The 922,746-nt window shown below is 68.5% G+C and carries 814 protein-coding genes, 6 tRNA genes, 2 other RNA genes and 10 pseudogenes (2 of these 832 only partly in view); 488 read left to right on the top strand and 344 right to left on the bottom strand.

What is annotated here, in order from left to right:
* The 5 genes from nirB to JOE57_RS04895 form a co-directional block, all read right to left on the bottom strand.
* A protein-coding gene (gene nirB, locus JOE57_RS04915; RefSeq protein WP_204916665.1) for a nitrite reductase large subunit NirB crosses the window boundary here: on the bottom strand, positions 1-152 show its 5' portion. 2,452 nt of this gene lie to the left of the window's left edge; only the first 152 of its 2,604 coding nucleotides appear in the window; its start codon is at positions 150-152; its stop codon lies beyond the left edge, outside the window.
* Between the two features lie 10 nt (positions 153-162).
* Positions 163-1,734 (bottom strand): FAD-dependent oxidoreductase, encoded by a 1,572-nt coding sequence (locus tag JOE57_RS04910; RefSeq protein ID WP_204916664.1) that lies wholly within the window; start codon positions 1,732-1,734, stop codon positions 163-165.
* The gene (locus JOE57_RS04905; RefSeq protein ID WP_275588300.1) at positions 1,731-3,968 is read right to left on the bottom strand and encodes a molybdopterin oxidoreductase family protein; all 2,238 of its coding nucleotides are present in this window, start codon (positions 3,966-3,968) and stop codon (positions 1,731-1,733) included. Before JOE57_RS04905 ends, JOE57_RS04910 begins: the two co-directional genes overlap by 4 nt.
* An 8-nt stretch (positions 3,969-3,976) precedes the next feature.
* Positions 3,977-5,344, bottom strand: a complete 1,368-nt coding sequence (locus JOE57_RS04900) for an MFS transporter (protein ID WP_239578844.1) — start codon at positions 5,342-5,344, stop codon at positions 3,977-3,979.
* 568 nt (positions 5,345-5,912) lie between these two features.
* Positions 5,913-6,848, bottom strand: coding sequence for a ribokinase (locus tag JOE57_RS04895; protein ID WP_204916663.1), 936 nt, complete (start codon positions 6,846-6,848; stop codon positions 5,913-5,915).
* A 94-nt stretch (positions 6,849-6,942) separates the two neighbouring features.
* Here JOE57_RS04895 and JOE57_RS04890 point away from each other — a divergent pair, with 94 nt between their 5' ends.
* From JOE57_RS04890 to JOE57_RS04845, 10 genes are all read left to right on the top strand, one after another.
* A complete protein-coding gene (locus tag JOE57_RS04890; protein ID WP_204920220.1) occupies positions 6,943-7,449 on the top strand; it encodes a DUF501 domain-containing protein in 507 nt (168 codons plus the stop codon).
* Positions 7,446-8,372 carry a Ppx/GppA phosphatase family protein gene (locus JOE57_RS04885; protein WP_204916662.1) on the top strand — a complete coding sequence of 309 codons (927 nt, stop codon included), beginning with the start codon at positions 7,446-7,448 and terminating at the stop codon, positions 8,370-8,372. Before JOE57_RS04890 ends, JOE57_RS04885 begins: the two co-directional genes overlap by 4 nt.
* Positions 8,373-8,384: 12 nt before the next feature.
* On the top strand, positions 8,385-8,900 hold the full coding sequence (locus tag JOE57_RS04880) for an ACT domain-containing protein (RefSeq protein ID WP_204916661.1): 516 nt from the start codon (positions 8,385-8,387) through the stop codon (positions 8,898-8,900).
* Positions 8,897-9,445 (top strand): peptide deformylase, encoded by a 549-nt coding sequence (gene def / locus JOE57_RS04875; protein WP_204916660.1) that lies wholly within the window; start codon positions 8,897-8,899, stop codon positions 9,443-9,445. The genes JOE57_RS04880 and def overlap by 4 nt, the downstream gene beginning before the upstream one ends.
* A 39-nt stretch (positions 9,446-9,484) precedes the next feature.
* Entirely contained in the window at positions 9,485-11,116 is a 1,632-nt protein-coding gene (locus tag JOE57_RS04870) for a metallophosphoesterase family protein (protein WP_204916659.1), read from the top strand.
* 473 nt (positions 11,117-11,589) lie between these two features.
* Positions 11,590-11,967 (top strand): hypothetical protein, encoded by a 378-nt coding sequence (locus tag JOE57_RS04865; protein WP_204916658.1) that lies wholly within the window; start codon positions 11,590-11,592, stop codon positions 11,965-11,967.
* The gene (locus JOE57_RS04860) at positions 11,961-12,794 is read left to right on the top strand and encodes a PKD domain-containing protein (protein ID WP_204916657.1); all 834 of its coding nucleotides are present in this window, start codon (positions 11,961-11,963) and stop codon (positions 12,792-12,794) included. Before JOE57_RS04865 ends, JOE57_RS04860 begins: the two co-directional genes overlap by 7 nt.
* 105 nt (positions 12,795-12,899) lie before the next feature.
* A tRNA-Leu gene (locus tag JOE57_RS04855) sits at positions 12,900-12,972 on the top strand.
* A 33-nt stretch (positions 12,973-13,005) separates the two neighbouring features.
* A complete protein-coding gene (locus JOE57_RS04850; RefSeq protein ID WP_204916656.1) occupies positions 13,006-13,674 on the top strand; it encodes a Type 1 glutamine amidotransferase-like domain-containing protein in 669 nt (222 codons plus the stop codon).
* A 77-nt stretch (positions 13,675-13,751) separates the two neighbouring features.
* Positions 13,752-14,675, top strand: a complete 924-nt coding sequence (locus tag JOE57_RS04845) for an acetamidase/formamidase family protein (RefSeq protein ID WP_204916655.1) — start codon at positions 13,752-13,754, stop codon at positions 14,673-14,675.
* An 80-nt stretch (positions 14,676-14,755) separates the two neighbouring features.
* On the opposite strand, the gene JOE57_RS04840 is transcribed toward JOE57_RS04845, so the two are convergent.
* The 3 genes from JOE57_RS04840 to JOE57_RS04830 are packed head-to-tail and all read right to left on the bottom strand — an operon-like array spanning position 14,756 to position 17,547.
* On the bottom strand, positions 14,756-15,757 hold the full coding sequence (locus tag JOE57_RS04840; protein ID WP_239578843.1) for a Gfo/Idh/MocA family protein: 1,002 nt from the start codon (positions 15,755-15,757) through the stop codon (positions 14,756-14,758).
* A 15-nt stretch (positions 15,758-15,772) separates the two neighbouring features.
* The gene (locus JOE57_RS04835) at positions 15,773-16,723 is read right to left on the bottom strand and encodes a sugar phosphate isomerase/epimerase family protein (RefSeq protein ID WP_204916654.1); all 951 of its coding nucleotides are present in this window, start codon (positions 16,721-16,723) and stop codon (positions 15,773-15,775) included.
* Positions 16,720-17,547 carry a sugar phosphate isomerase/epimerase family protein gene (locus JOE57_RS04830; protein WP_204916653.1) on the bottom strand — a complete coding sequence of 276 codons (828 nt, stop codon included), beginning with the start codon at positions 17,545-17,547 and terminating at the stop codon, positions 16,720-16,722. Before JOE57_RS04830 ends, JOE57_RS04835 begins: the two co-directional genes overlap by 4 nt.
* A gap of 613 nt (positions 17,548-18,160) precedes the next feature.
* On the opposite strand from JOE57_RS04830, the gene JOE57_RS04825 reads away from it, so the two are divergent.
* The 5 genes from JOE57_RS04825 to JOE57_RS04805 all read left to right on the top strand — a co-directional run bounded on the left by JOE57_RS04825 (position 18,161) and on the right by JOE57_RS04805 (position 23,863).
* A complete protein-coding gene (locus JOE57_RS04825; RefSeq protein WP_204916652.1) occupies positions 18,161-19,312 on the top strand; it encodes a Gfo/Idh/MocA family protein in 1,152 nt (383 codons plus the stop codon).
* Complete coding sequence (locus tag JOE57_RS04820; RefSeq protein ID WP_338041158.1) at positions 19,309-20,484, top strand: dihydrodipicolinate synthase family protein; 1,176 nt, start codon at positions 19,309-19,311, stop codon at positions 20,482-20,484. The genes JOE57_RS04825 and JOE57_RS04820 overlap by 4 nt, the downstream gene beginning before the upstream one ends.
* Positions 20,481-21,389, top strand: coding sequence for a sugar phosphate isomerase/epimerase family protein (locus tag JOE57_RS04815; protein ID WP_338041157.1), 909 nt, complete (start codon positions 20,481-20,483; stop codon positions 21,387-21,389). The genes JOE57_RS04820 and JOE57_RS04815 overlap by 4 nt, the downstream gene beginning before the upstream one ends.
* 122 nt (positions 21,390-21,511) lie before the next feature.
* Positions 21,512-22,378, top strand: coding sequence for a Bax inhibitor-1/YccA family protein (locus JOE57_RS04810; protein ID WP_204916651.1), 867 nt, complete (start codon positions 21,512-21,514; stop codon positions 22,376-22,378).
* Between the two features lie 114 nt (positions 22,379-22,492).
* Positions 22,493-23,863: a cystathionine beta-synthase gene (locus tag JOE57_RS04805; protein WP_204916650.1), complete on the top strand. Its 1,371-nt coding sequence runs from the start codon at positions 22,493-22,495 to the stop codon at positions 23,861-23,863.
* Positions 23,864-23,991: 128 nt separating this feature from the next.
* Here the strand turns inward: JOE57_RS04805 and JOE57_RS04800 are convergent, their stop codons facing one another.
* Positions 23,992-24,669 carry an NUDIX hydrolase gene (locus JOE57_RS04800; protein WP_204916649.1) on the bottom strand — a complete coding sequence of 226 codons (678 nt, stop codon included), beginning with the start codon at positions 24,667-24,669 and terminating at the stop codon, positions 23,992-23,994.
* 84 nt (positions 24,670-24,753) lie between these two features.
* On the opposite strand from JOE57_RS04800, the gene JOE57_RS04795 reads away from it, so the two are divergent.
* On the top strand, positions 24,754-25,311 hold the full coding sequence (locus tag JOE57_RS04795; RefSeq protein WP_204916648.1) for a hypothetical protein: 558 nt from the start codon (positions 24,754-24,756) through the stop codon (positions 25,309-25,311).
* 1 nt (position 25,312) lies between these two features.
* Here JOE57_RS04795 and JOE57_RS04790 read toward each other — a convergent pair whose 3' ends face one another.
* Entirely contained in the window at positions 25,313-25,588 is a 276-nt protein-coding gene (locus JOE57_RS04790) for a hypothetical protein (protein WP_204916647.1), read from the bottom strand.
* Positions 25,589-25,765: 177 nt separating this feature from the next.
* Here JOE57_RS04790 and JOE57_RS04785 point away from each other — a divergent pair, with 177 nt between their 5' ends.
* Positions 25,766-26,131 carry a hypothetical protein gene (locus JOE57_RS04785; RefSeq protein ID WP_204916646.1) on the top strand — a complete coding sequence of 122 codons (366 nt, stop codon included), beginning with the start codon at positions 25,766-25,768 and terminating at the stop codon, positions 26,129-26,131.
* Entirely contained in the window at positions 26,124-26,564 is a 441-nt protein-coding gene (locus JOE57_RS04780) for a hypothetical protein (RefSeq protein ID WP_204916645.1), read from the top strand. Before JOE57_RS04785 ends, JOE57_RS04780 begins: the two co-directional genes overlap by 8 nt.
* On the opposite strand, the gene JOE57_RS04775 is transcribed toward JOE57_RS04780, so the two are convergent.
* The 6 genes from JOE57_RS04775 to JOE57_RS04750 form a co-directional block, all read right to left on the bottom strand.
* Positions 26,561-27,727, bottom strand: coding sequence for an AAA family ATPase (locus tag JOE57_RS04775; RefSeq protein WP_204916644.1), 1,167 nt, complete (start codon positions 27,725-27,727; stop codon positions 26,561-26,563). The genes JOE57_RS04780 and JOE57_RS04775 overlap by 4 nt on opposite strands.
* A 149-nt stretch (positions 27,728-27,876) precedes the next feature.
* Entirely contained in the window at positions 27,877-28,902 is a 1,026-nt protein-coding gene (locus JOE57_RS04770; RefSeq protein WP_204916643.1) for a LacI family DNA-binding transcriptional regulator, read from the bottom strand.
* A 3-nt stretch (positions 28,903-28,905) separates the two neighbouring features.
* Positions 28,906-29,997, bottom strand: coding sequence for a glycoside hydrolase family 172 protein (locus tag JOE57_RS04765; protein WP_204916642.1), 1,092 nt, complete (start codon positions 29,995-29,997; stop codon positions 28,906-28,908).
* A 362-nt stretch (positions 29,998-30,359) separates the two neighbouring features.
* Positions 30,360-30,662, bottom strand: a complete 303-nt coding sequence (locus tag JOE57_RS04760; RefSeq protein WP_204916641.1) for a GNAT family N-acetyltransferase — start codon at positions 30,660-30,662, stop codon at positions 30,360-30,362.
* 33 nt (positions 30,663-30,695) lie between these two features.
* Complete coding sequence (locus tag JOE57_RS04755) at positions 30,696-31,325, bottom strand: FMN reductase (protein ID WP_204916640.1); 630 nt, start codon at positions 31,323-31,325, stop codon at positions 30,696-30,698.
* Positions 31,322-32,452 (bottom strand): LLM class flavin-dependent oxidoreductase, encoded by a 1,131-nt coding sequence (locus JOE57_RS04750; RefSeq protein WP_204916639.1) that lies wholly within the window; start codon positions 32,450-32,452, stop codon positions 31,322-31,324. The genes JOE57_RS04755 and JOE57_RS04750 overlap by 4 nt, the downstream gene beginning before the upstream one ends.
* 172 nt (positions 32,453-32,624) lie before the next feature.
* On the opposite strand from JOE57_RS04750, the gene ypfJ reads away from it, so the two are divergent.
* Positions 32,625-33,491 (top strand): KPN_02809 family neutral zinc metallopeptidase, encoded by an 867-nt coding sequence (gene ypfJ / locus JOE57_RS04745; protein WP_204916638.1) that lies wholly within the window; start codon positions 32,625-32,627, stop codon positions 33,489-33,491.
* A 229-nt stretch (positions 33,492-33,720) separates the two neighbouring features.
* Here the strand turns inward: ypfJ and JOE57_RS04740 are convergent, their stop codons facing one another.
* Positions 33,721-34,599, bottom strand: a complete 879-nt coding sequence (locus tag JOE57_RS04740; RefSeq protein WP_204916637.1) for an aminoglycoside phosphotransferase family protein — start codon at positions 34,597-34,599, stop codon at positions 33,721-33,723.
* A gap of 204 nt (positions 34,600-34,803) precedes the next feature.
* Positions 34,804-35,208 (bottom strand): FAD synthase family protein, encoded by a 405-nt coding sequence (locus JOE57_RS04735; RefSeq protein WP_204916636.1) that lies wholly within the window; start codon positions 35,206-35,208, stop codon positions 34,804-34,806.
* 154 nt (positions 35,209-35,362) lie between these two features.
* On the opposite strand from JOE57_RS04735, the gene JOE57_RS04730 reads away from it, so the two are divergent.
* Entirely contained in the window at positions 35,363-36,214 is an 852-nt protein-coding gene (locus tag JOE57_RS04730; protein WP_204916635.1) for an SDR family NAD(P)-dependent oxidoreductase, read from the top strand.
* Positions 36,215-36,250: 36 nt separating this feature from the next.
* Here JOE57_RS04730 and msrA read toward each other — a convergent pair whose 3' ends face one another.
* The gene (gene msrA / locus JOE57_RS04725; RefSeq protein WP_204916634.1) at positions 36,251-36,883 is read right to left on the bottom strand and encodes a peptide-methionine (S)-S-oxide reductase MsrA; all 633 of its coding nucleotides are present in this window, start codon (positions 36,881-36,883) and stop codon (positions 36,251-36,253) included.
* Positions 36,884-36,990: 107 nt separating this feature from the next.
* Here msrA and JOE57_RS04720 point away from each other — a divergent pair, with 107 nt between their 5' ends.
* Positions 36,991-38,139 carry a cystathionine gamma-synthase gene (locus JOE57_RS04720; RefSeq protein ID WP_204916633.1) on the top strand — a complete coding sequence of 383 codons (1,149 nt, stop codon included), beginning with the start codon at positions 36,991-36,993 and terminating at the stop codon, positions 38,137-38,139.
* Positions 38,140-38,159: 20 nt separating this feature from the next.
* Here the strand turns inward: JOE57_RS04720 and JOE57_RS04715 are convergent, their stop codons facing one another.
* Together JOE57_RS04715 and JOE57_RS04710 are read right to left on the bottom strand one after the other, a co-directional pair.
* Complete coding sequence (locus JOE57_RS04715; protein ID WP_204916632.1) at positions 38,160-38,837, bottom strand: uracil-DNA glycosylase; 678 nt, start codon at positions 38,835-38,837, stop codon at positions 38,160-38,162.
* Positions 38,815-40,068, bottom strand: coding sequence for an MFS transporter (locus JOE57_RS04710; RefSeq protein WP_338041152.1), 1,254 nt, complete (start codon positions 40,066-40,068; stop codon positions 38,815-38,817). Before JOE57_RS04710 ends, JOE57_RS04715 begins: the two co-directional genes overlap by 23 nt.
* A gap of 108 nt (positions 40,069-40,176) precedes the next feature.
* Here JOE57_RS04710 and JOE57_RS04705 point away from each other — a divergent pair, with 108 nt between their 5' ends.
* Both JOE57_RS04705 and JOE57_RS04700 read left to right on the top strand, forming a co-directional pair.
* Positions 40,177-41,529 (top strand): glutamate mutase L, encoded by a 1,353-nt coding sequence (locus tag JOE57_RS04705; RefSeq protein WP_204916630.1) that lies wholly within the window; start codon positions 40,177-40,179, stop codon positions 41,527-41,529.
* A 173-nt stretch (positions 41,530-41,702) separates the two neighbouring features.
* Complete coding sequence (locus JOE57_RS04700; protein WP_204916629.1) at positions 41,703-42,956, top strand: AI-2E family transporter; 1,254 nt, start codon at positions 41,703-41,705, stop codon at positions 42,954-42,956.
* A gap of 10 nt (positions 42,957-42,966) precedes the next feature.
* Here the strand turns inward: JOE57_RS04700 and JOE57_RS04695 are convergent, their stop codons facing one another.
* The 4 genes from JOE57_RS04695 to JOE57_RS04680 form a co-directional block, all read right to left on the bottom strand.
* Entirely contained in the window at positions 42,967-44,253 is a 1,287-nt protein-coding gene (locus JOE57_RS04695) for a L,D-transpeptidase (protein ID WP_239578842.1), read from the bottom strand.
* A 70-nt stretch (positions 44,254-44,323) separates the two neighbouring features.
* The gene (locus JOE57_RS04690) at positions 44,324-45,961 is read right to left on the bottom strand and encodes an MDR family MFS transporter (RefSeq protein WP_338041151.1); all 1,638 of its coding nucleotides are present in this window, start codon (positions 45,959-45,961) and stop codon (positions 44,324-44,326) included.
* On the bottom strand, positions 45,958-46,425 hold the full coding sequence (locus tag JOE57_RS04685) for a MarR family winged helix-turn-helix transcriptional regulator (RefSeq protein ID WP_204916628.1): 468 nt from the start codon (positions 46,423-46,425) through the stop codon (positions 45,958-45,960). The genes JOE57_RS04690 and JOE57_RS04685 overlap by 4 nt, the downstream gene beginning before the upstream one ends.
* Positions 46,426-46,603: 178 nt before the next feature.
* On the bottom strand, positions 46,604-47,962 hold the full coding sequence (locus tag JOE57_RS04680) for an alpha-hydroxy acid oxidase (RefSeq protein ID WP_338041150.1): 1,359 nt from the start codon (positions 47,960-47,962) through the stop codon (positions 46,604-46,606).
* Between the two features lie 30 nt (positions 47,963-47,992).
* Here JOE57_RS04680 and JOE57_RS04675 point away from each other — a divergent pair, with 30 nt between their 5' ends.
* The 4 genes from JOE57_RS04675 to JOE57_RS04660 all read left to right on the top strand — a co-directional run bounded on the left by JOE57_RS04675 (position 47,993) and on the right by JOE57_RS04660 (position 52,076).
* A complete protein-coding gene (locus JOE57_RS04675) occupies positions 47,993-48,838 on the top strand; it encodes an amidohydrolase family protein (RefSeq protein ID WP_204916627.1) in 846 nt (281 codons plus the stop codon).
* Position 48,839: 1 nt separating this feature from the next.
* Positions 48,840-50,582 carry an IlvD/Edd family dehydratase gene (locus JOE57_RS04670; RefSeq protein WP_204916626.1) on the top strand — a complete coding sequence of 581 codons (1,743 nt, stop codon included), beginning with the start codon at positions 48,840-48,842 and terminating at the stop codon, positions 50,580-50,582.
* Positions 50,583-50,700: 118 nt separating this feature from the next.
* A complete protein-coding gene (locus JOE57_RS04665; protein ID WP_239578841.1) occupies positions 50,701-51,669 on the top strand; it encodes a hypothetical protein in 969 nt (322 codons plus the stop codon).
* Positions 51,666-52,076, top strand: coding sequence for a DUF2089 family protein (locus JOE57_RS04660; protein WP_204916625.1), 411 nt, complete (start codon positions 51,666-51,668; stop codon positions 52,074-52,076). The genes JOE57_RS04665 and JOE57_RS04660 overlap by 4 nt, the downstream gene beginning before the upstream one ends.
* A 234-nt stretch (positions 52,077-52,310) precedes the next feature.
* Here JOE57_RS04660 and greA read toward each other — a convergent pair whose 3' ends face one another.
* Together greA and JOE57_RS04650 are read right to left on the bottom strand one after the other, a co-directional pair.
* Complete coding sequence (greA, locus tag JOE57_RS04655) at positions 52,311-52,826, bottom strand: transcription elongation factor GreA (protein ID WP_204916624.1); 516 nt, start codon at positions 52,824-52,826, stop codon at positions 52,311-52,313.
* A 74-nt stretch (positions 52,827-52,900) separates the two neighbouring features.
* On the bottom strand, positions 52,901-53,296 hold the full coding sequence (locus JOE57_RS04650) for a DUF4307 domain-containing protein (protein WP_204916623.1): 396 nt from the start codon (positions 53,294-53,296) through the stop codon (positions 52,901-52,903).
* An 85-nt stretch (positions 53,297-53,381) separates the two neighbouring features.
* Between JOE57_RS04650 and mca the strand changes: the two genes are divergently transcribed.
* The 5 genes from mca to araA all read left to right on the top strand — a co-directional run bounded on the left by mca (position 53,382) and on the right by araA (position 58,145).
* Positions 53,382-54,314, top strand: a complete 933-nt coding sequence (mca, locus tag JOE57_RS04645; RefSeq protein ID WP_204916622.1) for a mycothiol conjugate amidase Mca — start codon at positions 53,382-53,384, stop codon at positions 54,312-54,314.
* Positions 54,311-54,565, top strand: coding sequence for a hypothetical protein (locus JOE57_RS04640; RefSeq protein WP_204916621.1), 255 nt, complete (start codon positions 54,311-54,313; stop codon positions 54,563-54,565). Before mca ends, JOE57_RS04640 begins: the two co-directional genes overlap by 4 nt.
* Positions 54,566-54,616: 51 nt before the next feature.
* Entirely contained in the window at positions 54,617-55,612 is a 996-nt protein-coding gene (locus tag JOE57_RS04635) for a LacI family DNA-binding transcriptional regulator (RefSeq protein ID WP_204916620.1), read from the top strand.
* Positions 55,613-55,870: 258 nt separating this feature from the next.
* Complete coding sequence (locus JOE57_RS04630; RefSeq protein ID WP_204920212.1) at positions 55,871-56,521, top strand: L-ribulose-5-phosphate 4-epimerase; 651 nt, start codon at positions 55,871-55,873, stop codon at positions 56,519-56,521.
* Between the two features lie 118 nt (positions 56,522-56,639).
* Positions 56,640-58,145, top strand: coding sequence for an L-arabinose isomerase (araA, locus tag JOE57_RS04625; RefSeq protein WP_204916619.1), 1,506 nt, complete (start codon positions 56,640-56,642; stop codon positions 58,143-58,145).
* Positions 58,146-58,169: 24 nt separating this feature from the next.
* Here the strand turns inward: araA and JOE57_RS04620 are convergent, their stop codons facing one another.
* Complete coding sequence (locus tag JOE57_RS04620; RefSeq protein ID WP_239578839.1) at positions 58,170-59,213, bottom strand: zinc-dependent alcohol dehydrogenase family protein; 1,044 nt, start codon at positions 59,211-59,213, stop codon at positions 58,170-58,172.
* 189 nt (positions 59,214-59,402) lie between these two features.
* On the opposite strand from JOE57_RS04620, the gene JOE57_RS04615 reads away from it, so the two are divergent.
* The 3 genes from JOE57_RS04615 (at position 59,403) to JOE57_RS04605 (ending at position 62,238) form a co-directional block, all read left to right on the top strand.
* Positions 59,403-59,678 (top strand): DUF3072 domain-containing protein, encoded by a 276-nt coding sequence (locus tag JOE57_RS04615; protein ID WP_204916617.1) that lies wholly within the window; start codon positions 59,403-59,405, stop codon positions 59,676-59,678.
* A gap of 45 nt (positions 59,679-59,723) precedes the next feature.
* Positions 59,724-60,143, top strand: a complete 420-nt coding sequence (locus JOE57_RS04610; protein WP_204916616.1) for a VOC family protein — start codon at positions 59,724-59,726, stop codon at positions 60,141-60,143.
* A gap of 79 nt (positions 60,144-60,222) precedes the next feature.
* On the top strand, positions 60,223-62,238 hold the full coding sequence (locus JOE57_RS04605; protein WP_204916615.1) for a thioredoxin domain-containing protein: 2,016 nt from the start codon (positions 60,223-60,225) through the stop codon (positions 62,236-62,238).
* Here JOE57_RS04605 and trhA read toward each other — a convergent pair.
* Together trhA and JOE57_RS04595 are read right to left on the bottom strand one after the other, a co-directional pair.
* The gene (gene trhA, locus JOE57_RS04600; RefSeq protein WP_239578838.1) at positions 62,223-62,915 is read right to left on the bottom strand and encodes a PAQR family membrane homeostasis protein TrhA; all 693 of its coding nucleotides are present in this window, start codon (positions 62,913-62,915) and stop codon (positions 62,223-62,225) included. The two genes, JOE57_RS04605 and trhA, sit on opposite strands and share 16 nt — an antisense overlap.
* Positions 62,916-63,467: 552 nt before the next feature.
* A complete protein-coding gene (locus JOE57_RS04595) occupies positions 63,468-64,544 on the bottom strand; it encodes an ATP-dependent DNA ligase (protein ID WP_204916613.1) in 1,077 nt (358 codons plus the stop codon).
* Between the two features lie 78 nt (positions 64,545-64,622).
* Between JOE57_RS04595 and JOE57_RS04590 the strand changes: the two genes are divergently transcribed.
* Entirely contained in the window at positions 64,623-65,432 is an 810-nt protein-coding gene (locus tag JOE57_RS04590; protein WP_204916612.1) for an isoprenyl transferase, read from the top strand.
* An 85-nt stretch (positions 65,433-65,517) separates the two neighbouring features.
* Here JOE57_RS04590 and JOE57_RS04585 read toward each other — a convergent pair whose 3' ends face one another.
* Positions 65,518-66,864, bottom strand: a complete 1,347-nt coding sequence (locus JOE57_RS04585; RefSeq protein ID WP_204916611.1) for a hypothetical protein — start codon at positions 66,862-66,864, stop codon at positions 65,518-65,520.
* A gap of 307 nt (positions 66,865-67,171) precedes the next feature.
* Between JOE57_RS04585 and JOE57_RS04580 the strand changes: the two genes are divergently transcribed.
* Both JOE57_RS04580 and JOE57_RS04575 read left to right on the top strand, forming a co-directional pair.
* Positions 67,172-68,548 (top strand): PhoH family protein, encoded by a 1,377-nt coding sequence (locus JOE57_RS04580; RefSeq protein ID WP_420827667.1) that lies wholly within the window; start codon positions 67,172-67,174, stop codon positions 68,546-68,548.
* A gap of 76 nt (positions 68,549-68,624) precedes the next feature.
* On the top strand, positions 68,625-69,347 hold the full coding sequence (locus JOE57_RS04575; protein WP_204916609.1) for an aggregation-promoting factor C-terminal-like domain-containing protein: 723 nt from the start codon (positions 68,625-68,627) through the stop codon (positions 69,345-69,347).
* Positions 69,348-69,556: 209 nt separating this feature from the next.
* Here JOE57_RS04575 and JOE57_RS04570 read toward each other — a convergent pair whose 3' ends face one another.
* Together JOE57_RS04570 and JOE57_RS04565 are read right to left on the bottom strand one after the other, a co-directional pair.
* Positions 69,557-70,957: a class II fumarate hydratase gene (locus JOE57_RS04570; protein WP_204916608.1), complete on the bottom strand. Its 1,401-nt coding sequence runs from the start codon at positions 70,955-70,957 to the stop codon at positions 69,557-69,559.
* Between the two features lie 43 nt (positions 70,958-71,000).
* On the bottom strand, positions 71,001-71,684 hold the full coding sequence (locus JOE57_RS04565) for a spermidine synthase family protein (protein ID WP_204916607.1): 684 nt from the start codon (positions 71,682-71,684) through the stop codon (positions 71,001-71,003).
* A gap of 386 nt (positions 71,685-72,070) precedes the next feature.
* Between JOE57_RS04565 and JOE57_RS04560 the strand changes: the two genes are divergently transcribed.
* On the top strand, positions 72,071-72,622 hold the full coding sequence (locus tag JOE57_RS04560) for a DUF4245 domain-containing protein (RefSeq protein WP_338041149.1): 552 nt from the start codon (positions 72,071-72,073) through the stop codon (positions 72,620-72,622).
* Positions 72,623-72,631: 9 nt separating this feature from the next.
* Here the strand turns inward: JOE57_RS04560 and JOE57_RS04555 are convergent, their stop codons facing one another.
* The gene (locus JOE57_RS04555; RefSeq protein ID WP_204916606.1) at positions 72,632-72,910 is read right to left on the bottom strand and encodes a hypothetical protein; all 279 of its coding nucleotides are present in this window, start codon (positions 72,908-72,910) and stop codon (positions 72,632-72,634) included.
* An 85-nt stretch (positions 72,911-72,995) separates the two neighbouring features.
* Here JOE57_RS04555 and JOE57_RS04550 point away from each other — a divergent pair, with 85 nt between their 5' ends.
* Entirely contained in the window at positions 72,996-73,979 is a 984-nt protein-coding gene (locus JOE57_RS04550) for a helix-turn-helix domain-containing protein (RefSeq protein WP_204916605.1), read from the top strand.
* Here JOE57_RS04550 and JOE57_RS04545 read toward each other — a convergent pair.
* From JOE57_RS04545 to JOE57_RS04530, 4 genes are all read right to left on the bottom strand, one after another.
* A complete protein-coding gene (locus JOE57_RS04545; RefSeq protein WP_204916604.1) occupies positions 73,976-74,215 on the bottom strand; it encodes an exodeoxyribonuclease VII small subunit in 240 nt (79 codons plus the stop codon). The genes JOE57_RS04550 and JOE57_RS04545 overlap by 4 nt on opposite strands.
* A gap of 11 nt (positions 74,216-74,226) precedes the next feature.
* Positions 74,227-75,447, bottom strand: coding sequence for an exodeoxyribonuclease VII large subunit (gene xseA, locus JOE57_RS04540; protein ID WP_204916603.1), 1,221 nt, complete (start codon positions 75,445-75,447; stop codon positions 74,227-74,229).
* A 58-nt stretch (positions 75,448-75,505) separates the two neighbouring features.
* Positions 75,506-77,065: a DEAD/DEAH box helicase gene (locus JOE57_RS04535; RefSeq protein WP_338041148.1), complete on the bottom strand. Its 1,560-nt coding sequence runs from the start codon at positions 77,063-77,065 to the stop codon at positions 75,506-75,508.
* A gap of 266 nt (positions 77,066-77,331) precedes the next feature.
* Entirely contained in the window at positions 77,332-77,994 is a 663-nt protein-coding gene (locus JOE57_RS04530; protein WP_204916601.1) for a TetR/AcrR family transcriptional regulator, read from the bottom strand.
* Between the two features lie 60 nt (positions 77,995-78,054).
* On the opposite strand from JOE57_RS04530, the gene JOE57_RS04525 reads away from it, so the two are divergent.
* The 4 genes from JOE57_RS04525 to JOE57_RS04510 are packed head-to-tail and all read left to right on the top strand — an operon-like array spanning position 78,055 to position 81,126.
* On the top strand, positions 78,055-78,381 hold the full coding sequence (locus JOE57_RS04525; RefSeq protein WP_204916600.1) for a hypothetical protein: 327 nt from the start codon (positions 78,055-78,057) through the stop codon (positions 78,379-78,381).
* A gap of 24 nt (positions 78,382-78,405) precedes the next feature.
* Positions 78,406-79,407: a 4-hydroxy-3-methylbut-2-enyl diphosphate reductase gene (locus tag JOE57_RS04520; protein ID WP_420827666.1), complete on the top strand. Its 1,002-nt coding sequence runs from the start codon at positions 78,406-78,408 to the stop codon at positions 79,405-79,407.
* A 54-nt stretch (positions 79,408-79,461) separates the two neighbouring features.
* Positions 79,462-80,337 (top strand): EamA family transporter, encoded by an 876-nt coding sequence (locus JOE57_RS04515; protein ID WP_204916599.1) that lies wholly within the window; start codon positions 79,462-79,464, stop codon positions 80,335-80,337.
* 36 nt (positions 80,338-80,373) lie between these two features.
* Entirely contained in the window at positions 80,374-81,126 is a 753-nt protein-coding gene (locus JOE57_RS04510; protein ID WP_204916598.1) for a DUF427 domain-containing protein, read from the top strand.
* 49 nt (positions 81,127-81,175) lie between these two features.
* Here the strand turns inward: JOE57_RS04510 and JOE57_RS04505 are convergent, their stop codons facing one another.
* The 4 genes from JOE57_RS04505 to JOE57_RS04490 form a co-directional block, all read right to left on the bottom strand.
* Positions 81,176-82,735 (bottom strand): DNA recombination protein RmuC, encoded by a 1,560-nt coding sequence (locus tag JOE57_RS04505; RefSeq protein ID WP_204916597.1) that lies wholly within the window; start codon positions 82,733-82,735, stop codon positions 81,176-81,178.
* A 124-nt stretch (positions 82,736-82,859) separates the two neighbouring features.
* Positions 82,860-83,078, bottom strand: a complete 219-nt coding sequence (locus JOE57_RS04500) for an SRPBCC family protein (protein WP_204916596.1) — start codon at positions 83,076-83,078, stop codon at positions 82,860-82,862.
* A complete protein-coding gene (locus JOE57_RS04495) occupies positions 83,051-83,395 on the bottom strand; it encodes an SRPBCC family protein (protein ID WP_204916595.1) in 345 nt (114 codons plus the stop codon). Before JOE57_RS04495 ends, JOE57_RS04500 begins: the two co-directional genes overlap by 28 nt.
* A complete protein-coding gene (locus tag JOE57_RS04490; protein WP_204916594.1) occupies positions 83,385-83,720 on the bottom strand; it encodes a metalloregulator ArsR/SmtB family transcription factor in 336 nt (111 codons plus the stop codon). Before JOE57_RS04490 ends, JOE57_RS04495 begins: the two co-directional genes overlap by 11 nt.
* Positions 83,721-83,811: 91 nt before the next feature.
* Here JOE57_RS04490 and JOE57_RS04485 point away from each other — a divergent pair, with 91 nt between their 5' ends.
* Positions 83,812-85,080 (top strand): M18 family aminopeptidase, encoded by a 1,269-nt coding sequence (locus tag JOE57_RS04485; RefSeq protein ID WP_204916593.1) that lies wholly within the window; start codon positions 83,812-83,814, stop codon positions 85,078-85,080.
* Here JOE57_RS04485 and JOE57_RS04480 read toward each other — a convergent pair whose 3' ends face one another.
* Together JOE57_RS04480 and JOE57_RS04475 are read right to left on the bottom strand one after the other, a co-directional pair.
* On the bottom strand, positions 85,081-85,488 hold the full coding sequence (locus JOE57_RS04480; RefSeq protein ID WP_204916592.1) for a hypothetical protein: 408 nt from the start codon (positions 85,486-85,488) through the stop codon (positions 85,081-85,083).
* A gap of 9 nt (positions 85,489-85,497) precedes the next feature.
* Entirely contained in the window at positions 85,498-85,824 is a 327-nt protein-coding gene (locus JOE57_RS04475; protein WP_204916591.1) for a hypothetical protein, read from the bottom strand.
* A gap of 178 nt (positions 85,825-86,002) precedes the next feature.
* Between JOE57_RS04475 and ychF the strand changes: the two genes are divergently transcribed.
* Positions 86,003-87,094, top strand: coding sequence for a redox-regulated ATPase YchF (ychF, locus tag JOE57_RS04470; protein WP_204916590.1), 1,092 nt, complete (start codon positions 86,003-86,005; stop codon positions 87,092-87,094).
* A gap of 55 nt (positions 87,095-87,149) precedes the next feature.
* Here ychF and JOE57_RS04465 read toward each other — a convergent pair whose 3' ends face one another.
* Positions 87,150-87,554, bottom strand: coding sequence for a VOC family protein (locus JOE57_RS04465; protein WP_204916589.1), 405 nt, complete (start codon positions 87,552-87,554; stop codon positions 87,150-87,152).
* Positions 87,555-87,698: 144 nt separating this feature from the next.
* On the opposite strand from JOE57_RS04465, the gene JOE57_RS04460 reads away from it, so the two are divergent.
* From JOE57_RS04460 to JOE57_RS04440, 5 genes are all read left to right on the top strand, one after another.
* Entirely contained in the window at positions 87,699-88,781 is a 1,083-nt protein-coding gene (locus JOE57_RS04460; RefSeq protein WP_204916588.1) for a DNA glycosylase AlkZ-like family protein, read from the top strand.
* Positions 88,782-88,815: 34 nt separating this feature from the next.
* On the top strand, positions 88,816-89,385 hold the full coding sequence (locus JOE57_RS04455; RefSeq protein ID WP_204916587.1) for a mycothiol transferase: 570 nt from the start codon (positions 88,816-88,818) through the stop codon (positions 89,383-89,385).
* 50 nt (positions 89,386-89,435) lie between these two features.
* Positions 89,436-89,789 carry an HNH endonuclease gene (locus tag JOE57_RS04450; RefSeq protein ID WP_204916586.1) on the top strand — a complete coding sequence of 118 codons (354 nt, stop codon included), beginning with the start codon at positions 89,436-89,438 and terminating at the stop codon, positions 89,787-89,789.
* A 117-nt stretch (positions 89,790-89,906) separates the two neighbouring features.
* Positions 89,907-91,145, top strand: coding sequence for an alpha-hydroxy acid oxidase (locus JOE57_RS04445; RefSeq protein WP_239579175.1), 1,239 nt, complete (start codon positions 89,907-89,909; stop codon positions 91,143-91,145).
* Between the two features lie 163 nt (positions 91,146-91,308).
* Complete coding sequence (locus tag JOE57_RS04440) at positions 91,309-91,995, top strand: hypothetical protein (protein WP_204916584.1); 687 nt, start codon at positions 91,309-91,311, stop codon at positions 91,993-91,995.
* A 12-nt stretch (positions 91,996-92,007) separates the two neighbouring features.
* Here the strand turns inward: JOE57_RS04440 and JOE57_RS04435 are convergent, their stop codons facing one another.
* A complete protein-coding gene (locus tag JOE57_RS04435) occupies positions 92,008-92,379 on the bottom strand; it encodes an iron chaperone (protein ID WP_338041393.1) in 372 nt (123 codons plus the stop codon).
* 44 nt (positions 92,380-92,423) lie between these two features.
* Positions 92,424-92,957, bottom strand: a complete 534-nt coding sequence (locus JOE57_RS04430; protein WP_204916582.1) for a flavodoxin family protein — start codon at positions 92,955-92,957, stop codon at positions 92,424-92,426.
* Between the two features lie 188 nt (positions 92,958-93,145).
* Between JOE57_RS04430 and JOE57_RS04425 the strand changes: the two genes are divergently transcribed.
* On the top strand, positions 93,146-93,652 hold the full coding sequence (locus tag JOE57_RS04425; RefSeq protein ID WP_204916581.1) for a dsRBD fold-containing protein: 507 nt from the start codon (positions 93,146-93,148) through the stop codon (positions 93,650-93,652).
* A 24-nt stretch (positions 93,653-93,676) separates the two neighbouring features.
* Here the strand turns inward: JOE57_RS04425 and JOE57_RS04420 are convergent, their stop codons facing one another.
* Both JOE57_RS04420 and JOE57_RS04415 read right to left on the bottom strand, forming a co-directional pair.
* Entirely contained in the window at positions 93,677-94,867 is a 1,191-nt protein-coding gene (locus tag JOE57_RS04420) for a GNAT family N-acetyltransferase (RefSeq protein ID WP_204916580.1), read from the bottom strand.
* Between the two features lie 49 nt (positions 94,868-94,916).
* Positions 94,917-96,461, bottom strand: a complete 1,545-nt coding sequence (locus JOE57_RS04415) for a helix-turn-helix transcriptional regulator (protein WP_204916579.1) — start codon at positions 96,459-96,461, stop codon at positions 94,917-94,919.
* A 157-nt stretch (positions 96,462-96,618) separates the two neighbouring features.
* Here JOE57_RS04415 and aceA point away from each other — a divergent pair, with 157 nt between their 5' ends.
* The 11 genes from aceA to JOE57_RS04360 all read left to right on the top strand — a co-directional run bounded on the left by aceA (position 96,619) and on the right by JOE57_RS04360 (position 111,791).
* Positions 96,619-97,965: an isocitrate lyase gene (gene aceA, locus JOE57_RS04410; protein WP_204916578.1), complete on the top strand. Its 1,347-nt coding sequence runs from the start codon at positions 96,619-96,621 to the stop codon at positions 97,963-97,965.
* A 22-nt stretch (positions 97,966-97,987) separates the two neighbouring features.
* The gene (gene aceB / locus JOE57_RS04405; RefSeq protein ID WP_204916577.1) at positions 97,988-99,682 is read left to right on the top strand and encodes a malate synthase A; all 1,695 of its coding nucleotides are present in this window, start codon (positions 97,988-97,990) and stop codon (positions 99,680-99,682) included.
* Between the two features lie 248 nt (positions 99,683-99,930).
* Positions 99,931-102,393: an aminopeptidase N gene (gene pepN, locus JOE57_RS04400; RefSeq protein WP_204916576.1), complete on the top strand. Its 2,463-nt coding sequence runs from the start codon at positions 99,931-99,933 to the stop codon at positions 102,391-102,393.
* 198 nt (positions 102,394-102,591) lie between these two features.
* The gene (locus JOE57_RS04395; protein WP_204916575.1) at positions 102,592-104,226 is read left to right on the top strand and encodes a peptide ABC transporter substrate-binding protein; all 1,635 of its coding nucleotides are present in this window, start codon (positions 102,592-102,594) and stop codon (positions 104,224-104,226) included.
* Positions 104,227-104,332: 106 nt separating this feature from the next.
* Entirely contained in the window at positions 104,333-105,253 is a 921-nt protein-coding gene (locus tag JOE57_RS04390) for an ABC transporter permease subunit (RefSeq protein ID WP_204916574.1), read from the top strand.
* A 43-nt stretch (positions 105,254-105,296) separates the two neighbouring features.
* A complete protein-coding gene (locus JOE57_RS04385) occupies positions 105,297-106,193 on the top strand; it encodes an ABC transporter permease (protein WP_204920209.1) in 897 nt (298 codons plus the stop codon).
* 8 nt (positions 106,194-106,201) lie between these two features.
* Entirely contained in the window at positions 106,202-107,356 is a 1,155-nt protein-coding gene (locus tag JOE57_RS04380) for an ABC transporter ATP-binding protein (RefSeq protein ID WP_204916573.1), read from the top strand.
* Positions 107,353-108,357, top strand: coding sequence for an ABC transporter ATP-binding protein (locus tag JOE57_RS04375; protein WP_204916572.1), 1,005 nt, complete (start codon positions 107,353-107,355; stop codon positions 108,355-108,357). Before JOE57_RS04380 ends, JOE57_RS04375 begins: the two co-directional genes overlap by 4 nt.
* Before the next feature lie 136 nt (positions 108,358-108,493).
* On the top strand, positions 108,494-109,420 hold the full coding sequence (gene mshB / locus JOE57_RS04370; protein ID WP_338041147.1) for an N-acetyl-1-D-myo-inositol-2-amino-2-deoxy-alpha-D-glucopyranoside deacetylase: 927 nt from the start codon (positions 108,494-108,496) through the stop codon (positions 109,418-109,420).
* 5 nt (positions 109,421-109,425) lie between these two features.
* On the top strand, positions 109,426-109,965 hold the full coding sequence (locus JOE57_RS04365; RefSeq protein ID WP_204916570.1) for a flavin reductase family protein: 540 nt from the start codon (positions 109,426-109,428) through the stop codon (positions 109,963-109,965).
* Positions 109,966-109,982: 17 nt separating this feature from the next.
* Positions 109,983-111,791 (top strand): VanW family protein, encoded by a 1,809-nt coding sequence (locus tag JOE57_RS04360; RefSeq protein WP_204916569.1) that lies wholly within the window; start codon positions 109,983-109,985, stop codon positions 111,789-111,791.
* Here JOE57_RS04360 and JOE57_RS04355 read toward each other — a convergent pair.
* On the bottom strand, positions 111,763-112,755 hold the full coding sequence (locus JOE57_RS04355; RefSeq protein WP_204916568.1) for a GNAT family N-acetyltransferase: 993 nt from the start codon (positions 112,753-112,755) through the stop codon (positions 111,763-111,765). The genes JOE57_RS04360 and JOE57_RS04355 overlap by 29 nt on opposite strands.
* Before the next feature lie 115 nt (positions 112,756-112,870).
* On the opposite strand from JOE57_RS04355, the gene fdxA reads away from it, so the two are divergent.
* Together fdxA and dapC are read left to right on the top strand one after the other, a co-directional pair.
* On the top strand, positions 112,871-113,197 hold the full coding sequence (fdxA, locus tag JOE57_RS04350) for a ferredoxin (protein WP_204916567.1): 327 nt from the start codon (positions 112,871-112,873) through the stop codon (positions 113,195-113,197).
* Positions 113,194-114,315 carry a succinyldiaminopimelate transaminase gene (gene dapC, locus JOE57_RS04345; protein WP_338041146.1) on the top strand — a complete coding sequence of 374 codons (1,122 nt, stop codon included), beginning with the start codon at positions 113,194-113,196 and terminating at the stop codon, positions 114,313-114,315. Before fdxA ends, dapC begins: the two co-directional genes overlap by 4 nt.
* A 38-nt stretch (positions 114,316-114,353) precedes the next feature.
* On the opposite strand, the gene JOE57_RS04340 is transcribed toward dapC, so the two are convergent.
* Positions 114,354-115,169, bottom strand: coding sequence for a hypothetical protein (locus JOE57_RS04340; protein ID WP_204916566.1), 816 nt, complete (start codon positions 115,167-115,169; stop codon positions 114,354-114,356).
* 39 nt (positions 115,170-115,208) lie between these two features.
* Positions 115,209-116,156: a 2,3,4,5-tetrahydropyridine-2,6-dicarboxylate N-succinyltransferase gene (dapD, locus tag JOE57_RS04335; protein WP_204916565.1), complete on the bottom strand. Its 948-nt coding sequence runs from the start codon at positions 116,154-116,156 to the stop codon at positions 115,209-115,211.
* 120 nt (positions 116,157-116,276) lie between these two features.
* On the opposite strand from dapD, the gene dapE reads away from it, so the two are divergent.
* From dapE to JOE57_RS04305, 6 genes are all read left to right on the top strand, one after another.
* Positions 116,277-117,368, top strand: coding sequence for a succinyl-diaminopimelate desuccinylase (dapE, locus tag JOE57_RS04330; RefSeq protein ID WP_204916564.1), 1,092 nt, complete (start codon positions 116,277-116,279; stop codon positions 117,366-117,368).
* A gap of 49 nt (positions 117,369-117,417) precedes the next feature.
* On the top strand, positions 117,418-118,212 hold the full coding sequence (locus JOE57_RS04325; protein WP_204916563.1) for an LOG family protein: 795 nt from the start codon (positions 117,418-117,420) through the stop codon (positions 118,210-118,212).
* A 12-nt stretch (positions 118,213-118,224) separates the two neighbouring features.
* On the top strand, positions 118,225-119,088 hold the full coding sequence (ppk2, locus tag JOE57_RS04320) for a polyphosphate kinase 2 (RefSeq protein ID WP_204916562.1): 864 nt from the start codon (positions 118,225-118,227) through the stop codon (positions 119,086-119,088).
* Positions 119,089-119,149: 61 nt separating this feature from the next.
* Positions 119,150-119,506 carry a DivIVA domain-containing protein gene (locus JOE57_RS04315; RefSeq protein WP_204916561.1) on the top strand — a complete coding sequence of 119 codons (357 nt, stop codon included), beginning with the start codon at positions 119,150-119,152 and terminating at the stop codon, positions 119,504-119,506.
* Positions 119,503-119,961 (top strand): SRPBCC family protein, encoded by a 459-nt coding sequence (locus JOE57_RS04310; protein WP_204916560.1) that lies wholly within the window; start codon positions 119,503-119,505, stop codon positions 119,959-119,961. The genes JOE57_RS04315 and JOE57_RS04310 overlap by 4 nt, the downstream gene beginning before the upstream one ends.
* Positions 119,958-120,530: a DNA-3-methyladenine glycosylase I gene (locus JOE57_RS04305; protein WP_338041145.1), complete on the top strand. Its 573-nt coding sequence runs from the start codon at positions 119,958-119,960 to the stop codon at positions 120,528-120,530. The genes JOE57_RS04310 and JOE57_RS04305 overlap by 4 nt, the downstream gene beginning before the upstream one ends.
* A gap of 21 nt (positions 120,531-120,551) precedes the next feature.
* Here JOE57_RS04305 and JOE57_RS04300 read toward each other — a convergent pair whose 3' ends face one another.
* Positions 120,552-121,343 carry an enoyl-CoA hydratase/isomerase family protein gene (locus JOE57_RS04300; protein ID WP_204916559.1) on the bottom strand — a complete coding sequence of 264 codons (792 nt, stop codon included), beginning with the start codon at positions 121,341-121,343 and terminating at the stop codon, positions 120,552-120,554.
* Positions 121,344-121,483: 140 nt separating this feature from the next.
* Here JOE57_RS04300 and JOE57_RS04295 point away from each other — a divergent pair, with 140 nt between their 5' ends.
* Together JOE57_RS04295 and JOE57_RS04290 are read left to right on the top strand one after the other, a co-directional pair.
* On the top strand, positions 121,484-121,651 hold the full coding sequence (locus JOE57_RS04295) for a DUF3117 domain-containing protein (protein WP_204916558.1): 168 nt from the start codon (positions 121,484-121,486) through the stop codon (positions 121,649-121,651).
* A 62-nt stretch (positions 121,652-121,713) separates the two neighbouring features.
* On the top strand, positions 121,714-122,202 hold the full coding sequence (locus JOE57_RS04290; RefSeq protein ID WP_204916557.1) for a YbaK/EbsC family protein: 489 nt from the start codon (positions 121,714-121,716) through the stop codon (positions 122,200-122,202).
* A gap of 6 nt (positions 122,203-122,208) precedes the next feature.
* Here JOE57_RS04290 and glgA read toward each other — a convergent pair whose 3' ends face one another.
* Positions 122,209-123,402, bottom strand: coding sequence for a glycogen synthase (glgA, locus tag JOE57_RS04285; RefSeq protein ID WP_204916556.1), 1,194 nt, complete (start codon positions 123,400-123,402; stop codon positions 122,209-122,211).
* A gap of 104 nt (positions 123,403-123,506) precedes the next feature.
* Here glgA and glgC point away from each other — a divergent pair, with 104 nt between their 5' ends.
* A complete protein-coding gene (glgC, locus tag JOE57_RS04280) occupies positions 123,507-124,733 on the top strand; it encodes a glucose-1-phosphate adenylyltransferase (protein ID WP_204916555.1) in 1,227 nt (408 codons plus the stop codon).
* A gap of 154 nt (positions 124,734-124,887) precedes the next feature.
* Here the strand turns inward: glgC and JOE57_RS04275 are convergent, their stop codons facing one another.
* Entirely contained in the window at positions 124,888-125,553 is a 666-nt protein-coding gene (locus JOE57_RS04275) for a class I SAM-dependent methyltransferase (RefSeq protein ID WP_204916554.1), read from the bottom strand.
* Positions 125,554-125,622: 69 nt separating this feature from the next.
* Here JOE57_RS04275 and JOE57_RS04270 point away from each other — a divergent pair, with 69 nt between their 5' ends.
* The 6 genes from JOE57_RS04270 to JOE57_RS04245 all read left to right on the top strand — a co-directional run bounded on the left by JOE57_RS04270 (position 125,623) and on the right by JOE57_RS04245 (position 130,996).
* The gene (locus JOE57_RS04270; RefSeq protein ID WP_204916553.1) at positions 125,623-125,844 is read left to right on the top strand and encodes a biotin/lipoyl-binding carrier protein; all 222 of its coding nucleotides are present in this window, start codon (positions 125,623-125,625) and stop codon (positions 125,842-125,844) included.
* 44 nt (positions 125,845-125,888) lie between these two features.
* Positions 125,889-126,776, top strand: coding sequence for a 4-hydroxy-tetrahydrodipicolinate synthase (gene dapA, locus JOE57_RS04265; RefSeq protein WP_204916552.1), 888 nt, complete (start codon positions 125,889-125,891; stop codon positions 126,774-126,776).
* Positions 126,777-126,975: 199 nt separating this feature from the next.
* Entirely contained in the window at positions 126,976-127,650 is a 675-nt protein-coding gene (sigE, locus tag JOE57_RS04260; RefSeq protein ID WP_204916551.1) for an RNA polymerase sigma factor SigE, read from the top strand.
* Positions 127,647-129,167: a zf-HC2 domain-containing protein gene (locus JOE57_RS04255; protein WP_204916550.1), complete on the top strand. Its 1,521-nt coding sequence runs from the start codon at positions 127,647-127,649 to the stop codon at positions 129,165-129,167. Before sigE ends, JOE57_RS04255 begins: the two co-directional genes overlap by 4 nt.
* A gap of 2 nt (positions 129,168-129,169) precedes the next feature.
* Positions 129,170-130,543: a S1C family serine protease gene (locus tag JOE57_RS04250; protein ID WP_204916549.1), complete on the top strand. Its 1,374-nt coding sequence runs from the start codon at positions 129,170-129,172 to the stop codon at positions 130,541-130,543.
* A gap of 9 nt (positions 130,544-130,552) precedes the next feature.
* On the top strand, positions 130,553-130,996 hold the full coding sequence (locus JOE57_RS04245) for a sec-independent translocase (protein WP_204916548.1): 444 nt from the start codon (positions 130,553-130,555) through the stop codon (positions 130,994-130,996).
* A 9-nt stretch (positions 130,997-131,005) separates the two neighbouring features.
* On the opposite strand, the gene JOE57_RS04240 is transcribed toward JOE57_RS04245, so the two are convergent.
* The 3 genes from JOE57_RS04240 to JOE57_RS04230 are packed head-to-tail and all read right to left on the bottom strand — an operon-like array spanning position 131,006 to position 134,043.
* Complete coding sequence (locus JOE57_RS04240; protein ID WP_204916547.1) at positions 131,006-132,184, bottom strand: Mrp/NBP35 family ATP-binding protein; 1,179 nt, start codon at positions 132,182-132,184, stop codon at positions 131,006-131,008.
* Positions 132,185-132,226: 42 nt separating this feature from the next.
* Positions 132,227-132,760, bottom strand: coding sequence for a DUF1003 domain-containing protein (locus JOE57_RS04235; protein WP_204916546.1), 534 nt, complete (start codon positions 132,758-132,760; stop codon positions 132,227-132,229).
* A complete protein-coding gene (locus JOE57_RS04230) occupies positions 132,760-134,043 on the bottom strand; it encodes a magnesium transporter MgtE N-terminal domain-containing protein (RefSeq protein WP_204916545.1) in 1,284 nt (427 codons plus the stop codon). The genes JOE57_RS04235 and JOE57_RS04230 overlap by 1 nt, the downstream gene beginning before the upstream one ends.
* A 95-nt stretch (positions 134,044-134,138) precedes the next feature.
* Here JOE57_RS04230 and JOE57_RS04225 point away from each other — a divergent pair, with 95 nt between their 5' ends.
* Positions 134,139-134,741, top strand: coding sequence for a hypothetical protein (locus JOE57_RS04225; RefSeq protein WP_204916544.1), 603 nt, complete (start codon positions 134,139-134,141; stop codon positions 134,739-134,741).
* A gap of 40 nt (positions 134,742-134,781) precedes the next feature.
* Here JOE57_RS04225 and JOE57_RS04220 read toward each other — a convergent pair whose 3' ends face one another.
* The gene (locus JOE57_RS04220) at positions 134,782-136,158 is read right to left on the bottom strand and encodes an aldehyde dehydrogenase family protein (RefSeq protein WP_204916543.1); all 1,377 of its coding nucleotides are present in this window, start codon (positions 136,156-136,158) and stop codon (positions 134,782-134,784) included.
* Between the two features lie 182 nt (positions 136,159-136,340).
* Here JOE57_RS04220 and JOE57_RS04215 point away from each other — a divergent pair, with 182 nt between their 5' ends.
* Positions 136,341-138,203 (top strand): HNH endonuclease signature motif containing protein, encoded by a 1,863-nt coding sequence (locus tag JOE57_RS04215; RefSeq protein WP_204916542.1) that lies wholly within the window; start codon positions 136,341-136,343, stop codon positions 138,201-138,203.
* 20 nt (positions 138,204-138,223) lie between these two features.
* Here the strand turns inward: JOE57_RS04215 and JOE57_RS04210 are convergent, their stop codons facing one another.
* From JOE57_RS04210 to JOE57_RS04200, 3 genes are read right to left on the bottom strand one after another with little or no spacing between them, the layout of a single operon-like run.
* Positions 138,224-139,102, bottom strand: coding sequence for a sucrase ferredoxin (locus JOE57_RS04210; RefSeq protein ID WP_204916541.1), 879 nt, complete (start codon positions 139,100-139,102; stop codon positions 138,224-138,226).
* On the bottom strand, positions 139,099-140,340 hold the full coding sequence (locus JOE57_RS04205) for a cupin domain-containing protein (protein ID WP_338041144.1): 1,242 nt from the start codon (positions 140,338-140,340) through the stop codon (positions 139,099-139,101). The genes JOE57_RS04210 and JOE57_RS04205 overlap by 4 nt, the downstream gene beginning before the upstream one ends.
* 38 nt (positions 140,341-140,378) lie before the next feature.
* Positions 140,379-140,636: a hypothetical protein gene (locus JOE57_RS04200; RefSeq protein ID WP_204916540.1), complete on the bottom strand. Its 258-nt coding sequence runs from the start codon at positions 140,634-140,636 to the stop codon at positions 140,379-140,381.
* Positions 140,637-140,742: 106 nt separating this feature from the next.
* Between JOE57_RS04200 and JOE57_RS04195 the strand changes: the two genes are divergently transcribed.
* The 3 genes from JOE57_RS04195 (at position 140,743) to JOE57_RS04185 (ending at position 143,615) form a co-directional block, all read left to right on the top strand.
* Entirely contained in the window at positions 140,743-141,417 is a 675-nt protein-coding gene (locus tag JOE57_RS04195) for a VOC family protein (RefSeq protein ID WP_204916539.1), read from the top strand.
* A 128-nt stretch (positions 141,418-141,545) separates the two neighbouring features.
* Positions 141,546-143,048, top strand: a complete 1,503-nt coding sequence (gene dacB, locus JOE57_RS04190) for a D-alanyl-D-alanine carboxypeptidase/D-alanyl-D-alanine endopeptidase (RefSeq protein ID WP_204916538.1) — start codon at positions 141,546-141,548, stop codon at positions 143,046-143,048.
* A 66-nt stretch (positions 143,049-143,114) separates the two neighbouring features.
* Complete coding sequence (locus JOE57_RS04185; protein ID WP_204916537.1) at positions 143,115-143,615, top strand: general stress protein; 501 nt, start codon at positions 143,115-143,117, stop codon at positions 143,613-143,615.
* A 26-nt stretch (positions 143,616-143,641) separates the two neighbouring features.
* On the opposite strand, the gene JOE57_RS04180 is transcribed toward JOE57_RS04185, so the two are convergent.
* Entirely contained in the window at positions 143,642-144,697 is a 1,056-nt protein-coding gene (locus JOE57_RS04180; protein ID WP_204916536.1) for a magnesium and cobalt transport protein CorA, read from the bottom strand.
* Positions 144,698-144,724: 27 nt separating this feature from the next.
* Positions 144,725-146,185, bottom strand: a complete 1,461-nt coding sequence (locus tag JOE57_RS04175) for an aminopeptidase P family protein (protein ID WP_204916535.1) — start codon at positions 146,183-146,185, stop codon at positions 144,725-144,727.
* An 88-nt stretch (positions 146,186-146,273) separates the two neighbouring features.
* Between JOE57_RS04175 and JOE57_RS04170 the strand changes: the two genes are divergently transcribed.
* Positions 146,274-147,170: an acyltransferase domain-containing protein gene (locus JOE57_RS04170; protein ID WP_204916534.1), complete on the top strand. Its 897-nt coding sequence runs from the start codon at positions 146,274-146,276 to the stop codon at positions 147,168-147,170.
* Entirely contained in the window at positions 147,167-147,742 is a 576-nt protein-coding gene (locus JOE57_RS04165) for a histidine phosphatase family protein (RefSeq protein WP_204916533.1), read from the top strand. Before JOE57_RS04170 ends, JOE57_RS04165 begins: the two co-directional genes overlap by 4 nt.
* Positions 147,743-147,831: 89 nt before the next feature.
* On the opposite strand, the gene JOE57_RS04160 is transcribed toward JOE57_RS04165, so the two are convergent.
* A complete protein-coding gene (locus tag JOE57_RS04160) occupies positions 147,832-148,719 on the bottom strand; it encodes a helix-turn-helix domain-containing protein (protein ID WP_204916532.1) in 888 nt (295 codons plus the stop codon).
* 117 nt (positions 148,720-148,836) lie between these two features.
* On the opposite strand from JOE57_RS04160, the gene JOE57_RS04155 reads away from it, so the two are divergent.
* The 3 genes from JOE57_RS04155 to JOE57_RS04145 are packed head-to-tail and all read left to right on the top strand — an operon-like array spanning position 148,837 to position 155,164.
* Complete coding sequence (locus JOE57_RS04155; protein WP_204916531.1) at positions 148,837-152,232, top strand: DUF5107 domain-containing protein; 3,396 nt, start codon at positions 148,837-148,839, stop codon at positions 152,230-152,232.
* The gene (locus JOE57_RS04150) at positions 152,229-154,295 is read left to right on the top strand and encodes an alpha-galactosidase (protein ID WP_204916530.1); all 2,067 of its coding nucleotides are present in this window, start codon (positions 152,229-152,231) and stop codon (positions 154,293-154,295) included. The genes JOE57_RS04155 and JOE57_RS04150 overlap by 4 nt, the downstream gene beginning before the upstream one ends.
* Positions 154,292-155,164 carry a hypothetical protein gene (locus JOE57_RS04145; RefSeq protein WP_204916529.1) on the top strand — a complete coding sequence of 291 codons (873 nt, stop codon included), beginning with the start codon at positions 154,292-154,294 and terminating at the stop codon, positions 155,162-155,164. The genes JOE57_RS04150 and JOE57_RS04145 overlap by 4 nt, the downstream gene beginning before the upstream one ends.
* 111 nt (positions 155,165-155,275) lie before the next feature.
* Here the strand turns inward: JOE57_RS04145 and JOE57_RS04140 are convergent, their stop codons facing one another.
* Positions 155,276-156,565 carry a multidrug effflux MFS transporter gene (locus tag JOE57_RS04140; protein ID WP_204916528.1) on the bottom strand — a complete coding sequence of 430 codons (1,290 nt, stop codon included), beginning with the start codon at positions 156,563-156,565 and terminating at the stop codon, positions 155,276-155,278.
* Positions 156,566-156,906: 341 nt separating this feature from the next.
* Here JOE57_RS04140 and JOE57_RS04135 point away from each other — a divergent pair, with 341 nt between their 5' ends.
* Both JOE57_RS04135 and JOE57_RS04130 read left to right on the top strand, forming a co-directional pair.
* Positions 156,907-157,617: a zinc ribbon domain-containing protein gene (locus JOE57_RS04135; RefSeq protein WP_239578833.1), complete on the top strand. Its 711-nt coding sequence runs from the start codon at positions 156,907-156,909 to the stop codon at positions 157,615-157,617.
* A gap of 95 nt (positions 157,618-157,712) precedes the next feature.
* Complete coding sequence (locus JOE57_RS04130) at positions 157,713-159,140, top strand: RNB domain-containing ribonuclease (RefSeq protein WP_204916527.1); 1,428 nt, start codon at positions 157,713-157,715, stop codon at positions 159,138-159,140.
* A gap of 21 nt (positions 159,141-159,161) precedes the next feature.
* Here JOE57_RS04130 and JOE57_RS04125 read toward each other — a convergent pair whose 3' ends face one another.
* Genes JOE57_RS04125 through JOE57_RS19125 form a run of 3 tightly spaced genes read right to left on the bottom strand, consistent with a single transcriptional unit; the run spans position 159,162 to position 161,158 of the window.
* Positions 159,162-159,635: a hypothetical protein gene (locus JOE57_RS04125; RefSeq protein ID WP_204916526.1), complete on the bottom strand. Its 474-nt coding sequence runs from the start codon at positions 159,633-159,635 to the stop codon at positions 159,162-159,164.
* A 31-nt stretch (positions 159,636-159,666) separates the two neighbouring features.
* Positions 159,667-159,894, bottom strand: a complete 228-nt coding sequence (locus JOE57_RS04120; RefSeq protein ID WP_204916525.1) for a hypothetical protein — start codon at positions 159,892-159,894, stop codon at positions 159,667-159,669.
* 58 nt (positions 159,895-159,952) lie between these two features.
* Positions 159,953-161,158: a M15 family metallopeptidase gene (locus tag JOE57_RS19125; protein WP_204916524.1), complete on the bottom strand. Its 1,206-nt coding sequence runs from the start codon at positions 161,156-161,158 to the stop codon at positions 159,953-159,955.
* 16 nt (positions 161,159-161,174) lie between these two features.
* Here JOE57_RS19125 and JOE57_RS04110 point away from each other — a divergent pair, with 16 nt between their 5' ends.
* Positions 161,175-161,543, top strand: a complete 369-nt coding sequence (locus JOE57_RS04110) for a hypothetical protein (RefSeq protein WP_204916523.1) — start codon at positions 161,175-161,177, stop codon at positions 161,541-161,543.
* Positions 161,544-161,555: 12 nt separating this feature from the next.
* Here JOE57_RS04110 and rnpB read toward each other — a convergent pair.
* Together rnpB and map are read right to left on the bottom strand one after the other, a co-directional pair.
* An RNA gene (gene rnpB, locus JOE57_RS04105) (RNase P RNA component class A) lies at positions 161,556-161,939 on the bottom strand.
* Between the two features lie 115 nt (positions 161,940-162,054).
* On the bottom strand, positions 162,055-162,870 hold the full coding sequence (map, locus tag JOE57_RS04100; RefSeq protein WP_204920204.1) for a type I methionyl aminopeptidase: 816 nt from the start codon (positions 162,868-162,870) through the stop codon (positions 162,055-162,057).
* A 124-nt stretch (positions 162,871-162,994) separates the two neighbouring features.
* On the opposite strand from map, the gene JOE57_RS04095 reads away from it, so the two are divergent.
* Positions 162,995-163,171, top strand: coding sequence for a hypothetical protein (locus JOE57_RS04095; protein ID WP_204916522.1), 177 nt, complete (start codon positions 162,995-162,997; stop codon positions 163,169-163,171).
* 87 nt (positions 163,172-163,258) lie between these two features.
* On the opposite strand, the gene JOE57_RS04090 is transcribed toward JOE57_RS04095, so the two are convergent.
* From JOE57_RS04090 to JOE57_RS04070, 5 genes and pseudogenes are all read right to left on the bottom strand, one after another.
* Positions 163,259-164,194 (bottom strand): DUF2510 domain-containing protein, encoded by a 936-nt coding sequence (locus JOE57_RS04090; protein ID WP_204916521.1) that lies wholly within the window; start codon positions 164,192-164,194, stop codon positions 163,259-163,261.
* A 15-nt stretch (positions 164,195-164,209) separates the two neighbouring features.
* Positions 164,210-165,154: a DUF2510 domain-containing protein gene (locus JOE57_RS04085; protein ID WP_204916520.1), complete on the bottom strand. Its 945-nt coding sequence runs from the start codon at positions 165,152-165,154 to the stop codon at positions 164,210-164,212.
* 20 nt (positions 165,155-165,174) lie between these two features.
* A complete protein-coding gene (locus tag JOE57_RS04080; protein ID WP_204916519.1) occupies positions 165,175-165,471 on the bottom strand; it encodes a thiamine-binding protein in 297 nt (98 codons plus the stop codon).
* Between the two features lie 151 nt (positions 165,472-165,622).
* Positions 165,623-165,739: pseudogene (locus tag JOE57_RS19290) on the bottom strand (DUF2510 domain-containing protein); the annotation flags it as partial.
* Between the two features lie 48 nt (positions 165,740-165,787).
* Complete coding sequence (locus JOE57_RS04070) at positions 165,788-167,545, bottom strand: NAD+ synthase (protein WP_204916518.1); 1,758 nt, start codon at positions 167,543-167,545, stop codon at positions 165,788-165,790.
* A gap of 127 nt (positions 167,546-167,672) precedes the next feature.
* Here JOE57_RS04070 and JOE57_RS04065 point away from each other — a divergent pair, with 127 nt between their 5' ends.
* Both JOE57_RS04065 and JOE57_RS04060 read left to right on the top strand, forming a co-directional pair.
* On the top strand, positions 167,673-169,010 hold the full coding sequence (locus JOE57_RS04065; protein ID WP_204916517.1) for a glutamine synthetase family protein: 1,338 nt from the start codon (positions 167,673-167,675) through the stop codon (positions 169,008-169,010).
* 58 nt (positions 169,011-169,068) lie between these two features.
* Positions 169,069-169,950 carry a phytanoyl-CoA dioxygenase family protein gene (locus JOE57_RS04060; protein WP_204916516.1) on the top strand — a complete coding sequence of 294 codons (882 nt, stop codon included), beginning with the start codon at positions 169,069-169,071 and terminating at the stop codon, positions 169,948-169,950.
* A 149-nt stretch (positions 169,951-170,099) separates the two neighbouring features.
* Here the strand turns inward: JOE57_RS04060 and JOE57_RS04055 are convergent, their stop codons facing one another.
* Complete coding sequence (locus JOE57_RS04055; protein WP_204916515.1) at positions 170,100-170,888, bottom strand: maleylpyruvate isomerase family mycothiol-dependent enzyme; 789 nt, start codon at positions 170,886-170,888, stop codon at positions 170,100-170,102.
* Positions 170,889-171,024: 136 nt separating this feature from the next.
* Between JOE57_RS04055 and JOE57_RS04050 the strand changes: the two genes are divergently transcribed.
* Together JOE57_RS04050 and JOE57_RS04045 are read left to right on the top strand one after the other, a co-directional pair.
* Complete coding sequence (locus tag JOE57_RS04050) at positions 171,025-171,867, top strand: MBL fold metallo-hydrolase (protein ID WP_204916514.1); 843 nt, start codon at positions 171,025-171,027, stop codon at positions 171,865-171,867.
* 24 nt (positions 171,868-171,891) lie between these two features.
* Complete coding sequence (locus JOE57_RS04045) at positions 171,892-174,858, top strand: bifunctional [glutamine synthetase] adenylyltransferase/[glutamine synthetase]-adenylyl-L-tyrosine phosphorylase (protein ID WP_476703438.1); 2,967 nt, start codon at positions 171,892-171,894, stop codon at positions 174,856-174,858.
* Positions 174,859-174,898: 40 nt separating this feature from the next.
* On the opposite strand, the gene JOE57_RS04040 is transcribed toward JOE57_RS04045, so the two are convergent.
* Entirely contained in the window at positions 174,899-175,795 is an 897-nt protein-coding gene (locus tag JOE57_RS04040; protein WP_204916513.1) for a DUF559 domain-containing protein, read from the bottom strand.
* Between the two features lie 170 nt (positions 175,796-175,965).
* Between JOE57_RS04040 and JOE57_RS04035 the strand changes: the two genes are divergently transcribed.
* Positions 175,966-177,753, top strand: a complete 1,788-nt coding sequence (locus tag JOE57_RS04035; protein WP_204916512.1) for a glycoside hydrolase family 15 protein — start codon at positions 175,966-175,968, stop codon at positions 177,751-177,753.
* Here the strand turns inward: JOE57_RS04035 and mgrA are convergent.
* From mgrA to JOE57_RS04020, 3 genes are all read right to left on the bottom strand, one after another.
* Positions 177,750-178,742: an L-glyceraldehyde 3-phosphate reductase gene (mgrA, locus tag JOE57_RS04030; RefSeq protein ID WP_204916511.1), complete on the bottom strand. Its 993-nt coding sequence runs from the start codon at positions 178,740-178,742 to the stop codon at positions 177,750-177,752. The genes JOE57_RS04035 and mgrA overlap by 4 nt on opposite strands.
* Positions 178,743-178,829: 87 nt before the next feature.
* Entirely contained in the window at positions 178,830-180,071 is a 1,242-nt protein-coding gene (mshA, locus tag JOE57_RS04025; protein ID WP_239578832.1) for a D-inositol-3-phosphate glycosyltransferase, read from the bottom strand.
* A 95-nt stretch (positions 180,072-180,166) separates the two neighbouring features.
* Entirely contained in the window at positions 180,167-180,649 is a 483-nt protein-coding gene (locus tag JOE57_RS04020) for a hypothetical protein (protein WP_204916509.1), read from the bottom strand.
* Between the two features lie 153 nt (positions 180,650-180,802).
* Here JOE57_RS04020 and JOE57_RS04015 point away from each other — a divergent pair, with 153 nt between their 5' ends.
* On the top strand, positions 180,803-181,783 hold the full coding sequence (locus JOE57_RS04015; RefSeq protein ID WP_204916508.1) for a pirin family protein: 981 nt from the start codon (positions 180,803-180,805) through the stop codon (positions 181,781-181,783).
* Between the two features lie 6 nt (positions 181,784-181,789).
* Here the strand turns inward: JOE57_RS04015 and JOE57_RS04010 are convergent, their stop codons facing one another.
* From JOE57_RS04010 to JOE57_RS04000, 3 genes are all read right to left on the bottom strand, one after another.
* Entirely contained in the window at positions 181,790-183,133 is a 1,344-nt protein-coding gene (locus JOE57_RS04010) for a polysaccharide pyruvyl transferase family protein (RefSeq protein ID WP_204916507.1), read from the bottom strand.
* An 89-nt stretch (positions 183,134-183,222) separates the two neighbouring features.
* Entirely contained in the window at positions 183,223-185,181 is a 1,959-nt protein-coding gene (locus JOE57_RS04005; RefSeq protein WP_204916506.1) for a DUF5107 domain-containing protein, read from the bottom strand.
* A 44-nt stretch (positions 185,182-185,225) separates the two neighbouring features.
* Entirely contained in the window at positions 185,226-186,647 is a 1,422-nt protein-coding gene (locus JOE57_RS04000) for a lactate racemase domain-containing protein (RefSeq protein WP_204916505.1), read from the bottom strand.
* Between the two features lie 141 nt (positions 186,648-186,788).
* On the opposite strand from JOE57_RS04000, the gene JOE57_RS19120 reads away from it, so the two are divergent.
* The 3 genes from JOE57_RS19120 (at position 186,789) to JOE57_RS19285 (ending at position 194,367) form a co-directional block, all read left to right on the top strand.
* The gene (locus JOE57_RS19120; RefSeq protein WP_204916504.1) at positions 186,789-187,676 is read left to right on the top strand and encodes an NAD(P)-binding domain-containing protein; all 888 of its coding nucleotides are present in this window, start codon (positions 186,789-186,791) and stop codon (positions 187,674-187,676) included.
* A 115-nt stretch (positions 187,677-187,791) separates the two neighbouring features.
* Positions 187,792-193,950, top strand: a complete 6,159-nt coding sequence (locus JOE57_RS03990) for a DUF3320 domain-containing protein (protein ID WP_204916503.1) — start codon at positions 187,792-187,794, stop codon at positions 193,948-193,950.
* A gap of 165 nt (positions 193,951-194,115) precedes the next feature.
* The gene (locus JOE57_RS19285) at positions 194,116-194,367 is read left to right on the top strand and encodes a TraR/DksA family transcriptional regulator (RefSeq protein WP_204916502.1); all 252 of its coding nucleotides are present in this window, start codon (positions 194,116-194,118) and stop codon (positions 194,365-194,367) included.
* A 124-nt stretch (positions 194,368-194,491) separates the two neighbouring features.
* Here JOE57_RS19285 and JOE57_RS03980 read toward each other — a convergent pair whose 3' ends face one another.
* Positions 194,492-196,072: an SIR2 family protein gene (locus JOE57_RS03980; RefSeq protein WP_204916501.1), complete on the bottom strand. Its 1,581-nt coding sequence runs from the start codon at positions 196,070-196,072 to the stop codon at positions 194,492-194,494.
* A gap of 217 nt (positions 196,073-196,289) precedes the next feature.
* On the opposite strand from JOE57_RS03980, the gene JOE57_RS03975 reads away from it, so the two are divergent.
* Positions 196,290-197,996: a nuclease-related domain-containing DEAD/DEAH box helicase gene (locus JOE57_RS03975; RefSeq protein ID WP_338041143.1), complete on the top strand. Its 1,707-nt coding sequence runs from the start codon at positions 196,290-196,292 to the stop codon at positions 197,994-197,996.
* A 9-nt stretch (positions 197,997-198,005) separates the two neighbouring features.
* Positions 198,006-198,998, top strand: a complete 993-nt coding sequence (locus JOE57_RS03970) for an aldo/keto reductase (protein ID WP_204916499.1) — start codon at positions 198,006-198,008, stop codon at positions 198,996-198,998.
* Between the two features lie 60 nt (positions 198,999-199,058).
* On the opposite strand, the gene JOE57_RS03965 is transcribed toward JOE57_RS03970, so the two are convergent.
* From JOE57_RS03965 to JOE57_RS03945, 5 genes are all read right to left on the bottom strand, one after another.
* Entirely contained in the window at positions 199,059-202,142 is a 3,084-nt protein-coding gene (locus tag JOE57_RS03965) for a DUF3427 domain-containing protein (RefSeq protein WP_204916498.1), read from the bottom strand.
* A 73-nt stretch (positions 202,143-202,215) separates the two neighbouring features.
* Complete coding sequence (locus JOE57_RS03960; protein WP_204916497.1) at positions 202,216-202,635, bottom strand: VOC family protein; 420 nt, start codon at positions 202,633-202,635, stop codon at positions 202,216-202,218.
* Between the two features lie 5 nt (positions 202,636-202,640).
* Entirely contained in the window at positions 202,641-203,021 is a 381-nt protein-coding gene (locus tag JOE57_RS03955; RefSeq protein WP_204920202.1) for a helix-turn-helix transcriptional regulator, read from the bottom strand.
* 104 nt (positions 203,022-203,125) lie between these two features.
* The gene (locus JOE57_RS03950) at positions 203,126-204,580 is read right to left on the bottom strand and encodes a four-carbon acid sugar kinase family protein (protein ID WP_204916496.1); all 1,455 of its coding nucleotides are present in this window, start codon (positions 204,578-204,580) and stop codon (positions 203,126-203,128) included.
* A gap of 82 nt (positions 204,581-204,662) precedes the next feature.
* On the bottom strand, positions 204,663-205,454 hold the full coding sequence (locus tag JOE57_RS03945; protein WP_204916495.1) for an SDR family NAD(P)-dependent oxidoreductase: 792 nt from the start codon (positions 205,452-205,454) through the stop codon (positions 204,663-204,665).
* Positions 205,455-205,627: 173 nt separating this feature from the next.
* Here JOE57_RS03945 and JOE57_RS03940 point away from each other — a divergent pair, with 173 nt between their 5' ends.
* Entirely contained in the window at positions 205,628-206,461 is an 834-nt protein-coding gene (locus tag JOE57_RS03940; protein WP_204916494.1) for a sugar phosphate isomerase/epimerase family protein, read from the top strand.
* Between the two features lie 31 nt (positions 206,462-206,492).
* Here JOE57_RS03940 and JOE57_RS03935 read toward each other — a convergent pair whose 3' ends face one another.
* Entirely contained in the window at positions 206,493-206,954 is a 462-nt protein-coding gene (locus JOE57_RS03935; RefSeq protein WP_204916493.1) for a (deoxy)nucleoside triphosphate pyrophosphohydrolase, read from the bottom strand.
* A 160-nt stretch (positions 206,955-207,114) separates the two neighbouring features.
* On the opposite strand from JOE57_RS03935, the gene JOE57_RS03930 reads away from it, so the two are divergent.
* Complete coding sequence (locus tag JOE57_RS03930; protein WP_204916492.1) at positions 207,115-209,010, top strand: beta-N-acetylglucosaminidase domain-containing protein; 1,896 nt, start codon at positions 207,115-207,117, stop codon at positions 209,008-209,010.
* A 1-nt stretch (position 209,011) separates the two neighbouring features.
* Here the strand turns inward: JOE57_RS03930 and JOE57_RS03925 are convergent, their stop codons facing one another.
* On the bottom strand, positions 209,012-209,932 hold the full coding sequence (locus JOE57_RS03925) for an N-acetylglucosamine kinase (protein WP_204916491.1): 921 nt from the start codon (positions 209,930-209,932) through the stop codon (positions 209,012-209,014).
* Positions 209,933-210,027: 95 nt separating this feature from the next.
* Between JOE57_RS03925 and JOE57_RS03920 the strand changes: the two genes are divergently transcribed.
* Positions 210,028-210,327 (top strand): Dabb family protein, encoded by a 300-nt coding sequence (locus JOE57_RS03920; protein WP_204916490.1) that lies wholly within the window; start codon positions 210,028-210,030, stop codon positions 210,325-210,327.
* An 81-nt stretch (positions 210,328-210,408) separates the two neighbouring features.
* Here JOE57_RS03920 and ispF read toward each other — a convergent pair whose 3' ends face one another.
* Positions 210,409-210,912, bottom strand: coding sequence for a 2-C-methyl-D-erythritol 2,4-cyclodiphosphate synthase (ispF, locus tag JOE57_RS03915; RefSeq protein ID WP_204916489.1), 504 nt, complete (start codon positions 210,910-210,912; stop codon positions 210,409-210,411).
* Positions 210,913-211,018: 106 nt separating this feature from the next.
* On the opposite strand from ispF, the gene JOE57_RS03910 reads away from it, so the two are divergent.
* Genes JOE57_RS03910 through JOE57_RS03900 form a run of 3 tightly spaced genes read left to right on the top strand, consistent with a single transcriptional unit; the run spans position 211,019 to position 214,379 of the window.
* Positions 211,019-211,411 carry a hypothetical protein gene (locus JOE57_RS03910; protein WP_204916488.1) on the top strand — a complete coding sequence of 131 codons (393 nt, stop codon included), beginning with the start codon at positions 211,019-211,021 and terminating at the stop codon, positions 211,409-211,411.
* A gap of 36 nt (positions 211,412-211,447) precedes the next feature.
* A complete protein-coding gene (locus JOE57_RS03905) occupies positions 211,448-213,217 on the top strand; it encodes a sensor histidine kinase (RefSeq protein WP_204916487.1) in 1,770 nt (589 codons plus the stop codon).
* Entirely contained in the window at positions 213,210-214,379 is a 1,170-nt protein-coding gene (locus JOE57_RS03900) for a GGDEF domain-containing protein (RefSeq protein ID WP_204916486.1), read from the top strand. Before JOE57_RS03905 ends, JOE57_RS03900 begins: the two co-directional genes overlap by 8 nt.
* A 404-nt stretch (positions 214,380-214,783) precedes the next feature.
* Here the strand turns inward: JOE57_RS03900 and JOE57_RS19115 are convergent, their stop codons facing one another.
* Positions 214,784-215,605 carry a response regulator gene (locus tag JOE57_RS19115; protein WP_204916485.1) on the bottom strand — a complete coding sequence of 274 codons (822 nt, stop codon included), beginning with the start codon at positions 215,603-215,605 and terminating at the stop codon, positions 214,784-214,786.
* A gap of 99 nt (positions 215,606-215,704) precedes the next feature.
* Between JOE57_RS19115 and JOE57_RS03890 the strand changes: the two genes are divergently transcribed.
* The 12 genes from JOE57_RS03890 (at position 215,705) to JOE57_RS03835 (ending at position 232,006) form a co-directional block, all read left to right on the top strand.
* Positions 215,705-216,637, top strand: a complete 933-nt coding sequence (locus tag JOE57_RS03890; RefSeq protein WP_204916484.1) for an alpha/beta fold hydrolase — start codon at positions 215,705-215,707, stop codon at positions 216,635-216,637.
* A 13-nt stretch (positions 216,638-216,650) separates the two neighbouring features.
* Positions 216,651-217,730, top strand: coding sequence for a glycosyltransferase (locus tag JOE57_RS03885; RefSeq protein WP_204916483.1), 1,080 nt, complete (start codon positions 216,651-216,653; stop codon positions 217,728-217,730).
* 109 nt (positions 217,731-217,839) lie between these two features.
* The gene (locus tag JOE57_RS03880; RefSeq protein WP_204916482.1) at positions 217,840-218,835 is read left to right on the top strand and encodes a hypothetical protein; all 996 of its coding nucleotides are present in this window, start codon (positions 217,840-217,842) and stop codon (positions 218,833-218,835) included.
* 5 nt (positions 218,836-218,840) lie between these two features.
* Entirely contained in the window at positions 218,841-220,022 is a 1,182-nt protein-coding gene (locus tag JOE57_RS03875) for a glycosyltransferase (protein WP_338041392.1), read from the top strand.
* Positions 220,023-220,111: 89 nt separating this feature from the next.
* Positions 220,112-220,972 carry an SDR family oxidoreductase gene (locus JOE57_RS03870; protein ID WP_204916480.1) on the top strand — a complete coding sequence of 287 codons (861 nt, stop codon included), beginning with the start codon at positions 220,112-220,114 and terminating at the stop codon, positions 220,970-220,972.
* Positions 220,973-221,077: 105 nt separating this feature from the next.
* The gene (locus JOE57_RS03865) at positions 221,078-221,983 is read left to right on the top strand and encodes an NAD-dependent epimerase/dehydratase family protein (protein WP_204916479.1); all 906 of its coding nucleotides are present in this window, start codon (positions 221,078-221,080) and stop codon (positions 221,981-221,983) included.
* 81 nt (positions 221,984-222,064) lie between these two features.
* A complete protein-coding gene (locus JOE57_RS03860) occupies positions 222,065-223,327 on the top strand; it encodes an enolase C-terminal domain-like protein (protein ID WP_204916478.1) in 1,263 nt (420 codons plus the stop codon).
* Between the two features lie 112 nt (positions 223,328-223,439).
* Positions 223,440-226,670, top strand: coding sequence for a GH92 family glycosyl hydrolase (locus tag JOE57_RS03855; RefSeq protein WP_204916477.1), 3,231 nt, complete (start codon positions 223,440-223,442; stop codon positions 226,668-226,670).
* A 164-nt stretch (positions 226,671-226,834) separates the two neighbouring features.
* Positions 226,835-229,120 (top strand): alpha-amylase family glycosyl hydrolase, encoded by a 2,286-nt coding sequence (locus JOE57_RS18875; RefSeq protein ID WP_204916476.1) that lies wholly within the window; start codon positions 226,835-226,837, stop codon positions 229,118-229,120.
* Between the two features lie 68 nt (positions 229,121-229,188).
* Positions 229,189-229,983: an SDR family NAD(P)-dependent oxidoreductase gene (locus tag JOE57_RS03845; RefSeq protein WP_204916475.1), complete on the top strand. Its 795-nt coding sequence runs from the start codon at positions 229,189-229,191 to the stop codon at positions 229,981-229,983.
* The gene (locus JOE57_RS03840; protein ID WP_204916474.1) at positions 229,983-230,807 is read left to right on the top strand and encodes a FadR/GntR family transcriptional regulator; all 825 of its coding nucleotides are present in this window, start codon (positions 229,983-229,985) and stop codon (positions 230,805-230,807) included. Before JOE57_RS03845 ends, JOE57_RS03840 begins: the two co-directional genes overlap by 1 nt.
* Positions 230,804-232,006, top strand: coding sequence for a mandelate racemase/muconate lactonizing enzyme family protein (locus JOE57_RS03835; RefSeq protein WP_204916473.1), 1,203 nt, complete (start codon positions 230,804-230,806; stop codon positions 232,004-232,006). Before JOE57_RS03840 ends, JOE57_RS03835 begins: the two co-directional genes overlap by 4 nt.
* A gap of 143 nt (positions 232,007-232,149) precedes the next feature.
* Here JOE57_RS03835 and JOE57_RS03830 read toward each other — a convergent pair whose 3' ends face one another.
* Positions 232,150-232,914 (bottom strand): phytanoyl-CoA dioxygenase family protein, encoded by a 765-nt coding sequence (locus tag JOE57_RS03830; protein WP_204916472.1) that lies wholly within the window; start codon positions 232,912-232,914, stop codon positions 232,150-232,152.
* Positions 232,915-233,063: 149 nt separating this feature from the next.
* Here JOE57_RS03830 and JOE57_RS03825 point away from each other — a divergent pair, with 149 nt between their 5' ends.
* The 7 genes from JOE57_RS03825 to JOE57_RS03795 all read left to right on the top strand — a co-directional run bounded on the left by JOE57_RS03825 (position 233,064) and on the right by JOE57_RS03795 (position 241,283).
* Positions 233,064-233,909, top strand: coding sequence for a helix-turn-helix transcriptional regulator (locus tag JOE57_RS03825; protein ID WP_204916471.1), 846 nt, complete (start codon positions 233,064-233,066; stop codon positions 233,907-233,909).
* A 131-nt stretch (positions 233,910-234,040) separates the two neighbouring features.
* Positions 234,041-234,811, top strand: coding sequence for a phytanoyl-CoA dioxygenase family protein (locus JOE57_RS03820; protein WP_204916470.1), 771 nt, complete (start codon positions 234,041-234,043; stop codon positions 234,809-234,811).
* Complete coding sequence (locus JOE57_RS03815; RefSeq protein ID WP_204916469.1) at positions 234,808-235,713, top strand: helix-turn-helix transcriptional regulator; 906 nt, start codon at positions 234,808-234,810, stop codon at positions 235,711-235,713. The genes JOE57_RS03820 and JOE57_RS03815 overlap by 4 nt, the downstream gene beginning before the upstream one ends.
* Positions 235,714-235,922: 209 nt before the next feature.
* Complete coding sequence (locus JOE57_RS03810) at positions 235,923-237,116, top strand: Gfo/Idh/MocA family protein (protein WP_204916468.1); 1,194 nt, start codon at positions 235,923-235,925, stop codon at positions 237,114-237,116.
* A gap of 234 nt (positions 237,117-237,350) precedes the next feature.
* Positions 237,351-239,432 carry a copper-translocating P-type ATPase gene (locus JOE57_RS03805; RefSeq protein ID WP_239578830.1) on the top strand — a complete coding sequence of 694 codons (2,082 nt, stop codon included), beginning with the start codon at positions 237,351-237,353 and terminating at the stop codon, positions 239,430-239,432.
* Between the two features lie 111 nt (positions 239,433-239,543).
* Positions 239,544-240,851: an MFS transporter gene (locus JOE57_RS03800; protein WP_204916466.1), complete on the top strand. Its 1,308-nt coding sequence runs from the start codon at positions 239,544-239,546 to the stop codon at positions 240,849-240,851.
* 24 nt (positions 240,852-240,875) lie between these two features.
* Positions 240,876-241,283, top strand: coding sequence for a DUF3052 family protein (locus tag JOE57_RS03795; protein ID WP_204916465.1), 408 nt, complete (start codon positions 240,876-240,878; stop codon positions 241,281-241,283).
* Positions 241,284-241,332: 49 nt separating this feature from the next.
* Here the strand turns inward: JOE57_RS03795 and JOE57_RS03790 are convergent, their stop codons facing one another.
* On the bottom strand, positions 241,333-242,316 hold the full coding sequence (locus tag JOE57_RS03790; RefSeq protein ID WP_204916464.1) for an aldose epimerase family protein: 984 nt from the start codon (positions 242,314-242,316) through the stop codon (positions 241,333-241,335).
* Positions 242,317-242,337: 21 nt separating this feature from the next.
* Complete coding sequence (locus tag JOE57_RS03785; RefSeq protein WP_204916463.1) at positions 242,338-242,844, bottom strand: DUF4352 domain-containing protein; 507 nt, start codon at positions 242,842-242,844, stop codon at positions 242,338-242,340.
* 396 nt (positions 242,845-243,240) lie between these two features.
* Here JOE57_RS03785 and JOE57_RS03780 point away from each other — a divergent pair, with 396 nt between their 5' ends.
* Complete coding sequence (locus JOE57_RS03780; RefSeq protein ID WP_204916462.1) at positions 243,241-244,275, top strand: DUF4192 domain-containing protein; 1,035 nt, start codon at positions 243,241-243,243, stop codon at positions 244,273-244,275.
* 77 nt (positions 244,276-244,352) lie between these two features.
* A complete protein-coding gene (locus JOE57_RS03775; RefSeq protein WP_204916461.1) occupies positions 244,353-245,306 on the top strand; it encodes a carbohydrate kinase family protein in 954 nt (317 codons plus the stop codon).
* Here the strand turns inward: JOE57_RS03775 and JOE57_RS03770 are convergent.
* Genes JOE57_RS03770 through JOE57_RS03760 form a run of 3 tightly spaced genes read right to left on the bottom strand, consistent with a single transcriptional unit; the run spans position 245,294 to position 249,341 of the window.
* A complete protein-coding gene (locus JOE57_RS03770; protein WP_338041391.1) occupies positions 245,294-247,603 on the bottom strand; it encodes a [protein-PII] uridylyltransferase in 2,310 nt (769 codons plus the stop codon). The genes JOE57_RS03775 and JOE57_RS03770 overlap by 13 nt on opposite strands.
* A gap of 35 nt (positions 247,604-247,638) precedes the next feature.
* The gene (locus JOE57_RS03765) at positions 247,639-247,977 is read right to left on the bottom strand and encodes a P-II family nitrogen regulator (RefSeq protein ID WP_204916459.1); all 339 of its coding nucleotides are present in this window, start codon (positions 247,975-247,977) and stop codon (positions 247,639-247,641) included.
* Positions 247,974-249,341: an ammonium transporter gene (locus JOE57_RS03760; RefSeq protein ID WP_204916458.1), complete on the bottom strand. Its 1,368-nt coding sequence runs from the start codon at positions 249,339-249,341 to the stop codon at positions 247,974-247,976. The genes JOE57_RS03765 and JOE57_RS03760 overlap by 4 nt, the downstream gene beginning before the upstream one ends.
* Before the next feature lie 222 nt (positions 249,342-249,563).
* Here JOE57_RS03760 and JOE57_RS03755 point away from each other — a divergent pair, with 222 nt between their 5' ends.
* A complete protein-coding gene (locus JOE57_RS03755; protein ID WP_204916457.1) occupies positions 249,564-251,096 on the top strand; it encodes a class I SAM-dependent methyltransferase in 1,533 nt (510 codons plus the stop codon).
* Between the two features lie 383 nt (positions 251,097-251,479).
* Entirely contained in the window at positions 251,480-253,048 is a 1,569-nt protein-coding gene (locus JOE57_RS03750) for a PucR family transcriptional regulator (protein WP_204916456.1), read from the top strand.
* A 6-nt stretch (positions 253,049-253,054) separates the two neighbouring features.
* Here the strand turns inward: JOE57_RS03750 and JOE57_RS03745 are convergent, their stop codons facing one another.
* Positions 253,055-254,182 carry a DNA glycosylase AlkZ-like family protein gene (locus JOE57_RS03745; protein WP_204916455.1) on the bottom strand — a complete coding sequence of 376 codons (1,128 nt, stop codon included), beginning with the start codon at positions 254,180-254,182 and terminating at the stop codon, positions 253,055-253,057.
* 220 nt (positions 254,183-254,402) lie between these two features.
* Here JOE57_RS03745 and leuS point away from each other — a divergent pair, with 220 nt between their 5' ends.
* The gene (leuS, locus tag JOE57_RS03740) at positions 254,403-256,901 is read left to right on the top strand and encodes a leucine--tRNA ligase (RefSeq protein ID WP_239579152.1); all 2,499 of its coding nucleotides are present in this window, start codon (positions 254,403-254,405) and stop codon (positions 256,899-256,901) included.
* A 27-nt stretch (positions 256,902-256,928) separates the two neighbouring features.
* On the opposite strand, the gene JOE57_RS03735 is transcribed toward leuS, so the two are convergent.
* The 3 genes from JOE57_RS03735 to JOE57_RS03725 all read right to left on the bottom strand — a co-directional run bounded on the left by JOE57_RS03735 (position 256,929) and on the right by JOE57_RS03725 (position 260,285).
* Complete coding sequence (locus JOE57_RS03735) at positions 256,929-258,119, bottom strand: pentapeptide repeat-containing protein (protein ID WP_204916454.1); 1,191 nt, start codon at positions 258,117-258,119, stop codon at positions 256,929-256,931.
* Positions 258,120-258,263: 144 nt separating this feature from the next.
* On the bottom strand, positions 258,264-259,247 hold the full coding sequence (locus JOE57_RS03730) for an endonuclease/exonuclease/phosphatase family protein (protein ID WP_204916453.1): 984 nt from the start codon (positions 259,245-259,247) through the stop codon (positions 258,264-258,266).
* A 75-nt stretch (positions 259,248-259,322) separates the two neighbouring features.
* Positions 259,323-260,285 (bottom strand): GNAT family N-acetyltransferase, encoded by a 963-nt coding sequence (locus tag JOE57_RS03725; RefSeq protein WP_204916452.1) that lies wholly within the window; start codon positions 260,283-260,285, stop codon positions 259,323-259,325.
* A gap of 72 nt (positions 260,286-260,357) precedes the next feature.
* Here JOE57_RS03725 and JOE57_RS03720 point away from each other — a divergent pair, with 72 nt between their 5' ends.
* From JOE57_RS03720 to JOE57_RS03710, 3 genes are all read left to right on the top strand, one after another.
* Positions 260,358-261,224 carry a DegV family protein gene (locus JOE57_RS03720; RefSeq protein WP_204916451.1) on the top strand — a complete coding sequence of 289 codons (867 nt, stop codon included), beginning with the start codon at positions 260,358-260,360 and terminating at the stop codon, positions 261,222-261,224.
* Positions 261,225-261,457: 233 nt separating this feature from the next.
* Positions 261,458-262,474 (top strand): helix-hairpin-helix domain-containing protein, encoded by a 1,017-nt coding sequence (locus JOE57_RS03715; protein ID WP_204916450.1) that lies wholly within the window; start codon positions 261,458-261,460, stop codon positions 262,472-262,474.
* A gap of 37 nt (positions 262,475-262,511) precedes the next feature.
* Positions 262,512-264,818 carry a ComEC/Rec2 family competence protein gene (locus JOE57_RS03710; RefSeq protein WP_204916449.1) on the top strand — a complete coding sequence of 769 codons (2,307 nt, stop codon included), beginning with the start codon at positions 262,512-262,514 and terminating at the stop codon, positions 264,816-264,818.
* Here JOE57_RS03710 and JOE57_RS03705 read toward each other — a convergent pair.
* From JOE57_RS03705 to JOE57_RS03695, 3 genes are all read right to left on the bottom strand, one after another.
* Positions 264,799-266,457, bottom strand: coding sequence for a serine/threonine-protein kinase (locus JOE57_RS03705; RefSeq protein ID WP_204916448.1), 1,659 nt, complete (start codon positions 266,455-266,457; stop codon positions 264,799-264,801). The two genes, JOE57_RS03710 and JOE57_RS03705, sit on opposite strands and share 20 nt — an antisense overlap.
* 119 nt (positions 266,458-266,576) lie before the next feature.
* Positions 266,577-267,839, bottom strand: a complete 1,263-nt coding sequence (locus JOE57_RS03700; RefSeq protein ID WP_204916447.1) for a toll/interleukin-1 receptor domain-containing protein — start codon at positions 267,837-267,839, stop codon at positions 266,577-266,579.
* A 127-nt stretch (positions 267,840-267,966) separates the two neighbouring features.
* The gene (locus JOE57_RS03695) at positions 267,967-269,193 is read right to left on the bottom strand and encodes an ROK family transcriptional regulator (protein ID WP_204916446.1); all 1,227 of its coding nucleotides are present in this window, start codon (positions 269,191-269,193) and stop codon (positions 267,967-267,969) included.
* A gap of 244 nt (positions 269,194-269,437) precedes the next feature.
* Between JOE57_RS03695 and xylA the strand changes: the two genes are divergently transcribed.
* Positions 269,438-270,628: a xylose isomerase gene (gene xylA, locus JOE57_RS03690; protein WP_204916445.1), complete on the top strand. Its 1,191-nt coding sequence runs from the start codon at positions 269,438-269,440 to the stop codon at positions 270,626-270,628.
* 22 nt (positions 270,629-270,650) lie between these two features.
* Here xylA and JOE57_RS03685 read toward each other — a convergent pair whose 3' ends face one another.
* A complete protein-coding gene (locus JOE57_RS03685; RefSeq protein ID WP_204916444.1) occupies positions 270,651-271,994 on the bottom strand; it encodes a hypothetical protein in 1,344 nt (447 codons plus the stop codon).
* Between the two features lie 75 nt (positions 271,995-272,069).
* Between JOE57_RS03685 and holA the strand changes: the two genes are divergently transcribed.
* The gene (gene holA / locus JOE57_RS03680; RefSeq protein WP_204916443.1) at positions 272,070-273,038 is read left to right on the top strand and encodes a DNA polymerase III subunit delta; all 969 of its coding nucleotides are present in this window, start codon (positions 272,070-272,072) and stop codon (positions 273,036-273,038) included.
* A gap of 151 nt (positions 273,039-273,189) precedes the next feature.
* Here holA and rpsT read toward each other — a convergent pair whose 3' ends face one another.
* The gene (gene rpsT / locus JOE57_RS03675) at positions 273,190-273,453 is read right to left on the bottom strand and encodes a 30S ribosomal protein S20 (RefSeq protein ID WP_204916442.1); all 264 of its coding nucleotides are present in this window, start codon (positions 273,451-273,453) and stop codon (positions 273,190-273,192) included.
* 388 nt (positions 273,454-273,841) lie between these two features.
* Here rpsT and JOE57_RS19110 point away from each other — a divergent pair, with 388 nt between their 5' ends.
* The 4 genes from JOE57_RS19110 to JOE57_RS03655 all read left to right on the top strand — a co-directional run bounded on the left by JOE57_RS19110 (position 273,842) and on the right by JOE57_RS03655 (position 284,295).
* A complete protein-coding gene (locus JOE57_RS19110) occupies positions 273,842-277,303 on the top strand; it encodes a DUF4082 domain-containing protein (protein WP_204916441.1) in 3,462 nt (1,153 codons plus the stop codon).
* A gap of 25 nt (positions 277,304-277,328) precedes the next feature.
* Positions 277,329-281,867, top strand: a complete 4,539-nt coding sequence (locus JOE57_RS03665) for a DUF4082 domain-containing protein (protein WP_204916440.1) — start codon at positions 277,329-277,331, stop codon at positions 281,865-281,867.
* A gap of 137 nt (positions 281,868-282,004) precedes the next feature.
* Complete coding sequence (gene lepA, locus JOE57_RS03660) at positions 282,005-283,870, top strand: translation elongation factor 4 (RefSeq protein ID WP_204916439.1); 1,866 nt, start codon at positions 282,005-282,007, stop codon at positions 283,868-283,870.
* A gap of 2 nt (positions 283,871-283,872) precedes the next feature.
* The gene (locus tag JOE57_RS03655) at positions 283,873-284,295 is read left to right on the top strand and encodes a DoxX-like family protein (RefSeq protein ID WP_204916438.1); all 423 of its coding nucleotides are present in this window, start codon (positions 283,873-283,875) and stop codon (positions 284,293-284,295) included.
* A gap of 351 nt (positions 284,296-284,646) precedes the next feature.
* Here JOE57_RS03655 and JOE57_RS03650 read toward each other — a convergent pair whose 3' ends face one another.
* From JOE57_RS03650 to JOE57_RS03640, 3 genes are read right to left on the bottom strand one after another with little or no spacing between them, the layout of a single operon-like run.
* Positions 284,647-285,474 (bottom strand): carbohydrate ABC transporter permease, encoded by an 828-nt coding sequence (locus JOE57_RS03650; RefSeq protein WP_204916437.1) that lies wholly within the window; start codon positions 285,472-285,474, stop codon positions 284,647-284,649.
* Complete coding sequence (locus JOE57_RS03645) at positions 285,471-286,397, bottom strand: carbohydrate ABC transporter permease (protein WP_204916436.1); 927 nt, start codon at positions 286,395-286,397, stop codon at positions 285,471-285,473. Before JOE57_RS03645 ends, JOE57_RS03650 begins: the two co-directional genes overlap by 4 nt.
* An 8-nt stretch (positions 286,398-286,405) precedes the next feature.
* Positions 286,406-287,689 (bottom strand): ABC transporter substrate-binding protein, encoded by a 1,284-nt coding sequence (locus JOE57_RS03640; protein ID WP_204916435.1) that lies wholly within the window; start codon positions 287,687-287,689, stop codon positions 286,406-286,408.
* 100 nt (positions 287,690-287,789) lie between these two features.
* Between JOE57_RS03640 and JOE57_RS03635 the strand changes: the two genes are divergently transcribed.
* Genes JOE57_RS03635 through hemW form a run of 3 tightly spaced genes read left to right on the top strand, consistent with a single transcriptional unit; the run spans position 287,790 to position 290,790 of the window.
* On the top strand, positions 287,790-288,689 hold the full coding sequence (locus tag JOE57_RS03635) for an NADP-dependent oxidoreductase (protein ID WP_204916434.1): 900 nt from the start codon (positions 287,790-287,792) through the stop codon (positions 288,687-288,689).
* 30 nt (positions 288,690-288,719) lie between these two features.
* Positions 288,720-289,541: an S-methyl-5'-thioadenosine phosphorylase gene (locus JOE57_RS03630; protein ID WP_204916433.1), complete on the top strand. Its 822-nt coding sequence runs from the start codon at positions 288,720-288,722 to the stop codon at positions 289,539-289,541.
* Between the two features lie 31 nt (positions 289,542-289,572).
* On the top strand, positions 289,573-290,790 hold the full coding sequence (gene hemW / locus JOE57_RS03625; protein ID WP_204916432.1) for a radical SAM family heme chaperone HemW: 1,218 nt from the start codon (positions 289,573-289,575) through the stop codon (positions 290,788-290,790).
* An 84-nt stretch (positions 290,791-290,874) separates the two neighbouring features.
* Here hemW and JOE57_RS03620 read toward each other — a convergent pair whose 3' ends face one another.
* The 4 genes from JOE57_RS03620 to JOE57_RS03605 all read right to left on the bottom strand — a co-directional run bounded on the left by JOE57_RS03620 (position 290,875) and on the right by JOE57_RS03605 (position 294,381).
* On the bottom strand, positions 290,875-291,783 hold the full coding sequence (locus tag JOE57_RS03620) for a type IV toxin-antitoxin system AbiEi family antitoxin domain-containing protein (RefSeq protein WP_204916431.1): 909 nt from the start codon (positions 291,781-291,783) through the stop codon (positions 290,875-290,877).
* Between the two features lie 200 nt (positions 291,784-291,983).
* Positions 291,984-292,847, bottom strand: a complete 864-nt coding sequence (locus JOE57_RS03615; RefSeq protein WP_204916430.1) for a DUF3097 domain-containing protein — start codon at positions 292,845-292,847, stop codon at positions 291,984-291,986.
* Between the two features lie 9 nt (positions 292,848-292,856).
* Positions 292,857-293,981 (bottom strand): substrate-binding domain-containing protein, encoded by a 1,125-nt coding sequence (locus JOE57_RS03610; RefSeq protein WP_204916429.1) that lies wholly within the window; start codon positions 293,979-293,981, stop codon positions 292,857-292,859.
* 154 nt (positions 293,982-294,135) lie between these two features.
* Positions 294,136-294,381, bottom strand: coding sequence for an SHOCT domain-containing protein (locus JOE57_RS03605; protein WP_204916428.1), 246 nt, complete (start codon positions 294,379-294,381; stop codon positions 294,136-294,138).
* 270 nt (positions 294,382-294,651) lie between these two features.
* Here JOE57_RS03605 and JOE57_RS19105 point away from each other — a divergent pair, with 270 nt between their 5' ends.
* The gene (locus JOE57_RS19105; protein ID WP_204916427.1) at positions 294,652-295,857 is read left to right on the top strand and encodes a histidine kinase; all 1,206 of its coding nucleotides are present in this window, start codon (positions 294,652-294,654) and stop codon (positions 295,855-295,857) included.
* Positions 295,854-296,510, top strand: a complete 657-nt coding sequence (locus JOE57_RS03595) for a response regulator (protein WP_204916426.1) — start codon at positions 295,854-295,856, stop codon at positions 296,508-296,510. The genes JOE57_RS19105 and JOE57_RS03595 overlap by 4 nt, the downstream gene beginning before the upstream one ends.
* 39 nt (positions 296,511-296,549) lie before the next feature.
* Here the strand turns inward: JOE57_RS03595 and JOE57_RS03590 are convergent, their stop codons facing one another.
* The gene (locus tag JOE57_RS03590; protein ID WP_204916425.1) at positions 296,550-297,416 is read right to left on the bottom strand and encodes an MBL fold metallo-hydrolase; all 867 of its coding nucleotides are present in this window, start codon (positions 297,414-297,416) and stop codon (positions 296,550-296,552) included.
* Between the two features lie 63 nt (positions 297,417-297,479).
* On the opposite strand from JOE57_RS03590, the gene hrcA reads away from it, so the two are divergent.
* Genes hrcA through tgt form a run of 4 tightly spaced genes read left to right on the top strand, consistent with a single transcriptional unit; the run spans position 297,480 to position 301,628 of the window.
* Positions 297,480-298,496, top strand: coding sequence for a heat-inducible transcriptional repressor HrcA (gene hrcA, locus JOE57_RS03585; RefSeq protein ID WP_204916424.1), 1,017 nt, complete (start codon positions 297,480-297,482; stop codon positions 298,494-298,496).
* 11 nt (positions 298,497-298,507) lie between these two features.
* Positions 298,508-299,680 carry a molecular chaperone DnaJ gene (gene dnaJ / locus JOE57_RS03580; RefSeq protein WP_204920200.1) on the top strand — a complete coding sequence of 391 codons (1,173 nt, stop codon included), beginning with the start codon at positions 298,508-298,510 and terminating at the stop codon, positions 299,678-299,680.
* Entirely contained in the window at positions 299,677-300,405 is a 729-nt protein-coding gene (locus tag JOE57_RS03575) for a 16S rRNA (uracil(1498)-N(3))-methyltransferase (protein WP_204916423.1), read from the top strand. Before dnaJ ends, JOE57_RS03575 begins: the two co-directional genes overlap by 4 nt.
* The gene (gene tgt / locus JOE57_RS03570; RefSeq protein ID WP_338041139.1) at positions 300,402-301,628 is read left to right on the top strand and encodes a tRNA guanosine(34) transglycosylase Tgt; all 1,227 of its coding nucleotides are present in this window, start codon (positions 300,402-300,404) and stop codon (positions 301,626-301,628) included. The genes JOE57_RS03575 and tgt overlap by 4 nt, the downstream gene beginning before the upstream one ends.
* 166 nt (positions 301,629-301,794) lie before the next feature.
* Here tgt and JOE57_RS03565 read toward each other — a convergent pair whose 3' ends face one another.
* Positions 301,795-302,511: a queuosine precursor transporter gene (locus JOE57_RS03565; protein WP_204916422.1), complete on the bottom strand. Its 717-nt coding sequence runs from the start codon at positions 302,509-302,511 to the stop codon at positions 301,795-301,797.
* A gap of 90 nt (positions 302,512-302,601) precedes the next feature.
* Between JOE57_RS03565 and JOE57_RS03560 the strand changes: the two genes are divergently transcribed.
* Entirely contained in the window at positions 302,602-303,015 is a 414-nt protein-coding gene (locus JOE57_RS03560; RefSeq protein ID WP_204916421.1) for a DUF5709 domain-containing protein, read from the top strand.
* 55 nt (positions 303,016-303,070) lie between these two features.
* On the top strand, positions 303,071-304,048 hold the full coding sequence (gene pip, locus JOE57_RS03555; RefSeq protein WP_204916420.1) for a prolyl aminopeptidase: 978 nt from the start codon (positions 303,071-303,073) through the stop codon (positions 304,046-304,048).
* 69 nt (positions 304,049-304,117) lie between these two features.
* Here the strand turns inward: pip and JOE57_RS03550 are convergent, their stop codons facing one another.
* Positions 304,118-304,267 (bottom strand): hypothetical protein, encoded by a 150-nt coding sequence (locus tag JOE57_RS03550; protein ID WP_204916419.1) that lies wholly within the window; start codon positions 304,265-304,267, stop codon positions 304,118-304,120.
* On the opposite strand from JOE57_RS03550, the gene JOE57_RS03545 reads away from it, so the two are divergent.
* Genes JOE57_RS03545 through era form a run of 5 tightly spaced genes read left to right on the top strand, consistent with a single transcriptional unit; the run spans position 304,266 to position 308,384 of the window.
* The gene (locus JOE57_RS03545) at positions 304,266-305,207 is read left to right on the top strand and encodes a PhoH family protein (RefSeq protein ID WP_204920198.1); all 942 of its coding nucleotides are present in this window, start codon (positions 304,266-304,268) and stop codon (positions 305,205-305,207) included. The genes JOE57_RS03550 and JOE57_RS03545 overlap by 2 nt on opposite strands.
* Positions 305,208-305,223: 16 nt before the next feature.
* Positions 305,224-305,715 carry an rRNA maturation RNase YbeY gene (ybeY, locus tag JOE57_RS03540; protein WP_204916418.1) on the top strand — a complete coding sequence of 164 codons (492 nt, stop codon included), beginning with the start codon at positions 305,224-305,226 and terminating at the stop codon, positions 305,713-305,715.
* Complete coding sequence (locus tag JOE57_RS03535) at positions 305,712-307,055, top strand: hemolysin family protein (RefSeq protein WP_204916417.1); 1,344 nt, start codon at positions 305,712-305,714, stop codon at positions 307,053-307,055. Before ybeY ends, JOE57_RS03535 begins: the two co-directional genes overlap by 4 nt.
* Positions 307,055-307,438 carry a cytidine/deoxycytidylate deaminase family protein gene (locus tag JOE57_RS03530; RefSeq protein WP_204916416.1) on the top strand — a complete coding sequence of 128 codons (384 nt, stop codon included), beginning with the start codon at positions 307,055-307,057 and terminating at the stop codon, positions 307,436-307,438. The genes JOE57_RS03535 and JOE57_RS03530 overlap by 1 nt, the downstream gene beginning before the upstream one ends.
* Positions 307,428-308,384: a GTPase Era gene (gene era / locus JOE57_RS03525; protein ID WP_204916415.1), complete on the top strand. Its 957-nt coding sequence runs from the start codon at positions 307,428-307,430 to the stop codon at positions 308,382-308,384. Before JOE57_RS03530 ends, era begins: the two co-directional genes overlap by 11 nt.
* Positions 308,385-308,751: 367 nt before the next feature.
* On the opposite strand, the gene JOE57_RS03520 is transcribed toward era, so the two are convergent.
* On the bottom strand, positions 308,752-309,801 hold the full coding sequence (locus JOE57_RS03520; RefSeq protein ID WP_204916414.1) for a GNAT family N-acetyltransferase: 1,050 nt from the start codon (positions 309,799-309,801) through the stop codon (positions 308,752-308,754).
* Positions 309,802-310,121: 320 nt separating this feature from the next.
* Here JOE57_RS03520 and leuA point away from each other — a divergent pair, with 320 nt between their 5' ends.
* On the top strand, positions 310,122-311,813 hold the full coding sequence (leuA, locus tag JOE57_RS03515) for a 2-isopropylmalate synthase (RefSeq protein WP_204920197.1): 1,692 nt from the start codon (positions 310,122-310,124) through the stop codon (positions 311,811-311,813).
* Between the two features lie 16 nt (positions 311,814-311,829).
* On the opposite strand, the gene JOE57_RS03510 is transcribed toward leuA, so the two are convergent.
* Positions 311,830-313,362 carry a M1 family metallopeptidase gene (locus JOE57_RS03510; RefSeq protein WP_204916413.1) on the bottom strand — a complete coding sequence of 511 codons (1,533 nt, stop codon included), beginning with the start codon at positions 313,360-313,362 and terminating at the stop codon, positions 311,830-311,832.
* Positions 313,349-314,089 carry a DNA repair protein RecO gene (gene recO, locus JOE57_RS03505; protein ID WP_204916412.1) on the bottom strand — a complete coding sequence of 247 codons (741 nt, stop codon included), beginning with the start codon at positions 314,087-314,089 and terminating at the stop codon, positions 313,349-313,351. The genes JOE57_RS03510 and recO overlap by 14 nt, the downstream gene beginning before the upstream one ends.
* 18 nt (positions 314,090-314,107) lie before the next feature.
* Between recO and JOE57_RS03500 the strand changes: the two genes are divergently transcribed.
* The gene (locus tag JOE57_RS03500; RefSeq protein WP_204916411.1) at positions 314,108-314,905 is read left to right on the top strand and encodes an isoprenyl transferase; all 798 of its coding nucleotides are present in this window, start codon (positions 314,108-314,110) and stop codon (positions 314,903-314,905) included.
* A gap of 26 nt (positions 314,906-314,931) precedes the next feature.
* On the opposite strand, the gene JOE57_RS03495 is transcribed toward JOE57_RS03500, so the two are convergent.
* The 5 genes from JOE57_RS03495 to JOE57_RS03475 all read right to left on the bottom strand — a co-directional run bounded on the left by JOE57_RS03495 (position 314,932) and on the right by JOE57_RS03475 (position 319,047).
* Entirely contained in the window at positions 314,932-315,336 is a 405-nt protein-coding gene (locus tag JOE57_RS03495) for a Fur family transcriptional regulator (RefSeq protein WP_204916410.1), read from the bottom strand.
* A complete protein-coding gene (locus tag JOE57_RS03490) occupies positions 315,336-316,328 on the bottom strand; it encodes a metal ABC transporter permease (protein ID WP_338041390.1) in 993 nt (330 codons plus the stop codon). Before JOE57_RS03490 ends, JOE57_RS03495 begins: the two co-directional genes overlap by 1 nt.
* On the bottom strand, positions 316,328-317,131 hold the full coding sequence (locus JOE57_RS03485; RefSeq protein WP_204916408.1) for a metal ABC transporter ATP-binding protein: 804 nt from the start codon (positions 317,129-317,131) through the stop codon (positions 316,328-316,330). The genes JOE57_RS03490 and JOE57_RS03485 overlap by 1 nt, the downstream gene beginning before the upstream one ends.
* Positions 317,122-318,057 (bottom strand): metal ABC transporter substrate-binding protein, encoded by a 936-nt coding sequence (locus JOE57_RS03480; RefSeq protein ID WP_239578829.1) that lies wholly within the window; start codon positions 318,055-318,057, stop codon positions 317,122-317,124. The genes JOE57_RS03485 and JOE57_RS03480 overlap by 10 nt, the downstream gene beginning before the upstream one ends.
* Before the next feature lie 702 nt (positions 318,058-318,759).
* On the bottom strand, positions 318,760-319,047 hold the full coding sequence (locus JOE57_RS03475; RefSeq protein WP_204916406.1) for a DUF6703 family protein: 288 nt from the start codon (positions 319,045-319,047) through the stop codon (positions 318,760-318,762).
* Between the two features lie 86 nt (positions 319,048-319,133).
* On the opposite strand from JOE57_RS03475, the gene JOE57_RS03470 reads away from it, so the two are divergent.
* From JOE57_RS03470 to JOE57_RS03435, 8 genes are all read left to right on the top strand, one after another.
* Positions 319,134-319,451 (top strand): antibiotic biosynthesis monooxygenase, encoded by a 318-nt coding sequence (locus JOE57_RS03470; protein WP_204916405.1) that lies wholly within the window; start codon positions 319,134-319,136, stop codon positions 319,449-319,451.
* Positions 319,452-319,521: 70 nt separating this feature from the next.
* Entirely contained in the window at positions 319,522-320,913 is a 1,392-nt protein-coding gene (locus tag JOE57_RS03465; protein ID WP_204916404.1) for a glycine--tRNA ligase, read from the top strand.
* A gap of 125 nt (positions 320,914-321,038) precedes the next feature.
* Entirely contained in the window at positions 321,039-322,157 is a 1,119-nt protein-coding gene (gene dusB, locus JOE57_RS03460) for a tRNA dihydrouridine synthase DusB (RefSeq protein ID WP_420827697.1), read from the top strand.
* Between the two features lie 37 nt (positions 322,158-322,194).
* On the top strand, positions 322,195-323,268 hold the full coding sequence (locus JOE57_RS03455; protein ID WP_204920195.1) for an HD domain-containing protein: 1,074 nt from the start codon (positions 322,195-322,197) through the stop codon (positions 323,266-323,268).
* Between the two features lie 25 nt (positions 323,269-323,293).
* Entirely contained in the window at positions 323,294-324,469 is a 1,176-nt protein-coding gene (locus JOE57_RS03450) for an exo-beta-N-acetylmuramidase NamZ domain-containing protein (protein ID WP_204916403.1), read from the top strand.
* 73 nt (positions 324,470-324,542) lie between these two features.
* Positions 324,543-325,427 (top strand): MurR/RpiR family transcriptional regulator, encoded by an 885-nt coding sequence (locus JOE57_RS03445; RefSeq protein WP_338041137.1) that lies wholly within the window; start codon positions 324,543-324,545, stop codon positions 325,425-325,427.
* Positions 325,428-325,712: 285 nt separating this feature from the next.
* Complete coding sequence (locus JOE57_RS03440) at positions 325,713-326,444, top strand: hypothetical protein (RefSeq protein ID WP_204916401.1); 732 nt, start codon at positions 325,713-325,715, stop codon at positions 326,442-326,444.
* A 123-nt stretch (positions 326,445-326,567) separates the two neighbouring features.
* Positions 326,568-327,095, top strand: a complete 528-nt coding sequence (locus tag JOE57_RS03435; protein WP_338041136.1) for a DUF309 domain-containing protein — start codon at positions 326,568-326,570, stop codon at positions 327,093-327,095.
* Here JOE57_RS03435 and JOE57_RS03430 read toward each other — a convergent pair.
* Positions 327,092-327,814: an ABC transporter permease gene (locus JOE57_RS03430; protein WP_204920193.1), complete on the bottom strand. Its 723-nt coding sequence runs from the start codon at positions 327,812-327,814 to the stop codon at positions 327,092-327,094. The genes JOE57_RS03435 and JOE57_RS03430 overlap by 4 nt on opposite strands.
* 162 nt (positions 327,815-327,976) lie before the next feature.
* Between JOE57_RS03430 and JOE57_RS03425 the strand changes: the two genes are divergently transcribed.
* The 4 genes from JOE57_RS03425 to JOE57_RS03410 are packed head-to-tail and all read left to right on the top strand — an operon-like array spanning position 327,977 to position 332,725.
* A complete protein-coding gene (locus JOE57_RS03425) occupies positions 327,977-330,172 on the top strand; it encodes an alpha-galactosidase (protein ID WP_338041135.1) in 2,196 nt (731 codons plus the stop codon).
* 5 nt (positions 330,173-330,177) lie between these two features.
* A complete protein-coding gene (locus JOE57_RS03420) occupies positions 330,178-331,335 on the top strand; it encodes an ROK family transcriptional regulator (protein ID WP_204916399.1) in 1,158 nt (385 codons plus the stop codon).
* A 23-nt stretch (positions 331,336-331,358) separates the two neighbouring features.
* Positions 331,359-331,814 (top strand): hypothetical protein, encoded by a 456-nt coding sequence (locus JOE57_RS03415; protein WP_239578828.1) that lies wholly within the window; start codon positions 331,359-331,361, stop codon positions 331,812-331,814.
* Positions 331,811-332,725 (top strand): HTTM domain-containing protein, encoded by a 915-nt coding sequence (locus JOE57_RS03410; protein WP_204916398.1) that lies wholly within the window; start codon positions 331,811-331,813, stop codon positions 332,723-332,725. The genes JOE57_RS03415 and JOE57_RS03410 overlap by 4 nt, the downstream gene beginning before the upstream one ends.
* A 6-nt stretch (positions 332,726-332,731) precedes the next feature.
* Here the strand turns inward: JOE57_RS03410 and JOE57_RS03405 are convergent.
* Positions 332,732-333,121: pseudogene (locus tag JOE57_RS03405) on the bottom strand (thiol-disulfide oxidoreductase DCC family protein); the annotation flags it as partial.
* On the opposite strand from JOE57_RS03405, the gene dnaG reads away from it, so the two are divergent.
* On the top strand, positions 333,093-334,958 hold the full coding sequence (gene dnaG, locus JOE57_RS03400) for a DNA primase (protein WP_338041134.1): 1,866 nt from the start codon (positions 333,093-333,095) through the stop codon (positions 334,956-334,958). The pseudogene JOE57_RS03405 and the gene dnaG overlap by 29 nt on opposite strands.
* Positions 334,959-334,969: 11 nt before the next feature.
* Here dnaG and JOE57_RS03395 read toward each other — a convergent pair whose 3' ends face one another.
* A complete protein-coding gene (locus JOE57_RS03395) occupies positions 334,970-336,568 on the bottom strand; it encodes a DUF2339 domain-containing protein (protein ID WP_204916396.1) in 1,599 nt (532 codons plus the stop codon).
* Between the two features lie 144 nt (positions 336,569-336,712).
* On the opposite strand from JOE57_RS03395, the gene JOE57_RS03390 reads away from it, so the two are divergent.
* The 5 genes from JOE57_RS03390 to JOE57_RS19100 all read left to right on the top strand — a co-directional run bounded on the left by JOE57_RS03390 (position 336,713) and on the right by JOE57_RS19100 (position 341,389).
* Positions 336,713-337,576: a sigma-70 family RNA polymerase sigma factor gene (locus JOE57_RS03390; protein ID WP_204920191.1), complete on the top strand. Its 864-nt coding sequence runs from the start codon at positions 336,713-336,715 to the stop codon at positions 337,574-337,576.
* A gap of 145 nt (positions 337,577-337,721) precedes the next feature.
* Complete coding sequence (locus tag JOE57_RS03385; RefSeq protein WP_204916395.1) at positions 337,722-338,267, top strand: hypothetical protein; 546 nt, start codon at positions 337,722-337,724, stop codon at positions 338,265-338,267.
* A 36-nt stretch (positions 338,268-338,303) separates the two neighbouring features.
* Positions 338,304-338,376 (top strand) — tRNA-Asn (locus JOE57_RS03380).
* A 217-nt stretch (positions 338,377-338,593) separates the two neighbouring features.
* On the top strand, positions 338,594-340,009 hold the full coding sequence (locus JOE57_RS03375) for an MFS transporter (protein ID WP_204916394.1): 1,416 nt from the start codon (positions 338,594-338,596) through the stop codon (positions 340,007-340,009).
* Positions 340,010-340,129: 120 nt separating this feature from the next.
* A complete protein-coding gene (locus JOE57_RS19100; RefSeq protein WP_204916393.1) occupies positions 340,130-341,389 on the top strand; it encodes a cytochrome P450 in 1,260 nt (419 codons plus the stop codon).
* A 22-nt stretch (positions 341,390-341,411) separates the two neighbouring features.
* On the opposite strand, the gene JOE57_RS03365 is transcribed toward JOE57_RS19100, so the two are convergent.
* Positions 341,412-342,857 (bottom strand): alpha,alpha-trehalose-phosphate synthase (UDP-forming), encoded by a 1,446-nt coding sequence (locus JOE57_RS03365; RefSeq protein ID WP_204916392.1) that lies wholly within the window; start codon positions 342,855-342,857, stop codon positions 341,412-341,414.
* Between the two features lie 120 nt (positions 342,858-342,977).
* On the opposite strand from JOE57_RS03365, the gene otsB reads away from it, so the two are divergent.
* Together otsB and JOE57_RS03355 are read left to right on the top strand one after the other, a co-directional pair.
* Positions 342,978-343,826, top strand: coding sequence for a trehalose-phosphatase (gene otsB, locus JOE57_RS03360; RefSeq protein ID WP_338041133.1), 849 nt, complete (start codon positions 342,978-342,980; stop codon positions 343,824-343,826).
* A 24-nt stretch (positions 343,827-343,850) separates the two neighbouring features.
* A complete protein-coding gene (locus JOE57_RS03355) occupies positions 343,851-344,234 on the top strand; it encodes a cupin domain-containing protein (RefSeq protein ID WP_204916391.1) in 384 nt (127 codons plus the stop codon).
* Positions 344,235-344,255: 21 nt separating this feature from the next.
* On the opposite strand, the gene JOE57_RS03350 is transcribed toward JOE57_RS03355, so the two are convergent.
* The gene (locus tag JOE57_RS03350) at positions 344,256-344,546 is read right to left on the bottom strand and encodes a hypothetical protein (protein WP_204916390.1); all 291 of its coding nucleotides are present in this window, start codon (positions 344,544-344,546) and stop codon (positions 344,256-344,258) included.
* A 93-nt stretch (positions 344,547-344,639) separates the two neighbouring features.
* Here JOE57_RS03350 and JOE57_RS03345 point away from each other — a divergent pair.
* Positions 344,640-344,713, top strand: a tRNA-Ile gene (locus JOE57_RS03345).
* Between the two features lie 24 nt (positions 344,714-344,737).
* On the opposite strand, the gene JOE57_RS03340 is transcribed toward JOE57_RS03345, so the two are convergent.
* The 7 genes from JOE57_RS03340 to JOE57_RS03310 all read right to left on the bottom strand — a co-directional run bounded on the left by JOE57_RS03340 (position 344,738) and on the right by JOE57_RS03310 (position 350,304).
* Entirely contained in the window at positions 344,738-345,859 is a 1,122-nt protein-coding gene (locus tag JOE57_RS03340; protein WP_204916389.1) for a tyrosine-type recombinase/integrase, read from the bottom strand.
* A gap of 1 nt (position 345,860) precedes the next feature.
* The gene (locus JOE57_RS03335; protein WP_204916388.1) at positions 345,861-346,070 is read right to left on the bottom strand and encodes a helix-turn-helix domain-containing protein; all 210 of its coding nucleotides are present in this window, start codon (positions 346,068-346,070) and stop codon (positions 345,861-345,863) included.
* Positions 346,071-346,289: 219 nt separating this feature from the next.
* Entirely contained in the window at positions 346,290-347,810 is a 1,521-nt protein-coding gene (locus JOE57_RS03330; RefSeq protein ID WP_204916387.1) for a replication initiator, read from the bottom strand.
* On the bottom strand, positions 347,807-349,255 hold the full coding sequence (locus JOE57_RS03325) for an FtsK/SpoIIIE domain-containing protein (protein ID WP_204916386.1): 1,449 nt from the start codon (positions 349,253-349,255) through the stop codon (positions 347,807-347,809). Before JOE57_RS03325 ends, JOE57_RS03330 begins: the two co-directional genes overlap by 4 nt.
* Positions 349,255-349,452, bottom strand: a complete 198-nt coding sequence (locus JOE57_RS03320; RefSeq protein ID WP_204916385.1) for a hypothetical protein — start codon at positions 349,450-349,452, stop codon at positions 349,255-349,257. Before JOE57_RS03320 ends, JOE57_RS03325 begins: the two co-directional genes overlap by 1 nt.
* Complete coding sequence (locus JOE57_RS03315; protein WP_204916384.1) at positions 349,449-349,904, bottom strand: hypothetical protein; 456 nt, start codon at positions 349,902-349,904, stop codon at positions 349,449-349,451. The genes JOE57_RS03320 and JOE57_RS03315 overlap by 4 nt, the downstream gene beginning before the upstream one ends.
* Before the next feature lies 1 nt (position 349,905).
* Entirely contained in the window at positions 349,906-350,304 is a 399-nt protein-coding gene (locus tag JOE57_RS03310; protein ID WP_204916383.1) for a hypothetical protein, read from the bottom strand.
* 141 nt (positions 350,305-350,445) lie between these two features.
* On the opposite strand from JOE57_RS03310, the gene JOE57_RS03305 reads away from it, so the two are divergent.
* On the top strand, positions 350,446-351,663 hold the full coding sequence (locus tag JOE57_RS03305; protein ID WP_275588290.1) for a helix-turn-helix domain-containing protein: 1,218 nt from the start codon (positions 350,446-350,448) through the stop codon (positions 351,661-351,663).
* 21 nt (positions 351,664-351,684) lie between these two features.
* Positions 351,685-352,146, top strand: a complete 462-nt coding sequence (locus tag JOE57_RS03300; protein WP_338041132.1) for an NUDIX domain-containing protein — start codon at positions 351,685-351,687, stop codon at positions 352,144-352,146.
* 220 nt (positions 352,147-352,366) lie between these two features.
* Here JOE57_RS03300 and JOE57_RS03295 read toward each other — a convergent pair whose 3' ends face one another.
* Both JOE57_RS03295 and JOE57_RS03290 read right to left on the bottom strand, forming a co-directional pair.
* Positions 352,367-355,465 carry a tetratricopeptide repeat protein gene (locus JOE57_RS03295; RefSeq protein ID WP_204916381.1) on the bottom strand — a complete coding sequence of 1,033 codons (3,099 nt, stop codon included), beginning with the start codon at positions 355,463-355,465 and terminating at the stop codon, positions 352,367-352,369.
* 212 nt (positions 355,466-355,677) lie between these two features.
* Positions 355,678-356,085, bottom strand: a complete 408-nt coding sequence (locus JOE57_RS03290; RefSeq protein WP_204916380.1) for a hypothetical protein — start codon at positions 356,083-356,085, stop codon at positions 355,678-355,680.
* Between the two features lie 786 nt (positions 356,086-356,871).
* On the opposite strand from JOE57_RS03290, the gene JOE57_RS03285 reads away from it, so the two are divergent.
* On the top strand, positions 356,872-357,918 hold the full coding sequence (locus JOE57_RS03285; RefSeq protein ID WP_204916379.1) for a hypothetical protein: 1,047 nt from the start codon (positions 356,872-356,874) through the stop codon (positions 357,916-357,918).
* A 132-nt stretch (positions 357,919-358,050) separates the two neighbouring features.
* Here the strand turns inward: JOE57_RS03285 and JOE57_RS19280 are convergent, their stop codons facing one another.
* Both JOE57_RS19280 and JOE57_RS03275 read right to left on the bottom strand, forming a co-directional pair.
* On the bottom strand, positions 358,051-358,968 hold the full coding sequence (locus JOE57_RS19280; RefSeq protein WP_420827696.1) for a reverse transcriptase family protein: 918 nt from the start codon (positions 358,966-358,968) through the stop codon (positions 358,051-358,053).
* Between the two features lie 153 nt (positions 358,969-359,121).
* Positions 359,122-359,865 carry a hypothetical protein gene (locus tag JOE57_RS03275; RefSeq protein ID WP_204916377.1) on the bottom strand — a complete coding sequence of 248 codons (744 nt, stop codon included), beginning with the start codon at positions 359,863-359,865 and terminating at the stop codon, positions 359,122-359,124.
* A gap of 907 nt (positions 359,866-360,772) precedes the next feature.
* Here JOE57_RS03275 and JOE57_RS03270 point away from each other — a divergent pair.
* A complete protein-coding gene (locus tag JOE57_RS03270; RefSeq protein ID WP_204916376.1) occupies positions 360,773-361,525 on the top strand; it encodes a type ISP restriction/modification enzyme in 753 nt (250 codons plus the stop codon).
* 499 nt (positions 361,526-362,024) lie between these two features.
* Here the strand turns inward: JOE57_RS03270 and JOE57_RS03265 are convergent, their stop codons facing one another.
* Both JOE57_RS03265 and JOE57_RS03260 read right to left on the bottom strand, forming a co-directional pair.
* Entirely contained in the window at positions 362,025-362,405 is a 381-nt protein-coding gene (locus JOE57_RS03265) for a YciI family protein (protein ID WP_204916375.1), read from the bottom strand.
* An 89-nt stretch (positions 362,406-362,494) separates the two neighbouring features.
* A complete protein-coding gene (locus JOE57_RS03260; RefSeq protein ID WP_204916374.1) occupies positions 362,495-363,220 on the bottom strand; it encodes a DinB family protein in 726 nt (241 codons plus the stop codon).
* Between the two features lie 321 nt (positions 363,221-363,541).
* Here JOE57_RS03260 and JOE57_RS03255 point away from each other — a divergent pair, with 321 nt between their 5' ends.
* Positions 363,542-364,450 (top strand): aldo/keto reductase, encoded by a 909-nt coding sequence (locus JOE57_RS03255; protein ID WP_420827665.1) that lies wholly within the window; start codon positions 363,542-363,544, stop codon positions 364,448-364,450.
* A 37-nt stretch (positions 364,451-364,487) separates the two neighbouring features.
* Here JOE57_RS03255 and JOE57_RS03250 read toward each other — a convergent pair whose 3' ends face one another.
* A complete protein-coding gene (locus JOE57_RS03250) occupies positions 364,488-365,273 on the bottom strand; it encodes an isocitrate lyase/PEP mutase family protein (protein WP_338041130.1) in 786 nt (261 codons plus the stop codon).
* 515 nt (positions 365,274-365,788) lie between these two features.
* A complete protein-coding gene (locus JOE57_RS03245; protein WP_204916371.1) occupies positions 365,789-366,628 on the bottom strand; it encodes a phosphotransferase in 840 nt (279 codons plus the stop codon).
* Positions 366,629-366,845: 217 nt separating this feature from the next.
* Between JOE57_RS03245 and JOE57_RS03240 the strand changes: the two genes are divergently transcribed.
* Complete coding sequence (locus JOE57_RS03240) at positions 366,846-367,544, top strand: GAF and ANTAR domain-containing protein (protein ID WP_204916370.1); 699 nt, start codon at positions 366,846-366,848, stop codon at positions 367,542-367,544.
* A 160-nt stretch (positions 367,545-367,704) separates the two neighbouring features.
* Here JOE57_RS03240 and JOE57_RS03235 read toward each other — a convergent pair whose 3' ends face one another.
* Positions 367,705-368,445 (bottom strand): hypothetical protein, encoded by a 741-nt coding sequence (locus JOE57_RS03235; protein ID WP_204916369.1) that lies wholly within the window; start codon positions 368,443-368,445, stop codon positions 367,705-367,707.
* Positions 368,446-368,907: 462 nt separating this feature from the next.
* On the opposite strand from JOE57_RS03235, the gene JOE57_RS03230 reads away from it, so the two are divergent.
* The gene (locus JOE57_RS03230; protein ID WP_204916368.1) at positions 368,908-370,116 is read left to right on the top strand and encodes an MFS transporter; all 1,209 of its coding nucleotides are present in this window, start codon (positions 368,908-368,910) and stop codon (positions 370,114-370,116) included.
* Positions 370,117-370,181: 65 nt separating this feature from the next.
* Here the strand turns inward: JOE57_RS03230 and JOE57_RS03225 are convergent, their stop codons facing one another.
* Together JOE57_RS03225 and JOE57_RS03220 are read right to left on the bottom strand one after the other, a co-directional pair.
* Positions 370,182-371,498 (bottom strand): multidrug effflux MFS transporter, encoded by a 1,317-nt coding sequence (locus JOE57_RS03225; protein ID WP_204916367.1) that lies wholly within the window; start codon positions 371,496-371,498, stop codon positions 370,182-370,184.
* The gene (locus JOE57_RS03220) at positions 371,495-372,520 is read right to left on the bottom strand and encodes a zinc-binding dehydrogenase (protein WP_204916366.1); all 1,026 of its coding nucleotides are present in this window, start codon (positions 372,518-372,520) and stop codon (positions 371,495-371,497) included. Before JOE57_RS03220 ends, JOE57_RS03225 begins: the two co-directional genes overlap by 4 nt.
* A 203-nt stretch (positions 372,521-372,723) precedes the next feature.
* On the opposite strand from JOE57_RS03220, the gene JOE57_RS03215 reads away from it, so the two are divergent.
* Both JOE57_RS03215 and JOE57_RS03210 read left to right on the top strand, forming a co-directional pair.
* A complete protein-coding gene (locus tag JOE57_RS03215; protein ID WP_204916365.1) occupies positions 372,724-373,608 on the top strand; it encodes an MmyB family transcriptional regulator in 885 nt (294 codons plus the stop codon).
* 177 nt (positions 373,609-373,785) lie between these two features.
* The gene (locus tag JOE57_RS03210) at positions 373,786-374,916 is read left to right on the top strand and encodes a CARDB domain-containing protein (protein ID WP_204916364.1); all 1,131 of its coding nucleotides are present in this window, start codon (positions 373,786-373,788) and stop codon (positions 374,914-374,916) included.
* Between the two features lie 8 nt (positions 374,917-374,924).
* On the opposite strand, the gene JOE57_RS03205 is transcribed toward JOE57_RS03210, so the two are convergent.
* Entirely contained in the window at positions 374,925-375,491 is a 567-nt protein-coding gene (locus JOE57_RS03205; RefSeq protein WP_204916363.1) for an NADPH-dependent FMN reductase, read from the bottom strand.
* A 132-nt stretch (positions 375,492-375,623) separates the two neighbouring features.
* Here JOE57_RS03205 and JOE57_RS19095 point away from each other — a divergent pair, with 132 nt between their 5' ends.
* A complete protein-coding gene (locus JOE57_RS19095; RefSeq protein WP_204916362.1) occupies positions 375,624-376,400 on the top strand; it encodes an aminoglycoside adenylyltransferase domain-containing protein in 777 nt (258 codons plus the stop codon).
* Positions 376,401-376,402: 2 nt separating this feature from the next.
* Here JOE57_RS19095 and JOE57_RS03195 read toward each other — a convergent pair whose 3' ends face one another.
* On the bottom strand, positions 376,403-376,738 hold the full coding sequence (locus JOE57_RS03195; RefSeq protein WP_204916361.1) for a hypothetical protein: 336 nt from the start codon (positions 376,736-376,738) through the stop codon (positions 376,403-376,405).
* A 90-nt stretch (positions 376,739-376,828) separates the two neighbouring features.
* Between JOE57_RS03195 and JOE57_RS03190 the strand changes: the two genes are divergently transcribed.
* Positions 376,829-377,224 carry a VOC family protein gene (locus JOE57_RS03190; protein WP_239578827.1) on the top strand — a complete coding sequence of 132 codons (396 nt, stop codon included), beginning with the start codon at positions 376,829-376,831 and terminating at the stop codon, positions 377,222-377,224.
* A 52-nt stretch (positions 377,225-377,276) separates the two neighbouring features.
* On the opposite strand, the gene JOE57_RS03185 is transcribed toward JOE57_RS03190, so the two are convergent.
* Complete coding sequence (locus JOE57_RS03185; RefSeq protein WP_204916359.1) at positions 377,277-378,416, bottom strand: alpha/beta hydrolase; 1,140 nt, start codon at positions 378,414-378,416, stop codon at positions 377,277-377,279.
* Between the two features lie 96 nt (positions 378,417-378,512).
* On the opposite strand from JOE57_RS03185, the gene arfB reads away from it, so the two are divergent.
* On the top strand, positions 378,513-378,989 hold the full coding sequence (gene arfB, locus JOE57_RS03180) for an alternative ribosome rescue aminoacyl-tRNA hydrolase ArfB (protein WP_204916358.1): 477 nt from the start codon (positions 378,513-378,515) through the stop codon (positions 378,987-378,989).
* 982 nt (positions 378,990-379,971) lie between these two features.
* Here the strand turns inward: arfB and JOE57_RS03175 are convergent.
* Both JOE57_RS03175 and JOE57_RS03170 read right to left on the bottom strand, forming a co-directional pair.
* Positions 379,972-380,658 carry a cytochrome b N-terminal domain-containing protein gene (locus tag JOE57_RS03175; RefSeq protein WP_204916357.1) on the bottom strand — a complete coding sequence of 229 codons (687 nt, stop codon included), beginning with the start codon at positions 380,656-380,658 and terminating at the stop codon, positions 379,972-379,974.
* Complete coding sequence (locus tag JOE57_RS03170) at positions 380,655-380,855, bottom strand: hypothetical protein (protein WP_204916356.1); 201 nt, start codon at positions 380,853-380,855, stop codon at positions 380,655-380,657. The genes JOE57_RS03175 and JOE57_RS03170 overlap by 4 nt, the downstream gene beginning before the upstream one ends.
* 129 nt (positions 380,856-380,984) lie before the next feature.
* Between JOE57_RS03170 and JOE57_RS03165 the strand changes: the two genes are divergently transcribed.
* Positions 380,985-382,424 carry a glycosyltransferase gene (locus tag JOE57_RS03165; RefSeq protein ID WP_204916355.1) on the top strand — a complete coding sequence of 480 codons (1,440 nt, stop codon included), beginning with the start codon at positions 380,985-380,987 and terminating at the stop codon, positions 382,422-382,424.
* A 250-nt stretch (positions 382,425-382,674) separates the two neighbouring features.
* On the opposite strand, the gene JOE57_RS03160 is transcribed toward JOE57_RS03165, so the two are convergent.
* On the bottom strand, positions 382,675-383,496 hold the full coding sequence (locus JOE57_RS03160; protein WP_204916354.1) for a phosphatase PAP2 family protein: 822 nt from the start codon (positions 383,494-383,496) through the stop codon (positions 382,675-382,677).
* A 165-nt stretch (positions 383,497-383,661) separates the two neighbouring features.
* Between JOE57_RS03160 and JOE57_RS03155 the strand changes: the two genes are divergently transcribed.
* The gene (locus JOE57_RS03155; RefSeq protein WP_204916353.1) at positions 383,662-385,524 is read left to right on the top strand and encodes an alpha-amylase family glycosyl hydrolase; all 1,863 of its coding nucleotides are present in this window, start codon (positions 383,662-383,664) and stop codon (positions 385,522-385,524) included.
* 10 nt (positions 385,525-385,534) lie between these two features.
* On the opposite strand, the gene JOE57_RS03150 is transcribed toward JOE57_RS03155, so the two are convergent.
* From JOE57_RS03150 to JOE57_RS03105, 10 genes are all read right to left on the bottom strand, one after another.
* Positions 385,535-386,497 (bottom strand): zinc-dependent alcohol dehydrogenase family protein, encoded by a 963-nt coding sequence (locus tag JOE57_RS03150; protein WP_338041129.1) that lies wholly within the window; start codon positions 386,495-386,497, stop codon positions 385,535-385,537.
* Between the two features lie 59 nt (positions 386,498-386,556).
* A complete protein-coding gene (locus JOE57_RS03145; RefSeq protein WP_204916352.1) occupies positions 386,557-387,447 on the bottom strand; it encodes a carbohydrate ABC transporter permease in 891 nt (296 codons plus the stop codon).
* Entirely contained in the window at positions 387,447-388,409 is a 963-nt protein-coding gene (locus tag JOE57_RS03140; RefSeq protein ID WP_204916351.1) for a carbohydrate ABC transporter permease, read from the bottom strand. The genes JOE57_RS03145 and JOE57_RS03140 overlap by 1 nt, the downstream gene beginning before the upstream one ends.
* Position 388,410: 1 nt before the next feature.
* Complete coding sequence (locus JOE57_RS03135; protein ID WP_204916350.1) at positions 388,411-389,772, bottom strand: ABC transporter substrate-binding protein; 1,362 nt, start codon at positions 389,770-389,772, stop codon at positions 388,411-388,413.
* Between the two features lie 112 nt (positions 389,773-389,884).
* Positions 389,885-391,417, bottom strand: coding sequence for a DcrB/PsbP domain-containing protein (locus JOE57_RS03130; protein ID WP_204916349.1), 1,533 nt, complete (start codon positions 391,415-391,417; stop codon positions 389,885-389,887).
* Between the two features lie 54 nt (positions 391,418-391,471).
* Positions 391,472-391,735 (bottom strand): metal-sensitive transcriptional regulator, encoded by a 264-nt coding sequence (locus tag JOE57_RS03125; protein WP_204916348.1) that lies wholly within the window; start codon positions 391,733-391,735, stop codon positions 391,472-391,474.
* A gap of 33 nt (positions 391,736-391,768) precedes the next feature.
* Positions 391,769-392,158, bottom strand: a complete 390-nt coding sequence (locus JOE57_RS03120; protein ID WP_204916347.1) for a DUF302 domain-containing protein — start codon at positions 392,156-392,158, stop codon at positions 391,769-391,771.
* A 62-nt stretch (positions 392,159-392,220) separates the two neighbouring features.
* A complete protein-coding gene (locus JOE57_RS03115) occupies positions 392,221-393,000 on the bottom strand; it encodes an FAD:protein FMN transferase (protein WP_204916346.1) in 780 nt (259 codons plus the stop codon).
* Between the two features lie 2 nt (positions 393,001-393,002).
* Positions 393,003-393,500: an FMN-binding protein gene (locus JOE57_RS03110; protein WP_204916345.1), complete on the bottom strand. Its 498-nt coding sequence runs from the start codon at positions 393,498-393,500 to the stop codon at positions 393,003-393,005.
* Positions 393,497-394,888, bottom strand: coding sequence for a ferredoxin reductase family protein (locus JOE57_RS03105; protein ID WP_204916344.1), 1,392 nt, complete (start codon positions 394,886-394,888; stop codon positions 393,497-393,499). Before JOE57_RS03105 ends, JOE57_RS03110 begins: the two co-directional genes overlap by 4 nt.
* Before the next feature lie 125 nt (positions 394,889-395,013).
* Between JOE57_RS03105 and JOE57_RS03100 the strand changes: the two genes are divergently transcribed.
* The 5 genes from JOE57_RS03100 (at position 395,014) to JOE57_RS03080 (ending at position 398,775) form a co-directional block, all read left to right on the top strand.
* The gene (locus tag JOE57_RS03100; RefSeq protein ID WP_204916343.1) at positions 395,014-395,232 is read left to right on the top strand and encodes a hypothetical protein; all 219 of its coding nucleotides are present in this window, start codon (positions 395,014-395,016) and stop codon (positions 395,230-395,232) included.
* Positions 395,233-395,339: 107 nt separating this feature from the next.
* Entirely contained in the window at positions 395,340-396,386 is a 1,047-nt protein-coding gene (gene argF, locus JOE57_RS03095; RefSeq protein WP_204916342.1) for an ornithine carbamoyltransferase, read from the top strand.
* Complete coding sequence (gene arcC, locus JOE57_RS03090; protein ID WP_204916341.1) at positions 396,386-397,318, top strand: carbamate kinase; 933 nt, start codon at positions 396,386-396,388, stop codon at positions 397,316-397,318. Before argF ends, arcC begins: the two co-directional genes overlap by 1 nt.
* Positions 397,319-397,462: 144 nt before the next feature.
* A complete protein-coding gene (locus tag JOE57_RS03085; RefSeq protein WP_204916340.1) occupies positions 397,463-398,350 on the top strand; it encodes a universal stress protein in 888 nt (295 codons plus the stop codon).
* A complete protein-coding gene (locus tag JOE57_RS03080) occupies positions 398,347-398,775 on the top strand; it encodes a pyridoxamine 5'-phosphate oxidase family protein (protein ID WP_204916339.1) in 429 nt (142 codons plus the stop codon). The genes JOE57_RS03085 and JOE57_RS03080 overlap by 4 nt, the downstream gene beginning before the upstream one ends.
* A 4-nt stretch (positions 398,776-398,779) precedes the next feature.
* Here JOE57_RS03080 and JOE57_RS03075 read toward each other — a convergent pair whose 3' ends face one another.
* Entirely contained in the window at positions 398,780-399,031 is a 252-nt protein-coding gene (locus JOE57_RS03075) for a hypothetical protein (protein WP_204916338.1), read from the bottom strand.
* A 184-nt stretch (positions 399,032-399,215) separates the two neighbouring features.
* Between JOE57_RS03075 and JOE57_RS03070 the strand changes: the two genes are divergently transcribed.
* The 3 genes from JOE57_RS03070 to JOE57_RS03060 all read left to right on the top strand — a co-directional run bounded on the left by JOE57_RS03070 (position 399,216) and on the right by JOE57_RS03060 (position 401,055).
* On the top strand, positions 399,216-399,665 hold the full coding sequence (locus JOE57_RS03070) for an SRPBCC family protein (RefSeq protein WP_204916337.1): 450 nt from the start codon (positions 399,216-399,218) through the stop codon (positions 399,663-399,665).
* A 95-nt stretch (positions 399,666-399,760) separates the two neighbouring features.
* The gene (locus JOE57_RS03065) at positions 399,761-400,858 is read left to right on the top strand and encodes an iron-containing redox enzyme family protein (protein ID WP_204916336.1); all 1,098 of its coding nucleotides are present in this window, start codon (positions 399,761-399,763) and stop codon (positions 400,856-400,858) included.
* Complete coding sequence (locus tag JOE57_RS03060) at positions 400,855-401,055, top strand: CDGSH iron-sulfur domain-containing protein (protein WP_204916335.1); 201 nt, start codon at positions 400,855-400,857, stop codon at positions 401,053-401,055. The genes JOE57_RS03065 and JOE57_RS03060 overlap by 4 nt, the downstream gene beginning before the upstream one ends.
* 6 nt (positions 401,056-401,061) lie before the next feature.
* On the opposite strand, the gene JOE57_RS03055 is transcribed toward JOE57_RS03060, so the two are convergent.
* From JOE57_RS03055 to JOE57_RS03045, 3 genes are read right to left on the bottom strand one after another with little or no spacing between them, the layout of a single operon-like run.
* Entirely contained in the window at positions 401,062-402,036 is a 975-nt protein-coding gene (locus tag JOE57_RS03055; RefSeq protein WP_204916334.1) for an aldose epimerase family protein, read from the bottom strand.
* Positions 402,036-403,157, bottom strand: coding sequence for a mandelate racemase/muconate lactonizing enzyme family protein (locus JOE57_RS03050; RefSeq protein WP_204916333.1), 1,122 nt, complete (start codon positions 403,155-403,157; stop codon positions 402,036-402,038). The genes JOE57_RS03055 and JOE57_RS03050 overlap by 1 nt, the downstream gene beginning before the upstream one ends.
* On the bottom strand, positions 403,154-404,023 hold the full coding sequence (locus tag JOE57_RS03045) for an IclR family transcriptional regulator (protein WP_204916332.1): 870 nt from the start codon (positions 404,021-404,023) through the stop codon (positions 403,154-403,156). The genes JOE57_RS03050 and JOE57_RS03045 overlap by 4 nt, the downstream gene beginning before the upstream one ends.
* 215 nt (positions 404,024-404,238) lie before the next feature.
* Between JOE57_RS03045 and JOE57_RS03040 the strand changes: the two genes are divergently transcribed.
* From JOE57_RS03040 to JOE57_RS03020, 5 genes are read left to right on the top strand one after another with little or no spacing between them, the layout of a single operon-like run.
* On the top strand, positions 404,239-405,120 hold the full coding sequence (locus JOE57_RS03040; RefSeq protein ID WP_204916331.1) for a carbohydrate ABC transporter permease: 882 nt from the start codon (positions 404,239-404,241) through the stop codon (positions 405,118-405,120).
* A complete protein-coding gene (locus JOE57_RS19090; protein WP_204916330.1) occupies positions 405,117-406,019 on the top strand; it encodes an ABC transporter permease subunit in 903 nt (300 codons plus the stop codon). The genes JOE57_RS03040 and JOE57_RS19090 overlap by 4 nt, the downstream gene beginning before the upstream one ends.
* 32 nt (positions 406,020-406,051) lie before the next feature.
* Entirely contained in the window at positions 406,052-407,380 is a 1,329-nt protein-coding gene (locus JOE57_RS03030) for an extracellular solute-binding protein (RefSeq protein WP_204916329.1), read from the top strand.
* 60 nt (positions 407,381-407,440) lie between these two features.
* Entirely contained in the window at positions 407,441-408,514 is a 1,074-nt protein-coding gene (locus JOE57_RS03025; protein ID WP_204916328.1) for a zinc-dependent alcohol dehydrogenase, read from the top strand.
* Between the two features lie 2 nt (positions 408,515-408,516).
* Positions 408,517-410,457, top strand: a complete 1,941-nt coding sequence (locus JOE57_RS03020) for an alpha-galactosidase (protein ID WP_204916327.1) — start codon at positions 408,517-408,519, stop codon at positions 410,455-410,457.
* Between the two features lie 731 nt (positions 410,458-411,188).
* Here the strand turns inward: JOE57_RS03020 and JOE57_RS03015 are convergent.
* Positions 411,189-411,974 carry an SDR family oxidoreductase gene (locus JOE57_RS03015; protein WP_204916326.1) on the bottom strand — a complete coding sequence of 262 codons (786 nt, stop codon included), beginning with the start codon at positions 411,972-411,974 and terminating at the stop codon, positions 411,189-411,191.
* A 257-nt stretch (positions 411,975-412,231) separates the two neighbouring features.
* Between JOE57_RS03015 and JOE57_RS03010 the strand changes: the two genes are divergently transcribed.
* Complete coding sequence (locus JOE57_RS03010) at positions 412,232-413,242, top strand: flippase-like domain-containing protein (protein WP_204916325.1); 1,011 nt, start codon at positions 412,232-412,234, stop codon at positions 413,240-413,242.
* A gap of 4 nt (positions 413,243-413,246) precedes the next feature.
* Here the strand turns inward: JOE57_RS03010 and JOE57_RS03005 are convergent, their stop codons facing one another.
* On the bottom strand, positions 413,247-413,618 hold the full coding sequence (locus JOE57_RS03005) for a hypothetical protein (protein WP_204916324.1): 372 nt from the start codon (positions 413,616-413,618) through the stop codon (positions 413,247-413,249).
* Between the two features lie 187 nt (positions 413,619-413,805).
* Between JOE57_RS03005 and JOE57_RS03000 the strand changes: the two genes are divergently transcribed.
* Positions 413,806-414,693 carry a universal stress protein gene (locus JOE57_RS03000; RefSeq protein WP_204916323.1) on the top strand — a complete coding sequence of 296 codons (888 nt, stop codon included), beginning with the start codon at positions 413,806-413,808 and terminating at the stop codon, positions 414,691-414,693.
* Here the strand turns inward: JOE57_RS03000 and JOE57_RS02995 are convergent.
* The 7 genes from JOE57_RS02995 to JOE57_RS02965 form a co-directional block, all read right to left on the bottom strand.
* Entirely contained in the window at positions 414,647-416,119 is a 1,473-nt protein-coding gene (locus JOE57_RS02995; RefSeq protein ID WP_338041128.1) for a DUF4389 domain-containing protein, read from the bottom strand. The two genes, JOE57_RS03000 and JOE57_RS02995, sit on opposite strands and share 47 nt — an antisense overlap.
* Before the next feature lie 168 nt (positions 416,120-416,287).
* Positions 416,288-419,002, bottom strand: coding sequence for a magnesium-translocating P-type ATPase (mgtA, locus tag JOE57_RS02990; RefSeq protein ID WP_204916322.1), 2,715 nt, complete (start codon positions 419,000-419,002; stop codon positions 416,288-416,290).
* Between the two features lie 9 nt (positions 419,003-419,011).
* Positions 419,012-419,707, bottom strand: a complete 696-nt coding sequence (locus JOE57_RS02985; protein ID WP_204916321.1) for a response regulator — start codon at positions 419,705-419,707, stop codon at positions 419,012-419,014.
* Positions 419,683-421,347 carry a sensor histidine kinase gene (locus tag JOE57_RS02980; protein ID WP_204916320.1) on the bottom strand — a complete coding sequence of 555 codons (1,665 nt, stop codon included), beginning with the start codon at positions 421,345-421,347 and terminating at the stop codon, positions 419,683-419,685. Before JOE57_RS02980 ends, JOE57_RS02985 begins: the two co-directional genes overlap by 25 nt.
* A gap of 190 nt (positions 421,348-421,537) precedes the next feature.
* Positions 421,538-421,999 (bottom strand): pyridoxamine 5'-phosphate oxidase family protein, encoded by a 462-nt coding sequence (locus JOE57_RS02975; RefSeq protein WP_204916319.1) that lies wholly within the window; start codon positions 421,997-421,999, stop codon positions 421,538-421,540.
* A complete protein-coding gene (locus JOE57_RS02970; RefSeq protein ID WP_204916318.1) occupies positions 421,996-422,571 on the bottom strand; it encodes a flavodoxin domain-containing protein in 576 nt (191 codons plus the stop codon). Before JOE57_RS02970 ends, JOE57_RS02975 begins: the two co-directional genes overlap by 4 nt.
* Positions 422,572-422,769: 198 nt before the next feature.
* Positions 422,770-423,810, bottom strand: a complete 1,041-nt coding sequence (locus JOE57_RS02965) for a zinc-dependent alcohol dehydrogenase family protein (RefSeq protein WP_204920185.1) — start codon at positions 423,808-423,810, stop codon at positions 422,770-422,772.
* A 230-nt stretch (positions 423,811-424,040) separates the two neighbouring features.
* Here JOE57_RS02965 and JOE57_RS02960 point away from each other — a divergent pair, with 230 nt between their 5' ends.
* From JOE57_RS02960 to JOE57_RS19085, 5 genes are all read left to right on the top strand, one after another.
* Positions 424,041-424,538, top strand: a complete 498-nt coding sequence (locus JOE57_RS02960) for a universal stress protein (protein WP_204916317.1) — start codon at positions 424,041-424,043, stop codon at positions 424,536-424,538.
* Complete coding sequence (locus tag JOE57_RS02955) at positions 424,538-425,488, top strand: universal stress protein (protein WP_239579121.1); 951 nt, start codon at positions 424,538-424,540, stop codon at positions 425,486-425,488. Before JOE57_RS02960 ends, JOE57_RS02955 begins: the two co-directional genes overlap by 1 nt.
* 66 nt (positions 425,489-425,554) lie before the next feature.
* A complete protein-coding gene (locus JOE57_RS02950; RefSeq protein WP_204916315.1) occupies positions 425,555-426,019 on the top strand; it encodes a DUF2231 domain-containing protein in 465 nt (154 codons plus the stop codon).
* A 58-nt stretch (positions 426,020-426,077) separates the two neighbouring features.
* Positions 426,078-426,755 carry a response regulator transcription factor gene (locus JOE57_RS02945; protein WP_239578825.1) on the top strand — a complete coding sequence of 226 codons (678 nt, stop codon included), beginning with the start codon at positions 426,078-426,080 and terminating at the stop codon, positions 426,753-426,755.
* A complete protein-coding gene (locus JOE57_RS19085) occupies positions 426,752-427,999 on the top strand; it encodes an ATP-binding protein (RefSeq protein WP_204916314.1) in 1,248 nt (415 codons plus the stop codon). Before JOE57_RS02945 ends, JOE57_RS19085 begins: the two co-directional genes overlap by 4 nt.
* A 1,151-nt stretch (positions 428,000-429,150) precedes the next feature.
* On the opposite strand, the pseudogene JOE57_RS19275 reads toward JOE57_RS19085, so the two are convergent.
* A pseudogene (locus JOE57_RS19275) lies at positions 429,151-429,306 on the bottom strand (DapH/DapD/GlmU-related protein); the annotation flags it as partial.
* A 538-nt stretch (positions 429,307-429,844) separates the two neighbouring features.
* On the opposite strand from JOE57_RS19275, the gene JOE57_RS02930 reads away from it, so the two are divergent.
* Together JOE57_RS02930 and JOE57_RS02925 are read left to right on the top strand one after the other, a co-directional pair.
* Complete coding sequence (locus tag JOE57_RS02930; protein ID WP_204916313.1) at positions 429,845-430,633, top strand: alpha/beta fold hydrolase; 789 nt, start codon at positions 429,845-429,847, stop codon at positions 430,631-430,633.
* Between the two features lie 5 nt (positions 430,634-430,638).
* Positions 430,639-431,121 (top strand): metallophosphoesterase family protein, encoded by a 483-nt coding sequence (locus tag JOE57_RS02925; RefSeq protein ID WP_338041389.1) that lies wholly within the window; start codon positions 430,639-430,641, stop codon positions 431,119-431,121.
* 5 nt (positions 431,122-431,126) lie between these two features.
* Here JOE57_RS02925 and JOE57_RS02920 read toward each other — a convergent pair whose 3' ends face one another.
* Together JOE57_RS02920 and JOE57_RS02915 are read right to left on the bottom strand one after the other, a co-directional pair.
* Positions 431,127-432,083 carry a sigma-70 family RNA polymerase sigma factor gene (locus tag JOE57_RS02920; RefSeq protein ID WP_204916311.1) on the bottom strand — a complete coding sequence of 319 codons (957 nt, stop codon included), beginning with the start codon at positions 432,081-432,083 and terminating at the stop codon, positions 431,127-431,129.
* Positions 432,084-432,170: 87 nt separating this feature from the next.
* Positions 432,171-432,488: a MerR family transcriptional regulator gene (locus JOE57_RS02915; protein ID WP_204916310.1), complete on the bottom strand. Its 318-nt coding sequence runs from the start codon at positions 432,486-432,488 to the stop codon at positions 432,171-432,173.
* Between the two features lie 133 nt (positions 432,489-432,621).
* Here JOE57_RS02915 and JOE57_RS02910 point away from each other — a divergent pair, with 133 nt between their 5' ends.
* The gene (locus tag JOE57_RS02910; RefSeq protein ID WP_204916309.1) at positions 432,622-433,044 is read left to right on the top strand and encodes an Hsp20/alpha crystallin family protein; all 423 of its coding nucleotides are present in this window, start codon (positions 432,622-432,624) and stop codon (positions 433,042-433,044) included.
* 93 nt (positions 433,045-433,137) lie between these two features.
* On the opposite strand, the gene JOE57_RS02905 is transcribed toward JOE57_RS02910, so the two are convergent.
* From JOE57_RS02905 to JOE57_RS02895, 3 genes are read right to left on the bottom strand one after another with little or no spacing between them, the layout of a single operon-like run.
* A complete protein-coding gene (locus JOE57_RS02905; RefSeq protein ID WP_338041126.1) occupies positions 433,138-434,034 on the bottom strand; it encodes a glucose 1-dehydrogenase in 897 nt (298 codons plus the stop codon).
* A 53-nt stretch (positions 434,035-434,087) separates the two neighbouring features.
* The gene (locus JOE57_RS02900; protein ID WP_204916308.1) at positions 434,088-434,366 is read right to left on the bottom strand and encodes a hypothetical protein; all 279 of its coding nucleotides are present in this window, start codon (positions 434,364-434,366) and stop codon (positions 434,088-434,090) included.
* A gap of 47 nt (positions 434,367-434,413) precedes the next feature.
* The gene (locus JOE57_RS02895; RefSeq protein WP_239578824.1) at positions 434,414-434,686 is read right to left on the bottom strand and encodes a DUF4235 domain-containing protein; all 273 of its coding nucleotides are present in this window, start codon (positions 434,684-434,686) and stop codon (positions 434,414-434,416) included.
* A 134-nt stretch (positions 434,687-434,820) separates the two neighbouring features.
* Between JOE57_RS02895 and JOE57_RS02890 the strand changes: the two genes are divergently transcribed.
* The 4 genes from JOE57_RS02890 (at position 434,821) to JOE57_RS02875 (ending at position 439,492) form a co-directional block, all read left to right on the top strand.
* Positions 434,821-436,122: a cation:proton antiporter gene (locus JOE57_RS02890; RefSeq protein WP_204916306.1), complete on the top strand. Its 1,302-nt coding sequence runs from the start codon at positions 434,821-434,823 to the stop codon at positions 436,120-436,122.
* 83 nt (positions 436,123-436,205) lie between these two features.
* Entirely contained in the window at positions 436,206-437,636 is a 1,431-nt protein-coding gene (locus JOE57_RS02885; RefSeq protein ID WP_204916305.1) for a type 2 periplasmic-binding domain-containing protein, read from the top strand.
* Between the two features lie 15 nt (positions 437,637-437,651).
* Positions 437,652-438,566, top strand: a complete 915-nt coding sequence (locus JOE57_RS02880) for a carbohydrate ABC transporter permease (RefSeq protein ID WP_204916304.1) — start codon at positions 437,652-437,654, stop codon at positions 438,564-438,566.
* The gene (locus tag JOE57_RS02875; RefSeq protein ID WP_239578823.1) at positions 438,563-439,492 is read left to right on the top strand and encodes a carbohydrate ABC transporter permease; all 930 of its coding nucleotides are present in this window, start codon (positions 438,563-438,565) and stop codon (positions 439,490-439,492) included. The genes JOE57_RS02880 and JOE57_RS02875 overlap by 4 nt, the downstream gene beginning before the upstream one ends.
* Positions 439,493-439,575: 83 nt before the next feature.
* Here JOE57_RS02875 and JOE57_RS18485 read toward each other — a convergent pair.
* A pseudogene (locus JOE57_RS18485) lies at positions 439,576-440,190 on the bottom strand (HAD family hydrolase); the annotation flags it as partial.
* A 140-nt stretch (positions 440,191-440,330) separates the two neighbouring features.
* Between JOE57_RS18485 and JOE57_RS02870 the strand changes: the two are divergent.
* From JOE57_RS02870 to JOE57_RS02860, 3 genes are read left to right on the top strand one after another with little or no spacing between them, the layout of a single operon-like run.
* A complete protein-coding gene (locus JOE57_RS02870) occupies positions 440,331-440,729 on the top strand; it encodes a phage holin family protein (RefSeq protein WP_204916303.1) in 399 nt (132 codons plus the stop codon).
* Positions 440,729-441,070 (top strand): DUF3618 domain-containing protein, encoded by a 342-nt coding sequence (locus JOE57_RS02865; protein WP_204916302.1) that lies wholly within the window; start codon positions 440,729-440,731, stop codon positions 441,068-441,070. Before JOE57_RS02870 ends, JOE57_RS02865 begins: the two co-directional genes overlap by 1 nt.
* A gap of 46 nt (positions 441,071-441,116) precedes the next feature.
* Complete coding sequence (locus JOE57_RS02860) at positions 441,117-442,130, top strand: YihY/virulence factor BrkB family protein (protein WP_204916301.1); 1,014 nt, start codon at positions 441,117-441,119, stop codon at positions 442,128-442,130.
* Between the two features lie 6 nt (positions 442,131-442,136).
* Here the strand turns inward: JOE57_RS02860 and JOE57_RS02855 are convergent, their stop codons facing one another.
* Entirely contained in the window at positions 442,137-442,415 is a 279-nt protein-coding gene (locus tag JOE57_RS02855) for an SDR family oxidoreductase (protein ID WP_239578822.1), read from the bottom strand.
* Between the two features lie 126 nt (positions 442,416-442,541).
* Here JOE57_RS02855 and JOE57_RS02850 point away from each other — a divergent pair, with 126 nt between their 5' ends.
* Entirely contained in the window at positions 442,542-443,249 is a 708-nt protein-coding gene (locus tag JOE57_RS02850; protein ID WP_204916299.1) for a GAF and ANTAR domain-containing protein, read from the top strand.
* Here the strand turns inward: JOE57_RS02850 and JOE57_RS02845 are convergent.
* Genes JOE57_RS02845 through JOE57_RS02835 form a run of 3 tightly spaced genes read right to left on the bottom strand, consistent with a single transcriptional unit; the run spans position 443,198 to position 447,170 of the window.
* Positions 443,198-444,988, bottom strand: coding sequence for a CDP-glycerol glycerophosphotransferase family protein (locus JOE57_RS02845; protein ID WP_204916298.1), 1,791 nt, complete (start codon positions 444,986-444,988; stop codon positions 443,198-443,200). The two genes, JOE57_RS02850 and JOE57_RS02845, sit on opposite strands and share 52 nt — an antisense overlap.
* Positions 444,989-445,047: 59 nt before the next feature.
* A complete protein-coding gene (locus tag JOE57_RS02840) occupies positions 445,048-445,998 on the bottom strand; it encodes an SDR family NAD(P)-dependent oxidoreductase (protein WP_204916297.1) in 951 nt (316 codons plus the stop codon).
* Positions 445,995-447,170: a zinc-dependent alcohol dehydrogenase gene (locus tag JOE57_RS02835; RefSeq protein WP_204916296.1), complete on the bottom strand. Its 1,176-nt coding sequence runs from the start codon at positions 447,168-447,170 to the stop codon at positions 445,995-445,997. The genes JOE57_RS02840 and JOE57_RS02835 overlap by 4 nt, the downstream gene beginning before the upstream one ends.
* Positions 447,171-447,296: 126 nt before the next feature.
* Here JOE57_RS02835 and JOE57_RS02830 point away from each other — a divergent pair, with 126 nt between their 5' ends.
* The gene (locus tag JOE57_RS02830; protein WP_204916295.1) at positions 447,297-447,503 is read left to right on the top strand and encodes a hypothetical protein; all 207 of its coding nucleotides are present in this window, start codon (positions 447,297-447,299) and stop codon (positions 447,501-447,503) included.
* An 82-nt stretch (positions 447,504-447,585) separates the two neighbouring features.
* Here JOE57_RS02830 and JOE57_RS02825 read toward each other — a convergent pair whose 3' ends face one another.
* A complete protein-coding gene (locus tag JOE57_RS02825; RefSeq protein ID WP_204916294.1) occupies positions 447,586-447,957 on the bottom strand; it encodes a hypothetical protein in 372 nt (123 codons plus the stop codon).
* Between the two features lie 167 nt (positions 447,958-448,124).
* On the opposite strand from JOE57_RS02825, the gene JOE57_RS02820 reads away from it, so the two are divergent.
* The 3 genes from JOE57_RS02820 (at position 448,125) to JOE57_RS02810 (ending at position 452,027) form a co-directional block, all read left to right on the top strand.
* Entirely contained in the window at positions 448,125-448,373 is a 249-nt protein-coding gene (locus tag JOE57_RS02820) for a hypothetical protein (protein WP_204916293.1), read from the top strand.
* A 176-nt stretch (positions 448,374-448,549) separates the two neighbouring features.
* Positions 448,550-449,563 (top strand): DNA topoisomerase IB, encoded by a 1,014-nt coding sequence (locus JOE57_RS02815; RefSeq protein ID WP_338041125.1) that lies wholly within the window; start codon positions 448,550-448,552, stop codon positions 449,561-449,563.
* 46 nt (positions 449,564-449,609) lie between these two features.
* Positions 449,610-452,027: an ATP-dependent DNA ligase gene (locus tag JOE57_RS02810; RefSeq protein WP_204916292.1), complete on the top strand. Its 2,418-nt coding sequence runs from the start codon at positions 449,610-449,612 to the stop codon at positions 452,025-452,027.
* A gap of 4 nt (positions 452,028-452,031) precedes the next feature.
* Here the strand turns inward: JOE57_RS02810 and JOE57_RS02805 are convergent, their stop codons facing one another.
* Complete coding sequence (locus JOE57_RS02805; protein WP_239579116.1) at positions 452,032-452,868, bottom strand: sigma-70 family RNA polymerase sigma factor; 837 nt, start codon at positions 452,866-452,868, stop codon at positions 452,032-452,034.
* Positions 452,869-453,063: 195 nt separating this feature from the next.
* Here JOE57_RS02805 and JOE57_RS02800 point away from each other — a divergent pair, with 195 nt between their 5' ends.
* Entirely contained in the window at positions 453,064-454,578 is a 1,515-nt protein-coding gene (locus JOE57_RS02800) for an ATP-binding protein (protein WP_204916290.1), read from the top strand.
* A gap of 74 nt (positions 454,579-454,652) precedes the next feature.
* On the opposite strand, the gene JOE57_RS02795 is transcribed toward JOE57_RS02800, so the two are convergent.
* The 3 genes from JOE57_RS02795 to JOE57_RS02785 form a co-directional block, all read right to left on the bottom strand.
* On the bottom strand, positions 454,653-454,850 hold the full coding sequence (locus tag JOE57_RS02795) for a CsbD family protein (protein WP_239578821.1): 198 nt from the start codon (positions 454,848-454,850) through the stop codon (positions 454,653-454,655).
* 91 nt (positions 454,851-454,941) lie between these two features.
* Positions 454,942-455,211, bottom strand: coding sequence for a GlsB/YeaQ/YmgE family stress response membrane protein (locus tag JOE57_RS02790; RefSeq protein ID WP_204920176.1), 270 nt, complete (start codon positions 455,209-455,211; stop codon positions 454,942-454,944).
* Between the two features lie 41 nt (positions 455,212-455,252).
* Entirely contained in the window at positions 455,253-455,669 is a 417-nt protein-coding gene (locus JOE57_RS02785) for a ChaB family protein (protein ID WP_204916289.1), read from the bottom strand.
* A 123-nt stretch (positions 455,670-455,792) separates the two neighbouring features.
* Here JOE57_RS02785 and JOE57_RS02780 point away from each other — a divergent pair, with 123 nt between their 5' ends.
* The 3 genes from JOE57_RS02780 to JOE57_RS02770 all read left to right on the top strand — a co-directional run bounded on the left by JOE57_RS02780 (position 455,793) and on the right by JOE57_RS02770 (position 457,875).
* Positions 455,793-456,350: a hemerythrin domain-containing protein gene (locus JOE57_RS02780; protein ID WP_204916288.1), complete on the top strand. Its 558-nt coding sequence runs from the start codon at positions 455,793-455,795 to the stop codon at positions 456,348-456,350.
* A gap of 200 nt (positions 456,351-456,550) precedes the next feature.
* Positions 456,551-456,700 carry a hypothetical protein gene (locus JOE57_RS02775; protein ID WP_204916287.1) on the top strand — a complete coding sequence of 50 codons (150 nt, stop codon included), beginning with the start codon at positions 456,551-456,553 and terminating at the stop codon, positions 456,698-456,700.
* Positions 456,697-457,875 carry a Gfo/Idh/MocA family protein gene (locus tag JOE57_RS02770; protein ID WP_204916286.1) on the top strand — a complete coding sequence of 393 codons (1,179 nt, stop codon included), beginning with the start codon at positions 456,697-456,699 and terminating at the stop codon, positions 457,873-457,875. The genes JOE57_RS02775 and JOE57_RS02770 overlap by 4 nt, the downstream gene beginning before the upstream one ends.
* A 1,012-nt stretch (positions 457,876-458,887) precedes the next feature.
* On the opposite strand, the gene JOE57_RS02765 is transcribed toward JOE57_RS02770, so the two are convergent.
* A complete protein-coding gene (locus JOE57_RS02765) occupies positions 458,888-462,622 on the bottom strand; it encodes an ABC transporter ATP-binding protein (protein WP_204916285.1) in 3,735 nt (1,244 codons plus the stop codon).
* Between the two features lie 498 nt (positions 462,623-463,120).
* On the opposite strand from JOE57_RS02765, the gene JOE57_RS02760 reads away from it, so the two are divergent.
* Positions 463,121-464,125, top strand: coding sequence for an NAD-dependent epimerase/dehydratase family protein (locus tag JOE57_RS02760; RefSeq protein WP_204916284.1), 1,005 nt, complete (start codon positions 463,121-463,123; stop codon positions 464,123-464,125).
* Between the two features lie 278 nt (positions 464,126-464,403).
* Positions 464,404-465,501 (top strand): enolase C-terminal domain-like protein, encoded by a 1,098-nt coding sequence (locus JOE57_RS02755; RefSeq protein WP_204916283.1) that lies wholly within the window; start codon positions 464,404-464,406, stop codon positions 465,499-465,501.
* Here the strand turns inward: JOE57_RS02755 and JOE57_RS02750 are convergent.
* The 3 genes from JOE57_RS02750 to JOE57_RS02740 form a co-directional block, all read right to left on the bottom strand.
* On the bottom strand, positions 465,491-466,483 hold the full coding sequence (locus tag JOE57_RS02750) for a Gfo/Idh/MocA family protein (protein WP_204916282.1): 993 nt from the start codon (positions 466,481-466,483) through the stop codon (positions 465,491-465,493). The genes JOE57_RS02755 and JOE57_RS02750 overlap by 11 nt on opposite strands.
* 62 nt (positions 466,484-466,545) lie before the next feature.
* A complete protein-coding gene (locus JOE57_RS02745; protein WP_204916281.1) occupies positions 466,546-468,786 on the bottom strand; it encodes a toll/interleukin-1 receptor domain-containing protein in 2,241 nt (746 codons plus the stop codon).
* Positions 468,787-468,861: 75 nt separating this feature from the next.
* On the bottom strand, positions 468,862-469,590 hold the full coding sequence (locus JOE57_RS02740; RefSeq protein ID WP_204916280.1) for an aminoglycoside 6-adenylyltransferase: 729 nt from the start codon (positions 469,588-469,590) through the stop codon (positions 468,862-468,864).
* A 53-nt stretch (positions 469,591-469,643) separates the two neighbouring features.
* Here JOE57_RS02740 and JOE57_RS02735 point away from each other — a divergent pair, with 53 nt between their 5' ends.
* The 3 genes from JOE57_RS02735 (at position 469,644) to JOE57_RS02725 (ending at position 474,064) form a co-directional block, all read left to right on the top strand.
* Positions 469,644-470,909, top strand: coding sequence for an enolase C-terminal domain-like protein (locus JOE57_RS02735; protein WP_204916279.1), 1,266 nt, complete (start codon positions 469,644-469,646; stop codon positions 470,907-470,909).
* 117 nt (positions 470,910-471,026) lie between these two features.
* On the top strand, positions 471,027-472,754 hold the full coding sequence (locus JOE57_RS02730) for a hypothetical protein (RefSeq protein ID WP_204916278.1): 1,728 nt from the start codon (positions 471,027-471,029) through the stop codon (positions 472,752-472,754).
* Positions 472,755-473,170: 416 nt separating this feature from the next.
* Positions 473,171-474,064 carry an SMP-30/gluconolactonase/LRE family protein gene (locus JOE57_RS02725; RefSeq protein ID WP_204916277.1) on the top strand — a complete coding sequence of 298 codons (894 nt, stop codon included), beginning with the start codon at positions 473,171-473,173 and terminating at the stop codon, positions 474,062-474,064.
* Here the strand turns inward: JOE57_RS02725 and JOE57_RS02720 are convergent.
* From JOE57_RS02720 to JOE57_RS02710, 3 genes are read right to left on the bottom strand one after another with little or no spacing between them, the layout of a single operon-like run.
* Entirely contained in the window at positions 474,055-475,272 is a 1,218-nt protein-coding gene (locus JOE57_RS02720; protein ID WP_204916276.1) for a glycosyltransferase 87 family protein, read from the bottom strand. The two genes, JOE57_RS02725 and JOE57_RS02720, sit on opposite strands and share 10 nt — an antisense overlap.
* Positions 475,269-476,084: an HAD family hydrolase gene (locus JOE57_RS02715; RefSeq protein WP_204916275.1), complete on the bottom strand. Its 816-nt coding sequence runs from the start codon at positions 476,082-476,084 to the stop codon at positions 475,269-475,271. The genes JOE57_RS02720 and JOE57_RS02715 overlap by 4 nt, the downstream gene beginning before the upstream one ends.
* Positions 476,084-477,031 carry a hypothetical protein gene (locus JOE57_RS02710; protein ID WP_239578819.1) on the bottom strand — a complete coding sequence of 316 codons (948 nt, stop codon included), beginning with the start codon at positions 477,029-477,031 and terminating at the stop codon, positions 476,084-476,086. Before JOE57_RS02710 ends, JOE57_RS02715 begins: the two co-directional genes overlap by 1 nt.
* A 156-nt stretch (positions 477,032-477,187) precedes the next feature.
* On the opposite strand from JOE57_RS02710, the pseudogene JOE57_RS02705 reads away from it, so the two are divergent.
* From JOE57_RS02705 to JOE57_RS02680, 6 genes and pseudogenes are all read left to right on the top strand, one after another.
* Positions 477,188-478,296, top strand: a pseudogene (locus JOE57_RS02705) (AAA family ATPase); the annotation flags it as partial.
* On the top strand, positions 478,271-479,359 hold the full coding sequence (locus tag JOE57_RS02700; RefSeq protein WP_204916273.1) for a DUF58 domain-containing protein: 1,089 nt from the start codon (positions 478,271-478,273) through the stop codon (positions 479,357-479,359). The pseudogene JOE57_RS02705 and the gene JOE57_RS02700, both read left to right, overlap by 26 nt.
* The gene (locus tag JOE57_RS02695; RefSeq protein WP_204916272.1) at positions 479,356-480,318 is read left to right on the top strand and encodes a VWA domain-containing protein; all 963 of its coding nucleotides are present in this window, start codon (positions 479,356-479,358) and stop codon (positions 480,316-480,318) included. The genes JOE57_RS02700 and JOE57_RS02695 overlap by 4 nt, the downstream gene beginning before the upstream one ends.
* An 11-nt stretch (positions 480,319-480,329) precedes the next feature.
* Complete coding sequence (locus tag JOE57_RS02690) at positions 480,330-481,298, top strand: VWA domain-containing protein (protein WP_204920174.1); 969 nt, start codon at positions 480,330-480,332, stop codon at positions 481,296-481,298.
* Complete coding sequence (locus JOE57_RS19080) at positions 481,289-482,290, top strand: GNAT family N-acetyltransferase (RefSeq protein WP_204916271.1); 1,002 nt, start codon at positions 481,289-481,291, stop codon at positions 482,288-482,290. The genes JOE57_RS02690 and JOE57_RS19080 overlap by 10 nt, the downstream gene beginning before the upstream one ends.
* Positions 482,291-482,317: 27 nt before the next feature.
* On the top strand, positions 482,318-483,025 hold the full coding sequence (locus JOE57_RS02680) for a YggS family pyridoxal phosphate-dependent enzyme (RefSeq protein ID WP_204916270.1): 708 nt from the start codon (positions 482,318-482,320) through the stop codon (positions 483,023-483,025).
* 3 nt (positions 483,026-483,028) lie between these two features.
* On the opposite strand, the gene JOE57_RS02675 is transcribed toward JOE57_RS02680, so the two are convergent.
* Both JOE57_RS02675 and JOE57_RS02670 read right to left on the bottom strand, forming a co-directional pair.
* Positions 483,029-483,793 (bottom strand): DUF4097 family beta strand repeat-containing protein, encoded by a 765-nt coding sequence (locus tag JOE57_RS02675; protein ID WP_204916269.1) that lies wholly within the window; start codon positions 483,791-483,793, stop codon positions 483,029-483,031.
* 76 nt (positions 483,794-483,869) lie between these two features.
* On the bottom strand, positions 483,870-485,810 hold the full coding sequence (locus tag JOE57_RS02670; RefSeq protein ID WP_204916268.1) for a prolyl oligopeptidase family serine peptidase: 1,941 nt from the start codon (positions 485,808-485,810) through the stop codon (positions 483,870-483,872).
* A 142-nt stretch (positions 485,811-485,952) separates the two neighbouring features.
* Between JOE57_RS02670 and JOE57_RS02665 the strand changes: the two genes are divergently transcribed.
* Positions 485,953-486,450: a DUF3145 domain-containing protein gene (locus JOE57_RS02665; protein WP_204916267.1), complete on the top strand. Its 498-nt coding sequence runs from the start codon at positions 485,953-485,955 to the stop codon at positions 486,448-486,450.
* A 10-nt stretch (positions 486,451-486,460) separates the two neighbouring features.
* On the opposite strand, the gene JOE57_RS02660 is transcribed toward JOE57_RS02665, so the two are convergent.
* Positions 486,461-487,483, bottom strand: a complete 1,023-nt coding sequence (locus JOE57_RS02660) for an acyltransferase family protein (RefSeq protein ID WP_204916266.1) — start codon at positions 487,481-487,483, stop codon at positions 486,461-486,463.
* Between the two features lie 62 nt (positions 487,484-487,545).
* On the opposite strand from JOE57_RS02660, the gene JOE57_RS02655 reads away from it, so the two are divergent.
* Entirely contained in the window at positions 487,546-489,312 is a 1,767-nt protein-coding gene (locus tag JOE57_RS02655; protein ID WP_338041124.1) for a gamma-glutamyltransferase family protein, read from the top strand.
* A 7-nt stretch (positions 489,313-489,319) separates the two neighbouring features.
* Here the strand turns inward: JOE57_RS02655 and JOE57_RS02650 are convergent, their stop codons facing one another.
* From JOE57_RS02650 to JOE57_RS02620, 7 genes are all read right to left on the bottom strand, one after another.
* Positions 489,320-490,051 carry a phosphotransferase gene (locus tag JOE57_RS02650; protein WP_204916265.1) on the bottom strand — a complete coding sequence of 244 codons (732 nt, stop codon included), beginning with the start codon at positions 490,049-490,051 and terminating at the stop codon, positions 489,320-489,322.
* Positions 490,052-490,077: 26 nt separating this feature from the next.
* Complete coding sequence (locus JOE57_RS02645) at positions 490,078-491,514, bottom strand: acyl-CoA carboxylase subunit beta (RefSeq protein ID WP_204916264.1); 1,437 nt, start codon at positions 491,512-491,514, stop codon at positions 490,078-490,080.
* A 2-nt stretch (positions 491,515-491,516) separates the two neighbouring features.
* The gene (locus JOE57_RS02640) at positions 491,517-492,776 is read right to left on the bottom strand and encodes a beta-ketoacyl-[acyl-carrier-protein] synthase family protein (RefSeq protein ID WP_204916263.1); all 1,260 of its coding nucleotides are present in this window, start codon (positions 492,774-492,776) and stop codon (positions 491,517-491,519) included.
* 125 nt (positions 492,777-492,901) lie between these two features.
* Positions 492,902-493,147, bottom strand: coding sequence for an acyl carrier protein (locus JOE57_RS02635; RefSeq protein WP_204916262.1), 246 nt, complete (start codon positions 493,145-493,147; stop codon positions 492,902-492,904).
* An 84-nt stretch (positions 493,148-493,231) separates the two neighbouring features.
* Positions 493,232-494,230 carry a beta-ketoacyl-ACP synthase III gene (locus JOE57_RS02630; protein WP_204916261.1) on the bottom strand — a complete coding sequence of 333 codons (999 nt, stop codon included), beginning with the start codon at positions 494,228-494,230 and terminating at the stop codon, positions 493,232-493,234.
* The gene (locus JOE57_RS02625; RefSeq protein ID WP_204916260.1) at positions 494,227-495,444 is read right to left on the bottom strand and encodes an acyltransferase domain-containing protein; all 1,218 of its coding nucleotides are present in this window, start codon (positions 495,442-495,444) and stop codon (positions 494,227-494,229) included. The genes JOE57_RS02630 and JOE57_RS02625 overlap by 4 nt, the downstream gene beginning before the upstream one ends.
* Before the next feature lie 78 nt (positions 495,445-495,522).
* A complete protein-coding gene (locus tag JOE57_RS02620; protein ID WP_204920172.1) occupies positions 495,523-496,641 on the bottom strand; it encodes a PucR family transcriptional regulator in 1,119 nt (372 codons plus the stop codon).
* Positions 496,642-496,787: 146 nt separating this feature from the next.
* Between JOE57_RS02620 and JOE57_RS02615 the strand changes: the two genes are divergently transcribed.
* The gene (locus JOE57_RS02615; RefSeq protein WP_204916259.1) at positions 496,788-497,774 is read left to right on the top strand and encodes a pirin family protein; all 987 of its coding nucleotides are present in this window, start codon (positions 496,788-496,790) and stop codon (positions 497,772-497,774) included.
* On the top strand, positions 497,774-498,790 hold the full coding sequence (locus tag JOE57_RS02610; protein ID WP_204916258.1) for a PHP domain-containing protein: 1,017 nt from the start codon (positions 497,774-497,776) through the stop codon (positions 498,788-498,790). The genes JOE57_RS02615 and JOE57_RS02610 overlap by 1 nt, the downstream gene beginning before the upstream one ends.
* Here the strand turns inward: JOE57_RS02610 and JOE57_RS02605 are convergent.
* Together JOE57_RS02605 and aceE are read right to left on the bottom strand one after the other, a co-directional pair.
* Positions 498,756-500,066, bottom strand: coding sequence for an adenylosuccinate synthase (locus tag JOE57_RS02605; RefSeq protein ID WP_204916257.1), 1,311 nt, complete (start codon positions 500,064-500,066; stop codon positions 498,756-498,758). The two genes, JOE57_RS02610 and JOE57_RS02605, sit on opposite strands and share 35 nt — an antisense overlap.
* A gap of 32 nt (positions 500,067-500,098) precedes the next feature.
* Positions 500,099-502,864: a pyruvate dehydrogenase (acetyl-transferring), homodimeric type gene (gene aceE / locus JOE57_RS02600; RefSeq protein ID WP_204916256.1), complete on the bottom strand. Its 2,766-nt coding sequence runs from the start codon at positions 502,862-502,864 to the stop codon at positions 500,099-500,101.
* Positions 502,865-503,115: 251 nt separating this feature from the next.
* On the opposite strand from aceE, the gene JOE57_RS02595 reads away from it, so the two are divergent.
* From JOE57_RS02595 to JOE57_RS02575, 5 genes are all read left to right on the top strand, one after another.
* Entirely contained in the window at positions 503,116-503,544 is a 429-nt protein-coding gene (locus JOE57_RS02595) for a DUF3052 family protein (RefSeq protein WP_204916255.1), read from the top strand.
* A complete protein-coding gene (locus tag JOE57_RS02590; protein ID WP_204916254.1) occupies positions 503,541-504,041 on the top strand; it encodes a redoxin domain-containing protein in 501 nt (166 codons plus the stop codon). Before JOE57_RS02595 ends, JOE57_RS02590 begins: the two co-directional genes overlap by 4 nt.
* Positions 504,042-504,051: 10 nt before the next feature.
* A complete protein-coding gene (locus JOE57_RS02585; RefSeq protein WP_204916253.1) occupies positions 504,052-504,900 on the top strand; it encodes a phytanoyl-CoA dioxygenase family protein in 849 nt (282 codons plus the stop codon).
* A gap of 70 nt (positions 504,901-504,970) precedes the next feature.
* Entirely contained in the window at positions 504,971-505,444 is a 474-nt protein-coding gene (locus JOE57_RS02580) for a Fur family transcriptional regulator (RefSeq protein ID WP_338041122.1), read from the top strand.
* A gap of 22 nt (positions 505,445-505,466) precedes the next feature.
* The gene (locus JOE57_RS02575; protein ID WP_204916252.1) at positions 505,467-506,987 is read left to right on the top strand and encodes a catalase; all 1,521 of its coding nucleotides are present in this window, start codon (positions 505,467-505,469) and stop codon (positions 506,985-506,987) included.
* A gap of 74 nt (positions 506,988-507,061) precedes the next feature.
* Here the strand turns inward: JOE57_RS02575 and JOE57_RS02570 are convergent.
* Positions 507,062-507,135: transfer RNA gene (locus tag JOE57_RS02570), tRNA-Val, on the bottom strand.
* Between the two features lie 89 nt (positions 507,136-507,224).
* Here JOE57_RS02570 and JOE57_RS02565 point away from each other — a divergent pair.
* Complete coding sequence (locus tag JOE57_RS02565) at positions 507,225-507,527, top strand: hypothetical protein (protein ID WP_204916251.1); 303 nt, start codon at positions 507,225-507,227, stop codon at positions 507,525-507,527.
* Between the two features lie 27 nt (positions 507,528-507,554).
* On the top strand, positions 507,555-507,950 hold the full coding sequence (locus JOE57_RS02560; protein ID WP_204916250.1) for a hypothetical protein: 396 nt from the start codon (positions 507,555-507,557) through the stop codon (positions 507,948-507,950).
* Between the two features lie 13 nt (positions 507,951-507,963).
* On the opposite strand, the gene JOE57_RS02555 is transcribed toward JOE57_RS02560, so the two are convergent.
* Positions 507,964-508,893, bottom strand: a complete 930-nt coding sequence (locus JOE57_RS02555) for an ROK family protein (protein WP_204916249.1) — start codon at positions 508,891-508,893, stop codon at positions 507,964-507,966.
* 79 nt (positions 508,894-508,972) lie between these two features.
* Here JOE57_RS02555 and prfB point away from each other — a divergent pair, with 79 nt between their 5' ends.
* The 7 genes from prfB to JOE57_RS02520 all read left to right on the top strand — a co-directional run bounded on the left by prfB (position 508,973) and on the right by JOE57_RS02520 (position 517,281).
* Positions 508,973-510,088 carry a peptide chain release factor 2 gene (prfB, locus tag JOE57_RS02550; RefSeq protein WP_204916248.1) on the top strand — a complete coding sequence of 372 codons (1,116 nt, stop codon included), beginning with the start codon at positions 508,973-508,975 and terminating at the stop codon, positions 510,086-510,088.
* Positions 510,089-510,224: 136 nt separating this feature from the next.
* Positions 510,225-510,911: a cell division ATP-binding protein FtsE gene (ftsE, locus tag JOE57_RS02545; protein WP_204916247.1), complete on the top strand. Its 687-nt coding sequence runs from the start codon at positions 510,225-510,227 to the stop codon at positions 510,909-510,911.
* Between the two features lie 46 nt (positions 510,912-510,957).
* A complete protein-coding gene (gene ftsX, locus JOE57_RS02540) occupies positions 510,958-511,872 on the top strand; it encodes a permease-like cell division protein FtsX (protein WP_239578817.1) in 915 nt (304 codons plus the stop codon).
* A 190-nt stretch (positions 511,873-512,062) separates the two neighbouring features.
* On the top strand, positions 512,063-513,517 hold the full coding sequence (locus tag JOE57_RS02535; protein WP_204916246.1) for a M23 family metallopeptidase: 1,455 nt from the start codon (positions 512,063-512,065) through the stop codon (positions 513,515-513,517).
* A 229-nt stretch (positions 513,518-513,746) separates the two neighbouring features.
* Positions 513,747-514,739: a type IV toxin-antitoxin system AbiEi family antitoxin domain-containing protein gene (locus tag JOE57_RS02530; RefSeq protein WP_204916245.1), complete on the top strand. Its 993-nt coding sequence runs from the start codon at positions 513,747-513,749 to the stop codon at positions 514,737-514,739.
* A gap of 186 nt (positions 514,740-514,925) precedes the next feature.
* The gene (gene smpB, locus JOE57_RS02525; RefSeq protein ID WP_204916244.1) at positions 514,926-515,399 is read left to right on the top strand and encodes an SsrA-binding protein SmpB; all 474 of its coding nucleotides are present in this window, start codon (positions 514,926-514,928) and stop codon (positions 515,397-515,399) included.
* Positions 515,392-517,281: a DUF2207 family protein gene (locus JOE57_RS02520; RefSeq protein WP_204916243.1), complete on the top strand. Its 1,890-nt coding sequence runs from the start codon at positions 515,392-515,394 to the stop codon at positions 517,279-517,281. Before smpB ends, JOE57_RS02520 begins: the two co-directional genes overlap by 8 nt.
* A 24-nt stretch (positions 517,282-517,305) precedes the next feature.
* Here JOE57_RS02520 and JOE57_RS02515 read toward each other — a convergent pair whose 3' ends face one another.
* Positions 517,306-518,115 (bottom strand): DUF2249 domain-containing protein, encoded by an 810-nt coding sequence (locus JOE57_RS02515; protein WP_204916242.1) that lies wholly within the window; start codon positions 518,113-518,115, stop codon positions 517,306-517,308.
* A gap of 72 nt (positions 518,116-518,187) precedes the next feature.
* On the opposite strand from JOE57_RS02515, the gene JOE57_RS02510 reads away from it, so the two are divergent.
* Positions 518,188-518,913, top strand: coding sequence for a helix-turn-helix transcriptional regulator (locus tag JOE57_RS02510; RefSeq protein WP_338041121.1), 726 nt, complete (start codon positions 518,188-518,190; stop codon positions 518,911-518,913).
* A 10-nt stretch (positions 518,914-518,923) separates the two neighbouring features.
* Here the strand turns inward: JOE57_RS02510 and JOE57_RS02505 are convergent, their stop codons facing one another.
* Positions 518,924-519,295: an FKBP-type peptidyl-prolyl cis-trans isomerase gene (locus tag JOE57_RS02505; protein ID WP_204916241.1), complete on the bottom strand. Its 372-nt coding sequence runs from the start codon at positions 519,293-519,295 to the stop codon at positions 518,924-518,926.
* 90 nt (positions 519,296-519,385) lie between these two features.
* Between JOE57_RS02505 and JOE57_RS02500 the strand changes: the two genes are divergently transcribed.
* Together JOE57_RS02500 and ssrA are read left to right on the top strand one after the other, a co-directional pair.
* Positions 519,386-519,991, top strand: coding sequence for a DUF1707 and DUF4870 domain-containing protein (locus JOE57_RS02500; RefSeq protein WP_204916240.1), 606 nt, complete (start codon positions 519,386-519,388; stop codon positions 519,989-519,991).
* 110 nt (positions 519,992-520,101) lie between these two features.
* Positions 520,102-520,471: a transfer-messenger RNA gene (ssrA, locus tag JOE57_RS02495) on the top strand.
* Between the two features lie 207 nt (positions 520,472-520,678).
* On the opposite strand, the gene JOE57_RS02490 is transcribed toward ssrA, so the two are convergent.
* A complete protein-coding gene (locus JOE57_RS02490; protein WP_204916239.1) occupies positions 520,679-521,644 on the bottom strand; it encodes a serine hydrolase domain-containing protein in 966 nt (321 codons plus the stop codon).
* Between the two features lie 170 nt (positions 521,645-521,814).
* Here JOE57_RS02490 and JOE57_RS02485 point away from each other — a divergent pair, with 170 nt between their 5' ends.
* Positions 521,815-522,045, top strand: a complete 231-nt coding sequence (locus tag JOE57_RS02485) for a DUF4177 domain-containing protein (RefSeq protein ID WP_204916238.1) — start codon at positions 521,815-521,817, stop codon at positions 522,043-522,045.
* A 91-nt stretch (positions 522,046-522,136) separates the two neighbouring features.
* Here the strand turns inward: JOE57_RS02485 and JOE57_RS02480 are convergent, their stop codons facing one another.
* The 4 genes from JOE57_RS02480 to JOE57_RS02465 all read right to left on the bottom strand — a co-directional run bounded on the left by JOE57_RS02480 (position 522,137) and on the right by JOE57_RS02465 (position 524,854).
* Complete coding sequence (locus tag JOE57_RS02480) at positions 522,137-522,664, bottom strand: DUF6197 family protein (protein WP_204916237.1); 528 nt, start codon at positions 522,662-522,664, stop codon at positions 522,137-522,139.
* A gap of 204 nt (positions 522,665-522,868) precedes the next feature.
* Positions 522,869-523,810, bottom strand: coding sequence for an aminoglycoside phosphotransferase family protein (locus tag JOE57_RS02475; protein WP_204916236.1), 942 nt, complete (start codon positions 523,808-523,810; stop codon positions 522,869-522,871).
* A 6-nt stretch (positions 523,811-523,816) separates the two neighbouring features.
* Positions 523,817-524,314, bottom strand: a complete 498-nt coding sequence (locus JOE57_RS02470; RefSeq protein ID WP_204916235.1) for a GNAT family N-acetyltransferase — start codon at positions 524,312-524,314, stop codon at positions 523,817-523,819.
* Between the two features lie 12 nt (positions 524,315-524,326).
* Positions 524,327-524,854: a DUF6448 family protein gene (locus tag JOE57_RS02465; protein WP_204916234.1), complete on the bottom strand. Its 528-nt coding sequence runs from the start codon at positions 524,852-524,854 to the stop codon at positions 524,327-524,329.
* A 183-nt stretch (positions 524,855-525,037) separates the two neighbouring features.
* Here JOE57_RS02465 and gtfA point away from each other — a divergent pair, with 183 nt between their 5' ends.
* From gtfA to JOE57_RS02450, 3 genes are all read left to right on the top strand, one after another.
* On the top strand, positions 525,038-526,561 hold the full coding sequence (gtfA, locus tag JOE57_RS02460; RefSeq protein WP_204916233.1) for a sucrose phosphorylase: 1,524 nt from the start codon (positions 525,038-525,040) through the stop codon (positions 526,559-526,561).
* A gap of 119 nt (positions 526,562-526,680) precedes the next feature.
* The gene (locus JOE57_RS02455) at positions 526,681-527,220 is read left to right on the top strand and encodes a GNAT family N-acetyltransferase (protein WP_204916232.1); all 540 of its coding nucleotides are present in this window, start codon (positions 526,681-526,683) and stop codon (positions 527,218-527,220) included.
* A 72-nt stretch (positions 527,221-527,292) separates the two neighbouring features.
* Positions 527,293-527,982, top strand: a complete 690-nt coding sequence (locus JOE57_RS02450) for a VOC family protein (RefSeq protein WP_204916231.1) — start codon at positions 527,293-527,295, stop codon at positions 527,980-527,982.
* Here JOE57_RS02450 and JOE57_RS02445 read toward each other — a convergent pair.
* The 3 genes from JOE57_RS02445 to JOE57_RS02435 all read right to left on the bottom strand — a co-directional run bounded on the left by JOE57_RS02445 (position 527,930) and on the right by JOE57_RS02435 (position 532,785).
* Positions 527,930-529,999, bottom strand: coding sequence for an ATP-binding protein (locus JOE57_RS02445; RefSeq protein WP_204916230.1), 2,070 nt, complete (start codon positions 529,997-529,999; stop codon positions 527,930-527,932). The two genes, JOE57_RS02450 and JOE57_RS02445, sit on opposite strands and share 53 nt — an antisense overlap.
* 215 nt (positions 530,000-530,214) lie before the next feature.
* Complete coding sequence (locus tag JOE57_RS02440; protein WP_204916229.1) at positions 530,215-531,054, bottom strand: copper chaperone; 840 nt, start codon at positions 531,052-531,054, stop codon at positions 530,215-530,217.
* Between the two features lie 6 nt (positions 531,055-531,060).
* Positions 531,061-532,785 (bottom strand): tyrosinase family protein, encoded by a 1,725-nt coding sequence (locus JOE57_RS02435; protein ID WP_204916228.1) that lies wholly within the window; start codon positions 532,783-532,785, stop codon positions 531,061-531,063.
* A 207-nt stretch (positions 532,786-532,992) separates the two neighbouring features.
* Here JOE57_RS02435 and JOE57_RS02430 point away from each other — a divergent pair, with 207 nt between their 5' ends.
* The 24 genes from JOE57_RS02430 (at position 532,993) to JOE57_RS02315 (ending at position 570,479) form a co-directional block, all read left to right on the top strand.
* Positions 532,993-536,334 (top strand): DUF6603 domain-containing protein, encoded by a 3,342-nt coding sequence (locus JOE57_RS02430; protein WP_204916227.1) that lies wholly within the window; start codon positions 532,993-532,995, stop codon positions 536,332-536,334.
* Between the two features lies 1 nt (position 536,335).
* Positions 536,336-539,035 carry a hypothetical protein gene (locus JOE57_RS02425; protein WP_204916226.1) on the top strand — a complete coding sequence of 900 codons (2,700 nt, stop codon included), beginning with the start codon at positions 536,336-536,338 and terminating at the stop codon, positions 539,033-539,035.
* The gene (locus JOE57_RS02420; RefSeq protein WP_204916225.1) at positions 539,032-543,666 is read left to right on the top strand and encodes a hypothetical protein; all 4,635 of its coding nucleotides are present in this window, start codon (positions 539,032-539,034) and stop codon (positions 543,664-543,666) included. Before JOE57_RS02425 ends, JOE57_RS02420 begins: the two co-directional genes overlap by 4 nt.
* A 10-nt stretch (positions 543,667-543,676) precedes the next feature.
* Positions 543,677-545,260: a hypothetical protein gene (locus JOE57_RS02415; RefSeq protein WP_204916224.1), complete on the top strand. Its 1,584-nt coding sequence runs from the start codon at positions 543,677-543,679 to the stop codon at positions 545,258-545,260.
* A 176-nt stretch (positions 545,261-545,436) separates the two neighbouring features.
* A complete protein-coding gene (folP, locus tag JOE57_RS02410; protein ID WP_338041119.1) occupies positions 545,437-546,342 on the top strand; it encodes a dihydropteroate synthase in 906 nt (301 codons plus the stop codon).
* A gap of 42 nt (positions 546,343-546,384) precedes the next feature.
* Complete coding sequence (locus tag JOE57_RS18860; protein ID WP_204916223.1) at positions 546,385-547,734, top strand: SWIM zinc finger family protein; 1,350 nt, start codon at positions 546,385-546,387, stop codon at positions 547,732-547,734.
* Positions 547,731-548,654, top strand: coding sequence for a DUF5691 domain-containing protein (locus JOE57_RS02400; RefSeq protein ID WP_204916222.1), 924 nt, complete (start codon positions 547,731-547,733; stop codon positions 548,652-548,654). The genes JOE57_RS18860 and JOE57_RS02400 overlap by 4 nt, the downstream gene beginning before the upstream one ends.
* 23 nt (positions 548,655-548,677) lie before the next feature.
* Entirely contained in the window at positions 548,678-549,775 is a 1,098-nt protein-coding gene (locus JOE57_RS02395) for an AAA family ATPase (protein WP_204916221.1), read from the top strand.
* On the top strand, positions 549,772-552,066 hold the full coding sequence (locus tag JOE57_RS02390) for a DUF5682 family protein (RefSeq protein ID WP_338041117.1): 2,295 nt from the start codon (positions 549,772-549,774) through the stop codon (positions 552,064-552,066). Before JOE57_RS02395 ends, JOE57_RS02390 begins: the two co-directional genes overlap by 4 nt.
* Entirely contained in the window at positions 552,056-553,273 is a 1,218-nt protein-coding gene (locus tag JOE57_RS02385; RefSeq protein WP_204916220.1) for a VWA domain-containing protein, read from the top strand. Before JOE57_RS02390 ends, JOE57_RS02385 begins: the two co-directional genes overlap by 11 nt.
* Positions 553,274-553,369: 96 nt before the next feature.
* Positions 553,370-554,791, top strand: a complete 1,422-nt coding sequence (locus JOE57_RS02380; RefSeq protein ID WP_204916219.1) for a malic enzyme-like NAD(P)-binding protein — start codon at positions 553,370-553,372, stop codon at positions 554,789-554,791.
* 3 nt (positions 554,792-554,794) lie between these two features.
* Positions 554,795-555,211, top strand: coding sequence for a VanZ family protein (locus JOE57_RS02375; RefSeq protein WP_204916218.1), 417 nt, complete (start codon positions 554,795-554,797; stop codon positions 555,209-555,211).
* On the top strand, positions 555,208-555,771 hold the full coding sequence (locus JOE57_RS02370; protein WP_204916217.1) for a YqgE/AlgH family protein: 564 nt from the start codon (positions 555,208-555,210) through the stop codon (positions 555,769-555,771). Before JOE57_RS02375 ends, JOE57_RS02370 begins: the two co-directional genes overlap by 4 nt.
* A 138-nt stretch (positions 555,772-555,909) precedes the next feature.
* On the top strand, positions 555,910-556,620 hold the full coding sequence (gene mtrA, locus JOE57_RS02365; RefSeq protein WP_338041116.1) for an MtrAB system response regulator MtrA: 711 nt from the start codon (positions 555,910-555,912) through the stop codon (positions 556,618-556,620).
* A 19-nt stretch (positions 556,621-556,639) separates the two neighbouring features.
* Positions 556,640-558,523, top strand: coding sequence for an MtrAB system histidine kinase MtrB (gene mtrB, locus JOE57_RS02360; RefSeq protein ID WP_338041115.1), 1,884 nt, complete (start codon positions 556,640-556,642; stop codon positions 558,521-558,523).
* A complete protein-coding gene (locus tag JOE57_RS02355) occupies positions 558,520-560,292 on the top strand; it encodes an LpqB family beta-propeller domain-containing protein (RefSeq protein ID WP_204916215.1) in 1,773 nt (590 codons plus the stop codon). Before mtrB ends, JOE57_RS02355 begins: the two co-directional genes overlap by 4 nt.
* 114 nt (positions 560,293-560,406) lie before the next feature.
* Positions 560,407-561,189: a phosphoribosyltransferase family protein gene (locus JOE57_RS19075; protein WP_204916214.1), complete on the top strand. Its 783-nt coding sequence runs from the start codon at positions 560,407-560,409 to the stop codon at positions 561,187-561,189.
* A 99-nt stretch (positions 561,190-561,288) separates the two neighbouring features.
* The gene (locus tag JOE57_RS02345) at positions 561,289-562,071 is read left to right on the top strand and encodes an SDR family NAD(P)-dependent oxidoreductase (protein ID WP_204916213.1); all 783 of its coding nucleotides are present in this window, start codon (positions 561,289-561,291) and stop codon (positions 562,069-562,071) included.
* A 14-nt stretch (positions 562,072-562,085) separates the two neighbouring features.
* On the top strand, positions 562,086-563,051 hold the full coding sequence (locus JOE57_RS02340) for an aldo/keto reductase (protein ID WP_204916212.1): 966 nt from the start codon (positions 562,086-562,088) through the stop codon (positions 563,049-563,051).
* 70 nt (positions 563,052-563,121) lie between these two features.
* The gene (locus JOE57_RS02335) at positions 563,122-564,009 is read left to right on the top strand and encodes a fumarylacetoacetate hydrolase family protein (RefSeq protein WP_204916211.1); all 888 of its coding nucleotides are present in this window, start codon (positions 563,122-563,124) and stop codon (positions 564,007-564,009) included.
* Between the two features lie 324 nt (positions 564,010-564,333).
* Entirely contained in the window at positions 564,334-564,975 is a 642-nt protein-coding gene (hpf, locus tag JOE57_RS02330) for a ribosome hibernation-promoting factor, HPF/YfiA family (protein ID WP_204916210.1), read from the top strand.
* 156 nt (positions 564,976-565,131) lie between these two features.
* Entirely contained in the window at positions 565,132-566,409 is a 1,278-nt protein-coding gene (locus JOE57_RS02325) for a winged helix-turn-helix domain-containing protein (RefSeq protein ID WP_338041114.1), read from the top strand.
* Between the two features lie 155 nt (positions 566,410-566,564).
* Entirely contained in the window at positions 566,565-569,465 is a 2,901-nt protein-coding gene (secA, locus tag JOE57_RS02320; RefSeq protein WP_204916209.1) for a preprotein translocase subunit SecA, read from the top strand.
* A 9-nt stretch (positions 569,466-569,474) separates the two neighbouring features.
* On the top strand, positions 569,475-570,479 hold the full coding sequence (locus JOE57_RS02315) for a DUF3048 domain-containing protein (protein WP_204916208.1): 1,005 nt from the start codon (positions 569,475-569,477) through the stop codon (positions 570,477-570,479).
* Between the two features lie 7 nt (positions 570,480-570,486).
* Here the strand turns inward: JOE57_RS02315 and JOE57_RS02310 are convergent, their stop codons facing one another.
* From JOE57_RS02310 to JOE57_RS02300, 3 genes are all read right to left on the bottom strand, one after another.
* A complete protein-coding gene (locus JOE57_RS02310; protein ID WP_204916207.1) occupies positions 570,487-571,017 on the bottom strand; it encodes an Rv3235 family protein in 531 nt (176 codons plus the stop codon).
* A 235-nt stretch (positions 571,018-571,252) separates the two neighbouring features.
* Entirely contained in the window at positions 571,253-572,578 is a 1,326-nt protein-coding gene (locus JOE57_RS02305) for a hypothetical protein (RefSeq protein WP_204916206.1), read from the bottom strand.
* Positions 572,579-572,597: 19 nt separating this feature from the next.
* Complete coding sequence (locus JOE57_RS02300; RefSeq protein WP_204916205.1) at positions 572,598-573,068, bottom strand: hypothetical protein; 471 nt, start codon at positions 573,066-573,068, stop codon at positions 572,598-572,600.
* Between the two features lie 241 nt (positions 573,069-573,309).
* Here JOE57_RS02300 and JOE57_RS02295 point away from each other — a divergent pair, with 241 nt between their 5' ends.
* Genes JOE57_RS02295 through pruA form a run of 4 tightly spaced genes read left to right on the top strand, consistent with a single transcriptional unit; the run spans position 573,310 to position 578,013 of the window.
* Entirely contained in the window at positions 573,310-574,947 is a 1,638-nt protein-coding gene (locus JOE57_RS02295; protein ID WP_204916204.1) for a WS/DGAT/MGAT family O-acyltransferase, read from the top strand.
* Positions 574,944-575,501: a DUF6912 family protein gene (locus tag JOE57_RS02290; protein ID WP_204916203.1), complete on the top strand. Its 558-nt coding sequence runs from the start codon at positions 574,944-574,946 to the stop codon at positions 575,499-575,501. The genes JOE57_RS02295 and JOE57_RS02290 overlap by 4 nt, the downstream gene beginning before the upstream one ends.
* Before the next feature lie 16 nt (positions 575,502-575,517).
* A complete protein-coding gene (gene ku / locus JOE57_RS02285) occupies positions 575,518-576,324 on the top strand; it encodes a non-homologous end joining protein Ku (RefSeq protein ID WP_204916202.1) in 807 nt (268 codons plus the stop codon).
* Positions 576,325-576,384: 60 nt separating this feature from the next.
* A complete protein-coding gene (gene pruA / locus JOE57_RS02280) occupies positions 576,385-578,013 on the top strand; it encodes an L-glutamate gamma-semialdehyde dehydrogenase (RefSeq protein ID WP_204916201.1) in 1,629 nt (542 codons plus the stop codon).
* A 30-nt stretch (positions 578,014-578,043) separates the two neighbouring features.
* On the opposite strand, the gene JOE57_RS02275 is transcribed toward pruA, so the two are convergent.
* The gene (locus JOE57_RS02275; RefSeq protein WP_204916200.1) at positions 578,044-578,514 is read right to left on the bottom strand and encodes a DUF2505 domain-containing protein; all 471 of its coding nucleotides are present in this window, start codon (positions 578,512-578,514) and stop codon (positions 578,044-578,046) included.
* 164 nt (positions 578,515-578,678) lie between these two features.
* Here JOE57_RS02275 and JOE57_RS02270 point away from each other — a divergent pair, with 164 nt between their 5' ends.
* On the top strand, positions 578,679-583,538 hold the full coding sequence (locus JOE57_RS02270) for an NAD-glutamate dehydrogenase domain-containing protein (protein WP_204916199.1): 4,860 nt from the start codon (positions 578,679-578,681) through the stop codon (positions 583,536-583,538).
* A gap of 41 nt (positions 583,539-583,579) precedes the next feature.
* Entirely contained in the window at positions 583,580-584,416 is an 837-nt protein-coding gene (locus tag JOE57_RS02265; protein ID WP_204916198.1) for a PHP domain-containing protein, read from the top strand.
* Between the two features lie 133 nt (positions 584,417-584,549).
* Here JOE57_RS02265 and JOE57_RS02260 read toward each other — a convergent pair whose 3' ends face one another.
* Positions 584,550-585,404, bottom strand: a complete 855-nt coding sequence (locus JOE57_RS02260; protein WP_204916197.1) for an alpha/beta fold hydrolase — start codon at positions 585,402-585,404, stop codon at positions 584,550-584,552.
* A 35-nt stretch (positions 585,405-585,439) separates the two neighbouring features.
* Here JOE57_RS02260 and JOE57_RS02255 point away from each other — a divergent pair, with 35 nt between their 5' ends.
* The gene (locus tag JOE57_RS02255; protein WP_204916196.1) at positions 585,440-586,228 is read left to right on the top strand and encodes a ParA family protein; all 789 of its coding nucleotides are present in this window, start codon (positions 585,440-585,442) and stop codon (positions 586,226-586,228) included.
* 67 nt (positions 586,229-586,295) lie between these two features.
* Here the strand turns inward: JOE57_RS02255 and JOE57_RS02250 are convergent, their stop codons facing one another.
* Positions 586,296-587,855 (bottom strand): DEAD/DEAH box helicase, encoded by a 1,560-nt coding sequence (locus JOE57_RS02250; RefSeq protein WP_204916195.1) that lies wholly within the window; start codon positions 587,853-587,855, stop codon positions 586,296-586,298.
* A gap of 177 nt (positions 587,856-588,032) precedes the next feature.
* Between JOE57_RS02250 and JOE57_RS02245 the strand changes: the two genes are divergently transcribed.
* On the top strand, positions 588,033-588,773 hold the full coding sequence (locus tag JOE57_RS02245; RefSeq protein WP_338041113.1) for a ferritin-like fold-containing protein: 741 nt from the start codon (positions 588,033-588,035) through the stop codon (positions 588,771-588,773).
* A gap of 8 nt (positions 588,774-588,781) precedes the next feature.
* Here the strand turns inward: JOE57_RS02245 and JOE57_RS02240 are convergent, their stop codons facing one another.
* From JOE57_RS02240 to ligD, 13 genes are all read right to left on the bottom strand, one after another.
* Positions 588,782-589,021, bottom strand: a complete 240-nt coding sequence (locus JOE57_RS02240) for a DUF3107 domain-containing protein (protein WP_239578815.1) — start codon at positions 589,019-589,021, stop codon at positions 588,782-588,784.
* Positions 589,022-589,164: 143 nt separating this feature from the next.
* Complete coding sequence (locus JOE57_RS02235) at positions 589,165-589,956, bottom strand: FHA domain-containing protein (RefSeq protein ID WP_204916194.1); 792 nt, start codon at positions 589,954-589,956, stop codon at positions 589,165-589,167.
* A gap of 43 nt (positions 589,957-589,999) precedes the next feature.
* The gene (locus tag JOE57_RS02230; protein WP_204916193.1) at positions 590,000-591,277 is read right to left on the bottom strand and encodes a vWA domain-containing protein; all 1,278 of its coding nucleotides are present in this window, start codon (positions 591,275-591,277) and stop codon (positions 590,000-590,002) included.
* 136 nt (positions 591,278-591,413) lie between these two features.
* A complete protein-coding gene (locus tag JOE57_RS02225; protein WP_239578814.1) occupies positions 591,414-592,520 on the bottom strand; it encodes a PP2C family protein-serine/threonine phosphatase in 1,107 nt (368 codons plus the stop codon).
* Positions 592,517-594,919, bottom strand: a complete 2,403-nt coding sequence (locus JOE57_RS02220) for a serine/threonine-protein kinase (protein ID WP_204916191.1) — start codon at positions 594,917-594,919, stop codon at positions 592,517-592,519. The genes JOE57_RS02225 and JOE57_RS02220 overlap by 4 nt, the downstream gene beginning before the upstream one ends.
* On the bottom strand, positions 594,916-596,112 hold the full coding sequence (locus JOE57_RS02215) for a hypothetical protein (RefSeq protein WP_204916190.1): 1,197 nt from the start codon (positions 596,110-596,112) through the stop codon (positions 594,916-594,918). Before JOE57_RS02215 ends, JOE57_RS02220 begins: the two co-directional genes overlap by 4 nt.
* On the bottom strand, positions 596,109-597,095 hold the full coding sequence (locus tag JOE57_RS02210; RefSeq protein WP_204916189.1) for a glutamate ABC transporter substrate-binding protein: 987 nt from the start codon (positions 597,093-597,095) through the stop codon (positions 596,109-596,111). The genes JOE57_RS02215 and JOE57_RS02210 overlap by 4 nt, the downstream gene beginning before the upstream one ends.
* On the bottom strand, positions 597,092-598,432 hold the full coding sequence (locus JOE57_RS02205) for a hypothetical protein (protein ID WP_204916188.1): 1,341 nt from the start codon (positions 598,430-598,432) through the stop codon (positions 597,092-597,094). Before JOE57_RS02205 ends, JOE57_RS02210 begins: the two co-directional genes overlap by 4 nt.
* Positions 598,429-600,078 (bottom strand): AAA family ATPase, encoded by a 1,650-nt coding sequence (locus JOE57_RS02200; protein WP_338041112.1) that lies wholly within the window; start codon positions 600,076-600,078, stop codon positions 598,429-598,431. Before JOE57_RS02200 ends, JOE57_RS02205 begins: the two co-directional genes overlap by 4 nt.
* Positions 600,075-600,635 (bottom strand): hypothetical protein, encoded by a 561-nt coding sequence (locus JOE57_RS02195; protein ID WP_204916187.1) that lies wholly within the window; start codon positions 600,633-600,635, stop codon positions 600,075-600,077. Before JOE57_RS02195 ends, JOE57_RS02200 begins: the two co-directional genes overlap by 4 nt.
* A 47-nt stretch (positions 600,636-600,682) precedes the next feature.
* Entirely contained in the window at positions 600,683-601,942 is a 1,260-nt protein-coding gene (locus JOE57_RS02190) for a toxic anion resistance protein (RefSeq protein ID WP_204916186.1), read from the bottom strand.
* Between the two features lie 131 nt (positions 601,943-602,073).
* Entirely contained in the window at positions 602,074-602,715 is a 642-nt protein-coding gene (locus tag JOE57_RS02185) for a TetR/AcrR family transcriptional regulator (RefSeq protein ID WP_338041111.1), read from the bottom strand.
* A gap of 72 nt (positions 602,716-602,787) precedes the next feature.
* Entirely contained in the window at positions 602,788-603,753 is a 966-nt protein-coding gene (ligD, locus tag JOE57_RS02180; protein WP_338041110.1) for a non-homologous end-joining DNA ligase, read from the bottom strand.
* Between the two features lie 148 nt (positions 603,754-603,901).
* Here ligD and moeZ point away from each other — a divergent pair, with 148 nt between their 5' ends.
* Entirely contained in the window at positions 603,902-605,092 is a 1,191-nt protein-coding gene (gene moeZ / locus JOE57_RS02175) for an adenylyltransferase/sulfurtransferase MoeZ (protein ID WP_204916184.1), read from the top strand.
* 69 nt (positions 605,093-605,161) lie between these two features.
* On the opposite strand, the gene JOE57_RS02170 is transcribed toward moeZ, so the two are convergent.
* Complete coding sequence (locus tag JOE57_RS02170) at positions 605,162-605,365, bottom strand: cold-shock protein (protein ID WP_091531587.1); 204 nt, start codon at positions 605,363-605,365, stop codon at positions 605,162-605,164.
* Positions 605,366-605,567: 202 nt separating this feature from the next.
* Entirely contained in the window at positions 605,568-605,921 is a 354-nt protein-coding gene (locus JOE57_RS02165; RefSeq protein WP_204916183.1) for an MGMT family protein, read from the bottom strand.
* Positions 605,922-605,944: 23 nt separating this feature from the next.
* On the opposite strand from JOE57_RS02165, the gene JOE57_RS02160 reads away from it, so the two are divergent.
* The 8 genes from JOE57_RS02160 to nudC all read left to right on the top strand — a co-directional run bounded on the left by JOE57_RS02160 (position 605,945) and on the right by nudC (position 620,095).
* A complete protein-coding gene (locus tag JOE57_RS02160) occupies positions 605,945-606,706 on the top strand; it encodes a pirin family protein (protein ID WP_204916182.1) in 762 nt (253 codons plus the stop codon).
* A complete protein-coding gene (serB, locus tag JOE57_RS02155) occupies positions 606,703-607,929 on the top strand; it encodes a phosphoserine phosphatase SerB (protein WP_204916181.1) in 1,227 nt (408 codons plus the stop codon). The genes JOE57_RS02160 and serB overlap by 4 nt, the downstream gene beginning before the upstream one ends.
* An 11-nt stretch (positions 607,930-607,940) precedes the next feature.
* Positions 607,941-608,732: a carbon-nitrogen hydrolase family protein gene (locus tag JOE57_RS02150; RefSeq protein WP_204916180.1), complete on the top strand. Its 792-nt coding sequence runs from the start codon at positions 607,941-607,943 to the stop codon at positions 608,730-608,732.
* 68 nt (positions 608,733-608,800) lie between these two features.
* Positions 608,801-610,744, top strand: coding sequence for an outer membrane protein assembly factor BamB family protein (locus JOE57_RS19070; RefSeq protein ID WP_204916179.1), 1,944 nt, complete (start codon positions 608,801-608,803; stop codon positions 610,742-610,744).
* Positions 610,734-612,575: a hypothetical protein gene (locus tag JOE57_RS02140; protein WP_204916178.1), complete on the top strand. Its 1,842-nt coding sequence runs from the start codon at positions 610,734-610,736 to the stop codon at positions 612,573-612,575. Before JOE57_RS19070 ends, JOE57_RS02140 begins: the two co-directional genes overlap by 11 nt.
* 54 nt (positions 612,576-612,629) lie before the next feature.
* On the top strand, positions 612,630-615,872 hold the full coding sequence (locus tag JOE57_RS02135) for a UvrD-helicase domain-containing protein (protein ID WP_204916177.1): 3,243 nt from the start codon (positions 612,630-612,632) through the stop codon (positions 615,870-615,872).
* Positions 615,869-619,171: a UvrD-helicase domain-containing protein gene (locus JOE57_RS02130; RefSeq protein ID WP_338041109.1), complete on the top strand. Its 3,303-nt coding sequence runs from the start codon at positions 615,869-615,871 to the stop codon at positions 619,169-619,171. The genes JOE57_RS02135 and JOE57_RS02130 overlap by 4 nt, the downstream gene beginning before the upstream one ends.
* Before the next feature lie 60 nt (positions 619,172-619,231).
* Positions 619,232-620,095, top strand: coding sequence for an NAD(+) diphosphatase (gene nudC, locus JOE57_RS02125; RefSeq protein ID WP_239579085.1), 864 nt, complete (start codon positions 619,232-619,234; stop codon positions 620,093-620,095).
* Here nudC and recD read toward each other — a convergent pair.
* The 4 genes from recD to JOE57_RS02105 all read right to left on the bottom strand — a co-directional run bounded on the left by recD (position 620,080) and on the right by JOE57_RS02105 (position 629,198).
* Positions 620,080-621,984 carry an exodeoxyribonuclease V subunit alpha gene (gene recD, locus JOE57_RS02120; protein WP_204916175.1) on the bottom strand — a complete coding sequence of 635 codons (1,905 nt, stop codon included), beginning with the start codon at positions 621,982-621,984 and terminating at the stop codon, positions 620,080-620,082. The two genes, nudC and recD, sit on opposite strands and share 16 nt — an antisense overlap.
* The gene (locus JOE57_RS02115) at positions 621,981-625,490 is read right to left on the bottom strand and encodes a UvrD-helicase domain-containing protein (protein ID WP_204916174.1); all 3,510 of its coding nucleotides are present in this window, start codon (positions 625,488-625,490) and stop codon (positions 621,981-621,983) included. Before JOE57_RS02115 ends, recD begins: the two co-directional genes overlap by 4 nt.
* Complete coding sequence (recC, locus tag JOE57_RS02110; RefSeq protein WP_204916173.1) at positions 625,487-628,873, bottom strand: exodeoxyribonuclease V subunit gamma; 3,387 nt, start codon at positions 628,871-628,873, stop codon at positions 625,487-625,489. Before recC ends, JOE57_RS02115 begins: the two co-directional genes overlap by 4 nt.
* Before the next feature lie 79 nt (positions 628,874-628,952).
* Positions 628,953-629,198, bottom strand: coding sequence for a mycoredoxin (locus tag JOE57_RS02105; protein ID WP_204916172.1), 246 nt, complete (start codon positions 629,196-629,198; stop codon positions 628,953-628,955).
* Between the two features lie 467 nt (positions 629,199-629,665).
* On the opposite strand from JOE57_RS02105, the gene JOE57_RS02100 reads away from it, so the two are divergent.
* The 3 genes from JOE57_RS02100 to JOE57_RS02090 all read left to right on the top strand — a co-directional run bounded on the left by JOE57_RS02100 (position 629,666) and on the right by JOE57_RS02090 (position 632,755).
* Positions 629,666-631,768, top strand: a complete 2,103-nt coding sequence (locus tag JOE57_RS02100) for an ATP-dependent DNA helicase UvrD2 (protein WP_338041108.1) — start codon at positions 629,666-629,668, stop codon at positions 631,766-631,768.
* Between the two features lie 202 nt (positions 631,769-631,970).
* Entirely contained in the window at positions 631,971-632,270 is a 300-nt protein-coding gene (locus JOE57_RS02095; RefSeq protein WP_204916171.1) for a hypothetical protein, read from the top strand.
* Between the two features lie 146 nt (positions 632,271-632,416).
* Positions 632,417-632,755: a WhiB family transcriptional regulator gene (locus tag JOE57_RS02090; RefSeq protein WP_338041107.1), complete on the top strand. Its 339-nt coding sequence runs from the start codon at positions 632,417-632,419 to the stop codon at positions 632,753-632,755.
* Positions 632,756-633,177: 422 nt separating this feature from the next.
* Here JOE57_RS02090 and JOE57_RS02085 read toward each other — a convergent pair whose 3' ends face one another.
* From JOE57_RS02085 to JOE57_RS02075, 3 genes are all read right to left on the bottom strand, one after another.
* Positions 633,178-634,581 carry an ABC1 kinase family protein gene (locus tag JOE57_RS02085; protein ID WP_204916169.1) on the bottom strand — a complete coding sequence of 468 codons (1,404 nt, stop codon included), beginning with the start codon at positions 634,579-634,581 and terminating at the stop codon, positions 633,178-633,180.
* Positions 634,578-635,561, bottom strand: a complete 984-nt coding sequence (locus JOE57_RS02080) for a hypothetical protein (RefSeq protein ID WP_204916168.1) — start codon at positions 635,559-635,561, stop codon at positions 634,578-634,580. The genes JOE57_RS02085 and JOE57_RS02080 overlap by 4 nt, the downstream gene beginning before the upstream one ends.
* 160 nt (positions 635,562-635,721) lie before the next feature.
* Positions 635,722-635,883, bottom strand: a complete 162-nt coding sequence (locus tag JOE57_RS02075; protein ID WP_204916167.1) for a DUF5679 domain-containing protein — start codon at positions 635,881-635,883, stop codon at positions 635,722-635,724.
* A gap of 614 nt (positions 635,884-636,497) precedes the next feature.
* Here JOE57_RS02075 and JOE57_RS02070 point away from each other — a divergent pair.
* Both JOE57_RS02070 and JOE57_RS02065 read left to right on the top strand, forming a co-directional pair.
* Positions 636,498-637,115, top strand: coding sequence for a M48 metallopeptidase family protein (locus JOE57_RS02070; protein ID WP_204916166.1), 618 nt, complete (start codon positions 636,498-636,500; stop codon positions 637,113-637,115).
* The gene (locus tag JOE57_RS02065) at positions 637,112-637,738 is read left to right on the top strand and encodes a DUF2064 domain-containing protein (protein WP_204916165.1); all 627 of its coding nucleotides are present in this window, start codon (positions 637,112-637,114) and stop codon (positions 637,736-637,738) included. Before JOE57_RS02070 ends, JOE57_RS02065 begins: the two co-directional genes overlap by 4 nt.
* Here JOE57_RS02065 and JOE57_RS02060 read toward each other — a convergent pair.
* Positions 637,703-638,974 carry an ROK family protein gene (locus JOE57_RS02060; RefSeq protein ID WP_204916164.1) on the bottom strand — a complete coding sequence of 424 codons (1,272 nt, stop codon included), beginning with the start codon at positions 638,972-638,974 and terminating at the stop codon, positions 637,703-637,705. The genes JOE57_RS02065 and JOE57_RS02060 overlap by 36 nt on opposite strands.
* A gap of 93 nt (positions 638,975-639,067) precedes the next feature.
* On the opposite strand from JOE57_RS02060, the gene JOE57_RS02055 reads away from it, so the two are divergent.
* The gene (locus JOE57_RS02055) at positions 639,068-640,723 is read left to right on the top strand and encodes a glycoside hydrolase family 13 protein (protein WP_204916163.1); all 1,656 of its coding nucleotides are present in this window, start codon (positions 639,068-639,070) and stop codon (positions 640,721-640,723) included.
* 6 nt (positions 640,724-640,729) lie between these two features.
* On the opposite strand, the gene JOE57_RS02050 is transcribed toward JOE57_RS02055, so the two are convergent.
* Both JOE57_RS02050 and JOE57_RS02045 read right to left on the bottom strand, forming a co-directional pair.
* Positions 640,730-641,293, bottom strand: a complete 564-nt coding sequence (locus tag JOE57_RS02050; protein WP_239578813.1) for an NUDIX hydrolase — start codon at positions 641,291-641,293, stop codon at positions 640,730-640,732.
* The gene (locus JOE57_RS02045) at positions 641,290-642,954 is read right to left on the bottom strand and encodes a zinc-dependent metalloprotease (RefSeq protein ID WP_204916162.1); all 1,665 of its coding nucleotides are present in this window, start codon (positions 642,952-642,954) and stop codon (positions 641,290-641,292) included. Before JOE57_RS02045 ends, JOE57_RS02050 begins: the two co-directional genes overlap by 4 nt.
* 172 nt (positions 642,955-643,126) lie before the next feature.
* Between JOE57_RS02045 and JOE57_RS02040 the strand changes: the two genes are divergently transcribed.
* From JOE57_RS02040 to JOE57_RS02025, 4 genes are all read left to right on the top strand, one after another.
* Positions 643,127-643,552 carry a molybdenum cofactor biosynthesis protein MoaE gene (locus JOE57_RS02040; protein WP_204916161.1) on the top strand — a complete coding sequence of 142 codons (426 nt, stop codon included), beginning with the start codon at positions 643,127-643,129 and terminating at the stop codon, positions 643,550-643,552.
* A 46-nt stretch (positions 643,553-643,598) separates the two neighbouring features.
* Positions 643,599-644,645 carry a YlbL family protein gene (locus JOE57_RS02035; RefSeq protein WP_204916160.1) on the top strand — a complete coding sequence of 349 codons (1,047 nt, stop codon included), beginning with the start codon at positions 643,599-643,601 and terminating at the stop codon, positions 644,643-644,645.
* Positions 644,645-645,235, top strand: coding sequence for a PPA1309 family protein (locus JOE57_RS02030; RefSeq protein WP_239578812.1), 591 nt, complete (start codon positions 644,645-644,647; stop codon positions 645,233-645,235). The genes JOE57_RS02035 and JOE57_RS02030 overlap by 1 nt, the downstream gene beginning before the upstream one ends.
* Before the next feature lie 124 nt (positions 645,236-645,359).
* Positions 645,360-648,146 (top strand): UPF0182 family membrane protein, encoded by a 2,787-nt coding sequence (locus JOE57_RS02025; protein ID WP_338041388.1) that lies wholly within the window; start codon positions 645,360-645,362, stop codon positions 648,144-648,146.
* Between the two features lie 3 nt (positions 648,147-648,149).
* Here the strand turns inward: JOE57_RS02025 and JOE57_RS02020 are convergent, their stop codons facing one another.
* From JOE57_RS02020 to JOE57_RS02000, 5 genes are all read right to left on the bottom strand, one after another.
* On the bottom strand, positions 648,150-649,520 hold the full coding sequence (locus JOE57_RS02020) for a M16 family metallopeptidase (protein ID WP_204916158.1): 1,371 nt from the start codon (positions 649,518-649,520) through the stop codon (positions 648,150-648,152).
* Positions 649,517-650,806 (bottom strand): M16 family metallopeptidase, encoded by a 1,290-nt coding sequence (locus tag JOE57_RS02015; RefSeq protein WP_204916157.1) that lies wholly within the window; start codon positions 650,804-650,806, stop codon positions 649,517-649,519. Before JOE57_RS02015 ends, JOE57_RS02020 begins: the two co-directional genes overlap by 4 nt.
* Positions 650,807-650,810: 4 nt before the next feature.
* Positions 650,811-652,103, bottom strand: coding sequence for a uracil-xanthine permease family protein (locus tag JOE57_RS02010; RefSeq protein ID WP_204916156.1), 1,293 nt, complete (start codon positions 652,101-652,103; stop codon positions 650,811-650,813).
* A 146-nt stretch (positions 652,104-652,249) separates the two neighbouring features.
* On the bottom strand, positions 652,250-652,822 hold the full coding sequence (locus JOE57_RS02005; protein WP_204916155.1) for a mismatch-specific DNA-glycosylase: 573 nt from the start codon (positions 652,820-652,822) through the stop codon (positions 652,250-652,252).
* Positions 652,823-653,626: 804 nt separating this feature from the next.
* A complete protein-coding gene (locus JOE57_RS02000; RefSeq protein WP_338041106.1) occupies positions 653,627-654,115 on the bottom strand; it encodes a Fur family transcriptional regulator in 489 nt (162 codons plus the stop codon).
* 118 nt (positions 654,116-654,233) lie between these two features.
* On the opposite strand from JOE57_RS02000, the gene nicT reads away from it, so the two are divergent.
* Entirely contained in the window at positions 654,234-655,364 is a 1,131-nt protein-coding gene (gene nicT, locus JOE57_RS01995) for a Nickel transporter NicT (protein WP_204916154.1), read from the top strand.
* A 23-nt stretch (positions 655,365-655,387) separates the two neighbouring features.
* Here nicT and JOE57_RS01990 read toward each other — a convergent pair whose 3' ends face one another.
* A complete protein-coding gene (locus JOE57_RS01990) occupies positions 655,388-655,636 on the bottom strand; it encodes a hypothetical protein (protein WP_204916153.1) in 249 nt (82 codons plus the stop codon).
* Between the two features lies 1 nt (position 655,637).
* On the opposite strand from JOE57_RS01990, the gene JOE57_RS01985 reads away from it, so the two are divergent.
* Positions 655,638-656,411, top strand: a complete 774-nt coding sequence (locus JOE57_RS01985) for an alkaline phosphatase family protein (RefSeq protein WP_338041105.1) — start codon at positions 655,638-655,640, stop codon at positions 656,409-656,411.
* Positions 656,412-656,561: 150 nt separating this feature from the next.
* On the opposite strand, the gene JOE57_RS01980 is transcribed toward JOE57_RS01985, so the two are convergent.
* Both JOE57_RS01980 and JOE57_RS01975 read right to left on the bottom strand, forming a co-directional pair.
* Positions 656,562-657,851 carry a GNAT family N-acetyltransferase gene (locus JOE57_RS01980; RefSeq protein WP_204916152.1) on the bottom strand — a complete coding sequence of 430 codons (1,290 nt, stop codon included), beginning with the start codon at positions 657,849-657,851 and terminating at the stop codon, positions 656,562-656,564.
* Positions 657,844-660,108 carry a hypothetical protein gene (locus tag JOE57_RS01975; protein WP_204916151.1) on the bottom strand — a complete coding sequence of 755 codons (2,265 nt, stop codon included), beginning with the start codon at positions 660,106-660,108 and terminating at the stop codon, positions 657,844-657,846. The genes JOE57_RS01980 and JOE57_RS01975 overlap by 8 nt, the downstream gene beginning before the upstream one ends.
* 188 nt (positions 660,109-660,296) lie before the next feature.
* On the opposite strand from JOE57_RS01975, the gene JOE57_RS01970 reads away from it, so the two are divergent.
* Positions 660,297-661,334 (top strand): LacI family DNA-binding transcriptional regulator, encoded by a 1,038-nt coding sequence (locus JOE57_RS01970; RefSeq protein WP_239578810.1) that lies wholly within the window; start codon positions 660,297-660,299, stop codon positions 661,332-661,334.
* A 9-nt stretch (positions 661,335-661,343) separates the two neighbouring features.
* On the opposite strand, the gene JOE57_RS01965 is transcribed toward JOE57_RS01970, so the two are convergent.
* Positions 661,344-662,570: a Gfo/Idh/MocA family protein gene (locus JOE57_RS01965; protein WP_204916150.1), complete on the bottom strand. Its 1,227-nt coding sequence runs from the start codon at positions 662,568-662,570 to the stop codon at positions 661,344-661,346.
* A 136-nt stretch (positions 662,571-662,706) separates the two neighbouring features.
* On the opposite strand from JOE57_RS01965, the gene JOE57_RS01960 reads away from it, so the two are divergent.
* From JOE57_RS01960 to JOE57_RS01945, 4 genes are all read left to right on the top strand, one after another.
* The gene (locus tag JOE57_RS01960) at positions 662,707-664,026 is read left to right on the top strand and encodes an ABC transporter substrate-binding protein (protein ID WP_204916149.1); all 1,320 of its coding nucleotides are present in this window, start codon (positions 662,707-662,709) and stop codon (positions 664,024-664,026) included.
* 76 nt (positions 664,027-664,102) lie between these two features.
* Positions 664,103-665,014: an ABC transporter permease subunit gene (locus tag JOE57_RS01955; RefSeq protein WP_204916148.1), complete on the top strand. Its 912-nt coding sequence runs from the start codon at positions 664,103-664,105 to the stop codon at positions 665,012-665,014.
* Positions 665,011-665,931 carry a carbohydrate ABC transporter permease gene (locus tag JOE57_RS01950; protein ID WP_204916147.1) on the top strand — a complete coding sequence of 307 codons (921 nt, stop codon included), beginning with the start codon at positions 665,011-665,013 and terminating at the stop codon, positions 665,929-665,931. Before JOE57_RS01955 ends, JOE57_RS01950 begins: the two co-directional genes overlap by 4 nt.
* Positions 665,932-665,979: 48 nt before the next feature.
* Positions 665,980-667,092, top strand: coding sequence for a glycoside hydrolase family 130 protein (locus JOE57_RS01945; protein WP_338041104.1), 1,113 nt, complete (start codon positions 665,980-665,982; stop codon positions 667,090-667,092).
* On the opposite strand, the gene JOE57_RS01940 is transcribed toward JOE57_RS01945, so the two are convergent.
* The 5 genes from JOE57_RS01940 to JOE57_RS01920 form a co-directional block, all read right to left on the bottom strand.
* A complete protein-coding gene (locus JOE57_RS01940) occupies positions 667,089-668,165 on the bottom strand; it encodes a Gfo/Idh/MocA family protein (protein WP_204916146.1) in 1,077 nt (358 codons plus the stop codon). The two genes, JOE57_RS01945 and JOE57_RS01940, sit on opposite strands and share 4 nt — an antisense overlap.
* Entirely contained in the window at positions 668,158-669,156 is a 999-nt protein-coding gene (locus JOE57_RS01935) for a Gfo/Idh/MocA family oxidoreductase (protein ID WP_204916145.1), read from the bottom strand. The genes JOE57_RS01940 and JOE57_RS01935 overlap by 8 nt, the downstream gene beginning before the upstream one ends.
* A 173-nt stretch (positions 669,157-669,329) precedes the next feature.
* On the bottom strand, positions 669,330-670,355 hold the full coding sequence (locus JOE57_RS01930) for a class I fructose-bisphosphate aldolase (protein WP_204916144.1): 1,026 nt from the start codon (positions 670,353-670,355) through the stop codon (positions 669,330-669,332).
* A 199-nt stretch (positions 670,356-670,554) separates the two neighbouring features.
* Complete coding sequence (locus tag JOE57_RS01925; protein ID WP_204916143.1) at positions 670,555-671,250, bottom strand: cation efflux transmembrane domain-containing protein; 696 nt, start codon at positions 671,248-671,250, stop codon at positions 670,555-670,557.
* A 140-nt stretch (positions 671,251-671,390) separates the two neighbouring features.
* Positions 671,391-671,464: transfer RNA gene (locus JOE57_RS01920), tRNA-Met, on the bottom strand.
* A 262-nt stretch (positions 671,465-671,726) separates the two neighbouring features.
* Between JOE57_RS01920 and JOE57_RS01915 the strand changes: the two genes are divergently transcribed.
* Positions 671,727-673,196, top strand: a complete 1,470-nt coding sequence (locus tag JOE57_RS01915; RefSeq protein WP_204916142.1) for an alpha-L-fucosidase — start codon at positions 671,727-671,729, stop codon at positions 673,194-673,196.
* Positions 673,197-673,312: 116 nt separating this feature from the next.
* Complete coding sequence (locus JOE57_RS01910; protein WP_204916141.1) at positions 673,313-674,308, top strand: IS481 family transposase; 996 nt, start codon at positions 673,313-673,315, stop codon at positions 674,306-674,308.
* On the opposite strand, the gene JOE57_RS01905 is transcribed toward JOE57_RS01910, so the two are convergent.
* On the bottom strand, positions 674,305-675,411 hold the full coding sequence (locus JOE57_RS01905) for an FUSC family protein (RefSeq protein WP_239578809.1): 1,107 nt from the start codon (positions 675,409-675,411) through the stop codon (positions 674,305-674,307). The two genes, JOE57_RS01910 and JOE57_RS01905, sit on opposite strands and share 4 nt — an antisense overlap.
* Before the next feature lie 89 nt (positions 675,412-675,500).
* Between JOE57_RS01905 and JOE57_RS01900 the strand changes: the two genes are divergently transcribed.
* The 10 genes and pseudogenes from JOE57_RS01900 (at position 675,501) to JOE57_RS01855 (ending at position 686,891) form a co-directional block, all read left to right on the top strand.
* Entirely contained in the window at positions 675,501-676,283 is a 783-nt protein-coding gene (locus tag JOE57_RS01900) for a ThuA domain-containing protein (RefSeq protein WP_338041103.1), read from the top strand.
* Complete coding sequence (locus JOE57_RS01895) at positions 676,276-677,373, top strand: Gfo/Idh/MocA family protein (protein WP_204916138.1); 1,098 nt, start codon at positions 676,276-676,278, stop codon at positions 677,371-677,373. Before JOE57_RS01900 ends, JOE57_RS01895 begins: the two co-directional genes overlap by 8 nt.
* A gap of 193 nt (positions 677,374-677,566) precedes the next feature.
* Positions 677,567-678,238 carry an O-methyltransferase gene (locus tag JOE57_RS01890; protein ID WP_204916137.1) on the top strand — a complete coding sequence of 224 codons (672 nt, stop codon included), beginning with the start codon at positions 677,567-677,569 and terminating at the stop codon, positions 678,236-678,238.
* Between the two features lie 580 nt (positions 678,239-678,818).
* Positions 678,819-680,855, top strand: a complete 2,037-nt coding sequence (locus tag JOE57_RS01885) for a SpoIID/LytB domain-containing protein (protein ID WP_204916136.1) — start codon at positions 678,819-678,821, stop codon at positions 680,853-680,855.
* Positions 680,856-680,910: 55 nt separating this feature from the next.
* A complete protein-coding gene (locus tag JOE57_RS01880; RefSeq protein WP_204916135.1) occupies positions 680,911-681,879 on the top strand; it encodes a P1 family peptidase in 969 nt (322 codons plus the stop codon).
* Between the two features lie 43 nt (positions 681,880-681,922).
* Complete coding sequence (locus JOE57_RS01875; protein ID WP_204916134.1) at positions 681,923-683,428, top strand: ABC transporter substrate-binding protein; 1,506 nt, start codon at positions 681,923-681,925, stop codon at positions 683,426-683,428.
* A 38-nt stretch (positions 683,429-683,466) separates the two neighbouring features.
* Positions 683,467-684,432, top strand: a complete 966-nt coding sequence (locus JOE57_RS01870) for an ABC transporter permease (protein ID WP_420827664.1) — start codon at positions 683,467-683,469, stop codon at positions 684,430-684,432.
* Positions 684,429-685,246 (top strand): annotated as a pseudogene (locus JOE57_RS01865) (ABC transporter permease). Before JOE57_RS01870 ends, JOE57_RS01865 begins: the two are co-directional and overlap by 4 nt.
* Positions 685,243-686,097 (top strand): ABC transporter ATP-binding protein, encoded by an 855-nt coding sequence (locus JOE57_RS01860; protein WP_204916133.1) that lies wholly within the window; start codon positions 685,243-685,245, stop codon positions 686,095-686,097. The pseudogene JOE57_RS01865 and the gene JOE57_RS01860 overlap by 4 nt, the downstream one beginning before the upstream one ends.
* The gene (locus JOE57_RS01855; RefSeq protein WP_425561303.1) at positions 686,094-686,891 is read left to right on the top strand and encodes an ABC transporter ATP-binding protein; all 798 of its coding nucleotides are present in this window, start codon (positions 686,094-686,096) and stop codon (positions 686,889-686,891) included. Before JOE57_RS01860 ends, JOE57_RS01855 begins: the two co-directional genes overlap by 4 nt.
* 11 nt (positions 686,892-686,902) lie before the next feature.
* Here the strand turns inward: JOE57_RS01855 and JOE57_RS01850 are convergent, their stop codons facing one another.
* A complete protein-coding gene (locus JOE57_RS01850; protein ID WP_204916132.1) occupies positions 686,903-687,661 on the bottom strand; it encodes an MOSC domain-containing protein in 759 nt (252 codons plus the stop codon).
* Positions 687,662-687,673: 12 nt separating this feature from the next.
* Complete coding sequence (locus tag JOE57_RS01845) at positions 687,674-687,958, bottom strand: Fe-S cluster assembly protein HesB (protein WP_204916131.1); 285 nt, start codon at positions 687,956-687,958, stop codon at positions 687,674-687,676.
* Positions 687,959-688,121: 163 nt separating this feature from the next.
* Between JOE57_RS01845 and JOE57_RS01840 the strand changes: the two genes are divergently transcribed.
* Complete coding sequence (locus JOE57_RS01840; protein ID WP_204916130.1) at positions 688,122-688,673, top strand: AAA family ATPase; 552 nt, start codon at positions 688,122-688,124, stop codon at positions 688,671-688,673.
* A 120-nt stretch (positions 688,674-688,793) separates the two neighbouring features.
* On the top strand, positions 688,794-689,996 hold the full coding sequence (serA, locus tag JOE57_RS01835) for a phosphoglycerate dehydrogenase (RefSeq protein WP_204916129.1): 1,203 nt from the start codon (positions 688,794-688,796) through the stop codon (positions 689,994-689,996).
* Between the two features lie 13 nt (positions 689,997-690,009).
* On the opposite strand, the gene JOE57_RS01830 is transcribed toward serA, so the two are convergent.
* The 5 genes from JOE57_RS01830 to JOE57_RS01810 all read right to left on the bottom strand — a co-directional run bounded on the left by JOE57_RS01830 (position 690,010) and on the right by JOE57_RS01810 (position 695,132).
* Positions 690,010-690,687 carry an SRPBCC family protein gene (locus tag JOE57_RS01830; protein ID WP_204916128.1) on the bottom strand — a complete coding sequence of 226 codons (678 nt, stop codon included), beginning with the start codon at positions 690,685-690,687 and terminating at the stop codon, positions 690,010-690,012.
* A gap of 13 nt (positions 690,688-690,700) precedes the next feature.
* Complete coding sequence (gene hisN, locus JOE57_RS01825; RefSeq protein WP_204916127.1) at positions 690,701-691,549, bottom strand: histidinol-phosphatase; 849 nt, start codon at positions 691,547-691,549, stop codon at positions 690,701-690,703.
* 9 nt (positions 691,550-691,558) lie between these two features.
* Positions 691,559-692,542 (bottom strand): ribosome small subunit-dependent GTPase A, encoded by a 984-nt coding sequence (rsgA, locus tag JOE57_RS01820; protein WP_338041102.1) that lies wholly within the window; start codon positions 692,540-692,542, stop codon positions 691,559-691,561.
* Positions 692,539-693,855: a 3-phosphoshikimate 1-carboxyvinyltransferase gene (aroA, locus tag JOE57_RS01815; protein WP_420827663.1), complete on the bottom strand. Its 1,317-nt coding sequence runs from the start codon at positions 693,853-693,855 to the stop codon at positions 692,539-692,541. Before aroA ends, rsgA begins: the two co-directional genes overlap by 4 nt.
* Positions 693,856-694,361: 506 nt before the next feature.
* Positions 694,362-695,132, bottom strand: a complete 771-nt coding sequence (locus JOE57_RS01810; RefSeq protein ID WP_204916126.1) for a DoxX family protein — start codon at positions 695,130-695,132, stop codon at positions 694,362-694,364.
* Between the two features lie 90 nt (positions 695,133-695,222).
* Between JOE57_RS01810 and JOE57_RS01805 the strand changes: the two genes are divergently transcribed.
* The 4 genes from JOE57_RS01805 to rsrA all read left to right on the top strand — a co-directional run bounded on the left by JOE57_RS01805 (position 695,223) and on the right by rsrA (position 697,777).
* A complete protein-coding gene (locus JOE57_RS01805; RefSeq protein ID WP_204916125.1) occupies positions 695,223-695,999 on the top strand; it encodes an SOS response-associated peptidase in 777 nt (258 codons plus the stop codon).
* A complete protein-coding gene (locus JOE57_RS01800) occupies positions 695,999-696,664 on the top strand; it encodes an alpha/beta hydrolase family protein (protein WP_204916124.1) in 666 nt (221 codons plus the stop codon). The genes JOE57_RS01805 and JOE57_RS01800 overlap by 1 nt, the downstream gene beginning before the upstream one ends.
* Before the next feature lie 145 nt (positions 696,665-696,809).
* Positions 696,810-697,496 (top strand): sigma-70 family RNA polymerase sigma factor, encoded by a 687-nt coding sequence (locus tag JOE57_RS01795; protein ID WP_204916123.1) that lies wholly within the window; start codon positions 696,810-696,812, stop codon positions 697,494-697,496.
* Positions 697,493-697,777 carry a mycothiol system anti-sigma-R factor gene (gene rsrA / locus JOE57_RS01790; protein ID WP_204916122.1) on the top strand — a complete coding sequence of 95 codons (285 nt, stop codon included), beginning with the start codon at positions 697,493-697,495 and terminating at the stop codon, positions 697,775-697,777. Before JOE57_RS01795 ends, rsrA begins: the two co-directional genes overlap by 4 nt.
* Positions 697,778-697,873: 96 nt before the next feature.
* On the opposite strand, the gene JOE57_RS19270 is transcribed toward rsrA, so the two are convergent.
* On the bottom strand, positions 697,874-697,948 hold the full coding sequence (locus JOE57_RS19270) for a 50S ribosomal protein bL37 (RefSeq protein WP_369797015.1): 75 nt from the start codon (positions 697,946-697,948) through the stop codon (positions 697,874-697,876).
* A gap of 166 nt (positions 697,949-698,114) precedes the next feature.
* Between JOE57_RS19270 and JOE57_RS01785 the strand changes: the two genes are divergently transcribed.
* Both JOE57_RS01785 and JOE57_RS01780 read left to right on the top strand, forming a co-directional pair.
* Positions 698,115-699,548 (top strand): sulfatase-like hydrolase/transferase, encoded by a 1,434-nt coding sequence (locus JOE57_RS01785; RefSeq protein WP_338041101.1) that lies wholly within the window; start codon positions 698,115-698,117, stop codon positions 699,546-699,548.
* Positions 699,549-699,591: 43 nt separating this feature from the next.
* Positions 699,592-701,442 (top strand): glycoside hydrolase family 2 protein, encoded by a 1,851-nt coding sequence (locus tag JOE57_RS01780; RefSeq protein ID WP_204916121.1) that lies wholly within the window; start codon positions 699,592-699,594, stop codon positions 701,440-701,442.
* A gap of 86 nt (positions 701,443-701,528) precedes the next feature.
* On the opposite strand, the gene mctP is transcribed toward JOE57_RS01780, so the two are convergent.
* Positions 701,529-703,172: a monocarboxylate uptake permease MctP gene (mctP, locus tag JOE57_RS01775; protein ID WP_204916120.1), complete on the bottom strand. Its 1,644-nt coding sequence runs from the start codon at positions 703,170-703,172 to the stop codon at positions 701,529-701,531.
* Positions 703,169-703,474 carry a DUF3311 domain-containing protein gene (locus tag JOE57_RS01770; protein WP_204916119.1) on the bottom strand — a complete coding sequence of 102 codons (306 nt, stop codon included), beginning with the start codon at positions 703,472-703,474 and terminating at the stop codon, positions 703,169-703,171. Before JOE57_RS01770 ends, mctP begins: the two co-directional genes overlap by 4 nt.
* Positions 703,475-703,749: 275 nt before the next feature.
* Here JOE57_RS01770 and JOE57_RS01765 point away from each other — a divergent pair, with 275 nt between their 5' ends.
* Entirely contained in the window at positions 703,750-705,246 is a 1,497-nt protein-coding gene (locus tag JOE57_RS01765; RefSeq protein WP_204916118.1) for a sensor histidine kinase, read from the top strand.
* Positions 705,247-705,347: 101 nt separating this feature from the next.
* Here JOE57_RS01765 and JOE57_RS01760 read toward each other — a convergent pair whose 3' ends face one another.
* Complete coding sequence (locus JOE57_RS01760; RefSeq protein ID WP_204916117.1) at positions 705,348-705,599, bottom strand: WhiB family transcriptional regulator; 252 nt, start codon at positions 705,597-705,599, stop codon at positions 705,348-705,350.
* A 243-nt stretch (positions 705,600-705,842) separates the two neighbouring features.
* Between JOE57_RS01760 and JOE57_RS01755 the strand changes: the two genes are divergently transcribed.
* Positions 705,843-706,247 carry a hypothetical protein gene (locus tag JOE57_RS01755; RefSeq protein ID WP_204916116.1) on the top strand — a complete coding sequence of 135 codons (405 nt, stop codon included), beginning with the start codon at positions 705,843-705,845 and terminating at the stop codon, positions 706,245-706,247.
* On the opposite strand, the gene JOE57_RS01750 is transcribed toward JOE57_RS01755, so the two are convergent.
* From JOE57_RS01750 to galK, 4 genes are all read right to left on the bottom strand, one after another.
* The gene (locus tag JOE57_RS01750) at positions 706,244-707,092 is read right to left on the bottom strand and encodes an amino acid ABC transporter ATP-binding protein (RefSeq protein ID WP_204916115.1); all 849 of its coding nucleotides are present in this window, start codon (positions 707,090-707,092) and stop codon (positions 706,244-706,246) included. The genes JOE57_RS01755 and JOE57_RS01750 overlap by 4 nt on opposite strands.
* Positions 707,089-708,069, bottom strand: a complete 981-nt coding sequence (locus JOE57_RS01745) for an ABC transporter permease subunit (protein ID WP_204916114.1) — start codon at positions 708,067-708,069, stop codon at positions 707,089-707,091. The genes JOE57_RS01750 and JOE57_RS01745 overlap by 4 nt, the downstream gene beginning before the upstream one ends.
* Before the next feature lie 9 nt (positions 708,070-708,078).
* On the bottom strand, positions 708,079-708,966 hold the full coding sequence (locus JOE57_RS01740; RefSeq protein ID WP_204916113.1) for an ABC transporter substrate-binding protein: 888 nt from the start codon (positions 708,964-708,966) through the stop codon (positions 708,079-708,081).
* A 150-nt stretch (positions 708,967-709,116) separates the two neighbouring features.
* Positions 709,117-710,301: a galactokinase gene (gene galK, locus JOE57_RS01735; RefSeq protein ID WP_204916112.1), complete on the bottom strand. Its 1,185-nt coding sequence runs from the start codon at positions 710,299-710,301 to the stop codon at positions 709,117-709,119.
* A gap of 21 nt (positions 710,302-710,322) precedes the next feature.
* Here galK and JOE57_RS01730 point away from each other — a divergent pair, with 21 nt between their 5' ends.
* Positions 710,323-711,294 carry a zinc-binding dehydrogenase gene (locus tag JOE57_RS01730; protein WP_204916111.1) on the top strand — a complete coding sequence of 324 codons (972 nt, stop codon included), beginning with the start codon at positions 710,323-710,325 and terminating at the stop codon, positions 711,292-711,294.
* 7 nt (positions 711,295-711,301) lie between these two features.
* Here the strand turns inward: JOE57_RS01730 and JOE57_RS01725 are convergent, their stop codons facing one another.
* The 4 genes from JOE57_RS01725 to JOE57_RS01710 all read right to left on the bottom strand — a co-directional run bounded on the left by JOE57_RS01725 (position 711,302) and on the right by JOE57_RS01710 (position 717,836).
* Entirely contained in the window at positions 711,302-712,345 is a 1,044-nt protein-coding gene (locus JOE57_RS01725; RefSeq protein WP_204916110.1) for a zinc-dependent alcohol dehydrogenase family protein, read from the bottom strand.
* 362 nt (positions 712,346-712,707) lie between these two features.
* Positions 712,708-712,884: a DUF6104 family protein gene (locus JOE57_RS01720; protein WP_204916109.1), complete on the bottom strand. Its 177-nt coding sequence runs from the start codon at positions 712,882-712,884 to the stop codon at positions 712,708-712,710.
* A 16-nt stretch (positions 712,885-712,900) separates the two neighbouring features.
* Complete coding sequence (locus JOE57_RS01715) at positions 712,901-716,749, bottom strand: multifunctional oxoglutarate decarboxylase/oxoglutarate dehydrogenase thiamine pyrophosphate-binding subunit/dihydrolipoyllysine-residue succinyltransferase subunit (RefSeq protein ID WP_204916108.1); 3,849 nt, start codon at positions 716,747-716,749, stop codon at positions 712,901-712,903.
* Between the two features lie 136 nt (positions 716,750-716,885).
* Entirely contained in the window at positions 716,886-717,836 is a 951-nt protein-coding gene (locus JOE57_RS01710) for an N-acetylglucosamine kinase (RefSeq protein ID WP_204916107.1), read from the bottom strand.
* Positions 717,837-717,972: 136 nt separating this feature from the next.
* On the opposite strand from JOE57_RS01710, the gene JOE57_RS01705 reads away from it, so the two are divergent.
* The 3 genes from JOE57_RS01705 (at position 717,973) to ngcE (ending at position 721,332) form a co-directional block, all read left to right on the top strand.
* Positions 717,973-718,896, top strand: a complete 924-nt coding sequence (locus tag JOE57_RS01705; protein ID WP_204916106.1) for an ABC transporter permease subunit — start codon at positions 717,973-717,975, stop codon at positions 718,894-718,896.
* Entirely contained in the window at positions 718,893-719,792 is a 900-nt protein-coding gene (locus JOE57_RS19065) for an ABC transporter permease subunit (RefSeq protein WP_204916105.1), read from the top strand. Before JOE57_RS01705 ends, JOE57_RS19065 begins: the two co-directional genes overlap by 4 nt.
* 64 nt (positions 719,793-719,856) lie before the next feature.
* A complete protein-coding gene (ngcE, locus tag JOE57_RS01695; protein ID WP_204916104.1) occupies positions 719,857-721,332 on the top strand; it encodes an N-acetylglucosamine/diacetylchitobiose ABC transporter substrate-binding protein in 1,476 nt (491 codons plus the stop codon).
* A 14-nt stretch (positions 721,333-721,346) separates the two neighbouring features.
* Here the strand turns inward: ngcE and JOE57_RS01690 are convergent, their stop codons facing one another.
* Together JOE57_RS01690 and JOE57_RS01685 are read right to left on the bottom strand one after the other, a co-directional pair.
* Positions 721,347-722,669 carry a glycosyltransferase family 87 protein gene (locus JOE57_RS01690; protein ID WP_204916103.1) on the bottom strand — a complete coding sequence of 441 codons (1,323 nt, stop codon included), beginning with the start codon at positions 722,667-722,669 and terminating at the stop codon, positions 721,347-721,349.
* A gap of 105 nt (positions 722,670-722,774) precedes the next feature.
* Positions 722,775-722,846: transfer RNA gene (locus JOE57_RS01685), tRNA-Arg, on the bottom strand.
* Positions 722,847-723,072: 226 nt separating this feature from the next.
* Here JOE57_RS01685 and lysA point away from each other — a divergent pair.
* The 21 genes from lysA (at position 723,073) to JOE57_RS01580 (ending at position 744,059) form a co-directional block, all read left to right on the top strand.
* A complete protein-coding gene (gene lysA / locus JOE57_RS01680; protein ID WP_204916102.1) occupies positions 723,073-724,473 on the top strand; it encodes a diaminopimelate decarboxylase in 1,401 nt (466 codons plus the stop codon).
* Between the two features lie 144 nt (positions 724,474-724,617).
* Positions 724,618-725,964 (top strand): homoserine dehydrogenase, encoded by a 1,347-nt coding sequence (locus JOE57_RS01675; protein WP_204916101.1) that lies wholly within the window; start codon positions 724,618-724,620, stop codon positions 725,962-725,964.
* Position 725,965: 1 nt separating this feature from the next.
* On the top strand, positions 725,966-727,066 hold the full coding sequence (thrC, locus tag JOE57_RS01670; protein ID WP_239578808.1) for a threonine synthase: 1,101 nt from the start codon (positions 725,966-725,968) through the stop codon (positions 727,064-727,066).
* A gap of 4 nt (positions 727,067-727,070) precedes the next feature.
* Entirely contained in the window at positions 727,071-728,003 is a 933-nt protein-coding gene (gene thrB, locus JOE57_RS01665; RefSeq protein WP_204916100.1) for a homoserine kinase, read from the top strand.
* A 322-nt stretch (positions 728,004-728,325) separates the two neighbouring features.
* A complete protein-coding gene (gene rho, locus JOE57_RS01660) occupies positions 728,326-730,440 on the top strand; it encodes a transcription termination factor Rho (RefSeq protein ID WP_204920145.1) in 2,115 nt (704 codons plus the stop codon).
* A 416-nt stretch (positions 730,441-730,856) separates the two neighbouring features.
* Positions 730,857-731,075: a 50S ribosomal protein L31 gene (rpmE, locus tag JOE57_RS01655; RefSeq protein ID WP_204916099.1), complete on the top strand. Its 219-nt coding sequence runs from the start codon at positions 730,857-730,859 to the stop codon at positions 731,073-731,075.
* A 102-nt stretch (positions 731,076-731,177) separates the two neighbouring features.
* Positions 731,178-732,260, top strand: coding sequence for a peptide chain release factor 1 (gene prfA / locus JOE57_RS01650; protein ID WP_204916098.1), 1,083 nt, complete (start codon positions 731,178-731,180; stop codon positions 732,258-732,260).
* Positions 732,261-732,289: 29 nt separating this feature from the next.
* The gene (gene prmC / locus JOE57_RS01645; protein WP_204916097.1) at positions 732,290-733,144 is read left to right on the top strand and encodes a peptide chain release factor N(5)-glutamine methyltransferase; all 855 of its coding nucleotides are present in this window, start codon (positions 732,290-732,292) and stop codon (positions 733,142-733,144) included.
* Positions 733,145-733,199: 55 nt separating this feature from the next.
* Complete coding sequence (locus JOE57_RS01640; RefSeq protein ID WP_338041100.1) at positions 733,200-734,663, top strand: L-threonylcarbamoyladenylate synthase; 1,464 nt, start codon at positions 733,200-733,202, stop codon at positions 734,661-734,663.
* Positions 734,664-735,770 (top strand): MraY family glycosyltransferase, encoded by a 1,107-nt coding sequence (locus JOE57_RS01635; protein WP_204916096.1) that lies wholly within the window; start codon positions 734,664-734,666, stop codon positions 735,768-735,770. It abuts the gene before it with no gap.
* Between the two features lie 208 nt (positions 735,771-735,978).
* Entirely contained in the window at positions 735,979-736,371 is a 393-nt protein-coding gene (locus JOE57_RS01630; RefSeq protein ID WP_204916095.1) for a hypothetical protein, read from the top strand.
* A gap of 36 nt (positions 736,372-736,407) precedes the next feature.
* Entirely contained in the window at positions 736,408-736,629 is a 222-nt protein-coding gene (locus JOE57_RS01625) for an AtpZ/AtpI family protein (RefSeq protein ID WP_239578807.1), read from the top strand.
* 52 nt (positions 736,630-736,681) lie between these two features.
* A complete protein-coding gene (gene atpB, locus JOE57_RS01620; RefSeq protein ID WP_204920140.1) occupies positions 736,682-737,458 on the top strand; it encodes a F0F1 ATP synthase subunit A in 777 nt (258 codons plus the stop codon).
* A 54-nt stretch (positions 737,459-737,512) separates the two neighbouring features.
* The gene (atpE, locus tag JOE57_RS01615; protein ID WP_204916094.1) at positions 737,513-737,737 is read left to right on the top strand and encodes an ATP synthase F0 subunit C; all 225 of its coding nucleotides are present in this window, start codon (positions 737,513-737,515) and stop codon (positions 737,735-737,737) included.
* Positions 737,738-737,749: 12 nt separating this feature from the next.
* Positions 737,750-738,295, top strand: coding sequence for a F0F1 ATP synthase subunit B (locus JOE57_RS01610; protein ID WP_420827662.1), 546 nt, complete (start codon positions 737,750-737,752; stop codon positions 738,293-738,295).
* On the top strand, positions 738,292-739,086 hold the full coding sequence (locus tag JOE57_RS01605) for a F0F1 ATP synthase subunit delta (RefSeq protein ID WP_204916093.1): 795 nt from the start codon (positions 738,292-738,294) through the stop codon (positions 739,084-739,086). Before JOE57_RS01610 ends, JOE57_RS01605 begins: the two co-directional genes overlap by 4 nt.
* A 75-nt stretch (positions 739,087-739,161) precedes the next feature.
* Positions 739,162-740,799, top strand: coding sequence for a F0F1 ATP synthase subunit alpha (atpA, locus tag JOE57_RS01600; RefSeq protein WP_204916092.1), 1,638 nt, complete (start codon positions 739,162-739,164; stop codon positions 740,797-740,799).
* A 4-nt stretch (positions 740,800-740,803) separates the two neighbouring features.
* The gene (locus JOE57_RS01595; RefSeq protein ID WP_204916091.1) at positions 740,804-741,712 is read left to right on the top strand and encodes a F0F1 ATP synthase subunit gamma; all 909 of its coding nucleotides are present in this window, start codon (positions 740,804-740,806) and stop codon (positions 741,710-741,712) included.
* 30 nt (positions 741,713-741,742) lie between these two features.
* Positions 741,743-743,197 (top strand): F0F1 ATP synthase subunit beta, encoded by a 1,455-nt coding sequence (gene atpD, locus JOE57_RS01590; protein WP_204916090.1) that lies wholly within the window; start codon positions 741,743-741,745, stop codon positions 743,195-743,197.
* Between the two features lie 2 nt (positions 743,198-743,199).
* Positions 743,200-743,601 carry a F0F1 ATP synthase subunit epsilon gene (locus JOE57_RS01585; RefSeq protein ID WP_204916089.1) on the top strand — a complete coding sequence of 134 codons (402 nt, stop codon included), beginning with the start codon at positions 743,200-743,202 and terminating at the stop codon, positions 743,599-743,601.
* Between the two features lie 8 nt (positions 743,602-743,609).
* The gene (locus JOE57_RS01580) at positions 743,610-744,059 is read left to right on the top strand and encodes a DUF2550 domain-containing protein (RefSeq protein ID WP_239578806.1); all 450 of its coding nucleotides are present in this window, start codon (positions 743,610-743,612) and stop codon (positions 744,057-744,059) included.
* Between the two features lie 176 nt (positions 744,060-744,235).
* Here JOE57_RS01580 and JOE57_RS01575 read toward each other — a convergent pair whose 3' ends face one another.
* From JOE57_RS01575 to JOE57_RS01530, 10 genes are all read right to left on the bottom strand, one after another.
* Positions 744,236-744,457: a hypothetical protein gene (locus JOE57_RS01575; RefSeq protein WP_204916088.1), complete on the bottom strand. Its 222-nt coding sequence runs from the start codon at positions 744,455-744,457 to the stop codon at positions 744,236-744,238.
* Between the two features lie 89 nt (positions 744,458-744,546).
* Positions 744,547-745,311 (bottom strand): hypothetical protein, encoded by a 765-nt coding sequence (locus JOE57_RS01570; protein ID WP_204916087.1) that lies wholly within the window; start codon positions 745,309-745,311, stop codon positions 744,547-744,549.
* A gap of 58 nt (positions 745,312-745,369) precedes the next feature.
* A complete protein-coding gene (locus JOE57_RS01565; protein ID WP_204916086.1) occupies positions 745,370-746,263 on the bottom strand; it encodes a carbohydrate ABC transporter permease in 894 nt (297 codons plus the stop codon).
* Positions 746,256-747,200, bottom strand: coding sequence for a carbohydrate ABC transporter permease (locus JOE57_RS01560; RefSeq protein WP_239578805.1), 945 nt, complete (start codon positions 747,198-747,200; stop codon positions 746,256-746,258). Before JOE57_RS01560 ends, JOE57_RS01565 begins: the two co-directional genes overlap by 8 nt.
* Before the next feature lie 4 nt (positions 747,201-747,204).
* Positions 747,205-748,497 (bottom strand): ABC transporter substrate-binding protein, encoded by a 1,293-nt coding sequence (locus JOE57_RS01555; RefSeq protein WP_239578804.1) that lies wholly within the window; start codon positions 748,495-748,497, stop codon positions 747,205-747,207.
* Positions 748,498-748,739: 242 nt separating this feature from the next.
* On the bottom strand, positions 748,740-749,498 hold the full coding sequence (locus tag JOE57_RS01550) for a CPBP family glutamic-type intramembrane protease (protein WP_204916084.1): 759 nt from the start codon (positions 749,496-749,498) through the stop codon (positions 748,740-748,742).
* 82 nt (positions 749,499-749,580) lie between these two features.
* The gene (locus JOE57_RS01545) at positions 749,581-750,228 is read right to left on the bottom strand and encodes a TMEM175 family protein (RefSeq protein ID WP_204916083.1); all 648 of its coding nucleotides are present in this window, start codon (positions 750,226-750,228) and stop codon (positions 749,581-749,583) included.
* Positions 750,229-750,401: 173 nt separating this feature from the next.
* Positions 750,402-751,118: an endonuclease/exonuclease/phosphatase family protein gene (locus tag JOE57_RS01540; protein WP_204916082.1), complete on the bottom strand. Its 717-nt coding sequence runs from the start codon at positions 751,116-751,118 to the stop codon at positions 750,402-750,404.
* Positions 751,119-751,367: 249 nt separating this feature from the next.
* Positions 751,368-752,420, bottom strand: coding sequence for a sugar phosphate isomerase/epimerase family protein (locus JOE57_RS01535; protein WP_204916081.1), 1,053 nt, complete (start codon positions 752,418-752,420; stop codon positions 751,368-751,370).
* A complete protein-coding gene (locus JOE57_RS01530; RefSeq protein ID WP_204916080.1) occupies positions 752,417-753,082 on the bottom strand; it encodes a cob(I)yrinic acid a,c-diamide adenosyltransferase in 666 nt (221 codons plus the stop codon). Before JOE57_RS01530 ends, JOE57_RS01535 begins: the two co-directional genes overlap by 4 nt.
* Positions 753,083-753,166: 84 nt before the next feature.
* On the opposite strand from JOE57_RS01530, the gene JOE57_RS01525 reads away from it, so the two are divergent.
* Positions 753,167-753,937, top strand: coding sequence for a peptidylprolyl isomerase (locus JOE57_RS01525; protein WP_338041099.1), 771 nt, complete (start codon positions 753,167-753,169; stop codon positions 753,935-753,937).
* A 9-nt stretch (positions 753,938-753,946) separates the two neighbouring features.
* On the opposite strand, the gene JOE57_RS01520 is transcribed toward JOE57_RS01525, so the two are convergent.
* Positions 753,947-754,969, bottom strand: a complete 1,023-nt coding sequence (locus tag JOE57_RS01520; protein ID WP_204916079.1) for a hypothetical protein — start codon at positions 754,967-754,969, stop codon at positions 753,947-753,949.
* A gap of 3 nt (positions 754,970-754,972) precedes the next feature.
* Here JOE57_RS01520 and JOE57_RS01515 point away from each other — a divergent pair, with 3 nt between their 5' ends.
* The gene (locus tag JOE57_RS01515) at positions 754,973-755,347 is read left to right on the top strand and encodes a hypothetical protein (RefSeq protein ID WP_204916078.1); all 375 of its coding nucleotides are present in this window, start codon (positions 754,973-754,975) and stop codon (positions 755,345-755,347) included.
* Positions 755,348-755,365: 18 nt separating this feature from the next.
* Here the strand turns inward: JOE57_RS01515 and JOE57_RS18855 are convergent, their stop codons facing one another.
* From JOE57_RS18855 to JOE57_RS01500, 4 genes are all read right to left on the bottom strand, one after another.
* Positions 755,366-755,500 (bottom strand): hypothetical protein, encoded by a 135-nt coding sequence (locus tag JOE57_RS18855; protein WP_275588288.1) that lies wholly within the window; start codon positions 755,498-755,500, stop codon positions 755,366-755,368.
* A 76-nt stretch (positions 755,501-755,576) separates the two neighbouring features.
* Positions 755,577-756,368 carry an alpha/beta fold hydrolase gene (locus JOE57_RS01510; protein ID WP_204916077.1) on the bottom strand — a complete coding sequence of 264 codons (792 nt, stop codon included), beginning with the start codon at positions 756,366-756,368 and terminating at the stop codon, positions 755,577-755,579.
* Positions 756,365-756,637, bottom strand: coding sequence for a hypothetical protein (locus JOE57_RS01505; RefSeq protein ID WP_204916076.1), 273 nt, complete (start codon positions 756,635-756,637; stop codon positions 756,365-756,367). Before JOE57_RS01505 ends, JOE57_RS01510 begins: the two co-directional genes overlap by 4 nt.
* A gap of 6 nt (positions 756,638-756,643) precedes the next feature.
* Positions 756,644-757,864: a 3-hydroxyacyl-CoA dehydrogenase gene (locus tag JOE57_RS01500; RefSeq protein WP_338041098.1), complete on the bottom strand. Its 1,221-nt coding sequence runs from the start codon at positions 757,862-757,864 to the stop codon at positions 756,644-756,646.
* Between the two features lie 63 nt (positions 757,865-757,927).
* Between JOE57_RS01500 and nucS the strand changes: the two genes are divergently transcribed.
* Entirely contained in the window at positions 757,928-758,632 is a 705-nt protein-coding gene (gene nucS, locus JOE57_RS01495; protein WP_338041097.1) for an endonuclease NucS, read from the top strand.
* Positions 758,633-758,721: 89 nt separating this feature from the next.
* Here the strand turns inward: nucS and JOE57_RS01490 are convergent, their stop codons facing one another.
* The 7 genes and pseudogenes from JOE57_RS01490 to mce all read right to left on the bottom strand — a co-directional run bounded on the left by JOE57_RS01490 (position 758,722) and on the right by mce (position 765,054).
* Positions 758,722-759,027, bottom strand: a complete 306-nt coding sequence (locus tag JOE57_RS01490) for a DUF3349 domain-containing protein (RefSeq protein WP_204916075.1) — start codon at positions 759,025-759,027, stop codon at positions 758,722-758,724.
* Positions 759,028-759,100: 73 nt separating this feature from the next.
* Positions 759,101-760,096 carry an IS481 family transposase gene (locus JOE57_RS01485; RefSeq protein WP_204916074.1) on the bottom strand — a complete coding sequence of 332 codons (996 nt, stop codon included), beginning with the start codon at positions 760,094-760,096 and terminating at the stop codon, positions 759,101-759,103.
* 116 nt (positions 760,097-760,212) lie between these two features.
* Complete coding sequence (locus JOE57_RS01480; RefSeq protein WP_204916073.1) at positions 760,213-760,476, bottom strand: hypothetical protein; 264 nt, start codon at positions 760,474-760,476, stop codon at positions 760,213-760,215.
* Position 760,477: 1 nt separating this feature from the next.
* A pseudogene (locus tag JOE57_RS01475) lies at positions 760,478-761,664 on the bottom strand (inorganic phosphate transporter).
* 290 nt (positions 761,665-761,954) lie between these two features.
* Entirely contained in the window at positions 761,955-763,121 is a 1,167-nt protein-coding gene (locus JOE57_RS01470) for an AI-2E family transporter (RefSeq protein WP_204916072.1), read from the bottom strand.
* A gap of 2 nt (positions 763,122-763,123) precedes the next feature.
* Entirely contained in the window at positions 763,124-764,545 is a 1,422-nt protein-coding gene (locus JOE57_RS01465) for a coiled-coil domain-containing protein (RefSeq protein ID WP_204916071.1), read from the bottom strand.
* Between the two features lie 62 nt (positions 764,546-764,607).
* Positions 764,608-765,054, bottom strand: coding sequence for a methylmalonyl-CoA epimerase (gene mce / locus JOE57_RS01460; RefSeq protein WP_204916070.1), 447 nt, complete (start codon positions 765,052-765,054; stop codon positions 764,608-764,610).
* 180 nt (positions 765,055-765,234) lie between these two features.
* Between mce and JOE57_RS01455 the strand changes: the two genes are divergently transcribed.
* The 6 genes from JOE57_RS01455 (at position 765,235) to JOE57_RS01430 (ending at position 770,112) form a co-directional block, all read left to right on the top strand.
* The gene (locus JOE57_RS01455) at positions 765,235-766,440 is read left to right on the top strand and encodes an acetyl-CoA C-acetyltransferase (protein WP_204920127.1); all 1,206 of its coding nucleotides are present in this window, start codon (positions 765,235-765,237) and stop codon (positions 766,438-766,440) included.
* 7 nt (positions 766,441-766,447) lie between these two features.
* Positions 766,448-767,491, top strand: coding sequence for a methylmalonyl Co-A mutase-associated GTPase MeaB (gene meaB, locus JOE57_RS01450; RefSeq protein WP_425561302.1), 1,044 nt, complete (start codon positions 766,448-766,450; stop codon positions 767,489-767,491).
* A gap of 62 nt (positions 767,492-767,553) precedes the next feature.
* A complete protein-coding gene (locus JOE57_RS01445; protein ID WP_204916069.1) occupies positions 767,554-767,718 on the top strand; it encodes a hypothetical protein in 165 nt (54 codons plus the stop codon).
* 12 nt (positions 767,719-767,730) lie between these two features.
* Complete coding sequence (locus JOE57_RS01440) at positions 767,731-768,267, top strand: PH domain-containing protein (RefSeq protein WP_338041386.1); 537 nt, start codon at positions 767,731-767,733, stop codon at positions 768,265-768,267.
* Positions 768,268-768,327: 60 nt separating this feature from the next.
* Entirely contained in the window at positions 768,328-768,846 is a 519-nt protein-coding gene (locus JOE57_RS01435; protein WP_338041096.1) for a MarR family winged helix-turn-helix transcriptional regulator, read from the top strand.
* Entirely contained in the window at positions 768,847-770,112 is a 1,266-nt protein-coding gene (locus JOE57_RS01430) for a DUF6716 putative glycosyltransferase (RefSeq protein ID WP_204916067.1), read from the top strand. It abuts the gene before it with no gap.
* On the opposite strand, the gene JOE57_RS01425 is transcribed toward JOE57_RS01430, so the two are convergent.
* On the bottom strand, positions 770,080-771,378 hold the full coding sequence (locus JOE57_RS01425) for an acylneuraminate cytidylyltransferase (RefSeq protein ID WP_204916066.1): 1,299 nt from the start codon (positions 771,376-771,378) through the stop codon (positions 770,080-770,082). The genes JOE57_RS01430 and JOE57_RS01425 overlap by 33 nt on opposite strands.
* 137 nt (positions 771,379-771,515) lie before the next feature.
* Here JOE57_RS01425 and JOE57_RS01420 point away from each other — a divergent pair, with 137 nt between their 5' ends.
* Complete coding sequence (locus JOE57_RS01420) at positions 771,516-773,210, top strand: coenzyme B12-dependent isobutyryl-CoA mutase large subunit (RefSeq protein WP_204920124.1); 1,695 nt, start codon at positions 771,516-771,518, stop codon at positions 773,208-773,210.
* 479 nt (positions 773,211-773,689) lie between these two features.
* Here JOE57_RS01420 and JOE57_RS01415 read toward each other — a convergent pair whose 3' ends face one another.
* A complete protein-coding gene (locus JOE57_RS01415) occupies positions 773,690-774,376 on the bottom strand; it encodes a hypothetical protein (protein WP_204916065.1) in 687 nt (228 codons plus the stop codon).
* An 82-nt stretch (positions 774,377-774,458) separates the two neighbouring features.
* Entirely contained in the window at positions 774,459-776,093 is a 1,635-nt protein-coding gene (gene pgm, locus JOE57_RS01410) for a phosphoglucomutase (alpha-D-glucose-1,6-bisphosphate-dependent) (protein WP_204916064.1), read from the bottom strand.
* Positions 776,094-776,169: 76 nt separating this feature from the next.
* On the opposite strand from pgm, the gene JOE57_RS01405 reads away from it, so the two are divergent.
* Complete coding sequence (locus tag JOE57_RS01405; RefSeq protein WP_204916063.1) at positions 776,170-777,096, top strand: tetratricopeptide repeat protein; 927 nt, start codon at positions 776,170-776,172, stop codon at positions 777,094-777,096.
* Positions 777,097-777,258: 162 nt separating this feature from the next.
* On the opposite strand, the gene JOE57_RS19060 is transcribed toward JOE57_RS01405, so the two are convergent.
* From JOE57_RS19060 to JOE57_RS01385, 4 genes and pseudogenes are all read right to left on the bottom strand, one after another.
* Positions 777,259-778,044 carry an NUDIX domain-containing protein gene (locus JOE57_RS19060; RefSeq protein WP_204916062.1) on the bottom strand — a complete coding sequence of 262 codons (786 nt, stop codon included), beginning with the start codon at positions 778,042-778,044 and terminating at the stop codon, positions 777,259-777,261.
* Positions 778,045-778,183: 139 nt separating this feature from the next.
* Positions 778,184-780,094: pseudogene (gene glgB / locus JOE57_RS01395) on the bottom strand (1,4-alpha-glucan branching protein GlgB); the annotation flags it as partial.
* A gap of 10 nt (positions 780,095-780,104) precedes the next feature.
* A complete protein-coding gene (locus tag JOE57_RS01390; protein WP_204916060.1) occupies positions 780,105-781,466 on the bottom strand; it encodes a maltokinase N-terminal cap-like domain-containing protein in 1,362 nt (453 codons plus the stop codon).
* A 40-nt stretch (positions 781,467-781,506) separates the two neighbouring features.
* Complete coding sequence (locus JOE57_RS01385) at positions 781,507-783,642, bottom strand: alpha-1,4-glucan--maltose-1-phosphate maltosyltransferase (protein ID WP_204916059.1); 2,136 nt, start codon at positions 783,640-783,642, stop codon at positions 781,507-781,509.
* A 157-nt stretch (positions 783,643-783,799) separates the two neighbouring features.
* Between JOE57_RS01385 and glgP the strand changes: the two genes are divergently transcribed.
* Positions 783,800-786,385, top strand: coding sequence for an alpha-glucan family phosphorylase (gene glgP / locus JOE57_RS01380; protein WP_239578803.1), 2,586 nt, complete (start codon positions 783,800-783,802; stop codon positions 786,383-786,385).
* A gap of 121 nt (positions 786,386-786,506) precedes the next feature.
* Here glgP and JOE57_RS01375 read toward each other — a convergent pair whose 3' ends face one another.
* Together JOE57_RS01375 and glgX are read right to left on the bottom strand one after the other, a co-directional pair.
* Positions 786,507-787,469 carry an alpha/beta hydrolase fold domain-containing protein gene (locus JOE57_RS01375; protein WP_204916057.1) on the bottom strand — a complete coding sequence of 321 codons (963 nt, stop codon included), beginning with the start codon at positions 787,467-787,469 and terminating at the stop codon, positions 786,507-786,509.
* Between the two features lie 6 nt (positions 787,470-787,475).
* Complete coding sequence (gene glgX, locus JOE57_RS01370) at positions 787,476-789,581, bottom strand: glycogen debranching protein GlgX (protein ID WP_204916056.1); 2,106 nt, start codon at positions 789,579-789,581, stop codon at positions 787,476-787,478.
* A gap of 251 nt (positions 789,582-789,832) precedes the next feature.
* On the opposite strand from glgX, the gene JOE57_RS01365 reads away from it, so the two are divergent.
* The 12 genes from JOE57_RS01365 (at position 789,833) to ligA (ending at position 802,613) form a co-directional block, all read left to right on the top strand.
* The gene (locus JOE57_RS01365; RefSeq protein ID WP_204916055.1) at positions 789,833-790,630 is read left to right on the top strand and encodes an enoyl-CoA hydratase/isomerase family protein; all 798 of its coding nucleotides are present in this window, start codon (positions 789,833-789,835) and stop codon (positions 790,628-790,630) included.
* A complete protein-coding gene (locus JOE57_RS01360; protein WP_204916054.1) occupies positions 790,620-791,567 on the top strand; it encodes a class I SAM-dependent methyltransferase in 948 nt (315 codons plus the stop codon). Before JOE57_RS01365 ends, JOE57_RS01360 begins: the two co-directional genes overlap by 11 nt.
* Before the next feature lie 53 nt (positions 791,568-791,620).
* Complete coding sequence (locus tag JOE57_RS19055) at positions 791,621-792,271, top strand: acyltransferase (RefSeq protein ID WP_338041094.1); 651 nt, start codon at positions 791,621-791,623, stop codon at positions 792,269-792,271.
* A 118-nt stretch (positions 792,272-792,389) separates the two neighbouring features.
* Positions 792,390-793,172: an electron transfer flavoprotein subunit beta/FixA family protein gene (locus JOE57_RS01350; RefSeq protein ID WP_204916053.1), complete on the top strand. Its 783-nt coding sequence runs from the start codon at positions 792,390-792,392 to the stop codon at positions 793,170-793,172.
* Positions 793,173-793,212: 40 nt separating this feature from the next.
* A complete protein-coding gene (locus JOE57_RS01345; RefSeq protein ID WP_204916052.1) occupies positions 793,213-794,169 on the top strand; it encodes an electron transfer flavoprotein subunit alpha/FixB family protein in 957 nt (318 codons plus the stop codon).
* A gap of 55 nt (positions 794,170-794,224) precedes the next feature.
* Positions 794,225-795,397 carry an aminotransferase class V-fold PLP-dependent enzyme gene (locus tag JOE57_RS01340; RefSeq protein ID WP_204916051.1) on the top strand — a complete coding sequence of 391 codons (1,173 nt, stop codon included), beginning with the start codon at positions 794,225-794,227 and terminating at the stop codon, positions 795,395-795,397.
* A gap of 56 nt (positions 795,398-795,453) precedes the next feature.
* Positions 795,454-796,527 carry a tRNA 2-thiouridine(34) synthase MnmA gene (mnmA, locus tag JOE57_RS01335; RefSeq protein WP_204916050.1) on the top strand — a complete coding sequence of 358 codons (1,074 nt, stop codon included), beginning with the start codon at positions 795,454-795,456 and terminating at the stop codon, positions 796,525-796,527.
* Entirely contained in the window at positions 796,524-797,531 is a 1,008-nt protein-coding gene (locus JOE57_RS01330; protein WP_204916049.1) for a uroporphyrinogen decarboxylase/cobalamine-independent methonine synthase family protein, read from the top strand. Before mnmA ends, JOE57_RS01330 begins: the two co-directional genes overlap by 4 nt.
* A 222-nt stretch (positions 797,532-797,753) precedes the next feature.
* Entirely contained in the window at positions 797,754-799,097 is a 1,344-nt protein-coding gene (locus JOE57_RS01325) for an HNH endonuclease signature motif containing protein (protein ID WP_239579052.1), read from the top strand.
* 91 nt (positions 799,098-799,188) lie between these two features.
* Positions 799,189-799,758, top strand: a complete 570-nt coding sequence (locus JOE57_RS01320) for a GNAT family N-acetyltransferase (protein ID WP_204916047.1) — start codon at positions 799,189-799,191, stop codon at positions 799,756-799,758.
* A gap of 46 nt (positions 799,759-799,804) precedes the next feature.
* The gene (locus tag JOE57_RS01315; RefSeq protein ID WP_204916046.1) at positions 799,805-800,449 is read left to right on the top strand and encodes a GNAT family N-acetyltransferase; all 645 of its coding nucleotides are present in this window, start codon (positions 799,805-799,807) and stop codon (positions 800,447-800,449) included.
* 43 nt (positions 800,450-800,492) lie between these two features.
* Entirely contained in the window at positions 800,493-802,613 is a 2,121-nt protein-coding gene (ligA, locus tag JOE57_RS01310; protein ID WP_420827695.1) for an NAD-dependent DNA ligase LigA, read from the top strand.
* Positions 802,614-802,722: 109 nt separating this feature from the next.
* Here ligA and JOE57_RS01305 read toward each other — a convergent pair whose 3' ends face one another.
* A complete protein-coding gene (locus JOE57_RS01305) occupies positions 802,723-803,568 on the bottom strand; it encodes an NAD-dependent epimerase/dehydratase family protein (protein WP_204916044.1) in 846 nt (281 codons plus the stop codon).
* 54 nt (positions 803,569-803,622) lie between these two features.
* Between JOE57_RS01305 and JOE57_RS01300 the strand changes: the two genes are divergently transcribed.
* Positions 803,623-803,856, top strand: a complete 234-nt coding sequence (locus tag JOE57_RS01300) for a hypothetical protein (protein WP_204916043.1) — start codon at positions 803,623-803,625, stop codon at positions 803,854-803,856.
* Positions 803,857-803,886: 30 nt separating this feature from the next.
* Here the strand turns inward: JOE57_RS01300 and JOE57_RS01295 are convergent, their stop codons facing one another.
* Positions 803,887-804,390, bottom strand: a complete 504-nt coding sequence (locus tag JOE57_RS01295) for a hypothetical protein (RefSeq protein WP_204916042.1) — start codon at positions 804,388-804,390, stop codon at positions 803,887-803,889.
* Positions 804,391-804,449: 59 nt separating this feature from the next.
* Positions 804,450-805,073, bottom strand: coding sequence for an amino acid-binding protein (locus tag JOE57_RS01290; RefSeq protein WP_239579048.1), 624 nt, complete (start codon positions 805,071-805,073; stop codon positions 804,450-804,452).
* A gap of 74 nt (positions 805,074-805,147) precedes the next feature.
* On the opposite strand from JOE57_RS01290, the gene JOE57_RS01285 reads away from it, so the two are divergent.
* From JOE57_RS01285 to gatB, 4 genes and pseudogenes are all read left to right on the top strand, one after another.
* A complete protein-coding gene (locus JOE57_RS01285) occupies positions 805,148-806,326 on the top strand; it encodes a DUF1015 family protein (protein ID WP_204916040.1) in 1,179 nt (392 codons plus the stop codon).
* A 178-nt stretch (positions 806,327-806,504) separates the two neighbouring features.
* Positions 806,505-806,792: pseudogene (gene gatC / locus JOE57_RS01280) on the top strand (Asp-tRNA(Asn)/Glu-tRNA(Gln) amidotransferase subunit GatC); the annotation flags it as partial.
* A gap of 113 nt (positions 806,793-806,905) precedes the next feature.
* Positions 806,906-808,426 carry an Asp-tRNA(Asn)/Glu-tRNA(Gln) amidotransferase subunit GatA gene (gene gatA / locus JOE57_RS01275; RefSeq protein WP_204916038.1) on the top strand — a complete coding sequence of 507 codons (1,521 nt, stop codon included), beginning with the start codon at positions 806,906-806,908 and terminating at the stop codon, positions 808,424-808,426.
* Positions 808,423-809,937: an Asp-tRNA(Asn)/Glu-tRNA(Gln) amidotransferase subunit GatB gene (gene gatB / locus JOE57_RS01270; protein WP_204916037.1), complete on the top strand. Its 1,515-nt coding sequence runs from the start codon at positions 808,423-808,425 to the stop codon at positions 809,935-809,937. Before gatA ends, gatB begins: the two co-directional genes overlap by 4 nt.
* A gap of 23 nt (positions 809,938-809,960) precedes the next feature.
* On the opposite strand, the gene JOE57_RS01265 is transcribed toward gatB, so the two are convergent.
* From JOE57_RS01265 to JOE57_RS01255, 3 genes are all read right to left on the bottom strand, one after another.
* Positions 809,961-810,185, bottom strand: coding sequence for a hypothetical protein (locus tag JOE57_RS01265; RefSeq protein ID WP_204916036.1), 225 nt, complete (start codon positions 810,183-810,185; stop codon positions 809,961-809,963).
* A gap of 15 nt (positions 810,186-810,200) precedes the next feature.
* Positions 810,201-811,394 (bottom strand): PQQ-dependent sugar dehydrogenase, encoded by a 1,194-nt coding sequence (locus tag JOE57_RS01260; protein WP_204916035.1) that lies wholly within the window; start codon positions 811,392-811,394, stop codon positions 810,201-810,203.
* A gap of 63 nt (positions 811,395-811,457) precedes the next feature.
* A complete protein-coding gene (locus JOE57_RS01255) occupies positions 811,458-812,132 on the bottom strand; it encodes a TIGR03085 family metal-binding protein (protein ID WP_204916034.1) in 675 nt (224 codons plus the stop codon).
* Between the two features lie 140 nt (positions 812,133-812,272).
* Between JOE57_RS01255 and hisI the strand changes: the two genes are divergently transcribed.
* The 16 genes from hisI (at position 812,273) to JOE57_RS01175 (ending at position 832,543) form a co-directional block, all read left to right on the top strand.
* Complete coding sequence (gene hisI / locus JOE57_RS01250; protein ID WP_204916033.1) at positions 812,273-812,659, top strand: phosphoribosyl-AMP cyclohydrolase; 387 nt, start codon at positions 812,273-812,275, stop codon at positions 812,657-812,659.
* Entirely contained in the window at positions 812,656-814,167 is a 1,512-nt protein-coding gene (locus JOE57_RS01245) for an anthranilate synthase component I (protein WP_204916032.1), read from the top strand. Before hisI ends, JOE57_RS01245 begins: the two co-directional genes overlap by 4 nt.
* On the top strand, positions 814,164-814,793 hold the full coding sequence (locus tag JOE57_RS01240) for a Trp biosynthesis-associated membrane protein (RefSeq protein WP_204916031.1): 630 nt from the start codon (positions 814,164-814,166) through the stop codon (positions 814,791-814,793). Before JOE57_RS01245 ends, JOE57_RS01240 begins: the two co-directional genes overlap by 4 nt.
* A gap of 7 nt (positions 814,794-814,800) precedes the next feature.
* Complete coding sequence (locus JOE57_RS01235; protein ID WP_204916030.1) at positions 814,801-815,046, top strand: HGxxPAAW family protein; 246 nt, start codon at positions 814,801-814,803, stop codon at positions 815,044-815,046.
* Between the two features lie 44 nt (positions 815,047-815,090).
* A complete protein-coding gene (gene trpC / locus JOE57_RS01230) occupies positions 815,091-815,894 on the top strand; it encodes an indole-3-glycerol phosphate synthase TrpC (RefSeq protein ID WP_204916029.1) in 804 nt (267 codons plus the stop codon).
* Between the two features lie 48 nt (positions 815,895-815,942).
* A complete protein-coding gene (gene trpB / locus JOE57_RS01225; protein ID WP_204916028.1) occupies positions 815,943-817,184 on the top strand; it encodes a tryptophan synthase subunit beta in 1,242 nt (413 codons plus the stop codon).
* Between the two features lie 53 nt (positions 817,185-817,237).
* Positions 817,238-818,083, top strand: coding sequence for a tryptophan synthase subunit alpha (trpA, locus tag JOE57_RS01220; RefSeq protein WP_204920122.1), 846 nt, complete (start codon positions 817,238-817,240; stop codon positions 818,081-818,083).
* Complete coding sequence (locus tag JOE57_RS01215; protein WP_338041093.1) at positions 818,080-818,733, top strand: SCO family protein; 654 nt, start codon at positions 818,080-818,082, stop codon at positions 818,731-818,733. The genes trpA and JOE57_RS01215 overlap by 4 nt, the downstream gene beginning before the upstream one ends.
* Positions 818,730-819,257, top strand: a complete 528-nt coding sequence (locus JOE57_RS01210; RefSeq protein ID WP_338041092.1) for a DoxX family protein — start codon at positions 818,730-818,732, stop codon at positions 819,255-819,257. The genes JOE57_RS01215 and JOE57_RS01210 overlap by 4 nt, the downstream gene beginning before the upstream one ends.
* The gene (locus JOE57_RS01205; protein ID WP_204916027.1) at positions 819,254-819,970 is read left to right on the top strand and encodes a DsbA family protein; all 717 of its coding nucleotides are present in this window, start codon (positions 819,254-819,256) and stop codon (positions 819,968-819,970) included. Before JOE57_RS01210 ends, JOE57_RS01205 begins: the two co-directional genes overlap by 4 nt.
* Positions 819,967-820,974 (top strand): prolipoprotein diacylglyceryl transferase, encoded by a 1,008-nt coding sequence (gene lgt / locus JOE57_RS01200; protein ID WP_204916026.1) that lies wholly within the window; start codon positions 819,967-819,969, stop codon positions 820,972-820,974. Before JOE57_RS01205 ends, lgt begins: the two co-directional genes overlap by 4 nt.
* A gap of 455 nt (positions 820,975-821,429) precedes the next feature.
* On the top strand, positions 821,430-825,881 hold the full coding sequence (gltB, locus tag JOE57_RS01195; protein WP_239579039.1) for a glutamate synthase large subunit: 4,452 nt from the start codon (positions 821,430-821,432) through the stop codon (positions 825,879-825,881).
* A gap of 53 nt (positions 825,882-825,934) precedes the next feature.
* The gene (locus JOE57_RS01190) at positions 825,935-827,401 is read left to right on the top strand and encodes a glutamate synthase subunit beta (RefSeq protein WP_204916024.1); all 1,467 of its coding nucleotides are present in this window, start codon (positions 825,935-825,937) and stop codon (positions 827,399-827,401) included.
* Between the two features lie 241 nt (positions 827,402-827,642).
* Complete coding sequence (locus JOE57_RS01185) at positions 827,643-828,167, top strand: DUF1697 domain-containing protein (protein ID WP_204916023.1); 525 nt, start codon at positions 827,643-827,645, stop codon at positions 828,165-828,167.
* A 291-nt stretch (positions 828,168-828,458) separates the two neighbouring features.
* A complete protein-coding gene (dnaE, locus tag JOE57_RS01180) occupies positions 828,459-832,001 on the top strand; it encodes a DNA polymerase III subunit alpha (RefSeq protein ID WP_204916022.1) in 3,543 nt (1,180 codons plus the stop codon).
* Positions 831,986-832,543, top strand: coding sequence for a hypothetical protein (locus tag JOE57_RS01175; RefSeq protein ID WP_204916021.1), 558 nt, complete (start codon positions 831,986-831,988; stop codon positions 832,541-832,543). The genes dnaE and JOE57_RS01175 overlap by 16 nt, the downstream gene beginning before the upstream one ends.
* An 81-nt stretch (positions 832,544-832,624) precedes the next feature.
* On the opposite strand, the gene ybaK is transcribed toward JOE57_RS01175, so the two are convergent.
* Positions 832,625-833,113, bottom strand: a complete 489-nt coding sequence (gene ybaK / locus JOE57_RS01170) for a Cys-tRNA(Pro) deacylase (protein WP_204916020.1) — start codon at positions 833,111-833,113, stop codon at positions 832,625-832,627.
* Positions 833,114-833,130: 17 nt separating this feature from the next.
* Positions 833,131-833,904 (bottom strand): DUF554 domain-containing protein, encoded by a 774-nt coding sequence (locus tag JOE57_RS01165; protein WP_204916019.1) that lies wholly within the window; start codon positions 833,902-833,904, stop codon positions 833,131-833,133.
* Positions 833,905-834,041: 137 nt separating this feature from the next.
* Here JOE57_RS01165 and hisD point away from each other — a divergent pair, with 137 nt between their 5' ends.
* Genes hisD through JOE57_RS01140 form a run of 5 tightly spaced genes read left to right on the top strand, consistent with a single transcriptional unit; the run spans position 834,042 to position 838,741 of the window.
* Complete coding sequence (gene hisD / locus JOE57_RS01160) at positions 834,042-835,358, top strand: histidinol dehydrogenase (protein ID WP_204916018.1); 1,317 nt, start codon at positions 834,042-834,044, stop codon at positions 835,356-835,358.
* Positions 835,355-836,497, top strand: a complete 1,143-nt coding sequence (locus JOE57_RS01155) for a histidinol-phosphate transaminase (protein ID WP_338041091.1) — start codon at positions 835,355-835,357, stop codon at positions 836,495-836,497. Before hisD ends, JOE57_RS01155 begins: the two co-directional genes overlap by 4 nt.
* Complete coding sequence (gene hisB / locus JOE57_RS01150) at positions 836,494-837,165, top strand: imidazoleglycerol-phosphate dehydratase HisB (RefSeq protein WP_204916017.1); 672 nt, start codon at positions 836,494-836,496, stop codon at positions 837,163-837,165. Before JOE57_RS01155 ends, hisB begins: the two co-directional genes overlap by 4 nt.
* A complete protein-coding gene (hisH, locus tag JOE57_RS01145; RefSeq protein ID WP_204916016.1) occupies positions 837,162-837,797 on the top strand; it encodes an imidazole glycerol phosphate synthase subunit HisH in 636 nt (211 codons plus the stop codon). The genes hisB and hisH overlap by 4 nt, the downstream gene beginning before the upstream one ends.
* Positions 837,794-838,741: an HAD-IA family hydrolase gene (locus JOE57_RS01140; protein ID WP_204916015.1), complete on the top strand. Its 948-nt coding sequence runs from the start codon at positions 837,794-837,796 to the stop codon at positions 838,739-838,741. Before hisH ends, JOE57_RS01140 begins: the two co-directional genes overlap by 4 nt.
* Here JOE57_RS01140 and JOE57_RS01135 read toward each other — a convergent pair.
* Together JOE57_RS01135 and JOE57_RS01130 are read right to left on the bottom strand one after the other, a co-directional pair.
* Positions 838,644-840,089 (bottom strand): polysialyltransferase family glycosyltransferase, encoded by a 1,446-nt coding sequence (locus JOE57_RS01135; protein ID WP_204916014.1) that lies wholly within the window; start codon positions 840,087-840,089, stop codon positions 838,644-838,646. The genes JOE57_RS01140 and JOE57_RS01135 overlap by 98 nt on opposite strands.
* Complete coding sequence (locus tag JOE57_RS01130; RefSeq protein ID WP_204916013.1) at positions 840,086-841,045, bottom strand: glycosyltransferase; 960 nt, start codon at positions 841,043-841,045, stop codon at positions 840,086-840,088. The genes JOE57_RS01135 and JOE57_RS01130 overlap by 4 nt, the downstream gene beginning before the upstream one ends.
* Before the next feature lie 179 nt (positions 841,046-841,224).
* Between JOE57_RS01130 and JOE57_RS01125 the strand changes: the two genes are divergently transcribed.
* The 17 genes from JOE57_RS01125 to JOE57_RS01045 all read left to right on the top strand — a co-directional run bounded on the left by JOE57_RS01125 (position 841,225) and on the right by JOE57_RS01045 (position 861,132).
* Positions 841,225-842,175, top strand: coding sequence for an N-acetylneuraminate synthase family protein (locus JOE57_RS01125; protein WP_204916012.1), 951 nt, complete (start codon positions 841,225-841,227; stop codon positions 842,173-842,175).
* Positions 842,172-843,173 (top strand): hypothetical protein, encoded by a 1,002-nt coding sequence (locus JOE57_RS01120; protein ID WP_204916011.1) that lies wholly within the window; start codon positions 842,172-842,174, stop codon positions 843,171-843,173. The genes JOE57_RS01125 and JOE57_RS01120 overlap by 4 nt, the downstream gene beginning before the upstream one ends.
* Before the next feature lie 226 nt (positions 843,174-843,399).
* Positions 843,400-844,167, top strand: coding sequence for a bifunctional 1-(5-phosphoribosyl)-5-((5-phosphoribosylamino)methylideneamino)imidazole-4-carboxamide isomerase/phosphoribosylanthranilate isomerase PriA (priA, locus tag JOE57_RS01115; protein ID WP_204916010.1), 768 nt, complete (start codon positions 843,400-843,402; stop codon positions 844,165-844,167).
* A complete protein-coding gene (locus JOE57_RS01110; RefSeq protein WP_204916009.1) occupies positions 844,164-846,518 on the top strand; it encodes an HAD-IB family hydrolase in 2,355 nt (784 codons plus the stop codon). The genes priA and JOE57_RS01110 overlap by 4 nt, the downstream gene beginning before the upstream one ends.
* Positions 846,519-846,579: 61 nt before the next feature.
* Positions 846,580-848,079 (top strand): lactate racemase domain-containing protein, encoded by a 1,500-nt coding sequence (locus JOE57_RS01105; protein ID WP_204916008.1) that lies wholly within the window; start codon positions 846,580-846,582, stop codon positions 848,077-848,079.
* On the top strand, positions 848,076-848,957 hold the full coding sequence (locus JOE57_RS01100) for a lysophospholipid acyltransferase family protein (RefSeq protein WP_204916007.1): 882 nt from the start codon (positions 848,076-848,078) through the stop codon (positions 848,955-848,957). The genes JOE57_RS01105 and JOE57_RS01100 overlap by 4 nt, the downstream gene beginning before the upstream one ends.
* Positions 848,958-848,964: 7 nt before the next feature.
* A complete protein-coding gene (locus JOE57_RS19050) occupies positions 848,965-850,020 on the top strand; it encodes a GNAT family N-acetyltransferase (protein WP_204916006.1) in 1,056 nt (351 codons plus the stop codon).
* Between the two features lie 124 nt (positions 850,021-850,144).
* Positions 850,145-850,906 carry a YebC/PmpR family DNA-binding transcriptional regulator gene (locus JOE57_RS01090; RefSeq protein ID WP_204916005.1) on the top strand — a complete coding sequence of 254 codons (762 nt, stop codon included), beginning with the start codon at positions 850,145-850,147 and terminating at the stop codon, positions 850,904-850,906.
* Positions 850,907-851,072: 166 nt separating this feature from the next.
* Positions 851,073-851,639: a crossover junction endodeoxyribonuclease RuvC gene (ruvC, locus tag JOE57_RS01085; RefSeq protein ID WP_204916004.1), complete on the top strand. Its 567-nt coding sequence runs from the start codon at positions 851,073-851,075 to the stop codon at positions 851,637-851,639.
* Positions 851,636-852,241: a Holliday junction branch migration protein RuvA gene (gene ruvA, locus JOE57_RS01080; RefSeq protein ID WP_204916003.1), complete on the top strand. Its 606-nt coding sequence runs from the start codon at positions 851,636-851,638 to the stop codon at positions 852,239-852,241. Before ruvC ends, ruvA begins: the two co-directional genes overlap by 4 nt.
* A gap of 3 nt (positions 852,242-852,244) precedes the next feature.
* Positions 852,245-853,345, top strand: coding sequence for a Holliday junction branch migration DNA helicase RuvB (gene ruvB, locus JOE57_RS01075; RefSeq protein ID WP_204916002.1), 1,101 nt, complete (start codon positions 852,245-852,247; stop codon positions 853,343-853,345).
* Positions 853,346-853,444: 99 nt separating this feature from the next.
* A complete protein-coding gene (gene yajC / locus JOE57_RS01070) occupies positions 853,445-853,996 on the top strand; it encodes a preprotein translocase subunit YajC (protein ID WP_204916001.1) in 552 nt (183 codons plus the stop codon).
* Positions 853,997-854,077: 81 nt separating this feature from the next.
* Positions 854,078-855,718 carry a protein translocase subunit SecD gene (gene secD / locus JOE57_RS01065; RefSeq protein WP_239579032.1) on the top strand — a complete coding sequence of 547 codons (1,641 nt, stop codon included), beginning with the start codon at positions 854,078-854,080 and terminating at the stop codon, positions 855,716-855,718.
* Positions 855,718-857,025, top strand: a complete 1,308-nt coding sequence (gene secF, locus JOE57_RS01060) for a protein translocase subunit SecF (protein ID WP_204915999.1) — start codon at positions 855,718-855,720, stop codon at positions 857,023-857,025. Before secD ends, secF begins: the two co-directional genes overlap by 1 nt.
* Before the next feature lie 2 nt (positions 857,026-857,027).
* Complete coding sequence (locus tag JOE57_RS01055) at positions 857,028-857,573, top strand: adenine phosphoribosyltransferase (RefSeq protein ID WP_204915998.1); 546 nt, start codon at positions 857,028-857,030, stop codon at positions 857,571-857,573.
* Positions 857,564-858,676, top strand: coding sequence for a potassium channel family protein (locus tag JOE57_RS01050; RefSeq protein WP_420827694.1), 1,113 nt, complete (start codon positions 857,564-857,566; stop codon positions 858,674-858,676). The genes JOE57_RS01055 and JOE57_RS01050 overlap by 10 nt, the downstream gene beginning before the upstream one ends.
* Positions 858,677-858,909: 233 nt before the next feature.
* Positions 858,910-861,132 carry a RelA/SpoT family protein gene (locus JOE57_RS01045; RefSeq protein WP_204920118.1) on the top strand — a complete coding sequence of 741 codons (2,223 nt, stop codon included), beginning with the start codon at positions 858,910-858,912 and terminating at the stop codon, positions 861,130-861,132.
* A gap of 246 nt (positions 861,133-861,378) precedes the next feature.
* Here JOE57_RS01045 and JOE57_RS01040 read toward each other — a convergent pair whose 3' ends face one another.
* Entirely contained in the window at positions 861,379-862,650 is a 1,272-nt protein-coding gene (locus tag JOE57_RS01040; protein WP_204915996.1) for a DUF349 domain-containing protein, read from the bottom strand.
* A 30-nt stretch (positions 862,651-862,680) separates the two neighbouring features.
* On the opposite strand from JOE57_RS01040, the gene JOE57_RS01035 reads away from it, so the two are divergent.
* The 17 genes from JOE57_RS01035 to aroB all read left to right on the top strand — a co-directional run bounded on the left by JOE57_RS01035 (position 862,681) and on the right by aroB (position 881,290).
* Complete coding sequence (locus JOE57_RS01035) at positions 862,681-863,370, top strand: MBL fold metallo-hydrolase (protein ID WP_204915995.1); 690 nt, start codon at positions 862,681-862,683, stop codon at positions 863,368-863,370.
* Positions 863,367-864,707: a histidine--tRNA ligase gene (gene hisS / locus JOE57_RS01030; RefSeq protein ID WP_204915994.1), complete on the top strand. Its 1,341-nt coding sequence runs from the start codon at positions 863,367-863,369 to the stop codon at positions 864,705-864,707. The genes JOE57_RS01035 and hisS overlap by 4 nt, the downstream gene beginning before the upstream one ends.
* Positions 864,708-864,750: 43 nt before the next feature.
* Positions 864,751-866,217 carry a DUF2252 domain-containing protein gene (locus tag JOE57_RS01025; protein WP_204915993.1) on the top strand — a complete coding sequence of 489 codons (1,467 nt, stop codon included), beginning with the start codon at positions 864,751-864,753 and terminating at the stop codon, positions 866,215-866,217.
* Positions 866,214-867,146, top strand: coding sequence for a DUF389 domain-containing protein (locus JOE57_RS01020; RefSeq protein WP_204915992.1), 933 nt, complete (start codon positions 866,214-866,216; stop codon positions 867,144-867,146). Before JOE57_RS01025 ends, JOE57_RS01020 begins: the two co-directional genes overlap by 4 nt.
* 59 nt (positions 867,147-867,205) lie before the next feature.
* Positions 867,206-868,207: a pyridoxal 5'-phosphate synthase lyase subunit PdxS gene (pdxS, locus tag JOE57_RS01015; protein ID WP_275588287.1), complete on the top strand. Its 1,002-nt coding sequence runs from the start codon at positions 867,206-867,208 to the stop codon at positions 868,205-868,207.
* Positions 868,208-868,218: 11 nt separating this feature from the next.
* Positions 868,219-868,827 carry a pyridoxal 5'-phosphate synthase glutaminase subunit PdxT gene (gene pdxT / locus JOE57_RS01010; protein ID WP_204915991.1) on the top strand — a complete coding sequence of 203 codons (609 nt, stop codon included), beginning with the start codon at positions 868,219-868,221 and terminating at the stop codon, positions 868,825-868,827.
* Between the two features lie 205 nt (positions 868,828-869,032).
* Positions 869,033-870,838 (top strand): aspartate--tRNA ligase, encoded by a 1,806-nt coding sequence (aspS, locus tag JOE57_RS01005; RefSeq protein ID WP_204915990.1) that lies wholly within the window; start codon positions 869,033-869,035, stop codon positions 870,836-870,838.
* A 211-nt stretch (positions 870,839-871,049) separates the two neighbouring features.
* Complete coding sequence (locus JOE57_RS01000; RefSeq protein ID WP_204915989.1) at positions 871,050-872,468, top strand: replication-associated recombination protein A; 1,419 nt, start codon at positions 871,050-871,052, stop codon at positions 872,466-872,468.
* An 80-nt stretch (positions 872,469-872,548) separates the two neighbouring features.
* Complete coding sequence (locus JOE57_RS00995; RefSeq protein ID WP_204915988.1) at positions 872,549-872,944, top strand: DUF948 domain-containing protein; 396 nt, start codon at positions 872,549-872,551, stop codon at positions 872,942-872,944.
* The gene (locus JOE57_RS00990) at positions 872,944-873,177 is read left to right on the top strand and encodes a DUF6167 family protein (protein WP_204915987.1); all 234 of its coding nucleotides are present in this window, start codon (positions 872,944-872,946) and stop codon (positions 873,175-873,177) included. The genes JOE57_RS00995 and JOE57_RS00990 overlap by 1 nt, the downstream gene beginning before the upstream one ends.
* A gap of 98 nt (positions 873,178-873,275) precedes the next feature.
* Positions 873,276-875,942, top strand: coding sequence for an alanine--tRNA ligase (gene alaS, locus JOE57_RS00985; RefSeq protein ID WP_204915986.1), 2,667 nt, complete (start codon positions 873,276-873,278; stop codon positions 875,940-875,942).
* A 49-nt stretch (positions 875,943-875,991) separates the two neighbouring features.
* On the top strand, positions 875,992-876,519 hold the full coding sequence (ruvX, locus tag JOE57_RS00980; RefSeq protein WP_204915985.1) for a Holliday junction resolvase RuvX: 528 nt from the start codon (positions 875,992-875,994) through the stop codon (positions 876,517-876,519).
* Complete coding sequence (mltG, locus tag JOE57_RS00975; protein ID WP_204915984.1) at positions 876,519-877,637, top strand: endolytic transglycosylase MltG; 1,119 nt, start codon at positions 876,519-876,521, stop codon at positions 877,635-877,637. Before ruvX ends, mltG begins: the two co-directional genes overlap by 1 nt.
* 7 nt (positions 877,638-877,644) lie before the next feature.
* Positions 877,645-878,469 carry a shikimate dehydrogenase gene (locus JOE57_RS00970; RefSeq protein WP_338041090.1) on the top strand — a complete coding sequence of 275 codons (825 nt, stop codon included), beginning with the start codon at positions 877,645-877,647 and terminating at the stop codon, positions 878,467-878,469.
* Positions 878,470-878,482: 13 nt separating this feature from the next.
* Positions 878,483-879,682, top strand: coding sequence for a chorismate synthase (aroC, locus tag JOE57_RS00965; protein WP_204915983.1), 1,200 nt, complete (start codon positions 878,483-878,485; stop codon positions 879,680-879,682).
* Entirely contained in the window at positions 879,679-880,203 is a 525-nt protein-coding gene (locus JOE57_RS00960; RefSeq protein WP_204915982.1) for a shikimate kinase, read from the top strand. Before aroC ends, JOE57_RS00960 begins: the two co-directional genes overlap by 4 nt.
* Positions 880,196-881,290, top strand: coding sequence for a 3-dehydroquinate synthase (gene aroB / locus JOE57_RS00955; protein WP_204915981.1), 1,095 nt, complete (start codon positions 880,196-880,198; stop codon positions 881,288-881,290). Before JOE57_RS00960 ends, aroB begins: the two co-directional genes overlap by 8 nt.
* 50 nt (positions 881,291-881,340) lie before the next feature.
* Here the strand turns inward: aroB and JOE57_RS00950 are convergent, their stop codons facing one another.
* Positions 881,341-882,003: a pentapeptide repeat-containing protein gene (locus JOE57_RS00950; RefSeq protein ID WP_204915980.1), complete on the bottom strand. Its 663-nt coding sequence runs from the start codon at positions 882,001-882,003 to the stop codon at positions 881,341-881,343.
* 160 nt (positions 882,004-882,163) lie between these two features.
* Here JOE57_RS00950 and efp point away from each other — a divergent pair, with 160 nt between their 5' ends.
* Together efp and nusB are read left to right on the top strand one after the other, a co-directional pair.
* The gene (gene efp, locus JOE57_RS00945; RefSeq protein ID WP_204915979.1) at positions 882,164-882,727 is read left to right on the top strand and encodes an elongation factor P; all 564 of its coding nucleotides are present in this window, start codon (positions 882,164-882,166) and stop codon (positions 882,725-882,727) included.
* Positions 882,728-882,779: 52 nt separating this feature from the next.
* The gene (nusB, locus tag JOE57_RS00940) at positions 882,780-883,214 is read left to right on the top strand and encodes a transcription antitermination factor NusB (RefSeq protein WP_204915978.1); all 435 of its coding nucleotides are present in this window, start codon (positions 882,780-882,782) and stop codon (positions 883,212-883,214) included.
* Between the two features lie 53 nt (positions 883,215-883,267).
* Here nusB and JOE57_RS00935 read toward each other — a convergent pair whose 3' ends face one another.
* The 3 genes from JOE57_RS00935 to JOE57_RS00925 all read right to left on the bottom strand — a co-directional run bounded on the left by JOE57_RS00935 (position 883,268) and on the right by JOE57_RS00925 (position 886,598).
* Positions 883,268-885,457 (bottom strand): MDR family MFS transporter, encoded by a 2,190-nt coding sequence (locus JOE57_RS00935; RefSeq protein ID WP_239578801.1) that lies wholly within the window; start codon positions 885,455-885,457, stop codon positions 883,268-883,270.
* A gap of 63 nt (positions 885,458-885,520) precedes the next feature.
* Entirely contained in the window at positions 885,521-886,009 is a 489-nt protein-coding gene (locus tag JOE57_RS00930) for a MarR family winged helix-turn-helix transcriptional regulator (RefSeq protein WP_204915977.1), read from the bottom strand.
* Positions 886,010-886,118: 109 nt separating this feature from the next.
* Complete coding sequence (locus tag JOE57_RS00925) at positions 886,119-886,598, bottom strand: MarR family winged helix-turn-helix transcriptional regulator (RefSeq protein WP_204915976.1); 480 nt, start codon at positions 886,596-886,598, stop codon at positions 886,119-886,121.
* A gap of 200 nt (positions 886,599-886,798) precedes the next feature.
* Between JOE57_RS00925 and carA the strand changes: the two genes are divergently transcribed.
* The 9 genes from carA (at position 886,799) to metK (ending at position 897,212) form a co-directional block, all read left to right on the top strand.
* A complete protein-coding gene (gene carA / locus JOE57_RS00920; protein ID WP_204915975.1) occupies positions 886,799-888,001 on the top strand; it encodes a glutamine-hydrolyzing carbamoyl-phosphate synthase small subunit in 1,203 nt (400 codons plus the stop codon).
* Positions 888,001-891,321, top strand: a complete 3,321-nt coding sequence (gene carB, locus JOE57_RS00915) for a carbamoyl-phosphate synthase large subunit (RefSeq protein ID WP_204915974.1) — start codon at positions 888,001-888,003, stop codon at positions 891,319-891,321. The genes carA and carB overlap by 1 nt, the downstream gene beginning before the upstream one ends.
* Positions 891,318-892,436, top strand: coding sequence for a quinone-dependent dihydroorotate dehydrogenase (locus tag JOE57_RS00910; protein ID WP_338041089.1), 1,119 nt, complete (start codon positions 891,318-891,320; stop codon positions 892,434-892,436). The genes carB and JOE57_RS00910 overlap by 4 nt, the downstream gene beginning before the upstream one ends.
* The gene (gene pyrF, locus JOE57_RS00905) at positions 892,433-893,293 is read left to right on the top strand and encodes an orotidine-5'-phosphate decarboxylase (protein WP_204915973.1); all 861 of its coding nucleotides are present in this window, start codon (positions 892,433-892,435) and stop codon (positions 893,291-893,293) included. The genes JOE57_RS00910 and pyrF overlap by 4 nt, the downstream gene beginning before the upstream one ends.
* A gap of 66 nt (positions 893,294-893,359) precedes the next feature.
* Positions 893,360-893,704: an integration host factor, actinobacterial type gene (mihF, locus tag JOE57_RS00900; protein WP_204915972.1), complete on the top strand. Its 345-nt coding sequence runs from the start codon at positions 893,360-893,362 to the stop codon at positions 893,702-893,704.
* On the top strand, positions 893,701-894,285 hold the full coding sequence (gene gmk, locus JOE57_RS00895; RefSeq protein ID WP_204915971.1) for a guanylate kinase: 585 nt from the start codon (positions 893,701-893,703) through the stop codon (positions 894,283-894,285). Before mihF ends, gmk begins: the two co-directional genes overlap by 4 nt.
* 104 nt (positions 894,286-894,389) lie before the next feature.
* Positions 894,390-894,698 (top strand): DNA-directed RNA polymerase subunit omega, encoded by a 309-nt coding sequence (rpoZ, locus tag JOE57_RS00890; RefSeq protein WP_204920113.1) that lies wholly within the window; start codon positions 894,390-894,392, stop codon positions 894,696-894,698.
* A gap of 19 nt (positions 894,699-894,717) precedes the next feature.
* Positions 894,718-895,944: a bifunctional phosphopantothenoylcysteine decarboxylase/phosphopantothenate--cysteine ligase CoaBC gene (gene coaBC / locus JOE57_RS00885; protein WP_204915970.1), complete on the top strand. Its 1,227-nt coding sequence runs from the start codon at positions 894,718-894,720 to the stop codon at positions 895,942-895,944.
* A gap of 74 nt (positions 895,945-896,018) precedes the next feature.
* Positions 896,019-897,212 carry a methionine adenosyltransferase gene (gene metK, locus JOE57_RS00880; RefSeq protein ID WP_204915969.1) on the top strand — a complete coding sequence of 398 codons (1,194 nt, stop codon included), beginning with the start codon at positions 896,019-896,021 and terminating at the stop codon, positions 897,210-897,212.
* A 142-nt stretch (positions 897,213-897,354) separates the two neighbouring features.
* On the opposite strand, the gene JOE57_RS00875 is transcribed toward metK, so the two are convergent.
* The gene (locus JOE57_RS00875; RefSeq protein WP_204915968.1) at positions 897,355-898,662 is read right to left on the bottom strand and encodes a threonine/serine exporter family protein; all 1,308 of its coding nucleotides are present in this window, start codon (positions 898,660-898,662) and stop codon (positions 897,355-897,357) included.
* Positions 898,663-898,782: 120 nt separating this feature from the next.
* On the opposite strand from JOE57_RS00875, the gene JOE57_RS00870 reads away from it, so the two are divergent.
* The 4 genes from JOE57_RS00870 to rpe all read left to right on the top strand — a co-directional run bounded on the left by JOE57_RS00870 (position 898,783) and on the right by rpe (position 903,992).
* Positions 898,783-900,861: a primosomal protein N' family DNA-binding protein gene (locus JOE57_RS00870; RefSeq protein ID WP_204920582.1), complete on the top strand. Its 2,079-nt coding sequence runs from the start codon at positions 898,783-898,785 to the stop codon at positions 900,859-900,861.
* Between the two features lie 149 nt (positions 900,862-901,010).
* A complete protein-coding gene (gene fmt / locus JOE57_RS00865) occupies positions 901,011-901,934 on the top strand; it encodes a methionyl-tRNA formyltransferase (RefSeq protein WP_204915967.1) in 924 nt (307 codons plus the stop codon).
* Positions 901,931-903,289: a transcription antitermination factor NusB gene (locus JOE57_RS00860; protein WP_204915966.1), complete on the top strand. Its 1,359-nt coding sequence runs from the start codon at positions 901,931-901,933 to the stop codon at positions 903,287-903,289. Before fmt ends, JOE57_RS00860 begins: the two co-directional genes overlap by 4 nt.
* 28 nt (positions 903,290-903,317) lie before the next feature.
* On the top strand, positions 903,318-903,992 hold the full coding sequence (rpe, locus tag JOE57_RS00855) for a ribulose-phosphate 3-epimerase (protein WP_338041088.1): 675 nt from the start codon (positions 903,318-903,320) through the stop codon (positions 903,990-903,992).
* An 84-nt stretch (positions 903,993-904,076) separates the two neighbouring features.
* Here rpe and JOE57_RS00850 read toward each other — a convergent pair whose 3' ends face one another.
* Complete coding sequence (locus JOE57_RS00850; RefSeq protein WP_204915964.1) at positions 904,077-904,925, bottom strand: PAC2 family protein; 849 nt, start codon at positions 904,923-904,925, stop codon at positions 904,077-904,079.
* Positions 904,926-905,121: 196 nt separating this feature from the next.
* Between JOE57_RS00850 and metH the strand changes: the two genes are divergently transcribed.
* From metH to arc, 5 genes and pseudogenes are all read left to right on the top strand, one after another.
* Positions 905,122-908,919 carry a methionine synthase gene (gene metH / locus JOE57_RS00845; RefSeq protein WP_204915963.1) on the top strand — a complete coding sequence of 1,266 codons (3,798 nt, stop codon included), beginning with the start codon at positions 905,122-905,124 and terminating at the stop codon, positions 908,917-908,919.
* A gap of 93 nt (positions 908,920-909,012) precedes the next feature.
* On the top strand, positions 909,013-909,723 hold the full coding sequence (locus JOE57_RS00840; protein ID WP_204915962.1) for an HAD family hydrolase: 711 nt from the start codon (positions 909,013-909,015) through the stop codon (positions 909,721-909,723).
* Positions 909,713-911,293, top strand: a complete 1,581-nt coding sequence (locus JOE57_RS00835; protein ID WP_204915961.1) for an ABC transporter substrate-binding protein — start codon at positions 909,713-909,715, stop codon at positions 911,291-911,293. Before JOE57_RS00840 ends, JOE57_RS00835 begins: the two co-directional genes overlap by 11 nt.
* 77 nt (positions 911,294-911,370) lie before the next feature.
* Positions 911,371-912,222: pseudogene (locus tag JOE57_RS00830) on the top strand (tRNA (adenine-N1)-methyltransferase); the annotation flags it as partial.
* 125 nt (positions 912,223-912,347) lie between these two features.
* Positions 912,348-914,096 carry a proteasome ATPase gene (gene arc / locus JOE57_RS00825; RefSeq protein WP_204915959.1) on the top strand — a complete coding sequence of 583 codons (1,749 nt, stop codon included), beginning with the start codon at positions 912,348-912,350 and terminating at the stop codon, positions 914,094-914,096.
* A gap of 227 nt (positions 914,097-914,323) precedes the next feature.
* Here the strand turns inward: arc and JOE57_RS00820 are convergent, their stop codons facing one another.
* Positions 914,324-914,704: a DUF3054 domain-containing protein gene (locus tag JOE57_RS00820; RefSeq protein WP_204915958.1), complete on the bottom strand. Its 381-nt coding sequence runs from the start codon at positions 914,702-914,704 to the stop codon at positions 914,324-914,326.
* Between the two features lie 23 nt (positions 914,705-914,727).
* Here JOE57_RS00820 and dop point away from each other — a divergent pair, with 23 nt between their 5' ends.
* The 5 genes from dop to JOE57_RS00795 all read left to right on the top strand — a co-directional run bounded on the left by dop (position 914,728) and on the right by JOE57_RS00795 (position 919,352).
* Positions 914,728-916,260 carry a depupylase/deamidase Dop gene (gene dop, locus JOE57_RS00815; protein WP_239578800.1) on the top strand — a complete coding sequence of 511 codons (1,533 nt, stop codon included), beginning with the start codon at positions 914,728-914,730 and terminating at the stop codon, positions 916,258-916,260.
* A 73-nt stretch (positions 916,261-916,333) separates the two neighbouring features.
* The gene (locus tag JOE57_RS00810; RefSeq protein ID WP_204915957.1) at positions 916,334-916,540 is read left to right on the top strand and encodes a ubiquitin-like protein Pup; all 207 of its coding nucleotides are present in this window, start codon (positions 916,334-916,336) and stop codon (positions 916,538-916,540) included.
* The gene (prcB, locus tag JOE57_RS00805) at positions 916,537-917,376 is read left to right on the top strand and encodes a proteasome subunit beta (RefSeq protein WP_204915956.1); all 840 of its coding nucleotides are present in this window, start codon (positions 916,537-916,539) and stop codon (positions 917,374-917,376) included. The genes JOE57_RS00810 and prcB overlap by 4 nt, the downstream gene beginning before the upstream one ends.
* 72 nt (positions 917,377-917,448) lie before the next feature.
* On the top strand, positions 917,449-918,291 hold the full coding sequence (gene prcA, locus JOE57_RS00800) for a proteasome subunit alpha (RefSeq protein WP_204915955.1): 843 nt from the start codon (positions 917,449-917,451) through the stop codon (positions 918,289-918,291).
* Positions 918,288-919,352 carry a prephenate dehydrogenase gene (locus JOE57_RS00795; RefSeq protein ID WP_204915954.1) on the top strand — a complete coding sequence of 355 codons (1,065 nt, stop codon included), beginning with the start codon at positions 918,288-918,290 and terminating at the stop codon, positions 919,350-919,352. Before prcA ends, JOE57_RS00795 begins: the two co-directional genes overlap by 4 nt.
* Positions 919,353-919,370: 18 nt before the next feature.
* Here the strand turns inward: JOE57_RS00795 and JOE57_RS00790 are convergent, their stop codons facing one another.
* Both JOE57_RS00790 and JOE57_RS00785 read right to left on the bottom strand, forming a co-directional pair.
* A complete protein-coding gene (locus JOE57_RS00790) occupies positions 919,371-919,790 on the bottom strand; it encodes a MarR family winged helix-turn-helix transcriptional regulator (protein WP_204915953.1) in 420 nt (139 codons plus the stop codon).
* A 67-nt stretch (positions 919,791-919,857) separates the two neighbouring features.
* Positions 919,858-921,447, bottom strand: a complete 1,590-nt coding sequence (locus JOE57_RS00785) for an ATP-binding cassette domain-containing protein (RefSeq protein WP_204915952.1) — start codon at positions 921,445-921,447, stop codon at positions 919,858-919,860.
* Positions 921,448-921,582: 135 nt separating this feature from the next.
* Between JOE57_RS00785 and JOE57_RS00780 the strand changes: the two genes are divergently transcribed.
* Together JOE57_RS00780 and cmk are read left to right on the top strand one after the other, a co-directional pair.
* Positions 921,583-922,059 (top strand): OsmC family protein, encoded by a 477-nt coding sequence (locus tag JOE57_RS00780; protein WP_204915951.1) that lies wholly within the window; start codon positions 921,583-921,585, stop codon positions 922,057-922,059.
* Positions 922,060-922,101: 42 nt separating this feature from the next.
* Positions 922,102-922,746, top strand: partial view of a (d)CMP kinase gene (gene cmk / locus JOE57_RS00775; RefSeq protein WP_204915950.1) — the 5' portion only. Its footprint extends 75 nt past the window's final position; the window shows 645 of its 720 coding nt (coding positions 1-645); its start codon is at positions 922,102-922,104; its stop codon lies off the right edge, out of view.

Raw genomic sequence — 922,746 nt, 5'->3', positions numbered from 1 at the left:
GCCTCCTCAGAGGCGACGGTGATGCGCCAGACGTTGCCGGTGTCCCGTGCGCGCAGGGCCTCGACCAGCCGTTGGGCGACCATGCCGCCACCCACGACGACGAGGTGCTTCCCGGTCGGATGGGATCCGGGGGAGTTCGGTGCGCTGCTCATGCCCATGACGCTAACCAGCCGTGATTTCCGCTGTGTGCAGGTGGTGTTTCCCGGGTGTAACACCCTGCTCACCCCGTTCGGAGCGTGGATGTGAGGGCGATTCGTCCGGCTGCGGGTCGACGCTGGCGAGCCAGTCGACGATGCCGCAGACCGCATTGGTGCAGGTGCCACAGCCGGTTGTCGCCCGGGTGGCACAGGCCACCTCCGAGACCGCGCGGGCGCCAGACCGCCAGGCCGAGACGATGTCCTTCTTGCGCACGCCGTTGCAGTTGCAGATGGTGGCCCGGTCGGGAATGTGGGTCGGTGAGGTCGCCGGGGTTGCGGCCGGCGCCAGTGAGCGGATCAGCAGCTGGGCCGGGTCGGCCGGAACGGGCGTACCGCGGGTGAAGGCCGAGACCAGGTCCGCACCGACGGCCGGCGAGCCCACGCAGGTGGCGCCGACCAGCAGGCCGCCCGCCACCACCACCTCCAGATGTCGGCCCTGGTCGGGATCGCTCAACCGAAGGGTGCGGTGGGTCGGGTCGTTCACTCGGCGCTCACCGCAGACACCCATCGCGACCACCTCCAGACCGTGAGCCTTGACCCGGACGACATCATTGCGCGGTGCCGCTGCCGAGGTCGCGTGGGCAGTCCGGGTCAGTCTGGCGGCCAGCTGACGGGCCTGGTCCCAGCCCTGGGCGATCAGCCCCGACGAACCTTCCGGCGGCTGGGCGCAGTCGCCGATGGCGAAGACGTTGTCGTCCGTCGGACTGGACAGCGCTTCACTCACGATCACCCCTCGGCCCACGGCGAGGCCGGCGTCGGCGGCCAGCCGGGTTTCCGGCTCGGTGCCACAGGCGAGCACCAGCAGCTCGGCCGGAACCTGCTCACCGCCGACCAGCCGGATCCCGGCCAGCCTCCCGTCCGAGACGAGCACCTCGTCGATCTTTGCCGACATGCGCTGCTGGATGCCCATCCCGGTGAGCGAGGCGGCCACCGTCTGCCCTGCCCCGGTGTCCAGCTGCCGGTCCATCGGTGTCGGATTGCCGTGGATGACCGTCACCTGCAGGCCGCGCCTGGCCAGTCCGCAGGCCACCTCGAGGCCGAGCACGCCGGCACCGAGGACGACGGCGATGCCGGCGTTGACGGTGGCCGCCACGATCTCGCGCGCATCGTCGAGGGTGCGGAGCGGGTGGATGCCGGCGGGCAGTCCAGGCAGGTCTCCGGCGGTCGGGTCGCCGGGCCGCTCCAGGCCAGGCAGGTCGGGAATCCGGGCCCGGGAGCCGGTGGCCAGCACCAGCCGGTCATAGGCGTGCCTGCTGCCGTCGGAGGCCACCACGAGCCGCGCCCGCCGGTCGATCCGGCGCGCTCCCACTCCACGCAGCACCCGGACCCGCTCATCGGCGGCGCCAGGCAGCACCAGCCCCGTGACCTCGACCCGGCCCGCCACTACGTCGCTCAGCAGCACCCGGTTGTACGGCTCGTAGCCCTCCGCGCCGAGCACGGTGATGTCGTACTGACGGTCGTGGTCCCGGCGGAGGAGGTCCTCGACGAAGCGGGAACCCACCATGCCGTGTCCGACGACGACGATTCGGGTGGTCATCTGTTCTCCTCATCCATCAGGACGCGAACGGGCACCGGAGAAAGCGAGTCTCCGCTTCGGCGCGGGGCGGGGTCGGCAGCCTGCTGTGACGGCCGGGAGGCGCAGATCGACACCGCACAGACCTTGAACTCGGGCATCCCCGAGATCGGGTCGGTTGCATCGGTCGTCACCAGGTTGGCGCTGCCGGCACCGCTCCAGTGAAACGGCATGAAGACGGTGTCGGTGCGGATGTTGCTCGTCAGCCGGGCCGCCGCCGTGACCTCACCCCGACTGCTGGTCAGCACCACCAGCTCTCCCTCGACGACGCCGATCCGGTCGGCCAGCGCCTGGTGCATTTCCACGTACGGGCCGGGGCAGGCCTTCGCCAGCTCGGGGACCCGCCGGGTCTGGGCCCCTGACTGGTAGTGCTGCAGCACGCGGCCGGTCACCAGGTAGATCGGCGCGTCGGGGCGGACATCGTCACTGGGCCCTCGATGGTCCACGGCGATCATTCGGGCCCGGCCGTCCGCGGTCGGGAAGGTGTCGGTGAACAGCCGCGCTGTGCCGGGATGCTGCGAGCCAGCGGGTCCGGTGGCCGGGCAGGGCCAGAAGAGGTCCGGCTCCAGGTCCAACCGGGCGTGGCTGAGACCGCTGTAGTCCGCGGGACCGCCGGCACTGGCACGAGCCAGCTCGTCGAATACCGCCGCCGGGCCGGTCTCGAGGTCGACCTCCGACTCCAGCCGTCGGGCCAGCTCGGCCAGGATGTCCAGCTCCGAGCGGACCCCGGGCGGCGGGTCGATGGCGCGTCGGCGCCGGATGACCCGGCCCTCCAGGGAGGTCATCGTGCCTTCCTCCTCGGCCCACTGGGTGACCGGCAGCACGACGTCGGCCAGCAGTGCGGTCTCCGACGGTACGAAGTCGCTGACCACCAGCAGGTCCAGCGCCGCCAGCCGGTCACGGAGCCGGCCGGCGTTGGGTGCGCTGACCAGCAGATTGCTGCCGTGCACCAACAGCACCTTCGGTCCTTCGGGGGTGCCGAGCCGGCGCAACAGCTCCACCGCCGGCAGCCCGACGCCCGGCAGCGTCTCGGGGTCCACTCCCCAGACGCCAGCCACCTGGGCGCGGGCTGCGGGGTCGTCAATCCTGCGGTAACCGGGAAGCTGGTCGGCCTTCTGGCCGTGCTCGCGGCCACCCTGTCCATTGCCCTGACCGGTGATCGCGCCGTAGCCACTGGCTGCCCGGCCGGGTAGCCCGAGGGCCAGCGCCAGGTTGATGGCCGCGGTGACCGTGTCGGTCCCCTGGGTGGACTGCTCAACGCCGCGACCGGACAGGATCATCGCACCCCGGCCGCCGTGTGCGGGGCTGGCGGCGGCCAGCCGGCGAGCCACCGTACGCAGCGTCTCGGCGTTGATCCCGCAGACCTGCTCGGCCCGCTCCGGCCACCAGGTGGAGACCGACCGGCGGACCTGCTCGACGCCCGAGGTCCGCTGGGCCAGGTAGCTTTCGTCGGCCAGCCGCTCGGCGAAGACCACGTGCAGCAGAGCCTGCAGTACCACCAGGTCGGTTCCCGGTGCGGGTTGGAGATGGATCCCAGCACCGTCGGCGGTCAGCCGAGCCGTGGCGCTGCGGCGCGGGTCAACGACGATGAGTCCGCCCTGCCCACGTACGCCGGCCAGATGCTGCACAGCCGGCGGCATCGTCTCGGCCAGGTTGCTGCCGAGCAGCAGGATCGCCTGGGCGCCGGCCAGGTCTGCCAGCGGGAACGGCAGCCCGCGGTCCACGCCGAGGGCGCGGTTGGCGGCGGCGGCCGCGCTGGCCATGCAGAACCTACCGTTGTAGTCGATGTTGGCCGTGCCGATCGCGGTTCTTGCGAACTTGCCGAGGGTGTAGGCCTTTTCGTTGGTCAGCCCGCCGCCGCCGAAGACGGCCACGGCATCCGGACCGTACGTCGCCTTGGTGGCGGTGATCCGCTCGGCGATCAGGGCGAGGGCCCGGTCCCAGCTGGCCGGGTGCAGCTCGTGGTCGCGGCCGCGGATCAGCGGCGTCGTCAGGCGGTCCGGCGCCCGCAGCACGGTGGCGCTGGTCCAGCCCTTCTGGCACAGACCACCCTTGTTGGTGGGGAAGTCGCGGCCTGATACCTCGGCCTGTGGCCCAGCCAGGGTCATGGCGCACTGCAGCGCGCAGTAGGGGCAGTGCGTGGCAATGGTGGGACCGGTGGGGTCCGCCACCGCCGGTGTGGCAGCAGTCGTGGTCAAGGCGGTCCTCAGATCGTGGCGGCCGCAATGGCCGAGCCGCGGCGCTGGTAGACGGTCCAGCAGGTGGCAGCCATCACCAGATAGACGCCGATGAAGATCCACAGGGCCGGCTGGAGCGAGCCGGACATCGCGTTGGAGACGGCGAACCCGCGCGGGATCCCGAAGCCGCCGAAGGCGCCGATGGCACCGGCGATCCCGATGCAGCCGGCCGCTGCCTTTCGGGCCAGTACGGACTGGCTCCGGTTGGCGGAGGTGGCCTGGAAGACGGCCGGGATCATCCGGTAGGTGGCGCCGTTGCCGACTCCGGTGGCGACGAACAGGATCAGGAACGACGACAGGAACAGCCCGAACGAGTGCGACCGGAGGGCCGAGATCGCCCCCAGCGCGCCGACAGCCATCACCAGGAAGGCGACGATGGTGACCCTGGCGCCGCCGACCCGGTCGGCCACGATGCCGCCCAACGGCCGCGCCAGCGACCCGACCAGGGCGCCGAGGAAGGCGACCGACACCGAGATCTCGGGGAACTGGTTCTTCAGCAGGGTGGGGAAGGCGCCGGAGTAGCCGATGAAGGAACCGAAGGTGCCGATGTAGAGGAAGGAGATGACCCAGGTGTGCGGGTTGTGGACGGCGGCAGCGAAGGCGCGGAAGTCCGCCTTGGCGTGGCTCAGGTTGTCCATGAACCGCCAGGCAAGGAAGGCCGCGAGCAGGATGAACGGGAGGAACACCAGCCCGGCCCGCTGCAGAGAGACGCCGGCGCCGATGGCGATGACGATCGGTACCGCGAACTGCACGGCCGCGGTGCCGACGTTGCCGCCGGCAGCGTTCAGACCAAGCGCCTTGCCCTTCTCCCGCTCGGGATAGAAGAACGAGATGTTGGCCATCGACGAGGCGAAGTTGCCACCGCCGACACCGGCGAGGGCGGCCACCACCAGCAGCACCGGGAACGGCGTCTCGGGCCTCGTCGTGACCAGGGCGAGGGCGCTGGTCGGGACCAGCAGCAGCAGCGCCGAGATGATGGTCCAGTTCCGGCCGCCGAACAGGGGTACCGCGAAGGTGTACGGCAGCCGCAGGGTCGCCCCGACCAGGCTGGGCACGGCGATCAGCCAGAACTGCTGGTCGAGGGTCAAGCTGAACCCGGCGGCAGCGAGCTGCGGCACCACGATGCTCCACAGAGCCCAGACCGCGAACCCGAGGAACTCGGCGAACACGGAGATGCTCAGGTTGCGGCGCGCCACCCGGTGCCCGCCATCCCGCCAGAAGGTGGGGTCCTCGGGATCCCAGTGGTCGATCCAACGACCGCGTCGGGTCGTCATCTGCTGCGTCGCGGTCGTGTCCCCGGTCGGGGCCTGCGTCATCGAGGTCGTCTCGGTAGCCATGCCGAGAACGCTAGGGACGCCGTGTTTCACCCAAGGTGCGTGGAGTTAACCGGCCGTAACAAGCCCCGCACAGCCCCCGCCCTCCACCTGTGAGCCCGCCAACGCCCCCGAACCCTGTACGCGCCCTGACCCTGTACGTGCCCTGAGCCTGTCGAAGGGCCCACGCGCCTTGAGCCTGTATGTGCCCTGAGCTTGTCGAAGGGCGGCTCTTCGACAAGCTCAGAGCGCGTAGTGCGCCATTGCCCCGTCCTTCGTGACGCGCCATTACCCCGTCCTTCATGACGCGCCATCGCCCGGTCGAAAACTCGGCAGAACGCGACTTCTGCCGGACAACGGCTCGAACCCGGTCGAAAACTCGACAGAACGCGACTTTTGCGGCCGGAAAGTGCCGATCCAGCCATAAATCTCGACAGGACGCGAGTTCTTGGCAGCGGGTCAGGGGCCAACCGTCCTCCGTTTCTCCCACACCTCGCCCAGAACCCATCTCGCTTGACGCCAAGAGAAGCAACGGCCCCCGCGCTCCACTCGATCGCTCAGAGCGCGAAGCCGCGAAGCGGACGTGCGCCAGTTACCTCAACTGGGCGAAGGTGGCGTACGAGGACTGGGCGCCGGGCGCTGTTGCGGCGAGGGCGCTGGCGCGACCGGCGAAGTGGGCGGCGTCCACCAGGGTGGCGCCGGCGGCCAGCCGGTGGGCGATCGCACCCATGAAGGCGTCCCCGCAGCCGGTGGTGTCGACGGCGGTGACCGGCACCGGCTCGATCGAGGTCACCAGGTTGTCCGGACCGGTGCCGTCCAGGACGACCGCGCCCTCGGCGCCGAGGGTCACGACGGCCCGGTGCACACCCCGTCGACCGAACCGCTGCAGCACCTCGGCCCAGTCGGGATCCTGCAGATCAGTGCCCAGCACCAACGCCGCCTCGGCCCGGTTGACCAGCAGTACGTCCGCCAGTTCCAGCAGCCGCGCCGGCACCTCACGGTAGGGGGACAGGTTGAGCAGCACCAGGGCGCCACGGTCGTGGGCGGCCTGGGCGAACGCCTGCACAGTGGCCAGGGGAACCTCCAGACTCAGGCACAGCACGGCCGCACCGTCGAGCGCCGCTGGGTCGACCATTGCTGGGACGAGGGCGCCGTTTGCGCCCGGCGAGACGATGATCGTGTTCTCACCACCGGAGGCGACGACGATCATCGCCGAGCCGGTCGCATGGTCGTCCAGCTGCCTGACGGCGGAGACGTCGACGCCGGCCTCGACAGCCGCCTGCAGCAGGAAGGCGCCGTTGCGGTCGTTCCCGACGGCGCCGGCCAGCCGGACCTGCGATCCCAACAGGCTGGCGGCCACCGCCTGGTTGGAACTCTTGCCGCCGGGGGTGGTGAACAGCTCCGACCCGGTAAGGGTCTCGCCAGGCTGCGGGAAGCGTTCGGTCCGAACCGTCAGGTCGATGTTGAGCGACCCGACGACAACGACGGCGCCGGGCCTGGCTGCGGCCGGATCGGCGGTGAGGTTCATTCCCGTCTCCTGGAGGTGGTCGCGGTGGGCGAGAGCCACACTATCGAGGGCCAGACCGCAGACCTGAGACACTGACCCGGTGACGTTCGAACCCATGAGCAGCGAGGATGAGGCCATCGTCGAGGCGCAGCTGCAGCGCCCACCCCGGGGCGTCGCCGGCGTCGCGTACCGCTGCCCGTGCGGCAAGCCCGCGGTGGTGGCCACCGAACCGCGGCTGGCCGACGGCACCCCGTTCCCCACCACCTACTACCTGACCTGTCCGCGAGCGACGGCGGCCTGCTCGACGCTGGAGTCACAGGGCGTGATGGCGGAGATGACCGACAGGCTGGAGACCGACGCCGAGCTGGCTGCGAAGTACGGGCGGGCCCACGAGGCCTATCTTCGCGACCGCGCCGCACTCGGGGAGGTGCCGGAGATCGCCGGAGTCAGCGCGGGCGGGATGCCGAGCCGGGTCAAGTGCCTGCACGTACTGGTGGCACATGCGCTCGCCGCCGGTGCCGGGGTGAATCCGCTCGGGGATGAGGCCCTGGCGATGATCGGGACGTTCTGGACCAGGCCGTGCCTCGGCGACGACCAGACCGAACGGCAGGAGCAGCGATGAACCGGGTGGCCGCCATCGACTGCGGGACGAACTCGATCCGACTGCTGGTGGCCGAGGCCGACGAGAACGGCAAGCTGGTCGAGCTGGACCGACGGCTGGAGATGGTCCGGCTCGGCCAGGGTGTGGATGCGGCCGGGGAGTTTCATCCGGATGCTCTCGGCAGGACCTTCGCCGCAGCTGACCACTACGCCCAGGCGGTCTCCGATCATCGGGTCGACCCCGACCGCGTCCGGTTCGTCGCCACCTCTGCTGCTCGCGACGCCCGCAACCGAGACGAGTTCTTCGCCGGGATCCAGCGTCGTCTCGGGGTGCTACCGGAGGTGATCAGCGGCGAGGAGGAGGCCAAACTCTCTTTCACGGGAGCCCTCAGCGGGCTCGCTCCTGAGGCCGAGCCCGTGCTGGTGATGGACATCGGAGGTGGCTCGACCGAACTGATCACCGGTACGGTCCGTGGCGAGATCGACGCGGCCCAGTCGCTGGACATCGGTTCGGTCCGGATCACGGAACGCTTCCTTCCCGGTGATCCGGCCTCGGCGGCCGATCGTGCCACCGCCACGGCGTACATCGACGGACTGCTGGACGAGGCCGTGGTCGAGCTGCACGGAGTGGCGACCTGGATCGGCGTGGCTGGCACCGCGACCACCCTGGCCGCGATGCACCTCGGATTGGCGGTCTATGAACGTGAGCGGGTCCACGGTGCCACGATCCCGACCCAGGCTGTGCTGGCGCTGGCCGAGCAGCTCAGCGGCATGACCGTCGAGCAGATCCGCGCCGTCCCCTCCATGCACCCGAAGCGCGCCGATGTCATCACCGCCGGTGCGCTGATCGCCGCTCGCATTGCCAGCCGGGTCGGCGCGGAGCAACTCGTCGTCAGCGAGTCCGACATCCTGGACGGCATTGCGCTCCAGCTCCTGTCGACCTGACAGAATGCGTCGGTGACCTACCTGGCAATCACCGTTCTGGGCCATGACCGTCCCGGGATCATCGCGCAGACGGCGGAGGCGTTGGCCGAGCTCGGGATGAACCTCGAGGACTCGTCGATGACCCTGCTCCGTGGGCACTTTGCGATGACCCTGATCTGTGCGGGCGACGCCGGAGCCGCCAAGATCGAGGCAGCGTTGACGCCGTTGCTGGACGGCAGCCTGTCGGTGAGTGTGCGTGAGGTGCCACAGGAGTCCGAGGTGGCGCCACTCGGCGAGTCCTACCTGCTGACCGTGCACGGTGCCGATCGGCTCGGCATCGTCGCGCGGCTGGCCGCGGTGGTGGCCGAGGCCGGCGGCAACATCACCGACCTGACCACCCGGCTCTCCGGCGATCTGTACGTACTGGTCGCCGAGGTCGACTTCCCTGCCGCGACCGAGATCGCCGCCGTACGGGACAGGATCGCTCGGGTCGCCGACGAACTGGGTGTCGAGGTCGGTCTGCGGCTGGTGGAGCGCGACGAGCTGTGACCTTCGTACTCGCGACACTGCCCGAGGGGCGGGTGCTTGACGTCGTCCGCGCGCCGGCGCACGTCCTGTCCCAGGCCGGGCCGGGTGTCGACCCGCAGGACCCCGAGATCGTTCAGCTATGCGCCGACCTGGTCGCCACGATGCGTGTCTCTCCGGGCTGTGTGGGACTCGCGGCTCCGCAGGTGGGGGTGAGCGCTCAGGCGTTCTGCGTCGACGTGTCGGAGCATCCCAAGGCTCGTACCACTCACGGCCTGATCGTGCTGGTGAATGCCCGCGTGGTCGAGTCCAGCCGCAACGAGAAGGGGCGGGAGGGGTGCATGTCGGTTCCCGACCTGACCGGGGATGTGAAGCGGGCCACCCGGATCACCGTCGAGGGACAGCTGCCTGCGAGCGGTGAAACCGCACGGATTGAGACCGACGCTTTCGAGGCCCGGGCCCTGCAGCACGAGATCGACCACTGTGCCGGGCTGCTCTTCCTCGACCGGGTGGCGGGTGCCCACGCGATCCACACCCGCAAGGTCTATCTGGCGGGGGAGTCGGGCTGATCAGGGCCCCGAAGTTGCGGCGGGTAATGTCACTGCATCATGAGAAGGTTTCTCCCGGCTGAGCAGGCACCCCTGCGCAAGCGGCTGGCCCGCAGCCTCGGGCTGGCGATCGTGGCGGCGCTGTTCGCGGCTCCGATGGCCATCGCCTGGGGAGTCGGAAACGCAGAGGTGACCGACTACCTCGGTCCGCACCAGACCATCTTCTCGGCCAACTACAGCGGCGAGATCAAGCTGAATCTCGGCCCCTTCGGCAACGCCTACCTGCGCGATAACTACGCGCCGATAGGCGTCGAGATCAAGGTCGGTGGGGTCGGCAAGTCGTCGGGTAACGGCGCAGGGTTCTTCAGCGAGCAGACGCTGGCGGCCTACAGCGGTCTGTTCACTGACCCGCAGGAGACCGTTCGAGGCGTCGCCGAGCGGTTGCTGGAGGACGCCGCGTTGGAGGCCATGAAGGCCGAGATGGTGTTGCTGACGGCCTTCGCTCTGTGGACCCATCGACGGCGCTTCCTACGGGAGCCGGTCGCCAGGCGCACCGGTCTGGGACGTACCACGGTGACCTATTTCGTGGTGGCCTCCGTCTGCATCGGCTCGATCCTGGCGCCGCCCGAACGCAGCCAGGACGTGCGGATCGAGGTGGCTGTCGCTGAAGGCACGCCGCTGGAGGGTGTGACGGTCGACAGCGTCCTGCTGTCGGACCTCCTCGACCGTGGCATCAAGGGGTTGACCTTGCTGGCCGAACGGCAGCAGAAGGCAATGAAGGCCTATATCGAAGGAGCCACGGACGAGTTCATCCGGCAGCAGCTGCAAGTGGTCCCGGCGGGTCCTGATGAGACCCAGATGTTGGGTTTCAGTGACCTGCACTGCAACATCGCCATGACCGAGATCATCCGGCGGTTGGCCGCGATCGTCGAGCCCTCGATGATCATCAGCTCCGGTGACGACACGGTGAACGGGACGGCAGCGGAGCGCGGCTGCGTTACCCGGGAGGCGACGATCGCCCGCAACATCCCCTTCGTGGTGGCGGGTGGCAACCATGACTCCGACATCACCGAAGCCCAGATGAAGCGAGCCGGTATGCGGGTCCTGAGTGGGGCTGTGATCGACGTCAACGGAGTGAAGGTGCTTGGTGATGACGATCCCGAGCTGAACAAGCCGTTCAGCATTGAGCGCACCATGCAGCGGCCCGAAACCGAGGAGCAGCTGGGCAAGCGGATGCTCACCCAGGCGACCGGCAAGGACGTCGACGTGTTGCTGATTCACCAGCCGTTGGCCTCGGTCGTGATCGCGACCGCGCCCAACCCACCAGCGAAGTTGATCATGTGGGGGCACTACCACGCACAGGATGGGCCGCATGTGATCGTGCACGATGACGGCTCCTGGACGGTGGCGATGCAGGATGGAACCGCCGGCGGGGTGAAACAACCGACCATCACCTCGTTCAGCACGCCGTTCAGCGCTCCCCGGACCTCCGCCGACGTCTACCTGTTCACCCGGCATGTCCCGACCGGCTTGATCACCGGCGTCCAGCCGATCCACTTCATGCCCAACGGTGACGTTGTCATCGACCCGCGGATCACCACCGGTGACGTGAGCGCTCTGCCTCCGGAGACCCGGATGAAGCTCGGAGACACAGCGCCCCCAGCCAGCCCCTCACCCCTCGCCCCCCGCTGACCCTTCCCGTTCCCTGAGTGCCGGGAGTACGTGCCCTGATGCTGGAGTACGTGACCTGAGCCTGTCGAAGGGTGCCCGGGCCTGGAGTACGTGCCCCGAGCCTGTCGAAGGGTGCCAGGGCCTGGAGTACGTGCCCTGAGCCTGTCGAAGGGCGCGCTCGCTCCGAGTTATCCACAGTTACCCCCGTAGGGGGTGGCGGACTGACCGTGAGTTTGGCAATACTGACCCGCGGGAGGCTGGTCATGGCGTTCGGACGGGGCGGATCGCAGGCAGCGCGCGGGAGTGTCAGGGTGCTCGCGGTCTCCGTCTTGCTGGTCGCCCTCCTAGCTGGCTGTACGCCAACCAGCGGCCAGGTTGATCCAACCCCCCAGTCGTCCTCCCCCTCACCCGCACGCAGTCCGTCACCCTCGCCGACGCCGACACCCACGCCGGATGAGAGACAGCAAGCCATCGAGGGTGCAAAAGCTGGTTACGTGGCCTACTGGAAGGCGTTGGACTCCATGTACCAGGCCGGGGGTGCGGACCGTCCCACCGCCGCTATGAAGGAGACCATGACGGGGGAAGCTCTCGCCTTGATGTCAAGGATCGCGAAAGACACGCAGGCTGAAAAGGTGCGTCAGTCGGGGACAACGAAGATCACGGCGACCACCGTTGTGGTGGTCAACATCTCCAATAGTCCCCGCGTTGTCTCTCTTGAGTCCTGCGTCGACCGCACTCAGGTGCGTGTACGACGTAACGGAAGCGTGATCACGACTACGCCCAAGTTCTTGTCCGAACAACCTGAGCTTCATTTCGTTGCAGGTCGTTGGAAGGTGGCCGCGATCACGAGTCAGGCGCCCAAGAAATGCTGAAGACGTTGGCTACGGTGCTGCTTGGGCTCGTACTTTGTCTTTGCGAGTGCACGTTGCTGCGACCTCAGATTGCCTTGGCAATATGCCCAGGCGGATATGTTCGGCCGACCGATGGAGTGGTGGTGTGCCCAATCATGAAGGGCGGCCATGAGGGCACCGAACGAGGCGGGGATTCGGAGCAAGGCGAAGCGGTCGGCTCCTATCAGCCCCCACCGCTGCCGTGCTCCCCACAACAGGACCTGAAGACTCCGAACTGCCTGTGGCGCGACGAGAACGGCAAATACTGGACCTACGTCGGCGGAGACATCGACTTCCAGGCCTATGACGGCAAGCCGCCCGCCAACGCCCCTCCGACGTTGAGCCCTGCTCAGGCGGCCCAGATCGCCGCTGCACGCCTGAAGATGCATCCGGTCGGCGTCGGCCTGGGTCCGGACCCTAGCCTGAACTCGTACGAGATGATCCCGGTCGGTTTCCCCATCTGGCTGTGGGCCGAGGGCGGGGACACCGCAACCAAGTCGAGCACCGCCTCGGTGGCCGGCATCACCGTGGCACTCACCGCGCATCTGACCGGGATCACCTGGGACATGGGCGACGGCCACCGCTTCACCTGTGGTGTCGGTACCCCCTATGTCCGGGGTGCACTGCCACCCGCGACACCGTCCCCGGACTGTGGTCACACCTACACCAAAATGGGCCACTACACGATCACCGCGACCACGCGGTGGGCGATCGACTGGCGGGCGGGCACCCAGTCCGGCACGATTCCGTTCGCCATGAGCCAGACCCGCGAGATCCCGATCGGTGAACTGCAGGTCCTGGTTCGCTGACGTTCCGCCGGCACTGCGGTACGTGGATTGAACCGTCTGCCCTGCCGCATCGATGCTGGCGTTGCCACCGGGCGAGCCGAATCCCTGCGGCTAGGATCGTCGCTGGCCCCCGTAGCCCAATGGCAGAGGCAGACGGCTTAAACCCGTCCCAGTGTGGGTTCGAATCCCATCGGGGGCACCTCGGGTGATCGGCGGATGCGAGGATAACCCGGTGCCTGGCACCCTCTATCTCACCGGCGGCGGGTCTCCTGACGACGAAGCCCTGGTCTGGAACGAGATGCTGCGGCGAGACCCGCGCATCCTGTACTGGCCGTTCGCGCTCAGCGGGCGGATGCTGGAAGGCGCCGAGGCGTGGCTGCGTGACCAGCTCGCCCGCCGGTCGTCGGGTGCCGATCTGGTGACCTGGCCCAGTCTCGAGAGCCACAGCGTGGACGAGCTCACCACGTTCGACCTGCTCTTCGTCGGCGGCGGGAACACCTTCGGTCTGCTCGACCACCTGGACCGCCACGACTTCGTCGAAGCGGTCCGACGCTTCGTCGAGGACGGTGGCAGCTACTACGGTGGCAGCGCCGGAGCGATTCTCGCCTGCGACTCGATCGCCATAGCCGAGATGCATGACACCAACGACGTCGGCCTCACCAGGCTGGACGGCCTCGGCCTGCTTCCGGGCCCAGCGCTGCTCCCGCATTATGGGCCGCAGCATGAAACCGCAGCCCAGGCATGGTGCCGCAGCCATGGCGGTCGCGTCCTGGGTGTGCCGGAACGGTCTGGCATTGTGGTGACCGACAAGGACGTCCGCGTCGTCGGCCGCGAGGAAGTGTGGATTCTCGACGGCTTACAGGCGCAGTCCTGCCAGCCCGGCGACAGGTTGTCGCTCTGACCAGGGCGGCGCCCCGGGTCTTGCCGACCGATTTGCGCCTGCCACGAAGATCACCAACCGAAGGAGATGACGCGCTGATGGCCACCCACCGGCTGCCCGCCACCGCAGACACGACCGTTGACGTCTTCTCTCGTGATCATGGACCGGTGCTGACCGTCGAGCCCGGTGACCGGCTGATCGTGGAGTCGCTGGACGCCTCCGGCCACCTGCATCGGCAGACCTACCCCGGGGAGGACCAGCCCAAGATGTTCGCGGACAAGCGCGGGCACTGCCTGACCGGCCCTATTGCGGTGCGCGGGGCTCGCCCCGGCGACATGCTGTCGCTCGAGATGGTGGATCTGAGTCCCGGCTCGTGGGGATGGACTTCGGCCGCCGCGGCTGACACGCCGGTGACCCGGCGGCTCGGCCTGACCGACGCGTCACCGGCTTGGCTGCTCTGGGAGCTCGACGCGCAGACCGGGATCGGCACGACGGACCGCGGCTTTACCCGCGCACTGGCCCCCTTCCTGGGCGTCGTGGGGGTGGCTCCGCTGACACCGGGCGAACATTCGACCATTCCGCCTCGGGCCGATGCCGGCGGCAACATCGACTGTCGGGAGCTGGTGGCCGGGGCCACCCTCTTCCTGCCGGTCAATGTCGAGGACGCACTGCTCTATCTCGGTGATGGTCATGCCGCTCAAGGCGACGGCGAGGTCGGTGGCACCGCCATCGAGTGTCCGATGACCAGCGAGATCGTTGTTGACCTGGTCTCCGACCGCGTGCTGCCGTCGATTCACGCCGAGACGCCGAGCGGCCGGATCACGTTCGGCTTCGACGCCGATCTGAATGTGGCGATGGGGGAGGCGCTCGACGCGATGGTCGGCTGGATGCAACGGTTGTTCGAGCTCGACAAGGCGACGGCTCTCGCCCTGGCCAGCACCTGCGTCGATCTGCGCATCACGCAGATCGCCAACCAGACCTGGGGTGTGCACGCCGTGCTGGCTGACGGCACGATTACCTGACCTTGGTCGCCGGACGCTCAGCACAGCTGCTGCGGCTTGCCGTCCCCGTCAGCTGAACAGGCACTGACGACGCGTACTCCTTAGCGAAAGCCGAAGTTCGGGTAGGACTGGTCGTAGACGTCCTTGAGGATCCGCAACGACTTGCCGGCCTCGCGCGGGCTGATCCAGAACGGGTTCGGATCGTCCAGCTGTTCATAGAAGTCGTTGATCAGCAGTTCATGCGAGACGCCCCAGTAGGCGCGACCGCCCGACTCAGCCAGCCGCTCGGACACCACCTCGACGTCGCCGTTCAGGTGGGTGATCGTCAGGTCGCCCCGCAGGCTGAGGGTGGCCTTCTCGGTGGCGATGTCCACCGTGATCGGCGAGTTCACCGCGTTCGCGAGCGTGGCATAGAAAACGCTCTGGACGCCGTTGACATGCTTCAGCACGATCTCCGCGGTGTCCTCGACCTCGATCACCTCGGCCAACGCGTGCGTGGCAGCGTGACCGCGGACCTCGGTGACATCGCCCACCAGCCACTGCAGCAGGTCGAGGGTGTGGATCGCCTGGTTGATCAGCAGGCCGCCGCCGCTCGTCTCCCACCGGCCGCGCCAGTCCCGGCTGCGGTAGTAGTCGGCCGTACGGTGCCAGATGACCGTGGCCGAGGCGCCGATCACCTGGCCGACGTCACCCGAGTCGAGTCGTTCGCGGAGCGCCTGAACCGCCGCGTTGTAACGGTTCTGGAAGCAGACGGCGATCTTGGCCGAGGTCTGCTCAGCCACCGCGATCAACCGGTCACCCTCGGCCATGGTGTGCGCCAGCGGCTTCTCCATGATCACGTTCACCCCCGCCTCGAGGCAGTCGACCGCGACCGGGACGTGCTGGTGATGGGGTGTGCAGATGTGTACGGCATCGGGGGAGATCGCAGTGATCATCTCCCGGTGATCACCGAAGCCGGGGACCCCGTAGGCCGCCGAGGAGGCCGCGCGACGCTCGGGATCGGTGTCGACCACCGCCACCAGGTCGATTGCGGGGTTTTTCGCGATGGCTTCGAAGTGGACGCTCGACACGTCTCCACAACCAACGACTGCCGCTGTCGGCATCAGTGCTCTCCTTGGTCAGATCTGGGCGAAAGCCAGTGCCTGCTTGGCCCAGGCGTACGAGGTCTGGTGCGAGTCGTAGCGCGAGTCGACACTCGGCTCGTCGATCTCGATCATGAAGTCGCCGTCGTAGTCCTCGGGCATGGCGGCCACTACAGCGTCGAAGTCAACCACACCGAGGCCGGGCTCGGCCCACAGCCTCTTGGTGGCGGTGACCTCGCGGTAGCCCATCCCGACCCGTGACGCCGGATCCAGGTAGTCAGCGAAGACATCCTTGATGTGGATACCACCGATCCGGTCGGCGTAGCGACGGATCAAGGCGGCCGGATCGGCGCCGGCCCAGCGGAGGTGCCCGGTGTCCGGCCCGAAGCCGATGACGTCTTTGCCCAGGGTGTCCAGCAGCCGCACGACCTCGTCCTCGGTCTCGAACACCCCACCGATGTGGGAGTGGTGCAGCGGGCGCAGGCCCTCGGCCTGCAGCACCTGACAGACGAGGCCGACGTTCTCGATCGCCAGCTTGAGCCGGTCCTCATCGAAGTCCGCCCCCACCGCCGGCTGCTGCATCCGAGCCGGCACCGCCATCGACGAGATCATCGTCCGGTCCAGTCCGAGCGCCACCTGGTCGGCGGCGAAGGCCTTGGCGCGCTCGATCTCATCCTTGATGTCGATCGTCTCGTCGAAAGGCGAGCTGAACAGGCTCAGCGACGGCGCCAGCCCGAAGCTGCTGATCCAGTCACGATATTCGGAGACGGGCATGCCGGCCGGTACGTCGGCCTTGACCGCCGTGAAGCCGATCTCGGCGAAGTCGGCGAAGGCCTGCTCGAACACCTCTTTCGACTTGTCCACCTTCCCATCGCGAATCCAGTACGGAATGGGGTTGGCCGCCACCCGTGGCCGACGAGGCGGCACCGTCGTTGAGGTGCCTGCCGCAACGCTCGAGTGCTCGGCGTTCAGATGTTCTGTGCTCATACGAAGTCGATCTTCTCCCTGCTGAGGATGTCGGTGAAGGCCTGCCAGGCCTCGGTGAACAGCTCCGGCCCGGAGAAGCCGCCCAGGCTGTGGACGTTGCTGAGGTGCGGCTCGAGGGAGAAGAACCCGTCGAAGCCGTCCTCGCGGAGCGCCCGGATCGTCTCCACCACCTCACCGTCCCCTCGTCCAGCCGGGACCACCTCGCCGCTTTCCAGCAGCGCATCCTTGATCTGGACGTACTCCAGGTGCGGTCGGAGCAGCCGGTAGGCCTCGGTGAACGGGCGGACGCCGACCTGGACGAAGTTCGCCGCGTCCCAGGCAACCCGCAGATGAGGCGATCCGACCGACTCGATGATGTCGAGGCAGCGGCTCGGGATGTCGCCATAGATCTCCTTCTCGTTCTCATGCAGCATGACCACGTCGTACTCCGCAGCCACCGCGGCCAGCGCTGACATCCGCCTCATCACCTCGTCCCGAACCGAGTCCGGGTCGGTGCCGGGGCGGAGGAAGAACGAGAAGATCCGGATGTACGGCGCGTCAAAGAACCGGGCCACCTCGGCGGCGTGCCGAGCTCGCTCGAGATGGGCGTCGAACTCTTCGTCGATGAAGATCTTGCCGATCGGGGACCCGATGCTGGAGACGCTCAGGTCATGACTGGCCAGGATCTCGCGCGCCTGTCGCAGTTGCCGCTCGGAGAGATCGAGGATGTTGGTGTCCCAGGCGCTACGGAACTCGAGGTACCTCAGACCCAGCTTCTCGACGACTGAGCACTGCTCCTCGAAGTCGGGGGAGATCTCGTCAGAGAAACCTGACAGGGTCCACATGGATGCTCCTCGGGGGGGGTCGGGCGGCTGCGGTCCATTCAGCCAGCCCGCCGGACACGCTGGCAACCGATTGCCACAAGTTGCCGCCGGGGGAGGGTTCCTGGACGCAGTCCGGGGGAATCGAGCGCCGCGAAAGTCATCAGTACGCGAGTTCTCGTACGCGGAGCTGGCCCGATCCCCGGCGAAAAGTCATCAGAACGCGGGTTCTCGAAGAGGATCCGGCCCGATCCCCGCCAGAAGTCATCAGAACGCGAGTTCTCGAAGCGGAGCTGGCCGGATCCTCGCGAAAAGTCATCAGAACGCGACTTCTCGACCCAGATCCGGCCCGAGCCCCGCGAAAAGTCGCGTTCTGACGACTTCTCGACCCAGATCCCGCCAGGACACCTCCGAAAACTCGCGTTCTGACGACTTTTCGACCAACCGGCCAGGGGAGCGTTCGACGAGGACCACCTGGCCCGCCCTCCACGCCGTTCGGACACTTTTGGTGCCCGTCGGGGGCCGATGCATCTTGCCAACGACACCTCAGTGGCTCTAGAGTATGGGCAAGCGCTTTCCGATCCAGGACCTCGACACGCCGACCAGCCGGCCCGCGCGACTCACAGGAAGAAGATCCATGCCAGTTCGAACCATCAGAATCATCATGAACGGTGTCACCGGCCGGATGGGTTATCGCCAGCATCTGGTCCGTTCCATTCTCGCGATTCGCGATGAGGGCGGCGTCGTCCTGCGCGACGGAAGCCGGCTGCAGGTGGAGCCGATTCTGGTCGGTCGGAGCGAGGAGAAACTGGCCCGGCTGGCGAAGGAACACCAGATCGCCGAGTACACGACTGACCTGGACGAGGCCCTGGCCGACGAGACGGCGGCCGTGTATTTCGATGCCCAGGTCACCACCGAGCGCAAGAAGGCGATCCTCAAGGCGATCGCTGCTGGCAAGCACATTTACACGGAGAAGCCGATCGCCGAGTCCGTTGCCGAGGGCCGCGAGCTGGCCGACGCGGCCGCCGCGGCCGGCATCATCAGTGGGGTCGTGCACGACAAGCTCTTCCTGCCCGGCCTGCTCAAGCTGAAGCGGCTGATCGACGCCGGCTTCTTCGGTCGGATCCTGTCCGTGCGTGGTGAGTTCGGCTACTGGGTCTTCGAGGGCGACCTGCAGCCGGCCCAGCGACCCAGCTGGAACTACCGCGCCGAGGACGGTGGCGGCATCCTGCTGGACATGTTCTGCCACTGGAACTATGTCCTGGAGAACCTTTTCGGCCGGGTCGAGGCCGTCACCGCGAAGGCTGTCACCCACATCCCCGAGCGCTGGGACGAGCAGGGCCGCAAGTACGCCGCGACCGCGGACGACGCCGCCTACGGGATCTTCGAGCTCGAAAACAACATCATCGCCCAGATCAACTCGTCCTGGGCGGTGCGGGTCGACCGTGGTGAGCTGGTGGAGTTCCAGGTGGACGGTACCGAGGGCTCCGCCGTGGCGGGCCTCTTCGGCTGCCGCATCCAGCACAGGGTCCGCACCCCCAAGCCGGTTTGGAACCCGGACGTGCCGACCACCGAGGACTTCCGGGCCCAGTGGGAACAGATCCCCGACAACACCGAGTTCGAGAACGGTTTCCGAGCGCAGTGGGAGCAGTACCTGGCCGACGTCGACGCCGGCGCCCGGCACCCGTACGACCTGGCTGCCGGAGTCCGGGGACTGCAACTGGTGGATGCGGGCCTGCAGTCCTCCAATGAGGGTCGCCGGGTCGCCATCGAGAGGCTGGACGCGTGACGGCAGGCATCAGCACCGGCACCTGCGACCTCCCGGCCGCCGACGGCAGCTGGCGCACCGTCGAGCTCTGCGCACCGCGTGCCTGGCAGGACCACCCCCAGCCCTACACCTCCAGGGTGGCCTTCGCCGCGGCCCATGTCGTCGCCGACCCGCTGGGGGAGAACGTGCCGGGTGCGCCAGCGGCGGTGGACTGGGAGACCACGCTGGCCTTCCGCCGCCACCTGTTCCGCTACGGTCTGGGCGTTGCCGAGGCGATGGACACCGCCCAGCGCAATATGGGCATCGACTGGCCCGCTGTCCAGGAGCTGATCACCCGCAGCGCGGCGCAGGCGCGCGAGTTCGGGGCCCGGATCGCCTCCGGAGCGGGCACCGATCACCGGCTGGTGCTGAGCACCGTCGCCGAGGTGGCCGAGGCCTACCTGGAGCAGGTCGAGTTCGTCGAAGGCGCCGGATCACAGGTGATCGTGATGGCGTCGCGACACCTGGCCGCGGTGGCTCGCAGCGCCGAGGACTACCTGAGCGTCTACGACACGGTCCTCGGACAGGTCCGCGAACCGGTCATCCTGCACTGGCTGGGGGAGGCTTTCGATCCCCAGCTGAGCGGGTACTGGGGGTCGGCTGACGTGGACACCGCCACCGCGACCTTCCTCGGGCTGGTCCGGCAGCACGCCGACAAGATCGACGGGGTGAAGGTCTCGCTGCTGTCCGCCGACCACGAGAAGGGCCTGCGGGCGGCGCTGCCGGCCGGTGTCCGGCTCTACACCGGAGACGACTTCAACTACCCGGAGCTCATCCGCGGTGACGGCTCGGTGCACTCCGATGCGCTGCTCGGGGCGTTCGCGGCGATCGCCCCGGCGGCGTCGGCGGCCCTCTCGGCGCTCGATGACGGTGACCTCGACCGCTACGACGCCGAGATCAACCCGACCGTCGCGCTGTCCCGGCACATCTTCGCCAGGCCGACCTTCTACTACAAGACGGGTATCGCCTTCGTCTCCTGGCTGTCCGGTCTGCAGCCCGGGTTCACCATGATCGGTGGCCTGCAGTCGGCCCGCTCGGTCGTGCACCTGGCCCGCATCTTCGAGCTGGCCAACGAGGCCCGGCTGCTGCCCGACCCCGAGCTGGCGGCGCATAGGCTCGGGCTGGTGCTGGCCGCCGCAGGAGTCTCGCGGTGACCCAGCAGCCCGAGCTCGACATCCCGAGCGGCGCACCGGCCAGGATCGCCACCCCGGGACCGGGTGACGCCCGGCTGGCGCGGCTGTCGCTCAACCAGCGCACCACGGCGCACTGGTCCCTGCGTGAGGCCATCGAAGGGTCGGTGGCCGCCGGGCTGACCTCGATCGGGCTCTGGCGCGAGCCGGTGGCCGAGGTAGGACTGGCGACCGCGGTGCAGTGGGTGCGCGACGCCGGGCTGCGGGTCTCCTCGCTCTGCCGGGGCGGATTCTTCACCGCCAGCGCGGAGGTGGCGGTGAAGGAGGCGTACGAGTCGAACCTCGCCGCGATCGACGAGACGGCCGCCCTCGGAGCCCGCACGCTGGTGCTGGTGCCCGGCGGGCTGCCGGAGGGCGACCGGGACCTGGTGGCCGCCCGTGACCGGGCCGTCCGGGCGATCGAGCGCCTCGTCCCGTACGCCCACGAACACGGGGTGAACCTCGGCATCGAGCCGATGAACCCGATCTACGCCGCCGACCGCGGCGTGATCTCGACCCTGGCCCAGGCGCTGGACATCGCCGAACGGTTCGACCCCGCCGACGTCGGGGTGGTGGTGGACACCTTCCACCTGTGGTGGGAGCCGGGTGTCGCCGAGCAGATCGCCCGGGCGGGACAACGGATCGTCAGCTACCAAATCTGCGACTGGATCACCCCGTTGCCCGCTGACACGCTGCTCTCGCGCGGCATGATGGGCGACGGCCACATCGACTTCGCCGCCTTCAGCTCCGCGGTCGCAGCGGCCGGCTACACCGGCGATGTCGAGGTGGAGATCTTCAACGCCGACGTGTGGGGCGCGCCCGGCGACCAGACCCTGGCCACGATGGCCCGACGTTATGTGGAGCTGGTCGAGCCCTACCTCCACGTCTAGCTGCTCGGCCCCGCTGTTGCTTCTTAGGCGTTTCACAGCGGGAAGAAATCCATGCAGGACCGGTGTTCTATACACTGGGTCTCCGTGCACCGGAGGGTGCAGGACCATCAGGAGGAACTCAGATGCTTCGCAGTTCGAACCCGATCCTTTCCAAGAAGGACGCGTTCACGCCCGCGTCGCCCCAATATGGCAATCCCTACGGCCAGGGCCAGGCGGGCTTCCAGGGTCAGGCCGGCTACCAGGCCTACCCTCAGCAGGGATACCAGCAGAACCCGTACGGCCAGCCGATGCCGCAGGCGCAGCCCCAGGCACCCGAGGGCCGGATGTCCTTCGACGACGTCGTCACCAAGACGGCCGTCACGATGGCGATCCTGATCGGCACCGCGGCCCTGTCCTGGGTGTTCATGCCGCCGCAGCTCTACTTCCCGGCGATGGTCACCTCCGGCCTCGTCGGCTTCATCGTCGTCATGCTGGTGGCGTTCAGGCGCCGGGTGTCGCCGCCGCTGGTGCTGTTCTACGCCGCGCTTGAGGGCGTCTTCATCGGCATGCTGAGCAAGGTCTTCGAGATGGCCTACCCGGGCATCGTGATGCAGGCCGTGGTCGGCACGTTCGCCGCAGCCGGGGTGACGCTCGCCGCCTACAAGTTCTTCAACATCCGGGTCACGCCGAAGTTCCGCAAGGTCGTCTTCATCGCGACCATCGCCTTCGCGGTCGCCCTGCTGGCGAACTTCCTGCTGTCGCTGGCCGGTGTGAACCTCGGCCTGCGCTCCGGCGTCACCGGCGGCGTCAGCCTGCTTGCGGTCGGCGTGTCTCTCCTGGGCGCGGTGCTGGCCACCTTGAACCTGGTCCTCGACTTCGACTACATCGAGCGCGGTGTCGCGATGGGCGCGCCGGCGAGCGAGTCCTGGCGTGGAGCGTTCGGCCTGACAGTCACCATGGTCTGGCTGTATGTTGAGATTCTTCGACTGCTGTCCTACCTGCGTCGATAGACCCCACCGGCACCTGCCGGACCACTGATTTGAGAGCCGCTTCTCCGACGGGAGTTGCGGCTCTCGCCATTCACCCCCCGGGAGACTTCCCGCCGGCAGGTTAGAGTCGGGCCTGTGCAGTATGTGAACTCACTCATCGACCTGGTCGGCAACACCCCGTTGCTCAGGCTCAAGGCGGTCACCGGCGGAGCCAAACCGCTGATCCTGGCGAAGGTGGAGTATCTCAACCCGGGTGGCTCGGTGAAGGACCGGATCGCGGTCAAGATGATCGAGGCCGCCGAACGTGAGGGCAAGCTGCGTCCGGGCGGCACCATCGTCGAACCGACCAGCGGCAACACCGGCGTCGGGCTGGCCATGGTGGCCCAGGCGAAGGGCTACCGGTGCGTCTTCGTCTGCCCGGACAAGGTGAGCGAGGACAAGCGCAATGTGCTCGCCGCCTACGGCGCCGAGGTGGTGGTGTGCCCGACCGCAGTCGAGCCGGAGCACCCCAACTCGTACTACTCGACCTCGGACCGGCTGGTCCGCGAGATCGAGGGCGCCTGGAAGCCGGACCAGTACAGCAACCCGAACAACCCGGCCAGCCACTACGAGTCCACCGGTCCGGAGATCTGGAAGCAGACCGACGGCCAGGTCACGCACTTCGTCGCCGGCATCGGCACCGGGGGCACGATCACCGGCACCGGGCGGTACCTGAAGGAGGTGTCCGGCGGCCGGGTCCAGGTGGTCGGGGCCGACCCGACCGGTTCGGTCTACTCGGGTGGGGACGGCCGGCCCTATCTGGTCGAGGGCGTGGGCGAAGACTTCTGGCCGGCGAACTACGACCGAACCATCTGCGACCGGATCATCGAGGTCTCCGACGCCGACTCGTTCGCGATGACCCGCCGGCTGGCCCGCGAGGAGGCGCTGCTGGTCGGCGGCTCGTCCGGGATGGCGGCCGCTGCGGCGATCCGGCTGGCGCAGGAGCTGGACGACCCGGAGGCGGTCATCGTGGTGCTGCTGCCGGACTCCGGGCGGGGCTATCTCACCAAGGTGTTCAGTGACGAGTGGCTGACCCGCTACGGGTTCGCACCGCGGCCGGACCAGTCGGTGCGCGTGCTCGGTGATGTCCTGCGGGAGAAGTCGGGCGACCTGCCGTCGCTGGTGCACACGCATCCGAACGAGACGGTGGCCGAGGCGATCCAGATCCTTCGCGAGTTTGGGGTGTCACAGATGCCCGTGGTGCGGGCCGAACCGCCGGTGATGGCGGCGGAGGTCGTCGGGTCGGTGAGCGACCGTGGCCTGCTGGGAGCGCTGTTCACCCACTCGACGCGTCCCGCCGCCGCGATCGAGTCGGTGATGGAGCCGCCGCTGCCGATGCTCGGAGCGACCGAGTCGGTGGCGAAGGCGGTCGAGGCACTGGTCGACGCCGATGCCCTGCTGGTGCTGGACGATGGCCGGCCGACCGGCATCGTCACCCGTCAGGACCTGCTCGGCGACATCAATTGAGCGGCCTCGACGAGGAGAAGCCCTGAAAACCTGGTGCTCGTTGAGCCTGGTCCGGCGAGTCCAGGCCTGACGGCTGACCCGCGATCCCCACGGGATCCAGGTTTTCAGGGTCGGAGCGCCGGAACCCCTCAATCGAGCTCCGCTTCGAGGAGACGCCGCCAGCCGACCGTCCAGTTCACCGAGCGCCATTGGGCCAACGGCAGCCAGCGCGCGGACTCGGTGGTGCCGCCCACGTCCGCGACGACCGGCTCTGTCGGCAGGTCGCAGCTGGCGCGGTAGATGAGCCGTACGGCATGGAAGTCCTCCACCGTTCCGTCGGGTGCCCGGCCGACCCAGTGCGAGGTCTGGATCTGGCGGAGCTCGCCCAGTGACACCTGCTGACCCGTCTCCTCAGCCACCTCCCGCAACACCGACTCGGTCGGGGTTTCACCCGGGTCCATCCCGCCACCGGGAAGCCCCCACCGTCCCGGCACCGCAGTACGGTCGGAGAACTCGGTGGCGAGCAGGCCGCGCTCGGAGCGCACCAGCACATAGGCGGCGACGCGTTGCCGGACCCGGGGGACCTCGCCCGGGCGCAGCAGCAGCCCGCTGTCTCGGCCACGCTCGGCCTGCTGCGGGGGGAGGTGGTCCTGGACCGGCTCCACCAGCAGGCTGAGCGTGATCTCGTCCTCGACCAGGGCCGCCTCCAGCGGGCGCAACACCGCATAGCCACGGTGATGGCTCGCGACATAGGGATCGGCGCCGTGTTCGAGCAGATAGTCGAGCACCGGCGCCCCCGACGGTTCGGTCAGCCCGAGGATGCGCATCCGCCCATCATGACCGATCGGTCGTCTTTCTTCGAGGCGGACTTTCGTCCTCTACGCTGACCGCAGAGCGGACGAATGGCGGTCATGGTGCACAGACGGGGACTCATCCTCAGCGTTGTCGGCGTGCTCCTGGTCGGTCTTGTCCTCGGCTTGGTGGCGCTGTTCAACTGGCGGACCGGCCGGCGGCCCAACCTCGGACAGGGACCGCTGGCCGGTGCGTACCTCACCCGCCCCACGGCGGAGGAGCAGAGCCAGACCTGCCCAGGAGTCGGCGGAGGGCAGCCCGTGGTTCGCCTGACGGCTCCGCCCATTGTCGACACCCTGACCATCTGCATCCCCGACCCGCAGGACCCCGAGGCCAACGCGTTCGACGGGCCGTTGGTGCCGCGGACGATCAGCCGTGGCGACTCCGCCGAGGTCGCCCGCGCCCTGGACCGGTGGGCAGCCGCCTGGGCGGGGCCCGATGAGCTGCCGTGGAGGTTCCAGTCGGTGGCCTGCACCGAAGAGTTCCGGCTGAACCCCAGCTTCGCGATCACCGCGGCGGGTGTGACGGTCCGTCCGGTCGGCCCCTACACCGCCTGCCGACGCCCGACCGCGGAGGCCGACGTCGCGTTCGCCGCCGTGCTGGCCCTGGTCAGGTGAGTCACCACCAGAGCCGGGACTGCTCGCTGCCGTCGCTGTAGCGGACGGTGAATCCCGGCGGTGACCAGGACCAGCCGTAGCCGGTGACGACGGCACCGCCGGAGCCGGCCGAACCGCGCGGCGCGACGGTCAACATCCGGTGGCAGCCACCGACCAGGTAGGTGCCGCCGGCCAGCAGGGCACCGATCACCGCCACCGCGACGGCAACACGAACCAGGGTGGTCCGGTCCAATCGGAAGCTGCGGCGATAGGCGAGAGTGGGTGCTGCTGCGGTCATGCCGAGAAGACTCGTCGAGCCCGGCTGTTGATACATCGGCCTGGCGACGGATCCGAACTCATCCTGCAGACGTAGTCCATGCCGAGGGTGGGGCTGGCGGGTGGTGCGCACGCCCGGCACCGGTCCGCTCGCAGGAGGTGCACTACCGTTGGCGCAGGCCGAGCAGGGAGGAGCGACATGGTCGACTGGCTGGCTTATCTGGTGATCGGCGTCGCCCTGGCGTGCGCGGTGTGGGGCGTCGTCACCGCCGTTGCCGACAAGGCGCCCGGCAATGCACAGATCTACGCCGCGGCCGCACTGGAGCTGGTCGTGCTGGCGCAGTCGGTGACAGGCATCGTCCGGCTGGTCCTGGGCCCGCGTCCGGACGAAGTCGCGACCACGGTCGGCTACCTGGTCGGGATCATCCTGCTGGTGCCTATTGCCGTGTTCTGGGCGCTGTCGGAGCGCAACCGGTTCTCCGGACTGGTGATGTCGGTGGCCGCGGTCGCGGTGGCGGCGATGACGCTCCGGCTGTTCACGTTGTGGAGTACGGCCGGTGCCTGAGACGTCACCCGCTGGGTCCAGGCCACGACGCACCAGCTCCGGTCCGGGCCGGATCCTGGTCGCCGTCTACGGCCTCTTCGCCCTATCGGCCAGCGCCCGGGCCGGGGTGCAGCTGGCGACCCAATTCCAGGAGGCGCCGCTGGCCTATCTGCTGTCGGCGTTCGCCGGGCTGGTCTACATCGTGGCCACGGTGACACTGGCGATCGGCACCCCCAGGGCACGCCGGATCGCCTGGGTCGCGGTCGGGGTCGAGCTCGTCGGTGTCCTGACGGTCGGCTCGCTGAGCATCGTCGACGCGGCCGCTTTTCCACGCGCGACGGTCTGGTCTGCGTACGGGATCGGCTACGGGTTCGTCCCGCTGGTCCTGCCGCTGCTCGGCCTGCTGTGGCTGTGGCGAACCAGGCCCGGAGAGCACGCGTCGTCCCCTCGCTAGCGCCGGCCCCAGTTCCACGCCGGTCCGTCGAGCCTTCCCAGGTCGGCGATCCTGGTCTCGCCGAGGTCCTTGACCAGCTCGAGGACCCTGCTGTCGGTTCCTTTCCGCAGCTCCGCGATCAACGCGGCGGCATGCGACACGACGATCACCTGGCTGCGCCTAGACGCCTGGCTGATCAGCCGACCGAGCGGGGCCAACAGCTCCGGGTGCAGGCTGGTCTCCGGCTCGTTCAGCACCATCAACTCGGGTGGTCGGGGGGTCAACAGTGCGGCGACCAGCAGCAGATAGCGCAAGGTGCCGTCGGACAGTTCGGCGCCCATTAGCGGGCGCAGCAGGCCAGGCTGTTGGAAGGCGACGTCGAAGCGACCCGCGGACTGGGAGACGCTGAGCTGCGCACCGGGGAAGGCGTCGTCGACCGCCCGCTGCAGGGCGTCGGCATTGCCGACCTCGATGATCGTCTGCAGGGCGGCGGCCAGGTCGCTGCCGTCGTGATCGAGCACCAGCGTCCGAGTGCCGACCTGCGGCTGCCGGGCGGGCGCATCGACGTCGGTGCGGAAGCTGTCGTAGAACCGCCAAGACCTGACCGTCTCCCGGAGTGTCCACAGCTCGGGGGCCCGCTGCGGGTCGGCAAACTCGGCCAGCACGCTGTGATACGTCGGCAGACCGGTGGCCAGCTGCTCCCAGCCGCCTTCCGGCCCACGCAGCTGAGCCGCCTGCCTGGTGCGCTGCACCAGCACCCCACTGGGCCGCATCACCGGCCCGTCCCAGACGACCTCGCGCTTGATCTCCGGATCCTGGTTGAACGCCGAGCGGTCGCTGCGTTGCGGGATGCCGAGATCGACCAGGTAACCGAACTGGTCGGAGGAGAAGCCCAGCTGCAGGGTGATTGGTCCGCTCCGTACGGTGCCCTGCACTGGCTGCTCGCCTCGTCGCATCGCACCGCTGATCGACTCCGGGCCGGCCCACAGCACCGACTCCAGGCCACCCTCGCGAGCCAGCGAACCGATCACCCGCCCCTGCGCGCAGTCGGCGAGCAGGTGCAGGGCGCGGTAGAGGCTCGACTTCCCGGTGCCGTTGGCACCCGTCACCACATTGAGTGGACCGAGTGGCACCCGCAGGTCGCGCAGCGAGCGGTAGTTGGTGACCGCGATGGTCGTCAGCATGACGGCTCCGTCCAGGTATCCGGCTCGAGCAAGACGACCTCAGCCTCGGAGTGAGCCGCCGGCCACCCATGGGCGGAGGGTGTGATGAAGCTCCCGAACCGCAGCTCAGGTCCGCAGTCGGCCACGCCTCGGCCCTTCTAGTTGACGTGTCAACTGGTGCTCGGGACGGTGTCGGCCGAGCGGTGTGGCTTCCGTCGACGGCAGCTCTGCCGGACGATCAGCTCCGTGCCGAACAACACCTGCTGGGGTTCAGTCGGCCCCTCCTTGCGGATCCGCTGCACCAGGATGCGCGCCGCCTCGGCGCCGATGTCGTACGCGGGCTGCGCGACCACGGTGATGGTGGGGTGGATCAGGGACGCCCAGGGGGCGTCGTCGAAGGTGACCAGCCCGATGTCGCGCCCGACCCGGAGTCGGCGTCGCTTGAGCTCGGCCAGCGCTCCGAGTGCAAGCATGGAGTTGGCCACGAAGAGTGAGTCGGGGGGCGCCGCGGCGTCGAACAATGCCTGCACCGCCTGCTGGCCGCCCTCGGCCTGGAAACGTACATGCTGGACGATCTCGTCCAGGCCGAGGCGCCGCACCACCGACTGATACCCCAGGTGCCGTTCTTCGGCCGTCTCCGCGTCAGCCGGGCCGGTGATGCAGGCTGGCCGCTGCCAGCCTCGCCGCAGCAGCTGCTCCGTGGCCGCGACCGCACCCTGTACCGAGTCGGCGCGGACGGTGTCGACGCTGACGCCCAGGCCACGGTCGACGGCGACCAGCGGGATGTTGCTGGCGAGCAGTCTGGAGACGTCAGACGTGGTTGCACGCGGCGACAGGATCACCCCGGCGGCACGCTCCTGCTCCGCGACTCCCAGGTAGCGGGCCTCCTTGTCGATGTCCTCGTCGGAGTTGCAGAGCAGCACCGAGAACCCGGACTCCTGCGCCACGTCCTCGACCCCACGGGCGAGTGCGGTGAAGAAGGGGTTGTTGATGTCGGTGATGATCAGCGCCCAGACCTGGGTGCCCTGGCGACGCAGGTTCCGGGCCACCGCGTTGGGCCGGTATCCGAGCCGCTCTGCCGCCTCCCTGACGCGCGCGGCCAGGGCCGGGTCGACCTTCTCGTTGTTGTTGAGGGTGCGGGAGACGGTGGCGGCCGAGACCCTCGCCGCGGTGGCGACGTCGGTGATCTTCACCATGTGTCAGCTCGGCCGTCGGGGGTCTCCGGGGATCGCGAGTTCGTCCGGCCCGGGCAGCTCCGGCCGGGTCGTCGTTGGCCGGTCCAGATAGAACAGCGCTGTTGAGGCGATGTCATCGTGCAAGGGGTTGTAGCGGCCGCCCGACTTCCAGCCCAGCGCCTGGATGTCGACGGTGAGGTCCTGGTGGAAGTGGATCGGGTCCGGTACGTGCCAGCGATACATCCCGAACCGCTGCTGGCTGTTGTAGAGCCCATCGGGCCGCAGCACCTGAGGCATGCCGAGGTAGGGCGTGCTGAACTCCGTGTAACCACGGCCGGGTACGTCGAAGTTCCAGGCGCCGCCGAAGTAGTCCTCGGTGCCGGTCCCGGCGATGGTCGGGAACTTGTCGTCACCGTCGAGGTAGAACTTGATCTCGCCCTCGCCCCACCAACCGGGGGAGTTGACGGCCCAGGCGAGGTAGGTGCCGACGTAGTGGCCCTTGCCGACGACCCCGGTCAGGATGGGATGCGTCTGCAGCTCGGGCAGCGGATTGCTGCGCCGGTACTGCGCGTGCAGGTAACCGGAGTCGGAGACATCTACGCCTGTCTCGAAGGTCACCTGGTAGTAGACGGTGGCGACCTCACCGGTGAGGTTCTCGATCGTCAGCCGGGCGCCGGAGTCGAACGGCATCGGCCAGTAGGAGTTGAAGCCGCCGTTGGGGTTGACGGCGATCATGGCGGAGCTGACCTGGGCGAACTGACCCCAGCCCATGGCGAAGAAGTCCCCCAGCGGCACCTCGATGGCCGGCTCATCGGCGCCGTCCCAGTAGGCCCGCAGCACCAGCGTCCGCCAGTGGTCGCGATGGGTGGTGAGCCAGAGATGCGTGATGCGGGCCGGGCCGGCGATGTAGGCCAGCTCGTGCGTCTGGCCGCCCTGGATGTCGACCGAGGGCGACACCTTCCAGCCGACGCCCAGGTCACGTGCACAGCGTGCCCCGGTCCCCTCGGTGGCTCTGCCACCGCCGCCCTTCGCGCCGTCGAAGTTCTCGGGACTGATCGACCAGGTCTGCACCTCCCGCAGCCGGGAGATGTCATGGTTGCTCGCGAACGTGCTCATGCACTCACTTCTTTCCGATCCTGGTGGTCCGGGCAGCGGCAGTCGCCCGTCACCCTACCGACCGAGAAATCGATGACACAAGGGTGCTGAGGTCGCGCCCCCTGAGCCCGTCGAGTTGCGCCCTCTGAGCCGGCCCCGAGCACCGCGCTCTGAGTCGGCCCACTACGCGCTCTGAGCCGGCCGAGTACGCGCTCTGAGCCTGTCGAGTACGCGCTCTGAGCCGGCCGAGTACGCGCTCTGAGCCTGTCGAAGAGCGGGAGGGCGCCTAATCCCGGTACGCGCTCTGAGCCTGTCGAAGAGCGAAAGGTCGCCCTTCGACAGGCTCAGGGCGCGGGACAGGCTCAGGGCGCGGGATCGGGCGCTCAGCTGGTGCGTGCAGCGGCACCGTAGAGCAGGTCGGCGTAATCGGGGTGCCGGTCGATCCAACCCTTGATGAACGGGCACGTCGCCAGCACCTTCCGCTCGCCTCGGCGGCGGACATCATCCAGCGCTGTCCTGGCCAGGGCGCTCCCGACGCCGTTGCCCTCGAAGGCCGGATCCACCTCAGTGTGCGAGAAGACGATCAGATCCGTGGCCAGCTGGTATTCGGCGAACCCTGCCAGCTGGTCACCGATTCTGGCCTCGAAGCGGGTGCGTTCCGGGTTGTCGACGATGGTCGGCTGCATGGGGGTCTCCTGTCGGGGGTGGGCGATCACGGGTCAGGCACTCTGCCGTTGGCCGTCGAACAGCAGCTGTTCGAACGGGACTGGGATGTCGTACGGGTCATCGGTGGTCGCGGGGGCGTGTCGGGCGATCGAGCCGGCGAGCTCGGCGGCGGCCCGCTCGATCCGGGTGGTGAGCTGACCGTCACCGGCGGCGCCCCAATCATGGGTGGCAGCGTAGACGGCGGTCGGCACCGGTGCGGCGCGCAGGTGGGCGAACAGCGGCCGCAGCGCGAACTCGAGGGCGAGCGAATGCCGCTCCGTCCCGCCTGTCGCCGCCATCAGCACCGGCGTACCGTCCATCACACCCGGCTCGAGCACGTCGAAGAAGCTCTTGAACAGCCCGCTGTACGAGGCGCTGAAGATCGGCGTCACCGCGATCACACCGTCGGCGCGGCTGACCAGCTCGAGTGCTGTCCGCAACCCTGCCGCCGGAAAACCGGTCAGCAGGTGGTCGGTGAGCTGGTGGGCGAGATCACGCAGCTCGATGACGTCAACCTGCAGGTCGACACCGTCGGCGGCCAGTGCGCGCTGGGTCGCCGAGGCCAGCCGGTCGGCGAGCAGCCGGGTGGAGGAGGGCTGGGAGAGTCCGGCTGAGACCACCACGAGCTGCTTCGTCGAGGTCATCGCAGACCTCCAGCCGCCACCGTCTCGGGTCCAGGGACGTCGCCGACACCGGCCGCGCGCTGGGCGCTCAACAGGCCCGCATGGGTCGGACCGTCGGGCACATGGGCTGGGCGCAGCGCATCCAGCTCCTTGCGCAGCACCGGCACCACCTCGCCGCCCAGCAGGTCGAGCTGCTCGAGCACCGTCTTCAGCGGCAGGCCGGCGTGGTCCATCAGGAACAGCTGGCGTTGGTAGTCACCGAACGACTCCCTGAAGGCGAGCGTCTTCTCGATCACCTGCTGGGGGCTGCCGACGGTCAACGGGGTCTGCTGCATGAAGTCCTCAAGCGACGGGCCGTGACCGTACACCGGCGCATTGTCGAAGTAGGGACGGAACTCGGCGACGGCATCCTGGGAGCTTCGGCGCATGAAGACCTGGCCACCGAGGCCGACAATGGCCTGGTCGGCGGCGCCGTGCCCATAGTGCTCGAACCGGGTCCGGTAGTGGTTGACCAGCCGGATGAAGTGTTCCTTCGGCCAGAAGATGTGGTTGGCGAAGAAACCGTCGCCGTAGTAGGCCGCCTGCTCGGCGATCTCTGGACTGCGGATCGAGCCATGCCAGACGAACGGAGGCACACCGTCCAAGGGGCGCGGGGTCGAGGTGAAACCTTGCAGGGGTGTCCGGAAGCGGCCCTCCCAGTCGACAATGTCTTCGCGCCAGAGTCTGTGCAGCAGGTGGTAGTTCTCGATCGCCAGCGGGATGCCTTCGCGGATGTCCTTGCCGAACCACGGGTAGACCGGGCCGGTATTGCCACGACCCATCATCACGTCGACGCGTCCGTCCGCCAGGTGCTGCAGCATGGCGAAGTCCTCGGCGATCTTCACCGGGTCGTTGGTGGTGATCAGCGTCGTCGCCGTGGACAGGATCAGCTTCTCGGTCCGGGCGGCCAGGTAGCCCAGCATGGTGGTCGGGGAGGACGGAACGAACGGAGGGTTGTGGTGTTCGCCGGTGGCGAAGACGTCGAGTCCGACCTCTTCGGCCTTCAGGGCGATCGCCACCATGGCCTTGATTCGCTCCGCCTCGCTGGGAGTCTTCCGAGTGGTCGGGTCGGTGGTGACGTCTCCGACGCTGAAGATCCCGAACTGCATGGCGCTGCTCCTGGTGGAATAGTTGATGATTCAATCGATCTACCCGCTGGAACAGTGGGCGGACGCTGGGTATTCCCGCCGACCAGTCTCGCCCATACGGGGGGCGGCCACCGTCGACGGTTATGCTCCATGGCACGCTCGCCCGGTCCCGGGCACCGAAGGGGAGAACGAGATGAAGTACAACCAGCAGTCGCAGCTCGACCCTTCTCAGATGGGGGGTGGGTCGCGAGGTGGGGGCGGCAAGATCGCCATCGGCGGGGGCGCGGGCCTGATCGTGCTGGTAGTGGCCCTGCTGCTCGGGATCAACCCCAACGACATCCTCGGCGGCCAGCAAGCCGGCCCGGCCGACCCGTCGGCCTCCAGCCAGTTCGAGCACTGCAAGAGCGGCACCGATATTGAGAAGGACCGCGACTGCCGCTTCGTCGCCTACACCAACTCGATCCAGTCGTTCTGGGGCCAGTCAGTCGACAACTACCAGGAGATCCAGGTCGACACCTTCACCGGCAGTGTCGCCACTGGCTGCGGCACCGCCACCTCCGCGGTCGGCCCCTTCTACTGCCCGGCCGACACCACGGTCTATCTGGACCTCGGCTTCTTCGACCAGCTGACCGGCGAGCTCGGGGCTCAGGGCGGCGACGCTGCTGAGGCGTACGTGCTCGCCCACGAGTTCGGACACCACATCCAGAAGCTGACCGGGACCATGTCGAAGGTGCAGGGCCAGGGCCAGCAGTCCGGACCCAAGTCCGGAGCTGTCCGGCTGGAGCTCCAGGCCGACTGCTACGCCGGCGTCTGGTTCAACCATGCCACCGACGACCCAAAGAGCCCCATCGCCGAGGTCAGCCAGGAGGACCTGAACAGGGCGCTGGATGCGGCCTCGGCGGTGGGCGATGACCGGATCCAGAAGAAGATGCAGGGCCAGGTGACGCCGGAGAGCTGGACCCACGGGTCGGCGGCGATGCGGCAGCAGTGGCTGACGACCGGGTTCCGTACCGGTGACCCACAGAAGTGCGACGCCTTCGCCAGCGGTGCCCTGGGCTGACCCGGCAGCGGCGGATGCTTGGGGGGCCCCGAAAACTCCCGTTCTGATGAGTTCTGGGCCGGGTTGGGCGCTGTGGGCCGGGAAATGTCGCGTTCTGATGAGTTCTGGGTCGGGTTCGGCGCTGTGGGTCGGGAAATGTCGCGTTCTGATGAGTTCTGGACCCGGTCCGGCGCCCCCGGACCGCGAAAAGTCGCGTTCTGTCGAGTTTTTCGCAGGGGGCGGACGCGGATCAGCAGGACAGGAACAGGCCTACCAGCCGGGCGCACCGCACCGGGTCCTCGGTGAGACCGTGGTCGAGGCCCCAGACCCAGTAGTCCACGCTGCGCAGCACCACCCAGGCATACGCCCGTTCCTCACACAGCTCCGCCTGGTCGACCAGGGTGTGGAAGTGCTCGAACACGGCGTCGTCACTCATCTCGTCCAGCCGGGACCACAGCATCCGGGCCAGGTCGTACTCGATGTCGCCGCGCATCAGGACCGGGTCGACCGTGAGCCACGGCTCCCGCCGTCCGGCCAGCACCTGTTCATAGTGCAGGTCGCCGTTCACGGCCAGCGTGGACGAGGTCTCGGCCAGCGCCAGGGCATGAGTCAGCGCCACGTCCAGCACAGTGCGGCTGAATGGCCGGTCGAGGCGAGACCAGCTCTCCTCGAGATCCCCCAACCGGGCCGCCGCGACGGCCGTCGTCGAGAGGACCTCCGGCGGTCCGGGTACGGCCAGTCTGCGCATCATCCGGCCCAGCACGGGGACCGCCTCCGTCAGCGGCAGGTCGTTCAGGCTGCGGGACCCGTCCAGGCGCTCGAGCAGGGTGACCCCGGCCGCAACATCGGCGTCGATCAGTCGCACAGTGCCGCGTCCGTCCCAGAACCGCAACGCGGCCACCTCCGCGGCGACGTCATCGGTGGGTGGGGTCAGCCGGAGGGCGAGCAGCTCGCCGTTGCGGCGGACCGGCACCACCAGAGCGTTGGAGCCGTGCCGCGGCGGACCGTCGAGCTCCAGCTGCAGGCGTCTGCAGTGGTCGGCGACCAGGCTCGGCAGAGCGTCCAGCCAGTCGCCTCCGCCCTGCCACCAGCGCGGCATCGCGCGGAAGCTTGCGGGGAGCTCGATCACGGGAGAGTCGCTGAGGTCGACGTGGGCTAGTGTCCCCGCTGCTCGTTCGGGTCGGCAGCGGTCGCTTCGGCGGCCGCGGGACCGTGGCCACGGCGTCGTTCGCGGGTGGGCCGCTCGACGGGTTCACGCTGGTCGCGCGGAGCGGCGTCGTGAGCAGCTGCCCGGCGAGGGACAGGATAGGAGAGTTCGGGTCGCATCCGGCGATCAGCTCCTGGTGGTCGCGATGTGTTCGATCAGTGCTGTGGTGGAGATCGACGGCGTGCGAGGGAGGTAGACCACCTTGCAGATGTCGTTGAGGAAGTCGAACTTGCCGGCCCAGTCGTCACCCATCACCAAGATGTCCGCAGCGTGCTGCTCCACGTACTCGCGTTTCAGCTCGAGGCTCTCCTCGACGAAGACCGTGTCGACCACCTTGAGGTTCGCCACGATCTCCAGCCGCTCCTGCTGGCTGAATACCGGGTTGCGGCCCTTCTTGGCCAGGTTCAGGGCGTCGGAGGAGACGCCGACGACGAGCCGGTCGCCCAGCTCGGCTGCCCGGTTGAGCACGCGGACATGGCCGACGTGCAGCACGTCGAACGTGCCGAAAGTGATCACTGTCGTCTCTGCCATGCGGGGTTCCTCCTGGTCGGGCGTCCCCACTGTATGCAATTGGCTGCCTCGTCGCGAATAGGCTGGCCTGGGCATCGTCGGGGAAATCCGGCGTGCCGAAGGGGGCGGGTGCGGTCCGGGCACCCGCGATCCTGACTCTACGGCTGGGGGAGCGATGGCACAGGGACAGCGATCGGTGGTGGTCACCGGGGCTTCGACCGGAATCGGCCGCGCCACAGTTCAGGGACTGACCAGGATGGGTTTCCGGGTCTGGGCCACGGTGCGTCGGGAGCAGGACGGGAGGGCGCTGACCGACGAGCACAAGGGCGCCGTCACCCCGCTTCTGGTCGACCTGCTCGACCACGACTCGGTCCGGGCAGCCAGCCGGCGGGTCTGCGAGGCCGGACCCCTGTTCGGCCTGGTGAACAATGCCGGCGTTGCGCTCCCTGGGCCCCTGGAGCACCTGCCGATCGAGGCCTTCCGTCGGCAGCTCGAGGTCAACCTGGTCGGTCAGCTGCTGGTGACCCAGACGTTGCTGCCGGCCCTGCGGACGGCCGCCGCCGAGCTCGGCGACGCCCGGATCGTGATGATCGGGTCGATCAGCGGCCGGATCGCCGGTCCGATGCTGGGCGCCTATGCCGCGTCCAAGTTCGGCCTGGCCGGTCTGTCGGAGTCGTTGCGGGCCGAACTGGCGCCGTCCGGGATCCGCGTCCTGCTGCTCGAGCCCGGGGCGATCGCGACCCCGATCTGGGAACGCGGCCTTGCCGCCGGCAACAAGCTCCAGCAGGAGTTTCCTGCCGAGGCGAGTCGTTACCGGTTCCAGATCCAGGCTGCGGAGCAGATGGCGGAGCGGGGCAGTAGGCGGGGCCTGCCGCCGGACCGTGCGGCCCAGGTGATCGTGGCCGCGCTCACGCTGCCCAACCCGCGACCCCGCCAGGTGGTCGGCCGGGACGCCAAGGTCGCAGCGATGCTGGCTCGGGTGCTGCCGTACCGGCTGCTGTACCGGATGACCGCTGCGCGCAGGTAGGACGATCGCCAGGCCACCGCGGTTGCGGCTCGAGCCTCAGCCGCAGGTCACACCGGTGGCGTGGACCGGGCAGTAGCCGTTGGGGTTCTTGTCCAGGTACTGCTGGTGGTAGTCCTCGGCGTAGTAGAACTCGGGCGCCTCCCGCATCTCGGTGGTGATCTCGCCGTAGCCGGCGCGCTCGAACTCCCGCTGGAACTCGTCGCGCACCTGCACCGCGATCGCCGCCTGCTCGGGGGTGGTCGTGTAGATCGCCGAGCGGTACTGGGTGCCGACATCGTTGCCCTGCCGCATGCCCTGGGTCGGGTCGTGGTTCTCGAAGAACACCTTCAGCAGGTCGGCATAGCTGATCTTGTTCGGGTCGTACGACACCCGCACGATCTCGGTGTGCCCGGTCTTGGCGCTGCAGACCTCCTCGTAGGTGGGGTTGGGGGTGTACCCGCCGGCGTAGCCGACGGCGGTCGAGGTGACCCCGTCCAGCTGCCAGTAGAGCTTCTCCGCGCCCCAGAAGCAGCCGAGCGCGAGGTAGGCCACCTCCGAACCGGCCGGGGTGACATCGACCGGGGTGCCGAAGATCTCATGGAACGTGGGCTGGGCGAGCACGGACGTGTCACGGCCCCGCAGCGCGCGCTCGGGCTCGACCATGGTGACCTTCTGCTTGGTGAAGAACATGGGGACCAGTGTGCCTCTCTGTGGTCGGTGCGCGGGAAGTTGCCCGCGGGAAGTCAACGCATCCGCCGACCGGGACATTCCAGTGCACGACGGCTACGCTCCAGATCATGAGTGACACCACAGGTTTCTCGACCCGGGCCATCCACGCCGGCCAGCAGCCTGACCCGACCACCGGGGCGGTCGTGCCGCCGATCTACGCGACCTCGACGTACGCCCAGGACGGGGTCGGTGGGCTGCGCAACGGCTACGAGTACTCCCGGTCGGCGAACCCGACCCGCACCGCACTGGAGGAGTGCCTGGCCTCGCTGGAGGGGGGTAGTCGCGGGTTCGCGTTCGCCAGCGGGCTGGCGGCTGAGGACACCCTGCTGCGGACGATCTGCCGGCCCGGTAGCCACCTGGTGATCCCCAATGACGCGTACGGCGGCACCTTCCGGCTGTTCGCCAAGGTGCACGCCCGCTGGGGCGTCCAGGCGACGCCGGTCCCGCTCACCGACCTCGCCGCGGTCGAGGCCGCCCTGCGCCCGGGCGAGACCACCGCGATCTGGGTGGAGACCCCGACCAACCCGCTGCTCGCGGTCGCCGACATCGCCGCCCTGGCGGCCATCGCGCACGACGCCGGGGCGCTGGTGATCGTGGACAACACCTTCGCCTCGCCCTATCTGCAGCAGCCGTTGGCGCTCGGCGCCGACGTCGTCATGCACTCCACCACCAAGTACTGCGGCGGCCACTCCGACGTGGTGGGCGGGGCCCTGGTGGTTGACGACCCGGATCTGGCCGAGAAGGTCGCCTTCCACCAGAACGCGATCGGTGCCGTTGCCGGGCCGTTCGACTGCTGGCTGGTGCTGCGCGGGTTGAAGACGCTCGCGGTCCGGATGGACCGGCACTGTGACAACGCCGAACGTGTCGCGGCCTTCCTCTCCGACCACGCCGGCGTCTCCGAGACGATCTACCCGGGACTGGACTCGCACCCCGGCAGGGAGCTCGCCGCGCGCCAGATGCGACGGTTCGGTGGGATGGTGAGCTTCCGCGTCGCCGCCGGCGAGCAGCATGCCCTGGACGTCTGTGCCCGCACCCGGGTCTTCACCCTCGGAGAGTCGTTGGGCGGGGTGGAGTCACTGATCGAGCATCCGGGCCGGATGACGCACGCCTCGGTGGCGGGCACGGAGCTGGAGGTGCCGGCCGACCTGGTCCGGCTCAGCGTCGGGATCGAGGACGTCGAGGACCTGCTGGCGGACCTGGGCCAGGCGCTCGACTGACGCCTGCCCTGTTGTCCGGCTCAGCCGAGCGCCCAGTTGACCGGTTCGCCGCCGGCCTCCACCAGCAGCGCGTTGGCCCGGCTGAACGGTCGAGAACCGAAGAAACCCCGGTCGGCCGACATCGGCGACGGATGTGCGCTGGCGATGTACGGGACGTCGCCCAGCAGCGGGATCAGGCTCTGCGCGTCGCGTCCCCACAAGATGGCGACCAGCGGTCCGCCACGCGCCACCAGCGCCCGGATGGCGGTCTCGGTCACCTGTTCCCAGCCCTTGCCACGGTGCGACCCGGACCGGCCCGGCTGCACCGTCAGCACCCGGTTCAGCAGCAGCACGCCCTGCTCGAACCATGGGGACAGATCCCCGTTCGTCGCCTTCGGCACCCCGCAGTCGTCCTGCAGCTCGGTGTAGATGTTGTTCAGGCTTCTCGGCAGCGGCCGTACGTCCGGGGCGACGGAGAACGACAGCCCCACCGGGTGCCCCGGTGTGGGGTACGGGTCCTGACCCACCAGCAACACCCTGACCCCGGCCATCGGACGGCTGAAGGCGCGCAGCACGTTCTCACCGGCGGGCAGGTAGCCCCGGCCGGCGGCCAGCTCGTCGCGGAGGAAGCCGCCGATCCGGGTCAGGACCTCGGCAACCGGGCTCAACGCCTCGGCCCAGTCCGGGGTCACCAGCTCAGTCAGCGGGCGTGGGCTCATCGGTGAATCCTTTCTCGACCTTGGTCAACCGTTCGGTCGGGACACCTGAGGGCATCCGGAGCGCATTCGCCGCCGCCCCGAGCATCAGCACCGCGCCGACCCCGAACGCGAGCGGGTAGGAGACCTGGTCTGCCAAGATACCGGCCACCAGGGGCCCGATGATCGCGCCGACGTCGGAGCACATGGAGAAGACCGCCACCGGAGTGCCGCCGCGGCCGCCGGCGGCGTCACCGACCGCGGCCGCCGGAGCCGTGCCGAGAAAGGCCGCTGCCACGCCGTACAGGCAGAGCAGGCCGATCAGCACCCAGATGTTGGGGGCAAACGGAACGATTCCGATGGACACCCCGGCCAGGGCGCCGGCCCCGACCATCGCCTCCTTCCGACCGACCGTGTCGACGAACTTGCCGGCAGGTCCGACCGCGATCGTCTGGGCCACCGAGGCGCAGGCGAAGGCCACCCCGGTCCAGGACGCGGGCCGGTGCAGGACCTCCACGACCAGCACGGGCACCAGCGCTGTTCGGACGCCGAAGGAGGTCCAGCCCTGGGCCAGGTTCGTGGCACAGGCCGCCTGGTAGCGGACGTCGCGAGCCACCTGGCGGAATGGCAGCAGCTCCAGGTGAGGTCCGCTGACCACCGTGGACGCGCCCCGTCGCAGCAACGCCAACCCGACGGCACCGGCGACGGTCAACGTGGCGGCGTAGAAGAAGAACGGTGCGGTCAGCGAGATCGCGGCCAGCAGACCGCCGATGGCCGGGCCGGCCATCCCACCGATCAGGAAGCCACCCTGGTAGAAGCCGGCGGCCCGGCCGCGGATCCGGGTCTCCACCGAGTTGAGCAGCAACGTCATGGCGGACACGGTGAACATGGCCGACCCGATTCCGCCGACCCCGCGCAGGAGCAGCAGCTGCGGGTAGGTCTGGGAGATGCCGGCCAAGCCGCTGGAGAGGGCCACGATGAAGATGCCGACAGCGAGCACGAGCCGCTCCCCGGCGGCAGTGATCATCCGTCCGCAGAACGGGCTGGTGGCCAGCCGCATCAGCGCGAACACGGAGACCACGGCGCCGACCTCGAAGTTGCCGACACCGAAGCTGCGCGCATACACGGGAAGGACCGGGATCAGCACACCGAACCCGACAGCGACGCAGAAGGCGATCAGGCCCAACACGATGACGTCGCGGGGGAGGGTGGTGCGTCGCCGCGCCCAGGCGCCGGCCGTGCTGCGGAAGCTCACCCGGATAGTCTGCCGGGCGGTCCGGCCGCAGACCGACCGGGCTCGTCGCAACGGAGCGCCTCGGGCGAAGGCCGGATGCCGTTGGCGATGCGTGCTAGACATCCAGACATGACGGTGCTGTGCGTGGACTTCGGTTCGACCTTCACCAAGGTCGGCTGGGTCGACGCCGACCAGGCCGAGCTGCGCGCGACGGTCGCCGTGCCGACGACGCTCGAGTCCGACGTCCTGGACGGACTGGCCACCTGCTGCGACCTGCTCCGCCGCCAAGGCTGCCGGGTGGACGGGGCAGAGGTGCTGGCGAGCTCCAGCGCAGGTGGCGGCCTACGGATCGCGGTGATCGGCAACGAGCGGCTGGTCACCTCCGAGGCCGGAAGCAGGGTGTCGCTCTCCAGCGGCGGGCACGTGGTCGAGGTGATCTCCGGCGGGCTCGATGCGAGCGGAGTCGGTCGGCTGGCTGCCGCCACACCGGACCTGCTGCTGCTGGTGGGCGGCACCGATGGCGGCAACGCCGAGACCCTGCTCAGGTCGGCGCAGACGATCGCCGCCGCCCACCTGCAGCTGCCGGTCGTGGTCGCCGGGAACGCCGCGGCCGCCGCCGAGGTGTCGGAGCTGCTCAGCTCCGTCGAGCACCTGATCGCGGCGAACGTCGTGCCGGAGATCGGCGTCTTCGCCCCCGACGATGCGCGCCGGCGGGTCAGGCAGCTGTTCCTCACCCATGTGATCGGCGGCAAGCACCTCAGCCGCAGCGCCGAGTTCGCCCAGATGGTGCGCGGCGCGACGCCGGATGTGGTGCTGCGTGGTGTCGAGACCATCGCCGCGAACGGGGTCGCTGTGGCCGTGGTCGACGTCGGCGGCGCCACCACGGACGTGCACTCCGTGCTGCAGGTGGACGCTGCCGAGGGTGCACCCGAGGCTGGCCTGTCCCGCGAGGTGGTGGCACCGAGCCGGGCCAGCCGTACGGTCGAGGGAGACCTCGGTGTCCGCTGGTCGGCGCCGGCCACGCTGAGCCACGGTCAGGCGGAGGGGCTGCTGACGGCGGCCGACCGCACGTTGCTGGACATGTGGGTGTCAACTCTGTCGCCGAGCCGGCTGCCCCACACGGCGGCCGAGCGGGCCGCCGACGCGGTGCTGGCGACGATCGCCGTCGCCGGGGCGCTGCGCCGGCATTCCGGCCGCTCGGAGGCGTTGCTCATCGCCGGCCGAAGGGTGCTGCACCGCAGCGGGGTCGACCTTCGCGAGGTCGAGCTGTTGATCGGCTCGGGGGGCGTGCTGCGCGCCGACCCGACCGCTGGGGTGCGGCTGGTCTCCGACGCCCTCGCCAGGGCGCAGGGAACGGGTCGGATGCTCCCCGAACGACCCCGGGTGGCCGTCGACGGCGACTACCTACTCTCGCCGATCGGGCTGCTGGCCGAACAGAACCCGGCGGTGGCGGCGGCCCTGGCTGCCTCGTTCGGCACCTGAGCCGTGCGCAGGAAGCGGCCAGCCGCCACTGCTCGGCCCGATCGGGCGCGGGCGAGCGGCTCCGCGGCGTCCGATAGCGTTGCCACCGCGGAGCGATCCAGTCGCCGAGCTCGCGCAGCGCGGATCGATGTCAACAAGCGACCGCTCGGCGACCTGTTCACGGGAGGGTATTGATGGACGCTCTTGACCGCTTCAAACGGGGCATCCCCCGACGGCTGAGGCGTGCGGACCGGCTGCCGGTGCCGGCCAGACGTGCAGCCATCGAGCCGGTTCCGACATCGTCGACGCGAGCTCCCGCAACCGAGGCGGCCGTTCCGGCGGAGCTGGTCGAGCCAGCCGCAGTCGCCTCCGGTGACGACTCCGGCATCCCCCGAGGGTTGCAGATTGCGGCCGGGTGGGCCTGGCGGTTGCTGCTGGTCGGGGTTCTGGTCTATTTCATCGGCTGGGGAATCCGCTTCCTGTCCGAAGTGATGGTCCCGCTGGCGGTAGCCACCCTGTTGGCTGCGCTGCTGTTCCCGGTGGCGCACCGTCTGCGCACCTGGGGGGTGCACCGCGGACTCGCCGCGGGCATCTCGGTCATCGGCGGCCTGGCGCTGGTGTTCGGCACCTTGACCCTGGTGGCCACCCAGATCGCCTCCCAGTCGTCTCAGCTGGCCAGCCAGGTGATCACGGGCTTCAACCAGCTGTTGGACTGGCTGGCCAACAGCCCGTTGCATGTGAACAAGACGCGGCTGAACGACTACGTGAACCAGCTGCAGGACTTCCTGACCAGCAGCGAGTCTCAGATAGCCACCTACGTTGCGGAGATCGGTGCCCAGGTCGGGCACTTCGTAGCCGGCTTCGCCATCGTGATCTTCACCCTGTTCTACTTCCTCTACGACGGCCGCCGGGTCTGGACGTTCCTGCTGAACTTCGTGCCCAAGCAGGCCCGCGCCAGGACGGACCATTCGGCCCGACGAGGGTGGACGTCGCTGGTCTCCTATGTCCGCGCGACGATCCTGGTGGCGCTGATGGACGCGATCGGTGTGCTGATCGTCGCCCTGATCCTGCAGGTGCCGGTGGCCCCGGCGCTGGCGACGCTGGTGTTCCTCGGAGCGTTCATCCCGCTCGTCGGTGCCTTCATCTCAGGCTTCGTGGCCGTCGTCGTCGCTCTGGTGGCGCTCGGCTGGGTGCAGGCCCTGGTGATGCTGGCCGGGATCGTTGCCGTGATGCAGCTGGAGGGGCACATCCTGCAGCCCTTCCTGCTGGGTCGGGCCGTGAGGCTGCACCCGCTGGCCGTGCTGCTGGCCATTGCCACCGGGGTCATCGTCGGCGGCATCGTGGGGGCACTGATGGCCGTCCCGTTCCTGGCCTTCACCAAGACGTTCATCCAGGATCTGGTCGCCACCGATGGCGACCCCGCCCTGATCACGGACGTCGTCAGCTAGCCCGAGGGGCTCAGAGGGCTGAGCCCTGCTTGTACTTGGCGTACGAGACGTCCCAGTCGCTCCAGCCGTTGCCCTGCTCCAGACCCCGGCTGGTTCCGGTGGTGATGGTCGGGTCGCCGATGCTGACGGTGTTGAACAGCCAGCGCGCGTCCGCGGTGCTCATCCCGACGCAGCCGTGACTGGCGTTGGTCCGGCCGAAGACGGCCATGTTCCACGGGGCGGCGTGCAGGAACTCCCCGGAGGAGGTGATCCGCATGGCGTACTCGACGTCCAGTGAGTAGTAGTTGGGCGAGTTCTTGTCAGCGATGCCGATGGTCTCCGAGGCCATCTTCGTCGTCCTCAGCTTGGCCATGATCAACTTGGTGCCGCTGCGGGTGGTGAACCCGGGCTTGCCGCCGCTGACCTTGATGGTCCGGCTCAGCTTGCCGTTGATGTAGACCTTCGCCTTGTCGCGCTTGAGATCGATCTTGGTCACCACCGAGCGGCCGATGGTGAACGAGGTGCTGCGGGAGTGCTGACCGTAGATGCCACCGCCGGCGTTCACGCCGTTGAGGTTGGCGTCGACGGTGACCTTCGTCCCGGGCTTCCAGAAGTGCTTCGGCCGGAAGTGGACCTCGGTGTCACTGACCCAGTGCCAGGTGCCCTGCTGGCGAGGAGACGTGGTCACCGACAGGTGCTTCTCAAATTCCGCCTTGTCCTTGACTGCGACGTCGAAGGTGATGATCACCGGCATCCCAACACCAACCTTCTGTCCCGACAGCGGGTACAGCGTCGGGAAGGTCTGCTGGTCCAGGCTCAGCTGTTGGGTGGTGAACGACGACCTGGTGGTGGTCTTCACTCCCTGATCGCTCGTTCCGGTCATCACCAGCCGGTACCTGGTGGCAGGGTCCAGGCCGGTGGAGGCCGACCAGGCGGTGTGGGCCTTGTTGAGGTGCCCGGGCACCGCCATGGTCTTGGCGTTCCCGTCCGCGTCCTTGCCGGAGTAGGCCAGCTTCACCGACGAGACGGTGCCGCCGGAGGCCTTGACCGCGACCGTGGTGTCCACCTTGACATCGGTGGCGTGGTCTTCGACATTGCTGGTGAACACGACCGGGTCCGGGGTCGGGGAGGGGGTCGGCTGCTCGCTCTGCGCCGGGGCGGAGGTCGAGGACGAGGTCCGGCCGCCACCATCAGTCTCGGTTCCCTGGCTGGTGGGTACCGAGCCGCAGCCGGCCAGGGCCGCCGCGAGGGCGAGGGCCGTCACTGCCAGTCCGGTGCGTTGCCACCGGCCGGTCCGGGTCATGTGCTCACTCTGCATGGATATCCTCAAGCTCCTGTGGCTGCCCGGTCGGGCGGCTCAGCGTGCGGTTGGTTCGGTGCTGCGGGTTCTAATGTGCCATGGGCACGAGATCTGGTTCCTCAGCGGCGCCGGTGGTCGTCTCCTCTGTGACCTCCTTGCGCATGCCCAGCGGCTTCTCCTTCATGAACACGGCGATCAGCAACGCTACGGCCATGAAGGGCACGGCCACCATGAAGACGTCGTCCAGGGCGTCGGTGAAGGCGGTCAGCACCCAGGTCTTGACCGGCTCCGGCAGCGCGCGGATGGCGGTGACGTCCTGGATCGAGGTGGTGGCCTGGCCCATCTGCCCCTTCGCGGCCGCGGGGACGATCTGGGACAGGTGATGAGTGAGGCGGGTGTTCAGGATCGCCCCGAACAGGGCCGTCCCGATGGCACCGCCCATGGTCCGGAAGAAGGTGACCGAGGCGGTTGCGGTGCCCATGTGCCTGCGGTCCACCGAGTTCTGCACAGCCGTCACGACCACCTGCATGGTCAGGCCCAGACCGAAGCCGAACGCGAACATGTTCAACGCCACCAACGGGTACGAGGTGTCCACGGTGAGGTGCGAGAAGGCGAACAGGGCGCCACCGACGACGATCGCCCCCAGGATCGGCATCCATTTGTAGCGGCCGGTACGGCTCATCAGCTGGCCGCCACCGATGGAGGTGGTGAACATGCCGATCACCATCGGCAGCATCGCCAGCCCGGATCGGGTGGCCGACATCCCCTGAACCGCCTGCAGGTAGATCGGCAGGTAGATCAGGCCGCCGAACATCCCGATGCCCATGATCATGGCGAAGGTGACGTTGGAGGTGAAGATCCAGTTCCGGAACAGCCCCATCGGGATGATGGGCTCCTTGGCCCGCAGCTCGACCAGCACGAAGGCGGCGCCGAAGAGGACCGTTGCCACCAGCAGGCCGATACCGGTGCCGGACAGCCAGCCCACGTCGGGGCCGGCCCAGCTCACGTACAGGATCAGGCTGGTCACCGAGGCGACCACCGTGGCTGCGCCGAGGTAGTCGACCGAGGTGTCGCGCTTCACATGGTGCAGCTTCAGCGCAAACGAGGTGATGACCAGAGCCGCGATACCGATCGGCAGGTTGATGAAGAAGATCCACTCCCAGCCGAGGTGGTCGGTGAAGAGGCCGCCGAGCAGCGGGCCGGCGACCGACGAGACGCCGAAGACGGCGCCGAACAGGCCCTGGTACTTGCCCCGCTCGCGAGGCGGGATGATGTCGCCGATGACGGCCAGCGCCAGCGACATCAGGCCGCCACCACCGAGGCCCTGGATGGCCCGGCCGATGATCATGACCTCGATGTTGGGCGCCAGGCCACAGATCACCGATCCGATCAGGAACACCACGATCGCCGCCTGGAAGATCGGCCGACGGCCGAGAAGGTCGGAAATCTTGCCCCACAAAGGGGTGGCTGCTGTCGACGTCAGCAGGTAGGCGGTGACCACCCAGGAGAGCTTGTCGAGGCCGCCGAGATCGGAGGTGATCTTCGGCAGGGCGACACCGACGATGCTCTGGTCGAGTGCGGCCAGGAACATGCCGGCCATCAGACCGCCCAGCACGACCATGATCTGGCGGTGGCTCAGGTAGTCCCCGCTCGGAGTCGGACCAGCGGCGACAGCCGGATCCGCTTCCGAGATGAGCGCGCGGCGCGGCTCAGGTTTCTTGTTCACTTCTGCTCCAGTTCTGCGATGGTGCTGTCGATGTCGTTGACGAACTTGTTCAGCAGGCGCTCGAGGGCCTCGACGTCCTCGCGGTCCCAGCTCACGAAATGCTGGATCAGGGCGGCCTTGCGCTGGGCGAAGCCCTCGTTCAGCAGTTCGTGCCCGCGGGCGCTCACGTCGACCAGCTGGGCGCGACCGTCATCCGGGTCGGCCTTCCGCTCCACCAGGCCGGAACGGTCCAGCTGCTGCACGTGCCGGGAGACGGTGGAGGAATCCAGGCTCATCTTCGCCGCCAGTTCGGTCACCCGCAGCGCGCCGTTGCAGCGCAGCGTGTGCAGCAGCCAGAAGGTGCCGGGGTCGATGTCGCTGGCCGTACGCTGCCGCATCAGGCGACCGATCGCCATCAGTGCGGCCAGCACCGACTCCTCGACAGACTGTGTCGAGTTGTCGTCCAGCGAGGAAAGTACGTGCATGACGCAACTATAAGATTACTTGCATGGCACACACAAATGAGTGCGGTGTGACCTTCGTCGCCCAGGGCTGACAGAGCCAGGGTTCCTGTCACATGGCGGCGCAAATCTCCCTGGCTCTGTGACAGTTTCCCAAGTCGACTTGGGAAACTGACACCAGCGTAGGCCAGGGCCAGGGGGACTAGGGGAGCCGGACGTGGTCCGGGGTCAGGTCGCTGATCCGGGAGACACCCATCAGCTGCATGGTGCGGGTGACCTCGGCGCGCAGGATCTGCACGGCGCGCTCGACGCCGCGCTCGCCGCCGGCCATCAGCCCATAGAGGTAGGCCCGGCCCACCAAGGCCAGGTTCGCGCCGAGGGCGTGTGCTGCCACGATGTCGGAGCCGGTCAGGATGCCGGTGTCGACCCAGATCTCTGGCCCGTCGCCGACGGCGTCGCGCACCTCGGGCAACAGCCGCAGCGGCGTCGGAGCCAGGTCCAGCTGCCGGCCGCCGTGGTTGGAGAGTACGACCGCGTCGGCGCCGACCGACAGCACCCGCTGGGCGTCCCGGACCGTCTGGATCCCCTTGACGACGAGCGGGCCGTCCCAGGCAGACCGCAGCCAGGCCAGGTCGTCGAGGGTGACACTCGGGTCGAAGAGCAGGTTGCCGAGTTCGGCCAGTGGACGGTCCCACCGCCGCAGCGAGGCGAACTGCAGCGGCTCGGTGGTCAGCAGGTTCACCCACCAGTGCGGGTGCAGGGCGCCGTCCAGCACCGTCCGGGCGGTCAGTGCCGGTGGCATCGCGAAGCCGTTGCGCAGGTCGCGTCGACGCAGCCCGGTGACGGCGCTGTCCACGGTCAGCACCACCGCCTGGTAGCCGGCCTGCCGAGCCCGGGCCAGCAGATCCACGCTGGCGGCCCGATCCTTCCAGACGTACAGCTGGAACCAGAGCCGTCCCTCGGGCGCGGCGGCGGCGACCGTCTCGATGGTGCTGGTGCCCATGGTCGAGAGGGCGTAGCCGATACCGTTGCGGGCGGCGACGCGCGCGACCGCCACCTCGCCCTCATGCTGCATCATCCGGGTGAAGCCGGTCGGGGCGAACGCGAACGGCAGGCTGTTCGTCCGGCCCAGCACGGGGGTGCGGAGATCCGGGGCCGAGACGTCGTGCAGCACCCCGGGCTGCAGCTCCAGCGAGGCGAACAGGTCGCGCGCGCGGCGAAGGCTGACCTCGCCATCGGCTCCGCCGTCGACGTAGTCGAAGACCGCCCGGGGTGTCCGTCGGCGGGCGATGGCGCGCAGGTCCTCAATGCAGAGGGCCCGGTCGAGCCGTCGCCCGGTCGGGTTGAGGTCCGGTCGCCGGAGTCGCAGCAGGGGTGACAGCTCGTTCCAGCGGGGGAGTCGGCGGGTGGTCACTGCAGCATCCTCCACCCTGCCTTCCGGCAGCCGTGAGGGGCGTCTGCCCCGAGCCGCGGGCGACTGCCGGAGGAGGCCACCGTCCACGGTCACCGTGATCATCTTGAACTCATCGGGACCTGCCGTCATGATCAGGGAGTCCAGCACCACCCTCTCCGCGAGACCGGGAAGACATCGATGAGGATTGACGCACACCATCACATCTGGGACCTGACGGTTCGACCGCAGGACTGGATGACCCCCGACGTGGCGGCGGTGATCGGACGCAGCTTCTCGATCGCCGACTGGACGGAGGCCGCGACCGCCAGCGGGGTGGACCGGTCGATCATCGTGCAGACCGTCACCGACCCCGCGGAGACGCCGGAGATGCTCGAGATCGCCGCCGCTCACGAGCAGGTGGCAGGCGTGGTGGGTTGGCTGCGGTTCGACGACACGGTGGAGGCCCAGATCGACGGGGTCCGATCCGGGGCTGGCGCCGACAAGTGGGTCGGTGTTCGTGATCTTGCCGAATACGTGACCGACCCGCGCTGGCTGGCCAGTGACACCGCGATCGGCTGCATCGGCACGGTGGGCGCCGCGGGGCTCACGGTGGATTTGCTCACCCGGCCCCATCAGCTGCCGGCAGCCGTCGAGGCGGTCCGGGCCAACCCGGACGTGCACTTTGTCGTCGACCATCTCTCCAAGCCGGACATCGCCGGCGGCCGGCTGGCCGAGTGGCAGCAGTTGATCAACCAGCTGGCACCGTACGAGAACGTGGCCTGCAAGGTGTCCGGTCTGGTGACCGAGGCCCGAGCAGGCTGGCAGCCTGCCGACCTCGCCCCATACGTGGACACGGTGCTCGAGTCGTTCGGACCCGGACGGCTGATGTTCGGCAGCGACTGGCCGGTCTGCCTGCTCGCCACGGACTACGCCGGAGTGGTGGCGGCCGCCGAGGCGCTCACCGGGCAGCTGAGCCAGCCAGAGACGGACCAGTTCTGGTCCGGCACCGCAACCCGGTGGTACCGGCTGGACGGAGATGTCTGAGATGGATCCGACAACCGACGGAACCGGCGCCGCACCGCTGCGCAGCCAGCAGTGGTTCGGCGACACCGGCCGCAACGGCTTCATCCACCGGTCCTGGATGCGCAATCAGGGCTTCGCCGACGACGTGTTCGACGGGCGCCCGGTGGTCGGGATCGCCAGCACCTGGTCGGAGCTCACCCCGTGCAACGCCCATCTGCAGGAGGTGGCGGCAGCGGTCAAGCGTGGGGTCTGGGAGGCCGGTGGGTTCCCGCTGGAGTTCCCCGCCATGAGCCTGGGGGAGCCGCTGATGCGGCCCACCACGATGCTCTACCGCAACCTGTTGGCGATGGAGCTGGAGGAGCTGCTGCGCGCCAACCCGCTGGACGGCGTGGTGCTGCTGGCCGGTTGCGACAAGACCACGCCTGGCACCCTGATGGCTGCAGCGAGCGTCGACCTGCCAACCCTGATGATCACCGGCGGTCCGATGCTGAACGGGAAGTTCCAGGGCCGTGACATCGGTTCGGGCACCGACGTCTGGAGATTCAGCGAAGAGCGTCGGGCAGGCCGGATGTCGGCGACCGACTACTCGATGGCCGAATCGTGCATGTCCCGCAGTCGGGGTCACTGCATGACGATGGGCACCGCCTCGACGATGGCCTGTGTGACCGAGGCTCTGGGGGTGCAGCTCCCCGGCACGGCCGCGATCCCGGCCGTGGACTCGCGACGCTACGCCGCCGCCCAGGTCGGCGGTCGCCGGATCGTCGCGATGATCAACGAGGATCAACGGCTGTCCACCGTCCTCACCCGGGAGGCCTTCGTCAACGCGATCCGGGTCAACGCCGCCATCGGCGGCTCGACGAATGCGGTCGTGCACCTGCTGGCGATCGCGGGCCGGATCGGGGTCGAGCTCTCGCTGGCCGACTTCGACACCTTGACCTCGGAGATCCCGCTGCTGGTCGACCTGATGCCGTCCGGTCGGTTCCTGATGGAGGACTTCGCGTACGCGGGTGGCGTACCGGTGGTGATGAAGGAATTGAGCGACCACCTCAACTTGGACCACGTCACCGTGAGCGGGCGATCGGTGCGTGACAACATCGCCGACGCCCAGTGTTGGAACCGCGAGGTGATCGGTACCGTCGAGGAGCCCATTCAGCCGGCCGGATCCGGCACTGTGGTGCTGTTCGGGTCGCTGGCTCCGCGAGGTGCCGTGCTGAAGGTCTCGGCCGCCTCACCTGAGCTGCTGAGCCATGTCGGGACGGCGCTGGTGTTCGACACCATCGAGGAGTACGTCGTCGCCTCCGAGGACCCTGATCTCGACGTCACGGCCGACACCGTGCTGGTGGTCCGCAACGCGGGGCCGAAGGGCTATCCCGGCTTCCCGGAGGTGGGCAATGTGCCCATCCCGAAGCGGCTGCTGGAACAGGGAGTGCTGGACATGGTGCGGATCTCCGACGCCAGGATGAGCGGCACCGGGTACGGGACCTGCGTCCTGCATGTCGCCCCGGAGGCTGCCGTCGGCGGCCCGCTGGGGTTGATCCGGACCGGCGACCTGGTTCGGTTGGACGTGCCGAACCGCCGACTGGACCTGCTGGTCGACGAGCCGGAGGTGGCGGCGCGACGGGCGGCGTGGGTCCCGCCGGGTCGGTCAACCGACAGGGGCTGGGCCCGGCTCTACGTCGAGCACGTGCAGCAGGCCGACCAGGGGGTCGACCTCGACTTCCTCACTGGGAGCAGCGGCAGCACGATCCCGCGCCATTCGCACTGAGGCCTCCCAGGGACGTCGGCCCGGAATCGACGCGCGGGACCCGGACTCGACCCCGACCGGACCCTGAAAGTGTCAAACGACTCTTTTCAATGGTGAAAGTCGACCTTATCTTTTGAGTATGAGTCCTTCATCTGACATGACCGCGATCCTCGAGGAGCTTGCCTCGGGTCGCATTGACGCCGCCGAGGCGGCCCGGCGCATTGACGCCCTGAAGGCGGCCGAGGCGCAGTCCGAGCCCACCAATGAAGAGCTGGCAGCGCAGGGTGGAAGCAGCTCCGGGCCGGCGGAGCCTCCGTTGGACCCCTGGGCCGCGGCCACCGACCGGCCACAGCAGCCGAGCTTCACCACCGAGAGCTTCCGGTCGGAGAGCTCCGCCGACGCCGTTGAGCCGGATGGACCGGCCCAGCGCCATGCCGGCCCCCAGTCCTCGGGAGGAGTCGAGCGCATCTCGGTTCGGGCCGTCGGCCGACGCGTCCGGATCATCGGGGAGCCGTCGGTCGCCACCGTCTCGGCGGACGGACCGCACGTGTTGCGCCGCAACGGCGCGGTGCTGGAGATCTCCAGTGACGGCGAGCTGGGCGCCTCGATCGATGGGTTCACGCTGCTCAAGGCGCCCCGCAACCTGGATGACATCCGCGCACTCGGGCTGGGCAAGGAGCTGTTCCTGCGGGTGAACCCCAACATCGTCATCGACGTCGAGGTGACCGCCGGAAGCCTGAACACCGAGCGCGTCCCCTTCCTGGGCAAGGTCCGGGTGACCGCGGGCGGGGCCAAGCTGTTGGATGTCGAGCAGATCTCCGACGCCCTGGTCCAGGCCGGTCAGGCCACCATCAAGGCCTCGATCAAGACCGGCAGGTCTCGGGTCAGGGCCGAGTCCGGTTCGCTCTCGATCCAGCTGGCCGACGACTCCAACGTGACGGTCCGGGGCGAGGCGCAGCTCGGCAAGGTCAGCTGGAGCGGTGGCCACAGCGGCGCCGGTGACGAAGTGGTGATGGGCAACGGCAGTGCGCGCCTCGATGTCGAGGTCGTGATGGGCCATGCGCTGGTCAAGGTCGGCTCCGACCAGGAATCGCCGGCCGGAGTATGAGCGACCGGGCAACTCCCAGACCGAGGATGGCCCCCGACCACCACGCACCGAGCGAGTGCCCGGTGTGCGGCGACCATCTCGCGGTGACACGGCTGGGTTGCGGGTCCTGTGGCACGGAGGTCGGCGGCATCTTCGCCTCGTGCGAGTTCTGTGCCCTGGACGCGAAGGACCTCGACACGCTCCGGGTGTTCCTGGCGTCACGTGGCAATATGCGTGAGCTGGAACGTCATCTCGGCGTCTCCTATCCGACGGCCCGGTTGCGGTTCGCGCAGCTGCTCGAACGGCTCGGGCTGTCCGGGGAGCCCGACCAGCCGGCTGGGATGACCCGGGAGCAGATCTTGTCCGAGGTGGCCGCCGGGGCCCTGACCCCCGTCGAGGCGACCCGGCTGCTCCAGCAGCTCAGCTGAGGGCGCCCTGAGCCTGCCGAACGCGCCCTGAGCCTGTCGAGCGCCCCTGCGCCTGTCGAAGGGCCGGTTGGAGACAGGCACGAGAACGCTCCCTGAGCCTGTCGAAGGGCCGGTTGGAGACCGGCCCGAGAACGCTCCCTGAGCCTGTCGAAGGGCCGCGGCCGAGAGCCCACAGGAAAAAACAGGACCGCCGCCCTGCCGGGCGACGGTCCTGACACTCGGCCAGTGTGCGGGTCAGCCCTTGAAGGGTTCCACCTTGACGATGGTGACGTTGATCGGCTTCCCGTTCGGTGCCTCGTACGTGACGCTGTCGCCGGTGCTCTTGCCCAGGATCGCGACGCCGAGCGGGGACTGCGGGCTGTAGACGTTGGTGTCGTCGACCGCATCGTCCAGGCCGAGCAGCTCCCGTGAGCCGAGCAGGAAGGTGTCGGTGTCGGACTCGTCGCCGTCGAAGGCGATGGTCACCTGGGTGCCAGGTGCGACCTCGTCGGTGTTGGCTGGGGCCTCACCCACCTCGGCGCGACGCAGCATGTCCTCGAGCTGGCGGATCCGGGCTTCCTGCTGCCCCTGTTCCTCACGAGCGGCGTGGTAGCCGCCGTTCTCCTTCAGATCGCCCTCGTCGCGGGCGGCGGCGATCCGCTGTGTGACTTCGGCGCGGCCAGGCCCAGCAAGGTGCTCGAGTTCATGCTTCAGCTTGTCGAACGCCTCTTGGGTCAGCCAGATGGTGGCCTTTTGAGTGTTTTCAGACATTAGCCAAGCCTAGCAACCAATGGCCCCAGCAACTAACCACCGACGCTGGAGTGGTCCTGATGGCCTGCCAGAGCTCATCTGACCGTACACGACTTGAGGGAGGCCGAGGTGGCGCGGCGGAGGGTCCTGAGCTCGATCGTCACGTCCACCAGCCGCTCCGGTCGGGGCCCCACCTCGATCTTCTTCTCCGCGACCGGCTCGAAATCCGTGGCCTGGGCCTGGACCACGCAGACGACGGGCACGGAGGGGTCGCGTCGATCCACGGTCACGGTGACCCTGATCGACGTGTCTGACTGGACCGTGAAGGCGGACACCCGGCCGGCGACAGCGGGATGCGACTGCACGGTGGCCGCCCACAGCAGCCAGCCGAGTGCCACCGCGGCCAGCAGACCCACCATGACGATCAGCAGCGGTCGGGGCAGCCGCGAACGTGGATAGCGCCGGCGCAGTCGTTCGGCGGCTTCGGTCATGCCGACCATTGTCACCTGCGTATGTCCGTCTCGATGAACGGGAGCCCTGGACGGTCGAGACAAGGTCCCATGGGACGATGTGGCAATGGATCAAGCTCCCCTGCGCGTGGACCAGTCGGGCGAAGCCCTGCGCCTGCTGCATGTTCACGCACACCCGGACGACGAGTCAAGCAAGGGTGCGGCGACGACCGCCCGCTATGTGGCGGAGGGCGTCCGCGTGGTGGTCGCGACGTGCACCGGCGGTGAGCGCGGATCCATTCTCAACCCGGCGATGGACCGGCCGGACATCCTGGCGAACATCGCCGACATCCGCCGACGCGAGATGGACCGAGCCCGCGAGATTCTCGGTATCGAGCAGGTCTGGCTGGGATTCGTCGACTCTGGACTGCCCGAGGGTGACCCGCTTCCGCCATTGCCCGACGGCTGCTTCGCCCAGGTCGAGTTGTCGGAGGCTGTGGCGCCGCTGGTGCAGGTGATCCGTGAGCTTCGCCCGCACGTCGTCACCACGTACGACGAGAACGGCGGCTACCCCCACCCGGATCACATCCGCTGCCACCAGATCACCGTCGCCGCCTTCGACGCCGCCGCGGACCCGAAGGCCTACCCGGAGCTGGGCGAGCCGTGGCAGCCGCTCAAGCTCTACTACCAGTTCACCTTCCATCGGGACCGGATCGCGGCCCTGGACGCGGCGATGCGCGAGCGCGGTCTGGAGTCGCCCTACGCTGAACGGCTGGCAGATTGGGAGCCGGATCCGAGCCACGCGGCACGATTGACCACCCGGGTTGAATGCGCCGACTACTTTAGCGTGCGCGACCAGGCCCTGCTGGCGCACGCCACTCAGGTCGACCCGGAGGGCTCCTGGTTCGCTGTTCCGCTCGAGGTGCACAAGCAGGCGTGGCCCACCGAGGACTTCCAGCTGGTCCGCAGCCTGGTGCCGACGGACGTTCCCGAGGACGACCTGTTCGCCGGAATCGCGGTGCCCGCGGCCGAGTCGAGCGCGAGTAGAGTGCAGGTATGACGCTCTTCGAGATCGATCCGAACGTGGTCAAGCCGGGGTGGACCCCGCTGTTGATCACGCTCGTGCTGGCCGGCGTCATGGTCCTGCTGTACCTGAGCATGCGACGGCAGTTCCGCAAGATCTCGGTGCCGCCGAGCGACGAGGGCGGGCGCCCCGCCGGGCACGCGGACGAAACGATCGAGCCGCACGGAGACGTCGAGCCGCACGGAGACGTCGAGATCTCGCTGAAGTCCAAGTCGGACCAGACCTAGTCGGCGCCCCAGGGGATGCCCGTGCCGAACCGGCAGCCAAGGCCGCCCGGGATGCAGGACGTCGCGCGGCTGGCCGGCGTGTCGCACCAGACCGTGTCCAGGGTGCTGAACAACCACCCCAATGTGCGGCCCGAGACTCGTGACCGCGTCCGGGCTGCGATCGCCGAGATGGGCTACCGTCGCAACTCGGCCGCTCGTGCCCTGGTCACCAGTCGCAGCGGGACGATCGGCGTGCTGACCCACAGCTCGGCCCTGTACGGGCCGGTGCTCACCCTCCACTCGGTGGAGCAGGCGGCCCGGGCGGCCGGCCTCTTCGTCAGCCTGGCCAGTCTGCGGTCCGATGAGGACGCCGTGCTTTCCGGCGCACTGGACCACTTCCTCGACCAGGCTGTCGAAGGCATCATCGTCATCGCGCCGGTCCCCGGGGTGGCTCAAGCGGCCGCCGCGCTGGCGTCGCGGCTGCCGATCGTGCTGGTCGCCGACAGCGACCAGCCGGACCTGCACCCGGTCACGGTGGACCAGGCGTACGGGGCCCGACTGGCCACCGACCATCTGCTGTCGTTGGGACACCGCGAGGTGGTGCACGTCTCGGGGCTGCCCAGCTGGTTCGACGCCGCAGCCCGCGTCCGCGGTTGGGCACAGGCGCTGGCCGACACCGGATGTGCCGTGCCGGAGCCGCTGGTGGGCGACTGGACCGCTGAGTCGGGTGCGGCGATCGGCGCGGAGCTGGCCAGGACCGACCCGCCTACCGCCATCTTCGCCGCCAATGACCTGATGGCTCTCGGACTGATCCGGGCTCTGACTGACGCCGGGCTGAGGGTGCCGGAGGACGTCTCGGTCGTCGGCTTCGATGACAGCTATGGCTCGGGCTTCTTCCGTCCGGCCTTGACCACGGTGCGCCAGGACTTCGTCGAGCTGGGCCGACGCTGCGTCGAGCGGATGCTCGGACTGCTGGGCGGCGACGCCGACGACGGCCGAACCGTCGTCCGCCCCGACCTGGTGCTGCGCGAAAGCACAGCAGCACCGCGAGCGGCAAGACGCCCTTGACCCCGCGATCTTGTGAACGTTAACATCTCACCCGACGTAGAGTAAGGCGCGGCGAACCGAAAGGAGACCGATGTCGGTCGATCGACAGCAGGCACGTGCCAACGAAGATGGCTGCGGCACGTGGTCCGGGCGAGCGTTCTTCGTGAGTGTCGCCGAGCGCAATGAGCCGGTTTGCACCGTGGTCCACGGGTACGGCCACAGGGTGGAGTCGTGATGCGGGGCGCCGAGGACCGCGGAGTGCCTGCCGCGGCCGCCGACCTGGTTGCCCAGCTGCGTGAGGAGGTCTGCGACCTGCATGCCGAGCTCCCGCGTAACGACCTGGTCGTCTGGACGGCTGGCAATGTCTCGGCCCGGGTGCCTGGGTACGAGCTGCTGGTGATCAAGCCGTCCGGGGTCAGCTATGACGAGCTGACTCCGGAAGCGATGGTGGTGACGGACCTGGAGGGCCGCCTGGTCGAAGGTGAGCGGGCCCCCTCGTCGGACACGGCGGCGCATGCCTACGTCTACAAGCACCTGCCCGACGTCAACGGGGTGGTGCACACCCATTCGACCTACGCCACCGCCTGGGCCGCCCGAGGTGAGCCCATCCCGTGCGTGCTGACGATGATGGGTGACGAGTTCGGTGGCGAGGTGCCGGTCGGGCCGTTCGCGCTGATCGGCGACGACTCGATCGGGCGCGGAATCGTCGAGACGCTGCGGCACCATCGATCGCCCGCCGTGCTGATGCAGAACCACGGCCCGTTCACGATCGGCCGCTCGGCCCGGGCCGCGGTCAAGGCGGCGGTGCTCTGCGAAGAGGTGGCCCGGACCGTACACATCGCCCGCCAGCTCGGCGAGCCGATCCCGATCCCGCAGTCCGACATCGACTCGCTCTACGACCGCTACCAGAACGTCTACGGTCAGCGGTGAGCCGGTCGAAGGGCAACTCCCTGATCCGTGCCCTGAGCCTGTCGAAGGGCGAACCCCCACTACGTGCCCTGTGCCTGTCGAAGGGCGAACCCCAAGATGAACACCGAGAGGAATGATCATGGTCGCACCGCAGCAGCGTGAGTGCTGGTTCCTGACCGGGAGCCAGGGCCTGTACGGTCCCGAGACGCTGGCTCAGGTCGAGCAGCAGTCCCGGCAGATCGCCACAGAGCTTGACGGCTCGGATGAGCTGTCGATCAAGATCATCTGGAAGCCCGTGCTCACCGACGCCGGGGCCATTCGCAAGTTGATCTTGGAAGCGAACGCTACTGACGAGTGCATCGGGGTGATCGCGTGGATGCACACCTTCTCGCCGGCCAAGATGTGGATCGCCGGATTAGATGCGTTGCAGAAGCCGTTGCTGCACCTGCACACCCAGGCGAACGTCGCGCTGCCCTGGGCCGAGATCGACATGGACTTCATGAACCTCAACCAGGCCGCCCACGGTGACCGGGAGTTCGGCTACATCCAGGCGCGGCTGGGGGTGGCCCGCAAGACCGTTGCCGGTCACGTGTCCGATCCGGTCGTCACCTCGAGGGTCGGCGCCTGGCAACGCGCAGCCGCTGGGTACACCTCCATCCGCAACCTCAAGTTGGCACGGTTCGGCGACAACATGCGCGACGTCGCGGTGACCGAGGGTGACAAGGTCGAGGCCCAGCTGAAGTTCGGTGTCTCGGTGAACACCTACGGTGTCAACGATCTGGTCGAGGTGGTCGACGCAGTCTCCGACGCCGACATCGACGCCTTGGTGGAGCAGTACGCGCAGGACTATGACGTTGCTGCGGAGCTGCGGTCGGGGGCAGACCGGCACGAGTCACTGCGCTATGCGGCCCGGATCGAGGCTGGGATGCGCACGTTCCTCACCGAGGGCGGCTTCGGCGCCTTCACCACGAACTTCGAGGATCTGGGCGGGCTGCGTCAGCTGCCTGGGCTCGCCGTCCAGCGTCTGATGGCTGACGGCTACGGCTTCGGCGGTGAGGGTGACTGGAAGACCTCGGTAATGCTGCACGGCATCAAGGCGATGGGCAAGGGTCGTCCCGGCGGCACCTCGTTCATGGAGGACTACACCTATCACCTCGGCCCGGGTACGCAGAAGATCCTCGGTGCGCACATGCTGGAGGTCTGCCCGACGATCGCCGCCACCAAGCCCAGTTGCGAGATCCATCCGCTCGGCATCGGCAACCGTGAGGACCCGGTCCGGATCGTCTTCAACTCCGTCACCGGTCCTGGCATCGTGGTCGGGATCGCGGATATGGGGGACCGGTTCAGGCTGGTGCTGAACGAGATCGAGCTGGTGGACCCGGATGAGCCGTTGCCCAAACTGCCGGTGGCACGCGCCGTCTGGGAGCCGAAGCCCGATCTGCCGACCTCCGCCGAGTGCTGGCTGACCGCTGGCGGCCCGCACCACACGGTGCTCTCGACGGCTGTCGGCACCGAGGAGCTGACCGACTTCGCCGAGATGGTCGGCACCGAGCTGCTGGTCATCGACGGCGCAACGACCCGCCGTTCCTTCGCCAACGAGATGCGTTGGAACGCGCCGTACTACCGGCTGGCCCAGGGCCTCTGAGTCCGTATGGGGAGGCGGGCCGGCTCAGCCTGCCTGGGTGGGGATCAGGCAGATCTTGCCGGCCTGCCCTCCGTCGGCCAGCCGGTACGCCTCGGCGGCCTGGTCGAGCCCGAACCGGTGCGTGACGATGGCGTCGGGGTGGATCTGCCACTGCGGCAGCAGCTCCAGCAGATCCTCCATATGCCTGAGCGAGGTCACCCACGACCCATACAGGGTGACCTGCTTGTGGATCAGCAGTGGCGAGACGTCGAAGGAGACACCGCCGCCCTCACCGACGAAGGCACACCGCCCCCAGGTGCGCAGGTGCTCCAAAGCGACGAGGCGACCGGCGCCACTTCCTGAGCAGTCGATGGCCGCGCTGAAGCCGTGCCGGCCGGCGAGCGAACTGAGCTCGCCAGCGACATCGGTCCCGGACAGGGCATGATCGACAACGCCAAGCTCGACCGCCAGCGCCGCCCGCTCCGCTGACAGGTCGGTGCCGACGACCGTACGAACGCCCATCGCCTTGGCCAGCATCCCGGCCGCCAGCCCGACCGGCCCGAGGCCGGTGATCAACAACTGGTCCCGGCCCGACACGTCGAGGCGGAGCAGACCCTCGTAGGCCGTGCCGAACCCGCAGGAGACCAGCGCCCCGTCCTCGTAGGTCAACTCGTCGGGAAGGATGAGGCAGGTCTCCTCCTCCGCCAGCAGATAGGGCGCGTGGCCCCCGTCGCGCTGCCAGCCGTAGGCTGCGCGGCTCTCGGACTCGCAGCCGATCATGTAGCCGTGCCGGCATTCCGCACACTGTCCACAGCCGGAGATGTGGTAGATCACGACGCGGTCGCCAACCGCACGCTCAGTGCACCCCGGCCCGACGGCGACGATCTGGCCGCACGGCTCGTGGCCGGCGATCACACCCTGGTAGGCCTCGGCGCCGCTGCCCAGGTGCTCGCGGTAGATGGCGCGGATGTCGCTGCCACAGATCGAGGATGCGCGCACCTCGACCAGCACCTGACCGAAGCCGGGTTCGGGGATGGGGACCTCGGCCCGCTCGACGACGCTGCCCCCCGGCAGCGTGATCCCGGTCATTGTCCTCACGATCATGTGCTCCGTTCCGTGGTCGATCTACAGCTGACGGCGCCCAGGTGACCGGCAGGCTGCCCTGAGCCTCACCCTAACGCGGGTTCCCGGTGGTCGGTCGGCTCGCCCGGCGTCATGCTGCACGCCGAGAGCGCGGGTGCGACCGAGACTGTCAGTCGCTGCCCCTAGTCTGTGGGGATGACCGAACCGAACAGCGAGCAGAACATCGACCACGACGCTGCCGACGCCCGCGCCGAGGAGTACATCGGCGCCACCGAATCCGGCGCTGACAACACCCTGGAAAAGGATCCGAGCGAGTGGGTGAGCGGCGACGACCCGATGACCGAGGCGCAGAAGAGCTATCTCGACACGCTGGCCCGGCAGGCGGGGGAGGAACTGCCGGCGTCGATGTCGAAGGCCGAGGCGTCCCAGCACATCGACCGGCTGCGGTCCGGGAACGGCCTCCAGAAGTAGCAGTCGTCGTCGCCGGCGATTGTGGGGTTAGAGGGGAGGAATCGGATGGAACAGCGCATCTCGTTGATCACGTTGGGGGTCCGCAACCTCGACCGGGCCCGCGGCTTCTATCAGGCTCTGGGATGGAAGGCGTCCGGCCCAGCGAGTGCGGATGTCGTCTTCTTCCAGGCCGGTGGCCTGGTGCTGGCCCTGTGGGACCGGACCCAGCTCGCCGAGGACTCCGCAGTGGTGGACACCGGTGGTTGGGGTGGCGTCACGCTGGCGCACAATGTCCGCTCGCCGGCCGAGGTCGACGAGGTGCTGGCTACCGCGACCGCAGCAGGGGGGACGCTCGGACGGGCCGGAGCGGAGACATTCTGGGGCGGGTACTCCGGGATCTTCCTCGACCCGGACGGGCATCCGTGGGAGGTGGCCCACAACCCGGACTGGACGCTCGCCGAAGACGGCTCCGTGCGGCTCGGATGACCGGTCCATCGCCAGGACGACCACCGTTGAGTCGCCCCAGAGAAGATCACCGTCCCGGACGAGCGGAAGGTTCCCGAGCATGAACCGACTGGAAAATGCGACCAGCCCGTACCTCCTGCAGCACAAGGACAACCCGGTCGACTGGCAGGAGTGGGGCGAGGAGGCGTTCGCTCGTGCGCGCGAGCTCAACCGCCCCATCCTGCTCTCGGTCGGCTACGCCGCCTGCCACTGGTGCCACGTGATGGCACACGAATCCTTCGAGGATGTCGACACCGCGGCCCAGGTCAACGCAGACTTCGTCCCCGTCAAGGTGGATCGCGAGGAGCGGCCCGACGTGGATGCGGTGTACATGCAGGCCACCCAGGCGATGACGGGCCAGGGCGGCTGGCCGATGACCGTCTTCCTCACTCCGCAGGGCAAACCCTTCTATGCCGGCACCTACTTCCCACCGATCCCGCATCACGGGTTGCCTTCGTTCCGGCAGGTGCTTGACGCCGTCGCCACCGCCTGGCGGGAACGGCCCGGGGAGGTGCTGGGCAGTGCCGAGCAGATCGTCGAGCAACTGGCACAGCGGCAGGTGGTGGCCGATGCCGCGACGCTCACCGCGGCGGACCTGACCGCGGCGCGGGACGAGCTGGCTCGGGGTTTCGACCCGATCAACGCCGGCTTCGGATCGGCGCCGAAGTTCCCGCCCTCGATGGTGTTGGAGGCACTGCTCCGGCTGGGTGACGAGGATTCGACGACTATGGCCGAGCAGGCCCTGACCGCGATGGCCAGGGGTGGCATCTATGACCAGCTCGGCGGTGGTTTCGCCCGCTACAGCGTCGACGCCCAGTGGGTGGTGCCGCACTTCGAGAAGATGCTCTACGACAACGCCCTGCTGCTCGGGGTGTACGCCCACTGGTGGCGACTGAGCGATAGCCCGTTGGCCGCCCGGGTTGTGCACGAGACGGTGGACTGGCTCGTCCGGGAGATGCGGACCGACCAGGGTGGGTTTGCCGCCAGCCTTGACGCCGACTCTCTCGACGCCGCCGGCAAGCTCAAAGAGGGAGCCTTCTACGCCTGGGACCGCGCTCAGCTGGTCGCAGAGCTGGGCGAGGAGGACGGTGGATGGGCGGCGGAGTGCTTCACCGTGACCGACGACGGCACCTTCGAGCACGGGCTCTCCACCCTGCAACTGCTGCATGAGGTCGACCCGCAGCGGCTGCAGGCGGTGCGGCAGCGGCTGTTCACCGCCCGCGAGCGCCGCTCACGACCCGGCCGTGACGACAAGGTCGTTGCGGCCTGGAACGGATGGCTGGTCGAGTCGCTCGTGCAGGCCGCGATGCTCTTCGACCGCTCCGACTGGCTGGCTGCGGCGGTTGGCGCAGCCGAGCTGCTGTGGCAGACGCACTGGGTGGACGGTCGGCTGCGGCGGACCTCGCGCGACGGCCGGGTCGGCGATGCCCCCGGAATCCTGGAGGACTACGCGGCCGTGGCGCAAGCCTTCGCCAGGGTCGGCATGGCCACGCTCGACCCGGCCTGGGTCGGGCGGGCGTCTGAGCTGCTGTCGGTGGTCGAGGAACAGTTCGCGGACGGCTCGGGTGGATACTTCGACACGGCGGCCGACGCCGAGGCGTTGTATGCGCGGCCGAAGGATCCCACCGACAATGCGACCCCGTCCGGTCTCAGCAGTGTGGTGCATGCCTTCGAGCTGATGGCCCAGCTCGGCGGCGACGACCGGCGCGCTGCGCTGGCTGAGGCGGCTGCGGCGACCAACGCGGCGCTGGTCCGCAGCGCCCCCCGGTTCGCGGGCTGGCTGTTCGCCGACGCCGTCAGCAGGACGCTCGCGCCCCCGGTGCAGGTGGCCATCGTCGGCGCTCCGGACGACCCGGCCACCGCCGAACTGCGGCGCGCCGCCTACCTGCACGCTCCTGCCGGATCGGTCATCGTCGCCGGGCTGCCCGACTCCGCGGGGTTCCCGTTGTTGGCCAACCGGACGACGGTCTCCGATCAGCCGACCGCGTACGTCTGCCGGCACTTCATCTGCCGGCTGCCCGTCACCGACCTCGACGCGTTGGTCGCCCAGCTGGAGCGGGGTCAGCCGGCTCGGTAGGTGACCAGCGAGATCGCGATGTAGTGCACCGTGAAGGCGGCGATCGTGCAGGCGTGGAAGATCTCGTGGAACCCGAACCAGGTCGGCCACGGGTCGGGCCGCTTGCGGCCGTAGACGACTGCGCCGACGGTGTAGAGCAGACCTCCGGCGCAGATCAGCAGCAGCACGGCGAGGCCCCCGTTGTCGTAGAAGGGCTTGAGCCAGCCGATGGCGGCCCAGCCCATCACCAGGTAGAGCAGCGTGTACAGCCAGCGTGGCGCGTGAAGCCAGAACAGCCGAAAGAGCAGCCCGGCGAAGGCGCCAGCCCAGACCAGGCTGAGCAGCAGCACGCGCGAGCCGTCGCTCAGCATCATCAGCGCGAACGGTGTATAGGTCGCGGCGATGAAGACGAAGATGTTGGCATGGTCCATCCGCCGGAGGATCGCCTCGGCTCTGCTGCTCCAGTGAAACCGGTGGTAGAGGCCGCTGGTGCCGAACAGCAGCAGTGATGCGACCAGGAAGACGGCTCCCCCGACCTTGCCCAGTGTGGTCGGGGCGAGCACCACCAGGACGATGCCAGCGACCAGTGCCAGCGGTGTCATTGCTGCGTGCAACCAGCCGCGGAGCCGGGGCTTGACCTGCCGGATGACCGCGTCCAGCTCGTCATGGTCGGGCTCGTGGTCCTCGAGGCGTGCCATGCTTCGCATTCTTCTCCCTCGGACGCTGCGGGGAAACCCAGACTTGACTCACCGTAGGTTACGGTTCCGTAGGTTGAGCGTACCGGCTGGAGTCGGCAGAGCGAATCAGCTGCCGGCGTGTTCCTCCTCACGGCGCGATATCGCCCCCGGCTCCGCGCCCCGGCCGTACCTTCTGATCAATCGGTGTCCGCGCGGCGACCGTTCCATTTTCTGCTTAGGCTCGGTCAGCGACCAGGCTCCCTCTTGTGGCCGGGTCCTTCCGAAAACTCGACACAAGTCGAGAATTGGATGCTTCAAGGCACCAGAGCTGGGGGAACCGAAAAGTCATCAGAACGCGAGTTTTCCGTCCGTACAGGGTGGATAGAGGGAAGAGTTCCGCAAAGTCGCGTTGTGAGGACTTCTGTCAGGAATGAGCCCAATTCCCCGCAATAGTCGCGTTCTGATGAGAATTCCACGCGGAAAGCCGCCTCAGCCCGCACAAAACTCGCGTTCTGATGAGTTTTTCCGCAGGGGGACCGGAGACGCCCGCCGCCACCAGCAGCCCGCCCCAGATCAGCGGGCCTGAGGGGCGAGGACCTCCCCAAGGTCGAACTTCACCGGTTCGTCCAGCTGCTCGTACGTGCACGAACGGGGATCGCGGTCGGGGCGCCAGCGGGAGAACTGCGCGGTATGCCGGAACCGCACCCCCTCCATGTGCTCGTAGCGCACCTCGACCACGAGGTCGGGGCTGAGGGGGGTGAAGGACAGGTCCTTTCCGCCGGTCCAGCGGCTGCCTTCGGAGTTGCGGGGTGTACGGGTTCCCTCCTCCTGCTTGGCCCAGGCCCACGGGTGGTCGTCGAAGGTGGTCACCAGCGGCTGCAACTCGGTGAACAGCTCCTTGCGCCGGGCATCGGCGAAGGCCCCGATGACGCCGACGCTGACCAGCGTGCCGTCGTCGTCGTACAGCCCGAGCAGCAGGGAGCCGATCTTGTCGGGGCCGCTCTTGTGTACCCGGTAGCCGGCCACCACGCAGTCGGCGGTCCGCTCGTGCTTGATCTTGATCATGGTTCGCTTGCCCGGTTGGTAGGTACCGGCCAGCGGCTTGGCGACGACACCGTCGAGCCCGGCTCCCTCGAACTGCTCGAACCACTCCTCGGCCACGTTGTTGTCGAGGGTCGCGGGAGTCAGGTGCACCGGCCCCATCGACGAACCCAGCAGCTCCACCAGCGTGGCCCGTCGTTCGGCGAACGGCCGGCCGGTCAGGTCGGTGTCGTCCAGCGCCAGCAGGTCGAAGGCGACGAACCGAGCCGGCGTCTGCTTGGAGAGCATGGTGACCCTGCTGTTCGCCGGGTGGATGCGCTGTTGCAGCCCATCGAAGTCCAACCGGTCCCCGGACGGGCCGACCAGGATGATCTCGCCGTCGACCACGCACCTCGGCGGCAGCTGCGCCTTGAACGCCTCCACCAGCTCCGGGAAATAGCGGGTCATCGGCCGTTCGTTGCGGCTGCCGATCTCGACCTCGTCGCCGTCGCGGAAGATGATCGATCGGAACCCGTCCCACTTGGGCTCGAAGCTGTAGTCGCCCTTGGGGATCGCCTTGGCCGACTTGGACAACATCGGGGACACCGGGGGCATGATCGGAAGCTGCATGTGGCCATTCTTGCCGACCGGGTCGAACAACGTGTCCCCTCCGACTGTCCTGCGGCCACCCGGCGTACGCTGCAACTCATGGCAAGACTCGACCGGTTCCGCGAGTTCGTTGATCGCCTGCACCCGTCGGGCCTGCTGTATGCCACCTATGAGCACCGGCTCACTGCCGAGCTCGACCGGAGCCGGCTGCCTCAGCACGTCGCCGTCCTGGCTGACGGGAATCGCCGCTGGGCGCGCGCCAACGCACCCGGCAAGCCGCTGGTTGCGGGCTACCAGGCCGGTGCCGACAAGCTGAAGGAGTTCGTCGACTGGTGCGACGAGTTCGGCATCCGGCTGGTGACCTTGTGGGTGCTGTCGACGGACAACTTCACCCGCAGCACGGAGGAGGAGATCGGGCCGCTGCTGGAGGTGATCGAGACGATGGTCGCCGACCTGGCCAGGACCCGGAGGTTCAGGGTGCATCCGGTCGGTGCGCTCGACCTGCTGCCGCCGGAGACGGCCGAACGGCTACGCGCCGCGGAACGCGAGACCGCCGACATCGACGGCATGCTGGTGAACATCGCCGTGTCCTATGGCGGTCGGCACGAGCTGCGGGACGCGGTACGGTCGCTGCTGGCCGAGCACGCCGCGAACGGCAGCTCGATCGAGGAGTTGGCCCAGACGCTGGACATCGAGCACATCGCCCAGCACCTCTACACCAAGGGACAGCCGGACCCGGATCTGATCATCAGGACCTCCGGCGAGCAGCGGCTCAGCGGCTTCCTGATGTGGCAGTCGGCGCACAGCGAGTTCTACTTCTGCGAGGCTCTCTGGCCGGACTTCCGGAAGGTGGACTTCATCCGGGCGCTTCGGGCGTACGGGCAACGGGAACGTCGCTACGGCGCCTGAAGGCCGGAGTCGCTGTCGCGGAAGGCCACCTTCAGCATCTTCAGCACCTCGAACGTGTCCGGATCGATCGAGCCGTCCTCATACATCATCGGCGTGATCGACATCGCCGTCCTGGTGACCGCAGCCGCGGCGATGTCGCCGAGGACCTGCTCCGGGCTGCGCACCAGCATGATCGTCGTGTCCGGCTCATGCACGCCCCAGTCCTGGTTGAGCATGTAGTGGGCATGCCCGCGGACGCCGCTGTGCGGCCGGTCAGGTAGACGCCGTCCGGTCCGACCACGGTCCCGCCTTCAACTCCGCCGTCGTAGTCCTCGCCTGAGCGGTAGTCCTGGAAACTCGTCAGGGTCGGGCCAACCCAGCTGTTGTAGGAGACGATCCGCTGCGGGTTCCCGGTCCGGGCGGCGGTCAGCAACCGTTCGAAGTCCGTCGGGTAGTAGTAGGCGCCGTCGTCGAACCAGAACCCGTCCAGCAGCTCGCCGAAGTGCTCACCGATCCAGCTGATGATCTTCATCCAGTTCCGCTCGAAGATCGACTTGTCACCGACCCCCGTCTCCCGGTAGCCGGCCGGAAAGCACTGCTTCTCCCACCAGGCAGGGTCCTCGTCGTGGCCGTTGTGGTAGTACAGCAGGAACCGGATGCCCTGGGTCTTGAGGGCCCGGGCCAGGGTCAGGATGAGGTCGATGCGGCTGGTGTTGTCGCCATGCCCCAGGATGCGGTCGATCACCGGATTCGGTCCCTGGACCTCAAAGCTCGCCCAGGTATAGGACCACATGACATAGCCGGCCCCGCTGGCGAGCACCATCGCCACGAACCGCTCGACGTCGAAGTCGCGGCACTGGTCCTCGATCGACTTCCTCTCCCCGGTCGGCGGGTACGACCAGCCGCCGTACTGGAAGAACAGGCCGTACCGGGCGTCCGTCAGCCACTGACTGTCGACCTTGGCTGCCCTGACCCGGCGAAGATACTCCTCCCTGGTCGCGGTCGGCAGCAGCTCGAGCGACTTGACCGGGACGTCGGCGGTGCTGGTCGCGTTCCGGGTGAGCCGCAGCGTCGACGTTCCTTGCGGCAGGAGCAGCGAGCCCAACGTGAGCCGATCCCAGCCGTAGCCGTGGCTGATGGCGGCCACCGCCCGACCGGTGGTCAGGTTGGTCAGGGTGAACGCAGTGTCCTCCGCAGTCGATACCAGCAGCGTGGCCTCGAAGTGAGCCGCCTCATCGCTGTCCACCCTCCACTCCAGGTAGTCGCTGTCCAGGTTGAAGTTCTCGACCCAGTAGTAGGGGTCGGGCTGGTGGCGAGCGACCCGCAACGAGTCTGGGCGTCGGCTCGCCCCGGCGGTCAGGACCGCGGGGCCACAGTCGTCGGCGACGAGTCGCGTCGGCTCGGAAGCCGACCAGCGCTGGCCCTGGGGCCGGGCGCTCTCCTGGTGGGTCACGATGGGACATCCCTTCGGCGTCGCTGCATGGTCCACAATCATCACGAAGGTCGGATCGATGTCCAAGAAGGGGAGCGGTACGCGGCCGAGGTGACAGGCCCGTGACGATTCCATGACATGCGGCGTGGCTCCCGATGTGGTGCGCGGAACCGACGTACTTTCTCAGTACGGGCCGTGGGGAAGCGGACCGTACGGGAGGACATCAGATGCGCCGTCCGGCTCCATCGAGCTTGGCACGCGGGCCCGCACCGGGCCCAGACCCATCCCGGCCAGCCACCTAACCAGTGGGGCCGGGCACTCTGCGGGTGTGCGGCCTCCAGAAGGACAGATTGTGTCTATGAGTGTCAGCTCAACACCCCGGCAGTCCGTGTCTGCGCGGCCCGCACCCGAACCAGCCCGGATGACCTACGTCATCGACACTTCGGTGCTGCTCAGCGATCCTCATGCGCTACGCCGGTTCGCCGAGCACGATGTCGTGCTTCCGCTCGTCGTCGTGACCGAGCTGGAGGCAAAACGGCACCACGCCGAGCTGGGGTATTTCGCCCGGAGTGCGCTACGCCACCTCGACGACCTGCGGATCAGGTTCGGCCGGCTCGATGCGCCAGTGCCGGTCAACGACGACGGCGGCACCGTGCACGTCGAGCTCAACCACACCGACCCGAACGTACTGCCGGCCGGGTTTCGACTGGGCGACAACGACTCGCGGATCCTGGCGGTGGCGCTGAACTATGCAGCCGAGGGCCGGGCGGTGACCCTGGTGTCGAAGGATCTGCCGATGCGGGTCAAGGCGTCGGCGGTCGGACTGCCTGCCGAGGAATACCGGGCCGAGCTGGCGCCTGAGTCGGGCTGGACCGGAATGGCCGAGGTCGAGGTCGGTACCGACGTACTGGACCGGCTCTACGACGAGGGGACCGTCGACCTGGACGAGGCGCGCGACCTGCCCTGCCACACCGGAGTAGTGCTGCTCGCGGGCTCGGGCTCGGCCCTTGCCCGGGTGACCCCGCAGAAGGAGCTGAAGCTGATCAGGGCAGAACGCGACGCGTTCGGCCTCCACGGCCGGTCGGCTGAGCAGCGAGTCGCGCTGGACCTGCTGCTCGACCCGTCGGTGGGCATCGTCTCCTTGGGTGGCCGGGCCGGGACCGGAAAGTCGGCGCTGGCTCTCTGCGCAGGGCTGGAGGCGGTGCTCGAACGGCGCCAGCACTCCAAGGTCGTGGTCTTCCGCCCGCTCTATGCCGTCGGCGGACAGGAGCTCGGCTATCTGCCTGGCAGCGAGGGGGACAAGATGGCGCCATGGGCGCAGGCCGTCTTCGACACCCTCGGCGCGGTCACGTCGAAGGTGGTCATCGAGGAGGTTCTCGATCGAGGCCTGCTCGAGGTGCTGCCGCTGACCCATATCCGTGGAAGGTCGCTGCACGATGCGTTCGTCATCGTGGACGAGGCGCAGTCGCTGGAGCGCAACGTCCTGCTGACGGTGCTGAGCCGGATCGGTCAGGACTCCCGCGTGGTGCTGACGCACGACGTGGCTCAGCGCGACAACCTCCGGGTCGGCCGGCACGACGGTGTGGTTGCCGTGGTGGAGAAGCTCAAGGGTCATCCGCTGTTCGCACACGTCACCCTGCACCGGTCCGAGCGGTCGCCGATCGCGGCCCTGGTTACCGAGATGCTGGAGGATGTTCCGCTTTAGCGCACAATGAGACCAGCGGCAATAGTGGTCTGGCTCCGATTTCAAATCGTTACCTTTTCTGTGGCAGGGTGTGCGAGTGCGCCGCCTCACCCAACACGCCCTTGTCGCCCTCGCCGTCTCCGCCCTGGGTGGCGGAGTCGTCGCCAGCAGCCTGAGCGCTTCGTCGGCTGCGGACCAGAGTGCCAGTGTCGTGGCGCCAGCCGTCGGCTCCGCCAGCACGGAGGCGGCGCCGCTGGGCCAGGGTCGGTCGGACCATGCTCAGCTGGACCGGGACTGGTCCCAGCGGGCAGGTCGAGACACCCGTTCGGCGGAACGTGGCGTTTTGACCACGAAGGCGAAGGAGGCTGCGGCCAAGCGCGCCAAGGCTTTGGCGCGGCAGCGCAGCGATATCAAGGAGCGCGGCAAGGCCATCGAGAAAGAGCGTGCGGCCGAGCGGAAGCGCAAGGCGGTGGAGCGTCGCCGCAAGGCCGCCGCACAGGGCTACGCCCTTGGTACCACAGACCCGCGAGAAATCGCCCGCCAGATCATGCGCAACAAGTTCTCCTGGGGAGCTGGCGAGTTCTCCTGCTACGACAGCCTGATCAAGTCAGAGAGCAACTGGAACATCCACGCCACCAACTCGAGCTCCGGCGCGTACGGCATCCCGCAGGCACTTCCGGGCAACAAGATGGCGAGCGTCGCCTCCGACTGGCAGACCAACCCGGCCACCCAGATCCGCTGGGGCCTGCAGTACGTCCGCTCGGTGTACGGCACCCCGTGCAGCGCCTGGTCCTTCAAGCAGGGTCATCACTGGTACTGAGTCCAACCCGCACGTGTCCTGAGCCCGTCGAAGGGCCACCGGGCCACACGTGCCCTGAGCCCGTCGAAGGGCGGTATGAGCGCCCTTCGGCAAGCTGAGAGCATGTGCGGCACAGCGCCCTGAGCCTGTCGAAGGGCCCAACCGCGCCACCCGTGTGCTGAGCCTGTCGAAGGGCGGGTCCTGAGCCTGTCGAAGGGTCGGGCGCTGCGCTACTGCGGCCGGCGCGTCATCGCCAGCACATCGAGGGCCTCGTCGAGCTGCTCCTCGGTGAGCTTCCCATCCGCAACGAAGCCGCTCTCGATGACGACTTCGCGGATGGTTCGCTCCTCCTTAAGCGCTCGTTTGGCGACGGCTGCGGCGTTCTCGTACCCGATGTATCTGTTCAGCGGGGTGACGATGGAGGGCGACGACTCGGCTAACGTGCGGCAGCGCTCGGTGTTGGCCTCGATGCCGTCGACGCAACGGTCCGCGAGCAACCTGCTGACGTTGGCCAGCAACCGGATCGACTCCAGCACGTTGCGGGCGATCAGCGGCAGCATGACGTTCAGCTCGAAGTTGCCCGAGGCCCCGGCGAACGTCACCGCGGCGTCGTTGCCGATCACCTGGGCGCAGACCATGGTGGTCGCTTCAGCGAGCACCGGGTTGACCTTGCCAGGCATGATCGATGAGCCGGGCTGCAGATCGGGCAGGGCGATCTCACCCAGCCCGGCTCGTGGACCGGAGCCCATCCAGCGGAGGTCGTTGGCGATCTTGGTCAGGCTGACCGCGATGGTCCGCAGCGCACCCGACGCCTCCACCAGACCGTCTCGGGCACCCTGCGCCTCGAAGTGGTCTCTGGCCTCGGTCAGCGGGAGACCCGTCTCGTCGGCAATGGTGCTGATCACTGACGCCGCGAACCCCGCCGGGGTGTTGATGCCGGTCCCCACCGCGGTGCCGCCGAGTGGCAGCTCCGCCACCCGGGGCAGTGCGGACTCGATCCGTTCGATGCCGTACCGGATCTGCGCCGCGTAGCCACCGAACTCCTGGCCGAGGGTGACCGGGGTGGCGTCCATCAGGTGGGTGCGGCCGCTCTTCACCACCTCGGCGAACTCGTCTGCCTTGGCGCCGAGTGATCGTTCGAGATGCCGCAGCGCCGGGATCAGCGTATGGACCAGGCCGTCGGTGGAGGCGATATGGATCGCGCTGGGGAACACATCGTTGCTGGACTGTGAGGCGTTCACATGGTCGTTCGGGTGCACCTTGTCGCCGAGGATCCGGCTCGCCAGGGTGCCGATCACCTCGTTGGCGTTCATATTGCTCGACGTACCCGAGCCGGTCTGGAAGACGTCGATGGGGAACTCGCTATCGTGATCACCTGCCGCGACTTCGCGCGCGGCCTGGACGATGGCTGCCGCCCGCTCCGACGAGACGACTCCGAGTCTGGCATTGGTCTGCGCCGCCGCCCCCTTGATCCGGGCCAGCGCGGCGATCAGGGCAGGCTCGATGGGTGTGCCCGAGATGGGAAAGTTCTCCACCGCCCGCTGGGTCTGCGCCTGCCAGAGCGCCTGAGCGGGCACCCGCACCTCGCCCATGGTGTCGTGCTCGATCCGGAAGTCATCGCCGTGAGTCATGGGGCCATTCTCGCCCTTTCCGGGCCGTCGGCACGATGCGGGGTCAGCCCGGTCGGCGGATCGTATAGATCGCGTAGCTGAACCTCCGGTCGCCGCGGCGCACCTCCATCAGTCGTTCCGCGGCGGTGGGGGAGATCTCCTTCAGCAGGTCCAGCAGCGCCGGTGCGCTGCCCTGGCACCAGATGGCCAAGAGGCCGGAGGGCGCCAGTCGTGCGTAGGCGCAAGCCAGCATCTCGGCCGTGTACAGCCGGGCGTTGTCTGCGTGGATCAGGAAGTCGGGGCCGTTGTCGACGTCCAAGAGGATCGCATCCCAGGGCCCATGGTCAGCCTGGCCAGCGTTGGTGAGGACGCTGTGGATGTCCGCCGTGTCTATCCGCACCCGCGGGTCGGCGGCGACCAAGGCCAGCTCGGGAGTCAGACCGCGCCGGGCCCAGTCGACCAGAGCGGCTTCGATCTCCACGACATCCACGACCGTCACCTGCTGCTGCAGCACCTCCGCGGCGGTGAAGCCGAGCCCGAGGCCACCGATGAGCACGCGGCCGCCGGAAGTCGGCTGCTCGAAGATGATCCGGGCCAGTTCCCTCTCGGTCTCGGTCTCGGTGCTGTCCATCGCGAAGGCGCCGTTCACGATCAGCTCGTACACCGGAGCATCGGCGCGGCCGCGCCGGCGGAGGACGATGTCGCCACGCGGCCCGTCGGCGCGGGCGAGGGTTACCGGCTCGTCCATTCCCCTATGGTGGCTCAGCCCGCGCAGGGCCGAGCGCGCAGGTGCTCCGCGGCGTCTGACAGGAATCGACCATTCGTTGCATGGCGACGAGGCGGCCCCCGCCGTACAGCCGTGAACCTTCGTCGACGAGTGGTCGATTCCTGTCACGACTCCGCCCCTACCCCCGGTGAGGGGGAGGGCTCCCGCCGCCAGCGAGGCCAAACCCAACCGCCGCGGGCCCCACTGAGCCAGGGAAACTGTCACTGAGCGAGGCAAATTTCCCTCGCCGAGTGACAGTTTCCCAAGTCGACTTGGGAAACCGACACACCCGCCCCCGGCCCCCAACAACGGGGTGGGGGAGCGGCCGCGGCCGCGGACGGTTTGCCGTCATCTGTGAAGATGGAGGGGTGGCTGGAGTGAAGCGAGCGTCGTCTGCGGGGGACATGGTCCGTTCGCTGGCAGTCATCCTCATCCCGCTGCTGTTGATCACGCTGTTCTTCACCCGCAACCCGGGCGATCATCCGGTCGAGGTGGTCGACTGGCAACCGGTGCTGGCCCAGGCCCGCGATGAGGCGCCGTATCCGGTGCTCGCGCCGGTCAACCTGCCGCCGGACTGGCGCGCGGTGCGAGCGAGCTGGACCCGGACCGGCGCCGCGGATCCCGCCGGAAATCCGTCACCGAGAAACCGGTGGCAGCTAGGCTTCCTCGACCCGCAGGACGTCTACGTCGGCGTCTACCAGGGTGATGCCCAGGTCGAGGCCTTCGTCGCCGAGGTCACCAGGAAGGGCGCTCTCGACGGCACCAGCACCGTCGGTGATGACACCTGGGCGCGTCGGGTGAGCTCGGACGATCGCACCAGGGCTCTGGTCCTGCAGAACAGCAAGGTCACCTCGATCGTCGTCGGTGACGTCTCGTACGCGGCTCTCGAGGCCTTCGCAGCGACACTGCGCACCGGCTGAGGGCTTCGCCTAGATCGCCAATCGGTTGGAACGCGGGCCGTCGAGTCGGCGTGAGCGGTGCATCGGCACGGCTGAGCCGGCGCTGGCGAGCATTCGGGCAGTGCGTCGGATTCGGCCGTCTGCGCGCTGCTCGACCTGGCGGAGCTCCTCGACCATGCGCGCGCGGTCTGTGTCGGAGTGGAGGTCTTCGCCCGGACGGGGCGTCAGCGGACCGCGACGGCGGTGCGCGGGTTCGAGGGCCAGCAGCAGCAACGCAGCCAGGGCCAGAAGGATGAGTGATCCAGTCATGGCACTAATCCTGCGCTAGCAACATTATCGCCACAATTGGCATCCATGCCGTTGTACAAAGGATTTCTGCCACTACCATGGGCTCATGGCGCTCAAGACGATCGGCATTGTCCTGGTGGAGCCGGTGGCCGTCTTCGAGTTCGGGGTCGCCACCGAGATCTTCGGGCTCGACCGCACCGACGACGGTGTCCCGGCGTTCGAGTTCCGGGTCTGTACGGTCGACCCGCAGACACCGTTGCGGACCAAGACGACCACCGCACTGACGATCACGGCGACGCACGGACTGGACGGCCTGGTCGGCTGCGACCTGGTGATCGTCTCCGCCACTGTGCCGCGGGCTGACCAGGACTACCCGCCGGAGGTCTTGGCTGCGCTGCGGGCAGCGCATCGCCAGGGTGCCACCCTGCTGAGCGTGTGCTCGGGCGCCTTCATGCTGGCGGCAGCCGGGTTGCTGGACGGTCGTCGCTGCACGACGCATTGGATGTACGCGGAGACGTTCGCCGAGCGATATCCGGAGGCTCTCCTCGACGCCCGCGCTCTGTATGTGGATGACGGCGACATCATCACCAGCGCCGGCACCGCGGCCGGGATCGACGCATGTCTGCACCTGGTCCGCCGGGAGCTGGGCACCGCCGTGGTCACCAGGATCGCCCGTCGGATGGTGGTTCCCCCGCAGCGAGACGGTGGCCAGCAGCAGTTCATCCAGATGCCGGTGCCCGAGTGCACGGCGGACTCGCTGGCGCCACTGCTCAGCTGGATGCTGGCCAACCTCGACCGGGAGCATACGGCCGCCTCGCTGGCCAGGCAGGCGGTGATGAGCGAACGCACCTTCGCGCGGCGGTTCGCCGCCGAGACCGGCACGACTCCGCACAAGTGGCTGATCGGGCAGCGGGTGCTGCAGGCGCGCAGCCTGCTGGAGGAGACCGACCTGAGCATCGAGCAGATCTCCGAGCGGGTGGGTTTCAACTCGGCGGTGGTCCTGCGCGAGCATTTCAGACGTCAGATCGGGCTGTCGCCGGCCGACTACCGGCGCCGGTTCGTGGCACCGGCGCGCAACGTGGCCAGCTAGGCCTCCGGGTCGGCCGCCGGCTGCCGACGGGCCGCCTCGATCTTCGCCTTCGCACCATCCAGCCACTGTTGGCAGATGGCTGCCAGCTTCTCACCTCGTTCCCACAGGGCGAGGGACTCCTCCAACGGCGCGCCGCCGGACTCGAGTCTCTGTACGACCATGATCAGCTCCTCGCGGGCCTGCTCATAGGTCAGCTCCTCATCGGAACGGCCGGAGTCGGTTGCCTGGGTACTCATCACGGTGTGCCTCACTGTCCGGGCCGGCGCTCCCGCACGGCCAGGACCAACTGGCCGTCGGCGAGGTGCGCCAACAGATCATCATCTTCGTCCACGTCGTCGACCGAGGCGACCGCATGACCTTCGCCGTCGACCAAGATCGAATAGCCGCGCTCCAGGGTCGCCTTCGGCGACATCGCCCGGACCCGGGCCAGCGTATGCTCGACGGTGCTCTGCTCGTGACGGATCCGGGCGTCCAGGGCGCGGTCGGCACGATGGCGCAGCCCCTCGAGCTGCTCATAACGCAGGCCGAAGCTGGCCGTCGGCTCCAACAGCACCGGCCGGGAGCGGATCGCATCGAGCCTGTCCTGCTGGGTCCGGACGATGTTGATCATGGCCTGCCTGACCCGGGCTACGGACTGCCGCACCCGATCAGCCTCCTCGGCCACGTCGGGGACGACATGCTTGGCCGCGTCCGTGGGTGTCGAGGCACGGAAGTCAGCCACCAGATCGAGGATGGGATTGTCCGTCTCATGTCCGATGGCACTGACCACCGGGGTTCGGCAGCTGTGTACGGCCCGGATCAGCCCCTCGTCGGAGAAGGGCAGCAGATCCTCGAGGGATCCGCCACCGCGGGCGATCACGATGACCTCGATCGCCGGGTCGGCGTCCAGCTGCCGCAGCGCGGCGATCACCTGCTCACAGGCCTGAGGCCCCTGGACCAGGGTATGTCTGGTCTCGATCCGGACTGCCGGCCAGCGGCGCCGAGCGTTCTCCAGGACGTCCCGCTCGGCGGCGCTGTTGGCGCCGGTGATCAGCCCGACCGCCCGCGGCAGGAACGGAAGGCGCTTCTTCAGCGCGGGGTTGAACAGGCCCTCGGCCTGCAGCATCCGCTTGGTCTGCTCCAGCCGGGCCAGCAGCTGCCCCTCGCCGACCGGCTTGATGGCGTCGCAGTAGAAGGACAGCCGACCAGACGTCTCGTAGTAGGACGGCTTCAGTCGGGCCACCACCGTCGCGCCCTCGGTCAGCGGTCCGGCGCTGTCCAGGGTGGTGGGCGACACCGTCACGCTGACCGACACGTTGGCGATCTTGTCCCGCATCGTCAAGAAGATGGTCTTGCTGGCCGAGCGCCGGTTGATCTCGATCAGCTGGCCCTCGACCCAGATCGCATTCAGCCGGTCGATCCAGCCCTTGACGGCATGGGTCACCGCCCGCAGCGGCTGCGGATGCTCCGGTGACGACTCCAAGGCCATGACGCGACCCTAAACGGTGGCACGGACAAGCGCGAACCTGAACCGCGTCAGCTGTGGATTACCGGCTGCGGCGTTGCGCGGAGAAGCCGGCCGCGCCGCCGGACCGCGAGCCTGAGCCCTGACCCGCCGTGCGCCGTGCTCCCGAACCGCGCTTGACTCCCTGGCCGGCCGAGCCGCCGCCCTGCTGCCCTCCGCCGCGCTGGCCCCCGCCACGCTGCTGCCCGCCGCCGCCCGAGCGACTTCGACCGGATCCGCCTTGGCGCGAACCTCCGGCCTCGCCGCGCGGCCCCGAGCCGCCCGCGACGACAGCGACCGGCGTGACGTACTCAGCTGCCGGGCCGGCCACTTCCGTGATCATGGCGTGCCCCGGGGTGATGTCGTGCAGGGCCGGCTTGATCGCGGCCTGACGCATCAGCTGGCGTACGTCACCGACCTGACCGGGCGTCCCCACCGTGACCACGATGCCCTCGGCGCCTGCCCGGGCGGTGCGGCCCGAGCGGTGCAGGTAGGCCTTGTGCTCAGCGGGCGGGTCCACATGGACGACGAGCGAGATGTCGTCAACGTGGATTCCGCGGGCGGCGATGTCGGTGGCAACGAGCACTCGGACCGAACCCTCGCCGAAGGCGGCCAGGTTGCGCTGACGCGCCCCCTGGGACAGGTTCCCGTGCAGGTCGACTGCCGGCACTCCCGCCGAGGTGAGCTGCTTGGCGAGCTTCTTCGCTCCATGCTTGGTGCGGGTGAAGGCCAACGTACGGCCCTGACCGGACACCAGCTCCTTGACCACGGTCATCTTGTTCTCGGTGCTGACGTTGAAGACGTGGTGCGTCATCTGCTGCACCTCGGAGGCGGCGCTGTCGACCGAGTGGGTGACCGGGTCGGTCAGGTAGCGCTTGACCAGCACGTCGACGCCGCGGTCGAGCGTTGCGGAGAACAACAGCCGCTGGGCGTTCTTCGGCGTGGCGTCGAGGATCCGCTTGACGGCCGGCAGGAAGCCGAGATCGGCCATATGGTCCGCCTCGTCCAGTACGGTCACCTCGACCAGATCGAGCTGGAGGTGCCGCTGCTGGATCAGGTCTTCCAGCCGTCCGGGGGTGGCGATCGCGATATCGACGCCACGGCGAAGCGCGGAGACCTGCGGCCCCTGGCCCACGCCGCCGAAGATCGTCATGGTCTTGAGACCCATCGTTGCGGCCAGTGGATCGAGGCTGAGCTGCACCTGGGTGGCGAGTTCACGGGTGGGCACCAGCACCAGGGCCCGGACCGAGCCGGGGCGGCGCGTGCGGCCGGAGGCTGCCAGCGCGGCCACGGTGGGAATGGCGAACGCGATGGTCTTGCCGCTGCCGGTGCGGCCGCGGCCGAGGACATCACGGCCGGCGAGCGAGTCCGGCAGGGTGGCGGACTGGATCGGGAACGGTGCGCTGATGTCGCGCGCCGCGAGTGCGGCCGCGACAGGGGCGGGCACGCCGAGCTCGATGAAGCTGCGATCCAGGTCGATCGGCGTCGGCTGCACCGAAACTGCGTCGAGTCGCGGGCTCTGTCCGGCCTCGTCGCGCGGAGTGTGGTCGCGGGGGGTGTCGTTGCGGGACTGGTCGCTCTGGGAGCGGGTGTTCTGTCGCACGTTCCTGGACCGTCGGGTCCGGTTCGGGGCAGGGGAGGTTGAGGCAGTGTTTTGCTGGGGCACGAAGATCCTTCGAAACATCGATTTGGCCGCAATTGCAGGACCACTCACGTGTTAAGGAGAGTTGAAAGCGCCGATCACGGCGCAGAAGCAGACGACCTTGGCGCGCACAGTGGCGCTTGTCTGTTCCTTAGTCTAGCGGTTCGTCGCGCCCAGACCTAAGCGGCTCGGTGCGCGCGGCCGCTCCGAACGCGAAACCGCCCCACTCAGGCCAGCAGCAGCCGGACCCAGGCGTCGGCCAGCCAGCTGCCGTACCGTGCCGGGCTCCAGCCGCGTCCCTTCACCAGCAGCAGGTAGTACTCAACCGCATTCAGGCTCCAGATGATGTCCGCCACCTCCGCATCCGAGAGGTCTGCGCGCAGCTCGCCCGTCGCGCGCAGCTCCCCGGCGAGCTCGAGCATGTTACGGGCCCGACGCTGCGAGATCTCGTCCCACAGGGCCGCACAGTCCCTGTCGACGGAGGCGGCCTGGCTCAGCACCTCGAAGATGGGCGCCATCCGCTGGTGGATCGTGGGCAGCGCTGTGGCGTAGATCGTCAGCTTGTCCGCCGCCTGGGTCGCGGCCTTGACCTCGCGCACGTAGGGCCGCTGGTCGGCGGGAACGGCCCGATCCTCGCCGGACAGCGAAGTCTCGACCAGTTCCCGCAGCAGTGCCGGCTTGCGCCCGACAGAGGTGTAGACCGTGTCGACCGAGACCCCCGCCGTGTCTGCGATCTGGGCGACGGTGCAGGGGCCGTACCCGTGCCTGACGAACTCCGTCCGGGCAGCGGCCAGGATCGCCCGTCGGGTGGCGGCCGCCTGCTGGGCTCGTCGCGGTGCCCGGTAGGGCCGTCGAGTCGCTGGGCTTGATCTCTTGACTTCGTCGTCCATCGGAGCCAACATTACCATATTCATCCGAAAGTAGTTCGGATCAATATCGGGGAGGTCACCATGTACGCCTTTACACAGGATGTGCCGATCGACGAGACGCTCTATGCGCGGATCATCGAGAATCTCGGCCCAGAGCCGCTTGCAGGCCTGCTGTCGCACCTGTGCGTACGGCGACCGGACGGCGGGCTGCGCTACATCGATGTCTGGACCGACGTCGAGTCGTGTCAGCGCGCGTTCGAGGAGCGCATCCATCCGGCAGTGGACGCCGCGTTCGGCGACCGGCGTCCGGCAACCGAGCCGACCGTGCACCCGCTGGAGGTGCTGCACGCCTCTGGGCTCTGGCAGGCAACGAATGAGGTGCCGATCGCTGCGACGAGTCAGCGCTGATCGGGGCGGCCTAGACTGGGCGCCATGACTTCACAGCCCGACACGTCGATGGCGCCCCAGTCCGAGCAGGCCCGGAGGGTCGTCGTAGCCGCTCCCCGGGGGTACTGCGCGGGAGTCGACCGGGCCGTGATCACGGTCGAGAAGGCGTTGGACACCTATGGTCCGCCGGTCTACGTGCGCAAGCAGATCGTGCACAACCGACACGTGGTCGAAAACCTGGAGCAGCGGGGTGCCATCTTCGTCGAGGAGCTGGCCGAGGTGCCCGCCGGTGCAACAGTCGTGTTCTCGGCTCACGGCGTGTCACCGGCGGTCCACTCCGAGGCATCGGACCGCGGCTTGAAGACGATCGACGCGACCTGCCCACTGGTGACCAAGGTCCACCACGAGGCCAAGCGCTTCGCCCGCGACGATCTGGACATCCTGCTCATCGGTCATGCCGGTCACGAGGAGGTCGAGGGAACCACCGGCGAGGCGCCCTCCCACATCACCCTGGTGCAGTCACCCGACGACGTCGCCGACGTGGAGGTCCGCGACCCGGCGAAGGTGGCCTGGCTGAGCCAGACCACACTCAGCGTTGACGAGACGTTGGAGACGGTCGGCAAGCTGCGGGAGAAGTTCCCGCTGTTGATGGATCCGCCGAGCGACGACATCTGCTACGCCACCCAGAACCGGCAGCTGGCCGTCAAGCAGATCGCGGCGCACTCGGACCTGGTGATCGTGGTCGGCTCCTCCAACTCCTCCAACTCCGTCCGGCTGGTGGAGGTGGCACTGGAAGCCGGGGCCAAGGCGGCCTATCGGGTGGACAACGCGGGCGAGGTGGCCGACAGCTGGCTGGACGGCGTCCATAGTGTCGGCGTCACGAGCGGCGCCTCGGTGCCCGACGATCTGGTGCAGGGTGTGCTGGAGCTGCTGGTGAGCAAGGGGTTCCCAGCCGCGGTGGAGGAACGGTTGACGGAAGAGTCGCTGGTGTTCGCCCTGCCGCCTGAGCTGCGCAAGGATCTCCGCTCCGGAGCAGCAAGCGACTGAGCCGCCTGCGGACCACCCGTCGCGCGCGGGTGCCCGCCCAGGTCCTCACCGGCGATGACCGCCCTTCCTCTGCTGCTGGTGCTGACGGCGGCCTTCGCCCATGCCGCCTGGAACCTCGCCTCAAAGCGGGCCGGCGCCTCCGGCATCCGCTTCGTCTGGCTCGCCTGCCTGGGCGGATCGCTGCTGCTGACCCCGTTCGCCGTCACCGCCCTGGCGGCGCAGCGGGCCGAGCTGATGCCCTGGTTGGCGTGCGGAGCTGTCAGCGGGCTGGTCCACACGGCCTACTTCAGTACGCTCCAGCGGGGCTACGCCCACGGGGACATCTCCGTCGTGTATCCGCTGGCACGGGGGACCGGGCCGATGCTCAGCGTGGTCTTCGCCATGCTCCTGCTGCACGAGCGCCCCGGTTGGCTAGGAATGGCGGGGGCGGCGGCCGTGGTCGCCGGGGTAGTGGTGATCGCCCTCTCCGCCCGGGTTGGGGCGACGCCTCCGGACGGGCTGCGGCGGCCGCTGTCCGGTGCCGTCTTCGGGCTGGTGACGGGCGTACTGATCGCCACCTACACGCTGTGGGACGCTCACGCGGTCACGGCGGTCGGCGTCGCTCCGCTGACGATGATGTGGATGTCCTCCACGGGGCAGGTGGTGCTCTTGGCGCCGTTGGTGCTCCGGGACCCCGCGCGGCTGGAATCGGTCTGGCGCCGTTACCGGAGGGAGGTCGTCACCGTCGCGGTTCTGTCCCCGTTGGCCTACATCCTGGTGTTGTATGCGGTCCAGCGCGCTCCGGTGTCGCTGGTCGCGCCGATCCGGGAGATGAGCGTGGTGATCGTCAGTCTTGCCGGATCGCTGCTCTTCGCTGAGCCCGCCTTCCGCCGCCGGTTGGTCGGAGCGGTTGTGGTGCTGCTCGGGGTGACCCTCCTTGCGCTGTCTTGAACCGGTCCGCATCGGCCCCTCGCGCTACGATCAACCATGGAGCTACCCGCGCCCTTCGTCGAGCCGACCCAGCGTCGCATCAGGGTGCGGCTCGGCGACGAACTGATTGCTGACAGCCTTCGCGCACAGCTGCTGGTCCGGTTCGGCCCCGGGCAGCTACCGACGTACTTCATCCCGCTGGACGACGTCCGACCGGGCGCCCTGCTGGACGAGAAGTCGACCGGCGGTCATCGGAGCTGGACCGTGGTCGCGGGCCGCAGCCGCGCCGAGCGTGCGGCCTGGACACATGAGGACCCGACCGGCGACATGGCCACGTTGGCCGATCATGTGACCTTCTCCTGGCGCCAGCTGGCCTGGTACGAGGAGGACGAACGGGTGCTGGTGCACGCGCGTGACCCGCACAAACGAGTCGATACCCTGCGCAGCTCACGACACGTCCAGGTCTATGTGGGTGACGAACTGGTCGCCGACAGCATCCGCCCGCTGCTGCTGTTCGAGACCAATCTCCCGACCCGGTACTACCTGCCCTTCGCCGACGTGCGCACAAGTCTGCTCGAGGCCAGCGACCTGGTCACCAGCTGCCCATACAAGGGCCAGGCCCGGTACTGGTCGTTGCGTGTCGGAGACTCGTTCCTGCCGGCCGTCGCCTGGAGCTATCCCGATCCGATCACCGAATGCCCGAAGATCCGTGACCTCCTCTGCTTCTTCAACGAGCGAGTGCGCCTGGTGGTCGACGGGGTCACCTTGGAACCGCCGGACACTCCCTGGTCCGTGGCGAGTCGGGCGTAAGGCCCGGCTGGTCCTGGTCCACGACCGCGGTCGACTCGCTGAGCCATTATCAGGAGCCGGTCCTGCGGTCACCTGGCGCTCGAGCAGCACCGTCCCCGGACTCCTCGATCAGTTCCAGCAGGTCCGGCTCTCCACGGACCAGCTCTGCCTGCTCCGGTGGGGAGGTCGCCGAACGCCCACGCCTCGGCCGACGGCCGACCAGCGGCTCCACCTGCACAGCGTCGTCGACGAGCTCCTGGGCCTGGATCTGGCGGACCGCGCCGTCGACCGGCGACAGGGCCTCCAGTTCGACCTCGCTGACCTTCAGGTCGCGGAACTTGCGGGCGCGGACCAGGACGGTGCCCTCCACGGTCGCGATCGTCTCGTTGTAGGCGTTCACCGAGCTGCGGAGCGCCCGCCCCAGCTTGTCGAACCGGTTGCCCATCAGCCCGAGCTTCTCGTGCAGCTCGCGGCCGAGCTTGAAGACCTCAGCCGCGCTCTCTGCGAGTGCTGCCTGTCGCCAGCCATAGGCGATCGAGCGCAACATACCGATCAGGGTGGTCGGCGTAGCCAGGATCACGTCCTTGCGGGCGGCGTAGTCGTACAGGTCGGGCATCTGGTCCAGGGCGGTGGCGAAGAACGCCTCGCTGGGCAGGAACAGCACCACGAACTCGGGAGTCTCGGCGGCCTTCCAGTACTGCTTGGAGGACAGCTGGTCCACATGCGTCTTGACGTTCTTGGCGTACTTGGCCAGAAACTCTCCCTTGGCCCGCTCGTCCTCGGTCTCGGCCGCGTCCAGGAAGGCGCTCAACGGCACCTTGGAGTCGACGAAGACGTGCTTGCCCTCGGCAAGATGGACCCGCATATCCGGGCGCATCGTCCGGTCGTCGGCCCGGCTGGTGTGCTGGAGGTCGAAGTCGCAGCGCTCGATCATGCCGGAGATCTCGGCGACCCGCTTCAGCTGGACCTCGCCCCAGGCACCGCGGATCTGAGGCTTGCGCAGCGCCGTCACCAGCGCGTTGGTCTCCCGGCGGAGGGTCTCGCCGGTCTGCCGGACCGACTGCACCTGCGCCCTCAGGTCGGTCGACATCTGGATCCGCTCCTTCTCGACGTCGACCAGTCGGGTGTTGAACCGCTCCAGGCTCTCCCGCACCGGCAGCATCAACTGCTCGGTCGCCTTCAGCCGGGCCTCGGCGTTGGCGTCCGCCTGCTTGCCCTGCCGTTCGATGGTCTCCGCCGACAGCACCTTGAACTGGTTGAGCATGGCCTCCCGGTCGGCGGCGATCTCCTCGGCCCGGCGGATGGCGGCGTCGCGCTCGGCCACCGCCTTGGCCACGTCGGCGGCGACAGTGGCGGCCTCGGCCTGCGCGGCCGACGCCTCGGCCCGAGCCTCGAAGACCTCGCCGCGGGCCTGGGCGGCCTCGGTCCTCGCGTGCGCCGCCTCGGCCCGGGACTGGGCGACCAGTGTCTGGGCGTTGGCCAGCTCGGTCCTCGCCTGAGCGAGGTAGTTGTCGTCCTTCGCCGACCGCGTCTCGCTCCGGGCCCGCAGGATGAGCCAGCCCGCCGCAGCACCCAGGCAGACCCCGAGCACGAGTCCGGCGATCAGTGCGACAACGGCGAATCCATCCATGCCTCGATCTTGCCTGGGCGGACTGACAGAACGGTGGAGGCCGCACCGGCCTGCCCCCGGTCAATCCCGACGCGGGGCTGCCGAGGTGGACTCGGTGCCGACCAGCACAAGGCGCGTTCGCGGTCTAGCGTCGGCTGTCGAGGTTCGTCTGGTACTCGTCGCGCAGCTGCTGCCAGCCATGGTCGAGAGCGGCTCGGCCGATGATGGGACCCACCTGTCGGCCACCCAGCAGCTCTTCTGCGACGGCCAGACAGAGGTGCCAGCCGGCAGCAGTCGAGGCGGCGTCGTCGGGCTGGGCGACGGTGTGCTGCAGCGTCAGCTCGGTGCCGGTGGGTACCGCCACCAGCTCCCACCGGGCAGGTCGGGCCCGAAGCGGTGTTCGAGCACGGTAGGCGGCAGCGAGAGACTGACGTCCCCGACCAGCTCAGTACGGTGCTCTCCGTCCACCATGAACAGGGTGGCCGGTCCTATCCTCGCCAGATTGCGATCAGCCGTGTACGGGGCCCAGAGCGCGAGCTGAGCGGGGTCGGTCAGGGCGTCCCAGAGCCGTCGCGGGACGTGCGCGAACGACCGAGTGAAGGTCAACGTCCAGCGTTCACCTTGCGGGCACCGACTGATCCGAAGCAGGGGACCGAGATCGAAGGTGCCGTCAGCGCTCATCGCGGGACTCCTCGTCGAGGTTGGGTGTGTCCAGACGGGTGGTCAGTGCATCGAAGCTGGTGGACCACAGTCGTTGGTAGGGGAGCACCCAGTCGGCCAGCTCCAGCAACGGCCCCTGGTTGAGGCTGTAGATCCGGCGCTGCGCCTCGGCCCGACTGGAGACGAAACCGTGCTGTCGCAGCACGCGTAGGTGTTTGGACACCGTCGGTTGGGGCAGGTTCAACCGCTGCACCAGCTCGCTGACGCTGGCCGGACCGGCACGCAGCTGGTCCAGAATGTCGCGGCGGCGTGGCTCGGCCACCACGGCGAAGACATCCACGCTCACCCCCCCAATATGCTGTCAGACGTATATACGTGTCAAGACATATATGCTGCCGGGCGGTCGGCACCAGCGCGACGTGCGGAAGACTGAACCCATGTCGAGTGCGCTGGCCCATCTGAACGACCTCGGCGACTTCATCGCCGCTTCGCCGTCCTCCTTCCATGCCGCAGCCGAGGGTGCGCGACGGTTGTCCGCTTCGGGCTTTCAACGCCAGGACGAGACCGAGGCCTGGGACAGCTCCCCAGGGAAGCATTTCCTGGTGCGAGATGGCGCTCTGATCGCCTGGCGGATTCCGCTCGGAGCCGGGCCTACCACCGGCTTCCGGATCGTCGGTTCGCACACCGATTCCCCTACGTTCAAGCTGAAACCACGCCCCAGCATCGGCAGCTACGGGTGGCAGCAGATCGGCGTCGAGGTCTACGGCGGCCCGCTACTGAACTCCTGGCTGGACCGCGAGCTTGGCCTTGCCGGCCGGCTGGTGCTGGCGGACCGGACAACGCGGCTGGTGAGGACCGGACCGATCATGCGGATCCCCCAGCTGGCGATACACCTCGACCGCGGCGTCAATGACGAGGGCCTCAAGCTGGACAAGCAGCAGCACACCGCTCCGGTCTGGAGTGTCGGACGTCCCGATCGTGACGTTCTTGATCATCTGGCGCAGCTGGTTGGGGTTGATGCGAAGGACGTACTGGGCTACGACGTCGTCGCCTTCGACACCTCCGCGCCGGCCGTTTTCGGCCCAGGCGACGAGTTCTTCGCCAGCGGGCGGCTCGACAACCTGAGCAGCGTGCACGCCAGTCTGCAGGCGCTGGAGCGGGCATCGGAAGGGGAGCACATCGAGGTGGTGGCAGCCTTCGACCATGAGGAGATCGGCAGCGCCTCCCGCTCCGGCGCCTCGGGTCCGGTGCTGGCGGATGTTCTCGGGCGGATCGCTTCGGCGCTGGGAGCGGGCCCGGACGAACTGCATCGCGGGCTGGCGAGGTCATACTGCCTTTCGGCCGATGCCGGGCACGCGGTCCACCCCAACTACCCGGGCCGACACGACCCGGCGAACCTGCCGCTGCTGAATGGCGGGCCGCTGCTCAAGATCAATGCCAACCAACGGTATGCGACCGATGCTGTCGGTGCCGCGGTGTGGCGCCGGGCCTGCGACACCGTCGGGGTGGCGTACCAGGAGTTCGTCTCCAACAACGACTTGCCCTGCGGGTCGACCATCGGCCCGCTCACCGCCACGCGACTCGGGATCACCACGGTGGATGTCGGTATCCCGCTGTTGTCCATGCACTCGGCCCGAGAGATGGCCGGAACGGCGGACCCGCTGGCCCTGAGCCTGGCCATCCGGGCCTTCTTCAGCGGCGACTGATCATGGGGCCCACCAGGCTCCGACAATGACCAGGGCCGCTGCGACGATCAACAGCGCAGCCGAGGTCACATAGAAGATGTGCGAGCTGTTCTCGTACGGCAGGACCGGGTCAGCCGTCGTCTTGTCCTCCAGCCCGTCCGTCTTCTGCCGCACCGTCAAGTCATAGTGCGCACTGGCAAAACCCAGGTAGGAGCGACCGAGGGTCGCGGCCGAGACCACCACAATGGTGATCAGCGTTGCCCTCAGCCACCCGGGCGCATTGTTGATCGCGTTGCCGCTGAGACCCAGCAGGACGAGCAGTCCGCCGAGGCCGCCGCCGACATAGGCGCACCTTCGAAGGTAGTGATCGTAACGGGCCAGCCTGGTGAAGATGGTGTCAGTCTTGACGGATTCTGGCTCGGCGAACATCGAGCGCCTTCAGCGGCGGAAGATGTTGTTGAGTAGGAACTCAAAGATCTCCTTGACCCGGTGGATCTCGGCTTCCGTGAGCTGGGGCTCCTCGTTTGCGGCTCGGATCATGGCGCCCAGGGCAACACTCTCTGCGGTGTAGCCCTGCAGAAGTCGTTGTACGCCAGGTGGCGCGTCGACCTCGGTCACGCCGATGGCGAAGTGCACCGAATCAAGCACTTCAGGTGAGTGTTCGAGCTCAGCAGGATCGATGCCGACGTCCGCTCGACGAAGGTTCTCACCGGCCGCAACAATCGCGCGACCTAATGGGTCCTCTATGCCTGGATAGACAGCCACAACCGCCCCCTCGATCTGCAGCCCATCCCGCCATGGCCCGCGACATCATCCTTGCATCGCCGCGTGGACCCGACAAGAGTGATGGTGGCTGCCGCCGGAAGGCACAGGAGGTGTTCACCCGGGCGCCCCGGAGCGGGCGATTGGTTCGAGTCCGGCGGGACCCTTAGGCTTGACGATCGTGGCTCTAACCATCGGCATCGTCGGACTCCCCAACGCGGGCAAGTCCACCCTCTTCAACGCGCTGACCCGCAATGACGTGCTCGCAGCGAACTACCCGTTCGCCACGATCGAGCCCAATGTGGGAGTGGTGGGGGTGCCGGATCCCCGGTTGGCGACCTTGGCCGGCATCTTCCACTCCGAGCGGATCGTGCCTGCAACGGTGAGCTTCGTCGACATCGCCGGCATCGTCCGCGGCGCCAGCCAGGGTGAGGGGATGGGCAACGCGTTCCTGTCGCATATCCGTGAGGCGGAGGCGATCTGCCAGGTGACCAGGGTGTTCCGTGATGCCGACGTCACCCATGTCGACGGCAAGGTGAATCCCGGCAGCGACATCGAGACGATCTCCACCGAGTTGATCTTGGCCGATCTGCAGACGATCGAGAAGGCGCTGCCGCGGCTGGAGAAGGAAGCGCGGATCAACAAGGACAAGGTGGCGACGCTGCAGGCCGTGAAGGAGGCTCAGGAGGTGCTGAACTCCGGACGCGGAGTCTTTGCCGCTGGCCTGGATCGGTCGCCACTGCGTGAGCTGTTCCTGCTGACCGCCAAGCCGTTCCTGTACGTGTTCAACTGCGATACCGACGAGCTGGCCGACGAGGAGCTCAAGGCCCAGATGCGCGCCCTGGTTGCGCCGGCCGAGGCCATCTTCCTGGACGCCAAGATCGAGTCCGAGCTGGTCGAGATGGAGCCTGACGAGGCCCGCGAACTGTTGGCGGAGATGGGCATCGACGAGCCTGGCCTGGACGTGCTGGCCAGGGTTGGCTACGACACCCTCGGCCTGCAGTCCTTCCTGACCGCCGGACCCAAGGAGTCCCGCGGCTGGACGATCCCCAAGGGGGCCACCGCGCCCGAGGCAGCCGGGGTCATCCACACCGACTTCCAGAAGGGCTTCATCAAGGCCGAGATCGTCTCGTTCGACGAACTGGTCGAGGCGGGCTCGATGGCCAACGCGAAGGCCAAGGGCAAGGTTCGGCTGGAAGGCAAGGACTACGTCATGGCCGACGGCGACGTGGTCGAGTTCCGTTTCGCGCCGACATCCACCGCCAAGAAGTAGCGCGCCATCCGCAGCACCTGCTCGTCCTGACCCAGTCGAGCGGCGGCTCTACGGTTCACGATGGTTCCAGTCTGGCCTCCGCGCGGGTGGGAGAGAACAGTTCCACCGGGTTCCCGGAGGGGTCCTCGACAATGAGCTGCCTGCCACCGACGCCCTCGATGATGGGGCTGCGGAGGCGGACGCCCGCCTCACGGAGGGCCGCCGCGCAGCCGTCGAGGTCGTCGACCTCGACCAGGAACCGGTTCCACCCTCCTGGCTCGGGGCGCCTACCGTCAGGCAGCTGCTGTCCACCGCCGCCCTCGGAGCTGGGCGCACTCAGTACGAGGCGGAGGTCGCCTCGACTCAGCATCGCGAAGGTGACAGCGGGGTGCATCTGCTCGACAAATCCGAGGTGTCCGCAGTAGAAGGACATCGCCTCCTCCACGTCGTTGACGATGTAGCGCACGCTGACCGTAGCCAAGATCGCCTCCCTTTACGGGACAAGAGCAGCACCGTAAGCTCGCTTGAGATCAAGCATTCCAGGGCCTGATCGAACCCAGGATATGCGCTCGGACCCCGCCGCCACGGGCGGTGGACCGGCGTCGGCGGCGCTAGGGTCGTCGCTATGGTCCACCGTCTCAGCCTGGTCGAGGCCCGCCGGATCGCCGTGCACGCCCAACTGCTCGATGCGCAGCGGCCGTCCGACGTCGTCGAGGTCGTCGAGCGCCTGACGATTCTCCAGATCGACCCCACAGCGGCCATCGCACCGAGCGCCGACCTGGTGCTGTGGAGTCGGCTCGGCTCCGGCTATGACCCGGGTGACCTCGTCCGGGCGATCGAGCAGGACCGCACCCTCGTTGAGACCGTGGCCTACATCCGATCACCGCGAGACCTGGCGGCCGTGATCGCCGAGGTACGCGACGCGGAGATGTACGCCGCCGGCGCCGCGTGGCTCAAGGCGAATGAGCCGTTCCGCCGCGACATCCTGGCGCTGCTGGAGAAGGAAGGCCCGCTGCTCTCGCGCGACATCCCCGACACGAGCGTCGAGCCCTGGCCGTCGTCGGGCTGGACCAACAACCGCAACATCACCCGGATGCTCGAGTGCCTGGCCCTGCGTGGGCAGGTGGCGATCTCGGGCCGCAAGGGCCGTCAGCGCTACTGGGACCTTCCTGAGCGCGTCTATCCGGCCGCCCTGCCTCACCTCGACCGCGACTCCGCCACCCGGTACCGCAACGAGCGCCGGCTCGCGGCGCTCGGCATCGCCCGATCCACCGGACCCCAGGTCCCTGGAGAGCCGCCCTATGTCGGTGACGCAGGAGAGGAGGCGCAGGTCGACGGCATCCCCGGCACCTGGCGCGTCCACCCCGCCTATCTCGGCTTGCCGTTCGAGGGACGAACCGCGCTTCTCTCACCCTTCGACCGGCTCATCCACGACCGGGTCCGCGCCGAGCAACTCTTTGGCTACGAGTACATCCTCGAGATGTACAAGCCCAAGGCCCAGCGTCGTTGGGGATATTTCGCGCTCCCGGTGCTGCACGGCGATCGACTCGTCGGCAAGCTCGACGCGACCGCAGACCGCAAGGCCCGCGCGCTCGTCGTCAACGCGATCCACGAGGACGTCGACTTCGACCCCGACCTGGCCGCCGCCGTACGCGCCGAGATCGATGATCTCGCTGCCTGGCTCGGCCTCGAGGTCACCGGCGTCTGACCTCCGCCAGGTGGCGCCGGATTACAGTGACGCCATGACCGACAACGACTGTCCGTGGGAACCGCCGCTGGCCGGCAACGAGGTCGAGCATCTCACCGGTGCGCTTGACCGCCTCCGCACCACGTTCCGCTGGAAGGCCGACGACCTCGATGTGGCTGGCCTGCAGACCCGGATCGCCGTCTCCTCGCTCACCCTCGGTGGGCTGCTGAAGCACCTGGCGGCTGTCGAGGAGATCACCTTCACCCACAAGCTGGCCGGTGGGCGGCCGAACGCCCCATGGGACACCCTGACGGACTTCGAGGAGACCCTGACGGCCGAGGAAGCCCCGGCAGAGTTGTACGCGATGTGGGAGGCGTCGGTCGAGCGCTCGCGCGCACGCCTGACCGAGGCCCTCGCCGCTGGCGGGCTCGACCAACTGGTGGACCTTGCCGACGACGAGGGCAACCATGCCAGCCTTCGTCGGCTGCTGTGCGACCTGATCGAGGAGTACGGCCGCCACACGGGTCACGCAGACCTGTTGCGCGAGGCAGTGGACGGACGCGTCGGCGAGGATCCGCCGCCAGGCTGGCGCCCCAGGTCGACCGGCCGGCCAGCCGAGCGCTAGTGGTGAACCGAACTCGCAGGGCCAGGTACTCCCGCCGGCGTAAGCGTCGGATGGAACGTGTCGAACATGATCTCAGCGACGAGCAGTGGACCGCGTTGAAGGTGGCCTGGGATGGCTGTGCGTACTGCGGCGCGCGGGACACGCCGCTGCAGCGAGACTGCGTGCTGCCCATCTCGCGCGGCGGCCGCTACACGCTGGGCAACATCGCGCCGGCCTGCGGCTCCTGCAACGCCAGCAAGTGCAACGACGAAGTCACCGGCTGGCTGCGGCGCAAGCGGCTCGACGAGGGCGCCTTCCTGGTGCGCCACCGGGAGATCGGGACTGCGCTCGCCCTGATGTTCTCCGCTGGGGCGGAGGCCGCGGGTGAGGTGCCGGCAGCGTATACGGAACCGACCATTCATTGAGCATCGAGCCAGGCCCTTCACCAGGTCCCTCGGCCGCTGCTAGCCTCCGGAGCAGCTCGGCAGTACGAATCCCACCTCGATCCTCGCCGCTACGGAGGGTGACCACCAGTGCCCAGAATGTCCGCCGTCTCCGAACTCGCCCGCATGCTCGTCGCCGGCGGACTGTCGACCGACCCGCTGGACAGGGCTCCCACCGTGGCAGATGTACGGGCTCTGGCCAAGCGGCGGCTCCCCAAGATGGCGTTCGACTTCGTCGACGGCGGCGCCGGCACGGAGACCACCCTGCGGGCGAACGTCAGCGACCTCGCCGAGATCACCCTGCAGCCGCGTTCGCTGGTGGACGTCTCCCAGCAGTCCCTGACGGCCGAGGTCGCCGGTCAGCGGCTGCCGATGCCGCTGCTGTTGGCGCCGTGTGGACTGATCCGCGTCGTCGGCGGCGACGGCGAGCTGGCGGCCGTCCGGGCGGCGGGCAAGGCCGGGCTGACCTACACCATCAGCACCGCGTCCAGTTGGTCGATCGAGGAGATCGCCGCCGAGGCGACTGGGCCGCTGTGGTTCCAGCTGTACATGTGGCGCAGCCGTGACGTCATCAGCAGCCTGCTGCATCGGGCCACGGAGGCCGGCTGCGGCGCCCTTGTCGTCACCGTCGACGTGGTGGTCAACGCCAAACGGCCCCGCGACCATCGCAACGGCATGTCGATCCCACCCCAGGTGACGCTGCGCAATGCGGCCGGCGTGGTCCGTCACCCCTTCTGGTTCGCCAGCCTGCTGCGCGGTCCTCCGATCGGCTTCCGCAACCTGGAGGGGATGGCCGAAGGCTCGAGTGCGATGTCGCATCAGGATCTCGTGAACACGCAGCTCGCCAACGTCAGCGCCACCTGGGACGACATCGCGTGGCTCCGACGTCAATGGGAGGGTCCGCTCTTCATCAAGGGCATCACCACCGTGCAGGATGCGCTGCTCGCGGCCAGCGTCGGGGTGGACGGCATCTTCGTCAGCAACCATGGCGGCCGGCAGCTGGACGGCGTGTCGAGCTCCATCCGGGCGCTGCCGCCCATCGTCGACGCCGTCGGCGACCGGCTGGATGTGGTTCTGGACAGCGGCATCCGCTCCGGGGGCGACGTGGTCAAGGCGGTTGCGATCGGCGCCAAGGCAGCTGCCATCGGCCGCAGCTGGGTCTGGGGAGCAGCCGCAGCCGGAGACCGCGGCGTCACGCACGTGCTGGACATCTATCAGCAGGAGATCAGCGAATGCCTGACGCTGCTGGGCTGCACGGGCATCGCCGAGCTCGACCGGTCCTTCCTCCGGTTGCCCGCTGCCTGGAGCAGGTCGCGGTCGGCAGACCCGCACAGGTGACGATTCGTCGGCAGGAACCGGCCCGGTCGGGAAGGACGGAGCCTCGGGACCTTCGCCCCTGTTGCGGCTCGGATGCGCATCCGTAGCGTGCACACCACGGGGGAGGGGAGTCGATGCCCGCCCGAAGTCGCAGCGAGCAGAGGCGGATGTGATGAGATCGCAGATGAGATTGTTCCGGTGGCTCGGCCTGGTTGCCACCGTCCTCCTCCTCACCGCACTGGCGGGACCAGCGAACGCGGCCAGGGTCACCCACGAGTCGTACACGCTCACCGGCGTGACGGCCGAGGCCACCTTCTTCAGCGAGGACGGACAGGAGCCCGACGTCGGCATACCGAGAGTGTTGTACGCGATGGGTGCGGACGCGACCACGGTTCACCGGGTGCCGGGCGCCAAGCCGGAACGGACGCGTCAGCCCGCCATTCTGGCGATGGGACTGATAATGCCCGGCATCGCGCCGGCGGATGAGCCCTACCAGGCCGAGCTGTGGTGCGTGACCGAAGACTTCACCTTCACCATTGCCGACGACCTGTCCGAGGCAGCGCTGCAGATTCCCACCTGTGAGGCGCAGGTGATCGTCTTCGATCCGCAGACGGGCGAGGAAGTGCCGAATGGAGTGACAGTCACTCTCGCCGCGACGACGCGGTGGGCTGCTACCGGCCCGCTCGAGACCCAGCGGTCGCATTCGCGCTACGCCGTGGGTGGTTCGTGGACCATGGACCTGAGCCGGACCTCGATGCGGCCGGCGACAGCGGACATCACCGTGTCCGGACTTCCGAGCGGCACGTTCGAGGCAAGCACCCAGGAGGCGGTTCTGCAGACTCTGAAGGTGGCCACCTTCCAGCACCAGTAGGAACGACAGGCGTCACCCGCGCTGCTGCTCGACCTCGGCGATCCGGCGCTCGACGATCGCCCGGACGGTGGCCTCGCTCAGCGGGGCGTCAGCACTGAACTGCAGGGTCGCCCCGGACATCCGACCTTCCTGCACCTGGTCGGCCATCGCTCGGGCCAACCGCGGGCTCATCAGGTGCAGACTGCAGTGCTTCTGCGCGGCCGACATCCCCACCAGGCCGCGGCCGCGATACTTGAACACCGGGATCTGATAGCTGATCACCTCCTCGACGCCGGGAATGAGGTCGACCAGCATGCTGCGAAGCTGGCTGAGCGCTGCCCGCTGGTGCTCCGGGACGGCCCTCAGATAGTCCTCGACGGTTGCTGCTGGGTAGCCTCTGCGCACTGTCAACCCGGCTCTCTGCTGATGATCATCACCAGGTGCAAGGCTCAGGCCTCTTCGTGCCCGGCGGAAGCGGAGGCCAGCCGCTGGGTGACCTTCCGGGCCAGCACCTTTCCCCATCGAGTCGCCCGAGCGACCTCGCCGGTGACCAGCGATCCGGCCACACCGGAGACGAAGAACGTCTCGGCCGGCGCCAGCCGCTGAAACCCCAATAGCTGCAGCCTCCGGTCGGCGGCGTGCGTGGCCGATCCGGGCAGTCCGGGCTGTGCGGCCTTGGTGTCGAAGGCGACAAACGGTACGTCGCCTTCGTGCTGCAGCGTTTCGAGCCATTCTCGGACGGCGCAGCCCGAGGAGACCTGGCCTCGCGGGGCGTGTTCCCCCCGAGTGTGCTCCCGGCTGACGCTGAAGGCGTGGCTGGGGGCGCCGATCACCAGAAGATCGATGTCTGAGGCCAGTTGATGCGGGGCGTCGGACACCTCGACCACCTCGACGGTCATCTCGTCGGTCATCCCGGCGGCGACGGCTTCTGCGACCTGCTGGGTGTCACCGAACATGGATTCATAGACGACGACTGCGTGCATCTCGGTCCCTTCCGATCATGAGCATCTGCCTCAACGATGATCGGTTGCGGACAGCCGGCCAAGAGGCTTAGGTCCCGCTGGACCGGCCCGAAAGTGGGACCTTCGGGCCTGCCGCGTACGAGCGCGAATGGCTAGCGTAAAAGGTGTCCGCAATCGATGACGAGTGCTGAGTCGACAGGAGATCTGCCATGACACGAACGCAGGCCAGAGTGGGAGATCGCATCTTCCTCGCCTCGAACAGGACCGGTGTCGCGGTGCGAACCGGCGAGGTGCTCGAGATCCAGGGACCCGATGGCGGACCGCCATATCTCGTTCGCTGGACTGACGGACACACCGGACTGTTCTACCCCGGACCCGGCACCTCCGCCCAGCTGACTCCGCACGACCCGGACGGCCCGCCGGCCGCCGTGCATGAGGGGACCGCAGCCCGGGTCCGCGAATGGCAGGTGCGGGTGTCCGTGTACGAGTCGGGAGACGACACGAGCGCCGTTGCGGTGCTGTCCGGCGATACCCCGGTCGAACTCACCGCCCGTGGCTTCAGCCATCGAAGCGGCCATGATCCGGCGGTTGCGCGAATCGGCGACGAAGTGGCTGCCGCGCGGGCGTTACGGCACCTGGCGGACACCCTGCTGGAGACCGCCGCATCCGACATCGCCGGCTCCACCGGAGAGGAACCGATAATCCGGGCCACCTGACCGGGCGGTGGGGTGGAGCCGCAGCTAGAAGTAGTTGCGGATGTGCAGTTGGCGGCCGCCGAAGACGGTGTCCCAGAGCTCGTCGGTCTCAGGAGTGCCACCGCGCAGTTGACCTGCGGTCCGGAGGTTCGCACAGGACTGCACGCCGGCATAGACCAGCGCGAGCCCGCGGGCGGTGAACACCGGGCCCTGTTGGTCATCGCGCGCCACGCATTCGCCCGACCCGGCGTCGACGTGGAGCCGGTAGCCGCCGTCGTTGCCGGCCAGGAAGTCCCCCTCCAGCCGGAAGCCGAGGTCCGCCCGGATGAAGGACGGGTAGCCGCGGGCGGCGAAGGCGCCTGGAAGATCAAGAACCTTCAGCATGTAGGGGGAGGCGTGGGTGACATCCCAGTGCAAGGACGGCAGGAACATCCGGGCGGGATCGTCACCGGACGTGTCGATGCTCGTGTGACCCGTGACGCTGGAGAAGGTGCCGAACATGTTCAGCAGCGCCTGGTAGCCGTCAGCCGAGTCGGCCAGCAGGTCGAGGACGCTCAACGTCTCGTCCATGCTGGTGCCGTGGCCGCGGTTCCAGCAGGCGTAGCCGATGATCGTCCCCGACCCGTCGACGGCCACTGTGACACCGGTGTACTGGGCGAGGAACTCCGCCGCCGGTTGCTGGAAGGACACTCCGCGTCGGCTCAGCGGGCCGTTCTGCGCGCTGGCCCACCGGTCGTACACCTGCTTGATGCTGTCGTGGTCCTCGGCTGTCGCACGGCGCAGGGTGATGGAACCCGGCGCGCGCACGGTGGAGAGAACCGCGGTCGGCACGCGCACGGTGAAGAAGTCGCCGACCACCTCATACCCGAACCGGCGGTAGATCCGCGGGGCACTCGGGTACAGCGTCGAGATCACGGCTCCGCGTCGGCGCGCATGCTCGAGCATCTCATCGAACAGCGGGGTCAGCAGGCCGCGACCGCGGTACTCGGCGACGACCGTCACACCGGCGATACCGGAGGTCGGCACCAGCGCACCGCCGAAATGGGAGTCGAACTCGCGGTCGATGGTCCGGGCCGCCAGCACCTCCCCGTCGTACGCGCCGAACTGCGTCTGACCCACCGTGGTCAGGGTGGCCGGCTCGGTCGGGGGAGTCCTCGGGGCGCCGAATGCCTCATGGCTGAGTCGCCGTGATGTCTCGGCGTCGGTCTCGGTCAAGATGCGGATCGGAAGGCTCATGGCACCATCCTTGCCGATCATGGCCGGCCGTCGGCCGCCGGGCACGCGATCAGCGGTCCCGAGGCTGTCTGTCGAGGAACTCCAGCACCTCGGTCTCGTCCACTCCGGGGAACGCTCCGGCCGGCAGCGCCGCCAGCAGGTTCGACTGGACCCGTGCGCTCGGCCAGCTCAGGCCGGCCCACCGTTCGGCCAGCTCGGCCGGGGGCGTCGAGCAGCACCGCGGGTCCGGGCACCGGGAGGTGCCGCGGTGCGGCGTACCGCGGCCGCGGAACCACTTCACGTGCTCGTATGGGGTGCCCACCGCCACCGAGGTCGCCTCGCGCTCACCGCGGCTGGCCGCGGCCGTGCACCAGTAGGTCCCGGTGGGGGTGTCGGTGTACTGCTGGTACGACGCCGACCAGTCCGCCTGCTCGAACACCTGCCGAGACGTCCAGTAGCGACAGACCCGCTGCCCCTCGACCGAACCCGAAGGGTCGGTCGGGAACTGCACACCGTCGTTCGAGTACGCCTTGTAGATGACGCCGTACTCGTTGATCCGAGTGAAATGCACGGGGATCTGCAGGTGCCGGGTGGCGAGGTTCGTGAAGCGGTGGGCGGCCATCTCGTTGCTGACCAGGAAGTGGTCCCGCAGGTCCTCGATCTCGATGTCCTTGCGCAGCTTGGCCTGCTGCAGGAACTCCACCGCCCAGCGCTCGGGGACCAGGGTGGCCGCGGCGAAGTAGTTGACCTCGACCCGCTGGGCCAGGAACTCGGCATAGCTGCCGGGCGGGCGATGGCCCAGGGCGATGTGCCCGAGTGCGGCCAGCGCCAGCGTCCGCTGCTCGGCGCCGTCAGCGGCGGGGAGGAAGATCCGGTGGCCGGCCAGGTCGGTGACCGTCCTCGTCGATGCCGGCAGATCGGAGACGGTGTGCAGCGTGAAACCCATCACCTCGGCAATGCGGGTGACGCCGAAGCGGGTGAGCGGGCCGCCCTCGTGGTCGATCCTGCGCAGTAGCGCGTCCGCCGCCTGTTCGATCTCCGGGAAGTAGTTGTCGGACGCGCGCATCCGGGCGCGCAGGTCGGCGTTCGCCCGCCGCGCATGCTCGGGGGTGGTGTCACGTTCGGCCTTCACGGCCGCCAGCGCCTGATGCAGCGCGACCAGCGACTCGAGCGCGTCGAGCGGCAGCCTGGGCCCGGTGCGTACCGGCCCGATGCCCAGCTCGCTGAACTCCGCCGACCGCTGCGCCCGCTCCAGCTCGATCTCCAGCTTGGCGCGACGACTGGGCGCATCGGCGGACAGGAACTCGGCCAGCTCCGTCTCCAGCGCTGCGGCGATCGCACCGAGGGTCGACACCCGCGCCTCACGGCGACCGGTCTCGATCAGGGACAAAGCCGACGGTGAGATGCCCACCCGCTGGGCGACCGCGTCCAGCGTCTGACCGCGGCTCTTGCGCCGGTGCCGGATTCTCTTGCCGATGGTCAGCGCATCCGGACCCTCGCCGGCCGAACCACGGGCCGTCAGCGAGGCGACCGGAGCGGGGGAGACGAGTCTGCGGGGGGCAGTAGCGTCAAGAAAGTCATTCCTTGACGTGGGCTCGGAGGGAGATGCGGGCATACTGTGATTTCACCACGGGAACGGATTGTGGACAACTGGTCATTTGATGCAAGAAACGGACTTCTTGACCGGGGCTGTCGATTGTGACATGGGCGGGTCGCGACCAGAGTCGAACCAGAGCATCCGACCCACGCCGACCACGAAGGGATGGCAGCCCATGACCAGCACCATCAACCCGACCGAAACCCAACGCCCACGACCGGACTCAGGGCCGGTCACCCCGGCCCGGCGGGCGGAGCTTGAGCTTCGGCGGGACTGGGCCACCAACCCGCGTTGGGCCGGTGTGCAGAGGACCTACACGGCAGCCGACGTCGTCGCTCTCCGCGGATCGCTGGTGGAGGAGCAGACGTTGGCCCGGTACGGAGCCGAGCGACTGTGGCGGCTGCTGCACCAGCGCCCCTTCGTTCGGAGCCTGGGGGCGTTGACAGGAAACCAGGCCGTGCAGCAAGTCAAGGCTGGGCTCGAGGCCATCTACCTGTCCGGCTGGCAGGTCGCCGCCGACGCCAACCTGGCCGGCCAGACCTATCCCGACCAGAGCCTCTATCCGGCCAACTCGGTGCCCGCCGTCGTCCGGCGGCTGAACAACGCAATGTTGCGCGCCGACCAGATCGACTGCGCCGAACGGGGTGGTCCCGGTGACCAGCCGGCGTCCCTGATCGCGCCGATCGTCGCTGACGCTGAAGCCGGTTTCGGCGGTCCCCTGAACGCCTTCGAGCTGATGAAGCAGATGATCGCCGCCGGCGCCGCAGGTGTTCACTGGGAGGATCAATTGGCTTCGGAGAAGAAGTGTGGGCACATGGGCGGCAAGGTCCTCATCCCCACCCGCCAGCACATCCGGACGCTCAACAGTGCGCGGTTGGCTGCAGACGTGATGGGCGTGCCCACCTTGGTGATCGCTCGGACCGACGCCCTGGCGGCCGGCCTGCTGACGAGCGACGTGGACCCCGTCGACCAGCCGTTCTGCACGGGTGAACGTACGGCGGAAGGCTTCTACCGAGTGCGTCAGGGTCTGGAGCCGGTGCTGGCCCGCGCCCGGGCCTACGCGCCGTACAGCGACCTGATCTGGGTGGAGACGGCGAAGCCCGACCTGGGTCTGGCGCGCGAGTTCGCCACCGAGCTGCACCGCGACTTCCCCGATCAGCTGCTCGCCTACAACTGCTCGCCGTCGTTCAACTGGAAGGCCGCTCTCAGCGACCGCGAGATCGCCACCTTCCAGGACGAGCTCGGCGCACTGGGCTACCGATTCCAGTTCATCACGCTGGCCGGCTTCCACGCCCTCAACCACTCGATGTACACCCTGGCGCGGGGATATGCGCACAACGGGATGACCTCCTATGTCGCGCTGCAGGAACGCGAGTTCGCTGACGAGCAGCACGGCTATACCGCCACCCGCCACCAGGCAGAGGTCGGCACCGGCTACTTCGACCGGGTGACGACCGCCTTGAACCCCGACAGCGAGACCACCGCGCTGGCCGGGTCCACCGAGACCGAACAGTTCCACTGAAATCCAGAAAAAGGACCTTGACATGACGATCATCGAACAACGGCCCGGCCTCTCCACCGTCGCCCCGACCCCGGCCGCCCCAGCAACCACCCTCACCCCCTCGGCACCTTCACCCTCCGGCAGGATCGTGGTGCACGGAGCGATGGCTCCGAGGTTCGAGCAGATTCTGACCCCGGCAGCACTCGACTTCGTGGCCGAGCTGCATCGGCTCTTCGCCGGCCGCCGAGCGGAGATCCTGGACGCCCGTCGGAGGCGCCACGAGAAGATCAACGCCGGGCTGGAGCTGACCTTCCGGCCCGACACGGAGGAGATCCGTCGGGACCCCGGGTGGCGGGTGGCCTACCCCGGACCAGGACTGGAGGACCGGCGCTGTGAGATCACCGGTCCGACGTCACGCAAGATGACCGTCAGCGCTCTCAACTCGGGTGCACGGGTCTGGATGGCCGACTTCGAGGACGCGACCTCACCGACCTGGTTCAATGTTGTGGACGGCCAGCTCAACCTGTATGACGCCATCCGTCGACAGATCGACTTCACCGCACCCGACGGCAGACGTTATGCGCTGGTGGATCGGACGCCGACGATCATGGTCCGGCCGCGCGGCTGGCATCTGTGCGAGAAGCACCTGACCGTTGACGGGCAGGCCATCCCGGCGGCCTTCGTCGACTTCGGTCTGTACTTCTTCCACAACGCCCGGACCTTGATCAGGACCGGTCGGGGTCCCTACTTCTACCTGCCCAAGCTGCAGTCCCATCACGAGGCGCGGCTGTGGAACGACATCTTCTGCTGGGCACAGCAGCAGCTGCGGATCCCGCACGGCACGATCCGGGCAACCTGCCTGATCGAGACCTTCCCGGCCGCCTTCGAGATGGAGGAGATCCTCTATGAGCTTCGTGATCATTCCGCCGGGTTGAACGCCGGCCGTTGGGACTACATCTTCTCCATGATCAAGAACTCGGCGGAACGCGCCGACCGGGTACTGCCCGACCGGAGCCAGGTGACCATGACCGCGCCGTTCATGCGGGCCTACACCGAGCTGTTGGTGAAGACCTGCCATGCACGCGGAGCCCACGCCATCGGAGGTATGGCCGCCTTCGTGCCCGGTCGGGATGACCCGGCCGCGACTGCCGCAGCCCTGGAGAGGACCAGGGCCGACAAGGTGCGGGAAGTCTCGGACGGGTTCGACGGATCCTGGGTGGCGCACCCGTTGCTGGTCGACACCTGCACCCGGGCCTTCAACCAGGTGCTGGGAGAGCGTCCGCACCAGCTGGGGAGGCGTCGTGACGATGTCTCGGTGACGGCCGCCCAACTCGGCGACCTGAGTGACGTCGGCGGGACGATCACGATGGACGGGGTCCGGACCAACATCCGGGTCAGTCTGCAGTACCTCGCCGCCTGGGTTGGGGGACAGGGCGCGGTCGCCATCGACCACCTGATGGAGGATGCCGCCACCGTGGAGATCTCGCGGATGCAGCTGTGGCAGTGGATCCGGCATCAGGCGGTCACCATCGACGGTACCGCCATCACCCACGAGCTGGTCGCCTCCTGCATCGACCAGGAGATGGAGCGACTGGCTGACCCGGATGACTCCGATCGGCACACCCGGCTGGTCGCCGCCCGGGACATCCTCGAGCACTCCTGCCTGGTCGAGCGTTGGCCGTCCTTCTTCACCACCTACGCCTACGCCACCTACCTGGTCCATCGGGTCACTCCGTGACCTCCTTCCCCTCGATGAGTTCCGCGCACGCGCCGTGAGTTCCTCGTACGTGCCCTGAGCTCCTTGCACGCGCCCTGAGCTTGTCGAAGGGGCTCTTCGACAGGCTCAGAGCGCGTGATTCGGAGTACGCGTCCGCTCCCTGAGCTTGTCGAAGGGGCCACGCGTGTACGGCTCTGCGACAGACTCAGAGCGCGGGGTCCGGGCAGGGTGCGTGGCCTGAGCGGGCCGGGACCGGTTAGGTTCTGTCCATGCCCAGCCTGCTGCGGTCCGAGGCACAGACACGTGCCGACCTGGTCTCCGTCGACCACACTCACGTCGTCCTCGATCTGACAGGTGCCGGTGACCACTTCCGCTCGACGACGACCATCACCTTCAGCGGGCGTCCTGGGTCGTCGACGTTCGTGGACTTCAAGGGGGCCGAGCTGCTGGGCGCCACGCTGAACGGTTCCGAGCTGGACCCGGACAGCTGGACCGACGGTCGGTTGCCGCTGCCGAAGTTGGCTGCACAGAACACCCTCGTGCTGGTCGGTCTGATGGCCTACTCCAGCGACGGCGAGGGGCTGCACCGGCACGTCGATCCAGCTGATCATCAGACCTACCTCTATGCCATGTCGTTCCTCGACGCCGCGCCGCGATGGTTCGGCTGCTTCGACCAGCCGGACCTCAAGTCCAGCTATACGTTCGACATCACCGCGCCGGCTGACTGGACCGTGCTGGGCAACGGGCCGAGCGAACGCGTCGGCGAGGGTCGTTGGCGGATCACTCCCAGCAGGCCGTTGTCGTCCTACTATGTGACGCTGGTCGCCGGACCCTACGCGTCGTTGTACGACCAGCACGACGGCATCCCTCTCGGCATCCACGTCCGGGCCTCGCTGGCGGAGAGCCTGGCCGCCGAGGCGGCCGACATCTTCCACGTCACCAAGGCGTCCTTCGACTACTTCCACCGGGTCTTCGGCGTGCGCTACCCGTTCGGCGAGTACCACCAGGCGTTCGTGCCCGACTTCAACGCAGGCGCAATGGAGAATCCCGGCTGCGTGACCTTCCGCGACTCCTACATCTTCCGGGCTGCGGCCACCACCTCCGAGCGAGGGACCCGGGCCGGCACGATCGCCCACGAGATGGCGCATATGTGGTTCGGGGACCTGGTCACCATGCGCTGGTGGGATGACCTGTGGCTGAACGAGTCCTTCGCCGAGTACATGTCGCACCGCGCCTGCACCGAGTCGACCGACTATCCGCTCTGGGTGGAGTTCGGCATCCTCCGCAAGGACTGGGGGTCCGTCGCCGACCAGGCACCGTCGACCCACCCGGTGGCAGGCAACGGGTCAGCGGACGCCCAGTCCGCCCTGAACGACTTCGACGGCATCTCCTACGCCAAGGGCGCCGCCGTGCTCCGCCAGCTGGTCGGCTACCTCGGCGACGAGACCTTCTTCGCCGGCCTGAACGCCTACTTCACCGAGCATGCCTTCGGCAACGCCGAGTTCGCCGATCTGATCTCCGCCTGGACCAGGGCCGGGGCCCGCGACCTCGGGCGCTGGGCGGCGAGCTGGCTGCAGACCGCCGGACTCGACACCCTCACCGCCGTACCGGACCTGCAGCAGATCAGGATCGCCAGGGTCCCACCTCGCCAGGCACCCGCCGACCGGACGCATGCGATCAGCGTCGCGGGTCTGGACAGCACCGGTGCCGAGCTGTTCCGCACCCCGGTTCTGGTGTCGGGAGCCGAGACGACGATCGCGCTCCCGGCGCCGGCATACGTCGTCGTCCCCGACGCCGGCGACGAGACCTGGGCCAAGATCCGGTTCGGTGCGGAGGGCTGGTCCAGGGTGGGACCGCTGCTGCCCGGCATCGCCGACGACGCGACCCGGGTCGTCGTCTACAACAGCATCCGCGACGGTGTCCGCAACGCCGAGCTGGCGCCGGCGGAGGCACTGCAGATCATCCTCGAGTCCGTGCCCAGCGAACCACACGACATCGTCGTCCGCGATCTGCTGACCTTCGCCCAGACCGAGCTGGCCGGTCCGTACTGCCCACCGGCGATCAGGGCCTCCCGCCGACGGGCGGTGCACCAGACCGCACGCGAAATCCTGGATGGTTCCGGCCCGGGCTCTGATCGTCAGCTGGCCGCGTTCCGGATCGCCGTGCGCAGCAGTGACGACCCACAGCTGCTGCGCGACTGGTTGGCCTCCCGGCAGCTGCCGCCAAAGCTGAGTCTCGACCCGGAGCTGACCTGGTCGCTGGTCAGCCGGCTGAGCCTGCTGACCGGGGAGGAGGCGCTGATCGACGAGGCACTCCGGGCCGACCCGTCGGCAGCCGCCCACACGCACGCGGCTCGGGCGAGGGCCAGCCTGCCGACCGAGCAGGCGAAGGCCGCGGCCTTCGAGCTGCTGATGCGCCCGTCGGAGGCGAGCGCCTACACCGTCTACGCCACCGCACGCGGGTTCTTCGAGCCGTCCCAGAGTGATCTCACCGCCCCGTACGTCGATCGGTACTTTGCCGAGATCGTCGACACCGCCAAGTTCCGCACGGGCTGGGCGCTCGGCCGCGCGGCACTGCTGTCCTTCCCGTTCTCCGCGGCGGACGAGAGCACCCTCAAACTGGCCGAGGAGACGCTGAGGAACGACGACCTTGCCGCACCGCTGCGCCGGTCACTGGTGGACGGCACCGACGAGCTCCGGCGGGCGGTGACTTCCCTGCTGAAGTTCGGATAGGCCGCCTGGCCTCGCCATGTCTGCCAAGATACTGACAGGTCACAATCTTGTTGCGTGTTGTGCCGCCTGCGCACGAGGACTTGCTCTTAATAGTTTGATGACCTACAACTAGTGCGTTCAACCGTGCCCCCTGTACACGTCCGCGTGTGGCACCTAACAGCGTCCGTGATCCGGACAACCCTTGGAGGAGGACATCACATGCGAGGAAAAACTCGCGCGATGGCCGCAGCCGCCTTTGCGTCTCTCGCCCTTGTGGCGACGGCGTGCGGTGGCGGCGGCACTGCCCCGCAGACCGGCCAGAGTGCCGGATCGACGGGTGGGGAAATCACGATCCGGGGGTGCACCCCGAAGGTCGCTCTTATCCCGGGCAACACCAGCGAGACCTGTGGTGGCAACGTGATCGACGCTATGACGTCGAAGCTCGTCCACTACGACCCCGAGACGGCAGCCCCCACGAATGACATCGCCGAGTCGATCGAGACCAGCGACAACCAGAGCTTCACCGTCAAGCTCAAGAAGGGCTACAAGTTCCAGGACGGGACCGAGGTCAAGGCGAAGAACTTCGTTGACGCCTGGAACTACACCGCGTACGGCCCGAACGGCCAGGCCGGCAGCTACTTCTACGCCCCCTTCGAGGGCTTCGGCGACGTGCAGTGCCTCGACCCGGACTGCAAGGGCAAGCCGAAGGTCAAGGAGATGACCGGCCTGAAGGTCGTCGACGACTACACCTTCACCATCAAGACGACCGAGCCGGTCTCGAACCTGCCGGTTCGGCTGGGCTACTCCGCCTTCTCGCCACTGCCCGACTCGTTCTTCAAGGATCCGAAGGCGTTCGAGGACAAGCCGATCGGTGCCGGTCCCTACAAGCTGGACAGCAAGTCGACCACAGAGATGGTGCTGAGCAAGTTCGCTGACTACTCCGGCGCCTTCAAGCCGAGCGTCGACAAGGTCACCTTCCGGATCTACGCCGACACCAACGCCGCCTACGCGGACGTGGTGGCCAACAACCTGGACTTCACCGACCAGATCCCACCGGACCAGCTGGTGGGCGAGGCCTACAAGTCCGACCTGCCGGATCGCAACGCGGTCAAGGAGAGCGGCCGGTTGACCTGGATCACCTTCTCCCCGAACGACCCGCAGCTCAAGGACAACGTCGCGCTGCGCAAGGCCATCTCCCGGGCCATCGACCGCAAGCTGATCGCCGACAAGATCTTCAACGGCACGGTCGTCCCCGCCACGGGCTGGGTGTCCCCAGTCGTCGACGGCTACAAGGAAGGCGCCTGTGGCGACTCCTGCACCTTCGACGCGGCAGCCGCCAAGAAGGCGTTCGACGCGGCAGGTGGCTACAAGGGCACCCTGACGATGACCTACAACGCTGACGGCGCCGGCAACAAGGAATACTCCGAGGCGGTCTGCAACTCGATCAAGAACGCTCTGGGCATCAAGTGCGTCGCCCAGGCGACGGTGGACTTCGCGACCTTCCAGAAGAAGATCGACGACAACACCATGAAGGGCATCTTCCGCAGCGGTTGGCAGATGGACTACCCGTCGATCGAGAACTTCCTGACTCCGATCTACGCCAAGGGCGCCGACTCCAACTGGTCGAAGTACAACAGCCCCACCTTCGCCAAGCTGCTCACCCAGGCGGCGGCCGCCAAGACCCCCGACGAGGCCAACAGCCTGTACCAGCAGGCAGAGGCCCAGCTCGGCAAGGACTTCCCGACCGCGCCGCTGTGGTACCCGTCCACGGTGGTCGGCTGGTCGGACAACGTGACCGATGTCAAGGTCACCGCGTTCGGCACGCTGGACCTGGTCAGCATCAAGAAGAAGTAGTCCGCAAACACGTGGACTGATTGGTCGGCCCGCCGGAACTTCCGGCGGGCCGACACTATTGTGGCCAGTGGCGCAGTGTTGCGCCGAGCAGGGAGAGGACCTCGGTGTGGGCAAGTACGTTGTCCGGCGAATATTGCAGATGATCCCGGTTCTGCTGGGCTCTACGTTTCTCATCTATGTGATGGTCTTCGCGCTCGGTGATCCCACCATCGGTCGGTGCGGGGAGAGACCGTGCCCGGCCGCCTACATCGCCAAGTTCAAGGCGGACTACAACCTGGACAAGCCCGTGATCGTGCAGTACGTCCTCTACATGGGGCAGGTGCTCAAGGGCAACCTCGGCACCAACTTCTTCGGCAACGCGGTCTCGGAGGAGCTGGCCGTACGGTGGCCGACCACCGCCAAGCTTGCCGTCATCGCCATCACCTTCGAGATCGTCATCGGCATCATCGCGGGGGTGCTCGCCGGCATCCGCAAGGGCAAGTTCGTCGATACGTTGGTCACGGTCAGCACCCTCTTCGTCATCTCCATCCCGGTCTTCGTGATCGGCAGCGTGCTGCAGCTGCTGCTGGGCATCCGGCTCGGCATGTTCCCGGTGACGGCCACCCAGGGCACGTTGAACCAGCTGATCCTGCCCGGCTTCGTGCTCGGGTCGCTCTCGGTGGCCTACGTCGCCCGGCTGACCCGGACCAACCTGGTGGAGAACCTCCGGGCCGACTACGTCCGTACGGCCAAGGCCAAGGGGCTGACCCGCGCCCGGACGGTCAGTGTGCACACCCTGCGCAACTCGCTGATCCCCGTCATCACCTTCATCGGGGCCGACTTCGGCGCCCTGCTGGGAGGCGCCATCGTCACCGAGCGGATCTTCAACGTCAACGGGGTCGGTGGCTTCCTCTTCCGCAGCATCCAGCAGAAGGACGGCGTCTCGGTGGTGGGGACCGTGGTCTGCCTGGTGCTGGTCTACCTGGTGATGAACCTGATCGTCGACCTGCTCTACGGTGTTCTGGACCCGAGGATCTCCCATGACTGAACCCATCACCGCCGACGAGACGACCGGCGCCGCGGGCGCCCTGATGGCGGCCGATGACACCCGCAACGAAGCCACCTCGCTGTGGGCCGACGCATGGCGCGAGCTGCGCCGCAAGCCGTTCTTCTGGATCTCGCTCGCCCTCATCCTGCTGTTCGTGGTGATGGCGGCTTTCCCGCAGATCTTCACCAGTGTCGACCCATACCACGCCGACCTCGCCCACGCCCGCGAGAAGCCGTCAGCCAAGGCCATCTTCGGCTTCGACGGGCAGGGCTACGACGTCTACGCCCGCACCATCTACGGTGCCCGGTCTTCGATCCTGGTGGGCATCTTCGCGACCCTGTTCACCACTCTGCTGGGCTCCGTGATCGGCATCGTCGCCGGGTTCTTCGGTGGCTGGGCTGACGCGCTGCTGAGCCGGATCGGCGACATGTTCTTCGCCATCCCCCTGCTGCTCGGCGGCATCCTGATCCTGTACACCTTCCCCAGCGACCTGAACACGCCCTATCTGCTGGTCGTCGGCAAGGTGGTCCTCGCCCTCGGGATCCTCGGTTGGCCCAGCATCGCCCGGCTCATGCGCTCGAGCGTGCTGCAGGTGAAACCCAATGACTACGTCCAGGCGGCCCGGGCCCTGGGTGCGAGCCCGAGCCGGATCATCATGTCCCACATCCTGCCGAACTCGCTCGCCCCCGTCATCGTCGTGGCGACCATCAACCTGGGCGCCTACATCGCCGCAGAGGCGACCCTGTCGTTCCTCGGGATCGGACTGCAGCCGCCGGCGATCTCCTGGGGGCTGGCCATCTCCGAGGCGTCCGGGATCGGACTCATCCGCGCGGCCCCGCACATGCTGCTCTTCCCGAGCCTCTTCCTCTCGGCGACCGTGCTGGCCTTCATCATGCTGGGTGACGCCGTCCGCGACGCCCTCGACCCCAAGCTCCGTTGAGAGGCGACATGTCGCAGACATCCAAGATCGAGACGCTCGGCAGCCGCAGTGAGTGGCAGCCGCGCGACGGGTTGCTGCTCGAGGTGGACGACCTCTATGTCGAGTTCCGCACGGCCTACGGCGTGGCCAAGGCCATCAACGGCGTCAGCTTCGAGCTGCACGAGGGTGAGACCCTGGCCATTCTCGGCGAGTCGGGCTCGGGCAAGTCCGTCACCGCCCAGGCGGTGATGGGGATCCTGGACACCCCGCCGGGCTACATCACCGGTGGCGAGGTGCGTTACTGCGGCAGGAACCTGCTCGCGTTGAGCGAGAACGTCCGGCGGAAGGTGCGCGGCGCCGAGATCTCGATGATCTTCCAGGACGCCCTGTCCTCGTTGAACCCGGTCTTCCCGGTCGGCTGGCAGATCGCCGAGATGTTCCGCCAGCATCGCGGGACCAACAAGTCCGACGCGATGGCGGCGGCCGTCCGGTTGATGGAGCGCGTCTCCATCCCGGGGGCGGCCCAACGTGTCAAGGCGTACCCGCACCAGTTCTCCGGCGGTATGCGACAACGGATCATGATCGCAATGGCGATCGCCCTCGACCCGGCTGTGCTGATCGCCGACGAGCCGACCACGGCCCTTGACGTGACCGTACAGGCGCAGATCATGCAGTTGCTGCAGGATCTGCAGGCCGAGCGGAAGATGGGCCTGATCCTGATCACCCACGATCTCGGTGTGGTGGCCGACGTGGCCGACCGGATCGCGGTCATGTATGCCGGCAAGCTGGTGGAGAAGGCTGAGGTCTTCGACCTCTACGCCAACCCGGCCCACCCGTACACCAAGGGACTGTTGGAGTCGATCCCGCGGCTGGACCAGAAGGGACAGGAGCTGGCCGCCATTGGAGGCCTGCCGCCGAACCTGACCAGGATCCCGCCCGGCTGCCCGTTCAACCCCCGCTGCAAGTATGCCCAGCACATCTGCGCGGAGGACCCGCCGCCGCAGCTGCTGGAGGTCGGGTACCGCAGAATGAGCGCCTGTCACTTCGCCGACGAGCTGGTCAGCGGCACCGGCCCGAAGATCACCCGGTTGCAGGACGTCACCGGCGAGGACCTGCCGGGGCTGGCGTCCGAGGATGCTCCCTCGCCGGAACGGACGGGGTACGAAGGAGGTGAGCTGCGATGAGCGGCGAGGTCATCCTCAAGGCGGAGAACCTGGTCAAGTACTACCCGATCAAGGCTGGTGTGCTGCGCCGGACCGTCGGTCAGGTCAAGGCCGTCGACGGCGTCTCGTTCGAGCTGCACCGGGGTGAGACGCTGGGCATTGTCGGCGAGTCGGGCTGTGGCAAGTCCACTCTCGGCAGGATGCTGATGCGGCTGGAGGAGCCGACCGGCGGGACGCTGACCTTCGACGGCGTCGACGTCTACTCCCGCAAGGGATCGGCGATGCGCAAGCTGCGGCGGGACATCCAGATCGTCTTCCAGGACCCCTACACGTCGCTCAACCCGCGCAAGACGGTCGGAGACATCGTCGGCGAGCCGTTCGAGATCCACCGTGACGTGGTGCCGAGGAGTGGTCGGCGCAGGCGCGTCCAGGAGCTGCTGGAGCTGGTCGGGCTGAGCCCGGAGCACATCAACCGCTACCCGCACCAGTTCTCGGGTGGCCAGCGGCAGCGGATCGGCATCGCCCGCGGCTTGGCGCTGAACCCGAAGGTGATCGTCTGCGACGAGCCGGTGTCGGCCCTGGACGTCTCGGTGCAGGCCCAGGTGGTCAACCTGCTGGAATCGCTTCAGGACGAGCTCGGCCTGGCCTACGTCTTCATCGCCCACGACCTGTCGGTGGTACGGCACATCTCCGATCGGGTGGGTGTGATGTACCTCGGCAAGATGGTCGAGCTTGGCGATGAGGACCAGATCTACTCGCGACCCACACACCCGTACACCCAGGCGCTGCTCTCCGCCGTTCCGGTGCCGGATCCGACCCGGCGCGAGTCGAGGGCGCAGATCGTGCTCACCGGCGATGTGCCCAGCCCGGCCAACCCGCCCAGCGGCTGCCGCTTCCACACCCGCTGCTGGAAGGCTCAGGAGCGGTGCTCGGTGGACGAGCCGCTGCTGATCATGCGACCGGACGGGTTGTCCGAGCACGAGTCCGCCTGTCACTACGCCGAGGCCAAGCAGATCGTCTGAGTTTCGCCCTTCGACAGGCTCAGGGCGCGTGGGAATGAGCTCAGGGCGCGTCGCGGAGTGGCTCAGGGTGCGTCGGGGCGCGTGAGATGCCTGTCCACCTCGGCGGCGGTCGGAGGCGACACGTAAGGTGTCAATCGTGACTTCTGTGAATGCTGAGCCGTCCGCCCGGCGGCTGTTGTTGGTCCATGCCCATCCCGATGACGAGGTGATCGGCACCGGCGTCACGATGGCCAAGTATGTGGCCGAGGGTGCCCAGGTGTCGCTGGTCACCTGCACGCTGGGGGAGGAGGGCGAGGTGCTCATCCCCGATATCGCCCACCTGGCGGCCGACAAGGAGGACGACCTCGGCCAGCATCGCCACGGCGAGCTCACCAACGCTATGAGCGTGCTCGGGGTGACCGATTTCCAGCAGCTGGGCGGCATCGGGCGCTACCGGGATTCCGGCATGGCCTGGGACGAGCAGCGTCGCGCTGTCGCACGCGACGTCCTCCGTGACGGCATCTTCTGGACTGCGGACCTGCTGGAAGCGGCCAACGACCTGGTCTCCGTCATCCGCGACCGCCGACCCCAGGTTCTGATCACCTACGACGAGTACGGGCTGTACGGTCACCCCGACCACATCCAGGCCCACCGGGTCGCCATGTATGCCTACATCCTGGCCGGCGCCGCGTCCTACCGACCTGATCTCGGCGCAGCGTGGACGATCCAGCGGGTGCTCTGGACGGCGATGAGCGAGAGCGAGATGCGTGAGGGCATCCGGCTGCTGCGTGCGGCGGGTGACACCGAGAGCTGGGGTGGCGCGGACCCCGATGGCGAGATGCCGCCGATGGCGAGCCCCGACTCGGCCATCGATGCCGAGGTGGACGGCCAGCCGTACGCCCACCTGAAGATCGAGGCCATGCGTGCACACGCGTCGCAGGTGGAGACCGAAGGCTGGTTCTTCGAGGTGGCCAAGGTGCTCGGAGACCGGGCCTGGGCCCGGGAGTTCTACCGGCTCGCAGCGGGGCAGCCGTTCCCGCAGACGGACGGCTGGGCCGACGACCTGTTTGCCGGCCTCGAGTAGCCGCGATGCCGCATCAGCACCGGCTCTCCCCGTCGGCCGACGGGCCGGGCCAGCCGGAGCCGGTCTCTGCTGACGCCCTCAAGCGAGCCATGGCGCACTTCGCCAGCGGCGTGACGGTGGTCACCAGCAGGTTCGAACAGGTCGCGCACGCGATGACGGCGAACGCCTTCTGCTCGGTGTCGCTGGACCCACCGCTGGTTCTGGTCTGTGTGGCGAAGCGGGCCCGGTTCCACCCGGCGGTGCTCGGCGCCGGGCGCTGGGCCGTCTCCATCCTTGCCGACGACCAGCAGCACCTGGCCAGGCATTTCGCCATCTCGGGCCGTGATCTGCTGACCCAGTTCGACCGGGTGGGCCACACCCCTGCACCCTTCTCCGGCTCTCCGCTGCTCACCGGAGCGTTGGCCTGGATGGACTGTGAGACGCAGGCCACCCACGACGCCGGGGACCACACCATCGTGGTCGGGACGGTGCTGTGGGCCGATGAGGAATCTTCGCTTCGTGCGCCGCTGACGTACTATCAGGGGACCTACAACGATGCCTATTGACATGAGTTAGGTCCGTATTGAGCACGCAGAAGCCCGCCCACGCCGGCTCGCCCGACGACACGATCGTCGAAGGGCCCGGGAGTTTCGAACCAGAGAAAGCACCGAGAGCGAAGAACAGCCGGACCACAAGGTGGGTCGGCTTCGTCATCGCAGCGCTGGTCCTGCTGGGGATCGGCCTGTACGCAACGGGCTATTTCGTCGCCGGTGACAAGCTTCCCCGGAACGCGGTGATCTCCGGTGTCGCGGTCGGCGGTCTCGACCGTCAGGCAGCCGTCGCGAAACTGGCCGCCCAGCTGGAGGATGAGGCTGCCGCACCGATCACCGTCAGCATCAACGGCGTGAAGGACCAGGTGAGCCCGGGTGCAGCCGGTCTGTCCATCGACCTCCAGCAGAGTGTCGACCTGGCGGGTGCCGGTAGAAGCCTCGACCCGCGACACATCTGGCGGGTGTTGACTGGTGGCCGGCCGAGCGACGCCGTGGTGGCGGTGGACGCCCCGAAGCTCAAGGCCGCAGTCGCAGCGCTGGCGAAGCAGCATGATCAACGCGGCAGGAACGCCACCATCGCCTTCTCCGGCAGCAGGATCGTCCGCGGCCGCAGCGTCGATGCCGTCGTCCTCGACCAGCAGGCGGCAGCCGAGCAGATCAAGGACGACTACCTGCAGCCGCCCGGCGTGATCAAGCTCGAAGCGGCCGTCACCGAGCCGGACATCACCACAGCCGAGGCGGACAAGGTCGTCAACAGTTTTGCCAGACCTGCTGTGGCCGCCCCCATTACGGTGAAGGCCGGGTCCGCGGGGCAGTTCCAGGTGACGCCGGCGATGATCGGGTCCGCCATCACCTTCGAGCCGCGGAACGGCACCCTCGAGCCCAGGCTGGACGCCAGGAAGCTCAGAAAGAACGCCGAGCCGGCGGTCAGCAAGGTCGAGATCGACAAGCCGCGGGATGCGACGGTCAGGATCATCCACGGCAGGCCGAAAGTGCTGCCGGCGGTGAACGGCACCGAGGTGTCTGAGCAGAGCCTGCTGAAGGCGGTCTGGCCGGTGCTGACCAGATCCGGCGCCGCGCGGACGGCCACCGTGGAGCTGACCGGCGCCAAGGCGAAGTTCACCACCGAGAGCGCCAGAAAGCTGGGCGTGAAGGAGGTGATCGGCGAGTTCACCACCACCTACCCGCATGCCGACTACCGCAACATCAACATCGGTCGAGCCGCAGAGCTGATCAACAACACGCTCCTGAAGCCAGGCGAGACATTCAGCCTGAACCAGGTGCTGGGGGAGCGGACGAGGGCCAACGGCTTCGTCGACGGCTACGTGATCTCTGGTGGCGTGCTGAAGAAGGAGACCGGCGGCGGGGTGTCGCAGAGTGCCACCACCACCTATAACGCGATGTTCAAGGCCGGCTTGAAGGACGTGGAGCACCAGCCCCACTCGTTGTACTTCCCGCGCTATCCGGCCGGACGCGAGGCCACGATCTACTGGGGATCCATTGACCTGAAGTTCCAGAACGACACCGGCCACGGGGTGCTCGTGCAGGCGTTCATCAAGCGGTCAAGCCCAGGGTCACTGGGCTCGATCACTGTGCGGATGTGGTCCACCCAGGTATGGGACGAAATCAGGACGCCGGAGGCGACCAGGTCCAACTTCACGTCGGGGACCACGCGCTACTCCCAGGCGCCCGACTGTGAGTACCAGGAACCGATCCAGGGTTTTGACGCCGACTACTACCGGGCCTTCATCAAGGACGGCAAGGAAGTGAAGCGGGAGAAGTTCCACTGGCGCTACTCACCCGGCGACAGGATCATCTGCGGGAAGGACCCGAACGGCTGACCGTCGGCGCTGCCAGATAGCCGTAGGCATGGTGCTGGCTGAAACCGCGGCGGCGGTAGGCGGCCAGCGCGGTGGTGTTGTCCTGCTGCACCTGGAGATAGACGCTCCGAGCCCCTTCTCGAGCCGACCACCGCCCCAGCGTGGAGATGATCTTGGTCATCAGTCCCTGCCGGCGCTGCTCCGGGGCGGTCCAGAGTGCCGCCAGCCCGGCCCAGCCGGCCCGGACATGAGCCTTGCCGAGCGCTACGATCCGGCCGTGCCGGGTGATCGAGGCGTACGCCTGAGGACCCTCGCCGGTGAGGATTCGACGAACGACCTCCTTGCTGGCCGTGCTCGGCCGGACCCCGAGCCAGGCGTCGAGCCAAGGGTCCGTCACCGTGCCGCTCAGCTCCACCTCGGGCTGCGGGGTTGGGTTCGCGCCGACCAGGTCAACCAGCCGCTGCACGAGCATCAGGGTGTCGGCGTGGGTGTCCTGCCACCCCAGCGCGCGGAGCGCGTGCTGTTCGGCCGAGCCCGCGATGACCTGCACCAGCGGGTCGATGTGGTGCGCCTCGGCATAGCTCACCACGGCTTGGGCTGCCTCCGGCAGCGGTTGCCGCGGGTCGCCAGCAGCCAGACACGAGTTGGCCCGGGCGGTGTAGCCGCCCCCCGAGCGGAGGATCCACTCACCGAGCGGCTGCTGCTCCGCCACCCAGCCGGACACCGCCAATCGCTGCAGCACCACCGGTGACTCGCGCAGCGGGTCACGTCCGCGGGAGACCGCGGCCAGAGGGCGGGCCGCGATGATCGTCGGCCGTGACACCGTCCGCTGTTCGCCTGCTGGACCGGTCAGGGTGACCGAGTCGGCGTCGAGGGCGGTCACCCAGCCGATCACGTCCGTCGCCGAGCCGTCCGGCAGCCGGTAGCGGACTACCAGCCGATCACCGAGGCTGACCGGTGGCAGTGGGGCAACGGGGATGTCCATGGACGGAGGGGCCTTCGCGCGCAGGAGACAGAGGCGCGATACTAGGGGAACAACTGTGTGGTGCGCACCATCGTTCAGACCCCAGCGCCACACTCGACGACCAAGGAGTGAAGCCGTGACGTACGTCATCGCGCAGCCGTGTGTGGACCTGAAGGACCGTGCCTGCGTTGAGGAATGCCCGGTTGACTGCATCTACGAAGGCAAGAGGATGCTCTACATCCATCCGGATGAGTGTGTCGACTGCGGCGCGTGCGAGCCGGTCTGCCCTGTCGAGGCGATCTTCTACGAGGACGACACCCCGGAGGAGTGGAAGGACTACTACAACGCCAATGTGGAGTTCTTCGACGACCTGGGTTCGCCGGGCGGTGCGGCCAAGCTCGGAGTGATCGACAAGGATCACCCGTTGGTGGCCGCTCTGCCGCCGCAAGAGCACGACGAGTGAGCGGGGCCCGGCGGAAGGGACCGGGTCTGGCGGCGACCCTACCTGACTTCCCCTGGGACTCGCTGTCCGCGGCCAAGGCGACCGCAGCCGCCCACCCGGGCGGCATGGTGGACCTGTCCGTGGGCACGCCGGTGGACCCGACTCCATCGCTCGGCCTGGAGGCGTTGATTGCCGCCGCCAACAGTCCTGGCTATCCGCTGACGTCCGGCACCCCGGCGCTTCGGGAAGCGATCGTCGGCTACCTGCAGGAACGCTGGGGCGCGGTCGGTCTGCTGCCCGAGGCCACTTTGCCGGTGATCGGGACCAAGGAGCTGGTCGCCTGGCTGCCCACCCTGCTGGGGTTGGGGCCCGGGGATGTCGTGGTGTTCCCGACCATGGCTTACCCGACCTATGCCGTAGGTGCGCAGATCGCGGGCTGCGAGCTGGTGGCGGCAGATGACCTGGACGCCTTGGGCGACCTCGAGCCGGCATTGGTCTGGATCAACTCCCCGTCCAACCCGACCGGCGAGATCCTCTCCGGGGACGAGCTCGCGGCCAGGGTCCGGTGGGCTCGGCAGCGCGGCGCCCTGATCGCCTCGGACGAGTGCTACGGCGAGTTCGGCTGGGACGCCGAGCCCATGTCGGTGCTGCACCCGGACATCTGCGGGGACTCGCACCAGGGCCTGCTCGCGGTGCACTCGCTCTCCAAGCGCTCCAATCTCGCCGGCTATCGGGCTGGTTTCGTGGCCGGCGACCCGGAAGTGGTCGGCGACCTGCTGGCGGTACGCAAGCATGCCGGCATGATCGTGCCCGCCCCGGTCCAGCAGGCGATGATCGCCCTGTTGCAGGATTCCGGACACGTCCAGGACCAGCGCACGCGCTATCTGGCGCGCCGCCGGGTGCTGAAGCCGGCGTTGGAGCGGGCCGGTTTCACCATCGAGCACTCGGAGGGGTCTCTGTACCTGTGGGCCACCCGCGGCGAGGACTGCCGTGCGTCGGTGGACTTCCTGGCCGAGAACGGCATCCTGGTGGCACCCGGCGACTTCTACGGGGATGCCGCTGGCGAGTTCGTCCGGGTCGCTTTGACGGCCACCGACGAACGGGTCGCGGCGGCTGCGCAGCGGCTGCTGGACCGCTAGTAGCGACCGCGGAGTCAGCGGGTCAACAGGCAGCAGCGTCAGCGGACCGTGATGACCACGGTCCGCTGTTTGGCTGCCGGGGTGGCACCTGCCCAGCTCGGCATGGAAAAGCCGTCGACCTCCCAGTGCCGGTCGCCGACGGTGACGGTCACCACCCCGAAGTAGCGGGTGTTCGCCACAGCGAAGTGCGCATAGGCCCAGGCCAGCTGGTCGGTGCTGGCGTTGATTGTGATGGTGCGACCTGTGCGCTGGACCGGTATCCGGCCGAACGTGTCCTTCAGCGAGCCGGTCAGGCCGTCGGCGTTGCCGGGGTTGTGACGTCGCTCGAGACAGCTGAAACCCCCCGGCGAATGTCCCGAGAGCGTACTGGCCAGTACGCGGGCGCTGGTCTCGTGCTGGCGGTAGGCCTCCGGGTGACCGCTGACCTGCACCTGTTGGGCCACATCGTTGATGTCGGCCGTCTGCCAGTCCTTGATCTTGACCAGCGCGTCGTAGAAGCGGTTGGTCGCGTAGTAGGGATCCATCAGCTGTTGCTCGGTGCCCCAGCCCTGGGACGGGCGTTGCTGGAAGAGCCCGACCGAGTCCCGGTCACCGTAGTCGAGGTTGCGGATGCCGGTCTCCTGGTAGACGGTGGCCATCGCGATCGAGGCGGCTCTGGCCGGCAGACCGCGGGCGACCGAGATGCCCACCACGATGGAGGCGTAGTGGGCCTGCTCCAGGTCCACCGCGACCGAGGCGTCACCAGAGCGGCCGACGCAGCGCTGCTGACCTGGGACCGGGTCGGCGAGCCCCTTCTGGCGTAGATAGAGGAAGCCGGCGATGCCGGCGAGGGCGAGCAGCAACAGGGCCACCATCAGGCATCCGGCGGCCCTGGCTGTTCCCTTGGCCATGGGTCAGTTGGCGTGCAGGGCGGCGTTCAGCTCGACGCCCCTGCCCTGCCGATCGCGCACCTCGATCGCGCCGCTGACCGAGTTGCGCAGGAACAGCAGGCCGCTCCGGCCGGAGAGCGCTCTGGCCTTGACGACCGAACCGTCCGGGACCGTCACCTTGGTGCCGGCCGTGACGTAGAGCCCCGCCTCGACGACGCAGTCGTCGCCGAGCGAGATGCCGATCCCCGCGTTGGCGCCGAGCAGGCAGCGCTGGCCGATCGAGACGACCTCGGTACCGCCACCGGACAACGTACCCATGATCGAGGCCCCGCCGCCGATGTCGGACCCGTCGCCGACGACCACGCCCGCGGAGATCCGGCCCTCCACCATCGAGCTGCCGAGAGTCCCGGCGTTGAAGTTGACGAAGCCCTCGTGCATCACCGTCGTACCCTCGGCCAGATGCGCACCGAGCCGGACCCGGTCGGCCTCGGCGATCCGGACGCCGCTGGGGAGGACGTAGTCGACCATCCGCGGGAACTTGTCCACCCCGAAGACAGTCAGGTGTCCGCGCTCGGCCCGCAGCCGGATCCGGACCTTCTCGAAGCCGTCGACAGCGCATGGTCCGGCCGAGGTCCACACCACATTCGGCAGGGCGCCGAAGATGCCATCCAGGTTGATGCTGCGTGGCTTGACCAGGCGGTGGCTGAGCAGGTGCAGCCGCAGGTACGCGTCGGGGGTGTTGGCCGGTGGCTGGTCCAGGTCCGCCATGACCTGTACCGCCTCGGTACGGACACCACGGACAGCATCCTGCACGACGGCGGCCATCAGATTCTCGGGAGCACCGACGCCCTCGGGCTCCCCGAGCCGGGGAGCCGGAAAGTAGGTGTCGAGAACATGGCCGGTGTCGTGGATGCTGGCCAATCCCCAGCCCCAGGCCTTCCGCGGGGTGGGTGCTACTCCTGTCTCGGTCATGGCCCAACTGTAGAGGGGTGGTCCGACCCCTCGAAACCTGGTGTTGATCTCCACGAAGCTGAGCCTGACCAGCGCGGACGGCCGATCGCGTCCGATCACCCGACCGATAGTCTGCCTGCCATGGCTCCCGGCACCACGACCCTCGAACTCTCCGCAGACCCGGTGCAGCTGACCCGTCAGCTGGTCGACATCGAGTCGGTCAGCGGTGACGAGAAGGTCATCGCCGACTCGATCGAGGCGGCGCTGCGGCCCTACCCGCACCTGCAGGTGATCAGGGACGGCAACGTCGTGATCGCGCGAACCGACCTCGGCCGAGCCGACCGGGTGGTCATCGCCGGTCACATCGACACCGTGCCGATCGCCGGCAACGTTCCGTCCTGGACCACCGGCGAAGGTGATGACCTCCTCCTCTGGGGCCGCGGCTCGTGCGACATGAAGGGCGGCGTTGCGGTGCAGCTCTCCGCCGCCGTTGCGCTGACTGAGCCGGTCCGCGACGTGACCTGGATCTTCTACGACAACGAGGAGGTGGAGGCCGAACTGAACGGATTGGGCCGGATCTCCCGGGAACGACCCGAGCTGCTCATCGGCTCCTTCGCCGTCCTGTGCGAACCGTCGAACGCAGGTATCGAGGGCGGCTGTCAAGGGACGATGCGGGCCGAGATCGTCCTCAACGGCATAGCCGCCCATTCCGCCCGGGCGTGGATGGGGAACAACGCGATCCACCAGGCGGCTGCGGTGCTGGGCAGGCTCGACGAATACCAGCCGGCCGAGGTCGAGGTGGACGGGCTGCTCTACCGTGAGGGCCTGAACGCCGTGGCGATCTCCGGGGGGATCGCCGGGAACGTCATCCCGGACCGGTGCACCATCGGCGTCAACTACCGCTTCGCCCCGGACAAGACCACAGCCGAGGCTGAGGCTCACCTGCGCACGGTCTTCGACGGCTATCCGCTGGTGATCACGGACGCGGCCCCGGCGGCGCGACCCGGACTGGACCAGCCGGCGGCGGCGGAGTTCCTGGCCGCCGTCGGCGGCGAGCCGAGTGCCAAGTTTGGCTGGACCGACGTGGCTCGGTTCGCCGAGTTGGGGGTTCCGGCCGTCAACTTCGGACCGGGCGACCCGAGCAAGGCGCACGCCGACGACGAGTTCTGCCCGGCGGCCGACGTGCGCAACTGCCGGGACGCGCTGCTGCGCTGGCTGTCGCCGGCACACTGACCCGCCGTCGAGGGTCCCGTCGAGTCCCGGCAGCACCTAGGCTTGCGCCGTGACCAACTCCGACGGTCGGCAGCCTGCCGCGACACCACCTGCCCGCAAGGCGCGTTATGCCCAGGGGCCCGTTGTCCGCAGTGGCGAACAGCTGGTCGGCACCACGACGGACCAACGGCTGCTGGAGAGCCGTGGGCCCTCGGACTGGGTCCATACCGACCCGTGGCGCGTACTGAGGATCCAGTCGGAGTTCGTGGAGGGCTTCGGCACACTGGCCGAGCTCGGTCCGGCCGTCAGCATCTTCGGGTCGGCCCGGACCGAGGTCGACAGCCCGATGTACAAGTCGGCCAGGGAACTGGCGTGGGCGCTGGCCGACGCGGGTCTTGCCGTGATCACCGGAGGTGGCCCGGGAGTGATGGAGGGCGCCAACCGGGGTGCCGCCGAGGCCGGCGGGATCTCGGTCGGGCTCGGGATCGAGCTGCCGTTCGAGACCGGCATCAACGAGTACGTGAACCTGGGCATCAACTTCCGATACTTCTTCGCCCGCAAGACGATGTTCCTCAAGTACTCGCAGGGGTTCATCGTGCTGCCAGGAGGGTTCGGGACCTTCGATGAGCTGTTCGAGGCGTTGACGCTGGTCCAGACCCGCAAGGTCACCTCGTTTCCGGTGGTGCTCTTCGGCCGCGAGTACTGGCAGGGTCTGGTCGACTGGCTGTCCGGGTCGGTGCTGTCCGGTGGAAACATCTCGGCCGGCGACATCGACATGCTGCAGCTCACCGACGACGTGGACGAAGCGGTGTCGATCATGCTGTCCAACCGCGACCGGGCCAGCGGGCCCAAGCGTCCCGAGTAGGGGAGGTTGATCATGGCGAAGAAGCCGAAGTTGCCGGAGGGGGCGGACGACATCGGCAGCACACCGTCACCGCAACGGGACCCGGCCAACTACAACGCGGAGGGCCGCCTGCGCGGCTCGATCTACGACGTAGAGATGGCCAGGCTCCAAGAGGAGCTGGTGATGTTGCAGTACTGGATCCACTCCCAGCAGCTCAAGGTCCTGGTGATCTTCGAGGGGCGTGGCTCGGCCGGCAAGGGCGGGGTGATCAAGAGGATCACCGAGCGGACCAACCCGCGGATCGTCCGGGTGGTGGCCCTGCCCAGACCCAGTGAGCGGGAGCAGACCCAGTGGTACTTCCAGCGCTTCGTGCAGCACCTACCGGCTGCCGGCGAGATGGTGCTGTTCGACCGCAGCTGGTACAACCGCTCCAATGTCGAGCGGGTGATGGGTTACTGCACCGAGGACGAGTACATGGAGTTCCTGCGCAGCTGCCCGGAGTTCGAGCGGATGCTCATCCGCTCCGGCATCACCGTGGTCAAGTACTGGTTCTCGGTCAGCTTCGAGGAACAGCGTCGCCGGTTCGAGTCGCGCAACCTGGAGCCGTTCAAGAGGTGGAAGCTGTCCGAGATGGACCTTGCCGAGCATGAGCTGTACGTGAAGTACTCGATAGCCAAAGACGCCACCTTCCAGTACACCGACATCAAGCAGGCTCCCTGGTATGTGGTGCCCTCCGACGACAAGAGAGCGGCCCGGATCAACTGCATCAGCCACCTGCTGTCGCTGTTCCCGCACGAGGACGTTGCGCCCGACCCGGTCGAGCTCCCGCAGATGCTCGACGTGGCCTACGTCCGGACGCCGATGGCCGAGCAGACGTTCGTCCCTCAGCTCTACTGAGCGCCCAGTGCCGGCACCGGCCGCGCGTGCGTGTGGTCGGTGGCCGTGACACCATCGGAGCATGGAATGGGTGATCGCCGTCGTCGTGATCGTCGCATTGGGGGTGGCTGCGGTCGCTGCCGCAGGCGGCCTGGGCGAGATGAGCAGGGAGCCGGTCCGCGATGTCTACCGTCAGGATCTTCCCGACCGGCCGTTGACGGCCCAGGATCTGGCCGGCCTCCGCTTCGGGGTGAGTCTTCGCGGTTATGCCATGGGGCAGGTGGACGCCATCCTCGACCGACTGGCCGCCGAGATCGCCGACAGAGACGCCACCATCGCGGGCCTCCGGACCGGCGGCGACCCGCTACCGGCCTCGACGACAGAGGTCAGCGTCGGACCTCCCGCCTCGTCGACGCCGGCAGGGGCCGACCAGCCATGAGTGTGCGGTTGGTGGCCTCCACGGTGATCGCAGCCGATCCGGAGGTGGTGTGGGCGGCTCTGACCGACTGGTCCAACCAGGGCGACTGGATCCCACTGACGACGGTGGAGGTCCTCAGCGACCACCAGCGGGGTCTCGGTGTCCGGGCGGCTGCCTTCAGCGGGGTCAGTCTGGGTCGGATCCCGCTGGGCCTGCTGGACCGGTTCGTCGTGACCGGCTGGCGACAGCCGGACAGCCTCGAGGTGCTGCACCTCGGTCCCGTCTTCACCGGCGAGGGTGAGTTCCGGTTGACCACCGAGCCGGGTGGCACCCGGATCACCGGCACCGAGGTGTTCAGGCTGCCTGGCGGGCCGCTGTCGGAGGCAGCCGCCCGGTTGCTGCTGCCGCTGCTGCGCTGGGGTCTCGGCCGCAGCCTGCGGACCTTGGGCGACCGGATTGAGCAGGCGTCCAGGTGAGCGCGGTCCAGGGCCCCGACGGTCGCTGGCGCTGCCCTTGGGGAATGTCCGCCGAGGACTATGTCAGCTATCACGACGAGGAGTGGGGCCGGCCGGTCCGCTCGGTCGAGGGGCTGTATGAGCGACTGACCCTCGAAGCCTTCCAGTCCGGCCTGTCCTGGCTGACCATTCTGCGCAAGCGGCCCGCGTTCCGGACAGCCTTCGTCGGCTTCGACCCGGAGCGCGTCGCCGCCTTCGGACCGTCCGACGTCGAGCGGCTGCTGCAGGACAGCGGCATCGTCCGCAACCGGGCCAAGATCGAGGCGGCGATCGGCAACGCCCGCGTGGTGGCGGGGCTCGGTGGCGGTTTCGCCGAGCTGGTTTGGAGCTTCGCCCAGCCGGCCCGTCCGCGCCCCGCTACCGGGGCAGACGTCCCGGCTCAGACGCCCGAGTCAGTCGCTCTCTCGGCGGCGCTGAAGAAGAAGGGCATCCGCTTCTTCGGTCCGACCACGGCCTATGCCCTGATGCAGGCCGTCGGCCTGGTCGATGATCATCTTCAGGGCTGTTTCGTCCCGCCCGCGCCGCGCTGAGGCCTGGGCCCGTCCCCCGGATCAGCTGGGCGCTGCCGGGCGCTGCTTGGCCAGGAACGCCTCGACCGCAGCCCGGTGATCGCCAGAGGCACCGGTCCGTTGCATCATGCTGGCCTCGAACTCCAACGACTCCGCCAGCGGGTGGCCGGCCGAGAACGCCACCGACCGCCGGATCGAGGCGTACGCCAGCGTCGGACCGTGCGCCAACCGTTCCGCGACCGCGGCGACCCGTTCGTCGAACGCGGCATCGGCGACCACCTCCGAGGCGATGCCCCAGTCGGCCGCCTCGGCTGCCGAGATCGTCCGAGGGTGCAGCAGCAGGTCCATCGCGCGGGTCGGCCCCACCAACCGGGGGAGCGTCCAGGAGGAGCCGGTGTCGCAGGACAGGGCGATCGCAGCGAAGGCGAGGTTGAAGCCGGCCGACTCGGCCACGATCCGGTAGTCGGCGAGGAAGGCCAGCGAGGCGCCGGCGCCCGCCGCGACGCCGTTCACCGCGGCGATGACCGGCTTCTCCATCTCGTGCAGGGTGAGGGCGATCGGGTTGTAGTGCTCGGGAACCGTCGACCAGACAGCGTCGAGGTCACCCCCGGTCATGCTGGCAATGTGTTCCTTCAGGTCCTGCCCGACGCAGAAGGCCCGACCAGTGCCGGTCAGCACCAGACACCGGACCGATGCGTCCGCGGCCAGCTCTCGGAGCGCCGCCAGCAGCGCGATTTTGGTGGCCGTGTCCAACGCGTTCATGGCCGCGGGCCGGTTGAATCGGATCGTTCCGACACCGTTGTGTGCCGTAACGACGAGCGGACCTTCAGACATGGTTCGACTCTAGTCGCGCAGCCGTGACGAGGTCAGTTCCAGCTGACCGGCTCGCCGTTGTTCCCCCGGCAGGAGTTGGACGGCCTCGATACGGAATAATGGCAGTGGCCAATGCTGATGAACAGAGATGAGGTTGCGCGATGGCTGCAATGAAGCCGCGTACGGGTGATGGCCCGATGGAGGTCACCAAGGAAGGCCGGGGCATCGTCATGCGGGTTCCGCTCGAGGGTGGCGGCAGGTTGGTCGTTGAGCTCAACGCTGATGAAGCAACCGAACTGGCAGGCGCACTGAGGGAAGTCGTCGGCTGATACGTGCTGTTAACGGCCCCGGTGTTGCCAGCACCGGGGCCCTGCTCTTTCTGGAGGTCCGTATGCCTGAGAGTCCGAGTGATGAGCTGCATCCCAACTGTCAGCGGGTCAACCAGTTGCTGCAAGCGCACGGCCTGCCCGGCCGGGTCCGACTGCTCGCCGAGCCTGCGCCCACGGCGAAGGCGGCGGCTGATCAGCTGGGCTGCGACATCGGCGCGATCGCCAACTCGCTCGTCTTCACCACCAGTGCCGGGGAGCCGCTGCTGGTGATGACCAGCGGCGCCCACCGGGTGGACCAGGCGGTGGTCGGCGAGCTGCTCGGCCAGCCGATCAGGCGGGCCACCCCCGACTTCGTCCGGCAACACACCGGCCAGCCGATCGGTGGGGTCGCGCCGATCGGCCATCCCGCACCGGTCAGGACGCTGGTCGACCGTGACCTGAGCGCCTTCGAGCTGCTGTGGGCGGCTGGCGGCATCCCGCACGCCGTCTTCCCGCTGTCCTATCGCGAGCTGGTGCTGATCACCGGTGGTACCGAGGCGTCCGTTGCCTGATCTCGATCAGTTCGTGCTGCGGTACGTGTCGATGGCGGTCTGGTAGACGTCGACCGTCTCGGCGGCGATCTTGCTCCAGGAGAACTCGTCGATGCACCGTTGTCGCCCGGCCTGGCCGAACGCGGCTGCGGTTGAGGGATCCCGGGTCAACGAGTTGATCTTGTTGGCCAGTCCGGCCTCGAATTCCGCGACATACTGCGGGTCGTCAGCCTGGGCCGGGTCGTAGGGGACCAGCCAGCCGGTCTCCCCATCCACGACAACCTCGGGAATACCGCCGACGGCGCTGGCGACAACCGCTGTCTCGCAGGCCATCGCCTCCAGGTTGACGATGCCCAACGGCTCATATACCGAAGGGCAGGCGAACACGGTGGCATGGGACAGCACCTGGCGCACCTGCTCGCGGGGCAGCATCTTCTCGACCCAGATGACGTTGCCGCGGCTCTGCTGCAGGTGGGCGAAAGCGTCACCGATCTGCTGGGCGATCTCCGGGGTGTCGGGCGCGCCAGCGAGCAGCACGAGCTGAGTGTCCGGGTCGAGCTGCTCGGCCGCCCGGACCAGGTGGATCAGGCCCTTCTGCCGGGTGATCCGGCCGACGAAGACCACCGAAGGCTTGTCCAGATCGACGCCGAGGCCGGTCACCACGTCGGTGCCCTCGTCCGGCTTGAACTCGTCGGTGTCGATGCCGTTGCGGACGACATGCACCCGGTCAGGATCGAGGTTGCGATAGGAGTCCAGGACGCCGTCCCGCATCCCGGCGCTCACCGCGATCACTGCAGCTGCTCCTTCGAAGGCGGTCCGCTCGGCCCAGGACGACAGCTTGTAGCCACCGCCCAGCTGCTCGGCCTTCCAGGGCCGGTGCGGTTCGAGCGAGTGGGCGCTGACGACGTGCGGGATGTCGTGCATCAAACCGGTCAGGTGTCCGGCCAGATTGGCATACCAGGTGTGCGAGTGAACAAGATCAACATCGCCGATGGCCGCAGTCATCGACAGATCGGCACCGAATACCCGGAGGGCCGCGTTGGCGCCCGGCGGGAAGTTCTCGGCATGGGCCGTCGCCCCTTCGCGGGGCTCGCCCATGCACTGCACGTCCACCTCGCAGAGCTTGCGCAGCTGCGGTACCAGCTGCGCCACATGGACGCCGGCGCCACCGTAGATGGTGGGCGGATACTCACGGGTGAGTAGCGAGATGCGAAGGGTCATGAGGTGATCGTGCCACAGGACCGGCGGCCGTAGAAGGCTCGCCGAAGACGTAGATAACGACTTGGTCCTTGTCCATACCCGTCTGTCTGGCCTAGGTTCGTGGCATGGCAGCGCGACCGAAGGTTCTAGCAATCGTTCTGGCCGGCGGTGAGGGTAAGCGGTTGATGCCGCTCACCATGGACAGAGCCAAGCCAGCGGTGCCCTTCGGGGGCACCTACCGACTCATCGACTACGTGTTGTCCAACCTGGCCAATGCCGGTCTGCGGCAGATCTGTGTCCTCACCCAGTACAAGTCGCATTCACTGGACCGCCACATCTCTCTGACCTGGCGGATGTCGACGCTGCTCGGCAACTACGTCACCCCGGTCCCGGCTCAGCAGCGACTCGGCCCGCGCTGGTACCAGGGGAGTGCGGACGCCATCTTCCAGTCGATGAACCTGATCAACGACGAGAACCCCGACTATGTGGTGGTCTTCGGAGCCGACAACATCTATCGGATGGACGTCTCTCAGATGGTCGAGGCGCATATCGACGGCGGGGTCGGCTGCACTGTCGCCGGCATCCGGGTGCCACGCAGCCAGGCCAGTGCATTCGGGGTGATCGACGCCGGCGCCGATAACAAGATCAAGAACTTCCTGGAGAAGCCGGCCAACCCACCCGGTCTCGATGACGACCCGGAGTCCAGCTTCGCGTCGATGGGCAACTACATCTTCACCAGCGAGGCACTTGTCGACGTATTGCACAGCGATGCCGAGGAGACCGACTCACGCCATGACATGGGCGGGGACATCATCCCGTCGTTCGTCTCCAAGGGCGACGCCCAGGTGTACGACTTCACCATGAACACCGTGCCGGGCTCCACCAGTCGCGAGCAGAACTACTGGCGGGACGTCGGCACCATCGACGCCTACCATGAGGCACATATGGACCTCGTCTCGGTCGACCCGGTCTTCAACCTCTACAACAAGGAATGGCCCATCTGGACCTCACCGGTACAGATGCCCGGTGCCAAGTTCGTCCTGGATGGGACCGCGGTGGACTCGATCGTCAGCCCTGGCTGCATCATCTCCGGTGGGCGGATCGAAAGCTCGGTGCTCTCTCCCAACGTGCTGGTGCTGGACGGCAGCAGGGTCGAGCAGTCGGTGCTGCTGTCCAATGTGACTGTCGAGGCGGGTGCAAGGGTGCGCAGGGCCATCCTGGACAAGAACGTCGTCGTGCCGGCCGGTTGTGAGGTGGGTGTCGACCCCGAGGCCGACCGTGCCCGCGGCTACACCGTCTCTGAGAGTGGCATCACAGTCGTCGGCAAGGGGATCACCATCACCCCTTCCTGACCCGCCAGCGCGCGCCCTGAACGAGCTGTACACGCGTCCTGAGCCTGTCGAAGGGCCTCGCTCACGCGCCCTGAGCCACCTGCTCACGTGCCCTGAGCCTGTCGAAGGGCCTTCGACAAGCTCAGGACGCGGAACCGCTCCAACCTCAGGCCGGTCAGAGCTTGACGGCGACCAACAGTCCGTCGCCGACCGGCAACAGGGTCGAGATGAGGTCGTCGTTGTCCGCGATCGCCTCGAGTGCCTCACGGATGGTGATCGTCTCGTCGTCGTTGTTGTTGACGTCGGCGATCCGGTCGTGCCAGAACGAGTTGTCGATCGCCATCAGCCCGCCGTGCCGCAGCAGTCGCAGCGCCTGCTCGACGTACTCCGCATACTCGAGCTTGTCGGCGTCGATCAGCACCAGGTCATAGGCACCGTCGCTCAGCTTCGGCAGTACGTTCAGCGCGGCGCCGGCGATCAGCCGGAAGCGTTGACTCGGGATCCCTGCTGCGGTGAACGCCCGTCGGGCCACCTGCTGGTGCTCAGGCTCGATGTCGACGCTGGTCAGCACCCCGTCCGGGTTCATGCCGGCGAACAGCGCGAGGCCGGAGACACCGGAGCCGGTGCCGATCTCGACCACGGCACGGGCCTTGATCACCTTCGCCAGAAAGGTGAGCGTGCTCGCCGTGCCTCTGCCGACCGGCGCCACACCCAGGGGCTTGGCCTCCTCACGCGCCTTGGCCGCGATGTCACTCTCCGGCACGAAATCCTCGGCGAACACCCAGGACGCGGCCTTGGGTGCGGACTTGGTCGATGTCTTGCCAGCGGCGGAAGCGTTCACAGGAGGCAGCCTAGCGAAAACGCCTTACGATGTCGGTATGAGTCACGCCCTTACCTCGCCGGTGGCGCCATGAGCCACACCGTCGTCGCCGAACTGGTGGCAGCAGTCCTGAAAGTGGAGGTGTCGGTCGGGGACACGGTGGCAGCCGACGACTCGGTCGTCATCCTCGAGTCGATGAAGATGGAGATCCCGGTGCTGGCCGAGGTCGGGGGTGTGGTGAGCGAGATCGTCGTCGCCGACGGTGACGTGGTGAACGAGGGTGACCCTCTGGTCGTGATCAATCCCCGTTGAGCCCAGCCGGTCCAACCCACAGCCGCGGCTCTAGAATCTGAGCCATGTCTGCTGCTGAACCTCCCTTCGGTCGCCTGCTCACGGCGATGGTCACCCCGTTCGGTCCCGACGGGTCGCTCGACCTGGAGGCGGCGGCTCGGCTGGCCGGCTATCTGGTGGATGAGCAGGGCAACGACGGCCTGGTGGTCAGCGGGACCACCGGTGAGTCGCCGACCACGACCAACGCCGAGAAGGCCGAGCTGCTGAAGACGGTGATCGATGCGGTCGGGGACCGGGCCGCCGTGCTGGCGGGGGTCGGCACCTTCGACACCCGGCACACGCTGGAGCTGGCGGCGACCGCTGCCGAGCTCGGGGCCGATGGCCTGCTGGTGGTGACTCCGTACTACTCCAAGCCGCCACAGACAGGACTGCTGCAGCACTTCACGACCGTCGCCGATGCCTCCGAACTGCCGATCATGCTCTACGACATCCCGCAGCGTGCCGGTGTCCCGATCGCCACCGAGACCCTGATCAGGCTGGCGGAGCATGACCGCATCGTTGCGGTCAAGGACGCCAAGGGCGACCTGGTGGCGTCCTCGCGGGTGATCGCAGAGACAGATCTGGCCTTCTACTCCGGCGAGGACGCACTCACCCTGGGCCTGCTTGCTCTCGGCGGCGTCGGACTGGTCGGGACCTCGACCCATTTCAGCGGTCGAGCGGCCAGGCAGATGATCCTGAGCTTCCTGGGAGGCGACGTACAGGGGGCCCTGCAGCTGCACCAGCGCCTGCTGCCCATCTTCACCGGGATCTTCGCCACCCAGGGCTGCATCCTGGTGAAGGCAGGCCTGGAGCTGCAGGGTCGTGGCGTCGGTGGGCTGCGCTCGCCGCTGCTGACGGCCACCCCGGCGGAGACCGACGCGCTGGCGGCGAGCCTGGCCGCAGCCGGTCTCTGACCGGCCGCTCGTCAGCGAGAGGCATCGCCCCGGGAACATCCGCCCACCCGGATTCGTTATCCGTTGAGGGTACTGGTGTCTCCTGGTCGCACAGACTCCTGCCAGGGTTGGCTCAGGGTTTTGCCAGGATGCTGCGAGACACTGACCGGAGAGGATGTCGAATCCGACGCTCGGCTGACACAGGAACAGGAGGGAACCGATGACCACCTGGCCTGCGCCCGATCCCGAGGATTGGCAGCCGCCGTCCGATGCCGATTGGACGCCTCCCACCTGGGAACAGGTGGTGCGTGACCACGGCAGCCGTGTCTATCGCCTCGCCTACCGGCTCACCGGCAACCCGCATGACGCCGAAGACCTGACCCAGGACGTGTTCGTCCGAGTGTTCCGTTCGTTGCACCGCTTCCAGCCCGGCACCTTCGAGGGCTGGCTCCACCGGATCACCACCAACCTCTTCCTCGACACCGCCCGCCGGAAGCAGAAGATCCGCTTCGACGGGCTCACTGAGGGCTCTGACGAACGGCTTCCCAGCAGCTGGCCCACCCCGGGCGACCAGCTCGCCGACGCCGACCTCGACCACGACGTGGCGGCGGCGCTGAACGACCTGGCTCCCGAGTTCCGAGCCGCGGTCGTCCTCTGTGACATCGAGGGTCTGACGTACGAGGAGGTCTCAGGAGTCCTCGACATCAAGATCGGTACCGTCCGGAGCAGGATCCACCGTGGCCGCGCCCAGCTGCGCGAGGCGCTGGCTCACCGTCGGCCGACCGGAGAACGGGTTCGCTACCTCGGTGTCGAGGTCGAGTCGGGCGAGATCGACCCGCCTCGCGTCACGGCAGCCGAGCGTGGCAGAGCCATGGAAAGGGCGAGGACTGCGTGAAGGGCAAGTCCTGCAGCAACCTCGCCGAGCTCCGGTCGGCGTACGTCGACGGGGCTTTGAGTCCTGCCGACGAGCAGCTGCTGCTGCGGCATCTGAGTGACTGCGCCGGGTGCCGGGCCGAGGTTGCCGAGATCCGCCAGCTTCGGGAGATGTTGAACCGAGCCGGGGCATCGACGCGGGAGCCGAGCCCGCCGGACCTGTCCCATCGGCTGGTGTCCATCGCCGGCCAGGACGCGGCGGCGCCGCTATGGTCCAGGCCATTTCGGCGTACCCGCCCGGGCGCGTTGCCCAGCACCAGGCGGGCACTCAGACGCCGCATCACGACCGTTGTCGCCGTCGTCGGCTCGATGGTGGCGACGACTGCGGGCGTCGGGTATGCCGCGGCTCCACCGCTCGAACTGCCGGCGGTCGCCGACCCGTCCGCCGGGGCCCGGGCCGAGTTCGCCACCATGCTCGCCCAGCTGCCGCTGGCCAATGACGCGGTCAACGCGGTGATGATGGTCACCGGCTCCTCGTTGGAGTCTGCTGCCGACGGCGCCTGGCCCCGGCCAGCCCCCGCCACCGGTGCCCGGCTCGACGACCGGGCCAACCTGGCCCTGCTGGAGCGGGCGGTCGGTGCCGCGACCACGGTCGGCTATGCGGGGATGCAGCAGGTGACCGTACCGCGCACCGGCCACACGATCTCGGCTCGGGTGCGCGCCACGTTCCAGCCTGGCCAGGGAACTCAGCTGGCCGTGAGCAACAGCAAGGGCAGAAGGCTGGTCGAGGGGTTCGTGCCGGCCCCCGCGACCTCACGGGTGGTCAACCGTGACCTGCTGACCCTGCTGCTCGAGCGCTATCCGCTGACCGGCGTCGCGGGCGCCGAAGTGGCCGGGCGGTCCGCGACGATGCTTGAGGCCGTCGACCCGGCCACCCGGGTGGTGCGGGCCCGCTGGTGGATCGATGACCACAGCGGCCTGCTCCTCTGGCAGGAAAGCTACGACGCTTCCGGTGCCCTGATCAGGGCCGCCGGGTTCACCTCCGTACGGGTCAGCAACGACGAGGGTTTCATGGAGCATCTGGCGCCGCGGCTGGCGGTGCCGACGACCACAGCGACGCTGACCCTGTCCAGTGCAGGCGAGCTCGCCAGCCAGGGGTGGTTCTGCCGGGACGAGCTGGCAGGCCTGTCCCTGGTGCGGCTGCGCAGCGGCGGTGACGCAGACCCGTCGGGTGTGCTGCACATGGTCTACAGCGACGGGCTTTCCACCATCAGTGTCTTCGAGGTCCGGGGCGCGCTGACGGCGGCACCGGCAGGCTCCAGCTGGGACCCGACCCTGGCGGCCTACATCAGCGACGGTCTACCGAGGATGGCGACCTGGCAGTCCGGTGCGACGGTGTTCACCGTCGTGTCCGACGGGCCGGCGGCGCTGCGTCGTTCCGCGGTGAGAAGTCTCCCGCATCAGCCGGCCCTGAGCCGGACTACCATGGACCGCGTTCAAGCGGGCTGGTCCCGTATCTTTGACCTCGCGAACGGGTAGGTATGAGCGACGACAAGCGCGCGTCCGGCGGAGGCCAGAGCCGCGGCGGCGACGATCCTGACGAGTTCGCCTACTACGGTCCCTTCGGCCCCGGCGCGCCAGGTGCCATGGCGACCTCAGGCGAGGACATCGACGACACCCAGCCGATCGGGCTCGAGTCCGGCTACACGGCGTCGATGACCAGCCTGTTTCCGGCGCCACCAGGTGTCGAGCCCCTGCGACCGCGACCACCTGCGCCGGTCCATCCGCCGCCGAAGAGTGGCCGCAAGCCGATGCGAGCGACGGCGATCATCGCCCTGGCCGCGCTGACCGCGCTGCTGGTCGGTGCCGCCGCGGGCTTCGGCGGTGCGCAGTTGGCCGGCTCGGGGCTGGTCGGCGTGCCAGCGGCCGCGTCGCCGCGCCCGACAACAGCACCAGGCGGCACCAGTACGCCGATCGCACCCCCTCCGGGCCAGGTCAACACCGTCGAGATCTCACGAAGGGTGCTGCCGAGCACCGTCACCATCCGGGTAGGCGACCGCACCAACGGCGGGTCCACCGGGTCCGGCTTCGTGCTGGACAGGGACGGCCGGATCATGACCAACAACCACGTCGTCGCCGGCGGTGCGGACGGATCCTCCCCGATCCAGGTGATCTTCTCGGACGGACGCCGGGTGCAGGCCAAGATCCTCGGCCGCAGCCCCAGCTATGACCTGGCTGTGGTCAAGGTGGCGGCGACCGGGAGCCTGGTGCCGATCGCGATCGGGGACTCCGACGCCACTGAGGTGGGGGAGCCGGCCATCGCTGTCGGGTCCCCGCTGGGACTCGGCGGCACCGTGACCGAGGGCATCGTCAGTGCCAAGGACCGCCCGGTCGTCGTCGGCGGTTCGACCGACGCCGACAGCACCTCGGCCTACATCAACGGGATCCAGACCGACGCCCCGATCAACCCGGGCAACTCGGGAGGCCCGCTCGTCGATGCCGGTGCGCGGGTGATCGGCGTCAACTCCGCCATCCTGACGCTCGGCCAGAGCAGCGGCCAGAACGGCAACATCGGTCTGGGTTTCGCGATCCCGATCAACCAGGCGATGGTGATCGGGAAGATGCTGATCAAGGACGGCAAGGCCACCTATCCGGTGATCGGCGCGACCGTGACGAGCCAGACCGACGACACCGGTGTACGGCTGGCGAACGTGGAGCGCAAGGGCCCGGCGGAGCGGTCAGGTCTTCGTAGCGGTGACATAATTACCAATGTCGACGGTGAGCGGGTCTTCCAGGCCGAGGAGCTCATCGTTGCGATTCGCACACATCGCCCCGGCGACACCATCACTCTCCGGTACACCCGCAACGACCGGGCCGGAGAGGTCCAGGTCAAGCTCGGCAGCAAGGAAGGTTAACGTTGCCTCATGTTTGACATCGGCGCGCCTGAGTTCCTGGTGCTCTTGGTCGCTGCGGTGATCCTGTTCGGTCCGGAGAAGCTGCCGGAGTTCGCCCGCAAGGCGGCCAAGGTGCTCCGCTATGTCCGCAATCTGGCCGGCAATGCCCAGGAACAGTTGAGCAAGGAGCTGGGACCTGGGTTCGAGGACCTGGACATCAGGGACCTGAACCCCAAGACGTTCATCCAGAAGCACCTGCTCGATGAGGTCGAGCCGATCGTCGCCGACGTCAAGAGCGACTTCGAGGATGCGACCAGGGCAGGTCGTGGCGCCGCCAGCGACGTCACCGCGGCGCTGAACAGCGCCAGGGACCTCTCCAGCGCCGACAGCAGCTCCGCTGGCGATTCGGCCCTGACGGCCGTTGCCGCGGCTGCCGCGCGGGTGACCGCGCCGTTCGACCCGGACGCGACCTGAGACGTCTGGCTACCGGCCGGCAGGGGCGAGCCCGAGCTGCCTTCCGACCAACCCCCGGCCCTTGGTGGCCAGCCGAGCGGCCAGTGCGGCCAGGGCCTGGGCGGCGGGCTGGTCCGGGGCAGACGTGACGATCGGCGCCCCGTCGTCGCCGCCGGCCCGTAGCTGTGGGTCCAACGGGATCTGTGCCAGCACCGGAACGCCGTAGCCCAACCGCGCGGTCAGGGCCTCGGCGGTGCGCTCACCACCACCCGATCCGAACACCTCGTGCCGTTGCTCCTCGCCACAATGCGGGCAGGTGACGGCGAGGTAGGACATGTTCTCGACCACCCCGAGCACTCGCTGGTTCATCATCGAGGCCATCGTGCCGGCCCGTTCAGCCACCTCCGCGGCCGCCTGTTGGGGGGTGGTGACCACCAGCACCTCGGCGTTCGGGAGCTTCTGGCCCAGCGAGATGGCCACATCGCCGGTGCCGGGAGGCAGGTCCAGCAGCAGGAAGTCGAGATCCCCCCAATAGACGTCGGCCAACATCTGCGTCAGCGCCCGGTCGAGGATCGGCCCCCGCCAGGCGACCACCTGGTCGCGGCGGGGCTTCAACATCCCGATCGAGATCACCTTCAGGCCGTTGGTGGGCACCGGCATGATCATGTCCGAGACCGACGTCGGTCGCGCATCGGCCACTCCGAGCATGGCCGGGACCGAGTGGCCGTAGATGTCGGCGTCCAGGACGCCGACGGTGCGGCCGAGCCGGGCCAGGGCGAGCGCGAGGTTCACGGTGACCGACGACTTGCCGACGCCACCCTTGCCGGAGGCCACCGCGATCACCTGGGTCAGCGAGTCCGCGCGCGCGAACGGGATCTCCTTCTCGGCCTGTCCGCCGCGGAGCAGCTCACGCAGCTCGGACCGCTGCGCGTCCGACATCACCCCGAGGTCGACCTGGACCCCGGTCACCCCGTTCACCGAGCCGGCGGCTGCGGTCACGTCCCGCCTCAGGGTGTCCTTCAACGGACAGCCGGAGACGGTCAGTAGGACCTCCACCCGCACTCGGCCGTCGTCGGCGATGTCGATCGCCTTGACCATGCCGAGCTCGGTAATCGGTCGGTGGATCTCCGGGTCGTTGACCGACCCGAGGGCCTGCCTGACCGGGCCGAGCAGGGGATGGCTGGGGGAGTTGGACTCAGGGTCTTGCATGCCTCCAGCCTAGTGAGCCGATCGGCAGTACCCCTAACCGGCTCAGATCGCCTCGACGCGCTCGTCCTCGTGCTCGCCGCCGGACTCAAGGTCGGCCAGGATCGCGCGGAGCTCCTGACGGAGCTCGGACCGGATGTAGTCGCGAGTGGCCAGATCGCCGACCGACATCCGCAGACTGGCGATCTCGCGGGCCAGGAAGTCCATGTCCGCACGGCTCTGGGCAGCCTGAGCCCGGTCGGCGTCCAGGCTGACGCGGTCGCGGGCTTCCTGCCGGTTCTGCGCCAACAGGATCAGCGGAGCCGCGTAGCTGGCCTGAGTGGAGAAGAACAGGTTCAGCAGGATGAACGGGTACGGGTCCCACTTGAGCCCGAAGACGCCGACCACGTTGCAGGTGATCCAGACGATGACGAAGGCGGTCATGTAGGCCAGGAAGCGCGCCGTACCCATGAACCTGGCGAACCCCTCGGCGAACTTGCCGAACGCGTCCCGATCCACCTTGACGCCCGAGAACATCGAACGTCGTCTGCGCCCCGGCTCGTTCAGGCGCCGGTTTTCGCTCTCCCTCAGACGTGGCATCAGCTCACCTCCGCATCGCCGGGCACACTGCTCATCTCATCCAGCTGGGTACCGCGCCAGTCGTCGGGCAGCACATGGTCGAGCACGTCGTCGACGGTGACGGCCCCGATCAGCCGGTGCTCGGAGTCGATCACCGGGGCGCAGACCAGGTTGTAGGTGGCGAAGTACCGGCTCACCTCGTGCAGGTTGGAGGCGTCCAGCAGCGGCTCGAGCTCGGTGTCGATCAAACCGGAGACGAGCAGCGACGGGGGCTCACGCAGCAGCCGTTGGATGTGGACGCCGCCGACGAACCTGCCGGTGGGGGTCTCCAGCGGGTTGCGGCAGACGAACACCATGCAGGCGAGCGCGACCGACAGCTCAGAATCGCGCACCAGCGCCAGCGCGTCGGCGACGGTGGCATCCGGTGCCACGATCACCGGCTCCGGGGTCATCATGCCGCCTGCGGTGTACTCCTCGTAGTTGAGGAGTCGGCGGACGTCACGAGCATCCTCGGGCTCCATCCGGCCCAGCAGCTCCTCGGCCATCTCCGGGGCGAGCTCGGCGATCAGGTCGGCGGCGTCATCCGGGTCCATCTCCTCCAGGATGTCGGCCGCCCGCTCGCTGTCCATGCCCTGGATCAGCTGGACCTGCTCATCCTCCGGCAGCTCCTCGATCGCGTCAGCCAGCTTCTGGTCGTCCAGCGCAGAGGCGACCTCGGCCCGCCGCTCCGGCGTCATGTCGTGCAGCTCGCGGGCCACATCGGCCGGCTTCATGTCCTCCATCATGGCCAGCAGCTGGTCGGTGCCCTGGGCCGAATCGTCCACGGCGAACTCGCTGACCTGGGACCACTCGAGGATGGTGATGTGCCCCCGCCGGCCGAACCGACGTCCCTTGCCGGCGTCGCGTACGGCGACGTCACTGAGCTCCCATTCCCGGGAGCGGGCAGGACGCATCGCCACATCGAAGATCACCGCAGGTCCTGGACGGTCCCGGCGGGTGACCGGGAGGTCGAAGAGGTCGTCGATCACGAGCGTCTCGGACTCGCGACGTTCGAACCGGCGGGTGTTCACGACACCGGAGATGACGACCTGGAACGCACTGATGCTCCGCACCCGAGCCATCGGCATGAAGATCCGACGCCGGGCGAAGAGCTCGACCACCAGGCCCTTGACCCGAGGCGCGTGACCACCGGCACGGCGCTGGATGACCACGTCGCGGACCTTGCCCACCTGGTCGCCGGCACTGTCCATCACCGGCAGGTCCCTGATCCGGGAGATGAAGACCGACGTCGCTGCACCACTCACTCACGGGAGAGTAGCGCGGTTCACCACAGGGATGCTGACGGCCCACCTCGGTGCGGACAGCCGGCCACTCGGCTACGCCGGGTTATCTTTCACTCGTGAGAAACCTCGTCGCCGTCGTCGTGACCGTCGGCTGCCTGCTGGCGGTCGGCTGTAGCGGACAGGGCTCGGCACCGAAGCCGTCCTCGCCGCAGCAGAGCGGCTCCGTGGGTCCTTCCAGCAGCACAGCTGCCGAGCCGACGCCGAGCCGAACACCGACGCCATCGCCTGCGTGCCCCTCCGGGCGGTATGACCTCAGCTCGTTCAAGGCGAAGCGTGACCTACCGCTGCCGACCGGAGCGGCGGCGCTGCGCGGATCGGGCGACGGGCTGAGCCTCACCTTCGACAGCAACCGATGGACCCTGGCCGGAAAGCCGGATGGGAGCATGCAGGTGCGGGCAGGCCAGATGAGGGGAGAGCTCACGGTCTCAGGGACCATCGAGGGGACCTTCGTCGCCACCGGTGGCGGCCAGGCGGACTTCAGGGTCTCGCGCTCGACGGGCTCAGCCGAGCTGTCCGGTCCGGATTTCGACTATCGGCTTCCGATGCAGCAACTGGCTCTGGTGGTGACGCCGGACGGCACGGCTCGGCTGGCCTGCACCGGGAACCGGCTGACGCTGGACAACGAGGCGATCACGCTGCAGCTGTCTCGCGACGTCTGACCTTGCGTCTGTCTCCAGCAGCCCGGCACGGCAGGACCGGTCAGGCCTGCCAGATGGTCTTGACGTTGCAGAACTCACGGATCCCCGCGGCCGAGAGCTCGCGGCCGTAACCGGAGGACTTGATCCCGCCGAACGGCAGCTCGGGGAAGGAGACGGTCATCCCGTTGACGAAGACCGCTCCCGCCTCAAGCCGGGTGACGAGCTCGTCGATCTCGGCGGGGTCGGTGGACCATGCGTTGGAGCTGAGCCCGAACTCGGTGCCGTTCGCGACGTCGATGGCCTGGTCCAGAGTGTCGACCTTGAACACCGATGCGACCGGGCCGAAGCATTCCTCGGTGGTGATCTTCATCTCCGACGTCAGGTCGACCAGCACGGTCGGCGGGTAGAAGAACCCGGGTCCCGCGGGCAGGTCGCCACCGGTCAGTACGGTCGCCCCCAGCCCGCGGGCGTCCAGTACGAGATCATGGACGTCCTGCCGGCCCTGCTCGGTGGCGAGCGGGCCGAGGTCGGTGTCGTCATCGAACGGATCGCCGACAACGAGCGCGCCCATCTGCTCGGTGAAGGCGGCAACGAAATCGTCGTACACATCGGCGTGGACGATGAACCGCTTGGCAGCGATGCACGACTGCCCACTGTTCTGGGTACGCGCCCGAACGGCCACCTCCACGGCCTTGGCCAGGTTGGCCGACGGCATCACCACGAAGGCGTCCGAGCCGCCGAGCTCGAGGACAGACTTCTTGATGTTCTGACCTGCCTGGGCGGCGATGGCTCGGCCGGCACCGACCGAGCCGGTCAGGGTGACAGCGGCGATCCTCGGGTCGTCGACCAGGCCCGCCACTTCGGAGCCTCCCACCAGGACCGACTGGAAGGCTCCCTCGGGGAACCCACCGCGGGCGAACAGCTCGCCCAGGTAGAGCGCGCACTGGGGGACGTTGGAGGCGTGCTTGAGTACGCCGGTGTTGCCGGCCATCAGACCGGGCGCGGCAAACCTGATCACCTGCCAGAAGGGGAAGTTCCACGGCATCACGGCCAGTACGGTGCCGAGTGGCTGATAGCTCACCCGGGCCGCCGAGGCCTGGACGACATCTGGATCGGCCAGCGTCTCGTCGGCGAGGAACCTCGCCGCGTTGTCGGCATAGAAACGCATGGCGTTGACGCACTTGACCGCCTCGGCCTTGGCTGCAGTGACGGTCTTGCCCATCTCGGTGGCCATCAGGGCCGCCACCTGGTCGGCGTCGGTCTCGAGCAGCTCCGCTGAGCGGCGCATCCAGGTGGCGCGCTGAGCGAAGTCAGTTTCCGCCAGGATGCCGTTCGCCGCCACCGCCCGGTCGAGAAGCGCGTCGATCTCCTCTGCGGAATGGGCAGAGAAGGTCTTCTCCACCTCACCGGTGCTCGGGTTCAGTGTCGCGATCGCCATCTCGCACTCCTCGATTCATCCTGGCCGGCGGTCCCAGCCGCTCCTGTCGTTCACCCTAACGCGGACAAGATCTCAGCTGGCCGGTCCACCTGGGCGCCCGGCAGGCGGCAGAGAAACTGTCAGAGGTGGCCGCCAGAATGGAACAAAGATTCGATTACTCGGTGGAAGGAGCGGAGAAGCCGATGCGCGGTATCGATCGTCGGGTCTCTTCTGCCGCAGCGCCGGCGTCAGCCGAGCTGTCGGCCTCGGCTGCTGCCGAGGTGCGGAGGCTCATCGACGCAGACCGGGCCCGCTGTGCAGCTGAGACTGCGCGAGCACGGCAGTGGTCGGCTGAAGTCGACGCGCTGATGGAGTCGTTGGCGGAGACCGAGATCACCGCCGACGACCTGTTCCACGCGACGATCGCCGCCGAGCTGGAGCAGGGATGGTCGCATTATGAGCGTTGGGCCGGGCATCAGCAAGTGGTGCTGGGCAGGCAGGTGGAGTGTGCGACTGCGGAGGACCCCTGGGTCGGCGTGGCACGCGTGGCACCGCGGCCACTGGCCGGAGTGACGGGCGTCTGCGGTCCCGAGCTCACGGCGGGAGTCAGCCGTGCCATCCCGGAGCAGCTGTCGCCGGCTCAGCTCGTGGAGCTGATGACGGGCGCGGAGCGGCTGTCGCGATGGGCTCAAGGTGTCCAGCTGGCGGCTGTCGCAGCGTTCGCCGAGTGCGCCGTCATGACGGATCCGGATGAGCGGGACCATCCGCTCCCGGGGGCCGCCGGGGTGGTGGAGGTCGGGTTCAGCTGTCAGCGCGAGATCGAGGAGTTCTGCTCCGACGGCATCAGCGCTGCGCTGGGTCTGTCGCTGACGGCAGCCGGGGAACTCCTCAACGCGGCCTGCATGGCCGTCGACGTTGAGCCTGTGCGCGACCTCCTCGCCCGCGGTGAGCTCGACAGCGCCCGGGTGCGGGTCATGGCGCGGGAGCTGGCGTCGGTGCCCTACCAGGGCGCAGACGCGCAGTGGATTGACGACGTCGTGGCTGAGCACCACACCTTGACGCCGCGCAAGCTGCAGCGCACGTTGAAGCGGTTGGTGATGGACCGGTGTCCGGATGGTCATGGTGACGCGCATCGTCGCGAGCTGGCGAACCGGGGCTGCTGGGTTCGGCCCAAGGAGGCGGGGATGGCGACCTTCCACGCCTACCTCTCGGCTGACGAGGCCACCTGGGCCTATCGAGTGCTCAACGCCGCAGCGTGGGCCGAGCATCACCGGGAGGAGGACGAGCGGGGGCCCTGTCAGCTCCGCGGTGACACCCGGTCGCTGGACAGTCTCCGGGCGGATGCTCTGATGCAGGTGATCGGCCAGCTGGGTGACCGCCTGCTGGCCGACGGTGACGACACCTGTGAACCGAGCGCTCAGCCGTTGCGGCGCTCAGCGGGCGCTGTCGAAGCACTGCAGGCCGACAGCGATGGTCGGGACACGACGCGTCGAGCCGGGATCAGCGCTGCCCGGGTGATGCTGCATGTATACATGCGAGCCAGCACAGTGGCGGGTCAGGATGACCGGCCAGCCGAGCTGTTGGGCTATGGACCGATCACTGCCGATCATGCGCGGGCGCTGGTGGAGGATGCTCGGTTGGTGCGCATCCTGACCGACCCGTTCAGCGGCGATATCCGAGCCGTCGACACGCCGTCGTACCGGGTGCCGCGGATCCTGCGATGGGCGATGCAGGCACGAGACCGGACCTGTGTCTTCCCGACCTGTGATGTGCCGGCGGACAGTGTTCAGGCGGACCACGTCGTGCCGCACCCGTTCGCGCGGAAGGTGGACAAGGCCTTGGCGTCGGGGACGACCCGGCTGTCGAACCTGTCCAGCCTGTGTGTGCGACATCATCGGATGAAGACCCACGGCGGCTGGCAGATCCAGTCCACTCGAGGGGCCCGCTGGGAGTGGATCTCCCCGACCGGGCACAGCTATGTCCGCAACCCCGACTGGGGACCCCCGGCGGGGTTCTGGTCGGATCATCGAGACGTCATTCCTGAGTCACCAGCACCGCCGTTCTGACCTCGACCACCGGCAGCGGATCAGCCCGGCTGGAGTTCGGCGAGCTCTTCGATGTGGTACTCCAGTGCCCGGGCGTCCTGGGTCGCCTGGCAGGTCAGCCTCGCCGGCGGCCGGTGCTGCGTGACCACTTTCGCCATGAACCGCCGATCCGCCGCGCTCAGCTCGATGGTCCAGCCACCGTCGTCGGTGTGCGCTGCCGAGCGCACGTCGACGTCACGCGGACCGAACGGACCGTACCGGCGGTGCACGGCTGCAACAGCGGCCTGGGCCGGCGGGCGGAACACGCTCATCCCGCGCAGGCTGTCGGTGTGGACTCTGCCGTCCAGATGCGCGCGTACGGTCTCGACAGCGGTCAGCGGGTCAAGGCCGCCGTAGTAGACGCCGTCGGGCAGCACCACCAGGTTGGCCGCGAACCGGTCGCCGCCGACGTGGCTGCACTCCCAGGTCGCCTCCGGCCACTCGGCCTGCAGCGCCAGTGCCACCGGACGACCACGCACGGCGCAGCACACATCGTGGACCCCGTGCGCACACACCAGCAGCACCTGATCACCTTGGCCCGAGGTGGGAAACGGAGGCGCCTTCAGCACCTCCACGGACTGCAGGAGGTCGGAGTCGGACTGCCAGTGCCCCCACACCGACGCTCCGTCGTAGGAGAGGACGGCCCAGGCTCGGCGGGTCCGCCGGGCCTGTCGACCCGGGCGGCGGACCAGCAGAATCCGAGCCTGTGCCTGGTGCGCGGCGACGTTGATCGCCTGCTGGACGTCGGGTGCGATACCGGAGCCGGCGAAGGCGTTCACGGGCCACGGTCCCGGATGCTCGATCAACAACCAGCGCCGAGCCGGTGCTGCTGTGCCGACAGCCGGGTCGGACCGTTCCCGGGCGGCGTCGGAGCACCTCACTCGACCACCGCAACGCCGTCGAGCAGCATCCGACGGGCAAGCTCGAGGCCGAGCTGACCCGCCGACGGCGCGCCACCAGTCACCATGCCGGCCACGACGGCGGCCTCAGCCGGGGACAGCTCGAGGCTGCCCGCCCGACTGTGCAGCATGGCGCGACCGTCGGCCTTCTTGTCGATCGTCGCGGACAGATGTGGTCGCAACCTGACCACCGACTCGGGAGTGAGTTCCGCCGAGGCTCGCAACTGTCGCAGCGGGCCCAACGGCGCCGCCCGCTGGGCGTTGCGAGCGTCGCCTTGCAGTCGGGCGACGATGGCACCGGCGTCGATCTGCTGGATGACCTGCAGCAGGCGTTCACGCACCAGTTCGAGATCGCCGCGCACCTCATCAGCATCATTGACCGACACCCCGCAGGCCAGCGAGCGCCGCACCTCGGGGTCCTTGGCCAGCTCAGCAAGGGCCTGCTGCATCAGCCGCTCCGCGAGCAGCTGCCGATTCCAGGTGTGAACGCCGATGGTGACGTGAGTGGTCACTCCGCCGAGCGCCTTGGCAGCGTGCAGATAGCCGCGCGGCAGGTAGAGACAGTCGCCCGGGCGCAGGACCACCTCCATCAGCGGAGGCTCGAGCGCGGCTGCCTCGACCGCCGCGCGCCGTTCGTTCCACGGTTGCGAGCGCAACGGTGAAGGAAGCACAGGCTCATGGATCAGCCACCGCTTCTCGCCCTCGATCTGCAGCACGAACACGTCATGCACGTCATAGTGGTCGCTGAACCCCTTGTTCTGTGGGGGAGTGACATAGGCGTTCACCTGGACCGGGTGTCCGAGGTCGGCCGCGAGCTGCTGCGAGAAGCTGATCAGGGCTGGCCAGAGCCGATGCAGCGCCTGAAGCACCAACGTGGAACCGTCCGCGAACAGGCGCACCAGCTTTTCGTCGCTGACCTGGTCGCCGATGCCGGCGCCGACGCCGCCGGGAGCGGTGAAGGCCCGATCGGTCAAGGTCGCACCGTCCCTGGCGACCCGAAGGAACGGGGTGCGCAGCCCCCGTTCGGACACCAGCTCGTCGACAGCGTCCCCAGAGAACAGGTCGCTGAAGTCACGTGGCAGTTCGTCGGCCCGAGTGAGCAGCGGCCGACGCCCCCAGAAGTCCTCAGCGAACCGCATCCGATCGACGCCGATCAACCTCGACAGTGCGGGGTGCCCGGGCTCAGCCCCCGGCACCCCGCCCGGAACCTTGGTCGTCACGCGAACGGACGAGCCAGCACCGAGTGCAGTCGTCGCCGTCAGTAGCTGGTGCCGGCCCCGCCGTCGGCACCACCGTCTGCGCCGCCGTCCTGCTCACCGGGTACACCTTCGGCCCCGCCGTCAGCCGGCCCCTCGGCCCCGCCGTCGGCTCCGCCGTCAGCGCCGCCGTCGTCGGCCCCGCCGTCAGCTCCGCCATCATGCTGACCGGGTACGCCCTGGGCGCCGCCGTCGGCCGGGCCTTCGGTGCCGAGGGGGTTCTGCGCGTCGTCCGTCGGGTCCAAGGTGCTCTCGCTCATCTGATCCTCCGTAAGGTCCGGCCCCAAGGGCCGAGTCCACACGCCACCGGGTGGCGACGCGATCTAACAGTTACCCGAAGTCGAGGCCGTTGGCTAGGGTTTCGTCATGACCACTGCCAGGTTCAAGGATCTGTGCATCGACACCCGGCACCCCGGCGTCGCCGCGCCCTTCTGGTCGGCTGCTCTCGGGCTGCGGGCCGAAGGTGACGGTGCACCCGCCGTACTCCGCGACGAGGTCGCAGAGCACACGATCTGGCTGAACACGGTGCCCGAGCCCAAGATCGGGAAGAACAGGGTGCACCTCGACCTGCACACCGGTTCGATCGAGGAACTGGTTGATCTTGGTGCCACCGTGGTCGCCACCTTGCCCCGTTGGACGGTGCTCGCCGACCCCGAGGGCAACGAGTTGTGCGCCTTCATCAGAGATGTGGATGACCTGCCGCGTTACCGGTTGTACGAGTTGTCGGTCGATGCCGCCCAGCCGGAACGGATCGCGACCTGGTGGGCCGAACGGTGGAACCTGCAGGCTCATGCCGACCCGGATGGGTTCTGGTGGTTGGACCCCGGAGCCGGCTTGCCGTGGGAGATGGTGTTTGCCCCAGTACCCGAGCCGAAGACCGCCAAGAACCGCGTGCACTGGGATGTCTGGGGAGACCCTGACGACTTCCTCGACGCGGGTGCCACGCTTCTTCGGGCCAAGGACGATGAGATCGGCTGGCACGTGCTTGCCGACCCGGAGGGCAACGAGTTCTGTGTCTTCGCGCCGCCGCGGGCATCCTGACCGACGCTGATCCTACGGCGCGGGGTGCTGCTGACCGACGACCCATCGGCGAGATCTGGTCTCCCGCACCGCCCGTTATTGCCGTAGTCTTCGCACCCTCGGGGGTCCCTTCGACCGGAGGAGCTCGCATGGCCACGTCGCCCTTGCGCATCCCCGCACGGCTCCTGCTGGCGCTGGCCGCCGCCGTCGTACTCGCCCTCACCGCCGGCGTTGCGGCTCCGACTCCCGCGGTCGCCGCGACGAAGGATCCGAGGCTGGCCGAGAAGCTGACCTCGGTGCTGTCAGACAGTCGGGTGCGGACCGCCAGGACGAGCGTTGTCGTGCTGGACGCCGCCGATGGCAGCGAGCTCTATGGACGCTATGCCTGGCGGGGGACCACGCCCGCCTCCAACACCAAGATCCTGACAGCGGCGGCGGCGATGAAGACCCTCGGACCGGGCTACCGGTTCAAGACGCAGGTGATCATCCGGGCCACCCCGGCCAACGGCGTCGTCCACGGCTACCTCTACCTGAAGGGCTACGGGGATCCGACCACGGTCGTGTCCGACTACCGCTCACTGGCGCGTCAGGTGGCGGCCAGGGGGATCACCCGGGTGACCGGGAAACTCGTCGCCGATGCGACCTTCTTCGACTCGGACCGCTACAACGCGAACTGGTCCACGTCCTATCAGTCCGACTACTACGCAGCGCAGATCTCCGCTCTGACGGTAGCCCCGAACCGGGACTACGACTCGGGCACTGTCGTCGTGAAGTACCGGCCCGGGGCGAAGAAGGGCTCCCGCGCCAAGATCAGGATCAGCCCGGCCTCTGCCGCCTCCTATGTCAAGATCGTCAACAAGATGACGACCTCGGCCAGCGGCAGCCGTGGATGGGTGTCGGTGTCGCGAAGGAACGCGACCAACACCATCACGGTCAGCGGCAGGATTCCACTGGGTCGCTCCACCCAGAAGGAATGGGTCACTGTCGACAAGCCCGAGCTGTATGCCGCCGCGGTCTTCAGGTCCGAGCTGGCCAAGGTCGGTGTCCGGATCGACGGATCAAGCAAGATCGGGGCCACCCCGACCACCCGGCGCCGTCAGGTCGCTCTCGACCGCTCGATGCCCCTGTCCTCGTTGCTGGTGCCCTTCCTCAAGCTGTCGAACAACATGCACGCCGAGCATCTGACCAAGACCATGGCCACCTTGAAGGGCGGTAGGGGCAACTGGTCGGACGGACTCAAGATCACGATGGCGTATGTGAGGAGCACCGGTGCGCCGATGGACGGCACCAGGCTGGTCGACGGGTCCGGGCTCTCGCGGGCGAACAAGATCACGCCTCGGGCCATGGGTCGGGTTCTGTTCGCGGTGCAGAACGAGTCCTGGTTCCCGGCGTTCTACGCAGCCCTTCCGGTTGCGGCGAACGCTGACCGGATGGTCGGTGGGACGCTCAGGTCACGGATGCGTGGCACCCGGGCAGCAGGCAACGCGCACGCCAAGACGGGCACCCTCACCGGGGTGACGGCACTGAGCGGCTATGTCCGGGGACGCGACGGGCGACGCTACGTCTTCGCCATGCTGAGCGAACACTCCGGCGCCAGTCCACGCCCGGTCGAGGACAAGCTCGTGGTGGCCCTCGCCAACTGGCGCCGCTAAGCAGACACACAGCAAACACACAGCCGGGTGGGGTATTTTGGGCGTCAGCACCCCGAGGAGGGAATCATGGCCACACCCCAGCAGCCCAGCTCGCTGTTCGAACTGGAGTTCCCACAGTCGGTGGGTATCTTCCAGACCTACGCTGACGCGCAGAAGGCGGTGGACTTCCTCTCCGATGAGAAGTTCGCCGTCCAGAACCTCGCGATCGTCGGCACCGACCTGAAGTCCGTCGAGCGGGTACTCGGCCGCAGGAGCTGGGGCACCGTCATCGGTCAGGGCGTCCAGTCCGGCGTCTCCACCGGCCTACTCGTCGGGCTGGTGATGTTGATCTTCGGTGCGGTCCAGAACATCTTCCTGTTGCTGCTGGTCGCGCTGGGGATCGGCATCGGCCTGGGCATCACGTTCAATGCGATCGCCTATGCCATGTCGCAGGGCAAGCGTGACTTCACCTCAGTCACCCAGACCGTGGCCACCAAGTACGAGGTGCTCTGTGAGCACAAGGTCGCGGCTCAGGCGCGCGAGATGCTGCTCAAGCTGCCGGGCGCCCGGGCGGCCGCCTTCGAGTAGGGCCAGCCGGCCGGCGCAGTCGCTGGCTACAGCCAGCGGTTGTGCTTGAACCCCGCATACAGGCCCAGCATGATGGCGCCCATCACGCCGAGCAGGACGAAGTAGGCGTAGTGCCAGTGCAACTCGGGCATGGTGTCGAAGTTCATCCCGTAGATCCCGGCCAGCATGGTGGGTACCGCCACGATCGCCACCCAGGCAGAGATCTTGCGCATGTCCTCGTTGTCGGCGACGCTCGCCCGCGCCAGGCCGGCCTGCAGAATGGAGCTGAGCACCTCGTCGAAGGAAGAGACCGCCTCGCGCGCCTCGGTGTGGTGGTCGGCCAGCTCGCGGAAATAGGCCCGGGCCTCCATCGGTATCACCGGCAGGTCCCGGCTGGCGAGCCTGACCAACGGGGGACCCAGCGGCACCACGGACCGCTTGAACTCGATCATCTCGCGCTTCAGCTGGTAGACCCGGTCGACCTCGTGCTTGCCCTGCCGGGAGAAGACGCGGGTCTCCACCTCATCCAGGTCGTTCTCGAACTCTGCCACCACATCCAGATAGTCGTCGATGATCCGGTCGGCGATCGCATACAGCACGGTGGAGGGTCCCTGCTTGAGCCGCTCGGGGTCCGCCTCCAGGGTGCGTCTCAGCGTACTCAGCTCTCGGTGCTCGCCGCGCCTCACGGTGATCACGAAGTGGTCGCCGAGGAACACCATCACCTGACCTGTTGAGACGATCTCAGAGGAGTCGGTGAGTTCCTCATGGTCGACGTAGGCCACCGTGGAGATGACCATGAACAGGTCGTTTCCGAACATCTCCAGCTTCGAACGGGTGTGGCCGTGGACCGCGTCCTCGACGGCGAGCGGGTGCAGGTCGAACTGCGACGACAGAGCCTGCAGGTCTGCGTCAGTGGGGTCCTTCAGCCCCAGCCAGACGAACCCCTCACCCTCGCAGGCCCGACGGGCTGCGGTGGACAGATCCTCCGCGGACTGCCTCAGCCCGTTGACGTACCAGCCCCAGGCGACCACCGAGCTCGGTGGCGGGGAGGGGACCGGCACCGCCGGAACCGTCCGGCGGCCGAGCACCGTGAGCGGAGACATCGAGCGACGGACCGGCCTGCTCACTGCCTATCCCCGCAGCAGAGGCGCCATCCAGGCCTCCACGTCATCGACGGATCTGGGCAGCATGCCGGAGAGGTTCTCGTTGCCGTCCTCGGTGATCAGGATGTCGTCCTCGATTCGGACGCCGATCCCGCGCAGCTCGACCGGCACCAGCTGGTCGTCGGCCTTGAAATAGATCCCGGGCTCCACGGTGATCACCATGCCCGGCTTCAGAGTGCCCTCACGGTACATCTCCAGTCGTGCCTGGGCGCAGTCATGGACGTCGATGCCCAGATGATGTGAGGTGCCATGCACCATCCATCGACGGTGCTGACCGCCCTGCTCGCTCAGTGAGTCCTCCGCCGTGGTGGGCAGGATGCCCCACTGCTCGAGGTGGCGGGCCACGACGGCGATCGCGGCCCGGTGCACGTCGGAGAACTTGGCCCCCGGCTTGGCTGCCGCGATGCCTGCCTCCTGGGCCTCGAGTACGGCCTCGTACACCTTCCGCTGCGCTTCGGAGAACCGGCCGCTGACCGGAAGAGTCCTGGTGATATCGGCGGTGTAGAGCGTGTCCAGCTCGACCCCGGCATCCAGCAGCAGCAGGTCGCCCTCTCGGAGGTCGCCGTCGTTGCGGATCCAGTGCAGGGTGCAGGCGTGGTCACCCGACGCGGCAATGGTGTCGTAGCCGATGGCGTTGCCGGCGTGCCGGGCGTGCAGGCCGAAGACCCCCTCCACCCAACGCTCGCCGCGGCCCCGGCGGACCGCCTCCGGCAGGTCGGCGACCACAGCCTCGAAGGCTGCCGCGGTCTTGGCGCACGCGTCGCGCATCTGGTCGGCCTCAAAGACGTCCTTGACCAGGCGCAGCTCGCTCAAAGCCACGGTCAGGGCCTGGTCGGCCTCGATGTCGGTGCTCCGGCGGATCCTGTCGACCAGTGCTGCGACCAGCTCGTCCGCCTGCCGGAGAACCCGGATCCTGGTGTCCTCGGCGTTCTTGGCCAGATCGTCCTCGAGGTCCTTGATGTCCGCGCAGGCCAGCCCGGTCAAGGCCGTCATCTCCGCCAGGGAGAGCCGCCGTCCCACCCACATCTCGCCGTACCGGGCGTCGGAGTAGAACTCCTCGGAGTCCCGGGGCGCGCGTGGCTTGAAATACAGGGTGCCCTCGTGGCCGGTGTCCTTCGGCTCCAGCACCAGCACCGAGTCAGGTTCCTGGTCACTTCCCAGCCCGGTCAGGTGGGCGAAGGCCGAATGGGGCCGGTAGCGGTAGTCGGTGTCGTTCGAGCGGATCTTGAGCCCACCCGCGGGGATGACCAGTCGCTCGCCGGGAAACTGGGCGCTGATCGATCGACGACGGTCCGGCGCGACAGCGGCCGCTGGCAGCAGTCCCGGCAGCTCGGCCGGGTGGGGCGCCCAGCCTTCGCCGATAAAGGCGCGGAAAGCGTCTGAGAACGGTTGCTGACGGTTGGGCAGGGCGGGCGACTTCTCACTCATATGACGCATTGTTCCACTGCTCACCCAGCGATGCCGGGGACCCGAGGTGCGGCCAGGACTCGGACCGGCCCACCGTAAGGTGATCCACATGGCTGACGTTCGCGCCCGGCTGGGCACCGACCTTCCCGACCTCCTCCGCCGCCTCGGTTTCCGCGACGACGATGCCGCCGACGCGGTCGACGCTGCCGCCGAGGTGCTGGATTCGCCGGCCGATCTGGCCAGAGTGCAGACGTACGCCGACCGGCTGTCGACCGCGATCGGGGACCTGCGGTTGGAGCAGGCCGAAGATCCGTGGCCCGAGGACGAGCCGGCAGTCGCGCACGGGCGGGACCTCGGTGCCGGAGTGCTGGCGATGCTGGCACTGGTGGCGACCGCGGAGGACGTGCACGACTACCACCGCAGCCGCGCCATCGACGACGACATCTCGTGGCGCTCGCTGTCCGATCTCGGTCAGCAGGTGTGGGTGCACCGGCTCACCTACGACTCCTTCGGGCTGCACACCCAGGGCTGGCTGCGGATCGCCTGGTCCGGTGACCTCTACTGGCTGGGGCGGCTGCAGTTCAACCTGCAGCTCAATGACGGTGAGTGGGTGCTGTCCACCCACATCCCGCGTACCGGGCCGCTCACACCGGAGTCGGTGCAGGAGTCGTTCCGCGCTGCGGTCGCCTTCTTCGGCCGCCACTTCGCCGAGTTCCCGGTACGGCGGTTCTGGTGCTCGAGCTGGCTGCTCGACCCCCAGCTGACCGAGGTGCTGGCCGCAGACTCCAACATGGTCAGGTTCCAGCGGCTCTGGCAGCTGGACCCGGAGGAGATGGAGGGTGACGGCGATGCCCTGTTCTTCACCTTCGCCCGCCGGGGCGATGTCGACCTGGACTCGTTGCCGCAGGACACGACGCTGCAGCGCGCCATCGTGAAGCGACTCAAATCGGGCGGCCACTGGTACGCCCGGCGAGGCAGCTACCCGCTGCCGGACCAGAGCGCGTGACCCGGCTGTTCATCGTCCGTCACGGGGAGACGGAATGGAGCCGTGACGGACGGCACACCTCCGTCACCGACCTGCCGCTGACGGAGGTGGGTGAGCAGCAGGCCCGTTCGCTGAACGGCCGGCTGGACCCGGCGGACTTCGGGCTGATCCTGACCTCGCCGCGGCAGCGGGCCCGTCAGACCGCGGAACTGGCCGGCTTCACCGGCAGCGCGGCACCAGAGGTGGAACCAGATCTGGCCGAATGGGCCTACGGGGACTACGAGGGACTGACCAGCGAGCAGATCGGCGAGACCGTTCCAGGGTGGACGATCTGGACGCACCCGGTGCCGGGCGGGGAGACTGCGGCCGAGGTGGCGCAGCGGCTCAATCGGGTGGTGAACCGGGTGCGCGGTTCGGGGGTCGAGCAGGCCATCTGCTTCGCCCACGGCCATGCACTGCGGGCGCTGGCTCTGTGCTGGCTCGGCCTCGACCTCACCCTGGGCGGCCACTTCCCGCTGGAGACGGCCACCGTCTCGGTGCTGGGTGCGGAGAAGGACCTCCCCACCCTCGACCAGTGGAATGCCCGGCCCTGAGTCTGTGGACGTGCCCTGAGCCTGTCGAAGGGCGCTCTTCGACCAACTCAGAGCGCGGATGAGTATCTGATCCAGCGCGGGTTAACCCCTCAGCTCGGCTGGACGTCCTCGCACTGCTTCTGTCGGCGGTAGTCGCTCGGACTGCAACCGTTGATCGCGCGGAACTGGCGGGAGAAGTAGAAGGCATCCGCATACCCGACCACTTCGGCGATCTCGCCGACGGTGCGGGATGAGGTCACCAGTAGCTCCCGGGCGCGCGCCATCCGCAGGCTTTTCACGTACTCGACCACGCCGCCTCCGGTGGCAGCCCGGAACAGGGCCGAGAAATGCGAGGTGCTCAGCCCGGCGAGCCGGGCCAGCTCGGGCACCCGCACCGGTGCGGCCAGGTTCTGCCGAAGGTGGTGCTGCGCGTCACGGATCGGCTCGCGCCGCCGCCGGCCGCCGGTGATCCGGTCGGCCGCGAGCTGGGCCAGCAGTGCCCAGGCCGCACCGGCCGCCTCCAGCAGGTTGGGCATCGTCTCGTCCCGTTCCATGCACTCGACCACCTGCTCGGCCGCCGCCGTCGCACGGAACAGGTCCCCGATCTCCACCACCGGGTCCGCCTGGTCGGGCACGATGGCCTCGAGCATCACCGGCAGATCGGACCCGGCGGCGTGCAGCCACCAGATCGTCCATGGCCGGGCCGTGTCGGCGCGGTAGAGGTGAGGCACCCCAGGTGGGATGACGAGCGCGCTGCCACTCGGCACCGCCACCGTCCGACCACCGATCTCACACCAGCCGAGGCCACCGACGCAGATGATCACCACCGTCTCAGGCGCGCCCTGGGTCCGGTTCCTGCCGTGGCTGACGGCACGCGGGAAGTGGCCGGCGTCGGTGACGAGCAGCCGCCCGGTGAGGCCGGTCGCCAGCGCACGGGCGACCAGTGGTCGCGGCAACACCCTCAGCCGCTGGCCGGGAAAGCCGTGGGGGGTCAGCACGCCCCGAGTCTAGGACCACTCGACTCTGCCGCGTGGCGTGACAGGATCGTCGAATCGTCCATCAGGTCCGCTGAATCGGACATTCCCGCTGCGGCTGCCGCTCCGTAAGGTCGAGGCATGCTGACTGCCGAATCGACCATCGACCTTCCCGCCAGGCCGGCTGACCTTGCGGATCGTGCGGTCGCCGCCTGGCGGGAGCCGGTCGTCATCGACACCTACCAACCCGAACCCCCGGACCGTTACCCGGCCTACCTCGACCGGCGGGTCTACCAGGGGTCGTCCGGCAAGATCTACCCGCTCCCGTTCTTCGAGCGGATCAGCCAGGACAAGACGCCGGTCAGCTGGGACGCGGTGCATCTGGAGAACCGGTGGCTGCGGCTGATGATCCTGCCCGAGCTGGGCGGCCGGATCCATATCGGACAGGACCGGACGTCCGGCTATGACTTCTTCTACCGCAACAACGTGATCAAGCCGGCGCTGATCGGCCTGACCGGTCCGTGGATCGCCGGTGGGGTCGAGTTCAACTGGCCGCAGCACCACCGTCCCGCCACCTACCTGCCCACCGACGTCTCGATCGAGGTGGAGGAGTCCGGCGCGGTCACGGTGTGGTGCTCCGACCATGATCCGCTCACCCGGATGAAGGGCATGCACGGCATCCGGCTGCATCCCGACCGGGCCGTGGTGGAGGCCCGGGTGCGGCTCTACAACCGCGACGACGAACCCCGAACCTTCCTGTGGTGGGCCAACGTCGCCGCGCGTGCCCACAACGACTACCAGTCGTTCTTCCCGACGGATGTACGGATGGTCGCCGACCACGCCAAACGTGCCGTGACCGCCTTCCCGGCCGCCGACCGGCCCTACTACGGCATCGACTACCCGGCCCGTCGGAGCGTCGCCGGCCCGAGCGCGGCCGGCCACGACGTGCCGGGCGACCGGATCGACTGGTACCGCAACATCCCGGTACCCACCTCCTACATGTGCCTCGACTCCAGCGACGACTTCTTCGGCGGCTACGACCACCTCGCCAAGGCCGGTTTCGTGCACGTCGCCGACCATCAGATCTCCGTCGGCAAGAAGCAGTGGACCTGGGGGAACGCCGCATTCGGGCGCGCCTGGGACCGGAATCTGGCCGACGACGGCGCCGCCTACGTCGAGCTGATGGCCGGCGTCTTCACCGACAACCAGCCGGACTTCTCCTTCATCGCCCCAGGCGAGACGAAGGTCTTCTCCCAGTTCTGGTACCCGATTCAGCAGATCGGTCCGGCTCAGCAGGCGACCCTCGATGCTGCGCTCAGCCTGCAGGTCGAGGCCGGACCCTCCCCGATCGTACGGATCGGAGTCGCCACCACGGCCAACCGGCCGGCGACCACGATCGAGCTGCGTGACGGGTCGGGCACGATCCTGCTGTCGGAACGAGTGGACATTGAACCGGGCCGGCCGGCCCTGATGCAGCGGCCTCTGCCGGCCGACGTCGATCCCGGCGCACTGCAGGTGCAGGTCAGCCAGGCGGAGTCGGTGCTGCTGACCTGGCGGCAACGGACCGGGTCTCAGCCGGTGTCAGCGGCCACCGAACCGGCCCAGCCGCAGGCGGTGGCCACCGTCGACGAGCTGTACCGGATCGGGGTGCATCTGGCGCAGTACCGGCACGCGACCCGTTCGCCGGAGCCGTACTGGCGTGAGGCGCTGCGCCGAGACCCCGGCCACCCCGGCAGCTGCGTCGAGCTGGCCGTCCTGGACTACCGGCGGGCGCGCTATCTGGAGGCCGAGCAGCTGTTGCGGACGGCGATCAGACGGTTGACGATGCTCAACCCGAACCCTGCCGACAGCACCGCTCATTACTACCTCGGCCTGACGCTGACCCGGCTCGGCCGCCCGGACGAGGCGTACGACGCCTTCGGCAAGGCGATCTGGAACCGGGCCTGGCGTGGGCCGGGTGGCTTCCAACTGGCGCGCTTGGATGCTGCTGCGGGCCGGGATCGGGCCGCGTTGGATCGGCTCGACGACGTGCTGCGGTGCGAACCGGACCATCTTCAGGCCCGGTCGCTCCGGGCGCTGCAGCTGCGTCGGGTCGGCTGCGGTGCGGCGGCCGAGGCGGCTCTCGCCGACCAGCTGGCCCTTGACCCGCTCGACTGGTGGGCGCGGGACCTGGCCGGGCAACCGTTGCAGGCCGACCCGCAGACCTGTCTCGATGTCGCGCTCGAGTACGAGAAGGCCGGTGAGCCGGTCGAGGCACTGCGGGTGCTTGAGGTGGCCTGGGGCAACGAGGAGCGCCTGGTCGCTGGTGCACCGGCCGCCCGGCCTCTGGTCGGGTATTACCAGGCCCGGCTGCTGCAACGGATGGGCCGAGACGTCGCCTCTGCGGTGGCCGCCGAACGTTCCGCCGGGGCTGACGACCGGTACTGCTTCCCTGGCCGGCTGGACGACGCGGACCTGCTGCGGGAGACCTGCCTGCTGGGCACTCCGGCCGCCCGGCCGCACGCCCTCCTCGGCCACTGGCTCTACTCGGTGGGCCGGCGGGACGAGGCTGCGGCTGCCTGGCGGTCGGCCGTGGAGCTGGACCCGACCGACTCCGTCTGCTGGCGCAACCTCGGGCTCGCCGCCTACGGGTCCGGCGACCTCGACCTGGCTGCGGACTGCTATCAACACGCGGTGGCCGCAGAGCCGCAGGAGGCTCGGCTGTGGTTCGAGCGGGACCAACTGGCGCAGCGGGCTGCGGTGCCGCCGGCCGACCGGATGACCACACTGAGCGACAACCTCACCCTGGTGCAGAGCCGTGACGACGCGACCGTGGAGCTGGCCCATCTGCTGCTCTCCCTCGATCGTCCGGAAGAGGCCCACCGACTGCTCGGTGAGCGCCGATTCCAGCCGTGGGAGGGTGGTGAGGGTCAGGCGTTGCGGGCCTGGGACCGCGCAAGCACGGCGCTGGCCCGACGGGCGCTGGCCGAGCAGGCGGGGGAGTCGGCACTGGCACTCGTGGATGGCGCCCTCGAGCCGCCCGTGTCGCTGGGCGAGGCCCGGCATCCGTTGGCGAACTCAGCCGGACTGCGGCTGCTCCGCGGTGATGCGCTCGAGGCACTCGGACGTACCGAAGAGGCCCGGGAGGAATGGGCACTGGCCGCCGGACAGGTGGGTGACTTCCTCTCGATGAGCAGCCACCCCTTCAGCGAGGCGACCTTCGCCTCGATCCAGGCCTACCAACGACTTGGGTATGTCGACGCGGCCGCTGACCTCATGCACGCGGTCGAGGCGTTCTGTGACGACCTCGACAGCACTCCGGCGGTGATCGACTACTTCGCCACCTCGTTGCCCGACCTGCTGCTGTTCCCCGAGGATCTGCAGCAGGCCAAGGCCCGACGGGTGGCCTTCCTGCGCGCCCAGCTCGACATCTGCCGGGGGGACATGACGGCCGCGCAACGGCGGGTCGCCGGCCTCCTGACCGCCGACCCCAACTACACCGATGCCATCGACCTGGCTCGGTTCGCACTGGCACCGACCCAAGGAGAGACTCGATGACCCGATGGCAGCTCGCCACCGCGACCGGCTACTACACCGTGAGCCTCGCCCCCGGCGGGGTCGGTCTGGTGCTGGACCATTGGGGGCCGGACGCCGACGCCGCACCCTGGACCCAGACGGAGCGGTCCTCGTTCGGCACGGCACCCGATGCGATGCCGCTCGAGTACGCGGCGATCGGCACCAGGCAGGTGGAGGGGGCCGAGCTGATCGTGACCCACGACGACGGCCTCACCGGCGCCCGGCCCAAGGCCGCCCCCGAGGTGCGCTACGCCGACGACGGAACCGTGAGCCGGCTGGAGGCGCGGTTCGACGATGTCACCGGCCGGATCAGCTGGCTGACGGTGCTTGAGAGCAGCCGCGCCCATGACGTGGTCCGCAAGTGGGTGGAGATCGAGAACACCGGTTCAGGCTCGTTCGAGCTGTCCCGCGCGTTCAGCGGGGCCTGGGAGGTCCCCGTCGGCCCGGGTGCCAGGATCGACTACCTGGGTGGTCGTTGGGCCCAGGAGTTCACCCGCTTCCAGGCCTCACTACCGGCAGGTGAGCTCTCCCTCGGCAGCCGGCAGGGGATCACCTCACACACGTTCTCGCCGGTCGTCACCGTCTCGCGCACCGACGAGAGCGCCGACACCTCGGCCAGCTTCGCTGTCGCACTCGCCTGGAGTGGCTCTTGGCGGATGCTGGTGGATGCGGTCCCGTTCCGCGACCGGGTCAGGATCAGCGGCGGGGTCGACGACGAGTCCAACGTCATCACACTGCAGCCAGGTGAGCGTTTCGTCAGCCCGGAGATGCTGGGCATCAGCAGCCCGGACGGGCCGGCCGGGATCCAGCACCGCTGGCACGACTACCAGCGCTCGGTGCTGGCCCGCAGCACGGGACTCGAACATCGACCGATCGTCTACAACTCCTGGTACGCCACCGAGTTCGACGTCAACCTCGAGCACCAGTCCCGACTGGCTGATGTCGCCGCCAGGGTGGGGGCCGAGATCTTCGTCGTCGACGACGGCTGGTTCGTCGGCCGGAACAGCGACACAGCCGGGCTGGGCGACTGGACTCCGGACCCGACGAAGTTCCCCGACGGTCTCGACCCGCTGATCACGGCGGTGATCGACCGGGGCATGCGGTTCGGGCTGTGGGTCGAACCGGAGGCGGTCAACCCCGACAGCGACCTCTACCGGGCACACCCTGACTGGATCTACCGCGCCGGCGACCGCGAGCTGGTCACCTGCCGCAACCAGTACGTGCTCGACTTCGGCCGCGACGACGTCGTCGAGTGGGCGATGGAGATGCTGCGTTCGGTGCTGGCCGACCGCCGGATCAGCTATCTCAAATGGGACATGAACCGTCCGGTCAGTGACGGCGGTCGCCCGGGCGATCCACATGGTCGGGAATGGAGCGTTCAGCATGCTCGCGGTTACTACCGGGTGATGAGGATGCTCCGGGAGGAGTTCCCGCATGTCACCGTGGAAGCCTGCTCCGGTGGGGGCGGCCGGATCGACAATGCGGTGCTGGGGCTCACTGACGTCGTCTGGACCAGTGACGAGACCGGGCCGCGCGACCGGCTGGCCATCCAGGACGGCTTCCTGACCGCCTACCCGGCGTCGGTGATGAGCTCCTGGGTCACTGATGAACCGGATCGGCTCGACCTCGAGCCAGCCAGCTTCGAGTTCAGGTTCCTCGTCGCCATGGCAGGGGTGCTCGGCATCGGCTCGGACCTGCTGCAGTGGGATGAGCTGACGCAGCGGCGCGCCGCCGAGCTGGTGCGCCGGTACCGCGAGATCCGCGAGGTGGTGCACACCGGCCTGGTGGTGGCGCACGGTCGGCCTGTCGACCCGGTCTATGCCCTCGAGTACGCGGGCGACCAGCTCACCTGCCTGCTCGTGTACGGCCGGAGCGGTAGGCCGACAGACGTCCGGCTCGCACCGCGGACACTGTCGCCGACGGCCCGCTACCGGTTGCGCGGCACGGACCGGGAGCTGACCGGCGAGCAGGCGGCAGAGGGGATCGAGGTGCCGTTCGCGCTGGCGTCGGACGCCGACATCGTGATCCTGGACCGGGTCGGGTGAGCGACCGTCCCACCGGGCTCGGCCCGGACTGGCAGCGGGTGCCGCTGACCGTCGTCACCGATGAGGCCCACGGGGGCCGCTGGACGTCGCTCCGCTCGGCTCACAGCGCCGGCTCCGACGTTGACCCTGCAGAGCGCGAGTGGCTGTGGACCAACCCGGCCGCCGGAGTGCAGCGTGAGCGTCGGTCGGTGGTGCCGGGTCAGCCGTTCGTCGACGCCGGTGGTGGAGAAGAGTGCTTCCCGACCGTCCGTGGGGCCCCGGATCATGGGGCGGCGTGGTCGGTCGGCTGGCGACGGCTCGACGACGCGGCGGTGGGGACGACGCCGTACGGACAGCTCAGCCGGAGGTTCAGGTCAGGGGAGGACCTTGAAGTGGGCTACCGGGTCGATGGCCGGCCCGGTAGCCCGTTCCTGCACGCGGTGCACCTGCTGCTGCAGCTGAGCCCCGAAGCCCGGTTGACGGTTCCCGGCCAGTCGCAGATGGACGTCCTCGACCACCCGGTGCCCGGTGCGACCAGCCGACTGGCGTGGCCTTCAGGCACCGGCACCGACCTGAGCAGGCTCGGCCCGGACGACGGCACCGCGGTCTGCGCGCTGCTGCCCGGCTGCACCGCGGCGGTCCTGGTCGACCGGCAGGAGGCGCTGGCCTTCGAGTGGATGACGGGAGCGGCGGACAGTGGGCTCTGCTCGCTGCTGCTGTGGCGCAACCTCGGTGGTTGGCCCGAGTCGGGCCCCTACCGGTCGATCGGCATCGAGCCGATGATCGGCCGGGCTGCGGCCCTCGAGGGAGCCCCCGACGACGCAGTCGCTCACCTCGACGCAGCTGGCCAGTTCAGCTGGACCCTGCGGCTGTCCGCCTGGCGGCGCTGAGCGCCTGCCACAGAGCCAGGGAAACTGTCACGTGACGCGGCAAATTTGCGGCGTCATGTGACAGTTTCCCAAGTCGACTTGGGAAACCGACGCCGACGACCAGGGCCCCGGTCAGTCGTCGAAGGAGAAGGCGCTCAGCCGGCGCCGGGTGGCCAGCAGCAGCACCGCCGAGATGCCGGTGGTGGCGAGCATGATGCCCGCCATCGGCACCGGGGTGCCGTTGTCCAGTACGCCGACCAGCGGCGCGGTGAGGCCGCCGATCAGGAACTGTGCCGACCCCAGCAGGGCCGCCGCCGTCCCGGCCGCCTCGCCATGCCGGTTGAGCGCGATGGCAGGAGCGTTCGGGAAGGACAGCCCGGCGAGGGCGACCAGGAACCACAGCGGGACCATGAAACCGGCCATCCCGCCGAAGCCCGTGGAGGTGGTCAGGACCAGGGTCAGCGCCATCAGCGCCGAGCCCACGACTGCGGCGGTGAGCACCTTGACGGGCCCGAAGCGCTGCACCAGGACCGGGTTGATCTGGGTGGCGACGATCATGCCGAAAGCGTTGCCGCCGAACGCCAGCCCGAACTGCTGCGGGTTCAGCCCGTACAGGTGCTGCAGGATGAACGGTGAGCCCGAGACGTAGGCGAAGATCGTCGCGAACATCAGACCCGCGACCACCACCATCACCACGAACATCTTGTCGGAGAACATCGAGGCATACGCCTTCAGCGACTCGACCGGTCGGGCCGACCGCCGCCGCCAGCTGGGCAGCGTCTCCGGCAGGGCGAAGAAGGCCAGCGCCAGCAGCAATGCTGCAGCCGCCGCCAGCACGATGAAGATGCCGTGCCAGGAGGTGACCTTCAGCAGGGCGCTGCCGAGCGAGGGAGCCAGGATCGGTGCGACGCCCATCACCAGAACCAGCCGGGACAGCAGCTGGGCCGCCCTGATGCCGGTGAACAGGTCGCGGACGATGGCCATGGCGACCACCGCTACGGCCGCGCCGGCGACACCCTGCAGGCTGCGGGTCACGGTCAGCATGGTGATGCTCGGGGCGATCGCGCAGAGCACGGACATCAGGCCGTGGCCGGCGAGACCCATCAGCAGCGGCTTCCGTCGACCGACGGCGTCCGACAGGGGGCCGATGACCAGCTGACCGAGACCGAGCCCGATCAGCAGACCGGTGATGGTGGTCTGGGCCTGGGCATCGGTGGCGTGCAGCTGGGTGGTGAGCTCCGGCAGGGCCGGCAGGTACATGTCCACGGTGAGCGGGCCGATGGCGCTCAGCAGCCCCAGCACGAGCACCAGCTGGACGTACTTGCTCCCGACGAAGGTGTCGCTGAGAGCCCTCGGGGCGACAACCGGGGCGGTGAGGTGGAGCTGGTCGGTCTGGACGGCGGGATCAGCGACGCTGGTCATGGGGGTCCTCATGAAGAAGCAGGCGAACGGAAAGGAGAGGCGCCCGTGCACATCGTCGTGAACCGGGGTGGAGCGGAGGCCCAAGGGCCGAAGATGAAGGAAAGCGGGTGCGGCAACCACACTGCTCGGGTCGCCCGCTACTTACGCTGACAACCTTTATTGTTGCGGATGCATTCCCGATTCGCCAAGCCTTTGATGAGACGTTTCATCCGTGTCGTGGTGAAGGCGACCGGCACAGCCGCTTGCCCTGCTGGCCCGACCCCCTAGAGTTTGCAGGACAGACGCCGATCTCGCCCAGGAGGCTCGCCATCAAAGCGGACAAAGCAGTTCAACTTCGACTCTTGGATCTGCAGGCCGTCGACACTGCGCTCAACCAGCTCCAGCATCGCCGCCGGACCCTTCCGGAGCACGCCCTGATTGCCGAGCTTCAGAACGAGCGGAACCAGCGCGCCGAGTCCCTGGTTGCTGCCGAGACCATCGTCTCCGACCTGGAACGTGAGCAGGAGAAGGCCGAGGCCGACCTGCAGCCGGTACGCGATCGCTTGCTTCGCGACGAGCACCGGATCGCGGACGGCACGGTCGCCGACCCGAAGGCGCTGGCAGGGCTGATCGAGGAGGTCGAGCATCTCACCCGCCGGATCTCCGATCTCGAGGACGCCGAGCTGGAGTTGATGGAGCAGCTGGACAGTGCGAACGCCTCCGCAGCCCAGCTGCGTGGTGAGGTCGCCGCTCTGGACGGGCGCTTGGCCGAGCTGCAGGCGAAACGGGACCAGCAGCTGGCCGAGCTGGACGCGGACGCCGCCGAACGACAGGTCGAGCGGGACGATCTGGCGCCTCAGGTCAACCCGGACCTGATCACCCTGTACGACAAGATCCGCAGTACCCACGGCGGTGTGGGTGCCGCGGAGCTGCGGCAGCGTCGCTGCACCGGCTGCCGGCTGGAGATCAATGCCGCCGAGCTGCGGGAGTTCGCGGCCGCCGCCGAGGACGAGGTGCTGCGCTGCGAGGAGTGTGGCCGCATCCTGGTCCGGACGGCAGAGTCGGGACTGTGAGCACCCACCAGGACCGGGCCTCGCGCGGCTTGTAGGCTCCCCTCAGGCATTCGCACGCGGCGCCAATGGCGGCTGCACCGAGCAGAAGGAACGTCATGCCCGCTCGCAAGGTCCACGTTCGCGCCGCGATCCCGGCTGCGTTGGTCGACGGCCTGCGGGCCATCGACAGGGAGCTGAGCGTACCGGGGGAGTTTCCCCCCGAGGTGCTGGCCGCAGCCGAGTCGGCCGCCCGGTCGCCGCGGTTGCCGGATCTGGACCGGACCGACCTGGAGCTGGTCACCATCGACCCGGAGGGGTCCAAGGATCTCGACCAGGCCCTGCACCTGGGCCGGGACGGCGACGGTTACGTCGTGTCCTACGCGATCGCCGACGTCGCCGCCTTCGTCGCCGCTGGCGACCCGATCGACACCGAGGCACACCGGCGCGGCCAGACCTTGTACGGGCCCGACCACCGCATCCCGCTGCATCCGCCGGTGCTGTCGGAGGGGGCGGCGAGTCTGCTGCCCGGCCAGCATCGCCCGGCCCTGCTGTGGACCATCCGGCTTGATCATCACGGCAAGATGCGAGACGCCGAAGTCGTCCGGGCGGTCGTACGCAGCCGGGAGCAGCTGAGCTATGAGCAGGTCCAGGCGCAGCTGGACGGCGGTGAGGCGTCCGAGTCGCTGCAGTTGCTCAGGGAGATCGGGCAGTGGCGCGAGCAGCGCGAACGTGACCGCGGCGGCGTCAGCCTGAACATCCCCGAGCAGCAGGTGGTCACCGATGATGATCACTGGCGGCTAGAGTTCAGGACCCCGCTACCGGTGGAGGGCTGGAACGCGCAGCTGTCGCTGCTGACCGGCATGGCGGCGGCGCACATCATGATGTACGGGCAGATCGGGATCCTGCGGACGCTGCCGCCAGCCGATCACGGCGCCCTGCGTCAGCTGCGGCAGACCGCGAAGGCGCTCCGGATCAGCTGGCCGGCCGAGCTGGACTATCCCGAGTTCGTCCGCAGCCTCGACCCGAGCCTGCCCGCGCACGCGGCGATGATCAACGCCTGCACCCGGCTGTTCCGAGGTGCCGGCTACCGCGCCTTCTCGGGCGGCATCCCGACCGACGTCGAACATGCCGCGCTGGCGATCGAGTACGCCCACTGCACGGCTCCGCTGCGGCGGCTGGTGGACCGTTACGCGGGCGAGGTGTGTGTCGCGCTCTGCGCTGACCAGCCGGTGCCGGCGTGGGTGCTCCGATCTCTGGACACGCTGCCGGACGAGATGGCCGAGTCCGGCCGGTTGGCGGGCGCCTATGAGCGGGCTGTGATCGACCTGGTCGAGGTGTTCCTGCTGCGCGACCGGGTCGGCGAGCTGTTCGAGGCGACGATTGTCGACGTCGCGCAGGACAGGAAGATGGGTCAGATCATGCTCCGCGAGCCCGCTGTCGAGGCCAAGATCACCGGTGACCACCTTCCGCTCGGCCAGGAGGTCTCCGCCCGGCTGACGTCTGCCGAGGTCGGTCGGAACTCTGTGCTGTTCGAACTGGCCTGAGCGGTCCCGGCGGCGGGAGGGTCAACGGCCGCCGATCTGCCTCAACACCGCCTCGGCCTGCGCCTTGGTGATCTTGTGGCCGTGGTCGGTCAGGATGACCAGGACCAGCCGGTCACCCTGGACCCGTCCCATCTCGGTCCACTCGTCCTCCCCGGGGTAGGTCCTCCGGTCGATCAGGCCGAGCGCCGACGGCACGACGGTCGCCACCACCGGGCCGTCCGCGCGGGTGCAGGCGCGCACCTGCTTCAGGTAGAGGTCGAAGTACGCCTGAGCCTCCGCGGCGCGGCCGAACTGCATCACCAGGCCCACCCCAGGCTTCCCGTCGGAGTCGACGTAGCTGCCCTCGAGGGCCCGGGACGGGTCGGTGTAGTCGTCGCGCGTGACTTCGGTGCAGCCGATCGTGATCGCGTCACGGGCGGCGTAACGCGCGTCGCGGGCATGCACCCAGGTGCCGTTGCCCTGATAGCCCTCCTCGGAGCCGCCCTTCCGGGCCACGGTCCGCCAGCCGCGCGGGATCGGCAGGGATCTAGCCGTCAGCCTGCCCGCGGTCGAGGGCGCCGCCTTGGTCGGCGGAGGGGGCGGTGGCAGCGTGTTCGTGGTGGTCGGCTCGGTGGCCGTCGGCCCGGCCGAGCTGGCCGAGGCTGCCGGTGTGGCGCCCGACGCCGACGAGCCCGAGGGTGACGGGCCTGGCGGCGAGGAGGCTGCAGACGCTGTGGTGGAGGGCTGCGGGGTCGTGGTCTGGGTGGTCGAGCACGATGCCAGCAGACACAGCACCGCGGCAACTGATGCGACGGGTCGGCCCAGCCGTCGGATCATCGGTCGTACTGGAAGTGCTGGTAGTCGCGTCCCGGGCTCCACAGGCCACCCCAGAAGAAGTCGTCCTTGCGCAGCTGCCGGGTCAGGTAGCTGTCGTACACCAGCATCCCGTACCGCCGAGGAGAACGGTCGACGTAGCTGCGGCCGTTCTTGGGCCACCACCGGCCGTTCACGTCCCGGTAGGGGTTCTGCACCGTGTTGACGTCGATGGCGATGCCGTAGGAATGCGGCGACTGCGCATACGGGTTGCCGACCACCTTGCGGCAGTTGAAGCCGCTGGTGTTGTTGGCCTCCATCTGCACCGGGTCGTTGCCGCCGTACACATTGGGGTTGTTCATCTTGCGGACCGGGTAGCGATGGGCCAGCGCCTGGGCGAAGCCGCGGATCACCTCGTCGGTCAGGCTCGACCTGATGATCAGCACGCCGCGGTGCATCCGCTGATCGCTCATCCCGTAGTAGTTCATGGTGATGGTGCTGAGCTTCGAGGGTCCGACCGGGCAGCCCGACCGGTAGGTCTTGGCGACCTCCGCCGCCGTGGTGCGGGTGACGACCGCGTTCAGGGCGGCGACCCGCCTGAAGCTCCGACTCGGGCTCACGACGTCGCCGCCGCGGTTGGTGGCGACGTAGCCTGACCGGAGGCGGTAGGACCTCAGCTCGCCGGTCCCCTGGGTGAAGGTGGCCGAGAAGGTGCCGGCCGCATCGGTGGTGGCCCGCATCAGCAACCTGTAGCCGTCAGCGCCCTTGAGATCGATGTGGATGCTGACTCCGGGCCGAGCCGGGTAGACGTAGCCGGTGACCCGACGGCTCTTCAGGGCGTCGACGTTGGCGATCGGGTTGAGCCGGACGTAGGAGATGCGGACATCCACCTTGACCTCGTTGCTGCTGACCACCTCGCTGGCTGCCGGGTTGCCGCCCAAGGTGGCGCGGAACCGCAGTCCGAGCTCCCAGTGACCAACGAGCTGCCTGCCGCTGAAGGCACCCCCATCGGTGGTGGTCAGCACCAGCGAGCGTCGCCACTCCTTGCTCGCGACGCGGTACCAGTAGATCTCCACCCGCTCGCCGGCCTTGCCGCTGGACACGGTGCCGGAGATGTCGAAGTAGCCGATGTCGGAGAAGAACTTGCCGGGCTGCGGGGTGCCGCCCGCGGTGATCTTGAGGGTGACGCTCTCCGCCGCCGCCTCCTCCACCGTCGACTGCTGCACGAGCTGCCGCTGGACAGTGACGCTGGGACTGGCGGTGGTCGGGCTCGGCGACGGGCTGACGGTGCTCGGGCGGCTGCTGGTGGCGGTGCTCGGGGTGGCGCGGGTGGTGGCACTCGGTGTGCCCGTGCTGCGCGCGCTGGTGCTGGTGGCGCTGGCCGTGCTGGTGCTGGGTGCGGGGGTGGTCACGCCCGGTGATCGAGGAGCAGACCCGGTCGGGCTGGGGGTCGGCGTGCCGGTCTCGTCGGCACTCGCGACGGCGCTGGGCAGCGCCAGAGCCAGGAAGGTGGCGGCGACAACGGCGCTGCGGAGCGGTTTCACCGTCCAACCCAAACACATCGTGTCCAGTGGGGGAAGGGCTTGCCGGGTGCGTTTGGTAAATGATTGACAACAGGTGTGGCGGACGAGTCGGTCGATAAGCCGGATTCTGTGATCACCGCGAGCGGTGACCGGCGATCATCCATCTGCGACAGCTGTTGCCAGCTGCCTGGTGCGATCTACCCGGGAACTCGGGCGAGCAGCCCTCGGACGTTCCCGCAGGTGCGCCGAAGCGCACCCTCTTGATCTTGCTCCGGGTGGGGTTTACCGAGCCACCCCAGTCGCCTGAGGTGCTGGTGGTCTCTTACACCACCGTTTCACCCTTACCTCCGTCGCCGGAGGCGGTCTGCTTTCTGTGGCACTGTCCCGCGGGTCACCCCGGGTGGGCGTTACCCACCACCGTGCTCTGTGGAGTCCGGACTTTCCTCGGCACCGTTGCAGGTGCCGCGACCGCCTGACCGACTCGTCCGCCGCCCAGCCTAGCCGTTGGCCGCCCCAACTCTGAAAACCTGGATCTGGATGGGCCGCTGGTGGATTCGCCGCAGGGCCAGCTCACGGTTGGCGCAACTGGATCCAGGTTTTCAGGGAAGCGTCAGCACCTCGGCGCCGGTGTCGGTGACGACCAGGGTGTGCTCGAACTGGGCTGTGCGGCTGCCATCCGCGGTGAGCACCGTCCAGTCGTCATCCCAGATCACCCAGTCGTGCGTGCCCAGCGTGATCATCGGTTCGATGGTGAACGTCATCCCGGGCACCATCACCGTGTCGTAGGCCGGCTCGTCGTAGTGGGGGATGACCAGCCCGGAGTGGAAGGCGCTGTGCACGCCGTGGCCGGTGTAGTCCCGGACCACCCCGTAGCCGAACCGCCGGGCGTAGCTCTCGATCACCCGGCCGATGACGTTCACCTGCCGCCCCGGCCGGACCGCCTTGATCGCCCGGTTCAACGCCTCTTCGGTCCGTTCGGTGAGCAGTCGCGACTCGGTATCGACGTCGCCGCAGAAGTACGTGGCGCAGTTGTCACCGTGGACGCCGTCGACGAAGGCCGTCAGGTCGATCTTGACCAGGTCGCCGTCCTCGAGCGGACGGGCATCGGGGATGCCGTGACAGATCACCTCGTTCACCGAGGTGCAGAGCGACTTCGGGAAGCCGCGATAGCCCAGCGTCGAGGGGTAGGCGCCATGATCGAGCAGGAACTCGTGCCCGACCCGGTCCAGCTCGTCGGTGGTCACCCCGGGCGCGATCGCCGCTGCCGCAGCCCGCATCGCCTGCGCCGCGATCCGGCCGGCGACCCGCATCTTCTCGATCGTCTCGGCGGACTGCACATGACTGCCCTGATAGGGCGTCGGCGCCCGCCTTCCGACGTACTCGGGTCGGCGGATCTGGGCGGGCACGGTACGCATCGGGGAGATGGCGGCGGGTTGGATCGCTGTCACGCGACGATCCTACGTGCGTGCAGCGGCCCACCTCCCGAGCCGCCCACCGACGCCGGAGTAGCCTCGGTCTCGACGTCGACGAGGAGGAGCCATGGCTGCAGGGGACTGGTACTACTGTCTCGACCACAAGACGGTCGAGCCGTACGAGGCATGCAAGTCGAGTTCGCGGCTGGGTCCGTACCCGACGCGGGAGGACGCGGCTCACGCCTTGGAGAAAGTGGCCGAACGCAACGAAGAATGGGACAACGACCCCAACTGGAAGGACTGACCGCCGCCAGTCGGCAGCCGGGCCTGGCGAGCGATCTCAGTCGGCCCGATGGCTGCTCTGCACCAGCTGTCGATCGTCGCGATAGCGCTATGGGGTCTTCAGGTCGGCAAGGCAGCGGTTGAGGATGCCGATCCGTGCCTTGTCGCCGATCGAGACGGCACCGATGAACAGTGCCAACGAGTCCGGGTCGCCGAGGTCCACGACCACCACCTGCAGCACATCGCCCGGCACACTCAGCTCCGGCCGGTCGACGTACACCTCGGTCCGGATCGACCAGCCCCGCTTGCCGTCGACGGTCACCGCCTTGGACCAGAGCTGGCGCGAGCCGCTCAGCTGGGCATAGAAGCCGGACGTGACAGCGCAGGAGGTGACGGCGACGGCAGCCTGCTGCGGCTGACGGAACCCGTCCGACCGGTGCAGCTCACCGACGGCGAGCAGTGCGAACCATCCGGGCTCGGTGGTGAGCCGCTGGCCCTGCAGGTCGTAGCCCCAGCTGATCCCGCTCTCCACGTGTGGCGGGTCCCAGCCCGGCACCGGCCGGAACGACAGTCCGCCGCCGTGGACCCGACCGTCGCTCGGATGGTCGGCTCGGGCATAGGGATCGCCACTTGGACAGTCCTGCAGGGGTGCCGTCGAGTTGCTGGGAGTAGGGGCGCTGGGCGGCGGTGTGCTGGGCGAAAGGCTGGGCGGTGGGGTCGGCGAGTGGGTCGGGCTGCTGTCATCCCAACCGGACACGGTGGAGCTGGGATACGGTCCGCCGACGGTGGACCGGTTCCCGTAGACGTTGGCGGCAAGCAGAACGATCAGCGCCAGCACCACCAGCCCGGCGACCGCAACCAGGACGACGCCGAGGTAGCTTCGGCCCTTCTGCTGGCGGGAACCCGAAGCAGGGAGGCCCGGGCCCTCGGCAGGTGGCGACATCCGCGGATCTGCCGTGGTCTGCGACGACCAGGTGTAGCCGTCCCAGTAGCGGAACCTGCCGGGTGCGCCGCCGGGATCGGGGTACCAGCCGGGAACGGACATGGCGCCAAGACTAGGTCAGGACGCCTTGAGGTCTGCGACGGTCCGGTCCAGCTGCTTGATCAGCTTCGCGTCGCCGATCGGGACGGCACCGAGGAACATGCCGAGCGCCTCCGGACTTCCCACGTCGACGACCACGACCTCCACCACATCTCCCTCCAGATCCACGGTCGGGTCGTCGACCCGGATCTCGGAGCGGATGGCGAACCCCTTCTTACCAGCCACCGTGACCGCACGCGACGAGAGGTCCGTCCTGGACGAGAACCCCCGGTAGAAGCCGGAGGAGGCCATGCACTGCATCACTGCCTCGGCGCCCTGCTGGGGGTCGGTGAACCCGTCCGCGATCCGCAGTGTCCCGACCGCGAAGAGCGAGATCCAGTTCGCCGAGATGCTCTTCTGCTGGGCGCCGACGTCATAGGCCCAGGAGATGCCGGACGCACTGGTGCCGTCGGTGAAGCCGGGGATCTTGGCGAACGAGAGGCCGCCGCCGTGGATGCGCCCGTCGTTGGGATGCGTGTTGCGGAACGAGGGGTCGCCCTGTGGACACGCGACCGGCGGGGCCTGCGACCCGGAGCTGCTGGGTGTCCCCGACGGCGTCGGTGAAGGCGTGGGCGTCGGTGAAGGCGTGGGCGTGGCGCTGGGCGTCTGGGTCGGGCTGCTGTCGTCCCAGCCCGACCTGGTCGCGGAGGGCGTCCCCACGGTCTGGCCGCCCCGCGGTCCGAGCAAGGCGTTCGCGGCGAAGACTCCGATGACGATGACCATCACCAGCAGCAGTGCCGCGACACCGATCACCCAGCCTTTGGCGCTCTTCCGTCCACTCGCTGGTCCCGCTGCGCCGACCTGCCCGGCCGGTGGCGGACCTTGAGGGTTGTCGGTGGTCTGGGCACTCCAGCCCTGGCCGTCCCAGTAGCGGAAGCGGCCTGGTTGTCCGGCAGGGTCGGGGTACCACCCGGGCATCGACATTCGGCAAGGTTAACCGCTGATCAGCCGAGGTGCTCGTCTATCCGTGCCACCTTGGCGGCGAGTTGGCCGGTGAATCCTGGCCGAATGTCGGCCTTGAGCACCAGCGAGACGCGGTTTGATCGGGCTGCGACGACATCGACGGCGCGCTTGATCACCGCCATCACCTCGTCCCACTCGCCCTCGATGTTGGTGAACATCGCATTCGTCTCGTTGGGCAGTCCGGACTCGCGGACGACTCGGATCGCCGCGGCCACCGCCTCCGACACCGACCCGTCCTCGTCGGCTGACCCTGGGGAGATACTGAAGGCAACCAGCATGCTCCCAGTCTGGCCCCTCGGTTCGGGCCCGGGTCAGCCGGCCCCGCAGCCGGCGCCCCTCAGCCGACCCGTAGGTCCGGAGGTGGGTCGGTCACCAGCGTTCCGACGCTCACCAGGACGCCGATGATCATGATCAGCAGTCCGGTGATGATCATCTTCGACGGCGACTCGGTACGGGCGAGCCGCCGGCGACTTTGGGTGCCGGTCGACGCGGATCGTCGGTGGTCTGCTCGGACCAACCCGCTCCGTCCCAGTAGCGGTACCGGCCCGGCGTGCCATCGGATTCGGGCTACCAGCCGCCAGCAGCCACGATCGACTATCTCCCTTCGCGCCAACCGTTCGTGATCGGGAGCCGACGATCGCGGCCGAAGGCCTTGAAGGAGATCTTGGTGCCCGGCGGGTACTGGCGTCGCTTGTACTCGGCTCGGTCCACCATCCGCATCACCCTGTCCACCAGATCGGGGTCGAAGCCCTGGGCGACCAGATCGGCCCGTCCCTTGTCGCCCTCGACATAGTCGTCCAGGATCGCGTCCAGGATCTCGTACGGCGGCAACGAGTCGGTGTCCTTCTGGCCGGGTCGGAGCTCCGCGCTGGGCTCCTTGCTGATCGTGTTCTCGGGTATCGGCGGCGTCTCGCCACGGCGGACAGCCTCCTCATTGCGCCAGGCGGCCAGCTTCCAGACGTACGTCTTGGACACGTCCTTGAGCGGGGCGTAGCCTCCCACCGCATCGCCGTAGATGGTGCTGTATCCGACTGCGAGCTCGCTCTTGTTGCCGCAGGCGAGCACGATCGACGGACCGTGCTGGTTGGACTCGGCCATCCAGATGACGCCCCGGATCCGCGCCTGCAGGTTCTCTGCGGCGATCCCGTCGATGTCGAGGCCCTGGTGGAAGGCGTCCACGATCGGTGCGATCGGCACCGTGCTGAAGTGCAGCCCGGTCCTCTCGGCCAGCTCGGCTGCGTCGCTCTTGGAGTGCTCTGAGGAGTAGGCGCTCGGGTTGGACAGGCCGTAGACGTTGTCGGCGCCGATCGCGTCACAGGCGATGGCGGCCGTCAGGGTGGAGTCGATGCCGCCCGACAGCCCGAGATAGACCCGCTGGATCCCGTTCTTGCGGCAATAGTCGCCGAGCCCCAGCACCAGTGCGGCATAGACCTCACCCAGGTCGGAGAGGCGCTCGGTCACCTTCGGCTCGATCGGTGCACGCTCCGGCGCGGCGGTGGTGCTCAGCACGTGGTGGCTGATGATCATGCCGCTCGGGCCGGTGCCGTCGCTGCCGGGCGGCACCTCGAGGCCGGCCGGCAGCTCCAGGTCCGCAACGAGCAGGTCCTCGGCGAACTGCGGACCCCGGGCGATGATCGTTCCGCGGCTGTCGCTGATGATCGAGTCGCCGTCGAAGACCAGCTCATCCTGGCCGCCCACCAGGTTCACGTAGGCGAGCGTCGCACCGGCCTCCCGAGCCCGGCGCGCCACCAGCTCGCCACGGAAGTCGTCCTTGTTCCGTTCGTACGGGGAGGCGTTGACCACCGCCAGCAGCCCGACACCGGCCTCCCCGGCGGCCGCCACCGGGCCGCCGTCCTGCCAGAGGTCCTCACAGATGACGACCCCGACATCGACGCCGCGGACGCGCACCACATGCAGTTCGTTGCCCGGCCGGAAGTAGCGGTACTCGTCGAACACCCCGTAGTTGGGCAGGTGGTGCTTCGCGTAGGAGCAGACGACCGTGCCCTTGTGCAGCACCGCGGCCTTGTTCTGCGGCTTGGCGGCGCCGCTCTTGAGCGAATGCGTCTCGTCGGTCCGGTCCAGATAGCCGACCACCGCCGTCAGGTCCCCGAGCCCCGCCGCCTCCAGCCGGGAGGCGAGCCGCTCCACCGACAGCCGGGATGCGGCGACGAAGCTCTGCCGGAGCGCGAGGTCCTCGACCGGGTAGCCGGTCAGCACCATCTCCGGCAGCAGCACCAGGTCGGCACCTGCCTCGTCGGCGCGACGACACCATTCGACAACAAGATCAGCATTGGCGGAGATATCGCCCACATGGTTGTTGAGCTGGGCCAGGGCGATCCGAAGTTGAGGCACGGTCCGAGCCTAAACCAGGGCCTGTTGATCAGCGCCCGACCCTGCACCGGACGAGTCGCGGCGACGCGCCGTGAGACCGGCGGCATCTGTAACGTCGCTGTTACACGATCCGGGGCAGACTTTGCCCATGGACAAGCAGACCGAGTTCGTGTTGCGGGCCATCGAGGAACGGGACGTCCGGTTCGTCCGGCTGTGGTTCACCGATGTCCTGGGGTTCTTGAAGTCGGTCGCCATCGCCCCAGCCGAGCTGGAGGGCGCCTTCACCGAGGGCATCGGATTCGACGGGTCGGCCATCGAGGGCTTCGCCCGGGTCTACGAGTCCGACATGGTCGCCAGCCCGGACCCGTCCACCTTTCAGGTGCTGCCCTGGCGTGACCAGAAGCCGGCGACGGCGCGGATGTTCTGCGACATCACCATGCCCGACGGCTCGCCCTCGTATGCCGACCCGCGGTACGTGCTGAAGCGGGCCCTGAAGAAGGCCGCTGATCTTGGCTTCACCTTCTACACCCACCCCGAGGTGGAGTTCTTCCTGTTCAAGAACCCGGTCGACCCCAGCGTGCCGCCGGTGCCGGTGGACCACTCGGGCTACTTCGACCACACCCCGCAGAGCCTGGGCAGCGACTTCCGGCGGCGAGCGATCACGATGCTCGAGCAGATGGGGATCTCGGTCGAGTTCTCCCACCACGAAGGAGGCCCCGGACAGCAGGAGATCGACCTGCGCTACGCCGACGCGCTCTCGATGGCGGACAACATCATGACCTTCCGGGTGGTGGTCAAGGAGGTCGCGCTGTCGCAGGGCATCCACGCATCGTTCATGCCGAAGCCATTCACCGAGCACCCGGGGTCCGGCATGCACACCCACGTCTCGCTGTTCGAGGGCGACAACAACGCCTTCTACGACGCCAGCGCCGAGAACCACCTGTCGAAGGTGGCGCGCTATTTCATCGCCGGCCTGCTGCGCCATGCCTGCGAGATCACCGCAGTGACGAACCAGTGGGTGAACTCGTACAAGCGGCTGGCCGGTGGTGGGGAGGCGCCCAGCTATGTCTGTTGGGGCCGCAACAACCGCTCCGCGCTGGTGCGGGTCCCCATGTACAAGCCCAACAAGGGTGCCTCCGCCCGGGTCGAGCTGCGGTCGATCGACTCGGCGGCGAACCCGTACCTTGCCTTCGCCCTGATGCTGGCTGCCGGTCTGGCCGGTATCGAGGGAGAGTACGAGCTGCCCGAGGGTGCGGAGGACGATGTCTGGTCGCTGACCGAGCGGGAGCGTCAGGCCCTCGGCATCTCCCCACTGCCGCGCAACCTGGACGAGGCGGTCCGGGCGATGGAGAACTCCGAGCTGGTCGCCGAGACGCTCGGCGAGCATGTCTACGACTTCTTCCTGCGCAACAAGCGGGCCGAGTTCGAGACGTACCGGCGGCAGGTGACCCCGATCGAGCTGCAGACCATGCTGCCGGTGCTCTGACGGGGAGTTGCGCCTGTCGGCAGGCGACCCGGGGAGGCGACGAGCTAACGTCTTCCGCATGAGCGTGGATCGGCCGGTCGAGGAGGACGACGTTGTGGAGCAGTTGATGCCCGGCAGCGCCGACATCGAGCATTTCCGCACCAAGGGATGGTGGGTGTCGCCCCCGATCCTCGATGAGGCGGTGCTGGAGGATGCTCTCCGCGGCGCCGCTCGGATCTACCGGGGCGAGTTCGACCAGCCGCTGCCGGACGGCCGAACCCACGTCGGCTGGCAGCCGAGCGACGGCGATGTCCTGCGCAAGAACGATCATGCGAGCCTGCTGGTGCGCGAGCTGCGTGGCGTGACGATGAGTCGCGTCATCGGCGCTGTGGCAGCGCGGCTGACGGGTGCCGACGGCATCCGGCTCTGGCACGACCAACTGCTCTACAAGCCGACCACCACCGCACAGGCGACACCAGCGGATGTCCGGCCACATGTCGGCTGGCACACCGACCGGCAGTACTGGCAGAGCGCCTCGTCGGCCTCGATGCTCACGGCCTGGGTGCCCTTCCACGAGGTGCGCTCCGAGCACGGCCCGGTCATGTTCGTCGACGGCTCGCACCTGTGGGATGACGTCACCGGAGATTTCTGGGACCCCGACCTCGGGTCGCTGACCAGGCTGGCCGCCGACCGGGAGACCCATGTCTCCGAGGCGTTGGTGCCTCGCGGCGGGGTCAGCTTCCACCACTGCCGGACCATCCATGGTTCCGGTACGAACACCAGCGGCGAGCCGCGTCGAGCGATCGCAGTCCACCTGCAGGACGCCCCCAACCGGTTCCGGCACCATCGACTGCCCGACAGCACCATGGCCCGGCATGGCCTGGACTCCCTCGTCCGGCGTACCGTCGACGGGGACCCCGACTACTCCGACCCGGCCATCTGCCCCCTCCTCTGGCCCTGACCTGCTTCCGCTCCCTAAGCTTGTTCCCGTGCCCTGAGCTTGTTCCCGTGCCCTGAGCTTGTTCCCGTGCCCTGAGCTTGTCGAAGGGCGGTTGACAGCTGCTCTTCGACAGGCTCAGCGCGCGGCGGGCGGCGCCCGTTGGTCCTGGGTCAACTGAGCAAAGGGAGGGCACCGGAGAGGTCAGCCCGGAGCCCACTGGCGGACACCAGACCGGCTGCCCGTGCCTCGGCCCAGGCCTGCCGTCCGGTGGCCAGCCTGACGAACGTGAGCGGATCGGTCTCGATGACGTTCGGCGGAGTCCCGCGGGTGTGGGTGGGCCCGGGGTCGCCGAGGCCGCACTGCACGGCGGCGAACGGGGGCACCCGGACCTCGATCGAACGGCCCGGATGAGCGTCGGCCAGGATCGTGGCGAGGGTCCGACAGCAATTGGACAGGGCCGGCCGCTTCAGCTCGATGGCGGTCCGCTGGGGCAAGGACCGGGACAGGTCGTCGGCATGCACCACCAGCTCGACTGTCCGCGTCGCCAGGAAGTCGCTCAGGGCAGCGGGGCCTCTCGGAGTCTGCAGGGTCTTCGGCAGCGGGGCCGCCGACAGCCGCTCGGCCAGGCCACCGATAGCCGAGGCCAGCCGGCCCACCAGGACGTCTCCGGAGTGGTCGCCGGTGCGGTCTCTGGTTGAGGCGTTGATCTGGTCCACGTCCCGGCGGTAACGGCGTACCCACTCGTGCATCGGCACTGGCCGCTCCCGCGTCGGTGTCTCCAGCAGCCGACGGAAGCCGTCCACCACCAGCAGCAGGTGTCCGGTGAGCGTACGGATTTCCCAGTCCGGAAGCACACTCGGTCTGTCGAACTCCTCAACGGAGAGCTCGGCCAGCCACTCGCGCACCACCTGGGCCTGCTCGATCAACGCCTCCGCCGGAGTCACCCTGCGCGTCGCCATGGTCCGGGACGCTATCAGCAGCCAGGCCGGCTGAGACGAGAGAGCACCGGAAGCGTTGCCGGGCTATGATCTGACCACCGGGGGGACACGATGTCTTCCGTGCAGGTGTCTGCTGCACGGGTCCTAAGGGGCACAGGTGAAACTCACGGTTCTCGGCGGCTGTGGCGGCTGGCCGACCGCCGACCAGGCTTGCAGCGGTTATCTCGTCGAGCAGGGCGGCTTCACGCTGCTCATCGACCCCGGTTACGGCGTGCTGGCGGAGCTGCTGCACATCATGCCCGCGACGCACGTGGACGCCGTCTTCGTCAGCCACGGCCATCCGGACCATTGCGCCGACCTGAGCCCGCTGCTGCGAGCGCGCGTGCTCGGAGGTGGTGCCGAACCCCCGGCCGCGACGCTTCCGGTGTTCGCTCCCGCCAAAGCACTGGACCGGGTGCTCGACCTCGACCAGGTCCGCTCGGTCCGCCGGGGGTGTGAGGTCAGTGTGCTCAAGGACGGGTCGTCGGTGCGGGTCGGGCCGTTCGAGCTGGAGACGGTCACGCTGCCGCATCACGTACCGAACCTCGGCCTTCGACTCACGGCAGACGACGACGTGCTGGCCTATACGGGCGACTCGGGCCCCTGCTCGGACCGGGTGGCGCTGGCTAAGCACGCCGACGTGCTGCTGGCCGAGGCGAGCTATCCGCGCGAGGTACCGGCCGAGGATGCGCGCTACCTGTCAACGGCCAGCCAGGTCGCTCATGACAGCGGTGAGGCGGACGCCGGGCTCACCCTGCTCACCCACCTGCTGCCCGGTCAGCGTACGGAGGAGGCCCTGGCAGCGGTGGCCGAACGGGGAATCAGCCGAGCTGAGCTGGCTCGTCCCGGTCTCGCTGTGGACGTGTCGGCAGTGTTGACCGGGGCCTCGCCGCGACGGTCGGCCGGCCCGATGATGGCGGTGGTGGCTGCCGACCGGCCCCGTCGGGCGATCGGACGCTAGCCGGGGCCCCGTAGCATCGTCGCTGTGAGACTGCAGACCACTCAGGGGAACCTGGCTCGGCGGGGGTTCTCGGACTCCGCTGCTGCGCTGCGGATCGTCACCGACTGGCCCGAGGACGCTGCACCACTGCTCGAGCTGGTGATCGAGTCGGCCGACCCGGACCATGCCCTGGCCGGGCTCGACCGGCTGCGAGATCACGTTCCCGACCTGTGGGAACGGCTCTGCGGAAACCCGGTGCTGGCCCGCCAGCTGATTGCTGTGCTCGGGACGAGCGTTGCCCTGCTGCAGCATCTGGTGGCGCACCCCGACCATCTGACCCACCTCGAGGACCCGGTGGAAAGAACCACCGGCTCGGCTCTGCGGGCCGAGCTGTTGCGCGCCGTCGGGGCCGACCCGACCGAGTCGATGCCCGCTGCGGTGGAGCGGACCGGAGACAGCCTGCGGGTGGCCTATCGTGCGGCGCTGCTGCGAATCGCGACCCGTGACGTGTGCGCCCCGGAGCCGATCGAGATCATGGACGACATCGCCGCCGAGCTGTCGGACCTGGCCGATGCCACCCTGGAGGCGGCGGTCGCAATCGCCCGCGGCAAGCTCGGACCGGATGCACAGCGGTGCCGGCTGGCTGTCATCGGCCTCGGCAAGTGTGGCGCCCAGGAGCTCAACTACGTCAGCGATGTCGACGTGCTGTTCGTCGGCGAGCCGGCTCTGGACCCGGCGGGTGCGCCGTTGGCGAGCACCGACGAGGCCATCTCCATCGCCACCCGACTGGCAGCCGAGGCCAGCCGCGTCTGCTCGGCTCACACCGCCGCCGGCACGATCTGGCAGGTCGACGCGGCGCTGCGGCCGGAGGGGAAGGCCGGGCAGCTGGTCCGTACGCTGTCCAGCCACCAGACGTACTACCACAAGTGGGCGAAGACCTGGGAGTTCCAGGCGATGCTGAAGGCGCGCCCGAGCGCAGGCGATCTTGAGCTGGGGCAAGCGTTCGTCGACATGATCAGCCCGCTGGTGTGGTCGGTGGCCGAGCGGGAGAACTTCGTGGCCGACACCCAGGCGATGCGCAAGCGGGTGGTCGCCCACATCCCGGCACGTGACGCGGACCGCGAGCTGAAGCTTGGTCAGGGAGGTCTGCGCGACGTCGAGTTCTCGGTACAGCTGCTGCAGCTCGTTCATGGCCGGGTCGACGAGCGCCTGCGCCGCTCCGGCACTCTCACCGGTCTCAGGGCGCTGGTCGACCTGGGCTATGTGGGGCGCGAAGACGGCAAGGCCTTCGGGTTGGCGTACCGGCTGCTGCGCACCCTGGAGCATCGCATCCAGCTGTACCGGCTGCGGCGCACCCACGTGCTGCCGGAGACCGAAGCTGACCTTCGCCGGATCGGCCGGTCCCTGGGCTACCCCGACCCGGTCACCGAGCTGCTCAACACCTGGCGCTCCTGCGCGCACCGGGTTCGGCGGCTGCACGAGCGGTTGTTCTACTCCCCGTTGCTCGAGGCCGTCGCCCGGATCTCGTCGTCGGAGCTGCGGCTGACCACCGACGCTGCCCTGGACCGGCTGCGGGCGCTGGGCTATATGGACCCGCAGGCCGCGCTGCGCCACATTGCCGCGCTCAGTCAGGGCGTCACCAGGCAGGCCGAGATCCGCCGCCAGCTGCTGCCGGCGATGCTCGGCTGGTTCGCCGACGCACCCAATCCCGATCATGGTCTGCTGGCCTTCCGGCAGGTCTCGGAGGCGCTCGGCACCACCCCCTGGTATCTGCGAGCCCTCCGCGACGAAGGGCTGATGGCCGAGCGGCTGGCCCGGATCCTGGCCTCCAGCCGCTATGCGGTCCAGCTGCTCACCCGGGCGCCGCAGACGGTGCAGATGCTGGTCAACGACAGCGAGCTCGCACCCCGCAGCCTGGAGCAGCTGGTCACGGAGATGTCGGCCGCAGCCAAGCGGCAGCAGGACCCGGTGTCGGCGGTCGAGGCGATCCGCGCCATCCGTCGCCGCGAGCTGTTCCGGGTGGCCGCGGGGGATCTGCTGGACCTCAACGACGTGCTGACCGTCGGCGACGCTCTGACCGATCTGGCGTCGGCGACCATCCACGTCGCCCTCGAGGTCGCGCGGTCGGCGTCCGAGACGCAGCCGGTGCCGGCGATGGCTGTGATTGCGATGGGTCGGTGGGGCGGTCGGGAGATGTCCTACGCCTCCGACGCCGACGCCATGTTCGTGATGGAGGACTTCAGCGAGGCCGACGGCGATCGCACGAAGGTGGCGGCTGCGGTGATCACCGAGCTGCGCAAGCTGCTGACCAAGCCGGGGGCTGACCCCGTGCTCAGTATCGACATCGACCTCCGGCCAGAAGGCAAGGGTGGTGCACTGGTCCGGTCCCTGGCGGCCTATCGCGCCTACTACGAGCGCTGGTCGTCGACCTGGGAGATGCAGGCGTTGGTGCGAGCCGACGCGCTCGCCGGTGATCGGGGAGTGGGTGAGGCCCTGATGGCCGAGATCAACACCCGGCGCTGGCCGGAGGGTGGCCTGACCCAGCCCCAGCTGACCGAGATCAGGAAGCTGAAGGCACGAGTCGAGGCGGAGCGGCTGCCGAGGGGCGCAGACCCGGCCAAGCACACCAAGCTGGGACCGGGTGGCCTGGCCGACGTCGAATGGACCGTGCAGCTGCTCCAGCTGCAGCACGCCTGGCAGATCCCCGCGATGCGGTCCACCAGCACCATCGTCGCGCTCCGCGCGGCCCGCGAGGCCGGCGTGATCGAGGCTGCGGATGCCGCCGTGCTGGAGACCGCCTGGATGATGGCCAGCCGGATCCGCAACCAGGTGATGCTGGTGCGCGGTCGCGGTTCCGACTCGTTCCCGACCGACAGCAGAGAGCTGGCCGCGGTGGCCGAGCTGATGGGCTACGGACCGGGCGAGGCCTCCCATCTGCTGGCCGACTACCGACGGGTGACCAGGCGTGCGCGAACGGTGGTCGATCGCGTGTTCTGGGGGCAGCGGCCTTGAGAACCTGGATCCAGTTGCGTCACTGAGGCCGACAGCACGCTCAGCCCAGCCGCCCGCTCGTGTTCGGATCCGGATTTTCAGAGTCGAGCACGTCGCGGATCCGGGCGATCACCCAGTCCGGCTCGTCGACGAGCTGCTGCCAGGTGATGTGCAACACCCGCCAGCCGGCGGCGACCAGAGCATTGTGCCGACGCCAGGTCCGCTCGAAGTCGGCCTTGATCCGGCCATGGAACTCCCAACCGTCGACCTCGAGCGCCACTCTCGCCCGGACGAAGGCGACATCGAGGAAGACGCCGCCGTCGGGGAGCTCGACCCAGAAGTTCGCCTGCCAGCCGGTGATGCCGGCAGCGCGGAGAAGCCGATGGGTCCGACGCTCCGCCGCCGACCAGGGGCGGTCCCGCGAGTCCAGCAGGAGCGTGCGGCGGTCCTTGTTTCCCGGCCGACCCGGGGACTGGGCCATCGCCCGCTGCAGGTCTTCGAGGGTGGCGAAGCCGGTGCGGAGCACCCGGTCGATCGCGTCACCGCCAAGGTCGGCTGCCAGGTCGACGGCAGTCAGCGCGGGTGCCGTGAAGCACAACCTGAGCCGCCGACGGACCTGTTCGGCCGGGATCGTCCGACGGGACAGCTGGAACCCCGGTCGGCTCGCCCGGCCACTGCGCACGGCCATCGTGACGCTCTCTACCCGCAGCTCCTCCCAGAAGCTCACCTTGGCGGCGGCTCGGCCGGTGAGCACTCCCTCCGGCACCCATTCCATGGCTGCTCTGATCCGCACCAGTGCGTCCTGCCGCAGCTCGGGCAGCACGTAGACCCCGGGCAGGATGTGGGCCAGCTCGCCGCGACGGACGAGCCAGTCCAGCTGCCGTGCCAACTCGGGATGCTCGCGGCGCGCGAGCACCCCGCCCTGGAGCGTCAGGACTCGGGCGATCTCTGCCTTCATACCGGAAGGTTGCGGATGGCGCGGCGGATCGAGCGGTCGAGCAGTGTTGCTGTGGAAACCTGAGATCGCGGATGTGGATGCGTCACGAGGGAAGCCCGCAGGCGGGAAGTGCTCCGCGCGGCAGCAACCGGATCCGGGGTTTCAGGGTGAAGGTCAGGCAAGATGGACAGGTGCCCCTACCCATCGAGGACTACGCGCTGATCGGAGACTGCCACACGGCGGCCTTGGTCGGTCGCGACGGCAGCATCGACTGGCTCTGCCTGCCGCGGTTCGACTCCCCGTCCATCTTCGGCGCCCTGCTGGGAGGGCCCGAGCACGGCCGGTGGCTGTTGGCGCCGACCGACGAGATGGCGACGAGCCACCGCCACTACCACCCGGACACGTTCATCCTGGAGACGGTGTGGGAGACGTCGACCGGTGTCGTCACGGTCACCGACGTCATGCCGTTGCACGACCGCAAGGCCGAGATCGTTCGGCGGGTGACCGGTGTCGCCGGCACCGTCGAGCTCTGCCAGGAGCTGGTGATGCGGTTCGACTACTCCACCTCGCTGCCGTGGGTCCGTCGCAGCCATGACGCTCAGGGGCGGGAGTGCCTGATCGCGGCGGCCGGCCCCAATGCCCTGGTACTGCGCGGCGGCCAGCTGCCGAGGGCCACCGACCACGTGCACCGAGGGGTGTTCGAGGTCTCGGAAGGCGAGCAGGTGGACCTGTCCCTGATGTGGTACCCGTCGTATCGCGAGGTGCCGGAGCTGCCGGACGTGGACGCCGGGATCTGGGCCACCCGCGAGTGGTGGCAGGCCTGGGCAGCCAACTCCGATTGCCCGGGGCCCTACGAGGCCGAGGTGGTCCGGTCCCTGCTGGTGCTGCGGGCACTGACCCACGAGGACACCGGCGGGATCGTCGCCGCCGCCACCACCTCGCTGCCCGAGCAGTTCGGCGGCTCCCGCAACTGGGACTACCGCTACAGCTGGCTGCGCGACGCTGCTCTCACGCTCGAGGCTCTGCTGTCGCACGGCTACCGGACCGAGGCGCTCAACTGGCGCTCCTGGCTGTTGCGGGCCATCGCCGGCGATCCGCAGGACATCCAGATCATGTACGGCGTGGCCGGCGAACGGCTGCTGCCCGAACGGGAGCTGACCTGGTTGCCCGGCTACCAGGGCGCCCGCCCGGTACGCGTCGGCAACGGCGCGGTCGACCAGTTTCAGGCCGACGTGGTGGGGGAGGTGATGGTGGCGCTGGACTCGGCCCGCCGCTCCGGGATCGAGGAGGGGGAGTTCTCCTGGCCACTCCAGCGGGCCCTGCTCGGCTACGTGGAGAACAACCTGCATCGCCGCGACTCGGGCATCTGGGAGATCCGCGGCCAGGAGCAGCACTTCGTGCACTCGCGGGTGATGACCTGGGCAGCCCTGGACCGTGGCGTCCGGGCCGTCCAGGAGCACGGCTTTCCGGGACCCGCCGACCGCTGGGCCAGACTCCGAGACGAGCTGCGGCAGGAGATCGAGCAGAGGGGTTTCGACAGTGCCCGCGGCTGCTACACCCAGTACTACGGCAGTACGGGGGTCGACGCGTCGCTGCTGCAGCTACCCCAGGTCGGGTTCTGTGCGCCCGACTCCGAGCGGATGCTCGGCACGGTCAAGGCTCTCGAGGAGGAGCTGCTGCAGGACGGTCTGTTGCTGCGCTACCGGACCGAGCACAACGTGGACGGGCTGCCGCCGGGGGAGCACCCGTTCCTGGCGTGCTCGTTCTGGCTGGTGGAGCAGTACGCCCGGACCGACCGGGTGGACGATGCCACCGAACTGATGGACCGGCTGGTCGGCTTCGCCAACGATGTCGGCCTGCTGTCGGAGGAGTACGACGTCAAGGCCCGGCGCCAGGCGGGCAACACCCCACAGGCGCTGTCCCACCTGGCCCTGGTCCGGGCCGCCGATGCCCTGGCCGGCACCGGCCGGGAACGTTAGGCCTTGGCGTACTGCTCGATCTCCGCGAGCTCGTCGTCGCTGAACTCCAGGTTGTGGGTGGCCGCGACACTGTCCTCGAGCTGGCGAACGCTGCTGGCGCCGACCAGTGCCGAGGTGACGCGTCCGCCGCGGAGCACCCAGGCGATGGCCATCTGGGCGAGCGTCTGACCGCGCCGCTCGGCGATCGCGTTCAACGGCCGGACCTTGCCCAGGACCTCCTCGGTGATCCGCTCGCCGCTGAGGAAGGGGCTGTTGCCGGCCGCCCGCGAGTCGGCCGGGATGCCGTTCAGGTAGCGGCTGGTCAGCAGACCCTGCGCCAACGGGGAGAACGCGATCGAGCCGGCACCCAACTGGTCCAGGGTGTCGAGCAGCCCGTCCTCGACCCAGCGGTTGAACATCGAGTACGACGGCTGGTGGATCAGCAGCGGGGTCCCCAGCTGGGCGAGGATTTCGGCAGCCTCCCGGGTCTGCTCCGGTGAATAGCTGGAGATACCGACGTAGAGGGCCTTGCCCTGTTCCACTGCGGAGTGCAGTGCCCCCATCGTCTCGGCCATCGGGGTGTCCGGGTCGGGGCGGTGCGAGTAGAAGATGTCGACGTAGTCGACGCCCATCCGCTTCAGACTCTGGTCCAGGCTGGAGAGGAGATACTTCCGCGACCCCCATTCCCCGTACGGGCCCGGCCACATCAGGTATCCGGCCTTGGTCGAGATGATCATCTCGTCGCGGTACGGCTTGAGGTCGCGCGCCAGGTGCTCACCGAAGTTCAGCTCCGCCTCGCCCGGCGGCGGACCATAGTTGTTGGCCAGGTCGAAATGCGTCACGCCAAGGTCGAAGGCCCTGCGGAGGATGGCCCCCTGGTCCTCGAACGGCTTCTCGCTGCCGAAGTTGTGCCAGAGGCCGAGGGACACCGCGGGCAGTTTCAGCCCGCTGGTGCCGACCCGGCGGTAGGGCATGGCGTCATAGCGGTCGTCGGCGGCGACGTAGGTCATCGGGCTCCTCGGGGATCGAGTGGGGGTCGGCGGTTCATGATCTGGGGTCTGGCGAAGTTCAGGGCCCACGCTAGCGGACGACCGATGTCAGGAGACGGCCAGCCGGGCGCTGTGGTAGGCGTCGAGGGTGGCCTTGGCGGAGTTGTCCCAGCTGAACCGGGCGGCGTGGGTGGCTGCGTTGCGGCCGAGTTCGACCGCCAGCTCAGGGTCGTCCAGGATCCTGGACAGGGCGTCGGCCCAACGCTCCGGGTCGTGTCCGTGTACGAGCAGTCCGGTGCTCTCGTCATCGACAGCGTGCCTCAGCCCGCCGACGTCGGTCGCGACCACCGGCCGCCCGCACGCCTGTGCCTCCAGCGCCACCAGCCCGAACGACTCGTTGTAGGACGGCACTCCGACCACATCGGAGGCGCAGTACCAGCGGAACAGCTGGTCGCGAGGTGAGTGCGGTCGGAACTCGACGATGCCGTCCAGACCCAGCGACCCGACCAGACCTGGAAGGGTGTCGGCCCAGGAGGACTCCGGGCCGCTGGGGCTGCCGATGATCATCAACCGCAACCTGTGACGCCGTTCCGGATCTCGACGGACCAGTTCGCCGACAGCCTGGATGAGCACGTCAGGGGCCTTGAGCGGCTGGATCCGGCCGACGAAGACGATCACCTGATGATCTTGGTCGATGCCGAGCTGCTCGCGGGTGCGTGATCGGTTGCAGGGATGGAACCGGTCAAGGTCGACCCCGGGCGGCACGATCGCCAGCTGCTCCTCGCGGGCGCCGTAGTGCTCCTGCAGCTCGAGCGCCTCGTCCGGGGTGTTCGCGGTCAGCACCTCGGCCGCTCGGACGATGGCGGCCTCGCCCTCCTCTCGGACGTCCGGCTCGACCAGATGATCATCGGCACGGCTGGCGTTCTTCACCCGCGCCATCGTGTGCATGGTGTGCACCAGGGGAATCTCGCGGCGGGCCGCCAGCCCCAGCCCCGCCAGGCCGGACAGCCAGTAGTGCGAGTGGATCAGGTCGTAGTCCTCGGTGCGCGCATCGAGCCGGGCCGCGAACTCGTTGACCAGCGGTGGCAGGTCCTCCTTGGACATGGCCTTGGCGGGGCCGGCGGCGAGCTGGATGACGCGGACGTTCTCGTGCGGAGAGACCTCGTCGGGTGTGTTCGGGTCTGTGCGGCGGGTGAACACGTCGATCTCGACCCCGCGTGCTCCCAGTCGACGCGCGACCTCGGCCACGTAGACGTTGAGCCCGCCCGCATCGCCGACCCCCGGCGTCTCCAGCGGCGATGTGTGCATGCTGATCATGGCCACCCGCCGTGGGTACTCCGCTGACCTCATGCGTCCCATCCTGCCGCGCCGCGACCTTCCAACCGCAGGTGGGCTGCAGAGTGGGACAGGTCGTTATCCCTCCGCACTCTGCGTCTGTCGAAGAGCTAGATCAACCGCTCCTTGGCCAGCTCCACCCGGATCGTCTCGAGCTCGGAGCTCTGGCTCTCGCCGCGGTCGGTGAGACCGACCAGCTCGGCGGCATCGAGAACCGGCCGCTGAGCGGCGATCGCAGTGAGCGAACGCCACAGGCACACCTTGCCCTCGACCCCCAACCGCAGCATCTCGACCTCGAGCAGGGTGCTCAGCGGTGACCGGGTGATCAGGTGTCCGTTCGGCTTCAGCCGGCCGACCTTCTCGCCCGCCCAGCCGATCAGCTCCCGCACCGGGTCTGCCGTCACCTGGAGATCCGCCATGATGCGCTTCAGCGTGTCCCGGTCCTCGGCGATCTCAATCGACAGCCGTTGCAGGGTCGACTCATGAGCGGTGCCCTTCGCACCGCGCGTCAGCCGACGGCTGAGCTCCACGCCCCCGGTCGCCCCGGTCAGATGGTCGTTGAGGTAGATCGCCAGTGGCGAGGTCTGGAACACGATGGTCCTTTCAGGGCAGTGGGCCCTCAACGTACCCCGCGCCGCAGAGCCCAATCCTGCCGCGGTGCTGTTGGCGTTCACGCTCCCGGAATACGTTGCCGCCGACAGCGGTTATGACATATAGTTGAATCTTAAATCAGACGAGGAGTGAACATGGCTGCAGTGACGGCGGACACGATGACCCTGCCCCGGGTGCGGGCGGCGCGGCTGGATGAGGTCGAACGGCCGGTACTCGCGGTGTCGACCGCCCCCGAAGGCTACGAGGGCGAGGGGTTCCCGGTGCGGCGCACGATGGCCGGCATCAGCTACCAGCGACTGGACCCGTTCATCATGATGGACCACATGGGTGAGGTCGACTATCAGGCCGGTGAGCCGAAGGGGACTCCCTGGCACCCGCACCGTGGCTTCGAGACGGTGACCTACCTGATCGAGGGGCAGTTCGTTCACCAGGACAGCCACGGTGGTGGCGGCGTCATCACCGAGGGCGGAACCCAGTGGATGACGGCGGGCTCGGGGCTGCTGCACATCGAGACGCCGCCCGAGGAGCTGGTGGAGGCCGGCGGCCTGTTCCACGGCTTCCAGCTGTGGGTCAACCTGCCCGCCAAGGACAAGTTCACCGCGCCCGCCTACCAGGGGCTGCAGCCCGACGACGTCAAGCTGCTGGCCGGTGCCGACGGTGACTCGCTGATCCGCGTCATCGCCGGTGACGTCGACGGTCATGTCGGGCCGGGGTCGACGCACACGCCGATCACGGTGCTGCATGCGTCGATCAACCCTGACGGTCGACTGTCGCTGCCGTGGCAGCCGAGCTACAACGCGCTGGTGTATGTGATGGCAGGGTCGGGCACGGTGGGAGCCGAACAGCGGCCCATCCACGCGGGCCAGCTGGCGGTGCTCGGCGCGGGGCAGCGGATCACGCTGGCAGCGGACCGCAAGCAGGACTCGCGGACCAAGGCGATGGAGGCCATCGTCCTGGGCGGTCAGCCGATCGGCGAGCCGATGGTCCAGTACGGCCCGTTCGTCATGAACACTCGCGAGCAGCTGGTCGAGACCATCGAGGACTACCAGCAGGGCCGGCTCGGGGTCGTCCCGCCGAACGCGATCATGCCGCACGTGCCGCGGGGCCGCGCCTGAGGTCGATCAGCGGCGCACCCGGCGCACCATCCGTCGTGCGGCCAGCCTGACGTAGTCGGTGACGTTCTGTGGGACCGCTCGTGACGTCATGGCCTTCAGCGCCTCCTTCCTCGAATGATGCGCCTCGGCCAGCTCCCGCTTCATGGCGTACAGCTCCTCCGGGGTGGCGCCCATCAGCGTGCGCACCGGAGGAGGGAACTCCGTCGCCGCCAAAGTGGCGTCGAACATCTCCGCGCTCTGACCGGGCTGGTAGACGTGCGTCAGCTGGTGCCGGGCCAGGAACCCGCTGAACCTCACCCAGTTGTCGTGGTGCGCCTCGTTCAGCGGCTCCCAGTCGGCGGCCGCATAGAGGTCGGCGGCGTCCACGTCCCGGGGCAGGTCGGAGATCAACCGGTGCGGGATGTGGTGATACTCCGCCAGTTCGAGGGTGCGGGAGTCGTGGGCCAGCAGCAGTGCGGGTGTTCCAGCCAGCAGTGCGGCGATGTTGCCGTGGATGCGGGTGCCGAAGGAGAAGTCGTACTGGGCCAGGTGCTCGAACCAGGTGGACGGGTCGAGGAAAAAGCGCACCCGGTCCTGCCGGATCAGCGGATGCTCCAGCGTCACCGGAACGCCCGACGTCCGCATCGGGGACTTCTTGCCCATCGGGTAGTGGCCCTCGAGCAGCAGCTCCAGCGACGACAGGTTCTGTGCCATGTAAACCAGGTTGGGGTAACGCTCCGCGTGCCGAAGCGAGATCGGCCCCATCTCCTTCACGTACGGGGAGATATTCAAGGCGATGGGGGAGTCGGGGCCGAGTGACTCCACCTTCTTGCTGATCTTGAGATCCGGTCCGTACATGAACATCGACGGGCAGCCGATCACCTCGACGTCGCTGTCGCCGAACCCCAGCGACTTCAGGTACTGCTGGGTGAACTCACCCCGGACGCCGATCGAGCCCGATCGTCTGAGCACCGCCCGGACGAAGCGGCGAACCGCGGGTTCGAGCAGGTCAGCGTTGCGCTGCTCGCCTTCCAGCGAGGCCTGGGCGCCGACGCCGAGAACGGTGACCGGGATGGTGAGCTTCTCGAAGATCGCGCTCATCGTGTCGAGCCGCTCCACATACTTGGGGCGGAACGCATTGGCCAAGGGCACCACGACATGGTCGTACTTCTCACTCAGCTCCTCCGCGACTGTGCCGCTGCCGATGCCGCCGGTGGAGAGGGTGTTGTCGGTGGTGGAGAGCAGTCGGTAGACGGCCTGGCTGAAGACCAGGTTCCCGGTGTTCTGACCGATCAGGTTGTCGGAAAGGGTCTTCTCCGCCGACGCCACCATGAACGGGTTCTTGTGCGCGCGTACCAGGATTCTGGGCAACGGGGTTCCTCGCTGTCGTCGACGTCCGGCCGGGGTTCGCCCGATCCTAGCAAGGGAGCCACCGGCGGCAGAACCGGCGGACCGGACGGCTACCCGTCGAACATCCGGAAGTCGTAGCGACCAGGCAGCGGCCGCCTCGTCCCGATTGACCGCTGGATCGCCTCCCAGGTCTCGGTCAGGATCCGACCGCCCTCGCGCAGGTTGGGATAGTCGAAGCCGGCATCGAAGATCTCGGCAGCGGCTCCGGCGTCACCCCGCAGCAGCGCCGTCCGGGCCTCGGCCAACCGGAACCTGCCGTCCTGCCGCTGGTCCTCAGGAACCGTGCGTAGCAGCTCGGCAGCGACCTCAGCCGCCCCCGCGGCGAGCGCGGTCTCGATCGTCTCCAGCAGCAGCGGGACCGATGCGGGGTCGAGCAGGATGGCCTGTTGCAGCAGGGACAGCGCCTCCCCGGTGGCCGATGACTCGAGCGCAGCCACCGCAAGGTTGCGCTGCGCCCACGCGTTCGGGGTGAGCTCGAGCGAGTGGGTCCAGGCATGCACAGCCCCGTCCCGGTCACCTCGGCACCAGCGCGCCACCCCACGGTGATAGCTGACCAGCCACGAGTCGGGTGCGGCCTCCAGCAACGCCCACCACGGGTCTGACCACAGTGTGCCGGTGGGCGGCAGTGCGGGTGGGTGGACCGGAAGGGCGCCGGTCCTGGCGAGCTCGAGCCACGGTTGCTGGGGGTCGGCGATGTCCGCTGCCGGGAAGGGGGTTCCGGCCAGGGTGACGGCGCCTTCTCCCGCGAGTCTGGCCAGCTCGAGGGCGCCCCAGCCGGAGCCCGTGCTGAGCCGCTGCCCGGTGGGCCCCAACTCCGCCACGGTCTGCCACTGATGATGCCGGGCCGTCAGGACGGAGTCGGGGAGCAACCCGTCCAGGACGTCTTCGACACCGTGTCGCGCCTGGGACCAGTCGGGGTGGTGAGCCGCCTCGGGGTCGACGTCGATCCGGCCGTACGCCTCCAGCCAGTCCCAGCTGGCGCCGGCCGGCATCCGGAGGTGCTCCATCTGGGTGCGGGCCAGGCCGGCCTGGATCTCGGCATAGCCATGGCCCGGCACCCCAGGCGCCAACCAGTCCTGCCAGCGGCGACCTCCAGACCCCTCGCCCCAGACGAACAGCTTGCGCCCGCGCAGGATCGACGTCGACGCCTGCACCAGCCCGCTGCCCGCCTGGTCCAGACCGGCGATCCAGCGGCGCTGGCCGTCGGGGATCTCGAAGAAATAGTCGGCTGCGGACTGGTGCCGCATCGGATAGCTGATCGCGCTGTCGTTCAACCGGACCAGCTGGAGGCGCTGCTCGTAGCCGAAATGCCAGGCCTCGTCGGCGGGGGCGACGACCCGCAGCCCGGGTGTCTGGGCGACGGCGATATTCGACCACCAGTAGACCGGGATGTCCACCTGTTGCGGATTCTGCAGCCGTACGCCGACGAAGAGCAGCTCGGAGTCCGCCGGCAGCCAGAGGTCCACCTGGTAGACCAGTCCGCGCGTCCGTTCCCACTCCCACAGGCGCAGGATCGGGTCGCCCTCTGGTCCATCCACCACGGCGGCGTGCATCGGCTCACAGGTCAGGGTGGTGTGACCGGTGCTGCCCAGGTTCCACTCCACGCCGCCGGCGAACCACGCGTCGCGAAGGGCCAGGTTGGCGAACTGCAGGACGGGGTTGCAGAACAGCAGCTCACGCTGTGTCGCCTTATGCCACAGCGAGTACAGCCGCCCACCCAGACCAGGGAGGACGGTGGCCCGCAACCGGTCGTTCTCCATCACGATCGACGGCTGGGCGCGCAGGCTCCGGTGCCGGTCGTAACCGTCCTGACGCAGGTAGGGCAGCACCGTGTCCAGCCGGCCGTACGCCAGGTTCTCCCGCATGTCTGCGGGCAGGCCGTCCAGATCGGTCAGAGTGTGCATCTCCCGGCTCGGCCGCAGCGGCGGCAGGGGGTTCAGCTCACCCAACTCCGACGACGGCAGGATCAGCGGTCGGGAGTAGATCGAGGTGCCGGAGGCGGTGGCCATTGCGGAGTCCTTCTCGGGTGGCGGGCAGAGACCTGACGCCGGGGTCAGGCCGTGGCTGAGCGGAGGTGGTAAGCCGGCCTGGACAGGCTGGGGACCACCAGGATCCGGGCGTCGTTGCCGGTGTGCCGGCGTGCTTCGGCCAGCGCATCCTCTACGGTGCGGGTCGGGATCGCACCCATGCCGCGGGCGTACCCGGGGCTGGCTGCACCCGCGATGTAGACGGCGCTGGTCCGCTCACGGGCCAGGCCGCCCATGTAGATCATGGAGAACGCGTGGAACGGGTGATAGGCCAGGCGGTGACGATAAGCGTCCACATATCCTGGATCGGTGCAGACCTCGTCCTCGAAGCTGACCATGTCCGCCGGTCGGTGCACGGTCTGTAGGAGCTCGTAGGTGTGCTGGTAGGACGGGAACTCCTCGGCGTTGAACCAGCCGTCGCAGACGGACGTGGCGATCACCACCGGATACGGCTTGAGGGCGGCCTTGGCTCGGGCGACGGAGGCGCCGATCGCCTGCATCATCAGCACCGGATTGGAGCCCATTCCGTTGCCGTAGTGGAAGTTGCGCGGCATCCCGACGAGCAGGATGTCGGCCGCTTCTCCGGGAATGGTCAGCTCGGTCCGATGCCCGGCCGTCGGCCAGGTGGCCTGCTCCACCGCGGGGATGCTGCCGGCCCGGACCTGGACCTGCTCGGAGCGCGCATTGAGGACGGCGTCGATGGTGAAGAACGGCTGGGGAAGCGCCGCCTCCATCCGCCGGCCGATGGCGGCGAGCTGGTGCCGGAAACGGCTCCCGGTCGAGATGGGGATGAAGTCGCTGCGGTGCAGGCTGGAGGGCGAGTGGTGACCTCGGATCGACCGCCAGGTCGTCAAGCCGGTGGACGGCATCTTGTATCCCCCGGAGAACCCGCCGTAGGGGTTTCCGGCGGCGTGACTGATCAAGATCGTCAGGTCCGACTCGGCGACCAGTCGGTTCATCTCGACCACGTCGCCGAGCTCGGACGGCTCGAGGGCGACGATGCCGTCGGGGTCCTCGGCGTCGTGGTTGACGATCTGCTCCGGCTCGAACAGGTCGAGCACGTCACGGCCGAGATAGGCCTCGAAGTCTGCTGCGGTGTTCTTGCGATGCAGCCCGATGGCACAGACCAAGGTGATGTCCCGGCGGCGGACGCCGGCCCGCTCCAGCTCCTCCACCACCAGCGGGATCGTTACCCTGCGGTGCGCTGTGGGTTGAGTGCCGCCCTTGACCCGGTCGGGGAACGCGATCGTGACTCGCGACCCGGCGCCGACCAGTTCCGGCAAAGGCCGGCTGTCCAGGGGATGCTGGATCGCGTAGCGGGTCGCCCCTACCGGATCGGCGAGGCCGACCGGCTCGTGTTCGGCCTCACCGGCCTGGATCACGACGGCATGGTCGGGAAGGTCGACGTCGACGTGGCCATCTCCAGACTCCAGCCGTACGCGCTGCACAGTGAACCTCTTCCGGTTGTGGTCGGCGACCGCAATCTAGCGTGATCTTGAAAAGCCTCGCTACAGTGCAGCCAACATCGGACAAGGCGGTGGACCGGTGATCTTGAACAGGATGCACCACCGCTTTCGGAGAGGATAGGCGTGGGTAGCGAGCGCGGCGTGATCGGCATCATCGGACTGGGCATGATGGGCGCCGCTGTTGCCGACGTCCTGCGCGGGCACCATCGGCTGGTGGTGCGCGACTTCGACCAGGCCGCCGTCGAGCGGCAGCGGGCGGCCGGCGCGGAGGTCGCCGACACAGCGGCGGCAGTGGCGGCGGCGGCCGACATCGTGTTGCTGTCGCTGCCGGGCCCGGACCAGGTGCGGGCCGTGGTCGCCGGTGCCGACGGTCTGCAGGCGGCTGCACGACCGCCGGAGCTGGTCATCGACCTGAGCACCGTCGACCCCCACACCACCCGTGAGATGGCCGCAATCCTCGCCGAACGCGGATCGGGCTACCTGGATGCGCCGGTGCTCGGCCGGCCGCACCGCTGCGGCGCCTGGACGCTGCCGGTGGGTGGGTCCGAGGAGGACCTGGCCAAGGCGATGCCAGTGCTCGAGGGACTGGCGACCCGGGTGATCAGGGTCGGCGACCAGGGCAGTGCCAACATGGTGAAGCTGCTCAACAACCTGATGTTCGGAGCCATCAATGCGATCACGGCCGAGACCATGGGTGCCGCAGCGCACCTCGGCCTGGACCCCGGGCTCTACTACACCACCCTGGCCGAGTCCGGGGCAGCCTCGGTCAGCAACCTGTTCAAGGAGATCGCCCCGAAGATGGTCGCCGGCGACTGGAGCCCGGCCTTCACCATCGACTTGCTGGCCAAGGACAATCGGTTGGCGCTGGCCATGATCGAGGGGGCCGGACTGGAGCCTCCGGTCGCTCAGGCCGTCGTCCGAGCCAACGCCGCGGCACAGGCCGCAGGCCTCGGGTCCCTTGACACCAGCGCGATGGTGCGACTGCTCGAGGCGCGGCAGTCACCCGAGTGACCCCCGGTAGCGGTCGCCCGCGCCCGGGACCGCCCAGCGGCGGAACCGTCAGCCGCATGTGGCAGCCTTCGGCTTGGCAGAGGATGGGTGACCTGGGACGCGGCAAGGAGCGACGGTGACGGACGGTCAACGGCTGACGATCGACATCCAGGCGATCGACGTGCTGAGCTATGCGCTGGCACACAACCGGATCCCGGTGATCGGCCAGGTCACCTTGTCGGGATCACCAGTCGCTGTCCGCGGTGCGACCGTGACGGTGATGATCCGCGATGCGCAGGGGGTGCTGAGCGAGCCGTTCGAGACCCCCGCCGACCTCGAGGCCGACCAGCAGACGGTGCTCAGGGACATCCCGGTGCGGCTCGATCCCGGGCAGATGGCGCAGGTCGAGGAGCAGCGGCCCGGCAGCATCGAGGTGGAGGTGCGTGATGGTGAGGCGCTGCTGGGCCGCGGCCAGGTCCCGGTGCGGATTCTGGCGGCCAACCAGTGGCTGCGCAACGGATCAGCCGTCACCGACGAGATCCTCGCCTCGTTCGTGATGCCCAACCACCCGGCTGTGGAGCGGCTGCTGGTGGAGGCGTCGACGATTCTGGGCCGGAGCACCGGCAGCCCCTCATTGGAGGGCTATCAGGCTGGCCAGCAGCGGGTGGACGAGATCGTCAACGCGGTCGTCATCGCGGCCGCCGGCCGGCAGATCCGTTACGCCGAACCGCCGGCCAGCTGGTCCGACGTGGGGCAGAAGATCAGGACTCCGGGTGAGGTCTTCGACACCCCGCTGGGCACCTGCCTCGACCTGACGCTCGCCCTGGCTGCCGTGTTGGAGCAGGCAGGCATCAGGCCGCTGGTCTTCCTGGTCCAGGGCCATGCCTTCCTCGGGTACTGGCGGATGGAGGCGTCCATGCAGGACGTCTTGGCAACCGACCCTTCGGCCTTGATCAACTTGATCGACCTCAAGGCTGTCGGGTTGATCGAGACGACGTTGATCACTGCTGGTCAGGGACCTACCGACCTCGCCGGGCTGCAGCGCGGGCCATATGCGGAGTACCTCACTGGCGACGCCGACCGGGTGCAGGGCGTGATCGACATCTATGAGGCACGCCGGAACCGCATCATCCCGTTGCCGGCCCGGGTCCGCGGCACCGACGACACAGTGCAGGTCTTCGAGTACCGTCCAGCGGTATCGGGACCGGCGGGGTATGCCCCGGACCGGAGCGCAGCGCGCCGCACCGCTGGGGGCCGCGTCGAGGCGCCGCCGCGGGTGCAGAACTGGAAGAACGCCCTGCTCGACCTGTCGCTGCGGAATCGCTTGATCAACTTCTCCGACCGCTCAGGACTGGCCCTGTCGGTTCCGGACGGTCAGTTGGGCGCCCTGGAGGACATCGTCAACGAGCCCAAGCAGGTGACGCTGCTGGCCCGCGACCAGATCGACGCCGTGCACACGGCGCGTGGACTCGTCTCCGGTTGGGAGCTGCCGGCCGACGATCGGGCAGCCCTGCTGACCGGCCGGGCGCAGCTGTTCTGCGACATTCCGGCAGGTGGCTATGCCACCCGAATGCGCAACCTGGCCTACAAGGCCCGCACGATCGTGGAGGAGAGCGGCGCCAACAACCTCTATCTTGCTCTCGGCTCGCTGGTGTGGAAACTGGACGGTCGTCCGTTGCGGTCCCCGTTGATCTTGGTGCCGGTGCAGCTCAAGCCTGCGGGGCGCGGTGGGCTGTACCGGATCGGCCTGGACGAGAGCGGCACCAGCGCGCCCAACTTCTGTCTGTTGGAGAAGCTGCGCCAGGTGCACGGGCTGGAGATCCCCGACCTGTCCGAGCCAGAGGATGATGCGGCCGGCATCGACCTGAACGCCGCCCTCCAGTCGGTCAGGCTGGCGGTGAACCAGGCCGGGTTGCCCTACCGGGTCGAGGAGACCGCCCATGTGGCCGTGCTGCAGTTCGCCAAGTTCCGGCTCTGGAAGGACCTGGACGAGCAGTGGCAGGCCTTCAGCGCCAACCCGCTGGTCCGGCACCTGATCGAGACCCCGACCGAAACCTTTCAGGACCCCCGCGCCCTGAGCTCTGATCCTCGCGCCCTGAGCCCTGATCCCCACGCCCCGAGTCCTGATCTTCGCGCCCTGAGCCTGTCGAAGGGCATCGATCCGGACGCCGTGAGCCCCGATCCTCGCGCCCTGAGCCTGTCGAAGGGCATCGACCTGGACGAGCTTGCTGCCGCCTGTCCGGTGCCGGCGGACGCCTCCCAGCTCGCGGCGGTCGCCGCCGCCGTGGCCGGCAGGACGTTCGTCCTGGAGGGTCCTCCCGGCACGGGCAAGTCACAGACGATCACCAACCTGCTGACGAGGGCCATGGCGGAGGGCCAGCGGGTGCTCTTCGTCGCCGAGAAGCGGGCGGCGTTGGACGTCGTCCGCAAACGGCTGGACGACGTAGGTATGGGCCTCTTCTCACTTGACCTGCACGACAAGGGCAGCAAACCCGTGGTGGTGCGCAACCAGATCCGGCAGGCACTGGACGCCCGGATCGACATCGACGCGCAAGGTTTCGCGGCGGAGCAGGAACGCCTCCGGGCGACCCGGCAGAGCCTCGACCGGTATGCACGGAGCATTCACTCCACCAACCCGGCAGGGTTGTCGTTCTACTCGGCCCACACCGGTCGCCTCGCGCTCGGACACCTGAGCCAGGAGCTGCCGGTGCCGCCGCATCTGGTAGGCGCTCCCGAGGCGGCTGACCGCACCGCGACCATCCGCACCGTCCTTCGTGACCTTCCGGACACCGCCGATCTGGCCAACCCCAGGCCCGAGCACCCGTGGGGGTTCGTCGGCGCGATGGACCCGCAGCGTGCCGATCCGGACGCCATCCGGCAGGCGGCCCGCGCCGTCGACGCCGCCGTTGCCGCCATTCCCGGTGATCATCCGTTGGCCGACGTGCTCGACCAGGTGGGCAACGCGCAGGAGCTGGCCATGGTCAACCAGATCCTCACCAGTCCACAGGGGCAGCTGTGGGTACTCGACGAGGTTCGGGGACCGTTCTGGCGGCCAGCGGTGGACGACGTACGTTCTCGCACCGTCGACTTCGCAGCGACGCAGCATCCCGGTATGCATCTGGCCACGCCGGCGGTGCTGAACCTGCCGCTGGCACAGATCCTCGAGCAGGCGCAGGCGGCGGCTGCCTCGGGCTTCTTCGGCCGGCGCAAGCGGCTCAAGGCGGTACTCGAGCAGTTGCGCCCCGGTCTGCGTCCGGAGGCGTCGGTGAAACCGAAGGACGTGCCAGTCCTGGTCGCCGAGCTGCATCAGACCCAGCAGTTGGCGTGGGATCTGGGCCGGCAGGCCGCCAAGATCCCGGGCATCATGATCACGCAGGACTGGAACCCGCTGACGCCTGCCGCGACCGAGCAGCTGGACGCACAGGTTGGATGGCTTCAGTGGGCCTCCGCCTGTGTCGCCCCGGACTCTGACCGGCCGGTGGGCCCGTCCCTGCGCAGCTTTCTGGGCCCCGGCCGGCAACTGGGCCAGCACGAGTTGGGCAGCCTCGGCGCGCTGGTCGCGGCCTTCACCCGGCTGGAGGCTGTGACAGCAGCATCACCGGAGGACGCGGCGTCATGGTCCGCCGGCTGCGGTCTGGTCACCACGTGGCGAAACAGTACGGGTCAGCGCGACCTTGATGACCCGCAGCTGCTCGATCTGCGGCGCTGGATCGCCTTCGTCGCCGCCCTGGAACCCATCCGGCAGGCTGGCCTGGCGGCGACCCGGACCGCGCTGTTGACCGGACGCGTGCGCGCCGACGACGCGGTTCAGGCCTTCGACCTGGGTGTGGCCACAGCGTCGTTGGCCGAGCGGTCTGGAGCGACGGGGCTGGCCGCCTTCGATCCGCAGGTGCACGACAAGACGATCAGCCGGTTCACCATGTCCGCCGCCTCGCTGCGAGCGCAGCAGGCCGCGCTGCTGCCACATCAGGTGTTGGCCAACCGGCCGTTCAACTCGTCCAACGAGTCCGGACGCATCGGCTCGCTCCGCCGCGAGCTGAGCAAACAGCGGCGTGGGTTGACCGTGCGGAGCCTGGTGGCGCAGTATGGCGACCTGATCACCCAGGTGATGCCGTGTGTGCTGGTCAGCCCGGACTCGCTGTCTCGGTTCTTTCCGGCCCAGCAGGGCTTGTTCGACCTGGTGGTGTTCGATGAGGCCTCGCAGATCCGGGTCGCGGACGCGATCGGGGCGATCGGCCGGTCAAAGTCGGTCGTCGTTGTCGGAGACTCCAAGCAGATGCCTCCGACCAGCTTCGGCGAACCGTCGCTGGACATCGGTGACGAGGAGCTCGCCGAGCTGGCCGACACGCTCAGCGTGGTGGAGGACGAGGAGAGCATCCTGTCCGAGTGCGTCCAGGCGCGGGTGCCACAGCAGTGGTTGTCGTGGCACTACCGCAGTCAGGACGAGTCGCTGATCGCGTTCAGCAACGCCTTGTACTACGAGGATCGGCTGTCCTCCTTCCCGGCGCCGCATCGCCGCGCCGCGGCCGACGGGGTGGACGACGTCGGGGTCAGCCTGGTCCGGGTGCAGGGGGAGTTCCAGCGCACCCGTGGAAAGCTGCATCGCACCAACCCGGTGGAGGCCGAGACGATCGTCGCCGAGGTGCGACGCCGCTTCGACGGATCCCCACAGACTCTGCCGTCGATCGGTATCGTCACCTTCAACATCCAGCAGCGGACGCTGATCGAGTCGCTGCTGCGTGACTGTGGCGACGACCGGATCCTCGAGGCGCTGGACGACGCCGATGACGGCCTGTTCGTGAAGAACCTGGAGAATGTCCAAGGCGACGAGCGGGACGTGATCTTCTTCTCCACCGCGTTCAGCGTCGACCACAACGGCAGGCTGCCTCTCAACTTCGGGCCGCTGAACCGGGAGGGCGGCGAGCGGAGGCTGAACGTGGCCGTCACCCGCGCCCGCCGACGGGTGATCGTCTTCTCCTCGTTCGACCCTCAGCAGTTGCGGACCGAGGAGACGTCCTCGCGGGGAATCAAGGACCTGCGGGCGTACCTGGACATGGCAGCCTCCGGGCCCCAGGTGCTCGAGTCTCTGGTCACCCGACAGCGGCGCCCCAGCCTGCCCGACCGGCACCGCGAACAGGTGGCCGAGGTGCTGCGGCAGCGCGGTCTGGTGGTCAGCACCAATGTCGGGCTGTCCGACTTCAAGATCGATCTCGAGGTCGCCAGCGCCGCAGAACCCGATGCCCCGCGGCTCGCTGTCCTGCTCGACGGCCCGGACTGGGCCAGGCGCGGCACCGTCGGTGACCGCGACGGCCTGCCGATCGAGGTGCTGTCCCGGATGCTTCGCTGGCCCGCCGTGGAACGGGTCTGGCTGCCCGCCTGGCTGCGCGATCCGGAGCCCACCATCCAGCGGCTGATCCGGGCGGTCGAGCAGCCGGACGCCCGCCCCGAGCCTGGAGCCCCGCGCCCTGAGCCTGGATTCTCGGGCCGTGAGCCTGTCGAAGGGCGTACCGCCGCGCCTGGATCTTCGCGCCCTGAGCCTGGATTCTCGCGCCCTGAGCCTGTCGAAGGGCGTACCCCTGAGCTCGGAGCTCCGCGCCCTGAGCCTGTCGAAGGGCGTGCTGAGCCCGGATTCTCGCGCCCTGAGCCTGGAGCTCCGCGCCCTGAGCCCAGATCCCCGCGCCCTGAGCCTGTCGAAGGGCCAATTACGGAGGCACTTCGTCGCACCGCAACGCGCAACGAGGACAACCGCTTCGCCGCATGGCCGTCCACCATCGTCGGCCCGCGAGGCGTGCTGAACGGGCTGCCGGCAGCTCGGGCGACGGCGCAGGTTCGCCAGGTAGTGGAGCAGGTCGTGCAACAGGAGGGTCCCGTCCACGCCGACCGACTGGCCCGTCTGGTTGCGCGCAGCTTCGACCTCAACCGGCTCAGTGAAGGTCGGGCCCAGTCGATTCTGCAGACGGTTCCGCGAGAGCTGTGGGACCGCGCGGGGGAGCCCTTCGCCTGGCCACGCGACGTCGACCAGGCCAGCTGGTCCGGGTATCGCCGACAGCAGTCGGGCAGCGAGCGACCGATCGAGCACATCAGCCTTCGGGAGATTGGCAATGCCATGGTCTTTCTCTGCCGTGAGGCCGCCGGGATGACGCAGGATGATCTGCTCCGGGAGACGAACGTCGTCTTCGGAGGCAGCCGGTTGACGAGCGCGATCCGCGAGCGGCTACAGGTGGGCCTGCAGATGGCGCTCGACCGTGGCGATCTGGCCCGGACCGCAGGTGGAGTTTTCGTCGCTGCGAGCTGAGCGCTACTGTCAGCCGGTGTGCGACCGGACAGCCGAAAGGTCCTCTCAACGGCATTGGAGGTCGAACTGGACGAACAGGATCTGGCTCGCTGCCGGGCCGTTCTGAGCGATCGCCTCGAGCATGTGCGGTCCCAGTGCGAGGCGCTGAGGGCGGCGATCGACGCCATGAGGAATGCACGCAGTCTGACCACCGCTGATGACGAACACGACCCCGAGGGATCGACGGTCTCGTTGGACCAGGCTCGGGACTCGGCGCTGCTCGCCCAGGCCGAGCGTTCGTTCAGCGAGCTCTCGGCCGCCCGGCAGCGGCTTGCCGAAGGAACCTATGGCAGGTGTGAGCGATGCGGTCGCGACATCCCCACAGCCAGGCTCATCGCCCGACCTGAGGCCCGGCACTGCGTCAGCTGTAGCCGCTGATCCAGTGCAACACCGCATTTAGACCACTGCTCTCAAACCGCGCCGCGTGGTTGGGCTGAAACGGATGACTCGGAGCCTCCGGCTCTTGGCGGTCAACGGTGGACAGAAGCCCGATTCACTTGCCCTACATGCCACCGGTGGTCCCAGGGCCGGTCACGGGACGTGCGCCAAACCCGGTAAGTGCGTCCGCCACCTCCTTCCACGCCCCGTTGCGCTCACCAGAGCCGGCCACGGCATCTGCGGCATCCCGCAGTAGGTCGGCCCAGGACCGCTCTTCCGGCGTTAGCAAGTACTCGAAGCTACGGTCAAGAAGCCATGATCTGTCCTTCGAGGCGAACATGCTCACTGCATCCAAGAAGATCTCAAGCTGACGTGCGCGCTCGGCCACCGTTTCACCCGTCATGGAGAGCCAGTGAAAATGCTCTCCGTGGAGTGCCTCGCGAGCTCGGTCTGCGCTCACATCCACAACGGTACCGAATTTGCGCTCTTGTTCGTCGAACCCGCTCGTGGAGGACGATCTCGCGTTACGTCGGTAGGCCGCCACTTCATGAATCAATCGAAGGACATTGTCGTCGGTCATGGACGTGCCGACGACCAGAAGGTGCTTCGTCAAGAGCAAGGACTGCAGCACGGCCCCGGACGGGCCATATGCAGAGTCAAACCCTGCGAACTGACCCCGGGTGAGGACGATACTTTCCGGACGATCAAGAGAGCCATGCATCTTGAGTAGCCAGCGCTGATCGCCACTCGGCACGGTTGAGGGAAGAACGGCGGTAACACGCTCGGTCTGACCGTTCAGCGCAGCTTCTTCGTACAGGCGGTCATAGTTGGTCGTCACGGCACATTGACAGTCAAGGCCAGCGAGCAGGGTGTGTGCCAACGCTGGGACCCCCGTGTGCGAACAGTTGATGATCTCTACGACACGGGAGGCCAGTTCATCGCCAAGCTTCTGATGGAGGAGTTGCGCTTGGTCCAAGGGACTCAACTTCTTGAAGTGTTGCAGTACGGCCTCGTCCAGCTGAGCCACGTTCGCCAACTGCGCAATCAGAGCCTTCCAGTCTGGAAGTCCGGCGGGCACGCTGGTACCTGCGCCGACGAAGAGGGCCAGCGAACCTTCCCTCGCTGCGCGACCCAAACGAGACGCCTGCTCGAGGTCCACGTTAGGAAAAGACTGATTCTTAGCCTGTATACGGTGGTGCTGAATCGCCCCATACGAAGAAGGGTTCGGAACGACAATGGCGATGTCGATGGCGTTGTCGCTGACGAATCTTTGACACACTGAGAGAAGACTGTCGACGACAGTGCCACGACGAGCGCCCTGCCCACCCCCCCGAGTGCCAATGACCGGCAGAACGACCAACGGCAGCAACCTGCCTTGGATTTTCGTTTTGAGGTTGCTCTGCGCGATGGCATCGAGCAGTTGCTTGAGCCGGGAAAAACTGTCGTCGCCCTCGCCTCGATCCGAGGCGACATCCAAGAACCAGAGATCCTCTCGGCCATCGACAGGGCTTCGACCCCAACCACGTGACACCCAATCGGATGGCTTGTGATTCGCTGGCTCGAATGAGGTCTCGCCAGGCTGAATCACCGGGCGCCAGTGATCCTCAACGGTGAAGAATAGGTCGGTCGATATAACCGCAGCGTCTGCGACGACCTTGCCGATCCTTCCTTTGACGACAAAGACATGACCATGATTGGAGTCCATCTGGTGATCCGTTCTCATTTGTGCTCATACGGCGAATTGCGAGATGTAGAGCTGGAGTCAGAGGCAGCAGTCTGCCAGTTGTCGGGAGTCCTTGCAGTCGGACTGACAAGATTCATTAGTAGCTCGTTCGGACTTGTCAGCGCTGTTCGCTATGAATACTCAGTAGAAGCCGCTGCTGAGAGTCGCGGGCGAAGTGAAGCGTGAGAGGGGAGGCCCAGTGTCTGAGCCCAGGGGATCGGCTGGGAGCGCGGGAGGGCAGCGTGCCTACGAGTCGCTGGCGGAGAAGATCGTTGCGGAGAAATTGGCATCCGGCCGGAGCATGACGGACCGTCTCTGGGCCAACCAGCGGTTGACCGACGATCGGAAGAACGCCGAGATCGACTTCATCGTGGCGCGACCGGACGCCGGCGTGATCGCCGTCGAGGTCAAGGGCGGCCAGGTGACTCACGACGGTGACGGCTGGACCCAGACCAGTCAGAGTGGTCACGCAAAGTCGATTGATCCGGTCACCCAGGTGCGGGATGCCATGTACCTGTTGCGCAGCTACGTCGAACGGGATTCGCGGTGGGGGCAGCGTGGCAGAGTCCGTTATGGACATGCCGTGATCTTCCCGTTCACGCACATTCCGGAGGACTTCTCGCTGCCTGACTGTCCGCGCCACCTGGTGTTCGGCCGCGACGACCTGGACGACCTGGTGGATAAGCTCGCCCGCATCCCCATCCGGCAGCATGGGTCAGACCGTCTGCCGTCGAACGAGGACGTGCAGGACGTCGAGGAGATCCTGCGCGGCCGCGGACTCCCTCAGGATGACGTGCTGGCGCTGGCCCTCGAACGCGACGTGCTGACCGATCATCTGACGCAGCAGCAGGGGATGCTGCTCGAGGTTTCGAAGTTGATGAACCGAATGGAGATCCGTGGCGGTGCCGGGTCGGGCAAGACCTGGTTGGCGATGGAACAGGCTCGTCGCCTGACCAGGGCCGGGCAGCGGGTGGCCCTCGTCTGCTACTCCCGCGGTCTGGCGGCCTTCTTCCAGAGACTGACGACCCAGTGGCCACGCAGGGAGCAGCCGGCCTATGTCGGCACGTTCCACGGTTTGGGCATCGATCAATGGGGTGCTCATCCTCCGGTGCTCGGCGATGAAGACAGCGGTTACTGGGAGGAGGAACTGCCGTCCTCGATGATCACCATCGCCGCCAGCCTGCCGGTCGGGCGAAGGTTCGACGCGATTGTTGTGGACGAGGCACAGGACTTCGCCGACCGCTGGTGGGCTGCCGTGCTTGCCGCACTGAAAAACCCAGCCGAGGGTGGAATCTATGTCTACAGCGACGAGGGTCAGCGCGTCTTCGCTCGGTTCGGGGGGATCCCGGAGTGCCAGGCGGTGTTCATGCTGGAGCACAACCTGCGCAACACCCGGCAGATCGCCGACACTTTCCAGTCGCTCGCGTTGACGCGGATGCGTGCCCGCGGTGGAGTCGGGCCTCAAGCACGCCTGGTTCCCTGTGCCGCCGAGCAGGCGATCGGAACAGCTGACGACGCCGTTGAATCACTTTTCGATGAAGGCTGGCGGGCCCAGGACATCGCGTTGCTGACGACCGGCAAGCGGCACCCCGAGCAGGTGATCCGCCAGGCACAGAGCCAAGACGCCTACTGGGCCTCCTTCTGGGACGATGATCAGGTGTTCTACGGACACGTGCTGGGCTTCAAGGGACTGGAGCGCCGAGCTGTGGTGTTGGCGGTGAACGACAACGAGCCACGCGATCGGGCCAGGGAACGGCTCTACGTCGGGCTGTCCCGTGCGCGCGACGAACTGGTGGTCTGCGGTGACCCGGAATACATCGAGCAGGTGGCCGGGTCGGCACTGCTGCGCAAGTTCGGCAGCGGAGCAGCGACCACCCCCTCGCAGAGGGCCAGCGTCAGCGCCTAGTCTGGCCGAATGGAAGAACGCGTACTGGGAAGAACTGAACGTCCAGTCTCTGTGATCGGCCTGGGCACCTGGCAGATCGGCGGCAGCTGGGGTGACGTCCCCGAGTCGGAGGCGCAGGCTCTGTTGGCAGCCTCGGTCGAGGCCGGGGTGAGCTTCTTCGACACGGCCGACGTCTACGGTGACGGTCGCAGCGAGCAGTTGATCGGGCGGTTCCTCGCCGACCATCCTGACCTGTTGATCACCGTCGCGACCAAGATGGGCCGGCGGATGGCTCAGGAACCCGCCAATTACACGCTGGAGAACTTCCGGGCCTGGACGGACCGTTCACGCCGCAACCTCGGCATGGATCAGCTCGACCTGGTCCAGCTGCACTGCCCGCCGACGTCGGTGTACTCCCAGGACGCCATCTACGACGCGCTGGACACCCTGGTCGAGGAGGGTGTCATCGCCAACTACGGCGTGAGCGTCGAGACCTGTGACGAGGCGCTGACGGCAATCTCCCGGCGGGGGACGGCAACGGTCCAGATCATCCTGAACGCCTTCCGCCGCAAGCCGTTGGAGCAGGTGCTGCCCGCGGCTGAGGAGGCGGGCGTGGGGATCATCGCCCGAGTGCCGTTGGCGAGTGGCCTGCTCAGCGGGCGGTACACGAAGGAAACCACCTTCGCTGCTGATGATCATCGTTCGTTCAACCGCGACGGCAGTTCCTTTGACGTGGGCGAGACCTTCTCCGGGGTGGACTACGAGACCGGCGTCGAGGCGGCGCATGAGTTTGCGGCGCTGGTGGCCGAGTTGCCCTTCCAGGTCACACCGGCACAAGCGGCCCTGGCCTGGGTGGTCCAACAACCTGGAGTGAGCACCGTGATCCCGGGCGCCCGTTCGGTCGAGCAGGCGAAGGCCAATGCGGCTGCCGGCTCGGTGCCGCCGCTCGGCGAGCCGTTCATGGCGGCGGTGGCGGATCTGTACGACCGATCCATCCGGCCACTGGTGCACGACCGCTGGTGACCTTGGAGCTGGCGTGGCACAGCCGGGATCAAGCTGCGGCGTGCACTGAGGCACTGGAGGTCAGGAGGCAACCACACTGGCCTCGGTGAACACGTCGGCCGGCATCGGCCGCTCCAGGTCCCAGGTGATCGCGATGGGTCGGCTGCCACGGTGCTCGGAGTAGGAGGCCCGGCCAAGGCACAGATACGGCGCTGCGCCGAGGCCATTGCGCCTGACCAGGCGGGTGAAGATCAACACCTCCGTACCAAGCCGTTGATGGTTCAGGTAGCGCTGGCCGGTCGTCGACTCGACAGCGGTGGCGTTCTGCGACTCCCAATGGAAGCGATTCAGACTGATGGGGTAGTCGCGGTACAGCGTCTGCGGTGAGAAGTCTGCCTCTTCCTTACGGAGCGTGACAAAGAAGACGTCGGTGCGGCTCTCGTCTGCCCAGACCACACCCGAAGCGTGACCTTTGGGGGATCGACCGCCCGGTCGGAATGCCGCCCATCCGGTTGCGATCAGGACCTCTTCACGGTGATAGGTGGCGTGCGAGAACAGCGGCAACGTCGCTAGCGCGCTGCCCAGGGGCGAGGCAAGTCGTCGGTTCGCCTGGCTGGTGTGCTCCAAGAGCTCATCGATCTCGGCACAGACTGACGCGTTTGCCCGCAACCTACCCAGCCCGTCGTCGATCCCAGTAAGCCCATCCCACGCTGGCCACAGGATCGCCAGAAGCATGGCCGCGTAGCGTTGGCCTCGCTCGTCGAGGTCGACGACCATCGGACCGTTGGCTGACGAGAGCGTCCGGTAGTAGTGCGCCCGTTCCGGATCATCCACATACGTCAGGCGCCACAGCTTCTTGAGCAGCGCCCCCTCCTCAGAAGTGCCAGTAGGCGTCGCCATGCCCGCGCTTCTGCGCAGTTCGGTCCAGCTCTTCGCGCCGGCATACACCTCGCCGAGCTCTCGACCGGTCGCCTGCAGATAGTCAGTCAGCCCGACGTCGCCCAGCTCGCGAAGCTCTCGGACTCGTTCGGACCTACTGCCTCGAAGCGACTGGACGATATTGCTCAGCACGATGCCGTGACTGACCTCGTCCAGCACGATCTGCGCTCCGGACGGCAGGTACCCGAACCCTTCGTCGACCTGCCGTTCGAGATCGCGACCGCTGGCGCCAGTCAGGATACGGAAGCGATCAGCAAAGCGGAACTCACGCCGCTGTTGCCCGATGAAGTCCAGCACGGTCAACAGCGCCTTGCCGTCGGCGCGCCGGAGCCCGCGGCCCAGCTGTTGCTGGAAGACGGTCGCCGATTCGGTGGGACGGAGCATCAAGATCGTGTCTAGTGTCGGGACATCGACGCCCTCATTGAACACGTCGACGGTGAAGACACATTGAATGTCGCCGGCACGCCACTCCCGCAGCCACCTCTCCCGATCCGGCATCGGGGTGTCGCCGGTGATCGATCGTGAGTTGATCCCAGCCTGCTGGAAGACGCGCGCCATGTAGTTGGCGTGGTCGACCGAGACACAGAAGCCCAACGCCCGCATGGTGGAGATGTCGACGACACGATCCTGGAGCGCCCTCAGGACCAGCCGAGCGCGGGCGTCGTTGCCGGTGTAGAGGTTGTCCAAGCCCTCGGTCGCATATCCACCCCGACGCCACTCCAGTTGGCTGAGATCGGTGTTGTCCGCGACGCCGTAGTAGTGGAAAGGGCACAGCAGGTCCTGATCAAGCGCCTCCCACAGGCGCAGTTCGAAGGCGGAACGGCCATCGAAGAGGTCCCGGACGTCGAAGCCATCAGTGCGTTCTGGTGTTGCTGTCAGGCCCAACAGCTCGGTTGGCCGCAGATGCTCCAACAGAGCCTGATAGCTGGGGGCCGCGGCGTGATGGAACTCATCGATGACAACGACCTCGTAAGCGTCAGTCGGCAGCCCTCGCACCCTGGCCGCGGACAATGACTGCACCGAAGCGAACACGTGTGCCCAACCCGACGGCTGTTCGCCCGCCACGTACAGCTCTCCGAAGCTGCCATCGCCCAAGACCTCTCGATAAGTCCGCAATGACTGCTCAAGGATCTCCTTGCGATGGGCCACGAACAACAGAGTGGGTCGGCGCCCCAGTTGTTGCACTATCCGGCGATAGTCCAATGCGGCAACCACGGTCTTGCCGGTGCCGGTGGCCGCAACCAGCAGATTGCGATGCCGATCATGCAGCACCCGTTCTGCCTCAAGCGCCTCCAGCATGAGCTCCTGGTGTGGGCGGGCATGCACCTCGAGACCCGAGACGATGATCTGCTCGTTGCTGCCTTGCGATCGGCGAATAGCCAGGTCAAAGCGATCCGCGTCCACGTCCGGGTCGTACGTTTCGAACAGTGGGCTGTTCCAGTACGTCTCGAAGGTGGCGTCGAATTTACGGATCAAGGAAGGGGTGGCGACCGACGAGATCCTGACGTTCCACTCCAGCCCGTCGAGGAGAGCCGACCGCGACAGATTCGACGATCCGACGAAGCCGGTGTCATATCCCGAATTGCGCTTGATCAGCCAAGCTTTCGCATGCAGACGCGTGGTGTGCTCGTCATAGCAGACCTTGACCTCGGCACCCAGGTCCCGGACCAGCAGGTCCAGGGCGCGGCGCTCCGTCACACCGCGGTAGGTCGTCGTGATCACGCGAAGGGGAATGCCGAAGGATCGCAGCTCCGCAAGCTGCTCCTTGATGATTCTGACGCCGGCGAAGCGGATGAAGGCACACAGGAGATCGACTGCGTCGGCACTGGCCAACTCGGTCTTGATCTCGAAACTGATATTCGGTTCGCCCGGGGAGTTGGTCAGCAGGCTTGTCTCGGACAGCGGCGTGTGAGGCCGCTGATAGCGGCGGCCCCTGAACTCGCCGTGTCGATGTACCGCGATCAACCGATCGAGCTCGACCAGAACATCGTGTTCAGTCGCGTACGTGGCGATGATCGCGTTGACCAGAGACTTCTGCTCTTCGGCACTCTTGCCCGCGAGCTCACGGCCCACCACCGTGCCCACATGGCGAGCCAACACGTCGGGAATCTCGGACTGGGGGATGGGACCAAAAGTAGGCGAGAGGTCGAGATGGCGCGCCATCAAGTCTTCGAGGGCGCTGGTGCGAACGGCTTCATAAAGGCCAGTCGCCGGCTGCTGCGTCATGGCCGAGAGCTTTGCACACGGGCCCGACAGTGGCGACCGTCAAGCCTCGGCTTTGAGAATGGTCCGTGGTTGACTAGTTCTTCCGACGGGGCTGGTTGAAGCGAAGCATGTTGCCGGAGGGATCGCGGAAGGCGCAGTCGCGGACGCCGTACGGTTGGTCGATCGGCTCCTGCAGCACCTCTGCACCCGCGGCGCTGATCCGCTCGAAGGTGGCGTCGCAGTCGTCGGTCCTGAAGATGACACCGCGCAGCAGACCCTTCGCCAGCAACTCCGCCATGATCGCCTTGTCGGCGGGCGAGGCGTTCGGGTGCGCCAAGGCCGGCTCGAGCACGATGTCCACGTCGGGCTGCGACGGCGACCCGACGGTCACCCAACGCATCCCCTCGAATCCGACATCATTGCGGACCTCGAGACCGAGAACGTCACGATAGAAGGCGAGCGCCTTGTCGTGGTCGTCGACTGCGATGAAGCACGATGAAAGCTTGATGTCCATGCGGCTCACGATACGGGCCGTGCAGCGGGCTTCGCTTCTCCATTCCTCACCGGTCGGGTGTGGATCTTGGCGACACAAGCGGGGATCGCGGCGCCTTCGTCATGGCGTCGGGACCGGTATGAGCTCGGGCTCTCGCCGACAAGTTCGGTGAACCGCGAACTGAATGACCCCAGCGACGTGCAACCGACTGCGAAGCAGACCTCCGTCACAGTGAGGTCACCACGCCGCAGCAGCGCCTTGGCCCGCTCAATGCGGCGCGTCATCAGATAGCTGTACGGCGTCTCCCCGAAGGCAGCGCGGAAGCTGCGAGAGAAGTGGCCCGGCGACATGAAAGCGGTGCGAGCCAGCGCCGCAACGTCGAGCGGTTTCGCATACTCGCGATCCATCAGGTCACGGGACCGGCGCAGCCGCACCAGATCCTCCAACGTCACAGGACCAGCATCCCACAGCACTGCGCCGTCGGCGGCCGCGACGGTGATCACCTTCGGACTCAGCGCGCGGGCCGACCGCCCGTCGGATCGTCGCCGAGGGCACCACTGAGCGTGTGTACCACATCGGCCAGGGCGGAGTCGTCTCCCACGTTGCCGGCGAACACGACGTACGGGATGCCCTGAGCGGGGCCGTCCACCGGCTCCCACAGCGACACGATGCCCGGCAGCATGGGACCGCGCACCATGGCGTGACGGATCTGCAGGCCCCGCGTCGCCACATCGGACGAGGTGATCCCACCTTTCGCGATCACGAAGCGTGGACGGCGTTCTTGCAGGACACGCCGCATGACCTCCTCCACTACCGCTGACACGGTCCGCGCGATGCGCAGGCTCTCGGCAGCGTCGCCACCACGGACCAGTAACCGGCTGGTGTGCAGGATGACGTCACCAGCCTCCAGTCCGGACACCACGTCATCGACCACCCGCGCGATCTCCTGGCCGGCGGTGGGCTCCTCCATCAGGGCGGGCACCTCCAGCTCGACCGTTGTCGCCTGCGGATGGCGTCGGTTCAGCTCCTGCAGCTGACGGGTGGTCTGGCCGACGTGCGATCCCACCACGATCACGCCTCCGAGCGCAGCCGGGGTTGCGCCGATGAGGATCTCCGCGCGAGTAAGCGGGCTCCTGGCCCGTTGACCGATGCGGGCCCGGACAAAGGGTGGTCCGACCCGGTAGAGCAGCCTCTTGCCGCGGCGCTCGGCTTCAGCCAACCCGAGTGCAAGGGCACGCAGGTCGTTCTCGGTGACGGCATCGGACACGATCGGCGCGGCGTCGACAACCTGGTCGATCCGGTCGGCGACCGCTGCGGCGCCGCCGCGGATGACCGTCAGATCGAGCACGACGACATCCTCGGCGCGATAACGGCCGGCGGACTTCTCTTCCACATACTCAGCGAGGTTCGAACGGGTAAACCCGAAGGTGGCATCCTGAGCGAACTCCGTCCGAGCCACGGGGATGAGTCTTCCGCCTTCGGCGCGGACATAGTGCGTGCCACCGATCGTGATGCGACCGGCATCGGGGAACGCCGGGACGATCACCACGCCGTCGATGCTGATGTCAGCAGCTGCCCTCAGAGCGTCGGCGATGACCTCTGGTTCAAGCGGGAAGTGACCGCGCAGGGTGGAGTCGCTGCGACTGACGAAACCAAGATCAACTCCGTCCGCCGCCAGCAGGGCATTGGTGACGACCTCGCGGACGCGCCGCCGCGCCTCCTCGGCGTCCAGGCTCCGTGTGTTGGTCAGTACATAGACCGCCGCTGCACCCTGAGAAAGCGCCCAGCGGAAGTCGCCGACCTCCCAACTGGTCAGCACCGGCAGGTCCGCCACCGACTGGGTGCCGGTCGGGTCATCGTCGAGGACGACCAGGATCCGTCCAGTCTCGGCAACGGAGGCCGCCACGGACTCGGCGGAGATCTCCACCTCCGGCGGGAAGGCGGCCAGGACTTCTGCCTCCAACATCGGCGACTCTCCTCACAACTGGGTCGTGTGCTCGTCACAGCGGACCACGGACGTACGTCCCAGGCCCAGCGCACGCGTGGGCTTAGGAAACCTGCAGACCTCCGTTGATGTCGTAGGTGGCGGCGGTGATGTAGCCGGCATCCGGGCCCATCAGGAAGGCCATCAGTGCCGCCACCTCATCCGGGGAGCCGACTCGGCCCACAAGGACATCGGCAGCCAGCTGCGCCTTCCGCTCCTCGGACAACGTGCCACCCATGATGTCGGTGTCGATCGGCCCTGGAGCGACGGCGTTGACGGTGATGTTGTGCTGTCCCATCTCCCGGGCCAGCGCCCTGGTGAAGCCGAGGAGGGCCGCCTTCGAGGCGCTGTAGGCGACCTTGGAATAGGTGCCGCCACCACGCTGCGCCGAGATGGACGAGACGCTGACGATACGGCCGAGCTTGCGGTCGATCATTCCCCTGAGCACCCGCTGGGTGACGATGAAAGTGCCTCGCATGTTGATGTCGAAGACCCGGTCCCATCCTTCGACGGTCTCGTCCATGAACTCGACGGGGGAACTGATGCCGGCGAGGTTAGCCAGACCCACGATCGGCGGCATCGCCGCTTCGACGGCGTCGATGGCGGCGTTCACCGAGACTTGGTCGGAGACATCGGCAACTACCCCGATCGCCTGCACCTGCCGTGAGGCAGCGATATCGGCGGCTGCTCGCTCGGCGGCCGCACCGTCGATGTCCAGGATCGCGACCGCCCACCCCTCCCGCGCCAGCCGGTCGGCGGTCGCCCGGCCAATCCCACGAGCGGAGGCTGCACCGGTGAGGACGGCGGTACGTTCGACAGGGAAGGTGGCGGCAACGGCGAAGCTGGGGGCGGTCATGTCAGGCAACTCCTCGACATCGGATGGGCTCAGCCACCATTCAACCGGTCAGGTCGGCAGTCGCGACAGCGACCCCGGGGCAGTTACGCCCGTTGACGCCGGCGGATGATCGGGCTGCGGCCCTGGTGGCTACCATCTCCTCGTTCAGAGCAACAACGACGAACAGGTGGAAGATGCCAACAGCCATTGACCGGACCGGCCTTGCAGGTCTCGCGTTCTCGACGCTGGGATGCTCCGGCGAGAGCCTCGACCAGGTGATCGAGCTTGCTGCCAGGACCGGCTTCGGAGGCGTCGAGCTCCGGGCGGCGGCAGACGAGTTCCTGAACACCGGGCTCACGGCCGCCGAGCGTGCGGGTGTCCGACAGCGGCTGGAGAGCGCCGGGCTGGTGGTGTTGTCCGTCTGCAGCTACGTCGGTCTGTGCGCACAGGGAGGGGAGCCCGACCGCGAAGTGGCGACGCTGGGTGACCACCTGCGGCTTGCCGCCGACATCGGCGCGGGCGCGGTGCGCGTGTTCATGCGTGACGAGAGCCAGGGTCCGGGGCTGAGCGAGGGGGAGAGGCTGGCGCTGGACCGGCTGCTGGCTGTGCATGAGCTGTCCCGGGAGCTAGGCGTCCGGGTGCTGATCGAGACCCACGACTCACACTCGCTCGGTGCCCGGGTCGCGAACTTCCTCTCGGCGGTGGATGAGCGCATCCCGGACCACAGCTTCGGAGTCATCTGGGACACCGCGCACACCTGGTCACACGGAGAGACCGCCGAGACGTCGCTGGAGCTGTTGGGTCCCTGGCTGGCGTACCTGCAGATCAAGGACGCCGACACCGGCTTTCGTCCGGTGTCGATCGGAGCGGGCGAATTCCCCATCGGCGACCTGCTCGCGATCCTTCAACGCCACCACTGGCGGGGCTGGCTCTCGCTTGAGTGGGAGCGCAAGTGGCATCCGCACCTGCCCTCCCTCGACGAGGCCCTCCCGGCCACCCGCGCCTGGATCGCCGCTGCCACACCCTGAAAACCTGGATCTGCCGCGGCCGCAGCGACGCTCACAGGCGTGGATGCCGAGCCCTGAACCCATCGACATCCAGCTTTTCAGGGATTTCGCGCACCAGTGCCTGAACCACGGCCACGTCGGCGGGCAGCCAGTCCAGCTGACCCAGATCCGACGTCTCGGTCCAGCGGACCGCATCGTGCGAGTCCGCAGGGACAGGCTCGCCGGAGGTGATCCGGACGAACCAGACCCGCATGGCGTAGACGGACGAGATGGGCCAGCAACCCGCCGCCGGGTGAGCCAGCTCCGCACCCACCTCGATCTCCACCCGGAGCTCCTCGGCGATCTCGCGGATGAGAGCGGCCGTCGGTTCTTCGCCAGGCTCGACCTTCCCACCGGGGAACTCCCACCGACCCGCAAGCTCGGCGGGTCGGCAGCGCCGCGCCGCGAGCAGCCGGGTCGGCCGGTCGAGATCGTCGACGATGATGGCCCCGACGACGAGGATCTTCTCGGTCATAACCTGACACTCTGCCAGCCGGCGGCTCCCGGGTTTCGGGCAGTCGCGATCGGATAATGTCGTGGCGGCCTGTTCCATCCGGGCCGGCGGTAGAGCACAAGACCTGACCCGGAGGTGAGTCGTCGAACGTCCTGTAGCCGTGAGGCGAGGCGCACTGGCGGTGGCGGCCCTGATAGTCGTCGGGGCCCTGGTGCTCGTCCTGCTCCAGCCGTGGCGGACCGCCCCGAATGCCAGCCGGCCGCTGTTGGTGCCCAACCCGAAGGCGATGGACATCGCAGGACCTCCGGTGGTCCTGGATACCGGCGTGACCATCGGCGTCACCTCACAGACCGACCCGGCAGCACTCAGGCTGCTGCGCAGCGCACTTCGTTCGCACTCCATCTCCGTCACCGAGCAGCGCGGCCGGGCCAGGGCCTCGGGCACCACCATCCTGCTGGGCCCGATCTCGAGTCTCCGCCACGAGCTCCCGGCAGACGCCGACCTCAGCAGGAGCGAGGGCTATCTGCTCTCCATCGCCGAGGACCTGATCGTGATCGGCGGTGTGGATGGCGCCGGGCAGTTCTACGGCGTCCGCACCCTGAGCCAGCTGCTCACCCCCGACAACGGCCGCCTGACGGTTCCGCAGCTCATGATCACCGACTACCCGGATCTCCCGGTGCGCGGCGTGGTCGAGGGTTTCTACGGCTCGCCCTGGTCGCAGGCGGAACGACTCGACCAGCTTGACTACTACGGCAGCGTCAAGCTGAACACCTACATCTACGCACCCAAGGACGATCCCTACCATCGGAGCCGGTGGCGCGAGCCCTATCCTCACGCGAGGCTCGCCGAGCTGAGGCAGCTGGTGCAGCGGGCCGCAGACAACCACGTGCACTTCACGTTCGCCCTGTCACCGGGTCTGTCGATGTGTTTCTCCAGCGGCACCGACCGATCGACACTGTTCGCCAAGCTGCAGACCATGTACGACCTGGGGGTGCGCTCCTTCGCCATCGCGCTGGACGATATCGACTACACCCGCTGGCACTGCGACGCCGATGCGAGCCGGTACGGAACGCCGGGGTCCGGCAGCGGTGGCAGAGCGCAAGCCGAACTGCTGAACGTCATCCAGCGCCGCTTCATCGACACCCATCCGGGCAGCCGCCCGCTGCTGACGGTGCCCACCGAGTACGGCAGTGTCAGCAGCTCGGCCTACAAGCGATCACTGAGCTCCCGGCTCGACCCGAGGATCGTGATCATGTGGACCGGCGTCGGAGTGATCCCGAAGTCGATCACCCGGGCAGCAGCCGAGCAGGCATCCGTGGTCTGGGGCCGGAAGGTCCTGCTGTGGGACAACTATCCGGTCAACGACTTCCCGAACAGCGCCGGCAGGCTGCTGCTGGCCCCGTACGCCCGGCGTCAGGCGGGCCTGTCCGCATCACTGGTCGGCATCGTGGCCAACCCGATGAACCAGGCGGCGGCCAGCAAGGTCGCGCTTGCCGGCGTGGCCGACTACGCCTGGACCGACACCGGCTATCACCCGCAACGCACCTGGCGATGGGCCTTCCAGCAGCTCGCCGGCGGGGACCGGGACACCACCGAGGCGCTGCTGGTGCTCGGCGACCTGTGCCACCTGGCCCCCACCAGCGGCGGGACCTGGCAGCCGCAGGCTCCACGGCTGAAGGCTCTGACCGCGCGGGTCAGTGCCGACCTCGACCACGCCGACCTGTCGGCTCTCCGCGGCTATGCGCGCCTGATGGAGGCCGGCCCGGCTCTGATGGAGGCACACGTCAGCGACCAGCAGTTCCTCTCCGACACCAGCGACTGGCGGAAGGCGATGGGCACCTGGGGGCGGGCACTGGACACCGTTCTGGATGCGGTCGAAGCCCGACGCAGCGGGCAGCGGGAGAGGGCCCAGCATCTCGCCGACCAGGCCGGCCGTCTGATGAGCGAGGCCCGGGCCGCCAAGGTCACCACCAGCAAGAACGCCTGGAGCCAGCACGGACCGGTGCCCGTCAAGCTCGGGGACGGTGTGCTGGACACCTTCATCAGCACCACTCGCGCCACCCTCGCCCGAGGCTGAGTCAGTCGGCGACGAGCTGGCGCGCCAGGGCGACCGCACCTCGGACCGGAGGCTCGGTGGGGAAGACCATCGGCAGGCCGAGCTCGTCCAGCACCCGCTGCTGCACCGGAACGCGGATGGCGGGCACCTGCCGGAGGATGCTGCCGGCGGCCGCGACCGTGTCTGCCTGACAGCCCCGGTCACGGATCAGCCGGACGAGCCGGACCAGCTCGTCCACCGCGTCGCGGATCACCTCGGCGGCAACCGGCGAACCGGCCTCGAAGGCGGCCACCACAGCCGGTGCCCACTGCGGCCAGATCGGATCGGCCAGCCGGATCATCAGGTCGGGCAGCAGAGTCACGTCGTCAACTCCGGAGGCCTCACACAGAGCCGCGTCCAACACCGGATCCGTCCGGCCCTCGTGGGTGCGACGCAGCAGCCGCCGGACCGACTCACGTACCAGCCCGGCGCCCCCGCCCTCGTCGCCAAGCGCCCAGCCCAGACCGCCGGCATAGAGGCCGTGCCCATCGCGATCCAGGCCGACTGCGATCGAGCCGGTACCGCAGACCAGGCCGATGGCCGAGCTCAGCCCGGCGGCTGGGCCCAACAGATGCGCGTCGTTCAAGACCAGCACCGGGCAGCTGACCAGTCGACCGAGCTCATGCTGCAGCGCCAGAGCCTGGTGATCGCTGTCAGCGCCCTGCGCTCCCACCATCAGCGCCACCATCGTGCCCGCACCGAGACCCAGCGACGAAAGCACTCTGCTGACATACCTACCTCGCGCGGCGGCGTCCTGGCCCTGCCATCCGCTGGTGGTTACGGTACGGTCCAGCAGCTCGTGGCCAGCCGGTGTCTCCACCACCCGGACGTGGGTCTTGGTGGCCCCGACGTCGATGCCGACCAGCACCGCGTTGTCGACTGTGGACTGCTCTGTGGCGATCATGGCTGAACCTTCTCATCAGGTGGCGATGGAGTCGCCTGCCGGTGTCCAAGAGGGTCCGCAGGGCTGCGGGGTGCGGCGTCGGTGATGATGGTTCCATGATCAGGCACACGGTCGCGTTCTCCCTCCACCACTCAGCCGGCTCCGCCGAAGAGGCCGACTTTCTCGAGGCGGCACGCGCGCTGGCCGACATTCCTGGCGTGCAGCAGTTCGAGCAGCTGCGCCAAGTGAGCCCGAAGAGCGAGTTCACCTTCTGTTTCTCGATGGAGTTCGGGACCCAGCAGGCCTACCAGCACTACAACGACCACCCAGTGCATACCGCGTTCGTCCGGGGGCGATGGGAGCCTGAGGTCGCCGCCTTCCAGGAGCTCGACTTCGTGCCGCTGTCCACCAGCTGATCGGCGGACCGCCCTTCGACAGGCTCCCGGCGCGTCGACAGGCTCAGGGCGCGTCGACAGGCTCAGGGCGCGTCGACAGGCTCAGGGCGCGTGATCAGGCAGCTGCTCCAGCAGGACGACAGCGCTGGCGCTCGCGGCCGACCCCTCACCCTCGGGGCCGATTCCGTCGTTGGACCGGGCCTTGACCGACACCTGGGCCGGATCGAGGCCGAGAGCGAGCGCGATGTTGGCTTTCATCTGGTTCAGATGCGGACGCAGCCGCACCGTCCCGAGCACGATGAAGCTGTCCAGCGAGCTGACCACATAGCCGGCAGCCCGCACTGTCGCGTTCAGCTCGCTGACGAAGTCCAGGCTGCGGGCATCCTCGGCCTCCGGGTCGTCTTCGGGGAAATGGGTCCCGAGGTCCCCGTCGGCCAGGGCGCCGGCCATCGCGTCCACAATGGCGTGGCAGAGCACGTCCCCGTCGGAGTGCGTGACGAAGCCGACCGGAGCATCGATCAGCACCCCACCCAGCACCAGCGCCCCGCCGGGCTCCAGCCGGTGCAGGTCGTGGCCGAGCCCGACACGATGTGATCCGCTACCCACTGCCGCTCCCGCCTGTTTCTGGCGATGGTACGCGACCAACGCGCGCAGATGATCACCGTGGCACTGGGTATCGTCTCTTAACGGTGAGAAATCCAGAGGAGGCGCGGTGAACTTTCTGAAGAGGTTGTTCGGCAAGGACGAGGAGTCGGGCGAGGACCTGCCGATCACGCTGGACGTCGAACGCCGCAAGGCCCAGCTCGGCCGGCTGGAGAAGGCGCTGGACGCCCTGGTCGACGCGATGAGCGAGGACCCGACGCAGCTCTCCAACCCAGGCTGGAAGGGACGGATCGCCGAGTATGGCCGGCTGGCCGGAGAGGCGATGACGCAGCGACGGAGCGTTCCGAGCCGGGAGAGCCTGCTGGATCTCTGTTTCGAGATTCGACCGGTGTTCTCCGGCGAGATCCCTGCTGGCATGGAGTGGATCGGCCCCCTCCAGGACGAGGTGGTGGCCGCCGCCAGGGAGCTGCAGGAGCTGCTGCCCGGGGAGCGTCCCAACTGAGCCCGCGCTGACGTTGGTCCACTAGGCTGGCGATCCATGGTGGTGAGAGTGCGGAGGTGGTGGCGGCGACCCGGCCCGAGCCAGCGCCGGCGGCCACCGCCGCGGGCGCTCATCGACTCGAGCCGCGGCAGGTCGCCGTTCCTCTACCAGCTCCCGTTCGTCGCTCTGCTGGGCCTCATCCTGGTCGCTGTCGCGCTGTTCACTCCCGCGACGCTGGGCGCTCGTGGCGTCTTCATGGCGATGTCCACGGTGATGGTGGCCAGCACGATGGCTCTTGCGGTGCGATGGTCAAGGCTGCCGCACTGGGCGGTGGCGATCATTCCGATTCTGGACATCCTGGCAGTGCCCTTCCTGCAGGACAGCCTGGGTGGGGTGCGGGTGAGCAGCCTGATGATCATCCCGGCCGTGTGGATGTCCGCGCAGTGGTTCCTGCCGGGGGTCCTGGTCTCCTCCTCGGTCGCCATTCTGGCCATCTGGAGCGCGGTGCCGTTGGGGGGTGCCGATCCCTTCGCCGACCCGTCACGGTTCTTCCTGCTGCCGGCGGTGATCATCATGGTGGGGGTCGCACTGGCCCTCATCTCCCGGCGTGGTGGGGCGACCCAGGCGATGCTGGAGCAGCAGAGCAGGCTGACGGAGAAGGCGCTCGAACGGTCCAACCGGCAACAGCTGATGCTCGACGGCATTCTCAACGCCATGCCTGTCGGCATCGTCGCCCTCGATCGGGACGGCCAGCCGACCATCGTCAACCGGAGGCACCGGCGCCTGCTCGGCCGGGACTTCGGCGGCCGGGTACCGACCGACCGCGACCTCGAGCTCACGATGTTCGAGAGCGACGGCAGCACCCCGCTGAGCAAGGAGGACAGCCCGCTGTCGAGGGCCAGGCGCGGCGAGTCCTTCGACCATGCGCTGGTCTGGGCCGACTCGGCTGTGACCGAAGGGGAGCTCTCCGCACTGGACATCTCCGCACGACAGATCAGGGACGAGCGCGGTGAGCCGGCCGGCGCCGTGCTGGCCTTCTTGGACGTCACCCGTGAGATGGAGGCACTGGCGGCCCGGGAGGAGCTGATCGCCGCCGTGTCGCACGAGCTGCGTACGCCGCTCACCTCCATCGTCGGTTATCTGGAGCTGCTGCAGGACCACGCCGAGCTGTCCGACCAGTCGCGGCAGATGGTCGCCGTGGCGTCGAGCAACGCCGATCGGTTGCTCAAGATCGTCTCGGACCTGTTGGCTGCCGCGCGCGAAGGCGATGCCCCGATGTCAATCGCACCGGTGCAGATCGACCTGGTTCCCCTGATCCAGGACAGCATCCGGCTGATCCAGCCGCGCGCGTCAGAGGCCGGCATCGAGGTCCTGGCCAGCCTGCCCTCTTCTCTCGAGGTCAACGCGGACGGCTTGCGCATGCGCCAGGTGATCGACAACGTACTGTCCAACGCGGTGAAGTACGGTCGCGCCAACGGCCACGTCTGGGTGTCCCTGTCCCAGGGCCCTGCTCATGAGCACCGACCGGAGGATGGCACGGCACGTCCGTCCCAACTGGTGCGGCTGACCATCGCCGACGACGGCATCGGCATCTCGGCCGAAGGTCAGGGGCGGCTCTTCACCCGGTTCTACCGTGACGAGTCGGCTCGCCGGACGTCGGTCCACGGGGCGGGTCTCGGACTGCACATCTCGCGCGCGATCATGAGGCAGCACGGGGGCGACATCCAGGTCTCCAGTGAACCTGATGTCGGCACCACTGTGACCGTGATGATCCCGCTGCGGCCCGCAGCGGCCACCACCAGAACCGACGGAGCCGTTGATGCTTGATCTCCAGACGATCCTGATCGCCTCGTCACTGGTGGTCACCATGATGGCGGTTCTGTTCGTTGTGGACTCGCTCAGCCGACCACTCGACGAGGTGAGCCGGATCTGGAGCCTCGCCTTCCTGTCCGGTCCATTGGCGTGTTTCGCCTTCCTCGGCACCACCGTCAACGCGTTGGCCCTCGGAGCCACCGTGTTGGGAACCTTCGCCATGGTGCTGGCGATCGCAAGCCTGTGGTCTGGTTCCCGCGCGTTCAGCGGCCGGAGCGACCGGCTCTGGGTGGCGCTGCTCGCCTCGGGGGTGGCGGGCCTGGCGGTGCTGGTGCGCTGGTCAGCGGACGGCACCTGGGCCGGTGCCGAAGTGATGTTCCTCGCCCTCGCCTGTTTTGCGCTGCTGACCAGCGCCGAGTCCCTGCGGCTGCCGATGCGGGCCTACGCCAATGCCAGGATCCTGGCGCTCGGCACCTTTGCCGGTGGCATGTACTACGTCGTCCGGCTGGGCGTCTACCTGGTGCTCGGGCGCGACAGCCGGATCTTCCAGCACTACTTCGGCACCGAGATCACCACAGTGGTCGTGATGCTGCTGGTGATGACCTCCGGCATGTCCATGATCGCGCTCCGCGGCGAGGAGGCGCGTCACGCGCTTTTCCACGGCTCCACCCAGGACGTCCTCACCGGGGCGGCGACACCGGTCTCCTTCCGGATGCACGCCCGGCCGCTGCTGGAGAAGGCGGCTGAGCAAGGCTCCTCGGTCGCCATGGTGCTGGTCGACCTCGACCACACCACCGATACCAACATCGCCGTCGGGCGCAGCTATGTGGACCGGGTCCTGCAGCGGTTCGTCAGCATGGTCCGTGACCGGCTGCCGACCGGAAGCCTGGTCTGCCGGGAGTCGGGGGACAGGTTCGCGTTCCTGCTGGTCGACGCCACCGAGGAGGAGGCGGCCCACCATGCCGAGGACCTGCGGACCCTGCTGGAGGGGCGCCCGTTGGTGGCCTCCGATGCGCGGGTGAGGATGACGGCGAGCTTCGGCGTGGCCTCGTCGGCCAGCGCCGAGTACGACGTGGAGCGGCTGATCGGAAGGGGGACGCGTGCCGTCGAGGCGGCCAAGATGGCGGGTGGCAATGCTGTCGTGATCGCCGGCCGGGACTCGGCGACCGAGCTGTAAGCGATTGACGGCGCAGCAGGCGAGCAAGGCTGATGCTTTCTTTGGCAAATCTTGAGCATAACGACCTGCAACGCCGATGGGCTCTTAACATTGATCGGCCAATATCTTCTCGTGGCCATGAACGCGGACTCACAGCAGTCCCCGGTCAGGGCCGAAGGTCTGACAAGGCTGCCTCGGGGGTGGAGGTAGCGGTCGGGAGTTGTCACTGATGGTTCACCGCCAACATCGAAGGTCCGCTTCGGGGGAAGGGTCAGCGGTGGGTGAGTGGTCAGCGACTGGATCTATTCGGGGGAAGGGATCCATTTCGGGGGGAGGGTTGGTCTCGTTCATATGGCCGGGACCGACCAGCCCTACCGTGCGCATCCGCTAGCTCAGGCCCTCTTCACGCACTCTGTTGTCGAGTACTACTGACCTCTGGGCATGGCCAGCCGGTAGCCCACACCTCGTACGGTCTGCAGATAGCGCGGCGAGACGACATGGTCGTTCAGCTTGCGCCGCAGGTTGGCCAGATGAACCTCGACGGTTCGGCGATCGGCGTCACTGACATAGCCTCCGCTGCCGGGCTCACCGCGCAGCAGCAACGCCAGTTCCTCCTTGGACACCACTCGGCGCCGTCCCTGCACGATGGCCAGCAGCAGGTCGAACTCGCTCCGAGTCAGCTCGAGCGGTTTGCCGTCCAGCTCCGTCAGCCGCATCTCGGCATGGATCCGGAGCCCGTTGTGCGTCAGCCACCCCTCGTCCTCCGGTACCGAGGCGCTGCTCTCGGCGCGGCCGGTCGGGCGGGTGGGGGAGGTGGTGCTGACCGGATCGGGGGGGTCGGGGCGCGGCGCCGGATCCGGTGGGGGCAGCCCACCGCGCGGTCGCCGCAGCATGGCCTCGATCCTGGCTCTGAGCTCCCGCGGCCGGAACGGCTTGGTGAGATAGTCATCGGCACCGGAGTCGAGGCCCATCAGGGTGTCGATCTCCTCGGTCCTGGCCGAAAGCATGATGAGGTACGTGTGGCTGAACCGTCGGATCTGCCGGGCCACCTCGAAGCCGTCGATGCCCGGCAGACTGATGTCCAGCGTGGTCACGATCGGGCGATAGCGACGTACGGCCTCGACGCCGTCGGGGCCGGTTCCGACGGCGTGGACCTCGAAGCCGGCCTGGGTGAGCACCGCCTCCAGCAGGTTGCGGATGTCGGCATCGTCCTCGATGATCACCGCCACCCGCCCCACCGTGTCCACATGCGTAGGCTATCGAGGCTGGCAACCCCTTCGACCGGCTCAGGGCACGGCCGCAGGCTCAGGGTGCGGGGTTGGTCGCGTTCTCTAGACTTCAGCGACATGATCACCTCGCCGTACGCGGCAGCGCTGGACGCTCTGGGCGGACGGCGCCGAGTGTCGAGGGTCGCCGGCAGCGCGACGGCGTACTGGGTCTACGGCGAGCAGACGGCAAAGCCGCCGCTAGTGGTCGTACACGGCTTCCGGGGTGATCATCACGGGCTGGAGCCGATCGTGGCGCAGCTGGCCGGACGTCAGGTCATCGCGCCGGACCTTCCCGGTTTCGGCGAGTCGTCGCCGTTCACCGATCGTCGTCACGACGTGGACGGCTACGCCGGCTGGCTGGTCGACTTCGTGGCACAGGTGACGCCCGGCGGCCGGACCATCCTGCTCGGGCACTCCTTCGGCTCGGTCGTCGTCGCTGCCGCGCTGAGCCGCGGACTGGCCGCCCACCGCGCGATCATGGTCAACCCGATCGCGGCGCCGGCCTTGGCCGGACCCCGGGGCGTCCTGACCCGCCTCACCGCCGGCTACTACCGGTTGGGTGCGGCGTTGCCGGAGCGGCTCGGTCTCGGGTTGTTGGCCAATCGGGGCATCGTCCGGGGGCTGAGCATGGTGATGGCCAAGACACCAGACCGCGAGCGACGCCGGTGGATCCATGACCAGCACCATCGGTACTTCAGCAGGTTCGCCAATCGGCAGGTGGTGCTGGAGGCCTTCCGTGCCGCGACCGGCACCGACGTCAGCCAGTACGCATCGACCATCCCCGTTCCGGTGCTGTTGATCGGCGCGGACCGAGACGACGTCACAGCACCGGCGGCCCAGTACCATCTCGTCTCCCTCTTTCCGAACGCCGAGCTGATCATGATCCCGCGGGTCGGGCACCTGATCCACTACGAGGCACCCGAGCGGGCTGCCGCGGCGATCCTCGCCTTCACCGGTCCTCAACGTCACGCCGACAACCCGGCACCGCCGTCCCCGGACGGATCTGGATGAGGACGGGTGTGAGGTGAAGATCGTCGTCGACTGCCGTTATATCCGCCTGGGTCGGCACGACGGGATCAGCCGCTACACAGCAGGCATCGTCACCGAGCTGGGGCAGCTGAATCCGGTAACCATGCTGGTCAGCGACCTGCGGCAGTTGGAGATGCTGCCCGAGCTGCCGTACCAGCTGGTCTCGGCCCCCACCAGCCCGCTCGAGCCGCTGGTCGCCCGGCAGGTCAACCGGCTGCAGCCCGATGTGGTGTTCACCCCGATGCAGACCATGGGCTCGTTCGGCCGACGCTACCGACTGGTCCTGACCGTGCACGACCTCATCTACTACCGGCACCCGGCACCGCCGCCGGAGTTCGCCGCCTGGCTGCGGCTGATCTGGCGCCTCTACCACCTGACCTGGTGGCCGCAACGGCTGCTGCTCAACCGGGCCGATGCCGTGGTGGCCGTGTCCGAGACCACCCGGCGGCTGCTCAGCGAACACCAGCTCACCCGCCGTCCGGTGACAGTGGTCCCGAACGCGGCTGAACTGTCACCTGCGGCGGGGCAGCCCTCCCCCGACCGCTCCCGGGCCCGCTCGCTGGTCTATATGGGCACCTTCATGACCTACAAGAACGTCGAGACCCTGGTCACGGCGCTGCGGCTGCTACCCGGTTACCGGCTGCATCTGATGAGTCGGGTCAGCGACGCGGACCGGTCCAGGCTGCAGGGGTTGGCGCCGCCCGACGCCGACCTGGTCTTCCATGACGGCGCCACCGACGAGACGTACCACCGGACGCTCGCCGGCGCCCAGGCGCTGGTCAGCGCCTCCCGGGACGAGGGGTTCGGGATCCCCCTGGTCGAGGCGATGGCGCACGGCACACCGGTGGTGGTGAGCGACATCGAGATCTTCCGCGAGATCGGCGGTCCGGCGGCGGTCTTCGCCGACCCGGACGACCCCGCCACCTTCGCCGCTGCCATCCGAGGTCTGGAGGATGCCACGGAGTGGAACCGCCGGTCAACGGCCGCCTTGGCCCAGGCCGGACGGTACTCCTGGCACCGCTCGGCCCAGACGCTGCTCGACCTGTGCCGGCGCCTGGGTGGCGAGGACGGCTGACGACGCGACGCAGAGCCGGGATGGCGGCCGGATGAACTCACGCTGAACCCGGGGAGTTTCAGGGTATGTCCGGGCTGCGGAGTTTGGCCGTCGGTGAGAGAGTGAGGGTGTGCCCGTGTTCGCCGCCCTAGCACCCTGGCTGAGCACTGCGATGGCGATCTCGCTCGCAGTGCTGGGCGCGTTGTGCTTCGCGACTGCGGCTGTGCTCCAGCATCGAGAGGTGGGCAGGGCGGTCGATACGGCCGAGAGCTCAGGTCGCCCCCGCCGACTGGACCTGCCCGCGATACGTGAGCTGATCCGTACCCCCCGCTGGCTGATCGGGCTCGGGCTGATCGGGCTCGGGACGCTGGTGCATGTGACGGCGCTGATCCTGGCGCCCGTCACCATCGTGCAGCCGATCGGCGTGCTGGCGGTGCCGGTTGCCGTGCTCCTGTCGACCCGACACTCCGCTCTGCAGCCCACCCGCGGGATGGGCATCGGAGTGGCGCTGAGCGTGGTCAGCATCGCCACCTTCGTCTGGTTCGCGACCGGGCAGGCGGCCATTCAGCCCGTGTCGGAGGAGAAACTGGTCGGCGCCGGGGTGATCGTCGCTGTCGCTGTGGTCATCCTGTGGGCTGTCGCCGTCCGCGCCCCGCTCTGGCTCCGCTGCATCGCGGGCGCCTGTGCCGGGGCGATGAGCTTCGGCCTGGGGTCGGCTCTGATGCGCACCGGGGCGCAGGTGGTGAACTGGAACCTGGCGAACCTGCTCAACCCGCTGGTGATCGCCATCGCGATCGGCATGGTGGTGGCGATGTGCGTCGGGGCCTGGTCCGTCCAGCAGGCCTACGCCTCCGGCCCGCCGGAGGTGGTGCTGGCCTGCCTGACCGTGATCGACCCGTTGGTCGCCGTGGTCTTCGGCATCGTCCTGCTGGGTGAGGGTGCCTTCATCGGACTGGGCACCGGACTGGCGATGGCCGCCTGCGCCGTTCTCGCTACGGTGGGGGTCATCACCTTGGCGAAGCATCATCCCGATGCTGCGCTGCGGCCACAGCCGGTGCCCGTGACACCGACCCAGCGTCGACAACCGGTGGCCGCAGGACAGATCTTGGAGAAGGAGCGGTCTTGAGAGTCGTGTTGGGGGTTGACACGTATGCGCCGGACGTCAATGGGTCGGCCCAGTTCAGCCGCCGGCTGGCGCTCGGACTGACCGAGCGGGGCCATGAGGTCCATGTGGTGTGCGCGTCCGACAGGGGTCCTGGCCGCGTGGAGTCGGTCGACGGGGTGATCGAGCACCGGATCCGTTCCTACCGCTATCCCTGGGCGGAGTCGTTCCGGGTCTGCATGCCGTGGGACGCGAAGCTGCAGGTCAACAGACTGCTGACCGACCTCCGGCCCGACGTGGCCCATCTCCAGTGCCATATCCTGCTCGGCCGCGCCCTCGCCGCGGCAGCCAGGTCCCACGACGTGCCACTGGTCGCCACCAACCACTTCATGCCGGAGAACGTGTTCGGCTACGTGCCACTGCCTCGCGCGCTGACCCGACGGCTCGTCTCCAGCTGGGTCTGGTGGGACCTGAACCGGGTCTTCGGGCGCGCGGACCTGGTGACCGCGCCGACGCCCCGTGCCGTCGAGCTGCTGGAGGCCAACACCAACATCCGCGGTGCTCGTGCCGTCTCCTGCGGGATCGACTCGGATCGCTACTGGCAGGCCAGCCAGCTCGCAGGCACCGGCGACGGCCCGTCCGTGCTGTTCGTCGGTCGGTTGGACCAGGAGAAGCACGTCGACCAGCTGATCCGGGCGTTCGCCCAGCTGCCGTCAGACCTGTCAGCCAGTCTGGAGATCATCGGCGACGGGGAGGAACGGTCCGTGCTGCGCGCGCTGGCCGCGCGACTGGGCGTCGAGGACAGGGTCCACTTCCACGGCTTCGTGTCGGATGCACAGCTCCTGGCGGCCTACGGACGCTGCGCCGTCTTCTGCATGCCGGGGGTGGCCGAGCTGCAGAGCCTGGTGACGCTGGAGGCGATGTCGGCAGGCAAGCCGGTGGTCGCCGCCGACGCGATGGCCCTGCCCCATCTGGTCCACCACGGCAGGAACGGCTGGTTGTTCGCGCCAGGTGACGTCGAGGATCTGACCGGCCGCTTGTCGGACCTGCTGAGCGACCCGCAGCGGCGGCGTCGGATGGGTGAGGCGAGCCGCGCGATCGTCGCTGAGCATGCCCTCAGCGCAACCCTGGACAGCTTCGAGGAGATCTACAACCGGGTGGCCGGCCGCCGGGAGGTCGCTGTCGACGAGGACGAGGAAGAGGCGGCCTGACCGGCCCGGCACCTTGACGGAGCTGTTGGGCCGGGTTCACACTCCGACTAGATGCAGGTTGCTGCGTCGACCAAGGATGTGGGGGCGCCTTGATCGTTCTCATCGGCGGTACCGGACGGCTCGGGGAGCAGGTGCTGTCCAGGCTCGAACCCTCCGGCATCCCGCTCAGGGTGGTCGCCCGCCATCCCCCCACCGAGCGCTGGCGGGACGATCATCCCCGGGTCGAGTGGCGGCTCGCGGACGTTCGTGACCGTACGGAAGTGGATCAGGTCCTGGCAGGCGCCCGGACGGTCGTGTCGATGGTGCACGGTTTCAGCGGCACCGACGGCAACTCGCCCGAGACTGTCGACCGTGGCGGCAACATCTCGCTGATCGAGGCGGCCGAGAAGATCGGTGCCGACCTGGTGCTGCTGTCGGTCACCGGAGCGGCTGCCGACAGCCCGATGGAGCTGCACCGGATGAAGTACGCCGCCGAGCAACGGCTGCGGCACGCGAGCATCGGCTGGACCATCGTCCGCTCGGAGGCCTTCATGGAGACGTGGGCGGGGCTGCTGGAGCAGACGGCCGGCCGATCCAAGCGGCCGCAGGTCTTCGGCCGCGGCGACAACCCGATTGCCTTCGTCTCGGTCAAGGATGTCGCCGAGGTCGTGAGCCGCGTCGTCCAGGACCCGTCGCTGCGTGGCCGCATCCTCGAGATCACCGGACCGGAGACGTTCACGCTGCGCCGGCTTGCCGCTGCCGTGATGGCTGCCCACCAGTGGCCCGGATCGCCGCGCCGCGTCCCTCGCGGACTGCTGAGGGTGATGGCCCTGGCGACCGGGCGGATCAGACCGATGCTGGCCCGGCAGGCCCGGGCGGCGCTGGCGATGGACGAGCTGCCGAGTGTGATCCGGCAGCCACCCCTGCCCGGCATCGAGCTCACCCAGCTCGGCGACGTCCTGCACAGCTGACCGTCGACCTCCGGTGGCCGTTGCACCGAGCCTCATCGCCGAGGTCGACGGTCAGCCGATAGGTTGGCCGCTGATCGTGATGGAGCGGACCGCTGGGAGTGGCAGATGTCGGGTGGGATCGGCGCCGGGGAGGGCCTGGCAGGCACGAGGGTCCTGGTGACCGGGGCGAGCGGTCGGATCGGCAGGGTCACCACTGCGCTGTTGAACGACTGCGGCGCCCGGGTGACGGCCCTGTCGGCCAACGAGGAGCCCGCGCTCGAGGCTGAGCGGGTGCTGGTGGGCGACACCAGGTCCGAGGCTGACGTCGCCGACGCCCTGCAGGAGGTCGAGGCGGTGGTGCACCTGGCCGCATTGGCGCACAGGGACATCGACACGCCCTACAACGTCTACACCACCAACGTGGTGTCCACCTTCAACGTCCTGGCCCAGGCGGGTGCCGCCGGCATCCGCCGTGCCGTGGTGGCCAGCAGCATCAACGCCTACGGCGTGCCGATGAACCACCATGAGGTCACCCCGGCCTACTACCCGCTCGACTCCGACATCCCGGTCGACATCGACGACTGGTATTCGCTGTCGAAGTACAACGACGAGCAGACGGCGCGGATGGCCTGGCGGCACTGGGGGATCGATGTGGTCTCGCTGCGCTTCCCGTACGTCAACGACGCGGACGCCATCCGTCAGCACAGCGAGCGGCTGACCGCAGACCCGGCCGTCGGCGTGCGGGAGGGCTGGTCCTACCTGGACAGCAGGGATGCGGCGCGGGCCCTGGCGCTCGGGATCACCGCCGAGTTCACCGGGGCTCACCGGCTGTTCATCGCCGCCGACAGCACCTGCGTCCCCTATCCCACCGCGGACCTGCTGAACGCGTTCGCCGCTGACACGCCCAAGACGAAGGCGTTCATCGGCCGCGAGGTACCGATCGACCTGAGCGCTGTCCGGGCACTGCTCGGGTTCCGTGCCGAACACGAGATCGAGGTGGCCGAGATGCCGTTGCCACCGCACCTGGCCTGAGCCCGTCCGACGGGCCGTGCGACCCCCTAGATGCTCTGACCCCCTAGATGCTCTGACCCCCTAGATGCAAGGAGAGAGCCGATGGCAGCAACCGAGGCGAGCTTCGCCCAGCCCTGGCCGGTGCGGGACGAGGTCCGGATCCGTTCAGTCCGCACGATCGTGACCGCGCCGGAGGGTATCCCGCTGGTGGTGGTCAGGATCGACACCACCACACCGGGACTGTTCGGCCTCGGCTGCGCCACCTTCACCCAGCGCTGGCGGGCGGTCCGCACCTTCGTCGACGAGCACCTGGCCCGGCTGCTGGTCGGCCGCTACCCCGGTGACATCGAGGATCTCGTTCGACTGGCTCATTTCGCCGGCTACTGGCGCGGCGGCCCGGTCACCAACAACGCGATCTCCGGCGTCGACCAGGCGCTCTGGGACATCGCCGGAAAGCGGGCCGGCCTCCCGGTCTACGAGCTGCTCGGGGGCAAGGTTCGGGCGGCGGCCGACACCTATGTACATGCCTCCGGCGCCACGATCGAGGAGACGATCGCCAACGCCCAGCGGTTCGTGGCAGCCGGCTGGCGGCACGTCCGGCTGCAGGCCTCGACTCCGGGTGGCGGTGGCTACGGTTCGCCACGCATCCCCGGTGAGTACCCGGACGCTCCCTACCCGGACGGTTGGAGCGCCCGCGACTACCTGCGTCGGGTGCCGGACCTCTTCGCCGCCGCGAGGGAGGCGCTGCCACCCCATATCGAGCTCCTGCACGACGTGCACTCGAGGCTGACTCCCAAGGAGGCCGTGCTGCTCGCCCGCTCGCTGGAGCCGTACGGGCTGTTCTTTCTCGAGGACGTGCTCGCACCCGAGCACTGGGACAGGCTGCCCGAGGTCCGTGCCGCGAGTCCGGTGCCGATCGCCGTCGGCGAGCTGACCACCTCGATGACCGACGCCGTGCGGTTGGTGCGCGACGGCGGCGTCGACTTCATCCGCAGCCACATCTCCGGCATCGGTGGGCTCACCCCGGCCCGCAAGCTGGCGGCGCTGGCCGAGCTGGTCGGGGTCCGAACGGCCTGGCACGCCCCTGGCGACACCTCACCCGTCGGGGCGGCCGCCAACGTGGCGCTGGACGTGTCGTCGCCTGCGTTCGGGATCCAGGAGGGGCACGTCTACAGCAAGGCCACCCATGAGGTGTTCCCAGGGACGCTGCCCATCATCGACGGCTGGATCCGGCCGAACGAGGCCCCGGGGTGGGGGATCGAGCTCGACGAGGAGGCTGCCGCCGCTTACCCGGCCGACCTCTCCGGACATGACGCCTGGGCGGCGGGGGTGCGGCGGATCGACGGTGCTCTGGAGGCCCCGTGATGGCGCCCGGTGGGTCGGCTGCGAGGCATCGGTAGCATCACCATCGTGCGTCGTGCGGACCGCCTCACGGCGTCTCGGGTGACACCCTGCCGCCAACACCCAATGAGGTCACATGAGTCTGCTTCGGCTCGCCATCGGAACCGGTCCTGTCAACGCCCGCAGCTCCAAGAGCGGAGTGGGCCTGAGAGGTCTGCACGCCATCGGCTACCAGGTGGACGAGGCGGCGGCGGATGAGCTCAGATCCCAGCTCGAGCCCATCGACCGGGTCATCGCCGTCGGCGACCAGCTCAGTTATGCCGTCTACCCGACCTTCGCCGAGCTTGGCGGAGAGGTCGAGGCGGGGTGCGCGTCGACCGCGGTCAGCGTAGACCTGCGCTTCGATGACGGCGGCAGGCTGTCCGAGCTGTCGGTCCGCGACCAGCACGGCGTCCTCGTCGACCCCGGCTCCCAGTACCGGTCCAAGACCCTGGTCGTCGACCAGTGGAACCTCAAGACGGTCGACCTGGCCTCGGCCGCCGGTCGGCGGGTGTCGGCGGTCGAGGTCGTGGTCGAAGGGCTTGGCCGAGCGGCCACGGGCTGGCTCGACGAGGTCCGGATCGGCCCGATCGCGGCCGTCAGCGCCGACGCGAAGCCGACGGACTGGGTCCGTACCACCCGTGGCACCCACAGCTCGGGGCAGTTCTCCCGCGGCAACAACGCGCCGCTCGCCGCAGTGCCGCACGGGTTCAACTTCGTCACACCGGTCACCGACGCCGGCACCCGGCGCTGGATCTATTCCTGGCATCAACACAACGGCGCTGACAACCGGCCGGCACTGCAGGCGCTGGCCTTCTCCCACATCCCGAGCCCCTGGATGGGGGACCGGGCGATCTTCCAGGTCTGCCCGACCTCTCAGCCGGGCGTGCCGACGGCTGATCGGGAGGCGCGGGCGCTGTCGTTCGACCATGATCACGAGACCGACCGCGCCCACTACTACGGTCTGCACACCGACAGCGGACTGCAGATCGAGCTCGCCCCGACCGACCATGCGGTCATCATGAGGTTCACGTTTCCCGACGACAATGCCGCGTTGATCTTCGACCAGGTCGACGGGAACGGTTCACTCACCGTGACCGGCAGCACCGAGGACGGCAGGCCGGTGGTGACCGGGTACGTCGGGGCCGGAGTGGCCCGTGGCTCGCTGCTGCCGCCGATGTATGTCTACGGCGTGGTGGACCGGCCGGCCACCGAGTCAGGATTGCTGGCGGAGCCGGGCCGGGAGCGGGTCTGTGGCTACCTGCGGCTGGACGCTGGCGCGGACCGGCGGGTCGAGCTCCGGCTGGCGAGCTCGTTCATCGGCGTCGAGCAGGCGGCCCGCAACCTGGCCCAGGAGCTCGCGAGCGACGTGACCTTCGAGGCCGTCGTGGCTGCGGCTGACGCGCAATGGCTCGAGCGGCTGAGCCTGGTCTCGGTCGAGGGCGCCACTCAGGACCAGCTGGTCACCCTCTACTCGAACCTCTACCGGCTGTTCCTCTATCCGAACTCGATGAGCGAGAACATCGGCACCCCGGAGTCGCCACGCCTCGCCTACGCGAGCCCCTTCCAGCCGCCGGCGGGTCCGCACACGGCCGAGAGCACCGGCTGCGTCGTGGTCGACGGCGCGTGTTCGGTGAACAACGGCTTCTGGGACACCTACCGGACCTGCTGGCCGGCTCTGACCCTGCTCGACCCGGAACGCGCCGGCGGACTGCTGGACGGCTTCGTGCAGCACTTCCGTGACGGCGGCTGGACCGCGCGATGGAGCTCGCCCGGCTATGCCGACTGCATGGTGGGCACCAGCTCCGACATCGTCCTTGCCGACGCCTTCGTCAAGAACCTTCCCGGCGTCGACTACGTCGCCGGCTACGACTCGGCGATCCGCAACGCCACCGTCCCGGCCACCGACCGCGCGGTCGGTCGCAACGGGTTGGAGACGGCCATCTTCCGCGGTTACGTCGACACCGACACCACGGAGGGGATGTCGTGGACGCTGGAGAGCGCGATCAACGACTACGGGCTGGCGGTCTGGTCGGAGCGTCTGCTCGCCGAGGCCGGACCGGAACATCCACGGCGTCGGGAGTTCGAGGCCAATGCGGTCTACTTCGGCTCGCGCGCCCTCGCCTACGCGCACATGTTCGACGATCGGGTGGGCTTCTTCCAGGGCCGCACGGCGGGGGGTGACTTCCGGTTGGGGCCGGAGGACTTCGACCCGGCCCTGTGGGGGTACGACTTCACCGAGACCAACGGCTGGGGGATGGCGTTCACCGTCCCGCACGACCCCGCCGGGCTGGCGGCTCTCTACGGTGGGGACGACCGGCTGGCGGCCAAGCTGGACGAGTTCTTCGCCACCCCCGAAACCGCTGCGGAGGAGCTGGCCGGCTCGTACGGCACGCCGATCCATGAGATGACCGAGGCGCGGACGGTACGAATGGGGATGCTGGCGCTGTCCAACCAGCCGGCGCACCACATCCCGTACCTGTACCTGCAGACCGGCGCGGCGCACAAGACCCAGGCGATCACCCGGGAGTGCCTCAGCCGGCTGTTCCTCGGCTCCGAGATCGGTCAAGGTTACCCGGGGGACGAGGACAACGGAGAGATGTCGGCCTGGTGGCTGTTCAACGCGCTGGGGTTCTATCCGCTCAGCCTCGGGTCGGGCGAGTACGTGATCACCACCCCGTTGTTCGAGCGGGCCGAGGTTCGGCTGCCGAACGGCCGGGCGGTGGAGGTGGTGGCGCACCGGCAGGCCGCCGATCACGTCTACATCCAGTCGCTGACCATCGACGGCAACGCCTGGCCGGACCCGGTGGTGCCCCATGACCTGCTGGCGGCCGGCGCGAGGCTGGAGTTCGAGCTGGGCCCAGAACCCTCCAGCTGGGGGAGCGGAGGCAGGCGACCGGCCGCGCTCACGCCGGCCGGGCAGCGCCCAACGCCGTTGGTCGATCTCACCCGGTCCCGGTCCGGCGCGGCCGCGGGCGGTCCCGGCGACCCGTCGCTGGTTTTCGACGACTCCTCCGCCGATGCGCTGACGCTGGCTCCCGGTGGGTGGGTGAGCTGCGCCTTCGACTCACCGGTCAGGCCGGTGCTGTACACCCTGACAGGATCACCCGACGACGGACCGCGGTCCTGGCTGCTCGAGGGCTCGGACGACCAACAGAGCTGGCAGACGCTGGACGAGCGCTCGGGCGAGTCGTACCGCTGGCAGCGGCAGACCAGGCCGTTCCTGGTCGACGGGCTGCGGCCGTTTCGACACTTCCGGCTCCGCCTCACCGGCGCCCCGGACGCGGAGCGTGCCGTCCGGCTGTACCAGTGGGAGCTGCTGGCCTGAGCACTGCACGGAATCGACCACTCATCAGGTGCCGCGCGCAGGCGCTCGGCGCCGCGCCGAGCAGCCGGCGCGACGAGCGGTCGATTCCTTGCATAGGGGCACTGGTCAGACCAGTATGACCAGTGCTACTGTACTGCCACTGATCGCACATACGGAGGTAGGAAGTGGCGAAGTCGCTGGTTCTCCAGACGGAGTTCAACAACCTGGAGCTGGAGCTCGACCCGGAGAGCGGCCTGCCGGTTCGACTGTGGTTACGCGACGGCGCAGACCGTCCGGCCGTGGAACTGGAGAGTTCGCTTCGGTTGGTCACCGGCGGTGACGAGGTGCACTCCCCGGTGGGCGGCCTCGCCTACCGCGACTGCGTCGAGATCGGTGACCTGCGTCGGGTGTCCGAACCGGTTTCGATGCTGTTGGCCGACGGCCGCAGCTTCCTCATCCATGCCGAGGCCGGCCAGTGGCAGGTGTCACTGCGCTACACCTTCCGCGGCGACGAGCCGCGGATCGGTCTCCGGGTCGAGGTCGAACCTCCCCGCGAGGGTGTCCGGATCCTGCGCAACCTGCACCTGGACACCAGAGTGGTCACCTCCGGGCAGACCGGATGGCGGCTGCAGGCGCCCGGCAGCCGGGTGCGGCCTGACCTGCCGCTCGAGCAGTTCGGCAAGCGGCTGGAGGTCTCCCCGGCCAGCGGCCTGAAGGGCTCGGCCGGACTGGTCGCGCTGGAGAACCTCGAGCAGCATCAGACCTTCGTCTGGTGGCCGTTCTCCCGCGCCGAGATCGGCGACGAGACGGTCGTCCCGGGTCCCGACGGTCCGGTGCTGGCCTGGCAGACCGACCTGTCCGGCGAACCCGAGCCCGGCGGCAGCCTCGAGACCGGTGAGCTCTTCCTCGACCTGCAGCCACAGACCTGGTCGCAGCTGTTGCCGGACCTGCGGCGCTGGCTGTCGGAAGGCATCGGCGTGCGCGGCCCGAACGACACGCCCTCCTGGATCAGGAGTGCCCGCATCTTCGAGGTGCAGATCGGGTTCTCGGTCTTCCACGGTGACTGGCGCTACGAGCCGTACCCCGAGGCTGCCGACCTGCTGGCGGACCTGGACCGGATCCAGGGGCTGGGCTTCACCACGATCCAGATCATGCCGCGGCACCCGTTCCCGAGCTACAACGTCTTCGACTACGCCGATGTCACGACGAGCTGGGGTGACGAGGACATCCTGCGCGAGCTCGTCCGGCAATGTCACCAGCGTGGCATGCGGGTGATCCTGGACATCCTGCTGCACGGTGTCGTCGACAAGGAGGCGGTGGCCCATGCCGCCGACGGCGTACGCAACGGCCCGTACTTCGCCCGGCTGGACGAGAAGACACCTCCGCTGTGGCAGGACGACGGGGAGTCCTACCTGGTGGCGTACAGCCGGCACATCGTGGACTTCGAGCCGTACTGGAGTGGCGGCTCCGCCGCCCGGCACCAGCTGGCGGACGAGCATCCGGAGTGGTTCTGCCGCGACTCCGCGGGCGAGATCATCGGCGTCTACACCAAGGCCTTCGACAACGCTCACCCCGGCTGGCAGCAGTACTTCATCGACAGTGCGGTCGCGCTGGTGGAGCGGCTGGACATCGACGGTTACCGCTTCGACGCGCCGACCTACAACTACTTCGCCAACTGGTCCGAGCGGAGCCGGACCCATGCCGGCACCTCCATGCTCGGCTGCCTGGTGCTGTTCCGGCATCTGCGCCGGGCGCTGAAGGCGGTCAAGCCGGACGTGATGCTCTACACCGAGCCGTCCGGGGTGTTGCTGCGCGAGGACATGGACGTCAACTACAACTACGACGAGCAGTGGCTGTTCGCCGCCGTGATGAACGCCGACCAGTCCGTCGACAACCAGGAGGTGCGCAACGGCCGCGAGCTCGGCCAGTGGCTCGCCAACCGTGACGCGCTGCTGCCGGCGGGCTCGATCACTGCTCACCACATCGACTCGCACGACACCTTCTGGTGGCCGCTGCCGGGCGGCAAGTGGATGCGGGAGCAGTTCGGGGTCGGGGCGACCCGGGCACTGACCGGCGTGTTCGCGCTCAGCGGGGACCCGTTCATGATGTTCGTCGGTGGCGAGCAGGGGATCGAGCAGGACCTGGTCACCATCGCCAGGCTCCGGGACGAGCGTCCTGAGCTGGCCGGTGGAGTCTCCGACTACACCAGCGTCACGGTCGACAACGATGCTGTCTATGCGGTCACCCGCCGCTCCGGCACGGACGCCACCCTGGTGCTGGTCAACCTTTCGACCGACTCCCTGACAGTCACCTGTCGCATCCCGACCACCCTGGTCAGCGCCGGTGGTCAGGACCTCGAGCTGCGGGATCTGTACGTAGCGGAGACCCTGACGGCGGCCGGCGGGGATGCTGCTGCGACGCTGGCTGTCGATCTGGCGCCGCTGCAGGTGCGCGCTATCGCTCTGACGTAGCAGCGGCGACGTCATCACCAGCGGCCGACATGAGAAGCGGGCCGGATCGGGTCGAAGATGAGAGCGACATGTCCGAAGACGAGGAGGGCCGGATGAGTCTGGCATCGGGACGGTCGGTGTTGATCACCGGCGGGTTGGGCGCACTGGGCGGCCCCTGCTGCGCGGCGCTGGTCGAGGCGGGCGGGCGGGTCGTGGTGAACGACATCCTGCCGGAGCAGAGCGTGCCACCGGCCGAGCTGGACCGGCTGGCCGGCTACATCGCCCGGGATGCGGAGACGGCTGAGGCCGCGGACGAGATCGTCGAGCGGGCGGCGGAGCTGGCCGGCGGCCTGACCGATGTCGTGCTGCTGGCCGGCCGCGTGCACAGCGCGCCACTGCTGGAGCAGACGCCGGCCGACGTCCGCGACGTGTTCGCCCTGAACGTGGAGCGGGCCTTCGCCACCGCACAGGCGGCGGTCCGGCGCTGGTCGGCCCTGGGTCAGCCCGGCAACCTCGTCTTCGTCGGCTCGTGGGTGGCCGATGTGCCCTGGCCGGGCGTCGGCCCGTACGCGGCGAGCAAGGCGGCACTGCGGGCGATGGCCCGTTCGTTCGCCCGCGAGTTCGCCCCGATCGGGATCCGGGCCAACGTGCTGGCCCCGGGCATCGTGGACGCCGGGATGGCCCGGAAGCAGTGGGACACCGAGCCCGACTACCGCCGCCGTGCCGGGCGTGCGATCCCGCTGGGCAGGCTGCAGCCGGTGGAGTCGGTCGCCTCGTCACTGCTGTTCCTGTGCTCCGACCTCTCGTCCTACATGACCGGCGCGACGCTGCTGGTCGACGGCGGGGCCAGCCTGTACCCACTCGACCCGGAGGAGACCTCCTGATGGCGCCGACAGCGGGACCCCCGTCGCGGATCTGGTCGAAGGAGGCGCTGAGCCGTGAGATCGAGTCGGAGTTCCTGGCCGGCTCGGTGACGGCCGGTGCGGCGCTGCCATCTGAGCGGGTGCTCTGCGAGCGCTACCGGGTTTCCCGGCCGTTCCTGCGCGAGGTGCTGAGCGGACTGCAGCAGCGTGGCAGGATCGACATCGTTCCGGGTCGTGGAGCCTTCGTCCGCGACACCAGCGCCGCCGACGTCGCCCGGGTGGTGCAGCAGTCCAGGCTGGTGCGCGACGCCACGCCGCGCGAGCTGATCGAGGCCAGGGCCACCCTGGAACGCCAGACCGTGATGCTCGCCGCCACCCGGGCCACGGCCCAGGATCTCGAGTCGATCGAGCGCGCGCTCGCCGCCTTCGACCGGGCGCCGGACCTGCTGGCGCGCGCCCGAGCCGACATCGCCTTCCATGCGTTGATCGCCCGTGCCTCCAAGAACGCCGTGCTGGAGCTGATGTTCGGCTCGGTCAGCACGCTGGTGTTCGAGGTGATGCTGCGCTCGCTGGGCGATGCCAAGACGGCGAAGCGGGGCACTCCCCACCATGCCCGCATCCTCGATGCTCTCAGGGCCCGCGATGTCGATAAGGCGGTAGCGGAGATGTCGAGCCACATCCACCTGGCCGAGCGCACCTACGGCAGCGACCTCGACCAGAGCCTCAAGATCATGGCTGCCGACGTGCTGCGCCGCTCCTATGGGCGGGACATCGTGATCGAGGACGTTGTCAGCGACGCCGTCTCCGAGTTTCAGGAACACCACACCGAAGGGACGCTGTCATGAAGATCGACCGCATCGACACCGTGCAGCACGAGGACTTCCCCAACCTGCTGCACGTCCTGGTGCACACCGACGACGGGGTGGTCGGCACCGGCGAGACGTTCTACGGCGCCGAGGCGGTGGAGGCCCAGATCCACGCGGTGGCGGCGCCGCTGCTGCTGGGTGCGGACCCACTGCGGATCAACGCCCACAACCGGACGCTGCAGGGCTACGTCGGCTACACAGGGTCGGGGGCGGAGACCCGCGCCCGGTCGGCTATCGACATCGCCCTGTGGGACATCCGGGCCAGGGCCGCCGGCGTCCCCCTCTACGACTCGCTGGGCGGGCTGACCCGGAGCTCGATCCGGACCTACAACACCTGTGCCGGCAGTCACTACGTGCGTCGACACGGTCAGTCCACCCGCAACTGGGGGCTGGACGCGCAGTCGGGCAACTACGAGGACCTGCAGCGCTTCCTCACCGACGCCGGCTCGCTGGCCGAGGAGCTGCTGGCCGAGGGGCTCACCGGGATGAAGATCTGGCCCTTCGACAGCTACGCCGAGGCGAGCAACGGCACCTCCATCACCGCGGCCGAGCTGCAGCGGGCCTTGTCGCCGATCAGGCAGATCCGCGACGCCGTGGGTACCGAGATGGACGTCATGATCGAGCTGCATGCGCTCTGGAACGTCCCGATGGCACGCAAGATCATCCGCGCACTGGCGGACTTCCAGCCGTACTGGGTCGAGGATCCGGTGCGCGCCGACATCGACCACGGGTTGGCCTCCCTGACCGACACCATCGCCGCAGCAGGCACCATGCTCGCGGCCGGCGAAACGGTCGCCTCGGTGGGCACCTTCCTGCCCTTGATCGGCTCGGGTGGGCCGCTGGATGTGGTGACGCTCGACGTCACCTGGTGCGGCGGTTTCACTGAGGCCATCGCGATCGCCGCTGTGGCGGCGACGGCTGGGCGGGCGATCGCCCCGCACGACTGCACCGGCCCGATCTCGCTCGCTGCCGCCACCCACCTGTCGCTGTCGGCGCCGAACGCGCTGCTGCAGGAGACGGTCCGGGCGTCGCTCCGCGGCTGGTACGGCGACATCGCCACCAACCTGCCGACCGTGGCCGAGGGACACCTCCACCCGCCGACCGGCACCGGCCTCGGCACGGAGCTGCAGCCCGACTACCTCACCTCGTCGGGCGCCCACGTCCGCAGCTCCAGGTGACCTGCCCCAGCCGCGCCCAGAGCGGTGCTGCTGAGGCGCCCTGAGCTTGTCGAAGGGCTCCGGGTGGAGGGCTCTTCGACAGGCTCAGAGCGCGGAGGGTGGACAGGCCCGGAGCGCGGGTGGACAGGCCCGGAGCGCAGTGGTCAGCGGGGCAGCGGGGGGAACTCGTCGTCGGGCAGCGGCCGACCGACCTCCAGGTCGAAGGGATCGGTGCACACGTGCTTCTTGCCGTTGTACGTCGCAGCGGCGTCGACATAGATGTTGACCAGTGCATAACGGAACTCGTCGGTGTCGTTCGAATTGGCCGTGTGTGCCAGGTAGCCGTTGTGGAATGTGCAGTCACCGGCGCGCAGTGGCACGGTGACCCGAGGTTCGTAGACCAGGTCAGGGGCGACAGTGAAGAGGTCCCTGCTGTCGGTGAGGTCGATGGCGCGGAGGTCCGTGCGCTTGTGGCTGCCGGGGATGAACGTCATGCAACCACGCTCCACCGGCACGTCCACCAGGGCGATCCAGGCTGACAGCTGGTGCCTGGCGTTCGCATGCGGCCAGTAGGGCGCGTCCTGGTGGAACTCGGTCGGTGTCTGGTTGTGCGGCTTCTTGATCAACAGCTGGTCATGCCACAGCCGAAGCGGGATGCCGGCCAGCTGGGTGGCGATGGCGGCGAGACCGTTGTGCAGCACCAGCTCGCGCAGCGTCGGGTCGGACTTCCACACCTGGACGATCTGGCGGAACATGGTGTTGCTCGGGTCGAGCGATGTCAGCTGGTCGTAGGCGACAGCGGCCGCCTCCCGATAGGTTTCGACCTCCTCAGGGCTCAGCACCTGCGGCACGTGCAGGAAACCGTTGGTGCGGTAGCTGTCGACCTGCTCGGGAGTGAGGGTGATCGTCGGAACGGAGGTGGTGGTCATCGTCTGATCCTCGGTTGGGTGGTCGGGCGTCGTCCGGCCGGCGGCCAGCACCGTCCCATCGTCGCCTCGGTTGGTCGACGGAGACTAGACTTCGGATGACGTCAACTAGCACGATCCTGCACTCTTCAAGATCACGGACGGCGCGACAGATGGACAAGTTCACCCGTACGGAGGTGTTCGGAGCTGCCGGCTACCCCGTCGCCGCCGACCGCTACCGGGTCGATGGCGAGGTCCCCACGCACAGCCACGACTTCCTCGAGCTGGCCGTGTTGGGCTCTGGGGCGGCGGTGCACGTGACCCGCGCCGGCCGGCAACAGCTCAAGCCCGGGACCGTGCTGGTGATGCGACCTGGCGCCTGGCACGGTTACACCGACTGCGTCCGGGCCGACATCATCAACGTCTATCTGGGCCCGGAGCTGCTGCGGCGGGAGCTGATCTGGCTGCTCGACTTCCCCGACCTGGCGCGGTTCCTGCTCCAGGGTGGGACCTCGGTCGACCAGCTGGGTGCGGACGCGCTGGCCCGCACGGTCGGCTGGCTGGCCGAGCTGCAACGCCGACCGGCCGAGCCCGGTGCGGCCTCAGTCATCGTGGCTCTCGGCCTGCTCGGATGCGCGCTGGGCGAGCTGGCCGGTCTGACCTTCAGCAGCGGCCGGCACGCGGCTGCAATCTCGCCGATCGTGCGCCGGGCGATCCAGCTGATGACCGACGACCCGGCCGCTGCCTGGTCGATGCCGGTCCTGGCGACTCAGCTGAACGTGTCCGTGTCGCACCTGCACCGCCGCTTCACCGCCCAGCTGGGAGCGTCGCCGATGGCCTGGCTGGCCAAGGTGCGGGCGGAGCTTGCCGCCGTCCTGCTGATCCAGACAGACCGTACGGTCACCGACATCGGCCAGCGCGTCGGCTGGCCCGATGCCAACTACGCCAGTCGCCGGTTCAGGCAGGCCTACGGGATCAGCCCGACGAGCTACCGGGCGCGCTTTCGAGCTAGTGTCTGAGGGCCACACTCGGACGCAGATGTCCGTCCTGCGAACATCTGCGTCCGCTACGGTCCTTCCAGTCCCCGCAGGGTATTTCCTAGATTGGACAGCGACCGAACGTCATCCATGTCGACACTGAAGGAAGTCAGATGACCACCCTGGCAACATCGCAGCTGGAACAGTACGCGCTGGAGTACCAGCAGCAAGGATTCGTGCTGGCCAAGGGCCTGCTCAGCAAGAAGGAGGCCGCGGACTATCGGACCCACAGCCATGACCTGCTGACGATGCTGAACCGCAACGACGATCCGACCTGGGGAGCCGCCGCCGAGGTGGCGATGGGCCAGGCCACCCAGCTGAAGCATCTGCATGACGCGCAGTTCTACGACGCGGCCTACTCGCGGCTGCTGGTCGACCCGCGCTTCACCGACGTCGCCTCGGCCGTGCTGGGCGTGCCCAATGTGCAGCTCCACCACACGAAGCTGTTCGTCAAGCCGCCGGAGAACGGCTCGCCGTTCCCGTTGCACCAGGACCACCCGTTCTTCCCGCACACCTACCATCGGGTCGCCGCGGCCATCTTCCACTTCGACGACGCACCGCTGGAGAAGGGCTGCGTCCGAATCGTGCCCGGCAGCCACCTCGCCGGCCCGCGCGAGCATGACCCGGCCGGCAGCTTCCACCTCACCGATGTCCCGTTCTCCGACTCGGTGCCGCAGCCGGCCGAGGCCGGTGACGTGCTGTTCTTCAGCTATCTCACGGTGCACGGGTCCGGGGTCAACGTCAGCAACGAGGCCCGCACCACCTGGCTGGTGCAGTTCCGCGACCCGGCCGACCCGCCGCTGACCGATGCCCACAACCACTCTCTCGGCCAGGGCATGATGCTCGCCGGCATCGACCCGACCGGTCGAAGGGGCAACGTTTGAGGCTGGACCTGGTCTCCGGCGCCGGAGCCATCGTCGACCTCGCAGGGCGGCTCGAGTCCTGCGAGGTCGACGGCTTCGGTGTCGACTTCCTCAGCTGGGGTTTCTTCCGGCCGGTCTACTGGCGCAACTACTCCCACACCCACTCGTTCTTCGAGGTCTGTCTCGGCTACGCGGGCGAGGGCTCGTTCGCTGTCGCTGACCAGCACCATGACGTCGGGGCCGGCTCGGTCTTCCTGGCCCGCCCCGGTGACGTGCACGAGATCATCTCCAGCCGCAGCGACCCTCTCGGTATCGCGTTCTGGGGGTTCACCTGTACTCCGCAGCGGGGCAGCAGCCCCTCGCAGCCGGGCTGGTGGAGCGGGCTGACCCGTACGGACCGGCCCCTGGTGTCGGTTGACACCGGCACCCTGTCGGCGGTGGTCGCCGCCTTGGCCGACGAGGCGCGCAGTCCGCGATCGGGGCACCAGCCCATGCTCCAGGCGCTCGGTGCGGCCCTGGTCATCCAGACCGCCCGCGCCTTCACCGCCGAAGATGATCTTGAGGTCGACCGGACCAGGAGCGACCGGCGGTCGTTCGTGGTCGCGGCGATGGAACGCTATCTGCTGGACAACCTGAGCCGGCCGATCACCGTACGCGATGTGGCCGCGGAGGTGCATCTGTCGGAGCGGCACGCGGAGCGGCTGTTCAGCCAGCAGACGGGGGTGTCTGTGATGGCCACGCTGCGTCGGCTCCGGCTGGAGCGAGCCGCCCAGCTGCTGCTGGACTCGTCCTCGACAGTGACGGAGGTGGCCAGGCGCTGCGGCTACCCGGAGGTCCGCCCCTTCAGCACCGCCTTTCGCCGGCAGTACGGACAGCCACCGCTGACCTTCCGAGCCAACGGCGGCACCCTGCACCTCGGCTGACTCCCGGCCACTTCGCGCAGGAACGTCGTCCTCGCACAAGGTCGACCATGGGTGAGGTGCGACCACGGTGTGCGAAGTGCGTCCTCGCACACGTACTGTCGCCGCCGGTGCGCCTCCACCTGCTGAAACAGGGCTCACGCGTCGGCGGTGACCGTCGCTATGCTTTGCGGCGAAGCAAACCCAATCCCCAACCCAGCAAAGGGACCACTATGAAGATCGGCGTCGTAGGCACCGGACAGTTCGCCGGAAGTTTCATCGCGCTGTGGCAGCTCCATCCCGATGTGGAGGCTGTGTACGCCACCGACGTGCTGCCCGAGCGCGCCGAGCAGCACCGCCAGAAGTACAACATGGCCGGCACCTTCGCCGACCTGGACGAGCTGCTCGCCTCGGACGTCGACTCGGTGGCGGTGATGACCCAGCGCTGGAGCCACGGCGAGCACGTGCTCAAGGCCCTCGATGCCGGCAAGAACGTCTACTCGGCGGTGCCGATGTCGATGCGGCAGGACGAGATCGAGAAGATCATCGCCAAGGTGGAGGAGACCGGCCTCATCTACATGATGGGGGAGACCAGCTACTACAACCCGGCGGTGGTCTGGGCCCGGGAGCGGATCGCCGCGGGCGACTTCGGTCGGGTGTTCTACTCCGAGGGTGACTACGTCCATGACATGGACAACGGCTTCTACGCCGCGTACCAGTACAGCGGCGGTGAGGACTGGAAGAAGACGGCCAGCTACCCTCCCATGCTCTACCCGACCCATGCCGTCGGTGGAGTGCTCGGCGCTGTGCCAAGCCACGCCGTCAGCGTGAGCTGCATCGGCGTCGTCGACGACCGCGGTGACGGCGTGTTCGACAAGGAGGTGTCCATGTTCAACAATGACTTCTCCAACATGAGCGCCCACTTCGAGCTCGCCGACGGCGGCATCATGCGGACCAACGAGTTCCGTCGGGTCGGCCATCCGGGCGGCATCCACGAGTCCCGGTTCCGGTTCTACGGCACCGACGCAGTGATGGAGCAGACCTCGACCGGCGCCGCCTACAGCGACCGCACCGGCATCAGGGACATCAGCGACCTCTTCCACACCACCGAAGGGCAGGCCGCCTCGGATCCCGACGACCTGGCCGGAATCGATCCCGCGCTGGTGCACAGCTTCCGGTCGGGGACCGCCAAGGTTCACGACCGCAGCCGGCTGCCGAAGGAGTTCGAAGGGGCGAAGAACGGCCATGAGGGATCACACCACTTCCTGGCCGACGACTTCGTCCGCGCCGTGACCACCGGCAAGCAGCCGCCGGTGAACGCCTGGACTGCGGCGCGGTTCACCATGCCCGGCATCATCGCCATGGAGTCGGCACTGCAGGGCGGCGTCCGGCTGCCCATCCCCGACTACGGTCCGGGACCGCAGTAGTCGCGAGAGGTACAGACCAGGTCATCCACGCGGCCAGGAGCAGCAGGCATTCCCTGCGGCTCCTGGCCGTTCGGCGCTTTCGGGGCCGTGCCCTGAGCTCTGATCCCGCGCCCTGAGCCGGTCGAAGGGCCGCGCCCTGAGCTGGGATCCCCGCGCCCTGAGCCCGTCGAAGGGCACAAAACCAACCCCTCACCGCTCTTGTTGCATACCCCCATGGGGTATATGATCCGAGACATGAACGCACAGCATGAGCAGCTGGCCGCGCACGGTCAGCACCAGCACCACGACCACGCCGACCACGTGGCCCAGTTCCGACGGCTGTTCTGGGTCATGCTGGTGCTGGCGGTGCCGGTGGTGTTCCTGAACCCGATGTTCGCCGCGTTGGTCGGCTACCCGCTGCCCGCCAACGCAGCACTCGACTGGATCGCCCCCATCCTCGGCAGTGGCATCTTCCTGGTCGGAGGTCGCCCCTTTCTGGCTGGCGCACTGGAGGAGCTGCGGAACCGCCGGCCGGGGATGATGCTCCTGATCTCGCTGGCCATCACCGTCGCCTTCGTCTCGTCCTGGGGCGCCAGCCTGGGGATGCTGCACCACGAGCTGAACTTCTGGTGGGAGCTGGCTCTGCTGGTGGTGATCATGCTGCTCGGTCACTGGATCGAGATGCGGGCGCTGGCGCAGACCACCTCGGCGCTGGACTCGCTTGCGGCCCTGTTGCCTGATGAGGCCGAGAAGCTCGACGGCGACGAGCTGATCACCGTCGCGCCGGCCGATCTGCAGCTGGGAGACGTGGTGGTCATCCGGCCCGGGGGGCGGGTCCCGGCCGACGGCGAGATCGTCGAGGGCAGTGCGGAGGTGGACGAGTCCATGATCAGCGGCGAGTCCCTCCCGGTGCACCGCGGTCGCGGCGACACCGTGGTCGCCGGCACCGTCTCCACCGACTCGGCTCTCCGGGTGCGGGTCACCGCTGTCGGCGATGCCACCGCCCTGGCCGGGATCCAACGGCTAGTGGCTCAGGCGCAGAGCTCGTCGTCACGGGCCCAGCGACTCGCCGACCGGGCCGCGGCATGGCTCTTCTGGTACGCCCTGGTCGCGGCCGCGGTCACCCTGACCGTCTGGCTCCTGGTCGGCAGCCCGGAGAGTGCGCTGATCCGCACCATCACCGTGCTGGTGATCGCCTGCCCGCACGCCCTGGGCCTGGCGATTCCGCTGGTCGTCGCGATCAGCACCGAACGGGCCGCCAAGGCCGGTGTGCTGATCAAGGACAGGATGGCCCTGGAGCAGATGCGCACGGTCGGGGCGGTGCTGTTCGACAAGACCGGAACCCTGACCAAGGGGGAGCCGGCCGTCACCAGGGTCGCTACGAGCGAAGGTTGGGACCCGGATCGGCTACTGGCGGTGGCGGCCGCGGTCGAGAGCGACTCCGAGCATCCGCTCGCGCGGGCGATCGTCGCCGAGGCGACTCGGCGTCGGCTGGCCATCCCCAAAGCCGAGGACTTCTCGGCCCGGGCCGGGCTGGGGGTCCGAGCGAGCGTCGAGGGCAGCACGTACCGGATCGGCGGCCCGCGACTGCTGGAGTCGGCCGACCTGGCCCCGCTGCCGGACAGCGAGCGATGGAAGGCTGACGGCGCCATCATCCTGCACCTGCTGGAGGAGGACCGGGTGGTCGGTGCACTCGGCCTGGCCGACGAGGTGCGGGAGGAGTCGCGGCAGGCGGTCAGACAGCTCCACCAGCGCGGCCTCCAGGTGGCCATGATCACCGGTGACGCCGAGCAGGTGGCCCGGGCCGTCGCGGCGGAGCTGGACATCGACCTCGTGTTCGCCCAGGTGCGTCCCGAGGACAAGGGCGCCAAGGTGGCCGAGCTGCAACGCTCCGGGACCACCGTGGCAATGGTGGGTGACGGGGTGAACGACGCTCCCGCGCTGGCCCAGGCGGATGTCGGGATCGCGATCGGCGCCGGCACCGACGTCGCCATCGCTTCCGCAGGCGTCGTCCTGGCCAGTGACGACCCTAGATCGGTGCTCTCGGTCCTGGACCTGTCGCATGCCAGCTATCGCAAGATGAAGCAGAACCTGTGGTGGGCTGCCGGGTACAACCTGGTGGCCGTCCCGTTGGCCGCGGGTGTGTTGGCCCCGGTCGGGTTCGTCCTGCCGATGGCCGTCGGAGCCATGCTGATGTCGCTCTCCACCGTCGTCGTGGCGTTGAACGCCCAGTGGCTGCGCCGTCTCGATCTGCGGCTGGGTCGTACTGACGCGCCGGCTCGCGCAGCGTCCGGTGCGCGGGAGGAGCGGCGCCCGGTCGAGGGTGTGCACAGGTGAGCGGTGCACCTCCGGCACGCTGGTGGGCGATAGCATCGGTGGCTCATGGTCCGGAAGAGCGGCACAACGTCACCGGACCGAGTCACGGCTTGTGGTGAACGGAGCGTTCTGGTGGGCGGCGATGTGATCGGTACCGGCGTTCGCGCCTACCTGCGGCTTCTTCGGTACGGCCCGGCCGCACGGCCGTTCATCGCCGCCACCATCGCCCGGCTGCCGATCGCGATGGCACCGATCGGAATCCTGCTGCTGGTCCAGCAGGAGCGTGGCGCCTACAGCATCGCGGGTCTGGTGACCGGTGCGTTCGCGGTCGGTTCCGCTGCCGGCACCCCCGTCTGGGGTCGGCTGATGGACCGGTTCGGCCAGACCAGAGTGCTGCTGCCGACGTCGACCGCCAGCGCGACGCTGCTGGTGTCCTTGGCACTGGCCACCGTCCTCGGCGGTCCGATCGCGCTGCTCGTCGTGCTGGCCGCCCTGGCCGGACTCAGCTTTCCGCCGATGAGCCCGGCCATGCGGGCGGCCTGGCGGGTGGTCTTCCCCGACCCTGCCTCGCGGCGGGTCGCCTTCGCGTTGGACGCCACCTCGGTGGAGCTCATCTTCGTCGGCGGACCGCTGCTGCTGTCCGCCCTGCTCGCGTTCTCGGTGCCGGTGATCCCACTGCTGGTCACGGCAGGCCTGATGGCCGGTGGCGGCATCGCGTACTGTCGCACCGATGCGGCCCGCCAGTGCCGGCCCGTGCATCCCGGCCAGGGCGATCCGGAGACCGCGACGTTCCCGCCGCACCGGGGCGAGCGGTCCGCACTGGCCGCCACCGGAGTCGCCGCCGTGCTGTTCGTGATGATCGCCCTCAGTGTGGGGTTCGGCCAGCTCGACACCTCGATGGCGGCCACGGCTGGGGAACTGCTCGGCGGCACCCAGCGGGTCGGCCTGCTGTTCGCCGCGATCGCGGGCGGCAGTGCCATCGGCGGGCTGGCCTTCGGTGCCCGGGCCTGGCGCTTCGAGGAGCGCAGGGCGGTACCCGTGCTGTTGGGGCTCTTCGCTGTCCTGCTGGGGGTGATGGCGCTGCTGATCGGCATACCGCATCTGTCGCTGTGGGTGCTGATGCCGTTGCTCTTCGTCACCGGCGTGACGATCGCCCCGACTCTGATCATGCAGCAGAACCTGCTCGACCATCTCGCCCCGCAGCACCGTCTCAACGAGGCGCAGGCGCTGCTGTCCGCCTCCAACACCACCGGCGCTGCGGCCGGCACCGCTCTTGCCGGGGTGCTGATCGACTTCCACGGCCTGAACTGGTCCTTCGGCGGTGCCGCCATCGGCGTGGCGTCTGCCGCGCTGATCGCCACCATCAGCCAGCGGCACTGGCGAGCAGCCTCGGTCGCGGTCCAGGAACGGACCGCCTCGCACGCCGCGACGCGACGCTAGAGCCCTGCAGGGCATCCTCTTGCTATGACCGAGGGCTACTCCGGTACGCCGCTGGCGCGGAAGCTGGGCATCAAGCCGGGCATGCGCATCGTCCTGCTGTCGACGCCCAGAGAGCTCGAGAGCTGGGTCAGCTCACTGCCTGGCGACCTGCCGATCGGCCGGCGGGTCGCTGGTCACGCCGACCTGGTGCTGATCTTCACGACCAGGCTGGCGGAGCTGGCTGACCGGCTCGACGCCCTCCGTGCGGCGATCGCACCGGACGGCATGATCTGGGTCGGCTGGCCGAAGCGGGCGAGCAGGGTGCCGACCGACATCACCGAGAACCTGATCCGCGACCTAGTGCTGCCGACCGGGCTGGTCGACGTCAAGGTCTGCGCGATCAGCGACGTATGGTCCGGGCTCAAGCTGGTGATCCGCCGGGAGCTCCGCTGAGCGGCCGGCCGCGCAGCCGCGGCAGGTCAGCCTTCCGACCGGTGCACCGTCAAGACCTGAGCGTCGGCGCGCCGATCGTCAGCGAGAGATGGGCGGACTTGGCTCCGCCGGGCGGCACCCACACCGTGGTCTGGGAGATCCTGCGGGCATCGTGCAGCCCGTGCGCGGGCCAGCTCGAGCCGGGTTGCAGGGTGAGGAAGTAGCCGTTGCCGTACCAGGGGAAGCCTTCCCGGTGACCGGCCTCGAGCGAGTACCAGACGTAGGGCCACATCTCCGCATCCCACTCGAAGGTCACGCACAGGTCGAGATCGGGATTGGTCACCGAAAGGTGCGGGCGATAGAAGTCGCCCAGGTAGGCCAGGCGCATCTCATCGCCGTCAGGGCCCGGCAGGTTGCGCAGGTTGATCATCGAGTCATCGCCCAGCGTTCGGGGCCAGGGCGTGATGTCCTCGTAGTTGGCGCGGTAGACGATGGTCGAGTCCGGGTGCACGGTCGCTGCTGCGGCATCGACGATCGTGTCCGGACCGAGCAGCGGCGGGCCGAAGGAGACCTGGCTTCCCCACATCACCTCCATCGACTCCGCACCGGTGTTGCGTACCGTCTCGGCCAGCGTCACGGTGGACCCCGACAGCGAGATGATCTTGGTGATCTCGAACGGGCTGCGTACCAGATGCCCGGTCATGATCACCGACGTGCCGCTGAGCTCCCAGTCCATCGGAGTGACTCTGGCCTCGCCGTCATAGCCCCACTCCGCCCCGTGCACGATGGCGGAGTTCCCGCCGTTGGGAAAGGTCGTCTGCCAGCCACCCGCAAAGGAGTCGATCATCATCGTGTCCGAGTCACCGGGCAAGGTGGCGGCACCCCTGGCCCGCAACCCCCACGGTGTGCGCAGCAGAACATCGGTCCCGTCCGAGCGGCGTTGGAGAGAGATGATGGTGCCACCGAGGCCTGGGACGACGTCGACCGTCACCTCTTCGGTGGTCAGTCGCAGCACCTCCCAGCCTCGATAGGTCAGCTGCTCGAGTTCTGGCATAGCGCAGAGCCTACGATGCCGTCAGTCCTGGATCTTGATCGCCGTCACCGACTCATAGCTCTCGTTGCTCATCAGCAGCGTCACATCACCGCGGGGCATGTCGAAGGAGATGAATCCCCGGACCCGCTGACCCGGACGGAGCACGCCGATGTCGAGCAGCGGATCCTTGGCGCCGAGATGGGTCGAGTCGAACAGTTGTCCGCGGGCGTCGAACGCCTGGAAGAAGGCGGAGTCATAGCTGATCTCGCCGTCGGTCGAGCTCAGCTCGATCTCGATCCGCAGATAGCTGCCCGAGATCGGCGGCTCGGCGCCGCCGGTCACCCATTCATGCTCGAGGATCTGCAGCCGGCCGGAGCCCTCGGTCGACGTGAAGTCGATCGAGTTGCCGGAGGGAGCGGCAGTCGGCCGGACCCGGCTCACGGTGGGGGCGGGGGTCGGTGCGCTGACGTTGCGGTCGTTGCTGTTCGCGACCAGTGTCGCGATCACGACGACCAGGGCGACCACCAGGACGACCGCCAGCGAGACCACTGCAGGGAACCTGGACCTCGGCGGACGGTAGCGGTCGGCAGAGTCACTTGCCAGCGGTGGGGCGCCGAGCGGCCGGCTCCCGGACCGCGCCGGGCCGGTGGGCGACTGGAAGGTGGGACCACTCGGGACAGCGCCCATGCCGGACTGTGGGGGCGTCCCGCCCAGGCCCGATTGTGGGGGCGTCCCGCCCAGGCCTGACTGCGGGTACGGAGGCTGAGGCCTCGGAGCCCGCGGGGAGTCTTCCGACGGGCCGGGATCGGTGGGACCGCCGGGTCCGTCGTAGCTGTCGCTCATCGTCGTCCACGTTACCTTGCACAGCTTTCGAGCTGGACCGCCAGTTGTCCACAGATTCCGGCGGGAGTGCACGTTTTCGGTCGCCAGCCGCAATGTTCGGTCATGACACGACGAAACCGGCCGCGCCGGCGCATCAACACCACAGGTTCCCGGCTGCCGCGGGACGGGCGATCCCGGCTCAAAGTCACCGGCTCCGCCGACTTCCTCGCCGTGGTGCCCTACCTTCTCGGGTTCCACCCCTCGGAGTCGCTGGTCATGGTGCTGGTCGACTCGGGAGAGCTGGTGATGACCGCCAGGGTGGACCTGGTGCCGCTCGAGTTCGTCGACGTGCTGACCGAGCGGATGTGCGACGTGGTGTCCCGGCAGGAGGCGAGCGGGGTGCTGCTGATCGCCTACAGCGCGACCAGCTGGCCCGCTGGGGAGATCCTGGACCAGGTGGCGGCTGCGATGCCGATTGCAGTGATCGATGCGATCCACGCCGACGGGTCGCGCTGGTGGTCGCGCTGCTGCACCTCCGCCGACTGCTGTCCACCTGAGGGCACCCCCTACCGGATCGATGATCATCCGCTCGCGGCCGAGGCGGTGTACGCGGGGCTGGCGGCCGCACCGGGTCGCGAGTCACTGACCAGAATGGTGTCGGGGCCAGCCGCAACAGACCTGGCCGAGCTGCAGCGGACCGCGCGGCGGGTGCGGGACGAACTGGAGGTGCTCCCGCGGCGGCGGCGCCAGCAGCTGATGGAGTCCAGTGTCAGGCGGCTGCTGGATGAGGCGGCGAACCTGACCGACGAGGAGTGCGCGCGGCTGGCCGTGCTCGGGCTCGATCTTGAGGTGCGCGACATTGCCTGGGCGATGATGACCCGGTTCGACGCGACCCGCCACGTCGACCTGTGGCATCAGGTGGTGGCCAGGACCGTCCCACCCATGGAGCTGGCGCCGCTCGGCCTGCTGGCGATGGCCGGCTGGATCTCCGGGAACGGTGCCCTGCAGGTGGCCTGCATCGAGCGGATGCAGCGGCTCGATCCTGGCTACGGTCTGCTCCGGCTGCTTGATGACATCAACCAACGGGCGCTGCCCCCGTCCTGGTGGGACGAGTTCTCCGGCGAGATGCGTTCCCAGCTCGGCCTCGCACGTCGATGAGCGTCGGCAGCGGGCACCACCACCGCGGCCGGCGGTGGTGGTGACCCGGTGCCGCGTGGCAGGTTAGGTTGATCCCCATGACACGGTTCGTGGTGTGCGGTGAGACGCTGATCGACCTGGTGAAGTCAGCCGAGGCTCCGCGGGACCACTTCAGCAGCACCTGGTTCGCCCTGTCGGCCGGTGGGCCGATGAACACGGCTGTGGCGCTCGGCAGGCTCGGGGCGGACTGCCACTTCCTGGGCCGGTTGTCCAGTGACGACTTCGGAGTCCAGCTGCGCAACCACATCGAGTCCGCCGGAGTCCTGCTCGACCTGGCCACGGTCACCGACCAGTCCACCTCGATCGCTGTCGTCACCCTGGATGCCGACGGCGTCGCCAGCTATGCCTTCCACTTCGCCGACACCGCGAACTTCAACTGGCGGCCCGGCGAGCTGCCGGTGCTCGACCGGGCCGATTGGCTGCACATTGCGTCGCTGGCCTGCGTGGTGAAGCCCGGCGCCGACGTCCTGCTCGACTGGGCGGCGTCGGTGCAGGCGCCGATCTCGTACGACATCAACGTCCGGCCGACCGTGATCACCGACCCGGCCGCCTACTGGGCGCTGGTCGAGCCGTGGCTCCAGGTGGTCGGCCGCGGAAACGGGGTGGTCAAGGCGAGCGACGAGGACCTGAAGTTCCTGGCCCGGGTGGTCAGCCCGTCGGCCACCCCGGACGAGCTCGCCGCGCAGTGGGTCGAGCAGTACGACCTCGGCCTTGCGGTGGTCACCCTCGGTGCGGGTGGCGCGGTCGCCGTCCGCCGGGGCGGCGAGAGCGTGCGGGTCGCCGGGTTCCCGACCAGCGTGGTCGACACCGTCGGCGCCGGCGACACCTTCATGGCGGGCTTCCTCGACGGCTACGTCAGCGACCCGGCCGACCTGGTGGGGGCCCTGCGTCGGGGGGCCGCAGCCGCCTCGATCGTCTGTTCCCGCAAGGGGGCGCAGCCGCCCACCACAGCGGAGGTGAACGCCCTGCTGGCCCTCGGTCAGACGGGCTGAGCGGCAGAGCCGAGCGCCGCCTCGGTGAGGACCTGAACGGCCTCACGAGCCCGTGCCGGGTTGGGCGCGGACTGGTCCACCTCGGTGAGGTAGAAGGTGTCGATCGCCTGTCCGGCCAGCGTGCTGATGTGCGCTGACCGGATCGACAGCCGCCGGTCGGACAGGGCCCGACCCAGCGCGTACAGCAGGCCGGACCGGTCGGTCGTGCGGACCTCGACCACTGCAGCGCTGTCACTGGCGGACTCGATCAGAGCCACGTGGGGCGAGGAGAGTGCCGCGTCCGCGCCGGAGCGCGCCTCCCGGCGCCGGACTGCGGCGAGCACTGTAGGGTCCCCGTCCTGCAGCCGCTCCAGCTGCTTGACCAGGTAGGCGAGGTCGGGCAGATCCGCGGCCAGCTGTTTGTCCACCCGCCAGGTGTTCACGCCGATCCCGTCGATGGTGCTCAGAGCGGCGGAACGGACCGAGATGGCGTGAGCCGCCAGCAGACCGGCCGTATCGGAGAAGAGGCCGAGCCGGTCCTGGGCGGCGATCACCAGCTGGATCCCACCCGGGGCGGACTCGAGCCGGATTCTGGGCTGACCGTCCAACCGAACCGACCGGGCCAGGCCGACGTCGGCGGACTTGGTGTCGGGGGTGTGCTCCTCGCCGGCCAGCCGGCTTTCGACCCGGTCGGCGAGCGCGTTGATCAGCTGGGCGCGCCACGGCGACCAGGCACTCGGCCCAGCTGCCCGGGCATCGGCCTCGGTCAGCCGGCGCAGCAGTCGCAGCACCTCGGCCCGACCGTCGACCGCCTCCACCAGTGCCTCGCTGGTGGCCGGGTCGGCATGGTCGCGACGGGTGGCCAGCTCGGCCAGGGTCAGATGGTGGCGAACCAGCCGTTCCACCAGATCGGCGTCGCGGCTGGGCAGGCCCATCGCCTCGACCACCTGCCGGGCGATCGGGGCACCCAGTTCGGCATGGTCGGCACCGGCGCCCGGCTGCTTGCCGATGTCATGCAACAGGCAGGCCAGCAGCAGCACGTCTGGGCGCTCCACCTGGGTGAGAGCTGGGGCGGCCTCGGCCACGGCCTGGATCGAGTGCCGGTCAACGGTGTGCCGGTGGATCGGGTTGTGCTGGGGTTGCGCGCGGATCGCCTCCCACTGGGGGATCCAGCGGGACACGCAGCCGGCCAGCTCGAGAGCCTCCCAGACCGGGATCAGGTGCTGACCGCCGGCCAGCAGCTGTAGCAGCGCCTCGCGGGCCTCGACCGGCCACGGCGTCGGCGGCGTGGGGGCGTGCTCACCCAGATTGGCGGCGGTCACCGGGGAGAGCACCAGCCCGCGCTGGGAGGCCAGTGCTCCGGCCCGCAGGTCGATCAACGGTGTCGACGGTGTGGTCAGTCGGTCCAGCCCCACCTCACCGAGATGGATGATCAGACCGTGCTCGGCGCGGGAGTAGACCGGCTTGCGCTCCTTGCGGGCGAACGACATCACCCGCTTCGGCGGCAGCACCTGGCGCGCCGCCCGGACGGTCAGGTCGACCGCGTGACCGATCCGGCGCGCGTCCAGGGACACCTCTCTGCGCAGGTCGTCGACCGCGGCGTAGCCCAGCAGCCGCGCGACCTCGGGGGCCTCGGCGGCCAGCAGCCGGTCGAGGGTGCGGCCCGAGCTCAGGTGCAGGCCATCACGCACGTCCAGCAGCCGTTGGTAGGGCTGGCGGACGCTGTCGTGTGGCCGGTCGGTCAGCCAGGTCGCTGCCAGGGCCCGCAGCATGGTCATGTCCCGGAAGCCTCCGCGCGCCTCCTTGAGGTCAGGCTCGAGCAGATAGGCGGCGTCGCCGTACTGGGCGCTCCGCTCGTCGATGGACGTCAACAGCTCGGGCAGCCGCTTGCGGGCCCCGTTGCGCCAGCCGGCCAGCAGCGCTGAGCGGGTGCCTGCGACCAGCTCGGCGTCGCCGGCGATCGCCCGCAGGTCCAGCAGGCCGACCCCGGCGCTGAGTTCGTGGGCGGCGACGGCGATGCACTCCTGGGCGGTCCGTACCGAGTAGTCCAGCCGGATCCGACTGTCCCAGAGCGGGTACCACAGGCTCTCGGCGAGGGCGTTGATGTCGCGGCGCCTGGTGCCGTCGTGCAGCAGCACCAGGTCGATGTCGGAGCGCGGGCCGAGCTCGCGTCGGCCGAGGCTGCCGACGGCAGCCAGGGCCACTCCGGCGGTCGGGGCGCCGACCTCCGCGTACAGCTCGACCAGCGCCCGCTCGACGCTCTCGCTCATCAACCGCCGACGATCCGGCCCCGCTGTGGTTTCCCACGGGGACCGGATCGCGGCGTTGAGGCGTTCGCTGGTCAGGTCACGCTTCAGAGCGCGTCCAGCCCGCGCTCACCTGTACGGACGCGGACGAGATCATCCACCCCGACAGTCCAGACCTTGCCGTCACCGATGCGGCCGGTCCGTGCGCTCTTGACCAGGACATCGACGATGTCTTGCGCGTCGGCGTCGTCCACGAGCACCTCAAGTCTCACCTTGGGCACCAGGTCGACGGTGTACTCCGCACCGCGGTAGACCTCAGTGTGGCCACGCTGGCGGCCGAAGCCGCTGGCCTCGCTGACGGTCATTCCTTCGACCCCGAATGCCTCCAGGGCGGTCTTCACTTCGTCGAGCATGTGTGGCTTGATGATCGCGGTGACGAGCTTCATGCCGACACCTCCTTATCGGACATTGATTCGATGGTCGATGGTGCCTTGCTGGAGCTGCTGCCGAGCAACGCCCCACCTCGCAGACCGGCACCACCCAGGTCATAGCCGGACTCGGCATGCTGGGCGCCGTCGATGCCGCTGATCTCATCATCCTCGTTGATCCGGAATCCGACGGTCTTCTGCAGGATGGTCCCGATGACGTAGGTGATGACGAAGCTGGTCACCAGCACGGCGAACGCGCCGACGGCCTGACGCCAGAGCTGGTCGACTCCGCCGCCGTAGAACAGGCCGCTGACACCGGCCGGGGCCGCCTCAGTGGCGAAGAAGCCGACGGCGATGGTTCCCCACAACCCGCCGACCAGGTGGACGCCGACCACGTCAAGGGAGTCGTCGTAGCCCAGCTTGTACTTCAGACCGACCGCCAGGGCGCAGAACACACCGGCGAGCGCTCCGACGATGATCGAGCCGACCGGGCTCAGCGAGGAGCAGGACGGGGTGATGGCGACCAGGCCGGCGACCACACCCGAGGCGGCGCCTAGAGAGGTGGCATGTCCGTCCCGGATCCGCTCGGTGAGCAGCCAGCCGAGGGCGGCCGCTGCGGTGGCGACCAGGGTGTTCACCCAGACCACTGAGGCGGTGTTGCCGGCGCTCAGCGCCGACCCGGCGTTGAAGCCGAACCAGCCGAACCACAGCAGGCCGGCCCCGATCATCACCAGCGGGAGGTTGTGCGGCCGCATCGGATCGCGCCTGAACCCGATCCGCTTGCCGAGCACCAGCGCGAGGGCCAGACCCGCCGCACCAGCGTTGATGTGCACCGCGGTGCCACCGGCGAAGTCGATGGCTTTCAGGTTGTTGGCGATCCAGCCACCGGTGTGGGTGACGGCGCCGGAGTCATCGGTCAGGGTGAAGTCGAAGACCCAGTGGGCGATCGGGAAGTAGACGATGGTGACCCAGATGGCGATGAAGATCAGCCAGGTGCTGAACTTGGCCCGGTCCGCGATGGCGCCGGAGATGAGGGCTGCGGTGATGATCGCGAACACGGCCTGGAAACCGACGAACGCCATTACCGGCAGACCTGCCGACGGGTCGTCGGCCATCAGGCCTTTCAGGCCGAGGAACTCGACCGGGTTGCCCAGCAGACCAGCGCCGACGTCATTGCCGAAGGCGAAGGAGTAACCGAACAGCACCCAGAGTACGGATACCACGGCCAAAGCCCCGAAGCTCATCATCATCATGTTCAGGACGCTCTTCGCACGGACCATGCCGCCGTAGAAGAGCGCCAGACCGGGGGTCATCAGCAGCACCAACGCCGCCGATGTCAGGATCCAGGCGGTATCGCCTGAATTGAGTTCTAGTGGTGTCATCTGCTGACTCTTTCGGTGAAAGACGGACTGAACGGCGCCTCAGTCGGAGCTGGATCCGAGCTGCACCAGAGGCTTGTCCAGAACTCTGCCGGGCACGTGTTGCAGCCAACGCGTCTCCGGTTACGCCCAGGTTCCACTTGCCGGCCGAATGTGACAGCCAGGTTTCAGCCGCTGCGCGGCGTCGGTGCGGCCGCCTATTGGACCGGCGATAGCGTGGGCCGAATGCGCTATCTGCTCTTTCCGGGCCGTCACCACCTGCTGACCCGCTTCCAGGCCGCGTTCCTGCGGGCCCAGACGGCACCCGGCGGGCCGTCTGCGGGCGCCACCGTGGTCTGGGCGGTGACCTCGGCCAACCACCACACCACCAAGCGGAACCCGGTGCCGTTCCACCGGCGTGAGGCCGCCATCGAACGGCTCTCGGTGCTCGAGGGGCTCCGGTCACTGGTGGTCCCGGTGCATGACGTACCGCCCTCGGCCGACTTCGCCGCGACCACCGTCAAGACCTGCTCCGAGGCTCTGCAGCTCGGGCTCGGTCCGGCCGAGGTCACAGTGGCCTGCTCGACGCCCTCGGTGGTCGCGATGTATTCGGAGCTGGGCTACCGGGTGCTGCCGGTGGAGGATGCCCAGGACCCAACAGCGGAACGGCCCTGGGAGGTCCTGCTCAGGATCGCCGCCAGGGACCCACGATGGGAGCAGCTGGCACACCAGGCCAGCGTCGACGTGCTGCAGCGGTACGGCCTGGTCGACCACATCGCCCGCTGCGTCAATGACCCGGTGATCGGCGACGACGGCGGGCTGACCACCACCCGCGACTATCACACCTACGCGGAGTCCTTCGAGCAGGCGTCGGAGCGGAAATGGGCCCAGATCCGGGAGTTCGTCCGGCCCGGCCGCATCCTCGACATCGGCTGCGCCACCGGCGGCCTGCTGGAGCGGGTCGATCGGGACCCGCGGTTCCACGAGTCGGATCTGCTCGGGGTCGAGGTGGCCCGGCACCTGATGGCCGAGTGCGAGCACAAGGTCAACCAGGGCAGGTTCCGCAACCCGAACGTCTTCTTCTACCAGCGCAACATGCTCGGCGACGCCGTCTTTCCGCCGAGGTCCATCGACACCTCGATCACGGTTGCGGTCACTCACGAGATCTGGTCCTACACACGTCCGGAGACCGCACTGTCCCGCCGCCGCGCGGTGCAGCGGTTCGCCGACAACATCGCCGCCCACACGGCTCCCGGTGGTGTCTGGATCAACGCAGACGTCTGCGGCCCGGACGAGCCGGACCGGCCGGTCCGGCTCAGCCTGGACGACTCCGACGGGGCGAACCCAGCGGCGACGGTCGACCTGCAGGGGTGGGGGCAGGACCGGGTCGCCGAGCACATCCGGTCCCTGTCGACCAGGGCGAAGTTCGCCCAGTTCCGTCGGGACTTCGAGCGCAATGCCGGTGTGAGGATCGAGGTTGCCGCGTCCGGCGATGCGCTGCTGCTCCGACTCGCCGACGCGATGGACTTCCTCACCCGGAAGGACTACGCGGACAACTGGCTGTCCGAGACGCGTGAGCAGTTCTGCGGTCTGAGCTACCCCGACTGGCAGCACATTCTGGCTTCGGCGGGGCTGCGTCTCGGGCCCGGCTCCCGCGCCTGGCGCAACGACTGGTTGATCGAGAACCGGATCGCGCCGGTGGCCCGGATCAGCGATCCCGACGGCACCCGGCTGGATTGGCCGGTGACGCATCTGCTGGCCCTCGGCTACCCGGCCTGACCCCGGGCCGACCAGTATCCTCGCTGGCCCGATACCGGGGAGTATGCGTCCCCGGTGAAGAGGATGGATGATGATCGTCTGGTCCAGATGGGGATTCGTCGTGCTGATGCTCGGTTGCGGCTACGTCCTCCTCTTCGCCAGGTAGGCCCTGCCGAGGTTCGACCGGCCACAGCAGATCCGACGGGCGTTGACGCCACCGCATCCGCTTCCTACTCTGAGAAGGGCTGGATGTCCGGCGGGAGAGACCCGTGTCGTCGGAAGCGAGGAACCCGACCCAGGCATCTGACAGCGGTTCGTAGCGCTTGCGGACTGCGGCGAGCCCGGCACTGCCGAGGGATGGTCCACATGAGCAGGAGCGGCGCCCTTCGATCAGGAGGGTGACGATGCGACTGGGTGAGGTGGTCGCCGCCCCCGGTCTGCGGATCAAGACCCTCTACTGCGATCCCGACATGATGGCTCGAGAGGTGCGGTGGGTCTACACCACCGATCTGCTCCATCCACAGCGCTATCTCAGACCAGGCCAGCTGGTGCTGACCCAGATGATGTGGCGACGCAAGGCTGCCGACAGCGAGGTGTTCGTCGCCGCACTGGCCGAGGCCGGCACGACCGCTCTGATGGCCGGCGACAGCCTGTACGGGTACGTGCCGGAGGATCTGGTGGCGGCCTGTCGGCGCCACCACCTGCCGCTCTTCTCCGTCCCGGCAGACGTCTCGTTCGCCGCCGTCACCGCCCATGTGTCACAGGCCCTGGCCGGCGCTCGGCTGGCCCGGCTGCAGGCAAGTCTGCGGCGGCATCTCGAGCTGCTGACCGACGTCCACCAGGGCCGGATGCTGAACGAGCTGGTCGAGCGGACCGCCGCCCAGATGGGGCAACAGCTTTGGATCGTCACCGCCACCGGACGGCAGGTGGCGACGTCACAGGGCCTGCTTGCCGCTGACGACCTCGAGCTGGTCACCGAGCGGGCGGTTGGTGCCAGCTCCGACCGGTTCCAGGTGACCATCACCGACGGCAGCCGGCTGAGTGGCTTCCTGGTCGCCGGTCCGGACGACCACCGGGCTACGGCCTGGTTCCTGTTCGTCTCGGGTCAGCGGGACAGCTGGGATCCGGTGGTCACGGAGATGGCGCAGGAGCTGAGCGTGGTTGCCGGCCTGTACCGGGCCCGCGACCTCGGTCAGCTGCTCGGCTGGGCGGACACCACGGAGCGGCTGGTGAAGCTGCTGGATGCCGACAGCGACCCGACCGAGATCGGGGTCTATCTGCGTCAGGCGGGACTGCGGCCCGACCAGAAGCTGGTGGTGGCGATCGCCGAGATCGTGGACCGGCCGGATCTGCGTGACGTCGCCCGCTGGGTGCTGGCCGACGCTGTGGCGCACCACGCTCAGCCGCTGGTGGGCGTGGATGCCCAGGGGCGGGCGGTGGTCGTGATGCCCGCCGAGGTGGAGGGCCAGGCGGACCCCGAGGAGGCATCATCGGTCGATCGGCTCGCTGCCGCTCTGCGCCGGGTCGGCCCGGGGCTCGTACCCGACCTGCTTCGGGTGGGCACCAGCCGGCCGGTGTCAGTGGTCGACCTCGGCGGTGCCTACAGGTTCGCCCAGTACGGCATGCAGCTGGCCGGCCAGCAGGGTGGATCGGGGGTGGCCCTCTCCGCCGGGGAGGACGTCAGCACTGCGGCCCGACTGCTGCTGACCGTCCCGGGTGAGCTCCGACGACAGTTCGTCGAGTCCGTGCTGGGCCGGCTGCTCCAGTACGACGCCCGCTACGGCGGCCAGCTGCTCCCGACCCTGTCGGCGTACCTGGAGACCGGCTGCTCCTGGGTGCGGACGGCGGAGCTGACCCATGTCCATCTCAACACGGTGCGTTACCGGATCGCCCGGATCGAGGAGCTGACCGATCGGGATACCGGCGTGACGGCCGACAGGGCGGACCTCTATCTGGCGCTGAAGCTGATCTGACACCCGTCAGCCCACTCGGACGTCGTTCACGTGCAGGCCGAGAATCGCCTCGAGGGCGGCGACCGGCCCGCTGAACAGGTCCTCGCCGAGCCGGCGCAGACCGGGGAACATCTGCACCTCGACGTCCGTCCGGCTGCCGCTGGTCAGCGTCCGCCAGCTCGCGACCAAGCGGCCCTCATGCAGCACGACGGGGGAGAACAGCCCGTTCGCCTTGGCCCAGATCTGGGGCAGGTGAGCTTCGTCGATGAACCGGTACCGCCCGCTCTGGTGGTAGCCCAGCAACAGCCCGTCGAACTCGGGCAGCAGCCGAAGTCCTGGATCGACCTGCCCGCCGGTCGGGGGGTCGGCCAGATCGAGATAGGGCGCCGTCCCCGGACCGCTGAGCCGGACGACCTCGTCGCCGAGACGCTCGAGGGCCCGGTCGATGCGGGTGCTGCCCTCGCCGAGGAAGAACGCCAGGTCACGGCGGGTGGCCGGGCCGTACGCGCCGAGATGCAGCCGGACCAGCTCGGTCACCGCCTGGTCGGCGTCGACAGGTTGAAGGTCCGGCAGGATCACCGCAGCGGTCCGGTGGTAGATGTCGGTGCGCTTCTCCCAGGCCGCATCGCGGGGGCGGCGGATCAGCCCACTGTGGCCCCAGATCAGATTGTGCACCCCGGGCGCGTCCAGGTCGGCGATGTCCGGAGTCGCCTCCTGGTCGGCCACCCAGGACAGGGTGTGGGCCACGATCTCGGCGCGCGGCCGCCAGTCGTCGGCGCAGAACCGCTCGATCTGGGCCGCAACCTCGTCCACGGTGAGCCTGCTGAGCCTGAGGTTGCTGCGCAGCGCGTTGGCCCTGGTTCGGGCGGCCACCGCGTTCAGCCAGCCGAACTGCCGCCGAGTGCTGGTGTGGACGGTGCCGCGGATGTTGCTGGTCTTGACCAGCCGGTGCCTCGCGAACAGGTCCGTCATGGTGGCGTAGGTCGTCCCCGGCAGCCGCGACGCCACAGCCAGGAAGGGAGCCCTCGGCACCTGCGACTGAACCGGCCCGACCCGGTCGAACAGCTCGAGCACCGCCGTCGGCCCGCGGCCGCGGATCCGCGGGAACTGGCGCCCCAGGGTGCGGACGCGCAGGTCGTCCTCGCTGAGCCTCACGCAAGCAACGCTAACCGCGAGCACCGACGGTTCCGGCGGGTGGCGGGCGGTGGGCTACAATGCGGCTATGCAGTGTGTCGCACTTCTTAGTTAGCCGCGTGGCCTGGCCCGATGGGCCGACATGGTCCACGCGGCCGCCCCTCGTGCCCCGATCAGGGCACCGACGAGGGGCTTTTTCATGCCCAGTCCAACCGGACCGGGCCGTGCGACCGACGAGGAGATGAGAGCAGTGACCGAGGTGAGCGAGCGGTCCGTCGAGACCGAGCGGAGCAGGTACGACGCGGTGTCCGCCCAGGAGCGGTGGCGCACCTACTGGGAGGAGCACAACACCTTCGCCCCGCTGGACGACGGCTCCAAGGAGCGTCGCTACGTGCTGGACATGTTCCCCTACCCGTCGGGGGACCTGCACATGGGTCACGCCGAAGCCTTCGTGATGGCGGATGTGATCGCCCGCTACCTGCGGCTGCAGGGCTTCGACGTACTGCACCCGATCGGCTGGGACTCCTTCGGGCTGCCCGCCGAGAACGCCGCCATCCAGCGCAACGCGCACCCCGCCGACTGGACCGACGCCAACATCGAGACGCAGGCGAACTCCTTCAAGCGCTACGGTCTGAGTCTGGACTGGTCCCGGCGACTGCAGACCTCCTCGCCGGACTACTACCGCTGGACGCAGTGGCTGTTCCTGCGTTTTCGTGAGCGCGGGCTGGCCTACCGCAAGGCCAGCTTCGTCAACTGGTGCCCGAAGGACCAGACCGTGCTGGCCAACGAGCAGGTGGTCCAGGGACTGTGTGAGCGCTGCCACTCGGTGGTCACCAAGCGGCAGCTGACCCAGTGGTTCTTCCGGGTGACCGAGTATGCCCAGCGACTGCTGGACGACATGGACCAGCTGGAGGGCCACTGGCCCGACCGGGTGCTGGCGATGCAGCGCAACTGGATCGGTCGCTCCGAGGGGGCCTACGTCGACTTCACCATCGAGGGACGTGAGGAGCCGGTGACCGTGTTCACCACTCGGCCCGACACGCTGTTCGGAGCCACCTTCTTCGTGGTCGCGCCCGAGTCGCCGCTGGCCGCCGAGATCGTCACGGACGAGCACCGGGCCGAGTTCGAGAGCTACTTGGAGCAGACCAAGCGGACCACGGAGATCGAACGGCAGTCGACCGAGCGGGAGAAGACCGGTGTCTTCCTGGGCGTGCACGCGGTCAACCCGGTGAACGGGGAGAAGATCCAGGTCTGGGCCGCCGACTACGTGCTGGCGGACTATGGCACTGGTGCCGTGATGGCGGTCCCGGCCCATGATCAGCGGGACCTGGAGTTCGCCCAGGCCTTCGGCCTGCCGGTGCGGGTCGTCGTCGACACCGGCGCTGCGGACCCGAACGAGACCGGCCTGGCCACTCCTGGCGACGGCGCCTACGTCAACTCCGGCACCCTGGACGGCCTGACCGACAAGGCGGCCGGCGTCTCCAAGATCATCGAGCAGCTGCAGGACGACGGTGTCGGCGAGAGTGCGATCACCTACCGGTTGCGGGACTGGCTGTTGAGCCGGCAACGGTTCTGGGGTTGCCCCATTCCGATCATCCACTGCCCGACGTGCGGTGAGGTCGCCGTCCCCGATGATCAGCTGCCGGTCGAGCTGCCGGACCTGCGCGGTGCCGACCTGGCGCCCAAGGGCACCTCGCCGCTGGCGGCAGCGACGGACTGGGTCAATGTCGCGTGCCCGTCGTGTGGCGGTCCCGCCACCCGCGACACCGACACGATGGACACCTTCGTCGACTCATCGTGGTACTTCTTCCGCTATTGCTCGCCCGGCTACACCGACGGCCCGTTCGACCCCGACGACGTCCGCCGATGGATGCCGGTGGCCCAGTACGTCGGTGGCGTCGAGCACGCGATCCTGCACCTGCTGTACATGCGCTTCTTCACCAAGGTGCTGTACGACATGGGAATGGTCGACTTCGTCGAGCCGATGCGGAAGCTGCTGAACCAGGGCCAGGTGATCAACCAGGGTAAGTCGATGAGCAAGTCGTTGGGCAACGGCGTTGACCTGGGCGAGCAGATCGACAAGTTCGGAGTCGATGCGATCCGGCTGACCGTCGTCTTCGCCGGCCCGCCGGAGGACGACATCGATTGGGCCGACCTGTCGCCGGCCGGCTCGCTGCGGTTCCTGCAGCGCGCGTTCCGGTTGGCCGAGGACGTGACCAGTGAACCGGGTGCCGACCCGGCAGCCGGTGATGTGGCGCTGCGGCGGGCCACCCATCGGCACCTGGCCGAGATCCAGGAGTCGATCGAGAGCCAGCGTTTCAACGTGGCCGTCGCTCGGGTGATGGAGCTGGTGAACGTCACCCGCAAGAGCATCGACACCGGTGCCGGCGGTGCCGACCCGGCCGTCCGGGAGGCGGTCGAGGGCGTCACTGTCGCGTTGAGTCTGGTCGCTCCGTACGTGGCCGAGGAGATGTGGGAGCTGCTGGGTCATGCCCCATCGGTGGCGGACGCGAGCTGGCCCGTCATCGACACGTCGCTGCTGGTGGAGGAGACGGTGACCTGCGTGATCCAGGTCCAGGGCAAGGTGCGGGGCCGGTTGGACGTCACGCCGACCATCAGCGATGAGGAGCTGGAGCGGCTGGCGCTGGCGGAGGAATCCGTCATCAGGGCACTGGCGGGGCGTGGGGTGCGCAAGGTGATCGTCCGCGCCCCGAAGCTGGTCAGCATCGTCCCCGCCTAGCCGCAGGGGGCGCCCGACCTGAGAAGCTCAGCCAGAGGGTGCGGCGAGCTGCTCGAGTCGCGCCCTGGTCGCGGCGTCGAAGTTGGTGTTCTCACGCCATCGGTGGGCGCCTCCGGCGATGCTGATCAGTGCCGCATCGTCGAAAGTCGCCTTCCAGAAGAACGCATTCGCCACGTCCGCGTCGGTGAAGTTGGCGCCGACCAGGACGGCACCCTCGAAATGGGCCTCCTGCAGCCTGGCTTGCTGGAACTGAGCCCCCTGGAGGTCGGCGTTCTTCAGCGTGGCTGAGACCAGGTTGGTGCCGTGCATCACGACGCCACGAGCGTGGGCTCCATTGAGCCTGGCCTCGCCGAGATCTGCCCGCGAACAGTGCGCTCCCTCCAAGATCACCTCCCGAGCCTTCAGCCGGGGCAGCAGGGTTCCCACCATCCGGGCTCCGGTCAGGTCGGCGAATGCCACGTCGACGGCGATGCCTCGGAGGTCCAGACCGGACAGGTCCAACCGGTCCAGCCGAGCCCGGGCCAGGTCGAGCTCCGACGGCAGTTCGCCTGCGGTGACTGCGGTGCGGTCGAGGATGAGCCGCAGCAACCGCTCGAGGTCGGAGCGCAGCACCCGGACGACCGCCTCACCGGGACGGAGCCGCAGGTTCGCCGAAATGACGAAGAGCAGGTCCTGGTGGAACGCGGCATAGCGGGGTTTCAGATACGTCGCCAGCGCGGCGGCTGCGTTGACCTGGAGCGTCTCGGACGCCGAACCGAGATTGGTGATGACCGAGGTCAGGTTGGAGTCGAAGCGTCGCAGTGACTCGTCGTCACGCTGGCTGCGGGCGTTGCGTTGGTCTTCGAGGAACTCGGCGCGCCACTGCTCCTGCGCGATGCGTGACTTCTCGTGTTCGTCGCTGAGCTGGAGCCGGGCGGCTGTCAGCTCGCTCGACTGTTTCCACAGCGTCGCGCCGACAGCCACGATCGCGCCGAGTGCGGTGATGAAGGGCGCCCAGGCAAGGAAGGCGTGCTGCGGGCCGGAGGCCTGGGCGTTGGAGATCTCCAGGGCCCTGATCTCCTGCCTCAGCTTCTCCTCCTGCAGCTGAGCCGAGGAGAGACCGGCGGTGGCTGTCGCTGGGGCGGTGGGCCGCCAGGCCAGCCCGATCACGACGCCGAGCAGGGCGACGGCTACGGCGGCCAGCCCGAGCCCGAGCCCGAGGATCCACTTCCGTTCCATCTCGTTCCCCACTCACCGATGGCAGATCAACATCGACGCAGATCTTCCGGTCGGCGCCACCTGGTGAGATCCTGATGCTAGCGCACCGGGCGAGTAGGTGAGCCTGCGTCGGAAACGGGGCTAGGCCCCGTCGTCTGGTGCGCCTCATCTCTCCCGCCGGGTGGTGCCGGCCACCCGGGTGATCAGTCCCAGATGATCGGTGCCGTCCACCCGGAACGTCTCGATCGCGGTTGCTGTCAGGAGTGGGCTGAGCATGACGTGGTCGATGCCGATGATGGGCGGGATCCGACCCTTCGCAGGGTAGGTCGGCAGCCAGCCCGCGCCAACCAGGTCGTCTGCACCGCGGAGACCGTCGCTGCGAAGGTCACGCATCGGCTGATGATCATTGACCGCGTTGAAGTCGCCGGCGATGATCAACCTCCGGTTCAGGTAGGGCCTGACGCTGCGGCGCAGCTGTCGGTGCTCCAGGTTCCAGCGGCCGCTGCCACAGAGCGGGTTGCACGGATGTGCCGCCACCACCTGAACTGCTCCGATGCCCGGCAACCGCGTCGTCACCATCCATTGGGGAAAGGACATCTCCGGGAGTGGCTGCGGGTCGGTCAACGGATACCGGGAATAGATGGCCGAGCCGGCGAAGTCGCCCGGGCGGGGATCGCCAACGGAGTAAGGGAAGCGCTGGTCGATGCCGAGACCGTGCAAGGCGTCGGCCTCGGCCGGTGTGTACTCCAGCAGCACGACAAGATCAGCCCTGCGCGCCTGAGCCATGACCTGGCTCGGATCGGCCTGGCCGGCGAGCAGGTTGAGGCTCATCAACGTCACTGGTGCGGTGGTTGCCTGGCGATCATCCGGAGTGTAGTAGGGGATGATCCACGACAGCTGCAGGGCAAGCAGGCAGGCGGTGATGGCGAAGAGCACGCCGAGGGCGAGGCGTGTCCTCGCCCGCACGAGTGCCACCCCGAGGAAGATGAACGCCGCCAGGAAGGCGAGCAGCCCGAACGGGATGAACGAGGCGGCCATCGCCGGGATGTCATCAGTGGGCGCGGACACGCGCAGAAAGGTGGCCAGCAGACCTGGCGGAAGGGCCAGCACCCCCAGCGAGACCCAGAGGGCCTGGAACCGTCTAGGCATGGTCGGGCCCCCAACCGCGATAGGCGGGGCTCCCGCCCCTGCTCTCGAAGACGGGACCGCTCCAGACAACGGTCCTCATCGACTCCGCCGCGGCGCAGCCGGGTTGCGCTTGGTCATCATCATCTCTGTCGGGCCGGGTGGGAACGCGCACTCGCGGCGATCATCGGTCTCCACCCAACCCTGGCCGAGGTAGAAGTCGCGCGCGATCTTGTTGTCCTCGAGCACCCACAGCGCCGCGGACGGCGCAGCCCGGTCGAAAATCTCGGAGGTGGCGTGCTCCAGCAGCAACGTCCCATAGCCGCGACGCATCTGCTCCGGCAGGATCCCCAGATGCCGCACCGTGCTGGAGTCGTAGGCGACGAACCCGACAGGCTCGCCCTCGACCTCGAGAAGGCGGATGCTGGCCTGCCTGTCCCGCAGCAGGCTGCGCCAGCGGGCCCGAACGGTGTCCACGGGGTAGGGGAACTGCTCGGGCGGGAAGACATGGCTCAGCGCTGCCTCGCTGGCGGCGCGTTCGAGCGTGGTGAGCAGCTCGTCCTCGTACGGGCGGGCGCGGCGGAGCCGCACCCCGGGCAGGTGCTGCTCGGTGAGCGGTCCGGTGGCCTCCTCCAGCAGGTCGAAGAGCTGCGCCGATATCCGGTCTGCCCTGGTGTGCTTGCCCTGTCTTGTCGCGTGGTTGGACTTCTGCACGCACCACGCCTCGGCCTGTTCCTCCTCGGAACCGATCACCAGCCCGTTCTCACCGGGTGCGATCAAGGAGACGTCCTCCCAGGCGAATCCATGGCGGCGGAACGGGTTGCGGATGGTCACCCCCTGATCATCCGCGCGCAGCTGGGGATGCAGGCCGAAGCGCCAGGCGTAGAGCAACGCAAGGATGGTGAGCACACTCAGCACCATCGGAACGACAGGGTCATGCTGCGATCGGTAGATCAGGTAGGCCAGCGCCGGCAGGCAGAGGCCGGCGACGGCCATGAAGGCGATCACCATGACCAGTGAGCCAGGGGATGCACGCCAGACCCGTCGGGAGTGGTGGGGCATTGGTCGTACTCCTGCTCACTTCGGCACCGTGTTGGCACCAAAGGTACCTGTCGGGTGTCCTACTCTTGCGCCATGGCAGGCGTCGCGGTGGTGACCGACTCTACGGCGTCGCTGGGGTCGTTGCGGGCAGATCGGGCCGGAGTCGGCGTGGTTCCTCTGCAGGTGGTCATCGACGGCATCAGCCGGCCGGAGTCGGAGGAGTCGGTGACGCCGGCAGAGGTGGCTCGTGCGCTGCGGGCGAGGAAGCGGGTCAGCACGTCACGACCTTCACCCGAGGCGTTCAAGATCATGTATGAGGGGTTGGCGGAGCGGGGGTACGCGGAGGTGGTGTCGGTACACCTGAGCAGCAGGATCTCGGGCACCTGCGAGGCGGCCGAGGTCGCGGCCAGGACGGCGCCGATTGCGGTCACGGTTGTGGATAGCGGCACGATGGCGATGGCGGCAGGCTTCGCCGTGCTGGCTGGGGCGGACCTGGCCAGCAGGGGAGCGGGCGCCGCCGAGGTCTCCGAGCTGGTGCGACGGCGCGCCGCGGCGAGCGAGATCTTCTTCTATGTGGACACGCTGGAGTATCTGCGCAGGGGTGGCCGGATCGGCGCAGCGGCTGCCATGCTCGGCTCCGCCCTGTCGGTCAAGCCTCTGCTCAGGGTGACCGGCGGGGAGATCCGCCCGTTTGAGCGGGTCCGGACGACCTCCAAGGCGATGCTGCGGATGGAAGAGCTGGGGGTGGCTGCCCTTGCCCGTGCCGCCGGTTCGGCCGCTGCGGTGGAGGTCGAGATCCACCACCTGGACAACCGCGAGTGCGCTGAGCATCTGCTGCAGCGCCTTCGTGGCCGGGTCTCCACTCTGGGCGAGATCACCATCTCGGAGGTGAGCGCGGTCCTCGGCGTGCATGCCGGTCCCGGCACCGTCGGCCTCGTCGTATCCCCCGCCGTTCCCTGACCCCGCGCCCTGAGCCTGACCTCGCGCCCTGACCTGACCATGTGCCCTGAGCCTGTCGAAGGGCCACCCCCACACCCCGGAGCCTGACCGCGCCCTGAGCCTGTCGAAGGGCGGCGCGCCCGAGCCGCAAGCCAAACGCTTCCCTTGTCCACAGCCCGACACCTCTCTCCAGCGTCATCCACAGATCACAGCCGAGGCTGACCGTCCCGACCGGACTTCCTTAACGTCACGACATGGTGGGACGTCGAGGCAGGGAGGACCCGTTGCTGGCCGCCGAGGTGCGCGAGCGGTTGGCACACATCCTGGCCGAGAATGGCCCACGACGTGCCAGGGCGGTCGGGACCACCAGCAGCCCCCCGCTGACCTCGACCGCCCTGGTCACCGGCTCCCGCCAGCGGCAGCCGAAAGGGCGCGCCGTTGCCGGGGATGGCCACGCTGGCAAGGTCACTGCTACGCCGTTCACGGCGCGACGCATCGACCCACCCCCTCTTGAGCCATCGGAGTACTGGGACGACGAGGAGCCCGTGTCGGCCCCACCCCAGCGGCGGACCCGCGAGAGCCGACCGGTCGGCGCCGGTTCGCCGGCGACAACCGAGCAGCTCGATCTGCCGCCGATGCCGGAGCCGCTCAGGGCACGGTTCACCCGCACCCACCTGGTGGTGCTGTGCGTCCTGGCGCTGATCGGGATCGCTGCAGCCGGCTGGTCGGTGTTGAGAGCTCGGCCCGTGGCGCTGGCCACGCCCGTGAGCTCGCCACCCGCGGCCGCAGCGACGCCGGTGAACACGCCCGTGCCGACTCCGACGATGATCATGGTGCATGTCCTCGGAGCCGTACGGAAGCCCGGCGTCGTCAGCCTGCCGCAGGGAGCACGCGTTGCCGACGCTCTGCACGCTGCCGGCGGCCTGACACGTGACGCTCGGCCGGGCAGCCTCAACCTCGCCCAGATCCTGAGCGACGGCCAGCAGGTGCTGGTCGGCACCACCCGGGACCCCGCGGGCGAGGTGCGCGACGGCAACGGCGCAGCCGGTGGGACCGGTACCGGCTCGGATGGTTCCGGTGCAATGGTCGATCTCAACACTGCCACGGCGCAGCAGTTGGAGGATCTGCCCGGGGTGGGCCCGGTCACCGCCGATAAGATTCTTGCCTGGCGCACCGAGCACGGCCGGTTCACTCGGGTTGAGGAGCTCCAGGAGGTGGCAGGGATCGGCCCCAAGACCTTCGCCGACATCGCTCCGCATGTCAGGGTGTGAGCGAGTGCAAGCGGGCACCGATCTCAGGCTTGTGCCGGTGGCGCTCGCGACCTGGGCGGCCACGTGGCTGGGCACGTCGGGTTGGTCGTCAGCGGCACCGCTGGTCGGCTTGGCCTCGCTGCTGGTGGTGATCATCGCCTGCCTACGACGGTCGTCTCGGCTGACTGCGCTGGCCGTGCTGCTTGCCACCGGTCTGGCCGTCGGCATGCTTCAGACGTATCGGGTGTCGGGCTCGTTGGTACGCCAGCTGGCGACGGCCGGGGCCGTGGTGTCGGCCGAGGTGGCCATCAGTGGCGATCCCCACCGGCAGGCTGGAGCCGCGGGACAACCGGACTTCCTGATGGTCCGGGCCGTGCTGGTCGAGATCAAAGCCCGCGGAGAGACCTGGCGGGTGCGCTCGCCGGTGCTGCTGATGGTCGCCGGCACCGAGGTGGACGACTGGGCCCGGATCCCGGTCGGCTCAAGGCTGCAGATCAAGGGCAGGCTTCGGCCCCCGAACGCCGGGGATGATCTTGCTGCGGTGGTGAGGATTCGCGGTCCGTCGGTCGTGGTCGCCGCCCCCGGCCGAGGACTGCGGTGGGTGGAGCACGTGCGGGAAGGGCTCCGCCGTTCCGTCGCCGAACGTAGCCCGGAACAGCGGGCCCTGGTGCCGGCCCTTGTCCTGGGCGATACCTCGGGGATCTCGACCACGATGAGGACCGAGTTCCAGGACACCGGACTGACCCATTTGATGGCCGTGTCCGGAGCGAATCTGACCCTACTGCTCGCGTTCCTGATGCTGCTCGCCCGATGGCTGGGAGTGCGTGGCCGCTGGTTGCGGTTCGTCGGGCTGTCAGGGGTCTTCGTGTTCGTCGCACTCTGTCGGACCGAACCGAGCGTGCTCCGTGCCGCGGCGATGGGCCTGGTTGCGCTCGCGGCCCTCGGTAGTGGGGGCGCCCAGAAAGGATTACGAAGCCTGGCCGCCGCGATGGTGGTGCTGCTGCTCCTCGACCCGTGGCTGAGCCGTTCGATCGGTTTCGCCCTGTCGGTGCTGGCCAGCGGCGGGATCGTGTGGTGGGCAGGTCGGTGGGCGGCGATGCTGCAGCGGTGGCTGCCGCGGATCATCGCCGAGGCGGTGGCGGTGCCGCTGGCGGCCCATCTGGCGACCCTCCCGTTGGTGGCGGCGATCTCTGGCCGGGTGAGTGTGGTCGGTCTGCTGGCCAATGCCGTGGCCGGGCCGTTCGTCGGCCCGGCCACCGTGTTGGGCTTCGCCGCAGCCGGACTTTCCCTGCTGAGCGGCTGGGCGGCAGCGATCGCCGGGTTCGGTGCGGCCTGGTCGGCCCAGGGCATCCTGTGGACAGCGCGGCTGGGCGCCAGGCTGCCCGGTGCTGCCTGGTCGTGGCCCGTGTCACCGGCCTCCCTGCTGCTGTTGGCGGTCGCGGCTCTCGGACTGGCCTGGACGATGCCCAGGCTGCTCGGTCGACCGTGGGCGGCGTCACTGCTGGCCCTTGTGATGACCCTGGGGTTCCTCCGAGCTCCCGTCCAGCCCGGATGGCCACCGCCTGACTGGTTGATGGTTTCCTGCGATGTCGGACAGGGAGACGGGTTGGTCGTGAACGCCGGTCGGCGGCAGGGGTTGGTGATCGACACCGGCCCGGACCCGGCTCCGATGGACCGTTGTCTTGATCAGCTGGGGATCGAGTCGGTGCCGTTGCTGATCTTGAGCCACTACCACGCTGACCACGTGGGCGGCCTGACGAGTGTGGTCCGGCAGAGACGCGTCGGAGAGATCTGGGTGAGTCCACTCGCCTCGCCGGTCGCAGAGGCGCGCACGGTGGCGAGGCTGGCGCATGCCGACCGGGTGCCGGTCCGGGTCCCTGGGGTTGGTGAGTCAGCCTCGTTGGGTTCCCTGCACTGGCAGGTGATCGGTCCGGTCGGTCCACCCGCGGCCGCGGCTGCCCTTGCGGGAGAGGAGGAGTCGTCAGTGGAGAATGACTCGAGCCTGGTCGTGATGCTGGTGGCACACGGGGTGCGGATCCTGCTGACCGGTGACGCCGAGCCGGCGGCGCAGCAGGCCCTTCTACGTTCCGGGGCCGACCTCTCGGCCGACGTGCTCAAGCTGCCGCACCACGGGTCGGCTCGCCAGGACGCTCGGTTCATCGCGGCCACCCATGCGCGGGTCGCGATCGCCAGCGCCGGTCTGAACAATGACTACGGCCACCCGGCGCCGCGGACCGTCCGGCTGGCCGAGTCACTCGGCATGACCGTGCTCCGGACCGACCTGCAGGGGTCTGTGGCCATCGTCCGCGGGTCGACCGGAATGACAGCGGTGGTGCAGCGCCAGCTCACCGCCGCAGGAAGGTGATAGTGACCTTTCTCCGTACCTCGGCCAGCGGTGCGACCTGGTTGTTGCACCGCTTGAGCTGCCGGAAGCGTTCGGTTCCTGCCATCTTCGTGATCTGGGCACCTGTTCGCTGGGTCGGGCTGACCGTCCGTGTGAACAGCGTCGGCACCAACTGACCAGTGGCCACACCGGTGCGCACATTGACGCAGCGACCGTTGCCCTTGGACCGGTTGCTCCAACCGCCCGCCTTCACCGTCATCGGTTCCCGGCCGCCCCCGGAGGAGGAGACCGACGTCGTGCAACGCGCCTTCCGGCAGGTCGTCTTGACCACCCAGGTCGAGGTGGCCTTGCGGCCGACGGGCTCGCTCGTCAGATTCGACTTTGTGACCACCGACTGGAAGCGGTAGACCCCGGCAAAGCCGGCAGCCGACTGCGGTCTCGGGGTGGGCGATGTGGTCGGCGTGGGGCTCGGCTTGGGTTTGGGGGTGGGCGTGGGGCTGGGCGCCGGTGGCGAGGTTGGCGGCCGCTGGTTCGTGGTCGTCTCGGCGCCGGTCGACGCCTGCGGGTCAGCCTCGGTCGAAGGTGGCCGGGCGAACACGTACAGGACCACCGCCAAGATCACCAGCGCAGTGCCCGCCGCCGCGACGGCGATCAGCCGACGCGGCCGCGGGGGGGAGCCGGACCGACGAGCTGGTGCCACTGCCGCGGCGGCACCGCCCATTGGTGCGTAGGCGCCCGCCACCGCGCCTGGGCCCAGGTCGCCTCGCAGGTTGATGCTGCCGGAAACCGCGCCGTACCCACCTGCCGGCGCCAGGGTCGGCTCACTGCCCCCGACGATGCCGGGGGAACCGCCCACCGACCCGGCGGTGGAGACGCCCCAGCTTGAGACCGCTGCGGCCAGTCCCTCCAGAGTCCACCAGCCCACCCCGAACGCTCGGGTGGCAGCGTGGTCCAGCTCATCGAGCAACACCTGCGCGTCCGGTTGCCGCGCGTCCGGATCCACCGAGAGCGCCCGGGTGAGGACCGTCCGGAGGTCGGGCTGCACACTGTCCAGTGGCACTGCCGTTGTCGGCGATGCCGGGTCGCTGACCGGCTGGCCCAACACCGCGCGGGCCAGCATCGCCCCGGCCGAGTAGACGTCGGCGGTCGGTGCCAGGGGCCAGCCGGCGAGCACCTCAGGGCTCGCATACCCGCTGATCCCGGCCACCTCGGGTTGCCCCGCCCACGCCCCGCAGCCGATCACCTTGGGTGTGCCGTCGGCGCTCACCATGATGGTGCGCGGTGACAGGTCACCATGGCTGAGGCCCTGCCGATGGGCGACCGCCAGTCCTTGCAGCGCTCCGTGCAGCACGCCGAGCATCTGCCGCCAGGACAGCGGGCTGGTGCCGCCGAGGGCGGAAAGGCTGACTCCAGGCACCCATTCCTCGACGAGCCAGATGCCGCTGTCGTCCTCCACCGGATCGAAACAGCGAGCGAGGTTGACGTGTCGGAGCCCGCCGAAGCCGGTCGCGACCGCCCGGATCAAGGGCCTCCGCTCCACCTGCGCCAACGCGAGCTGCTTGAGGACGACCTCTGTGCCATGCGGGTCTCGTGCCCGCCAGATCGCTCCGTAGCGGCCGCTGGGCAACTGGCCGATGAGCGTGTAGTGCCCGATGTCCATCTCAACACCCCCCCGAGTGTCGCGCAGCGGACGGCTACGCGTACCCGGATGCTAGCCCCCCGGCCGGGCCGGCGTGCGGATTCCCCACGAAGTCACCCCCGGGTCCGATCGGCGGGGGGTCAACGCACTGGGCCAGCCCCGCGCCACCACCGCACCAGTTCGGCGTAGGTCATGGTGCGGTCGGCGGCCGAGGCCACGATGGCCAGCTCGTCGTCGGTCCAGGCCAACACCCGGTAGGCCTCGGCGTCCCGGTAGCAGCGAAGAATGCCACCGCCCTGGTCAGGCCGGTCATACGGCATCTCGGCAGGGTCGTGGGAGCAGTCTCCGGCGGGCAGGTCACCCGAGGCGTAGTACCCGCGGAACGCAGCCAGCGCGGACTCCGGCCCGGCGTACTGGAAGTAGAAGAGATAGGTGGGCTGCCGGCCGCCGAGGCTGCCCTGGGTGGGCAGGCACTGCACGGCGACCACGAGCGAGGCCTTCAGTACCTTCGGCTCGGGCACCAGCGCGCGGCAGGTGCGCCGGAACGCGGCCGGGACGTGGGCGCGGAGCTCTTCGACGGTGTGCGCCGGGGTGACGGCGGGGCCCGGCAGAGCAGGAGAGGGCGTGGGGGACGAGCTGGACCGGGGGCTGCCTCCGGTCTCCTCGGCTTGCGGAACGGCGGAGTGATCGAACGGCCGACCGATGGCGATGCCGGCGCCGATGAGCGCCGCCAACAGGACGAGGGCCAGTCCCAGGACAACAGCCCTCAACCTCGGTGGCGGAGTCTCCTGCCCGATCGTCACGGCCGGTCCCGCTCTGGTGGGCATCCCCGGCTGCTCCCAGCGCTCCGCGAACCGGGCAGGGCTGTTGCCGCCGGGCCTGACCGCCGGATCGGCCGAGGTGCTGGCGGCGGTGGACCCGGTGGCAGCAGGTGCTCCCCGCTCCCTGCTGGCGTGCTCGATCCCGGCTACCAGCCGAGCGAGGTCAGCCGAGAAGGTGGCGTGCCGGAGGGGGAGTGCCTGCCGGTGGGCGAGCGGCGCCAGTGCACTGGGCAGGTCGTCTGCAAGGGGCATCACCGCATCGTCGACCAGGACCGGGATCACCCGAACCCCCCGGCCGAGTGCGACGCCGATCTCCTCGGCCACCCAGTCCTGTGGATCGTCAAGGCGGCGTTGCCCGCGGCTGTTGCTCAGATCTGCCCAGCGATTCCCGATGAATGCCAGCAGGACGTCGCAGCTGCTCACGGCGCGGCGGACGTAATCCTCGAAGTCGACACCCGGCGGGATGGTGTCGATGTCCATGAACAGCTCGAAGAACTCGCCGAGCCGGTCGGCGGCCCGGCCGGCCACATGTTGCGTGTCCGCGCGCCGATAGCTGAGGAACACTCTGACCTTGTCGGCCATCTCACTCCTTGCACGCCGCCGCGCCGACCGGTGCTGCACCGGTGTGCGTATCTTGGCACCTCGTGAGGTCTCCGGCAGGTGAAAGCGATCCCGAAAGAGCTGCGGGCGCTCTGCGCGCTGCGGACGGCTACAAGGCCGGACGAACGCCCTCTCCGGGCAGGTCCAGGCGCGCGAGGTAGCCGGCCGGATCGGCGAGCAGTCCGGCGAAGACGAGCTCGGCGGCTCCAACGGTGAGCAGCTGCGGGCCGAGCTCGGCCCTCTCGATCCGGAGCCCGTGCACCAACGACGCAAAGGTCTGCTCCTGCACACCTTCGTCCAGCCGTTCCGGGTTGGCCGCGTACAGCGAGCCGAGGAAGCCGCCGAGCACGATGGCCTCCGGGTTGAAGATGCCGATCAGGTTGCCCAGGGCCAGCGCCAGCCAGTCCAGCTGACGGTTGACCTCGATCTGGACGGCGTCGTCGTCGGACTCGGCGAGCAGCCGATCCAGGTGGTCTGCCTCGCTGCTGCCGCGGCCGAGGACCTCGAGCAGGCGAGCCCGACTGACCTCGGTCTCCAGACAGCCGATCCGACCACAGTGGCACCTCGAGCCCTGGGCGTTGACCACGGTGTGGCCGAGCTCGCCGGCATAGCCGGAGCTGCCGCGCAGGGGGATGCCGCGAACCAGCACCCCGCCGCCGATACCGCTGGCGCTGCCATTGAGGTAGATCAGCTCACGGACGCCGCGGCCGGCGCCGTAGATGCTCTCGGCCAGGCAGGCTGCGCCCGCGTCGTTGCCGGCGGTGACCGGATAGCCCAGAGCCTCGGTGAGCGGACCGGCCAACGGCTCCTCACGCCATTCCAGGTGTGGCGCCAGGGTCACCATGGCGTCGCTGCGCACCAGGCCGGGGACCGCAACCCCGAGGCCGAGCACGGTGAAGCGACTGTCCAGCTCGCTCTGCATCCCCTCGACCAGGGCGGTGACGATCTTGACCGTCTTCTTCACCGTGGGCAGTTCCGTCTCGTACCGGATCCGCTTGTGCACCCGGCCGCCGAGACCCACCAGGCCGACCGTGATGGCGTCGATGTCGGGGTTGACGGTGAGCGCCACCACATCGCTGTTCGGATGCACCAGCGGCGATGGCCGCCCGACCGTGCCAGCCTCGGTTGCCGGCGTCTCGAAAGCCAGCCCGCGCAGGCTGAGCTCGGCCACCAGAGCCGCAATCGTCGAGCGGTTCAGCCCGGTCCGGCGGGTCAGTTCAGCCCGCGTCTGCGGACCGTCGTGATGCAGTGCCGTGAGCACCGTCGACAGGTTGTGGCGCCTCGTCTGGTCATTCCCCTGACCCGCCGCCGTCGCCCGGTGCACATTCCCCGCCATCCAGCCTCCCTCACTTTGTTGCCTCTCTGAACGTACACCCTGGCGGGCGTGGGTCGGGGGAGGTCGGTTTCCCAAGTCGGCTTGGGAAACAGTCACAGGGCTAGGGAAATTCGCCACGTCATGTGACAGTTTCCCTAGTTGACTTGGGAAACCGACACCAGGCAGGCGAAGGCGTTGACAGCGGTACGTGAAGGGAATATGTTCTAAGTCTCAACATAATCATCGCTGATTGGAAGGCTCCGCTATGTCTGCGACACCCACCCGTGAAGACAAGTTCTCGTTCGGCCTCTGGACCATCGGCTGGGTCGGTCAGGACCAGTTCGGCGGCCCGAGCCGGGCACCGCTCGATGTCGTCGAGGCCGTCAACAAGCTGTCGGAGATCGGCGCCTACGGGCTGACCTTCCACGACAACGACCTGTTCCCGTTTGAGGCCACCGACGGTGAGCGGACGAAGCAGATCGAGCGGCTCAAGGCGGCGCTGGAGGACACCGGTCTGGTGATCCCGATGGTGACCACCAACCTGTTCAGCCACCCGGTCTTCAAGGACGGCGGCTTCACCTCCAACGACCGCGCTGTCCGCCGGTTCTCCATCCGCAAGGTGCTGCGCAACATCGACCTGGCCGCCGAGCTCGGCGCCAAGACGTTCGTCATGTGGGGTGGCCGCGAGGGCAGCGAGTACGACACCGCCAAGGACGTCCAGGCGGCGCTGGAGCGCTACCGCGAGGCCGTCAACCTGTTGGCCGACTACGTGACCGACAAGGGTTACGACCTCCGGTTCGCGATCGAGCCCAAGCCCAACGAGCCGCGCGGGGACATCCTGCTGCCGACCCTTGGACACGCCCTGGCCTTCATCGAGACGCTCGAGCGGTCGGAACTCTTCGGCATCAACCCCGAGACCGGGCACGAGCAGATGGCCGGCCTCAACTTCACCCATGGCATCGCCCAGGCGCTTTACCAGGGCAAGCTGTTCCACATCGACCTCAACGGGCAGCGGTCGATCAAGTTCGACCAGGACCTGGTCTTCGGCCATGGCGACCTGCAGAACGCGTTCTCGCTGGTCGACCTGCTGGAGAACGGTGGCCCCAACGGCGGCCCCGCCTACGACGGTCCCCGCCACTTCGACTACAAGCCGAGCCGGACCGAGGACTACGACGGCGTCTGGGAGTCGGCCAAGGCGAACATGCGGATGTACCTGCTGCTCAAGGAGCGGGCCAAGGCGTTCCGGGCCGACCCGGAGGTGCAGGAGGCCCTGGCGGCAGCCCGAGTGCCGGAGCTGTCGCAGCCGACGCTCAACGACGGCGAAGGCTACCGCGAGATCCTGGCCGACCAGAGCGCGTACGAGAACTTCGACGCGGATGTCTACTTCAATGGCAAGGGCTTCGGCTTCGTCCGGCTCCAGCAGCTGATGCTGGAGCACCTGATGGGCGCCCGCTGACCGCTCGACGTCGGCTGGTCGGCTAGCTCGAGCTCGGCTGCTGCCACGGCAGCAGCTCGTGGCTCGGCCCGAGCTGGTGCTGTTCGAGGCCCGCGAGGTACACCTCGCGGGCCACCAGCGTGTCACTGAGCCGTCCCACCATCGAGTCGAAGAACTCGACTCGGTAGACCGAGTCGGTTACCGCGAGCACGGCGAACTGCAGGGCCGCGAATGAGGCGATCATGGTCGCCACATGGACCAGCTGGGTGCTGAAGTAGGGCAGCCGGAGTCCGAACCAGATCACCGGCGTCGGTGGGTGCAGCACCCAGGCGGCGATCACCGGGCTGTCGATGGTGATGGTGCCGAACACGATCAAGATCACGAACATGAACAGGCCGAGACCGAAGACCTGAAGCCCCTGGGCGAACATCAGCGTGAGCACCAGGTTGACCCGCTCCCGCCTTTCCAGCCGATGGTGGCGCAGCTCGGAGATGTCGATCATCGCGGCCAACCGTTGCAGCGGGGTGTCCCGGCAGCTGGACTGGACGCTGTCCTCGCTCAGGTCGGTATGGATCGCCTCCAGCTCACGCGGGATCTGGGTGATCAGGAACAGCAGCGCGGCGACACCGAAGAACAGCGCCACGATGGCCAGCCTGCCGGCGCTCAGGCTGTCGGCGACCTGCCAAGCCTCGGTGCTGATGAAGAGGAACGAGACCAGCACCAACTGCAGGGGCAGTGCGCGGGTGAGCAGCCGGACCAGGTCCTGGTGGCGGGGCAGGGCCCGACGCAACGCCCAGACGAACAGTGCCGACACCCCGCCGCGCACCAACAGGTACAGCGAGATGACCAGAGCCGCGAAGCCGATCAGGTCGGCGAAGAACACGCCCGGGCTAAGGTAGCGCAGGCTGTGCACCAGGCAGACCAGCAACATCCCGCCGAGCAGCAGCAACCCCGGTGATGCGCCGAGCAGGCGTCGGGTGCTGCCTCGCCGTCGTGACGTCCACACGGCTCCTGTGATGCCCACCCCAAGTCCCGCGAGCATGATCATCCCGGCGACCAGGAAGTCGCGGTCCTTGAGGTCACCCTTGATGATCAAGGTCCAGACCAGGGTGTCCGGGTCGGCCGGGATGATCGTCAGCCGTGCGACCAGCACAGCGATGCTGGTCAGGAAGATCAACACCAGACCGGGTGTCATGCGGGCGATGGTGCGTCGGCCGGCTGCGTAGCGGACCACGAACGGGACGCCCTGGTCGAGAAACCACTTCTCGACCAGGCTGACCTCGCTCCGCGCCCGGCCTCGGTCTTGCTGGTGTGCTGCCAAGGCCCGATCTGCTGTCAACATCCGGTGTCGCTGGTCGGCGTCGGGCGGCGCAGGCTCGGTCGGCATGGGACCAGTATCGCTGCCCGGAGGCCGCCCGCAGCCGATCACGGCCCTGTCAGCTCCGGATGGCATGCTTGCCCTGTGGCGCAACAGCAATCCCCGTTCGGCCGGGTCGTCCTGGTGACGGGACCGGAGTCGCTGCTGGCCGACCGGGCCGTGAACAAGATCCTGGCCGCGGCGCGGGCCGAGCACCCGGAGGTGGAGATCTCCCAGGTCGAGGCGCCGCGACTCGAGGGCGGCAAGCTGGCCGAGATCACCAGCGCCTCGCTGTTCTCGACCGCCCGTGCCGCGGTGATCCGCGACCTGGCCAACCTGCCCGCGGATCTCACCGATGATGTCGCTGCGCTGGCCACGCCGGTCGAGGACCTGGCCCTGGTGCTGGTGCACGGCGGCGGGGTGAAGGGCAAGGCCCTGCTGGACAAGCTCAAGAGGGCCAAGGTCGACGTGATCGACTGCCCGAGCGTCAAGAACTGGGAGCTGCCCCAGTTCGTCCAGGCGGAGGCGAAACGGGCCGGCGGCTCGATCGACGCAGACGCCGCCCAGTTCCTGGTCGACGCGGTGGGACACAACCTGCGCGCCCTGGCGGCGGCGGTCTCCCAGCTGCTGTCGGACGGAGAGTCGACGACCATTTCGATGACGCTGGTCAAGCGCTACTTCGGCGGCCGGTCGGAGGTGACGAGCTTCGCTGTGGCCGATGCGGTGCTGGCCGGTCGCACCGGAGTGGCGATGGAGCAGCTGCGCTGGGCCATGTCCACCGGCGTCGCACCGGTCCTGGTGACCAGCGCACTGGCCTCGGGCCTGCGCGGGCTCGGCAAGCTCATCACGGCCGGCAGCGGCCTGCGCGAGGCCGATCTGGCCCGTGAGGTGGGCGTCCCGCCGTGGAAGCTCAAGTCGATGCGGACCCAGTCCCGCGGCTGGGATCAGGCCGGCCTGGCCAGCGCGTTGCGGATCGTGGCCACCGCGGACGCCGACATCAAGGGTGCCGCCGACGACGCCGAGTTCGCGCTGGAGCGGGCCGTGCTCGCGGTCAGCCGGGCCCGGCACGGCTGAGTCTGCGCCCCGGCAGCGGGGGTCAGGGCGAAGTGATAGGGGGCCAAAGTACCTGTAACGCACAACGTCCCGATCACCCAGTGGGGGATCGGGACGACGGGCGGACTGCCAGCGGGTTACACCGGCGTTGTCGGGCGGCTGCTGCGGGCGATCAGCCCAGCTGTGCAGCCTTGGCAGCAATCGCTGATTTGCGGTTCGCTGCCTGGTTCTTGTGGATGACTCCCTTGGAGACGGCCTTATCCAGCGCGCGCGTGGTGGCCTTGGCGAGTTCCTGGGCCTTGGCGGGGTCGCCGGCCTCGGCAGCCTCACGGAAATGGCGGACGAAGGTCTTGAGGTAGGACTTGGCAGCCTTGTTGCGCTGACGAGCCTTCTCGTTGGTCTTGTTCCGCTTAATCTGGGACTTGATGTTCGCCACTGGGCAAGCCTCTAAAACTCTCGGGATCGGATCAGGGTGTGCACCCGGCTGAGCTCCGAGGAGTCACAGACGGACGCGACCGCTAACTCTAGCAGCGGACCCGACCGGTGCCAAAATCACCCGGTCCTGGGCCCGCGCAGCGCAGTATTCCTCGATGTTGGTCAAAACCGCACGGAGGCCCCATCTGCTGTGTTTCACTTATCGGAACGTGGTCGGGGGCGATGACGGACCGGACGGGCTCTGGCCTGGTTCGGTCCACCTTGATGTGCAGACGCTCCTGAGCGGTCCGCGGTGTGACTAGCGGCTGAGGGGGAGCGTCGTGAGCGTTGCTGTGTCGTCGTCCTGGAGATCGGCTCTCGCCCGGTTCGGGCTAGCGGTTTCCCTCACTGTGAGCCTTGTGCTCGCCTCCTTCGTCGGACTCCCGGCGCCCCAGGCTGCGGCAGCCGCCTGTGACCCGCCGGTGACCAACGAGATCGCCTGCGAGAACAGCAAACCCGGCAACCCGAGCAGCGAGTGGGACATCTCCGGGTCCGGCAGTGCCTCCATCCAGGGCTTCGCCACCGACATCAGCGTCAACCGTGGCTCCACCATCGGGTTCAAGGTGAAGACCACCGCTACCAGCTACCGCCTCGACATCTACCGGATGGGCTACTACGGCGGCGCCGGGGCCCGCAAGGTCGCGACGGTCAGCCCGACGACCTTTCCGAAGCAACCCAGCTGCCTGACCCAGAGCACCACCGGCCTGATCGACTGCGGCAACTGGACTCAGACCGCGTCGTGGGCGGTCCCGAGCACGGCCGTGTCCGGGATCTACTTCGCCAAGCTGGTGGCCGGTACGGCCGCAAGCCACATCATGTTCATCGTCCGCGACGACGCCAGCACCTCGGCCCTGCTGTTCCAGACTTCCGACACGACCTGGCAGGCCTACAACGACTACGGCGGCAACAGCCTCTACGAGGGATCTCCGGCGGGACGCGCCTACAAGGTGAGCTACAACCGGCCGTTCGACACCGCGGCCGAGACCCCGGAGGACTTCGTCTGGAACTCCGAGTACCCGATGGTCCGCTTCCTGGAGGCGAACGGCTACGACGTCAGCTACTCCACCGGCATCGACACCGAGCGGCGGGGAAACCTGATCAAGAACCACAAGACGTTCATGTCGGTCGGACATGACGAGTACTGGTCCGGGGGTCAGCGGGCGGCCGTCGAGGCGGCCCGGGCGGCGGGCACCAACCTCGCCTTCTTCAGCGGCAACGAGGTGTTCTGGAAGACCCGCTGGGAGAACAGCATCTCCACCGGAACCGCGAGCTATCGGACACTGGTCTCCTACAAGGAGACCCACGCCAACGCCAAGATCGACCCGTCGCCCGAGTGGACGGGCACCTGGCGGGACCCGCGGTTCAGCCCGCCCTCGGACGGTGGTCGGCCGGAGAACCGCCTCACCGGCACCATCTTCATGGTCAACTGCTGCACCACCGACATGGGGGTCGGTGCCGCCGATGCGCAGCTCCGGTTCTGGCGCAACACCCGGGTCGCCGCACTCACCGGCAACCAGCGGACCACGCTCGGCTCGGACATCCTGGGCTACGAGTGGGACGAGAGCTCCGACAACGGCTTCCGGCCGCCCGGCCTGATCTTCATGTCGACGACCACCGAGAACGTCTCCAGCTATCTCCAGGACTACGGCAGTACGTACGCCAGCGGCACCGCCACCCATCACCTGACCCTCTACCGGGACCCGAGTGGTGCACTGGTGTTCGGTGCCGGCAGCACCCAGTGGGCCTGGGGGCTCGATGACGAGCACGCCACCGGCCCGTCGAGCACGGCCGATATCGCCGTCCAGCAGGCCACCGTGAACCTCCTTGCCGACATGAACGCACAGCCGTCGACCCTGCAGTCCGGACTGGTCGCCGCCACCGCCTCCACCGACACCACCGCGCCGACGTCCACGATCACCTCTCCGGCCGCCGGCGCGACCGTGCCCGCCAACCAACCGCTCACCATCACCGGGACCGCCGCCGACACCGGCGGTCGGGTCGCCGGGGTGGAGGTCTCGGTCGACAACGGCACGACCTGGCATCCGGCGACCGGGCGGGCGTCCTGGTCGTACACCTTCACGCCGACCTCCGATACGGTCCTGACGATCAAGACCCGGGCTGCAGATGACAGTGCCCTGCTGGAGACCCCGTCCGCGGGGCGTTCCATCACCGTCGGCAGCGGTACGCCGCCGCCGGCCACCTGCCCCTGCACGATCTGGCCCAGCTCGGCCACGCCGGCCGTTGCGTCGGACTCCGACTCGGTGCCGACCGAGCTGGGAGTGAAGTTCCGGGCCGCGAGCGACGGGTTCATCACCGGCATCCGGTTCTACAAGGGCACCGGCAACACCGGGACCCACGTCGGCACGCTGTGGTCCAGGACCGGGACCAAGCTCGCCTCGGCGACCTTCTCCGGAGAGTCCAGCACCGGGTGGCAGCAGGTGAGCTTCGCCAACCCGGTCCCTGTCACGGCCAACACCACCTACGTCGCCTCCTATTTCGCACCCAACGGGCACTATGCCTCCAATGACGGCTACTTCACCACCGCGACCACCAATGGACCGCTCACTGCCCTGGCCGATGGCACCGACGGCGCCAACGGCGTCTACCTCTACTCCTCGACCAGCGGGTTCCCGACCAACACCTACAACAAGTCCAACTACTGGGTGGACGTCGTCTACACCACCAGCACCACGGACACCACCAAGCCGACCGTGACCGACCGGCAACCCGCGGCCGGCGCCACCGATGTGCCGGTGACCAGCACAGTGACGGCCACCTTCAGTGAGCCGGTCAGCTCCGGATCGATCTCGCTCCGCGACAGCGCCAACTCCGCAGTCTCCGGGAGCACCAGCCCGACCGGCTCGACCCAGACCCTCACCTTCACGCCGTCGTCGGCGCTGACCGCGAGCACCACCTATACGGCGACGGTGTCCAGCGCCACCGACGCGGCCGGCAACACCATGGACCCGATCAGCTGGACCTTCACCACTGCCGCCGCCGCACCGACTGACACCACGCCGCCCACCGTGACCAGCCATGTACCGGCGACAGGTGCGACCGGGGTGGCGGTATCGACCTCGGTCTCGGCGACGTTCAGCGAGCCGGTCGACTCCGCCGCGGTCGTGCTCCGCGACAGTGCCAACGCTGTCGTGTCAGGCAGCACCAGCCCGAGCGGCCAGACCCAGACCATCACGTTCACTCCGACGTCGCCGCTGGCGGCCGGCACGACCTACACCGCGACCGTCTCCGGGGCCAGAGATGCGGCCGGCAACACGATGACGCCGGTGACCTGGAGCTTCACCACGGCCACCTCGACCTCGGCCTGCCCCTGCACCATCTGGGCGTCGACAACGACGCCGTCGGTACTGATGGACCCCGACACCGGCTCGGTCGAGCTGGGCGTCAAGTTCCGGGCGAGCCAGAACGGCTACGTAACCGGCATCCGGTTCTACAAGGGGACCGGCAATACCGGCACCCATGTCGGCTCGCTGTGGAGCCGTACCGGAACCCGGCTCGCCAATGCCACCTTCACCGGCGAGAGCGCCAGCGGGTGGCAGCAGGTGCTGTTCGCCGCGCCCGTGGCGATCACCGCCAACACCACCTACGTCGCGTCCTACTACGCGCCGAACGGCAGATACTCCGTCAACGACGGATACTTCGCCACCTCCGCCACCACTCGCGGCCCGTTGACGGCGCTGCAGAACGGGACCGACGGCGGGAACGGCGTCTACAAGTACGGCACCAGCGGCTTCCCGACGAGCACCTACCAGTCAGGCAACTACTGGGTGGATGTCGTCTTCACGACGCCTTAGTCATCAGTTTCAGGGGGAATTCTCGATGTCGACTCAACTCCGGCCTACCCGGCTGCGTCCAACGGTGTCCGGCGAGCACCACCACCGCCGCCGGCTCGCCGGTCTGCTGACCCTGATCATCGGGTTCGCGTTCGTCGTCACGGTGCCCGCCGCGCCGGCCGCGGCGGCGACCTGCCCGTGCACGATCTGGACCGCCAGCCAGACCCCGACCACCCCGGCCGACAGTGACACGGCAGCGGTGGAGGTGGGGGTCAAGTTCCGGAGCTCCCAGGATGGGTTCATCACCGGGATCCGGTTCTACAAGGGAACGGGCAACACCGGGACGCACGTCGGCTCCCTCTGGAACCTGGCCGGGGTCCGGATGGCGACGGTGACCTTCAGCGGGGAGACCTCGACCGGGTGGCAGCAGGCGAACTTTGCCTCACCGGTGGCCGTGACCGCCAACACCACCTACATCGCCTCCTACTACGCTCCCAACGGCAGGTACGCCGGCGACAACAACTACTTCGCCTCGGCAGTGACGAACGGGCCACTGACGGCACTCCAGAACGGCACCGACGGCGGCAATGGCGTCTACCGCTACGGCGTCGGGGGCGGTTTCCCGACCAGCAGCTACCAGGCGAGCAACTACTGGGTCGACGTGGTGTTCGACACCGGCGCCGCCGACACCACCAAGCCGACCGTGACGGACCGGCAGCCGGCAGCGGGCGCCACCGGCGTCTCAGTGGGAAGCTCCGTCTCGGCCACCTTCAGCGAGGCCGTCGACCCCGCCAGCATCTCGCTGACCCTCACCGGCCCGGCCGGGGCGGTCACCGGCGCCAAGAGCTACGACTCCGCCACCCGCACCGTCGCCTTCACGCCGGGTAGCAGCCTGGCCACCTCGACCACCTACACGGTCAACCTGTCCGGCGCCAAGGACGCAGCCGGCAATGTGATGGACCCGCTCAGCTGGACCTTCAGCACAGCCGCCACCTCGAGCGGCTGCCCGTGCAGCATCTGGGCCGACACGGCAACCCCGGCGGTGGCGTCGACCAACGACTCCTCTGCCGTCGAGCTGGGAGTCAAGTTCAGGGCCGACCGCAACGGTTTCGTCACCGGGATCCGGTTCTTCAAGGGCACCGGCAACACCGGCACCCATGTGGGCTCCCTCTGGACCTCGGCGGGCACCCGGCTTGCGCAGGTGACCTTCAGCGGCGAGTCATCCACCGGCTGGCAGCGCGCCACCTTCACGTCCCCCGTGTCGGTGTCGGCCAACACGACCTACATCGCCTCCTACTACGCACCGGTCGGCCGCTACTCGAGCGACAATGACTACTTCGCCTCAGCCAGCACTGTCCGAGGGCCGCTGACCGCCCTCCGAGACGGCACCGACGGTGGCAACGGGGTCTACCGTTACGGCGCCAGCGGGTTCCCGAACAGCACCTACCGGTCGAGCAACTACTGGGTCGACGTCGTCTTCGACACCAGCAGTGTCGACACCACGGCACCGGTCGTGGTCGCCCAGTCCCCGGCCGCCGGCGCCAGCGGAGTGCCCACCACCACCTCCGTGACGGCGACCTTCTCCGAGCCGGTGACCGCCGGCTCGGTCGCCATGGAGCTCCGCGGACCCGGCAACGTTCTCGTTCCGGCCGCCGTTAGCTACGACAGCAGCACCCAGACCGCGACCCTGACGCCCAACTCTGCCCTGGCGGAGTCGACCGGCTACACCGCCACGGTGAGCGGGGCCAAGGACTCCTCCGGCAACACCATGCAGGCCCTCACCTGGTCGTTCACCACCGCTGCGCCGCCACCTCCTGGACCTGAGCAGGGTCCCGGCGGTCCGGTGGCCGTGGTCACCAGCGGCAGCAACCCGTACTCGAAGTACCTCGCCGAGATCCTCCGGGCCGAAGGTCTGAACGAGTTCGCCACCGTCGACGTCGGCAGCCTGTCCGCCGCCACTCTGGCCTCCTACGACGTGGTCGTGCTCGGCAATGTGACGGTGACGGCCGCGCAGGCCACCGTGCTCAGCGACTGGGTCAACGCCGGCGGCAACCTCATCGCGATGCGCCCCAGCAACACGCTCGCCTCCCTGCTGGGCCTGACCCTGACGACCGGCACCACCAGCAACGCCTACCTCAAGGTGGACACGTCGACGGCCGCCGGTGCCGGCATCGTCTCCGACACCATCCAGTTCCACGGTGCCGCCGACCGCTACTCCCTCTCCGGAGCGCAGGCGATCGCCACCCTCTACTCCAGCGCCACCGCGTCGACCACCTTCCCGGCGGTCACGCTGCGCACGGTCGGCACCAACGGCGGCCAGGCCGCAGCCTTCACCTTCGACCTCGCTCGCTCCATCGTGCAGACCCGGCAGGGCAACCCCGCCTGGGCCGGGACCGAGCGCGACAGTCAGGCGCCGATCCGGTCCGACGACCTGTACTTCGGCACCTCGACGACCAGCTGGGTCAACCTGGCCAAGGTTGCGATTCCGCAGGCCGACGAGCAACAGCGGTTGCTGGCGAACCTGATCCAGGTGATGAACCGGGACAAGAAGCCGCTGCCGCACTTCTGGTACCTGCCGAAGAACCTGAAGGCCGTCGTGCTGGCCACCGGTGACGACCACGGCAACGGCGGCACCGCGGGCCGGTTCGACCAGTACGAGGCCAACAGTCCGACCGGCTGCTCGGTCGCGGACTGGACCTGCCTGAGGTTCAGCTCCTACATCTTCCCGGGCACGCCGCTGTCGAACACCGCTGCTGCCGGCTACAACAGCCGCGGCTTCGAGGTCGGCGTACACGTCCAGAACGGCTGCACGAACTTCACCCCAGCCTCGCTGGCCAACAACTACGCACAGGACCTGTCCAGCTGGGCGGCGGCCTTCCCGAGCCTGCCCAGACCCGTGAGCAACCGTTTCCACTGCATCGTCTACAGCGACTGGGCCTCTCAGCCGAAGACGGAGCTGGCCAACGGCATGCGGATGGACGCCAACTACTACTACTGGCCCAGCTCGTGGATCAACGACCGGCCCGGCTTCATGACTGGCTCGGGAATGCCGATGCGCTTCACCGACACCGACGGGTCGATGATCGACGTCTACCAGGCGGCCACCCAGATGACCGACGAGTCCGGCCAGTCGTACCCGTTCACCCCGGACACCCTGCTGGACAACGCCCTCGGCCCGCTCGGCTACTACGGCGTCTTCAATGCCAACGTCCACACCGACAGCGCAACCACGTTCGAGAACGACCAGCTGATGGCCTCGGCGATGGCGCGGGGCGTCCCGATGATCAGCGGCCGGCAGCTGCTGACCTGGACCGACGGACGCAACGCCTCGTCGTTCGGCAAGATCGGCTGGAGCGCCAACACGTTGAGCTTCGACGTGGCCGTGGGTGCCGGGGCGAACGGTCTGACCGGGATGCTCCCGACGGCGGGCCCGGGCGGGACCGTGCTGACGGGCATCAGCCGGAACGGCAGCCCGGTGACCTTCACCACCAGCACCGTCAAGGGGCTCGAGTACGCCTCGTTCCCGGCGGCGGCTGGCAGCTACACCGCCAGCTATGCGGCGACGGGTGCCCCGGCGATCACCCAGGCCCAGGCGCTCACAGTGGAGTCCGGGACCTTGGACGAGGCCACCGTCAGCTGGACCACCACCGAACCCACCAGCAGCGAGGTGACCTATGGGACGACTCCCAGCACGCTCAGCTCGACGACCAAGGTGGGCGGTGCGACCAGGAAGCACGCCGTCCGGCTGCCCGGCCTGAAGCGTCAGACCACCTACTACTACCGGGTGGTCGCCCAGGACACCTCCGGCAACGTCAGGACCTATCCGGCGACCACCCTGCCGCCGTTGTCCTTCACCACCCCGAAGTCCGACGTCGCCAAGCCGGTGCTGACCGGGCCCGTCGTGACGCCGCTGCCGGACGGCACCGCCGCGGTCCGCTGGGCCAGCAACGAGAAGGCGGACTCGGTGGTCAGGTTCGGCCGGTCCACGGCCCGACTGGGCGATCTTCGACTGTCGAGGGACCTGGTCAAGGACCACGCAGTGGTTCTCACCGGCCTGCAGCCGGACCACACCTACTGGTTCGACGTGACCTCCACCGACGCGGCCGGCAACGCGACCGTCGGCAAGCCGTTGCGATTCACGACACCGGCCGCCGGGGTGGCCGAACAGACGGCGCCCGCATTCCGTCGGGGTGACACCAGCGGCAGCGCGACGGTGACCACGGACGGGTTCGGGTCGGTCACGCTCTCCGGGGCTGCGACGGCCAGCCGACAGGGCACCTTCGTCTCAGGGGTGCTGGACGCCCGAGCCATGGTCGACTGGGATCGGGCCACCTGGCAGGCCACGACGCCGGCCGGCAGCAAGCTGACGGTCAGCGTCCGTACCGGCAGCACAGCCAAGGTCGATGGCAACTGGTCTGCCTGGCGGACTCTGGCCGGGAGCGGGGCCAGGGTGGTCGGAAGCTCGCGCTACGTCCAGTACCGGGTGGAGATGAGCAGCCCGGCAGGGGTGGCCGCTCCGAGCATGGTCGGCATCGGGATCACCCACAACGGTGGCCCGATCACGGCCCAGGGCGAGGGGCGGTGACCCGGCAACGGTGACGACCTGACGGCTGCGACGATTGGGGTGGCGGGTCGGCCCATGGGATGATGGGATGCCGGGCCCCCGGTGTCGCAGCCGGCAGAGCGGGCCACCATGAGTTGTCGACCTGACTGGATGTTGAATTGAGTTCTGCCAAGGCGCCCCGCCCCGGCCGTACCGACGCGTCGATCATCCGGAACTTCAGCATCATCGCGCACATCGACCACGGCAAGTCCACCCTGGCCGACCGGATGCTGCAGCTGACCGGGGTGGTGGACGCGCGCTCGATGCGGGCGCAGTACCTGGACCGGATGGACATCGAGCGGGAACGTGGGATCACCATCAAGTCGCAGGCGGTCCGGATGCCGTGGACGGTCGCCGACGCCCGGGGCGTCGAGCAGACGTACGTCCTGAACATGATCGACACCCCGGGCCATGTCGACTTCACCTATGAGGTGTCGCGCTCGCTGGCCGCCTGTGAGGGCGCGGTGCTGCTGGTCGACGCGGCGCAGGGGATCGAGGCGCAGACGCTCGCCAACCTCTACCTCGCCATCGAGGCAGACCTCCACATCATCCCGGTGCTGAACAAGATCGACCTGCCGAGCGCTCAGCCGGAGAAGTTTGCCGTCGAGCTTGCCGGCATCATCGGCTGCGACCCGGCCGACGTCCTCCGGGTCTCGGCGAAGACCGGGGAGGGGGTCAAGGAGCTGCTGGACCAGATCGTGCTGCAGACCCCGGCACCGGTAGGAAACCTCGATGCGCCGGCCCGGGCGTTGATCTTCGACTCGGTCTACGACACCTACCGCGGCGTGGTGACCTACGTGCGGGTGATCGACGGAGAGCTGTCGCACCGGGAGAAGGTCCTGATGATGTCGACCAGGGCAACCCACGAGACGCTCGAGGTGGGTGTGATCTCGCCCGAGCCGATCAAGTCGGACTCGCTCCGGGTCGGCGAGGTCGGCTATCTGATCACCGGTGTGAAGGAGGTCCGGCAGTCCCGGGTCGGGGACACCGTGACCTCGGCAGCCAAGCCCGCCACCGAGTCGCTGGGCGGGTACCGACACCCGAACCCGATGGTGTTCGCCGGCCTCTACCCGATCGACGGTGCCGACTACCCGGAGCTGCGCGAGGCGCTGGACAAGCTGCAGCTCAACGACGCCGCGCTGACCTACGAGCCGGAGACGTCGGGGGCACTGGGCTTCGGCTTCCGGATCGGTTTCCTCGGGCTGCTGCACATGGAGATCGTGCGGGAGCGGCTGGAACGTGAGTTCAACCTCGACCTGATCTCGACCGCGCCCAACGTGGTCTACCGGGTGGAGATGGAGGACGGCAGCGAACACGTCGTCACCAACCCATCGGAGTACCCGACCAACGGCAAGATCGCCGCCGTCTACGAGCCGGTGGTGAAGGGCACGATCCTGGCGCCCGCGGAGTACATCGGGGTGATCCTTGAGCTCTGCCAGGCCAGACGGGGGATCCAGCACGGAATGGACTACCTCTCCGAGGACCGGGTGGAGATTCGCTACACGCTGCCGCTGGCCGAGATCGTCTTCGACTTCTTCGATGCACTGAAGTCACGCACGAAGGGCTATGCCAGCCTCGACTATGAGCCTTCGGGTGAGCAGCCGGCTGACCTGGTCAAGGTCGACATCCTGCTGCACGGCGAACCCGTGGACGCGTTCTCGGCGATCGTGCACAAGGACAAGGCGTACAGCTATGGCGTGATGATGGCCGGCAAGCTGAAGGACCTCATCCCGCGGCAGCAGTTCGAGGTGCCGATCCAGGCCGCGATCGGCTCCCGGGTGATCGCCAGGGAGACCATTCGCGCCATCCGCAAGGACGTACTGGCCAAGTGCTACGGCGGCGACATCACCCGCAAGCGCAAGCTGCTGGAGAAGCAGAAAGAGGGCAAGAAGCGGATGAAGATGGTCGGGCGGGTGGAGGTGCCGCAGGAGGCATTCGTCGCCGCGCTGTCGACCACCGAGCCCACCAGAGCCGACAAGAAGTAGCCATGCCGAGCACTGGTCCCGTCGGTCGCGGCCTGGTGTTCTTCGGCCAGCTGTCCATCGCCCTGGTGTGGCTGTACGCCGGGCTGGTCGCCAAGCTGCTCGGGCTGCGTCCCGACGACCGGGCGATCATCGACTCCGTGCCCTTCCTGGCCCCCGGCTCCGGTGGATGGGTGACGATGGTGATCGGCGGTTTTGAGGTGCTGCTGGCGATCTGGGTCATCTTCGGCGGCGCCCCACGGGTCGCTGCCGTGGTGCAGACCCTGACGCTGGTGGTGCTCACCGCCATCGACCTGACCTATGGCCGTCGGCTGGTGGGTGAACCGGTCCAGGTGGTGATCACCCAACTCGCCCTGGTGGCGCTGATCTGGCTGGTCGCGGTCAGCCTGTCCCACCTGCCGAAGCGTGGCCCGTCACCGTTCGGGTGACCTGGTGTCGCCGTCGCGGTCGACCTTGCACGCCGGGCTAGATTGGGCGGCGGACGACAGCGGAGGGAGGGCTCGAGCAATGAGGAAGGTTCCCCTTCCCTTCCGGCTGCTGGAGGCCATCCGCTCGACGACACAGGAAGCCGTGCGGTGGCTCCGCGAACGGCCGCACCGGCACCCGGATGAACCCCCGCCGCCGAGCCACACCGCGCCCTGAGCCCACGGGTATGGGGCGTCTCCTCAAACGAGGCAACGCACATATCGGCGCGTCATGCTGATCGCCTGCGTGCCCTGAGCGTGAGGCTGGTCCGCAGGTCGCACTGACGCGCCGATTCGTCTGTTGAGCCCGTACGGTCAGTCGATGCCGGAGCGTTCGACCCCCTGGACCAGATAGCGCTGCAGGAAGATGAACACCAGCACCACCGGCAGGATCGCGACAGCGGCGCCGACGAACAGCTGGGGCATGTCGATCCGCTGCGAGGTCATGAACTGGCTCAGCGCGACCTGGATGGTGCGGTAGCTCCGGTCCTGTCCGATCAGCAGCGGCCACAGGAACGCGTTCCAGGAGCCGATGAAGATGATCGTGCCGATCGCAGCGCAGATGCCGTACGTGTTCGGCATCACCACCCGCCAGAAGGTCCGCCAGTAGCCGGCGCCGTCGATGTAGGCGGCCTCCTCCAGCTCCTTCGGGAAGCCGAGGAAATACTGCCGGAACAGGAACGTCGCAAAGGCCGAGAACAGCCCGGGGATGATCAGTCCGCGCAGGGTGGAGATCCAGCCCAGGCTCGAGACCATCACGAAGCTGGGGATGAACGTGACGGCCGCCGGCACCATCAGGGTCAGCACCGTCATGCCGAGGATGACCCTGGACAGCCGGTTCTCGATCCTGGCCAGACCGTAACCGGCCATGGCCGAGATGGCGACGGTGCCGAACGTCTGGATGATCGACACCGTGGCTGAGTTGGCCAGGCTCCGGGCGATCGGGACATTGCGGTTGTTGAACAGCTCCTTGATGTTGTCGCCGTTCAGGCTGTCGGGGATCCAGTGCCACTGCGGGGCCGTGATGCCGAGCTGGGTTGAGAAGGCATTGCGCAACAACACATAGAACGGCATCAGGAACAGTCCGGCGAGCAGCACCAGGGCGACATAGCGCAGGGTGCTCACCAGCCGGGAGGATTTCATGAGGTCTCCTCCTTACTCCGCAGCGAGACGATCTTGAGCTGCGCCAGGCCGATGACCGCGATCAGCACGGTCAAGATGATGGTGCCTGCGCTGCCCAACCCGAGGTCCTGGGTGCCGCCGCCGAGGGAGATCAGATACAGGTACACCAGCGGCGGTCGAGCGAACGGGGGATAGCCGCCGACGGAGATCAACGTGTTGTAGAACTCGTCGAAGGCCTGGAAGGCGGCGATCAGCAGCAGCAGCAGCACAGCCACCGAGGTGGAGCGCAGTTGCGGGAAGGTGATGTAGCGGAAGACGTTCCAGCCCCGAGCGCCGTCGATCGCTGCCGCCTCGTAGGTATCGGTGGGGATCCGCTGCAGCCCGGCCATGAACAAGATCATGTAGAAGCCGACCTGGAGCCAGAGCCGCAGCGTCACGAGCACCAGCCAGTACCAGTAGTTGCCCCCGCCCAGCCAGTTGACGTTGTCGAACCCCAGTCCCCGGAGCAGGGTGTTGACGAGTCCGAAGCGGGCCCCGTTGAAGAACGACAGCCGCCAGATCATCGCCGCGATCACGTACGAACACGCGGTGGGCAGGAAGAACGCGGAGCGGAAGAACGCCTTGGCCACTTTCGCCTTGTTGACCAGCAGGGCCAGGCCGAGCGATCCCGCGAACGTCACCGGGACGATGAACGCCGCGAACACGGTGAACGTGCCCATGCTGGTCAGGAAAGCTCGGTCCTGCAGCAGGTAGCTGTAGTTGCCCAGGCCGACGAACCTGGTCGGGGTGACCGTGTTGCGTGCGTCGAAGAACGACAGGTAGACGCTCCAGACGATCGGGATGTAGACGAAGATCAACAGCCCGAGGAAGAACGGACCGACGAACACCCAGAACCACACGTTGCGGTCCTGCCGCCCGCGCAGCCGGGTGACGACAGTGCTCATCGTCGACGTCAGCCGTTGACTCGCTTGATCTCCGCCTTCGCCTTGGCGTCGACCTTGGCGATCTCGCCCTTCGGGTCGGCGTTCTTCAGCACGATGTTGCTCAGCGCGGTGGTGTAGGCCTGGGCTGTCGCCGGGGTCCACAGCAGGTCCGGCCCGTGTCCCATCTCCGCCACGAACTTGGCCGCGTCGGCACCCGCTCCCGAGGCGAGCTTATCCGCCTTCGGAGCCAACGCCGTCTTCGCCGGGATGTGGGTGCCGTAGGAGTTGGAGAAGTCGACCTGGTAGTCCTCCTTGTCCACCCACAGCCACTTGATGAAGGCCTTGGCGGCGTCCGGGTCGGTGCCCTTGGCCGAGACGACCGAGCTGAAGGCCCCGATCGGCACGGCCTGACGGCCCGAGGTGCCGATCTTCGGGAACGGGATCACCCCGAAGTCGTCGCCCAGGGCCTTCTGCACCTGCGGCAGTACCCACAGCCCGGTCCACTGCATCGCGGTCTCACCCTGGACGAACGGTGCGGCGTCGAACCAGTCGGCCGAGGCGCTCTCCAGCACCCCGCCGGACTTGCGGAACTCGCGGAACTTGGCCAGCCCGTCGTACATGGCGGGGTCGGCGAAGCCGATGCCGTCCTTGCCCTCGTTGAGGTATTCGAAGCCCGCCGACCAGATCAGCAGGGCACCCAGCACGCCGAGCCCGCCGTCGTTGCCGGCGAAGAACCCGCCGACGTCCTTGGTCTTGACGGCCTTGGCGGCATCGATGAGCTCGTCGAAGGTCTGCGGTGGCTGCACACCGGCCTTGTCGAGCATGGACTTGCGGTAGTAGAGCATCTGCATGTCGACCGTCTGCGGGATGGCCCAGACCTTGTCCTCCCAGATCATCGGCGCCAGCACCGGTGCCGAGAACTGGTCCTTCGCGTCCCCGAGGGTGTCGGTGACATCCAGCACCTGGCCGGCCTTGATCATGTCCAGGGTCGGTCCGTTGCCGTATTCGAAGATGTCCGGCACCTTGTCGGTGAGCAGTGCGGCGGAGACCAGCTTCTCGTACTCACCGGGGTTCCACTTCACCGTGATATCGGCCTTGTCGTACGCCTTGGCGTACCGCTCGACCGCCTCCTGCACACCGTCCTCACCGTACTCGTGGTACCACTGCGAGAGGGCTGGCTTGCTGCCGCCACCCCCGGCGCTGGAGGACCCGGAGTTCGGTCGGCCGGTGTTCGAGCCGCAGCCGGTGACCCCCATTGCTGCGGTGGCGAGGCCACCGGTGAGGGCGAGGAATCGTCGTCTGGAAAAGGACATGGTGGGGACTATATTTGAAAAGTTGAGGGTTGTGCGTGATGTCCCGCGCTGGTGAACATCTCGATCAGATATCTCTGTCGAGTACGGAAGGATCTTGATCATGCAGGCACTCCAGTTCTCGACCTATGGCGGCCCGGAGGTGCTCGAGGTGGCCGAGGTGCCGGAGCCGCAGGCCGGACCGGGACAGATCCGGATCGCCGTCCGGACGACCAGTGTCAACCCGATCGACTGGAAGATCCGCTCCGGCGCTGTCGGTACCGAAGGGGCGCTGCCGCGCCAGCTCGGGTTCGACGCCGCCGGAGTGGTGGACCAGGTGGGCGAGGGCGTCGAGAAGATCACGGTGGGCGACGAGGTGTTCGGGCTCGGCTCTGACACCGCCGCCGAGTACGCCGTGCTGAACAGCTGGGCCGCGAAACCCCCGTCGATGCCCTGGGCAGAAGCTGCGGCGGCTGGGGTGGCGGGAGAGACCGCTCATCGGGTGCTGGGGCTGCTGGGCACCACGAGCGGCCAGACGGTGCTGATCGACGGAGCCGCCGGCGGCGTCGGCCTGTTCGGTGTCCAGCTGGCCGTGGCCCGGGGTGCCACCGTGATCGGTACGGCCAGTGAACGCAACCACGAGTTCCTGGCGAGCCTCGGCGCGACCCCGGTCAGCTATGGCTCCGGGCTCGGCGACCGGGTCCGGGCGCTGTACCCGGACGGGGTGGACGGGGTTTTCGACGCGGTCGGCAAGACGCCGGTCGCCGACCTGATCGGCCTGGTCGACCGTCCGGAGCAGGTCGTCTCGATCGCCAACTTCGCCGCAGCCGGGTCCGGGATCCGGGTCACGTCGGGCGGCAGCGACGGCGACCCGACGGCGGCACTGGCCGAGGTGGCCGCCCTCTACGCGGCCGGCCGGCTGCAGATCCCGGTGCAGACCTTCCCGTTGGCCGACGCCGAGCAGGCGCACCGGCTCAGCGAAGGCGGACACGTCCGGGGCAAGCTGGTGCTGGTCGTCGGCTGAGCCCGAACGCGTCATCGATACGGTCGCTCCATGACCCTGCAGGCGGACATCGGCATCATCGGCGGCTCCGGCTTCTACAGCTTCCTCACCGACCCGGAGGAGCTCACGGTCGAGACACCGTTCGGTCCGCCTAGCGCCGCCATCACCGTCGGTGAGGTGGCCGGTCGGCGGGTCGCCTTCCTGCCCAGGCACGGTGCCCGGCACCAGTTCCAGCCGCATCGGGTCAACTACCGGGCCAACCTGTGGGGGTTGCGCTCGCTGGGTGTCCGGCAGGTGCTCGGCCCCTGCGCAGTCGGATCGCTCAAACCCGACCTCGGGCCGGGCACCTTCGTCGTCCCCGACCAGCTGGTCGACCGCACCTCGGGGCGTCCGCAGACCATCTACGACGCCGAGGGTCCGGTGGTGCACATCACCTTCGCCGACCCGTACTGTCCCCGTGGCCGAGACGCGGTGCTGTCCGCGGCCGGGTCGGACGAGCACCTCGTCGACGGGGGCACCCTGGTGGTGGTCAACGGGCCGCGCTTCTCCACTCGGGCCGAGTCGACCTGGCACGCGGCGCAGGGGTGGTCGATTGTGGGCATGACCGGTGCTCCGGAGGCGTCCATCGCCAGGGAGCTGGCCCTGTGCTACACCGCGATCGGCATGGTCACCGACCACGATGCCGGCATCGAGGGCGGCGAGGCGGTCACCCATGCCGACGTGCTCCGGACCTTCGCCTCCAACGTTGGCCGGCTGAAGGAGCTGCTGTACTCGGTGGTGGCGCGGCTGCCGGAGCCGCAGTCCGACGCCGAGGCCGACTGCAGCTGCCGACGGTCGCTGGACGAGATCACCCTGCCGTTCGCGCTGCCCTGACGGGCCGGCGCGCTGGACTACGCTCGATTGCATGCCGTCGACCCTGCCCGAAGCCGATCCCGCTCCTGCGGACGGCTCGCTGCCCGTCGGCTCGCTCGCCGCGGTTCCCGACGTGCCGCTGAGCATCTACGTGCACGTGCCGTTCTGCACCACCCGCTGCGGCTACTGCGACTTCAACACCTACACGGCCAGCGAGCTGGGCAGCGCTCGAGGTGCCAGTCGTGACAGCTACGTCGACGCCGCCATCACCGAGCTCGACCTCGCCCGTCGAGTGCTGGGGGAGGGCGCGCCGGCGGTGTCCACGGTCTTCATCGGCGGCGGAACGCCGACCCTGCTGCCGCCCGACCATCTCGGTCGGCTGCTCGGCGCCATCGAGGAGCGGTTCGGCCTGGCCGCCGACGTCGAGGTCACCACCGAGTCGAACCCCGAGTCCATCGATGCGGCCGGCCTGCAGCGGCTGGTCGAGCAGGGCTACAACCGGATCTCGTTCGGGATGCAGTCGGCGGTGCCGCACGTACTGCGGGTGCTGGACCGCACCCACTCACCCGGCCGGCCGCAGCAGGCGGTCGGCGAGGCCAAGGCTGCGGGCTTCGCCAGCACGAGTCTCGACCTGATCTACGGCACGCCGGGGGAGTCGATGGAGGACTGGCGGGTCAGCCTCGAGGCTGCTCTGGCGGCCGAACCGGACCATCTCAGTGGCTACGCACTGATCGTTGAGGACGGCACCCGGCTGGCCGCGCAGATCCGCCGCGGGGTGCTGCCGATGACCGACGAAGACGACCTGGCCGACAAGTATCTGCTGGCGGAGGAGCTGCTGACCCGGGCCGGTTACGCGGCCTACGAGGTGAGCAACTGGGCCAATGCTCCCTCCGCCCGGTGCCGTCACAACCTGGCGTACTGGCGGGGCCATCACTGGTGGGGCGTGGGTCCCGGGGCGCACAGCCACGTCGGGGGCACCCGGTGGTGGAACGTGAAGCATCCGGCGGCGTACGCCCAGCGGCTGGCCGACCAGGTGTCGCCGGCCTACTCGCGTGAGGTGCTGAGCGCCGCCGACCGCCGGGTGGAACGGGTCCTGCTCGAGCTCCGGCTCGCCGACGGGCTCGACCTGGCCGTGCTGTCGTCGACCGAGCGGCTCCGGGTGCCGGCGATCGTGGCCCGCGGACTGGCCGAGGTGACCTCCGACCGGCTGGTCCTCACGCTGCCGGGCCGGCTGCTGGCCGACGGCATCATCCGCGAGCTGCTCGACTGACTCTAGGCGCTCTTCGCACAACGTCGCGGTCCTCACCCAGGGTCTGCCGTGTGCGGGGTACGACGAACCTGCGCGAACAGCTGGTCAGCGGGATGCTCGGGTGAAGGCGCGCCGCAGCCGCTCGGCGATCACCTCCGGGCGGTACAGATCGGCCCAGACCCAGCGCACCACCTCCCAGCCCAGATCACGCAGGGCATCCTCGCGGAGCTTCTCCTTGAAGAGCACATCCTCGAGCGACTGCCCGGGCGAAAGCAGCCGCCCATACTTGATCCTGCCGTCGAACTCTCCGACGGTCCGGTGCTCCCGCCAGCCGAAGTCGGTCCGGGCCACCAGCCGACCGTCGCCTCCGACGATGCGAAGCTGCAGCTCGGTCGGCATCAGACCGAGCTGCGCCAGCGTGACCCGGCTCAGCGACTCGCCTGGGCTCTCGCTCCGAGGGTCCAGAAAGGCCACCGCGCGACGGGCGCTCGCCATCCCCGGACGGTGGCGGGCCCGACCCATCGCCTCGTCCAGGTCGGCCGGGTCCAAGCCGCCGGCGAGAGCCCGGTCGCCAGCCGCCACCGCCCGCTCGTACGGTTGGCTGCGGCCGAGGTCCACCACCGTGCGGGCCAGCGACGTCACTCTGATCCCATCCAGCTGCACCACCTCGTCGGTCGGCAACGGAGCCGTGTGGACGTGCACGCCGCTGGCTCGACGCCCGCCGCTGGACCGATCCCGGGTCAGGTGGACGCGGTCGAGGCTGTCGGTCCAGACCGGCAGGCCGTGCAGCACCGCCGCCGACACGTGACTGACGACGGCAGCCTCCGAGACCTGAGGCAGGGTGGCCCGGACCAGTTGGAGGTGCCGATCGCGGGCGGCTGGAGGTTCGCTCTCGGGCTTCAGGTAGGCGCCCCGACGCAGCCGGACGAGCTCGCCGCGACGGTGCATCCGCCGGACTTCGTCGCGGCTGTAGCCCTGCGCCAGCAGGTCGCTACTCAGTATGGGCTCGGTCATGTCTCCAGATCAGCGCACCGGGGAGTACCGGGGAGGGCGCAAAGACGCATCTGTGGACAACTCTGCGACCGGCAATAAGTGCTGGGGATGGCTGGGGATCGCGTCTTCGCGCAGTTTCGCGGTCCTTGCCCAGGGTCTGCCGTGTGCGGGGTACGACGAACCTGCGCGAAGTGGTCTTCGGACGACCTGCGTACGGGCCGTCAGTCCCGGAACACGTGGTCCTGGGTCACGAAGTCGATCAGCTCCTCCACCCGGGTCAGCAGCGCGGTCTCCAGGTCCGTCCAGGAGTCGACCCTGCTCAGGATCAGCTGCCAGGCCTTGGCGATGTCGGCCTGGTCGGCGTGCGGCCATCCCAGGTGCGCACAGATCCCGTGCTTCCACTCGACGTCGCGGGGGATCTGCGGCCAGGCCTCCAGCCCGACCCGGGCCGGCTTGACCGCCTGCCAGATGTCGATGAACGGGTGACCGGTGACGTGGACGAAGCGTCCGGAATGCCCGCTGCGCACCTGTTCGGCGATCCGGGACTCCTTGCTGCCGGGCACCAGGTGGTCCACCAGGACGCCCAGCCGGCGGCCTCGCTGCGGGGCGAAGTCGGCGACGATGGCGGGCAGGTCGTCGATGCCGCCGAGGTACTCGACCACGACCCCTTCATGTCGCAGGTCGTCGCCCCAGACCTTCTCGACCAGCTCGGCGTCATGGCGTCCCTCGACGTAGATCCGGCTGGGCAGCGCCACCCGGGCCCGCTGTTGCGGGGTGGCCACCGAGCCCGACGCGGTCCGGGTCGCCGCGGCTGGTGCCTTGGCGCCGCGGGGCATTGTCAGGGCGACCGGCTGGCCGTCGAGCAGGAAGCCGGCGCCGAGTGGAAAGCTGCGCTTCTTGCCGTGGCGGTCCTCCAGCACGACCAGGCCGTTCTCCCAGCGGGTCACCGCGCCGCAGAAGCCGGTGCTGGCGTCCTCCACCACCAGACCCATCGACAGCTCGTGCTGCCGGCTCTCCTTCTTGCCGACCTTCTGCCAGCCGGGGGAGAGGACGTCGCGCGCATAACGGTCAACCGGGGAAGCCATCGACCAAGACTAGAGAGCATCGACGTCCCCGTCCTGCTGCGACACGGGCTGGCGGCGACGTCGCTGCTCCCGGCCGTGCCGGCCGGGGGTCGACGGCCGGCTCAAGGCCGGACCGGTGCTGCTGCGGACTACGAGCTCGATCGGCAGCAGGACCTGACGCTCGGCGATGGTGGGGTCGAGCAGCAGCTCGCCGACCCTGCGGCCCTTCTCGACGATGGGCTGCCGGATGGTGGTCAGGCCTGCCGACTCTGCGGCGGGAATGTCATCCACGCCGCAGACCGAGACGTCCCGGCCGGGCACCAGGCCCCGGTCGTGCAGCGTCTCCAGTGCTCCCAGCGCCACCACGTCACTGATCCCGACGAGAGCTGTGCAGCCCGGCTGGTGGTCCAGCCCGAACGCCGCAGCCGACTTCCCGGAGCTGAACGCGTTGTGCCCGCCCGAGACCAGCAGGATGTCTGCCTCCGGCAGGCTGTCGCGCAGACCACGCAACCGGGTACGGCAGACGACACAGCTGACCTGGTCGTCGGACGGCACCAGCCGGGCCTCACTGCCGGCCGGCAGGTTGGTGTCGACGATGACGCAGATCCGGCGGTGGCCCAGCTCGCCGAGGTGGCTTCCGAGCAGGGCCCCGGCCCGGCGGTCGTCGATGGCCACCCAGGCGGCGTCCGGGTCGTCGCTGAGGTCGGTCGACACCAACGGGATGCCGCGGGCGGTGACCAGCAGTGCGGCGGGGTGGGTGCTGGACACCGAGAAGGTCGTGACCGCGTCGATGGTGGCCCGGCTGACGGCGGTGACGTCAGGGTCGCTGCCGTTCATGGTGACCGGGAGCAGCACGATGCTGGTGCCCTGCCGCTCGACCACCTGGCTCAGGCCGGTCAGGAAACCGACCGCGTACGGATCGGAGAACGCGTAGGACAGGTGCTCTGTGAAGAGCACGCCGATCGAACCGGCTCGTCCGCTGCGCAGGGCCCGGCCGGCCGGGTCAGGCCCGGCGTAGCCGAGCTCGTCGGCGGTGGCCAGGATCCGCTCGCGCAGTTCAACCGACAGCTGCCCTGGCCGGTTGTAGGCGTTGGACACGGTGGCCGGCGAGACGCCGACCGCCTCGGCCAGGGTCTTGAGGGTGACGCGGGCCACGAACGGTGCCTCCCTCCGACCAGGTCTTCCGACTGGCCACGTCTGCGTGAACGTTCTCCTGAAACGATACAGAGAGCCGTTCAGGCCGACAACAGAAGGATGGCGGGCTGCGGGCCGGCCAGCTGCCGGCACGCCCGCAGCCCACCCGTGGGGGTCAGAAGCGCTTCTTCTTGGGCCGTTCAGCCCAAGGGTTGGTGCCAGGAGTCCAGTTCAGCACACTGGCCCGCTCGAGGAACTCGTCGGAGCTGATGTCTCCGCGGGCGAACCGCTCCGACAGCACCCGCTTGGCCTCGTCCTCGGGGGCGGAGCGCGGCGTCAGCCACGGCGGTCGGCCGCCGGCCATGTTCCGGCGGAGGAAGAGAAAAGCCGCCAGCAACAGCAGCAGGAAGAGTAGGCCCATGACAACTCCTAGGAACGGTGCGAAGGGGGACGGTCCGTCGCCCCAGTGATGAAGATGGGGACCCATAGGCCCCACCATGGGAATCAAGAAGGTGTTCATGCCCCAAGGGTGCGCCGTCAAGGCGTTCCGCACATCAACCGGCGGGCGACACTTCGACTACGCGCCGCTGCGTACGACGGATACGCAGTCGAGCCGATGTGTCCTCCGGTGTGCCCGGCTAGGCTCGACCTGACATGCCCTGGCGGCTGCCCGACGGCCGGAAGGAGCGCGGTGAGATCGAGATCCGGCCCGATGGTGCTCTGGGACCTCGGTTTGGCGCTGCTCATCGGCGTGGCATCCCTGATGGCGGCCACCTACCGACCGATCGAGCTGCCCGACGGGCATGGTCGAGGGATGCACGGACCGCCGTGGCGGCCCGGCTTCGACCTGGACACGCCGCTTCCATGGGCGACGGGACCCTTCCTGCTTCTCGTCGTGGGAGGGGTCGCGCTGCGCCGGTTCCAGCCGCGCCTCGGCTTCGTGCTGGCCACCCTCGGCACCGGCGGCTGCCTCGCCCTCGGGCATCCGATCGGGCCGGTGCTGCTGGCGCCGGCCGTCTGCCTGCTGGCGCTGGCACGGCTGCTTCCGGTGCGGAGCTGGGCGCCGCTACCGGTGTTGATCCTGCCGATGGTGCTGGCCGGCTTCTGGCGCGACCCCTATCTGGGGCTGCTTGACCCCGCCCTGTTCCGGGCCCTGTTCGGCGTGATGATGCTGAGCTTCCTGGCGGTGCTGGTCGGCGTCCTGCGCCGCAACCGCAACGACACGCAGCGTCTCGAACGCGAACAGGAGCTGCGGCGCTACGCCTACGAGGAGCGTCTCCGGATCGCCCGGGAGGTGCATGACGTGGTCGGCCACAGCCTGTCGGTGATCAACATGCAGGCGGGGGTCGCACTGCATGTCCTGGAGAAGCGCCCCGACCAGGTGGGTCCATCGCTGGAGGCGATCCGGCAGACCAGCAAGGACGCGCTCGAGGAGCTGCGCGGCACGCTGACCGTCTTCCGTGGCGCCGGTCCGGACGATGTGCGGGCACCTCAGCCGGGCCTGGACCGGTTGGATGAGCTGGTGGCCGGCCTGCGCTCCGCCGGGCGTCACGTCACGGTCACCGTTGCCGGGCAGCCCGATGGCCGGCTGCCACCGCTGCCGACGGCAGTTGATCATGCTGCCTACCGGATCGTCCAGGAGGCGTTGACCAACGTGGCCCGGCACGCCGAGGGTGCCGACGCCTCGGTCCGGATCGGGGTCGATGGCCGGGCGTTGATCATCGAGGTGGCTGACTGCTCCGAGGCCCGCAGACCAGGTCCGGTCGTTGCTGGCAACGGCATCTCCGGCATGCAGGAGCGTGCCCGCGCCGTGGGTGGCACGCTTCAGGTCGGCCCCGACGCTGCCGGAAGGTTCGTCGTCCGGGCCGAGCTGCCGACGGTCGGGGAGGGCGGATGACGATCAGGGTGGCGATCGCCGACGACCAGCCGCTGGTGCGGATGGGGCTGCGGGTATTGATCGAGTCGGAGGACGACCTGGCGGTCGCCGGAGAGGCGGTCAACGGTCAACAGGCCCTCGAACTGGTCATCGCCGAGCGACCGGACGTGATCTTGATGGACGTCCGGATGCCTGTCCTGGATGGGATCGAGGCGCTGCGGCGGATCGCCGCAGATCCGAGACTCAGCGGCGTCCGGGTGGTGATGTTGACCACGTTCGAGCTGGATGAATACGTCTTCGACGCGCTGCGGGCCGGTGCGGCCGGTTTCTTGATCAAGGACAGCGACCCCGTGGAGATGCTCCGGGCGATCCGGTTGGCCGCCGCCGGAGAGTCGCTGTTGTCGCCGTCGGTGACGCGACGCGTGCTGGACTCGTTCACCGCCACGGCAGGCGTGGTCCGCCGCACCCATCCGGAGCTGAAGGAGCTCACCGACCGCGAGCGCGAGGTGTTGGCCCTGATCGGTGAAGGACTCAGCAACGACGAGATCGCCGACCGGCTGGTGGTGAGCCCGGCGACGGCCAGGACCCACGTCAGCCGGGCGATGGTCAAGCTCCGGGCGAGGGACCGGGCACAGCTGGTCGTGATCGCTTACCAGTCCGGACTCGTCCAGTAAGCGCCAGCGGCCCTGCTGCGATCAGGCCAGGGGCCGCGATCAGGCCAGGGGCAGGGTCGGGCGGGTGCCCTTGACGCCGAGACCGCTCAGTGCGCCGTAGCCGGGTGCGATGCCGGCGGCGACGTGCTGCTCCGGATACGGCCAGGAGCCGCTGGACAGCGCCGCGGACTGGGCCACTCCGGCCTCGACCAGCCGCCGGATCTCGCCGGCGACAGCCGCGATCTCGCCCCGCTGGTTGAAGACGAACTCCCGGTCGACCGGCTCTCCGTGTCCAGGCACCGCGCGCACCGTCGGCGTCATCAGGCCGATCACCCCGTCTAGGGTGGCGGCCCATTCCATCGGTACGGAGTCAGCCCCGAACCAGGGCGGCCCGGCCGACTCCAGCAGGTCGCCGACGAACACCACGCCCGCGTCCGGGACCACGACGACCAGGTCACCCTCGGTGTGACCGCGCCCGATGTGGGCCACCTCGACCCGCCGGTCACCGCCCAGGTCGAGGGCGGCTGCGAGCACGATCTCCCGGTTCGGCAGAGCCAGGCTGCCGGCATCGATCCCCAGCTCGGTCGCCGCCTCGGCCGCCTCGCTGGAGCTGATCCGGTCGCGCACGGTCTCGTGGCCGATGGTGACCAGGTCGTCGAACGCGGCGAGTCCGAAGGCGTGGTCGTAGTGCCAGTGGGTGACGATCACCGCGCTCAGCGGCAGGTCGGTCACCGACGCCACCGATCTGCGCACCGCCAGGCCCTGGGCGGGCGTCGAACCGGTGTCGACCAGCACCGCACTGTCCGACCCGACGATCAGGCCCAGGTTCACTGCTGCTGGGGCAGTCGTCAGCCGGTAGACGCCTGTCGCCAGCTCCTGCCATTCGCCGCTGAGGGGGACTTCAGGTTCGGCACCGGTCTCGCTCATGCCGCTAGACTGGCACTCTGGATGGGTGAGTGCCAAATGGACGAGCATCGGTGAGGAGGGGACATGATCGACGATCGCAAGCTCGAGGTCCTGCGAGCCATCGTGACCGACTACGTCTCCAGCCAGGAGCCGGTCGGGTCCAAGGCCCTGGTCGAACGGCATGACCTGGGTGTCTCGCCGGCGACCGTACGCAACGACATGGCGGTGCTGGAGGAGGAGGGCTACATCACCCAACCCCACACCTCTGCCGGCCGGATCCCGACCGACAAGGGTTACCGGCTGTTCGTCGACCGGCTGGGCACGGTCAAGCCGTTGTCGCTCGCCGAGAAGCGCGCCATCCAGACCTTCCTGTCCGGGGCCCTCGACCTCGACGACGTGCTGAAGCGGACCGTGCGGCTGCTGGCGCAGGCCACCCAGCAGGTCGCCATCGTCCAGTACCCGACGCTGAGCCACTCCACGGTCCGTCACGTCGAACTGGTGTCGCTGTCCAGGACGCGGGTGCTGCTGATCCTGATCAGCTCGACCGGGCGCATCGAGCAGCGCTCCCTCGAGCTGCCGGAGTACGACGAGGAGACACTGAGCAGCCTGCGTACCAAGCTGAACGCGACCGTGATGGGCCGGACGACGGCCCAGGCGGTCCAGCAGCTGACCTCGCTGATGGCGGAGCTCCCTCAGCCGGAGGACGGCATCGGCGCCGTCTGCATCGCCGGCCTGCTGGAGATGCTCAGCGGCGACACCAGCACCCGGTTCGTCGTCGGCGGCGTGCCCAACCTGACCCGTTTCGGAGACGAGTTCGAGACCACGGTGCGTCCGGTTCTGGAGGCCCTGGAGGAGCAGGTGGTGCTGCTCAAGCTGCTGGGCGAGGCGACCACGGCCGATGTCGTGACGGTGCGGATCGGGCAGGAGAACCCGTACAAGGAACTGCAGTCGACCTCGGTGGTCGCGACTGGCTACGGTAGCCAGGACGACACCTGGGCCACGCTGGGGATCGTCGGTCCCACCCGGATGGATTACCCCTCAACCATGGCATCGGTCCGAGCCGTAGCACGCTACGTCGGCCGGTTCCTCTCTGAAGGATGACGAAGCAGACAATGAGTTCGGACTACTACGAGACCCTTGGTGTGTCGAGAGACGCCTCGCCGGAGCAGATCAAGAAGGCCTACCGGCAGCTGGCGATGAAACTGCACCCCGACGTCGCATCGGAGCCCGACGCGGGCGATCGGTTCAAGAAGATCGCCGAGGCCTACGAGGTCCTCTCCGACAGCAGCAAGCGTGACATCTACGACCGTGGCGGGGACCCCCTCGGCGGCGGTATGGGCGGCGGAGGCTTCAACGGCGGCTTCGGTGCCGCCGGGGGCTTCGACTTCACCAACCTGGTGGACGCGATGTTCGGTCAGCAGGCCTCGCGCGGGCCCCGGTCCCGGGTACGCCGTGGTCAGGACGCCCTGGTCCGGCTGGACCTGGAGTTGGCCGAGGCGGCCTTCGGAACCACCAAGCCGCTGCGGGTCGACACCGCGGTGCTCTGTCCACGGTGCAACGGCTCGGGCGCCCAGGAGGGCTCCCAGCCGGTGAAGTGCGCCACCTGCCACGGGCAGGGCGATGTGACCCACGTCCAGCGCTCGTTCATCGGCGACATCCGCACCACCCAGCCCTGCCCGACCTGCCGTGGCTACGGCACTGTGATCCCCAACCCGTGTACCGAGTGCTCGGGCGACGGCCGGGTCCGGTCCAACCGGACGATCAACGTCAAGATCCCGCCTGGCGTGAACACCGGCAACCGCATCCATCTCTCCTCGCACGGCGAGGTCGGTCCCGGCGGCGGGCCGGCCGGCGACCTGTACGTCGAGCTGAACGTGCACGAGCACGAGATCTTCAAGCGCAACGGTGACGACCTGGAGATGGTCGTCCGGATCCCGATGACGGCCGCGGCACTGGGCACCGAGGTCGACGTCCAGACCCTGGAAGCCGACCTCGAGGATGCCGACGAGGACGAGACGACGGTTCGGCTGGCGGTGCCGGCCGGCACCCAGTCCGGCACCCGGATCGCGGTCGACGGCAAGGGTGTGCCCCGGCTGCGGGCCGGTGGGCGTGGCCAGCTCGGCGTCACGCTCTTGGTGCAGACACCGGTGCGGATCAACGACGAGCAACGCGAGCTGTTGCGCCAGCTGGCGGAGCTGCGGGAGGAGACCCGTCCCGAAGGCACCGTGCAGCGCCATTCCAAGGGTGTCTTCGGCCGGCTGCGCGACGCGTTCGCGGGGCAGTGACCGACCCGCTGTTCCTGGTCGACCTGGCCGACCCGCTGCCGCCGGTGGGCTCCCGGGTGGAGGTCGGCGGTGAGGAGGGCCGGCATGCGGCCGTGGTCCGCCGGATCCGGCCGGGAGAGAGCGTGCTGCTGTCCGACGGGGCCGGTCGCGGTGTACGCGGCGTGGTGACGGCCAGCGCCAAGACCGGCATCGAGCTCGAGGTGGTCGAACAGCTGACGGCATCTGCTGCCGGACGCCGGTTCGTGGCGGTGCAGGCGCTGGCGAAAGGGGATCGCTCCGAGCTGGCCGTCGAGATGTTGACCGAGATGGGCATCGACGAGGTCGTGCCGTGGCAGGCCTCGCGCTCGATCGTGCGCTGGACTGCCGAGCGCTCGGCCAAGTCGCTCAACCGCTGGCGGTCCACCGTCCGTGAGGCGACCAAGCAGTCGCGCCGGCTGCGGGTGCCGGAGGTCGCCGAACCCGCTTCGACCGCCGACGTGGTCGACCGGATCGGCGCCGCCGCGCTGGCGCTCATCCTGCACGAGGACGCCACCGTTCCCCTGGCGGAGGTCGCACTGCCGGAGAGCGGGACGGTGCTGATCGTCATCGGTCCCGAGGGCGGGATCTCGGCCGAGGAGCTCGGCCCCTTCACCGACGCCGGAGCGGTGCCGGTCACGCTCGGCGACGGAGTGCTGCGGACCTCCACAGCAGGGGTGGCGGCGCTGGCGGGTCTGATGCTGCGGTGACCGGCTTCGGTTTCACGCCGCGCTCCGACCTGCCCACCGGACAGGGCCGCACCGGCACGATCCGCACCCCGCACGGAGAGATCCAGACGCCGGCGTTCATCGCGGTCGGGACCAAGGCCACCGTGAAGGCTGTGCTGCCGGAGACGATGGCCCAGATCGGGGCCCAGGCACTCCTGGCGAACGCCTACCACCTCTACCTGCAGCCCGGTTCGGACATCATCGACGAGGCCGGCGGGTTGGGCCGGTTCATGAACTGGCCCGGACCGACGTTCACCGACAGCGGCGGATTCCAGGTGATGAGCCTCGGCGCCGGGTTCAAGAAGGTCATCTCGATGGAGGTCACCGACGGACCACGCAGCGACGAACTCATCGCCGAGGGGCGGGAGCGGCTCTCCCATGTCGACGACGACGGCGTCACCTTCATCTCCCATCTCAACGGCAGCCGGCACCGTTTCACCCCGGAGGTGTCGATGCGGGTGCAGCACGAGCTCGGGGCCGACATCATGTTCGCCTTCGACGAGCTGACCACCCTGATGAACACCCGCGGCTACCAGGAACGGTCACTCGAGCGGACCCACCAGTGGGCCCTCCGCTGCCTGGTCGAGCACCAGCGGCTCACCGCCGAACGCAGCCACCGGCCCTACCAGGCGCTGTTCGGGGTGATCCAGGGCGCCCAGTACGAGGACCTGCGGCGGCAGGCGTGTCGCGGGCTCGCCGATCTCGCCGTCGACGGGCGAGGCTTCGACGGATACGGCATCGGCGGTGCGCTGGAGAAGGAGAACCTGGGCACCATCGTCGGCTGGTGCTGCGAGGAGCTGCCAGCCGACACCCCGAAGCACCTGCTCGGCATCTCCGAACCCGACGACTTCTTCACTGCGATCGAGAACGGCGCCGACACCTTCGACTGCGTCAGCCCGGCCCGCGTGGCCCGGAACGCGGCGCTCTACACGCCCACCGGCCGCTTCAACGTGACCACCGCGCCGCAGCGCCGCAACTTCAACCCGATCGACGAGGACTGCGACTGCTACACCTGCCTCAACTACACCCGTGCCTACCTGCATCACCTGTTCAAGGCCAAGGAGATGCTGGCGTCGACACTGTGCACGATCCACAACGAGCGCTTCATCGTGCGGCTGGTGGACGACATCCGCGCCAGCATCGACGACGGTAGCTTCACCGACTTCAAACAGGACTTCCTCGGTCGCTACTACGCGTCCCGTTGACGGGGCAGCCGAGCGCCGCCTGTCTCCGCGCCCTGAGCCTGTCTCCGCGCCCGGAGCCTGTCTCCGCGCCCTGAGCCTGTCTCCGCGCCCTGGCCCGTCTCCGCGCCCTGAGCCTGTCTCCGCGCTCTGAGCCTGTCGAAGGGCCTCGCACGGCAGGCCAGAGCGCCTAGGCGTAGCCCGGTTCCCGGCGCTTCACCGCCCTGATCACCGCGTAGGTGATGGGCAGGCAGACCACCTCCACTGTGACCTTGTAGATGTAGCCGACCACGGTGTAGTTGGCCCAGGTGCCGACCGTGACCAGGCCGCCGAAGGCCACCGTACAGAAGATCACCGTGTCGGCGAGTTCGCCCACCACCGTCGAGCCGACCAGCCGGGCCCACAGCCGACCCTCCTTGGTGTGCTCCTTGATCCGGACCAGCACGTACGCGTTCAGGAACTGCCCGGCCAGGTAGCCGAGCAGGCTGGCCAGCACGATCCGCGGGACGAAGCCCAGCACCGCGTTCCAGGCCGCCTGGTTCGGCCAGTCGGTGGCGGGTGGGGCACTGTTGACCGCCAGGAAGCTGAGCGAGGCCAGGATCGAGAGGGCGAAGCCGAGAATGATCGCCCGGCGGGCCCGGCCCATCCCGTACACCTCCGCCAGCACGTCGCCGAGCACATAGGTGAGCGGGAACAGGAACGCCCCACCGTCGGCGATGATCGGCACCAGCCCGAACAGCCTGAACTCGATCAGCTTGGTGGCACCGATGTTGGAGATCAGCAGCAGGCCGCAGAACAGGGCCACCACGATGTCGTAGTTGCCGACGATCTGCCGGGCGTACTGCGCCGTGGTGGAAGCCGACTCGTTCCGGGTGAGAGGGGTCCGTGCGGTCTCTGGTGTTGTCACGGGCAGCGATCGTAGTCGTTTCGGTTGCAGATGTGGACGGTTCGGGCGTCCGGGGCTGAATGGTCCGCCCGGAGGTGGCACGCTGGAGGTATGACTGACTACACCGAGGACGTGCCGGACCCCTCCGAACAGAACGACCAGATCCAGTTCGAGGACTCGTTGGTGGACCGAGGCGTGGACGACATCCTGGACGAGGGCTACTCACCGCCGGAGCGCTGGTCCGCTGCGGAGGCGTACGGCAACACGCCAGAGGAGATGGCCGAGGGCGAGACTCTCGAGCAGCGACTCGCCCAGGAGGAGCCGGAGGCCGAGTTCGTCGACGACGAGGACTATGTCGACGACGGCGAAGTCGGCGACGAGCGGGCCGGGCGGCTGGTCGACCCCAACAGCGGCATCGGCGAGGACATCGACGCCGAGCTCATCGGCGAGGACGTCGGCATCGACGGCGCGGGCGCCAGCGCTGAGGAGGCGGCGGTGCACATCGTGCGGGATCACACCGAGTAGGGGCCGGCCCCAGTAGGTGTGAGCGTGGCCGAGGGTTCTGCCAGTCTTGTCCGACATGGGCCTCTATCCCGAGATCAAGCCATACCTGCGCGGAACACTCGAGGTCGGCGACGGCCACCAGCTCTACTGGGAGGAGTCGGGCAACCCCGACGGCAAGCCGGTGGTCTTCCTGCATGGCGGGCCGGGCGCCGGGTCGTCACCGACCGCTCGGCGGCTGTTCGACCCGGCCCGCTACCGGATCGTGCTGTACGACCAGCGGGGCTGCGGTCGCAGCGTCCCGCACGCCAGCCTTCCCGGCGCCGACCTGAGCACCAACACCACCTGGCACCTGGTGGCCGACCTGGAGCAGCTCCGGATCGCCCGCGGGATCGAGAGGTGGCAGCTGTTCGGCGGCTCCTGGGGCAGCTCGCTGGCGCTGGCGTACGCCGAGGAGCACCCCGACCGGGTCAGTGAGATGGTGCTCCGCGGCATCTTCACGCTGCGCCGGAGCGAGCTCGACTGGTACTACAACGGCGGCATCGGGCACCTGTTCCCCGAGTGGCGGGAGCGGTTCCTGGCGCCGCTGGGGGGCCGCGACTTCACCGGCGACGCCATCGGCGCCTACCACGAGCTGCTGTTCGACCCCGACCCTGCGGTGCACGGTCCGGCCGGCGTGGCGTGGTCGTCGTTCGAGGGCGCCACGCTGACGCTGGAGGAGGACACGGCGATGGTCGAGGCCTTCAGCAAGCCAGCCTACGCACTCGCCTTCGCGCGGATCGAGAACCACTACTTCGTCCACCGTGGCTGGTTCGAGGAGGGTCAGCTGATCCGCAACGCCGACCGGCTGCGCGACATCCCGGGCGTCATCGTGCAGGGGCGCTACGACGTGGCCACGCCGGCGATGACCGCCTGGGACCTGCACCGGGCCTGGCCGGCGGCCGACCTGCGGATCGTGACCGCTGGACATGCCTTCTCCGAGCCCAACATCCTGGCCCAGCTGCTGGCCGCCACCAACCAGTTCGCCACCGACCAGACGCCTGCCGGGGCCGGCTAGTGGCCCGCTGCGGGCCGGTCCTGGACAAATGCCTTGGGGTGCTGGACAGCGTTCACTAAGATGGTGCCGTTATTTCCCATCGTTCGGAGGAATCCTGAGCAGGTCAGACACCTCGGCCACCGCGGCCACCCCATCCGGCGGGCTGGCGCCCGCTGCGGACAGCGCCCGGAGCGGCTTCGAAGGCACCAGGAAGATCTCCGTCCCGGTGTCGGTGGACATGGTCAACATCCTCGGTCCCCGTGACGAGTTCCTGCGGATCCTCGAGCGCGAGCTGGACGCGGACATCCACGTCCGCGGCAATGAGGTCACACTGAGCGGCACCGCCGCGGCGCTGCAGCTCGGCGCCGACGTCCTGACCGAGCTGGTCACGGTGATCCGGACGGGTCAGGGGCTGACCGCCGACGCGGTGGAGCGCACCGTGGCCATGCTGGGCAACCGTGAGGACGCCCGTCCTGCCGACGTGCTGACGCACAACATCCTGTCCTCGCGGGGCAAGACCATCAGGCCCAAGACGCTGAACCAGAAGCGCTACGTGGATGCGATCGACAAGCACACGGTCGTCTTCGGGATCGGACCGGCCGGCACCGGCAAGACGTACCTGGCGATGGCCAAGGCCGTCCAGGCGCTGCAGAACAAGTCGGTGAACCGGATCATCCTGACCCGGCCCGCGGTCGAGGCGGGGGAGAACCTCGGCTTCCTGCCCGGCACCCTGAACGACAAGATCGACCCCTACCTGCGGCCGCTTTACGACGCGCTGCACGACATGGTCGACCCCGACTCGATCCCGCGGCTGCTGACTGCTGGCACCATCGAGGTCGCACCGCTGGCCTATATGCGTGGCCGGACCCTGAACGACGCCTTCATCATCCTCGACGAGGCCCAGAACACCTCGATGGAACAGATGAAGATGTTCCTCACCCGGCTGGGCTTCGGCGCGAAGATGGTCGTCACCGGGGACATCACCCAGGTCGACCTGCCCGGTGCCACCCGCTCCGGCCTGCGGGTCGTGCAGGGCATCCTCGACAACGTCGAGGACATCGCGTTCTGCCATCTGACCAACCACGACGTCGTCCGGCACAAGCTGGTCGGGCGGATCGTCGCCGCGTACGACAAGTTCGAGTCGTCGCAGCCGGCGCCAGCGCCGCGTCACCACCGATGACCCGGAGAGGTGCGCGATGAGCATCGACATCAACAACGAGTCCGGTCTGGAGGCCGACAGTCCGGGCCTGGTCCGGCTGGCGACCTATGCGCTGCGTGAGCTGAGGATCCACCCGCAGGCGGAGCTGTCCATCCTGCTGGTCGATGAGGACACCATGAGCGCCTACCACGAGAAGTACATGGGCGAACCGGGACCGACCGACGTGCTGTCCTTCCCGATGGACGAGCTGCGCCCGCCGGGCGACGGCGACGAGCCGCCCGAGGGGCTGCTCGGTGACATTGTGCTCTGCCCGGCGGTGACCGCCCGGCAGGCAACCACACACGGCCGCACACCGGACGAGGAGGCGGAGTATCTCCTGGTCCACGGGCTACTGCACCTGCTGGGTTTCGACCACGCCGAGCCCGAGGAGAAGGCCGAGATGTTCGGGCTGAAGGACAAGATCATCGCGGGTTGGGCGCTCGCCCGGCCGGACAAGGACTCCACCACCGGGGGCGGGAGCCGACGATGATCCCGAGCTATCTCGGCCTGCTCGGGATATCTCTGCTGTTGGTGATCTTCGCCGGAGTGATGGCGGCTGCTGAGGCGGCCCTCTACTCGTTCTCGAAGGCCCGCGCTGAACGGCTGGTGGACGAAGGTCGGGCGGGTGCGACCAAGGTCCAGCAGATCGCCGCCGACCCGCCGCGGTATCTGAATACGGCGCTGCTGCTGCGGACGATCTTCGAGATCAGCGCGATCGTGCTGGTCGCCCTGGTCGTCTTCGATCTGGTGGCGCCGACCTGGCAGCGGGTGTTGATCACGGCCGGGTCGATGATCGTCGTGTCCTACATCTTCTGGGGGGTTGCGCCCCGGACATTGGGGCGCCAGCACTCCGACCGGATCGCCTGTGCCACGGCCGGCGCGCTGGTCGGGCTGACCACCGTACTGGGACCGTTCCCACGGTTGTTGATCTTGATCGGCAATGCGCTGACGCCCGGCAAGGGCTTCAGCGAGGGCCCGTTCTCGACCGAGGCCGAGCTGCGCGAGATGGTCGACCTGGCGGAGGCGAGCGAGCTGATCGAGTCCGGTGAGCGGGAGATGATCCACTCGGTGTTCGAGCTGGGCGACACCATCGTCCGTGAGGTGATGGTGCCCCGCACCGACATGGTCTTCATCGAGGAGTACAAGACGCTGCGCCAGGCGGTCTCGCTGGCCCTGCGTTCGGGCTTCAGCCGGATCCCGGTGATCCGTGACGGGCTGGACGACGTGGTGGGCGTGCTGTACCTGAAGGACGTGATCAAGAGGGTCTACGACAACCCGAAGGCCGAGTCCAGCGAACGGGTCGGCTCGATGATGCGTGATCCCGAGTGGTGCCCGGACTCCAAGCCGGTCGATGAGCTGCTGCGGGAGATGCAGCTCAAGCGGACACACCTGGTGATCGTGGTGGACGAGTTCGGCGGCACTGCCGGGATGGCCACCATCGAGGACATCCTGGAGGAGATCGTCGGCGAGATCACCGACGAGTACGACCCGGAGAACAAGGACGTCACCGAGCTGGCCGAGGGGCGCTACCGGGTGTCGGCGCGGCTGCCACTGGACGAGCTGGGCGACCTGTTCGGCAAGGAGCTCGACGACGAGGACGTCGACACCGTCGGCGGGTTGATGGCCAAGGTGCTCAACCGGGTGCCGATCGCCGGCTCGATGGTGCACTACGACGGGCTGGAGATGGTGGCCGAGCGGGCCACCGGCCGGCGCAACCGGATTGGTACGGTGGTGGTCACAGCGATCGAGTCCGGCGAGGACTCCGAGGACGAAGAGCGGGCCGCAGCAGCGACCCAGTTGGCCGCCGACGCGGCAGTGAGGGCGACCTGATGACCCAGCCTGACGACGGCCGACCGGCCGACGCGATCGGCCCGAGCGACCCCGAGGATCTCAAGATCATCACCCTGGCGAAGGCTGCCCGGGCGCGTACCCAGGCACGGCAGGGGGCTGCGGTCCGCGACACCGACGGCCGTACCTATGCCGCGGTCGACGTCGAGCTCGGCCCGGTCGCCCTGTCCGCCATCACCGTGGCCACCGCGATGGCGGTGTCATCCGGCGCCCAGGGTCTGGAGGCGGTTGCGCTGGCTGCCGAAAGCCGACCGACCGAGGAGGACCTGGCGGTGGTCCGGGCGCTGCCCGGCACCGGTGTAGTGGTGTGGTTCGCCAACCCGAAGGGCGAGGTCCAGGGAATGGTCGAGGTCGATGACCGCTGAGGCGTCGGGTGACTCCGACGGCCGTGAGGTGGAGTTCCGTTCCGGTTTCGCCTGCTTCGTGGGTCGGCCCAATGCGGGCAAGTCCACGCTGACGAACGCCGTCGTCGGCTCCAAGATCGCCATCGCCTCGTCGAAGCCGCAGACCACCCGGCACGCCATCCGTGGGATCGTGCATCGTCCGGGCGCGCAGCTGGTGCTGATCGACACGCCGGGCCTGCACAAGCCGCGGACGCTGCTGGGGGAGCGGCTCAACGACCTGGTCCGCGACACCTGGACCGAGGTCGACATCGTCGGCGTCTGCCTGCCCGCCGACCAGAAGATCGGTCCTGGCGACACCTACCTGGTGGGCGAGATCGCGGCCCTGCCGAAGAAGCCAACGCTGGTCGCGATCGCCACCAAGTCCGACCTGGTCTCACCCGAGCGGATGGCCCAGCACCTGCTCAGCATCAGCGCGCTGGAGCAGAAGCTGGGGGTCAGCTGGGCCCACATCATCCCGGTGTCGGCCACCGAGAACGACCAGGTCGACGTGCTCGCTGACACCCTGGTCGAGCTGCTGCCGCCGGGTCCGCCGCTGTATCCCGACGGTGACGTCACCGACGAGCCGGAGGAGACGCTGGTCGCCGAGCTGATCAGGGAGGCGGCGCTGGAGGGGGTCCGGGACGAGCTGCCGCACTCCATCACAGTCACCATCGAGGAGATGGGGCTGCGGGAGGGGCGCAGCAAGGACAAGCCGCTGCTGGACATCTACGCCTCCATGGTGGTCGAGCGCGACTCCCAGAAGGGGATCATGATCGGCCACCGGGGCAGTCGGCTGCGCGAGGTCGGGGCCGCCGCCCGCCGCCAGATCGAGGCGCTGCTCGGCACCCCGGTCTACCTCGACCTCCGGGTCAAGGTCCTCAAGGACTGGCAGCGCGACGCCAAATACCTGAACCGGCTGGGCTTCTGACCCTCCCTCATTCTTGTGGGGGGGGCTCTGTCGGTTTCCCAAGTCGACTTGGGAAACTGTCACGCAGCCAGGCAAATTCCCCTGGCTGAGTGACAGTTTCGCTGGCGCCGTCAGGGCCGTTCGGCGGTACGGCGGGTGCGACGGCCCGCCTTGACGGGTTCGACGGCGTCTCCCGTCCGAGTCTGAGCTGGCCTTCCCCGTCGTACGGCCGCCACCGCAGGAGCACGTACGGTGCGCCGCCAACGCGTACAGCAGAGCCACTCAGCCATGGAAACTGTCACGCAGCCAGGCAGATCTCCCTGGCTGCGTGACAGTTTCCCAAGTCGACTTGGGAAACCGACAAACCCCCCGCGCCGGCCCGGACCGGCTAGACCCCACCCGCGTTCAGGATCAGGTCCTCGGGCTTCCCGTCTGCCGGGTCGGTCAGGACCAGCTGGTAGGCGGCGAACACCCGGGAGAGGCGATAGCCGATCGCCTCGTTGACGTTGATCATGAACGTGTTGTCGGCGTGGTTCCAGGTCTCGATCACCGTGAACTGCGGTTCGACCTCGGCCATCCAGCGCATCATGTCGATCTTGAGCAGCAGCCCCAGCCGGTGGCCGCGGTGCTTCCGGCTGACCGCGGTGTCGCCCTGGTAGGCGAACTCCGGCTGCAGCGGGTGCACCCCGACGATGGTGTGGCCGCCCACCTCGCCGGTGGCGCGATGCCGGGCGATCACCCGGTAGAGCCGGTTGCCGCGGCCGGCGTTGGCGGTCTCGAAGTCCTTCAGCCGCTGCAGGTCGAACTTCTCCTCCTCGAACGTCAGGTCGCCCATCGGCGCATCGTTGATGGCCGCTGTCACCTCCACCAGCTCGGCCAGCACGTCGTCGGAGGTCGGGGCGACCAGCCGCTCGAGCTGGTAGTCGACCGCTGCGGCCCGGGCACTCTGCTCCAGCCGGGCGACCTCGGCCTGGTCGACCTCGGCCAGCACCTGGCGACGGCGGGCGTCGTGGCTGGCGTACACGAAGCCGTGGGCCTCGGCGAAGCTGCGGGCACCGTCGTCGTCCTCGGCGGTCGAGATCCAGATGGTGTCCCGGCCGAGCTGGCGGGTCCGTCGGAGGATCTCCCGGACGATGGCGCTGCCGTGACCCTGCCGGCGGTGGTCAGGATGGACCGTCACCTCGGCGGCGACCAGGTGCAGGTTGTCCCGCAGCGGCCAGGCCAGCCCCATCGAACCCACCGGCTCCTGCGCACCCTCGGGCAGGTAGAGGTACTGCTCGCCCGGCTCCAGGTCCCAGCCGTACGTCAGGTCGCCGGCCACCAGCCCGGCGAGCACCGGCGGCGTGTCGGGGTCGTCATGCTGGCGAACGTCGTTGACGAGCCGGACGAACTGGTCCAGCATGGCCGGGTCATCGGGCCGCACGCGGAGGAAAGGCATCCGACAAGCCTGCCGCATCATCCCTCGCAGGCACCACTGCTTTTCGTCTCCTCCGATCTGGGTTATCCTTCAGGAATGGTCGGCACGTCGAGCGTTGCGCTGCAGAGCGCACTCCTGCTCCTTCCCCGCCGCAGCGAGGCCTCCTAAAGGGTCGGCATCCTCGCTGCGGAGTCTGGCGCGTTCGGCGATCCGAATTCCATCGACACAGCGAGGAACCCATGTCTTCCACCCCATCCAGCCCAGCGTCCACCGACGCCACCGCAGCACGATCGGCTCACGGAACCCGACCACAGTCCGTCCCCGTGCAGCAGCCCAGCCCGATGCCGTTCGGCCGCTACCACGCGTTCGAGCCGTTGAACCTGCCCGACCGCAGCTGGCCCAGCGCCACCATCACCCAGGCGCCGCGCTGGCTCAGCACCGACCTGCGTGACGGCAACCAGGCCCTGATCGACCCGATGACCCCTGCCCGCAAGATGAAGATGTTCCAGCTCCTGGTGGCGATGGGCTACAAGGAGATCGAGATCGGCTTCCCGTCCGCCAGCCAGACCGACTTCGACTTCGTCCGGCAGCTGGTCACCTCGGGCGCCGTCCCGGACGACGTGACGGTGTCGGTGCTGACCCAGGCCCGCGAGGACCTGATCGAGCGGACGGCCGAGTCGTTGGTCGGGGCCCGCAATGCCACCATCCACCTCTACAACGCCACCGCGGAGCTGTTCCGCCGGGTCGTGTTCCGCGTCGACAAGGCGGAGTGCCTGGCGCTGGCCACCCGCGGCACCGAGATGGTGATGAAGTACGCCGAGCAGTACCTGGGTGACGTCGCGTTCGGCTACCAGTACAGCCCGGAGATTTTCACCGGCACCGAGATGGAGTTCGCGGTCGAGGTCTGCAATGCGGTGATCGACGTCTGGCAGCCGGAGGACGGTCGCGAGATCATCCTCAACCTGCCCGCCACCGTCGAGATGGCCACGCCCAACGTCTACGCCGACCAGATCGAGTGGTTCGGCCGCCATGTCCGCGGCCGGGAGAACGTGGCGATCTCACTGCATCCGCACAATGACCGTGGCACGGCGGTGGCGGCCACCGAGCTGGCGCTGATGGCCGGCGCCGACCGGGTCGAGGGCTGCCTGTTCGGCCACGGCGAGCGGACCGGCAACGTCGACCTGGTCACGCTGGGGATGAACCTGTTCTCCCAGGGCATCGATCCCAAGATCGACTTCTCCGACATCGACGAGATCCGTCGTACGGTGGAGTACTGCACCAACCTGCCGGTCCACCCGCGGCACCCCTATGCGGGCGACCTGGTCTACACCGCCTTCTCCGGCAGCCACCAGGACGCCATCAAGAAGGGCCTGGAGGCGCTGGAGGCCAGGGCGAAGGCGGCTGGCGTCCCGGTCGCCGAGTTCGACTGGGAGGCGCCGTACCTGCCGATCGACCCGCACGACGTCGGCCGATCCTACGAGGCCGTCATCCGGGTCAACTCCCAGTCCGGCAAGGGCGGAGTGGCCTACATCATGAAGACCGAGCACCGCCTGGACCTGCCGCGGCGGCTGCAGATCGAGTTCTCCCGGGTGGTCCAGGCCCAGACCGACTCTGACGGCGGCGAGATGTCACCGGCGGCGCTGTGGACGATCTTCAATGCCGAGTACCTCTCCTCGGACAGCCCCCTCAAGCTCGGTGACGTGAACTCGACCTCGGCGAGCGGCCAGCACGACATGGTCACCGCCCAGGTCGTCGACCGCGGCCACGCCCGCGAGATCACCGGTGAGGGCAACGGCCCGGTGTCGGCGTTCGTCGACGCCATCTACGGGCTGGGCTACCAGGTCCGGGTGCTCGATTACAATGAGCACGCCCTGTCCTCCGGCGGGGACGCCACCGCAGCCGCGTACGTCGAGTGCGAGGTCGGCAGCGGTGAGGACGCCCAGGTCATCTGGGGCGTGGGGATGGACGCCAACATCGTCAACGCCTCGCTGAAGGCCGTGGTGTCGGCGGTGAACCGGGCCCTCACCCGCTGAGGCCGGTGGCCCAGCGTCAGCGGAACCCGTTCTCGGCGGTGCGGCGGGGTGCCGTCGGGGAGAAGATCCAGGCCTGGAAGAACGAGGTCAAGTCGATCTTGGTGGTGGACTGGGCCTTGATCATCCAGTCCTCCAGGCTGCGGCTGCCGGGGTCCTGCGACCACTCCTGAGCAAGCCTGAAGAATGCCCGGTCCCCGATGACGTTGCGCAACGCCTGCAACGTCATCGGGCCCCGGGCATAGACGGTCTCGAACAGGTGGTCCTTGCCCGGATCGATCATGGTGACCCGCCAGAAGTTCGGCTTGTGCTCGGTGTCGGCGAAGGTCGACGTGAACGCCTCCTCGGCGCTCCGGCCGCCGCTACGTTCGGTATAGCCCCACTGGGCCCAGCTGGCGTACGCCTCGTTGGTGAAGATGTCGTTCCACTGCCGGACCGTCACGTTGTCGCCGAACCACATGTGCGCCAGCTCGTGCGCGATCAGCTCCGGCGCGAAGTCGCGGTTCAACATGGCGCCGCCCTCATAGACCGGGCGGGTCTGCGTCTCCAGCCCGGCGAACCACAGCTTCGCGGCGGGCACCACACCACCCAGCTCGGTGAAGGGGTACGGGCCGAACATCTTCTCCAGGGTCTGCACGATGGCACCGCTGCGCCGCAGCTCGGTCAGCAGCTGGATCCGCTGCTCCGGGCTGAACTGTTCCGATACGGCGTAGACGAACGGTCGGCCCTGCGCGACCCCCTGCTCGAGCTGGAACTGGCCGATGGAGATGAAGTTGAGATACGTCGCAAGCGGCTGCCGGGACATCCAGTGCCAGGTGTCGTGGTCCCGCTCGGCTGCGGTGTCCCTCGACTCGAGTCGGCCGACGCTGATCACCTCCATCCCGGCCGGCACCCGCACCGAGACGTCCATCAGCGCCGGGTCGGACGGGTGGTCGTTGGCCGGGAACCACCAGGCCGAGCTCTCCGGCTCGCCAGCCACGGTCCACTCCTGGTTGGTGGTGTGCCAGGCGCTGACCTGGCCGCGCTTCACCGCGCCCGGGGCGCCCGAGTAGTCCACCACCACCTCGAAGTCGGTGTTCGCTGCGATCGGCGCCGCCGGGGTCACCTTCACGTCCTGGAAGCCGGTGTGCTCGAACAGTGCCTGCTGCCCGTTCACCCTCACCCGGTCGGTCTTCAGTGCCAGGTCGAAGTAGAACGCCTGCAGCGTCTGGGTCGAGTGGGCGCTGATCACCGTGGTCGACGTCATCCGCTGGCTGCGGGTGTCCCAGTCGATCGAGATCGTGTACTTGTAGACGTCGTAGCCGCTGCTGCCGTAGTCGGGGAAGTAGGGGTCGCCGACTCCCGGCGCCCCCTCGGTGGCCACGACCGAGGGTGGTGCGCCGGCCGCCCGGTCCGCCGCCTGCCACCGACCCAGCCCGTACGCCACCGCGAAGGGCACCAGCAGCGCCAACACCACCAGCAGTGGCAGCACCACGGCGAAGACGTAGGCGACGCGGTGCGGCTGGTGCCCCCGCGGCGGCGGCCACGTCGGCGGCGGGTCAGCGTTCGACATGCGCCAGGGATCTCAGACTGCGCTCCAGGTGCCAGGCCACGAACGCGGCGGTCAGCCCGCTGGACTCGCGGCGGATGCCGTCCGGCACGTCCCTGGTCTCCTCCCACCGGCCCTCCAGCAGCGCGCTGAGCAGCGTCAGGGTCGCCGGGGTCGGACGCGCCGACCCGGCGGGACGACAGCGCTCGCAGACGACGCCGCCGGCGGCGGGGGAGAAGGCCTGGTGCGGGCCGACCAGGCCGCAGCGTGCGCAGTCGGAGAAGGTGGGCGCGTAGCCGGCCACGGACAGCGAGCGCAGCAGGTAGGAGTCCAGGATCAACGAGGACGGCCGCGGCCCGTCGGCGGTGCCACGGTTGAGCACCCGGAGGGCGCCGACCAGCAGCAGATACTGCTGCAGGGAGGGTTCACGCTCCTCCGACACCAGCCGGTCGGCGGTCTCCAGCATCACCTGGCCGGCGGTGTAGCGCGGGTAGTCGGCGGTGAGCGGGTCACCGAAGGCCTCCAGGGACTCCGCCTGGGTGACGATGTCGAGGGTACGGCCGGTGGCGAACTGCAGATCGACGTGGCTGAACGGTTCCAGCCGGGCACCGAACTTCGAGGAGGTCCGCCGGACTCCCTTGGCGACCGCACGGACCTTGCCGTTGCGACGGCTGAGCAGCGTGACGATCCGGTCGGCCTCGCCCAGCTTGTGGGTGCGAAGCACGACGGCCTCGTCACGATAGGTCGGCACCTCGCTATTGTCCCCTATGTGGCAAGAGAACCCCGAAGGTCTGCGCCGACCGCCCCGGCGCCGCACGCCAGCGGCGCCCGGCCCCCGTCGATCCAGGCCGGCAAGCTGCCGCGCCATGTCGCCATCGTGATGGACGGCAACGGTCGCTGGGCCAAGGCGCGCAACCTGCCCAGGACCGACGGGCATGCCCGGGGCGAGGAGTCGCTGTTCGACGTGATCGCGGGGGCCATCGAGGTGGGGGTGAAGTATCTGTCGGCGTACGCCTTCTCCACCGAGAACTGGAGCAGGTCCCCGGACGAGGTGCGATGGCTGATGGGCTTCAACCGCGACGTGATCCGGCGTCGGCGCGACCAGTTGGACGCGATGGGCGTCCGGGTGCGTTGGGCCGGTCGGCGGCCCAGGCTCTGGCGCAGCGTGATCACCGAGCTCGAGGATGCCGAGCGGCGCACCATCCACAACGACGTGCTCACCCTCCAGTTCTGCGTCAACTACGGTGGCCGGGCCGAGATCGTCGACGCCGCCCGCCGGATCGCCGAGCTGGCCGCCGCCGGTCGGCTCGATCCGGCCAAGCTGAACGAGAAGCGGTTCCGGCAGTTCCTGGACGAGCCGGAGATTCCCGACGTCGACCTCTTCATCCGCTCCTCCGGCGAGCAGCGGACCTCCAACTTCCTGCTCTGGCAGTCCGCGTACGCCGAGATGGTGTTCCTGGACCAGCTCTGGCCCGACTTCGACCGCCGCGACCTGTGGCGGGCGATCGAGCTCTACGTCGACCGCGACCGCCGCTACGGCGGGGCCGTGCCCAATCAGGTGGGATAGGCCCGGGGTTCTGCGACCGCTGGACGTCAGCAGTTCTGACAGGTGCCGAAGATCTCGAGGTCGTGGCTGACCTCGCGGAAGCCGTGCTCCTCCGCGATCGCGGTGGCCCATCGCTCCACCGCCGGTCCCGACACCTCGACGGTGCGGCCGCAGGAGCGGCAGACCAGGTGGTGGTGGTGCCCGCCGGAGCAGCGGCGGTAGGCCGTCTCGCCCTCGGCGGTGCGGATCGCATCCAGCTCGCCGGCGTCCGCCATCAGCTGCAGGGTCCGGTACACCGTGGTGAGGCCGATGCTGTCGCCCTTGTGCCGCAGCTCGTCGTGGATCTGCTGGGCGGTCCGGAACTCGGCCAGCCCGGTGAGGATCTCATCGACGGCCTGGCGCTGCCGGGTGCGGCGTTGGGGCGATGGGCGAGGTGACTCGGCGGGATGCATCAGTGCTCGTCGTAGTGGTCGGCGTGCGCTGCGTGGCGGTGACCGTCGTGGATGAAGTCGGTGTGGTCGCCGTGACGGACCTGCGGGTGCAGGCAGTCGGTGCCACCATGGTGGTGCGGGTGATCCTCGGTGGGCACGTGCGGGACGGCCACGTCGGCGAGCTCGGGGATCACGGGCAGCACTCTACGGCGGCGGGACAGCAACGCCGAGATCGGCCAACTGGCTGCGAAGACCGCGATGGCGAGCACGACGATCAGCGCTCCGGGGGCGGTGTCGGCGTAGAAGGACCCGACGGCGCCGCCGAGGGAGACCACGACACCGACCGCCATCGCCACGATGAGGGTGGCGAAGAACCCGCGGACGAGGTTCTGGGCGGCCGCGACCGGCACGACCATCAGCGCACTGACCAGCAGCAGCCCGACCGTACGCATGGCCAGTGTGACGGTGATCGCGGCGGTTACGACGATGAGCAGGTTGTAGAGCCGGACCCGCAGACCCAGCACCCGGGCGAAGTCCTCATCCGCAGTGACCGCGAACAGCTGCGGTGCGAGCCCGAGCGTCGGCACCAGCACCGCGACCGCGAGCGCGGCGACCAGCCGCAGGTCGGACACGGTAACCGTGGTGAGCGAGCCAAAGAGGTACTGCGACAGGGCACCGGTGCCGGCCCCGGCGATCCCGCTCATCAGCACACCGGCAGCCAGGCCGCCGTAGAAGAGGATGGCCAGCCCGACGTCGCCGGTGGCCTTGCCCCGTTGGCGCAGCAGCTCGACCACGACGGCGCCGGCGACGCAGACCACGACGGCGATCGGAATCGGCGCCTGACCCGTGAGCAGGGCCAGGCCGACGCCGGCGATGGCCACATGGCCGAGCCCGTCCCCGAGCAGGCTGAGTCGGCGCTGCACGATGTAGGTGCCGATGGCCGGGGCCATCAGCCCGGTCAGCAGCGCTGCGATCAGCGCCCGCTGCATGAACGGATAGCTCAGGATGTCGATCATCGCTCGCCTCCGCTCCGGTGGTCATCCGGCGCGACCGCGCCGTCGAGCCAGTGGGCGCGCAGTGGTGGCTCGTACTCGTGCAGGTCGTCGACGTGGCTGTGCAGAGCCTCGGGCAGCGTCCCGTCGTGGATGACCCGGCCCTCCCGCAGCACGACGGCGCGGTGGATCAGCGGCGACAGCGGGCCCACCTCGTGCAGCACGACGAGGACCGCGAGCCCACGGTCCAGCAGGGTGGCCAGCACATCGGCGAGGATCTGCTGATGTTCCAGATCGACCCCCGCCGTCGGCTCGTCCAGCACCAGCAGCTCCGGTTCGCCCACCAGCGCCCGGGCGATCAACACGCGTTGCTGCTGCCCTCCGGACAGGTGTGTGAGCTCGTCGTCGGCGCGGTCGGCCAGCCGCACGGTCTCCAGGGCGGCGCGGACCGCTGCCCGGTCGGCTGCCGAAGCTGGGAGGAAGGGCCTGCGGCGGCCCAGCCGGCCCGAGCCGACGACCTCCTTGACCTTGGCCCGGCTCAGTCCCACCGGGGAGCGCTGCGGGACGTACCCGATCCGCGACCACTGGGTGAACTGGCTCTGCTCGGTGCCGAACAGCTCGACGCGGCCACGCTCGATCGGGGTCAGCCGCAGCAGCGAGCGCACCAGCGTGGACTTGCCCGAGCCGTTGCCACCGAGCAGGGCGACCGCCTCGCCCTGGTGCACGGTGAGGCTGACGCCGCGGAGCACCGGCAGGCCGCCGAGCTGCACGGTGAGGTCCTCGGCCATCACGACGATGCGGTCGTCGGGAGCGTTCACCGACATCCGTTGGCCGCCTCGAGCGCAGTCAGGTTGGCCCGCATGACCTCAAGATAGTCCCGGCCGCGGGAACGGGCCGTGAGGCCTTCGACCGGGTCCAGTACGTCGATCTTCAGCTTCAGGTCGCTCGCGATCGCCTGGGCGACGGCCGGCGAGACCAGGCTCTCGTAGAAGATCGTGGTGATCTGGTGGGCCCGGGCCTCGGCTTGGACCTCGGCCATTCGTGCCGGCGAGGGTTCGGTGTCGGGGCTGAGGCCGCTGATGCCGATCTGGGTCAAGCCGTAGCGGCGCGCCAGATAGCCGAAGGCGGCATGCGTCGTGATGAACTCCGTACGCGCGCAGCTGGCCAGGCCGTGCTTGAAGTCGCCATCCAGCACCGACAGGTCGTGGGTGAGCGCGGTCGCGTTGGCCCGGTAGTCGTCGGCGTGACGGGGGTCGACGCCAGCGAGTCTGTCGCTGACCGCTCTGGCGATGGTGGCGACATTGGTGGGGTCGAGCCAGACGTGCGGGTCCTTGCCGACGCCGCTCGGGTCGGAGCCAGGGTCGCCCTCCTGATGCGGCCTTCCAGCCGGTTGAAGCGGCACCACGGTGGTGGTGTCGAAGGCCCTCTTCGTCCCACTTTGGCTGATCGCCTCGTCCACGGCAGCCTGGAACGACCGCTCATAGACCACCAGATCCGCGTCGGCGACGGCGGCGACCTGCCGCGGGGTCAGCTCCACGTCATGCGGCTCGGCGCCCGGCTGAGTCAGGCTGTCGACCCGGGCATGCCCACCCGCCACCCGTTCCGCGATGAACTGGAGGGGATAGAAGGCTGCGAGGATCCGCAGCTGACCCGGCTGAGCTCCGGACGGCCCGCCGGTTGAGCCGCAGGCCGCGAGCAGGACCGACATCGCGCACAGCAGCGCGGCGGTCCGGCCCGACAAGTTCAGCATGAAAACCATTTTCAATAGCGCGGGGGAGGAAAGTCAAATTGGCGATCAGGGTGCGCTGGCCGGCCGCAGCCGCTCTGTTGTGCGGACCGGCTGCCCCGGCACGGTCTGCCCCGCCCATGCCCTGCGCCCTGCCGCCCTCGCCCTGCCCGTTCGCCGCGGCACCCTTCTGTCTCCGCCCCCCTTCCCTGCGCCCTTGCCCCTGCCCCGTTGCCCCTGCCCCGGTTGCCCTGCCCCTTTGCCCTGGCGCCGTTGCCCTGCGAAAACTCATCAGAACGCGACATTTATCTAGGGTCGGGCCGGTTTGCGGGTCGAAAACTCGGCAGAACGCGACTTCTGGCGAGGTCAGCCCACCTCCGGCGCGAAAAGTCGCGTCCTGATGACTTTTCGGCCCGTCGGCCGCGATTCGCGTACGAGAAGTCGCGTTCTGATGACTTTTCGGCCCGTCGGCCGCGATTCGCGTACGAGAAGTCGCGTTCTGATGACTTTTCGGCCCGTCGGCCGCGATTCGCGTACGAGAAGTCGCGTTCTGATGACTTTTCGGGGCCGTCGGCCGCGATTCGCGTACGAGAAGTCGCGTTCTGATGACTTTTCGGAGCCGTCGGCCGCGATCCGCCCACGAAAAGTCGCGTTCTGATGACTTTTCGACAAAAGGGGGAAAGGGGGACCGGGCCGGACCGGAAAGAGGGCAGGCGCGGCCGCAGCCTAGAACCGGGTCGCCGCCAGGACGCAGATCAGCGCCAGCATCGCCAGCCGCATCAGGCGGCCGGAGAGGGGGACGACGGGCCAGGACAGGTAGGCGATCCAGGCGATGAAGGCGAAGACCAGCGCGAAGGCGGCGAGGGCGTACGGCATCGGGGCGAAGGCACCGAGAGCGATCAGGACCAGGGTGGCCAGCGGGATGAGCAGCCGCGGCTGCTCATGCAGCCGGGCCAGCGCGGGTCGGCTCCGGGTCTCGACCTGCTGCCGGAAGGTCACCTGCTGGCTGGACATGCTGCCCATTCTGGCATGCAGCCGAAACGACCGTCCGCTTCCGCCGCCGCCACAGGCGGACAGTGTGCACGCCGTAGGCTGGGCCGGTGATCGTTCTGAACCGGTTCCGGGTGCCCGAGGCGCAGACGGCGGAGTTCCAGCTCCAGGCCAGGGCGGCCATCGAGGTGCTCAGCAACCGGGAGGGGTTCGTCTCGGTCGACTTCGGCCGCAACATCGACGAGCCGGAGCTGTGGACCATCAGCACCCGCTGGATCAATGTCGGCTCCTACCGCCGGGCGCTCAACGGCTTCGAGTCGAAGATGGTGGTCGTGCCGCTGCTGTCGCTGGCGATCGACGAGCCCTCGGCCTACGAGGATCCCGAGCACGTGGGGCCGAACCTCTCGAGGGGCGCCGGGCCGCGCTAGACCGGTAGGCTTGGGGGCCGACCGACGCCTGCCAGCCGGGGAGGCGTCCACATGTGTTTGGAGTTGTTCCGTGGCACCAGCAAGCCGACTCGACAATGTCATCAGCCTCTGTAAGCGTCGGGGGTTCGTGTTTCCCTCCGGCGAGATCTACGGCGGCACGCGTTCGGCCTGGGACTACGGCCCGCTCGGCGTCGAGCTCAAAGAGAACATCAAGAAGCAGTGGTGGAAGTCGGTCGTCACCTCTCGCGACGATGTCGTCGGTCTCGACTCCTCGGTCATCCTGCCACGGCAGGTCTGGGTGGCCTCCGGCCATGTCGGTGTCTTCACCGACCCGCTGACCGAGTGCACGTCCTGCCACAAGCGGTTCCGGGTCGATCATCTCCAGGAGGCGGTAGCCGACAAGAAGGGCATCGACGACCCGGACAGCGTCGCGTTGAGTGAGATCAACTGCCCCCACTGCGGCAACAAGGGTCAGTGGACCGAGCCGCGTGAGTTCAACATGATGCTGAAGACCTATCTCGGTGTGATCGAGGACGAGTCGGGGTTGCACTATCTGCGGCCGGAGACGGCCCAGGGCATCTTCGTCAACTTCAACCAGGTGGTGAACGCGACTCGGAAGAAGCCCCCGTTCGGCATCGCCCAGGTGGGCAAGTCCTTCCGCAACGAGATCACCCCGGGCAACTTCATCTTCCGTACCCGCGAGTTCGAGCAGATGGAGATGGAGTTCTTCGTCGAGCCCGGCACCGACGAGGGCTGGCACCTCTACTGGCTCAACGACCGGACCGACTGGTACGTCGACCTCGGCATCTCCCGCGACAACCTGCGTCACTACGAGCACCCGGCCGAGAAGCTGTCGCACTACTCCAAGCGCACAGTCGACATCGAGTACCGGTTCGGCTTCGCGGGCAGCGAGTGGGGTGAGCTCGAAGGTGTCGCCAACCGCACCGACTTCGACCTCACTACCCACAGCGAGCACTCCGGCACCGACCTGTCCTACTTCGACCAGGCCAAGAACGAGCGCTACGTCCCGTACGTGATCGAGCCCGCGGCCGGCCTGACCCGCTCACTGATGGCGTTCATGGTGGAGGCCTACACCGAGGACGAGGCGCCGAACACCAAGGGCGGCGTGGATAAGCGGGTGCTGCTGAAGCTGGACCCGAGGATCGCCCCGGTGAAGGCCGCGGTGCTGCCGCTGTCGCGGAACGAGGCGCTGTCGCCCAAGGCCCGCGACCTGGCCGCCCAGCTGCGCAAGTACTGGAACGTCGACTTCGACGACGCCCAGGCGATCGGCCGTCGCTACCGGCGCCAGGACGAGATCGGCACGCCCTACTGCATCACGGTCGACTTCGACACGCTCGAGGATGACGCCGTGACGATCCGCGAGCGCGACACCATGAAGCAGGAGCGGATCGCCCTGGACCAGGTGCAGGACTACCTGGCGACGAGGCTGATCGGTTGCTGAGCGCCATGGGTGCGGAGCTTCTCCTGGGGAGCCCTTCGACAGGCTCAGGGCGCGTTGAATCGACAGGCTCAGGGCGCGTTGATCCGACAGGCTCAGAGGGCGTCCCTTCGACAGTCTCAGGGCGGCTGCGGCTCGGGGAGCTGGTGGTCGATACGCCGGTGGTGCTGGCGCCGATGGCGGGGATCACCAATGCCGCGTTCCGGCAGCTGTGCCGCGAGCAAGGGGCGGGTCTCTACGTCTGCGAGATGATCACCTCCCGGGGCATCGTCGAGGGCGACCGCAAGACCCGGGCGATGCTGTCCTTCGACCCGGGGGAGCGGGTCCGCTCAGTCCAGCTCTACGGCGTCGATCCGGGGACGATGGCCCGGGCGACCGAGATCCTGTGCAACGAGTACGGCGTGGGCCATGTCGACCTCAACTTCGGCTGCCCAGTGCCCAAGGTCACCCGCAAGGGTGGCGGTGCTGCCCTTCCGTACAAGAGGGACCGGCTGGCTGCCATTCTGCGGGAGACCGTCAAGGCGGGCGAGCGTTATCGGGTGCCGGTCACCATGAAGACCCGGATGGGCATCGACGAAGATCATCTGACGTTCCTCGACGCGGGCCGGATCGCCCAGGAGGCCGGATGTGCCGCCATTGCTCTGCATGGTCGAACCGCCAGGCAGGCCTACTCCGGTCAGGCGAACTGGGACGCCATCGCGGAGCTGGTGCAGGCGGTCGACATTCCGGTGCTCGGCAACGGTGACATCTGGGAGGCGTCCGACGCGCTGCGGATGGTGCAGCACACCGGTGCCGCGGGTGTCGTCGTCGGTCGTGGTTGCCTGGGTCGACCCTGGCTGTTCCGCGACCTGGCCGATGCCTTTGCCGGCAAGGAGACCCGGACGTTGCCGACCCTGGGCGAGGTGGCGATCATGGTCCGCCGGCACGGTGAGCTGCTCGCCGCTCTCGCCGGTGAGCAGCACGGGCTGACGGACCTCCGCAAGCACATGGCCTGGTATTTCAAAGGGTTCCCGGTCGGCGGAGACCTCCGTCGCGGGCTGGGAATGATCTCAAGCTTCGCTGAGCTTGATCGGCTGCTGGGGCAGCTCGACCCAGACGTCCCGTTCCCGGTCGCCGAGCTCGGCATCCCCCGCGGCAGGCAGGGAACTCCGCGGGACAGGGTCGCGCTGCCTGCGGGTTGGCTGGACGATACCTCGGGCCGCGATCTTGATCTTGGAGCCGCCGAGGTCGGGATCTCCGGTGGCTGACAAGATCTCGCCCCGGGCGCAGGCCTGGGCGGAGACGATGTCGGGCCATGACGGCGGCCGTCTGGTCCGGGCTCACCGCACGTCGCAGGCTTCGGTCGGTGACGGCCCGGTGGTGACCCGCGAGGTGCGCGAGGTCCGCGAGGCGAGCCTGCTGCGGTCCGGAGCCACCCTGGCCCGCGGGGCCGGGAACCGCGCCGTTGAGGAGGAGCCCGACGAGGAACGGACCTGCTTCGAACGCGACCGCGACCGGATCGTGCACTCCACCGCCTTCCGGCGGCTGGCCGGCAAGACCCAGGTGGTGGTCTATCCGACCGACCACCAGCGGACCCGGCTGACCCACGCACTCGAGGTCGCCCAGGTGGCCACCTCGATCGCGCGGGCGGCGGGCGTCAACGTCGCACTCACCGATGCGATCGCCCTCGGTCACGACTGCGGGCACGGTCCCGGCGGGCATGCCAGCGAGGACGCCTTCGACATCTTCGTCAGCGAGGGCTACGAGCACGGCCCCTGGGGTGCCGACGTGGTGCTGACCGGACTGAACCTCTGCGCGGAGACCCTCGACGGGATCCGCAACCACTCCTGGTCCCGCCCGGCTCCCGGCACCGTCGAGGGTGAGATCGTCAGCTGGGCCGACCGGATCGCCTACTGTGCCCACGACCTCGAGGACGCCATCCACGCCGGCATCGTCAGCCTCGACGACATCCCGGCGGAGGTGGCCCAGGTCTGCGGACGCGGCCGCCGCGAGCAGCTGCACACCTTTGTCCGCGCCGTGGTCCGTGGCATCGACGACCACGGCGAGGTAGGCATGGGACCCGACGAGGCTCAGGCGCTGGCCGCCCTGCGCTCCTTCAACTACGAGCGCATCTACACCCGGCCCGCCTCGCTGGCGCAGTCGCGGGCCGTCGTCGAGGTGCTGCAGGCCCTGGTCTGGTACTACGCCGACCGGCCGTACGCACTGTCGGAGCCGGTGCCGGCCGACCCGGGCAGCGATCAGGCCATCCGGGCCGCTGTTGCCTACGTCGGTGGGATGACCGACCGGTACGCGTTCCGCACCGCGGTCAGGGAGCTCGACTGGGACCCGGCCCGGCTGCCACAGGGCATCGATCACTGACCGGCCCAGTGACGGACGGCCGGGGGTGACGACGCAGACAGTGGTGCAGACCGGGTTGGCCCGCGCGGTCGACACCCCGTCACTGCTCGGCGACCGGCCTCTGACGCTGGTCACCAACTTCACCTCGGTGCTGCCCGACCTGACCCGAGGGGTCGACCGGCTGCTCGCCGCCGGCGCCCGGGTCTCGGCCCTGATCACCCCGGAGCACGGCTTCTGGGGGTCGGCCCAGGCAGGGGAGAGCGAACCAGAGGATAGATACGGCAGCTCGAGTCTTCCTGTCTTCGACGCCTACCTGTGCGCAGGGGACGCCCTCGACACCCTGATCCGCAGAGCTGTGCCGGCCGGTGGTGCCCTCGTCGTCGACCTGCAGGACATCGGCACCCGGTTCTTCACCTACACCTGGACGCTCTTCGACCTGCTGTGCTCAGCGGCGCGACTGGGTGTCCCGGTCGTGGTGTTGGACCGACCCAACCCGCTCGGCGACCGCAGCCACGGACCAGGGCTGACGGCGAGCTGCGCCAGCTTCGTCGGGCGGGTCTCGGTCCCGTTGCAGCATGGGCTCACGATCGGCGAGCTGGCACGCCTCTTCGCCGAGGTGCACGTCCCGCGGTTGACCGGTCGGTCGCTCGACCTCGAGGTCATCGGCCTCACCGGCTGGGCCGGTGCCGACACCTTCGACCGCACCGAGCTGCCCTGGGTGCCACCGTCACCCAACATGCCGACCCTGGACACCGCGGTCCTCTACCCGGCCACCTGCCTGCTGGAGGGGACGCTGCTGTCGGAGGGCCGCGGCACCACCCGGCCGTTCGAGGTTGTCGGTGCCGGCTGGCTCGATCAGCGGTTCGCGGCGGCGCTGCGGGAGCGATGCCTGCCGGGGATCGGGGTTCGCGAGCTGGTCTTCCGTCCGACCTTCGGCAAGGGCGCGGGCCAGGCCCTGCGCGGAGTGCAGCTGCATCTGACCGACCGATGCGCCTTCGACCCGGTTCTGACCGGGGTCACCCTGCTCCAGGTGGTCGCCGACCTGCACCCCGACCGGCCGTTGTGGCTCCAGCCGGAAAAGGTCGGTCGGCCGTTCATCGACCTGCTGTGGGGATCGGCCGCGCTGCGGGAAGGGATCGACGAAGGTGCGGCGATTGAATCGATTTCGGCCAGCAGCCCGGCACCTGAGCCCTATCCTGATGCCATCAAGCTCTACTCCTGACTCGACGTGGTTCAGGGGTGTCCAGCAGGTGCCGGGGGACTGTGGCGCCCGAACAACGATGAGAGGAGCACGCGTGAGTATCCAAAGCACCATGCAGTCACGCCTGAACGACCTCGCGCCGTCTATGCGACGGGTCGCCGAGGCGATTCTGGCTCGACCTGAGGTGGTGATGGAGAAGACGATCTCGGAGTTGGCGCACCAGTGCTCGACGTCCGAGACGACGATCGTACGGTTCTGCCGGGCGATGGGGCTGTCCGGTTATGTCCAGCTCCGACTCGCCCTGGCGACCGAGATCGGAAAGGAGACAGCCCAGCGCGGTGAGGTGGGCGATCATGGTTCCGACATCGCCGAAGACGACTCGCTGGCGGCGATGGTGGCCAAGATCGCCTTCTCCGAGACGTTGTGCATCGAGGAGACACTGGCCGGGCTGGACATCGACGTGCTGCAACGGGTGGTCGATGCCATCGACGCCGCCAGCCGGATCACCCTGTACGGGGTGTCAGCCAGCGGCTGGAGCGCCGACGACCTGCAGCGCAAGCTGCTCCGGATCGGCCGGGTCGCGTTCGCCTTCGACGACCCGCACGACGCCACCACCTCGACCGCACTGTTGGCCGCCAACGATGTGGCCATCGGCTTCTCCCACCGGGGCACCACGACCGAGACCGTCCACTTCCTCCAGTCCGCCCGTCAGCAAGGCGCGACGACGGTCGCCATCACCAACGCGGCCGGCTCGCCGATCACTGCGGAGGCCGACCTGACGTTGTTGACCTCGGTCCGCGAGACCAAGTACCGCTCCGGGGCGATGGCCTCGCGGATCGCCCAGCTGATGATCGTCGACTGCATCTTCGTCGGGGTGGCGCAGCGTCGGTTCGCGCCGACGGTTGCCGCGCTGAAGGCCACCTATGAGGCCGTCACGCCGCTGCGGGAGCAGCAGCACGGTCTGCGGGCCACCAGCTGAGCGGGAAGTTGATCATGGTGCGATGATCAACTTCCCAGTACCGGTCAGAAGCCGAAGCCTGAGGTGATGGCACTAGGGCGGTCGGGGAGGGTGAGGTGGGACGCCCATCAGGTCCCCACCGTCACCGTAGGCGGTGTCCGGGTTGGCCGACCAGGAGTGCTGCACGCCCAGGTTTGGCCCAGCTCATCGGTCCACACACATACTGGTTTCGCCGCCGACGTATCAGAGCCGTCCTCTCCGCCTCCTGTCACCCGAACCCACCACCCGACAGAAGGATGCACCTCCATGCGCAAGTCCCTCGTGGCACTGGCCACCAGCTCCCTGATCGCCACTCTCGCTGCAGTCGGTGTCGCGCCGGCCGCAGCCGCACCGACCTGCGTCGAGCCGACGATCCTCAGTGCCAAGACCTCACCCAGGACCGTGGTTGTCGGCGTCCAGCAGGCGAAAGGCTTCGTGCTTACGGTCAAAATCCGCTCCAACTGCACCGTCAAGGGCGTGTCGGCCGATGTGGTCAGCCCGACCTTCTACAACAGCGTCGACCTGAACCGGGTCGCCCGGAGCGGTGACGTGACCACCTGGGACGTCGGCCTCCGGCTGAACCCGCAGGCGCTCACCAACGCCGACGCCGGGACGTGGAGCAGCACCATCTGGGTGGACAGCGCCGTTGACACCAGTGGCTACGGCTCCGACTTCAAGGTGCTGCGGGCCGCTCGACTGACGACCAACGCCACCCCCGAGCCGGTACGGAAGGGTAGGACGATCACCGTCAAGGGCAACCTCAACCGCGCCAACTGGAACCTCGGCCGCTACCGCGGCTACGGCAAGAAGAAGGTGCAGCTGCAGTGGCGTCCCGCTGGAGGCAGCTACAGCACCCTGAAGACAGTCACGAGTGCCCCCGATGGTGATCTGCGGACCACCCTCACCGCCAGGAAGGATGGCTGTTTCCGGTTCGTCTTCAAGGGCAGCAGCACCACGGCCCCCGTCAAGAGCAAGGCCGACTGCATCGACGTCCGGTAGTCCCGTTTCCGAACGACCCAGGCTGGTACGGCTGCCCTCTCACCGCAGGGGTGCAGCCGTACGGCCGTCCCGTCGTCGTGGCACACTGCAGCACATGAGGAGCAGCCTGGGAACGGCACCGACGTGAGGGTGCCGCGGGAACGCGATCCCCGGGGCCGACCGCTCAATGCCCGCCCCCGCGACGGTCTGGGCCGTCCACTGGCCCGAGGTTCCGAGGGGGGCGTTGCACGGGTCCCCGACGACTTGGTCCTGCCGCCGCTGGCGGCGCTGGACGAGGCCCAGCGGCTGCTGGCGGAGGGCCGCCCGTTCCATGCCCACGAGATCCTGGAGGGGACCTGGAAGTCGGCCGACGCCGATGAGCGTGACCTCTGGCAGGGGCTGGCCCAGCTCGCTGTGGGCCTGACCCACCTGCTCCGCGGCAACCGGACCGGTGCCCTCACGCTGCTGCAACGCGGCCGGGACCGGATCGCAAGCTACGCCTCCTCTCCGCCGTACGCGATCGACGTCGCGGGGCTGATCGGCTGGGCCGACGACCTGCGGGCCCGGCTGGCCGCCGAGCCGGACGGCTCGCCGGTGCGGGTCAGGCCGCAGATCCCCGTGCTCAGGACGGACCGGCAGTACGCCGGCCCAGCTCGGCCCGGCCCGCTCTAGGGCCGCAGCGACTCGGCCAGATCCGGCGGCAGCAGCAGCGCCTGCTTGATCAGCCGGTGCGCCACCGCCACGGTGATCGACTCGGCCGCGAGCAGGCCGACCAGCACCAGCACCTGGGCGGCACCGGCCTGCAACGGGCTGCCGCCGCCGAGCAGCACGCCGACGAACGCACCTGGCAGGGTGACCAGACCGACGGTGCGGGTCTGGTCCAGGGCCGGCACCAACGCCTCGGGCAGGTGCCGCGCACTCACCTCACCGATCGCCTGTGGCCTGGTCAGCCCGATCGACAGCGCAGCCTCATAGCTGCCGTACTCGTCGCGGAGCGAACCGAACACCCGCCGGCCCGCCAGCGAGTGGCCGTTCATCACACCGCCGATGATGATGCCCGCCATTGGAACGATCGACGGGCCGTTGAAGGGCACCGCACCGGTCAGGAAGATCGTCAGCAGCACCGGCAGCACGCCGGCGGCCATGGCGAGGGCCGCCCACGGCCACGCTCGCGGTGCGCCCACCCGGCGGGTTGAGGTGAAGACGGCGATCGCGAACATCAGTGACGCGAACAGCAGCGACCAGCCGACCCGACCGACGACCCCGGCAATGATCAAGGACACCAGGCCCAGCTGGATCACCGCCCGGCCCGCGGCGGCGGCGAGGCTCTTTTCCAACCGCAGCCGGCTCCACCAGGAGGCGGCCAGGGCCAGCACCAGCAGGATAAGCAGCGCAACGGCCAACGACGGACCCACCTGGTGTGGCACCTGCCCAGCCTAGAGCCGGCGCGCTGCGCTCACGGCACTGTCCACGGAGGCCGCGGGTGAGTATATTTTGCGACAAAACTAATCTGCCTGCGAAAGGTCCGACCCGTGGTCCAACCCAATGCCCTAGTGTCCCTTCGATCAGGCGGGGTGTCGGTGTTGCTCGACGTCACTGAGGGCCGCCTGCCGGCGATTGTGCATTGGGGGGCAGATCTGGGGGATCTCACCGTCGATGAGGCGGTGGCGATCGTGCTGGCGAACGTGCCCCCGGTGGCCAACAACAACGTGGACAAGCCGGTGCGGCTGGCGCTGCTGCCGGAGCACCACGAGGGCTGGGTCGGCCGGCCCGGACTCTCGGGGTCGCGCGCCGGCACGGGCTGGTCGCCCAAGTTCGCGGTGACCGCCATCTCGGTCGACGGCGAGAGCCTGGACGACTCCGAGCTGCAGTTCGTCAGCACCGGACCGGGCGCGGTGGAGGTCACCGCCGAGGACCCCGTGGCGCAGCTCCAGCTGGTCGTCACCGTCGAGCTGGCCGCCGGCGGGCTGCTGCGTGCCCGGGCCACCGTCACCAACACCGGCGCCGACGGCTACCAGGTCGATGACGTGACGCTGGCCTTCCCGGTGCCGCAGGAGGCGCGCGAGCTGCTCGACTTCGCCGGCCGGTGGGGCAAGGAGCGGGTCCCGCAACGCCGCGAGCTCGGGGTGGGGACGCACCTGCGCGAGGGGCGCAAGGGCCGGACCGGCGCCGACGCGGCCACCCTGCTGCACCTCGGCACGCCCGGCTTCGGCTTCGCCCGGGGCGAGATCTGGTCGGTGCACACCGGCTGGAGCGGCAACCACCGCCACTACGCGGAGCGGCTGTTCTCCGGCGAGCAGGTGATCGGTGGCGGTGAGCTGCTGCTGCCGGGTGAGCTGATCCTGGCCACCGGGGAGAGCTATCAGACTCCGTGGATCTACGGCTCGTACGCCGACGGCCTGGACGCTGTCGCACGCCGTTTCCACGCCTTCCTCCGGGCCCGGCCGAACCACGTCGACCGGCAGCGTCCGGTCACCTTGAACGTGTGGGAGGCCGTCTACTTCCACCATGACGCCGCCCGGCTGATCGACCTGGCCGAGCGGGCCGCCGCCCTCGGCGTCGAGCGCTACGTGCTGGACGACGGCTGGTTCGGGTCCCGGCGTAACGACTATTCCGGGCTCGGCGACTGGACCGTGTCGAAGGACATCTGGCCGACCGGTCTGCACCCCCTGGTGGACCGGGTGCGCGAGCTGGGGATGGAGTTCGGACTCTGGTTCGAACCGGAGATGATCAACGTCGACTCTGATGTGGCACGGGCGCACCCGGAGTGGATCATGGCCACCGGCGACCGGATGCCGGTGGAGGCCAGGCACCAGCAGGTGATCAACCTGGGCGTCCCCGAGTGCTACGCCTACATCCGAGACGCGATCTTCGCCGTACTGGCCGAGTACGACATCGGCTACATCAAGTGGGACCACAACCGCGACCTGATCGACGCCGGCACCCAGCCGGAGGGCCGACCGGGGGTGCACGCGCAGACCGAGGCGGTGTACCGGCTGATCGACGATATCAAGGCTGCGCACCCGGGGCTGGAGATTGAGTCCTGTTCCTCCGGCGGTGCCCGGGTGGATCTCGGCATCCTGGAGCGGACCGACCGGGTCTGGGTCTCGGACTGCATCGACCCACTGGAGCGGCAGCAGATGAACCGTTGGACCACCCAGCTGATCCCACCGGAGCTGATGGGCTCGCACATCGCCTCCGGCCGCTCACACACCACCGGCCGAGTGCACGACTTCTCCTTCCGGGCTGCGACGGCTGTCTTCGGCCACCTCGGCATCGAGTGGGACCTGGCCGAGGCCACCGAGAGCGAGCTCGCCGACCTCGGTGACTGGATCGCCTTCTTCAAGCAGGAAAGGGATCTGCTGCTCGGCGGTGACCTGGTGAGGATCGACAGCGCCGACCCGACCCTGGCCCTGCACGGTGTGGTCGCCCCGGACAAGTCGAAAGCCATCTACTCCTTCGGGGTGATCGCCCGGTCCGAGGTGGCCCCGATCGGCCGGTTCCGGCTGCCGGGTCTCGACCCGGAGATGTCCTACCGGGTGCGGCCGGTGCTGGTGGGCACCATGCCACGGCTCAGCCCACCCGCCTGGTGGAACGTCACCATGGACCGCGGCGCGGACCTGAGCACGGTGCAGGCGCCCGGGTCGGTCTTCACCGGCGCCGTGCTCGGCTCAGTCGGCGTGCAGGCACCGGCCCTCGACCCAGACCACGCCGTGCTGCTCCGGGTCGAGGCATTGACTGGAGACTGAGACCGATGGTCGGGGCGCTGCGTGAGGACTGGGAGCCGTTGGACGGCAGCGCCCTGGCTGTCGCCCTGGCGGTGCTGCGCAGCGGCCCGATCGCCCGAGCGGAGCTGGCCCGCAAGTTGGACCTGTCCAGTGGCAGCCTGACCAGGTTGACCCGGCCGTTGATCGCGCAGGGCCTGCTGGTCGAGCGGGCGCCCCAGTTGTTCGCCCGCACCGGACGGCCGTCGCTGCCGCTGGACGTGGTCGCCGAGTCGGCCAGCTTCATCGGTGTCAAGATCACCGATGACACCGTCTATGCGGTGGTGACCGACCTGCGCGGAGACCTGATCGACCGGGTGGAGGCACCACTGGTGCAGACCGATCCGCAGTCCACCGTGGAGATCATCTCCGGGCTGGCCGAGGACCTGCGCGGCCGCTACGACCGGGTGGCCGGGATCGGCATCGGCCTGGCCGGTGTGATCGAGCAGCGGCGGCTGGTGCTCCGGGCGCCCATCCTCGGCTGGGAGCATTTCCCGCTCGCGGACGCCGTGACGGCACGGACCGGATTGACCTGCACCGTCGAGAATGACGTGAAGGCGTTCACCCAGGCCGAGCACTGGTTCGGGGCGGGACGGGGACTGACGTCCTTCGTGGTCCTCACCGTGGGCGCCGGCATCGGCTGCGGGCTCGTCGTCCACGACCAGATCGTGCGGGGTCATCACGGGGTGGCGGGTGCGGTGGGGCATCTGCCGCTGAGGACCGAAGGGGCGCGGTGCGAGCTGGGCCATGTCGGCTGCGCCCGGGCGGTCCTGACGTCGGGCAGCATCTCTCGCCAGCTGACCTCCCGACGGCGCCGCAGTACGACGTTCGACCAGGCGCTGGAGCTGTACCGAGCCGGCAACCCGTTCGCAGTGGAGCTGCTGGACGAGGCCGCCTACCGGTTGGGCATCCTGGCCGGCACGGTGGCCAACGTGATCGGACCCGAGCGGATGCTGCTGTCCGGCGAAGGCATCGGGTTCGCCCTACTGGCCCCGGACACGGTCCGGCGGGGCCTCCGCGAGGTGGCGCACTGGAGCCTCGGCGAGCTGGACCTGGTGGTCGAACCCCTCGAGTTCTTCGAGTGGGCGCGTGGCGGCGCCGCGATCGCCATCCTGACCCATGTGATCAGGCATCAGGGCCACAACTGACGGCGATGTGCTTGAATCTGCGGGTGACCGGCCGGACCAGAACGATCAGCCGCTGGGGGACGACCTGGCGAGTTACCGTCGCCTGTCTCGGCATCGTCTGCGTGGTCAACGGATCGTTGCGGATGAGTGACGACGTCTGGCCGTTCGGACCGATGTCGCAGTACGCGTTCTCGCCGGCCGACGACGCCACCATCGTCATCACCCGCGTCGAAGGGCTGCGCACCGACGGCCGCCGGATGGACCTGCCGCTCAGCCCGGAGTCGGCCGGCATCGGCCGGGCCGAGGTCGAGGCCCGGATCCCGGCCATCGTCAAGGACCCCACCCTGCTGCGCGCGGTGGCCGACGGCTGGCAGCGGCGGCACCCCGAGCAACCTCGGCTGCGGCACGTCTGGCTGGTGCAGGATGAGACCAGGCTGGTGGACGGCCGGAAGGGCCCGACCGAGCTGAAGGAGCTGGCCAGCTGGGAGGTGTCCGGATGAGCGTCGTCCGCTGGTTCGCCCCGGTGCTGCCCGACGCCAGGGTCGCGATACTGCGTTCGGTGCTGTACGTGTTCGTGATCGTGGACATGCACCTGTTCGTGCGGGACACCCGCGCGCTGAGCTACCACCCCGAGCTGTACCGGCCGCTCTTCCTCGCCAGACTGCTTCAGCTGCCGCCGCCGAGCATCACCTTGACCACGGCGCTGTATGTGGTGCTGTGGATCGCCTGCCTGGTCGGTGCGGCCAACCGGCTGCCGCGGGTGGCCGGCTTCGTGGTCGCCGCTTGCTTCACCTGGTGGACCGCCATCGGGATGAGCTACGGCAAGGTCGACCATGATCATCTGGCGCTGGTGGTGGCGCTGTGGGTGCTGCCGACCGTCGGTGCGGTCCGCGGCTCCTGGCGCAGCGAGGACTCGTCCGCGCAGGCGGGCTGGGCACTGCGCTGCATCCAGTTCGCCGTGGTGTTCACCTACTTCCTGTCGGCGATCACCAAGATCCGCAGCGGCGACTGGACCTTCACGTCCTGGCCGAACAGCGCCATCCTCACCTGGGCCATCATCCGACGACCGCACGGACTGGGTCTGCTGCTGGTGGAGCACCCGTCGTTGTTGCGCGGGATGCAGTGGTTCTCGTTCCTGGCCGAGCTCAGCTCGATCGTCATCCTGTGGCTGCGGGGCCGGGCCCTGCTCTGCGCCGCTCTGTTCTGGGTCGGCTTCCACCTGGTCACCGCGATGATCCTCTACATCCATTTCGCGCCGACCCTGGTGTGCTGGCTGGCGTTCGCGCCGCTAGAGCGTGGTGTGCCCTGGGCGCGCAGGGTCATAGCCCGCCGGCGGCAGCGCGCAGGCGGGAGTGCCGCCCGGCATCCGGTCGCGGTGGTCGGCGACCAGCCGGTAGACGGCACCGGCTAGCTGCCTGATGCCGGGCAGCGTCATCGCGGTGCCCAGCACACCATAGGCTCCGCCGCGATAGCGCAGCCACTGGGCGAAGGCTTGGGCGCCGCCGTAGAACGTCCCGTCGGGGGTGAGCCACAAGACCTCGGACCGGGCCCGCTCGGAGGTGGTGCCGAGCCGCTCCAGGTCGGTGAACTGCCACGGCACCAGCTTCGCGTCGGTGCCGTCTCGACGCTGCAGTCGCTCCGCCACCCAGGTGGCGCTGCTGGTGCAGAAGGCGCAGTCGCCGTCGAAGATGAGCCAGGGCGTTGTCCGGTCGGCACTATCCACAGCGTTCAGCGTACTCGGCGCCGACCCGTGCCTCCGGGCACGTAGACTTCCGAGGGTGGCTGGCCGGATCAACGACGACGACATCGCCGCGGTGCGTGATCGGGCCAAGGTCGAGGAGATCGTCGGCTCGTACGTCAGCCTGCGCCGCTCCGGCGGTTCGATGGTCGGGCTGTGCCCGTTCCACGATGAGAAGACGCCTAGCTTCAACGTGAACCCGACCCGCGGCTACTACCACTGCTTCGGCTGTGGTGAGGGCGGCGACGTCATCGCGTTCGTGCAGAAGATCGAGAGCCTGACCTTCGTCGAAGCCATCGAGCGGCTGGCCGACCGGGTCGGCATCCAGCTGCGCTACACCGAGGAGTTCGGTCCGCGGCCGGAGCCCGGTCAGCGGATGCGGCTGCTGGAGGCGCACCGGCTCGCTGCCGAGTTCTTCGTCGAGCAGCTGACCACGCCCGATGCGCTGACAGCCCGGCAGTTCCTCGCCCAACGCGGTTTCGACCGGGAGGCGGCGGAGCGGTTCGGCGTCGGCTTCGCCCCCCGCGGCGGCCGGGAGCTGCTGCAGCACCTGCGTGCCCGGGGGTTCCGTGACACCGAGCTCGTCACCGGGGGTCTGATCCGGGAGGCCGGCTATGACTTCTTCCGGGGACGCCTGCTGTGGCCCATCCGCGACACGGGCAAATCGGTGGTCGGCTTCGGCGCGCGACGAATCTTCGACGACGACCGGGTCGCCGCCAAATACCTGAACACGCCGGAGACTCCGCTCTACAAGAAGTCCCAGGTGCTCTACGGCCTGGACCTGGCCCGGCAGCAGATCGCGAAGAAGAGCCAGGCTGTCATCGTCGAGGGCTACACCGACGTGATGGCGGCCCACCTGTCCGGTGTCGACACCGCGGTGGCGTCCTGCGGGACCGCCTTCGGCGACGACCATGCGAGGCTGCTGCGCCGGCTAATGGGCAACCACGACGCCTTCCACGGCGAGGTCATCTTCACCTTCGACGGTGACGCGGCCGGTCAGGCGGCGGCCATCAAGGTGTTCAACGGCGACCAGAACTTCGTCACCCAGACATACGTCGCTGTCGAGCCCACCGGGCTGGACCCCTGCGACCTGCGGCTGCAGCACGGGGAGGCGGCGGTGCGTGAGCTGGTGGCGCGACGGGTGCCGCTGTACCGGTTCGTGATGACCAACATCCTGCAGCAGCACGACCTGGACCGCGCCGACGGGCGGCTGGCCGCGCTGCGCGAGGCCGCCCCGCTGGTCGCCAGCATCCGTGACACGTCGATGGTGAGCGGCTACGCCCGCGAACTGGCCGGGCTGCTCGGCATGGACCCGGAGGAGGTCCGCCGCGAGGTGCTGCGTACCGCCTCCAGGGGCGGCGGCAACAGCCAACCCGACCCTGCGCCGTCCCCGACGCGACAGGACCGGACCCCGTCGCTGCCCGACCCGCGTGATCGCAGCCTGTCGGTGGAGCGGGAGACGGCCAAACTGCTGGTCCAGCACCCCGGGCTGTTCGGCGACGGCTGGGACGGAATCAGTGAGGCTGACTTCACCCATCCCGCGTATGCGGCCGTGTTCGGCCGGGTGGCCAAGGCGGGAGCGCTGGTGGGGACCGCGACAGGCGGGGACTGGGTGCAGCAGCTGCAGGGCATCGATCCCGACCCGCAGGTGTCCTCGCTGGTGGTCGAGCTGGCCGTCGAGCCGGTGTACCTGCAGGGCCAGGTGACGACCCGCTACGTGGTCGCGTACTCGGCGAAGCTGCAGCTGCTGTCGGCGATGCGCCGGATCGCCGAGCTCAAGTCCAAACTGCAGCGCACCAACCCGGTGGAGGAGCCCACCCGCTACAACCAGATGTTCTCCGAGCTGGTGGTGCTGGAGTCGACCCGGAGCAAGCTGCAGACCCGGAGCCTCGGCGCGCTCGACTGACCGATCAGGCGTCAGCCGCCGCCCGGACCCACGTACCGGAAGAGGTACTGACGTCGGTGAGGTCTCTTCGCCACATACTCGACGGTCGGCAGGCTGCGCACCAGCGCCACGCTGCGCCGGTCCGCGATGACCCAACCGACCGCGTACCGGCGCGCGATCCGGTCCCGCTCGGCGGTCGAGGTCTGCTCGCTGAAGAAGCGTCGGGAGTCGCGGGTCCGAACGGCCGCATCCGCACCGAGGAACGGATCCGGCCAGGCTGCGGCGACGGTGAACCGGCCGTACGCCGGGGCCATTCGCCGGGCATCCTTGTTCAGGGTCATGATCGTCTGCCCACGCGGCACGTGCGGGACGATCCAGCCGTAGCCGCCGGCCGGGCGACGGGACCCGAACACCTGCGCCATCGCCTTCGGATAGTGGCCGGGGGCGACCAGGTTCACCGTCCCGCTCTGGCCCAGGGCACCCAGTCCGAGGGCGAGCACGCACACCGAGGCCAGCAGCCGCTGCCATCGCCGTGCAGCTGTCCGGCCGAGCCACTCGGCGATGGCCACCCCGACGGCGATCTGGGCCAGCAGTGCGGCTGTCGGGAAGGCGCGGGACAGGTACTGCTGATGCAGAAGCCCCCCGGCGGCGAAAATAACGGCACACACGATGACCGTCAGCGACAGCGGGTCGGTGGGCCGGCGCCGCAGCCGGAACGCCAGCACCGGCACCGCGAGGAGCAGCAGTCCGTAGTGGGCACCCAGCTGGTCGTACAGCCGGGCATGGAGATGGTTGAACGCCTCGGCTCCGCCGCTGGATCGGAAGACGGAGAACCAGGGCCACAGCACCGCGGTCAGGCCGACCACGGCAGCAGTCACTGCCGCGCCGAGCAGCTTCGGCCGGGTCAGCGAGGCCCGCTCGTCGAGGACCAGGAACAGGCAGCCGATGGCGGCGCCCATCGCTGTGAACTGGTGGGTCAGCACGAGGACTCCGCTGACCAGTCCGAGGGCCGCCCACTGCAGCCACCGAGCCGAGGCGGCCGGTTCGCGGAGCAGTCGGAGCACCGAGGCCCACACGATCAACGTCACGGAGACCGCGAAGGTCGACGGATAGGCGATGCCGGCCACCAGGGTCGGCAATGACAGGAAGCCGCTCCAGTAGACGAACGTGGTGCCCCAGAGCAGGCCGATGGCGGCCAGCGCCCAGACCGGAGCGCTGGGTCTCCGGCTCTGCGTGGTGGTGAACCGCCAGACGCCGACCAGGAACAGCGCAAGGTTGACCACGGCGGAGATCCTGAGCACCGTCCAGGTGCCGAGGTGGGTGAAGAGCCCGTAGCCGGCCCAGAACACCGTGTAGGGGGAGAAGTAGGGGTTGCCGCGGCCCGGCACGCCGACCATAGGGTCGCGGGGAGCCAGCAGATTCTCCCGCAACTGCTCGATGGTCGCTACATGAAGCCAGAGATCGGGCAGTGCCGGCATGATCGCGATGACCGGGATGGACGCCAGCACGACAACGGTCGAGGCCACCAGATAGGGCTTCGGCGAGATGCTGCTCGGCCCGGGTCTGCCGGTCCGCCCGGGGCCCGTCTCGACGGTCTCCGGGCCCTGGGTGCGAGGGCTGGTCAAACGCATGGGATCCCGTGGGTAGAGGGCAGATCGGGCTCAGTTTAGCCCCGCTGGCGCAGGCACACCCGTTTCTCGGCTCCGTGGTGCAAGCGATGGTCCAACCGGTTCGGCAGCGCTCACATCGGCCGCCGGTGGGCGGCCTGCTCAGTCATGGACATCAACCGCAGCTCGATCGGAGCCGAGCCGCTGCTGGACCGGGGAGAGGAGATCGCCCTCGCCCGCCGGATCGAGGCCGGGGTGCTGGCCCGGGAGGCCCGGTTGGCGGGACGGCAGCCGGGCGCGGCCACGGTCGAGGAGCTGCTGCTGCTCGAGGCCGAGGGCGAGCAGGCCCGGCAGCGCTTCATCCGGGCCAACCTGCGCCTGGTCGCGATGGTGGCGGGGCGCGAGGCGGCCAGGACCGGACTCTCGGAGCCAGAGCTGTTCCAGGAGGGCTGTGTCGCCCTGGTGGTGGCGGTGCTGCGGTTCGACCACACTCGCGGCTGCAGGTTCGCCACCTATGCGCTGCTCTGGATCCGGGCCTATGTGAACGCGGCGACCGCCAACCGCTGCGGTGAGCTGAACCTGCCGGCCTCCAGGGCGGCAGCTCTGCGCCAGGTCAGGGGTGCGCACGCTGAGCTCTCGCAGTCCCTGGGACGTGCTCCGACTCCGGCCCAGCTGGCCACCTTCCTCGGCCGGAACGTCGACTGGGTCACCGGGCTGCTGGCGTACGAGACCCCGCAACTGATCGGTCACGCCACGATCGCCGACCTCGAGCGGGCCGATGGTCAGGGCGACGACCCATACGAGGAGGTTCTGGGCTTTGAAATGCCGGGTCAGGAGCTGCTGCGGCACCTGGCCCGCCCGGAGCGAGCAGTCATCGAGGCCCGGTTCGGCTTCCTCGACGGCCTCCAGCGCAGCTATGCCGAGACGGCGCGGGTGCTGCAGGTCAGCGTCACCCAGGTGCGCCGACGAGAGCGCCGGGCGCTGGAGACCCTCCGCCGGGTCTGCCCGCAGGGGGCCGCCGCGCATCTGTGAGCCAGTTCCCCGCCGAGCCCTGCTCCGGCCGAGCCCTGTTCCGGCCGCGCCCTGCTCCGGCCAAGCCCTGCTCCGGCCAAGCCCTGTTCCGACCAAGCACCGCACCGGAGGCAGGACCCTGGGCAGGTCGGGGACAATGGCCTTCATGACGGCAGCGCGGGCACGTGGACGATGGTTCTCCAGGTCGAGAGGGCTCGAGCAGGGACTGTTCGACTCGTTCCACGCCTCGCTGGCGGCGCAGACCGGCCGGACCGCCAGAATCCTCGCCTGGACCTACTGTGACGAGGGGGTCTGCATCGGTGGTCCCTCCGACCTCAGCGTCGGCGACGAGACCGGCTGGCAGCACATCGGCTGGCACCAGATCGAGAAGGGTGACTGGAACTCCGAGACCCGCGCCCTGCGCTGGTCGCTGTACGGCGGCAGCCGGGGGACGGCGCACCTGCACGAGCCTGCCCGGCTGCCGGAGCTGTTCCGGGAGCGGATCGCGGCCAGCATCGTGTTTGAGAAGTTCGTTCCGGTTCGGGGGGAGCGCGGAGTGATCATCAGCGCCCGCCGTGATCTGGCGCACCACGACGGGCCGATGACCTGGCACCGCTCGTTGAGCAGGGGACTGACCTGGGACACACCCGGCGTCGAGGCGCTCGCGGAGTCGACCATCGTCCAGCTCCGCTCTGAGTACGACATCGCCTAGAAGTCCTGCTAAGGTACCTATCCGCAACACCAACCGTCCCCTGTAGCTCAATTGGCAGAGCAGCCGACTGTTAATCGGCAGGTTACTGGTTCGAGTCCAGTCGGGGGAGCCCAACGGCCCGGGGGTTGAGTCCCTGTCCGCCCCTCGCCAGAGCCGTTCGCCGCTGGTCGGCGACCGCCCGAAGACCACCAGACACCAACGGTCGTGTGTTGTCGTGTCCGGTTCCTCGCTTCGGGCCGTGGCATCGCCGAACACCCTTGACCTCAATCACGGTTGAGGTCCTACATTCGTCACATCAGCCAGACTGTCACCACCGAAGGACCCCAGTGCCCGGCATCTTCTCGTCCCGTTACCGCACCCTGATGACGGGAATGCTGGTGCTCGTCCTGCTCAGCGCCTTCGAGGCGCTGGCGGTGACGACCGCCATGCCCACCATCAGCGCCGAGCTGAACGGCTTACGGTTCTATGCCCTCGCCTTCGCCGCCCCGTTCGCAACCGGCGTTCTGGCCATGGTCATCACGGGCACCTGGTCGGACCGGAGCGGGCCGCGGTTGCCGCTGATCACGACGGTGGCCATGTTCACAGCCGGCCTGTTGATCGCAGGCTTCGCCGACTCGATGGCCGTGCTGGTGCTCGGCCGGGTCGTGCAGGGTTTCGGCGGCGGCATGGTGGTGGCCTTGTACGTCGTCGTGGCCCGGATCTATCCGGGTGAGCTGCATCCGAAGGTGTTCGCCGCGTTTGCCGCCGCCTGGGTGGTGCCGTCGTTGGTCGGCCCGCTGGCTGCCGGCCTGGTGACCGAGCATCTCGGCTGGCGCTGGGTGTTCCTCGGCGTGGCGGCGCTGGTCGTCCCCGCCGTGGTGCTGCTGGTCCCGAGCCTGCGTGATCCTCGACTGGGCCGACCGGTCGACCGGGTCCCCGGGCCCTGGCCGCTGGGGCAGACCGCTGCCGGCGTGGTGGTGGGTGTCGCTGTGCTGGTGCTGCACCTGGTGACCGGGGACACGCTGCACTGGTCTCCGCTGCTGCTGGTGGCGGCCGCGGTCGCTGCGCTGGTGATGATCGGGTTCGCCATTCGCCGACTGGTCCCTGCCGGCACGCTGGGGTTCCAGCCTGGGCTGCCGTCGGTGGTCGGGATGCGCGGGCTGGTCGGTGCCACCTACATCTCGGCCGAGATCTATCTCCCGCTGCTGTTGGTCGACCACTTCGGGCTGAGCCCCAGCCTCGCCGGGCTGGTGCTCACCACCGGCGCCCTGACCTGGTCCACCGGCTCCTGGCTGCAGAGCCGGCTCGGCGACCGGGCCCAGGACGTGATCTTGATCAGAGCGGGGACGGCGATGATCGGCACCGCTGTGCTGATCGCGATGGCCACCGCGATCTGGTCGCTGCCGGCTGCAGTCGCGATCGTCGGTTGGGCGGTCGCCGGCGGCGGGATGGGTCTGATGTACCCCCGCTTCTCGGTGCTGCTGCTGCGCTACTCCACCGAGAGCCAGCAGGGGTTCAACTCCTCGGCCGGTCAGATCATGGAGTACACCGGGATGTCGGTTGCGCTGGCCGCCACCGGAGCCCTGTTCGCGGTGCTGATCGGGTTCGGCGGTGTCCTCGCCTACGTGGCACCGTTCGTCCTCGCCCTGCTGCTGGCCGCAGCCGCCTTCAGCCGAGCCGGCCGGGTCGTGCCGTCGTCCGCGGGTCCTGAGCAGGTCGAAGGCGTGCCGACCGGGGCCGCACCGGTGGACGCGAGAAGTTGATCACCTGTGGGTCGCCGTCTGCCGCGTGGGCGTTCCATGTCAGCATGACGGTATGTGCTCTGCGGATTGTCGAGTCGTCGTCGAGCCGGACACGGCGCGTCACCCGATGAGGTGGCTGCGGTGAGCCGGCTCAGCTCCCTCAGCTCCGGCGCGAAGTTCGTCGGTCAGATCTACCTCGAGCGGGCGTTCACGGCTTACGCGGCCCACGTCCGGCATGATCCGATCGCGCTGACCAGCCTGCGCAGATACCAGGCCGACCCCTACCCGGTCTACGACCTCGTTCGCAGCCGCGGGGCGATGCAGCCGACCCGGCTGGGCAACTGGGTCTCGGCCAGCTACGGCATCTGCAACGACGTGCTCCGCAGCCGACAGTTCGCGGTCAAGGGGGAGGAGCCGACCGGCGACGACCCGGTGCCGCGCGACCTGCTGGACCTCTCGTTGCTGGCGCTCAACCCGCCCGAACACACTCGACTGCGGCGGCTGGTGGCACCGGCGTTCACTCCGCGACGGATGGCCACCTACGCGACGAAGATCGAGCAGCGGGTGGGCGAGCTGCTCGACACGGTCGACAGCCGCGGCGGTTTCGACCTGGTGTCGGAGTTCGCCAGCCCACTGCCGATCTCGGTGATCGCCGAGCTGCTTGGGGTTCCCGACGTCGACTCGGAGGCCTTCGCCGAATACGGCTCGGTCATCGCCGGCGCTCTGGACGGGGTCCGCTCGGTCGGTCATCTGCGCCGGCTGATGGCGGCCCAGCGCCAGCTGAGCCGCATCTTCGACGATCTGTTCGAACTGCGCCGGCACGAGCCGCGCGACGACATCGTCTCCTCTCTCGTACGCCAGCAGAACGACGAGATCACCCCGGAGGTGATCGCCCCGCTGTGCCGGCTGCTGCTGCTGGCGGGGTTCGAGACGACCGTCAACGCGATCGGCAATGGGGTGCGAGCGCTGCTGGCCAACCCCGAGCAGTGGCGGTTGCTGGTGGAGGACCCGAGCCGGGCGCCGCAGGTGGTGGAGGAGGTGCTCCGCTACGACCCGCCGGTCCAGGTGACCGCCCGGGTGTCGCTGAAGGACATGGAGCTGGGCGGCGTCCAGGTCAAGGAGAACCAGTGGGTGGTCACTCTGATCGCCGGGGCCAACCGCGATCCGGCCGTGTTCGCCGATCCTAACCGGTTCGACATCACCCGCACGTCCTCGGTCGAGCACTTGGCCTTCTCCGGCGGCATCCACTACTGCCTCGGGGCGCCGCTGGCCCGGCTCGAGCTGGCCGCCACGTTCCGGGCGCTGGCCGAACGGCTCCCGCAGCTGCATCAGGTGGGCAAGGTGAAGATGCGCCGGGCGACCGCGATCCACGGTCCGCAGGTGCTGCCGGTGGCCGGCTGACGCGTCGTAACGGGTGGAGCCGTCAGGGGCGGGTCGCCTGCAGGTCATCGAGGAACAGCTGGGCCCAGCGGTCGATGTTGTGCTCGGCGACCTGGCGGCGCATCACCCGCATCCGCCGAGACTTGGCCCGGTCGGAGTCGTGCATCGCCTCCATCATCCGGTCCTTCAGCCCGTTGATGTCGTACGGGTTGACCATGTAGGCCTGCCGCAGCTCCTTGGCTGCACCGGCGAACTCGCTCAGCACCAGGGCGCCGTCGTCGGCCTGTCGGCAGGCGATGTACTCCTTGGCCACCAGGTTCATGCCGTCCCGGAGCGGGGTCACCACCATCACGTCAGCGGCCAGGTAGAGGGCGGCCATCTCCTCGCGCGGATAGGAGGAGTGCAGGTAGGTGATCGGCGGGCGGCCGATCCGGCCGATGTCGCCGTTGAGGCGGCCGACCAGCCGGTCGATGTCGTCGCGGAGCAGCCGGTACTGGTCGACCCGTTCCCGCGACGGGGTGGCGACCTGCACGAACACGCAGTCCTCCGGGTCCAGCAGCCCGTCTCGGACGAGCTCGCCGAACGCACGGATGCGCTGCATGATGCCCTTGGTGTAGTCGAGTCGGTCGATGCCGAGGAAGACCGTCTTCGGGTCACCCAGGTGGTGGCGGATCTCAGCCGCCCGGGCCGCGGTCTCGGGTCGGGCCGCCAGCTTGTTGAAGCCCTCGGTGTCGATGGAGATCGGGTAGGCCCGGGCCAGCACCTTGCGGCCGTCGGGCAGCCGCACGGTGTCGCGCTGGGTCTCGTACTTCAGCCGCTGGCGGACCAGCCGGACGAAGTTCTGTGCACCGCCGGGCAGCTGGAAGCCGACCAGGTCGGCGCCCAGCAGGCCCTCGATGATCTGGTTGCGCCAGGGGAGCTGCTGGTAGAGCTCCATCGGCGGGAACGGGATGTGCAGGAAGAACCCGATCCGCAGGTCCGGGCGCTGGGTGCGCAGCATCTGCGGGACCAGCTGCAGCTGGTAGTCCTGCACCCAGACGACCGCGTTCTGCTCGGCGACTTCGGCGGTCCGGTCGGCGAAGCGCTGGTTGACGGTGACATAGGCGTCCCACCATTCGCGGTGGAACTCCGGGTGCGCGACCACGTCGTGGTAGAGCGGCCACAGGGTGCCGTTGGAGAAGCCCTCGTAGTAGTCCCGCACCTCCTGGGCGGACAGCGTGACCGGGACCAGCTGCAGCCCGTCCTCGACGAACGGGTCGTGGGTCTCATCGGGCGAGCCGACCCAGCCGACCCAGGCGCCGTGCTTGGCCCGCATCACCGGTTCCAGAGCGGTGACCAGACCGCCGGGTGACGTACGCCAGTCGGTGGTTCCGTCGGGCAGTTCCACCCGGTCGACGGGGAGCCGGTTGGCGACCACGATGAACGATGCGGTGGGACCTGCGGACCCGGACTGGCCGTCAGACTGCTTGCGCCTCGGTGCGGCACTCATATGGTTGTTTCCTCCCTGGTTCCCACGCGAGCCTAGTGGGCGCTGCCGCTCGGCTGTCTACCCACCTGTACCCCCGGGTTCGGTTGGCGAAGCCGGGTGATCATCTGAGAGAGTCATCTCGTGTGTTCTTACGGACCGATGAGTGAGGCCGCGGCGCAGGCGCTCCGAGCCGTGAAGTCCCAGCCGAAGGCGACGCTGCTGGCGGTCGATTTCGACGGCACGCTGTCCCCGATCGTCGACGACCCGGCACAGGCCTATGCGCATCCGGATGCCATTGCGGCGCTGGGTCGACTGGGTCACCACCTGGGCACGATCGCCATCATCACCGGAAGGCCGGCGATGACCGCGGTCAAACTCGGCCATTTCAAGGAGATGACCGGGCTGGAGTCGCTGGTCGTGCTCGGCCAGTACGGTGCCGAGCGCTGGGAAGCGGCGACCGACCACTTCGAGGCCGCTCCCGAGCCGAAGGAGATCTCAGAGGTCGAGGACGAGCTGCCCGCGCTGTTCGCCGAGCTGGGTCTGACCGGAGTCCGGATCGAGCACAAGGGTCGGGCGATCGGCGTGCACACCCGCGAGCTGGACGATTCGCAGGGCGCGTTCGACGCATTGCTCAAACCGCTGCGTGAGCTGGCGAGCAAGTATGGCCTGCATCTGGAGCCCGGCAAGAACGTGTTGGAGATTCGCGGTTCCGGGATCGACAAGGGTGATGCGCTGCGCCGGCTGCTGGCCGACACCGGCGCCAGCCAGGTGATCTTCGCCGGTGACGATCTTGGGGACCTGCCGGCGTTCGAGGTGGTGCGAGAGCTGCGCGACGAGGGGCATCCGACGCTGCTGGTGTGCTCGGCCTCGGAGGAGCAGGACGCGCTGGCGAAGATCTCAGATCTGGTGCTGGACGGGCCGCAGGGTGTGGCGGAGTGGCTGACCGAGCTGGCTGACAGCCTGGATACCGCCGGAGCGGGCTCGCGGTAGCGGGTTTTCGTCTAGCCTGCAGTCATGAGCGCCGCGCCGAGTGGGTCGGGGGAGAGCCTCGACCCGGTGACCACCAACCCCGAGCGGTACCGGGTGCTGTTCGAGAACGAGCGGGTGCGGGTGCTCGAGTACGTTGACCAGCCCGGCGCGCGAACGACTCCGCACCAGCACCCGGACAGCGTGATGGTGACGTTGAGCTCGTTTCGTCGTCGGCTCTCCAGCGACGGGCGAACCTCGGACGTGGAACTGCCGGCTGGCAAGGCGGTCTGGCTGCCGGCCCAGTCGCACAGCGGGGAGAACATCGGGGACTCCGAGACCCACACCTTGTTCGTCGAGCTGAAGGATCCGGTCGGCTCGTCCGGCGTCGAGCCGAGCACCGAGCAACCGTTGGGACCCGCGTCGGTCTAGCTCACAGGCGGCGCCGCAAACTCAGTCCTGGCCCCCGCGACGCTGGATCAGAGCGATGATCTGCGGCGACCAGGAGACCAGCGTGTCGACGGTGACCCGGAGTGGCTTGGCCTTGGCGTAGGCGATGCTGCCCCGGATGGAGACGGCCCGATAGCCATGCGTGCGGTGCCAGTGGACCTGGCTCGCCCCCTCGACCAGACCGAAGACCAGGGCGAACACCCTGGCGAAGTTCTTCGGGTCGGCTCGCATCCAGGTCCACAGGTCCTGGGCGTTGCGCCGTACGTCGTCGGCCGTCGGTATCCGCTGGGTCATGTGCCGATGGTCGCACATCATCGGTGCCTGTGTGGGTGTCTGTCGGCACGCCTGAGCGCGTTACACTCGGAGCCCTTCGCGCCTCACGGGCGAGGGGCGGTAGCTCAGCCGGTTAGAGCAGGGGACTCATAATCCCTGGGTCGCGGGTTCGAGCCCCGCCCGCCCCACAGAGGTGAAACGCCTAGCCACAGTCATTTCTCGTCGTCCGAGTGATGCGGCCCGGACGTGGCAGAGGTGGCTATGTGGCACATTTGTGGCACAGCCGCGTCCATGGCGTCCGCCACGGCGTCCAACTCGTCGGCGAACAGACTCGCGTAGATGTCCAATGTCATCGCCGCCGAAGCGTGGCCAAGCATCGACTGCACGGCCTTCACCGTCGCCCCGGACGCGATGGCCAACGACGCCGCGGTGTGGCGGAGATCATGCGGTCGTGCGTGGTCCAGACCCGCGGCAGCCCGGGCAGGATCGAACACCCGAGACCGCCAGTTGCGCAACCGCAGAACCGACCCGTCCGGCGAAGTGAACACATGATCATCAGGCGCCTTGCCCGCACACGCCGCCTCCAGCAGCGGCATGAGGGAGCGCGGCACGACGACCGTGCGACGCTGGTGCGTCTTCGGCGTTCCAAACACCACCCGCCCTCCAACCTCAGAGGCGACTTCACGGATGTCAAGCCGGCGACGCGCGAAGTCCACCCGCCGCACCCGCAAACCAGCGGCCTCCCCGAACCGAAGACCGGTGAAGGCCAGAACCAGTATCAGGGGTGCATTCTCCGGCCCAGCGGCCGCGGCCAGTCGACCAACCTCGTCGGAAGTCAGAGACCGAGGCTCTGACCGCACCTGGCGAGGCAGCTTCACCCCCTCTGCCGGCGACCGGCCAATCCGTCCGTCGACCACCGCGGCATTCATGATCATCGCGAAGACCCGATGAATCTGGCGGACGCTTCCAGGTCGCAGCCCGGCCGCGCTCAGCCCAGCCAACCAGGTCGCGACATCGGAATGGTTCACCGACGCCAGAGTCCAACTTCCCCAGTACGTCACAATGTGTTGCTTGACGATGCCCTGGTATCGATACGCGGTAGACGGCTTCAGATGACCCTGACCCGCCATCCAAGTCAACGCATACGGACCCAGTCGGATCTTGCCGCCAGCCGGGTCGATGTACTGCCCGCGATGTGTCTCGGCACGCATCTGATCGAGCCAGCGCTGAGCATCGACGCGCCGAGTGAAGGACTTCTTACGTTGCCGGCCAGACGGATCACGCCATCGAGCGAGCCAGTGCCCGTCGCGTGTATCGCGGGCAACGCTCGCCACGTCAGGCCGCCGTCTGTGACTGAGCCCAAGCGCGCACACATGACGGGAGAAACCGCAGATGCCGCCCGAGGCGCAACGCCGGCGGTCCATCACCACGCACCCGCCAGGAATAAAGCGTGGCCACAGGCACACGCAAGTAACTACTCACGTCGCCGATGGTCCACAGTGCACCCGCGTCACCATCGTCCGCAATCTCATCAACACTGATCATGATCAACTCCCGCTAAACGTGGTTGCGTTCTCGGCCTCCCCCGATGGGGATGGTGTGGTCTGCGTCCCGGCGGTCAAGGGCCTCGCTGCGCTCGGTCCTGCGGATTCGCTGCGCTCACCCTTGACAGCCGGTCCTTCGACCCAGATGCGGCTGGTTATCGGGGGAGGCCGAGCTGTGGTCTCCTTCGCCAGCACGCCGTTTGGTGGTCCGAGCGCCGGGTTAGGGTGCCCTGGCGGGGTTGCCGAATGAGTTGTCCACAGCCGCGGCGGCTTTCGCCGTCTCGTACTGGGCCCGCCAGCGGTGCCGTTCGGCGATCGAGGCGAGCAGCACCCGGGCGTAGGTGGCCTGGTCGGGGTTGGTGTCGGTCCACACGAACCTGGGTGTTCCGTCGGGCAGGGTGACGTCGGCGGCCATCCGTTCGGTGTCGGGTGCGATTATTCCGGCGGAGAGGAGCGCTTCGCGGACGACGGTGGCCCGGTCGGCCTTGTGTTGGGTGAGGGTCTTGCCGGACCACTGGCGGGAGACGAGGACACGGCGGCCGCCGAGTCCGAGGTTGTCCCGGTCGTGCGCGGGGGAGTCGCAGTGGCCGGGTTGGAGGCCGGGGCCGGCGTTGGCGGGTTGGATGCCGTAGCGGAGCCAGTTCGCACACGTCGGGGTGCAGGGCAGGAACCGCAGCTCGACGTGCAGCCGGTCCACATGCCGCAGGTAGGCCGGGTCCGCCGGGTCGCCGTCGGGGGTGTGGGCGTCGCTGATGGCTTTGGTGAGGTACTTGGTGAGGTAGCGGACGGCCCGGTCGGCGTCCGGGGAGGGGGCGATGATGCCGGCCATGTCGACTTGGCGGCCGAACCGCAGCAGATGGGCTGGTGTCGCGTCCGGGTCGGTGTCGAGCTGGTCGAGAGCCTGCTGCCAGCTGGGCAGCGTCTCGCCGGTGGCGGGGTCGACGTAGTCGTGGCCGTCCCACACCGGCAGCCGGTCCACGTATACCGGGGTGTCGAACGGCGGCCACCACAGCTGCAGATACGTCGCCTTCACGACCTGGCGGAGGGTGGCGCGGGGGATGGCGCCACGGATCGCGGCGTGCAGATGGGGCGCGAGGCGGCGTTGGGGTTCGACGGCGGCGAAGTACTGCACCTTGTAGCCGGCACTACGGCGCAGGTTCTGCCAGAACCGGTCGACCAGCTTCGGGAAGTGCAACGCATCCAGCGCGGCCCGCCGGTAGTCGTAGCTGCCCGGATCGCGCGGTGCCCCGGTCGAGGTGACGGAACCGTAGGAGCCGAGCGTCAACGTCACGAACATCGACGGCCGGTACTCGCGCCCGTCCGGGGTGGTGAAGACCCGGCCCACGGTCCGATCCTCGGTCGGGACCCGCGGCAGGTCCGGCGCATCCTGCCGCCGCAGCGTCGACCGAGTACGACGATCAGACTCCTGCTCACCGTCGTCGTCGAGTTCCTGCCGTTCCGGCGGGTCGGCGTTGGCACGGGTGGAGAGGTCGGGTTCTTGGGTGCGGTGCCAGCCTTCGGCGCACTGTTGCATGCGGAGCAGTCGGGCCTTGTGCGCGCAGGAGGGGCAGACGTTCTCTCGGGTGGACCCGCACGGGATCGCGACCAGGTCCTCGGTGCCGGTCTGGCGGTCCTCGACTCGGCGCAGCAGGGGCCGGATGCACACCTTCTGGGCGATGGCGAGCTCGCGTGCCATGTCGGCGGTGATCATGGCCAGGTCGAGGGCGGCGGTGAGTCTCATGCCGCTGCACCACCCTTCACAACCGTCAACGCCGGCACCCGGGCCGGTTGGCCGAGGGTGGTGATCGTGTTGTCGGTGATGTGGGAGAACCGGACCCGGACCGGCTCGGCGATGCCCTCGACGGTGACGTAGCCGACGCCGGGTAGGCTGTCGGGGATCAGGTCACACCGGGCGCCGCGGTTGCGGGCGCCGGGGCCGAGGACCAGCGCGACCTGTTCGGCCTCGTTCAACCTCAGGGCGATGCGGGTGGGGAACAGGTCCCGCATCGGCAGCACGTCCTTGCGGGGGTCCTGCACCGCTCCGATGACGACGACACCGACGGCGCGGCCCTGGGACAGCAGCAGCCCGAGGGCGGACTCGATCCGCTTCTTCGCCGTCCGGTCGGCCACCCAGCCGGTGAGTGCGGCCAGCTCGTCGACGATCACCACGATCAGCGGCTCATCGGTCGAGGGGGTGTGGAGCCGGGTGATGCCGCGGAGGCGGTCCTGCCGGGACCGCATCACCCCCACGGCGTCCTCGAGAATGTCCGCGAACCCGGCCTCGTAGCCGGCTTGGTCGGTGCTGTCGCCGTGGGCGAACCGGTCGAACAGGTGCCGGCCGGGGGCGAGTTCCATGCCGCCCTTAGGGTCGACCGCCCACACCTTCACCACACCATTCGCGATCGACGGGGTGAGGCCGGTGACGATGGACCACAGCACCGAGCCCTTCCCTGCACCGGTCGCGCCGACGATGAGGATGTGGTTCCCGACGATTCGTAGCCGCCAGGTGCTGCCGTCCTCGGCTCGGGCGACCGGCAGACCAGCATCGAGGCCGGCCCGGTCGGCGGGGAACGGGTTGACCAGTGCCGTGAGCGGGTCACAGACCAGCAGCCACAGCTCCACCAGATGCGGCTTCGACGGCACAGACCGGGTGCGGCAGTCGGTGGTGCCGAACGTCTGCGCCAGCCGGTCTGACACGGCCGCGTAGTCCTCCAGCGTCTGACCGGGGATCATCCGCACCGTCACCCGGTCCACCGACGAGGTCGAGCGGGCCCTCAGCAGCGGCGGCACATAGGTGGTGCCGTTCCGGGTGACGGTCAACCCTGCGGTGTCCATCGCGGTCGTCCACCGCCGCCGATACACCCAGCCACCGCGCAGCCAGCCCCGGACCGGGCCAGACACGCCCCGGTGGAACCCGTCGGGCCAGCGCAGCCGCCACCCCAGCAGCACCAGCAGTACGGTGCCGAGGATGCCCAGCAGCAGCGCGAGACCCAGGACCTGCCAGGCCACGATCCCGACCACGACGACGGACAGGCCCAGCAGAGCGGCGGGGCATCTGGCGATGAGCACCAGGAGCCGCCACAGCCGGCGGGCCAGCCAGGCGAGCACAACCGCCCACACCGCGACCCGGACCGGCTGTGGGCTGACGCGGAGGGGTGCGTCGGCGCGAACCTGTGACAGCGCCATCACAGCGCCCGGAGTTGGCGGGAGGTCCAACCACCCAACGACGCCAACGCCTGGTTCAAGCCGTCGCCGATCGGTGTCACACCCAGCACCAGGCCGAACAGCACACAGACGATCACCACCGACAGGCGGGCGACCTTCATCCGCACCAGCACCGCCACAATCACGCCGAGAATGACCGCGACACCGACGACGCTCATGACACCGCACCGATCTCGACGTCAGGCCACGACACCAGTGGCGCCAGCCGACCGTACCGGACCCCGTCCTCGGTCGCGATGAGCTCCATATGCTCATGCGACCCGCCAGCATGCGCGAACGCCGCCAGGATCAGGACCAGGTTCACCCGGTCCACACCGGCCAGGATCCCGCCCACATCCAGCAGCGGCCCAGCCGACACCAGCGCCTCCACCACCGCCAGCACCCGCTGCTCGCCACTGGACAGCACATCGGTGTGGCCGCCGAACTCGTCCGCGTCCAGCCGCCACCAGCCGGGACGCTCACACGAGCGCACCCACGGCCAGCCCGCAGCGGCGAAACGGCCACCGAACGCCCTCACCAGCAGCTCCACCGCCGCCTCCTCGGCGTAGGCGCCCTGCGCCCACCACCGAAGACCCTGCACCACCACCGACGGCTCAGTCTGGTCAGCCATCTCAGGCAGCCTTCCCGGCCTCGGACCGCCGCGGCGCCGCCAGACCCGTCGCCCGCAAGGAGTAGGCAATCCGCGGCCGCGTCCCCTCCTTGATGTAAGGGGTCACCGTCAAACCTTCCAGGACCACCGGCCGCACGGGCGCGCCCGCGATCGCCTCCGGCGGCACCGGCTGCACCGCAGCCGCCACCTTCACCTTGAATGTCCGCTCGCGCGCCTCGGGGTCGAAGTCCATCACCTCCACACTCCACAACGGCAGCCCCGACTCCTTGTCCCGCGCCTGCACCCGGTTCTCCTTCGTGGACACGTCGAAGTCAGCAAGCGCCGTCACAGCACCGACAACGCCGACCCCGCAGGGGAACAGCTCGCTGCATTCGATCTTGAACGGACCTTGAATCGCCATTGCGATCTCCTTATGACAGGGGCCGCGCACTCCCGGTCTGGAGTGCTTCTGATCGGCCTGCTATCACCGTCAACCCGTTCCCGCTGATCCACCCGCAAACAGATTCCGGGGTCTGTCACCACCGCGTGCCATCCTGATCTCATGAAGGGGGCGACGAACCACCTCACACCCGGTCAGCGGGTGGCCTACTACAGGCGTCGGAGAGGCATGTCGCAGACGGTGCTGGCCGAGCTGGTCGGCAAGACCGTCAGCTGGATCGAGAAGATCGAGTCCGGCCGCGCGAACCTGCAAGTGCTGCCCAACATCGCAAGGCTCGCCGAAGTCCTCGACATCGCACCTTACGAGCTGTTGCCGGACGACATCGTCGACGTAGAGGCACTCACGCGTGGCCGCAGCGTCCCCGCCCTGCGACAGCGACTGCTCTCCTACCGTTTTGTGAACCCGCACTACCTCAGCGAAGAATCACCACCCGTTTCACTCGACGTGCTGACCCAAGCCGTCTCCGGGATCTGGTCGGCTTATCAGGCATCTCGGTTCGGCTATGTCGTCGCCGAGCTGCATCGGCTGTTGCCCATCGCGTCGGCCACCGCCCATGCCAGCAGCGACCAGGCGAAGCAAGCTGCGGAGGTGCAGATGGCATACCTGTACCAGGTGGCCTCCTGCGTGTTGACCAAACTGGGTGAGCAGGACCTTGCCTTCAACTGTGCCGACAGGGGCGATCGACTTGTCCAAGACAGCGACGACCTGGGCGCGAAGACCTCCGTGCAGCGCTCGATTGCCCACGCCCTGCTCTCCAACGCCCAATATGACGACGCGATGGCGGTCGTTGAGCACACCCTCCGGCTGATCCCCGCCGGGACACGGGACCCCAGGCTCATCTCCACCTTAGGCACCCTGCACCTCGTGGGCGCGATGACGGCCGCACGGATGAAGAATCGAGCAGCCGCCCAGGAACACCTCGGCCATGCCCAGATCGCGAGCGTCGCGCTTGGCGAGGACGCGAACTACCTGTGGACCGCCTTCGGCCCGACCAACGTCGCCATACACCGCGCCTCAGTCGCGGCTGAACTAGGGGACTACCAACGCGCTGCCGCACTGGGCGAGCGGATCGACGTCTCCCCGATGCCGATGGAGCGCCAAGTCAGGCACCGGTTGGAGGTCGCCCGGGCCCTCCACTTCCAGCGACGCCAACGTGACGCGCTCGCCCTCGTCATGCGCGCCGAGGCCAGCGCCCCCGAGCAGGTCCGCCGCCACTTCCTTACTCACGCCCTGCTGCATGACTGGCTCCGCAGCCGCCACATGGCACCTTCCGCCGACCTCCACAGCCTCGCTCGGCGGGCGGGTGTCCTCGTCGCCTAGCGGCTCCCATATCCTGAGCGTGTGACTGTTGAGTCCGAGCGATTCGCGACGCCACGGGTGGCCGCCGGCGTGCTGTTCAAGGACGCCAGTGGCCGGATACTCCTAGTCAAGCCGACCTACAAAGATGGCTGGGAGATACCGGGAGGCTACGTCGAGATAGGCGAGAGCCCACGAGCCGCAGCCGCCCGAGAAGTCAAGGAAGAGCTCGGTCTGGATGTCCAGCTCGCCGACCTCTTGGTGCTGGACTGGGCGCCCCACCCCGACGAAGGAGACAAGCTCCTCGTCATCTTCGACGGCGGGCGACTCGACGCGGTCCAGGCCGGCAAGATCAACGTGGCCAATGACGAGCTGTCAGCCGCAGAGTTCTTCGCTGCCGATCGCCTAGACGATCTCTTGCCCGCACGTTTAGCTCGGCGAGTCATTCACGCCGCCCAGGACAGAGTTGACACCTACCTGGAGCACGGGGCCGCACCCGGGACGTGACATCGATCGGTGCGCGTTCGAGCGTGCCTGTTCCTGGCGCGCTCCTCGTCCATAGGCCTTCCTACTCGACTTCACGGCGCCGCTGTGCGTGTCCTCGCTTCGCTGCGGGCCGCACAGCGGCGGTGGCCTTCAGCGCATGCTTTGAAGCAGTCCCGCACTGACTTGCGTCGGAGGCGCCTCCTCGAGCTTAGACGCGCATCACGGAACTGGCCGGTCGAAGCTAACTGATCTTGCTTCCGCTGCCCTGCTCGGATGCCGCGGGGGAGCGGCACATCCTGGCCAGCTCGGTCCGCAACTGGCTGATGTCGGGGTGGTCCGGGCCGAGGACCCGCTCGGAGTCGCTCAGGGTCTGCTGGTAGAGGGGGATCGCCCGGCCGAGGTCGCCGGCCGACCGGTAGGCGCCGGCGAGGTTGTTCCGCGACGTCAACGTGTCGGGGTGGTCCGGGCCGAGGACCCGCTCGGAGTCGGTCAGGGTCTGCTCGTACAGGGGGATCGCCCGGCCGAGGTCGCCGGCCGACTGGTAGGCGCCGGCGAGGTTGTTCCGCGACGCCAACGTGTCGGGGTGGTCCGGGCCGAGGACCCGCTCGCGGTCGGGCAGGGTCTGCTCGTACAGGGGGATCGCCCGGCCGAGGTCGCCGGCCGACTCGTAGGCGCCGGCGAGGTTGTTCCGCGACGCCAACGTCTGGGGGTGGTCCGGGCCGAGGACCCGCTCGCGGTCGGGCAGGGTCTGCTCGTACAGGGGGATCGCCCGGCCGAGGTCGCCGGCCGACTCGTAGGCGTAGGCGAGGTTGTTCCGCGACGCCAACGTCTGGGGGTGGTCCGGGCCGAGGACCCGCTCGGAGTCGCTCAGGGTCTGCTCGTACAGGGGGATCGCCCGGCCGAGGTCGCCGGCCGACTGGTAGGCGTAGGCGAGGTTGTTCCGCGACGCCAACGTGTCGGGGTGGTCCGGGCCGAGGACCCGCTCGCGGTCGGGCAGGGTCTGCTCGTACAGGGGGATCGCCCGGCCGAGGTCGCCGGCCGACCGGTAGGCGCCGGCGAGGTTGTTCCGCGACGTCAACGTCTGGGGGTGGTCCGGGCCGAGGACCCGCTCGGAGTCGGGCAGGGTCTGCTCGTACAGGGGGATCGCCCGGCCGAGGTCGCCGGCCGACTCGTAGGCGCCGGCGAGGTTGTTCCGCGACGCCAACGTCTGGGGGTGGTCCGGGCCGAGGACCCGCTCGGAGTCGCTCAGGGTCTGCTGGTAGAGGGGGATCGCCCGGCCGAGGTCGCCGGCCGACCGGTAGGCGTAGGCGAGGTTGTTCCGCGACGTCAACGTCTGGGGGTGGTCCGGGCCGAGGACCCGCTCGCGGTCGGGCAGGGTCTGCTCGTACAGGGGGATCGCCCGGCCGAGGTCGCCGGCCGACTCGTAGGCGCCGGCGAGGTTGTTCCGCGACGCCAACGTGTCGGGGTGGTCCGGGCCGAGGACCCGCTCGCGGTCGGGCAGGGTCTGCTGGTAGAGGGGGATCGCCCGGCCGAGGTCGCCGGCCGACTCGTAGGCGTAGGCGAGGTTGTTCCGCGACGTCAACGTCTGGGGGTGGTCCGGGCCGAGGACCCGCTCGGAGTCGGGCAGGGTCTGCTCGTACAGGGGGATCGCCCGGCCGAGGTCGCCGGCCGACTGGTAGGCGTAGGCGAGGTTGTTCCGCGACGCCAACGTGTCGGGGTGGTCCGGGCCGAGGACCCGCTCGCGGTCGGGCAGGGTCTGCTCGTACAGGGGGATCGCCCGGCCGAGGTCGCCGGCCGACTCGTAGGCGTAGGCGAGGTTGTTCCGCGACGCCAACGTGTCGGGGTGGTCCGGGCCGAGGACCCGCTCGCGGTCGGTCAGGGTCTGCTCGTACAGGGGGATCGCCCGGCCGAGGTCGCCGGCCGACTGGTAGGCGCCGGCGAGGTTGTTCCGCGACGCCAACGTGTCGGGGTGGTCCGGGCCGAGGACCCGCTCGCGGTCGGGCAGGGTCTGCTCGTACAGGGGGATCGCCCGGCCGAGGTCGCCGGCCGACCGGTAGGCGTAGGCGAGGTTGTTCCGCGACGCCAACGTGTCGGGGTGGTCCGGGCCGCACCGGCCCAGCGCTTCCATCAGCATGTGATCCCAGTAGGCGGCAGCGGACGCTGTAAGACCGGCGTCGGAAAGGGACCGCCCGCTACGAAACAGCACAGGATGAGCACCTGATGTGTTGTCCCAGAGGGCGTCTGCGTTGATGCTCAGCAGGACGGCCGTGTTGGCGCGGAGTGACTCAGACAACACAGGGTTGTTCTCGATCACTGGCCACACGTCCAGCAGTGCATCGGCCCCCACCAACACAACTTCGGCGATTTCGTCTGAGGAGAGTGTTTGTAGGATGGCTCGGCCGGTGATGTTGTGCATGCGCACCGCCCGAGGGTTTCCCTGTTTCGGGTCGTGGTTGAGCAGGGACAACCGGTCTAGGGCGCGCACCGCCTTTCGCGCCGCCGGCGCTGCAATCAGGTCTTCTTCTCCCGCTCCCGTCCGGCCAACCAGGAACCGTCGGCTGGTCTCGCTGGTGAAAACCGCCTCCGGAGCGCCGGCCGGATCGCAGACGGCGACAAGCCAGGCCAGCGGCCGCGCCAGACCGACAGGATCGAGATGGTCTGCGGCGTCTATGGCCAGCGTCCATGTACCGGCCACGGTCCGCCCGTACTCGTCGGCATCCGCATCAGGGGGGAATAGGTCCTCCAAGGTGGCTGTTCGATCAGCAAATAGACCTCGGTAATCACTACAGGAGATGGCCTGGTCCATGATCACCGCTGCCGCTTGGGCCAGGGCCAGTGGGAGGAAGCCCAGGTCTTCGGCGAGACCACCCGCCTCGTCCAGCACGCCGTCGGGCAGATCGTCCAGCTTCGGCGACAGCCGCTGCTCCAGGTAGCTGCGGGCCTCGGCCGGGCTGTAGACGCCCACATCGATCTTCGTGCGGCCACCACCCGACAGCGACGCGTCCGTCCTTCGCGTGGTCACGACCAGCTGGCCCCGCCGGGGCGGCCACAGCCCTGGCATATCCGCAGGCTCGTGCAAGTCATCCACCACCACCAGCCACGACCTCGTCGTTGCGGCCAGAAACCCGACGAACGCGCTGGCCAGGCCCTCTGGCCCCACCTGGCGGTCGGCCAAGTCCAGCCGCATCGCCGCCTCCGCGTACCCCGTGATCACCGCAGTCCGAGACTCCGCGCTCGCCCAGACCCGCAGATCGGCGGTCGCCGCGGCGAAGAATCCAGCGGCGATCTGGGACTTGCCGACCCCACCGTCTCCGGTAAGCACCTGCCGCAGTTCTGCCACGCCATCGCCCTGGCCCATCCGCTCGGCAACTGAACCTCGCCGCTGGAACGCCGACGCAAGCGGCGGCGGCGACCCCACCACCACCGGCCAGTTTATCTCCCGGCGAGGGGTCACCATGTTCACCGTATTGTCTCCGGGCCCGATGACGCCCACACGCGCCTGATCGGACACCGAGATGGAGCCCGGTGCAGGCCCCGATCCTTCGGCGGCCATCACCGCTCGCCGTCCGTTCGTGCCGGCGGGCTATCCCCCATATCGACGGTGTTATCGCCGTGCCCAACCACGCCCACCCGGCCCTGATCATTCACCGTGACAGTCGCATTCCCGATCCGCGTCCCCGGCGGCACCTCCTTCAGCACCGCCTCCGCCGCCGCGATCACCTCGTCATTCGAGTCCACCCCGGTGTCCTTGATCTGCTGCCGCAGCGCCGGCTCCCACGCCTCCGGAGCCTTCTCATGCTCGTCCAACGCCACCTCCGCCGCCGGCTTGTCCGCAAACGCCCTCTTCAGCAGACCCTTCAAACCAGCGTAAGCGTCCTTCAACGCAGAGGACGCAACATCTCCCGCCCCAGCAGCTGCACCCGCCACCAACGCCGCCACAATCAACGAAACCGGATCCACAGCCGTCACCTCTTCAGCGAGTAATCGAACCGTTCACACCATCATCACCAGAATCATGCAGCGGTAGCAATAGCTGTTAACTGTGAGGTCATCCCTGGCCGGTGGACACCGTGACCCCCAGGGTGAAGCCAGGGCAGACAAGACGCGCACCCCACCAACGAACAGGAAGCATCATGAATGTCACTTCCCCATATACAAGGGCAAGGTCCACCCTTTCTGTGCCTAGCCCGAAATCTGCAATTCAGACACACGACCTGACAAGCAGGCGCCAGCCTCTTCAGGCTTTACCCCCGCCGGTAGCGGGGAGTGTCTCGTAAAGGGGCTCTTCTTACTTGAGGTGGGGCTGGTCAGTCCGCCCGCCGATGAGGAACAGTAGCCGGTAGTTGTCGAGGTTGCGGAAGCCACGGGCGATCCGGCGGTGGAGCTCGATCAGGCCGATAGCTTCAGTGCCGCCTTGGAAGCGCGGGCGGTGTCGGAGTAGGCCAGGAACGCTGTCCGCCACCGTTACAGGGTCCGGCCGAGGCGTGCGACCCCGGGGATCGGGCACGACGCGAAGGTGGCACGATCTGCTCGGCCAGGCGCCGGCCGGTGGCCGGCTCGGGCTGGTGATAGACCCGCCGAGTCTCCGGCACGAACGGAACGCTCGTTGTCCCCGTGCATTGCTGAATATCCCTCTACCTCATCAAGAGCCTCGCTCCGCTCGGCCGCTGGCGCGTGTCCTCGCTTCGCTGCGGGCCGCGCCAGCCCGTCGAGCAGCCAAGACGCCGGGCAATTAGCATCCAACCCATGCCGAACGAGCCAGCGGGCACAGCAGCACCGACTCTGAGCGCCCCACCCTATCTTTGGACCGACTTCCTCACTGCTGCTGAGCGTTTTGCTAGGTCAGCACTCGATCACTATTCACCCGACGACGCGCCATTCTTCTTCCTTCACGCTGGTGCGAGCGTAGAGCTGGGCGTGAAAGCAGTCCTCTGCCGGGCGAATCCCGTACTTCTCCTTGAGAATCAGCGGTTCTCTGAGACGGCCTTATTACGATTCGCAGGGTTCCGGCCCGCTCCTCGCGCCACGCGCCCAAGCAACGCGGCCAGCAGGGACGACGCTTTCCCTTACACAGTTGGATTTGTCAAGTCGATCGAGCGCCTCGATCTGCTGTATGGGAAGGATACGCTTGGGGACGAGAGGGCGCTTCAGGAGTTGAAAGCCGTGCGAGATCTGACAGCACATGGTAGCCAAAGCAGCAAACAGGTCAGCGCCACGATGCATAGGGTGATTACCGCGTTCGTCCAGGCGATACATCGGCTGCTTCCCTTAATGGATCGCACTCCGGAGGACTTTTGGGCGGAGCACTCGACGCTAGTCGAACACGTAATGCGCAACGATTCGGAATCTGATCGCCAGCAGGTTAAGACACTTTACGCCGCCGCACAGAGGCGATTCGCGAAGCGGTACGACGGTTTGAATCCCGAGGACCTGGAAGGTAAAAAGGAAAGCGCACACTACGATCACCAAACGTCGGCTACTGAGCGGCGGAAGTGCCCTGTCTGCTTCTCGGTCGGCCTATCGCGCGTTAGCGCTGAGTTGCACCGCGAGACTGACCGTCGGGGCCGCTTGAAACTCGTGCCGGGATTCATGTCTATAGACTTCCAGTGCTTCGTGTGCGGCCTGGTACTAGAGGACGAAGTGCTTGTCGCTGCCGCAACTCCCGAGTTCGAGCCCTGGGAGCCGGAGGAGGATTATCTCGATTTCTGGGTTGATACGTTCGGCGCCGAGAACCTGACCTCAGAGGCCATCAAGACGCTAGGCATCGATTGGCTGGATGGAGGGGTCACCTAGCATCAGCTGACCGCGTTCTGAGCTAGAGCCGGGCGAAGCGACGAGTTCGGCTCAAACGGATGGCGCATTGAAGCAACAGGACGTTGATGTGCTCACCGAGCGCATATCTCCTGGTACAGCTTGAGCGATCTATCAGAAGTCATCTGGTATATGGAGCTCGTCAAGAAGATCATCCCAGTAGTCCGACGGATCAGGCCTCTCGGGTGCCTGAGGAAGCCTCGCAAAGATCGCGCATCGAAGACGCGCCGCAAGTTCGGGGTGAAGAGTTCCCATGTAGTTGATCCAGCCTCGGAGCTGGTAGGGCGTAAATTGCCGGCTACTTCGAGTCTGAGCCTCTGAGTATCCATACTGCGCAATGTAATAGGCCTGCTGTCTCAGCAACCGCTTCATCCGTCTGGGGACATGAGGTTGATCCGATTCCCCGACATACAAACCTGTCACGTATTGTGGTCCGCCACGACGCATAAATCTAGTCTTACGGGCATTAACGGCGTACCCAGCGCTAGAAAGCATCCGCGCAATCTCAGCGCAATCGTCGTCTGTTATGTCGGTTCCCGAAAAGGTCAAATCGTCCGCATAACGCGTGTACGTCAGGGTCCGAGACCCCGCCCACTCGTGTAGAGCATCGTCGGTTGGCAGAAATACCATGTTCGATAGAGTCGGACTCGTACTGAAGCCAGCTGGTAACGAGCCGTGTATACAGCAGCAGTCGCTGATCAACGTCGACGCATCATCGCTGAATCCAAATCGAAGCATCGCCTCGCGCACCGCCGACTTCTTGATCGATTCGAAGAATGCCGACAAATCTAAGCGAAGGACGATCTCCTTTGAGAGGTGCGCTTGGGCATTCGTCACGATGCTTCGCTTAGGCACGAAGCCGTGGACCCACTCTGGGGGGCTGTAACTCGACAACGTGTCAATCCCACGTCGCAGCAACTTCAAATTGTGATCGAGCTCGGAAACCGGCCGTAGTACCGTTCGACTACCGCCACCCCTCTTCGGAACCTCAAGCGTTGAATATCCGAGGCCGCGATCGAATGTGAGGGCCATCTGCTGGAGTGCGGACGCTCGTACGCCTGCTACGAATCCCAGACGTGCCGCAGATCTCATTCCAGAGATCCTGGGGAAGGTGAGGGCGGGCCGAAGCGCCTACCATCAATCGTCAACGCGTGCAGACTCGCACACCGAGGGCGTCGCCCCCACCTACGAGACAAGAGTACCATCCAACGCGTCCGGCAAGTCTCGCCTAGCAACCAGCCCGTCTTCCATCGAACGCACAATTGAGAATGATCGTCTGATTGCCCGCATATCTCGCCACCGATTGTCCGCAGCATCTGTTGGCCTAGAGGGCTTGTCGCCCTTCTCCGCCCACCAGGACCCAAATGTATGCAAAACATAGTCAGCAATTGCCAGCAACGGCGGGTCTTTCTTAGCGCCGACGCCCACCGTAATTTTGGGCTTTCGGCCGCGAATCTTGCCACAGACCGATACCACGAGTGGCTCAAGATAAAGATTCAACTGCTGATGTTGCTCGAAGTGAAAGACAATCTCGGCCCGACTGCGGTGTCGCTCCACAATTGTCCGAACCGTTTCTGCATATAGCATGAGAACAAGCTTAAGATCGCTGAGGTCGGGTCTGCGCTTCCTGTTACTAAAGATGATGTAACTGTTGAATCCGACAGCATGCGAGAGATAGTTTATGAAGCGCGTTGAGACCTCGAATGGATCAGCCGTCTTGTGGAAACCGTCTCTGACGAACTTCTCGAAACTTGCTAAATCGTCCATATAGTAGGAATCGGCAAGGTCGTGGTATAACTCCTGAACCTCCCGGTTGAGGTCCAAGTAGTGTTGTTCAACAACGACAGCACAAACTCCAACTACTGGGTCGAACGTTTCGTCGAGTGCAACGTGCACAACTGCCTCGTCTGGTGCTCGATCCCCATCCACGCCCTCACTGTAGTGCTTGGTGCTGACCTAGGTCGCCGCGGCCGGCTGAGGAGAGAGCTGCTGGTCACAGACTGCCCTAAGGGTCGACGGGTGATCGCCAGGCTAGGCACAGGGGTGGCTGGTTCCAAGAGCCTTGCAAGGGTGCGAGAGGGATGGTGACGCCGAACTGACAGCCAATCGCCACCGATCCTGAGGTCAGCGGAAGGACCCGCACGGACCGCATTGAGCCAGTCTGAGCCGGCTAGCGGCGACTCGGGCTGCGCGGACACGGAAGGGGTCACGCCCGTACCGAGGGAGCCTCACCATCGCTGCCAGCGGATACCTTCCGGTTACCATCCGTCGCTGGAGACCGGCAACAGCGGCAGACACCGAGGCTCAGCCGGCTCAGTGCAGGACCACTTGCGGCGCCTCGGACGAATCAGCGGATTGGAGGTTGGCCAGCCGGAGTTCAGGCGGGTGGCGGCGAACCGGCGCTTAGCCGACCCGCCCGCTGGCGTGCCCGTCGAGCGTGGCAATGGGCAACAGCAAACGCGCCGTCTTGCACCGTGGACGCAGCAGCGAAGCTGCGGGCAGCACTCCCTGAAATGCCGAGTGATATGAAGGTGCTGGGTTGCAGAGCCATTCCCGACCTACCTCCAACGCGCACAGGTCTCCTACTAGCCCCCAACAGGGAGGCTTAACTTGCGGGTTGGGGTGAACCGCCTTGCCTGGACCGACAACAGAGCCAGGCCAACACCGTCGCCGCTCTAACGGAAATAATCGGCGGCATGGCAACCGTGCACGAGGTCATTGAGGCCTTCCGGCAAGCCCCCAGCAACTCGGAGCGGGGTACAAAGTTCGAGCAGCTGCTGGTCCGCTACTTCGAGCTGGATCCGCTGCTAGCGAAGAAATACGACCAAGCCTGTCGATGGATCGACTGGCCAGATCGCAACGGCAATATGGTAAAGCGGGGCAGTTTTTCCCACGCTGGACCTATAAAGCGGTCGGTCAGCACGAGCACCTGCTTTCCGATTCGGAAGATTCCATTGACGGCTACGGCCGTATTGACAACGTCAGCGACTCGATCCTCGCCGACTACCAGAAGACATTCGGCCAAGAGGTCACCAAGGACGACATCTATTGCTACGTCTACGGATTGCTTCACTCACCGCAGTACCGAGAGACCTTCGCCGCCGATCTCAAGAAAATGCTTCCACGTATCCCCAAGGTCGACTCGGTCGATGACTTCCAGGCCTTCAACAACGCCGGGCGACGGCTGGCCGACCTCCACCTCGGCTACGAGACCGTCGAGGCGTACCCGCTAACCGAGCACATTACCGGCACCCTCGACAGCAACGACCGCGAACCGTGGCGGGTCACCAAGATGCGCTGGCGCTCCAAGACCGACCGCTCCGCCATCGTCTACAACTCCCGTGTGACGCTGACCGGCATCCCGGACGAGGCCCACCGCTACTTGCTGGGGTCGCGTACAGCTCTGGAGTGGCTGATCGACCGCTACCAGGTCAAGACGGATAATGCCTCGGGGATCGTCAATGACCCCGACGACTGGTGCGACGAGCACAACGACCCCCGCTACATCGTCGACCTAATCAAGCGCGTCACCACCGTCAGCGTCGAGACCGTCCGCATGATCGAGAGCCTTCCGAAGCTAACCTCCTGACGCGTTCGACGAGAGACGCTGATGCTTACCATTCTGCTTACCGTTCGATGCGGACATCACCGATTCCGCATGAACACCGACGCACCGTTGGCTGGCTCGTCAAAGACAGCGCACGGACGCTGACTGTCGATGGCATGGAAGAGGTCAGCTACGAGGACCTGGCGGCGTCGTGGCACAGGTGTGGCACATGCCGGTGCGATCCACCTGTAAGCATTCCGACCCGGCGATAGTCACATCAGGCTCTTGAGCTCGGATGTCGCGACTCCGACCGAACATCGACCGACCTCATAATCCCTGGGTCGCGGGTTCGAGCCCCGCCCGCCCTACTTCGCAGAACCCCAGATCAGAGGCCACTTGTGTCTCCGAGGTCGAACGGCAGGACGTCCGCGGACCCGCCCTGAACACGCAAGTAGTCAGTACGCGCGAGCCAGAGCGGCCGCCTCGTCCAGGCGGTCCGCGACTCGATCCGCCCGCTGGGACACTCTGCTCTGGGGTGTGTTCAGGCGTCGTCGGGACGCGACTTTCGGTTGCCTGCCTGACGGAGCATCGCTTCGATCTTGGGGTCGAATCCGAGTTCCCAGACTTCCTGGTCGCAGCGGCACGCGGCAGCCCACTTGGCAGCCCATTTGTGCGCTTCCTCGCGTGAGGGCACCTCGATCACGGTGAGTCCGCCCACGGTCACCGGAGGGCCGTCGGTCACCGTCCCGTCGGCGGCCACGATGCTTGCCCTCTGGCCTTCCAATCCACTGCCGCACACCCACACGCCGGCGTCGATGGCCTCCTGGCTGACCGCGTGGGCGGCCTTGTCAACATCCGGCATATCCTCGTCGGGGATGTGGTCCATTGCGTGGACGTCCAGGACCAGCACGTACTGCGGCATTTCACGACTCCTTCCCGGACCGCCGCGTTCCGGCGGTTCACCTGGTCCACGAACGGTAACCGCGCGGTTCGACAATGCACCGCAGGCTCCTATGCCCCCAGTCGTGAACGTGACAGTTTGTCCAGGTCACGCATGCAGAACCCGTGGTGAGCCCATTCCTCGTTGAGCACGGTGCCGAGGCATTGCCGCACGGTCCGCCCCTTGGCGTACGGGGGCCATCTGTCGTCGTCGGGCACCGGCGCGGTGCGCGCGAGCTGATCAGGTGTGACATCGGCCAGCCATGTCTCGATCTCCGAAGCCTGCCGGACTCGTACGGCGAGCACCTCGTCGAGGCTCGGTTGGGCGGACGGATCGAGCCCGTTCTCCTCCTGGTCCATGACCAACGGTGGACCTAGACCCAGGGCCGTGAACGGCTCGGTGAGCCCGAGCACGCAGCGTCGGAACCATGAGTCGTGCACGAAGACAAGGTGCCGCAGGGTTTCGACCATCGACCACTCACCGTCGACGCCGTGATGTTCGCTGTTCTCGGGCATGGACCGAACTCGCTCGGTCGTCGTCGCCCAGTCGTCCCGCAGTTGCCGCCAGGCCTCTCGCAGGTCGTCCGGCTGATCGGAGCGGAGCAACAGCCTTAGCGGGTGACGGCGGTCGAGTTCCGCCTCGACGTACGACATCACCTCGACCCCGTTGACCTCGAGATTGCTGACCAGACCGTCGATCTTGGCGTCCTGCATGACCACACCGACCATCCGCGCTCTACTCAGGTCGCATTCCCGGAACTCTGCGCCGGTGAGGTCCTCATCGTCGAAGCGTCGCATGCAGACAGGCTAGGCTGCGCCGCGTCGCACACGCCACGCCCGGATAGGCCCCGATCCGCACATTCATGCCGCGCTCGAGAACCACAGCCCGCACCCGGCTGCCACGGCGGCAGACAGAGCGGGAGGTCCCGTCGGATCAGCTGGTCACAGTCGATCTCCTCCGAAGGAGTCAGAGCCGAGACTCCATTGAGGCCGGTCCTGGCATAGCGTCGGCTAGGTTGAGAGGCCCTGAAGCGCTGATACCGGGTGGGAGGGATGGACATGGACTACGTGCGTCTTGGGAAGTCTGGTCTCAAGGTCAGCCGAATCGCGCTGGGCTGTATGAGTTTCGGTGACAACTCCCGCAGCCTGCATGCCTGGTCCCTGGACGAGGACGCCTCGCAGCAGTTCTTCCGTCAGGCGGTGGAGTTAGGGATCACCTTCTGGGACACCGCAAACGTGTACAGCTCCGGGACGTCCGAGGAGTTTGTCGGGCGCGCCGTCAAGCGTTACTCCCGCAGAGAAGACATCGTGCTGTCCACCAAGGTGTCCGGCAGGATGCACGACGGTCCCGGCGGTTCTGGCTTGTCCCGCAAGGCGATCCTGGAGCAGTTGGACGCGTCGCTGACCCGACTGGATACCGACTACATCGACGTCTACTACATCCACCGGTTCGACGACGAAGTTCCTGTCGAAGAGACAATGGAGGCCCTGCACGACGTCATCAAGGCCGGCAAGGTGCGCTACATCGGGGCGTCATCGATGTACGCCTGGCAGTTCGCCAAGCTGCAACGCGCCGCCGACCAGCACGGGTGGACCCGGTTCATAGCTATGCAGGATCAGTACAACCTCCTCAAACGCGAGGAGGAGCGGGACATGCTGCCGCTCTGTGCGGACCTGGGCGTCGGGTGCACGCCGTACTCGCCGCTGGCCAAGGGACGCCTCACCCGGCCCTGGGGCACCCAGACCAGTCGATCCAGCACCGATGTCGTCGCAAGAAGCTTCGACCTTGCGGTGGACGAGCCCGTCGTCGAGGCCGTTCAGCGCGTCGCCGAACAGCGCGGCGTTCCGATGGCCCAGGTGGCGCTGGCCTGGGTCCTGTCCAAGCCTGTCGTGTCGGCTCCCCTCATCGGTGCCACAAAGCCTCACCACCTCGCCGACGCCGCCGCAGCCCTCGAACTCCAGTTGACCGAGGACGAAGTTGTGGCAATGGAAGAGCCCTATTCACCGCAAGCACCGTTCTGGTGGTGAAGGTGGGCCACCTGAAATCGTTGTGGCGACCGACGGCTCAACCGCTGAGCAGGCCGTCGACGTTGGGCAGCTGCTCGAACTGCCCGAACGTTCCTGCCTCCGCGATCTCTCGAGCCGCTTCCAGCCACCCTCGCCAGGCGCTGCGGGCAAGCGTGCCACCCACGCTGATCCGCCGCACGCCCACGCTTGCCGCTTCCGCAACTGTCGTGAACGGCGCGTTGATCAACAGGTTCACAGGCTTCGGTGACACCGCGCCCACGATCGCGACGACGTGATCGAGGTTGTCGATTCGCGGAGCGTACAGGCAGTCGGCACCCGCCTCCGCGTACGCGCGCAGCCTACGGATCGTCTCGTCAATGTCGGGGCGGCCGCACACGAAACCCTCAGAGCGACCGGTGAGAACGACACCGGTGCCGCTCTCGTCTATCGCCTCTCGTGCGGCCCGAATGCGTTCGACGGCGAGTTCGATGTCGAAGAGGGGATCCGCCTCGTCGCCACTCGAGTCCTCAATCGACAAACCCGCGATCCCCGTGGCCACGGCAGACGTCACGTGCGCCTTGACGCCCTCCGGCTCGACCGCGAATCCGCCTCTGAAGTCCGCATTCACCGGGGCCGCGACGGCATCCACGACGACGCGGAGATGTGCCAACGTCTGATCGAGAGTGACCTGGTCGTCCGTGCGACCCAGGGTCCAGGCCAGGCCGGCGCTCGTGGTGGCCAATGCCTTGAAGCCCATCCGTTCCAGAGCCTTCGCGCTGCCGGCATCCCACGGGTTGGGCATCACGAAGCAGCCGGAGGAATGCAGGTGGCGGAACGTGGTCACCCGATCATCATCTGTAGTCATGCCACACCTCTTCGGCAAGTGGTCGTGATCCGACCATATCGCTCGCGGGTGTTCCGGGGACTCCTTCGCCTGGCCCGGTTCTTGGGCGGCTACTGGCTGCCGAGGGCTCGAAGACTCCCCGCCTCACGATCATCGAGGGTTGGCTGCTGACCATCAAGCCATTGGGTGGCGGCAGACAGTTCACCCAGGATTTCGCAGAAGGCTGCTGCCCGGGCGGGGGGATCCAGGGGGAGCACTACTGACTCGATGAGCAAGTCGATTAACTCACCCTTGATACGTGCACCTCCGCTGGCAGAGAGGTTGGTTGTATGGGTCGTTGTCAATGGTGGACCTGCCCGACGAATGGACCTTGGGGTATCGGGCGACGAAGTTTTCAGGGAAACCGCGGCATGAAAACGGCGGTTCACGTCCCGACCGGCTGTTGGTCAGCGACATTCACGTTACCGCGCCACCCAGCCTCGCGCTAGCCCAATGAGGCCCGCGACCAATGTTGACTATCCAGACTCTTGCGAGTCGAGCGCTGCCCTGAGCTGGCTGAGCCACTCTGTGCCCAGCAGGCGCCCATCGGGGAGTTGGTCGCCTTCATCCCAACGCCAGGCGGTGATCATCGCCAACACGAGGATGCGGCACTTCCGCAGCACGTCTTTGTTGACTCCCGGATAGTGCGCGCCGACTTCTTCCGGCGCATGGGCCAGGTCGAATTCGATCGGTCCACGACAACACGTCTCGAGGTCTATGAACAACACCCCGTTCTCGGTGCTGAGCACGTTGCCCGGGTGCGGCTCGCCGTGCAGCAACTGCTCGCCGCCGCGTTCACCGATCTCTCGTCTCAGCTCGCGTAGGGTGTCGCCCAGGAGCTTTCGGTCCGCGTCGACGAGCGCCGGAGTGCTCGCAGGGCTCGCCACGAGCCGTTGAGCCGAGTCGATCCGTTCCGTGAAATGCGGTGCAGAGACATCGAGTTGGCGCATGCCGGCATGCAGCCGATTGAGGGCAGCGGCGTAGCAGGCTGCTGAGATCTCTCGAGATGTCGCAGGTTCGTAGTAGGTCCAGAACGTGACCACGAAGCCGTCACGCTCGTACACGCCTGGCTCCACTCGAGGTTCCAGAGCTGCCACCGGGCATCCAAGATGCGCGAGCCGTTGAGCAAGATCAACTTCGAATTGTGCGACCTGATGCGCGGCAGGTGCCACCCGGGCCACAGCGTCACATGGCAGCAGACGCAGGGTGAGCTTGTTCGAGTCATGAAGAACGATCGCGTCGTCGGCGCTCAGGCCCAGTGATAAGGCGATCGACGTGGCTGCAGCAACGGCACGCTGGGACTCTGACGCCTGCATCCCTCTCCCTTGAGCTCTGCGCGACCTCGAAGCGGTACAACCTCACGCAGCCTACTGGGCGCTTGCCGGTCAGGCTGCAGATCACACCTTGGTTCGGTTTGCGGCGGGGTATGGTGTGAATAGGCGTTTAGCCTGGCTTGCTTCCCGGGAGCTCCCGGGGTCGGTGCGCTGGTAGCCGTCACCCGACGCCCTGAATCGAGCCGAGGTCGCGCCTTCCATGGATCAGTCATTGTTGCTGGGTACCCTGTCCCGCTTCGCTGGGACCCTGCCTACCGCCTATGACGTGGAGGCGGTGATTCCTGACCTGATCGATGCCGTGGTCGCAGCGCTCGAGGTGTCGGGAGCTGGCGTCACGCTGGCCACGAACGGCCGGCTGGACTTTTCGATGGCCATCGCCGCTCCCTACGACGCACTGGAGCGAATACAGGTCCAATTCCAGTCCGGACCATGCCACGAAGCTTTCACAGTTGGGGAGGCTGTTGCCATCAATGACCTGCGTGAGAGTAGGGAACGCTGGTCGGAATACTCCCGGGCGGCACTCGGCGTCGGTGTGCATGCGGTGGCTGGCATTCCGATGGGTCTGGCCGGACAATGCATCGGTGCCCTGAATCTCTACCGCCAGGAGCCGCATGAGTGGACTGCAGAGGAGCTGCTCGCGGCGCGGGTCTTCGCCGACGTTGCTACCGGTTACGTGGTCAACGCCTCGAAGGTGCACCAGCTGGAACAGCTGACCGAACAGCTTCAGTACGCCTTGGACTCGCGGGTGGTCATCGAACAGGCCAAGGGCATCATCGCGCAGAACAACAACATCGGCGTGGACGATGCGTTCCAGCTCATCCGTGGGCATGCGCGTAGGGTCAACGCCACCGTGCGCGCGGTCGCCGAAGCGATCGTCAATGTCGGACTACGCCTGTGACGCGAGCCATCAGTGAGTTCGACACGTCGGAGGTACTGCTGCCACGTCCGTTGAGAAACGCCCAGATCTTGAGGCTCCCTGCGCCGAGCAGACCATCAGCGACGACTCAGTTCCGACCGAGATTGAAGCTGTCGACGGGGGAAGCTCACCCTGGACGACCTCACAAATCGACAACAGCCCAGGTGACCAGGCCGCCGTCTGCGGCCGGCAGGGTGGCCGTCGGCACATCGACAGGTGCATCGCCCATGGTGTCGAGGCCGCAACCTGGCCACTCCGGGAACGTTCCGCTCGCTGGGATGTGACTGCGGACCGCTATGCGGACCTTGTTTCGGTGCAGCTCGAGCCTGATGTCGAGATCGCCATGAGTGACGTCCACTGCCCGGTCGGTCAGTTCGCGCAGAACCTGCCGAGCAGGGTCGGCGGCACGATGGGCTCCCCATTCCTGGCAGGTCCTGATCCCGAATCCCTCCGCCAGGCGGCTGGCGACAGGGTGCGGCGGGATTCGCAGAGTTGCCTTCTGCGGCGGATCGACCATGTTGATGTGCGCCCATCCCTGGAGCAGCGAGGGGACGAACGTGAGTCGGTCTCCATGCGGACGGCAGCGAATCGCGGTCGACGTTTCGGGATGGGGGGAGGCAATCACGATCGGCGTGGCGGGCCACCGCTCCACATATCGGCCCAGATTCGCCAGCTCACTCAACACTGGCTCGTCAACCGCTCGACCGAGATCTCGAAGATGTGCCACGACCCCGAGAGGACTCTCCGCCAGGGCCAACAAGACGCCGAGAATGACCCTCTCACCGCCGGCTACCGGCGAGCCGAGAGCTTCGACGATCCACACCTCGCCCAGCGGATAGGCACACACCACATCGTCGCCAGATGACCTACCGTCACCGATCACAGCCGGCGCCGCCCAGCTCGCCTCGGCCCATTCTCGCGCGTTGACGCGCCGAGTGTGGGGGCTCCCCCCACGATCAGCGGTCAGATCACCAACCATTGCCTTGCCCTCAAGACTCGCGTCACCAATCGGGCTGCCGTGGTCAGGAGCAGCACAAACGTGGGCCAGGGTCAGGGGCGTGAAAGAAGCGTACCCTGCGCCAGATCCAGCTACCAGGGACCGCAGCGGTCGGCGTGGACCGCGGCGGCGGGCGCAACTCTCGCGATCACACCCCTTCTGGGATCACAGAAGCAGGTGCAGACCCGGACGTCCGGTTGGGCCCGCCTGCCGCGGCCGAGGCCGCGACGTTCGGTCAGTGACGGTTCCTCGAACGCCTGCCCGGATCATAATGTGACTGTGAGCAGGGCGAGCTCGCTGGTGGGTGACTCTCCACATCACCCGAGCACTCCGAAGGCCTGAGCGGTCATGTCAGCCAAGCTCCGCACGCCGCTGATCGATGTCGAGTCGACGCCGGCGGCGGCGCCGCTGGCGATCCTGGTGATCTGCGCTCTGCTGGTGCTGATGCAGCTCTACCTGGCCATCCCGCTGTCCCCGATCCTGAGCGAGGATCTCGCGGCGGGTGACGCCGCGGTCGCGCTCGGCACCGTGTACAGCCTTGCGTATGGGCTGGGCTTCGTGATCTTCGGCCCGCTGTCGGACCGCTTTGGTCGTAAGGCGGTGCTGGTGCCGGGGATGGCGGCGTTGGCGGTCGCGACTGCGGCTCTGTCACTCGCTCCGTCGGTGGGCGTGGTGGCAGGGCTTCGCGCCGCACAGGGCCTGCTTGCTTCGAGCTTTGCAGCCGTGGCGCTGGCCTACGTCGGCGAGGCACTCCCGCGGCGATGGCGCTCCACCGGCGTCGGAGCTGTGGCGACCGCCTTCCTCGTGGCCGGCATCGTCGGTCAGGTGTACGCCCAGGTGGTCGCCCATGCCCTCGGCTGGCGATGGGTGTTCGGCCTTGCGGCGCCCGCCTTCGCGCTCTGCGCGATCGGCCTACACGTGGTTCTGATCCAGCCGCCCCTCGACCGGCCGCCTGCCCGACTGGCGCAGAGATACCGCGAACTCGCCGCCCTCGCCCGACAACCCAGGCTCGGCCTGGTCTATGCCGCCTCGTGCACCGTCCTGCTCAGCTTCGTCGCCATGTACGCGACGCTCGGTCCGCTGCTGCAGACCCGGTTCGGCCTCGACCATGGCGAGGTCCTCCTGGTGCGCCTTGCTGGCCTCCCGGGCATGGTCCTGTCCCCGTTGGCCGGTTGGCTCGTTGGGCGGTTCGGTGCAACCCGGGTCTCGGTCATGGGATTCGTCGTCGCCGCGGCCAGCCTCTTCTTCGAGGCCGTCACGGCGGCCTCCCTGTGGAGCCTTGTCCTGGGCAGTGCCGTTTTCGTCGCCGGCATCGCGGCCGTCGTCCCGGCGATGATCACCCTGATCGCGAGTCGGGCTGGTCCTGCTCGAGGCGGGGCGCTGGGGCTCTCCGGGCTTGCTCTGTTCATCGGAGCCTCGGTCGGCCCGCTTGCCCCCGACCTGCCGATCGGATTCTCCGGCCTCCTCGTGTGCCTCGCCAGTCTCCTTCTCCTCGGGGCAGCTCTCATCACGCTCAGCAGCCGCGGCGGAGAAGGCTCGATGCCGTGCGCGCCCTGACCATGGCCACATCTGAGGCGTCACAACATCGGGGCCAGACCATGTGCTGATCATGCGGGCGGTGTCTACGGCGCGAGCCGTCGCTGTCCTATCTGCCCTCGGGCTCCCGGCCGGGCGAGGACGAGCAGTCCGATCATCGACCCTGCTGCACCGCCGATCATCAGCAGGGCCATCGGGACGGCAGTGTGCTCACCGCCCAGACCGGCGATGGGGGCGATGGTGCCGGCGGCCACCCATTGGACGAAGCCGAGGACGGCGGAGCCGGTGCCGGGGTGGTCGGGGACCTCGGCGGACGCCAGAGCGCCACCATTGGGCCCGACGAGCCCCTGTGCCGTCATCAGTACGAAGAAACACACGACAGCCAGCAGCAGCGGTGTGCGGAACCACACCGCCCCGATCAGCATCGCGACACCAGCGGCCAGCGCCATTACCTGGCCCACCAGGATGACCTTGCGGGTGGCCACCCGGCCGGCCAGCCGCGCGGCCACCAGCGCGGCCAGGGTCATCCCGCCGGCGTTGGCGGCGAAGTCCACCGAGTAGGCGATCGGGGACAGCCCGTTCATCGACTGCAGGACAAACGCTGATGTGGCGACGTAGGCGAACAGGGCACCCATCGCCGACCCGCTGACCAACAGATAGCCGACGTAACGGCGCTGGCCGAGGACCTGTCGGCCAGCGACGGCGAAGGCGCGCAGGCCGCCGCTGTGCCGCCGCTCGGGAGGCAACGACTCCGGTACGGCGAGCAGCACCGCCAGTGTCATCGCGAGTCCGAGGGCCGCGACGACCCAGAACGACACCCGCCAGTGCGACAGCTGAAGGATGACCGCACCGAGCAGCGGCCCGACGACCGGCGCGATGCCGCCGACCCCGGCGCTCACGTTCAACACCTTGACCAGGTGGGCGCCCGTCGCGAGGTCGACGATCACCGCCCGGCCGATGACCATGGCCCAGCCACCGGCGAACCCCTGGACAAACCGGGCGGCCATCATGATCGTGATCGTCCCGCCCAACGCGCACACCACCGATGCGAGCGCCATCACGAGGACGGCGGCGATCAGCGGGCGGCGGCGCCCCCGTTGGTCCGAGACCGGGCCGCCGATGAGCTGACCGAGGGCCATGCCGACGAAGAACGTGGTCAAGGTCAACTGGACCTGCGTCGCGGTCGCCGACAGGTCGCGGGCGACCCGCGGGAACGCGGGCACGTACATGTCGGTGGCCAGTGGCGCAATGGCGGTCAGGAACACCACGGTCGCCACCAGGGCCGAGGTGAGCCCAGCCCGACTCCGGTCGCCGCCCGGCTCCACCGCTGGCCAGTCACCCAGATACTCACAGTCCGGAACGAAGCCCAGGCGTGGCGCCGCAGACCCTTTCTTGTCCGTCATGGGCGCAGCAGGACCTTGATGGCGCGGCGCTCATCCATCGCCCGGTAGCCCTCGGCGGCCTGGTCGAGGGGGAGGGCCAGGTCGAACACCCGGCCGGGATCGATCGTGCGGTTCCGGATCAGGTCCATCAACTGCGGCAGGAACCGGCGCACCGGCGCGGGACCGCCGTGCAGGTGGACATGGGTCATGAAGATGTCGTCGCCGCGCAACTCGACGCCGTGCAGCACACCGACGAAGCCGACGTGACCGCCGGGGCGGGTCGACCGGATCGCCTGCATCATCGACTCCTGGGTGCCGACCGCCTCGACCACTGAGTGCGCGCCCAGCCCGTCGGTGAGGTCCTTGATCTTGGCGACGCCCTCGTCTCCGCGCTCTGCGACGATGTCGGTGGCGCCGAACTCCAGCGCGAGCTGCTGGCGGGGCTGGTGCCGGCTCATCGCGATGATCCGCTCCGCGCCCAGCTGCTTGGCGGCCAACACCGCGAGCAGCCCGACGGCTCCGTCACCGACCACAGCCACGGTCTTGCCGGGCCCGGCCTCGGCCGCCACGGCACCGAACCAGCCGGTCCCCAGCACGTCGGAGGCGGCCAGGTAGCTCGGGATCAGGACGTCGGACGGGGCGTCCGGGGTGGCCACCAGGGTGCCGTCGGCCAGCGGGACCCGCATCCGCTCCGCCTGCGCGGCGCCGGAGGTGCCAAGGACCTCCCGGTGGATGCAGGAGGTGTGATAGCCGGCACGACAGATCTCGCAGGTGTTGTCGGAGGCGAAGAACGAGCCGACGACGAACTGGCCGGGCCTGATGAGGCTCACACCAGCGCCGATCTCCTCCACGATGCCCGCGTATTCATGGCCCATGTGAAGCGGCCCGCTGAGGTGGTCGGCGCCGCGGTACGGCCACAGGTCCGAGCCGCAGATGCAGGTGGCCGACAGCCGGATGATCGCGTCGGTGGGCTTCAGGATCTGCGGTTCCTCGACGTCCTCGACGCGTACGTCACCCGGGGCATGCATCACAACACCACGCACAAAGATCTCCTCACACGAATTGCGGATGTTCTGCGCGGCGAGGAGTCCCCCCGCAACGCCGGACGCCCACCAGCCCCACCTCGGGCCTCGGCGGCGTCCTCGTGATCCAGGAAAGCCGATGTCGTGGACGGAAGGAAGTCCCGGCTGAAAGGTGTACGGACAGGGCATCCCAACCGCTGAGCATCGCCCGTATCGTCAATGACGTGGACAACCGCGCGGAAGTAAGAGAGTTCCTGGTCTCGCGACGGGCCAAGCTCACACCGCAGCAGGCCGGCCTCCCGACGGCCGGCAGCCGTCGCGTCCCCGGCCTGCGCCGCGGCGAGGTCGCCGCCCTCGCCGGTGTCAGCATCGAGTACTACTCCAAGCTGGAACGCGGTGCTCTGGCCGGCGTCTCGGCCACCATCCTCGACGCCATCGCCCGCGCCCTCCAGCTCGACGACGCCGAACGGGCCCACCTGTTCGACCTCGCCCGCGCCGCCGACGGCACCAGCGCGCTGGTCCGACCGCGCCGTCGTACCACCAGACGATGGACGCCACGACCCAGCCTGCAATGGGCCCTGGACGCGATCACGACCGGACCGGCGATCGTCCGCAACGGCCGGATGGACCTGCTCGCCGTCAACCATCTGGGCCGGGCCATGCACTCATCCATCTACGAGAGCGACTCCACCAGCCCGCCGAACTTCGCCCGCTACGCCTTCCTCGACGACGACGCCCACCGCTTCTACCCCGACTGGGACACCGCCGCGGACACCGCCGTGGCGATCCTGCGCACCGAGGCCGGCCGCGACCCGCACGACAAGGGACTACACGACCTGGTCGGCGAACTGTCCACCCGCAGTGAGGAGTTCCGCCGCCGCTGGAGCGCCCACGACGTGCGGTTGCATGGGGCCGGCACCAAGCATTTCCACCACCGTGTGGTCGGCGACCTCGCCCTCGCCTATGAAAGCCTCGACATGGTCGCCGAGCCCGGCCTCACCCTCACCATCTACGCAGCGGAACCCGGCTCTGACACGGCCCAGGCGCTCGCCCTGCTCGCCTCCTGGGCCGCCACCCAGCGGATGGACTCGGCAGCCACCACCAACTGAACCCGAGCGGGTGTAGGCCGATCCGATCGGGTCAACGGCGTCCGGCAGCTATCCGGTTATTCGGCTGCATTCCACTAGCGCTGGTGGAGGCCGGGCAGGATCATCGAAGTGAGGGCGCGTGTGTCACTCGGGTCGGTCCAGAGTGCCGCGCACCACGGTCCTCGGGGGGTGATCCGTGTGAGCACAGGGGAGCCGGCAACGGAGCCGACCAAGAAACCCCAGCATCCGGCCCTACCGATGCTGCTGGCGGTGATCGGCTCGGTGGCCGGAACCCTCGTCAGCAATGCGTTTGACGCCTCCCAGAACCTGACCCTTCTCGGGGCGACGCTCGGCGCGGCCCTCCCACCGCTGGTCTCCGTCGCCGGACCCCATACCCATCTCAGGCTGTGGACCGGTGCTCTCATCGCGGTCATCGCGCTGGCCGTGACCTATGGCGGCTTCACTATCCGCGACAAGGCCATGGGGGTCCAGGAAACGACCTTCCCTGTCCCGAAATCTCAGCCCACCCGACCACCCCAGTCCACGCCCACGCCCACGCCCCAGACAACGGCGCAACCCACCAGCAGCGGGTCAACGCCCACACCCGGAGTGACGTGTGAAGGGGAGCTGTGCATCAGCTGGACCCCACAGCAGTTGCACTGTGCGAGCGACCCCTGTGCGCCGGTCGTCACGGTCCGAAGCGATGGGACCCAGGTGTTGCAGGTGACCGGGCTTAAGTTCACCGGAGATGCTGCGGACCGGCTTTGGCAGGAGGGGACCTGCCCAGGAAAGTCTCTGCACCAGGGTGAGACGTGCACCATCACCGTACGCGTGAAACCGGGACCAGCGGGTCACGCTCAGCTTCGCATCCAGCACAACCTGCAAGGGCCTGCGTCGTTGGTCGACATCGACGTGGATGCCTCAACCACAGCCACACCAGTGGCGAACCTGGACCTGTCGCTCTTCACGCTGCCCGAGTGCTCGGTTGTTCCTGGCGGGGCCCTCAGCGGCGCCGACAACCTCACGATCTTCGTGGCCGTACGGAACTCAGGTCCCGCCCAGCTGTCCCGGCTGGTGCCGTTCACGATCACGAGCGACACCGGACTCACCGGCGGCGGGAACACGGCGGTCAGCACCGGCTCGGGTTTTTCTGCCATGCAGGTCGACCTGCGGCCGGGCGACTACGGTCACGCGCACCACTTCACCGTGACGATCGACCCGAGCAACGAGATCGCCGAGCGGGACGAGATGAACAACACCCTGAAGGTGACTGTCTCGCTGCCGGCCCGACCCAGCCAGGCACAGGACGTGCCCTGCACGAGCCCGTGATTGCGGGCCTAGCGAGGCAGAACGGTCAGGACCCGGACGACATGGTCGCGGTACTCGCTCATGAACTGCCGCAGGAACTCGCGGGTGGAATCTTTGGTGACGTCGCCGTCGGCACGGAACACCTCCGGGGTGTAGTGGATGTAGGCCTCCGGTGCCGTCATCTGTCGCGCGTTGCAGAAGCTCAGCACGGCGCGCAGGCTCTGCTGGCCGACGGCGGTGCCGATCGGGCCGATGGAGGCGCCGATCACGCCAGCGGGGATGTGGTCGAACGAGTTCTGCCCCCAGGGCCGCGATGCCCAGTCGATCGCGTTCTTGAGGGCACCTGGGATCGACCGGTTGTACTCCGGAGTGACGAACAGGACGGCGTCCACGGCCCTGATCGCGTCCTTCAGCGCAGTGGCCTCCGGGGGGAAGTCCTGATCGTAGTCGGGGCTGTACAGCGGGAGGTTGCCGATCGCGATCTCGGTGAACTCGAGGTCCTCCGGCGCCAGCCGGATCAGCGCCTTGGCAAGCACGCGGTTGATGGAGGTTGAGGAGAGGCTGCCGACGAAGTAGCCGACCTTGTAGGTGGTCATGCCTGTCCCTTCTTGAGGGCCTGGGGTCCCGGACTGTGGTGTTGCCTTGATCATGCCTGCACTCGGCGGTGCTGGGAAGGGGTGCTGCGGTGCCCGCGCCGGCTACGGGGCGGAACGGCTAGGGTCGTGCGCGTGCAACCACAACCGGAGGTCCTGCTCGATCGTCTGTCGGCCAGCCTGAGCTCAGCGTTGGGGGACAGGCTGCTGAGCCTTGCCGTGCATGGATCGTGGGTGGCAGGCGACTTCGATCCTGATCGCAGCGATCTCGACCTGGTGGCCATTCTCGACCGGGACCCGGGCCCGGAAACACTGCAGACACTGGCTGAGCTGCACGACCGGCTGGCGACGGAGTTCCCCGCCTGGGACGGCCGCGTGGAGGTGGACTATGTCTCGCCGCAGGCCGTGCGCGACGTCCTTGCCGACACCGGGGTGTCTCACCTGATGGCACGGATCAGCCCGGGCGAGCCGATCCATCTGGTGGAGGCGAGCCGTCACTACCTGCTCAACTGGAGCTCTGCGCTCGAACATGATCATGCGCTGGTGGGTGCGACACCCACTGCGCTACTGCCGGTGATCAACTGGAGCACGGTGCACCAGATCGTGCTGGAGCACCTGGAACAGTGGCCGGAATGGGTGTCGGAGGCGCGGCGGCCCGGTACCCAGGCCTACGCGGTGCTGGCCGTCTGCCGTGCCGCGGCGACGTTGGCTCTGGGCCGGCAGGTGTCCAAGCGGGCCGGCGCGGACTACGGCGTCAGGTTCCTGCCGGGACACGCCCCGCTGATCGGCTGGGCCCGGGACTGGTGGTATGGCCGCGGCTCGGACGATGACATCGACCGGTTCGTCGAGGTGGTCAGTTTCGTGCGCAGTGTGACCCCTGACATTGTGGCGACAGCGGCGCTGCCGCGGTGAGATCAGTCGCGGGTGGTCGCAGCAAGCAGGCGCCGTGCCCGCCGTCCGAGGTCGCTCAGGTCGACCCGGCCGGCGTCTGCGGCGGCCGCGAGCCGCGAGGCGAGGTCGATGGCCTCGTCGACCAGGGGAGCATCCGCTGCGACGTCCTGGCCCATGTCACGCAGGATCGTCTGCTCGGTGCGTGAAGCGATGACGGGGTGACTGATGCCTTCCACCCACACCCGGGTCCGGCGTCCGTCACCGCGCTCGTCGCCCAGCAACGGTTCCAGGGCGAAGATCTTGTCAGCGCGGGCAAACTTGCCGAAGCCCAAGGAGATCATGCGCGGTTCTGTTGGCACAGTTCGATCATCCCAGTCGGAGGCGAACTCTTCCGGTTGTACGTCACCTTTGCGAGGATGGACTTCCCGGCCCCCAACGAGGAGGTAGCCATGTCCCGTGTCCTGCATTTCGAGATCCAGGCCGATGACGTGGAACGCGCCAAGGCGTTCTACACCGCGGTTTTCGACTGGGGATTCGAGGACTGGGGACCCATCACCGGGTCGACCTACTGGGGGATCATGACCGGCCCGGAAGATCAGCCCGGCATCAATGGCGGTCTGCAGCAACGGCCGGCCCCGGCGCCCGCTCCGGGCCAGGGAACCAATGCGTTCGTCTGCACGGTGGGTGTCGAGGACTACGACCAGACAGAGCGGCGCATCCTTGACGCCGGGGGACAGGTGGCGCTGCCGAAGATGGCGCTCACCGGGATGGCGTGGCAGGGCTACTACCTCGACACCGAAGGCAACACCTTCGGCATCCATCAGCCCGACACCAACGCCGCCTGACCGCCCGTCCTGTGCTCCGACGCAGCTGTGCGTACGTGATCACCGACGATCGTCACTTGAGCGATCGGAAACCAGAGATGTTGGCGCCCAACCAGGTCAGGCTCCCGGGCAGCAGGTTCTGCCAGAGGCTGATCCGATGTCCGGCGTGCCGAAGGACCGTGGCGTTGACGGCCAGCGGCGGTTTCGCCGCCCGGAGCAGGGCGGCGCTGGATCCGTAGGAGACGGAGTCCGTATGCGAGGTCTCCAGCCAGAGCGCGACCGGAGGCGGCGAGCGGCGGGTGAGGCTCACCAGGTTGTAGCGCGACGCCAAGGGGCTGCCCGGCGGGTAGGGCTCGTAGGCCGCGCCGAACTCGGGCCGGAAATAGCCGCCCATCACGATCGCGGCCGAGTACTGGGCGGGGTGCAGCATCGCCACCATCGCGGCACACCACCCACCGGCCGACAGGCCGATCGTGGCCCACGACCGACGATCCGTCTCAACCCGGAAGGTGTGCGTGACCCAGTTGGGGACGTCCTCGGCCAACCAGGTCTCCAGCTGCGGTAGCCCCTGCTGTCCGTTCACGCACTCGGTGTCCACTCCTGGGGGGACCTCGACCTGCGGGGAGACGATCAGCGCCGGACGCATTCTTCTCATGATCACCTGTTGAGCCATGACGTCCGCCAGGCTCATGGAGCGGAGCCACTGACGTGGCTGCCCGGGATAGCCGTGGAAGGTCTCCAGCACGGGATAACGGACCGACGCTGAAGCCGGATCGGTGTAGCCGGGAGGGAGCTTCACCACGACCGTCCCAGTGACGCCGCTCAACGGACCTTTGACCGTGAACGAAAGCTCCCCGGTGGCGCTCTTGGGCAGCGTGGGCAACTGCTGGCCCGCCGAGGCCGCCTTGCCGCGGACTCTGGTGCCGGCCGCTCGGGACGCGCTGGTTCCCCGATGCAAGGCCGTGGCGGTGACCCGCCCCCCGAGAACCCCTTGAAGATCCTTCCAGTCGGCGACGAACAGGAACTGGGCGTTGACCTGTGTGGTGACCATGAACAACACCAGGACATTCACCATGAGCAGCAGTCCGGCGCGCGCGGCGATCTTGGTCGGCTTGGGCCCGGACAGGGACGGCCACACGGCCACCAGCAGGACGAAGGCAGCTAGGGCGGCCACCGCAACGAGGGTCAGGAAGGCCCAACCAGTCAGGGACAATCTGGCCGCCTCCTCCCCCGTTGGCCTCCGCTACGGCCGATGGGCGAAAGGCGATTCCATCGTACGCGAGTGGATCGTGCGCCAGACTGGTCTGTCATGACTCAGTCTGACCACGCGCCGGCCGGCCCTGGCCGGGTCGACGCGCCGCTACGGATCAGTGATGTGCTCAGCATCGCGCCCGAGGAGCTGCATTGGCGGTTCTCCCGCTCCTCGGGCCCCGGTGGTCAGGGGGTGAACACCACAGACAGCAGAGTGACGCTGTCCTGGTCACCGGCGACCTCGGCCAGCCTTGCCCTGCTCTCTCCCACGCTTCGTGACCGAGTGGTCGACCGGCTCCAACCGCACCTCGTCGGTGGGGTGCTGATGATCACCGCATCGGAGTACCGGTCGCAGCTGCGCAACCGTGAGGCGGCCCGGCGGCGGCTGGCGGAGCGACTCCGACAGGCCATCGCAGCTCCACCCCGACGGCGCCGGGCGACGAAACCCACCCGGGGTTCGGTCGAACAACGCCTCCGATCCAAGAAGGCGCGCTCACAGCTCAAGGCGTCCCGGGGCCGCCCGCCGGTGGAGTGAAGACAGGGGTGGGGCTGCGGGTGGAGCCGGCGGCGGTAATAGTCACGCCAGATCAGGCGGTGCACCGGAATCCAGCGGGGGATGGATCTCAGCACTGGAATCACAGGGACCAGCACCAGCCCGAGCGATAACAGCGCCATCACGTAGAAGATGATCGCATCGGCCCGGTTGGTGAGGTAGTCGTCAGGATTGTCCGAGTTGAACTGTGGGATCTGATACCAGAACGAGTAGAGCCAGAGCCACGCCTGGCCGGGATAGCTGCCGGTCTCGTTCATCATTCCCCAGGTGTTGCCCTGCAGATGCGCCGCCGTCGCGGCGTCGTCGAGATAGGAGCCGTCACCCAGGAACAGGATCTGCTTGGTGACGTCGGTCTGGTAGAAGTTGCTCCCTGCCATCAGGACGCCGTCCAGGGCGCCGGCCGCGGCCATCTCCGTCAGGCCCTTGGCGATCTGCGGAACCGGACCGTAGTTGCCGGAGGGCACCTTCCCAGGATCGTCGTCGGCGTTCGTGAGCGCTGTGTCATAGCTGCCTGCCCAGGCGCTCTGCTGGTCCGGGCTGGCACTGGTCCACACCTTGAGCGCCGCCTGGATGGCAGCGTTCTGCGTCTGGCTCTGCAGCGGCGTGATCACGAAGTCGACAGCGGGGTTGACCGGATGGGTGATGCCGAACCACTGTTGCGGCGCAAGCGGTCCGACCGAGATTCCGGTTCCTGCGCTGTTGTAGGGGGGACCATATCCGGCCGACTCGCTGGTGCCCGCGAGCTCCTGGACCGTGGTCGCATAGAAGTTGCTCGAGTTGCTGGTCGCCCAGCCCTTGAGCGTGAGCGAGGGCTCGTCGGGCGAACGGAACAGCCCGGCCATCAGCACCGAGAGGACACTGACGATGATGACGGCGACGACTCCCTCTTTGAGGATGTCATAGCGTCGCCAGGGGCCGGACCACTCCTGCGCGGAGATGTCGGTCGCCTTCGCCCGCTGCGCGTTCATGATCCGGCCGCAGTTCCGAGTTGGTCGTCAGAGGTCGTTGCGGGGGAGGTGGCATCCAACGGCGGTACGACGCCGTGCCGTCGTACCAACAGCACATGCCACACCACGATGATGCCGACAGCCAGCGGCAGCAGGCAGGCATGGAGCAGCATCATCTGCCCGAGATTGGTGACGTTGAAGAAGGCTCCGATGCCGACGGCGTTGAGGCCGTCCTTGGCCTCGAACGAGATCCACTGCGAGTCGAAGTTCGTCTGCACCAGATAGCCGGTGAAGGCGGTCCCCAGGGAGGCGAGGAAGGCCACGACACCGGTCATCCAGGTGAGTGCCCGGTGCCCACGCCAGGCGGCCATCCAGAACTTCCCCCAGAGATGGACGACCATGAAGATGAAGAACAGCTGTACGCCCCAGAAGTGCAGACTGTTGGTGAACTCGCCCAGTGCTGACGTGTGGTACCAGGCCGGTCCGGCGAAGGCCAGGACGAGTCCAGAGGCCAGGATGACCAGAAACGCAGCCAGGGTCAGCACACCGAAGACGTAGATCCACGAAGCCACGTAGGCCGGTTGGCGATCCGGCAGCAACTTGTCCGGAGGAAGCGTCGACATCCAGGAGCGTCGGAGCCGAGCGGTCCACGGGCGTGACTCGTCGGCGTGCTCGGCCACGGCAGGTTCACGAGTCGTGGTCATGCTTCCTCGCCTCCCTTCAGGAAGGGGAGCGGGATCGCCAACACGAAGATGATGATCATCGTCGCAATGACGATGAGGTTGGGGAGCGAGATGGAGAGCCAACCCCAGCCCAGATAGTCCGCTGCGGCGTTCATCGTGGCCATGATCGACTGGGCACTGGAGCCTCCTGATGTGGCGGCCAGCAACTCTGCTCGCACGCTATGTCTCACTGTCCGCCCGCGGGCGTGGGCCGGTCAGAGCCGTCCGCCCCGTCGGTGTCGGGACTTTGGTCCTCCCTGGACGTTGTGACCTCACCGCACGGGTCCGCCCTGCTGCATGATGGAGGTATGCAGCACGTGGACGTGCATCCGATCAGTCTTGATCGCCTTGCCTCGTTGCTTGCGCCGGTGCGGGCGTTGCACCTGGCTATGGCGGCGGAGCGGGCCCGGATCGACTTCTCGGGGCGCGTCATGTGGCACGTCAACGCCACCGCCAAGGGCGGCGGGGTGGCAGAGATGTTGACGACGTTGCTGGCGTACGGTCGTGGAGCGGGGGTGGACACCCGGTGGCTGGCCCTGGACGGGACGCCGGAGTTCTTCACGATCACCAAACGACTGCACAACAACCTGCATGGCTACCCCGGCGACGGTGGTCCGCTGGGTGATGCCGAGCGCAGCATCTTTGAGGAGGTGTCAGCGGCCAACCTGGCCGAGCTGCGGCGGCTGGTCGGACCCGAAGACATCGTCCTGCTGCACGACCCTCAGCCTGCCGGTCTGCTGAGCGGACTGCAGGATGCCGGCGCCCATGTCGTCTGGCGGTGCCACATCGGGTGTGACACCAGCAATGAGATGACCCAGCAGGCGTGGCTCTTCCTCCGTCCGTACCTGGATGTGGCCGAGGGCTTCATCTTCTCCCGCAAGAGCTACTGCCCGGACTGGGTTCCGATGGAACGGATGCGGGTGATACCGCCGTCGATCGATCCCTTCTCGACCAAGAACAGCGATCTCGCCCCGCACCGCGTGCGTGCCGTCCTGCACCGCGCCGGTCTGGTCACCGCAGACACCTCACCGCCGGGTGACCTGTCATTCATCCGTCGCGATGGGACGGTCGGCCTGGTGCGTGAGCATCCCCACCTGATCTTGAACGGCAACCCGCCGCCGCCGTTGGAGGCACGGCTGGTGGTGCAGGTCAGCCGGTGGGACCGGCTGAAGGACATGGTCGGGGTGCTGCGCGGGTTCGCCGAGCACCTGGGCGAGATGCCCGACGACACCCACCTGATGTTGGTCGGCCCAGCCGGGGAAGGCGTCACTGATGACCCAGAGGGTGCCGAGGTGTTGTCCGAATGCGAGGCGGAGTGGTGGCGGCTGCCGGAGGCGGCGCGCAAGCGGTGTCACCTGGTCCGGTTGCCGATGGACGACGTTGACGAGAATGCCCACCTGGTCAATGCGATCCAACGTCAGGCGCGCGTCGTCGTGCAGAAGAGCCTGGCAGAGGGGTTTGGCCTGACGGTCACCGAGGCCATGTGGAAGGCCCGACCGGTGATCGCGTCAGCCGTCGGCGGCATCTGCGACCAGATCACCGATGGCCAGGACGGCCTGCTGCTCGACGACCCCCAAGATGTGGACGCTTTCGCCAAGCACCTCGCCGACCTGCTGCCGGACGATCGGCAGTGCGCCGCAATGGGCAGCGCCGCCCGTGCCCATGTGCAGGACCGCTTCATCGGCGACCTTCACCTGATCCAGTTCGGCGAGCTGCTGTCCGCGTTCTCCGCCCCGGATCGGGTCTGAGGTCGCTCGCCCCTCCGTCAGGATGTCCGCGCTCTGAGCTTGTCGAAGAGCGGCTCCTCGCTCAGGACATCCGCGCTCTGAGCTTGTCGAAGAGCGGCCCTTCGCTCAGGACATCCGCGCTCTGAGCTTGTCGAAGAGCGGCCCTTCGACAGGCTCCTTCGACAGGCTCCTTCGACAGGCTCAGGACGCGTCAGGACGCGTCAGGACGCGTCGGGGCGCGTCGGGGCGCGTCGGGGCGCGTCGGGGCGCGTCAGGGGGCGGGCGAGTGTCGGTCGAGGTCTTCGGACTTCGTTCGGATGGGACGCCACAGGTCGACCAGGATCACGATGCCCAGCATGGCTACCGAGATGCCGGCAGAGGCGGCGAGGTCGGTGGTCCAGTGGTAGCCGAGGTAGAGCCGGCTGACGTCGACCAGGCTGATCGCCAGCACACCGACCAGTACAGCCAGCGTGGTGCGTATCAGCGACCAGCTGCGTGAGGCGATCAGGTACGTGCCGACCAGGAAGAAGTCGCCGGCGCCGACGGCGTGGCCGGACGGGAACGAGTAGGTGTGGTCGACACCCATCAGCATCAGGTTGGACGGCGGTCGATGCCGACCGACCAGATGCGTGATGATCTGGGTGATCAGCACCCCGGACGTCATGGCGCAGGCCAGCAGGAGGGGCCGCCACAGATACTCCGCCTTCCACAGGCACAGCAGCAGGACTCCGAGCACGATGAGCGGCATCCCGACCGGCCCGAAGACGGTGGCGACCACTGACATGAAGACGGTGAGCGCTGCGGTCCGGTGGGCGACCATCCACGACAGGACCGGCTCGTCCACTCTCGCCGGACCGGCCTGGCTGAGCACCCCCCACAGGACGAAGAAGAACCAGGCCAGGCCGCTGATGGTCAACACCACTCCGGCTGCCCAGAGTGCCCGCTTCACCTTTGCCCGATGGGTGTGCTCCTCGACCAGTCGGGATCGCAACGAGGCCCGCCAGCTGCGGTCGGCGGCGCTCGACCCGGACCGCCGCTCGAGCTGCCCGTCCTTCTCTGGACGCCCGGACGTGGTGGGGTGTGGCGTCGTCATCGAGCGTCCTTCCGGAGAGTCTGGGCAGGTCAGTCCGATCCCGCTGCTGCGGAATCTACCCGTCTGAGGTATCTCCCCGCCGCCACCACGCCTCTTTCGAGGAGGCTGGTCGGAATCCGTCCGAGCCGAGGACCAGTGACCGTTCGTCGATCTCCGGGAGAGCTCATGTACATGACCGAGCGGTGCGGTGCGTGGCAGGTCGGCGACGATCCAGACCACGGAGTCGTGGAGTTCCGCATCTTCTTTCCGGCCGGCTTCGACCCGCAGGTGTCGACGATCCGCGCGGTGGGGGACTTCCTCGACCAGCTGGGGGGCACCAACTGGGCGCCGGTTGACGGCGTCGAGATGGCGCGGCAGCCGCGTGCGGGTGGCGGCGACTTCTGGGTCGGGCAGACCTCGGCGCCCTTGCGGGCCGGCTTCTACGAGTACAAGTACGTGGTCGAGTTCGCCGGCCTGCCGCCGCGGTACGTGACCGACCCGTGCGCCCGCTACGGCGGACTGAGCGACCAGAACTCCGGCATCGTCGTCGGTGGCACCAGCGCAGCCGACAATGCGGTGGCGCCACTGGCGGGTGGCCGTCTGCCGCTGACCGAGCTGAACCAGTACGAGCTGATGATCGACGACTTCACGGCTGAATACCGCGGCGCCAGGGCACCACTGGATGCCGTCGTGGATCGTCTCGATGAGCTGGTCGACCTCGGCATCAACGCGATCCTGTTCATGCCCTGGACGGCGTGGAAGAACCGCTCGTTCGACTGGGGCTACGAGCCGTTCCAGTACTTCGCCGTCGAGACGAGGTATGCCAATGACCTGGATCAGCCGTCCGAGAAGCTGTCTCGACTGAAGCAGCTGGTCAGCGCCTGCCATCAACGGGGCATCCACGTGATCATGGACGGTGTCTTCAACCATGTCAGCCGGGACTTCCCCTACCAGCAGCTCTACCGGGACCCGCAGCAGTGTCCGTTCACCGCCGGTCCCTTCGGCGGCAGCTTTCCGGGACTGCAGGATCTGGACTTCGCCAACGACTGCACGAACGAGCTGGTCGCGGAGGTCTGCCGCTACTGGATGGACGAGTTCGGCATCGACGGCATCCGCCTCGACAACACGGTGAACTACTTCGTCGCCGGTGACGTGCGAGGGCTGCCCGAGCTGCTGAGTTACGTCGAGCAGCATGCGCTGGACCGACGCGAGCGCAACTTCTCGCTGAGCCTGGAGCACATCGACCTGTCGGCGGCACGGGTGACCAACCAGACGGCGGCCACCAGCTTCTGGGACAACTCGCTGTACGCCGCCTGCTTCGACGGGCTGTGGAACGGTCGGATCACCTCCCGGCTGCTCGGCGCCCTGAACAACCGGCGGTTCCTGGCCGACGGGAAGGTACCGACGCTCTACCTCAGCAACCATGATCACTCCCACGCGGCGTGGCAGTCCGGAGCGCATGACAACACCGGCGCGGTGGGCGGGTGGTGGAAGCTGCAACCCTTCGTCGTCGCGCTCTACACCTCGACGGCGATGCCGCTGCTGCACAACGGGCAGGAGTTCGGTGAGGAGCACTTCCTGCCCGAGGACGACCACAACACCGGTCGCCGGGTGAGCAGCCGGCCGCTGCGGTGGCGGCGACGCTACGACCCGATCGGGCGCAGCCTGACTGCCCTGCATCGCCGGATGGCGACCCTTCGGCGCGACCACCCGGCACTGCGCTCGGCGCAGATGTTCCCGGCGGTCTGGGAGGAGTGGCAGACGCGCTTCGACCCGGTCGGTGTGGGAGTGGACGAGGAGCGTCAGCTGGTGATCTACCACCGCTGGGCGGCGCTTGTCGGCGGACGGACGGAGAACGTGGTGGTGGTGCTCAACTTCGGTGATGACGACCAGAGTGTCGACGTTCCGGTCCCGACGCCGGGGGTGTGGACCGATCTGCTCGCAGGGGCTTTCGATCCGCGCGAGAGCTGGTCGGTCGACGTTATGGACGACCGGGCCCGGGTTCCGGTCGGCTCCCACTGGGCTCGCGTCCTCTACCGCCTGAACTGACCCGAACAGGTCACAGGAGCTGCAGCGAGGCGGAGGCCTGAGGTCGAATCTGCAGTTTTCGGCCGGCGCCGGCGCGGAACATCTCGAGGGCGTCGGCGTAGTCCTCGAGGCAGAAGGCATGACTGACCATGCGTTGTGCGTTCAGCACGCCCGCGGCGAACATCTCCACCGCCCGTTGGTAGGTGTTCAGCACGGCCATTGATCCGAGGATGGTGAGCTCGTCGTTGTAGACACGGAAGGGCGAGAAGGTGGCCCGTGCGTCCGTGGGAGCCACGCCGAACTGCTGGAACACCCCACCTCTGCGCACGCGGCCCAGGCCGTCCTCGATCGCGGCGACCACGCCGGTGCAGTCGATCACGACGTCGAACCCACCCCGCCGGGCGACCTCGTCGGCGGAGAGCCCGACCTGCTCGACGCCGACGTCCTTGGCGGCCTGCAGCCGGTCGGGGTTGCGATCGACGACGACCACTGAGGCTGCCCCGGCGCGCGGGGCGAGTTGGGCCATCATCAGGCCCATCGTGCCCGCGCCGTAGATCAGATAGTGCTCACCGAGTCTGCGGGGGAGCAGGTCGTAGCCACGGATCGCGCAGGACAGCGGTTCGATCAGCGCGGCGAGCCCCAGGTCGACCCCGTCGGGCAGCCGATGCACGTTGCGCACGGGTGCGAGCACCAGCTCGGCGGTCGAGCCGTCGGTGCGGGCCACGCCCGACCCGTTCCAGTTCTCGCACAGGTTCGACCGTCCGACCGCACAGAAGCTGCACTCCCCGCAGGTCAGGGTGGGGTCGACGCTGACCAGGTCGCCGGGGCTGAGCTCTCTGACCGCCTCGCCGACCGTCTCGACCACCCCGGACGTCTCGTGCCCGGGAACGATGGGGAAGACCGTGGGCGCGAACTCGCCGTTGAAGACGTGCAGGTCCGTGCCGCAGATGCCGACCGCCTCCACTCGGACCAGCACGTCACGCGGCCCGGGCACCGGATCGGAGCGCTCCTCGATCGCCAGCTCGCCGGGGCTCGGAAGACGATGGCCCGCATCTATTTCACAGCACCCATGGCGAGGCCACGGACGAGCCGCTTCTGGGCGAGCCAACCGGCGACGATCACCGGCAGGACGGCGATGGTCGAGGCCGCCGACAGAATTGCCAGGAACTGGCCCCGGCCGTCGACGAAGCTGCCCAGGAACGGCGGCGTGGTGCGAGCCACGACCGCCGTCAGCAGGTTGGCCAGGAAATACTCGTTCCAGGCGAAGATGAAGCAGATCAGCGCCGCCGCCGCCGCACCCGGGGCGACGATCGGCAGCGATACCCGCCACAGCTCGCGGCTGTAGCTCGCACCGTCGATCTGGGCCGCCTCGACCACTGCGATCGGCACCTCGGCGAAGAACGATCGCATCATCCACACCGCGAGGGGCAGGTTGATACCGATGTAGAGGAAGCCCAGCGCCCACAGGTTGTCCAGCAGGCCGAACGTGCGCAGCAGCAGGAAGACCGGGATGATCGACGCTGCGACGGGCATGAACTTGGTGGAGATGAAGAAGAACAAGCCGTCCTGCCATCGGATGATCGGCCGGACCGACAACGCGTAGGCCGCAGGGATGGCGAGCAGCATCACCACCACAGTGGACAGCACCGCGAGGACGAACGAGTTCAGCAGATACAGCCCCATGCCGCGGTCGAACACGGCGGCATAGCGATCCAGGGTGGGCGTGAAGATGAACTGGGGTGGGAACGAGGCCGCCTGCCCCTCGTTCTTGAAGCTGGTGACGATCATCCACAACACGGGGAAGAAGAAGAGGAACACCAGCACCCAGGTCAGCACGGTGATCAGGTAGCCGACCACTTTGCGCCGGCTGAACGGGTTCGGCCCGGTGCGCTCGCTTCGGGCCGGCGGAGCAGTCTGGGATCGGGTTTCGACCGCTGTGGACATTAGCGGGCCTCCTCGGTGAAGATCTTGAACAGCGTTCGGAGCGCCACGGTTGCGAACAGGATCGTGAGGATCACGGTGATGACGCCGTAGGCGGCCGCCTCTCCGACCTGCTGGCCGATGAAGGCGCGCTCATACAGCAGATAGGCGATGGTCTTGGTGTTACCGGCTCCCTTGGTCATGATGTTGACCGGGTCGAACACCTGGATCATGAAGACCGTACCCAGCAGGATGGCCAACTCGGCATAGGTCCGAAGGTGCGGCAGCGTCATGTACCGGAACGTCTGGAGCGCGCCGGCGCCGTCGACGTTGGCCGCCTCCAGGATGTCACCGGCCTGAGACTGCAGTCCGGCCAGCAGGATCAGCATCATGAACGGTGTGTACTGCCAGGTCAGTGTGAACACGATCGTCAGCGCCGGGTGATCGGTGTTCCAGGCAATGGGCGGGATGCCCAGCAGGCCCAGGCCCCAGTTCACCATTCCGGTGTTGACCTCGAGCAGCGAGTACTTCCAGATCAACGCGGCCGCTGCCGGCATCACCAGGAAGGGGGTGATCAACAATGTACGCGCCAGCGCCCTGCCCTTGAACTCCCGGTCCAGCAGCATCGCCAGTCCCAGGCCCAGGAGCAGCGACAGGATCATCGACCCGCCGACGATCCGGATCGTGGCCCAGATGGACGGCAGGAAGGCGCCATTCGTGACGACCGCCACGTAATTGCTGAAGCCAGCAAAAGAGCGCTCCTGTGGTCGAGCCAGGTTCCAGTCCTGGAAGGAGTAGTAGATCGTGGCCAGGAAAGGGATCTGGGTGATCAGGATCGCCGCGACGAGGGCCGGGGCGATCAGCTTCCGTGCGAACTTGCGTTGGGCGAGGTCCTGGCCTTTCAGATCAGCCAGACTGACCTTCTTGCTCTTCGCCGCCGTGATCGGCGGCTGGATCGTCGGAGTCTCCTCCACCGCGCTCGTCATCTCAACCCTTCTTCTGGTTGTTGCCGGCTCGCTGGGCGATCTTCTGACCCTCGTCGAGCGCGGCCGTGAGGGTACGTCTGCCCGCGATCACGTCTGCAAGCAGCTGGGACGTCTGGTTGCCGACATCCTGGAACTCCGGGATGGTCACATACTGGATGCCGACCCACGGCTGCGGATCCACGCCCGGTTTGGTCGGATCGACCTCGTTCATGATCTTGGCGGTCAGCGGTGCGAAGTCGCCACCCGCCTGGACGTACTCGGGGATCTCGTACGTCGACTTACGCGTCCCTGGAGGAGTGCGTGACCAGCCGAGGGTGGATCCGACCAGCTTGGCGTAGTCCTTCGAGGTGGCCCACTTCACGAACTCCCAGGCCGCTTCCTTGTGCTTGGACTTGGCGTTGATGCCGAGGTTCCACGACCACAGCCAGCCCGAGTTCTGGGTCAGCTTGACCGGAGCCCGCACGTAGCCGACCTTGCCGGCCACCCTCGAGTTCTTCGGATCCTCCACAGAGCCGGCCGCCGACGTCGCGTCGTACCACATCGCCGCGCGATCCTGGCTGAACAGGTTCAGGCACTCGGTGAACCCGAACGAAACCGGATCGCCCTCGCCGGACTGGTCGAGCGTCTTGATGTAGAACTTCACCGCGTCGGTGAAGCCGGGGGAGTTGACCTGTGCCTGCCAGTCCATGTTGTACCACTGGCCGCCGAACGTGTTGACCACCGTAGTGAGCGGGGCGAACATCTCGCCCCAGCCCGGCTTGGCCCGCAGGCAGATACCCGCCCGGTCCTTGCTCGGGTCCTTCAGCTTGGCTGCGTACTCCGCGACCTGGTCCCAGGTCGGTCGCTCCGGCATCGTGATACCCGCTTGCTGGAACAGATCCTTGCGATACATCAGAAAGGACGACTCGCCGTAGAACGGCACCGCATACAGTCGACCGTCGTACGACACCCCGTCCCGGACCGGTTTGAAGAAATCGGCGACGTCATAGCTGGGGTCCTTGGCGGCCAGGTCGGTCAGGTCCACCAACCAGCGGTTCTGACCCCAGATGGGGACCTCGTACGCACCGACGGTCATGATGTCGTACTGGCCGCCCTGAGTCGCAACGTCCTTGGTGGCCGCGTTGCGCAGGTCGTTCTCCTCCATGAAGATCATGTTGATCTTGATCTCCGGATGGAGCTTGTTGAACTCCGGCAGCAGTTGGGCCATGTCCTGCATCTGCGGGTTGTTGACACTGGCCAGCGTGACTGTCGTGACTCCCGGCTGAGTGCCCAGGTTGCCGAAGCCGGCACAGCCGGAAAGCGCGAGTCCGAAACCGAGGCCCAGCCCAATGACACCCATTCGGCGTTGTGTGGTGGGAAACATCGATAGCCTCTCTTCGTCAATGATCGAGGGCTGCCCAACCGAGTGGCTGCGTAACAGGCCAAGCAGTCGCTGATTCGGACACTAGACCTGCTACGCGTGTGGGTCCAGAGGGTCAGGCCACCGACAGGTGTGACAGCAGTTCGTCGGCCTGGATCATCAGCGCAGTCTCTGACCCGTGCAGTGGCACCTCGAGCACGAAGCTGAAGCCCAGACCGTCGACGGTCCCGACGGCGACGCTGGTCAGCAGCCGGCCCATTCCGCTCGGCTGCCAGTCGAAGCGGTGCAGCCGAGCGTTCGGCATGCCTCGAACGGAGACGGGACGTTCCGCCAGCGGTTGCTGGTCGCGCAGGAACGGCGCTCGGGCGAAGACCTCGTTCGTCCAACCGCTCAGGTCCTGCCCGGCAGCCAGCGGCACCAGGGTGGCTGAGGCACGTAGCGTGTCGGTGGTCAACACCAGCTCCTCGCGGGTGGACCAACCGGGCGGCGCCGTCCACTCGAGGCTGCCCTGACGGGCGACGCTGCGTCTTGCCAGCGGAAGGGCGACCCGCATCAGCGCCTCCTGGCGCCCAGCCGACGTGGCTGCGATCACCGACAGACCCAGCCCACTGCTGACCTCGGCCGACAGGCTGAAGGCCGCCGGCGGCCCGCCCACGGTCCGGGCGAACCCGTCCAGCACGGCGGGCAGGCCACCGACGTCCGTCCAGTACGGCTGCAGGGGGATGCGGAGGTCCCACGGCAGCTGGCGGCGATGGAGGACCCTGAGCCGGCTCTGCAACTGGGCCGGTTGCTGGAGCGGCTGCAGCGAGTGCTCCGGAAGAAGCATCGCCTTGACCCAGAAGAAGTCGTCGTCGAGCAGAGCTCCACCGTCGGTCCGGGGCGGCCCGTGCTGCTCCATGATCACGGCTGCGGACCAGGGCGCCGGCAGCTCGCTATGGAGCCTGCTGCGCCACGGACGCAGATCGGACAGATCCACAGCGAGCACCGGCTCCACCAGGCCGTCCGAGGGCGCCACCGGCCTTGACTCGGTGATCGCGCCGCCGGGAGGCATCGGCAGCGGCGGTGGAGCGATGCCCGGGACGGCCGGAGCGGGAAGGTCGTTTACGAGATCGAAGCGAGGCGGCTGTGGAGGCTCGTCCAACAGGTCCACCGGCAGCGGGGTCCAGGGAGAGCTGGGCACGGACGGAGGCGACGGCTGGACCGGAGGCCGTGGCCCGTCCTCCGACGGAGCCGTTCCGCGGAGCAGCAGCTGGTCGAGCGCCACCCGTAACACGTCGTAGTAGCGGTGGAACTGCTGGCTCGCGGTGGTGGCCGTGGCGGTGTAGGCCCGACCAGAGGCAGCGAAGTACAGCTGGAGTTGGCGGACGCTCTGGCCGTCGGGCGGCACCCAGGAGAACTCGCGCAGATACCCGGGCCGGCCGCCGAGCACCGGAGACGGGCCGAAATGGTGCTCCTGATAGTGCGGGAACTCCTTGCGCAACAGGTCCCCCTGGACCTGGGCGTACTGCAGTGCGTCGAGACCGTCCGCCACTGGCTCACTGGAGGCGATGATGTTGGCCTGCCCGTCCGGGGCCAACAAGGTGAGGGACTCCTTGACGAACCAACCATCGGGCACTGTCGCCGACAAGGTCGGTTCGAACCGGTGCATCGCGCTCCTGGTGCTGGGCCTTCAGACCCCACACAATAGGTGAAGCAGCGAGTCTCAGGCCAGCGACAGGAAAAGACGCTCCATCTTCTTGGTGTCGAGGCTGTCGGCGCCGCCCTCGGTCAGGCACTGCTTCAGCCCGTCGGCCACCACCGCGAACCCGGCACGGTCGAGGGCCCGGCTGACGGCGGCCAGTTGGGTCACCACCTCCTCGCAGTCACGTCCCTCCTCGAGCATCCGGACCACCCCGGCCAGTTGCCCCTGGGCGCGCTTGAGTCGGTTGGTGATGGCGCTGACGGAGTCCGGGTCGAGCTGAACCATGAGGGGTACGTCCTTCGGGTCGGGGTGTTGAGCTCAGGCGAGGCTGTCGAGGGCCGCCGTCAGGCGACTGGTGGCCTCATCGGCAACCGCCTGCAACGCAGGGTTGTCGGTCATCGCGACCATCACCTGCGGGTCGACGGCCTCGACGATCGTCGTCGTGTCGTCCAGCGCACGGACGACGACGTTGCAGGGAAGGAGCAGCCCGATCGACGGCTCGGCCTGCAGCGCGGCGTGGGCCAGCGGAGGTCGGCAGGCGCCCAGGATCACCTGGGGTGGCACCTCGACATCCAGCTTGTCGCGCAGGGTGGCTCGGATGTCGATCTCGGTCAGCACGCCGAAGCCCTGCTCGGCCAGGGCGGCCCGCACCCGGGTCACGGTGGGGTCGTACGGTTGGTTGACTGTGGTCGTCAGGGCATAGCCCATGGTGGGTTTCCTTCCGCTCGTGATCCAGCATATACCCACAGGGGTATGACGACGGAGACGTCTCAGGAAGGCTCGGTGCCGCCGCCGGATCCGGCCAGGAGCCGTTCGACGTCCCCGGACGCCTGTAGGTCACCGGCCGAGGTCACCGCCAACACGCTGCACTGGTAGGCCTCCGCCGCCCAGCTGACACCGTCCGCTCCGAGAGCATAGACCGCCGTCGCCAGCAGGTCGGCGGTGGTCAGATCGGACGCGACGACGGTGACCGAGCACAGGCTGCGGGCAGCCCGTCCCGTCCGCCCGTCCCAGATGTGCTCGCCACGCTCATAGCCGCCCGAGGTGGCGACCGCCTGGTCCCGCAGGGCGAAGACGGCGAGCGGGCGGTGCGCGTCCTCGGGCGACCGGACGGCGACGTGCCAGGGGCGCCCAGGCTCGGGTTCACCGCGGACCACGACGTCGCCCCCGGCGTTGAAGCAGAACGTGGTCAGCCCCCGGCTCATCAGTACGTCGACCGCCCGCTGCACCGACCACCCCTTGACGACTCCGTTGGTATCCAGCGAGCCGTCGGGCCGACGGCAGCTGAAGGCGCCGTCGGTCTGGTCCTCGAGCCGGGCACCCAGCGACAGCACCTGCCGGAGCAGCGGACTCGCGACGGCGGGAGTCAGCTCGCCGCGGTTGACCCGGCTGACCTCGCTGTCGGTCAGGAACGGGCTGAACCGGCGGTCATCCTCGTGCAACAGGGAGAAGGCGGCCTGAACCGCCTCGGTCAGGAACCCGGTCTCCTCGTCGTCGGCGCGGATGTCGACCGACATAGGGATCCCCATCACCAGTTCGCTGTGCCGCATGGTCAGCGCCCATGCTGGTCGATGGCCGACTGAACCGACCTGGCATAACCCTGCGAGGTGTAGGTGGCTCCCGACACAGTGTCGATCCGTGCCGACTGGGACGCGATCACCGCGTCATGCAGCGTGGGCACCGCCCGGTCCGCAATGCTTCGGCTGTGGCCGTCGCGGTCCGGTGTCTGCAGCACCCTGACGTCGGTGATCCGCGCACCTCGGAAGGTCACCGACACCTGGACGGGTCCGTAGGGGGTCGGGGATACCGCTCCGGTGACGGTGCTCACCACCGCCCGGGCGTGCCGGGGGCGGAGGGAGTGGCGGCCCTTTCCGGTGGACCCGGTCGACGGCTCCGCGGTCGAGGCACCGCCGGGGGCGGGGGCGGTTGCCGCCGGAGGCTGCTCGGTGGCGACCGTCGAGGGCGCGTATGTCTTCAGCCCGAACACCGCACCCGAGGCGCCCAGGACGGCGAGGTAGACCAGGGCCCCCTGTAGGCGTCGATCCCTCATGACATGCTCAGCTCCTCCCGGTGGATGTGCCGCTCGGGCAGTCCGAGCGAACGCAGAGCCGTGGAAACCGTCTCGGACAGGCCCGGTGAGCCGCAGACGAAGACCTCGCGCTCCCTGACGTCGGGCACCATCGCGAGCAGCGAGCCCGCAGACAGCGGGTCGTGTCGGAGGTCCCGCCGCCGACCGAGCACCGGAAGGAACGTGATCTCATCCTGCGCAGCCAACTCGGGGCCGAGCGCGAGGTGGTCGGCGGAACGGGCCCGGTGGAGCACGACGACATCATGTCCGCGGACCGACAGGTCGTGCGCCAGGGCCCGGATCGGGCCGATGCCGGCCCCACCGGCCACCAGCAGGACCTTGTCCGACCCGGCCCGGTCCGCGGTGAAGCGGCCGAAAGGGCCGTTCATGATCACGAACGTGCCTGGCCGGATGCCTGTCACCGCCGAGGAGTGGTCACCCAGCGCGCCGATGGTGATCCGCATCTGGTCCCGGTGCGGGACGAAGGACACGGAGTACGGATGCGCGGTCCACAGGTGGCCGGGCGCCAGGAACCTGAACAGGAAGAACTGTCCGGCCCGGGTGTTCAGCTCCTCCAGGTGCCTGCCGCGGAGCCAGATGCTGGCGACCCCGACCGACTCCTCGACGACCGCTTCCACCCGCACCCGGTGCCTCAGCACGGCACGCAACGGCAGCAGGATGCGCCAGGTCACTACCGCGCTGGCCGTAGCCAGGTACAGGCCCGTCCACAGCAGCCGACTCCACGGGTTGCCGGCGAAGTGGGCTCCGGCGTTGATCTGGTGTCCGAACGTGAGGAAGACCGCGACGTAGGTGGTCAGGTGCAGCCAGTACCAGGCCTCGTAGGACAGGCGCTGGCGGGCGAACCGCGCGCTGGCGATCCCGGCCAGGATCAGCGCAGCAGTGCCGATCGTTGCCGTGAGCACGTCCGGCTGGGTGAGCATCACGGTCCAGAACTCCGACCACGGCATCCGTCGGTCGACCAGCTCACCGCCGACCAGCAGCAGGAGGACATGCGTCACGGTCAGCAGCAGGACGCTGCCGCCGAGGCTTCGGTGCCAGCTCACCAGATGGTCCTGCCCGACCGCGGACTCGAGCCAGGGAACCCGGGCCACCAGCAGGACCTGCACGCACACCAGCAGCCCAGCCATCATGCCGGTCAGCTCGCCCAGCGAGGTCAGTGCTGAGCCAGGAGTGACGTCCGGCGTCCCGGGTGTGCTGGCCCACCAGAGCAGTGCCACCAGAACGCAGCTGAGCACGATGAACAGCCGCACCAGCAGCGCTCCGACCGACGAACGGCGCCTGCGAACGCGGGAGTGCCGGGTTCGGCTCGGACGTGCGTGCCGAGGAGGTGCCGGAGCCAGCGAGGTCATACGGCAAGGATGAGCCGGGAAAGTCAGAGTTTTCTTCGAGATGACGGGACGCTTTCCCCCGGTCCAGGTATCTGCCGTTCCCTGCAGGCACTCTCACCAGAGTCAGGACTGGGAGGAGTCGTGAGATGGAAATAGTGATCGTGGTGTTCGTCAGTCTGACGGCGCTGTTGATGATCGGGATCGGGATCTGGTCCATCTGGGATGCCCGACGGATCAAGCCGAACCTTCCGCTGCTGTTCGCCTGGGCGCAGGGGGCGAACAAGGCAGCCGGAACGGCCTTCGGGGTGATCATGATCGGGGCGGGGGCGGCGATCCTGGGCTTCGGTGTGATCGCCAACCTCTGACGGGCAGTTGGGTGGCCGGCCGAGCCTGAGACGGGACCTTCTCCTCTGACCGGCGAGCACTGCCGGAGAGGATCCTCGAGGGGTCGGACCACCACAGAGGAGCCATGATGTCGAGCGCCGTCCCCGTTCCGCCGGGCGCCTCGCACCGGAGCCACCCGGACCTGTACGGTCGAAGCTTCCTGAAGGAGCTCGACTTCGATGTGGCGGAGTGGCGCGGTCTGTTGCGGCTCGCCGCACGCCTGAAGATCGAGCGGCGCACCGGTCGCGAGCTCCGGCAGCTGCAGGGGCGCAACTTCGCGCTGGTATTCGAGAAGGCCTCGACCCGGACCCGGTGCGCCTTCGAGGTGGCGGCCCATGACCAGGGGGCGCACCTGACCTATCTGGACCCGGCCGGGTCTCAGCTCGGACGAAAGGAGTCCCTCAGGGACACGGCCCGGGTGCTGGGGCGGATGTATGACGCCATCGCCTACCGGGGTTTCGACCAGGCTTCGGTCGAGCAGCTGTCACAGGCCGCGGGAGTCCCGGTGTGGAACGGGCTGAGCGACCAGTGGCATCCCACTCAGTCGCTCTGTGACATGTTGACCATGACCGAGCATGCCCACAAAGCCGCCTCGGAGATCACCTTCGCCTACCTCGGAGACGCCCGCAACAACGTGGCCAACTCGTTGCTGGTCGCTGGCGCCATGATGGGCATGGACGTGCGGATGGTGGCGCCCGAAAGTCTGTGGAACCCGACCTCGGTGATCAGTGCAGCGCTGACGGTCGCGGCCGAGACCAAGGCGAGGCTGCACCCCACCGCCGATGTCGCCCGCGGCGTGCGCGGCGCAGACTTCGTCTACACCGATGTGTGGGTCTCCATGGGCGAGGCGCCCGAGCACTGGCAGGAGCGGGTCAGCCTGCTCTCCGACTATGCGGTCACCACGAAGGTGATGGCGGCGAGCGGAAACCCTGCGGTCAGGTTCATGCACTGCCTCCCAGCGCTGCACAACCTCGACACCGTGCTCGGTCGGCAGCTGTTCGAGCGCACCGGGCGCAGCTTTCTCGAGGTGGAGGACGAGGTGTTCGAGTCGCCCGCCTCCATCGTCTTCGACCAGGCCGAGAACCGGTTGCACACGATCAAGGCAGTGCTGGTCGCGACACTGGGACATACGTGATGCGGGTCGTCGTCGCGCTGGGTGGCAATGCCCTGCTCCGCCGGGACGCGCCGATGACGGTGCAGAACCAGCGGGACTCGATCGCTGCCGCCTGCAACGGTCTGGGACCGCTGCTGCACGGGCACGAGCTGGTCATCTCGCACGGCAACGGTCCACAGGTCGGCCTGCTGGCGCTCCAGGCCGCGGCCTATGACGACCTGAGCAGCTATCCCTTCGACGTTCTCGGTGCCCAGACTGAGGGCATGATCGGCTACCTGATCGAGCAGGAGCTGCGCAACGTCCTGCCGGACGGACGTCCGGTGGTCACCGTCGTCACCCTGACCCAGGTGGATCCGGACGATCCTGCGTTCGCCGAGCCGGAGAAGTTCGTGGGGCCGGTCTACACCGAGTCCGAGGCCGACGAGCTGGCACGACTGCGCGGCTGGGCGGTACGGGTGGACGGCCGCTACTGGCGACGGGTGGTGCCGTCGCCGAGACCGATGAGGATCGTCGAACTGATGCCGATCGAGTGGCTGATCGAGAAGGGCGCCGTGGTCATCTGTGCCGGCGGAGGTGGTATCCCCACCGTGCAGGACCAGGCCACCGGCCGGCTGACGGGCGTCGAGGCGGTGATCGACAAGGACCGCACCAGCGCCGTACTGGCCCGGGACCTGAAAGCCGATCTGCTCATCATCGCCACCGATGTCGACGGTGTCTTCGAGGACTGGCGGACGCCTCGGCAGCGGCTGCTGGCCAGCGCCCATCCCGACGAGCTGGACCCGGCGCTGTTCGCCGCCGGGTCAATGGGGCCGAAGGTCGCTGCGGCGGTGGAGTTCGCGCTCGACACCGACGGCGACGCGGTGATCGGCTCGCTGGACAGCATCGGGTCGATGCTCCGGCACACCGCCGGAACGTGGATCAGCAGGCGGTCATCCGGCAGAAGCTACCGGTGAAGAAGCCCGGGACCTTCGTCCTATCGGTGAGTGATCTTCGGCCGTTCCCGACCGGTCGTGGATGCGGGAGCGTGAAGAGTGTCGGGCGACCCCTGCCCTGGGCCGGGACCCCCGCTGATCCGGACCGGTCGAAGGGAGCAAGTCATGGTTGAGGATCGAGGTTGTGTGGTCGTCGGCGTCGACAACTCGCCCGAGGCCCTGGTAGCCAGCCGCTATGCTCTGCGGGCCGCGGCGGCCCGGCAGCTCGTCCTCCGGCTGGTGCACGCCTACCGGATCCCGCACATGGACACCTCCGTCCCCGGGGCCTCGATCGTTCAGCTGTCCCAGGCCGCCGAGGACGTCCTCAACCATGCCGTCTCCCGGCTCGACCTGCCACCCGGGCTCACAGTGGAGACGGTGCTGAAGAACCGGGAGCCGGCAGTGCTGCTCGAGGAGCAGTCCCTGGACGCGAGACTGGTGGTGATCGGCCAGCACCACTTCAACTGGAGCGAGCATGACCCGGTGGGCACCATTGCCTCACAGCTGGCGGCGCGTGCGGCCTGCCCGGTCGTCGCCGTACCCCGAGGCTGGGTCGAAGCGGCTCGGCCGGGCGGCCCTGTCGTGGTCGCCCTGGATGCCAAGAACCCGGCGGAGCCGCTGCTGCGGGCCGCCTTCGAGGAGGCGGAACTCACCGGCCGTCAGGTCATCGTCCTCCATGCGATGGCGCGGGACTCTCATCCGGCGGAGATCGAGCGGCACCGCGGCGAACTCGCCGATGAGCTCGCCGGCTGGGTGGCGGCCCACCCTGGGACCGCAGTCCGCATCATGCCGGTGCCCGGCGAGCCCGTCGCCGCGCTCCGGGAGGTCTCCCGCGACGCAGCTGTCCTGGTCGTCGGCCGGCCCCACCACCGGGGACTGACCAGCCGGCTCCGCTCGGTCGCGCGATCGGTGCTGAAGGGGACGGCCTGTCCGGTGATCATCGTGCCGTCCGACGGCACCCCGCAGATCCCGTCGCCAGTCGGCGCGAAACCCCGGTCGGTGTCGACGTCATGAACGAACCGCAGGCGGAGCTCCCGACCAGGTCCTCCGACCTGTCCGAGCTCGAGTGCTATGAGCTGCTCGGCACCACCACCGTCGGCAGGATCGCCTTCGCTGCGGGGAACGGGATCAAGGTGCTGCCCGTCAACTACCGGCTGCTGGGCCGCGACATCTACTACCGCACCTCGCGCGACGGGACTTTGGCCTTGGCCCTCGGGTCCGACGTGGTCGCCTTCGAGGTCGACTTCCACAGCACCGTCTTCGCGACCGGGTGGAGCGTGCTCCTGAACGGCAAGGTCGTACCGATGGATGACCGCGAACTCGAGCACCTCGACCCTCGTCATCGACCGATACCGTGGGCGACGGGGGACCGTGACCTGCACTGCCGGTTCGTGCCGAACAGCGTCTCCGGCCGTCAAGTGCGCCGGCCCGCCTCCTGAGGGGTCAGACAGCGTCCGGGATCCGCTCGGCACGTTGTGGTCGGCGGTGGTGAACGGACCCTCGCCGGGCCAGCTCAGCGGCCACCCTTGCCTCACGGCCGGTCAGGCCAGCAAGGCGCGCGTTGATCGCGAGGTGCTCCCCGGCGCTGTCGTCGAGGAGGCTGGTGAGGCTCTCGGTCTCACCGATAGCCCGCTCCAGCTCGGCCAGCTCGATCAGGAGTTCCGAAAGCGTCATCGTGGCAAGTTCGTCCTGCATGGCTCGCACCTCTCGAGGTCGGGTAGCCCCCAGGTTGTGAAACAAGATCGGTGCGGCCCAGCTGCTTGAGCCACAGACTCGGATTATTCGAGCAATCGCTGCACGCGTCAAGCCGGGGTCACATGTGTGAGCCGGCAAGGTCTTGGGTACAGGACTGATTCGGACGACAACGAAGGAGCACAGCATGGATGCCATTACCGAGTCGGTTGACGTCGAGGTCCCGATCAGCGTCGCCTACAACCAGTGGACCCAGTTCGCGTCATTCCCCGAGTTCATGGAGGGTGTCGAAGAGGTCCGCCAGCTGGACGACACCCACCTGCACTGGGTGATCAAGCTCGCCGGGATCACCCGGGAGTTCGACGCGACGATCACGGAGCAGCACCCTGACCAGGTGATCGCCTGGCGTTCGGACAGCGGGCCCGAGCATGCCGGCCGGGTGACCTTCACCCGGATCGACGATGTGCACACCCGGGTCACCGCCGAGATGCGGGTCGACCCGGAGGGATTCGCCGAGAAGGCGGCGGACAAGCTCGGCCTGATCGACCGTCGCGTCAAGGGCGACATGAAGCGCTTCCGCTCGTTCATCGAGGCGCGCCCAGGGGCGACCGGCGCCTGGCGGGACGAGGTCAACTGAGTCCCTGCCGGGTTTCCCACCGGCCTTTTCGGGGTACGAGAGGGTCAGGTGATCATCATCACCTGACCCAACTCGACCCGAAATGGACTTCTTTCATGCTCCTGCCGCAGCCGCGCGGGCCGTTGAGCGCTGCGACCTTTGATCGGCTGAGAGGCGGAGCCGGCTCCGTAGCAGCCCTCGACGTCACCACCAATGCGGAACAACCCGATGCGACGGACCTCGATGCCACGAACACCGTCGAGGACGAGGATCTGCAGCTCACCCTGTGGTGCCTGTACGAACTGCACTACCGAGGGTTCGACGACGTCGACAGCGGGTTGGAATGGGCTCCGGATCTGCTTGAGCTTCGTCGGCGGATCGAGATACCGTTCGAACGCGACCTGCGAGGGATGGCGGAGGAGCACCTGACCACTGTCGCCAGCCAGACCGACGATCTTGCCGAGCGACTGTTCGGCCTGGCCGCAGCGCTCGATGGGCCGCCCCTGTCGGAGCATGTCCAGCGAAGGGCGACACGCGATCAGATCCGGGAGCTGCTGATGTTGCGCAGCATCTACCAGCTGAAGGAGGCCGACCCGCACAGCTGGGCGATCCCCCGACTGACCGGTGCCGCGAAGGCCGGTCTGGTCGAGCTCCAGTACGACGAGTACGGCGACGGCCGTGCCGACAGGATGCACCAGGACCTGTTCGCGGCCGCCCTGCGGGGCGCCGGCCTCGACGACGGCTATGGGGCCTACGTCGACAGGGTCCCAGCTGCGACGCTGGCGACGAGCAACGCGATGTCACTGTTCGGCCTGCACCGGCGCCTGCGTGGTGCCGCGATGGGGCACCTGGCAGCGTTCGAGGCCAGCAGCTCGGTGCCGTGCCGTCGCTATGCGGCCGGCATCCGCCGGGTCGACCTGCCCGAGGAGGTCGCCCGCTACTTCGACGAGCACGTCGAAGCTGACGCGGTCCACGAACAGCTCGCGGCGCGCGGGATCTGCACCGCGCTGGTCGCCGAGGAGCCTGAGCTGGAGGCCGACGTGCTGCTCGGCGCGGTGACCTGCCTGCTGCTGGATGCGCTCACCGGCGAGAGGCTGCTGACGGCCTGGCAGCATGATCAACATCTCATCCAGCCGCCGCCGGAACCCGTGTCGACTGCCGCGGGGGCCTGTGCTCCGGCCTGCCCCGAGCCGGAGCTGCAGGGGACGCCTTGACCGGGCCACAGGGAGAACGTGAGGTCGAGGTGACCCTCTGCCCCGATGGTCCCCTGCTGGTGCGGGGAGCGACCCAGGTGGTGGACGGCGACGGCGAACGTCACCGTGTCGAGCGCCCGGTCGTCGCCGTCTGCCGGTGCGGCAGCTCCCTGCGGCCGCCCTGGTGCGACGGGATGCACAAGCTGCTCAAGCAGTAGGGCGGCTCACGTTGCAGGGCCGACGCTGGCCTGCAGGGTCCACTCCCTGGTCTCGCCCGCGCGGAGCACCTGATGGGTGCCCTGTGCGGCGCCCTGGGCGACCGACAGCGGATAGCCGGTGCACGGCTCCAGTACGACGGTGTTGAGACCGCGCCAGCCGTACGAGGCGAACAGCCAGCACGAGGGCAGCGCGTCCAGGTCGAAGGTGAGCCGAAGTGCCGCCCCGCGGCTGGGGTGCTCGACCGAGCAGAACCCGGCGTGCATCGACGTCGCCAGCATGAACTCGGAATGACCGGAGTTCGGTGCCAACGGCCGGCGCATGTCGTGGTCGACACCGTCGGCGTGCAGAGTCGGCCACTGAAAGAGCGGCGACGCACCGCGTGCGCGCGGGTGTCCGAAGTCGTGCAGCAGCACCGAGTCGGCGCCCATGTCGACAAGGGAGTCCTGGTGCATCTGGACGGCCACATGGGACTTCCACATGAACGGCTGATCCTGGCAGCCGACGTTCTGCAGCTGGTAGCCGACAGTGAGGCTGCTGCCCTCCTGGGGCAGAGTCAATGTCTTGCAGATCCGGGAGGCGCTGATCGGTGTCTTGACCTCTAGCCTGACCCAGGCGGCCGTCGCGTCGGTGCCGGTCGAGAAGCGCCAAGGCAGCGACCAGACCTCGCCGTGGTCGGGCATGGCCTCGCCGGCGAGCGTCTCCGCCTCGTCGTTGGGGTACAGCTCGTCCCACCCGCCGAAGAACTGGTCGTCATAGCTCGACCCGAAGGCGACCGGCCGCAGCGGAAGCCGCGGATGCCTCCAGAGCAGCTCGAGGTCAGCGGGCTTGTACTGCAGGCTGATGATCTTGCCGCCCAGCTCGGGCAGCACAACGGCCCTGAGTCGGGCGTTCTCCAAGACGACAGCCCGAAAGCCGCGATAGGGCCAGTCCGCGTCGACCCGTGCGCGCGGCTCGAGTGAATCCGCCTCGAGAGGGTCCATCACGGCACCCGCAGCCGTTCCATCACGTCAAGGTCGATCTCGACGCCCAGGCCGGGCAGCTCGCTCGGAACGCGGACATGCCCGTCCCGGTAACCGATCTCGCGCTGGACCAGGTCCCGGGCGATCGGGGAGGTGGAGACGGTGTGCTCGATCAGTCCTCCGTTGGGGATGGCTGCGGCGAAGTGGGTCGAGGCCGCCACCAGGACACCGCTCTTGAACGCGTGCGGAACGATCGACCGATGTGCGGTGTGAGCCAACCAGGCCAGCCGCCTGGCCTGGGTGAGTCCGCCGCATCGCGCCAGGTCAGGCTGGATGATGTCGACCTCACCGTCGTGCAGCAGCCGTTCGAAGGCACCGTAGGTGCTCTCCTGCTCCCCGCCGGCGATCTTGAGCGAGCTGCGCCTCGACAGCTCCCGATAGCCGGCGATGTTGTCCGGCGCGACCGGCTCCTCGAGCCAGGTAACGGCGTAGGACTCGTACATCCTGGCCATCTCGAGCGCGGTCTTGAGGTCCCAGACCTGTCCGGCGTCGATCATGATCTGCACCTCGGCGCCGACCACCCCACGGATCGCCCTGATCAGCGACTCGTTGAACGCCAGGTCCTGACCGATCGGGCCCCAGCCGAACTTGATCGCCGTATACCCTTCCTGGGCGTGCTTCTCGGCCTCGCGGGCCGCCTCGGCTGCCGTGTCGGGCATCACCAGGCTGGCATAGGCCCGCAGCCGATCCGTGTAGAAGCCGCCGAACAGCTGACCCACCGGTCGCCCGAGCACCTTGCCGGCGAGATCCCACAGTGCGATGTCCACTCCGCTGATGGCGTGCATGGCCGGCCCGCCGTTGCCGAAGTAGCGGGTGCCCGCGACCATCTTGTGCCACAACCTATCGATGTCCAGCGGGTCCTCGCCTATGAGCAGCGACCGGAGGCCCTGGGCGATCAGGTGAGACGGGGCAGCCTCGACGACAGCCTTGGCCACCTCGGGGGACGAGTCCACCTCACCCACGCCGACAGTGCCGTCGTCGGCTGTGACGAAGATCAACAGAGTGTCCTGCGTGCCGTCACAGCGCAGGGCGTCCACCTCCGGCAGCCGCAGATGGACGGCCTCCACGTTGCTGATCTTCATGCGTCCCTCTTCCTCATTTCTGGTCGGGTGTTCGAACATCGGGGGAGTGGTAGGTCAGCCTCGTCGACGTCGACATCGGCCAGGGCTGCGGGATGCAGTACGTCGCCGAGGTGCCCCTCGATGACGGCGCGGATGCGCGGGGCCGCCTCCTGCAGCTGACGGGCGTCGATCCGTTGCCGCACACCGCTGATACTGATGGCGCCGGTCGGTCGGAACGGGGAGTCGAGGAACAGCGGGAAGGCGATGCAGTTGATCCCGATCTCGTTCTCCTCGAGATCCATCGCATAACCACGTTCCCGTCCGGTCCGCAGGGTCTCGTACAGGCTGTCGACGGTGGTCAGGGTGTGTTGAGTCCGCGGTGCCAACGGTCCGTGCGCGTCGACGAACGCCTGCACGTCAGCACGCTCGATCAGCTCGTGCATCAGGATCGCCTTGCCCAGCCCGGTGCAGTAGGCGGGGTTGGTGCCGCCGACGACCGAGGTCATCTGGAAGGAGGCGTTCCGCGGCGCCACCTTGGCCTGGTAGACGATCTCCGAGCCGATGAGTGCGCCGTAGTGGGTGGTCTCCCCGAACTCGTCGGCAAGGCTGCGCAACACGTCCTCCACGTCGAGGTGGGACTGCCGGACCGACTGGTAGCCGAAGGCGAGGCGCAGGAAGAGGAAGCCCAGGTGATAGCGGGCGTCGGCATCCTGGCGGACCAGTCCGGAGCGCACCAGTGCGGCCAGGGCCCGGTGGACGCTGGACTTGGGTGCGCCAAACTCGCGAGCGACCTGTCCGACTGTCATGCCGTCGGGATGCTCGGCGACGGACTGGAGAATCGCCAGCACGCGGCTGACCCCGTTGGCCGGGGATCCGTCAGAGGTCATCTCGCACCTTTCGTCGTCCTGGGCTTGACCCGTCGCTCTCGCAGACACATACTATGAGGAATTGCTGAGAATAGGAACGGTGTTCCGATTAACCGAACGATGATGTTCGCGCCGGAGGAGGCGGTCTACTGATGACAGGGACCCGTGTGCAACCACCCCTCCCGGCCCCGAGCACGTCGGCTGCCGGGCTCGTGCGAGGAGCGCGTTCGTTCCCGATGCGCCGCCGCGAGGCGCGCTGGGCCTACATCTTCATGGCGCCGGCCATCATCGGAGTCCTGCTGTTCTCCCTCGGGCCGATGATCGCCTCGTTGCTGCTCAGCTTCACCAGCTATGACATGTTGTCCGCTCCCCAATGGGTCGGGGCCGAGAACTTCACCAAGCTGGTCGGCGACAAGATCTTCCTGAAGTCCCTGCGGGTCACCATCACCTACTCCGTGGTCAGTGTGCCGCTGGTGATGATCATCGGCTTCCTGCTGGCGCTGCTGCTGAACGCCAAGATCCCGGCGATGGGCTTCTTCCGCTCCGCCTACTACCTGCCGACGGTGATCAGCGGGGTCGCGGTGGCGATGGTATGGAAATGGATGTTCAACGGCGACTACGGGTTGATCAACGTGATGCTGGGCAAGATCGGCATCGATGGACCCCCCTGGCTCACCAGCGAGAGGTACGCGCTGTCGGCCCTGATCATCACCAGTATGTGGGGTTTCGGCGGCACCATGCTGATCTATCTCGCCGGCCTCCAGGGAGTGCCGCCCGAGCTGTACGAGGCCGCCTCGGTGGACGGAGCCAGCCGGTTCCGGCAGGTCGTGCACATCACCATCCCGATGCTGTCCAACGTGACCTTCTTCAACCTGATCATGGGCATCATCGGCAGCTTGCAGGTGTTCGCCGAGCCGTTCGTGCTGACTGGCGGCAAGCCGAACAACTCCACGCTGCTGCTTCCGCTCTACCTGTATCAGAACGCCTTCTCCTACCTGAAGATGGGCTACGCCTCCGCGATCGCCTGGGTCACCTTCGCCATCATCATGGTCCTGACCCTGCTGATCTTCCGCTCGATGCCCTACTGGGTCCATTCGGAAGCGAGTGACGACAAGTGACTGACGGGACCACCGGAGCCTCGTCGCCCGAAGCCGCGACCGCCAAGGCCCCCGCAGCCACCCGCCGCCGCAGGCCACTGCCGCTGGGAACCACGGTCAGGCTGCTGGTGCTCTGCATCGGCACCTTCGTCGTGCTGACGCCGGTGTTCTGGATGCTCCTGACATCGCTGAAGGAGGGGACGGACGTCTTCGTCAACCCCCCGAAGTGGTTCTTCAAGCCGCGGTGGCAGAACTACAAGGACGTCGTCACCCTGGTGCCCTTCCAGAGATACTTCCTGAACACCGCCACCATCGTCGCCGGGGTGATGTTCGGGACCATGCTGTCCTGCTCCTTCGCCGCCTACGGCTTCGCCCGGCTCCGCGCCCCAGGCAAGAACACCATCTTCCTGGTGCTGATGGCGACGATCATGCTGCCCAGCACGGTGACGCTGGTGCCCACCTACATCGCCTTCAACAACATCGGCTGGATCAACACGTTCAAGCCGCTGATCCTGCCGGCCTTCTTCGGATCGGCGTTCTTCATCTTCCTGTTCCGGCAGTTCTACCTCGGGATCCCACGTGAGCTGGAGGACGCCGCGCGAATCGACGGTGCCGGCTACCTGAGGATCTGGTGGTCGATCTTCCTGCCGCTGAGCCGGCCGGTGCTGGCGACGGTCACCGTGTTCACCTTCGTCGCGGCCTACAACGACTTCTTCGGACCCGTCATCTATCTCACCGACGACACCAAATGGACCGTCTCGGTCGCACTGTCCTACTTCCAGGGCTCGCCCCGGATCGGGCCCCAGATGCAGTTGACCATGGCCGCAACCACCCTTGCCGCCATCCCTTCGGTGGTGCTCTTCCTGAGCGCCCAGCGCTACTTCATCAAGGGCATCTCGATGAGCGGCGTCAATCGATGACCACCACTACTCCAGTCAAGAAAGGCTGAACCATGATCGATCCCATCCTGTCCAGGCGGGCACTGCTGGCGTCCCTCGCTGCCGGGGGAGCGTTTGCTCTTGCCGGATGCAGCGGTGACAACAGCACCGGTACCAGTTCCGGTGATGCCTCCGGCAAGATCGTCGGCAGCAAAGACCTCACGATCTACGCCTGGACCAACGGGCCGACGATCGATGCGAACTTCAAGAAGCGCGTCGAGCTGTTCAACGAGGAGTTCAAGGACAAGTTCACGGCCAAGATCACGTTCCTGCCGTACGACCAGTACTGGCAGAAGATCCAGCTGCAGTACGCGGCCCACAAGCCGTTCGACATCTACTACTGGGACGTCCAGGCCTACGCGCACTACAAGAAGAACCTGCTGCAGGACAACCAGCCGGTGATCGACAAGACCGACATGATGGATCCCGCCAAGTACCCGGTCAACCTGTACGAGCCGTGGAAGTTCGACAACAAGGATCTGTTCCCGATTCCGGAGAACATCCAGACGATCGCGTTCTACTACAACAAGGACCACTTCGACGAGGCCGGTCTGAGCTACCCGGACGACAGCTGGACCTGGGACCAGGTCGTGGAGGCTGCCGGCAAGCTGCAGAAGAAGAAGGGCGACAAGGTCACCCGCTGGGGCCTGGACATCGGCACCCTGGGCGTCTGGTGGGGTCTGCAGTCGCTCTCCTGGGCGGCCGGCACCGCGTTCGCGGACAAGCCGCTGGAGCCCACCAAGTTCACCCTGGACGACCCGCGCAACGTCGAGGCGATGAAGTTCGTCCAGGACCTGATGTGGACCAAGAAGGTCGCGCCCAACCCCGACCAGCGGGCGGCCATCAGCCAGGAGTCGGGTGCCTTCGTCGCCGGCAACGTCTCGATGATGCCGGATGGGACCTGGAACATCGCCTCGTTCAAGCAGATGAAGGCCAACTGGGGTGTGGCGCCGCTGCCGAAGTGGCAGGGCAAGAGCATCGCCCCGTACTTCCTGGGCGGCTGGGTCATCCCGAAGCAGTCGAAGGCACTGACCGCGGCGCAGACCTTTGCGATCTGGAGCGCCACCAAGTTCCAGTCACAGATGGCGAAGGACCACGACTGGATCCCGTTGCAGAACGAGGCGAGGACGTCGAAGGACATGGTGTCGGGGATGCCGGACGGCTTCGAGGCAGCCATGACGGCGATCCCGAAGGCGCAGATCGGCGACATCTACACCACCAACATGCAGCAGATCTTCAACGAGGTCTTCGGTCCTGCCATGGACGAGCTGCTCAACAACAGGGCCACTCCACAGGCAACAGCGGCCAGGATGCAGAAGGACGCCACCAACCTGCTCTCCTGAGCCTGTCGGGCCGGCCGGGCCAGCTCACTCGAAACACCACCGAAGTACGACCAGATGGAGATGGCAGACATGCGAGGACTGGTGCTGGCAGCGGCGGGGCGTTTCGAGGTGCGGGACGTCGCGGAGCCGGAGCCTGGGCCCAACGACGCTCTGGTCGCGGTGACGCACTCCGGGATCTGCGGTTCGGAGCTCGGCGGCTTCCGCGGCGACGATGGTCTTCGCCATCCGGGGCTCATCTTCGGGCACGAGTTCGTCGGGCGGGTGGTCGACTACGGCTCGGCGGTGGCGTCCGGGTCGCGACTGCCGATCGGCACGATGGTGACGGCGAACCCGCTACGACCGTGTGGCCGGTGTCGGCTGTGCCGGTGGGGACACGAGAACGTCTGCACCGAGCGTGAGCTGCTCGGCGCCCACGTGCACGGCAGCAACGCCGAGCTGGTCGTGGTGCCGGCCTCGGCGCTGCTGTCACTCGAGGCGGCACCAGAGCCACTCGCCGGTGTCTTCACGGAGCCGGCGGCCTGCGCCTGGCGAGCCGTCCGACGGACCCAGGTCCGCCCGGGTGGGACGGCCCTGGTGATCGGCGCCGGCCCGATCGGGCTGCTGGTGATCGAGGTGCTGCGGCTGCACGGCGTCGAGTCGGTGTGGTTCACCGAGACGGTGGCCGGCAGGGTATCGGCGGCTGAGGCCTCGGGCGGTCGGCTGCTGTCCGCCGAACCCGCACAGCTGCTGGAGTCGTTGCTGGCTGAAACGTCGGGTCTGGGGGTGGACGCCGTCTTCGACGCTGTCGGGACCCAGCAGACCAGGGCTTCGGCGACCGCCTGCGCCAGGCCCGGCGGTGACGTCATGTTCGTCGGTCTGCACGAGCCGGACGCCGTACTGCCCGTGCGGCAGCTGATCAGGCGTGAGATCAACTGCCAGACCTCTTTCGCCTACAGCGGTCGGGACTTCGCCGAAACGCTGGCGCTGCTGTGTAGCGGCCAGCTCAGGTTCCGCGGCGAGGTGGTGCAGGCCGACCTGGCCGAGGGTCAGCTCTGGTACGAGCGGCTGCTGGGTGGCAGTGCGGTAGGCAAAGTGTTGCTCAGTCCGGAACCGAGCCTGGCCCAGTCCCGGGCCACCACCGAGCTGGTGGGTTGATCATGACATCGAATCACGACGCGTTGGAGGAGCAGGTGCAGAAGGTGCCGTTCAAGATCAGCTATCTGCGTCGAGTCGAGGTGGACGGCGCTCGGCCCGAATGGGTCCACGACGAGCCGGTCGACAACGGCGACGGATCGTCCAAGGTGACCAGCATCGCGGGTCAGGTGGTGGCGACCACCAGGGTGGAGCGTTCGGGCCAGGCGTTGACGGCCACCACCTCGTTGACCAACCGCGGCGACCAGGGGGTCTCCCTGTCGTGCTTGCAGCCGTTGTCACTCGAGCTCAGCGAGTCTGTCGACGCTGTCCACGGGTTCAGCAGCAGCTGGGGGCTGGAGTATGAGCCGATGGAGTTCGACCCCGAGACCGAACTGGTGCTGGCCGTCCTGTCCGGCCGGTCGTCCCAGGGCGCCGACCCGTGGCTCGCCGTCGAGAGCGAGACGGGCTCTGTGGTCGTCTCGCCGCACTGGAGCGGCAACTGGCAGATCCTCTCCACACCGCTGCCTCCCCACGGCCACCGGCTCACGGTCGGACTCCATCCCGATGATCTCAGCCTCCGGCTGTCGGCCGGCGAGACGATCGAGTTGCCGGCCGTCAGCGTGAGCTGGGGTGACAGCACGGCTGAGGCGTCCGCCGAGCTGGTGCGTGAGGCCCTGACCCGGGTGCCCGCCGGTCCACCCCTGCTGACCGAGTGGAACCACTGGTGGCCGTACGAGGACCAGGAGATCACCGAGGACGTCTTCCTGGACAATGCCGGCCGGGCGGCCGAGCTGGGTCTTGAGGTCGCGGTGCTGGACGCCGGCTGGTTCGGCGACTCCGCCGTCGACTCCAACTGGGTCGAGCAGCGCGGTGACTGGCATCTGGTGAACCTCGCGCGGTTCCCGCACGGGTTGACCTGGCTCGCCGACGAGACGCGCCGACGTGGCATCGACTTCGGTATCTGGATCGAGGCCGAGGCCGTCGGTGTCAAGGCCGAGCTCCGCCGGCTGCACCCGGAGCTGATGGCGACGTCGTCGGCGGTGGGGTCCGAACCCGCGTTCCTCGGGTATGTGTGTCTTGGTTCGCCGGCGGCTCGGGACTTCGTCACCGACACCGTACGGCGGCTGATCACCAGCACACGGGCACGCTGGATCAAGTGGGACTTCAACCTCGACCCGGGTCTGGGCTGTGATCGCGACGACCATGGGCACCTGCCCGGTGAGGGCCTGGTCCGCCATTACGAGGGCCTCTACCGCGTCTTCGACATGCTCAAGGCGGAGTTCCCGGACACCGTCTTCGAGGCCTGCTCGTCGGGTGGACTGCGCATCGACCTGGGCCTGGCCGAACATGTGGACTGCCTGTTCCTGTCCGACCCGGACTGGACCGAGCACCACCTGGCCTGTTTGTGGGGCGCGGCCCGGCTGCTGCCACCGCGCCAGATCCTGCACTGGGTGCAGAGTGAATGGCGTGGTGAGCACCGGTTCCAGAAGGTCGACTACTCCGGCAGCCTGATCAGCGCCGAGCAGTTCGACGCCAAGGTCCAGGCGGCGATGCTGCACCGGTTCGGCATCGCGGCCCGTCTGACCGAGATGCGGCCCGACCTGCTGGACCGGCTGGCGCAGCATGTCCGCGCCTACCAGGACGTCATCCGGCCCATCCTCGAACGGGGAGTGCTGGTGCCGCTGGGCGCACAGCCGCTGCGGGAGGAGAAGGGCCACCGGTTGCCGGCCTTCCAGCTGACCTCCGGTGACGAGCACGTGGTGGCCGCATTCCGACTTCCCCCCGCCGGTGGCTGGGAACCGGTGCGCCCCCTCGGCCTCGACCCCAGCGGCACCTATCGGGTCACGGTGTTGGACCTGGGAGCCTCCACCGCCTCAGACTGCGATGGTGCCACCCTCCTCGCCGACGGCATCCCCCTTCCCGCCGACCGCACCTCCACCCTCGTCCACCTCACTGCACTCTGAGACGTGCTCGGAGCCTGTCGAAGAGCACCTCGTACGCGCTCTGAGCCTGTCGAAGAGCATCCTCTGTACGTGCTCTGAGCCTGTCGAAGAGCACCTCGCAACGCCCCTCGACAGGCTCGACACCAGCTACCCGTCGGCAACCAAAATCAGCGCGTCATGGCTGAACTCACGTGCACCGGGAGCGTGAAGTACGACCGGGTCGCTCGATGACGCGCCGATTCGTGCGCTCCACCACCCAGTGCAAGGTCGCGGCTCCCGGGGTGAAATGTCGACAGAACGCGACTTTTGCGTTACCCGATCAAGAACTCGACAGAACGCGAGTTCTGACGGGCAAAGTCGCGTACCGGGGCCGAAATCTCGACAGAACGCGACTTTTGCGTTGACCCGACCAGAAACTCGACAGAACGCGAGTTCTGGCGGGCCCACGTCGCGGATCGCGTCGAAATCTCGACAGAACGCGACATTTGCGGCGATCCGATCAAGAACTCGACAGAACGCGAGTTCTGACGGGCAATGTCGCCGATCCCGGCTGAAAATCTCAACAGAACGCGACTTTTGGGGCGCCGCGGTCGGCGAGAAGTCGCAGTGCTTGAGCGACTCTCCCAACGCGCCACCCCTGGACGGCAAGAGAACCATCTGGATTAGGGCGGGAGGGCCCTTCGACAGGCTCAGGGCGCTTCGGCAGGCTCCGTGTGGGGGGCCTTCGACAGGCGCAGGTCCCTTCGACAGGCTCAGGGCCCTTCGACAGGCGGGTAGGCGAAGCAGCGGGCGGTCGCTCCACCGTCGACCGTGACGGACTCCCCGTTGATGAAGGAGGCGTCCGGGGAGGCGAGGAAGGCGACCACCCGCGCGATCTCGACGGGTTCGATCAGCCGCTGGATCGGGTGCAACTCCGCGTACTCCCGCAGCAGCGCGTCCGGGTCCTCTGCCGCGTCCAGGAATGACTGGGTGAGGGGAGTGTTGACCGCCCCCGGACGGACGGCGTTGCAGCGGATCCCGCGGTGCGCCTCCTCGATGGCGAGCTGCCTGGTCAGCGCATCGATGCCCCCCTTGGTCGAGGCATACACAAAGGACTCCGGAAAGCCGACCAGGCTGTGGATGCTGGACATGTTGACGATGCTGCCTCCCTGCTCGCGCATGGCTGCCACGGCGACCGAACATCCCAGCAGGGTGCCGATCAGGTTGACGTCGATGATGGCCCGCATCACGGCATCGTCCAGCGTCGCTGCGCTGGTCGGCTTCTCGATGCCGGCATTGTTGACCCAGACCTGGAGCCGGGCGCGCTGCTGTGCCGTGGCACAGGCATCCTCATGCGCCGCCCGCTCGGACACGTCGCCCAGCACCGGTACGAAGCGGTCACCGAGATCGTCACGGGTCGTCGTCAGCGCCGCCTGGTCGCGGTCCAACCCGACCACGAGATGGCCTCGGCCGAGCAGCTCCTCGGCAATCGCCCGGCCGATGCCGTTGGCCGCACCGGTCACCACCGCGGAGGCGGGTTCACCGCTCAGCCGCGACACGTGAGGGATCTCCGTCTGTTGGGGCTGTCAGGGCTGCTGGGACTCATCCGACACATGGCCGACATGCTACTGACCCGTTCAGACCGGATGGGCTGCCACGCTGGTTGCGTCGAAGCCGCCGATTCGGCGCTGACGAAAGACGAGGTGACCGGCATGATGAGGGGATCGGCTGGGCGGAAGGGGCTGACACCATCGCAGCGGCAGACGAGCACCAGGCGGAAGCAGTCGACGAGACCCCGGTCCGTCGACGGCCTCGGGTGCCCTGGTGGGTCAAGGGAGTGCTGTCCCTGGTCGTACTCGCTCTGAGCATCTGGTTCGTGCTGGTGCCGCAGCTGCCTGGTGGCGAGCGGGCCCTGGCGTCGCTGCGGATGGTCTCGCTGCCGTTGATCCTGGTCGCAACCGCCCTCGAAGCCGCGTCGCTGGTCGCCTACAGTGCACTCACCGCGTGCCTGCTGGGGCGGGGACGGCCGCGCTATCCCATTCTGCTGGGCGTCGACCTGACCGCCCTGGGCCTCAGCCATGTGCTGCCGGCCGGTGGCGCCACCGCCGCCGCCATGCGGGTCCGCCTGCTGACGCTGACGGGCACTCGCGCCGGCGATGCCCTGACGGCCGCGGCCATGGAGGCCACCGGGGTGAACCTGATGCTGGGTGTCATCTTCGGGATCGGTGTAGCGGTGTCATTGACCTCGGTCGGTGACAACCCCTACTACCGCAGTGCGGCCATCGGGGTGCTCGTCCTGCTGGTGCTGGCGGCGCTGGGGATCTGGGTGCTGACCCGGCACACGGGTCGTGCCGTCGAGCTGTCCGCCGTCATCGGCCGCCGTCTCCCTTTCCTGACGGCCAAGGGTGCCCAGTCCTTCACCCGCGGGGCAGCCCGCCGGGTACGCGACATGCTCACCGACCCGCGACGGCTGACAGTCGCCCTGCTGTTGGCGGCGGCGAACTGGCTCCTCGACGCCTCGGCGCTGTGGATCATGCTGGCGGCATTCGGTCAGCTGGTGCCGATCGGGCCGCTGCTCACCGTTTACGGTGTCGGCAACATCCTCGCTGTGATGCCGTTGACCCCGGGAGGTATCGGGGTCGTGGAGGCGGTCATGGTCTCCGGTCTGGTGGGTTTCGGCATTCCGCAGCCTGCTGCCGTGCTCGGAGTCGTGGGCTGGCGGGTGCTGGAGTTCTGGCTGCCCATCCCCGCCGCGGCCGCCGCCTACCTGTCCCTCCGGTTCGGGGCGTTGCGGCGCACCGGACACCTCGAGATCAGAGAACGATGAGACGTCAGCTCTGACGGCCCTGCACAACCTTGAGGGCGTCGATCACGCTGACCGCCTTAAGCCTTCCGGCCGACAACGAGTGTGTTCCCTTGGTGCCCTGCCAGGCCTTGGCGAGCATCGACGACCCCAGTATTACCAGCTCGACATGTCGGGACGCCCCGTCGTCGCGGATGTAGAGCTGGACACACCATCGCCCGGTGAGGGTGCGGCCGGAGGCGGAGCCGGCGAAGTCGGCGGTGGTGGGCTGACCGTCAGGGTCGGTACGGATCCGGGCGAAGCGCACGTGGGATCCGGACTGCTCGAGCGCCGACCGGAAGCAGGTCGCGATCGCGGCCACCGACAGCGCGGTGTCCAGCTCGACAGTCTCCTGGCTCACGTCGTGCACCCCTCCCGTGTCCGGTGGACGGCGGTCCAGAGCCGCCAGCCGCTCGCCCACCGAGCATAGAGCGTGCCCCGCCAGTCGCCGACCGGGGACTTTCGTCCCATAGCCAGGTGATCTTCGGCCGTATCGGCGAGGTGGCGGCTGTGACAGCGTGGAAAGGAGACGATCGAAGGAGATCACCATGAGTATCGGGAGCGCGTCGGGAAAAATCGTGGTCGGAGTTGACGACTCGACGGAGGCGTTGACAGCGGCTAGGTACGCCGTCCACGAGGCAGAGCTGAGGAAGACCGATCTGGAGCTGATGCATGCGTACCAGGTACCGGAAGTCGTCGAACCGATCAGTGAGGACTACCGGACCAGAGTCATGCGTGGTCCTGCGGTGGAGGTGATGCGGCAGGTGATGGAACAGTTGGTGATCCCACCCGGTGTGACCGTGCAGAGCTCGCTGCACATGACGGAACCGGTGATCATGCTGGTGGAGGCGTCCGATCGGGCTCAGCTGATCGTGCTCGGCCAGCATCACATCACGCTGGGCGAACGACTGCTGGAGGGAAGCGTGGCCTCCCCGGTGGCGGCCAGGGCGAACTGCCCGGTGGTGATCGTGCCGCGGGTCTGGGACCCGGAGCCGGAGAAGTACGGCCCCGTCGTGGTGGCCCTCGATGGCGACACGCCAGCCGAGACCGCGCTGAGCTACGCCTTCGACGAAGCGGAGGCGCGGGGTTCGCAGCTGGTCGCGTTGCATGCGGTGCCCCTCGGGACGATGCCCGGTGAGCTTTCCCTGCAGCGGCTCAACATCGAGGAGGTGCTGGCCGGCTGGAAGCAGGACCACCCCGATATCCGGGTGAAGACCTTCCTGACCACTGGGGACCCGGACCTGAGCATCATCGAGGCCTCGCGGCAGGCGGCGGTGTTGATCGTCGGACGTCCGCACCGTGACACCTTCGGTGCTTGGACCAGATCCGTTGCCCGGTCCGTGCTCAAGGAGACCCATTGCCCGTTGGTCGTGGTGCCAGCGACGCCCGTCAGCGAAGTGACGGAAGGGACGGTGGCATCGTCGCTGTCTGGCTAGGATCGGATCCGCCCTGGTCGAGGCGAAACGGCGGATACTCGTCACGCATCAGTGCCACGTAGGTGAACACGCGGTAGATCCATCGGTTGAGACCGACGATCAGGTCGAACAGCGCCCGGTTATAGCTGCCGGTGATCAACAAGACGAGGGCGGCGACGAAGACCAGCAGGCCGAGCAGTGAGGTACCGATGTTGTTGCCGTAGCTCACCGGCCAGTCGTCGTTGTTGTTTCGCCAACTGGGGCTGGCCGTGAAGACGGCGATGATGAGGAGATGCGGAATGGCCAGCAGCCAGGACTTGACCAGAACGAGGCCCCGGCTGAGCCGCTCGGGGTAGTCGACGTCGAAGTCCGCCGGATAGTCGGTGCGCGCCAGGCTGAACGGCGGGTAGCGATCGGTGCCGAGCACCGAGTAGGCATAGAACCCCACACGCCAGTTCCACCGCATCACCCCGACATTGAAGTCGAACAGCGATCGGGGATAGCGGCCGGTGAAGAGAATGGCGAAGCCGGCGATGATCGTGTTGATCACGAAGGCAAACCACAGGAACGCCAGAATGACCAAGTGTGGAATGGCCAAGAACCACTTCACCAGCCAGAACCATCTGGAGAGGGAGGGGTCCAGCTCGCCGGACAGCCGCGCCGGGTAGGGCGGTGGCGGTGGCGGCGGGACTGCGACGGCGCCCCCAGCTGGCTCAGCGGGAGGAGCCGGCTCCGGTCCCGGACCGGACGGCGGGCCGGAGAGCGGCGGTCGGGGTGCCGACGGCCCGGTGGTGCGGCCCAGGCCCGCCGAGCCAGCCACCAGCAGCGGGATCCCGACCAGCACAAGCACCAGCCCGGTGATCAGGGTCCCGATCGCGGCGGGCCCGAGAAGGTCGGACCGCACCCCTGCCTGCAGGTCGGCGGCCACCGCCGGGCTGGCATCGGCGTTCATCACCACGACCGTCCAGGTGCCGGACCGGAGCGGGAACTCGACCTGCTGGGTGCCCGGGCCTTCGGCGGAGACCGTCCAGAAATCCTGGCTGCCCGGTGCCTTCGGGACGGCCGAGCCGGCCACCTCGCGATAGCTGGCCCGGAAGGGCCGGAAGAGGACCTGAGTCAGCTCGGAATGCTTGACGTCGGCGAGGTAACGGGCCACATCCGCCTCGGGGGCGATGCCGATGAACAGATTCTGGTCCGGCTGGGCGGCCGTCCCGCGGATCATGAAGGTCCCCACGTCGCCCCAGCGACTCTGCCAGTCCAGCCCGTCGTTGATCACCACGTCGAGCCTGGTGGAGGTCAGTGCGTAGGAGTCCACCTGGTAGCGATGGCTTGCTGTGGTGGAGAAACGATGATCTCCCTGGTACAAAGCGGCCGATCCCAGTACCACCCCGACACCGCCCAGCGAGAGACCGGCCATCGCCAGCAGGATTCCGAGCACCAGTAGCACGACATGCCTGAGGCGATGTTGGGATGTCGGTGGCGGCGGGGGTTCTTCGATGCGGCCAGGGGGGTGGGTGATGACCATGGTGGACGACCTCTCGTTGCAGCCTTGCACCCACTGTGATCCGGCAAACCAGGCTGCGCCATGACCAGAGGTCACCCGCCCAGCGGGACCTTAGGCCCTTCCGCGGCGTCGTCCACCCCGACGCCGCGGCGCTCGGCGACGTGGCCCGGCGGAGGCCGTGCTGAAGTAGGCCGCCCGCCGACGGAGGTGGCGGTGCCCGTCATACGGCGCCGGTACGGCGGCCCGGGCGGCCGGGACGCGGTAGAAGATCGCTTTCCCGGTCTCGATCAACGCGAGATAGCACAGCACCATTCCGGCCAGGGCTGCGAAGAATCCCGCCGGTAGTGGCCTGAACCCGAGGGCCTGCGCGATCGGGGTGGCGGGCAGCAGAGCGCCTGTGGTGACCACCCCCAATGCTGCGAGGGTCAGCGCAAGGCTCGGATGGCTGCGGAAGAAGGGAATGCGGCGCGTCCGGATGGCGAAGATCACCAGCGTCTGAGTGGCGAGTGACTCGACGAACCAGCCGGTCCGGAACTGCTCTGGCCCGGAGTGGAAGACGAACAGCATGACGCCGAAGGTGGCGAAGTCGAAGACGGAGCTGAGCGGCCCGAAAACGATCATGAATCGCCTGATGAAGCTGATGTCCCAATGAGACGGCCGTCGCAGTTGTGGCTCGTCGACGTTGTCGGTGGGGATCGCCAGCTGGCTGGTGTCGTAGAGCAGGTTGTTCAGCAGGATCTGCGACGGCAACATCGGCAGGAACGGCAGGAAAAGAGAAGCACCGGCGGCCGAGAACATGTTGCCGAAATTGCTGGACGTTCCCATCAGCACGTACTTCATGGTGTTGGCGAAGATGCGCCGGCCCTCGGCGACGCCGTCAGCCAGCACCTGGAGATCCTTGTCCAACAAGATCACGTCTGCGGCATCCTTGGCCACGTCCGTGGCCGAGTCGACCGAGATCCCGACATCGGCGGCATGCAGAGCGAGAGCATCATTGACTCCGTCACCCAGGAAGGCGACTCCGGTTCCGACGAGCCGCTGGAGGCGGACGATCCGGGCCTTCTGTTCCGGACTGACCCTGGCGAAGACGGTCGTCTCGGCGATCGCCGCGAGGAGGGCGGCGTCATCGAGCAGGTCGACGTCCGATCCGGTCAGGGCCGCGCCGCCGGGAAGGCCGAGGTCGTGACAGATCTTGGCTGCAACCTCAGCATTGTCGCCGGTCACGACCTTGACCGCGATGCCGAGGGCGGCCAACCGTGCGAGCGCGTCGGCCGCGTCGTGCTTGGGTGGGTCGATGAAGACCAGCAGGCCGACCAGTCGCAGGTCACGCTCGTCATCCGGAGTCAGGCCAGACGAGGCGATGGTCCCGCCCGCCGCACGGGTAGCCACAGCCACCACCCGGTTGCCGGCGGCGAACTCGTCCGCCAGCCTCTCCTGGATAGCTGCAGGGACATCGGTGCAGCGCTCCAGAACGGCTTCCGGGGCGCCCTTGGTGATCAACGTCGAAGCGCCCTCCACATCTCTCACGAGTACGGAGATCATTCGTCGGTGATGGTCGAACGGGAGCACCGCCAGACGGGTGAAATGGCCCACTTGTCGTCGCTGCCTGGCCGCCGCCGGCGAGTCCCACAGCGCCTGATCGAGGGCGTTGCCGCCGACCGGCGCACCGTCGATGTCCCAGTTTTCGCTGCACAACAGGCCAACGCGAACCACGGCCCCCACATCCTGCGCGACCGAGGCGGGAATGGCCCGCATGAAACTCAGATGTCCCCGGGTCAGAGTCCCCGTCTTGTCGGTGAACAGCAGGCTGATGTCTCCGAGGTCCTCGATGCAGACCAGCCGCTTGACCAGCACCTTTCGCCGGCTGAGCCGCTGCGAGCCTGCTGCCAGGCTGGTCGACACGACGGCTGGAAGCAACTGGGGGGTGATCCCGACGGCGATGGCCAGTGAGAACAACAGCGCTTCCAGGAGAGGGCGATGAAAGGCCAGGTTGATCACCAGGATGGTGCTGGTGAGGAACGCTGCGACATAGACCAGCAGCATCGAGAAGCGGCGCAGCCCGACCTGAAACTCGGTGTCCAGCTGCCGCGTAGTCAGCCCCTCCGCGATTCGACCGAACTCGGTCCGCGCTCCGGTCGTCACGACCACCCCGCGGCCGGTACCGGCATGCACCACGGTGCCCATCAGGGCAGAGTTCGCGAGCTCGGCCAGCGGTACGCCCGGCCGCACCGGCGACGCACTCTTCTCCACGGGCATCGACTCGCCGGTGAGTGCGGACTCCTCGCATTCCAGATCGGTGGCTGTCAGCAGCCGGACGTCGGCGGGCACGATGTCGCCGAGGCTGAGCTCGACGATGTCGCCGGGCACCAGCTCGGTGACATCGATGCTGTTGCGGTGACCGTCTCGCACGACGACCACGCGGTGTCGAATCTGTGAGTGCAACGCCTGAGCTGCCCGCTCCGCCCGGTATTCGTTGACGACCCCGAGACCGACGGACAGTGCCACGATCACCCCGATGATGACCGCATCGCTGTGCTGGCCGACGAAAGACGACGCGACGGCGGCGACGATGAGAAGCCCCAGCAGTGGAGAGCGCAGCTGGTGCCACAGCACCGGCCAGAGCCGTGCCTGGTGCGAGGCGACGGCGTTGACGCCGTACTGCTGCCGCCTGAGCCGGACCTCGGTCGTGGACAGACCGTGGGCGGCCGAGACTCGAAGGTCCCGGAGCACGTCTTCCGAGACCCGGGATGAGGCGGTCTGGATCGTCGGTGTCGGTGCCGTGGTGAGCGAGGAGCCGATGATCGCCCCGGTGATGCTCGCCGGCATCGCGGCCCTTCAGTCCTGGTCTTGGTCGGCCTGCAGCTGGGATCCGAAAACCGCTGCCTGTGTACGACGTTCCATGCCGAGCTTGCTCAACAAGGCCGATACGTAGTTCTTGACGGTCTTCTCGGCCAGGAACAGCCGCTGACCAATCTGTTTGTTGGTATAACCGGCGGTGATCAGATCGAGGATCTCGCGCTCCCGTGCGGTGAGCGAGGCCAGCCGGGGATCCTCGGTCCGGACCGGATGGCGGAACCGCTCCAGCAGCCTTCCTGTGATCGCCGGATCGAGCAAGGAGTTGCCCTTGGCCACCTCGCGAATTCCGTCGATCAACGAGGAACCGCGGATCTGCTTCAGCAGGTAGCCCGAGGCGCCGGCCAGCACTGCGGCGAACAGGGCTTCGTCATCGTCATAGGAGGTGAGGATCAGGCACTGGATGTGAGGGAAGCTCGACCGGATCTCCCGGCAGACCTCGATGCCGTTGCCGTCCGGGAGCCGGGCATCGAGCAACGCGATGTCGGGGGAGACTGTCGGGATCCGACGCAGTGCCTCGCCCGCGGTCGCGGCCTCGCCGACGATCTCGATGTCGCCGGGTGCGCTGAGCAGGTCGGTTAGCCCCCGGCGCACCAACTCGTGGTCATCGAGGATGAACACCCTGATCTTGCCGCTCGCCTCACCGGCGGCGTTTACTTCGGAAGCGGAGTCGTCCATCTCAACCGGGTACCCCCATCGGTGTCGTCCTGCCCCTTGTTTACCAGCATGTCCAGGTGCCCTCCGCGCCGCTCGGCCCGGGCTCTGAGGTTGGCCAGTCCGCTCCTACGTCGGTTGTCACGGATACCGAGGCCGTTGTCGGCGATGGTGATGATCAACTGGCGGCGGACCGACTCGACGGAGACGCTGGCCCAGGAGGCTTCGGCGTGCTTGGCGACATTGGTCAGGCCTTCGCGCACCACTGCTTCGACGTCCTTGATGAGGGACCTGTCGACCGAGGCGTCGACCGGCCCGGAGAAGCGGATCATCGGACGGAAACCGAGGGCCGAGCTGACCTCGTCGGTGGCGTGCAGCACCGCACTGCGCAGACCCTGGTGCGCGTCGGAGTCCCGGAGCTCGAAGATCGACGTACGGATCTGGTGGATCGTGTCGTCCAGGTCCTGCACGCTGTGCTCAACCCGTTGCCGGATCGACGGATCCTGAATCCGTGCCGCAGCGCTCTGCACGCTGAGCCCGGTGGCGAAGATCCGCTGGATGACGTGGTCGTGAAGGTCACGCGCGATGCGATCACGGTCCTGCAGAACCATGATGCGCTGCTGGTCCATGCGGGCGTCGGCGAACTCCAGCGCCACCGCTGCGTGGCTCGCGAAGGTCTCGGCCATGGCCAGGTCGGCCCGATCGAAGGGCTGGCGCCGTCTCAGACGGCCGACCATGATCGCGCCGCGCGCCCCAACTGAGCCGATCAGTGGGAAGGTCATCAGTGGTCCGACCGGGACATGCTGCTGCAGGTGCACGTGCCAGCCCCGCAACGCGTCGACGGAGTCCACCAGGATGCCCTCACCACTCTCCATCGCGGCGGAAACCAGTGAGCGTTCGGCCGGGTACTTGAGACCCAGCAGCTCGGCCTCAGCGATCCCTCGGGCGACCGCGACCTGGAGGACAGCGGGGTCGGGACTCGGCAGCACGAGGGTGACGATGTCGGCATCGGCCAACCGCTTGACGCTGTCGGCGATCCGGTTGAGCAGGTCGCGGTCATCCTCGTTCGGCTCGAACAACGCCCGGGTGATCTCAGCAGAGGCCCTCAGCCACTCTTGCCGGCGGCGCGATTCCTCGTACAGCCGTGCGTTCTCGATAGCGATGCCTGCAGTCGCTGCGAGAGCAAGCACCAGCTCCTCGTCCTCAGCGGTGAAAGCGCCCCCGTCGACCCGGTCGGCCAGGTAGAGGTTGCCGAACACCGCGTCCTTGGACCGGATCGGTACGCCGAGGAAGCTCCGCATGGTGGGGTGGCCGGCGGGGAAACCGGAGTAGCGGGGATCGTCGACGATGCGGTCGATCCGGATCGGCGCCCGTTCCTGGATGACGGCACCCAGCACCCCTCGGCCCTTGGGCGGCTCACCGATCGCCGCCACCGTGGCCGGGTCCATCCCAAGATGCACGAACTGTTCGACCTCCCCGTCGTTCCCGAGGACGCCGAGGGCCGCATAGGTCGCCTCGGCGATGTCACGGGCGACTTCGACGACCCGGTTGAGGACGGCCGGCAACGACAACTCGCCGACGATGGACCGGTTGGCGATCAGCAGGCGGCGCAACCGCTCGCGGCTGACCGACATCTCATGGGCCCGTTCGATCAGCATCGTCATCAGGTCCTCGGATTCACGCTCAGCACAGCCGCCTCCGGCGGACCCTGCCGCGGAAGGGCTGAGCGGACTGCGCTGATCGTCCATCGCCCTTCAGGCTAGTCGTGTCCCGCCCGGTCGGGGAACGATTCTCCACACAGCTCTGGGGCGATGGCGGTCGCGGAAGCCGCGACACCTCACGCATGGGCACTCATCACCGATCGGAGACAGGGTGGAGGTTCCGGCCGACGATGCGTCCGCTGATTCGGCGCGGGATGATCTGGATGAACAGGTTTCTCAAACCTGAGGCCCAGGGGACCAGACCATCCACCGACCACAACCGGACCAGCTCGACCGGCTCGGCCACAGACTGAGCCCGACCGCGTGCCATGATGCTCCAGCCAGTCCTGGCGTCCTGATCCAGCTCGTCGACCTCGAAGGCGACGTCGCTTGGCCGGCTAAGCTCCGAAAGCAGGCCGTAGGGAGATGTACGGAAGACGATGCATCCCCCGTAGTAGGCGTACGTCACCGGCAGGATCTGCGGCCCGTCGCCAGCCTGCCAGGCGACTCGGCCAACCGTATGGGTCTGTAGCAGCTCGAGGCACCGTTCGGTGCTCAACTCGGTGAACTCGCTCTGCCGTGATTCCTCACCGGCGTGGTCGCTCATGGTGGTCATCGGTCGACCTTGATGCGGGAGTGCCGCCGTCGCGACTGGGGCACCGCCGGACGATGCCGAGTCTCACCGTTGCTCGACGGCTGGGTGAGTTCACCCGCGATTGATGAAGCCCAGGCGCGGATCTTGTCGAAGTCGCGAAAATCGCCTTCATACGTCCCAGTGGCCATCCATCGGCTGACCGGACCGGTGGCCTTTGTCCGGTCGAGCCGGCCACCGAAGGTCCTCGGGGGGTCGGTGCCGATCAGGATCGCGGCTTTGCGGACCGCGACCGGAGCACCGATCTGTTCGTCTGCCGCACCTTCGCCGCAGGGCCCGCTCTGGAAGAGCCACACCGGGCGTCGGGAAAGCTCGGTTGCGTGCCTCTTCAGGTAGTCGACGGCGTCCTTGAGCCAGCGGTTGAGATAGACCGGGCTACCGATCACCACAGCGTCGTAGCCGGCGGCGTCGAGATCCGGCGAGCAAGCGCGGACGTCGACGGCGAGATCGGCGCTCCGCAGTTCGTCGGCGATCGCCTCGGCGATCTCTGCGGTTGCACCCATCCGCGTCGCGTAGGCGACAAGAACGTTCTTCATGAACGACCGACTTTCCTGTTGTACTTCCCTGGACCTGGCTAAGCGTTGCCCGTGTGACCACCGTTGCTCGCCATGGTTCGGCCGAACCATGGGCGATGGTCCCAAGGGCGCATGACCTTGGTCCCAGCACCGGAACGGTGTGGGCAGGGTCGTCACCGGGCTTGATCAACAGCGGAGTTGGCGAGGCTGCGGAGCGGCTCAGTCACGCGTGAGCGCGACCTTGAGGGCTCCAGTGGAGGACGCGTCGGCGAACACGGAGTAGGCCTCCATCATCTCGTGCAGATGGAACCTGTGGGTGATGAACTTCGCCGTGTCGAGCTGTCCGCTCGCCAGCATCTGCAGCAGCGTCGAGGTCGAGTAGGTATCGACCAGCCCGGTGGTGATCGTGACGTTCTTGATCCAGAGGGTCTCCAGATGCAGGGTGGCCGGCTTGCCGTGCACACCGACATTGGCCACGTGACCGCCCGGGCGGACCAGTCGGGTGCACAGCTCGAAGGTGTCAGGCGTCCCGACGGCCTCGATGACGACATCTGCGCCGAGGCCTTCGGTCAGCTCCATGACCGCCCTCTCCGGGTCCTCGTCGGCGAGCAGCGCGACATCAGCGCCGAAGTGTTTGGCCGCCTCGAGTCGTGAGGGTGCCAGATCGATGGCGATCACCCTGGCAGGTGAGAACAGGTGGGCGGTCATGATCGAGGCCAACCCGATCGGACCCGCACCGACAATGGCCACCGTGTCAGCGGGGGACACCGTGCCGTTGAGCACGCCGACCTCGTAGGCGGTGGGCACGATATCGGCCAGCATCAGGGCCGACTCATCGCTGACGGCGTCGGGGAGGGGGTAGAGCGAGGTGTCAGCGAACGGAACCCGGACGAACTCGGCCTGGGTGCCGTTGATCAGATGGCCGAGAATCCAGCCACCGCCGTTGACGCACTGGCCATAGCTGCCCTTGCGGCAGTACCGGCAGCGTCCGCATCCGGAGATGCACGAGACCAGCACGCGCGACCCGACAGTGATGCCGGACACCGCGGTTCCGACCTCCACCACGGTGCCGACGGCCTCATGGCCGAGAATCTGTCCAGGTTGGACCTCGGGCACGTCGCCCTTGAGGATGTGCAGATCCGTTCCGCAGATGGTGACGGCGTCGACGCGGACGATAGCGTCCCGATCATCGACCAGGTCGGGCAGAGCCACGGTCTCCCAGCTCTTGTTGCCTGGGCCGCCATCGACGAGCGCCTTCATCACGATGCCTTACCTCCTGAAAGTCGCGGTGATCACAGTCAACTCGCTCCGAGGAAGCTTGTGCAGAGTCGAAGGTCCCGCTTCCCGGCCTCTCCTGATCTTCCCGGTGGCCCGGTCCGGGCACGCCGCGCAGGACCAATGGCCCTGCGAACGGTGACTTCCGGTCATAGCGGTGCAGTGCCGAAGTGGGCACAGTGGAGGGGGACGAGGACTACCGAGAAGGAGCCGACATGGCCAGCAGAGAAGTGGTCGTGGGCATCGACGACTCACCGTCGGGACGAGCAGCACTGCGTTGGGCCGTCGAGTACGCCCGGGCGACCGACCGCCCGTTGCATGTGCTGCACGTCATCACACCGATGATGGATGCGCCGGTGGTCTGGTCACCTGGCTTCGCCGGGATGGCGGCCCAGCACGACCCGGCGACAGCCGAGGTCGAACGGGCCAAGATCCGGACGATGTTCAACCAGGCCGGCCCCAAGCCGGCGTGGCAGCTCGAGTTCGTCCAGGGTCCAGCCGGGCTGAGACTTGTCGGCAAATCCGAACACGCGAGCCTGCTGGTCATCGGTACCCATGAGCACGTCGGCCTGGGCAGGATCCTGCAGGGTTCCGTCAGCCACTACTGTCTCAGCCACGCCCAGTGCCCGGTGGTCGCCGTGCCGCCGACCTTTGACGAGGCCGGAGCACAGCACGACGTGACCGCGCACGACATGACACCGTCGGGGCTGTGATGACCAGCAGGGGCGTGCAGCGCATCGTGGTCGGCGTCGACGAGTACGAACCCTACGGCGACTTCGCCGCCCTGCGGTTCGCGGCGGACGCGGCCCGACAGCGCGGCGGTGTGATCAAGCTGGTGCATGGCTGCGGCCCCCGGCACAGCATCGGCCACGAGAGCCGTGCTGCCATCGATGAACGGGTCCGCCGGGGGCGCCGGCTGCTGGGCGGGGCCGCCCGTCGGCTGGGCAGGATGACGGAGCTGGATACCAGGATCCAGGTGCTGGCCTCACCGCTGCCGGCGGCCGAAGTGCTGCTCGAGGAGTCGAAATCGGCCGCCATGATCGTGCTGCAGCGACGAGACCTGGCCCAGGCCAGGCGGGTCTATGCGGGGTCCACCACAAGCACGGTGGCCGCCCAGGCCACCTGCCCGGTTGCCGTCGTCAGGTCTGAGCAGGTCGACAGCGAGCCTCTGACAGGCGGTGTCGTGGTCGGGGTGGACAGTCTCGGTCATGCCCGTCAGGCGCTGGCGATGGCCTTCCAGGAGGCGTCCTGGCGTGGTGTGGACCTGACCGTCATCCACGCCTGGGAGCCACACGTGAGCGCCGCGCCCTACTACGGATACGTCCCGCCGGACGCCTCGGAGATCGAAGTGGCCCACCAGGACGAGGCGCGGGCCCTCGCCGAGGCCTGTGCCGGGATGAGCGAGATCTATCCCGACGTGCAGGTGCACCGGGAGCTGGTGGAAGGTCCGGTGGTCAGGACGCTGCTCGAGCTGAGCAGGAACGCCCAGCTGCTGGTCGTCGGCAGGCACGGGCACTCCCAGCTGGCCTCGCTGGGGTTGGGCACGGTGGCCCGGCACATGATCCGCCAGTCGCCCTGCCCGGTGCTGGTCACTCCTGGCGAGCCACCAGCGCAGCAGCACCTGCTCAGCGGGACCGAGGTGGCCGTCGGGCCGGGGTACTAGGCGGGCTAAGAATTCTCCAAAGTTCGTTCGCGATGCTGAGGACTCCGTTGACCAAAGGAGACCCTCGTGCTGGACACCATCTTCGGCCTGCCCCTGCACCCCCTCATCGTGCACGCGACTACCGTCGTGGTGCCGACCGCCGCGCTGGCTGTGCTGCTTGCGGCGGTCTGGCCGAGATTTCGCCGCTGGGCGGGCTGGGGCCCGCTGGCCCTGAGCCTCGTCTCGATCGTCCTGGTGCCCCTGACCACGCAGTCCGGTGAGTCGTTGGAGCATCGGTTGCCCCGCTCCGGGTTGATCCAGCGGCACGCCGAGCTGGCCGATGGGCTGCTGCCCTGGGTGATCGTGCTGGCCGTCGGAGCTGCCGGACTGTTCTGGGGCCATCGCCGTGGCCGCTCGGGGACGTCGACGCTGCCGCGGTGGCTGGTGGCGCTGACACTCGTTATCGCACTGGTCGGAGCGATCGGCACCACCGTCCAGGTCGTGCTGATCGGCCACAGCGGCGCCGAGGCAGCCTGGTCATCGACCGGGTAGGGCATTCTTGGCTCATGCCCTACAACGCGAGCTGGCGACCCCGATCGGCCGCCTTCCGTTGACCGAACCGACGGAGCCTGCGCCCCGGCTGTTGCTGGTGGAGGACGACCGCGACCTGGCCGAGATGTTGACTGAGATCCTGCGCAGCGAGGGATACCTGGTAGAGGCGGCCTCCGACGGGCAACAAGGGTTGCACCTGGCCCTCTCCCGCCCGTACGAGCTGATGGTGCTGGACCGCGGGCTGCCCGCGATCGAGGGGCTCGACCTGCTGACGAGGCTGAGATCGCGTGGAGTGGTCACCCCCGTGCTCGTCCTGTCGGCCTTGGGACTGCCCCGGGATCGGGTGGACGGCCTGAACGCCGGGGCGGAGGACTACCTGTCGAAGCCGTTCGACCTCGACGAGCTGCTGGCCCGGCTGCGGGCGCTGCTGCGGCGGCACCGGGAGGAGGCGGAGTCTCTGACCCTGCCGTGCGGGCGGTTCGTCATCGACTCGCGCACGGTCCTGCTCACCGACGGTCGCACCCAGGTGTTGTCGGACCGGGAAAGCTCCTTGCTCGAGGTCTTCGCACGCCGGCCCCAGCAGGTCTTCAGCCGGCAGGAGCTGATGTCGCGGGTCTTCCCCGACGCCGAGGAGGAAGGGGTGGTCGACACCTACGTTCACTATCTGCGACGCAAGCTCGGCAAGGCCAGTGTGCGCACGATCCGAGGACTCGGTTACCAGCTGGGCCGGTCGTGAGCGACCGCAGGAGGGAGCCCGAGCTCCGCCGGGCGGCGTGGCGGGTGGGCAGCCAGACGGCGCTGCTGGTGATCCTCACTCTGGCTGTGGTCGCCGTGCTGGTCTTCTTCACCGTCGTCCGGAGCCAGCATGAGCAGGTGGGCCGAACGCTGGACAACGCCATCGCTGCCCTGCATGAGGGCTCCGACCAGGACCGGGACGGAGACGTGTCGTCCTCTCCGGGAGTGCAGCTGGCGGTCTTGACCACTGCGGGGGTCCGCAGCTCGGCCGGGGTGCCCGACGGCCTGCCGGATCTGACCGTGATGCGCGCTGTGCTCGCCACTGGCCACACGGACCGGCGCGACGTCCAGCTGGCCAGCGGCCGGTATGCGTTGCTGACCAAGCGACGGGGGACAACCGTCGTGCAGGCGATGCTGAGCCTGCATGAGCAGCGTGAGGAGCAGTTGCGGATCCTGGAGTCGTTCGGGCTGGCAAGCGTTGCCGGGCTGCTGCTGGCCACGGCCGCGGGTTTCTGGCTGGCCGGTCGGGCAGTACGACCGATGGCCGAGGCACTGGCCCTGCAACGTCGGTTCGTCGCGGACGCGAGCCACGAGCTGCGGACCCCGCTCACCCTGCTCAGCACCCGGGCCCAGCTGCTCCGTCGCCGGATCAGGTCCGCCGGCCGCACCGACGACGCCCTGTTGCGTGACGTCGACGGCATCGTCGCGGACACGAAAGCGCTTACTGACATCCTGGAGGAGCTCCTGTTGGCGGCCGATACCAGGGCCGAGGTCCCCCGGGTGACCGTCGACGTCGCCGCCCTGGTTGCCGCGGTGGTGGCAGCCGCCGCTGCCGAGGCTGACCGGCGCGGGGTCCAGCTCACCCTGCGCAGCGATGAACCGGTGAGGCTCAGCGCTGGTGCCCCGACCGCCCTGAAGAGAGCGGTGACCGCGTTGATCGACAACGCGCTGACCCACGCCAAGGGGCAGGTGCGGGTCACCGTGACCCGGCTTGCCACCGAGGTGGTCATCAGCGTCCGTGACGACGGTCCAGGTCTCGATGAGGACTCCGTCCCGCAGATGTTCGCCCGCTTCGCCAGCGACCGGCGCGAGCCTGCCGCGGCCTCGGGTCGGCGCCACTACGGGTTGGGGCTGGCGCTCGTCTCCGAGGTGGCTGCCCGCCACGGCGGCCGCGTGCTGGCCGAGAACGTCCCGGGCCCGCAGACGGGGGCCGATGTCCGGCTCATCCTGCCGTCCCGTCGCTAACCTCGCGGAGACACGTCCACAGCCGGTTCCGGACGGTGCACACCCCGAGGACGGTAGCCCAGGGACTCGGAGATCCCGCACAGGTCGGCGATGTACCACAGGGTGGCCAGCCACATCTCGGTTCCCTGCAGGCCCGGCCGGTGCTGAACCGCGGCAGGTCCGCTGAGGGGCGCATGCGCGAACGAGAAACCCGCCTCGTCCTGCCACTGGGCCAGCACCTCGGGTATCTGGGCCTGCGCCCAGGCGACGATCTCCGGCCGGCGGTGGCCTGACTGCCGACTGGCGAGCCACAGCGGGTGCGCCACATCCAGCACATTGCAGGCGGTGGTGCGACCGGGACCGAAGTGTCGCTCGTCGGCCGCCTGCTCGAGAGTGGTGTTGATCACCCGATCCGGGAACGGCAGCGGGATGCCGAACTGGGCGAACGATCCGCGGGAGCCGCGGTAGAAGCCGTTGACCGGCTGGAGGAGGCCGTCGGAGAGCCGGGGCGCGGACCACATCCCGTTGTCGCGCCGCGTGTGCGTGACCAGCCAGCCGATGAACGCGTCGAAGGTGGTCAGATTCTGCTCGGACCAGTCGGGCTGATAGCTGAGATTCCACCTGAACGCGGTGCCGATGGTGTCCACAGCGGCTCCGGCGCCCCAGCCCCGGCTGCTCCACGGCAGGTCACGCAGGATCCGGCACAGCTCTTCGGCGGACATCTGCTGCACGGCCCTGATCGGGTGCACGAACCTCGACCCGAGCAGGTCCAGGGCGTAGCCGAGGCTCAGCACGTGATAGTGCGCGTCACCCTGCTCGAAGCCTGCGGGAGCCTCGCCGTGCAGGCCCTCACTGGTCAGCAGCGGCGTCAGGCCGGTCACCGGGTCCTGGTTCTGCCGAAGCCGGTCGACATGCTGCTGCGTGGTGAGCTGGCCCGGGGCCTGCCCGGTCAACAGGATCGACACCTCGATGGCGTCGGCGTGCGCACGCAGGGTGGCTGCGGCACCCGGCGCGTCGACGTACCGGCCGGTCGTGGAGCCGTCGGCCGCGACGGCGCCCGGCTGCCAGTAGCGCTCGACCACGCTCGCGCACTGCTCTGTGGCGCGGGCTGCGAAGTCTGCCAGCCGGGAGGACAGCTCCCGGGTCAGGTCACGCGGACGTTTCGGCTCGCGCCGATCCCGGATGAAGCGGGCCGGGTTGCCGCCGACGATCGCCCAGGCCGGCACGTCCTTGGTCACCACAGCACCTGCTCCGACGACCGCATGCGAACCGATGGTCACCCCGTCGACGATCACCACATGTGAGCCGATCCAGACGTCGTCGCCGATGGTGATGCCGCGCGTGGTGATCGGCTGGCGGAACACCTCGCGGTCGGCCTCGAAGCCGTGGTTGAAGCCGAGGATGGAGGTGTGTGCGCCGATCCGCACGCCGCTGCCCATCGTCACCGAGCCCCGAACCACTGTGAACGCATTGACGGTGCAGTGGTCGCCGCAGCGGAGGTCATCGGTCACATAGGCGTGGGCGGCGATGTAGCAGTTGTCGCCCATGGTCAGCGACCGGGGATGGACCATGGCCAGCTCTGACAGGAAGGTCCGCTCGCCGATCGAGCCTCCGGTGGCGGCGATGATCGAGCGCTGGTGCGCCAGCTGTCGCGCCTGCTCCTCCTCGGTGGCGTCGTGCCAGAACAGCCACCCGTTGTAGTCGAGCAGCTTGGGATCGGTCACGGGCAGTTGAGTGGCCTGGCTCACGGCGCTCCTGGTCAATGCGGGAAAGCGGATTCTCGGACCTCCTCAGTATCGAGCATGGCAGCAGCCGCAGCCTCGGCAGGAGACGTGTTGTTCTCATCGTGGACGGTACGGTGGGGCAGTGGAAAGAGACCCGTACCGGCTGACCGTCAGGTTCGACCCCGTCGAGGACCGGCAGGTGCGGTCGCTGACCGCCGGCTCGGCGGGCGCCCGGCCCGAGGTGGTGCTGCTGCCGGGCCTCGGACTGCCCGGCTACCTCGCACCCTGGGCGCGCGTCATCTCGGAGTGGACCAGGGCGACGGTGCTCGACCTGCCGGGCTGGCGATTCGGGCGACGCCCTTCGTGCAGCCCGACCCTGCAGCACATCGCGATCGCCTGCGCCCGCTGGCTGGAAGTGACCGACCGGAGCGACGTGATCCTGCTCGGACACTCGACCGGTGCGCAGGCGGTGCTGCGTGCTGCGCTGCTGGTGCCGCAGCGGATCGCCGCAGTGGTGCTCGCCGGACCCACCTTCGCACCCGGCGTACGGACCATGCCGGCTCTGCTGCGGACCTCCGTCAGCACCTTCTCCCGCGAGGTCGCCGCGGAGTTCCCGGCGATCGCACCGTCAGTGCTGGCCAGCGGGATGTTCCCGCTGGCCCGGTTCATCCGATCGGCGATGCCCGATCGGCCGGAGGAGCTGGTCCCGCAGCTCGCGTCCCCGGTGATGATCATGACCGGTGAGCACGACGGGCTGGCCCCGCCCGGCTGGGCGGCCGAGCTGGCACGGCTGGTCTCCGCGCCACTGACGATCCTGCCGGGAGCGCATAACGCCTGCTTTCCGTTTCCTCGGCGGGCCGACCAGGCCCTGCGTGAGTTCGTCGCCGGGCTCGAACAGCCGGCTGCACCTGGAGGAGCGTCGGAGTCTTGAGAGTCGTGGTCCTCTCCGACACCCACAGCCCGCGACGATGGCAGCGTTGCCCGGCAGCCGTCGTGGAACACCTGGAGGCCGCCGACCTGATCCTGCACGCCGGTGACGTCTGTACGGTCGACGTTCTGGAACATCTTTCCAACTGGGCGCCGGTGCACGCCGTGTTGGGGAACAACGACCTGTCCGAGGTTGCCGAGTGGGGAGCGCCAGAGACCCTGGAACTGGACCTGGGCGGGCTCCGGGTGGGCATGATCCATGACAGCGGACCGGCCACCGGTCGTGTCGCCAGGATGCGTCGCCGCTTCCCGACCGCTGATCTGGTGGTGTTCGGCCACTCGCACATCCCACTGGATCAGACGGAGCACGGCCTGCGGATCTTCAACCCAGGATCGCCGACGGATCGCCGTCGACAACCCCACGGCACCCTCGGACTGCTCGACATCCGAGAGGGAGGGCTGGTTACGGCGCGACTGGTGCCGTTGCCCTGACGGGCTCAGGCGGCCAGGGTCCGCTGGTCGCGCAGCAGCGCCAGTGCCTGACGCTCGATCTGACGTACCCGTTCGGCCGAGATGTTCCAGCGCGCGGCGATCTCGTTCAACCGTGCCTGCCGACCATCGAGCAGACCGAAGCGGCGCCGCACGATGTCGGCGGCCCGCGCATCGAGCCGGGCGAGCAACGCCTCCAGCTGGGCGCTCTCCTCGGCCTCGACGACCATCTCATCGGGTCCGGGAGCCGTCTCGCGGGCCACCAGGTCACCGAGTGACGTGTCTCCGTGGTCCTCGATCGGGGAGTCCAGGGAGAGGTGTTCGCGCCCGAAGCGGATCAGCTCCAGCACCCGGTCGAGCTCCAGGCCGAGCTCGTCGGCGATCTCAGCTCTGTCGGGCTCCCGGCCGAGCCGGCGCTCCAGCGCGCGGCGGGTGGCCTGCACCTGGTTGACCTGTTCGGCGACGTGGATGGGCAGGCGGACGATCCGACCCTGCTGCGCGATGCCGCGGCTGATGGCCTGTCTGATCCACCAGGTGCCGTAGGTGGAGAACTTGAAACCCTTCGTGTAGTCGAACTTCTCCACGGCCCGGATGAGGCCGGTATTGCCTTCCTGCACCAGGTCGAGCAACGGCAGCTGGCTCCGGAGGAACTTCCGTGCAACCGAGACCACCAGACGGAGGTTGGCGGTGACGAAACGCTGCTGTGCAAGCTGACCCTCCTCGACCAGCAGGGTCAGCTCGGCCTTGGTGGGGCGGGCAGCGCCTCGGCGACGCGCCGGTGCCGTCGCCGGGCTGTCGAGCAGTCGCTGGGCGTAGATCCCGAGTTCGATCGTCTTCGCGAGCTCCACCTCGTCGGCTGCGCTGAGCAGGGAGGTCTCACCGATGGCGTCGAGGTAGAACCCGACAGAGTCCCCGACTCCGTCGGCCGAGTCGTGGGTGGGACGCCTTGCGCTGCTGTTGACCACGATGGGCCCCTTACTTACGGTGATCGGGAGGCAGAGACTCTGATCCAGGTACCCACCGTCGGAGGGGGACAAACTGCGACCCGATGGTCAGGGCGTTGCGGGAGGCTCAGGGCGGCCGCTGGCCTTCGGCTCGGAGAGGGCGCGGAGGCGTCGGTTATCGTCCTCGAGATCGAGGACCATGGCGATCCCGGCGAGATTGAGGCCGTCGTCCAGCAGGCTGATGATCCGCTCCAGCCGCGAGATGTCGTCTCGGCTGTAGAGGCGAGTGCCGCCTGGTGTGCGACTGGGATCGAGCAGGCCGGCCTTCTCGTAGGCCCGCAGGTTCTGCACCCCGGTGCCGACCATGTTGGCGGCCACGGAGATCCCGAAGATGCCGGCGGACCGATCCGAGAAGTCGGCTGTCATCGGTCCTCCCTGATCTGTCTGCAGGGTCTTGCCCTGTCCTGTCGGCTTTGGTATATAAGAAGTGTAGCGGTCACCATAGAAAAGTGATGACCGTCCGCATCGACTTTTTGTCTACTTTCGGAGGTGAAACCCGATGTTGATGCGTACCGATCCGTTCCGGGAACTGGATCGACTGAGCCAACAGGTGTTCGGGACTTCTGCCCGTCCCGCCACCATGCCGATGGATGCCTGGCGCGAGGGTGACTCGTTTGTGGTCGAGTTCGACCTGCCCGGCGTCAGCGTCGACTCCATCGACCTCGACGTCGAACGCAACGTGCTCACCGTGCGCGCCGACCGCGCTCCCCGGGAGGGCATGAACGAGATGGTGGCCGCCGAGCGGCCGCGCGGGGTCTTCAGCCGTCAGCTGATCCTCGGTGACAACCTGGATCTGGACAAGATCAGCGCCAGCTACGCCGACGGCGTGCTGCGTCTTCGCATCCCGGTCGCCGAGAAGGCGAAGCCGCGGAAGATCTCCATCGAGACCCCCGACGCCGAACAGAAGGCGATCGTCGTCTGAGGACAGCCTTGGCGGGCGCTGGGCCACTGGAGAGAGCGGGGGCCGACGACAGTTCCGTCGGCCCCGCCATCTCCGGTTCAGGTCTGCTGGCAGCTAGGGGGTGGGCGAGCCACCGTTGACGTTGAGCGTCTCACCGGAGACATAGCTTGACTCCGGTGAGGCGAGAAAGACGAACGCCGGGGCCAGTTCGGCCGGTTGGCCGGGCCGGCCCAGCGGCGTGCTCTCGCCGAACTCCGGAAGTTCCTCCGGTGGTTGGCCGCCGGCTGTCTGCAACGGGGTCCAGATCGGTCCCGGCGCCACCACATTGACCCGGATGCCACGCGGGGCCAGTTGCTGAGCGAGTCCCTTGGAGAAGGCGTTGATCGACGCCTTGGTGGTGGCGTAGTCGAGCAGTCCCGGTGAGGGCTGGTAGGCCTGGATCGACGAGGTGTTGATGATCGTCGAGCCGGGCGTCAGGTGCGGGACCGCGGCCTTGCAGATCCAGAACATCGCATAGACATTGGTCTTGAAGGTCTCGTCGAACTGCTCCTCGGACAGATCCTCGAGCTTGTCCACGAACTGTTGCTTGGCGGCGTTGTTGACCACGATGTCCAGGCCGCCGAGCCCTTCCACTGCGGTGTCCACCAGCCGGCGGCAGTACTCCGGGTCGGTCACGTCACCGGGCACCGTCAGCGCCTTGCGTCCGGCGTCCTTGATCATCTCGACGATCCATCGGGCGTCCTCCTCCTCTTCCGGAAGGTAGGACAGGACGACGTCGGCGCCTTCGCGGGCGAAAGCGATGGCCACGGCCGCACCGATCCCCGAGTCCGCGCCGGTGATCAGCGCCTTCCGGCCGGTCAGACGTCCGGAACCGCGATAACTGTCCTCTCCGTGGTCTGCGTGTTCCTTCAGCCGGGAGTCGAGGCCGGGCCCTGCCTGCGACTGGGCGGTGGTGTCGATGTCGCTGTACTGCTGGGTGGGGTCTTGCATCGTGTACTGGTCGGGCGCCACTGCTGATCTCCTTGATCTCGTCGGCGGACTGCTCGATGAGGGTGATGGCTGGGTCAGGACGTGGGCTGGTCGGACTGCGTCGTGCCGTGCAGCTGGTCGGCGGCCTTCTTGATCACGTCACTCACCGGCGCCGGCATCTTGTCGGCGTTCCTGCGCACCTGGTCAGCCAGGTTGGCGATGTTGTCCTGCACCTTGGCCTGCACCTTGGGGTCATGGGCGACCGCGGAGGCCCGGCTCTTCAGCTCTTCGAAACGGGCGCGGCCGGCCCGGGTGCCCAGCACATAACCGATCGCAAGGCCGGCGCCGGTGGCGATGATGGTCCTCAGCTTCATGTCAACGTCCTTCGTCGTAGGGGGTCTTCTGCGTGCTTCCGACGGTCTCAGCTGCCCGGCCATTCACCGGTCAGGCGCTCGAAGCCCTTCGCGCCGAGGCGGTCGACCAGGGCCTTCACGGTGGCGAAGACGGCGCCCTGGATCGCGGCGGCGGCGATGATCTCGCCCAGACCGTACTCGGACTCGAGGGCGGCCGGGGCGTCGTCCTGGTGCGCGACGCGTCGCCACACCTGCTTGAACACGATGCCGGAGATGGCGCCCGCCACCAGTCCGGCCACCAGGCCGAACGGCCGGTAGGCCACTTTTGCTAGTTTGCTCATCATTCCTCACTGTCGGATCTCTTCACAACGCCACCCAGTCGGGCCCGGGCGAACCGTGCTGACAGTCACCCAGTTAACTCTTACCCATCCGGGTGCGCGCCAAGCACCCTCCGGAGAGGCAGCGACAGCAGCAGATGGTGGACCTTGCAGGGGCGTTCTACGCCGTGTTCGGGCTGGCCGCGTTGGCCGCCGCTCTGCTGCCGCGAGTGCTGGGGCGGGTGCCGATCTCGATGCCGATCGTCTTCTTCGGCGCCGGCCTGGCGGTGTTCGCTGCCTTTCCTTCGCTGCCGAGCCCCGACCCGCTCACCCATGCCGGCGGCACAGAGCACCTCACCGAGGCCTGCGTCCTGGTCTCGCTGATGGGTGCCGGGCTCGCCCTCGACCGGCCGTTCAGCTGGCGGGGCTGGCGAACCACCTGGCGGCTGCTGTCGGTGACCATGATCCTGTCGGTGCTGGCGATGGCTGTGCTGGGCTGGGCCGCGCTGGGCCTACCGGTGGCCGTTGCGTTGTTGTTGGCTGCCGCGCTGGCCCCCACCGACCCGGTGCTGGCCAGCGAGGTGCAGGTGGCAGAGCCGGCCGAGGACCCGGATCAGTCCGACGAGGACGAGGCGAGGTTCGCCCTCACCTCCGAGGCCGGGCTCAACGACGGTCTGGCGTTTCCGGTCGTCTTCGCAGCGATAGCGATCAGCCTGACGGGTGTCGCCCCGGCAGGATGGCTGCCGGAGTGGATCGTGCGGGATGTCCTGTGGCGGGTGGGCATCGCCGTTGTCGCGGGTCTGCTGGCCGGATGGTTGCTGCGCAAGCTGTTCTTCTCAGTGCCGTCCCAGCGCTTCCGGCTGGCCGAGCATGCCGAGGGCTTCGTGGCGCTGGCGGCGACCTTCCTGGCCTACGGGTTCACCCAGCTGGTCCATGGCTACGGGTTCCTGGCGGTCTTCGTCTGCGCCTGCACCATCAGGGCCGCCGAGCGATCCCACGGCTACCACCGTGTACTGCATGGTTTCGTCGAGCAGATCGAGCGGCTGCTCACGGTGCTGGTGGTGACCCTGCTGGGGGGAGCTGTCGCACGAGGGCTGTTGGCCGGCACCACCTGGCCCGAGGTTGCGGTCGCCGCCGCGTTCATCCTCGTCATCCGGCCGCTGACCGGCTGGGTCGCGCTGCTCCGCGGACGGACCGGCCCCCGGGAGCGAGCGGTCATCGCCTTCTTCGGCGTACGCGGGGTCGGATCGCTGTTCTATCTCGCCTTCGCACTCCAGCAAGGATCCTTCGCTGGGCATCAGGAACAGCTTTGGCGGCTGGTCACCTTGGTGGTCGGGGGTTCGATCCTCATCCACGGGGTTATGGCGACGCCGGTCATGTCGGTGCTGGACCGGCTACGGGCGCGGGCTGCCCGGGAACGTCACGGTGACGAGGACGCCGCGCCGATCACTCCGGTCTAGTGCGGCCAAGACCTGCATAGGAGTGCCGGATCGGGGTATCTGCTAGGAGGCTTCACTGCCACAGAGAACTCGAAGGAGCCTTGATGAGTCAGTCTTCGCGCGGGATAAACCTGACAGCTCAGCGGCGGCGTGCCAGCACCCGAGCCGTCCGATGGCTCACCGGGGTGGCGGTCGCCGCCCTGGCGCTGACGTCGTGCGCCACCGGGGCCTCAGATGCACCGCAGCCGAAGAACAGCGACTACGGCCCTGGAGCCGAGATGAAGGGGCAGCTGCAGATCCTCGGCTTTGGCACCGGCGACGAGATCGCCACCGCCCGTTACGACCTGGCGAAGAAGGCCATCGAGCCGGCGACCGTGAAGCTCGTCCAGGGTGATCTCGACGTACAGCAGTTCCTGTCCGCAGTCGCCTCAGGAAAGCCCCCTGCGCTGATCTACGCCAACCGTGACCAGATCGGCACCTTCGCCTCCAGGGGGGCCATCCTTCCACTGGACCAGTGCATCAAGGGTGAAGGTATCGCCACCGGTGACTTCGACAAGTCTGCCCTCGCCCAGGTCAGCCTCAACGGCAAGATCTACGGGATTCCCGAGTTCAACTCGGTGCAGATCACCCAGGCCAACGGCAAGCTGCTGAAGTCGGCCGGGTTGACCCTAGCCGACGTCAACGGCTCGAGCTGGGAGAAGGTGACGGCAGCGAACAAGAAGCTGACCAAGACCGAGAAGGGCAAGCTCAAGGTGATCGGCTACGACAGCAAGCTGCCGGAGTTCCTTCCCCTGTGGGCCAAGGCCAACGGTGCCGACCTGATCTCCGCCGACGGCAAGAAGGCCCAACTCAACGACCCGAAGGTGGTCGAGGCGCTGACCTTCGCAGTGGGCATCTACAACGACCAGGGTGGCTTCGGCAAGGTGAAGGCCTACCGTGACTCGGCTGACTTCTTCGGCAAGGGCAACCAGTTCGCGACCAACGTCCTCGGGGCGATGCCGATGGAGCAGTGGTATGTCAACGTCCTGAATGACGTGTCACCCAATGCACCGATGGCCTTCGACACCTTCAAGTCCAGAACCGGTGAGACCTTGGCGTTCAGCAGCGGGTCGGCGTGGGCGATCCCGAAGGGCAGCACCAGCGCCGCCGCTGCCTGCCGATTCGCCAAGACCATGACCGAGGTGGACACCTGGAAGGCGGCCGCCGAGGCTCGCGTCAAGTTGCGGAAGGCGGACAAGAAGCCGTTCACCGGCGTCCTCACCGGCAACACCAAGGCCGATGCGGAGATCAAAGCCATGGTGACGCCGTCCGGTGACGCGAAGTGGGATGCCGGTGTGGCCGCCGTCTACGAGGCGAAGGACCACACCTTCGCGCTCCCGGCCAACCCGGCCGATGCCGAGTTCAAGACCGCCTGGCAGGACGCGGTCAACCGGGTGCTCAACGGACAGCAACAGCCCCAAGCTGCCCTCGACCAGGCGCAGAAAGAGGCACAGGCCGCGCTGGACAAGGCCTGGTCGGAGTGGAAGGACAAGTAGTGTCGTGAGGATCAGATGAGACTGAAGTGGTCAGCGGCGGAGCGACGCGACACGCGCGCGGCCCTGCTCTTCATCAGCCCGTGGATCATCGGCTTCCTGGTGTTCACTCTCTGGCCGGTGATCTACAGCGCCTATCTGTCGTTGACCGACTACGACGTGATCAACGCACCCACGTTTGTGGGGCTGGACAACTACCGGCAGTTGCTGGGAGACCCGAAGATCCGGCTCTCGCTGTGGAACACGTTCTTCTACACGGTCATCCAGGTGCCGCTGCATGTGATTGTCTCCTTGGCCTTCGCGCTGTTGCTCAACCAGGCCGGGCGGGCTGTCGGGTTCTTTCGCACCGCCTTCTTCCTGCCCAAGATGACCCCTCCGGTGGCGGTCGGCATCCTGTTGCTGCTGCTGTTCAACGGACAGAGCGGGTTGATCAACACCGTGCTCGGCTGGTTCGGCATCAACGGACCGGCGTGGACGACTGATCCGCACTGGGTCAAGCCGGGCCTGATCCTGATGAGCCTGTGGTCAGTGGGCGCCTCTTGCATCATCTTTCTCGCGGCGCTGCGCAACGTGCCGACCGAGCTCTACGACTCAGCCCGGGTTGACGGGGCGAACTGGTGGCAGCAGACGACCCGGATCACGGTTCCGATGATCTCAGGCACTCTGTTCTTCATCTTCATTGTCAACTCCATAGCCGCGTTCCAGACCTTTTCCGAGGCCTACACGGCTTTCTTCGGTTCAGGCAACACCACCTACAGCAACGACGCCGCCCTGTTCTATGCCATCTACCTGTTCCAGCAGGCGTTCCAGTTCCTGCACATGGGCTATGCCTCAGCGATGGCCTGGGTGCTGTTCGTCATCATCTTGATCATCACCGTGATCCAGATGAGGGTGTCGAAGCGCTTCGTCTACCTGGAGGGGGAGCAGCGATGAGCTCTGAGACGGTCGACCGGGCGACCAGCGGCGTGGTGACGCCACCCCAGGCGGATGTGCTCACCTCGGACGTCTTGCGGCCCAGGCGGCGGCCGCGCAAGAAAGGCATCGGCCGGATCCTGGTGATGATGGCCCTGATGCTCAGCACCGTAGTGTTCGTCTACCCCTTCATCTGGCTCATCAGCGCATCGTTCAAGCCGCGCGGTGAGGTCTTCGACAACAGGTTGATCCCGCACACCTTCACCTTCGACAACTACCTGAACGTCTGGCAGGAGGCGCCGCTGGCGCTCTGGCTGTTGAACACCCTGCTGGTGACGGTGTTGGCGGCGCTGACAGTGACCATCTCCAGTGCCATGGTGGCGTGGGGCTTCGCCTACTTCCGATTCCCGCTGCGCGGCTTCCTGTTCACGCTGGTACTGGCCACCATGATGCTGCCAGGTGCGGTCACGATGGTGCCGACCTATCTGATCTGGAAGGCACTGGGGACGGTGGATACGCTGGTCCCGCTCTGGGCCGGAAACCTGTTCGGCTCGGCGTTCTACATCTTCCTGCTGCGGCAGTTCTTCCTCGGCCTGCCACGAGAGCTGTTCGAGGCGGCCAAGATCGATGGTGCCAACAACTGGGCGATCTTCTGGCGGATCGCCCTGCCGCTGTGCAGGCCGGCTGTGGTCGTCACCACCCTGTTCGAGTTTCAGGCAGCCTGGACAGATCTCATGCGGCCATTGATCTATCTGCAGAGCTCAGACAAGTTCACCGTGCCTCGAGGGTTGAAGGCACTGCTGGATCAGTACGGTTTTGGCGGCGAGTGGCACTGGGAGATCGTGGTGACGGCCAGTGTGATCACCACCATACCGATGATCATCTTGTTCTTCGTCGGGCAGCGACAGTTCGTCGAGGGCATTGCCACCACCGGAACGAAGGGTTGAGTGGCCGAGGAGCGTCTCAGCCCTGGTCGAGGTTGGCCAGCAGGGAGTCGTCCCAGTGGGTCCAGCAGATCAGCGGGATCATCGAAGATCTGGTCGGCGCCGGCCTCGCGCAGCTGTTGGCGCGAGATGCCGCCACAGGTGAGGGCGATGATCGCCACGCCGGCGTCGTGCGCAGACTGGATGTCCCACACGGTGTCGCCGACCGCGACCGTCCGGGCCGGGTCGAGGTTGTTCTTCTGCATAGCGGTGACCAGCAGGTCCGGCGCTGGCTTGGCCTGCTCGACGTCGCTGGACGTGGCCGAGCCGGCGAGGCCGTCCTCGGCACCGATGGCCGGCAGCATCCAGTCCAGGTCGGACTCCTTTCCACTGGTCGCCAGGACGACGGAGTATCCCCGGTCGGCGCAGGCTGACACCAGGTCGGCCGCGCGGTCGAAGGCGACCACCTGGTCTCGCAGCTTCTCATAGCGCTCCGAATGCGCAGCGATGGCGGCCTCACTCGGCTGCCCGACCAGCTTCTCCACCAGCTGCTCACTGGCGATGCCGATCGCCTGGTGCACCTCGGCCATGGTGACGCCGTGGTGACCGGCGTCACGCAGGCCCTGCCACCACGCCAGGACATGCAGATAGTTGGTGTCCAGCAGGGTACCGTCGACGTCGAAGAGGACGCCCGGTCGTCCTGAGGTCGGGCTTTGGGGCATCGGTTCTCCCTGGCTCGCGGTTCGGTCAGTGTTCGCGAGAGGCATTCTCTCGCCAGAAGTCACCCTACTGTCGGATACAGCCGCCTTCTCCGGGGTACAGGACGAGCGCCACCGCGGCAAGCCTTAAGGGAAGGAGATCGATGGCTGACAACACCACGGCATCCGTCTCGGAGCTCGTCACCCAGCTCTCCGAGCACACGTCTCGTCTGGTTCGCGACGAGATGAGACTGGCCAGAGCCGAGCTGAGGGAGACCGGAAAGCACGCCGGCAAGGGCCTCGGGTTGTTCAGCGGTGCTGGCCTGTTCGCCTTCTTCGGCGTCGCGACGCTGGTGACGGCGGCAGTCCTCGCGCTGAGCCTCGTTCTCCCGGGTTGGGCGGCTGCCCTGATCGTCACCGCCGTCCTCTTCCTGGTCGCGGGGGCCGCGGCCCTCGCCGGTAAGAAGGAGGTACAGGAGGCGCAGCCCATCCCGGAACACACAGTGGACAACGTCAGACGCGATGTGCAGGAGATCAAGTCGTCGGGCAAGAGGAGCAACTGATGAGCGAACACCCCAGTCGCCCGGCCCACCCGGGCGACAATGACCAGGTTGCGGACATCGAAGCCGATCTGGCCCGATCCCGTCAGGAGCTCGGCGACACTGTCGAGGCTCTCGCGGCGAAGTTGGACGTGAAGGAACAAGCCCGCAGGAAAGCAGCCGATCTCAAGACGGCCGGGGTCGACAAGATCCACCGGGCCCAGCACAAGGTGACCGAGACCCAGCAACGAATCCAGAGCAGTGACATCGCGGCCAAGACGAGGAGCCGCACAGCTCTCTATGCGGGTATCACAGCCGCAGCAGTGGCCGGCGTCGTCTTGTTGATCATCCAGCGCCGGCGCTGAACCGCCCACCCTTTCCGTACCACCAGTGGAGAAGGAGTATCCGGCCATGGCCGCAGAAGAGACGCTCACCAAGAGTTCCCACCCGAAGACTTCGAACAGCAAGGCCGGTCCCGGTGACGTACCGGGAGGACAAGCCGAGAAGCCCAGCCAGATACCCGCCCGAGGGTGGCTTCAGGTGGTGAAGCGCGGCTGGAGGGAGGCCAAGAGCGACCAGGTGCCGTTGCTGGCTGCCGGTGTCGCGTTCTACGGCTTCTTGTCGCTGTTCCCGGCCATGATCGCCCTGGTGCTCGTGGTCGGGCTCGTCGCCGATCCGGCCACCATCGCCGACAAGGTGGGCTCACTGATGAGTGCGATGCCTGGCCCGGCGCGCGACCTGGTCACCCAGCAGCTGCAGTCGCTGACGTCCAGTGGGCAACAGTCGTTGGGGATCGGACTGGTGGTCTCGATCCTGTTGGCGTTCTGGAGCGCCTCCGGCGGGGTCAGCAACCTGGTGACGGCGATCAACGCGGCCTACGACGAGAACGAGGACCGAGGCTTTGTGAAGAAGCGGGCCCTGGCTCTCGGCCTGACGGTGGCGGCCATCGTCTTCATGACGGTGATGATCATCCTGGTGGCGGTCGTCCCAGCAGTCCTGGAGAACCTGGTCGGCGGTGGCCCGCTGCGCTGGCTGCTCGAGGCAGCGCGCTGGCTCCTGCTGCTGGTCTGCGTTGTGGTGGCCCTGGCAGTTCTTTATCGGGTGTCGCCAGATCGCGATGCACCGAAGATGCGCTGGGTGTCCACCGGAGCGGTGGCGGCGGCGGTCCTCTGGCTGATCGCCTCGGTCGGCTTCTCCGTCTACGTGTCAAGCTTCGGCAACTACGCCAAGACCTACGGTGCGTTCGCCGGAGTGATCATCTTGTTGCTGTGGTTGTGGATCACCTCCTATGCAGTGCTGCTCGGGGCGGAGATCAACGCAGAGTCCGAGGAACAGACCGTGGCGGACACCACTCGGGGTGCCCCGGAACCGCTCGGTCAGCGGGGTGCCGTGAAGGCAGACTCCACCCCCGTGGACGAACGCTGAGCTTGCTCAGGCCTGGCGCCAGTCGTCACTGGTGATATGCGAGCCACCCTGCGGGCCCATCTGCAGCATTCCGCCGTCCACCGCCCATGAGGCGCCGGTGACATAACCGGCGTCCGGTGAGGACAAGAACGCGATCACCGCAGCGACCTCGCGCGCGTCGCCGGGGCGACCCAGTGCACTCCAGGTCGATGCTCCTGACGGGGATCCTCGTTCGGCCTGCTGCATACACAAGAACGCACCATCCAGGTCGACCGCGACGGTGTGCCGCCATTGGTCGAGCGTCATGTGGTTTGGCATTCTTACCCGATCGCCTTCGCAGCAAACCTGCTGGCAGATGACGCGGCTCAGCGGAGGGAGGCTGAATCGTTTCGGGAGCGTACTGTTCGAAGTACAGGCCCGAGGAGGGTTGATATGGACGGTCGCGAGTGGGAACGTCTGTCGAGCTTCGCGACCATCAGTCGCGAACTGTTGGCCGAGCCAGAGGAGGACCTCACTCTGGAGCGGATCGTGAAGCTCGCGGTCGAAGCCGTGCCCGGCTGTGACTTCTGCGGCATCTCGCTACGGCGTGGGCAGGGCAAGGTGGAGACGCCGGCGTCGACTGCGAGCGTCGTCGACGAGTCCGACGCCCTGCAGTACGAGTTCAACGAGGGGCCGTGCCTGGACGCGATCTGGGAGGGGGACACCTACGTCGTCCAGGATCTTCGCACGGACCCACGGTGGCCGCGCTGGGCACCCAAGGCGGCCGCGCTGGGATTCGGCTCGATCCTCAGTGTCCGGGTCGTCGCCACCGCCGACACCCGGGGCGGCTTGAACCTCTACGCTGCTCGCCCGCACGCGTTCGACGCCGACGACGTGGACATGGCGCACCTGTTCGCGAGCTACGCCGCTTCGGCCCTAGAGGCTTCCCAGCTGGTGACCGGGCTGCGTCGGGCTCTCGAGACCAGGCTGGAGATCGGGGTCGCCCAGGGGATGCTGTTGCAGCGGTACGGACTGTCGTTGCCGAACTCCTTTGCGCTTCTGCGCCGGCACTCGCAGCTGCGCAACATCAAACTGCGGGAGGTGGCTCATCAGATCGTCGCAGCGGGTCCGATTCCCGACTGTCCCGACGGGGACGACTGACGCCCGTCGACGATGGCACCGGCGATCCGCAGGAACTGATCCGCTGCGTGCGGCCCCACCTGCTCGCCCAGGCAGTACGTACGATAGGCGAGCCGGGCCGAGGCGAGAGTGTCGTCGCCGTGCAGCTGGTCCAGCACGGAGGGCAGCGTGCTGAGGTCCTTCTCGATCACGTAGGCGACGCGTGCCAGCGGGAACTCCTCGCGGAATGTCTCGCCCCCGCCCAGGACGGCGACCATGGCGAACGGCTTGCCGGAAGCCAGATAGTCCGAGGCGATCGACGACACGTCGGTGATCAGCGCGTCGGAGGCGTTGAAACAGGCGGCCACGTCCCACTCCTTCTCCGCCTGCTGCCCCCAGACGTGGTTGCGGACGTTACCGGCCGTCACGCTGGCCGCGCGGTCATCCTCGAGCAGCTGCTGGATCGTCCGGATCCGCCGGGCATCCTCGGCGTCGGAGTAGCTGACCGGGTGCGGCCTGAAGATGACGCTCGAGCCGCGCTCCAGCACGGCGCGGACGATCTGCTCGCCGAGCGGCAGCGACGAGTAGTTGGTGCTGGGCCGGCCACCCTTCCAGGTCGGGGCGTAGAGCACGGTGCGCGGTGCGCGAGCCGGCAGCGGGTGGTCAAGGGTCTCGATGTTCTCCACCTGAGGCCGACCCACAATGGCGAACCGGTCAGCTGGCACGTCGATGCCGTGGTTGGCATAGCGCTCGATGCCGAGCTGCCCGGAGACGAACAGCTTGTCGTAGGTGGCATGCCGTGGGTGGAAGTTCGCCTGCTTGTCCGAATCGCCGTGGTTGAGCCAGACGTGAGTCAGCTGCCGGTAACGCTGGAAGGTCTGGTTCGCCGGGCTGCCCTGGACATAGAAGGCGGCCTTCATCGAGGGAACCACCATGGCGTCGAGGCTGACCGAGACGGCAGTCGGCTTGGGGATCAGGATGGGAGCCGAGGTCAGCTCACGGATCGTGGGCACGGTCTCGGGCTCGCGCGTGATGACGATGAACGGTCGATCGAGCCGTTCGAGATAGGGCAGCCACATCCCGAGCTGGTATCTCGCACCGGTCTTGGCCGCGTAGTAGACAGCGAACGCGGGCTGCAGCCTCTCCAACGCCGGCCGGACTCCACGCTCGGCCTTCCTGCCGACCACGTTGGCCCGGACCGCAGACTCGACCGCCAGCCCCGCCAGCACGGCCGTCACCAGAACGGCTGCGAGGTAGAGCCAGGCGGGTGCTGCCGCGACAGCCAGAACGCCACCGAGGGTGATGGTGGCGAACGATGCCGTCGTCAGCCAACCCGGGTGGAAGCGGGGGCGCGGCACCGCCGGCACCCCCGGCAGCCCGTCGACCACCTGCCTGGTGGTGCCCAGCATTGTCTTGAGCATCGGTTCGCTGAGGGTCACCACCATGGCCGTGGCCGTGGCCGTCCAGACCCAACCCGGTTCGCCGGGGCGTCGCAAGGCATAGCCCGCGCCCACAGCAAGCAGCAGCAGGGTTCGCACACTGACGAAGTAGCCGAGCAGGTTTCCTCCGGTGGGTCTGATCACCGCCCGCCGTCGACGCCACACGATGGTTGCCAGGCTGGCCAATGCGGCGGCCATCCCCACCAGCCGCAACGGAGTTCCGGTGGCCGCCAGGAGGAGGCAGACGCCCGCCACCGCTCCGACGTTCACCAGGTTCTTGAAGGCGAAGTCTGAGAGTTCCTGCCGGGCCGCACGCATCAAGGTGCGGATTCGGTTCACCATGTGCGCAGGGTATCCAGGTCTGTACGCCTCCGACGGGTCCGACCCGGTGCGGTGGGCGACTACTCCGCGGCCTCAGCCTGGTTGAGCCGGGCTGCCGCGCGCCGTCCGAGCGCGGTCAGGGCGCGCACGACGGGGGAGCTCAGCCGGCGTTCCGCTGCCCAGCCGGGCACCGTACCGGTGTCGACCGCCTCACCTGGTGGGCGTGGCAGCAGTCTCTTCGCCAGCCCGAGTACACCCGTCACCAAGCCCGGCGAGAGACCGTTGAGCCGGACCGCGACCTTCGCCGCCGGCGTCAGGATGACCGTCGGCCTGCCGGCCAGCACCTTGCGGACGATGATCCTGGCCGCCCGCTGGGAACTGATCGACAGCAATGGCAGCGAGGCCGCCGGCGCGAACCAGGCGTACTCCAGCGCCGCCTGCCCACCGAACTGTGCACGCTGCTGCGAGCCGGTGCGCATCAGGCCCGGGATGACCGTGGTGACCGAGATCCCCGAACCGGCCAGTTCCGCGCGCAGGCCCTGGGAGAAGCCGACCGCACCGAACTTCGCCGTGCTGTACGGCAGCAGGTGCGGAACGCTGACGACGCCGCCGATGGAGGTGATGATGCCGATGTTGCCCCGGCCGCGACGGCGCATCGCCGGCAGGGTGGCCCGGACCACATTGATCGGTCCCCAGAGCATGGTGTTGATGCTCTGTTCGAAGTCCTCAACCGAGGTGGAGAGATAGGGCGCCACCTGGATCACGCCCGCCACGCACAGCACGGTCTCGATCGGGCCGACGGTGCGCTCCACCTCCGCGGCAAGGTCCGCAACCGCCTCCCGGTCGGACACGTCGCAGACTCGGGTCTCGGCGGCAATCCCTGCCGCGGCCAGCCAGTCCCGGGCGCGGTCCAGCTCGTCGGCGGAGCGGGCGCACACCACTACCTGGCTGCCGGACCGACCCAGCTCGGCCGCGAGCTCCAGTCCGAGTCCGCGAGAGCCACCCGCGACCAGCGCCACCGGCACGCTCACGGCTTGAGCAGCACCTTGATGCAGCCGTCCGCCTTACGCTGGAAGAGGTCATAGCCCTTCGGTGCATCATCGAGGGTCAGACGGTGGGTGGCAAGGTCGGTGAGTCCAAAGGGGTCGTCCTCGCGCTCGACGTAGGGCAGCAGGTCCTCGGTCCAGCGCCGGACGTTGCACTGTCCCATGCGCAGCTGGAGCTGCTTGTCGAACATGGTCATCAAGGGGAGCGGGTCGGCCTGTCCGCCGTAAACGCCGCTGATCGACAGGGTGCCTCCTCGCCGCACCGCCTGGATACCGAGCTGGATTGCGGCAAGGCGATCCAGGCCGGCTGTGGTCATGGCCTTTTCGGCGACCTTGTCCGGCAGCAGAGCGGTCGCCTTGTGGGCGAACGCGGCCACGGGCGACCCGTGCGCCTCCATGCCCACAGCGTCGATCACCGCGTCCGGACCGCGTCCGCTGGTCATGGCCTGGAGCTGCTCGGCGACGTCGTCATCGAGGTCCAAGGTGCTGACCCCGTGCCGTTCGGCCATCTGCCGACGCTCGGCGACCGGCTCGACGCCGATGACCTGCAGTCCGAGAACGGTGCCGATCCGGCTGGCGAGCTGTCCGACAGGTCCCAAGCCCAGTACGGCGAGCGAACCACCCTGCTCGACGTCGGCATACTTCACCGCCTGCCAGGCGGTCGGCAGGATGTCGGACAGGTACAGGTACTGCTCGTCCAGGAAGTCGCCCTCGACCTTGATCGGGCCGTAGTCCGCGAACGGCACGCGCAGCAGTTCCGCCTGGCCGCCGGGCACCGACCCGTACAGCTTGGAGTAGCCGAAAAGAGCGGCCCCGGACCCGTACTCGTGCACCTGGGTGGTCTCACACTGCGACTGCAGGCCCTGGCGACACATGTAGCAGTCGCCACAGGAGATGTTGAACGGGACGACGACGCGGTCGCCCACCTGCAGCCGCGTGACCGCCGAGCCGACGGCCTCGACGACGCCCATGGACTCATGGCCGACCACGTCACCCTTGGTCATGAACGGGCCGAGCACCTCATAGAGATGCAGGTCCGACCCGCAGATAGCGGTGGTGGTGATCCGGATGATCGCATCGGTGTCCTGCTGGATCGTCGGGTCGTCGACATCGGTGGTGACCATTGATCGACGTCCCTGCCAGGTTACGGCCTTCATCAGCTCGGTCTTCCTCTCAGAACGGGGGATAGCAGTTCAGGTACCCGCTGCCCGCCAGCGCAAACCCGTTCGGGGTAGGCCAGGTCGGTGTAGGTTGTGGACGCAGACGAGGTGAGGGAGATCAAGATGACCGAGCAGCAGCACCCGAACGAGCCCCAGGTGGAGGACGAGCCCCGCGGGCAGACCCGGAGCGGACCACGGCATGAAGCCGCTCAGGAGTCCCTTCACGAGGCGCAGCAGTCCGAGCCCCAAGCCCCGGACACCGAGCAGGAGAAGGGCGACGGTGTCGAGGCGGCCCGTCGGAAGACCGATCCCGCGGACGGGCCGGCCTGAAACCTGAAGGGCGTGAAACACGGGGGGACTGAACCACTGATGGCCTCAACGCCTCGTGGACCTGAACGCCAGCGAGGAACAGTCAGTCGTCGCGCTCCCAGGGAGCCTGGTCGCCCATCTTCTTGTAGTAGCGGGCCAGATGGTTCTTCACTCGCTGGATGTCCTTGGTGGGGAGGTCGACGCCACCCCTGGACCCCTGCATCACAGCGCCGGCAGCCATCACCCCACGGGGAACGGCCACCAGTTCCGAGTTGATCACGTCGCAGATGAGCAGCTTGTAGCTGCTGAAGTTGTCCTTTGCCTCAGCGTCATACCAGATATGGGCATCGCGATACTGGGCGTTTGGCCCGTCCTCTGCGTGAGCCCACGCGCGCACCCGTTTCTCGGCCGCGCTGCCGTCCCACTCTCGATCACGGTCCGCCAGTTTCAGGTCTTGGAAGTGTGTGACTGCCATCTCTCCTCCTTCTCTTCTTCTGCTCCTCCTTCACAGACTGCAGTACCCGTGGGTCTGGGCGGCAAACGCCATCCTTGACGCGGCAGAGGGACGAGCGCAGAATGATGAATGCCTCAAGGAGCGGGGCCCCTGCTGGCTAAGCCTGAGGATCCTCGGAGGTTCCCATCATGTCAGATGTCACCGAACTCACCGTCCGAGAACTGATCATCGAGCTGGACCGGATCGAGCAGACGATCAGGGTGACCAACACCTTCGCCCCGGTGGCCGAGAGCCCCGGCAGCGACCGCGTCGTCATCAACGTCGACTTGGTCGCCTTGGCCGAGCGGGAGCAGGAGATCACCGCGGAGCTCGCCCGCAGACGAACCACCCTGCGCGAATGGGCGGCGCACCGTCTGGTGGACCAAGCCCGCGCCTGACGGCCGTTTGACGGGCCGATGGTTGGTAACCGCCCCCTACTGGGTAAGGGGAGGGTGAGGGATGCGTGGTTGCCCGGGCGATCAGGTGTTCTAGGCCTCGGTGTTCAACACGGCAGCACCGGGGCCGTCCCTCCCCTGACCCGGATGGCTGGGTCGGCGTCGATGCTCGAGGATGGGTGAGGTTGCCACGACTGCGGATGGTCTCCAGTGCGGAGCCGGGCTGGCGTCGGCGGCGGAGCGGTCGGGGTTTCAGCTTCGTCGACCAGCACGGCAACCGGTTGAGCGACGAGGATGCCGAACGCTGCCGGCTGCTGGTCATCCCACCGGCGTGGGAGGACGTCTGGATCTGTCCCCGACCCAACGGACATCTGCAGGCGGTGGGGACGGACGCCGCTGGGCGCCGGCAGTACCTCTACCACGAGGAGTGGCGGCGGCGCAGGGACGAGGCCAAACATGATCGGGTGCTTCAGGTGGCCCGTCGGCTGCCCAGGGCGCGCCGGGTGGCGGAGGTCCATCTGCGGCAGGACGGGATGCCCTACGAACGGGTGTTGGCAACTGCCTTTCGTCTCCTCGACCTCGGCCTGTTCCGCGTTGGTGGGGAGAGCTACGCCGAACAGAACGGCAGCTTCGGATTGGCCACGCTGCGCAAGCAGCACGTTGACCTGGAGCCCGGCAGGGCGGTCTTCGACTTCCCAGCCAAGTCCGGCCAGCAGCAGTTCATCGAGGTCACCGACGAGGCGGCGCTCGAGGCCATCAGGGCACTGCGGCGCCGTCGCGGCGGGGGTGCGGAGCTGTTGGCCTTCCGGGATGGCGGCCGCTGGCGCGACGTCACGTCGGCCGACATCAACACCTACATCAAGGATGTCGTCGGCGACGAGTTCTCGGCCAAGGACTTCCGCACCTGGCACGCGACGGTCATCGCCGCTGTGTTGCTGGCGCACGCGAACGACGCCGCAGCGTCAGCGTCGGCGCGCCGGCGGGCAGTGCCCTCGATCATGCGGCAGGTCGCCGACCAGTTGGGAAACACCCCTGCTGTGGTGCGATCGTCGTATGTCGATCACCGCGTCGTCGACCTGTACCACCAAGGCGTGACCATTGCGCCGAAGTTCGCCGGGCCGGTGGGGGCCGCCAGCGTCGACCTGGAGACCAGAGTGCGCGCGGAACGGCCGGTGCTGAAGCTGCTCTCCTGACCACCGTAGCAATCCGACCCAGACGACGATGCAGGATGATGGAGACATGGCGAGGCCAGCAGAGACCCAGTCGGTGAGCATCGGAGGTCGTCGTCTCAAGATCAGCAACCTCGACAAGGTGCTCTATCCGGCGACCGGCACGACGAAGGCCGAGGTGATCTCCTACTACGTGGAGATCGCTCCGGCAATGCTCAAGTACACCCAGGGCCGACTCGCCACCCGCAAGCGATGGCCGAACGGCGTCGGTACAGAAGACCATCCGGGGCAGGTCTTCTTCCAGAAAGATCTTGGTGCCGGTGTCCCGGACTGGGTTCCGCGTCAAGCAGTGCAGCACAGCGACCGGGAGGTGGTCTATCCGCTGGTGGCCGACGTAGCCACGCTGACCTGGTTCGCGCAGCTGGCAGCGTTGGAGATTCATGTCCCGCAGTGGCGGATGGGCGCCGACGGAGAGCCGCAGGCGCCCGACCGACTCGTTCTTGATCTTGACCCCGGCGAGGGGGTGGGGCTGAGCCTGTGTGTACAGGTGGCGCAGTTGGCGCGCGAGCTGCTCCGCGGCATGGGTCTCGAGCCCTTTCCGGTCACCAGCGGGAGCAAGGGTCTGCATCTCTACGCGGCCCTCGACGGTCACCGGGGCGCAACGGAGGCGGCTGCGGTGGCACGCGAAATCGCCCGGGCTCTCGAAGCCGACCACCCGGACCTGGTGGTGAGTGACATGAAGAAGACGCTGCGGGCGGGCAAGGTCCTGGTGGACTGGAGCCAGAACAACGGCGCCAAGACGACGATCGCGCCCTACTCGCTGCGCGGCACCGAACGCCCCAGAGTGGCCGCACCTCGGAGCTGGGAGGAGTTGTCCGCACCGGAGTTCGGCCAGCTGGAGCTGTCGGAGGTGCTGGAACGCTATCGGAGCCGAGGGGACCTGCTGGCCGGGCTGGCCCCGTCGGAGGACGAACACGAGGGCCGGCCAGAAGCGGACCGGCTGTCCGCCTACCGCAGCAAACGCGACGCAGCCAAGACGCCGGAGCCGGTGCCCCATCATCACCAGACCTCGGAGCATGGTGAGCTCTTCGTCATCCAGGAGCATCACGCCCGCCGGCTGCACTGGGACCTGCGTCTCGAGCGCAACGGAGTCCTGGCCAGCTGGGCCCTTCCGAAAGGGGTGCCGACCGACTCGGCGCAGAACCACCTGGCCGTCCAGACCGAGGATCATCCCCTCGAGTACGCAACCTTCCAGGGGGTCATCCCGCGAGGTGAGTACGGCGCAGGGGAGATGAGCATCTGGGACGCCGGCAGGTACGACCTGCACAAGTGGCGGGAAGGGCGCGAGGTCATCGTCACCTTGCACGGCAGGGACGGCGGCGGCCTCGGAGGTCCGACCAAGGTGGCCTTGATCCACACCGGCGGCGGCAGCCGGCCGGAGAACCACTGGTTGATCCATCTCATGCAGGAAGATCAAGAACCGGCCCCGGTGCCGACGCAACCGAGTCGGCGGAGCACGACCGAGATCGACTATGCGCCGATGCTCGCCACCCTGGGGTCGGTCGACGACATCAGGGAAGCGGACGCCTGGGCGTATGAGATGAAGTGGGACGGTATCCGGGTGCTCTGCCGCATTGACGGGAGCAACGTCACCCTGCAGAGCAGGAACGGACATGATGTCACCCCCAGTTACCCGGAGTTGGTGCCCTCTCTCGCCGAGCTGCCCGTGGACCGGGCCGTCCTGGACGGCGAGATCGTCGCGTTGGACGCCCAGGGCCGGCCGGACTTCGGCAGGCTGCAGCGCCGGATGAACGTCTCCAAGCCGACGGAGGTCGAACAGGGCCGAAGATCAACGCCGGTCCACCTGATGATCTTCGACATCCTTGAGCTCAATGGGCAGACGTTGCTGTCCATGCCGTATGAGCAGCGCCGGTCATTGCTGGCCGAGGTCGTGCCAGCCGCGGGCAGGGCACGCATCCAGGCGCCACCGGCCTTCGACGGTGATCTCGAGGCCGCCATGGCGACCAGCAAGACGCTCGGTCTCGAAGGTGTGGTGGCGAAGCGGCGCGGATCGCGTTATCTGCCCGGACGTCGAGCGGACAGCTGGGTCAAGATCAAACACCATCGCGCTCAGGAGGTGGTGGTTGGCGGTTGGCGAGAGGGACAGGGACGACGTGGGGGAGGAGTCGGATCGCTGCTGCTGGGCATCTTCGACGCTGGCGCGCTGAAGTACGTTGGCGGGGTGGGCACGGGCTTCAGTGCCGACGAACTGGCCGAGATCGGCAAGCGGCTTCGTCCGCTGGAGCGCAAGACCACGCCGTTCACCGACATCCCGGCAGCAGAGTCCAGGCAGGCCCACTGGGTGACGCCCAAACTGGTGGCCGAGGTTGAGTTCTCCGAGTGGACCTCCGCCGGGCGTCTGCGACACCCGTCCTGGCGGGGCTGGCGCCCGGACAAGGAGGCGGCGGACGTCCACCGAGAGGAGTGACGGCTCAGGCCGCGACGTGCCGGTCGGCGGCGACGGGTCGCACAGTGCGCTCCGTCTCCTCGGCAGCGCTACGCAGGGCAGCCAGAATCCGTTTCAGTGACCGTGAGATCTGCATCTGGCTGACGCCGAACTCCTTGGCGATCTCCGCCTGGGTGCGCTCTTCGAAGAAGCGGAGATAGAGCAACCTCTGGTCGGACTCCGACAACTGCTGGCAGGCGGGTTCGAGGCAGGCTAGTCGCTCGACGAGCTCGAAGCCCGGGTCCGCATCTCCCAGCACGCCGGCGAGGCCGGCTTCCGCGTCACCATACGGCGCCTCCAGCGAAGCCGCATGGAAGCATCCATGCGCTCCCTGCGCTTCGACCACGTTGGTGTGGTCCACGCCGAGATAGTCAGCAAGATCATCATTGCTGGGCGTGGCCTGCTGCTGCTGGGTCAGGGTGGACCAGGCCTCGTTGATCTCGGCCTGCAGGTCCTGAATCCGCCTCGGTGGCCGAACCATCCAACCATGATCACGGAAGTGCCGTTTCAGCGAGCCCAGAATCGTCGGCGTGGCGAACGCCAGGAAGTCGCCGCGCTCCGGGTCGTAGCGTCCGACAGCCTCCACCAGAGCGAGCTTGGCGACCTGTGCCAGGTCGGCGATGTCCTGCCCGCGGTGCTGGTACCGGTGGGCCAACGAATCGGCGACGTCGAGATGGAGAAGTACCACCTGCTCGTGGAGCGCCTGTCGTTCGGCCTCGTCAGCCTCGAGGGCTGCGGCGAAAAGTTGATTGGTGCGTTCGCGGCGACTGGCCGCGTCATCGTGATGAGTTCGTGCGCTGTGGTTCTTTGCCATCATGGTCATGGTGGACAAGCCGCAGCCTCCTTCAATCAGCGAAGCTACGTGGCTACTTCTCAACCACGACCTCCAGACAACCACGATCGTCCTTGATTGGCAAGACCCCTGCCCCCGATGTGGTTGGGCCGCACCCAATGGGGTAAAGAAGAAGATCAGAAGCGCGATCCGAGCAGAACTGATCAACTCCGGTGAGGTTTCTCGATGACCAGCAACCATGCGCCCAGCCCTGCTGGCACGGGGACATCGGGCGACGCGGCAGCACAGCTGCGATTGGAGCTGCTGCAGACGACGTTGCCTGTCGTGCCTGGGCTGGACGTCGCGGTCAGCTGCAGGCCCGCCACCGAGAGCGCGGCGGCAGGTGACGCGTGGTATGACGCCGCAGTGTTCCCCGACGGTCGGGTGGCCATGGTGGTTGGCGCTGTTGCGGGTGCCGGCTTCAGGACAGTCGCCGCCATGGGTCAGCTCAGAGCGGTGGCCATGGAGCGCCTGCTGTTCCATGGCGATCCGAGGTTGGCAGCCAAGGCACTCGACGAGTATGGACGCAGGGCACCTGCGGCCTTCGGGGCATCGGCCTGTCTGGCTATCGTGGATCTGGAGAAGCAGGTCGTCAACTACAGCACCTGCGGGCACCCGGCGCCGTTGATCATCTCTGAGTCAGACCCCGCTGGTCAGGCATTGCCGGCCACCGGCGGCGGTCCATTGGGCACCGGGGTGCTTCCTGAGCTGGGGACCGCTGCCCTGTCCACCGACGAGGTGCTGCTGCTGTTCAGTAACGGGGTGCTCGGCGCACCGGTCGGTGCGAAGAGCCGGCACGCCACGTGGGTGGAGACGGCCGTACGCACGATGTCCGAGGTTGCTGGCGAGGGCCGTTTGCACTCCGTGGCTCAGCGACTGTGCCACCGACTGCTGGAGCGGCTGACTCTGACGGACGGCGATGGAGCCGTGCTGCTCGCCGCCCAGCCCCGTCACCCGATCCAGCCACTGGAGCTGACTCTGGCTGCGCGGCGAGACCTTCTCGGCGGAGTGCGGGACGCAGTGCAACGATGGGCCAGGTCTCTCCATCTGGGCGTACGGGACGAGTACGCCATCGAGTGCGCGGTGGGGGAGGCCGCAGCCAATGTTGTTGATCACGCCTACTCCTCGGAGGTCGGAATGGTCAGTATCCGCGCCGATCTGGACCGTTGCGGCTCGGTGCACCTCAGCGTCACCGATGAAGGCTCCTGGGTGGCTCCCGGTTCGCTCAGCGACAGTCGCGGGGTCGGCCTCGCGCTCATCCAGGACGTGACCGACAAGCTGGCGATCAAGCATCACGACAAGGGAACAACCGTTCTGATGAGTAGGCGGTTGGGTCGCGACTCAGATGTCGTCACTGGTCCGGTCGGCATCTGTGGCGCTGGTGGCCGGACTCGTGCGGGTGAGTTCAGCTTCAGGTTCAGCGAGAATCCGCCCACCGTCGCACTCAGTGGGCGCATCGACAACGACTGTGACACAGAGCTCGAGGCTGCACTGCAGCGCTATTCCACTGCGGGGCTGCAGTCGATCACCGTGGATCTGTCCGAGGTCACCCAGCTGGTCGCTACTGCGGTCAGCGTGCTGCACCGGTTCGCTCAGCGCAGCCCCAGGTCCACTTTCGTCGTCCGTAGGGGTCGGCCGGCTGCGGAGATCCTGGTCCCCTCGGGACTGCCACGGCTGGAGATCATCGACGGTCGTGCCTGATCAGGGAGTTGTCCGCCCACACAACAAGGCGGCCCGCACGTTCTCGTGCGGACCGCCTCGTGTTGTGCACTCACCTACCGGGTGATGTCATCCCGGATGTCGTCGGCGGCGTCCTTGACGTCGCCCTTCACCTGGTCGGCCTTACCGCTCACCTGGTCGGCCTGACCGCGGGCCTGAAGATCCTCGTTGTCGGTGGCGTCACCGACACCTTCCTTGACCTTGCCGCCCATCTCCTCGGCCTTTCCTTTGGCCTTGTCCATCGCTCCACTCATGTCAAACCTTCCTTCTTGTCTGGGGCAGGTGTCGCCCGTCTACATTTATCGAGCCGACCCGGCTTGGGCCGACCGCTGCCTGAGGGGTCGCTCACGCGGTGGTGGTGCTGCGCCTCCGGATGAGGCCCCACACCACAAGCACGATGAGGCTGCCGATCAGTGCCAGCACCCAGGTGCGCAAGGACCAGAAGTCCGCCAGGCCGCCACCGAAGATGGCTGATCCGATCAGGCCTCCGACGATCGCGCCGACAACTCCCAGGATGAGCGTGGCCAACCAGCCACCGCCTTGGCGACCTGGCAGAACCGCCTTCGCGATTGCGCCCGCAACGAGTCCGACAATGATAAATCCTAGTATTCCCATGATCATCGAGTACCCCGAAAGGGTCAAGCCCAACCACAGCGTCAGCGCGACCGGGCAGACTCGCGGTTGTTGGCTCGCTGCAGCGCGGCAACGAGCTCGTCCTTGGTCATGGTGGAACGGCCCGGAATGCCGAGACGCTTGGCCAGCTGGTACAGGTGCGCCTTGGACGCGTTGGCGTCCACTCCGCCGGCCGTTGGCCGCGACGTGTTCTTGCCGCCTTCGGCCTGCCGGTCAGAGGGACCCTTGTGGTCCTTCGGCTCCCAGTGGTCGCCCACCTTCTCGTGGGTGTGCTTGAGCGCGCTGTACGCCACCTGGTGCGCCCGCTGCTCGTCGCCGTACTCGTCAGCCGCCGAATCGTGCGCTTTGGCGAAGGTGCGTTGCGCTTTGTCGTCCGACTTCTGCAGGGTGCTGGGCAGCTCGGAGTTCCTGGCTTTGCCGGTTTTGGTTGTCTTGGGCACGATGACCTCCCTCGGCTCAGTGGCTTTCTGTGCTGGGTATACCCGTTTCCTTGTTCTCCACGTTACCCGGACCGACATCGGGGTAAACGATATGAACAGCGCATCGGTGAAGCGGGGAGTCACATGAGCAAGTCGTCCAAGGACCTCATCAGCCTTCTGGCCCACGATCATCGTGTCGTGGAGGAGCTCTTCCAGCAGATCATCGCCGCCAAGCATCCCGAGGAACGTCGCGATCTCGCGCAGCAGGTCATCGTCGAGCTCGTCCGGCACGTGGCGACCGAGGAGCATCACCTCTATCCTGCGGTCCGGCTGATGGTGCCGGACGGTGATCAGATGGTGGACCGCGAGCTCAACGACCACGCACGCGTCGAGGCGCTGTTGCGGGAGCTGGAGGGACTCGACGTCAGCGAGGTCGACTTCATCGGCGTGCTGGTCGAGTTGCGTGAGGAAGTTCTCGCCCATGTCCGTGAAGAGGAGGGTGAGCTTTTCCCCAGTCTGCGGGCCCACACCGGGCGGGACACGTTGCAGCAACTGGGGCGGGAGGTTCGGCGAGCCAGGAAGGCGGCTCGCGCCACCGGCTCAGTCCTCGGCCGGGGGCCCCGCCCGTCTGACGATGACCTGGCCCCCGGGTCCGGCCTGGTGGACCGGGTCCGCTACCAGCTCGAGCCGAGGTCAGCCTGAATGTCCTATTCCGGCCAAGACCGGAATAGGACACGGTTGTGAGCGAGTTCGAGCTCCAGACTCGCGTAGTCTTATCCACGGAGCGTCCATGGCAACCCCCGAGGCCATGGACGCTCCCTCATGTCCGGCGCCGCCATCCGAGTGCCCCGAAGAGTACGCTCGATGACACAGAACCATCGCGGCTCTGTTGAGGGAGCGAAATGACCGACAAGTCCCCGCGGCACTCCATGTCGAAGAAGTCCAGCAAGACGATCAAGCAGAAGCGCGCCGACAAGAAGCACAAGGCTGACCCGCAGCCCGGCAGCTTCGTCGAGAAGAGCTCTCAGGTCAAGCGGGTCCGCGGTTCGTGAGTTCGCCCGTCCCTAGTGGTCGACGTCGGCTCGGTGTCGCCGTCGTCGGCTTCGGCTGGATGGGAGAGGCTCATACCCGTGCCTATGCCCGGGTCCTGCACCACTATCCCGGGCTGGTGGTGTCACCGCAGCTCGTGGTGGTCGCCGACGAGGTGCCCGGCAGGGCGGCCGAGGCTGCCGGTCGGTACGGGTTTGAGGTGGCGACGACGGACTGGCGGGAGGCCATCACCCGTGCGGACGTGGCTGCCGTCAGCGTCACGGCACCGAACTTTCTGCATCGGCAGATCGGTGAGGCCGTGGCCCAGGCTGGCAGGCACCTGTGGATCGAGAAGCCGGTCGGACTCCACCTGGCCGACGCGCAGGCGGTCGAGGCGGCTCTGCGACGACAGCGTCTGCACAGTGCGGTGGGGTTCAACTATCGGCACGCCCCAGCCGTCCAGGCGGCCCGTGAGCTCATCGCGGACGGCCGCCTCGGCAGCATCACCCATGCCAGCTTCCGGCTGCTGAGCGACTACGCGGCCCATCCTGACGGCGCGCTCACCTGGCGGTATGAGCTTGCTCGGGCGGGACGGGGGGTGCTCGCCGACCTGGCGTCGCACGGCGCGGACCTGGCCTGGCACCTGCTTGGCCCGATCACCGAGGTCGTTGCGGACACCGCCATCTTCCTGCCGAAACGGCAGCGACCCACCGGCGCAACCACCGGCCACGTCCGGGCGACGGGCGGGGAAACCGGGGCGGTGGAGAACGAGGACTATCTGGCGGGTCTGCTCCGGTTCGCCTCGGGTGCTCGGGCCAACATCGAGGTCAGCCGAGTAGCCGTAGGGGAGCAGAACACCTACGGCTTCTCCGTCCACGGCACCTCGGGCGCGGTCGCGTGGGACTTTCGCCGGCTCGGAGAACTGCTCGTCAGCACCGGCACCCGGTATCAGGACCAGTCCTTCGAGCGGGTGCTGGTCGGCCCCGGTCACGGCGACTACGCGGCCTTCCAACCGGGCAGCGGGATCGCGATGAGCTTCGACGACCTCAAGGTCATCGAAGCTGCCCAGTTTCTACGCTCGATCGCCGAGGATGAGGTGCATGGCCCCAGCATCGCTGATGCGGTGCGCGCCGCTGCTGTGGTCCAGGCGCTGGGCGAGTCCGCCGACTCGGGGCGCTGGGTGAAGATCGACACCTGAAGCAATCACCTATCCTGGGCTCGGCCGCTCAGAGGAATTCGCGTGGCAGCGGAGTGAGGTGTTGGCCGAGGCGGTACTCGCGAAGGAACATCGGGGCGTAGCGGATCCTGATCAGGCCTGGGCGCTCGGTGAACTGATTCGGTATCTTGAGCACCCCCGTTCCGGCGCCCTGGAGTTCGAAGACAAGGGCAGTGCATGGGTAGCAGTCCGCAATGCCGTGGCGGACGGGACATTACGACCGACTGATAAGGCGGCCACCGAGGTTGCAGGACGCTTCGATGCCCCCTTGCGATTCACCGCTCTGCAACTGGGGACACGGTTAGGTACTGAAGCCTTGGTGGTGTTTAGTCGGAAAGAACTGGCAGATCCTGCATGGAGGCTGCAGACCCACGTGGACAATATGGTCCAGCATGGTCGTCTCCAGGGCGCCATATGCATTCCCGACACGGCAGGGCCATTGGCTGTGGTGGTGGACCTTAGAGCTAAGCAGATCACGTGCAGCGTGAACATCGAGACTCCTCGCGACGGGCGGGCCGCGACCAAGGTGAAATGGTTGACGCGCCAACTCAAAGAAGGCGTCCGATTTGCTGGGTCGGGTTCGGGAAGACCCAGATCTTCTGATCCTCGATCCCATGAAGACGATCCGGTCTTTCGCTGTCGCGAGCAACCATCCGATGGGCCTCAAAGGTGGCCGCGGTCAGGGATCATTCATCGACAGCTTCCTCGCCTCGGTGGACTCTTTCTCTTCGGACATTCTGCAGAGTCTGAAGGCTTGGTCAGCGAAACCTCCCCGCATGCGGGAGCAAACGGACTCGGCCGATCTGGCCAAAGATCAGGGGTCCACGAGACTCAGACGCATGTGAAATCGACTGCTAGGCACGAGAACGACGGGGAGAGAGAGCCTCAGCCCCTGATGCGGCAGTTCAGACGTTGACCGAGTGAGCTCCGATTGGCTGCCTGTGCAGGTTATTTGGCTTGCCACACCTGCACAGACCGCCAAACGCCCCAAGGCTCAGTGCGCAGCAGCGTACTGAGCCTCGGTCTCGCGGATGTAGCTGCCGGACTCATGATCACCGACGATCTTGCCGTCGGCTACCACCAGCACCCGCTGTACCCAGTGCAGCGACTGTGGCCGGTGGGTGACCACCAGCGTCGTCCGACCCTGCGAGGCGACTCGCATGGCTCGGTTCACCTTGCGCTCGCTGGCCAGATCAAGGTTCGAGGTCGCCTCGTCCAAGATCAGGATCGCCGGGTCGACGATCAGGGCGCGGGCCAGACAAAGCAGCTGGCGCTGACCGGCCGAGAGCGACCTGCCCCGCTCGGTGATCCGTTGGTGGTAGCCGTTCGGCAGCCTCGAGATGAACTCGTGCGCGCCCACGGCACGGGCGGCGGCTTCGATCTCGGCGTCGCTCGCGTCCGGGCGGGCGTAGGCGATGTTCTCCCGCACCGTGCGCGAGAACAGGAACGGCTCCTGCGGCACGTAGCCGAGCTGACGTCGATAGGCGGTCAGGTCGAGACGCTCGAGTGGGTGGTCGTCGACCATGATGCTGCCGCTGGTCGGGTCGTAGAACCGCGACACCATCTTGACCGTGGTCGACTTGCCCGCCCCGGTCCGTCCGACGAAGGCCACCCGCTCGCCGGCCGGAATGTGCAGATCCACCTCCTTCAGGGCGTCCACAGTGGTCTCTGCGTAACGCAGCCGAACCTTCTCCAGCTTGATGTCACCCGAGATCTCGCCCGGGTCGATCGGGTCGGGGATCACCGGCGTCGAGGTCGGCAGAGCCAACAGCTCGCGGATCCGCACGAGGCCGGCACGAGCCCGCTGGTAGACGTCGAAGACCGACGCCATCTGCTGGACCGGGGCGAACACCTGGGCCAGGTAGAGCAGGAAGGCCAGCAGCGTGCCGAGGGCCAGGGTGCCCGCCGCGATCATGGCGGACCCGATGCCGAGGACGGCGACCATGGCGAACGTCGAGAGGAGCTCGATGATGCCGACATAGACAGCGGTGGCGAAGGCGCTCCGCCGGGACCAGTGCATGAACTCGTCCCCCAGCCGGGAGAAGGTGCTCAGGTTCCTGGTCTCGCGGAGGTAGGCGTGGGTGACCCGGATGCCGGCCAGTGACTCCTGCAAGTTGGAGTTCAGCATCGAGGTGCGCTCACGCGCCTCGTCGTATGCGACCGACGCCCGACGCCGGTACCACCAGGTGGCCAATGCGGCCGGTGGGATGACGCAGAGCACCACCAGCGCGAGCCGCGGATCGAGAGCGACAACGACGACGGACATGCCGCAGAAGGTCAGAATGGCCATCAGCAGGTTGATCAGGCCCACCTGCAGCAGCTGCGCGATGGCATCGATATCCGACGTCATCCGGGTCATGATCCGACCAGCCTGGGTTCGGTCGTAGAAATCGATGCCGAGCCGCTGCAGCTGTCCGTAGACGCGGGCCCGGAGAGCAGCCAGCAGCCGCTCGGTCGTGCGCTGGGTCCACAGCTGCGATCCGCGCTGGACGAAGAACAGGCCGAGCGCGAGCACACCGGCGACGGCACAGATGACGAGCAGGGCAGGCACGGACTTGCCGAGCATGCCGAGGTTGACACCTTCCCTGATCAACAGCGGGTTGATCAGCGCCAGTACAGCCTCCATCGCCACCAGCAGCAGGCCGGCCAACAGACCGTACCGGTACGGCTTGATGAAGCTGAGCAGGCGGAAGGCCTCGTTGCGCTTGCCCTCGGCCTTCAGATCCACGCCCGGGTCATCCTGAAAAGCAGGCAGAGCCGCGATCCGGGCCGCCACCTTGGGCGAGGTGGTCGACATCGACGGCAGATGCCCGGTGGCATCGGCCCGGGAGGCCCAGCTGGAGGCGGTCGCCTCGAACTCGCCCCGGCGCGCTGCGGGCAGCAGGGCGGCGGCGCCGTCGTCGATGGCGATCGCATCGCCGAACAGGGCACGGTAGAGCTCTGAACGGGCGTACAGCTCCTCATGGGTGCCGTGATCGACTACGCGGCCAGCGTCGACCAGCACCACCCGGTCGGCCATCCGAACGGTGGACTCGCGGTAGGCGACCATGATCGTCGTTCGGCTGTCCAGGAACGGGCCGAGGTTGGCATGGATCTCCTTCTCCACGCTGACGTCGACGGAGCTGGTGGCGTCGTCGAGCAGCAGGATGTCGGGGTTGACCAGGATGGCCCTGGCGAGCGCCACCCGCTGTCGCTGACCGCCGGACAGGGTCATGCCCTGCTCACCGACGACGGTGTCGTACCCGTCAGGGGTGGCCATGATGAACTCGTGCGCGAGAGCGGCTCGGGCCGCCTGCTCGATCTGTTCCTGGGTGGCGTCGGGCACGCCGTAGGAGATGTTGTTGGCGATCGTGTCGGAGAAGAGGAAGCTGTTCTCGAAGACCATGCCGACGCGTTGGCGGAGTCCGTCGAGCGACTGCTCGCGAACGTCGACCCCATCGACCAGCACCGAACCAGCCGTGACGTCGAAGAATCTCGGGACCATCTGCATGACGGTCGACTTCCCGCAGCCAGACGGCCCGACGAGCGCGACGGACTCTCCGGCAGCCACCTCGAGGGTGAAGCGGTCCAGGACCTGGTGTCCGTCACCGTCGGAGTAGAAGAACTCGACGCCACGGAACTCGATCCGGCCTGGCCCGGCGGGGGTGGTCGGAGACGGCGACTCGACCATGGTCGGTCGGAGGTCGAGGATCTCGCCGATCCGCTCGACGGCCGCCTGGCACTGGGGCATGTTGCTCAAGATCATCCCCGCTGAGCGCGCCTTGCCGGACAGTCCGGTCAGGTAACCGGAGAAGGCCATGAAGATGCCCACAGTGAGGTGGCCGTTGAGGACGAACAGCCCACCGAGAGCCAAGATGATCACCTGGCCGAGCTGCGGGCCTGCCATCAGGGAGGCGAAGAACGGTGCCCGCAAGCGGATGGCCCGGACTCGCGCCCTGAACATGTCGAGCACCGCGCGGTGCAGGCGCTCGGTCTCGGCGTCCTCCTGGCCGAAGGCCCGGACGACCCGCACCCCCATCACCGCTTCCTCGACCTCCGTGGTCATGTCCGCCTCGCGCTGTTGTGCGTCCCAGCCCGCGGCGTGCACGCGCTTGCGCATCCGGTGGGTGACGACGAAGACCGCGGCGATGATCACTACGACGATGACTGCCAGCAGCGGTGACAGGGTGGCCATCACCACCAAAGAGACGATGACGCCGACGATGGTGGAGGCGATCTCCGGCAGGAAGCCGACGAACATCTGCACCCAGCGCAGGTCCGAGCTGGCGCGGGACACCAGCTGACCGCTCTGCAGCTCCGAGTGTCCCGAGAAGTCGAGCTTCTGCAGGGTGTCGTAGATCCCGTTGCGCATGTCGTGCTGGATCCGCAGAGCGGCCTTGGCCGAGAGATAGCGCCAGACCGACGACAGCACCGAGATGGTGAGGCCCATCCCGGCGAGCAGCCCGAGCCACGGCAGCAACGGTGTCTGGTGGGTGATGATCGCCCGGTCGAGGATGATCTGCTGCACCAGGGGGATCAGCGAGACGATGCCCGAGTAGATGACGGCCAGCATGATCGCCACCAGCAGGACACGGCGGTGCCGCTTGACCAGCGGCCACAGCCTGGTGTGCCAGCCGCTCGGCTCGGCGGTCTCATCCGCGGGGACGTTACTGCTCTGGGGCGCGATGCGGGCGTGCAGGCGCTCGGCGACGCGTTGGGGAAGGGGCAGGGCGTGGGTGGACCCGTGCATGAGGAGAGTCTCCAAGACATGAGTTCGGCTGAACGGCCCGGCGCAGGGCGGGCCGAAGGGAAGCGAGCGGGTCAGCGAACGACGGTGTGGGCATGACCGTGAGGAAGAAAGGGGGAGAGTTGCCGCGGGAGATGTGGCCACAGCGGGCCACAGATCTTTAGGGCAGATACACCTGGAACACCGGCTTCGCGGATCGAGGGTGGTCTGGACGAACTCTTGCGAGTCTTCCATCGCATTGTGATTTGCGCTACCTGGAACTCTGCGTATTGCGAAACGCAATGGTAGTTATACAGCCGTGGGGGACCAGCGGGTGCATTAGCACAAGCGCTGTGCTGCCGAGCATCCGGTCGCAGCATATTTGTGTGACACAGATCACCATGACCTTCGAGGGTCGCCGGATGCGAGGCATGATCGGGATCAGGTATCTTTGCGACGCATTTGGTGGGTGTCTCGCGTCGGCTTCAGCCCGCGGCCCGCCTCAGATTCGGGGGGATCTCAATGCAGTTCTGGGTGTATGCCTTTGTCATTGTCGCGATCTGCTGCCTGGCGGCCGCAGTCCTGGTTCGGCCGTTGCGGCGGAAGCCAACTGCTGGAACGGTCCATGATGATCACGGGCAGGAGCAGTCCGAAAACGCAGCGGAGGCAGGTAACAGCGTCGTCGAGCAACGGCGCGTCCTGGTCACCGGCGTCGGTGGGCAGGTGGGTCGGGCGCTGGTCGATCAGCTGACGCAGCGCGGTGTGAAGGTGATCGGAGTCGACACCGAAACGGTGGGGATCGCGGGCGTCCAGACGTTCCGGGTGCCGTCGGCGACGGACCGGTCCCTGTTGGTGGAGCTCCGGCGTCTCATCGATGATCATCAGATCGACCTGGTGCTGCCCACGGTGGCGGCCGAGCTGCCGCTCCTCGCGTCAGGCAGGGGAGAGCTGGGCCACCGGGCGGACGTCATGATCAGTGATGTCACCAGTGTGCTGCTGGCCAACGACAGTCTGTGGGCTGCGGCCATGCTGGATGTGGCTGGTGTCGGCGTGCCCCGCTTCGGCGCGCCCAACGATTTCGAGGGCGTCGAAGATGCTCTGAGGAAACTGGGCACGCCGGTCGTGCTCAAGCCGCGGCTTCAACGCGGGCTGCGCGGTGTGGTGGTCGACGACCCGCAGCAGCAGGTGGACTGGGACAGCCTCGCCGCAACGCACATCCTGCAGGAGTTCGTGGAGGGCCGAAGCTACGCCGTACTGGTGTTCCGAGCCGCTGGCGCGGGCTCCCTGGTGAGCATCGACCAGGCGGGAGCAGGCGACCACTCCGACGTCACCGCGTTGGCGACAGCGGCGGTCGAGGCCTTGAGTCTGACCGGACCGGTCAGCCTTGAGATTCGCCGGCTGGCGGACGGTCGGCCGGTGGTCGTCGACGTACGGCCTGGATTCGTTGCCGACCATGAGGGGCTGCCCCAGGCGCTGAACCTGATGCTGGCGGCGGACACTCGGAGCCAATCCGTCGCTGCGGCCTGAGCTGGTCCGTGCACACCGCGAGACGACGGACACAGACTCCGGGCCACGGGCCCGGAGTCTCTGTCCGTTTTCGACTCAGGTCAGCTGGAGAATCACAATCACCAGGATGATGATGACCAGCACACCAATGATGGTGCCGATGATGCCTCTGTTCATGTTCAGCCCTTTCGCTCTGTCAGCCATCCGCTGACGGTGCCAGGTACCCCTCGGGGTGGGGACCCAAACAAGGGGAGCGTACCGATAGGGTCTCCGCAAATGAAGATCTCCAGGAGGCTGGTGTGACGTCCGACCAGATCGTCCACGCTCGTGCGTGGTTGTGTGACCTACCCGTGGAACGGCCAAGGACCGACGCGATCCAGGCTTTCCTGAAGCAGGAGACGCTCTTCGTCGAGCTCGAGACCGCATCCGGGCAGACCGGTCTGGGCTACAGCTACACCATCGGCACCGGCGGTGGTGCCGTGCTCGACCTGCTGCGCAGCACGTTGTTGGAGGCGGTGATCGGCCTGGACATCCACCGCTTCGAGGCGATCTGGTACGCCGCTTTCAACGCCTCCCGGGCGACAACGACCGGCGCGATCACCTCCCTTGCGTTGGCGGCCATCGACACAGCGGTCTGGGACGCCCGCGGAAAGATCCATGGCCTGCCGCTGTGGGTGCTGGCCGGCGGCGCTCGTCCCGAGGTCCCGCTGTACGACACCGAGGGCGGTTGGCTGCACCTGACCGAGGCGGAGCTGGTGGCCCAGGCGGAGGACTCCGCGGCGCGCGGCCTCCCCGGGGTCAAGATCAAGATCGGCAAGCCGCGTGGACGTGAGGACGCCAGCCGGCTGGCTGCCGTACGGACCGCGGTCGGGCCGGACATGGACATCATGGTGGATGCGAACCAGTCCTTGACCGCAGCCGAGGCGATCCGGCGAGCAGCGCTGTTCGCCGACCTGGACCTCGCCTGGTTCGAGGAGCCGTTGCCCGCAGACGACATTGCCGGTCACCGACGGCTGTCTGAGGCGTGCAGCATCCCCATCGCAGTGGGGGAGAGCATGTACTCGGTCGCGCAGTTCAAGGAGTACCTGCACCAGCAGGCGGCCGGCATCCTCCAGGTGGACGTGGCTCGGGTCGGTGGCATTACTCCGTGGCTCAAGGTGGCCCATCTGGCCGACGCCTACAACGTCAAGGTGGCACCGCACTTCCTGATGGAGCTGCACGTCTCGCTCGCCTGCGCCATCCCCAACTCGCTCTACGTCGAGCACATTCCCCAGCTCACCGCCGTCACCGGCGATCAGATGCAGGTGCGCGACGGTATGGCGGTCGCGCCAAGCTCACCCGGTCTCGGCGTCGATTGGGACCGGGCGGCCCTGGAGGCATACCAGGTCACAAGATGATCTTGTTGGCCTGACGGTACTCGGCCAGCAGCCGATCGATCACGCGCGCGGTGCGCAGTGCGCTGGCGCCGGTGCTCGGCGACTCTCCGCGGCCGGTGAGGGCGTCGACGACGGACTGGATCAGCGGCTGTTGCACATGGTCGGGATAGGGCGCCTCGATCTCGCGGTCGCCGGCTCTGCCGACGAGCCGTAACGGTTCCTGCCCGAAGCAGGAGAAGCGCAGGCTCCCGTCGGTGCCGATGATCTCCACCTCGTCCAGATGCTGCGCGGCGTCGTAGCACCAGATGCCGGCTGCTTCGACGCCGGAGGCAAAGCTGAACGAGGCGGTGACCAGGTCCTCGGCGGGGTAGCGTCCACCGACGTTGGTCGCCGAGCCGCTGACCCGGGTGATCGGACCGAACAGCCTGTCCAGCAGGTCAAGGGTGTGCGAGCCGAGATCGACGAAGTAGCCACCGCCGGAGATCTCGGGCCGGACCCGCCAGGGCAGGGGGCCTGCTGCTGGCTGGTCGGCGCCACGCTGGTTGCGGATGAGCACCGAACGCGGCGTGCCGATGTTTCCGGTCTCGAGGAGCTCCCGGACCGTGCGGAAGCGGGGCATGGCCCGTCGGTAGTAGGCCACGAACAGCGGGACGCCTGCGGCCTCGCAGGCGGTGATCATCTGCTCACACTCGGCAGCTGTGCGGGCCATCGGCTTCTCGACGTAGACGGGTTTGCCGGCCGCTGCGACGCGCAGTGCATAGTCCAGGTGGCTGTCGGGTGGCGTGGCGACATACACCGCATCCACCTCAGGGTCGTTGATCAGCTCATCTGCGTCGGCGTACCAGCGTGGGACGTCGTGCCGACGCGCATAGTCCTCGGCCTTCGCGGCGTCGCGTCGCATGACCGCAACCAGCGAGGAGTTCGCGGCGCGCTGGAAGCCTGGGCCGCTCTTTCGCTCGGTGACATTTCCGACGCCGATGATTCCCCAGCGCACGCTGTTCATGGGGCGCCCCGTATCCATGGGGTGGAGCATAGTTGCCCTTCGTGGTGGTTGGCCTCCCCGTGCTACGGGCCGAGTCTGAACGGTGCGGTCAGCGTCGGCCGCCCAGTCTGCTGGATGTCACCGGCGTCGGCGTAGAAGTAGCCGTCCGGCTCGGCCGTGCCCTGGGTGGAGACGCAGCCATCGGGCACCACGATCGCCTCGCTCCGCCAGGTGGTGACAGGCACCAGGCCGGGAGTGGCGCGCGTGTCGGGAGGGACCTCGACCTGGGTCGGCGGTCGCCGTACGACCAACGGCTCGCCGGCCGCATCGGCGCACCACAGTCCGACCGTCACCGGCAGGATCGCGGGGATGAGTTGCCTGTTGACGATGCTCACCTCGACTCTGACCTGCTGCCCTGGCCGGGCCAGGTAGAGGGTGGACGTTCCGGTGCCGGACAGCACCTCGGCATCCGGCACGGTGATCGAGCTCAACATGACAGCTGTTGTGGTGGCGGTGGCGGTGGCGGTGGCGGTGGTGGTGGGCTGCGAGGAGGGGACACCAGTCGAGGTGGTCGAGGTGGTCGAGTTGGCTGGGCCGGCGGCCGGGCGATCGCGTCCGAGCAGAGGCACACCGATAGCGACCGCCATTACCACCATCGCTGCCGGCAACAGCAGCGCCAACGGACGGAGCCCGCGGCGCGGGGCCGCTCCCGCCGTGGGTGCGGGTCGTTGAATCGAGGTCGCTGCCAGATTCTCTGGATGCTGCGCCGGAGGAGGGGTGCTGGCTGGCGCGGCGGCGGGAGTGGGCATGGCTGCCGGGGCAGGAGCAGTGCCGAGGCGGGTGAAGTGCAGCTGGCGCAGTGCGTCCGGCGGCAGCCGTGGCTGTTCGGACGACGGCAGCGGATCCTCCCAGAACGTGGGCCGGACAAAGTGCGGGCGGGACAGGCTGAGGGCGTGCTCCCACTCGCGTCGCACCTGCGGCGAACGCATCGAGTTGCGGGACCAGAACAGCTGGAAGACGTCGGCCTCGTCGATCAGCGTCAGCAGGCGCTCGTCCCACCGGTCGCCGGACCGCAACGACAGCTCGTCTCGGAGATAGGTGTCCCCGAACGCGCGGGCGGCCAGCTCACACTGCCGGACGATCTCGGTGTCCAGGTGCGAGTAGGACGCGAAGATCCTGCGGTAGGGCCGGCCCTGGTCCGTCTGGGTGGTTCCAGCGGCCGGACCTGCCGAGGCTGCGCTGCTGTCCACTCGGAAGGCCAGGTCCACCTCTGCGACGATCAGCGCCCCGCTGAGTACGGTCAGCCGTCCCCGCGCGGTCCGGCCGTCCAGCTCGGGACGCGCGCGGAGCCGGAACTCCTCGCGGTGCACGTCCTCCACCCAGCGGAAGATCCGTCGTTCCGGGTTGAAGTCGACGCCGGGAACGACCGGGACGAAAGAGATCTCCCCGTCGCGCGGAATGGCGAACCGGCTGTCCACCTGCGGCCGGGCGAAGTCACTCAGCTGGCCCGCCAGCAACCGCTCCGCCTCCTGCTCGACCTGCGCCAAAGGGTCGGGCTGGTCGGCCCGGGCGTCCGGTCGTCGCTCGGCCAGGTGGGCGAACGCCAGCAGCGGATACCACTGGAGGGGTCGCAGGACCCGTGGCCGGTAGACGGTGAACTGGACGTTCTCGTCCAGGACCGCCTGCTCCCTCCGCTGGCTCGATCGGGAAGGCTGGGTGGGCTGGTTCACTACGGTGGCCCACAGGGTGGTCAGCACCAGTTCGCCCAGGGCATCGAGCTCGTCCAGCCATCCGACTCGGTCGCTGCGGCGGTAGTCGAGGATCGTGGCGCCGGCATTCTGGAGAGCACGGGTCAGCGCCGCTATCCGGCGGACGCTCGGATCGGGTCCCGGGTCATCCGCTGTCGGCTCGGCGTCGGCTGGGAGGACGCGGATGAATCGAGCCGGTATGGCCGGCGCGGAGAAGACCGCCTGACGGCAGAGCAGCTCGAGCCGGGACCGACCTTCGAACGGCAGCAGCGAGGGGAACCGGTCGGCGAGGAGGTCAGGCAACCGGTCGACCGCGGGGCTGTCCTGGCGGCCCAGGACAGCGAGGAAGATCGTCGCCGGGTCCGCCAGCTGCTCGAGCTCTCGGACCAGGTGGGTCAGCTGGGGATCATCGACATCGTCGGTGGCCTCGACCACCGACAGCGTGACTCCTCGACGTTCGGCCATGCGCCGCAGCCGAGGGAAGACCACGGTGTGCAGATGCCGGCGGTCCTGCACCAGGTCGGGGGAGAGGCAGGCGACGAACAGCTGGATCGTGCGCTCCCCGTACGCCATCATCCGACCTCTCGTCTCTCCGGAGGGGCTCTCTCCACTGTAGCCGCGGCGGACGGGACAGGGACGGTCCGCCGGGATTCAGCGCAGTCCGAGCAGGGCGGACAGTCCGGACCAGTCGGGTCGATAGTGCGGCTCGAGTTCGCTGTGCAGCTGGTCGAAGACCTCCGTCGCATCAGAGACGAGGTGACGCCAATCGGTGTCGAGTGGTCGTCGGCAGAGTTTGACGACCCGCTCGGCAAGATCATCTCGGACGGTGCCGAACCGGTGCGCGGTGCGGTCCTCGTCGCGGTCCCGCAGCAGCATGGCCTGCACCAGGCAGAGCTGAAGCAGCTCCAGGCCGAGGTGGGTGCCGATCAGCCGATCGCCTCGACCAAGTTTGATCACCGACTGGGCCGCGACGAACCTTGCCTGGTTGACGTCCGCTGAAGCCGACGTCGAGGTCAGATGCACCTGTGCCATCACCGACGTTGATGACTGCACCGAGCTCACCAGCAGCCGACCGTCGCGTCCGGCGAGCTGGGCATGGTCGGCCACCACCAGGTCGAGCCTTCGGCCGTCGTCGAAGATCATCCGGAAGGTCGACTGGGTCGGGCTGCTGGACTGGTCAAGTGCCCAGAGTCGGCCGATCTGTGAGAGCAGCGGATCGAGGTCGAGCTCGCCGACGACGACCAATCCCAGGTCCAGGTCGCTCCACTGATCCAGCAGCTCGGGTTGTGCTGCGGAGCCCAACACCCACAGCTCGGCGACGGCAGACTCGTGCTCGGCATAGCTGCGGGCACGATCGAGCAGGTCGAGTTGCCATGACATGATCGAAGTATCCCGCAGGGTTCCTCGTCACGCTGCGCACCGAAGGGCCGCTCATGAAGATCCGAGACATGATCATCACCCCGATAGCCTTCTCCGACCCGCCCCTGCTCAACTCCTGGGGGGTACATGAGCCGCTCGCGCTGCGCTGTGTCGTTGAGATCGTCCTGCAGGACGGCACGGTCGGTTTGGGTGAGTGTCAAGGCGGGTCTCTGCGCACTGATCAACTTCGAGCGGTCCGCGAGGCGGTGATCGGTCAGGACGTGTTCGCGACCTCCGCCATCGAGGAGCGCATCCATGCCGTGCTGGGTGACCAGACGGTCGCCGGGGGCGGGGCCGTGGGGATGCCGAGGATGGCGGTGCGAGGGGTGTTCGCGCCGATCGAGGTGGCCTGTCTGGACGCGCAGGGGAAGCTGCTGGGGGTGCGGGTCTGCGACCTGCTCGGCGGCCCGGTCCGAGACGCGGTTCCCTACAGTGCCTACCTGTTCTACAAGTGGGCCGAACATCCGGCCCTGGACGGTCGGGAGCCGATTGGCGACACCTGGGGTGCCGCGCTCGATCCTGGCGGGCTGGTGGCCCAGACCCGGGCCCTGATCGACCGCTATGGCTTCACCTCGATCAAGCTGAAGGCGGGCGTCTTCCCACCGGAGCAGGAGATCGCGGCGATCAAGGCTCTGGCAGCCGCGTTCCCGGGGCTGCCGCTGAGGATCGACCCCAATGGCGGTTGGAGCGTACCGACCGCCATCCGCGTCGGCCGCGAGCTCGAGACGGAGTTGGAGTATCTCGAGGACCCGGTGCTCGGACGTGAGCAGATGGCGGCGGTGGCGCGCGAGGTATCAATGCCGCTGGCGACGAACATGTGTGTGGTCGCATTCGAGGACATTCCGGACGCCGTTGCGCGCGGATCGGTCGGGGTGGTGCTGTCCGACCACCACGTCTGGGGCGGTCTGCGGCACAGTCTGGAGCTGGCGGCGATCTGCCGGACCTTCGATCTCGGTGTGTCGATGCACTCCAACTCCCATCTGGGCATCTCACTTGCCGCGATGACGCATCTCGGTGCGGCTACCCCGAATCTCAGCTATGCCTGCGACACGCACTATCCGTGGAACCTCACCGAGGAGATCGTCCGGCCCGGCGCTCTGCGTTTCGTTGACGGCAGTGTGCCCGTGCCCGACGGCCCGGGCCTGGGTGTCGAGCTGGACCGCGATGCGCTGGCCCGTCAACATGAGGTGCTGCTCCGGTCGGGACGTACGGTCCGCGATGACACGAGCTATATGCGCAGGGTGGAGCCGGGGTACGACCCGACCCTGCCGAGGTTCTGAGCCTGGCGGTTCCAGCTCGGCCTGCGGTCACCGCGTCGCCGCCCACCTGACCCACTTGCAGGCATCACGCTCAGCAGGGCGTTAGAACTGTCAGTGGACGTGGGTATATTCGTACGTATGTTCGATGTGGAGCAAACGACCGGGATGCTGACAGGGATGGACGCCACCACGCTCCTGTCCGTCGTGGCCGAGGCCCACCGGGGGGTGGTCGAACGTGAGGCGCTGATCCTGCAGGCAGCCGCGCAATGGGCGGACCTGCACAGTGCCGAGGCGGCCGACGGACGGCATCAAAACAGGGACGACTCGGGGGAGGTCCTGCCGGGAACCGAACGGGCTCGGTTGTTCGGGGGCGATGGCACCCCCACGCTGTTGGAGTTCGCCGCGGCCGAGTTCGGGATCGTGCAGGAACTGAGTCCCTGGCAGGCTGCCCGGATGATTGCCGACGCACTCGACCTGCGTCATCGGCTGCGTCGGCTGTGGCTCCGCGTGTGCGCCGGCGAGGTGCCGGCCTGGAAGGCGTGCAAGGTGGCCCAGGCGACGCGCCATCTGAAGCTCGGCCCCGCCGACCAGGTGGACGAGTCGGTCTATGAAGTGATCACTCGGTTGACCTGGTCGCGCTTCCAGGATGTCCTGGTCGCCAAGATCATCGAGGCCGATCCGCACGAGGCGCAGGCACGCGCCGACCGGGCCGAGCGCGAGCGGTTCGTCCGCACCGGGCGAGCGAACGAGCACGGCCTGAAGAGTCTCTATGCGAAAGCGACCGTGGGCGACGTGCTGTGGCTGGACGCGATGATCGCACGGCTGGCGAAGATCCTGGCGGCCAAGGGCGACACTGACAGCGTCGACATTCGCCGGTCCAAGGCGCTCGGCCTGCTCGGCAACCCGGTCCGGTGTCTCGCGCTGCTGGCGGAGGCCGAAGGTCTCAGTCTCGACGATGACGACCGAGACGCGGAGGAGAGCGCGTTCGCCATGCCGAGGGACGGGCACTATGTGCCTCCCGGCCGGTGGGCACCCATGGGCAGCCAAGAGGACGAACTGGCCGATCTCGACCTGTTCGAGCCAGCCAATGTCGACCAGCCCGAGCCAGCCAATGTCGACCAGCCCGAGCCGCTCCTCTCGGCCGCCCTTGTCGACCCCGCACCGGACAGCTACGACGAGCCGGTGGAGGAGTGCACGGATGCGGGGCGTGCGCCGTCGGTGGCTGGCCCTCGGGTCGCGCAACGCGCCCTCGAATCCCTGCCCGCGGCAGGGATCGATCCTGACCGTCTCGGCCCTCGCCTGATCCTCTACGCGCATGTGGCCCTCGAGGGCCTGCAGACGGGCAAGGGGGTGGTCCGGGTGGAGGGGGTCGGCCCGGTGACGCTGGAGCAGTTGCGCAGACACCTGGGTCCGACCGCTCAGGTGATCCTGAAGCCTGTCATCGACCTGAGTGCGCCGCTGTCGCCGGTGGACGCCTACGAGCTTCCGGCGAAGTTGCGGGAGTCGCTCCGCCTTCGGTGTCCGGGAGATGTCTTCCCGTGGGCCAGCGGAACCGGGACCGGGCTGCAGATCGACCACACCCTTCCCTACCGATCACCCGACCGGGGCGGTCCGCCGGGCCAGACCCGCCTCGGCAACTGCGGCCCGCTCGGTGTGTTCTCGCACCGCCTCAAAACCCATGGTGGGATGGCGTTGCGGCAGCCGCGGCCGGGGACGTACGTCTGGCGATCGCGCCATGGCTTCATCTATCTGGTGGATCACACCGGGACCCACCATCTGGGCTGTGACGCGTTCGCTCGGGCGATCTGGCGTGCTGCTGTAGCGATGGGCGCTGAGTTGGGTGGCCGGCAGGGGCAGGCAGCCTGACGTGTCGTGTGCGACGGGCGATTGCGGGCGCGGACCAGACCTCACGCGCTCGCCTACACGACCGGACATGACGAAGCCCCGCCGCCAGTGAGGGCGGGCGGGGCTTCGACGATCTCTGAGGCGGCAGTGCGCCGTGGTTCCTTTGAAATTACACGCGTCAGATGCTGTTCAGGAGGATCGTGTTGAGGATACTGTTCAGCCAGTCAATCATGTAATGAAACCCCCTTTCGGTGCCTAACGTAGAACGCGGACGTGGTCATCATCGAATGCGGTGGCCGCATCCTCTGCTGCACCAGGTTCACGAAACTGAATCCGCACTCACTTCATGGTAGACGACTTCGGACCATTGGTGGTGATTCCCACGAATTGTCGCGACGCTAGGATCCTTCGCCTGACCAACCATCGAGGAGTGCCCCTTGACCGAGTTCCTGTCCGCCCAGTTCCAGGTCCTTGACGATCGCTTCCGCGGTACCGGCGGAGACCGGCAGCTCGAAAAAGTTTTCGACCGGGGCCGGTGGCTGGAGGGGCCCGCCTACCATCCCGCCGTCCGCTGCGTGCTGTTCAGCGACATCCCCAACGATCGGGTGCTGCGCTTCGACGAGGTGACCGGTCGGGTGGATGTCTTCACCAGCCCGGCCGGCTTCGCCAACGGGCGGATCGTGGATCGGCAGGGCCGGTTCGTCTCCTGCGAGCACGGCGACCGTCGGCTCACCCGGCTCGAGCACGACGGGACCGTCACCGTCCTGGCCGACAGCTTCGAGGGCAGGCCGCTGAACAGCCCGAACGACGTCGTGCAGCACTCGGACGGCTCATTGTGGTTCACCGACCCCGCGTACGGGATCGACACCGACTACGAGGGCCATGCGGCCGAGCCGGAGCAGTCCGGCTGCCACGTCTACCGGCTGAGCCCTGACGGCCGGCTCGACCGGGTCGCGGACGACTTCGACCGGCCCAACGGGCTGGCCTTCTCCGCCGACGAGCAGCGGCTCTACGTGGTCGACACGCCGCGGGCCCACATTCGCGTGTTCGAGGTGGTCGGCGACACCCTCACCGGGGGCGAGGTGTTCGCCACCTGCGACGCCGGCGGCTTCGACGGGATCCGGTTCGACCAGCGCGGCAGGCTGTGGGCCGCAGCCCATGACGGGCTGCACTGCTTCGAGTCCGACGGCACGCTGGTGGGCAAGCTGCTGGTGCCGGAGACGGTGGCCAACCTCTGCTTCGGCGGCCCGCAGCGCAACCAGCTGTTCATCACCGCCACGACCTCGCTCTACACCCTGCGGGTCAACTTCCGCGGCGCCGTCTACCCCTGAGCCCGGGCTCTGCGCTGCAGCTGGAGCACGATGGAGGCCACGATCACCGTAATGCCGAGAATCGCGGTGACCGACGCCAACAGGTTCTGCGACCAGCTCCAGCTGAGTTCGACGTCGCCTCCGTTGGGCAGCTTCTTGAACGGTGCCGCCACCACCCATCCGACGAAGATCCAGCCGAGGTAGCGGAACCAGACCGGCAGCCTGCGGTCGATCAGGCAGATGGCGAACGGAACCACCCAGACGAAGTGGTGCGACCAGGACACCGGGGAGGCGAACAGGCCGGCGATACCGCAGAGCGTGACGCTGAGGGCGATGTTGCCCACCCGGTGCCACAGCAGCCCGGCCCAGATCCCCAGCAGGGTCACCACTGCGGACAGCGCCAGGCCGACAATGGAGCTGATGGCCCCGAGCCCGATCACCCGGACGGCGTCGGCCATCACGGACTGGTTGGTGTAGTAGACGATGCTGTGGCCCAGGCCGGTGTCGCCGTGCGCCAGCCGGCCCCAGAACTGCAGAGACCGTTCCGGCAGGATCACGGCGGTGATCAGGGTCAGCGCAGCGATCGTGACCAGCATGGTCAGAGCTGCCCGCTTCTTCCGGCACGCAACCAGATAGATCAGGAAGATTCCCGGCGTGAGCTTGAGCGCGGTCGCGAACCCGGAGAGGACGCCCTCCGGCAGCAACCGGCGTCCGGCCGGCCGGCGGCCGAGGATCTGCGGACCCGGCACCAGGTCGAGCACGATCAGTGCCACCAGGAAGATGCCGAGCTGACCGAAGGTGAACGTGCCGCTCACCGGTTCGACGAAGAAGATCGACGCAGCCGCCACCAGGCTCAGCACCCACCCGGTCAGCCCGAGCCGGTACAGGATCGCCAGCATCGCCACCACGTTGGCCACGGTCCAGGCGATCTGGCCGACCGCTGCCGGCGTCAGCGCCAACGGCACCGCCATCAGCGCGGCGAACGGCGGGTAGAGGAAGGGCAGTGATCCCGGCAGGTGGTAGAAGTCGCCACCTTCGAGCAGAACACGACCGGCCAGCCGGTACACGTCGAAGTCGACCATAGTGGGCCGCCACGGGATGATCTTGCCGCCGAAGGTGGTGGCGGCGACGAACAGCCCGACGATGATCGGCAGCACGCTCAGGCTCACCGCCCGGCCGATCCGGGCCAGGGTCAGTGGCCGGGCGGGCGCCAGCTCCAGTGTGGTCATCCGGCCAGCCAGGACTGGATGGTCCGGCCGACGCCGGACTCGTCGTTGCTCGCCACCACCGGGATGTCCATCTCCAGTAGGGCCGGGTGCGCGTTGGCCACCACGTGCGGCATTCCGACCCAGGTCAGCATCTCGATGTCGTTCGGCATGTCACCGAAGGCGGCGACCTCCGATGCGTCGATCCCGAGCTCGGCGCACACCCGGCGCAGCATGGCCGCCTTGCTGACCCCGGGTGCACTGATCTCCACCAGACCTCGGCCGGCCGACTGGGAGTGGGTGGCCGTCAGCCGGTCCTGGACGACGCGCTTCACCCGCAGCAGCAGCTCGTCGGCTCCGAGCTCGTGGCTCTGCACCAGCATCTTCACATAGTCGTCCACCTCGAGAATCTCCTCGACAGTGCCGCTGAACAGTCCGGCGTCCTCCGGGACGTCGCCGTCGGTCCAAGTGCGGTAGGCGGCCTCGAAGCCGAACCGGATGCCCGACTCCAAGGCGAAGGTGGCGTCCTGGACCACCCGGCGGATCTCCTCGATGGCACTGAGAGCCACGTCGGGGGAGATGAACACCTGGTGGCTCATCTCCCTGCTGCCCAGGTCGTACAGCGCGGCGCCGTTGCTGACGATCACGGTGGGATGCCCGCCCGGCAGGTCGGCGATGACGTCCAGCCAGCGCACCGGTCGCCCGGTGGCGAACAGCACCGGGATGCCGACCTCCTGAGCAGCCAGCACCGCTGCCGAGTTCTCCTCGCTGACCTGACCACCGGAGGAGAGGAAGGTGCCGTCGAGGTCACTGGCGATCAGCTTCGGGCGGATCATCAGAGCTTCGACCTCGGTGAGTTGATGTTGCCGGGTGAGCCCGAGTCGGACGGTGTCGGCTGGCCGCCACCGGACTTGCTGCCGCTGGGACTAGGGGAGGCGGAGCTGGGGGAGCCCGACATCGACGGGGTCTGGGAGGGCGACTTCGGTGAACCCGACTGCGACGACGGTGAGCCCGATGGCGAGCCGGACTGCGGCGACGGAGACCCCGACTGTGGCGACGGGGAGCTGGACTGTGGAGGCGGGCTACCGGAGCCGCCGGTGGGCGGCGGCGGGGCCTGCGGCGGCTGGTTGCGAAAGATCAGGATGGCGATCAGCACCGCCAGTGCGGCCAGCAGCACCATCAGGAACCACGACACCAGGATGGTCTTCCAGCCCGCCCGGTCGTAACGTCCCGGCCAGGGCAGCGGCCAGACCCGGGCCAGCCCGGGCTGCACCCGGTCGAGCCAGTAGTGGCGATAGTCGGGGCCCGCCGGCGTGCCCTGCGGCGGCAGCGTGCTGAGCTGTACCTCGGACAGGATCCGTTCGGCCTCGGCCGCCGCGGCCGGCGACCCGTCATAGACCAGGGCCGCCCACGGCGCGACCAGCCGGGCATCCGGGGACACCGGGTCGTCGTCCTCCGAGCGATACTTCTTGGCGAGCCGACCCTCGTTCTGGCCGTGCCCTCCGCGCGCCAGCACGGTGTCGATGTGCATCGCGTTGATCAGGCCGGCCAACCGGTCCCGGGCGGCGGCGTCCTCGGCCGCACCCTCCGACAGCAGGATCACCATGGCCGGCTGGTTGTCGTCGGTATGCGCCGTGTAGGCGACCCCGGACGCGGTCCAGCCGAGCCGGGCATCGAGCCAGAAGTCGCCGATCTTCGGCGGATCTTCGGGCAACAGCGGGCTCACCGGGACGTACCCGTACGTACTGTCCGGTGCACCTTCCGGCGGTTCTGGTGTCGACATCGGTCCTAATCTCATCACACCCGGGGTGCGGCTCGGTTGCTGGACTCCGGGGATGATGAAATGGTCTGCGACAATTGGCCGGGTGCCACCGTCGTACGGGTAACGTCGTGACCCGGGAGCCGGGGGACAATCAGCGCGCAACCACAGGAGAAGTGAGTGAGCAGTCCGACACAGAGCCAGCCGGCCGGACAGGCGCAGTACCAGGGCCAGGGCAACCAGCAGGCGGCCAGGCTGCTCGGCGAGGCGATCGCCCAGGTACAGCGGATCATCGTCGGCCAGGAGCACATGGTCGAGCAGCTGATGGTCGCCCTGCTGGCCAAGGGTCACTGCCTGCTCGAAGGCGTGCCCGGCGTGGCCAAGACACTGGCGGTGCGGAGCTTCGCGACAGTGGTCGGCGGCGACTTCGCGCGGGTGCAGTTCACCCCTGACCTGGTGCCGTCCGACATCGTCGGCACCCGGATCTACAAGGCGAGCCAGGAAGGTTTCGACATCGAGCTCGGCCCGGTGTTCGTCAACTTCGTGCTGGCCGACGAGATCAACCGGGCACCCGCCAAGGTCCAGTCGGCCATGCTCGAGCTGATGGCTGAGAAGCAGGTGTCGATCGGCGGCCACACCTACCCAGCTCCGAAGCCGTTCATCGTCATCGCCACCCAGAACCCGGTGGAGTCCGAGGGCGTCTACCCGCTGCCCGAGGCGCAGCGGGACCGGTTCCTGCTCAAGGTGGACGTCCCCTACCCGCGCGGCAACGAGGAGTTCGAGATCCTCCGCCGGATGAGCGTTGACCCGCCCGAGGCGCAGCAGATCCTCAACCCGGACCTGATCCTGAAGCTGCAGCGGCAGGCCTCCGACGTGTTCGTGCACAACCTGGTGGCGGAGTACATCGTGCGGCTGGTGCTGGCCACCCGGACGCCGGCCGAGTTCAACATGCCCGACCTCACCTCCGTGATCCAGATCGGCTGCAGCCCGCGCGCCACCCTGGGTCTGGTCGCCGCCGCCCGGGCGCTGGCGCTCATCCATGGCCGGGACTACGTCCTCCCGACCGACGTCCAGGCTGTGGCCAAGGACGTCATGTCGCATCGTCTGGTGCTCGGCTTCGACGCCGTTGCCGACAATGTCAGCACCGCGCAGGTGATCGAACGGATCGTGGCCATGGTGCCGCCTCCCACCCCGGTGTGGAACGCCGGCCAGCAGCGTCAGAGCCCGGGCCAGCACCAGCAGCCCGACTTTCACTAGGCGCCGATGTCCTACCCTCCACCCCAGGGGCCGCCGGCCGGTTTTCCGCCGCCGTCCGGCTTCGCACCCCCGTCGGCAGCCGACTACGGCGCTGTCTCCTCCGTCATCGGTGCGCCGACCAAGATCACCATCCCGCTCAACAAGCTGGCGCCGGAGGCTGCCCTGCGCCGGCTCGAGCTGACCATCGTCCGGCGGCTCGAGGGCTATCTGCAGGGGGACCATCTCGGCCTGCTGCCGGGTCCCGGCACCGACGCCAACGACGCGCGGGTCTACCGCGCCGGCGAGGACGACGTCCGCAAGATCGACTGGGCGGTCACCGCCCGCACCACCGTGCCCTACGTCCGTGACACCATGGCCGACCGCGAGCTGGAGGTGTGGGGCCTGCTCGATGTCACGCCGTCGATGAACTGGGGCACCGAAGGCGTCACCAAGCGTGACCTCGGCATCGCCGCGATCGCGACCATAGGCTTCCTGAGCCAGAAGATGGGCGACCGGTTCGGCGGCTACATCATGCGCCCCGAGTCGCTCCGCCGGCTGCCGGCCCGCTCCGGCCGGGCCGCGCTGTACGCGCTGCTCCGCAAGATGCTGGAGGAACCGATGGTCCCCGACCATGCCCGCGGTGAGCAGGGCCTGGCCCACGCGGTGGAGCAGCTGTCGCGCACCCAGCGCCGACGCGGGCTGAGGGTGGTGGTCTCGGACTTCCTCACCCCCGGCGACCATGAGCTCGACCCGAACGTCGAGCCCGACTGGGAACGGGCGATGCGCAGGCTCGCCATCCGCAACCAGGTGCTGGCGATCGAGGTCGTGGACCGCCGCGAGATCGAGTTCCCCAACGTCGGCGACATGCTGATCCGCGACCCGGAGACCGACTTCGAGCGCTATGTGAACACCGCGGACAGCGACGCCCGGGCCCGGATGGATGCGGCCAGCGCTGCCCAGCGGGAACGAATCCGGATCTCGCTTCGTCGTGCAGGTGTCGGGCACATCCAGTTGCGTACCGACAGAGACTGGGTCCAGGACATCGCCAGGTTCGTGCTGGCGTATCGGCGGGTGGCGAGCATGCTGCACGCACCACCCCAGGGAGTGAGTCGATGATTCCGCAGTTGGCATTCCTGTCGCCGGAGCGGCTGCTCATCCTGCTCGTGATCCCGCTGCTGGTGCTGGCCTACATCTTCGCCAGCCGGCGCAAGAACCGCCGCGGGATGCGGTTCACGAATACCTCGATGCTGGAAGTGGTGGTCCCCAAGCAGTCGCAGTGGCGCCGCCATGTCGCGGTCGCCCTCTCGATCCTCAGCCTGGTCACCCTGACCGCGGCGTTCGCCCGGCCCAAGACCCAGGTCGACGTGCCCCGGGAGCGCGCCACCATCATCGTCGTCATCGACGCGTCGCTGTCCATGCAGGCGACCGATGTGAAACCCAACCGGCTGGACGCCGCCAAGGTCGCGGCCAAGGAGTTCGTGCTGTCGCTGCCGGAGAAGTACAACGTCTCGCTGGTGTCGATGGCGGGCAGCGCGCAGATCCTGGTGCCGCCGACGTTGGACCACCGGTCGGTCGAGCGGGCGATCGACAGCATCAAGCTGCAGGAGTCGACCGCGATCGGCGAGGGCATCGTGGCCGCTCTCCGCGCGCTGGACCAGGCGCCGAAGGGCAGTGACAAGGCGAAGCCGGCCCCGGGCGCCATTGTTCTGCTGAGCGACGGTGAGTCCACCGCCGGCCGGTCCCCGCTTCAGGCCGCGGCTCAGGCGCGGACCAAGAAGGTGCCGATCTACACCATCGCCTATGGCACCGAGAACGGCTACGTCGACCTCGACGGCAAGCGTCAGCTGGTGCCGGTGAACCACAAGCAGATGCAGCAGATCGCTGCGACCAGCGGCGGGGAGTACTTCAAGGCGGCGACCGCCGATCAGCTCAAGAGCGTGTACAAGAACATCAAGTCCGAGACCGGCTACGAGAAGGCCGACCGTGAGATCACCTCCCGGTTCGCCGGGTATGGGTTGGCGTTCGCCGTGCTCGCGGCGCTCGGTGCGATCTCCCTTGGCGCGAGGTGGCCATGATGGGTGGGCTGGTGCTGGTCCCGATGCTGCCGTCCTTCCTGGCTCCGGCCCGGCTGTGGCTGCTGTTGCTGATCCCGGTGCTGGTCGGGCTCTACCTGTTCATGGTCCGGCGCAAGCAGAACCGGCAGCAGCAGGTCGGCCGGACGATGCTGGACCTGGTCATCCCGCGGGAGAGCAGCTGGAAGCGTCACCTGGCCGTCGGGCTGTCGATCCTCAGTCTGCTGACCCTGACACTGGCGTTCGCCAAGCCGAAGGACACCGTCCTGGTGCCGCGCGAACGGGCCACTGTCGTGGTGGCCATCGACGTGTCGCTGTCGATGCAGGCCGAGGACGTTGCGCCCAACCGGCTCGAAGCGGCCAAGTCCGCAGCCGTGCAGTTCGTGAGCTCGCTGCCGGCGGCGTTCAATGTCTCGATCGTGTCCTTCGCCGGCACGGCCACCATCCTGGTGCCGCCGACCAAGGACCGGGGAGCAGCGACGGCGGCGATCGAGAACCTGCAGCTGCAGCCGGCCACCGCCATCGGTGAGGGGATCTACACCTCACTCGCGGCGCTGGCCCAGCTGCCGCCGGACCCGAAGCACCCGAACGAGGTGGTGCCGGCACGGATCGTGCTGCTCAGCGACGGCAAGACGCAGACCGGCCGCCCGGCCGATGAGGCGGCCGCCGCGGCGCGGGACCAGAAGGTGCCCGTCTACACCATCGCGTACGGCACCGAGAGCGGCTACATCGAGGTCAACGGCAGGCGTGAGCCGGTGCCGGTGGACCACGCCGAGCTCGCCCGCGTCGCCAAGATCTCCGGCGGCGAGGCGTACTCGGCGACCTCGGCCGGGCAGCTGAAAGACGTCTATAAGGACATCGGGTCGTCGGTCGGCAAGGAGAAGGTCGACAAGGAGGTGACCTCCCGTTACGCCGGTGCCGGGCTGGCGTTCGCCATCCTGGCCGCGCTCGGAGTGATCTCGTTGGGTGCCCGGTGGCCGTGATCTGCACCCCGACGGCAGCTGACGTCGCCGAGCTTGCCGAACTGCAACGCCGGCACGAGACGGCCGTCCGGGGCTCCTCCTCGGCCTCGCCGGAGAGGGTCGCCGCCCTGGTCACCGGTTCAGGCGCGGCGACCCACCGGCACCGGCTGGTCCGCGGCGACGACGGGCGCACGCTGGGCTGGGCATGGGTGCAGGACCGGGCCGGTGGCCGGGTGGTCTGCGCGGTCACGATCGCTCCCGAGCTGAGCGACGACAAGGCCGACCCGCTCGCCGCCGAGCTGTTCGACTGGGCGGCCGGGCAGGCTGCCGACATCGCCCGCGCCCGCGGGCTGTCCGAGACCCAGCTGGACAGTGGCGCGTTCGCCGACGATCCGCGTCAGCAGCGCTGGCTGGCCAAGGCCGGGCTGCGGCGGGTGCGCCGCTGGTGGCAGATGAGCCGGCCGGTGCAGCCCGAGGAAGGTGAGCCCGACGCCCTGCCGGCGCCCAGACCCGGTGTCTCGATCCGCCGGGTGGATCGGGAGGCGGACGGGTCGGTGGCCGAGGAGGATGTGCGCAGGGTGCACGACGTCCTCGAACAGGCGTTCGTCGACCACTTCAACTCGCACACCGAGACGTTCGCCGAGTTCTACCTCCGGCTGCGTACCGACCCCGGCCACCGCTGGGACCACTGGTGGCTGGCCGAGCTGGTCGACGATGGGCCGGCAGAGCCGGCCGGTGCGCTGGTCGCAACCGTCACCGGCACCGACGGGGCCACCGAGGGCAGCTATGTGGAATATCTCGGGGTGCTGCCGAACGCGCGTGGCCGCGGCGTGGCCACCTCGCTGCTCTATGCCCTTATCGCCGATGCCGCCCAGCGCGGCCGGGACATGGTCGGGCTGGAGGTGGACGCCGACTCGCCGACCGGCGCCGACCGGCTCTACACCGCGCTGGGCTTCAGCACCGCCTACGTGACCGAGTCCTGGCACTGTCAGCTCGTGCTGCCCCAGCGCTAGGGTGCCCCCAGCACTAGGGTGTCAGGCGTGGAGGACCCCCTGCAGACCAACCTCAAGCATGTCCGTGGCCGGATCGCCAGCGCCTGCGCACGGTCCGGCCGCGACCCGGGCTCGGTGCGACTGCTGCCGGTCAGCAAGACCGTCCCGCCGGAACGGATCCGGCTGGCATACCAGTCAGGCTGCCGGATGTTCGGCGAGAACAAGGTCCAGGAGGCCGCCGAGAAGGCGGCCGTGTTCGCTGACACTCCCGACCTGACCTGGGCGATCATCGGACATCTGCAGACGAACAAGGCCAAGGTGGTGGCGGAGATCGCCGCCGAGTTCCACGCGCTCGACAGCCTGAAGCTGGCCGAGGCGCTGGACCGCCGGTTGCAGACCGAAGGTCGCAGTCTCGACGTGTTCATCCAGGTCAACTCGTCCGGCGAGGAGTCGAAGTTCGGGCTGTCGCCGGAAGAGGTGCCGGGGTTCGCGTCCGCGCTGCGCAACTACCACGCGCTGCGCGTCCGGGGGCTGATGACGCTCGCGGTGTTCTCCGACGACCGCGAGCAGGTGGCCGGCTGTTTCGACCGGATGCGCACCCTGCAGGAGCGGCTGCGCGACTGCGACCGGGCGGCAGGCAGCTATCACGAGCTGTCGATGGGCATGTCCGGTGACTACGAGCTGGCGATCGAGTACGGCGCGACGGTGGTGAGGGTGGGAACGGCGATCTTCGGCAGCCGGCGGCTCTCGGCCTGATTCTCAGCCGGCGTACCTGACCTTGACGTTGCCGGCCTGGGTGGTGGCCACGATGTGCCGGGTCGAGGCCGGGTCGGTGGCGATGCCGACGTCGGCCCGACCGGCCTGCGAGTGGGCGTCCACGGCGTAGGCGCCCTCGGTGCCGCGAGGCAGCTCGACCGTGACATTGCCCGCCTGGCTGGTCGCAGTGACGTCGCTGGGGGCCTGGGAGAACAGCAGCTCCACGTTGCCGGCCTGAGTGCTGGCCTCGACGTCGGTTCCGGCGAGAGCGGCGCCGGTGACGTTGCCGGCCTGGCTGTGCAGCCGGAGCGGGCTGGCCAGGTTGGTCGCCTGGATGTTGCCGGCGTTCGTCTTCACCACTGCCGTCGCGCTGCGCGGCAGCCAGACGGTGTGGTCGACTTCGCAGTTCTGACCGAAGAGGTTGAAGAACCCACCGGAGCAGCTGGACTTCAGGACGAGGACGTCGCCCTGGAGGCTCGCGCTGATGGTGGGTTTGTGCGTTGTCCAGTGCAGCTGCCGCTGGACGCGCACGCCCTGGCCGTCAGAGGCCTGCAGGGTCACGTTGCCGCTGTCGATGTCGAGCTGGACCGTGGTGACATTGGCCCAGCTGTCGTCCAGGGTGCTGCGCTGCGCGCCGCCGGTCAGCCGCGAGGCGACCACGGCGGCGATGATGACCACAGCCAGCACCGTCAGCGCGATCACGGGCGCGGTCCAACTGCCGCGTTCGCGCGGGCTCGTCGGCTCCGTCACCGGGTGGGTAGTGGTCATGATCCGAAACTACGTCCGCGGCGGGCCGCCGGTAAGAGCCGAAGGTCCCGGGCCGAAGGGCCTTCGGAGCGGGGTGTCAGGGCAGGTTGTCGATCGGCAGCCCGTCGAGTCGGTCGGCCGGTTGGAAGCCGAAAACCCTGCCCAGGAAGTAGAGCTGGGCCTCGATGCTGCGCCGAATGTTCTCGGCCTTGCGGAAGCCGTGGCCCTCGCCCTCGAACATCAGCAACCCGACCGGCAGGCCCTTGTCCCTGGCGGCCTCGGCGAAGGCCATCGACTGGTTGGGCGGCACGACCTTGTCGTCCAGCCCCTGGATCAGCAGGATCGGACAGCTCAGCCGGTCGACGTGGTTGATGGGGGACCGCTGACGGTAGGTCTCCACCGCCTCCGGGTACGGCCCGACCAGACCGTCGGGATAACGGGACTCGAACTTGTGGGTGTCCTTGGCGAGCGCCTCGAGGTCGCCGATGCCGTACAGGCTGATGCCGGCTGTGAAAACGTCGGTCGTCGTCAGCGCCCGCAGGGTCGTGTAACCCCCCGCGCTGCCGCCGACGATGGCCAGCCGACGGGGATCGGCCCGCCCCTGCTCGACCATGGCGCGGGCGCCGGCGGCGCAGTCCTCGACGTCGACGACTCCCCAGCCACCCCGGAGCCGGTTGCGGTACTGCCGGCCGAAACCCGTGCTGCCGCCGTAGTTGACGTCCAGCATGGCGAATCCGCGCGAGGTCCAGTACTGGTAGCTGGCGGAGAACTCCGCTGTCGCCGCCTGGGTCGGGCCGCCGTGGGATCGGACGATGAGCGGCGGCAGCTCGCCGTCAGGTCCGCTGAAGCCTGCGTTGGTCGGTGGGTAGTAGAGGCCGTAGACCGGGCCTGCGGGGGTGGACCAGCTCACCTCTTCGGCCAGTGAGGTGCTGCCCTCGGGCAGGGTCGCGTCACTGGACCGACGGAACTCGGTGAGCTCACCGGAGCTCAGGTCGAGCCGGGAGAGCCCGGCGGGCCGGTCGGCGTAGCCCAGCGCCAGCAGCGCGGTGTCACCGTCGACGGCGATGCTGTCGACGGCAACGGCGCCGGTCGCCTGCTCCTTCAGCGTCCCCGAGCTGAGGGTCAGCAGACCCAGATGCTCGCTGCCGCCGTGGGTCCAACGGCACAGCACCCGGTCGTCGTCGACCACCGCGTAGGGTCGGTCACCCAACATCCACTGAGGCTGGGCGAACTCGGCCTCGAGCGGGTGTAGTGCCGTCGTCTCGCCGTCGAGGAAGGAGTAGAGGTTCCACCAGTCGGCGCGGTCGGAGATGAACAGCAGCCGCCCGTCGCCGGTCCAGCGCGGCTGGACGGCCGACTCGTCGGGGCCTCCTGCCACCTGGGTGACGTCGGCGAGCTGCTGCACGTCGGCGACTCCGGCTCCCACCAGCCGACCGAGCATGATCCGGGTGGAGTCCCAGGGCATGTTCGGGTGGTCCCACTCGGTCCAGGCCAGACCTCCCGTCGACGACAGCTCCGGCGTGCTGTAGAAGTCCGCCCCGGAGCACAGCACCGTGCCACCCTCCTCGTTGCCGCCGTTCAAGGACAGCGCCACGATGCTCGCCACCGGCTCCGGATGGGCCGGGTCATGGTCCTCGCGGACCGCCAGCACCAGGTCACGGTCGGGGTGGACCCGGAGATCGGCGTACCGGAGGGTCCTGCTCTCCGGGGTGATCGGTTCGGCCCCGCCGCCGTCGACGCTGCGGTAGACCCGGCCGTCGGCGAGGTGGGAGAACACCACCGTGCTCTGCGCCACGTCCCAGGCCCCGCCGCCGTACTCGTGCACCATCGAGCGGACGTAGAACGGGGCCGGGGTGAGCTGGATCCGGGTGCCGTCGGCGTCCTGACGCCACAGGCTGATCCGGCCACCCTCGTCGGCCCGGGACTCAGCCCAGTACCAGCGCCCGCCGGACGGGCGGGGTGAGCCGAGCCCGACCGAGGCGGTGGTCATCATGTCGACGGTGACGGGGGAGCTCCAGGAACCGTAGGGCGCGATCATGGCTCCACCTTACGGATCACCCACCGCGGGCGAAACGGCCCTTCCTGGTACTCCTGTGACTGATGGTGCACAATAGGTCGTGGTTCTCCCGGGAATATCGAGGATGTCGGGGAAGGCAGCCCTCAACCGCCTTGGAGGATCAATGAGTGTGACCCGTGGTGTCGTGTACATCCACTCAGCGCCGTCAGCGCTGTGCCCGCACATCGAGTGGGCCGTCGGCGGCGTCTTCGGCGCGCCCGTACGCCTGGACTGGACCCCGCAGCCGATCGAGCGGGCCAGCTATCGCACCGAGTACTCCTGGGCGGGCGCGGACGGGAGCGCGGCCAAGCTGGCCTCGGCGCTGAAGGGTTGGCAGCGGCTCCGGTTCGAGGTGACCGAGGAGGCCACATCGTCCACCGAGGCCGTGCGCTACTCCTACACCCCGCAACTGGGCGTCTTCCAGGCCGTGACCGGCATCCACGGTGACATCATGATCCCCGAGGACCGGATCAAGCAGGCCGTGGTGACCGCGGCTCTCGGTGGCCCCGACCTGGTGGATGCGCTGGACGAGCTCCTCGGGCGGCCCTGGGACGAGGAGCTGGAGCCGTTCCGCTACGCCGGCGACGGCGCATCCGTGCGCTGGCTGCACGAGGTGGTCTGAGCCGGGCGGCTCACCTGGCCGGCAGCAGCCGATCGAGCGGCGGTTGCACGAACGGTCTGCTGACCCACCGCACCGGTCGGGTGCCCAGGGCCAGGGCGACCACCACCGCGGCGGCGGACACTGCGACAACCTCGATCGGGGTGTTCATGTCCTCCAGCAGGCCGAGGTCGCGGAAGGGCACCAGGATCAGCGTGTGCAGCAAGTAGATGTAGAGCGAGTACTGGCCGGCGTAGGTCCACCAGCGGTGCTTGCGCGGCGTCACCGACAGGATCGCCAGGGTCCCGGCCAGCCCGGTGGCATAGCTGACCAGTCGCCACCAGACGCCGTCGTTCAGGTTGTCGGCCATCGTCATGAAGCTGTCGTTGTAGTAGAACACCTGCGCCGGCAGCTGCGCCCGCAACGGCAGTGACAACGCGGCCAGCACGATCAGCACGACGAAGCCGGCCTGCCGGCTGACCGGCTTCTTGAACAGGTCGAAGTGCCGCGGTCGGACGATCAGCCCGAAGACGAAGAAGGGCAGCAGGACGACGATCCGGTTGAGCGCGAAGACATCGGGCAGCGGGTTCCACAGCCCCGTACCGAGACTGAAGGCCACCGACAGCGGCAGCACGTACGGGACCTTCAGCAGCAGAGGGGCGACCGCCCGCCAGACCGCCGTCGCCGCCAGGAACCACATCGTCCATTCGGGGTGCAGGATGTCCCAGGTGAAGGCCTTGTCGGCGAACCGGGCCTCCAGCAGCGCATGGAGCCACTGGAAGATCAGATAGGGGATCACCAGGGTGTAGACGATCCGCAGGTACGAGCGCACGCTGGGCCTGAATCGCTGCGCCATGTATCCGGTGATGAAGACGAAGGCAGGCATGTGGAAGCTGTAGACGAACCGGTAGAGCAGGTTTCCGGGGGTGTCCTCGATCACCGGTTCGATCGTGTGGCCGATGACGACCAGCACGATCAGCATCGCCTTGGTGTTGTCCAGGTAGGGGTCACGGACCTTCCCAGCGGTCTGGGTCGGCGCTTCCTGCTGGGCGGCCACGTCGCGACTCTACAACGGAACCCTGGAGCGGCCTGCACTGCTGCGCCCACTAGGGTCGAGTGGTGTTCACCACCCGACCGGAACTGCTCGGAACCCATGGAATGGTCGCCAGCACGCACTGGCTGGCCAGCCAGGCAGGCATGGCCGTGCTGGAGGACGGCGGCAACGCCTTCGACGCAGCCGTCGCGGCAGGGTTCGTGCTGCACGTTGTCGAGCCCCACCTGAACGGACCCGGGGGAGACCTCCCGCTGATCTTCCGGGTCGGCGATGACGACCCGCGGGTGCTCTGCGGCCAAGGGGTGGCGCCGGCTGCTGCGACCATCGAGCGCTTCACCGGGCTCGGCCTGGACGTGGTGCCCGGCACCGGTCTGCTGGCGTCGGCGGTGCCGGGAGCCACGCCGGCGTGGCTCACCCTGCTGCGGGACCATGGCACCCGCACGCCCGCCGAGGTGTTGAAGTACGCCATCGGCTACGCCGAGCACGGCCACCCCATCCTGGGCAGGGTGGTCGATCTGGTCACCACGATGGCCGACCACTTCACCGAGTACTGGCCGACCTCGGCGGCCACCTGGCTTCCCATCCCGCCCGCCGGCCGGCTCTTCCGCCTGCCCGCCCTGGCCGCCACCTACCGCCGCCTGGTGGCCGAGTCGGAGAGCGGCCAGACCCGGGAGGCCAAGTGCGACGCCGCGTTGGCGGCCTGGTCACAGGGCTTCGTCGCGGCGGCGGTCGACCGGTTCGTCCGTACGCCGGTCCGCGACACCTCCGGGCGTGACCACGCCGGCCTGCTGACCGGGCAGGACATGGCCACCTGGACGCCGACCTACGAGCAGCCGATGGAGTACAGCTGGCGCGGGAACCGGGTCTTCAAGTGCCCGGGGTGGACCCAGGGCCCGGCGTTCCTGCAGACGCTCGCACTGCTCGACCCGCTGCTGCCGGCGACCCTGGGCCAGCTCGGTGCCGACGAGATCCACACCATCATCGAGGCCCAGAAGCTGGCCTTCGCCGACCGGGACGCCTGGTTCGGCGACGCCCCGGACGCGCCTGACCTGGCCGGTCTCTTCGCGCCGGACCGGCTCGCCGGGCGCCGTGCACTGATCGGGCCCGAGGCGTCCCTGGAGCTGCGACCGGGCTCGCTCAACGGACGCGACCCGAGGCTGCCGGGCCGGGCCCTACGGATGGGGGACGCCGTTCCCGCGCAGGCGGGCACCGGCGAGCCGACCGTCCGGCGGGACGGCTCGACCAACGGCGACACCTGCCACCTGGACATCGTGGACCGCTGGGGCAACGTGGTATCGGCGACCCCCAGCGGCGGGTGGCTGCAGTCCTCGCCCACCATCCCGGAACTGGGGTTCTGCCTGGGCAGCCGACTGCAGATGGTCTGGCTGGAGCCCGGCCTGCCGTCGTCGCTGGTGCCCAGCCGGCGGCCGCGCACCACGCTGAGCCCGGGGATGGCCATCTCGGCCGAAGGGGTGACCACCGCCTTCGGAACTCCTGGCGGCGACCAGCAGGACCAGTGGCCGCTGGTGTTCTGGCTGGCCCACACGCTCGGCGGGCAGAACCTGCAGCAGGCGATCGACCACCCGTCGTTCAACATCACGGCGCTGATCTCGTCGTTCGAGCCGCGCACCTGGACTCCCGGCGGGGTGGAGCTGGAGGCCCGCTACCCCGAGCAGGTGACGACCGAGTTGCGCCGGCGGGGCCACCGGGTGAGCGTCCGGCCCGACTGGAGCCTGGGCCGGATGTCCGCAGCCACGTTCGACCCGGCCGACGGGGTGCTCCGGGCGGCAGCCAACCCACGCGGGATGCAGGGCTACGCGGTCGGTCGCTGACCGCTCCTCAGGTGGCGTCCCACAGCCGCCGGTAGAAGTCGATCCGTGCCCAGTCGGGCTCGACGCCGTAGGCGGCCAGAAACTCCTCCTCCCAGCGGCCCGGAAAGTTCCAGCCGAGGCTGTAGGTGGCCACAGCCAGGTCGGCCCACCGGTCGGCCACGCCCAGCGAACCCAGGTCGACGTGACCGCTCCAGCCGCCGTCGGTGGTGACCAGGGTGTTGGGGGCGCAGGCGTCGCCATGGCAGACCACCAGCCGGTCGACCTCGGGCGCCTCGGCGACCAGGCTTCGGTCCTCGGGTCGGATGATCCGGGCGAACCGGTCGGGCAGCGACCAGCTGAACGGGCAGTCGGCGACCGGCAGCCGGTCGTGCAGGGCGCGTAGGCCGAGAGCGATCGCCCGCACCGCGGTCCGCGGCTCGGCCACCCACCTGGGGCTGATGGCGGTGTCGCCAGCGATGCCGCGGGTGTGCAGCCAGCTGCCGGTGACAGTGGGCCCGACGCCGAGCACCGGCGGAACGGTGATGAACCGCGCCGCCCAGCGCAGCTTCGTCGCCTCCCGTTCGAGGTCGAACTCCGGATGCGGCGGACACCACTTGACGAATTCGCGCTCGGCCCCGTCGCCGATCTGGAAGGTGAGGCCGCCCAGCTCGTTGCGCCAGACCGGAGTCAACGGCCGGCCGGCGGCGATCTCGCGCACGACGTCCGGCGGCTCCAGCTGCTCGGTGCCCGGGATGCTCACCCGGACATCGTGTCAGACGGGGAAAATCACAGCGGGATGTTGGTGTGGATGCCGCGGTTGCCGGTGTCGGCGTCGCTGATGGCGCGGGCCAGCGCAGACCGGGTCCGGGCAGGGGAGACGATCTCGTCCACCACCCCGATCTCGACCGCCCGTCCCACCCCACCGGCGATCCGCTCGTGCTCCGCGGCCAGCTCGGCCTCCACTTGCGGCCGGACATCGTCGGCCACCTCCGCCAGCTTGCGGCGGTGCAGGATCCGGACCGCGGCCACCGGGCCCATCACGGCCACCTCGGCGCCCGGCCAGGCGAAGACCTTGGTGGCGCCCAGCGACCGTGCGTTCATGGCGATGTAGGCACCGCCGTACGCCTTCCTGGTCACCAGCGTCACCCTCGGGACGACCGCCTCGCCGAACGCGTGCAGCAGCTTGGCGCCGCGGCGCACCACCCCGTCCCACTCCTGGCCGACGCCGGGCAGGTAGCCGGGGACGTCCACGATCACCACCAGCGGGACACCGAAGGTGTCACACATCCGGACGAACCTGGCCGCCTTCTCCGCGCTCAGCGAGTCCAGGCAGCCGCCCAGCCGGAGCGGGTTGTTGGCGATCACGCCGACGGTGCGCCCGGCCAGCCGCCCCAGGGCGACGGTGACGTTGGGCGCCCAGCGGGCGTGCAGCTCCAACGTGCTGCCGTCGTCAAGCAGCCCCTCGATCAGCGGATGGACGTCGTAGGCCCGACGCGGCGACTCAGGCAGGAACGAGGCCATGTCATCGTCGGCGACCTCGTCCGCGATCATGCCCTGGCTGGCGAGCAGGGTGGTCAGCCGACGGCCCTCACTGAGCGCGTGGCCCTCGTCCTCGGCCACCACGTGCACGACCCCGGACCGGCGACCGTGGGTGTCCGGGCCCCCGAGCCGCAGCATGTCCACGTCCTCACCGGTGACGGAGCGGACCACGTCCGGGCCGGTGACGAAGATCCGTCCCTCGGGCGCCAGGATGACGACATCGGTCAATGCCGGGCCGTAGGCAGCCCCGCCCGCGGCGAAGCCGAGCACGATCGAGATCTGCGGGATCTTGCCGGACGCCTGGGTCATAGCATGGAAGATCCGGCCCACCGCGTGCAGTGACAGCACCCCTTCGGCCAGCCGGGCGCCGCCCGAGTGCCAGATGCCGAGGATCGGCACCCGGTCGGCCATCGCCCGCTCATACGCCTTGACGACGACCTCGCAGCCCTGCACCCCCATCGCGCCGCCCATCACGGTCGCGTCGGAGCAGAAGGCCACCACCCGGCAGCCGTTGATGGTGCCGGTCGCGGCCAGCATGCCGGAGTCGTCGTCGGCGGTGATGAGCTCCACCGAGCCCGGGTCCAACAGGGCCTTGAGGCGGTAGTTCGGGTTCCGCGGGTCCTGCTCGCGCGGAAGCTTCTCCTTCTTCTGCGGCGCCGTCGGTACGGGGGCGGTGGTGGTCATGATCAGTCTCCGTTCTGGTACTGATTGGTGAACACGACGGCCACGTTGTGGCCGCCGAAGCCGAACGAGTTGTTCATCCCTGCCAGGTCGCCGGGGCCCAGCTCACGGACCGAGGTGGCGATGTCGATGCCGAGACCCGGCTCGGGGTTGTCCAGGTTGATCGTCGGCGGGACCTTGCGGTGGCGCAGGGCCAACAGCGTCGCCATCGACTCGAGCGCCCCGGCGCCACCCAGCAGGTGCCCCGTCATCGACTTGGTCGAGGTGACGACAGCCTCGGTGTGCTCGCCCAGCGCCTGCCGGATCGAGCCCGCCTCGGCGACGTCGCCCTGCGGCGTCGAGGTCGCATGGGCGTTGACGTGGCTGATGTCGGCGGCCGTCAGCTCGGACTCCCGCAGCGCCTTGACCATGGCGTTCGCCTGGCTGGTGCCGCTCGGGTCGGGCTGGACGATGTCATGGGCGTCGGCGGTGATGCCGGCGCCGGCGAGCTCGCCGTAGATCCGCGCCCCGCGGGCCTGCGCATGCTCCAGGGTCTCGATCACGAAGACCGCTGAACCCTCGGCCAGGACGAAGCCGTCGCGGTCGACGTCCCACGGTCGCGAGGCCCGCTCGGGCTCGTCGTTGCGGCGGCTCATCGCCTGCATGGCGCCGAAGGCAGCCAGCGGCAGCGGGTGGATGACCCCCTCGGTGCCACCGACGACGACCACGTCGGCCCGGCCGAGGCGGATCATGTCCAGGCCGAGCGAGATGGACTCGTTGCTCGAGGCGCAGGCCGAGACCGGTGTGTGGACACCGGCCTGGGCGCCCAGACGCAGGCTGACGTTGGCTGCCGGTGCGTTGGCCATCAGCATCGGGATCGCCATCGGGCTGACCCGTCGCGGTCCCTTGTCGCGCAGTGCGTCCCAGTTGCCGAGCAGCGTCTGCATGCCGCCGATCCCGGAGGCGATGGCGACGCCGAGACGCTGACGATCGACCGGGTTGTCCTCACGCAGGCCGAAGCCGGCGTCCTTCCAGGCCTCCATGGCCGCGACGACGGCCAGCTGGGCGGACCGGTCGAGCCGTCGTGCCTCGACCCGCTCCAGCACCTCGGTCGGCTCGACGGCGGCCTTCGCGGCGATCCTCACCGGCAGCTCGGCGGCCCAGTCGGCGTCGATCTTCGCCACTCCGGACCGGCCGGCCAGCATGCCGGCCCAGGTGGTGGCGACGTCGCCGCCCAGCGGCGTGGTGGCGCCGAGTCCGGTGACGACTACACGGGTTCGACTCATGACTTCTGCTCTCCAACGTCTCAGGTAGGTGACGTACTAAGGGTGAGGGGTCGGGGGCGGTCGTCGGATGGACCGACGCCCCCGACCCCGGGGTGGTCGACGGGTGGTCGACCACGCCTGCGAGATCAGGAAGCTGCACGCTCGATGTAGGCGACGGCGTCACCGACGGTCTTGAGGTTCTTCGCCTCCTCGTCGGGGATGCTCACCGAGAACTTCTCCTCCGCCGCGTAGATGATCTCGACCATCGACAGCGAGTCGACATCGAGGTCGTCGGTGAAGGACTTGTCGAGCTGGACGTCATCGGCGGGCACCCCCGCGACCTCGTTGACGATCTCGGCGAGGTCCGCGCGGATCTCTTCAGTGGTGGCCATGGATGGAACTCCTTCTTCTGGTCGGTCTTGCTGTGCGGTTGTCCGTACGAGCTACGGCTCAGTCTGGGCCATCGGCCCAGAGAACTAGGGGAGGACGATCACCTGTCCGGCATAGACGAGTCCGGCGCCGAAGCCGATGATCAGTGCGGTCTGGCCGGTCTTGGCCTCACCGGACTCGAGCAGTGCCTCGATGGCCAGGGGGATGGAAGCAGCTGAGGTGTTGCCCTGGACCTGGATGTCACGGGCGATGACCACGTCGGACGGCAGCTTCAGGGCCCGGAACATGGCGTCGGTGATCCGCATGTTGGCCTGGTGCGGGACGAACACGTCAAGGTCCTCCGGTCGCAGGCCGGCCCGGCTCAGGGCCTCCGCGGCCGCCTTGGCCATCGTGTACGAGGCCCACTTGAACACCGGGTTGCCGTCCATCCGCAGCGTCGGCCAGTGCGGTGTCTCCGCCTCCATGGCCGCGTCCCAGGACTCGGTCTGGGTGATCAGGCCGGCCTGGTCGCCGTCGGAACCCCAGACGACCGGGCCGATGCCGGGCTGGTCGCTGGGTCCCACCACGGCAGCGCCAGCGCCGTCGGCGAACAGGAACGCGGTCGAGCGGTCCTCCCGGTTGGTCAGGTCGCTGAGCCGTTCGACCCCGATCACCAGCACGTGGCCGGCGGTGCCGGTCCGGACGAACGAGTCCGCCATCGCCAGTCCGTAGCAGAATCCGGCGCAGGCCGCGGAGACGTCGAAGGCGGCGGCGCCGACGGCACCCACCTCGGCGGCGATAGCAGTCGCGATCGCCGGCGTCTGGTACAGGTGCGTCACGGTGGCGACGATCACCGCGTCGATCCGGGCTGCGTCGACACCGGAGCGGTCGATCGCCTTCCGGGCGGCGGCCACCGACATCATCTGGACCGTCTCGTCGTCGCCGGCCCAGCGACGCTCCCTGATCCCGGAACGGGTCTGGATCCACTCGTCGGAGGAGTCGATCAGGGTGCAGATCTCGGCGTTGTCCACCACCCGCCGCGGCCGGTAGCCGCCGATCCCCAGAACGGCCGAGAACGGTGCCCCGGTGGAGATGGCCAAGGTCATCGGGTGACCTCGGTGGCGTCGGAGCTCTCGATGATGGGATGCAACCGCAGCAGCGGCTGCCCGGGGGAGACCGGGTCGCCGTTCTCGACCAGCCACTCGACCACGATGCCGCCGTGCGGGGCGCTGACCGGGATCTCGTCACGCAGGTTCTTCACCATGCCCACTGTGCTGTAGCTGGGCAGCACCGTATCGGCCTCGATGTCCTCGGTGCGGGTGAACTGGCCCTTGCCCGGGGAGACGACCAGCCGCCAGGTCGGGTTGCCGGCGATCGGCGAGGACGAGGCGGAGCCGCCGTGCTTGCGGACGAAGTCCATCGCCTCCTGGAGCTGGTCCGGGGTGTTCAGTGCGAACAGCTCGACACCCTTCAGGTTGCGTTTGGCGATTCCGGTCAGGGTGCCGGCCGGCGGCATCTCCAGCAGGCCGGTGACACCGAGGTCGGCCATCGCGGCCATGCACAGGTCCCAGCGGACCGGAGAGGCCACCTGGCCGACGATGCGCTTGAGCACCTGCTGCCCGTCGTGCACGACCTGACCGTCGGCGTTGGACAGCAGCCGGGTGCGCGGGTCGTGGGTGCTGATCGCCCGGGCGAGCCGGCTGAGCTCGGCGACGGCCGGCTGCATGTGCACGGTGTGGAAGGCGCCGGCCACGCTCAGCTCGATCAGCCGCGCTCGTGCGGGCGGCTGCTGGGCGAAGGCCGCCAGCTGCTCCTTGGTGCCGGCGGCGACGATCTGCCCGATGCCGTTGTTGTTGGCGGCGGTCAGGCCGTGGGCCTCGATCGCTGCCAGCACCTCCTCCGGGTTGCCGCCGATGACAGCGGTCATCGAGGTCGGCGTGACGGCGCTGGCCGCGGCCATGGCGCGACCGCGTTCGCGGACGAAGACCATTGCCTGCTCGGCCGACAGCACGCCGACACCCGCTGCGGCGGTGATCTCGCCGACCGAGTGGCCGGCGGCCACGCCGATGAAGGGGAAGGCGTCGGCGGGGTGCGGGAACAGCTCCAGCGCCGCCAGCAGGCCCGCGGCGACCAGCAACGGCTGCGCGATGGCGGTGTCGCGGATGGTCTCGGCGTCGGCCTCGGTGCCGTAGTGGGTCAGGTCCAGGCCGCTCACTGCCGACAGCCAGCTCAGACGTTCGGCGAACGTGGGCTCCGAGATCCAGGGAGCGAGGAAGCCGGGGGTCTGGGCGCCCTGACCGGGCGCGACAATGGCGAGCACGCCTTTACTCTTTCGTGATGTGGACCCAGAAGTCGCGGAGGGACACGACGAATCTCTCGACGTCGAGTTGTAGGAACCCTACAAAGTGGGTCGGATCAGTCGGCCCAGGGTGAGAGCCAGCCGCAGGGCGTACACGTCGCGAGGGTCGGTCGGGCTGTAGCCGGTCACCTCGTGGATGCGGCGCAGCCGGTAACGGACGGTGTTGGCGTGCACGAACAGGGCTCGGGAGGCGGCTTCCACCGAGGATCCCTGGTCGATGAACGTCACCAGGGTCTCCAGCAGCCCGCTGCCGGCGGCCACCAACGGGTCGTAGATGTCCCGGGCCAGCGTGCGGCGGGCGTGTCCATCACCGGAAAGGGCCCGTTCCGGCAACAGGTCGTCCGACCCGACCGGGCGCGGCGCCTCCGGCCAGGCGGTCGCCGCCCGGAACCCGGAGAGGGCGGCGCGAGTGCTGGTGGCCGCCTCCATCAGATGCTCCACCGGCGGCCCGACAACGACCGGGCCCGGCCCGAACTGGGTGCTGAAGCCCGCCACCACGGCCACCGCCTCCTGCGCGTCGGCGAGGGTCGGACCGCCCAGGACGACCACCATCCGATCGCCCTGGACGGCTCCGAGGACGTCGACCTTGGCCCGGGCGGCGATGGCCCGGATGGTCTCGAGTGCATGCGCCTGGTCCGCCTCCGGTGCGGTGCCGACCACCACGACGACGGCGGAGGTGGAGCGCCAACCCAGCGTCGAGGCACGGGACAGGACGGTCTCGTCGGTCTCGCCGCGGAGCACGGCGTCGACCACGAGCGCCTCAAGCCGAGCGTCCCAGGAGCCTCGCAGCTCGGCGGCGCGGGCATAGATCTCGGCGGCGGCGAAGGCGACCTCCCGGCTGTACTGGTCGATGGCCGCATGCAGGATCGGCCGGTCGCCCTTCGGCATCACCTCGTCGATCTGGCTCTCCACCACCTCGATCGTGGTCCGGACCAGCTCGACCGTCTGCGAGAGCGAGATCTTGCGCGCCATTTCGCGTGGCGCTGAGCCGAATACCTCCGACGTCGATGGCCCGTCCGGGTCCGGGTCGGAGAACCACCGGACGAAGCCGTCGATGCCGGCCCGGGCGACCAGGGTGATCCACGAACGCGGTTCGGCGCCGAGCTGGGAGAACCAGGGGTGCCGCGACTCCATCTCGGCGATGGTGGCGGTCGTCATCGCACCGGTCACGGCGGCCAGCCGTTTGGCGATCGTCGCTCGCGACTTCGCCGACGGCAGCAGCGACTTGGTGATGCCTCTGGAGGTTGCCGCCACGTGTCGAGCCTAGTCGGACACCTGCTGGAGCGGTGTGCGAGGCTGGCCGGGTGAGCGATCTGGACACCAGGCCGACGGAGCAGGAGTGCCACTCCTGCGGTGCCGCCGGGCCGGAGGAGCTGCTGCTCAGCGCCCGCAAGGTGTGGCTGGGCAAGACGACCGAGGTGCGCAGGGCGTTGCCCGATCGGGAGATCCGGATGATCGGCGCCTGGTGCTTCCTCGACCACTACGGACCCGAGGACGTCAGCAGCTCGCCGGGGATGCAGGTGTGGCCGCATCCCCACACCGGGCTGCAGACAGTCAGCTGGCTGTTCGAGGGGGAGATCGAGCACCGCGACGGACTGGGGTCGCAGGCGATGGTCCGCCCAGGCGAACTGAACATCATGACTGCGGGTAGGGGCATCGTCCACTCGGAGATGTCGCTGCCGGACAAGCCGCCGACGATGCACGGGGTGCAGCTGTGGGTGGCGTTGCCGGCGGCCGACCGACAGATGGCCCCGCAGTTCACCAGCTACCACGACCTGCCGGACCTGACCCGCCCGGGCGTGGCCGGCAAGGTGCTGCTCGGCGAGCTCGACGGGGTCCGCTCGCCGGCCGCGGGTCAGACGCCGCTGACCGGGGCAGACCTGAGCGTGGCGGCAGGGGCAGAGGTCGCCTTGCAGGTCGATCGCGAGTGGGAGTACGGCCTCTTCGTGGCGGGTGGCGTCCTGCAGGTCGAGTCCACCACTGCCGGGACCGACCAGCTGGTCTACCTCGGCACCGGCCGGCAGACGGTCAGGCTGGCGAGCGTGGACGGGGCCCGGGTGGTGCTGCTGGGTGGCCTCCCGTTCGCCGAGGACATCGTGATGTGGTGGAACTTCATCGGCCGAAGCCACGACGAGATCGTCGAGTATCGCGAGGCGTGGCTGCGCCGGGATGCGCGGTTCGCTCCGGTGGTCAGCCCCGACGAGAAGGTGATGGAGGCGCCGCCGCTACCGACCGTGACTCTGAAACCGCGGCAGCGCCGGCACCATCCCGACGACCGCGGACCGCACTGATGAACCCCGTCAGCGCGTTGCGAGAGATCGGCTTCCTGCTGGAGAGGTCGCGTGCCGACACCTACCGGGTGCGGGCCTACCGGCAGGCGGCGGACGTCGTGGAAGGGCTGACCGACCAGCAGGTCAGTGATCATCAGCGGGAGCGGAGCTGGGGCACCGTGCCCGGTATCGGGCCGAAGACGGCGACAGTGATCAGCGAGGCGCTGCAGGGCAAGGTGCCCGAGGCTCTGCAGAAGCTGCGCGACCAGCGCGCACCGCTGACCGAGGGAGGGCTGGACATGCGCGCCGCGCTGAAGGGCGACCTGCACTGTCACTCCACCTGGTCCGACGGTGGCAGCCCGCTGGAGGAGATGATGATCACCGCCCAGTCATTGGGGCACAGCTATTGTGCGATCACCGACCACTCGCCGCGGCTGAAGGTGGCTCGGGGGCTGAGCGCTGACCGGTTGCGCGAGCAGATCCAGGTGGTTCGCGACCTGAACGAGGCGATGACCGACTTCCGGGTCCTGCAAGGGATCGAAGTGGACATCCTCGACGACGGCAGCCTGGACCAGGAGGACAGCCTGCTGGCCGAGCTCGACGTCGTCGTCTCCAGCGTGCACTCCAAACTGCGCTCGGACTCGGAGTCGATGACCTACCGGATGGTCAACGCGATCGCCAACCCGCGGACCAACATCCTCGGGCACTGCACCGGCCGGCTGGTGGAAGGGGATCGCGGCACCCGACCCGAGTCGGTGTTCGACGCCGAGGTGGTGTTCGAGGCCTGCCGGCAGTTCAACGTCGCGGTGGAGATCAACTCGCGACCCGAACGGCGGGACCCGCCGTCGGAGCTGATCAAGCTGGCGGCCGACATGGGTTGCCTGTTCTCGATCGACACCGACGCCCACGCGCCAGGGCAGCTGGAGTTCTTGAGCTACGGCTGTGAACGGGCCGAGCGGTTGGGGATCGACCCGGAACGGGTGATCAACACCTGGCCGGTGGTCAAGCTGCTGGAGTGGTGTCGCTCGACCGGATGATGTCGTGTCGCACGATGTTCTGGTCCCGGCCGGGCCCGACCCCGACATAGCTGATCCGACAGCCCGCCAGCTCCTCCAGCCGCAGCACGTAGTCCTGCGCGGCCACCGGCAGCTCCTTGAAGCTGCGGCATCCGGTGATGTCCTGCTGCCAGCCTGGAAGCAGCTCATAGATCGGCCGGGCGTGGTGGAAGTCGGACTGGCTGAACGGCATGACGTCGTGCCGCACCCCGTCGATCTCGTACGCCACACAGACGGGGATCCGTTCGATCCCGGTCAGTACGTCGAGCTTGGTGAGGAAGTAGTCGGTGAAGCCGTTGACGCGCGCGGAGTAGGCGGCCAGCACCGCGTCGTACCAGCCGCAGCGGCGCACCCGGCCGGTGTTGACGCCGACCTCGCCGCCGGTCCGCTGCAGATACTCGCCCCACCCGTCGGAGAGCTCGGTCGGGAACGGGCCGGCACCGACCCGGGTGGTGTAGGCCTTGACGATGCCCAGCGTGCTGGTGATCCTGGTCGGCCCGATGCCGGCGCCGATGCACGCCCCGCCGGCGGTTGGGTTGGAGGACGTGACGAACGGGTAGGTGCCATGGTCGACATCGAGCAGGGTTGCCTGGCCGCCCTCCATCAGCACTGTCTGACCTGCGTCCAGCGCGCGGTTCAGCAGCCTGGACGTGTCCGCGACCATCGGGCGCAACCGGTCGGCGAAGGAGAGGAGATGGTTCACGATGTCGTCGGTCGCGATCTCGCGCCCGTTGTAGATCTTGGCCAGGATCTCGTTCTTGGAAGCCAGCGCCGAGGAGACCTTCCGCCGGAGTACCGGCTCGTCGAAGAGGTCCTGGACCCGGATGCCGACCCGGGCGACCTTGTCGGCGTAGGCCGGCCCGATCCCGCGACCGGTGGTGCCGATCGCCCGCTTGCCGAGGAACCGCTCGACGACCTTGTCCAGTGCCTGGTGGTACGGAGCCACCAGATGCGCCCCGGCCGACACCACCAGCCGGGACACATCGACCCCTCGCGCTGCCAGTCCGTCCAGCTCGGCGAACAGGGCGTCGAGGTTCACGACGACGCCGTTGCCGATCACCGGCACCACGCCCGGGCTGAGAATGCCCGCCGGCAGCAGCTTCAGCTCATACTTCTCGCCGCCGACGACGACCGTGTGGCCGGCGTTGTTGCCGCCGTTCGGCTTGACGACGTAGTCCACCCGGCCACCGAGGATGTCGGTGGCCTTTCCCTTGCCCTCGTCGCCCCACTGGGCTCCAACCAGAGCGATCGCAGGCATGGTTGCCTCTCGTGTCGGGGTGAGCGCGGCGCCTAGGCGCCGGCGCCCTCCTGTGCGACGCCGGCCACTGCGGTCGGGTCACCCACGCGGTAGCGCTCGTAGGCCTCGGCCGCCGCCTTCGGGTCGAAGTTCCCCTCCCGGGCCAGGCTCTGCAGGGTGGCCACCACGATCGACTCGGCGTCGACCTGGAAGAACCGGCGGGCGGCGGCACGGGTGTCGGCCAAGCCGAAGCCGTCGGTCCCGAGCGAGCACCAGGTGTTGTGCACCCAGGGCGCGATCTGGTCCTGGACGGCACGCATGTAGTCGCTGACCGCGATGACCGGACCGGGCGTCTCGTGCAGTTTCTGGGTGACGTAGGGCCAACGACGCTCACCGTCGGGGTGGTTGAGGTTGTACTGCTCGACCTCCACCGCCTCCCGGCGCAGCTCGTTCCACGACGTGACCGACCAGACGTCGGCGGCCACCCCCCACTCGTCGGCCAGCAGGCGCTGGGCCTTGAGCGCTGCGGGCATCGCCACCCCGGAGACCAGCAGCTGGGCCCTGGCCCGGTTGTCGTCACCGGCCGGCGGTGCGGCGTAATGGTAGAGGCCCTTCAGCAGACCCTCGATGTCCAGGTTCTCCGGTGCGCCCGGCTGGGACACCGGCTCGTTGTAGACCGTGATGTAGTAGATCAGGTTCTCGCCGCCCGGGTGCTCGGGGTTCTCGTAGTCGTACATCCGCCGCAGCCCGTCCTTGACGATCTGGGCCACCTCGAAGCCGAACGCCGGGTCGTAGTGCACGACGGCCGGGTTGGTCGAGGCGAGCAGCGGCGAATGGCCGTCCGCGTGCTGCAGGCCCTCACCGGTCAGGGTGGTCCGCCCCGCGGTGGCGCCGATCAGGAACCCACGGGCCATCTGGTCCGCCATGGCCCAGATGAAGTCGCCGGTCCGCTGGAAACCGAACATCGAGTAGAAGATGTAGACCGGGATCATCGGCTCGCCGTGCATGGCATAGGACGCGCCAGCAGCGGTGGTCGAACCCATTGCGCCGACCTCGGAGATGCCCTCGTGCAGCAGCTGACCGTTGCGGGCCTCCTTGTAGGAGAGCAGCAGCTTGCGGTCAACCGACTCGTAGGTCTGCCCGTGCGGGTTGTAGATCTTGGCCGTCGGGAACATCGAGTCCATCCCGAAGGTGCGGAACTCGTCGGGGGCGATCGGCACGATCCGCTCGCCGATCTCGGGATCCTTGACCAGGTCGCGGAGCAGCCGGACGAAGGCCTGGGTGGTCGCCACCTTGGTCTTCTCACCCGCCGACTTCATCAGCGGCGCGTAGACCTCGTCACCTGGAAGCTTGAGCACCTTCGGGCGCACCCGCCGCTCCGGCAGGTAACCGCCGAGCTCGCGACGACGCTGCTGCAGGTACTGGATCTCGTCCGAGTCGTCTCCCGGGTGGAAGTACGGCGGGTTGTACGGGTCCTCGAGCTGATCATCGTCGATCGGCAGGTACAGCCGGTCCCGGAACGCCTTCAGGTCAGAGCTGGTCAGCTTCTTCATCTGGTGGGTGGCGTTGCGGGCCTCGAGGGCGTCGATGGTCCAGCCCTTGACGGTCTGGGCCAAGATCACCGTGGGCTGGCCGACGTGCTCGGTGGCCGCCTTGAACGCGGCATAGACCTTGCGGTAGTCGTGACCACCACGGGAGAGCCCGGCCACCTGCTCGTCGCTCATCCCGGCGACCATCTTCTTCAGTCGCGGATCGCTGAAGAAGTGCTCGCGGATGTAGGCGCCGTCTTCGACGGAGTAGGTCTGGAACTGCCCGTCCGGGGTGGTGTTCATCCGGTTGACCAGTGCACCGTCGGCGTCGGCCGCCAACAGCGGGTCCCAGTCGCGGCCCCACAGCACCTTGATCACATGCCAGCCGGCCCCGAGGAAGAACGACTCCAGCTCCTGCACGATCTTGCCGTTGCCGCGGACCGGACCGTCCAGCTGCTGCAGGTTGCAGTTGATCACGAAGGTGAGGTTGTCCAGCTCCTCGCGGGCCGCGACGCCGATGGCGCCCAGCGACTCCACCTCGCCCATCTCACCATCGCCGAGGAACGCCCAGACGTGCTGCTGCGAGGTGTCCTTGATGCCGCGGTGGTGCAGGTAGCGGTTGAACCGTGCCTGGTAGATCGAGTTGATCGAGGTGATGCCCATCGAGACCGTCGGGAACTCCCAGAACTCCGGCATCAGCCGCGGGTGGGGGTAGGACGACAGGCCCTTGTGCGGGCCGCGGGACACCTCTTGACGGAACGAGTCCATCTGGTCGGTGCTGAGCCGGCCCTCCAGGTAGGCGCGGGCGTAGATACCCGGCGACGCGTGACCCTGGATGAAGATGTGGTCGCCACCGCCGGGGTGGTCCTTGCCGCGGAAGAAGTGGTTGAAGCCGACCTCGTACAGGCTGGCGGCGCTCTGGTAGGTGGCGATGTGGCCGCCCACCTCGAGGCCCTTGCGGTTGGCCTTGCTGACCATGATCGCGGCGTTCCAGCGGATGAAGGCACGGATCCGCCGTTCGATGTGCTCATCGCCGGGGAACCACGGCTCCGACTCCGGCGGGATGGTGTTGATGTAGTCGCTGCTGCGCAGCGCCGGGAGCCCGACCTGCCGCTCGCGCGCTCGCTCCAGCAGCTTCAGCATCAGGTAGCGGGTGCGCTGCTTGCCCTTCTCGTCCAGCACGCCGTCCAGCGACTCCAGCCACTCGCTGGTCTCATCGGGGTCGATGTCGGGCAGCTGGCTGGGCAGACCTTCGGCAGTGATGGCCGGTCGGCGTCCGGGCGTGGCCATGAGTGGCTCCTTACTGTCAGCAGCGGGGTGGTGTTGCTGGGATACATCTGGATGAACCCCATCCTGTCACCTCGGCCCAGAGGCGTGTAGCGGCCCAGCCATTGTGAGAATCGGCTGGTCTCAGAGGTGCGGGGTTCCCCCCGGATGGTCATTCTGGCAGGCTGGGGGCCAGGGGAGAGCCGGTGTCCCCGGTCCATCGTGTTCTCGGAGCGTGTCCGGGGACGCTCGAAGTACGTGAGTGGAGGCATGGCGTGAGTGCGACGGCAGGACCCGAGGACGCTCGTTCCGCGGGGACCAACAAGTTCGGTCTGACCGAAGGCTTGGTGGTGCAGGAGTTGGGTTGGGACGAGGATGCCGACGACGAGGTGCGCATCCAGTTCGAGGACGCCATCGACGGCGAGCTCGTCGACGAGGCGATGGAGGCCGTCGACGTCGTCCTGCTGTGGTGGCGAGACGGTGACGGCGACCTGGTCGACGGCCTGGTCGACGCGCTCACCGACCTCACCGACACCGGCTACATCTGGCTGATGACACCCAAGGTCGGGCGGGACGGGTATGTCGATGCTGCCGAGCTCGCCGAGGGCGCCATCACCGCTGGCCTGGCCCTCACCAACGGTGTCACCATTGCCGGCGACTGGGCGGCGAACAAGCTGGTCCGCCCCAAGAGCGCGCGGCGGTGACGGGCTCCGCACTCGAGCCCTCCGCCCAGCAAGACCCGGTTGCACCCCTCGGAGCGCCGGCGCCCGACTTCACCCTGACCAACCAGCACGGCGAGCTGGTCCGGCTGTCCACCCTTCGTGGGTCGCCGGTGCTGGTGGTGTTCTTTCCGGCGGCGTTCACCGGCGTATGCACCGGTGAGCTCCGAGCCCTCCGGCAGCACCAGCCGGACTTCGACGCGCTCGGCGCCCGGCTGTTGGCGATCTCCACAGACACGATGTTCGCGCTCCGCGTCTTCTCGGACTCAGAGCAGCTGACTTTTCCGTTGCTCAGCGACTTCTGGCCGCACGGCGCGGTGGCGCAGGCGTACGGGGTGTTCGACTTCGAGCTCGGCTCGGCCAGGCGCGCATCCTTCGTCGTCGACGCCGGCGGGACGATCCGCTGGAGCGTGCTGAGCGAGATTTCCAAGGCCCGAGATGTCGCCGATCAACTGGCTGCCGTGGCTGCGGAGGGTGGATAGGGTCGAAAGCATGGATGCTTCGGCGCTGCAGTATCGACTCACCGACCAGGAGCGCTCGATCTTCGAGTCTCAGGGCTTCCTCCAGATCGAGAACGCTCTCCGCCCCGACCAGGTGACGATGCTCACCAAGATCACGGACGGGCTGCACGAACGACACCTGGCAGCGGGAAAGCCGGCCGACACGGCGATGTTCTGGCCCAACTTCCTGCCTGAGGACCGGGCCTTTCTCGATCTTGTCGACTATCCGCCGATCCTGCCCAAGGTGTGGGGCATCCTCGGTTGGAACATCTCGATCTACCACGCGCACCTGATTGTGACGCCGCCGTCGGGCCGCCAGCGGTCGACCGCCACCTTCGGCTGGCACCAGGACTCGGGACGGGTGAACTTCGACCTGCCGACGCCGAGGCCGCGGTTGTCGATCAAGGTCGGCTACTTTCTCTCCGACGTGTCGGAGGAGGGTCGCGGCAACTTCTGGGTGGTTCCGGGCAGTCACGTCGCTGAGAACCTCGACGTCCCGGACGGGCGGGGACAGCCGGAGGGCGCCGTGCCGGTGCTGGCCAAGCCGGGTACGGCGGTGATCTTCGACCGTCGGCTGTGGCATGCCGCCAGCCCGAACTGGTCCGAGATCACCCGCAAGGTGCTGTTCTACGGCTACGGGTACCGCTGGATCAAACCGAAGGACGAGATGACGTTGTCGGACTTCTGGGACGAGAGCGACCCGATCCGCCGGCAGCTGCTCGGTTGGGGCACCGGTGCCAACGGCTTCTACAGCCCGGCCTCGGAGGATGTGCCGCTGCGCGGCTGGCTGGCCGAGCACAGCCCGGACGAGGTCGGTGCCGAGAAGCACGCGGAGCGTTAGTCGGCGGCCATTCCGAAAGGAGTGGCGCGAATGTCTTGAATCATTCAAATAAACGTGATGACATAAAAGAGTGCTGGAACCGACTGAACGACCCGACGCGGTGGCACTGCTCCGCAAGGCGGGTCTGCGCGTCACCGCGCCCCGGGTCGCTGTCTTGTCGGTGCTGGGACAGCAGCCGCACGTGAACGCTGAGTTCGTGGCGCGGGCGGTGCGCGACAACATCGGTGCGATCTCCACCCAGGCCGTCTACGACGTGCTCAGGGTCCTGACCGAGGTCGGCCTGGTCCGGCGGATCCAGCCTGCCGGCAGCACGGCGCGGTTCGAGACGCGCGTCGGCGACAACCACCATCACGTGGTCTGTCGGTCCTGTGGCGCCGTCGACGACGTCGACTGCGCTGCAGGTGAGGTTCCCTGCCTCACCGCGGCGGACGCGCCCGGTTTCATCGTCGACGAGGCCGAGGTGACCTTCTGGGGCACCTGTCACCAGTGCCAGACCACAGGCTCCGAGGCTGCCAGCAGCTCGGAACCAGCAGCGACAACGTAAGACACATCGAGGAGAGGCAGTCATGAGCGAGCGTCCGTACACCACCAACAATGCAGGAAACCCGGTCCACAGTGATGATCAGTCACTTACCGCCGGTACCCAGGGTCCGATCCTGCTCCATGATCATTATCTGATCGAGAAGATGGCGCAGTTCAACCGCGAACGGGTGCCGGAGCGGGTGGTGCACGCCAAGGGCGGCGGTGCCTTCGGTGAGCTGGTGATCACCGAGGACGTCAGCCGCTACACCTCGGCCGACTTCCTGCAGCCGGGCAAGAGGACCGAGATGCTGGCCCGCTTCTCCACCGTCGCAGGGGAGCAGGGCTCGCCGGACACCTGGCGCGACCCGCGTGGCTTTGCGTTGAAGTTCTACACCGAGCAGGGCAACTACGACCTGGTCGGCAACAACACCCCGGTCTTTTTCGTCCGCGACCCGATCAAGTTCCAGGACTTCATCCGCAGCCAGAAGAGGCTGCCCGACTCCGGACTCCGTGACAACAACATGCAGTGGGACTTCTGGACGCTGTCGCCGGAGAGCGCGCACCAGGTGACCTGGCTGATGGGGGACCGCGGTATCCCCAAGTCCTGGCGGCACATGGACGGGTTCGGCTCGCACACCTACCAGTGGATCAACGCCGCGGGTGAGCGGTTCTGGGTGAAGTATCACTTCAAGACCAACCAGGGCATCGAATGCCTGAGCCAGGCGGAGGCGGACGCACTGGCCGGCAGCGCCCCTGACCATCACCGTCAGGACCTGTTCGGTGCGATCAAGAACGGCGACTTCCCGTCCTGGAGCCTCGAGATCCAGATCATGCCCTATGACGAGGCCGAGGGCTATCGGTTCAACCCGTTCGACCTCACCAAGATCTGGTCGCAGAAGGACTACCCGCGGATGAAGGTTGGCACCATGACCCTCAACCGCAACCCGGAGAACTTCTTCGCCCAGATCGAGCAGTCGTCCTTCGAGCCGTCCAACTTCGTACCGGGGATCGGACCCAGCCCGGACAAGATGCTGCTCGGTCGGGTCTTCTCGTACGCCGATGCGCACCGCTACCGGATCGGCACCAACTATGCCCAGTTGCCGGTGAACTCGGCCAAGTCCCCGGTGTACAGCTATTCCAAGGACGGCGGGCAGCGGATCCGCTACAACGACCCGTCCGTCCCGGTCTATGCGCCGAACTCCTACAACGGTCCGTCGGCCAACCCCGGTCGGGTCGGCCCGGACGTGTCCTGGGACTTCGAGCCCACCATGGTTCGGACCGGCTATGTGCAACATCCCGAGGACTCGGACTGGGCGCAGCCGGGCACGCTGGTGCGAGAGGTGATGGACGACGCGGCCCGCGACCGGTTGGTGAGCAACATCGTCGGTCACGCCTCCAACGGCGTCACCGAGCCGGTGCTGCAGCGGGTGTTCGAGTACTGGCGCAACGTCGACCCCGAGCTGGGCAAGCGGGTCGAGGCCGGTGTCCGGGAGAAGACCGCGGTCACTGAGCCGGCCGCCGGTCCGAGCCCGGTAGCCCCCGACTCGGAGGCGGCGAAGGTCTGAGCATCGGAAGCTGAGCGTTGTCGCAGGGCCCGGTTCTTCGGAGCCGGGCCCTGGCCCTCAAACGTTTTGCGGGGTGGGCGCAAAGGGACTCGAACCCCTGACCCCCTGGGTGTAAACCAAGTGCTCTAACCAACTGAGCTATGCGCCCCAACGGCCGGACAGCGCCCAACCTTAGCGGTTCCTAAAAGAGGGGGCCAACTTCCCAGGGGCTGGCGGCGGAGCCACTAGCCTGGAGCGGTGGCAGATGACGAGGTGGCAGTACTGCGCGAGGCATTGTCGGCCCATAGGTCGATGCTGATGGGGGCACTGCACAGCAATGAACAGCTCGATATCGACCGGGCCTTCCAGATCCACGCCGGCATCTCCCGGATCCTCACCCACTGGGACGAGTTCACCGCTGGCCAGCAGCGCGAGGTGGTCTCGACGGTGGAGTACCTGATCAACACCGACGACGACGAGAACGACCTGCAGAGCCCGAACGGCTTCCTCGACGACCTGGACAAATACCACGAGCTCCAGGTGTCGCTCGGCTACGCCTGAGCGGTCGGGGTCTATCGTGGCAGCCTGATGACCAACAAGAACGTGCGTCTGCTGCTCGGCCTGTTGACCGGGCTGGTCGGGCTGTTGGCGATGGTCCGGCTGGTCGCAGGCGCCTTCAGCGGCAGCAGGTCGACCTTCGCGTGGATCTTCGTGGCACTCGCCATGATCCCCTGGGTCGCCTACGCCGGCTGGCGGGCACGGCACGGACATCTGAGCACGAGCTGGGGCCTGGTCGTGTTCGGCCTCGGCGTGCTGGGTCTGGTCCTGACCTGGCTGTTCACCATCGGTGCGGTGCTGGCGCTGGCCTGCTCGCTGGCCTCCTTCGCCGTGATCTGGCTGCACGACTGGCCGCCGAGGCGACCCGCCGGTGATGCGCGGATGGTGCACATGGAGGAGCTCACCGACGAGGCGGTCGAGAGCTGAGTCGCTCCAGCCGCTAGGACAGGGTGAAGGCCAGGGCGGCGGCCCCGATCAGCCCGGCGTTCTCCAGCTCTGCCGGCCGGATCTCGAGGTCCTTGACGTACGACAGTACGGCGAAGTCGGCCAGGTGGCGGCGCAGCGGGCCGAAGATCACCTCGCCGGCCCTGCTCACCCCACCGCCGACGACGAAGGTGGTGACGTCGAGCTCGGTGGCCGTGGTGGCGATCCCTGCGGCGAGGGCCCGCATCCCGGTGTCGATCACCCGCAGGGCGATCTCGTCCCCGGCCCGGGCGTCGGCGGTGAGCGCCTTCGCATCCTGCCCGCCGGTCCAGCCCTGCTCCCGGGCCGCCGCGACCAGGGCAGGCCCGCGGGCGTACATCTCCACGCAGCCGTGGCAGCCGCAGACGCATTTCGGGCCCCACGCGTTGACACTGATGTGACCCAGGTGGACCGAGTTGCCGGTGAGCCCGGTGAAGAGCCGGTTGTTCAGCACGGCACCGCCACCGACGCCGGTGGACACCACCATGCCGACCATCGAGTCCAGGTCGCGGCCAGCACCGATCCAGTGCTCGCCCAGCGCCATGCAGTGGCCGTCACCGGCCAGCCCGACCAGGGGCGCCATCCCCAGCAGCTCCGAGACGACCGCACCGACCCGTGCGCTGATCGGGTACTCGCGCCAGGCGGCGATGTTCACCGGCGAGATGGTGCCGCGGGGACCGTCGATCGGGCCGGCCGAGCCGATCCCCACCCGCAACCGGGTCTCGACCGGGTCGGCTGCCGTCAGCACCTCAACGATCGCCTGTGCTGCCGGGGCGAAGACCTGCTCCGGATCGGCGGAGGCCACCGTCGGTGCGAGGGTCTCGCGCAGGATGGTGCCGTGCTCGTCGATCAGGGCGACCGCGATCTTCGTACCGCCGATGTCGACTGCCAGTACCTGCTCGTCCATGCCTGCCTCTCCTGGCTCCGTAATGGGCCGCCCTGTTGACTGTCGGCCGGAGAGCCTAGTGCCAGTACAGTAGGTGATTGTGGCAGTTCCTGACTTCTCCTCCTCCTGGGCCGAACTCGACCGGGCACTCAGCTCGATCGAGGCGGTCATCGACCCTGCAGCCAAGAAGCGCGAGATCGCCGAGCTCGGTGAGCAGGTGGCGGCGCCGGACCTCTGGGACGACCAGGAGAACGCCCAACGGGTCACCTCCCGGCTGTCCGGGCTTCAGGGCGAGGTCGAGCGGCTGGAGAGCCTGCGTTCCCGGCTGGACGACCTGTCGGTGCTGGCCGAGCTGGCGCAGGAGGAGGGCGATGCGGCCACGGTGGCCGAGGCCGACCAGGAGCTGGCCTCGCTGAAGAAGGCGATCGACGCGCTTGAGGTCCGGACTCTGCTGTCGGGGGAGTACGACCAGCGCGAAGCCCTGGTGACGATCCGGTCCGAGGCCGGTGGCGTCGACGCAGCCGACTTCGCGGCCATGCTGCTGCGGATGTACCTGCGCTGGGCCGAGCGGCACGGCTATCCGACCGAGGTCTATGACATCTCCTACGCCGAGGAGGCGGGGATCAAATCGGCGACGTTCACGGTGAAGGCCCCCTTCGCGTACGGCACGCTGTCGGTCGAGCAGGGCACCCACCGGCTGGTGCGGATCTCCCCGTTCGACAACCAGGGCCGGCGGCAGACGTCGTTCGCCGGTGTCGAGGTGCTGCCGGTCACCGAGGAGCGGGACCACATCGAGATCCCGGAGGCCGACCTGCGGATTGACGTGTTCCGCTCCTCCGGCCCCGGCGGTCAGAGCGTCAACACGACCGACTCCGCGGTCCGGATCACCCACCTGCCGACCGGCATCGTCGTCTCCTGCCAGAACGAGAAGTCGCAGATCCAGAACCGGGCAGCGGCGATGCGGGTGCTGCAGTCCCGGCTGCTGGAGGTCGCCCGGGTGCAGCGCGAGGCGGAGATGAATGCCCTCAAGAGCGACGCCGGCAACAGCTGGGGCGCCCAGATGCGCTCCTACGTGCTGCATCCGTACCAGATGGTCAAGGACCTGCGGACCGAGTTCGAGGTGTCCAACCCGGAGGCCGTCTTCGACGGTGAGATCGACGGGTTCATCGACTCGGGCATCCGCTGGCGGATGACCTCCGAGCTCGCCGCCACCTGACCCTGGAGCGGCGACGCGCCGTGGCCTGGCGGCCGAAGGTCCCGATCATCACGGAACGCTCACATAGACTTCCCGTGGTCGTAAACGGGCGCAGCCCCCGCTCCGCCTGCCGTCTACCCCGACCACCCGTGAGACCGTGATTCGATTCGAGAATGTTTCCAAGACGTACGACGGACAGCGTCGTGCGGCGCTCGACGGCGTCAACGTCGACATCGAGAAGGGCGAGTTCGTCTTCCTCGTCGGCGCCTCCGGCTCCGGCAAGTCGACGTTCCTCCGGCTGATCCTGCGCGAGCAGCGGGCGACCAAGGGCAAGGTGTTCGTCGCCGGCCGCGAGCTGAGCAAGCTGCACAGCTGGAAGATCCCCGCAATGCGCCGCCAGATCGGCACCGTCTTCCAGGACTTCCGGCTGCTGCCCAACAAGACCGTCTCGGAGAACGTCGCGTTCGCCCTGCAGGTGATCGGCAAACCCAAGTCGACCATCAACCGGGTCGTCCCCGAGGTCCTCGACCTGGTCGGGCTGGACGGCAAGGGCGACCGGATGCCGGAGGAGCTCTCCGGTGGCGAGCAGCAGCGGGTGGCGATCGCCCGGGCCTTCGTCAACCGGCCGATGATCCTGATCGCCGACGAGCCGACCGGAAACCTGGACCCGGCGACCAGCGTCGGCATCATGAAGCTGCTGGACCGGATCAACCGGGCCGATACGACGGTGCTGATGGCCACTCACGACTCCACCATCGTCGACCAGATGCGCAAGCGCGTGATCGAGCTCGACGATGGCGAGGTCGTCCGAGACCAGAGTCGTGGTGTGTACGGGTATCAGTGATGACCCTGCCCGCCGCCACGACCACTGATGACCCCGAGGACTGCTGATGCGTTTCCGCCATATTTTCTCCGAGACCGGCAGCGGCCTGCGCCGCAACCTGACCATGACCCTCGCGGTCATCATGACGATGTGGGTGTCGCTCTCCCTGTTCGGCTCGGGTCTGCTCGCCAGCCAACAGGTGGACCTGATGAAGGGCCGCTGGTACGACAAGATCGAGATCTCGATCTTCCTCTGCACCCAGGACACCAAGGGCGACAACTGCGACCCGGGCCAGGACACCAGCCAGGCACAGAAGGATGTCATCCGCCAGACGCTGGAGAGCAACCCGGAGGTAGCCCCGGGCGGGGTCTACTTCGAGAGCAAGCCGGAGGCCTACAAGGAGTTCCAGAAGGCCTATGAGGGCAACCCGATCCAGGACTCGCTGACGGTCGACCAGATGCAGGAGTCGTTCCGGGTGAAGCTGAAGAACCCGGAGCAGTACGAGGGGGTGGTCTCCTCGGTGGCGGGGCTGAAGGGGGTGCAGGCCGTCCAGGACCTTCGCAAGTATCTGGATCCGTTCTTCAGCTGGCTCAACCTGCTGCAGTGGGGGACCATCATCTCCAGTGCGCTGCTGCTCTTCGCCGCCGCACTGCAGATCGGCAACACCATCCGGCTGGCCGCCTTCGCTCGTCGCCGGGAGATCGGCATCATGCGGCTGGTCGGAGCGAGCAACCTCTATATCACGCTGCCGTTCCTTTTTGAAGCGGTCATTTCGGCCATCGTCGGCGCAGGACTCGCATGCGTCACATTGGCCTCTGGCGTTTACTTCATCATCATGAAAAAGGCTGAAGTCTCCATTCAGTCTTTACCATGGATTGGTTGGAATCAAGCGCTATTGGCCATGTCGGGGGTTGCCATCGTTGGACTTCTTCTGGCTATCATTCCCACGCTGATAACGACCCGTAAGTACTTGAGAGTGTGATGACTAACCCTCAATCACACCTTGAGACTTTCGGTTTCGGCCGAAAGGTCAATCAAACTGATTGGGGAATGTTGTGGTTCCGGATCCTCCCTACGCCCGGCTGGGCGTTCCGGACGGCAGAGAGGCCGCCAATAGCGACACTGGCCGCTTTGCGCGGCTGCGGCCGGCGTCCAAGGGCATACTGAAGCGCATGACGGTGTGGGGGGACACCTCGAGGGCGCGACGGCTGCGGGTCTTCCGCGGCACCGTCGCTCTGATGGCGGCCGGCGCGGTCGGGCTGACGCTGATGGCGCCGCTGGCCTCGGCCGACGACCTGACCGATCACCGGGACAAGGTCAAGAAGCAGATCAGCCAGACGCAGCGTGACCTGAGTGAGTCCACCAAGGAGCTCTCCGCAGCGGCCGTCGCCGTCGACCGGGCCCAGGCGGACCTGGAGGTGGCGCAGGCCCAGCTGGCCCGGACCGAGGCCGAGCTGGCGACCGCGACCCAGCGTGACATCGCGATGGCGGCGAAGCTGAAGAAGGCGAAGGCCCAGCTGGCGAAGGCCAAGGCCGCGGTGGCGAAGGGGCAGCGGGCCCTTGACGCCCAGGAGAAGATGGCCGGCCAGCAGGTCCGTGACGCCTACCAGCAGCAGACCAATCTGATGCCGATCGCGATCCTGGTCCAGAACAACTCGACCAAGGACCTGCAGACCAGGCTCCAGTGGTCGACCACGATGTTCGACACCACCCAGGCCAGCATCGACGAGTTGACGGTGCTGCAGCGCAAGCTGAACGCCGAGCGGGCCAAGCAGACCGAGCTGGAGAAGCAGATCGCCGCCGACCGCAAGGCGGCCGCGGCGAACCTCAAGACGAAGCAGCGGCTGGAGCAGCAGGCGGCAGCGCAGACGGCCAACGTCGCCTCGCTGGTCCAGGCCAAGCAGTCCGCAGAGGCGTCGGCCCAGCACCAGGTGGCCGCCGACAAGCAGCGGTACGCCGACCTCAGCCGCGAGCGTGCCTCGGTCGAGAAGCGCATCGCCGCCCGGATCGCCCGAGCCAAGGCCGAGGCCGCCCGCAAGGCCGCCGCAGCCCGGGCTGCCCGGCGGGCCGCGAAGCGGGCCGAGGAGGCGCGCAGGGCGCGGGAGGAGGCGGCAGCCGCCGCCAGGGCCCGGTCGTCCCGGAGCTCCGCCAAGCGCAGCTACCCCTCGCACAAGTCGCCCAGCAAGAAGACGTACCGCCGGTCGGCCCCGCGGCCGAGCTACTCCTCGGCGCACCACGGCTTCATCTACCCGGTGTCCGCGCCGATCACCTCGCCGTACGGGATGCGGTTCCACCCGGTGCTGCACTACTGGAAGCTGCACGACGGCACAGACTTCGGAGCGGGCTGCGGGACCGCGATCCACGCCGCCTACTCGGGCCGGGTCTCGGAGCGCTACTTCAACGCCGGCTACGGCAACCGGCTGATGATCGACCACGGGATGGTCGACGGCCGCTACGTCACCACCGGCTACAACCACGCCATCCGCTACACGGTCAGCGTCGGCGAGCACGTCCGGCAGGGCGAGGTCATCGGCTACGTCGGCACCACCGGCTTCTCCACCGGCTGCCACCTGCACCTGATGGTCTGGCTCGACGGGGGCATGGTCAACCCGATGAGCTGGTACTGACCCGCTCCTCCCGTTCGCCGGTCGGATTCCCAAGTCGACTTGGGAAACAGTCACTGGGCCAGGCAAATTTGCCTGGCCCAGTGACTGTTTTCCTGGCTGCGTGACGCCGGTACGCCCGCCCGCAGGTGCTGGGACGCCGGTGTCCACAGGCGAGGTGTCCCACCGCCGGCCATCCACAGCCCGCCCCTGAGGGTGCACGATGCGCCGCAGTCTCCTTAGTCCTTGGGGTATGGACGTTCCGCTGCTCCTCAGTGCCGCCGCGGCCAACGGCGGCTTCGTCACCCGAGCGCAGGCTCTGGACTGCGGCTGGCTGGACCGCGACCTTCGGGCGGCCTCGCGATCGGGGCTGCTGCTGCGCCTCCGGCAGGGCGCCTACGTCTTTGCCGACCAGCATCGCCTTCTCGATCGGGCCGGACGGCACGCCGTGCTGGCGAGGGCTGTGGTCCACCAGCAGCGCGGCTCGGTCGCCCTGGCCGGGCCGTCGGCGGCGGCGATCCGCGGCCTGTCGGTGTACGGCCAGGATCTCGAGGCCGTCCACATCATTCGACTCGACGGCACTTCGTCGCGGGACGAGGCCGGCATCTGCCACCACCGGCTGCCGCTCGGGATCGACGAGGATCTGGAGCAGATCGGCCGCGTCTGGGTCACCACCCTCGCCCGTACGGTGTGGGACGTTGCGTGCATGTCCACCCTGACGGCCGGGGTCTGCACCGCGGACAGTGCGCTGCGGCTGCATCCCGCACTGGGCGAGGAGCTGCTCGCCCATGCACCCGGATACCGCCGCCGCCCGGGTTCCAGGGTGGCGCGGCTGGCGCTGAGCCTGGCCGATGGCGGCTCGGAGAGTGAGGGGGAGTCGGTCACCCGGCTGCAGTGCTACCGGCACGGCATCCCGCGCCCGACCCTGCAGTACGAGGTCTTTTCGACCTCCGGCCGGCTCATCGGCAGAAGCGACTTCCACTGGCCGGAGTATCGCCACCTCGGCGAGTTCGACGGCGAGGTCAAGTACCAACGCTTCCTGCGCGAGGGGGAGTCCGCCAGCGACGCCGTCGTCCGGGAGAAGATCCGCGAGGACGGGATGCGGGCCCAGCGGCTCGGCATGTCACGGTTCACCTGGTCCGGGGTGATGCCGGCCAATGCCGCAGCCACCATGCGCCAGCTGAGGCGCGACCTCGAGCAGTCCCGCTCGCTGTACACCAACGGTCGGGTCGTCATCCCGCTGTGAGGCGCTCCGCCCGTACGAGATGACGGGCTTCCGGCGGCCTTCGCCCGCACAGCGCTGACAAAACTGTCACTCTGCGAGGCAGATTTCCCTGGCTTCGTGACCGTTTCCCAAGTCGACTTGGGAAACTGCCCCCCACCCGGACCCCCGCCGGGGAAACCAGTTGGAGCGGGACGAGATGATGGAGCAATGGTCAAGGAAAAGGGTCGCAAGCTGATCGCGCAGAACCGGAAGGCGCGGCACGACTACAAGATTCACGACACCTATGAGGCCGGGATGGTGCTGAGCGGCACCGAGGTCAAGTCGCTGCGGGAAGGGCGGGCCTCGTTGGCGGACGCGTTCGCGACGGTGGACGAGGGCGAGGTCTGGCTGCGGGCCGCGCACATCGGGGAGTACAGCCACGGCACCTGGACCAACCACGCGGCCCGACGGACCCGCAAGCTGCTGCTCAACCGTCGCGAGATTGCCAAGATCGAACGCGAACTGGCCTCCAGTGGGACCACACTGGTCCCGCTGTCGATGTACTTCTCCGACGGCTACGCCAAGGTGGAGCTGGCGGTGGCCTCCGGCAAGCGGGAGTACGACAAGCGGCAGTCGATCGCGGAGCGGGAAGCGAAGCGAGAAGCCGAACGAGCGCTGGCACGACGCAACAGGGGTGAGTGAGCAGATGGGTCTGGTGCGGGTCGCGACCTGCGAGCATCCGAACGTCCGGCGGGCGCGCAACCTGCGCTGGTGGCTGGCGTTCCTCTTCGCCTGCGCGTTGGCGCTGGGACTGGCGTATGCGAACCCGGCCCGCGCGTTCGCCGCGGACGACCAGATCGACTCGTTCGCGATCAAGTACGTGATGCAGCCGAGCGGCGTGCTGGACGTACGCGAGACCATCGTCTGGCGATTCGGCTCCAACTCCGGCCGGCACGGCATCAACCGCGACCTGGTGACCCGCGAGCAGTACGACCAGGCCAACGACGCCGTCTACGACATCTCCAACGTGGACGTCAGCAGCCCCTCGGGCGCCCCGACCAGCGTGGACAAGAGCACCACCGAGCAGAACAACGGACGCACCGAGATCCTCCGGCTACGGATCGGCGACCCGGACAAGACCGTCTCGGCCGACACCGCGACGTACGTCATCTCCTACCAGGTCAAGGGCGCCATGCGCTCGTTCAGCGGCTATGACGAGTTCTACTGGGACGCCACCGGCTTCGGCAACCCGGCGATCAAGAAGCTGCAGATCAGCGCAACCGTTCCCGGTGGCCCGCAGGAGCTGACCTGCTTCGCCGGTCCGGTGCAGAGCAAGAACGAGTGCGACTCCAAGACCATCTTGGGCGACACGGCGACCTTCAGCCAGGGCAACCTGGCTGCCGAGACGGGCGTGACGATCGGCGTCAAGATCGGCTCCGGCCTGGTCAGCGACAACAAGCCGCACCTTGAGCCCGACGGGTCGAAGATGTCCACCGCCGAGAAGGTCGGCATCGGCGCCCTGGTGGGCGTCGGGGCGCTGTTCACCATCGGCTCGCCGCTCCTCGGCTGGCTGTGGTGGCGCAAGAACGGGGTGGACCAGCGCTACACCAACCTGGCGCCCGGAACCCTGCCGCTGCCGGGGGCGCCGGTGGAGATCGGCGCCAACGACCCCGACCTGCCGATCCCGGTGGCGTTCTCGCCGCCGAAGATCCCGGTCGCCGAGGCCGGACTGCTGATCGACGGCCAGGTCGATGCACGCGAGACCGCGGCGACCATCATCGACCTTGCCGTCAAGGGCGCGCTGACGGTGCAGAGCTCGTCCGAGAAGGACTTCAGTGTCACCCTGGTCGACCCCAACCGGGCGACCGCCCCGCACGAGATGGTGCTGCTGACCAGCCTGTTCGGGGGCCGGCCGCCGGGCGCGGTGGCCGACCTGTCGGCGCAGGGCAGCATGCTGCCCGCGCACAAGGCGATGACCGACTCGGTACGCAACCAGGTCGCCTCCCGCGGCTGGTTCCGCAAGGTGCCGTCGGCCAGCTCGATCGGCGGCATCGGCTTCGGCGGGATCGCGATCGGGGTGTTCATCGCCTTCAGCATCGGCGCCACGGCACTGCTGTTCCTGCTGCCGCTGCTGCCGATCGTCATCACGATCGCGGTGATCAGGTCCAAGCTGCGGCGCGGCCAGCGCACCGCGGACGGCCGCGCGGTGTGTGACCAGGTGGAGGGCTTCAAGACCTACCTCGCCACGGCCGAGGCTGAGCAGCTGCAGTTTGAGGAGGGGGAGGACATCTTCTCCAAATACCTGCCCTGGGCGATCGCCTTCGAGCTCGCCGACCGCTGGGCCAAGATCTGCGGCGACCTGGTGGCGATGGGCCGGCTGCCCAACACCACCCCGTACTGGTACGTCGGCAACTACAACATGGCCGCCTTCAACACCGCCTTCCTGACCAGCAGCCTCACCCACGCCGCCACCCCGGTGCCGTCCTCGTCGGGCGGCGGGACCGGGTTCGGCGGTGGCAGCTCCTTCGGCGGCGGTGGCTTCTCCGGCGGAGGCGGTGGTGGCGGTGGCAGCAGCAGCTGGTAGCGGCCGGGCGTGGGTCCGTACGGCTCAGCCGTTCTGGCGGGTGAAGGCCAGCCGCCACCTTTCCGGCCCCTGCTCGAGGTAGGCGACCTGGAACGCGCCCGGCTGACGCTGCTCGATCTGCGCCAGCAGCGGCTTCGGGTCGTGGGGTGCCACCAGGATCAGGCCGCTGCCGGGACGGATCCCGTCGAGGGCGCCGAAGATGGTGGCGTGCCGGATGGCGTGCGGCACCACTCGCGCGTCCAGTTCCGGGAAGCCGTCAGGGTCGACCTCGCCGCAGCCACAGGTGTGTCCGCGGTGCTCGGTCCGCTCGTCCGGCCCGTGCCCGTGGCCGGGCTCGTGTTGGGCCTCGCCGCCGAGGAGCTCGTGCATCCCGCCCAGCAGGTCAGCGACCGAGACGTCGGCTGCGGAGACCAGCAGCGGCAGCACCAGGGTGTTCTCCTTCTCCAGGTGGTTGTCGAAGACCACGGACAGCGCCCGGGCGTCGGCCGCTGAGGTCACCGGGTCGTCAGCGGCGGCGATCGATTCGACCAGGCCGATGATGACGGCGTGCTCGGTGAGCATGCCGTCGACGAGCAGCCGGCCCTCGGCTCGGCGCTGGGCGGCGGCATACAGGGTGGTCTCCTCGGCGACCGCGTGCGGGATGAGCTCGGCCCGGCACCAGGCGACGAGATCCTGCGCCGCAGACCTGGTCTCAGCCTCGGCGCCGTTGCGGGCGGCCCTCAGTACGGACTGGACCCGGGCGGCCAGCGCGGCGGCAAGCTGGGCATGGTGTTGCTCGACGGCGGACACCGCGTGGGCGTCGGCCTCGGTGGATGCGATGGGGTGGACAGTCATGGTGGGCGGCCTCCGATAGCGGCTACGTCACCGAGGTGGCGACGTGTCGCTTATTTTACTACACTTGTGTCCGTGAAAAATAGCAGGCCGGTGCAGGAGCCGGGCGTACCGCTGGGACCTCTGCCGACTCCGCCCGCGTCGGCCGAGCCGGCCATTTCGGACTCGCGCCGCGCGGTCATGGATGCGCTGCTTCGCTCCGGACGCCCGCTCACCCTGGCGGCGCTGAGCGAGCTCACGTCACTGCACATCAACACGCTGCGCGAGCACCTGGAGGCGCTCGAGTCCGAGGGCCGGGTACGTCGGCAGCGGGCCGCGCCCAGCGGTCGTGGCCGCCCGGCGCAGCTGTACGAGGCCACCGGGGAGGCGGCCACGGTGATGGAGTACGCCGGACTGGCGTCCGCGCTCGCGGCGGCGATCCATCACGGTCCCGGCGATCCGGTGCCGGTGGCCATCGCAGCCGGCGAGGAGTGGGGCCGCGATCTGGCCCGGACCAAGGGTGGTCCGCCGGATGGCAGGCCCGAATCTGGACGGCGGCACCTGGTGGCGCTGCTGGCCGACCTCGGCTTCGGCCCCGAGGCCGACCCGCAGGCCACCGAGGTGAGCCTGACCCGCTGCCCGCTGCTCGACACCGCCCGCCGCTATCCCGACGTCGTGTGCAGGGTTCACCTGGGCATCGTGCAGGGGGCTCTCGAGCAGTGGCAGGTCGACGGCCACCGGGCCGAGCTGCTGCCGTTCTCGGACCCCGGCTGTTGCCGGCTGGTGCTAGCCCCTTCCGGTCCTGGGGAGACGACGCGGTGACGGACCAGGGTCAGCGGACGTCGACCAGGTCGACGACGAAGATCAGCGTCTCACCCGGCTTGATCACGCCGCCGGCGCCGCGATCGCCGTACGCCAGGTGCGGCGGGATGACGAGCTGGCGGCGGCCGCCGACCTTCATCCCGGCCACGCCCCGGTCCCAGCCCTGGATGACCCGGCCGGCGCCGAGCGGGAAGTCGAGGGGTGCGCCGCGGTTGTAGGAGGCGTCGAACTCCTCGCCGGTGCTGTGCGCGACGCCGACATAGTGGACCAGGACACTGCTGCCCGGGGTCGCTTCGGCGCCGTCGCCGACGGTGATGTCGGTGATCTCCAGGTCTGCCGGGGGAGGGCCGTCGGGAAAGTCGATCTCTGGTTTCTCGGTCATGCCCACCAACGTAGCGGCCGGATTCCCTCGGGGTCGATCCAGGGGAGTGCCGGATGGTTTTCACCCTTCAGCGGGGGCAGGCTTGTCAGCATGAACGCCACGTATGAGCATCCCAGCCTCAGGATGCATGTCACGCCGGAGCAGCGCGTGCGCGCTGAGCACTGGCTCCAGGAGGCCTACGCCGACGGTCGGATCACCGAGAGCGAGTTTGACGCCCGGATCGGTCAGGTCATCTCCGCGGTGACGCGCAAGGACCTCAACCAGGCCTTCTACGGTCTGGTCCAGGTGCCGACCACGTCCACCGCACTCGGGATTCACCCCGCCTACCAGCCACTGGTCCGGCCCGAGACGCAGCAGAAGGTGGGCCGCGGTGCCGCCGCGTTCGCACACTTCTCGGTCTTCTTCCTGTGGATCTTCGGTCCGGGACTGGTGTTCGCCCTGTCGAACGCGGGCAGCTACGCCCGACGGGAGGCGGCCAAGGCGTTCAACTTCCAGGTCATCTCGGTGATCGCCTTCGCTCTGGCCGGCATCGTGAACGCCATGGTGCCCGGCGACATCTTCGACTGGATCTTCCCGTTCATGGGCCTCGGCTGGTTCGTGCTGACCATCGTCGGCGGCGCCAAGGCGCTGCAGGGCGAGGACTGGCGCAACCCGGTCAAGTCCGTGGTGAAGCTGGAGATCCTGTCGGAGAAGTGACCGCCGGAACAAAGAAGGTGCGGTCCGGCGTTACAAGCAGGTAGAGTGGAAAGTCGCCGCCGAGCACGACGCCCCAGGGCGTACGGCCGGCAGCGGAGCACAATTTAATAGGGGGTGATCGGTTTCGACTTGGGACGATAGTCCCAGGAGAAGCGGGCCGAGAATCCAGGGTTATCTCGTTAACGTTCCTTGGAAACCAATAAGTGCCAACTCTAAGCGCACTGACTTCGCTCTCGCTGCTTAAGCAGTGACCGAAGGGTCAGACCGGGAGCGCCTCCGTCCCGGACCCTGGCCTCATCAAGGAGGCTTACCTGTCAGGAATGGCCGCAGGGCCTGATAGGGAAAGCAACAGCGGCTGAGCCTGTCTCACACCTTGCCAGCGTGAGTGTGGGGGCTAAGAAAATCTGCTAGCTGGCTGCGCCCGGAGAAGTCCTGGTTCGTCGCTCGAGGACGCGGGTTCGATTCCCGCCACCTCCACTCAGGGTCTTCGCGAAATAGCGAGGATCTGTTCGCGAAATTCTGCAGGTCTGCTCTTGGGCGGACCTGCAGTTTTTCTGTGGGCCATAGGTCCAATGGGATCGGTCTTGCGCTCGAAGGCATCGCTGGCCAACGGCGTGCCTGACACCCCTGGACCCATAGGTGTGGTGCTGACCAGAATGCCCCTGCGAGGTCCATACCTCGCGCGCCTCAACGAAGCGAGGTCAACATGTCGAGTGCTGCGTCGATACTGGGGGCGTCTTCATTGCAGAGGATGGCGATGTCGAGGTCCTGGTCAGGCAGATAGGCCAGCAGCGTCTGGTAGCCGGGGCCGTCCCCGGGCGTGATGCGCGCGTTGCGGTTGTTGATCTGACCTAAGAACGTTCCATACCCATACGCCGACATCTGTATGACGGCGGCGGCGTCGGCGGTCTTGTTCAGCTCTGCGTGCGCGGTCCACAGCTGGGCAGCCGTCGCTGGCTTCAGAAGCTCGCCTGCGCGGAGCGCCTGGTTGAGGCGAATAAGGTCCGCTGTGGTCGTCCAGAGATCACCGGACCCGTCGACCGCAGCAAAGCCGGGGTGCAGGTGCTGAGGGTCGCCGCCGACATGGCCCATGGCTACACCGGCCCGACCGACCAGACTCTCGCCGGAGGTCGTTTGGGTCATACCAGCCGGGGCGAGGACGAGCTCGGTCGCCACCTCTGCGTAGGGTCCACCTGTGGCAGCCTCGATCACCAGCGAGGTGAACACGTAACCCGGGCCGCTGTAGCACCAGGCATCTCCTGGCGAGTGAACCAGCGGTGCCCGGGTGATCAAGGCGACGAGCTCCTCGCGCGGAGGAGGAGCTGTCAACAACCGGGGGAGACCCGGCACGTCTCCCCAGTGGCCGAGTCCGGAAGTGTGGCTGAGGAGTTGGTGCAGGGTGATCGCCGACCACTGCGGTGGGACCGTCACCCACCGTGCGATCGGCTCCTGCAGGTGCAGCTCACGAAGTTCCGCCAGCTTGAGCACCGCAATGGACATGACGAGCTTGCTGATCGAGCACGCCTGCGCCCGCATCCCGGGCCAACACACCTCGCCGCCGGGTCCATCCAGCACGCCGACCGAAAGCTCCTGCACCACTTCGGCGCCCCGCACGACGCGTGCCGTGCCCGAACACCTCTTCGCCGCCTCCATGACAGGCACCGTACCGAGCCCTGATGCGGAAAGCCGCCACGACCCTGGGCTAGCGAGGCGGTGCGCGTGGCCGAGTCGCTTCGCAGAGTCTGTCCGGGACCAACGTCTCTTGTCGTCACGGCGAACCGTCAGCAGCATGACGACATCGACCAGGAGGACCGGGGAATGCCATGATCACCTACGAATACAAGTTCGTCCGACTTGGAGAAGGCCGCGGCTCGGCGATCTTCGGTGTACGTGCTCGGAAGGTGAAGGCCTATCAGTCTGTCGTGGAGGAACATGCCCAGCAGGGCTGGCGACTTGTCCAGGTCTTCGCCCCCGGCATGGCCATCTATGGCGCCGCCAAGTACTACGAACTGATCTTCGAGCGAGAGCGGGGCGCGGCAGACACGGCGCCGTAGGCGCCGACCGCCCACCTGCGCAGCCGCCGCTCCGCCGGGTCAGCCGAGTTCACGCCGTCTGTGGTGCACCGCGAGCACAGTGCCCGGTCCGTCAGCTGCAGGCGGCGACGATGGTGCGGGAGATGGCGCGATCCAGCACGTCGAGCACCTGTTCGCGGGTGCGTCCGGGCGCGTCGTTCCAGGCGGTCACGGCCTGCAGCCGGGCACGCTGCTCGGTCACCGGAAAGGACCTGCCGGCAGGCCTAGGGCTGTGACCCATCTGTTCGTGGGTCGCCTCGTACAGCTCGTCGACGCAGGCTCGGACGTCGCGGACCGACGTGGCCCGGTCGGGGTCGTCGGCCAGCCGCAGCAACGTGCCCACCAGGCAGGCGCTCACCACCGTGGACCTCGGGTCCAGGAGGGCGTACGCCTCCGAGGGCGCCGCCTGGCGCGCCCCCGACGAAGACTCGACGGTGAACCAGGCGCCGCTGGTCCAGCCGTCGCGGGCGATCACGGCACGGGCCTGCTCGAGGGCGTCGCGCACCCGGTCCAACTGCCGCAGCCGCACGTCCCGGGGCTCGTCCGGGGCAGGCGAATAGTCCGGAACGGTAGGCGTTCGAAGGGATTCGCGGGCTCGCACCCACAATCCTCTCAGGGTCGACTCGACGCGTGAGAGCGGATCGGTAGCTGGCATCTGGACTCCCCCCAAAACAACACAGCCTCGCGGCCGGCAGGCCGGCGGCGATGGTCTCTGCATCGAGGATGCATCGGCGTTCTGGCCGGCGCAAGCAGTTCGGCGCCGGAGCTTCCGACAGACTCGACAGGCCTTCTGAGCGCAGGCGGTTCAGCTGTCGCGGCCGAGCAGGGACTGCGCAATCGCCCGATGCGACGGCTGCACCGCCGTCTCGCCAAACTTGCCGAGGTCCCAGAGCGCGTTCTGCAGCACCCGGGCCAGCGTCCAGGCCCGAGCCCGTGACCGGTCCAGGCCCGTGATGTCGGTCATCAGGTCAAACCGGTGGAGGACCGCCCGGGTCACGTTCCCGGTGGCGACCACCTCGTCCCACCGGTTCCACAACGCCGGCAGCAGCTCGAAGCCGGGATCACCAACGAGCGGTTTCGGATCGATCACCCGCCAGGGTTCCTGCTGATCCCCGAGCGACGCCAGCACGTTGAAGTAGTGCAGATCCCAGTGCAGCAAACGTTCCTCGACCGGTTCGGTCAGCAGCTCGCGGAGGTGATCCGCACAGGCCACCAGCAACCGGCGGTCAGTCCCGTCCGGAAGCTCTGCGAGGATGCGCGGCGCCTCGGTCAGCATCGCCGCGGCCAGATCGGCCAGGCGACGCAGACCAGCGGGTGCCGGCGCCGCGTTCAGCCGGGTCAGCAGCACGGCGATCACCTGCAGGGCCTCCGCATCGTCAGCGACACTCGCCAAGGAGCGCGTCGCGTCGAGGCGTTCCAGCAGCATCGACCCCGAGCCGGCGTCATGCTCCAGCAGGCTCACCGCCCCCAGGCCGGCCCAGCTGGTCAGAGCCAGCGGCTCACCACACGTCTCCTCGTCGACGGGCTGGAGCTTGAGCACGGCCAGAGTCTCGTCGGCGCGCACCACCGGCAGTACCAGCGCGACCGCGCCGAAGGTGGGCTCACCATCGGGCCTCAGCTGCCAGCGGTCCAGACCGTCAGCGGCCAGCTTCGGCAGCTCGTCGACCCACTTTCGACCGGCGGCACCGAAATACTTGTCGTGCGAGGCCGCCAGGCCCTCCGGGACGATGATCTTGGTAGTGGCCATCGGCTGCTAGAGAACCTTGTAGTAGCGCACCAGGGGCAGCGCGGTGAACCCCGCCTTCTCGTACGTGCGGCGCGCCGCCGCATGGCCAGGGTCACCGCCGGTGCCGATGTCGGCGATCGCCACCCCCAGGCTGCGCAGCTGATCAAGGGCGTGCGTGATCAGTGCGGTGGCGACACCCTTGCGCTGGTGGTCAGGATCGACGGCGATCATGTCGACCTCGGCGCTCCGGGCGTCGTCGCCGCGGACGTCGACGGCGACGAAGCCGACCGGACGCTGCGACGTCGCGGCCACCCAGACATGGGGCCCGTCGCAGGTGCCGCGGACTGCGGCGGCCTGGCTGGTCAGCCAGTCGGGATAGATGCGCTGGTAGATCTCCGGCCCGAGGACCCGCTCGAACGACTCGAAGACCGGACGCCAGGCCCTCAGGGAGAGGTCGACGACGGCCGGCACGTCGTCTGGGGCGATGGGCCTGACCGTGGTCGCGCTCGGGTCATCTGGGGGCACGGACCGAAACTATCAACCGTGTCCATTGCCTTCGTGGGTCGATGCCTGCATCGCCTGCAGCAGGTGATGGCTGTATACCTCGAAGCCCAACATCGCCTCCACGTACCGCCGTGCATCCTCGACGGAACGGTCCCGACCGGCCGCCAACGTTAAGACCTGATCGAGCCGGTGCTGCAGCTGATCCCGCAGCACGCCGGTGAGGAAGTCGGTCACCGGGTCCGGTGAGCCGATCTGGATGGCCCGCTCCGCCAGCGGGATCACCGGGCCGACCGAGAGCCCGGCGGGCCGGAGACCGGTGTAGGGGGCGCCCTCGCCCGCCCGGTGAAGCCGCACGACCGTCTCGAAGAACAGCCGGTCGGCCACGTCCCGGGCGGCATCGCCCTGCTGGCGTACCGGCAGCACGCTGTCGAACAGCGCGCGGACCTCCGCCTCCGCCTGCGCTGGCACGAACGGAAGCACCAGGTCGACTCTGCCGGCCTCGAGTGACTCCCGTGCCGCCGTGACGACCGGCCCATCCAGTGAGTCGCAGTGCGGTGGCATGGTCAGCCCTTTCTGAGGTCCCCGCCACCATCGATCGGTAGCCAGGGGTGGGGTCGTTCCTCACCCTAGGCACGCGGATGGTCGGTTCTGGAGGGCCCAAGGTCACTTTCTCGCTACGCTGAGGACCGCGGCGGGACTCGCCGGGTCCCGCTGTCTGTCTCCAGACCCGGAGGGACGACGCGCATGGATGCTCAGGGTGGTTCGGTCGTGGGCGCGGCGGTGGAGCCGCGCAGCGGTCACGGGGTGGAGCTGCTGACCTATGCCGATCGGCTGGGCGGTGATCTGGCCCGACTCGGGGACCTGCTGGCAGGGCCGCTGAGTGACTTCGACGGGGTGCACATCCTGCCCTTCTTCGTGCCCTACGACGGCGCCGATGCCGGCTTCGACCCGGTGGACCATGCGCAGGTGGACCCGAGGCTGGGCGACTGGGACCAGGTTCGTGCCCTGGCGAAGGGGTGTGAGGTGACCGCCGACCTCATCGTCAACCACGTCTCCAGTGAGTCGGCCGAGTTCCGCGACTGGCTGCGGCTCAGCGACGCCTCCCCCTACGACGGCATGTTTCTCACCTACGCCACGGTCTTCCCGGACGGGGGGACCGAGCAGCAGATCACCGCCTTCTACCGTCCGCGGCCCGGCCTGCCGTTCACCGCCTACAGCCACGCCGACGGACAGCGGCGCCTGGTCTGGACCACGTTCCTGCCCAGTCAGGTCGACCTGGATGTGCACCATCCCCGCGCCAAGGACTACCTGCGTCGCATCCTCACGGTGCTGCGCACCGGCGGGGTCACCACCGTCCGGCTCGATGCCGTCGGCTACGCGGTCAAGACGCCAGGCACCGACAGCTTCATGACCGCCCAGACGCTGGACTTTGTCAGTGAGATCACGGCGCTGGCGCGCGAGATCGGACTGCGCGTCCTGGTGGAGGTGCACGCCAACTACCGCCAGCAACTGGCCATCGCACCGCTAGTGGACCTGGTCTACGACTTCGCCCTGCCTGCACTGCTGCTGCACGGCTTCGGTACGCACACGGTCGACCGTCTCGCGCACTGGCTGGACATCCGGCCCTCGAACGCCATCACGGTGCTCGACACCCACGACGGGATCGGCGTGATCGACGCCGGGCCCGGTGGCGGCCAACCCGGCCTGCTGAGCCTCGAGGAGATGACGGCCATCTTCGCCCGCGCCGAGACGGCGACGAACGGGCATTCGGCGATCGCGTCGGTGGTGCCGGAGTGGGCCGCCATGCCGCATCAGATCAATGCCACCTTCTTCAGCGCGCTCGGCGCCGACCTGACCACCTATCTGGTGGCCCGGGCGGTGCAGCTGTGGATGCCGGGTCGGCCGCAGCTCTACTATGTGGGCCTGCTCGGCGGACTCGACGACGTCGAGCTGTTCGCGCGGACCGGGAACGGCCGGGACGTGAACCGGCACGTCTACGACGCGGACGAGACGGCCGACGCGCTGCGCAGCGACGTGACGCGGGCGCTGCTCGCACTGGTGCGTCTGCGCTCGAACCACCGGGCCTTCGACGGAACCTTCTCCCACCGGGTGCTCGGGGAGGACAGGATCGAGCTGACCTGGACCGGGGCGGAGGCGTCCGCCCGGCTGGAGGCGGGCTTCGCGGCCCAGCCCGACCTGGTCATCGAGCTGACCGACGCCGCCGGCTCCGGCGTCGTCACCGAGCCGGGCCAGCTGCTGGAGCTGTGACGGCGGCCGATCCCGACCCCGTCCTCGGTAGCGAGGGTCAGGGCGATACAGCGGGTCGAGTGAGACACCCGGTACGCACCGGAGTGGACACCGAGGGGGAGCGTTGGCACGGTGGTGCCATGAGTGACGACCTGGCCAGACCCGCGCCCGAGGTCGAGCTGGTCGAGCTGTCGCCCGCAGTACTGCACGCCCTGGCCCTGGGGAACCTCGCCGCGGCCAACCGGCAGTTGACGATCACGCTGACGCCCTACTTCGTGGCGCCCGAGTCGATCGGCGTCTGGCGACGGCGGAGCCGGCAGCTGGAGGCGGATCCGGGCGCCGCCTCGTGGATCACCCGTGCCATCGTCGACCGTACTCAGCGGCAGGCTGTCGGTCGGGCCGGATTCCACGGCCCGCCGGACGACGGCGGGATGGTGGAGGTCGGCTATGCCGTCGACCCGGCGTACCGCCGCCGGGGATACGCCCGTGCTGCCCTGAGAGCGCTGCTCGACCGAGCGGAGCGCGAGGCCGCCGTCCGCATCGTGCGGGCCAGTATCCGACCTGACAACGTGGCATCGCGACGGCTGGTGACCCAACTCGGTTTCGTCGCTGTCGGGGAGCAGTGGGATGCCGAGGATGGGAGGGAGATCATCTTCGAGGTTGACCTCAAGCATGCTTGAAGTTGAAGACTGGTGACCGATGTTGTCAGAGGGACCTGTTCATGATCGGGTCCACGAGCTCGAGGATTTCTCATGTTGATCAACACCGTCCGCATCACGGTCACCGATGTCGCCGAGACGGCCAGCTTCTTCTCCGATGTGCTGCAGCTGCCCGACACCTCGGTCGCGGAGGGGGCCGGAGTGCAGATCGGCGCCAGCACGCTCGTACTCGCACCGGGGGAGGGCGCGGTGGGAGTTCACCACCTGGCCTTCGACGTGCCGGCCGAGACCTTCGACGAGCATCGGCGATGGCTGGAGGCGAGGACGCCGCTGTTGTCGGCCGAGGATGGCACGACCGAGTTCGAGGGGCCACCGGTGTGGGACTCCCGGTCCATCTACTTCTCCGGTCCCGCCGAGATGGTGCTCGAGCTCATCGGCCGGCGGCAGCGTCGGGGACCGGCGGCCACCGGCGTACCGCAGCTGCTGTCGATCAGTGAAGTGGGCGTCGCCGTCCCCGACGTGTTGGCGGAGGTGGCCCGGTTGCGAGACGATCTGGGGCTCGCCACCCTCGGGGGTGCCGTGGACTCGTTCGCGGCAGTCGGTGACCACCACGGCCTGCTGATCCTGGTCAGTCCCGGCCGAGGCTGGATGCCCACCTTCGACGTCCGCTCGGGTTACCTGCCGACCATCATCGAGGCGGACCTCGACGGGCTGACCGGGCAGCGTCCGCTCAGCGACGCGGCGACGCTTCAACCGGCGCAGGTACCGGCTCGGGTGCGCTGATGGGGAGGGTGAAGCGGAAGGTCGACCCGTGACCCAGTTCGCTCTCCACCCAGATGGTGCCGCCGTGCAGGCGGACGATGTCGCGACTGATGGTCAACCCCAGTCCGGTGCCACCGAGGTCGCGCGAGTCCGACGAGTCGACCTGTTCGAACCGTTCGAAGATCCGGTCCACCTTGCTCGGCGGCACCCCGCGACCTTGGTCGCGGACGGCGAACTCCACCATCGTGCCGATCGGAGTGGCGGCGAGCCTCACCTTGCCCCCTGCCGGTGAGAACTTGATCGCATTGCTCAGTAGGTTGGTCAGGGTCTGGACCACGCGGTCGGGGTCAGCCTGGACCGAACCCGCGGCCTCGGTGGTCTCGACGGTCACCTGATGTTCGGCGGCCAGCGCCCGCACCTCGGCCTGTGCGGTCTCCAGCAGTTGAGCCACGTCGCAGCTTTCCACGGAGAGGGCGAGAGTGCCGGACTCCATCCGCTCCAGGTCGAGCATGTCCTCGATCAGCCGGGTCAGACGCTCGCTGCTCTCCAGCGCCAGGGAGACCATCCGCTGGCCGCGCTCGTTGAGCGGCCCGCCCATTCCGCCGGCCATCAACCCGAGAGCACCTCGAATCGACGTCAACGGGGTTCGCAGCTCATGGCTGACGACGGAGACGAATTCGTTCTTCATCTTCTCGACCGCACGCCGGGCGCTGACGTCGCGGAACACCACCACTGCTCCGGTGATCGTCTCCCCTTCGACGACCGGGCCGACCGCGAGCTCCACCGGGAAGGTCGTGCCGTCGGGGCGGAGGAACCGCGCACCGGCACTGACGGAGACGGCGCCGGTCAGCAGTGCGGTCCGCAGCGGGTTTCCGGCGGAGCCGTCCGCCGCCGACGCGGCGACCACCTGGTCCTCGCTCGCGCCCAGCAGAGTGCTCTGCTCGCGTCCCAGCATCTCGCACGCCCGGGCGTTCACGAAGGTGATCCGCCCGTCCGCATCCACGCCGAAGACGCCGTCGACGACGGACTGGATGATGCGCTGGTTCTGCAGCGCGAGCCGTCGCAGTTCCGTGCTGCGTAACTGCAGCTGTTCGACCTGGCGTTCCCGGTGGCGACGCAGCCGGCTGTTCTCGGCGGCCAGCAGGGCCTGACGCACACCGAAGACCACCAGGATCGCCGGTCCGGTCACGATCAGTACCGGGTCGACGATCGGTGAGGGTCGCGCCGTGGCCACCAACACTGCGGCCAGCAGCGGTACGTACACCACCAGAGAGGAGAACGCGGTGTAGCGGGCGTCGCCGGCCGGCGCGTCCTCCGGCAGCTCCCGGGAGGCGGTGGGGGCCAGCGCGGCCAGCGTGAACAGCACGTAGGCCACCGCCCAGCCCAGGTCGAGCGGGGAACCGGCGACATAGGTGTCCAGTGCGCTCTGGTAGGCGTACGACGTGTCGGCCGCCGCGTAGCTGATGAAGCCGGCGACCAGAAGGCCGAGGTGCAGCAGGGACCGTGAGCCGGCGCGCACGAGCACGATCAACGCCAGCGCCGCCAGCACCACGTCGGCGATGGGGTAGGCCAGATAGACCGCCTGCTGAAGCCAGCTGCCGCTTGCGGCCGGGACGATCACCGTCAGCGCCAGCGCGCGACTGATGAACAGGGCCGCCCCGCCGACGACCAGTCCGCCGAGCAGGGTCGGGATCCGCTCCGACCCGGTGTGCCGCGGAACCGGGAAGACGACCAGGGCGGCGGCTGCCGGCACCAGCGCACCCAGATAGAGGACGTCGGCCAGCGAGGGATCGCTGCTGACGGCGATGAGGTGATGCAGGATGAACCAGCAGATCTCGGCCAGCGCGAACATCAGACCGGACACCGCCAGCAGCCACCACGCCTGCCGGGCCCGCGGCGGGGCATGCCGTGCCCGCCAGGCACAGCTGAGCGCAACCGCGGTCGCCAACGGGATCAGGGTGATGTCACTGACCATCGCCCGGGATCGAGCCGACAGTACGGCAGGCAGGAACAGCACCGCCAACACCGCTGCGACCACCAGTGCAACCACAGTGGCGACAGCGAAACGCCGTCGATCCGATGCCGAGACCGGCTCTGGCGCAGAACCTGGTTCACCGCGCGGACCTACCATCTGCCGGTCGACTTCCCTTCTTCTGCCCTCCCCGAGCCACTGGTCGTGCCTACTCTAGACACTCCACCCGGCCGAGCGCGGCAGCGTGGGCGGCGGCACGGGCGAAACCTGTCCGGGCATCGTCACGGGCTCAGCTGAAAACCGAGCACGAGCGCCGCAAAGCCCCACCCCGCCGCTGCCACAGCCGCAGTAAGCCGCCACCCGCGGCGCAGCATCTTCTCAGCGAACATGATCACTGCGACAACCAGCGTCAGCACCACCGGATGGCCGGCCAGCATCAGGGCCAGCATCGCCGGGCCGCAGGCGAGGACACAGGAGCACCCGTTGCGCCAGCCGAAGGCCGCCGACGAGCGGAGAGCGGCCCAACCGCTGAACCGGATCGGCTCGGTCCGATGGCAGCGAAGCAGGCCGCGGTGCTTCATCCTGGTCAGCTCCCACCCGGCCGCCACCGCCACCGCCGCAGCGGTGAGAGCCGTCGAGCCAGGCTGGGCCAGCAGGTGCCCAAGTGAGGCGACGAGTCCGAGCGGTGTCCAGGCAAGCAGGAAGCCCACCACGAAGGCCAGTACCGGGTACTGCCGCCGGTCCCGACGACTGGAGAAGGCCACATAGCGGATCGCCGGGACAGCGGTCGGCAGCATCATGGCCCCCGCCATCACCAGCCACCCCAGCAGAGCTGCGGCCAGCTGGCCCAGCTGGACCATGATCAGCGGTGAGGTTGCGGCCTCGGCCGGCGAGGTGGTGATGCCGTGCTGGTGCGCGGCATGATCATGGCCGGCCATCGGTGCTGCCATGCCAGGCATGGACGTCTCCGGATGTGACCAGAGCAGTGGCACCATCAGCAGCCAGCCGATTCCGGCCAGCACCAGGACCAGCCATTCCGGTCGGCGTCGCAGCAGGTCGGCGGCCGCGACGCTGCGAGCCGATCTCCAGCGCAGTCGGCCCAGCGTGCCCGCCTGGGACATCGACGGCTACTCCACCATCAGGCTGATGCTGCCGATGGAGATGTTCGCCAGAACGTCCTGCGGCTCGACCTCCATCACCGGTCGCAGCGACAGCCAGGTCCGCCCCACGTCCCACTGGTTCCCGGCCATCATCTGCTGCACGATGTCGGTGACGTCGAAGGTGTAGGACAACCCGTGCTCCGCGTCCGGGGCGTTCGACTCAGCCAGTCCGAACAGCGGCAGGCTTCCAACCAGGACCCCCTCACCCTGGCCGAACGGTTCCAGGAACACCCCGTACGTCTGCTGGGGCATGGCGTCCGCAGTGATGTGCTCGATCGAGAGCAGCACCCGCCGCGGCTCGACGGCGTCCAGCACCAGTGGGCCGAAGTCGGCCAGGGCGAAGTCGACCGCCTGCGGCTGGCCCTCAACCAGGTTGACCACATTGTCGACCGATCCCAGCCGCTGTGGTGGTTGCGGGTTGGCGAACGGCATGGCTGCCCCCTGCCTGGCCCCAGCCGAGGTGGGGACCGTGATGTTCTCGTACACATAGTTCAGCTGGTTGCGGGTGTCCAGCACACCGGCCGGGGTGAGCGTGGTCCGAGCGCCGGTGGCATCGAGGAAGCTGAAGCTCTGGTTCAGGAACCGGTTGTCGGTCGGGTCCAGTCCCTGTCCGGTGTTGGCTCGCCAGATCTCCCACAGTCGGTCGATGTTGGAGTGGTGCAGCCAGAAGATCGGATCCCCGGCCGCCCGGTTGAAATCCCCCATCTTGCCGGTGCTGCCCACGGCCATGTGCACGTTGCCGTGCGGCGTGGTCTCCAGTGGTCCGGGACTGGCCGAACCGGACTCGTTGAAATGGTGCGGGCCGGTCTCCGGCCCGCCGAAGCTGGCTCCGTTCGGGAAGCGGGCCGCGTACGGGGTGGCCCGGAACCAGCCGGCCGCGCTGGTCACCGCTGCACTCAGTCTGGTGCTGCCGGAGTTGATGCCGTTGTTGCGTTCGGCGTCGAACAGCGGGTTGGGCCGGGTCTGGTCACCCTCGATGAACGGCTCCCCGAACGGCGGCGGCAGACTGTTCGAGTCGTTGCGGTCGTAATCCCAGTACGGCAGTGCCCAGGTGCGTTTCACCTCGCTGTCGACGTCCGGCAGCCCCTGGATGATCGAGCGGCAGATCTGCTCGAAGAAGAAGATGTACATCCGGTGCCAGGGCAGGAAGAACCAGGAGTTGTGCTGGCACTGGTTGCGCAGCCCGTCCTGCGGGTCGGGAGCCATCCCGTGCACCTGGGTCTGATGGCTCCACCACAGATGCGGGCTGGGGCCGGCGTTCGTCTTCAGCACCCCCACAGCCGCGGCATAGGCCAGGATCACCGGGTCCCAGGGTGCGGCGGCCGTCGGCTGCAGCCGCCACACGTCGCGCCTGACCAGGATGCCGGCCGGCGCTGGAGGAGGCTGCTCAGCCGCGGCCTGGATGGCGTCCAGGCGGATCACCGTCTGCGGCCCGACATCGTCGATCACCTGACCGGCGGGGACGCCGAGCTCCTCGATCTTGAACCGGCGGACCGCTCCGGCCGTCTCGTCGCCGTAGTCGCTGTCCGCCCCGAACTGGGGCAGGCACCCCGGGTCCCAGACCAGCAGGGCCGTCTGGACCTTGCCGACGGCCGGGTCGTGGCGGTGCTGAGACCGGGAGATCCGTTCCGGTCCGCCGTCCGCGATGGACTCCAGCAGCGGGTCGCCGGCGAACAGCTGTGATGTGAGCATCGGATCCTCCAGTACCGGTCGGTCTATCCAGAAGGAGCATCGGCGATCCTCTCCTGATACGTCTTGCGAGAAGAGATCAGCGGCCATTGACAACCGCCACCCCGTTCGGGATCGTGAGTCCCAACCCCACCCGTGGCGGCGGTCGATGCCTGGTTCAGGTGCCGACTGCGGCGCCGGGAGGGCGGCCAGTCGGGAAGGGGGGCGACCATGGCCGGTCTCTTCGAGACGCTGGCGGACCTGATCACCAGAGCGTTCGACCCCGACGCTGGCGACACTCTCCCGGCCGCCCCCGAGGTGATCGCCGACGTCGGCCAGTGGCTGTCGGACCTGAAGGACAACTCGGTGTCGGTGGACGCCGACCTGGGCACGCTCCGTCGCCTGCTCGACAAGTTCAACCCGCCGGACAGCCCGGGTTTCGCTGACTCCGTGCTGATGCGGATGCTCGAGCACCGGTGGCCCCGGGTGGCCGGGCTGCTCGTGTTGCTGGGCGTCATCGAGTACGACGCCACACCGCCGTCCCACCATCGGATCCGGTGGGACCGGGTCCAGCAGCTGCTCACCGCACCGCAGTCCGTGCTGCCGGTGCTGGAGGCGAAAGCCGGCCTGCCCGACCCGGCCACCGGCGCGGTCAACAGCCATCTGCTCACCGTGCAGCTGGCCGCCCTGGTGGTCGCCCCACGACCACTGCTGCTGTTGGAACACACCGGGCGGGGCACCGGCGCGCTGCCCGTCCCGCCCTCGGGTCCGTTGGCGCTCGCCGACGACAGCCCGCTGCACGACCTGTTCGAGGCGCCGTGGCTGTTCAAGCTGCAGATCCCACCGCCGGCAGCCCTGGCTGACCTCCGCCCCGACGCCGCTGGTGTCGACGCCTTCCTGGCCTACCTGCACAGCCAGGACCTGCACCCGGAGAACCTGCTGCCGGACCTCTCGCTGCCGACGCTGCCGGCACCGTCGATCGAGTCGCCTCCGCTGCTGCTGCCGAAGTTGACGCCGGGCTCGCTCAAGCTGGGGCTGGCGCTGGTCGCCCACCAGCCGAGCGAGCTGGTGAAGAGCTATCCAATCGCTGCCGGTTGGCAGCTCGTCGTCGTCGGTCCGACCGTCCCGTTCGGGGCCAACCTGGTGTTCGACGGCACCAGCTGGACGTTGGCCGACGTCCTACCGCCCTCACTCCCGGACGACCTGGTCGCCGTCAGGCTGCAGCGCACCAACCCGGTGGGCCCGGTGCCGGTCGTCAGCACGCCCGTTCTGACCATCGACGTCGCCGAGCTCAGCGCCTTCGCGCAGCTGCGCCGACCTGCGCAGGGCAACGGCCCGTTCTCGCTGGGTCTGCACCTGGCCGGACTCCGGGTGGCCCTGCAGAGCAGCTATCTGGAAGGTCTGGGGATCGGCCAGGCGCTGCAGGCGCTGATCGACCTGGACGTCGTCTACGACGCCGGTCGGGGACTGCGGGTCCAGGGCGGCGAGGGTGAGGCGCCGGCGCTCGGCATCGACCTGGTGCAGCCGATCAACCAGCGGCTGGGAGGTTCGGGGCTGTCGCTCACCATCGACTCGGCGCGGCTGCGGCTGGCGGCGGCGGTGGCCGGCAGCGGGCTCGCGCTCCGTGCCGAGGTGCGGCTCAGCGTGACCGGGGAGCTGGGCCCGGTCACGGCGACCATCACCGACTTCGGCGCCTGGGTCGGGCTGAGCGGCGGACAGTCCCTCGGGCCGCTGGCCCCGAGTGGGATCGGCCTCAGCGTCGACGCCGGCCCGGTTCAGGGTGGCGGCTTCCTGGCCGAGTCGCCCCCCGACAGCGGACGCTTCCTCGGCGCCCTCTCGGTCAAGGTACTCGGTGTCGGAGTTGGCGCCTTCGGCATCCTCGAGGTGCGGCCCGGCCGCAGCCCGTCGTTCGTGGTCGTCGTCGGTGCCCGGTTCCCCGGGATCCAGCTCGGGTTCGGGTTGATGCTCACCGGTATCGGTGGTGTCGTCGGCATCAACCGCCGCACCGACCTGGACCAGCTGTCCGCCCGGTTGTCCAGCGGGAGCGCAGGCAATGTCTTGTTCTGCGAGGATCCGGTGCGCAACGCCCCGGCGATCTTCGATGATCTTGCTGCCTTCTTCCCAGCCGCGGACGGCGTCTTCGTGGTCGGACCGACCTTCCAGATCGTCTGGCTGTACATCGTCCGGCTCGATGTCGGCGTGCTGGTGGAGCTGCCTGGACCGTCCAAGATCATCATCGTCGGCTCGGCCAGGGCGACCATTCCGGGGCTGGGCAGCGCGGTGCCGCTGGTCAACCTGAGAGTGGACATGTTGGGAGGCATCGACTTCGCCGCCTCGCTGGTGTTCTTCGATGCGTCGCTGGTGGACTCCTCGGTGCTGGCCATCTTCACCCTCACCGGGGACGCCACGTTCCGGATGAGCTATGGCGCCAGTCCCTATGTGCTGCTCAGCATCGGCGGCTTCCACCCGTCGTACAACCCGGAGCCGATCAAGATCCGTCGGCTGCAACGGGCATCGGCCGGCTACTCGATCGACGCCGGGGTGCACATCTATCTGCGCAGCACCTTCTATTTCGCCTTCACTCCCAACACGTTGCAGCTCGGCGCGGGCGTCGAGGCGGGACTAGAGATCGGCCCGGTCGCGGCCCATGGCCACTTCGAGTTCGACGCCCTGGTGCAGTTCCGGCCGTTCTACTTCGAGTTCATCCTGTCGGCAGGCTTCGACATCGAGTTCGACGACGTCTCGCTCTGCAGCGTGTCGATCAACGGCAAGGTGTCCGGGCCCGGGCCGTTGGTGATCGCCGCGGCGGTCTCGTTCAAGATCCTCTTCGTCCGGTTCAGCTTCGACACCACCTACCGGCTGGGCAGCGGCAACGGCGACGTACCCAGGGTCGACATCGCCGTGCTGGACGAGCTGGCCAAGGAGGTGCACCGGTTGGACAACATCCACACCGAGAACACCGAGCGTCAGGTGATCTTGAAGAAGATCACGGTGAAGGACGTCGCCGTCGTCGCGGCCACTGCCACGGTGGTCTGGACGCAGCGACTCGCACCGTTCGAGATCAGGCTGCAACGCTTCGGCGGCACTCCACTGAGCCAGCAGTACCAGGTCAGTCTGGACAGTGCCGTGAAAGGCGACCCGGTGCGCGAGCCGTTCGGCCTCGGCTCCTACGCCGACGTCAGCGGCGCCGAGGCGCTGAACACCGCCGCCTTCCACCGCGAGATCGCCGGCATCGCCCTCAGCACCGGCGTCAGCCCGGGCGGGACGGAGATGAAGAGGACGGTGAAGATCACCGTGATCAAGATCCCGGACCGCTCGCAGCTGCTGAACGCGTCGATGTGGGGGCTGTCGGCGGCACTGGCCGGAGCCACCGGGAAGCCGGACGGCACAGCGGCCGTGGCGGCTGCACCGCCGCTGGTCAGCGTCCGGGACGAGACCTGGAACGCCCACGCCGGCGACGGTGCGCTGGCCGCTGCCGGGGTCTCGGCGTTCGGTGCCTTCCAGGCCGCGCGCGGCACCGGTGGACTGGCCGTGCCGGCCGGCGAGGCACTGCTGGATCTGGCGGGGGTCTGAGATGGCAGCCGAGCTCACTTTTCACCCGTACGCACGGTCGGGACTGTTCGAACACGTCACCGGCAAACAGAACGGCCGCGCCGTCGTCTCGGTCGACCTGACCCTGCGCGACACGCTGTCCGGTGCCGTTCGCGCCGAACCGCTGGTGCTGCACCTGATGGGCCCCGCCGACACGGCTGGACTGCAGGCGTCGGCCATCGCCGGCACAGCGCCGAAACCCTGGACCCGCGACGCCGAGACGACCAAGCTGGTGCATGTCGACTTCACCGACATCGACCTGCCCTGGCGCTACAGCTTCGAGCTCAGCCGCAACGGCGCCGACCAGCCACGGCCCTGGCTGGTGTTGATCACCGGCACCACCGAGGAGCTCGAGCTGGCCGGGTCCATGGTCAAGATCAAGAAGAACGACGTGCTGCGCGCCCATGACCTGGGCAGCTCGTGGCTGTGGGCCCACCAGATGAGCGATGCCGGCAGGCAGGTGTCCCGGCTGCTGTCACCGAGGGGTCTGGAGGGCCCGGGCCTGCTGCCGAACCGGGAGTATCTCGCCGTCGTCGTTCCCGCCTACGCCCTGGTGTCGGGCCAGGTGGTGGACGCCTGGGAGGTCGGACCGGGGGACCAGCTGCGCGCGCCGGAGGGCGGAGTGCTGCCGGCGTACTTCTCCTGGCAGTACTGGACCACCGGTGCCGGCGACTTCGAGACGCTCGCCGCGCAGCTGCATGCGGTCGAGGTCGGCGGTCTGGGACGTGCCCGGCTGTCCTACGAGCGGGTCCCCGACGAGGACCCGCTGGAGGTCCGCGGCGCCATCACCTCGCTGGCGGCGGACCCGGGGCTGGCCGTCGGGCCAATCGCCGGCGTCGCCACCACCTGGCCGGTCGCCACCGACCCGGCACCGCCGGACATCCTGGCCGACCTGCAGGCCGTCACCACCCGGTTGGTCGATCCCCGGCGAAAGGTCATCGGGCTGCCCGTGTACGGCATCCCCTGGATCGACGAACCGGCGGCCACCGACTGGGGCCGGCTGCTCAACGGCGACCCGCGCTTCCGCGGCATCGCCGGGTTGGGCGCCTGGCTGGCGATCCAGACTCAGGAAGAGCTGGTCGACGCGGCCCGGCAGCAGCTCGGCGCGCTGGCCGAGGCCGGGCAGCGGGTCCGTCAGCTGCTGCTGGGGCTGACCGCTGCGCGGTCGCTCTGGAAGCGGCGGCTGCCGGCGGACCCGCGGAACCGGCTGGTGCTGCTCGGCCCGACGCTCGATCGGCTGCCGGCGACCGACGGTGCTGCCAGCGGCGTCAGTGCCCTGTCCCTGGTCACCGGCGCCGGCCGGTCGTTGCCCGCCGCAGCCCTGTCCACTGCCGCCCGAAGGACTTTCCGGCCCGGCGACGGAATCGGCAAGCACGCCGACCCGGCCTGCTCGGACCGGGGCGCCATCATGGACGCGGCCAACGCCTGCCTGCCGGCGCCGCCGGCGACGCCGGGCGGCCTGGACGACCTGCTCAGGGACCTGGGCCTGCCGGGCCTGGACCGGTTGCTGGGCCTGGACGACCTGCCGGAGCAGGTCCGCCAGGTGATCGACGAGGTGGTCGAGCGTGGTGAGCCGATCGGTGCCGACCAGCTGGCGGAGCGGCTGTACGGGGCGTTGCGGGACGCCCTCGACGTCGGCGACTGGGTGTTTCCCAGGCTGCGGGAGCGGCTGGCGCCCTATGACGGGAACGTGGTCACCCGACCGCAGCTGATCGAGGTCGTCGAGCCGTTCCTGGTCCGCCGGGACCCGCACGGCGACCACGGTGCGGAGGATCCGATCACCGGTGTGCTCGATCACCGCACCCACGGCGCGGAACGTCGCTGCCGACCGGTGGACCTCGGTCGGCTGGCCGAGGTGGCCACCCGGGCGATCGACCCGCTCGGCCCGGGCGCGCCCGCCATCGGCCGGGTGGCGGCGACGATCGGTGGCCTCGACATCACCGGGCTGGAGCCGCCGGAGGTGTGCATCGGGCTGAACTACGAGGTGTGGAAGCCGCTCCGCGACTATGCCAAACCGTGGCTGCTGCCGGGCATCGAGAAGCTCGAGGCCGATGCGGTGGTGGCGATGGAGACCAACCCGGCCTTCGTCGACGCCCTGCTGACCGGGCTGAACACCCAGCTGCTGGCGGAGCTGCGCTGGCGCAACCTGGCGATCGCGCCGCACTGCACGCCGCTGCGCTGGTTCTGGGGCAACTTCGACTACCGCACCGACAGCAGAGTGGACGACATCCGCGGCCTCCACCTGTGGCAGGACACCCGGCTCGGCGACAACAGCCACCAGGTGCTCGACCCGGGCGACCCGGCCGGCAACCGCGACCTGGTGATGGTGTTCCGGACCGACCTGTTCCGGCGGTACCCGTCGACGCTGGTGTACCTGACCCGGCAGGACGACGAGGGGGCGCTGACCCTGGAGCAGCCCGACTTCGCCGGACGCCGGGCCATTGCACCGAAGATCAAGGGGGCGATCGGTGCCGATGTGACCTTCTTCATCTTCGACATCGACCCGACCGACCTACCCCAGTACCGGGTGGTGCTGGACGAGCCGCCGGCCGAGCTCCGCTTCCGCAACGACCTGGGAGCCAACGCAGCCAACGGGGGTGCCTTCGCCGCAACGGTCATCGACACACCGACCCGGGTGGCGATCGACGGCAGCTACCTGAACTGGAAAGGGCTGGAGGGATGAGCACGCTGCTGCTGGACGCCCGACTGGCGCTGATCGACGAGGCGACCGCAGCTGCCCAGGCCGCCGCCAACGCCGACCCGCCGGATGCCCAGGCCCAACTGTGGTTGGACCAGCTGGTCGCCGACCGTGCGCTGCTGACCGGCGCTCCCGAGAGTGAGCATGACGACGACGCGTTCCGGGCTGCCGCTGTGCTGTGGGCGGCCACGACGGCCACCGGGGCCGATGTCCTCCAGGCGCTGGCCGCCGACCCGGTCTACCTGGCCCGAGGGGTGGCGCCGGCCACGACCGCGGCTATCGCGGCCGTGGTGGCCGCCAACCCCCGCCGCCGCCAGGTCTGGGGGAGCACGCCCGGGGTCACCAGCGACATCCTGGACGAGCTGCTCGGTGAGGGGCTGCGCTGGTGGCTGGGGCAACCGGTGGAGAGCCGGCCACCGCTGAGCGACGCCGACGCCCCACTGAACCGTGTCACCGTCCTGCTGCCGGTCACCATCGAGACCCGGTTCCACCCCGAGAAGGGGGCCCCTCCGGGCGGACAGGTCTGGGTCCGGGTGACGCCGGACGCCATGTCGGTGAGCAGTCACCGGCCCGGACTCAGCAGTGCCGAGATCGGCGCACTCCGCCAGGTCCGGGCGGCCGCCGGCGGTGACTCGTCAGCGGCCCTGGCAGCGTTCCTGGACAGCACGGCCGGGCGCGCACTGTGGCAGCGGCTCTGCAACGAGCACACCCCGGCCAGAGCCGCCTGGATGCTGGCCGACTCCGCCGGCCGGGACCTGGACGGTGTGGTCGCCGACGACAGCCACCATCCGGCCCGGGTCGTCGGCTTCCCGGAGCAGATCGAGATCTGGGTGACCTGGACCGACCAGACGTCGGAGCGGATCGGCACCGGCCGCCCGGTCGACCGTGCCGCCCTGGCCTTCGACCTGCCCGGCGACGATGCCGACGCGTGGTGGAACTCGTGGGAGGCGGCCAAGGCCGTCGGCGTCGGCGTCGAGTGTGACCTGCCCCGGCCACCGGAGCAGATCGACGCGCTGTACGCCCTCGGCCTCAGCCCGGACCCGCCGGCCGAGGTCTGGGCTGCGAAGGCCGCCGCCGGCGAGCTGGCGGCCGTGGAACCCGGTGCCGCCACCAACACGGTCGCCGGAGCGCCCGCGGTCGACCTCGGCGCGGACCCGCAGACCTGGGCCCAGTTGCTGCGCCGACGCCTGGACCTGGCGGCCGCCGGCGTCGGCGAGACGACCGAGCACTCCGGCGCGCTGACCGGCCGTGACGATGCGATCGGCCTCTACCCGACGCCACAGTTCGACTTCGACGGATACGGGCGGTTGCTGCAGGCCGGCCTCTTCCCGGCGTTGTTCGGCCACCCGCTCAAGGACGTCTGGGGTGTGGGCGGCGGCGTTCACCCGCTGGCCCGCTGGATGTCGGGCTGGGTCCGCCCGCTGGGCCATCTGCTGCCGTTGCGCAGCGGTGACCTGCCGTACGGCGTGCTGCCGGTCACCTCGTTGGATCGCTGGGAGCTGCACCCGGTCGAGACCCGCGACGCCGACGTCGCCCGGGTCGAACCGGAGCTGGTGCGGGTGCTGCGGGAGCTCCGGCCGAGGCTGGCCGCCGCGGCCGGCCGGCGCGGGACGTCGATCGGGGCCGATCCCGACGCGCTGGTGACGCTGGTGTCCCGGACGCCGACCGCGACCGGCTATGGCTACCAGTCGTTCGACCCCGAGGGGCTGATCGACCAGCTGCTGGCCGCCGCCCTCGGCGCCGACCCCAACCGGGACGACCGGTTGCACGAGGCGCTGCGGGCCAGGTTCGAGCCGGCCAACGCCCTTCGTGGTGACGAGCCGCAGCGCTACTACCTGGCCACCGGCGGGATCGGCGACAGCGGCCTGCAGCTGATCGTGCCGACGGTCTTTCCCGGGCTCGAGCCCGACCAGGTGGCGAGGATGACGCTCCGTGACCGGCTGACGGCCACCGTCGACCTGCTCCGCCGGCTGCAGCGCAACCTGGCCTTCGACGGCCACCAGCTGGTCGAGCTGTTCCCGGGAGCGTTCCCGGACAGCCTGCTGATCCGGCTGCTGCTGCAGGCCTCGGTGCAGGCCCGCGCCGACGCGGCCCGGGCCGACCCGGCCACCGTCGCGGCCCAGCCGATCCCGGACGGTGGTGACGGACCGCGGCTCGAACCCATCTTCGGCCCGCAGCGACCGATCCATTGGCAGTGGGCCGAGCAGCTCACCCTGGCCGACCAGGGGACGGTGGACACCCGGACCGAGGCCGGGTCCACCTACCAGCTGGTCGGGGAGGGCGTCGAGCTGTTGGCGCGGATGCTCGAGGACCAGCTGGCCCAGGTCGCGCCCGACGACGAGGCCACCCTGCGGCTGCTGGTCGAGCGGCTGGAATGGCTGTTCAGCAACCTGCTCGACACCTCGGCGACCCGGCTCGACCCGTTCGCCACCGCCGTCGCGTGGCGGCGGTTGTCGACGTTGCGGGCCGACCCCACCACCGCGCATCAGCTCGGCATCTACGGCTGGGTGGAGAAGCCCTACTTCGGCAGGCCCGGCCCCAAACCCGGCGGGTTGCTGCACGCGCCGTCCCACGCCCAGGTGGTCACCTCGATCATCCTGCGCGACCGCTATCTCGCGGAACGATCGTTCGACGGCGGCGCCGGCTCGGCCTGGCAGATGAGCCTCACCTCCCGGCGGATACGGATGGCCGCCGAGCTGGGCACCGAGGTGGCGATGGGCTCCCATCTGCGGGAGGTGCTCGGGCGCCGGGTGGAGGCGATCGTCGACGATGCCGTGCACATCCGTGAGCTGCGGGAGGACGTCGCCCCCGCGCGGACGGCCGACCCGGACCGGTTCACGGTCTGTGACGGGGAACGCGTACTGGAGCTGCTGTCGACCGGCGGCCTGCCGGCCTGGTTGACCGAGGCCCAGCGCGGCCGGTTGCAGCTCTGGGCCGATGCGCTGGACGCCTACTCCGACCTGCTGGTGGCCCAGGGGGTCCAGCAGGCGGTCACCCGACGGTTCGAGGCGGCGTCGTCGACCATGGACGCAGCCGCCGGGTTCGCCGGGCCGCCGGACCTCGAGGTGGTGCAGACGGTCCGTGCGGGACAGAGCGTGATGTCCACGCTGCTGGCCGCACTGCCGTACCGGCCAGCCGACGAGCCGGGTGCCGGGGGGGCGGCGGACGTGCATCCGGCGGCGGTCGCCGACGGGTCGGTGGCCGGCTACCTGGAGGAGCTGTTCGGCCCGGCCGAGTCGTGGCAGTGGACCGGGCAGGTGCAGGGGCTCCGACCGGCCGCAGCTGAGCCGCCTGAGGGTGCGCCGGTACCGGCGCCGCTGCCGGTCGCCGAGGCCAGCACGGTATCGCTGGCCGACCTGGGCCTGACTGTGATGGACGCCATGCTGTACCCGCCGGACAAGCTGGGCTTCGCAGCTGGGCAGCGCATGCTCGACGGGGTCGCCGCGGCCCAGCCGGATGCCTATGACCTCGATGTTGCTGCGCCGGCAGCCACCCGAGCCGACGACCACCGGCTCGGCCGGGACCTGGTGGCGGCCCTGGCCGGGAAGCCGTTCCAGTTCGCCGACCTGCACCTGCCCACCGAGACCGCCCCAGCCGCCGCCCCTACAGCGGCCGAGGCGGCAGACCTGGCGGTACGCCAGGAGCTGCTGACCCGGTTGCGGACACTGCTGACGGCAGGCTCGGCGCTGGCCGACCAGCTGGCCGACCCGGTGCAGGCGGAGGCGGCCCTCCGGCTGGCCCTGCGCTGGGGTATCGCCACCATCGACCGCTCACTCTCGCCGGCCGACCGGGCGGCCGCGGCGCGGGAGGCCCTGCAGGCCCGGCTGGACAAGGCGCAGAGCTTCCTCGACACGGCTGCGGCGGCGGAGGCGGCCCCGAACGCCGCCGGCCGGTCCACCCAGCCGGCGGCGGCCGAGATCGCCGAGACGATCAGCGCGCTGGCGGCACCGGAGGGCGGTCTGGCGGTGCTGGGCCGGGTGGACTCCGCGGCGCTGACGTCCTATGAGCCGGACCGGCCGCTGCGGCCCGCACCCGACCTCGACGAGCAGTGGCTGACGGTGCTGGCGCCGGTGCGGAGCCGGCTGGCGAGGCTGGAGGCACTCCAGCTGGAGCCGCTGCGTTCGCCGCCGCCCGAGCACTTCGCCGGCCTGACCTGCTACGCCAACCGGCCGGACGACCCGTGGCAGAAACAGCCGGTGATCGACAACCGGGCCCGCCGGACCGGCGGCGCCGCCGCGCAGCCGTCGAGGCTGATCGCCGCGTATGGCACCGATGGCGTGTTCGAGGCCGCCGAGGTCGCCGTCGGGACCATCGACAGCTGGGGCGAGACCGTACCGGAGCCGCGGCACACCACCCAGGCGGCGTTCCACTTCAACGCCCCCGGCGCCCGCGCGCCGCAGGCCGTCCTGGTCGCGGTGCCGCCGGTGCTGGACCAGCAGACGGGCACCGACGTGCTGCTCGACGTCGTCCGGGAGACCCGCGAGCTGGCGAAGGCGCGGATGGTGGCGGTCGAGGACCTGGGTGAGCTCGCGCCGGTGCTGCCGCTGGCGATGCTCAGCACCCCGGAGCCGTGGAACCGCGCGCTGCTCAGCGACAGCACCCGGCTGGACTTCTGAGGGGGACGGCATGTACTTCGACCATCATCTGCGGCTGGAGCCGCGCCAGCCGCAGCGGGACTTCGACCGTGGAGTGGCCGCCGAGGTCGCCGACCCGGTGTGGTTCCTGGGCCGGCAGTGGCAGCTGGGCGAGCTGCAGGGGGAGGACGCCGGCTCGCCGGTCCGGGTGCGGGCCACCGTCGCCCGGCGAAGGCTGGACCCGGTCGGCGGAGACCCGCGCTGGGACCCCACCCGGGTACCCCCGGAGGCCATCATCGAGTCGGAGCCGGGGGACTGGTGGACGATCGGCCGGCGGATCCGCTACGGCGCCCGGTTCCGCGCCTTCGTCGACGCCGCAGCGCTGCCCGCGGAGTGCTACCTGCGCCGGCCGCCGCCCGGCAGCCGGGCCTACGGGACCGACCTGCCGGCCCCGTACGACGCCTTCAGCTCAGACGCCGACGGGGTCGGCTACCTGGACGGCTGGCAGCTCTGGCGCCGCCGCGCCGAGCTCGGCATTCCGGAGGCTCCGTTCGCCGAGATCCCGGCGGTCGAACCCGACGACGCCTGGTTGCCGGACCAGCTGTGCTACCAGGCCGAGTTCCGGTGCGCCGAGCACACCTTCACCGTCGAGCGTCATGACGGGGGGCGGGTGGACTGGTACACCGTTGACGGCGACCGCCCGTTCGCCGAGGCCGCAGCGGAGCCCGTCGCCGGCACGGTCAGCGTGTTCCCGGCCCAGCTGACCTATCCGGGCGCACCGCACGCACGGTACTGGCAGATCGAGGACGCGGCGGTGGACCTGGGCGGCTACCCGCCCGACCGGAGCCACTTCGCGAGCATGCTGCTGACCGACCTGCTGTCGACGCACGGCACCGAGTGGTTCCTGTTCCCGATCGACACCGAGGCCGGCCACGCGGTCACGCTCCAGGCGGTGACGGTGCTGGACGGGTTCGGCGAGGAATGGTCCAGCGCCGCCTCCCCGGAGCTGGCACCGCCGACGGACTGGTCGCTGTTCCGCACCGATCAGGCCGAGGGTGCAGACTTCAACACCCTGCTGGTGTGGCCGACCGCGGTCGGTCCGCTGAGTGGCGCGGTGTTGGAGGAGGTCATCCTCGGCGTCGACGAGTACTCCAACCTGCTGTGGGCGGTGGAGCGCCGGGTCAACAGCCGCGACGTCCGGACCCCGTCGGTCGAGGAGCGGGGCGGGCTGCCGCTGCCGCCTCGCGCCGATCCGGTCAACGTGCCGGTGCAGGACTACCGCTACCTGCTGGGCAGCGACGCCGTGCCGTACTGGCACCCGTACCAGCTGGACGAGTTCGAGGGCCGACGGCGGTTCCTGCAGTCCCGGTTGGTCGACTACACCGGCGCCGAAGCGGCCCTGATGGAGCCGGAACCGGCCGCGCGGCTGCTCACCGACCCACGGCTCGGCGGGGCCCAGCCCGTACATGCGATCGACCCGGCGACGGTGCCGGTCGGCGGGCTGGTGCTGCGTCGGCGATGGCAGCTGGCCCGGGCCACCGACGGCCAGCCGGTGCTGTGGGTCGGCCGGGAGCGGTCGCCGCTGCTGGCACCGCCGGCCCGACACCTCCGCTTCGACGTGATGCAGCCGCGCTGACGTACGCGCGCAGCCCTTTCGTTTCTGCAGCCCCTTCTTCGCACAGGTTCGTCGTACCTCACCCAGGGTCGACCGTAGGCGAGGCCCACGAAACTGTGCGAAGTGCCGCAGGGGCGGGCTGAGTGCAGGTCACGGGCCGGTGCAGCGGATTTGCCGGGTGGTCGAGACTGGTGGTCGTGACTGCTGACTCGAGCATCTTCAAGCCGCAACTGCGGCACCCGGTCCGCACCATCGGCGCCCGCACCTTCGACTTCGACCGTCAGGTGGCCGTGATGGCCGTGGTCAACCGGACCCCGGACTCGTTCTACGACCAGGGCCGGACCTTCGCGCTCGACCGGGCCGTCTCCGCTGCCCTGGCAGCCGTCGCCGAGCAGGCCGACTGGGTCGACATCGGCGGGGTGCCGTTCTCGCCGGACACCCCCGAGGTGTCGGCGGCGGAAGAGATCGACCGGGTGGTGCCGGTGATCGAGGCGGTGGCAGCCCGCTCGGACGTGGTGATCTCGGTCGACACCTTCCGCGCCGACGTCGCCGCCCGCGCCATCGCCGCCGGGGCCGCGGTGATCAACGACACCACCGGACTGCACGACCCCGGACTGGCCGAGGTGGTCGCCGACTCGGCGGCGACGCTGGTCATCTGTCACAGCCTGGCCGCGCCCCGGACCCCGTACCCCCGGCCGGAGTACGACGACGTCGTCGCCGAGATCGTCGCCTTCCTCAACACCAGGATCGAGCTGGCGCTGCGCAGCGGCGTACCGGAGGAACGGATCGTCATCGACCCCGGCCACGACCTCAACAAGAACACCTTCCACACCCTCGAGCTGACCCGCCGACTGAGCGCGATCAGCGCTATCGGGCTGCCGCTGCTGGCCGCGGTGTCCAACAAGGACTTCGTCGGTGAGGCGATCGGCCGGCCCAAGGAGGAGCGGCTGGAAGGGTCGCTGGCAGCCGCAACCTTCTGCATCCTGCAGGGTGCCCGGATCGTGCGGATGCACAACGTCGCGGCGGCGGTGAATGCGGTCCGGATGACGGAGGCGATGCTCGGCTTCCGTCAACCCGCGTACGTGTTCCACAACATGACCTGAGGCCGCCGCCGGATGTCGCAGCCACCACCTAGGCTTCCGGGCATGGTTGAGCCCTGGGACCGTGCCACCGTGCTGGCGCTGGCGCCGGACCGCGGCTCAGCCACGGCGGCCGAGCGGCTGGCCCGATCCGCGCCCTGGACCGATCGCGGCTGCGGACGGCAGGCGCTGTGGGGACGGTGCCAGGGAAGTGGGTCTGTGCCCTACCAGACGGTGGTGGACCTGGGGCCGCCGGCCGCCTTCCAGTGCAGCTGCCCGAGCCGCAAGTTCCCCTGCAAGCACGCCCTGGCGCTGCTGCTCTGCTGGGCCGACGGCCATGTCCCTGAGGTCGAGGAGGTGGCTCCGTTCGCGATCGGCTGGCTGACCGCCCGACGGGAGCGGGCCGGGACAGCCGCCCCGGGGAGCGACCAGCCGCCGGTCCGACCGGCGGTGGCGGACCCGGCGGCCGCGGAGCGCCGCGCGGCTGCCCGGGCGGCCCGGGTGGAGGCTGGCCTGGAGGAGCTGGACCGCTGGCTCCGAGACCAGGTGCGGGGCGGAATCGCCGGGCTGGAGCGGGTGGGCTACCAGCACTTCGACACCGCGGCCGCCCGGATGGTCGATGCCCAGGCGCCCGGCGTCGCCGGCCTGCTGCGGGCCATCCCGGCCGAGCTCCGCGGCGACGGCTGGCCGGCCCGGGTGCTGGCTCAGCTGGCCGCACTGCGGCTGCTGGTGCACGCTCACCGCCGGCTGGATGCGTTGCCGGCGGATCTGGCCGCCACCGTACGGTCCCGGATCGGCTACCCGGTCGCCAAGGAGGCCGTACTGGCCTCGACACCCGTGGTCGACGAATGGGCCGCGCTGGGCCAGGTGGACACCGTCGAGTTCCAGCTTGAGACCCGCCGGGTCTGGCTGCGCGGCAGCGCCACCGGTCGGTGGGCACTGTGGCTGACCTTCGCCGCGCCCGGCCAGAGCCTGGACAGCACGATCAGCCCTGGACACAGCCTGGTCGGCCCGCTGCACTTCTATCCCGGTTCGGGTCAATACCGGGCGCTGCCCGGCCCGCAGGTCGACCGGCTTCCGAGCCTGGGCCCGCTGCCGGCGGAGTCCCTGTCCACCGCGGCCGGGCGGTATGCCCAGCTGGTGGCCGCCGACCCCTGGGCGGACCGGATGCCGGTCGTCTTGGAGGGCACCGTGCTGGTGCCGGCCGGCGCCGGCTCGAGCTGGCGGTTCCGCGACCTCGACGGGCGTTGCCGTGACCTGGTCGGGCTGGCCGGCGAACCCTGGCCGTTGCTGGCGCAGTCGATCTCCGGCCCGGTGCGGCTGATGGCGGAATGGCGGGCCGCCGGCCTGCAGCCACTGGCGGTGCTGCCGGACGACTCCGGGCGCGAGTTCGGCACCGAGGTGGTGCTGCGGTGAGCGGCTGGAACGACCTCGTCACGACGGCACTGCTGGGCACGGACCGGCGGCCGCTGCCGACCGGGCTGGCGGGGCCGCTGGCCGCCCTGGACGCCCGACTGGACGAGCCGGACCCGGCCGCCCGGCTGCTCGACCTTGCCGCCGGGTATGCGGCCATGGCGCGGGTCGCCGGGCGACTGCCCGACTGCCCGCCGGCGCCGACAGCGCCGGGACAGCCCTGGCCGGAGGCCCCACCGCCGGCACAGCAGCTGCTGGCCGAGCTGCTCGCGCTGGGACAGCCCACATTGGTCGACGACTGGCTGAGCCGCAGCATCGCCCACCGACTGTCGGTGGCGCCGCGACTGTGGGCCCAGCTGCTCAGTACCGCCCGGACCCGCGGCTGTGACCAACGGCTGGTGGCTGAGGCCGTTGGCCCGCGCGGCCGGTTCTTCGCCTCCCACCACCCGCAGTGGCGGAGGGTCAGCCTGGTCAGGCCGCAGCCGGCCGCCGGGGAGGCGGCCGAGGAGGCGCCGGTGCCCTCGGTTCTTACTGCCACCGAGGTGGTCGAGCGGCTGGCCGGCCGGCCGGTCGAGGGCCGGCAGCCGGCTGCCGCTGCGATGGAGCTGCTCCTGACCTGCACCGAGAGCTGGACCCCCGAGCTGGTGGACGCCGGCCTGGCGCTGATCGGCGGCGGGCTGCTGACCCAGCCGCTGGTCAGCCGGTTCGCGGTCCGGATGCCGTTGGCCGGCTATCCGGCCGTCGGCCGGGTCGCCGGCAGCTGTCTGTTCGGTCCCGACCGGCCGACCGCTGCCGTACTGCAGTCCGCCTGGCACGGGTTCGTCCAGGTCGAAGAACTGCTGCACCAGCGGATCCGGGTGCACAACGTCTTCGAGCCGCAGCCGTACCCGGCTGCCCGTACCCTGATCCCGCGACCGTACTGACCGCCGCCACCGAGGAGCCCATCGTGACCGACACCGCGCCCGTCAGCTATCTGCGGCCGCACGCCGAGCAGGCCTTCGCCGGGGAGCTGGCTGCCCTGCACCGCCTCGACGACCGTCCGCGGCCGCCGCAGTGGCGGATGTCACCGTGGGCGGTGGTCACCTACCTGATGGGCGGCACGCTCAACGACGGGACCGTGATCAGCCAGAAGTATGTGGGACAGCGGCGACTGATGGAGGTTGCGGTCGCCACCCTGGCCACCGACCGGGCGCTGCTGCTGCTCGGCGTGCCGGGCACCGCCAAATCCTGGGTGTCTGAGCATCTCAGCGCCGCGATCTCCGGTGAGTCGACGCTGATGGTGCAGGGCACCGCCGGAACCACCGAGGAGGCGATCAGGTACTGCTGGAACTACGCCCGGCTGTTGGCCGAGGGGCCCAGCGACCAGGCGATGGTCGCCTCCCCGGTGATGACCGCTATGCGCCGCGGCAGCATCGCCCGGATCGAGGAGCTGACGAGGATCCCGGCTGACGTCCAGGACGCGCTGATCACCGTGCTGTCGGAGAAGACGCTGCCGGTGCCCGAGCTCGGGTCCGAGGTCCAGGCCCGCAAGGGGTTCAACGTCATCGCCACCGCCAACGACCGGGACAAGGGCGTGAACGAGCTCTCGTCGGCGCTGCGGAGACGCTTCAACACCGTGGTGCTGCCGCTGCCGACCAGCTCCGAGGACGAGATCCGGATCGTCTCCACCCGGGTGGCCGAACTGTCAGCCGCCCTCGAGCTGCCCGCCGTGCCGCCGGCCCTGGAGGAGATCCGCCGGGTGGTCACGGTCTTCCGCGAGCTGCGTTCGGGGGTAACGGCCGACGGCCGGACCAGGATCAAGTCCCCGTCGGGCACGTTGTCGACGGCAGAGGCGATCTCGGTGATCACCAGCGGGATGGCGCTCTCGGCGCACTTCGGTAACGGCAGCCTGCAGCCGGATGACATCGCCGCCGGGATCGTCGGGTCGGTGATCAAGGATCCGGTGGCCGACCAGGTCGCCTGGAGCGAGTACCTCGAAGTCGTCGTCCGCGACCGCGCCGGCTGGTCGCAGTTCTACAGCGCGTGCCGAGAGGTGTCCGGGTGAGCCTGGGCGTCGCGGCGCCGGCGGTACGCCACGTCGAGGTCTTCGGCATCAGGCACCACGGGCCGGGGTCGGCCCGTTCGCTGCTGGCAGCGCTCGACGACTACCTCCCCGACTCGGTGCTGATCGAGGGGCCCGCCGATGCGGAGCCGCTGATCGGGCTGGTGTCGGCGGCCGGGATGAACCCGCCGGTGGCCCTGTTCGGGTATGCGGCCGACCGGCCCAGCCTGGCCGCCTTCTGGCCGTACGCGGTGTTCTCACCCGAGTGGCAGGCCATGCTGTGGGGCGCTGAGCGCGGCATCCCGGTCTCGTTCTGCGACCTGCCGGCGAGCATGACACTGGCCGCGGCGGAGCAGGCCCTCGACGAGCCCGACCCGGCCGACGACGAGCTCGACCTCGACAGCGGCCACCGCGCCCCGGCGGCGGAGGTCAGCCGAGACCCTCTCGCCCAGCTCGCTGCGGCGGCCGGCTACGACGACCCCGAGCGGTGGTGGGACGACGTGATCGAGTCGCGCCTGGACGGCGCCTCCCCCTTCCCTGCGCTCACCGAGGCGATGGCGGAGCTGCGGGCCGACGACACCGCGTACGACCACCGCCGGGCGATGCACGAGGGGCGCCGCGAGGCGTACATGCGACAGAGCATCAGGGCTGCCTGGCGGTCCGGACGGCAGCGGGTGGCCGTGGTATGCGGCGCCTGGCACGCCCCGGCGCTGAGCCCGCCGCTGCCACCGGCGGCGGCTGACGCACGATTGCTGCGGGGCGCGCCGAAGCGCAAGGTGCGCTTCAGCTGGGTGCCGTGGACGCACGAGCGGCTCACCTCCGCGTCCGGTTATGGAGCGGGCATCACCTCGCCCGGCTGGTACCACCATCTGTGGACCGCCCCTGACCAGCCGGTGGTGCGCTGGCTGAGCATGGTGGCCGCGTCGTTGCGGACCCGCGACCTGCCGGTCTCCAGCGCGCACGTGATCGAGGCCGTCCGGCTGGCCGAGAACCTGGCAGCGTTGCGGGGACGGCCGCTGGCGGGTCTGTCCGAGGTGACCGAGGCCACCCGGGCGGTGCTGTGTGACGGCGACGAGCTGGCGGTCCGGTTCATCACCGACGAGCTGGTGGTCGGCCAGAGGCTGGGCTCGGTCACGCCGGAGGCTCCGACCGTGCCGTTGGAGGCGGATCTGGAGGCGCAGTGCCGGACCCTGCGACTGAAGCGGACCGCGGAGGCGAAGTACGTCGACCTCGACCTGCGCAAGCCGAACGACCAGTTGCGGTCGCGACTGTTCCATCGGCTCCGGCTGCTGGGGCTGGGCTGGGCGCGGCCGGGGCAGAGCGAGGTCCAGGGCCGTGGCACCTTCCGGGAGAGCTGGCACCTGGAGTGGCGCCCCGAGCTGGCCGTGGATCTGGTGGAGGCCGCCCTCTGGGGCACCACTGTCGTTGCTGCGGCAGCAGCCAAGGTGGCAGCGATCTCTCGGGACGGGGAGCTGGGCGAGCTCACGGTGGCTGTGGAGCGCTGCCTGCTGGCCGACCTGCCAGAGGCGCTGACGGGCCTGCTGCAGGCGCTCGAGGCGAAGGCGGCTGTCGATGCCGACGTGCTGCACCTGATGGAGGCGCTGCCTGCTCTGGTCCGGGCGCAGCGTTACGGCGACGTCCGCGACACCGACGTGGGTGCGCTCGCCGACGTGTGCCGGGCGCTGCTGCTGCGGATCTGTGCAGGGCTGCCACAGGCGGCCGTCGGGTTGGACGACGAGGCCGCGGCCACGCTGCGTCGGCGGCTCGACGGCGTCCACGCCGCCGTCCAGCTGGCGGCGGCGGCCGACGACCCGGTGGCCGCGGAGGGCCGGACCCGGTGGCTCGAGACACTGGCACGACTGATCGAGCGGCCGGACCTGAACGGTGTGCTGGTGGGCCGGATGGTGCGCATCCTCGCCGATGCCGCGCTGCTCGACGACGCCCCGGTGCGGCTGCACCGGGCGCTGTCCCACGGCGTCGGGGCCGCTGCCAAGGCCGCCTGGGTGGACGGGTTCTTCTCCGACGGTGCGCTGCTGCTCATCCACGACAGCGCGCTGTTGGAGCTGTTGGACGGCTGGCTGCAGGGGCTCGGGCCGGAGGAGTTCGTCGACGTGCTGCCGTTGGTCCGCCGCACGTTCGGCTCCTTCGGCAGCGCTGAACGCCGGGCCATTGCCGGCCGGATCGCGGCCGGCGCGGGCCGGCCGGAGCAGCCGGTCGACGAGCTGGACCCGGCCCTCGGTGAAGGTGTACTGGCCACAGTGGCCCGGATTCTGGGGGTACGCGTTGGCGACTGAGCATCCGAATGGCCAGCACGACTCCGATCAGCCGGTCGAGGGCGAGCGCCGTCGGCGCTGGCGGCTGCTGCTCGGCGAGGCCGGCGAGCAGGCGCTCGGCGCCGCGCTGTCCCGGTCGGACCGGGAGATGGACGGCGCGCTGGCCGCTCTCTACGATGCGGACGCCGACCAGCAGAGCCAGGATCGGCGGCAGCGCACCGGCGGTCTGGGGGCCTCCGCACCGCGCGTGTCGCGCTGGCTCGGCGACATCCGGCGCTACTTCCCGAACACTGTGGTCCAGGTAATGCAGCGGGATGCCATCGAACGGCTCAACCTGACGTCGCTGCTGCTGGAGCCCGAGCTGTTGGAGTCGGTGCAGCCCGACGTCCATCTGGCCGGCACCCTGGTCAGCCTGAACAGGGTGATGCCGGAGACCACCCGGGCCACCGCCCGGATGGTGGTGGGGAAGGTGGTGGCGCAGATCGAGGAGCGGATCGCCACCAAGACGCGGGCCGCGGTGACCGGTGCCGTTAACCGGGCCAGTCGCACCCACCGGCCACGGCCGAGCGACATCGACTGGAACCGCACCATTGCGCGCAACCTGAAGCACTACCTGCCCGAGCACCGGACCGTGGTGCCGGAGCGGCTGGTCGGCTTCGGCCGCAGCTCCCAGGTGGTGGCGAAGGACATCGTGTTGGCCATCGACCAGTCCGGCTCGATGGCCGAGTCGGTCGTCTATGCGGCCGTGTTCGGGGCTACGGTGGCGTCGATCCGCTCGGTGAAGACGTCCCTGGTGGCGTTCGACACCGAGGTGGTGGATCTGACCGACCAGCTGAGCGACCCGGTGGATGTGCTGTTCGGCTGCCAGCTCGGCGGGGGGACCGACATCAACCGGGCCATCGCCTACTGCCAGGGGCTGGTGACCCGGCCCACCGAGACGGTCCTGGTGCTGATCTCCGACCTGTACGAGGGCGGGATCGCCGCCGAGATGCTGCGCCGCGTCTCGGACCTGCTGGCGGCCGGTGTCCGGGTGGTGGTGCTGTTGGCCCTGTCCGACTCCGGCGCGCCCGCCTACGACCATGACCATGCGGCCGGGTTGGCTGCGCTGGGCGTGCCGACCTTCGCCTGCACGCCCGACCTCTTTCCCGACCTGCTGGCGGTGGCCCTGTCCGGTGGGGACGTCGGCCAGTGGGTGTCCGCCTCCAGGCTCGCCGCCCAAGGTCGCTGACCCTGCACCGGGGCCGTACGCCGGGTCAGACGGCCGGCGCCGAAAAGCGTCGCGGCGTCCCTGGCGAGCCGCGGAGAACGTGAGAAGATCGGCTCTGTGAGCGCCGTTCCCTCAGTGTCCTACTCGATCACCGTCCGGCTCGAGGTGCCTGCCGGCGGCGCCGCCGTGAGCCAGCTCACCACCGCTGTCGAGCAGGCGGGCGGCATCGTCACCGCCCTCGACGTCACCGCCTCGGGACATGAACGGCTCCGGATCGATGTGACCTGCGCCGCCCGTGACACCGAGCACGCCGACCAGCTCGTGGAGGCGATGCGCGCCGTCACCGGCGTCATCATCGGCAAGGTCTCCGACCGGACCTTCCTGATGCACCTCGGCGGCAAGATCGAGATGAAGAGCAAGCACCCGATCCGCAACCGCGACGACCTCTCGATGGTCTACACCCCCGGTGTCGCCCGGGTCTGCCTGGCCATCGCCAAGAACCCCGAGGACGCCCGACGGCTCACCTCCAAGCGCAACAGCATCGCCGTGATCACCGACGGCTCGGCCGTCCTGGGCCTGGGCAACATCGGCCCGGCCGCTGCGCTGCCGGTGATGGAGGGCAAGGCGGTGCTGTTCAAGCGGTTCGCCGACATCGACGCCTGGCCGCTCTGCCTGGACACCCAGGACGTCGAGGAGATCATCACCGTGGTGAAGGCGATCGCGCCGGGCTTCGCCGGCATCAACCTGGAGGACATCTCCGCTCCGCGGTGCTTCGAGATCGAGGCCAGACTCCGGGCGGCGCTGGACATCCCGGTCTTCCATGATGATCAACACGGGACGGCGATAGTGGTGCTCGCCGCTCTCTACAACGCGCTCCGGGTGGTGTCGAAGAGGATCGCCGACGTCAAGATCGTCATGTCGGGGGCGGGGGCGGCCGGCACCGCGATCATCAAGCTGCTGTTGGCCGCCGGTGCCCGGCATCTGGTGGTGTCGGATATCAACGGAGTGGTCCACCGCGGCCGCCCCGGACTCAGCGGCGAGCTGGCCTGGGTGGCTGAGCACACCAACGCGGCGGGTGTCAGCGGAACCCTGAAAGAGGCGATCGCCGGCGCCGACGTCTTCATCGGCGTCTCCGCCCCGCACCTGCTCGACGGCGAGGACGTGGCGAAGATGGCGCCCGGCTCGATCGTCTTCGCCCTGGCCAACCCCGAACCGGAGATCGAACCCACCGAGGCCCTCAAGTACGCGGCCGTGGTGGCGACCGGAAGGTCGGACTTCCCGAACCAGATCAACAACGTGCTCGCCTTCCCGGGAGTGTTCCGGGGCCTGCTGGATGCCCAGTCGGCGGAGATCACCACCAGCATGCTGCTGGCTGCGGCCCGGGCGCTGGCCGCGGTGGTGACCGATGACGAGCTGAACGCGGCCTACATCATGCCCAGCGTGTTCCACGCCGAGGTCCACGAGAAAGTCGCCGAAGCCGTACGGCGGGCTGCCGGTGGGCCGGCCGACCTGCCCGTCGATACCGAAGTCGCCTCCTAGAGCATGCACAGAGTGCGATGGTGGCTGGCTGCGTCGATCGCCACAGCGATCCAGCTGTTCGGTCTGTACCGCCCGACCGGGCCGCCGGAGGTGGACCAGCTGCCGGGCCTGGACAAGATTGCCCACGTCAGCATCTTCGCCGTGCCGCTGCTCCTGATCCTGGTCGCCGTCAGCGGGCTGGGCGAGGTCAGGATCGCCAGACGCAGGTGGCTGGTCATAGTGGGGGTCTTCCTCGGCCACGCCGTGCTCAGCGAGGTCATCCAGGGGACCTTCTACCGTGAGCGGACCGGCGACCCGTTGGACGTGCTGGCCGACTGGGCCGGGGTCGCACTGGGCCTCGGCGCCTTCCTGCTGCTGAACCGACGGCATTCGGGTGCCGTGTCGCCTGAGGGCGAGCCGGAACCGGCGGTCCGATCATGACGGTCCGTGAGCCGGCGCCGGGAGACCTGTTGATCGCGAGTGTGCTGCTCGCCGACGGTGTGTTCAACGAGAGTGTGGTGCTGGTGCTCGACTCCGACGAGGACGGCGCCCTCGGAGTGATCCTGAACGAGATCTCCTCGACACCGCTGTCAGCGGTGCTGCCGGACTGGGTCAACACGGTGTCCGAGCCGCAGGTGCTGTTCCACGGTGGGCCGGTGTCCCCGAACGGCGCCATCTGCCTGGCCAGTGTGGCGTCCAGTGGCGAGGAGCCGCCGGGCTGGCGACCGCTGTTCGACAGCGTCGGGTTGCTGCACCTCGACACCCCGATCGAGATCGTCGCCGGCGCCTACCAGGACCTGCGCATCTTCGCCGGGTACGCCGGCTGGTCGCCCGGGCAGCTGCAGGCCGAGCTGGCGGACGGCTACTGGCATGTGGCCCCCGCCCAGTACAGCGACGTGTTCGGCCTGCAGCCGCTCGACCTCTGGCGTCAGGTGCTGCGCAGACAGCCGGGCGAACTGGCCTACTTCTCCACCTGGGTCGACGATCCCGAGCTGAACTAGCCATCGGCGTGCTCCACCGCCTGCGCGGGTCCACTCGCGGACCGGCTCGAGGTACCCGGGAAATGTTGACCTTGAGAATAGGATTGCGGCAGGTCTACAGGTCGGGGTCGGATGAGAAGCTCATTGGAGGATAGTTCGGTGTCTGAAACGACGCAGAGTTCCGCTGCGCGAAGCCGGGTACTGGTGGTCGACGACGATGCCGCACTGGCCGAGATGCTGTCCATCGTGCTTCGGAACGAAGGCTTCGAGCCGATCTGGTGCGCCCACGGCGACAAGGCGTTCGCGGCCTACCGCGACGCCAAGCCTGACCTGGTGCTGCTCGACCTGATGCTGCCGGGCCGGGACGGTGTCGACGTCTGTCGTGACATCCGCGCCGAGTCCGGCGTGCCGATCGTGATGCTGACGGCGAAGTCGGACACCATCGATGTCGTCGCCGGCCTCGAGGCGGGTGCCGACGACTATGTCGCGAAGCCGTTCAAGGCCAAGGAGCTGATCGCCCGGATCCGGACCCGGCTGCGCCGCACCTCGGAGGAGGTCGATCTCGAGACGCTGCAGATCGGTGATCTGGTGATCAGTGTCGATGGGCACTCGGTCAAGCGCAACGGCACCCCGATCCAGCTGACCCCGCTGGAGTTCGACCTGCTGCTGGCGCTCGCCCGGCGGCCCTGGCAGGTGTTCAGCCGCGAGGTCCTGCTGGAGCAGGTCTGGGGCTATCGGCACGCAGCCGACACCCGGCTGGTGAACGTCCACGTGCAGCGGCTGCGGTCCAAGATCGAGCGCGACCCCGAGCACCCGGAGATCGTCGTCACCGTACGCGGCATCGGGTACAAGGCGGGAGAGCCGAAGTAGTCGGGGCTGATGGTGATGGGTGCCGTCGACCGATGAGGGACCGACAGCGATCGGCTCAGTCAGCAGTGGCCGGGACCCGACCGGGCCGATCCTGGGGGCCGCGATGGTGACGCTCAGTCCGACCGTCCGCCGGTGGTGGCAGCTGCCGATCCGCTGGTGGTGGCGATCGCTGCCGTTCCGCGTCGTCGCCTCCGTCTCGGTGGCGTCGGCCCTGATCCTGATGCTCGGTGGGGTGCTGCTGATGTTCCGGGCCTCGCAGGGCGTGCTGGCCGGCAAGGAGCAGACCTCGGTAGCGCAGGCCCAGGCCGCCGTCGACGCTGCCCAGCAGCGGCTGGACGACGTCGACCTGACCACCCCGACCGACGTCTCCGACCTGCTGACGCAGCTCGGGGTGGAGATCTCCAATGGCGGCAGCAGCAGCGGCCAGTACGAGGTCGTGCTGTTCGGGCCGGTGTCGAAGTACCGCTCCGGGCAGGCCTCCACCGAGAGCGTGCCGCAGGCCCTGCGGGACGAGGTGTCCGGCAACAACGGGCTGTACAGCGTCCCCACCCTGGTGCGCTACGACGACGGCAGAACCGCCCCCGGACTGGCCATCGGCTCCTCGCTGACGGTGCCCGGCGAGCGGTACGAGGTGTACTTCATCTTCCCGCTGACGCAGGAGGTGCAGACGCTCGAAGTGCTGCAGAGCGCCGCCATCCTGACCGGCGCGCTGCTGGTGGTGATGCTGACCCTGATCGCCGCGCTGGTCAGCCGCCAGGTGGTGACGCCGGTCCGCGCCGCCCGACAGGCCGCCGAACGACTGGCCTCGGGCAACCTGGACGACCGGATGAAGGTGCGTGGCACCGACGACCTGGCGCGCCTGGCCACCTCGATGAACTACATGGCCAGTGAGCTGCAGAAGCAGATCACCCAGCTGGAGGAGCTGTCCCGGGTTCAGCAGCGGTTCGTCTCCGACGTGTCGCACGAGCTGCGCACCCCGTTGACCACGGTACGGATGGCGGCCGAGGTGCTGCACGAGGCGCGGGAGGACTTCGACCCGGTGGCGGCGCGCTCGGCTGAGCTGCTGCAGACCGAGCTGGACCGGTTCGAGGCGCTGCTCACCGACCTGCTGGAGATCTCCCGGTTCGACGCCGGTGCGGCGGTGCTGTCGCTGGACCAGGTCGACCTGCGCGATGTGGTCAACCGGGTGGTCGACGCCAACCTGCGGTTCGCCTCAGCCGCCGGCAGCGAGATCAACGTGCACGCCTCCGGCACCACCACGGCCGAGGTCGACTCCCGCCGGATCGAACGGATCATGCGCAACCTGGTGGTGAATGCCATCGAGCACGGCGAGGGCAGGCCGATCGACATCACCATCGAGGGGGACGAGACGGCGGTCGCCATCGCCGTCCGTGACCACGGGGTGGGGTTCGAGGCCAACCAGGCCAGGCAGGTGTTCCACCGGTTCTGGCGGGCCGACCCGGCACGGGCCAGGACGATGGGCGGCACCGGTCTGGGCCTGTCCATCTCGATGGAGGACGCGCGGCTGCACGGAGGCTGGATGAACGCGTGGGGCCGGCCGGGGATGGGCGCGCAGTTCCGGCTGACGCTGCCGCGCAAGGCCGGCGCGATTCTGGAGCAGTCGCCACTGCCGCTGGTGCCGCGTGACCTGGTGGGACCGAGCGTCACCCGGTTGCATGGGCTCGAACTGGCACGCCCGCTGGCGGTGTCGGCGGTGTCGACCTCCGCCATCACCCCGCCCACGATCCCCACCGCGCCGGATGCCGCCGGCCCGACTCCGGGCGGCTCGGCCGACGACCGATACCTGCTGCTGCCCGAGGCGAAGCCCGACGGCACAGCGCCGACCGACCCGGCCAGGGTCGGCCCACCCTCAACCGGCGCGACCGGACGGGGCGACGAATGAGGACCCGGGGTCTCCGTGCGCTGCTCTGCGCGTTTCTCGGCCTGCTCTGCGCCGCCCTGCTGAGCGGCTGCATCTCGGTCCCCACCTCGGGCACCGTGAAGAAGGTCGAGGGCGCCGGCAGGACCGCGGACAAGGGCTTCGAGATCGAGGGTCAGCCGCCGCGGCCGGGTGACCAGCCGAAGGTGATCGTCGACGGCTTCCTGCAGGCGATGGCCAGCTATCAGGCCGGCTACCCGGTCGCCCGCCAGTACCTGACCAAGGCCGCCGCCGAGTCGTGGCGGCCCGAGGACGGGGTGGCGATCTACACCGGGGGTCCGCCGACCGTGCAGGGCGACTCGGTGGTGCTGCAGGCCACGCTCAGTGCCTCGCTGGGGGCCGACAAGGCCTACACCCAGCGCAGCAGGCCGTTCAGCCATGACTTCCGCGTGGTCAAGCAGGGCAGCGAATGGCGGATCAGCAACCCGCCGGATGGGCTGATCCTGTCCCAGTACAAGTTCAACCAGTTCTACCGCAGCTACAACCTCTACTTCTTCGACCCCCAGTACCGCTCCCTGGTGCCCGACCCGATCTTCCTGCCACGAGAGGTGCCGATCGAGTCCGCGCTGGTACAGGCCCTGCTTCGCGGTCCGACCGACTGGCTGAAGCCATCCGTCGTCAGCGTCATCCCGCCGAAGACGTCGCTCAGCGTGCAGTCGGTCTCGGTGACCGACGGGGTCGCCGAGGTCAACCTCAGCGACGACATCATGCCGCTCACCGAGGACCAGCGCAGTCTGATGGCGGCCCAGGTGATCTGGACCCTGCGCCAGGTCGACGACAGCTTCGGGCGGCCGGCGATCTCCGGCGTCCGGTTCCGGGTCAACGGGACGCCGTACCCCATCACCAAGGACCAGCTGCCCGGCGACGGTCCGGTCCCGATCGACGCGCTGGACAGGTACGGACCCGTACCCGGCAACACCTCGCTGGCGTTGTACGGCGTCACCGACAAGCACGTGGTCAAGGTTGACGAGTCCAAGGACCCCCCGCAGCTCATTCCGGTGCCCGGACCTCTCGGGCAGAACAGGTTCCGGATCGACGACCTGGCCGTGTCCGGTGACGGCAAGAGCATCGCCGTGGTCACCAACAACCGCACCATGCTGCGCAGCGGCCCGGCCGGCCAGGACCCGGTGGTCCGGATGCAGGGAGCCAGTGACGTACTGCGGCCCCAGTTCAGCCGCTACGACGAGCTCTGGGCGATCGGTCGGACCAACGGGCGTCAGGGCCTGGTCGTGATCAAGGGCGACAAGTCGGTCCCGGTGGACGCGAAGGCGCTGGCCGGCAGCGACATCCGTGCCTTCAAGATCGCTCCTGACGGCGTCCGGATCGCCCTCATCCGACAGGTGGGCAACCGCTCGGAGCTGGGCCTGGCCCGGATCACCCGGGCGGACAGTCTCACCGTGGACGGCTGGCGGGCCATCAAGCTGACCGGCACCGGCACCGCCGGTCTGAGCCAGCTGATCGACGTGTCCTGGGTCACCCCGACCACGATGATGATCCTCGGCGCGGGCAGCCCGGACGTGTCCGTTGTCCCGATCCGGTTGGACCAGGACGCCTCACAGGTGCTGCAGGTCGGCCTCTCCGACGAATGGGACGCCGTCGCGCTGGCCACCTCAGCCGCAGCGACCAACAAGGCGCTGGTGCTGGGCCGGAACTCGCGGAGCTGGCGGTTCCAGGGCGAGGGCAGCTGGCCGTCGTTCTCGGACAAGCTGAGCGCCCTGGCCTATCCCGGCTGAGGCTGGCCGAGCGCCACCGGGGCTGAGCGCCTTCCCCGTCTGAGCGGGCGACGCTGTCCACAGATCTCGGTCCGGATCCGGCCTGCTCAACACCGCGGCCGCAGGATGGCCGGTGTGCTCGACGACCCGGATGCCGATCGGCCTGGCTTGGCCGACCGCTGGCTCAGCGCCGCCGCCGACCTCCTGCTGGGCGCCTGCTGCCCCGGCTGCGGCGGGCCCGGTCGGGGAGTGTGCCCGAGCTGCCGACGGCAGGTCACCGGTCACCGTCCCGCCTGCACCCAGCCGGACCCGTGCCCGGCCGGCTTTCCGTGGACGGTGGCCGCCGGGCCGTACGACCCGCTGATGCGGAGGCTCATCTCGGCCCACAAGGAGCGGCAGGTGCTGGCCCTGACCGGGGTGCTCGGCGACCGGCTTGCGCTCGCCATCGCCCAGCTGCTGGTGGATCGGTGGCCGCTCGACCCGTGGACGGGGCTGCACCCCGGGCGGTTGATGCTGGTGCCGATGCCGTCGGCGCGGGCGGCGGTCCGGGCCCGGGGCTTCGATGCCACCGGTGCGCTCAGCCGTCGGGCCGTCAGCCGGCTGCGGGCAGCCGGTGTCCAGGAGGTGCAGGTCGGCGCGCTGCTCCGCCCCGGACGCGCCGTGCACGACCAGGCGGGTCTCACTGCCGCGGCCCGGCAGCTGAACCTGCAGGGCGCTCTGGTGGCCAGCAGACCGCGCGGCCCGAACACTCGAGCCGCACTGGTGATCGTGGACGACGTGGTGACGACGGGTGCCAGCCTGTCCGAGGCGCGGCGGGCCCTGAGGGCCGCCGGGCTGGAGGTCCTGGGTGCCGCGGTGGTGGCTGCGACGAGGCGGAGGCGTCCATCAACGGGACGTGCTCATATGACCAATCCTTGAGCCTGGATACAATCGCTGACGGTCGCGTGCGACCATCCTGAGTATTCATCAGATCTATCGGTCGTCCTCTGGGTCGACCCCGTCACTCGAAGGAGAGCCATGGGTCAGACCACCGATCCGCGCCAACCGTTCGTCGGCCTGCGGGCCATCGTGACCGGCGGTGCCAGTGGCATCGGGCTCGCCACTGCGCAGCTGCTGGCGGGTCAGGGTGCACGGGTGGCGGTGTTCGACCTGCCCGGAGCGGTGTCGGACCTGCCGGAGCCGCTGGTCGGCTTCGGCGTCGACGTCTCCGACGACGACACGGTGGTGGCCGGGGTCGCCGGCGTGGTGGACGCGTTCGGCGGCATCGACGTCCTGGTCAACAACGCCGGGATCGGCGCCCAGGGCACCGTCGCGGACAACGACCTCGACGAATGGCGGCGGGTGTTCGACATCAATGTGCTCGGCATCGTCCGGGTGACCCGGGCCGCGCTGCCCGAGCTGCGGAAGTCCGAGCACGCTGCCGTCGTCAACACCGCCTCCGTCGCCGCCACCGCAGGGTTGCCGGCCCGCGCGCTCTACTCTGCCTCCAAGGGTGCGGTGCAGTCGCTGACGCTGGCGATGGCCGCCGACCACATCAGAGAGGGTGTCCGGGTGAACTGTGTCAACCCCGGCACCGCCGACACCCCGTGGGTCAGCCGGCTGCTGGACCGGGCCGACGACCCTGCGGCGGAGCGGGCGGCACTGAACGCGCGCCAGCCCCACGGGCGGCTGGTCAGCGCCGACGAGGTGGCCGGGGCGATCGCCTACCTGGCCTCGCCGCTGTCCGGGTCGACCACTGCGGTGGCGCTGGCCGTCGACGGCGGCATGCAGAACCTGCGGCTGCGGCCGCTGGACGCCTGAGCGGAGGAGAGGTCATGACAGAGTTCAGGATGAACGCCTTCGGTCGGCTGGTGGCCGGCTGTGCGGCTCTGGGTGGGCTGTACGAGGAGTGCACCCCGGAGAACGCCCAGCAGACCCTGGCAGCGGCCTGGGAACAGGGCATTCGGGCCTTCGACACCGCACCGCACTACGGTCGTGGACTGTCCGAGGAGCGGGTGGGGAAGTTCCTCTCCCAGCAGCCCAGGGACCAGTTCGCACTCTCCACGAAGGTGGGCCGGCTGCTCGTCGACGACCCGGACGCCCCGGCCGACGACGACGTGTTCTTCGGTACCCCGCGGCGACGCCGGGTGCTGGACTACACCGGCGACGGCGTCCGCCGCTCGATCGAGCAGTCGCTCGAGCGGATGGGTCTGGACCGCATCGACCTGGTGCTGGTCCACGACCCGGAAGATCATCTGGACACCGCGATCGGCTCGGCCGCACCGGCGCTGCGCCAGCTCCGTGACGAGGGGGTGATCGGTGGCTTCGGGGTCGGCACCAACTACGCCGAGACCGCCGAGCGGTTCGCCACCGAGACCGATGTCGATCATGTCCTGATCGCCGGTCGGCATTCGTTGCTGGACCGCCGGGCCGAGCGGGTGCTCGCGCTCTGCGGCGAGCGCGGTGTCCACGTCCTGGTGGCAGCCGTGCTGAACTCCGGCATTCTCGCCAACCCCGATGCCACCGCACGCTTCAACTACATGCAGGCCCCGGACGAGCTGATCAGCACGGCCCAGCAGATGGCAGAAGCGTGTGCGCGCTACGGAGTGCCGCTGCGCGCAGCCGCCTTCCAGTTCCCGTTCCGCAACCCCTCAGTGGACGCTGTCGTGATCGGCTCGAGCACTCCTGAGATGATCATCGACACAGTCCAGCAGTTCAAGATCGAGATCAGCGAAGAGCTCTGGCGCGAGCTGGAGTGGCTGGTGCCGGCGCAGGAGACGTTGCCCACAACAGGCAAGTGAGCCGTCGGCAACGACCCGCGTACGGCCAGAGAGCAAGTCCAGGAACCCCCAGCAGAAGGAAGAGACACAGATGCAGCTGCAACGCCGAGGCCCGGTCGGATCGGAAGTCCCTGTCGTGGTTGAGCAGGAGCGGACCTTCGACCTGCGCGGCCTCACCGCCGACATCGATGGCGCCTTCCTGGCGGCCGACGGCATCGGCCGGGTGCGCGCCGCGCTCGCCGCCGGCGAGCTGCCGGAGATCGACCTCACCGATCAGCGGATCGGAGCACCGATCGCGAAGCCCACGGCGGTGGTCTGCATCGGTCAGAACTACGCGGCCCACGCTGCCGAGAGCGGTGACGCCCCGCCGGAGAACCCGATCATCTTCTTCAAGCACCCCAACACCGTCGTCGGCCCAGACGACGACGTGAGGCTGCCGCCGGAGAGTGTCAAGGCCGACTGGGAGGTGGAGCTGGCTGTGGTGATCGGAAAGACGGCCCGCTACCTGCCGGACAAGCAGGCTGCCGCCGACTGCATCGCCGGCTACACGGTCAGCAACGACGTGTCTGAGCGGTACTACCAGGCCGGCGTGTCCGGCGGTCAGTGGTCGAAGGGCAAGTGCTGCGAGACGTTCAACCCGCTCGGCCCGTCGCTCGTGCCGGCAGACGAGGTCGACGTGCAGAACCTGTCGCTCGGCTCGTGGGTCAACGGTGAGCCTCGGCAGGACTCCAACACGTCCGACATGATCTTCGACGTCGCTCAGCTGGTGTACGAGCTCAGCCAGTTCCTCGTCCTCGACCCCGGCGACGTGATCAACACCGGCACACCCCAGGGCGTTGCGCTGTCGGGCCGGTTCCCGTTCCTCAAGGTCGGGGATGAGATGCGGATCGCCATCGAGGGGCTGGGGGAGCAGCGTCAGCGCGTCGTGGCCGCACCCGACCTGCCCGCCGGTGCCGGAGCCGCCGCGATCCGGCGGTAGGTGCGGCTCGGCAACCCCGCCGTCGGGCCCTCCTGAGGGCCCGGCGGTGCCTGGCTGTCGACGGTCGGTCAGCGCCTCCGATGAAGGCATCGAGGCACTGCTGAGAAGTGGGTGAACATCCGCGTCGGCCCTAGCAAATGACCGGGCCAACGACTAGCGTCGAGGTATGGCGCACCTGCCGCGAGTGAGCACCTGGCCATCCGGCCAGGACTCGACTCCCAAGCGCCGTTCCGATCCTCATCCACAGTCCGGCCCCTTGAACCAGCGGTTCAAGGGCACCCCGGCATGCCCGGATGCAGGAGCCACAACGAGTTGGAGGTTGACATGGATGTTGTCGTCAAGGCCCGCCACTGCCACGTGTCGGACCAGTTCCGTTCCTACGTCGAGGAGAAGATCACCCGACTGGAGAAGCTGAACGACCGTGCCATTCGGGTAGAGGTCGAGGTATCGGCGGAGAAGAACAAGCGACAACACGACCAGGCCAGCCGGGTGGAGATCACCCTGCTGGGGAAGGGCCCGGTGGTTCGGGCCGAGGCAGCTGCGGAGGAGAAGGGTGCCGCCTTCGAGACGGCCCTCGACCGGCTGATGGCTCAGCTGCGCAAGGCGGCCGACCGGAAGAAGATCCATCGTGGCTCCAGGACCCCTCAGTCGCTCTCCGAGGCGACGGCCGAGCTGCCCGCCGAGGAGGCGGCGACCGAGGAACCGGACGCGGGCGACATCCACACCGTCGCCGGCATGGAGGTCCAGGGCGACGGCCCACTGGTGGTCCGCGAGAAGGTGCATGCGGCCACACCGATGACCCTGGACCAGGCGCTGCACGAGATGGAGCTGGTGGGACACGACTTCTACCTGTTCGTCGACGCCGAGCACCTGTCACCGAGCGTGGTCTACCGGCGCCGCGCCTACGACTACGGGGTGATCCGACTGGACAACCAGCAGGCGATGGCGGACGCCTCCGCCGGCTAGCCCCTAACCTGACGGTCAGCGACCGCGACCCGGCACCACCCGCCCACCCGGGGCAACGAGGTGCCGGGTCGCTGTCGTCTACCCCGGACAATCGCGTGCACCCCGGAAACCTCGTGCTGACCGGAAACTGTCGGGCCACCTCGTTAGGGTCGGACTGTGAGCTCTTCGGTGTCCCCCTCCGTCGCCCGGACGCGGCCGCGCCGGGTGCGCGAGTCGCTGTCGCGGGCACAGGCGCGTCGAGTGGCGCTGGCAGCCCAGGGGTTCGGCCATCCGTCGCACCGGGCCCGACCGGGGCGCGAGGTCGGCCCACGAGACGTCCAGGCCGTCACCAGCCGGCTCGGACAGTTCCAGATCGACTCCATCAACGTCGTCACCCGGGCCCATTTCGTCCCGTTGTACTCCCGACTGGGCCCCTACGACCCGGCGCTGCTGGAGCGGGCGGCACACCGCCGACCGCGGCGCCTGTTCGAATACTGGGGGCATGCTGCCAGCCTGATCGATGTCAACCTGCAGCCGCTGCTCCGGTTCCGGATGCAGGCGGGCTTCCGCGACGTCTGGCCACGGGTGGAGGCCGTCGCCCGGGAGCAGCCGTGGCTGGTGGACTGGGTCCGTGAGCAGGTGGCGGAGCGGGGTCCGGTCAGCGCACGTCAGCTGGAGCCGGACCCGGTCCGGGTACGGACCCACTGGGGATGGAACTGGTCTGCGGTCAAGACGGTGCTGGAGTGGCTGTTCTATACCGGTGAGATCACCTCCGCCTACCGCAACCCCCAGTTCGAGCGGGTCTACGACCTGCCGGAGAACGTGCTGCCGAAGCACGTCCTGCAGGCGCCGTCGCCGACCCCACAGGAGTCGGTGCGGGGTCTCGTCCGACATGCCGCTACCGCACTGGGGGTCGCCAGCGAGCTCTGCCTGCGCGACTACTTCCGGACCCGGCCCGACCTCACCAGGGCGGCCATCGACGAGCTGGTCGAGTCGGGCGAGCTGGTCCCGGTCCGGGTGGAGGGCTGGGACAGGCCGACCTATCTGTGGCACCGGGCGGCCGTGCCGCGCACCATCGAGGCGCATGCGCTGCTCTGCCCGTTCGACTCTCTGGTGTTCGAGCGCGCCAGGCTGGAGAAGCTCTTCGACTTCTTCTACCGGATCGAGATCTATGTCCCCGAGCCGAAGAGGGTGCACGGCTACTACGTCTATCCACTCCTGTTCGGCGACCGGTTCGTGGCCCGCACCGATCTCAAGGCCGACCGGACGGCGGGGGTCCTCCGGGTCCAGTCGGCCTGGGCCGAGCAGGGCACCGGACTGAGCCCCGCCGTCACAGCAGAGGTGCTGGCGACCGAGCTGGCGACGCTGGCCCGATGGCTGGGCCTTGGCTCGATCGTGGTCTCGCCCCGGGGCGACCTGGCCGAGCCGCTGCAGGCCGCGGTCGCCGGAGGATGAGGAGGTTTGGTGCAGGGGCACTAGGATGGTCGGTACGCCAGGGTGGGAACGGGCCTTGGCGTGCGCGGGAACCCGCGCCGCCTGCCGTCGGTTGACACCGGTGGACGACGACCGTCGCTGACTCAGACTTCTATTCAAGGGGAGCGTTCGATCCCGTGGCTTTGCTCGACAAGATGTTGCGTTTCGGCGAAGGCAAGATCCTCCGCCGGCTCAAGTCCATCGCCAACCAGGTCAACGCCATCGAGGAGGACTTCGTCGCCATGAGCGACGACGAGCTCCGGGGCCAGACCGGCGACTTCCGGTCCCGCTACGAGAAGGGCGAAAGCCTGGAGAGCCTGCTCCCCGAGGCCTTCGCCACCGTCCGGGAGGCGAGCCACCGGGTGCTCGGCAAGAGGCACTTCGACGTCCAGATCATGGGTGGCGCCGCGCTGCACCTGGGGAACATCGCCGAGATGAAGACCGGTGAGGGCAAGACCCTGGTCGCCACCGGCCCGGCCTACCTCAACGCGTTGACCGGCCAGGGCGTGCATATCGTCACCGTGAACGACTACCTGGCCAAGTTCCAGTCCGAGTGGATGGGCCGGGTGCACCACTACCTCGGGCTCGAGGTGGGCGCCATCCTGTCCGAGATGGACCCGGCCGAACGCCGCGTGGCCTACGCCGCGGACATCACCTACGGCACCAACAACGAGTTCGGCTTCGACTATCTCCGCGACAACATGGCCCTCAGCATCGAGGACTGCGTGCAGCGCGGCCACCACTTCGCCATCGTGGACGAGGTCGACTCGATCCTGGTCGACGAGGCGCGGACGCCGTTGATCATCTCCGGGCCGGCCGAGGAGTCCCACGAGTGGTACCCGGAGTTCGCCAAGCTGGTCGACCGGCTGCAGCGTGACGTGCACTACGAGGTGGACGAGAAGAAGCGCACCGTGGCCATCCTCGAGTCCGGCATCGACATGGTCGAGGACCGGCTCGGCATCGACAACCTCTACGAGTCGGCCAATACGCCGCTCATCTCGTACCTCAACAACGCCCTCAAGGCGAAGGACCTGTTCAAGAAGGACAAGGACTACGTCGTCATGGACGGTGAGGTGCTGATCGTCGACGAGCACACCGGCCGCACCCTGCACGGACGCCGCTACAACGAGGGGCTGCACCAGGCGATCGAGGCCAAGGAGAAGGTCGAGATCCGCGACGAGTACCAGACCCTCGCCACCATCACCCTGCAGAACTACTTCCGGATGTACGACAAGCTGGCCGGCATGACCGGCACGGCGATGACGGAGGCCTCGGAGTTCCAGAAGATCTACGGACTGGGCGTGGTGCCGATCCCGACCAACAAGCCGATGATCCGGGTGGACCAGCGCGACCTGATCTACCGGACCGAGGAGGCGAAGTTCGCCGCCATCGTCGACGACGTCGTCGAGCGGCATGTGAAGGGCCAGCCAGTGCTGATCGGCACGGCCTCGGTGGCCAAGTCGGAGATCCTGTCCGCGCTGTTGAAGCGGGCCGGGGTGAAGCACGAGGTGCTGAACGCGAAGCAGCATGAGCGGGAGGCGGCCATCGTCGCCCTGGCCGGCGCCAAGGGTGCCGTGACGGTCTCGACCAACATGGCTGGTCGTGGCACCGACATCATCCTGGGCGGCAACGCCGAGTTCCTGGCCGACCTCAAGCTGCGCGAGCAGGGCATCGACCCGGTCGAGCACTCCGAGGAGTACGAGGAGAGGTACCCCGAGGTGCTCAAAGCCTTCGAGGAGCAGACCGCGGCCGAGCACGAGGAGGTCGTCGAGGCCGGCGGGCTGTATGTGATCGGGTCCGAGCGCCACGAGTCGCGGCGGATCGACAACCAGCTCCGTGGCCGCTCCGGCCGGCAGGGTGACCCCGGCGAAAGCAGGTTCTTCCTGTCGCTCGGTGACGACCTGATGCGGCTGTTCAAGTCCGACATCGTGGAATGGGTGCTGCAGGCTCTCAAGGTGCCCGACGACCAGCCGATCGAGAACAAGCGGGTGTCGTCGTCGATCGCCAGCGCCCAGTCCCAGGTCGAGGCGCAGAACTTCGAGGTGCGCAAGAACATCCTCAAGTACGACGACGTGATGAACCGGCAGCGGCATGCCGTCTACGGCGACCGACGCAAGGTGCTCGAGGGCGCCGACGTCGAGAAGCAGCTCCGGCGCACCGTCGACACGGTCGTCGAGCAGTATGTCAACAGCGCCACCGAGGGCTTCTCCGAGGACTGGGACCTGGAGCAGCTGTGGACCAACATGAACACCCTCTACCCGGTGTCGTTGAAGCGGTCCGACTATGAGGACGAGGACATCGACCGCGAGCAGCTGATCGCCGCGTTCAAGGAGGACGCCCAGGCGGCCTACGACCACCGCGAGGAGTCGCTCGGACCGGAGGTGATGCGCGAGCTGGAACGCCGCGTGATGCTGACCGTGCTGGACCGCAAGTGGCGCGAGCACCTGTACGAGATGGACTACCTGCGCGAGGGCATCGGTCTGCGCGCGATGGCGCAGCGCGACCCACTGGTGGAGTACCAGCGGGAGGGCGGCGACATGTTCAACACCATGATGGCCGCCTTCATGGAGGAGGTCGTCGGCTTCGTCTTCCACCTGGAGGTCGAGGTGGAGCAGCGCCCGGCCGTCGGTGTGGTAGCCGGCGCGGACGGCAGGGCGGTGCAGATCGGGGCCCGGCAGAACGGGCGCCGGCATCTGGTGGAGTCCGGGCCCGATCCGGACGGACCGGGAGTCGAGATCCACACCGTCGGCGACGACGACGAGGAGGCCGACGAACCGACCGATGGCCCGCAGGTCGCGGTAGCCGAGGACGAGCTCGAGCGGGCGGACCGGCCGGCCATCAGCGGCAAGGGGCTCAGCTCAGCAGCCCGACGGAACCTGTCCTACTCGGCGCCGGCCGAAGACGGTTCGGTGCGGTCGTCGGCCAAGACCAGCAGCAAGACCGACGACAAGTACGCCGGCGTGGGGCGCAACGCCCCCTGCCCCTGCGGATCGGGCAAGAAGTTCAAGATGTGTCACGGCCGCACCGGCGCCAGCTGACCCCACGCCGTGACCACGCTTCGCCTCCGGTCACTGCAGGCCCTGGTGATCGCGCTCTGCGCGACGCTGGCGCTGGCCGGCTGCAGCAAGAAGGACGCGACCAACCCGCCGCAACCGGCGCCGTCCAGTGCCACCAGCAGCCCGGTCACGCCGACGCCATCGCCGACCAGCGACGGCAGCAGGCCGGCCGGGCTGACCGGGGACCCGTTGACCGGCGGCAAGAAGTCCGGCAACAAGGTCTTCGCGGTCAAGATCGACAACGTGGCCGCGGCCCGTCCGCAGGTCGGGGTCGGTGCGGCCGACATCGTCGTTGTCGAGGAGGTGGAGGCCCGGCTGACGCGCCTGATCGCCATCTTCCACACCGACTTCCCGACCCGAGTCGGACCGGTGCGCAGCGCGCGGAACACCGACCTGCGCTACCTGCCGATGTTCGGGCGCCCGGGTCTCGTCTACTCCGGCGCCAACTCCAAGGTGAAGCGACAGATCCTGAAGTCCGCGGTGTACGCGACCGAACGCAGCGAGCGCGACCATTCCCGGGTGGCGCCGCACAACGTCATCGTCGACCTGCGCAGGATCGCCGCCCAGCACCGGGCCAGCAGACCCAACGACATCGGGATGCGGTTCGCCGCCAAGGACGCCGCCTGGGAGCGGGCGCCGCGGGCGGGCCATCCCAAGGTCAGGGTCGCCTCCGACACGTTCGGCTTCCGCTACTCCAACGGCCGCTACGCGGTGAGCTGGAACGGCCGGGCCAACACCGACGGCGGCAGGGCGGTCAAGGCCGACAACGTCATCGTGGTGTCGGTGAAGAACCATCGCGACCGGGACACCACCTCGAACATCTCGGTGGTGTCGGAGACGGTCGGCAGTGGCAAGGTCGTCATCTACCGGGACGGCAGGCGACTGACCGGCCGCTGGAAGCGCACCACACTGGCCGGGCCGATGCGGTTCACCGATGACCGCGGCCGCGACCTCATGCTCAGGCCGGGCAGGAGCTGGGTGCTGCTGCAGGGGTAGCCCGCGATCAGCGGGGCCCCAGCTCGAGCGCGGTGCAGACCCAGTGGTCGCCCCTGGTCTCGAGCCGCAGGGCCATCGCGGTGGATCGGCGTGCCCGCGACAGGTGCACCGCCACCTCGGCTGTCCCTGGCGACAGCTGCTGGACCCGGACCGACCTGATCACCGTCGGCTCTACGCGTGCCCGTGGGTCGGCCGAGCGCAACCTGCTGTGCAGGGTGATCGCCGCCAGCACCCGTTCGTCGACCCACCGGATCAGCTGGGCGGGCGGCCGCCGGCCGTGCAGGACCTCGATGATCGCCCGCGCCAGCGACAGGCTCCACGCGTGCGCATCCGGCGCAGCGCCGACAGCGGGCGCATCGGTGACGGCTGAGGTCACCGGATCCGGTACCGAGGTCGACCCTGCCCACTCGAGCTCGAGCATCAGCTGCCCGGGCGCGGGTGCTGGGGGACCGGTGAGCACCAGCGCGGGCGGACGCGACTCCGGCACCGCCCGTACCCTCACCCGTCCCGAAGACTCCTCGACCGCGACAGTGGACATCTGCACCCCTTCCCTGGCCCAGCCCCCACTGTCGCCGCCCCGCCGCCCTTCGGACCCCTCCGATGCCACATCTGTGGATAACCGGCGGCCCGTACCCCCTGGGTGGTGGTTCGGCGGGGAGGGGTGTCGGTTTCCCAAGTCGGCTTGGGAAACTGTCACATGACCAGGGAAATTCCCCTGGTCATGTGACAGTTTCCCTGGTCATGTCGCGGTACGCGGGTACGCAGCGGCGGGCTCAGGGGGAGAACAGCAGCAACAGGCCGGAGCAGGTGTAGAACACCATCACCAGCAGCAGTGGGACCTGGCCCACCAGCGCCGCGGACGGCCGGAGCAGGGCCAGCGACTTCTCGTGGGCGGCCACGATGCCGATCAGGTGTCCGCCGACGATAGCGAAGAGCTGGATCAGCGCGATCAGGGTCGGATGGTTGAAGATCGTGGAGTTGACGCCCATCTCGGCCGACCCGAAGACGTTCCAGCCCCGACCGAGGGGGTCGGAGAAGTGGATCGCGGTGCGCTGGCCCTCGATGATCAGCAGGGTGGCGTAGTGCGCCACCGCATAACCGATGGCGATCGGCACCACGGAGCCGGCCAGCAGCCGCGGCAGGTCGGCGGCTCCCAGCTCCGGGTCGCTGCGGTAGCGGGTCATCCACCGGGTGGACAGCTCGAAGGTGACGAAGACGATGATGATCATGCCCAGCAGCCCGAGCGTCCCCCAGAGGATCGGGGACAACTCAGAGTCCTGGACGGTGCCGATCCACCAGCTGGTGTTGGTGAAGCTGTCGTACGCGGTGTTGCCCAGCAGCACCGACACGAGGGCCGCCGCACCCGGCGGCGGCACCCAGCTGTTCAGACCAGCCAGCGGGTTGACCAGGCCGATCCGGCCGTTGACGCGCCGCAGCGGTGACAGCTGGGCCACGGCTTCGGCGTAGCTCTCGAACGGGTCGGCGGCCCCGATCCAGCGGCTGCCGAACAGCACCGCACCGACCACCAGCACCAGCAGCCAGCCGAGGGCCCAGAGCCGCAGCACCGGCAGCGTGGTCCGCTCCGGCTGGACGAGCTCCAGCCAGCCGAACCCGAACAGGCCCAGTACCGCCGGCCAGACGCCGACCCGAGCCGGCAGGCTGACCAGTCCGACCCGCGGGTCGACCCGGGCCAGCGCGCACAGACCGGCGTGCAGGGTGCGGATCGGGTTGGTGACCCGCCAGAACGGGCCGAGCAACAGCGACAGCGGCACCAGACCCACCCACATCCAGGCATAGACGAACCCGAACGCCGGATTGGTCAGCAGGTCCTTGCCGGCGAACAGCGCCAGTCCGGCCCAGGCGTAGATCAGCAGCACCACGGCGCGCACCACAGCCCGGAAGACGCGATGGTCGACGATGCTGGTCAGCACGGCGGACGAGACCATCCGCACCGACGGATATCGAGGTCGGCGCCAGGCGTAGAACAGCACGACGAACGAGATCACCAGCGCCGCCGCCGCACCCACGACGACATAGCTGAACGGCAGTGGCAGGTCCTGTCGCGACCCGATCCCGTGCAGCGGGACCAGCAGAGTCATGGTGTGGTCGGCCCCGTGCTCACCGGACGTTCAAGATCACGATGATCTTGCTCGGTTCATGTGACTCCACCTCGACACTGCCCAGCTGATCGGCGACGAAGCTCCGGCTGACCGAGGCTCCGGCCTTGACCGGGATCTCCAGGTCGTAGCCGTGCACGTGGACCTCGTCATCATGATCACTGGTGATGTTGAGGACGACCGTCCTACCCTGCTCGACATTGATCTTGGCGCCGTTGGGGGACACCTTGCCGTTCTGCAGCCTGATGTCGATGGTGACCGCGTTCGCCGGCGCACTGGGGCCGGCGGTGGCTCGCTGGCTGCCGGACGGCGGCGCGGGGGTTGGCGAGGCGCTGCTGACGGGCGAGTTGCTCATGCCCGGCCCCGGTGTGGCGCTGGCACCGGTCCCGCCACTGGGCGTACACGCCGCCAGCAGGCAGAACCCGGCCGCCGCCATTGCCGCACGGGAGGATCTGCGTTCGATCGGGAACATCTGCTGCCTTTCACGGTCCGAAGGGCCCGACGTGGGTGCTGGGTACGGGCTCGGTCGGCGGGCATCTCCACCGGCCCCAACCCCGAGTCACGAACGGAACCAAGGCGAGGTTCCCGGGATCCTGGTCATTCTCGTCACATCGGCGCGTCGGCTTCCCGGTAGTACGGTATACGCCTGAGCAGGATCGTCCCGTCTCGGACCGGCCGGCACGTGTCCGAGCCCGCCGACCAGAAGGAGTGAGATGCCCGAGCGACTGACGCCTCTCGAGGTGTCCATGCTGTCGTTGGAGACGGGTCACACCCCTGGTCATGTGGGCACCGTCGACCTGTTCGATGCCGGTCCCGACGACTTCGACTACGAGCGGCTGATCGCGCTGATCCGCGACCGGATCGCCTTCGTCCCCCGCTACCGCCAGCGGGTGCGCTCGATCCCGGCCCAGCTGGCCGGGCCGGTCTGGGTGGACGACGAAAACTTCGACCTCACCTTCCACGTCCGCCGGTCCGCGCTGCCTCGGCCGGGCACCATGGAGCAGCTGCGTGAGTTCGTCGGACGGGTGATGGCCCGCCGGCTGGACCGGTCGCGTCCGCTGTGGGAGATCTACCTGGTGGAGGGGTTGCAGCAGAACAGGTTCGCCCTGGTGTCGAAGTCCCACCTGAGCCTGGTCGACGGGATCGAGACGGTGGACATCGGTCAGGTGCTGCTCGACACCAGCCCGGAACCGGCGGCCAGGCCGACCGAGACCTGGCAGCCGCTGCCGGAGCCGTCGTCGATCGAGCTGCTGATCGGGGCGATGTGGGAGGGCGCGCAGGACCCGACCCTGGCCTTCGAGAACGTACGGGGGGCGCTGGCGGCAGGTCTGGGCGTCGCGGTCGCGTTCGGGGAGGCGGTCGGCGGGATCGGCGGGACCCTGGGCGACCTGGCCGGGAACGCGCTCCGCGGGGGTCGGCCGCCCGCCGACTCGCCGCTGGCCGGGGTCGTCTCCGAGCAGCGCCGGGTGGCAACAGTGTCGGCCAACCTGGACGACTTCCGGGCCGTAAGGGCCGAGCATGACCACACCATCAACGACGTCATCCTGGCCGTCATCGCCGGCGGTCTGCGGTCCTGGCTGCTGACCCGGGGGGAGTCCTTCTCCTCCGCCATGTCGCTGACTGCGCTGGTGCCGATGAGCGTCACCGAGGACGACGGGGAACCGACCTCGCTCGGCAGCCAGGTGGCGCCGCACCTGCAGAGTCTGCCGATCGGGGAGCCGAACGCTCTGATGCGGTTGCACCAGGTCGCCTACGGCACCCAGGCCCACAAGGACACCGGTCGCGCCGTCGGCGCCCGGTCCCTGTCCGACATCGCCGGATTCGCGCCGACCACGCTGCACGCCCTCGGCGTCCGGGTGTCCAGCGAGATGGTCCGCAAGCAGCACGACCTGGTGATCACCAACGTGCCTGGTCCGCAGGTCCCGTTGTACGCGGCCGGCTCACGGATGGTCGCGAGCTATCCGGTGCTGCCGCTCGGGCCGGGGCACCTGCTGGCGATCGGGGTGACCTCCTATGACGGTGAGGTGTTCTTCGGCCTGACTGCGGACCGGGACGCCATCAGCGATCTCGACGTACTGGCCCAGTGCCTCAGCGACGCTGTCGAGGAGCTGCTGGACACCACGGTCCGCTCCGCCGACCTGCGGCAGCCGACCCGGAAGGCGCCGGCCGCGGCCAGGCGAGCGGCGGAGCAGAAGGCTGCCGAGAAGCGGGCGGCTGCTCGCGCCGCGGCAGCGAAGAAGAGCGCCGCGGTACGCAAGATCGCCACCCGCGCCGGGTCGATCAAGCCGCAGGTGCCCCGGCCACCGGGCCGCCTCGGCCCGGTCAAGAGGACCGGAGACGAGACCGGATGATCTTCATCCCGCTGGCCGCATCGGTGCTACGCCAGCTCCGCGCGGCCGGACCCGACGGCCGCACCGGCAGCTGGCTGGGGTTCGCGGCCACACCGGAGATGATGAGCGCCCACGGGCTCCGGCCGGCCGACCTCGAGGACGCCGAGTACACCGCCCTCACCTACGCCGGTGTTCAGGCCCTGCTCGAACCCGACACCGACCAGCTCCGTCTGGTGGTGGCAGCCGAGCCGCCCGCCTCGTATTCCAGTACCGCCTCGGATTCCAGTACCGGCTCGGATTCCAGTACGGTCTCCGACCGCGGCTCCGGCGCCGATGCCGAGACGGGTGCCCAGCAGGTGTCCCGGCTCCGTTGGCAGGACATCCAGGCACTGTTCGTGGACGAGCCGGCCGCCGCCGACGCGGTCCGTGCCGCGCGGGCGGCGGCCAGCGGAAGATCGCTGACCCAGGCTCTGGAGCTGCCGGTCGTCGACGACCTGATCAACACCCATGACCTGTTGTGGCATCTGCCACAGGAGCTCGACCAGATCATGGAGTCACTCGCGCCAGGGCGCTGAATGGCACACTGGTGCCATGCCACGGTCAATCTGGAAGGGTGCCATCTCCTTCGGCCTCGTCACCATCCCGGTGAAGCTCTACTCGGCCACGGAGGAGAAGGACATCAGCTTCCGTCAGGTCCATCCCGAGGACGGCGGTCGGATCAAGTACAAGCGGGTCTGTGAGAAGTGCGGCCAGGAGATCCCGTACGCCGAGATCGCCAAGGGCTACGAGACCCCCGACGGCCGGTTGGCGATCCTGGAGAAGGAGGACTTCGAGGCGCTGCCACTGGCCACCACGAAGGCGGTCGAGGTGGTGCAGTTCGTCGCCGAGGGGGAGGTCGACCCGACCTATTTCGCCAAGACCTACTTCCTCCAGGCCGACGGTCCCGGGGTGAAGCCGTACGTGCTGCTGCGGGACGCGCTGCTGCAGAGTGAGCAGTGTGCCGTCGTCAAGGTGGCGCTGCGGTCCCGGGAGGCGATGGCGCTGATCCGGCCCAAGGAGGGCGTTCTGCTGATGCACACCATGCTGTGGCCCGACGAGCTCCGTGACGGTGCCTTCGCCGCACCGCCGGCGGAGGTAACCGTGTCCGACGCCGAGGTGAAGATGGCCCAGTCCTTCATCGACGCCCTGTCCGGCGAGTTCCATCCGGAGGAGTTCACCGACTCCTACCGGGAGGCGCTCGAGCAGGTGGTGCAGTCGAAGCTGTCGGGTGTCGAGATGGAGGCCGCGCCGGAGGTCGAGTCCGAGGCGGAGGTGGTCGACCTGGTGGCTGCGCTGCGGGCCTCGGTCGAGGCGGCCAAGAAACGCCGCGAGGAGGCCAAGGAGTCCAAGGCCGTCTGAGCCGGATTGGGGCCGATCGACCCTGCCGCGCCACCGGCCGGAGAGGGTAGCCTCAGCCGCGTGGATGCCATCACCAACGTGCCTGAGCCCGTCAACGAGCGCGTCCTCGGCTATGCCCCCGGCAGTGCGGAGCGGGCCCGGGTCGAGGCCCGGCTGGCCGAGCTGGCCGCCGCCGGCCCCGTCGAGCTGACCGCCGCCATCGGGGGTGAGCGCCGGATGGCTCAGGGCGCGTCCTTCCGGGTCACGATGCCGTCCGATCACAGCCAGCTCCTCGGGCAGGCCACCTCGGCCACCAGGGCCGATGCGCGGGCTGCTGTCGATGCGGCCCTGACCGCCCGCCACGACTGGGCGGCGCTGAGCTTCGACGACCGGGCAGCGGTGTTCCTGCGGGCCGCCGATCTGTTGGCCGGACCGTGGCGCGACACGCTGAACGCGGCCACCATGCTCGGCCAGGGCAAGACCATCCAGCAGGCGGAGATCGACGCGGCCTGTGAGCTGATCGACTTCTTCCGGTTCAACGTCGCCTTCGCCCGGCAGATCCTGCAGAACCAGCCGATCTCCTCGCCGGGCGTCTGGAACCGCACCGACTACCGCCCGCTCGACGGTTTCGTCTACGCCGTCACGCCGTTCAACTTCACCGCGATAGCGGCCAACCTGCCGTTCGCCCCAGCGCTGATGGGCAACACCGTGCTGTGGAAGCCCAGCCCGACCCAGCAGTTCGCCGCGCACTTCACAATGAACCTGTTCGAGGCGGCCGGGCTGCCACCGGGCGTGATCAACATGCTGCCCGGCGACGGGATCGAGGTGTCCGAGGTGGCGCTGACGTCGCCGCAGCTGGCCGGGATCCACTTCACCGGCTCGACCGCCACCTTCCAGCATCTGTGGCAGCTGGTCGGCCACAACATCTCCCGGTACCGGACCTACCCGCGGGTGGTGGGCGAGACAGGCGGCAAGGACTTCGTGGTCGCGCATGCCAGCGCCGATCCCGACGTCGTCCGCACCGCCCTGATCCGCGGCGCCTTCGAGTACTCGGGCCAGAAGTGCTCGGCGGCCTCCCGGGCCTATCTGGCCCGCAGCGTCTGGGACAAGATCTCCGCCGACCTGATCGACGAGACCGAGGCGCTGGCCGTCGGTGACGTCCGTGATCTGAGCAACTTCACCTCAGCGGTGATCGACCGGCGAGCGCTCACCAGGCACAGCGACCTGTTCGCCCGCATCCGGGCCGCCAGTGACGCCAAGATCATCGCCGGCGGAACCACCGACGAGTCCGCGGGCTGGTTCGTCCGCCCCACCCTGATCGAGTCCGACAACGGCGGCCACGAGATCTTCACCACCGAGTACTTCGGCCCCATCCTGGGCATCTTCGTCTACGACGACCGCGACTTCAGCCGGGTGCTGGACCAGGTGGACCGGTCGGCTCCGTACGGCCTGACCGGGGCCGTGCTGGCAGACGACCGGGTGGCGATCGCCGAGGCGGCCGACAAGCTGCGGCATGCCGCCGGCAACTTCTACATCAACGACAAGCCGACCGGCGCGGTGGTCGGTCAGCAGCCGTTCGGTGGTTCACGCGCCTCCGGCACCAACGACAAGGCCGGGTCGGTCTGGAACCTGATCCGATGGACCAGCCCGCGGTCGATCAAGGAGACGCTGGTCCCGCCGACCGAGCACCGCTACCCGCACATGGGTTGAACGAGACGCTTCTCCCTGCGGTGTCGGGGCCTACTGCGCCAGCCAGGTCTCGCCGACCTGCTGCTGGGTCTTGAACCCTGACATCACCGCCGGCGCGGCCGACTGCTCGAGCTTCTTGCCCAGCAGGGGGATGGCGACCTTCAGGTCACCGGTGAGCTGGAGCACCGACCCGGAACCTGCGGCGCTGAGCTGCACGGTGCCCTTCATCGACACCGGCTGGCCGGGCACGGTCATGGTCAGCTGTCCGGTCCGTGCGCCGTCCGGCCCGGCCGGGCCCCAGACGGTGTCCTCGACCACGGTCAAGGTGGGGCCGGTGAACTTGGCTGCCGTGTCGGGGGCCGGCAGCGTCTTCGACGAGTGGGTGCTGTCGCCGGTGGCGGAGACCTCGTAGTCGGTGGCTCCGCTGGCCTCGCAGACCTGGGCGAGGAACTTCTCGTCGGTCAGCATCGCAAAGGTGGTGACGGGGTCGGCGCTGAAATCGGCACGGGAGGAGATGTCCATAAGGCCCATCATGGCCTACCCGGATTCTGGTGCCCCGATTTGGGGTCGGCCAGCCCCGTTCCGCTTCGGGGTTGGCTATGGTCGGGGTTAGGGGTGTACCGCCCCGGGTCGCGCCTCGCGCCCTCGGCTGAGGTGCATTCCCTGCGAGTGATCGGAACGGTGACGTGAGCACACTTGAGGTTGAGCTCGAGCAGGAGAAGGCAGCCAAGATCGCGCAGGTCGCCGACCGAGCCGCCGAGGTGGCCGCCCGGCTCGGCCTCCAGCCCGACCAGGTGCAGGTCTTCATGGCCCACTACTTCCGCCATGTCGATGCAGATGACATGGAGGAACGCTCCGTCCCCGACCTGTGCGGGCTGGTCGAGAGCCACTACCGACTGGCATTGCAGCGCTCCGCGGCCAGGGCCACGGTGCACGTGTGGACGCCCAGCCAGGCCGACGACGGCTGGTCCGCGAGCGGTGCCACGGTCGTCCAGGTCGTCACCGACGACCGTCCGTTCCTGGTCGACTCGGTCACGATGGAGGTGCTCAGGCAGGGCTGGAGCATCCGGGAGGTCTACCATCCGCAGTTCGCCGTCCGGCGGGACGTGGCCGGGGCACTGCAGGCGGTGGTGCACACCAAGGAGGCCGACCGGGACCCGAGTGTGGTCCGTGAGTCCTGGATGCACCTGGAGATCCTGCCGCCCGGAGACCAGACCCGGGTCGGTACCCGCAACGACGAGCTGACCCAGGGGCTGCTCAAGGTGCTGCGCGACGTCGAGGACGCCGTTCAGGACTGGGCCAAGTTCCTGGACAAGGCCCAGCAGGCCATCGACGATCTTGACGACACCCCAGAAGTCGTCCACCCGGGAGAGGTGGCCGACGCCAAGGAGCTGCTGGTGTGGTTGATGGACCACCACTTCACCTTCCTGGGCTACCGCGAGTACACCCTGGTGCGGGATGCCGGTGGGATGAGATACGAGCCGGTGCCAGGCACCGGGCTGGGCATCCTGCGTGCCGACAAGGACGTCGAGGGAGCCTTCCACGCCCTGCCGCCGGAGAGCGGGCGTCCGTTGTTGATGGTGATCACCAAGGACAACTTCAAGTCGACCGTGCATCGGCCCACCTACCTCGACTACATCGGCCTGCGCACGCTGGACGAGGACGGCAACGTCACCGGTGAGCGCAGGTTCCTCGGCCTATTCGCCTCCTCGGCGTACTCGGAGTCGGTGCCCAGGATCCCGGTGCTGCGCAGCAAGGCGAAGGAGGTGCTGAGGCGGTCCGGCTACGACGAGTCCAGCCATGGTGGCAAGGCGATCATGGACGTGCTCGACACCTATCCGCGCGACGAGCTGTTCCAGACCAGGGTCAGCGAGCTCGCCCCGATCGTCGACCGAGTCGCACACCTCAAGGAGCGCCGGCAGGTACGGCTGTTGGTCCGCCGCGACCCCTACAACCGTTACCTGTCCTGTCTGGTCTACCTGCCGCGTGACCGCTACACCACGGCCGTTCGGACGAAGATGCAGAACGTGCTGATGGAGGCCCTGGGCGGGGCCTCGATCGACTACTCGGCTCGGGTGACCGAGTCGGTGCTGGCCCGGCTGCATTTCGTCGTACGGATGCCGGTCGGCCAGTCGCTGCCCGAGATCGACCTCCGCGAGCTCGAACGCGAGCTGACCCGGGCCACCCGGTCGTGGAACGACGAGTTCGCCGACCAGCTGGCGGCCTCGGGTGAGGACGGCGAGCTGACGGCGCTGGTCGGCGCCCTGCCGGAGGGGTACAAGGAGGACTTCACCCATCGGCAGGCGGTGCAGGACCTGAAGGCGCTCGCCGCGCTCACGGGCGACGACGAGATGTCGATGGCGGTGTACAAACCGGACCGCAGCGTCGACGAGGCCGATCTGCGGTTGAAGATCTTCCGGGTGCACGAGTCGATGTCGCTGTCGCGGGTGTTGCCGCACCTGTCGCTGCTCGGCGTCGACGTCATCGACGAGCGGCCCTACGAGCTGGACCTGAGCGAGACCGAGCGGGCCTACATCTACGACTTCGGGCTCAAGGTTCCCGGCGGTGAGGAGGGCGTCCGGACCCGCTGGACACCCGAGGCGCGGACCATGTTCAGCGAGGCGTTCGAGGCCTCCTACACCGGCCGCTCCGAGCCGGACGGGTTCAACGCCCTGGTGATGGGAGCCGACCTCAGCTGGCGTCAGGTCAGCGTCCTGCGCGCCATCGGCCGCTACCTCCGCCAGGCCGGCACCACCTACAGCCAGACCTACATCGCCGCTGCTCTGGCGGCCAACGTCGACATCGCACGGATGCTGAACGAGCTGTTCAACCTCAAGTTCGACCCAGGTCTCGGTCTGGACATCAGCGACCGACGGGAACGAACCGCAGCCGTCCAGGACAAGATCATGAAGGCGCTGGACAACGTCGCCAGTCTTGATCATGACCGGATCGTCCGGTCCTACCTGGCGGTGATCGCGGCGGTCGTCCGGACGAACGCGTTCCAGCCGGACCGGCAGGCGCTGACGATGAAGCTGCTGCCTCGACAGATCCCCGACCTGCCCGAGCCTCGGCCGGAGTTCGAGATCTTCGTCTACTCACCGCGCGTCGAGGGCGTGCACCTGCGCTTCGGCTCGGTGGCCCGTGGCGGGTTGCGCTGGTCGGACCGGGCCGAGGACTTCCGCACCGAGGTGTTGGGGCTGGTCAAGGCGCAGATGGTCAAGAACGCGGTGATCGTCCCGGTGGGAGCCAAGGGCGGCTTCTACTGCAAGCGACTGCCCGACCCGGCACGCGACCGGGAGGCGTGGATGGCAGAAGGGGTGGCGTGCTACCGGCTGTTCATCACCAGCCTGCTGAACGTCACCGACAACATCGTCCGCGGCCGGGTGGTGCCGCCGGCAGACGTGGTGCGCTACGACGACGACGACCCCTATCTCGTGGTGGCCGCAGACAAGGGCACCGCCACCTTCTCCGACATCGCCAACGAGATCTCGGTCGGCTGCGACTTCTGGCTGGGCGACGCGTTCGCCTCAGGCGGTTCGGCAGGCTACGACCACAAGGCGATGGGTATCACCGCCCGCGGCGCCTGGGAGTCGGTCCGGCGCCACTTCAGGGAGATGAGCATCGACTGCCAGACCACCGACTTCACCTGTGTCGGGGTCGGGGACATGAGCGGGGACGTGTTCGGCAACGGGATGCTGCTCAGCAGGCACACCAAGCTGGTGGCCGCGTTCGACCACCGTCACCTGTTCATCGATCCCGACCCGGACCCGGCCGCCAGCTGGCAGGAGCGTGACCGGCTGTTCCGGATGCCGCGATCGACCTGGGCCGACTACGACCAGAAGCTGATCTCCGCGGGTGGCGGGATCTTCCCCAGAACGCTGAAGTCGATTCCCATCACCGAACAGATGCGGGCGGTGCTCGGTATCGACGGCGACGTCGAGGCGCTGTCGCCGACCGAGTTGATCACCGCGTGCCTCAAGGCTCCGGTCGACCTGTTCTGGAACGGCGGCATCGGCACCTATGTCAAGGCCTCCTCGGAGAGCAACGCCGACGTCGGTGACAAGGCGAACGACAGCCTGCGGGTGAACGGTGGGGACGTCCGTGCCCGCTGTGTGGGTGAGGGCGGCAACCTCGGCTGGACCCAGCTGGGGCGGATCGAGTACGCGGCCAGGGGCGGCCGGATCAACACCGACTTCATTGACAACTCGGCCGGTGTGGACACCTCCGACCATGAGGTGAACATCAAGATCCTGCTGGCCGGCGAGATCGCCGCCGGCCGGTTGGAGGCGAGCAGGCGCGACGAGTTCCTTGCGTCGATGACCGATGAGGTCGGGGAGCAGGTGCTGCGGGACAACTACGAACAGAACCTCGCCCTGGCCAACAGCGAGTTCCAGGCGCTGTCGATGGCCGGCGTGCACGAGGACTGGATGGAGCGGTTGGAGGAGGCGGGACTGCTGGACCGGGTGCTCGAGGGCCTGCCCAACCCTGAGGCGATGGAGAACCGGCGGGCGGAGAAGAAGGGTCTCACCTCACCGGAGCTGGCCACCCTGCTGGCCTACACCAAGATCGTTCTGGAGCAGGAGGTGCTCGAGTCGGACCTGCCTGACGACCCGTACCTGACCGACCGGCTGATCGACTACTTCCCGTCGGCGATGCGACAGCAGTACGCAGCGGTGATGCCCGAGCACCGGCTGCATCGCGAGATCGTCACCACGGTGGCCGTGAACCAGTTCGTCAACACGTCCGGCATCACCTGCTTCCACCGACTGTCCAGCGAGAACGGGGCGGCCCCGGCCGAGGTGCTCCGCGCCCAGATCGCGGCGCGCGAGCTGTTCGGCGCGGCCGAGCTGGAGCGTCGGATCGAGGAGCTCGACCACCAGGTGGAGGCATCGGTGCAGACCAGGATGCGGATGGAGGTGCGCACCCTGGTCGAGCGGGTGACGCGCTGGATCCTCAGCAACAGAAGGGCTCCGATCGACATCGGCGACGTGGTACGGCAGTTCGGGCCGGGGGTGCGGAAGGTCCAGCAGCTGCTGCCGACGCTGCTGGTCGGCCGTGAGGCGAAGGCCTACCAGCGCCGGTTGGAGGCCTACTGCACGGCCGGTGTCGCCGAGGAGCTGGCGACGGCGATTGCCGTCCTGCCGGCGGCATACCCGGCCCTGACGATCGTGCAGACCGCGATCCGCGACGACATCGACGTACTGCGGGTGGCGACCACCCACTTCACGCTCGGGCAGCGGCTCGGCCTGGACCGGCTGCTGCGGCGGATCATCGACCTGCCGCGCGACGACCGTTGGCAGACGATGGCCCGGGCGGCACTGCGGGACGATCTGCACGCGGTCCACGCCCAGCTGACCGCGGCCGTGCTGGCGCAGAAGTCCGAGGTGACCGACGTCGAGGAGCTTGTCGGGGACTGGGAGAAAGCCACCCCGCTGCTGTCCAAGACGGTGAAGACCCTGGCCGCCATCTGCGAAGGGTCGCCCGAGCTGGCCAGGCTGTCGGTGGGGTTGCGGATGGTCCGTGGCCTGCTGACGGTGGCGCGCTGACAGGGGCGGGAAGCCGGACGTCAGCGTGATACACCTGATGGATGCGGATCGACCTGCACACCCACTCCCGAGTGTCGGACGGAACGGACTCACCGGCTGAACTGGTGCTGAAGGCGGCCGAGGCCGGGCTCGATGTGGTGGCGCTCACCGACCACGACACCTTCGACGGACTCGACGAGGCCGTCGCCGAGGGCGGGCGCGTCGGTGTCCAGGTGGTGCGCGGGATGGAGCTGTCCTGCTCCCGACGCGGGCAGAGCGTGCACCTGCTCGCGTACGGTGCCGATCCGGATCACGTCGGGTTGGCCGAGGAGATGGTCCGGGTGCGGCAGGGGCGTAGCGGGCGGCTGCTGCCGGTGCTGGCCAAGCTGGCCGAGCTCGGCGTTCCGGTCACCCAGGAGGAGGTGATGTCCTTCGTCGGTGACAGCCCGTCGGTCGGACGACCGCACATCGCCGACGCGTTGGTCGGCGCCGGCCACGTACAGGATCGGACGGAGGCGTTCGACCGGTTCCTGGCCGACGGCGGACCGGCGCACGTCACCCGGTACACCATCGGGATCGGCGAGGGGATCGACCTCGTCCACGCCGCCGGTGGGGTGGCGGTGATCGCCCACCCGTGGGGCCGCGGGCGGGAGCGGGTGCTGCCTGAGTCGGCGCTGGAGCAGCTGGTCGCCGACCATGGCCTGGACGGGATCGAGGTCGACCATCAGGACCATGCGACCGAGGTCCGGGAGCGGCTGCGCACGCTCAGCAGCCGACTCGGCGTACTGATCACCGGTTCCAGCGACTATCACGGCACCGGCAAGGTCGATCATGAGCTCGGCTGCAACACCACCGCGCCGGAGATGTTCGCCGAGCTGCTGCGCCGGATCGGCCGCTGAGGCCGGCCGCCCGTTGCCGTCACCGCAGGGGTGACGCCGACTTCGCGCACCCTGGTGGTCGTCACACAGGGTCGACCCTGTGTGAAGTCACCTCAAGGTGCGCGAAGTGCCGGTTTCGGTGCGTACGGCCAGGTCAGAGTGAGCGCAGCAGCTTGGCCAGCGTGTCGGCGGTCGCCTCGGGTGCCTCGTAGTTGGGGCAGTGGTCGGCGTCGGGGATGACGACCACGCTGGTGCCGAGCCGGGCAGCCATCTCGTCCTGCTCCTGCTGGGGCCAGGCGATGTCGCCCTCGCCTCGGACGACGAAGACCGGAAGCCCGGTCGCCCTCAGCTCGTCGATCTGGTCGGCGGTATCGATGAGGATCTGGGACATCCCCGACAGTGAGGCGGGGTTGCCGGTGACGAAACGCCGCCGGAGGAAGGCTTCGACCTCCGGCGCGTTCGGCGGCGCCCCCTGCGCCTGCTCGATCTGCACCTTCTGCGCGTACACGTCGCCGATCTCCATCGTGGCCAGCGAGTCGATCATCAGCTGCAGCCCCGACCCGTCGCCATGCCCTCCCGGCCCGGTGCAGAACAGCGTCACGCTGGCCCAGAGCCCGGGATGACGGATGGCGGTCCGGGCGGCCACCAGGCCACCGAAGCTGTGACCGAGCAGGTGCACCGGCTGGCCGGCGACATGCCCAGGCAGCTGCTGGGCGAACGCGGCGGCGTCCTCGGCGAACGCATCCAGGCTGAAGTCGTCTCCGGCGGCGGCGCTCTCGTACTGGCCGCGCTGGTCATAGCTGTACGCGGAGAAGCCGCGATCCGCCAGCAGCGGCATCAGGACCGAGAAGTCCTCCTTGGAGCCGGTCCAGCCGTGCACGAGCAGCACGCTCGCCTCCGGCTCGGCGGCCGGGACATAACTGGCTGCCAGGGAGACGCCACGTCCCGTCGGCTCGATGACGGTGGACCTGACCTGGGGCGGAGTCTCGACTGTGCGTGGGCTGACCATGGCAGCCACTCTAGAAGGAGGCACAATGGCTCTCAATGACCACCTCAGCCAAAGCCCGCATCATCGCCGTCGCCAACCAGAAGGGCGGCGTGGCCAAGACGACCAGTGTCGCCTCGATCGGCGCGGCCCTCGCCGACCTCGGGCAGCGGGTGCTGCTGGTCGACCTCGACCCGCAGGCGTGCCTCACCTTCTCCTTGGGCTACGACCCGGAGACTCTGGAGCGCTCCGTCCACCAGGTGCTGCTGGGGGAGGTGAAGGCGGCCGAGGTACTGATCGAGACCGAGGAGGGTCCGGTGCTGCTCCCGGCCACCATCGAGCTGGCGACGGCCGAGCAGCAGCTGCTGATGCGGACCGGGCGGGAGCAGCTGCTCAAGGCGGCGTTGGCTCCACTGGCCCGGCAGTTCGACGTCATCCTGCTGGACTGCCCGCCCTCGCTCGGCATCCTGACCACGCTGGCGATGACCGCTGCCAGTGGGGTGCTGATCCCGCTGCAGTGCGAGACGCTGTCGCACCGCGGTGTGGGGCAGCTGCTGGACACCGTCTATGACGTGAAGAGGATGACCAATCGCCGGCTCAAGGTGATCGGCGTGCTGCCGACGCTGTTCGACTCCCGCACGAACCACTCCCGGCTGGTGCTGGACCGGATCGGTGCGGACTACGGCATCGACGTTGTCGGGCCGCCGATCCCCAAGTCGGTCCGGTTCGCCGAGGCGCCGGCAGCCGGCCGGTCCATCCTGGCGACGGCGCGGTCCTCCAAGGGCGCTGCGGCCTACCGTGAGGTGGCCCAGGCGCTGCTCGGAACGGAGACTGCGGCGACCACCTAGCTCTCAGCCCGGTCGCCGCCGCTGTGGGCCCAACCCACCCGGCTAGCCCGCTTCGTGGGGCCTCTGGTCAGCTCTCCTGTGCGGGTGCCGAGTCGGACTGCGAGTTGCGGGAGCGGCTGCGCCGCCGCCGGCGCGGGGTCTGTCCTTCGCCCGACGTGCCCGCCTCGTCCGATGGGCCCGCGGAGTGTTGGGCGGTCGGCTGGGCGTCGGAAGTGGCGCTGGCCTCGACCGGTTCGCCGTTGCGGGTCCGTCGCCGCTGCCGGCTGGTCCGCGGCCGATCCTCCCGGCGACCACTCTCGGTATCCCGGCGCGGCCGGTCCGAGCGCGGCGAGCCGGACCGAGATGACCCGGCGGCAGCCGACGGCCGGGCCGGGACGATGCGTCCCTTGGTACCCGGGTCGATGCCGAGGTCGTGGTAGAGGTGCTCGGACGTGGAGTAGGTCTCCTGCGGCTCCTCGAAGGGCAGCCCCAGCGTGTTGTTGATCACCTTCCACCGAGTCCGGTCGGCCCAGTCGACGAAGGTGATCGCCACCCCGGAGGCCCCGGCCCGACCGGTGCGGCCGATCCGGTGGACATAGGTCTTGTCGTCATCGGGGCACTCGTAGTTGATCACATGCGTGACACCCTCGACGTCGATGCCGCGGGCGGCGACGTCGGTGGCGACCAGGACGTCGACGCCACCCTCGCGGAACTTCGTCAGCGCCTTCTCCCGGGCGATCTGGGACAGGTCGCCATGGATCGGTGCGGTGGAGAAACCGCGCTCGGTGAGATCGTCCGCGACCCGCTGCGCAGACCGCTTGGTACGGCAGAAGATCATCACCCGGTTGCGGTTCTCGGCCTGCAGGATGCGGGCCACCACCTCGGGCTTGTCCAGGTCGTGCGCCTGGTAGACGAACTGGGCCGTGGTCGGGACGGTCGTCTCGTCGCCGGCGGACTCGGCCCTGATGTTCACCGGGTGCCGCAGGTGGGTGCGGGCCAGAGAGACGATCGCGCTCGGCATGGTCGCCGAGAACAGCATCGTCTGGCGCAGCTCGGGGGTTTTGGACAGGATGCGCTCGACGTCGGGCAGGAAGCCGAGGTCGAGCATCTCGTCGGCCTCGTCCAGCACCAGCACCTTGATGTGGCTCAGGTCCAGGATCCGGCGGTCGACCAGGTCCAGCAGTCGGCCGGGGGTGCCCACGACGACGTCGACGCCGGTGGCGAGCGCGTCGATCTGCGGCTCGTAGCCAACGCCGCCGTACACGGTGAGCACTCGGGCGCCCCGCTGTGACGAGGCGGTGGTCAGGTCCTTGCTGACCTGGCTGGCGAGCTCGCGGGTGGGGCAGACGACCAGCGACTGCGGGGCCCCGGGCTTGGCGAGCTGGTCGTAGTCACGGTCACCGGGGATGATGATGCGCTGCAGCAGCGTCAGCCCGAAGGCCAGCGTCTTGCCGGTGCCGGTGCGGGCCTGGCCGATCATATCGGTGCCGGTCAGTGCGATCGGGATCGCCATCGCCTGGATCGGGAAGGGGTGGACGATGCCCACGGCGGAGAGTGCGTCACACAGTGAGGGCATCACCCCCAGGTCCGCGAAGGTGATCTGCTCGACCACGGGCGGGGTTGACTCGGTGGTCTCGGCTTCGGTCATGCTGGTGTTCGTCAGGGTCTCGCCTTTTCGGGTCTTGGGAGGTAGAGAGTTCACCTGGATTTCCGGCACATCGCAGCAAAAGTGTGGCGCGGTGCCAGGAGTTCAGGGACGCACTCAACGTTGCGTACGGCCCGAGTCTATCGCGAACTGCCGGAAACCGCGGTTAGGCTGCCGTCCATGAGCGATACGCAGGGCCCGTCGGGACCCGAACCCGAGCCCGGACCTCCCTCGTCGGCGGGACCTGCGGGCCTGTCCGGGGACATGGACTACCGGCAGGGAGCGGTCGACCTGCTCGGGGTGCTGGCCTACGGCGCGCTGACCGCCTTCGAGCGGCTGGCCGAGGATGCGCGGATGGCGCCGTCGCTGGCCGACAAGGTGTACGTGGCGACGATGGCGGCACACCAGATCGAGCATTTCGCCCGGGTACGGGACCGGCTGGCCGAGCTGAACGCCGATGTGATGGTGGCGATGGAGCCGTTCCACGCCCCGTTCGACGCCTTCCACGAGTACACCGCGCCCAAGGACTGGTACGAGAGCCTGCTGAAGGCCTATGTCGGTGACGGCTTCGCCGCGGACTTCTACCGGGAGGTGGCGGCGTTCGTCGACCCCGACACCCGCGCGCTGGTGCACGAGGTGTTGGCCGACGAGGGACACGGCGAGTTCGTGGTGGAACAGGTCCGGTCCGCGATCGCCGAGGACCCGGCCAAGGCCGGCCGGCTGGCACTGTGGGGCCGCCGGCTGGTGGGGGAGGCCCTCACCCAGGCTCAGCGGGTTGCGGCGAACCGCGATGCGCTGACGAGCCTGTTGACCGGGACCGTGGACCGCCCCGGGATGGACCTGGCCGCGATCAGCCGGATGTTCTCGCGCCTGATCGAGAACCACACCAAGCGGATGGCGAAGCTCGGCCTGCAGGCCTGACCTGCTGCTCAGATGCCGCTGAAGCCGACCCGGCGGGCGTTCTCCTCGCCGAGGTCGAGGTAGCCGATCGAGGCTGCCGGCACGACCACCTTGCGACCCCGGTCGTCGCTCAGGGTCAGCAGCCCGTCGGAGGCCAGCGCCTTGGCCAGGGCCTTCTCGATGTCGTCCGCGGTACTGCTCGTCTCGAGCACGATCTCGCGGTTGACGTGCTGGATGCCGACCTTGATCTCCACGTGTTCCTCCTGCATGCCGGGCCCGCCACTCAGAGCGGGTGTCTTCGCTGGTCGCTGATGTCGTCTGGTGCATCTCCCACCGTGCCACATGCCGGCGTCGAACCGGGCACCTGTTCGCGCACGGCGGAGACCGCCGCCCGGCGGCGCCGGCTGGCCGGCTAGAGGGTGGCCTTCTCCTCGTCGGTGGCGGGACGGATGACGAGTCGGGTCCAGGCTCCGACGTAGACCCGGTCGTCGGCATCGAGTTCGTGCTTGGGTCCCACCGGGATCGGGTCGGTGGGCAGCGGACCGCTGGCCGGGCCAACGAAGGTGCCGTTCGACGAGTCGAGGTCCTCGACCCACCACCGGCTGCCGTCGCTGGTGAGCTGGGCCTGCCGCCGGCTGATGCCGGTGTCGGTCTCACAGTCGACGTCGGGGTTGATGTTGCGGCTGCGGGACTTGCGGCCGATCAGCGCGGACCTGGCGCGGAGCGGGATGACCTCGGGCAGGCCGGGGGAGGGCATCGGGTCGGGACTCTCCTGGGCCTGGTACCAGTCCGGGTCCACCCACACCTCGACCACCCAGTCCACCCCGGCGGTTGGGGGCGGGGTCGCACCGGCCTCGGCGGCGCCCCCGTCGGCCGGGGGAGCAGCGACCGCCGGCGGTGTCTGCACTGCCGAGGTGGCCGCGGCCTCCGGTGCAGGACCGGCGCTGCGCGGCATGGTGCCGGTGGTGAAGTCGTAGCCGCAGCCCTCACAGAACAACGCCTCGGGAAGGTTCTGCAGGCCGCAGTTCGGGCAGGTCTGCGGTCCCAGACCCTGCTCGGCCGTGCCCGGGGTGGCCAGCTCCGGCGCGGGCGCCTCCGGGGCAGCGGGGCTGGACGTGCGGGCGGCGGTGTCGATCGGCGCTCCACACACGTCGCAGTAGTCCTCAGCCTCCGAGCGGTGTCCAGCGGGACAGGTTGCGGTCATGACGTCTCCTTCGATCTCGAGGCTAGCGACTGTGGGCCATCGGCTACTTGATCCGGGTGGTTTTGGTGGAGGCCGTGTCCAGGGCCATCTCGTCGGCCTTGTCGACCGAGCGCTTGAGCCGGACGGTCCCGGTCTCCTCGCTGTCGATGTCGACGACCTTCCGCAGCTTCTGGGTCGCCTCCTCGTTGCCGGTCTCGGCAGCGAGCTGCACCGCCCTGCCCAGCTTGGTGGTCGCCCGGGCGTCGTCACCGGCGGCCTTGGCCGCCAGGCCCTCCTGGATCGCCTCGGCCAGCTCGGTCTGGCCGGTGTAGTGAGCCACCTCGGCGTTGATCCGGGTCGTCAGCGAGTCGTCATCCGACCACTTGGCCTTTACCAGCCCCTGGGCGACGATCTGGTCACCGAGCGCCAGCTGGACGCGCGCAGCCAGCTGCTCCTGACCGATCGCCTTCGCCGGCAACCGCACCGCGACGTGGTAGTCGCGGGACTCGTCGCCCCAGGACCCGGTGGGGTAGGCGCCGGTCAGCGGGTTGACCTGGCGGCGACGTCCGGTCAGGTCCTCCACCGTCGGCGAGACCTGGCGGACGAACAGGATCTGCGCGCCCTGCGGGGTCCAGACGCGCAGCTGGGCGTCGGCCACGCCCCGGCTCATCGCCCGGGTCATCAGGTCGGAGAACACCTGCGTCATCTGCTCCGGCTGCGGGATGATGTCCACCGTGCCCAGCAGCGCCTGGGCGATTCGGCGTACCTCCGCCACCTGCCAGTCGACACCGACACCGCGGCAGTCGCACTGGAACCGGCCGGTGACCCCGCGGATCGCCGCCGTCAGCTGCTCCGGCGTCTCGTTGTGGTTCTCGCCATCCGTCAACAGGATGGCGTGCCGCTGCACCACCGCGGGCACCGAGTCGAACAGCCGGGCCGCCAACATCAGCCAGGTGCCCATCGCGGTGCCACCGTCGGCCCGGAACTGCTGGATGGCCTGCAGGGCCTGATGGCGCGTGTTCGGGTCCATCCGGACCATGCCGGTGCTGGACCGGGCGGGCGGATAGGCGAGGTAGGCCTGGTGGCTGCCGGCGACCACGGCGAACCAGGTGCCGTCGAGGATCTGCTGCACCGCCGCCGCGGCCGCCACCTTGGCGGCTTCGAGCTTGATCCGTCCCATCGAACCGGAGGTGTCGACGATGATGATCTCGCCGGCGTCACCGCCGCCGCTCTGACCGGCCGCTCCGGCTCCCGAGCAGGTCAGCGTGACGATGGCGTTGACATCGGTCCCGCCGTCCGGCAGGAACTCGTTCTGATACACGCTGGCGCTGAACTCAGCCATGATCGCCTTTCCCCTTTGTTGTCCATCTGGTCGTGGGTACGTCTGGTCGTGGGTACGTCTTGTGGTGGGTACGTCTGTTGCGGGCACCTGCAGTATCCCGCCGGCCGGGTCCATGGCCCTATCCCGCCCGCGGTCCTCATCCCTGGCTGCCGGCGACAGCGGTGTGTCGGGCCAGTGCAACCGTGATGTTGTCCTTGCCGCCCTGCTCGCAGGCCCAGTCCACCAGTGCCTGGGCCAGCGCCGCCGGCCCGGGCTGCCCCGGGGAGAGCTCACCGACCAGCTGCTGGAGGGCGTCGGCCTCCGAGGCGTAGTTCCACAGCCCGTCGGAGCAGACCAGCAGCCAGCCGTCAGCGTTCACCGTCAGCGAGCCGGTGCGCGGTTCGAAGCCCGGGCTGTCGCGGCCCAGCCACTTGGTGATCGCGTGTGCCTGGGGCCCGTTCTCGGCCTCGGAGCGGGCGACACCGGACTCGATCCGGACCTGGGCCACCGAGTCATCCTGGGTCAGCTGCTGGGCGCGTTCGGTGCCGCCCAGGTCGGGGATCCAGTACGCCCGTGAGTCACCCACATTGCCGTACACGATCAGGTCGCCCTCGAGTACCGCAGCGACGAAGGTGCAGGATGCGGTGCTGTCGGCATCGGCGGTGCTGTTGTCGACCACCGCGGTGTTCGCCTGGGCCGCTGCGGAGCGGATCGCCGACGCCAACGCGCCGACCCGGCTGGCCACCGGGCCGATGCCCGCGGGGCGGAGGGAGACCAGGACGTCCCGAGCCCGGCGGGCGGCGGCCAGGCTCGCTACGTCGGAGTCCTGCGAGGTGGAGACACCGTCACAGACGACCAGTACGGCTCGGGAGTTGGGCTCGGCGTCGGCGGCGATGGCCGAGGCGTCCTCGTTGCGGTGGTGCCGGACGCCCCGGTCGCTGACGGCGGCGACCCAGTCGGCCGGCAGCTCGGTGTAATGGTCGCGCTCCCGCGGCGCCCTGGTGCCGCAGGTCTCGCAGTAGCCGTCGGCGCCGACCACACCGCCGCACTCGGCGCAGGGCCTGGCCGCGGCCGGCGGATCGGTGGGCGCCTCCGGGGTGACCGGGCGGGAGAGCGAGATGGGGGTCTCGTCGGCTGCCGGGGTGGGCGGGTCCGCTGACGGGGTCAGTTCGGAGCCGCACGACTCGCAGAAGCTGTCCACCGCCGCAACCTCGGCGCCGCAGGTGGGGCACCTGAGCGGGGTCGGGGTCTGGGCTGAGGTCATCGCAGGCTCCATCTTCTGAACTCGTTGGCCCGGTCGACCATGGCGACCCGGGTCTCGTCGTCGGGGGCCATCCTGGCCAGCTCCCGGTAGGTGTGCTCGAGCCCGTCGTGCAGCGACTGCGGTACGGCGGCGTAGGAGCCGATCCGGATCTTCTGCTGCGGACCCTTGGACCGGACCGCGTCCAGCGCCTTGTGCAGGACCTTGATCGTGAACTGGGCACGGTCGGCCGGGTCGAGCTGGACCGAGGCGATGCTGGCCATGGCCGCCGACAGCGACTCCAGGCTGCCCCCCGAGGCGTACAGATGCACGGCCCGCTGGCGGCGGGACTCGATGTAGCCGCGGCTGGTGGGCGGCACCAGGTCCAGTGCGGCTACCGCCCCGTCGATGTCGCCCCGGTCGGCGCGCACCCGGGCCATCCCGAACGCGCCGGCGGCGACATAGTTGGCGTCGGTGCTGGCGCAGATGCCATACATCGACTCCGCCAGCACCGGCTCGCCGCCCCGCTCGCACGCCAGGCCGAGGGCCAGCTTCGGGGCCAGCTCGCCCGGCACCTGCCCGTACACCGCATTGAACGAGGACTGGGCAGACCTGATGTCGCCGCGCTGCAGCGCTGACAGACCGGCGATCCAGACGGCCCGCCACTCCCAGGGGTCGGCCGCGAGCATCTCCTCGACCACCTGCTCGACCAGCGGAGCCCGGCGCAGCTGCAGCGCCGTTCGGGCTCGGGCCAGCTGCACCTCCGCGGTCGTCTCCGGAGCGGTCAGCAGCGCCTCGAAGCGCGCCGCCGGGTCGTCGATCCCGATGTTGCTGAGCCAGGCGTACTGCGGGTCGGTGGTGTCCTGCCGGAGCGCCGGCAGCTCGTCCCATTCGAGCACGTCGCTGGTGATCGCCGGCGACTCGAACAGCATCGAGGCAGCCGACGTCGCCGCGGTGCCGACGACCGTCCGACCCACCTCCTCGCGCAGCACGCCGAGCAGTTGCACCCGAAGCTCGTCCACCGAGGCGAACCGGTCCGCCGGATCCGGGGCGCAGGCCTTCGCCAGCAGCCGGTAGAGCGAGTCGTGCTGCTGGAACAGCGGCGTCTGGTCCACCGGGGGCAACGAGTCGACGTAGGTGGTCTGGTAGCCCCGGAACTCCATCATCAGCACCAGCAGGGTGCGTCCGATGGTGTAGATGTCCGAGGCGACGGTGGTGCCCATCTCGGCCACCTCGGGGGCCTGGTAGCCGACGGTGCCGTAGATGGCCGACTCCTCGTCGTCGAGCCGCCGCACCCCGCCGAGGTCGATCAGCTTGATGTCGTCGCCGACCTGGATCAGGTTGTCGGGCTTGAAGTCGCAGTAGACCAGTCCGAGGTCGTGCAGGTACTGGAAGGCCGGCAGCACCTCGAGGATGTAGGCGATCGCCTGGTCCACCGGCAGCGGGTCGTACTCACCGTTGTTGGCCCGCATCCGCTCCTTGAGCAGTTGCTTCAGGGAGGTGCCGCCGACAAACTCCATCACGATGTAGCCGGCGTCCTCGTGGGTGACGAAGTTGTAGATCTCGACGATCTGCGGATGCTCGACCTGGGCCAGGAAGCGCTGCTCGGCGATGGCGACGGCCAGCGCGTCGGCGTCGCCGGTGTTCAGCAGCCCCTTCAGCACCACCCAGCGGTCGGACACGTTCTTGTCCCGGGCCAGATAGATCCAGCCCAGACCGCCGTGGGCCAGGCAGCCGGCGACCTCGTACTGGTGGGCCACCAGATCGCCCGGCTTCAGCTTCGGGTTGAACGAGAACGGGTTGCGGCACTTGGGGCAGAAGCCCTCCGTCCGGCCAGGCTCCCCGGCCCGGCTCCGCCCGACCGGCGCACCACAGCGGGGGCAGTTGCGTTTGTGCTCGGGGACCTGCGGGTCCTTCATGATCGCCCGGGAGGCGTCGATCACGGGCATCGGCGGGACTCGGGTCAGACCCGCTCCGAGCCGGGCGGAGCGCAGCCGGGCCGAGCCGGGGTGGATCCTCCGGGTGATGGTCGATCCGCTGGCGGTCGCGCGCTTGGACCCGAGCGCTATCGAGTCCAGCCGCGAGGACCCACGGGTGATGGTGGACAAGGGTGCCGAGCCGGAGCCTTCCTGCTGCTCGACAGCCACGCCCTGGTCCGGCTCCATCCCGCAGACGTCGCAGTAGCCGTCGAGGATGGTGCCGGTGCACCCTGGCCGTCGGCAGCGCTGCCCGTCGGCAGCGGCCGGTCTTCCCAGCGCGACGGTCGGACCGGTGCGCCCGCTGGCGGTCGCCGGTGCCTGAGCAGGCCCGCCGGCGGTCGCCGGTGCCTCCGCAGGACTGCCGCAGACGTCGCAGTAGCCGTCGAGGATGCTGCCGGTGCAACCCGGCTGAGTGCACCTGGTCGGTGCGACGGGAGTGCTCATGGGGACTCTCCTGACTTCGCGGTGACCTGAAGATAGCTCTGGTAGAGCGACACGAGCTGGCCGGCGATGCCCATCCGGACGGGTCGGCGCGCCAGCGCATCACTGGCCATCTCGTCGGCCCGCCGGACGTCCGGGTCGTCGTCCACACCGAGGGCGGTCGCCTTGGCCCGGTAGGCCGCCAGCCGGCTGACCAGCTCGTCGTAGTCGTGCAACGCCCTGGTGTAGGCGTCCTGGGCGTGGGTCATGGCCCGCGACACCTGGTCGAGCCGGCGGAGGAACACCTCCAACGCGGCTGGCGTGTTGGGCAGCGGTCCCAGCGCCTGCACGTCCGGGACGGCGTAGTTCGGCGCGGTGTCGACGGTGTGCACGCACTGGTCGGCCAGCTTCTGCAGCGCCACCTCACGGGCAGCCAGGTCGCGCAGCAGCTCCCGGGCCCGGTCGAGCCGGGCCGTGGCCTCACGGCGCTTGGCGGCATTGACGATCAGGTCCCGCTCGAACCGGGCGGCGTCGTTGCCGAGCGGCGGCAGCAGCCCACCGACGTCACCACCCCTGGCCGCCTTCTCCGCGATCTCCGCCAGCCGTGACCCCAACCGCTCCAGCTGCCGGCGCCCCTCGGCTCGGTGGATGACCGGTTCCAACTCGATCTGGTCCCGGATCCGTTCCAGCTGGGCGCGCAGCTCACGGACCCGTTCGGCCACCTCCAGCCCCGATGGGTCCAGCGCAAGCCTGACGCGGAGCTGGCCGGCCAACGCATCGGACAGTCGGCAGGCCTCCGGCAGGGACACCGCCAGGCCGGCCACGAATCCGCCCGCGCCACCCTTGGCGAGCATCGACTGGTCCAGTGTGCCGTCCAGCCGCCCCCAGATCAGTGCGGACATCCGTTCGCGTTCGGTCTGCCCGACGCGGCCGGAGTCCCAGGTGGCGAGCAGCAGCTCGTACCGGTCACTCACCGCCTTCCACAACGCCAGGGACAGCATCAGGTCGTGGGTGAGGGCGTCCTTCTGATCCGACTGCAGCGCCGCCCGGTCGAGCTGGTCCAGCTCGCGCCGCCGGTCGTCTCGCCACCGCCCGAGCGCGTCGAGGTACTCCAGCGCGGCGCGTGGTTCGACAGCGACGCCGAGCCGCCCGGGGGCCGCGGGGGCGACAGTGCCGGCCACGCCGGAGCTGCTGGGTGGGACCCCGGGAATCGTCATGGGGTGCGACCGTACTGCGCCGCGGGCGGCTTCGGCGCCTTGCCCAGCGGCCCGCTCAGCCAGGTGTTGTAGATCCTGGTCCACTCGCCGTCGGTGCGCATCCGCTCCAGCACCTGGTTGATGAAGCGGACCAGGTCGACCTGCTCCTTGTTGACGCCGATCCCGTACGGCTCCGCGGTGAACGCCTTCTGAGCGGGCACCTCGGCGTACGGGTCCTGCGCAGCCAGCCCGGCCAGCACCGTGTCATCCCCGGTGATGGCCGTCACGTCACCCTGCTGGAACATCACCAGGCAGCCGGTGTGGGTGTCGGCGCCGACCGGGATGGCCTTGGGGGCGAGCTTGATCAGGTTGTCCATACTGGATGTGCCCTTGGGCGCGCAGACCTTCTGCCCGGACAGGTCGGTGATCGACTTGGCCTTGGATCCCCTGCGAACCAGGAACTTCTGACCGGACCGGTAGTACTCGGTGGAGAAGGCGATCTGGGTCCAGCGGTCGCAGTTGATCGTCATATTGCGGGCGACGATGTCCACGGTTCCGTCCTGCAGCGCACCGATCCGCTGGGCTGCCGTGATCACCTTCAGCTCATAGGCGTTCTCGTCCCCGAAGATCGCCTTGGCGACGGCCTTCACCAGGTCGATGTCGAAGCCCTCGATCCGGCCGGAGAGAGGGTTCCGTGAGCCGAGCAGGTACGTGTCGGCCGAGACCCCGGCGATCAGCCGTCCCCGCTGTTGGATCTTGCGCATGGTCGAGCCGGCCGGCATCTTGCCGGGTGCAGGCAGAGTGCCCTCCGGCCGGTATGAGACGAGCGGGTTGCTGCACTTGACCGGTGCCTGACCGCCACCGCCCGAGGGCGCTTCGCTGCTGGGCGTTGGCCTCGGGATCGGGGTCGGGGCGTAGCCGGCGCTGCAGCCGCTCAGCAGAGCTGCCAGCAGGACGGTGCCGCTGAGCAACCGGCGCAGTCGGCTCGATCGGCCAGTGGTCATCGGTACTCCTTCAGCCTGGTGCCGATCCCGACCCAGGACAACCAGCCGGCGGCCAACGCGGCCAGGGCGGCGAGCACCGCGCCGAGCCAGAGCCCGACCAGTGGCCGACCGAGCGCTGCCGACGTGTCGGAGCTCGCTGAGGCCAGAAACTCGGCTACCGCACTGTTGAAGCTGCCGAAGGTCGCATTGGACGACTTGGCGCCGGTCCCGGTCGCCACCTGGACGGCGGCGTCCCAGCTGCCGCCGTCATCGAGCTTGCGGAGCTGCTGGTGGGTGGTCCGGTAGCTCTGCCAGAGCGGCTGGAGATCCTGCCCGCTCGACGGCAGGGCAGCGAGCCGGCTGTCGACCTGGGCCGCCGCTGTGGCCCAGGCCTTCTCGAAGGCCGCGCCCGACCCGCGGGCGATGAGCGTGAGGCTCTCGTTGGACTTGGCGTTGTTGGCCTCGATCCTGGCGCTGGCCGCGTCCCGGACGTCGCTGAACGAGCCCTGTTGGATTGCGTCGAGCCGCTGGCCCAGCCCATTCAGCGCGACCGAGCCCGCGATCAGGGTGGCCAGTACCAGCACGGTCGCCGCCAGCAGGCCGAGGTTGAAGGTGCGCCGGAACCGCCGGGCCACCCAGTACTGGGTGAAGAGCAGACCGCCGAGGGCGAGCAGCCCCGACAGGATGAACAGGTAGCCCAGGCCTGGGCTCATCTCATCCGCGGCACGCTCGGTGTTGGCCACGACCAGGTTGTCCAGGATCGGCAAAGCCGTGCTGCGCAGCTCTGCGCTGGCGTTGCGCAGGTACTGGGCGCCGACCGGGAAGCCCTGGCGGTTGTTGGCTCGGGCCTGCGCCATCGAAGCGGCGTAGCCGACCACCTCGTCATTGAGGGCTGCCAGCGCGTCGGCATCGGCCGGCTGGGCCTCGGCGGCCTCGGCGATCAACGCACTGGTCTGAGACAGTGCCCGGTCGTAGGTGGCACGCTGGGCGGGCGGCTCCAGGCCGCCGACCAGGAAGGCGTTGGTGGCGGTGGCATCGGCCTCGAGCAGGTTGGTCTGGATCTTCTGCACCCGGATCAGCTGGTCGGTGTTGTCCCTGGCGCGGTTCAACCCGTTCGCGGTGTTGCCGAAAGTGAAGGCGCTCAACGCCGCGAAGAGCAGTGACAGTGCGATCAGCATCGCTGCCAGCAGGCTGAGCCGTTGTGGTGTGCTGGCCCGGCGCTTTGCCGGGCCAGCCGCGGCAGGCGCGGTCTCGGCGGCCGGTCGGGCCGTCACCGGAGCCGAAGTCGACGTCGCCGCGGCCGGTGCCGCTGCCGGGGTCGGCGGTGGCGGCGCTGCGGCCGGCTGGGATGAACTCATCGGGCCTCCTCCGGTGCCGGCGGGTCGGCCGATCCGGCCGCTGTGATGGGCTCGACGGACCCGGCCGCTCTGGTGGGCTCGGCAGGTCCGGCCGCTGTGATGGGCTCGCCGGCCCCGGCCTCGGGGGCGGGCTCGTCGGGGTCGAGGTCCTCGGGCAACAGCTCGCGCAGTTGGCGGAGGGTGGGCTCCGCCACATCACGCAGCCGCCAGGCGTGGTGGCCGATCGCTGCCTCCAGGCAGTTGCGGGCGAACCGGCCGTTGCCGAAGGTGCCGCCCCGGGGTGTCGTCGCCAGGATCGAGGAGAAGCGGGTCAGGCAGTCGGGACTGACGTCGTAGTCGGCGGCCGAGGCCATCGCGGTGAAGATGTCGACCAGCTCCGGGTCGGAGTAGTCGTCGAACTCGATCGTCGTCCGGAACCGACTGGACAGCCCGGGGTTCTGAGCGATGAAGAGGGCCATCGGGTCGGGATAACCGGCGACGATCAGCACCAGGTCGTCGCGCTTGTCCTCCATCTCCTTGACCAGGGTGTCCACCGCCTCCTGCCCGTACTGGTCGCCGGCCAGGCTGTACGCCTCGTCGATGAAGAGCACCCCGCCTTCGGCCGACTTGACCACGTCGGCGGTCTTCATGGCCGTCTGCCCGAGGTAGCCGGCCACCAGCTCGGACCTGTCCACCTCGATCAGCTGACCCTTGGACAGCAGGCCCAGTGCCCGGTAGATGCCGCCCACCAGCCGGGCGACGGTGGTCTTCCCGGTGCCGGGGTTGCCGACGAAGATGAGGTGCCGGGTGATGGTCGGCGAGCGGAGCCCCGCCTTGGTGCGCAGCCCCTCGACCCGCAGCACCGCCACCTGGCGGTGGATCTCGGCCTTGACGTCCCGCAGGCCGATCAGGGAGTCGAGCTCTGCCAGCAGTTCCTCCAGCGGCCGGGCGGGCTCCGCCTTCCCGGCTGCGCCAGCTGCGCCGGTCGTCAGGGTGGGGCCCGAGGCTGCCGACGATCCGGGCTGGCCGGGGCCCTCCCGCTGCTCCGGGTTGGGCTGCGGCCCCGGAGCCGGCTGGTCGGGGAGCGTCGTCGGTGGCGCCGCGCCGTTCAGCGGTTCGAGCAGATGGCCCAGACCCAGCCGGGACAGGTCAGCGATGTTGTCCTGGGTCAGCCTGAGGGCCGCCAGCACGGGGTTGGTCGGCAGCAGCGGATCCGACACCGGGGTCGCCGCCCGGTCGACCGGCGGGGGGCGCCAGGTGCGGGCGGCATTGAGCTGTGCCGACGCCGCCAGAGCGGCGTTGCCGACAGCACGGGTTGTCGGTTCGCCGAGGTTGCCGGCCGCGGCGCTGACCCCGGCCAGGGCGCGAGCGTACAGCTCGGTGTGCGGTGAGCCGGCCACGCGCAGCTGCTCGAGCAGGACGGTCGGCGCGGCCCGCCACCGGCGGCCGCGGGAGGCGGCGTCGAAGAACTCCTGGCTGGTCGTGTGTCCGGTCTGCCGGCCCCAGTCGACGAAGGCCAGCCGGGACGACTCGGACACGGTGGCGGCCAGTGCCTCTCCCTCCGAGCGGGCCTGGTCGAGGGGCAGGCCGGCAGTGCGGGCGGCGTTCTCGAGTGCCCTCAGTGACTCGGCCAACGGGCGGGCCGGGTCGGGCGTCGACCCGTTCACTGCCCCTCCAGGTCGAGCGAGCTCTGCGGCGGCACGGCCGGGGTCGGAGTCCCGAGATCGAGATGCCCGCCCGTCGAGGCGTGACCGAACTTCTCCTGCAGGAACCGGCCGTGGGCGATCAGCGCGTCGGCGTCGGTGCGGCAGACGGCGTCGAAGATCTTGTCCATGGTGGCCCCGAGCAGGTCGAGCTGGTCGATCAGCAGCATCAGCGAGGTCTTGCCGCCCTCGACGGGCCTGGAGTCGGCCCACTGGCGCGGCAGCCGCAGGTAGCCGCCGAGCGCCTCCGGCAGGTAGTCGGTGGCGGTGGCCATCACCGAGTACGCCTCCTGGCTGCCCAGTCCGAGGTTGCGGAGCCTGGGCATGGTCTGCCGGACGGTGCCGCTGACCCGCTTGACCCGCGACACGACCGGTGCCGGCACGTCACTCTGCACGACCAGGGACTCGATCCGGTCCAGTGCGGCCATGATGTCCGCCTCGGTCGGGGCCGGTGGCGTGCTGACGATCGGGGCCGGCTGCTGCCTACCGGTGACCCTGGCCCACCACTTCTCGAGTGACATCTGTCCTGTTCTTTTCTGGGTCGGCACCGACCTGTTCGAGGCGGAGCTCAGCGCAGACCACGGCCGGTCGGGCCCTCGAGGTCGAGGCTGCCCGTCACCACCCGTTGGTCGGTCGAGGAGACGCGGTCCAGGTATTCGCGCGACTTGACGACCTCGGCCTCCAACGTCCCGATGGTGGCCGCCATGCTGTCCAGTGCCTGCACCTTGAAGGTGTCGATCGAGTCCATCGTGGCGTAGATGTTCTGGAAGGCCGCCTGCAGCTGCGGCAGGCCGATAGTGGCCGAGGCGGCCTGCTGCTGGATCTGTGCCGAGTTGTCACGCATCATCTCCGACGTCCGCTGGATCAGGTCGGACGTGGTCGTGTTCAGCGCGGTGATCTGGTCCAGTACCAGCTTCTGGTTGCCGAGCGCCTGAGCCACGATCACCGCCGTCCGCAGCGCCGACACCGTCGTCGTCGACGCCCGGTCGACACCCTTGATCAGCTCGATGTTGTTCTTGATGATGATGTCGATCGCCAGGTAGGACTGGATGGACACCGCCAGCTGGGTGAGCAGGTCCTGATGCTTCTGCCGGACATAGAACAGCACATCCTGGTTGAGCGCCTTGGCCTTCTCCGGCTCGACCATCTCCACCTCGGCGATGTGGGCCGACAGCCGGGCATCCAGCCGCTCGGCGATGTAGACGTAGGAGTTGAGCCGACCCATGTTCACCCACAGGTTCTGCTTCTCCATGGTCAGCGACACGTTGTCCTTGGTCAGCTCGTCCTGACCGTTGCGGAGGCTGTGCAGGATTGCGTTCAGGTGCGACTGGGCATCCTGGTAGCGGCGGAAGTAGTCGACGATCCGGTCACCGAACGGGATGATGCCGAACAGCTTGCGGGTGCCGGCGGCCTGGCTCGGGTCGAGCTCCTCCACCGTGCGGCGGAGCTCCTGCAAGGTGGTGCCGACGTGCGAACCCTCGGCGATGCCGCCCTCCTTCAGCGCCTTCACCGGCGTCTGCAGCAGCCGGTTGGAGGACTCTGCGGCCTTGCGGATGTCCACGTCCCCCATCGTGCGCACGTTGTCGGCCTGGGCGGCGAACTCGGGGGAGCGGGGCTGGGCGGTCAGCAGGGCGTCGATGAAACCATCCACCTTCTGGTCCAGGGCCGGCACCGTGGCCGGGTCGACCTGGGGAGCCATCGCCGGTGCCGCAGTGGCGGCGAGCGGCTGGATCGGCGCGGGGGCGGTCAGGGTCAACGCGGAGCCGGTCGGTGGCGCCAGCGGCGCGGGTGCCGCCGCAGCGGACGGTTGCTGGGTCGGATCGGTCATCAGCGGCCTCTCGTCGTCGCGCATCCCCTGGTCAGGCGGGAGCTGAGTTCGTGGACCGGTCAATCTAGCGGGCGATGGATCCACTCAGGCGCCAATCTACTCGGCTCGCACCAGGAAGGGACCCCCGTTTGTCACCCGTGATGGTGCTCGGCGTCACTCCGATGCCCGGTGTCGGTCCGGGGGAAGCCGCTGATGCCACGCCAGGCCAGGTTGCTGACCAGCTGCTTGGCCTCACCCAGGCTGACTGCTTCCTTGGCGGACACCCAGTAGCGGGCGCTGACCTGGGCGCTCCCCACCAAGGAGATGGCCAGCAGTTTGGCCTGATCCGGCGGCAGCGCCGTGTCCTCGGCGATCACCTCGGCAATGGCGTCAGCGATCTCGTTGTTGACCCGCCACAGTCGCTTCTGCACCTCGCCGTCGCCGGTCAGGTCGGACTCGAACACGAAGCGGAACTCGCCGCTGGAGTGGGACACGAAGTCATAGAACGCGTCCATGGTGGCCACCACCCGGTCGGCGTTCTTGTCGGTGGAGTCGAGCGCCTCCTCGACCACCTCGACCAGCTTGTCGCAGCTGCGGTCCAGCACGGCGAGGTAGAGATCGAGCTTGGAGGGGAAGTGCTGGTAGAGCACCGGCTTCGACACACCGGCGGAGTCGGCGATGTCGTCCATCGCGGCAGCGTGGTAGCCCTTGGACGTGAACACGTCGCTGGCAGCGTCGAGCAGCTGGGCTCGTCGCTGGTCGCGAGGCATCCGTACGACGCGTTGTGTGACCACCGAAGCATGCTACCCGCTGGGCCCTGGGGCCCAGCGCAGCCGGAACGGGCGCGGACAGGCGTCGCCGGCGGGTCACTCCCGCTGCGGCAGCGGCGGCCGGTCCGGCTCCAGCAGCTCGGCCATCAGGTCTCCGTGCTCGGCGATCCGGTCGAGCACCGCCTGCGGGGAGAACCGCAGGTCGTCCGGACCGGAGACGCCGCCGATCTCGTCCCAGGTCACCGGGGTGGCGACCGAGGGGGTCGCGCGTCCGCGCAGCGAGTAGGCGGCGATGGTGTTCTTGGCGGCATGGTTCTGGCTGAAGTCGACGAAGACCCGGCCGGCCCGGGCAGCGATGGCCATCGTGACCACGAACAGGTCCGGGTGCCGTCGGACCAGAGTGCGGCCGACCGTCTGGACGTAGCCCGACACCTCGGCGCTGCGGCTCGGCTGGATCGCGGCGTAGACCTGCAGTCCCTTGCTGCCGGACGTCTTGACGCAGGGCACCAGGCCGTCAGCGGCCAGCTCGTGGGCCACCAGCAGAGCGGCCCTGGCGGTCTCGATCATGGTGACCCCGTCGCCCGGGTCGAGGTCGACGACCACCAGGTCGGCCAACGGCTCACCCGGCCTGGGCAGCTCCTCCGGCAGCGTGATGGCCCCGTCGGCGTCTGCGGTCGCGGTGGAGATCCGCCATTGCGGCACGTGCATCTCCAGCGCAGCCAGATTGGCGAGCCAGACGATCGTGGCCGACTCGTCGGCCACGACATAGTCGACGATGCCGTCCGACACTCGCACCGGCTGGGTCCGCACCCAGTCGGGGCAGCCCTGCGGGGCGTTCTTCTCGTAGAAGGAGAAGGCGCCGTCGCCGACGCCGTCAGGAAAGCGCAGCCGGGTCATCGGTCGGTCACTCACATGCGGCAGCAGCACGGGCGCGACCTGGAGGTAGTAGTGGATCACCTCTGCCTTGGTGTAGCCGACCTGCGGGTAGAGCACCTTGTCCAGGTTGGTCAGGGTCAGCAGGCGGCCGCCGACCACGGTCCGGACATCACTGGATTCGACCACCGGGCCAGTCTGCCCGGTCCCCGGACCGGCTCGTGCGCACCCGCCCGGTTGGGTTCCACATCCCGGAATAGGCCCCCACCCCGTGGCGTTGCACGAGAGGATCGCAGGAATGCGGTCCAGACCGCACACCCCGTACCCAGGAGGAACCGTGGCGTTACCGCCCCTTGTCGAGCCGGCCGCCGAGCTGACCCCCCAAGAGGTCCATCGATACAGCCGGCACCTGATCATCCCCGAGGTGGGGATGGACGGTCAGAAGCGACTCAAGAACTCCCGGCTGCTGTTCATCGGCGCCGGTGGTCTGGGTAGCCCGGGCCTGCTGTACGCCGCTGCGGCCGGTGTCGGCACCATTGGGATCGTCGAGTTCGACGAGGTGGACGAGTCCAACCTGCAGCGCCAGGTCATCCACGGGCAGTCCGACATCGGCAAGTCCAAGGCCCAGTCGGCCAAGGAGAGCATTGCCGAGGTCAACCCGTTCGTGAACGTGGTCCTGCATGAGACCCGGCTGGACAACGACAATGTGATGGAGATCTTCTCCCAGTACGACCTGATCGTCGACGGCACCGACAACTTCGCCACCCGCTACCTCGTCAATGACGCGGCGGTGCTGCTGGGGAAGCCCTACGTGTGGGGGTCGATCTTCCGCTTCGACGGCCAGGTCAGCGTCTTCTGGGCCCAGAACGGCCCCTGCTACCGCTGCCTCTACCCGGAGCCGCCGCCACCGGGGATGGTGCCCAGCTGCGCCGAGGGCGGGGTGCTGGGGGTGCTCTGCGCCTCCATCGGCGCCACCCAGACGACCGAGGCGATCAAGCTGCTCACCGGCATCGGCGAGCCGCTGCTCGGCCGGCTGCAGATCTACGATGCGCTGGAGATGAGCTGGCGCCAGCTGGCCGTCCGCAAGGACCCGAACTGCGCCGTCTGCGGTGAGAACCCGACAGTGACCGAGCTGATCGACTACGACAGCTTCTGTGGCGCGATCACCGACGAGGCCGCCGAGGCGGTCGCCGGCAACACCATCTCAGTCGGTCAGCTCGAGGACTGGCTGACCGCACGCGAGCGCGGCGAGCGTGACTTCCTGCTGGTGGACGTCCGGGAGAAGGTGGAGCGCGAGATCAACCAGATCCCTGGCTCGGTGCTGATCCCCAAGGGCGACTTCCAGACCGGGGAGGCATTGGGCCGGCTGCCGCAGGACAAGCAGGTGGTGCTGTACTGCAAGGCTGGCACCCGCTCGGCCGAGTGCCTGGCCATCGTGCACGGCGCCGGCCTGGAGAATGCGGTGCACGTCGGCGGTGGCGTCAGCGCCTGGGTCAGCCAGATCGACCCGAGCCAGCCGGCTTACTGACAGCCGTCAGCAACAGATCAGCCCCCGTACGGAGTCCGTACGGGGGCTGATCGCTGTCGTGGCGAAGACTCAGATCGCGTGGACCTGGTCGGCCTGCGGACCCTTCGGCCCCTGGGTCGTCTCAAACTCGACCCGCTGACCCTCGTCGAGGGTCCGGAAACCCGTCGACTCGATCGCGCTGTAATGGACGAAAACGTCCGGACCGCCGCCGTCCACGGCAATGAAGCCGTAGCCCTTTTCGGCATTGAACCACTTAACGGTTCCCTGCGCCATGAAACATCTCCTAGCATCTGGCATTCGAAGCCGCACCTCACGACTCCGACTGCTGCTGGACGCCAGATCCACCGACGCCCACGCAAAAGTTCTGGGGGCGTAGCACTTACCACGACACAGATCACTTGCAACAGCGCACCAAGCGTTGCACATTCCCCCGTGTGATGGAACCCCTATCCGGCACTTTGGCGCGTCGCCCGGGCTAGTCCCAGGTGATCATCCGCGCCTGTGACATCTGCACCCGATCGCCGCGCAGCGGGGTGCCCTCCGCGCGCAGCCGACCGAGCGCCTCCAGCTCGTGGCAGCGGGCCGGTTGACCGTCGGCGCGGACCACCCGCCACCACGGCACGGAGCTGCCGTACAAGGCCATCACCCGCCCCACCTGACGCGGTCCGCCGCTTCCGACGTACTCGGCGATGTCGCCGTAGCTGGCCACCCGGCCGGCGGGGATCCGCTCCACAGCGGCCAGAACGGACTCGACATAATTGTCGCGAGCATCAGGGACCTCGCGGGCATCAGACGCCTCTCGCGGATCAGGACCGGCGCTCGGGCTCACCTGGCCAGATTAGTCTGGGCACCATGATCGGCCAGAACGCCACCCGAGACCACGCGCTGACGGTGCACCGCGGAGCGGATCGCTTCGCGACCAGGACGAGCTGGCTCGACTCCCGTCACTGCTTCTCCTTCGGGGCTCACTACGAGCCCACCAACACCGGCCATGGTCGGTTGCTGGTCAGCAATGACGACATCGTGCTGCCCGGCGCCGGCTTCGACACCCATCCGCATGCGGACGCTGAGATCGTGACCTGGGTGCTGTCCGGATCGCTGGTGCACCAGGACTCGCAGGGAAACCACGGCGTGATCTATCCGGGCCTGGCGCAGCGGATGAGCGCCGGCGCGGGCATCCTGCACTCCGAGCGGAACGACGCCTACCGGCTCGATCCCGACCGGGCCGCCGATCCGGTGCATTTCGTCCAGATGTGGGTACGTCCGGACGAACCGGGCACCCCGCCGTCGTACCAGCAGCGCGAGCTGGAGGTGGCCGACCTGCGGCGCGGCTGGTTGCCGGTCGCCTCAGGCCGGCACAGCGACGCAGTGATCAGCATCGGCAGCAGAGGCTCGACGCTCTGGGTGACCAGGCTCGGCGCGGATGTCCGGCGTGAGCTGCCGGTCGGGGACACCGTCCATCTCTATGTCGCCGCCGGTGAGGTCGATGGTGAAGAGGTCGGCCGGTTGCGGACCGGCGACTCGGTCCGGATCACCGGCCGGACCGCGCTGTCGATCACCGGTCGGGCAGGGTCCGAACCCGCCGAGGTGCTGGTCTGGGAGATGGCCCGGTGAGTGATCAGCAGAACCCACCCGACGCCCGGCAGCAGCCCGGCGGTGAACACCCGCTGTTGATCAGGGTGTCCGGACGGGACCGCCCGAGCCTGGTGCGCGACCTCCTGACGCTGCTGGCCCAGGCCGGAGCCGAGCTGGAGGACATGGAACAGCTCGTCGTCCGCGAGCGGCTCACGCTGGACGTGCTGATCCGGCTGACCGGCGCCGCTGACGGCCTGGTGCGCGACATCCTCTACTGGGGTTTCACCCACGACCTCAAGATCGACTTCGAGCGGGTCGAATCGCAGTCGCAGCGCGCCGCGCTGCCGCGGTTCGCGGTGTCCGTGCTCGGACGCCGACTGGCGCCGTCGGCGCTGGCCGCGGTCGCCGAGGCGATCGCCCGGGTTGGCGGCAACGTGGACCGGATGGTGCGACTGGCGACCGAACCTGTCACCGCCTACGAGCTGGTGGTGATCATCGCCGGTCAGGACCAGCTCCGGGCCGCTCTGGTGGAGGTGGCCCAGGCGCACAACGTCGACATCGCCGTCCAGGCGGCCGGGCTGGAGCGACGGGCCAAACGGCTGGTGGTGATGGATGTCGACTCGACGCTGATCCGCGACGAGGTGATCGAGCTGCTCGCCGACGAGGCGGACTGCGGACCTGCCGTCGTGGAGATCACCCGCCGCGCGATGGCGGGCGAGCTCGACTTCGAACAGTCGTTGCGCGAACGGGTGCGGCTGTTGAAAGGTCTGGACGAGGCCGCGATCGAACGGGTCAGGTCCAGGATCCGGCTGACGCCCGGCGCTCGTACGCTGGTCCGCACGCTGAAAAGGCTCGGGTTCGCGGTGGCCGTCGTCAGCGGCGGGTTCACCCCGTTCACCGACGCGCTGCAGGCCGAGCTGGGCCTGGACCATGCCCATGCCAACACCCTGGAGATCATCGACGGCGTGCTGACCGGTGAGGTGGTGGGGCCGGTCGTCGACCGGGCGCGCAAGGCCGAGCTGCTGCGTGAGATCGCCGCCGTCGAGGGGGTCCCGTTGAGCCAGGTCGTCGCGATCGGCGACGGCGCCAACGACCTCGACATGCTGACCGCGGCCGGTCTGGGGATCGCCTTCAATGCCAAGCCGGTGGTCCGGGCCCAGGCCGATACGACCGTCTCGGTGCCCTACCTGGACGCCATCCTGTTCATGCTCGGGATCCGTGGCGCCGAGGTGGACCGCGCCGACGCCGGCGGAACCGAGTAGGAGGAGTACCGATGCGCGTCGCCCTCGCCCAGATCGTCAGCACCGCCGACCCGGTGGCCAACCTCGCGTTGGTGGCCGAGCAGACGGCTGTGGCCGCCGGCCAGGGCGCCGAGCTGGTGATCTTCCCGGAGGCCACCATGCGCTGCTTCGGAGGTCCGCTGCGCGGCGTCGCTGAGCCGCTGGACGGCCCCTGGGCCGGCCGGCTGCGCGCCATTGCCGACCGACACCAGGTGACCGTGGTGGCCGGCATGTTCACCCCCGGCAGCGAGGGCAGGGTGACGAACACCCTGGTGGCGTACGGCCCGCAGGTGGACGCCCACTACGACAAGATCCACCTGTTCGATGCGTTCGGCTTCGCCGAGTCCGACACGGTCCAACCCGGGCAGGCGCCGGTGCTGATCGACGTCGGCGGGGTCAGGGTCGGGCTGACGACCTGCTACGACGTGCGGTTCCCGGGGCTGTTCACCGCGCTCGCCGACGCCGGCGCGGAGCTGATCTGTGTCTGCGCCTCCTGGGGCGCCGGACCCGGAAAGGTCGAGCAGTGGAACCTGCTCGCCCGCGCCCGGGCGCTGGACAGCACGACCTTCGTCGCCGCCTGCGGCCAGGCGGATCCCGAGACGGTGGGCGACCACCGCACCGGCACGGCCCCCACCGGCGTGGGGCACAGCATGGTCATTGCGCCGGACGGCGCGGTGCTGGCCGAGCTCGGGGCCGCACCCGGGCTGTTGGTGATCGACATCGACCCGGCCCGGGTGGCCGAGGTGCGCAGGATGCTGCCGGTGCTGGCGAATCGGCGCTACTGAAGACCGACCTGCAACTAGCGGATCCGATTTTCTCGGCACCGGTGTGCACCGCGTGACAGGATGGCCCCGTGGTCCAGGGGGATGGGCAGGGGCGCCTGCCTGCGCAGCTGCCGTGGTCGCCGTTTCCTGTCCAGGACTGGTCGACGATGCCGCCGGCAGGCCGGCCCGACGATGATCAACTTCGGGTCCCCGGCGGCGAGCCGACGCCGGAGCCGGGGTGGTTTCCGGACCCGAGCTGGGCTCCGCCCGGCCGCCGACGGGCGTGGCTGCCCACCGTGGTGATGGCACTCTGCCTGCTGATGGTCGGTTCCAGCCTCTTCCTCACCGACCTGGTCGGCTCCGCGGCCCCGGCGCAGGGGTCGGCGGTCTTCGTACCGGAGGACGGAGCCGCCTGGTACTCCGAGCAGCGGTCACTCGCCGGTGGCCGGGCCATCACCACGCGCCAGGTGACCGAGTCGGCCCGCTACGTCGGCCCGGAGGGCGTCAGCAGTCTGGACTTCACGCTGGGCAGCCGGGTGCTGGGTGCGGTGGGCGGCTCGGCCGGCCTGAACGCGGTCCAGTTCTGGCGGACCACGACGACTCAGGTGGGCACCCTCGACAGCACCCATCAGAGGGTGCAGGTCTACGCGGTCAGCGACGCGGTCGAGCTGGTGGCCGAGTCCGGACCTTCGTCCACCTACGTCTACCGTCCCGCCCTGGTCGAGCTGCCGGCCCGGGTGACAGCGGGCAGCAGCTGGTCCACCCGGGGCTCGGCCACCGACCAGCTCAACTACGCGGCATCCTTCACGGCCTCGGCAGCGGACGCCGGCTGCATCACCGTCACCGGAACCATCGCCTACACCAGCCTGTCCGGACAGCCGGGCCTGCTCCGTCGACTCGCCAGGACCTGGTGCGAGAACCAGGGAGTGGTCAGCTCCAGCGAGGAACAACCGGGCGTCCGAGTCACCGAGCAGCGCCGAACGGGTCCGGGCGAGATGGCGACGCTGCAGACCACGGCGGAGCCCTGGACCTGGCCGGCGTCGCAGCAGTGGGTCGCCCATGATCATGGGGTGATCACCGTCGACCCGTACTTCGGCCAGGGCCCGATGGTGTCGACGCCGGCCTCGATGCCGCCTGTCCTCACGGCATCCGGGCTGCAGATCAGGACCAGCACCGCCGGGCAGGATCTGATCGCCTTCACCCCGAAGACTCGCGACGACTGGATGGCGCTGTGGCGGATGCACCCCGGCGGGACGGTCCTGTCACTGACCGCCTTCGGCGACGTGGTCGTCGCCACCACCTCCGAACGCACCCTGGTCGGCTACAGCGCCTCCGGTGTCCGACTCTGGCGGGTCGAGCTGGACGAGCTGGTGCTGACCGCACCGCAACGGGTCTCGACCGGTGCGATAGTCGCCACCAGTGTGGGCGGTGAGGTGCTGACCATCGACCTGGCCACCGGACGGACGGGCTGGCGAGCCTCGATCGGTTCCGACGTCGGGGCCCGGGTCAGCGCCGGCGCCGGCACCGTGGTGGTGCTGAGCCGCAACGGCGACGCGGTGGCTCTCCGCGCGGCCGACGGACACGAGCTGTGGCGGGTGGCGCTGACCGACCCGAGCCATGCCGCCGTCCTCGGCGACACCGTCGTCGTGCTGGACGACAACTACGTGAACGGCTTCGACCGGAGGTCGGGGGAGCGCCGCTGGCGTGCGGTCTACCCCTCGCTGGTGGGCGACGTGATCACGCTCCAGGGCCTGGTCGTCGTCGTCGGCAAGGAGGGCACTCTCGCCATCGACGGGTCCGGACGGGTGCGGTGGCGGCGTCAGGGGTATCTGGACATGGTCAGTGATGGCACCGACCTGGTCGGCCTGACGGGGGACCGGGCCGACGTACTCAGCCGGGGCGGGGCCCTGCGGTCCAGCTTCGCCATTCCGCGCTACACCGCCGTGTCCGCCCGGCATGCGCTGGTCCACCCGCAGGGGCTGTGGCTGTTCTCCGGCGGCTGGCCGTTCAAGGACTACAGCAATGGCTCTTGACCAGTCGATGACCCGGCAGCGGACCGCGCTGCCGGCGAGAGCCGGGACGCTGTTCTGGCGGCGGGTGGTCCGCGACCCGATCGACGCGGGCCGGCTTCGCGACGTCGGCTGGCCGCACGGGCTGCGCGCCATCGTCGGCAGTGCCGTCCTGGTCTATCTCATCGGCGCCCTGCTGGTGGTCTTCTCCCCGCTGATCCGGCGCGGGCTCGAGCTGTCGGTCGCCCCCGACCTGGGCCCGGCGGTTCCCCGTGGGATCGTCTGGCTGCTGTTGTTCATGATCATGTTCACGTTGGCGCTGTTCCAGGCCGCGACCCTCCGGGGGCCGTGGTGGTTCCGTGCTCTGGGGCTGGTGATCTCGATCGGGTTGCTCGCCATCTGGGGCATCCTCGGTGCGCAGAACCTCGGCTCACCGCTGCTGCTGGGCGTGGTGCTGGCGCCGCTGCTGTGCCTGGTGCTGCTGCTGGTGGTCCGCGGCCGCAGGCCGTTCGCCTGGTGGGAGCCGCCGTTGATCCTGCTGCTGGACGCGGTGGTGGTCTCCGTCGCCCTGACGGGCTTCGGCATCGGCAGCCGTCCGCTCGGTTTCGACTTCGCCCCGGTGCTGCTGCAGCAGACGATCACCGTCCTCGGGCAGCTGGCGATCCCGATCTCGCTGGCCGCCGGAGTCGCGCTGGCCGAGATCACCGTACGGGCCACCGTCTGGGCCACTCGGCTGGTCGGTCGGCTGCTGCCGACCGACCCTGCCGGCAGGAGTGCCGGAGGCAGCGCCCCGGCCGCCGGGTGGCCGCGCCGCAATGCCGCCTACCTGCTGCTGCGCCGCAATGCCGCCTACCTGCTGCTGGCGGTGCTGCTGGTGTTGCGGCTGGGCCAGGGTGTCTTCGAGTTCGCCTCGCTGGACCCGATCACGCAGGGCTGGCGGGCCCGCCTGGTGACGGCCGGGTACGCCGTGGTGATGGCGCTGGTCGGGCTGGCGGTGTTCCGACTGTCCCGCCGTCGGGCGGCGGCTGTGGCAGCGTCGGAGCTGCCGGAGACGCTGGGCCGGATCGCCTTCCCGATCGGGGTGGCGATGACCGGGTTGCTGCTGCCGGTGTCTATCGGGCTGCTGGGTCTGCAGGCCGTCATCTCGCTGGACCCCACCGGCACGTTCGCCGGAATGGCGTTCGACCCGGTCGGGCTGTTCGGCTCGACGGCAGCGGTCGGCGTGGCCCGGTTGCTGCTGGCGCTGATCCTGCTGGTGCTGGCCGTCCGTCAGGCGCGACGAGGTGGCACCGGCATCGCCCTGCTGTTCGCCCTGGTCGCGGTGATGCTGCTCCCGGTGCCGCTGACCTGGTTCACCGGCGGCCGGGTCGCCATCACACCCGACTCGGACCTGCTGAACCTGCTGGCCACCCTGGTCGTGGTCGTCGCGTTGGGCTGGTTCGCGATCCGCGGCTCGCTGACCCGGATCCGAGCGGTCGGGCTGGGCGGCCTGCTGATCCTGTCCGGACTGTTCTCCTACCGCGACTTCATCTCCGATCCTCTGGGTGCCCTGCTCGGCTTCTCCGGCGCGGCACTGGTGATGTTCGGGCTGACCTGGGGCCTGTTGACCGAGTGTGACTTCGCCAACCATGACGGGCGGCGGTTCCAAGTCCCGACCAGGGTGATGCTGGCGTTGGCGAACTTCGTGCTGGCGATCACCATCGTGGCCTACGGTGCGCTCGTCCGCGACCCCGGCGCAGCGCTCAACCTGGACAAGATCGCGGACCTGGGCGACTTCGTGCTCGGCACCGCCCTGCTGGTGAGTGCCTTCGTCTGCGTCCTGGCCGCCACCGCCGCGGATACCGAGGTCGGCTGACCGGGCGGCCGGGTCGGGTCGCCGCTGTCGGTGGGCTCTGTTCCAATAGGGGACGTGTCGACCATCCGCCTCGTCCGTGCCGACGAGGTACGCGCCGAACCGCCCGACCTGGACGCGTCCCAGCAGGCGGTCGTCAACCATGCCGGCGGCCCGTTGCTGGTTCTCGCCGGTCCCGGCACCGGCAAGACCACCACCCTGGTGGAGTCGGTGGTCGACCGGATCGTCCGACGGGGCCAGCGGCCGGACAGCCTGCTGGTGCTGACCTTCTCGCGCAAGGCCGCGGCCGAGCTGCGGACCAGGATCACCGCCCGACTGGGGCGTTCGGTGGTGACGCCGATGGCGATGACGTTCCATGCTTTCTGCTATGCGCTGGTGCGGCGCTTCGGCGAGCAGGACGCGTACGGGTCGGGGGTGCGGCTGCTGACCGCGCCGGAGCAGGAGTTCCGGGTCCGCGAGACTCTGGAGGGCGGTGCCGAGGTGGGCACCACGACCTGGCCGGAGTCGCTGCAGCGGGCCTTCCCCACCCGCGCGTTCGCAGCCGAGGTCCGGGCGGTGCTGGCCAAGGCGCGCCAGCTCGGGATGGACCCGGAGGACCTGATGGCCGTCGGCGAGGCGGCCGAACGTCCGGAGTGGGTCAGTGTCGGCGCCTTCTTCGACGAGTACCTCGACGTGCTGGACGCCGAGCAGGTGCTGGACTACGCCGAGCTGGTGCACCGCTGCCGGATCTTGATGACCGATCCGGAGGTGGTGCGGACCCTGCGCGGCGAGATCGACGCGGTGTTCGTCGACGAGTACCAGGACACCGACCCGTCTCAGGTGAGCCTGCTGCGGGCGATCACCGGCGGCGGCCGTGACGTGGTGGTGGTGGGAGACCCGGACCAGTCCATCTATGCGTTCCGGGGCGCCGAGGCCAGGGGCATCCTGGACTTCCCCGACCGGTTCCGCACCGCGGCCGGCCAGCCGGCGCCGGTGATCGCGCTCGGCCAGACCAGGCGGTTCGGGGTCAACCTGCTCGCGGCCAGCCGGAACATCGCCTCCAGACTGGCCGTCGCCCGGCCGCTCCCGGGCGAGGCGTTCGACGTCTTCAGGCATCCCAGGGCCGCACCCGGGCTGCCGAAGGGTCGGGTCGAGGTGTTCACCTGCGTCTCGGCCGGCGCGGAGGCCGAGCACATCGCCGACCTGCTGCGCAGCGCCCATCTCAGAGACGGGCTGGCCTGGTCGGAGATGGCCGTGCTGGTGCGGTCCGGCCGGCAGTCCATCCCGGGTCTCGCCCGCGCCCTGATCGGGGTCGGTGTGCCGGTCGAGGTGGCCGGCGACGAGATCCCGCTGTCGGCCGAGCTGGCCGTGCGGCCGCTGCTTCTCGCTCTGCGGGTCGCAGCCCGGGGCCGCAGCCTGAACGCCGACGAGGCTCAGCAGCTGCTGATGTCACCCTTGGCCGGGCTGGACAGCATGGCGATCAGGCGGCTGGGCCGTGCCCTGCGCCAGGCGGAACGGGCCGAGCTGGCCGGCAGCGGGCTGCCCAGGCTGTCCAGCGACCTGATCTTCCGCGCCCTGATGGACCCTGGCCTGCTGGACGACTGCCCGGACAGCGCCGAGCTGCGAGGGGCCCGAGCCCTGGCCTCGACCCTGGTCGAGGTGGAGAGGCTGATCCGGGCCAACGGCACCGCGGAGGAGGCTCTCTGGGCGCTCTGGACGTCGACGTCATGGCCGCAACGGTTGCGCGCCGAGGCGAGCCAGAGTGGTGACGTGGGACGCCGCGCCCACCGGGACCTCGACGCCGTCTGTGCTCTGTTCGACATCGCCGCCCGGTCTGAGGAGGTGTCCGGGCTGCGCGGCGTCACGGGTTTCCTGGCCGAGGTGGAGTCCCAGCAGATTCCGGCCGACACGCTCCGCGAGGGTGATCTTCGGGGCTCCGCGGTCCGGGTGCTGACCGCGCACCGCTCGAAGGGACTGGAATGGCAGCTGGTGGTGGTGGCCGGCGTCCAGGAGGGCACCTGGCCGGACGTCCGCCGGCGGGGGTCGCTGCTGGAGGCCGACCGGCTGAGCCGCCACGGCCTCGCCGACGCGGTGCCCACCGCCAGCCGGATCGCCGAGGAGCGCCGGTTGTTCTACGTCGCCTGCACCCGCGCCCGGTCGCGACTGGTGGTGACGGCGGTGGAGGGCACCGAGGGGGAGGGGGACCAGCCGTCGCGATTCCTGGCCGAGCTCGGTGTGCCGATCCGGCAGCTGGCCGGCCGGCCGGCCCGACCGCTGTCGTTGGCCTCCCTGATCGGTGAGCTCCGCACCGTCAGTGTCGACCCCGAACAGCCACCGGCGCTGCGGGAGGCGGCGGCCATCCGGCTGGCCCGGCTGGCCGACGCCGTCGACGGCGACGGGCGGCGGCTGGCGACTGCCGCGGATCCGCAGCGCTGGTGGGGGATGCGGGGGGTGTCCACCGCGGAGAACCCGGTGGTGCGCCCCGGCTCGCCGGTGCAGCTGTCCGGCAGCCAGCTGGCCGCGGTGCTGTCGTGTCCCCGACAGTGGTTCCTGGCCCGCAAGGCGCAGGCCGAGACGACCCGAGGCAGTGCCGCCAGCTTCGGCTCGGTGGTGCACGTGCTGGCCGAGCACGCCGCCAATGCCGAGATCGACCCGGAGGCGTTCTCCGACCACCTCGAGTCGGTCTGGGATCAGCTCGACTTCGATGCCAACTGGCTGTCCGCGGTGGAACGGATCGAGGCCGAGTCGGCGCTGGAACGGTTCGTGGCGTGGCAGGAGGCGCGGACCGGACGCGAGCTGCTCGGCACCGAGGTGTCGTTCAGCACCGAGGTCGACCTCGGCAGCGAGCGGGTGCATCTGACCGGGACCGCCGACCGGGTGGAGCGCGACCCGGACGGCCGGATCAGGATCGTGGACTTCAAGACGTCCAGGGCGCAGCCGTCGAGCGGAGAGGTGGCGCAGCAGGACCAGCTGGGGGTCTACCAGCTGGCGGTCCAGGCCGGCGCGTTCGCCCACGTCACCGGTCCCGATGCCCGTCCCGGCGGGGCCGAGCTGGTGTACCTCCGGCTGGCCGACGGGCAGACCAGCTGGCCGAAGGTGTTCGAGCAGCCGTCGCTGGACGACGTCCCGTTCCCGGTGCCGGCCGACCCGGGGTCCGACCGGACGGGCGACCTGCCGACCTGGGTGCACCAGCGGCTGGCCGACGCGGCGCAGCTGATCCGGAACGAGACCTTCGAGGCCCGTGCCGGGAACAGCTGCCGATACTGTCCGTTCAAGAGCAGCTGCCCGACCCAGTCGAGCGGGCGACAGGTGGTGCAGTGACCATCACCCGGTTGGTCCCGCAGAGCTCCACCCGGCGACTCGACACCGCCGCGGACCTGGTCGACGCCCTCGGGATCGAGTTCTCCGACGAGCAGCTGGCCGCGATCACCGCTCCGCTGGAGCCCGGCGTGATCATCGCCGGTGCCGGGTCGGGCAAGACCACTGTGATGGCCGCCCGGGTGGTCTGGCTGGTCGGCACCGGCCAGGTGCGTGCGGAGGAGGTGCTGGGACTGACCTTCACCCGCAAGGCGGCCGCCGAGCTCTCCGCCCGGGTGCGGACGGCGCTGCTCCGTGCCGGGGTGATCGCGTCCGACGGGGTGGACGAGTCGGGGGAGCAGCTGATCATGACCTATGACGCCTTCGCGGCCCGACTGGTGGCTGAGCACGGGCTCCGGATCGGCTTCGAGGCCGACCCGACCATGATCACCGGCGCGACCCGCTTCCGGCTGGCCTCCCGAGTGGTGAAGAACGCGGCCGGTCCGTTCGAGTACATCTCGAGGCTGAAGCCGATCAGCGTCACCGAGCGGGTGCTGAAGCTGGACTCCGACCTGCAGCAGCATCTGGTGGACCCCGGCGACCTGGACCGGCACGCCCGCGGCTACCGGGTGGCACTGGGCTCAGCACCGCTGAACAACCGCGGCAACGTCTTTGCCGAGGTGAAGAAGGCACTGGTGGCGGTGGAGGAGCGGCTGGAGCTGGCCAGCCTGGTCCGGGACTACCAGGCGCTCAAGCAGCGGCTGGGCCTGGTCGAGTTCGCCGACCAGATGGCCATCGCCGCCAGGCTGGCGGTGGAGGTGCCAGCAGTGTCGGTCGCGCTGCGGTCGGCCTTCCGGGTGGTGTTGCTGGACGAGTACCAGGACACCTCGGCGGCCCAGGCGATCATGCTCCGCGGACTGTTCTCCGGGGCCACACCGTACGCCGGGCTCGGGCACCCGGTGACCGCGGTCGGCGACCCGTTCCAGGCCATCTACGGCTGGCGGGGTGCGGCTGCCAGCAACATCCTGCAGTTCTCCGACGAGTTCCGGACCGCCTCGGGAGCGCCCAGCCGGCGGTTCGCGCTGACCGTCAACAGGCGCAGCGGACAGACCATCCTCGATGTGGCCAACGTGCTGTCCAGGCCGCTGCGGAAGGCGACCGCGAGCCTGGTCGGGGACGACGCGGGCGGAGCCAGCACCGGCGGGTTGGGACTGCTGCACGCTCCGGCCGGGTCCGGGCCGGGGCAGGTGCGGGCGGCGACCTTCGAGACGTGGCCGGAGGAGGTGACCTGGATCGCCGACCAGGTGCTGGCAGCCCGCTCCGACGGAGCCGCCCGACAGTGGTCCGACATCGCCGTCCTGAGCCGGCGCAACGCCGACATCGGTCCGCTGTACGCCGAGCTGACCGGCCGGGACATCCCGGTCGAGATCGTCGGCCTGGGCGGGCTGCTGCAGCTGCCGGAGATCATGGACGTGGTGTCGACCCTGCGGCTGGTCGACGACGTGACGGCCAACCCGGAGCTGGTCAGGCTGCTGGGCGGGCCGCGCTGGAACATCGGCCCTCGCGACCTGGCGCTGCTCGGCCGGCGGGCGCGTGAGCTGGCCCGGCGGCACGACCCGGAGTCGGCGGACGAGCGGACCGGCGGCTTGCTACGTGCGCTGGAGGAGGCCGTCGCCGACGTCGACCCGACCGAGGTGGTCTGCCTGCTCGACGCGCTGGAGAGCCCGGGCGACGCCGGCTACTCCCGCGAGGCGCTGGCCCGGTTCCAGCAGCTGGCGGCAGAGCTGTCCTACCTGCGCCGGCACGGTGACGAGCCGCTGATCGACCTGACCCGGCGGGTGATCAGCACGCTCGGTCTGGACGTGGAGCTGATGTCGACCCCGGAGTTCGCCCGGACATCTCGACGCAACCAGATGGGCACCTTCCTGGACGCGGTGGCCGACTACGTCGACGTGGACGGCTCGGCCTCGTTGACCGGCTTGCTGGCCTATCTGCAGGCGGAGGTCGAGCAGGGTGCTGGGCTGGACCAGGCGGTGCCGTCGGACACCGACGCGGTCAAGCTGCTCACCGTGCACCGGGCGAAGGGCCTGGAGTGGGAGGTGGTCTTCCTGCCGGGGCTGGTCAAGGGGGTCTTCCCGAGCGACCGGGTCACCGACAACTGGGTGAGCAACCCGGCCGTGCTGCCGGCCGAGCTGCGCGGAGATGCTGGTGCCATCCCGCAGCTGGCGGAGGCGACCAACGCGGCGATGGCCGAGTACAAGACTCGGCTGACCGAGCAGCAGCTGCTCTCGGAGGACCGGCTGGCCTATGTCGCAGCCACCCGGGCGCGCCAACGGCTGTACGGGTCGGGACACACCTGGCGTCCCGAGCTGACCCGACCGAGACTTGCCTCCAGCTATCTCACGGCGATCCTGGCCGAGGCGCAGCGGCAGGGCCGGGTCGAGCACGAGGCGCCGCCGCCGGGGGATGCGAACCCGCTGGTGGCGGAGCTGGTGCCACAGCCGTGGCCGCGGCCGTTCGACCCCGATGGCTGGTCCCGCCGACAGACTGCGGCGGCGATGGTGGCCGGCGCCCGGGAGAGGTTCGCCCGGACCGGCAGCTATGAGGTACCGGGAGGGACCGACCAGCACCTGCTGCTCGACCAGGAGGAGATCGTCGCGGGCTGGGATGCCGACCTTGACCGGCTGCTGACCGAGATCGCCGAGTCGAGGTCGGAGACCCGGATCGTCCGGCTGCCGTCAACCCTGTCGGCGACCGCGATGATGCGGCTGAACGCCGACCCGGAGGGGTTTGCGGCGGAGCTGGCCCGGCCGATGCCGCGGGCGCCGTCCCGGGCGGCCCGGTTCGGCACCAGGTTCCACAGCTGGGTGGAGCGCCATTTCGGTCAGCAGCAGCTGATCGACCCGGACGACCTGGCCGACCGGGCCGACGCCGGGGTCGGTGAGGAGACGGAGCTGCGGGAGCTGTGTGAGCGGTTCGCGTCGGGCGCGTTCGGCGGCATCGTGCCGCGGGCCCTGGAGGCACCGTTCACGGTGCTGGCGGCCGGCAGCGTGATCCGCGGTCGGATCGACGCCGTCTACGACCTCGGTGAGGACGGACCGTTCCGCTACCAGGTGGTGGACTGGAAGACTCAGATCGGCGGCGAGGCCGACCCGCTGCAGCTGGCGATCTACCGGATGGCGTGGGCCGAGCTCACCCAGGTCCCGCTCGAGCGGGTGGACGCTGTCTTCTACTACGTGCGGACCGACTCGGTCGTCCGGCCGCCGGCGCTCCCGGACCGCGCCGGGATCGAGCAGCTGCTGCGCTCGCTGCCGCCTGCGTGACCGGGCTGGCTGCACCGCAGCGCAGCCTGGCGAGGGTGCTATGGATAGGCTGGCCTGGTGATGAACTGGGTACTGCCGAGCGAGCTCGATCGGGTGGACCAGCACCGATCCTCAACCGAGTGGGTGGGGAACCTGTGGCGTTCAGAGGATGCCCGGCTGCTCAAGATCGACAAGGACGCCCGGTTCACGACCAACGAGACCGGCGACCAGCTGCGGATGACGCGACCCTTCGTCGAGTTCGACAGCCAGCGGCACATCCTGCTGGGCCTGCTCGACGGTTCACCCGTCTTCGTGGTCGAGGCGCTGACCGAGGGTCCGGTGCATTCGTTGCGGGAGGTGGGCCACCAGCTGACCGACGTGGAACGTGACATCGCGTCGGCGGCGGCCGCGATCACCAACTGGCATCGGTCCGAACCGCGGTGCGGCCGCTGCGGCAACCCGAGCACGGTGATCAACGGCGGCTTCTCCCGCTACTGCAGCGCCGACGAGGTGCAGTTCTTCCCGCGTACCGACCCGGCCGTGATCGTGGCAGTTGTCGACGACTGGGACCGGCTGTTGCTCGCCGGCCAGACGAACTGGCCCAACCGGCGGGTCTCGGTGCTGGCCGGCTTCGTCGAGGCTGGCGAGTCGATGGAGCAGGCGATCCACCGCGAGATCGCAGAAGAGGTCGACGTCGCCCTGTCGGAGGTCCGCTACTTCGGCAGCCAGCCATGGCCGTTTCCGCGGTCGCTGATGGTCGGCTTCGCGGCCCGGGCCAAGACCACCGAGATCGCAGTCGACGGCCATGAGATCGAGTTCGCAGACTGGTTCACCCGCGACCGGGTACGGGCCGAGCTGGCGTCGGGTGAGCTGAGCCTGCCCGGCAAGGCCTCCATCGCCTCCCGACTGATCGACGCCTGGTTGGAAGGTCAGCTCGACCTCTGACTCGGGGCTCCGAGCCGGTCCCGCAGCCCGCTGGCCCGGTTGGCCGGTCGTTGCACGGCCTTGCGGACGGACGCCTCGCTGCCGAAGATCTGCACCTGACGGGTCGCCCTGGTGACAGCGGTGTACAGCAGCTCGCGGGTCAGCAGCGGCGAGTCCTCCGGCGGCACGATGAACGACACCGCCTCGAACTGACTGCCCTGGGCCCGGTGCACGGTCATCGCATGCACCGTCTGGACGGAGTCCAGCCGTACGGGCGAATAGAGCAGCGGCTCACCGCCGCGGGCGAAGGCCGCGCGCAGTCCCTGCTCGGTCTGCAGCACCACCCCGGTGTCGCCGTTGTAGAGCCCCATGTCGTAGTCGTTGGCGGTGACCAGCAGGGGACGTCCGACATACCACTCCCCGCCAGCGCCATATGCCTCGATCGCCTCGGCCAGCCAGCGCTCCGCCTCCAGTCCCCAGCGGGCCACCCCGAAGGGGCCGCTGCGATGCGCGCACAGCAGCCGGTGCAGGTCCAGGGCGGCCAACGCCTCGAAGGCCAACCCGGCCCGAGCGGCCTCATCCACCCGTCGCCCTGCCCGCCGGACGCGCTCGGCCAGCGGCCCCAGGCCCTCCGGTCGAGGCTGTTCCAGGTCCACCTCTGCGAACACCAGCCCCTCCCGGTCCGAGCGGAGCACCTGCATCGTCCAGTCGGGGTCACCGGCGCGGATCGCCCTGGCCAGCTCGTCGATGGCCGCGCCGAACCGCCAGGTGTGGGTCAGCTGGACCACCCCGTGGCGGAGGTCTGTGGGGGCCGGCACGCTCGACCCGGGATCGGGAATTCCGGCAACAGCGGAGCCCAGCTCGCGGTCGATCTCACCCGGAGCGTTCACCACATCGGCCATCACCGCCCCGGCCTCGACCGAGGACAGCTGGTCCGGATCCCCGACCAGGACCAGCCGGGCATCCGGCCGGACCGCCTCGAGCAGCCGCGCCATCATCGTCAACGACACCATCGACATCTCGTCCACGACGATCACGTCATAGGGCAGGTGGTTCTCGCGGTCGTGCCTGAACCGACCGCGGTTACCCGGCTGCCAACCGAGCAGGCGATGCAGCGTCGACGCGTTCAGCTCGCCCAGCCGCTCCCGGTCGGCCGGCGGGAGGGTGCCGCTCGCTGCCCGAACGGCCTCCTCCAGCCTGGCGGCCGCCTTGCCGGTCGGAGCCGCCAGCGCTATCCGGGGCCGGCTGCCCCGCTGGTCGCCCAGCAGGGCGAGCAGCTTGGCGACGGTCGTCGTCTTTCCGGTGCCGGGACCTCCGGCCAGCACCAGCAGCCAGCGCAGTGCGCTGACGGCGGCTGCCAGTCGCTGACGGTCCGGCTCTGTCTCGGACAAGCCCCGCCGAGAGAAGATCCGCGCCAGCCCGCCAGCCAACAGCTCCGCGTCGACGACCGGAGGAGGGGTCGCCAATCGCCGCTGCAGCTCGATCCGGACCGTCTCCTCCTGCTGCCAGTACCGCTCCAGGTAGAGCAGGCCGAAGGCCAGCCGCAGTGGCCGATCACCGGCCCGGTAGGGCCCGACCGATACCAGTGGGCTGCGCTCGCAGGCGGCTCTCCAGTCCTCGACGGCAGGCCACGGCAGGTCGCTGACGTCCACCTGCTGTTCGGAGTCGTCATAGACCGTCTCGGAGATCGTGCGCAGGTCGATGCACACCGACCCCGTCCGCAGTGCCCGTACGGTCAGTGCCAGGGCGAGCATCACGGCCTCGTCGGACTCACCACCGATCCGGGCGACCGCGGTAGCGGTGTGGACATCGGCCGGCCCGAGCACTCCGGCGGCGTTGAACAGCCGCAGCAGGCCGGTGCAGCTCCGGACCAGGCCGGCATCGGTGTCTTCGACCAGGGGAAGCGTCATCGGTGCACCTCCGGCTGGGGTGCGCCCCGATCCAGCAGATCCGACAGCTCGGTCACCAGGGCCGGTGGCGGCAGCCAGCTGAACACTCCGCAGGGCACCGCGTCGACCATCGGGGTGTCAGGGCCGCCCATGCCGCGCAGGAAGAGGTAGAGCACTCCGCCGAGATGCACGGCCGGGTCGTACCCAGGCTGCCGCCAGCGCAGGAAGCGGTGCACCGCGACCGAGTAGAGCAGCGCCTGCAGCGGGTAGTGGGCCTGCATCATGGCCTGCGAGAGCAGTGGCGGCGCGTAGTGCCCCAGGGTCAGCGGCTCAGCACCGAAGTCGCCCAGCCAGTTCGTCTTGTAGTCCACGACGACATAGCGCGGCGCCTGCTGCGTCTGGCCGAGCCGCAGCACCGCATCGATGCTGCCGTTGAGGTAGCCGCGCAGCGACTGGTCGGCGAGCAGCGGGTGCGCGATCCGGTCGGGATAGTCGGCCAGCGGGTCGGTGGAACCGAGGTGGCGGCGCAGCAGCGGGACGATCTGCCCGAGTCTCAGCTCGGTGGTCGGGTGTTCGCCGCCGGCGAGCGGGAACTCGAAGTCGAGCTCGGCCAACCGGTCGGTGGTGGCGATGTCGCAGAGCCTGAGGCCGTCGGCGAGCGGCCCCAGCGGCGTCCGCAGCGACGGCAGCAGCGCCTCGGTGAGGGCCTCGACGGTGAGTGGCCCGGACGGTCCACGGCCGAGCTGTTCGGCCACGGCCGTGGCGACCTCGGCCGACAGGTCCGGACTGGTCGGGTCGATGCGTTCCAGCACGGCATGCACCACGGTGCCGAACTGGGCACCGCTCGGCAGGTCGTTCATCGGCGACACGACGGCGAACGGGGAGGCGCCCGGGGATGCAGGGGAAGGTTGTGGCGCCAGGCCCAGGCCCTCCGCCAGCACCTCGGCGACCGGCGACTCGTCGTCCTCCTTGGCGGCCTCTGCCTCGCTGCCGACGCCGGCGATGCTCAGGTCGACGCCGTGCGCTGCTGCGGTCAGGGCCGAGTACGACGTGCGTCTCCAGTCGACATCGAGCTGTCGTGTCAGCCGCCTGGCCTGCAACCGCAGGGTGCCGTCGACCGGCGGCTGCCAGGTCACCGGGTCGCGTGGCACCAGCTCCTCGACCGAGAAGAGCGGGGGTGCCAGGTGGCGCAGCGTGAACGGCTCGTCGTCGACCTCGTACGTCAGCGCCGGCTCGACGCCGGCCCGCCGCGGCCCGAATAGGAACCGCTGCAGTGAGGAGCTGGGCGTGTTCCTGGTGGGCGCCCACCAGGTGACCACCTGGCACTGCGCTCGGGTCAGGGCCACATACAGCAGCCGCAGCTCCTCGCCGGCATCCTCGTGCCGGTAACGGCCGAGCCGCTCCGAGCGGCCAGGACCGCTCCGACCGCCCAGGTCGAGGACACAGCGTTCGGCGCCGGCCGGCGCTGTCGCCGTGGCGGTGACCGGCTGGTGCAGGGACAGCGGCTGGCCGTCGTCGTCGCCGACATGCCGATCCCAGGCCTCGGGCAGATAGACGACCGGGAACTCGAGCCCCTTGCTGCGGTGCACTGTCAGGATCTGGACCGCGTCGGCGTCGGTCTCGAGCCGACGGGTCCGGTCGTTGAGCGAGTTGACCTGGGCCTCCTCCATCCGTTGCCGGAGCCAGGCCACCAGGGCGTTGACGCCGAGCGAGGTCGAGACCATCGCTGCATGCAGGCTCTGACCGATGTGCCGTAGGTCGGTGAGCCGACGCTCACCGCCGACCTCGCCGAGCAGCCGTTCGGCCAGTCGGGTGTGGCTCGTGATGGCCTCCAGCAGCGCCGCTACTCCGTGGCGGCTCAGGATCTTCGCCCAGAGCCGGATGGTCTGGCTCAGCTCGGTGAGCTCCTCATCGTCGGCCTCGGCGAGCCGGGCGAACGACCAGCCGAAGAAGCAGGTGAGCGAGGCCTTGCGGACGTTGGCCTGCCGGGGCTGTTCGAGGGCTGTCAGCAATGTCAGCCACTCCTGGGCGAGGGTGGAGCTGAACACGCTGCCCGCACCCATCAGGACGGCCGGGATGCCGGCCGCGGCCAGTGCGGCCCGGATCTGCTCCCCGCTGCTGTTCCTGCGCACCAGCACGGCAATGTCGGAGGGGTTCAGCGGCCGGCTGCCGGCCGGGTGGGCGCGACCGGACCGCCGGTCGATGTTGGGCAGCTCGAGGACGGCGCCCGCCGACAGCAGCCTGCTGACGTCGGCAACCAGGTCGGCGGCGATCCGGGGGCGAACGGAACCCACCGAAGGCAGCTTGCGGGCTGCCCGGTCGCGGGACAGCACCCGGATCCGGACCGGCGCCGGGCTGAGCGTGCCCTGGTCGCCCGGGTCACCAGCCCCGGGGCTCGGATCGGACCGGGGGAGGACCAGCCGGCGGTGCACGTTGGCCGCCTGCACCGGCCGTACCGTGATGGCGGCATCGCCGAGGGCTGCCTCGCCCAGCAGCACGTCGAAGGCGTCCACCAACGCGGCGTCGCTGCGCCAGTTGGTGTCCAGCGTCGCCAGTGTGCCGGCTTCGCGGACCGCATCGAGATAGCTGAACACGTCTGCGCCACGGAACGCGTAGATCGCCTGCTTGGGGTCACCGATCAGGATCAGGGTCGAGTGGCCATGGAAGGCGCGACGCAGGATGTCCCACTGGATCGGGTCGGTGTCCTGGAACTCGTCCACTAGGACGATGCGGTACCGGTCGCGCAGCCGCTGGGCCGCGGCGGCACCGTGCCTCGGCTCGGCCAGCACCTGCTGCAGCCGGGTCAGCATGTCGTCGTAGGTGAAGAGGCGGGCCCGCTCCTTGCGTCGTCGGACCTCCGCGCGGACCGCCTGGCCGAACCGCACCCGTACGCCTGCGACCCCCTGGTCGTCCTGCGGAACGAGCTCGGCGTGCGGCGCACCCACCGCCCGCTCGGCAATCGTCAGTGCCTGGTCGAAGGTGAACGGCGGCACCCGGGTGTCACTGGCGAAGCCGCGCAGGTAGGTGTCGGAGGCGACCTCGCGGGTGAGGTCGGTCAGGTTGTCCACGAATACGGCGTCCGGCTCACGGTCACCCAATACGCCGAGACCGGCCAGCATCTGCTGGCAGAACTCGTGGGTGGTGGCGATCGTCGCAGCGTCGAAGTCGGCCAGCGCCCGTGCGATGTTGGCCCGGCGTTCGGCCACCTCGGCCGGGGTGCCGTCGGCGAGCAGCCGCGAGACCGGGTCATCGGCGGGCGGCCGGCCGGGGGCGAGGTCAGTGTCCACCCGGACCAACCGCTCGCGGACCCGCATCCGCAATTCGTTGGTCGCCATCCGGCCGAACGTGATCAGCATCAGCTGGTCGAGCCGCACCCTGCCCTCGGCGATGTAGCGCGCAGCGAGGGCGGCGATGGTGTAGGTCTTGCCGGTTCCCGCACTGGCCTCGAGCACAGTGGTGCCGTGGGGCAGCGGACCGCAGACATCGAACGGGGTGGCCGGCCGCGGACTCGCGCTGGGCGCGCTCACAGCGCCTCCCGTTCGAGCAGTGGGTTCCACACCCGGCGGGACAGGGTGCCGAACCGGGAGGGTTCGGCCAGCGCTCCGCGCTCCTCAGCCTGGCGGGACGGTTGAGCCAGCAGCACGTCAAGCCCGGCGCCGGCGCCGAAGAACAGTCCGTAGGCCTCGTCGGCGTCCTGTCGCCAGTAGTGTTCGGCGGCTTCGATGGCCGCCTCCACCGGCTGTCCGCGGCCGCGCAGCCGGGCGTACTCGCAGGAGGCCTTGGCGGCCAGCGGCAGCGGCTCCGACAGCCCGGTGGCGTACAGCTGCACCAGGTCGGCCAGCACGGTCCGGGCATACTCCGCCGTGACCGGGCCGAGGACCGAGGTGTGGCGTCGGCCGATGGCGATACTGCGCCACGGGACGGCCGGATCGTGCACCGTCAGAGCCAGCAACCTGAGCCAGGACTGGAAACGGTGCTTGGAGGCCAGAGTCGAGTAGCCGACGGCGACCAGGTCTGTGCCGTGCAGGCCGGTCAGGGTGCCACTGACGGTGTGGTCGGGCAACGTCGCCACCGCGTCGACACTGGTGCGCGGCTGCGCCAGATAGGGCGCGGCGCTCGCGATCACCTCGTCCAGTTGGGAGACGACCGGGCGGAGCGCCCGTTCCCCGAACTGCTGCGGTGGCAGCTCACCGCGCCGCCACTCGGCTGCCGCGCTCCGCTCCAGGTCGACGCCGCGCAGCCGGAGCCGCAGCAGCCGGTCGCCGACGGCCCACGACTGCAGGCCGTCCAGGGCGACTGCCATCTCGTCCGGCAGCGGATCCTCGACGAACAGGCTGAGCCCGGCCCGCGTCCTCAGGAAGGCCTTCACCGGGTGGTCGAAGAACCGGATCAGGTCCTCCAGGGCGATGAGCCGGTCGAGCTGGACCGGGGGGAGGGGAGTCAGGTCGAAGGTCGGCGCGGGATCGCGTCGGGCACCTGCTGCCGCCCTGGCTCCGGCCATCGACGCCCGGTCGAAGCTGAACGGTCGCGGCTCGGCGGTGAGGGCCTGCGGCGTGAAGTTCGCCGGGTCGAACGGCTGGAGCGGGTGGCTGACGGTGATGACGTCCTGCACGCGGCTCCCGTCGGCGTTCCGCACCGTGAGGTCGAGGGTGTCGAGCAGCTCGCCGATCGGAACCGCCGGCGGCCGGTGTGCGTTGGTGCGCGGGTCGGCTCCGGAGTAGATGACCACCAGATGCTCGGTGGCGGCCATCACGGCATCGAGCAGCAGCTGACGATCCTCGCTGCGCGGGTCCCGGTCTCCGACGCAGGGGTCGGCGGCCAGGATGTCGTCACCGTCGGTGGCGCCGATCCGCGGGTAGACGCCGTCGTCGACACCGAGCAGGCAGACAACTCGGTGTGGAACCGAGCGCATCGGCAGCATGGTCGACATGGTCAGGGTGCCGGTCCGGAAGTTGGCTCTGCTGGCCCGGCCACGGAAGGTGCCGGCCAACAGCGAGCGGAGATCGGCCAGTGACAGCTCCACCTGCGTCCCCAGGGCGCCGGCCGACTCGGCCAGCCGGCCGAGCTCGGCATAGGCGTGGCCCAGCTGCCATGCGTCCGTCGCCGACACCGAGGTGAGCGCGTCCAGGGCGGCCCTGCACGCCGCGACCCAGGCCGCGAGCGGCTGCCGGCGGCCGAACGACACCAGCGCGGTCCGGACCCGGTCGACACACTCGGCCAGCCGGCCGACCAGATCCACGTCGGAGGAGTCGACATCGTCGAGCGGCAGCGTGGTACCGATGAAATACTCGTCGTCCTCGGCCATGGTCACGCCGAGCAGCAGCCGGTCCAGACCAGCAGACCAGGTGTTCTGCCCGAACCGACCCATCTGGAACTTCCCCCGATGCTCCTGATCCAGTCCCCAGCGGACCCCGGAGCGCGCGACCAGGTCGGAGATGCGCAGCAGGTCGTCCTCGGAGAACCTGAACTTGCGCGCCACCGGAGCGGCGGCCAGCAGGTCCAGCAGAGTTGAGGCCTCCACCCTGGCCTCGGTCATCTCGAGCAGCTGTGCCAGCGTGGCCAGCAGCGGGTTGAGCTGCCGCACCGACCGGTCAGCCAACCTGACCCGTAGCCGGTGACCCGGGTGGTCGCTCTCGTGTTCCTCGGTGTCGAGTCCGAACGAGGCGGAGATGAGCGGCGCGAACGACTCGATGTCGGGACACATCACCAGGATGTCGCGGGGTTCGAGGGTGGCGTCGGAGGCCAACAGTCCGACCAGAACCTCGCGCAGCACCTCGACCTGGCGGTCGGGGCCGTGCGAGGAGTGCAGCTGGATGCTGCGGTCGGCCGGGTCCAGCAGCGGCCGGTCGGCTGGGGGGACCGGTGACCGGTCGGCGGCGATGTCGTCCTGCAGTCGGGTCAGCAGGGACGGCGGGTGCTGGGCCGGCCCGGCTGGTGTCTCGAGGGGGGCATAGTGGTGGTCCTGCGTCGCGACGGTAGCCGAGGAGAGCCGCAACTGGAGCTCGCGGGAGTCGCGTCCGAGATAGGCCAGCAGGCGGTGCCGGGGCAGGTCGACGGTGCTGTCACCGCGTCGCGGGGCGGCTGCGGCCGGCAGCGGGTGGGCCCCCACCCGCTCGCGTACGCGCAGCCACAGCTCCGGCGAGGGGTGCGGCAGCCACAGGTGGACGTCGCGATGGGCGGCCAGCGCGGTCAACACCAACTGCTGTTCGGTGGAGAGCCGGGTCGCCCCGAACACCGAGAGTCGCTCCGGCAGGTCGGTCAGTGTGGGGTCGACGTGCAGAGCGTGACACGCATCCCGGATCCGTTCGGCGGGGCCGGGGCCGCCGAGCTCGGTTCGCAGCCGGCGCCACAGCTCCGCCTGCCAGGCGTAGTCGGGACCCAACGGAGCGCCAGCCCCGTCCACGTCCCGGCCGGCCGCCCAGGCGAGCGTCATCTCCGGCCGGTTGGCGGCGTAGCTGGAGAACAGCTCGGCCAGATGGCGGGCGGTCGCGTAACGCCGGCCGATCCGGGCCGGGTCCTCGGCTGCGTCGGAGCTGTCGCGCACACCCAGGTAGGACCAGAGCAGAGCGGCCCAGGGCTCACCTCGCGACCGGTCAATGACAGCGAGCAGCGGCCACACCGATCTCGCGGGTTGCCAGGGGTCGGTATCGGGGTCCGCACCGGCGGCTGAGGTCGCCCGCTGCACCACCCGGCGAGGGGCCGAGAAGTCGATGCCCGCACACACCCCGTCATCGCCTTCGCCGGTGCCGAGCTGGTGCGACAGCGCCTGTGACAGCCACCGCTCGACGCCGGGAGTCGGCACGCTGACGACCTCCGGCCGGAACGGGTCCGCCAGCGGGTGAGCCAGCAGCTCACCGAGGGCCCGGGCCAGCCGGTCGGCGCGTTCGGCTCGATGGATGTGCAGAGTCATTGCGGCTAACCATAGAGCGCGGGTCGGACAACTCCGCTGGGGCCGGCTGAGGACGCCTCAGCTGCCGGTGGTCACCGGGTCAGGCCAGGGTGTCGAGCTTGCTGCTGACCTGGTGCACCGAGGGGTTCGTCATTGCAGAACCGTCGGAGAAGACCACCGTCGGGACCGTGCGGTTGCCACTGTTGATCTTCATCACCACCTCGGCCGCCTCCGGCTCGCGCTCGATGTCGACCTCGCTGAATGCGATGCCCTCGCGCCCCAGCTGGGACTTGAGCCGCCGACAGTAGCCGCACCACTGAGTGGTGTAGATGGTGAACTTATTCATAGCCTATTCAACTCTGCGGCCCTGCCTGCTATTCCACCGCGCACCTCCGCGCCCGGAGCCCGCCACCGCGCCCTGAACTCGCCACCGCGCCCTGAGCTCGCCACCGCGCCCTGAGCTCGCCACCGCGCCCTGAGCTCGCCACCGCGCCCTGAGCTCGCCACCGCGCCCTGAGCTCGCCACCGCGCCCTGAGCTCGCCACCGCGCCCTGAGCTCGCCACCGCGCCCTGAGCTCGCCACCGCGCCCTGAGCTCGCCACCGCGCCCTGAGCTCGCCACCGCGCCCTGAGCTCGCCACCGCGCCCTGAGCTCGCCACCGCGCCCTGAGCCTGTCGAAGGGCCCGTGGGCTCAGGCCGCGTGGTCGGTCGGCCTTCGGCGGGCTCAGGCCGCGTGGTCGGTCGGCCCTCGACAGGCTCAGGGTGCGGAACGTCGATGCGGCTTCTGTCGGCGGCCGAAGTTAGGCTGGGGCAGTGATTCGCCCGCATCCCGACCAGCTGCTGGAAGCTCTGGACCCCGAGCAGCGGGAAGTGGCCACCTCACTTGGCGGTCCGGTCGTCGTCATCGCCGGTGCGGGGACGGGCAAGACCCGGGCCATCACCCACCGGATCGCCTACGGCGTCGCCTCCGGTGTCTACAACCCGACCGCGGTGCTGGCGGTCACCTTCACCCAGCGGGCCGCAGGCGAGATGCGTGGCCGGCTGCAGCAGCTGGGTGTCCTCGGCGTTCAGGCCAGGACGTTCCACTCGGCTGCCCTGCGCCAGGCGCAGTACTTCTGGCCCAGGGTGTACGGGGGCGACCTGCCGCAGGTGCTGGACAACAGGATGTCGCTGGTGGCCGAGGCCGCGTCCAGGCTCCGGCTCCAGGTCGACACCGGCAGGCTCCGCGACCTGGTGGGGGAGATCTCATGGTCGAAGGTCAGCAATGTGACCGCCGAGTCCTACCCGGGTATCGCCGCCACCCAAGGCCGGCAACTGGCGTCGTTCGACCCGGAGACCGTGGCCCGCGTCTTCGCCGGCTATGAGACGGCCAAGCGCGACCGGCAGCGGATCGACTTCGAGGACATCCTGCTCTGCGCCGCCGCGCTGATCTCGGAGCATCCGCAGGTGGCCGACCAGGTGCGGCGCACCTACCGGCACCTGGTGGTGGACGAATACCAGGACGTCAGCCCGTTGCAGGAGGCGCTGCTGAACCTCTGGCGCGGGGACCGCACCGATCTGTGCGTGGTGGGCGATCCGGCCCAGACGATCCACTCCTTCGCCGGCGCGCAGGCGACTTACCTGACCGAGTTCGCCCGCCGTACGACCGGGGCGCGGGTGGTGCGTCTGGTTCGCGACTACCGGTCCACCCCGCAGGTGGTGGGGGTCGCGAACAAGATCATGGCCACGGCACGGGTGGCCGGCGACAGCCTCGGGGCGGTGACCCTGCAGGCGCAGCGTGAGCCGGGACCCGACGTCGTCTTCGCGGAGGCCTCCGACGAGGCGGCCGAGGCGCGCGCGGTGGCCGACTGGCTTGCCGGCCTGGCCGCCCAGCACGTCGACTACCGCGAGATGGCGGTGCTGTTCAGGATCAACGCGCAGTCACCTGCCTACGAGGCCGCTCTGGCGGACCGCGGCATTCCCTATCTGGTGCGTGGCGGCGAGCGGTTCTATGAGCGTCCAGAGGTGCGGCAGGCGTTACTGACCTTGCGCACCGAGGCTCGCACCACCGGCGACGACCCGGCACCGGCCGGCACCCTCGAGCAGGTCAAGGCGGTGTTCGGCGCGCTTGGCTGGACACCCGAGCCGCCGAACGGCGGCGGGGCGATCCGGGAGCGGTGGGAGTCGTTGGCCGCCCTGCTCAGCGTCGCCGAGGACCTGGTCGGGGCAACGGGAGGGGCCGACCTGGCTGCGGTGTCGGCCGAGCTGGACCGACGCGCAGAGGCTCAGCACGTGCCCAGCGCGCACGGCGTGACGGTTTCGACACTCCACTCGGCCAAGGGTCTCGAGTGGGACGCGGTCGCCGTCGTCGGTGCGCACGAAGGATCACTGCCGTTCGTGCTGGCGACGTCACCGGCCGAGATCGAGGAGGAGCGCCGACTTCTGTACGTAGGGGTCACCAGGGCGCGGCAGCATCTGCGGGTCTCCTGGTCGCGCAGCCGCAGCGGCAACGGTAACTCGCGCAACCCGTCAAGGTTCCTCGATGGTGTCCGCCCGCAGACGTCGACAGCTCAGCGGTCCAGCGGGCGACGACAGGGTCGTCAGCGCGGCTCCGTGCTGTCGGCCAGTTGTCGCAGCTGCGGGCACGCCCTGAACACCGGGGCGGAACGCAAGCTGGGTCGGCACGAGGACTGTCCGGCCACCTTCGACGAGGAGACGCTCGTTGTCCTCAAGGAGTGGCGCAAGCAGGAGGCGGCCGAGCAGAGCCTGCCCGCCTACTGCATCTTCACCGACGCCACTCTGATGGCCATCGCCGAGACCAAGCCGCGCAGCCAGCGTGAGCTGATCAAGGTTCATGGGCTTGGGCAGACGAAGGCGACGCGGTATGGCGAACACCTGCTGGCCATCATCGCGGCGGCCGAGAAATCAGCACCCTGAGCGGTAGGAATTGCGGCTCAGCAGGCGTGGTCGAAAAAAGTTCCGGAAAAGCCCGATAAATCATTTGCGCCGTACCGCGATACTGCCTAGTCTGATCGAGAACTTTGCTTCAGCCATTGAAGTCGAGGACACCCCAGGATCAGCTGCGAATCGAACAGGTCACCTGTCCGGACCGCCCGTCGGACGAGAGGAGGGCAACGACATGGAGAGCATCATCACCATGGGCTGCATGAGCACCGCAACCCAGGCCTCTGTGCGTCGGCCCAACCCCGCCGACGTGTCTGCCTGGCTGACGATGCGCATGCAGCCGTCCATGCTGGCCGTCGCCGGTATCCGCCCGACGTCCGCCTGCCTCGACGGCCCGGCCTACCGGAACGTCCGCACCGCGGTCGACGCGGACACCACCCCCGAGTTTGGTGCCGTCAAGCATGGAGATGACGCCACCGATGGCAAGTTTGCGACCCGTTTGGGACTGACAACCTGGACTCCACCGCCGGTCTAACCACCGACAGAGCCGCCTCCAGGCCGTGAAACCCAGACAACCGGGATTCACGGCCTTCGTGTTTCCCGGCCGATCGAGAGCAGCTGGACCCCCAGCTGCTCCAGCAAGAGAAGTTGGCCGAAATGAACGACGTAGGAGGTGTGCTCGTGGCAAACCCAGCGTTGGGGGCACCCGAGTCGCTAGAGAGACAAGCAGAGCTGGACGAGTTGCCATGTCGTCTGGTCGACCCCGAGGTGTTCTTCGCCGAGTCGCCGCTCGACGTCGAGCACGCGAAGGCGTTGTGCCAGAGCTGCCCGCTGAAGACGGCCTGCCTGGCCGGTGCGCTCGAACGGCGCGAGCCGTGGGGCGTCTGGGGCGGGGAGCTGTTCGTCCAGGGCGAGGTCGTGGCACGCAAGCGTCCTCGTGGCCGTCCGCGGAAGTACCCGGTCGCCGAGCCGTACGCACCGGCGGCGAGCGCACGACGCGGTCAGGAGGCGGCGGCATGACGCGAGAGGACCAGCTGACCAGGGTCGGCCTCGGCGGCCGGGTGTTTCATGCGGTCCGACTCTGGCTCAGCAGGGCCCTGTCGTGACGCGTAGGGCCGATCGGGTCAGGCCGATCCCCGTCGTGCCGAGCGCGACCAGCACCCACACGAGTCCCCAGCTGCTGCCGGCAGCTGGGGACTCTTGCGTCTGCTGGGCGCCTCGCCCCACGCCTCCGGCAGGTAGCAGCTACCACCACTCGTCGTCGAGCTTGGCCTCGATGCTGCGAGCATGATTCCGGGTACATCCATCGCACAGCACCGTCCGGCGGCCCTCCTCGGAGCCCACACTCCAGGTCCACGGGACAGGCGTCGGCTGGCCAGGGTCGCGGCCGAGCTCGTCGGTCGAGGGTTCCCGGCCGCAGCCGGCGCAGCGGACTGGTGAGGTCACTCGACCTCCAGACCGTCCTCGTCGCTGTCCTCGGCGTACCCGGGGAGGTACTCCTCCAGTACCCCGGCGAAACCGGCCTTCGCGTTCAGCTGGGACAGCACCGCCAGCCCACCCAACCAGACCCGGTGGATGAGCAGATAGCTCGGCGGGAGGTTGAGCTTGAAGGCAACGCCGCCGGAGGCGTTCGGGTCGCGCACCCTGTTGAACTGTGCCCGCATCCAGTCGCGATCGAACTGGAACTCCGCCACCGCAGCCGGTTCGACGAAGGGAGCCAGGTAGTCGAAAAGGTCGTTGGGGTCGACGTCCTCGGTGATGAACCCCTCCCGGGCCAGCCCGGCCAGCATCTGCTCGGCGTCGCCGGCCTTCGCGATCCTCAGGATGCGTCCCATCGCCGGCGGCAGACCGTCGGGGAGCCGGGCCACCAGGCCGAAGTCGATCACTCCCAGCCTCCCGTCCGGGGTGATCTTGTAGTTGCCGGGGTGCGGGTCGGCGTGCAGCAGACCGACCGTGCTGGGTCCGGCGAAGAGGAACCGCACATAGCGCAGCGCGATCTCGTTGCGTTCGTTGTCGGGCAGATCGACTGCCGTCGACAGCGGGACGCCCTCGACCCACTCGCTCACCAGCACCCGAGCGGTGTTGGCCAGTACGTTCGGCACGGCGAACTCCGCGTGGTCGGCGAACCCGAGTGCGGCAGCCTGCTGGTGCTTGGCCTCGAGCCGGTAGTCCAGCTCCTCGTTGACCCGCTCAGTCAGCTCGTCGACCAGCGCTTTGACATCCATCCCGCCGGCCAGCGGAGCGAACACCTTCGAGAGCCTGCCGATCTGGCGCAGGTCCGAACGCAGCGCCTCGTCAGCGCCGGGATACTGCACCTTGACCGCCACCTGCCGGCCATCCTTCCAGACGGCCCGGTGCACCTGGCCGATCGACGCTGCCGCTGCGGGCAACGGATCGAACTCGACGAAATCGGCCCGCCAGCCGGGACCCAGCTCCCGAGCCAGGACGGCGTGCACACGCGAGGTCGGCATCGGTGGAGCAGAGTCCTGCAGCCGGGCCAGCTGGGCCCGATAGGGCGCGGCGACGTCTTCGGGCATCACCGCCTCGAACAGGCTCAACGCCTGGCCGAACTTCATCGCGCCGCCCTTCAGATCGCCCAACACCCGGAAGAGCTGCTCGGCCGCCCGCTGCTGCATCTGCTCGGTGACCGCCTCGGCAGGTGCGCCGCCGATCCGCTTGCCCAGGCCGAGGGTGGCCCGACCCGCGAAGCCGAGAGGGAGGGAGGCGAGTCGCGCCCCCCGCCGGAAGGCCGACCGGGCCAGCGTTCCGGACTGCTCGGTCGGCCGGGGAGGCTGGCTGTCATCGTCGGACCGGGAGCTGACCTGGGTCGGCTCGTCGCTGGTCATGGGGACCATTGTGCCGTGAACCCCCAAGCGCAGCCGCACCCGGGATGCTGTGGCCAACGACGAACCTCGAGAGCGAAGCCTGGCGGCCTGACCTCCAGCGTCGCCCCGAGGGTCTGCGGACGGGCGCCGTACAGGAACGCTAGCACCTGGGTCGCCGCCACCGAGGCGGCCCACTGCGCCGACACCGGGTCCGGGGTCATCCGGATCCGGGACAGCTGGCCCAGCAGCGTCGGCCAAGCCCGGTCATGGTCTCTGCGGACCAGATCGGTGCAGTTCAGGCACGCCGTCTGGCCCGGTACGACCAGGGGTCCGACCACGGCCCCGGCACCGTTCACGCGCAGGAACAGGTGGGGCCGGTCCAGCCGCATCAGGTGGGCTGCGACCACCCGGTCCGGCTCCGGCGCATCGCAGGCGACAACGGTCAGGTCCGTCTGCAGATGCTCAGGCTTGGACCAGTGGTCGGCCACCCGTACCGCAGTCCTCGGCTCAGGAGTCGACGCTGACCGGGCCAGCAGCCCGCGCAGCGCCTCGGCCATCGAGGCCGCGACACCTGCGCTCGGGTAGACGGCCGGGTCCACCGGCTGTTCGTCGCTGATGTGGAGAACGCCGATGCCGGCGGCCACGAGCAGCTCGGCCAGCGGGCGGGCCATCGACCCGGCGCCGACCAGGCGAAGGCGACGCTCGGCCAGGGCAGGCCGTTCCAGCTCGGCCTCTGCCACCAGCCCAGCCTGCTGCAGCAGCCTCAGGGAGGAGTCGAGCAGCCGGGTCTCGACGCCGAGCTGCGGCGCTCGGCGACGGATCTCGTGGAGGTGATGGCAGCCGTCGGCGAGTACGAGCAGCTTCTCGATCGGCGCCCTGGCCAGCAGGATCAGTGCCGGTTGGCCCGGCAGTCCGATCTGCACCTCGTCGTCGTTGCGTCGCAGCACCGGCGCGTCGGGCCGGACACGCGGATAGCGGAATGGTGCCTCGATCGAGTCCACCTGCCCAGTGTGCGACGCCGCGCGGCTGGTGGACAGGGCAGCAGCGGCGGTCTGTGGACAACGCAGCAGCGGGAAAGGCCCGAGAGGCAGAAGGGGGCGGTCCGAGCCGGACCGCCCCCGCGACGCTCACTCGCGCCGACTCTTCTTGGTGGCTGAAGGATCAGGCCTTGCCGAGGATCCGGTTCAGGTTGGTGCCGCACTCGGGGCACTTGGCCTTGGCCATCCGGGTGCCCTTCTCGTTGACGTGTACGTCGCCGCTGGCCTCACGCTTGGCCTTGCACTTCACGCAGTAAAACTCACCGCTGTAGGTCTCTGCAGCCATGTTCTCTCCTCGCTTCTGTGTGTCCGTGACTGGTCGTTGGCACGGGACAGCGTTGCACGCTGCAGCGCTTGGTCGCCGGTAACTTTACGCGAGAACGGCCGGAAACAACCAGAATCCCGGGCTTCTCGACCGAGCCATGGGTGTCGGGGCACGACCGGCCGTCGCACTGGGCACGAGGCCGGGGAAGACGAAAGCTCCAGGAACATCGGTTCCGCTTGCCTTCCCCTGCGAGCGTGCCGACCGTCTGGAGCTTTCGTGTCAGGAACGCTATTGGCTCCACCCTCGTCGCGTCAAACCTCGTCAGGCTGCGGATGTCCACCGCCTGTGGATAACCATGTGGATGGGTGTGTGTACCGGGCCGCTGCCTTGTGGAGGCTGGTCGCCGGGTCCTCGTACACCTCCGTGTTCCGCTGTGAACATCCTCTCTTCATCGCCACCGAGCGGGCCGAGGAGAGGCATCCGCTCAGTGAGACGGGTCCCGGCCGAGGAAGACCCGCAGCGCCCGGGTCGGTGGACGGGCCGGTCGGCGAATGGGTCGGTCGGCGAACGGGTGGGTCGGTGAACGGGTCTGTCGGTGAAAGAATGGTCACCTGCTGGCAACCAGGAGTGACGCGATGCAACGCACCAGACCGGGTGGGGAGGACACCACCGCTACCGACGCCGGCGCGGCGAAGGCCGAGCCGCGAGTGGAGGTGCGCCGCAGCGCACGGCGGAAGCGAACGGTGACGGCCTACCGGGAGCAGGACACCATCGTTGTGCTGATCCCTCAGCGGATGTCCAAGCGGGACGAGCAGTTCTTTGTCGACGACATGGTGGCCAAGGTGCTGGCGCGGGAGGCCCGGACGCGGCCGCCGCGGGGTGACGTCGAGCTGGCCGAACGCGCTCGCCTGCTGGCGGACCGTTTTCTGGCCCCCCGGCTCGGCCACCGGCCGGAGCCGGCGGACGTCGTCTGGGTCACCAATCAGAGCCAACGCTGGGGGTCGTGTACGCCGGCCACCGGCGTCATCCGGTTGTCACACCGGCTCCAGTCGATGCCGGCCTGGGTCAGTGACTACGTGCTGCTGCATGAACTGGCCCACCTGGTGGAGCCGACCCATTGCGCCGCCTTCTGGCGGTTGGTGGAGAACTACCCCGAGGCGCAGCGAGCCAAAGGCTTCCTGGAGGGATGGCAAGCCGCCCGCGGGGTCGCCGCCGATCCGCAGGACGACGTCCTCGCCGCGGACCAAGCGTGACCACCGAACGGCGACGGCTGGCCCTGGTCCATGCCGCCCATACCGCCACCGGAGCCCCGCCGGGGATCGACCGGGCCGCGTTCAGCTCCGCCTGCCTGTCCGACAGCTACGAGGTGCTGGCCGATCTCGAGGAGGTCCGGGCCGGCATCGTCGGTGCCGGACCGGCGGTCGCCGACCTGCTCTGGCCCGCCGACCTGCAGGTGCCAGACCCCGCAGCATCGATACGCAGCGTCGCCGAGCAGGTCGGGGCCGGTGCAGACGAGCTGGTGATGATCCCGGCAGACGTGCCTGACCTGCCCGGCCTGGTGCTGGCGAAGGTGTTCAAGGCGCTGAACCGGGCAGATGTGTGCATCGCCCCGGCACGCAACACATCCGGCTGCGTGGCGATCGGCCTCCGATTGCCGTGGCCGGACTGGATCACCGTCGAGCTCGACCTGGACACCGACCCGGCGGACGAGCTGCGTCGGCTGCAGCCCGGTCGCGGCCGCGTCGCCATCGGGCCGGACTGGCACCGGATGTGCTCGGCTACCGCGGTGAACCGTCTCGACCCACGCCTGGAGGGCTGGGAGTCGACCCGGGCCCTGCTGTCAGGTCACCCGTACCTCCTCGCCGGCGGCCCCTGAGCCGGCGGCCGAACGTGTCGATCGGGTGAGCCTGCGCGGGGGAAGCTCCAGGGCGGTGTCCTCCACCCGGTCCAGAGCTCGCCGGAGGCCACCGAGCGCCACCACGTCAGCGCCGAGCGTCGACGCGGCCACTCTGGGCGGCGTGGCAGTGAAACCAGGCAGGTCGCGCTCCACCAGGGGCAGGATCGCGGCGCTCGCATCGGCGACTGCGCCGGCCAGCACCACCAGCTCGGGGTTCAGCAGACTGGCGAGAGTGGCGATCACCCGGGCCAGCCGGGTGGCGATCCGGTCCAGGATGTCGAGGGCCGCCCGGTCACCCGCTCGGGCGGCGGCGAAGACGAGCTCGGCCGTCACCGCCTGGGTGTCTCCGCCGGTGCGCGACCTCAGCTCGCCGTCGGCGCCGCTGGTGAGAGCCTCGACCCCCCAACTGCGAGCCAACAGTGCCAGGCCTTCGGCGCCCTGGACACCGTCGATCATCGACAGAAAGCCCATCTCGCCGGCGGCACCGGTATGGCCGCGCAGGATCCGGCCGCTGTCGATCAGCCCGGCACCGAGCCGTTCACCGGCCAGCACCACGGCCAGGTGGTCGACCCCGCCGGCGACGCCGCGCCACCGTTCGGCCACTGCGGCGAGATTGGCGTCGTTGTCCATCAGTACCGTCCAGCCGTGCCGGCGCTGCAGCGTCCCCGGTAGGTCGACGTCGATGAGATCCCACAGACCCTCACCGGAGATGACCCGACCGGCTCGGTCCACCGGTGCGGCGACCCCGATGCCGACCGCCAGGATCGACGACGGGTCGACGCCGGCCTGCTCGAGCGCCCGCAGTGCGGTGTCGTCGACCACCTGGATGCGTTCCTCGGGAGCGATCTCCACCCCGGGGAACCGCATGGTCGCCCGGCCCAGCACGTGGCCCCGCAGATCCGCGAGCAGGGCCGTCACCCGGTGAGCGCCCATGTCGATGCCCACCACATGGCCGGCGCGCTGGTCGAACTCGTACAGCCGGGCGGGCCGACCCTTCAGCGGCTCGCCAGGGCGCCGTCCCGGCTGCACCTCACGGATCCACCCCATCGAGATCAGGTCGTTGCAGACGCCGTGGATCGTCGCCCGGGTCAGGCCGGTCGCCCGGATCAGGTCGGTTCCGGTCATCGCTGGGGAGGAGCGCAGGCAGGTGAGTACGGCGGTCGCGTTGACCCGCCGCAGCAGTTGAGGTGTGGCTGAGACCGATCCGTCACTCATCGCGCTTGACCCCCTGTCCCAGACTGACCATAATTCTTCAGGCAATAAATTTAGGCCATAAATAAAATCCCTGTCGAACCGAGCGAGGACGCCTTGACCGCTACGCCCGAAACCCGCACCGTCGCCGCCGAGTCCCTGACGGACCCGGACTGGTGGCGCCAGGCCACCGTCTATCAGATCTACCCGCGGAGCTTCGCCGATGCGAACGGCGACGGCATCGGAGATCTGCAGGGCATCACCGAGAAGGTGGACTACCTTGCCGAGCTCGGCGTCGACGCCGTCTGGCTGAGCCCGTTCTACCCGTCGGCACTGGCCGACGGAGGCTATGACGTCGACGACTACCGCGACGTCGACCCCAAGATCGGCACCCTCGCCGATTTCGACGCCATGTCCACGGCTCTGCACCGGGCCGGCATCAAGCTCATCGTCGACATCGTGCCGAACCATTCCTCGAACCGGCACGTCTGGTTCCAGGAGGCGCTGGCAGCGGAGAAGGGTTCGGCTGCCCGGGACCGCTACATCTTCCGTGACGGTGAGGGCCCGGACGGGTCCGAACCGCCGTCGGACTGGCAGGCCATGTTCGGTGGCAGCGCCTGGGAGCGCGTCCCGGACGGGCAGTGGTACCTCCACCTGTTCGCGCCGGAGCAGCCCGACTGGAACTGGGACAACCCTGAGGTGCGGGCTGACTTCCTCAAGACGCTGAAGTTCTGGGCCGACCGCGGTGTCGACGGCTTCCGGGTCGACGTCGCCCATGCGCTGGCCAAGGACCTGACCGGTCCGCTGCCGACCCACCTGGAGCTGTCCCAGGAGTTCCCGGTGGACGGCAGCCACCGGTTGTTCGACCGGGACGAGGTGCATGAGATCTATGCCGAATGGCGTCAGCTGTTCAACAGCTATGACCCGCCGCGGATCGCTGTCGCCGAGGCCTGGGTGCCGGCCGAGCGGCGCGGTCGCTACGCCAGCCCGGAAGGCCTCGGCCAGGCGTTCAACTTCGACCTGCTCGAAGCCGAGTGGGATGCCGAGCAGTTCCGCGACATCATCACCAAGAACCTGGAGGAGGCGACCACCACCGGCGGGTCCTCCACCTGGGTCTTCTCCAACCATGACGTGGTCCGCCACCCGACCCGCTACGGCCTGCCCAACGGTACCGACCTGCAGGCCTGGCTGATGACCGACGGTAAGGACCCCGAGCTCGACCTGGCCACCGGTCTGCGTCGGGCTCGCGCGGCGACGCTGCTGGCCCTCGCCCTGCCGGGCTCGGCCTACCTGTACCAGGGCGAGGAGCTCGGCCTGTACGAGGTCGCTGACCTGCCTGCGGAGGTGCTGGCCGACCCGACCTGGGTGCGGTCCGGTCACACCATCAAGGGGCGCGACGGGTGCCGCGTGCCGCTGCCGTGGACCGGGACGGGGGAGTCCTTCGGGTTCGGATCAGGCCCGGCCCACCTGCCACAGCCGGCGGACTTCGGGGCGTTCTCGGTCGAGGCGCAGGAGCAGGACCCCACGTCGACACTGGCCTTCTACCGGCAGGCGCTGGCCCACCGGCGCCGGCTGGAGACGGCGGAGAAGCTGGACTGGGTGGCCGGGGACAACCCGGAGCTGGTGCAGTTCGTACGCCCGGGCGGCTGGGTCTCGGTGACCAATTTCGGGACCGAGCCGGTGGAACTCCCCGCCGGCGAGCTCATCCTCTCCAGCAGCCCGCTGGTGGAGGGCAAGCTGCCCGGCGAGACGACCGCCTGGCTCCGGGCGTAGTCCCGACTAGGCCGCCAGCCGGGTGCTGGCGGCCTGGATCAGCTGGGCGACGGAATCGTCGATCGGCGGCAGCTCCTCCCGCGAGAACCAGCGCACGTCCGTCGACTCGGCGCTGACACTGGGTGTCAGCGCCGGGTCGGCGACGACGAGGAACTGGACGTCGAGGTGGAAGGTGGGGCGGACCAGCCCGCAGGGCACCTCATGCCGGGACAGCAGCAGCGGACGGGGGTCGAGCTGCAGGTTGTGGAGGCCGCTCTCCTCTCGCGCCTCCCGCAGGGCGGCGTCCTCGAGGCTCCGGTCGGTCGACTCGAGGTGCCCACCGGTCTGCAGCCAGCGGCCCAGTCGGGCGTGCAGCGTCAGCAGCACCTGGGAGACGTCGAGCGAGCAGATCAGCGAGCTCGCCGTCAGGTGGGCGCCGGCGCACTCGCGGGACCAACCGGCCGGACGTGCCTCCAGATGGGCCAGGTAGTCACGGCGCAGCTCCGCCTGCTCCGGACCGGGTGGCTGCCATCGGGTCAGCACGTTCAGGCAGGACACCTGCAGGGAGCTGCCGTCGGCGACGGCGCTCAACCCTTCCCGGTTTCGTCCGGTCCTGCTTTCCCCTCCGGCCCGTGATCCCCCTCCGGCCCGTGATCCCCCTCCGGCCCGTGATCCCCCTCCGGCCCGTGACCCTCGTCCGAGCCGTGGCCTTCGGGTCCCGGCCCGGCCTCGTCGAGCAGTTGCGCCAGAGCGGCGTCGAAGTCGTCCTCCTCACCGGTCCTCGCCTCACCCGCGACGAAGCCCAGCGGGTCGTCCAGGTCGGCCGAGGTCGGCACCAGGTCCGGGTGCGCCCAGACCGCGTCGCGCCCCTCCACCCCGCGCCGGTCGCGGACGGCAGCCCACAGGTTAGCCGCGTCGCGCATCCGCCGAGGTCGCAGCTCGAGCCCGACCAGGGTGGCGAAGGTGGCCTCGGCCGGACCACCGGTGGCACGGTGACGCCGGACCGCCTCGGCCAACGCGACCGCCGACGGCATCCACTGCCGGGTGGCCTGGCTGACGACGTCGTCGACCCAGCCCTCCACCAGTGCCAGCATGGTCTCGAGTCGTTCCAGGGTCGCCTGCTGCTGCGGCGTCTTCTGCGGTTCGAAGAGGCCGCCCTCAAGGGTCTGGCTCAGCTCCTCGAGGTTGTTGGGGTCGATCTGACCGACCGCCTGCTCGAGTGCGGAGGTGTCGATGGTGATGCCGCGGGCATACTCCTCGACCAGCGCCAGGATCTGCTCGCGGACCCAGCCAGCGTGGGCGAACAGCCGTTGGCGGGCCGCCTCGCGCAGAGCCAGGTAGAGCGTCACGTCGGAGGTCGGCTGGTCGAGGCCTTCGCCGAACTGCTCGATGTTGGTCGGCAGCAGCGCCACATGGCCGGGTTCGCTGAGCGGAAGACCGATGTCGGTGGCGCCGACCACTTCGGTCGCCAGCCGGCCCAGCCCCTGTCCGAGCTGGAGCCCGAACATGCTGGCGCCGGAGCTGCGCAGCATCGGTCGGAGCATCTGCTCCATGCCCGCCATCCCGGGGATCGCGGCCGACTCGTCCCCTTCACCGAAGCTGAGCGCGCCCTCCATCGCGTCGGCGATGTGCGCGGCCACCGGCTCGACCAGCCGCTGCCAGACCGGCATCGTCTTCTCGATCCATTCGGCCCTGCTCCAGGCGGCCACGGTGCTGGAGACCCGCGGGAAGCCGGTCGCCTCGTCCAGCCAGACCTCGGCGATCGACACCGCCTCGGCGATGGCCCGCCGTTGCGGGTCAGTCGGCGAAGGGTCCTTGCCCAGGGAGGCGACCGTCTTGCGGGCCGTGTCCTTGGTGACCTCCCAGTTGACGCCTGAGCCGGTCTGCGCGGCCTGGCCGCCGAAGAGGGGTCCGCCGCCGCCGAGCATGGCGAAGGCGTTCTGGAGCTGCTGCATCAGCGCGTTCATGTCACCGCCGGTCCCGCCCCCGAGCTGACCACCCCCGAACTGTGAGAACAGCGCCTCGAACGGGTTGCCGGGCTGGCCGCCGAAGCCGGACGACGGACCCGATCCGGCCGACGGTGGGGTGGATGAGCCGCCCGGGCCCTTGGGGCCGAGCCGGTAGGGCGGTTGGTCGGACTCGGGCCGTCGCGGGGGCTCCGCCGAGCCCCGCTCCGAGGTGCTCGCGTCCTCGTCGGTGCCCGACTCGTCGTCGGGAACGTCCTCGGGACCGGGCTGCCGTTCGTCGGCCATGAGTACTCCTGTACGGGGGTCGAGATGCTGACTTCCATTCAACCGTACGCGCCCGGCAGGGGTTGTCGAGCAGCCCCGCGCGGTTTCTCCGCTGAACGCGTAACCCGACGGTCCGGCCGCGTCCCTGACGGGTTGGGCGGCGCGGATTGGTCGGCTGGGTTAGGGTCGACTCATGTCATCGCCGGTACGTCACGCGCAGGTGATCGACGCCCCCTTGAGCCTCGATCGGCTGCTCGACCTGGTCCGTACGGATGCTGTGGGCGGCATCGCCCTGTTCGTCGGGGTGGTCCGCGACCACGACGAGGGACAGGACGTGGTGTCGCTCGACTACAGCCAGCACCCCACCGCGGAGCAGAGGTTGCGTGCCTGTGCCGAGCGCGTCGCCGCGGGGCACGACGTGCAGACGGTGGCGGTCGAGCATCGGGTCGGACACCTGACGGTGGGTGACCTGGCCGTGGTGGTGGCGGTCGGTGCGGTCCACCGAGCCGAGGCGCTGGCCTGCTGCCGCCAGCTGATCGATGACCTGAAGGCCGAGGTGCCGATCTGGAAAGAGCAGCAGTTCACCTCCGGAGAGGCGCAGTGGGTGGGACTCGGGTGACGGCAGCCGTCGGCGGCAGCTCCTGGTTCACCAGGGCACCGTTGTCATGACCAGACAGACCTGGGTGGCGTTCGTCTCGGCGCTGATGTTCGTCGGGCTTGCGTCGCTGATGGTGGCGCTGCCGGTTCCGTTCGTCACCTGGAGCCCAGGCCAGACCCACGACACGCTCGGCCTGACCGGCAGTCAGCCGATGATCCGGATCAAGGGGATCCGCACCTTCCCGACCAGCGGACAGCTCGACCTGACGACGGTGTCGGGGACCTCCGCCGACTCCCGGCTCACCCTTCCCCAGGCGATCCTGGCCTACTGGCTGCCGCACCGCGACACCCTGCCCCGAGACTCCGTCTACGCGCCCGGCAAGTCCGCCGAACAGGTGGAGAGCGAGGAGGCGGAGATGATGGAGACGGCGCAGAGCGATGCCGTCGTGGCCGCCTTGCGAGCCGCCCACCAGCCGGTGACGGAGATGCCGGTGGTGTCGTCGGTGACTGTCGCCGGGCCGGCCCATGGACGCCTGAAGCCCGGTGACCTGATCGTCGCCGTCGACGGCACCCCGGTGACCAAGCCAGACCAGGTCGGGCAGCGGGTGCGCAGCCACAAGACCGCCGAGCAGGTGAGGTTCCTGGTGGAGCGGAACCGTCAGCGGATCACGGTGTCGGTGCCGACGGTGGCCTCGAACAGCAGGCCGGGTCAGGTGATGGTGGGCATCACGGTCGGGATGGGCTACTCCTACGCCCCCGACATCTCCTTCGACCTCGGCCAGCGGATCGGCGGTCCCAGCGCGGGTCTGATCTTCTCGCTGGCCATCTACGACAAGATCACCCCCGGTGCGCTGCTCGGCGATCGGCACGTCGCCGGTACGGGTTCGATCACCCCGGAGGGCAAGGTCGGGCCGATCGGGGGCATCCAGGAGAAGATCGGTGGAGCGGAGCAGGCCGGCGCGACCGTCTTCCTGGTGCCCGCGGACAACTGCAAGGACCTGGCCGGCCTGGACACCGACCTCACCCTGGTCAAGGTGGCCACGCTGGACCAGGGCATTACCGCACTGACCGAGCTGGACACACCCAACGGAGCCGACAGGATCCCGCACTGCTGATGACCGACGACACACCACCAGCCATGGCTGACCCGACGACCGCCGACCCGGGCAGGAGCCCGGACAGTGCCGGCAAGGACGCCCTGATCGCCGCGCTGATCGACCTGGAGCGCCACATCGACCAGCGTGGCTGGGACCAGCCACCCCGGTTGTTCGCCCTGGTGGACACCGACAGCCTGATCGCCGCCGAGCCGCAGCTGGCCGAGAGCCTGGGGCTGCGGAGCTCCGCCGACACTGGTCTGCCGGGTGCGCTGACGGCGGTCGAACAGGACGACTTCAGCGGCGGTGCCGATCTGGTCGGAGACCTGGCCGGGATCGCCTGGCCGGAGAGCGTCTTCGGCTGCGCGGTGTCCTTCGTCCGCACCTTCCTGCCGACCGGTTTCGAGGCCGACATCCCCGAGGACGCGACGGCTGCCGCGGCCTATGTGGCCGGGCACGAGAAGCGTGAGGAGATCCGGGTGGTGGTCGGTGTCGACCGGGCCGACCATCGCCACGGGGTGGCGCGCCTTGTGTCACAACCCGGTGAACTTCTGGGAGCCGAGGACCTGGTGCCCGGGCTCGCCGAGGTACTGGCGCATACGCTTGCATGACGACCGGGCCCCCCAGGCCGAGCTGAAGCGCAACTGAGGGGCCGCCCGACTTGAGGAGAACAACGACGTGAGTGGAAATACCGTCCGCGCAGTCCGACGGCGCGGCGCGATATTGCCTACCTTGGTGATCGCCGCGATCGCCGTGGTGATCTTCGCGGTCTTCACCAACCTGTGGACCGACCGACTCTGGTTCGCCTCGATGGGTTACGGGTCGGTGTTCTCCAAGATGCTCTGGACCCGGGTGGGCCTGTTCGTCGGGTTCGGGCTGCTGATGGCGACCGCGGTCGCAGCCAACACCGCCATCGCCTATCGGCTGCGGCCCAGCTTCCGGCTCGGCGGTCCCACCAGCCCGCTGCTGGAGCGGTACCGCGAGGTGCTCGAGTCCCGGTTCGTCTGGGTGATGATCGCCCTCGGCGTGGTCGTCGGGCTGTTCGCCGGCGGCGCTGCGGCCGGTCAGGTCTCCACCTATCTGGCCTGGCGCAACTCGACCCCGTTCGGGCAGGTGGACCCCAAGTTCGGTCTCGACATCTCCTTCTTCGTCTTCGACTACCCCTGGTGGCGGTTCACGCTGTCATTCCTGTTCACCGCACTGCTGTTCAGTGCCGTCGCAGCGGCGATCGTGCACTACGTGATGGGTGGGCTGCGGCTGTCGGCGCCGCGTCGGGGCGGCACCGCCGCAGCGCAGGCGCACCTGTCGATCCTGGTAGGCCTGGCGGTGCTGGTGAAGGCTGCGAGCTACTGGTTCGACCGGTACGGGCTGGAGGTCGCCAGCACCCCGATCTTCACGGGCCTGAACTACACCGCCGACCACGCCCAGGTGAACGCCAGGACGATCCTGGCCGTGATCGCCCTGCTGTGTGCGGTGATGTTCTTCGCCAATGCGGTGCTCCGGCGCTGGATGGTGCCCATGATCGGTCTGGTGTTGCTGATCGTGTCGGCCATCCTGCTCGGCGTCGCCTATCCCGGTGCGGTGCAGAACTTCAGCGTGAAGCCGGACGAGCCGGACAAGGAGCGGCCCTACATCGAGCGGAACATCGCCGCGACCCGGGCGGCCTACGCCGTCGAGGGCGTCAAGATCGAGGACTACTCGGCCAAGACGACCGCCACCGCCGGCCAGCTCCGCTCCGATGCCGAGGCGCTGCCCGGCATCCGGCTCATCGACCCCGCCGTCGTCGGGCCGGCCTACGAGCAGCTGCAGCAGGTGCGCGGCTACTACTCGTTCCCAGCGGTACTGGACGTGGACCGCTACACGATCAACGGCACCGAGACCGACGCGGTGGTGGCGGTCCGGGAGATGGACCACCGCGGTGTCGAGGGCCAGAACTGGAACAACCTGCACACCGTCTACACCCACGGCTATGGGTTGGTTGCCGCCTATGGGAACCGGCGCCAGTCCGGCGGTGAGCCGGAGTGGATCGCACGCGACATCCCGCCGACCGGTGCGATCGCCGAGCACGAGTCGAGGGTCTACTTCGGTGAGCTGCAGACCGACTACTCCGTCGTCGGGTCGCCGGCCGGGTCGCGCCCGATCGAGCTGGACACCCCCGGCGGCGGTCAGGGTGGCAACCCGAAGATGTACACCTACACCGGCCAGGGCGGGGTGCCGATCGGATCCGCCTGGCGGCGGTTGCTCTATGCCGCGAAGTTCGCCGACGTCAACCTGCTGCTGTCGGACCGGGTGAACTCGGCATCCAAGATCATCTACGACCGGACCCCGCGGGAGCGGGTGATGAAGGCGGCTCCGTGGCTGAAGGTCGACACCAACGCGTACCCGGCCGTGGTGGAGGGCAGGATCGTCTGGATCGTGGACGGCTACACCACCTCCAACTCCTACCCGAACAGCCAGCGGGTGTCGCTGGAGCGGTCCACCTCGGACGCCCAGACCAGCGTCGGCACCATCGCCGCCCAGCCCGACACCATGGTCAACTACATGCGCAACTCGGTGAAGGCTGTGGTGGACGCCTACGACGGGAGCGTCAAGCTCTACGCTTGGGACGAGCAGGACCCGGTGTTGAAGACCTGGAAGAAGGCCTTCCCGGGCGTGGTGCTGGACAAGTCGAAGATCTCCAAGGATCTGCTCAGCCACCTGCGTTACCCGGAGGACCTGTTCAAGGTCCAGCGCGAGATCCTGGCCAAGTACCACATGACCAACCCGAGCAACTGGTACCAGCAGACCGACCTGTGGCAGATCCCCACCGACCCGGTCGCCGGCACCGGCCGCAAGGAGGCCCCGCACTTCCTGTCGATCAAGTGGCCGGGTGACGAGAAGGCGATCTTCTCGCTGACCTCCGTCTTCGTCCCGAACCAACGGCAGAACCTGTCGGCCTATATGGCCGTGAACGCCGACGCCAGCAGCCCCGACTACGGGGAGCTGCGGATCCTCCGGATGTCCGACACCAGCCAGATCGACGGTCCGGGCCAGACCGCGAACGCGATGGTGACCAATGAGAAGGTCGCCGACCGGCTGAGGCCGTTCCTCAACCAGGGTTCGGCGAACGCCCAGTTCGGCAACCTGCTGACGCTGCCGATCGGCGGTGGTCTGCTCTACGTCCAGCCGGTCTACACCCAGCGCCAGGGCAGTGACGGTTCCTATCCCGCACTGCGCTTCGTGATGGTCCGCTTCGGCCAGGAGGTCGGGATCGGCGACACTCTGCAGCAGGCGCTTGACCAGGTCTTCAAGGGTGACTCGGGAGCCAGCACCGGTGAGCAGTCGAGCGGTGGGGGCGGTACGCCCCCGACGGGCGACGGCAAGGTCGACAACCCGGCCGCCACGAAGGCGCTGAAGGAGGCGCAGAGCGCCTTCGCTGCTGCGGACAAGGCGCTGAGCACCGGCGACCTGGCCCAGTACCAGGCCAAGATCAAGGAGGCGCAGGCCGCGGTCGAGCGGGCCCTGAAGGCTATGGGCGGCTAGTCGCTACCCGCGGCTGCCGTCCGGCGTCTCCACCACCAGGTCGGTGAACCCGGCGGCGCGGAGAGGCTCGGTGATCTGGTCCGCGTCGCCGACGACGACCAGGCTCAGCTCGTCCGGCCGGACCAGCGAGGCGTACGCGGCTGACGCCGACTCGGAGGTGACGGCTCGCTGGGCGGCGAGGCTGCGGTCGATGTAGTCCTCGGGCAGGGCGGCCAGGAACTGGGTTGCGGCCTGGTCGGCCACGCCGTCGGCGGTCGCGAAGCGCAGCGGGGAGACTCCGGTGAAGAAGGTGATCGCGTCGTCCACCTCCTGTGGGGTGAAGGGCCTGCCGGTGATGTCCAGCAGCTGCCGCGCTTCTTCGATGGCGTCGGCCACCACGTCGGTGCGGAACGAGCCCTGGACGGCGAAGCTGCCACCGGTGCGCATCGGCGAGAAGTTGAGACCGACGCCGTAGGTGTAGCCCTTCTCCTCGCGGAGCACCGCGTTCAGCCGGGACAGGAACGCCCCACCCATCGCATAGCTCGCCACCGAGATCGGTGCCCATCGCTCGTCGTTGCGGTCGATGCCGAACCCGCCGAACCTGATGTCCGCCTGGACCGCCCCGGGCCGGTGGATGATCTTGACCTGACGCGGTGCGGGCTGCGCGGTCAGATGCTGGGGGGTCTGCTGGTCGGGCAGCGCCCAGGAGCCGAGATACCTCTCGGCCAGGGCCAGCGGGTCGGCCGGAAGATCGCCGGCCATGATCAGCTTGGTGCCGACCGGACCGAAATGCTCCAGGTGGAAGCGCCGTACGGCAGCGCCGGTGATCTTGGCCACCGTCTCCGGCTCGCCGCCGTTCATCCGTGAGGTGCGCGACTCCGGGTCGAAGATCGTGCTGCGGAAGGCGATGCTGGCCTGCTGGGCGGAGTTCGCCTGGGCCTGCTCGATCTCGGCGAGCCGGAGCTGCACGTGCCTGTTCACGTCGTCGTCGGCCAGAGCCGGCTCGACCACCGCTTCGGCGAACAGTGCCAGTGCGGCCTCCAGGCGGGAGGCCGGCACATCGAGGATCGCCTGCAGGCCGGAGAGCGAGACGTCGATGCCGAAGCCGGCGCCCTCGTTCTCCAGCAGCTCGGCGTACTCCTCGCCGCCGTGACGCAGGCTGCCCTCGTCCAGCGTGCGGGCGCAGATGGTCGCCACGCCCTCCAGGTCGCGGTTCTCCGCGCTCAACGGGATGTCCAGCACGAGGTGCGCGGCGATGACGTGCTGACCCGGCAGGTGATAGCTGACCACCTCGAGCCCATTGTCGAGATAGCTGCGCGTCGGGGTGGGGAAGTGCCAGTCACCGGGAGCGCCGATCGGCGGCCGGGGCGGGAAGATCGTCTTCTCGGTGTTCATCGGCTCACCTGTCGATAGATCAGTGTTGCGCGCGTGCCGGTGTCGAACCACTCGCGGGTCGCCTCGGCTATGGCTGCGGGATCGATGGCGTCGATCTCGGCGATTCGGGTGTTGATCAAGGTCGGGTCGTTGTGCAGCAGGGTGTGCGCGCTGATCTCGTCGGCGCGCGAGTCGACTCGGGCCAGCTCGTGCAGCCAGTGCCGCTCGAACTGTGCCTTGGCCCGGCGGAGCTCGGTCTCGCTCGGACCGTCGGCGGCGAGCCGGTCGACCTCCACCAGCAGCGCCTCCTCCAGCCGCTCGAGGCTGACGCCGTCGCGGGCCCTCGCCTGGGCGAAGCCGAACGAGTTGCCGCCGATCAGGCCCATGGTGCTGGCCGAGGATGCCTCGGCGATCTCCTGCTGGCGGACCAGGGCCTTGTGCAGCCGAGAGGTCTGGCCGTGGCCCAGCACGGTGAAGGCCAGGTCGAGCGCGTCGAAGGTGGTGCTGCCGCGGGCCGGCAGCCGCCAGGTGAGGTAGACGGCCTCGGCCGGCACCTCCGCCGCCGTCTCGGCCCTGGGCAGGTCCGCCATCGGCGGCAGGACGTGGGTGGGCGGCTCCGGCGGCGGTGTGCCGGCGGGAACTGGGCCGAAGTAGGTGGCCGCCTTCGCCAGCCCGGTCGGCACGTCGACGTCGCCGACGATCGACAGCACCGCATTGTTGGGCATGTAGTGCTGCGTGAAGAAGGAGTGCACATCCTCCAGGGTGGCGGCGTTGAGGTCGTCCATCGATCCGATGGTGGTGTGCCCGTAGGGATGGTCCGTTGGGAAGGTCAGGCCGATCAGCCGTTCCATCACGTCGCCGTACGGCACGTTGTCGTACCGCTGCCGCTTCTCCTCCTTGACCACCTCGCGCTGGGTGTCGAGGTTCTCCTGGGTCAGTGCGGTGAGCAGGGTTCCCATCCGGTCCGCCTCCAGCCACAGGGCCAGGTCGAGACCTCCGGTGGGGAGTGCCTCGAAGTAGTTCGTGCGGTCGAACCAGGTGGTCGCATTGACCGCTGCTCCGGCTGACTGCATCAACGCGATGTGTTGTCCGGAGGCGACATTGGCCGACCCCTGGAACATGACGTGCTCGAAGAGGTGTGCGAAGCCGGTACGCCCCGGCTGCTCGTGTCGCGAGCCCACGTCGTACCAGAGGTTCACGGCCACCGACGGGGCCGCGTGGTCGGGGGAGATGACGACCCGGAGTCCATTGTCCAGCGTGTGCTGAGTGAGGGGGTAGGCGAGAGACTGCTGGCTGTCCGAGCTCATAGTGCTATCTCAACACAGTCGTTGCGGCCGAATCGGCGGTGGGTGCGGGTTCGGTTCCCCGCAGCCGGCCGATGCCGGTCATCAGGTGGTAGACGACGATGGCGGCGATCGAGCCGAGCGCGATGCCGGCGAAGGTGAGGCCGCCCAGCTTGAGGGTGAAGTCGGCGATGCCCATGATCAACGCCGTTGCTGCCGTGATCTGGTTGGCCGGCCGGGAGAAGTCCACCTTGTTGTCGAGCCAGATCCGCACCCCGATGATGCCGATCAATCCGTAGAGCACCGTCGTGACGCCTCCGATCACGCCCACCGGGACGGTGTTGATCACCGCGCCCACCTTGGGTGAGAGACCGAGCAGGATGGCGAAGCCACCGGCGACCCAGTACGCGGCGGTGGAGTAGACCCGGGTCGCCGCCATCACGCCGATGTTCTCGCCGTACGTCGTGGTGGGGGAGCCGCCTCCGATGCCGGCGATCACGGTGGCGATCCCGTCGGCGAACAATGCCCGACCGGTCAACGGGTCAAGGTTCTTGCCGGTCAGCTGGGCCACGCCCTTGACGTGGCCGACGTTCTCGGCGATCAGTACGACAACCACCGGGAGGAAGATCGGGATCACCGAGAGGTCCAGGCTCGGCGCGGTGAACTGGGGCAGTCCCACCCAGGCCGCGTCGGCCACCCGGGAGAAGTCGACCTGGCCGGTCAGCACCGCCGCCAGGTAGCCCACCAGTACCCCGAGCACGATCGACAGCCGGCCGAGCAGCCGCCTGAACAGCACGCTGCAGATGATCACCGCCAACAGGGTGATGGTCGCGATCCAGGGTTGTGCCGTGAAGTTGGTCTTGGCCGCCGGTGCCAGGCTGAAGCCGATCAGGGCGACGATCGCGCCGCTCACCACCGGCGGCATCAGTACGTCGATCCAGCGGGTGCCGGCGAGATGGACGACGACACCCACCAGGGCGAGCAGTGCGCCGACGACGATGACGCCGCCGAGGGCGCCACCCGGCGAGCTGGCAGCGCCGATCGGTGCCAGGAAGGCGAAGGACGAGCCGAGGTAGGACGGCAGCCGGTTGCCGGTGATGAGCAGGAACAGCAGCGTCCCGATGCCGGAGAAGAACAAGGTGGTGCTGGGTGGGAATCCGGTGATCAGCGGCACCAGGAAGGTGGCGCCGAACATGGCGACCACGTGCTGCATTCCCAGGCCGATGGTGTTGGGCCAGCTCAGCCGCTCGTCCGGTGCGACGATCTCCGAGGCGCTCAGGCTGCGGCCGTCGCCGTGCAACCGCCAACCGAACATGGACATGACTTCTCCGTCTCCGCAAGGGGTGGGGGCCAACGAGCACGACCCGCCCTGGGGACGGCCGGGCCGCGACGAGGGTACCGCGGACCGGCCCCGTGGCCGGAACCCGTCGCGGCTGATCACCCACCAACGGTGTCGCGGCTGACGGGTCAGGGTGACAGCGTCAACCCGGCTGCCAGGGCCGGGGCCGCGTAGGCGGCGGCCAGCGTCTGGGTCGTCTCGTGCGCATTGAGACCGCTCGGGTTGGGGACCACCCAGACCTCGGCCCCGGCCAGGTCCTCAGGCTGGCGACCCTGGGTTGCGGACCGGGCGCCGAACGCCGTCCGGTACGCCGTGATGCCGGCGACGGCGACCACCCGAGGGGACTGTTCGGCGACGAGCTGTTCGAGCCGCGTCCGGCCCTCGCGCAACTCAGCGGTGGTCAGCTCGTCGGCGCGGGCGGTGGCCCGGTGCACCAGGTTGGTGATCCCGATCCCCCTCGAGACCAGATAGCGGCGGTCCTCGTCGGTCATCCCGCAGGCGCGGTCGAGATCATGGTCGGTGATCCCCGCCATCCGCAGCGCCGGGTAGAACCGGTTGCCGGGGTGGGCGAAGTGGGTCTGGGTCGCGGCCGTCCACAGGCCGGGGTTGATGCCGACGAAGAGCAGCCGCAGCCCCGGCCCCAGCAGATCGGGCACCGACGCACCGCGGTAGCTCTCGAGCTCGGCTCGGGTGAATCCCATCGTCGGCGACGTCCTGTCTCTGCGGTCGGTGCGGCCGTACGGCATCGTATGCGACCTCCTCGACGTCGCGGCCGGTGCTCCTCAACTCCCCGCGGCCCCACTCCGCCCTCCCCGCCTTCCTGCCCGACCCTGCCCACCCCCGGCCGAAGCCGCCCGCCCCGCCCCGGCCCCTCTCCCGCCCCGGCACCTCTCTCGCCGTGTCGAAAACTCATCAGAACGCGACTTTTCCAGCCCGGATCGGCCCGATTCGCCTTCAGAACTCATCAGAACGCGACTTTTCGGGACTGGATCGTCTGATGGGGCGAGAACTCGACAGAACGCGAGTTTTCGAGGCCGGATCGGCCCGATTGCCGTTGAGAAGTCATCAGTACGCGACTTTTCGGGACTGGATCGTCTGATGGGGCGAGAACTCGACAGAACGCGAGTTTTCGAGGCCGGATCGGCCCGATTGCCGTTGAGAACTCATCAGTACGCGACTTTTCGGGACTGGATCGTCTGATGGGGCCGAGAACTCGACAGAACGCGAGTCTTCGAGGCCGGATCGGCCCGATTCGCGTTCAGCTGTCATCAGTACGCGACTTTTCACTCCGCGACTGGATGCTCACCAAGCTCAGGGCACGATCGGTAGCCCTTCGACAGGCTCAGGGCGCGGGTGAGGGGCCTTCCGGCAGGGTCCTTGCCCTTCGACAGGCTCAGGGCGCGTAGTCAGGCTCAGGGCGCGGGCGGTGGCCCTTCGACAGGCTCAGGGCGCGGGCGGTGGCCCTTCGACAGGCTCAGGGCGCGGGCGGTGGCCCTTCGACAGGCTCAGGGCACGTAGTCAGGGGAGCGGCGGCAGGTGGCGCAGGTCCCGAGGAGGGCGGCATGGCGGGGTGCCAGCTGGAAGTCGAGGTCGGCGCTGAGCTTCGCGACCAGGGGCTGGAGCAGTTCGGCCGGGATGTCGATCACCGCGCCGCAGGTGCTGCACTGCACATGAGCATGGCCGGTGGCGGCCGGGTCGAGATGCTGCCCCGATACGGTCAGGTGATAGACGGCGGCTGAGCCGCCGATGTGAGTATGGCTGACGATCTCCAGGTCTCCGAGGGTGGCCAGGGCACGGTAGACCGTGGCGCGATGGACGCCCGGAGCGCGGGCCGAGGCGAGATGCACGATCTCATCGGCGGTGAGATGGTCGTCGGTCCCGTCGAGGACCTCCAGCACCGCCTGGCGGGCCCGGGTGACGCGCTCGCCGCGTCCGCGCAGCAGACCCAGAGCAGCCTCGACCCGCAGACTCGATCGAGCGTGTGGTGTGCTCACCCGTCCATTGTGCCGTCACCGGCGGTGACCCGGCCGCGCGGGCCGGGTCCAGATGCGATAACGTCGCATCTGGTGGATCCCCAGCGGGAGCCCCGATCACCAGCCGAGCAGGGGAGTCATGGCCGTAACCGAGCTGGTCAGCCGAGACGGGGCGCGCTGGCGCCGCCTTCGACTCGCACTGACTGCGACCGAGTGGCGCTCCCTGGCCGGGATGGCCGGCTTCATCCTGCTGCTGCATGTGGTGGGTTGGGGCGTCCTTGCCGGCATCGTGGCGCCGCAGCACTACCAGGTCGGATCGGCCCAGGTCTTCGGCGTGGGCCTCGGCCTGACCGCGTACACCCTCGGCATGCGCCATGCGTTCGATGCCGACCACATCGCCGCCATCGACACCACGACGCGCAAGCTGATGTCTGAGGGCAGGCGTCCGCTGTCGGTCGGGTACTGGTTCTCTCTCGGCCACTCCAGCATCGTCTTCGGGCTCGTTCTGCTGCTGGCGCTGGGAATGCGGGCACTCGCCGGGCAGCTGGAGAACGGCTCGTCCAGGTTGCAGCAGGTGACGGGCCTGGTCGGCACGGCGATCTCCGGCACCTTCCTGTACGTCCTGGGCATCATTAACCTGATCATCCTGATCGGCATCGTCAAGGTGTTCCGGTCGATGCGGCGTGGCAGCTTCGACGAGGACGCTCTCGAGGACCAGTTGAACCGTCGAGGCCTGATCAACCGGATCCTGTCAGGGGCGACCAGGGCCGTCACCCGGCCCGGGCAGATGTATGGGATCGGGCTGCTCTTCGGCCTGGGGTTCGACACCGCCACCGAGGTCGGCCTGCTCGTCCTGGCCGGCGGCGCCGCCGCCTTCAGCCTGCCCTGGTACGCCGTCCTGACGCTGCCTATCCTCTTCGCGGCCGGCATGAGCCTGCTCGACACCATTGACGGCTGTTTCATGAACGTCGCCTACGGCTGGGCCTTCTCCACCCCGGTCCGCAAGGTGTACTACAACATCACCATCACCGGCCTCTCCGTCGCCGTCGCCTTGATTGTCGGCACCATCGAGCTCACCTCCATCGTCACCGACAGAGCAGGGATCAGCTCCGGCCCGCTCGCGCTGATCGGCAACCTGGACCTCAGCTACGTCGGCTACGGGATCGTCGCCCTGTTCGTGCTCACCTGGGGGTTGGCCCTCGCAGTCTGGAAGTACGCGCGAATCGAGGAGAAGTGGAGGCAGGACGTGCCGACTGCGCTCGCGGACTAGGTCGGTCGGCATACTGGGATGACCTACAGCCGACCCGGATGAGTGGAGGTGGACACCCTGCGTTGCTCGCCCGGCCGGCCCGTGACCCTCGCCGCACTGGCGCTGTTGCTGGTGTCCGCCTGCGCAGGCCCGTCGTCCGGTGACACGACCACACCGTCCGCGTCGGCCCGGTCCACTGCCTCCGCCACGAGTTCGTCGGTCCCCTCGACCCCGTCGTCAACTGCCAGCGTGTCGGCATCACCGTCGGCCGCCGGCGCCTCGCCTGCCGGCAACGTGACCAAGCTGCTGGTCTTCGTCGAGGAGAACCACACCCTGCAGCAGATGCAGGACCGGATGCCCTACACCTTCGGCATCGCCCAGCGGTTCGGCTACGCCACCGACTACCACGCCCTGCTGCACCCGTCGCTGCCCAACTACATCGCGATCGCCGGTGGGGATTCTCACGGCATCACCGACGACGGGCCGCCGTCGGCCCACCCAGTGCCTGGAACCTCGGTCTTCGGGCAGGCCATCGCCAGCGGTCGGACCGCCGCCGTCTTCGCCGAAGGGATGCCGAGCCACTGTGCGACGACGAACGGGGGCGAACGGTATGCGGTCAAGCACAACCCGTGGGCGTACTTCGCGGATGAGGCTGATCTCTGCCGGACGTTCGATGTCCCGGTCAGCGACCTCGATGCGGCGATCTCAGCCGGCACCCTGCCGAACGCCGGAATGGTGGTCCCCGACACCTGTCATGACGCCCATGACTGCGACCTCTCGGTCGCGGACGACTGGTTCAGGTGCTACCTGGAGAAGATCTTCGCCGGTCCTGACTGGCAGTCCGGTCATCTCGCCGTCATCCTGACCGCGGACGAGGACGACCGCTCCGCCGACAACAAGGTGCTGACGGTGGTCATCCATCCGAGTCAGCACGGCCATGTCGTCGGCACGAGGCTGGACCACTATGCGCTGACCCGGCTGTACGAGGACGTCGTGCAGGCGCCCCACCTGAAGAATGCAGAGGGGGCCGCCTCGATGTCCGATGCCTTCGGATTGCCGTTGCGCTAGGAACACCCTCGCGGAGGTGCCCCGGCGCACGGGCCCCCGGGTAGAGCCTCGTGGTGCAGTGGATACCTGGCGTCTCCGACGACGGTCTGGGGGTTTTCCCCATTGACGGCGGTGGTGGCTCTGGATGCGCTGGCCGAGCCGATCATCGAGTCAGAAATGCGTGTCGTTGTACGGGGCCCGAATGGAGCCGAAGAGCAGGCCCAGCCGGGCCGCGACCGCCGGTGAGGTGCACTGGATCCTCCCTGCCCGCTCCAGGGTGGCAGCGGGATATCCGCCCAGGAACGCCGATGCCAGGGCGCTGACATCCAGCGTTGCGTCGACCGGCCCGTCCGGGTCCACTCTGGTGACCTGCACGCCGTCGCCGCCCGGGACGATGCGGTAGGCGCCGTCGCAGAACTCCAGCTCGTCGCGCACTCGCAGCGTGATCGGATCGCCGGTCACGTCCTGCAGGCGCTCGCGCAGGCAGACCTCCGGATCGAGAACCCGCAGCCAGAGGCCGTCCTGCTCGCCGACGACCCGGACCGCGCGCCGGTCGGTCAGCGCCCACGGGAGCGGGTCGTCCGGCGCCAGGTGCCCGTGTCGGATGAGGTCGGCCTGGGTGTGCGAGGTGAGGAAGCCCCACAGTCCGAGGTGGGCGTCGGTGGACAGAGCCACGATGTCGACGATCTCGATCTTGAGCGGACGCTGTTGCCAGCCCAGGAACTTGAAGGTGACGTAGCCGTCCGGATCGCCGTTCTCGCCGAAATGCACCGCGCCGCGCACCGCTGGGTCACGATCCGGCGCGTCCTCGGCCCACAGGCCGCAGACCTTGGGGGCATGCGACCAGAGCCGCTGCACCGAGCCGATGGTGGCTCGGTGGAACTCGTCGTACACCAGCGGAACCAGCTCGCAGAGGACATCTGGATCTGCCACCGCCACAGTGCCCGTCGGTGGGCTGGTGAACGTCACCCGTCGCACGTCCACCTCGACCTGGAGGGTGCGCGTCGCCGGGCCGAACCCGTACCGTCCATAGAGACCGGCATCGGCTGCATACAGTGCCGCCACCGGCACGCCGTCCGCGGCCGCCTGCCTCAGGTCCTCCAGCACCATCCGGCGCAGCAGACCCTGTCCACGATGGGTCGGCAGCACCGTCACATCGGCGACCAGCTGGGCAGGAACGGTCCGCCCCGCGCCGACGTTCAAGGACTTGCGCAGCGTGGCGTACGTCGCCACGGGCCGGTCCGGCCCCCAGCCCGGCGGGTGTGCCGAATGATCATGGATGGCGGTCAACACCCGGGCGTCCTGGCGAAACGACTCGACGGTTCTGGCGGCATGCTCGGGGCTGGGCGGGTCAGCGAGGAAGCCGAGCGCCTTGGACTGCAGCCAGGCCAGGGTCTGGGCATCAGCGGATCCATCCGGGTTGCAGCCCGCACTGAAGCGACGCAGCGAGACCTCAGTCATGATCACGATCGAGGGTGAGGGTCAGCCTGGCCCAACCACCCCCCGGCAGGCTCAGCCGGATCCCGTGGCCCTCGTCGACTCGGCGGCGGACTGCACTCTCTCCGGGAGGTGACACCTCGAGCGTCCCCGTTCTGCCGTCGGCGAGGCACGGGAAGTTGATCTCACTGCTCACCGCTGCGGCAGTGCTGTTGTAGGCAAGGAAGGTGAGCCGGGTGGGTGCCGACGTGGTGCCGCCGCGGTAGGAGTCGGTGTTGACCACCATCACCTCACTGTGGTCGGCCCCGGCGAGCGCGTCCCACAACAGGTGGGCACGGAAGGTGAAGCCGGCGCCATAGATCTCCTGCCCGAGGAAGCCCGCGTCGTTCGGCCCCTCCAGGATGGGGACGTCCTCGAACGGGATGTAGCCGACCGGCATCGGCCCGTACATGTCGGGCGAGCACACCGGCATGAACGACTGGTTGGTGCGGCGAGCGTAATCGAGGATGCGCAGGCTGTCGGACGGGTCGTCCTCGGTGCCGGCAGCGGTCGCCAGTCGGGCAGCCACCTCGATGTTCTCGAAGAAGGCCGGGTAGCCGATGTTGGCGCAGGCCAGGAACATGCCGAGGTGGCGCGAGAGCGCCGTCCGCGGGGAGGTGTTGTCGTTGTACCAGTACATCATCCGCAGCGTCTGGGCCCGGAAGTACTCTCGTGCCCGCTCCCACTCCTGATCACCGGTCAAGGTGCAGAGCCGGTCGGCCGCATCCAGTGCGTGGGCGACCAGGAAGACCTCCTGCAGCGCCGCGTCGATCGGGACGTGCGCGAGGGCACGAAGCGCCCGCTCGGCCTCGTGCTGATAGCTGCGCTCGCCGGTCGCCGCGGCGACGTCGAGCATCAGCAGGGCGAACGTGCCCGCCACCGGATAGGCCGGTCCCGGGCCCACCGCGGTCAGCGACGCCTTGTCGAACTGCAGCGGAAACAGGTAGGCCACGGTGTGGGCCATCGGCACCAGTACCGTGTCGATCTCGTTCTGGATGAGCTTCTGCAGCTCGTCGTCCTCCGTGCCCTCGAACAGCCGCCACACCTCCGCCAGCAGATAGACGTACTGCCAGGTGCCCATGAAGAGCGGCTGGTCGGTGCGACCGCTGAGAATCGCACAGTGTGGTCTGCGCACCTCGGCGGTGATGAAGGCCCGCAGCCGGCTGCGGAGCTCGGGATACGGGTCGCCGGCCAACGATCGGGCGAGGTCATCCAACGGATCGAGAGCCCACAGGGCTGCCTCCAGACAGGGTCCGTCGCCGTCGTACGTCCGACCGCGTGCGGCGACGGTCACGGCCCAGGCATCGGAGTGACCATCCACGTAGGAGCGCAGGTACTCACCCGTATCATCTCTTCCCCAGCAGTGCTCGTCGTCCATCAGATCCACGGCGCAGCCGTCGGCCAGCTCCCGCCAGCTGGTGGCCCGCTCGGGCCAGTACCCGTTGATGGGCGGCAGCAGGGCAAGGCAGTCGGACACCAGCGCTGTCAGGGCGTCCTGCTCACGCGGTGGGGTCGGTTCGTCGGAGAGGTGCTGCACGGAGACGTACCAGGAGAAGACCTGGCTGCCGGCGGGGAACCGCTGACCGCCCTGCGCCTCCGCCAGCAAACCGATCTCCGCCGCGGGATGACCATGGTCGAGCCGCCGCAGCCCGCAGCGGTACCCCTGGAACCGCTTGATCGTCTCGGGCCCCATCCAGCTCATCGGGCTCATATCGAAGAACATCTGGAACTTCGCCTTGAGATAGGGGTCGTAGTAGTACAGCGCCGGGAAATCGTTGCCCCGACCCTCGTTGTTCCACTGGGTGGGGTTCTGCACCAGGGTCTTGAACCAGACATGGTCACCACGCTCGTACGGAGGCAGCGGCCCCAGGTCGAGGGCGATCTGCGGCTCGACGGCACCGCTTGTTCCGATGGGGAACCCGGCCGACTCGACGATCACGACCCAGTGGAACCAGCTGGTGCCGGACACGGGCTCGACCAGGCCGCGCCAGGAGTAGCTGCGCCCATCGGCCAGCTCCTTCGTCCCGGACAGGGTGAGCACGTCACCCTCGAGGTCGACGTTCTCTGGCCGCAGTCCGAACGTGGGCCCGCTGATGAGCGCATTGTGCTCCGCGGTCACCCGGCGCCAGTCCAGGGTGTCCTGGACCTCGAGGTGGTAGCCGAACCCGTCCACACCGCGCTGGAACACCACTCGTCCGCCGCCGGCCTCGAGCCGAGTCGAAGCCTCTGGGGGAGTGTTCATGATGCCGCCTCGCCTCTATCTGGGTGATCATCTTCAGCCGAAACGTTTCGGTTCTCGGCGACTCTAGTTGCGTGAATCCGCCGGGGTCAACAGTGATCCCTGCTCGTCATTTACCCTTTGCTCCAGCAGCAGTGGCCGATACGGTCTCGTATCCGGTCGTGCGCGGTGGTGGGCCTGACCTGCGGGCCATGGGTGAGTGGAGACAGCTGATGGGCAAGCGCGTGACGATCGCCGACGTCGCCAGGGAGGCGGGCGTCTCGATCAGCTCTGTGTCCGTCGCCCTCAACGGTGGTCCCGGCGTGTCCGAGGAGACCCGGGCGCGGATCGCTGAGGTGGCCCGGAGCACCGGCTGGGTGCCCTCGGTCCGCGGACGCAGCCTGTCCGGCAATCGTGCCTTCGCTCTCGGGCTGGTGCTGCAGCGGAAACCGGAGGTGCTCGAGGCCGACCCGTTCTTCGCCGGGTTCATCGGCGGAGTCGAGTCGATCCTGGAAAGGCGTGACTTCGCGTTGGTGCTGCAGTTGGCGTCCAGCCGCTCAGGCATGATCGACCGCTGTCGGCGGCTGGCCCTGGCCCGTCGGATCGACGGGATGTTCCTCACCGACATCCGGCTGCGCGATCCACGGATCCCGTTACTGGCCATGCTCGGACTGCCGACGGTGGCGATCAACGCCGGGCCCGGGTGCCCTTTCCCGACAGTGCGACAGGACCCGGAGCCGGGCATGCGCGACCTGATGGCCCATCTGGTGGGGCTGGGGCATCGGCGGATCGCCCACGTGAGCGGCGGCAAGGGCATGATCCATTCGGCTCAGCGACTGAAGGCCTGGCGGCGGGGTCTGGATGCCGCAGGGCTGCCGCACGGCCCGGTGGTTCAGGGCGACTTCACCTCCGAGGGAGGGTCGCGGGCAGCCGACGAGCTGCTCAGCCTCCCGGAGCCACCGACGGCAGTCGTCTGCGCGAACGACCTGACGGCCATCGGCTTCATCGCCCGGGCGACCGAGATCGGCTTCCATGTGCCGCACCAGGTCTCGGTCACAGGCTATGACGGCATCCAGCTCGGCTCCTTCATGCGGCCACCGCTCACCACGCTGCTGACGTCGCCGCACGGACTCGGCCGGGCGGCGGCCGGACTGCTGCTCGACCTGATCGACGGCAAGCCCGTCACCGACGTCGAGATCCAGCCGGCGTCACTCATCATCCGGGGGTCGACGGCCGCCCCACCTGCGTGAACGGTTCTGCTAGACACGGACCTGGACGGTTGTCCCCGTCTCGAGTGCACGGGTGCCGGCGACAGCGACCCGGACCGCCGCGGCACCCGCCTCAACACCGGCTCGCGGTTGCCCGCCGGTCCGCGCACAGGTGGCCAGATCGCTGAGGGCGGCCCGGACGCTCTCGGAGTAGACCCGCAGATGCGCCGCCGGCCCGCCGAGGTCGATCGTGGCCGTCACCCGGTGCGGAGCCCGGAAGTCCTGGTCCCGCGAGTGTGTCGCCGCCTCGGCGGCGTCGCGCTGCACCCGCACAGTGACCGTCTCCGTTCCCTGAAGCCGGCCGCCAGGAACGTCGAGCAACTGGTGGAGGCGTGCCGGCAGCCTCTCGTACTCCTGCGCGGCCTGGTCGTCGACCCAGCCGTCGATCTCGGCCAGGAGGGGGATCCAGCCGTGGATCCGGAGCTGGGTGAGCCCACAGTCCAGCCGCATCAGCTGGCGTTCCGCCCGGCTGGCGTGGCTGAAGCCGTGCGCATGGGTGGCCAGCACCCCGTTGGAGTGCCTGACCGTGGCCACCACGGTGTCCACCCGGCCGTCGGCGCGCCGGTAGCCCATGGTCTGCACCTCTGCTGCCGGAGCGTCGGCGAGCGCTGCCGCGACATCGAAGAAGTGGACGCCGTGCTCGAGCAGGATGCCACCGCTGAGCTCCGGATCCCAGAACCAGTGTTCGGCCGGCAGGAACTCGTCTGCCGCATCGTTCTCGAAGCTGAACCGCTGCAGCTGCCCGACCAGCCCTTCGTCGCGCAACCTCTGGACGGCGACGATGATCGGGTTGTACCTGATCACGTGGTCCACCACATAGGCGCAGCCCGACGTCCTGGCCGCCGTGCTGACCCGACGGGTGTCCTCGAGGCTCAGCGCCATCGGCTTCTCGGAGAAGACGTGACGGCCCGCATTGAGGGCGCTGACGGCCAGTGCGGCGTGGGTACTGGGTGGGGTGGCGATAACCACCGCCTGCACCGCCGGATCGGCCAGCAGGGTGGTCAGGTCGGCAGCCACAGCGGCCCCAGTCGAGACCGCGAGGCGCTCGGCCCTGGCCGGGTCCTCGTCGGTCACAGCCACGACCCGCAGGTCGGGCAGCTGGGCTGCGGCATCGCCGACGAAGGTGCCGAAGCCGCCGGCACCGACGACCCCCAGCCCGAGCGGGCACTCAGCCGGCCCGTCCTGAGCCGGTTCCGGGTGTGGTTCAGCCGGGGTCATGTCGGGCCTCTCGACGTCGGTGGGGGAGGTGCTGCGAGCCGGTGCATTGACCGGCACTGACCGTGATGTTACCTTCCATCAACCGAAACGCTTCGGTAGATCTCCCGGAGGCATCATGGCAACGAAGAAGTTCCAGATGATCAGGACACGGCGCGGCATCAGTGCTCTCCTGGCAGCGCTGCTCGGCCTGGCGCTGTTCGCCGGCTGCTCAGGCAGCCAGGGCGCGTCCAGCGGCAACCAGAGCCCGGCAGCCGCCCCGAAGGGTGACCTGAATGTCGTGGTCTCCAGCGCAACCGGATCCGATGCCGGTTTCAAGGCGGTGAACAAGGCATTCGCGGCGAAATATCCCGACGTCAAGGTGAAGTTCACCGCGATCCCGAACGAGAACTACGCGGCTGCCCACTCGTCGCGGCTGAGCGCGGGCAGCATCGATGTCGGTCTGGCCGGCCCCAAGGAGCTCCCCAGCTATGTGCCGGCCTCCAATATGGGTGACGACGCGCGGCTCGCTGATGCCGGCGGACTGGTGGACCTCACCAACCAGCCGTTCATGAAGAACTACACGCCCACGGTGCTGGACTCCATCAAGTACAAGGGCAAGCAGTACACGGTGCCGACCGGGCTGAGCTACTACACCGGCGTCTACTACAACAAGACGATCTTCGACAAGTACGGCCTGAAGATCCCCACCACCTGGTCGGAGTTCATGACCGTCTGCAAGACGCTGAAGTCGAAGGGGGTCGTGCCACTCGGCATCTCCGGCAAGGACAGCGCCGGCGTCAACATGCTGGGGGTGGTGCAGAACATCTACCCGACCCAGAAGGACAAGGAAGATCTGGCCAAGGGTCTGTGGGATCAGAGCGTCAAGCTCACCGACGGCAAGCAGCTGGAGGTCCTGACCAAGGTGAAGGCGCTGTACGACTACGCCGAGCCGAACTTCGCCGGTGTCTCCTACAACACGATGACCGCCGGATTCGTCAAGGGACAGTTCGCCATGATGTCGGACGGGACGTGGAACCAGACCACCATCGATGCGGCCGGTGGCCCGAACTTCAAGTACGGCTACTTCCCGCTGCCGTCCAGTGACAACGCCGCAGACAATGCGTTCCTGGGTGGCAAGGTCGAGCTGACGTTCGCCGTGCCGAGCAACTCGAAGAACGTCGGTGCGGCGCTGGCCTACCTGGCCTTCTTCTCCGAGCCGGAGAACTACAAGCTGTTCCTCAAGGAGGCGGGTTTCGCCCCCTCCCAGCCGAACATCGAGCTGACGCCGTTCTACAACTCGATCGCGCCGTACACCAAGACGTTCCAGCCCGCCTGGGACACCATCTGGATCGCGAACACCAAGGCGGGTGCGAAGGCTCAGTTCCCGTTCAACTACTCCGGCATCGCGCCACTGGGCAGCCAGACGCCCGAGAAGGCCGCCGCGGCCTCTCAGGCGGACTGGGCCGCCGGCTTCTGAACCCTCTCTCCGCAGGTCCGGCCGAGGCACTCCCTCGGCCGGCCCTGCGGAGACTAACGGAAGGAGGTCCGCAGTCGTGTCGAGCTATTTCGTGTTCGGACGCCGGGCCACCGTGCGGGCGTCGTTCGCGGTAGGTCTCCTGCCGATACTCGTGTTCGCCCTCCTGCCGGCGGTGGCCGTCTTCGTGATCTCCTTCACCGACGTACGCGCGCTGCCGTTCCTGCCGGTCAACTGGGTGGGAGTGGAGAACTACAAGTCGTTCTTCTCCGCGGCCCATCTCGGCTACAACGTGAACGCGTTGAAGAACACCTTCATCTTCGCATTCCTGGTGACCATCATCCAGAACGTGCTGGCACTGCTGATCGCCGTCCTGTTCAACCAACCGCTGCGCGGGACGACCTTCTACCGGTCCGTCGTCTTCCTTCCCACCATCCTGGGCGTGACGGTGATCGGCCTCATCTGGTCGCTGATGTTCAACCCGACAGCGAGCCCGGGTGCGGCGATCTGGCACTGGTTCGGCGCCAACACCGCCTTCTTCGGTGATCCCAAGATCGCCCTGTACCTGGTGATCTTCGTCCAGGTCTGGGCAGGCATCGGCGTCGCAGTGGTGATCTACCTTGCCGGGCTGCAGGCCATCCCAGCTGAGCTGTACGAGGTCGCCAGCATCGACGGGGCGAGCAGCTGGCAGAAGCTGCGGCTGATCACCTACCCGTTGTTGGCGCCGTCGGTGACGGCGAACATGCTGCTCTGCATAGTGGGATCGTTGCAGAGCTACCAGTTGATCTACGTGTTGACCGGACCGAACAACGACGCCACCCAGGTGCTGTCGCTGGCGATCTTCACCCAGGGCTTCGGCGGCAGTGCGGCTGGCGGCTCGGCGCAGTCACAGGGCTACGCGGCCGCCATCTCGGTCGTCCAGTTCGTCATGGTAGGGGTCATCTCGCTGATCGTGCTGGCATACCTGCGCAAGCGGGAGGAGAGGCTGTGAGCAACCAGGCGGTCAGCAAAGAGCCGGCCGAGGGCACCGCGGCGAGGAGAGACTCGGGCGGGCGCCGACCCGAGCCCACACCGGCGCACGAGCATCGTCCTCGGCGATTCCCGCTGGGCAGGCTGTTGTCCTACCTCGCGGTGCTGGTCGTGATGGTGCTGTACCTGTTTCCGTTGCTCTTCCTGTTGAACACCGCACTGAAGAGCAACGCCGAGTTCTTCTCCAACCCGCTGGGGATGGTCAAGCACCTGGCGATCAACAACTTCAGCCAGGCGTGGCGTCAGGGCAACTTCGGCGCCTACATGCTGAACAGCATCCTGTACACCGCGGTCGCGGCCGGTCTGGGAACGTTCATCTCGTTGCTCGTGGGGTTCCCGGTGTCGCGTGGCTACCTGAAGCACACCAAGCTCTGGTACGGGTTGTTCGTCGCCATGTTGTTCCTGCCGAACTCGCTGGTGACGCAGTTCCAGCTGGTGCTGCGGCTCAACCTGTACGACACCCGACTGGGCTACATGCTGATGATGGCGGCCGGAGTCGGTGTCGGCCCGCTGCTCGTCGCCGGTTACGTCAAGTCGGTCCCGGTCGAGCTCGACGAGGCGGCGGCCCTCGACGGCGTCGGCTATCTGCGTTACCTCTTCGGCTTCCTGCCAGCGCTGCTCAAGCCCGTCCTGTCGACGATCTTCATCCTGCAGGCGATCGGGGTCTGGAACGACATCATCCTGGCCACCATTCTGCTGCCGGACCAGACGAAATCTCCGGTGACGCTGGGATTGTTCGCCTTCCAGGGCACCTACACCAGCCAGTGGAGCCTGCTGTCGGCTGCGACGATCATCGTTGCCGCCCCGCTGCTGGTGGCCTACGTCTTCCTGCAGCGCTACCTGGTGGCCAGTGTCGTGGGTGGCGCCGTCAAGGGCTGACCACTGACACCGAGATCTCGACCATCACCTTCACCGAAAGGATTTCCTGTGCCTGCCAACACCACCGTTCCCGAGGTTCCGTACACGCTTACGCGAGTGGGGACGTTGATGCGCCCCGAACCCGGAGAGCCGCTTGAGGTCGAAGGGGTGCTCAACCCGGCGGCGGCCTGGGGACCGGACGAGCGGCTGTACATCTTCCCGCGCCTGGTGGCGGAGGGCAACGTGTCCAGGGTCGGCAAGGGGGAGATCATCATCGAAGATGGGGTGCCGGACCGGGTCGAACGACAGGGCGTCGTCCTGGCGCCCGACCGCGGCTGGGAGCACGGCACTGATCATGGCGGGGTAGAGGACCCTCGGATGACCTGGATCCCCGAGCTGCAGAGCTATGTCATGACCTACGTCGCGTTCGGCCCGCTGGGCCCGCATCCGGCGCTGGCGGTCTCCACTGATCTTGTCGAGTGGAAGCGCCTCGGGCCGGTGCAGTTCGGTTATGCCGACGAGCTGGACACCGACCTGAACCTCTTCCCCAACAAGGATGTCGTCTGGTTCCCCGAAGCCGTGCCGGGACCCGACGGGGTGCCCTGTTTCGCGCTGCTGCACCGGCCCATGTGGGAGCTTGACTTCCTGCGCGAAGGTGAGCAGGCGCCCTTGCCGGCAGGCACGGTCGACGACCGGGCAGCCATCTGGATCTCCTACGTCCGCGCCGAGGACGCGAAGGCGGACATCAGCGCCTTGTGCCGTCCCTTCGGCCACCAGTTCGTGGCCGGCTCACAGTACGACTGGGAGTCACTCAAGATCGGCGGCGGGCCACCTCCGATCAGGATCCCCGAAGGCTGGCTGCTGCTGCACCACGGCGTCAGCGGAAGCATTGACGGCGACGGTTTCCAACCAGAGAACCAGAAGAACGTCAACTATGCGGCCGGTGCGATGATCCTCGACGCCGATCATCCCGAGCGAGTCGTGGCCCGCACCGTCGAGCCGATGATGCGCCCGGAGACCGCCGAGGAGACGACCGGTCAGGTGTCGAATGTCGTGTTCCCGACCGCCATCGTGGAGATCGAGAAGGTGCTCTACGTCCTCTACGGCATGGCCGACTCACAGATCGGCGTGGCCCGGCTGGACCGGGTCGATCAGACCTCGGGTCGGGAAACCGCCGGCTAGTCCTTGCGCGGCTGGACGCCAAGCGTGACGGTCTGGCCGCCGGAGGCTGCCGACCGAAGCGCAGACGCCATCACCTGGACAGTGCGCAGCCCAGCTGCCGCCGAGACTGCCGGAGGGGTCCCGTGCCGGACGCTGTGGACGAAGTCGTCGAGCATCTGTGCATCCAGGTCAGTCCCGACTGCGAGCCATTCGGCGCCGTCGCGGCCGTATCCGCCGACGTGCGGCGCGAACGGGTCGATCCGGACCGAGCCCTTCGTCCCGATCACCTCCAACGTCAGGCCGCCCCAGGTGGCCGCCTTTGCGGGTTGGCTCCACGAGCAGTCGATGGTGGCGATCAGCCCCGAGCCGTACCGCAGGGACACCATCCCGCCCGTCTCAACGCCGCTATCGACCAGCGGCCACAGGATGCGGTTCGAGACAGCCCTGACCTCGACGGGGGTGACGCCCAGCAGCGCATCGATGAGGTCCGCGCAGTGCACGACATGGTCGACGATGGCGCCTCCGCCGGAGAGCTCCGGCTCAACGAACCAGCGCCGGTCGGCGGGAAGCTGGCCGTTGTTGGTGCCGAGAATGGCGACCAGCTCACCCAGCCGACCGTCGATCACCGCCTGCCGCAGCTGCTGGAAGGAGGCGGCCTGGCGCAGGGGATAGGCGACGCTCAGGGTGACGCCAGCCTCGTCCGCCGCACGGCACAGCAGCTCAGCGTCCTCGACCGTGGTGGTCAGCGGCTTCTCGCACAGCACGTGACAGCCGGCCTTGATGGCCAGCTCGGCGACGGCACGATGACGGGTGTTCTCCGTGCAGACGATGACGGCGTTCGGCTGCCAGTCCAGCGCCTGCTGATAGCTGTCGAAGTAGTCGATGCCAAGCTCGCTGGCGAGGCGGGCGCCTCGGAGCCCTGCACCGCCGTCCACCGGCGCGTCCGGATCGGCAAGCACGACCTCGACGTCGTCCCGCTGGTGCAGGTTGCGCAGGTAGCCGACCGCGTGCCCATGGGCTGCTGACAGGACGGCCACCTTCAGCTGCCGCTGCCCAGCCAGGCCGTGCTGGCCTGTCGGCGCTCGCTCAGACATGGCTGCTCAGCTCCTCGAGTCGGGTGAGGTAGTCCTCGAAGGCGACCGGCTGCCCGGTCCCGGCTGACCGGGAGACCGCCTCAGCGAGACCCACGGCCGCGACTCCGTCCAGCAGGCTCACCGGAGATGGCGCACCTGCCCGCAGCGTGCTGACGTACGCCCGGATCTGTGCCAGCTCGGGGCTCTCGTCGGCGAGCCCTGGTGCCATCAGCCCGGCTCCGGGCGGGTTGTCGATGACGAGGCCCGACGCCTCTGACCGAAACGTCAGTCGGCCGGCGTGACCGGCGACATCGAAGGAGCTACGGCGCTCGAGACCCGGCGGACCGCACTGTCCCTGGAGATGGGTGATGGCGCCCTCGGCGTGGGTGAGGGTGACCTGCGCCACCATGGTGCTCGGCCCTTGCCCGTCGCCGGCGCCCGAGTTCGCCACCGCGTACACCCCGGTGACCTCCCCGGCGATCCAGCGGGCCAGGTCCAGGTCCTCGATCAGCACCTCGGCGACCAGGTCGAAGAGCGTCGGCGCGCCGGCGTCAGGAGATGGGCTGGGGACGGAGCAGGTGAAGCGGAGGATCGCCGGGGTGCCGATGCGGCCGCTGCTCACTGCTGCCTGCAGGGTGGTGCGCTCGGGGACGAACCGGCCGACCTGGGACGGCAACACCGAGACCCCGGCGTCCAAGGAGGCCCGTGCGATCATCAGCGCCTCATCGAACGTCCGACCCAGGGGCTGCTCACAGACGAGGGACCGACCAGCCCCGATGGCGGCCAGACAGAGGTCGCGGCGGGAGTCGGCCGGCGCGCAGACATGAACGATGTCCACCCAGGAGAGCAGGTCGTCGAGGGCGTCGAAGGGAGAGGAGGCGCCCGCGGCCTCTTGCGGGAACGGCGGGTCGTAGGCGAGGGTACCGACTTCGGCGCCCACAGCCCGCCAGGCGGAGATCTGCCGCTGGGCGATCCGACCAGCCCCGATGACGCCGACACGCAACCCGACCACTGACCGATCCCTCCCTGGCCGGGCCGACTGCTCGCACTGATCGGAGCATGCCCGGCCCCGACACCCAAGCCGAAACGCTTCGGCTCGCTGGGACTCTACCGAGGCGCAGCGGCGAGGGCAAGCACCGGCCGGCAGCACCTGGCCGCTCCAGGGGACCGGCCTTTCACCCGGGTCTAGTGCGACACCAGGTGTTCCATCTCGGCGCTGTACGTCCCATGCCGGGCCGCGCCGTTGAGTCGGGCGCGGTGGAGTAGGGCGGCTTGGGCGGAGTCGCGGTTGGCCTCGTCCCCGGCCCAGGCGTGCAGCACGGGGGCCTGGAGCGCGCGGCCGAAGGAGAAGCTCAGCTCCCACGGCTGCGGTGTCCGCCGGTTGAGGGCGTCCAGGTTCGCGGTGGCCTGCTCGTCGGACTGGCCGCCGGACAGGAAGACCATCCCCGGCACCGCCGTAGGCACGGTCCGCCGCATCACGGTGATCGTCGCGTCGGCGACCTCGTCGGTCGTCGCCTGGATGGGGCAGTCCTTGCCTGACAGCACCATGTTCGGCTTGAGCAGGCTCGCCTCTAGGATCACCCGGTGGCGGCTGAGCTGGTCGTACACGGCGCGCAGGGTCGCCTCGGTCACCTCGGCGCACCGCTCGAGGGTGTGGGTGCCATCCATCAGCACCTCGGGCTCGACAATGGGCGTCAGGCCGGCCTCCTGAGAGAGGGCGGCGTAGCGCGCCAGGGCATGGGCGTTCGCCTCGACACAGAAGGTGGTCGGACGCGCGTCCCCGATCTTGATGACGGCGCGCCATTTGGCGAACCGGGCGCCAAGGGCGGCGTACTCCTCCAGCCGCGCCCGCAGTCCGTCCAGCCCCTCGGTGACCACCTCGTCCGGGAACCCGGCCAGCGCCTTCGTGCCGCCGTCCACCTTGATGCCCGGGATCACCCCCTGGCTCTGCAGCACCTCGGCGAACGGCGTGCCGTCCGACGTGCGCTGGCGGATCGTCTCGTCGAAGAGGATCACGCCGCTGATGAACTCACCGATCCCCGCGGTCGTGAACAGGATCTCGCGGTAGGCGCGGCGTCGTGGCTCGGTCGACTCCACCCCGATCCCGGCAAGACGCTTGGCCATCGTCGGTGTGCTCTCGTCCGCTGCCAGGATGCCCTTGCCCGGGGCGACCAGCGCCACCGCCGTCTGGATCATGGATTCGACATCCACAGTTGCACCCACCCTTCTCGTCGGTCCTGTCCCATCGTCCAGCGGCTGCCCTTCGCTCCGCTACGGACGTTGGTCCCGACTCTCGCCGGTCCTGAGGGGGTCGGGGTGACAGGAATCGACCATTCGTCGCGGGCGCGTTCCCGCCCTTAGGCGCAGCGCCGCGAAGGACCGGGAACGAATGGTCGATCTCTTGCAGGAGTCAGCAGTTGCAGTCTGGGCCGCAGGGCTGTGACTCGGCCCCGGCCTCATCATCACCGCGTTCGAACAACGCCTCGGCTGAGCAGCAGCTCTCGCCTTTCCATGCCTCGATGCCCTCCCGAACGGCCAGGCCGGCGATCGCCAGTCCGGCGAAGGGATCGGCCCACCACCAGCCGACTGCACTGTTGAGCAGCAGGCCCACCAGCAATGCGCCGGACATGTAGGTGCAGAGCAACGTCTGCTTCGAGTCCGCCACAGCCGAACTGGATCCCAGCTCCTTTCCGGTTCTGCGCTGCAGGTACGAGACGGTCGGCATGACCATCAGGCTGACCGCGGCCAGCGCAATGCCGACCGTCGAGTGCTCGGCGGGTTCTCCGGTCAGAATGCTTCGGAGGGCTTCGAACGCGACGAACGCAGCCAATGCGAAGAATGCGAAGGAGATGACGCGCAGGGTCGTCCGCTCCCTGGCTTCATGATCATCCCGGGAGAACTGCCAGGCCACTGCCAGCGCCGAGGACACCTCGATCACGGAGTCGAGCCCGAAACCGAGCAGCGCGCTCGATGACGCGGACCTTCCAGCCAGCAGCGCAACAACCGCCTCGATGACGTTGTAGGTGATCGTGAACAGTACGAGGAACCGGATGCGCCGGACCAGGGTGGCGCGACGCGGATCCCCCTGAACGGTCGTGTTGCTCACCACCGCACCTTATGACAACGAGCGGTGGGAGCAACGGCGATGCGCCGGGTGAAGCGCTGGACGAGCCCTCGTGCGAGGTCACTGGTGGCCCGAAAAGCAAAGGTCCAGGTCAGACAGCGTCTGACCTGGACCTTCTCTTGTAGCGGGGACAGGATTTGAACCTGTGACCTCTGGGTTATGAGCCCAGCGAGCTACCGAGCTGCTCCACCCCGCGTCGGCAGAACCAGACTCTACGTCAGGGTTTCGCAGAAGCCAAATCGGGGCCGCGGGAAGCCGGCGGGGCGGTCCACGGCGAGTCTCTCTGGGGAGGTATAGATTCGATCTTTCGCCGCGCATCGTGGCGCCAGCCATTCGACACTGGGGGATCGGTCAGCATTCATCCAATGAATATCCCCTCGAAGTCTTGACGCTGGGTTGCCGGAAAGGAAAGACTCGAGGCGCCGACCACCCCCACGCCCGAGAGGACACCGACACTCATGGTGCAGCCAGCAGTCGCCGAAGGTCCGTTCCGCCCCAGCTTCGAGTCGCTGCGCGAGTTCAGCTGCCCGGCCTGGTTCCGTGATGCCAAGTTCGGGATCTGGTCGCACTGGGGTGCCCAGTCGGTGCCGATGTTCGGAGACTGGTACGCCCGGCACCTCTACTGCGAGGGCACCGACCAGTACCGGCACCATCTCCGGACGTACGGCCACCCGTCGGCGGTCGGCTACAAGGACCTGGTCAAGCTGTGGAAGGCCGAGCAGTTCGACGCCGAGGACCTGATGGACCGGTTCGTTGCAGCCGGCGCCCGGTACTTCGTCGGTCAGGCCATGCATCATGACAACTTTTTCAACTACGACTCGGCCCTGCACAGCTGGAACTCGGTGCAGATGGGCCCGGGCAAGGACATCACCGGTCTCTGGAAGGCCGCCGCGGACAGCCGCGGGCTGCCGTTCGGCCTGACCGAGCATCTCGGTGCCACCTTCAGCTGGTGGCGCTACAACAAGGGCAGCGACCGGCAGGGACCGTACGCCGGAGTGCCATACGACGGCAATGACCCCGCGTTCGAGGATCTCTATCTGGCCAACCAGGAGCACTACGACCCCCGGGCCGAGGGATTTCCGATCGAGCCCTGGTACACGGCGAACGAGCGCTGGCACCAGCACTGGCTGGCGGTGATGAAGGAGGTCATCGACCGCTACCAGCCCGACCTGCTCTACTCCGACGGGCCGCTGCCGTTCGGCGAGCACGGCTACGCCGCCGGCCTGGAGGCCGTGGCGCATCTCTACAACACCAGCGCTGCGCGGCACGGTGGCGTCAACCAGGCCGTCTACAACCAGAAGGACCGCAACCCCGAGGTCTACTCGGTCGGCATCCTCGACATCGAGCGCAGCCAGGAGCCCGACATCAAGCCGGAGCCCTGGCAGACCGACACCTCGGTAGGTGACTGGTTCTACAACGTCCGCGACGTCTACAAGACCCCCGGCCACGTCATCGAGATGCTCATCGACATCGTGGCGAAGAACGGGAACCTGCTGCTCAACCTGCCGCAGCGGCCGGACGGCACCCTGGACCAGGAGTGCCTGTACCTCCTCGACGAGCTGGCCGCCTGGACCGCGATCTGCGGCGAGGGCATCTATGGCACCCGCCCGTTCCGGGTCTCCGGCGAGGGGCGCAGCGGGGTGCGGATCGAGGGCTTCGTCGAGGACGCGGTCGCCTGGACCAGTGACGACTTCCGGTTCACCCGCAAGGGCAACACCCTGTACGCCTTCCAGATGCGCTGGCCAGACGATGGTCGGGCCATCATCCGGACGCTGACGCCGGCGGATCGCGTCACCTCGGTGCGGTTGCTCGGGGCCGGTCCGGTGGAGTTCGAGCAGGCGGGTGGCGTCCTGGTGGCCACGCTGCCGGAGAAGCGTCCGACCGCCTACGCGCACTGTCTGGCGGTCGAGCTGGAGCGGATCGACTAGTTGTGATGTCCAGGGAGGTTGTATCGCCGGGGATCGGTGAGCCTGCCTGACAGACGAAGGCCTCCGGTTGTGAAGTGGAGCTGTCTAGTTCACCGCTTCGCTGACCGGAGGCCCTCGTGTCCCACGCTAACGCTGCCCTCACCCCCCGCGCCCGTTTACGGCTCGCCGAACTCGTCGTCGACCGCGGCTGGACCTTCGCCGCCGCTGCGAAGATGTTCATGGTCGCGCCTCGCACAGCGAAGAAGTGGGCCGACCGCTATCGGAGCGAAGGTGCTGCCGGGATGGTCGACCGCAGCTCGCGGCCACATTCGAGCCCGACAAAGACCACGCCGGACGTGGTCCGGCGGATCGTGCGGCTTCGGTGGCGGCACCGGCTCGGCCCGGTCCAGATCGCCGGCCGGCTTGGGATGCAGGCCTCCACCGTGCACGCCGTACTGGTGCGTTGTCGGATCAACCGGCTCTGCCATATCGACCGGGTCACAGGCGAGCCGCTGCGCCGATACGAACACCCACACCCCGGCTCGCTGATCCACGTCGACGTCACCAAGTTCGGCAACATTCCCGATGGTGGTGGATGGCGCTACCTCGGCAAGCAGCAAGGAGATCGCAACCGCGCTGCAACCGACACCCAGCGGCGAAGAGGCCCAGTGCGTGGCCCGCTGATCGGCACCGCATACGTGCATACCGTCATCGATGACCACTCCCGGATGGCCTACGCCGAGATCTGTGCCGACGAGAAGGCAGCGACGGCGATCGAGGTTCTCCATCGTGCCGCGGCATGGTTCACAGACCACGGTGTCACCGTCGAGCGTGTGCTGTCCGACAACGGATCGGCCTACAGGTCCCACGCCTGGCGCGACGCCTGCGCCGAGCTTGGCATCACCCACAAGCGCACACGTCCCTACCGGCCGCAGACCAACGGAAAGATCGAGCGGTTCCACCGCACACTGGCCGACGGGTGGGCCTACGCCCGGTTCTATGAATCAACCGAGCAACGCAACACCGCCCTGCCCGGCTGGCTCCACTTCTACAATCATCACCGAGCCCACTCCGCCATCGGAGGCAAGCCGCCAGTCACCCGGCTGACCAACCTCGCTGGACATCACAACTAGTCCATCTCCGGGATCGCCTCGCGCGCCTCGGCGTAGGTGAGCCCGGTCAGTTCCAGCAGGTCACACAGCAGTGACCTGACCTGGGCCAGGATGACGATCGCCGACAGCGACTCGGCCAGCTTGAGCCGAGAGCTTTCCCGGCCGAGAGCGGTGAGCCGGTCGCGGGCGGCCACGGGCAGCCGCCGTTCGTACAGCTCGCCGGCCATGAAATCCACCACCTCGGCCACCGAGGTGAGCAGCACCAGATAGGCGAGCGGCACGGTCTCACCGCGCCAGAGGGCGATGGCGCAGCGTCGCGCCAGCACCCGAAGGTTGCGGTTGCCCCGGTCCAGTGGTGCCAGCAGGTCGGCGTAGCCCTGGACGGCCGGCAGCTGGCCCCGTCGGAACGGGGAGAAGCGCACGACAGCCAGGCCCTCGGAGACGGCCTCGTCCAGCTCGACGATCTGGTCCTGCCCGCGGCGGGCCTGCTCCAGCACGGCGTCACCTGCGTCCCGGTCGCCCTCCCGCAGCGCCTGGTCGACCGCCCTCAGCGTTGCGGCCATCTCCAGCAGGAACCCGGCAGCCAGCAGCCGTGGCCGGCGCACCGGGGCACTGGGGGCGATGGTCGCCACCAACATGGCGAGTGCACAGCCGATCACCGCATCCAGCCAGCGACCGAAGGCCTGGTTGGGGTCAGGCACCAGGGTGATGATGATGATGGACTGCACACCCGCCTGAATGATGGTCAGGTTGCCGGCGCCGACCAGCGAGGCGATCGACATGGCGAGCAGGCAGACGACGATGATCTGCCACACCCCGGTGCCGAAGTACGTGACGAACACGTCGCCGATGAAGACCCCGACGGCCACCCCGATCGCGACCTCGATCCCGCGACGGAGGCGCTGACCGAAGGTGAAGCCCAGGCAGATGATCGCTGCCACCGGGGCGAAGAACGGCAGCCGGTGTCCGATGACTGTCTGGGCCAGCCACCAGGCCAGCCCGGCCGTGACTGCGCACTGGGTGATCATGAAAATCCGCGACCGCCAGCGCTGCACCCGGCGATGCGCGGTGTCGCGTCCGGCCCTGGCAGTGCGCTCGGTCAGGTCGAATGCGCGCAACTTCATCTGCTCGAGGGAGAACCGCCCGGAGTCCATGGCCACCATCATCCCGCCCCCCGTACATTCGCCCAGAAGCGTTTCGGCAGACTAGGCATGTGAACTCTCCGATTCGCGTCACCGTATGGGGCGAAAACCACCACGAAAACTCCGAGCGGGACCGCGCGGCCATGGCCGAGCGCTATCCCGAGGGCATGCACGGCGCTGTCGCCGCAGGCATCAAAGAACTGCTGGGTGATGCCGTCGAAGTGCGCACCGCCACCCACCAGGAGCCCGACCACGGGCTCACTGAGGAGGTGCTGGAGAACACCGATGTGCTGACCTGGTGGGGCCACATGGCCCATGACACGGTCGACGACGCCGTCGTCGATCGGGTGCACCAGCGGGTGCTGGGCGGGATGGGGCTGCTGGCGCTGCACTCGGCGCACTTCAGCAAGATTTTCATCAAGCTGATGGCCACCTCCTGCTCGCTGTCGTGGCGGAACTCGCGCGACACCGAGCTGGTCTGGACAGTCTCGCCGTCACACCCGATCGCTCAGGGCGTCCCGCAGCCCATCGTCATCGACGAGCAGGAGATGTACGGGGAGTTCTTCGACATCCCCGAGCCCGATGAGCTGGTCTTCCTCTCGACGTTCACCGGCGGCGAGGTCTTCCGCTCCGGCGTCTGCTACCGACGCGGCAAGGGCAAGGTGTTCTACTTCTCGCCGGGCGACCAGGACTATCCGGTCTATCACCACCCCGACATCAAGCGGGTGCTGGCGAACGCGGTCGAGTGGGCCGCACCGGCAGCCAGCGCCGACTTCCAGCCGCCGGCGGTACGCAACCAGCCCGAGCCGTTCTTCGCGGCCGAGCTGAAGCAGAAGGAGAGCGCAGATGTCTGAGTCGACCGACCGCAAGATCCGGGCCGGCGTGATCGGTGTCGGTTGGGCTGGCGAGCAGCACCTGATCGGCTACTCGACCGCCGACGATGTCGAGATCGTCGGTCTCGCCGGGATGGAGCCGGACCGGCTGGAGCTGCTCGGTGACCGCTACGGCGCAGAGCTCCGGTTCGCCGACTGGGAGCAGCTGTTGGCCGAGGGTGACCTTGACGTGGTCAGCATCTGCACGCCGACCGCCCTGCACGGACCGATGGCCATCGCCGCGCTGAACGCCGGCGTACATGTGTTGTCGGAGAAGCCGATGGCTGAGAACGCCGACGTGGCCAGGGCCATGGTCGACGCCGCCCGTGCGAACGACCGGGTGCTGGACGTGCTCTTCAACCACCGTCGCGGCGGTCAGGTGAAGGCGCTGAAGAAGATCATCGACCAGGGCATCCTGGGCAACATCTACTACGCCAAGGCCGGCTGGCTCCGACGCTCCGGCATCCCGGGGCTCGGCAGTTGGTTCACCAAGATGGCCACCGCCGGTGGCGGACCGATGATGGACATCGGCGTGCACATGCTGGACATGGCCATGCATCTGCTGAACGAGCCGCGGGTGACGACCGTCAGTGCGGCGACCTACGCCGAGTTCGGCCCGCGTGGCCGCGGCGGCGCCGGTGGGCTGGCCGGTGCCAAGTCCGGCGGCAGCGGAGCGGTCGACTTCGAGGTGGAGGATCTGTCCACGGCCTTCATGCGCCTGGACACCGGCAGCACTCTGCTGCTGGAGACCAGCTGGGCGAGCTGGATCCCGCATGACCTGATCTACGTCAACGTCTACGGCTCCGAGGGTGGTGCGACGCTCGAGCTCGGCGGCGCTCCCGCCACCTACACCAAGCTGGACGTCTGGACCGAGGTTGCGGGTGTGCCGGCAGAGCTGCAGCCCGACATCCCAGCCAGTGGCGGCCATACCGAGGCGGTGCAGGACTTCCTGGTCCTGGTCCGCTCCGGTGACTGGGAGCAGCACCGCGGCGAGATGGGCCTGTCCCGCTCCGTCGTCGTGGACGCCTGCTATGCGTCGGCCCAGAAGGGCGCCGAGGTCACCGTCGACTGAGCAGATCCGCTCACGGCCCCGGCCGCGACCGCTCCGGCGGTCGTGGCCGGGGCCGTTCGTCGTCGAGGCGGCTGGTGGTTCTCCGGACCCGCTCCTGGTCAGTTTCCCAAGTCGACTTGGGAAACTGACCGCTTAGCGGGGACAAGAGGACGTCGGAGCCGGGAGCGCCGTCGGGCTGGCTAGGATCGCGGTCATGACCGAGGAGACAGCGCTGTGGAGTGCGGTGGATACCTACTTCGAGCCGCTCATAGCACCCGACCAGCTGCTGTTCGATGCCCTGCGCCGAGCTGACGAGGCAGGACTGCCGCAGATCCAGGTGTCCGCCGCCCAGGGAAAGCTGTTGCAGCTGCTGGTCCAACTGGCGGGTGCGCAACGGGTGCTGGAGATCGGCACGCTGGCGGGCTACAGCACCATCTGGCTGGCCAGGGCGCTGCCCCCAGACGGGCACCTGCTCAGCTGTGAACTCGACCCGCACCATGCGGCCGTCGCTGTCGAGAACCTGGCAGCGGCCGGCTTGGCGGACAGGGTCGAGGTGCGCGTCGGTGCCGCAGCCGACACCCTGCAGTCCGTGATCGAGTCCGGCGCGGAGCCCTTCGACCTGGTGTTCATCGACGCGGACAAGCCCTCCAACCCGGTCTATCTCGAGCGGTCGCTGCAGCTGACCCGACCGGGGTCGGTGATCATCCTGGACAACGCGGTGCGCAGCGGTGCCGTCGCCGACCAGACCAGCACCGACCCGAACGTGCTGGGGGTCCGGGCGTTCGTCGATCTCGTCCGAGCCGACCCCCGGCTGTCCGCGACAGCGATCCAGACCGTCGGCAGCAAGGGCTACGACGGGTTCATCCTGATCCGGGTCAACGGGTGACTTAGTCCACGCGAAGGGAAACCACGCGTCGGGCTCAGGGCCTGTGTGGCTTCGCCACCTGCCGATTGTCCAACAGGCATATTGGCGCGTCAGCGTTGAGCCACGGTGTCATCTGAGCGTGGAGTCTGACGTGGTTCCTCGCTGACGCGCCAATTCGTGTGTTGCCTTCCCGCCCTGCGCTCTTGAGCTTGTCATCGTGCCCTCAGGCTGTCGAAGGGGCGACACTGCGCGCATGACGCCCTTCGACAGGCTCAGGGCGCGTGGAATTTGCGCGCATCGGCAGCGGGCCATGCAAGAAATCGACCACTCGCTGGGGGTGCTGCATCCCGACAAGGCTGGGCGTTCCTGCCGGAGACCGATGAATGGTCGGTTTCTTGCACCTGTCCTCGTCTCTGGCTACAGCGGTGCCTGGCACCGGCCGCAGGGGCCCGCCCATCCGGTCCCCGTGGGACCGACGTCACCGGGCGCGGCCAGGCATAACCTCACCTGTCACATCTGTAACAGGAAAGATCATCACCGAGTCTGCGGTGTCATGCTGGATCTGAGGCAGTCCACCGCCTCCCTGTACGAATGGATCGTCATGAAATCCCGCCTCGCCGCCGTTCTCGGCACTCGTCGCAGCTACCGACTAACCCGCGCCGTGGCGGCGCTGCTCGGTGCTCTCATCCTTGCCGCTCTCAGCGTCCTCACTGTCCTGCCGGCCCGAGCGGATACCGCCGTCAGCCCTAAGGCCGGTGTGTTCACCCTCTACGGCGCCGGCTACGGACACGGCTGGGGGATGAGCCAGTACGGCGCCTACGGGGCGGCCACCAAGGGCCTGACCTGGCAGCAGATCATGGCGTTCTACTATCCGGGGACCACCCTGGCCACCCGGTCTGTGACAGCGACCATCCGGGTCTGGATCACCGAGGACACCGACAACGACCTGCGCGTCCTGCCCTCCAGTGGCCTGAAGGTCTCCGACACCAACGGCCACTCCTACACCATGCCGACCGGCACCGGCTACCGCGCGTGGCGGGCCGTGGTGACCTCAACGACGATGAAGCTCCAGTACCGCAACGCTGACGGCGACTGGGTGACCCGCACCACCACCCTGACGCCCGGCACCTGGACCTTCAGCAACACCGCCAAGATCGTCAAGGTCTGGCTGACCGACGGCACCTACCGCGAGTTCCGCGGCACCGTGTCGGGAATGCGGATCGGCACCACCACCTCGCGTACCGTCAACACACTGACCATGGAGCAATACCTGCAGTCGGTGGTTCCCTCGGAGTTGCCGACCTCCTGGCACCCCGAGGCGGTACGTAGCCAGGCGGTCGCGGCCCGCACGTATGCGGCGAGGCTGCAGGCCAGTGCCGCCACCGGAGCGACCTACGACGTCTGCGACACCACCGCCTGCCAGGTCTACAAGGGTTATGCCATCACCAGCGGGGGCGTGCGGACGCTGCAGGAGACCGCGGCAGGCAACGCCGCGGTCAGCGCCACGGCGGGAAGATATCTCGCCTACGGCAGCACGGTCGCGCTGACCCAGTTCTCCTCCTCCAACGGCGGCTACGCGGCCCAGGGTGACTACCCCTACCTACCGGCCCACCCCGATCCGTATGACGCCGTCATCAAGCCCAACACCTGGACCGCGACACTGACCACCACCGCCATCGCGGCCGCCTACCCGGCCGTCGGCACGGTGCGGCAGCTGCAGGTGCTCAGCCGGGACGGCTACGGGCGCTGGGGCGGCCGGGTGGAGTCGATCAAGATCATCGGAAGCACCACCTCACAGACCGTGACCGGGATGGCCTTCCGGACCAAGCTCGCTCTGCGCTCCACCCTGTTCACCATCACCGGCGGCGTCGGCACCCCGTACGAGACGTTCCCGCGGCGCTACGACCCCAGCTCCCTGGCCGACCTGCTGATGGTCACCAATGCCGGGAACCTGGTTAGACGACCGGCACTGCCCGGCGGAACCCTCGGTGACCCGGTCCAGATCGGCACCGGTGGCTGGACCAACTTCACCCATGTCGTGAACGCCGGCGACTGGAACGGCGACGGCTACCAGGACGTGATCGCCCGCACCACCGGCGAACGGCTGCTGCTCTACCGGGGCCGGAGCACCGGAGGCTTCTCCGCCGGGGTGGACATGGGGCTGAGGTCCAACCACACCGAGCTCACCAGTGTCGGCGACTTCAACGGCGACACGTTCCCCGACCTGGTCGTGGTCAACGTCTCGGGCAACCTCTACATCTGCTGGGGCAACGGCTCGACCGGGTTCACCGGTTTCACCCGACTCGCCACCGGCTGGGGTGACCAGAAGTGGCTGCGCAGCCCGGGGGACTGGAACTCCGACGGCCGTCCCGACCTGATCACCCGGGTCGGCACCGACCTCTACCTGCACAAGGGCACGGCGACCAACTTCAGCAGCCCGGTCAGAATCGGCACCGGTTGGGGCTCCATCGCCACGATCACGTCCATCGGTGACTTCGACGCCGACGGCCATGCCGATCTGGTGGCCAAGACTGTGGACTCCAAGTTCCGGCTCTACCCAGGCAACGGCAACGGCGGCTTCCTGCCGATGAAGCCACTGGCCGGCACCTGGAGCACGGTCTACGCCTTCGGCATCTGAGTCCGCGCTCGTGGCGCGTCGATCCCCGGTGGGACCGCAGCACTAGGGTGGAGCCGTGATCGAGGGGTTCGAGATCGGCCATCACACCGCCGATGCTGACGGCTGGCTGACCGGGACGACGGTGGTCCTGGCCCGTGGTGGCGCAGTGGGTGGTGTCGACGTCCGTGGCGGCGGTCCGGGAACCCGGGAGACGGACCTGCTGCACCCGACCGCGCTGATCGAGCGGGTGCACGCCGTCGTGCTGACCGGCGGCAGCGCCTACGGTCTCGCCGCCGCCGACGGGGTGATGGCCGGACTGGCCGAGGCCGGGATCGGCTTCCCGGTGGGCCCCGAGGCCGGTCAGGTAGTTCCGATCGTCCCCGCTGCGGTGATCTTCGACCTGGGTCGCGGCGACAACTTCGACCACCGGCCGGACGCGTCCTTCGGGGCGGCGGCGCTGGCCGCCGCGACCGCCGACGCGCCGGTGCAGGGTTGCGTTGGCGCCGGCACGGGTGCGGTCTGCGGCGGCCTGAAGGGCGGCTTCGGGTACGCCGAACGCACCCTTCCCTCCGGCGTCTCGGTGGCAGCCGCGGTGGTCGTGAACGCGAACGGCTCGGCCGTCGACCCCGACACCGGACGGCTCTACGCCCACCATCGAGGGGCCGATCTGGACCGCCAGCACCTCACCGCTCTGCAGGCTGCGGCAGCCGAGGGATCCGCCTCGTTCGCCACCACCATCGGCGTCGTGCTCTGCGATGCGCAGCTGACGAAGGCGCAGTGCAGCAAGATCGCCGCAGTGGCCCACGACGGAATGGCGCGGGCCATCCGCCCGTTGCACTCGATGCTGGACGGGGACACGGTGTTCTCGCTGGCGACCCCGGTGGTGGCACCCCCGGACGACCCCCGGGCCGCGCTGCTGCAGTTCAACTCCCTGCTCGCCGGTGCGGCCGACGTGTTCACCGAGGCCTGCGGGAACGCCATGCTGGCCGCGACCAGCCGGGGCCGGTGGACGAGCTACCCGGACCTGGTGCCGGACACGGCATGACCCGTGTTCGGAGCCGAACGAACGAACCAATGAGGGAGAACCGGTGAGACTCAAGAGCCTCAGGGCGCTCGTCTGCGCGGTCGTGGCGCTGACAGTGCTGGCGGCGTGCACGTCCCCGCCGTCGTCCGGGTCCGGCCAGGACGGGGCCCGACAGCAGCTGGTTGTGGGCGCCACGCTGGAGCCTCCCACGCTAGATCCGAGCGCGAGTGACGCGGCCTCGATTCCACAGGTGTTCCTCTACAACGTGTACGAGACCCTGCTCAAGGTCGACTCCAACGGGAAGATGGCGCCGCTGCTGGCCGAGCGCTGGCAGATCAGCCCGGATCGGCGCACCTACACCTTCACCCTGCAGCCCTCGGCCGTCTTCCCCGACGGGAGGCCGGTCACGGCGACCGACGCCGTCTGGAGCATGCAGCGCTTCAGGCGGGGCGACAACGTGGCAGCCAAGAGCCAACTGGCGGTGGTGAAGTCGGCCAAGGCCAAGGACGACAAGACGCTGGTGGTCACCCTGGCGAGGCCGAGCAACAGCTGGCTGTTCAACATGGCCTCGACGGCCGGCATGGTGTTCGACTCCAAGGCGACCTCAGACTTCGCGACGGCACCGGCCGGCTCCGGTCCATACGCCCTGGACCGCTGGACCAAGGGCTCGGAGATCGTGCTGAAGCGCAACGACGCCTACTGGGGGGACAAGGCCACCTTCAGCCGGGTCACCTTCCGCTACTTCGCCGACCCGAACGCCGAGAACAGCTCCATGCTCAGCGGGGGGCTCGACATCATCTCCAGCGTGCAGGCACCCCAGGCGATCAACCAGTTCTCGGACACCTCCAGGTACACGGTGATCGAGGGCACCACCAACGGGGAGGTGGTGATGGCATTGAACAACCAGTCCAAGGCGCTGAAGGACCGACGGGTCCGCCAGGCGATCAACTACGCCATCGACCGGAAGGCGCTCGTTGACACGGTGTGGAACGGCAAGGGGACGCTGATCGGGTCGATGGTGCCGCCCACGGACCCCTGGTATGAGGACCTCTCCAACACCTACCCGTACAACCCGGCCAAAGCCCGCCAGCTGCTGAAGGCCGCCGGCTACGCCGGCGGGCTGAAGCTGCGAATGCGGGTACCGGTGGTGCCCTATGCGACCAGCTCGGCCCAGTTTGTGGCCAGCCAGCTCAACGACGTGGGCGTCGACGTCAGCATCGAGGAGCTGGAGTTCCCCCGCTGGCTGGACCAGGTGTTCACCAAGGCCGACTACGACCTCACCATCGTCAACCATGTCGAGCCTCGCGACATCGTCAAGTACGCCGACCCCTCCTACTACTGGCGCTACGACAACCCGAGGGTCACCAAGCTGGTGGCCGAGGCGGACCAGGGCACCCAGGCCGAGCAGATCGCCAAGATGAAGCAGGTGGCCCGGATTCTCGCCGACGACGCCGCCGCCGACTGGCTGTTCCTGTTCCCGAATCTGGTGGTCACCACCACCAAGGTGACCGGGGTGCCGAAGAACGCCACCACCCTCAGCTTCGACCTGGCCGGCATCGCGAAGACCTGATGCCTGGACCGACGGCGCGCTGCCACTAACCTGAGCGCGTGTCGGTGTTCCTTGCGGTGGTCAGGCGATTGGCGATCTTCGCCGTCAGCCTGGCGCTCGCCTCGGTACTGGTTTTCGCCGTCTGCGCCGCCCTCCCGGGTGACATCGCCCAGGTGATCCTCGGTCAGAGCGCCACCCCGGAGGCGCTGGCGGAGCTGCGGCAACGTCTCGGCACCGACCGTCCGCTCGCGGTCCGCTACCTCGACTGGGTGGGGGGCATGCTGACCGGGAACTTCGGCGAGTCCTATCTCACCCGGTTGCCGGTGGCAGCGCAGATCGCCGAGCGGATGGCCGTGACCCTGTGGCTGGTCCTCTTCGGAATGGTGCTGGCGCTGCTGATCGCCATCCCGCTGGGAATGCTGGCTGCGGTCCGCAACCGCCGACTGTCCGGCACCCTGGTCTCAGCACTGTCGCAGGTCGGGCTCGCGGTGCCCGCCTTCTGGGCCGGCATCATGCTGGTCGTCCTGTTCGCCGTCCGGCTCGGCTGGTTGCCCGCCAACGGCTACATCCCGCTACTGCAGGATCCCGGCCAATGGGCGGCCCATCTGGTGCTGCCGGTGGTGTCGCTGGCGATCGTGCAGTCCTCCGTGCTGGTGCGCTACATCCGGTCAGCGATCCTGGACGTGCTGAGCGAGGACTACTTCCGCACCGCCCGCGCGGTCGGCTGGACCCGGATGCGGGCGTTGGTACGGCACGGGCTGCGCAACGCGTCCCTCTCAGTGGTCACCGTGCTCGGTCTGCAGCTGGCCACCCTGTTCGTCGGGGCGATCGTGATCGAGCAGGTGTTCACCCTCCCCGGGCTGGGTCAGCTGCTGCTGGCGGCGGTGGGGCAACGCGACCTGGTGCTGGTGCAGGGCACGGTGATGGTGCTGGTGTTCGTCGTACTGGTGATCAATGCCGCAGTCGACCTGTCGTATCTGGCGCTCGACCCACGCCTGCGCAGCGACGGTGGGCGGCGCCGATGAGACGGGTGAACCTGGTGGCCGGCGCTGTCCTGGTCGGTGCGGTGGTGCTGGTGGCTCTGGTCTCCCTGGTCTGGACGCCCTTCGACCCGATCAGGGTGGACCCGTCGGCCCGGCTGCTACCGCCGGGTGCGTGGCCGCATCTGCTCGGCACCGACGGGTTCGGCATCGACATTCTGAGCAGGATCATGTCGGCGGCCAGGATCTGCCTGCTGGTCGGCGTGATCGCGGTCGGCATCGCGGCCGTCATCGGGGTGCCGCTGGGCATCCTGGCCGGGGTCGCCGGCGGCTGGCTCTCGGAGGTGGTGATGCGTGCCTCCGACGTGCTCTACGCCTTCCCGGCCCTGCTGCTGGCCATCCTGCTGGCGGCAGCCGCCGGCGCGTCGACGTGGACGGCGATGACCGCGATCGGATCGCCACCATCCCGGCGTTCGCGCGGGTGGCCCGGGCCGGGACGCTGCAGGTGATGGCCTCCGACTATGTGCTGGCGGCTCGGGCTGCCGGCACCGGCCGGACCGGGATCGCGGTCCGGCACATCCTGCCCAATATCGCCCCGGTGGTCGGAGTCCAGGCCTCGATCGCGTTCGGGATCGCCATCCTGGCCGAGGCGGCTCTGAGCTACCTCGGCCTCTCCACCCCGCCTCCCACGCCGACCTGGGGCCGGATGCTCAAGGACGCCCAGAACTACCTGTTCTCGAACCCGTTGCTGGCGCTGTGGCCGGGGCTCGCGATCGCCCTGGCCGTACTCGGCTTCAACCTGCTCGGCGACGGCCTGCGGGACCTACTGGACCCCAAGCTGCGGGAAGGGCTCCGATGAGTGGGCCACTGCTCGAGGTGCGCGACCTGGAGGTCGGTTTCGGTCGCGGCGGCCGCCACCGGGTGCTGCACCGGGTGTCGTTCCAGGTCCAGCACCGGCAACGGCTGGGGCTGATCGGGGAGTCGGGCTCGGGCAAGTCGTTGACCGCTCTGGCGGTGATGGGCCTGCTGCCGGACTCGGCGACCGCGTCGGGATCGGTCCGGTTCCGCGGCGAGGAGCTGCTCAACCGCCCGGACCGGGTGCTGGCCCGGCTGCGGGGAGACCGGATGGCGATGGTGTTCCAGGAGCCGATGACCGCGCTGGACCCGACCATGCAGGTGGGCCGCCAGGTCGCGGAGGTCATCCGACTGCATCAGGGGGCGCCGGCCGGGACGGCGCGGCAGCTGGTGGTGGACATGCTGTCCGCCGTCGACCTGCCGCAACCCGATCGGATCGTGAACGCCTTCCCGCACCAGCTTTCGGGCGGCCAGCGGCAGCGGGTGGTGCTGGCGATGGCTCTGGTCAACCACCCGGACCTGTTGATCTGCGACGAGCCGACCACCGCGCTCGACGTGACGGTGCAGGCGAAGGTGCTCCGTGTCCTGGACGCGGCGCTCACCGCGGAGCACGAGGGCTGCCTGTTCATCAGCCACGACCTCGCTGTGGTCAGCCAGGTCTGTTCCGATGTGCTCGTCATGCTGGAAGGACGCATCGTCGACGCCGGTCCGGTGACCGACGTGTTCGGACAACCGCGGCACCCGTACACCGCCGGCCTGGTCGCCACCGCGCGGCTCGACCAGGTCCAGCCCGGACAGCGGCTGCCGACCCTTGCCGACTTCTACCGGCCGGACCAGGCGTCGTGGCCCCGGTGAGTGCGGAGGGATCGCCGCCGTCGCTGTACGAGGTGTCCGAGCTCGTCCGGACCTTCGGCCACGGTCCGCACGCGGTGGCGGCGGTTCGCGGGGTCTCGCTGTCGGTGCAGCAGGGCGAGCGACTCGGCATCGTTGGCGAGTCGGGCTCCGGCAAGTCCACCCTCATCCGGCTGATGGCGGCTTTGGACCGGCCGACCAGCGGGCAGATCAGGTTCCGTGGCCGAGACATCACCAGCCTCCGGGAGTCACAACTCGGTTTCCTGCGGAGTGCGGTGCAGCTGGTGTTCCAGGACCCGCGGTCGTCGCTCGACCCGCGGATGCGGGTGGCCGACATCATCACCGAGCCGCTGCGTTCGCGGCTGCTGCGGCACCGGCCGGATGTGCCCACCGACAGCAGGCAGCGGCTGGCCGAGGTGATGGACGCGGTCGGTCTGCCGCTGAGTCTCGCTCGGCGTTATCCGCACGAGTTCTCGGGTGGTCAACGTCAGCGGATCGCGATCGCCCGAGCGCTGGCGCCGCGGCCGCAGGTGCTGATCGCCGACGAGCCGGTTTCTGCCCTGGACGTGTCCGTGCGGGCTCAGGTGCTGAACCTGCTCAACTCACTGGTGCGTGACTTCCAGCTCACCATGGTCTTCGTCAGCCATGACCTGACCGTGGTGCGCCACGTCTGCGACACGGTCGCCGTGATGAAGTCCGGTCAGCTGGTGGAACTGGGGCCCACCGAACAGATCTACGCCAACCCGCAGCAGCAGTACACCCGCGAGCTGCTGGCCGCGGTGCCGCGCATCCCCTGAGCGTGTCCGCCCTACCCGGCCCGGACCGGGTCGCCCCGCCGGACCGTGCCAGGGCAGGTGACGACGGCATCCACCCCCAGCGGGACGGCTGCGTCGGTGCGCCGGTACCGGGCCAGCGCAGTCAACACCGGTCGGTCGGGGAGCCCGGTCGCCGGGTTGAGGTTGATCACCGCACAGCGGGGGATGGTCGAGGTGACGGCCACCCGGGCGTCACCGAGGGTCAGCTCTGCCCCGACCCAATCGTCCTCGACGTGGGCCGGCAGTCCAGGGGTGTCGACAGTGAAGGTCATCCGTAGCCGGACGGCCAGCTCGGTCACCGGCACGCCGGAAGCCTCGGCCAGGGTGGACAGCGAGCTGGAGCTGACCAGGCTGACCGGAGCACCGTAGACCAGGGCCGAGGGCACAGTCGAGCGGACCAGCTCGACCGGACGCCCGAGGCGACGGCGGTACGGCGCCGCCCACGGCCCGTGAAGGATCTCGACCTCGACGCGCCGCCCCCAGTAGTCGACGTAGCGGAAGTCGCCGGTGCCTTCAGCAGGGCCCTTGAGCAGGCCGTCGCGATGCTGGAGGCTGAGCGTGGTGCCGTCCCATTGGGCGGCGGCGGTAAGGAACCACGGGTTCTCAACGGTGCGGAGCACCCGGTCCTGACCGGGGTCGAGGAGGCAGAAGAGCCGGTCCCCGACGGGGCCGCCCACAGCGAGCTCGACCTGGTCGTGCTCGCTGTGGGCGGCGCCCTTCAGCGCGGTGAAACCGATCCGGTCAACGCGCATCGTGCGGGCAGCTCAGGCCTGCTGGCCGATCTGGAACTGGACCGAGCCGGCTTGGTCGACCTGCGCGTCCAGGATCTTGTCGGACAGGGCGGCCGAGGCGGTCTCTTCGAGGAACACCTTGGCACCCTCGCTCTCGACCACCTGGTCACCCGGCTCGGGTGCTTCGGCGGGGGCAACGGCGAAGTCGCCGGCGGTGCCTTCCTGGGCGCTGATCCGCAGGCCGGCGTCTTCGGTGCCGACGGTCTGGGTCGCGATGGTCTTGACAATCGTGCTGGCGTTCTCGGTGAGGGTGAGCATGAACTCTCTCTTTCCGATAGCGGTTGGGACCCATCCACCGTTCCTCACGATGCCCGACAACACAAATGCCCGCCCAGGTGCTGGGACTCGGTGCGCGAATTCGGTGTGCACGAATTCGGTGTGCGGGGCCGGGTGATGCTGGCAGCGCTGGTACCGTGCCCCGGTGCCCCGCCTCGTCCTGATCAACGGTGCCCCCGCGAGCGGCAAGTCCACGCTGGCCCGGAGGTATGCCGATGCGCACCCGCTGACGCTGGTGCTGGACATCGACGAGATCCGGGGCATGCTCGGCGGCTGGTTCGACCGGGCGGGTGAAGCTGGGCTGCGGGCCCGCGCCCTGGCGGTGGCGATGGCCCGGGTGCAGCTGGCGGCGGGCCAGGACGTGGTGGTCCCGCAGCTGCTGGGACGGTTGCCGTTCGTGCTGGAGCTCGAGCGGGTCGCTGAGGAAACCGGGTCCACCTTCGTCGAGATCGCCCTGCTGAACAGCCCGGAGGAGACGGTCGCGCGGTTCGCCCGGCGTTCGGAGCAGGCCGCATCGCCAACCCACCGCGACGCCACAGCCCTGGTGGAGCGCGCCGGCGGCGAGGAGCTGCTGCGGGACTACTACGCCGCGGTGCTGGACGTGGTCCGGAGCCGGCCGGGGACGATCACCATCACCACCGTCGACGGCCGGGTGGACGAGGCCTACGCCGCCCTGGTGGCGGCGGTCGACGCCTGAACCCGGACGGCCGCGGGTGGGCTGCCCGCTGAGACCGGCGACCGAGGCCTGCCGGCGTTTCCTAGACTGGGGTCGACAACCACCGACCCCAACGCGGGTCACATCACCTGACGAGGATCGATGAAGGCGCTACTGCTTGAGAACATCCACCCCGAGGCACGCAGGCTGTTGACCGAGCGAGGGTTTGAGGTCGACACCGCCAAGGGCGCGCTGGACGAGGCCGAGCTGATCGAGGCCTTGGACGGGGTCGACTTCCTCGGGATCCGGTCCAAGACGCACGTGACCCGGACGGTGCTGGACAAGTCGCCGCTGCTGCTCGGAATCGGGGCCTTCTGCATCGGCACGAACCAGATCGACCTTGCCGCCGCCGCCCGGCAGGGCACTGCTGTCTTCAATGCGCCCTTCTCGAACACCCGCAGCGTCGTCGAGCTCGCCATTGCCGAGATCATCGCGATGGCCCGCCACCTGACGGACAAGAACCAGATGATGCATGCCGGCATCTGGGACAAGTCGGCCAAGGGCGCCCACGAGGTACGTGGTCGCACGCTCGGCATCGTCGGCTACGGCAACATCGGCAGCCAGCTGTCGGTGGTAGCGGAGTCGCTCGGCTTCCGGGTGCTGTTCTACGACATCGCCGACAAGCTCGCCCTCGGCAACGCCCAACGCTGCGAGACGCTGGACGAGCTGCTGGCCGAGGCGGAGACGGTCACCCTGCACGTCGACGGACGCGAGGGCAACGCCGGGTTGTTCGGAGCCGAGCAGTTCGCCAAGATGCGCCCGCGGAGCCTGTTCCTCAATCTCTGCCGAGGCTTCGTCGTTGATCATGAGGCATTGCGGGAACACCTGCTGTCGGGCCACATCGCCGGTGCCGCGTTGGACGTCTTCCATGAGGAGCCGAAGGTGGCAGGGGAGCCCTTCACCTCAAGCCTGCAAGGGATCCCGAATGTCATCCTGACTCCCCACATCGGCGGCTCGACCGAGGAGGCGCAGGAGGACATCGGGCGGTTCGTGGCCGGCAAGCTGCGCGATTTTGCCTTCACCGGGACGACAAACATGTCGGTGAACATGCCACAGGTGCAGGTCCCCGAGAGCAGCAACCACCGCATCCTGCACCTGCACAAGAACGTGCCGGGTGTGCTGGCGATGGTCAACGGCGTGCTGGCTGACTACGGTGCCAACATCGAGCACCAGATGCTGTCGACCCGTGGTGACCTCGGCTACGTGATCACCGACATCGGTTCGACCATCACCCCTGAGCTGATCGACAAGCTGCAGGGTCTGGCCGAGACCGTACGGCTTCGGGTGATCGAGGCGCGGAGCTGAGCTGACGGTCCCCTCAGCGGGACCGACGGAGGATCTTGCGGACGATCACCAGCAGGGCCACCAGGACGACCAGCGCCCCCAGCGTGGGTGCGGCATAGCTTCTCAGCATCGACAGGGCCCGGGCCTGGCGCCTCTTCCCGACCTCGTCCGCGCCAACCACCTCAGGCTTGGGCGAGCCTGCGGTGCGTTCGCCGCCGGCACCCGCCTCACCTGCTGCCACCGCCGACAGGCCCGGCTCCGGCGTCGTAGTGACTCCGAGCTTGGTCGAGACACTGTTGACGAAGCGGTCCATCAGCCGGTTGCTGACCTCCTGTACGACGTCGCTGCCCAGCTGGGCGGGTTTGCCGTTGATCGCCAGGTCGGTGTCCACCGTCACTGTGGTGCCCCGCTGGGCTGGCGTCAGCCGCATCGTCACCGCCATCGAGACCTTGCCGTTGCCGCGCTGGTCACGGCCCTTGGCCTCGACCACCGCGCGGTGCCGCCGGGCGTCCCGCTCGACGATGGCGCCGGTGCCGAGATAGAACAGCGAGATCGGACCGAGCTTGACCTTGACCGAGCCGGTGAACGTGTTGCCGTCAACCGAGCCCAGGGTCGCACCGGGGACACAAGGCGTGACCCACTCCAGGTTGGTCAGTGCCCGCCAGGCCTCGTCGATCCCGACCGGCAGGGTGAAGCGATGACTGAGATCCATGGCTCATTGTCTCCTACTCGGTGTCTGTCTCGGCAGTGTCGTCATCATCTTCGTCGAAGTCCCGGTCGCCGCGGAGCCGGGCCAGCACCTCGTCGTGCAGCCTGCCGTTGGTCGCATAGGCGCCGGCGCCGTTGGGTCCGGGCCTGCCGTCCAGGTCGGTGAATCGTCCGCCCGCCTCGGTCACCACCACTGCACAAGCGGCCATGTCGTGCAGGGCCAGGTCGGGCTCGCAGGCGATGTCGACCGCGCCCTCAGCCACCAGCATGTAGGACCAGAAGTCGCCGAAGGCGCGGGTCCGCCAGCAGTCGCGCATCAGATCGACGAACTGCTGGCCGTGCCCGGACTTGACCCAGCCGTCGATGGAGGAATAGCTGAGTGAGGCGTCGGCGATCTCGGCCACATCGGACACATGGCAGGGCGTGGCCGACATCAGTGACTTCCCGACATAGGCGCCCGAACCGGAGCTGGCCCACCAGCGTCGGCCCAGGGCCGGTGCACTCACCACCCCGACCACCGGTTCGTCGTTGATCATCAACGAAATCAGCGTGGCCCACACCGGCACACCGCGGACGAAGTTCTTGGTCCCGTCGATCGGGTCGATCACCCAACGCCGCGGCCCCCAACCGGTGTCCTCCATCTCCTCGCCGTGCACCGCGTCACGCGGCCGGGCCCGTCCCAACGTCTTGCGCAGCAGCTGCTCGACGGCGGTGTCGGCGTCGGTGACAGGGGTCAGATCAGGCTTCGCTGTGACGTGCAGGTCGAGCGCCTTGAAGCGGCTCATGGTGAGGGAGTCGGCATCATCGGCGAGCAGGTGCGCCAGGCGGAGATCGTCGGTGAGGCCGGTGTGGGCGGATGCGGGCATGGCCCTACGCTACTGGCCGGACGTCAGCATCCGTCTAAACGACTCCAGCCTCCGCCGCGAAAGTTGGCCCCGCTCGACCGCCTCGTCCAACCCACACCCGACCGCCGCGTTGTCGTGCGAGCACCCGCGCGGGCAGTCGCCGGTGAACGCGCTGAGGTCGCTGAAGGCTGCGACGATATTGGCCGGGCTGACGTGGCTGAGCCCGAACGAGCGGACGCCAGGCGTGTCGATCACCCAGCCGCCCGGCTCGGGCAGCAGCAGCGCGATCGCCGAGGTGGAGGTGTGCCGCCCGCGCCCGGTGACCTCGTTGACGATCCCGATGGCGCGGTCCACTCCGGGGATCAGGGCATTGACCAACGTCGACTTCCCGACGCCCGAGTGTCCGACGAAGACGCTGCGATGGCCGGCCAACAGCCCGCGCAGGGTGCTGAGATCCGAGTCGGGGCGGGTGACGACGATCGGTACGTTCAGCGGCTCGTAGGCCTCCACCAGCTCGTCCGGCGAGGCGAGATCGGCCTTGGTCAGGCAGAGCAGCGGCTGCAGCCCCGCGTCGTAGCCGGCGACCAGGATGCGGTCGATCATCCCGGTCCGCGGCGGCGGGTCGGCAAGGGCGGTCACGATCGCCAGCTGGTCCGCATTGGCCACGATCGGTCGCTCGTACGGGTCGTCGTCGTCGGCGGTCCGACGCAGCACGGTCTCGCGCTCCTCGACCTGGACGATCCTGGCCAGGGTGCCCTCCTCGCCGCTGGTATCACCCACCAGCCGTACCCGGTCTCCGACGATCACCCCGCCGCGACCCAGCTGGCGAGCCTTGGCTGCGCTCACCTCGCGGTCGTCGCCGACCAGACAGCGGTACCGGCCACGGTCCACCGTGATCACCATTCCGATCTCCGCGTCGGAGTAGTCGGGCCGGTCCTTGGTACGGGGCCTCGTCCGTCGACGCGGGCGGTCGAAGCCGTCCTGATCGTCGGTGCGCAGTCCCCGGGACGTCACTCCCGCGCCTCCGCGACCCCGCTGCGCCGCTCCGAACCGGCCAGCATCTGCTGCCACAGCGTCACGAACTCGGGCATGGTCTTGTCGACGCAGGACACGTCGTCGAGCACGATGTCGTCGATCACCAGGCCCAGCACCGCACCGGCTTGAGCCAGCCGGTGGTCGGCGTAGGTCCGCCATTCACCGCTGTACATCAGCCGTGGATGGATGGTCAGCCCGTCGTCGGTCTGGACGACGTGGCCGCCCAGACTGTTCAGCTCGAACTCAAGCGCCGCCAACCGGTCGGTCTCGTGACCGCGGATGTGGCCGACACCGCGGATGTGACTGGTGGTGTTGGCGAGCGCGGCGACGGCGGCCACCACCGGAGTGAGCTCGCTGGCCTCGCGCAGGTCGAGATCGACATGGTGCAGCTGGTCGGTGCCGTGCACGGTCAGGCCGGCCTCGGTCAGCCGTACCTCGGCACCGAACTGTTCGAGGATGCCGCGCAGGTGGTCGCCGGGCTGCAGGGTGCGGGTCGGCCAGTGCGGAATGGTGACGGTACCGCCGGTGACGGCCGCGGCGGCCAGGAAGGGCGCGGCGTTGCTCAGGTCGGGCTCAATGCTGACGTCGAGCGGGCGGATCGGACCGGGTGCGACCACCCAGCGGTCAGGCTCCGAGTCGTCGACCTGGACGCCGCGGGCACGCAGCATCGCGACCGTCATCTCGATGTGCGGCAGCGACGGGATCGGCTCGCCGTCGTGTCGGATGTCGATGCCCTCGGCATATTTGGCGCCGGCCAGCAGCAGCCCTGAGACGAACTGGCTGGACGACGAGGCGTCGATGGTCACCACCCCGCCCGCCGGTCGGCCGGTGCCGGTGAGGGTGAAGGGGAGCGAGGTCGCCTGGTCTTCGACAGTCACGCCCAGCTGGTCCAGGGCCGCCAGCATCACGTCCATCGGCCGGGCGTACGCCTGCTCGTCGCCGTCGAAGGACACGGAGCCGTTGACCAGGGCGGCGATCGGTGGGACGAACCGCATCACGGTCCCGGCCAGGCCGCAGTCCACGGTGCCGCCGGCGGAGAGGGTGCTGGGTGGTTGGACCGTCCACTGGTTGCCTGCCTCGGTGATGCCCACCCCCAGCGCCCGCAGGGCGTCGCGCATCAGCCGGGTGTCGCGGGAGTCGAGCCCATCGGTGATCACCGAGGGGCCGGTGGCCAGGGCAGCCAGCACCAGAGCACGGTTGGTCTCGGATTTCGATCCCGGGATCAGTACGGTCGCCTCGACCGGTGCCTGAGCGATCGGTGCGGGCCAGGGCTGCTGCTGTGGTGTTGACACGCTCGCGAGTCTATCGGCGGCGGTGTTCGCCCTTCGACAGGCTCAGGGCGCGAATCCGCTCTGAGCCTTAGCGCTCTGAGGTTGTCGAAGTGCCTTCCGCGCTCGCTCTGAGCTTGATGCTTCTCCTGGGCGTCACCTGGTGGTGGTGTCGTTGGCGCCAGAGGATGGGAACGCTGAGCCGACGAGGTGGTTGCCAAGAAGTCGCGTTCTGCCGAGTGTGTGGACCGGGATCCGCGACCTTGGCCGCGAAAACTCGCGTTCTGTCGAGTTTTCGAGCGGGTTTGACGCTCCTAGGGCGCGAGAAGTCGTGTTCTGTCGAGTTTTCGAGGGGGATTGACGCTCCTAGGCGCGAGAAGTCGTGTTCTGTCGAGTTTTCGAGGGGGATTGACGCTCCCAGGCGGGAGAAGTCGCGTTCTGCCGAGTTTTCGACGGGTTCAGGGCGCGGGGTCACGCAGGAACGCCATGATGACTGTCGAAGAACGCCATGATGACTGTCGAAGAGCGGGTCAGTTGAGCCCGAGCTCGATGTTCTTGCCGATCAGCTTCGCCTCCTGCTTGGCCGCCCGGGTGGCGTGCCGGGCCTCGCGCTTCGCGGTCTTCGCCTGACGTACGGCCTGGTCCTTGGCGTCCGACAGCTCGCGCTCCACCGCGGAGGCGGCCCGCTTGGCCTCCCGCTCGGCGGTCTTCTTGGCCCGGCGGCTCTCCCTGACGACTGCCTCGACCACCCGCGCGCCCTCGGCGATGGCCAGGTCCGCGGTCCGGCGGCCCTTCTTGGTCACCCGCTTGCGAGCCCTCTTCGTGTCATGGGTGAGAGCGTCCGCGCCGGCGTGGGCCCGCCAGACCAGGCTCGGCTTGCCCTCGGTGTCGGCCGAGGCGATCAGCACGCCGCCCATCAGCGCCACATTCTTCATGAAGTGGTTCTTGTCCGCGGCCTTCTCCTCCGGATCGGTCCGCTTCCAGAACGGGTGCCGAGCCAGGGTGGCCGGCACCAGCGAAGCTGCCAGCATGGCTGAACCGAGCCGACGGCCCTTGCCGCTGGCCAGGGCGAGGCCGCCGAACAGCTGCAGCGCACCATTGATCCGGACCAGGGTCGCGGTGTCATCGGGAATCTTGTCGACGATCTCGTCCGGCACGAACTTCTTCGCCATCGGCACCATCCACTGCGCGACGGGCTCCGCCGCCGCCACGAACGGCTGCGGGTCCTTCAGGGCCTTGGCCCCGCCGAGGACGAAGTAACTGGCCAGCATCGGCCGGGCAAGGGCGCGCAACAAGGTCATGGGTCCATTCCTACCGTGTGCGGGCCGAGTCGCCAAGAGGGGGTCCCGGCCCGTCCCGGTTGAAGTGGTGGGTCGACTACCGTTGACGTCATGTGCGGCAGGTATGCGGCGTCAGCGGATCCGGACAAGCTGGTCGAGGAGTTCGACGTCGACGAGGTGACCGGAGAGATCCCCGGCCCCCACTTCAACATCGCGCCGACCGACTCGGTGCCCGCGGTGCTCGAGCGCCGCAGGAGTGACACGGGTGAGGTGACCAGGCGGCTCAGCCCGCTGACCTGGGGGCTGGTGCCCTCGTGGGCCAAGGACCGCTCGATCGGGTCGAAGATGATCAACGCCCGGTTCGAGTCGGTGGCGGAGAAGCCCGCCTTCCGGAAGGCGTTCGCGGCCCGTCGCTGCCTGCTGCCGGCCGACGGCTACTACGAGTGGTACACCCTCGAGAGTCCTGCCGACGGCCCGAAGGGCAAGCCGAGGAAGCAGCCTTTCTTCGTCCACCGCTCGGACGGCGGCCTGCTGGCGATGGCCGGCCTGTACGAGATCTGGCGGGATCCCAGCAAGGACCGCGACGACGACAGTGCCTGGCTGCGCACCTGCACAGTGATCACCACGACGGCCACCGACGCTGTGGGTCACATCCACGACCGGATGCCGATGGTCGTCGCCCCCGAGGCCTACAACCGCTGGCTCGACCCGAACCTGACAGATCCGGATGCGGCTCTGGAGCTGCTGGCGGTCACCGAGGCCGAGTCCCTGGAGGCCTACGCCGTCTCGACCGAGGTCAACAGTGTCCGCAACGACGGGCCGCAGCTGGTCGAGCCGTTGGCCACCGACCAGGACTCAGGGGAACAGTCGGCGGAGACGCTGTTCTGATGGCCGCCCGCAGCACGGTCGAGCGGGTCCCGACACCGGTCGGCGATGGGAGGCTCTTCCTCGACGAGGCGGCCGACAGCGGACCGGTGCTGATGCTCGGTCACGGAGCCGGCGGGGGTGTCGGGGCCTTCGACCTGGCGGAGCTGGCCGCCCGGCTGCCGGAGCGCGGCGTCACCGTTGTCCGGTTCGAGCAACCGTGGCGGACCGCCGGCAGGAAGGTGGCTGTGCCACCGCCCCGGCTCGACCAGGCCTGGACTGCTGCGGCCCGCCAGCTGCTGGACCGGCTGGGTCCCGTCAGTCGACTCTTCTTCGGGGGCCGCAGCGCTGGAGCTCGGGTGGCCTGCCGGACCGCGCCCCAGTTCGATGTCACCGGCGTCGTCTGCCTGTCCTTCCCGCTGCATCCACCGGGCCGGCCGGAGCGCTCGCGGGCCCCGGAGCTGCTCGGTGCCGGCGTGCCGCGACTGGTCATCCAGGGGGAGCGGGACACCTTCGGCGGCCCGGACGAGGTGCGGCTGGCCGCCCAGGGCGAGAACATCCGCATCATTGCGGTGCCTGGAGCCGGCCATGGCCTGGGAGTCGCCAAGAGCGCGCCCTTCTCCGCGTCGCAGGTCAAGCAGCTGATCGTCGACGCCGTCGCCGACTTCTGTCTCGCGCCGGCACCCTGACAGGCCGACCACAGATGGGGCAGTGAGCCGCCGGTGGGAATAACCCCCGCCACCCACGGTTGTAATCACCGTGATCGTGATGGCCAGAAACCCAGCGGCGACGGCGGGCGCGTCGGGCCCGTACTCGCCGGTACTCTCGTATGTGATGACCATTCCCAGCAGTTCCCCAGTTCCGCAGCCAGCGGACCCCGAGGTGTCCGGCGAGACGATCCCGGGCGAGACGATCCTCAGCGAGGTGGACACCGCGGAGGAAACCCCCGAGCAGCGACACGCGCGGTTCGAATCGGACGCGCTCGGCTACCTCGACCAGCTGTACGCCGCGGCCCTGCGGATGACCCGCAACCCGGCCGACGCCGAAGACGTGGTGCAGGAGACCTTTGCCAAGGCCTACTCGTCGTTCCACCAGTTCACCCCAGGTACCAACCTGAAGGCCTGGCTCTACCGGATCCTCACCAACACCTACATCAACTCGTACCGCAAGAAGCAGCGGCAGCCGCAGATCTCCGATGGCGAGAACATCGAGGACTGGCAGATCGCCCGAGCCGAGTCACACACCTCGTCGGGACTCAAGTCCGCCGAGATGGTGGCGCTGGAGAACCTGCCGGACTCCGACGTGAAAGAGGCGTTGCAGGAGCTGGCCCCGGACTTCCGGATGGCCGTCTTCCTGGCTGACGTCGAGGGCTTCTCCTATAAGGAGATTGCCGAGATCATGGAGACGCCGATAGGCACCGTGATGTCCAGACTGAACCGTGGCCGCACCCAGTTGCGGTCACATCTAGCAGACTACGCACGCGAACGCGGTCTGCTCCGACGGGAGGAGAGCCGGGCATGAACGACGTGCCGGCAGCGAGCAGCCATGATGCCGACGACTGTGCGAGGGTCCTGAAGCGGGTCTACGAGTTCCTCGACAACGAGCTCGACAACGCCGACGGCGCCGAGATCCGACAACACCTGGCCGCTTGCGAGCCGTGCCTGGAGCGGTTCGACGTCGAGCAGGCCGTGAAGTCGCTGGTGCACCGACACTGCGGCAATGACCAGGCCCCATCCCATCTGCGGGACAAGGTTCTCGGGCAGCTGGCCGCGGCCCAGCGGCGGGCCTTCGAACAGGCCTGACGGCACCATCGCGCGCGACAGCGCCCAGCCACACCGCAGACAGCCCCCACCCGCCGAAGAGGCGAGTGGGGGCTGCTGTGTGTCGTGGTCCGACCCTCAGGCGTTGGGGCGCTTGCCGTGGTTAGCGCCCTTCTTCCTGCGGGCGCGGCGCTTGCGGCCAGTCTTGCCCATCTGAGCCTCCTCAGGTCTTGTGTCGATCGGCCCGGGAAACCGAGCGCGGCCACTCATTGTGCCACGAACGCCCAGGGTCTCAGAATCCGGTCGAGCCGGTCCCGATCTCCAGACGTGCAGCCGCCATTCTTACAACGGTAGTAAATGTGCCCCTAGACTGCGGGACGTGCCACAGCCGACCAACATCCTGTTGCTCTGCACCGACCAGCAGCGGTTCTCCGCGCTGGGGGCGGCTGGCAACCCCGAGATCCAGACACCCAACCTCGACCGGTTGGCGGCCCAGGGTGCCCTGTTCGAGAACTGCTACGTGCAAAGTCCTGTCTGTGCGCCGTCGCGCGCGTCGCTGATGACGGGGCGCTACCTGCACAACCACGGCCTGTGGGCCAACGGCGTCGCGTTGCGGGAAACTGAGCAGGTCGTCGCCGAGCCGCTGACCGCGGCCGGATATGACTGCGGACTGGTCGGCAAATACCACCTGGCTGCCTGCGCCGACGGGCGCACCGAACAGCCGCCGCCAGGGATGCGCGTCTTCCGCTGGGCCCACGACCCCTATCCGAGGTCTTCCGAGAACGCCTACCACCGCTACCTGCAGGTGGCGCATCCGGAGATCTACGGGCAGTTGAGCAATGGCACCGCCGACTTCGACTGGGATTCGGTCCCGACTCAGGCGCATTACAGCCGGTGGATCGGCGACGAGACCCGTCGCTACCTCACTAGCGGGCGGGCCGACAACCAGCCCTTCTTCTTCATCGCCAACTTCTTCGACCCCCATCACGGGTTCGGCGCGCCGGCCGAATACCTGGCTCGATACCATCCGGACTCCCTCAGCGTCCCGATCGGGTCCGCGGCCGAGTTGGAGACCAAACCCGACATCTACACGGAGGCGTCCAAGGAGTCCTATGCGGGTCATGCCCGCGGGTTCACCGACTACACCGCGGCCGAGCTGCAGCAAGTGAAGGCGGCGTACTACGCGATGGTGTCGCTGGTGGATGACGAGGTGGGCGGCATTCTCGCCACCCTCGAGGCTGAGGGTCTCGCTGATGACACCCTGGTGATCTTCACCTCCGATCACGGGGAGATGCTCGGCGACCATCAGCTGATGCTGAAGGGCCCGATGATGTACGACTGCGCCGTCCGGGTGCCGTTGATCCTGCGCTGGCCGGGCCGGATCCAGGCCGGCCGCCGAGTCGACGACCTGGTGCAGTGGATCGACCTGACCTCCACCTTCCTCGACCTGGCCGGCGCCGACCTGCCCGGGGCTCAGGGCCAGAGTCTGCTGCCGCTGGCGACCGGCAGCGGCCCGGCCGTGCGGGACTGGGCCCTGTGCGAGTATCGGAACTCGGGCCATCCCTACGATCCGCCGGTGCACACGACCATGCTGCGCCGGGGGGCGAGCAAGATCGTCGTGCACCATGGAGCGCCCAGCAGCAGCCGGGCCAGGCAGGGTGAGCTCTACGATCTCGCCGCTGATCCGGACGAGCTGGTCAACCACTGGGACGACCCGGCCTATGCCGGCGAGCGGCAGCAGATGACTGAGCTGCTGCTGGACGTCCTGGTGGCGACCGAGGACCGCTCGCAGCCGCGGCACGCCGTCTGGTGACCGTACGCCTGGAGACCACACACCACCCCTGGGAAGGACCCCGATGAGCGACCACCAACCGTTGCACCCCACCCCTCAGCTGGCCCGCGCCGGATGGCAGAACCTGAACGGCACCTGGCAGTTCGACTACGACGACGAGGACCGGGGACTGGCCGAGAACTGGCACCGCCCGGAACACGAGCTCGGTGGACGGATCGTGGTCCCGTTCCCGCCCGAGTCGAGGGCGTCCGGAGTCGGTGATACTGGCTTCCATCCGGTGCTGTGGTACCGCACGGAGCTCCGCCAGGACCAGCTGGCGACGGGCGACCGGCTGGTGCTGCATTTCGGTGCTGTCGACTATCGGGCCACGGTGTTCCTGAACGGGGAGCGGGCGCTCGAACATGAGGGCGGCATGACCCCGTTCACCGTCGATGCCACGGCATATCTGCAGGGTCGAGCGAGCCTGGTGGTGACGATCCGGGTCGAGGACGACCCGCAGGACCTGTCCCAGCCGCGCGGCAAGCAGGACTGGCGACCGGAGACGTCGGGGATCTTCTATGAGCGCACGTCCGGGATCTGGCAGCCCGTGTGGTCGGAGATCGTGCCGGCCGACCACATCACGGACGTGAGCTGGACCTCCGATCGGACCGAGCTGACCGCGACTGCCGCGATCACCCTGTCACGGCCGTCTCGAGGTGACCTCTGGGCTGTGGTCCGGCTGAGCGTCGATGGGGAGCAGCTCGCACTGCAGCGCGTCCAGGTTCCGGCCGGCAGCGACACAACCACGCTCCAAATCCAGCTCGATCAGCGGGTGGCCCAGCGGAGGGACCTGGTCTGGAGCCCCGACAACCCGATGCTGCTCGACGCCGAGATCCAGCTCGAGGTCGACGGCGCGGAGGGCGACCGGGTAGAGAGCTATCTGGGCGTGCGCTCGGTCGGCTTCGCCGACGGCCGCTTCACCCTCAACGGCCAGCCCTACTATCTGCGGCTCGTGCTCGAACAGGGCTACTGGGCCGACTCGCATCTTGCGGCTCCCGACGAGGATGCCTTCAGGGCCGAGGTGGAGGCGATCAAGGCTCTCGGGTTCAACGGCGCCAGGATCCACCAGAAGGTCGAGGACCCGCGCTTCCTCTACTGGTGTGACCGGCTCGGTCTGCTGGTCTGGGGCGAGATGGCCAACGCGTTCGTCTACTCCGAGCGGTCGCTCCGCCGGCTGGTCGCCGAGTGGCCCGAGGTGGTGCGCCGGGACCGGTCACATCCCAGCATCGTCGCCTGGGTGCCGATCAACGAGAGCTGGGGGGTTTCCGAGATCGCCGAGCAGGTCCCGCAGCAGCACTTCGCCAGTGCCATGTACCACCTGACCAAGGCCCTCGACCCGACCAGGCCCACCATGTCCAACGAGGGCTGGGAGCACACCCAGTCCGACATCTGGGGCATCCACGACTACACCCCCGACGCCGAGAGCATCCGCGAGCGGTATGGATCGACCGAGGAGCTGGAGCGGACCCTCACCGACCGTAACCCCGGCCGGCGGCGGGTGCTGCTGGACGAGCAGGACCATCGAGGCCAGCCGATCATGATCACGGAGTTCGGCGGCCTGTCCTATGCTCCGTCCCGTGGCGAGAACTGGTTCGGCTACTCGACGATCGAGTCTGAAGACGAGTTCCTGCAGCGGCTGGAGGAGCTGTTCGGGGCGATCGCGGAGTTGGCCGATATCGCCGGCTTCTGCTACACCCAGCTCACCGACACGCTGCAGGAGGCGAACGGTCTGCTGTACGCCGACCGGACGTCGAAGCTGCCGCTGGAACGGGTGCACGAGATCGTCAGCCAGCCGTCGAAGGCGATTCCGGCCGAGACGATCGACGCCTACCGGCGGCGTGCCAGTCGTCGGGCGGTCCCCGACACGCAAGGCTGACCGGCACCGAAAGCTGACGGGCCCGCCACCGCCCGACGACGTCGCGAGGACGATCGCCGGCCGGTGGCGGCCCGCTCAACCGACCGTCAGTGCAGTGGCGTGTCGGTGTCCAGCACCGGCACGACGCCGGGGTCACCGACATCGGCGAAGTAGTCCGACTGCCTGGTCAGGTCGGTGCCGTTGGAAACCTTGAACTGGCGCAGGATCAGGGTGCCGATCACCAGTACAGCGATGTTGATCACCAGCGCGGTGAGGCCGATGTAGCCGGCGTCACCCAGCAACGGCACCTTCGCCAGCGAGTTGCCGAAGGGTTTGGTGGAGCAGGCGGTGCAGAAGCCGTACGCCTCAACGGTGCCGTAGACCATCCCGACGGCCCAGCCGGCGAGCAGGGCCCACCGGTGGAACCAGCGGGTGAACAAGCCGAACACGATCGACGGCAGGGTCTGCAGGATCCACAGGCCGCCGAGCAGCTGGAAGTTGAGCGCGTTCTGCTTGTCCAGGGTGAGCACGAAGAGCAGCGCGCCGACCTTGGTGATCAGCGAGACGATCTTGGACATCTTGGCCTCCTGCGCGTCGGTGGCGTCCGGCTTGAGGTAGGCCTTGTAGATGTTGCGGGTGAACAGGTTGGCCGCGGCGATGGACATGATTGCTGCGGGCACCAGGGCCCCGATCGCGATAGCCCCGAAGGCCACCCCGGTGAACCAGCTCGGGAAATGATCTTCGAAGAGTTGCGGGATGACCAGCTGCGGGTTCAGCTTGCCGTCCAGGCCCATCGGCACCGTCTTCGCCTTGATGGCGACAAAGCCGAGAAGTGCCAGCAGACCCAGCAGCAACGAGTAGGCGGGCAGGATCATCGCATTGCGACGACCGGTGGTCCGGTCCTTCGAGCTCAGGGTGGCGGTGACGCAGTGCGGGTACATGAACAGCGCCAGCGCCGAGCCGAGTGCCAGCGAGGCATAGGCCCAGTGCAGGCCGGGGCCGGCGATGAAGGCGCCGGTCAGGGCGTCGGGGTTGGTCGGCGTCGGCTTGGGCGTGTTCATCTTCGCCTGAGCCGCATCGAAGATGCCGAGCCAGCCGCCCAGCTTGATCGGCAGGTAGATCACCGCGACGGCGATCACGATGTAGATCAAGGTGTCCTTGACGAAGGCGATCATCGCCGGTGCCCGGAGTCCGGAGGAGTAGGTGTAGGCGGCCAGTACGGCGAAGGCGATCAGCAGTGGCAGGTCGCGGGCCACCGCGCTGTTGCCGCCGACCCCGGCGACCTCGAGGACCGCCTGGATGCCGACCAGCTGCAGCGCGATGTAGGGCATGGTCGCCAGGATGCCGGTGACGGCGATGGCGAGGCTGAGGCTCCGCGTCCCGTACCTGCCCTGGACGATGTCGGCGGTGGTGACGTAGCCGTGGGTGTGGGCCACCGACCACATCCGGCCCAGGAAGAAGAAGATGATGGGGTAGAGCACGATCGTGTAGGGCACGGCGAAGAACCCCGACACCGCGCCGGTGGCCCACATCGCCGCCGGGACTGCGATGAACGTGTAGGCGGTGTAGAGGTCACCACCGAGCAGGAACCAGGTGGTGATGGTGCCGAAGCTCTTGCCCCCCAGACCCCATTCGTGCAGCGACTCCAGGTTCTTCGGCCGACGCCAGCGCGCGGCCTGGAAGCCGAGCGCGGTGACGAGGGCGAAGAGCACGATCAGCACGATCAGCGCCACCCAGTTGACCCCGTTCATCGCGAGCCTCGCTCGCCGGTCGACGTGTCGGAGGAGCCTGGCCGCGGATGGTCTCGCTCCCAGGCTCGGCGCTCCCGTTGGAGCAGATAGAAGGCGGCGGCACAGCAGAGCGCGGCGATGAAGACCCAGATGAGCTGGTACCAGTAGAAGAAGGGGAACCCGAACAGGCGCGGCTCCACCCGGTCGTAGGTGGAGACGAGCAGCGGAACCACGGTGGCGAAAAGCAGGATCGCAGCGACCGCGTACTTGGTGGGAGTGAGTTTCCAGCGCGGATCAGTGTCCGGCCTCGTGTCATCAGCCATGACTCAGCCTTTGCACTCGGGCCACGCCGACGTGGCCGATCAAGGGCACGTTACTGCACCATCGGCGCCGCTGCCCCGATGCTGGCTGTGCCCGCAGCAGGTGTCCCGCGCGCAGTGCGTACCCGAGCCAGCACATGGCTGACAAAACTGTCACTGGGCGGGGGAGATTGCCCTGGCTTCGTGACAGTTTCCCAAGTCGACTTGGGAAACGGACCCCCAGGCCAGCGGCGTCCTCCCGGGCGGGTCCCGCTGGGCCGGGCAAATAGGCTGGGTGCATGCCCACCATGTCCGAGATCGTCGCCGAGCACTGCATGCTGTCGGAGGAGGAGCAGTCGTGGCTCAAGCTGGTGGTGTCGGAGTGGCAGCTGCTGGCGGACCTGTCCTTCTCTGACCTGGTGCTGTGGGTCCAGGACACCGACCCGAATGTGTACTGGGCGGCCGCACAGATCCGACCGACCACCGGACCGACGGCCCTGGTCGACGATGTCGTCGGGGACCTGATCGCCTACTCGCCCGAGCACCTCGTCTCCGGCGCGTTCGTCAGCGGGGAGATCACCCGGACCAGTGACGGCAAGCTGCTGGCCGGAATCCCGGTCAACGTCTCGGCCATTCCGGTACGGCACGGGGACCGGGTGATCGCCGTGGTGGAGCGGCACACCAGCCAGCTCGGCGTACGGATGCCGAGCTCACTGGAGCAGGCCTACCTGGAGACCGCCGGGGAGCTTAGCGAGATGGTGGCCACCGGCGCCTTTCCGCTGCCGGGGGAGTATGCCGAGCGCTACACCCTGGGACCCCGGGTGGGCGACGGGTTCATCCGGATCGATGCCGACGGCGACGTCGAGTACGCCAGCCCGAACGCGCTCAGCGCCTACCGGCGACTGGGGCTGACCGCCGACCTGCAAGGCGAGCATCTGCCTACGCTCACTGCCGAGCTGGTGCCCGCGCCTGACGGCCCGGTGGACGACTCGCTGCAGTCCATCCTGTCCGGCCGGACCGCAAGGCGCACCGAGGCCGTCTCCGGCGACGCGCACCTGCTGATCCGCACCGTCCCGCTGATCCGGCGGGGCAAGCGCACCGGCGCCATCGTCCTCTGCCGTGACGTCACCGATCTGCGCAACAGGGAACGCGAGCTGGTGACCAAGGACGCCACCATCCGCGAGATCCACCACCGGGTCAAGAACAACCTGCAGACGGTGGCGGCCCTGCTTCGGATGCAGGCCCGACGGATCGAGTCGCCGGAGGCCAAGACGGCCCTGCAGGACGCGATGTCCCGGGTCGCCTCGATCGCGATCGTGCACGAGACCCTGTCCCAGACCTTCGACGAGGTGGTGGAGTTCGACCGGGTGGCCGACCAGCTGCTGCGGATGGTCGGCGACGTGTCGGCTGCCAGTGGGGCGGTGTCCGCCTGCCGGGTCGGCAGCTTTGGTCTGGTGTCGGCCGACCTCGCGACCAGCCTGTCGATGATCGTCACCGAGCTGTGCCAGAACGCCGTCGAGCACGGGCTCGCCAACTCCTCGGGCGAGCTGCGGGTGCTTCCCGCCGTTGCCGACGGTCGGCTGCGGGTGGAGGTGGTCGACAACGGCAAGGGGTTGCCGGATGACTTCAGCTGGCCCAGCACCCGCAGCCTGGGCCTCTCCATCGTGTCCACCCTGGTCGCAGAACTGGAAGGGACGATCGAGCTGGGTCCCAACCCAGCGGGACCCGGCACCAGGGCCGTGCTGGACATCCCGCTGCAACGCTCCCGGGGCCGCGACCTGCGCGTGGAGCGATGACGATCCCAGCCCTACGCGCAGGCCCCCTCTGTAAGAGAAGGCCCGACGTACGAGAAGCGCCGGAGCAACCCCCGGCGCTTCTCCTCTGCTGAAAGAACAGCTCAGGCGGTGCGGATCCTCGACCGGGCAGCGCGGCGCTTCAGCGCACGTCGCTCGTCCTCGCTCAGGCCCCCCCACACACCATGATCCTGTCCTGCCTCCAGCGCCCACTGCAGGCACGCGTCGCGAACGTCGCATCGCCGGCAGACCTGCTTAGCCTCTTCGATCTGGAGAAGAGCGGGCCCGGTGTTCCCAATGGGGAAGAACAGCTCCGGGTCCTCTTCCAGACAGGCGGCCTCATGGCGCCAATCCATGGCGTTACACTCCTTATCATTCTTTGCGGGCCCGAACAGCGGCCCGCAAAATCTCGGGGGAAGACCACGAGGCCCTCAACCTTGAGGCACTCGGATCGCACCCACACTTTCAATTATTTGCGGCTAATACAAGAGTTATCCGCGTTGGATGGCTCACATTCTGGCCGTGCTGCACCGTAGGGTGGCCCAAAAGTACCGAACCGTGCCGGTTCGCCCGCCAACCGTGACCCCTACAGTGTAGGCGTGAGAGCGCAGATCCCCACATCCCGGACCCGTCCGCTGGTGCTGGCCGCGGTGTTGATGGCCGTCGAGGCCGTCGCCGCGATCGCTTTCGGCGTGGCGGAGGCCAGCCACATCCGGGCGTCGCGGCTCGTGGTCGGTCTGGGAACGACACTGCTGATGGTGGGCTACGGGACGGTCCTCGCGCTGGTCGCCCGGGGAGTGATATCGGCCCGCAGGTGGAGTCGCGGACCCGCCGTGGCCACCCAGTTGCTGCACCTACCGCTCGCCTGGAACTTCCTGGGCGGCGGCACCTGGTGGGTGTCGGTGCTGCTGGCGTCGGTCTCCCTGACCGCGCTCGTCTGTCTCATCCTGCCGTCCTCGACCCAGGTGCTGATGGACTCCAGCGCAGGCCGCGACCAGGACTAGCGCTCCAGGCCCTCCAGCGTTCGGGCCAACTCGACGTCGTGCTGGGCTCCCAGCTCGGCCTCCTGCTTGACCCGGCTGAGGAAAGTCCTGGTACGCGCCTCCCTGGGTCGGAGCAGCACCTCGTCCGGCGAGCCCTCCTCGACGACCACGCCGCCGTCCATGAACACGACCCGGTCCGCCACCTCGCGGGCGAACCCCACCTCGTGCGTCACCACGATCATCGTCGTGCCCTCTTTGGCCAGGGACCGCATGACTCCGAGCACCTCGCCGACCAACTCCGGGTCCAAGGCCGAGGTGGGTTCGTCAAACAGCATCAGCTCGGGCCTCATGGCCAGGGCCCGGGCGATCGCGACCCGCTGCTGCTGTCCGCCGGAGAGCTGTGCCGGGTAGTAGCGAGCCCGATCCGACAGGCCAACCTGCTCCAACAGCTCGAGCGCCTCCTGTCGGGCCTTGGCTCGCTGCATCCGTTTGACGTGGACCGGCGCCTCCATCACGTTTTCCAGCGCCGTCATGTGCGGGAAGAGGTTGAACCGCTGGAAGACCATGCCGATCCGCGACCGCTGCCGGGCGATGTCCTTGTCCTTGCGCACATGCAGCCGGCCGTTGCGCTCGACGAAGCCGATCAGCTCGTCACCGACCCAGATCCGCCCACCGGTCAGGGTCTCCATCTGGTTGATCAGCCGAAGGAAGGTGGTCTTGCCGGAGCCGCTCGGTCCCAGCAGGCACACCACCTCGCGCCGATCGACGGTCATGTCGACACCCTTCAGCACCTCGTTCTCGCCGAAGGACTTGCTGACGTTGACGGCGCGGACCAGATGCCCGGAGGTCGTGCTCTGCTCGCTCATTTCGCCAGACCAGCCTGCAGGCCGATCTCCGCCTTCGCCTTGTCCGACTTGACGGTGGTCCCGAAGCCGCGGCCGAACCGTCTTTCCAGGTAGGACTGGCCGACCATCAGGATGCTGGTGATCACCAGGTAGTACACGACAGCCGCCAGGTACGACGGGACGATCTGGTAGGTGCGGCTGCCGATCGCACTCACCTGGTAGAACAGCTCGGCGGTGAGCGGCAGGGCGATCAACAGCGAGGTGTCCTTCATCATCGCTATCGTCTCGTTGCCGGTGGGCGGCACGATCACCCGCATGGCCTGCGGAAGCACGATGCGGATCATGGACTGCCGTCGACTCATCCCCACCGCCTGGGCGGCCTCCTGCTGGCCCACGTCGACGCTGAGGATGCCAGCCCGGGCAATCTCCGCCATGTAGGCAGCCTCGGACGCTCCCAGCCCCAGCACGGCACCCATGAAGCCACTGAACAAGGTGTTGGCGTCCAGGGTCAGGAATCGCCAGTCGCCGGAAAGGCCGAGCCAGTCGATCAGCTTCCAGTCGAACGGCACCCCGAGCGCGATCCCCTGGGGGAAGATCAGGCCCATGGCGGCGCCCATGATGGTGAGCAGCACGATCCTCGGTACGGATCGGAAGAACCAGGTGTACGCCCACGAAACCGAGCGCAGCACCGGGTTCTCTGATAGCCGCATCACGGCCAGGATGACCCCGCCGACCACACCCAGCACCATGGTCAGCAGAGTCACCAGCAGGGTGCCCTTCAGCAGACCGTCGATGACCGGTGCCTGGTTCATCACCTCGAGAACGAAGGGCCAGTTGAACACCGGGTTGAAGATCAACATATTTAGCAGCATCAGCAGCAGGACGGTGATCACCGCGACCGCCAGCCAGCGGCCGTAGTGCCTGACCGGCACCGCATCGATGCGGCCCGGACGTTCCTCCTGCTGCAACGCCTGCTCTGCTTCGACTTTCTCTGTCACGACGACCTCTTACGGGTTGACGGCGAAGTCCGAGATGGCTCCGTTCTCGAGGCCCCACTTGCTCAGGGCAGCTTTGTAACTGCCCTCGGCGTCAAGCTCCTTGAGCGCCTCGACAATGGCGTTGGCGAACTCCGTCTGGTCCTTCTTGATCACGTAGCCATACGGTGCCGCGTCGTAGATCTCGCCGACGGCCTCCAGCTTGCCGCCGGACTGCTTCACCGCATACGACACGACAGGCGAGTCAGCCAGCATGGCGTCGGCGCGACCGCTGACGACTGCGGAGGTGGCTTGGTCTTGACCGGAGAACGGCAAGATGTTGATCTTGTTCTTGCCGCACTTGGCCTGTCGGACCGGAAGGTCCTCCTCCTCCTGAACCGTCTTGCTCTGGACCGCCACCTTCAGTCCACAGGCGTTGTTGGGATCGACCTTCTTGGGATTCCCGGCTTGAGTCGCCCATTCGGTGCCGGCCGAAAAGTAGCTGACCATGTTCACCTGCTGCTTGCGCTTGTCGTTGATGGTGAACGAGGAGACGCCCATGTCGAACTTTCCACCCTCAACGCCGACAATGATGGGGTCGAACTTGGAGGGCTGCCACTCCACCTTGACGCCGAACTTGGCGGCAACCGCGTCGAACAGGTCGACATCCATGCCGATGACCGTCTTTCCGTCGGTGTCGAGGAACTCGTTCGGGGCGTAGGTGGCGTCGGTGCCGACCACGATCTCGCCTGCGGACTTGATCTTCGCCGGCAGCTTCGCAGCCAGGTCGGCATTGACGCTGACCTTGGTTGACGGCGCAGCTGAGTTGCCGCTGCCACCGAGGGAGTTGGATCCGCAGGCACTCAGCGCGAGAGCGCAGACAGACACCAGGGCCAGGCCGGCCTTGACACGCACCTTCACTGTTCCTCCTCAGCGGCCCGAAGCTCCGGGGCCAGAGCGCAACCGTCACCTGAATACTGGCACTTTTCGGCCCGGATTACCCTCATATCCTGGCTGCAAAGTGGATTGATACGCAGTTGTCGCGAAGCCGGCCCGGATCCGTCGAAAGACTCAACGGATTCGGCGCGCCCCCGCTGCCGGGGCTGCCAGGAAGTGCATCGGCTGGCCGAACCCGGACTCGGCGAACCGCTGGTAGATGTGTGCGGCCACCCGTTCGGCGCCCTCGTGCGGCACCAGCGCGATGATGCAGCCGCCGAAGCCGCCGCCGGTCATCCTGGCACCAATCGCTCCGGCCTCTCGGGCCGCCTCCACGGCCAGATCCACTGTCGGCACGGTGATCTCGAAGTCGTCCCGCATCGAGGCATGGGAAGCGTCCAGCAGCGGTCCGAGAGCGCGGAAGTCGCCGGCCTCGAGCACCTCGACCGCCTGGAGGACTCGGGCGTTCTCGGTCACCACGTGCCTGACCCGACGCTGCATCACCGGGTCGGACAGCCTCGTCAGGGCGTCGTTCAGATCGCTGACGTCGCGGAGCGCCTTGACGCCGAGGATGCGCGAGGCCTCCTCACAGCTGGCGCGTCGGGTGGCGTACTCGCTGTCGACCAGGGCGTGCGGGGTCTTGGTGTCGAGGACGAGGAGTGCAAGGCCCTGGTCGCCGAGCGCCAGCGGGACCTGCCGGGTCTCGAACGTACGGCAGTCGAAGAACAGCGCATGATCAGCGGTGCAGAGGGTCGAGGCGGCCTGGTCCATCAGTCCGGTGGGGGCACCGACGAACTCGTTCTCGCATCGCCGGGCGAGCTTGGCCCGGTCGAGCAGCGCCAGCTCGATGCTGTTGAGCTCGACCAACGTCGTCAGGGTGGCACACTCCAGCGCCGCGGAGGAGGACAATCCAGCACCGATCGGCACATCGGAGTTGAGGACGAGATCGGCCCCCGCCACCTGATGCCCGCTCTCGCGCAGGGCCCATACGACGCCCGCCACGTAGGCCTGCCAGCCATCCATCCCCGGCTGCAGGTCGGCCGGCCCGAAGGTCTCGGTCGTGCCGGTGTTGATCGAGCTCACCGACCAGAGCTCGTCGCTGCGCGGCGCCGCTGCGATGGTGACCTGCTGGGCCAGGGCGAAGGGCATCACGAAACCGTCGTTGTAGTCGGTGTGCTCGCCGATCAGGTTGACCCGGCCCGGCGCTGCCCAGATGCCCAGTGGCGGTGCGCCGGTCTGGTTCTCGAAGGCCTCGACCAGCAGGTCCTGGTGTGTGATGGGGGCGTGCTGTCGGTCGCGAGGGGGGTGGGGGGAGCTCATCGCGGAAGTATATTGACTCGCATGCTCGCTGCCTATGCTGCCCGCGCCGATGCCGACGATCCTCTGGCGGCGCTGGAGATCGGCGATGTGGGCCAGCCGGACACACCACCTGGCTGGGTCACGGTCCAGGTCAGGGCGGCGGCGCTGAACCAGCATGATGTGTGGTCGCTGCGCGGGGTCGGGCTGCCCGCGGATCGGTTGCCGATGGTCCTGGGCTGCGACGCGTCCGGGGTCACCGCCGACGGCGCGGAGGTGATCGTGCATGCCGTGGTCAACGACCCAGGCTTCACCGGAGCAGACTCGACCTACGACCCGGGACGATCACTGTTGTCCGAACGCTACCCAGGCACGCTGGCCGAGCAGGTCCGGGTGCCCGCCGCCAACCTGGTGCCCAAACCGCCGGAGCTGACGTTTGAGGAAGCGGCCTGCCTGCCCACGGCGTGGCTGACGGCCTATCGGATGCTGTTCACCCAGTCCGGACTCCGGCCCGGCGATACGGTGCTGATCCAAGGTGCCGGTGGCGGGGTCTCGACGGCGCTGACCTGCCTGGCCCGGCGGGCCGGGCTGCGGGTCTGGGTCACCTCACGCGACCCGGCGAGGGGGGAGCGGGCCCTGAATCTCGGGGCGCATGCGGCCTTCGGCTCCGGCGAACGGCTGCCCGAACGGGTGGACGCCGTGATGGAGACGGTCGGGGCGGCGACCTGGTCACACTCGGTTAACGCGCTACGGCCCGGCGGGACACTCGTGATCAGCGGCACGACGTCAGGTGACAACCCGAGCCGGGCCGAGCTGACCAAGATCTTCTTCAAACCGCTGCGCGTGATCGGCTCCACCATGGGCACCCGAGACGAGCTGGTGTCGCTGACCAGGATGCTGGTGACTACGGGTCTGCGACCGGTCATCGACCGGACGATCCCGTTGACCGAGGCCGGTGCTGGTGTGGCGGCGATGATCAGCGGCGCCATGTTCGGCAAGATCGTGCTGCGTCCCTGACCGGTCGCTAGATCACCACAACGGTGAGACCGCCGGGTGAACCCTGGTCGAACGCGGCCAGCTCGGCCCCGGCCCGGTCCAGCCCGACCGTCCGACCGACCAGGCGTCTCGGGTTCAGCCGGCCGCTGGTGATCAGATCCAGCAGTGCCGGGTACTCCCGCGCAGCCATCCCGTGCGAGCCGTGCACCGACAGTTCGAGGGCCACTACCCGGTCCATCGGCAGTGGCGGTCGCGCGCCCTGCCCGAGCAGCAGCCCCACCTGGAGATGGCGGCCCCGACGGCGCAGCGACAGCACCGAGCCGACAGCGGTCTGCTCCGATCCGAGTGCGTCCATCGAGACGTGGGCACCGCCGGAGGTGAGGTCGCGGACCCGCTCGGCCACCTGTTCAGGGCCGTCCAGTGCCGATGCGTCGAGCACGGCGTCGGCACCCAGCTCGCGGGCGCGGTCGAGAGCCCGTGTGTCGACGTCGACAGCCACCACCCGCGCTCCGAGGGCCTCGGCGATCATCACTGCCGACAACCCGACACCGCCGCAGCCGTACACCGCGAGCCACTGGCCGGACGTCAGCTCGCCGTGCACGGTCAGCGCGCGGAACGCGGTGGCGAACCGGCAGCCCAGGCTGGCTGCGGCCACGAAGTCGATCTGGGCCGGGAGACCGACCAGGTTGTGGTCGGCGTGATGGATCACCACAAGCTCTGCGAACGATCCAGGATGGGTGAAGCCGGGTTGCGTCTGCTGCGGGCACACCTGGCTCTCGCCGCTCCGGCACCACTCACAGCAGCCGCAGCCGCAGACGAAGGGGACGGTGACCCGGTCGCCGACCGACCATCGGCGCACCTCGGGCCCGACCTGGTGGACCACTCCGGCCAGCTCGTGCCCCGGCGTGTGCGGCAGCGACACCGGGTCGTGGCCCCGCCAGGCGTGCCAGTCGGAACGGCACACCCCGGTGGCCCGAACCCGGATCACCGCTCCGGTCGGCGGGCACTGAGGGTCATCCACCTCCACCAACTCGAGGGGCCCATGGACAGCACTGAAGACGACGGCCCGCATGCCCCAACCCTCTCACCCTGCCACGTAGCGCTGATCGGGCCCTGAGCCTGTCGCACCGTGCCGTGAGCGTGTCGGCCGTGCCCTGAGCCTGTCGAAGGGAGCTCTTCGACAGGCTCAGAGCGCGTAACCGAAGACCGTGCCCTGAGCTTGTCGGCCGTGCCCTGAGCTTGTCGGCCGTGCCCTGAGCTTGTCGGCCGTGCCCTGAGCTTGTCAGCCGTGCCCTGAGCTTGTCCGCCGTGCCCTGAGCTTGTCGAAGGGCGCTCGTCACAGCGCGTGGTGCTCTTCGACAGGCTCAGAGCGCGTGGCGCTCTTCTCAACTTCCAAGCGCGTTGTGCTCTTCGACCGGCTCAGAGCGCGTGGAATCAGTCGTCGTCGTCGTCCAGCCGGGCGAGCCAGGTGGCGAACCGCTCGATCGGGGTCTCGAACTCGGGGTTGAGATCCACGAAGGTGCGCAGCTGCTCGGCGAGCCAGGCGAGGCTGACGTCGTCGTCGCCCCGACGCGACTCCAGCTCCTCGATGCCACGATCGGTGAAGTACATCAGCGCTGCCGGCCGGTCAGCGCAGTGCTGCTTCGAGGAGTGCCCGCTGTTCGGCCTCGTGGACCTTGGCCGAGCCCACCGACGGTGCGGAGGAGGCGGGCCTGGTGATCGGCACGATCTCCCACTTCGCCGACGGGTCGACGTCCGTCATGGCCTTCGGCAGGTTGAGGGCGATGAACGGCCAGGCGCCCTGGTTCTCGGGCTCGTCCTGCACCCAGCGCACCTCACGTACGTTCGGGTACTTGTTGAGCTCGGCGATGATCCCGCTGGCCGGGGCGGGGTAGAGCCGTTCCAGCGACACGATGGCCACCGAGTCATCCTTGCCAGCGCGCGAACGGTGCTCGAAGAGGTCCCAGCGGATCCGGCCCGAGCACAGCAGCACCTGCTCCACCGCGTCCGGGTTGGCGATGGTGGCGTCGCCGAGAACCGGCTGCCAGGACGCGTCGGTGAAGTCCGACGGGTCGGAGACGGCCGCCTTCATCCGCAGCATCTTCTTCGGTGTGAGCACGATCAGCGGCCGGTGCTTCTCGCCCAGCGCCTGGGTGCGCAGCATGTGGAAGTGGCTGGCCGGAGTCGACGGCTGAGCCACGATCATCGCGTCCTCCGCCGCCAGCTGGAGCCAGCGTTCGGGGCGGGCCGAGGAATGGTCAGGTCCCTGGCCCTCGTAGCCGTGCGGCAGCAGCAGGACGACCCCCGACTTCTGCGTCCACTTCGCCTGCCCGGCGGAGATGAACTCGTCGCTGATGATCTGCGCGCCGTTGACGAAGTCGCCGAACTGCGCCTCCCACAGCACCAGGGCCTCCGGTCGGGCGACCGAGTAGCCGTACTCGAACCCCATCGCCGCATACTCGCTGAGCAGCGAGTCGAAGATGTGGAACTTGCCCTGCTCCTCGTCCAGGTGCTTCAGCGGCACCCAGGACTCACCGGTCTTGCGATCTACCACTGCGGCGAACCGCTGGACGAAGGTGCCACGGCGGCTGTCCTGCCCGGTGAGGCGCACCGGGCGCCCCTCGATCAACAGCGAGCCGAACGCCATGATCTCGGCCGTGGCCCAGTCGATCGGGCCCTGCGTGATCGCTGCGGCGCGTCGCTGCAGCTGAGGCATCACCTTGGGATGGACTGTGAAGCCTTCCGGCACGTTGGTGTGCGCGTCGGCGATCTTCTTCAGCGTCTCGGGGGTGATCGAGGTGCCATGGCCGGCGGCGGCCTTGCTCGGGTACTTGGGGACCCGGCGGTAGTCGACCGCCTCGGCCGGGGTGTCGTCGGCCCGGACCTCGCGGAAGACCCCCTCCAGCCGCTGCTGGAACTTGGCCATCACCTCCTCGGCGTCCTCGACCGAGATGTCGCCGCGGCCGATCAGTGCTTCGGTGTAGAGCTTGCGGGTGCTGCGCTTCTTCTCGATCAGGTCGTACATCATCGGCTGCGTGAAGCTCGGGTCGTCGCCCTCGTTGTGTCCGCGGCGGCGGTAGCAGACGATGTCGATCACGACATCCTTGTTGAACTCCTGCCGGAACGCGAACGCGAGCCGGGCGACCCGGATACAGGCCTCGGGGTCGTCGCCGTTGACATGGAAGATCGGCGCCTGGATCATCCGCGCCACGTCGGTGCAGTACATCGACGAACGTGACTCCGTCGGCGACGTGGTGAAGCCGACCTGGTTGTTGACGATGATGTGCACCGTGCCACCGGTCCGGTAGCCGCGCAGCTGGCTCAGGTTCAACGTCTCGGCGACCACACCCTGGCCGGCGAAGGCGGCGTCACCGTGCATCAGCACCGGAAGCACCGGGAACTCGCCGCCCCGGTCCAGGATGTCCTGCTTGGCCCGGGCGATCCCTTCGAGCACGGGGTTGACCGCCTCGAGGTGGCTCGGGTTGGCCGCCACCGAGGTCTTGATGGTGGCGCCGCTGAGGGCCTTGAACTGGCCCTCGTTGCCGAGGTGGTACTTGACGTCGCCCGACCCCTGCACGGTCCGGGGGTCGATATTGCCCTCGAACTCGCGGAAGATCTGGCCGTAGGACTTGCCGACGATGTTGGCCAGCACGTTCAGCCGGCCGCGGTGCGGCATCCCGATGCAGACCTCCTGCAGACCGGCGTCGGCCGCCTGCTCGCAGACCTCGTCCAGCAGCACGATCGCCGACTCGCCGCCCTCGAGGCTGAACCGCTTCTGACCAACGAACTTGGTCTGCAGGAACGTCTCGAAGATCTCGGCCTCGTTGAGCTTGTCCAGGATCCGCAGGTGCTCCTCACGAGGCAACGACTCGTGCGGGCGTTCGACACGGTCCTGGATCCACTTCCGCTGAGCCGGCTCCTGGATGTGCATGTACTCGATGCCGGTGGTCCGGCAGTACGAGTCACGCAGCACACCGAGAATCTGGCGAAGCTTCATCAGCTTCTGGCCGCCGCCGAAACTGCCGGTGGCGAACTCGCGGTCCAGATCCCACAGGGTCAGACCATGCGTCTGGACATCGAGGTCATGGTGGCTGCGCTGCCGATACTCCAGCGGGTCGGTGTCGGCCATCAGGTGGCCGCCGACCCGATAGGCGTTGATCAGCTCGAAGACCCTGGCCTGCTTGCCGACCTGGTCGTCGTGCAGGGCGCTGACGTCCTGGGCCCAGCGGATCGGCTCGTACGGGATCCGCAGGGCGGCGAAGATGTCGTCGTAGAACCCGTCCTCACCGAGCAGCAGCGCGTGCAGCCGCGCCAGGTACTCGCCGGACTGGGCACCCTGAATCACTCGGTGGTCGTAGGTCGAGGTCAGCGTCAGCACCTTCGAGACGCTCATCTCGCTCAGCCGGTCCGGATCGGAGCCCTGGAACTCCGGCGGGTAGTCCATCGAGCCGACGCCGATGATGCAGCCCTGCCCGTTCATCAGTCGGGGCACCGAGTGGTTGGTGCCGATCGTGCCCGGGTTGGTCAGCGTGATCGTCGTTCCGGCGAAGTCCTCGAGAGTCAGCTTTCCGGCGCGGGCCTTCTTGACGACCTCCTCGTAGGCGGCCCAGAACTGGGCGAAGTTCAATGACTCGCACTTCTTGATGCTGGGCACCAGCAGCTGCCGGGTGCCGTCATCCTTCGGGAGGTCGATGGCCAGACCCAGGTTCACGTGCGCTGGGATGACCATGTTCGGCTTGCCGTCGATCACCTCGTAGCCGTTGTTCATCGCCGGCACCGACTGCAGCGCCTTGACCATCGCATAGCCGAGGATGTGGGTGTAGGAGACCTTCCCGCCGCGGGCCCGACGCAGATGGTTGTTGATCACCACGCGTTGGTCGATCAGCAGCTTGACCGGCAGTGACCGCACACTGGTCGCGGTCGGCACTGTCAGCGACAGATCCATGTTCTTGGCCGTCCGCGCGGGCGCTCCGCGCAGGACGTTCGTGGCCGGCTGGGTGGTGTCCACCTTCGGTCGATCCGCCGGGTTGGGTGGATCGGCGGGCACTGCACCCTTCGATCCTGGCTTGGCCGGCTGGGCGTCCTTGACCACAGTGGGGGACTCGACTCTGGAGGCCGGGCGTCCGGTGGGAGCCTTGGCCGGAGAGGGTGCCTGCTCGGGGGTTTGCTGTTGCCTACGGCCGGCCTGGTTGGGTGCCGGAGCAGGCGGGGCGGTCTGCTGCGCAGGCGCTTGCCGAGCTTGCTGCTCGGTTCCACCTGCCGCCGTCGATCGGGCCGTCTGGTCAACAGCCGGCCGGGCGCCGTTGGCAGCCGGTGCCTGATCGGGCGCGCCATGGCTGGAGAAGTACTTCGCCCAGCTGGGATCCACCGAGTTCGGGTCGGAGCTGTACTTCTCGTACATCTCTTCCAAGAGCCAGTCATTGGCGCCGAAATCAGTTGCTGACTCGGGTGTGCTTGGGTCTGGCGCGGGGGCCACTGTCGCCTTCTTCCGGTTGCTGATGATGCTCGGCAGGTTGACTGCCGTTACCTAGGCTACCCAAGATTGCAGACCAGGTGTCGAGTGGTTGGCAGGCGGGTTGCCAGAGTGTCAACCGGCATCATCGTCCCTCGGGTCAGCGCCAGGCAGCGCCGGTGGCCAGCAGTTGCGCATGCACCGCCGGATCGTCAGCGACGAGTCCGCGAAGGGCGATCCAGAGGGCGCCGAGCACCCCCAGACTGGAACGCAGCACCGGATTGGGCAACTGTGCGGACAGGTGCCGCTCGAACGCGTTGCTGATCGGGCCCGGCTCGGTGAGCACCGAACCTCCCAGAACGATGGGCAGGCCGGGCCGGGGGTCGAGGCTGAGCACGGACCCGGTGAGGATGGCAGCGCACTCCTCGGTGATCTCACGCGCCACCGGGTCGAGAGCAGCGGTCTCGCTGACCAACGTGGCGAACGAGGCCAGCCAGGTCGGCGGATGGGCGTAGCAGGTGGCAATCAGGTCCACCGGGGTGCGGCAGCCGGCGAAATCCAGCACCCGGTGCCCCAACGGACCGAGCGGACGGTCTCGTTCGAACGCCAGCAGGGTGGCCCGGACCGCGGCCCGGCCGAGCCAGAAGCCCGAACCCTCGTCGCCGAGCAGCCAGCCCCAGGCATCGCGCCGCTCGACCATCTCGTCGTCGCTGATCCGGCCCGAGCCTGCTCCAGTGCCGGCGATGACGGCATAGCCGGTTCGGGCCGGGGTGCCGGAACAGAACGACACTGCGAAGTCCGACACCAGCCGCGGGAGGCAGCGCACCGTCTCAGGGACCGCCGAGCGCAGGAACGGCGCCTGGTCGGTGATCCGACTCCCTCCGGCCAGGCCGAGGGTGGCGGCCACCACCTCCCCGCTCAGTCCCTCGAGGGCCTCAGCCGTGACAGCGCGGATCTGGTCGGCAGAGCCGGCCAGCCCGACCGAGTTGGGGTTCCCCGGACCGCCGCGCGCCAGATTCAAGACCCGACCGGAGAGGTCGGCGACCGCCACCCGGGTCGACGTTCCTCCGATGTCCGCGCCGATCACAAGGGCGGTGGACGGGTCGGGCATACGGCTCCTCAAACTTGATCCAAATGTGACAGCTTTGTTGCAAATTAGTGCACCTTCTGCCCGTCATACGGCAAATCATGCGCATTTGTGTTTAGGTGTCCACTACTCAGACGGGTGAAGAAGGGTGGTCCGCCAGGTGCGTCAGGGCAAGTATCGGTTCCTCACGGTCTTCATGGCGCTGCCGATGGCCATCTTCGTCATCTTCGTCGTCTCGCCCTACGCCCAGGCCTTCTACCTGGCTCTGACCGACTGGACCGGCTACACCCCCACCTACAACTTCATCGGTCTGCAGAACTTCGCCTACCTGTTCGGTATCGAGGGCCCGCCTGACCGGTTCTTCTGGATGGGCCTACGCAACAACCTGATCCTGCTGCTCATCGTGCCTGCCGCCACCATCGCCATCGCCCTGTTCTTCGCTGCCATGCTGAACCTGTCCGGCAGCACCAAGGGCGGCCAGATTCGCGGCGTCCGGGGATCATCGTTCTACCGGATCCTCTTCTTCGTGCCGCAGGTCATCTCGGTGGCCGCACTGGGCATCATGTTCCAACAGGTCTTCCAGCCCTCCGGGCTGCTCAACTCAATGCTGCGGCTGTTCCCGGGTGCCGACCCGCCGTCCTGGCTGGCAGACCCCAGGACCGCACTGCTGACCGTCATCGTGACTCTGGTCTGGACCAACGTCGGCTTCTACATGGTCTACTTCTCGGCGGCGATGGCCAACATCCCGCGGGAGCTGCTGGAGGCGGCCGCGATCGACAAGGCCAGTCGCTGGCAGAGCTTCCGGCTGATCACCTTCCCCCTGCTACGGCCCTCGCTGCAGGTGGCGTTCATCTATCTGGGCATCATGGCGCTGGACGCCTTCGCCATCGTCCAGATCATGACCATCGGGCCGGGTGGGCCCAACGAGTCGACCACGGTGATGGCCCTGTCCATCTATAAGAACTTCAAGGAGCAGGGCCAGTTCGGCTACGCCACGGCGCAGGGAGTGATCTTGTTCTTCATCACCATCGTGCTGGCCGCGTTCACTTTGCGGGCGACCAAGAGGGAAGAGGTGGAGATGTGACGCTTGCTGCCGCGCCTCCTGGCGAACAACTGAAGCTGTCGCAGGAGACCGCACCCATCAAGGTCGGTCGCGGTGAGCGTGGACTCACCGTCTTCACGCACGTGTTCCTGATCGGCTGGGCGCTGATCGTGGCCATCCCATTGATCTGGGTGCTGTTCTCCTCGCTGAAGACCGATAACGAGATCTTCGTGGACTCCTGGAAGCCACCCGCGGCGCTGCAGTTCGACAACTACGCCCGGGCGTGGAACGCGTCCCACATCTCCCAGTACTTCTTCAACAGCCTGATCGTGGTGACCGCCTCGGTGGTGATCGTGATGGTGCTGGGCGCGATGGTGGCCTACTGCCTGGCCCGCTACGAGTTCCCGGGGCGCACCATCCTGCGCTACGCCTTCATCGGCGCGATGGCCGTGCCCCTGTTCCTGGCGATCGTGCCACTGTTCGGCGTGGTCAAGGGGTTCGGTCTGCTGAACACCTACCACGGGCTGATCGCCGTCTACGTCGCCTACGCGATGCCTTTCACCGTCTTCTTCCTCACAGGCTTCTTCTCGACCCTGCCCAAGGAGATCTCCGAGGCCGCCTTTGTGGATGGAGCCGGTCATTACCGGACGTTCTTCTCGGTGATGCTGCCGATGGCCCGTCCCGGCATGATCAGCATCGGCATCTTCAACGCGCTGGGGTTGTGGAACCAGTACCTGATACCCGTCTTCCTGGTCACCGACGAGAGCAAGTTCGTGGTGCCCCAGGGGCTCGCCATCCTGGCGGCGACCGCCGGCTACCGATCGGACTTCTCCGGGCTGTTCGCCGGCTTGATGATCGGCATGGCCCCGGTGCTGGTCCTCTACCTGATCTTCCAGAAGCAGATCCAGTCGGGCATGACCGCGGGGGCGTTGAAGTGACCTCCCGCAGCAACTACGTAATGACCGTACTCGACGTCGACACGGTCTCGATGAAAGGAAAGCAATGAGCGACGAGATTCGCACAGCACTGACGTTCGGCGGCTCGGAGGGCAGCTCCGGCGTCAGTCGACGCACGCTGATCAAGTCGGCCGCTCTCGGTGCCGCACTGGTGGGTGCGGGGGGTGCCCTGTCCGCCTGCGCGGCTGGTGGCGGAGGGGGCGCTGCGGGTGGCTCGGAGAGCCAGGCAGCCGGCGAGAAGACCGCCGACAACCCGTTCGGCGTCGACAAGAAGGCACCCCTGGAGGTGGTCATCTTCGATGGTGGCTACGGCGACGAGTACGGCAAGGCCCATGTGGCGCTGTACAACGACTGGGCCGGCTCCGAGGTGGCGAAGATGACCTCGACCGTCAAGATCGCCACCACGCTGCAGCCCCGGTTCGCCGGTGGCACCCCGCCGGAGGTGATCGACAACTCCGGTGCCGACGCGATGCCCACCTCGGCCCTGGTGGACAAGAACCAGCTGGCCGACCTGCAGCCGCTGCTGGATGCTCCGAGCATCGACGACCCGAACACCAAGATCGGCGATCTGATGCTTCCCGGTGCCGTCGAGGGCGGATCCTTCGACGGGGTCTTCCGCCAGCTCGGCTACGTCTTCTCCATGTGGGGTTTCTGGTACTCCAAGCCGCTGTTCGACAAGAACGGTTGGGAGCCCGCCAAGACGTGGGACGACTTCTTCGCCCTCTGCAAGGAGATCAAGGACCAGGGCAAGATGGCCCCGTTCATCCACACCGGTGTGCACACCCAGTACATGATGAACATCCTCACCACGATGGCGATCAAGCATGGCGGCAAGGACATCATGCTGGGCCTGGACAACCTGAAGCCTGACGCCTGGGCCAACGACTCGGTGCTGACAGCCGCCAAGGCGGTCGAGAAGCTCTACAAGGACGGCTACATCATGAAGGGAGCCGAGGGCATGGATCACACCACCTCGCAGACCCAGTGGCTGCTCGGCAAGGCTGCGGTGATCCCTTGCGGCTCCTGGCTCGAGAACGAGATGAAGGGCAAGGTGCCGGAGGGCTTCGACATGGTCGTACAGCCGATCCCGTCGCTGACCTCCAGTGACAAGATGCCGTTCGAGACGCTGAACGGCGGCGCCGGGGAGCCTTTCATCGTCTCCGAGCAGGCCAAGAACAAGCCCGGCGCCTACGAATACCTGCGGCGGATGCTCAGCAAGGAGGGTGCGACCAAGTTCTCGGCGTCGACCGGCTCGTTGGTGGCCGTCAAGGGGGCCGGTGAGGACCTGAAGAACCCGAGCACCGCCTTGAAGTCGGTCTCGGACGCCACCGCCGCCGCCGGCGACAACGTGGTGTCAGTCAGCTACGCCGGCTGGTATGCGGAGATGAACGACGCCGGCAAGCGGGAGATGGCCAACCTGACCACCGGCCGCTCCAACGCGGACCAGTTCGTTGCCGCGATGCAGAAGGCCTGTGACGCAGTCGCCAGCGACCCGAAAGTCAAGAAGTACAGCCGGAGCTGATCAGACCGACAGCTTCATCGGAGGGCTGCCACGGAACCGTGGCGGCCCTTCTGCTGCTCCGGGCCGAGGAACCTCCAGGCCAGCCGGCAGACCTCGACGGTGAAGAGCACCAGGGCGAGGTTGCGCAGCGTGACGGCGACCGTCGAGATGATGATCATCACGTGGCCCTGCCTGCCCAGCAGGCCGTCATAGAGGCTCGGGTAGACCAGATGGGTCAGCAGCGCGAGCAGCACCAGCTGCTTGCCGAGCCGTCTGATCAACGCCCGCTCATCCTCGGCCAGTTCCGCCTTCATCGCCAGCAGGGCCGCCATCGGGCCGCCGAGCCAGAGCAGGTACTGCGGGCTGAGGGTCTTGTTGGTCACCACCATGATGGCCACCACGGACAGGATGACCAGTCCGACGGCGATCGGTGACGGGTCGGTGCGGAACCCGCGGGCGAACAGGGCGATCATCACGACGAAGCCCACCACGGTCGCCAAGTTGCTGAGCAGCAGCATTGAGCCCACGCCGGAGCCGAAGATCTCGTACGCCTGGAACCGGGAGATGTCGACGACCCAGGCGTGCGGACGGATGGCCCGGAGGATCATCAACGGGGTGGCCCAGACCGACTCGATCTGCAGCCCACGCCCGGACTGCCAGGTCAGCGGCGAGACCAGCCGGCCCCAACCACCGAGCAGCAGGCTCAGCAGGGCCAGGCCGAAACCGACCCCGACGAAAGTCGCCGAGGCGTCCTTGCGGCCTGGTCGGTGCGCGAGGAAGGCCGGCATCAGCAGGGCCGGCCACAGCTTGATGGCGGCTCCGAGCCCGGTGAAGGCACCGGTCACCCAGGGATGTCGCCTGGCGTAGAGCAACGCTCCACCGGCGAGCACCGCCGGCAGCAGGTCGAAGCGCAGGTAAGCCAGTGGGCCGACCAGGAGGACGAAGACCAGCCAGAAGTCGATCGCCCGGTCGTGCCGACGGCCGTTCATCCGCCAGAGCAGATAACAGAAGGCCCCATCGAGCACCATCATCAACGCGATGAAGGCGACCAGGTAACCGACCCGGTGGCCGGCACTGAGTCCATACGGCAGCCAGAGGATCCAGGCGACCGGGGTCGGGTACTCGTTCAGCGTGCTCGGCAGCCCGACCTCCCAGAGCGCGGCGGTCTTTCGCCAGTAGTAGAAGACGTCGCCGACCACGAAGCTTTCGATGGTCGACATCAGGGCGATGATGATCAACCGGGTGACGACCCACCAGCCGATGACGGCACGTCCGCCGCGGTGTCGGTCATAGCGGTCGGCGAGACGCCCGATCAAGGAGGCGGGGCCGGAAGCAGAGGGTGGGGATACAGAAGTCAAGTCCAGACCGAACCGTGAGCAGGAACATGGGCTTGAGGGAATCTATCACTGGCGTCGCTCGGCGACCCGGCCTTCTGGCCGTTGCGGCCCGGCTTGCGACGAGTGCGCCCCCGGCAGGATTCGAACCTGCGCTCCCGCCTCCGGAGGGCGGTGCTCTATCCCCTGAGCTACGGGGGCCAGACGTGATGGCCTCGACCCGCTGGGCTGCGGGCCGAAGAGAAATGTACCAGTGATGACCGGCGCACTTCGACCGGCCTCTATTGTCGCACTCATGCACCGCCACAGACTGCTGTCCGTCTGCCTGACCGGAGGCTGGCCGGGCGCCGGGCCGGTGGTGGCCGGTGACGAGTCCAGCGACTGATAATCGGCCGGGGCGTGCGGGACGGTCTGGCACTCTTTTTCCATGACCCATTCGCACGTCGCCGGCTCCATCCATGCCGACGTCGCCTCGCGGGCGCCGGGCTGGCTGGCCGTGCCCGAGGATGTCAACGCCCTGATGCCGCGGCTGTGGAGTGCGAACGTGTCCAAGAGCGAGTCGGGAGTGCTGCAGGTCGCGGGTGTCGATGTGGCGCGCATCGCCGCTGAGGTGGGCACCCCCGCCTACGTGCTGGATGAAGATGACCTTCGGGCCCGGGCCCGCGACTTCGCCTCCGCGTTCGCCGGCTGGGACGTCTACTACGCCGGCAAGTCCTTCCTGTGTACGGCGGTGGCCCGCTGGGTCGCCGAGGAGGGGCTCGGCGTCGATGTCTGCACCGGTGGGGAGCTGGCCGTGGCACTGCGCGCCGGCGTGCCTGGCGAGCGGATCGGTCTGCACGGCAACAACAAGAGCGAGGCCGAGTTGCTCGCCGGGCTCGAGGCCGGCGTCGGCCGGATCATCGTGGACTCCTTCGACGAGATCGCCCGGCTCGGTCGGATCTGCTCCGACCGGGGCCAGTCGGCCCGGGTGATGGTGCGGGTCACGACCGGGGTGGAGGCGCACACCCACGAATACATCGCCACCGCCCACGAGGACCAGAAGTTCGGATTCTCGATCGCCGGCGGTGCCGCGGCCGAGGCGCTGTTGGCCTGTCATGATCATCCCCAGCTCGAGCTGGCGGGCATCCACTCCCACATCGGCTCGCAGATCTTCGATGCCGAGGGGTTCCAGGTGGCAGCCCGCCGGACGCTGCGGCTGCATGCGGAGTTCGCCCGGACGACCGGGATCGAGCTGGCCGAGCTCGATCTGGGCGGCGGCTTCGGGATCGCCTACACGAGCGCCGACACCCCGTCGACGCCGCAGGAGCTGGCAGCCGCTCTGCACGAGATCGTGACCTCCGAGTGTGCCGCCCTCGGTGTCGCGGTGCCGCACCTGTCGATCGAGCCCGGACGGGCCATCAGCGGCCCGAGCACCTTCGCGCTCTATCGGGTGGGGACGGTCAAGACCGTCCAGCTCGACGGCAACGCGGCCCGGCTCTACGTCGCCGTGGACGGCGGGATGAGCGACAACATCCGGACCGCCCTGTATGCGGCCGAGTATTCCGCCACGCTCGCCTCACGGCGCTCCAGCGCACCGCCGGCGCTGTCCCGGGTGGTCGGCAAGCACTGCGAGGGTGGCGACATCCTGGTCAGGGACGAGTTCCTGCCGGCCGACATCGTGCCCGGCGACCTGGTTGCCGTACCGGCCGCGGGCGCATACAGCCGGTCGATGGCCAGCAACTACAACCACGTACCACGGCCGCCGGTGGTGTCGGTCCGCCGCGGTGAGATCACCACCCTGATCCGGCGCGAGACGATCGATGACCTGATCGCCCTCGATGTCGGGTGACCTCGTCGCGCAGGGAGACTCTGGCCCCGGAGATCGCCCGAAGTCGATGGTCGGTCCCCGATGGTGAACAATGAAGCCGCTCCCGTCCCTGATCCTCCCGTCCCATCCGCACGCGCAGCAGAAAGCACCGAGGTCCACCGCACGATGACCAACCAACAGCAGCAAGCGGCCAGCGTCGATCCGGTGACCCGGCCGCTTCGGGTCGCGCTGCTGGGGTGCGGAGTGGTCGGCTCCGAGGTGGTCCGACTGCTGAACGAGCAGGGCCGCGACCTGGGTGCGCGGGTGGGGCGCCCGCTCGAGCTGGTGGGCATCGCCGTCCGGCGGCTGAACCGCACCCGCCCGGGCATCGACCCCGCACTCTTCACCACCGACGCCGAGGAGCTGGTGCGTCGCGAGGACGTCGACCTGGTGGTCGAGGTGATCGGCGGCATCGAACCCGCCCGGTCGCTGATCCTGGCGGCGATGGAGCACGGCGCCTCGGTGGTCACCGCGAACAAGGCCTTGCTGGCCGAGGACGGGTCCACCTTGTTCACGGCAGCCGAGAAGGCCGGCGTCGACCTGTACTTCGAGGCCGCGGTCGCCGGGGCGATACCGATCATCCGGCCGCTGCGCGAGTCGCTGGTGGGTGACGAGATCACCTCGGTGATCGGCATCGTGAACGGCACCACCAACTTCATCCTGGACAAGATGGACATCGACGGCGCCGGTTTCGCCGAAACCCTCGCCGAGGCTCAGGAGCTCGGCTATGCGGAGGCCGACCCGACAGCGGACATCGAGGGGTTCGATGCCGCCGCCAAGGCGGCCATCCTGTCCAGCCTGGCATTTCACAGCCGGGTGACCGGCGCTGACGTCTACCGCGAGGGGATCACCGACGTCACCTCCACCGACATCGCCTCGGCCCGGGAGATGGGCTGTGTCGTGAAGCTGCTCGCCATCTGCCAGCTGTCCGAGGTCGACCCGGCTGCGCCGGACGCCGAGCGGACGGTGTCGGTGCGCGTACACCCGGCGATGATCCCGCGCAGCCATCCACTGGCCGGTGTGGGCGGCGCCTACAACGCGGTCTTCGTCGAGTCCCGGTCGGCCGGTCGGCTGATGTTCTACGGCCCGGGAGCCGGTGGACCGCCGACGGCCAGTGCCGTCCTCGGCGACCTGGTCACCGTGGCCCGCAACCGTCTGCGGGGAGCGCCAGGACCGGGGGAGTCCAGCTATGCCCGGCGGACCGTGTCACCGATCGGTGATGTGGTCACCCGCTACCACCTGTCCCTCGAGGTCGCGGACGTGGCCGGAGTGCTGGCGACGATTGCGCTGTGCTTCGCCGAACACGAGGTGTCGATCCAGACGGTCCGGCAGCAGGGGCGAGAGGGCGACGCTCAGCTGGTGATCGTCACCCACCGGGCGACCGACGCCGCTTTGAGTGCGACGGTCGAGGCCCTGCGCGGACTCGACGTCGTCCAACAGGTGATCAGTGTCATGCGAGTGGAAGGTGAATGAGATGGCCGGGCAGACACAAGCGGGGGTCATGGCCGAGCCGGTACGCCGGCGCGGGCTGATCGAGCGCTACCGCAGCTGGCTTCCGGTGAGCGACACCGATCCGGTGATCACCCTGGGCGAGGGCGGTACGCCGTTGGTGGCCGCCGAGGCGCTCTCGGAGATCCTCGGCTGCGACACCTATCTGAAGGTTGAGGGTGCCAACCCCACCGGTTCCTTCAAGGACCGCGGCATGACTGTTGCGGTCAGCGTCTCGGCCGGAGCCGGAGCCGAGGCGGTCGTCTGTGCCTCGACCGGCAACACCTCAGCCTCCGCTGCCGCGTACGCCTCCCGCGGCGGGTTGCTGCCTATCGTGTTGCTGCCGGCCGGTCGGATCGCGGCTGGCAAGCTGGCCCAAGCCGTCGTCCACGGCGCCAAGATCGTCCAGATCGACGGGAACTTCGACCAGTGCCTCGCGCTGGCGCGAGCGTTGTCCAACAGCTATCCGGTGGCCCTGGTCAACTCGGTCAACCCGGCGCGGATCGAGGGTCAGAAGACCGCTGCCTTCGAGATCGTCGACGAGCTGGGCGATGCCCCCGACCTGCATGTGCTCCCAGTGGGCAACGGCGGGAATATCACCGCCTACTGGCGCGGTTATGTGCAGTACGCAGAGGCGAAGGTGTCCACTCGGCGCCCACGTATGTGGGGGTTCCAGGCAGCCGGCGCCGCGCCCCTGGTGCTGGGACATCCGGTGCTGCACCCTGAGACCGTTGCTACCGCCATCCGGATCGGCAACCCGGCGTCGACAACGGCGGCGATCGCCGCTCAACAGCAGTCGGGTGGACTGTTCGAGGCGGTCACTGACGAACAGATCCTTGCCGCACAACACTTCCTCGCCTCTCGTGAGGGTGTTTTCGTCGAGCCCGCCTCGGCGGCCGGCGTCGCGGGCCTGCTGGCCAAGCAGCTCCGTGGCGAGATCGACCGGGGTCAGCAGATCGTGATCACCGTCACCGGCCACGGCCTGAAGGACATCGATACCGCCCTTTCCGGCACCGGTGCAATCGAGGCCGAGGTCGTTCCGGCCGAGCTTGCAGCCGTGGCGGGCGCCTGCGAGCTGGACGGTTAACCGGATGCCGGCGTCTGGCTACGGCGCACCAGGACAGCTGCAGGTCGGGGCCAGCGTGACGGTGGAGGTGCCCGCCACCAGTGCCAACCTCGGTCCCGGATTCGACAGCTTCGGTCTCGCGCTCGACTGGCAGGATGCCGTCCGCCTCGAGGTCACCGAACGAGGGTTCAGTGCCGACGTCGCCGGGCAGGGTGCTGATGAGGTGCCGCGCGATGAGCGCCACCTGGTGATCGCTTCGGCACTGCGGGCCTTTCAGGTGCTCGGCGTGACGGTGCCCGGCCTGCACCTGAGTTGCCGCAACTCCATCCCGCATGGGCGAGGGCTCGGATCCTCATCGGCCGCCATCGTCTCTGGTCTGGTGGCAGCGCTGGCTCTGGCCGGTCGCGGGCTCGACCGGGGCTGGCTGCTGCAGCTCGCCGACGAGATCGAGGGGCATCCGGACAACGTGGCCGCCGCCATCTATGGCGGTTTCGTCGTTGCCTACCCGGCCGAAGGGGGCATCCAGGTGGCCGAGGGCACGGTGCTGGACGGCATCGAGATGCTGGTTCTGGTCCCCGACACGCCGGTACCGACCATGGCCGCCCGGGGTCTGCTGCCGGCACAGGTGTCCCATCAGGACGCGAGCGCGAACGCCGGCAGGGCGGCACTGCTCGTCCAGGCGCTCGCCGGGAACCCGGAGCTGCTGTTCGCCGCAACCGAGGACCGGCTCCACCAAAGCTATCGCGCCAGCGCCATGCCAGAGTCGTACGAGTTGCTCACATCCCTTCGAAACAAGGGGTTTGCAGCGGTCATCAGTGGTGCTGGGCCCTCTGTTCTGGTGTTCGGCCTGCCGGCCGAGCTGCACCGAGCCGCTGCTCTGGCTCCACCTGCTTTCGTGGCCCGGCAGCTGGGTGTCGGTGCGGGCGCCCGGGTGGTCGGCGCCTGGCCGCCCGGCTGAACAATGTGCCAGGGTGGCACGGAAGTGACAGGTGGCGGGAATGGAGTGCTAACCTGGGATTGCTGAAGAGGAGAACAGACCGCAGTCTGCGGTATCTCCCCACCAGGCAGCGCCTCAAAGGTCAGGCGCGACAGGGCCCGGCGCAAAGCAGGGAACGTCACAGACTCTCCTGGATCACCACCTTCCAGTGACGCGACTACGACCTTGGGCAAACCGAAATCAAATGCTCGCTCGCCGCTTGTGCGAGGAGTAGGGGAAGGGCATACCAGCCCATTCCGAAAGGACACACGTGACAGAAGCAGCCGAAGTGACTGACGCTCGCATGCAGACCCCCGAGGGTTCAGCAGGGCGCAAGCGGAAGGGATCAGGTCTGGAGGCGATGGTGCTTCCCGAGCTGAAGCAACTTGCCGCGACACTCGGACTCAAGGGCGCCGGCGCCATGCGCAAGGGCCAGCTGATCGACGCCATCCGCGGGGCCCAGTCCGGCACCGGTGCCGACCGAGCCACCAACGGTGGCCGACAGCACACGTCCCCGGGCGGCAACGCTCCGGCGGCCGGTCCGCAGGCGGACGCCGGCGCTCACCACAACGGCGGCACCCCGAGCAGCGGGCATGCGCCCACCAGCAACGACCGTGGCGCCCAGGTGCGGGATAACCGCGAGGCCGAGGCCCGCAACGCCGAGACTCGCCGAGACAATGGCCAGCGAGCGGACGGGGCGCAGCAGCCCACGCTCGACGCCGGCCAGTCGACCCAGCCACGCCTCGACCGCCAGCGCAATGATGAGCGCCAGCGCAGCGACGACCGCACCGCGCAGCCGCAGGACCGTACCCAAGATCAGCAGGGTGAAGCGCGGGCAGACACCGGCGAGCGAGGTGAACAGGGCTCATCCGAGGGCGACGGTCAGAGCGAGCGTCGTAGTCGGCGCTCGAGCAACCGGGAGAACACCCAGCGCGACACTGGTCAGCGCGACACTGGTCAGCGCGACAGCAACCAGCGCGACAGCGGTCAGCGCGACAGCGGTCAGCGGGAGAACCAGCGCGACAACGGTCAGCGCGAGAACCAGCGCGACAACGGTCAGCGCGAGAACCAGCGCGACAACAACCGCCAGAGCCAGCGCGACAACAACCAGAGCCAGCGCGAGAACAATCAGCGGGACAGCAGCAGCCGGGACTACGACGACGACGGCGGCAACCGTCGGGGCCGGCGTCGCCGCAACCGTGACCGGCAGAACCGCCGTGGCCGCAGCGGGACGATGACCATGGACCGGTACGAGTCGGAGCCGGTCGTCTCGGACGACGACGTGCTGGTCGCGACCTCCGGGATCCTGGATGTGCTGGACAACTATGCGTTCGTGCGTACCACCGGCTACCTGCCCGGGGACAACGACGCCTATGTCTCGCTCTCCATGGTCAAGAAGTTCGGCCTGCGCAAGGGTGACGTCGTCGCCGGTCTGATCCGGCAGTCTCGCGAAGGCGAGCGCAAGGAGAAGTTCAACCCGCTGGTGCGGGTCGAGTCGATCAACGGCGACGACCCCGAGAAGGCGAAGAACCGACCCGAGTTCGGCAAGCTGACCCCGCTCTATCCGCAGGAACGGCTCCGGTTGGAGACCGCTCCCAATGTGATGACGACTCGGATCATCGACATCGTCGCCCCGGTCGGCAAGGGACAACGCGGCCTGATCGTCTCGCCCCCCAAGGCGGGCAAGACCCTGGTGCTGCAGGCGATCGCCAATGCCATCACCACCAACAACCCTGAGGTGCATCTCATGGTGGTGCTGGTCGACGAGCGACCTGAAGAGGTCACCGACATGCAGCGAACCGTCAAGGGTGAGGTCATCGCCTCCACCTTCGACCGTCCCGCGGATGACCACACCACAGTGGCTGAGCTGGCGATCGAGCGAGCCAAGCGTCTGGTCGAGCTGGGCCACGATGTCGTCGTGTTGCTGGACTCGATCACCCGGCTGGGCCGTGCGTACAACATTGCCGCCCCCGCCAGTGGCAGGATCCTCTCCGGCGGTGTCGACTCGTCGGCCTTGTACCCGCCGAAGCGCTTCTTCGGTGCGGCCCGCAACATCGAGCACGGTGGCTCGTTGACCATTCTGGCCACTGCGTTGATCGAGACGGGCTCGAAGATGGATGAGGTGATCTTCGAGGAGTTCAAGGGCACCGGCAACATGGAACTCAGGCTGCGGCGCGAGTTCGCCGACAAGCGGATCTTCCCGGCCATCGACGTGGATGCCTCCGGCACCCGCCGCGAGGAGCTGCTGATGGGCAAGGAAGAACTGGCCATCGTCTGGAAGCTGCGCCGGGTGCTGTCTGGGCTGGACGGGCTGCAGGCCCTGGAGATGCTGCTGGACCGGCTGCGCAAGACGCAGAGCAATGGCGACTTCCTGATGTCCATCGTCAAGACCATGCCCAACCGCGAGGACATGTCCTGACCCGCAGTGCCAGAACTCGCGTTCTGACGAGTTCTGGGCCGGGATCGGCACATTTGGGCGGCAGAAGTCGCGTTCTGTCGAGTTTTTGATCGGACCGAGAACGTGCCCTGAGCTTGTCGGCCGTGCCCTGAGCTTGTCGGCCGTGCCCTGAGCCTGTCGAAGGGTGCTCTTCGACAGGCTCAGAGCGCGTGGTGCTCTTCAACAGGCTCAGAGCGCGTGATGCTCTTCGACAGGCTCAGACCAGAGCGCGGGGATCTGGGCCGGCCGAGGGCGCGAGCGGAGCGAGGGACTAAAAGCTGGCCTGCCGACGTTTTGCTGGGGCAGAGTTTCTGCGGCACACTAGTGCGTCGGTACCGGTTCACGCATCCATCAGCGCGATGGGCTGCGACCCGGTACAACCGATCCGAGGAGAACCCATGAAGCGCGACATCCACCCGAACTACGTGGAGACCCAGGTCACCTGCACCTGCGGTAACTCTTTCACGACCAGGAGCACCTCGCCCGAAGGCGTGCTGCGTACCGAGGTCTGCTCGGCCTGCCACCCGTTCTACACCGGTAAGCAGAAGATCCTCGACACCGGTGGCCGGGTCGCACGCTTCGAGAAGCGCTACGCCGCCGCCAAGAAGTCCAAGTAGCTTCGCAACCGCGCCGGGTGGCAGAGGAGTTCCTCTGCCACCCGGCGCTTTGCATCTGTCCATCCTGCTGCCGGGGCAGGCGTCAACCCGAGGAGTCGTGTCATGTTCGAGGCCGCTGACCATCTGCGGGCGGAGTTCGCAGAGCTCGAGGCTGCCCTTGCCGACCCCGGAGTGCACGCCGACATGGCGAAGGCCCGCAAGGTGGGTCGCCGCTACGCCGAGCTCACCCCGATCGTGCGCGCCCTCGACGAGTACGACCGGGTGTCCGACGACCTGACCGCTGCACGGGAGCTGGTCGATGAGGACGAGTCCTTCGCTGCAGAGGTGACCGAGCTCTCCGACCGCCAGGAGGTGCTGGTCGAACGGCTGACCAAGCTGCTGGCGCCGCGGGACCCCAACGACTCGGGTGACGCCCTGATCGAGATCAAGTCGGGGGAGGGCGGCGAGGAGTCGGCCCTGTTCGCCGGGGACCTGCTCAAGATGTACACCCGGTACGCCGAGTCCCGCGGCTGGAAGGTCGAGGTGCTGGATGCGCAGGAGACCGACCTCGGCGGCTACAAGTCTGTGACCATCGCGGTCAAGGCGAACTCGGTCGGCGACCCCGACTCGATGCCGTACGGAGTGCTGAAGTTCGAGGGCGGAGTGCACCGCGTGCAACGCGTCCCGGTGACCGAGTCCCAGGGTCGGGTGCACACCTCGGCCGCCGGGGTCCTGGTCATGCCTGAGGTGGAGGAGACCGAGGTCGAGATCGACGAGAACGACCTGCGTATCGACGTCTTCCGCGCCTCCGGGCCGGGGGGCCAGGGCGTCAACACCACCGACTCCGCCGTCCGGATCACCCACCTGCCCAGCGGCATCGTCGTCTCCTGCCAGAACGAGCGCTCGCAGCTGCAGAACCGCGAGCAGGCCATGCGGATGCTCCGAGCACGGTTGATCACAGCTGCCGAGGAGGAAGCCGCCAACGCGGCTTCGGCGGCCAGAAAGAGCCAGGTCCGCACCGTCGACCGCTCCGAGCGGATCCGCACCTACAACTTCGCCGAGAACCGGATCGCCGACCATCGGATCGGTTTCAAGGCCTACAACCTCGACCAGGTGCTCAACGGCGACATGGGCGCTGTGATCGCTGCTCTGCAGGAGGCCGACATCGCCGAGCGGCTGGCGCACTTCGGCGATGCCGCCTCCTGAGCGCCTCGACGAAGACGGTGGCAGATCGGATGGCTGAGACGCGTGCCCTGCTGACTCGAGCGGCCGCGCAACTCGTCGCTGCTGGCATCGACAGCCCGCAGCTGGACGCCCGGCGGCTGCTGGCGCACGTGTTGCGCGTTGAACCGGGCCGGCTGCTGCTGATTGACTCGGTCACCCCGGCGCAGGCCGCCGAGTTCGAGCTGCTGGTTACCCGCCGTGCCGAGCGCGAACCGCTCCAGCACCTGACCGGCGTCGCCTACTTCCGCCACGTCGAGCTCGAGGTCGGCCCGGGGGTCTTCGTCCCTCGGCCGGAGACCGAGGTGATGACCGGCTGGGCGATCGATCGGCTGCGCGAGCTCGTACAGTCCGGCGCGCAGCCGGTCGTGGTGGAGTTGTGTGCCGGCTCTGGGGCCATCTCGAAAGCCATCGCCGACGAGATCCCTGGCTGCGAGCAGTACGCCGTCGAGGTGTCAGCCGATGCACTGGCCTGGGCCGAGCGCAATCTGGCCGCGACGGAGATTCGGCTGCAGCTGGGGGACATGGCCGACGCGCTGCCGGAGCTCGACGGCACGGTCGATCTGGTGATCGCCAACCCGCCGTACATCCCGCTGGAGGCGTACGAGTCGGTCACCCCGGAGGTGCGTGACCATGATCCGTTCGTGGCCCTGTTCTCCGGAGACGATGGGCTGGACGCGATGCGGGTGCTGTGCGAGGTCGGCGCGCGCCTGTTGCGGCCCGGAGGCTGGCTCTGCGCCGAGCACGCGGAAGTGCAGGCGGAGTCCGCCCCGGCAGTCTTCGTCGCCGACGGCCGTTACGGCCAGGTGCGGGACCACCGGGACCTCACCGACCGTCCCCGGTTCGTCACAGCCCGGAGACGCGGTTGAGGCTGGTCCGCCCGGCTGCGTCGGCGTCGGTGGCCGGTCTGGCAGGATTGACCGAGTGAGTGAGCAGCAAGATCGCGACATCCGGGCCGATCAGGCCACCCCGGTCGACGAGCCCGCGGCAACGCCGGCCTCCGGCGAGGAGACCCAGTCGGCACCGGCTTCCCGCAACGAGCCCGCGCCGGAGACCGGCGACAAGCCGGAGCTGTCGCAGACCCTGCCGGGGGTGGAACCGGCGGCGGGCGCCGAGCTGAACCCGGACGCCGGCAACGGCCAGGACACCGCCGGGGCTGATCCCGGCGCCGATGAGGCAGCGGGGGACAGGGCGATTGCGGACGCGGACGAGTCCGAAGCGGAGGTTCCCGCATCCGGCGAAGAGGCGCACGCATCCGACGAAGAGGCGCAGGAACCCGACGTAGAGGCGCACGCATCCGACGAAGAGGCGCAGGAACCCGACGTAGAGGCGCACGCATCCGACGAAGAGGCGCAGGAACCCGACGTAGAGGCGTACGAACCCGACGAAGAGGGGTACGAGCCCGACGAGATCGTCGCCTATCAGCGCTACGACTGCACCAGCAATGAGGACGCAGCGATCGAGGCGGCCGCCGAAGCCGCACGCAGCGCCATCGAGCGCGGTGAGTGCATTGTGTTGCCGACCGACACCGTCTATGGCATCGGGGCGGACGCCTTCTCCTCTGACGCGGTCCAGAGCCTGCTGGATGCCAAGGGCAGGGGTCGCGACATGCCGCCGCCGGTGCTGATCGCCGAGCCCAGCCTGATCCGCGCCCTGGCCGTCGACGTGCCGGCGGCTGCCAAGGCATTGGTCGAGGCGTACTGGCCGGGGCCGCTGACCGTGATCTGCAAGGCGCAGCCCTCGCTGCAGATGGACCTGGGTGACACCCAGGGGACCGTCGCTCTCCGGGTTCCCGACCACGACCTGGCTCGCACCCTGCTTCGACGGACCGGCCCGATGGCGGTCAGCAGCGCCAACCGCAGCGGACAGCCGGCGGCTCTGAGCTGTGACGAGGCGATCCAGCAGCTCGGCGACGCGGTCGCGGTCTATCTCGACGGTGGACCGCTCGGTGGCGACGGAGCGCCGTCGACCATTGTCGACTTCAGCATCGAGGAGCACGGCGTCATCCTGCGGCGAGGGGCCCTCAGCATCGAGACCCTGCGCCAGCACTGCCCGGACATCGTCGACCTCAACCCGCCCGCCGAGGAGCCGTTGGAGCCCGCCGCACTCGAGGAACCGGCCTCACTCGAGCAGCCCGGTGCACTGGAGGAGTCGGATGCACCTGAGGAGTCGGGGCAGGTATCCCCGCCGGACGGGACCGGCGAGAACGAGGGCGGCGCCGACCACGGCAACGAGCCCGTCGAGGCGCCGGCGACCAGCGCCGAGGCGGCAGCCCTGATCCGGGAGGCGGGGAGCGTCGAGGGGGAGACCGCGGAGACGGGACATCGCGACCCCCGTCCTCAGGGGGGCGAACCGGCCGACGAGCCGCCGCCCACAACGGAGGGCTGAGTGCGCGAATACCTGCTCGTCCTGCTGATCGCGGCCGCGACCACCTATCTGGTCAGCGGCGTCTTCCGGCGTCTGGCTCTGCGTACCGGTGCAGTCGCCAAGGTCCGCGATCGCGACGTGCACACCATCCCGATCCCCTATTTCGGTGGTGCGGCGATGCTGCTCGGCGTGGCTGCCGCCTTCCTGGTGGCGGGCCACCTGCCGTTCCTGGGCCGGCAGCTGATCGTGCAGTACGACTCGCGGGCGGTATTGATCGCGGCCGTGGTCATCTGCCTGGTCGGGGTGCTGGACGACCTGTTCGAGCTGAGTCCGATCGCCAAGTTCGCCGGCCAGATCGTGGCTGCCGGGATCGTGGTCCAGCTCGGCGTCAAGATGCTGTGGATCCCGTTGCCCGGCCAGACCATCTCGCTGTCGAGCTCAGCCTCGGTGGCGATCACCGTGTTCTTCATCGTGCTCTGCTCCAATGCCGTGAACTTCGTCGACGGGCTGGACGGCCTGGCCACCGGGGTGGTGGGGATCGGCGCACTTGCCTTCTTCTCGTACTCCTATCTGCTGACTGTGAACGAAGGTCTGCCCCGGGCGACCACCTCGAGCCTGATCACTGTGGCCGTGGTGGGCGCCTGTCTGGGCTTCCTGCCGCACAACTTCTGGCCGGCCAGGATGTTCATGGGCGACTCCGGCGCGATGTTGCTCGGCCTCCTGCTGGCCTGCTCGAGCGTCAGCCTGACAGGCCAGATCGACTCCAACCAGCTCAGCGGCGGCAGCGGGGGCCTGATCCCCGCGATCCTCCCGCTGGTGCTGCCGTTGGCCATCCTGGCCCTGCCGTTCCTGGACGTGATGCTGGCCTACATCCGTCGTACCAAGGCTGGCACCTGGTGGTTCGTCGCCGACAAACAGCACCTGCACCACCGGTTGATCGAGCGCGGCCACAGCCAACGCCGGGCGGTGCTGCTGATGTACGTCTGGTCGGCGCTGGTCAGCTTCGGCGTGATCGCGTTCGGCCTGGTCCGCAGCTGGAAGGTGGCTGTCGTCATCCTGGTCCTCACGCTGGTGCTGGTCGTGCTGACGGTGGGTCGACCTGTGAAGAAGGCCGTAGCCGCGAAATAGGCAGGTCCCCCACCGGGGCGGTTTCCCCCGGCCGACGACTTTGTGCTATTTTTCACAAGCACTTTCAGACCAGCCCGCGACGGCTACGGCCGCAGGACAGGACAGCCGCCAGATGACGACTGATACCCCAGCAACCCCCGGACGGGGAGGACCAAGTGTCCACGTTGTCCGGGCGCGCAAGCTATTGCTCGGCGGCCTTGTCGGTGGGGTGGCTGCGGCCGTCGCCTGTGTCATCATCTTCGCCCTCGTCATTGGGTCGCCAGGTCTGGTCTCGGCGGCGCTGGCGTCCGCCATGGTGCTCTTCTTCTATACCGTCGGACAGCTCGTGATGGTGTTGTTCGCCAACGCTGGCGCCCGGACCCTGATGCTGGTCTCAATGGTCAGCTATACGGCCAGGATCGTGCTGCTGGGAGTCGCGCTGTGGTCTTACAACAGCCACCGCGAAGCCTGGCCGACACTGGTGCCGATGGCCATCTTCGTCACCACCATCGTTGTCGTCGTGGGGTGGCTCACCGTCGAGGTCCTGGTCTTCTCTCGACTGCGAATCGGCATCTACGACACCGAGTACGTGGCGCCTGCTGGGGCCGGTGATGCAGAGTGACCGGACCGGGTGATGGCTGCTACCGTGTGAGTCGCCATGAGCCAGAAATCGGACGGGACGAGCCAGGGCCTGCAGGTGCTGTCGTATCTGATCGCCGGGGTAGCGGTCTATGGCTTCCTGGGCTGGTTGGGCGATCACTACCTGGGTACAAGTTTTCTGCTGCCGATCGGCATCGTTCTCGGTGCCGCAGGTGGCGTGTATTTGATCATCAGACGCTTCGGTCGCGCACCGGAACCGAACCGGGACGACACGCGGTGAGCGGGCAGATAGAGGAGGACCAGTGGGACGTCTAGGCCCGGTGCTAGTTCCGATGGAGGGCGGCGGCTTCAAGCCGCCCGGTGTCGAGGACTTCAATACGCCACCGCTCTTCGACACGCCTTGGCTGTCCTGGCTGGACAAGCCGATGCTGCAGGCGATCGTTGCCGTGATCTTGATCTTGGCCTTCTGGGTCTGGGCTGCGCGGAAGGGTGCGCTGGTGCCCGGCAAGGGTCAGTACCTGGCGGAGCAGGCCTACTTCCTGATCCGCAACAGCATCGCCCGCGACTACATCGGGCATGATTTCAAGAAGTATCTGCCCTACCTGATTGCGCTGTTCTCCTTCGTCCTGGTGAACAACCTGTGGGGTGTCTTCCCGCTGACTCTCTTCCCGACCGCCTCCCATGTCGGCTGGGCCTACGGACTGGCACTGGTCACCTGGGTGCTGTACAACGCTGTCGGTATTCGTACCCACGGTGTCGGCGGTTACCTGAAGCGCACCGTGTGGCCGTCCGGTGTCCCGGTCTGGATGCTGCCGCTGGTCATCCCGATCGAGTTCATCTCCAATATCCTGGTCCGGCCGGTCACCCTCTCGCTCCGACTTTTCGCCAACATGTTCGCCGGTCACCTGCTGGTGCTGGTCTTCGTGCTGGGCGGCGAGTACCTGCTGTTCGAGAGCAAGTCGCTCTTCAACAACATCGCCGGTGGCGCTTCGCTCATCTTCAGCCTTGCGATCTTCGGACTCGAAGTGGTCGTGCAAGGTCTGCAGGCCTACATCTTCACCGTTCTGACCGCCCAATACATCTCTTCGGCTGCCGCCGAGGAGCACTGACCACACCATAGATCTTCCCTACCTCTGGGGGAGACCCGTGAAAGGAACAAAGAAATGACTCCAATGGAGATCACCGGTTCGCTCAGCTCCATCGGCTACGGTCTCGGCGCCATCGGCCCCGGTATCGGCGTCGGCATCATCTTCGGCAAGGTGATCGAGGGGACCGCACGGCAGCCTGAGGCCCAGGGCGCCATGATGGGCACCGCCTGGATCGGCTTCGCCCTGACCGAGGCGCTGGCGATCATCGGTATCGCCCTGGCCTTCGTCTTCTCCCAGTAAGGGATCCTTCCGATGACGACACTGTTGCCACTGGCGGTGGACCTCGGTCCACTGCTTCCGCACCTGATCGAGATCATCGCCGCGGTCGTCTTCATTATCATTCTGACGGCTCTGGTCGCGAAGCTCGTGGTGCCGCGATTCGAAGAGACCTATGAGGCGCGCACGGCGGCGATCCAGGGTGGCATGGAGAAGGCCGAGAAGGCACAGGCCGAGGCACAGGCAGCGCTGGAGGAATACCAGCGTCAGCTGGCCGACGCCCGAGGCGAGGCAGCCAGGATTCGCGAGGACGCCAAGAGCCAGGGCGCACAGATCCTGGCTGAGATGCGCGAGCAGGCTCAGAGCGAGTCGAACCGGATCATCACCAGTGCCCGCGCCCACATCGAGGCCGAGCGTGCTCAGGTCCTCAACCAGTTGCGTGCCGAGGTCGGCGGCCTCGCCACCACACTGGCCGGCCGGATCGTCGGGGAGTCGCTCGAGGACGATGAGCGGGCCCGTCGCACGGTCGACCGGTTCCTGGCCGACCTGGAGAGCGAACCGGTCGAATCGGGTCACGCATGAGCCAGAGCGAGGAGGCACGGCTGAGCCTGCTCGACCACGTCCTGGACGGCATGCCGGTGAGCGACCAGCTGGCTCGCGAGCTGTTCCAGGTGGTGGACGCGCTGTCCGCCAGCGCCGTGCTGCGCCGCACGCTCAGCGACCCCGCCATCCGGGAGGCGTCGCGTCAGGGGATGACGCACGCGCTGTTCGACGGCAAGGTCGGTGAGACCGCGGTCCAGCTGGTGGCCGAGGCTGCGGTTCAGCGTTGGGGTGGCGGCCGCTCGTTCGTCGACGCGCTCGAGCGGCAGGCGGTCCGGGCCCAGCTCAAGGCGGCGCGTGATCGTGGTCAGCTGGTTGAGACGGAGGACGAGCTGTTCCGTTTCGGCCGGATGGTCGAGGGTGACTCCGCGCTGCTGGCTGCGCTGTCCAACCGGACAGTGCCGCTGGCCAACCGGCAGGCGTTGGTCGAGGACCTGCTGCGCGGTCGCGCCAACGACGCGACCGTGACACTGGCCACCAGAGCCGTTGCGGCGCGGGAGCGCAACTTCGCGAACACGCTGGACGGCTACGTCACGCTGGCGGCCGACGAGCAGAGCCGGAGCATCGCCACAGTCCGGGTCGCACGACCACTGACCGAGGAGCAGAGCTCTCGGCTGCAGTCGGTCCTGTCCCAGCAGGCTGGCCGTGACGTCGTGCTGCAGGTCATCATCGATCCCGACGTCCTCGGCGGCGTTCGAGTCGAGCTCGGCGACGAGGCCATCGAGGGCACCGTGGCCTCCCGACTGGAGAACGCCAGACGGCTGTTCGGCTGACGCGGCTGAGCATGGCAGGGCCCCACACATCTACATCACGTCAAGATCGGCTATAAGGAGAGCAGGGACGCAACGATGGCGGAACTCACAATTCGACCGGAAGAGATCCGGGACGCGCTGGACCGGTTTGTCCAGAACTACACCCCAGACACCTCTTCGCGGGAAGAGGTCGGCACCGTGGTCACCTCCGGTGACGGCATTGCTCGGATCGAGGGTCTGCCGTCGGCGATGGCCAACGAGATGCTGGAGTTCGAGAACGGCACCCTCGGCATCGCGCTGAACCTGGACGTCCGGGAGATCGGTGTCGTCGTCATGGGTGACTCGACCGGGATCGAAGAGGGCTCAAGTGTCCGCCGTACCGGCGACATCCTGTCCGTGCCCGTGGGCGACGGCTACCTGGGTCGCGTCGTCGACGCGCTCGGCAACCCGATCGACGGTCTCGGCGACATCGAAGGTCTGGAGGAGCGCCGCGCGCTCGAGCTGCAGGCCGCCGGCGTGATGGACCGGCAGGAGGTGCGGCAGCCGCTGCAGACCGGTATCAAGGCGATCGACGCGATGATCCCGATCGGCCGTGGCCAGCGCCAGCTCATCATCGGCGACCGCAAGACCGGCAAGACGGCCATCGCGATCGACACGATCATGAACCAGAAGGCGGCCTGGGAGTCCGGTGACCCGGAGCAGCAGGTGCGCTGCATCTATGTCGCGATCGGCCAGAAGGGCTCGACCGTCGCCGCCATCCGTGGCTCCCTCGAGGAGGCCGGCGCGATGGCCTACACCACCATCGTGCACGCCCCGGCATCCGACCCGGCCGGCTTCAAGTACGTCGCCCCCTACACCGGTTCGGCCATCGGCCAGCACTGGATGTACCAGGGCAAGCACGTCCTGATCATCTTCGACGACCTCACCAAGCAGGCCGAGGCCTATCGGGCGATGTCGCTGCTGCTGCGCCGGCCGCCGGGCCGCGAGGCCTACCCGGGCGACGTCTTCTACCTGCACTCCCGGCTGCTCGAGCGTTGCGCCAAGCTCTCCAAGGAGCTGGGTGGCGGCTCGATGACCGGCCTGCCGATCATCGAGACCAAGGCGAACGACGTGTCGGCCTACATCCCGACCAACGTCATCTCGATCACCGACGGCCAGATCTTCCTGCAGTCCGACCTGTTCAACGCCAACCAGCGGCCGGCCATCGACGTCGGTGTGTCGGTGTCGCGGGTCGGTGGTGCCGCTCAGATCAAGGCCATGAAGAACGTCTCCGGGTCGCTCAAGCTGGAGCTGGCGCAGTATCGGGACATGGAGGCGTTCGCGATGTTCGCCTCCGACCTGGACGCCACCTCGCGGCGGCAGCTGGACCGTGGCGCCCGACTGGTCGAGCTGCTGCGCCAGCCGCAGTACACCCCGTACCCGGTCGAGGAGCAGGTAGTCTCGGTGTGGGCCGGCATCAACGGCAAGTTCGACGAGGTGCCGGTGGATGACGTGCTTCGCTTCGAGCAGGAGCTGCTGGACTACCTCCGGCACCACGGCTCGGTGCTGCAGAACGTCCGGGAGACGAAGGCGTTCGACGACGACACCGCCGCTGCGCTGTCGTCCGACATCGAGGAGTTCAAGAAGACGTTCCAGACTTCCGACGGCAAGCTGCTCGCCGGTCGCGAGGAGCACCACGCACTGCCCGAGGAAGAGGTCGAGCAGGAGCAAATCGTCAAGCAGAAGCGGGGCTAGTTCAATGCCAGCCAGTTTGCGTGAACTTCGTCAGCGGAGAACCACGGTCAGCACGACCAAGAAGATCACCCGCGCCATGGAGCTCATCGCTGCGTCTCGCATCATCAAGGCGCAGCAGCGGGCGAAGGCTGCCACTCCGTATGCGCGGGAGCTGACGAGGGCGGTCTCGGCGGTGGCGACGTACTCCGACGTCGACCACCCGCTGACGACCGAGAAGCCGAACCCGAAACGCGCGGCGATGCTGTTGATTACCTCCGACCGCGGTCTGGCCGGCGCCTACTCCTCCTCGGTGATCAAGGAGGGCGAGTCGCTGTCAACGCTGCTGCGCGGGGAGGGCAAGGAGGTTGTGCCTTACCTGACCGGACGGAAGGCGGCTGCCTACTACCAGTTCCGCCGTCGTCAGGTGGCCTCGAAGTGGGAGGGCTTCTCTGACGCCCCGACCTACACGGAGGCGCGGGAGATCGCCGACACCTTGATCTCGGCCTTCCTGAAGCCGACCGAGGAGGGTGGCGTGGACGAGATCCACGTCGTCTACACCAGGTTCGTGTCGATGCTGGTCCAGCGCCCCGAAGTCATCCGGATGCTGCCGTTGGAGGTCGTCGAGGGGGAGGAGCCTCCGGCAGAGTCGGAGGTGCTGCCGCTCTACGAGTTCGAGCCGGATGCCGAGACGGTGTTGGACGAGCTGCTGCCCTTGTATGTGGCCAGCCGCATCCAGTACTGCCTGCTGCAGTCGGCGGCCTCGGAGCTGGCGAGCCGGCAGAAGGCGATGAAGTCTGCAACAGACAATGCACAACAGCTGATCGAGCGTCTGACCCGCGAAGCGAACCAGGCACGTCAGGCCGAGATCACCCAGGAGATCAGCGAGATCGTCGGTGGCGCCAGTGCGCTAGCCGAGGCAACCACCAAAGAATGACCACCGGCGCCGAAAGCGAGTGAGAGAGAAATGACTGCGACCCTTAACGACCAAGCAACTGAGACCGGGACGTTCGGCGTAGGCCGAGTGTCCCGGGTCATCGGACCCGTCGTCGACGTGGAGTTCCCCGTCGACCAGATGCCCGACCTGCTGAACGCCCTGCTGGTCGACACCACCATCAACGGTCAGACCCGCACCATGACCATGGAGGTCGCCCTACACGTGGGTGACAACATGGTCCGCGCGATCGCGCTGAAGCCGACCGACGGCATGCAGCGAGGGGTCGAGGTCCGGGACACCGGTGCCCCGATCTCGGTCCCGGTCGGCGACGTGACCAAGGGCCGGGTCTGGAACGTGACCGGTGAGTGCCTCAACCAGGACGCCTCGGAGTTCGAGGTCACCGAGCGTTGGCCCATCCACCGTTCGGCACCCAAGTTCGACCAGCTCGAGTCGAAGACCGAGATGCTGGAGACCGGCATCAAGGTGCTCGACCTGCTGACCCCGTACGTGCAGGGTGGCAAGATCGGCCTGTTCGGCGGCGCCGGGGTGGGCAAGACGGTGATGATCCAGGAGATGATCTACCGGATCGCGCACAACTTCGGAGGCACCTCGGTGTTCGCCGGCGTGGGTGAGCGGACCCGCGAGGGCAACGACCTGATCCACGAGATGGACGAGGCCGGGGTGTTCAAGGACACCGCCCTGGTGTTCGGGCAGATGGACGAGCCGCCGGGCACCCGGCTCCGGGTGGCGCTGAGCGCGCTGACCATGGCGGAGTATTTCCGTGACGTGCAGAACCAGGACGTGCTGCTGTTCATCGACAACATCTTCCGGTTCACCCAGGCGGGTTCGGAGGTCTCCACCCTGCTCGGCCGGATGCCGTCCGCGGTGGGTTACCAGCCCAACCTCGCCGATGAGATGGGCCAGCTGCAGGAGCGGATCACCTCGACCCGTGGACACTCGATCACCTCGATGCAGGCGATCTACGTCCCTGCCGACGACTACACCGACCCGGCGCCGGCGACCACGTTCGCTCACCTGGACGCGACCACCGAGCTCAGCCGTGAGATTGCCTCCCGCGGTCTGTACCCGGCGGTCGACCCGCTGACGTCCACCTCGCGGATCCTGGACCCGCAGTACATCGGCCAGACGCACTACGACACCGCAGTGCGGGTGAAGCAGATCCTGCAGCGGAACAAGGAGCTGCAGGACATCATCGCCATCCTGGGCGTCGACGAGCTGTCCGAGGAGGACAAGATCGTCGTCAGCCGGGCCCGCCGGATCCAGCAGTTCCTCAGCCAGAACACCTACATGGCCGAGAAGTTCACCAACATCCCGGGCTCCACGGTGCCGCTGGCCGAGACCATCGAGTCGTTCCAGATGATCTGCAACGGCGACGTCGACCACATCGCCGAGCAGGCCTTCTTCAACGTCGGCAGCATGGAGGACGTCGAGCGGCGTTGGTCTGAGATGGAGAAGGACAACTAGTCATGGCCGAACCCATGCAGGTGGAGGTGGTCTCGGCCGACCAGGTCGTCTGGTCGGGCCAGGCCACCAACATCATCGCCAAGACTGTCGAGGGCGACATCGGCATCCTCGCCGGGCACTCACCGGTGCTGGGGGTGCTGGTGCCGAGCGGGCTGGAGGTCCTCACTCCGGATGGTAAGCGGGAGATCATCGCCGTCGACGGCGGTTTCATCTCGGTTGCCCATGGACGGGTGTCCATCCTGAGTGAGTACGCCCGGATGGCGGGAGAGATCAGCCTGCCCGCGGCGGAGAAGGAGCTCGCCGAGGCCCAGGCCCGGTTGGACGCAGGTGACGAGGACGAGGAGACCCGTCGGCACTTCGTCCGTGCCAGCGGACAGGTCCGCGCCGCCCAAAAGGCGCAATAAGACACGCGATGGGTGAGTGGTTCGGGCTGGTCGAGATCGTTGTGATCGTTCTCGTCCTCCTGATCCTCCCGCTCGTGCTGCTTGCCCTGCGGCGCCGATGGCTGGCGCGGATGGGTGGCACGTTCGAATGCAGTCTTCGACTACGCAAATCGACTCCGGGCACCGGTTGGGTGCTCGGAGTCGCGCGTTACAACGGCGAGGACCTGGAATGGTTCAGGTTCTTCTCGTTCTCGTTCAGACCGCGCAAGACGTTCGTCCGCGGTCAGGTGATGGTGTTGGAGAACCGTGACCCGGATCCGGTCGAGGCGGTGTCGCTGTACAGCGGGCAGCGGGTCGTCCGGGTGGAGGAGGGCTACGGCGATGATGCCCAGCTGTGGGATCTGGCCATGAGCGGCGACTCGCTCACCGGCATGCTGAGCTGGCTGGAGGCGGCCCCACCCGGCGTGGGCGGTTACTGACCCGATCACGCACCCTGAGCCTGTCGAAGGGCACTAGGCCCGATCGCGCGCCCTGAGCCTGCGAAGCGCCCTGAGCCTGTCGAAGGGCCTGAGCCGCAGCCTGCCTGAGCCCGATCACGCGCCCTGAATAAGGATCACGCGCCCTGAGCCTGTCGAAGGGCTTGATTACCCGCGGATCAGAGCTTGTAGAGCTTGGTGAACGGCGCCTTCACCCGGAGGCGACCGGAACCGAAATCAACGATCACGGCGCCACTGTTCTCGATCTCGGAGACGCGGCCCAGACCGTAGCGGTCGTGGGTCACACGATCTTCAACCTCGAAGACCTTGGGAGGTTCGACAGGGCGCCGATTGAAGGGGCTGTCAGGCAAGTAGCGCCGGGACCCGGCTGGAATGCTCATCTCTTTCATTATGCTCCGCCGGACTCCGTCCGCCTAATCTCCAAGGGCCTGTCGACGCGACAGATCCGCCAACGTCAGGACCCCCGGGATCAGCTGCGGATGGACAGCACATCGCGCATCTGGGCCACCAGCGCATCCATCAGCTCCTGGGCCTGCTGATGCGAGTACTCGCCGCTTCCACTGACGTAGCGGTACTCCCAGGTGACCGTGTTGCCGAACTGAAGCACGTGCACCGAGAACCGACCGCTCACGTCGGGGCGGGTGATCAGGTAGGCCGTCTGCGACCGTACCCCGCTGTCCCGGGTTACCTCGACCGGCGCGACCGCCATTCGGCGCGGCTGCTGGTCCTGCATGGCTACCGTCACCTGACGGCACTGGGGCAGCGCGGTGGTCACCTGGTCGTAGTCGGCGCGCGCCAGTCGGGCATTGGTGTAGCGGAATGTGTACAGGGACATGCTGCCGCCCTGGTCACTGCCGATGCTGTAGACCAGCACGCCGTCCAGAGCCCGGGACGGGAACTGGGTGGCCATGGTGGACTGGAACAGGGGCGAGCAGCGCTCCGGACCGACTTCGACCGGCGGCTCGGTGAACTTGTCCCGGGTGAGGATGCTGACCTCGTTGGTGCCGCTGGAGGTGGTGAAGGCGGCATAGCTGTTGTTGAGGTCGTTCAGGGTGAACTCCGGCGAAGAGGCGCGGTAGACCCGCCACCCGACCGTGCCGACCAGTCCGAGGGCCAGCAGCACGAGGACAACGACCGCGAACGGAAGCAGTCGGCGCAGCGGCAGTGGGGCGGGGCCGAAATCCAGTTCCTCAGGTGCCGGATCGGTCTGATCACGCTGGGCTGGCTGCTGCATCGTCCCTCTCCGAACTCCGGTCTCGCTGTGACCCTACCCGCTGTCGAGGTCGCAGCGGTCAGCCCTTGATCCCGGTGTTGGCGACGCCCAGCACCAGGTAGCGCTGGAGGAAGACGAAGACCAGCACCAACGGCACGATGGACACCGCAGCGGCCAGGAAAAGCTCGTGCAGGTTGATGGTCTGAGCGGTCAAGAAGGTGGAGAGGGCGACCTGAACGGTCCACTTGGACGAGTCCTGGCCGATCACCAGAGGCCACAGGAAGGCGTTCCAGCTGGCGATGAAGGTGATCACGGCGATGGCGGAGAAGAAGGCCCCGGAGTTCGGCACCACCACCCGCCAGAACGAGCCGACGTAGCCGAGGCCGTCCACACGGGCCGCCTCCTCGAGCTCGCGCGGGAAGCTCAGGAAGTACTGCCGGAACAGGAAGGTGGTGAAACCGCTGAACAGGACCGGGACGATGATCCCCTGGTAGGTGTCCACCCACTGCAACTGCGAGACGATGATGAAGCTGGGGATGAAGGTCACCGCCGGCGGGATCATCAGCGTGATCAGGACCGCATAGAAGATCTTGTTCGCATGTCGGTAGGGGATCCGCGCCAGTGCGTACCCGGCCCAGGAGCACAGCAGCAGCTGCCCGGCGGTCTGCAGCACCGCGATCAGGGCACTGTTGGCCAGTCCCTGCAACAGGTTGACCGAGGCATCGGTGAACAGCTCGGAGAAGTTCTCCCAGTGGATCTTGCTCGGGATCAGCTGCCAGTTGGGCGAGGTGATCTCGAGGTCACTGGACAACGCGTTGCGAACGATCAGGTAGAACGGGATCAGGAACACCACAGTGGCCACGATCAGGGCGAGATAGCGCAACACACCGGCAACGACCTGGCCCGGTCTCAGACGGCGACGCCTGGTCGGCAGTACCGGAGCGGCGGTGGCGACCGTCGTCGTGTCAGTCATCGGCCCTCCCGAATCCGAAGACGCGTCCCTGGGCCAGGGTCAGGATCATGATCAGCAGCGCCAGGATCACGGCTCCTGCGCTGCCGTGCCCGAAGTCCTGGTTGCCCTGTGCCGTGTAGTAGAGATAGACCAACGGTGGCCGGGCGAACGAGGAGTTGCCGAGGAGGTTGAAGAACTCGTCGAACGCCTGGTAGGCATTGATCAGCAGCAGCAGCAGGACGGCGACCGAGGTGGCACGCAGCTGGGGCAGGGTGATGAAACGGAAGGTCTGCCAGCCCGGCTTGGCGCCGTCGATCTCGGCGGCCTCGTAGAGCTCCGGTGAGATGCTCTGCAGCCCGGCCAGGAACAGGATCATGTAGAAGCCGACCTGGATCCACAGCCGCAAGGTGACGATGACCATCCAGTACCACGGTGGGCTGGTGGTCGCCAGCCACGGGATGTTGTCGACGCCGAACCAGCTCAGCACGGTGTTGGCCAACCCGAACCGGACGCCGTTGAAGATGGAGAGCTTCCACACCAACGAGGCCACCACGTACGAGCAGGCTGTCGGCAGGAAGAACACCGAGCGGAAGAAGCCCTTGGCTACCGGCACCCTGTTCAGCAGCAGCGCCAGCCCCAGCGAGAGGGCGAACGTCAGCGGGACAATGAAGGCAGCGAAGATGGTGAACGTGATCAAGCTGTTCAGGAACGGCCCCGGCCTGAGCAGGTCGACGTAGTTCTTCAGCCCGACCCAGTCGCCCGGGGTGACGGTGTTCTGAGCCCTGGAGAAGCTGAGCACGACCGACCAGACGATCGGCAGGTAGACGAAGATCAACAAGCCGATCACGAACGGAGCCATGAAGATCCAGAAGGCCCGGGTGGCCTCCTTCATCCGTCGTGGGCGCCGCGGCGTCGTTCGTACGGCCGACGCCTCCAGGGTCGCCGTTGAGCTGCTCATCGACTCAGCCGAAGAGACGGTTGAGCTCGGTCTTGACGGTGGCTTCCGCCTTCTTCAGGTTGGAGTCGACGTCACCGTTCTTGCGGACGATGGCCGTGGCCGCATCCGCGTAGGCCGATGACATCTTCGGTGTCCACGCCGGGTTCGAGGGCACGGCGTAGTCGTTGAAGATCTTGAGCGCGTCCGCCGCCGGACCCTGCTTGAGCTTCTCCGCCTTGGCGGCGAGGCTCTTGCGCGGCGGGATGTGGAAGCCGTAACTGAGGTTGAAGTCCTCCTGGTCCTTGGAGTTGTCGATCCACAGCCACTTCACGAACGCCTTGGCCGCCTCGACGTCCTTGGCCTTGGCGCTGACCATCGCTGTCCAGCCGCCGAGGAAGGTCGAGGGCTTGCCCACCGAGCTGCTGAACGCGGGCCAGGCGACGACGCCGAAGTCGTCTCCGATGGCCTTCTTGATGCCCGGCAGTGCCCACAGCCCACACCACTGCATGGCGGCCAGGCCCTGGGTGAAGGAGGAGGGGTCCCACCAGTCCGTGGGCGCTCCAAGCAGCAGGGACTTGCTGTCGAAGAGCTCTCGCAGCTTGAGGAAGGACTCCTTGGCCTCAGGGGTGTTGAAGCCGGGCTTGTTGTCCGCGGTGAGGAAGTCCTGGCCGACGCACCACAGGATCTGGCCGAGCAGGGCGCCCCCACCGAAGGACGGCGTGACGCCGGCGTCGTTGCCGATGAAGAGGCCCTTCTGCTTCGAGGTGGTCAGCTCCTTGGACGCCGCGATCAGCTCGTCCATCGACGTCGGCGGCTTGACCCCGGCCTTGTCCAGCACGCTCTTGCGGTAGTAGAGGACCCCCATGTCGTCGACCATCTTGACGCCGTAGATCTTGCCGTCGACGGTCGTCGACTTGAGGTCAGCCTCGGTGTAGTCGCTCTTGACGTCCTTCATGATGTCGTCGATGTCGACGACCTGCTTGCTCTGCACCTGGTCGATGTTGACGCCACTCTCGAACACATCCGGTCCGGCGCTGGAGAGCAACCCGCTGTTCAGCTTGGACGTGTAGTCGCCAGGGGTCCACTGCACCTTGACGTTGGCATCCGGGTATTCCTTGGCGTAGCGCATCACGGCTTGCTGGGTGCCCGCCTCACCGTACTGGTGGTACCACTGGTTGATGGTCGGCTTGCTCTTGTCGCCGCCGCCCCCACCATTACCGACGCCGGACGACCCGCCCCCGCAGGCGGCCAGCAGGGGACCGCTGCCGAGCGCCGCCGCGCCCAGCCCGAGGGCTCCCAGGAAATGACGACGACTCATCGGATTCACGGCAGGACCGGGCATCACAAGCTCCTTCGATCAGACCCCGACGAATCGGGAAGCCCCATCGAGCCTGCCGGCACTGAACACAACAGACACACGATCGACAACGATGGCGACCTATGAATAGTGTTTTCACGATACGCCGATCCGCCTTGCAGCGGACGCGAACCGATGAGCTGGCGGGACGTTTAATCGTGTTGTGACCTTTTCGGGCTCCGGTGCGCGGGCCCCATCGAAGCTCAGGGAGACGGGTCGGCTGCGGCCCTTGAGCCCTGGGCCAGGCCGCGCCGGTGTGGCGAATCGGGATCTTCGGCGAGGTGGCGTCGGTGGTGGCGAAGGAGGATGATGCCGTAGATCGCCATGATGGTGTCGATGGGGACCTCGACCAGGGGAATCGGAAGTGCGCTCATCTGCAGGAACAGGTCGTGCAGGAAATGGATCACGATGAGTGGCCAGATGGTGTTGGTGCGGAGTCGAAGCGCCGCCAGACCGATGCCCTGCACCGCCGCCCCAAAGGCCTGCGCTGCGATCAACGGAGAGAGCCCACGCAGGGCGGAGTTACCGAGGTGCGCAAGACCGAACAACAGCGATGTGATGAGCACGCTCTTCCACACGCCGCTCGGCCGCAACAGCCCGACCATGACGCCGCGCCACAGGCCCTCCTCGTAGACGGCGGTGGCGAGGTAGCCGACGAGCAGAATGGCGATCGCGGACAGCGGTGGCATCTTGACGCCACCGGCGAACGGTACGGCGAGCAGTGCAACCGGGAGCCAATACAGCCGCAGTCGGTGCCAGCGGACGGGCGGGGTGAAACCGGCCAGCGACCACCAACGGAACGAACCAACCAGGAGCAGCAGGAGCAGCATCTCTAAAAGGACCAGGACGAAACTCTGGCTCGGACCCCGCACGCTGTAGCCGGGCAAGCCAGGGATCAGGGCGGTGAGCATCGTGGCGCCTGCTACCGCCAAAGTCACGGAGAGCACCTCCAGGATGATCACGGACAGAAACGGGCGGGACATCAACCATGGCCTCATCAGAGCCTCCTCAGATCAAGGGTGTTCTTCCTGCCGGCCGAGCACATCAGATGCTGTTCTGGCGTGGCGCCTGGACTCGGCCGATCACCAGGCGACCGAGTGGAAGCAGAACCAGCCAACAGGCGACGGCCACCCACAGCCCCAGGAAGGCGGCACCCATCGACAGCAGAAAGATCGCCGACGTCGTGATGGCACGGGCGGTGAAGGCCCGGACAGCTTGGTCATTCATGCCCGGGTCCACCAGTTGCCGACGAACGGCGTACAGCCAGGTTGTCGTGAGCGCGAGGCTGCTGACCGCCAGGCTGGCCGCGTAGAACACAACCGGGAACGGTTCGTCGGCTTCAACACGGGATCCGAGCACAGCGGTGGGAAACGGCATGAAGGAAATCGTCAGCAGCGACACCAGGTTGAACCACAGCAGACCCTGGTCGAAGTGTCGCACCTTGCCGAACATGTGGTGATGAGCGATCCAGAACTGCCCGATGACCAGGAAACTGACCAGAAAGCTGATCATGCGCGGCCACAGGTCCTCGACGAGCTGAGCCAGGCTCTGCGAGGGCTCCGGGAGGTCAATCTCGGCGGTCAAGGGCAGCACCAGCAAGGTGATCACGATCGCGAACACGGCGTCACTGAAGAAGACCAGGCGCTCCAGACCTGTCGACTGTTCGTGCGATGACTCCAACGCCTCTTCCATCCCCCGCGGGCCTGCGCAGAAGTCGCCGCCCGTCGTCACCCCAATAGCCCGGGCACGCCCTCTGCACCCGGCGCGGGTGCCTGTGCGCATCGCCTTGCTCAGCTGCAGCTCCTGCCCCTACTGGATGGTGAATATAGCGGAGCAAGTGGGTCGGGGTGGAGGACCACGGAAAACTACCGGGGAAGCGACGACCGGGATGGCGGCAGCCAGATCTCGGCCTGGACAGGGAGGTGGTCCGAGGCGTAGCCGCCGGGGGTCCCGTTGTCCACGATCCCGGCTGAGCGCACCTCGACTCCAGGCCCGGTCAGGATCCAGTCGATGCGTGGGCCGGGTCCGGGCGGTCCGTAGCCGTTGACCGTGCCGATCTGCTGGCCGGTTCCGGCCACCAGGTGGCTGTCCTGCAGTGGAGTGTCGATCAGCAGCTGGTATTCGGGGGACCGTTCCGCATCGGCGTTGAAGTCACCCAGCACCACCACGGGCCGGCCGGCCCGGATCGACTGTCGGGCCCGGTCCTGCAGCATCCTCGCCGAGGCCAGCCGTGCCTTGGCGCTCTGATGGTCCAGGTGGGTGTTGACCAGATCGAACTCGCTCCCACTGTCCCGGTCCCGGAAGGTCACTGCGGTGAACATCCGCGGCAAGCTGTTGCCCCAACCGGTCGATCCGGCCACCTCCGGAGTGTCGGACAGCCACCCGTGGCTGACCTTGAGCGGCTCCACCAGACCGGTGTCGAAGAAGACCGCACAGAACTCGTCGTCCGTCCCGCCCCGACGGCCCTGGCCCACCCAGTCGTAGCCGTCGGGCAGATCCGCGGCCATGTCGCGGAGCTGCCCGACCAGGCCTTCCTGGGTGCCCAGAACAGCGGGTCGGGCGGACCGGAGGAACTCAGCCATCAGCGGCCGACGGCCACTCCAGGGGTGCCGTCCGCCGGCTTCGGCGAACTTCAGGTTGTAGCTGATGATCTTGATCGGTCCGCTCCGTCCATGGTTGCCTCGAGCTGTCCTTGCCCTTCGACGGGCTCAGGGCGCGTTCTGGGGTGGCCCTTCGACGGGCTCAGGGCGCGTTCTGGGGTGGCCCTTCGACGGGCCCAGGGGCGGCGGCTGCCCGCGACCTGAGCCCGTCGACCGGCGCAGCTTTACCTGCTACTCCTTGGTGGCGAAGGCGGCGTCGAAGGATGCGGTGGGGGGCGTGATGCCGTTGAGGTTGCGGATGAAGCCCAGAGCCTCGGGGGCACCGTCGAGGCGATCCATGCCAGCATCCTCCCACTCGATGGAGATCGCGCCGTCGTAGCCGATGTGGTTGAGCATCCGGAAGATGTCCTCCCAGGGGGTGTCACCGTGGCCGGTGGAGATGAAGTCCCAGCCGCGGCGCGGATCTGCCCACGGCAGGTGGGACGACAGCCGGCCGTTGCGACCGTTGTTCATGCGCACCTTGGTGTCCTTGCAGTCCACATGCAGAATCTTGTCCTTGAAGTCCCACAGGAAGGCGACCGGGTCGATCTGCTGCCAGACCATGTGGCTCGGGTCGAAGTTGAGCCCGAACGCCTCCCGGTGGCCGATGGCCTCCAGCGTGGCCACGGTCGTCCAGTAGTCGTAGGCGATCTCAGACGGATGCACCTCATGCGCGAACTTCACCCCGACCTCGTCGAAGACGTCCAGGATCGGGTTCCAGCGGTCGGCGAAGTCGGCGTAGCCGGCCTGGATCACGTCGTCGCCGACGGGCGGGAACATGGCCACGTAGTGCCAGATGGAGGACCCGGTGAAGCCGATGACGGTGTCCACGCCGAACGCCTTGGCGGCGCGAGCGGTGGTCTTCATCTCCTCGGCCGCCCGCTGCCGGACGCCCTCCGGGTCGCCATCGCCCCAGACGCGGGTGTTCACCATGCCCTTGTGCCGGCCGTCGATGGGATGGTCGCAGACGGCCTGGCCGTTCAGGTGGTTGGAGATGGCCCAGCAGCCGAGCCCGTGCTTCTCCAACAGGTCGCGCTTGCCCTGGACGTAGGAGTCGTCCTCGGCCGCCTTGGCGACATCGAAGTGGTCACCCCAGCAGGCGATCTCCAGCCCGTCGTAGCCCCACTCGGCCGCGAGCCGGCACACCTCCTCGAACGGCAGATCGGCCCATTGGCCGGTGAAGAGGGTGACGGGTCGATCCTGCTTGGGCTGGGCCTTGCGGGTGGCTTCGCTCCGAGAAGTCATGCTGGGTTCTCCTGATCTGGGTGAGGTTGGGTTGGCGTACGGGTGGTGGCCGGCCGATCCATCGAGCGTTCCCCACCCGGCACCCACAACACGTCGCCGGCGGCGCCGTTGACGGCACGGGTGAGGATGAACAACAGGTCGGACAGCCGGTTGAGATAGGTCACGGCGAGCAGGTTGATGCCGCCAGGGGAGTCCCTGGTGCCGACGTCGGTGCCGTAGGAAGCCACCGCGCGCCAGGCGCTCCGCTCGGCTCGGCGGGTGACGGTCCTGGCGACGTGCAACTGCGCCGCCGCGGGGGAGCCGCCTGGCAGGATGAAAGAGCGCAGGGCGGGCAGCGGTGCCGAGAAATGGTCACACCAGGCCTCAAGCCGCTCGATCGAGGTGGCCACGATCCGCAACGGCTCATACTTCGGCTCGGCGACCATCGGGTTGCTCAGGTCCGCCCCGACGTCGAACAGCTCGTTCTGGATCAACCGGAGCACGTCGGCGATCTCCGGGTCGAGCCCCTGGCTGGAGAGAGCCACGCCGATGGCGGAGTTGGCCTCGTCCACATCGCCGTAGGCGGCCACCCTCGGGTCGGTCTTGTCGGTGAGTGACATGTCCGAGAGCCGGGTCTGCCCGCCGTCACCGGTTCGGGTGTAGATCCGATTCAAGATCACCATGACCTCCACCTTAGGGGTAGCCGCCTGCGACGGGCCGCCGGTGGGCTCCCGGGTTTCGCAGTGCGGATATGGCAGGGTGGTCGGGTGATTGCGCAGCCCACCCGGTCCAGGGCCCTGGCTCTGGCCGGAGTCCTGGCGGTGCTGTCGGTGACCGGGGGCTGCGGCACAATCCCGGACAGCTTCGGGAAGGGCCCGCTCGATCCGGCGGTGGAGACCTGCGAGTACGTGGAGTCGGGGCAGGCTGCCCGGCCGGTGCGGCTGCCCCCGACCGACAACGTGCCCCGGACCGGAAGCGTGACCTTCGTACTGAAGATGACCGAGGGTGACGTCACCATCACGATGGACCGGGAGAAGGCGCCCTGCACGGTGAACTCCTTCAGATCGCTCGCCGAGCAGGGGTACTTCGACCGGACGCGGTGCCACCGGCTGGTCGACTCGGGGGCGTTCTTCCTGCAATGCGGGGACCCCACCGGTAAGGGCGACGGCGGGCCCGGCTACCAGTTCGATGACGAGACCGACCCCTCCGACACCTACCCGGCCGGCACGGTTGCCATGGCCAACGGAGGAGTCAACTCCAACGGCTCGCAGTTCTTCCTGGTCTACGACGACTCCGAGCTGCCGCCCAACTACACCGTGTTCGGCAAGATGGACCAGCCGTCCACCGATGTGGTCGCACGCATGTCAGCCGAGGGCGAGGACGGTCGTTACCGCGCCTCAGGTGGGGGAGGCGGTCGACCCAACAACCCGTCCGAGATCATCAGCGTGGTCGAGGAGCAGCCGGCGGACCTCAGCCCGACGCCAGAGAGCAGCCGGTCCAACGGCCCGACACCCAGCGATACCCCGAGTGGCCGTTGACCCGACAGCTCACGGCTGGGGCAATCGGTCCCGAACGCCGGCCCCGTGCATCAGCAGAGCGAGCAGTACGGGGAACTCCAGGTAAGCGTGGTAGCTGGCCAGCGCACCGTAGAGGGCCTTGCCCTGGCTGTAGTCGCTGAAGAACAGCAGCGACAGGAACGCTCCGCCGAGCAGCCCGAACGCCCAGGCTCGACCGCCGCGGAGCCAGGGGACGCGAGCGTCGAAGGCGGCTGCAGCGTCCGGGGCGAACTTCGGCAGGAAGCCCACCCAGACGACATAGTGCATCGTCTGCAGAAAGGCGAAGGCGACCAGGAACCTCAGTCCCACCAGGCTCGCCGCCTGCGGTGGCGCGCTGACGGCGATGACGGCGCTGCCGTCTCCGACGAACTGCCGGACCACTCCTGGTCCGGCGGTCAGCCAGCGGTCCACGCCACCGGCCAGGATCAGCACCGGGACTGCCACCACCCACACCACCTGGGTCAGCCGGAACGCCGCTCGAGCCCAGGCATCGGGGATCCGCCGGGCCCAGTCCCAGAGGAAGATCAGCGGCACCAGGTTGTGCAGATGGGTGAGCATCACGAAGTGGTAGCCCGGGAAGCGGAACGAGGCGGTGGCGGCCAGCGCGAGCACCGCCAGCGCGATCCAGACCCAGCGACGGCCCAACCCGATCCAGGAGCCGACGCCGAGGATCAGATAGCCCAGGCCGATCTCGGCGTACCGGGCGCCGACCGGCCAGACCCCGATAGCGAGGCGGCAGAGCATGATGCCCGTGATCAGCCCCAGCAGCAGTGCCAGGAACCGCCCGGTCAGCAGTGCCGCGAAACGACCTGCGACGTAGCGGATCTCCAACACGTTGTGCAGGACGCCGAAAGCGATCAGCCCGAGCACCGTCGTCGACAAGGGTGCTCTGGTCGCCAACGTCAGAGCCAGCACAGCCGCAGCCACCATCACGCCGATGAGCAGCCTCGCCGGCGGGACGGTCCGGGCGACGGGTGGTGCTCCGGTGCTGCTCAGGTCGTTGGCTAGGGTCATCAGGTGCTCGCTTCTGCCGGGTACCTCGTCGCGCTGGGGTTGACCTGTCTCGTCGAGGTGCCGTTGTTCCTCGTCGGCTGCCGGTCGATGGGCTGGCTGGGCGGTACCAGGGGCGGGACAGTCCTGCTCTGGTGGCAGGCTGCGCTCCTCGGCCTGGGAGCCAATCTCCTCACTCACCCACTGCTCTGGTCGGTGTCACTCCGACTGGACTCGGTCGGCCAGCTGCTGGGGGCCGAGGCGGGAGTGGTGGTGGTCGAGGCACTGATCACCTGGACCGTGGTCCGTCGACAGCTCGGCTGGTCGCTGCTGCTGAGTCTCGGCACCAACAGCGCCTCGCTGCTCGTCGGCTCGCTGCTCATGCCGCTCGTCCTGCGGTGAGCCGAGCGGGCGCCCGGCTCACTTACGGCCCCGGCGCAGGAATCTCACCAGGAAGATGGCGGTGACGACCGCGAGGATGGCCAGGACGAGCAGGATCAGCAGTGGGCCGAGGGTGGCGGGGCCCGCCGCGACGTCCAGCGGAAGCATCAGCATCGGTCTCCTTGGTGTGGTAACGAGTTCGGGGGACGACGGTCGACAGATATCTTCACCCATCGGCTGCCCGGCGGGCTCAGCGGTCGGCGTCGACGAACATCCGCAGGGCGGCGACGACCACCTCAGGCTGCTCGGAGTGCACCCAGTGGCCCGCGTTCTTGACCGTGACCAGCCGCACCTGGGGAAACAGCCTCCGCATCGTGTCGGCGTAGTCAGGGCGGACATACTCCGAACGAGCGCCGGCGATCCAGAGCACCGGGCCGGGGTAAGGCTCCGCCTCGACCTGAGGCCAGTCGGCCAGCTGATCGAGGTTGTCGCCGAGGAGCTGCAGGTTCATCTGCCAGCGCCAGCTGCCACCCTCGCGGCGCAGATTCTGCAGCAGGAAGGCTCGGACCCCGCCGTCCGGAACCAGGGGCTGGAGCGCTGCATCCGCACTTGCCCGGTCGGTCAGCCTGGCCAGGTCGAGCGAGCGCATCGCCTCGACGTAGTCGGCGAAAGCGCTGAGGCGTGCGTAGCGGACCGGTGAGATGTCCACCACACAGAGCCGCTCGACCAGCCGAGGGTTGCGCAGGGCCAGAGTCATCGCGACCTTGCCGCCCATGGAGTGCCCGACCACTGTCACCGCCTCGTTACCGCCGGACAGCTCCACCAGCAGGTCGCCGACGGAATCGGCCATCTCGACGTACGAGAAGTGGTCGCTCCACTCGGAGCGCCCGTGGTCGGGCAGGTCCACCAGGACGACCCGGTGGGTGTCGCTGAGCGCCTTGGCGATCGCCATCCAGTTCCGGCCCTGGCCGAACAGGCCGTGCAGGAAGGCGATCCGTGGTCCGCTGCTGCCCAGCTCGGCGTGATGCAGCCGGAGGCTCATCGGCGGCGCTGCCAGCAGGCGCTGTGCCAGTGCCGGCGCTCCTCCACGCCGCTGCTGGCGTGCAGGCTGGGCACTGCGGGCCAGACCACCACATGCGCCGTGCCGACCGGAACCAGCCGGTCGCATCCCGGGCAGCGGTAGGTCTTGGTCGCGGCCGCGCCGGGGATGCTGCGCACCACCCACCGGCCGTCGCTCTTGGTGGCGGAGGTCGCATGCCCGGCGGACAACGGTCGGGCCGGTCGGGTGTGCTTGCTGGGTCGTCGAGCCATTCGCCGTCAGCTCCGCGTCCGCAGCGCGGCCAGGGCCGCCTGAGGGTCGTCCGCTGCGGCCAGCCGTTCGAGCAGCAGAGCAGGACGATGACCGGGCTCTGCCGTCTCGGCGAACAGCTGCCGCTGCCCGGCCAGTACCGTTGCCGGGCCGTACTGGGCCAGTACATCGAAGGGGGCCGGCATCCGGCACCCCTGCACCATGCCGGTGTCGATGTCGTCGGGCGTCGCATAGTTGCTCTGAACCATCGCGCAGGCGTCGTTGAGGTAGCCCATCACCAGCGTGTCCGGCAGCTCGGCCGCTCGGCTGGCCGGCGGCGGCTTCACCGGACCGGGCTCGTCGGTGACGTCCGTGCCCGAGTATCCGTAGAAGCCCCGCCCGGACTTGCGGCCGAGCCGGCCTGCCGTCACCAGCTGGGTGAGCAACGGGGCCGGTGCGTGCAGCCGGTCCCGGGTCTCGTCGTACATCCGCACCAGCACCGCGTGTGCGACGTCGAGGCCGATCAGGTCGAGCAGGGCCAGCGGCCCCATCGGGTAGCCGGCGAGATCGACCATGCTCTGGTCGATCTCCTCCCGGCTGGCGAATCCGTCCTGGTAGAGCCTGACGGCGCGGTTCAGGTACGCGATCAGCAGCGCGTTGACCACGAACCCGGCCCGGTCGCCGCAGCCGATCGGCGTCTTCTGAATCGTGCGAAGGATGGCGTAGGTGCGCTCGACCGTGTCATCGCTGGTGCTCACCGTCCGGATCACCTCCACCAGGGTCTGCACCGGGGCGGGGTTGAAGAAGTGCACTCCGATCACACGCTCCGGCCGGGCGGTGGCGGCGGCTATCGCGGTAATGGAGAGAGACGAGGTATTGGTCGCCAGCAGCGCCTCGGGGGGAGCCAGCCGATCGAGCTCGGCGAAGAGTGCGGTCTTCAGGTCGAGCCGCTCGCTGACGGCCTCCACCACCAGGGAACAGTCCGCCACCGCCGAAAGATCAGTGCCGAGGTCTATCCGGCCGAGCAGCTGCTGTTGTCCCTCGGCCTCCAGCTTGCCTCTGGCGACGGCCCGTGCGGTCGACTTCTGCAGCAGCGACCGGCCCCGCTCAAGGGCGGCGGCGTCATTCTCGATGCCGCGCACGCGGTAGCCGCTGCGGGCGAAGACCTCGGCGATCCCGGCGCCCATGGTGCCCAGCCCGATGACAGCGACCAGCGCGCTTCCGGCCGGGTGCTCGTCGATGTGTGCCACTGAACGAGTCTTTCAGATGCCGGCATGGTGATGGCAACACACCGTTGCCGGTACGGTGGGGCGGTGCGTTTGGTGATTGCTCGCTGCCAGGTCGACTACGCCGGTCGGCTGACCGCGCATCTGCCGATGGCCACCCGGTTGATCCTGGTGAAGTCCGACGGGTCGGTCTCCATCCATGCCGATGACCGCGCCTACAAGCCGCTCAACTGGATGAGCCCACCCTGCACGTTGACCGAGCTGGCCGCGCCGCCAGCCGATCGGGTCACCGGGGTCGCCGACACGCTCAGCGCCATCTGGGAGGTCCGGGGCAAGGACGGCGACACCCTGCAGATCACCCTGGCGGAGATCCTGCATGACTCTTCGCACGAGCTCGGCGTCGACCCAGGTCTGCAGAAGGACGGCGTCGAGGCGCATCTGCAGGTGCTGCTGGCCGAACACCCTGAGACCTTCGGTCCGGGGTGGAGTCTGGTGCGTAGGGAGTACCCGACCGCGATCGGCCCGGTGGACCTGCTCTGCCGGGACGCCGAGGGCCGTTACGTGGCTGTCGAGGTCAAGCGACGCGGGGACATCGACGGGGTGGAGCAGCTGACCCGCTATCTGGAGCTGATGCGGCGGGACACGCTGCTGGGTGACGTCCGCGGGGTGTTCGCTGCCCAGCTGATCAAACCGCAGGCGAGGGTGCTGGCCGGCGACCGCGGCATCAGCTGCCTGACGCTCGACTACGACGCGCTTCGCGGTATGGACGATCCCAGCCTGCGCCTGTTCTGAACTCCTCCGCAGGCGCCTGTTCGCAACCGCCTCGTGGGCCGACTGGGCTTTGTGGTTCAGACGGGGGAGAGGCTGTCCGGGCGAGCGGGTCAGGTGCCCTCGTGCGGATCGGCCAGCGGCCAGCCGCCGGCTGCGAGCCGGGACCGCACCCGGGCGATGTCAGTCTCACTGGGCAGCTCGTTGGTGATCTTGGTGATGATCACCGCGATGTCCACGTTACCGATCGGCAGGTCGCCGTGCTCGACCAGGTCGGCGGCAACGGCGGCCACCTCGTCTGCCGACAGCCGGCGGCTCAGCAGAGCGACCAGCGGCACGTAGTCGTTCTCCGGGACGCCCTCGGGGTAGCCGGCTCGCAGCCAGCCGACGATCGAGCTGAGCAGGGGCGGGAGAGCCATGTCAGACCTTTCTGTCTAGTGCGGTCCGCTGGCCCCGTCCCACCGGACCGCTCCGGGTGTCACCGGCCGACGGCTAGCTGTGATGTCCAGCGAGGTTGGTCAGCCGGGTGACTGGCGGCTTGCCTCCGATGGCGGAGTGGGCTCGGTGATGATTGTAGAAGTGGAGCCAGCCGGGCAGGGCGGTGTTGCGTTGCTCGGTTGATTCATAGAACCGGGCGTAGGCCCACCCGTCGGCCAGTGTGCGGTGGAACCGCTCGATCTTTCCGTTGGTCTGCGGCCGGTAGGGACGTGTGCGCTTGTGGGTGATGCCAAGCTCGGCGCAGGCGTCGCGCCAGGCGTGGGACCTGTAGGCCGATCCGTTGTCGGACAGCACACGCTCGACGGTGACACCGTGGTCTGTGAACCATGCCGCGGCACGATGGAGAACCTCGATCGCCGTCGCTGCCTTCTCGTCGGCACAGATCTCGGCGTAGGCCATCCGGGAGTGGTCATCGATGACGGTATGCACGTATGCGGTGCCGATCAGCGGGCCACGCACTGGGCCTCTTCGCCGCTGGGTGTCGGTTGCAGCGCGGTTGCGATCTCCTTGCTGCTTGCCGAGGTAGCGCCATCCACCACCATCGGGAATGTTGCCGAACTTGGTGACGTCGACGTGGATCAGCGAGCCGGGGTGTGGGTGTTCGTATCGGCGCAGCGGCTCGCCTGTGACCCGGTCGATATGGCAGAGCCGGTTGATCCGACAACGCACCAGTACGGCGTGCACGGTGGAGGCCTGCATCCCAAGCCGGCCGGCGATCTGGACCGGGCCGAGCCGGTGCCGCCACCGAAGCCGCACGATCCGCCGGACCACGTCCGGCGTGGTCTTTGTCGGGCTCGAATGTGGCCGCGAGCTGCGGTCGACCATCCCGGCAGCACCTTCGCTCCGATAGCGGTCGGCCCACTTCTTCGCTGTGCGAGGCGCGACCATGAACATCTTCGCAGCGGCGGCGAAGGTCCAGCCGCGGTCGACGACGAGTTCGGCGAGCCGTAAACGGGCGCGGGGGGTGAGGGCAGCGTTAGCGTGGGACACGAGGGCCTCCGGTCAGCGAAGCGGTGAACTAGACAGCTCCACTTCACAACCGGAGGCCTTCGTCTGTCAGGCAGGCTCACCGATCCCCGGCGATACAACCTCCCTGGACATCACAGCTAGCCGAACAGCCGCTTGCCGAAGATGATGACGACAATGCCGAATGCTACGGCGGCGATGACCAGGCTGAACGCCAGTACGGCGCCGGTGAGCCCCAGTCGGGTCGGTCGGCCCAGTGCCACCTCACCATCTGCCGTCGTCGGACGCCCCGCTGTGACGGCACGGATGCCCAGGGCGAAGACGGCCGGGAGACCGGCGCCCAGCACCAGACCGACCAGCACCACACGCCAGAGGGCGTCGACCGACTTGAGCAGTACGTCCATCTCAGACCTCGACCTTCCGGGTGGCGGCCGGCGTCGCAGCCGGCTCCCACTCCGCGTTGACATTGTGCTGGTTGACGGGCCGGCGGTACGAGTGACGCCACAGCGCCAGGGCCGCGCCGACCAGCAGCAGTGCGACCACCCCGACCCCGAGCCCACCGCCGATGCTGTCGGCCATGAACCAGCAGACCGCACCGACCAGCGCCGCTGCAGGGAGGGTGATCACCCAGGCCACGACCATCCGGCCGGCGACTTTCCAGCGCACCAGCGCGCCGCGCCTGCCGACTCCGGTCCCGAGGATCGAGCCGGTGGCGACGTGCGTGGTCGACAGCGCCATGCCCACGTGGCTGGAGGAGAGGATGATCGCGGCAGAGGCGGCCTCGGCCGCCATTCCCTGCGGTGAGGCGATCTCGACCAGACCCTTGCCCAGAGTGCGGATCACCCGCCAGCCGCCGATGTAGGTGCCCAACGCGATGGCCAACGCGCAGGCCGCCTTGACCCAGAACGGGATCACCTTGAGATCGGTCCAGCTGCCGTAGGCGATCAGGGCCAACGTGACGACCCCCATCGTCTTCTGGGCGTCATTGGTGCCGTGCGCGAGTGAGACCAGCGAGGCAGAGCCGATCTGGCCCCAGCGGAATCCCGTCTCGCGGCTTCGGCCCGGCACCCTGGCCGCGATCGTATAGATCAACCAGGTACCGGTCGCCGCCACCAGGCAGGCGACGACCGGAGCAGCTACGGCAGGGATCACGATCGAGGAGATCACTCCGTCCCACTTCACCCCGCCGACGCCAAGCGCCGCGATGGCGGCGCCGATCAGGCCGCCGAAGAGGGCGTGCGAGGAGGAGGACGGCAGTCCGAACAGCCAGTGACCAGGTTCCACAGGATGCCCCCGACCAGGCCGGCGAACACCACGGTCAGGATCGGTGTGCCCATCAGGGCCGGTATCGGGCTGCCGTCGGCTCCCTGGATGTTGACCACCTTGTTACTCACAGTGAGCGCCACCTCGATCGAAAGGAAGGCGCCGACAAAGTTGAGGACCGCGGAGAGGGCCACCGCCACCTTGGGCTTCAGCGCCCCGGTGGCGATCGAGGTGGCCATCGCATTCGCAGTGTCGTGGAAGCCGTTGGTGAAGTCGAACGCCAAGGCGGTGATGATCACAATCAGCAGGATGAACAGTGCTTCTGTCACAGTTCCAGTGTCGGTAGCGCCCCCCGGACGGCCGAAATCCTGAGCCACTTCCCGGCCATTGTTCAGCCGATGTTTACCCCTCGTTCACCCCCGCTCGTTCCGCGCCCTGAGCCTGGTTCACGTGCCTGAGCCCGGTTCAACGTGCCCTGAGCTTGTCGAAGGGCCGCCCCTTGTTGTGTGCCCTGAGCCTGTCGAAGGGTCGCCCTCGTTATGTGCCCTTCGACAGGCTCAGGACACGAGCCCTTCGACAGGCTCAGGGCACGGGCCCTTCGACAGGCTCAGAGCGGGTGTCAGTGGGCGTCGAGGCGGGGTTGGGCCACTTCTCTCATCAGGATCAGAATGGCCGCTGCGGTCGGTACGGCGAGCAGCGCGCCGACGACGCCGAGCAGCGTGCCCCCGATCAGTGCCGCCACCACCACCACCGATCCAGGCACGTTGACCGACCGTTTCATCACCCGTGGCTGCACCACGTAGTTCTCGAACTGCTGATACAGGACGTAGAAGACCACCGCGGCGATACCAATCACCGGGCTCTGGACGAAGGCGATCACGCAGACGATCACCGCAGCGATGGTCGCGCCCACCATCGGGATGAAGTCGAGGATCGCCACCACCACCGCGAGCGCCAACGCGTACTTGTGCATGCCGATGACCATCAGGAAGATGAAGGTGAGCAGCCCGGCTGTTGTCACCACGACGAACATGCCCCCGAGGTAGGCGCCGATCTTGTCGAAGATCTCATCGGCCAGATAGCGGACCCGGTCCCGTCGAGAGGCGGGCGCCAACCGGTACAGGGCCCGCTTGATGGTGGGCATGGTCGCAAGGAAGTACAGCGTCAGGATCAGCAGGGTCAGGGCGCTGAAAACCGCACTGAGCACCACCTTGCCCGCGCCCAGGATTCCGCCGAACAGCTTGGTGACCAGGCCACCGGAGGTGAGGAACTGCTGGGCCTTCTCGAGCAGCTGGAACTGCTGGTCCACGGCGGCGATCTGCGGGTTGCGCTGCAGGTCGCCGAGCATGCCCGGCGCAGCGTCGATCAGCGAGCTGATCTGCTCGCTGAACACCGGGACGATGGCCAGGGTGGCAAGGGCCAGCACCAGCACGACGGCGAAGAAGACCACCAGCACCGCCAGCGAGCGCTTGAGACGCCGCCGGGTGAGCATCTCGACCATGGGGTTGAGTCCGAGCGCGATGAACATGGCCACCACGATCAGGATCAGGACCGACCGGGCCTGGATCACGGCCAGCGCCAGACCGTAGGCCAGCATCGCGCCTATCGTGCCGGTGAACCCGATCCGGAACGGGGACATCAGCTGCAGCGGTCGGCGGACTCTCGTCGCCTCCGGCGACGGTCCCGGCGTCAGTGCCTCGCCACCTGTGGCTGCGCCTTGTTGCGGCCCGATGTGCTCAGGGCCGGTGGGTTCGATGGATTCGGTCCCGGCGTCCCGGTCAGCCACGGTCACCGTGGGGAAGTGCTCTTGGGCGCACCAGGACCTGCCGCGGGTGGCGGACCCTGCTGACCCACCGGCGGCACCAGAATGGTGGCGTCCATGTCTTCTTCTTCCTCCTGCTGTGACCCCGACTGCTGTGTTCCGTGCGGCTGTGTTCCGTGCGGCTGTGTTCCGTGCTGCTGTGTTGCTGGCTTGCCGTCATCCGGGGACTCTCCGGCCCTCGAGGCTTTCGCCTGATGGGGTGACTGACCGTCATCCTCAGGCCGGCCTGCCTCCGAGGACGGTACGTGCTGGGTGGACGAGTCGTCGGTGGAGGGGGGCAACGACGGCGGCAGCGACGGCGGCCGCAGCACGGTGCTGTCGCCACTCTCGTTGTCGTCGAGATCCTGCAGGTCCGGAAAGTTCTCGGCCGTCTGGGAGGCGAGCGCGGACAGGCTGGCGAGCTGGTTGAGCACCGCCTGCTTGCGCTGCGACAGAAGCTCGGTCTCGCGGCGCAGTTGCTGCTTGCGCCAGGCGAACTCCTGCTGGGTGCGTTCGTTGATGGCCGCGGCCTGCTTCTTGGCGGTCGCGATCCGCTCCTCGGTCTCCCTCGAGGCGCGGATCTTCACCTTCTCCGCCTCCGCCAGGGCCTCGGCCCGGATCCGGGCTGCGTCAGCGGCATCCTGTTCCAGCCGCGCCGTCGACTCCTCGTGGTGCCTGGTGGCCTCGGCCAGCAGCGCCGCGGTCTTGGCGACGGACTCCTCATGCACGCTGCGCAGCTGGACGATGGCCTGCTCGCGTTCCTGGGCGATCTTGGCTCTGGTCTCGGCGACCTCACGGTCGACGTTCCGCCGGAGCGTCTCGGTATCGAGGTAGGCGGTCTGGCGCAGCGTCTGAGCTGCCTGCTCGGCCTCGCGGCGCAGTGCATCCGCCTGCCGTCGTGCAGCGGCGAGCACAGCATCTGCCTCTGCCTTGGCCTGCTCCAGCTGGTGCGCTGCATCCTCCTGACCGCGGGTCCTCAGCTGCTCGATCTCGGCTAGGCCCGTCATTCTGATGTCGGCGCCTTCACGCTCGATCGAGGCTTTGAGCGCGTCGGCCTCGCGGCGGGCGGCTTCCTTGATCTGTTCGGCGTCGGTGTTGGCGCGCTCGACGACGTCACGCGCCTGTTCCTCGGCCAGCCGAAGAATGTCGGTGGCCCGCCCACCCAGGCTGCTGTAGTCGACATCCTCCTTCGGCCGGGCGCCGCCGTCCGTCAACTGGTCCTGCAGATCGCCGATCTGCTGTTCCAGCGCGGCGATCTGGCGCCTGGCCTGGACCGCTCGGGCCTCCAGGCCGCGGACATAGTCGTCGACGGCGGTCCGCTCGTACCCGCGCAGAGCGGACGGGAAGTTGCCGGCCGCGCTCGCGGCATCGTCGAAAAGGTTCAGTCCGGTCTCATCGATTGAGCTCACATCAAGATCCTCTCGCCTGTCCCCCCAACCGTATCGTCCCTCGCGGGTCGGTGCCGAGAACACTAGTCGCGCTGGACCAGCTCGATTAGTACCCCGCCGGTGTCCTTCGGATGCACGAAGTTCACCCTCGAGCCACGGGTTCCGCGCCGAGCGCTCGGGTAGAGCACCCTCAGCCCGCGCCGCCGCAGCGCGGCAGCGGCGGCCTCGACGTCGGCGACCCGGTAGGCCAGCTGCTGCAGTCCGGGACCGGACCGATCGAGGAAGGCCGCGATCGCCGAGTCGGGCCGTAGCGGGGCGATCAGCTGGATCTCGGCCGCGTCGTCCGGGGCCCCGCGAGGAGCCAGCATCGCCTCGGCGACGCCCTGCTCCTCGTTCACCTCGCGATGTTTCAGCTCGAGACCCAGGACCTCGAGATGGAAGGCGATGGCCGCATCCAGGTCCGCTACGGCCAGCCCGACGTGGTCGACCGCCACCAGGCCGGGCAGGTCACCCGACAGCGTTGAGCTCATGCAGCAAGCCTGACAGACGCCGCCGCGTCCGTCGGGTCCCAGCCCTCCGGTGCGAGGGCGGCTGGGCAAGCCGGTGGGTGCGGTGCGGACTCCCGAACGCGGAGTCGGACGCCTCCGCGCGACTATTGTTGCGGTGAGCTCTCACCCACGGATGGCTCGTTGTCTGAGGAGGTCGACACGATGGGATCGGTCATCGTCGGCGGGGCCAGAACCCCGATCGGCAAGCTGCTGGGTGGTCTGAAGGACCTGTCCGGCACGGATCTGGGCGGTATCGCCATCGCCGGCGCGCTGGCGCGGGCCGGCATCTCCGGCGACCAGGTGGACTACGTGGTGATGGGTCAGGTGCTGCAGGCGGGCGCCGGCCAGATCCCCGCCCGACAGGCTGCAGTCAAGGGTGGCGTGCCGTTGACCGTCCCCGCCGTGACGGTCAACAAGGTGTGCCTGTCCGGCCTGAACGCGATCGCGCTGGCCGACCAGCTGATCCGGGCTGGCGAGTGTGACATCGTCGTCGCCGGCGGGATGGAGTCGATGACCCAGGCACCGCATCTGCTGCCGAAGTCCCGCTCGGGCTACAAGTACGGCAGCGTCGAGCTGGTCGACCATATGGCCTACGACGGACTGTGGGACGTGTTCACCGACCAGGCGATGGGTTCGCTCACCGACTCCTGCAACCGTGGTGCCGTTGCCGTCAGCCGGGAGGAGCAGGACGCCTTCGCCGCCCGGTCCCACCGGCGGGCGGCCCAGGCGATGAGCGCCGGCCTGCTCGACGACGAGGTGGTCGAGGTACGGGTCCCGCAGCGGCGCGGCGACGACCTGGTGGTGAGCGCAGACGAAGGGGTCCGCCCGGACACGACCGCGGAGTCATTGGCCGCGCTGCGACCGGCCTTCGGCAAGGACGGCACCATCACCGCCGGCTCGTCCAGTCCCATCTCCGACGGCGCAGCCGCCGTCGTCGTCACCAGCCGTCAGACGGCCGATCGCCTCGGGCTGAGTGTGGTCGCCGAGATCGGTGCGTACGGACAGGTGGCCGGTCCGGACTCGTCCCTGCAGCTGCAGCCGGCCAGCGCGATCGAGGCCGCCTGCAAGAAGCAGGGGCTTTCAGTCAGGGATCTGTCGGTGATCGAGATCAACGAGGCGTTCGCGGCGGTCGGGGTCGCCAGCGCAAGGGCGCTCGGGCTGACCGATGCCGAGGCTGATGAGCGGGTCAACATCCACGGCGGCGCGATCGCGCTGGGGCACCCGATCGGCGCCTCCGGCGCCCGGCTGGTGCTTCATCTGGCGCTCGAGCTGCAACGCCGCGGCCAAGGGGCTGGTGTCGCCGCGCTCTGCGGCGGCGGAGGCCAGGGCGATGCCCTGATCCTCACCGCAGCGGGACGCTCGGACTGACCGGGTCGTGGTCTCGGAACAGTCCGAACCCGTTCGGCCGGCGGCGGAGCGCAGACCGGCCGCCTACAACTCGGTGGCGGCGCTGGTGGAAGCGGTGCACCAGGGCAGTGCCCGTGCGGTCGGCCGGCTGATCAGCATGGTCGAGAACGGGTCGCCTTCGCTGCGGGAGGCGATGCGCCTGCTTGCCCCCAGCACCGGGCGTGCACAGGTAGTCGGCATCACCGGGTCTCCGGGGGTGGGCAAGTCCACCACCACCACCGCGCTGGTGGCTGCGCTCCGGGCCGAGGGGCAGCGCGTCGGCGTTCTGGCGGTCGACCCGTCCTCGCCGTTCTCCGGCGGAGCCCTGCTCGGAGACCGGGTGCGGATGCAGTCGCACGCTCTGGATCCCGAGGTGTTCATCCGCTCGATGGCCAACCGGGGACATCTCGGGGGCCTTTCGGTGGCTGCTCCGCAGGCGCTCCGGGTGTTCGACGCCGCAGGATGCGACACCGTACTGGTGGAGACCGTCGGGGTGGGCCAGTCCGAGGTCGAGATCGCCTCGGCGGCCGACATCACGCTGGTGCTGCTGGCGCCCGGGATGGGAGACGGGATCCAGGCGGCCAAGGCCGGCATTCTCGAGATCGGTGACATCTTCGTGGTCAACAAGGCTGACCGCGAGGGTGCGCAGTCGCTGATCCGTGAGCTCCGCAGCATGGTCGCGCTGGCCGAGCGCACCCCGCAGGAGTGGAAGCCGCCGATCGTCACCACGGTGGCGTCCAAGGCGGAGGGCGTCGACGACCTGCGGGCGGCGATCGGACGGTTCCGGCTGCAGGCGGAGAAGACCGGAACTTGGCAGGAACGTCGATGGGAGCGGGCCCGCCGGGAGGTGCAGGGGCTGGCGCTGGGCTTGCTGCGGTCGCGCTTCTCCACCCATCCCAGGACCGGCCTGGATGCTCTGGCGCTCGAGGTCCGCGACGGCCTGCTGGACCCCTACACGGCGGCCGACCGGGTGTTGGCGCAGCTCGCGCCGCCACCGGCGTGGCAGCAGGACTCGCCGCCGACGATGCGGTAGAAAGAGTAGATGCCCTGTGTCCCCGTGGACGTGGTCCGAGGAAGAAAGCCGAGAGGTCTGACATGAAGTGGGTCAAGAAGATTCTCTTGATACTCGTCGTGACCTTCGCTGCGTTCTACCTGATCACCCGACCTGCCGACGCCGCGTCGGCCGTCCGCGGGGTTTTCGACGCCATTGGGAGCGCCTTCTCCTCGATCATGACCTTCTTCACCTCGCTTGCGGGGTGAGCGTTGAGCGGCGTGCTGAGCCGGATGTTCGACCCCAAGGTGACCACCCACCTGATCGCGGACGAGGGCGAGATCATCATCGATGAGGTGCGCCGTCACTGGATGGCCATTCTGGTGCCGATGCTGCAGTTGGCCCTGGCGATGCTGATCTTCGTGACAATGCTGTTCTTCCCGTCGGGCTACGCCTGGGTTCCCTTCGCCGCCGGACTGGGCCTGGCGCTGTACGCAGGTGAACGCATCGCCGAGGAGCACATGGACCGGTTCGTGATCACGAACATGCGGGTCTTCCGGGTGCACGGCATCTTCTCCCAGCACACCGCAACCATGCCGATGTCGCGGATCCTCGACATCGCCGTGCACAAGCCGATGATGGGTCGCCTGTTCGGCTACGGGCACTTCGTCTTCGAGTCAGCCGCCCAGGACCAGGGCCTGCGTGAGATCAGGTACGTCGGCCGCCCGGACGAACGCGACCTGACCATCCAACGTGTCATCCAGCGGTCAGGCCTGCGGGGTGGCAGCATGCTGCCCGCGCCCAGGGACGAGGACTAGAGTGGTCCCGCTGTGCAGCTGCCGCCCAGACCGCGAACCTCGACGGGAGAACCTCCGCCAGTGACTGAGACCGTTGCGAAGTCCAGCCGCAGCCCGCTGCCGTTCGACCCGATCCAGGAGGCGGCCCGGCTGTGGTCCGGACACTGGGACGAGATGCCTCGGATGCGCGCTGTCACCTCGCTGATGCGGGTACATCAGCTGGTGCTGACCGAGCTGGACGAGCTGTTGCGGCCGATGGGCCTGACCTTCGCCCGATATGAGGTGTTGGTGCTGTTGTCGTTCTCCCGTCGTGGCTCGTTGCCGCTGGGCAAGATCGGTGAACGGCTGCAGGTGCACGCCACCTCGGTCACGCCGCTGGTCAAGCGACTGGAGACCGCCGGTCTGATCACCCGGACACCGCATCCCGAGGACGGTCGCGCGGTACTGGCTGCCATCACGACCAAGGGTCGGGCAGTGGTGCAGCAGGCCACCGAGGCCATCGTCGGCGCCCGGTTCGCACTGGCCTCGATGACAGAGGACGAATGCGACCAGCTGACCAGGCTGTTGACGGCGCCGCGGTCCGCGGCCGGAGACTTCTGAGTGGTCCGGGTGCTCGGCATCGCCGACTCGGACTCCTACCTGAAGTGGAGCTCGGCCACGCTGGCAGCGATGCCGGCCGACTGGCAGACCGAGCAGGTGGTGGTCACGAACCCGATCCAGCCGTCAGCAGCGCAGGTGGCGCACGCCGCCGGCGACCGCCCGGTCCGCGTCCTCTCGTTGGCGAGGCTGGCCGCCTGGCTGCTGACGCACCGCCCGGACGTGGTCATGGTCGCCTGCACCGGGCCGGTGGTCCAGGCGATCCTGTCGTTGCCGTACCTCCGGCGTGGGGACCGGCGCCCGGTGTTGCTCACCGGCCTTCCGGGCATCAGCATTCCGGCCACTGTCCGTGCGGTGGAGTTCCGCGCCGGTGCCGACCTCTTCCTCGTGCACAGCGTCCGGGAGCGGCGGGAGTTCGCAGCCATCGGTGCTGCACGAGGGATCGAGCTCGGCTTCGTGCTGGCCTCGCTGCCCTTCGTCCGTCGCGCCGACGAGGTTGCTGGGGAGCACTCCGAACGGGCGGACCGGGTGTTGTTCGCAGCACAGGCCAAGGTGCCCCGCGAGCCGGAACAGCGGCGGGCGGTCCTGACGGCGCTGGCGGCCAGCCCACGGCTGCGACCGGTGGTTAAACTGCGGGCCGCTGCCGGGGAGGAGCAGACCCACAGGGAGCGGTGGCCCTATCCCGAGCTGTGGGCCGGGCTGGTGGCCGAGGGCGCCGTCCAGGCGGACGCGGTCGAGTTCACGGCCGGGTCGATGGAGCTGGCTCTGCGGACGACCGCGGGATTCGTCACGGTCTCCTCGACGGCTGCGCTGGAGGCGATGGGCGCCCGGATACCGGTACTCGTTCTCGGCGATTTCGGAGTGTCGGCCGAGATGATCAACCTGGTGTTCACCGGCTCGGGCTGTCTGGGCACCCTGGACGACCTGCGTGCGGGTCGGTTCTTCACCGCCAGTACCGAGTGGTTGGCCGAGAACTACTTCCACCCCGCTTCGAACAATGACTGGCTGCCGGCCCTGACCGCCCTGCTGGAGCGGCGTGGTCGCGCCGGGCTGCCCGGCAGGGAGCCGCAGCCGGTCGGTAGCAGCCGGTCCCGGAGCCGGTGGTTGCTCCGGCTGCTGCTGCCCGAGACCGCCTGGTTGACGGTGACCAGGCTTCGAGCCCGGATTCGACGGCTGCGCCGGCGTGCGCTGTCGCTTCGGGGCCGCACGCTCCGGGTCGACCAGGGGCGGCAGCCGTTAGTGGACGTCGGAGAGCAGCGGCACCACTGAGGAGGCCGGTCCGGCCGGAGCCTGCTCCACGGCCGCGAGCACCCGCTGGCAGAGCTCCCGCACCGCGCCCCGGCCGCCGGGGCGTTCCAGGACCACCCGGGCCGCGGCCAGTACCCGCGGATGGGCGTCCGGGACGGCGATCGGCCAGCCGACGACGGCGAGCGCACCGAGGTCGTTGACGTCGTTGCCGACGTAGGCGGTCCGCGCAGGGTCGACGCCGCGCGCGGCCAGCCAGCCGAGCAGTGCCGTCGCCTTGTCGTCGACTCCCTGCAGGACCGCGACTCCCAGCTTCTCGGCCCGGGCCGTCACCACCGGGTTGCGCTCCTTGGACAGGATCAGGAAGCCGACGCCGCTGCGGCGGATCTCGCCGATCCCCAGCCCGTCGCTACGGCTGACCCGGACAGTCTCGCGACCGCCCTCATCGACGTAGGCGGTGTCATCGGTGTGGACGCCGTCGAAGTCGGTGACGATGGCGTCGACGTCGATGGCCCACCCCTCGCCGGCCCATCCGCCGACCATCACAGCGGAGGCCTCCGCCACCGCCGCGCTCGAGTCGGCCGGGGCAGCGATGGCGTCGGCCAGGGGAGCGACGGCGTCGGCCAGCGCCAGCTCGTCGGCGGTGTCGATCTCGACCGAGCCGAGCTGCTGCACGGGAACGATGCCGATCCGGCCGAAGAACCGGTGTCGATGCTGCCGGAAGCCGTCGGTACGCATCGCGTAGAACGCGCCGGTCTCGCGGAAGTCGGGGCGGCGGTCCTGTCGTCGGGGCCGGCTGGTCTGGTCATGGTTCTGCCCGACGACGCACCCCGTCCCCGGCGACAGCGCCGGGTCCACGTCGCGCCACAGGAACTCGAAGGTCTCCACGCCCGCCAGTACGGTGTCGGCGCTGCCGCTGATGACCTTCGCCACAGCGCTGTCCAGGTCTGCCGGGGAGATGAAGGGGCTGGTGCACTGGACGAACAGCAGGACGTCGAAGACCGAGCCGCGGGCCTCGAGCCACTCCAGTGCATGGAGCAGGGCCGACTCCGAGGTGGCGGCATCACCGGCGAGACCGCCGGGCCGGTCTATCACCTGGGCCCCGGCTCGCCGCGCGGCCGCCGCGATGGCCGAGTCGTCGGTGGTCACGAAGACGGCGTCGACCAGGTCGGCCTCGGTGCAGGCCGAGACGGCCCGCTCGATCAGAGACCGGCCGCCGACCAGGCGCAGGTTCTTGCGGGGCACACCCTTCGACCCGCCACGGGCCGGGATGACGGCAACGGTTCGCATGCCCGGAACCTAGCCGCGTGATCTTTCCGGGCGGTGAACTGCGGATGACACCCCGACGACTGCTGCTCTGCGCGGTGGCTGCTGCTGTTCCGCAATGTAGTAGGACGTCCTACTATCAGGGAGAGGAGGTGCTGGTCATGGAGCAGCCCGGCAGGCAGGATTGGCAGGATGCCTACGCGGCGGCGCTGGCGAAGGGACAGGTGCGCAAGGCGGACTTCACCACCCTGTCGGGGGTCGAGGTTGACCCCGTGTACGGACCGCCGCCCGACGCCGACGACCCGCGGATGGAGCGGATCGGCTGGCCCGGTGCTTTCCCGTTCACCCGCGGCCTCTACCCGACCGGCTACCGCGGCCGGGAGTGGACCATTCGTCAGTTCGCCGGGTTCGGCAACGCCGAGCAGACCAACGAGCGGTACAAGATGATCTTGGCCGCCGGCGGGGGCGGCCTCAGCGTCGCCTTCGACATGCCGACGCTGATGGGACGTGACTCCGACGACCCGCAGAGCCTGGGCGAGGTGGGCCACTGCGGGGTGGCGATCGACTCCGCCGCCGACATGGAGCGATTGTTCGAAGGCATCGACCTCGGCGCCGTCACCACCTCGATGACCATCTCCGGGCCTGCGGTGCCCATCTTCTGCATGTACGTGGTCGCGGCCGAGCGGCAGGGCGTCGATATCGCCACCCTGAACGGCACCCTGCAGACCGACATCTTCAAGGAGTACATCGCCCAGAAGGAGTGGCTGTTCGCGCCCGAGCCGCACCTTCGGCTGATCGGCGATCTGATCGAGTACTGCACCAGCACCATCCCTGACTACAAGCCGTTGAGTGTCTCCGGCTACCACATCCGTGAGGCCGGCTCGACCGCCGTGCAGGAGCTGGCGTTCACCCTCGCCGACGGGTTCGGCTATGTGGAGCTGGGGCTCTCCCGCGGTCTGGAGGTGGACGCCTTCGCCCCCGGGCTGAGCTTCTTCTTCGACGCGCACGTCGATTTCTTCGAGGAGATCGCGAAGTTCCGTGCCGCCCGGCGGATCTGGGCCCGCTGGCTCCGGGATCGCTACGGCGCTCGTACCGAACGCGCCCAGTGGCTGCGCTTCCACACCCAGACCGCCGGCGTGTCGCTGACCGCGCAGCAGCCCTACAACAACGTGGTCCGTACGACGGTGGAGGCGCTGGCTGCGGTGCTGGGCGGAACCAACTCCCTGCACACCAACGCACTGGACGAGACGCTGGCGCTGCCGACCGAGGAGTCGGCCGAGATCGCGCTGCGCACCCAGCAGGTGATCGCCGAGGAGACCGGCGTCACCAACGTCGCCGACCCGCTGGGCGGCTCCTGGTATGTCGAGGCGTTGACCGACCGGATGGAGGCCGAGGCCGAGGCGATCTTCGCCCGGATCCTCGAGCTCGGCGGGGGAGCCGGCGCCGCTCACCCGATCGGCCCGATGACCGCCGGCCTGCTGCGCGGGATCGAGGACGGCTGGTTCATGGCCGAGATCGCTGACGCGGCGTTCGCGTACCAGACCCAGGTGGAGAAGGGTGACAAGCGGGTGGTCGGGGTCAACTGCCACACCACCACAGTGACCGGTGACCTCGAGATCCTCCGGGTCAGCCATGAGGTCGAGGTCGAGCAGCGACGGGTGCTGGCCGAGCGTCGGCAGACGCGGGACCAGTCCGCTGTGGACGCCTGCCTCGCCCGGCTGGTGCAGGCGGCCAGGAGCAACGACAACATGGTCGAGCCGATGCTGGCCGCAGCACGGGCGGAGGCCACGCTGGGAGAAATCTGCGGAGCGCTCCGGGAAGAGTGGGGCGAGTACACCGAGCTCGCCCAGTTCTGACTCTGCCGACCCCGCAGGACGACCTCGACGGCCGACCCGCAGCACAGCCCGACGCCTCCTGCGGCGGCGCCTAAGGGTGGCGGAGCCGAAAAGTCGTCAGACCGCGAGTTTTCGTGCCGGGCCTGTGGGTGGCGGGGCCGAGAAGTCGTCAGACCGCGAGCTTTCGGACGAGCGTGAGCCTGGCAGGGCCGAGAAGTCGTCCGATCGCGAGTTTTCGTACCGGAGCGTGGGCCTGGCAGGGCCGAGAAGTCGTCAGATCGCGAGTTTTCGTATCGGAGCGTGCGGGTGGCGGGGCGGAAAAGTCGTCAGATCGCGAGTTCTGTCGGGCGACGGCGCCGCTGCGGTTGAGAAGTCGCGGCGTGACGAGTTTTATGCCCGGGCAAGCGATCTCCGCCCATGAAAAGTCGCGTTCTGATGAGTTTTGGCGCCAGAGAGAGGGGCGGATCAGGCCCGCCGGCGGAGGCCGCGACCGGCCAGCATCACGGAATCGCCCGCAGGCTCCGACCGAGGTTGACCCGGGACTCCTCCAGGTGCGTGGCGTCGGTCAGCAGCGTCTTGCAGACGTTGATCTCCGCGACCAACAGGGCACGGAGTCGCGCATCGGGGTCGGGGGCGGTCGAGCTCAGGATGCCGTGCACGGAGAAGCGGACGATGGCGGGTGCGGACCGCCTGACATAGGCTCCCGGGCCCGGTTTCGCTCCGACCCAGAACCTCGATGCCCACCGTGCCGCCAGCGGTGTGCGTTCGAGCGCCTCGCGGGTCGGTTGGCTCAGGCTGTCACGTGGTCGGCCGTCGAGCTGGGCCAGCATCCGCTCGGTGGTGAGCAGCCCCACTGCCAGGGCGTTCTGCCGTTCGGCCGGGGACTCGGACAGGGCGGCGATCGCTGCCGTCCTGGCGATCAGCGCATACCACCGCAGGCCGTCCCCGTTCAGCCCGATCACCTCTGGGACCAGCACAGCCAGTGCGGACCGGGCCCGGTCGGAGGTGTTGTCGTTGACGAGCCGGGCCAGGCTGGACAGCAGCGGGTGGGTGCAGGCCGGGTCGTCGGTCCACGGCTCGCCAGCCAGGTAGGACGCCATCTCCATGAAGCAGGCGCCCTTGCGCGGGTTGCGGTGCCTGCCCACCGAGAGGATGGGCATGAACTCCCGGGAATCGACGCCAGTCATGATCACCTCACCTGCCTACCTGAGAATTCCAGTGTCTCCCCGGATGGCAGTTAGCGGAAGACCTCTTGGCGAGGAGTTCGGGTCAGCCGCCCAGCGTCGCCGAGACGACGGCCCTGGCCTCCTCCTGCACGCGGGCCAGATGCTCCGGTCCCCGGAACGACTCGGCATAGATCTTGTAGACGTCCTCGGTCCCGGACGGACGGGCCGCGAACCAGGCGGACTCGGTGCACACCTTCAGTCCGCCGATGGCGGCCCCGTTGCCCGGCGCCTCGGTCAGGATCGCGGTGATCGGCTCGCCCGCCAGCTCGGTGGCGGTCACCGCCGATGCGTCGAGCTTGGCCAGCTTGGCCTTCTGCTCGCGGTTGGCCGGCGCGTCCACCCTGGCGTACGCGGGAGAACCGTGCTCGGCCTCCAGCGCGGCATACAGCTCACTCGGACTCTTTCCCGTCACGGCCCGGATCTCGCTGGCCAGCAGGGCGAGCAGGATGCCGTCCTTGTCGGTGGTCCAGGTGCTGCCGTCCAGCGCCAGGAAGGACGCCCCGGCAGACTCCTCGCCACCGAAGCCGATGCTGCCCGAACGGAGTCCGTCGACGAACCACTTGAAGCCCACCGGGACCTCGATCAGTCGGCGGCCCAGCTGGGCCGCGACCCGGTCGATCATCGACGACGACACCAGGGTCTTGCCGATGCCGGCGTCCGGGCGCCAGCCGTCCCGGTTCGCGTACAGGTATTGGATGGCGACCGCGAGGTAGGCGTTCGGGTTCATCAGCCCGGCATCCGGGGTGACGATCCCGTGCCGGTCGGCGTCGGCGTCGTTGCCGGTGGAGATGTCGTAGTCGGTCCGGTTGTTGATCAAGCTCGCCATCGCGTTGGGGGAGGAGCAATCCATCCTGATCTTGCCGTCGGTGTCCAGGGTCATGAACGCCCAGCGCGGGTCGACGGTGTCGTTGATCACCTTCAGGTCGAGGCCGAGGTTCTCGGCGAGGTAGCCCCAGTAGTGCACGCTGGCCCCACCGAGGGGGTCGGCGCCGATGTGCAGGTCGCTGCCGCGGATGGCCTCCAGGTTGAGCGCGTTCGTCAGGTCGTCGCAGTAGCGGCCCAGATAGTCGAACCTGTTCAGCTGGGAGGAGACCGCCTCGAAGCGGGAACGCCTGATCGCCCGCGGGTCGGCCAGCAGCTCGTTGGCTCGCGCGGCGATGGCGGAGGTGGCGTCGGTGTCGGCCGGCCCCCCGTGGGGCGGGTTGTACTTGAAGCCACCGTCCCGCGGCGGGTTGTGCGAGGGCGTGACGACAATGCCGTCGGCGGTGTTGCTCGCATCATGAGTCTTGTTGTGGACGACGATCGCCCGGGACACCGCCGGGGTGGGGGTGTACTCGTTGTCGTTCTCGGAGCAGACCTCGACGCCGTTGGCGATCAGCACCTCGATCGCGGTGGTCCAGGCGGGCCCGGACAGGGCATGGGTGTCCTTGCCGATGAAGAGCGGACCGGTGATGTTCTGGCTGGCGCGATACTCCACGATGGCCTGCGTCGTGGCAGCGATGTGCGCGTCGTTGAAGGCCGCGTCCAGACTGGCGCCACGGTGCCCGGACGTGCCGAACACCACCTGCTGGTCCGGGTTGGTCGGATCCGGGGTCAGGTCGTAGTACGCGTTGACCACCGCGTCGACGTCGATGAGGTCTTCAGCCTGGGCCCGCTGGCCTGCGCGAGGATGTGCCATAGCGACATTGTGCCGTGTGCCGATCGGCGTCGACCTGCCGTCGTCGGATTATCTCGTTCCTGACAGGATGGAGGGCATGAGCGCGTCTAGTTTCAACCGTCCCGGTGCCATCGACCTGTCCAAGCTGGCCAAGCCTTCCCAGCCCGCGCCGGGTGCTCCGGCGTCCGGTGCCGGGGGCCGCGCGTCCTATGTGGTCGAGGTGACCGAGCAGACCTTCGACGCCGAGGTGATGCGCAAGTCGGTCCAGCACCCGGTCGTGGTCGAGTTCTACTCGCCGCGGGTCTCCACCGGTCAGCAGCTGTCCGACACGCTGGCCACCCTGGCCGCCGAGGCCGCCGGCAAGTACCTGGTTGCCCGGCTGAACGTCGACACCGCACCACAGATCGTGTCGGCGCTGGGTCTGCAGGCCGTACCCACCGTCGTGGCTGTGATCGGCGGCCAGATCGCGCCGCTTTTCCAGGGTGTGCTGCCGGCCGACCAGGTGCGTCAGTACCTGGACGAGCTGCTCAAGGCGGCCGTGGCCAACGGCATCGTCGGCAGGGCCGAGCCGGTCGCCGGATCGGAGTCGCAACCTGAGGCCGAGGCCGTGCCGGACCCCCGGTTCGCTGCCGCCGACGAGGCGCTCGAGCGGGGCGACTTCGCCGCCGCCCGGGACGAGTTCGACAAGCTGCTGCAGGCGTCGCCCGGCGATGCCGAGGCGCTGGCCGGCCGCGCCCAGGCTGGTCTGCTGGCCCGGACGACGTCGCTCAACGCCGACGAGGTGATGGCTCGGGTGGCGTCACCCGACGCCGACATCGCCGCCCATCTCGAGGCCGCTGACGTCGAGCTCGCCACCGGCCAGGCCGAGGCGGCCTTCAGCCGGTTGCTGACCCTGGTCCGGACCAGGACCGGCGATGACCGTGAGGCCGCCCGGGTGCGGTTGCTGGAACTGTTCGAGACCCTCGGCAACGCCGACGAGCGGGTGCTGAAGGCCCGCCGCGACCTGATGACCGCGCTCTACTGACCCTGCGGGGAGCCGGCTGGCCGGTGTTGGGTGCCGTCCCGGTACAGGTCCGACCCGCAGCCGCACTTCGCACACCTCGGTGGGCCTCGCACACGGTCGACCCTGGGTGAGGTGCGAGGAAGCTGTGCGAAGAGGGGGTGGGGAAGGCGATCGCCGCGCCAGCTAGACCTGCGGCGTCCCGTCCTCGAGGTAGGCGACCTCGTCCGGGCCGAGGGAGGCGGCGATGGCGAGCCGTCGATGCGAGAGCGGCGTGAGGTGCGCCGCGGCACCGGCGACGCTGACCAGATGCACCGCAGCGATCTCGCTGGGTTGCAGCGAGAAGGCGGCGATGTCGGACTCGGTGACCGTGCCGCCGTCGAAGATGAACTCCAGCGCGTCGTCCCAGCCGAGATAGGGCGGCATCCAGTCCACCAGCAGCAGCCTGGTGATCTCCAGGTCGATGCCGAGCTCCTCGCGCACCTCACGGACCGCGGCGTGCCTGGGTGGCTCACCCGGCTCGACGATGCCGCCCGGGAGCTCCCAGTCCCGCTTGAACACCGTGTCGCACAGCAGCACCCGGCCGTCCGGATGCCGCATCAGCACGTGCGCGATGGCGCGGGTGCGGGGCAGCGCGGAGTTCATCACACCGGAGAAGCCGTGTGGTCCCTGCACCTCGTCGCCGGCCAGCCGGGCATACAGCACCAAATCGGTGAAGTTGCCGTCAGGTAGCGGATGCACCTGCCGCCTGATCCCCTCCTGCCGGAAGCCGGCCCGCAGCACGGCGCCTCGCGACGCCCGGTCCGGGGCCGGGACGGCCACCTCCAGCCGACGCAGCCGCTGGTCGAGTAGCGCCTCTTCGGAGACGGCCACCAGAGCCCGGTGCAACACCTCCTGACCGACCTCGACATCCCAGCTGAGCACGCCGATCCCGCCGTCGCTGACGGTGATCGAGATATCGAGCTCAGCCACGCGGCCGCTTGGGGCGGGCCGGGCGCTGCGGCCGGGCCTTCCTGCCGGTGGTCCCGCCGGCGACCGCCGTCTCCGTCTCGGACCCGAGCTGGGTCGCCGGCGGGGTGAGCTCCGCCTCGAGCCGTCCGACCGCCTCGTCGGCCAGCGGCTTCTCCGGCTGGAACAACAGCCAGACAGCCCCCAGCGGAGGGATGGTCACATTGGCGCTGGCCTCGAAGCCATGGCTCGGCACCGGGTTGGCCACCACCTGTCCGAGGTTGCCGATCTGCCCGGTCCCGTCGTAGACGTCGCTGTCCGTGTTGAGGATCTCGGTCCAGACGCCCTCGTTGGGCAGCCCGATCCGATAGTCCGGGCGCGGCTCGGAGCTGAAGTTGGTCAGGCAGGCCAGGATCTGGCCGTCGCCGTCGAAACGCAGGAACGAGAAGACATTGCCGCCGCGGTCATCGGCGTCGATCCAGCGGAACCCGGCCGGGTCGTTGTCCAACCGCCACAGCGCCGGATGGTCGCGGTAGACCGCATTCAGGTCCTTGATCAGCCGTTGCACGCCCCGGTGACCCCAGTCGTTGGTGATCTCCCAGTCGAGGCTGCGCTCCTCGGAGAACTCCCGACGCTGGCCGAACTCGGTGCCCATAAACAGCAGCTGCTTGCCCGGGTGGGACCACATGAATGCATAGAACGCCCGCATAGTGGCGAACTTGCGCCACTCGTCCTGCGGCACCCGCTCGAACATCGACCCCTTGCCGTGCACCACCTCGTCGTGGCTGATCGGAAGAATGAAGTTCTCCGAGTAGGCGTACGCCATCGCGAACGTCATCTCATGGTGGTGGTGCTGGCGGTAGATCGGCTCGCGGCCGTAGTAGCGCAACGAGTCGTTCATCCAGCCCATGTTCCACTTGAAGCCGAACCCCAGGCCGCCGTACTCGACCGGGCGGGTCACCCCTGGCCATGAGGTCGACTCCTCGGCGATGGTGACCACGCCGGGCTTGCGCTGGTAGACGTGCGAGTTGACCCGCTGCAGCAGCTGAACGGCCTCGAGGTTCTCGTTGCCGCCGTACTCGTTCGGGATCCACATGCCGTCCTCGCGGCTGTAGTCCAGATAAAGCATGGAGGCGACCGCGTCCACCCGCAGCCCGTCGATGTGGAACTCGTCCAGCCAGTAGTAGGCGTTGGAGATCAGGAAGCTCTGCACCTCGTTGCGGCCGAAGTTGAAGACGAAGGTGCCCCAGTCGGGCTGCTCACCCTTGCGCGGGTCGGCGTGCTCGTAGAGGGCGGTGCCGTCGAACCGGCCCAGGGCCCATTCGTCGCGGGGGAAGTGGCCCGGCACCCAGTCGACGATGACGCCGATGCCGGCCTGGTGCAGCTGGTCGACCAGGTAGCGGAACTCGTCAGGGGAGCCGAACAGCGACTTCGGTGCGAAGTAGCCGGTCACCTGGTAGCCCCAGGAGCCGCCGAAGGGGTGCTCGGCGACCGGCAGGAACTCGACATGCGTGAAGCCCTGCCAGCGCACGTACTCCACCAGCTGGCTGGCCAGCTCGACGTAGGTCAGACCCTTGCGCCAGGAGCCGAGGTGTACCTCATAGATGCTCATCGGCTCGGCGTGCGGCTTACCCTCGCCGCGGTACCAGAGCCAGTCGTCGTCGCCCCAGCTGTACTGGCTCTCGTAGACGATCGAGGCGGTGTGCGGAGCGGCCTCACAGAAGCGGGCCATCGGGTCGGCCTTCAGCCGCCAGACACCGTCGGCGCCACAGACCTCGAACTTGTACAGGGCACCGGTGCCGACACCCTCGACGAAGGTGGCCCAGACGCCGGATCCCGGCACCAGCTGCATCGGTGTCTGCTCACCGTTCCACCAGTTGAAGTCGCCGACCAGCCTGACCGCACGGGCGTTGGGGGCCCAGACCGAGAAGCGGGTGCCCCGAACGGATCCCCGCTCGTCATCGGCGACGACGACCTCGTGGGCTCCCAGCCGCTTCCAGCACTCGGTGTCGTGCCCCTCGTGGAAGCCGGTGAGGTCCCAACCGGTGAGCCCTCCGTTCGGATCGAATGGCATCTCTTCTCCTTCAGCTCCCGGCCGCAGCCGAGCTATTGGCGATCGCAGCGACCGCCGCGAGCGGAATGTTCACCCAGTCGGGACGGTTACGTACCTCGTAGATCACCTCGTAAACAGCCTTGTCGGCCTCGTACGCCTGAAGCATGATCAACTCTTCCGGCGACAGCCGTCCGGTGTAGCCCTCCAGGAAGGCGCTCCGGCAGGCGGCGGCCCATTCGGCGCCGGCCGCACCGGGCACCGACGCCGCAGCGTAGTCGAAGGACCGCAGCATGCCGGCGACGTCACGCCAGACGCTGTCCGGAGCGCTGCGCTCGGCCAGCGTCTTGGCCGGCTCGCCCTCGAAGTCGATGATCTTCCAGCCGTCGGGCGTGCGCAGCGTCTGGCCCAGGTGGAAGTCCCCGTGCACGCGCTGGACACTCAGCTGCTGCCCGGCCAGGGCGTCGAAGCAGCGCAGCAGGCCCGGAACCAGGTCGCGCAGCGGAGCGGCGATGGCCGCGGCTCGGTGCACCCGCTCGGCCATGGTCGCCGCCACCGCGGCACCGGTCAGCTGGCCGGTCGGGAAGGAGGTGCGCAGTGCCCCGTGGATCTCGGCCAACGCCCGGCCCAGCGCTGCCGCCTCGGTGGCGAACTCCTTCCGCTCGCTCAGTGAGTCGAGCGCCAGGCCCCAGCCGTCCTCCGCCTGCTTGAACCGCTCGACGAGCATGCCCAGGTCGGCAGTCACCTCGGTGTCGCCCTGACGCCAGGAGCCCTCGAACCAGCCGAACAGCTTGGCCACGTCCGCGATGCCGTCCCGGCTCAACGCCTCGTGCACCTCGATGTCGAGGTTGTGTCCGAGCTCGAGCCGGCGGAAGACCTTCAGCATCGCCAGCTGGCCGAACATGATCGAGGTGTTGCTCTGCTGGCCGGCGAAGACCTCCGGCTCCTCGGTGCCGGTCAGCGCACCCCGATCGGTGAGGTGGAAGCTCGTGGAGGTCTCCCCGTCGTGGCTACGTGCCTGCCGGAGCAGCTGGGCCAGCAGCAGCTGGCACGCCTGCGGGTCGTAGACCGCGTCATAGCCGACGACCGGTCCCAGTTCGGGGTCGTCGATCCGCCAGATCTCGGCGAAGTGCCAGTCCGGATGCGGTGCGGGCCGGTAGGAGACCGGGATCTGGTAGAACTCGCTCGGCCCGCTCTCGGCTGCCGAACCGGTCGCGGTGTCCGCGAGATAGTTGATCTCGACGATCTCCACCCGCACCGCCGGCCAGGAGCCCGCCTCGGTCAGCCATGGCAGCGCGCTGACGCCGGTCAGCTCCGCCGAGCGGCCCTTGCCGCCGAACCAGCGCGCCTCGGTGACGTAGCTGAGTAGCCGCTGTCGATCTTCCGCCTCAGTCATGACAGGCGTACCTTTCCGTGCCTGGTAACGAATCTCACCGTCAGCTCTGCGGCCGAGCAGCAGCAGCCGGACGTTGCGGCACCAGCGTCAGGATGTGTGCCGGATCGTCGTGGGTGAGCCGGACGAAGGCCCGCATCCCCCACCGCCAGGTCTGGCCGGTCAGCTCGTCGTGCACCAGGCAGACCTCGTGGTCGTCGAGACCGAGCGCGGACATGTCCAGGTAGACCTCGGACTCGACCACGTTGTGTGGGTCGAGGCTGCAGATCACCAGCACGACGTCGTCTCCGGAGCGCTTGGAGTAGACGATCACGTTAGCGTTGGGCGCGTGGTGGAAGCTGAGGTGGCGCAGCTGCTGCAGTGCCGGGTGCTGGCGACGAATCTCGTTCAGCCGGCCGAGGAGCAGCGACAGGCTCTCACCTGAGGCCTCGGCCGCGGCCCAGTCGCGCGGCCGGTACTGATACTTCTCGGAGTTCAGGTACTCCTCGCTGCCCTGGCGGACGGCCTGGTGCTCGAACAGCTCGAAGCCGGAGTAGACGCCCCACAGTGGCGACAGGGTCGCGCCCAGCACCGCACGGATGGTGAAGGCGGTCTTGCCGCCGTACTGCAGGAAGGTCGGCAGGATGTCGGGCGTGTTGACGAAGAAGTTGGGCCGCACGATGGAGTCCGTCTCGGTGGACAGCTCGGTCAGGTACTCCTCGATCTCCCACTTCTCGTTCCGCCAGGTGAAGTAGGTGTAGGACTGGTGGAAGCCGACCTTGCCCAGGGTGTGCATCATGGCCGGGCGGGTGAACGCCTCAGCCAGGAACAGCACATCCGGGTCGGTCTTGCGCACCTCGCCGAGGATCCAGGCCCAGAAGTCGACCGGCTTGGTGTGCGGGTTGTCGACCCGGAAGATGCGCACTCCCTTGTCCATCCAAAACCTCAGCAGCCGCAGGCTCTCGGCGTAGATGCCGTCACGGTCGATGTCGAAGTTGATCGGATAGATGTCCTGGTACTTCTTCGGCGGGTTCTCCGCGTACGCGATCGAACCGTCGGCCCGCTTGGAGAACCACTCCGGATGATCATGGACCCAGGGGTGGTCGGGGGAGGCCTGCAGGGCGAAGTCCATCGCTACCTCCATCCCGAGCGACTTCGTCTTAGCCACGAAGGCGGCGAACGAGTCGAAGTCGCCGAGATCGGGATGGATCGCGTCGTGCCCGCCCTCGACGTTGCCGATCGCCCAAGGAGAGCCCGGATCGGCCGGGCCAGGCTCCAGGGTGTTGTTGGGACCCTTGCGGAAGGCGGTGCCGATCGGGTGGATCGGTGGCAGATAGATGACGTCGAAGCCCATCGCCGCGGCAGCCTCCAGCCGCTCGTAGGACGAGTCGAAGGTGCCGGACTTCCAGGTCTGGGTCTGCTCGTCGAACTCGGCGCCCTGGGAACGGGGAAAGAACTCGTACCAGGAGGCGAACAGCGCGGCCACCCGGTCACAGAAGACCGGGTAGTCGGGGCTGGGGGAGACCAGCTCGCGCGGCCCGTACTTCTCCATGGCAGCCCGGATCGCGGGCTTGAGCGCGGTCTCCAGCCGGTCCTCCACCTGCTGGCCCGAGGCGAAACCGTCAGCGGCGTGCCGGAGGTCGGCGGCAACGTCGTCGGCGCCGTCCTCGGCGGCCCGCTGGGCTGCCGAGGAGAGCAGCTCGGCGCCCTCGATGCAGACCAGCTGTACGTCGATCCCGGCCGGGATCTTGATCTCCGCGGTGTGCACCCAGGTCGCCCAGGGGTCGCTCCAGCCTTCCACCCGGAAGGTCCAGCGGCCCTCAGTGGTCAGCGCCACCTCGCCGGCCCAGCGGTCGAACCCGAGTGGGGTGGTGGGATGCATGCCGACCAGCTGCTCATTGCCGTCGGGGTCGGTGAGCACAATGCTGGCGTTGACCGCGTCGTGGCCCTCCCGGAAGACGGTGGCCTCGATCCGGAACTGCTCGCCGACGACGGCCTTGGCCGGGTAGGCGCCGCCTTCGATCACCGGTGACACACCAGTCACCGGGATCCGGCCGATCGGGGCACCCAGCGGCCGCGACCCGCTGGTCCCGGTCGGGGGTGGCCCGTCCTGCTGGACGCCGCTGGGGCGCTGCGGATCGGGGGTGGTCGCTTTCTTGGCGCCCGTGAGTGGGTCGCTCGAGGGGGTCTGAGGCGTCACACCCCCAACCTAGCGGCAACCAGCCGTCACGTCAGCGCCCGATCCTCCGCACCACCGCCGGCGCCCCTCCGCCCGACGCTCCGGTCACCGTGGCCGTCGGCCCGGTCAGACCAGTAAGGCAGAGGTTTCGGCACGACCCCTCCGGTGGCGCTACGGTATGCGCGTGCGCGCTATTCGTCGATTCACCGTCCGGCCTGTCCTGCCCGAGATCCTCAAGCCTCTCGGTGATCTGGCCCTCAACCTCCGCTGGTGCTGGCATGCCGACACCCAGGAGCTCTTCGAGAGCATCGATCCCACTCTGTGGGAGAGCTGTGACCACGATCCGGTCACGCTGCTCAGCCAGGTGTCACCCGAGCGGCTGGAGAAGCTGACCAAGGACCGCAAGTTCGTCAAGAACCTGCAGCTGATCCGGGCCGACCTCGACGACTACCTCACCGGTGAGCTCTGGTACCAGCAGTACGCCGCCGAGAACTCGGACGCGCCCAAGGCCATCGGCTACTTCTCGCCCGAGTTCGGCATCACCGAGGTGCTGCCGCAGTACTCCGGCGGTCTCGGCATCCTGGCCGGTGACCACCTCAAGTCGGCCAGCGACCTGGGGGTGCCCATCATCGGTGTCGGCCTGCTCTACCGGCAGGGCTACTTCCGCCAGTCGCTGAACGGGGCCGGCTGGCAGCAGGAGCGCTACCCGCTGATCGACCCGAACGAGCTGCCGCTGACGCTGCTGCACGACGACGACGGCCCGGTCCGGATCGAGCTTCCCCTGGACGGTCGTACGCTGCACGCCCAGGTCTGGGTCGCCCAGGTCGGACGCGTACCGCTGCTGCTGATGGACTCCGACGTCGAGGCCAACAGCGGTCCCGAGCGGGAGACCACCGACCGGCTGTACGGCGGTGGCACCGACCACCGGCTGGCGCAGGAGCTGCTGCTCGGCGTCGGCGGCGTGCGCGCGATCCGCCAGTACTGTCGGATCACCGGCAACGAGGCGCCGGACGTCTTCCACACAAACGAGGGTCACGCGGGTTTCCTCGGCCTGGAAAGGATCCGGGAGTACATGGAGCAGGGGCTCGCCTTCGACGCGGCCCTGGAACGGACCCGGGCCGGCACCGTGTTCACCACCCATACGCCGGTGCCGGCCGGCATCGACCGGTTCCCGAAGGAGCTGATCGCCCACCAGTTCTCCTCGTTCGGCCAGCTGCCGATCGAGCGGCTGCTGGCCCTCGGCAGCGAGGACTACGAGGGTGGCGACGACTCCAAGTTCAACATGGCCGTCATGGGGCTGCGGCTGGGCCAGCGCGCCAACGGCGTCTCCCAGCTGCACGGCGAGGTGTCCCGGGAGATGTTCCACGGGCTGTGGTCCGCCTTCGACACCAGCGAGGTGCCGATCAGCTCGATCACCAACGGCGTCCATCACCAGACCTGGGTGCACCACGGGCTGCTGCAGCTGCTGGAGACGGCGACCGGCGACCGGGACTCGGTGGTCGACGGGTACGACTGGTCGGGGCTCGACCGGGTCGACGCCAGCACGATCTGGGCGATGAAGCGGCAGATGCGCATCGACCTGATCTCGATGACCCGGCGGCGGCTGGCCGCCAGCACCAAGACGCGCGGCCTGGCCGGCTCGCCTGACTGGGTCAACAACGTGCTCAACCCCGACATCGTCACCTTCGGCTTCGCCCGCCGGGTGCCGTCCTACAAGCGGCTGACCCTGATGCTGCGGCATCCCGAACGGCTGAAGGCCCTGCTGACCCACCCGGACCGGCCGATCCAGATCGTGATCGCCGGCAAGTCGCACCCGGCTGACGAGGGCGGCAAGGCGTTGATCCAGCAGATGGTGCAGTTCGCCGACGCAGAGGACGTCCGGGAGCGGATCGTCTTCCTGCCCGACTACGACATCTCGATGGCCAAGCCGCTCTACCCGGGCTGCGACGTGTGGATGAACAACCCGCTCCGGCCGTACGAGGCCTGCGGCACGTCGGGGATGAAGGCCGCGCTGAACGGTGCCGCCAACCTCTCCATCCGCGACGGCTGGTGGGACGAGTGGTTCGACCCGGCGTACGGCTGGGAGATCCCCTCCGCCGAGGGGGTCGACGACCCCGAGTATCGCGACGACCTGGAGGCGCGGGCGCTGTACGACATCATCGAGAACGAGATCGTGCCGAGGTTCTATGACGTGGACTCCGACGGTCTGCCGCAGCGCTGGATCCAGATGATCCGCGACACGGTCGCGGGGCTCGGCCCGAAGGTGCTGGCCTCGCGGATGGTGCGCGACTACGTTACCCAGCTGTACACCCCGGCCGCGGCCTCGTCGGCGGAGATCGATGAGACGCCGGGCGGCGCCGAGGCGCTGGCGGAGTGGAAGCGACGGGTCCGCGATGCCTGGCCGAAGGTGACCGTCGACCACGTGGAGAGCCTGGCAGGCGACGCGGTGGAGGTGGGCGCCAAGATCCACGTCAGCGCGCTGGTGCGGCTCGGCGACCTCACGCCGGACGATATCGAGGTGCAGCTGGTCACCGGGCTGGTGGACAGCGATGACCAGCTCCATGCCACCCGGGTGAACCCGTTCCCGGCAGGTGTCGACCAACCCGGCGGCCTGCGCCGTTACGAGGGCTGGGTGAACGCCCGTCGGGCCGGCTCGATCGGCTACACCGTCCGGGTGGTCCCGTACCACCGGGAGCTGGCGAACGTCGCCGAGATGGGCCTGGCCGCCCTGCCGGCCGACCAGCCCACCCCGCCGACCGCCTAGCGCGCTCTGGGGTCGGTTTCCCAAGTCGACTTGGGAAACTGTCACTCAGCCAGGCAAATTCGCCTGGCTGAGTGACAGTTTCCCTGGCTCTGTACGGCTCTGTACGGCTCGCGGGGCCGGGTCAGGGCGTACGGATGAGCGTGACGATCTCGTCCAATGCGTCGCGGGCCGACGGGGAGAACAGTGGCATCGAGGCGAAGCCGTGGATCGCGTCCGCGAAGTTGATCACTCGCGTCTCGACCCCGGCTGCGGTCAGGATGTCGCCGTAGCGGATGCCGTCGTCGCGCAGCCCGTCCAGTCCGGCGACCATGATCAGGGCCGGCGCGACATCGGTGTGGTCGGGATGGTGCAGCGGGCTCACCCGCGGGTCGTCATAGCCTATGCTGTCCGGCCGACCCTGCGGCAGATAGTGCTGCCCGTACCACTCCAGCACCGGCCGGGTGACGATCGGCCCGGCGGCGAACTCTGCCACCGAGGGCGATCCGAGCGTCAGGTCGGTGGCCGGGTAGAGCAGGATCTGATGCCGGAGCGGCTGCAGCTGCGGGTCCTGACGGCAGGCGTCGCGATGCGCCAAGGCCACCAGTGCGGCCAGGTTGCCGCCCGCGCTGGCGCCCATCACCGAGACGTCGGCCGGGTCGGCTCCGAGCGCGGCCGCATGCTCGATCAGCCAGCGGGTTGAGTCCCAGGCATCCTGGAACGGTCCCGGCGCCGGATGCTCCGGGGCCATCCGGTACGCCACCGACACCACCACCGCCCGGGCCCGATCGGCCACCCGGCAGCACAGCCAGTCGGTCTGCGACAGGTTGCCGAAGACGAAACCGCCACCGTGGAAGTTGATCACCAGCGGCAGCTGCGAGTGCGGCTCCCGCGGCCACGGCTGATAGATGCGTACGGTCACCGCACCGCCGGTGACGGGCACCGGACGCTCGGTGATCCGCAGCCTGCGGCCGATCGGCCCGGACAGGATCCTGGACAGCACCAGCGGTGGCTCGTACCGCATCCAGGTCAGGTAGCGGTCCGTCGGCTCCGACGGGTGGGGCAGCATCCTGGACAGCCGGGTGAACAGCCTGGTCCGCCAGTGCACGACGACCTACTGGGCCCGCATCACGACAACGGTCCGGCCGGGAATGGTCAGCGTCGACTCGGCTGCCACCGGCTCGGTCGGCAGTTCGCCGTCGTTGCCGGTGTGCGCCAGCACGGTGTACTTGTCGGCCCAGAAACCGCCCGGCAGCCGGACGTCCACCGGGTCGACGCCGGCATGCACCCAGACGCAGAAGGCATCGCCCTGTTCGGTGTCGGGGTCACTGGTGGCGACGTACATGCCGAGCGTGCGACGGCCGCCGTCGGCCCAGTCGTCACCGGTCATCTCACCGCTGTAGCCGTTGAACCAGGCCAAGTCCTTCCGCCCCAGTCCGTCGCCCTCGGCGTCGACGAGCTCCTCGCCGTGGCGGAACTTCCGCGGCCGGAAGACGGCGCAGTCCGTTCGCAGCGTCAGCAGCGCCCGGGTCAGCGTGGTCAGGTCGTGCCACTCCTCCTGGGTGTCCCAGTGCACCCAGGAGATGGGGGAGTCCTGACAGTACGCATTGTTGTTGCCGCCCTGGGTCCGGCCGAGCTCATCGCCCGCGGTGATCATCGGAACCCCGGAGGCCAGGACCAGGGTCGCCATCATGTTCTTGGTCTGCCGGTGCCGCAGCGCCTTGATCTCCGGGTCGTCTGTCTCACCCTCGTAGCCGCAGTTCCAGGACCTGTTGTCATCCGAGCCGTCCCGGTTGGACTCTCCGTTCGCCGCGTTGTGCTTCACGTCGTAGGTGACCAGGTCACGCAGCGTGAAGCCGTCGTGGGCGGTGACGAAGTTGACCGAGGAGGAGATCGGCCGCCGATCGTGGTCGAAGATGTCCGGTGACCCCGACAGTCGTTGACCGAGCTCCTGGACACCGCCGATGTTCCCGCGCCAGAAGTCGCGGGTAAAGCCGCGGAAACGGTCGTTCCACTCGCTCCAGCCGTTGCCGAACGCGCCGACCTGGTAGCCGTAGGGTCCCATGTCCCACGGCTCGGCGATGATCTTGACCTTGCTCAGCACCGGGTCCTCACGCAGGGCCTGCTTGAACGGATGGTTCTGGTCGACGTGGTGCTGCTCGTCGCGGAGCAGAGTGGTGACCAGGTCGAAGCGGAAGCCGTCCACGCCCATCTCGGTCACCCAGTAGCGCAGCGAGTCCACCACCATCCGCAGCACCCCGGGCATCGAGGTGTCGACGGAGTTGCCGCAGCCGGTGACGTCATAGTCGTTGCGCAGGTCGTCGGTCAACCGGTAGTAGCCCTGGTGGTCGATGCCTCGGAAGGCCAGCGTCGGTCCCTCATGGCCGCCCTCGCCGGTGTGGTTGTAGACGACGTCCAGGATCACCTCGATGCCGGCCTCGTGCAGCGCGCTGACCATCTCCTTGAACTCGCGGACCTGGTCGCCCGTGGTGCCGACCGAGCAGTACGCGGCATGCGGGGCGAAGAAGCCGAGCGTGTTGTAGCCCCAGTAGTTCGACAGTCCGCGACCGATCAGGAACGGCTCGGAGACGAAGTGGTGCACCGGCAGCAGCTCCACGGCGGTGACGCCGAGGTTGACCAGGTGCTGGGTCACCGCCGGGTAGGCGAGACCCGCGTAGGTCCCACGCAGATGCTCTGGCACGGCCGGGTGCAGCTGGGTGTAGCCCTTGACATGCAGCTCGTACAGGACCGTGTCGGCCAGCGGCCGTGGTTCCGCGATCGGGGTGGGGGCGGGTGAGTCGGCCACCACCACGCTGAGCGGGACGGCCCTGAAGGAGTCGGTCAGGTCAGGCAGGTAGTCGGACTCGGCCGTGTGGTCCAGGATCGGGCCGGAGTAGTCGACACCGCCGGTGATCGCACGTGCGTACGGGTCGAGCAGGAGCTTGGCGGGGTTGAACCGCTTGCCCTTCTCCGGGTCCCAGTCGCCATGCACCCGGAAGCCGTAACGCTGTTCGGGACCGACCCCGGGCACGTGGACCGACCACACCCCGTCCGTGCTGCGGGTCATGTCGACGTTGTACTGGCTGCGGTCGGCCGCGACCAGCGCCAGCTCGACCCTGGTCGCTCGGGGGGCCCAGAGGCCGAAGGTTGTTCCGTTGCCGCGCACGTGAGCACCTAACAGGGAGGTGTCGGTCGGTGCCGGAAGGTCGGGATTCGTCATATCAGTTCTCGGTTCTCAGTCTCAAATGTTTCATGCTCTGTCAAGTAGTGCAGGGTTCGCTTCGTGTCAGTTGGCACCTGGATGCCTGACACGTGGTACGGCCGGAATGGAGCACCGGCGCTCCTCATTGTGCCGTCAACTACCGGCTGGTAACGACTGTGCGATCAGATCGGCACCAGATCGCAGCGGTTCGGCAACATTCTCGGGCTGGTGGATGGGCCTTTGGTGCTCTGCCGATTAGGCTGCCTGCCATGACCGCAGTGCGAGAGTCCTCCGACGTCGTCCGGCTCGACGTCGTCGAAGGGGTGGGCACGATCAGGATCGACCGGCCGAAGATGAACGCCCTCAACCAGGAGGTGCAGGACCGGATCGGTGCGGCGGCGGCCGAGGTCTCGGACCGCGACGACATCTCCGCTGTGGTGATCACCGGTGGGCCCCAGGTGTTCGCCGCGGGCGCCGATATCAAGGAGATGGCGGGACTGTCGTATCCGGAGATGGTAGCGCACTCGGCGCGGCTGCATCAGGCGTTCACGGCGGTCGCCCGGATCCCGAAACCGGTCGTTGCGGCGATCAATGGCTACGCCCTCGGCGGCGGCTGCGAGCTGGCCCTCTGCGCCGACGTCAGGATCGCGGCCGACGATGCGATCCTCGGTCAGCCGGAGATCAAGCTGGGCGTGATCCCCGGCGCCGGCGGCACCCAACGGCTGACCAGGCTGGTCGGCCCGAGCCGGGCCAAGGACATCATCTTCACCGGCCGGTTCGTGCAGGCGGCCGAGGCGCTCGCGATCGGGCTGGTCGACCAGGTCGTCCCGGCCGATGACGTGTACGCCACGGCGGTGGTCTGGGCCCGCCAGTTCGTCGGTGGCCCCCGGCTGGCGCTGCAGGCTGCCAAGGAGTGCATCGACCGGGGCAACGAGGTCGACCTGGATACCGCCCTGGTGATGGAGCGGCAACAGTTTGCCGCCCTGTTCGCCACCGAGGACCGCACCATCGGCATGCGGTCGTTCGTGGAGCTCGGCCCCGGGAAGGCGCACTTCGTTGGCCGCTGACCGTCCGCCGGCAACCCCGGAGCAGGTGGAGGCAGCCTGGTCGGACAACAAGCTGGCCCAGGTGCTCTATCACGACTGGGAGGCAGCCAGCTATGACGACAAGTGGTCGATCTCGTACGACGAACGCTGCATCGCCTACGCCCGCGACCGGTTCACTGCGATCGCCGGCAACAGCGGCTGGCCGTACCCGACCGCGCTCGAGGTGGGCGCCGGCACCGGCTTCTTCACCCTGAACCTGATGCAGGCCGGTGTCATCGCCACGGCCTGCGTCACCGACATCTCTGAAGGCATGGTCAGGGCTGCCGAGCGCAACGCAGCCGGGCTCGGCCTGCAGGTCGAGGGCCGGGTCGCCGACGCCGAGACGCTGGGGTACGCCGACGACACCTTCGACCTTGTGGTGGGGCACGCGGTGATCCACCACCTCCCCGATGTCGAGCTGGCGTTCTCCGAGATCCGCCGGGTGCTGAAGCCCGGCGGCCGGGTGGTCATCTGTGGTGAGCCCACCCGCTGGGGCGACTTCGTCGCCCGTCGGCTGTCCCGGGCCACCTGGTTCGTGACCACCCACCTCACCCGGCTGCGGCCGCTGCGCGGCTGGTCACGGCCCAAGGCCGAGCTGGACGAGTCGTCCCGCGCTGCCGCGCTCGAGGCGGTGGTCGATCTGCACACCTTCGACCCCGACACCCTGGCCAGGACGGTGCGTCGGGCCGGTCTGGTCGAGGTCAGTACGGTCACCGAGGAGCTGACCGCGGCCTGGGTCGGCTGGCCGATCCGCACCTTCGAGGCGGCCGTGCCCGAGGAGAAGCTGACCTGGGGCTGGCGGATGTTCGCCTACCGGACCTGGCTCCGGCTGAGCGCTGTCGACCGGGTGCTGGCCCGGATCGTCCCGGACGAGCTCTTCTACAACGTCTCGGTCACCGGCATCAAGCCGGTGCGCTGACCGGTCGCCCCGGTCGCGACGGCGACGTGAATCTCCTCCGGACCCTCCGGTGGGTGGTCCGACACCGGTTCTACACGCCGGCGCACCTGCGAGCCGCGCTGCGGTTCACGATCGCCCGACTGCGTCACCCCGAGGTCGAGTTCGAGGGCTTCGTCTTCCTCGGCCGGCAGGTCGAGCTCACCGTTCGAGCGGGCTATGGCCGGCTGGTGATCGGAGCCTGGACCCATCTGGCGGACCGGGTGAAGCTGCGGGCCCATGAGGGAACGGTGCGGATCGGCAGCAAGTGCGTACTGGGCTACGACCTGACCCTGAACGCCTACCTCGATGTCGAGGTGGGCGATGCGACGATCATCGGCGACCACGTCTACATCTGCGACTTCGACCATCGGACCGAGGACGTGCACAGGCCGATCAAGGACCAGGGCCTGGTCAAGTCACCGGTGCGGATCGGTGCGGACTGCTGGCTCGGATCACGGGTCACGGTGCTGCGTGGCACGGACCTGGGGGACGGCTCGGTCGTCGCGGCGCATGGCGTCGTCCGAGGGAGCATCCCGGCCCGGTCCATCTGCGCCGGGGTACCGGCCGTCGTGGTGGCCAACCGGGACGGGCGTTACGCCGACCAGGCCGCCCTGCGCGCCTACGTCAAGGGGCTCGGTGACCACGCCGCAGAGCAGGTGCGCCGGCTGCAGCGGGGCGAGGGATGAGCGTTGCCAGGCCCGCAGTTACGCTGTGACGCGACACCCACGCCTGGTTACTCGTGAGTAATATAAGGTGGGTCGAGTCCTCCGCGCAGCCCGCTGCGCCGCACAGAAGGCGAGAAAGATGAAGATCGTCGTCCTTGTCAAGCACGTCCCGGACGCGACCGGTGAGCGTGGCTTCGCCGCCGACGGCACGGTGGACCGGGCCGCCAGCGACGGTCTGTTGTCCGAGCTGGACGAGTACGCGGTGGAACAGGCGCTGCAGATCGCCGAGGCCAGCGACGATGTCGAGGTCGTCGCGCTGACTCTCGGCGGCGACGAGGCGGCCGACGCCATCAAACGCGCGCTGCAGATGGGTGTCGGTGCCGGCATCCACATCAACGACGAGGCCGTGCACGGCTCCGACGCCCTGGCCACCAGCGCCATCCTGGCCGCGGCGGTCACCAAGGCCGCACCCGATCTGGTCATCTGTGGGATGGCGTCCACCGACGGCTCGATGGGCGTGGTGCCGGCGATGCTGGCCGAGCGGCTGGGCTGGCCCGCCGTGACCTTCGGCTCCAGCGTGACGGTGTCCGCCGATACCGTCACCATCCGCCGTGACGGTGACACCGCCAGCCAGACGATCGAGGCGAAGCTGCCAGCGGTGGTCAGCGTGACCGACCAGTCCGGCGAGGCCCGCTACCCGTCCATGAAGGGGATCCTGGCGGCGAAGAAGAAGCCGGTCGAGCACTGGACCCTGGCCGACCTGGGGGTCGACGCCGGGTCCGTCGGCCTGGCGGCTGCCTGGACCAGGGTGCTCGAGACGTCTCCGCGACCACCCAAGGAGGCGGGCCGGGTGGTCACTGACGAGGGGGGCTCCGGAGCCAAGGCGCTGGTCGACTTCCTGTCCGCCGGCAAGTACATCTGAGTCGAGAGAACGGTCTGCTGCCATGTCACCTGTTGTCCCCATGTCACCTGTTGTTGTCGTCGTCGAGCACCTGGACGGTCAGGTCGCCAAGCCCACCCTCGAGCTGCTCACCCTGGCCCGTCGGGTCGGCGATCCGGTGGCGGTCGTGTTCGGCGCCGGTGCGGACGCCCTCGCTCCGGGCCTGGGCCAGTACGGTGCGGCCCAGGTGCTGTCGGTGACCGACCCCGCCCTGGACGACTTCCTGGTCGCACCCAAGGCCGAGGCGCTGGCCCAGATCTGCGCCCGGCTGCAGCCTGCTGCCGTGCTGTTCACCTCCACCCTGGAGGGCAAGGAGATCGCCGCCAGGCTGGCGGTCAAGCTGGGCTCCGGCCTGATCACCGACGCCACCGACCTCGCCGCCACTGACGGAGTGGTGACCACGACCCAGTCGGTCTTCGCCGGCAACTGGACCGTACGCGCCACTGTCAGCACCGGAGCACCCGTCGTCACCGTGAAGGCCAACGCCACCGCCCCCGAGCCGGCCCCGGTCGAAGCCACTGTCGAGCAGGTCGAGGTGAGCATCTCGGACGCGGCCAAGACCGCCAGGATCGTCTCCTCAGAGCCGAAGAAGGAGAGCGGTCGACCGGAGCTGACCGAGGCGGCCATCGTGGTCTCCGGAGGGCGGGGGACCGGTGGTGACTTCAGCGAGGTCGAGGGTCTCGCGGACGCGCTGGGCGCGGCCGTGGGTGCCTCCCGTGCGGCGGTCGACTCCGGCTGGTACCCGCATTCGTACCAGGTCGGGCAGACCGGCAAGACGGTCTCACCGCAGCTGTACGTGGCCGCCGGCATATCCGGCGCCATCCAGCACCGCGCCGGGATGCAGACCTCGAAGGCCATCGTTGCGGTCAACAAGGACCCCGAGGCGCCGATCTTCGCCCTGGCCGATCTCGGTGTCGTCGGTGACCTGCACACCGTGCTGCCGGCGGTCACCGCCGAAGTCCAGGCGCGCAAGGGCTGACCAGGGTCTTGGCTCACGATTCCCGTAGCGGACGCTGGCTGCGTACGCTTCAAGGGTGACCCGGACCTACCTCGACCATGCGGCGACGACGCCGATGGTGCCGGCCGCGGTTGAGGCGATGACCGCTCAGCTCGGCCAAGCCGGCAACGCCTCCTCGCTGCACGGGTCGGGCCGCGCGGCGCGCCGAGTGGTGGAGGAATCGCGCGAGGAGATCGCCGCCCTGGTCGGCGCCCGGCCCACCGAGGTCATCTTCACCTCCGGCGGGACCGAGTCCGACAACCTCGCCGTCAAGGGTGCCTTCTGGGCCGGCCGGGAGCGAGGCAGGTCGCGGCTGATCGCCAGCGCCGTCGAACACCACGCCGTCCTGGACCCGCTCGACTGGCTGGAGCGGACCCAGCAGGCCACCGTTGATCTGGTGGGCGTCGACGGGGACGGCCGGGTCGACCTGGCCGCCCTGACACAGTCGCTGGCGGCCGCCGACGATGCAGCGCTGGTGTCGGTGATGTGGGCGAACAACGAGGTCGGCGTGGTCCAGCCGGTCGTCGAGATCGCCGAGCGGGCCCGCGAGCGGGGCGTCGTCTCGCATTCAGACGCTGTACAGGCGGTCGGGCAGCTCGAGGTCGACTTCGCCGACTCCGGCCTCGACCTGCTCACCCTTACCGCACACAAGCTCGGCGGTCCGTACGGCATCGGTGCGCTGCTGGCCCGTCGAGAGCTCACTCTGACCCCTGTACTGCACGGTGGCGGCCAGGAGCGCGAGCTCCGGTCCGGGACCCTGGACGTGCCTGCGGTGGCGGCGTTCGCGGCGGCGATCCGGACCGCGGTCGGTGACCGCCCGGCCGCGCGAACCCGGCTCCGTGGGCTCCGCGACCGGCTGGTCGAGGGCATCCTGGCCACCGTGCCCGGTGCCATCGAGAACGGTCCCGCCGCCGTCGACCAGCGGCTGCCCGGCATCGCCAACCTGTGCTTTGACGGCTGCGAGGCCGACTCACTGCTGCTGCTGTTGGACGCGGCCGGCATCGACTGCTCCGCCGGGTCCGCCTGCTCAGCCGGGGTCTCGCAGCCGAGCCATGTGCTGCTGGCGATGGGCCGCACCGGGCGCGAGGCCAGATCCGCGCTGCGGTTCTCGCTGGGGCACAGCTCAACCGCGGCGGACGTGCAGGCCGTGCTGGCGGTGCTGCCCGAGGTGGTGCAGCGAGCCCGACGAGCCGGGTCGATGACGGGATAGTCTTTCTCGGTTGCCAGTTTCGCGTCCTCAAGCAGGCACGCCAGGAAGAGGTTGTGATGAAGGTTCTTGCCGCCATGTCCGGCGGGGTCGACTCGGCCGTCGCGGCGGCCCGTGCCGTGGAGGCCGGCCATGAGGTGACGGGCGTGCACCTGGCGTTGTCGAAGAACCCGCAGTCGTTCCGCAGCGGCGCCCGTGGCTGCTGCTCCAAGGAGGACGCGCACGACGCTCGCCGGGCCGCCGACGTCCTCGGCATCCCGTTCTATGTCTGGGACCTCTCGGACCGGTTCGCCGAGGATGTGGTGGACGACTTCGTCGCCGAGTACGCCGCCGGCCGTACACCCAACCCCTGCCTGCGCTGCAACGAGAAGATCAAGTTCGCCGCTGTGCTCGACCGGGGCGTGGCTCTCGGCTTCGATGCCGTCTGCACCGGGCACTACGCCCGTCTGGTGCGAACCGATGCGGGGGTGGCGATGCATCGTTCCACCGACCCGGACAAGGACCAGTCTTACGTGCTGGCGGTGCTCAACCAGGATCAGCTGGCTCGCTCCTACTTTCCCCTCGGCGGCTCGCTGAAGAGTCAGGTCAGGGCCGAGGCTGAACGGCGCGGGCTGTCCGTCGCCGACAAGCCGGACAGCCATGACATCTGCTTCATCGCCGACGGTGACACCGCCGGTTTCCTCGATCGGCACCTCGGTGCGAGGCCGGGTGACATCGTCGACACCAGCGGTGCCCTGGTGGGCCAGCACAACGGGAGTCACCAGTTCACGATCGGTCAGCGTCGAGGACTGCGGCTCGGGGTTCCAGCCGATGACGGCAAGCCACGTTATGTGCTGGACATCTCGCCGGTCACCAACACGGTCACTGTCGGACCGCACGAGGCGCTGCTGGTCAGCCGGATCAGCGGGATCCGGCCCAGCTGGACCCAGCAGCCGCTGACCGGCGACTGGTCGGGTCAGGTCCAGGTGCGTGCGCACGGTTCCAGCCTGGCCGCGGATGTCCGGATCCGTCCCGATGAGCTACAGGTGACGCTGGCCGAGCCGACCGCTGGCATCGCCCCTGGGCAGGCGGTGGTCCTCTATGACGGGGACCGGGTCGTCGGCAGTGCCACCATTGCGGCAGCCCGGCCGTGAGCGAGGAGTGGACCGGCATCCGGGTGACCGGGATCGGCTCCTGGCCGGGGGAGGAGATGGCCGACGCGGTGAAGATCGCCTTCGCCGAGTGTCCTCGGCTGCCTTACCTGCCCGAGCTGCCGGCGCGCGGGGTCGGCGCTCAGCTGGTCGGCCGCGGCGCCGCGGCGCTGTCGGGATTGGCCGTGGACCTGCAGCCCGCAGGCTGGCGGCTCACCGGCGCCTCCAGCGGTGACCACCTCCGGGCCAAGGCCCTGCTGCGGAACGACCTGGACGAGCTGGAGGAGCAGGCCCAGGGCTACCAGGGACTGCTGAAGTATTCATTCGCCGGGCCGTGGACGCTGGCCGCGATGATGGAACGGCCGCAGGGGGATCGGGTGCTGGCCGACCACGGCGCCCGCCGGGAGCTCGGCGAGTCGCTGGCGGAGGGGATCGTCACACTGCTGGCGGAGATGCAGCGCCGGCTGCCCGGGACGCAACCCGTGCTGCAACTGGACGAGCCACTGCTGCCGTCGGTGCTGGCGGGAGACATCGCCACCGCCAGCGGGTTCTCCCGGCATCGCCGCGTCGATCGGCCCGAGGTCGGTGACAGCTTCGCCGCGTTCGTGACAGGGTTGGAGCGCGTCGGCGTCGACGCAGCGTTGACGGTTCACTGCTGCGCCCGCGGGGTGCCGGTCGAACTGCTGCACCAGTCCGGCGTCGTCGGAGTCGGGCTTGACCTCGAGCTTGCCGACAGCAGCACCTGGGATCAGCTCGGGGCTGCGATGGAGGGCGGACTGTGGCTGGGGGCTGGAGCGCTTTCCACCCGCGGGCAGCTGAACGCCGACCAGGTTGCGGCCAGCGTGCTGGCCCCGATCCGTCGACTCGGTCTGGCGCCGGAGGTCTCCAGTCGGATGGTGCTCACCCCTGCGTGCGGACTCGCCGGGCTGGACCAACCGGCGGCGCTGCGGGCGCTGCGGACGCTCCGTACGGCGGCGGACATCGTCAGCGACCAGCTCGCCGCCTAGCTGGGACGGGGCCCATGGTCCTCTGCTGGCGACGGGGCAGCGCGTACGAAAGCCTGTCGACGCTGCTCGAGGTACCGCCGTTCGGGTTGGACACTGTTTCGCTACCGAACCCGACCCGGCGGACGAGGCTCGGGGGGCAATGGACGCGAAGGGCCAGCCAGGGAATTGCGGGCGGAAGGGCTTGTATTCGAACACGCGTTCGATTAAGATGCATTGGTGACCATGACAACCACCCTCGATCCAGTGCCCACCGCGGTCGCTGCCGAGCACGGTGGTGTGGCGGCTCTGCTGGACGAGCTGGATGCTGCGCTGGGGCGGGTGGTGGCGGCGTTCGAGTCCGGCGGCTTGCAGCGCGAGTCCGACGACGCTCTGCTGGAGGTGCTGCGGCGGGTGGAGGCGCATCGGAACCGGTTGGCCCTGCTGGATCATGCAATGGTCGACGAGGTCCAGGTCCGCGAGTTGGGGTTGCGGTTGATGCTGCGTCACACCAAGGGCCTGCTGATGCGGGTGCTGCGGATCCCTGCCGGTGAGGCGCGTGCCCGGGTGGAAGCGGCCGAACTGTTGCGGCGCCGGACCGATCTGAACGGAGCGCCGCTGGTGTCACGGCGACCCGCGGTGGCGGCGGCACAGCGTGACGGGGCGGTGAGCGCGGCGCAGGTGCGGGTGCTCGCCGAGTGTCTGTCAGATCTGGAGTGGGCCGGGCTCGACCCGGATCAGGTCGCGGAGGTCGAGACCGCGCTGGTGGCGGATGCGCGGGTATTCGGCCCGGCAGAGCTGCGGACCGTGACCGAACAGGTGACCGACCTGCTCATCCCAGACGCCACCCCACCACGCGACGACCTGATCCGCGAGCGGCGGTGCCTCGCGTTGCACCCGACCCGCGATGGCTCGTATCGGCTCAGCGGCCTGCTGACGGCCGGCGCCGGCGCGACCATGTGGGCTGTGTTGTCGCCTCTGGCCGCACCGAGACCAGAAGGCCCGGAGGGTCCCGACCGGCGTAGCAGTGCCCAACGCTGGCACGACGCCCTGGCCGACGCCGGCGATCGGCTGCTCCGCTCCGGTGACCTGCCCGACAGTGGCGGCACCCCCGCCACGATCATCGCCACCATCACCATCGATGACCTGCTGAACCGGACCGGACACGCCACCACCGCCGACGGGGTCCGCCTCAGCGCAGCCGAGCTGCTCACCCTGGCCAGCGAGGCCGACCTGATCCCCGCCTTCCTCTCGTCACACGGAGCCGTCCTCGACCTCGGTCGCTCCCGCCGGATCGCCAACCGCACGCTCACCCACGCGCTCTATGCCCGCGACGGTGGCTGCACGTTTCCCGGCTGCGAGCACCCGGCGCCCTGGTGCGAGCGCCACCACATTCTCGACTGGGCCCAGGGCGGCGCCACGGCGCTGCACAACATGACCCTCCTCTGCGGCTATCACCACCGCGAGTTCGCGGCCCACGGCTGGACCTGCCGGATGGGACCCCACCAACTCCCCGAATGGATCCCACCTCCACACGTCGATCCTCAGCGGACCCCGATCACCAATCACCGACTCGTGAAGAAGAAATGAACACCGCCCTGCGCCACGAGTAACTCGTAAAGATTTGACATTGTCTGCGCTTCGCGCGCCGCTGGCGTCCATACGGAGGCACGATGGAGATGTGCAGATCTTTCTCGAGACCGAGCGGTTGATCTTGCGCAGATTCACCGCGGCCGATGTGGACCACCTGGCGTCGCTGGATAAGGACCCCGATGTGATGCGCTACATCAACGGCGGTCGAGCCACCTCACGGCAGGAGATCGCCGACGAGGTCCTGCCCAGCCTGCTCAGCTACTACAACCGCCCCGACGGCTTCGGCTACTGGGCCGCCATCGAGAAGTCGACCGGCCTGTTCATCGGATGGTTCCATCTGCGACCCCCCGGCTACACGACCGACGGGGCCCCCGAGATCGGTTACCGACTACGCCGATCGGAATGGCGCAAGGGCTTCGCGACCGAGGGGTGCCGAGCCCTGATCCGCAAGGCGTTCACCGAGCTGGGCGTTGAACGGGTCGTCGCGGAGATGCTGTTCGTCAACAAGGGGGCACGACGCGTGATGGAGAAATGCGGCATGCACCATGTCCGGACGTTTCAGTCCGACTGGCCAGATGCCTTCGAGGGGGCCGAGTTGGGAGACGTGGAGTACGCCGCGGAGCGTGACGACTGGCTGATCTGGGACAAGGAGAACTGAGCACCCGACGCGCCCCAGCCCAGCAGACGGCCCGATCGGCAGAGAGATGAGCGCTGTGGAGATCTTCCTTCAGACCGAACGGCTGCTGCTGCGTCGCTTCACCCCTGACGACGTCGACCACCTGGTGAGGCTGGACAGTGACCCGGCCGTGATGCGCTACATCACCGGTGGAGCGCCCACCAGCCGACAGGAGATCGCCGAGGAGCACATCCCGGCCTACCTGCGCTACTACCGCGAGTACGCCGGCTACGGCTTCTGGGCGGTCGTCGAGCGGCGCACCGGCGAGTTCATCGGCTGGTTCCATCTGAGGCCGGGTCCAGCCCAGCCTCCGGACGCGCCTGAGCTGGGATACCGCTTCGTCCGTGCCAGTTGGGGGCAGGGCTTCGCTACCGAGGGGTCACTGGCCCTGATCCGCAAGGCGTTCCTGGAGCTGGGTGCCAGCCGGGTGAACGCCAACACGATGGTGATGAACACCGCGTCCCGCCGGGTGATGGAGAAGGCCGGGCTTACCCAGGGGCGGATCTTCGTGGGGGACTGGCCGGTGGCGATTCCCGGTGATGAGGAGGGTGACGTCGAGTACGCGGCCGACCGCGCCGAGTGGCTTGCCTGGGACGCGGCACGTGCGGCCGGGTCCGGCGGTCCCGATGAGGGGGCGGATCGGTCCGTCTCGGCTGTCAGCGACGGCCGCTAGATTGGCCTGCGTGACTAGCGATCTGGAGTCCCCCGACCCCGACCTGGACGATGCCGACCTGCACGATCCTGCCCTGGTTCTGTCCGAGCCTGAGCCGGCTGCGCGGGAGCGGCACGCCTCGCTGTCGGAGGAGGTGGAGGAGGCCCGCTGGCGCTACTACGTCCTCGATGCCCCCACCATCTCCGACGGCGAGTTCGACGCCCGGATGCGCGAGCTGGAGGCCCTCGAGGACCGGTTCCCGGCGCTACGGACGCCGGACTCTCCCACCCAGAAGGTCGGCGGCGCACCGTCGACGACGTTCAGTCCGGTGGAGCACCTGCAGCGGATGATGAGCCTGGACAACGCGTTCTCGTTCGAGGAGCTGGCGCACTGGTCGCAGCGCGCCGTCCGGGAGCTGGGGGAGAGGCAGATCACCGAGTCCGGATACCTGTGCGAGCTCAAGGTCGACGGCGTGGCTCTCGACCTGGTGTACGAGCAGGGTCGGCTGATGCGGGCGGCCACCCGCGGCGACGGCAGGATCGGCGAGGACGTCACCGACAACGCACGCACCATCAGCACCATCCCGGAGCGGCTGGCGGACGACGCGCCGGGGCTGCTCGAGGTCCGTGGCGAGGTGTTCTTCGCGGTCGCCGACTTCACCCGGTTGAACGAGACCCTGGTGCTGGACGGAAAGGCGCCGTTCGCCAACCCCCGCAACGCGGCCGCCGGCTCGCTGCGGCAGAAGGACCCCCGGGTGACCGCGTCACGTGCATTGGGCTTCGTGGCACACGGGGTCGGGGCCGCCGAGGACTTCGAGGCGGTTCGGCTGTCGGACGCCTACACCGCACTGGCCCGCTGGGGCATCCCGGTCAGCAGCCACAGCAAGGTTTGCCGGACCCTCGAGGAGGTCTGGCAGTTCATCGAGCAGTACGGAGAGAACAGGCACTCGGTCGAGCACGAGATCGACGGCGTGGTGGTCAAGCTCGACCACCGCACCGTCCAGGACCAGCTCGGCTCCACCTCGCGGGCCCCCCGCTGGGCGATCGCCTACAAGTACCCGCCGGAGGAGGTCACCACCAAGCTGCTCGATATCCAGGTCAATGTGGGGCGGACCGGTCGGGTCACCCCGTTCGGCGTGATGGAGCCCGTGCAGGTGGCCGGGTCGACCGTCTCTATGGCCACCCTGCACAACGCCAGCGAGGTGGTCCGCAAGGGAGTGCTGATCGGCGACACGGTGGTGCTGCGCAAGGCCGGTGACGTGATCCCCGAGATTGTCGGTCCGGTCGTCGATCTCCGCAATGGCAAGGAGCGGGCGTTTGTGATGCCCACGCACTGCCCGGCCTGCGGAAGCGAGCTGCGGCCGGAGAAGGAGGGCGACGCCGACATCCGTTGTCCCAACACGCGCGCCTGCCCCGCGCAGCTCCGGGAGCGGCTGTTCCACCTGGCGAGCCGGGCCGCCCTCGACATCGAGGTGCTGGGGGAGTCTGCGGCGCATGCACTGCTGGACGCTGGCCTGATCATCGACGAGGGCGACCTGTTCGACCTGGACGAGGAGAAGCTGGCCCGGTCGCCCTTCTTCACCACGCAGAAGGGTGGGCTGTCGGCCAACGGCAAGAAGCTGTTGGCCAACCTGGAGGAGGCCAAGACCCGGCCGCTGGCCAAGTTCCTGGTCGCCTTGTCCATTCGACATGTCGGCAAGGGGGTGGCGCCGGACCTGGCGGCCGCTTTCGGTGACATCGACGCGCTGGCGGCGGCGACCGAGGAGGAACTGGCCGCGGTCGACGGGATCGGCCCGACGCTCGCCGCTTCCATCCGGGAGTGGTTCGCCGAGCCCTGGCACCGAGCCATCGTGGCCAAGTGGCAGGCCGCGGGCTGCGTGATGCGGGACGAGAAGGTCGAGGGCCGCGAGCCCACCCTGGCCGGGCTGACCTTCGTCGTCACCGGGTCGCTGTCGGGCTACACCCGCGACTCGGCGGCAGAGGCCCTCACCTCTCGAGGCGGCAAGGTCTCCTCGGCGGTGTCGAAGAAGACCTCGTTCGTGGTGGTCGGTGACTCACCAGGGTCCAAGTACGACAAGGCGGTGTCGCTCAAGGTACCCATCCTCGACGCGGACGGCTTCGAGGTGCTGCTGCACGCCGGTCCAGAGGCGGCGGCTGAGGTGGCCACGGTCGGAGCCGGCGACTGACCCCGGCTGGTGATGTCGGAGCCGGCGACTGACCCCGGCTGGTGATGTCGGAGCCGGCGACTGACCCCGGCCGGTGACCCCTGGTAGCTCCCGGCTGCTGAACCTGCGCTCAGCGACGCCAGCCATGCTGAGGGGCGAAGCCGAGCATCCTGCGGGCCTTCGCGTTGGACAGCAACGTGTCGTGCTCGCCCACCTCACCGCGCACCTCCACATCGCCGAACACTTCCCGCAGCAGCTCCAGCGAGGGTCGTTCCATGATCGAGTCGTCGTTGGCGATGATGAAGTTCTCCGACCCGGTCAGCTCGGCCTCGAGGGCGTTGCGGCAGGAGGCGGCGGCGTCGCGGACGTCGATGTAACCCCACAGGTTCCACATCCTGGCCCGTGGGTCGTCCTGATAGCTCGGGACGCGGGTGTAGTCGTCGTCGTTGAGGATGTTGGAGAACCGCAGCCCCGCGAACGGGATGCCGGACCAGCGCGATATCTGTTCGGCCATCGTCTCGGCAACCACCTTGGACAGCGCATAGGTGGACTCCGGGTACGGGTAGTGAGCCTCGTCCACCGGCGCATAGCGCGGCGGGGTCTCCGGCGTGAAGGACAGCCCCAGCGTGGTCTCGCTGGAGGCCCAGACGACCCGCTGCAGCTTCAACTGCGCCGCCGCCAGAAACACGTGGGCGTTCATCGCGGTGTTCGCGGTGAAGGTGTGCGCCGGTGGGTAGATGCCAGGAGCCGGGATGTTCGCCAGGTGCACCACCGCATCCGCGCCGGCCAGCACGTCGACCGTCTGGCCGTAGTCGGTCAGATCCGCTCGCAGGAAAGCCGTTCCGAGGTCCGCCGGGGCCGGGGCGGTGTCCGCGCCGGTCACCTGATAACCATGGGCCAGCAGTTCGGCGACGGCGGCGCGGCCGGCCTTGCCTGCGGCTCCGGTGACGACGACGTGCTTGATCGAAGAAGGCATACGCCGAACTCTAGCCGGGCGGGTCGCCGGCCTCCTCACGGCTAGGGTGGTGGGGTGGCCAAGATCTTCAGCAACCTGAACCTCAACGGGGTGACACCGCCTCGGGTGCAGCCTGCGCTCGGCGAGTGGGGTCCGCAGAAGGTGCCCAGCACCAAGGCGAAGAAACGGATGCGCATCTGGGCCAGCCTGGCCCTGTTCGCGGCGATGCTGGCGCTCTTCCTGCTGGGCTGGTACGTGTACTACCTGATGACCGGCAACATCGGATTCGGGATCGGCGACGACAAGTAGGCGGCGGGCCCGTCAGCCCCAGCAGGCCCGTCAGTCCCAGAAGGTCAGGGACCCGGCACCGGTGGCCACCGCCACGAACCTGAGCACCCGGCCGACGACCACCGCCAGATAGAACCAGCCGATCCGCATCCGGGTCGCCCCGGCGAGCAGAGCCACGGCGTACAGCGGCGGCACCCCCAGCACGGCGGCCACGAAGGTGATAGGTAGTCCCCAGCGCTTGGTGCCGACCAGGTTCAACAGTGTGCGGACGAAGGCTCGGAGACGCTGCCTCATCGGCCCGGTCTCGGCGCTGCTGATCTTGCCACGATGCCGCTGCACGAAGGGAAAGTCGCGCCCACGACGTACGCCGAGAAACAGGAGGAGCTTGCCGAAGCTCTGGCCGATCCCGACCCCGACGGCGACCGGCACCGGACCGGCCAGCGCAGACACCTGAGAAGCCACCACGTAGGTCTCGGCGTTGACCACCGGCACGATGGCCGACACGATCCCCAAGGCGAGGGATGTGACCAGCTCGGCGAGCTCATGCGGCGTCATGAGGCTTCACTCACAGGGTGAAACGTACACCGACCCCGGCGACGGACGGCCTCGGCAGGTCAGTGGGCGAGCGTGGCCAGCAGCCGCAGCCGAGCGACCTCGGATCCCAGGAACGCTGGGCCGCCGATTCGACCGATGGCGATCGCCCGGTCGTCCGTCAGCGGGGCGACCACCACTGTCGAATCCTGCCAGCCGGGCGCCCAGCCAGGCTCCAGATCTGTGACGTGCGTGTCGTCGAAGGGCTGCAGGTGGGACAGCGACTCCGGCGACAGGTCGGGTGCGTGCGGGGTGCTGAAGGTGACCGCACCGGGCGCCGAACCGACGCATCGTTCGACCAGGATCGCCCACTGCGCCCGGAACACCACCGGCGCCTGCGCGACCAGGGTCTCGGCGGCGTGCGCCGGGTCGGCCATCATCCGCTCCAGGGCCTCCAGGTCCGACTGCAGGTTCGCCCCGCCGGGGTAGCGGGAGATCCATTCCACCCGGACATTCGGCAGACCCTGGCAGGCCACCACCACCGACTCGGGCAGCTGGCCTTGGGGCAGGGCGAGGATGAAGTCGTCGACCGCGATGCCGTCACTCTTCTGGACGATCTCGATCGAGCTGATATCCGCACCCGCCGTACCCAGGGCTGCGGCCACCGCACCCAGGGAGCCGGGGCGGTCGGGCAGGGAGACACGCATCAAGAACACACCCACAGTTTTCCCTATGCGCGTTACCGGCGTGTTTCAGTACGTGACGTGGAACGCTGGGCAACGTGCCCCGCTTCGAACCATTCCGCGCGCTGCGCTTCGCCACCAGCAGCCTCGACACCGTCATCGCCCCGCCGTACGACGTGCTCTCCGACGCCGACGTCGATGCGCTGGAGGCCAGGTCGCCGACCAACATCGTCCGCGTCGACGTGCCACGCGGTGGCCCGGATCGCTACCGGCGCGCAGCCGAGACCCTCGCTGACTGGCAGCGCCGGGGTGTACTGGTGCCGGATGCGACCGAGACGTTCACGATCTACCGGATGCGTTTCACCGACGCGGGCGGCGCGCGGCGGAACCTGGCCGGCGTGGTCGGTGGTCTCGAGCTGACCGACCCGGGATCCGGCGGCGTGCTGCCGCACGAACGCACCACACCGAAGGCCTCGACCGACCGGCTTGACCTGACCAGGGCGACCCGTGCCAACCTGTCGCCGGTCTGGGGACTGTCACTGGCCAGCGGGCTGACGGCGTTGCTGGACGAACCCGCCGAGCAGGTCGGCCGGGTCATGGACGAGGGCGTGGAGCACGCCGTCGAGCGGGTGTCCGACCCGGACCGGATTGCCGCCATCCGCGACCAGCTGGCTGCCGACGACGTGCTGATCGCGGACGGTCACCACCGGTACGCGATCAGCCGGAGCTACCGCGACGAGGTCCGGGCCGCCACCGGCCGTACCGATACCGCCGCCGAGCAGACTCTGGCCTTCGTCGGCGAGCTGGTGGCCGAGCAGCTGAGTGTCGAGGCGATTCACCGGCTCTATGACGACGTCAGCCTCGCCGACCTGCGTGCGGCGCTGGCGACGCGCTTCGAGCTCACCCCGCTGCCCGAACCGACGCCGGCGACGCTGGCGGCCATGCAGGCCGAGGGTTTTCTGGTGCTGGTGGGTCCGGACCGGGCCGAGCGGCTGACCCCTCGCGCGGGGGCCTTCGACGGCGTCCGGTCGCTGGACGGCGTCTGGCTGGAGGAGACGCTCGCCAACGTGCCGGCGAGCGTCAGCTATCAGCACGGCCTGGGCGAGGTGACGGCGGCGGTGCGCGACGGGCGGGCCACGGCGGCGGTGCTGATCCGGCCGGTCAGCGTCGACGAGATCGAGCGGACGGCTCGGGAGGGGCTGCTGATGCCGCCCAAGTCGACCTTCTTCACCCCGAAGCTGAAGACCGGCTTCGTGATCCGTCAGCTGGGCGACTGAACTTCCCGGCCCGGGCCGGGCGGGGACAATGCGGTTCGGGTCGGCGCCCGGTCGCCCCTAAGATGGCTGCGTCTGCAGCACCATTTCGCCAGTGGCTGCTTCGCGCATCGACTGCCGAGACGAACGGATATGTGGCGCACCCATCCGGTGCGCGTCAACTGTGTAGGGAGATTTGAGCGTGGCACTGAGCCCCGAAGATGTCGCCGACCTGGCCAGGTTGGCCCGGATCGAGCTGACCCAGGCAGAGCTGGCACATCTGGCACCCCAGTTGGACGTGATCCTGGAGTCGGTGGCGCACGTGGCCGACGTGGCCGCCGACGACATTCCGCCCACCTCGCACGCGCTGCCGCTGACGAATGTGTTCCGCCCCGACGAGGTGCAGGCGTCCCTGCCGGTCGAGGTCGCGCTGGCCGGTGCGCCCGCCCATGACCAGGATCGGTTCCGGGTGCCGCGCATCCTCGGCGACGGCGAGCTTTCGGTGGACGACTCGGTGTATGGCGACCCGGCGGCAGACGAGCCACTGCAAGGCAACCTGTCAGGGGCCGACCTGTCGGCCGCCGGCGCCGAGGAGGCCGCCCGATGAGCGCGGAACTGACCCACCTGACCGCGAGCGCGCTCGCGGCCCAGATCGCGACAGGTGAGCTGAGCTCGGTCCAGGTCACGCAGGCCCATCTGGACCGGATCGCGGCCGTCGACGACCTGGTGCATGCCTTTCTACACATCGACCGGGACCGGGCCCTGGACCAGGCGGCGGCCGTCGACGCCAAGCGTGCGGCCGGTGAGCGGCTCGGCCCGCTGGCCGGGGTTCCGCTCGCGCTGAAGGACGTGCTGACCTACACCGGCGCCCCGACCACCTGTGGCTCGAAGATCCTCGAGGGCTGGATGCCGCCGTACAACGCGACCGTCACCCAGCGGCTGCTGGATGCCGACATCGTGATCCTCGGCAAGACCAACCTGGACGAGTTCGCGATGGGGTCCTCGACGGAGAACTCGGCCTACGGCCCGACCAGGAATCCGTGGGACACCGACCGGATCCCCGGCGGTTCCGGCGGTGGGTCGGCGGCTGCGCTGGCCGCTTTCGAAGCGCCGCTGGCGATCGGCACCGACACCGGTGGCTCCATCCGCCAGCCCGGCGCGGTCACCGGCACTGTCGGAGTCAAGCCGACGTACGGCGGCACCTCCCGCTACGGCCTGGTGGCGCTCGCCTCCAGCCTGGACACGCCCGGCCCGTGCGCCCGTAACGTGCTGGACGCGGCGCTGCTGCACCGCGTGATCGCCGGCCACGACCCGCGGGACTCGACCTCCATCGACGCCCCGGTACCGGACATCGTCGGTGCGGCCCGGGCCGCTGATGTCAGCGGGATGAAGATCGGCGTGGTAAAGGAGCTCGGTGGCGAGGGGTACGCCCCCGGCGTCGAACAGCGCTTCACTGAGGCGGTCGCGCTGCTGGAGTCGTTGGGCGCCGACATCGTCGAGGTGTCCTGCCCGCACTTCGACTACGCCCTGGCCGCCTACTACCTGATCCTGCCGAGCGAATGCTCGTCCAACCTCGCCAAGTTCGACGCGATGCGGTTCGGGCTCAGGGTCGGTGACGATGGCGTGCTGAGCGCCGAGCAGGTGATGGCTGCCACCCGGGAGGCCGGCTTTGGCGCCGAGGTGAAGCGCCGCATCATCATCGGCACCTACGCCCTGTCCAGTGGCTACTACGACGCCTACTACGGTCAGGCGCAGAAGGTCAGGACCCTGATCGCCCGCGACTTCGAGGCGGCATTCGCCGACGTTGATGTGCTGGTGTCGCCGACCACACCGAGCACCGCCTTCAGAATCGGCGAGCGGGTCGACGACCCGCTGGCGATGTACAAGGCCGACCTCTGCACCATCCCGTCCAATCTGGCCGGCAACGCCAGCGCGTCCTTCCCGGTCGGTCTCGCCCCCGAGGACGGACTGCCGGTCGGCCTCCAGGTGATGGCCCCGCCGCTGGCTGACGACCGTCTCTACCGGGTCGGGGCCGCCCTGGAGCGGGCCCTCGAGGCTCAATGGGGCGGGTCCCTGCTGGACCGGATACCCGAACTCACGACCCTTCAGGAGGTGGCCCGATGACCCCGCACGCCCAGGTCCCGGAGGCCGTGCTGTCCTACGAGGAGGCGCTGGCTGCCTTCGACCCGGTGATGGGGCTCGAGGTGCACGTCGAGCTCAACACGGCCTCGAAGATGTTCTGCGGCTGCTCGACCGAGTTCGGGGCGTCGCCGAACACCCAGACCTGCCCGGTCTGCCTGGGGCTGCCGGGATCGCTTCCGGTGGTGAACGCCAAGGCCATCGAGTCGGCCATCCGGATCGGTTTGGCGCTGAACTGCTCGATTGCCGAGTGGTGCCGGTTCTCCCGGAAGAACTACTTCTATCCGGACATGCCGAAGAACTACCAGATCTCCCAGTACGACGAGCCGATCGCTTTCGACGGGTGGACCGAGGTCGAGGTCGACGGCGAGACCTACCGGATCGGGATCGAGCGGGCGCACATGGAGGAGGACACCGGCAAGTCCCTGCACGTCGGCGGGGCGACCGGCCGGATCCATGGCGCGGACTACTCGCTGCTGGACTACAACCGTTCGGGGGTGCCGCTGGTCGAGATCGTCACCAAACCCATCGAGGGAGCCGGAGCGAAAGCGCCGGAGGTGGCGAAGGCGTACGTCGCGATGCTCCGTGACCTGCTGCGTGGCCTCGACGTGTCCGATGTCCGGATGGAGCAGGGCTCGCTGCGCTGTGACGCGAACCTGTCGCTGCGAGCTCACGGCACCGTCGAGTTCGGCACCCGGACCGAGACCAAGAACGTCAACTCGCTGCGCAGCGTCGAGCGGGCCATCCGCTACGAGATCACCCGGCAGGCGGCGATTCTCACCGACGGTGGCGTCATCCACATGGAGACCCGGCACTGGCACGAGAACGACGGGGTCACCTCGCCCGGCCGGAGCAAGGAGTCGGCGGAGGACTACCGCTACTTCCCCGAGCCCGACCTGGTGCCGGTGGCGCCGAGCCGGGAGTGGGTGGAGGAGCTGAGGGCCACGCTGCCCGAGCCGCCGCAGCAGCGGATCCGCCGGGTCAGCGCGGACTGGCAGTTCTCGGAGCTGGAGATGCGCGACGTGCTGAACGCGGGCGCCGTCAATGCGATCGAGGCGACGGTGGCCGCGGGCTGCTCGCCGCAGGCGGCTCGCAAGTGGTGGTTGACGGAGCTGGCCCGGCGGGCGAACGAGAACGGCGTCGACCTGGAGGCGACCGGCGTCACGCCGCAGCAGGTGGCTGAGATCCAGGCTCTGGTGGAGGCCGGCACGATCAACGACAAGCTGGCCCGGCAGGTCTTCGACGGCGTCATCGCCGGTGAGGGCAGCCCGGCCGAGGTCGTGACCGGCCGCGGCCTGGCGGTTGTCTCAGACGACGGTGCCCTCGGCGCCGCGGTAGAGGCCGCCATCGAGGCGAACCCGGGCGTCGCGGACAAGGTCCGTGGCGGCAAGGTGCAGGCGGCCGGTGCGCTGATCGGGGCGGTGATGAAGGAGCTGGGTGGCAAGGCCGACGCCGGCCGGGTGCGGGAGCTGATCATCGAGAAGCTGACCGGCTGACGCCGTACGCGGCGGTGACCCGTTCAGTGCTGTCCGGGCGGGCCGTTCGGGTCCCGCCAGGACCGCCCCCGGGTGCTCAGCAGGACGACCAGCAGGCCGACCACGAGCGCGACGATGCCGATCACCAGCCAGGTGTTGCTGCCGGTCATGAAGCTGCCACCGATCAGGCCTGCGCCCTGACCGATCCAGAGCAGGCCGATCAGGACGGCGAGCCCACCCAGCCCGGCCAGCAGCGGTTTCTTGATCATCTGTTCTCCTGAGAGCTATCCGGTGACACTGAGCAACCGGTCGTCACCGGGTTTCGGCTGGCCTCGGCCGTCGGTGTTCGAGGTGCCGAGCCACAGGCCGCTCCCGTTGGGGAGGGCCTTGACCGCCCTCAGCCTGCCGTACCGACCGGCGAAATGGGATTTCGGCTCGCCGGTCCTGGTGCCGTCGAGCGGAATCTGCCACAACCGCTTGCCGCGAAGACCGGCCATCCACAGCGATCCCCGCCAGTAGGCCAACCCGGATGGCGAGGCGTCGTCGGTGCGCCAGACCACCTTCGGGTTGATCATCCCGTCGAGCTGGGCGGAGCCCTCCGCGGCCGGCCAGCCGTAGTTGCCGCCCTTGATGATCAGGTTCAGCTCGTCCCACGTCTGGTCGCCGAACTCCGAGGCCCAGAGCCTTCCCTGCGGGTCGAAGGCCAGGCCCTGCACGTTGCGGTGGCCGAGGCTGAAGACCTCGTTGCCGAAGGGGTTCCCGGGCGCCGGCCTGCCCTGAGGGGTGATCCGCAGGATCTTGCCGGCCAGGGACTTCTTGTCCTGGGACTGCGCCGGCTCGGTGGCGTCACCGGTGGCGACGTAGAGATAGCCGTCGGGGCCGAAGGTCAGCTGGCCGCCGTTGTGCCGGCCCGACTCGGGGATGCCGTCGATCACCGCCCTCGACCTGCCCAGCGCAGCGCCGTCCCAGCTCATCGCCACCACCCGGTTGTCCCGTCTGGCCGAGTAGTAGGCGAAGACCGTCTTCTGGTCCGGCGCCACCGCCAGACCCAGCAGCCCGCCCTCGGAGGACGGTCGGCTGTCGGTGATCCGCTGCACCTGCGTCGTGCGGCCGGTGGGGGCGACCCGCAGGATCCGACCGGTGTCGCGTTCGGCCACCAGGGCGGTGCCGTCGGACAGGAAAGCCAGGCCCCAGGGAGAGGTGAGACCGGTGACCACGTCGCGGGCGCGCAGCGGCCCGTGCCTTCCGGCCGCTTCGGTCGCCGACGAGCCTGCTGTCGCAGCGGTGGAGATTCGGGTGGGGCTCGCAGCTCTCGTCTGCGGAGCACTGGTCGGGGCTGCCGGGCTGCTGGCGCTGGGCGTGGCACCGGCGGTGCGGGTCCCTGCAGCGGGCTGACTGGCCGGGCCGCTGCAGCCAGCCACCAGGGCGACGCCGATCATTGCTGCGACGGCGCGGGCGAGACCTCGGAGGGTGGACACCCACCCAGTCTTGCCCGCCCGTTCAACCGCGGCCCGTTCGACTGCGGCCTGTTCGACTGCGGGTCAGGAGCTGAGGTCGGTCGTGTGCAGCAGGTCGATCGCCTCCGGCTCACCCACGACCTTGACCTCGGCGACCGTGTTGCGGCCGTGGGCGAACAGCAACAGCTCGCTCGGCTGGCCCACCAGGGTGACGATCTGCCGACCGCTCATCACCCGCAACGCGTTCGGGTTGTCGGCTCCGGGAGCAACCGGCTTGGCTGACGCGGACGGCAGCCGCTCCAGGATCACCCCCACCTGGGACCGGCGGAAGTAGGCCCGGCCCATCAGCTTGAGCCGCCGCCACATCCAGTCCTCGGTCTCCTCGCCGAGGTCGCGGGCAGGCATCGGCTCGTCGCCGGCCCGGCGCACATCCTCGTGGTGCACGAAGTACTCGGTGGTGTTCGCCGGCTCGTCGACGCCCGGGAAGGCGAACACCGAGAACCGGGCCGGACCGTTCCGGATCCGCTCGACCAGCTCGCTGTACTCCCAGCGCTGCCGTGCCTCCGCCATCCGGCGCTCGGTCAGGCCCGACAGCGGCCGGGCCAGGATGCCGGGAGCGCCGACCGGGTCGGTCTCGCGAATCCACAGGTGGGCCGCCAGGTCGTGGGTGGTCCAACCGCTGCAGAGCGTGGGGGCGTCTGGGCCGAGCTTGTCCAACAGGTCGCACAGCTCGGCGCGCTCAGACTTCGCGAACGTCATGGTGCAGATGCTAGTGCCCAGCGCAGAACCCTCCGACCAGACGCCGGGCGGCCGCCGACCCGCCGTCCGGGTCGAGGCGGTGCCGCCCACCAGCTGGGCCACCTGCGCGGCCGGCTGTCGACGACCGACACAATGGGTGGGTGACGTCCAGCAGCTCCGACCTCGACCCGACCATCGCCGAACGGCTCAAACGCAACGACGCCGGCCTGGTCCCGGCCATCGTCCAGGAGGAGTCGACAGGTGAGGTGCTGATGCTGGCCTGGATGGATGACACCGCGCTGCACCGCACCCTGACCACGGGTCGCAGCACCTTCTTCTCCCGCAGCCGCAACAGCTACTGGGTCAAGGGTGAGCAGAGCGGGAACGCCCAGTGGGTCCGCGAGGTCCGGTTGGACTGCGACGGGGACACGGTGCTGCTCAAGGTGCACCAGGAGGGTCCGGCCTGTCACACCGGCACCCGCAGCTGCTTCGACGACCGCCGACTGCCGGCGGTCGTCATCACCCCCGGCGCGGAGGGGCAGCGATGAGCCAGGACGGCCTGGTCACCCCTTCGCTGCAGGAGTTCCGCGAACAGGCCCGCAGCCGCCGGGTGATTCCGGTCACCCAGCGCTTCCTGGCCGACGCCGAGACGGCGGTCGGGCTGTACCTCAAGCTGAGTGGCAGCCGTCCCGGCACCTATCTGCTCGAGTCGGCCGAGCAGGGAGTCTGGTCGCGCTACTCGTTCATCGGTGTCCGTGCTGCAGCGGTGCTGACCGAGCGGGACGGCCAGGCGCACTGGACCGGTCACGCCCCAGCCGGGCTGCCCACCGGTGGCGACCCGCTGGCCGCCGTCGCCGAGACCCTGCGGCTGTTGCACACCCCGCGCTCAGCAGGGCTGCCGCCGTTCACCTCAGGGCTGGTCGGCTACATCGGCTATGACGCCGTACGGCGGATGGAGAGGCTGCCCGACTCCAACCCCGACGACCTGCACATCCCCGAACTGGCCTTCCTGCTGGCCTCGGACCTGGCCGTGCTGGACCATCACCAGGGCGAGGTCTGGCTGGTGGCCAACGCCATCAACTTCGACGCCACCGACGAGCGGGTCGACGACGCGTACGCCGACGCCGTGGCCCGGGTGCAGGCGATGGCAGAGGCGCTGGCCGCGCCCACCCCGTCAGCGGTGGTCGCCGTCAGCCGGGACAACGTGCTGCCGATCCGTCGGCAGCGCACGTCGGCCGAGCACCAGGCGAGCGTGGCCGCCGCGGTGGAGGAGATCAAGTCCGGTGAGGCGTTCCAGATCGTCGTCAGCCAGCGGTTCGAGGTGGACACCGACGCCGATGCGCTCGACATCTACCGGGTGCTGCGGCTGACCAACCCCAGCCCGTACATGTACCTGCTGCGACTGGACGGGTTCGACATCGTCGGGTCCAGCCCCGAGGCGCTGGTGACGGTCAAGGGCGACACCGCCATCACCCATCCGATCGCCGGGTCCAAGCCACGCGGGGCAACTCCGGCCGAGGACGCCGCCCTGGAGGCGGAGCTGCTGGCCGACGAGAAGGAGCGGGCCGAGCATGTGATGCTGGTCGATCTCGGCCGCAACGATCTCGGCCGCGTCTGCATCCCGGGCACGGTCGAGGTGGTGGAGTTCATGAACGTCCGTCGCTACAGCCACATCACCCACCTGGAGTCGACCGTGACCGGCACGATCGCGCCGGGTCGCAGCGCACTGGACGTGCTGATGGCCACCTTCCCGGCCGGCACACTGTCCGGCGCCCCGAAGGTCCGGGCGATGGAGATCATCGATCGACTCGAGGTGGCTCGGCGCGGGCTCTACGGTGGCATCGTCGGCTACCTCGACTTCGCCGGCGACGCCGACGCCGCGATCGCCATCCGGACGGCGCTGCTCCGCGACGGGGTGGCGTACGTCCAGGCCGGGGGTGGCATCGTGGCTGACTCCGACCCGGCCACCGAGGACCAGGAGACACAGAACAAGGCGGCCGCCGTGGTCCGGGCCATCTCGATCGCCCAGTCGTTCCGGCCGGCAGGCTCCGGATGAGAAGCCGCGCCGTCGCGCTGGGAGGTGCTGCGATCGGCGGCGTGCTGGCCCTCATCTCGTCGTCTCGTCCGTGGTGGCGGGCGGCGGCCGAGGGGACCGGTGTCGCTTTCACCGGCAGCGACGTGAGCGCAGGGTTGACCCAGGCGCTGGCGGTGGTGGTGCTGGCGGGCGTGCTGCTGGCACTCACGCTGCGGTCACGGGGCCGCCGGGTGCTCGGTGTCATCTTGGCCTTGATCGGTGCCGGCGCGGTGGTGGTAGGGCTGCTCCGCCTCCGACCGAGCCCGGTCGACGTCCAGACGCGGCTGCGTGAGGTCACGCTGCTGGACCAGTACGCGCTGACCGCGACCGCCTGGCCGCAGGTGTTCGCCTGCGCCGGGCTGCTGGTGCTGGTCGGTGCGGTGCTGATGGTTGTCCGGTCTGACCGCTGGCCGCAACGCACCGACTGGTTCCAGCGGACGGCCGTCGCCGACGAGCCGCCGGCCGATCAGGACCCGGCAGTGCTGTGGAAGGCGCTGGACGCGGGAATCGACCCCACGACACCCCCCGATGAGACATCGGCACGGATAAGCGACAGAATGGGCCGGGACAGCTCGAGCACACGCCCGCCAGGGATCGACGCGGAATGAGGGACCGATGACCGAGACACGAGGGACGACCAGCCGGGGCACCGGGCACGCCGGACGTCGCGAGGTTCATCATGGACGCACCCCGGCCGCCTGGGCGGGCGTCACCATCGCCTTCGTCGGACTACTGGTCATCGCCGCCGCGATGTTCATGGGCCCGAACATGACCGTGTTCTGGGTCGGCATCGCCCTGGTGGCGCTGGCCCTGGTGGTGACAGCGGTGATGCGCAAGCTGGGCTACGGGGCAGACGGCTAAGAGGCCCGACGGGCACGACGACAGATGGGTAGTGGGAGTTCGCTGTGGGTGCACTAGAAGACATCATCGACGGGGTACGCGAGGACCTGGCGGTCCGCCAGTCCGAGGTGAGTATCGACCGGCTGAAGGAGCGGGTGCACCACATCGACCCGGCCCTCGACCCGATGCCGGCGTTCCGGGCCCCCGGGGTGGCCGTCATCGCGGAGGTCAAGCGTGCCAGCCCCAGCCGCGGGTCGCTGGCCGAGATCGCCGACCCGGCCGCTCTGGCCCACGAGTACGAGCTCGGTGGGGCCGCGGCGATCTCGGTCCTGACCGAGCAGCGCCGCTTCTCCGGCACCCTGAACGACCTGGTGCGGGTCCGGCTGGCCGTCGACATCCCGGTCCTGCGCAAGGACTTCATCGTCACCGCCTACCAGCTCTTCGAAGCCCGTGCCGCCGGCGCCGACCTGGCGCTGTTGATCGTGGCCGCGCTCAACGACGACGAGCTCAGCGGCCTGGTCGAGCGGGCCGAGTCGATCGGCCTGACCCCTGTGGTGGAGGTGCACACCGAGGAGGAGATCAGCAGGGCGGTCGACGCCGGTGCCCGGGTGATCGGCGTGAACGCGCGTAACCTGAAGACGCTGGAGGTCGACCCGACCACCTTCGCGCGGCTGGCCCCGAAGATCCCCGACGGCATCGTCCGGATCGCGGAGTCGGGCGTTCGGGGCCCTCGGGATGTGATCGACTTGGCGCGAGCAGGTGCCGACGTGATCCTGGTCGGTGAGGCGCTGGTGACCGGCCGCGATCCCCGCGAAGGGGTTGCCGACCTGGTGGCCGCGGGGGCCCACCCCGCTGTGCATCGGTCCTGACTCAGCAGGCACAGACTCACACGTCCGACCCACGAGTAAGGACTCATTTTGCCAGCGGTATCTCTGCCCGACGCGACCGGCCACTTCGATCGTTTCGGCGGCAAGTTCGTACCCGAGGCGCTCTACGCCGCCCTGCAGCAGCTGGAGGAGGCGTTCGTCGCGGCCAATGCCGACCCGGCCTTCAAGACCGAGCTGGACGAGCTCCTGGCCGACTACACCGGTCGGCCGTCGCCGGTCACCGAGGCGCGACGGTTCAGCGAGCACGCCGGCGGTGCGACCATCCTGCTCAAGCGGGAGGACCTCAACCACACCGGCTCGCATAAGATCAACAACGTCCTCGGCCAGGCACTGCTGACCCGGAGGATGGGCAAGACGCGGGTCATCGCCGAGACGGGCGCCGGCCAGCACGGGGTGGCGACCGCGACCGCGGCCGCGCTGTTCGGGCTGGAGTGCCGCGTCTACATGGGCAAGGTGGACACCGAACGCCAGGCCCTCAACGTCGCGCGGATGCGGCTGCTCGGCGCAGAGGTGATCGCGGTCGACTCCGGTACCCAGACGCTGAAGGACGCGATGAACGACGCCATGCGCGACTGGGTGGCCTCGGTGGACAACACGCACTACCTGATCGGCAGCGTCGCCGGCCCGCACCCGTTCCCGATGATCGTTCGTGAGTTCCAACGGGTGATCAGCACCGAGGCCAGGGCTCAGGTGCTGGCCCGTTACGGCCGGCTGCCGGATGCGGTCGCAGCGTGTGTGGGTGGCGGTTCCAACGCGCTCGGCATCTTCGCCGACTTCATCCCCGACACCGAGGTGGGCCTGTACGGGTTCGAGGCCGGCGGTGAAGGGGTGGACACCGGCCGACATGCCGCGACCATCTCGGCCGGCGAGGTCGGGGTGCTGCACGGGATGCGCACCTTCGTCCTGCAGAACGCCGACGGCCAGACCAGCGAGTCGCATTCGATCTCAGCCGGGCTGGACTACCCCGGGGTCGGACCGGAGCACGCCTGGCTGGCCAAGACCGGCCGGGCCAGCTATGAGCCGATCACCGACAGCGAGGCGATGGACGCCTTCCGGCTGCTTACCGAGACCGAGGGGATCATGCCGGCGATCGAGTCCGCCCATGCCGTCGCCGGTGCGCTCAAGCTGGGCCGGCGGCTGACCGAGCAGGGGGTGGAGAAGCCGCTGATCCTGGTGAACCTCTCGGGCCGCGGCGATAAGGACGTGGACACGGCCATCGAGTGGTTCCACGTCGACACCCACGGCGACTCGTCCACCGGGGCGGCGCAGTGACGCCCACCGAGGCCGGCTCCGAGCCGGCGCACAGCGGCGGCTTCGACAAGGGCATCACCGGCCGCCGGTTCGCCGAGATCCGGGCGCAGGGCCGGGGTGCCCTGGTGGGGTACCTCCCGGTGGGCTACCCCGACGTGCCGATCTCGCTGGCGGCGATGCGGGCGCTGACCGGCGAGGGAGACGCTCCCGGCGTCGACCTGGTCGAGATCGGGATGCCCTACAGCGATCCGGTAATGGACGGTGCGACGATCCAGAAGGCCGGCACCCGCGCCCTGCAGCGTGGCGTCCGGACCGCGGACGTCTTCGCCGCTGTCGGCGCCGTCGCCGCCACCGGCACCCCGGCCGTCGTGATGATCTATTGGAACCTCGTCGAGCGCTACGGCGCCGACGCCTTCGCGCGGGACCTCAAGAACGCCGGGGGCGCCGGGCTGATCACGCCGGACCTGACCCCGGACGAGGCGCAGGAGTGGTTCGAGGCCTCCGACGCGCACGGTTTGGACCGGATCTTCCTCGTCTCGCCGTCGTCGACCGACGACCGGCTGGCCCGGACGGTGTCATCCTGCCGGGGGTGGGTGTACGCGACGTCGCTGATGGGCGTCACCGGCACCCGGACCCAGACCTCGTCGCTGGCCCCCGCCCTGGTCCGGCGGATCCGGACGCTCGACCCGGAGGCGATGGTCGGCGTCGGGCTCGGGGTGTCCAACGGTGCCCAGGCCCGCGAGGTCGCCGAGTTCGCCGATGCCGTCATCGTCGGCTCGGCACTGCTGAACCCGCTGCTGACCGCCGACGACGCCGGACGGCCGGAGGACCTCTCCGGTCTGCGTACCGTCGTCGCCGACCTGGCCGCCGGTGTCCGGTCGGGAACTTCGCTGGCATCCCAGGGGTTAAGCGGGTCGTGACGAGAACCTGCCACCGGCTGTCCCTGGCACTCGTCGCCGGGCTGCTGGTGCTCGTGGCCGGGTGCACGGCGTCGGGTTCCGACAACCCGGCCGGCGTCCAGGTGCGGCGGTCGGCGGATCCCAGCGGCTTCCGTGGCGCCGCGCTGGCGGAGCCGTACACCATGCCCGACCAGTCGTTCACCGACACCTCGGGCCAGGCCTACAACCTGCGAACCACCTCGTCGCGACCGGTGACACTGCTCTTCTTCGGCTACACCCACTGTCCCGACGTCTGCACGGGGGTGATGTCCGATGTGGCCACTGCGCTCAGCCGGATGGATCCCTCGGCACGGGAGCGGATCCAGGTCGTCTTCGTCACCACCGACCCGGCCAGGGACAACGAGAAGACCATCCGCGCCTACCTCGACCGCTTCGACCCCGACTTCGTCGGTCTGACCGGCGACCTGCCTGCCATCAAGACCGTGGCCGGGCGGGTCGGTGTCGACATCGAGGGGATGAAGAAACTGCCCAGCGGCGGCTACGAGGTCGGCCACTCGGCGCAGGTGCTCGGGTTCGGCAAGGACCACAAGGCGAGGGTGCTGTGGACCCCGTCGACGGCGGTCGGCGACCTGATGCACGACTTCGACCTGCTGGTCGCCAAGCAGCAGTGAACACCACCGGCCCGGTGGCGGTGTGGGTCTCCACCGCGGCCCGTCTTCCGCTGGCCGCGGTCTTCGTCGTCGCCGGCGCCCTCAAGGTGGTGGACCCGGTCGCCTCGGTCCAGGCCGTCCGGGCCTACCAGCTGCTGCCTGCCGGGCTGGAGACGTTGGTGGGCTGGGGACTGCCGTTCGCGGAGATCGCCCTCGGGCTGCTGATCCTGGTGGGCCTGCATACTCGCGCCGCCGCGGCCGTCGCCGGCCTGCTGTTGCTGACCTTCATCGGTGGGGTGATCTCGGTAGCCGCCCGCGGGCTGAGCATCGACTGTGGCTGCTTCGGCGGCGGCGGTCGGGTGGCACCCGGCCAGACGGCCTATGCTGCCGAGATCGCGCGTGACGTCGGACTGCTGCTGGCGGCCGGTTGGCTGGTGTGGCGGCCGCGCAGCCACCTCAGCGTGGACGGCGCCTTCGGAGCCCACAGGGTCTACCGGTACGAGGACACGCGGGTCCAGGAGTTCGGGGACGAGGAGAGTCGATGAGCAACGCACGGAGCAGGGCCGAGCAGCAGCGTGACCTCCAGCTGAGACGGCGCCGGGAACGCCGGCTGCTGACCGCCGTCGCAGCCGGGCTGGTTCTGCTGGTGGTGGCCGGTGGCGTCCTGCTGCAGACCTGGCGCACCCACCGGACACCCTCCGCGGCGACCCACAGCTCGGCCGGCTTCGCTCCGGTGAGCGTCGAGCCCGGTAAGCCGCTGTTGCTGGGCAAGGCGGGCGCTCCGGTCAAGATCACCCTGTACGAGGACTTCCACTGTCCGCACTGCGCTGACTTCGAGGAGAAGCTGGGCCCGGTCATCACCGAGCAGCAGAACAGCGGCACCGTGGTCGTGGAGCTGTTCCCGATGGCCTTCATCGACGAGGGCTCGCTGGCGGCGTCGAACGCGATGGCCTGCGCGGCCGAGAACGGATTCGGGCAGAGCTACTACCTGGGACTGTTCGCGAACCACACTCTGCAGTGGAACCAGAGCCAGCTGATCGACCTGGCGACCCGGACTGCCGGCGGCTCCCGTGGTCGGTTCGACAGCTGTGTCACCACCGGGGCGCACGCCTCCTGGGTCGACTCCATCAACGCCGCCGCGCAGTCGGCCGGTGTCGACTCCACCCCCACCATGTTCCTCGACGGCAACCCGGTTGATGTCGGCCGGCTGACACCTGACACCCTCAGAACCATGATCTCCGAGGCCGCGGCGAAGTGACCCCGCTCTTCATCCCCAGCCCACCCACCGGCGTCTGGCACCTCGGCGGCTTCCCGATCCGGGCGTACGCCCTGTGCATCATCGCCGGGGTCATCGTCGGTGTGGTCATCGCGACCCGTCGCTGGGTGCGTCGAGGTGGCCAGCCCGACACGATCGAGATGGTGGCTGTGGTGGCCGTGCCGTTCGGCATCATCGGCGCCCGGATCTACCACGTCATCACCGACTACCAGCTCTACTTCGGACCCGGGCGGGACCCGATCGACGCACTGAAGGTCTGGAACGGCGGCCTCGGGATCTGGGGCGGGGTGGCCTTCGGCGCCCTGGGCGCCTACCTGGTCGCCCGGCACCGCGGAGTCCGTTTCCCCGCCCTGGCCGACGCGATGGCGCCCGGGATCGTCGTTGCCCAGGCCATCGGGCGCCTGGGGAACTGGTTCAACCAGGAGCTGTTCGGCCGGCCGACCACGCTGCCGTGGGGGCTGCGGATCGACCCGCAGAACCGTCCGGACGGCTTCGCGCAGTATGAGACGTTCCACCCCACCTTCCTGTACGAGCTGGTCTGGAACCTGGGCGTGGCCGGCGTGCTGGTCTGGGCCGACCGCAAGTTCCGGCTCGGGCACGGCAAGGTCTTCGTGCTCTACATCGTGCTGTACACCGCCGGCCGGTTCTGGGTCGAGGCGCTGCGGATCGACAAGGTGAACGAGATCGGCGGCTTCCGGCTGAACAACTACACCTCGGTTGCGGTGTTCCTGCTGGCGCTGGCCTGGTTGATCTGGCTGGTCAGGACCAAGCCGGGTCGCGAGGAGATCGTCGAGGGCGTCCGGTCAGGTTCCGCCGCCAGCAGCGGGGCGGCTACCGGCCCGACCGAAGACCTGAGCCTGTCGAAGGGCGGCGACGAGTCCACCGAGAGCGCCCGGGCCGCAGCCGGGCCGAGCGAGCGGGACGGTGCGGGAAAGAGCGAGCGGGACGGCGTGGGGGAGGGCGAGCGGCCGCCCGGGACCGGCTGATCCGTCCGCAGCGGCCGCAAGCGAGAGAATCTCCTCCCGATCGGCGGCCACTCCGCACAATTGCCGTCGGCGTGAAACCGCGTTGGCAACTGGTGGCCGGTAGGCGTAACGTGTGGACGCTGATAACCCATCAGCACCACCGGGATTTGTTGAGATGTGGCCCACACCCTGGCCAGATGACGAGACTGCCCGTCCGCACTGTGGGACGATTGAGTTAGAGTCAGCATCCACCTCGGGCCAACGGTGTCCCCGGTGCGCCGATGCCTGCCCCCTCAAGGGCACAGGTCCCCCCGGCCAGAACCGAACCTCTGGCCACCGGCACCGACGACGGGAGTCTTCGTATGACAGTTGTGCATGCCTCAGGCCAGACCTCGGGCCAGCCGACCCTGCGCGAGCGCGCCGCGGCCGGCGGTCTCTACGACCCGCTGCTCGAGCACGACGCGTGTGGTGTCGCCATGGTCGCCACGCTGACCGGCGAGCCCAGCCACACCATAGTCGAACAGGGCCTCGAGGCCCTTCGCAACCTGGACCACCGCGGTGCCACCGGAGCGGACGCGGCGACCGGTGACGGAGCCGGCATCCTGATGCAGATCCCGGACGCCTTCCTGCGTGCGCACGTCGACTTCGAGCTGCCCAAGGCAGGCAGCTATGCGGTAGGCACGGCGTTCCTGCCGACCGATCCGGATGCGGCCGCCAAGGCCAAGGCGACCATCGAGCAGATCGCCGACGAGGAGAACCTGACCGTGCACGGCTGGCGGGTGGTGCCCACCGTGCCGGACTCGCTGAGTGACGTGTCGCGGGCCAACATGCCGCACTTCGAGCAGCTCTTCGTCTCGGCCAAGGGCAGTCCGCTGATCGGCATGGCGCTGGAACGGATGGTCTACTGCCTGCGCCGCCGGGCTCAGCACGAGACCGGCGTGTTCTTCGCGTCCCTGTCGAGCCGCACGCTGGTCTACAAGGGCATGCTCACCACCATCCAGCTGGAGGAGATCTTCCCCGAGCTGCACGACCCGCTGATGGCCAGTGCCCTCGCGGTGGTCCACTCCCGCTTCTCCACCAACACCTTCCCCGCCTGGGAGCTGGCCCATCCGTACCGGCTGATCGCCCACAACGGTGAGATCAACACGGTCAAGGGCAACCGCAACTGGATGCGGGCCCGTGAGGCCCTGCTGGCCTCCAACGTCATCCCCGGCGACCTTGAGCGGATCTTCCCGATCTGCACCCCGGGCGCCTCGGACTCCGCATCCTTCGACGAGGTCGTCGAGCTGCTGCACCTCGGCGGCCGGTCGCTGCCGCACGCCATGCTGATGATGATCCCGGAGGCGTGGGAGAACAACACCGAGATGGACCAGTCCCGGCGTGACTTCTACGCCTTCAACTCCTGCCTGATGGAGCCCTGGGACGGTCCGGCCTGCGTCGTCTTCACCGACGGCACCCAGATCGGCGCGGTGCTGGACCGCAACGGCTTGCGCCCGGGCCGCTACTGGGTCACCGACGACGGCCTGGTGGTGCTCGCCTCCGAGTCGGGTGTGCTGGACATCCCGGCCGCCAAGGTGGTCTCGAAGGGCCGGCTGCAGCCGGGCAAGATGTTCCTGGCCGACCTGGCCGAGCACCGGATCATCTCCGACGAGGAGGTGAAGGGCCAGCTCGCCGCGGCGGCCCCGTACGGCGAATGGCTGCTGGCTGGTCGACTGCAGCTCAACGACCTGCCCGACCGCGAGCACACCGTGCACAGCCACGCCTCAGTGACCCGGCGCCAGCAGGTGTTCGGCTACACCCAGGAGGAGCTCCGGATGATCCTGGGGCCGATGGCGACGGCCGGTGCGGAGCCGATCGGCTCGATGGGCACCGACTCGCCGATCGCCGCCCTCAGCGACCGTCCCCGGCTGCTGTTCGACTACTTCTCGCAGCTGTTCGCCCAGGTCACCAACCCGCCGCTGGACGCCATCCGCGAGGAGCTGGTCACCTCCCTGTACAACACCATCGGCCCGGAGTGGAACCTGCTGGACCCCGGTCCGGCCTCCTGCCGCCGGGTGGTGCTGCCGTTCCCGGTGCTCGACAACGACGCCCTCACCAAGATCCGTCACATCAACAAGGATGGGGATCTGCCCGGCTACGCGACCCACGTCGCGCGCGGGCTGTACGACGTCAGCGGCGGAGCCGAGGCGCTGGCCGCCAAGCTCGACGACCTCTGCCGCGAGGTGTCGGCAGCGATCCGCGACGGTGCCCGGACCATCATCCTGTCCGACCGGCACTCCAACGCCGAGCTGGCCCCGATCCCGTCCCTGCTGCTGACAGCGGCGATCCACCACCACCTGGTACGGGAGAAGACCCGGACCCAGGTCGGCCTGGTGGTCGAGGCCGGTGACGTGCGTGAGGTGCACCATGTTTCGCTGCTGATCGGCTTCGGTGCCGCCGCGGTCAACCCCTACCTGGCGATCGAGTCCGCCGAGGACCTGGCCCGGTCCGGTGTCTACGTCAACGTCGAGCCGGAGCAGGCGGTCAAGAACGTCGTCAAGGCGCTCGGCAAGGGCGTGCTCAAGGTGATGAGCAAGATGGGCGTCTCGACCGTCGCCTCCTACACCGGCGCGCAGATCTTCGAGGCGCTGGGTCTGTCGGCCGACGTGGTCGACAGGTACTTCACCGGCACCACCAGCAAGCTCGGCGGCGCCGGGCTGGCCGAGCTGGCCCGTGAGGTGCAGGCCCGGCACCTGGTCGCGTATCCGCTGGACGGCATCCCGCTGGCGCACCGCACGCTCGATGTGGGCGGCGAGTACCAGTGGCGTCGCGAGGGCGAGCCGCACCTGTTCGACCCAGAGACCGTCTTCCGGCTGCAGCACTCCACCCGGGCCGGCCGCTACGACATCTTCAAGCAGTACACCAGGCACATCGACGACTCCTCGGAGCGGCTGATGACGCTGCGTGGTCTGCTGAAGTTCGCCTCCGACCGGACCCCGGTGCCGATCGAGGAGGTCGAGCCGGTGTCGGAGATCGTGAAGCGGTTCTCGACCGGTGCGATGAGCTATGGCTCGATCAGCCAGGAGGCGCACGAGAACCTGGCCATCGCCATGAACCGGCTCGGCGGCAAGTCCAACACCGGCGAGGGTGGCGAGGACCGGGACCGGCTCTACGACCCGACCCGGCGGAGCGCCATCAAGCAGGTCGCCAGCGGTCGGTTCGGGGTCACCTCCGACTACCTGACTAACGCCGACGACATCCAGATCAAGATGGCCCAGGGAGCCAAGCCCGGTGAGGGCGGCCAGCTTCCAGGACCGAAGGTGTACCCGTGGGTGGCCAGCACCCGGCACTCGACCCCGGGGGTCGGGCTGATCTCGCCGCCGCCGCACCACGACATCTACTCAATCGAGGACCTCAAGCAGCTGATCCACGACCTCAAGTGCGCCAACCCGTCCGCTCGGGTGCACGTCAAGCTGGTCGCCGAGGTCGGGGTCGGTACGGTCGCAGCCGGCGTCAGCAAGGCGAAGGCCGACGTGGTGCTGATCTCCGGCCATGACGGCGGCACCGGTGCTGCTCCGCTCACCTCGCTCAAGCATGCCGGCGGGCCGTGGGAGCTCGGCCTGGCCGAGACCCAGCAGACCCTACTGCTCAACGGCCTGCGGGACCGGATCGTGGTGCAGGTCGACGGCCAGCTCAAGACCGGCCGCGACGTCGTGATCGGCGCGCTGCTCGGTGCCGAGGAGTTCGGTTTCGCCACCGCCCCGCTGGTGGTGAGCGGCTGCGTGATGATGCGTGTCTGCCACCTCGACACCTGCCCGGTGGGCGTCGCCACCCAGAACCCCGAGCTGAGGGCCAGGTTCAGCGGCAAGCCGGAGTTCGTGGTCAACTTCTTCGAGTTCATCGCCCAGGAGGTGCGCGAGTACCTCGCCCAGCTGGGCTTCCGCTCGATCGCCGAGGCGGTCGGCCATGTCGAGGCGCTGGAGACCCGCGAGGCGATCGGGCACTGGAAGGCGCACGGGCTGGACCTGAGGCCGATCCTGTACAAGCCCGAGATCGCCGCGACCGAGCCGCTGCACTGCGTCACCGGTCAGGACCACGGTCTGGACCTGGCGCTGGACCAGGAGCTGATCGCCATCTGCCGGCCGGCTCTCGAGACGGGCGAGGCGGTCCGCGCGTCGGTGAAGATCCGGAACGTCAACCGGACGGTGGGCACCATCCTCGGCCACGAGGTGACCAAGGCGACCGAGGGCAAGGGGCTGCCGGACGGTACGATCGACATCACCTTCAGCGGATCGGCCGGGCAGAGCTTCGGCGCCTTCCTGCCGGCTGGGATCACGCTCCGGCTCGAGGGCGACAGCAACGACTACCTCGGCAAGGGCCTCTCCGGTGGTCGGCTGGTGATCCGCCCCGACCGGTCGTCGGCCTTCGTGGCCGAGGACCACATCATCGCCGGCAACGTGATCGGCTACGGTGCCACCTCCGGCGAGATCTTCATCCGTGGCCAGGTGGGCGAGCGGTTCTGCGTCCGCAACTCCGGCGCCACCGCCGTGGTCGAGGGGCTGGGTGACCACGGCTGCGAGTACATGACCGGCGGGGTCGTCGTGGTGCTCGGACAGACCGGGCGCAACGTTGCGGCCGGCATGTCCGGCGGGGTGGGCTACTTCCTCGACCTCGACCTGGCCCGCCTGAACTCGGAGCTGGTCGACGCGGTGCCGATGACCCAGGCCGACCAGGACCTGGTCAAGAGCCTGGTGATCCGGCACGGCGAGGAGACCGAGTCGGCGGTGGCCGCCCGGCTGCTGGCCGACTGGGACGGATGCGTCCAGCGGTTCGTGAAGGTGCTGCCCCGCGACTATGCCCGGGTGCTGGCTGCCCGGGAGGTCGCCGAGGCTGAAGGGCTCGATGACGAGGCCACCACCAAGAGGATGATGGAGGCCGCCCATGGCTGAGCGCCGGGTTGCACTGACGTACATGGCTGATCGTGATGTCTGGAGGTACCCGCATGGCTGATCCACGTGGATTCATGACCACCCCACGCGAGGTGGCGCAGCGTCGTCCCGTCGCCGAGCGGGTGCACGACTGGCACGAGGTCTACCCGGGTACCCCCGGGCGGGCGCTGCTGCCGATCATCGGCAAGCAGGCCGGTCGCTGTATGGACTGCGGCATCCCGTTCTGCCACACCGGCTGCCCGCTGGGCAACCTGATCCCGGAGTGGAACGACCTGGTCTGGCGCGGCGACTGGGACGCCGCCCTCGACCGGCTGCACGCCACCAACAACTTCCCGGAGTTCACCGGGCGGCTCTGCCCTGCTCCGTGTGAGACCGCCTGCGTGGTGGGAATCAACGCCGACCCGGTGACGATCAAGAACGTCGAGGTCACCATCATCGACAAGGCCTGGGACGAGCGACGGGTCACCCCGCAGCCGCCCGAGTGGCACACCGGCAAGACGGTGGCCGTGGTCGGGTCCGGACCGGCCGGACTGGCGGCGGCCCAGCAGCTCACCCGGGCCGGACACACGGTGGCCGTGTTCGAGCGGGCGGAGGAGCCGGGCGGCCTGCTGCGGTTCGGCATCCCCGAGTTCAAGATGGAGAAGTCGGTCCTCGACCGGCGGATCCGACAGATGAAGGACGAGGGCACCCACTTCCGCTGTGGTGTCAGTGTCGGCGTCGACGTCACCGGGCGACAGCTCAAGGAGCGCTACGACGTCGTGGTGCTGGCGATCGGCTCGACCGTCGGCCGGGACCTACCGGTGCCGGGCCGGGAGCTGGCAGGCATCCACCAGGCGATGGAGTATCTGCCGCAGTCCAACCGGGCGGTGCTCGGCCGCGAGGTGCCCAACCAGATCACCGCCAAGGGCAAGAACGTCGTCATCATCGGCGGCGGCGACACCGGCGCGGACTGCCTGGGGACGGCCATCCGGCAGGGTGCTGCCTCGATCACCCAGCTCGAGATCATGCCCACGCCGCCCGACCAGCGTCCGGGCCACCAGCCCTGGCCGACGTACCCGATGATCTATCGGGTCTCCTCCGCGCACGAGGAGGGTGGCGAGCGGATGTACTCCGTGTCCACCAGTGAGTTCACTGGTGACGGCCAGGGGAACGTGGCCTCGCTGAGGCTGTCCGAGGTCAAGTTCGAGGCCGGCCGGATGTCGCCGGTCGAGGGCACCGAGCGGGAGATCCCGGCGGACCTGGTGCTGCTGGCGATGGGCTTCACCGGCCCGGAGACCGACACCGTCGTGTCCCAGCTCGGCGTCAGCCTGGACGAGCGGGGCAACATCGCCCGCGACGACAGCTATGCCACCGACGTCGACGGCGTGTTCGTCTGCGGCGACGCCGGCCGGGGACAGTCCCTGATCGTCTGGGCCATCGCCGAGGGGCGCGCGTGCGCCGCCGGTGTGGACGCCTACCTGTCGGGCAGCACCAAGCTGCCCAGCCCGATCCGCCCCACCGCCCGGCAGATGATCGTCTGACCCGGGGCGTTGGGGTGTCGGTTTCCCGGGCGCTGGGGGTGTCGGTTTCCCGGGCGCTGGGGGGTGTCGGTTTCCCAAGTCGACTTGGGATTCTGTCACGCAGCCAGGCAGATTTCCCTGGTCATGTGACAGGAAACCTGGCCGGGTCAGCGCTGACCGCCGCGGATTGGTGCTGCGGTGGTGACTGCGGATGTGATGAGGTGTACGTATGGGAGACCGCCGTCATGACCAGGGATGACCGATGACCCGGTATGCGGCGTTGCTGCGCGGCGTCAATGTGGGCGGCCGGAAGGTGGGGATGCCGGAGCTCAGGGAGGTCGCCGAGCAGCTCGGGTATGCCGAGGTGTCCACCTACATCAATAGTGGCAACCTGCTGCTCTCCAGCGGCCGCTCTGCCACCACCATCCGCACCGAGCTGGAGCGGGCGCTGAACGGGCGGTTCGGCTACCCGGCCCGGGTGATCGTCCGCGACCACTCCCAGCTGCGCAGCGTGCTCACGGCCAACCCTTACCCGGAGGGCAACCCGAGCCAGGTCACGGTCGCCTTCCTTGCTGCCGGTCCCGATCCCGAGGTGGCCGACCGGATGGCCGGGCTGGCCACCGCGGACGAGCAGTTCACCATCGCCGACACCGAGATCTACGTCGATTTCGCCGGCGGCCTCGGCCGGAGCAAGCTGGCCGAGAGGCTGCAACAGGTGGTCGGCGTCGACCTCACCGTCCGCAACGTCCGTACCGTCGGCAAGCTGGTCGATCTGCTGGACCGCTGACGTTTCTCACCCCACGTCGACCCGGGTGCGCACGGCGGCACGGCCGCCCGGCCGTCGAGCAGCTCCTCGGCCCGCCGGCGGGCGGTTCCCCCGGTGCTGGATGATGGGCGGTGGTGCAGTCACACCGCAGGGCAGCGTTCGACGAGGACCGCCGTTGTCAGTGCGGTGTCCGATACTGCGAGTCGGGCTGGGTGCAGCACGCTCGGAGCATTAGGCTTGGTCCTCTCGCTGGACTTCCCCGCAGCACCAGTGGCACGACGGTTTTCATCACTCTGGAGGTAGGGCAGGTTCATGGCTGACACGAGTGCCGCGGCTGGGAAGAGCGACTCGTTCGTCCATCTGCACGTCCACTCCGAATACTCCATGCTGGATGGCGCGGCGCGGGTCTCGGACCTCTTCAAGGGCTGCGAAGAGATGGGTATGCCGGCCGTCGCCGTCACCGACCACGGCAACCTCTTCGGCGCCTACGAGTTCTACAAGAACTCCAAGGACAGCTCGGTCAAGCCGATCATCGGTCTTGAGGCGTACGTCACGCCCAAGACGCACCGCTCCGAACGGAAGCGGGTGCGCTGGGGCGACGGTGGCGGTGACGACGTCTCCGGCGGTGGCGCCTTCACCCACATGACCCTGCTGTCGGAGAGCACCGAGGGCATGCACAACCTGTTCCGGCTGGGCTCGCGGGCCTCGCTGGAGGGCTACTTCTACAAGCCGCGGATGGACCGCGAGCTGCTCTCCGAATACTCCAAGGGCCTGATCGCCACCACCGGGTGCCCCTCAGGCGAGGTACAGACCTACCTGCGGTTGGGCAAGTACGACGAGGCGGTCAAGAGCGCAGCCGAGTTCCGCGACATGTTCGGCGCCGACAACTACTTCGTCGAGCTGATGGACCACGGCCTGACCATCGAGAACCGGGTCCGCAAGGACCTGTTGCGGATCGCCAAGGACCTCAACCTGCCGCTGGTGGCCACCAACGACCTGCACTACGCCCACCGGGACGACGCCGCCAACCACGAGGTGCTGCTCTGCGTCCAGTCGGGCTCGACCATGGCCGACGCCAACCGGTTCAAGTTCGACGGTGACTCCTACTACCTGAAGAGCCCGGCCGAGATGCGGGCGCTGTTCGCCGAGCTGCCGGAGGCCTGCGACAACACGCTGGCCATCGCCGAACGCTGCAACATCGAGTTCACCGAGGGCATCGGCACCTACATGCCGCGGTACCCGTGTCCGCCCGGGGAGAACGAGGAGTCCTGGTTCGTCAAGGAGGTCGAGAAGGGGCTCCGGTTCCGCTATCCCCGGGGTGTCCCGGACGAGGCCCGCCGTCGAGCGGCGTTCGAGACCGAAGTGATCATCTCGATGGGCTTCCCCGGCTACTTCCTGGTGGTGGCCGACTTCATCACCTGGGCCAAGGAGAACGGCATCCGGGTCGGACCTGGCCGTGGCTCCGGGGCCGGCTCGATCGCCGCCTACGCGATGCGCATCACCGACCTGGACCCGATCGAGCACGGCCTGCTGTTCGAGCGCTTCCTCAACCCCGACCGGGTGTCGATGCCGGACTTCGACATCGACTTCGACGAGCGTCGTCGCGGTGAGGTGATCCGCTACGTCTCGGACAAGTACGGTGACGACCGCGTCTCCATGATCGTCACCTACGGCACCATCAAGGCCAAGCAGGCCGTCAAGGACGCCTCACGGGTGCTGGGCTACCCGTACGCGATGGGGGACCGGATCACCAAGGCGATGCCACCTGCGGTGATGGGCAAGGACGTGCCGCTGTCGAAGATCTTCGACGCCAGCCATGACCGGTACGGCGAGGGCGGCGAGTTCCGGGCGCTCTACAACAGCGACCCGGACGTCAAGTCGGTCGTCGACACGGCTGCCGGGCTGGAGGGCCTGAAACGCAGCTCCGGCGTGCACGCGGCCGGGGTGATCATGTCCAGCGAGCCGCTGCTGGACATCATCCCGATCATGAAGCGCGAGCAGGACGGCGCGATCATCACCCAGTTCGACTACCCGACCTGCGAGTCGCTCGGGCTGATCAAGATGGACTTCCTCGGCCTGCGCAACCTGACCGTCCTCGACGACGCGGTCGCCAACATCACGCTCAACCGGGGCAAGCAGATCGTACTGGAGGAGCTCGCCCTCGACGACGCGCCGACCTATGAGCTGCTGGCCCGGGGCGACACCCTGGGCGTCTTCCAGCTGGACGGCGGCCCGATGCGCTCGCTGCTGCGCAGCATGCGTCCAGACAGCTTCGCCGACATCTCCGCCGTGCTGGCGCTCTATCGCCCGGGCCCGATGGGTGCCGACTCGCACAACAAGTACGCCCGGCGCAAGACCGGCCGTGAGGAGGTCACCCCGATCCACCCGGAGCTGGCCGAGCCGCTGGAGGAGATCCTGGGCGAGACCTACGGGCTGATCGTGTACCAGGAGCAGGTGATGGCGATCGCCCAGCAGCTGGCCGGCTACTCGTTGGGCCAGGCCGACCTGCTGCGCCGGGCGATGGGCAAGAAGAAGAAGTCCGAGCTGGATAAGCAGTTCGCGAACTTCTCCGCCGGGATGGCCGAGCGCGGCTACTCCAAGGCCGCCATGCAGACGCTGTGGGACATCCTGCTGCCGTTCTCCGACTACGCCTTCAACAAGTCCCACACCGCCGCGTACGGTCTGGTGTCGTACTGGACGGCGTACCTGAAGGCCAACTACACCTGCGAGTTCATGGCCGCCCTGCTGACCTCGGTGCAGGACGACAAGGACAAGATCGCCATCTACCTGGCCGAGTGCCGCCGGATGGGTATCAAGGTGCTGCCGCCGGACGTGAACGAGTCCGCCGCCAACTTCACCCCCGTCGGCAGCGACATCCGCTTCGGCCTGACGGCGATCCGCAACGTCGGCTCCAACGTGGTCGACGGCATCGTCGCCGCCCGGGAGGAGCACGGCAAGGCGGCCAACTTCCACGGCTTCCTGGACCAGGTGCCACTGGTGGTCTGCAACAAGCGGGTGATCGAGTCGCTGATCAAGGCCGGGGCGTTCGAGTCGATGGGGCACACCCGCAAGGCCCTGATGACCGTGTACGAGTCGGCGGTGGATGCCGTGCTCGACCTCAAGCGCAACGAGGCGCACGGGCAGGACGACCTGTTCGGCAGCTTCGGCGACGAATCGGGTCCGCTGATGTCGGGCACCGTCCCGGACATCGCCGACTGGGACAAGCCGACCAAGCTGGCCTTCGAGCGCGAGATGCTGGGGCTCTACGTCAGCGACCACCCGCTGCAGGGCCTGGAGCACATCCTGCTCGCCGAGCGCGACCTCGGCATCGGCCAGCTGATCTCCGACGACGGACCCCGCGAGGGCATGGTCAATATCGCCGGGATGATCACCCAGGTCACCCGCAAGACCACCAAGCGGGGCGACATCTGGGCCATCATCACCGTCGAGGACCTGGAGGCCTCCGTCGACGTCCTGATGTTCCCCAAGGTCTACGACCTGGTGTCGACGGTGCTGGCCACCGACACGGTGGTCCGGGTGAAGGGCCGGATCCAGGTGAAGGAGGACGCCGTCGAGCTGCACGGCCAGGAGCTGACGCTGCCTGACACCAGCGACCCGACCTCGACCGGCCCGGTGGTCATCTCGTTGCCGGCCGTGCGCTGCACGCCACCGGTGGTGGAGCAGCTGCGGGTGGTGCTGGCTGCGCATCCCGGGATGACCGAGGTGCGGCTGCGACTGCAGTCGTCGAGCAAGACGACGGTGATGAAACTGGACCACGGGCTTCGGGTCACCCCCTCTCAGCCGCTGATGGCTGACCTGAAGGCGCTGTTGGGCCCGTCGTGTCTGGCGTCCTGACCGGCACCGGGCAGCCGCTGCGCCGTGGTCGCCGGCGGACCGCCGCCTGGATCGCCGGCTATCTGCTGCTGTCGGTGATCGTCGGTGGCTTGGCCGGTGTCGCCTGGTGGCGGCTGGTGCACCTGCCGGCCTACCGGGTCAGCAGTGACGGCGGTGCCGCCACCACCGAGCGGGGGCTGACCGAGTTCTTCGCCAGCGACGCCTGGTTCACGGCGTTGGGCCTGGTGGTCGGGGTCGGGTTGGGCATCGTCGCCTGGCGCTGGTTCGCCCGGCTCGGCTGGCCGCTGGTGCTGTTGGCCGCGCTGGGGGCGTTGCTGGCCGGGTTCGCCTGCTGGTACCTCGGCTACCGCCTCGGCCCCGGACCCTTCGAGCCCAGGCTGGCGGCCGCCCAGCCCGGCCAGTACGTCCCGATCGAGCTGACGGTCCGAGCCAAGGCGTCCTTCGTGGTCTGGCCGTTCGCGGCCACGCTGCCGATCCTGCTGCGGTCCTCGCTCGGCCCGGACGACGAGGACCCGCGGCCCTTCCGCCGACCTCGCCGCTGAGGCTCCGGCCGACGCGATCAGAGCGGACCGTCGTCAGACCGTCAGGTGACGCCCGGGCAGGTCAGGGGACGACCGGGTGCGTCAGTGGCCGATCGGGCAGGTCAGCGCCTGCGTCACCCGCACCAGGTCGGCGGGAGCGAGCTCGACCTGAAGCCCGCGTCGGCCGGCCGAGACCAGCACCGTGTCGAAAGTGAGCGCCGAGTCGTCGACCACCGTCCGCAGCCGGGTGCGCTGACCGACGGGGGAGATCCCCCCGATGACGTAGCCGCTGCTGCGCGCCGCCACGGCCGGGTCGGCCAGCTGCGCCCGCTTGCCGCCGATGGCGACCGCCAGCGCCTTCAGGTCCAGCTGCCGTGCCACCGGCACGACCGCCACCACCAGCTCGGAGTCGACCTCGGCGACCAGGGTCTTGAAGATGCGCCTCGGATCGACCCCCAGCGCCTCGGCCGCCTCCTCGCCATAGCCATGGTCGCCTGGTCGGTGCTCGTAGGTGCGCAGCACGAACGCCACCCCCGCCCTGGTCAGGGCCACGGTCGCCGGGGTGGCGCCGGCCGCCTGCTTCTTCGTCATCGCTGCGGCCTCCGACCTCAGCCGCCCAGCACGGCGACGAGCTGGACCAGCAGCGGTGCCACCACCAGCGCGGGGAGCAGGTTGCCCACCGGGACCTGCCTCACATGCAGCAGCCGCAGGCCGACGCCGAGCAGCAGCAGGCCACCGGTGGCGGTGAGAGCGGCCAGGTGCGCTGCCGGGACGAAGTCGCCGAGCAGGAAGCCGAGCAGGGTCAGCAGGCCCTGGATGACGCCAAGCGACACGACCGAGGCCATCACGCCGGCGCCGAGCGAGGCGGCGAAGGCGATCGAGGCGAACCCGTCCAACCCCGACTTGAGGATCAGCTGGTCGGCGCCCAGCCCCAGGCCGTCGGACAGCGAGCCGAGAATGGTGAGCGGGCCGACGCAGAACACCAGTGAGGCGGTCACGAAGCCCTCGACGAAGCGCTCCTTGGCGGGTTCGCCATCCACCAGCGGGCCATCCTCCCGGCCGCCGGTGCCCAGGCGGGTTCGCAGCCATCCGCCGAAGCCCTCCAATCGTGCCTCGATGTCCAGCAGCGAGCCGACGATTCCGCCGAACAGCATCGCCCCGAGCACGATCAGCACCGGCGCGCTCGACCCGACCAGGTCGCTCAGCGCGGCCGAGGTCACCTGGACCGCGGCCAGACCGCCGATCAACAACGTCACCAGACCGAGCGCATCGGTGACGGTGTCCCGGGTCCGCTTCGGCAGCCGATGTCCCAGCAGAAGGCCGAGGGAGGATCCGATCACCACCGTGGCCATGTTCACAACGGTGCCGAAACCGGGGAACATGCGCACTTCCTCCAGCAGGATCGGATGGGTGGGATCTGGTGGCCGATTGTGTCACGGGCAGCCGCGACCCGGCCCTGCGCCGGGCACCGGTGAGATATCGGCTGGTGGGCGCGGACCCATTCCGTAGAATCGGGGTCGTGCTTCGCCTCCTTGATCTTCGTGGCCGCCTCGACGCGGGAGAGACCCTCGACTACCGGGCCATCGTGCCGCGGGCCGATTTCGACGTCGACCATGCGGTGGAACGGGTGCGCCCGATCTGCGCCGCCGTGCGTCACGAGGGGATCGAGGCGCTGGCCAGATACTCCGAACAGTTCGACGGGGTCGTCCCGGACTCCTTCCGGGTGCCGGCGGCGGCCCTCGCCGCTGCCGCGGACCGGCTCGACGACGAGCTTCGTGCCGCCTTCACGGTGGCGATCGAGCGTCGTCGAGCGGTCAGCGCGGCCGAGCTGGGCGAAAAGTCGGTCGACGTCACCCTCGCCGCTGGCGCGGTCGTCAGCCAGAAGATGATCCCGGTCGAGCGCGTCGGACTCTACGTGCCCGGCGGTCTGGCGCCGCTGGCGTCGAGCGTGATCATGAACGTCGTCCCGGCCCAGCTGGCCGGGGTGAGCTCGATTGCGGTCACCTCCCCGCCACAGAAGGAGTTCGGCGGCCTGCCGCACCCCAACATCCTCGCCCTCTGCCACATCCTCGGGATCGAGGAGGTGTACGCCGTCGGCGGCGCGCAGGCGATCGCGATGTTCGCCTACGGGGTGCCGGGACTGTGCCCGGCGGTCGACCTGGTGACCGGTCCGGGCAACATCTATGTGGTGGCAGCCAAGCGGTTGCTGAAGGGGCGGATCGGGATCGACTCCGAGGCCGGGACCACTGAGATCGCCATCCTGGCCGATGCCGCCGCCAACCCGGTGCACGTCGCGGCCGATCTCATCTCGCAGGCCGAGCATGACCCCGCCGCGGCCTCGGTGCTGGTGACCGACTCCGCTGACCTGGTGGCGCGGGTCGAGACGGAGCTCGAGCGGCAGGTGGCCCTGACCAAGCACGTCGAACGGGTACGGACCGCGCTGGCCGGCCGCCAGTCCGGCGCGGTGCTGGTGGACGACCTGGACCAGGGGGTCGCCGTCGTCGACGCCTACGCGGCCGAGCACCTCGAGCTGCACACCGCCGACGCCGAGGCGGTGGCCGCCCGGATCCGCAACGCCGGCGCCATCTTCATCGGCACCTGGTCGCCGGTCAGCCTGGGTGACTACCTGGCGGGCAGCACCCACGTACTGCCGACCGGCGGCTGCGCCTGCCACTCGTCCGGGCTCAATGTGAAGAGCTTCCTGAAGGCGGTGCACCTGATCAACTACTCGCGGGAGGCGCTGGCCGAGGTCGCCCGGCACGTCGAGGTGTTCGCCGCCGCGGAGGACCTGCCGGCCCACGGCGCGGCCGTCACCGTCAGGTTCGAGCAGCGGTGAGCGGCAGCAGCAACGCAGCGACCGCCCGGCCGACGTTGGCCGACCTGCCGCTCCGACCCGAGCTGGTGGGGGAGGAGCCGTACGGGGCACCGCAGCTGGAGGTCGCGGTGCAGCTGAACGTGAACGAGAACCCCTACCCGCCGGGGCCGGAGGTGGTCGCCGACATCGCCGCCGCGGTGGCGACCGTCGCCGGCCGACTGAACCGGTACCCGGACCGGGATGCCTGGGCGCTTCGTGAGGACCTGGCCCGCTACCTGGGCCACGGCCTGACCGCCGACCAGGTGTGGGCCGCGAACGGCAGCAACGAGGTGATGCTGCAGGTGCTGCAGGCCTTCGGCGGACCCGGTCGCAGCGCCCTCTCCTTCGCGCCGACCTACTCCATGTACCCGGAGTACGCCCGGGACACCCACACCCGCTGGCTGACGGCACCCCGCCGTGCGGACTTCACGATCGACCCGCAGGAGGCGGTGGCCGCCGTCAAGGAGCACGCTCCCGACGTCGTATTCGTCACCAGCCCGAACAACCCGACCGGCACCGCTGTGGCGCTGGAGACCCTCGCCGACATCTGCGCCGCCGCACCGGGGGTCGTCGTCGTCGACGAGGCGTACGTCGAGTTCGCCCGCACCGGAACACCGAGTGCACTGGCGCTACTGCCCGACTTCCCGCGGCTGGCGGTCAGCCGCACCATGTCGAAGGCGTTCGCGTTCGCCGGCGGCCGGCTGGGCTACCTGGCGGCGGCGCCCGCCTTCGTCGATGCACTCCGGATCGTCCGGCTGCCGTACCACCTCTCCGCCGTCACCCAGGCGGTGGCCCGGGTCGCGCTGGCCCACGCCGACGAGATGCTGGCCCACGTCGACCTGCTGCGCACCGAACGGGACCAGCTGGCGACCTGGCTGTCGGAGCAGGGCCTGGAGGTGGCGGCCTCCGACGCCAACTTCTGTCTGTTCGGCCGGTTCGCCGACCGACACCGGGTCTGGCAGGCCCTGTTGGACCGCGATGTGCTGATCAGGGAGACTGGGCCCGACGGCTGGCTCCGGGTGTCGGTGGGCACCCACGAGGAGATGGCCACCTTCACAAGCGCACTCCGCCAGATCCTCGACGACCCGGAGATCTCGGCCAGAAAGGACGCCGCCCGATGACCGAGACCAGCCCCCGAGCTCTGACGCCCCCTGAGCGCACCGCCGTGCTGGAACGGACGACGTCGGAGTCGAAGGTCGTCCTCAGCCTGAACCTGGACGGCAGCGGTCAGGCGAAGATCGCCACCGGCGTCGGGTTCTATGACCACATGCTGAATGCGCTGGCCAAGCACGCCCTGTTCGACCTGGAGATCGAGAGCGTCGGCGACCTGCACATCGACGCCCACCACACCGTCGAGGACACGGCGATCGTGCTCGGCCAGGCCATCCGGCAGGCGCTGGGGGACAAGGTCGGCATCCGGCGGTTCGCTGATGCCCTGGTGCCGCTGGACGAGGCGCTGGCCCAGTGCGTCGTCGACGTGTCCGGGCGGCCGTACTGCGTGCACAGCGGTGAGCCGGCGGGACAGGAGTACGCCCTGATCGGCGGCGGGCCGGCCACCGGGTCCGGCCCGGGTCCGGTCGGCGTGCCGTACGCGGGGTCGCTGACCCGGCACGTGCTGGAGACGCTCGCCTTCCACGCCCACCTCTGCCTGCACGTCACCGTGCTCGCCGGCCGGGACCCGCACCACATCGTCGAGGCGCAGTTCAAGGCGCTCGCCCGGGCGCTCCGGGACGCCGTCGCCCACGACCCGCGGGTACGAGGGGTGCCCAGCACCAAGGGAGCCCTGTGACGGTTCCGGCGGCCGGGCGCAAGAAGGTCGTCGTTCTCGACTACGGCTCCGGCAACATCCGCTCGGCCGAGCGCGCGATCGCCCGGGCCGGAGTCGAGGTGACGGTGACCCTCGATGCCGAGCTCGCCCTGGCGGCAGACGGCCTCGTGGTGCCCGGTGTGGGTGCCTTCGCGGCCTGCATGGACGGACTGCGCGCCGTCGGCGGCGACAAGATCATCGCCGAGCGGGTGGCCAACCAGCAGCCGACGCTGGCGATCTGCGTCGGTCATCAGGTCCTGTTCAGCAGGGGGGTCGAGCATGGCCGGGCCGCCGACGGCTGTGGTCTGTGGCCGGGCGAGGTCGAGCTGATCCACGCCGAACGGCTGCCGCACATGGGGTGGAACACGGTACGTACCCAGAGCGGCAGCGCGATGTTCGCCGGCGTCGAGTCCGACCGCTTCTACTTCGTGCACTCCTACGCGGTTCGTGAGTTCGAGCCGCCGCCCGGTGCCGTGGTGACCTGGGCCGACCATGGTGGCGACACCTTCGTCGCCGCTGTGGAGGACGGCCCGCTGTGGTCGACGCAGTTCCACCCCGAGAAGTCCGGAGACGCCGGCGGGCGGCTGATCAGCAACTGGGTCGCCACACTGTGACGGCCTCCGCGGACACGGTGATCTTCGACCTCGGCCGGGTGCTGCTCGAGTGGGACCCACGGCTGGCGTTCGCCGAGGTGCTGCCGGCCGAGGAGATCGGCGAGTTCATGGAGCAGATCTCCTTCGCCGAGTGGAACCTCGCCCACGACGCCGGGCAGGAGTGGTCCGTCGGCGAAACCGAGCTGATCAGCCGCTTCCCCGACCGGGCCGAGGCGATCCTGGCCTACCGACGCCACTTCGCCCGTACCCTCACCGGGCTGGTGCCCGGCACCGCCGCGCTGGTCGCCGAGCTGCAGCGCCGCGGCGTTCGGCTGATCGCGCTGACCAACTGGTCGGCGGAGCTCTTCCCCGTTGCCCGTCGCAGCTTCTCCATCCTGGACCGCTTCGAGGGGATCGTGGTGTCCGGCGAGGAGCAGCTGGCCAAGCCGGACCCGGCGATCTTCACCCTGCTGTGCGAGCGGTACGGCGTCGATCCCGCAGCGGCGGTCTTCATCGACGACTCGCCGAAGAACTGTCGAGCGGCCGCAGCAGTGGGGCTGACCGTGATCAACTTCGTCGACGCCGAGTCGACCAGGTCCGCGCTGGTTGATCTTGGACTGCTGCAGACCCGCCAACCCGTCGCCGGCCCGGTGTTCCACGTGGCCGAACGGGAGCTGTGGCAGCAGGGACTGGACAGCGGCGACTACCCCTGGTCGAGCCGCGGGCTGAGCTATCAGCGGCAGGGCTTCGTGCACTGCGCGCTGCCAGATCAGGTCGCTGGCGTGCTGGCGTCGACCTATGCCGACCTCAATCGCGCCGACCTGGTCGTCGGTGAGTTCGACCCGCAGGAGCTCGACGGAGTCGTGATCATGGAAGACCTCGGCGGAGAGGGCGAGTTCCCGCACCTGTACGCGCCGCTGGACCTGCGCCGGTCGCGCGCAGTACACCCCGGTACGTCCTTCTGAGTCGAGACCGCAGCCGGCGCCCGATCCGACGGGTCTGTTGCAGGCGAGGTGGCAGCGCACCCGGCAGCTGCAGGGCGGTGAGCCGGCGGCGTTTGAAGTAGCGCGCCTGGTCAGGGTAGTGGGCGGCCAGGTAGCGCACCGCCTCGTCACGCAGCTTCGGGTAGAGGCTCGGTCGCATCGCATAGCCGACCGTGTTGACGAGAGCCTGGGCCGAGACGGCGGCTCCCGTGGTGTCCCTGTGCTGCTCCGGTCGCCGCGGCTCGGGCGGTCGGCTCAGGTCGGCGACATCGGGCAGCAGCGCATCCACCAGGGTGACCGGTATCCGGTTGCTGTTCTCGTACGGCTGCAACCGTTCGAGCAGTAGCTCGGTCCCGCTGCGGGCGGCCGGGAGGTCGAAGTATCTGGCCGCGGTGAGCAGTGCGGTGGAGAAGCACCCGACCACCAGCTCCACCCGCAGCTGCTCGAACAGGCTCTCGGCCAGCACCGGAGCAGAGCAGACGAGCACCTGCACCCCCAGCCGTTCCGCCTCGGCCAGCATCGGATCGGCCAGCGCTCGGCCAGCGTTGGGGTGTGGTTTGAAGATGACGATGCGATGTCCGAGCTGGGCGATGCCGACCAGCATCTGCCGATGCAGCTCCGCCTCCTCGTCGACGCTCAGCACGCCCAGCGCCGAGAGGTACTGCCCGATGATGATCACGACCGGCTGGTCGGCCGGGCAGGGCAGCGTCACCTGCCCGGTCACCCGCCGGAGTACCGCGCGGAAGGCCCGGTCAGACACCGCCTCGGCCGGCACGTCCCACTCGCTCAGCAGCAACGGCCTCAGGCCGGGCACCAGATCGAGATAGAGCAGGCGCTCGACCCGGCCGCCGACCAGCGGAGCCAGCCGAACCCGGGTCGGCCCGTAGCTCATCAGGCCATCGGCGTACACGTCGATCCGCGCGTCCGGGAAGATCCGGCAGAGCGCGAGTGCCGGACAGACCTGGATGCTCTCCAGCACCAGGTGCACGTCGGCCCGACCGAGGTGCCACCGCAGCCGGAGGTAGCGTTCCCAGATCGGCAGCTCGTCCACTCTGGGCGACCACAGCGACGGGTGCTGAGGGGCGATGGCGTCGTTGTAGTCCAGCACCCGGTCGAACCGCTGCACCAGTGCGGCGAAGCCGTGCATCTCCTGGAGCCGGGCAGCGGTCTCGGGTGTCTGGGCATTGTTGCTGACCACCAGGACACGCTCGTCGGCGGCGTTGAAGGCGCCGCCGTCAAGTGCTGCGGTGAGGGTGACCAGGCCGTAGAAGGTGGAGACGACGAAGACCTGGACCGTCGACGACGACGGTGCTGGCGATGACCCGCTCATGCGGCTGCGCCGATCAGCTCGCTCAACTGCCGGCGGCGGTCCGGGTCGAGCGTCTGTGCCGTCTTGATCAGCTCCTCCCTGGGTAGCCGGCGGGCCGCCTGCTCGCAGAGGGTGCGCAGGGCGGCATCCAGCGGCGGGGCATAGCTGTCCAGCCGCCGCAGGTGGTGGCACAGGATGGCGGCGTACGACCGCAGCGCCTTCGGCAACAGCAGCTCGCACTCAGGGTCGGCGGCCACGTCGGCGAGGATCTGGTCGAAGGCTGGGACGAAGTCGAACTGGCGGGTGTCGGTGACCTGGCTCAGCGAGCTGGTGATGCCGCGGCGGTAGAAGACGCCGAGCAGTCCGACCACGGCAAACGAGTCCGCACCCAGGTGCAGACGCCAGTTCCAGGGTCGGTCCTCGCAGGTGCGCAGACCGGGGGTGAAGTGCAGCAGCCCGGCGTCGGCGAGCCGGCGGTGGTAGATCCCGGCCCACGCGAACGGATAGTCGACCGAGGTGTTGCGGTCGTCGGGAAGGATGCCGCTGCGGGGGTCCCGCGGCCGCGAGCGGGGGCCGTAGGGGACCCGGTCGATGGTGCGCCGGCGACCCAGGACCCGGACATGATCGGTGCGGACGAAGTCGACCGCCAGCCGTTCGATGGTCGCGACCAGCTCGGTGTAGTAGCCCGGCGCCACGAAGTCGTCGCCGTCCAGGAAGGCCAGGTGCTCACCCCGCGCGGCGTCCAGGCCGACGTTGCGGGTGGCGGCCAGACCCCGGTTCAGCGAGTTCTTGATCAGGCGTGCACCCGGGAGGTGGTCGAGCTCGGCCTCGAGCAGTGCCGCCGTGCCGTCCTGTGAGGCGTCGTCGACGAACAGGTACTCGATCCGTGGGTCCGTGTTGCGGGCCAGGCTGCGGATCGTCTCGGGCAGGAACTCAGCGACGTTGAAGCAGGGCACGACCACCGAAAGTTTGATCACCGCGCCGACGTTAGGCAGTCAGTGTCCGGTGCCGGTGTCGCCGGGCTGTCGCGTCGGTGAACGATCATGAACGTCTGGGCCAACAAGCTGATCATGGTCGATTGTTGGCGGTGTGTTGTTCGCTTCGTGTTCACGTGTCCTCAGCCGTCAGGAAATGCCCGGTTCCTACGGTCTGTCACATGACTACAGAAAACTTCCGCACACTCGCCGTTCGCACCCTGGGCTCGGCCAAGGTCGGCCCCGGTCACCCCGTCTTCATCACCGGTGAGATCGGTATCAACCACAACGGTGAGCTGAAGAACGCCTTCGACCTGATCGACGTCGCGGCCGAGGCAGGCTGCAACGCCGTGAAGTTCCAGAAGCGCACCCCGGAGGTCTGCACCCCACGCGACCAGTGGGACGTGGAGCGGGACACCCCCTGGGGTCGGATGACCTACATCGACTACCGGCACCGGGTCGAGTTCGACGCCGACGACTACCGCGCCATCGACGAGCACTGCCGGCAGCGGGGCATCGACTGGTTCGCCTCGCCGTGGGACGTCGAGTCGGTCGACTTCCTGGAGCAGTTCGACGTACCCGCCCACAAGGTCGCCTCGGCCTCCCTCACCGACGACGAGCTGCTGCGGCGACTGCGGGCCACCGGGCGTACCGTCATCCTCTCGACGGGCATGTCCACGCCCCGGCAGATCCGGCACGCCGTGGAGGTGCTCGGCAGCGACAACATCGTGCTGCTGCATGCAACCAGCACCTACCCGGCGCGCAATACCGAGCTCAACCTGCGGATGATCCACACCCTGCAGCGCGAGTTCCCGAACGTACCGATCGGCTACTCCGGTCACGAGACCGGTCTGCAAACCACGCTCGCGGCGGTCGCACTCGGCGCCACCTTCGTCGAACGGCACATCACCCTGGACCGGGCCCTCTGGGGCTCCGACCAGGCCGCATCGGTCGAACCGCAGGGTCTGCAGCGGCTGGTCCGTGACATCCGGGCCATCGAGGAGTCCCTGGGCGACGGGGTCAAGCGGGTGTACGAGGGTGAGCTGGCCGCGATGCGGAAGCTCCGCCGGGTCCAAGGCGAGGGAACGGTCGAGGCCGAGGACGGGGTCAGGGAGCTGGTCAGCGCGTCATGACCACGACCGCCCTGGTCGAGAGCCCGGCCCAGCTGCTGAACGTGCTGGAATGGGCCCACGCGCAGGGCACTGACGACCTGTGCATCACCGTACTGGCGCCTCGGCAGGAGCAGAGCCGACAACAGCTGCACCGGATGTCGGAGCTGGCCGGCGCTGTCGGTCATCGCCTGGACTGGCAGGAGCCACGCGCCAGCCGGAGTGCCGGACTGGCCAGCGTCCGGGCGCTGTCCGGGCAGCTCAGGGCGACCGATCAGCTGGTGCTGGGGGACCCGTTCTCCGGACTGATGCAGCTGGTGCTGGGCCTCAGCCGGATCCAGCAGCTGGTGGTGGTCGACGACGGCAGCGCGACGTTGGAGTTCGTCGAGAGGCTGGAGTCCGGCGGTGACCTGGTCCGCTGGCACCGCGCCGGGCGGTCGCGCCCGCTGGCCGCGCTGGCCCGTCGACGGCTGACGGCCCGGCCGGGGCGGTCGGTGCAGCTGTTCACGGCGATGCCGGTGGAGAGCTCGGCCGTCACTGTGGTGCGCAACTCGTTCGGCTGGTCGCGACGGCGGTACCCTGCCCCGGTGCTGCTCGAGACGACGGACCTGGTCGGGACATCGCTGGTGGAGACCGGCGTGGTCGAGCTGGACCGCTACCTGCGCGGGGTCGAGCTGCTCGCCGGGCGTCACGGGGTCAGCCGCTACCTGGCGCACCGGCGCGAGTCCGCGGCCAAGCTGAGCCGGATCGAGGCGCTCGGCCTCGACATCGTCCGGCCCGACCTACCGCTGGAGCTGTGGGTGCGCCGCAGCCCGATCGGGCGGACCGTCCTCAGCTTTCCGTCGACGGTCGTCCACACCCTGCCTGTCGTCCTTCGTGGGCTCGGGGTTTCGGTGTCCTGCTGCGACATCGACAACGACTGGTTCACCCATCAGGCGAGCCCGCACTCGCAGCGTTTCCTGACGACCGTGACCCGAACCGCCCGACTGACGTATGGCCTGTCCTCCGTCGCCGCCGCGTGACGCCTCGGGGCATGCTGCTAGGGCGGATGCGGTCATCGCCTGGTGGCAGAAACCGACCACTCGTCGTCGGCTGAGTGGCCCACCCCCGGCGCGGCGGGGCGGTCCGCACTCGCTGACTGGTCGTTTCCTTGCACTCGAGCCGCGGAGGGACAGGCTGAGGCCGCGGTGGGACGGGCTCAGGGCGCAGGATGTGCCAGCCGAGGGGTGTTCCGGATAGGGTCTTCGGGTGGATTCATTGGTGCTGTTGCCTGCCGTGGACGTCGCCGACGGTCAGGCCGTCCAACTCGTTCAGGGCAGGGCCGGTTCGGAGAAGAGGTTCGGGGACCCGAGGGTCGCCGCGCAACGCTGGGCCGACGCCGGCGCGGAATGGATCCATCTGGTGGACCTCGATGCCGCCTTCGGCCGGGGGGACAACGCCGCTGTGATCGCCGAGGTCACGGCCGCGATGCCGCTCAAGGTGGAGCTGTCCGGCGGCATCCGAGACGATGCGAGCCTGGAGCGGGCACTGGCGACCGGATGTGCCCGGGTGAACATCGGCACGGCCGCACTGGAACGTCCGGAGTGGTGCGAGGAGATCATCGCCAGCCACGGTGACCGGATCGCCATCGGCCTCGATGTCAGGGGCCGTCGGCTGGCCGCCCGCGGTTGGACCGAGGAGGGTGGCGACCTCTACGAGACACTGGACCGGCTCGACCGTGCCGGCTGCGCCCGGTTCGTGGTCACCGACGTCGCCTCGGACGGCATGCTGGCCGGGCCCAACTTCGAGCTGCTCCGCAACGTCTGCGCCCGCACCGACAAGCCGGTCATCGCCAGCGGCGGGATCTCGACGCTGGCGGACATCGCGGCGCTGACCGAGCTGGTGGGTGCCGGGGTCGAGGGTGCGATCATCGGCACGGCGCTCTATGTCGGCAACTTCACCATCGAGGAGGCCCTGGCGACAGCGCAGGGCCGCCCGGTGAGCGAGCCGGCCGACCGTGGACTGGGGGGCCTATGACGGCCGTCCCCGCGGCGGCCTTCCGCCGCTCCGCTGTCGCCACCGCTGCCGGGCCGACTCTCGACGGCCGGCTGAGCGAGCTGCTCGCCGGCAAGAAGATCGTCATGACCGGTGTCACGGGTTTCATCGGTGAACAGGTGCTCTGGAAGATCCTGACCGAGCTCCCGGAGACCGCGCCCGCGGTCCTGGTCCGACGGAAGGGTTCCGCGTCCGCCCGGGAGCGCGTGATCGGCCTGGTCAAGAAGAAGATCTTCACCCAGCTGCGGGAGGCGGCCGGCGGCGCCGAGCAGCTGGTGGATGCCCGGATCCAGGTGATCGAGGGCGACCTGCCGAACGTCCCCGAGCTGCCCGCCGATCTCGACGTGGTGATGCATTGCGCCGGAGACGTGTCCTTCGACCCGCCGATCGACCAGGCGTTCACCACCAATGTGATCGGCACCCGGGCCCTGATGCGGCGGATGATTGAGGCCGTCACCGACGAGGCTGGCAATATCACCAAGGTGCCGCACTATGTGCACATCTCCACCGCCTACACGGCCGGACGGCGCCGTGGCGCCATCCCGGAGGCTCCGCACGAGCACAGCATCGACTACGAGACCGAGACCCGGGCCGGGCTGGCCATGCGCGAGCTGATCGAGGCCGAGTCCCGCACCGCCGAGCAGCTCACCCGGCTGCGCAAGGAGGCTGAGCGGGAGCATCGCGCCGCCGGCTTCCTGACCACGGCCGCCGACACCGAGCGCCGCCGCAAGGACTGGGTGCAGGAGAAGCTGGTCGAGGCCGGCACCGAACGGGCCCGGTCGCTGGGCTGGACCGACGTCTACACCTTCACCAAGGCACTGGGTGAGAGGGTGGTCGCCGATCTCGGGGCCAACCTGCACGTCTCGATCGTCCGTCCCGCCATCGTCGAGTCGTCCTGGTTGCACCCGTACCCCGGATGGATCGAGGGGTTCAAGATGGCCGAGCCGCTGATCCTGGCGTACGGCCGGGGCGAGCTGCCCGAGTTCCCGGCCTCACCGGACTCGGTGGTCGACATCGTGCCCTGCGACCACGTCGTGAACGCCATCCTCGCCGTCTGCGCGACTGTGCCCGAGGTCGGCAGACCCGAGTACTACCACGTGGCCTCCGGGGCGCGGAACCCACTGACCTTCCGCGAGCTGTACGACCACGTCCGCTCCTACTTCACCGCCCACCCCTTCGACGGCGGCGAGCGTGGCGCCGCCCACCTGCCGCAATGGCAGTTCCCCGGTGCCACGTCGGTCGAGCGGCTGCTGACGAACTCCGAGCGCGCCCACAAGGTGGCCGAACGGGTGCTGGCGAGAGCCCCGCGCTCGGAGCGGATTCGCAAGATCGCCCGCGACCTGGACCGGGCACGGGTCCGGATGACCTTCTTGCGCCGCTACCTGGGCCTGTACAACGAGTATGCCCAGTCCGAGCTGCACTTCGTCGACGACAACACGCTGCGGCTGACCCGGTCGCTGCACCCGGATGACCAGCCGATCTTCGCCTTCGACACCGCCGTCTACGACTGGACCACCTACATCGAGGAGGTGCACTGCCCGTCGATCACCGAGCCGGTCCGCAGGATGGACGCCATCCGGCGCAAGCGGGGTGCGCGTCCCACCACGATGAAAGACCTGAGCAGGGACACCGCCGGGTCGCAGGCCCTGGCCGTCTTCGACCTGGACGGCACGGTGATGACCACGAACGTCATCGAGACCTACCTCTGGGCCCGACTGCCGGAGCTCAGCAAGCTGCGTCAGGCTGCCGAGGTGGGCGCGGTGCTGCGCAAGCTGCCCAGCTACATCAAGGCGGAAAGGCGCGACCGCGGCACCTTCCTGCGTGCGGTGTACCGGCGCTACCAGGGCGCCGACCTGGCCGCCCTGGAGGAGTTCGTCGACAACGAGATGGCCCCGCACGTGCTCAGCCGGCTGTCCCCGGACGCGGTCCGCCGGATCCGGGCCCACCGCGCCGCCGGACACACCACCATCCTGATCACCGGTGTCGTCCGGCCGCTGACCAGGCCGCTACGGCCGCTGTTCGACGTCATCGTCGCCGCCGACCTGGCCACCGACGCCGACGGCCGGTGCACCGGGTTCCTCACCGGGCCGCCGCTGGTGGGCGAGTCACGGGCGGCCTGGCTGCGGCACTTCGCCGCCTTGAACGGGATCGACCTGTCCCGAAGCTTCGCCTACGCCGACTCGCACTCAGACCAGCCCATGCTGGCGGCGGTCGGCAACCCGGTGGCGGTGAGCCCGGACGTACCCCTGATGCGGGCCGCCCGGGCCAACCAGTGGTCGATGGCCGAATGGCGGATCAAGCCGCAGGCGTTCCGCTGGACGATGCCGAAATGACGTCCACCAGCAGCATCGCCGCCCCGAGCCTGCCAGCACTGCACGACACAGGAGAACACTGATGGCACGTCCAGGCTTCGTCCACGAGGTCGACACCCGCACCCCGCCGTTGCTGATCCCCACCGGCGACACCTTCCGGCTGGAACGACTTCCGCTCGGCACCCAGGTGGTCTACCCGCCGGAGGCACTGCCGGCGTTGCCCGACGTCGAGGCCGCCATCGACGAGGCCCTCGGCCAGCCGTTGGGCAGTGACCCGCTGGCCGATCGGCTGCGGGCAGGAATGAAGCTGACCATCGCCTTCGACGACGTCACCGTGCCGGCGCCACGGATGCGGCGCCCCGACATCAGGGGCCGGATCATCGAGAAGGTGTTGGGGCTGGCGGCCGCAGCCGGAGTCGACGACGTCGAACTGCTGGTCGGCAACGGTCTGCAGCGCCGGATCACCCAGGCCGAGATGCTGCATCTGCTCGGTGAGCGGGTCTTCCGTTCCTTCTTCGCCGACGGTCGGCTCAACAATCACGACGCGACTGACGTGCACGGCTCGATCAACGCCCGCGCGGCCGAGTCCGACCTGCTGGTGTACGTCCACGTCACCGTGTCGCCCTTGGGGAACGGCGTGGCGGCCGTACTGAAGGGGCTCGGCCCGGCCGAGCTGCTGCTCGAGCGCGGCGGGCTGGACGCCGTCCGGTCCGGCCAGACCGAACCCGTTCCTGAGTGGGGCACCCTGCCGCCGATCTTCAGCGTGGAGGCCGTGCTGGACAACAACGCCTTCCCCACCGGTCTGGACTTCCTGGCCAAGCGGGAGTGGGAGTGGAGCCTGCGGGACCGGATGACCTCCTCAGCCGTGATGCGCGCCCTCGAGCTGGCGCCGGCCAAGGCGCGACGCCGGCTGGTCAACTCGGCCGAGGCGTCCTTCGGGGTCATCCAGGTCAGGGCCGGGGACCCGGGGGCGGTGGCCGAAGCATCGGCGTCGAAGGTGCGTCAGCAACAGCTGGTGGAGGTCAAGGGCCAGGCCGACGTGATGATCACCGGAGTCGGCCAGCATTCGCCCTACAGCGCAGACTCGGTCCTCAACCCGATCCTGGCCGCCTGGATGGCTCTGGGGCACACCTTCGCCGCGCACACCGGCTTACCGGTGGTCCGGGAGGGTGGGGCCCTGATCGTCTACCATCCGGCGGTGAACGAGTTCAGCTCGTTGCACCATCCGTCCTATGTGGACTTCTTCGCCGATGTGCTCTCGGCGGGCACCGATGCGACCGAGGTGCGGGACACGTTCCAGGCGAAGTACGCCGAGGACGCCTGGTACGCGCACCTCTACCGGTCCGGGAACGCCTACCACGGTGCCCACCCGTTCCTGCTCTGGTACCAGCTGTCACGGGCAGTGGAGCACTGCGGTGACATCATCTGGGTCGGTGCCGACATCGCCACCGTCGAACGGCTCGGCTTCCGGAGCGCGAGCACCCTGCACGACGCGCTCGAGATCGTGGCCCCGACCGTCGGCCGGACACCGAAGATCAGCTATCTGCACCAGCCGACGCACCTGATCGCGGACGTCAGATGACTCCCAAGCTGCCGATCCCGCGTCGTCGGGAGAACCGACCAGCCGCCGCCGAGCCCACCGACGTGAGCGAGGCGAGCCCGGGCACCGCCCGCACCGACTGGGCCCGGCGCGGGCCGGTCAGGGTGCTGCGCGAGGTGGTCCAGGTCGCCGGCCTGAGGACGTTGCTGCGAGCCGAGGTGTCGATGGAGGTGCAGGGGCTGGACCGGATCCGCGACCTGGAGGGTCCTGCCCTGATCGTGGCCAACCACTCGAGCCACCTGGACACCGCCCTGCTGCTGTGCACGCTGCCAGCCGACCGTCGGCGGCGGACGGCGGTGGCCGCGGCCAAGGACTACTTCTTCGATACCTGGTGGCGTGCTGCCGGGTCCGCCATCGCCTTCAACACTTTCCCGATCGACCGGCAGGCGGGTGCCCTCAGCGCCACGCCCGGCAAGCTGCTGTCGGAGGGGTGGAGTGTGTTGCTCTATCCGGAGGGCACCCGCTCCAAGGACGGCTACCTCGGCCGGTTCCGGCTCGGCGCCGCCTGGCTGGCCGCCCAGCACCAGGTTCCGGTGATTCCGGTCGGGCTGCGCGGCAGCTATGCCGCGATGCCGCGCGGCAAGTCCTGGCCGGTCAGCGGCCGGCCTCGGGTCAGCGTCCGCTACGGCGACCCGATCGTGCCGCGACCCGGCGAGACCCCACGTGAGCTTGCGCCGAAGATCGCGGCTGCTGTGAAACAGTTGATCGAGGAGGACAGCGGCACCTGGTGGCAGTCGCAGCGCGGCGCCGCGGCGGTGGTTGTCGAGCCGCCGGCTGGGAGCTGGCGGCGGATCTGGCAGCAGACCGAGCCACCCGCCCCGGGCGGCGGGTCCGAACGAACGAAGATCTGGCGGAATTGAGGAGAGCGTGTCACATCGCCCCGCGCGTGAGCGCAGGCAGCTGACCCCGGCCGTGGACGGGCTCCCGGACTCCGAGGGCAACCTGGAATGGTCCGGGATCACCCGTGAAGACCTTGAAGAGCTGAGCGGGCTGATGACGGCCATCGAGGTACTCGACGAGCCCCTGGAACGGCACAGCCTCGAAGCGCTCTACGAGGCCTTCGACGAGGCCGGCGCCGACCCCGCCCACGACGGTCTGCTGGGCCGCGACGGCGGCGGACCGCTGGTCGCGTACGGCTGGAACCACCCAGGTCGAACCGACACCGACCCACGACGGGTCTACCTGGACGGCGGGGTGCACCCGGGCTGGCGGCGGCAGGGGATCGGCACCGCGTTGCTCCGGTGGCAGCTGGAGCAGGCCCGGAGCTGGTATCGACGGAGCTGGCAGCCGGGACACGGCCCGCTGCGGGTGATGGGGCATGTCGACGAGAAGCAGACCGGACGGCGGGCCCTGTTCGAGTCATTCGGCCTGGAGCCGCTGCGCTGGTACGCCGACATGTCGTTCCTCTTCGACGGCGACCCGCCGACGGCGCCGGTGCCGACCGGGGTCACCATCGTGCCGTTCAGCGACGAGCTGTCCGAGGGCGTCCGCCGGGCCCACAACGAGGCCTTCGCCGACCACTGGGGCTCGCAGCCGGTGGACCGGACCCGGTGGCAGGAGCAGCTGGTGCGCGCCGACGCGCGACCGGAGTGGAGCTGGGTGGCGCTGGACGGTGAGACCGGCGAGGTCACCGGCTATGCGATGAACGCCGCCTACCGACAGGACTGGGACGCCCAGGGCTACTCGGAGGGCTGGACCGACCGTCTCGGGGTCCGCCGGGCCTGGCGTGGCCGGGGGATCGCCAGGGCGCTGCTGTGTGCCTCGATGCGCTCATTCGCCGACGCCGGTCTGGAGGCGGCCGGGCTGGGGGTCGACTCGGACAACCCGACCGGCGCCTTCCAACTGTACGAAAGCCTCGGCTACCGTGCAGGCGAGACGATCGTCATGCACGCGCTGACCGAGAACTACCAACCGGCCGGATAAACTCAGTCTGTTCCGGTCCCGAAGCGCGGCCGGTGAGCGCGCCGCCGAGCAGGTGGTGTGCGCCAGACTCCGTGATCAGGCCAACACCGTAAACAGGGCAGACACCGTACTCAGGAGGGTGAAGATGTCGGGACATTCGAAGTGGGCGACGACCAAGCACAAGAAGGCGGTCGTCGACGCCCGACGAGGGAAGCTGTTCGCGAAGCTGATCAAGAACATCGAGGTGGCCGCCAAGATGGGCGGCGGCGACCCGGCGGGCAACCCCACCCTGTACGACGCCATCCAGAAGGCGAAGAAGAGCTCGGTACCCAACGACAACATCGACCGTGCGGTCAAGCGCGGCTCGGGCGCCGAGGGCGGTGGCGCTGACTACGAGACGCTGATGTACGAGGGCTACGGACCGGCCGGGGTGGCGATGCTGATCGAGTGCCTGACCGACAACCGCAACCGTTCGGCTTCAGACGTGCGGGTGGCCATGACCCGCAACGGCGGCACCATGGCCGATGCCGGCAGCTGCTCGTACATGTTCGCCCGTAAGGGCGTGGTGGTGCTGGCCAAGGAGCAGGACAGCCGGACGCTGACCGAGGACGACCTGCTGGAGGCGGCGCTCGATGCGGGCGCCGAGGAGGTCAACGACCTGGGGGACAGCTTCGAGGTGATCTCCGACCCAGGAGATGTCGTCGGCGTGCGGCAGGCCATCCAGTCCGCCGGCCTGGACTACGACTCGGCCGAGGTGTCGTTCGTGCCCTCTGTCACGGTCGAGGTGGATGGCGAGACCGTCGGCAAGATCTTCCGCCTGATCGAGGCGCTCGAGGACTCCGACGACGTGCAGAACGTCTATGCGAACTTCGACGCCCCGGAGGACGCGCTGGCCGACGCGGGCTGACCGGACCGTACCGGGTCGCCGGCACGCGGTCGGTTCTGCGAGCCTCCACCGCTCGGCCGTCGGGGCACCGTAGGATCGCATCCGAACGTCTGTTCGACCGATCCTCCGCCCGATCCAGCTGTCCAGCTCTGGCGCCTGACGTGCCACCCGACCACGAGGAGCCGTGATGCGCGTACTCGGCATCGACCCCGGCCTGACCCGCTGCGGGCTCGGCGTCGTCGAGGGCGGCATGGGCCGGCCCCCGACGCTGGTGGCGGTCGACGTCGTCCGCACGCCGACCGAGCTGGACGTGGCGCGCCGGCTGGTCCAGATCGAGGCGGCGGTGGAGGAATGGCTGACGACCTACCGACCGGACACCCTGGCGGTGGAGCGGGTGTTCGCCCAGCACAACGTGCAGACGGTGATGGGCACCGCCCAGGCGGCCGGGGTAGCGATGCTCGCTGCGGCCAGGCGGGGGATCCCGGTCGTGCTGCACACCCCGAGCGAGGTGAAGGCGGCCATCACCGGGTCCGGACGGGCAGGCAAGGACCAGGTCGGAGCCATGGTGACCAGGATCCTGCGCCTCGACAGCCCGCCCAGGCCCGCCGACGCGGCCGATGCCCTGGCACTGGCCATCTGCCATGTCTGGCGCGGGTCGGCGAACCACCGCATCAACGACGCACTGCAGGCGGCCGCGGCTCAGTCCAGGCGGCAGCGGCAGGCGTTCGCAGCCCAGGTCAAGGAGAAGAAGTGATCGCGCAACTGTCCGGAACGGTGATCGGGCTCGGGCCGACGTCGGCTGTGATCGAGGTCGGCGGCCTCGGCGTGGTCGCCCTGTGCAGCCCGGGTACCACCGCCGGGCTGAGGATGGGCCAACCGGCCACCCTGCACACCTCGCTGATCGTCCGGGAGGACTCCCTCACCCTGTACGGCTTCGCCGGTGGCGACGAACGGGACTTCTTCGAGCTGCTGCTGACGGCCACCGGCGTCGGGCCCAAGCTGGCCCAGGCCGCGCTGGCCGTGCTGACCCCCGACGAGCTGCGGACCGCGATCAGCACCGAGAACCTGGTGCAGCTGACCAAGGTGCCGGGGATCGGGCGCAAGGGTGCCCAACGGATCGTGATCGAGCTCAAGGACAAGATGAACGCTGTCGGGCTGGCCAGTGTGCCGGCGGCCGGGCCGGCCAGCTCGAACCCGTGGCGGGAACAGGTCAGCCAGGGTCTGCAGGGACTGGGCTGGAGCGCGAAGGACGCCGACGCCGCCTGCGCCGACGTCGAGCATCTGGCCGCCGACGACCCGCCGGCGAGCGTCGCGATGCTGATGCGGGCCGCGCTGCAGCGGTTGGCCAAGAGCTAGCCGATGACCGACCATGATGCAGTGAGCGAGCAGGACCCCCGGTCGACGCACCACCAGTCGGCCGGCTACGAAATCGTCGATCCGCACCCGGACCCGGACGAGGAAGCGGCCGAGTCGGCGCTACGGCCGACCAGCCTGTCGGAGTTCGAAGGCCAGGAGCGCGTCAGCGACCAGCTCGGGCTGGTGCTCGAGGCGGCCAGGCACCGGGGTACGGTGCCGGACCACGTGCTGCTGTCCGGTCCGCCCGGGCTGGGCAAGACGACCCTGGCCATGATCATCGCCGCCGAGATGTCGGCTCCGCTGCGGATCTCCAGCGGGCCCGCCATCCAGCACGCCGGCGACCTGGCCGCCATCCTGTCCGGCCTCACCGAGGGTGAGGTCTTCTTCCTCGATGAGATCCACCGGATGTCACGTCCCGCGGAGGAGATGCTCTATCTCGCTATGGAGGACTTCCGGGTCGACGTGGTGGTCGGCAAGGGGCCGGGCGCGACCGCGATCCCGCTGGAGATCCCGCGCTTTACCCTGGTAGGTGCCACCACCCGGGCCGGGCTGCTGCCCGGACCGCTGCGGGACCGGTTCGGCTTCACCGCTCAGCTGGACTTCTACCACACCGCAGCGCTGGAGCACATCGTGTTCCGGTCGGCGCGGCTGCTCGGCGCCCAACTGCATGCCGAGGGGGCAGCCGAGATCGCCCGCCGTTCCCGGGGCACGCCCCGGATCGCCAACCGGCTGCTCCGCCGGGTCCGCGACTTCGCCCAGGTGCGGGCCGACGGCTTCATCACACCGGCGGTCGCGCAGGCGGCGCTGGAGCTCTACGAGGTGGACGAGCAGGGTCTGGACCGACTGGACCGGGCGGTGCTGCAGGCGATGTGCCACCGGTTCGGGGGCGGGCCGGTTGGGCTGTCCACCTTGGCCATCTCGGTCGGGGAGGAACGCGAGACGGTCGAGGAGGTGGCCGAGCCGTTCCTGGTCCGGGAGGGCTTCCTGATGCGCACCCAGCGCGGCCGGGTGGCGACCGCGGCGGCCTGGCAGCACCTGGGTCTGGCCCCGCCGACCGGTGTGCAGGGTGGCCAGGGCGCGCCCGACCTGTTCGGCGGACTCTAGGATTGTGGGCGGGTGTAGGTAGAGTACGGCGGTCGGCGCTTTTGCCGGACATCAACTGGCGTGGCAGTCTGGTCGCGTCGCAAACGGGACGCTGGAGTTATGGAACAATATTCGACCCTGTTACTGATCGTGGCGATGATCGCCCTCTTCTACTTCCTCATCCTGAGGCCGCAGAAGAAGCGTCAGCAGGCCCAGCAGCGGACCCTGAACTCCCTCACCCCCGGGACGCAGGTGCTTCTGGCCAGCGGAGTCTTCGGCAACATCGTGGAGATCGGTGAGAAGCAGGCGGTCCTCGAGGTGTCGCCGGGTGTGCAGATGACGGTGCTCAAGGCCGCGATCGCCCGGGTGGCGACGGATGCCGACCTGGAACCGCCGCTGGAGGAGACGGAGTTCGAGGAGTCGGAGTTGGACGAGGTCGGCGACGCCGAGCCGATCGGCACCGTTCCCGATGACGCCTCCAGCCTGACCGATCGGCACGACGCCGTCGAGCCGGTCGCCACCGAGCCGGACGGGTCCACGCCGGCGCGCACGGACGCTGCTCCCACCTCGGAGCAGTCCGCGTTCGAGAGCCCCCGTCTCGACCAGCCGGCCGGTGACGAGACGTTCCAGGCCCAGGAACCGCAGCGCCTGCGCGACCCGAACAAGGAATAGCCACCCGTGGCAACGAAGCCTGGCCACCCGGGCCGCACTCTGGTGGCGCTGCTGATCGTGGTCGTCGCGTTGGTCGGTCTGATGGCGTTCACCAAGTCCTGGACCCCCAAGTTGGGCCTCGACCTGCGGGGCGGAACCACCATCACCCTCACCGCCTCGAACACCAGCGGTGCCGGTGATGTCGACCCGAACAGCCTGGAGCAGGCGCGGACCATCATCCAGAACCGGGTGGACAGCCTCGGCGTCGGCGAGTCCGAGGTGACGACCGCCGGCAACAACCAGATCGTGGTCAGCGTGCCGAACGTTCAGCAGGACGAGCTCGTCCGGCTGGTCGGTCAGACCGCCGTGCTGCGGTTCCGCGCCGTCTACGCCGCCGAACCGGTCCAGCCCGCCGTCCAGGCCAGTCCCAGCCCGAGTGCCGGCGCCAGCGCGTCGACCCAGCCGGGAGGCGGCGCCAGTGCGTCTGCCGCCCCCGGTGGGTCGGCCACTGCCTCGGCCCGGCCGAGCGCCTCCGCGACCGGAAACGGCCGCCCCGCGCCGCAGTTGCCGACGGCGCCGCCCGCGCCGAAGACGCCCCGCCCGACGGAGGCCGGCAAGGGCACCGCCCCCGACAAGGCCATCAACTTCCAGCCGAGCGAGAACGACTACAGCGAGTTCGCCACGTACAAGTGCGGAGACGAGTTCCCCGACGTGTCGGACCAGCCGCTGTTCGCCTGCAACCGGGAGGGCACCGAGAAGTACCTGCTGGGCCCGACCCTGATCAAGGGTGACCAGCTGACGTCGGCCAGTGCCGGCGTACCGCAGGGGCAGCTCACCTGGGTGGTCAACCTCGAGTTCGACTCCTCCGGGGCGAAGGCGTTCCAGAACGCGACCGGCGTACTGGCCACCCGTCAGGACCCGCAGAACCGGTTCGCCATCGTGCTGGACGGGAAGTCCATCTCCGCGCCGTCGGTGAGCGCGGCGATCCCCGGCGGCAAGGCCGAGATCTCGGGCAACTTCAACCAGCAGTCGGCCCAGGAGCTCGCCAACGTCCTGAAATACGGCGCCCTCCCGCTGTCGTTCGAGATCTCCGAGGTGTCCAACGTCTCGGCCACCCTGGGCGGTGAGCAGTTGCGCGCTGGCATGATCGCCGGGCTGATCGGCCTGATCCTGGTGGTCGGCTACTGCTTCCTGTACTACCGCGGCCTGGGCATCGTCGTCGTCGCCTCGCTGCTGGTTGCCGGCACCATCACCTACGCCACCATGGTGCTGCTCGGTGGTTCCGTCGGGTTCGCGCTGAACCTGCCGGGTATCGCCGGCGCGATCGTGGCCATCGGCGTCACCGCCGACAGCTTCGTCATCTACTTCGAACGGATCCGGGACGAGGTTCGCGACGGGCGCAGTCTCCGTTCGGCCGTCGAGGTCGGCTGGCGCCGGGCCCGGCAGACGGTGCTGATCGCCGATGCCGTCTCGATGCTCTCCGCAGTGGTCCTGTTCGTGCTCGCGATCGGCTCGGTGAAGGGCTTCGCGTTCACTCTCGGGTTGACGACCCTGATCGACGTTGCGGTGGTGTTCCTGTTCACCAAGCCGCTGATGACGCTGCTGGCCCGGACGAAGTTCTTCGGCGGCGGCCACCGGCTGTCCGGGCTCGACCCGGCTCACCTGGGGGTCAAGGAGCTGCCCGGCAGGCGACCCCGCAAGGGGCGGGCCGCTGCGACGGATCCCGAAGTAGTGGAGGCCTGATGTCCAAACTGTCCAACGTCGGGCACAAGCTCTACACGGGGGAGATCTCCTACGACTTCGTCGGCAGAAGGCGTCGCTGGTATCTCGTCTCGGCCATCCTGATCGTGGTCGCGCTGGCCTCCCTCGGCCTGCGGGGCCTCTCCTGGGGGATCGAGTTCAAGGGCGGTGCCGACTTCCAGGCTCCGGTCAGCGTGACCCACAGCACCGTCGACGACGTCCGGCATGCGGTCGAGGCGTCCGGTGTCACCGACCTGGGCGAGGCCTCGGTCACCACCATCGGCACGAACACGGTGCGGGTGCAGACCCGCACCCTCGACGTGGACGAAGTGGCGAAGGTGCGTGGGGCGATCGCGAAGGAGGTGGGGATCAAGAGCGAGGAGGTCGCCTACAGCCTGATCGGTGCCTCGTGGGGCAAGCAGATCACCGACAAGGCCCTGATCGCGCTGGTGGTCTTCCTGGTCCTGGTCACGCTGGTGATCTGGGCCTACTTCCGGAACGGGAAGATGTCCATCGCTGCATTGGTGGCGTTGCTGCACGACCTGGTGCTGACGGTCGGGATCTATGCCCTGGTCGGGTTCACCGTCAGTCCGGCAACCCTGATCGGCGTGCTGACCATCCTCGGCTACTCGCTCTACGACACCGTCGTCGTCTTCGACAAGGTCCGCGAGAACGTCCGCGACATCCGCTCCAGCACCACCCGCACCTACTCCGAGGGTGCCAACCTGGCGGTCAACCAGGTGCTGGTCCGGTCGATCAACACCACGGTCATCGGCGTACTGCCGGTGGCGGCGCTGCTGTTCGCCGGAGCTGCCATCCTCGGCACCGGGCCGCTGAAGGACCTGGCGCTGGCGCTCTTCGTGGGTATGGTGTCGGGGGCCTACTCGTCCATCTTCATCGCGACGCCGCTGCTGGCCCAGATGAAGGAACGCGAGCCGGAGATGGTCAAGCTCCGGAAGCGGGTCGAGAACCGGCGGGCCAAGGAGACAGCCCGGACCGGAGCCAGCACCGATGCAGCCGAGCGGGCCGGGGCGAGCCGGACTGCAGCAGCCAGTCGGCGCAGCGCCTCGTCAGCGTCCGGAGCACAGGGATACCGCGAGCGGCTGGCCGCCAAGCAGGCGGAGGAGGCCGGCGAGGGCAGCGTCGAGCAGTCGACGACGCCGGAGCAGCCGGCCGAGGGCGGCTCGAAGATCCCCATCACCGTCACCCGGACCGGGAGCACCCCTGCGGTCGGGACCAGGCCGCTCGACGACGCCGCCGCCAAACGGCCGCAGCCTCAGCACCGACCGCGAAGCCAGCGGAAGAAGTAGTGATGAGCCCCAGCGCCGCAGACCGGCTCAGCCGGCTGATCCGCGACATCCCCGACTTCCCGCAGCCCGGCGTGGTGTTCAAGGACATCACCCCGCTGCTGGCCTCCCCGGGCGGTTTCGCCGAGGCGGTCAACGGCATGGTCGAGATCTCCCCGGACGACATCGACGTCGTGGTGGGGATGGAGGCGCGCGGATTCATCTTCGGGGCACCGGTCGCGTTGGCACTGGGCGCCGGCTTCGTTCCGGTGCGCAAGCCCGGCAAGCTGCCCGGTGACACCCTGGCACAGAGCTATGACCTGGAGTACGGCGCCGAGACCCTGACCATCCACGCCGACGCCATCGCCGACGGGGCTCGGGTCCTGGTGGTCGACGACGTGCTGGCGACCGGCGGCACGGTCGGAGCCACCGCCGGACTGCTCAAGCAGCTTGGCGCAGAGCTGGTGGCCGTCACCGTACTGATGGAGCTGACCTTCCTCTCCGGTCGCGACTACCTGACCGCGCAGGGGATCGACACCGTCAACGCGCTGCTGCGCTTCGGATCGTCATGAACAGCGAGGAAGGTCGCAGCAGGCCGGCCTGGGGCTACCAGGCACTGGTCAGCCTGCCGGCGCGCACCTCCACGCCGACCCGGGAGCTCGGGCGACGGGCGCTGTTCGCGCTCGGGCTGCTGGTGATCACCGTCGGCCTGGTCTACTTCGACCGCGGCGCCTACCAGGACAACAACGCCGACCATGTGGTCAGCCTGGTCGACGCGATCTACTACGCCACAGTGACGATCACCACCACCGGCTACGGTGACATCACCCCGGTGGCGACCCACGCCCGGATCATCAACGCCATCTTGATCACGCCGATGAGGATCCTGTTCCTGGTGTTGTTGGTCGGCACCACACTGGAAGTGCTGGCGAACGAAGGTCGCCGGGTGTTCCGCGATGCACGTTGGAGGAAGCGGATGCGCAATCACATCGTCGTCGTCGGCTACGGCACCAAGGGCCGGGCCGCCGTGAAGACGCTCGAGAAGAACAACTGCAACCCGGCACAGGTGGTCATCATCGACGGCCGGCCGTCGGCGATCAGCGACGCCAACATCGGCGGCTATGCCGCCATCGAGGGCGATGCCACCCGTCGGGACATCCTCCGCCGGGCCGAGATCAGCAAGGCCCGCGAGGTGATCATCACGCTGGACCGGGACGACTCGGCGATCCTGGTGACGCTGACCGTACGCCAGCTGAACCCGAGCGCACATGTCGTGGTGGCCGTCCGCGAGCAGGACAATGCGACCCTGATCCGCCAGTCCGGCGCCGACGCCGTGGTCACCTCCTCGGATGCGGTCGGCCGGCTGCTGGGGCTGTCCGCGGTCAGCCCCAACCTGGGCACCGTGATCGAGGACCTGCTGTCGTCCGGAGACGGGCTGGAGGTGTCCGAGCGGCAGGTCACCGCCGACGAGGTCGGCAAGTCACCGGGCGAGGTGATGGGCGAACGGGTCGTGGCCGTGGTCCGGAACAAGACCCTGCGACGGTTCTACGACCCCACCGTGGCGCGGCTTGAGACCGGCGACCAGCTGGTGGTGGTCCGCAGGTCCGACCAGGCGGCAGCACCGCTGCCTTCCGGCGGGGAGCGTAGGGAATTCGGGGGTCGACGAGGGCGTTGAAACCCTAGGGAGTGACAGGTGCGCAGGCACCACTAGACTTGGGGACTCCCACGGAATGAGGTCGTCGCTTGAGCGAACCAGGTACCGCCGTCACTCCGACCACTGCGCCGGAGGTGTCACCGACGAGCGCTGACAGCCCGCCGGAGTCCGGTGCTGCGCCTGCGGTCCAGGAGTCCTCCAGCGTCGCGATCCCGGTACGTCTCGCTACCGGACCCGAGCAGCCCAGGGTCCGGATGCGTCAGCGGCTGGCCCGGCTCGGCACCACCCGGCCCCAGGTCGAGGTGCTCGACCCGCTGTTCAAGGTCATCCGCGCCAGCCACCCCAAGGCCGACCTGGCGGTGATCGAACGCGCCTACCGCACCGCCGAGCGGTATCACCGTGGTCAGCTCCGCAAGAGCGGCGACGCCTACATCACCCACCCGCTGGCGGTGACGACCATCCTGGCCGAGCTCGGGATGACCGAGCCGACCCTCTGCGCGGCCCTGCTGCACGACACCGTCGAGGACACCGCGTACACGCTGACCCAGCTGAGCAAGGACTTCGGCGAGGAGGTGGCGCTGCTCGTCGACGGCTGCACCAAGCTGGACAAGGTCAAGTACGGCGAGTCGGCGAAGTCGGAGACCATCCGCAAGATGGTCGTTGCCATGAGCAAGGACATCCGCGTCCTGGTGATCAAGCTCGCGGACCGGCTGCACAACATGCGTACGCTGCACTATCTGCGGCCCGACAAGCAGGCGCGGATCGCCTCGGAGACGCTGGAGATCTTCGCCCCGCTGGCCCACCGGCTCGGCATGAACGCCATCAAGTGGGAGCTGGAGGACCTGTCCTTCGCCACCCTTCATCCCAAGGTGTACAACGAGATCGTCCGGCTGGTGGCCGAGGCGGCGCCGTCCCGGGAACAGTTCCTCTCCTCGGTGATCGACCAGGTCCGGGCCGACCTGAAGGCGGCCAAGATTAAGGCGACGGTGACCGGTCGACCGAAGCACTACTACTCGATCTACCAGAAGATGGTCGTCCGTGGCCGCGACTTCCAGGACATCTACGACCTGGTCGGCCTGCGGATCCTGGTCGAGAGCCCACGGGACTGCTATGCGGCCCTCGGCGTGATGCATGTCCGCTGGAACCCGCTGCCCGGGCGGTTCAAGGACTACATCGCGATGCCCAAGTTCAACATGTACCAGTCGCTGCACACCACCGTGCTCGGACCGCAGGGCAAGCCGGTGGAGCTGCAGATCCGCACCGACGAGATGCACCGGCGGGCCGAGTTCGGCGTCGCGGCGCACTGGAAGTACAAGGAGACCAAGGGAGACACCCCGTCGCCGGCCAGGGGCGACGGCGGTGACCTGGTCTGGGTCCGCCAGCTGCTGGACTGGCAGCGGGAGACCGCCGACCCGGGGGAGTTCCTCGACTCGCTCAGGTTCGAGATCAACTCCAACGAGGTGTTCGCGTTCACCCCGAAGGGCGACGTGATGTCGCTGCCGGCGGGCTCGACGCCGGTCGACTTCGCCTACGCCATCCACACCGAGGTGGGCAACCGGTGCATCGGCGCCCGGGTCAACGGGCGGCTGGTGCCGCTGGAGTCGGCACTGGCCAACGGCGATGTGGTGGAGATCTTCACCTCCAAGGCGGAGGGTGCCGGGCCGAGCCGGGACTGGCTGGGCTTCGTCAAGAGCCCGCGGGCCCGGAACAAGATCCGCCATCACTTCACCAAGGAGCGCCGCGAGGAGTCCATCGAGCTGGGCAAGGAGTCGCTGGCCCGGCAGATGCGCAAGGCCGGCCTGCCGCTGCAGCGGCTGCTGACCCTCGAGCACCTGACCGCGGTGGCCGGTTACTTCAAGCTGGCCGACGTGACAGCGCTGTATGCGGCGGTGGGCGAGGGCACGGTGGGAGCCCAGGCCGTGGTCAACCGGCTGATCCTGGTCGAGGGGGGCGAGGACGCGGCCGCTGACGAGACCAGCGAGGACCGGGTGGTCACCGGCCGCCGCAGGTCCGGTGCCGGTGGCGGCGACGACGCCGGCATCCAGGTGGTGGGCGCCTCCGACCTGTGGGTCAAGCTGGCCAAGTGCTGCACCCCGGTGCCCGGCGACGAGATCCTCGGCTTCGTGACCCGGGGCGCCGGCGTGTCGGTGCACCGGACCGACTGTGTCAACGCCGACAACCTGCGCCAGGAGCCGGAACGGCTGATCGAGGTGACCTGGGCGCCGACGGCCAAGAGCTCATACCTGGTCGCGATCCAGGTCGAGGCGCTGGACCGCAACCGGCTGCTCTCCGACATCACCCGGTCGCTCTCCGACCAGCACGTGAACATCCTGTCGGCGGCCCTGAACACCAGCAAGGACCGGATCTGCAAGGCGAAGTTCACCTTCGAGACCGCCGACCCCACCCACCTGGATCACGTCCTGAAGGCGGTCCGCCAGGTCCCGGCCGTCTTCGACGTCTACCGCATCAACCAGTAGCCCGGTGCCCTGCGGGGTGTCGGTTTCTCGCGCTGACCGGTGTCGGTTTCCCAAGTCAACTTGGGAAACTGTCACATGACTCGGCAAATTTGCCGAGCCATGTGACAGTTTCCCTGGCTGCGTCGCGCCCTGAGGGTCCGGCGTGCGTACGGGTACGGGACGACCGGCGTACGGGACCAAGGGCGTACGGGTGCGGAGGGCGTACGGGACGATGGACGGGCGGCGCGGGGGTCTGTCGAGCCGCGGCTATCCGCTGAAGTCGCTGACGGCCTTCTGCGCCTGGGTGAGCCATTCGCGGTAGGTATTGGCGGACTCGGTCGCCTCTCTGGCGGCCTTCTGGTCGCCGCGGGCCTCGGCCCGGGTCGCTTTCGACTCGAGCGCCTCGATCTGGGCCTCGAGTTTGGCTGCGGTGTCCTCCGCCCGGGCGCGGGCCTCCGGGTTGGTCCGCCGCCACTGCTCATCCTCGGCCTGCTTGATGGCGGACTCGATCGCCCGCAGCCGACTGTCCAGCGGCTTGATGGCGTCCCTCGGCACCTTGCCGATGGCCGTCCAGCGCTCCAGCAGGTCGCGGTAGCCCGCCTTGGCGGCATCCAGGTCGGTGATCGGCAGCAGCGCCTCGCCCTCGACCAGCAGCGCCTCCTTGGCGTCCTGGTTGACCTTGAACTCGGCGTCCTGTTCCTCGAAGGTGGCCTGCTTGGCCGCGAAGAAGGTGTCCTGCGCTGCGCGGAATCTCTTCCACAGCGCGTCGTCCAGGCCGCGCGGCGCCGGGCCGGCCGCCTTCCAGCGGGTCATCAGGTCCCGGTAGGCGCCCGTCGTGGGTCCCCAGTCGGTCGAGGTGGCCAGCGCCTCGGCCTCGGCCACCAGTTTCTCCTTGGTCGCCCGGGCGCCCTCACGCTGCTCGGCCTGCTGGGCGAACTGCGCCTTGCGGCGCCGGGTGTACGTCGTCCGCGCACTGGAGAAGCGGTGCCACAGCCGGTCGTCGGTGGCCCGGTCCAGCCGGGGGAGAGCCTTCCATTCCTCCAGCAGCGCCCGGAACCGGTTCACCCCGCCGCGCCAGTCGTTGCCGGCGGCCAGCTTCTCCGCCTCCTCGACGAACTTCTCCTTGGCCGCCCGAGCCTCCTCGTTCTGCTTGGCCCGCTCGGCCCGGCGCGCGGCGCGTTGCTCCGCGATCATCGGCGACAGCGCCTCCAACCGCGCGAGCAGTCGGTCCAGGTCACCGACCGCGTGTGCATCGGTGACGGCCGTACGGACGGTCTTGATGGCCGAGCCCGCATCATCTGGTGACAGGGCGCCGGATTTGATCCGGGTCTCGAGCAGCGACACCTCGAGCTCCAGGGCCTCGAACCGGCGGACGAAGAAGCTGAGTGCCTCGTCCGGGCCGACATCGGGCACCTGGCCCACTCTGCGTTCCCCATCGGCTGTTCGGACGTACACAGTGCCGTCAGGTTCGACTCGACCGAAGGAGCCGGGTCCCGGTGCCGGGGTCTCCAGGTGTTCGGCCTTTGCGTCTTCGCTCATGGGACAATCCTGCCCGATAGTCTCAAGGTTGTGTTGATCGCCTCTTTTCCCGCTGGCCCGTGGCAGACGAACTGCTACGTCCTGGCCACCCAGCCCGGAGCCGAATGCATCGTGATCGACCCAGGCATGGATGCGGCCGCCGGAGTGGCCGAGGTGGTGGCCGAACAGCACCTCAAACCTGTGGCTGTGGTGCTGACCCACGGCCACCTGGACCATATGTTCAGCGTCGCCCCGGTGTGCAGCAGCTATGCCGCGCCGGCCTGGATCCATCCCGACGACCGCGCGCTGCTCAGCGACCCGTTGCGAGCGATGGGCCCCGAGACGCAAGCGATGCTGCAGCAGATCACCGGCACCTCGGCCGGCTTCGTCGAGCCTGACGAGGTGCGCGAGCTGACCGACGGTGCCCGGTTGGAGCTGGCCGGTCTCGACCTCGGCGCCGTCCACGCCCCCGGGCACACCCCGGGCTCGGTGATGTATCGGACGGCCTACCCGAACGACGACGAGGTCGACTCGCTGGTGTTCTCCGGTGACGTGCTCTTCGCGGGCTCGATCGGCAGAACTGATTTGCCAGGCGGAGACCATGGCGACATGCTGAGAAGTCTGCGGTCGAAGGTGCTGCCCCTGCCGGACTCGGTGGTGGTTCTTCCCGGTCACGGACCGCAGACGAGCATGGCCCGCGAACGGGCCACGAACCCCTACCTGCAGGAAGATGCCCTATGAGTCGCCCCAAGCCGCTGTCGGGTTTTCCGGAGTTCCTGCCCGGGCCCCGGATGGTGGAGCAGTTCGTGCTGGACCGGCTGCGGGAGACCTTCGAGCTGCACGGCTTCGCCTCGATCGAGACCCGGGCGGTCGAGCCGGTCGAGACGCTGACCAAGGGCGGTGAGATCGACAAGGAGGTCTACACCGTCCGCCGGATCCACGCCGACGACGGCGTCCCGGACGAGCTGGGCCTGCACTACGACCTGACAGTGCCGTTCGCGCGGTACGTGCTGGAGAACGCCGGTCAGCTGCAGTTCCCGTTCCGGCGCTACCAGATCCAGAAGGTCTGGCGCGGTGAGCGGCCGCAGGAGGGGCGCTACCGCGAGTTCACCCAGGCCGACATCGACATCGTCGGCTCCGGTGAGCTGGCGGCCCACCACGACGTGGAGATCCCGCTGGTGGCGCTGGACGCGATGGAGCGGCTGCACACCGACCTGGGCCTGCCGCCGGTGCTGATGCGGGTCAACAACCGCAGGCTGGCGCAGGGCTTCTACACCGGTCTGGAGATCGGCGACACCGCTGCGGTGCTGAGGATCGTGGACAAGCTGGACAAGGTCGGCCCGGACCGGGTCAGCGAGCTGCTGGTCAGCGAGGCGTCGCTGACGGAGGCGCAGGCCAAGTCGTGCGTGTCGCTGGCCACCATCTCCTCCGCCGACGAGACCTTCGTCGACGAGGTGCGGCGGCTCGGTGTGCACACCGACGAGCTGGAGGCCGGGATGGAGCAGCTGGCCGAGCTGGTCCGGACCGCCGGTCGGTACGCACCGGGTCGGCTCGTCGCCGACCTGAAGATCGCCCGCGGGCTGGACTACTACACCGGGACCGTCTACGAGACCGAGCTGCAGGGCTACGAGTCGCTCGGGTCGGTGGCCTCCGGGGGCCGCTACGACGCACTCGCCAGCGACGGCCGGACCACCTATCCGGGCGTCGGGTTCAGCGTCGGGGTGACCCGGATCCTGGCGCCCCTGCTCGGCAAGCAGCGGCTGACCGTCACCCGGCCAGTGCCGACCTGCGTCCTGGTGGCGGTCGACGCGGAGGAGACCCGGGCAGCCGCGGTGGCGGTCGCCAGCCAGCTCAGGCAGCGCGGCATCCCGACCGAGGTGGCGCCCAAGGCGGACAAGTTCGGCAAGCAGATCCGCTACGCCGACCGGCGCTCGATCCCGTACGTCTGGTTCGGCGCGGGCGCAAATGACGAGGTGAAGGACATCCGCTCGGGTGACCAGGTGGGCGCCGACCCGGCCAGCTGGCAACCGCCGAGCGAAGACCTGCGCCCCCGGGTCGTCGAGAACTGGGACGAGTGAGACGCAACAATCGGGGCAACCCAGCATCGAGCCAGGAGTAACGATGGCCGCCATTCCCCATACCCATACGGTGCCCAATACCCATACGGTCATCGCCTCCGCCGAGAGCGAGTCCTACTACACCCTGCGGCGACGCCCGAGCTCGCGGAAGGAACGCTACGAGATGGGGCGCGGGCTGCGCCGTCAGGTGCCACGCAAGAGCCTGGCGCTGTGGCAGCCGCCCCACGACCGGCCCGACCCGGTGGCGCAGATCATCGAGTCGCACCAGGGACGACTGGAGTGGCTGGTCCCGGTCCGGGTGGCCCGGATGGTGACCTCACCGTACGGGTTCCTCCGGGGCACGGCGGTGGTGATGGCAGAGGACGTGGCCCACCTGCCCTCCACCGGGATCACTCCGGTGATCTGCGGAGACGCGCACCTGGGCAACTTCGGCTTCTACGCCTCGCCTGAGGCTGAGCTGGTGCTGGACCTGAACGACTTCGACGAGGCCCACCCGGGCGCCTGGGAGTGGGACCTGCGCCGGCTGGTCGCGAGCATCTGGGTTGCCGGGCGCGAGAACGGTCGGAGTGAGCAGCAGTGCGAGGACTCGGTCGCCTCCTGCGTGGCCGCCTACCGGGAAGAGGTCCGGTTCCTGGCCGAGCAGCCGCTGCTGACGCGCTCGTACAACCGCCTGGACGTGCACCGGCTGCACGAGACGGTGACCGAGAAGTCGCTGCACAAGGAGATCGCCAGGTCGGCCCGACGCGCCCGCAGCAGGACCAGCGACCGGGCGCTCCCGCGGTTCACCCGGGAGCACGAGGGTGGCCGTCGGATCGTCGAGGAGCCGCCGTTGATCACCCGGGTCAGCGACGAGCACGCCGACCGGATCGCCGAGGCGCTCGACGAGTACCTGCTCACCCTGGCGCCGCACTGGCGCCGGGCGCTGGGCGGCTACACGCTGGTCGACCTGGCACACAAGGTGGTCGGAGTAGGCAGCGTCGGGCTGCGCGCCTACGTCGCGCTGCTGGAGGGCAGCAGCTCCGACGACGTCGTCTTCCTGCAGCTGAAGCAGGCCCGGCGCTCGGTGCTGGGCAGGTATGTCCACGGCGACTCGGCCTGGCACAAGCACCAGGGGCAGCGGGTGGTCGAGTACCAGCAGGCGCTGCAGACGGTCAGCGACCCGCTGCTCGGCTGGACCACCATCGACGGGCTGCAGTTCTACGTCCGGCAGTTCCGCAATATGAAGGGCACCATCCCGCTGAACCAGATCGACGCAGCGGCGCTGACCGACTACGCCGGCATCGTCGGCCATCTGCTGGCCAAGGGCCATGCTCGCACCAGCGGGGCGTCGATGATCGCCGGGTACGTCGGCTCGGCGGACAAGGTCGACCGGGCCCTCTGCAGATTCGCCCAGTCGTATGCCGACCAGACCGAGGCTGACCATGCCGCGCTGGTAGCGGCGGTGCACAAGGGTCGGCTCCCGGTCAGCGAGGAGGCCCTCGAGGGGGCCGGATCGGCGTTCCGACCATGATGCAGGTCCGGGTCATCACGCCGGTGTCGTTCACCGAGCGCACCATGGCTCTGCTCGATGATCATCCGGCGGTGGCCAATATCGTCCTGTGGGAGGGCGCTGCCCGAAACCCCGCCGGCGACGTGATCGTCTGCGACACGGCCCGCGAGGGCACCAGCGAAGTCCTTGATCAACTTCGGTCGCTCGGCCTGCTCCACCACGGTGCCATCACCGTGCAGGAGGTCGATGTCTCGATGTCGGAGCAGGCCGATCGCTCGGAGAAGGCGGTGCCCGGACTCGGCAGCGACGCGGTGGTCTGGGAGGAGATCGAGCAGAAGACGAGCGAAGAGACCCGGCTGTCGATCACCTATCTCGCCTTCATGGTGGTGGCCATGATCATCGCCAGTTTCGGGGTGCTGCTGGACCAGCCGATCCTGATCGTCGGCGCGATGGTGGTCGGTCCCGAGTTCGGCCCGTTGGCCGCCCTCTGCGTCGGGTTGGTCCGTCGGCACCGGGGGATGATCGGCCGTGCTGCGGTCACTCTGGTGGTCGGGTTCGCGGTCGGACTGGTGGCGACCGTGCTGAGCACCCTCGTACTGGACGCGGTCGGCCTGGTGGACCGCAGCATGCTGCTGGCGAAACGACCGCTGACCGACTTCATCTGGCGGCCCGATGCACTGTCGTGGGTGATCGCCTTCCTGGCCGGGATCGCCGGCATGCTGTCACTCACCTCGGCGAAGTCGGGGGCGCTGGTCGGGGTGTTGATCTCGGTCACCACCATCCCGGCTGCCTCCAACGCCGCGGTGGCCATCGCGTACGGCGTCTGGAATGAGGCTGCCGGGTCGGCACTGCAGCTGCTGATCAACCTGAGCGCCATCATCATCGCCGGACTCTGCACGCTGGCGGTGCAGCGGCTGCGGCAGGCGGCCGCCACCGCCCCCGGGCGGTAGGGGCTGCCGTCGGCTGGGCGTAGGATCGATCCGTCTACCAGCACCGTCAGAAGGTTGTCATGTCCCAATCCTCTCCCGCTCCCGCCAGCGCCGAGACCCCCGTCACCCCGACTACCAGCACCTCCGCCAACGGCGGTTCGCCGGCCCACCCGACCCCGACCGGTACCAGCAGGGTCAAGCGTGGAATGGCCGAGATGCTCAAGGGCGGCGTCATCATGGACGTCGTCACCCCCGACCAGGCGAAGATCGCCGAGGACGCCGGCGCGGTAGCGGTGATGGCCCTCGAGCGGGTGCCCGCCGACATCCGCACCCAGGGTGGCATCTCCCGGATGAGCGACCCGGACATGATCGACGGCATCATCTCGGCGGTGTCGATCCCGGTGATGGCCAAGGCGCGGATCGGTCATTTCGTCGAGGCCCAGGTGCTGCAGTCCCTCGGGGTGGACTACATCGACGAGTCGGAGGTGCTGACCCCGGCCGACTATGTCAACCACATCGACAAATGGAAGTTCACCGTCCCGTTCGTCTGCGGCGCCACCAACCTCGGCGAGGCGTTGCGGCGGATCAGTGAGGGCGCGGCGATGATCCGCTCGAAGGGCGAGGCCGGCACCGGCGACGTGTCCAACGCCACCATGCATATGCGCAAGATCGGCGGCGAGATCCGGCGACTGTCCAGCCTGTCGCCGGACGAGCTCTACGTCGCCGCCAAGGAGCTGCAGGCGCCCTACGACCTGGTGGTCGAGGTGGCCGAGCGAGGCAAGCTGCCGGTGGTGCTGTTCACCGCCGGGGGCATCGCCACCCCGGCCGACGCCGCCATGATGATGCAGCTCGGTGCCGAGGGCGTGTTCGTCGGCTCCGGCATCTTCAAGTCGGGCAACCCGGCGGAACGCGCCGCCGCGATCGTCAAGGCCACCACGTTCTACGACGACCCGGACGTCATCGCCAAGGTGTCCCGCGGTCTCGGCGAGGCCATGGTGGGCATCAACGTCCCCCCGCCTCAGGCGGGCGAGCGGACCGGCGACATGCCGCAGCCGCACCGGCTGGCCGACCGCGGTTGGTGAGCTCGCACTGAATGACCGGTCCACTGATCGGCGTCCTCGCCCTGCAGGGGGACGTCCGAGAACATCTGGCCGCGCTCAGCCACTGTGGCGCCAGGACCCGCGCGGTCCGGCGACCGGGTGAGCTGGCGGACCTTGACGGCATCGTGCTGCCGGGCGGGGAGTCGACGACGATCGACAAGCTGTCACGCATCTTCGAGGTCCGCGAGCCGCTGGTGGAGAGGCTCCGGGCGGGGCTGCCGGCGTTCGGGTCCTGCGCGGGCATGATCATGCTCGCCGACCGGGTGCTGGACGGGGGACCCGGGCAGCAGACCTTCGGTGGGCTCGATATCACCGTGCGCCGCAACGCGTTCGGCCGTCAGGTCGACTCGTTCGAGAGCGATGTCGACCTCGCAGGGATCGACGGCGGGCCGGTGCATGCCGTGTTCATCCGGGCGCCGTGGGTCGAGGAGGCCGGTCCCGAGGTGCAGGTGCTGGGGCGAGTGGAGCAGAGCGGCCACCCCGCAGCGGATGGCCGGATCATCGCGGTCCGGCAGGGCCGGATCCTGGCCACCTCCTTCCACCCCGAGGTCACCAGCGATGTACGTATCCACCGCTTTTTTCTGGACCTGGTCCGGCAGTAGCCGCCGGCGCCGGGTGTCAGGCACGCCGGTTAGTGTCGTCTATCGCCATCCAGCCCCTTGGCGGTCAGGCAGGCGCTGGTAGGTGGCCTAAGATCAGAGGCTGGCCCGGTCCGCCGCGAGCCCCCCCGCACGATGCACAGCACCAACGCACACAGCACCAACGCACACAGCACCAACGCACACAGCACCATTGGAAGGAAACCGAGTGATTCGCACCCACGATGCCGGCAGCCTGCGCGCCGAGCACGCTGGTACCCCTGTGACCCTGGCCGGATGGGTGGCCCGCCGCCGAGATCACGGTGGGGTCGCCTTCCTGGACCTGCGGGACGCCTCCGGGATCGTCCAGGTGGTGGTCCGAGACGAGATGCTGGCCGCCTCCGGCGCCCACGACCTCCGCAACGAGTACTGCATCAAGATCGTCGGGACGGTGAACGAGCGGCCGGCCGGTAACGCCAACCCCGACCTGCCGACCGGCGAGGTCGAGGTCGTCACCGAGGCTCTCGAGGTGCTCAGCGCCGCAGCCCCGCTACCGTTCCAGATCGACGAGCGCGTCGCCGTCGGCGAGGAGGCCCGGCTGAGGTATCGCTACCTGGACCTGCGCCGGCCGGCTCCGGCCGCCGCCCTCCGGCTGCGGAGCGAGGTCAACCGGGCCGCCCGTACGGTGCTGGCGGAGCGCAGTTTCGTCGAGATCGAGACCCCCACCCTGACCCGGTCCACGCCTGAGGGGGCCCGCGACTTCCTGGTGCCGGCCCGGCTCCGGCCCGGGTCCTGGTATGCCCTGCCGCAGAGCCCGCAGTTGTTCAAGCAGCTGCTGATGGTGGCGGGGATGGAGCGTTACTACCAGATCGCCCGCTGCTACCGCGATGAGGACTTCCGGGCCGACCGGCAGCCCGAATTCACCCAGCTCGACATCGAGATGAGCTTCGTGGACCAGGACGACGTGATCGAGCTGTCTGAACAGATCCTGGTGGCGCTGTGGCGGCTGATCGGCCACGAGATCAGCACCCCCATCCCACGGATCACCTACGCGGACGCGATGGACCGCTATGGGACCGACAAGCCGGACCTGAGGTTCGGGAACGAGATCGTCGAGTGCACCGACTATTTCGCCGACACCCCGTTCCGGGTGTTCCAGGCACCGTACGTCGGTGCCGTGGTGATGCCCGGCGGCGCCAGCCAGCCACGCAAACAGCTCGACTCCTGGCAGGACTTCGCCAAGCAGCGGGGCGCTCGGGGGCTGGCGTACGTGCTCTTCACGGAAGACGGAGAGCTCGGCGGACCGGTCGCCAAGAACCTGTCCGAGGCCGAACGGGCCGGGCTCGCCGATCGTGTCGGGGCGAAGCCGGGCGACTGTGTCTTCTTCGCCGCCGGCCCGCGCAACACCTCCCAGGCTCTGCTCGGCGCTGCCCGGCTGGAGATCGCCCGCAAGACCGGTCTGATCGACGAGTCGGCCGCTGTGCAGGACCCGGACAAGGCGTGGGCGTTCTGCTGGATCGTCGACGCGCCGTTGTTCGAGCCGGCCGGTGATGCGGTCGCCGCCGGTGACGTCGCGGTCGGTTCCGGTGCCTGGACCGCGGTGCACCACGCCTTCACCTCGCCGAAGCCCGAGTCCATGGACAACTTCGACAGTGACCCGGGCAAGGCCCTGGCGTACGCCTATGACGTCGTCTGCAACGGCAACGAGATCGGCGGCGGCTCGATCCGTATCCACCAGCGCGACGTCCAGGAGCGGGTGTTCGCGGTGATGGGGTTGAGCCGCGAAGAGTCGGCGGAGAAGTTCGGCTTCCTGCTGGACGCCTTCAACTACGGCCCGCCACCGCACGGCGGCATCGCCTTCGGCTGGGACCGGATCGTGGCCCTGCTCGCCGGCGCGGACTCGATCCGCGAGGTGATCGCCTTCCCGAAGTCCGGTGGTGGAGTGGACCCGCTGACCGATGCGCCGGCACCGATCACACCGCAGCAGCGCCAGGAGGCCGGCGTCGACGCCAAGCCCGAGGAACCCGGAGCCTGACCATGCTGCTGTGTCGCGGCCCCCTTCGACAGGCTCAGGGCCCGGAAGCACGCGCTCTGAGGGGTGCCCTTCGACAGGCTCAGGACACGGAAGCACGCGCTCTGAGCTTGTCGAAGAGCGTTCATCCGTACGTGAGGGGTTGCCCTTCGACAGGCTCAGGGCACGGATCGTCAGGCTCAGGATGCGGGTCTCGGACAAGCTCGGAGGCGCCATGAGTGAGGATCTGTTCGGTGATCTCAGTGCTCCGACAGGCTCAGGGCACGGCCCGACAGGCTCAGGACACGGGGGGAGTCTGAGCGACACGACCCGGGCCGGTTTGCCGCTGGCGGTGCGGCTCCGGCCGCGGACGATCGACGAGATCGTCGGTCAGCAGCATCTGCTGGCGGCGGGGTCGCCGCTGCGCCGGCTGGCCTCGGGCGACACGGCGATGTCGGTGTTCCTCTGGGGGCCGCCCGGGACGGGGAAGACGACCATCGCCTACGTGGTCTCGCAGACCACCCGGCGGCGGTTCGTCGAGCTGTCGGCTGTCACCGCCGGGGTCAAGGAGGTCCGGGCTGTGCTCGACCAGGCGCGCCGCGACCTCAACCAGGGCGTTCAGACCGTGCTCTTCGTCGATGAGGTGCACCGGTTCTCCAAGACGCAGCAGGACGTCCTGTTGCCGGCGGTGGAGAACAGGCTGGTGACGCTGATCGCGGCGACGACGGAGAACCCGAGCTTCTCGGTGATCTCGCCGCTGCTCTCCCGGTCCCTGCTGTTGACACTGCGGCCGTTGACTGACGACGACATCTCCGTGCTGATCGACCGGGCGTTGACCGATGACCGCGGTATCCATCCCGCCGGCGACACGGCGCGCGCGTTCACCCTCGATCCCGAGGCCCGCGACACCCTGCTGCGGATGGCGGGGGGCGATGCCCGGCGGGCGCTGACCTATCTGGAGGAGTCGGCTGCCGGGGCCGAGGCCACCGGCTCCGAGCTGATCGACACCAGCACCGTCGAGCGGGCGGTGGACAAGGCGGCGGTCCGCTACGACCGGGACGGTGACCAGCACTACGACGTCATCAGCGCGTTCATCAAGTCGATCCGGGGATCGGACGTGCAGGCGTCGCTGCACTACCTGGCCAGGATGATGGAGGCGGGCGAGGACCCGCGCTTCATCGCGCGGCGGCTGGTGGTGCTCGCCTCGGAGGACATCGGCCTGGCCGACCCGACCGCGTTGCAGACCGCGGTCGCCGCAGCGCAGGCGGTGGCGCTGATCGGGATGCCCGAGGTGCGGATCAACCTGGCGCAGGCGGTCATCGCGCTGGCGCTCGCCCCGAAGTCGAACGCCGTCGTGCTGGCCGTGGACGAGGCGTTGGCCGACGTGCGGGCGGGGCGGATCGGGCTCGTCCCGCCGCACCTGCGCGATGGGCACTATCCCGGCGCCAAGACGTACGGGCACGGTGTCGACTACACCTACGCCCACGACGAGCCGCACGGGATCGCGGCCCAGCAGTACCTGCCGGACGAGCTGTCGGGGGCCGACTACTACCGGCCGGTGGCCCGCGGTGCGGAGGCGGCGATGGTCGATAGGCTGCGGCGCATCGAGGGCATCCTCAGAATGCATTCCGCAGCAGAGGACCCGCCGCGATAGGGTCGACACTTGATAAGCAGAAGTACTCACGCCCATCGCCCACATCCGGCGTGGCGCCGTCCGGACCGTAAGGAACGCAAATGTCAGTAGGGGAGATCGCCGGTCTCATCGCCGCAATCGCCTTCGTCGTGCTGGTGGCTCTGTTCGCCGTCCCGCTGTTGAAGCTGGGACGGGTGCTGGAGGAGCTGCGGCTCGCCGTGCGCGATATCGGCCATGAGAGCGTACCCATCCTGACCGAGCTGCGAGGCACGGTGAGCGCGACCAACAGTGAGCTCGAGAAGCTCAGCTTCGTCACCGAGGACGTCTCCACGGTGACCAAGAACGCGACCGTCGTGAGCCAGAACGCCGCCCAGATGACGACGCTGTTCAGTGCCACGCTCGGCGGCCCGCTGGTCAAGACCGCTGCGTTCAGCTACGGCATCCGGAAGGCCATCAAGGGCACCGGCACGCCGAAGCGGGGACGGCGGGTGAAGTGATGCGTCGCCTCTTCTGGTTCACCGTCGGTGCCGGTGTCGGCATCTACGGATTGGTCAAACTCCGGCAGTACCTGCAGCAGGCGAGCCCGGAGGCCCTCGGCCACCGGGTCGCGGAGTCGGCGTCGGGGGTCAGGGAGTCGATCCGCGAGTTCAATGCCACAGTGCGAGCCGCCATGGTCGAGCGCGAAGCGGAGCTCCGTGACGCGGTCGGCCTTCCCGAGAACGACAACTGACCACACCCGCGTGCTGTGAGCAACCGCGGCAGGACCCTCGGAAGTCTCAGGGCACGCCGCCGGGCTCAGGGCGCGAATCGCACCACTAAGGAACCCTCATGAACACCGCCGAAATCCGGCGCCGCTTCCTCGACTACTTCGCCCAGCGAGGCCACGAGGTGGTGCCGTCAGCACCGCTGCTCTACAACGACCCGACGCTGCTCTTCGTCAACGCCGGCATGGTCCCGTTCAAGCCCTACTTCACCGGCGCCGAGGCGCCGCCGTTCAACCGCGCCACCAGCGTGCAGAAGTGTGTCCGCACCCTCGACATCGAGGAGGTCGGCAAGACCACCCGGCACGGGACCTTCTTCCAGATGAACGGCAACTTCTCCTTCGGTGACTACTTCAAGGAGCAGGCGATCAGCTACGCCTGGGAGCTGGTCACCGGGTCAACCGAGTCCGGCTGCCTCGGCTTCGACCCGGACACGGTCTGGGTCACGGTGCTGCACTCCGACGATGAGGCGGCTCGGCTGTGGGCCGAGGTCGCCGGCCTACCGCAGGAGCGCATCCAGCGCCGCGGGCTGCGGGACAACTACTGGCACATGGGCATCCCCGGCCCCGGCGGCCCCTGCAGTGAGATCTACATCGACCGTGGCCCGGAGTACGGCCCGGACGGTGGTCCGGTGGTCGACGAGGACCGGTTCCTGGAGATCTGGAACCTGGTGTTCATGCAGGAGGAGCTCTCCGAGGTTAGGGCCAAGGACGACTTCGACACCGTCGGCGACCTGCCCCGCAAGAACATCGACACCGGCATGGGGCTGGAGCGGGTGGCCTACCTGCTGCAGGGCGTCGACAACCTCTACGAGATCGACGAGGTGTTCCCGGTGATCGCCCGCGCGGCGGAGCTGGCCGGCACGGGCTACGGTGCCAAGCGGGCGGACGACGTCCGGCTGCGGGTGGTCGGTGACCACATCCGGTCTGCGTTGATGCTGATCGGCGACGGCGTGACCCCCGGCAACGAGGCCCGCGGCTACGTGCTGCGCCGGTTGCTGCGTCGAACCGTGCGTTCGATGCGGCTGCTCGGCGTACGCGAGCCGGTGCTGAACGAGTTGCTGCCGCTGAGCAGCGCGGCGATGAAGGCGTCCTACCCGGAGGTCGAGAAGGACTTCGACCGAATCAGCCAGATCGCGTACGCGGAGGAGGACGCGTTCCGGCGCACCCTGACCGCAGGCACCCAGATCTTCGACCTGGCGGTCCGGGACGCCAAGAGCCACCAGCTGTCGACGCTGACCGGTGAGCGCGCCTTCCAGCTGCATGACACCTACGGTTTCCCGATCGACCTGACCCTGGAGATGGCCTCTGAGCAGGGGCTGGCCGTGGACGAGGGCGGCTTCCGCCGGCTGATGCAGGAGCAGAAGGACCGGGCGAAGGCGGACGCCAAGTCGAAGAAGGCCGGCAGCCAGGGCAGCGAGGCCTACCGGCAGCTGCGTGACCGCGGCACCACCCCGTTCACCGGCTACTCCGAGCTGGTCACCGACTCGAAGGTGCGCGGCATCGTCGTCGACGGTCAGCTGGCCCAGACGGCCGGGGAGGGCAGCACCGTCGAGGTGGTGCTGGAGCAGACCCCGTTCTATGCGGAGTCCGGCGGCCAGGACTCCGACGCCGGCGTCATCACCGCAGACGGTGTGCGGCTCGAGGTGGTCGACGTCCAGCGTCCGGTGAAGGGCCTCATCGTGCACCGCGTCCGGGTCCTCGAGGGTGAGCTGCGGACCGGTCAGGACGTGCTCGCGTCGGTCGACGCCGAGTGGCGGCTCGGAGCGTGCCAGGCACACTCGGGCACCCACGTGATGCACGCTGCGCTGCGCCAGGTGCTCGGTCCGACCGCGCTGCAGAGCGGCTCGTACAACAAGCCCGGCTATCTGCGGCTGGACTTCGCCTGGCCGAGTGGCCTCAGTCAGGACCTGCGGGCCGCGGTCGAGGAGGCGGCCAACCAGGGCATCCGCAAGGACCTGAACGTGTCCGCCACCTATATGCCGCTGGCCCGGGCCAGGGAGATCGGCGCACTGGCGCTGTTCGGTGAGACCTATGACGAGGAGGTCAGGGTTGTCGAGATGGGCGGCCTCTGGTCCCGCGAGCTGTGTGGTGGCACCCACGTCCAGCACTCCTCCCAGATCGGGCTGGTCAGCCTGCTGGGGGAGTCCTCGGTCGGCTCCGGGGTACGTCGGGTGGAGGCGTTCGTCGGCATCGAGGCGTTCCGGTTCCTGGCCAGGGAACGTTCCCTGGTGCTCGGTCTGACCGACGCGCTGAAGGTACAACCGGACCAGCTGATGGACCGGGTCACCAAGATGGTGGCTCAGCTCAAGAATGCGGAGCGGGAGATCGCGGCGCTGCGCAGCAAGAGCGTGCTGGCCGAGGTGGACTCGATCGTCGCGAAGACCCACGACATGTGGGGGGTCGGCTACATCGGCCACCACGCCGAGGGGGTCGGCGGAGGCGACCTGCGCACGCTGGCGCTCGAGATCCGCAGCCGGGTCGCCCAGCAGCCGTCGGTCATCTGTGTGATCGGCGGGACCCAGGAGAAGCCCAGTGTGGTCGTCGCCACCACCGAAGGTGCCCGTTACCGGGGCCTGAACGCGGGCGAGCTGGTCAGGATCGCCAGTGAGACCTTGGGCGGTCGGGGCGGCGGCAACGACGACCTCGCCCAGGGCGGCGGCAATGACGCGGGCCAGATCCCGGCCGCGCTGAAGGCGGTCGAGTACGCCATCGGGCATCGGGTGCAGTCATGACCTCCGGTGCAGTGGTGAATCTCGGTGGCGGGGCGGGCTGCCGCAGGGGATGAGCACCACCTTCCGTACCGGTGTGCGGTTGGCGCTGGACTGGGGGGAGGCGCGGATCGGCGTGGCAGCCTGCGACGCCTCCGGCACCCTGGCCTACCCGGTGCGCAATGTGGCCGCCGGCGAGCGGGCGCTGAGCCTCCTGCTCGGCCTGGTGAGCGAGTACGAACCGATCGAGATCGTCGTCGGGTTGCCCCGTTCGCTGTCGGGCGGCGAGGGCCCGGCCGCGGTCCGCACCCGGGCCCATGCGGCCGAGCTGGTGGCGGCGCTGGCCTCGACGGCCGACCCGCCACCGGTGCGGCTGGTGGACGAGCGGCTGACCACGGTCACCGCGGCGCAACGGCTGAGCCAGAGCGGGAGACGCGCCCGGGAGCAGCGCCAGATCATCGACCAGGCGGCCGCGGTCGCTATCTTGGAGCACGCGCTGGAGATCGAACGGGCGCGGAACACGCCACCCGGCGAGTTACTATCGGCCGCAGAATTCCCCCCACGTCCGCCTGCGGCAGGACAACAGGAAGAGACTCACTAGTGTCATCGATCCTCGAGCCGGAGACCAAGCCGAGCCCTGCCAAGGAGTTCGGGCACCGCAGCAAGGGTTGCCTTGCGGTGCTGATCGCGTTGGCGGTGCTCGTCGGCGGGGGCTACTTCGTCTACGACCGCGCCTCCTCCTTCCTCACCTCGCTGGGCGAGGTCCCCGACTACGTCGGCGCCGGCAAGGACCCGGTCACGGTCACCATCCCGAAGGGCTCGTCGCTGGACGACGTCGGCGACATCCTGCTGGAGAAGGACGTGATCAAGTCGGTCAAGGCCTGGGACCGGGCGGTCCAGAACGAGCAGCGCTCCAGCAGCCTGCAGGCCGGCACCTACGCCCTGAAGACCCAGCTGCCGGCCGTCGAGGCGCTGCGGAGGCTGCTGAACCCGTCGGAGTCGCAGGTGCGCAGCCAGTTCACGGTGACCGAGGGGCTCCGGCTCAGTGACCAGATCGACTCGCTGGTGAAGAGCACCAAGATCAAGAAGGCCGACTACCAGGCTGCGTTGAAGAAGCCGCAGGCGCTGGGGCTGCCCAAGTACGCCGGGAACAACCCGGAGGGCCTGCTGTTCCCGGAGACCTACGAGCTGACCGGAAACGCCTCGGCGACCACCGTGCTGAAGCAGATGGTGGGCCAGTACAACCGGGTCGCGAAGGACATCGACCTGGAGGGAGGGGCCAGGGAGCTCGGCTACAGCCCGTACGAGGTGCTGATCGTGGCCAGCATCATCGAACGCGAGGTCAACGTGCCCGCGAACCGGCCGAAGGTGGCCCGGGTGATCTACAACCGGCTGCACAAGAAGATGCGGCTGCAGATGGACTCGACGGTGCACTACGCCGTCCACAAGGGCGAGAAGGTCACCACCACCGACGCGGACCGCAGGAGCCGCTCGCCCTACAACACCTACGTCCACAAGGGTCTGCCGCCGGGCCCGATCTCCGCCCCAGGTCGGGCGTCGCTGCAAGCCGCCATCAACCCGACCCCCGGCAACTGGCTGTACTTCGTCACGGTCAACCTGGACACCGGGGAGACCAGGTTCACCAACGACAAGGCCGTGCACGACAAGAACGTCGCCGACTTCCGCAGGTGGTGTCAGGCTCATCAGGGACGCTGCTGAGGCCGCGGTGAGGACGAAGTGCGCCGTGCTCGGTTCGCCGATCGAGCACTCACTGTCCCCGGCGCTGCACCTGGCTGCCTACGAAGAGCTGGGTCTGTCCGACTGGTCGTATGAGCGCCACGAGATGGACGAGGTCGGCCTGCCCGACTTCGTCCGGGGACGGGACGCCAGCTGGCGTGGCCTCAGCCTGACGATGCCGCTGAAGGTGGTGGCGCTCGGCCTCGGCGAGGTCGACCCGGTCGCCGGGCTGGTTGGGGCCGCCAACACCCTGATCTTCGACGATGACGGGCGGCGGGTCTTCAACACCGACGTCGGCGGGCTGGTCTCGGCTGTCCGCGGTGGGCTCGGAGCAGGACGCGGTGACCTGGCGACGGTCGTGGTGCTGGGCACCGGTGCCACCGCCCGGTCGACGCTGGCGTCGGCGGCAGAGTTGGGCGCTGGACGGGTGATCGTCGTCGCCCGGACCCCGAGCCGGGCCGAGGCGCTCCGACCGCTGGCGCTGGCGTTGGGGCTGCGGCTGGACGTCCAGCCATGGGGATCGCCCCTGCCGGCAGCCGACCTGCTGGTCTCGACCGTCACCGCCGGTGCGGCCGACGCGGTGGCGGCCGACGCGGTGGCGGCGGCCCCGATCATCTTCGACGTGGTCTATGACCCGTGGCCGACCGCGCTCGCCTCGGCGGCCGAGCACCTCGGCGTCGCGGTGCTCAACGGGCTCGACCTGCTGGTCGGGCAGGCGGTGCTCCAGGTCAGGCTGATGACCGGTCGCGATATTGACCCGGCAGTCCTGATGTCTGCAGGACGGGCGGAACTGAGCCGCCGGGCCGGCGCGTGAAAGACTTGCGCCCATGCTGCGTTGGCTTACTGCGGGAGAATCACACGGCCCGGCACTGGTTGCCACCCTGGAAGGGCTGCCGGCCCACGTCCGGGTGACCACCGGGGACATCGCCGACGCATTGGCGCGTCGGCGGCTCGGGTTCGGCCGCGGCGCCCGGATGAAGTTCGAGGCGGACGCGGTGACCATCCTGGGCGGCGTCCGGCACGGCGAGAGCCAGGGCGGTCCGGTGGCGATCCAGGTGGCCAACACGGAGTGGCCCAAGTGGGAGACGGTGATGGCGGCCGATCCGGTCGACCCGGACGTGCTCGCCGGCCAGGCCCGCAACGCCGCCCTGACCCGCCCACGCCCCGGCCACGCCGACCTGGCGGGCATGCAGAAGTACGCCTTCGACGAGGCCCGGCCCATCCTGGAGCGCGCGTCGGCCCGCGAGACCGCCGCCCGGGTCGCGCTCGGTCGGGTGGCGATGCACTTCCTCGAGCAGGCCTTCGGAATCACCGTACTGAGCCATGTGGTCGAGCTGGGCCGGGCCAGGGCGCCGTACGGGGTGATTCCCAGGCAGGCTGACCTGGCGATGATCGATGCCGACCCGGTCCGCTGCTTCGACGCCGACGCGAGTGCGGCGATGGTGGCCGAGGTCGAGTCGGCCCAGAAGGACGGCGACACCCTGGGCGGGGTGGTCGAGGTGGTGGCCTGGGGCCTGCCGCCTGGTCTCGGGTCGCACGTGCACGCGGACCGCCGGCTGGACGCGCAGCTCGCGGGGGCGTTGATGGGGATCCAGGCGATCAAGGGTGTCGAGGTCGGCGACGGCTTCGAGCTGGCCCGGTCGCGTGGCAGCGCCGCTCATGACGAGATCGTGCTCGGCGACGGCGGCATCGCCCGCGCCTCACACCGGTCGGGCGGCACCGAGGGCGGAATGAGCACCGGCGAGGTGCTGCGGGTGCGGGCCGCGATGAAGCCGATCGCCACCGTGCCGCGGGCGCTGCGGACCGTGGACACCGCCACCGGGGAGGCGGCGGTGGCGCACCACCAGCGCTCCGACGTGTGCGCTGTGCCGGCCGCCGGAGTGGTAGCCGAGGCGATGGTGGCGCTGGTGTTGGCCAACGTCTGCCTGGAGAAGTTCGGTGGTGACTCCGTGGCCGAGAGCAGACGCAACTGCCAGGCGTACCTGGCCGATGTGGCCGCGCGCGGACTTCAGGTGCACCAGTCGTGAGCGGGCCTGTCGTCATCGTTGGCGCCCCTGGCTCCGGCAAGTCCACCGTCGGCGCCCTGCTCGCTGCCCGGCTCGGGCTGACGTTTCGTGATGTGGACGCCGTCATCGAGGCGGAGGTTGGCAAGCCGGTCGCGGAGATCTTCGCCGATGACGGTGAGCCGGTGTTCCGAGCGCTGGAGGAGGCGACGACGCTGCGCTTGCTGGCCGAGGACGGGGTGCTGTCGCTCGGTGGCGGTGCGGTCATCTCGCCGGAGATCCGGGCGGCGCTGAAGGGTCGCGAGGTGGTGTGGCTGCAGGTGGGCCCGGCCCAGGCCGCGAAGCGCGTCGGGATGACCGAGGCCCGGCCGCTGCTGCTCGGCAACGTCCGTGGGCGGCTGATCAAGCTGCTGGCCGAGCGCACGCCGCTGTACGCGGAGGTCGCCTCCCAGTCCGTGCCGACCGACGACCGTTCGCCCGAAGAGGTGGTCCGGATCATCGTTGACGGACTGGACGTCGACCGACGAGAGCCTGCGGATGGCTGAGACCTCGATCAAGGTCTCGGCTGAGTCGCCGTACGAGGTCCTGGTCGGTCCCGGAGTGCTGGCCCGGCTGCGGCAGGTGCTGGGGGATCGGGTGCAGCGGGCAGCGGTGCTGCATCCGCCGACGTTGGGCACGCTCGCGCAGCGGGTTCAAGAACAGCTCGCGGACACCGGGATCGAGCCGATGCTGGTCGAGGTGCCGGATGCGGAGGACGCCAAGACCGCCGACGTCCTGGTGCGTTGCTGGTCGGCGCTCGGACGGGCCGGCTTCACCCGGTCGGATGCGGTGGTCGGGCTGGGTGGCGGCGCGACCACCGACCTGGCCGGCTTCGTGGCTGCCACCTGGTTGCGAGGCGTCCGCCTCGTCACCGTCCCGACGACGGTGCTCGGCATGGTCGACGCTGCCGTCGGCGGCAAAACGGGGATCAACACCGCCGAGGGGAAGAACCTGGTCGGGTCGTTCTACGAGCCTGCCGCCGTACTGTGCGACCTCGACCTCCTGCAGACGTTGGGCCGGACCGAGCTGGTCTCGGGGATGGCCGAGGTGGTCAAGTGCGGGTTCATCGCGGACCCGGTGATCCTGGACCTGGTCGAGGCCGACCCGGTGGGCATTCTCGATCCCGGTGCGGCCGGGCTGCGGGAGGTGGTGGAACGGTCCATCCAGGTCAAGGCGTCGGTGGTGTCGACGGACCTACGCGAACGGACGTCCAGCGGGTCCGCCGTCGGCCGGGAGCTACTCAACTACGGCCACACTCTCGGCCATGCGATCGAGCGCCGCGAGAAGTACCGCTGGCGGCACGGCCAGGCCATCAGCGTTGGGCAGGTGTTCGCCGCGGAGCTGTCCCGGCTCGCCGGACACCTCGACGCCCAGACGGCGGCCCGGCATCGCAACACCCTGGCCAGCCTCGGTCTGCCGGTCAGCTATCCGGCCGCCGCCTATGACGACCTCCGGGCGACGATGGCCCTGGACAAGAAGACCCGCGGCTCGACGTTGCGCTTCGTCATCCTGGATGGCCTGGCAAAGGCCGCCATCCTGGAGGGACCCGAGGAGAGCCTGCTGCGGGCCGCCTACGCCGAGGTGGCCGCCTGAGACCGCTTCCGGGTGGGATCCCTACCGAGGTCAGTAGGGATCCCACCCACTCAGTCGGTGGCGATGGTGATGCCGAGCGCGGCAGCGAGCTGAAGGCTCAGGTCGACAACGTTCACCGGGTCGATGACGGAGCCGGACAGGCTGGCGACGCCGCGCAGGCCGTCCAGCGTGCACTGCTGGAACCGCGTCCGCGAGGTCGTCGCCGAGCTGAACTGCGCGTCGGTGAGGTCGCAGGAGTCGAACAGCACGTTCTCCAGCCGGGCCGTGTTCCAGTCGCTGCCGGTCAGTGAGCAGCGTTCGAACACGACCCTGGCCAGCTTGGCGAACCGCCAGTTGGAGAGGTCGATGACGTCGTCCACGAACCGGACGTTCTGGACCGTGCAGCCGGCCAGCTGCAGGCCGGTCAGCCTGCTCCGCTCGACCAGCAGCCGTTGCCAGCCGGACTCGGTGAACTCGGCGTTGGCCAGGTCGCAGCTGTGCAACTCGGTGTCCACCACCGAGGCGCGGTACCAGACCGTCGAGGCCAGTGCGGTGTCAGCGAAGCGGCAGCCGAACAGCTCGGCGAACTCGGCCGTCGACCCCTCCAGCTCGGCATGGCTGTAGTCGAGCTCGTTGAGGACGGCGTCGTCGGCGATGGCATCGCGCGGCAGCGCGGCGGCCTGCCGCTCCGGCACCTGCCTCGGGGCGGCCGGTGGCAAAGGGGGCCCGGTCACGGGACGAGCCTAGCCAGGTGCCGCCGGCGCGGACCGGGCCGCTTCGAGAACGGGCCGACTTCGAGAAAACGTGGCGACCGGGCTAAACTGGGCCGCTGCCCTCGAGGCACGACTTCCTGTGTCCGTGCCGGGCATCTCAGAATTCTGAAAGGGTTATCGCGTGGCGTCGACGAATGACATCAAGAACGGAATGGTCCTCGACCTGGACGGCCAGCTGTGGTCGGTGGTCTGGTTTCAGCACCACAAGCCGGGCAAGGGCAACGCCGTGGTCCGCACCAAGCTCAAGAACGTGACCTCCGGCAAGATCGTCGACAAGACCTTCAACTCCGACAGCAAGGTCGACACCGCCAACGTCGACCGGCGCGACATGCAGTACCTCTACCACGACGGCTCCGGCTACGTCTTCATGGACACCTCCAACTACGACCAGGTGACGATCGACGATGCCGTCGTCGGTGACGCCAAGGACTACCTGCTGGAGGAGCAGGTCGCCACGGTGGCCATCCACGAGGGCACCCCGCTCTACCTCGACCTGCCAGCGTCGGTCGAGCTGGACGTCACCTACACCGAGCCGGGACTGCAGGGCGACCGCAGCACCGGCGGCACCAAGCCCGCCACGCTCCAGACCGGCAAGCAGATCCAGGTCCCGCTGTTCATCGTCAACGGCGAGAAGGTCAAGGTCGACACCCGCACGGGTGACTACCTCGGCCGCGTCGCCAGCTGAGCCGGCACTGTTCCATGGCCCCACACAGCACTCGACTTCCGCGAAGCAATCGATGACCGCCCGGAGCAAGGGTTCCACCCGATCGAAGGCACGCAAGCGCGCCCTGGACATCCTGTTCGAGGCAGAGTTGCGCGGGTCCGCACTGCTCGACACGCTGGCCGAGCGCACGGCCGACGCCGACCCGCCGGTACGTGACTACACGGCCGAGCTGGTGCACGGGTTCAGTGAGCATCGCCACGACATCGACGCCAGGATCAGCGCCGCCCTGACCGACGGCTGGAGCCTGGACCGGCTGCCGCGGGTCGACCGCAACTGCCTGCGCATCGCCGTCTTCGAGATCGACTACTCCGACCTTCCCGACTCCATCGCGGTGTCCGAGGCGCTCAACCTGGTCGGGGACCTGTCCACCGACGAGTCGCCCGGGTTCGTCAACGGCGTCCTGGGCACCATCGTCGCGACCAAGGTCGCGGTCGCGCCGCACGGCTGACCGGCCCGGCCGGTGGTCAGCCGCGAGCAGCCAGCCGCCGGCGGGTCCGGGGGCTAGCTGCGCTCGAGCCGGAGCCGATCGGCCGCCCGCTGCTCGAGTTCCTGCTCCACCTGCCGGAGCGTCTCGATCCGATGCTCGAGCTCGTGGATCTGGGCCCGCGCCTCGGAGGTGAGCCGCTCCGCCTCCTCTCGGGCCGCCGACGTCACCCGGCTGGCGGTGCGCTGACTGTTCAGCAGCAGCCCGAACTCATAGCTGCGCAGGTTGTCGCCGCCGACTCCGTCCCGACCGAGCGAGGCGCCCGAGTCCACCGATTGGAGCCGGCTCTTGATCTGGTCGAGCTCGGCCTGGAACCCCGCCGCCACAGCGTCGATCTCGGCGGACAGCCGGTCGATCCTGGTTGCGGCCTCGACCCGGCTCTGTTCCGACGACTCCAGATGCTGCCTGGACCTGTCCTGCGCCGAAGTGAGGACGTCGAGTGCGGCGACGGCGATCCGCTGCTCCGGGTCGTCAAGCGAGTCGGTGTCGGAGTTGAGGCCGCCCGACTCGGGCGCCCCGGTCTCGACGGCACGCGGGTCGGCAGTCTCAGGCTCGGACGTCCGTGCCCGCCGACCGGCCGAGATCGGCCCGCCGGCGCGCACCGGCTCCGAGGCGGGCGGCTCAGGATCGGCGACGGCAGGAGTCCCGGCGCTCGACTCCAGGTTCTCCGTCATCCGTACCGTGGTCCGCAGTGGGACCTCCTTGATGAACAGCACCGAGACCAGCGCCAGCACTGCGACGATCCCGCCGATCAGGAAGATCCTGCCGGTGGCGTCACCGTATGCCGCCCGGACGACCTCGAGCACCGGCGGCGGAAGCTTCGTCAGGTCCAGGGTGGCGCCCTCCCCGGACGAGCCGGCCGTCGGGACGCCCAGTCGGGTGAGTCCATCGGTGATGTTGGTCTTGACCCGGGTGGCGAGCACCGCCCCGAGGACCGAGACGCCGACCGCGCCGCCCAGAGTCCGGAAGAAGGCGATGGTGGCCGAGGCCGCCCCGATGTCAGCGACATCGACCGTGTTCTGCACCGCCAGCACCAGGTTCTGCATCATCGCGCCCATGCCCAGACCCATCAGACCCATGTAGATGCCCGTCTGCCACAGCGGGGTGGTGTGGTCCAGGGTGCTCAGCCCGGCCAGGCCGGCGAGCAGCAGGATGGCGCCGCCGATCAGGAACTTCTTCCACCGGCCGGTCCTGCTGATGATCTGGCCGGCGCCGGTCGAGGAGATCAGCATGCACACCATCAGCGGGATCATCATCAGACCGGCGCGGGTCGGGGTGTAGCCCCGGGCCACCTGGAAGTACTGGCCCAGGAAGGTGGTGCCACCGAACATGGCGATACCGACCGCGACGCTGGCGATGATCACCAGCACCGCGGTCCGGTTGTTGAGCACCCGCAGCGGTACGGTCGGCTCCGCGACCCGGAGCTCGACGAGGACGGCGAGCCCGATGACCAGCGCGGACGGCACCAGGTAGGCGGCGGTCTGCCACGACCACCAGTCGAAGTCGTTGCCGGCGAAGGTCACCCAGAGCAGCGGCAGGCTGGCGCCGATGGCGATCAGCAGCGCGCCCAGATAGTCGATCCGGACTTCGCGTCGGATGGTCTCCACCTTCAGCGTGGCCTGCAGGACGAACAGTGAGATGATCGCCAGCGGGACGCAGACGAAGAAGCACCAACGCCAGCCGAGGGCGCTGTCGACGATCACGCCACCGATCAGCGGGCCTGACACGGTGCTGACGGCCATCACGGCGCCCATGTAGCCGGAGTACCGCCCGCGTTCGCGCGGGGCGATGATCGATCCCATGATCGACTGGGTCAGTGCCGTCAGGCCGCCCATGCCGAGTCCCTGAATGACCCGGCAGCCGATCAGGAACGGTACGTCGTGGGCGAAGCCGGCACCGACCGACCCGGCCACGAAGACCAGGATGGACAGCTGGACGAGCAGCTTCTTGTTGAACAGGTCGGAGAACTTGCCCCAGATCGGGGTGCTCACCGTGGTGGCCAGCAGCGATGCGGTGATCACCCAGGTGTACTGCCGTTGCGTCCCCTCCAGTGCGCCGATGATGGTCGGCAGGGCGGTGGCCACGATGTTGCTGCTGAGCAGGGCGGTGAAGAGCGCGGCCATCAGGCCGGTCATCGCCTCCAGAATCTGCCGGTGCGACATGGTCTGGTCCGATGCGTGCGGCGGAGCAGCGACCGTTGTCGTCATCTTGCCCGTTGTTGTTAGAGGGCCCGTTGTCGTCATGGTGGGTACCTGTCGGTCAGTGGTCGGTCAGGATGGGGTGATCAGGGCCGGAACCCGCAGGCGCAGGTCGGTCTCCGCGTCGATGCCGTCGGCCAGGGTGCCCTGCAGCTTGCGCATCAGCCGGGCCGCCGACCGGACCTCGGCCTCGTCCCAGGAGGTGAGCAGCTCGGTGAGACGCAGGACGTAGTCGCCGTGGACCTCGGCAAGGCGTTGCTGCCCGGCCGCAGTCAGGGAGATCCGGCAGGCGCGGGCGTCGGCGGGATCGGGAAGTCGTTCGACCAGACCGTCGCGCTCCAAGGGGACGATCGCACGGGACACGACCGACGGCGCCAGCGCCAGTCGGACTGCCAGGTCGCTGACCCGGACATCGCCGTCCCGCAGCACCTTCAGCAGGGCCACCGGAGTGCCGGTCGGCCCCAAGGCCGCGTGATGTCGGTGTCCCAGCTGGCGCACGGTACGGATCAGCTCGCTCAGCGACGACAACAGGTCGCTGGTGGACTCGGGCCGGACGTTCATGAACCGCCTCTCGTTGGTTGCTGTACGCAACTATAAGAGAAGCAGTTGCATCATGCAACTAACTTGTAGGGACGATTTGCCCACCGGCAGCACCCCACGTCCGGGCGCGCTAGAGCAGGTCGTCGCCGAGCCGACGCAGCAGTCGGGAGAGGTTCTCCACGTCCTCGGCCGGCCACCGGCTGAGCGACTGCGACAGCTTCAGCCTGCGGGCCGCCCGGATCTGGCGCAGCGAATGCTCGCCGCTGGGGGTGAACTGCACCAGCCGCGCCCGCGCGTCGCTGGGGTCGGGGACCCGCCGGATCAGCCCGAGAGCCTCGAGATCGGCGATGTTGCGACTGGTGGTCGACTTGTGCAGGCCCTGCGCCGCACCGAGATCGGAGGCGCGGACGCCGTGCGGCATCGTTGCGGACAGCTCGAACAGGTTGACCAGGATCCCGTAGCCGGCCGGGTCGAGGTCGGGATGCACGCTGGCCGCCAGCTGCTGCGACGCCATCCGCGACCGGCGCAGAAACCGGGTGATCTCGCGCTCGGCAGTCGCCAGCGCGGACTGTCCGGGCGGGTGGCTGGCGTCGAGCTGGTCGGCGTTCATGTCCGCAGACTACTGTCGATTCGAGAGCACTCGGTGGTGGCTGATAGCCTCGAAGGCGTTCAACCAACCTTTAAGACCTGTCCAGTGAGGCAGGAAAGGACGGTCATGCCCTACTTGCGCGCCCGACACCAGCTCGACCGCAGTTGCCAGATCTGTCAGGCCCAGACCTGGCACACCTGCGACAGTGACCCAAGGCAGACATGGTGACCCCGGGCACCCGGCAGTCGCCAGCCGGAAGGGCTCTCCTCGTTCTGGAGGACGGGCGGTCCTTCGTCGGCAAACCTTTCGGCGCGCGCGGTGAGACCTTCGGTGAGGCGGTCTTCGCCACCGCGATGTCGGGGTACCAGGAGACGCTCACCGATCCGAGCTACCACCGCCAGGTCGTCGTCGCCACTGCGCCGCACATCGGCAACACCGGCTGGAACGACGAGGATGACGAGTCGGGCAAGATCTGGGTCGCCGGCTATGTCGTCCGTGACGCCGCCCGGGTGCCGTCCAACTGGCGGTCCAAGCGCAGCCTGGAGGACGAGCTGCGGGCGCAGGGGATCGTCGGCATCAGCGAGGTGGACACCCGCGCCCTGACCCGGCATCTGCGCGAGCGTGGCGCGATGCGGGTGGGCATCTCCACCACCGAGACCGACCCGGCCGCGTTGCTCGAGCGGGTGCTTGAGGCGCCCAGCATGGTCGGCGCCCACCTGGCCCCGCAGGTCAGCGTGGCCGAGCCCTACGTCGTGCCCGCTCATGAGATCGACGGCAGCAGCAGGCCCCGGTTCCGGGTGGTCGCGGTCGACCTCGGGATCAAGACCATGACGCCGTACCGGATGGCCGAGCGCGGCATCGAGGTGCATGTGGTGCCGGCGGACTCCACCTTCGAGCAGATCGCCGCGTTGCAGCCGGATGGGGTCTTCTTCTCCAACGGTCCCGGCGACCCCGGTGCGGCGGATGCGCAGGTGCAGCTGCTGGTTCGCATCCTGGAGGCCGGCATCCCCTACTTCGGGATCTGTTTCGGCAACCAGCTCTTCGGCCGCGCCCTGGGCTTCGGCACCTACAAGCTGGGATACGGCCACCGCGGCATCAACCAACCGGTGATGGACCTGCAGACCCGCCGGGTGGAGATCACCGCGCACAACCACGGCTTCGCCGTGGACGCGCCGGTCGACCGGCCCACCGAGACGCCGTACGGCATCGCCGAGGTCAGCCACATCGGCCTCAACGACCAGGTGGTCGAGGGGCTCAAGCTCACCGCACCGGATGGTCGGTTAGTCGCGTTCTCTGTCCAGTACCACCCGGAGGCGGCGGCCGGTCCGCACGACGCGAGCTATCTGTTCGACCGCTTCATCGACATGATGGCCGCCCGCAGGACACCGGGCTCCGATCCCGAGACCACAGGAGGGCGGGCCTGATGCCTCGTCGTGACGACATCTCATCCGTACTGGTGATCGGCTCGGGGCCCATCGTGATAGGCCAGGCCTGCGAGTTCGACTACTCCGGCACCCAGGCGTGCCGGGTGCTCAAGGCGGAGGGGTTCCGGGTCATCCTGGTGAACTCCAACCCGGCGACCATCATGACCGACCCGGAGTTCGCCGACGCGACCTACGTCGAGCCGATCACCCCGGAGTTCGTGGAGCAGGTGATCGCGCTGGAGCGTCCAGACGCGTTGCTGGCGACCCTGGGTGGCCAGACCGCGTTGAACACCGCGATCGCGCTGGACGAGGCGGGAGTCCTGGAGAAGTACGACGTCGAGCTGATCGGCGCCTCGATCGAGGCCATTCAGCGCGGCGAGAACCGCGAGCAGTTCAAGGCCATCGTCGAGTCGCTGACGGGGATCGAGGGCGGCCCGGCCGAGGTCGCGCGCAGCATCATCTGTCACACGTTGGACGAGGTGCTGGCCGCCGCCGGCGAGCTGGGCTATCCGCTGGTGGTCCGGCCGAGCTTCACCATGGGCGGCGTCGGCTCGGGATTCGCCCACAATGACGGCGAGCTCCGTCGGATGGCCGGTGCGGGCCTGGCGGCCAGCCCGACCACCGAGGTCCTGATCGAGGAGTCGATCCTCGGCTGGAAGGAGTACGAGCTGGAGGTGATGCGTGACCGGGCGGACAACGTGGTCATCGTCTGCTCGATCGAGAACCTGGACCCGATGGGCGTCCACACCGGCGACTCGATCACCGTCGCCCCTGCGCTCACGTTGACCGACCGCGAGTTCCAGCGGATGCGCGACGTCGCCATCGGAGTCATCCGTGCGGTGGGCGTGGACACCGGCGGGTGCAACATCCAGTTCGCGATCGACCCCGCGACCGGGCGGATGATCGTCATCGAGATGAACCCAAGGGTGTCGCGTTCGAGCGCGCTGGCCAGCAAGGCGACCGGCTTCCCGATCGCCAAGATCGCCGCCAAGGTCGCCATCGGCTACACCCTGGACGAGATCCCGAACGACATCACCGAGCAGACACCGGCCAGCTTCGAGCCCACGCTCGACTATGTGGTGGTGAAGGTGCCCCGGTTCGCCTTCGAGAAGTTCCCCTCTGCGGACAGCACCCTGACCACCCACATGAAGAGCGTCGGCGAGGCGATGGCGATCGGGCGCAACTTCACCGAGGCGCTCGGCAAGGCGCTGCGCAGCCTGGAGGACCCGCGGGCTCCCTTCGACTACAGCAGCGAGATCACCGAGTCGGTCGACCAGCTGCTCCAGGAGGCCGCCCGGCCGCACGACGTCCGGCTCGGAGTGGTGCTCAGGGCGCTGCGCGCCGGCGCCACCAGTGAGCAGGTGTTCGACGCGACCGGCATCGACCCCTGGTTCATCGACCAGCTGCAGCTGCTGCTGGAGGTGGCCGCCGAGGTCCGCGACGCTCCCGATCTGACAGCCGACGTGCTCAGGACAGCGAAACGGCACGGTTTCTCCGACGCCCAGATCGCAGCGCTGCGCAACCTCAAGGAGGATGTCGTGCGCGGCGTCCGCTGGGCCCTGGGGATCCGGCCGGTGTACAAGACGGTCGACTCCTGTGCCGCTGAGTTCGCCGCCCGCACCCCGTACCACTACAGCTCCTACGAGCAGGAGACCGAGGTCATTCCGCGGGATCGTCCGGCCGTGCTGATCCTGGGCAGCGGCCCCAACCGGATCGGGCAGGGCATCGAGTTCGACTACTCCTGCGTCCATGCCTCGATGGCGCTGTCCGAGGTCGGCTACGAGACGATCATGCTCAACTGCAACCCGGAGACGGTCTCCACCGACTACGACACCTCCGACCGGCTGTACTTCGAGCCGTTGACGTTGGAGGACGTCCTCGAGGTCGTGCACGCCGAGCAGCAGGCCGGACCGATCGCGGGAGCGATCGTCCAGCTCGGGGGCCAGACCCCGCTCCGGCTGGCCCAGGCGCTCAAGGACGCCGGGGTGCCGATCGTCGGCACCAGCCCAGAGGCGATCCATCTGGCGGAGGAACGGGGGGCGTTCGGCCAGGTGTTGGCGGCAGAGAACCTGCCCGCCCCGAAGCACGGGATGGCCCGGTCGTTCGAGGAGGCGAAGCGGATCGCGGACGACATCAGCTATCCGGTGCTGGTGCGTCCGTCCTACGTGCTCGGCGGCCGGGGGATGGAGATCGTCTACGACGAGAGCTCGCTGTCGAGCTACATCGAGCGCGCGACCGAGGTGTCGCCGGAGCACCCGGTGCTGGTCGACCGGTTCCTCGACGACGCGGTCGAGATCGACGTCGACGCGCTCTACGACGGCTCCCAGCTCTACCTCGGAGGCGTGATGGAGCACATCGAGGAGGCGGGCATCCACTCCGGCGACTCGGCCTGCGCCCTGCCGCCGATCACCCTCGGTGTCGAGGTGATCGACCGGATCCGGGAGTCGACCGAGGCGATCGCGCGCGGCGTCGGCGTACGCGGACTGCTCAACATCCAGTACGCCCTGGCCGGTGACACGCTCTACGTCCTGGAGGCCAACCCGCGCGCCTCCAGAACAGTGCCTTTCGTGTCCAAGGCGACCGGAACCGCGCTGGCCAAGGCGGCAGCGCGGATCATGCTCGGCGCCGGCATCGACGAGCTGCGCACCGAGGGGCTGCTGAAGGCGCAGGGCGACGGGGCCACCGACTGGGCCGGAGCACCGATCGCCGTCAAGGAGGCCGTGATGCCCTTCAACCGGTTCCGGGCCCCGGACGGGTCGTCGGTGGACACCATCCTCGGTCCGGAGATGAAGTCGACCGGTGAGGTGATGGGTCTGGACGTGTCGTTCGGCACCGCCTTCGCCAAGAGCCAGGCGGCCAGCTTCGGCTCGCTGCCCACCGAGGGCCGGGTGTTCGTGTCGGCGGCGAACCGGGACAAGCGGCACATGATCTTCCCGGTCAAGCGGCTCGCCGACCTCGGCTTCGAGATCCTGGCGACTGCCGGCACCGCCTCGGTGCTGCGCCGGCACGGGATCGAGGTCACCACCATGCGCAAGCACAGCCAGGGTCCCGGCCCCGACGGCGAGAAGACCATCGTGCAGGCCATCCACGATGACGAGATCGACCTGGTCTTCAACACCCCGCACGGGCTGACGCTCGGCGGTCGGCCACGCTTCGACGGCTACGAGATCAGGACCGCGGCGGTGCTCCGCAACGTTCCCTGCATCACCACTGTCCAGGGACTCGCCGCCTGCGTGCAGGGCATCGAGGCCAACCGGGCCGGCAAGGTCGGGGTGCGGTCACTGCAGAGCTGGGCGCGGGCGGCCGCCGGAGATCGGTGACCGCAGCGATGAGCGGTCGGAGCCGGATGCTCGACGTCGGCTATCGCACCGTCCTCCGGCCGGCGCTGTTCCGCACCGCCGGAGGTGACGCCGAGCGGGTGCACGAACGCACCCTCAGGATGATCGCCCGGCTGGGGGGTCACCCGGCGGCCCTGCGTGTGGTCGGCGGCCTGGTGGGTCGGCCGGCCGACGGGGTGACGGTCGCGGGCATCCGGTTCCCCGGCCCGGTCGGCCTGGCCGCCGGGATGGACAAGAACGGCATCGGAGTCCAGGCGTGGGGCGCGCTCGGTTTCTCCCACGCCGAGCTCGGCACCGTCACCGCCCGGCCGCAGCCCGGCAACCCGCGACCGCGGTTGTTCCGCCTCCGCGACAGCCGGGCGATCATCAACCGGATGGGTTTCAACAATGACGGAGCCCAGGCTCTGGCCGACCGACTCGACACCGCCGGGGTCCGCCGTGGGAACAACGCCGTCGGCATCCCGGTCGGCATCTCCATCGGCAAGACCAAGTCGACGCCGCTGGCGGAGGCGACCGCGGACTATCTCAGCTCGCTGCGGCTGCTGGCACCACGGGCCGACTATGTCGCAGTCAACGTGTCCAGCCCGAACACGCCCGGTCTGCGCAGTCTGCAGGACAAGGCGGCGCTGGCCGAGCTGCTCGGCGCCCTCACCGCGGAGGCACGGCTGCTGGCGGCAGCGGACCCGGCCGGTCCGGTGCCGATCTTCGTCAAGATCGCTCCCGACCTGACCGAGACCGCCCTGGACGAGGTGCTGACCGTCTGCCACGACAGCGGGATCCAGGGACTCATCGCCACCAATACGACGCTGAGCCGGGACGGGTTGGCGCCGTCGGATCGGATGCTCGGTCACGAGTCGGGAGGCTTGTCCGGCGCTCCGCTGACCGTCCGGGCCCGTACGGTGGTGCGCCACCTCACCAGCCAGACCACGCTGCCTGTGATCGGGGTCGGCGGGATCCTCACCGCCGCCGACGGCCAGGCGATGCTGGACGCGGGGGCCAGCCTGCTGCAGGTCTACACCGGATACATCTTCCGTGGCCCTGCCCTGACCAGCGAGCTGAACCAGCTCACCGTCAACCAGAAGGAGATCGTCCGATGACTGTCGCCACCTCGACCGGCACCCCGTACGGCCAGCGGCTTGGCGAGACGGTCCGGGCCAGGGGCGCCCTCTGTGTCGGCATCGACCCTCATCCCGCCCTGCTGGACCGCTGGGACCTGCCCCGCGACGTCTCCGGGCTGGAGCGCTGCGCGCGCGGGCTGGTGGAGGCGTTGGGGGAGACGGTCGCGGTGTTCAAGCCACAGTCGGCGTTCTTCGAGGCCTACGGCTCGGCCGGTATCGCCGTGCTGGAGCGCGTGCTTGCCGACTGCCGTGCGTACGGGGCGCTCTCGCTGCTGGACGTGAAGCGCGGTGACATCGGCTCGACCATGGACGCCTACGCGGCTGCCTACCTCGCCGACGGGTCGCCGCTGGCAGCCGATGCCATCACCCTCAGCCCCTATCTGGGGTTCGGTTCGCTCCGCGGTGCCATCGACCTGGCCGTCAGCAACGGACGCGGTGTCTACGTGCTGGCGCTGACCAGCAACCCCGAGGGCCCCCAGTTCCAGTACGCCGTCACCGCCGAAGGGCGTACGGTCGCACAGACCATCATTGACGAGGCGAGTGCCCTCAATGCGGCCAGTGGACTGCCGATCGGCCCGGTCGGGCTCGTGGTGGGCGCCACCATCGGTCGCAACTCCTTCGACTTCAGCCGGCTGGGCGGCTCGATCCTGGCGCCTGGGCTCGGCGCGCAGGGCGCTGGGCCGGAAGACCTGGCGGACGTGTTCGCTGACGCCACCACGCTGGTGCTGCCCAGCGCCAGCCGCGAGATCATCTCCGCCGGGCCCGACCCGGAGGCGCTGCGACAGGTGGCCGCCGGCTGGCTGGCCCGGATTGGGCCCATCCTCTCGGTGGGGTAGGTTCAGGCCTAGTGCGTGGCCCGGTGCCTCGCCGCACCGCCAGGGACCAGCCATCGGGAGCACGTCGTGTCGATTCCGCCCCTCAGCGACGAACAGCGCCGGCAGGCGCGGACTGCCGCCACCGAGGCGAGGCGACGCCGCGCCGAGATGAAGCAGCAGCTGCGTGCCGGCACCCTGACCATCGCCGAGGTTCTGGAGATCGCCGAGACTGACGCGGTGATCGCCCACGCCAAGGTCATCGACGTGCTCAAGGCCCTGCCCCGGGTCGGCACGGTCCGTGCGGCCGAGGCGATGGACCGGTTCGACATCGCCGACAACCGCCGGCTGCGCGGGCTCGGCAAGCACCAGATTGCCGCCCTGATCGCCGAGTTCTCCGGCCAGCGCCAGTCGGCCGGGAACCGCGAGTCGTGACGAGCGGGACACGACACCCTTCACCGCCGGGTGGGACCCATCTGACCGTTCTCTCCGGTCCGACAGCAGTGGGCAAGGGCACCGTGGTCGAGCGTCTGCGTGCCGACTACCCGCAGATCTGGGTCTCGATCTCGGCCACCACCCGACCCGCCCGGCCAGGCGAGGTGAACGGTGAGCACTACCTGTTCCTGACCGAGGCCGAGTTCGACCAGCTGATCGAAACCGATGCCTTGCTGGAATGGGCCAGTGTGCACGGCTCCGCCCGCTACGGCACCCCCAGAGGCCCCGTTCTCCAGGCGATCAGCGAGGGTCGGGAGGCCCTGCTGGAGATCGACCTGCAGGGTGCCCGGCAGGTGCGGCAGTCCTGGCCCGACGCGCGGTTCGTGTTCCTGGCCCCACCTTCGTGGGAGGAACTGGTGCGCCGGCTGGTGGGCCGGGGCACCGAGTCGGCCGAGGAAAGGGCCCGGCGGCTGGAGACCGCCCGAGAGGAGATGGCCGCCGCCTCGGAGTTCGACCACGTCATCGTCAACGGCGAAGTGGGCCAAGCCGTCGAAGACTTGGTAGGCTTGCTGGGATTGTGACCACGGTCTGTCCGCAGGCCGGGTGTGCACAACCCATTGTTCGGCGGCGGGACCCACCCCGCTGCACCCCTCTCACCCGAAGGTTGATTTTGTCCGCAAAGAAGATGGTTGCCGAGGGGATCACGAATCCCCCGATCGACGAGCTGCTCACCCACTCCGACTCCAAGTACAAGCTGGTGCTGTTCGCGGCCAAGCGGGCTCGTCAGATCAACGCCTACTATTCCCAACTCGGTGAGGGACTGCTGGACCATGTCGGACCGCTGGTCGAGACGACCGTCCAGGAGAAGCCGCTGTCCATCGCCCTGCGCGAGGTGAACGCCGGCGTACTGAACTGCATCGACATCGACCCCGAGGCCGAGGCTGCGGCAGCGCTCGCCGCGGAGCAGTCTGGCGACGAGCCGAGCCTGGCCTGACGGCCGCAACGGCACCTCGATGAGCCGGATCGTTCTCGGTGTGGCCGGCGGCATCGCCGCCTACAAGGCGTGCGAGCTCACCCGCCGCTTCACCGAGGCCGGTCACGAGGTGACCGTCGTGCCGACCGAGGCGGCACTGAGATTCGTCGGCAGCGCGACCTGGGAGGCGCTGTCAGGTCGGCCGGTGCACACCGGTGTCTTCGACGACGTACCGAGGGTGCCGCATGTGGCGCTCGGCAAGCAGGCGGAGCTGGTGCTGGTGGCTCCGGCGACCGCGGATCTGCTGGCCCGGGCGGCGTCCGGGCGGGCCGACGACCTGCTCACCAACATCCTGCTGACCGCCCGCTGTCCGGTGGTCTTCGCTCCGGCGATGCACACCGAGATGTGGCTGCATCCGGCAACTGTCGCCAATGTGGAGTCACTGCGCAGCCGCGGAACCGTCGTCATCGACCCGGACTCGGGCCGACTGACCGGCAGCGACACCGGGCCCGGCAGGCTGCCCGACCCGGCCGAGCTCTTCGCCATCGCCCAGAGTGTCCTCGCTGACCCGGACACGGGCCGCCGCGCCGCGAGCCGGGACCTGCGCGGGCTGCGGATCGTGGTCAGCGCCGGCGGCACCAGGGAACATCTGGATCCGGTCCGTTTCGTCGGCAACGCCTCGTCGGGGCTGATGGGCTGGGCGCTGGCCCGGGCCGCCGTCCTGCGGGGTGCCGAGGTGCGCCTGGTCGCGGCGAATGTCAGCCTGCCGCCGCCGGCCGGTGTCACCCTCGAGCAGGTGACGTCCACGGAGGATCTGCACCAGGCCATGACCAGGGCGGCCAAGGACGCCGACCTGGTCGTGATGGCTGCAGCGCCGGCAGACTTCACTCCCGCCGACAGCCAGCAGACGAAGATCAAGAAGAGCAGCGGAACCGATCGACTGCGGGTTGAGCTGGTCCAGACCACGGACATCCTTGCCGGTCTGGTCCGGGACCGGACCGACCAGCGGCAGCTGATCGTCGGCTTCGCCGCGGAGACGGCCGCTGACCACGGCTCTCTGCTCCAGCTGGGCCGGGACAAGCTGGCCCGCAAGGGCTGCGACCTGCTGGTGCTCAACGCGGTCGGCCACGGCAAGGTGTTCGGCCAGCAGACGAGTGAGATCACCCTGCTCACGCCGGCTGGAGCTGCTGCTCCCGTTGCCGGGAGCAAGGACATGCTCGCGCATGAAATCTGGGACGAAGCCCTTCGGCTGAGGGCCGAAAGGTAAGGTGCGAGAGGAATGACGTTGTTCGTCGGCATCCCTCCCGTGAGCGCCCATCACCTATCAGGAGACGTACGGCCATGACCGGAAGACTGTTCACTTCGGAGTCTGTGACGGAAGGGCATCCCGACAAGATCGCCGACCAGATCAGCGACAGCGTCCTGGACGAGCTGCTCAGCCAGGACCCGACCAGCCGGGTCGCGGTGGAGACACTGGTCACCACCGGACTGGTGGTCGTCGCCGGCGAGGTCACCACTCAGGCGTACGCGGAGATCCCCCGGATTGTGCGGCAGCGGATCCTGGACATCGGCTACGACTCGTCGACCAAGGGCTTCGACGGCGCCTCCTGCGGGGTCCAGGTCGCGATCGGTGCCCAGTCACCCGACATCGCCCAGGGTGTGGACATGGCCTTCGAGAACCGTACCGGCGAGTCGACCGATGCCCTCGACGCGCAGGGCGCCGGCGACCAGGGACTGATGTTCGGCTATGCCTGCAGCGAGACCGCATCCAAGATGCCGCTGCCGATCGACCTGGCTCACCGGCTCGCCGAGCAGCTGTCAGCGGCGCGGAAGGACGGCTCGATGGCCTACCTGCGGCCGGATGGCAAGACCCAGGTGACGGTCGAGTACGAGGGTGACCGCCCGGTCCGGCTGGACACGGTGGTGCTGTCCACCCAGCACGCCGCCGACATCGACCTGGATGCGCTGCTCACCCCAGACGTCCGCAAACACATCGTCGAACCCGTGCTGGAGCGCTACGAGATCGACGCAAGTGACTACAAGCTGCTGGTCAACCCGACCGGCCGGTTCGAGATCGGCGGCCCGATGGGCGACGCCGGCCTGACCGGTCGGAAGATCATCGTCGACACCTATGGCGGCATGGCCAGGCACGGTGGCGGCGCCTTCTCGGGTAAGGACCCCTCGAAGGTGGACCGGTCGGCCGCGTACGCGATGCGTTGGGTGGCCAAGAATGTCGTCGCAGCCGGCCTCGCGACCCGCTGCGAGGTGCAGGTCGCCTACGCCATCGGCAGAGCCCACCCGGTCGGCTTCTATGTCGAGACCTTCGGCACCGAGATCGTGCCGGTGAAGCAGATCCAGCAGGCTGTGCTGGCCGTCTTCGATCTCCGGCCGGCAGCGATCATCCGCGACCTGGACCTGAAGCGCCCGATCTACGCCCAGACCGCCGCCTACGGCCACTTCGGCCGCGAGCTCCCCGACCTCACCTGGGAGCGCACCGACCGCGCCGACGCCCTCGCCAAGGCCGTCCAGGGCTGACCCGCCGCGCTCTGAGCTGACCCCCGCGCTCTGAGCCTGTCGAACAGCCGAACCCCCGCGCTCTGAGCCTGTCGAAGAGCCCCTTTCGGCGCTCTGAGCCGACGTCCGCGCTCTGAGCCTGTCGAAGAGCGACCAGGGCCACTCAGTGAGGCACTGTTCGCCGCCGCCGAAACCTACGGATCAGCCGCCCGGTCGAGCGCGCGATCGCCGAACCGAACATCAGCCCGAGCGCGATGGCGCAGATGACGGCGACCACCTGCACCACCGTCGAGACCGCCTCGGATGGGTTGATGCCCAGCTGGGTCACCGACAAGAGCCCGAGACTGCCCGGTACCAGCAGCCAGAATGCGGGCAGGAAGACGACCAGCCGGGGAAGCTGGGGCCTGACCGCCTCCACCAGTGACGCGCCGAGGCTGGCGGCGAGGGCCCCCAGAAAGCTGCCCACGGCGGTGCCGCCGAGGAGCTGACCAACCGACTGTGCCGCGAAGGCGAGCAGCAGAACGACGCCGATCCAGGGCAGCTGGCGAAACGGTGCGCTCTCCAGCAGGCAGAGTCCGACACTGATCACGACCAGCCCGGTCGGCGCAGCCCACCAGCCCAGCTCGTCGACCCGGATGTTGCCGAGCTGAGTGGCCTCGACCGGGAGCACCTTCGCCGCGGCGAGCACACCGAGGGTGAAGAGGAGCAACTGGACGACGCCGAAGATGAGTCTGGAGGAGCCGGCGACCATGGCACCCGCGGCCAGCTCGGACATGCCGGTGACCATCAACGCTCCCGGCAGCAGCACCGCCAGCGGCGGGAGCAGCGTGCGCAGCGGCCCCTCGATAAGACCCGCATCCGCGGCGCTGAACACCATCAGGGCGACCGCGAAGGCGGCCACGGTGGGCAGCAGCGTGGCCAGCAGCTGGGCTCGGGCTGCGAGGCGGGACATGCCGAGCACCACGACTGAACCCGCCGCGGCAACCAGCAGGTTCGGCCAGCCGGGCTGCAGGATCATCGCGATGCCGAAGGCGACAGCCAGAAAGCCCAGATGCATGGCCCAGCCGGGATACCGCGAGGGGAGCGAACGCAGCCCACTGAGCCGGGTCAGGGCCTCCTCCGGGTCGAGTCCGCCGGTCAGCAGACCGAGCCGGATGTCGCTGACCATCGCCGACTGGTCGAGCCTGAGCGGACCGTTGATCGACTCGAAGCTGGCCGGTTCGCCACTGCCGAGGTTCAGGGTCAGGCCGGTCGGGGTGGCGGCCACCTGGGCATCCGGATGCCCGAGTCGGGCACTCACGCGGCGCAGCTGTTCCTCCACCTCGTGCACCGGTTGTCCACTGGCGATCATGGCCGTACCGAGATAGGTCAGCAGCTTCCGGTCGGTGACGTCGGGAGAGCGGACCAGCCGCCCTCGGCTCCGGACATCGGCGCTGCCGCCCTCCGTCGACTGCGGCTGCGGGACCTCCATGGGGCAACTCTGCCAGTTGGTCCGGGTGCCTCGACGCGGGGTGATCGGTGCTGGGTCCGGCGGCTCAGCCGTCGTCGCGCTGCCGACCGAACTGTCAGATCGATCGGCCTATCATCGGGTGTGCCCGAACGCCAGATCACCCCTGAGCCGCAGCTCGCTGCGGTGCAGTCGGCGCTGTTGACAGCCCCCGACCGGGACGATGCCGAGCACGGGTCGGTGACGCTGCCGGTGGCACGGGTGGCCGTCGACGTCTCCCTGAGCCATCTGGACCGATTCTTCGACTACGCGGTTGCTCCTGCGCAGGACGCCGAGGCCGTCCCGGGTGCCCGGGTCAGGGTGCGGTTCGCCGGTAAGTTGCGGGACGGGTTCATTGTCGAACGCTGCGCGGCCAGCGAGCACGAGGGCCGGCTGGCGACGTTGCACAAGGTGATTTCCGCGGAACCGGTGCTGACCAGCGAGATCGTCCGGCTCATCCGCCGGACTGCCGACCACTACGCCGGCTGTTTTGCCGATGTGATGCGTCTGGCCGTGCCGCCGCGGCATGCGGCGACCGAGAAGGCCACTCCGGCCGCCCATTCCGACCGCCCACGGGCGGCGCCGTCGACGTCGGCCGGCCCTTTTCGGCACTACCCGACGGGTGAAGCGCTGCTCGGCTCGCTGCGCCGCCGGATGAGTCCGCGAGCCGCGTGGCAGCTGACGCCCACTTCCGCTGAGGCGGGGGACTGGGCGGTCGGATTCGCGGTCGCGGCCGCCGAGACGCTCGCCGGCGGGCGTGGCACGGTGGCCGTGGTGCCCGACCAGCGCGACCTGCTCCGTCTGCAACAGGCGTGCGTCGAGGTGCTGGGGGAGCGGTCCTTTGTCGTACTGACCTCCGATCTGGGACCAGCCGCCCGCTACCGGGCCTTTCTCGCCGTACTGCGCGGTGACGTCCGGGTGGTGATCGGCACCAGGGCGGCGGTGTTCGCGCCGGTACGCGACCTGGGACTGCTGGCCCTGTGGGATGACGGTGACGACCTGCTGGCCGAGCCGCGGGCGCCCTATCCGCATGCCCGGGAGGTGCTCGCGATCAGGGCAGCCGAGTCGGGCGCGGCTGTGCTGTTGGCTGGCTATGGCAGGACGGCCGAGGTGCAGCAGTGGGTGGACCGGGGGTGGCTGCGCGAACTCAAGGCGGAACGGGCGGCGATGCGCCACTCCGCACCGCGGGTCAAGATCGCCGGCGACAGCGACTTCGCACTGCAGCGTGACCCCCACGCTCGGGAGACCCGGCTGCCGCACGAGGTCTTCGAACTGGTCCGTGCCGCCCTGCTGCAGGGCCCGGTGCTGGTCCAGGTGCCGAGGGCGGGCTACCTGGTGTCGCTGACCTGTCAGACCTGTCGGGATCGGGTCCGGTGCCCGGCCTGCTCGGGACCGGTGCGCGTGGGCGCCGCTTCGGCGGAGGGTCAGGGCGTTGCCAGCTGCGGGTGGTGCGGTCGCCTCGTCACCGACTGGGCCTGCCCGACCTGCGGCGAGCATCGTTGGCGCGCCCCGGTGGTCGGCGCCGGGCGGACCGCCGAGGAGCTCGGCCGGGCGTTCCCTCAGACCCCGGTACGCCAGTCGGCGGCCGGGCGGGTGCTGTCAACGGTTCCGTCCGGCGCGGCGATCGTGGTCGCCACTCCTGGCGCCGAGCCGACCGCGGAGGGCGGCTACGCCGCGGCGTTGTTGTTGGACACCTCGCTGCTGCTGCTCCGAGCCGATCTGCGCGCGGGGGAGGAGGCACTGAGGCGCTGGCTGAACGTTGTCGGGCTGGTCCGCTCCGGTGCCGACGGCGGCTCCGTGCTGGCCGTGGGCGAGAGCACCAGCCGAGCGCTGCAGGCCCTGGTGCGGCTGGACCCGGATGGGTTCGCACAGCGGGAACTGGCTGAGCGTGCCGAGGCCCGGTTCCCACCGGCAGTGAAGATGATCCAGGTCGACGGCCGCTCCGAGGCACTTGCGGAGTTCCTCGAGCTCGCCGAGCTGCCCGGGCCGACTGAGGTGCTCGGCCCGGTCGAGCTCGGACCGTCGACCACCGGGGACGCGCCAGTGCACCGGCTGACGCTACGGTCCCCGCTCGCCCTCGGCCAGGCTCTCACCAAGGCGGTCAAGGACGTCTCGGGCGTCCGCAGCGCCCGCAAGAGTGAGGGCGCCCTCCGAGTCCGAGTCGACCCCGTCGACATCGCCTGACCGGCGCTTCTGCGGTGCGAGCGGCAGCCAGTGGTTGGGTTTGCGGCTCCGTCCGAACCACTGGCTGCCACTGGACGAACGGTGCCCCCGTTGCCGTACGCCCGGTTGGGCGCACGTCGGGCGCGTGCGGAGTGGCCTAGAATGCGCCGGTGCGCATCGTCTTTGCCGGTACTCCCGAAGTTGCCCTGCCCTCGCTGAATGCCCTGGTCGAGTCCGACCATGCGGTCGTTGCGGTGGTGACCCGACCTGATGCCGCACAGGGACGCGGTCGGACCCTGCGGCCAAGCCCGGTTGCCGCGCGAGCCGCTGAGCTGGGCATCGAGGTGCTGAAGCCGAAACGCCCCAGGGACGCTGACTTCGTGGCCCGGCTTGAGGAGCTGGCGCCGGACTGCTGCCCGGTGGTGGCCTACGGCGCCTTGATTCCGCAGCACGTGATCGACATTCCTCGCTTTGGTTGGGTCAACCTGCACTTCTCGTTGCTGCCCGCCTGGCGTGGGGCGGCCCCGGTGCAGCATGCGGTGATCGCGGGGGACCAGGTGACTGGTGCCTGTACGTTCTCGCTGGTGGCCGAGCTGGACGCCGGCCCGGTCTATCTGACGCTGCGGGAGCCGATCGCACCCGACGACACGGCGGGGGCCTTGCTGGAGCGGCTGTCACACTCCGGCGCGCAGCTGCTGCTGGAGACCATCGACGGCATCGCCAGCGGAAACCTGCAACCCCAGCCGCAGCCAGCAGAAGGGGTCACGTTCGCACCCAAGATCACCGTTGCCGATGCCGAGCTGGACTTCGCCCAGCCGGCGGTCGTGCTCGACCGCAGAATCCGTGGCTGTGCTCCCGCGCCAGGTGCCTGGACGCTGTTCCGTGGTGAACGGTTCAAGATCAACAGCGCCAGCCTGTCGGAGGAGCAGCTGGCACCGGGGGAGCTCCAGGTGACCAAGCGCAGCGTGCGGGTAGGCACTGGAGCGGGCGCCCTCGAACTCGGACTGGTGCAGGCTCAGGGCAAGAAACCCATGCAGGCGGCCGACTGGGCGCGCGGGATCCAGCTCGGCCCGGACGAAAAGCTCGGGGAGTGAGGCGTCTGACGGTCGACCCAGCCCGCCGGGTCGCCTTCGACGCCCTGCGGGCGGTGCACGCCGACGACGCGTATGCCAACCTGGTGCTGGCCAAGTTGCTGACCGAGCGCCACCTGTCCGGCCGCGACGCCGCCTTCGCCACCGAGCTGCTGGCCGGGACCTGCCGGATGCAGGGGACCTATGACCGCATCCTCACCGCCGCCGCCGGCCGGACACTCAACACGCTGCAGCCCGCGGTCGTGGATGTGCTGCGACTGGGCACTCACCAGCTGCTGGCCCTGCGTGTGCCGACGCACGCCGCCGTTGCCGCAACCGTCGACCTCGCGGCCTCAGCCGTCGGTGAACGCGTGACCGGGCTGACCAATGCGATCCTGCGGAGGGTTGCGGCACGCAGCTTCGACGACTGGGTCGAGGAGCTGTCGACCGGACTGGACCCGCGGGCGGCGCTCGCGCTGCGTACCGCGCATCCCGACTGGGTGGTCGCCGCGTACGCCGACCTGCTGCCCGAGGAGGAGCTGGAGACGGCGCTCGCGGCCAACAACGCGTCCCCGACCACCACGCTCGCGGTCCGTCCCGGGCTGGCCGAGGTGGCCGAGCTGGTGGCGGCAGGCGCCGACCCGACGACGTACTCACCGTTCGCCGCCCGGTGGAGCGGCAACCCGGCTGACCTGGCTGCCGTCAGGGAGGGTCGGGCCGGCGTCCAGGACGAGGGCTCACAGCTGGTCACCTGGGGGCTGACCCGGGCAGCAGCACCGGACGGCTGGTGGCTGGACCTGTGTGCCGGACCGGGTGGCAAGAGCGCTCTGCTGGCCGGTCTGGCTCCCGAACGGGGCGGCCGGTTGCTGGCTGCCGAACTGTCCGTGCATCGCAGCCTGCTCGTCCGGGCGGGGCTGCGTGGATACGCCCGGGTCGCGCGGACCACCGGATGGGCGGACCCCGCCGTGATCACGGCCGACGGGACCCGCCCGGCCTGGCATCCCGGGGCCTTCAGCCGGGTGCTGGCCGACGTGCCCTGCTCGGGCTTGGGGGCGCTGCGTCGCCGACCGGAGTCGCGCTGGCGCCGACAACCCGAGGATGTGGAGGCTATGCATCCGCTGCAGCGGGCGCTGCTCAACACGGCCCTGGACTCGGCGGCCAGTGGAGGGGTGGTGGCCTATGTCACCTGCTCGCCGCACCGGCAGGAGACCACCGACGTCGTCGACCCGATTCTGGCCCAGCGCGCCGATGTGGCCGTCATCGACGCCGCCGGGCTGCTGCCCGAGCTGGGCGATGCGGCTCGGGGTCCTTACCTCCAGCTGTGGCCGCATCGGCACGGCACTGATGCGATGTTTGCGGCCTACCTGCGCAAGCTCTGAACTGCTGGCTGGACGCTACACTCGCGCCGTGGGAATCCAGATCATGCCCAGCCTGCTGTCCTCGGACTTCGCGAACCTGCAGCGCGAGATCGAGTCCGTGCCGAGCGCCGACGCTCTGCACGTCGACGTGATGGACAACCACTTCGTACCCAACCTGACCCTCGGCCTGCCGGTGGTGGAGTCGATTCGCAAGGCGACGGACGCGATGCTGGACATCCATCTGATGATCGACGAGCCGGACCGGTGGGCTCCCGCCTATGCCGAGGCCGGGGCGGAGTCGGTCACCTTTCACATCGAGGCCGCCGCTGCGCCGGTGCGGCTGGCCCGCGAACTGCGCAGCCTGGGTGCCCGGGCCGGCATGGCCCTCAAGCCAGCAACTCCGATCGAGGGGTACGCCGACCTGCTGCCCGAGCTCGACATGATCTTGATCATGACCGTGGAGCCGGGGTTCGGCGGCCAGAAGTTTCTCGACCTGTGCCTGCCCAAGATCCGGCGGACCCGCGAGCTCATTGACGCCCTGGGCAGCCCCGGTGCCCAGCGGCGGGGCGACATCTGGCTGCAGATCGACGGCGGGGTGTCGGTGGAGACCATCGAGCGCTGCGCCGAGGCGGGCGCCGACTGCTTTGTCGCAGGATCAGCGGTGTTCGGCGCCGACCATCCGGACGAGATGGTCGAAAAGCTGCGCCAACTGGCCCAGCACTAGCCGGCCGGCCTCGGCAGGAGACGCAGCCGGCGACTGCGGTCCTCACCGAGACATCACTGGACCAGCCGCTGGCGCGGTGTGCCGCTACCCCCGACGCCGACGCAGGTAGCGTTCGAACTCGGCGGCGATGGCGTCGCCAGACGCCTCCGGCAGCTCGGTGGCGTCGCGCTGCTCCTCGAGCGTGCTGACATACTCCGCCACCTCGGTATCCTCGGCGGCGAGCTCGTCCACGCCGCGTTCCCAGGCCCGGGCCAGTTCGGGCAGCTCACCCAGGTCGAGCGGGGTGTCCAGCACGTCCTCGAGCTTGGTCAGCAGGGCCAGCGTCGCTTTCGGGCACGGCGGATGGGACACGTAGTGCGGGATGGCCGCCCACATCGAGACCACCTCGTGCCCGGCGCGGGAGAGAGAGTCGGCGAGCACGCCGACGATCCCGGTCGGGCCCTCGTACGTGGAGATGTCCAGTCCCAGCTCGTCGGCCAGCCGGGTCGTACGAGTGGTCAGGGAGACCGGGATGGGTCGGGTGTGCGGCGTGTCGGCGAGGAGGGCACCGAGGATGAAGACGCGCTTCGGCTTCACCGTGGCCAGCGCCGAGCTGAGGATGCCGACGAACTGGCGCCAGCGCAGGTTCGGCTCCAGGCCCTGGATCAGCACGAGGTGGCGCCCGGTCGGCAGCGTAGCCACCTTGATCTCGGTCGTCGGCCAGGTGATCTCGTGCTCCCCCTCATCGTTGACGAGGCTGACCTGGGGCCGGTTCACCTGGAAGTCGTAGAAGTCGTCGGGGTCGATCGCGTAGGCAAGCTCGGCGTCGTAGCTGTCGGCCAGGTGCTGGATGGCCGAGGACGCCGCCGTGCCGGCGTCATTCCACCCGCCGAACGCCGCCACGACCACCGGGTCGCTCAGGTTCCGCAGGTCCGCACCCATCGACTGCACCATGTCCAACACTCTAGTCGCCGGCTCTGTCGGCCGCGCCGCCGTTCCGACATTGCCGTCGACCAGAGGTGGACCGGGGCCGCTCGGAGGCCGAGATGGCCATGTCAGGATACGGAATTCCTGCCGTCGACCGCCGGGCCGATCTAGTCTGGAGGATCTGCACCGACTGTGGTGCCCGAGCCGTCGTCGAGGAGCCCCGTTGTCCGATCCGTCGCAGATCCGTCCGGACGCGACCGCAGCGCTGACTGAGGCGCTGCACGGCCGCATTCTGATCCTGGATGGCGCGATGGGCACCATGATCCAGCGGCACCGGCTGGAGGAGCAGCACTACCGTGGCGACCGCTTCGCCGACTGGCCCAGCGATCTGAAGGGCAACAACGACCTGCTGAGCCTGACCCAGCCGGACGTCATCCGCGGCATCCACCGGGAGTACCTCGAGGCCGGGGCCGACCTGGTCGAGACGAACACGTTCAACGCCCAGGCCATCTCGCTTGCTGACTACGGCATGTCCGATCTCGCCTACGAGCTCAACCTCGAGTCGGCTCGGCTGGCCCGGCTGGAGTGCGACGCCATGAGCCTGCTGACCCCCGACCGGCCCCGATACGTGGTCGGCGCGCTGGGCCCGACGAACCGGACGGCCTCCATCTCGCCGGACGTCAACGACCCGGGGGAGCGCAACGTCACCTTCGACGAGCTGGTCACCGCCTATCTTGAGCAAGCGAACGGGCTCGTCGATGGCGGCGCCGACCTGCTGCTGATCGAGACGATCTTCGACACTCTCAACGCGAAGGCCGCCATCTTCGCCTGCGAGACGCTGTTCGAGCAGCGTGACCGACGGTGGCCGGTGATCATCTCCGGCACCATCACCGATGCCTCGGGCCGGACGCTCTCCGGCCAGGTCACCGAGGCGTTCTGGAACTCGGTCCGGCACGCCGCGCCGATCGCGGTCGGCCTGAACTGTGCACTCGGCGCAGACGAGATGCGGCCCTACATCGCCGAGCTGTCGCGGATCGCCGACTGTTTCGTCTCGTGCTATCCGAACGCCGGACTGCCCAATGCCTTCGGCGAGTATGACGAGCAGCCGGACCAGACGGCGGCCGTGCTGGAGGAGTTCGCGGCCAGCGGGCTGGTCAACCTGCTCGGCGGATGCTGCGGCACCACGCCCGCCCACATCAGCGCGATCGCGACCGCTGCCAAGGGCAAGCCGGCCCGGACGCCGGCCGCCATCCAGCCGGCCTGCCGGTTGTCCGGTCTTGAGCCGCTGACGATCACCGAGGATTCGCTGTTCGTCAACGTGGGTGAACGCACCAACATCACCGGCTCGGCCCGGTTCCGGAACCTGATCAAGGCCGGTGACTACCCGACCGCGCTCAGCGTTGCCCGGCAGCAGGTCGAGAACGGTGCGCAGGTGATCGACGTCAACATGGATGAGGGCATGATCGACGGCGTCGCGGCGATGGACCGGTTCATGAAGCTGATCGCCACCGAGCCCGACATCTGCCGGGTGCCGGTCATGATCGACTCCTCCAAATGGGAGGTGATCGAGGCCGGCCTGAAATGCGTTCAGGGCAAGCCGATCGTGAACTCGATCTCCATGAAGGAGGGTGTCGACGCGTTCATCAGGCAGGCTCGGCTGTGTCGCAAGTACGGCGCCGCAGTGGTGGTCATGGCCTTCGACGAGAACGGTCAGGCGGACAACCTGGTGAAGCGCCAGCAGATCTGCGCCCGGGCGTACGGGATCCTGACTGAACAGGTCGGCTTCCCGGCCGAGGACATCATCTTCGACCCCAACATCTTCGCCGTGGCCACAGGCATCGAGGAGCACGCCAACTACGGTGTCGACTTCATCGAGGCGACGCGGTGGATCAAGCAGAACCTGCCCGGGGCACTGGTCTCCGGCGGCGTCTCCAATGTGTCCTTCTCGTTCCGCGGCAACAACCCGGTGCGCGAGGCCATCCATGCCGTCTTCCTCTACCACGCCATCCAGGCCGGCATGAATCTCGGCATCGTGAACGCCGGCGCGCTGGTCGTCTACGACCAGGTCGACCCGGAGCTGCGCGAGCGGATCGAGGACGTCGTTCTCAACCGCCGGCCGGACAGCACCGAACGGCTGCTGGAGATCGCCGGCCGGTTCGCCGGCGACGGCAGCAAGCCGGACGTGCTGGATGAGGCCTGGCGCTCGATGCCGGTATCCGAACGGATCACCCATGCCCTGGTGAAGGGGATCGACGAGTTCGCCGAAACCGACACCGAGGAGCTCCGGAAGGAGATCAGCGCTCGCGGCGGCAAGCCCATCGAGGTGATTGAGGGACCGCTGATGGCCGGGATGAACGTCGTCGGCGACCTGTTCGGAGCCGGGAAGATGTTCCTGCCCCAGGTCGTGAAGTCGGCCCGCGTGATGAAGCGCGCGGTGGCGTACCTGATCCCGTTCATCGAGGCCGAGAAGCAGCCCGGCGATGCCGAGCGGGCCAAGGGCAAGGTCGTGATGGCCACTGTGAAGGGTGACGTCCACGACATCGGCAAGAACATCGTCGGTGTGGTGCTGCAGTGCAACAACTACGACGTTGTCGATCTTGGTGTGATGGTCCCGGCGCAGAAGATCCTGGACGCGGCGAAGGCGGAGAAGGCCGACGTCATCGGGCTCTCCGGCCTGATCACGCCATCGCTGGACGAGATGGTCAACTTCGCTGCGGAGATGGAGCGTCAGGGCTTCGAGATCCCGTTGCTGATCGGAGGCGCCACCACCTCGAGGGCTCACACGGCGGTCAAGGTGACCCCGCGCTACCACGGTCCGGTGCTGTGGGTGAAGGACGCGTCACGCTCGGTGCCGGTGGTGGCCGCCCTGCTCTCGGATGAGCAGCGGCCCAAACTGCTCGCCGACACCCGGGCCGACTACGACGCGCTGCGCGAACGGCATGCGGCGAAGCAGAACGACCGGCCGCTGCTGAAGCTCGAACAGGCCCGCGCCAGGGCGACCCCGATCGACTGGTCGGAGTACCGCCCGCCGCGGCCCCGGCTGTTGCTGCAGCAGTCCAAGGATGTCTGCGAGGGGCCGACCTGTGACCACCGGCACGGTGTCGTCACCCAGTACGTCAAGGCGCTGCACGACTACCCGCTGCAGGAGCTGCGGCGTTACATCGACTGGCAGCCCTTCTTCAACGCCTGGGAGCTGAAGGGCCGGTTCCCCGACATCCTCAACAACCCCGCCAGCGGCGAGGCTGCCCGGAGACTGTGGGAGGACGCGCAGACGATGCTGGACCGGTTGATCGACGAGCGGTGGCTGCGGGCCAACGGCGTCTTCGGCCTGTTCCCGGCGAACCGGGTCGGCAGCGACGATGTCGAGGTGTACGCCGACGAGTCCAGGTCAGAGGTGGTGGCGACCCTGTACAACCTGCGTCAGCAGGGGGAGCACCGCGAGGGTGTGCCGAACCGCTCCATGGGCGACTTCGTCGCACCGCGGGAAACGGGTCTGCACGACTACGTGGGTGCGTTCGCGGTGACCGCGGGTCTGGGCAGCACCGAGAAGGTGGCGGAGTTCAAGAAGGAGCTGGACGACTTCAGCGCGATCCTGCTGGAGTCCCTGGCAGACCGGCTGGCCGAGGCCTTCGCTGAGCGGCTGCATGAGCGGGTGCGCAAGGAGTTCTGGGGGTACACCCCGAACGAGTCGCTGGACAACGACGATCTGATCGCCGAGCGGTACACCGGGATCCGACCGGCGCCGGGCTACCCGGCCTGCCCCGAGCACACCGAGAAGCGGACCATCTGGCGGCTGCTTGACGTCCAGCGCCGTACCGGCATCGAGCTGACCGACAGCATGGCGATGTGGCCCGGTGCCGCAGTCAGCGGCTTCTACTTCTCGCACCCGCAGTCGCAGTACTTCGTGGTCGGACGGATCGGCAAAGACCAGGTGCTCGACTACGCAGCACGCAAGGGATGGACGCTTGCTGAGGCGGAGCGTTGGCTCGCCCCCAACCTCGCCTACGATCCGGAGTCCTGAGCCGGCCCAACCGCTGTTGATCATGGTCGGCCCGGTTCGGCGGCTGGTGGTCGATTTTCCCCAGCGCTCGATGGCTGGAAGGATGGGCCTGCCATGACCAGTGAACCCAACCTCAGCAACGTCGTCACCTCCGGCACCGCTCTTTCGGCGGCACTCTGGGACTTCGACGGCACCCTGGCCGACACCGAACCGCTCTGGGTGGCGGCCGAGTTCGAGCTGGTGGAGGGGCTGGGCGCCAGCTGGGACGAAGCGCACGCGGAGCAGCTGGTGGGCAACTCGCTGCTCGACTCCGGCGCCTACATCCTTGAGGTCATCGGTCGTCAGGATCTGACCCCGGCCTGGGTGGTGGAGCAGCTCCTCGGACGTGTGGTGGAGCAGCTGCGGAGTCGGCCTATCCCGTGGCGCCCCGGTGCGCTCGAGCTGTTGGCGTCCTTCGGCGAGGCCGGAATCCCCTGTGCACTGGTCTCGGCGTCCTATCGTGTCCTGCTGGAGGCGGTCTTCGAACAACTGCCCGACGGGGCGTTCACCGTGTCGGTGGCCGGAGACGAGGTCAGCCGGGGCAAGCCGCACCCGGAGCCCTACCTGTCCGCCTGTGCGAAGCTCGGGGTGCACCCGACCAACTGCGTGGTCTTCGAGGACTCGAGCACCGGCGCGCGGGCCGGCAACGCGGCCGGGGCCCTGGTGCTGGCCGTCGAGAACCTGGTGCCCATCCCGCCGGCGCCGAACCGGCTGCACATTCCGTCGTTGGCCGAGCTGGACGCAGGCCGGGTCGCCGCCCTGCTGGACGGCTGGCATGGCGCCTAGCGCCGGACCAGCTGCTGCCGTCGGTGCCCTCGTACGCCCGGCAGCGAGCGCCGGAGCTCGCCTGCACGCGGGCAACCTCGGGCAGGCAAGAAATTTAGGTCTGCTGCTCGGCCTGACCCTGGCCCTGCTGCTGTCGGCCTGCACGCCGACCGGCGAGAAGCCGGGACCGACACCCAGCGGGTCGGAGCAGCCCGTACGACCGTTCACGGTGCTCACCACCGACCGGATCACCGTGGCCGACCCGGCGGCCATCACCGACGCAGGCTCGGCCGTGATCGCCCAGAACGCCTTCCAGCGGCTGATGACCGCTGAGCCTGGTCAGAACGTGCTCAAGCCGGACGCCGCCCGAGACTGCATCTTCGAGGCCGCGAAGGTCTACGTCTGCACCCTGAACGAGGACCTGAGCTTCCACAACGGGCACAAGCTGACCTCCAGCGACGTGAAGTTCAGCATCGAACGCGCCACGCGGCTGGCGGTACCCGGCTCGTCGGCATCCCTGCTCTCGTCGCTGCGTCGGATCGAGACCCCGGACCCGCTGACCATCAGGTTCGTCTTGAGCCGTGAGGACACCCAGTTCGGCTGGGCTCTGGCTTCACCGGCGGCCTCGATCGTCGACGAGGAGCTGTACGACGCGGACGAGATCCGGCCGCCGGACGCCCCCATCGTCGGTTCCGGGCCGTTCGTGGTGACGAGTTTCACATCCGACGAGCTGCAGCTGGCCAAGTACGCCGACTACCTGGGCAAGAACCCGGCCCGGATGCCGGCACTGGTCCTGCGTACCGCGCCGGACTCGGCCACGATCGAGGAGGCCATGAAGGCCCACACGGCCGATGTGGTCTGGCGAGGGCTCAGCACCGCGGCCGTGACGAGGCTGACCCAGCAGGTCCAGGGGAACCCGGAGAAGCAGACGACCGACGGCTACACGATGACGGTGCTGCCGGGAGTGCGGGTGCACCAGCTGCTCTGGAACGCCCACTCGGCCCATCGCTCGAACGCCGACCTGCGGAGAGCGATCTCGGCGGCGTTGCAGGAGGATCGCACCCTCGACTCGATCGTCCCGAACGGCGTCGTCGGGCATGTGCCGTCGTTCGAGCTCGGCGGCAAGGCGGTGGCTTCGGTGACCTGGTCGCGCCGGATCCAGCTCACCCTGGGCTACGACTCCGCCATGCCGGACGGTCGCGACCTCGCCAACCAGGTGCGGACGCGGCTCGAGGACACCGGCGGACTGAGCGTCCGGCTGCGGCCCGACGCGACTGACACCGACCTGCTGCTGCTCGACCGTAAGGCGTGGACCGCGACGGCCATGGCCTGGCTGCAGCCGTACCTGGATGCGCCGCTGCCCGCCAGCAGCAGCAAGATTCGCACCTCCGACACCCGGTACCGCGCGGCCATCGACGACGCGACCGCGATGCGCGAGCTGCGGACGCTGCAGTCCCAGGCCGTCACCGACGCTGTGATGCTGCCGATGACGCAGCGCAATGAGTACCTGTTCGCCCGTGCGGGTGTGCAGATCAGTGACCAGTCGTTCGGACCCGGTTGGCAGTTGGGTCTGTTCGGGATGAAGGGATGAACCGCGTGGTTGACCAGGTCGACGACGGTGCCGGTGTCGACGACACCGACCCGCAGACGTACTCCGGGGTCCGGCTCGGACCGCTGCAGCCGGGGGAGCGGGTGACGCTGACCGATCCCAAGGGGCGCCGTCACTCGATCCTGCTGGCGCCCGGAACCCAGTTCCACACCGCCAAGGGCGCCATCCAGCACGACGACCTGCTCGGCGGCCCGGAGGGTGTGGTGGTGACCTCCACCGGCGGCGTCCAGTACCTGGCACTGCGTCCGCTGATGTCGGACTTCGCGGTCGCGATGCCGCGAGGGGCGGCGGTCATCTATCCCAAGGACGCCGCCCAGATCGTGATGGGCGCCGACATCTTCCCGGGGGCACGGGTGATCGAGGCCGGGGTGGGCTCCGGCGCCCTCACCTGCGCCCTGTTGCGGGCGATCGGGCCGAGCGGACGGCTGGTCTCGTACGAGCGGCGAGAGGACTTCGCCGAGATAGCCAAACGGAACGTGGAGAACTTCCTGGGGCGACCCCATCCTGGGTGGGAGGTGCGGGTCGGCGACCTGGTGCAGACCCTGGACTCCGAGCCGGTCGACCGGGTGGTGCTGGACATGCTGGCACCGTGGGAGTGCGTCGACGCCGTGGCGGAGGTGCTGCAGCCGGGAGGGGTGCTGTGCTGCTACGTGGCCACCACCACCCAGCTCAGCCGGACGGTGGAGACCCTGCGCGCGCACGAGGGCTTCACCGAGCCCGAGGCGACCGAGTCGATGGTGCGCTCGTGGCACGCTGAGGGGCTCGCCGTGCGGCCCCGACATGCGATGGTGGGGCACACCGGCTTTCTCATCACCACCCGGCGGTTGGCGCCGGGAGTGAGCGCGCCGCACCGCAAGCGGCGACCGGCTCCCGGCGCCTACGGCGAGGACTACACGGGGCCCAGACGGTAACGGTTCCGCGCGAACCGACCGCATTCTTGGTGGATCGCCATACACTCCCATTCTCGGCGTGTGCAGCGCCATCTAGAGCCTTCCCGGGCGTTCGCGCGGGTAGGGTCGACAGCAGGAGGTGTGAGATGACCCCATCACCAGATCCCCACGCATTCGACGTGCGAGAGGCGCTCCTCGCCCAGATTTCCACGTTGAAGGAGGAGGTCGACCGCCTCCGCGACCGGCTCGCCTCCCACCCGCACGACCTGGCCATGCTGGAGCGTCGGCTCGCCGACGCTCGCCAGGAGGTCCGGGCCACCCAGGCCAACAATGAGCGGCTGGCGGCGACTCTCCGCGAGGCCAGAGACCAGATCATCGCACTCAAGTCCGAGGTGGACCGGCTGGCTCAGCCGCCGGCGAGCTTCGGCGTCTTCCTGGCCGCCGGTGAGGACCGGACCGCCGACATCTTCACCTCGGGCCGCAAGATGCGGGTCAGCATCAGCCCCGACGTCGACCTGCAGTCGCTCACCCCCGGTCGTGAGGTGATGGTGAACGAGGCGCTCAACGTGGTGGACGTGTTCGAGTTCGACGAGGTGGGCGAGGTCGTCATCCTCAAAGAGGTGCTGGAGGACCGCACGAGGGCCCTGGTCGTGGGCCACGGCGACGAGGAGAGCGTGGTCCGGCTGGGCTCCCCCCTCCGCGACGTGAAGCTGCGCTCCGGGGACTCGCTGCTGATCGACCGGCGGGTCCACTTCGCCTACGAGCGGGTGCCGAAGATGGATGTCGAGGAGCTGGTGCTCGAGGAGGTGCCCGACATCGACTACGGGGTGATCGGCGGCCTTGGCACCCAGATCGAGGCGATCCGTGACGCGGTCGAGCTGCCGTTCCTGCACCGCGAGCTGTTCGCCGAGCACGAGCTGAAGGCGCCGAAGGGCATCCTGCTGTACGGGCCTCCCGGCTGCGGCAAGACGTTGATCGCCAAGGCGGTCGCCAACTCGCTGGCCAAGAAGGTGACCGAGCGCACCGGCGAGGAAGGGCGCAGCTTCTTCCTCAACATCAAGGGCCCGGAGCTGCTCAACAAGTACGTCGGTGAGACCGAACGGCATATCCGGCTGGTCTTCCAGCGGGCCCGGGAGAAGGCCTCTGACGGGATGCCGGTGATCGTCTTCTTCGACGAGATGGACTCACTGTTCCGCACCCGTGGCTCCGGGGTGTCCTCAGACGTCGAGAACACGATCGTGCCGCAGCTGCTCAGTGAGATCGACGGCGTCGAGGGTCTGGACAACGTGATCATCATCGGCGCCTCGAACCGCGAGGACATGATCGACCCGGCCATCCTGCGACCCGGCCGACTGGACGTCAAGATCAAGATCGAACGCCCCGACGCGGAGGCGGCCAGGGAGATCTTCAGCAAGTATCTGACGGCGACTCTTCCCTTGCACCATGACGATCTGGCCGAGTTCGGCAATGACCCGCACCGGTGCGTGCAGGCGATGATCGAGCGCACGGTGGCCCGGATGTACGAGGAGTCGGAGGAGAACCAGTTCCTCGAGGTCACCTATGCAGGCGGCGACAAGGAGGTCCTGTACTTCAAGGACTTCAACTCCGGTGCGATGATCCAGAACATCGTGGACCGGGCCAAGAAGATGGCGATCAAGGACCTGCTGGACAACGGTGCTCGCGGGCTCCGGATTGACCATCTGCTGCAGGCCTGCCTGGATGAGTTCGCCGAGAACGAGGATCTGCCCAACACCACCAACCCGGACGACTGGGCCAAGATCTCCGGGAAGAAGGGTGAGCGGATCGTCTTCATCCGTACCCTGATCTCGTCCAGCAAGGGCACCCAGCCCGGCCGTTCCATCGACACGGTCAGCAACACCGGCCAGTACCTCTAGCCTGTCTTCACGCGTCCTGAGCCTGTCTTCACGCGTCCTGAGCCTGTCGAAGGGCGGAGTGAGCCTGTCAAAGGACGGAGTGGCACCTAAAGCCGTGCCCTGAGCTCGATCCGCGATTCTGGGCTGCAGAAGTCGCGTTCTGTCGAGTTCTTGAGCGGAAACGGCGATTCTGGGCGGGAAATGTCGCGTTCTGTCGAGTTTTTGAGCGATCGGGCACAGGTGAGTGCTCAGGGCGCGGAGGCGCGGGAGGTATGGCGGATCCGGGCGCGCTGGATGGCGCGATAGCCGGCGCGCCAGCCGACCAGCAGCAGCCCGAGGACCAGGGTGGCGACGATGACGAACGGCAGCTTGGCGGTGTCGCCACTCAGCAGCCGCAGCAGCATGCCTGCAGCCACAGTGCTGATCCAGACGATGACCGAGGTGGAGAGGCTCTCCGGGCGACGCCAGGCGCGGGCCACTACGAAACCGATGGCACAGCCGGCCAGGAACGGCCACGCGGTGCCGAGCACCCCCAACAGGTCACTGGCCTCAGCATGGGAGCGGCGTCCGACCACCGCGAAGAGCAAGATGCACACGACGTCGATGGTGGCGGCCTGGGCAACCTTCATTCGGGTAACACTACGCTTTGAGAATGGTTGACGTCGCACGGGCCAGACGAGTCATGGGTATCGAGACCGAGTACGGGATCACCGCGCTCGGCCAGCCGGTGGGCGAGGAGCTGCATCCGATGCAGCTGTCCAACCACGTGGTCAAGGCCTATGCGGCCCTGGCCGCCAGCCAGCCGGCCGACTGGGACTATGAGACCGAGACGCCGCTGCGCGACATCCGCGGCTTCGACGTGCCGAGGGCCCAGGCCGACCCTGAGCAGCTGACCGACAACGACCTCGGCATGGCCAACGTGATCTTGACCAACGGTGCCAGGCTCTACGTCGACCACGCCCACCCCGAGTACTCCGGGCCGGAGGTCACGTCGGCCCGCGATGTTGTCATCTTCGACAAGGCCGGGGACGCAGTGATGGCTCGGGCGGCCGAACGTGCCAGCCAGTCGCTCGGCCGGCCGGTGCGGCTCTACAAGAACAACACCGACGGCAAGGGCGCCTCCTACGGCACCCACGAGAACTACCTCCTGGACCGGCAGACACCCTTCGACCGGATCGTCACCCAGTTCAGCGCGTTCCTGGTCTCACGGCAGGTGTTCACCGGTGCCGGCAGGGTGGGGATCGGCCAGTCCAGCAAGACCGCCGGCTACCAACTGAGCCAGCGGGCCGACTTCTTCGAGGCGGAGGTAGGGCTGGAGACGACGCTGAACCGCCCGATCATCAACACCCGAGACGAGCCGCACGCGGACGCGGCCCGGCACCGCAGGCTGCATGTGATCACCGGCGACGCCAACCTGTCGGAGATCTCCACCTACCTGAAGGTGGGCACAGCCGCCCTGGTGCTGCAGGTGATTGAGGCCGGCACGCTGAAGTCGAATGTGCGTCTCTCCGGGCCGGTGACGGCGATGCGCACGGTCAGCCACGACACCTCCTGCTCGGCTCTGCTCGAGCTCACCGATGGGCGTCGCCTGACCGCAGTGGACCTTCAGGAGACCTATCTGGAGAACTGTCGCCAACTGGTCGAGCAGCGGGCCGACACGTTCACCGAGTTGGCGCTGATGGAGGCCAAGGACCTGCTGGCACGCTGGCAGGACTGCCTGGACGCGCTGCGGAGCGACCCGATGGAGCTGGCCGACCAGCTCGACTGGGTGGCCAAGCTGAAGCTGCTGGAGTCCTACCGACGCCGCGACGGGCTCGGTTGGGAGTCCCCGAAGCTGGCGATGATCGATCTGCAGTACGCCGACGTCGACCCGCGCCGCGGTCTCTACTCCGCGCTGGTCGCGAAGGGCCGGATGCAGCGGCTTGTCAGTGACGCCGAGATCGAGCTCGCCCGGATCGCTCCACCGGAGGACACGCGGGCCTATTTCCGGGGCCGATGCATGGAGAAGTTCGGTTCGGCCGTCGTGGCGGCCTCCTGGGACTCGGTGATCTTCGACGTGCCGGGGCGGCAGGCGCTGCAACGGATCCCGCTGCTGGACCCGCTGCGCGGCACCCGCGAGCAGGTGGGCGAGATCATCGATGCGAGCAGCACCGTCCTCGACCTGGTGTCGGCACTCGGGCGGTAGGCGCGCCGCGGGCCGACCCACCCCACCGTGCACGGTGCCGGATAGTCTTGGGAGGGAGAGGTGAGGAGGACCCATGCCTGAGTCAGAGCACAGCCAACGCAGGACCCGTCGTCACGAAGAGGCAGAGGAGACAACGGAGCCCGGGCCGGGCGCCGCCGAGAGCGCCCACAAGGCCGAGCTCGACACCGAGGTCGACTCGCTCCTCGACGAGATCGACGACGTCCTGGAGGTCAACGCCGAAGAGTTCGTACGCTCGTTCGTGCAGAAGGGTGGACAGTGAGCCAGAGTTCCTCAGAGATCGGTCTGCCCGCGCCTTTCCTGCGCGGTGGTTCGTCCTCGTTCTCCGACTTCGTAGCCTCCTTCGCACCGAATGTGCTGCCTTCCGCGCGGGCGGTGACGGCCAACGCCGGTGATCTTGCACCGCATGGCACCACCATCGTCGCGGCCACCTACCCGGGCGGTGTTGTCGTCGCCGGCGACCGCAGGGCGACGATGGGGAACATGATCGCCCAGCGTGACATCGAGAAGGTCTATGCCGCAGACGAGTTCTCGATCATCGGTATCGCCGGGGCAGCGGGGATCGCCGTCGAGATGGTCGGTCTGTTCCAGGTCGAACTGGAGCACTACGAGAAGATCGAGGGGGCACCGCTCTCCCTTGACGGCAAGGCCAACCGGCTCGCCACGATGATCCGGCAGAACCTGGGCCTGGCCATGCAGGGGCTGGCGGTGGTGCCACTCTTCGCCGGCTGGGACCACGGCGGCCAGGAGGGGCGGATCTTCTCCTACGACGCCACTGGCGGCCGGTACGAGGAGCATGCGTTCTATTCGGTCGGCTCCGGGTCGATCTTCGCCCGCGGGTCGCTGAAGAAGCTGTACCGCCCCGATCATGACGCGGAGTCGTGCGCGATGACGGTGCTGCAGGCGCTCTATGACGCCGCCGATGACGACTCCGCGACCGGCGGACCCGATGTGACGCGCAAGATCTACCCGGTGGTGATGGTGGCCTCCGACGATGGTGTCCGCCGCATCGCCGTCGACCAGGTGGCCGAGATGGTGGATCGGCTGATCCGCGCCAGGATGGAGCGGCCGGACGGCCCCGGGGCCCCACTGACGTGAGCCCCGCCTCCGCTCGCTGTAGTCTGACCTGCCGGTTGTCCGGCACCACTGTGAAGAAGTGAGGATCCCGGCATGAGCATGCCGTTCTACGTCGCACCCGAACAGCAGATGAAGGATCGTGCCGACTTCGCCCGCAAGGGGATCGCGCGCGGTCGTTCGGTGGTGGTGCTGCACTATGTCGACGGCATCCTGTTCGTGGCCGAGAACCGCTCTCAGGCGCTGCACAAGGTCAGTGAGATCTACGACCGGATCGGCTTCGCCGCGGTCGGGCGATACAACGAGTTCGAGAACCTCCGCATCGCCGGGATCCGTCACGCCGACCTGCGGGGTTACAGCTATGACCGCCAGGATGTCACCGGCCGAGGGCTCGCCAACGCGTACGCGCAGTTGCTCGGCACCATCTTCTCCTCGGGTGGTGAGAAGCCCTACGAGGTGGAGATCATCGTCGCCGAACTCGGCGCGACGCCGGAGCACGACCAGATCTACCGGCTGACCTATGACGGGTCGGTGGGGGACGAGGAGAACTTCGCGGTGATGGGTGGCTCGGCCGACGCCATCACCGAGGTGATCCGGAAGAGCTACCGACCGGATCTCCCGTTGGCTGAGGCGATCCGGCTGGCCGTCGATGCTCTTGGCTCCGAGGGGGGCCAGGCTGGAGCGCGCCGGAACCTGGGCGTGGACGCGCTGGAAGTGGCCGTGCTGGACCGGACCCGTACGCTGCCGCGCAAGTTCCGGCGGATCCGGGGCGAGAAGCTGGCGCAGGTGTTGATCTCGGGCATCAACCCGACGGACGAGGGCGTGGAGTCGCCGGTGGTGCCAGCCCCGGAGCCACCGACCGCCGAGGGCACCCTGCGTCCTGGGAACGGGTCGGGAAGCTCGCAACCGGGCAGCCAGCCTCCGGGCGTCCCGGAGTGAGCCTGCCGCCGGTGGTCGTGATCGGCGCCGGTCTGGTCGGTGCATCGATCGGCTGTGCGTTGACGGCCGCCGGGTATCCCGTGCACCTGCGCGACGCCAAGATCAGCCACGCCCGGGTGGCGGCCAGCCTGGGTGCCGGCACCGTCGACCCGCCGGTCACCGCGGACGTCGATCTGGTCGTTGCGGCGGTCCCGCCCGTTGCTCTGCCCGACGTGATCGCGCATGCTCTGCACAGCTATCCGCAGGCGACTGTCACTGACGTCGGCTCGGTCAAGGCGGCAGTCCTCGACACGTTGTGGCGGCGCGAGCTGGATCTGGGCCGTTACGTCGGTTCGCACCCGATGGCGGGTTCCCAGTACTCGGGACCGATGACGGCACGCGCCGACCTGTTCGTGGACCGCAGCTGGGTGATCACCCCGCACCGGCGGTCCCGGCCGGAATCGGTCGCGCGGGTGTCCGAGCTGGTCCGCACCTGCCACGCCCGCGAGATCGTGATGGACGTTGAAGACCATGACGCCGCCGTCGCCCGAGTGTCACACCTGCCGCACCTGATGTCGGTGTTGATGGCGGGCCATCTCAACCAGGTGCCGGAGAACCACCTGCTGCTGGCCGGTCAGGGCCTGCGTGACGTGACCCGGATCGCCGGCAGCGACCCGGGCCTGTGGGTCCAGATCGTGGCCGCCAACTCCGCTGCCGTGCTGCCCGAGCTGCGGTCGATCCAGGCCCGACTGGCCGAAGTGATCATGGCGATCGAGTCCCGGTCGGCTGCCGACACGTTGCGGGAGCAGCTGCAGCGGGGCGTCGAGGGGACCAGGCGGATTCCCGGCAAGCACGGCACCGCCCCGGTCGCGTACAGCCAGGTGGTGATCGAGATCCCGGACACCCCCGGAGCGCTGGGCCGGCTGTTCGCCGACGTCGGCAAGGCCGGCATCAACGTCGAGGACATCTCCATCGAGCATGATCAGGCACGCCAGGTCGGTTACCTGTCCTTGGCTGTCACTCCCGAACAGGAGCCGGAGCTGATCACCACGATGACCGACCGGGGCTGGACGGTCGTGTAGCGGGGAGGGGGAGGCGAGCTAGCCCTGCCAGCCCAGGTTGCGGGCCATCCGCTCAAGCACGTCGAGCGTGGCGTCGTACTCCGCCTCGCTGATGCCCTGGGACAAGGTGTCCCGGTTGCGTCCGACGACTTCGCGGAGCCGGCTGAACGAGGTGATGCCGCGCTCGGTCATGGCGTACGTCTCGTTGTCGCGACTCACCCACTCACTCTCCACCAGCTCGCCCAGGTGTTCGGCTGAGGACTCCTGGGTCGCCTCGTCCAGGAACGGCGCCACGGCCTCGTCCAGCTCCGCCAGAGTTGCGGGCCCGTTGACCAGAACATTCATCAGCTGCCACTGGCGTCGAGTGACGCCGTGCTCGTCCAAGGTGCTGCTGAACTGCGCATTGATCAACTCGTCGACGAGCTTGAGCCAGAAACCCAGGGGTCGTTGTGCCGTCATGGACCCACTGTACAAATCATCGCCGTCCTGTGCCCGGCGAGGAGCACACACCATCCAACTGATCCCCTCAGTAGTCCCATTGCGCCGTCGGCGCCTCGTTGACCTTTCCGTCGGCGCCGAAGACGAGAAACCGGTCGTGCGAGCGGGCGAACCAACGATCGTGGGTGACTGAGATGACGGTGCCGTCGAAGCCGTCCAGGGCCAGCTCCAAGGCTTCGGCCGAGTCGACGTCGAGGTTGTCGGTCGGCTCGTCGAGGATCAACATCGTCGCGCCGGAAAGCTCCAACATCAGGATCTGGAACCGGGCCTGCTGGCCACCGGACAACGTCTCGAAACGCTGTTCCCTGGCCGCCGAGAGCTCGTAGCGGTACAACGCGGAGGCGGCGGCCTCCGCCTGCTGCGCACAGTCCTCCCACAGAATGCTCAGCAGCGTCCGACCAGCCAGCTCGGGATGCTCGTGGGTCTGGGAGAAGTGTCCCGGCACCACCCGGGCGCCGAGCTTCCAACTGCCTTGGTGCGCCACCGCGTCCGTCTCGGGCCAGGCGGCGAGCAGCCGCAGGAAGTGTGACTTCCCGGTCCCGTTGGCGCCGAGGACCGCCACCCGCTCGCCGTAGAACACCTCGAGGTCGAAGGGTTCGGTCAGACCTTCAAGCGCCAGCGACTCGCAGGTGAGGGCACGCACCCCGGTTCGGCCACCGGCGAGGCGCATCTTGATCTGCTGCTGCCGCGGTGGTTCGGGTGGCTCCAGAGCCTCGTGTCTGCGGAGCCGACTCTGGGCGGCCTGGGTCTTGGATGACTTGGCGATCTGCAGGGCTCTGACCAGCTCCTGCAACCGCCGACGGTGTTCGGCCCAGCGGCGCCTCATCTCCTCGAACCGCGCATGCCGATCCATCCTCGCCTCGTGGTAGGAGGCGAACCCGCCGCCATGGACCCAGGCGGTGTTGCCTTCCTGGTCGCCCTCCAACGTGACCACCAGGTCGGCGCTGTTGGCCAGCAGCTCGCGGTCATGGGAGACGAAGAGCACCGTCTTCGGCGTCTGCTGCAGCTGCTGCTCAAGCCAACGTTTGCTGGGCACGTCGAGGTAGTTGTCCGGCTCGTCCAGCACCAGCACCCCATCGGGCCCGCGCAGCAGCGAGTGCAGCACCAGCCGTTTCTGCTCGCCGCCAGAGAGTGTCATCACGTCACGCCACTTGCTCCGCTGGTAGTCGACCCCGAACGACTCGACGCAGCAGACGTCCCACAGCACCTCGGCCTGGTAGCCGCCGGCATCACCCCAGTCGGCCAGTGCTGCGGCATAAGCCAGTTGGTGGGCTTCGTCGTCACGGTCCATCAAGGCGACCTCGGCCAGGTCCAACGCGGCCGCCGCCTCTCGGACTAGAGGTGGTGCCACCGAAAGCAGCAGGTCGGTAACGGTCCTGACTCCACGACCCGTGCCGATGAACTGGCTCATCACACCGAGGCCGCCGCTGCGGCCGACCGAACCCTCGACCGGCTCGAGATCGTCAGCGATGATGCGGAGCAGGGTGGTCTTCCCGCAGCCGTTCGCCCCGACCAGCGCCACCTTGGCGCCGTCGCCGACCCGAAAGCTCACGTCCCGGAGCAACGGCCGCCCGTCCGGCAGCAGATAGCTGACGTTGTTGAGCTCGACATGTGCCACCCGGCCAACCTTCCCCATTGCCAACCGGGCCGCAACCCGATATCCGTCGCTGCCGCGATCCTCGCTGCAGCAGCACCGTTCGGATCTCCGCCTGTTCCATGATCAAACCCGAGCACGGATGGCACACTGGGCATCATGGCAGCTGCGCACCACTACGGGGTGAAGGTCGAATGGCAAGGTAACAAAGGCACCGGGACGAGCGGCTACCGCGACTACAGCCGCGACCTGCTGATCAGCTCCGAGGGCAAGTCCCCGATCGAGGGCTCCAGCGACAAGCCGTTCCGCGGCGACCCGACCAGGTGGAACCCCGAGGAGCTGCTCCTCGTCGCCCTGTCGCAATGTCACCTGCTGTCCTACCTGCACGTCGCTGTCACCGTCGGTGTAGTGGTGACCGACTACGCCGACGACGCGGTCGGCACGATGACCGAGGACGGCCGCGGCGGAGGTGCGTTCACCGAGGTGACCCTGCGGCCGCGTGTGACCGTGGCCGCGCAGGACATGGTCGAGGCGGCTCGGGGTGCGCATGAGCGCGCCAATGAGCTGTGCTTCATCGCCCGCTCGGTCAACTTCCCGGTGCACCACGACCCGGTCATTCTGGTCGGTGGCGGCTGAGCAGGTCGAGAGTTGTCGGCCTACCCAGGTACGCTGTCGGCTGTGTCAGAGACCGTCAACAACGACCATCCTCGGCGGCTCGTCGTGGCCATTGACGGGCCAAGCGGGTCCGGAAAGTCGAGCACCTCCCGAGGGGTGGCGCGGCGGCTCGGACTGGCCTACCTCGACACCGGGGCCATGTATCGCGCCGCCACCTGGTTGGTGCTGGAGACCGGTGTTGACGCCGCGGACCAGCGGGCCGTGGCTGAGCTGATCAGGACCGCGGTGTTCACGATCAGCCAGGACCCGACCGGGCCGACGATCGCGATCAACGGCACCGACGTGACCCAGGCGATCAGGGAGCCTCGGGTGTCGGCCGCCGTCAGTGCGGTCGCCACCAACCTCGAGGTGCGCGCGGACCTGATCGCCCGGCAACGGTCGCTGATCGCTGACGCGTCGGCCGGGATCGTCGCGGAGGGCCGCGACATCACGACCGTGGTCGCTCCCGAGGCCGATGTCCGGGTGCTGCTGGTCGCCGACCCGGCCGCCCGCGTCGCACGCCGGCACGCCGAGCTCGGCGGCGTCGTCGACAACGAGGCGGTCACCGACCAGGTGATCCGCCGCGACCGCGATGACGCAACAGTCTCGCAGTTTGAGGCAGCAGCTCCCGGGGTCAGCGTGGTCGACTCGACCCACCTCACCCTGGAG

Origin of the sequence: Microlunatus panaciterrae (assembly GCF_016907535.1) — a bacterium.
Classification (GTDB): Bacteria; Actinomycetota; Actinomycetes; order Propionibacteriales; family Propionibacteriaceae; genus Microlunatus; species Microlunatus panaciterrae.
The sequence above is the reverse complement of the archived record's forward strand: the minus strand, read 5'-3'. Positions and strand labels throughout refer to the sequence as shown.

What these genes read in the sequence shown, in the direction of transcription:
- JOE57_RS02220 (WP_204916191.1), bottom strand. Translation starts at nt 594,919, where the DNA reads ATGAGCACTCCCGTCGCACCGACCAGGTGCACTCAGCCGGGTTGCACC.
- JOE57_RS03765 (WP_204916459.1), bottom strand. Translation starts at nt 247,977, where the DNA reads ATGAAGCTCGTCACCGCGATCATCAAGCCACACATGCTCGACGAAGTG.
- JOE57_RS03190 (WP_239578827.1), top strand. Translation starts at nt 376,829, where the DNA reads ATGTCCCGTGTCCTGCATTTCGAGATCCAGGCCGATGACGTGGAACGC.
- hpf (WP_204916210.1), top strand. Translation starts at nt 564,334, where the DNA reads ATGGATGTTGTCGTCAAGGCCCGCCACTGCCACGTGTCGGACCAGTTC.
- JOE57_RS03330 (WP_204916387.1), bottom strand. Translation starts at nt 347,810, where the DNA reads ATGAGACTCACCGCCGCCCTCGACCTGGCCATGATCACCGCCGACATG.
- JOE57_RS01750 (WP_204916115.1), bottom strand. Translation starts at nt 707,092, where the DNA reads ATGAGCGAGCAGAGCACGACCTCCGGGCATCTGGTCCGCGCCGTCAAC.
- lysA (WP_204916102.1), top strand. Translation starts at nt 723,073, where the DNA reads ATGACCCATTCGCACGTCGCCGGCTCCATCCATGCCGACGTCGCCTCG.
- rpmE (WP_204916099.1), top strand. Translation starts at nt 730,857, where the DNA reads ATGAAGCGCGACATCCACCCGAACTACGTGGAGACCCAGGTCACCTGC.
- JOE57_RS04420 (WP_204916580.1), bottom strand. Translation starts at nt 94,867, where the DNA reads ATGAGCCTTCCGATCCGCATCTTGACCGAGACCGACGCCGAGACATCA.
- JOE57_RS03100 (WP_204916343.1), top strand. Translation starts at nt 395,014, where the DNA reads ATGGAAATAGTGATCGTGGTGTTCGTCAGTCTGACGGCGCTGTTGATG.
- JOE57_RS04890 (WP_204920220.1), top strand. Translation starts at nt 6,943, where the DNA reads ATGAGCAGCGAGGATGAGGCCATCGTCGAGGCGCAGCTGCAGCGCCCA.
- JOE57_RS03440 (WP_204916401.1), top strand. Translation starts at nt 325,713, where the DNA reads ATGCGCAAGTCCCTCGTGGCACTGGCCACCAGCTCCCTGATCGCCACT.
- glgA (WP_204916556.1), bottom strand. Translation starts at nt 123,402, where the DNA reads ATGACCCTTCGCATCTCGCTACTCACCCGTGAGTATCCGCCCACCATC.
- JOE57_RS04830 (WP_204916653.1), bottom strand. Translation starts at nt 17,547, where the DNA reads ATGTGGACCCTGTCAGGTTTCTCTGACGAGATCTCCCCCGACTTCGAG.
- aceA (WP_204916578.1), top strand. Translation starts at nt 96,619, where the DNA reads ATGACCAGCACCATCAACCCGACCGAAACCCAACGCCCACGACCGGAC.
- JOE57_RS02095 (WP_204916171.1), top strand. Translation starts at nt 631,971, where the DNA reads ATGGAGAGCATCATCACCATGGGCTGCATGAGCACCGCAACCCAGGCC.
- JOE57_RS04515 (WP_204916599.1), top strand. Translation starts at nt 79,462, where the DNA reads ATGACCGCCCTTCCTCTGCTGCTGGTGCTGACGGCGGCCTTCGCCCAT.
- JOE57_RS03795 (WP_204916465.1), top strand. Translation starts at nt 240,876, where the DNA reads ATGACCGAGGGCTACTCCGGTACGCCGCTGGCGCGGAAGCTGGGCATC.
- JOE57_RS03705 (WP_204916448.1), bottom strand. Translation starts at nt 266,457, where the DNA reads ATGGACATCGGGCACTACACGCTCATCGGCCAGTTGCCCAGCGGCCGC.
- ftsX (WP_239578817.1), top strand. Translation starts at nt 510,958, where the DNA reads ATGCGTTTCCGCCATATTTTCTCCGAGACCGGCAGCGGCCTGCGCCGC.
- pip (WP_204916420.1), top strand. Translation starts at nt 303,071, where the DNA reads ATGGGCCTCTATCCCGAGATCAAGCCATACCTGCGCGGAACACTCGAG.
- JOE57_RS02070 (WP_204916166.1), top strand. Translation starts at nt 636,498, where the DNA reads ATGCAACGCACCAGACCGGGTGGGGAGGACACCACCGCTACCGACGCC.
- JOE57_RS01245 (WP_204916032.1), top strand. Translation starts at nt 812,656, where the DNA reads ATGAGCCAGGACGGCCTGGTCACCCCTTCGCTGCAGGAGTTCCGCGAA.
- JOE57_RS04485 (WP_204916593.1), top strand. Translation starts at nt 83,812, where the DNA reads ATGTCGAGTGCGCTGGCCCATCTGAACGACCTCGGCGACTTCATCGCC.
- JOE57_RS04770 (WP_204916643.1), bottom strand. Translation starts at nt 28,902, where the DNA reads ATGGTGAAGATCACCGACGTCGCCACCGCGGCGAGGGTCTCGGCCGCC.
- JOE57_RS04480 (WP_204916592.1), bottom strand. Translation starts at nt 85,488, where the DNA reads ATGTTCGCCGAGCCAGAATCCGTCAAGACTGACACCATCTTCACCAGG.
- JOE57_RS03495 (WP_204916410.1), bottom strand. Translation starts at nt 315,336, where the DNA reads ATGCATCCCGCCGAGTCACCTCGCCCATCGCCCCAACGCCGCACCCGG.
- JOE57_RS01555 (WP_239578804.1), bottom strand. Translation starts at nt 748,497, where the DNA reads ATGAGTCGTCGTCATTTCCTGGGAGCCCTCGGGCTGGGCGCGGCGGCG.
- JOE57_RS04430 (WP_204916582.1), bottom strand. Translation starts at nt 92,957, where the DNA reads ATGCACGCAGTCGTCGTCTATGAATCCATGTTCGGTGACACCCAGCAG.
- JOE57_RS04130 (WP_204916527.1), top strand. Translation starts at nt 157,713, where the DNA reads ATGCCCGCTCGCAAGGTCCACGTTCGCGCCGCGATCCCGGCTGCGTTG.
- JOE57_RS01125 (WP_204916012.1), top strand. Translation starts at nt 841,225, where the DNA reads ATGACTACAGAAAACTTCCGCACACTCGCCGTTCGCACCCTGGGCTCG.
- dapD (WP_204916565.1), bottom strand. Translation starts at nt 116,156, where the DNA reads ATGACCGAGACAGGAGTAGCACCCACCCCGCGGAAGGCCTGGGGCTGG.
- JOE57_RS00790 (WP_204915953.1), bottom strand. Translation starts at nt 919,790, where the DNA reads ATGACGGCACAACGACCCCTGGGTTTCTGGCTCAAGCTCGTCGACGAG.
- JOE57_RS01295 (WP_204916042.1), bottom strand. Translation starts at nt 804,390, where the DNA reads ATGACGCCGCATGAGCTCGCCGAGCTGGTCACATCCCTCGCCTTGGGG.
- JOE57_RS01625 (WP_239578807.1), top strand. Translation starts at nt 736,408, where the DNA reads ATGAGCCAGAAATCGGACGGGACGAGCCAGGGCCTGCAGGTGCTGTCG.
- gatB (WP_204916037.1), top strand. Translation starts at nt 808,423, where the DNA reads ATGACCCCGCACGCCCAGGTCCCGGAGGCCGTGCTGTCCTACGAGGAG.
- JOE57_RS01265 (WP_204916036.1), bottom strand. Translation starts at nt 810,185, where the DNA reads ATGATCAAGAAACCGCTGCTGGCCGGGCTGGGTGGGCTCGCCGTCCTG.
- JOE57_RS02425 (WP_204916226.1), top strand. Translation starts at nt 536,336, where the DNA reads ATGGCAGCCGAGCTCACTTTTCACCCGTACGCACGGTCGGGACTGTTC.
- JOE57_RS03900 (WP_204916486.1), top strand. Translation starts at nt 213,210, where the DNA reads ATGCTTGATCTCCAGACGATCCTGATCGCCTCGTCACTGGTGGTCACC.
- JOE57_RS04660 (WP_204916625.1), top strand. Translation starts at nt 51,666, where the DNA reads ATGAGCGACCGGGCAACTCCCAGACCGAGGATGGCCCCCGACCACCAC.
- JOE57_RS02875 (WP_239578823.1), top strand. Translation starts at nt 438,563, where the DNA reads ATGAGCTCTGAGACGGTCGACCGGGCGACCAGCGGCGTGGTGACGCCA.
- JOE57_RS02910 (WP_204916309.1), top strand. Translation starts at nt 432,622, where the DNA reads ATGTTGATGCGTACCGATCCGTTCCGGGAACTGGATCGACTGAGCCAA.
- JOE57_RS02825 (WP_204916294.1), bottom strand. Translation starts at nt 447,957, where the DNA reads ATGGCAGTCACACACTTCCAAGACCTGAAACTGGCGGACCGTGATCGA.
- hisB (WP_204916017.1), top strand. Translation starts at nt 836,494, where the DNA reads ATGACCGAGACCAGCCCCCGAGCTCTGACGCCCCCTGAGCGCACCGCC.
- JOE57_RS04505 (WP_204916597.1), bottom strand. Translation starts at nt 82,735, where the DNA reads ATGGATGGATTCGCCGTTGTCGCACTGATCGCCGGACTCGTGCTCGGG.
- JOE57_RS03520 (WP_204916414.1), bottom strand. Translation starts at nt 309,801, where the DNA reads ATGCCTTTCCTCCGCGTGCGGCCCGATGACCCGGCCATGCTGGACCAG.
- JOE57_RS02555 (WP_204916249.1), bottom strand. Translation starts at nt 508,893, where the DNA reads ATGGACGAGCAGGTACTGGCAGTCGACATCGGCGGTACGAAGATCGCG.
- JOE57_RS03755 (WP_204916457.1), top strand. Translation starts at nt 249,564, where the DNA reads ATGCGCTATCTGCTCTTTCCGGGCCGTCACCACCTGCTGACCCGCTTC.
- aceE (WP_204916256.1), bottom strand. Translation starts at nt 502,864, where the DNA reads ATGGCCACGCCCGGACGCCGACCGGCCATCACTGCCGAAGGTCTGCCC.
- JOE57_RS02340 (WP_204916212.1), top strand. Translation starts at nt 562,086, where the DNA reads ATGACAGAGTTCAGGATGAACGCCTTCGGTCGGCTGGTGGCCGGCTGT.
- JOE57_RS18855 (WP_275588288.1), bottom strand. Translation starts at nt 755,500, where the DNA reads ATGCTGATGCTTCCGCTGGACGTCGCGGCGGGCCCCGCCACCCTCGGC.
- JOE57_RS03890 (WP_204916484.1), top strand. Translation starts at nt 215,705, where the DNA reads ATGATCACCTCGCCGTACGCGGCAGCGCTGGACGCTCTGGGCGGACGG.
- JOE57_RS02255 (WP_204916196.1), top strand. Translation starts at nt 585,440, where the DNA reads ATGACCACCTCAGCCAAAGCCCGCATCATCGCCGTCGCCAACCAGAAG.
- JOE57_RS04885 (WP_204916662.1), top strand. Translation starts at nt 7,446, where the DNA reads ATGAACCGGGTGGCCGCCATCGACTGCGGGACGAACTCGATCCGACTG.
- JOE57_RS02830 (WP_204916295.1), top strand. Translation starts at nt 447,297, where the DNA reads ATGACCGAGCAGCAGCACCCGAACGAGCCCCAGGTGGAGGACGAGCCC.
- JOE57_RS02635 (WP_204916262.1), bottom strand. Translation starts at nt 493,147, where the DNA reads ATGGCCACCACTGAAGAGATCCGCGCGGACCTCGCCGAGATCGTCAAC.
- JOE57_RS02195 (WP_204916187.1), bottom strand. Translation starts at nt 600,635, where the DNA reads ATGTCACTCGAGAAGTGGTGGGCCAGGGTCACCGGTAGGCAGCAGCCG.
- JOE57_RS03455 (WP_204920195.1), top strand. Translation starts at nt 322,195, where the DNA reads ATGTCGGGCCATGACGGCGGCCGTCTGGTCCGGGCTCACCGCACGTCG.
- JOE57_RS01860 (WP_204916133.1), top strand. Translation starts at nt 685,243, where the DNA reads ATGAGTGGGCCACTGCTCGAGGTGCGCGACCTGGAGGTCGGTTTCGGT.
- JOE57_RS04385 (WP_204920209.1), top strand. Translation starts at nt 105,297, where the DNA reads ATGGCGGCCGATGACACCCGCAACGAAGCCACCTCGCTGTGGGCCGAC.
- JOE57_RS03115 (WP_204916346.1), bottom strand. Translation starts at nt 393,000, where the DNA reads ATGCGGCACAGCGAACTGGTGATGGGGATCCCTATGTCGGTCGACATC.
- JOE57_RS03545 (WP_204920198.1), top strand. Translation starts at nt 304,266, where the DNA reads ATGGTCAACATCCTCGGTCCCCGTGACGAGTTCCTGCGGATCCTCGAG.
- JOE57_RS03590 (WP_204916425.1), bottom strand. Translation starts at nt 297,416, where the DNA reads ATGAGCGAGACCGGTGCCGAACCTGAAGTCCCCCTCAGCGGCGAATGG.
- JOE57_RS02440 (WP_204916229.1), bottom strand. Translation starts at nt 531,054, where the DNA reads ATGTCCCAGGCGGGCACGCTGGGCCGACTGCGCTGGAGATCGGCTCGC.
- JOE57_RS02225 (WP_239578814.1), bottom strand. Translation starts at nt 592,520, where the DNA reads ATGACCTCAGCCCAGACCCCGACCCCGCTCAGGTGCCCCACCTGCGGC.
- JOE57_RS03270 (WP_204916376.1), top strand. Translation starts at nt 360,773, where the DNA reads ATGGATCGACTGGCCAGATCGCAACGGCAATATGGTAAAGCGGGGCAG.
- JOE57_RS02355 (WP_204916215.1), top strand. Translation starts at nt 558,520, where the DNA reads ATGAGGACCCGGGGTCTCCGTGCGCTGCTCTGCGCGTTTCTCGGCCTG.
- JOE57_RS03955 (WP_204920202.1), bottom strand. Translation starts at nt 203,021, where the DNA reads ATGGATCGCGAGTATGCGAAACCGCTCGACGTTGCGGCGCTGGCTCGC.
- JOE57_RS03160 (WP_204916354.1), bottom strand. Translation starts at nt 383,496, where the DNA reads ATGACGACGCCACACCCCACCACGTCCGGGCGTCCAGAGAAGGACGGG.
- JOE57_RS01730 (WP_204916111.1), top strand. Translation starts at nt 710,323, where the DNA reads ATGCTCGCTGCCTATGCTGCCCGCGCCGATGCCGACGATCCTCTGGCG.
- JOE57_RS01420 (WP_204920124.1), top strand. Translation starts at nt 771,516, where the DNA reads ATGGAGCAGCCCGGCAGGCAGGATTGGCAGGATGCCTACGCGGCGGCG.
- JOE57_RS02760 (WP_204916284.1), top strand. Translation starts at nt 463,121, where the DNA reads ATGCAGTTCTGGGTGTATGCCTTTGTCATTGTCGCGATCTGCTGCCTG.
- JOE57_RS03165 (WP_204916355.1), top strand. Translation starts at nt 380,985, where the DNA reads ATGCAGCACGTGGACGTGCATCCGATCAGTCTTGATCGCCTTGCCTCG.
- JOE57_RS04750 (WP_204916639.1), bottom strand. Translation starts at nt 32,452, where the DNA reads ATGCAGTTCGGGATCTTCAGCGTCGGAGACGTCACCACCGACCCGACC.
- JOE57_RS01045 (WP_204920118.1), top strand. Translation starts at nt 858,910, where the DNA reads ATGCGTCAGCGGCTGGCCCGGCTCGGCACCACCCGGCCCCAGGTCGAG.
- JOE57_RS04005 (WP_204916506.1), bottom strand. Translation starts at nt 185,181, where the DNA reads ATGGCCACCGCCTCCGGCACCTCGATCTACTCCCGACCGCTGATCCTG.
- JOE57_RS01480 (WP_204916073.1), bottom strand. Translation starts at nt 760,476, where the DNA reads ATGGACGTACTGCTCAAGTCGGTCGACGCCCTCTGGCGTGTGGTGCTG.
- JOE57_RS01805 (WP_204916125.1), top strand. Translation starts at nt 695,223, where the DNA reads ATGTGCGGCAGGTATGCGGCGTCAGCGGATCCGGACAAGCTGGTCGAG.
- JOE57_RS03050 (WP_204916333.1), bottom strand. Translation starts at nt 403,157, where the DNA reads ATGAAGATCAGCAACGTGGAGGCCGTCCATCTGCGGCTGCCGGAGGTG.
- aceB (WP_204916577.1), top strand. Translation starts at nt 97,988, where the DNA reads ATGACGATCATCGAACAACGGCCCGGCCTCTCCACCGTCGCCCCGACC.
- JOE57_RS03140 (WP_204916351.1), bottom strand. Translation starts at nt 388,409, where the DNA reads ATGACGAGCGCGGTGGAGGAGACTCCGACGATCCAGCCGCCGATCACG.
- JOE57_RS03325 (WP_204916386.1), bottom strand. Translation starts at nt 349,255, where the DNA reads ATGGCGCTGTCACAGGTTCGCGCCGACGCACCCCTCCGCGTCAGCCCA.
- JOE57_RS01770 (WP_204916119.1), bottom strand. Translation starts at nt 703,474, where the DNA reads ATGGCTGATGACACGAGGCCGGACACTGATCCGCGCTGGAAACTCACT.
- JOE57_RS04340 (WP_204916566.1), bottom strand. Translation starts at nt 115,169, where the DNA reads ATGGTGGCCCTGTTGCTGCTCGCCCTCGCCGGCATCGCCGGCTTCCTC.
- prmC (WP_204916097.1), top strand. Translation starts at nt 732,290, where the DNA reads ATGGCTGAGACGCGTGCCCTGCTGACTCGAGCGGCCGCGCAACTCGTC.
- dnaE (WP_204916022.1), top strand. Translation starts at nt 828,459, where the DNA reads ATGGCTGACACGAGTGCCGCGGCTGGGAAGAGCGACTCGTTCGTCCAT.
- JOE57_RS01325 (WP_239579052.1), top strand. Translation starts at nt 797,754, where the DNA reads ATGACAACCACCCTCGATCCAGTGCCCACCGCGGTCGCTGCCGAGCAC.
- JOE57_RS04590 (WP_204916612.1), top strand. Translation starts at nt 64,623, where the DNA reads ATGGCAAGACTCGACCGGTTCCGCGAGTTCGTTGATCGCCTGCACCCG.
- JOE57_RS02170 (WP_091531587.1), bottom strand. Translation starts at nt 605,365, where the DNA reads ATGGCGCAGGGAACCGTTAAGTGGTTCAATGCCGAAAAGGGCTACGGC.
- recD (WP_204916175.1), bottom strand. Translation starts at nt 621,984, where the DNA reads ATGACGCTTCCCCTGGTCGAAGACACCGATGCCGGCCTGGTCCGGAGC.
- JOE57_RS01965 (WP_204916150.1), bottom strand. Translation starts at nt 662,570, where the DNA reads ATGACCCCGGCTGAACCACACCCGGAACCGGCTCAGGACGGGCCGGCT.
- JOE57_RS03605 (WP_204916428.1), bottom strand. Translation starts at nt 294,381, where the DNA reads ATGGGCCTACTCTTCCTGCTGCTGTTGCTGGCGGCTTTTCTCTTCCTC.
- smpB (WP_204916244.1), top strand. Translation starts at nt 514,926, where the DNA reads ATGGTCAAGGAAAAGGGTCGCAAGCTGATCGCGCAGAACCGGAAGGCG.
- JOE57_RS01445 (WP_204916069.1), top strand. Translation starts at nt 767,554, where the DNA reads ATGAAGTGGGTCAAGAAGATTCTCTTGATACTCGTCGTGACCTTCGCT.
- JOE57_RS02845 (WP_204916298.1), bottom strand. Translation starts at nt 444,988, where the DNA reads ATGGTGAACCGAATCCGCACCTTGATGCGTGCGGCCCGGCAGGAACTC.
- JOE57_RS00925 (WP_204915976.1), bottom strand. Translation starts at nt 886,598, where the DNA reads ATGAACGCCGACCAGCTCGACGCCAGCCACCCGCCCGGACAGTCCGCG.
- mshA (WP_239578832.1), bottom strand. Translation starts at nt 180,071, where the DNA reads ATGAGGTCAGCGGAGTACCCACGGCGGGTGGCCATGATCAGCATGCAC.
- yajC (WP_204916001.1), top strand. Translation starts at nt 853,445, where the DNA reads ATGGAACAATATTCGACCCTGTTACTGATCGTGGCGATGATCGCCCTC.
- JOE57_RS02010 (WP_204916156.1), bottom strand. Translation starts at nt 652,103, where the DNA reads ATGTCCATGTTCGGTTGGCGGTTGCACGGCGACGGCCGCAGCCTGAGC.
- JOE57_RS01350 (WP_204916053.1), top strand. Translation starts at nt 792,390, where the DNA reads ATGAAGATCGTCGTCCTTGTCAAGCACGTCCCGGACGCGACCGGTGAG.
- JOE57_RS02740 (WP_204916280.1), bottom strand. Translation starts at nt 469,590, where the DNA reads ATGTCATGGCAACTCGACCTGCTCGATCGTGCCCGCAGCTATGCCGAG.
- ruvC (WP_204916004.1), top strand. Translation starts at nt 851,073, where the DNA reads ATGCGCGTACTCGGCATCGACCCCGGCCTGACCCGCTGCGGGCTCGGC.
- JOE57_RS02420 (WP_204916225.1), top strand. Translation starts at nt 539,032, where the DNA reads ATGAGCACGCTGCTGCTGGACGCCCGACTGGCGCTGATCGACGAGGCG.
- JOE57_RS03055 (WP_204916334.1), bottom strand. Translation starts at nt 402,036, where the DNA reads ATGGACCCTCTCGAGGCGGATTCACTCGAGCCGCGCGCACGGGTCGAC.
- JOE57_RS03630 (WP_204916433.1), top strand. Translation starts at nt 288,720, where the DNA reads ATGACCCTGCAGGCGGACATCGGCATCATCGGCGGCTCCGGCTTCTAC.
- JOE57_RS04270 (WP_204916553.1), top strand. Translation starts at nt 125,623, where the DNA reads ATGAGCCACACCGTCGTCGCCGAACTGGTGGCAGCAGTCCTGAAAGTG.
- JOE57_RS03860 (WP_204916478.1), top strand. Translation starts at nt 222,065, where the DNA reads ATGGCAGCAACCGAGGCGAGCTTCGCCCAGCCCTGGCCGGTGCGGGAC.
- JOE57_RS03040 (WP_204916331.1), top strand. Translation starts at nt 404,239, where the DNA reads ATGCGCCGCCGCGAGGCGCGCTGGGCCTACATCTTCATGGCGCCGGCC.
- recC (WP_204916173.1), bottom strand. Translation starts at nt 628,873, where the DNA reads ATGACTCTGCACATCCATCGAGCCGAACGCGCCGACCGGCTGGCCCGG.
- ku (WP_204916202.1), top strand. Translation starts at nt 575,518, where the DNA reads ATGCCACGGTCAATCTGGAAGGGTGCCATCTCCTTCGGCCTCGTCACC.
- JOE57_RS03480 (WP_239578829.1), bottom strand. Translation starts at nt 318,057, where the DNA reads ATGCTGAACTTGTCGGGCCGGACCGCCGCGCTGCTGTGCGCGATGTCG.
- JOE57_RS04240 (WP_204916547.1), bottom strand. Translation starts at nt 132,184, where the DNA reads ATGCAAGACCCTGAGTCCAACTCCCCCAGCCATCCCCTGCTCGGCCCG.
- JOE57_RS03205 (WP_204916363.1), bottom strand. Translation starts at nt 375,491, where the DNA reads ATGACCACCTACAAGGTCGGCTACTTCGTCGGCAGCCTCTCCTCAACC.
- greA (WP_204916624.1), bottom strand. Translation starts at nt 52,826, where the DNA reads ATGTCTGAAAACACTCAAAAGGCCACCATCTGGCTGACCCAAGAGGCG.
- JOE57_RS02015 (WP_204916157.1), bottom strand. Translation starts at nt 650,806, where the DNA reads ATGAGCTCGGACAGCCAGCAGTCTCTCGCCTACCCCCTCACTCAGCAC.
- JOE57_RS04245 (WP_204916548.1), top strand. Translation starts at nt 130,553, where the DNA reads ATGTTTGACATCGGCGCGCCTGAGTTCCTGGTGCTCTTGGTCGCTGCG.
- JOE57_RS03135 (WP_204916350.1), bottom strand. Translation starts at nt 389,772, where the DNA reads ATGTTTCCCACCACACAACGCCGAATGGGTGTCATTGGGCTGGGCCTC.
- JOE57_RS04675 (WP_204916627.1), top strand. Translation starts at nt 47,993, where the DNA reads ATGAGGATTGACGCACACCATCACATCTGGGACCTGACGGTTCGACCG.
- JOE57_RS02800 (WP_204916290.1), top strand. Translation starts at nt 453,064, where the DNA reads ATGACCAGCAACCATGCGCCCAGCCCTGCTGGCACGGGGACATCGGGC.
- JOE57_RS04450 (WP_204916586.1), top strand. Translation starts at nt 89,436, where the DNA reads ATGGAACGTGTCGAACATGATCTCAGCGACGAGCAGTGGACCGCGTTG.
- JOE57_RS03905 (WP_204916487.1), top strand. Translation starts at nt 211,448, where the DNA reads ATGGTGGTGAGAGTGCGGAGGTGGTGGCGGCGACCCGGCCCGAGCCAG.
- JOE57_RS01710 (WP_204916107.1), bottom strand. Translation starts at nt 717,836, where the DNA reads ATGCCCGACCCGTCCACCGCCCTTGTGATCGGCGCGGACATCGGAGGA.
- ybeY (WP_204916418.1), top strand. Translation starts at nt 305,224, where the DNA reads ATGAGCATCGACATCAACAACGAGTCCGGTCTGGAGGCCGACAGTCCG.
- JOE57_RS01560 (WP_239578805.1), bottom strand. Translation starts at nt 747,200, where the DNA reads ATGAGCAGCTCAACGGCGACCCTGGAGGCGTCGGCCGTACGAACGACG.
- JOE57_RS04845 (WP_204916655.1), top strand. Translation starts at nt 13,752, where the DNA reads ATGGCCACCCACCGGCTGCCCGCCACCGCAGACACGACCGTTGACGTC.
- JOE57_RS04695 (WP_239578842.1), bottom strand. Translation starts at nt 44,253, where the DNA reads ATGCAGAGTGAGCACATGACCCGGACCGGCCGGTGGCAACGCACCGGA.
- JOE57_RS02415 (WP_204916224.1), top strand. Translation starts at nt 543,677, where the DNA reads ATGTACTTCGACCATCATCTGCGGCTGGAGCCGCGCCAGCCGCAGCGG.
- JOE57_RS03615 (WP_204916430.1), bottom strand. Translation starts at nt 292,847, where the DNA reads ATGGCTTCCCCGGTTGACCGTTATGCGCGCGACGTCCTCTCCCCCGGC.
- JOE57_RS02045 (WP_204916162.1), bottom strand. Translation starts at nt 642,954, where the DNA reads ATGGCCGACGAACGGCAGCCCGGTCCCGAGGACGTTCCCGACGACGAG.
- JOE57_RS03820 (WP_204916470.1), top strand. Translation starts at nt 234,041, where the DNA reads ATGACCACCCTGGCAACATCGCAGCTGGAACAGTACGCGCTGGAGTAC.
- JOE57_RS04810 (WP_204916651.1), top strand. Translation starts at nt 21,512, where the DNA reads ATGCTTCGCAGTTCGAACCCGATCCTTTCCAAGAAGGACGCGTTCACG.
- JOE57_RS00930 (WP_204915977.1), bottom strand. Translation starts at nt 886,009, where the DNA reads ATGAACGTCCGGCCCGAGTCCACCAGCGACCTGTTGTCGTCGCTGAGC.
- JOE57_RS02735 (WP_204916279.1), top strand. Translation starts at nt 469,644, where the DNA reads ATGAAGATCCGAGACATGATCATCACCCCGATAGCCTTCTCCGACCCG.
- JOE57_RS04545 (WP_204916604.1), bottom strand. Translation starts at nt 74,215, where the DNA reads ATGAGTACCCAGGCAACCGACTCCGGCCGTTCCGATGAGGAGCTGACC.
- JOE57_RS03750 (WP_204916456.1), top strand. Translation starts at nt 251,480, where the DNA reads ATGCGACTGGGTGAGGTGGTCGCCGCCCCCGGTCTGCGGATCAAGACC.
- JOE57_RS02465 (WP_204916234.1), bottom strand. Translation starts at nt 524,854, where the DNA reads ATGCCACCGCACTGCGACTCACTGGATGGGCCGGTCGTCACGGCGGCA.
- JOE57_RS01575 (WP_204916088.1), bottom strand. Translation starts at nt 744,457, where the DNA reads ATGAGCATTCCAGCCGGGTCCCGGCGCTACTTGCCTGACAGCCCCTTC.
- JOE57_RS00810 (WP_204915957.1), top strand. Translation starts at nt 916,334, where the DNA reads ATGCCTGAGTCAGAGCACAGCCAACGCAGGACCCGTCGTCACGAAGAG.
- carB (WP_204915974.1), top strand. Translation starts at nt 888,001, where the DNA reads ATGCCTCGTCGTGACGACATCTCATCCGTACTGGTGATCGGCTCGGGG.
- JOE57_RS03000 (WP_204916323.1), top strand. Translation starts at nt 413,806, where the DNA reads ATGAGTATCGGGAGCGCGTCGGGAAAAATCGTGGTCGGAGTTGACGAC.
- JOE57_RS01055 (WP_204915998.1), top strand. Translation starts at nt 857,028, where the DNA reads ATGAGCCCCAGCGCCGCAGACCGGCTCAGCCGGCTGATCCGCGACATC.
- aroC (WP_204915983.1), top strand. Translation starts at nt 878,483, where the DNA reads ATGCTGCGTTGGCTTACTGCGGGAGAATCACACGGCCCGGCACTGGTT.
- JOE57_RS02780 (WP_204916288.1), top strand. Translation starts at nt 455,793, where the DNA reads ATGAGCAAGTCGTCCAAGGACCTCATCAGCCTTCTGGCCCACGATCAT.
- JOE57_RS04015 (WP_204916508.1), top strand. Translation starts at nt 180,803, where the DNA reads ATGGCTGCAGTGACGGCGGACACGATGACCCTGCCCCGGGTGCGGGCG.
- JOE57_RS03420 (WP_204916399.1), top strand. Translation starts at nt 330,178, where the DNA reads ATGGTCGGGGCGCTGCGTGAGGACTGGGAGCCGTTGGACGGCAGCGCC.
- JOE57_RS04310 (WP_204916560.1), top strand. Translation starts at nt 119,503, where the DNA reads ATGAGTGTGCGGTTGGTGGCCTCCACGGTGATCGCAGCCGATCCGGAG.
- JOE57_RS03685 (WP_204916444.1), bottom strand. Translation starts at nt 271,994, where the DNA reads ATGCCGACCGAGCCTGCGCCGCCCGACGCCGACCAGCGACACCGGATG.
- metK (WP_204915969.1), top strand. Translation starts at nt 896,019, where the DNA reads ATGACCGGAAGACTGTTCACTTCGGAGTCTGTGACGGAAGGGCATCCC.
- JOE57_RS02020 (WP_204916158.1), bottom strand. Translation starts at nt 649,520, where the DNA reads ATGAACACCGAGAAGACGATCTTCCCGCCCCGGCCGCCGATCGGCGCT.
- JOE57_RS04355 (WP_204916568.1), bottom strand. Translation starts at nt 112,755, where the DNA reads ATGGACATCCCCGTTGCCCCACTGCCACCGGTCAGCCTCGGTGATCGG.
- JOE57_RS04530 (WP_204916601.1), bottom strand. Translation starts at nt 77,994, where the DNA reads ATGGACGACGAAGTCAAGAGATCAAGCCCAGCGACTCGACGGCCCTAC.
- JOE57_RS03950 (WP_204916496.1), bottom strand. Translation starts at nt 204,580, where the DNA reads ATGTTGGAGGCAGAAGTCCTGGCCGCCTTCCCGCCGGAGGTGGAGATC.
- JOE57_RS04155 (WP_204916531.1), top strand. Translation starts at nt 148,837, where the DNA reads ATGCTGACTGCCGAATCGACCATCGACCTTCCCGCCAGGCCGGCTGAC.
- JOE57_RS03715 (WP_204916450.1), top strand. Translation starts at nt 261,458, where the DNA reads ATGGTGGGACGTCGAGGCAGGGAGGACCCGTTGCTGGCCGCCGAGGTG.
- sigE (WP_204916551.1), top strand. Translation starts at nt 126,976, where the DNA reads ATGACCACCTGGCCTGCGCCCGATCCCGAGGATTGGCAGCCGCCGTCC.
- JOE57_RS04605 (WP_204916615.1), top strand. Translation starts at nt 60,223, where the DNA reads ATGAACCGACTGGAAAATGCGACCAGCCCGTACCTCCTGCAGCACAAG.
- JOE57_RS02005 (WP_204916155.1), bottom strand. Translation starts at nt 652,822, where the DNA reads ATGGGATTCACCCGAGCCGAGCTCGAGAGCTACCGCGGTGCGTCGGTG.
- JOE57_RS04595 (WP_204916613.1), bottom strand. Translation starts at nt 64,544, where the DNA reads ATGCAGCTTCCGATCATGCCCCCGGTGTCCCCGATGTTGTCCAAGTCG.
- JOE57_RS01570 (WP_204916087.1), bottom strand. Translation starts at nt 745,311, where the DNA reads ATGCAGCAGCCAGCCCAGCGTGATCAGACCGATCCGGCACCTGAGGAA.
- mnmA (WP_204916050.1), top strand. Translation starts at nt 795,454, where the DNA reads ATGAAGGTTCTTGCCGCCATGTCCGGCGGGGTCGACTCGGCCGTCGCG.
- JOE57_RS04300 (WP_204916559.1), bottom strand. Translation starts at nt 121,343, where the DNA reads ATGTCTGAAGGTCCGCTCGTCGTTACGGCACACAACGGTGTCGGAACG.
- carA (WP_204915975.1), top strand. Translation starts at nt 886,799, where the DNA reads ATGGTGACCCCGGGCACCCGGCAGTCGCCAGCCGGAAGGGCTCTCCTC.
- JOE57_RS01305 (WP_204916044.1), bottom strand. Translation starts at nt 803,568, where the DNA reads ATGCCTTCTTCGATCAAGCACGTCGTCGTCACCGGAGCCGCAGGCAAG.
- JOE57_RS04615 (WP_204916617.1), top strand. Translation starts at nt 59,403, where the DNA reads ATGACCGAACCGAACAGCGAGCAGAACATCGACCACGACGCTGCCGAC.
- JOE57_RS02475 (WP_204916236.1), bottom strand. Translation starts at nt 523,810, where the DNA reads ATGGCCACTACCAAGATCATCGTCCCGGAGGGCCTGGCGGCCTCGCAC.
- JOE57_RS03970 (WP_204916499.1), top strand. Translation starts at nt 198,006, where the DNA reads ATGGAAGAACGCGTACTGGGAAGAACTGAACGTCCAGTCTCTGTGATC.
- JOE57_RS02210 (WP_204916189.1), bottom strand. Translation starts at nt 597,095, where the DNA reads ATGACCACTGGCCGATCGAGCCGACTGCGCCGGTTGCTCAGCGGCACC.
- JOE57_RS00875 (WP_204915968.1), bottom strand. Translation starts at nt 898,662, where the DNA reads ATGGAGGTCCCGCAGCCGCAGTCGACGGAGGGCGGCAGCGCCGATGTC.
- JOE57_RS02765 (WP_204916285.1), bottom strand. Translation starts at nt 462,622, where the DNA reads ATGCACGGGTCCACCCACGCCCTGCCCCTTCCCCAACGCGTCGCCGAG.
- JOE57_RS04175 (WP_204916535.1), bottom strand. Translation starts at nt 146,185, where the DNA reads ATGAGTGAGAAGTCGCCCGCCCTGCCCAACCGTCAGCAACCGTTCTCA.
- JOE57_RS02965 (WP_204920185.1), bottom strand. Translation starts at nt 423,810, where the DNA reads ATGAAGGCGCTCGTCGATGGCGGCCCAGGCAACAAGAGCTGGGAGACC.
- ypfJ (WP_204916638.1), top strand. Translation starts at nt 32,625, where the DNA reads ATGAAGTACAACCAGCAGTCGCAGCTCGACCCTTCTCAGATGGGGGGT.
- leuA (WP_204920197.1), top strand. Translation starts at nt 310,122, where the DNA reads ATGCCGTTCGGCCGCTACCACGCGTTCGAGCCGTTGAACCTGCCCGAC.
- mca (WP_204916622.1), top strand. Translation starts at nt 53,382, where the DNA reads ATGGATCAAGCTCCCCTGCGCGTGGACCAGTCGGGCGAAGCCCTGCGC.
- JOE57_RS01520 (WP_204916079.1), bottom strand. Translation starts at nt 754,969, where the DNA reads ATGACCCTAGCCAACGACCTGAGCAGCACCGGAGCACCACCCGTCGCC.
- JOE57_RS04550 (WP_204916605.1), top strand. Translation starts at nt 72,996, where the DNA reads ATGGCGCTCAAGACGATCGGCATTGTCCTGGTGGAGCCGGTGGCCGTC.
- JOE57_RS02795 (WP_239578821.1), bottom strand. Translation starts at nt 454,850, where the DNA reads ATGAGTGGAGCGATGGACAAGGCCAAAGGAAAGGCCGAGGAGATGGGC.
- JOE57_RS04215 (WP_204916542.1), top strand. Translation starts at nt 136,341, where the DNA reads ATGCGCGGTATCGATCGTCGGGTCTCTTCTGCCGCAGCGCCGGCGTCA.
- JOE57_RS03980 (WP_204916501.1), bottom strand. Translation starts at nt 196,072, where the DNA reads ATGGACTCCAATCATGGTCATGTCTTTGTCGTCAAAGGAAGGATCGGC.
- JOE57_RS01240 (WP_204916031.1), top strand. Translation starts at nt 814,164, where the DNA reads ATGAGAAGCCGCGCCGTCGCGCTGGGAGGTGCTGCGATCGGCGGCGTG.
- JOE57_RS03530 (WP_204916416.1), top strand. Translation starts at nt 307,055, where the DNA reads ATGACCCAGCCTGACGACGGCCGACCGGCCGACGCGATCGGCCCGAGC.
- JOE57_RS02575 (WP_204916252.1), top strand. Translation starts at nt 505,467, where the DNA reads ATGAGCGAGCGTCCGTACACCACCAACAATGCAGGAAACCCGGTCCAC.
- JOE57_RS04510 (WP_204916598.1), top strand. Translation starts at nt 80,374, where the DNA reads ATGGAGCTACCCGCGCCCTTCGTCGAGCCGACCCAGCGTCGCATCAGG.
- JOE57_RS01970 (WP_239578810.1), top strand. Translation starts at nt 660,297, where the DNA reads ATGGGTGAGTGGAGACAGCTGATGGGCAAGCGCGTGACGATCGCCGAC.
- JOE57_RS02560 (WP_204916250.1), top strand. Translation starts at nt 507,555, where the DNA reads ATGACCAACAAGAACGTGCGTCTGCTGCTCGGCCTGTTGACCGGGCTG.
- JOE57_RS02985 (WP_204916321.1), bottom strand. Translation starts at nt 419,707, where the DNA reads ATGGACGACTCCGCTTCCGAAGTAAACGCCGCCGGTGAGGCGAGCGGC.
- JOE57_RS00850 (WP_204915964.1), bottom strand. Translation starts at nt 904,925, where the DNA reads ATGGTGCAGTCGATGGGTGCGGACCTGCGGAACCTGAGCGACCCGGTG.
- JOE57_RS01405 (WP_204916063.1), top strand. Translation starts at nt 776,170, where the DNA reads ATGAGCGCGTCTAGTTTCAACCGTCCCGGTGCCATCGACCTGTCCAAG.
- JOE57_RS01915 (WP_204916142.1), top strand. Translation starts at nt 671,727, where the DNA reads ATGGTGCAGCCAGCAGTCGCCGAAGGTCCGTTCCGCCCCAGCTTCGAG.
- JOE57_RS04715 (WP_204916632.1), bottom strand. Translation starts at nt 38,837, where the DNA reads ATGAGCCCACGCCCGCTGACTGAGCTGGTGACCCCGGACTGGGCCGAG.
- mgtA (WP_204916322.1), bottom strand. Translation starts at nt 419,002, where the DNA reads ATGCCGGCGAGCATCACCGGGGCGATCATCGGCTCCTCGCTCACCACG.
- JOE57_RS04800 (WP_204916649.1), bottom strand. Translation starts at nt 24,669, where the DNA reads ATGCGCATCCTCGGGCTGACCGAACCGTCGGGGGCGCCGGTGCTCGAC.
- JOE57_RS01610 (WP_420827662.1), top strand. Translation starts at nt 737,750, where the DNA reads ATGACGACACTGTTGCCACTGGCGGTGGACCTCGGTCCACTGCTTCCG.
- JOE57_RS02260 (WP_204916197.1), bottom strand. Translation starts at nt 585,404, where the DNA reads ATGGTCAGCCCACGCACAGTCGAGACTCCGCCCCAGGTCAGGTCCACC.
- JOE57_RS04835 (WP_204916654.1), bottom strand. Translation starts at nt 16,723, where the DNA reads ATGAGCACAGAACATCTGAACGCCGAGCACTCGAGCGTTGCGGCAGGC.
- JOE57_RS04055 (WP_204916515.1), bottom strand. Translation starts at nt 170,888, where the DNA reads ATGGCGACGCGCAGGGTGACTCCGGCGGAGGCGTTGATCGAGCAGGCC.
- JOE57_RS02630 (WP_204916261.1), bottom strand. Translation starts at nt 494,230, where the DNA reads ATGACCTTGGCCATCTCCACCGGGGCACCGTTCTCGGCCGTTCTGGGG.
- JOE57_RS00995 (WP_204915988.1), top strand. Translation starts at nt 872,549, where the DNA reads ATGTCAGTAGGGGAGATCGCCGGTCTCATCGCCGCAATCGCCTTCGTC.
- JOE57_RS04395 (WP_204916575.1), top strand. Translation starts at nt 102,592, where the DNA reads ATGCGAGGAAAAACTCGCGCGATGGCCGCAGCCGCCTTTGCGTCTCTC.
- JOE57_RS01580 (WP_239578806.1), top strand. Translation starts at nt 743,610, where the DNA reads ATGGGTGAGTGGTTCGGGCTGGTCGAGATCGTTGTGATCGTTCTCGTC.
- JOE57_RS04085 (WP_204916520.1), bottom strand. Translation starts at nt 165,154, where the DNA reads ATGTCGATGCCCGGGTGGTACCCCGACCCTGCCGGACAACCAGGCCGC.
- JOE57_RS01510 (WP_204916077.1), bottom strand. Translation starts at nt 756,368, where the DNA reads ATGAGCCTCCGGCTGCATCACGCCGAGCTGGGCAGCAGCGGACCACGG.
- JOE57_RS04375 (WP_204916572.1), top strand. Translation starts at nt 107,353, where the DNA reads ATGAGCGGCGAGGTCATCCTCAAGGCGGAGAACCTGGTCAAGTACTAC.
- JOE57_RS03355 (WP_204916391.1), top strand. Translation starts at nt 343,851, where the DNA reads ATGAGCGCCGCGCCGAGTGGGTCGGGGGAGAGCCTCGACCCGGTGACC.
- JOE57_RS02890 (WP_204916306.1), top strand. Translation starts at nt 434,821, where the DNA reads ATGGTGGACCTTGCAGGGGCGTTCTACGCCGTGTTCGGGCTGGCCGCG.
- JOE57_RS01905 (WP_239578809.1), bottom strand. Translation starts at nt 675,411, where the DNA reads ATGAAGTTGCGCGCATTCGACCTGACCGAGCGCACTGCCAGGGCCGGA.
- rpoZ (WP_204920113.1), top strand. Translation starts at nt 894,390, where the DNA reads ATGGTTGCCGAGGGGATCACGAATCCCCCGATCGACGAGCTGCTCACC.
- JOE57_RS02695 (WP_204916272.1), top strand. Translation starts at nt 479,356, where the DNA reads ATGATTCCGCAGTTGGCATTCCTGTCGCCGGAGCGGCTGCTCATCCTG.
- JOE57_RS04620 (WP_239578839.1), bottom strand. Translation starts at nt 59,213, where the DNA reads ATGACCGGGATCACGCTGCCGGGGGGCAGCGTCGTCGAGCGGGCCGAG.
- JOE57_RS03805 (WP_239578830.1), top strand. Translation starts at nt 237,351, where the DNA reads ATGAACGCACAGCATGAGCAGCTGGCCGCGCACGGTCAGCACCAGCAC.
- atpD (WP_204916090.1), top strand. Translation starts at nt 741,743, where the DNA reads ATGACTGCGACCCTTAACGACCAAGCAACTGAGACCGGGACGTTCGGC.
- JOE57_RS04455 (WP_204916587.1), top strand. Translation starts at nt 88,816, where the DNA reads ATGACCGACAACGACTGTCCGTGGGAACCGCCGCTGGCCGGCAACGAG.
- serA (WP_204916129.1), top strand. Translation starts at nt 688,794, where the DNA reads ATGAAGGCGCTACTGCTTGAGAACATCCACCCCGAGGCACGCAGGCTG.
- JOE57_RS02290 (WP_204916203.1), top strand. Translation starts at nt 574,944, where the DNA reads ATGATCTTCATCCCGCTGGCCGCATCGGTGCTACGCCAGCTCCGCGCG.
- JOE57_RS03865 (WP_204916479.1), top strand. Translation starts at nt 221,078, where the DNA reads ATGTCGGGTGGGATCGGCGCCGGGGAGGGCCTGGCAGGCACGAGGGTC.
- JOE57_RS01940 (WP_204916146.1), bottom strand. Translation starts at nt 668,165, where the DNA reads ATGTCTGAGCGAGCGCCGACAGGCCAGCACGGCCTGGCTGGGCAGCGG.
- hemW (WP_204916432.1), top strand. Translation starts at nt 289,573, where the DNA reads ATGCCGTCGACCCTGCCCGAAGCCGATCCCGCTCCTGCGGACGGCTCG.
- hisS (WP_204915994.1), top strand. Translation starts at nt 863,367, where the DNA reads ATGAGTCGCCCCAAGCCGCTGTCGGGTTTTCCGGAGTTCCTGCCCGGG.
- JOE57_RS02885 (WP_204916305.1), top strand. Translation starts at nt 436,206, where the DNA reads ATGAGTCAGTCTTCGCGCGGGATAAACCTGACAGCTCAGCGGCGGCGT.
- JOE57_RS03735 (WP_204916454.1), bottom strand. Translation starts at nt 258,119, where the DNA reads ATGGAACGGAAGTGGATCCTCGGGCTCGGGCTCGGGCTGGCCGCCGTA.
- dapE (WP_204916564.1), top strand. Translation starts at nt 116,277, where the DNA reads ATGGCTCCCGGCACCACGACCCTCGAACTCTCCGCAGACCCGGTGCAG.
- prcA (WP_204915955.1), top strand. Translation starts at nt 917,449, where the DNA reads ATGAGCATGCCGTTCTACGTCGCACCCGAACAGCAGATGAAGGATCGT.
- JOE57_RS03385 (WP_204916395.1), top strand. Translation starts at nt 337,722, where the DNA reads ATGACGGCAGCGCGGGCACGTGGACGATGGTTCTCCAGGTCGAGAGGG.
- JOE57_RS02850 (WP_204916299.1), top strand. Translation starts at nt 442,542, where the DNA reads ATGGACGGTCGCGAGTGGGAACGTCTGTCGAGCTTCGCGACCATCAGT.
- coaBC (WP_204915970.1), top strand. Translation starts at nt 894,718, where the DNA reads ATGAGCCGGATCGTTCTCGGTGTGGCCGGCGGCATCGCCGCCTACAAG.
- JOE57_RS03810 (WP_204916468.1), top strand. Translation starts at nt 235,923, where the DNA reads ATGAAGATCGGCGTCGTAGGCACCGGACAGTTCGCCGGAAGTTTCATC.
- JOE57_RS02775 (WP_204916287.1), top strand. Translation starts at nt 456,551, where the DNA reads ATGACCGACAAGTCCCCGCGGCACTCCATGTCGAAGAAGTCCAGCAAG.
- JOE57_RS04795 (WP_204916648.1), top strand. Translation starts at nt 24,754, where the DNA reads ATGGTGCACAGACGGGGACTCATCCTCAGCGTTGTCGGCGTGCTCCTG.
- JOE57_RS01975 (WP_204916151.1), bottom strand. Translation starts at nt 660,108, where the DNA reads ATGAACACTCCCCCAGAGGCTTCGACTCGGCTCGAGGCCGGCGGCGGA.
- JOE57_RS03145 (WP_204916352.1), bottom strand. Translation starts at nt 387,447, where the DNA reads ATGTCCACAGCGGTCGAAACCCGATCCCAGACTGCTCCGCCGGCCCGA.
- JOE57_RS04220 (WP_204916543.1), bottom strand. Translation starts at nt 136,158, where the DNA reads ATGGCGATCGCGACACTGAACCCGAGCACCGGTGAGGTGGAGAAGACC.
- JOE57_RS03065 (WP_204916336.1), top strand. Translation starts at nt 399,761, where the DNA reads ATGCTCCTGCCGCAGCCGCGCGGGCCGTTGAGCGCTGCGACCTTTGAT.
- JOE57_RS04440 (WP_204916584.1), top strand. Translation starts at nt 91,309, where the DNA reads ATGAGATTGTTCCGGTGGCTCGGCCTGGTTGCCACCGTCCTCCTCCTC.
- JOE57_RS01830 (WP_204916128.1), bottom strand. Translation starts at nt 690,687, where the DNA reads ATGGATCTCAGTCATCGCTTCACCCTGCCGGTCGGGATCGACGAGGCC.
- JOE57_RS01960 (WP_204916149.1), top strand. Translation starts at nt 662,707, where the DNA reads ATGATCAGGACACGGCGCGGCATCAGTGCTCTCCTGGCAGCGCTGCTC.
- dapA (WP_204916552.1), top strand. Translation starts at nt 125,889, where the DNA reads ATGTCTGCTGCTGAACCTCCCTTCGGTCGCCTGCTCACGGCGATGGTC.
- JOE57_RS04520 (WP_420827666.1), top strand. Translation starts at nt 78,406, where the DNA reads ATGACTTCACAGCCCGACACGTCGATGGCGCCCCAGTCCGAGCAGGCC.
- JOE57_RS02490 (WP_204916239.1), bottom strand. Translation starts at nt 521,644, where the DNA reads ATGGAGGCGGCGAAGAGGTGTTCGGGCACGGCACGCGTCGTGCGGGGC.
- JOE57_RS03315 (WP_204916384.1), bottom strand. Translation starts at nt 349,904, where the DNA reads ATGGCTGACCAGACTGAGCCGTCGGTGGTGGTGCAGGGTCTTCGGTGG.
- pyrF (WP_204915973.1), top strand. Translation starts at nt 892,433, where the DNA reads ATGACTGTCGCCACCTCGACCGGCACCCCGTACGGCCAGCGGCTTGGC.
- JOE57_RS01425 (WP_204916066.1), bottom strand. Translation starts at nt 771,378, where the DNA reads ATGCGAACCGTTGCCGTCATCCCGGCCCGTGGCGGGTCGAAGGGTGTG.
- JOE57_RS04495 (WP_204916595.1), bottom strand. Translation starts at nt 83,395, where the DNA reads ATGAGCGCTGACGGCACCTTCGATCTCGGTCCCCTGCTTCGGATCAGT.
- JOE57_RS04895 (WP_204916663.1), bottom strand. Translation starts at nt 6,848, where the DNA reads ATGAACCTCACCGCCGATCCGGCCGCAGCCAGGCCCGGCGCCGTCGTT.
- JOE57_RS03700 (WP_204916447.1), bottom strand. Translation starts at nt 267,839, where the DNA reads ATGGCCGACAAGGTCAGAGTGTTCCTCAGCTATCGGCGCGCGGACACG.
- JOE57_RS01105 (WP_204916008.1), top strand. Translation starts at nt 846,580, where the DNA reads ATGGCACGTCCAGGCTTCGTCCACGAGGTCGACACCCGCACCCCGCCG.
- JOE57_RS02160 (WP_204916182.1), top strand. Translation starts at nt 605,945, where the DNA reads ATGATCGGCCAGAACGCCACCCGAGACCACGCGCTGACGGTGCACCGC.
- JOE57_RS01365 (WP_204916055.1), top strand. Translation starts at nt 789,833, where the DNA reads ATGACCGCAGTGCGAGAGTCCTCCGACGTCGTCCGGCTCGACGTCGTC.
- JOE57_RS01110 (WP_204916009.1), top strand. Translation starts at nt 844,164, where the DNA reads ATGACGGCCGTCCCCGCGGCGGCCTTCCGCCGCTCCGCTGTCGCCACC.
- araA (WP_204916619.1), top strand. Translation starts at nt 56,640, where the DNA reads ATGGTCGCACCGCAGCAGCGTGAGTGCTGGTTCCTGACCGGGAGCCAG.
- JOE57_RS04080 (WP_204916519.1), bottom strand. Translation starts at nt 165,471, where the DNA reads ATGCTGGTTGCCTTCAGTATCTCCCCAGGGTCAGCCGACGAGGACGGG.
- JOE57_RS01120 (WP_204916011.1), top strand. Translation starts at nt 842,172, where the DNA reads ATGACCACGACCGCCCTGGTCGAGAGCCCGGCCCAGCTGCTGAACGTG.
- JOE57_RS02865 (WP_204916302.1), top strand. Translation starts at nt 440,729, where the DNA reads ATGAGCGAACACCCCAGTCGCCCGGCCCACCCGGGCGACAATGACCAG.
- JOE57_RS02500 (WP_204916240.1), top strand. Translation starts at nt 519,386, where the DNA reads ATGAACGCCACGTATGAGCATCCCAGCCTCAGGATGCATGTCACGCCG.
- JOE57_RS03130 (WP_204916349.1), bottom strand. Translation starts at nt 391,417, where the DNA reads ATGCACCGGTTCGAACCGACCTTGTCGGCGACAGTGCCCGATGGTTGG.
- leuS (WP_239579152.1), top strand. Translation starts at nt 254,403, where the DNA reads ATGAGAGCAGTGACCGAGGTGAGCGAGCGGTCCGTCGAGACCGAGCGG.
- JOE57_RS04860 (WP_204916657.1), top strand. Translation starts at nt 11,961, where the DNA reads ATGCTGAAGACGTTGGCTACGGTGCTGCTTGGGCTCGTACTTTGTCTT.
- JOE57_RS02870 (WP_204916303.1), top strand. Translation starts at nt 440,331, where the DNA reads ATGGCTGACAACACCACGGCATCCGTCTCGGAGCTCGTCACCCAGCTC.
- JOE57_RS00780 (WP_204915951.1), top strand. Translation starts at nt 921,583, where the DNA reads ATGGCAGCTGCGCACCACTACGGGGTGAAGGTCGAATGGCAAGGTAAC.
- JOE57_RS02085 (WP_204916169.1), bottom strand. Translation starts at nt 634,581, where the DNA reads ATGACCAGCGACGAGCCGACCCAGGTCAGCTCCCGGTCCGACGATGAC.
- JOE57_RS03695 (WP_204916446.1), bottom strand. Translation starts at nt 269,193, where the DNA reads ATGGCGGGGAATGTGCACCGGGCGACGGCGGCGGGTCAGGGGAATGAC.
- JOE57_RS01255 (WP_204916034.1), bottom strand. Translation starts at nt 812,132, where the DNA reads ATGACGTTCGCGAAGTCTGAGCGCGCCGAGCTGTGCGACCTGTTGGAC.
- JOE57_RS02335 (WP_204916211.1), top strand. Translation starts at nt 563,122, where the DNA reads ATGCAGCTGCAACGCCGAGGCCCGGTCGGATCGGAAGTCCCTGTCGTG.
- JOE57_RS01020 (WP_204915992.1), top strand. Translation starts at nt 866,214, where the DNA reads ATGATGCAGGTCCGGGTCATCACGCCGGTGTCGTTCACCGAGCGCACC.
- JOE57_RS01190 (WP_204916024.1), top strand. Translation starts at nt 825,935, where the DNA reads ATGGCTGATCCACGTGGATTCATGACCACCCCACGCGAGGTGGCGCAG.
- JOE57_RS04635 (WP_204916620.1), top strand. Translation starts at nt 54,617, where the DNA reads ATGCAGGACGTCGCGCGGCTGGCCGGCGTGTCGCACCAGACCGTGTCC.
- argF (WP_204916342.1), top strand. Translation starts at nt 395,340, where the DNA reads ATGTCGAGCGCCGTCCCCGTTCCGCCGGGCGCCTCGCACCGGAGCCAC.
- JOE57_RS02310 (WP_204916207.1), bottom strand. Translation starts at nt 571,017, where the DNA reads ATGTCCACTGTCGCGGTCGAGGAGTCTTCGGGACGGGTGAGGGTACGG.
- JOE57_RS03240 (WP_204916370.1), top strand. Translation starts at nt 366,846, where the DNA reads ATGGATCAGTCATTGTTGCTGGGTACCCTGTCCCGCTTCGCTGGGACC.
- JOE57_RS03960 (WP_204916497.1), bottom strand. Translation starts at nt 202,635, where the DNA reads ATGGACATCAAGCTTTCATCGTGCTTCATCGCAGTCGACGACCACGAC.
- glgC (WP_204916555.1), top strand. Translation starts at nt 123,507, where the DNA reads ATGGCAGCGCGACCGAAGGTTCTAGCAATCGTTCTGGCCGGCGGTGAG.
- JOE57_RS03620 (WP_204916431.1), bottom strand. Translation starts at nt 291,783, where the DNA reads ATGACCGAGCCCATACTGAGTAGCGACCTGCTGGCGCAGGGCTACAGC.
- JOE57_RS04610 (WP_204916616.1), top strand. Translation starts at nt 59,724, where the DNA reads ATGGAACAGCGCATCTCGTTGATCACGTTGGGGGTCCGCAACCTCGAC.
- JOE57_RS01505 (WP_204916076.1), bottom strand. Translation starts at nt 756,637, where the DNA reads ATGGCTCGACGACCCAGCAAGCACACCCGACCGGCCCGACCGTTGTCC.
- JOE57_RS01720 (WP_204916109.1), bottom strand. Translation starts at nt 712,884, where the DNA reads ATGTACTTCACCGATCGTGGCATCGAGGAGCTGGAGTCGCGTCGGGGC.
- JOE57_RS01315 (WP_204916046.1), top strand. Translation starts at nt 799,805, where the DNA reads ATGAGCGCTGTGGAGATCTTCCTTCAGACCGAACGGCTGCTGCTGCGT.
- JOE57_RS03535 (WP_204916417.1), top strand. Translation starts at nt 305,712, where the DNA reads ATGATCCCGAGCTATCTCGGCCTGCTCGGGATATCTCTGCTGTTGGTG.
- JOE57_RS03855 (WP_204916477.1), top strand. Translation starts at nt 223,440, where the DNA reads ATGAGTCTGCTTCGGCTCGCCATCGGAACCGGTCCTGTCAACGCCCGC.
- JOE57_RS00990 (WP_204915987.1), top strand. Translation starts at nt 872,944, where the DNA reads ATGCGTCGCCTCTTCTGGTTCACCGTCGGTGCCGGTGTCGGCATCTAC.
- JOE57_RS04785 (WP_204916646.1), top strand. Translation starts at nt 25,766, where the DNA reads ATGGTCGACTGGCTGGCTTATCTGGTGATCGGCGTCGCCCTGGCGTGC.
- JOE57_RS01290 (WP_239579048.1), bottom strand. Translation starts at nt 805,073, where the DNA reads ATGCGTGTCTCCCTGCCCGACCGCCCCGGCTCCCTGGGTGCGGTGGCC.
- JOE57_RS03225 (WP_204916367.1), bottom strand. Translation starts at nt 371,498, where the DNA reads ATGACGGACAAGAAAGGGTCTGCGGCGCCACGCCTGGGCTTCGTTCCG.
- JOE57_RS04170 (WP_204916534.1), top strand. Translation starts at nt 146,274, where the DNA reads ATGGCTGACGTTCGCGCCCGGCTGGGCACCGACCTTCCCGACCTCCTC.
- JOE57_RS03260 (WP_204916374.1), bottom strand. Translation starts at nt 363,220, where the DNA reads ATGCGACGCTTCGACGATGAGGACCTCACCGGCGCAGAGTTCCGGGAA.
- arcC (WP_204916341.1), top strand. Translation starts at nt 396,386, where the DNA reads ATGCGGGTCGTCGTCGCGCTGGGTGGCAATGCCCTGCTCCGCCGGGAC.
- JOE57_RS03825 (WP_204916471.1), top strand. Translation starts at nt 233,064, where the DNA reads ATGGACAAGTTCACCCGTACGGAGGTGTTCGGAGCTGCCGGCTACCCC.
- JOE57_RS04200 (WP_204916540.1), bottom strand. Translation starts at nt 140,636, where the DNA reads ATGAGCGAGAGCACCTTGGACCCGACGGACGACGCGCAGAACCCCCTC.
- ppk2 (WP_204916562.1), top strand. Translation starts at nt 118,225, where the DNA reads ATGGCGAAGAAGCCGAAGTTGCCGGAGGGGGCGGACGACATCGGCAGC.
- JOE57_RS02295 (WP_204916204.1), top strand. Translation starts at nt 573,310, where the DNA reads ATGCCCGAGCGACTGACGCCTCTCGAGGTGTCCATGCTGTCGTTGGAG.
- JOE57_RS04705 (WP_204916630.1), top strand. Translation starts at nt 40,177, where the DNA reads ATGACGGTGCTGTGCGTGGACTTCGGTTCGACCTTCACCAAGGTCGGC.
- ngcE (WP_204916104.1), top strand. Translation starts at nt 719,857, where the DNA reads ATGAGCGACGAGATTCGCACAGCACTGACGTTCGGCGGCTCGGAGGGC.
- JOE57_RS01235 (WP_204916030.1), top strand. Translation starts at nt 814,801, where the DNA reads ATGACCGAGACACGAGGGACGACCAGCCGGGGCACCGGGCACGCCGGA.
- JOE57_RS00935 (WP_239578801.1), bottom strand. Translation starts at nt 885,457, where the DNA reads ATGACGACAACGGTCGCTGCTCCGCCGCACGCATCGGACCAGACCATG.
- JOE57_RS04095 (WP_204916522.1), top strand. Translation starts at nt 162,995, where the DNA reads ATGGCTGCAGGGGACTGGTACTACTGTCTCGACCACAAGACGGTCGAG.
- hrcA (WP_204916424.1), top strand. Translation starts at nt 297,480, where the DNA reads ATGATCGACGATCGCAAGCTCGAGGTCCTGCGAGCCATCGTGACCGAC.
- JOE57_RS03640 (WP_204916435.1), bottom strand. Translation starts at nt 287,689, where the DNA reads ATGTCCTTTTCCAGACGACGATTCCTCGCCCTCACCGGTGGCCTCGCC.
- JOE57_RS02810 (WP_204916292.1), top strand. Translation starts at nt 449,610, where the DNA reads ATGGCGAGGCCAGCAGAGACCCAGTCGGTGAGCATCGGAGGTCGTCGT.
- aroB (WP_204915981.1), top strand. Translation starts at nt 880,196, where the DNA reads ATGGCTGAGACCTCGATCAAGGTCTCGGCTGAGTCGCCGTACGAGGTC.
- JOE57_RS03075 (WP_204916338.1), bottom strand. Translation starts at nt 399,031, where the DNA reads ATGCAGGACGAACTTGCCACGATGACGCTTTCGGAACTCCTGATCGAG.
- JOE57_RS03665 (WP_204916440.1), top strand. Translation starts at nt 277,329, where the DNA reads ATGTCGACTCAACTCCGGCCTACCCGGCTGCGTCCAACGGTGTCCGGC.
- JOE57_RS03080 (WP_204916339.1), top strand. Translation starts at nt 398,347, where the DNA reads ATGAACGAACCGCAGGCGGAGCTCCCGACCAGGTCCTCCGACCTGTCC.
- atpA (WP_204916092.1), top strand. Translation starts at nt 739,162, where the DNA reads ATGGCGGAACTCACAATTCGACCGGAAGAGATCCGGGACGCGCTGGAC.
- JOE57_RS03485 (WP_204916408.1), bottom strand. Translation starts at nt 317,131, where the DNA reads ATGTCGGTGAACGCTCCCGACGACCGCATCGTCGTGATGGCCGAGGAC.
- JOE57_RS02980 (WP_204916320.1), bottom strand. Translation starts at nt 421,347, where the DNA reads ATGACGATGCTGATCGAACGGGCCCATGAGATGTCGGTCAGCCGCGAG.
- JOE57_RS03045 (WP_204916332.1), bottom strand. Translation starts at nt 404,023, where the DNA reads ATGACCTCTGACGGATCCCCGGCCAACGGGGTCAGCCGCGTGCTGGCG.
- JOE57_RS04570 (WP_204916608.1), bottom strand. Translation starts at nt 70,957, where the DNA reads ATGACTCACGGCGATGACTTCCGGATCGAGCACGACACCATGGGCGAG.
- JOE57_RS02710 (WP_239578819.1), bottom strand. Translation starts at nt 477,031, where the DNA reads ATGTCGACACCAGAACCGCCGGAAGGTGCACCGGACAGTACGTACGGG.
- JOE57_RS02675 (WP_204916269.1), bottom strand. Translation starts at nt 483,793, where the DNA reads ATGACCACTACCCACCCGGTGACGGAGCCGACGAGCCCGCGCGAACGC.
- JOE57_RS01185 (WP_204916023.1), top strand. Translation starts at nt 827,643, where the DNA reads ATGACCCGGTATGCGGCGTTGCTGCGCGGCGTCAATGTGGGCGGCCGG.
- JOE57_RS02345 (WP_204916213.1), top strand. Translation starts at nt 561,289, where the DNA reads ATGGGTCAGACCACCGATCCGCGCCAACCGTTCGTCGGCCTGCGGGCC.
- JOE57_RS03030 (WP_204916329.1), top strand. Translation starts at nt 406,052, where the DNA reads ATGATCGATCCCATCCTGTCCAGGCGGGCACTGCTGGCGTCCCTCGCT.
- thrB (WP_204916100.1), top strand. Translation starts at nt 727,071, where the DNA reads ATGCCGGCGTCTGGCTACGGCGCACCAGGACAGCTGCAGGTCGGGGCC.
- JOE57_RS03790 (WP_204916464.1), bottom strand. Translation starts at nt 242,316, where the DNA reads ATGCCAGAACTCGAGCAGCTGACCTATCGAGGCTGGGAGGTGCTGCGA.
- JOE57_RS03335 (WP_204916388.1), bottom strand. Translation starts at nt 346,070, where the DNA reads ATGATCAGTGTTGATGAGATTGCGGACGATGGTGACGCGGGTGCACTG.
- JOE57_RS04140 (WP_204916528.1), bottom strand. Translation starts at nt 156,565, where the DNA reads ATGACCAGCGTCGCTGATCCCGCCGTCCAGACCGACCAGCTCCACCTC.
- JOE57_RS02730 (WP_204916278.1), top strand. Translation starts at nt 471,027, where the DNA reads ATGTTCGATGTGGAGCAAACGACCGGGATGCTGACAGGGATGGACGCC.
- JOE57_RS04290 (WP_204916557.1), top strand. Translation starts at nt 121,714, where the DNA reads ATGCCTGAGAGTCCGAGTGATGAGCTGCATCCCAACTGTCAGCGGGTC.
- JOE57_RS02835 (WP_204916296.1), bottom strand. Translation starts at nt 447,170, where the DNA reads ATGAAGGCCGTAACCTGGCAGGGACGTCGATCAATGGTCACCACCGAT.
- JOE57_RS01675 (WP_204916101.1), top strand. Translation starts at nt 724,618, where the DNA reads ATGACCAACCAACAGCAGCAAGCGGCCAGCGTCGATCCGGTGACCCGG.
- JOE57_RS02960 (WP_204916317.1), top strand. Translation starts at nt 424,041, where the DNA reads ATGGCCAGCAGAGAAGTGGTCGTGGGCATCGACGACTCACCGTCGGGA.
- JOE57_RS03760 (WP_204916458.1), bottom strand. Translation starts at nt 249,341, where the DNA reads ATGACACCACTAGAACTCAATTCAGGCGATACCGCCTGGATCCTGACA.
- JOE57_RS04040 (WP_204916513.1), bottom strand. Translation starts at nt 175,795, where the DNA reads ATGAAGGCAGAGATCGCCCGAGTCCTGACGCTCCAGGGCGGGGTGCTC.
- JOE57_RS04665 (WP_239578841.1), top strand. Translation starts at nt 50,701, where the DNA reads ATGAGTCCTTCATCTGACATGACCGCGATCCTCGAGGAGCTTGCCTCG.
- JOE57_RS04730 (WP_204916635.1), top strand. Translation starts at nt 35,363, where the DNA reads ATGGCACAGGGACAGCGATCGGTGGTGGTCACCGGGGCTTCGACCGGA.
- JOE57_RS01810 (WP_204916126.1), bottom strand. Translation starts at nt 695,132, where the DNA reads ATGACCTTGTTGCGCGCCCTTGCCCGGCCGATGCTGGCCAGTTACTTC.
- JOE57_RS03720 (WP_204916451.1), top strand. Translation starts at nt 260,358, where the DNA reads ATGGCAGGCGTCGCGGTGGTGACCGACTCTACGGCGTCGCTGGGGTCG.
- JOE57_RS03070 (WP_204916337.1), top strand. Translation starts at nt 399,216, where the DNA reads ATGGATGCCATTACCGAGTCGGTTGACGTCGAGGTCCCGATCAGCGTC.
- JOE57_RS02715 (WP_204916275.1), bottom strand. Translation starts at nt 476,084, where the DNA reads ATGATCCGCCCGAAGCTGATCGCCAGTGACCTCGACGGCACCTTCCTC.
- JOE57_RS03635 (WP_204916434.1), top strand. Translation starts at nt 287,790, where the DNA reads ATGCAGGCACTCCAGTTCTCGACCTATGGCGGCCCGGAGGTGCTCGAG.
- JOE57_RS02060 (WP_204916164.1), bottom strand. Translation starts at nt 638,974, where the DNA reads ATGAGTGACGGATCGGTCTCAGCCACACCTCAACTGCTGCGGCGGGTC.
- JOE57_RS01535 (WP_204916081.1), bottom strand. Translation starts at nt 752,420, where the DNA reads ATGACTTCTCGGAGCGAAGCCACCCGCAAGGCCCAGCCCAAGCAGGAT.
- JOE57_RS04735 (WP_204916636.1), bottom strand. Translation starts at nt 35,208, where the DNA reads ATGGCAGAGACGACAGTGATCACTTTCGGCACGTTCGACGTGCTGCAC.
- galK (WP_204916112.1), bottom strand. Translation starts at nt 710,301, where the DNA reads ATGAGCTCCCCCCACCCCCCTCGCGACCGACAGCACGCCCCCATCACA.
- JOE57_RS01980 (WP_204916152.1), bottom strand. Translation starts at nt 657,851, where the DNA reads ATGACTGAGGTCTCGCTGCGTCGCTTCAGTGCGGGCTGCAACCCGGAT.
- JOE57_RS04195 (WP_204916539.1), top strand. Translation starts at nt 140,743, where the DNA reads ATGACCACTGCCAGGTTCAAGGATCTGTGCATCGACACCCGGCACCCC.
- JOE57_RS01390 (WP_204916060.1), bottom strand. Translation starts at nt 781,466, where the DNA reads ATGACTGAGGCGGAAGATCGACAGCGGCTACTCAGCTACGTCACCGAG.
- JOE57_RS03365 (WP_204916392.1), bottom strand. Translation starts at nt 342,857, where the DNA reads ATGAGTGCCGCACCGAGGCGCAAGCAGTCTGACGGCCAGTCCGGGTCC.
- JOE57_RS03775 (WP_204916461.1), top strand. Translation starts at nt 244,353, where the DNA reads ATGACACGGTTCGTGGTGTGCGGTGAGACGCTGATCGACCTGGTGAAG.
- JOE57_RS03560 (WP_204916421.1), top strand. Translation starts at nt 302,602, where the DNA reads ATGACTGACTACACCGAGGACGTGCCGGACCCCTCCGAACAGAACGAC.
- prfA (WP_204916098.1), top strand. Translation starts at nt 731,178, where the DNA reads ATGTTCGAGGCCGCTGACCATCTGCGGGCGGAGTTCGCAGAGCTCGAG.
- ybaK (WP_204916020.1), bottom strand. Translation starts at nt 833,113, where the DNA reads ATGACGAAGAAGCAGGCGGCCGGCGCCACCCCGGCGACCGTGGCCCTG.
- JOE57_RS01490 (WP_204916075.1), bottom strand. Translation starts at nt 759,027, where the DNA reads ATGGCTCTCCCGCCCCTGCTCAGCTCGATCGTCGGCTGGCTGCGAGCC.
- JOE57_RS02535 (WP_204916246.1), top strand. Translation starts at nt 512,063, where the DNA reads ATGACGGTGTGGGGGGACACCTCGAGGGCGCGACGGCTGCGGGTCTTC.
- JOE57_RS02450 (WP_204916231.1), top strand. Translation starts at nt 527,293, where the DNA reads ATGTTGATCAACACCGTCCGCATCACGGTCACCGATGTCGCCGAGACG.
- JOE57_RS02485 (WP_204916238.1), top strand. Translation starts at nt 521,815, where the DNA reads ATGATCACCTACGAATACAAGTTCGTCCGACTTGGAGAAGGCCGCGGC.
- JOE57_RS01595 (WP_204916091.1), top strand. Translation starts at nt 740,804, where the DNA reads ATGCCAGCCAGTTTGCGTGAACTTCGTCAGCGGAGAACCACGGTCAGC.
- JOE57_RS02435 (WP_204916228.1), bottom strand. Translation starts at nt 532,785, where the DNA reads ATGCTCACATCACAGCTGTTCGCCGGCGACCCGCTGCTGGAGTCCATC.
- JOE57_RS02895 (WP_239578824.1), bottom strand. Translation starts at nt 434,686, where the DNA reads ATGAGCAAACTAGCAAAAGTGGCCTACCGGCCGTTCGGCCTGGTGGCC.
- glgX (WP_204916056.1), bottom strand. Translation starts at nt 789,581, where the DNA reads ATGACGAATCCCGACCTTCCGGCACCGACCGACACCTCCCTGTTAGGT.
- trhA (WP_239578838.1), bottom strand. Translation starts at nt 62,915, where the DNA reads ATGGCACGCCTCGAGGACCACGAGCCCGACCATGACGAGCTGGACGCG.
- JOE57_RS04900 (WP_239578844.1), bottom strand. Translation starts at nt 5,344, where the DNA reads ATGGCTACCGAGACGACCTCGATGACGCAGGCCCCGACCGGGGACACG.
- JOE57_RS02720 (WP_204916276.1), bottom strand. Translation starts at nt 475,272, where the DNA reads ATGACCACACTGGAGCTGGCGCCCGCCCGGCCACTGACCCTGGCCCGG.
- JOE57_RS01415 (WP_204916065.1), bottom strand. Translation starts at nt 774,376, where the DNA reads ATGACTGGCGTCGATTCCCGGGAGTTCATGCCCATCCTCTCGGTGGGC.
- JOE57_RS03645 (WP_204916436.1), bottom strand. Translation starts at nt 286,397, where the DNA reads ATGAGCACTGTCGTCACCCGGCTGCGCGGGCGGCAGGACCGCAACGTG.
- arfB (WP_204916358.1), top strand. Translation starts at nt 378,513, where the DNA reads ATGACTCAGTCTGACCACGCGCCGGCCGGCCCTGGCCGGGTCGACGCG.
- JOE57_RS03305 (WP_275588290.1), top strand. Translation starts at nt 350,446, where the DNA reads ATGAAGGGGGCGACGAACCACCTCACACCCGGTCAGCGGGTGGCCTAC.
- JOE57_RS03655 (WP_204916438.1), top strand. Translation starts at nt 283,873, where the DNA reads ATGCCGAGCACTGGTCCCGTCGGTCGCGGCCTGGTGTTCTTCGGCCAG.
- JOE57_RS02970 (WP_204916318.1), bottom strand. Translation starts at nt 422,571, where the DNA reads ATGAAGAACGTTCTTGTCGCCTACGCGACGCGGATGGGTGCAACCGCA.
- JOE57_RS18860 (WP_204916223.1), top strand. Translation starts at nt 546,385, where the DNA reads ATGGTTGAGCCCTGGGACCGTGCCACCGTGCTGGCGCTGGCGCCGGAC.
- JOE57_RS04910 (WP_204916664.1), bottom strand. Translation starts at nt 1,734, where the DNA reads ATGACCACCCGAATCGTCGTCGTCGGACACGGCATGGTGGGTTCCCGC.
- JOE57_RS04755 (WP_204916640.1), bottom strand. Translation starts at nt 31,325, where the DNA reads ATGACCTCGACGAAGCAGCTCGTGGTGGTCTCAGCCGGACTCTCCCAG.
- JOE57_RS02040 (WP_204916161.1), top strand. Translation starts at nt 643,127, where the DNA reads ATGTCATCGCCGGTACGTCACGCGCAGGTGATCGACGCCCCCTTGAGC.
- JOE57_RS03840 (WP_204916474.1), top strand. Translation starts at nt 229,983, where the DNA reads ATGGCGCCGACAGCGGGACCCCCGTCGCGGATCTGGTCGAAGGAGGCG.
- JOE57_RS04765 (WP_204916642.1), bottom strand. Translation starts at nt 29,997, where the DNA reads ATGAGCACGTTCGCGAGCAACCATGACATCTCCCGGCTGCGGGAGGTG.
- map (WP_204920204.1), bottom strand. Translation starts at nt 162,870, where the DNA reads ATGCGTACCGTGCCCGCCCAGATCCGCCGACCCGAGTACGTCGGAAGG.
- JOE57_RS01100 (WP_204916007.1), top strand. Translation starts at nt 848,076, where the DNA reads ATGACTCCCAAGCTGCCGATCCCGCGTCGTCGGGAGAACCGACCAGCC.
- gltB (WP_239579039.1), top strand. Translation starts at nt 821,430, where the DNA reads ATGGTCGCCACGCTGACCGGCGAGCCCAGCCACACCATAGTCGAACAG.
- JOE57_RS19285 (WP_204916502.1), top strand. Translation starts at nt 194,116, where the DNA reads ATGAGGAATGCACGCAGTCTGACCACCGCTGATGACGAACACGACCCC.
- JOE57_RS01540 (WP_204916082.1), bottom strand. Translation starts at nt 751,118, where the DNA reads ATGGCTGAGTTCCTCCGGTCCGCCCGACCCGCTGTTCTGGGCACCCAG.
- JOE57_RS01895 (WP_204916138.1), top strand. Translation starts at nt 676,276, where the DNA reads ATGTCTGAGTCGACCGACCGCAAGATCCGGGCCGGCGTGATCGGTGTC.
- JOE57_RS00820 (WP_204915958.1), bottom strand. Translation starts at nt 914,704, where the DNA reads ATGAAGGTTGCCCAGGCCGCCACCATCGACGTCGTGTGCATCTTGCTC.
- mce (WP_204916070.1), bottom strand. Translation starts at nt 765,054, where the DNA reads ATGAGCTCAACGCTGTCGGGTGACCTGCCCGGCCTGGTGGCGGTCGAC.
- JOE57_RS02530 (WP_204916245.1), top strand. Translation starts at nt 513,747, where the DNA reads ATGGACGTTCCGCTGCTCCTCAGTGCCGCCGCGGCCAACGGCGGCTTC.
- JOE57_RS01725 (WP_204916110.1), bottom strand. Translation starts at nt 712,345, where the DNA reads ATGCGGGCCGTCGTCTTCAGTGCTGTCCATGGGCCCCTCGAGTTGGTG.
- JOE57_RS04365 (WP_204916570.1), top strand. Translation starts at nt 109,426, where the DNA reads ATGCCGCATCAGCACCGGCTCTCCCCGTCGGCCGACGGGCCGGGCCAG.
- JOE57_RS03410 (WP_204916398.1), top strand. Translation starts at nt 331,811, where the DNA reads ATGAGCGTCGTCCGCTGGTTCGCCCCGGTGCTGCCCGACGCCAGGGTC.
- JOE57_RS01850 (WP_204916132.1), bottom strand. Translation starts at nt 687,661, where the DNA reads ATGCGCGTTGACCGGATCGGTTTCACCGCGCTGAAGGGCGCCGCCCAC.
- JOE57_RS04650 (WP_204916623.1), bottom strand. Translation starts at nt 53,296, where the DNA reads ATGACCGAAGCCGCCGAACGACTGCGCCGGCGCTATCCACGTTCGCGG.
- JOE57_RS02515 (WP_204916242.1), bottom strand. Translation starts at nt 518,115, where the DNA reads ATGACTGTCCACCCCATCGCATCCACCGAGGCCGACGCCCACGCGGTG.
- JOE57_RS03780 (WP_204916462.1), top strand. Translation starts at nt 243,241, where the DNA reads ATGACACGACGAAACCGGCCGCGCCGGCGCATCAACACCACAGGTTCC.
- pdxS (WP_275588287.1), top strand. Translation starts at nt 867,206, where the DNA reads ATGTCCCAATCCTCTCCCGCTCCCGCCAGCGCCGAGACCCCCGTCACC.
- JOE57_RS01800 (WP_204916124.1), top strand. Translation starts at nt 695,999, where the DNA reads ATGGCCGCCCGCAGCACGGTCGAGCGGGTCCCGACACCGGTCGGCGAT.
- JOE57_RS03945 (WP_204916495.1), bottom strand. Translation starts at nt 205,454, where the DNA reads ATGACCGCCCCCAGCTTCGCCGTTGCCGCCACCTTCCCTGTCGAACGT.
- JOE57_RS03245 (WP_204916371.1), bottom strand. Translation starts at nt 366,628, where the DNA reads ATGCAGGCGTCAGAGTCCCAGCGTGCCGTTGCTGCAGCCACGTCGATC.
- JOE57_RS03390 (WP_204920191.1), top strand. Translation starts at nt 336,713, where the DNA reads ATGGACATCAACCGCAGCTCGATCGGAGCCGAGCCGCTGCTGGACCGG.
- JOE57_RS04640 (WP_204916621.1), top strand. Translation starts at nt 54,311, where the DNA reads ATGACGCTCTTCGAGATCGATCCGAACGTGGTCAAGCCGGGGTGGACC.
- JOE57_RS02030 (WP_239578812.1), top strand. Translation starts at nt 644,645, where the DNA reads ATGACCGACGACACACCACCAGCCATGGCTGACCCGACGACCGCCGAC.
- JOE57_RS04060 (WP_204916516.1), top strand. Translation starts at nt 169,069, where the DNA reads ATGAGCGTGGATCGGCCGGTCGAGGAGGACGACGTTGTGGAGCAGTTG.
- ruvX (WP_204915985.1), top strand. Translation starts at nt 875,992, where the DNA reads ATGAGCACCACCTTCCGTACCGGTGTGCGGTTGGCGCTGGACTGGGGG.
- JOE57_RS01090 (WP_204916005.1), top strand. Translation starts at nt 850,145, where the DNA reads ATGTCGGGACATTCGAAGTGGGCGACGACCAAGCACAAGAAGGCGGTC.
- arc (WP_204915959.1), top strand. Translation starts at nt 912,348, where the DNA reads ATGACCCCATCACCAGATCCCCACGCATTCGACGTGCGAGAGGCGCTC.
- gatA (WP_204916038.1), top strand. Translation starts at nt 806,906, where the DNA reads ATGAGCGCGGAACTGACCCACCTGACCGCGAGCGCGCTCGCGGCCCAG.
- JOE57_RS02880 (WP_204916304.1), top strand. Translation starts at nt 437,652, where the DNA reads ATGAGACTGAAGTGGTCAGCGGCGGAGCGACGCGACACGCGCGCGGCC.
- JOE57_RS02640 (WP_204916263.1), bottom strand. Translation starts at nt 492,776, where the DNA reads ATGAGTCGAACCCGTGTAGTCGTCACCGGACTCGGCGCCACCACGCCG.
- JOE57_RS04460 (WP_204916588.1), top strand. Translation starts at nt 87,699, where the DNA reads ATGGTCCACCGTCTCAGCCTGGTCGAGGCCCGCCGGATCGCCGTGCAC.
- JOE57_RS04790 (WP_204916647.1), bottom strand. Translation starts at nt 25,588, where the DNA reads ATGACCGCAGCAGCACCCACTCTCGCCTATCGCCGCAGCTTCCGATTG.
- JOE57_RS01205 (WP_204916027.1), top strand. Translation starts at nt 819,254, where the DNA reads ATGAGCAACGCACGGAGCAGGGCCGAGCAGCAGCGTGACCTCCAGCTG.
- rho (WP_204920145.1), top strand. Translation starts at nt 728,326, where the DNA reads ATGCAGACCCCCGAGGGTTCAGCAGGGCGCAAGCGGAAGGGATCAGGT.
- JOE57_RS02750 (WP_204916282.1), bottom strand. Translation starts at nt 466,483, where the DNA reads ATGAACAGCGTGCGCTGGGGAATCATCGGCGTCGGAAATGTCACCGAG.
- JOE57_RS03510 (WP_204916413.1), bottom strand. Translation starts at nt 313,362, where the DNA reads ATGTCGAACGCTGACCCGCCGCCGACGTGGCCGCCGCCGCGGGGGCAC.
- JOE57_RS02855 (WP_239578822.1), bottom strand. Translation starts at nt 442,415, where the DNA reads ATGACGCTCGACCAATGGCGGCACACCGTCGCGGTCGACCTGGATGGT.
- JOE57_RS02505 (WP_204916241.1), bottom strand. Translation starts at nt 519,295, where the DNA reads ATGACCGAGAAACCAGAGATCGACTTTCCCGACGGCCCTCCCCCGGCA.
- JOE57_RS04065 (WP_204916517.1), top strand. Translation starts at nt 167,673, where the DNA reads ATGGACAAGCAGACCGAGTTCGTGTTGCGGGCCATCGAGGAACGGGAC.
- JOE57_RS02245 (WP_338041113.1), top strand. Translation starts at nt 588,033, where the DNA reads ATGAGCGATACGCAGGGCCCGTCGGGACCCGAACCCGAGCCCGGACCT.
- JOE57_RS04150 (WP_204916530.1), top strand. Translation starts at nt 152,229, where the DNA reads ATGACCCGATGGCAGCTCGCCACCGCGACCGGCTACTACACCGTGAGC.
- JOE57_RS02665 (WP_204916267.1), top strand. Translation starts at nt 485,953, where the DNA reads ATGAGTGTGACCCGTGGTGTCGTGTACATCCACTCAGCGCCGTCAGCG.
- JOE57_RS02230 (WP_204916193.1), bottom strand. Translation starts at nt 591,277, where the DNA reads ATGGCTGAGTTCAGCGCCAGCGTGTATCAGAACGAGTTCCTGCCGGAC.
- JOE57_RS02150 (WP_204916180.1), top strand. Translation starts at nt 607,941, where the DNA reads ATGCGCGTCGCCCTCGCCCAGATCGTCAGCACCGCCGACCCGGTGGCC.
- JOE57_RS01885 (WP_204916136.1), top strand. Translation starts at nt 678,819, where the DNA reads ATGAAATCCCGCCTCGCCGCCGTTCTCGGCACTCGTCGCAGCTACCGA.
- JOE57_RS02105 (WP_204916172.1), bottom strand. Translation starts at nt 629,198, where the DNA reads ATGAATAAGTTCACCATCTACACCACTCAGTGGTGCGGCTACTGTCGG.
- JOE57_RS03265 (WP_204916375.1), bottom strand. Translation starts at nt 362,405, where the DNA reads ATGCCGCAGTACGTGCTGGTCCTGGACGTCCACGCAATGGACCACATC.
- JOE57_RS03550 (WP_204916419.1), bottom strand. Translation starts at nt 304,267, where the DNA reads ATGTCCACCGACACCGGGACGGAGATCTTCCTGGTGCCTTCGAAGCCG.
- JOE57_RS04425 (WP_204916581.1), top strand. Translation starts at nt 93,146, where the DNA reads ATGACACGAACGCAGGCCAGAGTGGGAGATCGCATCTTCCTCGCCTCG.
- JOE57_RS00835 (WP_204915961.1), top strand. Translation starts at nt 909,713, where the DNA reads ATGGCGCCTAGCGCCGGACCAGCTGCTGCCGTCGGTGCCCTCGTACGC.
- JOE57_RS02745 (WP_204916281.1), bottom strand. Translation starts at nt 468,786, where the DNA reads ATGATGGCGTACGGGGAGCGCACGATCCAGCTGTTCGTCGCCTGCCTC.
- JOE57_RS01890 (WP_204916137.1), top strand. Translation starts at nt 677,567, where the DNA reads ATGACCGAGGAGACAGCGCTGTGGAGTGCGGTGGATACCTACTTCGAG.
- JOE57_RS02975 (WP_204916319.1), bottom strand. Translation starts at nt 421,999, where the DNA reads ATGACCACCATGAGCGACCACGCCGGTGAGGAATCACGGCAGAGCGAG.
- JOE57_RS02265 (WP_204916198.1), top strand. Translation starts at nt 583,580, where the DNA reads ATGCGGATCGACCTGCACACCCACTCCCGAGTGTCGGACGGAACGGAC.
- JOE57_RS03395 (WP_204916396.1), bottom strand. Translation starts at nt 336,568, where the DNA reads ATGCGTTTGACCAGCCCTCGCACCCAGGGCCCGGAGACCGTCGAGACG.
- dnaJ (WP_204920200.1), top strand. Translation starts at nt 298,508, where the DNA reads ATGAGTTCGGACTACTACGAGACCCTTGGTGTGTCGAGAGACGCCTCG.
- JOE57_RS04380 (WP_204916573.1), top strand. Translation starts at nt 106,202, where the DNA reads ATGTCGCAGACATCCAAGATCGAGACGCTCGGCAGCCGCAGTGAGTGG.
- JOE57_RS03725 (WP_204916452.1), bottom strand. Translation starts at nt 260,285, where the DNA reads ATGCCCCACCACTCCCGACGGGTCTGGCGTGCATCCCCTGGCTCACTG.
- JOE57_RS03595 (WP_204916426.1), top strand. Translation starts at nt 295,854, where the DNA reads ATGACGATCAGGGTGGCGATCGCCGACGACCAGCCGCTGGTGCGGATG.
- JOE57_RS03025 (WP_204916328.1), top strand. Translation starts at nt 407,441, where the DNA reads ATGGCAGACATGCGAGGACTGGTGCTGGCAGCGGCGGGGCGTTTCGAG.
- JOE57_RS04565 (WP_204916607.1), bottom strand. Translation starts at nt 71,684, where the DNA reads ATGGACGAGCCGGTAACCCTCGCCCGCGCCGACGGGCCGCGTGGCGAC.
- JOE57_RS01760 (WP_204916117.1), bottom strand. Translation starts at nt 705,599, where the DNA reads ATGGATTGGCGCCATGAGGCCGCCTGTCTGGAAGAGGACCCGGAGCTG.
- JOE57_RS04840 (WP_239578843.1), bottom strand. Translation starts at nt 15,757, where the DNA reads ATGCCGACAGCGGCAGTCGTTGGTTGTGGAGACGTGTCGAGCGTCCAC.
- JOE57_RS02585 (WP_204916253.1), top strand. Translation starts at nt 504,052, where the DNA reads ATGGATGCTTCGGCGCTGCAGTATCGACTCACCGACCAGGAGCGCTCG.
- mctP (WP_204916120.1), bottom strand. Translation starts at nt 703,172, where the DNA reads ATGAACGGGGTCAACTGGGTGGCGCTGATCGTGCTGATCGTGCTCTTC.
- JOE57_RS03730 (WP_204916453.1), bottom strand. Translation starts at nt 259,247, where the DNA reads ATGCCTAGACGGTTCCAGGCCCTCTGGGTCTCGCTGGGGGTGCTGGCC.
- JOE57_RS03120 (WP_204916347.1), bottom strand. Translation starts at nt 392,158, where the DNA reads ATGGGCTATGCCCTGACGACCACAGTCAACCAACCGTACGACCCCACC.
- JOE57_RS02455 (WP_204916232.1), top strand. Translation starts at nt 526,681, where the DNA reads ATGAGTGACGACCTGGCCAGACCCGCGCCCGAGGTCGAGCTGGTCGAG.
- JOE57_RS03175 (WP_204916357.1), bottom strand. Translation starts at nt 380,658, where the DNA reads ATGACCACGACTCGTGAACCTGCCGTGGCCGAGCACGCCGACGAGTCA.
- JOE57_RS04760 (WP_204916641.1), bottom strand. Translation starts at nt 30,662, where the DNA reads ATGCAGCCGACCATCGTCGACAACCCGGAACGCACCCGCTTCGAGGCC.
- JOE57_RS04870 (WP_204916659.1), top strand. Translation starts at nt 9,485, where the DNA reads ATGAGAAGGTTTCTCCCGGCTGAGCAGGCACCCCTGCGCAAGCGGCTG.
- gtfA (WP_204916233.1), top strand. Translation starts at nt 525,038, where the DNA reads ATGGATGCTCAGGGTGGTTCGGTCGTGGGCGCGGCGGTGGAGCCGCGC.
- JOE57_RS02670 (WP_204916268.1), bottom strand. Translation starts at nt 485,810, where the DNA reads ATGATCGCGCCCTACGGTTCCTGGAGCTCCCCCGTCACCGTCGACATG.
- JOE57_RS03085 (WP_204916340.1), top strand. Translation starts at nt 397,463, where the DNA reads ATGGTTGAGGATCGAGGTTGTGTGGTCGTCGGCGTCGACAACTCGCCC.
- JOE57_RS02860 (WP_204916301.1), top strand. Translation starts at nt 441,117, where the DNA reads ATGGCCGCAGAAGAGACGCTCACCAAGAGTTCCCACCCGAAGACTTCG.
- JOE57_RS01345 (WP_204916052.1), top strand. Translation starts at nt 793,213, where the DNA reads ATGTCACCTGTTGTTGTCGTCGTCGAGCACCTGGACGGTCAGGTCGCC.
- alaS (WP_204915986.1), top strand. Translation starts at nt 873,276, where the DNA reads ATGAACACCGCCGAAATCCGGCGCCGCTTCCTCGACTACTTCGCCCAG.
- JOE57_RS04090 (WP_204916521.1), bottom strand. Translation starts at nt 164,194, where the DNA reads ATGTCCGTTCCCGGCTGGTACCCCGATCCCGGCGGCGCACCCGGCAGG.
- JOE57_RS02370 (WP_204916217.1), top strand. Translation starts at nt 555,208, where the DNA reads ATGACGGTCCGTGAGCCGGCGCCGGGAGACCTGTTGATCGCGAGTGTG.
- xseA (WP_204916603.1), bottom strand. Translation starts at nt 75,447, where the DNA reads ATGGCCTTGGAGTCGTCACCGGAGCATCCGCAGCCGCTGCGGGCGGTG.
- JOE57_RS02610 (WP_204916258.1), top strand. Translation starts at nt 497,774, where the DNA reads ATGAACCCCGTCAGCGCGTTGCGAGAGATCGGCTTCCTGCTGGAGAGG.
- JOE57_RS02900 (WP_204916308.1), bottom strand. Translation starts at nt 434,366, where the DNA reads ATGAAGCTGAGGACCATCATCGCCACCGGCGCCGGCCTTGCGATCGGT.
- JOE57_RS01605 (WP_204916093.1), top strand. Translation starts at nt 738,292, where the DNA reads ATGAGCCAGAGCGAGGAGGCACGGCTGAGCCTGCTCGACCACGTCCTG.
- JOE57_RS03940 (WP_204916494.1), top strand. Translation starts at nt 205,628, where the DNA reads ATGCCAACAGCCATTGACCGGACCGGCCTTGCAGGTCTCGCGTTCTCG.
- JOE57_RS01025 (WP_204915993.1), top strand. Translation starts at nt 864,751, where the DNA reads ATGGCCGCCATTCCCCATACCCATACGGTGCCCAATACCCATACGGTC.
- JOE57_RS03965 (WP_204916498.1), bottom strand. Translation starts at nt 202,142, where the DNA reads ATGACGCAGCAGCCGGCGACTGGCCTTTATGAAGCCGTTCGCACCAGC.
- JOE57_RS19280 (WP_420827696.1), bottom strand. Translation starts at nt 358,968, where the DNA reads ATGGCCCTCACATTCGATCGCGGCCTCGGATATTCAACGCTTGAGGTT.
- JOE57_RS02300 (WP_204916205.1), bottom strand. Translation starts at nt 573,068, where the DNA reads ATGTTCCCGATCGAACGCAGATCCTCCCGTGCGGCAATGGCGGCGGCC.
- JOE57_RS00840 (WP_204915962.1), top strand. Translation starts at nt 909,013, where the DNA reads ATGACCAGTGAACCCAACCTCAGCAACGTCGTCACCTCCGGCACCGCT.
- mgrA (WP_204916511.1), bottom strand. Translation starts at nt 178,742, where the DNA reads ATGACCTACGTCGCCGCCGACGACCGCTATGACGCCATGCCCTACCGC.
- JOE57_RS01845 (WP_204916131.1), bottom strand. Translation starts at nt 687,958, where the DNA reads ATGCTCACCCTCACCGAGAACGCCAGCACGATTGTCAAGACCATCGCG.
- JOE57_RS03350 (WP_204916390.1), bottom strand. Translation starts at nt 344,546, where the DNA reads ATGACCCAGCGGATACCGACGGCCGACGACGTACGGCGCAACGCCCAG.
- JOE57_RS03650 (WP_204916437.1), bottom strand. Translation starts at nt 285,474, where the DNA reads ATGAAATCCTCCCGGCTGGTGAGCACCCTGCGCTATGTCGCCCTGGTG.
- JOE57_RS04525 (WP_204916600.1), top strand. Translation starts at nt 78,055, where the DNA reads ATGTACGCCTTTACACAGGATGTGCCGATCGACGAGACGCTCTATGCG.
- JOE57_RS04555 (WP_204916606.1), bottom strand. Translation starts at nt 72,910, where the DNA reads ATGACTGGATCACTCATCCTTCTGGCCCTGGCTGCGTTGCTGCTGCTG.
- JOE57_RS03155 (WP_204916353.1), top strand. Translation starts at nt 383,662, where the DNA reads ATGTACATGACCGAGCGGTGCGGTGCGTGGCAGGTCGGCGACGATCCA.
- JOE57_RS01530 (WP_204916080.1), bottom strand. Translation starts at nt 753,082, where the DNA reads ATGGTGATCTTGAATCGGATCTACACCCGAACCGGTGACGGCGGGCAG.
- JOE57_RS02700 (WP_204916273.1), top strand. Translation starts at nt 478,271, where the DNA reads ATGTCCTACCCTCCACCCCAGGGGCCGCCGGCCGGTTTTCCGCCGCCG.
- JOE57_RS04180 (WP_204916536.1), bottom strand. Translation starts at nt 144,697, where the DNA reads ATGTCTCCGCTCACGGTGCTCGGCCGCCGGACGGTTCCGGCGGTGCCG.
- JOE57_RS02605 (WP_204916257.1), bottom strand. Translation starts at nt 500,066, where the DNA reads ATGCCTGCGATCGCTCTGGTTGGAGCCCAGTGGGGCGACGAGGGCAAG.
- atpB (WP_204920140.1), top strand. Translation starts at nt 736,682, where the DNA reads ATGGAGGGCGGCGGCTTCAAGCCGCCCGGTGTCGAGGACTTCAATACG.
- thrC (WP_239578808.1), top strand. Translation starts at nt 725,966, where the DNA reads ATGGCCGGGCAGACACAAGCGGGGGTCATGGCCGAGCCGGTACGCCGG.
- JOE57_RS04720 (WP_204916633.1), top strand. Translation starts at nt 36,991, where the DNA reads ATGAGTGACACCACAGGTTTCTCGACCCGGGCCATCCACGCCGGCCAG.
- JOE57_RS03285 (WP_204916379.1), top strand. Translation starts at nt 356,872, where the DNA reads ATGCCGAACGAGCCAGCGGGCACAGCAGCACCGACTCTGAGCGCCCCA.
- JOE57_RS04670 (WP_204916626.1), top strand. Translation starts at nt 48,840, where the DNA reads ATGGATCCGACAACCGACGGAACCGGCGCCGCACCGCTGCGCAGCCAG.
- JOE57_RS03125 (WP_204916348.1), bottom strand. Translation starts at nt 391,735, where the DNA reads ATGGTTCAGCTCGACCCGGACTCCGTCAGCGCCATCACCAACCGACTC.
- nudC (WP_239579085.1), top strand. Translation starts at nt 619,232, where the DNA reads ATGAACTGGGTACTGCCGAGCGAGCTCGATCGGGTGGACCAGCACCGA.
- JOE57_RS04235 (WP_204916546.1), bottom strand. Translation starts at nt 132,760, where the DNA reads ATGCCACGTCTGAGGGAGAGCGAAAACCGGCGCCTGAACGAGCCGGGG.
- JOE57_RS01780 (WP_204916121.1), top strand. Translation starts at nt 699,592, where the DNA reads ATGAGCGACCACCAACCGTTGCACCCCACCCCTCAGCTGGCCCGCGCC.
- JOE57_RS04825 (WP_204916652.1), top strand. Translation starts at nt 18,161, where the DNA reads ATGCCAGTTCGAACCATCAGAATCATCATGAACGGTGTCACCGGCCGG.
- xylA (WP_204916445.1), top strand. Translation starts at nt 269,438, where the DNA reads ATGTCTGCGACACCCACCCGTGAAGACAAGTTCTCGTTCGGCCTCTGG.
- JOE57_RS03110 (WP_204916345.1), bottom strand. Translation starts at nt 393,500, where the DNA reads ATGAGGGATCGACGCCTACAGGGGGCCCTGGTCTACCTCGCCGTCCTG.
- JOE57_RS02430 (WP_204916227.1), top strand. Translation starts at nt 532,993, where the DNA reads ATGGCCGGTCTCTTCGAGACGCTGGCGGACCTGATCACCAGAGCGTTC.
- JOE57_RS01585 (WP_204916089.1), top strand. Translation starts at nt 743,200, where the DNA reads ATGGCCGAACCCATGCAGGTGGAGGTGGTCTCGGCCGACCAGGTCGTC.
- JOE57_RS03925 (WP_204916491.1), bottom strand. Translation starts at nt 209,932, where the DNA reads ATGATCGCCACAGAGCAGTCCACAGTCGACAACGCGGTGCTGGTCGGC.
- JOE57_RS02375 (WP_204916218.1), top strand. Translation starts at nt 554,795, where the DNA reads ATGCACAGAGTGCGATGGTGGCTGGCTGCGTCGATCGCCACAGCGATC.
- JOE57_RS03230 (WP_204916368.1), top strand. Translation starts at nt 368,908, where the DNA reads ATGTCAGCCAAGCTCCGCACGCCGCTGATCGATGTCGAGTCGACGCCG.
- JOE57_RS03830 (WP_204916472.1), bottom strand. Translation starts at nt 232,914, where the DNA reads ATGACCACCACCTCCGTTCCGACGATCACCCTCACTCCCGAGCAGGTC.
- JOE57_RS04250 (WP_204916549.1), top strand. Translation starts at nt 129,170, where the DNA reads ATGAGCGACGACAAGCGCGCGTCCGGCGGAGGCCAGAGCCGCGGCGGC.
- JOE57_RS02215 (WP_204916190.1), bottom strand. Translation starts at nt 596,112, where the DNA reads ATGACGATTCCCGGGGTCCCACCCAGCAGCTCCGGCGTGGCCGGCACT.
- era (WP_204916415.1), top strand. Translation starts at nt 307,428, where the DNA reads ATGACCGCTGAGGCGTCGGGTGACTCCGACGGCCGTGAGGTGGAGTTC.
- JOE57_RS02620 (WP_204920172.1), bottom strand. Translation starts at nt 496,641, where the DNA reads ATGACGACCGCCACCATCGCCGAGATGGAGTCGCGGCACCCCTGGTTC.
- nicT (WP_204916154.1), top strand. Translation starts at nt 654,234, where the DNA reads ATGGCCGTAACCGAGCTGGTCAGCCGAGACGGGGCGCGCTGGCGCCGC.
- pepN (WP_204916576.1), top strand. Translation starts at nt 99,931, where the DNA reads ATGCCCAGCCTGCTGCGGTCCGAGGCACAGACACGTGCCGACCTGGTC.
- hisN (WP_204916127.1), bottom strand. Translation starts at nt 691,549, where the DNA reads ATGCCCGCATCCGCCCACACCGGCCTCACCGACGATCTCCGCCTGGCG.
- JOE57_RS04185 (WP_204916537.1), top strand. Translation starts at nt 143,115, where the DNA reads ATGGCCACACCCCAGCAGCCCAGCTCGCTGTTCGAACTGGAGTTCCCA.
- JOE57_RS02075 (WP_204916167.1), bottom strand. Translation starts at nt 635,883, where the DNA reads ATGGCTGCAGAGACCTACAGCGGTGAGTTTTACTGCGTGAAGTGCAAG.
- JOE57_RS03020 (WP_204916327.1), top strand. Translation starts at nt 408,517, where the DNA reads ATGACATCGAATCACGACGCGTTGGAGGAGCAGGTGCAGAAGGTGCCG.
- JOE57_RS01795 (WP_204916123.1), top strand. Translation starts at nt 696,810, where the DNA reads ATGACCATTCCCAGCAGTTCCCCAGTTCCGCAGCCAGCGGACCCCGAG.
- JOE57_RS02235 (WP_204916194.1), bottom strand. Translation starts at nt 589,956, where the DNA reads ATGACCGCAACCTGTCCCGCTGGACACCGCTCGGAGGCTGAGGACTAC.
- JOE57_RS02805 (WP_239579116.1), bottom strand. Translation starts at nt 452,868, where the DNA reads ATGACCATGATGGCAAAGAACCACAGCGCACGAACTCATCACGATGAC.
- JOE57_RS01165 (WP_204916019.1), bottom strand. Translation starts at nt 833,904, where the DNA reads ATGTTCCCCGGTTTCGGCACCGTTGTGAACATGGCCACGGTGGTGATC.
- rsrA (WP_204916122.1), top strand. Translation starts at nt 697,493, where the DNA reads ATGAACGACGTGCCGGCAGCGAGCAGCCATGATGCCGACGACTGTGCG.
- JOE57_RS04700 (WP_204916629.1), top strand. Translation starts at nt 41,703, where the DNA reads ATGGACGCTCTTGACCGCTTCAAACGGGGCATCCCCCGACGGCTGAGG.
- glgP (WP_239578803.1), top strand. Translation starts at nt 783,800, where the DNA reads ATGCGCGTGCGCGCTATTCGTCGATTCACCGTCCGGCCTGTCCTGCCC.
- JOE57_RS02915 (WP_204916310.1), bottom strand. Translation starts at nt 432,488, where the DNA reads ATGACAGCCGACTTCTCGGATCGGTCCGCCGGCATCTTCGGGATCTCC.
- JOE57_RS02645 (WP_204916264.1), bottom strand. Translation starts at nt 491,514, where the DNA reads ATGACCACCACCGCCCCCGTACCGACGGCGCCGCAGAAGAAGGAGAAG.
- JOE57_RS02250 (WP_204916195.1), bottom strand. Translation starts at nt 587,855, where the DNA reads ATGACCGAAGCCGAGACCACCGAGTCAACCCCGCCCGTGGTCGAGCAG.
- JOE57_RS03255 (WP_420827665.1), top strand. Translation starts at nt 363,542, where the DNA reads ATGAGTTTCGGTGACAACTCCCGCAGCCTGCATGCCTGGTCCCTGGAC.
- pgm (WP_204916064.1), bottom strand. Translation starts at nt 776,093, where the DNA reads ATGGCACATCCTCGCGCAGGCCAGCGGGCCCAGGCTGAAGACCTCATC.
- JOE57_RS03105 (WP_204916344.1), bottom strand. Translation starts at nt 394,888, where the DNA reads ATGACCTCGCTGGCTCCGGCACCTCCTCGGCACGCACGTCCGAGCCGA.
- JOE57_RS04315 (WP_204916561.1), top strand. Translation starts at nt 119,150, where the DNA reads ATGGAATGGGTGATCGCCGTCGTCGTGATCGTCGCATTGGGGGTGGCT.
- JOE57_RS04415 (WP_204916579.1), bottom strand. Translation starts at nt 96,461, where the DNA reads ATGCCCGCATCTCCCTCCGAGCCCACGTCAAGGAATGACTTTCTTGAC.
- secD (WP_239579032.1), top strand. Translation starts at nt 854,078, where the DNA reads ATGGCGTTCACCAAGTCCTGGACCCCCAAGTTGGGCCTCGACCTGCGG.
- JOE57_RS03475 (WP_204916406.1), bottom strand. Translation starts at nt 319,047, where the DNA reads ATGTCCAGCCAGCAGGTGACCTTCCGGCAGCAGGTCGAGACCCGGAGC.
- JOE57_RS01135 (WP_204916014.1), bottom strand. Translation starts at nt 840,089, where the DNA reads ATGAGCGGGTCATCGCCAGCACCGTCGTCGTCGACGGTCCAGGTCTTC.
- JOE57_RS04295 (WP_204916558.1), top strand. Translation starts at nt 121,484, where the DNA reads ATGGCTGCAATGAAGCCGCGTACGGGTGATGGCCCGATGGAGGTCACC.
- JOE57_RS01000 (WP_204915989.1), top strand. Translation starts at nt 871,050, where the DNA reads ATGAGTGAGGATCTGTTCGGTGATCTCAGTGCTCCGACAGGCTCAGGG.
- JOE57_RS04445 (WP_239579175.1), top strand. Translation starts at nt 89,907, where the DNA reads ATGTCCGCCGTCTCCGAACTCGCCCGCATGCTCGTCGCCGGCGGACTG.
- dacB (WP_204916538.1), top strand. Translation starts at nt 141,546, where the DNA reads ATGGCCACGTCGCCCTTGCGCATCCCCGCACGGCTCCTGCTGGCGCTG.
- JOE57_RS03935 (WP_204916493.1), bottom strand. Translation starts at nt 206,954, where the DNA reads ATGACCGAGAAGATCCTCGTCGTCGGGGCCATCATCGTCGACGATCTC.
- JOE57_RS03835 (WP_204916473.1), top strand. Translation starts at nt 230,804, where the DNA reads ATGAAGATCGACCGCATCGACACCGTGCAGCACGAGGACTTCCCCAAC.
- JOE57_RS03310 (WP_204916383.1), bottom strand. Translation starts at nt 350,304, where the DNA reads ATGGCGATTCAAGGTCCGTTCAAGATCGAATGCAGCGAGCTGTTCCCC.
- JOE57_RS01040 (WP_204915996.1), bottom strand. Translation starts at nt 862,650, where the DNA reads ATGAGCGAAGACGCAAAGGCCGAACACCTGGAGACCCCGGCACCGGGA.
- msrA (WP_204916634.1), bottom strand. Translation starts at nt 36,883, where the DNA reads ATGTTCTTCACCAAGCAGAAGGTCACCATGGTCGAGCCCGAGCGCGCG.
- secF (WP_204915999.1), top strand. Translation starts at nt 855,718, where the DNA reads ATGTCCAAACTGTCCAACGTCGGGCACAAGCTCTACACGGGGGAGATC.
- JOE57_RS02790 (WP_204920176.1), bottom strand. Translation starts at nt 455,211, where the DNA reads ATGGGAATACTAGGATTTATCATTGTCGGACTCGTTGCGGGCGCAATC.
- JOE57_RS02955 (WP_239579121.1), top strand. Translation starts at nt 424,538, where the DNA reads ATGACCAGCAGGGGCGTGCAGCGCATCGTGGTCGGCGTCGACGAGTAC.
- JOE57_RS04775 (WP_204916644.1), bottom strand. Translation starts at nt 27,727, where the DNA reads ATGCTGACGACCATCGCGGTCACCAACTACCGCTCGCTGCGCGACCTG.
- JOE57_RS02035 (WP_204916160.1), top strand. Translation starts at nt 643,599, where the DNA reads ATGACCAGACAGACCTGGGTGGCGTTCGTCTCGGCGCTGATGTTCGTC.
- pdxT (WP_204915991.1), top strand. Translation starts at nt 868,219, where the DNA reads ATGACCGGTCCACTGATCGGCGTCCTCGCCCTGCAGGGGGACGTCCGA.
- dop (WP_239578800.1), top strand. Translation starts at nt 914,728, where the DNA reads ATGGTTGACGTCGCACGGGCCAGACGAGTCATGGGTATCGAGACCGAG.
- nusB (WP_204915978.1), top strand. Translation starts at nt 882,780, where the DNA reads ATGACCGCCCGGAGCAAGGGTTCCACCCGATCGAAGGCACGCAAGCGC.
- JOE57_RS02190 (WP_204916186.1), bottom strand. Translation starts at nt 601,942, where the DNA reads ATGACCGATCCGACCCAGCAACCGTCCGCTGCGGCGGCACCCGCGCCG.
- JOE57_RS03920 (WP_204916490.1), top strand. Translation starts at nt 210,028, where the DNA reads ATGATCAGGCACACGGTCGCGTTCTCCCTCCACCACTCAGCCGGCTCC.
- atpE (WP_204916094.1), top strand. Translation starts at nt 737,513, where the DNA reads ATGACTCCAATGGAGATCACCGGTTCGCTCAGCTCCATCGGCTACGGT.
- JOE57_RS02305 (WP_204916206.1), bottom strand. Translation starts at nt 572,578, where the DNA reads ATGACTCTGCTGGTCCCGCTGCACGGGATCGGGTCGCGACAGGACCTG.
- JOE57_RS04685 (WP_204916628.1), bottom strand. Translation starts at nt 46,425, where the DNA reads ATGCACGTACTTTCCTCGCTGGACGACAACTCGACACAGTCTGTCGAG.
- JOE57_RS02205 (WP_204916188.1), bottom strand. Translation starts at nt 598,432, where the DNA reads ATGAGTTCATCCCAGCCGGCCGCAGCGCCGCCACCGCCGACCCCGGCA.
- JOE57_RS02240 (WP_239578815.1), bottom strand. Translation starts at nt 589,021, where the DNA reads ATGCAGGAGGAACACGTGGAGATCAAGGTCGGCATCCAGCACGTCAAC.
- JOE57_RS02275 (WP_204916200.1), bottom strand. Translation starts at nt 578,514, where the DNA reads ATGGACATCTCCTCCCGTGCCGATTTCAGCGCCGACCCCGTCACCACC.
- JOE57_RS01565 (WP_204916086.1), bottom strand. Translation starts at nt 746,263, where the DNA reads ATGACTGACACGACGACGGTCGCCACCGCCGCTCCGGTACTGCCGACC.
- JOE57_RS01765 (WP_204916118.1), top strand. Translation starts at nt 703,750, where the DNA reads ATGCCCACCATGTCCGAGATCGTCGCCGAGCACTGCATGCTGTCGGAG.
- JOE57_RS03320 (WP_204916385.1), bottom strand. Translation starts at nt 349,452, where the DNA reads ATGAGCGTCGTCGGTGTCGCGGTCATTCTCGGCGTGATTGTGGCGGTG.
- ruvB (WP_204916002.1), top strand. Translation starts at nt 852,245, where the DNA reads ATGACCGACCATGATGCAGTGAGCGAGCAGGACCCCCGGTCGACGCAC.
- JOE57_RS02140 (WP_204916178.1), top strand. Translation starts at nt 610,734, where the DNA reads ATGGCTCTTGACCAGTCGATGACCCGGCAGCGGACCGCGCTGCCGGCG.
- JOE57_RS01455 (WP_204920127.1), top strand. Translation starts at nt 765,235, where the DNA reads ATGGGATCGGTCATCGTCGGCGGGGCCAGAACCCCGATCGGCAAGCTG.
- JOE57_RS02820 (WP_204916293.1), top strand. Translation starts at nt 448,125, where the DNA reads ATGTCAGATGTCACCGAACTCACCGTCCGAGAACTGATCATCGAGCTG.
- JOE57_RS03845 (WP_204916475.1), top strand. Translation starts at nt 229,189, where the DNA reads ATGTCCGAAGACGAGGAGGGCCGGATGAGTCTGGCATCGGGACGGTCG.
- JOE57_RS01545 (WP_204916083.1), bottom strand. Translation starts at nt 750,228, where the DNA reads ATGGAAGAGGCGTTGGAGTCATCGCACGAACAGTCGACAGGTCTGGAG.